This is a genomic window from Pseudoxanthomonas sp. SORGH_AS_0997, from assembly GCF_031453535.1.
Classification (GTDB): domain Bacteria; phylum Pseudomonadota; class Gammaproteobacteria; order Xanthomonadales; family Xanthomonadaceae; genus Pseudoxanthomonas_A; species Pseudoxanthomonas_A winnipegensis.
In genome coordinates this window covers 397,097-1,314,621 of the sequence record NZ_JAVIZI010000001.1, presented here as the reverse complement: position 1 = coordinate 1,314,621, position 917,525 = coordinate 397,097, and the positions used below count along the sequence as shown (strand labels likewise).

The 917,525-nt window shown below is 69.1% G+C and carries 766 protein-coding genes, 29 tRNA genes, 2 other RNA genes, 23 pseudogenes and 2 riboswitches (1 of these 822 cut by a window edge); of the genes and pseudogenes, 371 read left to right on the top strand and 449 right to left on the bottom strand.

All coding sequences use genetic code 11. The annotated features are described in order from the left end of the window. Positions 1-403: the end of an acyl-CoA dehydrogenase family protein gene (locus QE438_RS05900; RefSeq protein ID WP_306991826.1), read on the top strand. Its footprint begins 746 nt before the window's first position; the window shows 403 of its 1,149 coding nt (coding positions 747-1,149); its start codon lies off the left edge, out of view; the stop codon is at positions 401-403. Between the two features lie 402 nt (positions 404-805). Here QE438_RS05900 and QE438_RS05895 read toward each other — a convergent pair whose 3' ends face one another. Genes QE438_RS05895 through QE438_RS05885 form a run of 3 tightly spaced genes read right to left on the bottom strand, consistent with a single transcriptional unit; the run spans position 806 to position 5,951 of the window. Then, entirely contained in the window at positions 806-4,015 is a 3,210-nt protein-coding gene (locus QE438_RS05895; RefSeq protein ID WP_130531576.1) for a multidrug efflux RND transporter permease subunit, read from the bottom strand. Between the two features lie 12 nt (positions 4,016-4,027). After that, on the bottom strand, positions 4,028-5,266 hold the full coding sequence (locus tag QE438_RS05890; RefSeq protein ID WP_130518146.1) for an efflux RND transporter periplasmic adaptor subunit: 1,239 nt from the start codon (positions 5,264-5,266) through the stop codon (positions 4,028-4,030). 55 nt (positions 5,267-5,321) lie between these two features. Next, on the bottom strand, positions 5,322-5,951 hold the full coding sequence (locus QE438_RS05885) for a TetR/AcrR family transcriptional regulator (RefSeq protein WP_306991829.1): 630 nt from the start codon (positions 5,949-5,951) through the stop codon (positions 5,322-5,324). A 306-nt stretch (positions 5,952-6,257) separates the two neighbouring features. Here QE438_RS05885 and QE438_RS05880 point away from each other — a divergent pair, with 306 nt between their 5' ends. From QE438_RS05880 to QE438_RS05870, 3 genes are all read left to right on the top strand, one after another. Further along, on the top strand, positions 6,258-11,327 hold the full coding sequence (locus QE438_RS05880) for an NAD-glutamate dehydrogenase domain-containing protein (protein ID WP_306991831.1): 5,070 nt from the start codon (positions 6,258-6,260) through the stop codon (positions 11,325-11,327). A gap of 117 nt (positions 11,328-11,444) precedes the next feature. After that, a complete protein-coding gene (locus QE438_RS05875) occupies positions 11,445-12,212 on the top strand; it encodes an NAD kinase (protein ID WP_130518151.1) in 768 nt (255 codons plus the stop codon). Positions 12,213-12,376: 164 nt separating this feature from the next. Continuing rightward, positions 12,377-13,330: a 5'-nucleotidase gene (locus QE438_RS05870; protein ID WP_130522667.1), complete on the top strand. Its 954-nt coding sequence runs from the start codon at positions 12,377-12,379 to the stop codon at positions 13,328-13,330. Between the two features lie 63 nt (positions 13,331-13,393). On the opposite strand, the gene QE438_RS05865 is transcribed toward QE438_RS05870, so the two are convergent. Then, positions 13,394-13,933 (bottom strand): DUF2939 domain-containing protein, encoded by a 540-nt coding sequence (locus QE438_RS05865; RefSeq protein ID WP_306991834.1) that lies wholly within the window; start codon positions 13,931-13,933, stop codon positions 13,394-13,396. A gap of 150 nt (positions 13,934-14,083) precedes the next feature. Here QE438_RS05865 and QE438_RS05860 point away from each other — a divergent pair, with 150 nt between their 5' ends. Continuing rightward, positions 14,084-15,061, top strand: a complete 978-nt coding sequence (locus tag QE438_RS05860) for a hypothetical protein (protein WP_306991836.1) — start codon at positions 14,084-14,086, stop codon at positions 15,059-15,061. Positions 15,062-15,074: 13 nt separating this feature from the next. On the opposite strand, the gene QE438_RS05855 is transcribed toward QE438_RS05860, so the two are convergent. From QE438_RS05855 to ptsP, 6 genes are all read right to left on the bottom strand, one after another. After that, positions 15,075-15,761: a DUF2461 domain-containing protein gene (locus tag QE438_RS05855; RefSeq protein WP_130522665.1), complete on the bottom strand. Its 687-nt coding sequence runs from the start codon at positions 15,759-15,761 to the stop codon at positions 15,075-15,077. A 66-nt stretch (positions 15,762-15,827) separates the two neighbouring features. Beyond that, positions 15,828-17,270, bottom strand: a complete 1,443-nt coding sequence (gene sbcB, locus QE438_RS05850) for an exodeoxyribonuclease I (RefSeq protein WP_306991838.1) — start codon at positions 17,268-17,270, stop codon at positions 15,828-15,830. A gap of 68 nt (positions 17,271-17,338) precedes the next feature. Continuing rightward, entirely contained in the window at positions 17,339-18,583 is a 1,245-nt protein-coding gene (locus QE438_RS05845) for a carbohydrate porin (protein ID WP_131658839.1), read from the bottom strand. Between the two features lie 96 nt (positions 18,584-18,679). Next, positions 18,680-20,383, bottom strand: a complete 1,704-nt coding sequence (locus tag QE438_RS05840) for a fructose-specific PTS transporter subunit EIIC (RefSeq protein WP_306991841.1) — start codon at positions 20,381-20,383, stop codon at positions 18,680-18,682. A 43-nt stretch (positions 20,384-20,426) separates the two neighbouring features. Then, the gene (gene pfkB, locus QE438_RS05835; RefSeq protein ID WP_306991843.1) at positions 20,427-21,374 is read right to left on the bottom strand and encodes a 1-phosphofructokinase; all 948 of its coding nucleotides are present in this window, start codon (positions 21,372-21,374) and stop codon (positions 20,427-20,429) included. Then, positions 21,371-23,878: a phosphoenolpyruvate--protein phosphotransferase gene (ptsP, locus tag QE438_RS05830; protein ID WP_306991846.1), complete on the bottom strand. Its 2,508-nt coding sequence runs from the start codon at positions 23,876-23,878 to the stop codon at positions 21,371-21,373. Before ptsP ends, pfkB begins: the two co-directional genes overlap by 4 nt. Before the next feature lie 155 nt (positions 23,879-24,033). Between ptsP and QE438_RS05825 the strand changes: the two genes are divergently transcribed. The 3 genes from QE438_RS05825 to QE438_RS05815 all read left to right on the top strand — a co-directional run bounded on the left by QE438_RS05825 (position 24,034) and on the right by QE438_RS05815 (position 26,650). Then, positions 24,034-25,023, top strand: a complete 990-nt coding sequence (locus QE438_RS05825; RefSeq protein WP_306991848.1) for a LacI family DNA-binding transcriptional regulator — start codon at positions 24,034-24,036, stop codon at positions 25,021-25,023. A 120-nt stretch (positions 25,024-25,143) separates the two neighbouring features. Then, a complete protein-coding gene (locus QE438_RS05820) occupies positions 25,144-26,190 on the top strand; it encodes a serine hydrolase domain-containing protein (RefSeq protein WP_309732716.1) in 1,047 nt (348 codons plus the stop codon). A gap of 4 nt (positions 26,191-26,194) precedes the next feature. Beyond that, positions 26,195-26,650: a tetratricopeptide repeat protein gene (locus QE438_RS05815; protein ID WP_309732713.1), complete on the top strand. Its 456-nt coding sequence runs from the start codon at positions 26,195-26,197 to the stop codon at positions 26,648-26,650. Positions 26,651-26,690: 40 nt separating this feature from the next. Here QE438_RS05815 and QE438_RS05810 read toward each other — a convergent pair whose 3' ends face one another. The 12 genes from QE438_RS05810 to asnS form a co-directional block, all read right to left on the bottom strand. Beyond that, complete coding sequence (locus tag QE438_RS05810) at positions 26,691-28,055, bottom strand: NAD(P)/FAD-dependent oxidoreductase (RefSeq protein WP_306991853.1); 1,365 nt, start codon at positions 28,053-28,055, stop codon at positions 26,691-26,693. Between the two features lie 28 nt (positions 28,056-28,083). Then, the gene (kynU, locus tag QE438_RS05805) at positions 28,084-29,352 is read right to left on the bottom strand and encodes a kynureninase (protein ID WP_306991855.1); all 1,269 of its coding nucleotides are present in this window, start codon (positions 29,350-29,352) and stop codon (positions 28,084-28,086) included. 77 nt (positions 29,353-29,429) lie between these two features. Beyond that, positions 29,430-31,556, bottom strand: coding sequence for an FUSC family protein (locus QE438_RS05800; protein WP_306991857.1), 2,127 nt, complete (start codon positions 31,554-31,556; stop codon positions 29,430-29,432). A 115-nt stretch (positions 31,557-31,671) separates the two neighbouring features. Further along, on the bottom strand, positions 31,672-32,202 hold the full coding sequence (locus tag QE438_RS05795) for a 3-hydroxyanthranilate 3,4-dioxygenase (RefSeq protein ID WP_130518177.1): 531 nt from the start codon (positions 32,200-32,202) through the stop codon (positions 31,672-31,674). A 30-nt stretch (positions 32,203-32,232) separates the two neighbouring features. Then, positions 32,233-32,898: a carbonate dehydratase gene (gene can / locus QE438_RS05790; RefSeq protein ID WP_130518179.1), complete on the bottom strand. Its 666-nt coding sequence runs from the start codon at positions 32,896-32,898 to the stop codon at positions 32,233-32,235. 327 nt (positions 32,899-33,225) lie between these two features. Continuing rightward, positions 33,226-34,038, bottom strand: a complete 813-nt coding sequence (nei, locus tag QE438_RS05785; protein ID WP_306991860.1) for an endonuclease VIII — start codon at positions 34,036-34,038, stop codon at positions 33,226-33,228. A gap of 43 nt (positions 34,039-34,081) precedes the next feature. Next, positions 34,082-34,870 carry an SDR family oxidoreductase gene (locus QE438_RS05780; RefSeq protein WP_306991862.1) on the bottom strand — a complete coding sequence of 263 codons (789 nt, stop codon included), beginning with the start codon at positions 34,868-34,870 and terminating at the stop codon, positions 34,082-34,084. Positions 34,871-35,217: 347 nt separating this feature from the next. After that, entirely contained in the window at positions 35,218-35,856 is a 639-nt protein-coding gene (locus tag QE438_RS05775; RefSeq protein ID WP_307183997.1) for an FMN-binding negative transcriptional regulator, read from the bottom strand. 11 nt (positions 35,857-35,867) lie between these two features. Beyond that, positions 35,868-36,179 carry a hypothetical protein gene (locus QE438_RS05770; RefSeq protein ID WP_306991864.1) on the bottom strand — a complete coding sequence of 104 codons (312 nt, stop codon included), beginning with the start codon at positions 36,177-36,179 and terminating at the stop codon, positions 35,868-35,870. Continuing rightward, positions 36,176-36,481 carry a hypothetical protein gene (locus QE438_RS05765; RefSeq protein ID WP_130518189.1) on the bottom strand — a complete coding sequence of 102 codons (306 nt, stop codon included), beginning with the start codon at positions 36,479-36,481 and terminating at the stop codon, positions 36,176-36,178. Before QE438_RS05765 ends, QE438_RS05770 begins: the two co-directional genes overlap by 4 nt. Then, the gene (locus QE438_RS05760; RefSeq protein WP_130518191.1) at positions 36,478-36,744 is read right to left on the bottom strand and encodes a hypothetical protein; all 267 of its coding nucleotides are present in this window, start codon (positions 36,742-36,744) and stop codon (positions 36,478-36,480) included. The genes QE438_RS05765 and QE438_RS05760 overlap by 4 nt, the downstream gene beginning before the upstream one ends. A gap of 5 nt (positions 36,745-36,749) precedes the next feature. Then, positions 36,750-38,150, bottom strand: a complete 1,401-nt coding sequence (gene asnS, locus QE438_RS05755) for an asparagine--tRNA ligase (RefSeq protein WP_306991866.1) — start codon at positions 38,148-38,150, stop codon at positions 36,750-36,752. A gap of 151 nt (positions 38,151-38,301) precedes the next feature. On the opposite strand from asnS, the gene QE438_RS05750 reads away from it, so the two are divergent. The 10 genes and pseudogenes from QE438_RS05750 (at position 38,302) to QE438_RS05705 (ending at position 48,626) form a co-directional block, all read left to right on the top strand. Continuing rightward, the gene (locus tag QE438_RS05750; protein ID WP_130518194.1) at positions 38,302-38,640 is read left to right on the top strand and encodes an iron-sulfur cluster assembly accessory protein; all 339 of its coding nucleotides are present in this window, start codon (positions 38,302-38,304) and stop codon (positions 38,638-38,640) included. Positions 38,641-38,904: 264 nt separating this feature from the next. Then, positions 38,905-39,333, top strand: a complete 429-nt coding sequence (rpsF, locus tag QE438_RS05745; RefSeq protein ID WP_130522648.1) for a 30S ribosomal protein S6 — start codon at positions 38,905-38,907, stop codon at positions 39,331-39,333. A gap of 12 nt (positions 39,334-39,345) precedes the next feature. Beyond that, positions 39,346-39,576 carry a 30S ribosomal protein S18 gene (gene rpsR, locus QE438_RS05740; RefSeq protein WP_093137332.1) on the top strand — a complete coding sequence of 77 codons (231 nt, stop codon included), beginning with the start codon at positions 39,346-39,348 and terminating at the stop codon, positions 39,574-39,576. 171 nt (positions 39,577-39,747) lie between these two features. After that, complete coding sequence (gene rplI, locus QE438_RS05735) at positions 39,748-40,197, top strand: 50S ribosomal protein L9 (protein WP_130518196.1); 450 nt, start codon at positions 39,748-39,750, stop codon at positions 40,195-40,197. 760 nt (positions 40,198-40,957) lie between these two features. Continuing rightward, positions 40,958-42,364, top strand: a complete 1,407-nt coding sequence (locus tag QE438_RS05730) for a replicative DNA helicase (protein WP_165394507.1) — start codon at positions 40,958-40,960, stop codon at positions 42,362-42,364. An 81-nt stretch (positions 42,365-42,445) separates the two neighbouring features. Continuing rightward, positions 42,446-43,862, top strand: a pseudogene (locus QE438_RS05725) (deoxyribodipyrimidine photo-lyase). A 191-nt stretch (positions 43,863-44,053) separates the two neighbouring features. After that, positions 44,054-44,687: pseudogene (locus QE438_RS05720) on the top strand (OmpA family protein). Positions 44,688-44,867: 180 nt separating this feature from the next. Next, the gene (locus QE438_RS05715; RefSeq protein ID WP_306991875.1) at positions 44,868-46,097 is read left to right on the top strand and encodes an MFS transporter; all 1,230 of its coding nucleotides are present in this window, start codon (positions 44,868-44,870) and stop codon (positions 46,095-46,097) included. Between the two features lie 271 nt (positions 46,098-46,368). Next, the gene (locus QE438_RS05710) at positions 46,369-47,364 is read left to right on the top strand and encodes a carbohydrate kinase (RefSeq protein ID WP_306991877.1); all 996 of its coding nucleotides are present in this window, start codon (positions 46,369-46,371) and stop codon (positions 47,362-47,364) included. Beyond that, complete coding sequence (locus tag QE438_RS05705; protein WP_306996121.1) at positions 47,364-48,626, top strand: AGE family epimerase/isomerase; 1,263 nt, start codon at positions 47,364-47,366, stop codon at positions 48,624-48,626. Before QE438_RS05710 ends, QE438_RS05705 begins: the two co-directional genes overlap by 1 nt. 19 nt (positions 48,627-48,645) lie before the next feature. On the opposite strand, the gene QE438_RS05700 is transcribed toward QE438_RS05705, so the two are convergent. Further along, positions 48,646-48,891: a hypothetical protein gene (locus QE438_RS05700; RefSeq protein WP_306991879.1), complete on the bottom strand. Its 246-nt coding sequence runs from the start codon at positions 48,889-48,891 to the stop codon at positions 48,646-48,648. Positions 48,892-48,896: 5 nt separating this feature from the next. Then, positions 48,897-49,296, bottom strand: a transfer-messenger RNA (tmRNA) gene (gene ssrA, locus QE438_RS05695). Between the two features lie 281 nt (positions 49,297-49,577). Here ssrA and QE438_RS05690 point away from each other — a divergent pair. Next, positions 49,578-51,899, top strand: a complete 2,322-nt coding sequence (locus QE438_RS05690; protein ID WP_306996123.1) for a S8 family peptidase — start codon at positions 49,578-49,580, stop codon at positions 51,897-51,899. A 71-nt stretch (positions 51,900-51,970) separates the two neighbouring features. Here QE438_RS05690 and smpB read toward each other — a convergent pair whose 3' ends face one another. Then, a complete protein-coding gene (smpB, locus tag QE438_RS05685; RefSeq protein ID WP_130518223.1) occupies positions 51,971-52,465 on the bottom strand; it encodes an SsrA-binding protein SmpB in 495 nt (164 codons plus the stop codon). 74 nt (positions 52,466-52,539) lie between these two features. Between smpB and QE438_RS05680 the strand changes: the two genes are divergently transcribed. Both QE438_RS05680 and QE438_RS05675 read left to right on the top strand, forming a co-directional pair. Continuing rightward, positions 52,540-52,968, top strand: a complete 429-nt coding sequence (locus tag QE438_RS05680; RefSeq protein WP_130518224.1) for a type II toxin-antitoxin system RatA family toxin — start codon at positions 52,540-52,542, stop codon at positions 52,966-52,968. A gap of 5 nt (positions 52,969-52,973) precedes the next feature. Next, the gene (locus QE438_RS05675) at positions 52,974-53,228 is read left to right on the top strand and encodes an RnfH family protein (protein WP_130518226.1); all 255 of its coding nucleotides are present in this window, start codon (positions 52,974-52,976) and stop codon (positions 53,226-53,228) included. Positions 53,229-53,249: 21 nt separating this feature from the next. Here QE438_RS05675 and bamE read toward each other — a convergent pair whose 3' ends face one another. Beyond that, a complete protein-coding gene (gene bamE, locus QE438_RS05670; RefSeq protein ID WP_131658859.1) occupies positions 53,250-53,648 on the bottom strand; it encodes an outer membrane protein assembly factor BamE in 399 nt (132 codons plus the stop codon). A gap of 120 nt (positions 53,649-53,768) precedes the next feature. Here bamE and fur point away from each other — a divergent pair, with 120 nt between their 5' ends. Continuing rightward, positions 53,769-54,173, top strand: coding sequence for a ferric iron uptake transcriptional regulator (gene fur, locus QE438_RS05665; RefSeq protein WP_130522640.1), 405 nt, complete (start codon positions 53,769-53,771; stop codon positions 54,171-54,173). 347 nt (positions 54,174-54,520) lie between these two features. Here fur and recN read toward each other — a convergent pair whose 3' ends face one another. Continuing rightward, complete coding sequence (gene recN / locus QE438_RS05660; RefSeq protein ID WP_306991883.1) at positions 54,521-56,188, bottom strand: DNA repair protein RecN; 1,668 nt, start codon at positions 56,186-56,188, stop codon at positions 54,521-54,523. A gap of 91 nt (positions 56,189-56,279) precedes the next feature. Here recN and hrcA point away from each other — a divergent pair, with 91 nt between their 5' ends. The 9 genes and pseudogenes from hrcA (at position 56,280) to dapB (ending at position 66,258) form a co-directional block, all read left to right on the top strand. Continuing rightward, positions 56,280-57,356: a heat-inducible transcriptional repressor HrcA gene (hrcA, locus tag QE438_RS05655; protein ID WP_130531546.1), complete on the top strand. Its 1,077-nt coding sequence runs from the start codon at positions 56,280-56,282 to the stop codon at positions 57,354-57,356. 47 nt (positions 57,357-57,403) lie between these two features. Further along, the gene (gene grpE / locus QE438_RS05650; protein WP_130518236.1) at positions 57,404-57,931 is read left to right on the top strand and encodes a nucleotide exchange factor GrpE; all 528 of its coding nucleotides are present in this window, start codon (positions 57,404-57,406) and stop codon (positions 57,929-57,931) included. Positions 57,932-58,075: 144 nt separating this feature from the next. Further along, positions 58,076-60,001 carry a molecular chaperone DnaK gene (gene dnaK, locus QE438_RS05645; RefSeq protein ID WP_306991887.1) on the top strand — a complete coding sequence of 642 codons (1,926 nt, stop codon included), beginning with the start codon at positions 58,076-58,078 and terminating at the stop codon, positions 59,999-60,001. A gap of 157 nt (positions 60,002-60,158) precedes the next feature. After that, the gene (gene dnaJ, locus QE438_RS05640; protein WP_130522635.1) at positions 60,159-61,286 is read left to right on the top strand and encodes a molecular chaperone DnaJ; all 1,128 of its coding nucleotides are present in this window, start codon (positions 60,159-60,161) and stop codon (positions 61,284-61,286) included. A gap of 355 nt (positions 61,287-61,641) precedes the next feature. After that, a complete protein-coding gene (gene pdxY / locus QE438_RS05635) occupies positions 61,642-62,553 on the top strand; it encodes a pyridoxal kinase (protein ID WP_306991889.1) in 912 nt (303 codons plus the stop codon). Then, positions 62,550-63,653 (top strand): annotated as a pseudogene (locus QE438_RS05630) (prephenate dehydrogenase); the annotation flags it as partial. The gene pdxY and the pseudogene QE438_RS05630, both read left to right, overlap by 4 nt. A 15-nt stretch (positions 63,654-63,668) precedes the next feature. Continuing rightward, entirely contained in the window at positions 63,669-64,136 is a 468-nt protein-coding gene (locus QE438_RS05625) for a GNAT family N-acetyltransferase (protein WP_309736181.1), read from the top strand. Positions 64,137-64,320: 184 nt separating this feature from the next. Continuing rightward, positions 64,321-65,527, top strand: a pseudogene (locus tag QE438_RS05620) (PLP-dependent aminotransferase family protein). Further along, on the top strand, positions 65,524-66,258 hold the full coding sequence (gene dapB, locus QE438_RS05615) for a 4-hydroxy-tetrahydrodipicolinate reductase (protein ID WP_306991892.1): 735 nt from the start codon (positions 65,524-65,526) through the stop codon (positions 66,256-66,258). The pseudogene QE438_RS05620 and the gene dapB overlap by 4 nt, the downstream one beginning before the upstream one ends. Before the next feature lie 25 nt (positions 66,259-66,283). Here the strand turns inward: dapB and QE438_RS05610 are convergent, their stop codons facing one another. The 3 genes from QE438_RS05610 to QE438_RS05600 all read right to left on the bottom strand — a co-directional run bounded on the left by QE438_RS05610 (position 66,284) and on the right by QE438_RS05600 (position 68,628). After that, positions 66,284-66,475, bottom strand: coding sequence for a hypothetical protein (locus QE438_RS05610; RefSeq protein ID WP_130522630.1), 192 nt, complete (start codon positions 66,473-66,475; stop codon positions 66,284-66,286). Next, on the bottom strand, positions 66,472-67,623 hold the full coding sequence (locus QE438_RS05605) for a radical SAM protein (protein WP_309732661.1): 1,152 nt from the start codon (positions 67,621-67,623) through the stop codon (positions 66,472-66,474). The genes QE438_RS05610 and QE438_RS05605 overlap by 4 nt, the downstream gene beginning before the upstream one ends. A 267-nt stretch (positions 67,624-67,890) precedes the next feature. Further along, on the bottom strand, positions 67,891-68,628 hold the full coding sequence (locus QE438_RS05600; protein ID WP_306991897.1) for a prolipoprotein diacylglyceryl transferase family protein: 738 nt from the start codon (positions 68,626-68,628) through the stop codon (positions 67,891-67,893). Positions 68,629-68,934: 306 nt separating this feature from the next. On the opposite strand from QE438_RS05600, the gene carA reads away from it, so the two are divergent. The 5 genes from carA to recJ all read left to right on the top strand — a co-directional run bounded on the left by carA (position 68,935) and on the right by recJ (position 76,721). Continuing rightward, complete coding sequence (carA, locus tag QE438_RS05595) at positions 68,935-70,065, top strand: glutamine-hydrolyzing carbamoyl-phosphate synthase small subunit (protein WP_306991899.1); 1,131 nt, start codon at positions 68,935-68,937, stop codon at positions 70,063-70,065. 95 nt (positions 70,066-70,160) lie between these two features. Then, entirely contained in the window at positions 70,161-73,403 is a 3,243-nt protein-coding gene (gene carB / locus QE438_RS05590; protein ID WP_306991901.1) for a carbamoyl-phosphate synthase large subunit, read from the top strand. After that, positions 73,400-73,876, top strand: coding sequence for a transcription elongation factor GreA (gene greA / locus QE438_RS05585; RefSeq protein WP_130518259.1), 477 nt, complete (start codon positions 73,400-73,402; stop codon positions 73,874-73,876). The genes carB and greA overlap by 4 nt, the downstream gene beginning before the upstream one ends. A 146-nt stretch (positions 73,877-74,022) precedes the next feature. Continuing rightward, positions 74,023-74,940 carry a phosphoglycerate mutase gene (locus tag QE438_RS05580; protein ID WP_307183999.1) on the top strand — a complete coding sequence of 306 codons (918 nt, stop codon included), beginning with the start codon at positions 74,023-74,025 and terminating at the stop codon, positions 74,938-74,940. Continuing rightward, a complete protein-coding gene (recJ, locus tag QE438_RS05575) occupies positions 74,937-76,721 on the top strand; it encodes a single-stranded-DNA-specific exonuclease RecJ (RefSeq protein ID WP_306991903.1) in 1,785 nt (594 codons plus the stop codon). The genes QE438_RS05580 and recJ overlap by 4 nt, the downstream gene beginning before the upstream one ends. Positions 76,722-76,744: 23 nt before the next feature. Here the strand turns inward: recJ and QE438_RS05570 are convergent, their stop codons facing one another. Next, complete coding sequence (locus tag QE438_RS05570; protein WP_306991905.1) at positions 76,745-78,325, bottom strand: glycosyltransferase family 39 protein; 1,581 nt, start codon at positions 78,323-78,325, stop codon at positions 76,745-76,747. 184 nt (positions 78,326-78,509) lie between these two features. On the opposite strand from QE438_RS05570, the gene QE438_RS05565 reads away from it, so the two are divergent. After that, positions 78,510-79,391 carry a LytTR family DNA-binding domain-containing protein gene (locus tag QE438_RS05565; RefSeq protein ID WP_306991907.1) on the top strand — a complete coding sequence of 294 codons (882 nt, stop codon included), beginning with the start codon at positions 78,510-78,512 and terminating at the stop codon, positions 79,389-79,391. 58 nt (positions 79,392-79,449) lie between these two features. On the opposite strand, the gene QE438_RS05560 is transcribed toward QE438_RS05565, so the two are convergent. Then, entirely contained in the window at positions 79,450-79,746 is a 297-nt protein-coding gene (locus QE438_RS05560; RefSeq protein ID WP_130533134.1) for a DUF1244 domain-containing protein, read from the bottom strand. A gap of 49 nt (positions 79,747-79,795) precedes the next feature. On the opposite strand from QE438_RS05560, the gene folD reads away from it, so the two are divergent. The 5 genes and pseudogenes from folD (at position 79,796) to QE438_RS05535 (ending at position 84,999) form a co-directional block, all read left to right on the top strand. Next, a complete protein-coding gene (gene folD / locus QE438_RS05555) occupies positions 79,796-80,692 on the top strand; it encodes a bifunctional methylenetetrahydrofolate dehydrogenase/methenyltetrahydrofolate cyclohydrolase FolD (protein ID WP_286574505.1) in 897 nt (298 codons plus the stop codon). Positions 80,693-80,851: 159 nt separating this feature from the next. Beyond that, positions 80,852-82,309, top strand: a complete 1,458-nt coding sequence (gene guaB / locus QE438_RS05550; protein ID WP_130518363.1) for an IMP dehydrogenase — start codon at positions 80,852-80,854, stop codon at positions 82,307-82,309. Positions 82,310-82,439: 130 nt separating this feature from the next. Continuing rightward, on the top strand, positions 82,440-84,005 hold the full coding sequence (gene guaA, locus QE438_RS05545; RefSeq protein WP_306991911.1) for a glutamine-hydrolyzing GMP synthase: 1,566 nt from the start codon (positions 82,440-82,442) through the stop codon (positions 84,003-84,005). 272 nt (positions 84,006-84,277) lie between these two features. After that, positions 84,278-84,470 (top strand): annotated as a pseudogene (locus QE438_RS05540) (hypothetical protein); the annotation flags it as partial. A 4-nt stretch (positions 84,471-84,474) separates the two neighbouring features. After that, positions 84,475-84,999, top strand: coding sequence for a DNA-binding protein (locus QE438_RS05535; protein WP_306991913.1), 525 nt, complete (start codon positions 84,475-84,477; stop codon positions 84,997-84,999). Positions 85,000-85,015: 16 nt separating this feature from the next. Here the strand turns inward: QE438_RS05535 and QE438_RS05530 are convergent, their stop codons facing one another. Continuing rightward, complete coding sequence (locus QE438_RS05530) at positions 85,016-85,375, bottom strand: AlpA family phage regulatory protein (protein WP_306991914.1); 360 nt, start codon at positions 85,373-85,375, stop codon at positions 85,016-85,018. Between the two features lie 124 nt (positions 85,376-85,499). Next, the gene (locus tag QE438_RS05525) at positions 85,500-86,483 is read right to left on the bottom strand and encodes an HNH endonuclease (RefSeq protein ID WP_306991916.1); all 984 of its coding nucleotides are present in this window, start codon (positions 86,481-86,483) and stop codon (positions 85,500-85,502) included. A gap of 418 nt (positions 86,484-86,901) precedes the next feature. Between QE438_RS05525 and QE438_RS05520 the strand changes: the two are divergent. Next, a pseudogene (locus QE438_RS05520) lies at positions 86,902-87,222 on the top strand (DUF2958 domain-containing protein); the annotation flags it as partial. A 100-nt stretch (positions 87,223-87,322) separates the two neighbouring features. Here QE438_RS05520 and QE438_RS05515 read toward each other — a convergent pair. Beyond that, on the bottom strand, positions 87,323-88,249 hold the full coding sequence (locus QE438_RS05515; protein ID WP_306991918.1) for a hypothetical protein: 927 nt from the start codon (positions 88,247-88,249) through the stop codon (positions 87,323-87,325). A gap of 670 nt (positions 88,250-88,919) precedes the next feature. Here QE438_RS05515 and QE438_RS05510 point away from each other — a divergent pair. From QE438_RS05510 to QE438_RS05475, 8 genes and pseudogenes are all read left to right on the top strand, one after another. Continuing rightward, positions 88,920-89,744 (top strand): annotated as a pseudogene (locus tag QE438_RS05510) (DUF932 domain-containing protein). A gap of 79 nt (positions 89,745-89,823) precedes the next feature. Continuing rightward, positions 89,824-90,024 (top strand): annotated as a pseudogene (locus QE438_RS05505) (hypothetical protein); the annotation flags it as partial. A gap of 223 nt (positions 90,025-90,247) precedes the next feature. Beyond that, the gene (locus QE438_RS05500; protein ID WP_306991920.1) at positions 90,248-90,835 is read left to right on the top strand and encodes a hypothetical protein; all 588 of its coding nucleotides are present in this window, start codon (positions 90,248-90,250) and stop codon (positions 90,833-90,835) included. Between the two features lie 39 nt (positions 90,836-90,874). Further along, the gene (locus QE438_RS05495; RefSeq protein WP_309732637.1) at positions 90,875-91,738 is read left to right on the top strand and encodes an AAA family ATPase; all 864 of its coding nucleotides are present in this window, start codon (positions 90,875-90,877) and stop codon (positions 91,736-91,738) included. Next, complete coding sequence (locus QE438_RS05490) at positions 91,713-92,477, top strand: TOPRIM nucleotidyl transferase/hydrolase domain-containing protein (RefSeq protein ID WP_309732633.1); 765 nt, start codon at positions 91,713-91,715, stop codon at positions 92,475-92,477. The genes QE438_RS05495 and QE438_RS05490 overlap by 26 nt, the downstream gene beginning before the upstream one ends. Further along, positions 92,470-93,552: a UvrD-helicase domain-containing protein gene (locus tag QE438_RS05485; RefSeq protein WP_306991924.1), complete on the top strand. Its 1,083-nt coding sequence runs from the start codon at positions 92,470-92,472 to the stop codon at positions 93,550-93,552. The genes QE438_RS05490 and QE438_RS05485 overlap by 8 nt, the downstream gene beginning before the upstream one ends. 193 nt (positions 93,553-93,745) lie before the next feature. Beyond that, entirely contained in the window at positions 93,746-95,722 is a 1,977-nt protein-coding gene (locus QE438_RS05480; protein ID WP_306991926.1) for a TIR domain-containing protein, read from the top strand. Between the two features lie 485 nt (positions 95,723-96,207). Further along, positions 96,208-96,792 (top strand): hypothetical protein, encoded by a 585-nt coding sequence (locus QE438_RS05475; protein WP_309732630.1) that lies wholly within the window; start codon positions 96,208-96,210, stop codon positions 96,790-96,792. Positions 96,793-97,055: 263 nt separating this feature from the next. On the opposite strand, the gene QE438_RS05470 is transcribed toward QE438_RS05475, so the two are convergent. Further along, a complete protein-coding gene (locus QE438_RS05470; protein WP_306991929.1) occupies positions 97,056-97,745 on the bottom strand; it encodes a TetR/AcrR family transcriptional regulator C-terminal domain-containing protein in 690 nt (229 codons plus the stop codon). A gap of 101 nt (positions 97,746-97,846) precedes the next feature. Here QE438_RS05470 and QE438_RS05465 point away from each other — a divergent pair, with 101 nt between their 5' ends. From QE438_RS05465 to QE438_RS05450, 4 genes are all read left to right on the top strand, one after another. Continuing rightward, positions 97,847-98,734, top strand: a complete 888-nt coding sequence (locus QE438_RS05465; RefSeq protein ID WP_306991932.1) for an NAD-dependent epimerase/dehydratase family protein — start codon at positions 97,847-97,849, stop codon at positions 98,732-98,734. After that, positions 98,735-99,868, top strand: a complete 1,134-nt coding sequence (locus QE438_RS05460; RefSeq protein WP_306991934.1) for an NAD(P)/FAD-dependent oxidoreductase — start codon at positions 98,735-98,737, stop codon at positions 99,866-99,868. It abuts the gene before it with no gap. Positions 99,869-99,982: 114 nt separating this feature from the next. Further along, positions 99,983-100,597 carry a TetR/AcrR family transcriptional regulator gene (locus QE438_RS05455; RefSeq protein ID WP_306991937.1) on the top strand — a complete coding sequence of 205 codons (615 nt, stop codon included), beginning with the start codon at positions 99,983-99,985 and terminating at the stop codon, positions 100,595-100,597. 17 nt (positions 100,598-100,614) lie between these two features. Beyond that, positions 100,615-101,589 (top strand): alpha/beta hydrolase, encoded by a 975-nt coding sequence (locus tag QE438_RS05450; protein WP_306991939.1) that lies wholly within the window; start codon positions 100,615-100,617, stop codon positions 101,587-101,589. A gap of 157 nt (positions 101,590-101,746) precedes the next feature. On the opposite strand, the gene QE438_RS05445 is transcribed toward QE438_RS05450, so the two are convergent. Both QE438_RS05445 and QE438_RS05440 read right to left on the bottom strand, forming a co-directional pair. Continuing rightward, on the bottom strand, positions 101,747-102,547 hold the full coding sequence (locus QE438_RS05445) for a hypothetical protein (protein ID WP_306991940.1): 801 nt from the start codon (positions 102,545-102,547) through the stop codon (positions 101,747-101,749). 120 nt (positions 102,548-102,667) lie between these two features. Beyond that, positions 102,668-104,950 carry a TonB-dependent siderophore receptor gene (locus QE438_RS05440; protein ID WP_306991942.1) on the bottom strand — a complete coding sequence of 761 codons (2,283 nt, stop codon included), beginning with the start codon at positions 104,948-104,950 and terminating at the stop codon, positions 102,668-102,670. A gap of 476 nt (positions 104,951-105,426) precedes the next feature. Between QE438_RS05440 and QE438_RS05435 the strand changes: the two genes are divergently transcribed. Then, on the top strand, positions 105,427-106,029 hold the full coding sequence (locus tag QE438_RS05435) for a transcriptional repressor (RefSeq protein ID WP_306991944.1): 603 nt from the start codon (positions 105,427-105,429) through the stop codon (positions 106,027-106,029). Positions 106,030-106,034: 5 nt separating this feature from the next. Here the strand turns inward: QE438_RS05435 and QE438_RS05430 are convergent, their stop codons facing one another. After that, positions 106,035-106,886 (bottom strand): helix-turn-helix transcriptional regulator, encoded by an 852-nt coding sequence (locus tag QE438_RS05430; protein WP_306991946.1) that lies wholly within the window; start codon positions 106,884-106,886, stop codon positions 106,035-106,037. A gap of 111 nt (positions 106,887-106,997) precedes the next feature. On the opposite strand from QE438_RS05430, the gene QE438_RS05425 reads away from it, so the two are divergent. Then, positions 106,998-107,609 (top strand): NIPSNAP family protein, encoded by a 612-nt coding sequence (locus tag QE438_RS05425; protein WP_306991948.1) that lies wholly within the window; start codon positions 106,998-107,000, stop codon positions 107,607-107,609. A gap of 73 nt (positions 107,610-107,682) precedes the next feature. Then, positions 107,683-109,146 (top strand): MmgE/PrpD family protein, encoded by a 1,464-nt coding sequence (locus QE438_RS05420; RefSeq protein ID WP_306991950.1) that lies wholly within the window; start codon positions 107,683-107,685, stop codon positions 109,144-109,146. 4 nt (positions 109,147-109,150) lie between these two features. Here QE438_RS05420 and QE438_RS05415 read toward each other — a convergent pair whose 3' ends face one another. Beyond that, positions 109,151-111,544, bottom strand: coding sequence for a DUF2309 domain-containing protein (locus QE438_RS05415; RefSeq protein WP_306991952.1), 2,394 nt, complete (start codon positions 111,542-111,544; stop codon positions 109,151-109,153). 25 nt (positions 111,545-111,569) lie between these two features. Further along, entirely contained in the window at positions 111,570-113,141 is a 1,572-nt protein-coding gene (locus QE438_RS05410) for a proton-conducting transporter membrane subunit (protein WP_306991954.1), read from the bottom strand. Between the two features lie 109 nt (positions 113,142-113,250). Here QE438_RS05410 and QE438_RS05405 point away from each other — a divergent pair, with 109 nt between their 5' ends. Continuing rightward, positions 113,251-114,141 (top strand): LysR family transcriptional regulator, encoded by an 891-nt coding sequence (locus tag QE438_RS05405; protein WP_306991956.1) that lies wholly within the window; start codon positions 113,251-113,253, stop codon positions 114,139-114,141. A gap of 155 nt (positions 114,142-114,296) precedes the next feature. On the opposite strand, the gene QE438_RS05400 is transcribed toward QE438_RS05405, so the two are convergent. Beyond that, positions 114,297-115,004 carry an AraC family transcriptional regulator gene (locus QE438_RS05400; RefSeq protein ID WP_130522568.1) on the bottom strand — a complete coding sequence of 236 codons (708 nt, stop codon included), beginning with the start codon at positions 115,002-115,004 and terminating at the stop codon, positions 114,297-114,299. Positions 115,005-115,154: 150 nt separating this feature from the next. Between QE438_RS05400 and QE438_RS05395 the strand changes: the two genes are divergently transcribed. The 13 genes from QE438_RS05395 to QE438_RS05335 all read left to right on the top strand — a co-directional run bounded on the left by QE438_RS05395 (position 115,155) and on the right by QE438_RS05335 (position 133,611). Beyond that, a complete protein-coding gene (locus tag QE438_RS05395; protein ID WP_307184001.1) occupies positions 115,155-116,108 on the top strand; it encodes a proline racemase family protein in 954 nt (317 codons plus the stop codon). Next, positions 116,108-117,220 (top strand): FAD-dependent oxidoreductase, encoded by a 1,113-nt coding sequence (locus QE438_RS05390; protein WP_306991958.1) that lies wholly within the window; start codon positions 116,108-116,110, stop codon positions 117,218-117,220. The genes QE438_RS05395 and QE438_RS05390 overlap by 1 nt, the downstream gene beginning before the upstream one ends. Continuing rightward, entirely contained in the window at positions 117,217-117,462 is a 246-nt protein-coding gene (locus tag QE438_RS05385; RefSeq protein ID WP_306991960.1) for a 2Fe-2S iron-sulfur cluster-binding protein, read from the top strand. The genes QE438_RS05390 and QE438_RS05385 overlap by 4 nt, the downstream gene beginning before the upstream one ends. Continuing rightward, a complete protein-coding gene (locus tag QE438_RS05380) occupies positions 117,455-118,765 on the top strand; it encodes an FAD/NAD(P)-binding oxidoreductase (protein WP_306991962.1) in 1,311 nt (436 codons plus the stop codon). The genes QE438_RS05385 and QE438_RS05380 overlap by 8 nt, the downstream gene beginning before the upstream one ends. Beyond that, positions 118,762-119,667, top strand: a complete 906-nt coding sequence (locus QE438_RS05375; RefSeq protein ID WP_306991964.1) for a dihydrodipicolinate synthase family protein — start codon at positions 118,762-118,764, stop codon at positions 119,665-119,667. The genes QE438_RS05380 and QE438_RS05375 overlap by 4 nt, the downstream gene beginning before the upstream one ends. A 165-nt stretch (positions 119,668-119,832) precedes the next feature. Next, the gene (locus tag QE438_RS05370) at positions 119,833-121,428 is read left to right on the top strand and encodes an aldehyde dehydrogenase family protein (protein ID WP_306991966.1); all 1,596 of its coding nucleotides are present in this window, start codon (positions 119,833-119,835) and stop codon (positions 121,426-121,428) included. Next, entirely contained in the window at positions 121,425-122,627 is a 1,203-nt protein-coding gene (locus QE438_RS05365) for a Xaa-Pro peptidase family protein (RefSeq protein WP_306991968.1), read from the top strand. Before QE438_RS05370 ends, QE438_RS05365 begins: the two co-directional genes overlap by 4 nt. Before the next feature lie 94 nt (positions 122,628-122,721). Then, entirely contained in the window at positions 122,722-124,557 is a 1,836-nt protein-coding gene (locus QE438_RS05360) for a DUF885 family protein (protein WP_306991970.1), read from the top strand. Then, the gene (locus QE438_RS05355; RefSeq protein ID WP_307184002.1) at positions 124,557-126,362 is read left to right on the top strand and encodes a DUF885 family protein; all 1,806 of its coding nucleotides are present in this window, start codon (positions 124,557-124,559) and stop codon (positions 126,360-126,362) included. The genes QE438_RS05360 and QE438_RS05355 overlap by 1 nt, the downstream gene beginning before the upstream one ends. 80 nt (positions 126,363-126,442) lie before the next feature. Then, positions 126,443-128,014, top strand: coding sequence for an APC family permease (locus tag QE438_RS05350; protein ID WP_306991972.1), 1,572 nt, complete (start codon positions 126,443-126,445; stop codon positions 128,012-128,014). Between the two features lie 256 nt (positions 128,015-128,270). Continuing rightward, on the top strand, positions 128,271-129,890 hold the full coding sequence (locus tag QE438_RS05345; RefSeq protein WP_306991974.1) for a DUF5597 domain-containing protein: 1,620 nt from the start codon (positions 128,271-128,273) through the stop codon (positions 129,888-129,890). 114 nt (positions 129,891-130,004) lie between these two features. Further along, on the top strand, positions 130,005-132,362 hold the full coding sequence (locus QE438_RS05340) for a Tat pathway signal protein (RefSeq protein ID WP_307184003.1): 2,358 nt from the start codon (positions 130,005-130,007) through the stop codon (positions 132,360-132,362). Positions 132,363-132,507: 145 nt separating this feature from the next. Then, a complete protein-coding gene (locus tag QE438_RS05335) occupies positions 132,508-133,611 on the top strand; it encodes a glycoside hydrolase family 43 protein (RefSeq protein ID WP_306991976.1) in 1,104 nt (367 codons plus the stop codon). A gap of 91 nt (positions 133,612-133,702) precedes the next feature. Here the strand turns inward: QE438_RS05335 and QE438_RS05330 are convergent, their stop codons facing one another. Beyond that, entirely contained in the window at positions 133,703-134,593 is an 891-nt protein-coding gene (locus QE438_RS05330; RefSeq protein WP_306991978.1) for an SDR family oxidoreductase, read from the bottom strand. 98 nt (positions 134,594-134,691) lie between these two features. Here QE438_RS05330 and QE438_RS05325 point away from each other — a divergent pair, with 98 nt between their 5' ends. Beyond that, positions 134,692-135,522: a helix-turn-helix transcriptional regulator gene (locus tag QE438_RS05325; RefSeq protein WP_306991980.1), complete on the top strand. Its 831-nt coding sequence runs from the start codon at positions 134,692-134,694 to the stop codon at positions 135,520-135,522. Between the two features lie 69 nt (positions 135,523-135,591). On the opposite strand, the gene QE438_RS05320 is transcribed toward QE438_RS05325, so the two are convergent. Then, positions 135,592-136,560, bottom strand: coding sequence for a threonine dehydratase (locus QE438_RS05320; protein WP_306991982.1), 969 nt, complete (start codon positions 136,558-136,560; stop codon positions 135,592-135,594). Between the two features lie 156 nt (positions 136,561-136,716). Next, positions 136,717-137,667, bottom strand: a complete 951-nt coding sequence (locus tag QE438_RS05315) for a LysR family transcriptional regulator (protein ID WP_306991984.1) — start codon at positions 137,665-137,667, stop codon at positions 136,717-136,719. Between the two features lie 256 nt (positions 137,668-137,923). Between QE438_RS05315 and QE438_RS05310 the strand changes: the two genes are divergently transcribed. Further along, positions 137,924-139,078 carry an MFS transporter gene (locus QE438_RS05310; protein WP_306991986.1) on the top strand — a complete coding sequence of 385 codons (1,155 nt, stop codon included), beginning with the start codon at positions 137,924-137,926 and terminating at the stop codon, positions 139,076-139,078. A gap of 195 nt (positions 139,079-139,273) precedes the next feature. Then, positions 139,274-140,092, top strand: a complete 819-nt coding sequence (locus tag QE438_RS05305) for a formate/nitrite transporter family protein (RefSeq protein WP_306991988.1) — start codon at positions 139,274-139,276, stop codon at positions 140,090-140,092. A gap of 97 nt (positions 140,093-140,189) precedes the next feature. Here the strand turns inward: QE438_RS05305 and QE438_RS05300 are convergent, their stop codons facing one another. Continuing rightward, a complete protein-coding gene (locus QE438_RS05300) occupies positions 140,190-140,804 on the bottom strand; it encodes a superoxide dismutase (protein ID WP_306991990.1) in 615 nt (204 codons plus the stop codon). A 319-nt stretch (positions 140,805-141,123) separates the two neighbouring features. Here QE438_RS05300 and tadA point away from each other — a divergent pair, with 319 nt between their 5' ends. Beyond that, a complete protein-coding gene (gene tadA / locus QE438_RS05295; protein WP_306991992.1) occupies positions 141,124-141,633 on the top strand; it encodes a tRNA adenosine(34) deaminase TadA in 510 nt (169 codons plus the stop codon). Between the two features lie 32 nt (positions 141,634-141,665). Here tadA and QE438_RS05290 read toward each other — a convergent pair whose 3' ends face one another. Beyond that, positions 141,666-142,733 carry an acyltransferase gene (locus QE438_RS05290; protein WP_306991994.1) on the bottom strand — a complete coding sequence of 356 codons (1,068 nt, stop codon included), beginning with the start codon at positions 142,731-142,733 and terminating at the stop codon, positions 141,666-141,668. Positions 142,734-143,045: 312 nt separating this feature from the next. Here QE438_RS05290 and orn point away from each other — a divergent pair, with 312 nt between their 5' ends. Next, on the top strand, positions 143,046-143,615 hold the full coding sequence (gene orn, locus QE438_RS05285) for an oligoribonuclease (protein WP_130522547.1): 570 nt from the start codon (positions 143,046-143,048) through the stop codon (positions 143,613-143,615). A 500-nt stretch (positions 143,616-144,115) separates the two neighbouring features. On the opposite strand, the gene QE438_RS05280 is transcribed toward orn, so the two are convergent. Further along, complete coding sequence (locus tag QE438_RS05280; RefSeq protein ID WP_306991996.1) at positions 144,116-145,069, bottom strand: mechanosensitive ion channel family protein; 954 nt, start codon at positions 145,067-145,069, stop codon at positions 144,116-144,118. Between the two features lie 8 nt (positions 145,070-145,077). After that, entirely contained in the window at positions 145,078-147,453 is a 2,376-nt protein-coding gene (ppsA, locus tag QE438_RS05275; RefSeq protein WP_306991999.1) for a phosphoenolpyruvate synthase, read from the bottom strand. A 154-nt stretch (positions 147,454-147,607) separates the two neighbouring features. On the opposite strand from ppsA, the gene QE438_RS05270 reads away from it, so the two are divergent. After that, positions 147,608-148,429, top strand: coding sequence for a pyruvate, water dikinase regulatory protein (locus QE438_RS05270; protein WP_130518795.1), 822 nt, complete (start codon positions 147,608-147,610; stop codon positions 148,427-148,429). 146 nt (positions 148,430-148,575) lie between these two features. Beyond that, a complete protein-coding gene (locus tag QE438_RS05265; protein WP_130518411.1) occupies positions 148,576-149,070 on the top strand; it encodes a DUF1249 domain-containing protein in 495 nt (164 codons plus the stop codon). A gap of 9 nt (positions 149,071-149,079) precedes the next feature. Here the strand turns inward: QE438_RS05265 and QE438_RS05260 are convergent, their stop codons facing one another. From QE438_RS05260 to QE438_RS05230, 7 genes are all read right to left on the bottom strand, one after another. Continuing rightward, positions 149,080-149,556 carry a hypothetical protein gene (locus tag QE438_RS05260; RefSeq protein ID WP_130531442.1) on the bottom strand — a complete coding sequence of 159 codons (477 nt, stop codon included), beginning with the start codon at positions 149,554-149,556 and terminating at the stop codon, positions 149,080-149,082. Positions 149,557-150,470: 914 nt separating this feature from the next. Next, a tRNA-Glu gene (locus tag QE438_RS05255) sits at positions 150,471-150,546 on the bottom strand. A 67-nt stretch (positions 150,547-150,613) separates the two neighbouring features. Further along, a tRNA-Ala gene (locus QE438_RS05250) sits at positions 150,614-150,689 on the bottom strand. Between the two features lie 50 nt (positions 150,690-150,739). After that, positions 150,740-150,815: transfer RNA gene (locus tag QE438_RS05245), tRNA-Glu, on the bottom strand. 53 nt (positions 150,816-150,868) lie between these two features. Continuing rightward, a tRNA-Ala gene (locus tag QE438_RS05240) sits at positions 150,869-150,944 on the bottom strand. A gap of 165 nt (positions 150,945-151,109) precedes the next feature. Next, positions 151,110-151,691: a histidine phosphatase family protein gene (locus QE438_RS05235; protein ID WP_306992003.1), complete on the bottom strand. Its 582-nt coding sequence runs from the start codon at positions 151,689-151,691 to the stop codon at positions 151,110-151,112. Between the two features lie 122 nt (positions 151,692-151,813). Continuing rightward, positions 151,814-152,692 carry a LysR family transcriptional regulator gene (locus QE438_RS05230; protein WP_306992005.1) on the bottom strand — a complete coding sequence of 293 codons (879 nt, stop codon included), beginning with the start codon at positions 152,690-152,692 and terminating at the stop codon, positions 151,814-151,816. Between the two features lie 101 nt (positions 152,693-152,793). On the opposite strand from QE438_RS05230, the gene QE438_RS05225 reads away from it, so the two are divergent. The 5 genes from QE438_RS05225 to QE438_RS05205 all read left to right on the top strand — a co-directional run bounded on the left by QE438_RS05225 (position 152,794) and on the right by QE438_RS05205 (position 159,066). Further along, entirely contained in the window at positions 152,794-153,660 is an 867-nt protein-coding gene (locus tag QE438_RS05225) for an aldolase/citrate lyase family protein (RefSeq protein WP_306992007.1), read from the top strand. Between the two features lie 11 nt (positions 153,661-153,671). Further along, positions 153,672-154,199, top strand: a complete 528-nt coding sequence (ripB, locus tag QE438_RS05220) for a (R)-specific enoyl-CoA hydratase RipB/Ich (protein ID WP_306992009.1) — start codon at positions 153,672-153,674, stop codon at positions 154,197-154,199. Between the two features lie 36 nt (positions 154,200-154,235). Further along, complete coding sequence (locus QE438_RS05215) at positions 154,236-155,558, top strand: acetyl-CoA hydrolase/transferase C-terminal domain-containing protein (protein WP_306992011.1); 1,323 nt, start codon at positions 154,236-154,238, stop codon at positions 155,556-155,558. A gap of 269 nt (positions 155,559-155,827) precedes the next feature. Further along, positions 155,828-157,540 carry a ubiquinone-dependent pyruvate dehydrogenase gene (gene poxB / locus QE438_RS05210; protein ID WP_306996127.1) on the top strand — a complete coding sequence of 571 codons (1,713 nt, stop codon included), beginning with the start codon at positions 155,828-155,830 and terminating at the stop codon, positions 157,538-157,540. Between the two features lie 1,400 nt (positions 157,541-158,940). Continuing rightward, complete coding sequence (locus QE438_RS05205; RefSeq protein ID WP_306992013.1) at positions 158,941-159,066, top strand: hypothetical protein; 126 nt, start codon at positions 158,941-158,943, stop codon at positions 159,064-159,066. A 122-nt stretch (positions 159,067-159,188) separates the two neighbouring features. On the opposite strand, the gene QE438_RS05200 is transcribed toward QE438_RS05205, so the two are convergent. Next, on the bottom strand, positions 159,189-160,562 hold the full coding sequence (locus QE438_RS05200; protein WP_306992015.1) for an FRG domain-containing protein: 1,374 nt from the start codon (positions 160,560-160,562) through the stop codon (positions 159,189-159,191). A gap of 481 nt (positions 160,563-161,043) precedes the next feature. Here QE438_RS05200 and QE438_RS05195 point away from each other — a divergent pair, with 481 nt between their 5' ends. After that, complete coding sequence (locus tag QE438_RS05195; RefSeq protein WP_343228796.1) at positions 161,044-164,013, top strand: TrlF family AAA-like ATPase; 2,970 nt, start codon at positions 161,044-161,046, stop codon at positions 164,011-164,013. A 301-nt stretch (positions 164,014-164,314) separates the two neighbouring features. Here the strand turns inward: QE438_RS05195 and pyrC are convergent, their stop codons facing one another. Further along, complete coding sequence (gene pyrC / locus QE438_RS05190; RefSeq protein WP_306992017.1) at positions 164,315-165,352, bottom strand: dihydroorotase; 1,038 nt, start codon at positions 165,350-165,352, stop codon at positions 164,315-164,317. A 160-nt stretch (positions 165,353-165,512) separates the two neighbouring features. Further along, positions 165,513-165,926, bottom strand: a complete 414-nt coding sequence (locus QE438_RS05185) for an H-NS family nucleoid-associated regulatory protein (protein WP_130522525.1) — start codon at positions 165,924-165,926, stop codon at positions 165,513-165,515. 108 nt (positions 165,927-166,034) lie between these two features. On the opposite strand from QE438_RS05185, the gene QE438_RS05180 reads away from it, so the two are divergent. The 5 genes from QE438_RS05180 to QE438_RS05160 all read left to right on the top strand — a co-directional run bounded on the left by QE438_RS05180 (position 166,035) and on the right by QE438_RS05160 (position 177,000). Next, the gene (locus QE438_RS05180; protein ID WP_306992020.1) at positions 166,035-167,408 is read left to right on the top strand and encodes a chloride channel protein; all 1,374 of its coding nucleotides are present in this window, start codon (positions 166,035-166,037) and stop codon (positions 167,406-167,408) included. Positions 167,409-167,616: 208 nt separating this feature from the next. Further along, on the top strand, positions 167,617-169,731 hold the full coding sequence (locus tag QE438_RS05175; protein ID WP_306992022.1) for a TonB-dependent siderophore receptor: 2,115 nt from the start codon (positions 167,617-167,619) through the stop codon (positions 169,729-169,731). Positions 169,732-169,769: 38 nt separating this feature from the next. Then, positions 169,770-172,274 (top strand): sulfite reductase flavoprotein subunit alpha, encoded by a 2,505-nt coding sequence (locus QE438_RS05170; protein ID WP_306992024.1) that lies wholly within the window; start codon positions 169,770-169,772, stop codon positions 172,272-172,274. Positions 172,275-172,835: 561 nt separating this feature from the next. Continuing rightward, positions 172,836-173,873: an efflux RND transporter periplasmic adaptor subunit gene (locus QE438_RS05165; RefSeq protein ID WP_309732551.1), complete on the top strand. Its 1,038-nt coding sequence runs from the start codon at positions 172,836-172,838 to the stop codon at positions 173,871-173,873. A gap of 7 nt (positions 173,874-173,880) precedes the next feature. Then, positions 173,881-177,000: an efflux RND transporter permease subunit gene (locus QE438_RS05160; protein WP_306992028.1), complete on the top strand. Its 3,120-nt coding sequence runs from the start codon at positions 173,881-173,883 to the stop codon at positions 176,998-177,000. 616 nt (positions 177,001-177,616) lie between these two features. On the opposite strand, the gene QE438_RS05155 is transcribed toward QE438_RS05160, so the two are convergent. Next, positions 177,617-178,519, bottom strand: coding sequence for a LysR family transcriptional regulator (locus QE438_RS05155; RefSeq protein ID WP_306992030.1), 903 nt, complete (start codon positions 178,517-178,519; stop codon positions 177,617-177,619). Between the two features lie 121 nt (positions 178,520-178,640). Here QE438_RS05155 and QE438_RS05150 point away from each other — a divergent pair, with 121 nt between their 5' ends. Beyond that, complete coding sequence (locus QE438_RS05150) at positions 178,641-179,363, top strand: pirin family protein (protein WP_306992032.1); 723 nt, start codon at positions 178,641-178,643, stop codon at positions 179,361-179,363. A 69-nt stretch (positions 179,364-179,432) separates the two neighbouring features. Here the strand turns inward: QE438_RS05150 and QE438_RS05145 are convergent, their stop codons facing one another. Both QE438_RS05145 and QE438_RS05140 read right to left on the bottom strand, forming a co-directional pair. Beyond that, positions 179,433-179,864, bottom strand: a complete 432-nt coding sequence (locus QE438_RS05145) for a hypothetical protein (protein ID WP_307184006.1) — start codon at positions 179,862-179,864, stop codon at positions 179,433-179,435. 449 nt (positions 179,865-180,313) lie between these two features. Further along, positions 180,314-181,732, bottom strand: coding sequence for a CoA transferase (locus tag QE438_RS05140; protein WP_306992036.1), 1,419 nt, complete (start codon positions 181,730-181,732; stop codon positions 180,314-180,316). A gap of 361 nt (positions 181,733-182,093) precedes the next feature. Between QE438_RS05140 and QE438_RS05135 the strand changes: the two genes are divergently transcribed. From QE438_RS05135 to QE438_RS05090, 10 genes are all read left to right on the top strand, one after another. After that, a complete protein-coding gene (locus tag QE438_RS05135; RefSeq protein ID WP_306992038.1) occupies positions 182,094-182,972 on the top strand; it encodes a LysR family transcriptional regulator in 879 nt (292 codons plus the stop codon). Positions 182,973-183,485: 513 nt separating this feature from the next. Next, positions 183,486-183,866, top strand: coding sequence for a DUF4345 family protein (locus tag QE438_RS05130; protein WP_306992041.1), 381 nt, complete (start codon positions 183,486-183,488; stop codon positions 183,864-183,866). Between the two features lie 79 nt (positions 183,867-183,945). Then, positions 183,946-184,515 (top strand): sigma-70 family RNA polymerase sigma factor, encoded by a 570-nt coding sequence (locus QE438_RS05125; RefSeq protein ID WP_130518502.1) that lies wholly within the window; start codon positions 183,946-183,948, stop codon positions 184,513-184,515. Beyond that, positions 184,512-185,315: an anti-sigma factor gene (locus tag QE438_RS05120; protein WP_306992044.1), complete on the top strand. Its 804-nt coding sequence runs from the start codon at positions 184,512-184,514 to the stop codon at positions 185,313-185,315. The genes QE438_RS05125 and QE438_RS05120 overlap by 4 nt, the downstream gene beginning before the upstream one ends. Before the next feature lie 138 nt (positions 185,316-185,453). Continuing rightward, positions 185,454-186,359, top strand: a complete 906-nt coding sequence (locus tag QE438_RS05115) for an acyl-CoA desaturase (protein WP_306996131.1) — start codon at positions 185,454-185,456, stop codon at positions 186,357-186,359. Continuing rightward, the gene (locus QE438_RS05110) at positions 186,356-187,603 is read left to right on the top strand and encodes an FAD-dependent oxidoreductase (protein WP_306992047.1); all 1,248 of its coding nucleotides are present in this window, start codon (positions 186,356-186,358) and stop codon (positions 187,601-187,603) included. The genes QE438_RS05115 and QE438_RS05110 overlap by 4 nt, the downstream gene beginning before the upstream one ends. A gap of 35 nt (positions 187,604-187,638) precedes the next feature. Then, the gene (locus QE438_RS05105) at positions 187,639-188,475 is read left to right on the top strand and encodes a DUF1365 domain-containing protein (RefSeq protein ID WP_306996133.1); all 837 of its coding nucleotides are present in this window, start codon (positions 187,639-187,641) and stop codon (positions 188,473-188,475) included. Further along, a complete protein-coding gene (locus tag QE438_RS05100; RefSeq protein ID WP_306992049.1) occupies positions 188,472-189,767 on the top strand; it encodes a cyclopropane-fatty-acyl-phospholipid synthase family protein in 1,296 nt (431 codons plus the stop codon). The genes QE438_RS05105 and QE438_RS05100 overlap by 4 nt, the downstream gene beginning before the upstream one ends. Next, positions 189,764-190,546: a DUF1295 domain-containing protein gene (locus tag QE438_RS05095; protein ID WP_306992051.1), complete on the top strand. Its 783-nt coding sequence runs from the start codon at positions 189,764-189,766 to the stop codon at positions 190,544-190,546. The genes QE438_RS05100 and QE438_RS05095 overlap by 4 nt, the downstream gene beginning before the upstream one ends. A 250-nt stretch (positions 190,547-190,796) precedes the next feature. Next, positions 190,797-191,876: a cyclopropane-fatty-acyl-phospholipid synthase family protein gene (locus QE438_RS05090; protein ID WP_306992054.1), complete on the top strand. Its 1,080-nt coding sequence runs from the start codon at positions 190,797-190,799 to the stop codon at positions 191,874-191,876. A 128-nt stretch (positions 191,877-192,004) separates the two neighbouring features. Here QE438_RS05090 and creC read toward each other — a convergent pair whose 3' ends face one another. Then, positions 192,005-193,444 (bottom strand): two-component system sensor histidine kinase CreC, encoded by a 1,440-nt coding sequence (gene creC / locus QE438_RS05085; protein WP_306992056.1) that lies wholly within the window; start codon positions 193,442-193,444, stop codon positions 192,005-192,007. A 3-nt stretch (positions 193,445-193,447) separates the two neighbouring features. Beyond that, entirely contained in the window at positions 193,448-194,131 is a 684-nt protein-coding gene (creB, locus tag QE438_RS05080; RefSeq protein ID WP_306992058.1) for a two-component system response regulator CreB, read from the bottom strand. A gap of 35 nt (positions 194,132-194,166) precedes the next feature. Between creB and rlmJ the strand changes: the two genes are divergently transcribed. Further along, positions 194,167-195,024: a 23S rRNA (adenine(2030)-N(6))-methyltransferase RlmJ gene (gene rlmJ, locus QE438_RS05075; protein WP_130533070.1), complete on the top strand. Its 858-nt coding sequence runs from the start codon at positions 194,167-194,169 to the stop codon at positions 195,022-195,024. A gap of 3 nt (positions 195,025-195,027) precedes the next feature. Here the strand turns inward: rlmJ and QE438_RS05070 are convergent, their stop codons facing one another. Next, positions 195,028-197,319 carry a TonB-dependent receptor gene (locus tag QE438_RS05070; RefSeq protein ID WP_306992061.1) on the bottom strand — a complete coding sequence of 764 codons (2,292 nt, stop codon included), beginning with the start codon at positions 197,317-197,319 and terminating at the stop codon, positions 195,028-195,030. Positions 197,320-198,096: 777 nt separating this feature from the next. Here QE438_RS05070 and QE438_RS05065 point away from each other — a divergent pair. The 7 genes and pseudogenes from QE438_RS05065 to QE438_RS05035 all read left to right on the top strand — a co-directional run bounded on the left by QE438_RS05065 (position 198,097) and on the right by QE438_RS05035 (position 205,706). Next, a complete protein-coding gene (locus QE438_RS05065; RefSeq protein WP_306992063.1) occupies positions 198,097-198,678 on the top strand; it encodes a GNAT family N-acetyltransferase in 582 nt (193 codons plus the stop codon). 83 nt (positions 198,679-198,761) lie between these two features. Beyond that, a pseudogene (locus QE438_RS05060) lies at positions 198,762-200,030 on the top strand (transcription-repair coupling factor); the annotation flags it as partial. Positions 200,031-200,189: 159 nt separating this feature from the next. Continuing rightward, positions 200,190-202,376 (top strand): annotated as a pseudogene (gene mfd / locus QE438_RS05055) (transcription-repair coupling factor); the annotation flags it as partial. Positions 202,377-202,840: 464 nt separating this feature from the next. Continuing rightward, positions 202,841-203,470 carry a hypothetical protein gene (locus QE438_RS05050; protein WP_306992065.1) on the top strand — a complete coding sequence of 210 codons (630 nt, stop codon included), beginning with the start codon at positions 202,841-202,843 and terminating at the stop codon, positions 203,468-203,470. Between the two features lie 80 nt (positions 203,471-203,550). Continuing rightward, the gene (locus tag QE438_RS05045) at positions 203,551-204,042 is read left to right on the top strand and encodes a hypothetical protein (RefSeq protein ID WP_306992067.1); all 492 of its coding nucleotides are present in this window, start codon (positions 203,551-203,553) and stop codon (positions 204,040-204,042) included. A 445-nt stretch (positions 204,043-204,487) separates the two neighbouring features. Continuing rightward, on the top strand, positions 204,488-204,892 hold the full coding sequence (locus tag QE438_RS05040) for a hypothetical protein (RefSeq protein ID WP_307184007.1): 405 nt from the start codon (positions 204,488-204,490) through the stop codon (positions 204,890-204,892). A 523-nt stretch (positions 204,893-205,415) separates the two neighbouring features. Next, a complete protein-coding gene (locus QE438_RS05035; RefSeq protein WP_307184008.1) occupies positions 205,416-205,706 on the top strand; it encodes a hypothetical protein in 291 nt (96 codons plus the stop codon). 42 nt (positions 205,707-205,748) lie between these two features. Here the strand turns inward: QE438_RS05035 and QE438_RS05030 are convergent, their stop codons facing one another. Then, complete coding sequence (locus tag QE438_RS05030; RefSeq protein ID WP_307184009.1) at positions 205,749-210,224, bottom strand: DEAD/DEAH box helicase; 4,476 nt, start codon at positions 210,222-210,224, stop codon at positions 205,749-205,751. A gap of 237 nt (positions 210,225-210,461) precedes the next feature. Between QE438_RS05030 and QE438_RS05025 the strand changes: the two genes are divergently transcribed. Further along, the gene (locus QE438_RS05025; RefSeq protein ID WP_130518538.1) at positions 210,462-210,797 is read left to right on the top strand and encodes a DUF3175 domain-containing protein; all 336 of its coding nucleotides are present in this window, start codon (positions 210,462-210,464) and stop codon (positions 210,795-210,797) included. Between the two features lie 45 nt (positions 210,798-210,842). On the opposite strand, the gene QE438_RS05020 is transcribed toward QE438_RS05025, so the two are convergent. Together QE438_RS05020 and QE438_RS05015 are read right to left on the bottom strand one after the other, a co-directional pair. Continuing rightward, complete coding sequence (locus QE438_RS05020) at positions 210,843-211,679, bottom strand: DUF3298 and DUF4163 domain-containing protein (protein ID WP_306992071.1); 837 nt, start codon at positions 211,677-211,679, stop codon at positions 210,843-210,845. Positions 211,680-211,745: 66 nt separating this feature from the next. After that, positions 211,746-212,018 (bottom strand): GNAT family N-acetyltransferase, encoded by a 273-nt coding sequence (locus tag QE438_RS05015; RefSeq protein WP_234852490.1) that lies wholly within the window; start codon positions 212,016-212,018, stop codon positions 211,746-211,748. Positions 212,019-212,230: 212 nt separating this feature from the next. Between QE438_RS05015 and QE438_RS05010 the strand changes: the two genes are divergently transcribed. After that, a complete protein-coding gene (locus tag QE438_RS05010) occupies positions 212,231-212,443 on the top strand; it encodes a hypothetical protein (RefSeq protein ID WP_130522494.1) in 213 nt (70 codons plus the stop codon). A 487-nt stretch (positions 212,444-212,930) separates the two neighbouring features. Here QE438_RS05010 and gpmA read toward each other — a convergent pair whose 3' ends face one another. From gpmA to QE438_RS04995, 3 genes are read right to left on the bottom strand one after another with little or no spacing between them, the layout of a single operon-like run. Beyond that, a complete protein-coding gene (gene gpmA / locus QE438_RS05005; protein ID WP_130518546.1) occupies positions 212,931-213,680 on the bottom strand; it encodes a 2,3-diphosphoglycerate-dependent phosphoglycerate mutase in 750 nt (249 codons plus the stop codon). Between the two features lie 59 nt (positions 213,681-213,739). After that, on the bottom strand, positions 213,740-214,345 hold the full coding sequence (locus tag QE438_RS05000; protein ID WP_130518548.1) for a rhomboid family intramembrane serine protease: 606 nt from the start codon (positions 214,343-214,345) through the stop codon (positions 213,740-213,742). A 35-nt stretch (positions 214,346-214,380) separates the two neighbouring features. Next, positions 214,381-215,955: an oligopeptide:H+ symporter gene (locus tag QE438_RS04995; protein ID WP_306992073.1), complete on the bottom strand. Its 1,575-nt coding sequence runs from the start codon at positions 215,953-215,955 to the stop codon at positions 214,381-214,383. Between the two features lie 157 nt (positions 215,956-216,112). Here QE438_RS04995 and QE438_RS04990 point away from each other — a divergent pair, with 157 nt between their 5' ends. The 4 genes from QE438_RS04990 (at position 216,113) to dbpA (ending at position 220,366) form a co-directional block, all read left to right on the top strand. Further along, positions 216,113-217,885, top strand: coding sequence for a M14 family metallopeptidase (locus tag QE438_RS04990; RefSeq protein ID WP_306992074.1), 1,773 nt, complete (start codon positions 216,113-216,115; stop codon positions 217,883-217,885). Positions 217,886-218,012: 127 nt separating this feature from the next. Continuing rightward, positions 218,013-218,471, top strand: a complete 459-nt coding sequence (locus QE438_RS04985; protein WP_309732504.1) for a ribonuclease domain-containing protein — start codon at positions 218,013-218,015, stop codon at positions 218,469-218,471. Continuing rightward, positions 218,468-218,902: a barstar family protein gene (locus QE438_RS04980; protein WP_130522489.1), complete on the top strand. Its 435-nt coding sequence runs from the start codon at positions 218,468-218,470 to the stop codon at positions 218,900-218,902. Before QE438_RS04985 ends, QE438_RS04980 begins: the two co-directional genes overlap by 4 nt. Positions 218,903-218,989: 87 nt before the next feature. Next, complete coding sequence (gene dbpA / locus QE438_RS04975; protein ID WP_306992078.1) at positions 218,990-220,366, top strand: ATP-dependent RNA helicase DbpA; 1,377 nt, start codon at positions 218,990-218,992, stop codon at positions 220,364-220,366. Positions 220,367-220,381: 15 nt separating this feature from the next. On the opposite strand, the gene crcB is transcribed toward dbpA, so the two are convergent. The 4 genes from crcB to QE438_RS04955 all read right to left on the bottom strand — a co-directional run bounded on the left by crcB (position 220,382) and on the right by QE438_RS04955 (position 225,575). Continuing rightward, the gene (gene crcB, locus QE438_RS04970; protein WP_306992080.1) at positions 220,382-220,786 is read right to left on the bottom strand and encodes a fluoride efflux transporter CrcB; all 405 of its coding nucleotides are present in this window, start codon (positions 220,784-220,786) and stop codon (positions 220,382-220,384) included. 114 nt (positions 220,787-220,900) lie between these two features. Then, positions 220,901-220,974: riboswitch (Fluoride riboswitch) on the bottom strand. Between the two features lie 14 nt (positions 220,975-220,988). Continuing rightward, positions 220,989-222,266, bottom strand: coding sequence for a replication-associated recombination protein A (locus tag QE438_RS04965; protein ID WP_306996135.1), 1,278 nt, complete (start codon positions 222,264-222,266; stop codon positions 220,989-220,991). A gap of 129 nt (positions 222,267-222,395) precedes the next feature. Next, positions 222,396-223,025 (bottom strand): outer membrane lipoprotein chaperone LolA, encoded by a 630-nt coding sequence (gene lolA / locus QE438_RS04960; RefSeq protein ID WP_306992083.1) that lies wholly within the window; start codon positions 223,023-223,025, stop codon positions 222,396-222,398. Positions 223,026-223,211: 186 nt separating this feature from the next. Then, positions 223,212-225,575 (bottom strand): DNA translocase FtsK, encoded by a 2,364-nt coding sequence (locus QE438_RS04955; RefSeq protein WP_306992084.1) that lies wholly within the window; start codon positions 225,573-225,575, stop codon positions 223,212-223,214. A gap of 257 nt (positions 225,576-225,832) precedes the next feature. Here QE438_RS04955 and trxB point away from each other — a divergent pair, with 257 nt between their 5' ends. From trxB to infA, 5 genes are all read left to right on the top strand, one after another. Further along, positions 225,833-226,786, top strand: a complete 954-nt coding sequence (gene trxB, locus QE438_RS04950; protein ID WP_306992086.1) for a thioredoxin-disulfide reductase — start codon at positions 225,833-225,835, stop codon at positions 226,784-226,786. A 29-nt stretch (positions 226,787-226,815) separates the two neighbouring features. Then, positions 226,816-227,715 (top strand): metallophosphoesterase, encoded by a 900-nt coding sequence (locus QE438_RS04945; protein WP_306992088.1) that lies wholly within the window; start codon positions 226,816-226,818, stop codon positions 227,713-227,715. A gap of 12 nt (positions 227,716-227,727) precedes the next feature. Beyond that, the gene (locus tag QE438_RS04940; protein WP_306992089.1) at positions 227,728-228,861 is read left to right on the top strand and encodes a GNAT family N-acetyltransferase; all 1,134 of its coding nucleotides are present in this window, start codon (positions 227,728-227,730) and stop codon (positions 228,859-228,861) included. A 4-nt stretch (positions 228,862-228,865) separates the two neighbouring features. Next, the gene (gene aat / locus QE438_RS04935; protein WP_306992092.1) at positions 228,866-229,606 is read left to right on the top strand and encodes a leucyl/phenylalanyl-tRNA--protein transferase; all 741 of its coding nucleotides are present in this window, start codon (positions 228,866-228,868) and stop codon (positions 229,604-229,606) included. 88 nt (positions 229,607-229,694) lie between these two features. After that, positions 229,695-229,913: a translation initiation factor IF-1 gene (gene infA, locus QE438_RS04930; protein ID WP_130518576.1), complete on the top strand. Its 219-nt coding sequence runs from the start codon at positions 229,695-229,697 to the stop codon at positions 229,911-229,913. 692 nt (positions 229,914-230,605) lie between these two features. Here infA and clpA read toward each other — a convergent pair. Together clpA and clpS are read right to left on the bottom strand one after the other, a co-directional pair. Continuing rightward, positions 230,606-232,891 (bottom strand): ATP-dependent Clp protease ATP-binding subunit ClpA, encoded by a 2,286-nt coding sequence (gene clpA / locus QE438_RS04925; RefSeq protein WP_130518578.1) that lies wholly within the window; start codon positions 232,889-232,891, stop codon positions 230,606-230,608. Between the two features lie 109 nt (positions 232,892-233,000). Next, on the bottom strand, positions 233,001-233,321 hold the full coding sequence (clpS, locus tag QE438_RS04920; RefSeq protein ID WP_130522480.1) for an ATP-dependent Clp protease adapter ClpS: 321 nt from the start codon (positions 233,319-233,321) through the stop codon (positions 233,001-233,003). A gap of 146 nt (positions 233,322-233,467) precedes the next feature. On the opposite strand from clpS, the gene QE438_RS04915 reads away from it, so the two are divergent. Genes QE438_RS04915 through hflD form a run of 3 tightly spaced genes read left to right on the top strand, consistent with a single transcriptional unit; the run spans position 233,468 to position 235,679 of the window. Next, positions 233,468-233,929 (top strand): NUDIX hydrolase, encoded by a 462-nt coding sequence (locus QE438_RS04915; protein WP_130518582.1) that lies wholly within the window; start codon positions 233,468-233,470, stop codon positions 233,927-233,929. Next, a complete protein-coding gene (gene mnmA, locus QE438_RS04910) occupies positions 233,926-235,068 on the top strand; it encodes a tRNA 2-thiouridine(34) synthase MnmA (RefSeq protein WP_306992096.1) in 1,143 nt (380 codons plus the stop codon). Before QE438_RS04915 ends, mnmA begins: the two co-directional genes overlap by 4 nt. Further along, entirely contained in the window at positions 235,065-235,679 is a 615-nt protein-coding gene (hflD, locus tag QE438_RS04905; RefSeq protein ID WP_130522478.1) for a high frequency lysogenization protein HflD, read from the top strand. The genes mnmA and hflD overlap by 4 nt, the downstream gene beginning before the upstream one ends. A gap of 34 nt (positions 235,680-235,713) precedes the next feature. Here the strand turns inward: hflD and QE438_RS04900 are convergent, their stop codons facing one another. From QE438_RS04900 to QE438_RS04885, 4 genes are all read right to left on the bottom strand, one after another. Then, the gene (locus tag QE438_RS04900; RefSeq protein WP_306992099.1) at positions 235,714-236,385 is read right to left on the bottom strand and encodes an OmpA family protein; all 672 of its coding nucleotides are present in this window, start codon (positions 236,383-236,385) and stop codon (positions 235,714-235,716) included. Between the two features lie 203 nt (positions 236,386-236,588). Then, entirely contained in the window at positions 236,589-240,653 is a 4,065-nt protein-coding gene (locus QE438_RS04895) for a YadA-like family protein (RefSeq protein WP_306992101.1), read from the bottom strand. A 402-nt stretch (positions 240,654-241,055) separates the two neighbouring features. Then, entirely contained in the window at positions 241,056-242,009 is a 954-nt protein-coding gene (locus QE438_RS04890; RefSeq protein ID WP_235871585.1) for a helix-turn-helix domain-containing protein, read from the bottom strand. Positions 242,010-242,514: 505 nt separating this feature from the next. Then, the gene (locus QE438_RS04885) at positions 242,515-243,405 is read right to left on the bottom strand and encodes an AraC family transcriptional regulator (RefSeq protein WP_306992104.1); all 891 of its coding nucleotides are present in this window, start codon (positions 243,403-243,405) and stop codon (positions 242,515-242,517) included. A gap of 133 nt (positions 243,406-243,538) precedes the next feature. On the opposite strand from QE438_RS04885, the gene QE438_RS04880 reads away from it, so the two are divergent. After that, the gene (locus QE438_RS04880; protein WP_306992106.1) at positions 243,539-244,513 is read left to right on the top strand and encodes an alpha/beta hydrolase; all 975 of its coding nucleotides are present in this window, start codon (positions 243,539-243,541) and stop codon (positions 244,511-244,513) included. A gap of 98 nt (positions 244,514-244,611) precedes the next feature. Here QE438_RS04880 and QE438_RS04875 read toward each other — a convergent pair whose 3' ends face one another. The 4 genes from QE438_RS04875 to QE438_RS04860 form a co-directional block, all read right to left on the bottom strand. Next, the gene (locus QE438_RS04875; protein WP_306992108.1) at positions 244,612-245,157 is read right to left on the bottom strand and encodes an invasion associated locus B family protein; all 546 of its coding nucleotides are present in this window, start codon (positions 245,155-245,157) and stop codon (positions 244,612-244,614) included. A gap of 109 nt (positions 245,158-245,266) precedes the next feature. After that, on the bottom strand, positions 245,267-246,118 hold the full coding sequence (locus QE438_RS04870) for an OmpA family protein (protein WP_306992110.1): 852 nt from the start codon (positions 246,116-246,118) through the stop codon (positions 245,267-245,269). 109 nt (positions 246,119-246,227) lie between these two features. Beyond that, on the bottom strand, positions 246,228-255,305 hold the full coding sequence (locus QE438_RS04865) for an ESPR-type extended signal peptide-containing protein (RefSeq protein ID WP_306992112.1): 9,078 nt from the start codon (positions 255,303-255,305) through the stop codon (positions 246,228-246,230). A 269-nt stretch (positions 255,306-255,574) separates the two neighbouring features. Then, positions 255,575-256,813, bottom strand: a complete 1,239-nt coding sequence (locus QE438_RS04860) for an EAL domain-containing protein (RefSeq protein ID WP_306992114.1) — start codon at positions 256,811-256,813, stop codon at positions 255,575-255,577. Positions 256,814-257,120: 307 nt separating this feature from the next. On the opposite strand from QE438_RS04860, the gene QE438_RS04855 reads away from it, so the two are divergent. Next, a complete protein-coding gene (locus QE438_RS04855; protein WP_306992116.1) occupies positions 257,121-257,714 on the top strand; it encodes a recombinase family protein in 594 nt (197 codons plus the stop codon). Positions 257,715-257,959: 245 nt separating this feature from the next. Next, positions 257,960-258,622 carry a recombinase family protein gene (locus tag QE438_RS04850; RefSeq protein WP_306992118.1) on the top strand — a complete coding sequence of 221 codons (663 nt, stop codon included), beginning with the start codon at positions 257,960-257,962 and terminating at the stop codon, positions 258,620-258,622. 141 nt (positions 258,623-258,763) lie between these two features. On the opposite strand, the gene QE438_RS04845 is transcribed toward QE438_RS04850, so the two are convergent. Genes QE438_RS04845 through QE438_RS04835 form a run of 3 tightly spaced genes read right to left on the bottom strand, consistent with a single transcriptional unit; the run spans position 258,764 to position 262,032 of the window. Next, positions 258,764-261,352 (bottom strand): bifunctional aconitate hydratase 2/2-methylisocitrate dehydratase, encoded by a 2,589-nt coding sequence (locus QE438_RS04845; protein WP_306992120.1) that lies wholly within the window; start codon positions 261,350-261,352, stop codon positions 258,764-258,766. A 40-nt stretch (positions 261,353-261,392) separates the two neighbouring features. Then, the gene (locus QE438_RS04840) at positions 261,393-261,791 is read right to left on the bottom strand and encodes a type II toxin-antitoxin system VapC family toxin (RefSeq protein WP_130518614.1); all 399 of its coding nucleotides are present in this window, start codon (positions 261,789-261,791) and stop codon (positions 261,393-261,395) included. A 10-nt stretch (positions 261,792-261,801) separates the two neighbouring features. Beyond that, complete coding sequence (locus QE438_RS04835) at positions 261,802-262,032, bottom strand: AbrB/MazE/SpoVT family DNA-binding domain-containing protein (RefSeq protein ID WP_130518617.1); 231 nt, start codon at positions 262,030-262,032, stop codon at positions 261,802-261,804. A gap of 206 nt (positions 262,033-262,238) precedes the next feature. Between QE438_RS04835 and acnA the strand changes: the two genes are divergently transcribed. The 3 genes from acnA (at position 262,239) to QE438_RS04820 (ending at position 268,328) form a co-directional block, all read left to right on the top strand. After that, the gene (acnA, locus tag QE438_RS04830) at positions 262,239-265,007 is read left to right on the top strand and encodes an aconitate hydratase AcnA (RefSeq protein ID WP_307184010.1); all 2,769 of its coding nucleotides are present in this window, start codon (positions 262,239-262,241) and stop codon (positions 265,005-265,007) included. A 487-nt stretch (positions 265,008-265,494) separates the two neighbouring features. Next, the gene (locus QE438_RS04825; protein ID WP_306992124.1) at positions 265,495-267,180 is read left to right on the top strand and encodes an AMP-binding protein; all 1,686 of its coding nucleotides are present in this window, start codon (positions 265,495-265,497) and stop codon (positions 267,178-267,180) included. Positions 267,181-267,452: 272 nt separating this feature from the next. Further along, positions 267,453-268,328, top strand: coding sequence for a crotonase/enoyl-CoA hydratase family protein (locus QE438_RS04820; RefSeq protein ID WP_306992126.1), 876 nt, complete (start codon positions 267,453-267,455; stop codon positions 268,326-268,328). A 98-nt stretch (positions 268,329-268,426) separates the two neighbouring features. Here QE438_RS04820 and QE438_RS04815 read toward each other — a convergent pair whose 3' ends face one another. The 17 genes from QE438_RS04815 to ndk all read right to left on the bottom strand — a co-directional run bounded on the left by QE438_RS04815 (position 268,427) and on the right by ndk (position 289,649). Beyond that, positions 268,427-270,646 carry an ATP-binding protein gene (locus tag QE438_RS04815; RefSeq protein WP_306992129.1) on the bottom strand — a complete coding sequence of 740 codons (2,220 nt, stop codon included), beginning with the start codon at positions 270,644-270,646 and terminating at the stop codon, positions 268,427-268,429. Positions 270,647-270,650: 4 nt separating this feature from the next. Next, positions 270,651-271,790 carry a two-component system response regulator gene (locus tag QE438_RS04810; RefSeq protein ID WP_130518628.1) on the bottom strand — a complete coding sequence of 380 codons (1,140 nt, stop codon included), beginning with the start codon at positions 271,788-271,790 and terminating at the stop codon, positions 270,651-270,653. Positions 271,791-272,093: 303 nt separating this feature from the next. Then, positions 272,094-273,611: a lysine--tRNA ligase gene (gene lysS / locus QE438_RS04805; RefSeq protein ID WP_306992131.1), complete on the bottom strand. Its 1,518-nt coding sequence runs from the start codon at positions 273,609-273,611 to the stop codon at positions 272,094-272,096. A gap of 125 nt (positions 273,612-273,736) precedes the next feature. Beyond that, positions 273,737-274,862, bottom strand: a protein-coding gene (prfB, locus tag QE438_RS04800) for a peptide chain release factor 2 (RefSeq protein ID WP_130531328.1) whose coding sequence is annotated in 2 segments (ribosomal slippage) — positions 273,737-274,786 and positions 274,788-274,862 — 1,125 coding nt in all. Because the reading frame shifts where the segments join, the coding sequence is not laid out codon by codon here. Between the two features lie 537 nt (positions 274,863-275,399). Beyond that, a complete protein-coding gene (locus QE438_RS04795; RefSeq protein WP_306992133.1) occupies positions 275,400-276,785 on the bottom strand; it encodes an FAD/NAD(P)-binding protein in 1,386 nt (461 codons plus the stop codon). 127 nt (positions 276,786-276,912) lie between these two features. Beyond that, on the bottom strand, positions 276,913-278,739 hold the full coding sequence (locus tag QE438_RS04790) for a monovalent cation:proton antiporter-2 (CPA2) family protein (RefSeq protein ID WP_306992136.1): 1,827 nt from the start codon (positions 278,737-278,739) through the stop codon (positions 276,913-276,915). Between the two features lie 50 nt (positions 278,740-278,789). Beyond that, complete coding sequence (locus tag QE438_RS04785) at positions 278,790-280,010, bottom strand: low temperature requirement protein A (protein WP_307184011.1); 1,221 nt, start codon at positions 280,008-280,010, stop codon at positions 278,790-278,792. Then, positions 280,007-280,270: a hypothetical protein gene (locus QE438_RS04780; protein ID WP_306992140.1), complete on the bottom strand. Its 264-nt coding sequence runs from the start codon at positions 280,268-280,270 to the stop codon at positions 280,007-280,009. The genes QE438_RS04785 and QE438_RS04780 overlap by 4 nt, the downstream gene beginning before the upstream one ends. 82 nt (positions 280,271-280,352) lie before the next feature. After that, on the bottom strand, positions 280,353-281,447 hold the full coding sequence (gene moeB / locus QE438_RS04775) for a molybdopterin-synthase adenylyltransferase MoeB (RefSeq protein WP_306992142.1): 1,095 nt from the start codon (positions 281,445-281,447) through the stop codon (positions 280,353-280,355). A 213-nt stretch (positions 281,448-281,660) separates the two neighbouring features. Beyond that, positions 281,661-282,875, bottom strand: a complete 1,215-nt coding sequence (gene glp, locus QE438_RS04770; RefSeq protein ID WP_306992144.1) for a gephyrin-like molybdotransferase Glp — start codon at positions 282,873-282,875, stop codon at positions 281,661-281,663. 4 nt (positions 282,876-282,879) lie between these two features. Further along, a complete protein-coding gene (gene der, locus QE438_RS04765) occupies positions 282,880-284,280 on the bottom strand; it encodes a ribosome biogenesis GTPase Der (protein WP_130518646.1) in 1,401 nt (466 codons plus the stop codon). A 163-nt stretch (positions 284,281-284,443) separates the two neighbouring features. Next, positions 284,444-285,631 carry an outer membrane protein assembly factor BamB gene (gene bamB, locus QE438_RS04760; RefSeq protein ID WP_130522458.1) on the bottom strand — a complete coding sequence of 396 codons (1,188 nt, stop codon included), beginning with the start codon at positions 285,629-285,631 and terminating at the stop codon, positions 284,444-284,446. Next, positions 285,631-286,272 (bottom strand): tetratricopeptide repeat protein, encoded by a 642-nt coding sequence (locus QE438_RS04755; protein WP_286577545.1) that lies wholly within the window; start codon positions 286,270-286,272, stop codon positions 285,631-285,633. Before QE438_RS04755 ends, bamB begins: the two co-directional genes overlap by 1 nt. Before the next feature lie 61 nt (positions 286,273-286,333). Further along, the gene (locus QE438_RS04750; protein ID WP_130518813.1) at positions 286,334-287,200 is read right to left on the bottom strand and encodes a helix-turn-helix domain-containing protein; all 867 of its coding nucleotides are present in this window, start codon (positions 287,198-287,200) and stop codon (positions 286,334-286,336) included. Beyond that, on the bottom strand, positions 287,200-288,018 hold the full coding sequence (gene pilW / locus QE438_RS04745) for a type IV pilus biogenesis/stability protein PilW (RefSeq protein WP_130531312.1): 819 nt from the start codon (positions 288,016-288,018) through the stop codon (positions 287,200-287,202). The genes QE438_RS04750 and pilW overlap by 1 nt, the downstream gene beginning before the upstream one ends. After that, entirely contained in the window at positions 288,005-289,216 is a 1,212-nt protein-coding gene (gene rlmN, locus QE438_RS04740; RefSeq protein WP_306992149.1) for a 23S rRNA (adenine(2503)-C(2))-methyltransferase RlmN, read from the bottom strand. The genes pilW and rlmN overlap by 14 nt, the downstream gene beginning before the upstream one ends. Positions 289,217-289,223: 7 nt before the next feature. Next, positions 289,224-289,649, bottom strand: coding sequence for a nucleoside-diphosphate kinase (ndk, locus tag QE438_RS04735; RefSeq protein ID WP_130518656.1), 426 nt, complete (start codon positions 289,647-289,649; stop codon positions 289,224-289,226). A 217-nt stretch (positions 289,650-289,866) separates the two neighbouring features. Here ndk and QE438_RS04730 point away from each other — a divergent pair, with 217 nt between their 5' ends. The 3 genes from QE438_RS04730 (at position 289,867) to QE438_RS04720 (ending at position 294,320) form a co-directional block, all read left to right on the top strand. Further along, positions 289,867-290,499: a TetR family transcriptional regulator gene (locus QE438_RS04730; protein WP_130518658.1), complete on the top strand. Its 633-nt coding sequence runs from the start codon at positions 289,867-289,869 to the stop codon at positions 290,497-290,499. Positions 290,500-290,527: 28 nt separating this feature from the next. After that, complete coding sequence (locus tag QE438_RS04725) at positions 290,528-292,948, top strand: 3-hydroxyacyl-CoA dehydrogenase/enoyl-CoA hydratase family protein (RefSeq protein ID WP_306992152.1); 2,421 nt, start codon at positions 290,528-290,530, stop codon at positions 292,946-292,948. A 163-nt stretch (positions 292,949-293,111) separates the two neighbouring features. Further along, on the top strand, positions 293,112-294,320 hold the full coding sequence (locus QE438_RS04720) for an acetyl-CoA C-acyltransferase (protein WP_306992154.1): 1,209 nt from the start codon (positions 293,112-293,114) through the stop codon (positions 294,318-294,320). A 232-nt stretch (positions 294,321-294,552) separates the two neighbouring features. On the opposite strand, the gene galU is transcribed toward QE438_RS04720, so the two are convergent. The 8 genes from galU to cmk form a co-directional block, all read right to left on the bottom strand. Beyond that, on the bottom strand, positions 294,553-295,452 hold the full coding sequence (gene galU, locus QE438_RS04715; RefSeq protein WP_130518664.1) for a UTP--glucose-1-phosphate uridylyltransferase GalU: 900 nt from the start codon (positions 295,450-295,452) through the stop codon (positions 294,553-294,555). Further along, positions 295,449-297,359, bottom strand: a complete 1,911-nt coding sequence (locus QE438_RS04710; RefSeq protein ID WP_130518666.1) for a nucleoside-diphosphate sugar epimerase/dehydratase — start codon at positions 297,357-297,359, stop codon at positions 295,449-295,451. Before QE438_RS04710 ends, galU begins: the two co-directional genes overlap by 4 nt. A 7-nt stretch (positions 297,360-297,366) precedes the next feature. Further along, positions 297,367-298,338, bottom strand: coding sequence for a glycosyltransferase family 4 protein (locus QE438_RS04705; protein ID WP_306992156.1), 972 nt, complete (start codon positions 298,336-298,338; stop codon positions 297,367-297,369). Beyond that, entirely contained in the window at positions 298,338-299,516 is a 1,179-nt protein-coding gene (lapB, locus tag QE438_RS04700; protein ID WP_130518668.1) for a lipopolysaccharide assembly protein LapB, read from the bottom strand. The genes QE438_RS04705 and lapB overlap by 1 nt, the downstream gene beginning before the upstream one ends. 6 nt (positions 299,517-299,522) lie before the next feature. Continuing rightward, a complete protein-coding gene (locus tag QE438_RS04695) occupies positions 299,523-299,804 on the bottom strand; it encodes a LapA family protein (protein WP_306992158.1) in 282 nt (93 codons plus the stop codon). Between the two features lie 109 nt (positions 299,805-299,913). Continuing rightward, the gene (locus QE438_RS04690; RefSeq protein WP_130518672.1) at positions 299,914-300,222 is read right to left on the bottom strand and encodes an integration host factor subunit beta; all 309 of its coding nucleotides are present in this window, start codon (positions 300,220-300,222) and stop codon (positions 299,914-299,916) included. An 81-nt stretch (positions 300,223-300,303) separates the two neighbouring features. Continuing rightward, a complete protein-coding gene (gene rpsA, locus QE438_RS04685) occupies positions 300,304-301,995 on the bottom strand; it encodes a 30S ribosomal protein S1 (protein WP_306992160.1) in 1,692 nt (563 codons plus the stop codon). 162 nt (positions 301,996-302,157) lie between these two features. Beyond that, positions 302,158-302,838 (bottom strand): (d)CMP kinase, encoded by a 681-nt coding sequence (gene cmk / locus QE438_RS04680; RefSeq protein ID WP_130523030.1) that lies wholly within the window; start codon positions 302,836-302,838, stop codon positions 302,158-302,160. 177 nt (positions 302,839-303,015) lie between these two features. Between cmk and ykgO the strand changes: the two genes are divergently transcribed. From ykgO to QE438_RS04650, 6 genes are all read left to right on the top strand, one after another. Then, a complete protein-coding gene (gene ykgO / locus QE438_RS04675) occupies positions 303,016-303,141 on the top strand; it encodes a type B 50S ribosomal protein L36 (RefSeq protein ID WP_010342887.1) in 126 nt (41 codons plus the stop codon). A gap of 101 nt (positions 303,142-303,242) precedes the next feature. Continuing rightward, positions 303,243-303,569, top strand: coding sequence for a hypothetical protein (locus QE438_RS04670; protein ID WP_130518676.1), 327 nt, complete (start codon positions 303,243-303,245; stop codon positions 303,567-303,569). Between the two features lie 122 nt (positions 303,570-303,691). After that, positions 303,692-304,723 carry an agmatine deiminase family protein gene (locus tag QE438_RS04665; protein WP_306992215.1) on the top strand — a complete coding sequence of 344 codons (1,032 nt, stop codon included), beginning with the start codon at positions 303,692-303,694 and terminating at the stop codon, positions 304,721-304,723. A 110-nt stretch (positions 304,724-304,833) separates the two neighbouring features. Next, a complete protein-coding gene (locus QE438_RS04660; protein WP_130531300.1) occupies positions 304,834-305,718 on the top strand; it encodes a carbon-nitrogen hydrolase in 885 nt (294 codons plus the stop codon). Between the two features lie 22 nt (positions 305,719-305,740). After that, entirely contained in the window at positions 305,741-306,280 is a 540-nt protein-coding gene (locus tag QE438_RS04655) for a GNAT family N-acetyltransferase (RefSeq protein ID WP_306992217.1), read from the top strand. A gap of 3 nt (positions 306,281-306,283) precedes the next feature. Beyond that, the gene (locus tag QE438_RS04650; RefSeq protein ID WP_286577537.1) at positions 306,284-307,516 is read left to right on the top strand and encodes a TraB/GumN family protein; all 1,233 of its coding nucleotides are present in this window, start codon (positions 306,284-306,286) and stop codon (positions 307,514-307,516) included. A 37-nt stretch (positions 307,517-307,553) separates the two neighbouring features. On the opposite strand, the gene QE438_RS04645 is transcribed toward QE438_RS04650, so the two are convergent. The 3 genes and pseudogenes from QE438_RS04645 to QE438_RS04635 form a co-directional block, all read right to left on the bottom strand. Then, positions 307,554-310,634: an efflux RND transporter permease subunit gene (locus QE438_RS04645; protein ID WP_306992219.1), complete on the bottom strand. Its 3,081-nt coding sequence runs from the start codon at positions 310,632-310,634 to the stop codon at positions 307,554-307,556. Positions 310,635-310,702: 68 nt separating this feature from the next. Beyond that, a pseudogene (locus QE438_RS04640) lies at positions 310,703-314,107 on the bottom strand (efflux RND transporter permease subunit); the annotation flags it as partial. A 10-nt stretch (positions 314,108-314,117) separates the two neighbouring features. After that, the gene (locus tag QE438_RS04635; RefSeq protein WP_306992221.1) at positions 314,118-315,263 is read right to left on the bottom strand and encodes an efflux RND transporter periplasmic adaptor subunit; all 1,146 of its coding nucleotides are present in this window, start codon (positions 315,261-315,263) and stop codon (positions 314,118-314,120) included. A 272-nt stretch (positions 315,264-315,535) separates the two neighbouring features. On the opposite strand from QE438_RS04635, the gene QE438_RS04630 reads away from it, so the two are divergent. Then, entirely contained in the window at positions 315,536-315,928 is a 393-nt protein-coding gene (locus QE438_RS04630; protein WP_306992223.1) for a cytochrome c, read from the top strand. 7 nt (positions 315,929-315,935) lie between these two features. After that, positions 315,936-316,388 (top strand): cytochrome c, encoded by a 453-nt coding sequence (locus QE438_RS04625; protein WP_130518693.1) that lies wholly within the window; start codon positions 315,936-315,938, stop codon positions 316,386-316,388. Between the two features lie 573 nt (positions 316,389-316,961). Here the strand turns inward: QE438_RS04625 and QE438_RS04620 are convergent. Together QE438_RS04620 and QE438_RS04615 are read right to left on the bottom strand one after the other, a co-directional pair. After that, a complete protein-coding gene (locus tag QE438_RS04620) occupies positions 316,962-318,743 on the bottom strand; it encodes a transmembrane repetitive protein (RefSeq protein ID WP_306992225.1) in 1,782 nt (593 codons plus the stop codon). 14 nt (positions 318,744-318,757) lie between these two features. Beyond that, entirely contained in the window at positions 318,758-319,351 is a 594-nt protein-coding gene (locus tag QE438_RS04615; protein ID WP_130518698.1) for an NfuA family Fe-S biogenesis protein, read from the bottom strand. 95 nt (positions 319,352-319,446) lie between these two features. Between QE438_RS04615 and QE438_RS04610 the strand changes: the two genes are divergently transcribed. Both QE438_RS04610 and QE438_RS04605 read left to right on the top strand, forming a co-directional pair. After that, complete coding sequence (locus QE438_RS04610) at positions 319,447-319,794, top strand: 4a-hydroxytetrahydrobiopterin dehydratase (protein WP_130518700.1); 348 nt, start codon at positions 319,447-319,449, stop codon at positions 319,792-319,794. Next, complete coding sequence (locus tag QE438_RS04605) at positions 319,791-320,228, top strand: energy transducer TonB (protein WP_306992227.1); 438 nt, start codon at positions 319,791-319,793, stop codon at positions 320,226-320,228. The genes QE438_RS04610 and QE438_RS04605 overlap by 4 nt, the downstream gene beginning before the upstream one ends. Positions 320,229-320,383: 155 nt before the next feature. On the opposite strand, the gene QE438_RS04600 is transcribed toward QE438_RS04605, so the two are convergent. Next, positions 320,384-321,289, bottom strand: a complete 906-nt coding sequence (locus tag QE438_RS04600) for a LysR substrate-binding domain-containing protein (RefSeq protein ID WP_306992229.1) — start codon at positions 321,287-321,289, stop codon at positions 320,384-320,386. Between the two features lie 140 nt (positions 321,290-321,429). On the opposite strand from QE438_RS04600, the gene QE438_RS04595 reads away from it, so the two are divergent. From QE438_RS04595 to QE438_RS04580, 4 genes are all read left to right on the top strand, one after another. Beyond that, positions 321,430-322,698, top strand: a complete 1,269-nt coding sequence (locus QE438_RS04595) for an MFS transporter (RefSeq protein ID WP_306992231.1) — start codon at positions 321,430-321,432, stop codon at positions 322,696-322,698. A 46-nt stretch (positions 322,699-322,744) separates the two neighbouring features. Beyond that, positions 322,745-323,236, top strand: a complete 492-nt coding sequence (locus QE438_RS04590; RefSeq protein WP_306992234.1) for a pyridoxamine 5'-phosphate oxidase family protein — start codon at positions 322,745-322,747, stop codon at positions 323,234-323,236. A gap of 132 nt (positions 323,237-323,368) precedes the next feature. Next, a complete protein-coding gene (locus tag QE438_RS04585) occupies positions 323,369-323,578 on the top strand; it encodes a hypothetical protein (RefSeq protein ID WP_130522435.1) in 210 nt (69 codons plus the stop codon). A gap of 203 nt (positions 323,579-323,781) precedes the next feature. Continuing rightward, positions 323,782-324,882 carry a Glu/Leu/Phe/Val dehydrogenase dimerization domain-containing protein gene (locus QE438_RS04580; RefSeq protein WP_306992237.1) on the top strand — a complete coding sequence of 367 codons (1,101 nt, stop codon included), beginning with the start codon at positions 323,782-323,784 and terminating at the stop codon, positions 324,880-324,882. A 108-nt stretch (positions 324,883-324,990) separates the two neighbouring features. On the opposite strand, the gene QE438_RS04575 is transcribed toward QE438_RS04580, so the two are convergent. Next, positions 324,991-327,756, bottom strand: a complete 2,766-nt coding sequence (locus QE438_RS04575) for an autotransporter serine protease (RefSeq protein WP_306992239.1) — start codon at positions 327,754-327,756, stop codon at positions 324,991-324,993. Between the two features lie 260 nt (positions 327,757-328,016). On the opposite strand from QE438_RS04575, the gene QE438_RS04570 reads away from it, so the two are divergent. The 5 genes from QE438_RS04570 (at position 328,017) to QE438_RS04550 (ending at position 332,256) form a co-directional block, all read left to right on the top strand. Further along, positions 328,017-329,192, top strand: a complete 1,176-nt coding sequence (locus QE438_RS04570) for a thiolase family protein (RefSeq protein WP_306992241.1) — start codon at positions 328,017-328,019, stop codon at positions 329,190-329,192. Between the two features lie 137 nt (positions 329,193-329,329). Next, positions 329,330-329,680 carry a hypothetical protein gene (locus QE438_RS04565; RefSeq protein ID WP_130518717.1) on the top strand — a complete coding sequence of 117 codons (351 nt, stop codon included), beginning with the start codon at positions 329,330-329,332 and terminating at the stop codon, positions 329,678-329,680. A gap of 503 nt (positions 329,681-330,183) precedes the next feature. After that, positions 330,184-330,558, top strand: coding sequence for a hypothetical protein (locus QE438_RS04560; RefSeq protein WP_130518719.1), 375 nt, complete (start codon positions 330,184-330,186; stop codon positions 330,556-330,558). Between the two features lie 805 nt (positions 330,559-331,363). After that, the gene (locus QE438_RS04555; RefSeq protein WP_130522432.1) at positions 331,364-331,876 is read left to right on the top strand and encodes a polymer-forming cytoskeletal protein; all 513 of its coding nucleotides are present in this window, start codon (positions 331,364-331,366) and stop codon (positions 331,874-331,876) included. Continuing rightward, entirely contained in the window at positions 331,873-332,256 is a 384-nt protein-coding gene (locus tag QE438_RS04550; RefSeq protein WP_130531268.1) for a hypothetical protein, read from the top strand. Before QE438_RS04555 ends, QE438_RS04550 begins: the two co-directional genes overlap by 4 nt. Before the next feature lie 43 nt (positions 332,257-332,299). On the opposite strand, the gene QE438_RS04545 is transcribed toward QE438_RS04550, so the two are convergent. From QE438_RS04545 to QE438_RS04535, 3 genes are read right to left on the bottom strand one after another with little or no spacing between them, the layout of a single operon-like run. Next, positions 332,300-332,557, bottom strand: a complete 258-nt coding sequence (locus QE438_RS04545; protein ID WP_306992245.1) for a DUF6587 family protein — start codon at positions 332,555-332,557, stop codon at positions 332,300-332,302. Continuing rightward, complete coding sequence (gene feoB / locus QE438_RS04540; RefSeq protein WP_130522429.1) at positions 332,557-334,416, bottom strand: ferrous iron transport protein B; 1,860 nt, start codon at positions 334,414-334,416, stop codon at positions 332,557-332,559. Before feoB ends, QE438_RS04545 begins: the two co-directional genes overlap by 1 nt. Continuing rightward, on the bottom strand, positions 334,413-334,664 hold the full coding sequence (locus QE438_RS04535; RefSeq protein ID WP_130519757.1) for a FeoA family protein: 252 nt from the start codon (positions 334,662-334,664) through the stop codon (positions 334,413-334,415). The genes feoB and QE438_RS04535 overlap by 4 nt, the downstream gene beginning before the upstream one ends. A gap of 140 nt (positions 334,665-334,804) precedes the next feature. On the opposite strand from QE438_RS04535, the gene QE438_RS04530 reads away from it, so the two are divergent. The 3 genes from QE438_RS04530 to yeiP all read left to right on the top strand — a co-directional run bounded on the left by QE438_RS04530 (position 334,805) and on the right by yeiP (position 336,831). Continuing rightward, positions 334,805-335,293, top strand: a complete 489-nt coding sequence (locus tag QE438_RS04530; protein WP_130519755.1) for a GNAT family N-acetyltransferase — start codon at positions 334,805-334,807, stop codon at positions 335,291-335,293. An 81-nt stretch (positions 335,294-335,374) separates the two neighbouring features. Beyond that, positions 335,375-336,145: an SDR family NAD(P)-dependent oxidoreductase gene (locus tag QE438_RS04525; protein WP_130522427.1), complete on the top strand. Its 771-nt coding sequence runs from the start codon at positions 335,375-335,377 to the stop codon at positions 336,143-336,145. 119 nt (positions 336,146-336,264) lie between these two features. Further along, complete coding sequence (gene yeiP / locus QE438_RS04520; protein WP_130519751.1) at positions 336,265-336,831, top strand: elongation factor P-like protein YeiP; 567 nt, start codon at positions 336,265-336,267, stop codon at positions 336,829-336,831. A gap of 42 nt (positions 336,832-336,873) precedes the next feature. Here yeiP and QE438_RS04515 read toward each other — a convergent pair whose 3' ends face one another. The 3 genes from QE438_RS04515 to QE438_RS04505 all read right to left on the bottom strand — a co-directional run bounded on the left by QE438_RS04515 (position 336,874) and on the right by QE438_RS04505 (position 340,531). Continuing rightward, positions 336,874-338,739, bottom strand: coding sequence for a DUF4105 domain-containing protein (locus QE438_RS04515; protein ID WP_306992249.1), 1,866 nt, complete (start codon positions 338,737-338,739; stop codon positions 336,874-336,876). Then, the gene (locus QE438_RS04510) at positions 338,736-339,047 is read right to left on the bottom strand and encodes a DUF2388 domain-containing protein (RefSeq protein ID WP_130519749.1); all 312 of its coding nucleotides are present in this window, start codon (positions 339,045-339,047) and stop codon (positions 338,736-338,738) included. The genes QE438_RS04515 and QE438_RS04510 overlap by 4 nt, the downstream gene beginning before the upstream one ends. Before the next feature lie 95 nt (positions 339,048-339,142). Further along, positions 339,143-340,531 (bottom strand): FAD-binding oxidoreductase, encoded by a 1,389-nt coding sequence (locus QE438_RS04505; protein ID WP_306992251.1) that lies wholly within the window; start codon positions 340,529-340,531, stop codon positions 339,143-339,145. A gap of 142 nt (positions 340,532-340,673) precedes the next feature. Here QE438_RS04505 and serA point away from each other — a divergent pair, with 142 nt between their 5' ends. Further along, positions 340,674-341,912, top strand: coding sequence for a phosphoglycerate dehydrogenase (gene serA, locus QE438_RS04500; protein WP_130519746.1), 1,239 nt, complete (start codon positions 340,674-340,676; stop codon positions 341,910-341,912). A gap of 218 nt (positions 341,913-342,130) precedes the next feature. Here the strand turns inward: serA and QE438_RS04495 are convergent, their stop codons facing one another. Then, positions 342,131-342,682: an NUDIX hydrolase gene (locus QE438_RS04495; RefSeq protein ID WP_306992254.1), complete on the bottom strand. Its 552-nt coding sequence runs from the start codon at positions 342,680-342,682 to the stop codon at positions 342,131-342,133. A 163-nt stretch (positions 342,683-342,845) separates the two neighbouring features. On the opposite strand from QE438_RS04495, the gene QE438_RS04490 reads away from it, so the two are divergent. The 5 genes and pseudogenes from QE438_RS04490 to mtnC all read left to right on the top strand — a co-directional run bounded on the left by QE438_RS04490 (position 342,846) and on the right by mtnC (position 347,911). Continuing rightward, positions 342,846-344,363: an amino acid permease gene (locus QE438_RS04490; protein ID WP_130531251.1), complete on the top strand. Its 1,518-nt coding sequence runs from the start codon at positions 342,846-342,848 to the stop codon at positions 344,361-344,363. A gap of 161 nt (positions 344,364-344,524) precedes the next feature. Further along, positions 344,525-345,877, top strand: a pseudogene (locus tag QE438_RS04485) (amino acid permease); the annotation flags it as partial. Positions 345,878-345,913: 36 nt separating this feature from the next. Beyond that, the gene (locus tag QE438_RS04480) at positions 345,914-346,555 is read left to right on the top strand and encodes a methylthioribulose 1-phosphate dehydratase (RefSeq protein WP_306992257.1); all 642 of its coding nucleotides are present in this window, start codon (positions 345,914-345,916) and stop codon (positions 346,553-346,555) included. 94 nt (positions 346,556-346,649) lie between these two features. Beyond that, entirely contained in the window at positions 346,650-347,207 is a 558-nt protein-coding gene (locus QE438_RS04475; RefSeq protein ID WP_131660004.1) for an acireductone dioxygenase, read from the top strand. Then, positions 347,207-347,911, top strand: coding sequence for an acireductone synthase (gene mtnC, locus QE438_RS04470; RefSeq protein WP_130522422.1), 705 nt, complete (start codon positions 347,207-347,209; stop codon positions 347,909-347,911). The genes QE438_RS04475 and mtnC overlap by 1 nt, the downstream gene beginning before the upstream one ends. Positions 347,912-348,362: 451 nt before the next feature. Here the strand turns inward: mtnC and QE438_RS04465 are convergent, their stop codons facing one another. The 11 genes from QE438_RS04465 to QE438_RS04415 form a co-directional block, all read right to left on the bottom strand. After that, complete coding sequence (locus QE438_RS04465; RefSeq protein WP_306992260.1) at positions 348,363-348,872, bottom strand: hypothetical protein; 510 nt, start codon at positions 348,870-348,872, stop codon at positions 348,363-348,365. 78 nt (positions 348,873-348,950) lie between these two features. Continuing rightward, a complete protein-coding gene (gene uraH / locus QE438_RS04460; protein WP_306992262.1) occupies positions 348,951-349,286 on the bottom strand; it encodes a hydroxyisourate hydrolase in 336 nt (111 codons plus the stop codon). After that, entirely contained in the window at positions 349,283-350,704 is a 1,422-nt protein-coding gene (locus QE438_RS04455; RefSeq protein ID WP_306992264.1) for an NAD(P)/FAD-dependent oxidoreductase, read from the bottom strand. Before QE438_RS04455 ends, uraH begins: the two co-directional genes overlap by 4 nt. Beyond that, positions 350,701-351,099, bottom strand: a complete 399-nt coding sequence (gene hpxZ / locus QE438_RS04450) for an oxalurate catabolism protein HpxZ (RefSeq protein WP_307184012.1) — start codon at positions 351,097-351,099, stop codon at positions 350,701-350,703. The genes QE438_RS04455 and hpxZ overlap by 4 nt, the downstream gene beginning before the upstream one ends. Then, positions 351,096-352,364: an alanine--glyoxylate aminotransferase family protein gene (locus QE438_RS04445; RefSeq protein WP_307184148.1), complete on the bottom strand. Its 1,269-nt coding sequence runs from the start codon at positions 352,362-352,364 to the stop codon at positions 351,096-351,098. The genes hpxZ and QE438_RS04445 overlap by 4 nt, the downstream gene beginning before the upstream one ends. Further along, on the bottom strand, positions 352,327-353,550 hold the full coding sequence (locus tag QE438_RS04440; RefSeq protein ID WP_306996138.1) for an allantoate amidohydrolase: 1,224 nt from the start codon (positions 353,548-353,550) through the stop codon (positions 352,327-352,329). The genes QE438_RS04445 and QE438_RS04440 overlap by 38 nt, the downstream gene beginning before the upstream one ends. Positions 353,551-353,588: 38 nt before the next feature. Beyond that, the gene (locus QE438_RS04435; protein WP_306992266.1) at positions 353,589-354,587 is read right to left on the bottom strand and encodes a nucleoside hydrolase; all 999 of its coding nucleotides are present in this window, start codon (positions 354,585-354,587) and stop codon (positions 353,589-353,591) included. Further along, positions 354,584-356,164, bottom strand: a complete 1,581-nt coding sequence (locus QE438_RS04430) for a gamma-glutamyltransferase family protein (protein WP_306992268.1) — start codon at positions 356,162-356,164, stop codon at positions 354,584-354,586. The genes QE438_RS04435 and QE438_RS04430 overlap by 4 nt, the downstream gene beginning before the upstream one ends. Next, complete coding sequence (locus QE438_RS04425; RefSeq protein WP_306992270.1) at positions 356,164-357,546, bottom strand: AtzE family amidohydrolase; 1,383 nt, start codon at positions 357,544-357,546, stop codon at positions 356,164-356,166. Before QE438_RS04425 ends, QE438_RS04430 begins: the two co-directional genes overlap by 1 nt. Positions 357,547-357,551: 5 nt before the next feature. Beyond that, complete coding sequence (locus QE438_RS04420) at positions 357,552-358,517, bottom strand: PDR/VanB family oxidoreductase (protein WP_306992272.1); 966 nt, start codon at positions 358,515-358,517, stop codon at positions 357,552-357,554. Continuing rightward, positions 358,517-359,578, bottom strand: a complete 1,062-nt coding sequence (locus tag QE438_RS04415; protein WP_306992274.1) for an aromatic ring-hydroxylating dioxygenase subunit alpha — start codon at positions 359,576-359,578, stop codon at positions 358,517-358,519. The genes QE438_RS04420 and QE438_RS04415 overlap by 1 nt, the downstream gene beginning before the upstream one ends. A gap of 121 nt (positions 359,579-359,699) precedes the next feature. Between QE438_RS04415 and QE438_RS04410 the strand changes: the two genes are divergently transcribed. From QE438_RS04410 to uraD, 7 genes are all read left to right on the top strand, one after another. Further along, the gene (locus QE438_RS04410) at positions 359,700-360,653 is read left to right on the top strand and encodes a LysR family transcriptional regulator (protein WP_130522411.1); all 954 of its coding nucleotides are present in this window, start codon (positions 359,700-359,702) and stop codon (positions 360,651-360,653) included. Positions 360,654-360,827: 174 nt separating this feature from the next. Then, positions 360,828-362,180 (top strand): nucleobase:cation symporter-2 family protein, encoded by a 1,353-nt coding sequence (locus QE438_RS04405; RefSeq protein WP_306992277.1) that lies wholly within the window; start codon positions 360,828-360,830, stop codon positions 362,178-362,180. Next, positions 362,180-362,674: a GNAT family N-acetyltransferase gene (locus QE438_RS04400; RefSeq protein ID WP_306992279.1), complete on the top strand. Its 495-nt coding sequence runs from the start codon at positions 362,180-362,182 to the stop codon at positions 362,672-362,674. The genes QE438_RS04405 and QE438_RS04400 overlap by 1 nt, the downstream gene beginning before the upstream one ends. 91 nt (positions 362,675-362,765) lie before the next feature. Beyond that, entirely contained in the window at positions 362,766-363,635 is an 870-nt protein-coding gene (hchA, locus tag QE438_RS04395; protein WP_306992281.1) for a glyoxalase III HchA, read from the top strand. Continuing rightward, complete coding sequence (locus QE438_RS04390; RefSeq protein WP_306992283.1) at positions 363,632-364,360, top strand: PA1136 family autoinducer-binding transcriptional regulator; 729 nt, start codon at positions 363,632-363,634, stop codon at positions 364,358-364,360. The genes hchA and QE438_RS04390 overlap by 4 nt, the downstream gene beginning before the upstream one ends. Positions 364,361-364,433: 73 nt before the next feature. Continuing rightward, positions 364,434-365,372 carry an allantoinase PuuE gene (gene puuE, locus QE438_RS04385; RefSeq protein WP_306992285.1) on the top strand — a complete coding sequence of 313 codons (939 nt, stop codon included), beginning with the start codon at positions 364,434-364,436 and terminating at the stop codon, positions 365,370-365,372. Continuing rightward, positions 365,369-365,878 carry a 2-oxo-4-hydroxy-4-carboxy-5-ureidoimidazoline decarboxylase gene (gene uraD / locus QE438_RS04380; protein WP_306992287.1) on the top strand — a complete coding sequence of 170 codons (510 nt, stop codon included), beginning with the start codon at positions 365,369-365,371 and terminating at the stop codon, positions 365,876-365,878. The genes puuE and uraD overlap by 4 nt, the downstream gene beginning before the upstream one ends. A 282-nt stretch (positions 365,879-366,160) precedes the next feature. Here uraD and QE438_RS04375 read toward each other — a convergent pair whose 3' ends face one another. The 10 genes from QE438_RS04375 to QE438_RS04330 all read right to left on the bottom strand — a co-directional run bounded on the left by QE438_RS04375 (position 366,161) and on the right by QE438_RS04330 (position 375,726). Then, positions 366,161-367,501, bottom strand: a complete 1,341-nt coding sequence (locus tag QE438_RS04375) for a carbohydrate-binding protein (RefSeq protein WP_130531202.1) — start codon at positions 367,499-367,501, stop codon at positions 366,161-366,163. Between the two features lie 610 nt (positions 367,502-368,111). After that, the gene (hisIE, locus tag QE438_RS04370; protein ID WP_306992289.1) at positions 368,112-368,798 is read right to left on the bottom strand and encodes a bifunctional phosphoribosyl-AMP cyclohydrolase/phosphoribosyl-ATP diphosphatase HisIE; all 687 of its coding nucleotides are present in this window, start codon (positions 368,796-368,798) and stop codon (positions 368,112-368,114) included. 26 nt (positions 368,799-368,824) lie between these two features. Next, positions 368,825-369,601 (bottom strand): imidazole glycerol phosphate synthase subunit HisF, encoded by a 777-nt coding sequence (hisF, locus tag QE438_RS04365; RefSeq protein ID WP_130519688.1) that lies wholly within the window; start codon positions 369,599-369,601, stop codon positions 368,825-368,827. Next, the gene (gene hisA, locus QE438_RS04360; RefSeq protein WP_131660026.1) at positions 369,595-370,353 is read right to left on the bottom strand and encodes a 1-(5-phosphoribosyl)-5-[(5-phosphoribosylamino)methylideneamino]imidazole-4-carboxamide isomerase; all 759 of its coding nucleotides are present in this window, start codon (positions 370,351-370,353) and stop codon (positions 369,595-369,597) included. The genes hisF and hisA overlap by 7 nt, the downstream gene beginning before the upstream one ends. Positions 370,354-370,376: 23 nt before the next feature. Then, positions 370,377-370,979 (bottom strand): imidazole glycerol phosphate synthase subunit HisH, encoded by a 603-nt coding sequence (gene hisH / locus QE438_RS04355; RefSeq protein ID WP_306992293.1) that lies wholly within the window; start codon positions 370,977-370,979, stop codon positions 370,377-370,379. Continuing rightward, positions 370,976-372,052: a bifunctional histidinol-phosphatase/imidazoleglycerol-phosphate dehydratase HisB gene (gene hisB / locus QE438_RS04350; RefSeq protein ID WP_130532977.1), complete on the bottom strand. Its 1,077-nt coding sequence runs from the start codon at positions 372,050-372,052 to the stop codon at positions 370,976-370,978. Before hisB ends, hisH begins: the two co-directional genes overlap by 4 nt. Next, positions 372,049-373,152 carry a histidinol-phosphate transaminase gene (hisC, locus tag QE438_RS04345; protein ID WP_306992296.1) on the bottom strand — a complete coding sequence of 368 codons (1,104 nt, stop codon included), beginning with the start codon at positions 373,150-373,152 and terminating at the stop codon, positions 372,049-372,051. Before hisC ends, hisB begins: the two co-directional genes overlap by 4 nt. Further along, positions 373,149-374,480 carry a histidinol dehydrogenase gene (hisD, locus tag QE438_RS04340; protein WP_306992298.1) on the bottom strand — a complete coding sequence of 444 codons (1,332 nt, stop codon included), beginning with the start codon at positions 374,478-374,480 and terminating at the stop codon, positions 373,149-373,151. The genes hisC and hisD overlap by 4 nt, the downstream gene beginning before the upstream one ends. Next, a complete protein-coding gene (gene hisG, locus QE438_RS04335; RefSeq protein WP_130522397.1) occupies positions 374,477-375,391 on the bottom strand; it encodes an ATP phosphoribosyltransferase in 915 nt (304 codons plus the stop codon). Before hisG ends, hisD begins: the two co-directional genes overlap by 4 nt. A gap of 11 nt (positions 375,392-375,402) precedes the next feature. Next, a complete protein-coding gene (locus QE438_RS04330) occupies positions 375,403-375,726 on the bottom strand; it encodes a YerC/YecD family TrpR-related protein (RefSeq protein ID WP_130519675.1) in 324 nt (107 codons plus the stop codon). A 156-nt stretch (positions 375,727-375,882) separates the two neighbouring features. Here QE438_RS04330 and QE438_RS04325 point away from each other — a divergent pair, with 156 nt between their 5' ends. Next, positions 375,883-377,151, top strand: a complete 1,269-nt coding sequence (locus tag QE438_RS04325; RefSeq protein WP_306992301.1) for a hypothetical protein — start codon at positions 375,883-375,885, stop codon at positions 377,149-377,151. A gap of 387 nt (positions 377,152-377,538) precedes the next feature. Here the strand turns inward: QE438_RS04325 and hisS are convergent, their stop codons facing one another. After that, positions 377,539-378,921, bottom strand: a complete 1,383-nt coding sequence (hisS, locus tag QE438_RS04320; RefSeq protein WP_130536161.1) for a histidine--tRNA ligase — start codon at positions 378,919-378,921, stop codon at positions 377,539-377,541. Positions 378,922-379,074: 153 nt separating this feature from the next. Between hisS and QE438_RS04315 the strand changes: the two genes are divergently transcribed. After that, positions 379,075-379,151, top strand: a tRNA-Pro gene (locus tag QE438_RS04315). A 110-nt stretch (positions 379,152-379,261) separates the two neighbouring features. On the opposite strand, the gene QE438_RS04310 is transcribed toward QE438_RS04315, so the two are convergent. After that, positions 379,262-380,134 (bottom strand): LysR family transcriptional regulator, encoded by an 873-nt coding sequence (locus QE438_RS04310; RefSeq protein WP_306992304.1) that lies wholly within the window; start codon positions 380,132-380,134, stop codon positions 379,262-379,264. A 110-nt stretch (positions 380,135-380,244) separates the two neighbouring features. On the opposite strand from QE438_RS04310, the gene QE438_RS04305 reads away from it, so the two are divergent. Next, entirely contained in the window at positions 380,245-380,763 is a 519-nt protein-coding gene (locus tag QE438_RS04305) for a phenolic acid decarboxylase (RefSeq protein WP_306992307.1), read from the top strand. A gap of 505 nt (positions 380,764-381,268) precedes the next feature. After that, the gene (locus tag QE438_RS04300; RefSeq protein ID WP_130531182.1) at positions 381,269-381,466 is read left to right on the top strand and encodes a hypothetical protein; all 198 of its coding nucleotides are present in this window, start codon (positions 381,269-381,271) and stop codon (positions 381,464-381,466) included. Between the two features lie 105 nt (positions 381,467-381,571). Here the strand turns inward: QE438_RS04300 and QE438_RS04295 are convergent, their stop codons facing one another. Genes QE438_RS04295 through QE438_RS04280 form a run of 4 tightly spaced genes read right to left on the bottom strand, consistent with a single transcriptional unit; the run spans position 381,572 to position 384,646 of the window. Continuing rightward, positions 381,572-382,300, bottom strand: coding sequence for a glycosyltransferase family 2 protein (locus QE438_RS04295; protein ID WP_306992310.1), 729 nt, complete (start codon positions 382,298-382,300; stop codon positions 381,572-381,574). Beyond that, positions 382,297-382,899 (bottom strand): class I SAM-dependent methyltransferase, encoded by a 603-nt coding sequence (locus tag QE438_RS04290; RefSeq protein WP_306992312.1) that lies wholly within the window; start codon positions 382,897-382,899, stop codon positions 382,297-382,299. Before QE438_RS04290 ends, QE438_RS04295 begins: the two co-directional genes overlap by 4 nt. Next, positions 382,896-383,654 carry a PIG-L family deacetylase gene (locus tag QE438_RS04285; protein ID WP_307184013.1) on the bottom strand — a complete coding sequence of 253 codons (759 nt, stop codon included), beginning with the start codon at positions 383,652-383,654 and terminating at the stop codon, positions 382,896-382,898. The genes QE438_RS04290 and QE438_RS04285 overlap by 4 nt, the downstream gene beginning before the upstream one ends. After that, on the bottom strand, positions 383,642-384,646 hold the full coding sequence (locus tag QE438_RS04280; protein WP_306992314.1) for an acyl-CoA dehydrogenase family protein: 1,005 nt from the start codon (positions 384,644-384,646) through the stop codon (positions 383,642-383,644). Before QE438_RS04280 ends, QE438_RS04285 begins: the two co-directional genes overlap by 13 nt. 380 nt (positions 384,647-385,026) lie before the next feature. On the opposite strand from QE438_RS04280, the gene QE438_RS04275 reads away from it, so the two are divergent. Next, complete coding sequence (locus QE438_RS04275) at positions 385,027-387,819, top strand: TonB-dependent receptor (protein ID WP_306992316.1); 2,793 nt, start codon at positions 385,027-385,029, stop codon at positions 387,817-387,819. A 7-nt stretch (positions 387,820-387,826) separates the two neighbouring features. Then, positions 387,827-389,428, top strand: coding sequence for an alkaline phosphatase D family protein (locus QE438_RS04270; RefSeq protein ID WP_306992318.1), 1,602 nt, complete (start codon positions 387,827-387,829; stop codon positions 389,426-389,428). Between the two features lie 15 nt (positions 389,429-389,443). On the opposite strand, the gene QE438_RS04265 is transcribed toward QE438_RS04270, so the two are convergent. From QE438_RS04265 to serC, 4 genes and pseudogenes are all read right to left on the bottom strand, one after another. Then, positions 389,444-390,085 (bottom strand): hypothetical protein, encoded by a 642-nt coding sequence (locus QE438_RS04265; RefSeq protein ID WP_306992321.1) that lies wholly within the window; start codon positions 390,083-390,085, stop codon positions 389,444-389,446. Between the two features lie 119 nt (positions 390,086-390,204). Beyond that, a pseudogene (gene aroA / locus QE438_RS04260) lies at positions 390,205-391,516 on the bottom strand (3-phosphoshikimate 1-carboxyvinyltransferase). 421 nt (positions 391,517-391,937) lie between these two features. Next, positions 391,938-393,146, bottom strand: a complete 1,209-nt coding sequence (gene pheA, locus QE438_RS04255) for a prephenate dehydratase (protein ID WP_306992325.1) — start codon at positions 393,144-393,146, stop codon at positions 391,938-391,940. 140 nt (positions 393,147-393,286) lie between these two features. Then, on the bottom strand, positions 393,287-394,372 hold the full coding sequence (gene serC / locus QE438_RS04250; protein WP_306992327.1) for a phosphoserine transaminase: 1,086 nt from the start codon (positions 394,370-394,372) through the stop codon (positions 393,287-393,289). Between the two features lie 200 nt (positions 394,373-394,572). Between serC and msrP the strand changes: the two genes are divergently transcribed. Together msrP and msrQ are read left to right on the top strand one after the other, a co-directional pair. Next, positions 394,573-395,541, top strand: coding sequence for a protein-methionine-sulfoxide reductase catalytic subunit MsrP (gene msrP / locus QE438_RS04245; RefSeq protein WP_130519647.1), 969 nt, complete (start codon positions 394,573-394,575; stop codon positions 395,539-395,541). Between the two features lie 530 nt (positions 395,542-396,071). Continuing rightward, positions 396,072-396,779, top strand: coding sequence for a protein-methionine-sulfoxide reductase heme-binding subunit MsrQ (msrQ, locus tag QE438_RS04240; RefSeq protein WP_306992330.1), 708 nt, complete (start codon positions 396,072-396,074; stop codon positions 396,777-396,779). On the opposite strand, the pseudogene QE438_RS04235 reads toward msrQ, so the two are convergent. Continuing rightward, positions 396,670-397,449, bottom strand: a pseudogene (locus QE438_RS04235) (FHA domain-containing protein); the annotation flags it as partial. The gene msrQ and the pseudogene QE438_RS04235 overlap by 110 nt on opposite strands. A gap of 126 nt (positions 397,450-397,575) precedes the next feature. Between QE438_RS04235 and QE438_RS04230 the strand changes: the two are divergent. The 3 genes from QE438_RS04230 (at position 397,576) to QE438_RS04220 (ending at position 399,637) form a co-directional block, all read left to right on the top strand. Then, positions 397,576-397,851 carry a polyhydroxyalkanoic acid system family protein gene (locus QE438_RS04230; RefSeq protein ID WP_130519643.1) on the top strand — a complete coding sequence of 92 codons (276 nt, stop codon included), beginning with the start codon at positions 397,576-397,578 and terminating at the stop codon, positions 397,849-397,851. A gap of 87 nt (positions 397,852-397,938) precedes the next feature. Continuing rightward, positions 397,939-398,514, top strand: coding sequence for a phasin family protein (locus QE438_RS04225; RefSeq protein ID WP_306992333.1), 576 nt, complete (start codon positions 397,939-397,941; stop codon positions 398,512-398,514). Positions 398,515-398,647: 133 nt separating this feature from the next. After that, a complete protein-coding gene (locus QE438_RS04220) occupies positions 398,648-399,637 on the top strand; it encodes a restriction endonuclease (RefSeq protein ID WP_306992335.1) in 990 nt (329 codons plus the stop codon). A gap of 450 nt (positions 399,638-400,087) precedes the next feature. On the opposite strand, the gene hutC is transcribed toward QE438_RS04220, so the two are convergent. Continuing rightward, entirely contained in the window at positions 400,088-400,831 is a 744-nt protein-coding gene (gene hutC / locus QE438_RS04215; protein WP_306992337.1) for a histidine utilization repressor, read from the bottom strand. Continuing rightward, positions 400,828-402,192, bottom strand: coding sequence for a formimidoylglutamate deiminase (locus QE438_RS04210; protein ID WP_306992339.1), 1,365 nt, complete (start codon positions 402,190-402,192; stop codon positions 400,828-400,830). The genes hutC and QE438_RS04210 overlap by 4 nt, the downstream gene beginning before the upstream one ends. Positions 402,193-402,271: 79 nt before the next feature. Between QE438_RS04210 and hutI the strand changes: the two genes are divergently transcribed. The 5 genes from hutI to QE438_RS04185 all read left to right on the top strand — a co-directional run bounded on the left by hutI (position 402,272) and on the right by QE438_RS04185 (position 408,203). Further along, a complete protein-coding gene (hutI, locus tag QE438_RS04205; RefSeq protein WP_306996140.1) occupies positions 402,272-403,477 on the top strand; it encodes an imidazolonepropionase in 1,206 nt (401 codons plus the stop codon). Positions 403,478-403,517: 40 nt separating this feature from the next. Further along, positions 403,518-405,068, top strand: a complete 1,551-nt coding sequence (gene hutH, locus QE438_RS04200) for a histidine ammonia-lyase (RefSeq protein WP_306992341.1) — start codon at positions 403,518-403,520, stop codon at positions 405,066-405,068. 103 nt (positions 405,069-405,171) lie between these two features. After that, a complete protein-coding gene (gene hutG / locus QE438_RS04195) occupies positions 405,172-406,053 on the top strand; it encodes an N-formylglutamate deformylase (protein ID WP_307184015.1) in 882 nt (293 codons plus the stop codon). Next, on the top strand, positions 406,050-407,717 hold the full coding sequence (gene hutU / locus QE438_RS04190) for a urocanate hydratase (protein ID WP_306992343.1): 1,668 nt from the start codon (positions 406,050-406,052) through the stop codon (positions 407,715-407,717). The genes hutG and hutU overlap by 4 nt, the downstream gene beginning before the upstream one ends. Before the next feature lie 219 nt (positions 407,718-407,936). Beyond that, positions 407,937-408,203 carry a hypothetical protein gene (locus tag QE438_RS04185; RefSeq protein ID WP_131660648.1) on the top strand — a complete coding sequence of 89 codons (267 nt, stop codon included), beginning with the start codon at positions 407,937-407,939 and terminating at the stop codon, positions 408,201-408,203. Between the two features lie 87 nt (positions 408,204-408,290). Here QE438_RS04185 and QE438_RS04180 read toward each other — a convergent pair whose 3' ends face one another. The 4 genes from QE438_RS04180 to zigA all read right to left on the bottom strand — a co-directional run bounded on the left by QE438_RS04180 (position 408,291) and on the right by zigA (position 413,876). Then, positions 408,291-410,453, bottom strand: coding sequence for a S46 family peptidase (locus tag QE438_RS04180; protein WP_307184016.1), 2,163 nt, complete (start codon positions 410,451-410,453; stop codon positions 408,291-408,293). Between the two features lie 92 nt (positions 410,454-410,545). Then, entirely contained in the window at positions 410,546-411,682 is a 1,137-nt protein-coding gene (locus QE438_RS04175; protein ID WP_306992347.1) for a GTP-binding protein, read from the bottom strand. Next, positions 411,679-412,593: a GTP cyclohydrolase FolE2 gene (gene folE2 / locus QE438_RS04170; RefSeq protein WP_306992349.1), complete on the bottom strand. Its 915-nt coding sequence runs from the start codon at positions 412,591-412,593 to the stop codon at positions 411,679-411,681. The genes QE438_RS04175 and folE2 overlap by 4 nt, the downstream gene beginning before the upstream one ends. 62 nt (positions 412,594-412,655) lie before the next feature. Continuing rightward, a complete protein-coding gene (gene zigA / locus QE438_RS04165) occupies positions 412,656-413,876 on the bottom strand; it encodes a zinc metallochaperone GTPase ZigA (protein ID WP_306992351.1) in 1,221 nt (406 codons plus the stop codon). A 365-nt stretch (positions 413,877-414,241) separates the two neighbouring features. Between zigA and QE438_RS04160 the strand changes: the two genes are divergently transcribed. Beyond that, complete coding sequence (locus QE438_RS04160; RefSeq protein ID WP_306992353.1) at positions 414,242-416,383, top strand: TonB-dependent receptor; 2,142 nt, start codon at positions 414,242-414,244, stop codon at positions 416,381-416,383. 12 nt (positions 416,384-416,395) lie between these two features. On the opposite strand, the gene QE438_RS04155 is transcribed toward QE438_RS04160, so the two are convergent. Together QE438_RS04155 and QE438_RS04150 are read right to left on the bottom strand one after the other, a co-directional pair. Further along, positions 416,396-417,562 (bottom strand): SGNH/GDSL hydrolase family protein, encoded by a 1,167-nt coding sequence (locus QE438_RS04155; protein WP_306992356.1) that lies wholly within the window; start codon positions 417,560-417,562, stop codon positions 416,396-416,398. 125 nt (positions 417,563-417,687) lie between these two features. Continuing rightward, a complete protein-coding gene (locus tag QE438_RS04150) occupies positions 417,688-418,611 on the bottom strand; it encodes a LysR family transcriptional regulator (RefSeq protein ID WP_306992358.1) in 924 nt (307 codons plus the stop codon). A 131-nt stretch (positions 418,612-418,742) separates the two neighbouring features. Between QE438_RS04150 and QE438_RS04145 the strand changes: the two genes are divergently transcribed. Continuing rightward, positions 418,743-419,150, top strand: a complete 408-nt coding sequence (locus QE438_RS04145) for a RidA family protein (RefSeq protein ID WP_306992361.1) — start codon at positions 418,743-418,745, stop codon at positions 419,148-419,150. Between the two features lie 136 nt (positions 419,151-419,286). Then, entirely contained in the window at positions 419,287-420,945 is a 1,659-nt protein-coding gene (locus QE438_RS04140) for a DUF3300 domain-containing protein (protein ID WP_306992363.1), read from the top strand. A gap of 887 nt (positions 420,946-421,832) precedes the next feature. Here QE438_RS04140 and QE438_RS04135 read toward each other — a convergent pair. Further along, positions 421,833-424,313: a prolyl oligopeptidase family serine peptidase gene (locus QE438_RS04135; RefSeq protein WP_306992365.1), complete on the bottom strand. Its 2,481-nt coding sequence runs from the start codon at positions 424,311-424,313 to the stop codon at positions 421,833-421,835. Positions 424,314-424,503: 190 nt separating this feature from the next. Between QE438_RS04135 and QE438_RS04130 the strand changes: the two genes are divergently transcribed. From QE438_RS04130 to wrbA, 4 genes are all read left to right on the top strand, one after another. After that, positions 424,504-425,280, top strand: a complete 777-nt coding sequence (locus tag QE438_RS04130; RefSeq protein WP_306996142.1) for a HipA family kinase — start codon at positions 424,504-424,506, stop codon at positions 425,278-425,280. Next, positions 425,258-425,650 carry a DUF3037 domain-containing protein gene (locus QE438_RS04125; protein ID WP_130519600.1) on the top strand — a complete coding sequence of 131 codons (393 nt, stop codon included), beginning with the start codon at positions 425,258-425,260 and terminating at the stop codon, positions 425,648-425,650. Before QE438_RS04130 ends, QE438_RS04125 begins: the two co-directional genes overlap by 23 nt. 82 nt (positions 425,651-425,732) lie before the next feature. After that, positions 425,733-426,017, top strand: coding sequence for an acyl-CoA-binding protein (locus QE438_RS04120; protein WP_130519598.1), 285 nt, complete (start codon positions 425,733-425,735; stop codon positions 426,015-426,017). Between the two features lie 62 nt (positions 426,018-426,079). Next, positions 426,080-426,679, top strand: a complete 600-nt coding sequence (gene wrbA / locus QE438_RS04115) for an NAD(P)H:quinone oxidoreductase (RefSeq protein WP_306992369.1) — start codon at positions 426,080-426,082, stop codon at positions 426,677-426,679. 749 nt (positions 426,680-427,428) lie between these two features. On the opposite strand, the gene QE438_RS04110 is transcribed toward wrbA, so the two are convergent. From QE438_RS04110 to QE438_RS04085, 6 genes are all read right to left on the bottom strand, one after another. After that, the gene (locus QE438_RS04110) at positions 427,429-428,919 is read right to left on the bottom strand and encodes an efflux transporter outer membrane subunit (RefSeq protein WP_307184017.1); all 1,491 of its coding nucleotides are present in this window, start codon (positions 428,917-428,919) and stop codon (positions 427,429-427,431) included. Next, the gene (locus QE438_RS04105; protein ID WP_306992373.1) at positions 428,916-429,662 is read right to left on the bottom strand and encodes an SDR family oxidoreductase; all 747 of its coding nucleotides are present in this window, start codon (positions 429,660-429,662) and stop codon (positions 428,916-428,918) included. Before QE438_RS04105 ends, QE438_RS04110 begins: the two co-directional genes overlap by 4 nt. A gap of 39 nt (positions 429,663-429,701) precedes the next feature. Further along, a complete protein-coding gene (locus tag QE438_RS04100; protein WP_306992374.1) occupies positions 429,702-432,884 on the bottom strand; it encodes a multidrug efflux RND transporter permease subunit in 3,183 nt (1,060 codons plus the stop codon). Between the two features lie 174 nt (positions 432,885-433,058). Next, positions 433,059-434,276 (bottom strand): efflux RND transporter periplasmic adaptor subunit, encoded by a 1,218-nt coding sequence (locus QE438_RS04095; protein WP_306992376.1) that lies wholly within the window; start codon positions 434,274-434,276, stop codon positions 433,059-433,061. 49 nt (positions 434,277-434,325) lie between these two features. Further along, on the bottom strand, positions 434,326-435,129 hold the full coding sequence (locus QE438_RS04090; RefSeq protein ID WP_306992378.1) for an SDR family oxidoreductase: 804 nt from the start codon (positions 435,127-435,129) through the stop codon (positions 434,326-434,328). Next, a complete protein-coding gene (locus QE438_RS04085; RefSeq protein WP_130522355.1) occupies positions 435,126-435,341 on the bottom strand; it encodes a hypothetical protein in 216 nt (71 codons plus the stop codon). The genes QE438_RS04090 and QE438_RS04085 overlap by 4 nt, the downstream gene beginning before the upstream one ends. Positions 435,342-435,470: 129 nt before the next feature. On the opposite strand from QE438_RS04085, the gene QE438_RS04080 reads away from it, so the two are divergent. Beyond that, positions 435,471-436,481, top strand: a complete 1,011-nt coding sequence (locus QE438_RS04080; RefSeq protein ID WP_306992380.1) for a LysR family transcriptional regulator — start codon at positions 435,471-435,473, stop codon at positions 436,479-436,481. A gap of 91 nt (positions 436,482-436,572) precedes the next feature. Here QE438_RS04080 and QE438_RS04075 read toward each other — a convergent pair. The 8 genes from QE438_RS04075 to QE438_RS04040 form a co-directional block, all read right to left on the bottom strand. Continuing rightward, a tRNA-Val gene (locus tag QE438_RS04075) sits at positions 436,573-436,647 on the bottom strand. A gap of 421 nt (positions 436,648-437,068) precedes the next feature. Continuing rightward, positions 437,069-439,276, bottom strand: a complete 2,208-nt coding sequence (gene paoC / locus QE438_RS04070) for an aldehyde oxidoreductase molybdenum-binding subunit PaoC (RefSeq protein WP_306992382.1) — start codon at positions 439,274-439,276, stop codon at positions 437,069-437,071. A 2-nt stretch (positions 439,277-439,278) separates the two neighbouring features. Next, positions 439,279-440,229: a xanthine dehydrogenase family protein subunit M gene (locus QE438_RS04065; RefSeq protein WP_306992384.1), complete on the bottom strand. Its 951-nt coding sequence runs from the start codon at positions 440,227-440,229 to the stop codon at positions 439,279-439,281. Beyond that, positions 440,226-440,876 carry an aldehyde dehydrogenase iron-sulfur subunit PaoA gene (gene paoA / locus QE438_RS04060; protein ID WP_130531111.1) on the bottom strand — a complete coding sequence of 217 codons (651 nt, stop codon included), beginning with the start codon at positions 440,874-440,876 and terminating at the stop codon, positions 440,226-440,228. Before paoA ends, QE438_RS04065 begins: the two co-directional genes overlap by 4 nt. A 323-nt stretch (positions 440,877-441,199) precedes the next feature. After that, positions 441,200-441,517: a hypothetical protein gene (locus QE438_RS04055; RefSeq protein ID WP_306996387.1), complete on the bottom strand. Its 318-nt coding sequence runs from the start codon at positions 441,515-441,517 to the stop codon at positions 441,200-441,202. A gap of 294 nt (positions 441,518-441,811) precedes the next feature. Further along, positions 441,812-442,210 carry a low affinity iron permease family protein gene (locus QE438_RS04050; RefSeq protein ID WP_306992386.1) on the bottom strand — a complete coding sequence of 133 codons (399 nt, stop codon included), beginning with the start codon at positions 442,208-442,210 and terminating at the stop codon, positions 441,812-441,814. Positions 442,211-442,628: 418 nt separating this feature from the next. Further along, positions 442,629-442,715, bottom strand: a tRNA-Leu gene (locus QE438_RS04045). Between the two features lie 143 nt (positions 442,716-442,858). Next, positions 442,859-443,461 carry a M23 family metallopeptidase gene (locus tag QE438_RS04040; RefSeq protein ID WP_306992388.1) on the bottom strand — a complete coding sequence of 201 codons (603 nt, stop codon included), beginning with the start codon at positions 443,459-443,461 and terminating at the stop codon, positions 442,859-442,861. A 145-nt stretch (positions 443,462-443,606) separates the two neighbouring features. On the opposite strand from QE438_RS04040, the gene QE438_RS04035 reads away from it, so the two are divergent. After that, on the top strand, positions 443,607-444,311 hold the full coding sequence (locus QE438_RS04035; RefSeq protein ID WP_306992390.1) for a hypothetical protein: 705 nt from the start codon (positions 443,607-443,609) through the stop codon (positions 444,309-444,311). Here QE438_RS04035 and QE438_RS04030 read toward each other — a convergent pair. Further along, complete coding sequence (locus QE438_RS04030; protein ID WP_306992392.1) at positions 444,292-445,086, bottom strand: helix-turn-helix transcriptional regulator; 795 nt, start codon at positions 445,084-445,086, stop codon at positions 444,292-444,294. The two genes, QE438_RS04035 and QE438_RS04030, sit on opposite strands and share 20 nt — an antisense overlap. 106 nt (positions 445,087-445,192) lie before the next feature. On the opposite strand from QE438_RS04030, the gene QE438_RS04025 reads away from it, so the two are divergent. From QE438_RS04025 to QE438_RS04015, 3 genes are read left to right on the top strand one after another with little or no spacing between them, the layout of a single operon-like run. Continuing rightward, positions 445,193-445,555 (top strand): nuclear transport factor 2 family protein, encoded by a 363-nt coding sequence (locus QE438_RS04025; RefSeq protein ID WP_306992393.1) that lies wholly within the window; start codon positions 445,193-445,195, stop codon positions 445,553-445,555. Continuing rightward, positions 445,552-446,346 carry an alpha/beta hydrolase gene (locus QE438_RS04020; protein ID WP_306992395.1) on the top strand — a complete coding sequence of 265 codons (795 nt, stop codon included), beginning with the start codon at positions 445,552-445,554 and terminating at the stop codon, positions 446,344-446,346. Before QE438_RS04025 ends, QE438_RS04020 begins: the two co-directional genes overlap by 4 nt. Continuing rightward, a complete protein-coding gene (locus QE438_RS04015) occupies positions 446,343-446,675 on the top strand; it encodes a putative quinol monooxygenase (protein ID WP_130534019.1) in 333 nt (110 codons plus the stop codon). The genes QE438_RS04020 and QE438_RS04015 overlap by 4 nt, the downstream gene beginning before the upstream one ends. A gap of 188 nt (positions 446,676-446,863) precedes the next feature. Here the strand turns inward: QE438_RS04015 and QE438_RS04010 are convergent. From QE438_RS04010 to QE438_RS03955, 12 genes and pseudogenes are all read right to left on the bottom strand, one after another. Further along, positions 446,864-446,939 (bottom strand) — tRNA-Gly (locus tag QE438_RS04010). A gap of 47 nt (positions 446,940-446,986) precedes the next feature. Beyond that, a tRNA-Cys gene (locus QE438_RS04005) sits at positions 446,987-447,060 on the bottom strand. A 108-nt stretch (positions 447,061-447,168) separates the two neighbouring features. After that, positions 447,169-447,244, bottom strand: a tRNA-Gly gene (locus QE438_RS04000). Next, positions 447,235-447,879 carry a CDP-diacylglycerol--glycerol-3-phosphate 3-phosphatidyltransferase gene (pgsA, locus tag QE438_RS03995; RefSeq protein ID WP_130519560.1) on the bottom strand — a complete coding sequence of 215 codons (645 nt, stop codon included), beginning with the start codon at positions 447,877-447,879 and terminating at the stop codon, positions 447,235-447,237. Before pgsA ends, QE438_RS04000 begins: the two co-directional genes overlap by 10 nt. Further along, positions 447,876-449,747 carry an excinuclease ABC subunit UvrC gene (gene uvrC, locus QE438_RS03990; RefSeq protein ID WP_306992398.1) on the bottom strand — a complete coding sequence of 624 codons (1,872 nt, stop codon included), beginning with the start codon at positions 449,745-449,747 and terminating at the stop codon, positions 447,876-447,878. Before uvrC ends, pgsA begins: the two co-directional genes overlap by 4 nt. Then, complete coding sequence (locus tag QE438_RS03985) at positions 449,744-451,162, bottom strand: hypothetical protein (protein WP_307184018.1); 1,419 nt, start codon at positions 451,160-451,162, stop codon at positions 449,744-449,746. Before QE438_RS03985 ends, uvrC begins: the two co-directional genes overlap by 4 nt. An 88-nt stretch (positions 451,163-451,250) precedes the next feature. Beyond that, a complete protein-coding gene (kdsB, locus tag QE438_RS03980) occupies positions 451,251-452,030 on the bottom strand; it encodes a 3-deoxy-manno-octulosonate cytidylyltransferase (RefSeq protein ID WP_130531093.1) in 780 nt (259 codons plus the stop codon). A gap of 128 nt (positions 452,031-452,158) precedes the next feature. Next, complete coding sequence (gene lpxK, locus QE438_RS03975; RefSeq protein ID WP_306992401.1) at positions 452,159-453,169, bottom strand: tetraacyldisaccharide 4'-kinase; 1,011 nt, start codon at positions 453,167-453,169, stop codon at positions 452,159-452,161. After that, positions 453,166-454,923: a lipid A export permease/ATP-binding protein MsbA gene (gene msbA / locus QE438_RS03970; RefSeq protein WP_306996144.1), complete on the bottom strand. Its 1,758-nt coding sequence runs from the start codon at positions 454,921-454,923 to the stop codon at positions 453,166-453,168. The genes lpxK and msbA overlap by 4 nt, the downstream gene beginning before the upstream one ends. Beyond that, positions 454,920-455,348 carry a biopolymer transporter ExbD gene (locus QE438_RS03965; RefSeq protein ID WP_306996146.1) on the bottom strand — a complete coding sequence of 143 codons (429 nt, stop codon included), beginning with the start codon at positions 455,346-455,348 and terminating at the stop codon, positions 454,920-454,922. Before QE438_RS03965 ends, msbA begins: the two co-directional genes overlap by 4 nt. 12 nt (positions 455,349-455,360) lie before the next feature. Then, positions 455,361-455,984 (bottom strand): MotA/TolQ/ExbB proton channel family protein, encoded by a 624-nt coding sequence (locus QE438_RS03960; RefSeq protein ID WP_306996148.1) that lies wholly within the window; start codon positions 455,982-455,984, stop codon positions 455,361-455,363. A 37-nt stretch (positions 455,985-456,021) separates the two neighbouring features. After that, a pseudogene (locus QE438_RS03955) lies at positions 456,022-458,360 on the bottom strand (DNA internalization-related competence protein ComEC/Rec2); the annotation flags it as partial. Positions 458,361-458,621: 261 nt separating this feature from the next. Here QE438_RS03955 and QE438_RS03950 point away from each other — a divergent pair. After that, entirely contained in the window at positions 458,622-459,854 is a 1,233-nt protein-coding gene (locus QE438_RS03950; protein WP_306992403.1) for a TCR/Tet family MFS transporter, read from the top strand. Here the strand turns inward: QE438_RS03950 and QE438_RS03945 are convergent, their stop codons facing one another. Both QE438_RS03945 and QE438_RS03940 read right to left on the bottom strand, forming a co-directional pair. After that, positions 459,855-460,412: a 2'-5' RNA ligase family protein gene (locus QE438_RS03945; RefSeq protein WP_306992405.1), complete on the bottom strand. Its 558-nt coding sequence runs from the start codon at positions 460,410-460,412 to the stop codon at positions 459,855-459,857. A gap of 48 nt (positions 460,413-460,460) precedes the next feature. Further along, complete coding sequence (locus QE438_RS03940; RefSeq protein WP_130531080.1) at positions 460,461-460,802, bottom strand: RidA family protein; 342 nt, start codon at positions 460,800-460,802, stop codon at positions 460,461-460,463. Positions 460,803-461,178: 376 nt separating this feature from the next. Between QE438_RS03940 and QE438_RS03935 the strand changes: the two genes are divergently transcribed. Beyond that, positions 461,179-461,361: a hypothetical protein gene (locus QE438_RS03935; protein WP_130519540.1), complete on the top strand. Its 183-nt coding sequence runs from the start codon at positions 461,179-461,181 to the stop codon at positions 461,359-461,361. A gap of 329 nt (positions 461,362-461,690) precedes the next feature. On the opposite strand, the gene QE438_RS03930 is transcribed toward QE438_RS03935, so the two are convergent. After that, entirely contained in the window at positions 461,691-462,029 is a 339-nt protein-coding gene (locus tag QE438_RS03930; protein WP_130519536.1) for a zinc ribbon domain-containing protein YjdM, read from the bottom strand. Positions 462,030-462,193: 164 nt separating this feature from the next. On the opposite strand from QE438_RS03930, the gene QE438_RS03925 reads away from it, so the two are divergent. From QE438_RS03925 to QE438_RS03900, 6 genes are all read left to right on the top strand, one after another. Further along, positions 462,194-463,147, top strand: coding sequence for a cation diffusion facilitator family transporter (locus tag QE438_RS03925; RefSeq protein WP_306992408.1), 954 nt, complete (start codon positions 462,194-462,196; stop codon positions 463,145-463,147). Between the two features lie 49 nt (positions 463,148-463,196). Next, positions 463,197-463,934: a hypothetical protein gene (locus QE438_RS03920; RefSeq protein ID WP_306992410.1), complete on the top strand. Its 738-nt coding sequence runs from the start codon at positions 463,197-463,199 to the stop codon at positions 463,932-463,934. Positions 463,935-464,046: 112 nt separating this feature from the next. Next, positions 464,047-464,529 carry a peptidylprolyl isomerase gene (locus tag QE438_RS03915; RefSeq protein ID WP_130519530.1) on the top strand — a complete coding sequence of 161 codons (483 nt, stop codon included), beginning with the start codon at positions 464,047-464,049 and terminating at the stop codon, positions 464,527-464,529. Between the two features lie 110 nt (positions 464,530-464,639). Beyond that, positions 464,640-466,505, top strand: coding sequence for an ABC transporter ATP-binding protein (locus QE438_RS03910; RefSeq protein WP_306992412.1), 1,866 nt, complete (start codon positions 464,640-464,642; stop codon positions 466,503-466,505). Positions 466,506-466,527: 22 nt separating this feature from the next. Continuing rightward, positions 466,528-466,944: a hypothetical protein gene (locus QE438_RS03905; RefSeq protein ID WP_306992414.1), complete on the top strand. Its 417-nt coding sequence runs from the start codon at positions 466,528-466,530 to the stop codon at positions 466,942-466,944. Then, positions 466,941-467,435: a GNAT family N-acetyltransferase gene (locus QE438_RS03900; protein WP_306992417.1), complete on the top strand. Its 495-nt coding sequence runs from the start codon at positions 466,941-466,943 to the stop codon at positions 467,433-467,435. Before QE438_RS03905 ends, QE438_RS03900 begins: the two co-directional genes overlap by 4 nt. A gap of 54 nt (positions 467,436-467,489) precedes the next feature. Here the strand turns inward: QE438_RS03900 and hemN are convergent, their stop codons facing one another. From hemN to QE438_RS03885, 3 genes are all read right to left on the bottom strand, one after another. Next, positions 467,490-468,899: an oxygen-independent coproporphyrinogen III oxidase gene (gene hemN / locus QE438_RS03895; protein ID WP_306992419.1), complete on the bottom strand. Its 1,410-nt coding sequence runs from the start codon at positions 468,897-468,899 to the stop codon at positions 467,490-467,492. Between the two features lie 240 nt (positions 468,900-469,139). Next, positions 469,140-469,937, bottom strand: coding sequence for an amidohydrolase (locus QE438_RS03890; RefSeq protein ID WP_130519524.1), 798 nt, complete (start codon positions 469,935-469,937; stop codon positions 469,140-469,142). A 395-nt stretch (positions 469,938-470,332) separates the two neighbouring features. Continuing rightward, the gene (locus QE438_RS03885; RefSeq protein WP_130531075.1) at positions 470,333-471,481 is read right to left on the bottom strand and encodes a pyridoxal phosphate-dependent aminotransferase; all 1,149 of its coding nucleotides are present in this window, start codon (positions 471,479-471,481) and stop codon (positions 470,333-470,335) included. Between the two features lie 121 nt (positions 471,482-471,602). Between QE438_RS03885 and QE438_RS03880 the strand changes: the two genes are divergently transcribed. The 12 genes from QE438_RS03880 to QE438_RS03830 all read left to right on the top strand — a co-directional run bounded on the left by QE438_RS03880 (position 471,603) and on the right by QE438_RS03830 (position 481,064). Continuing rightward, positions 471,603-472,100: a DUF3293 domain-containing protein gene (locus tag QE438_RS03880; protein ID WP_306992421.1), complete on the top strand. Its 498-nt coding sequence runs from the start codon at positions 471,603-471,605 to the stop codon at positions 472,098-472,100. A 71-nt stretch (positions 472,101-472,171) separates the two neighbouring features. Further along, positions 472,172-472,825: a heme ABC exporter ATP-binding protein CcmA gene (gene ccmA / locus QE438_RS03875; protein WP_306992423.1), complete on the top strand. Its 654-nt coding sequence runs from the start codon at positions 472,172-472,174 to the stop codon at positions 472,823-472,825. Next, positions 472,822-473,505, top strand: a complete 684-nt coding sequence (ccmB, locus tag QE438_RS03870; RefSeq protein ID WP_306992425.1) for a heme exporter protein CcmB — start codon at positions 472,822-472,824, stop codon at positions 473,503-473,505. The genes ccmA and ccmB overlap by 4 nt, the downstream gene beginning before the upstream one ends. 199 nt (positions 473,506-473,704) lie before the next feature. After that, entirely contained in the window at positions 473,705-474,163 is a 459-nt protein-coding gene (azu, locus tag QE438_RS03865; protein ID WP_130522328.1) for an azurin, read from the top strand. A 190-nt stretch (positions 474,164-474,353) separates the two neighbouring features. Continuing rightward, on the top strand, positions 474,354-475,112 hold the full coding sequence (gene ccmC, locus QE438_RS03860; RefSeq protein WP_286577416.1) for a heme ABC transporter permease CcmC: 759 nt from the start codon (positions 474,354-474,356) through the stop codon (positions 475,110-475,112). Between the two features lie 62 nt (positions 475,113-475,174). Further along, positions 475,175-475,285: a hypothetical protein gene (locus QE438_RS18920; RefSeq protein ID WP_325052717.1), complete on the top strand. Its 111-nt coding sequence runs from the start codon at positions 475,175-475,177 to the stop codon at positions 475,283-475,285. Further along, entirely contained in the window at positions 475,282-475,725 is a 444-nt protein-coding gene (gene ccmE / locus QE438_RS03855; RefSeq protein ID WP_130522325.1) for a cytochrome c maturation protein CcmE, read from the top strand. Before QE438_RS18920 ends, ccmE begins: the two co-directional genes overlap by 4 nt. A 186-nt stretch (positions 475,726-475,911) precedes the next feature. After that, on the top strand, positions 475,912-477,831 hold the full coding sequence (locus QE438_RS03850; RefSeq protein ID WP_306992428.1) for a heme lyase CcmF/NrfE family subunit: 1,920 nt from the start codon (positions 475,912-475,914) through the stop codon (positions 477,829-477,831). Continuing rightward, on the top strand, positions 477,828-478,403 hold the full coding sequence (locus QE438_RS03845) for a DsbE family thiol:disulfide interchange protein (protein WP_306992430.1): 576 nt from the start codon (positions 477,828-477,830) through the stop codon (positions 478,401-478,403). Before QE438_RS03850 ends, QE438_RS03845 begins: the two co-directional genes overlap by 4 nt. Positions 478,404-478,408: 5 nt before the next feature. After that, the gene (locus QE438_RS03840) at positions 478,409-478,840 is read left to right on the top strand and encodes a cytochrome c-type biogenesis protein (protein ID WP_306996150.1); all 432 of its coding nucleotides are present in this window, start codon (positions 478,409-478,411) and stop codon (positions 478,838-478,840) included. After that, positions 478,840-479,859 (top strand): cytochrome C biogenesis protein, encoded by a 1,020-nt coding sequence (locus tag QE438_RS03835; protein ID WP_306992433.1) that lies wholly within the window; start codon positions 478,840-478,842, stop codon positions 479,857-479,859. Before QE438_RS03840 ends, QE438_RS03835 begins: the two co-directional genes overlap by 1 nt. Before the next feature lie 89 nt (positions 479,860-479,948). After that, on the top strand, positions 479,949-481,064 hold the full coding sequence (locus QE438_RS03830) for a homoserine O-acetyltransferase (RefSeq protein WP_306992436.1): 1,116 nt from the start codon (positions 479,949-479,951) through the stop codon (positions 481,062-481,064). Between the two features lie 1,680 nt (positions 481,065-482,744). On the opposite strand, the gene QE438_RS03825 is transcribed toward QE438_RS03830, so the two are convergent. Then, complete coding sequence (locus QE438_RS03825; protein WP_306992440.1) at positions 482,745-485,306, bottom strand: glycoside hydrolase family 3 protein; 2,562 nt, start codon at positions 485,304-485,306, stop codon at positions 482,745-482,747. Between the two features lie 110 nt (positions 485,307-485,416). Between QE438_RS03825 and QE438_RS03820 the strand changes: the two genes are divergently transcribed. Continuing rightward, positions 485,417-486,424 carry a LacI family DNA-binding transcriptional regulator gene (locus QE438_RS03820; RefSeq protein WP_306992443.1) on the top strand — a complete coding sequence of 336 codons (1,008 nt, stop codon included), beginning with the start codon at positions 485,417-485,419 and terminating at the stop codon, positions 486,422-486,424. A gap of 611 nt (positions 486,425-487,035) precedes the next feature. After that, positions 487,036-487,602 carry a hypothetical protein gene (locus QE438_RS03815; protein WP_306992445.1) on the top strand — a complete coding sequence of 189 codons (567 nt, stop codon included), beginning with the start codon at positions 487,036-487,038 and terminating at the stop codon, positions 487,600-487,602. A gap of 341 nt (positions 487,603-487,943) precedes the next feature. Here QE438_RS03815 and QE438_RS03810 read toward each other — a convergent pair. After that, positions 487,944-488,029 (bottom strand) — tRNA-Leu (locus QE438_RS03810). Between the two features lie 189 nt (positions 488,030-488,218). Between QE438_RS03810 and QE438_RS03805 the strand changes: the two genes are divergently transcribed. Beyond that, entirely contained in the window at positions 488,219-488,842 is a 624-nt protein-coding gene (locus QE438_RS03805; protein WP_130529678.1) for a TetR/AcrR family transcriptional regulator, read from the top strand. Between the two features lie 7 nt (positions 488,843-488,849). Here QE438_RS03805 and QE438_RS03800 read toward each other — a convergent pair whose 3' ends face one another. From QE438_RS03800 to pssA, 5 genes are all read right to left on the bottom strand, one after another. After that, a complete protein-coding gene (locus tag QE438_RS03800; RefSeq protein WP_306992449.1) occupies positions 488,850-489,323 on the bottom strand; it encodes a hypothetical protein in 474 nt (157 codons plus the stop codon). Then, positions 489,320-489,526: a PspC domain-containing protein gene (locus QE438_RS03795; protein WP_130519479.1), complete on the bottom strand. Its 207-nt coding sequence runs from the start codon at positions 489,524-489,526 to the stop codon at positions 489,320-489,322. Before QE438_RS03795 ends, QE438_RS03800 begins: the two co-directional genes overlap by 4 nt. Before the next feature lie 467 nt (positions 489,527-489,993). Next, positions 489,994-491,061 (bottom strand): class III poly(R)-hydroxyalkanoic acid synthase subunit PhaC, encoded by a 1,068-nt coding sequence (locus tag QE438_RS03790; RefSeq protein ID WP_306992452.1) that lies wholly within the window; start codon positions 491,059-491,061, stop codon positions 489,994-489,996. After that, a complete protein-coding gene (locus QE438_RS03785) occupies positions 491,058-492,254 on the bottom strand; it encodes a poly(R)-hydroxyalkanoic acid synthase subunit PhaE (protein ID WP_306992455.1) in 1,197 nt (398 codons plus the stop codon). The genes QE438_RS03790 and QE438_RS03785 overlap by 4 nt, the downstream gene beginning before the upstream one ends. A gap of 50 nt (positions 492,255-492,304) precedes the next feature. Further along, positions 492,305-492,925, bottom strand: coding sequence for a CDP-diacylglycerol--serine O-phosphatidyltransferase (gene pssA / locus QE438_RS03780; protein WP_130522313.1), 621 nt, complete (start codon positions 492,923-492,925; stop codon positions 492,305-492,307). Positions 492,926-493,579: 654 nt separating this feature from the next. Between pssA and QE438_RS03775 the strand changes: the two genes are divergently transcribed. Together QE438_RS03775 and QE438_RS03770 are read left to right on the top strand one after the other, a co-directional pair. Further along, entirely contained in the window at positions 493,580-493,852 is a 273-nt protein-coding gene (locus QE438_RS03775) for an acyl carrier protein (RefSeq protein WP_130522312.1), read from the top strand. Positions 493,853-493,858: 6 nt separating this feature from the next. Beyond that, positions 493,859-495,094, top strand: a complete 1,236-nt coding sequence (locus QE438_RS03770) for a beta-ketoacyl-[acyl-carrier-protein] synthase family protein (protein WP_306992457.1) — start codon at positions 493,859-493,861, stop codon at positions 495,092-495,094. Positions 495,095-495,596: 502 nt separating this feature from the next. On the opposite strand, the gene QE438_RS03765 is transcribed toward QE438_RS03770, so the two are convergent. Continuing rightward, positions 495,597-497,339 (bottom strand): 3-hydroxybutyrate oligomer hydrolase family protein, encoded by a 1,743-nt coding sequence (locus tag QE438_RS03765; protein ID WP_307184022.1) that lies wholly within the window; start codon positions 497,337-497,339, stop codon positions 495,597-495,599. A 212-nt stretch (positions 497,340-497,551) separates the two neighbouring features. Between QE438_RS03765 and QE438_RS03760 the strand changes: the two genes are divergently transcribed. Further along, positions 497,552-498,217 (top strand): response regulator transcription factor, encoded by a 666-nt coding sequence (locus QE438_RS03760; RefSeq protein ID WP_306992461.1) that lies wholly within the window; start codon positions 497,552-497,554, stop codon positions 498,215-498,217. A 205-nt stretch (positions 498,218-498,422) separates the two neighbouring features. Here QE438_RS03760 and QE438_RS03755 read toward each other — a convergent pair whose 3' ends face one another. The 3 genes and pseudogenes from QE438_RS03755 to QE438_RS03745 all read right to left on the bottom strand — a co-directional run bounded on the left by QE438_RS03755 (position 498,423) and on the right by QE438_RS03745 (position 504,688). Then, positions 498,423-498,911 carry an 8-oxo-dGTP diphosphatase gene (locus QE438_RS03755; protein ID WP_130519463.1) on the bottom strand — a complete coding sequence of 163 codons (489 nt, stop codon included), beginning with the start codon at positions 498,909-498,911 and terminating at the stop codon, positions 498,423-498,425. 59 nt (positions 498,912-498,970) lie between these two features. After that, entirely contained in the window at positions 498,971-502,285 is a 3,315-nt protein-coding gene (locus QE438_RS03750; RefSeq protein ID WP_307184150.1) for a PAS-domain containing protein, read from the bottom strand. 185 nt (positions 502,286-502,470) lie between these two features. Next, a pseudogene (locus tag QE438_RS03745) lies at positions 502,471-504,688 on the bottom strand (TonB-dependent receptor). Between the two features lie 176 nt (positions 504,689-504,864). Between QE438_RS03745 and QE438_RS03740 the strand changes: the two are divergent. Continuing rightward, on the top strand, positions 504,865-506,262 hold the full coding sequence (locus QE438_RS03740; RefSeq protein ID WP_306992467.1) for a GntP family permease: 1,398 nt from the start codon (positions 504,865-504,867) through the stop codon (positions 506,260-506,262). On the opposite strand, the gene QE438_RS03735 is transcribed toward QE438_RS03740, so the two are convergent. Next, a complete protein-coding gene (locus QE438_RS03735; protein ID WP_307184023.1) occupies positions 506,246-507,499 on the bottom strand; it encodes a hypothetical protein in 1,254 nt (417 codons plus the stop codon). The two genes, QE438_RS03740 and QE438_RS03735, sit on opposite strands and share 17 nt — an antisense overlap. Positions 507,500-507,704: 205 nt before the next feature. On the opposite strand from QE438_RS03735, the gene QE438_RS03730 reads away from it, so the two are divergent. Next, positions 507,705-508,409, top strand: a complete 705-nt coding sequence (locus QE438_RS03730; RefSeq protein ID WP_306992472.1) for a response regulator — start codon at positions 507,705-507,707, stop codon at positions 508,407-508,409. Next, on the top strand, positions 508,406-509,758 hold the full coding sequence (locus QE438_RS03725; protein ID WP_306992474.1) for a HAMP domain-containing sensor histidine kinase: 1,353 nt from the start codon (positions 508,406-508,408) through the stop codon (positions 509,756-509,758). Before QE438_RS03730 ends, QE438_RS03725 begins: the two co-directional genes overlap by 4 nt. A 666-nt stretch (positions 509,759-510,424) precedes the next feature. Here the strand turns inward: QE438_RS03725 and pnp are convergent. The 25 genes and pseudogenes from pnp to tpiA all read right to left on the bottom strand — a co-directional run bounded on the left by pnp (position 510,425) and on the right by tpiA (position 537,115). Then, positions 510,425-512,530, bottom strand: coding sequence for a polyribonucleotide nucleotidyltransferase (gene pnp, locus QE438_RS03720; RefSeq protein ID WP_306992476.1), 2,106 nt, complete (start codon positions 512,528-512,530; stop codon positions 510,425-510,427). Positions 512,531-512,687: 157 nt separating this feature from the next. Beyond that, entirely contained in the window at positions 512,688-512,948 is a 261-nt protein-coding gene (gene rpsO, locus QE438_RS03715; protein WP_130519451.1) for a 30S ribosomal protein S15, read from the bottom strand. Positions 512,949-513,108: 160 nt separating this feature from the next. Then, on the bottom strand, positions 513,109-514,155 hold the full coding sequence (gene truB / locus QE438_RS03710; protein ID WP_306992478.1) for a tRNA pseudouridine(55) synthase TruB: 1,047 nt from the start codon (positions 514,153-514,155) through the stop codon (positions 513,109-513,111). After that, entirely contained in the window at positions 514,155-514,529 is a 375-nt protein-coding gene (gene rbfA, locus QE438_RS03705; RefSeq protein ID WP_165402894.1) for a 30S ribosome-binding factor RbfA, read from the bottom strand. Before rbfA ends, truB begins: the two co-directional genes overlap by 1 nt. 81 nt (positions 514,530-514,610) lie before the next feature. After that, positions 514,611-517,319 carry a translation initiation factor IF-2 gene (gene infB, locus QE438_RS03700; RefSeq protein ID WP_165394487.1) on the bottom strand — a complete coding sequence of 903 codons (2,709 nt, stop codon included), beginning with the start codon at positions 517,317-517,319 and terminating at the stop codon, positions 514,611-514,613. 95 nt (positions 517,320-517,414) lie between these two features. Further along, positions 517,415-518,926: a transcription termination factor NusA gene (gene nusA / locus QE438_RS03695; protein WP_130529651.1), complete on the bottom strand. Its 1,512-nt coding sequence runs from the start codon at positions 518,924-518,926 to the stop codon at positions 517,415-517,417. Positions 518,927-519,044: 118 nt separating this feature from the next. After that, a pseudogene (rimP, locus tag QE438_RS03690) lies at positions 519,045-519,539 on the bottom strand (ribosome maturation factor RimP); the annotation flags it as partial. A 149-nt stretch (positions 519,540-519,688) separates the two neighbouring features. Next, positions 519,689-519,765 (bottom strand) — tRNA-Met (locus QE438_RS03685). 60 nt (positions 519,766-519,825) lie between these two features. Then, the gene (gene nuoN, locus QE438_RS03680; protein WP_306992481.1) at positions 519,826-521,295 is read right to left on the bottom strand and encodes an NADH-quinone oxidoreductase subunit NuoN; all 1,470 of its coding nucleotides are present in this window, start codon (positions 521,293-521,295) and stop codon (positions 519,826-519,828) included. Positions 521,296-521,307: 12 nt separating this feature from the next. Beyond that, positions 521,308-522,828, bottom strand: coding sequence for an NADH-quinone oxidoreductase subunit M (locus QE438_RS03675; RefSeq protein WP_130521775.1), 1,521 nt, complete (start codon positions 522,826-522,828; stop codon positions 521,308-521,310). Between the two features lie 19 nt (positions 522,829-522,847). Continuing rightward, positions 522,848-525,043: an NADH-quinone oxidoreductase subunit L gene (nuoL, locus tag QE438_RS03670; RefSeq protein WP_306992485.1), complete on the bottom strand. Its 2,196-nt coding sequence runs from the start codon at positions 525,041-525,043 to the stop codon at positions 522,848-522,850. A gap of 7 nt (positions 525,044-525,050) precedes the next feature. After that, positions 525,051-525,356: an NADH-quinone oxidoreductase subunit NuoK gene (gene nuoK, locus QE438_RS03665; RefSeq protein ID WP_130521777.1), complete on the bottom strand. Its 306-nt coding sequence runs from the start codon at positions 525,354-525,356 to the stop codon at positions 525,051-525,053. Beyond that, positions 525,353-526,012: an NADH-quinone oxidoreductase subunit J gene (locus QE438_RS03660; RefSeq protein ID WP_306992487.1), complete on the bottom strand. Its 660-nt coding sequence runs from the start codon at positions 526,010-526,012 to the stop codon at positions 525,353-525,355. Before QE438_RS03660 ends, nuoK begins: the two co-directional genes overlap by 4 nt. Before the next feature lie 7 nt (positions 526,013-526,019). Then, positions 526,020-526,508: an NADH-quinone oxidoreductase subunit NuoI gene (nuoI, locus tag QE438_RS03655; RefSeq protein WP_130521779.1), complete on the bottom strand. Its 489-nt coding sequence runs from the start codon at positions 526,506-526,508 to the stop codon at positions 526,020-526,022. A gap of 5 nt (positions 526,509-526,513) precedes the next feature. Beyond that, positions 526,514-527,605, bottom strand: coding sequence for an NADH-quinone oxidoreductase subunit NuoH (gene nuoH, locus QE438_RS03650; protein ID WP_130521780.1), 1,092 nt, complete (start codon positions 527,603-527,605; stop codon positions 526,514-526,516). Next, a pseudogene (gene nuoG, locus QE438_RS03645) lies at positions 527,602-529,849 on the bottom strand (NADH-quinone oxidoreductase subunit NuoG). The gene nuoH and the pseudogene nuoG overlap by 4 nt, the downstream one beginning before the upstream one ends. After that, positions 529,846-531,183 (bottom strand): NADH-quinone oxidoreductase subunit NuoF, encoded by a 1,338-nt coding sequence (gene nuoF, locus QE438_RS03640; RefSeq protein WP_130521782.1) that lies wholly within the window; start codon positions 531,181-531,183, stop codon positions 529,846-529,848. Before nuoF ends, nuoG begins: the two are co-directional and overlap by 4 nt. Positions 531,184-531,187: 4 nt before the next feature. Beyond that, positions 531,188-531,715, bottom strand: coding sequence for an NADH-quinone oxidoreductase subunit NuoE (gene nuoE, locus QE438_RS03635; RefSeq protein ID WP_130521783.1), 528 nt, complete (start codon positions 531,713-531,715; stop codon positions 531,188-531,190). Further along, positions 531,712-533,037: an NADH-quinone oxidoreductase subunit D gene (locus tag QE438_RS03630; RefSeq protein WP_130529639.1), complete on the bottom strand. Its 1,326-nt coding sequence runs from the start codon at positions 533,035-533,037 to the stop codon at positions 531,712-531,714. The genes nuoE and QE438_RS03630 overlap by 4 nt, the downstream gene beginning before the upstream one ends. Further along, positions 533,034-533,786, bottom strand: coding sequence for an NADH-quinone oxidoreductase subunit C (locus QE438_RS03625; protein ID WP_130521785.1), 753 nt, complete (start codon positions 533,784-533,786; stop codon positions 533,034-533,036). The genes QE438_RS03630 and QE438_RS03625 overlap by 4 nt, the downstream gene beginning before the upstream one ends. A gap of 30 nt (positions 533,787-533,816) precedes the next feature. Beyond that, complete coding sequence (locus QE438_RS03620; protein WP_130521786.1) at positions 533,817-534,371, bottom strand: NADH-quinone oxidoreductase subunit B; 555 nt, start codon at positions 534,369-534,371, stop codon at positions 533,817-533,819. After that, a complete protein-coding gene (locus QE438_RS03615; protein ID WP_130521787.1) occupies positions 534,362-534,718 on the bottom strand; it encodes an NADH-quinone oxidoreductase subunit A in 357 nt (118 codons plus the stop codon). Before QE438_RS03615 ends, QE438_RS03620 begins: the two co-directional genes overlap by 10 nt. Before the next feature lie 1,040 nt (positions 534,719-535,758). Beyond that, positions 535,759-535,843 (bottom strand) — tRNA-Leu (locus tag QE438_RS03610). 46 nt (positions 535,844-535,889) lie between these two features. Next, on the bottom strand, positions 535,890-536,294 hold the full coding sequence (secG, locus tag QE438_RS03605) for a preprotein translocase subunit SecG (RefSeq protein WP_130519306.1): 405 nt from the start codon (positions 536,292-536,294) through the stop codon (positions 535,890-535,892). Between the two features lie 68 nt (positions 536,295-536,362). Next, positions 536,363-537,115 carry a triose-phosphate isomerase gene (gene tpiA / locus QE438_RS03600; RefSeq protein ID WP_306992495.1) on the bottom strand — a complete coding sequence of 251 codons (753 nt, stop codon included), beginning with the start codon at positions 537,113-537,115 and terminating at the stop codon, positions 536,363-536,365. A 173-nt stretch (positions 537,116-537,288) separates the two neighbouring features. Here tpiA and QE438_RS03595 point away from each other — a divergent pair, with 173 nt between their 5' ends. Then, positions 537,289-538,107 (top strand): SDR family oxidoreductase, encoded by an 819-nt coding sequence (locus tag QE438_RS03595; RefSeq protein ID WP_306992497.1) that lies wholly within the window; start codon positions 537,289-537,291, stop codon positions 538,105-538,107. A gap of 434 nt (positions 538,108-538,541) precedes the next feature. Here the strand turns inward: QE438_RS03595 and QE438_RS03590 are convergent, their stop codons facing one another. The 6 genes from QE438_RS03590 to trpB all read right to left on the bottom strand — a co-directional run bounded on the left by QE438_RS03590 (position 538,542) and on the right by trpB (position 544,378). After that, positions 538,542-539,495, bottom strand: coding sequence for a 2-oxoglutarate and iron-dependent oxygenase domain-containing protein (locus QE438_RS03590; protein ID WP_306992499.1), 954 nt, complete (start codon positions 539,493-539,495; stop codon positions 538,542-538,544). 124 nt (positions 539,496-539,619) lie between these two features. Beyond that, positions 539,620-540,984: a phosphoglucosamine mutase gene (glmM, locus tag QE438_RS03585; protein WP_306992501.1), complete on the bottom strand. Its 1,365-nt coding sequence runs from the start codon at positions 540,982-540,984 to the stop codon at positions 539,620-539,622. Then, positions 540,984-541,871, bottom strand: a complete 888-nt coding sequence (accD, locus tag QE438_RS03580; protein ID WP_130518839.1) for an acetyl-CoA carboxylase, carboxyltransferase subunit beta — start codon at positions 541,869-541,871, stop codon at positions 540,984-540,986. The genes glmM and accD overlap by 1 nt, the downstream gene beginning before the upstream one ends. A 57-nt stretch (positions 541,872-541,928) precedes the next feature. Continuing rightward, a complete protein-coding gene (trpA, locus tag QE438_RS03575) occupies positions 541,929-542,741 on the bottom strand; it encodes a tryptophan synthase subunit alpha (protein ID WP_130518841.1) in 813 nt (270 codons plus the stop codon). Next, positions 542,738-543,112, bottom strand: coding sequence for a DUF3144 domain-containing protein (locus tag QE438_RS03570; RefSeq protein ID WP_130522222.1), 375 nt, complete (start codon positions 543,110-543,112; stop codon positions 542,738-542,740). Before QE438_RS03570 ends, trpA begins: the two co-directional genes overlap by 4 nt. Positions 543,113-543,160: 48 nt before the next feature. Continuing rightward, complete coding sequence (gene trpB / locus QE438_RS03565; protein WP_130518845.1) at positions 543,161-544,378, bottom strand: tryptophan synthase subunit beta; 1,218 nt, start codon at positions 544,376-544,378, stop codon at positions 543,161-543,163. Between the two features lie 96 nt (positions 544,379-544,474). On the opposite strand from trpB, the gene QE438_RS03560 reads away from it, so the two are divergent. Next, on the top strand, positions 544,475-545,374 hold the full coding sequence (locus QE438_RS03560) for a LysR family transcriptional regulator (RefSeq protein ID WP_306992506.1): 900 nt from the start codon (positions 544,475-544,477) through the stop codon (positions 545,372-545,374). Positions 545,375-545,384: 10 nt separating this feature from the next. Here the strand turns inward: QE438_RS03560 and QE438_RS03555 are convergent, their stop codons facing one another. The 8 genes from QE438_RS03555 to prmB form a co-directional block, all read right to left on the bottom strand. Beyond that, positions 545,385-547,154 (bottom strand): glucan ABC transporter ATP-binding protein/ permease, encoded by a 1,770-nt coding sequence (locus tag QE438_RS03555; RefSeq protein WP_130518849.1) that lies wholly within the window; start codon positions 547,152-547,154, stop codon positions 545,385-545,387. Between the two features lie 116 nt (positions 547,155-547,270). After that, positions 547,271-547,906, bottom strand: coding sequence for a phosphoribosylanthranilate isomerase (locus tag QE438_RS03550; RefSeq protein ID WP_306992508.1), 636 nt, complete (start codon positions 547,904-547,906; stop codon positions 547,271-547,273). Between the two features lie 80 nt (positions 547,907-547,986). Then, on the bottom strand, positions 547,987-548,781 hold the full coding sequence (truA, locus tag QE438_RS03545; protein WP_306992511.1) for a tRNA pseudouridine(38-40) synthase TruA: 795 nt from the start codon (positions 548,779-548,781) through the stop codon (positions 547,987-547,989). Between the two features lie 26 nt (positions 548,782-548,807). Then, a complete protein-coding gene (locus QE438_RS03540) occupies positions 548,808-550,643 on the bottom strand; it encodes a FimV/HubP family polar landmark protein (protein WP_306996152.1) in 1,836 nt (611 codons plus the stop codon). Between the two features lie 255 nt (positions 550,644-550,898). Further along, the gene (locus QE438_RS03535) at positions 550,899-551,924 is read right to left on the bottom strand and encodes an aspartate-semialdehyde dehydrogenase (RefSeq protein ID WP_306992512.1); all 1,026 of its coding nucleotides are present in this window, start codon (positions 551,922-551,924) and stop codon (positions 550,899-550,901) included. A gap of 103 nt (positions 551,925-552,027) precedes the next feature. Then, positions 552,028-553,080 carry a D-glycerate dehydrogenase gene (locus tag QE438_RS03530; RefSeq protein WP_306992515.1) on the bottom strand — a complete coding sequence of 351 codons (1,053 nt, stop codon included), beginning with the start codon at positions 553,078-553,080 and terminating at the stop codon, positions 552,028-552,030. Continuing rightward, a complete protein-coding gene (aroC, locus tag QE438_RS03525) occupies positions 553,073-554,176 on the bottom strand; it encodes a chorismate synthase (protein WP_131660711.1) in 1,104 nt (367 codons plus the stop codon). The genes QE438_RS03530 and aroC overlap by 8 nt, the downstream gene beginning before the upstream one ends. 19 nt (positions 554,177-554,195) lie before the next feature. Next, a complete protein-coding gene (gene prmB / locus QE438_RS03520; RefSeq protein ID WP_306992518.1) occupies positions 554,196-555,125 on the bottom strand; it encodes a 50S ribosomal protein L3 N(5)-glutamine methyltransferase in 930 nt (309 codons plus the stop codon). A gap of 84 nt (positions 555,126-555,209) precedes the next feature. Here prmB and QE438_RS03515 point away from each other — a divergent pair, with 84 nt between their 5' ends. Both QE438_RS03515 and asd read left to right on the top strand, forming a co-directional pair. Next, positions 555,210-555,866, top strand: coding sequence for an SCO family protein (locus QE438_RS03515; RefSeq protein ID WP_306992520.1), 657 nt, complete (start codon positions 555,210-555,212; stop codon positions 555,864-555,866). After that, positions 555,863-556,711 carry an archaetidylserine decarboxylase gene (asd, locus tag QE438_RS03510; protein ID WP_306992522.1) on the top strand — a complete coding sequence of 283 codons (849 nt, stop codon included), beginning with the start codon at positions 555,863-555,865 and terminating at the stop codon, positions 556,709-556,711. The genes QE438_RS03515 and asd overlap by 4 nt, the downstream gene beginning before the upstream one ends. A 204-nt stretch (positions 556,712-556,915) precedes the next feature. On the opposite strand, the gene QE438_RS03505 is transcribed toward asd, so the two are convergent. The 5 genes and pseudogenes from QE438_RS03505 to QE438_RS03485 all read right to left on the bottom strand — a co-directional run bounded on the left by QE438_RS03505 (position 556,916) and on the right by QE438_RS03485 (position 567,023). Beyond that, positions 556,916-557,263, bottom strand: a complete 348-nt coding sequence (locus tag QE438_RS03505; protein ID WP_130529611.1) for a hypothetical protein — start codon at positions 557,261-557,263, stop codon at positions 556,916-556,918. 242 nt (positions 557,264-557,505) lie between these two features. Continuing rightward, complete coding sequence (locus tag QE438_RS03500) at positions 557,506-560,652, bottom strand: efflux RND transporter permease subunit (protein ID WP_307184024.1); 3,147 nt, start codon at positions 560,650-560,652, stop codon at positions 557,506-557,508. A 39-nt stretch (positions 560,653-560,691) separates the two neighbouring features. Further along, positions 560,692-563,925: an efflux RND transporter permease subunit gene (locus tag QE438_RS03495; protein WP_306992524.1), complete on the bottom strand. Its 3,234-nt coding sequence runs from the start codon at positions 563,923-563,925 to the stop codon at positions 560,692-560,694. A gap of 72 nt (positions 563,926-563,997) precedes the next feature. Continuing rightward, positions 563,998-565,225: pseudogene (locus tag QE438_RS03490) on the bottom strand (efflux RND transporter periplasmic adaptor subunit). Positions 565,226-565,433: 208 nt separating this feature from the next. Then, positions 565,434-567,023, bottom strand: coding sequence for a transglycosylase SLT domain-containing protein (locus QE438_RS03485; protein WP_131660792.1), 1,590 nt, complete (start codon positions 567,021-567,023; stop codon positions 565,434-565,436). Positions 567,024-567,113: 90 nt separating this feature from the next. Here QE438_RS03485 and QE438_RS03480 point away from each other — a divergent pair, with 90 nt between their 5' ends. The 3 genes from QE438_RS03480 (at position 567,114) to greB (ending at position 569,785) form a co-directional block, all read left to right on the top strand. Next, a complete protein-coding gene (locus QE438_RS03480) occupies positions 567,114-568,700 on the top strand; it encodes a helicase HerA-like domain-containing protein (protein ID WP_306992526.1) in 1,587 nt (528 codons plus the stop codon). 95 nt (positions 568,701-568,795) lie between these two features. Next, positions 568,796-569,227 carry a hypothetical protein gene (locus QE438_RS03475; protein WP_306992528.1) on the top strand — a complete coding sequence of 144 codons (432 nt, stop codon included), beginning with the start codon at positions 568,796-568,798 and terminating at the stop codon, positions 569,225-569,227. Between the two features lie 51 nt (positions 569,228-569,278). Next, positions 569,279-569,785: a transcription elongation factor GreB gene (greB, locus tag QE438_RS03470; RefSeq protein ID WP_306992530.1), complete on the top strand. Its 507-nt coding sequence runs from the start codon at positions 569,279-569,281 to the stop codon at positions 569,783-569,785. Between the two features lie 163 nt (positions 569,786-569,948). Here the strand turns inward: greB and rimO are convergent, their stop codons facing one another. Both rimO and QE438_RS03460 read right to left on the bottom strand, forming a co-directional pair. Further along, a complete protein-coding gene (gene rimO, locus QE438_RS03465; RefSeq protein WP_306992532.1) occupies positions 569,949-571,340 on the bottom strand; it encodes a 30S ribosomal protein S12 methylthiotransferase RimO in 1,392 nt (463 codons plus the stop codon). 468 nt (positions 571,341-571,808) lie between these two features. Next, positions 571,809-572,699 carry a LysR family transcriptional regulator gene (locus QE438_RS03460; protein ID WP_306992534.1) on the bottom strand — a complete coding sequence of 297 codons (891 nt, stop codon included), beginning with the start codon at positions 572,697-572,699 and terminating at the stop codon, positions 571,809-571,811. A gap of 100 nt (positions 572,700-572,799) precedes the next feature. Here QE438_RS03460 and QE438_RS03455 point away from each other — a divergent pair, with 100 nt between their 5' ends. The 6 genes from QE438_RS03455 to QE438_RS03430 all read left to right on the top strand — a co-directional run bounded on the left by QE438_RS03455 (position 572,800) and on the right by QE438_RS03430 (position 579,411). Continuing rightward, positions 572,800-573,414, top strand: coding sequence for an isochorismatase family protein (locus QE438_RS03455; protein WP_306992536.1), 615 nt, complete (start codon positions 572,800-572,802; stop codon positions 573,412-573,414). A 283-nt stretch (positions 573,415-573,697) separates the two neighbouring features. Continuing rightward, on the top strand, positions 573,698-574,279 hold the full coding sequence (locus QE438_RS03450; RefSeq protein WP_309736160.1) for a pirin-like C-terminal cupin domain-containing protein: 582 nt from the start codon (positions 573,698-573,700) through the stop codon (positions 574,277-574,279). A gap of 308 nt (positions 574,280-574,587) precedes the next feature. Further along, positions 574,588-575,259 (top strand): dienelactone hydrolase family protein, encoded by a 672-nt coding sequence (locus tag QE438_RS03445; RefSeq protein ID WP_307184025.1) that lies wholly within the window; start codon positions 574,588-574,590, stop codon positions 575,257-575,259. Continuing rightward, entirely contained in the window at positions 575,256-575,672 is a 417-nt protein-coding gene (locus QE438_RS03440; RefSeq protein ID WP_130518897.1) for an HIT family protein, read from the top strand. Before QE438_RS03445 ends, QE438_RS03440 begins: the two co-directional genes overlap by 4 nt. Positions 575,673-576,215: 543 nt before the next feature. Beyond that, entirely contained in the window at positions 576,216-579,044 is a 2,829-nt protein-coding gene (locus QE438_RS03435) for a TonB-dependent receptor (protein ID WP_306992540.1), read from the top strand. Positions 579,045-579,216: 172 nt separating this feature from the next. Next, positions 579,217-579,411: a DUF5668 domain-containing protein gene (locus tag QE438_RS03430; RefSeq protein WP_306992542.1), complete on the top strand. Its 195-nt coding sequence runs from the start codon at positions 579,217-579,219 to the stop codon at positions 579,409-579,411. 732 nt (positions 579,412-580,143) lie between these two features. Here QE438_RS03430 and dcd read toward each other — a convergent pair. From dcd to QE438_RS03415, 3 genes are all read right to left on the bottom strand, one after another. Further along, complete coding sequence (gene dcd, locus QE438_RS03425) at positions 580,144-580,719, bottom strand: dCTP deaminase (RefSeq protein ID WP_130518903.1); 576 nt, start codon at positions 580,717-580,719, stop codon at positions 580,144-580,146. Positions 580,720-580,783: 64 nt separating this feature from the next. Continuing rightward, positions 580,784-581,623 carry an iron-sulfur cluster carrier protein ApbC gene (apbC, locus tag QE438_RS03420; protein WP_130518905.1) on the bottom strand — a complete coding sequence of 280 codons (840 nt, stop codon included), beginning with the start codon at positions 581,621-581,623 and terminating at the stop codon, positions 580,784-580,786. A 152-nt stretch (positions 581,624-581,775) separates the two neighbouring features. Then, entirely contained in the window at positions 581,776-584,538 is a 2,763-nt protein-coding gene (locus QE438_RS03415) for a TonB-dependent receptor plug domain-containing protein (protein WP_309732142.1), read from the bottom strand. Positions 584,539-585,206: 668 nt separating this feature from the next. Between QE438_RS03415 and QE438_RS03410 the strand changes: the two genes are divergently transcribed. The 6 genes from QE438_RS03410 (at position 585,207) to rnfB (ending at position 591,967) form a co-directional block, all read left to right on the top strand. Beyond that, a complete protein-coding gene (locus tag QE438_RS03410; RefSeq protein ID WP_130522197.1) occupies positions 585,207-585,647 on the top strand; it encodes a DUF2147 domain-containing protein in 441 nt (146 codons plus the stop codon). Between the two features lie 606 nt (positions 585,648-586,253). Continuing rightward, positions 586,254-588,332, top strand: coding sequence for a methionine--tRNA ligase (gene metG / locus QE438_RS03405; RefSeq protein ID WP_306992546.1), 2,079 nt, complete (start codon positions 586,254-586,256; stop codon positions 588,330-588,332). Between the two features lie 83 nt (positions 588,333-588,415). Then, the gene (locus QE438_RS03400; protein WP_306992548.1) at positions 588,416-589,654 is read left to right on the top strand and encodes an MFS transporter; all 1,239 of its coding nucleotides are present in this window, start codon (positions 588,416-588,418) and stop codon (positions 589,652-589,654) included. Next, a complete protein-coding gene (locus QE438_RS03395) occupies positions 589,651-590,898 on the top strand; it encodes an arsenic transporter (RefSeq protein WP_306992550.1) in 1,248 nt (415 codons plus the stop codon). Before QE438_RS03400 ends, QE438_RS03395 begins: the two co-directional genes overlap by 4 nt. A gap of 21 nt (positions 590,899-590,919) precedes the next feature. Next, on the top strand, positions 590,920-591,510 hold the full coding sequence (locus tag QE438_RS03390) for an HAD-IB family hydrolase (protein WP_306992552.1): 591 nt from the start codon (positions 590,920-590,922) through the stop codon (positions 591,508-591,510). 37 nt (positions 591,511-591,547) lie between these two features. Next, positions 591,548-591,967, top strand: a complete 420-nt coding sequence (rnfB, locus tag QE438_RS03385) for an Rnf electron transport complex subunit RnfB (RefSeq protein ID WP_130534091.1) — start codon at positions 591,548-591,550, stop codon at positions 591,965-591,967. Positions 591,968-591,996: 29 nt separating this feature from the next. Here rnfB and QE438_RS03380 read toward each other — a convergent pair whose 3' ends face one another. The 6 genes from QE438_RS03380 to QE438_RS03355 form a co-directional block, all read right to left on the bottom strand. Continuing rightward, complete coding sequence (locus QE438_RS03380) at positions 591,997-592,905, bottom strand: TraB/GumN family protein (RefSeq protein WP_306992555.1); 909 nt, start codon at positions 592,903-592,905, stop codon at positions 591,997-591,999. Continuing rightward, positions 592,905-593,855, bottom strand: a complete 951-nt coding sequence (locus QE438_RS03375) for a DUF1684 domain-containing protein (RefSeq protein ID WP_306992556.1) — start codon at positions 593,853-593,855, stop codon at positions 592,905-592,907. Before QE438_RS03375 ends, QE438_RS03380 begins: the two co-directional genes overlap by 1 nt. Positions 593,856-593,863: 8 nt before the next feature. Beyond that, complete coding sequence (mutL, locus tag QE438_RS03370; RefSeq protein WP_306992559.1) at positions 593,864-595,699, bottom strand: DNA mismatch repair endonuclease MutL; 1,836 nt, start codon at positions 595,697-595,699, stop codon at positions 593,864-593,866. Positions 595,700-595,823: 124 nt separating this feature from the next. After that, entirely contained in the window at positions 595,824-597,395 is a 1,572-nt protein-coding gene (locus tag QE438_RS03365) for an N-acetylmuramoyl-L-alanine amidase (RefSeq protein WP_306992561.1), read from the bottom strand. Between the two features lie 100 nt (positions 597,396-597,495). Further along, a complete protein-coding gene (gene tsaE, locus QE438_RS03360; RefSeq protein ID WP_306996154.1) occupies positions 597,496-597,954 on the bottom strand; it encodes a tRNA (adenosine(37)-N6)-threonylcarbamoyltransferase complex ATPase subunit type 1 TsaE in 459 nt (152 codons plus the stop codon). Further along, entirely contained in the window at positions 597,951-599,438 is a 1,488-nt protein-coding gene (locus QE438_RS03355) for an NAD(P)H-hydrate dehydratase (RefSeq protein WP_306992563.1), read from the bottom strand. Before QE438_RS03355 ends, tsaE begins: the two co-directional genes overlap by 4 nt. Positions 599,439-599,463: 25 nt before the next feature. Between QE438_RS03355 and queG the strand changes: the two genes are divergently transcribed. After that, a complete protein-coding gene (queG, locus tag QE438_RS03350; RefSeq protein ID WP_130529573.1) occupies positions 599,464-600,534 on the top strand; it encodes a tRNA epoxyqueuosine(34) reductase QueG in 1,071 nt (356 codons plus the stop codon). A 161-nt stretch (positions 600,535-600,695) separates the two neighbouring features. Here queG and pgi read toward each other — a convergent pair whose 3' ends face one another. The 6 genes from pgi to pcnB form a co-directional block, all read right to left on the bottom strand. Next, positions 600,696-602,198 carry a glucose-6-phosphate isomerase gene (gene pgi / locus QE438_RS03345; RefSeq protein ID WP_306992565.1) on the bottom strand — a complete coding sequence of 501 codons (1,503 nt, stop codon included), beginning with the start codon at positions 602,196-602,198 and terminating at the stop codon, positions 600,696-600,698. Continuing rightward, entirely contained in the window at positions 602,198-602,578 is a 381-nt protein-coding gene (gene panD / locus QE438_RS03340) for an aspartate 1-decarboxylase (RefSeq protein ID WP_130518939.1), read from the bottom strand. The genes pgi and panD overlap by 1 nt, the downstream gene beginning before the upstream one ends. Before the next feature lie 80 nt (positions 602,579-602,658). After that, positions 602,659-603,501 (bottom strand): pantoate--beta-alanine ligase, encoded by an 843-nt coding sequence (gene panC / locus QE438_RS03335; protein WP_306992568.1) that lies wholly within the window; start codon positions 603,499-603,501, stop codon positions 602,659-602,661. A gap of 44 nt (positions 603,502-603,545) precedes the next feature. Further along, the gene (gene panB, locus QE438_RS03330; RefSeq protein ID WP_306992570.1) at positions 603,546-604,358 is read right to left on the bottom strand and encodes a 3-methyl-2-oxobutanoate hydroxymethyltransferase; all 813 of its coding nucleotides are present in this window, start codon (positions 604,356-604,358) and stop codon (positions 603,546-603,548) included. 17 nt (positions 604,359-604,375) lie between these two features. Continuing rightward, complete coding sequence (gene folK, locus QE438_RS03325) at positions 604,376-604,867, bottom strand: 2-amino-4-hydroxy-6-hydroxymethyldihydropteridine diphosphokinase (protein ID WP_306992572.1); 492 nt, start codon at positions 604,865-604,867, stop codon at positions 604,376-604,378. Further along, entirely contained in the window at positions 604,864-606,237 is a 1,374-nt protein-coding gene (pcnB, locus tag QE438_RS03320) for a polynucleotide adenylyltransferase PcnB (RefSeq protein WP_235871729.1), read from the bottom strand. The genes folK and pcnB overlap by 4 nt, the downstream gene beginning before the upstream one ends. A 56-nt stretch (positions 606,238-606,293) precedes the next feature. On the opposite strand from pcnB, the gene QE438_RS03315 reads away from it, so the two are divergent. Both QE438_RS03315 and fdxA read left to right on the top strand, forming a co-directional pair. Beyond that, positions 606,294-606,368, top strand: a tRNA-Glu gene (locus QE438_RS03315). A gap of 137 nt (positions 606,369-606,505) precedes the next feature. Beyond that, positions 606,506-606,829: a ferredoxin FdxA gene (gene fdxA / locus QE438_RS03310; RefSeq protein WP_130518949.1), complete on the top strand. Its 324-nt coding sequence runs from the start codon at positions 606,506-606,508 to the stop codon at positions 606,827-606,829. Positions 606,830-606,923: 94 nt separating this feature from the next. On the opposite strand, the gene QE438_RS03305 is transcribed toward fdxA, so the two are convergent. Then, positions 606,924-607,445, bottom strand: a complete 522-nt coding sequence (locus QE438_RS03305; RefSeq protein ID WP_130522180.1) for a hypothetical protein — start codon at positions 607,443-607,445, stop codon at positions 606,924-606,926. A 22-nt stretch (positions 607,446-607,467) separates the two neighbouring features. Continuing rightward, positions 607,468-608,376 (bottom strand): 4-hydroxy-tetrahydrodipicolinate synthase, encoded by a 909-nt coding sequence (dapA, locus tag QE438_RS03300; RefSeq protein ID WP_306992575.1) that lies wholly within the window; start codon positions 608,374-608,376, stop codon positions 607,468-607,470. Between the two features lie 136 nt (positions 608,377-608,512). On the opposite strand from dapA, the gene QE438_RS03295 reads away from it, so the two are divergent. From QE438_RS03295 to QE438_RS03265, 7 genes are all read left to right on the top strand, one after another. Next, positions 608,513-609,088 carry a glycine cleavage system protein R gene (locus QE438_RS03295; RefSeq protein ID WP_130518955.1) on the top strand — a complete coding sequence of 192 codons (576 nt, stop codon included), beginning with the start codon at positions 608,513-608,515 and terminating at the stop codon, positions 609,086-609,088. A 2-nt stretch (positions 609,089-609,090) separates the two neighbouring features. Further along, positions 609,091-609,573, top strand: a complete 483-nt coding sequence (locus QE438_RS03290) for a peroxiredoxin (RefSeq protein WP_130518957.1) — start codon at positions 609,091-609,093, stop codon at positions 609,571-609,573. Positions 609,574-609,655: 82 nt separating this feature from the next. Further along, the gene (locus tag QE438_RS03285; protein WP_130518959.1) at positions 609,656-611,059 is read left to right on the top strand and encodes a PhoH family protein; all 1,404 of its coding nucleotides are present in this window, start codon (positions 609,656-609,658) and stop codon (positions 611,057-611,059) included. 60 nt (positions 611,060-611,119) lie between these two features. Further along, positions 611,120-611,968, top strand: a complete 849-nt coding sequence (locus QE438_RS03280) for an alpha/beta fold hydrolase (RefSeq protein ID WP_306992577.1) — start codon at positions 611,120-611,122, stop codon at positions 611,966-611,968. Between the two features lie 69 nt (positions 611,969-612,037). Next, positions 612,038-613,321 (top strand): nucleotide sugar dehydrogenase, encoded by a 1,284-nt coding sequence (locus QE438_RS03275; RefSeq protein ID WP_306992579.1) that lies wholly within the window; start codon positions 612,038-612,040, stop codon positions 613,319-613,321. A 34-nt stretch (positions 613,322-613,355) separates the two neighbouring features. Next, positions 613,356-614,363, top strand: a complete 1,008-nt coding sequence (locus QE438_RS03270; RefSeq protein ID WP_306992581.1) for an NAD-dependent epimerase — start codon at positions 613,356-613,358, stop codon at positions 614,361-614,363. A gap of 143 nt (positions 614,364-614,506) precedes the next feature. After that, positions 614,507-614,583: transfer RNA gene (locus tag QE438_RS03265), tRNA-Arg, on the top strand. Positions 614,584-615,014: 431 nt separating this feature from the next. Here the strand turns inward: QE438_RS03265 and QE438_RS03260 are convergent. The 8 genes from QE438_RS03260 to QE438_RS03225 all read right to left on the bottom strand — a co-directional run bounded on the left by QE438_RS03260 (position 615,015) and on the right by QE438_RS03225 (position 623,219). After that, positions 615,015-615,107 (bottom strand) — tRNA-Ser (locus QE438_RS03260). Positions 615,108-615,182: 75 nt separating this feature from the next. Further along, complete coding sequence (csrA, locus tag QE438_RS03255; RefSeq protein ID WP_130518967.1) at positions 615,183-615,392, bottom strand: carbon storage regulator CsrA; 210 nt, start codon at positions 615,390-615,392, stop codon at positions 615,183-615,185. Positions 615,393-615,535: 143 nt separating this feature from the next. Then, a complete protein-coding gene (alaS, locus tag QE438_RS03250; RefSeq protein ID WP_307184026.1) occupies positions 615,536-618,184 on the bottom strand; it encodes an alanine--tRNA ligase in 2,649 nt (882 codons plus the stop codon). A 114-nt stretch (positions 618,185-618,298) separates the two neighbouring features. Beyond that, positions 618,299-618,820, bottom strand: a complete 522-nt coding sequence (gene recX, locus QE438_RS03245) for a recombination regulator RecX (RefSeq protein ID WP_306992584.1) — start codon at positions 618,818-618,820, stop codon at positions 618,299-618,301. A gap of 164 nt (positions 618,821-618,984) precedes the next feature. Continuing rightward, positions 618,985-620,019, bottom strand: coding sequence for a recombinase RecA (gene recA / locus QE438_RS03240; protein ID WP_130518973.1), 1,035 nt, complete (start codon positions 620,017-620,019; stop codon positions 618,985-618,987). 173 nt (positions 620,020-620,192) lie between these two features. Continuing rightward, positions 620,193-620,840 (bottom strand): transcriptional repressor LexA, encoded by a 648-nt coding sequence (gene lexA, locus QE438_RS03235; protein ID WP_130522173.1) that lies wholly within the window; start codon positions 620,838-620,840, stop codon positions 620,193-620,195. 202 nt (positions 620,841-621,042) lie between these two features. Further along, positions 621,043-622,710, bottom strand: coding sequence for an AarF/UbiB family protein (locus tag QE438_RS03230; RefSeq protein ID WP_306996156.1), 1,668 nt, complete (start codon positions 622,708-622,710; stop codon positions 621,043-621,045). Between the two features lie 17 nt (positions 622,711-622,727). Continuing rightward, entirely contained in the window at positions 622,728-623,219 is a 492-nt protein-coding gene (locus QE438_RS03225; RefSeq protein ID WP_306992587.1) for a nicotinamide-nucleotide amidohydrolase family protein, read from the bottom strand. Between the two features lie 173 nt (positions 623,220-623,392). On the opposite strand from QE438_RS03225, the gene QE438_RS03220 reads away from it, so the two are divergent. Beyond that, positions 623,393-625,684, top strand: a complete 2,292-nt coding sequence (locus QE438_RS03220; protein WP_306992589.1) for a glycoside hydrolase family 3 N-terminal domain-containing protein — start codon at positions 623,393-623,395, stop codon at positions 625,682-625,684. Positions 625,685-625,907: 223 nt separating this feature from the next. Beyond that, the gene (locus QE438_RS03215) at positions 625,908-626,921 is read left to right on the top strand and encodes a transporter (RefSeq protein ID WP_130522169.1); all 1,014 of its coding nucleotides are present in this window, start codon (positions 625,908-625,910) and stop codon (positions 626,919-626,921) included. 67 nt (positions 626,922-626,988) lie between these two features. Here the strand turns inward: QE438_RS03215 and QE438_RS03210 are convergent, their stop codons facing one another. The 3 genes from QE438_RS03210 to QE438_RS03200 form a co-directional block, all read right to left on the bottom strand. Beyond that, positions 626,989-627,825: an aldo/keto reductase gene (locus QE438_RS03210; protein WP_306992591.1), complete on the bottom strand. Its 837-nt coding sequence runs from the start codon at positions 627,823-627,825 to the stop codon at positions 626,989-626,991. A gap of 160 nt (positions 627,826-627,985) precedes the next feature. Beyond that, positions 627,986-628,375: an OsmC family protein gene (locus QE438_RS03205; protein WP_306992593.1), complete on the bottom strand. Its 390-nt coding sequence runs from the start codon at positions 628,373-628,375 to the stop codon at positions 627,986-627,988. Between the two features lie 117 nt (positions 628,376-628,492). Next, positions 628,493-629,419 (bottom strand): LysR family transcriptional regulator, encoded by a 927-nt coding sequence (locus QE438_RS03200; protein ID WP_306992596.1) that lies wholly within the window; start codon positions 629,417-629,419, stop codon positions 628,493-628,495. Between the two features lie 104 nt (positions 629,420-629,523). On the opposite strand from QE438_RS03200, the pseudogene QE438_RS03195 reads away from it, so the two are divergent. Both QE438_RS03195 and mutS read left to right on the top strand, forming a co-directional pair. Continuing rightward, positions 629,524-630,526: pseudogene (locus QE438_RS03195) on the top strand (NAD-dependent epimerase/dehydratase family protein). A gap of 278 nt (positions 630,527-630,804) precedes the next feature. Then, on the top strand, positions 630,805-633,468 hold the full coding sequence (gene mutS, locus QE438_RS03190) for a DNA mismatch repair protein MutS (protein WP_306992598.1): 2,664 nt from the start codon (positions 630,805-630,807) through the stop codon (positions 633,466-633,468). A 406-nt stretch (positions 633,469-633,874) separates the two neighbouring features. Here the strand turns inward: mutS and QE438_RS03185 are convergent, their stop codons facing one another. Together QE438_RS03185 and QE438_RS03180 are read right to left on the bottom strand one after the other, a co-directional pair. After that, the gene (locus QE438_RS03185) at positions 633,875-634,522 is read right to left on the bottom strand and encodes a glutathione S-transferase family protein (protein WP_306992600.1); all 648 of its coding nucleotides are present in this window, start codon (positions 634,520-634,522) and stop codon (positions 633,875-633,877) included. A gap of 68 nt (positions 634,523-634,590) precedes the next feature. After that, positions 634,591-635,286: a YafY family protein gene (locus QE438_RS03180; RefSeq protein ID WP_306992602.1), complete on the bottom strand. Its 696-nt coding sequence runs from the start codon at positions 635,284-635,286 to the stop codon at positions 634,591-634,593. Positions 635,287-635,398: 112 nt separating this feature from the next. On the opposite strand from QE438_RS03180, the gene QE438_RS03175 reads away from it, so the two are divergent. From QE438_RS03175 to QE438_RS03150, 6 genes are all read left to right on the top strand, one after another. Then, complete coding sequence (locus QE438_RS03175) at positions 635,399-636,016, top strand: DUF937 domain-containing protein (protein ID WP_306992604.1); 618 nt, start codon at positions 635,399-635,401, stop codon at positions 636,014-636,016. 161 nt (positions 636,017-636,177) lie between these two features. After that, positions 636,178-638,370 (top strand): catalase/peroxidase HPI, encoded by a 2,193-nt coding sequence (gene katG, locus QE438_RS03170; RefSeq protein WP_306992606.1) that lies wholly within the window; start codon positions 636,178-636,180, stop codon positions 638,368-638,370. Positions 638,371-638,609: 239 nt separating this feature from the next. Then, positions 638,610-639,749 (top strand): phosphotransferase, encoded by a 1,140-nt coding sequence (locus QE438_RS03165; RefSeq protein WP_306992608.1) that lies wholly within the window; start codon positions 638,610-638,612, stop codon positions 639,747-639,749. Between the two features lie 43 nt (positions 639,750-639,792). Next, positions 639,793-639,888: riboswitch (TPP riboswitch) on the top strand. 73 nt (positions 639,889-639,961) lie between these two features. Then, positions 639,962-642,136: a TonB-dependent siderophore receptor gene (locus QE438_RS03160; RefSeq protein ID WP_306992611.1), complete on the top strand. Its 2,175-nt coding sequence runs from the start codon at positions 639,962-639,964 to the stop codon at positions 642,134-642,136. Then, a complete protein-coding gene (pnuC, locus tag QE438_RS03155) occupies positions 642,133-642,714 on the top strand; it encodes a nicotinamide riboside transporter PnuC (RefSeq protein WP_286577295.1) in 582 nt (193 codons plus the stop codon). The genes QE438_RS03160 and pnuC overlap by 4 nt, the downstream gene beginning before the upstream one ends. Positions 642,715-642,773: 59 nt before the next feature. After that, positions 642,774-644,261 carry an MATE family efflux transporter gene (locus tag QE438_RS03150; RefSeq protein ID WP_306992614.1) on the top strand — a complete coding sequence of 496 codons (1,488 nt, stop codon included), beginning with the start codon at positions 642,774-642,776 and terminating at the stop codon, positions 644,259-644,261. A 15-nt stretch (positions 644,262-644,276) separates the two neighbouring features. Here QE438_RS03150 and QE438_RS03145 read toward each other — a convergent pair whose 3' ends face one another. The 10 genes from QE438_RS03145 to ffh all read right to left on the bottom strand — a co-directional run bounded on the left by QE438_RS03145 (position 644,277) and on the right by ffh (position 651,265). After that, complete coding sequence (locus tag QE438_RS03145) at positions 644,277-644,681, bottom strand: RNA-binding S4 domain-containing protein (RefSeq protein WP_306992616.1); 405 nt, start codon at positions 644,679-644,681, stop codon at positions 644,277-644,279. Further along, complete coding sequence (locus QE438_RS03140) at positions 644,674-644,937, bottom strand: hypothetical protein (protein ID WP_306992618.1); 264 nt, start codon at positions 644,935-644,937, stop codon at positions 644,674-644,676. Before QE438_RS03140 ends, QE438_RS03145 begins: the two co-directional genes overlap by 8 nt. Before the next feature lie 63 nt (positions 644,938-645,000). Beyond that, complete coding sequence (locus tag QE438_RS03135) at positions 645,001-645,285, bottom strand: hypothetical protein (protein ID WP_306992620.1); 285 nt, start codon at positions 645,283-645,285, stop codon at positions 645,001-645,003. Positions 645,286-645,407: 122 nt separating this feature from the next. Beyond that, on the bottom strand, positions 645,408-645,812 hold the full coding sequence (rplS, locus tag QE438_RS03130; RefSeq protein ID WP_130519020.1) for a 50S ribosomal protein L19: 405 nt from the start codon (positions 645,810-645,812) through the stop codon (positions 645,408-645,410). A gap of 427 nt (positions 645,813-646,239) precedes the next feature. Continuing rightward, positions 646,240-647,007, bottom strand: a complete 768-nt coding sequence (gene trmD / locus QE438_RS03125) for a tRNA (guanosine(37)-N1)-methyltransferase TrmD (protein WP_307184027.1) — start codon at positions 647,005-647,007, stop codon at positions 646,240-646,242. 72 nt (positions 647,008-647,079) lie between these two features. Beyond that, the gene (rimM, locus tag QE438_RS03120) at positions 647,080-647,595 is read right to left on the bottom strand and encodes a ribosome maturation factor RimM (RefSeq protein WP_306992623.1); all 516 of its coding nucleotides are present in this window, start codon (positions 647,593-647,595) and stop codon (positions 647,080-647,082) included. Between the two features lie 38 nt (positions 647,596-647,633). After that, positions 647,634-647,897 carry a 30S ribosomal protein S16 gene (rpsP, locus tag QE438_RS03115; protein ID WP_306992626.1) on the bottom strand — a complete coding sequence of 88 codons (264 nt, stop codon included), beginning with the start codon at positions 647,895-647,897 and terminating at the stop codon, positions 647,634-647,636. A gap of 101 nt (positions 647,898-647,998) precedes the next feature. Then, on the bottom strand, positions 647,999-648,805 hold the full coding sequence (locus QE438_RS03110; RefSeq protein ID WP_306992628.1) for an aminotransferase class IV: 807 nt from the start codon (positions 648,803-648,805) through the stop codon (positions 647,999-648,001). Next, the gene (locus QE438_RS03105) at positions 648,802-649,872 is read right to left on the bottom strand and encodes a nitronate monooxygenase (protein ID WP_306992630.1); all 1,071 of its coding nucleotides are present in this window, start codon (positions 649,870-649,872) and stop codon (positions 648,802-648,804) included. The genes QE438_RS03110 and QE438_RS03105 overlap by 4 nt, the downstream gene beginning before the upstream one ends. A gap of 7 nt (positions 649,873-649,879) precedes the next feature. Beyond that, the gene (ffh, locus tag QE438_RS03100; protein ID WP_306992631.1) at positions 649,880-651,265 is read right to left on the bottom strand and encodes a signal recognition particle protein; all 1,386 of its coding nucleotides are present in this window, start codon (positions 651,263-651,265) and stop codon (positions 649,880-649,882) included. A 189-nt stretch (positions 651,266-651,454) separates the two neighbouring features. Between ffh and ccsA the strand changes: the two genes are divergently transcribed. The 5 genes from ccsA to QE438_RS03075 all read left to right on the top strand — a co-directional run bounded on the left by ccsA (position 651,455) and on the right by QE438_RS03075 (position 657,084). Beyond that, on the top strand, positions 651,455-652,246 hold the full coding sequence (gene ccsA / locus QE438_RS03095; protein ID WP_130523671.1) for a cytochrome c biogenesis protein CcsA: 792 nt from the start codon (positions 651,455-651,457) through the stop codon (positions 652,244-652,246). A gap of 99 nt (positions 652,247-652,345) precedes the next feature. After that, positions 652,346-652,807: a MarR family transcriptional regulator gene (locus tag QE438_RS03090; RefSeq protein WP_130519036.1), complete on the top strand. Its 462-nt coding sequence runs from the start codon at positions 652,346-652,348 to the stop codon at positions 652,805-652,807. Between the two features lie 2 nt (positions 652,808-652,809). Next, positions 652,810-654,294 (top strand): efflux transporter outer membrane subunit, encoded by a 1,485-nt coding sequence (locus tag QE438_RS03085; protein ID WP_306992634.1) that lies wholly within the window; start codon positions 652,810-652,812, stop codon positions 654,292-654,294. Continuing rightward, positions 654,291-655,487, top strand: a complete 1,197-nt coding sequence (locus QE438_RS03080) for an efflux RND transporter periplasmic adaptor subunit (protein ID WP_306992636.1) — start codon at positions 654,291-654,293, stop codon at positions 655,485-655,487. The genes QE438_RS03085 and QE438_RS03080 overlap by 4 nt, the downstream gene beginning before the upstream one ends. Positions 655,488-655,497: 10 nt before the next feature. Continuing rightward, positions 655,498-657,084, top strand: a complete 1,587-nt coding sequence (locus tag QE438_RS03075; protein WP_130534761.1) for a DHA2 family efflux MFS transporter permease subunit — start codon at positions 655,498-655,500, stop codon at positions 657,082-657,084. A gap of 193 nt (positions 657,085-657,277) precedes the next feature. Here QE438_RS03075 and QE438_RS03070 read toward each other — a convergent pair whose 3' ends face one another. Beyond that, complete coding sequence (locus QE438_RS03070) at positions 657,278-658,264, bottom strand: alpha/beta hydrolase (protein ID WP_306992637.1); 987 nt, start codon at positions 658,262-658,264, stop codon at positions 657,278-657,280. Between the two features lie 104 nt (positions 658,265-658,368). Between QE438_RS03070 and QE438_RS03065 the strand changes: the two genes are divergently transcribed. Further along, positions 658,369-659,244: a LysR family transcriptional regulator gene (locus tag QE438_RS03065; RefSeq protein WP_306992639.1), complete on the top strand. Its 876-nt coding sequence runs from the start codon at positions 658,369-658,371 to the stop codon at positions 659,242-659,244. Positions 659,245-659,256: 12 nt separating this feature from the next. On the opposite strand, the gene gorA is transcribed toward QE438_RS03065, so the two are convergent. From gorA to QE438_RS03050, 3 genes are all read right to left on the bottom strand, one after another. Next, positions 659,257-660,621, bottom strand: a complete 1,365-nt coding sequence (gorA, locus tag QE438_RS03060; RefSeq protein ID WP_306992642.1) for a glutathione-disulfide reductase — start codon at positions 660,619-660,621, stop codon at positions 659,257-659,259. 81 nt (positions 660,622-660,702) lie between these two features. Beyond that, a complete protein-coding gene (locus tag QE438_RS03055; RefSeq protein ID WP_306996158.1) occupies positions 660,703-661,881 on the bottom strand; it encodes a DUF418 domain-containing protein in 1,179 nt (392 codons plus the stop codon). A 138-nt stretch (positions 661,882-662,019) separates the two neighbouring features. After that, complete coding sequence (locus tag QE438_RS03050) at positions 662,020-662,499, bottom strand: peptidylprolyl isomerase (RefSeq protein WP_130519048.1); 480 nt, start codon at positions 662,497-662,499, stop codon at positions 662,020-662,022. A 118-nt stretch (positions 662,500-662,617) separates the two neighbouring features. Between QE438_RS03050 and QE438_RS03045 the strand changes: the two genes are divergently transcribed. Both QE438_RS03045 and QE438_RS03040 read left to right on the top strand, forming a co-directional pair. After that, positions 662,618-663,151 (top strand): C40 family peptidase, encoded by a 534-nt coding sequence (locus QE438_RS03045; protein ID WP_307184151.1) that lies wholly within the window; start codon positions 662,618-662,620, stop codon positions 663,149-663,151. Between the two features lie 449 nt (positions 663,152-663,600). Further along, positions 663,601-664,218 carry a C40 family peptidase gene (locus tag QE438_RS03040; RefSeq protein WP_234852638.1) on the top strand — a complete coding sequence of 206 codons (618 nt, stop codon included), beginning with the start codon at positions 663,601-663,603 and terminating at the stop codon, positions 664,216-664,218. A gap of 320 nt (positions 664,219-664,538) precedes the next feature. Here the strand turns inward: QE438_RS03040 and QE438_RS03035 are convergent, their stop codons facing one another. Beyond that, on the bottom strand, positions 664,539-665,438 hold the full coding sequence (locus QE438_RS03035; protein WP_306992651.1) for a LysR family transcriptional regulator: 900 nt from the start codon (positions 665,436-665,438) through the stop codon (positions 664,539-664,541). A 90-nt stretch (positions 665,439-665,528) separates the two neighbouring features. Here QE438_RS03035 and QE438_RS03030 point away from each other — a divergent pair, with 90 nt between their 5' ends. Next, positions 665,529-666,143, top strand: a complete 615-nt coding sequence (locus QE438_RS03030) for a LysE family transporter (RefSeq protein ID WP_286577274.1) — start codon at positions 665,529-665,531, stop codon at positions 666,141-666,143. Between the two features lie 305 nt (positions 666,144-666,448). On the opposite strand, the gene QE438_RS03025 is transcribed toward QE438_RS03030, so the two are convergent. Next, positions 666,449-666,940 (bottom strand): acyl-CoA thioesterase, encoded by a 492-nt coding sequence (locus tag QE438_RS03025; RefSeq protein WP_306992655.1) that lies wholly within the window; start codon positions 666,938-666,940, stop codon positions 666,449-666,451. A gap of 149 nt (positions 666,941-667,089) precedes the next feature. Here QE438_RS03025 and QE438_RS03020 point away from each other — a divergent pair, with 149 nt between their 5' ends. Next, positions 667,090-667,494, top strand: coding sequence for a hypothetical protein (locus tag QE438_RS03020; RefSeq protein ID WP_306992657.1), 405 nt, complete (start codon positions 667,090-667,092; stop codon positions 667,492-667,494). Between the two features lie 262 nt (positions 667,495-667,756). Here QE438_RS03020 and QE438_RS03015 read toward each other — a convergent pair whose 3' ends face one another. Continuing rightward, positions 667,757-669,079 carry a dicarboxylate/amino acid:cation symporter gene (locus tag QE438_RS03015; RefSeq protein ID WP_130519056.1) on the bottom strand — a complete coding sequence of 441 codons (1,323 nt, stop codon included), beginning with the start codon at positions 669,077-669,079 and terminating at the stop codon, positions 667,757-667,759. Positions 669,080-669,282: 203 nt separating this feature from the next. Here QE438_RS03015 and QE438_RS03010 point away from each other — a divergent pair, with 203 nt between their 5' ends. Then, complete coding sequence (locus tag QE438_RS03010; protein WP_306992660.1) at positions 669,283-670,983, top strand: alkaline phosphatase; 1,701 nt, start codon at positions 669,283-669,285, stop codon at positions 670,981-670,983. A 247-nt stretch (positions 670,984-671,230) separates the two neighbouring features. On the opposite strand, the gene QE438_RS03005 is transcribed toward QE438_RS03010, so the two are convergent. The 6 genes from QE438_RS03005 to QE438_RS02980 all read right to left on the bottom strand — a co-directional run bounded on the left by QE438_RS03005 (position 671,231) and on the right by QE438_RS02980 (position 677,790). Then, complete coding sequence (locus QE438_RS03005; RefSeq protein WP_306992664.1) at positions 671,231-673,123, bottom strand: peptidase M61; 1,893 nt, start codon at positions 673,121-673,123, stop codon at positions 671,231-671,233. A 162-nt stretch (positions 673,124-673,285) separates the two neighbouring features. Next, positions 673,286-673,630, bottom strand: a complete 345-nt coding sequence (gene cyoD / locus QE438_RS03000; RefSeq protein ID WP_130519062.1) for a cytochrome o ubiquinol oxidase subunit IV — start codon at positions 673,628-673,630, stop codon at positions 673,286-673,288. Then, entirely contained in the window at positions 673,630-674,253 is a 624-nt protein-coding gene (gene cyoC, locus QE438_RS02995; protein ID WP_130519064.1) for a cytochrome o ubiquinol oxidase subunit III, read from the bottom strand. Before cyoC ends, cyoD begins: the two co-directional genes overlap by 1 nt. A 1-nt stretch (position 674,254) precedes the next feature. Then, positions 674,255-676,252: a cytochrome o ubiquinol oxidase subunit I gene (cyoB, locus tag QE438_RS02990; RefSeq protein ID WP_130519321.1), complete on the bottom strand. Its 1,998-nt coding sequence runs from the start codon at positions 676,250-676,252 to the stop codon at positions 674,255-674,257. A 2-nt stretch (positions 676,253-676,254) separates the two neighbouring features. Beyond that, a complete protein-coding gene (gene cyoA / locus QE438_RS02985) occupies positions 676,255-677,340 on the bottom strand; it encodes a ubiquinol oxidase subunit II (protein WP_306992667.1) in 1,086 nt (361 codons plus the stop codon). Between the two features lie 374 nt (positions 677,341-677,714). Next, a tRNA-Thr gene (locus QE438_RS02980) sits at positions 677,715-677,790 on the bottom strand. Positions 677,791-677,958: 168 nt separating this feature from the next. Between QE438_RS02980 and QE438_RS02975 the strand changes: the two genes are divergently transcribed. Beyond that, entirely contained in the window at positions 677,959-678,933 is a 975-nt protein-coding gene (locus QE438_RS02975) for a Dyp-type peroxidase (protein WP_306992669.1), read from the top strand. 9 nt (positions 678,934-678,942) lie between these two features. Here QE438_RS02975 and ispH read toward each other — a convergent pair whose 3' ends face one another. From ispH to murJ, 5 genes are all read right to left on the bottom strand, one after another. Beyond that, positions 678,943-679,893 carry a 4-hydroxy-3-methylbut-2-enyl diphosphate reductase gene (ispH, locus tag QE438_RS02970; RefSeq protein WP_306992671.1) on the bottom strand — a complete coding sequence of 317 codons (951 nt, stop codon included), beginning with the start codon at positions 679,891-679,893 and terminating at the stop codon, positions 678,943-678,945. A 57-nt stretch (positions 679,894-679,950) separates the two neighbouring features. After that, positions 679,951-680,493, bottom strand: a complete 543-nt coding sequence (gene lspA, locus QE438_RS02965) for a signal peptidase II (protein ID WP_130534779.1) — start codon at positions 680,491-680,493, stop codon at positions 679,951-679,953. Further along, positions 680,484-683,315 (bottom strand): isoleucine--tRNA ligase, encoded by a 2,832-nt coding sequence (ileS, locus tag QE438_RS02960; RefSeq protein ID WP_306992675.1) that lies wholly within the window; start codon positions 683,313-683,315, stop codon positions 680,484-680,486. Before ileS ends, lspA begins: the two co-directional genes overlap by 10 nt. Positions 683,316-683,390: 75 nt before the next feature. After that, a complete protein-coding gene (locus tag QE438_RS02955) occupies positions 683,391-684,341 on the bottom strand; it encodes a bifunctional riboflavin kinase/FAD synthetase (protein WP_306992677.1) in 951 nt (316 codons plus the stop codon). A 99-nt stretch (positions 684,342-684,440) separates the two neighbouring features. Beyond that, complete coding sequence (murJ, locus tag QE438_RS02950) at positions 684,441-686,033, bottom strand: murein biosynthesis integral membrane protein MurJ (RefSeq protein WP_307184152.1); 1,593 nt, start codon at positions 686,031-686,033, stop codon at positions 684,441-684,443. A gap of 119 nt (positions 686,034-686,152) precedes the next feature. Between murJ and rpsT the strand changes: the two genes are divergently transcribed. Continuing rightward, entirely contained in the window at positions 686,153-686,422 is a 270-nt protein-coding gene (gene rpsT, locus QE438_RS02945) for a 30S ribosomal protein S20 (RefSeq protein ID WP_130519121.1), read from the top strand. Positions 686,423-686,691: 269 nt separating this feature from the next. On the opposite strand, the gene obgE is transcribed toward rpsT, so the two are convergent. The 3 genes from obgE to rplU form a co-directional block, all read right to left on the bottom strand. After that, complete coding sequence (gene obgE / locus QE438_RS02940; protein ID WP_306992681.1) at positions 686,692-687,759, bottom strand: GTPase ObgE; 1,068 nt, start codon at positions 687,757-687,759, stop codon at positions 686,692-686,694. A gap of 200 nt (positions 687,760-687,959) precedes the next feature. Next, positions 687,960-688,220: a 50S ribosomal protein L27 gene (gene rpmA / locus QE438_RS02935; RefSeq protein WP_130519125.1), complete on the bottom strand. Its 261-nt coding sequence runs from the start codon at positions 688,218-688,220 to the stop codon at positions 687,960-687,962. Between the two features lie 12 nt (positions 688,221-688,232). After that, entirely contained in the window at positions 688,233-688,556 is a 324-nt protein-coding gene (gene rplU, locus QE438_RS02930; protein WP_130519127.1) for a 50S ribosomal protein L21, read from the bottom strand. A 276-nt stretch (positions 688,557-688,832) separates the two neighbouring features. Here rplU and uvrA point away from each other — a divergent pair, with 276 nt between their 5' ends. From uvrA to QE438_RS02915, 3 genes are all read left to right on the top strand, one after another. After that, entirely contained in the window at positions 688,833-691,790 is a 2,958-nt protein-coding gene (gene uvrA / locus QE438_RS02925) for an excinuclease ABC subunit UvrA (protein ID WP_306992684.1), read from the top strand. Then, positions 691,790-692,218 (top strand): thioesterase family protein, encoded by a 429-nt coding sequence (locus QE438_RS02920; protein WP_306992686.1) that lies wholly within the window; start codon positions 691,790-691,792, stop codon positions 692,216-692,218. Before uvrA ends, QE438_RS02920 begins: the two co-directional genes overlap by 1 nt. Positions 692,219-692,298: 80 nt before the next feature. Continuing rightward, on the top strand, positions 692,299-693,090 hold the full coding sequence (locus QE438_RS02915) for an enoyl-CoA hydratase/isomerase family protein (RefSeq protein ID WP_306992688.1): 792 nt from the start codon (positions 692,299-692,301) through the stop codon (positions 693,088-693,090). Here QE438_RS02915 and QE438_RS02910 read toward each other — a convergent pair. The 3 genes and pseudogenes from QE438_RS02910 to QE438_RS02900 form a co-directional block, all read right to left on the bottom strand. Beyond that, positions 693,065-693,920, bottom strand: a pseudogene (locus tag QE438_RS02910) (sulfurtransferase). The gene QE438_RS02915 and the pseudogene QE438_RS02910 overlap by 26 nt on opposite strands. After that, a complete protein-coding gene (locus QE438_RS02905) occupies positions 693,917-694,717 on the bottom strand; it encodes a CoA pyrophosphatase (protein ID WP_306992692.1) in 801 nt (266 codons plus the stop codon). The pseudogene QE438_RS02910 and the gene QE438_RS02905 overlap by 4 nt, the downstream one beginning before the upstream one ends. A gap of 97 nt (positions 694,718-694,814) precedes the next feature. Beyond that, positions 694,815-695,543, bottom strand: coding sequence for an FKBP-type peptidyl-prolyl cis-trans isomerase N-terminal domain-containing protein (locus QE438_RS02900; RefSeq protein WP_130519139.1), 729 nt, complete (start codon positions 695,541-695,543; stop codon positions 694,815-694,817). A 175-nt stretch (positions 695,544-695,718) separates the two neighbouring features. On the opposite strand from QE438_RS02900, the gene QE438_RS02895 reads away from it, so the two are divergent. The 3 genes from QE438_RS02895 to nth are packed head-to-tail and all read left to right on the top strand — an operon-like array spanning position 695,719 to position 697,540. Beyond that, complete coding sequence (locus QE438_RS02895; protein ID WP_306992693.1) at positions 695,719-696,501, top strand: enoyl-CoA hydratase-related protein; 783 nt, start codon at positions 695,719-695,721, stop codon at positions 696,499-696,501. Then, positions 696,501-696,866: a hypothetical protein gene (locus QE438_RS02890; RefSeq protein ID WP_306992695.1), complete on the top strand. Its 366-nt coding sequence runs from the start codon at positions 696,501-696,503 to the stop codon at positions 696,864-696,866. The genes QE438_RS02895 and QE438_RS02890 overlap by 1 nt, the downstream gene beginning before the upstream one ends. Then, a complete protein-coding gene (nth, locus tag QE438_RS02885) occupies positions 696,863-697,540 on the top strand; it encodes an endonuclease III (protein ID WP_306992697.1) in 678 nt (225 codons plus the stop codon). Before QE438_RS02890 ends, nth begins: the two co-directional genes overlap by 4 nt. 742 nt (positions 697,541-698,282) lie before the next feature. Here nth and QE438_RS02880 read toward each other — a convergent pair. Beyond that, entirely contained in the window at positions 698,283-699,572 is a 1,290-nt protein-coding gene (locus tag QE438_RS02880; protein WP_306992700.1) for a porin, read from the bottom strand. Positions 699,573-699,828: 256 nt separating this feature from the next. Between QE438_RS02880 and pstS (QE438_RS02875) the strand changes: the two genes are divergently transcribed. The 9 genes from pstS (QE438_RS02875) to QE438_RS02835 all read left to right on the top strand — a co-directional run bounded on the left by pstS (QE438_RS02875) (position 699,829) and on the right by QE438_RS02835 (position 708,148). Beyond that, entirely contained in the window at positions 699,829-700,857 is a 1,029-nt protein-coding gene (gene pstS, locus QE438_RS02875; protein WP_234852613.1) for a phosphate ABC transporter substrate-binding protein PstS, read from the top strand. Positions 700,858-701,606: 749 nt separating this feature from the next. Beyond that, complete coding sequence (pstS, locus tag QE438_RS02870) at positions 701,607-702,707, top strand: phosphate ABC transporter substrate-binding protein PstS (protein WP_130529427.1); 1,101 nt, start codon at positions 701,607-701,609, stop codon at positions 702,705-702,707. Between the two features lie 360 nt (positions 702,708-703,067). Then, positions 703,068-704,036 carry a phosphate ABC transporter permease subunit PstC gene (gene pstC, locus QE438_RS02865; RefSeq protein ID WP_130519153.1) on the top strand — a complete coding sequence of 323 codons (969 nt, stop codon included), beginning with the start codon at positions 703,068-703,070 and terminating at the stop codon, positions 704,034-704,036. Then, the gene (pstA, locus tag QE438_RS02860) at positions 704,036-704,887 is read left to right on the top strand and encodes a phosphate ABC transporter permease PstA (protein ID WP_306992704.1); all 852 of its coding nucleotides are present in this window, start codon (positions 704,036-704,038) and stop codon (positions 704,885-704,887) included. The genes pstC and pstA overlap by 1 nt, the downstream gene beginning before the upstream one ends. A gap of 19 nt (positions 704,888-704,906) precedes the next feature. Next, positions 704,907-705,737 carry a phosphate ABC transporter ATP-binding protein PstB gene (gene pstB / locus QE438_RS02855; protein ID WP_130523633.1) on the top strand — a complete coding sequence of 277 codons (831 nt, stop codon included), beginning with the start codon at positions 704,907-704,909 and terminating at the stop codon, positions 705,735-705,737. Between the two features lie 138 nt (positions 705,738-705,875). After that, complete coding sequence (phoU, locus tag QE438_RS02850; protein ID WP_130519159.1) at positions 705,876-706,607, top strand: phosphate signaling complex protein PhoU; 732 nt, start codon at positions 705,876-705,878, stop codon at positions 706,605-706,607. A gap of 102 nt (positions 706,608-706,709) precedes the next feature. After that, positions 706,710-707,030: an RcnB family protein gene (locus QE438_RS02845; protein WP_306992706.1), complete on the top strand. Its 321-nt coding sequence runs from the start codon at positions 706,710-706,712 to the stop codon at positions 707,028-707,030. Positions 707,031-707,147: 117 nt separating this feature from the next. Next, positions 707,148-707,807: a ribonuclease T gene (gene rnt / locus QE438_RS02840; protein WP_130519161.1), complete on the top strand. Its 660-nt coding sequence runs from the start codon at positions 707,148-707,150 to the stop codon at positions 707,805-707,807. After that, complete coding sequence (locus QE438_RS02835) at positions 707,807-708,148, top strand: hypothetical protein (RefSeq protein WP_130519163.1); 342 nt, start codon at positions 707,807-707,809, stop codon at positions 708,146-708,148. Before rnt ends, QE438_RS02835 begins: the two co-directional genes overlap by 1 nt. A 4-nt stretch (positions 708,149-708,152) precedes the next feature. Here QE438_RS02835 and rhtA read toward each other — a convergent pair whose 3' ends face one another. Next, positions 708,153-709,043: a threonine/homoserine exporter RhtA gene (gene rhtA / locus QE438_RS02830; RefSeq protein WP_130529417.1), complete on the bottom strand. Its 891-nt coding sequence runs from the start codon at positions 709,041-709,043 to the stop codon at positions 708,153-708,155. A gap of 99 nt (positions 709,044-709,142) precedes the next feature. Between rhtA and QE438_RS02825 the strand changes: the two genes are divergently transcribed. Further along, the gene (locus QE438_RS02825) at positions 709,143-709,685 is read left to right on the top strand and encodes an XRE family transcriptional regulator (protein ID WP_306992710.1); all 543 of its coding nucleotides are present in this window, start codon (positions 709,143-709,145) and stop codon (positions 709,683-709,685) included. 47 nt (positions 709,686-709,732) lie between these two features. Beyond that, complete coding sequence (locus tag QE438_RS02820; RefSeq protein WP_306992712.1) at positions 709,733-710,239, top strand: O-acetyl-ADP-ribose deacetylase; 507 nt, start codon at positions 709,733-709,735, stop codon at positions 710,237-710,239. A 177-nt stretch (positions 710,240-710,416) separates the two neighbouring features. Here QE438_RS02820 and QE438_RS02815 read toward each other — a convergent pair whose 3' ends face one another. From QE438_RS02815 to rnr, 4 genes are all read right to left on the bottom strand, one after another. Beyond that, a complete protein-coding gene (locus QE438_RS02815) occupies positions 710,417-713,419 on the bottom strand; it encodes a diguanylate cyclase (protein ID WP_306992715.1) in 3,003 nt (1,000 codons plus the stop codon). A gap of 36 nt (positions 713,420-713,455) precedes the next feature. Further along, positions 713,456-714,202 carry a 23S rRNA (guanosine(2251)-2'-O)-methyltransferase RlmB gene (gene rlmB, locus QE438_RS02810; protein ID WP_130529409.1) on the bottom strand — a complete coding sequence of 249 codons (747 nt, stop codon included), beginning with the start codon at positions 714,200-714,202 and terminating at the stop codon, positions 713,456-713,458. Between the two features lie 142 nt (positions 714,203-714,344). After that, entirely contained in the window at positions 714,345-714,794 is a 450-nt protein-coding gene (locus tag QE438_RS02805) for a GFA family protein (RefSeq protein WP_130519176.1), read from the bottom strand. A 15-nt stretch (positions 714,795-714,809) separates the two neighbouring features. Continuing rightward, complete coding sequence (rnr, locus tag QE438_RS02800; RefSeq protein WP_306992719.1) at positions 714,810-717,233, bottom strand: ribonuclease R; 2,424 nt, start codon at positions 717,231-717,233, stop codon at positions 714,810-714,812. Positions 717,234-717,449: 216 nt separating this feature from the next. On the opposite strand from rnr, the gene QE438_RS02795 reads away from it, so the two are divergent. From QE438_RS02795 to QE438_RS02770, 6 genes are all read left to right on the top strand, one after another. Continuing rightward, positions 717,450-717,534, top strand: a tRNA-Leu gene (locus QE438_RS02795). A 547-nt stretch (positions 717,535-718,081) separates the two neighbouring features. Further along, a tRNA-Leu gene (locus tag QE438_RS02790) sits at positions 718,082-718,166 on the top strand. Between the two features lie 156 nt (positions 718,167-718,322). Next, positions 718,323-720,149, top strand: a complete 1,827-nt coding sequence (locus QE438_RS02785; RefSeq protein ID WP_306996161.1) for an SLC13 family permease — start codon at positions 718,323-718,325, stop codon at positions 720,147-720,149. A 79-nt stretch (positions 720,150-720,228) separates the two neighbouring features. Next, positions 720,229-722,475, top strand: coding sequence for a DNA topoisomerase IV subunit A (gene parC, locus QE438_RS02780; protein WP_306992721.1), 2,247 nt, complete (start codon positions 720,229-720,231; stop codon positions 722,473-722,475). A gap of 9 nt (positions 722,476-722,484) precedes the next feature. Further along, the gene (locus QE438_RS02775) at positions 722,485-723,018 is read left to right on the top strand and encodes a DinB family protein (protein ID WP_306992724.1); all 534 of its coding nucleotides are present in this window, start codon (positions 722,485-722,487) and stop codon (positions 723,016-723,018) included. Next, positions 723,019-723,675: a thiopurine S-methyltransferase gene (locus QE438_RS02770; RefSeq protein ID WP_306992726.1), complete on the top strand. Its 657-nt coding sequence runs from the start codon at positions 723,019-723,021 to the stop codon at positions 723,673-723,675. It abuts the gene before it with no gap. Positions 723,676-723,728: 53 nt separating this feature from the next. Here QE438_RS02770 and QE438_RS02765 read toward each other — a convergent pair whose 3' ends face one another. The 3 genes from QE438_RS02765 to QE438_RS02755 form a co-directional block, all read right to left on the bottom strand. Beyond that, the gene (locus tag QE438_RS02765; protein WP_130519186.1) at positions 723,729-724,670 is read right to left on the bottom strand and encodes an aspartate carbamoyltransferase catalytic subunit; all 942 of its coding nucleotides are present in this window, start codon (positions 724,668-724,670) and stop codon (positions 723,729-723,731) included. Positions 724,671-724,763: 93 nt separating this feature from the next. Then, complete coding sequence (gene ruvX, locus QE438_RS02760) at positions 724,764-725,213, bottom strand: Holliday junction resolvase RuvX (protein WP_130523622.1); 450 nt, start codon at positions 725,211-725,213, stop codon at positions 724,764-724,766. A gap of 76 nt (positions 725,214-725,289) precedes the next feature. Then, on the bottom strand, positions 725,290-725,856 hold the full coding sequence (locus QE438_RS02755) for a YqgE/AlgH family protein (protein ID WP_130529401.1): 567 nt from the start codon (positions 725,854-725,856) through the stop codon (positions 725,290-725,292). 120 nt (positions 725,857-725,976) lie between these two features. Between QE438_RS02755 and QE438_RS02750 the strand changes: the two genes are divergently transcribed. Further along, on the top strand, positions 725,977-726,552 hold the full coding sequence (locus QE438_RS02750; protein ID WP_306992730.1) for a type 1 glutamine amidotransferase family protein: 576 nt from the start codon (positions 725,977-725,979) through the stop codon (positions 726,550-726,552). Between the two features lie 30 nt (positions 726,553-726,582). Here QE438_RS02750 and QE438_RS02745 read toward each other — a convergent pair whose 3' ends face one another. The 3 genes from QE438_RS02745 to QE438_RS02735 all read right to left on the bottom strand — a co-directional run bounded on the left by QE438_RS02745 (position 726,583) and on the right by QE438_RS02735 (position 728,376). After that, positions 726,583-727,221 (bottom strand): hypothetical protein, encoded by a 639-nt coding sequence (locus tag QE438_RS02745; protein WP_306992732.1) that lies wholly within the window; start codon positions 727,219-727,221, stop codon positions 726,583-726,585. 124 nt (positions 727,222-727,345) lie between these two features. After that, the gene (msrA, locus tag QE438_RS02740) at positions 727,346-728,017 is read right to left on the bottom strand and encodes a peptide-methionine (S)-S-oxide reductase MsrA (RefSeq protein ID WP_306992734.1); all 672 of its coding nucleotides are present in this window, start codon (positions 728,015-728,017) and stop codon (positions 727,346-727,348) included. 92 nt (positions 728,018-728,109) lie between these two features. Beyond that, complete coding sequence (locus QE438_RS02735) at positions 728,110-728,376, bottom strand: DUF2007 domain-containing protein (RefSeq protein WP_306992736.1); 267 nt, start codon at positions 728,374-728,376, stop codon at positions 728,110-728,112. 439 nt (positions 728,377-728,815) lie between these two features. On the opposite strand from QE438_RS02735, the gene QE438_RS02730 reads away from it, so the two are divergent. The 6 genes from QE438_RS02730 (at position 728,816) to QE438_RS02705 (ending at position 734,129) form a co-directional block, all read left to right on the top strand. Then, positions 728,816-730,594 carry a glutamine--tRNA ligase/YqeY domain fusion protein gene (locus QE438_RS02730; RefSeq protein WP_306992738.1) on the top strand — a complete coding sequence of 593 codons (1,779 nt, stop codon included), beginning with the start codon at positions 728,816-728,818 and terminating at the stop codon, positions 730,592-730,594. Then, the gene (locus QE438_RS02725) at positions 730,594-731,037 is read left to right on the top strand and encodes a hypothetical protein (protein ID WP_306992740.1); all 444 of its coding nucleotides are present in this window, start codon (positions 730,594-730,596) and stop codon (positions 731,035-731,037) included. The genes QE438_RS02730 and QE438_RS02725 overlap by 1 nt, the downstream gene beginning before the upstream one ends. Next, complete coding sequence (locus tag QE438_RS02720; protein WP_306992742.1) at positions 731,037-731,594, top strand: nucleoside deaminase; 558 nt, start codon at positions 731,037-731,039, stop codon at positions 731,592-731,594. Before QE438_RS02725 ends, QE438_RS02720 begins: the two co-directional genes overlap by 1 nt. 53 nt (positions 731,595-731,647) lie before the next feature. Then, positions 731,648-732,157 (top strand): GNAT family N-acetyltransferase, encoded by a 510-nt coding sequence (locus tag QE438_RS02715; RefSeq protein ID WP_306992744.1) that lies wholly within the window; start codon positions 731,648-731,650, stop codon positions 732,155-732,157. A gap of 49 nt (positions 732,158-732,206) precedes the next feature. After that, positions 732,207-733,259: a 23S rRNA (cytidine(2498)-2'-O)-methyltransferase RlmM gene (gene rlmM / locus QE438_RS02710; RefSeq protein WP_306992746.1), complete on the top strand. Its 1,053-nt coding sequence runs from the start codon at positions 732,207-732,209 to the stop codon at positions 733,257-733,259. 150 nt (positions 733,260-733,409) lie between these two features. Continuing rightward, positions 733,410-734,129, top strand: coding sequence for a hypothetical protein (locus QE438_RS02705; RefSeq protein WP_130534816.1), 720 nt, complete (start codon positions 733,410-733,412; stop codon positions 734,127-734,129). A gap of 298 nt (positions 734,130-734,427) precedes the next feature. Here QE438_RS02705 and QE438_RS02700 read toward each other — a convergent pair whose 3' ends face one another. From QE438_RS02700 to QE438_RS02665, 8 genes are read right to left on the bottom strand one after another with little or no spacing between them, the layout of a single operon-like run. Next, positions 734,428-735,606, bottom strand: a complete 1,179-nt coding sequence (locus QE438_RS02700) for a UbiH/UbiF family hydroxylase (protein WP_306992749.1) — start codon at positions 735,604-735,606, stop codon at positions 734,428-734,430. Next, positions 735,603-736,811, bottom strand: a complete 1,209-nt coding sequence (ubiH, locus tag QE438_RS02695) for a 2-octaprenyl-6-methoxyphenyl hydroxylase (protein WP_306992751.1) — start codon at positions 736,809-736,811, stop codon at positions 735,603-735,605. The genes QE438_RS02700 and ubiH overlap by 4 nt, the downstream gene beginning before the upstream one ends. Positions 736,812-736,856: 45 nt before the next feature. Then, positions 736,857-737,270, bottom strand: a complete 414-nt coding sequence (locus QE438_RS02690; RefSeq protein WP_306992753.1) for a type IV pilin protein — start codon at positions 737,268-737,270, stop codon at positions 736,857-736,859. A gap of 18 nt (positions 737,271-737,288) precedes the next feature. Beyond that, positions 737,289-742,004 carry a PilC/PilY family type IV pilus protein gene (locus QE438_RS02685; protein WP_306992755.1) on the bottom strand — a complete coding sequence of 1,572 codons (4,716 nt, stop codon included), beginning with the start codon at positions 742,002-742,004 and terminating at the stop codon, positions 737,289-737,291. Further along, entirely contained in the window at positions 742,001-742,480 is a 480-nt protein-coding gene (locus tag QE438_RS02680) for a PilX N-terminal domain-containing pilus assembly protein (RefSeq protein ID WP_130519218.1), read from the bottom strand. The genes QE438_RS02685 and QE438_RS02680 overlap by 4 nt, the downstream gene beginning before the upstream one ends. After that, positions 742,470-743,663: a PilW family protein gene (locus QE438_RS02675; RefSeq protein WP_130519220.1), complete on the bottom strand. Its 1,194-nt coding sequence runs from the start codon at positions 743,661-743,663 to the stop codon at positions 742,470-742,472. The genes QE438_RS02680 and QE438_RS02675 overlap by 11 nt, the downstream gene beginning before the upstream one ends. Next, complete coding sequence (pilV, locus tag QE438_RS02670) at positions 743,660-744,145, bottom strand: type IV pilus modification protein PilV (RefSeq protein ID WP_306992758.1); 486 nt, start codon at positions 744,143-744,145, stop codon at positions 743,660-743,662. The genes QE438_RS02675 and pilV overlap by 4 nt, the downstream gene beginning before the upstream one ends. Continuing rightward, a complete protein-coding gene (locus tag QE438_RS02665) occupies positions 744,142-744,720 on the bottom strand; it encodes a GspH/FimT family pseudopilin (protein WP_306992760.1) in 579 nt (192 codons plus the stop codon). Before QE438_RS02665 ends, pilV begins: the two co-directional genes overlap by 4 nt. A 244-nt stretch (positions 744,721-744,964) precedes the next feature. On the opposite strand from QE438_RS02665, the gene QE438_RS02660 reads away from it, so the two are divergent. The 9 genes from QE438_RS02660 to QE438_RS02620 all read left to right on the top strand — a co-directional run bounded on the left by QE438_RS02660 (position 744,965) and on the right by QE438_RS02620 (position 754,393). Further along, positions 744,965-745,585, top strand: a complete 621-nt coding sequence (locus QE438_RS02660; protein WP_130529374.1) for a hypothetical protein — start codon at positions 744,965-744,967, stop codon at positions 745,583-745,585. 16 nt (positions 745,586-745,601) lie between these two features. After that, on the top strand, positions 745,602-746,165 hold the full coding sequence (locus tag QE438_RS02655) for a cob(I)yrinic acid a,c-diamide adenosyltransferase (protein WP_130519226.1): 564 nt from the start codon (positions 745,602-745,604) through the stop codon (positions 746,163-746,165). Beyond that, complete coding sequence (locus QE438_RS02650) at positions 746,162-747,070, top strand: histone deacetylase family protein (RefSeq protein ID WP_130529370.1); 909 nt, start codon at positions 746,162-746,164, stop codon at positions 747,068-747,070. Before QE438_RS02655 ends, QE438_RS02650 begins: the two co-directional genes overlap by 4 nt. A gap of 113 nt (positions 747,071-747,183) precedes the next feature. Further along, complete coding sequence (gene lptD / locus QE438_RS02645; protein ID WP_306992764.1) at positions 747,184-749,613, top strand: LPS assembly protein LptD; 2,430 nt, start codon at positions 747,184-747,186, stop codon at positions 749,611-749,613. Between the two features lie 8 nt (positions 749,614-749,621). Continuing rightward, positions 749,622-751,055, top strand: coding sequence for a peptidylprolyl isomerase (locus tag QE438_RS02640; RefSeq protein WP_130519232.1), 1,434 nt, complete (start codon positions 749,622-749,624; stop codon positions 751,053-751,055). 10 nt (positions 751,056-751,065) lie between these two features. Then, positions 751,066-752,046 carry a 4-hydroxythreonine-4-phosphate dehydrogenase PdxA gene (pdxA, locus tag QE438_RS02635; protein WP_306992767.1) on the top strand — a complete coding sequence of 327 codons (981 nt, stop codon included), beginning with the start codon at positions 751,066-751,068 and terminating at the stop codon, positions 752,044-752,046. Between the two features lie 282 nt (positions 752,047-752,328). Further along, on the top strand, positions 752,329-753,141 hold the full coding sequence (gene rsmA, locus QE438_RS02630; RefSeq protein WP_306992769.1) for a 16S rRNA (adenine(1518)-N(6)/adenine(1519)-N(6))-dimethyltransferase RsmA: 813 nt from the start codon (positions 752,329-752,331) through the stop codon (positions 753,139-753,141). Between the two features lie 20 nt (positions 753,142-753,161). Then, positions 753,162-753,542 carry a Co2+/Mg2+ efflux protein ApaG gene (gene apaG, locus QE438_RS02625; RefSeq protein WP_130519236.1) on the top strand — a complete coding sequence of 127 codons (381 nt, stop codon included), beginning with the start codon at positions 753,162-753,164 and terminating at the stop codon, positions 753,540-753,542. A gap of 5 nt (positions 753,543-753,547) precedes the next feature. Next, complete coding sequence (locus QE438_RS02620) at positions 753,548-754,393, top strand: symmetrical bis(5'-nucleosyl)-tetraphosphatase (protein WP_130523602.1); 846 nt, start codon at positions 753,548-753,550, stop codon at positions 754,391-754,393. Positions 754,394-754,533: 140 nt separating this feature from the next. On the opposite strand, the gene QE438_RS02615 is transcribed toward QE438_RS02620, so the two are convergent. The 9 genes from QE438_RS02615 to QE438_RS02575 all read right to left on the bottom strand — a co-directional run bounded on the left by QE438_RS02615 (position 754,534) and on the right by QE438_RS02575 (position 761,107). Further along, positions 754,534-755,070, bottom strand: coding sequence for a dihydrofolate reductase (locus QE438_RS02615; protein ID WP_165494587.1), 537 nt, complete (start codon positions 755,068-755,070; stop codon positions 754,534-754,536). Then, the gene (locus QE438_RS02610; RefSeq protein ID WP_306992772.1) at positions 755,067-755,861 is read right to left on the bottom strand and encodes a thymidylate synthase; all 795 of its coding nucleotides are present in this window, start codon (positions 755,859-755,861) and stop codon (positions 755,067-755,069) included. The genes QE438_RS02615 and QE438_RS02610 overlap by 4 nt, the downstream gene beginning before the upstream one ends. Next, entirely contained in the window at positions 755,861-756,760 is a 900-nt protein-coding gene (lgt, locus tag QE438_RS02605; RefSeq protein ID WP_306992774.1) for a prolipoprotein diacylglyceryl transferase, read from the bottom strand. The genes QE438_RS02610 and lgt overlap by 1 nt, the downstream gene beginning before the upstream one ends. Positions 756,761-756,868: 108 nt before the next feature. Beyond that, the gene (locus tag QE438_RS02600; protein ID WP_130519245.1) at positions 756,869-757,438 is read right to left on the bottom strand and encodes a hypothetical protein; all 570 of its coding nucleotides are present in this window, start codon (positions 757,436-757,438) and stop codon (positions 756,869-756,871) included. 368 nt (positions 757,439-757,806) lie between these two features. After that, a complete protein-coding gene (locus QE438_RS02595) occupies positions 757,807-758,295 on the bottom strand; it encodes a TPM domain-containing protein (protein WP_130523599.1) in 489 nt (162 codons plus the stop codon). Continuing rightward, a complete protein-coding gene (locus QE438_RS02590; protein ID WP_306992776.1) occupies positions 758,295-759,197 on the bottom strand; it encodes a TPM domain-containing protein in 903 nt (300 codons plus the stop codon). Before QE438_RS02590 ends, QE438_RS02595 begins: the two co-directional genes overlap by 1 nt. A gap of 18 nt (positions 759,198-759,215) precedes the next feature. After that, on the bottom strand, positions 759,216-759,857 hold the full coding sequence (locus QE438_RS02585) for a LemA family protein (protein ID WP_307184030.1): 642 nt from the start codon (positions 759,855-759,857) through the stop codon (positions 759,216-759,218). Positions 759,858-759,951: 94 nt separating this feature from the next. Beyond that, a complete protein-coding gene (locus QE438_RS02580; RefSeq protein WP_130523597.1) occupies positions 759,952-760,689 on the bottom strand; it encodes a TerC family protein in 738 nt (245 codons plus the stop codon). Between the two features lie 16 nt (positions 760,690-760,705). Next, entirely contained in the window at positions 760,706-761,107 is a 402-nt protein-coding gene (locus tag QE438_RS02575) for a diacylglycerol kinase (protein ID WP_130519253.1), read from the bottom strand. Positions 761,108-761,540: 433 nt separating this feature from the next. Here QE438_RS02575 and QE438_RS02570 point away from each other — a divergent pair, with 433 nt between their 5' ends. Continuing rightward, entirely contained in the window at positions 761,541-762,119 is a 579-nt protein-coding gene (locus QE438_RS02570) for an SGNH/GDSL hydrolase family protein (RefSeq protein ID WP_306996165.1), read from the top strand. A 4-nt stretch (positions 762,120-762,123) separates the two neighbouring features. On the opposite strand, the gene QE438_RS02565 is transcribed toward QE438_RS02570, so the two are convergent. From QE438_RS02565 to nudE, 8 genes are all read right to left on the bottom strand, one after another. Then, positions 762,124-763,053: an isoaspartyl peptidase/L-asparaginase gene (locus QE438_RS02565; RefSeq protein ID WP_306992780.1), complete on the bottom strand. Its 930-nt coding sequence runs from the start codon at positions 763,051-763,053 to the stop codon at positions 762,124-762,126. 12 nt (positions 763,054-763,065) lie between these two features. Further along, positions 763,066-764,328, bottom strand: a complete 1,263-nt coding sequence (locus QE438_RS02560) for a HAMP domain-containing sensor histidine kinase (protein ID WP_306992782.1) — start codon at positions 764,326-764,328, stop codon at positions 763,066-763,068. A gap of 60 nt (positions 764,329-764,388) precedes the next feature. Continuing rightward, complete coding sequence (locus QE438_RS02555) at positions 764,389-765,090, bottom strand: response regulator transcription factor (protein ID WP_014159900.1); 702 nt, start codon at positions 765,088-765,090, stop codon at positions 764,389-764,391. Between the two features lie 179 nt (positions 765,091-765,269). Beyond that, the gene (locus QE438_RS02550; protein WP_130519258.1) at positions 765,270-765,572 is read right to left on the bottom strand and encodes a DUF962 domain-containing protein; all 303 of its coding nucleotides are present in this window, start codon (positions 765,570-765,572) and stop codon (positions 765,270-765,272) included. A 73-nt stretch (positions 765,573-765,645) separates the two neighbouring features. Further along, a complete protein-coding gene (locus QE438_RS02545) occupies positions 765,646-765,969 on the bottom strand; it encodes a YnfA family protein (RefSeq protein WP_306992788.1) in 324 nt (107 codons plus the stop codon). After that, positions 765,966-766,787: a nucleoside triphosphate pyrophosphohydrolase gene (gene mazG, locus QE438_RS02540; RefSeq protein ID WP_306992790.1), complete on the bottom strand. Its 822-nt coding sequence runs from the start codon at positions 766,785-766,787 to the stop codon at positions 765,966-765,968. Before mazG ends, QE438_RS02545 begins: the two co-directional genes overlap by 4 nt. A gap of 39 nt (positions 766,788-766,826) precedes the next feature. Continuing rightward, complete coding sequence (gene cysQ / locus QE438_RS02535) at positions 766,827-767,621, bottom strand: 3'(2'),5'-bisphosphate nucleotidase CysQ (protein ID WP_130519264.1); 795 nt, start codon at positions 767,619-767,621, stop codon at positions 766,827-766,829. Beyond that, on the bottom strand, positions 767,618-768,166 hold the full coding sequence (gene nudE / locus QE438_RS02530; RefSeq protein ID WP_306992792.1) for an ADP compounds hydrolase NudE: 549 nt from the start codon (positions 768,164-768,166) through the stop codon (positions 767,618-767,620). Before nudE ends, cysQ begins: the two co-directional genes overlap by 4 nt. Before the next feature lie 118 nt (positions 768,167-768,284). Here nudE and QE438_RS02525 point away from each other — a divergent pair, with 118 nt between their 5' ends. Continuing rightward, positions 768,285-769,019 carry a 16S rRNA (uracil(1498)-N(3))-methyltransferase gene (locus tag QE438_RS02525; RefSeq protein WP_130519268.1) on the top strand — a complete coding sequence of 245 codons (735 nt, stop codon included), beginning with the start codon at positions 768,285-768,287 and terminating at the stop codon, positions 769,017-769,019. Between the two features lie 241 nt (positions 769,020-769,260). On the opposite strand, the gene QE438_RS02520 is transcribed toward QE438_RS02525, so the two are convergent. The 6 genes from QE438_RS02520 to pilG form a co-directional block, all read right to left on the bottom strand. After that, positions 769,261-769,731, bottom strand: coding sequence for a chemotaxis protein CheW (locus tag QE438_RS02520; protein WP_130519269.1), 471 nt, complete (start codon positions 769,729-769,731; stop codon positions 769,261-769,263). A 4-nt stretch (positions 769,732-769,735) separates the two neighbouring features. Continuing rightward, positions 769,736-771,283, bottom strand: coding sequence for a chemotaxis protein CheB (locus QE438_RS02515; RefSeq protein ID WP_306992794.1), 1,548 nt, complete (start codon positions 771,281-771,283; stop codon positions 769,736-769,738). After that, complete coding sequence (locus tag QE438_RS02510) at positions 771,270-778,616, bottom strand: Hpt domain-containing protein (protein WP_307184031.1); 7,347 nt, start codon at positions 778,614-778,616, stop codon at positions 771,270-771,272. The genes QE438_RS02515 and QE438_RS02510 overlap by 14 nt, the downstream gene beginning before the upstream one ends. Positions 778,617-778,673: 57 nt before the next feature. Continuing rightward, positions 778,674-780,707, bottom strand: a complete 2,034-nt coding sequence (locus tag QE438_RS02505; protein ID WP_130519273.1) for a methyl-accepting chemotaxis protein — start codon at positions 780,705-780,707, stop codon at positions 778,674-778,676. A 76-nt stretch (positions 780,708-780,783) separates the two neighbouring features. Beyond that, entirely contained in the window at positions 780,784-781,314 is a 531-nt protein-coding gene (locus QE438_RS02500) for a chemotaxis protein CheW (protein ID WP_306996167.1), read from the bottom strand. Between the two features lie 83 nt (positions 781,315-781,397). Next, positions 781,398-781,799 (bottom strand): twitching motility response regulator PilG, encoded by a 402-nt coding sequence (gene pilG, locus QE438_RS02495; protein WP_130519276.1) that lies wholly within the window; start codon positions 781,797-781,799, stop codon positions 781,398-781,400. A gap of 196 nt (positions 781,800-781,995) precedes the next feature. Here pilG and gshB point away from each other — a divergent pair, with 196 nt between their 5' ends. Together gshB and QE438_RS02485 are read left to right on the top strand one after the other, a co-directional pair. Beyond that, positions 781,996-782,946: a glutathione synthase gene (gene gshB, locus QE438_RS02490; protein ID WP_306992799.1), complete on the top strand. Its 951-nt coding sequence runs from the start codon at positions 781,996-781,998 to the stop codon at positions 782,944-782,946. 8 nt (positions 782,947-782,954) lie between these two features. Next, entirely contained in the window at positions 782,955-783,830 is an 876-nt protein-coding gene (locus tag QE438_RS02485; RefSeq protein ID WP_306992801.1) for an energy transducer TonB, read from the top strand. A 285-nt stretch (positions 783,831-784,115) separates the two neighbouring features. Here the strand turns inward: QE438_RS02485 and tsaB are convergent, their stop codons facing one another. From tsaB to sucC, 3 genes and pseudogenes are all read right to left on the bottom strand, one after another. After that, complete coding sequence (tsaB, locus tag QE438_RS02480) at positions 784,116-784,835, bottom strand: tRNA (adenosine(37)-N6)-threonylcarbamoyltransferase complex dimerization subunit type 1 TsaB (RefSeq protein WP_130561829.1); 720 nt, start codon at positions 784,833-784,835, stop codon at positions 784,116-784,118. 395 nt (positions 784,836-785,230) lie between these two features. Continuing rightward, a pseudogene (sucD, locus tag QE438_RS02475) lies at positions 785,231-786,107 on the bottom strand (succinate--CoA ligase subunit alpha). Positions 786,108-786,130: 23 nt separating this feature from the next. Beyond that, complete coding sequence (sucC, locus tag QE438_RS02470; RefSeq protein ID WP_130519285.1) at positions 786,131-787,300, bottom strand: ADP-forming succinate--CoA ligase subunit beta; 1,170 nt, start codon at positions 787,298-787,300, stop codon at positions 786,131-786,133. Positions 787,301-787,488: 188 nt separating this feature from the next. Between sucC and QE438_RS02465 the strand changes: the two genes are divergently transcribed. From QE438_RS02465 to QE438_RS02430, 8 genes are all read left to right on the top strand, one after another. Continuing rightward, complete coding sequence (locus QE438_RS02465) at positions 787,489-789,117, top strand: ATP-binding protein (RefSeq protein WP_306992809.1); 1,629 nt, start codon at positions 787,489-787,491, stop codon at positions 789,115-789,117. Positions 789,118-789,207: 90 nt separating this feature from the next. After that, positions 789,208-790,671 carry a sigma-54 dependent transcriptional regulator gene (locus tag QE438_RS02460; RefSeq protein WP_306992811.1) on the top strand — a complete coding sequence of 488 codons (1,464 nt, stop codon included), beginning with the start codon at positions 789,208-789,210 and terminating at the stop codon, positions 790,669-790,671. 354 nt (positions 790,672-791,025) lie between these two features. Next, the gene (locus QE438_RS02455) at positions 791,026-791,463 is read left to right on the top strand and encodes a pilin (protein WP_131660694.1); all 438 of its coding nucleotides are present in this window, start codon (positions 791,026-791,028) and stop codon (positions 791,461-791,463) included. A 76-nt stretch (positions 791,464-791,539) separates the two neighbouring features. Beyond that, positions 791,540-793,444 (top strand): hypothetical protein, encoded by a 1,905-nt coding sequence (locus QE438_RS02450; protein WP_306992812.1) that lies wholly within the window; start codon positions 791,540-791,542, stop codon positions 793,442-793,444. A gap of 100 nt (positions 793,445-793,544) precedes the next feature. Then, positions 793,545-793,880 (top strand): pilin, encoded by a 336-nt coding sequence (locus tag QE438_RS02445; protein WP_309731879.1) that lies wholly within the window; start codon positions 793,545-793,547, stop codon positions 793,878-793,880. Next, complete coding sequence (locus tag QE438_RS02440) at positions 793,864-796,020, top strand: tetratricopeptide repeat protein (protein ID WP_306992816.1); 2,157 nt, start codon at positions 793,864-793,866, stop codon at positions 796,018-796,020. Before QE438_RS02445 ends, QE438_RS02440 begins: the two co-directional genes overlap by 17 nt. Then, positions 796,020-797,354 (top strand): glycosyltransferase family 39 protein, encoded by a 1,335-nt coding sequence (locus QE438_RS02435; protein WP_306992818.1) that lies wholly within the window; start codon positions 796,020-796,022, stop codon positions 797,352-797,354. Before QE438_RS02440 ends, QE438_RS02435 begins: the two co-directional genes overlap by 1 nt. A gap of 59 nt (positions 797,355-797,413) precedes the next feature. Beyond that, positions 797,414-798,694 carry a lipopolysaccharide biosynthesis protein gene (locus QE438_RS02430; protein WP_306992820.1) on the top strand — a complete coding sequence of 427 codons (1,281 nt, stop codon included), beginning with the start codon at positions 797,414-797,416 and terminating at the stop codon, positions 798,692-798,694. An 89-nt stretch (positions 798,695-798,783) separates the two neighbouring features. Here QE438_RS02430 and QE438_RS02425 read toward each other — a convergent pair whose 3' ends face one another. The 5 genes from QE438_RS02425 to QE438_RS02405 all read right to left on the bottom strand — a co-directional run bounded on the left by QE438_RS02425 (position 798,784) and on the right by QE438_RS02405 (position 803,786). Further along, the gene (locus QE438_RS02425; protein ID WP_306992822.1) at positions 798,784-799,839 is read right to left on the bottom strand and encodes a class I SAM-dependent methyltransferase; all 1,056 of its coding nucleotides are present in this window, start codon (positions 799,837-799,839) and stop codon (positions 798,784-798,786) included. A gap of 90 nt (positions 799,840-799,929) precedes the next feature. After that, positions 799,930-800,760: a hypothetical protein gene (locus QE438_RS02420; protein ID WP_306992824.1), complete on the bottom strand. Its 831-nt coding sequence runs from the start codon at positions 800,758-800,760 to the stop codon at positions 799,930-799,932. Continuing rightward, complete coding sequence (locus tag QE438_RS02415; RefSeq protein ID WP_306992826.1) at positions 800,757-801,794, bottom strand: glycosyltransferase family 4 protein; 1,038 nt, start codon at positions 801,792-801,794, stop codon at positions 800,757-800,759. The genes QE438_RS02420 and QE438_RS02415 overlap by 4 nt, the downstream gene beginning before the upstream one ends. Then, positions 801,791-802,942 (bottom strand): glycosyltransferase family 4 protein, encoded by a 1,152-nt coding sequence (locus QE438_RS02410; protein WP_343228797.1) that lies wholly within the window; start codon positions 802,940-802,942, stop codon positions 801,791-801,793. The genes QE438_RS02415 and QE438_RS02410 overlap by 4 nt, the downstream gene beginning before the upstream one ends. Next, positions 802,935-803,786 carry a glycosyltransferase family 2 protein gene (locus QE438_RS02405; protein ID WP_306992830.1) on the bottom strand — a complete coding sequence of 284 codons (852 nt, stop codon included), beginning with the start codon at positions 803,784-803,786 and terminating at the stop codon, positions 802,935-802,937. Before QE438_RS02405 ends, QE438_RS02410 begins: the two co-directional genes overlap by 8 nt. Before the next feature lie 146 nt (positions 803,787-803,932). Between QE438_RS02405 and pilB the strand changes: the two genes are divergently transcribed. From pilB to QE438_RS02390, 3 genes are all read left to right on the top strand, one after another. Further along, complete coding sequence (pilB, locus tag QE438_RS02400) at positions 803,933-805,669, top strand: type IV-A pilus assembly ATPase PilB (protein WP_306992833.1); 1,737 nt, start codon at positions 803,933-803,935, stop codon at positions 805,667-805,669. Between the two features lie 140 nt (positions 805,670-805,809). Then, positions 805,810-807,069 carry a type II secretion system F family protein gene (locus QE438_RS02395; protein ID WP_131660683.1) on the top strand — a complete coding sequence of 420 codons (1,260 nt, stop codon included), beginning with the start codon at positions 805,810-805,812 and terminating at the stop codon, positions 807,067-807,069. 3 nt (positions 807,070-807,072) lie between these two features. After that, positions 807,073-807,936 (top strand): A24 family peptidase, encoded by an 864-nt coding sequence (locus QE438_RS02390; RefSeq protein ID WP_130523577.1) that lies wholly within the window; start codon positions 807,073-807,075, stop codon positions 807,934-807,936. A 237-nt stretch (positions 807,937-808,173) separates the two neighbouring features. Here QE438_RS02390 and QE438_RS02385 read toward each other — a convergent pair whose 3' ends face one another. The 6 genes from QE438_RS02385 to gap form a co-directional block, all read right to left on the bottom strand. Continuing rightward, positions 808,174-809,178, bottom strand: a complete 1,005-nt coding sequence (locus QE438_RS02385) for a class I fructose-bisphosphate aldolase (protein WP_306992836.1) — start codon at positions 809,176-809,178, stop codon at positions 808,174-808,176. Between the two features lie 70 nt (positions 809,179-809,248). After that, complete coding sequence (gene pyk, locus QE438_RS02380; RefSeq protein ID WP_130523576.1) at positions 809,249-810,718, bottom strand: pyruvate kinase; 1,470 nt, start codon at positions 810,716-810,718, stop codon at positions 809,249-809,251. Between the two features lie 185 nt (positions 810,719-810,903). Next, on the bottom strand, positions 810,904-811,566 hold the full coding sequence (locus QE438_RS02375) for an HAD-IA family hydrolase (RefSeq protein ID WP_306992839.1): 663 nt from the start codon (positions 811,564-811,566) through the stop codon (positions 810,904-810,906). 75 nt (positions 811,567-811,641) lie between these two features. Continuing rightward, positions 811,642-812,817 carry a phosphoglycerate kinase gene (locus QE438_RS02370; RefSeq protein WP_306992841.1) on the bottom strand — a complete coding sequence of 392 codons (1,176 nt, stop codon included), beginning with the start codon at positions 812,815-812,817 and terminating at the stop codon, positions 811,642-811,644. 215 nt (positions 812,818-813,032) lie between these two features. Then, positions 813,033-813,545, bottom strand: a complete 513-nt coding sequence (locus tag QE438_RS02365; RefSeq protein ID WP_306992843.1) for a hypothetical protein — start codon at positions 813,543-813,545, stop codon at positions 813,033-813,035. A gap of 230 nt (positions 813,546-813,775) precedes the next feature. Then, positions 813,776-814,780 (bottom strand): type I glyceraldehyde-3-phosphate dehydrogenase, encoded by a 1,005-nt coding sequence (gene gap, locus QE438_RS02360; RefSeq protein ID WP_130520189.1) that lies wholly within the window; start codon positions 814,778-814,780, stop codon positions 813,776-813,778. 224 nt (positions 814,781-815,004) lie between these two features. Here gap and QE438_RS02355 point away from each other — a divergent pair, with 224 nt between their 5' ends. The 10 genes from QE438_RS02355 to QE438_RS02310 all read left to right on the top strand — a co-directional run bounded on the left by QE438_RS02355 (position 815,005) and on the right by QE438_RS02310 (position 824,029). Continuing rightward, positions 815,005-815,628, top strand: coding sequence for an OmpW family outer membrane protein (locus QE438_RS02355; protein WP_306992845.1), 624 nt, complete (start codon positions 815,005-815,007; stop codon positions 815,626-815,628). 194 nt (positions 815,629-815,822) lie between these two features. Continuing rightward, positions 815,823-816,650: a S1/P1 nuclease gene (locus QE438_RS02350; RefSeq protein WP_306992847.1), complete on the top strand. Its 828-nt coding sequence runs from the start codon at positions 815,823-815,825 to the stop codon at positions 816,648-816,650. 573 nt (positions 816,651-817,223) lie between these two features. After that, positions 817,224-818,756, top strand: a complete 1,533-nt coding sequence (locus QE438_RS02345; protein ID WP_130523571.1) for an aldehyde dehydrogenase family protein — start codon at positions 817,224-817,226, stop codon at positions 818,754-818,756. A gap of 21 nt (positions 818,757-818,777) precedes the next feature. Then, entirely contained in the window at positions 818,778-819,551 is a 774-nt protein-coding gene (locus QE438_RS02340) for a class I SAM-dependent methyltransferase (RefSeq protein ID WP_306992849.1), read from the top strand. Positions 819,552-819,563: 12 nt separating this feature from the next. Next, complete coding sequence (locus QE438_RS02335) at positions 819,564-819,848, top strand: DUF4190 domain-containing protein (RefSeq protein ID WP_130523561.1); 285 nt, start codon at positions 819,564-819,566, stop codon at positions 819,846-819,848. 17 nt (positions 819,849-819,865) lie between these two features. Then, the gene (locus QE438_RS02330) at positions 819,866-820,921 is read left to right on the top strand and encodes a quinone-dependent dihydroorotate dehydrogenase (protein WP_306996170.1); all 1,056 of its coding nucleotides are present in this window, start codon (positions 819,866-819,868) and stop codon (positions 820,919-820,921) included. Continuing rightward, the gene (gene murB, locus QE438_RS02325; protein WP_306992853.1) at positions 820,918-821,961 is read left to right on the top strand and encodes a UDP-N-acetylmuramate dehydrogenase; all 1,044 of its coding nucleotides are present in this window, start codon (positions 820,918-820,920) and stop codon (positions 821,959-821,961) included. Before QE438_RS02330 ends, murB begins: the two co-directional genes overlap by 4 nt. Further along, positions 821,961-822,872 carry a DMT family transporter gene (locus QE438_RS02320; RefSeq protein WP_306996171.1) on the top strand — a complete coding sequence of 304 codons (912 nt, stop codon included), beginning with the start codon at positions 821,961-821,963 and terminating at the stop codon, positions 822,870-822,872. The genes murB and QE438_RS02320 overlap by 1 nt, the downstream gene beginning before the upstream one ends. 19 nt (positions 822,873-822,891) lie before the next feature. Further along, the gene (locus QE438_RS02315; RefSeq protein ID WP_306992855.1) at positions 822,892-823,584 is read left to right on the top strand and encodes an aspartate/glutamate racemase family protein; all 693 of its coding nucleotides are present in this window, start codon (positions 822,892-822,894) and stop codon (positions 823,582-823,584) included. A 49-nt stretch (positions 823,585-823,633) separates the two neighbouring features. Next, entirely contained in the window at positions 823,634-824,029 is a 396-nt protein-coding gene (locus QE438_RS02310; protein ID WP_130534406.1) for a hypothetical protein, read from the top strand. 99 nt (positions 824,030-824,128) lie between these two features. On the opposite strand, the gene QE438_RS02305 is transcribed toward QE438_RS02310, so the two are convergent. From QE438_RS02305 to ispG, 4 genes are all read right to left on the bottom strand, one after another. Next, on the bottom strand, positions 824,129-825,454 hold the full coding sequence (locus tag QE438_RS02305) for an XVIPCD domain-containing protein (protein ID WP_306992857.1): 1,326 nt from the start codon (positions 825,452-825,454) through the stop codon (positions 824,129-824,131). A 26-nt stretch (positions 825,455-825,480) separates the two neighbouring features. After that, on the bottom strand, positions 825,481-826,356 hold the full coding sequence (locus tag QE438_RS02300; RefSeq protein ID WP_130534408.1) for a hypothetical protein: 876 nt from the start codon (positions 826,354-826,356) through the stop codon (positions 825,481-825,483). 118 nt (positions 826,357-826,474) lie between these two features. After that, the gene (locus tag QE438_RS02295) at positions 826,475-827,134 is read right to left on the bottom strand and encodes a phosphatase PAP2 family protein (RefSeq protein WP_306996173.1); all 660 of its coding nucleotides are present in this window, start codon (positions 827,132-827,134) and stop codon (positions 826,475-826,477) included. 34 nt (positions 827,135-827,168) lie between these two features. Further along, on the bottom strand, positions 827,169-828,407 hold the full coding sequence (gene ispG / locus QE438_RS02290; protein WP_306996175.1) for a flavodoxin-dependent (E)-4-hydroxy-3-methylbut-2-enyl-diphosphate synthase: 1,239 nt from the start codon (positions 828,405-828,407) through the stop codon (positions 827,169-827,171). 283 nt (positions 828,408-828,690) lie between these two features. On the opposite strand from ispG, the gene xseA reads away from it, so the two are divergent. Continuing rightward, positions 828,691-830,031 (top strand): exodeoxyribonuclease VII large subunit, encoded by a 1,341-nt coding sequence (xseA, locus tag QE438_RS02285; protein ID WP_307184033.1) that lies wholly within the window; start codon positions 828,691-828,693, stop codon positions 830,029-830,031. Here the strand turns inward: xseA and QE438_RS02280 are convergent. After that, positions 830,003-831,232 carry an AcvB/VirJ family lysyl-phosphatidylglycerol hydrolase gene (locus QE438_RS02280; RefSeq protein WP_307184034.1) on the bottom strand — a complete coding sequence of 410 codons (1,230 nt, stop codon included), beginning with the start codon at positions 831,230-831,232 and terminating at the stop codon, positions 830,003-830,005. The genes xseA and QE438_RS02280 overlap by 29 nt on opposite strands. A 151-nt stretch (positions 831,233-831,383) precedes the next feature. Next, positions 831,384-832,622, bottom strand: coding sequence for an AcvB/VirJ family lysyl-phosphatidylglycerol hydrolase (locus tag QE438_RS02275; RefSeq protein WP_306992863.1), 1,239 nt, complete (start codon positions 832,620-832,622; stop codon positions 831,384-831,386). A 177-nt stretch (positions 832,623-832,799) separates the two neighbouring features. On the opposite strand from QE438_RS02275, the gene QE438_RS02270 reads away from it, so the two are divergent. Further along, the gene (locus QE438_RS02270; RefSeq protein WP_306992865.1) at positions 832,800-834,539 is read left to right on the top strand and encodes a VWA domain-containing protein; all 1,740 of its coding nucleotides are present in this window, start codon (positions 832,800-832,802) and stop codon (positions 834,537-834,539) included. Here QE438_RS02270 and QE438_RS02265 read toward each other — a convergent pair. After that, positions 834,536-837,436, bottom strand: a complete 2,901-nt coding sequence (locus tag QE438_RS02265; protein ID WP_307184035.1) for an EAL domain-containing protein — start codon at positions 837,434-837,436, stop codon at positions 834,536-834,538. The genes QE438_RS02270 and QE438_RS02265 overlap by 4 nt on opposite strands. A gap of 233 nt (positions 837,437-837,669) precedes the next feature. Between QE438_RS02265 and QE438_RS02260 the strand changes: the two genes are divergently transcribed. The 7 genes from QE438_RS02260 to nfi all read left to right on the top strand — a co-directional run bounded on the left by QE438_RS02260 (position 837,670) and on the right by nfi (position 843,471). Further along, on the top strand, positions 837,670-838,224 hold the full coding sequence (locus QE438_RS02260) for an RNA polymerase sigma factor (RefSeq protein WP_306992867.1): 555 nt from the start codon (positions 837,670-837,672) through the stop codon (positions 838,222-838,224). Continuing rightward, positions 838,221-839,375 (top strand): hypothetical protein, encoded by a 1,155-nt coding sequence (locus QE438_RS02255; protein ID WP_306992869.1) that lies wholly within the window; start codon positions 838,221-838,223, stop codon positions 839,373-839,375. Before QE438_RS02260 ends, QE438_RS02255 begins: the two co-directional genes overlap by 4 nt. Beyond that, positions 839,372-839,968: a YigZ family protein gene (locus QE438_RS02250; RefSeq protein WP_306992871.1), complete on the top strand. Its 597-nt coding sequence runs from the start codon at positions 839,372-839,374 to the stop codon at positions 839,966-839,968. Before QE438_RS02255 ends, QE438_RS02250 begins: the two co-directional genes overlap by 4 nt. A gap of 150 nt (positions 839,969-840,118) precedes the next feature. Further along, on the top strand, positions 840,119-841,906 hold the full coding sequence (locus QE438_RS02245) for an ABC transporter transmembrane domain-containing protein (protein ID WP_306992873.1): 1,788 nt from the start codon (positions 840,119-840,121) through the stop codon (positions 841,904-841,906). A 98-nt stretch (positions 841,907-842,004) separates the two neighbouring features. Next, on the top strand, positions 842,005-842,196 hold the full coding sequence (locus QE438_RS02240; protein ID WP_130520139.1) for a DUF3606 domain-containing protein: 192 nt from the start codon (positions 842,005-842,007) through the stop codon (positions 842,194-842,196). A 61-nt stretch (positions 842,197-842,257) separates the two neighbouring features. After that, positions 842,258-842,770 (top strand): histidine phosphatase family protein, encoded by a 513-nt coding sequence (locus tag QE438_RS02235; RefSeq protein ID WP_306992875.1) that lies wholly within the window; start codon positions 842,258-842,260, stop codon positions 842,768-842,770. Further along, positions 842,767-843,471: a deoxyribonuclease V gene (nfi, locus tag QE438_RS02230; protein WP_306992877.1), complete on the top strand. Its 705-nt coding sequence runs from the start codon at positions 842,767-842,769 to the stop codon at positions 843,469-843,471. Before QE438_RS02235 ends, nfi begins: the two co-directional genes overlap by 4 nt. A 435-nt stretch (positions 843,472-843,906) precedes the next feature. Here nfi and QE438_RS02225 read toward each other — a convergent pair whose 3' ends face one another. Further along, positions 843,907-846,183 carry a CocE/NonD family hydrolase gene (locus QE438_RS02225; protein ID WP_306992880.1) on the bottom strand — a complete coding sequence of 759 codons (2,277 nt, stop codon included), beginning with the start codon at positions 846,181-846,183 and terminating at the stop codon, positions 843,907-843,909. Positions 846,184-846,333: 150 nt separating this feature from the next. Then, positions 846,334-847,236 carry a LytTR family DNA-binding domain-containing protein gene (locus QE438_RS02220; protein WP_306992882.1) on the bottom strand — a complete coding sequence of 301 codons (903 nt, stop codon included), beginning with the start codon at positions 847,234-847,236 and terminating at the stop codon, positions 846,334-846,336. Positions 847,237-847,434: 198 nt separating this feature from the next. Here QE438_RS02220 and QE438_RS02215 point away from each other — a divergent pair, with 198 nt between their 5' ends. Further along, positions 847,435-848,298, top strand: a complete 864-nt coding sequence (locus QE438_RS02215) for a pirin family protein (RefSeq protein WP_130523543.1) — start codon at positions 847,435-847,437, stop codon at positions 848,296-848,298. Between the two features lie 252 nt (positions 848,299-848,550). Then, a complete protein-coding gene (locus QE438_RS02210; protein WP_306992885.1) occupies positions 848,551-849,009 on the top strand; it encodes a hypothetical protein in 459 nt (152 codons plus the stop codon). Between the two features lie 88 nt (positions 849,010-849,097). Here the strand turns inward: QE438_RS02210 and QE438_RS02205 are convergent, their stop codons facing one another. From QE438_RS02205 to rlmD, 7 genes are all read right to left on the bottom strand, one after another. After that, the gene (locus QE438_RS02205; protein WP_306992887.1) at positions 849,098-849,952 is read right to left on the bottom strand and encodes a pirin family protein; all 855 of its coding nucleotides are present in this window, start codon (positions 849,950-849,952) and stop codon (positions 849,098-849,100) included. 696 nt (positions 849,953-850,648) lie between these two features. Then, a complete protein-coding gene (locus QE438_RS02200; RefSeq protein ID WP_130520125.1) occupies positions 850,649-850,855 on the bottom strand; it encodes a cold-shock protein in 207 nt (68 codons plus the stop codon). A gap of 91 nt (positions 850,856-850,946) precedes the next feature. Next, a complete protein-coding gene (locus QE438_RS02195) occupies positions 850,947-851,693 on the bottom strand; it encodes an S-methyl-5'-thioinosine phosphorylase (protein WP_306992891.1) in 747 nt (248 codons plus the stop codon). After that, positions 851,690-852,256 carry a hypoxanthine-guanine phosphoribosyltransferase gene (locus QE438_RS02190; protein WP_130534432.1) on the bottom strand — a complete coding sequence of 189 codons (567 nt, stop codon included), beginning with the start codon at positions 852,254-852,256 and terminating at the stop codon, positions 851,690-851,692. Before QE438_RS02190 ends, QE438_RS02195 begins: the two co-directional genes overlap by 4 nt. Then, positions 852,256-853,257 carry a beta-N-acetylhexosaminidase gene (nagZ, locus tag QE438_RS02185; protein ID WP_306992893.1) on the bottom strand — a complete coding sequence of 334 codons (1,002 nt, stop codon included), beginning with the start codon at positions 853,255-853,257 and terminating at the stop codon, positions 852,256-852,258. Before nagZ ends, QE438_RS02190 begins: the two co-directional genes overlap by 1 nt. A gap of 103 nt (positions 853,258-853,360) precedes the next feature. Beyond that, positions 853,361-853,888 carry a CYTH domain-containing protein gene (locus QE438_RS02180; RefSeq protein ID WP_306992895.1) on the bottom strand — a complete coding sequence of 176 codons (528 nt, stop codon included), beginning with the start codon at positions 853,886-853,888 and terminating at the stop codon, positions 853,361-853,363. A gap of 201 nt (positions 853,889-854,089) precedes the next feature. Beyond that, positions 854,090-855,430, bottom strand: a complete 1,341-nt coding sequence (rlmD, locus tag QE438_RS02175) for a 23S rRNA (uracil(1939)-C(5))-methyltransferase RlmD (RefSeq protein WP_306992897.1) — start codon at positions 855,428-855,430, stop codon at positions 854,090-854,092. Positions 855,431-855,522: 92 nt separating this feature from the next. Here rlmD and QE438_RS02170 point away from each other — a divergent pair, with 92 nt between their 5' ends. Then, the gene (locus QE438_RS02170; protein ID WP_306992899.1) at positions 855,523-856,224 is read left to right on the top strand and encodes a response regulator; all 702 of its coding nucleotides are present in this window, start codon (positions 855,523-855,525) and stop codon (positions 856,222-856,224) included. A gap of 156 nt (positions 856,225-856,380) precedes the next feature. On the opposite strand, the gene recO is transcribed toward QE438_RS02170, so the two are convergent. From recO to rpoE, 9 genes are all read right to left on the bottom strand, one after another. Further along, on the bottom strand, positions 856,381-857,127 hold the full coding sequence (recO, locus tag QE438_RS02165) for a DNA repair protein RecO (RefSeq protein WP_306992901.1): 747 nt from the start codon (positions 857,125-857,127) through the stop codon (positions 856,381-856,383). Positions 857,128-857,325: 198 nt separating this feature from the next. Next, on the bottom strand, positions 857,326-858,234 hold the full coding sequence (era, locus tag QE438_RS02160; protein ID WP_130529247.1) for a GTPase Era: 909 nt from the start codon (positions 858,232-858,234) through the stop codon (positions 857,326-857,328). Between the two features lie 104 nt (positions 858,235-858,338). After that, the gene (gene rnc, locus QE438_RS02155) at positions 858,339-859,019 is read right to left on the bottom strand and encodes a ribonuclease III (RefSeq protein WP_131661009.1); all 681 of its coding nucleotides are present in this window, start codon (positions 859,017-859,019) and stop codon (positions 858,339-858,341) included. Continuing rightward, complete coding sequence (locus QE438_RS02150) at positions 859,006-859,389, bottom strand: DUF4845 domain-containing protein (protein WP_130520107.1); 384 nt, start codon at positions 859,387-859,389, stop codon at positions 859,006-859,008. The genes rnc and QE438_RS02150 overlap by 14 nt, the downstream gene beginning before the upstream one ends. 29 nt (positions 859,390-859,418) lie before the next feature. Then, complete coding sequence (gene lepB / locus QE438_RS02145; RefSeq protein WP_130520105.1) at positions 859,419-860,213, bottom strand: signal peptidase I; 795 nt, start codon at positions 860,211-860,213, stop codon at positions 859,419-859,421. Positions 860,214-860,322: 109 nt separating this feature from the next. Beyond that, entirely contained in the window at positions 860,323-862,116 is a 1,794-nt protein-coding gene (lepA, locus tag QE438_RS02140; protein ID WP_130534445.1) for a translation elongation factor 4, read from the bottom strand. 137 nt (positions 862,117-862,253) lie between these two features. Further along, positions 862,254-863,795 (bottom strand): Do family serine endopeptidase, encoded by a 1,542-nt coding sequence (locus QE438_RS02135; RefSeq protein WP_306992905.1) that lies wholly within the window; start codon positions 863,793-863,795, stop codon positions 862,254-862,256. A 72-nt stretch (positions 863,796-863,867) separates the two neighbouring features. After that, positions 863,868-864,701 (bottom strand): sigma-E factor negative regulatory protein, encoded by an 834-nt coding sequence (locus tag QE438_RS02130; RefSeq protein ID WP_306992907.1) that lies wholly within the window; start codon positions 864,699-864,701, stop codon positions 863,868-863,870. Next, entirely contained in the window at positions 864,698-865,315 is a 618-nt protein-coding gene (gene rpoE / locus QE438_RS02125; RefSeq protein ID WP_130520214.1) for an RNA polymerase sigma factor RpoE, read from the bottom strand. The genes QE438_RS02130 and rpoE overlap by 4 nt, the downstream gene beginning before the upstream one ends. A gap of 233 nt (positions 865,316-865,548) precedes the next feature. Between rpoE and QE438_RS02120 the strand changes: the two genes are divergently transcribed. Both QE438_RS02120 and QE438_RS02115 read left to right on the top strand, forming a co-directional pair. Further along, on the top strand, positions 865,549-867,612 hold the full coding sequence (locus QE438_RS02120) for a 3-hydroxyacyl-CoA dehydrogenase NAD-binding domain-containing protein (RefSeq protein ID WP_130520098.1): 2,064 nt from the start codon (positions 865,549-865,551) through the stop codon (positions 867,610-867,612). A gap of 361 nt (positions 867,613-867,973) precedes the next feature. After that, positions 867,974-868,147: a hypothetical protein gene (locus tag QE438_RS02115; RefSeq protein WP_165394575.1), complete on the top strand. Its 174-nt coding sequence runs from the start codon at positions 867,974-867,976 to the stop codon at positions 868,145-868,147. A 26-nt stretch (positions 868,148-868,173) separates the two neighbouring features. Here QE438_RS02115 and QE438_RS02110 read toward each other — a convergent pair whose 3' ends face one another. From QE438_RS02110 to QE438_RS02040, 15 genes are all read right to left on the bottom strand, one after another. Continuing rightward, entirely contained in the window at positions 868,174-868,800 is a 627-nt protein-coding gene (locus tag QE438_RS02110) for a hypothetical protein (protein WP_306992909.1), read from the bottom strand. Further along, complete coding sequence (locus QE438_RS02105; RefSeq protein ID WP_130520096.1) at positions 868,797-869,144, bottom strand: PilZ domain-containing protein; 348 nt, start codon at positions 869,142-869,144, stop codon at positions 868,797-868,799. Before QE438_RS02105 ends, QE438_RS02110 begins: the two co-directional genes overlap by 4 nt. Then, positions 869,141-870,100, bottom strand: a complete 960-nt coding sequence (locus tag QE438_RS02100; protein ID WP_130520094.1) for a DNA polymerase III subunit delta' — start codon at positions 870,098-870,100, stop codon at positions 869,141-869,143. Before QE438_RS02100 ends, QE438_RS02105 begins: the two co-directional genes overlap by 4 nt. Then, a complete protein-coding gene (gene tmk, locus QE438_RS02095) occupies positions 870,097-870,744 on the bottom strand; it encodes a dTMP kinase (protein ID WP_130520092.1) in 648 nt (215 codons plus the stop codon). The genes QE438_RS02100 and tmk overlap by 4 nt, the downstream gene beginning before the upstream one ends. Then, complete coding sequence (mltG, locus tag QE438_RS02090) at positions 870,741-871,868, bottom strand: endolytic transglycosylase MltG (RefSeq protein WP_306992911.1); 1,128 nt, start codon at positions 871,866-871,868, stop codon at positions 870,741-870,743. Before mltG ends, tmk begins: the two co-directional genes overlap by 4 nt. A 126-nt stretch (positions 871,869-871,994) precedes the next feature. Next, a complete protein-coding gene (locus QE438_RS02085) occupies positions 871,995-873,353 on the bottom strand; it encodes an aminodeoxychorismate synthase component I (protein ID WP_306992914.1) in 1,359 nt (452 codons plus the stop codon). An 81-nt stretch (positions 873,354-873,434) separates the two neighbouring features. Further along, positions 873,435-874,673: a beta-ketoacyl-ACP synthase II gene (gene fabF, locus QE438_RS02080; protein WP_286577101.1), complete on the bottom strand. Its 1,239-nt coding sequence runs from the start codon at positions 874,671-874,673 to the stop codon at positions 873,435-873,437. Between the two features lie 128 nt (positions 874,674-874,801). Continuing rightward, a complete protein-coding gene (acpP, locus tag QE438_RS02075) occupies positions 874,802-875,041 on the bottom strand; it encodes an acyl carrier protein (protein ID WP_130520084.1) in 240 nt (79 codons plus the stop codon). Positions 875,042-875,157: 116 nt separating this feature from the next. Continuing rightward, entirely contained in the window at positions 875,158-875,907 is a 750-nt protein-coding gene (gene fabG, locus QE438_RS02070; RefSeq protein WP_130520082.1) for a 3-oxoacyl-ACP reductase FabG, read from the bottom strand. After that, positions 875,904-876,851 carry an ACP S-malonyltransferase gene (fabD, locus tag QE438_RS02065; RefSeq protein ID WP_306992917.1) on the bottom strand — a complete coding sequence of 316 codons (948 nt, stop codon included), beginning with the start codon at positions 876,849-876,851 and terminating at the stop codon, positions 875,904-875,906. Before fabD ends, fabG begins: the two co-directional genes overlap by 4 nt. A 109-nt stretch (positions 876,852-876,960) precedes the next feature. Continuing rightward, on the bottom strand, positions 876,961-877,752 hold the full coding sequence (locus QE438_RS02060; RefSeq protein WP_306992919.1) for a serine/threonine protein phosphatase: 792 nt from the start codon (positions 877,750-877,752) through the stop codon (positions 876,961-876,963). Between the two features lie 237 nt (positions 877,753-877,989). After that, entirely contained in the window at positions 877,990-878,985 is a 996-nt protein-coding gene (locus tag QE438_RS02055; RefSeq protein ID WP_306992921.1) for a beta-ketoacyl-ACP synthase III, read from the bottom strand. A gap of 86 nt (positions 878,986-879,071) precedes the next feature. Next, positions 879,072-879,266 carry a 50S ribosomal protein L32 gene (rpmF, locus tag QE438_RS02050; protein ID WP_130520075.1) on the bottom strand — a complete coding sequence of 65 codons (195 nt, stop codon included), beginning with the start codon at positions 879,264-879,266 and terminating at the stop codon, positions 879,072-879,074. Positions 879,267-879,311: 45 nt separating this feature from the next. Then, positions 879,312-879,818: a YceD family protein gene (locus tag QE438_RS02045; RefSeq protein WP_130520073.1), complete on the bottom strand. Its 507-nt coding sequence runs from the start codon at positions 879,816-879,818 to the stop codon at positions 879,312-879,314. Between the two features lie 159 nt (positions 879,819-879,977). Continuing rightward, entirely contained in the window at positions 879,978-881,843 is a 1,866-nt protein-coding gene (locus tag QE438_RS02040) for a glycosyltransferase family 39 protein (RefSeq protein ID WP_306992924.1), read from the bottom strand. A gap of 41 nt (positions 881,844-881,884) precedes the next feature. Here QE438_RS02040 and QE438_RS02035 point away from each other — a divergent pair, with 41 nt between their 5' ends. The 4 genes from QE438_RS02035 to QE438_RS02020 are packed head-to-tail and all read left to right on the top strand — an operon-like array spanning position 881,885 to position 886,337. Next, positions 881,885-882,838, top strand: a complete 954-nt coding sequence (locus QE438_RS02035) for a MoxR family ATPase (protein WP_306996178.1) — start codon at positions 881,885-881,887, stop codon at positions 882,836-882,838. A gap of 42 nt (positions 882,839-882,880) precedes the next feature. Then, positions 882,881-883,804 (top strand): DUF58 domain-containing protein, encoded by a 924-nt coding sequence (locus QE438_RS02030; protein ID WP_307184153.1) that lies wholly within the window; start codon positions 882,881-882,883, stop codon positions 883,802-883,804. 11 nt (positions 883,805-883,815) lie between these two features. After that, a complete protein-coding gene (locus QE438_RS02025; protein WP_306996180.1) occupies positions 883,816-885,783 on the top strand; it encodes a DUF3488 and transglutaminase-like domain-containing protein in 1,968 nt (655 codons plus the stop codon). A 26-nt stretch (positions 885,784-885,809) separates the two neighbouring features. Beyond that, complete coding sequence (locus tag QE438_RS02020; RefSeq protein ID WP_130520067.1) at positions 885,810-886,337, top strand: Slp family lipoprotein; 528 nt, start codon at positions 885,810-885,812, stop codon at positions 886,335-886,337. A 660-nt stretch (positions 886,338-886,997) separates the two neighbouring features. Here the strand turns inward: QE438_RS02020 and QE438_RS02015 are convergent. From QE438_RS02015 to dnaX, 4 genes and pseudogenes are all read right to left on the bottom strand, one after another. Further along, complete coding sequence (locus tag QE438_RS02015; RefSeq protein ID WP_130520065.1) at positions 886,998-887,354, bottom strand: histidine triad nucleotide-binding protein; 357 nt, start codon at positions 887,352-887,354, stop codon at positions 886,998-887,000. A 108-nt stretch (positions 887,355-887,462) separates the two neighbouring features. Beyond that, positions 887,463-888,064, bottom strand: a pseudogene (gene recR, locus QE438_RS02010) (recombination mediator RecR). An 89-nt stretch (positions 888,065-888,153) separates the two neighbouring features. Beyond that, on the bottom strand, positions 888,154-888,474 hold the full coding sequence (locus QE438_RS02005; protein ID WP_130520062.1) for a YbaB/EbfC family nucleoid-associated protein: 321 nt from the start codon (positions 888,472-888,474) through the stop codon (positions 888,154-888,156). A gap of 7 nt (positions 888,475-888,481) precedes the next feature. Beyond that, the gene (gene dnaX, locus QE438_RS02000; RefSeq protein WP_306992927.1) at positions 888,482-890,338 is read right to left on the bottom strand and encodes a DNA polymerase III subunit gamma/tau; all 1,857 of its coding nucleotides are present in this window, start codon (positions 890,336-890,338) and stop codon (positions 888,482-888,484) included. Between the two features lie 178 nt (positions 890,339-890,516). Between dnaX and QE438_RS01995 the strand changes: the two genes are divergently transcribed. Next, positions 890,517-890,609: transfer RNA gene (locus QE438_RS01995), tRNA-Ser, on the top strand. Between the two features lie 234 nt (positions 890,610-890,843). Then, positions 890,844-890,940, top strand: an RNA gene (gene ffs, locus QE438_RS01990) — signal recognition particle sRNA small type. Here the strand turns inward: ffs and QE438_RS01985 are convergent. The 9 genes from QE438_RS01985 to QE438_RS01945 all read right to left on the bottom strand — a co-directional run bounded on the left by QE438_RS01985 (position 890,927) and on the right by QE438_RS01945 (position 896,541). After that, positions 890,927-891,496, bottom strand: a complete 570-nt coding sequence (locus QE438_RS01985; RefSeq protein ID WP_306992929.1) for a GNAT family N-acetyltransferase — start codon at positions 891,494-891,496, stop codon at positions 890,927-890,929. The genes ffs and QE438_RS01985 overlap by 14 nt on opposite strands. A 73-nt stretch (positions 891,497-891,569) precedes the next feature. Continuing rightward, positions 891,570-892,424, bottom strand: a complete 855-nt coding sequence (locus QE438_RS01980) for an AraC family transcriptional regulator (protein WP_306992931.1) — start codon at positions 892,422-892,424, stop codon at positions 891,570-891,572. Next, positions 892,421-892,861 carry a molybdenum cofactor biosynthesis protein MoaE gene (locus tag QE438_RS01975; protein WP_306992933.1) on the bottom strand — a complete coding sequence of 147 codons (441 nt, stop codon included), beginning with the start codon at positions 892,859-892,861 and terminating at the stop codon, positions 892,421-892,423. The genes QE438_RS01980 and QE438_RS01975 overlap by 4 nt, the downstream gene beginning before the upstream one ends. 2 nt (positions 892,862-892,863) lie before the next feature. Beyond that, the gene (locus QE438_RS01970; RefSeq protein ID WP_286577088.1) at positions 892,864-893,106 is read right to left on the bottom strand and encodes a MoaD/ThiS family protein; all 243 of its coding nucleotides are present in this window, start codon (positions 893,104-893,106) and stop codon (positions 892,864-892,866) included. Continuing rightward, the gene (moaC, locus tag QE438_RS01965) at positions 893,103-893,591 is read right to left on the bottom strand and encodes a cyclic pyranopterin monophosphate synthase MoaC (protein WP_306992936.1); all 489 of its coding nucleotides are present in this window, start codon (positions 893,589-893,591) and stop codon (positions 893,103-893,105) included. The genes QE438_RS01970 and moaC overlap by 4 nt, the downstream gene beginning before the upstream one ends. A gap of 25 nt (positions 893,592-893,616) precedes the next feature. After that, positions 893,617-893,997 (bottom strand): DUF4440 domain-containing protein, encoded by a 381-nt coding sequence (locus QE438_RS01960; protein ID WP_306992938.1) that lies wholly within the window; start codon positions 893,995-893,997, stop codon positions 893,617-893,619. Positions 893,998-894,000: 3 nt separating this feature from the next. Then, positions 894,001-895,026, bottom strand: a complete 1,026-nt coding sequence (gene moaA, locus QE438_RS01955) for a GTP 3',8-cyclase MoaA (RefSeq protein ID WP_306992940.1) — start codon at positions 895,024-895,026, stop codon at positions 894,001-894,003. A 1-nt stretch (position 895,027) separates the two neighbouring features. Next, entirely contained in the window at positions 895,028-895,783 is a 756-nt protein-coding gene (locus tag QE438_RS01950; RefSeq protein WP_130520047.1) for an MBL fold metallo-hydrolase, read from the bottom strand. Between the two features lie 8 nt (positions 895,784-895,791). After that, a complete protein-coding gene (locus QE438_RS01945; protein ID WP_130523513.1) occupies positions 895,792-896,541 on the bottom strand; it encodes a 3-deoxy-D-manno-octulosonic acid kinase in 750 nt (249 codons plus the stop codon). An 18-nt stretch (positions 896,542-896,559) separates the two neighbouring features. Between QE438_RS01945 and QE438_RS01940 the strand changes: the two genes are divergently transcribed. Next, the gene (locus tag QE438_RS01940; protein ID WP_306992943.1) at positions 896,560-897,603 is read left to right on the top strand and encodes a glycosyltransferase family 9 protein; all 1,044 of its coding nucleotides are present in this window, start codon (positions 896,560-896,562) and stop codon (positions 897,601-897,603) included. A 58-nt stretch (positions 897,604-897,661) separates the two neighbouring features. Here QE438_RS01940 and QE438_RS01935 read toward each other — a convergent pair whose 3' ends face one another. Next, the gene (locus tag QE438_RS01935; protein WP_130529152.1) at positions 897,662-898,069 is read right to left on the bottom strand and encodes a DUF6165 family protein; all 408 of its coding nucleotides are present in this window, start codon (positions 898,067-898,069) and stop codon (positions 897,662-897,664) included. A 111-nt stretch (positions 898,070-898,180) separates the two neighbouring features. Continuing rightward, positions 898,181-898,270, bottom strand: a tRNA-Ser gene (locus QE438_RS01930). A 208-nt stretch (positions 898,271-898,478) separates the two neighbouring features. Between QE438_RS01930 and QE438_RS01925 the strand changes: the two genes are divergently transcribed. Continuing rightward, complete coding sequence (locus QE438_RS01925; RefSeq protein WP_130520013.1) at positions 898,479-899,183, top strand: PP2C family serine/threonine-protein phosphatase; 705 nt, start codon at positions 898,479-898,481, stop codon at positions 899,181-899,183. Positions 899,184-899,491: 308 nt separating this feature from the next. Here QE438_RS01925 and dnaQ read toward each other — a convergent pair whose 3' ends face one another. Genes dnaQ through QE438_RS01905 form a run of 4 tightly spaced genes read right to left on the bottom strand, consistent with a single transcriptional unit; the run spans position 899,492 to position 901,901 of the window. After that, positions 899,492-900,247, bottom strand: coding sequence for a DNA polymerase III subunit epsilon (gene dnaQ / locus QE438_RS01920; RefSeq protein WP_306992948.1), 756 nt, complete (start codon positions 900,245-900,247; stop codon positions 899,492-899,494). Positions 900,248-900,250: 3 nt separating this feature from the next. Beyond that, the gene (locus tag QE438_RS01915) at positions 900,251-900,802 is read right to left on the bottom strand and encodes a GNAT family N-acetyltransferase (protein ID WP_306992950.1); all 552 of its coding nucleotides are present in this window, start codon (positions 900,800-900,802) and stop codon (positions 900,251-900,253) included. Further along, positions 900,799-901,248, bottom strand: coding sequence for a ribonuclease HI (gene rnhA / locus QE438_RS01910; protein WP_130520007.1), 450 nt, complete (start codon positions 901,246-901,248; stop codon positions 900,799-900,801). Before rnhA ends, QE438_RS01915 begins: the two co-directional genes overlap by 4 nt. Before the next feature lie 17 nt (positions 901,249-901,265). After that, positions 901,266-901,901 carry a methyltransferase domain-containing protein gene (locus QE438_RS01905; RefSeq protein ID WP_130534579.1) on the bottom strand — a complete coding sequence of 212 codons (636 nt, stop codon included), beginning with the start codon at positions 901,899-901,901 and terminating at the stop codon, positions 901,266-901,268. A gap of 47 nt (positions 901,902-901,948) precedes the next feature. On the opposite strand from QE438_RS01905, the gene gloB reads away from it, so the two are divergent. The 3 genes from gloB (at position 901,949) to QE438_RS01890 (ending at position 904,753) form a co-directional block, all read left to right on the top strand. Continuing rightward, a complete protein-coding gene (gene gloB / locus QE438_RS01900) occupies positions 901,949-902,725 on the top strand; it encodes a hydroxyacylglutathione hydrolase (protein ID WP_306996183.1) in 777 nt (258 codons plus the stop codon). Positions 902,726-902,739: 14 nt separating this feature from the next. Further along, positions 902,740-903,897: a lytic transglycosylase domain-containing protein gene (locus QE438_RS01895; protein WP_306992953.1), complete on the top strand. Its 1,158-nt coding sequence runs from the start codon at positions 902,740-902,742 to the stop codon at positions 903,895-903,897. 64 nt (positions 903,898-903,961) lie between these two features. After that, positions 903,962-904,753, top strand: a complete 792-nt coding sequence (locus QE438_RS01890) for an enoyl-ACP reductase (RefSeq protein WP_130519999.1) — start codon at positions 903,962-903,964, stop codon at positions 904,751-904,753. A 266-nt stretch (positions 904,754-905,019) separates the two neighbouring features. Here the strand turns inward: QE438_RS01890 and QE438_RS01885 are convergent, their stop codons facing one another. The 9 genes from QE438_RS01885 to tig all read right to left on the bottom strand — a co-directional run bounded on the left by QE438_RS01885 (position 905,020) and on the right by tig (position 914,432). Continuing rightward, positions 905,020-906,990, bottom strand: a complete 1,971-nt coding sequence (locus QE438_RS01885; protein WP_306992955.1) for a SurA N-terminal domain-containing protein — start codon at positions 906,988-906,990, stop codon at positions 905,020-905,022. A gap of 459 nt (positions 906,991-907,449) precedes the next feature. Beyond that, positions 907,450-907,526: transfer RNA gene (locus QE438_RS01880), tRNA-Asp, on the bottom strand. A gap of 84 nt (positions 907,527-907,610) precedes the next feature. Then, a tRNA-Asp gene (locus tag QE438_RS01875) sits at positions 907,611-907,687 on the bottom strand. Positions 907,688-907,714: 27 nt separating this feature from the next. Further along, positions 907,715-907,789, bottom strand: a tRNA-Val gene (locus QE438_RS01870). A 16-nt stretch (positions 907,790-907,805) separates the two neighbouring features. Then, on the bottom strand, positions 907,806-908,078 hold the full coding sequence (locus QE438_RS01865) for an HU family DNA-binding protein (RefSeq protein WP_130519995.1): 273 nt from the start codon (positions 908,076-908,078) through the stop codon (positions 907,806-907,808). Positions 908,079-908,288: 210 nt separating this feature from the next. Continuing rightward, complete coding sequence (gene lon / locus QE438_RS01860) at positions 908,289-910,730, bottom strand: endopeptidase La (protein WP_306992957.1); 2,442 nt, start codon at positions 910,728-910,730, stop codon at positions 908,289-908,291. A 145-nt stretch (positions 910,731-910,875) separates the two neighbouring features. After that, positions 910,876-912,162, bottom strand: coding sequence for an ATP-dependent Clp protease ATP-binding subunit ClpX (gene clpX, locus QE438_RS01855; RefSeq protein WP_130519991.1), 1,287 nt, complete (start codon positions 912,160-912,162; stop codon positions 910,876-910,878). Positions 912,163-912,384: 222 nt separating this feature from the next. Further along, positions 912,385-913,011, bottom strand: coding sequence for an ATP-dependent Clp endopeptidase proteolytic subunit ClpP (gene clpP, locus QE438_RS01850; RefSeq protein ID WP_130519989.1), 627 nt, complete (start codon positions 913,009-913,011; stop codon positions 912,385-912,387). 128 nt (positions 913,012-913,139) lie between these two features. Further along, positions 913,140-914,432 carry a trigger factor gene (tig, locus tag QE438_RS01845; protein ID WP_306992960.1) on the bottom strand — a complete coding sequence of 431 codons (1,293 nt, stop codon included), beginning with the start codon at positions 914,430-914,432 and terminating at the stop codon, positions 913,140-913,142. Positions 914,433-914,694: 262 nt separating this feature from the next. Here tig and QE438_RS01840 point away from each other — a divergent pair. The 6 genes from QE438_RS01840 to QE438_RS01815 all read left to right on the top strand — a co-directional run bounded on the left by QE438_RS01840 (position 914,695) and on the right by QE438_RS01815 (position 916,259). Further along, positions 914,695-914,771: transfer RNA gene (locus tag QE438_RS01840), tRNA-Pro, on the top strand. A 44-nt stretch (positions 914,772-914,815) separates the two neighbouring features. After that, positions 914,816-914,892 (top strand) — tRNA-Arg (locus QE438_RS01835). 36 nt (positions 914,893-914,928) lie between these two features. Then, a tRNA-His gene (locus QE438_RS01830) sits at positions 914,929-915,005 on the top strand. A 73-nt stretch (positions 915,006-915,078) separates the two neighbouring features. Next, positions 915,079-915,154, top strand: a tRNA-Lys gene (locus tag QE438_RS01825). Between the two features lie 209 nt (positions 915,155-915,363). Then, a tRNA-Leu gene (locus tag QE438_RS01820) sits at positions 915,364-915,449 on the top strand. A gap of 33 nt (positions 915,450-915,482) precedes the next feature. Then, entirely contained in the window at positions 915,483-916,259 is a 777-nt protein-coding gene (locus tag QE438_RS01815; RefSeq protein ID WP_306992962.1) for a Bax inhibitor-1/YccA family protein, read from the top strand. A 120-nt stretch (positions 916,260-916,379) separates the two neighbouring features. On the opposite strand, the gene QE438_RS01810 is transcribed toward QE438_RS01815, so the two are convergent. Continuing rightward, entirely contained in the window at positions 916,380-917,387 is a 1,008-nt protein-coding gene (locus QE438_RS01810) for an isocitrate dehydrogenase (RefSeq protein ID WP_130529136.1), read from the bottom strand. Positions 917,388-917,525: the final 138 nt, after the last annotated feature.

Genomic DNA, 917,525 nt, shown 5'->3' with positions numbered 1-917,525 from the left:
GCAGGCCATCGGCATCGCCCGCGCCGCCTACGAGAAGACCGTCGAGTACGTGAAGGAGCGCAAGGCCTTCGGCGCGCCGATCGGCACCTTCCAGATGACCCAGGCCAAGATCGCCGACATGAAGTGCAAGCTGGATGCGTCGCTGCTGCTGACCCTGCGCGCCGCGTGGCTCAAGGGCCAGGGCAAGCCCTTCAGCAGCGAGGCGGCCATCGCCAAGCTCACCGCCTCGGAGGCGGCGATGTGGATCACCCACCAGGCCGTGCAGATCCATGGCGGCATGGGGTACTCCAAGGAAATGCCACTGGAGCGCTACTTCCGCGACGCCAAGATCACCGAGATCTACGAGGGCACCAGCGAGATCCAGCGCCTGGTGATCGCGCGCGCGGAGACCGGGCTGCGCTGAAGGCCGCGCCGGGCGCTGGGCGCCCCTGGCGCGCCGGCGGCTTTGCATTTGTAGTCGGCACCAAAGCTCCGACCGTCGTTCCCGCGCACGCGGGAACCCAGGGACTTTCGCGAGGGCAGGCGCAAGGCACTGGATTCCCGCGTTCGCGGGAATGACGGGTCTAGTTGATGCTTGCTGACTCAAAATTCAGGAATCACGTGCGGCGCCTTTCACAAGAGAGAGGCCGGCCGCTTGGCACCACCGTGGGAGCCGCCATCGCGGCGATGAAGCTTTCCCGGTAAAGCCCCTCGCCGCCATGGCGGCTCCCACCAAGCAAGACCGACCCCAAGCAACACCCGGCCCCAAACAAGAAGCCCCGGCATCACCGGGGCTTCTTGGGTTTCAGGACCTCAAAGCAGGCGATCAGTGACCGCCATGCCCCTGCGGGGTGTCCTGACGCGGCGGCTGGCCGTCCTGCTCGCCGTCCTGGTGCGAGGCCAGGTATTCCTTGGAGGGCTCGTCCATCTTGTCGCCCAGCAGGCGCCGCACCACGATGAAGAACATCGGGATCAGCAGCAGACCCAGCACCGTGGCGAACACCATGCCGCCGATCACGCCGGTGGAGATGGCGTGGCGGGCGTTGGCGCCGGCGCCGCTGGACAGGGCCATCGGCACCACGCCCATGATGAAAGCGAAGGAGGTCATCAGGATCGGGCGCATGCGCAGGTGCGCGGCGTTGACGATGGCGTCGTGCAGCGTGCGGCCCTGCGCGCGTTCCATCACCGCGAACTCCACGATCAGGATCGCGTTCTTCGCCGCCAGGCCGATCACGGTGATCAGGCCGATCTGGAAGAAGATGTCGTTGGACAGGCCGCGCAGCATGGTGAAGGCCAGCGCGCCCAGGGCGCCCAGCGGCACCACCAGCAGCACCGAGACCGGGATCGACCAGCTCTCGTACAGCGCCGCAAGGCACAGGAACACCACCACCAGCGACAGCACCAGCAGCAGGGTCTGGCTGTTGCCTGCCAGGATTTCCTGGTAGCTCATGCCCGACCAGTCGAAGCCGAAGCCGGCCGGCAGCTTGTCGCGCACGATGCCTTCCATGGTGGCCATGGCCTGGCCCGAGGAGCTGCCCGGCGCCGGCGAACCGTTGATGTTGACCGCCGAATAGCCGTTGTAGCGCGCCAGCGACGGCGGCAGCGAGGCCCAGCTGGTCGACACCACGTTGGACAGCGGGATCATCGACGGATTGCCCTGCGCATCGCTCTCGGTGCTGCTGGGCACGTAGAACTGTTCCAGCGACTCAGGACCGGTGCGGAAGGGCGCGTCGGCACGCATGTTCACGCGCTTGATGCGGCCACCGTAGAAGAAGTCGTTGACGTACACCGGCGCCAGCATCAGCTGGATCGAGGTGTAGATGTCGCTGACCGACAGGCCCATCGACTGCGCCTGCACGCGGTCGACCTTCAGCTGCAGCTGCGGGGCGTTCTCCAGCGTGTTGGGGCGCACCTGCATCAGCGACTTGTCCTGCGAGGCGATGCCCAGCAGCTGGTTGCGCGCGGCCATCAGCGCATCCTGGCCGGCGCCGGTGCGGTCCTGCAGCCACATGTCGAAGCCGCCGAACTGGCCCAGGCCCTGGATGGTCGGCAGGTTGACCACGAAGATCTGCGCGCCCTTGATGCCCTGCAGCGCGCCGTTGGCCTGGCCGATGAACTGCGTGGCCACCGGGCGATCGTCCCAGGGCTTGAGGCGGATGAAGGCCATGCCCACGTTCTCACCCTGGCCCAGGAAGCTGAAGCCGGTGATCTGCATCATGCCTTCGAAGCCATCCAGCTTGCCCAGCGTGCCGCGGATCTGGTCCATGACCTCGTTGGTCTTCTGCATCGGCGTCCCCGGTGGGGTCTGCACGATGGCCAGCGCGTAGCCCTGGTCCTCCTCGGGGACGAAGCTGGTGGGGATGCGCGTGAACAGGAAACCGGTCAGCACCACCAGCACGGCGAACAGCAGCATCCAGCGTGGCGCGTGGCGCACCTGCCGGCCGATCATCCCCACATAGCCCTTCTCGGTCTTGCCGTAGTACTTCTCGAAGGTGCGGAAGACGATGTTCTTCTTCTTCTCGTGGCTGTTCTCATCGTGCTGCTTGAGGAAGCTGGCGCACAGCGAAGGGGTGAAGCCCAGCGCCAGGAACGCCGAGAAGCCCATCGAGATGGCGATGGTCAGCGCGAACTGCTTGTAGATCTCGCCCGAGGCGCCGCCCTGCAGGGCCGAGGGGATGAATACGGCCGCCAGCACCACGGTGATGGCCACCACCGCGCCGGTGATCTGCTCCATCGCCTTGATCGTGGCCTCGCGCGGCGGGAGCTTCTCCTCGGCCATGATGCGCTCGACGTTCTCGATCACCACGATCGCATCGTCCACCACGATGCCGATCGCCAGCACCATGGCGAACATGGTCAGCTGGTTGATGGTGAAGCCGATGATGTCCAGGCCCATGAAGGTGCCCAGCAGCGCCACCGGGATCACCAGGGTGGGGATGATCGTCGCGCGGAAGTTCTGCAGGAAGATCAGCATCACCAGGAAGACCAGGATGATGGCCTCGATCAGCGTGTGGACCACTTCCTCGATGGAGATCTTGACGAAGGTGGTGGTCTCGTACGGCGTGAACCAGGTGACGCCCGGCGGGAAGCTGGCCGCCAGGTCGTTCATCTTGGCCTCGACCGCCTCGTACACGCTCAGCGCGTTGGCGCCGGGCAGCAGCTGGATGGCGAAGGCGCCGACCGGCTTGCCGTTGTACTTGGTGTCAAAGCCGTAGTTCTGCGCGCCGAAGGCCACCCGCGCGACGTCCTTCAGGCGCACGGTCGCACCGTCGTTGTCCGCGCGCAGGATGATGTTCTCGAACTGCTCGGGCTCGGTGAAGCGGCCCTCGGCCGAGACCGTGACCTGGAAGGCCTGGCCTTCCGGCGCCGGGTCCGAGCCCATCGAGCCCGCAGCGAACTGCACGTTCTGCGCCTTGACCGCCGCCAGCACCTGGCTGGCGGACATGTTGTAGCCCTGCAGCTTCAACGGGTCCAGCCAGATGTTCATGGCGTACTCGGAACCGAAGTGCTGGGTGCTGCCCACGCCCGGCACGCGCGAGATCTGGTCGAGCACGCGCGAGGCGATGATGTCGTTGAGGTGGTTGCGGTCGATCGAGGCGTTCTCGGACTGCACGCCGACCACCATCAGGAAGCCGGCGTTGGCCTTGGCCACCACCACGCCCTGCGCGGTCACCTCACTGGGCAGGCGCGGCTGGGCCAGCGACACCTTGTTCTGCACCTGCACCTGGGCGATGTCCGGATTGGTGCCGGTCTCGAAGGTCAGGGTGATCGTGGCGCGGCCCGAGGAGCTGGACGTCGAGCTGAAGTACAGCAGATTGTCGATGCCGGTTAGCTGCTGCTCGATCACCTGGGTGACCGAACGTTCGGTGGTGCTCGCGCTGGCGCCGGGGTAGGTCGCCTGCACCGTGATCTGCGGCGGCGCCACGTTGGGGTAGGACTCGATACCCATATTGAGGATCGAGATCACGCCGGCCAGCGAGATCAGGATCGCGACGACCCAGGCGAAGACCGGGTGATTGATGAAGAACTTGGGCATGGGGGTGAATCCTTACTTGGCCTGGTCTTGCGCAGGCTGCTGGGTGTCGCCCTGCTTGGCGTCGGCGCCCGCGGCGGCGGGCTGCTGGGGCTTGCCGCCGGCCTGCTGCTGGCTCGCCGCCAGGGCCTGCGCATAGGGCACGGCCTTGACCTGGCCGCCTTCCTTGGCCTTCTGCAGGCCGACGCCGATCACGCGGTCGCCGGTCTTCAGGCCGCCGGTAACGACCCACTTGTGATCCACCGAGGTGGTTTCCATCTGCACGTCCTTGCGCACGACCTTGCCGTCGGCACCGACGACCAGGGCGTAGGCGCCGTTGGTGTCGCGCTGGATGGCCTCCTGCGGCACCAAGTACACGCCGCTGCGCGTGCCCAGGTCGGCCTCGACGGTGACGAAGCTGCCGGGCAGCAGCGCCTTGTCGGGGTTGGGCACGGTGGCGCGCAGCGAGACCGTGCCGGTGGCCTGGTCGACCACCACGTCGGAGAAGCCCAGCGTGCCGACCTGGTCGTAGACCTGGCCGTTGGGAAGCTTGATCTTGACCTTGGTGTCCTTGGTGTCGGTCAGGCTGACGCTGCCCTGGCCCTGGGCCTGGCGCAGCGACTGCAGCTCGGAGGAACTCATGGTGAAGTTGACGTAGAGCGGATCGATCTGGTCCACGGTGGTCAGCAGAGTCACGCCCTCGGCGCCGACCAGCGCGCCCTCGGTGACCTGCTGCTTGCCGGCGCGGCCGGAGATCGGCGCGGTGACGTTGGCATAGCCCAGGTTGATCTGGGCGTTGGTCACCGCGGCCTTGGCCTGCTGCAGGGCGGCCGCGGCGCTGCGCTCGGCGGCCTCGGCGTCGTCCAGGTCGGACTGGGACACGTACTGCTGCGGCGCCAGCTTGCGGGCGCGCTCGGCGGCGATGTGCGCGTTGGTGTAGGTGGCCTGGGCCGAGGCCTGCTGGCCCTGGGCCGAGCTGAGGTCGGCCTGCAGCGGCGCCGGGTCGATCTTGAACAGCACCTGGCCTTCCTTCACGTCGGTGCCTTCCTCGTAGACGCGCTTGAGCAGCACGCCGGGCACGCGGGCACGCACGTCGGCGCTGCGCACCGGCGCCAGGCGACCGCTGAGCGCGCGGGTCAGCGGCACGCTGGTCGGCTGCACGTCGATCACGCCCACTTCCGGCGGCGGCGGAGCCTGCTGCTCCTCCTTCTTGCAGGCGGCCAGGGCCAGCATGAGAGCGAGGCTGAGCAGGAGCGGGCGGGTTGGGGCGGTCATGGAAGAGGGCTCCGGAAAAACTGAAGGGTGGTGAGGTGGCAGGAAGTGGGCAGCGCTAGCAGCGGCAGCGGGCGGCGTGTGCGTCGGGCGCGAAGGCGCGCAGGAAGGCCTCGACCGCCCGGCTCGCCCAGGCGCGGCGCGCGGCGGGCAGTCGCTGCGGCTCGGCGAAGCGCACGCGCTCCAGGTCCAGACCGAGCAGCATGCCGAACAGCAGTTCGGCCGACGCGTGCGGATCGTCATGCCTCAGCAGGCCGGCCTGCATGGCCTGGGACAGCCACTGGGCCAGATGCTGATGCAGGCGCTCGCCGCCATCGCGCCAGATGCCGCGGGCTTCGTCGGGGAACTGCGGCGACTCGGCGCTGAACAACCGACAGGCCGCGACCACGTCGGGCTCGGCCAGCCGCTCAAGATATTCCTCGGCGAAGGCCAGCAGCGGCGCTCGCACGCCATCCTCGAAACTTCCCAGCCGCGCGGTGGTCAGCTGCAGCTGCTCGTGCATCAGATCCCGCAGCAGCGCGTGCTTGCTGCCGAACTGCGAATACAGCGTCTGCTTGGAGCAGCCGGCGCGCTGGGCGAGCGCATCCATGCTCACGCGAAAACCTTGCTCGGCCATCAGGGCGCGCATGGCAGTAAAGACCCGCTGGCGTCGCTCGGCTGCGGTCGGAGTGGCGTCAGACAGGCTCATGGGGGCTGGACTATACCGTCCAGTTCAGAATTTGAATACCCCGAAAATGCAGTCGCGACGCGGTTTATCCGCGCTTGTGAAGATCGAGTGATGGGGCGGTGACGGGATCGACATGCAATGACCGTTTATCCGCGCGTCGAGCAAACGCGTCAGCACCTGACGCACGGCTTACAAGGCTTGCAAACACGCTGGAAGTGTGAGCAATCGGCATGCGCTCAAGTCGATTGATCATGATGCCGCGCAACACGAAGGTTTAAGAGAGCAGGCCTACAATGCGCGATTAACTTCCTCGATGTAAGCGACTGTATGAGCACCACCGGCAGCAGGCTCCGCAATAAATCCGCTTCGACCTCCAAGGCCGCCTCGGCCCCGCCCTCAGGCAAGTCCAGCAGCAAGCCCGCCAAGGCCATCGCGCCGTCGGCCAAGCCCGTTCCCGCAACCCCGCCCAAGCCGCGCGCCACGAAGGCCGGCGCGTCCACCCCAGCGTTCTCGCTGCAGCCCATCCACGACGCCTTGAAGACGCTGGTGCCCAACGCCAAGCGCGAGCAGGCCAAGGTCTTCGCCGATGCCTTCTACCGGCGCATGGAGCAGGACGAGTTCCCGCACCACAGCGCGCAGGGCTGGGCCGCGATGGCGGTGGACATGCTGGAGTTCGCGCGCGTGCGCAAGCCCGGTACGGCCAATGTGCGCGTGTTCAACGCCAGCGCCAAGGCCAACGGCTGGGAGTCCTCGCACTCGGTACTGCAGATCGTCAACGACGACATGCCCTTCCTGGTCGATTCGGTGAGCATGGCCCTGGCCGGCATGGGCGTGGGCGTACATGTGCTGGGCCATCCGGTGGTGCGCTTCGAGCGCGACAAGTCGGGCAAGGCCACGGCGGTGGGCGAGGGCAAGGCCGAGTCGCTGATGATGCTGGAGATCGACCGCCAGCCGGCCGAGGCGATGCCGCGCATCGAGGCCGAGATCCGCCGCGTGCTGGCCGAGGTGCGTCAGATCGTCGGCGACTGGAGCGCGATGCGCGAGAAGATGCTGGCCGTGGCCGAGGACCTGGCCACGCGCCGCATGCCGGTCTCCGATGGCATGCGCCGCGAGACGCAGGAATTCCTGCAGTGGGCCGCCAACGACCACTTCACCTTCTTCGGCTATCGCGAGTACCGCGTGCAGAAGCAGGGCGGCGAGGAAGTGCTGGTGCCGCAGGAGGACACCAGCCTGGGCCTGATGCGGGGCCATGCCTCGGGCAAGCCGCGCGCGGTGCGCTCGCTGGCCGCCAACCTGCTCAACGAGGCCGGCGAAGCCGAGGCGATGATCCTGACCAAGACCAATGCGCGCGCCACGGTGCATCGCAAGGGTTACATGGACTACATCGGCGTGCTGTCCTTCGACGCCAACGGCCGCATCACCGGCGAGCAGCGCTTCCTGGGCCTGTTCACCTCCAGCGCCTACAACCGCCGCCCGTGGGAGATCCCGCTGGTGCGCGAGCGCCACGAGCACGTCATGCGCCAGTCCGGCCTGTCGCCCAACAGCCATAGCGGCAAGGCGCTGCGCCATATCCTGGAGACGCTGCCGCGCGAGGAACTGTTCCAGTCGCGCCAGGACGAGCTGGCGCGCACCGCGATGGGCATCCTGGGCCTGCAGGAGCGCGTGCGCAGCAAGCTGTTCCTGCGCCGCGATCGCTACGGGCGTTTCTGGTCGGCGCTGGTCTACGTGCCGCGCGACCGCTTCAACACCCAGCTGCGCCTGCGCATCGAGACGCTGATGAAGGAGGCCCTGCACGGCGACGCGGTCGACACCACCGTGCAGCTGGGCGAATCGCCGCTGGCGCAGCTGCACCTGACCGTGCGCCCGCGCCCGGGCGAGGAGGTCAGCGTCGATGCGGCCGAGCTGGAGTCGCGCCTGTCGCATCTGCTGCGCAACTGGCAGGACGACCTGCGCGAGACGCTGATCCAGCGCCACGGCGAGGCGCGCGGGCTGGCGCTGGCGTCCAGCTTCGGCCGGGCGCTGCCGCAGTACTACATCGAGAACGTCTCCACCGAGCTGGCCGCCGACGACGTCGAGCGCCTGGCCCAGCTCAAGGACGCCGACGACCTGCGCCTGAGCCTGTACCGCTCGCCGCGGCACCGCGCCGGCGAGGGCGCGCTGCGCCTGAATCTCTATCACTTGGGCATCGACATCCCGCTGTCCGACGCGCTGCCGCTGATGGAGAACATGGGCCTGCGCGTGATCTCCGAACATCCCTTCCGCCTCGATCTGGACGGGCGCGTGGCCTATATCCAGGAGTTCGAGGTCGAGCCGGCCGGCGGCGACATCGACGTGGCCGCGCGCGCGGAGGATTTCGACGAGGCCTTCGCCCGCGTCTGGCGCGGCGATGCCGAGAACGACCGCTTCAACCGCCTGGTGCTGCGTGCCGGCCTGAGCTGGCGCCAGGTCGCGGTGCTGCGCGGTTACACCAAGTACCTGCTGCAGACCGGCGTGCCGTTCACCCAGGCCTCGGTCGAGGACACGCTGGGCCGCTACCCGCTGCTGGCCGCGCTGCTGGTGCGGCTGTTCGAGGTGCGCTTCGACCCGACGCTGGACGGCAAGGCCAAGGCGCGCGACAGCAAGCGTGCGCAGGACGCGGCGCAGGCGCTGCTGGCCCTGGCCGACACGGCCGACGAGGACACGCACAAGGCGCTGCAGGCCCTCGCACAGGCGGCCACCCAGTCGCGCGACGCGCAGACCGAGGCCGTGCATGCGGCCATGCTCAAGCTGCTCGACGGCGTCTCCAGCCTGGACGACGACCGCATCCTGCGCAGCCTGATGGGCACCATCGAGGCCACGCTGCGCACCAGCTACTACCAGGTCGACAAGGACGGTGCGCCGGCGCACACGATCAGCTTCAAGTTCGATTCGGCCAAGGTGCCCGACCTGCCCAAGCCGCGCCCGTACCGCGAGATCTTCGTCTGCGGCCCGCGCGTGGAAGGCGTGCACCTGCGCTTCGGCGCGGTGGCGCGCGGCGGCCTGCGCTGGTCCGATCGCCGCGACGATTTCCGCACCGAGGTGCTGGGCCTGGTCAAGGCGCAGATGGTGAAGAACACGGTCATCGTGCCGGTCGGCGCCAAGGGCGGCTTCTACGTCAAGCAGTCGCCGGCCAGCGGCGAGCGCGACGCGGTCATGGCCGAGGGCATCGCCTGCTACAAGATGTTCATCCAGGGCCTGCTGGACATCACCGACAACATCGTCGGCGGCAAGATCGTGCCGCCGGTGGACGTGGTGCGCCACGACGCCGACGACCCGTACCTGGTGGTGGCCGCCGACAAGGGCACGGCGACCTTCTCCGATATCGCCAACGGCCTGGCCATCGACCACGGCTTCTGGCTGGGCGATGCCTTCGCCTCGGGCGGCTCGGTGGGCTACGACCACAAGGGCATGGGCATTACCGCCAAGGGCGCGTGGGAGTCGGTCAAGCGCCATTTCCGCGCCCTGGGCCGCGACTGCCAGACCCAGGACTTCACCGTGGTCGGCATCGGCGACATGTCCGGCGACGTGTTCGGCAACGGCATGCTGCTGTCCGAACACATCCGCCTAGTGGCCGCCTTCGATCACCGCCACATCTTCCTGGACCCCAACCCGGATGCGGCCAGGTCCTTCGCCGAGCGCGCGCGCATGTTCAAGCTGCCGCGCTCGTCCTGGGCCGATTACGACACCAAGCTGATCTCGGCCGGCGGCGGCGTGTTCCCGCGCACGCTCAAGACCATCCCGCTGAGCCCGCAGGTCAAGCAGGCGCTGGGGCTGGACGCGGGCGTCGCCGCGCTGTCGCCGACCGAGCTGCTCAGCGCCATCCTCAAGGCGCCGGTGGACCTGCTGTGGAACGGCGGCATCGGCACCTACGTCAAGTCCGCGCAGGAGAGCAATGCCGACGTCGGCGACCGCGCCAACAACGCGCTGCGCGTCAACGGCGGTCAGCTGCGCTGCAAGGTGGTGGGCGAGGGCGGCAACCTGGGCCTGACCCAGCTGGGCCGCATCGAGGCGGCGCAGAACGGCGTGCTGCTCAACACCGACTTCATCGACAACTCCGCCGGCGTTGACACCTCCGACCACGAGGTCAACATCAAGATCCTGCTCGACGGCGTGGTGCGGCAGAAGAAGCTCACCGAAGCGGCGCGCAACACCCTGCTGGCCAGCATGACCGACGAGGTCGGCCAGCTGGTGCTGACCGACAACTACCGCCAGAACCAGGCGCTGAGCCTGATGGAGCGCATGAGCGTCTCGCGCCTGGGCTCCAAGCAGCACTTCGTGCAGGTGCTGGAGGCGCGCGGCCTGCTGGACCGGCAGATCGAATACCTGCCCAGCGACGCCGAGTTCGCCGACCGCAAGGCGCGCGGGCTGGGCCTGACCCGGCCGGAGCTGTCGGTGCTGCTGTCCTATTCCAAGCTGGTGGCCTTCGCCGAACTGCTGCACACCGACATCCCCGAGGATCCGTACCTGTCCAAGGAGCTGCAGCGCTACTTCCCGCAGCCGCTGCAGAAGAAGTACGCCGCGCAGATGGAGCAGCACCGCCTCAAGCGCGAGATCATCGCCACCGCGGTGACCAACTCGACCATCAACCGCATGGGCGCCACCTTCCTCCTGCGCATGCAGGAGGACACCGGTCGCGACATCGGTGAGGTCGCCAAGGCCTACACCATCACCCGCGAGACGCTGGACGCGCGGGCGCTGTGGGCGCAGATCGATGCCCTGGACGGCAAGGTGGCCGAGGCGGTGCAGATCGACGCCCTGCAGGTGATCTGGAAGCTGCAGCGCAGCTTCACCCGCTGGCTGCTGACCCGCACCGGGCCGATTCCGGCCATCGCCACGGCGGTGGAGCGCTACCACGCCGGCTTCAACGACATCCGTGCGGCCGATGGCGTGCTGCCCGATTCGCTGCGCCCGGCCTACGAGGCCGCGCTAGCCGACTGGAAGGCCAAGGGCGTGCCCGATGCGCTGGCCGGCCAGCTGGCGGCCCTGCCGTACCTGGAGCCTTCGGCGGACATCATCGAACTGGCGCGTGCGCACAAGCTCTCGGCCGTGGCGGTGTCCAAGGTGTACTACCGCCTGGGCGACGCGCTGCACCTGCCGTGGCTGTTCGCGCAGATCGACGCGCTGCAGGTCGACGGCCGCTGGCATGCGGTGGCCCGTGGCGTGCTGCGCGACGAGCTCTCCGCCCACCTGCGCGCGATGACCGCGCAGGTGCTGGCCCTGCCCGGCGACAGCGCCGAGGCCAAGGTCGGGCGCTGGATGCAGCGCGACGATCCCACGCTGCGCTTCACCCGTTCCATGCTCGACGACATCGCCGCCCAGCGCACGCTGGACTACCCGACCGCCTCGGTCGCGGTGCAGCGCCTGTCGCAGCTGACCTGATCCAGGCCAGCCGAGAAAGGCACGCGGGGCCGGGTGGCGACACCTGGCCCCGCTTGTTTTTGCGTCGGTTGAAGACGCAACACGCGCCGCGGGCGGGCGCCGGGTATCCTTCACCGCATGACCGCGCCGCGCCTTGCCTTCCTCGCCAGCCATACCGAAGCCGCACAGCAGGCCCTGGCCGAACTGAGCCAGCGCTACGGCCAGCATGCCCCCGACCAGGCCGACATCCTGGTGCCACTGGGCGGCGATGGCTTCATGCTGCAGACCCTCCACCGCCACGGCCTGCTCGGCAAGCCGGTGTTCGGCATGAAGCTGGGCACGGTCGGCTTCCTGATGAACCACCACCGCGACGACGATCTGCCCGCGCGCATCGCCGCGGCCGAGCCGACCAAGCTGCGCCCGCTGGAGATGCGCGCGCAGACCGAGTCGGGCATCGAGGTGACCTCGCTGGCCTACAACGAGGTCTCGCTGCTGCGCCAGACCCGCCAGGCCGCGCAGCTGCGCGTGGATCTCAACGGCCAGACCCGCATCGAGGAGATGACCGGCGACGGCGTGCTGGTGGCCACGCCGGCCGGCAGCACGGCCTACAACTATTCCGCGCATGGCCCGATCCTGCCGCTGGGCAGCCACACCATCGCCCTGACCCCGATCGCGCCCTACCGCCCGCGGCGCTGGCGCGGGGCCATCCTCAAGGCCGACACCGAGGTGCGCATCCAGGTGCTGGACCCGTACAAGCGCCCGGTCAGCGCCACCGCCGATTCGCACGAGTTCCGCAATGTCACCGAGGTGACCATTCACGAATCGCGCACGCACACCGTGACCCTGCTGTTCGACCCGGAGCACAACCTGGAAGAGCGGATCCTGAGCGAACAGTTTCTGGTTTGAGGCGGGGCCAGCGGCAAGGACCCAGAGGCCAGAGCCCGCAAAAACACCGCGACCACTGGCAACTCGACCATTCGCAGCCACCAACCAAATCCTCCTGATCCCGAATCCCGAATCCCGAATCCCGAATCCCGAATCCCGAATCCCGAATCCCGAATCCCTGCTAGATGCCCGACAACAGTCCCCGCCTGCTCACCGTCGCCGTCACCTCGCGCGCCCTGTTCGACCTGGAGGAGAGCCACGCCCTGTGGCAGGCCGAAGGGCTGGACGCGTACGCCGCCTACCAGCGTGCGCACGAGGACGACGTGCTCGGGCCGGGCGTGGCCTTCACCGTGGTGCGCAAGCTGCTGGCGCTCAACCAGGGCGCGCCGGCCGATACGCCGCGCGTCGAGGTGATCCTGCTGTCGCGCAACTCGGCCGACACGGGCCTGCGCATCTTCAACTCGATCCAGCACTATGGCCTGGACATCGTGCGGGCCACATTTACCGCCGGCGAGCCGACCTGGCCTTACATCAAGCCGTTCGGCACCGATCTGTTCCTCTCGGCCAACCCCGATTCGGTGCGCAGCGCGCTCAGCCACGGCATCGCCGCGGCCACCATCCTGCCCAAGCCGCCGGGCGAACGCGCCGAGGAGGCCGCCGCGGCGGCGGGCGAGCTGCCGGCGGGACGGCTGTCCAACCAGCTGCGCATCGCCTTCGACGGCGATGCGGTGATCTTCGGCGACGAGAGCGAACGCATCTCGCGCGAGCAGGGCGTGGAAGCCTTCGGCCGCCACGAGCAGGAGAAGGCGCGCGAACTGCTCTCCGGCGGCCCGTTCCGCGGCTTCCTCGCCGCGCTGCATCAGCTGCAGGCCGCCTTCCCGCCCGGCGAGCACGCGCCGATCCGCACGGCCCTGGTCACCGCACGCTCGGCGCCGGCGCATGAGCGCGTGATCCGCACCCTGCGCGAGTGGGGCGTGCGTTTGGACGAGGCGCTGTTCCTGGGCGGCCGGCACAAGGGCCCGTTCCTGGCCGCCTTCGGCGCCGACATCTTCTTCGACGACTCGCAACACAACATCGACAGCGCCCATCCACACACCGCGGCGGGGCATGTGCCGCATGGGGTGGCGAACGAGAAGTGAGTGGAGAGGAGTGAGGAGTGAGGAGAAGCCTTGCCGGTGCTTTCGCTCTGCTCATTCCTCGCCTCAAAGCGGCAATCTGATATCCGTCAACTTCCACACCAGGCCCTGGCGCTCGAACACGAAGGTGATCGGGGCGCCACTGTCGGTGCGGGTGGTGGCGGTGAAACGCGAGAGCGACGCGTAGTGGTGCTCGGCACCCTTGAGCGGTTCGGCCGGCGCGGGCGGGCCGTATGTATCGCCGTTGGCGGTGTCGCCGAGGGCGCGCTTCCAGACCGAGCGTCCCTGCAGGAGCGCGGCGATGCCGGTCGGGGTGACCATGGCATCGACGCCCACGCCGGCCGCGCCGCCGGCCAGCGAGAGCGCCAGCGCGCCGAGAACGCTGGACTGCGCGTCCACGCCGGCGGCGCGGACCATGCGGTCCTGTAGCTGCGCGCGCAGATTGAGGCGCAGGGTCGGGAAGTCGACGTAACGGTCGAGCTTGCCGGTGTCCTGGTCGGCCAGCGCGTCGCGGATGCCGTGGATGGCGATGTACGGCCCGGCCGCGACGAAGCCGGCCAGCAGCAGCAAGGCCAGCAGGGGCACAGCCAGCATCCACTTTCGCATCGTGTTACCCGGCGTTTGGAGTGAGCTGAAGAGTACAGAGCGCGGCAGGTGGGGCCGTCAAGGCGCGTGGCGCGAGGGAACGCCCCGGGCTTGTGATCGAGGGCGGCCGATGAAACCATGGGCCGGTTCCATGCGAACCCGGGGATCTGCATGTCGAAGATGGGGTGGGGACTGGTGCTGGCCTTGGCCTTCAGCGGTGCGGCGACCGCGGCAGTGCCGAGCGGTCAACGGATCGAGGTCGTCGACCGCGATGTCGCGCTGTTCTGGCAGGCCTACGATCAGGTCAAGGGCCTGCCGGACAGGGCACAGCAGATCCAGGTGCTGCAGAAGACCTACCTGGATCGCGGCAGCCCGGGGCTGGCGGCCTTCGCGCTCGCCAAGGACTACGACGCGGCGACCTATGTCGATGCGATCCGCGCCTATCCGCGCTATTGGGACTCGGTGCGGCCTCGCACCGCCCTGGCCGGGGCGGCGATGGACAAGGTGCGGCACCACCTGCGGCGCTTCGCGCAGCTGTATCCGGCGCTGAAGCCGGCCGGCATCTACTTCGAGGTTGGCGCGCTGCGCTCGGCCGGCACCACGCAGGAGGACAAGGTCCTGATCGGGGTGGAAATGGCCACCGGCGATGAGCGCGTGGACCTGTCGCAGATGCCCGAACGCCTGCAGCGCTTCTTTCGCGGCTACTTCGCCAGCCGGCCGCTGGAGAACCTGGACCTGCTGGTGATCCACGAGACCGTGCACACGCAGCAGCGTGGCGCACGCGCCAGCCTGCTGGCCCAGGCGGTCTATGAGGGCGTTGCGGACTTCGTGGCCGAACAGGTGACGGGTCGTCTGCCTGACCTGCCTTACGTCGCCTACGGGCCTGCGCATGACGCCGCGATTCGCGCGGCCTTCCGCAAGGACATGGGCGGCAACGACTACAGCGCCTGGCTCTACAACAACACCGACAACGGCTTCGGCACCCGCGACCTGGGCTATTACGTCGGCTATGCCATCTGCCAGGCGAACTATCGCCGCAGCGCGGACAAGGCCAAGGCGCTGGCCGAGATGATCGAGCTGGACTATGCCGACGCCGCGGCCGTCCAGCGCTTCGTCGATGCCTCGGGCTACTTCGCGCAGGATTCCTAGCGCGCCGGCAACTTCAGAACTCCAGGTCCAGCGCCGCGCACAGATAGTCCATGAACGGACCCAGCGCGACCAGATCCGCGGCCAGGGTCTGGCGCAGCCGCGGCCCGGTCATCGTCGCATCGTCCAGCGAGCGCCAGAACACGAAGTTCTTGTGCTTGAGATCGTCGATGAACTCGAACTCGGCCGGGAACCCGCGCGGCGCACGGCTGAGCATCTCCGATTCCTCGAACTCGAAGCGCTTGCGGAAGGCCGGCGCATGCGCGGCGGCCTTCCAGGTCATCGGGTTGTCGAAGATGAACTGCCGCAGCTTGCGCAAGGTGTCGGGCTCCGGATGCCACAGGCCGGCGCCGACGAAGCTCTCGCCCGGCTGCAGGTGCACATAGAACGAGGGCGCGGGCACCTGCTTGCGGCGCTCGTGGTACAGCCGCGCGCCCTGCCAGAGCTTGTAGGGCGACTTGTCGTTGGAGAAGCGCGCATCGCGGTAGATGCGGAACAGCGAGCCGCCGACCGTCTTGGGGTCGGAGCGGAACTTGTCGCTGACCGCGGCCAGATCCGGCTGCAGGTCGGTCAGCAGGCGCAGGAACGGCTGGCGGACATGGTCCTCGTACTGCTGCTTGTGCGCGGCGAACCAGGTCTTGTCGTTGTGGCGTGCCAGCGCCTTGAGGAACTTGAAGCTGGCGTCGGAGAAATAGGGGCTCATGCAGCGAACGGGTCTCGGATCAGGTCGGCAGCGTGGCGGCCGGGCGGCTAAGGCGGCGTGCAGAGGTTACAGCCCGATCTGCAGTTCACGCCCCCAGACCTCCAGGCGGTCCAGCAGCACCTGCTTGGCGCCGTCGGTGGTGGGTTCGCCGCGCAACTGCGCGATCTGCGCGAAATAGTCGGGCAGGCTCTGCTCGGCCAGTACCGTGCCCGGCGCCAGGCGGGCGCGGCGGTAGTCGTCCCAGCGTGCGCGTTCGGCGGCGTTGAGCGTGTCGGGCCAGTTGCGTGCCCGATAGCGGAACAGCAGCTCCTGCAGCCGCCCATCCTTGAAGCCGAAGTCGCGCGTGCCAAGCTGCGCCGGCGGCGTACCACGGACCTCGGCCAGCTTGCGCCGCTCGCCCTCGGCCAGGAAGCCGTGGTACAGCGAGGCATCGGCGTCCGGCGTCTCCTGCGCGCGCTCGCTGGCGAACACCTGGCGCACCTTCTCGGCCACCGCCGGCGCATGCGCGCGCAGCAGGTCGGCCTGGGCCTGTACGGCCTCGGGGACGATGCCCAGGCGCGCGAAGTCGTCCGCGCGCAGGTAGTGCCAGGGCACCAGGGCCGGGCAGCGGTTGAGGTGCACTTCCTTAAGCGGCACGCGGCGCACGTCCTCGGGCAGGTCGCCGCGCGGGGTATAGAGCCGGTCGGCGATGTCCTGCGCATCCAGGTCCAGCAGCGCCTGGGCATCGCCGTCCAGGTCGAGCACGATGATGCGGCTGTCGATGCGCGGATGGCGCGCCACCGGCAGTACCGGCGCGGCGCACAGGCGCTGGGCCGGATAGCGCTGCGAGATGTGCAGCAGCGGCGTCATCCCGACGGTGTCCATCAGGCCGGCGGCGAAGCGCTTGTTGCGCAGCTGCAGCGCGTAGTCCCACAGGCGCGGCTGCGCGCGGCGCATGGCGCGGGCGATGCCCAGCGTGGCGCGCACGTCGGACATGGCCTCGTGCGCCTCGCCGACGCGCACGTCGTTGGCCAGGGCCAGGTGTTCGAGCTTGAACGAGGTGCCCTTGCCGTCCTCGCGCTGCGGCCAGTGCACGCCTTCCGGGCGCAGGGCATGGAACAGCCGCGCCACGTCCAGCAGGTCCCAGCGGCAGTTGCCGCCGCGCCACTCGCGCTCGTAGGGATCGAAGAAGTTGCGGAACAGCCCGTGGCGCACGAACTCGTCGTCGAAGCGCAGCGTGTTCCAGCCCAGCGTGCAGGTCTCCGGCCGCGCCATCTCCTCGAAGATGCGCGCCATCGCCTCGCACTCGCGCACCCCGTCGGCCAGCGCCTGCTGCGGGGTGATGCCGGTGATCAGCGTGGCGATGGGCGAGGGCAGCAGGTCGTCGGCCGGCTGCACGTAGAAGGTGACCGGGTCCTCGATCGGGTTCAGCGCCGCATCGGTGCGCTGGGCGGCGAACTGGGCGATGCGCGTGCGGCGCGGGTCCTGACCGAAGGTCTCCAGGTCGTAGAAGAAGAAACTCTCAGCCATTGCGGATACGGCACGACGAACGGCCGCACAGTATGCCGCCGGTGCGCACCGGCGGCCGAGCGAGCGGCTTAGAGACTGAGATCGAACCTCAGTCCCGCGACCCAGGCATTGGGCAGATCCTGCAGGCGGCCCGGCGCGTTGAACTGGTCCGGATGCATCACGTAGTGCAGGCTGGGCGCGATGCGCAGGTGCGGATTGACCGCAAAGCCATAGCTCAGCTCCATCATCGTCTGGCCGCTTTGCGGGGTGCCGACGCCGCCGGCCGCGGCGCGGGCCAGGCGCAGGTTCTCCAGCGCCGCATCGCTGTACTGCTGGCGGGTGACCACCAGCGCGACATCGTCGTGCGGGCGGCTGGCGAAGGTGCCCTTGTGCACCAGGCCGGCCTGGGCGAACCAGTCCTCGATCAGCTGGCCCGAGGTGCCCTTGAGCACGGCGCCGAACAGGGTCAGCCCGTGCGTGGCGTCCGGCCCGCTGACCTGCTGCTCGAAGCGCGCGTACACACCGGAGCGGCCATGCCGGCTGGCGTAGTCCTGGCCGCTCAGCACCGCCGGCGTGCCGGCCGCGTCGTACAGCGGATCGCGGTAGGGGGCGTTGTCCTGCCAGCCGCCCAGTTCGTACATCGCCTTGTGGCGGGCATCGGCCGAGCTCTGCCAGCCGACCGCGTAGGGCACGATCCAGCCGGTCGCCTCGCGCGTGCTCCAGCGCAGGCCGTGCTCACCGTCCTTGGCCTGGCTGGGGTCCACCTGGTATGCGCCGACGTGCACGTAGACCTGCGGCGTCACCCAGGCCTTGGCGTCGGCCATCCAGCTGGAGACCGGCCACCAGGTGAAGCTGCTGGTCCGGAACACGTAGGTCGGATTGCCGCAGGCCGAGTTGCCCTGGAAGTACTGGCACAGGTCCGAGCCCAGGAAGTGGATGTTGGCCACGCTGCGCCCGGCCTCGAGCACCAGGCGGTCGTCGAGCAGCTTCTGTTCCAGCGTCAGGTTGGCCAGGCGCGTGCCTTGGCCGCCGTAGATCTCCTGCACCGAGGTGCTGTTGCCCAGGCTGCTGTTGACCAGGTTGGTGCCATGCCGGTTGATCACATAGGCCTTGAGCGTGGCGCCGGACCAGCCGAAGGCCTTGTCCAGATCGACGTCCACACCGGCCATCGCTTGGCCCGCGTAGGCGCTGCCCGAACCCTCGCCGCCGCCGAGCATCGCGGCGGCCTCGCCGGTGTAGGACAGTTTGGGCGTCACCGCCTCCTGGGCATGGGCCAGGGGAGCGAGAGCCAGGGTGAGCGCGGCCGGCAGCACGCGATGGAGGAGGGTGGACATGCGTCGGGTTCCTGATCAGGAGAACGGCGTGGGTAAGAACGCGCGGCTGCGGCGCCGCGCGAGGCAGTCGAAGCGAAGCGGGTCGGCGCGGGCGGGTCAGCCCTTGGCCACGACCGGCTTCTTGAACAGGCGCAGGGCTACGGCCGTGACGACCACGCCCACGACCAGGGCCAGCAGGTAGGTGCCCAGGTGGGTCACCGCGTTCGGGATCGGCAGGACGAACACGCCGCCATGCGGCACCTTCAGCTCGGCGCCGGCCGCCATCGAGATCGCGCCGGCCACGGCCGAGCCCAGCACCAGGGCGGGGATGGTGCGCAGCGGATCGCGCGCGGCGTAGGGGATGGCGCCCTCGGTGACGAAGGCCAGGCCGAGCACGCCGGCCGCACCGGCGGTGCCGCGCTCCTCGGCGGTGAAGCGATTGCGGAACAGCCAGGTCGCCAGCGCGATGCCCAGCGGCGGGGTCATGCCGCCGATCATGGTCGCGGCCATCGGCGTATAGACCTGGCTGGAGATCAGCGCGGTAGAGAACGCGTAGGAGGCCTTGTTGACCGGCCCGCCCATGTCCACCGCCATCATTCCGCCCAGCAGCAGGCCCAGCAGGATGGCGCTGGTGCCCTGCATGCTGCGCAGCCACTCGGTCAGCCAGGTCAGCAGGTGCGCCACCGGCGTGCCGATCACGTACATCATCAGCAGGCCGACCAGCAGCGTGCCCAGCACCGGCAGGATCAGGACCGGCTTGAGGCCTTGCAGGCTGCGCGGCAGGCGCAGCACGCGGTTGATCCAGGCCACGCCGTAGCCGGCGACGAAGCCGGCCAGGATGCCGCCGATGAAGCCGGCGCCCATGTTCGCCGCGACCACACCGCCGATCATGCCCGGCGCGATGCCCGGCCGGTCGGCGATGGAGTAGGCGATATAGCCGGCCAGCGCCGGCACCATCAGCAAAAAGCCGCCCTTGGCGCCGATCTGCAGCAGGCTCCAGGCCAGCGTGCCGCGATTGGCATCGTCGCCCGCGTAGATGCCGCCGATGGCGAAGGCCAGCGCGATCAGCAGGCCGCCGGCGGTGACGAAGGGCAGCATGAACGACACGCCCGTCATCAGGTGCTTGTACGGGCCGGCGCTCTTGGTCTTCTCGCTCGGTGCGGCCTGCGCGGCGCCGCCGGCCTGCATGCTGGCCTCGGCCAGCGCCTTGCGGATCAGCGCCTGGCCATCGTTGATGGCCGGCTTGGTGCCGCTCTTGAACACGCGCTTGCCACCGAAGCGCGACAGCTCCACCTCGCGGTCGGCGGCGATCAGGACCACGTCGGCCTGGGCAATCTCCTCCGCGGTGAGCGTGTCCTGCGCGCCGACCGAGCCCTGAGTCTCCACGCGCAGGTGGTAGCCCAGCGCCGCGGCGGCCTGCTGCAGGCCCTCGGCCGCCATGAAGGTGTGCGCGATGCCGGTCGGGCAGGAGGTGATGGCGACGATGTGCTTGCTGGCCTGCGCCGCCGGCGCGGCGGCGGCCGCACCGACCCAGCCGGCGAGCACGCCTTCGGGATCGTCCAGCACCGCATCCAGGCCGACCTCGGTGATCGCGGCCTGGCCGAAGCGCGCGCGCTCGGCATCGCCTTCGCCGACCAGCAGCACGGCGCTGGCGCCGGCGCACTGCGCGGGCTGCAGCGCGCCGGTGATGCCCTGGTCGCTGCGGATCTCCACGGCCGGCTCCAGGCCGCGCTGACGCGCCGCCCGGCGCAACGCCTCGGCGGCGAGGACCGCCTCGGTGCTGCGCGCGCCGGCAGCGATGACCACGATGGAAGCTTGCATGGGAGAACTCCTGGGACTCTGGGATGTGCCGGGCCGCGAAGGGTCAGGCCACGCGTTCGATCCGGACCTCGCCGGCCCAGGCGCGGACCTGGGCCGGATCGAGCCGGCGGGCATCGCCGCTGTGCAGGCGGCTCATGGAAAAGGCGGTGGCCCGCTGCGCGCAGCCGGCCAGGTCGAAGGACGGCTCCAGCAGCGACGCGGCGATGCCGGCCACCATCGCGTCGCCCGCGCCGACGGTGCTGCCATCGGCCAGGCGCGGCGGCCGGGCGAGCAGGGCGCCGCTGCGGTCGAGGAACAGGGCCCCGTCGCTGCCCATCGAGATGGCGACCAGCGACACCCCGCGTGCCAGCAGGGCGCGGCCGGCGTCCAGCACCGCCTCGCGATCGTCCAGGGACTGGCCGGTCCAGGCTTCCAGCTCGTGGCGGTTGGGCTTGACCGCGAACGGCACCGATTCGCCGTCCAGCGCGGCCACCAGCGCCGGGCCGCTGCTGTCCAGCAGCACGCGCGCACCGGCCGCGTGCACCTGGGCCTGCAGCTGCGCCCAGGCGGTGGGCGGCAGGCCGGCCGGCAGGCTGCCGGACAGGACCACCGGCATCTGCGGCGCCAGCAGCGCCGCCAGGCGCTGGCCGACGGCGTTCAGGGCGCCGGCGTCCAGGCACAGGCCGGGCAGGTTGATGTCGGTGGTGCGGCCGTCGCGTTCGACCAGCTTGATGTTGGTGCGGGTCAGCCCCGGCACGCGCAGGCAGGCATCGGCGATGCCGCGCAGCTCGAACAGGCCGCGGAACACCGCCTCGTTGTCCACGCCGATCACGCCCAGCGCCGTGGTCGGCACGCCCCAGTCGGCCAGGCAGGCGGCCACGTTGATGCCCTTGCCGCCGGCGTCGTCCCGGCTGCGCCCGGCGCGGTGCACGTGGCCGGGCTCCAGCGTGTCCAGCCGAACGGTCTGGTCGATCGCCGGATTCAGGGTGACGGTCAGCACGCGTGGGCTCATGCGCCGGCTCCCTCGAGCGCGCGCACCTGGGTGGCGTCGGCGCAGGCCAGGGCCTGCCGCGCCAGCGCCTGCAGATCGGTAAGCGCCGCGGCGCGCAGCCGCGCCTTGACCGCCGGGATGTCGTTGGGCGTCATCGACAGCTCGTCCACGCCCAGGCCGGCCAGCAGGCAGGCGCCGAACGGATCGCCGGCCAGGCCGCCGCACACGCCGACCCAGCGCCCGTGCGCGCGGGCGCCTTCGACCGTGCTGTGGATGGCGCGCAGCACGGCCGGATGCAGGCTGTCGGCCTCGGCCGCCAGCTCGGGGTTCTGGCGGTCGATCGCCAGCACGTACTGGGTCAGGTCGTTGGTGCCGATGGAGAAGAAGTCGGCGTGCTGGGCCAGCAGATCGGCCTGGGCCGCCGCGGCGGGTACCTCGATCATGATGCCGATGGGCACCTGCGGGGCGTCCAGCTCGGCGCGCAGCCGCTCGCAGATGCCGCGCAGGGCGACCAGCTCGGGCACCGAGGTGATCATCGGGAACATGATCGACAGGCGCGCGCCTTGGGCGGCGGCGCGGTACAGCGCGCGCAGCTGCGGTTCGAGCAGGTCGGGACGGCGCAGCAGCAGGCGCGCGCCGCGCACGCCCAGGAACGGATTCTCCTCGTGCGGCAGCTCCAGGTGCGCCACCTGCTTGTCGCCGCCGATGTCCAGGGCACGCACGATCAGCGCGCGCCCGTCCAGCGCGGCGGCCATGGCCACATAGGTCTGGAACTGCTCTTCCTCATCCGGCGTGCTGCTGCGCTCCAGGAACAGGAACTCGGTGCGCATCAGGCCCACGCCCTCGGCGCCCTGTTCCAGCGCCAGCGGCACCTGCTCGGGCAGGTTGACGTTGGCGCCGATGTCGATGCGATGGCCATCGGTGGTCTGCGCCGGCTGCGCCCGCTGCTGGGCCTCGCGTTCGCGCACCTGGCGCTGCTCGTCGATCCAGGCGCGCGCGGCGGCCAGGTCGTTGGCCGAGGGCGACAGGTACAGGCGCCCGCTGTTGCCGTCGAGGATGGCCTCGGTGCCCGGCGCCACGGCCAGCAGGTCGGCGCCGCCGGCCACCAGCGCCGGCACGCCGAGCGTGCGCGAGAGGATGGCGGTATGTGAGGTCGGGCCGCCCTGCGCGGTGGCCAGGCCGAGCACGCGCTGCGGATCCAGGTTGGCCGTGTCCGACGGCGACAGGTCGGCCGCCAGCAGGATGCAGGGATGGTCGGGCAGGTCGGCCAGGCCGCCGCCGGCGGCGCTGGGATCGAGCTGGGCCAGCACGCGCCGGCCGACGTCGCGCAGGTCCGCGGCGCGTCCGGCCAGCACCGGGTTGCCCAGCGCCGCCAGGCCCGAGGCGGTCTGCTCGATCGCCTGATGCCAGGACCAGGCCACGCCATGGCCTTCGACCATCAGCTGGCAGGCGCGGGTGATCAGATCGGTGTCGTCCAGCAGCGCGCCTTGGGCCTTGAAGATCGCCGCGTCCGCCGCGCCCAGCCGGCGCTGGGTGTCGTCCTCCAGCGCCCGCAGCTGCTGGCGGGTGCGGCTGAGCGCCTGATGCAGCTGCGCGCCGCCTTCGCCCAGGGGCGTGGGGCGGTCGGCCACCTCGGTCTGCGCGCCGGCCAGCACATGCACCGGCGCGATCGCCAGGCCCGGGCTGGCGCCGATGCCGACGATGGCCGCCTGCGCCTCGGGCGGGGTCCAGCCGTTGACCGGCGCGGCGCGGCGCTGGGCGGCGCGCTCGGCATCGGCCTTCTCCTGCTGGATCAGCCCGTCCATCGCCTTGCGCAGGGCGGCCAGGGCGGGCTCGGCGTCCTGACCCTCGGCCGAGACCACGATCGCATCGCCCTGGCGCAGGCCCAGCTGAAGCAGCGCCACCAGGCTCTTGGCGTCGGCCGCCTGGTCGCCGGCGCGGACCTGCAGGCGCGCCACGAAGCGGCGCGCGGCCTCGGCCCAGCGCGTGGCGGGACGCGCGTGCAGCCCGCTGGGGTAGGCGATGGTCCAGTCGAAGCGATGCTCCAGGTCGCTGACCGGCGCGGCCGGCTGGCTGGCCGTCTCGCCGGACAGCGCGGCGACGATCTGGTCCGCCTCGGTGGTGGTGAACAGGCGCTGCAGCGTCGCCTCGTCCTGGATCAGGCGGGTCAGCCGGCGCAGCAGGGTGATGTGCGTGTCGGACTGGGCGGCGATGCCGACCACCAGATGGGTGATCTGGCCCGGATTCCATTCCACGCCCTGCGGCAGCTGCAGCACGGCGATGCCGTCGCGGCGCACCAGGTGACGGTCCTCGCCCAGGCCGTGGGGGATGGCCACGCCATGGCCGAGGAAGGTGTTCGCCAGCTCCTCGCGGCGGGACATGCTGGCCTGGTAGCCCTCGGCCACGCAGCCGCCGGCCGTGAGCAACTGGGCGACCTGGGCGATGGCATCGGCCTTGTCGCGCGCCTGCGCATCCAGGCGGATGAGTTCCAGCGCCACCGGCGCGGGGGAGGGTTGTGGCGACACGAGGAACTCCAAGCAGATCTCTTGGGGCGCAATTGGGAACGTTCCCAAGGAAAATTTCAATGTGCACTGCACAAAAGCCAAAAGCCGCGGCCGCGCTACGCTGTGGCCAGGCCACGGCAGCCGGCACCGGCGAGGAAGCGAGGGAAACGATCCCAGTGAGCATCAGCATCAACGACGTGGCCCGCGTGGCGGGCGTGTCCAAGTCCACGGTCTCGCGCGTGATCGGCGGCGGCGCGGTCAGCGCCGAGGTGCGCACGCGGGTGGAGGCGGCCATCGCCCAGACCGGCTACCGGCTCAACCTGCAGGCCCGGCGCCTGCGCTCGCGCCACAGCGGCATCGTCGGGGTGATCGTGGCCGACATCCGCAATCCCTTCTTCACCGCCCTGATCCGCGCGGTGGAGGCGGTGGCCTATCAGCAGGGGCTGCGCGTCATGCTGTGCAACACCGACGAGGATCCATCGCGCGAAGCGCTATACCTGCAGATGATGCAGGAGGAGCGCATCAGCGGCCTGATCTTCGCGCCCACCCGCACCACCGTGGGCCGGCTCGAGCGCATGCAGTGGGACTATCCCACCGTCCTGGTCGACCGTGCGCCGGCCAGCGGACGGCACGACAGCGTGGTGATCGACAACGCCGCGGCCATGACCGAGCTGGTCGGGCATCTGCTGGCGCAGGGCTATCGCCGCATCGGCGGCCTGTTCGGCAGCACCAGCACCACCGCGACCGAGCGCCGCGACGGCTATCTGGCCGCGATGCAGGCCCACGGCCTGGCGCCGGACTATCGCGAGATCGAGCCCACGGCGGAGGCCGCCATCGCCGCGGTCGGCCCGTGGCTGGCGCAGCCGGACCGGCCGCGGGCGTTGGTGACCAGTAACAATCTGCTGCTGATGGGCGCGCTGCGCGCCGCGCGCGCGTCGGCGCTGTCCATTCCCGATCAGCTGGCCCTGGCCGGCTTCGACAACGAGCGCTGGACCGAGCTGGTCGAGCCCGGCATCAGCGTGGTCGAACAGCCGGTCGAGGAGATGGGCCGGGCCGCCATGTCGCTGCTGCTGGAACGGATGAAGTCGCCCGAGCTGCCCGTGCGCCGACTGGTGATGGCCACGCGCTGCGTGCTGCGCGGTTCGACCGGCGCCGTGCAGCCCTGAAGCGACGTGGCGGCTTGGAACCGCTCGGTCGTGCGCAATTGGCCATGTGGATTGGGGCTCTAAACCCGCGCGCGCTTTCCCGCATCCAAGCGGCAGTCATCGAAACCCAAAGGTCCGTGGATGCGCCGTTTCAGCTTTGCTTTCGCCCCGAAAGGCCATCGGGTCCGGTTTCGCATGCCGCCCTTCATGGCAGCGCTCCTGGTGCTGCTGGCCGGCCTCTCGGGACAGGCCCTGGCACAGGTCCGACCCGCCGAGCTGAAGCAGCTGGTCGACAGCTACGCCACGAACCGGGGCTTCAACGGCGTGGTGCTCGTCGCCCAGCACGGACGTGTCGTGTACCGGGCCGCCTACGGGCTGGCCAACCGCGAATGGCAGGTGCCGAACGCGGCCGACGCGGTGTTCCGGATCGGCTCGTTGAGCAAGCCGATCACCGCCATCCTGGTCCTGCAACTGGTGCAGGAGCACAAGCTGCGGCTGGACGGAACACTGGGCGAGTATCTGCCCGCGCTCTATGGCGACACGCCCGCTGCCGCGGTCACGGTGGCGCAACTGCTCAACCATACCTCGGGCATCGTCGATGTCCCCAGCAGCTACGACGATCCCTGGTGGCAGACCCAGGCACGACAATCGTTCGCGCCGCAAGACTTCGCCAAGGCGTGGATCCCGGGAAAACTGCAGAGCGCGCCGGGCACGGTGTGGCGTTACAACAACTCCGGCTACTTCCTGCTCGGCCTGCTCATCGAGCAGGTGACCGGCGCCAGCTATGAGGCGAACCTGCGGAGCCGGATTCTGGACAAGGCCGGCATGGCGCACAGCGGGCTGTATCACGCCAGCGAGGTCATCCCGCGCCTGGCCGAGGGCTATCAGACCAGGCCCGACCTCAGCCTGGTACGCCCCATGCCGATCGATCCGACGGTCTCGTTCTCGGCTGCCGGTCTGTATGCCACGGTCGACGATCTGTTCCGCCTGGACCGCGCCCTCTATGGAAACGCGCTCCTGGACGAGCGCTGGCGGCAGGCCATGTGGACCGACTACCGCTCGGAGTACGGCTATGGCTGGGGGGTGGAGCAGTGGCACACGCCGTCGGGCGGCACGTACAAGGTGGTGTCGCACACGGGCAGCGTGCCAGGGTTACCAGAGTTTCTGGCTTCGCTCCGAACAGGATGAATCGATGGTGGTCATCCTGGACAACTACTGGCAGGGCGATACCGTGGTGACGCTGGGCAAGGACTTGATGGACGTGCTGCACGGCAAGCCGGTGGCGCTGGCCAGGAAGAACCTGGGCGACCTGCTGATTCCCCTGGCCCTGTCGCAGGGCGTGCCGGGCATGCGCAAGGCCTACGAGACGCTGGGCGCGAACGCCAGCCAGTACGACACTTCCGAAAGAGCGCTGAACACGCTGGGCTATCGCCTGCTGAGGATGCAGCGCGTGCCGGAGGCCATCGCGGTCTTCCAGTGGAATGCCAGCGCGCATCCGGCATCGGCCAATGTGCATGACAGCCTGGGCGAGGCCTATCGCGCCGACGGACAGCGTGAGCAGGCGATCCGCAGCTACCGGAAGGCCTCGGAGCTCGCCCCCGACGATGCCCGCCTGCGCGGCATTCTGAAGGAGCTGGGAAGCCAATGAACCGGCGAGCGGCGTCACCGGCGCCCAGGGTGCTGGCGCCTCAGACCGGCGAGGCAAGCGCTGGCAGGGTCTCCTGGATGCGCCCGTCCAGCAGGTCCCAGTCGATCTGCGACAGGTCCGCATGGCCGGCGGTCGCCTCCCGCAGCAGCTGGCGCTGGAGCTCGCTGCGTTCCAGCGCCACCGCGTAGGGGATGCGCATGAAGGTGACCATCGTGTAGTGCGGCACGAAGCGGTCCGGGTGGCGCTGCTGCAGCGCCTGCTCGAGCTGGCGCTGCAGCAGGAAGTCCGCATCGTCCACGCGGTCGCGCATCTCGATGTAGTTCTCCAGGGCCATGGCCTGGATCGCCGCGGCATTGGGCTTGCGCTGGGCCTCGAACGCCGCATAGGCCTGCGCCAGCGAATCGGCCCGGTCCAGCTGCTCGGCCAGCGCCACGCAATCCTCGAAGGCGCAGTTCATGCCCTGGCCGTGGAAGGGCACCATCGCGTGCGCCGCATCGCCCAGCAGCACCGCGCGCCCGCCCAGATGCCAGCGGTCCAGGTAGAGCGTGCCCAACAGGCCGGGCGGATGCGCCTCCCAGTCGTGGACCAGGTCGGGGATCAGGGGCAGGGCGTCGGGGAAGTCGCGTTCGAACAGGGCGCGGGCCTGCGCGCCGCTGGCCACCGTGGCGAAGCTCGTCGGCCCCTCGTTGGGCAGGAACAGGGTGACGGTGAAGGTGCCCTCGTCGTTGGGCAGGGCGATGCACATGTAGTCGCCGCGCGGCCACAGATGCAGCGCGTTGGGCTCGATGCGGAAGCCGCCGTCCTCGGCCGGCGGGATCTCCAGTTCCTTGTAGGAATGCCCCAGGAACTCGGTGCGCGCGCCCAGCGGACAGGCGCGGTCCATCGCCGCGCGCAGCGCCGAGCCGGCGCCGTCGGCGCCGATCAGCGTGTCGAAGCGGATGTCGTGCGGCGAGTCGTCGCGGTCATCGATGAAGCGCGCATAGCCGGCGGGGAAGTCGACCGTATGCAGGCGCCGGTAGAACTGGATCTTCGCCCCGGCCGCCTCGGCCAGGTCGAGCAGGGCGATGTTGAGGTCGGCGCGGTGGATGGACCAGATCACCTCGCTGTCGTCGCGGCCGTAGCGCTGCAGCTGCGGCACTTCGCCGAGCGCATGCACCATGCGCCCGCGCATCATCACCGCGCGTGCCATGACCGCGTCCTCGGCACCGGCCTGGCGCAGGGCATGGCGGCCGCGTTCGGCCAGGGCCAGGTTGATCGACCGGCCCGACTCGTAGCCCTTGATGCGCGGATCGCCGCGTCTCTCGAACAGGGTCACCTGCCAGCCGCGCTGCGACAGCAGGATCGCCAGCAGGCTGCCGGCCAGGCCGGCGCCGATCAGGGTGATGGGGCGTGCCGAGACGTTCAATGCATGGCGTCCGCTGTGGCGACCGGGCTCATACGCCGCGCCACAGTTCCACTTCCTCGACGAAGCGGTAGACGTCCTTGAAGCTGTTGTACAGCGGCACCGGCGAGATGCGGATCACGTCCGGCTCGCGCCAGTCGCCCAGCACGCCCACCGAGACCAGATAGTCGAACAGCTCGCGGCCGCGCTCGCGCCCGCCGGCCACGCGCAGCGAGAGCTGGCAGCCGCGGCGCTCGGGCTCGGCCGGGGTGATGATCTCCAGCGTGTCCAGCACGCGCGCCTCGATCAGCTCCTCCAGGAAGCCGGTGAGCTGCTCGGACTTGGCGCGCAGCGCCGCCATGCCGCCGGCGCGATCGACCAGCGCCAGCGAGGCCAGCAGCGGGGCCATCGCCAGCACCGGCGGATTGCTCAGCTGCCAGCCTTCCGCGCCCGGCGTCGGCGTGAACTGCGGCGCCATCAGGAAGCGGGTCTGCTTCTCGTGCCCCCACCAGCCGGCAAAGCGCGGCCGGTCGGTGTGCGCATGGCGCGCATGCACGAAGGCGCCGGCCACCGCGCCCGGCCCGGCGTTGAGGTACTTGTAGTGGCACCACACGGCGAAGTCCGCTTCCGCATCGTGCAGCGCCAGCGGCAGGTTGCCGACCGCGTGGGCCAGGTCGAAGCCGGCCACCGCCCCGGCCGCATGCGCCAGCCGCGCCACCTCGGCCAGGTCGAAGGCCTGCCCGGTGCGGTACTGGATGCCGGGCCACAGCACCAGCGCCAGGCGATGTCCGTGCGTGGCGATGGCCGCCTCCAGCGCCGCCATCGAGATCGTGCCCTCGGCTTCGTCCGGCTCCAGCTCGATCAGGTCGGTGGCCGGGTCGAAGCCATGGAAGCGGATCTGCGACTCGACCGCATGCCGGTCGGAAGGAAACGCGCCGGCCTCGATCAGGATCGCCGGGCGCTCGCGCGTGGGCCGGTAGAAGCTGACCATCATGAAGTGCAGGTTGGCGGTGAGGGTGTTCATCGCCACCACCTCGCTGGGCAGGGCGCCGACCACGCGCGCCAGCGGCTCGCGCACCTGCTCGTGGTAGGTCATCCACTGGCCCTGGCCGCGGAAGTGGCCCTCCACCGCCTCGTGCGCCCACTTGTCCAGCACCTGTTCGACCGCCTTGCGCGCGCCCTTGGGCTGCAGGCCCAGCGAGTTGCCGCAGAAGTACACCTGTTCGGTGTGCTTGTGCCGGGGGATCAGGAATTCCTGGCGGAAGCCGCGCAGCGGATCTGCGGCGTCCAGGGCGATGGCGTGCGTGCGGGCGTCGGACATGGAAGCTTGGGAACTTGAGCGAATCGAGGAAGCACCGGCGTCCGACAGCCTCGGAGCGCGCGGCGAAGCCTCGGAGTCTACCCGGGCGCGCCGCCCGCCGCCGCGACCGGGGCCGCAGAAGACCGGGCATGGCGGCGGCGCAGCAGGTGGGTGACGGTATCGACGCTGTCGGCGATGCGGTCGGCCGCATCGAGCAGGGCGAAGGCGGTCTCCTGCTCGTGCGGCACCGCCTCGGCCAGGCGGCGCTCGTCCGGGCGCAGGGTGGGGATCTCGGAGAACTTGCCGGTCTGGCGCAGATAGCGCACCTGGGCGCCCAGGGCCGCATCCAGCGCCTGGGCGAAGGCGCCAAGCTCGGGCAGATCGGGCAGCGAGGCGCCCTCGCGCAGCTGGGCCTCCAGCGTCAGCGGCGCGCGCATCAGGCGCGTGGCGTTGGCCAGCAGCGATTCGGCCAGCTGCGCCTCGTCGCGGTTGCCGTTACGCCGCGGCTCGGCGCGCAGCCGGTCGATGGAGGCCTGCACGTTGGTGCGCGCCGCGCGCGCGGCCACGCGGGTGTCGTCCAGCACGTCCACGCGCCCGGCCAGCAGCGCGCTCAGATGCCGCTGATCGGCCTCCAGCAGCGTCGCCAGTGCGGTGCGGGTGCGCTTGCCTTCCCAGGTGGGCCATAGCGCATAGGTCAGCATCGCCAGCGCGCTGCCGATCAGCGTGGCGACCACGCGCGCGCTCAGCGCCTCGCCCGGCGCGTAGCCCTCGAAGGACAGCAGCATCACCAGCATGCCGGTCAGCAGGGCCACGCCCAGGCCGTAGTTCATCTGCGTGGTCAGGCGGAAACCGAAGCAGAACAGCCACAGCAGCAACAGGCGCACCACCGTGCCGTCCATCGCGTAGTGGATCAGCGCCGTGCCGACCACCAGCCCGGCCAGGGTGCCGACCACGCGCCCGGCGCCGAAGCTCAGCGTGCCGCCGAAATCGGGCTTGAGCACGATCGCGGTGGTCATCGGGATCCAGGTCCCGTGCGGCAGCTTCAGCGTCTTCTCCAGCACCAGCGCGACCACCAGCGCGGTGGCGCAGCGCAGGGCGTGGCGGAATGCGGCCGAGGACAGCGTCAGATTGGCGCGCAGCGTCACCCAGGGCGAATTGGGCCGCATCGACGGCGGCAGCCGCGCCTCGACCTGCTGGGCGTTGATCTGGCCCTGGCTGCTGGCCCAGTAGCCGTTGCGCACCAGCGCACGCAGCTGTCCGGCCAGCCCGGCGGCGCGGCCGCTGGCCAGGCGCAGCAGGCGCTGATCGCGGGTCGTGGCGGCCTGCTTGCGCGCGGCCTCGACCGCCGGCACCAGCGCCTGCAGCCGGGCCACATCGCCCTCGGCGCGCTGCGGCGAGGCCGCCTCGCGCAGCGCCGCGGCCAGATGGTCGAGCACCAGGGCGGCCTGCTTGAGCACGGTCTCGAGCAGCTCGCGCGCCTTGGCGTCCTCCAGGCGCGCATGCACATCGGCCAGTGCCAGCAGGTCGATGCGGGTGCGCTCGCACAGCTCGGCCATGATGCGGAACGACTGCAGCGCCACCCCGCGCGTGTGGTGCTGGCCGTGCAGCAACAGCAGGGTGTCCTGCGCCGCCTGCAGGGTGGGCGAGGGCTGGCTGGCGTCGGGACGGGTGCGCGCGGTGATGGCCAACTGCTGCAGGATGGTCGCCAGGGCGAAGCGCTCGGGCCGGTAGCGCTGCAGCGGCCAGGCGGCCACCGCCATCACCATCTGCAGCAGACCGCCGGCGAAGATCAGCAAGGCCACGCCCGGCGCCTGCGCGGGCGACAGGCCCATGTTGGCGCAGACCATCAGCAGGATCATGCTGGCCAGGCCGTTGCGCGCGGCCAGCGGCCCAAGCGCCACCACCAGGCCGCCGGCGAAGCCCACCGCGAACACCGCCACCGCCAGCAGCGCCAGGTGCTGGCCGACCAGGATGCCGACCGCCGCCGACAGGCCGGCGATCGAGGTGGTCATCAGCATGCGCCGCATGCGCAGCCCGTAGGCGCCGGGCTGGTCGGCGAACATGGTCTGCAGCGCGCCGATCGCCATCCCTAAGCCGATCGCCGGCTCGCCGGCCCACACCCCGCCGGCCAGCGAGGCGAACACGGCGAAGGAGTTGCGCAGCGCCACCCGCACCGGGATATCGCGGGGCTTGAGGCGGATCAGGCTGCGCAGGAACGGGGACATGGTGGGGCGAGGCGTGAGCGCGAAGAGGTAAGGAGTGAGTAAAGCGAAGGCAAGCGCGCGAGGCCTAAGCCGCTACCGCTACCGCCTCACTCCTCGCCCCACCACGCACTCCTGCTCACGTATCCGGCATCACATAGCGCGTCGGCGCCGGGTTGAGGTGACCGCAGGCCTGGCAGGTGCGGTGCTCGCGCGAGGCGTAGAAGCGGTCGAACACCGGCGGGAAGTCGGTCTCGATGTTGCGCAGGGGGAAGTACTCTTCGTAGAGCTTGTGGTTGCAGCGCTCGCAGAACCACAGCAGCCCGTCCTGCTCATCCGGCAGACGACGGCGCTCGATCACCAGCCCGACCGAGTGTTCCATGCGCTGCGGCGAATGCGGCACGCGCGGCGGCAGCAGGAAGATCTCGCCGGCGCCGATCGGGATATCGCGCGGCGCGCCATCCTCCTGGATGCGCAGCACCATCTGCCCCTCGAGCTGGTAGAACCACTCCGGCCCCTCGTCGTAGTGGTAGTCGGTGCGCGCGTTCGGCCCGCCGACCACCATCACGATGAAGTCGCCGGCGTAAATCACCTTGTTGCCGACCGGCGGCCTGAGCAGGTGGCGGTGTTCCTCGATCCAGGCTTGCAGGTTGAGCGGGGCGGGCAGCATGGCGGGCTCCTGGGAACGAGGCGGGGCAGGCTAGGCGTCGCGCTTGCCGGTGGTCGGCATCGCCGCCAGGGCGCGCGCGTAGGCCGGCTGCAGATCGTCGGGCCCGGCCACGTCCATGCCCAGCTCGCGCACGCGGCCGTCGGACAGGCTGTAGCACCAGCCGTGCACGGCCACCTGCTGGCCGCGCGCCCAGGCATCCTGCAGGATCGTGGTGTGGCACACGTTGGCGACCTGTTCGATCACGTTGAGCTCGCACAGGCGCGCGTGGCGCAGGGCCTCGTTCTCCACCCGTTCCAGCCGCGCCGCGTGCTTGCCGGCCACGTCGCCCACATGCCGCAGCCAGTTGTCCACCAGGCCCATCCGCGCCCCGGTCATGCTGGCATGCACGCCACCGCAGCCGTAGTGGCCGACGATCAGGATGTGCTCGACCTTGAGCACATCGACCGAGAACTGCACCGCCGAGAGGCAGTTGAGGTCGCTGTGCACCACCACGTTGGCCACGTTGCGGTGGACGAACACCTCGCCCGGGTCCAGCCCCAGGATCTGGTTGGCGGGCACGCGCGAATCGGAGCAGCCGATCCACAGATAGCGCGGCGACTGCTGCTTGGACAGGCGTTCGAAGAAGCCCGGATCGTCCTTGCGGACCCTGTCGGCCCAGTCCAGGTTGTTGCGCAGCAGGTCTTTGAGATCGCTCATGCCCGCGATTATCGCAGAAGCCCCCGCGAAGACGGTATGGAAGCCCCTGGTCCAGCGCCTGATAGGAACTGGTGAGAACTTAGTGGGAGCTTGGTGGGGGAGCTTGGTGGGAGCCGCCATGGCGGCGATGGGCTTTACCGGTAAAGCTTCATCGCCGCCATGGCGGCTCCCACCTGTAGAGCGGAGCTTGCTCCGCTCCGGGCCTTACCCACGAACCGAACAAAGCGCAGCGGAGTCCCCAAAAGGGGATTTCCACAAGCTCCGCGCTACAGGTAGGCCACTGCGAGATGTGAGGAGACAGTTGCTCTCACCCACAGCAACACAAGGCTACCGCTGGCAGTGCGCGCAGTCGTACAGCCGCCGCCCCGCCAGCTCGCGGCGACGGATCAGCGTGCCGCAGTCCAGGCACGGCTCGCCGGCGCGGTCGAAGACCTTGAAGGCGAAGCCATCGGGCGTATCGGTCAGGTAATCGGCGCGCATGCCTGAGGCCTTGCGGATGCCGCGGCTGCGATAGCTGCGGCGCGGCACGTCCAGCAGCGCCCTGGCCAGCAGCCGGCGCTCGTCCGGGTTCAAGCCCGCCGCATCGCGCGTGGGCGCGATGCCGGCCTCGAACAGCACCTCCGAGCGCAGGTAGTTGCCCATCCCGGCCAGGAAGCCCTGGTCCAGCAGCAGCGCAGCCAGCGACATGCGCATGAAGCGCGGCTCCTGCAGCCGCTGCTCCACCGCCGCCGCGGTCAGGCGCTTGTCCAGCACGTCCGGCCCGAGCTTGGACAGGAAGGGATGGCGGGCCAGGTCCGCGTTCTTCCACAGCGCGATGTCCGAGGCCGAATACAGCAGGATGGCCTTGTCGGCCGTCTCCAGCGCCACGCGCAGGCTGCGGGTGGTCTCCGGCCGCTCGCCGGCCTCGGCGATCCGCCACACCCCGTAGAGCTGGTTGTGCGTGTACAGCGTGGTGCCGTTGTCGAAGCGGGTCAGCATCGCCTTGCCATGCGTCTCGATGGCGGTGATGCGCGCGCCGATCAGCCCGCGCTGCTTGGATTTGAGCGAAGGCGGGTAGAACCACACCTGCTCCAGGGGCTGGTTGCCGACCGCCTCGAACAGGCGATCGGCGGCGCGACGGATCTCGGGACCTTCAGGCATGGGCGGATTCGATCAGGGCAAGGGTCGCGGCCGCGTGCAGGCGCTAGATCGACTGCAGGCGGCCGCCGTCCACGGCCAGGCTGACGCCGGTGATGTAGCCGGCGGCGGGGCTGGCGAGGAAAGCGATGGCCGCGGCGATGTCGGCCGCCTCGCCGATGCGGCGCACGGGCACGCCCTGCGCGATGCCGTCCAGGATCTGCTCGGCGCTCTGGCCGTTGGCCTGCATCCGGTCCTGGACGATGTGGTCCATGCGCGCGGTGCGGGTGAAGCCGGGCAGCACATTGTTGATGGTGATGCCATCGGGCCCCAGCTCGCGCGAGAGCGTCTTGGCCCAGCCGGCGACCGAGGCGCGGATGGTGTTGGACACGCCCAGGTTGGGGATCGGCTCGTACACCGAGGTCGAGACCACGTTGACGATGCGGCCCCAGCCGGCGGCGCGCATGCCGGGCAGCACCGCCTGCACGCGCACATGGTTGGCCAGGGTGTGATGGCGGAAGGCGGTGAGGTAGGCGTCCAGATCCGCGTCGATGGCGCGTCCGCCCGGCGGCCCGCCGCCGTTGTTGATCAGCACGTGCACCGGCTTGCGCGCGGCCAGGCCGACCACATCGGTGGAGAGCATCTCGGTCTTGCCGTCGTCGCCGAACAGCCAGCCATGCGTCTGGCCTTCCTGCACGACGGGCAGCTCGGCCACCAGCTGCTGCAGCATGGCCTGGCGCCTGGCCAGCACGGTGACATCGCAGCCCAGCAGCGCCAGCTCGATCGCGGCGGCCCGGCCGATGCCTTCCGAAGCGCCGCAGACCAGCGCATGGCGGCCGGAAAGGTTCAGGTCCATCGCAATACTCCGATTCGGATCGCGGGGCGTTACTGTGACGCCAAGCGTGTTATGGCGTCGCGTTCTGCCTGGTGGAAGCAACGGCGCTCACATCAAGCCGCAACCTCCTTGTAGAGCGGAGCTTGCTCCGCTGGGGCTTGCCGACGATCCGGCCGAAAGGCAGCGGAGCAAGCTCCGCTCTACGGCTTGCCGACGATCCAGCTGAAAGGCAGCGGAGCAAGCTCCGCTCTACGGCTTGCCGACGATCCGGCCGAAAGGCAGCGGAGCAAGCTCCGCTCTACGGCTTGCCGACGATCCAGCCGAAAGGCAGCGGAGCAAGCTCCGCTCTACAGATGGGCGCCGCCTCGTCAGTCTGCGGTATCGGTCAGGCCCGCATCGCCACGCATCAGCGCGGCAACCTCGCGCGCCGCCGGATCGTCACGCGCGGCCAGATCCTCGATCACCGCCTGCTGATTGGCGCGCGGATGGTTCTGGCTGAGCTTGAACTTCAGCTCGGCCCGCTCGACCACCAGCCGGAAGCCCACGATGCCGGACAGCTGCCGGATCAGGCGCGCATCGTCGTGCTCGAAGCGCCAGTCGCGGCCGACGCTGGCCTCGTAATGCGCGCTGAGCCGGTCGACCAGGTCGGCCAGGGCATCGGTGTCCTCGATGCGTTCGAGCACGCCGTGCAGATGGGCGACGGCGTAGTTCCAGGTCGGCACCCGCGCGGCCTGCGCCTTGTCCGGATACGCCGAAGGCGAGACATAGGCATGCGGGCCGTGGACGATGGCCAGGGCCTTGCCCGTGTGGCGTGCCTGCGGGTTGGGCTTGGCCCAATGGCCTTCCAGCACGATGCGCGCGCCGTCGCGGGCGTAGAGCACCGGCAGATGGCTGACCTCGGGCGTGCCGTCGTCGTGCTGCGTGATCAGGGTGACGAAGGCATCGCGCGCGATCAGCCCATCCAGCCGCGCCAGGTCGGTCTGCGCGAAGGCGCGCGGGGTGTACATGCCGCCCTCGCTCAGGCGTGCCCGCCGCCCAGCCGCTCCACCATCAACGGCTTGAGCGCGGCATCGTCGTCGGCGTGCGGCGGGATGACCTCGTGCAGCGAGAAGCCGCGCAGAAGCGCGTCTTCCTCGTCCAGGCCGTCGTAGGCGACGAATTCGGCGTCGAACAGCGCCCCGCGGGCGCTGTCCTCGCTGTCGTAGGCCAGCGTATTGCCGTCGCTGTCCAGCACCTCGGCGGTGCCGGCCTCCTTGATCCGCAGCCGGGCCCAGATCAGGGTCTGGCCCAGGGTGGCCAGCCACCACTGGACGCGTGTCGTCTCGCTCATTTCACTACCTCGTAGGCCAGCCACAACAGCCCGGCCATGGCCAGGCCGCACACGATCACCAGCGCGGCGATGCGCGCCGGCGTGGCCAGGCCGTTCAGTGCGCCGTCCCGGCGCTGCAAGTAAGTGCCGCGCAGCAGCCAGGCCAGCGCGGCGGGTTTCATGAAGGCGCCCGGGCCCAGTTCCTCGGCCACCTGCGGATGGCGGTCGCGCACGTGGATCAGGGTCAGCGGCCAGAAGATCACGAACGCGCAGAACCCGGCGATCGCCGTGGCCACGAACAGCAGGGCGAAGAACAGGATCACGCCAGCACCAGGCGGGCCAGCGAGGGCAGCGCCACCGAGCACACGGCCAGCACCGTGGCCCACAGCAGCGGCGCACGCAGGCCCTGCATCGCCGCACGCACCTGCGGGTCGGCCTTGGTGGCGCGCACGTCCAGCCCCTGTTCCTGCTTGGCCATCAGCAGCTTCTGCAGGCGCAGGCTGCGGGCGATGCCGACCAGGCCGAAGCCGAAGGCCGCGAACCCGGCGATGAACGTCGCCACCTGCACCACCAGCTGCGCATGCATGGCGCTCAGAACTCCGCGTTGCCCGGTGCGCGCGGGTAGGGGATCGCGTCGCGGATGTTGGACAGGCCGCAGACGTAGACCACCAGGCGCTCGAAGCCCAGGCCGAAGCCGGCATGCGGCACCGTGCCGTAGCGGCGGAAGTCGCGGTACCAGCCGTAGTGCGACGGATCCAGGCCGAACTGCGCCATGCGCGCGTCCAGCACGTCCAGGCGCTCCTCGCGCTGGCTGCCGCCGATGATCTCGCCGATGCCCGGCGCCAGCACGTCCATCGCCGCGACGGTCCGGCCGTCGTCGTTCAGGCGCATGTAGAAGGCCTTGATGTGCTCGGGGTAGTTGGTCACCACCACCGGGCGGCCGACGTGTTCCTCGGTCAGCCAGCGCTCGTGCTCGGTCTGCAGGTCCAGGCCCCATTCGACCGGGAAGTCGAACTTCTTGCCGGACTTGCGCAGCAGCTCGATGGCATCGGTGTAGTCGATGCGTTCGAACGGCGCGTTGATGAACGCCTCCAGCTTGCTGATCGCGGTCTTGTCCACGCGCTCGGCGATGAAGCTCAGATCGTCCATGCGCTCGTCGAGCACGGCCTTGAACAGGTATTTCAGGAACTCCTCGGCCAGGCGCGCGTCCTCGGCCAGGTCGGCGAAGGCGATCTCCGGCTCGATCATCCAGAACTCGGCCAGGTGCCGGGTGGTGTTGGAGTTCTCGGCGCGGAAGGTCGGGCCGAAGGTGTAGACCTTGCTCAGGGCCAGGCAGTAGGCCTCGACGTTGAGCTGGCCCGACACGGTCAGGAAGGTCTCCTTGCCGAAGAAGTCGCGGCCGAAGTCCACCTCGCCGGCGGCGTTGCGCGGCAGGTTGGCCAGGTCCAGCGTGGAGACGCGGAACATCTGCCCGGCGCCCTCGGCGTCGGAGGTGGTGATGATCGGCGTGGAGATCCAGTTGAAGCCGTTCTCGTGGAAGAAGCGGTGCACCGCCTGGGCCAGGCAGTTGCGGATGCGGGTGATCGCGCCGAACAGGTTGGTGCGCGGGCGCAGGTGCGCGACCTCGCGCAGGAACTCCAGCGAGTGCGCCTTGGGCTGGATCGGATAGGTCTCCGGATCTTCGACCCAGCCGACCACCTGGACCGATTCGGCCTGGATCTCGAAGCGCTGACCCTGGCCCTGAGAGGCGACCAGGGTGCCGGTGGCGATTACCGCGCAGCCGGCGGTCAGGTGCTTCACCTCGGACTCGTAGTTGGGCAGGGTGTTGGGCGCCACGACCTGAATGGGGGCGAAGCACGAACCGTCGCTGACGTTGACGAAGGACAGGCCGGCCTTGGAGTCGCGCCGCGTGCGCACCCAACCGCGTACCGTCACCTCGCCGCCGGCCGGGAGCTTGCCCGCCAGCGCATGTTCGACGCTCACCACCGTCATGTCTTGAATCCCGGCCCGTTCGGCTCGATCTGAATGAACGCGCAAGTCTACCGGTTGGCGCACGCGGCGGGCACGCTCCGTTCGCTCCGTGGGGCCGTCGGCGGCGCACCCACACCTTATAATTCCCGTCCGCAGCATCGCAGGCATCGTCATGGCCATCACTCTCACGCCGCTCGCCCACCAGCGCGTCCAGCGCTTCGTCCAGTCCACGCCCGGCGCGCTGGGCCTGCGCTTCGGCGTGACCCGCACCGGCTGCTCGGGCTGGGGCCATGTGACCGACCTGGCCCGCGAGCAGCGCGAAGACGACACCGTGTTCGAGCAGGACGGCGTGCGCATCTATGTCGATGCCGACAGCCTGCCGCTGGTGGACGGCACCCGGATCGACTTCGGCAAGCGCGGGCTGGGCGAGGAGTTCCTGTTCGCCAACCCCAATGCGACGGCCGAATGCGGCTGCGGCGAGAGCTTCACCACCGACGCCAACGCGGCCTAAGGCTCAGGGAGCGCCAGGCGGGGCAGGGGGCAAGCGCGTCGCTGACGCTGCCTGCACAGCCCTGGCGCCGGCTCCGGGTTACGGGCCGGTAGCCGCCAGAATCGCGCCCAATCCGCGCGCGATTGCACGCAACCCCTTGACCTGACATAATTTCCTGCTCCCTGCCGGCCACCAGGCCGTCAGGGCTCTTGCTCCACCGCATCGGCGGGGGGCTGTCCGGCCGGCGGCATCGCGCCTTCGGCCATCATCCGAAAGGGAACGACAATGCGTTTTTACGAAATCGTGTTCCTGGTCCACCCGGACCAGAGCGAGCAGGTGCCGGCCATGGTCGAGCGCTACAAGGGCATCATCGAGAACGGCAACGGCAAGATCGTGCGTCTGGAAGACTGGGGCCGCCGCCAGCTGGCCTATCCGATCCAGAACCTGGTCAAGGCCCACTACGTGCTGATGAACGTCGAAGTCGACCAGGCCACCCTGGCCGAGCTGACCGAGACCTTCCGCTTCAATGACGCCATCCTGCGTCACCTGATCATGAAGCGCGACGGCGACGTGGCCGACACCGAGATGTCGATCATCATGAAGAGCAAGGACGAGAAGAGCGACAAGCCCGAGCGCGGCGAGCGCCGCCGTCGCGACGATGAAGGCGACACCGCCAAGTCCGACGACGATTCCGACTCCGCCGAAGCCGCCTAAGGAACCCTGACCATGTCCAAGTTCTTCCGTCGCCGCAAGTTCTGCAAGTTCACGGCCGAAGGTGTCAAGGAGATCGACTACAAGGATCTCAACACCCTGCGCCAGTACCTGACCGAGACCGGCAAGATCGTCCCCAGCCGCGTCACCGGCACCAAGGCGCGCTACCAGCGCCAGCTGCAGACGGCCGTCAAGCGCGCCCGTTTCCTGGCCCTGATCCCGTACACCGACAACCACGACGTCTGAGTGCGGAAGTGAGTGGCGGCTAGCGCCGCAGGGAGTGCGTAGTGAGCAAGGCCTCGGCTGTCGCTCGCTCCTCACTCCTCTCCACTCACTCCTGCTTCAACGACACCCGTCCTATTCGGACAGCAACCGTTGCGGCGCTCCTGCGCCGCTAACGAATAACGGAGCAAAGAAATGGATCTGATCCTCCTGCAGAAAGTGACCAACCTGGGCGTCCTGGGCGACAAGGTCAGCGTCAAGCCGGGCTATGGCCGCAACTACCTGGTGCCGCAGGGCAAGGCCGTGCCGGCGACCGCCGCCAACGTGGCCGAGTTCGAGGCCAAGCGCGCCGAGTACGAAGCCAAGGCCAAGGCCATCCACGACGAGGCCTCCGGCCGCGCCGGCAAGTTCGAAGGCGCCAGCGTCACCGTCAAGGCCAACGCCTCGACCGAAGGCAAGCTGTTCGGTTCGGTCGGCCCGCGCGACATCGCCGAGGCCTTCACCGCCGCCGGCCTGCCGCTGGAGAAGAGCGAAGTGGTCATGGGCGAAGGCCCGCTGCGCAACATCGGCGAGTACGACGTGCTGCTGAAGCTGCACGCCGACGTGGAAACCACCGTCAAGGTGGTGGTCGAAGCCGAAGCCTGATCCTTCAGGCAACGCGGTTCGATACGACGGGCGCCGCGAGGCGCCCGTTTTCGTTGGGGTCTTCTTTGCAAGGTTGGTTGATCGCGACGTGCGTGCTTGGGACTTCGGAAGGGCAGCGGTCCGGCCCCCCAACGACCAACGCAATCCTGGTTCGGGAAAGATCGACCACACCGCTTGCACCAGTGGCGCTTGGGTGCTGTGGCTTCGGTCGGAGCAACTGTCTCCTCAAATCTTAGCGGCCTGTCTGTAGAGCGGAGCTTGCTCCGCTGCTTTTCGGCCGGATCATGGGAAAGCCCCAGCGGAGTCCCCAAAAGGGGATTGCCACAAGCTCCGCTCTACAGGTGGGAGCCGCCATGGCGGCGATGCGGCTCTACCGGCAACGCCGGCGCCGCGATGAAGCTTTGCCGGGAAAGCCCCGTCGCCGTCATGGCGGCTCCCACGGTCATGGGGCCAGACAAGCAATGTTGCCGCCAGCATCTTCAGCATTTCAGGCGGGGCCGAGGCCCAGCGGCCGATGGATCGTGACTTCTGTCGAATCGAAGGCTTGAATCTCAACGTTGCCCACCCGAAGTCAGGACGCCGACACGCGTGGATTCGATAGAGAGCCATCTCGACCTGCACGGCGCGCTCGCAGCCGCTGAGACGCGCAGCGCACATCTTCTCCACCACTTGTCCACAGGCTTATGCATACCGGTCGAGCGGCCGGCTGACTAACATGGGCGCGCGCGTTGGCGCGTTCGCCCTTCGAGACCTCACACCCATGGCTGCACCCCGTCGCGATCGCGAATTCCGCAACGATCCCACCGATACGCGCATCGAACAGCTGCGCATGCCCCCGCACTCGATCGAGGCCGAGCAGGCCGTCCTGGGCGGGCTGATGCTGGTACCCGATGCCTACGACCGGGTCAACGACAAGCTCACCCCGAACGACTTCTACCGCCGCGACCACCAGCTGATCTACCGCGCCATCAGCGAGCTGGCCGAGCGCAGCCGCCCGTTCGACGCGGTGACCCTGGGCGAATGGTTCGAAGGGCAGGGCCAGTCGGACCTGATCGCCGGCGGCGCCTACCTGATCGAGCTGGCCAGCTCCACGCCCTCGGCCGCCAACATCACCGCCTACGCCGAGATCGTGCGCGACAAGGCGGTGATGCGTCAGCTGATCGACGTCGGCACCGAGATCGTCAACAACGGCTTCCAGCCCGAAGGCCGCGAGAGCGCCGAGCTGCTGGCCGCGGCCGAGCAGAAGGTGTTCGCCATCGCCGAGGCCGGCGCGCGCGGGCGCAGCGACTTCGTGGCCATGCCCAACGCGTTGAAGGACGCGTTCTCGGTGCTGCAGGACCGCTACAACAACGGCGGCACCATCACCGGCCTGCCCACCGGCTATACCGAGTTCGACGGCATGACCGCCGGCCTGCAGCCGACCGACCTGATCATCCTGGCCGCGCGTCCGGCCATGGGCAAGACCACCTTCGCGCTGAACATCGCCGAGTACGCGGCGATCAAGTCGAAGAAGGCCGTGGCCGTGTTCTCGATGGAAATGTCCTCGGCGCAGCTGGCCCTGCGCCTGATCTCCTCCAACGGGCGCATCAACGCCCAGCGCCTGCGCAACGGCCAGCTGGAGGACGAGGACTGGAGCCGCGTCACCGCCGCCATCCGCATGCTCAAGGAGACCAAGATCTTCATCGACGACACCCCGGGCCTGTCGCCCGAGGTGCTGCGCTCCAAGTGCCGCCGCCTCAAGCGCGAGCACGAGCTGGGCCTGATCGTGATCGACTACCTGCAGCTGATGAGCGTGCCGGGCAACAGCGAGAACCGCGCCACCGAGATCTCCGAGATCAGCCGCTCGCTCAAGGGCCTGGCCAAGGAACTCAACGTGCCGGTGATCGCCCTGTCCCAGCTCAACCGCTCGCTGGAAACGCGCACCGACAAGCGCCCGGTGATGGCCGACCTGCGCGAATCCGGCGCCATCGAGCAGGACGCGGACATGATCGTGTTCATCTACCGCGACGACTACTACAACAAGGAAAACTCGCCGGACAAGGGCCTGGCCGAGATCATCATCGGCAAGCACCGCGGCGGCCCGACCGGTTCGTGCAAGCTGAAGTTCTTCGGCGAGTACACCCGCTTCGACAATCTGGCGCACGACTCGGTGGGCAGCTTCGAATAAGCCCGTCGGCGCGCGGCTTCACCGCCCCGCGCCGGCCGGGCGTGCACCATCGCGGGCGTCTCCTTCCGCCCCAAGGCCCGCATGCCCGCCGCACTGGTCTGGTTCCGCAACGATCTGCGCCTGGCCGACAATCCGGCCCTGCACATGGCGCTGGAGGCCGGCTTCGATCCGATTCCGGTCTACATCCACGCCCCGCACGAGGAAGGCCGCTGGGCGCCCGGCGCGGCGTCCAACGCCTGGCGCCACCACTCGCTCGAGGCGCTGAGCGCCGATCTGCATGCACGCGGCTCGCGCCTGGTCGTGCGTCAGGGCGACAGCAGCCGCGTGCTGGAGGCGCTGATCGCGCAGAGCGGGGCACAGGCGCTGTTCTGGAACCGCAAGTACGAGCCGACCACCCAGGCGCGCGATGCCACGATCAAGCAGGCGCTGAAGGACCAGGGCTTCGATGCGCGCAGCTGCAACGCCGCGCTGCTGGCCGAGCCCTGGGACGTGACCACCAAGAGCGGCGGGCCGTACAAGGTGTTCACGCCTTACTACCGCAGCGTGCTGGCCGCGCTGCGGCAGCGTGTGCTGCAGGACGCGCCACGCACGCTGCCGTCGGTGCCCGCGCGCATCGGCAGCGAAGGCGTCGACGCGCTCGGCCTCAAGCCGCGGCTGGGCTGGGATGCGGGCTTCTGGGCGCAGCACCAGCCCGGCGAAGCCGGCGCGCACGAGGCGCTGGAGGTCTTCGTCGACGGTGCGCTGTCGGGCTATCTGGACCAGCGCGACCTGCCGGACCGGACCGGCACCTCGCAGCTGTCGCCGCATCTGCACTTCGGCGAGATCGCACCCTGGCGGGTGATCGCGCGGCTGGAGCAGGTGCGCAGCGCCAAACTGGAGCGCGACATCGATGGGTTCATCCGCCAGCTGGTGTGGCGCGAGTTCGCCTATCACCTGATGCACCACTTCCCGCACACGATCGAGGACAACCTCAACCCGCGCTTCGACGGCTTCCAGTGGGCCAGGGCCGATGCCAACCGGATGCAGGCCTGGCAACGCGGTCGCACCGGCGTGCCCATCGTCGATGCGGGCATGCGCCAGCTGTGGCACACCGGCGTGATGCACAACCGCGTGCGCCTGCTCGTGGCCAGCTATCTGACCAAGCACCTGCGCGTGCACTGGCTGGAAGGGGCGCGCTGGTTCTGGGACACGCTGGTCGATGCGGACCTGGCCAACAACACACTGGGCTGGCAGTGGGTGGCCGGCACCGGTGCCGACGCCTCGCCATACTTCCGCATCTTCAATCCGCGTGACCCAGGCGCAGAAGTTTGATCCGAAGGCGCACTACATCACCCGCTGGGTGCCCGAACTCGAAGCGCTGCCGCTGCAGGCGCGCTTCGCGCCATGGGAGTCTCCCGACCTGCTCGAGCGCCTGGCGCCCGAGTATCCGCGCCGGCCCCTGGTGGATCTGTCCGAAGGGCGCGAGGCCGCGCTGGCCGCGTACGCGGCGACGCGTTGAACCTGACAGGAATTTCGCGCCGCTGAACCTCTCCAGGCTCGGCACGGCGCGATTCATCGGCATTTGTCGCCGTGGGCGTTAGCGTGCGCACACCGCAACACACCCGGATCCACCCCCGGAAAGGTTCTCTCACCATGAACACCTCCAAGCTGCTCTCGCGCACCCTGCTGTGCGGCGTCCTCTCCGCGACCATGCTGGCCGGCTGCGCCACCTACACCGGCCAGACCAGCGACCCGAACGATCCCAACCGCACCCGCAACAACGCGCTGATCGGCGCCGGCATCGGCGCGGGCGGTGGGCCTGCTCAGCGGCCACGATGCGACCTCGCGTCGTCAGCATGCGCTGATCGGCGCCGGTGTCGGCGGCCTCACCGGCGGCGCGATCGGCGTCTACCAGGATCGCCAGGAGGCGCAGCTGCGTCGCCAGACCGCCGGCACCGGCATCGACGTCAGCCGCGACGGCGATGTCATCAAGCTCAATCTGCCGGATGGGGTGACCTTCGACTTCGGCAAGTCCGCGCTCAAGCCGCAGTTCTATCCGGCGCTCAACAACGTCGCGGCCACGCTGAAGGAGTTCAACCAGACCATCGTGGAAGTCAGCGGCCACACCGACAGCGTGGGCAGCGATGCGGTCAACCAGACCCTGTCCGAGGCGCGCGCCAACGCGGTCGCCGACTACCTGATTGGCCAGGGCCTGATGCGTCAGCGCTTCGAGGTGATCGGCATGGGCAAGCGCTATCCCATCGCCAGCAACGACACCGAGGCCGGCCGCGCGCAGAACCGCCGCGTCGAGATCCGCGTGCTGCCGGTCGAGCAGGGCGGCTGACCGACTGCAAGTTCCACACGTCGCACGACACAACGGGCCGCATCGCGGCCCGTTGCTTTTGTGACAGCGCGCCCGCGATGGTCTCCCGCGACACCGCGTGCCGTGGAAAGCTGCGTGTGATCAGGTCGATGTTGCGGCGCGTCATAATGCACGGCCTTCCGCATCCGCCAGGCATTCCCCATGGCCCCTGCGCCCACGCCCGGCACCGCGCCGGCCGCGCCCGTTTCCCGCCGCGTCTATGTGCTGGTCCTCTTCGCCCTGTCGATGGGCGGTTTCGCGATCGGCGTGGGCGAGTTCGCCTCGATGGGGCTGATGCCCCATATCGCCCGCGGGCTGTCGATCAGCGAGCCACAGGTCGGCCATCTGATCAGCGCCTACGCGCTGGGCGTGGTCGTGGGCGCGCCGGTGCTGGCGATCCTAGGCGCGCGCCTGCCGCGGCGCACGCTGCTGCTGCTCCTGATGGGGTTCTATGCGCTGGGCAACCTGGCCAGCGCGCTGGCGCCGAACTACGGCGTGGGGCTGGTGTTCCGCTTCATCGCCGGGCTGCCGCACGGCGCCTATTTCGGCGTGGCCGCGCTGGTGGCCGCTTCGATGAGCCCGCCCGACCGCCGCGCCGCTGCGGTCAGCCGGGTGATGCTCGGCCTGACGGTGGCGATGCTGATCGGCAATCCGCTGGCGACCTGGCTGGGCCAGGTACTGAGCTGGCGCTATGCCTACGGGCTGGTCGGGGCGCTCGCGCTGCTGACCGTGGCGCTGGTGGCCGCCTTCCTCAAGCCGAACCCGAACGAGCCGCGCCAGGATCCGCTGCGCGAACTGCGCGACTTCCACCGCCCGCAGGTCTGGTACGCGCTGGCCATCGGCGCGATCGGCTTCGCCGGCATGTTCTGCGTGTTCTCCTACCTGGCGCCGACGCTGCTCGAGGTCACCCGCCTGGACGAGCGCTGGGTGCCGGCGGCGATGGTAGCCTTCGGCGTCGGCGGCATCCTGGGCAACGTGGGCGGCGGCTGGCTGTTCGACCGACTGCAGTTCCGCGCCACGCCGGTGGTGCTGACTTGGTCGACGCTGGTGCTGCTGGCGTTTCCCGCCAGCGCCCATTCGGTGTGGACGCTGCTGCCGGCGGTGATCGCGGTCGGCACCATGGTCAGCCTGGCGCCGGTGCTGCAGACCCGGCTGATGGACGTGGCTTCCAGCGCGCAGACCCTGGCGGCCGCGTCCAACCACGCCGCCTTCAACGTGGCCAACGCGCTGGGGCCGTGGCTCGGCGGACTGGCGATCAGCGCGGGGCTGGGCTGGACGGTCACCGGCTATGTCGGCGCGGCCACCGCCGCGGCGGGCCTGGCGCTCTACGGTCTGGCGCGCCGCGCCGAGCGGCGCGAGGCGGGCGAGGGCGCGGCCGAAGCGGCAGGCTGAGTCGGGTCGGGCGAGTGGCGCGCGCCTTGCGCGTCACCTAGGCTGGCGGCTCCGACCGGCTTTCGCGCGCCTTGGTGCTGCGCTGCGGGATGCAATCCAATGCGCGGTATGCGAAATTTCAATCGATCTAAATCGGTTGAACACGGCCAAATGGCGATTCAGTCCCACCTCCCGCGCGCCCCTGCCGCGTCGTGCGCGCCAGCGCTGGCTCCCGCGCGCATGGCCGCATCGCAAGCCCGTCTCTTCCCGCTCTCTTCTGCGAATTCCCAGCATGCCGCATGACGCTGCGCTCGGCCGCCCGGCCTCTCTAGTCTGCTTCGGCGAAGTGCTGATCGACCTGCTGGCCCAACCGCCGGTCGAAGGCCAGGCCCGCGCCTTCGAGCAATACGCCGGCGGCGCGCCGGCCAATGTCGCGGTGGCCGCCGCGCGCCTGGGCGCGGACAGCCAGTTCGTGGGGATGCTGGGGCAAGACATGTTCGGCGACTTCCTGCATGAGGCGCTGGCCGGCTTCGGCGTCGGCGTCGGCCACACCGTGCGCACGGCGCAGGCCAAGACCGCGCTGGCGTTCGTGGCCCTGGACGAGGCGGGCGAGCGCAGCTTCAGCTTCTATCGTCCGCCGGCGGCCGACCTGCTGTTCCGGGCCGAGCATTTCGACGCCGACTGTCTGGCGCGCGCCCATGTCTTCCATTTCTGCTCCAACAGCCTGACCGATGAGGATTGCGCGCAGGCCACCTTCACCGGCGCGCAGCGCGCCGGCCAGGCCGGCGCGGTGGTGAGCTTCGACCTCAACCTGCGCCCGGCGCTGTGGCCGGAGGGCGTCGATCCGACGCCCACGCTGTGGCAAGGCCTGGCGCTGGCGCAGGTCGTCAAGCTCTCGCGCGAGGAGCTGCAGTTCCTCGCCGGCCAGGATGCGCAGGCCGAGGCCGGCGTCATCGCCCGCCTGCTGGCCGAGCGCACCGAACTGCTGGTGATCACCGACGGGCCCGGCGAGGTGGTGTGGACCACACGCCAGGCGCAAGGACAGGTGTCGGGCTTCGCCGTGCAGGTGCGCGACACCACCGCCGCGGGCGATGCCTTCGTCGGCGGGCTGCTGGTCCGGCTGGTCGAACTGGGTGGGGCGGGCGCGGGCTTCACCGCGTTCTGCGCCGACCCGGCCCGCGTGGAAGAAGCCGTGCGCTTCGGCACCGCCACCGGCGCGCTGGCGGTCACGCGCAAGGGCGCGTTCGCGGCCATGCCGACCCGTGCCGAAGTCCTGTCTCTGCTGTGATCAATCCGATGGACGCTGCCCCGATGCCCAACTTCCGCTCCACCGACTTCCTGCGCGAGCACATCGCGCAGACGATGGCCTTCTATCACCCGCGCGCCATCGATCCGGCCGGCGGCTTCTTCCAGTACTTCAAAGACGACGGCACCGTCTACGACGCCGGCCATCGTCACCTGGTCAGCAGCACGCGCTTCGTCTTCAACTACGCCATGGCCTGGCGCGAGTTCGAGCGTCCCGAATACCGCGAGGCGATGCTGCACGGCCTGCGCTACCTGCGCCAGGTGCACCGCAACCCGGCCAACGGCGGCTATGTCTGGACCCTGCGCGACGGCGTGCCGGAGGACACCACCAACCACTGCTACGGCGTGGCCTTCGTGCTGCTGGCCTACGCCTGCGGGCTTAAGGCCGGGGTGGAAGAGGCGCGCGGCTGGATGGACGAGACCTGGAACCTGCTCGAGCAGCGCTTCTGGGAAGCCGGCCCCGGCCTGTACCGCGACGAGGCCGACGCCGACTGGAACTTCAGCACCTACCGCGGCCAGAACGCCAACATGCACATGTGCGAGGCCATGCTCGCGGCCTGGCAGGCCAGCGGCGAGCGCCGCTACCTGGACCGCGCCTTGCTGCTGGCCGACCACATGACCCGCCGGCAGGCGGCCAAGGCCGGCGGCCTGGTGTGGGAGCATTACGACACCGACTGGAACGTGGACTGGGAGTACAACAAGGACAATCCCAAGCACCTGTTCCGCCCCTGGGGCTTCCAGCCCGGCCACCAGACCGAATGGGCCAAGCTGCTGCTGATCCTGGACCGCGAGCTGGATGGCGGCATCGACTGGCTGGTACCGACCGCGCGCCACCTGTTCGACACCGCCGTGGCGCGCAGCTGGGACGATAAGCGCGGTGGGCTGTATTACGGATTCGCACCGCTGGTGACGCCGCTGCCCGCCGACAGCGGCGACATCGCGCAGCAGCCCACCCAGGTCTGCGACGACGACAAGTACTTCTGGGTGCAGGCCGAAAGCCTGGCCGCCGCCGCTTTGATCGCCCTGCGCACCGGCGATGCCAGCTATTGGGACTGGTACGACCGGCTGTGGCAGTTCTCGTGGGCGCACATGATCGACCACACCTACGGCGCCTGGTACCGCATCCTGGATGCGGACAACCGTAAGTACAGCGACGAGAAGAGCCCCGCCGGCAAGACCGACTACCACACCATGGGCGCCTGCTACGAAGTGATGGATCAGCTGCGCGCCCACGGCGCAGGTTAGTCAGCGGCTGGATCGCTTCCTAGCGGTCGCGGAAGCCGGTCGGACGCCAGTCGCCGCCCGGGACGACGGCCGGCGCACCTTGCGGCGCCAGAATGAGGACCAGGCTGCGGCGGACATGCGGCGCGGCCTGCAGATGCGGGCCCGCGGTCTCGATGTAGGTCCGCCCCGCGGCGAGCAGCCGTCGATCGGTCGGCGTTTCAATGCGATGGCCCGGAAACGAAGAAGGCCGCCCTCGCAGGCGGCCCGACTCGTTGAATCCCTTCAAGTGTTTGGTGGAGGTGGGGGGAATTGAACCCCCGTCCGAAGGCACTCCATGCCCGGTACTACATGCTTAGCTCACCGTTGGATCTCGCCCCGGAGCAGCACGGCGTGCGAAGCGCACCCCAGGACCAGCCTGTTTTGGTTAAGCGATGACTGACAGGCAGCCGTCAACGCCGGTTCCGTGATAATGACCCTACACCTACGAGCACGGGCACAAGTAGGTTCGGGGGTTCGCCTTAGGCGGCTGTAGAACTACAACTCAACGCTGCTTTTAGGCGGCGAGAGCGAAGTCCGAACCGTAGTTGTCGTCGTTGGCAACTATGATTTTGCCGCTGGATTTACGAGGAAAGCTGCCCCCTCGGCATGCACCAGACAATTTCGCAACCCCCGTCGAAGCCAGTGCACCCCCGGTTCGAACTGGGTCGGAAGATCGTTCCGATGCAACTAGTGTAGGGGCGCAGGACACCGGTCACAAGGCGTGCGACGCGGCCCGGTTAGCCTGCAGTGGCCTGACCGCACCGGCTAAGGGCCGGCGTTGGCACGGATATCCATTGCCAGGAGATGCGCATGGCCAGCAAGCCACCGGCCCGCGGGGCCACCCCGTCCAAGTCCAGGTCCCCCGGGCGCAAGGCCGGCGGCACGCCCAAGGCCACGGCCGCGCCGGAGACCCCGCTGGCGCGCAGCGGCTACATGGCCGGCGCCCAGGGCAAGGCGATGACCGTGGTCTACATCCACGGCATCGGCAACAAGCCGCCGGCCGAGGTGCTGCGCTGCCAGTGGGACCAGGCGCTGTTCGGCCGGGCCATGGGCGAACGCACGCGCATGGCCTACTGGGTGGACCGCAAGCGCTATCCGGTGCCCGAGGCCGGCACCTGCAGCGATCGCGACGAGGGCCCGACCATCAGCCAGGCCGAGCAGCGTGTGCTGTCCGCCTTCGGCCTGCCGCCGGCAGGGGGCGACCTGCATGCGCTGGTCGATGCGCTGGCGCAGACCCCGCAGCAGCGCGCCCAGCTGGAAGCGGTGCTGGATCAGGTCCAGGACGGTGCGGCGCTCGAGGCGGCCGCCGGCCCCGGCGCGCGCGGCCTGTGGTCGGGTCTGAACGAGATCCTGCTGCGGCTGGTCTCGGCCGCGCTGCTGCAGGATGTGCACGATTTCTTCTTCGTCCCGGCGCGGCGCGCGGCGATGGAGGACAGCCTGCGCGAGCGGCTGATGTCCGGCGGCGGGCCGTTCGTGGTGTTGGCCCACAGCCAGGGCTCGATGATCGCCTACGAGGTGCTGCGCAAGCTCAAGGCCAGCCAGTGCGATGTCGCGCTGCTGCTGACGATCGGCTCGCCGCTGGGGCTGCCGGCGGTGCGCAGCATGTTCAAGCAGGACATCAAGCAGAAGAAGCTGCCGTTCCCGCCGTGCGTGCGCGCCTGGTTCAACGTCGCCGACCGCCGCGATCCGGTCGCGCTGGATGCCGACCTGTCCGACGACATCGCAGGCGCCGACGGCCGCTTCAGCAACTACGCCGCGCCGGGCATCAACCCGGACGGACCGCGCAATCCGCATTCGGGCTCGGGCTATCTGTCCATCGCGCAGGTGCGCAGCCGGGTCCGCGACGTGGTCGGGGCCGGCTTCGACCAGCCGGTGACCAGCACGGTGGTGCTCAAGGACCTCTCCGACCGGATGGAGGCGATGGGCGGGACGACGCGGCACGAGGTGCTGATCGAGCTGGACCAGCTGCCCTCCGGACTGCGCCCGGCCGAGGTCAAGGCGGACCTGGTGGCGCGGATCCGTGCGCTTGCCGCGCCGCAGACCGGGCTGTCGGGACAGGCGCTGGATGAGGCGATCGTGCTGGAGGACACGCTGGACCGCTTCGTGTCGGCGCAGCTGACGCGCTTCGAGATCGAATCGCTGCGCAACGATTTCAAGGCGCTGAGCTTCAAGCGGCTGTGGCGCGACGCGGGCAAGCGCGCCCTGCTGGACCGCTCGCGCAGCGTGATCCAGGCCGACGCCGCGCAGAGCGCCTATCACGCGCTGGGGCAGGGCATCGGCTGGGCGGTGCTGGACACCGGCATCGCCGCCGGCCATCCGCACTTCTACCAGGCCGGCAAGCGCGACCTGGTGCCGGCGCAGTGGGACTGCACGGTGCGTGGCGCGCCGAAGCTGCTGCGACGCACCGACGGGCGCGCCTTCACCCACATGGACCGCAGCGGCCACGGCACGCACGTGGCCGGCATCATCGCCGGGCAGTGCAGCGCGCCGTATCCCGGGCAGGACGGTGGGGCGAAGGTCGTGTTTACCGCGATCGCGCCGCAGGCCCAGCTGTACGGTTTCAAGGTGCTCGACGATGAAGGCCGCGGGCGCGACTCCTGGATCATCAAGGCGATCCAGCAGGTCGCCAGGATCAACGACGAGGCCGGGCAGCTGGTGATCCACGGCGTCAACCTGAGCCTGGGCGGCTGGTTCGATGCCGAAAGCTATGGCTGCGGCTTCACCCCGCTGTGCAACGAGCTGCGCCGGCTGTGGCGGCAGGGCGTGGTGGTGGTGCTGGCGGCGGGCAACGAGGGCCTGGCCTGGCTGGTCCAGCAGGACGGCGTGCCGCTGGCGGCCAACATGGACATGACCATCGGCGATCCGGCCAACCTGCAGGAAGCCATCGCGGTGGGATCGGTGCACAAGACCAACCCGCACAGCTATGGCGTGTCCTACTTCTCCTCCAAAGGCCCGACGGCCGACGGGCGCTGCAAGCCGGACGTGGTGGCGCCGGGCGAGAAGATCATCTCGGCGCATTACGACTACCGCCTGCGCGAGCCGTCCACCTGGATGCTGGAAATGAGCGGCACCAGCATGGCCGCCCCGCACGTGTCCGGGCTGGTGGCCGGCTTCCTGTCGGTGCGGCGCGAGTTCATCGGCGCGCCCGACCGGATCAAGGCGCTGCTGATGGCGCACTGCACCGACATCGGCCGCGATCGCTACATGCAGGGCTGCGGTGTGCCCAATCTGGTCAAGATGCTGGCCGCGACCTAGCGGGCGTGCCGAATGCGGCCTTGCCAGAGGCCAGCCGAGGCACCGCGACCGCTAGAGGACCCGCGGCGCGCTCAGGCGTCGCGGTTGTGCCGGCGCATCACGCGCTGCTTGTCGCGCGCCCACTCGCGGTCCTTCTCCGAGGCGCGCTTGTCGTGGGTCTGCTTGCCCTTGGCCAGCGCCAGCTCCAGCTTGACCTTGTTGCCCTTCCAGTACATCGCGGTGGGGATCAGGGTGTAGCCGTCGCGCTCGACCTTGCCGATCAGCGAGTCGATCTCGCGCCGGTGCAGCAGCAGCTTGCGGGTGCGGCGGTCGTCGGCCACCACGTGGGTGGAGGCCTGGATCAGCGGGGTGAACTGCGCGCCGAACAGGAACAGCTCGCCCTGGCGCACCACCGCGTAGCTCTCGCCGATGTTGGCGCGGCCGGCGCGGATCGACTTCAGCTCCCAGCCCTGCAGGGACAATCCGGCCTCCATGCGCTGCTCGAGGTGGTACTCGTGGCGCGCGCGCTTGTTCAGCGCGATGGTGCCCGTGCTGTTTGCTTTATCCTTGTCCGACTTCTTTGCCATCCGTCCATTGTCGCCGATGGAGCCGGTCGGGGCGAGTCCGCCCTGTTTCCCCGCTCACTCGCACCTCACACACGATGCCCACCATCCGCCGCAGCGCCCTGGTCGAACACCCGGCCGAGTACATGTTCGATCTGGTCAACGACGTCCGCGCGTATCCGCGCCGCTTCAGCTGGTGCGACAGGGCCGAGGTGATTTCCGCCGACGAGGCGCACATGGTGGCGCGGCTGGACCTGGGCCTGGGCGCGCTGCGCACCTGGTTCACCACCGAGAACACGCTCGAGCGCCCGCGGCGCATCGACATGCAGCTCAAGGACGGCCCGTTCCGCAAGCTGCACGGGCTGTGGGAGTTCCAGGCGCTGGGCGAGGGCACCAGCAAGGTCAGCCTGACGCTGGACTTCGAGCCGTCCAGCCGGCTGCTGGGGCCGGCGTTCACGCTGGGCTTCCAGACGCTGGCCGACCGCATGGTCGACGATTTCGTGCGCACCGCCGACCGCGGCGACTAAAGGCGATGAAGGTCGAGGTGGTGCTGGCCTGGCCGCGGCATTACCGCGCCGCGACGCTGGAACTGCCCGAGGGCGCCAGCGTAGCCGATGCGCTGCGCCAGGCGCGGCTGGAAGGTCAGGATCAAGCCACGGGCGTGGCGGTGTTCGGCGTGCAGGCCACGCCGCAGACGCTATTGCACGAGGGCGATCGGGTGGAGCTGCTGCGTCCGCTGCAGGTCGATCCGAAGGATGCCCGCCGTCGCCGCGCGGCGACGCCGTAAGGCGTCGCGCTCAGGCGCGGATCAGCCGCCGCCGCCTTTCTTCTTCTTGTCCTTGGCCAGGTTGGGGCCGAACTGGCGGATGCTGTTGCGGGCCAGTTCCTCGTCCTGGTTGGGGAAGTAGTCGCCTTCCCACTTGCTGACCGCATCGCCATTGAAGAACACGGTGAAGTTCTTCATCTGGGTGTGGCCCAGGCGGTCGGTGCGCTCGGTGGCGGTGTAGTCCCAGCGCTGGGCATGGAACGGGTCGGCCACCGACGGGGTGCCCAGCAGGGCGAGCACCTGCTGCTTGCTCTGGCCGACGGCGAGCTTGTCCACGTCCTGCTGACGCAGCAGGTTGCCCTGGTAGATCGGCTGCTTGTAGATGATGCCGCAACCGGAAGTGGCCAGGCCAAGGGCGGCGATAAGCAGGAATTTGCGCATGAAGGGGGGACGGGTCTGCAAAGGTCGGGAACAAGCCCGCCGATGATACACTGCGCCGCATCGCCGCGACCCAACCGCAAGGCAGCTGGCGTTAAACCGCCAATGAATGGGAGCCCCCCGATGGAATCGCTCGATCTGCGCAAGGTCGGTTTGAAGGTCACGCATCCGCGCCTGCGCATCCTGGCGCTGCTGGAAGAAGCCAAGCCCCGGCACATGACCGCCGAAGACATCTACCGCGCGCTGATGGGCGTGGGCGATGAGATCGGCCTGGCCACGGTCTACCGCGTGCTGACCCAGTTCGAGGCCGCCGGCCTGGTGCTGAAGCACAACTTCGAGGGCGGCCAGGCCGTCTACGAGCTGGACCGCGGCGAACACCACGACCATATGGTCGACATCGACACCGGCAAGGTCATCGAGTTCTCCAGCGACGAGATCGAGGCGCTGCAGGAGAAGATCGCCGCCGAGCACGGCTACGAGATCGAGGAACACTCGCTGGTGCTGTACGTGCGCAAGAAGCGCAAGTAAGCCGCCTTGCTGGATGTGGGGGAAAGGCCGGGAAATCCCGGCCTTTTTTCCGCCGCCCTGTTCATTGAAGGGCGCGGAGCGTGAGCGTCTTGGCTTCGGAGGGAAAGCGGTCCGGCGGGCCGTTTCCCGCACATCGTGTGGGAGGCTTCGGGCCGGAGGAAGTCGTGATCCACGCGCCGTGGAAGCAGTTGTCTCTTCCGATCACCTGGCGGCTTACCTGTAGAGCGGAGCTCGCTCCGCTGCTCTCCGTTCGGTTCGCGGGGAAGGCCCCAGCGGAGCAAGCTCCGCTCTACAGGGGCGGCGTCACGCGCGGTGGGTGCTTTCCCATCCAGCAGGACTGGGCGGCGTCAGTCCACCGCTTCGAGCAGCTTGCCGGCGGCGGCGCGGGCCTCGGCGCTGACCTGGACGCCGCCGAGCATGCGGGCGAGCTCTTCGCGGCGGGCGGCGGCGTCGAGCGATTCGACCGAGGACTGGGTCATGCCGTCCACCGGCGCCTTGCTGACGCGGTAGTGGGCGTGGCCCTGAGCGGCGACCTGCGGCTGGTGGGTCACGCACAGCACCTGGCGCGCGCGGCCCAGGTCGCGCAGTTTCTTGCCGACGATGTCGGCCACCGCGCCACCGATGCCGGAGTCGACCTCGTCGAACACCATGGTCGGCACCGCGTCCGAGCCCAGCGCGGCCACCTCGATGGCCAGCGAGATGCGCGAAAGCTCACCGCCGGAGGCCACCTTGCGCAGCGGCCGCGGCGGCTGGCCGGCGTTGGCCGCCACCAGCAGTTCGACCCGCTCGGCGCCTTGGGCGTCGGGGCGTTCGGCGTCGATGGGTTCGAGCTGGACCTCCAGCTTGCCGCCACCCATGCCCAGCTCGCCGATCAGGGCGGTGGTCTGCTTGGCCAGGCTGGTGGCGGCCTTGGTGCGGACCTTGGTCAAGGCCGCAGCGGCGGCCTTCCAAGCCTGGCGGGCGGCCTCGATCTCCGTGTTCAGGCCGGCCAGGCGCTCGCCGGCGCCGCGCAGGCCGTCCAGCTCCTGTTCGATGCGGGTGGCGACCTCGTCCAGCTGTTCGGGTGCGACGCGGTGCTTGCGCGCCAAGTCGTGCAGCCGGCCCAGGCGGCGCTCGGCGCGCTCGAACTGGGCCGGATCCACGTCCAGGTCGTCGCGGACCTGGTTGAGCAGGGCCAGGGCCTCCTGCAGCTGGATCTGGGCGCTGTCGAGCAGGCTGTCGACCTCACCCAGGCGCGGCTCGTGGCTGAGCACGCGCGCCAGCTCGGCGCGGGTCTGCAGCAGCAGCCGGCTGGCCGAGGGGCCTTCGTCGCCGGACAGGCGGGTCAGCCCGTCCTCGCAGGCCTGGATCAGGCTGGAGGCGTGGGCCTGGCGGCGATGTTGCTGGGACAGGGCCTCGATGGCGTCGGGGCTGAGGTCCTCGGCGCGCAGTTCGTCGAGCTGGTGCTGCAGATAGTTGAGCCGGTCGGAGACATCGCCCTGCGCGGTCAGGCGCTCGCGCTCGGCCAGCAGCGTCGACCACGCGGCCGCGGCCTGGCGCACCTTGGCCAGCTGCGGCGCGCTGCCGGCGAAGGCGTCCAGCAGGTCCAGCTGACGCGGCTTGGACAGCAGCGCCTGGTGCTCGTGCTGGCCGTGGATCTCCACCAGCAGGCCGGCCAGTTCGGCCAGCTGCGAGACCGGCACGGCGCGGCCGTTGATCCAGGCGCGCGAGCCGCCGTCGGCGCGCAGCACGCGGCGCAGCTGGCAGGCGCCGGCCTCGTCCAGGGCGTGCTCGGCCAGCCAGGCCAGGGCAGGGGCGGCCGGCGCGAGCTCGAACTCGGCCGACAGCTCGGCGCGCTGGGCGCCGTGGCGCACCACGCCGGCATCGGCGCGCGCGCCGGACAGAAAGCCCAGCGCGTCGACCAGCAGCGACTTGCCGGCGCCGGTCTCGCCGGAGATCACCGTCATGCCGGGGCCGAATTCCAGGTCCGTGGCGCGCACCACGGCGAAGTCCTTGATGGTCAGGTGTCGGAGCATAGTGGCCGGCATTGTAGGGGCAGGCGGCGCAGCGGTTGAGACAGGCGCGGCCCGGTTGCAAGGGCGGCGGCGGGACGCTATCTAAAGCGTCATGAAGCCCTCAAGTCCGGACCTCGATGCGCGCTCGCGGCAGCTGCTGCGCACCCTGATCGCCCGCTACATCCAGGATGGCGAGCCGGTCGGCTCGCGCACGCTGGCCCAGCACGCCGGCCTGGACGTCAGCCCGGCGACGATCCGCAACATCCTGGCCGACCTGGAGGACGCCGGGCTGCTGGCCTCGCCGCATACCTCGGCCGGGCGCATTCCCACCCCGCAGGGCTACCGGGTGTTCGTCGACAGCCTGGTGCAGATGCAGCCGCTGGCCGAGCGCGAGGTCGCGCGCCTGCGCGCCGAGCTGCCGGCCGGCACCGGGACCCAGGCGCTGCTGGGCAACGCCTCCGAGCTGCTGTCGGCCATGACCCGCTTCGTCGGCGTGGTCGGCGCGCCGCGGCGCGAGCAGTTCGCCTTCCGCCACATCGATTTCGTGCCGCTGGACGGGCGCCGGGTGCTGGCGATCGTGGTGTTCGCCGACAGCGAGGTGCAGAACCGGGTGATCGAGCCGCGCCGCAGCTTCGACCCCTCCGAGCTGGAGCGCGCGGCCAACTACCTCAACCACCATTTCGCCGGCCGCCCGATCGCCGACATCCGCGCCACGCTGCTGCGCGAACTGCGCGCGGCGCGCTCGGAGATGGAAGGCCTGCTGGCCCACGCGGTCGAGCTGGCCGACCACGCGCTGACCCCTTCGGACGATGACATGGTGCTGGCCGGGCAGACTCGGCTGATGGGGGTGCAGGACCTGTCCGATCTGGACCGGCTGCGCGAGCTGTTCGAGGCCTTCGCCCGCAAACGCGAGATCCTGCAGCTGCTGGAGCGCACCATGAACGCGCCGGGCGTGCGCATCTTCATCGGCGAGGAAACCGGCCTGGCGCCGCTGGACGGGATGTCGCTGGTCGCCGCGCCGTATCGGGCCCAGGCCAGCGGCCAGGTGCTGGGCGTGCTGGGCGTGATCGGGCCCTCGCGCATGGCCTACCAGACCGTGATTCCGGTGGTGCAGGCGGCGGCCGACGCGCTCGGCGCGGCAATGCTGCGTCCCGGCGATGACTTGAATCCGTCCGCGCCGACCCCATAGGTGGGGCTTGCGGCGGACATCCGACCGCCAGGACGGAAACCACAGACATGACTTCTAACGAACATCCGGGCGGCGAGCAGGCCGCCGCGCACCCCGACGCCCAGGCTTCCACCGAGGCGCTGCTGCAGGCCGAACTGCAGACCCTGCGCAACGAACTGGACCAGCTGCGCGCCTCGGTCCTGCTCGAGCGCGCCGACCTTGAGAACCAGCGCAAGCGCGTGGCCCGCGACGTGGACAACGCCCGCAAGTTCGCCAACGAGAAGTTGCTGGGCCAGCTGCTGCCCGTGTTCGACAGCCTGGACGCCGGCCTGACCGCCGCCGGCGCCGAGCCCAGCCCGCTGCGCGATGGCCTGGAGCTGACCCAGAAGCAGCTGCTCAAGGTCGCCGACGACAACGGCCTGACCGTGCTCGACCCGGTCGGCAAGCCCTTCGATCCCGAACACCACCAGGCCATCAGCCAGGCCGACGCCAACGGCGCCGCGCCGGGCAGCGTCGTGCAGGTGTTCCAGAAGGGCTATCTGCTGGGCGGCCGCCTGCTGCGTCCGGCGCTGGTGGTCGTGGCCCGCCACGACTGAATGCGACCGGCGGACCTGTCCGGATCGAGATTTTGTGTTCCACGGGCGCTTGAAGCCCACCATCACATCCCTATATCGGGTTCATCGGCAGGCGCGATCCGCCCGCCACACCCCGACAACCACGCTTCCTAACGGAGTCACATCATGGGCAAGATCATCGGCATCGACCTCGGCACGACCAACTCGTGCGTGGCGATCATGGAGGGCGGCAAGGCCCGCGTCATCGAGAATTCCGAGGGCGACCGCACCACGCCTTCGATCGTGGCCTATACCAAGGACGGCGAAGTCCTGGTCGGCGCCTCGGCCAAGCGCCAGGCGGTCACCAACCCGAAGAACACCTTCTACGCGGTCAAGCGCCTGATCGGCCGCAAGTTCACCGACGCCGAAGTCAAGAAGGACCTGGACCTGGTGCCGTACACCATCCTGGCCCACGACAACGGCGATGCCTGGGTGGCCACCGCCGACGGCAAGAAGATGGCCCCGCAGGAAATCTCCGCCCGCGTGCTGGAGAAGATGAAGAAGACCGCCGAGGACTTCCTGGGCGAGAAGGTCACCGAGGCGGTCATCACCGTGCCGGCCTACTTCAACGACAGCCAGCGCCAGGCGACCAAGGACGCCGGCCGCATCGCCGGGCTGGACGTCAAGCGCATCATCAACGAGCCCACCGCCGCGGCCCTGGCCTACGGCCTGGACAAGGGCGACACCAAGGACCGCAAGGTCGCCGTGTACGACCTGGGCGGCGGCACCTTCGACGTGTCGATCATCGAGATCGCCAACGTGGACGGTGAGAAGCAGTTCGAAGTGCTGGCCACCAACGGCGACACCTTCCTGGGTGGCGAGGACTTCGACGCGCGCGTCATCGACTACCTGGTGGACGAGTTCAACAAGGACCAGGGCATCGACCTGCGCAAGGATCCGCTGGCCCTGCAGCGCCTGAAGGACGCCGCCGAGCGCGCCAAGATCGAGCTGTCCTCCTCGCAGCAGACCGAGGTCAACCTGCCGTACGTCACCGCCGACGCCTCCGGTCCCAAGCACCTGAACATCAAGCTGACCCGCGCCAAGCTCGAGGCCCTGGTCGACGACCTGATCAAGAAGTCGATCGAGCCGTGCCGCACCGCGCTCAACGACGCCGGCCTGCGCGCCAGCGACGTCAGCGAGGTGATCCTGGTCGGCGGTCAGACCCGCATGCCCAAGGTGCAGTCGGCCGTGGCCGAGTTCTTCGGCAAGGAGCCGCGCAAGGACGTCAATCCCGACGAGGCCGTGGCGCTGGGCGCCGCGATCCAGGGCGGCGTTCTGGCCGGCGACGTCAAGGACGTGCTGCTGCTGGACGTGACCCCGCTGTCGCTGGGCATCGAGACCCTGGGCGGCGTGTTCACCAAGATCATCGAGAAGAACACCACCATCCCGACCAAGGCCTCGCAGACCTTCTCCACCGCCGAGGACAACCAGTCGGCCGTGACCGTGCACGTGCTGCAGGGTGAGCGCGAGCAGGCTCGCTTCAACAAGTCGCTGGCCCGCTTCGACCTGTCCGGCATCGAGCCGGCCCCGCGCGGCCTGCCGCAGGTGGAGGTGTCCTTCGACATCGACGCCAACGGCATCCTGCACGTGTCGGCCAAGGACAAGAAGACCAACAAGGAGCAGAAGGTCGAGATCAAGGCCGGTTCGGGCCTGTCGGACGAGGAGATCCAGCGCATGGTCGCCGATGCCGAGGCGCATCGCGACGAGGACAAGAAGTTCCAGGAGCTGGTCGGCGCCCGCAACCAGGCCGACGCGCTGATCCATTCGACCCGCACGGCGATCACCGAGCACGGCGCCAAGGTCGGCGGCGATGTGATCGGCAAGGTCGAGGCCGCGCTGGCCGACCTGGAGACGGCGATGAAGGGCGACGACAAGGCCCAGATCGAGGCGCGTTCCAAGGCGCTGGAAGAGGCCGGCCAGTCGCTGTACGCCGCCGCCGCGGCGGGCGAGCAGGGCGGTCCGGGTGCGGACGCCGGCGCCCAGCAGGCGCGCGGTGCGGCCGACGACGTGGTCGACGCCGAGTTCACCGAGGTCAAGGACGACAAGAAGTAAGCAGGGATTGGGGATTGGGGATTCGTAAAGGCTTTGGCCTGCGGATCCTCGATTCCGATCCTTGTCCCTTCCTTAGGTGCAATAGGAGCGGAAGAGAGAGGATCTCTCCGCTTTTGCCGTTAACGAATCCCGATTCCCGAATCCCCAATCCCCGCCTATGAGTAAGCGTGACTATTACGAAGTCCTGGGCGTGGCCCGCAACGCCAGCGACGAGGAGCTGAAGAAGGCCTATCGCCGCTGCGCGATGAAGTATCACCCCGACCGCAACCCGGGCGACCACACCGCCGAGGTGATGTTCAAGGAGTGCAAGGAGGCCTACGAGGTGCTGTCCGACGGCGGCAAGCGCCGCCTGTACGACCAGCACGGCCATGCGGCCTTCGAGCACGGCATGGGCGGCGGCGGTGCCGGCTTCGGCGGGCCGGACATGGGCGATATCTTCGGCGACATCTTCGGCAACATCTTCGGTGGCGCCGGCGGCGCGCGTCAGGCCCGTCGCGGCGCCGACATCGGCTATGTGATGGAGCTGGACCTGGAAGAGGCCGTCGCCGGGGTCGAGAAGCGAATCGAGATCCCGACCATGGCCGTTTGCGAGCCCTGCCACGGCAGCGGTTCGGAGGACGGCAAGGTCGAGACCTGCACCACCTGCGGCGGTCGCGGCCAGGTGCGCATGCAGCGCGGCATCTTCACCATGCAGCAGGCCTGCCCGCACTGCGACGGGCGCGGCCAGATCATCCGCAACCCCTGCCGCGTCTGCCATGGCGCCGGGCGCGTGGAGGAAGAGCGCGTGCTGTCGGTCAAGATCCCGGCCGGCGTGGACACCGGCGATCGCATCCGCCTGGCCGGCGAGGGCGAGGCCGGCCCGACCGGCACCCCGCCGGGCGACCTGTACGTGGAGGTGCGCGTGCGCGAGCACGCCATCTTCCAGCGCGACGGCGACGATCTGCATTGCGACGTGCCGATCCGCATCTCGCAGGCTGCGCTGGGCGACACCGTGCGCGTGCCGACCCTGGGCGGCGAGGCGGAGATCCGCGTCCCGGCCGAGACCCAGACCGGCAAGCTGTTCCGCCTGCGCGGCAAGGGCGTCAAGTCGGTGCGCAGCCGCGCCACCGGCGATCTGTTCTGCAAGGTCGTGGTCGAAACCCCGGTCAACCTGACCCAGCAGCAGCGCGAGCTGCTCGAGCAGTTCGAGGCCACCTTCGTCGGCGAGGACGCGCGCAAGCATTCGCCCAAGTCGGCCACGTTCCTGGATGGCGTCAAGGGCTTCTGGGACCGGATGACGTCGTGAGCCTGGGGTCCTGAGTCGGCTCGCCGACTCGGAGCCTCCACGCCATACCCGCAATCCACCGAAACCCGCAAAGCACCCTGATCCGCCCCCTCCCTTGCGCGCAGCGCAGGGGAGGGCCGGGGAGGGGTGCTTTTGCTTTTGCTGCGCAAGTAGCGGCAACAGCAAAGCCAAGAGCAGGGCTCAAGCAACAGCAAAAGCCAACCCCTCCCCCTCAGTCGCTAGCCGCGACTTCGAGCTCCCCTGCGCTGCACGCAAGGGAGGGGGCAGGAGCAGCGATGCGCGGGCGACGCTTCAATCCCCAATCCCCAATCCCCAATCCCGATTCCCAGCCCCACCACCCACTTACAATGCGCGCATGACCCAAGACACGCGCGAAAGCCATCTCGTCCACGGTCGACGCCAGCGCCCGGAAGGGCCGGCGCCGGTCGATGTCCTGACCGTGCAATCGCAGCTGGTCTATGGCCATGCCGGCAACAGTGCCGCCGCGCCGCCGCTGCGCGCGCTCGGCCTGCGGGTGGCCGAGGTGCCGACCACGCTGCTCAGCAATACGCCCTTCTATCCGACCCTGCGCGGCCACATCCTGCCGGCGCAGTGGTTAACCGATCTGCTGCTCGGCGCCAGCGAGCGCGGCCTGCCGCAGCGCGCCCGCGCCCTGGTGTCGGGCTACTTCGGCAGCCTGGCCAACGGTGAGGCCTTCGCCGACTGGCTGGCGCGCACCCAGGCGCAGGCCCCGGCGCTGCGCTACGTGCTCGACCCGGTGATCGGCGACACCCATACCGGCCCCTATGTCGAACCGGCGCTGGAGACGGTCTTCGTCAAGCGCCTGCTGCCGCGTGCGTGGATGGTTACGCCCAATGCCTTCGAGCTGGGCCGCCTCACCGGGCTGCCCAGCCTGGCCCAGGACGATGCGCTGGCCGCGGCGCGGCAGCTGCTGGCGCGTGGGCCGCAGTGGGCGCTGGTGCATAGCGTCGAGGGAGCGCCGGGCGAGCTGGTCACGCTGCTGGTCGGGCGCGAGGCGGTGTATCGCTGGGCCACGCCGTGGCTGCCGGTGGACGTGGCCGGCACCGGCGATGTGCTGGTCGCGCTGACCCTGGGCTTGCATCTGCGCGGTGAGCCGCTCGAGCACGCGATCGGCAGCGCCCTGGCCGGCGTGCACGCCGCGCTGGAGGCCACCCTGGCCGCGGGTGTCGAGGAACTGGACGTGCACGCCGCCGCGCCCGCGGCGCTGGCCACCCCGGCGCGCTTCCCCGCGCAGCGGCTGGCATGAGCCCGGTGTCCTGCGTCGGCATCGTCGGCAGCGCCGGCGCCTACGGCCGCTGGCTGGGCGCCTTCCTCGGGCGGCACCTGAGCGTGCGTGTCATCGGCCAGGATCCGGCCGATCCCGCCTCGCACACGCCACAGGCGTTGATCGAACAGGCCCAGGTGCTGGTGTTCAGCGCGCCGATCCGCATCACCGAGCAGGTGATCGGCGACTACGTGCGCCTGGCGGCCGGGCGCGAGGCCGGGCAGCTGTGGATCGACCTGACCTCGATCAAGACCGGCCCGGTCGCCGCGATGCTCGCCTCGCAGGCCGAAGTCGTCGGCCTGCATCCGATGACCGCGCCGCCCAAGTCGCCCACGCTCAAGGGTCGGCCGATGGTGGTGTGCGAGGCGCGCCTGGACGCCTGGCGGCCCTGGCTGCAGCGGCTGCTCGATGCGCTGCAGGCCCAGTGCGTGCGCACCACGCCCGAGCACCACGATCAGGTCATGGCGCTGGTGCAGGCCCTGGTCCACGCCACCCACCTGGCCCAGGCCGGCGTGCTGCGCCGCCATGCCGAACACGTCGGCTCGCTGGTCGAGCTGTTCCCGTACCGCTCGGCGTCCTTCGAGATGGACGGGGCGATGATCGCGCGCATCCTGGCGCTCAATCCGGCCATCTACGAGGACATTCAGTTCGGCAATCCGCACGTGCCGCAGGTGCTGGACACGCTGGTCGAGGAGGTCACGCGGCTGCGCGATCTGGTCGGGCAGGGCGATGAGGCGGCGCGCAGCGGATTCCGCCAGGACGTGCTGGCCGCCAACAAGGCCGCCATCGGCGCCACGGCGCTGGCCGAGGGCAACTACCGCTTCGAGCGCATCGGCTACTTGCTGGCCGACCTGGCCGAGACGCGCAGCCTGTCGGTGCATCTGCCGCTGGATCAGCCCGGCTCGCTGAGGGCGCTGCTGCACGTGTTCGAGCGGCACGGGGTGAGCATCGCCTCGCTGCATTCGCTGCGCAATCCGGCGGGCGAGCTGCACTTCCGGCTTGGGTTCGATGCGGATGTCGACCTGGGCGCGCTGGCGCGGGCGGCGGCCGAGGTCGATGCCAGCGGCATCGGCCGCGTGCTCGACGGGACCTCGTCGATGCCGGCGCTGTCGCCGGCGCGGCGCCTGGCCGCCTCGCTGCAGCGGCGCGCGGCCACGCCGGACGACGTACCGGCGCTGCTGGCCCTGCGCGAGGCGACCATGCGCGAGCACATGCGCAATTCCGGGGTCGATACCTCGCCCGGCAGCATGCTGGCCCGCCTGTTGAACGGCTACCAGCATGCGCAGGTGCTGCTGCGCGAGGAGCGCATCGTGGGCCTGCTCAAGCTCGATCGCAGCGGGCCGGACCATGTGGTGATGCAGATCCAGGTCGCCCCCGAGCTGCAGGGGCAGGGCCTGGGCCGGGCGCTGCTGGAGGAGTACATCGAGCAGGCGCGCGCCGCCGGCAAGGACGTCACCCTGCACGTGCTCAAGGCCAACCCGGCGCGCGGCCTGTACGAGCGGCTGGGCTTCGTGGTCGAAGGCGAGGATGCGCACGAGTTCCACATGCGTCTGTCGCATCGCTGAGGTTTTCCACACCGCCTGTGGATGACCGGCGGCACAACCCTGTGGACAGCCCGGCGCCAGGCGCGCCGGACAAGGCCCGTTTCCGGATTGGTGGATTTTTCGCCAGCAGGACGGCCAGCAGCCACTAAGGCCTTCCCGCGCCGCAGTGCGATGCGGCACCGGCGCGCGCGGTATCCTTGGCGGCATGAGCACCCAGATCACCCTGTCCCAGCGCGCCCTGGCCCTGACCAGCTCGGCGATCCGCGAAATCCTCAAAGTGACCGAGCGCCCGGAGGTCATCTCCTTCGCCGGCGGCCTGCCGGCCGCCTCGACCTTCCCGGTCGAGCGCATGCGCGCGGCCACCGACAAGGTGCTCACCGAGGCGCCGCAGGCCGCGCTGCAGTACGGCCCGACCGAGGGCTACGGGCCGCTGCGCGAGTGGGTGGCGCAGCGGCTTGCCGCCGCCGGCGCGCCGGTGCCGGCCAGCCGTGTGCTGATCGTCACCGGCTCGCAGCAGGGCCTGGACCTGCTCGGCAAGACGCGTGATCGACGAGGGCAGCAAGGTGCTGGTGGAGACGCCGAGCTACCTGGGCGCGCTGCAGTCCTTCTCGCTGTTCGCCCCGGCCTTCGCCGGCATGCCGTCGGACGAGGACGGCATCGATGTCGACGCGCTCACGCCCGCGCTGCTGGATGGCGCGCGCTTCATGTACTGCCTGCCCAACTTCCAGAACCCCACCGGCAAGCGCCTGCCGCTGGCCCGGCGCAAGGCGCTGGTCGCCACCGCGCTGGCCGCCGGCGTGCCGGTGGTCGAGGACGATCCCTACGGCGAACTGAGCTACGGCGGTGAGCACCTGCCCAGCCTGCTTTCGCTCAACCCCGAAGGCGGGATCTACATGGGCTCGTTCTCCAAGGTGCTGGCCCCGGGCCTGCGCCTGGGCTATGTGGTCGCGCCCGAGCCGCTGTTCTCCAAGCTGGTCCAGGCCAAGCAGGCCGCCGACCTGCATACGCCGTCCTTCAGCCAGCGCATCGTCTACGAGACCGTGCGCGATGGCTTCCTGGACGAGCACATCCCGACCATCCGCGGCCTCTACGCGCGCCAGTGCCAGCTGATGCTCGATGCGCTCGAGCGCTACTTCCCGGCGCAGGCGCACTGGACGCGGCCGCAGGGTGGCATGTTCGTCTGGGTGACCCTGCCGCACGGCATCGACACCACCGCGCTGCTGGCCAAGGCGATCGCGCGCAACGTGGCCTTCGTGCCGGGCGCGCCGTTCTACGCCACCGATCCGCAGATCAACACGCTGCGCCTGTCGTTCGTGACCGTGCCGGGCGAGAAGATCGAGGCCGGCATGAAGATTCTGGGCGAACTGGTGTCCGAGGCCATCGCCGCCCTGCCAGCCGCCGCGGCCGCATGACGGTGAAGGGCGACCGCACGAGCCCGCCGCTGCGGGTGCTGATTCATGGCGCCTCGGGTCGCATGGGCCAGGCGCTGCTGCGGCTGGCGGCCGGCGAGCCTGCGCTGCAGGTCGTGGCCGCGGTGACCCATCGCCCGCCGGCCACGCGCGTGGTCGATGGCGTGGCGTACTTCGCCGCCAGCGAGCTGCCTGGCGCGCCGGTGTTCGACGTGGCCATCGACTTCAGCCTGCCGGAAGGGTTCGACCCGATCCTGGCGCTGTGCCTGCAGCGCAAGGCTGCGCTGGTCTCCGGCACCACCGGGCTGTCCGAGGCCCAGCGCGCCGCGCTGCAGCAGGCCGGCGGCGACATCCCCGCGGTGTGGGCCTCCAACTTCAGCCTGGGCGTGGCCGTGCTGGCCGAGCTGGTCGAACGCGCGGCCGCCGCGCTGCCCGGCTGGGACTGCGACATCATCGAGTCCCACCACATCCACAAGCAGGACGCCCCGTCCGGCACGGCCCTGACCCTGGGGCAGGGCGTCGAACTGGCCGGCGCCACGCCGCGCTACGCCAGCCTGCGCGCCGGCGACATCGTCGGCGAGCATCTGGTCCAGTTCACCGGCCTGGGCGAGCGGGTGGAACTGACCCACCGCGCCACCAACCGCGACATCTTCGCTCGCGGTGCGCTGCACGCCGCACAGCGGCTCACGGACCGGCCGCCGGGGCTGTATCGCGTGCGCGATCTGCTGGACTGAAGCGGTACCGCGGCCGCGGCGTCGCTCAGTTGCTCATCGCGATCATGCCGAAGCACGCCGCCGCCAGCAGGAGGGTCAGCCCGCCGATCGTGGCCAGGATGCCGATGATGACCTTGGCCCAGACCGGCAGGCCGCCGCGCTGCGGCTCGGGTGCGGGCGGGAGTTCGGGCGGCTGTGCCTGCGATGGCGAGGTGTCGTCTTGGTCCGCGGTGTTCATGCCGTTGCGTCCTTGAGCGGGGTGCCGTCGACCCAGGCGCGCAGCGCTTGCAGCTGCTGACGCCGGTCGTCGCGGTAGAACAGGTTGAAGGTGTCGAACGGCACGATCGTGCCATCGGGCTGGGCGATGTGGACGCAACTCTTCTTCACCGAGCGCAGATCGAAGCCCTCCGCGTCGATGAAGGCCATGATCAGCACACGGAAGACGTTGCGGTAGTCCAGCCCCTGCGGGGCCTGCACCTGCGGCAGGCAGCAGAGCAGGTCGGACAATGAGCAGGCCTGCGACTGCGGCGAATGGTTGGTGGCGAACAGCTTGAACACGGCCTCGCGCAGCTGATCGTCCTTCTCCACCACGATGCTGTTGCGGCCGCCCTCGATCAGCACCTCCGGCGGGATCAGACCGGTCAGCGGCACGACGCGGTCCTCCAGCTTCAGCGCGTAGGCCATCGCCAGCGCATCGGGATGGCAGGGGACCGGGATCAGGTCCTCGGGCCGGAACAGCGGGCTCTGCTCGAGGATGCCGCGCCGCACCTCGGTCAGCGTCAGACGGTCGCGCGCCGGGTCGTAGCCCTCGGTGCGGCCTGCGTGCTGGATCGGCTGGAAGGTGACGCCGCGCACGCAGGGCTGGCGCCGGGCGAAGTCGATGATCTCGCCCAGCTCGCCATCGTTGAGGCCCTTCTTGACCGTGACCACCAGCGTGGTCGAGATGCCGAGCCGGTTTAGGGCCTCCAGCGCCCGGCGCCGGACCTCCGCCAGGCGTGCACCGCGCAGCTCCTGGTGGACCTCATCGCGCAAGGAATCGAACTGCAGGTACAGCTCGAAGCCGGGCATGTAATCGGCCAGGCGTTCGACGAACGCCGGGTCCTTGGCGATCCGCAGCCCGTTGGTGTTGACCATCAGGTGGCGGATCGGACGGGCCTTGGCCGCATCGAGGATCTCGAAGAACTGCGGGTGCAGGGTCGGTTCGCCGCCGGAGATCTGCACCACGTCCGGCTCGCCCTCGTTGGCGACCACCGCATCGAGCATGCGCTCGATCGTGGCCAGGTCGCGAAAGCCGGGGCGATGCGGGCCCGAATCGGCATAGCAGATCGGGCAGCGCAGATTGCAGTGATCGGTGACCTCGATCAGGGTCAGGCAGCTGTGCTGCATGTGCTCGGGGCACAGCCCGCAGTCGTAGGGGCAGCCCCCAGCGCCGCTCGGTGTTGAAGCGCTGCGGCAATTCGGGCGGCTTGATGAAGCGCTCGCGGCACAGGCGGTAGTACTCAATGTCGTCGGCCACCAGCACGCGCTCGCGGCCATGCTGCGGGCACCACTTCTCCAGGTAGACGCCGCCGTCCTTGAACAGGATGGTCGCCTCCACCCGGCGCAGGCAGGTCGAGCACACCGACACCGCGGTGTCGTAGAACAGGTAAGGCCTTACTTTTGCCGCCATGCAGGGGTCCATGCGATGCGTGGGAGGTCGCGCACATGGTAGGCCACGCCCAGGACGCACAGCAGCTGCAGGCCGGACAGCACACCGAAGTAGTACAGCGGGATCGGCCGGATCGACTCGACCGCCAGGCGGTAGAGCAGGTAGCCGACCAGGAACAGCTTGAAGCGGTCGCCCGGGCGCGGCAGGCGGCCGCCATAGCGGGTCAACAGCCCGCCCCACAGTGCGACGAAGACGATCTCGTAAAGCTGGGTCGGGTGGCGCGCGATGCCATCGCCGAAGTCCACGCCCCAGGGCAGGGTGGTGGGGTTGCCGTAGGTATGGTCCGCCAGCCCGCCCAGGAAACAGCCGATGCGCCCGATGATCATGCCCACCGTCAGCGGCAGGACGAAGGCATCGCCGGTCGAGCCGCGGATCCCGGCAAGGCGCTTGGCGAGCTCGACGCCGGCCCAGCCGCCCAGCAGCGCACCGATGATGGACTTGCCTTCCAGCAGGCGACGGAACGAGGGGAAGTCGAAGGCAGACGCAGGATCGTAGAGCCAGTAGGCGATCTTGCTGCCGACGGCCGCGCCTAGCACGGTGCCGGCGACCAGCAGCAGCGCCTGGACCCGGTCGGTCTGCCCGGGGTAGGGCAGGCGGCGGCGCTCGCGCAGATAGAGCTGGAAGCCCACCGAATAGGCGGCCGCCTCCATGAGGGTATGAAGCCAGTAGGCGTTCAGCGTCATCAAGGCCAGTGTAGCTGTCGGCGTGGCGTGTCGAGCTCCCGATCGCCGCGTGAAGCACGCCACATCCTGCGGTCTTAGGTGGCAGGTGAGGGGTTGCTCGCCCCGCCGCAACCTTGAGCGAATTTCGTCAGGCCAGGGCACCGTGCGAAAAAAGCGGCTGGCGCGGGGGGCGCCGGGTCCGTACAATTCGCACTCGCCTGTTAACCCACATCGCCTCGGACCGGAGAAGCGCCGCGTCCGCGGTTTCTTGCAGCCGCAAGTTGGACGTGGGCGCAGGGTTCCTCCCATCCCCAAGGCGAACCTGCAGTGACCCAACCCGCAATCCTGGTCCTCGAAGACGGCACCGTATTCGAGGGTGAATCGGTCGGCGCGAACGGCCTGTCCGTCGGCGAAGTGGTGTTCAACACCGCCATGACCGGCTATCAGGAGATCGTCACCGATCCGTCCTACGCCCGTCAGCTCGTCACGCTGACCTATCCCCATATCGGCAACACCGGCTGCACCGACCAGGACGACGAGGCCGCCAAGGTCTGGTCGGCCGGCCTGATCGTGCGCGACGTGCCGCGCCGTCCCAGCAACTGGCGCAGCCAGATCTCGCTGCAGGACTGGCTGGCCGCGCGCGGCGTGGTCGCCATCGCCGGCATCGACACCCGCAAGCTCACGCGCATCCTGCGCGAGAAGGGCGCGCAGAACGGCGCGCTGATGGCCGGGCAGATCGATGTCGAGCAGGCGCTGGAAGCCGCACGCAAGTTCCCCGGCCTAAAGGGCATGGACCTGGCCAAGGTGGTCTCTACCGACAAGACCTATCCGTGGACCGAGGGCCAGCTGGACCTGGATACCGGCAAGCCGGTCCAGGCCGCGGCCAAGTTCAAGGTCGTGGCCTATGACTACGGCGTCAAGCTCAACATCCTGCGCATGCTGGCCGAACGTGGCTGCGAGGTGATCGTGGTGCCGGCGCAGACGCCTGCGGCGCAGGTGCTGGCGCTCAATCCCGACGGCGTGTTTCTGTCCAACGGCCCGGGCGATCCGGAGCCGTGCGACTACGCCATCGAAGCGATCAAGGAATTCGTCGCCAGGAAGGTGCCGACCTTCGGCATCTGCCTGGGCCATCAGCTACTGGCGCTGGCCGCCGGGGCGAAGACGGTGAAGATGGGGCACGGCCACCACGGCGCCAACCATCCGGTCATCGACCTGGACTCGGGCCGGGTGATGATCACCTCGCAGAACCACGGCTTCGCGGTGGACGAGGCCAGCGTGCCGGCCAATGTGCGCGTGACCCACCGCTCGCTGTTCGACGGCACCAACCAGGGCATCGCGCTGACCGATGCGCCGGCGTTCTCCTTCCAGGGCCACCCGGAAGCCTCGCCCGGCCCGCACGACGTCTCGCCGCTGTTCGACCGGTTCGTCGAGCTGATGGAAACCCAGGCGCGCGGCTGAGTCCGCGCATCTGACCGCCTTGTCGGCATGGCCGCGGCCATGCCTTCCGATTCCAGCGTCGCCGCCGCCTGCGCGACGCCAACACGAGTAGCGAAATGCCAAAGCGCACCGACCTCAAGACCATCCTCATCATCGGCGCCGGCCCGATCGTCATCGGCCAGGCCTGCGAGTTCGACTACTCCGGCGCACAGGCCTGCAAGGCGCTGCGCGACGAGGGCTACCGCGTGGTGCTGGTCAACTCCAACCCGGCCACGATCATGACCGACCCGGAGATGGCCGACGCGGTCTACATCGAGCCGATCAACTGGCAGACGGTCGAGAAGATCATCGCCAAGGAGCGCCCCGACGCGCTGCTGCCGACCATGGGCGGTCAGACCGCGCTGAACTGCGCGCTGGACCTGGCCGATCACGGCGTGCTGGAGAAGTACAACGTCGAGCTGATCGGCGCCAAGCGCGACGCCATCCGCATGGCCGAGGACCGCGAGCTGTTCCGCGTGGCCATGGGCGAGATCGGCCTGGAATGCCCCAAGGCCGAGGTGGCGCGCAGCTTCGAGCAGGCCGTCGAGATCCAGGCCAAGGTCGGCTACCCGACCATCATCCGGCCGTCCTTCACGTTGGGCGGCACCGGCGGCGGCATCGCCTACAACAAGGAAGAGTTCGAGGAGATCATCAAGCGCGGCCTGGAACTCTCGCCGGTGCACGAAGTGCTGGTGGAAGAGTCGGTGCTGGGCTGGAAGGAGTTCGAGATGGAAGTGGTCCGCGACACCGCGGACAACTGCATCATCGTCTGCTCGATCGAGAATCTGGACCCGATGGGCGTGCACACCGGCGACTCGATCACCGTCGCCCCGGCCCAGACCCTGACCGACAAGGAATACCAGCGCCTGCGCGATGCCTCCATCGCGGTGCTGCGCAAGATCGGCGTGGACACCGGCGGCTCGAACGTGCAGTTCGGCATCAGCCCGACCACCGGCCGGGTGGTGGTGATCGAGATGAATCCGCGCGTGTCGCGCTCCTCGGCGCTGGCCTCCAAGGCCACCGGCTTCCCGATCGCCAAGGTCGCGGCCAAGCTGGCGGTGGGCTATACGCTGGATGAGCTGAAGAACGAGATCACCGGCGGCCTGACCCCGGCCTCGTTCGAGCCCTCGATCGACTATGTGGTCACCAAGATCCCGCGCTTTGCCTTCGAGAAGTTCCCGCAGGCCGATGCGCGCCTGACCACGCAGATGAAATCGGTAGGCGAGGTGATGGCCATGGGCCGCACCTTCCAGGAGTCGGTGCAGAAGGCGCTGCGCGGCCTGGAGACCGGCAAGGTCGGCTTCGACCCCACCGGCCTGGACCTGAGCAGCGAGGACGACCTGGCCACGCTGCGCCGCGAGCTCAAGGCCCCCGGCCCGGAGCGTCTGTTCTACGTGGGCGATGCGTTCCGCGCCGGCATGAGCGTGGAGGAGATCTACGCGCTGTCCTTCATCGATCCGTGGTTCCTGGACCAGATCGAGGAGATCATCGCCGAGGAGCAGCGCGTGGCCGCCGAAGGCCTGGGCTCGCTGGACAAGGCGCGCATGCGCAGGCTCAAGCGCGCCGGCTTCTCCGATGCGCGCCTGGCCCAGCTGGCCGGTACCGACGAGGGCGCCGTGCGCGTGCTGCGCAAGGCGCTGGGCGTCAAGCCGGTCTACAAGCGCGTGGACTCGTGCGCGGCCGAGTTCGCCACCAGCACCGCCTACCTGTACTCGACCTACGAGGACGAGTGCGAGGCCCAGCCGACCCAGCGCGACAAGATCATGATCCTCGGCGGCGGCCCCAACCGCATCGGCCAGGGCATCGAGTTCGACTACTGCTGCGTGCATGCGGCGCTGGCGCTGCGCGAGGACGGGTTCGAGACCATCATGGTCAACTGCAACCCGGAAACCGTCTCGACCGACTACGACACCTCCGACCGTCTGTACTTCGAGCCGCTGACGCTGGAAGACGTGCTGGCCATCGTCGAGCTGGAGCAGCCCCAGGGCGTGATCGTCCAGTACGGCGGCCAGACCCCGCTGAAGCTGGCGCGTGCGCTGGAGGCCAACGGCGTGCCGGTGATCGGCACCTCGCCCGACTCGATCGACCTGGCCGAGGACCGCGAGCGCTTCCAGCAGCTGGTCGACAAGCTCGGCCTGAAGCAGCCGCCCAACCGCATCGCCCGCAACGACCAGGAAGCGCTGCTGCTGGCGCGCGAGATCGGCTATCCGCTGGTGGTGCGTCCGAGCTACGTGCTCGGCGGCCGCGCCATGGAGATCGTCTATGGCGAGTCGGACCTGGCGCGCTACGTGCGCGATGCGGTCAAGGTGTCCAACGATTCGCCGGTGCTGCTGGACCGCTTCCTGGACAACGCGGTCGAGTGCGATGTGGACATCATCGCCGACAAGGACGGTCAGGTCCTGATCGGCGGGGTGATGGAGCACATCGAGGAAGCCGGCGTGCACTCGGGCGACTCCTCGTGCTCGCTGCCGCCGTACTCGCTCTCCGCCCAGACCCAGGCCGAGCTGCGCCGCCAGGTGGTGGAACTGGCCAAGGCCCTGAACGTGGTCGGCCTGATGAACACCCAGTTCGCCATCCAGACCGGCGACGACGGCCAGGACGTGGTCTACCTGCTGGAAGTCAATCCGCGCGCCTCGCGCACGGTGCCGTTCGTGTCCAAGGCCACCGGTGTGGCGCTGGCCAAGATCGCCGCACGCTGCATGGCCGGCAAGACGCTGGCCGAGCAGGGCGCCACGGTCGAGGTCGTGCCGGACTACTACTCGGTGAAGGAGGCGATCTTCCCGTTCGCCAAGTTCCAGGGCGTCGATCCGATCCTGGGGCCGGAGATGCGTTCGACCGGCGAGGTGATGGGCGTGGGCCGCAGCTTCGGCGCGGCGATGGCGCGCGCGCAGGAGGCCGGCGGCATCAAGGCCCCGCAGCCGGGTAAGGCCTTCGTCTCGGTGCGCGACCCGGACAAGCAGCGCGTGCTGCCGGTGGCCCAGGCGCTGGTCGAGCGTGGATTCACGTTGGTGGCCACGGTCGGTACGGCACAATGGCTGCGCGCGCACGGCTTCGAATGCGCGCAGGTCAACAAGGTCACCGACGGCCGCCCGCATATCGTGGACCTGATAAAGAATGGCGAGATCGTCTACATCGTCAACACGACCGAGGGCCGTCGCGCGATCTCCGACTCGTTCTCCATCCGTCGTGAAGCGCTGCAGCAGCGCCTCACGTATTCGACCACCATCGCCGGCGCGCGCGCGCTGGTGAATTCGCTGGAGTTCCGTGGCACCGGCCCCGTGCTGGCGCTGCAGGAGCTGCACAAGGAGTTGCAAGCATGAGAGCCCCCATCACCAAGCAGGGCGCCCAGCGCCTGCGTGACGAGCTCGACCACCTCAAGTCGGTCAAGCGTCCGGAAGTGATCGCCGCCATCGCCGAGGCGCGTGCGCACGGCGACCTGAAGGAAAACGCCGAGTACCACGCCGCCCGCGAGCAGCAGGGCTTCATCGAAGGCCGCATCAACCAGCTGGAGAGCGAGCTGTCCACCGCCGAGGTGATCGACGTGGCCGCGCTCAACGCCGGGACGCGCGTGGTGTTCGGCGCCACCGTGGTGCTGGCCGACGTCGACACCGACGAGGAGAAGAAGTACCAGATCGTGGGTGACCTGGAGGCGGACATCAAGCAGTCGCTGATCGCCATCTCCTCGCCGATCGCGCGCGCGCTGATCGGCAAGAACGAGGGCGACAGCGTCACCATCCAGGCGCCCGCGGGCGAGCACGAGTACGAGATCGTCAGCGTCTCCTACGGCGCCTGAGCGCGTGGGCGTGCCGATGCGCGGCGTTGATCGCCTGCGGTGCGATGGCGTGATCGCGCGGCACGGCTTCGGCCAGGCGCCGAAGCACACCGCGCGTCTTCGCTCGATGCGTCACGTGCGCCTCGACCTTGGTCCGTCGCACTAGCATGGCGTCCGCGACCTTGCTGCTGCCGGCGCGTGCCCAGCTCGCCGGCGAGCTGCCGCCCCAGGCCGGCAAGGCCCTGGCCCGCGCCGACCGCGACCAGGGCGAGGCGGGCGAGCGCGCCCAGCTGCGCCGGCATTTCCAACTGGTCCCCGATCACTGGCCGGTCGCGGCGCTGACCCGGCAGCTCGACGCCGGCGATGCCGCCCAGTCGCGCTGGCTGCGCGCAGATCCCGCCTTTCTGGCGCCGGACATGACCGGCGCGCGCCTGCTCGCGCATGGACCCGCGCTGGGCCTGGAACAGGACGACGTCGATGCGCTGCTGCCGGCGCTCAAGCCGCTGTTCGGCGATGCCGGCTTCCTGCTGGACGCGCCGACGCCCGCGCGCTGGTATCTGCGCCTGCTGAGCGACACGCCACTGCCCGAATTCGCCGCGCCCGAGCAGGTGCTGGGCGACGACCTGTTCGGCCATCTGCCGCATGGCGATGCCGGGCGCCGCTGGCGCGCGCTGTTCACCGAAGCCCAGGTGCTGCTGCACCAGCACCCCTGGAACGCCCAGCGCGCCGCGCAGGGCAAGCCGGCGGTCAACGCGCTGTGGTTCTGGGGCCCCGGCGTGCTGCCGCAGGCGGTCACCACGCCGTATCGGCAGGTGCGCAGCCGCGACGAGCTGCTGCTGGCGCTGGCGCGACAGGCCGGCACCTCCGATGCCCTGGAACAGGGCGTCGACGCGCTGGTCGACCTGCGCCATCTCAAGTCGCCGGCGATGTTCACCGACCAGGTGCTGGCGCCGCTGCTGGCCGAACTGCGCCGCGGGGAGCTGGCGCGCGTGGTGCTGGACTTCCAGGACGGCGCCGGCTTCACGCTCACCGCCGGCCAGCGCTGGCGTTTGCTGCGCCGCACGCTGACACGCCTGGACGCATGAGGCCGGCCACCCGCATCACCCGGCGCAGCGTCGCCGCCGGCGGCCCGTGGCCGGACGCCGTGCCGCCGCTGCTGCAGCGGATCTACGCCGGGCGCGGCGCCCTGGCCGAAGCCCAGGCGCGCCCGCGCCTGGCCCAGCTGCATCCACCGGAGCTGCTCGGCGGCATGGACGCGGCGGTGACGCTGCTGGCCGAGGCCATCGCGCAGGACCGGCACATCGTCGTGGTCGGCGACTTCGACTGCGATGGCGCCACGGCCTGCGCGGTCGCCGTGCGCGGGCTGATCCTGCTCGGCGCGCGCCACGTCACCCCCGCGGTGCCCAATCGCGTGACCCACGGCTACGGACTGTCGCCCTCGCTGGTGTCCGAGCTGGCCGCTCTCAAGCCCGACCTGCTGGTCACCGTCGACCACGGCATCGCCTGCCATGCCGGCATCGCGCAGGCGCGCGCCCTGGGCTGGCAGGTGCTGGTCACCGACCACCATCTGCCCGGCGCCGCGCTGCCGCCCGCGCACGCCATCGTCAATCCCAACCTGGCCGGCGACGGCTTCCCCAGCAAGGCGCTGGCCGGGGTCGGGGTGATGTTCTACGTGCTGCTGGCGCTGCGCCGCAGGCTTTATGGCGATCATCCATCGAGCGAGTCGAGGGCAGGCGCTGATCGCGAGCATCAGACGGCGGACCTCCATGGCCGCGTTCCTCCGAAAAACCGGCCCGATCTGACTGCACTGCTCGACCTGGTCGCCGTCGGCACCATCGCCGATCTGGTGCCGCTGGATGCCAACAACCGTGCGCTGGTCGCCGCCGGCCTGCGCCGGCTGCGGGCGGGGCAGGGTTGCGCCGGCCTGCGGGCGCTGATCGAGGTCTGCGGCCGCCGCGCCGAGACGCTCAGCGCCGCCGATGTCGGCTTCGCCGTCGCGCCGCGTCTGAACGCCGCCGGCCGGCTGGAGGACATGGCGCTGGGCATCGCCTGCCTGCTGTGCGACGAGGACGGCCCGGCGCGCGAGATGGCCGGCGTGCTGCACGCGATCAACGCCGAACGCCGCGGCGTGCAGCAGCAGATGACCGATGCGGCCGAGGCCGCGCTGTCCAAGGTCGCCGCACTCGATGGCGAGGTGCCGATCGCGGTGTGCCTGTTCGATGCCGACTGGCATCCGGGCGTGGTCGGCCTGGTCGCCTCGAAAATGAAGGATCGCGTGCATCGCCCGGTGATCGCCTTCGCCCCGGCCGAGCCCGGCAGCGACGCGCTGCGCGGGTCGGCGCGCTCGATCCCCGGCTTCCATATCCGCGATGCGCTGGCGGCGGTCGATGCCCAGCATCCGGGGCTGATGCAGAAGTTCGGCGGTCATGCGATGGCCGCCGGCCTGAGCCTGGAGCGCGCGCAGCTGCCGGCGTTCGAGGCCGCCTTCCGCGCGTACGCCGCCGCCACGCTCGATGCCGCGCTGCTGCAGGCCGAACTGCTCAGCGACGGTGAGCTGCTGCCGCACGAGTTCGACCGCGCCCACGCCGAGGCCCTGCGCGACGGCGGGCCGTGGGGGCAGGGCTTCGCCGAACCGCTGTTCGACGGCGTGTTCGAGGTGATCGACTGGCGGCCGATCGGCGAGCGCCATCGCAAGCTGGTGCTGCGCTGCCCGCAGCGCAGCAAGCCGCTGGACGCGATCCACTTCAACGGCCTCACGCGCGAACCGCCACCGCCCCGGCTGCACATCGCCTATCGCCTGGCCCCGGACGACTATCGCGGCGGCGACGCGATCCAGCTGATCGTCGAGTACTGCGTTTCAGCCTGAACCAGGCCGCGCGCCCGCGCCGCTCAACCGAACCGAGGCTTGACACCCCAGATCTGCGGCCAGATCGGCGGGATGTCGCGGCAGACGAAGATCGCGTAGCCGTTCGCCGATTCCTCGTTGGCTACGCCCTCGCGGTTGCGGAAGACGCCGTGCGAGGTGCATTTGGCGACGCTGCCGCGCTGATCCTCTTCGGTATTGCCCAGTTCGATGATCACGCTCGGCGGCGGGTTGCCATAGCCGCGATACCAGGCCGAGTTGGTCCGGCTGATCACCGGTGGCAGGCCGAGCGCCGGGCCATACAGGGCCATGGCGCCGGCTTCTCCATAGTTGTTGGCCAGGATGGCGGTGTGGGCCCGCTCGGCCTTGGGCAGGGCGCGGTAGACCATGGCCACGCGCTGGGCCATTTCCTGCCAGCCCACCTGCTCGGCATAGTCGCCGTGCAGGCGCCGGTTGAAGTGCCAGAGCGGGGAGTTGATCGGCGCGATCGGCAGATGCAGCGATGCGCCCAGCGGCAGGCCGACCGCCAGCAAGGCAGCCACGGCGATGCGCAGTCCACGCGCGCGACCCGCCGGCATGGAGGCGCACCAGCGCTCGATGGCCACGTAGCCGGCCGCCAGCAGCATCGGATAGCCCGGCGCCATGTAGTAGCCGCGTCCCCGCGAGAGCGCGAACAGCAGCAACGGCACCGCATACATCCAGGCCAGCACGCGGTAAGGGCGCATCGAACCGGCCAGCGTCAGGAATCCCAGTCCCGCCAGCCAGATCGGCAGGGTCAGCGCGCTGGCATTGGCATACAGTTGCTCGGGAAGGAACAGGTCCGTGCGGCCGATGGCCACATCGCGCGCATGGATGTGGGCGACGAAGTCCAGGTAGATGAAGTCGTGCCGCACCTGCCAGATCAGATTGGGCAGGAAGATCGCGAAGGCCACGCCCACGCCCAGCCAGGGCCAGCGCGTGCGCAGCTGCACGCGCATCGGTCCGGCCAGCACGCCCGCAGCCAGGCCGATGGCCCAGTACACGATGGTGTAGCGCGTCATCAGCCCAAGGCCGAAGACCGCGCCGAGCGCAAGCCACAGGCGCAGGTCGCCGCCCTTGGCCAGGCGCAGCACCAGCCACGCGGCCGCCACCACCCACAGCAGGTCCGGGCCGCAGTACATGAGGATGCTGCTGTTGACCAGGCCGAACGGCATGCACGCCGTGGCCAGCGCCGTGCAGACCTGGGCGAAGCGCCGGCCGCCGAGCTCGGCGGCGATCAGTCCCGCCAGCACCATCGCACCGCACTGGGCGAGCACGGCCACGATGCGGAAGCCGATGAGCGAGGTCCCGAACACGGCCAGCTCCAGCCGCGCCAGCCATGGCACCAGCGGCGGGTAGGGCACATAGCCCCAGTCCAGATGCCGGGCGTCGTCCAGCACCTGCAGTTCGTCCCGGTGGAAGCCATAGGCGCCGTTGAGCCACAGATGGACGATCAAGCGCAGCAGCCCCAGCGCAAGCAGCAGCATCAGATCGGCACGGCGGTCACGCGCACCGACCGGAGTAGCCGCAGACAGCTCGGAGCCATCGGGGTGGTGATCGGGGAGAGGAGCAGGCACGGAAGTGGTCATGGCAGAGCGTCGGCCGGGATGTTGCTCAGTGTTTCCCCTGCGTCCTGGCCGGACCAGCCGAAAGTGACCACACCCCGCGGGTTTGGGACCAACCGCGGGCCTGGGGGGACGGGGCGCCGAGCACGCGCGGCGGCAAGCGCCGCGATGGGAGCGGCACGGATCGAAGGACTCGTAGAATGGCCGGATGCCTGCACCCGCAACGACCGCCTACGAACGCTTCCTGCCGTGGAAGCGCTGGTTCGAGATCGGCTTCTGGGTGCTCAACGCGGTGGTGGGGGCGACCTTCAGCAGCGTCACCGTGATCATGGACATCCACAAGGTCGGGCTGCACTTCGCCGACTGGGAGCCGGTGGTCTGGGAATGCTCGAGTCACCTGATGTGGCTGGCGATGGTCTGGCCGATCGCCTGGTTCACCCGCCGCTATCCATTCCACTGGAACACCTGGCGCAGGCAGCTGCCGCGGCATCTGTTGTTCAGCGTGGCGGTCTCGGTGACGCATGTGTCGGGCATGGTCGCCCTGCGCACGCTGGCCTACTGGTGGATGGGCGGTCACTACGACTTCGGCAACTGGCCCAAGGGCCTGTTCTACGAGTATCTCAAGGACGTGCGCGGCTACTTCTGGTGGGTGTTGCTGATCGAGCTCTATCGGCTGGCCATGCGCCGCCTGCAGGGCGAGGCCAGCCTGCTGGCCCCGCCGGACGAGGGCCAGCCGCTGGAGCCGGTGGACCGGCCCGAGCGGTTCCTGGTGCGCAAGCTCGGGCGCGACTTCCTGGTCGCCACCGATGAGGTCGAATGGGTCCGTGCGGCGGGCAACTACGTCAACCTGCGCGTGCGCGGCCACGACTACCCGCTGCGCAGCACGATGACCGAGATCGCCGCCAGACTGGACCCGGACCGCTTCGTGCGCATCCAGCGCAGCTACATCGTCAACCTGGCCCAGGTGGCCTCGATCGAACCCATCGATGGCGGCGAGGCCCGCATCCACCTGAAGGACGGCACCACGCTGCCGTGCAGCCGCACCTACCGCGCCGCGCTGCGCGAGAAGCTGGGCGTGGGCGAGGGCTGAGCAGCGGCACCGGCCCTGCGCGCCTGCACGTGCAGGGGGGTGGCTTTCAGCCCCAGTCTCAGCCGTGCCGCTTGCGTGCCGCCTCGAACGCGGCCAGCTGCTCGGCCGTGGCCTCGGGCTGGTGCCGGGCCTTCCATTCGGCGAAGGGCATGCCGTAGACCGCCTCGCGGGCCTGGTCCTTGGTCATCGGCGTGCCGGCGGCCTCGGCCGCCTCGCGGTACCAGTCCGACAGGCAGTTGCGGCAGAAGCCGGCCAGGATCATCAGGTCGATGTTCTGCACGTCCGGCCGCTCGACGTTGAGATGCTGCAGCAGGCGGCGGAAGGCGGCCGCTTCGAGGTGCGTGGTGTCGGTCATGGTGCCAATCGGGGACAATAGGGGGCCTGCACTCTATACCGCGCCTTCGATGACCGCTTCCGCCCCCGCCCGCATCCTCGATGGCCGTCGCATCGCCGAGGACCTCCTGGACCAGCTCAAGCAGCGGGTCGACGCGCGTGTGGCCGCCGGCCAGGGCGCGCCGGGCCTGGCCGTGGTGCTGGTGGGCGGCGACCCGGCCAGCACGGTCTACGTGCGCAACAAGCGCCGCGCGGCCGAGAAGGTCGGCATCGTCGCCCACGACTACGATCTGCCGGCCGGCACCACGGAAGGCCAGCTGCTGGCCCTGATCGACCAGCTCAACGCCGACCCGAAGATCCACGGCATCCTGGTGCAGCTGCCGCTGCCGGGCATTCCCGACGCGCGCCGGCTGATCCACCGCATCGACCCGCGCAAGGACGTGGACGGCTTCCACCCGGAGAACGTGGGCCACCTGGCCCTGCGCGAATTCGGCCTGCGCCCCTGCACCCCGCGCGGCATCGTCACCCTGCTGGGCCACACCGACCAGCCGGTGCGCGGGCGCAACGCCACCATCGTCGGCGTGTCCAACCACGTGGGCCGGCCGATGGCGCTGGAACTGCTGATCGCCGGCTGCACGGTGACCTGCTGCCACAAGTTCACCCCGGCCGATGTGCTCGAAGCTAGCGTGCGCAATGCCGACATCCTGGTGGTCGCGGTCGGCCGGCCGCAGCTGATCCCGGGCGAGTGGGTCAAGCCCGGCGCGGTGGTGATCGACGTGGGCATCAACCGCCTGGACGATGGCCGCCTCACCGGCGACGTCGGTTTCGAGGCCGCCGCCCAGCGCGCCAGCTGGATCACCCCGGTGCCCGGCGGCGTGGGCCCGATGACCGTGGCCACGCTGATGCAGAACACGATCGAGGCTGCTGATGCGGCGGGGATTGGGGATTCGGGATTCGGGATTGGCTAAAAGCAACGGCAAAGGGCATGCGTCGGCCGGTGCCCTTTACGTCGGAGATCGGACGGCAGCGGGACGCTTTGTTGTGGCCAATCCCCAATCCCGAATCCCCAATCCCCGCCCCAAATACGTTAAAATGTCGCGCTTCCCTAGAACCGGTTAGGTGAGCCGATGCTCCGCATCCTGGCTGAAGCACTGACGTACGACGACGTTTCCCTGGTCCCCGCGCACTCGACCGTCCTGCCCAAGGACGTGAACCTGGAAACGCGCCTGACCCGCGACCTCAAACTCAAGCTGCCGCTGCTGTCGGCGGCGATGGACACGGTGACCGAGCATCGCCTGGCCGTGACCATGGCCCAGCTGGGCGGCATCGGCATCATCCACAAGAACCTCACCGTCGAGGCCCAGGCCGCCGAAGTGGCCAAGGTCAAGACCTTCGAGGCCGGCGTGATCACCGAGCCGTTCACGGTCGGCCCGGACACCACCATCGCCGAGGTGCTCAAGCTCACCCGCGCGCGCAACATCTCCGGCGTGCCGGTGGTCGACGGCAACCAGTTGGTGGGCATCGTCACCAGCCGCGACATGCGCTTCGAGAAGAAGCTCGACGATCCGGTCCGCCACATCATGACCAAGAAGGATCGCCTGATCACCGTGCGCGAAGGCGCCAGCGACGAGGAAGTGCTCGAGCTGCTGCACAAGCACCGCATCGAGAAGGTGCTGGTGGTCAATGACGCCTTCGCCCTGCGCGGGCTGATCACGGTCAAGGACATCCAGAAGAAGTCCGACAGTCCCAACGCCGCCAAGGACCGCGACAGCCGCCTGCTGGTGGGCGCCGCGGTCGGCGTCGGCGGCGACACCGAGCAGCGCGTCGAGGCGCTGGCCGCCGCCGGCGTGGACGTGATCATCGTCGACACCGCGCACGGCCATTCGCAGGGCGTGCTGGATCGCGTGGCCTGGGTCAAGAAGACCTATCCGCAGCTGCAGGTGATCGGCGGCAACATCGTCACCGGCGACGCCGCGCTGGCGCTGATGGACGCCGGCGCCGATGCGGTCAAGGTCGGCGTGGGCCCGGGTTCGATCTGCACCACGCGCGTGGTGGCGGGCGTGGGCGTGCCGCAGATCACCGCGGTCAACATGGTTGCCGAGGCGCTGCAGGACCGCATCCCGCTGATCGCCGACGGCGGCATCCGCTACTCGGGCGACATCGGCAAGGCGCTGGCCGCCGGTGCCTCCACGGTGATGGCCGGTGGCCTGTTCGCCGGCACCGAGGAAGCCCCGGGCGAGGTCGAGCTGTTCCAGGGCCGCAGCTACAAGAGCTACCGCGGCATGGGCTCGCTGGGCGCGATGGAGAAGGGCTCCAAGGACCGCTACTTCCAGGACGCCTCCGACGCCGACAAGCTGGTGCCCGAAGGCATCGAAGGCCGCGTGCCGTACCGCGGCCCGCTGAGCGCGATCATCCACCAGCTGATCGGCGGCCTGCGCGCCACGATGGGCTACGTGGGCTGCGCGACCATCGAGGAGATGCGCACCAAGCCGCAGTTCGTGCACATCACCGGCGCCGGCCAGCGCGAGAGCCACGTCCACGACGTGCAGATCACCAAGGAACCGCCGAACTACCGCGCAGGCTGATGCCTGTGCGCGGGATTGGGGATTCGGGATTGGGGATTGGTAGTCACCCGCCGCGTCTTCATCGGCAGTGCGCATCGCCGCCATCCCGCTGTTGCGAATCCCTAATCCCGAATCCCCAATCCCGGCCCCGATGACCAACATCCACACCGACAAGATCCTGATCCTCGATTTCGGCGCGCAGTACACCCAGCTGATCGCCCGCCGCATCCGCGAGATCGGCGTGTACTGCGAGATCTGGGCCTGGGATCACGACCCGGCCGAGATCGCCGCGTTCCAGCCCAAGGGCATCATCCTCTCCGGTGGTCCGGAATCGACCACGCTGCCGGGCGCACCGGCCGCGCCGCAGGAAGTGTTCGACTCGGGCCTGCCGATCTTCGGCATCTGCTACGGCATGCAGACCCTGGCCGCGCAGCTGGGCGGGGCGACCGAAGCGGCCGACCAGCGCGAGTTCGGCCATGCCGAAGTCAACGTGATCCACGCCGATGCGCTGTTCAAGGGCCTGAGCGACCACGGCGGCGCGCCGCGCCTGAATGTCTGGATGAGCCATGGCGACCATGTGTCCGTCGCGCCGCCGGGCTTCACCATCACCGCCACCACCGACCGTATCCCGGTGGCCGCCATGGCCAACGAGGACAAGCGCTGGTACGGCGTCCAGTTCCATCCCGAGGTCACCCACACCCTGCAGGGCCAGACCCTGCTGCGCCGCTTCGTGGTCGACATCTGCGGCTGCCAGACCCTGTGGACCGCGGCCAACATCATCGAGGACCAGATCGCCCGCGTTCGCGCCCAGGTCGGCGAGGACGAGGTGATCCTGGGCCTGTCCGGCGGCGTGGATTCGTCGGTGGTCGCCGCGCTGTTGCACAAGGCGATCGGCGACAAGCTGACCTGCGTATTCGTCGACACCGGCCTGCTGCGCTGGCAGGAAGGCGACCAGGTGATGGCGATGTTCGCCGAGCACATGGGCGTCAAGGTCGTCCGGGTCAACGCCGCGCAGCGCTACTTCAAGGCGCTGGAAGGCGTCAGCGATCCGGAAGCCAAGCGCAAGATCATCGGCAACCTGTTCGTTGAGATCTTCGACGAGGAGTCCAACAAGCTCAGCAACGCCAAGTGGCTGGCCCAGGGCACCATCTACCCGGACGTGATCGAATCGGCCGGCAGCAAGACCGGCAAGGCCCACGTCATCAAGAGCCATCACAACGTCGGCGGGCTGCCCGAGCACATGAAGCTGGGCCTGGTCGAACCGCTACGCGAGCTGTTCAAGGACGAGGTGCGCCGCCTGGGCGTCGAGCTCGGCCTGCCGCGCACCATGGTCTACCGCCATCCGTTCCCCGGCCCCGGCCTGGGCGTGCGCATCCTGGGCGAGGTCAAGCCCGAGTACGCCGAACTGCTGGCCAAGGCCGATGCCATCTTCATCGACGAACTGCGCAAGGCCGATCTGTACGACAAGACCAGCCAGGCCTTCGCCGTGTTCCTGCCCGTCAAGTCGGTCGGCGTGGTCGGCGACGCCCGCGCCTACGAATGGGTCATCGCCCTGCGCGCGGTGGAGACCATCGACTTCATGACCGCGCACTGGGCGCACCTGCCGTACGACTTCCTCGGCACCGTCAGCAACCGCATCATCAACGAACTGCGCGGCGTCTCGCGCGTGGTCTACGACATCTCCGGCAAGCCGCCGGCGACGATCGAGTGGGAGTGAATTTACGTCCTTCGAGGACTATCGCCTGCTATCGAAAAACTGACGTAACGTGTTGATTTGGAAGCGAATGCGTCGCGGCATCTATCGGCGGCTATCGCCAGCCAGCAAAAAAATTTGACGATAAAAGTGGCGGTGCGAATCGAGGCCGGATTAAGACATTCTCGTTCACTATTCAGATTTTTACCGTCTTTGACGGTAAAAATCTTCTCGGGAAAGCTTGTTTTACGCGGCTTTCCGGTCATCAGCAGGTCTCCTGATCCCTGACGATAAGCGGCAGCCATGCCTGGGGGCGGATTTACTGCCCGTACAACGACGAGGAGTGCCGCTGCGGCGAGTTCTGCATCACGTCGGTATGGAGTACGCCGAAGAACCCCGGCAACCACGCTCGCGCCTTGCGGCGGGTCGTGGACAACTGCACCACGCATCGCAAGCAGCACGGATGCTGATGACGATGCCAAGGAGTAGCGCGATGGAATACACCTTCACTCTGAAATACCAGCTCATCGACGACGACCGCGACCCGGATGCACTGGTCGAGCGCCTGGGCGAAGCCGGCTGCGATGATGCCTTGGTCGGCATCGGCCAGCCGGGCAGGTTGGCGTTGGAGTTCACCCGAGAAGCGTCCGACGCCGGCGCTGCCATGCGCAGCGCGTTGGCCGATGTGCGCCGCGCTGCACCGTCGGCGCGGCTGATCGAAGTCGCGCCGGATCTGGTCGGTCTGACCGACGTGGCCGACATCGTGGGCGTGTCGCGGCAGAACATGCGCAAGCTGATGCTGGCCCATCCGGGCAGCTTCCCGGCGCCCGTGCATGAGGGCAGCGCATCGATATGGCACTTGGCCGACGTGCTGACCTGGTTGCAGGCAAGAGGCAGCTACTCGCTGGCGCAAACGATCCTGGATGTGGCGCGGGTGGCCTTGCAGGTCAACGTGGCGAAGGAGGGGCGGCGCTTGCCACGCTCGGCGTCCGAGGAACTGGAAGCCTTGGTCGGATAAGCGCCGTTCGCCGGTTTCATGCCTCACTCGAACCCGCCCGAACAGGGCGGGTTTTTCGTTGGTGAACATCCGGCTTCGAGACACGACCGCGAGGAGCTTGCTTGCGTTGTTCGATCCACGCTCCCACTTCGGCCAAGTCCCACACGACGCAGCGCGGTGTCAGGTTGAAGCGGCGCGGGAATTCGCCGCGGCGCTCCATTTCGTAGATGGTCGTTTCGGACAAGGGCACGATCTGCCGCAGTTCCTGACGGCGGATGGTGCGCCGGAAGGGAAGGGGGCTACCCTTCGGAAACTGCGGCAGTGCTTCGTAGGCTTCCGTTCCGGGAAAGGGGAGCGCATGGGATGATTGCGAGTGTTGTTCCACGTCAGACTCCATGAGTACGCGGCATGGAGACATGGTGCGATTCGGCACCTATCGGGACAACTTGTTGCAGCGTAGCAGGGCGGGGTTGATGTGGTCACGACCGACGCCGCTCGTTTGGCGTCGGTCGTTGCGTTGCTTATGCGCCATTCGGCGGCGCATTTAGATCGATTTGGGACGGATCGACAGGAGTTCTCGAATCAAAGTGCATCTGGATTGTTGCGATATCACCTTTCTTGACCTGACGATCCATCCAATCCAGTACGCCCCACTTAGGTTTGCCGTAACGCTCAGAATCAGGATGGCCGGGTACAGGAAAGGGATGTATCGAAATAGATTGCCCACTCATCGCCCCGTCTTGTTGCTCGGATGGCAGTGGAACTTGGAAAACTTCATTTCCATATCCAAGCACAATGAAGGCATAAGGGTAGCCCGCAATGTTCTGCTTGCGGCGCAAGATGCACACCGCGATAAGATCATTAGGCATAGGCCCCGGTTGAAAGGAATAGATAACCGGACACCGATCAAGGTACGGCTTGCTATGGTCTCTTTCCCTAACCCATGCCATAAGATTTCGAAAATTACCTATTTCCTCGTCCGGTAGCAAAGTCAGGCCGATTTTCATAAACGCCTTGAGAACTGCTACCGGCGTGTAGGCATCGCGCCCGAGCTTAAACGTGACTTGATTGTTTTCTTCATCGACCTCATAGATAGGGTCGTATTCATAAGCCCTGATATTGAGCTTGCTCTGATCGTATTCAATCCGCCAGCCTGGCTTGTCGCCTCCTTTCTTTAGTGTGGGCACTCCGCTTTTCCCTCGAATGCGAATAAGCGTTCGCATCGGTTTAGACCAGTTTCCTAGGTCGTTCTCTATTCCTTTGCCGAACTCTTCGTTGCAGTTGTCGCATTCGTAAGCGCTTTCGATGCTCTTGTTTCCCAGCAGCTCCGGAATCGCATGAGCGATCTTCTTGAAAGCTACTTCGGGTGCTTTTTTGCCGCAGAAGCGGCAGACGCGATTCGACATATCGCCCAACACCACTTTCTCGCCAGGGCGTAGAAACCACTGACCGATGATGTCGTAGTGCGTGGCGTAGAACTCGATGTTTTCTGCTTGCTCTTGCATTTTTTATTCCACATTTTACCTTTGGTCTAATTCTAAATCTTGGTGCCGCGTCGCCGCGCAGCGTACCGCATTCGACTTCACGGACGCGGCCTCGTGCCGAGGTGCGCTCACCCAGCATTGCCCCCTGACGCCTTCGGCCTCCATCGCTGCGGACGGGATTTCCGAGACAGTGTCTAGGAAATTCGTTTTTGTATGTTCGGTTCTCGTGGCTCTGCGCGCTCCGCTTGCCAACACCGTAATTGCGAAAGAGTAGGTCGGCTTTGCTGTTCCCTTCACCGTATCACGACGTTCTCGCCGTCAAGTGCTGCGCGTGCCTGCACGCTTGCGGCCTGGCGGCCGTCCTTGACCCCTGACGGCTTGCGCTGCGCCGTGCTGGCGACGGTTCCGGGCAATTCTGCCCGTGCAACCGGAGATCGCCATGAGCGCACTCATCACCGACGAACAACGCTTCCTGCTTCTGGCCAACGACCGCGAATCTTTGCAGAACCCGGACTTCGATCCAGCACCCGTGGTCAATCTGTTCACGCCGGAACCGGACGCCGGCGCGACCTGGCTGCTGACCGAGATCGGCCCGGACGATCACGACCATGCTTTCGGCTTGTGCGACCTAGGCCTAGGCGAACCCGAACTCGGCTGGGTCAGCTTGCAGGAACTGGAGACCGTGCGCGGACGCCTCGGCCTGCCGGTTGAGCGCGATTTGCACTTCCGCGCGGAGAAACGCCTGAGTGTCTACGCGCGATGCGCGCCGGGCTGGGCAGATCGTCGTTTAATCCAGCGCTGGGGCGTCGCCAGATGCCCCAGCCGCACATCCCGTTTGGGATGTGCGGCCTGGCGTCTCGTCAGCGGGGCCAGCCGTCGTAGCGCACGCCATCGAAGAAATTGGGGCCGACTTCGATGCGAAGCGAAGAATGACGTTGCAGGATCTTCTTCGCTACTTCCGGCGAGGCGGCATCCGTGAAGTCGATGAGGTAGCCGTAGACCATTTCACCGCTGTTTCCGTCCAGCGGCATAGCTTCCACATCGGCGAGATCGCCGACCTCGTGCAACTCCAGACTCAGCAACTCGGCGTAGGCTTCGGACACGCTGCGCACGGGCGGCTCGCCATCGTGATCGTCGTCCCCCCAGTTGGTGTCGAGCGATGCCTTGGTGACTTCGCAGTCCACCGATCCGTAGCACCGGCGGCCAGGACGCGCCACGCTGAGGGTGCCCTCCACATTCACGATGTGGCCCGAATAGGGGCGCTCCGTGTCGATGCCCAAGCCAACATGGCCGTCCAGGTCGATGTCCAGCGTGCTTCCGATGGGGATGGTGTTGGACTCGACCTCGAAGTCGAAATAGACCTCATCGATGCCGTCGTAGTTGGCACCGGCCATCTCGTTGTTCACGTCGCCATCTTCGATGACCACCTGATCCACATGCTCGCGCACGTAGGTGTCGAAGCTCGCGTAAGAGGCGTGGATATGGACATGAGGCGCTCGCGCCTTGAAGGCATCGTCGATCAACTCGCGGAGCTGGCTCGGCGCTGCCGCCGCGCCAAGTTCACCGGCACGCTGATTGAGCATGTCGTAGTCGAGTACGACATGGTGAACGTCATCCAGATGCGGGGGTTCCTGTGCTGCTCCCTGTGCCGCTTGGTAGGCGGCAAGGCTCTTGTAGCCCAGTGCGGCGACGACAAGTTGTTGCGCGTGTCCAAGTCGTACGGGGACACCCGCAGAGGCGCTGTTCTTGCGAACAGAATAGGCAAGGTCGGAAATGCCGATCAACATACGATTCTCCTGATTCAGCGCAGGCCAATCGAGCGATTACTTGGCCGACGCCCAGGCGATATCGCATGGTGGTGGCAAGAAAGAAGGTCGTGCAAAAAACTCGGTCTTGATTGAGCCGCTCGAAGCTCAGGCGGACGAGGCCTTGCCTCCATTGTCCGCAAAAAATCGGCTACGGGCAAGTAGCTGGAATAGTCAGGCGGGCGTCCCCGGCCGGGCCGCGCGCTCGTGCTCCGCATTGAACCTCGCCGCGCGAGTTTCGCCCCCTCCGGGCTTCCATCGCTGACGCCTACGGCCCGGATTCCTCGATCCGGGCCTGCGCGCTTCGCTTGCGTGCGGTCGGCACACAGGGATGGCCGTTGCCTTGTCCGGCCGTCTCCCCTGACTTCATCACCTTGTCCGCGACTGTAGCCCGCGGCCGTGTGCCGTCAAGGCGCGCAGGGCCGTGTCCTCGGCTGCGCCTGCGGGCCGCGCCAACCCTGCGCTTGCCTCCTTGACGGCCCCCGTCCGCGCGCTCCTGACCGTCGCGGGCGATGAACTCAGGAAAGACGGTGGCAACAGGGCCAACCGGGTTCTTCGTGCCGACCGCACAGAACCGCCGAAAGGCGGGCTCCGAATCTAGGAATCCGGTGTGCGGCTTGAACAGCCAACCCTTTTCGTCAGGAGAAAGACCATGCAACTCGCTTCCCGTCTCGCTTCGCGCTCGCCGGTACTGCGTTCGGAATATCCCTTGTCCGACGATCAAATCCGCGCCGTAGCGCCTTCCATCTTCGCGGATGCCCCGCACGAAAGCCGTTCCGAGCGGTACAGCTACGTCCCCACCGCCACGGTGCTGCAAGAACTGCGCGGCGAAGGCTTCGAGCCTTTCATGGTGTGCCAGACCCGCGTGCGGCAGGACGACCGCCGCGACTACACCAAGCACATGATCCGGCTGCGCCATGCCAGCCAGATCAATGGCCGCGAAGCCAACGAAATCATGCTGCTGAACTCCCATGACGGGACGAGCAGCTATCAGATGCTCGCCGGCATGTTCCGATTCGTGTGCAGCAATGGCCTTGTCTGCGGCGACACCGTGGCGGACGTGCGCGTGCCCTACAAGGGCGACGTAGCCGGACACGTCATCGAAGGTGCTTACGAAGTCTTGCACGGCTTCGACCGGGCGCAGGCATCCCGCGATGCCATGCAAGCCATCACGCTGGACGTCGGGGAATCGGAAGTGTTCGCCCGCCCGCGCTCGCGTTGAAGTACGACGAGGACACGCCCGCGCCTGTCACGGAATCGCAAATCCTGATGCCGCGCCGCCACGACGACAGCCGCCGCGACCTGTGGAGCGTGTTCAACCGCACGCAGGAAAACCTCATCGAAGGTGGCCTGTCCGCCCGCGCCGCGAACGGCCGCCGCCAGACCACGCCCGCCGGTGCAGGGCATCGACAACGGCATCCGTCTCAATCGCAACCTGTGGCTGCTGGCCGACGGCCTGCGCCAGTTGAAAGCCTGATTCCCCACGCGGCAGGGGCAGGCAACAGCCCTTGCCGCTTCTCTCGCTGCTGCATCCCTAACCGCAAGGAGTTATCACCATGAACGCCGTTACCAAAACCGAAGCTATCGCCCTTGAAACTGCCGCGCCGCTGGAAGTGGCCGACCCGACCAAGAACCTGATTCTGGTTCCGCTGTCGCAACTGTTGCCGCGCCGCTCCAAGCGCAACGTCCGCACGCCCCCGCGCCAGTCCATCCCCGAACTGGCCGCGAGCATCGCCCGCGTCGGCCTGCTGCAAAACGGTCGTTTTGCACCGCCGGTTAGTGGCAGTTGCGAAAGAAATCGGGATCGTCCAATGGCTGGTGAGTGCCAGCCATACAGGTACAGTTGCTATGGCAAGCGTAATTGCTTTGACATAGCATTTTCAGGCGGTTTGGGCTCGACACCGTTGCTCAGAGGCTGCTGAGCACCATGTTCCGTCCTCATCGACGATGGGTAACACTAGCCATCAACGAGATCTGCGTATGACAGAGTTCGCCGTCAACACGATTGCCTGTGTCGGGTGGGGCTCCCTTGTCTGGAATCCGCGCGACTTACCCTGTAATGGAGGCTGGCATAACGACGGCCCCTTGTTGCCGGTCGAATTCGCGCGCGAGTCCGGCGCGAAGAAAAATCAGCGAGGGGATAAAATTACGCTGGTCATCTGTCCCAACAGTACGCGTGTGCGGACCTACTGGGTCATGCTTGATGTGCCAGACCTCATAGTTGCAAGAAAATGTTTGGCTGCACGTGAAGGCATCCCCAAGAACTGGGAAACCGACATCGGCTTTGCCGACTGCGTTAGTGGTCAAACTCATGGTTTGGAAGCCGACACAATCTCTGCTTGGGCCGGTGCCAACGGTCTAACCGGTGTCGTCTGGACGAACCTGCCATGTAAGTTCAACGGCCAGCACTTGATGCCTAGCGAAGTTGAAGTCATTGCTTTCCTTCGAGCTCTGGATGGTACCAAGCGTGTGGATGCTGAGCGCTATGTCCGCAATACGCCGCGCCAGATTGAAACCGCCTATAGGTCCGCTATCGAACAGAGTCTCGGGTGGTTCAATTGTGGGTAGCATATGCGCGTCCCAAAGGCAAAGACTGGTGGGGAACTAGTGATACGAAAAATCAAGATTCGGGGCTACCGAATTCACAAGGATCTGACGGTCGAGCCGAACCAGGGGTTTAACCTCATCGTCGGAGCCAATGAGTCCGGAAAATCAACGCTCATGGAGGCCGTCGCGCTTGCGCTCACCGGACGTATCAATGGCCGCAGTGTCGCCGAAGAGCTGAACCCTCATTGGTTCAACACGGCCGTTGTGCATGAGTTCATTGAGAAAAGAGCCGGCGGTATTCCGGTCAGCTTTCCGGAGATATTGGTCGAGCTGACTTTCGCGGATTTGCCGGAACTGCAGGCACTGTGTGGGGCCATCAACACGCATGTCCCGACAACTGCTTGTCCGGGCGTGACAATGCGGATTTCCGCAAATCCGGACTACGGGCCAGAGTTGGAGGAGTGGGCAAGGTCGCCGACGACTCTTCTACCAGTTGAGTATTACCGCTGTGACTGGCGGTCGTTCGCAGACAAGGAATTGACGATACGGCCGAAGGTCCTAGCCACGGCTGTCATCAATTCGCACACGGTTCGAACGTCCACCGGCATCGACTATCACTTGCGTCAAATCCTAGGGGATCAACTGGAGCCCGCGGAGAGGGCTCAGATATCCCTTGAATACCGCCGCGTGAAAGCCTCAATGTCGAAGACGGCGTTGAGTGCCGTCAACACAAGGATGAGCTCTGTGCACGCCACTTTGCATAGTCGGCCCATCGCGCTCGCCATGGATCAAAGCGCAAGGACATCTTGGGAGGGTGTTGTAACTCCTCACGTTGATGACGTGCCGCTTCAGCATGTCCGGCCAGGGACAGCAGTCGGCGATCAAGATTTCCCTCGCAATGAACCGCCACGCCGGACGCGCTAAGTTCGTCATGGTCGAAGAGCCCGAGAACCATCTGACGCACACAAGTCTGGTCACTCTCCTTTCGAGAATCGAATCGCTTGCAGGTGACCAGCAGCAACTGTTCGTCACTACCCATAGCTCTTTCGTGCTGAACCGCTTGGGGCTTGATGCCCTTCTTTTGATGGGCAAGGATGTCGCGGCCAAACTCTCGGTGCTTGATCCGGAAACGGTTAGCTACTTCAAGAGACTCCCTGGATATGACACGTTGCGTATTGTTCTCGCGAACAAAATTGTGTTGGTCGAGGGGCCATCGGACGAGATCGTCTTTGAAAGAGTCTTCCAAGACACGTACGGAAAGCGGCCGATGGAGTGCGGCATCGACGTGCTAAGCATGCGTGGACTTTCGCTGGCGCGAGGTTTGGAACTGTGTGCAGCCCTCAACAAGCCGATAGCTGCGCTTCGTGATAACGATGGCATTGATCCTGCCGAACTTCGCAGCTCGGTAGACGTATGGCTGAAGACGGGCGAACGAGAACTCTTCATTGGTGGGACTGCCCACGGCGAGACATTGGAGCCTCAGTTGATTCACCATAGCGGCGAGGCACTCCTCCGCGAAATTCTCAACGTTGCCCCTCACGCGGACCTGCTGAGGTGGATGACGCGGGAGAAGACGGAGGCGGCACTTCGGATAGGAGTGTCCGCCAAGAAGATCGTTCCCCCGGCTTACATACTCGAAGCGGTCAAGTTTGCCCATGGGTAACCAATTGACGCTCGCCGTCGCCGGCTCTCGGAAAACTCAAGGTATCGTGGAGCACTGCGCTTTTGCGCCACGTGAGCGCCGAGTGTTAGTCCTGACATATACCCAGGCGAATCAAGAGGAACTGGTCAGTCGATTGAAGCGGTATGCAGGCGACCACCACCACGTCGAGGTAATGGGTTGGTTCGCGTTTCTGTTGCGACATTTCGCGAGGCCATTCCTTCCGTTTAAATTCCATGGGTGTCGCGTTCTAGGCTTCAACTTCGACGGACGCCCCCATCGCATGGCAAAGGGCATCGGTCGATTTCTGGACAGTAGCGGCGCCGCATATGGGTGTGAGCTCGGCCGACTTGCCTACGAACTCGTTGAAGAAAGCAAGGGAGCGCTCTTGAAGAGGCTAGAGTGCATCTACCATGAAATCCTGATCGATGAAGTGCAAGATCTCAGCGCCTACGATTGGGAAATCATCGACGTGCTGCTGCGCTCGTCGATAGAGATTCGCATGGTCGGTGATATCCGGCAGTCCGTTCTGGCGACAAATCCGCGCAGCTCCAAGAACTCAAAGTACTCGTATGCCGGAGCCATCAAGTGGGCGCGAGAGCGCCATGCGGAAGGGATACTCGAAATCGTGGAAAGCGTGACGACCTGGCGATGTCATCCCGTCGTCGCGAAGTTCTCTGACAGCATCTTCGATCCCTCCTGGGAGTTTCCAGAAACCCAATCCGAGAATGAAACGGTGACAGACCACGATGGCGTGTTTCTGCTCGCAACAAAACACGTCACCGAGTACGTCCATTCATTTCAACCCCAATGCCTGCGGTATAACGTACTTTCAGGCAGAGCATTTGACCTTGACTACTTGAACTTCAAGGTGTCAAAGGGTATGACATATGAAAGAGTGCTGATTGTACCGACTGGGCCAATCGCCAAGTTCATTGCGGCCGGCGTCCATTTAGAAGCAAATGCCGCTTCTAGTTTCTACGTCGCCGTGACCCGAGCAAGACAGAGCGTCGCAATCGTTATAGACAGACCAGGGAAGTCCACTTTGCCTTATTGGAGTCCCGCGCCGCTATCCTAGATGGCTGATCTTCTCTTTGGTCCTCGAAAAAAAACCAACTCGGGTTGCACCTAGCTTTTGAGTCCGGCGACTCTATGCAAAGTTGCAAGTTGACTCGTTCGATACGGAAGCGTACTGGGTCGCGACATCTTTCCTCATGAGACGTGCGTAGACTGTTCGCTATTTTTTCCACAGATAGAACCCAAGAAAATCCATGACCGACCGCGTTGATATTCTCCTCTATGTAGCACTGAGCGAAGAGGCTGAATCGGTGCTTGAAGTATTAGGCGACCAATTCCGGCCTAAGGAACTCAAGGATGCCAACCTCACTGTTTTTTTTGGCACTGTCTGCGGGCCCATTCCAGGCCGAGATTTCAACGTGGCGATGGTTGCCGCCGGAAAGATGGGGAACACTCACTCCGCTACGGTCGTATCACTTTTGATCGAGAAATTTAAGCCCGCGGACGTAGTTGTAGTTGGGATCGCCGGATCACTCGCTAACGACATGGAGCCGGGCGACGTTTTTATCCCAGACGGAATCAACGAGTACCTAGCTAATTCGGCCGCCCATGGCGAAGACGGTGACTGGACGTTTCGAATCTCGGGAAATCACTTTTTGACTTCACGGCGGCTACTTAACCGCTTCCAAAATTTTGCATATACCCGCACATCGCAATATCAGACCTGGCTGAACAGAACACGTGAACTGAGGTCCGCGCTAATCTCAAAAACGATCGAAACGGCGCTTGTGAACGCTGGTCTGGAAATGCGAGGAGTGTGTAAGCTCTATGCGGGCGATGATCTCAAGCTCGCCAGCGGCCCAGCCGTGGGTAAGGGTAAGGCTTTCATGGAGTGGATCAAACGGGACGTCGACCGCAAGGTGGCGGCGATGGAGATGGAGACAGCGGGTGTTTATGATGCAGCATTGGTCCAAGCTCCCGCACCAAGAACCATTGCGATCCGCGGTATCTCAGACTATGCCGACGCGCGCAAGGAGAATATTGAGGCAACTGCCTCGGGCATGTTCCGAGCGTTATCTGCCAAGAATGCTATTGCGCTATTCGTATGTGCGGTAAAAGCTGGACTGTTTGAAGTCGAGGATTTTAGTGCGGAAAACTCCAGTGGATCCTCACATCCTGACCGCGTGGATTCGCGGGCCACGATGGTCTTTGTCATTGGGGGAGAAACGGGCGAGACTGCAGATATCGACGCTGAACTGCCTCGACTTCATAGCGCGTCTATAAAGCTAGGAGGCGCATTGGCACGGGCTGGTGCTCAGCTTGTCGTCTGTAGTCCATTTCCCGACTCTGCCGACTATTACGCTGCAATGGGCTATGCCGGTGCTGAGGCTGGCGGCGTCATTCATTTCCACAGTCCAAATCATCCAAGGGTCGAGGAAAAGCGGCAGCTTTTTCGGAAGACGTTCGGACAACCTAATTTGACGATCCAGGATTGGAACTATCCAGTGCCTGAGGCGGACGAACAAGCTTCTTGGTCCCAGGCTTGGCTCCTTGCGCAGCTTCAGGCTCTCGAAAAGGCCGATGTCGTTTTAGCCCTCGGTGGCAAGGCGTCAAAGTCCGCAAGCACACTACTTCATCTGGCTGAGGCGAAGGGCTTGCCGATCATTCCTTTTGCTTTCTTGGGCGGGGCGGCAGGCCGTACTTTCCAGCGCCGAAACTGGGCGCAATGCAATCCCGGGTTTGATGCATCTATTTTGAAGAGTGAAGGCAGCGTCGGGCAGGCGGTGCGAATCGCCAATCACTTGGTACTTGATCGCGTCAGGCGGTCTAAGGCGGGCGGCGACCGACCCAAGACCATGTTCATCAGCGTTTCGAGGCAAGACGGTGCCATGGGCGCAGCTTTGGGCGACGTGCTGAAGAGTCATGGCATTGAGGTGGTGTTGGGCGAAAGCGAGATCGTACCTGACCAACTGATCCCAGTAACGATAGAGCAGGCGCTCCGCCGCTGCGACGTCGTTGCGGTCCTCTGGAGTCGATCCTATGCGCTGAGCCCCTGGTGCTACGATGAACTTGCCCTCGCGCTCAACCTTGAAGCACTTGGAGAGATGAAGATCTGGTTGTTCAATTTAGACGATTCATCCATCGTGCCGAGCCAGGCGCGGAAGTTGCCGGCCATTTCGGCGCGGAGCGAGGAGGGACTCCGAAACGCTGTAAAGGACCTACTGTCGTAGTCTCCCTTTGCTGCAGTAGAGGATCGCCGACGGCCGTAATCGTACGACCCAGCAAAACGTTGCAAGCAAAACGCAAGGTACCTCCGCCGGTGAGGCGGCCGATGTACATGACCTACTCACCTTAGGCAATAGTTTCGATGTAGCGTTTGCGGGAGGGGCAGTTGCTAGCGTTGGCCCAAGCGTCATGGCCAACTTGGGTGGCACAGAGCTGACACAACGCCTGGAGTCTTTGAGCCGATGCAGACGATCTTGTGGGGTATTCCCGGCGCTCCCTGGCCCCTGGCCAAGTGCCGGCGTGAGACGTCGTCGGAGGTTCGTAGAGGCCAAAGACCGATCGATGACACCGTTGCCAACTTATTCAAGAGTCGAACTACATGGGTGAGATCGATATTCCCCGCGCCGAACAGGAGGCTCTGGGGGCGGTCGAGTGTGATGTGCTGAATCAGCTCATCCACTAGTGCGTTAGAGAGGAACGGCTCTCCGCCTTGCGACCGCTTAGACTCGACAACTGCGGACTCTACGGCGCCTCTAGCGCTCGTGCGTTTGAAAAGGCGCTGGATGCGTACGGTAGAGCGAAAGCCGAAAAGAAGCGTGCCGAGACGAAGCACGATGCTGTTTCTGCTGGCATGGATCTGGTACACGCGGTGCAGCAAATGAAGGAGCGGATGGCTATGGAAGAAGAGGAGGAGCAACGCTTCTACGTCGACGACTCGATAACACCGCCTAATCGATTTGGCGAAAGATTGTCTGCGCGAGTGGGCTATCAATGGCGACCTTCGATTGCCGCCCCGTGGCTCTGCGGCGACATCACCATTTTTCACGATGTCGATATGCGGCCCGATTACACCCTGCCGCCGCCGAAGCGTAAGCCGAGCGCTGCCAGACAAGCGCAGGAGCGGCAGGACGCGCTATATCGCGAATGGGAGCACCTCAAGAGCCTGGCGCTCTATTCCGTCAGAGATTTTTTCAAGGATGGTGGCAATGGTGCCGACATTCCGAAAGTATTCCAGGCGAAACCGGATACATACACGCGGGGGTTGAATAATTTCAGTGCTAAGTTCTGGCTATGAGGAATGGAGGTTATGAGGAGGCGTCGTTGTCTCACCGAACAGCTGTCAAGAGGGCAGCCAAAGCGGGACAGTGATGTGGCTGAATCGCGGTGAGCTGTTGGGTATAATTTTCCACGATTGACTTCGAAGCCGAGAACGTCGCTGCCCCGCAAATCGCTCCATCTCCCGCGTCAGAGAAAGGTCAGCGCTTCTGACGGTAAAAGCGACGGTAACGGCGCATGTCGATCATCGAAAATCCCCTTAACTACGCGGGCTTGCGAGACCTATTGATGATCGAGTGGGAGATCGCGCGTCATTCCTGCGATCAGGATGTCGATGCCGGCGAGGAAGTCGGCGCGATCGTCATGGGCACTGAGTTGCGAGCCGACGCTTTGGGCGAACGGATAACTTGCCGGATCGAGCGCTGACCAGCTTCCCGCCAGCGCCGCCAGTGCCTCGGTTCTGTCCAGGGCGAGCGCGCGTGCGGCTTGCGCGTTGGCAGCGTTCTGGACGCCCACGCCGACGATGTAATTGAACACCGCCATCGCCGAGGCCCATTCCTTGTCAGGCGGGACGCCGAGGGCACGGACATGTTGGCCCACGGTGTCGAAGACGCGCACGAGTGGGGATTGCCCCGGCATCCGGGTCAGCGCCGCTCCCACCCAGGGATGCGCGTCGAACGCGTCGAACATCCCCAGGGCGAATGCCCTGATCGAGCTTCGCGGATCCTCGGCGGACACGCTCTCGCGGTGCACCTGGGCGATGACCGCATCCGAGGCGGCGACCATCAGATCGCTCTTGTCGGAGATGTGGCCGTAGATCGCGCCTGAGCCGGTCGCCAGCTGCGCGGCGAGCGACTTGAAGGTGAGGCCCGCCTCACCATTGCGATCGAGCAGGTCGATGGCGGCTGCCACGATCTGCTCACGTGAAAGCGCGGTGTCGCGTCTCCGAACCTTCCGCTTTGTCTGCTTCATGCCGCATCGTTGCATTTTTGGAACGGCATTCCAAGTTGACAGGGATGGAATGGCATTCCATTGTATTGGAACGACATTCCATATGTGGGTAAGGAGGATCGGTGGCCATCTTTGTGACCGGCGCAGCCGGCTTTATCGGGGGCGCTGTCGCGGCCCGACTTGTGGCTAATGGGTATCAGGTGCGTGGGCTGGTCCGGGACGAGGCGAGGGCGGAGCAGCTTGCGCGCAGGGGCATCGTGCCGGTGCTCGGCCATCTGGACGATCGTGACCTCATCATCCGCGAGGCGTACGCTTCCGAGGGTGTCGTCAACGCGGCCGACAGCGATCACCGAGGGGCGGCGATGGCCCTCATCGAGGGGCTGTCCGGGTCGGGCAAGCCGCTGTTGCAGACCAGCGGAACCGGTTTGTACGCGCAGGACACGCGTGGCGAAGCGTCCGAGCAGACCTATGACGACGACGCGCCGCTGCCTTCCGAGCTGGAGTTCGGCGATCGCGCCAGCATCGATCAGCACGTCCTGGGCGCCGCCGCGCGCGGCATCCGGTCCGTCGTGCTGTGCAACAGTTGCATTTACTGCTGGGGCGCAGGCCTGCACCGGGAAAGCATCATGGTGCCGTGGCTGAAGCGGCAAGCGCAGGAGGATGGCGCCGCACGTTTCATCGGGAGCGGCGCCAACGTCTGGTCGAACGTCCATATCGACGACCTGGTCGACCTCTACCTGCTCGCATTGGACCAGGCGCCGGCTGGCAGTCGCTATCTGGTGGAGAACGGCCAGAGCACCTTCGCTGACCTGGCCCAGGCCATCGCCGATCGTCTCGGCCTCGGTCAGGCGCAGTCCTGGTCGGTCGAAGAGGCGGCCGCGCATGTCGATGAGACCTATGCCTTCATCTTCGGCTCGCACTGTCGGGTGCGGGCAACGCGCGCGCGCTCCGAACTGCGGTGGCAACCCAAGGTCGGCGCGATGCTCGACTGGATTCGGCAGGAGGGTTGAATGGCGCAGCGTCCACACCAGCGTTCCATCGCCATCATCGGCGCGGGGCTCGGAGGGCTCACGCTTGCCCGGGTCCTGCATCTCCATGGAATTCACGCGACGATCTACGAAGGCGAGCTGTCGGACGACGTGAGGCCGCAGGGCGGCCAGCTCGATATCCACGAACACAATGGCCAACGGGCGCTCGAAGCCGCGGGCCTGCTCGAGGAATTCCGCGGCATCATCCATAGGGGAGGGCAAGCCTCGCGGGTGCTAGACAAGGACGGCAGGGTTCTTCTCGACGAGCCCGATGATGGCCAGGGCACGCGGCCGGAGGTGCAACGAGGCGATCTGCGCCGCATCCTGCTCGATTCCCTGCCTTCCGAGCTGATCCGCTGGGGGTATCGTCTCTCGAGCGCGGCGCCGATCGGCGGTGGGCGGCACCGGCTCCATTTCGCCAATGGATCGAGCATCGACACCGATCTGCTCGTAGGCGCCGATGGCGCATGGTCGAAGGTTCGGCCGCTCCTTTCGACCGCAACGCCAAGCTATACCGGGACGACCTTTCTGGAGACCTACCTCCACGATGTCGAGACCCGACATCAGGCGGCGGCCGCCGCGGTGGGTGCCGGCGCCTTGTTCGCGCCGGCGCCAGGCAAGGGCATCTTCGCGCATCGCGAGGCCAACGCGATGCTCCATGCCTATGTCGCGTTGAACCGACCGGAGGATTGGCTGCGCGAGTCCGACGTCGGGGACAGATTCCTCGCTGAATTCAGCGACTGGGCGCCCGCGCTGACATCGCTCATCACCGACAGCGATACCACGCCGATCCTGCGTCCGATCCATACGCTGCCGATCGACCATCGTTGGGACCCTGTGCCGGGCGTGACACTGCTCGGCGACGCGGCCCACCTGATGTCGCCGTTCGCCGGCGAGGGCGCCAATCTTGCGATGTTCGATGGCGCTGAACTGGGCCAGGCCATCGTGACCCATCCGGACGACATGGAGGCCGGGCTGCGCCTGTATGAGTCGGCGTTGTTTCCCAGGAGCGCGACCGCCGCCGCGGAGGCCGCGCGCAATCTGAGGGTGATGTTCGACGACGCCGCACCGCAGAGCCTGCTCGATCTCTTCGCGGGTGATGCGTCCGCGAGGTGACCGAGGGCCGGAGATGGCGTTCGCTCCACGACATCGCGGATCCGTAAGAGGGGGGCGCGTCCCCAGAAATCCTCCATCCTTGACATAGGAAACGATCATTTCCCATATTGAGACATGACCAATCGCGCCTCATCAACGACTCGGCGGCCCATGGGCAGGCCGCGCAGCTTCGACCTCGAGGCGGCTGTCGCCCGCGCGGTGCCGGTGTTTCGCGAGCATGGCTACGACGGGACGTCGATCGACCACCTTAAGCAGGCCACAGGGCTGACGGCGGGGAGTCTCTACAAGGCGTTCAAGGACAAGCGGCAGGTCTTCTCGGCCGCGTTTTCCTATTACCTCGAACATCGGCGCCAGGAGCTGGCGCTCAGGCTCGAAGGTGCGTTGAACGGGCGCGAGCGGATCGCCGAGATCCTGCGCTTCTACCTCGAGTCCGCCTCCGGCGCTGAGGGACGGCGCGGCTGCCTCGTGCTGGCCAGCTTGATCGAGGCCACGACGCTGGACGATCCACTGCGCGATGCCCTCATCAAATCGCTGGACGAAAACCGGTCGGCCCTGGTCGCGACGCTTCGTGAGGGACAGCGCGATGGTTCGATCCGCGGCGATCTTGCGGTCGAGCCTTGCGCGGACCTGCTGCTCGGCCTGCTGCAGGGCCTTCGTGCGCTCGGAAAGCTGCATGACCCGGCGCACCACGCCGAACTGATCACGACCGCGCTCAAGATGCTCGACTGAATCCCACGAGGAGCCCCATGCCCGCACATGTCTACGCCGCGTCGTCAACGGACGACCCTTCCTTCCGCCATGCCTTCGAAACGGTCGACGGCGTGCGCCTGCACTACGTGACCGCCGGGCCTGAGGACGCGCAGCCGCTTGTCCTGCTCGCCGGCTATCCCGAAAGCTGGTTCGCATGGCGCAAGGTGATGCCGCTGCTCGCGGATCGCTTCCGGCTCATCGCCCTCGACCTTCCTGGCCAGGGCGATTCGGACAAGCCACTCGATGGCTACGACACCGGGACCGTTGCGCGCCGCATCCACGGCGTGCTCGAACGGATCGGCGTGTCCCGCTATGGGCTGGCCGCGCATGACATCGGCGCGTGGGTCGGGCTGCCTTATGCCCTGATGTTCCCACGTGAGGTCGAGCGCCTGGCGCTTCTCGATGCCGGCATCCCGGGCGTCACGCTGCCGGACATGCTGCCGGCGGCACCCGATCGCGCCTGGAAGACCTGGCATTTCGCCTTCCATGCCGTCGCCGATCTTCCGGAGGCGTTGATTGCCGGTCGCGAGCGCGTGTATCTGGACTGGTTCCTGCGTCGCAAGGCGGCCAATCCGTGGAGTTTCAGCGATGCAGACCTGGACGAGTACGTGCGCATCTTCAGCATGCCGGGCGCGCTGCGGGCAGGGCTTGCCTTCTATCGCGCCGTCACGCGTTCCGCCGATCAGAACCGTGCCCTGATTCGCGACACCAAGCTCACCATGCCGGTCCTGGCCGTCAGTGCGGACCAGGTTCGATCCCCGACATGGCCGGCCCGTTGCGCGCTTTCGCCGACGACCTGCGCGGTGAGACCGTCGAGAGGAGCGGACACTTCATCCCCGAGGAACAGCCAGAGGCGCTCGCGAGGATGTTCGAAGACTTCTTCGCGCAGTGCTGACGCTGGAGCGCGTGCCGCAGGCAGAACGAGGAATGGCGAGGAGTGCGAAACCGCATCGACCAAGGCATCGGCCTGATCGCGGTCGTAGCGCTTGCCGGACAGGCATCCGTACGGTCCGCCGCCGCCATGGAGGAGGTCGAGCGTCGCTGGGATCGCATGCGCAAGCCGACGTGTAAGGAAAGCGCCCTGCCAGCGCACCGTGGAGCTGCCTCGCGGCCAGGCAGCCCCAACCGTCAGTGAGACGCAGCCCGATGGCTCGCCAGCAGTTCCCTGGCCAGGTCCACGGCCCGCTCACGCGACTCGGCAAGCAGCAGTGGGTATCCCCAGAACTTGGCAAAAAGCGCGGCGAACGCCTTGTATCCCATGCGTTTGGCCTGGTTGGGTTCGATCTGGATCATCGCCAGCACCAGCTTCCGCAGTTCGGCCTTGTGCTTCTTCATCCAGAGCGCGGTGCGCTTCTTCTCTTCCGGCGTGTGCGCGTGGTCTTCGGTAGGCGTGGTCTCACTCAGGATCACGAACGGTTCGCCACGGCGCAAGTTCTCCTCGAACTCGTCGAAATCCTTCTGGTGGTCGTGGCTGGCCTCATGCGAGAGATTCATCCATACGAGAGGGAATTCCGAACTATTCATTGACATGGTCAGCTCCTTTGCTTCTGATGTGCCGCCAGCTGATCGCGATGGCGAACGCGCCGGGCAGGGTGATGAACAACAACGCCGAGAGCGCGACATACCAACCGTCACGCAGCCCGTCCGCGATTCCCCCAAGGGTATTGAGGACGACCAGTAGCCCACGAGGATCAGTGCGATCCACTGCGTTCGACGGGTACCGACCAGTGCGACAAGCACCGTGACGATCCAGCAGCCGTAGTAGGCGGAAAACATCCACAGGATGTCCGGCTCGAAGCTGATCGCCGGTGTCGCTCCGCGCGCTCGCACGAAGGCGTTGACGTAGAAGAACAGTTGGAAGGTCACGAAGAGGCCGGCGCCAAACGCAGTCGTCAACCAGAACAGTGCGACCTTGTTCGCGGTGGGCATGGCCAGCTCGTGCGCGGGTGGTAGTGCCGGTGGGAGTTGAAGTGGCATGGGGTGGTTTCTCGAAGATCGATGGCGGAATCGGGAGTTCGCAGCCGAGCAATGCGCCAGCCTGCAAACCGCTCAGTACCTGTAGTCCAGCGTCACCATCACGCTGCGCGGCGCGCCGTAGGTGACCGTGTCGAAATCGCCCTTCTGCAAGGCATACTTCCGGTCGAACACGTTTTCGAGGTTCACTCCCAGCGTGGTCTTCCTGGCGATGGCGTAACGTCCCATCAGCGAGGCCAGGGCATAGGCACCTTGCTCACCACCCAGCGAGCTGGTGCCGACGTTGGGCGCCTCGTAAATGCGGCTCTGCCATTTGACGCCGCCCCCCAACGCCAGCCTGCTCCACGTTCCCGGCAACTGATACGTGGTGAAGAGCTGCGCCGTGGTCCGCGGCAACTGCGAGTTCAAGCGGACGTCATCGCCGTCATGCGCTGTGAAATGGGCAATCCCTGCAGAGATGTTCCAGCCAGGCCCCAGCTCGCCCTGCAGGTCCAGCTCGATCCCACGCGACTTGGTGCCGTCGGCGCCCTCGTAGGCCTGGGCGCCGCCTGGCGTATAAGTGCCGGCGAGGATCTGCGCGGAGTTGTCCAGCGCAGTGTCGAACAACGCCAACGAGGCGTTCAGTCGCCCGTCGAGATAAACGCCTTTCAGCCCAATTTCTCTGGTTCTGCCCTTGGACGGCGTGAGGACGTTGCCCTTGCTGTCCCGGTAGTCGGTTTGCGGGTTGAAGATGCCGGTGTAGCTGACGTAGGCCGAGTAGGTGTGGTCGATGTCGTAGATCAAGCCCGCGTACGGCGTGAACTCACCGGTTTTCTTGTAGTGCAGCGGGTTGCCGCTGGCGTTGTCGTCGATCTCGTAGTCGCTGAAACGGCCCCCCACGATGAGCTTAAGGGGGTCGGCAAGGGAGAAGCGGGCCGCGCCGTACACACCGCGCTGCTTGATCCGGGTGCCGGTCAGCCTCCAGCCTATGGCGGCGAAGTCGGGCCGGGGATAGGGTTGACTCAGGTCGTAGACATTGACCGGCATGAAACCCGCATAAAACGGGGCGATGTCCTGCTGGCTGGCCGTGCGGCGCGAAGTCGTGGCGCCCACCACCAACTCGTGCTCACGGCCAAGGAGTTCGAAGTGGCCGCCAGCCATGACGTCGAAGGTGTTCTGGCGGCTTCGTCCTCTGGATGCCAGCGCCACCGGGAAAGCCCCATCGGGATAGGAGCCCAGTCCCGTGGCCCGATCGGGACGGCCGACCAGGCCGAGCAGTTCGGCGTCGTAGTCGGTGCGGTACTGGTTCGCGACGGCGCGAAGATTCCAGCCGTTGACGAAGCGGTGCTCGATCTCGGCGAACCCTGTCTTGCGCGTGTTGTCCCAATGGCTCCAGTCCTGTGCATAGCTGCTGGAACGTGGGTACTCCGCCTGTGTGCCATCGCTGAACCACAGCGGCATGCCGCCCCAGGTCGCGCCCTTGGGCGTGATGTCCTGGTAGTCCAAGCCCAGGCTCACCGTCGTGTCCGCAGTCAGATCCGCCTCGATGATGCCGTAGAACGACTTCCTCTTCGGTTTATAGCGGTTGATGTACGAGTCGCCGTCCTGGTAGGTCCCTACCACGCGCGCGCGGATGCGACCGTCCTGTGTCAGCGGAGTCGAGACGTCGGCCATGCCCCGGTAGGTGTCCCAACTTCCAGCGCCCAATGAGGCGGATGCCGAGAAGTCGCGGGTCGGACGTTTGCGCACCAGGTTGATGGCGGCCGAGGGATTGCCGGTGCCGGTCAGCAGGCCGGAGGCGCCGCGCACGACCTCGACGCGGTCGTAGAAGGCGGTATCGAGAGCGCCGATGCCGCTGCCGTTGACGATGTCGCCGACGACCGTGGGAATGCCGTCGTACTGGAGGTTGCTGATCAGGAAGCCACGACAATAGAAGCTCGTTCGCTCGCTGTCGGATTGGTAGGAGGCGATGCCCGTGGTGTGATCCAGCACGCTCTGCACGGAGTTCAGCTGCTGATCGTCCATGCGCTGCCGCGTGACCACGGTGACCGACTGCGGTGTCTCCCGCAGCGACAACGGCAGGCGCGTGGCGGCAGTCGTCTTGCCGGGCGCGTAAGCATGCGTTCCGTCGGTGGCTTCCGAGTCTGCCTGTCCCTTGACCAGGATGGCCGGCAGGGTCGTCGCCTTCTGGGACGTTTTCTTTTCAACTCCGTCCAGCGCGTCGGCAGCGAGCGCGTTATGCGTGATGAGCAGCACTGCAGCCGTGATGGCGGCGCCCAACGCATTGCGGCGAATGCCCGCGATGCCACCGCGTGGCGCGTCCGTCGGCGCAGAACGAAGCGCGCTCAGGGCGCGCTCACCCGCTTCGAATCTAAACATCAAATAATACTCATTAGCGTTTTGGCGCCCTATTGGACATCAGCCTGGGCGCTGCGCGATGTTGAATTCAGGCCAGATTGTTTTCCGTTTGGGCCAAGGTCTGGCCCGGAAATCTGGCCTGATCGAAAAACACAATGACTCGATTGCGCAATTTGATCTAAATCGGCACCGCTACGCTGATTGGCATGACGGTAAGCCATTCCCCCATCCGGTGATCACAGCCGGCCGTACCAGTCCGCACGCTCTGTCGAGGAACCCCAGTGAACACATATCGCCTCCGTGGCTCCGCCGGCCCTGTCGCTCGCGCGTGCCCATGACATCGTCGTCTTGCGACATGAGGTCGAAGGGAGTGGCGCTGCGCGGATCGAGGTACAAGTGGCTGCTTCCATGTCGGGCCGGTTGCGCCGCTGCCGGTGGACCGCAGAGCTCGACCTCGTCCAAGCGGGGGAAGGCGCGGCACGCAGGAGGAAGATGCGATGGAGCCCCGTGATGAGCCCCCTCGGCGCGTGGACCCGAGTGCATCGTTCGGCAGCAAGAGGGGGCCGCTGAGTCAACGCAAGATCGAGCAAACGGCGTTGGTCAGTCCCAGGGCCGAGTCGATGGCTCAGGAACGGCGTCTGGCGGCGCACGGATTGCGACCGACGAGCGCGCGCGTCGGCGTCTTGAGCATCCTGGACAAGGCCATGCCGAGCTGCCTGGATGCCAGCCGGATCTACAGCATGCTCTGCGAGCGGTTCGACGCGCTCACGCTGGGAACGGTCTACCGGGCACTCAGCGACCTGTGGATCGCCGGACTGCTGGTTCGCACGGAAGGCGTCCGCGGGCGCGCGTTCTATGCCGTCAAGCCGGATGCCCTGACCGCCCGGCACGACGCGCTGCGCTGTCGTTGTGGCGCGCGCATGGTCTTCATCGAAGATCTGGCGCTGCGTGAACGCCTGCAGGCGCTGGCTTGCGCGAACGGCTTCGCGCTCGATGCGGAGTCTGTCTTCACCATCACCACTCTCTGCGCGCGGTGCCGGCATCCAGGCGACGAAGCGTGGGAGGCGACCGAAGGCGTTCGGCGGCCCAGGATCGCCTGACCGGATCAGGGCGAGGTGTCGTCGGGGAGCATGATGCCGGGTACCGAGGCGTACTCCGCACTGCTCGCGCGATCCGAGAGATATCGCGCCGGAGGTTTGCCCATGGCCTTTCGGAACATCGTGACGAATCCACTGGCGTTCTCGTAGCCCAGCTCCAGCGCCACGGCCTGCACGCTTTCGCCCTTGGTCAACCGCTGCAGCGCGAGGATCACATGCAGTTGCCGCCGCCAGCGGCCGAAGCCCATACCGACTTCATGCAACAGCAGGCGGCTCATGCTGCGCTCGCTCATCCCGATGCGGGGAGCCCAGTCGGCCTTGGAGGTCTTGTCGGCGGGGTCGGCCAGCATCATTTCCGCGAGGCGGCGCAATCGAGGATCGCGCGGCATGGGCAGATGCAGATCCTCCACCGGCGCCTCTACCAACTCGTCGAGCAGTGCGGCGATCAGGCGGTCTTCCCGCCCGCCCGGCGCGTACACCGCCGGAAAGCTCGCCACCTTGAGGAGCAGTTCGCGTAGCAACGGCGATACCGAGATCGTGCAACAGGTTTCCGGGAGATCCGGCGCTGCGTCTGGCTCGACGAACAGGCAATAGACCTCGGTTTCACCGGACCCGCGCGCGGAGTGGGGCAGGTCGCCTGGAATCCAGATGGCGCACTGCGGCGGCACGATCCAGACGCCTTCTTCGACCTCGCAGTTGAGGATGCCGCGAACGGAGTAGATCAGCTGCGCCTTGTGGTGCTGATGCCTGGCGCTTTCCCAGCCCTTTGTCACCGATGTGGCGCTCAGGGCAACGACGGGCCGAGGCACGTGGTCGATCTCCCCTGGCACGGTCACATCGGTGATGGCAACGCTGGACATCGCGCGTACTGAGATCGTGCTAGGCGATGAGACATTGTACTTCCGGGGAGACATGGCGCTACGCTCGCCGGCACGGAGAACTCGATCGACGACACGGCGAGGCTGCTTGAGGTGATCTACGACCTGATTGCGCTGAGCGGCCCGCTGCGGGAGACCTCCAGCATCGAGCGCAATGCGCTCGGCTGGATTTCCGACGCGGCAGGCGGCTCGGTCTTGGGCCACTGGCACACCGAGATCGGCGAGCTTGGCCGTGTCCTGATCCTGCGGGGCTTCCACACCACCGAGCAGCTGGCGCGCGAGCGGCATCGGGCGGCGGAGGATCGTGATCCGTTCCACGGCAACGGGTTGGTGCGGGCCATCACGCAGGACAGCTATCGCGCCTTTCCCTTTCTACCGGCGGTCGAGCCGCGGGCCCACGGCGGAATCTACGAGTTCCGCACCTATCTTCTCAAGCCAGGCGGTCTGCCGCCGACGCTCGACGGCTGGCGGGAGGCGATCGGGCCTGCGAAGGAGTACACCGACCACCTCGTGATCAACATGATCGCGCTTGACGGTCCGCCACGCATCACCCACATCTGGGGCTTCGAGACGATCCAGCAGCGCTTCGACCTGCGCAGGCAGCACTACGCGGCCGGCCTGTGGCCGCCCAAGGGCGGGCCGGAGCAGATCGATCATGCGACCTCCACGATCGCGCTGGCCGGCAAAGGCTCGCCGCTGTGCTGACGCTGGCCGTCTTTCGTGACCCGGCTCATTGTGTCGACACGGGCACCACACCTCACGCCTGAGAGTGTCTCTCATGACAGTAGATCGCCGCACCCTGGTCAAATCCGCCGGCCTGGCACTCGGCGCGGCCGTCTATGGACCGGCTGTCGCCGGTCAGCAAGCCGGCGCAGCGGAGCGACCCGCGCTATCTTCGCCCCCCGCAGTGACCCGCATCCTGGCGGAGTGGATTCTGGCCTCGTCCTACAAAAGCCTGCCCGAGAACGTGCGTCGCGAAGGCGTGCGCAGCTTCCTCAACTGGGTGGGCGTAGCGATCGGCGGCTCGCAGCATGAGACCGTGGAGGTGGCGGTCTCGGCCCTGCAGCCGTTCTCCGGGCCGCCGCAGGCCGGGCTGTTCGGCCGGGTCGAGCGGTTCGACATCATGAATGCGGCCTTCCTCAACGGCGTTGCGAGTCATATCTTCGACTTCGACGATACGCACCTGAAGACCGTCATCCACCCGGCCGCGCCGGTCGCCTCGGCCATCCTCGCCTATGCCGCGATGAAGCCGGTCAGCGGTCGAGACTTCCTCGATGCGCTGGTGGTAGGAATCGAAACCGAGTGCCGGATCGGCAATGCCGTTTACCCGGACCACTACGATGCCGGCTGGCACATCACGGGCACCTGCGGGCCGTTCGGCGCCGCCGCCGCCGCTGGCAAGCTGATGGGGCTTTCCCAACAGCAGATGGTGTACGCCCTGGGGCTGGCCGCGTCGCAGCCGGTCGGCCTGCGCGAGTCCTTCGGTTCGATGAACAAGAGCTTCAATCCCGGCCGGGCCGCGGCCAATGGCCTGTTCGCCGCGATCCTGGCGGCGAAGGGCTTCACCTCGTCGGAGCAGATGATCGAGGCCAAGCGTGGCTGGGCGAACACGATCTCCACCAAGCAGGACTGGTCGCAGATCATCGACGGTCTGGGCACCCGCTACGAGTCGCTGCTCAACACCTACAAGCCTTTCGCCTGCGGCATCGTCATGCATCCCACGATCGACGCCGCCATCCAGATCCGCGACGAGGACCATGTCAGGCCGGAGGACATCAGCCGCGTGGACCTCAAAGTCCACCCACTGGTGTTGGAACTGACCGGCAAGACCGCGCCGAAGACCGGGCTCGAGGGCAAGTTCAGCATCTATCACGCCGCCGCCGTCGCCTTGGTGGAAGGGGCGGGCGGGGAGAAACAGTTCAGCGACCGCGCGGTGAACGATCCGCGCGTGGTGGCCCTGCGTCAGAAGGTCGTGCCGGTTGTCACGCCCGGCATCCAGGCCGCGCAGGTCGACATGACCGTGACGCTGAACGACGGCCGGCGCTTCCACCGCTTCATCGAGCACGCCATCGGAAGCGTCGAGAAGCCGATGTCCGACCGGCAGCTGGAAGCCAAGTTCGCCGATCTCGCCGCCGATGTGTTGCCCAAGTCGCAGGCCGATCACGTCATGCGGTTATGTCGGTCGCTGCCGGAGCTGAAGGATGCCGGCGACGTGCTGCGAGCCGGCGCACGGGCCAGCTGAGCCACTAGGAGCACGCCGCCCAGCGCAGGTTGCCGGCATAGCGCTTGGTCATGCGGCCTTGGTCATCCAGGGCGAACAGATGCAGCCAGCGGTTGTCGAACAGGGCACGGACCTGCGGATGACGCTGCAGCACGTTGGCGATCGCCTCGGGCGGGGCCTCGATCAGGACGGACAGGCGCAGCGGTTCGTGGATCAGCCGTTCGCCGTCGTGTACCGACTGCCAGGGCAGGCCGCCGCGCAGCAGGCCGCCGTTGCCTTCGACCACGCCGATGCCGCCGGTGACGTTGTGCAGCAGCTTGTTGCCCGCGCCGAAGACTTCGGGTGCGACGGTCGAGCCGTAGTACTGCAGGCTGATCCAGCTGGCCACCACGACCGGGGCGGTCAGGATCAGCTCCAGCACGCCGAAGCCTTCGTCGCGCCGCCAGTCGTAGTCGTGCAGGAAGACCTTGCCCGCCAGATCGCGCCCTGTGGTGCGTGACCTCGGCGCCGCGATGAAGGCCTGGCAGCCGGCCAGCGCCCATTCCGGGCGAAGCTCGGCCCAATCGCGGGCACGCTGGGCGATGTCCTGGCCGCGCTGCGCCCGGGGCAGGCGCAGGGCGCGTTCGCCCCGCGCGAGCGCGCCGGCGGACTGCAGCCAATGCGCCGCCTGTTCGAGATCGGCGGCATGCTCGGGCGAGGGATGATCGGCGGCGTAAAGCTGGACCGCATCGGTGGTGGTGTCGTGCAGGGCGGCCAGGAACAGCGTGTCGGCGGGGATCGCGATGCCGCACTCGGCAAGCCCGGCGCGCACCTCGCGGTCGTTGAGCAGCGAGGCCAGCAGCCTCGCGTTCGCCTCACCCGAGTAGCCGCCGCAGGCGCCGCAGTGCAGGGCGCTGGCATGTGGATTGTTGACCACGTTGGCGCCATGGCCGGCGAGGATGACGAGCCTGGCGAAGCCGGTGGTGAGCGACATAGCCTTGAGCACGCGGGTGGCCATGGTCAGTCGCGTCTCGAGGTCGAGACTGCTGGCCGGATGCGGTGCGGGATCGTTCGGCGCGCGATGCCGTGTCAGCGCCAGCCCGTCGCGCAGCAGCTTGGCGACGTAGACCGGGCCGGTGGCCTCGACGAAGGCGAAGGAGGAAATCGCGGCCAGCTTGAAGCGGCCCCAGGCGCGCTTGGTCCGCGCCTCGATGCGAGCGCGCAGGTCCGCAGCGGCCAGCACAGGTGTGGCCTCCCCGGAGCGGGTGAAGACAGCCGGCGCCAGCAGCACGGGCAGCCGCGCCTCGACCACGTCCGAGGCGAAACGCCGATGGCCAATCCCCAGCCCGAAGAAGCCGGCGAACCCGAGCGTCTGGATGCCGGGATCCAGGCTTTCCAGCGCACGGCGGAACACCTCCGAGCGCACGTCGATGCAGAAGGCCATCTGCAGCTGCGCACGGCCAGCGGGCGGACGCGCCGGGGATGCGTCTGCAAGCACTGCGCCGAGCCGCCGCTGCACGGCGCATTCGGCCGCCTCCTGCAGAAGGCTGTCGACCCGGTCTCCCGACGTCGCGGACACCGGCGCGGCGTAAGCGCAGAGGGCCATCTGCCAACGGGACGCCAGCGCTGCACTGAACTTGCGCAGCAGCGCCACCTCCCAGGCCATGCGGATGGCGAGCAGGTCGATGACGGACGCATCGTGGCCGCCGTTCAACTCCGCTTGCCACAGCCGATACCGGGCCAGCTGACCCCAGCCGCCGAGCGTGCTCAGCAGCCGGTGGAAGTAGCTCTCCAGCGCGTCCTGGGAGAGCCCGAGGCTGACAGCGCCATCGACGATCGCGTCCTCGGCGCTGACGGGCATCTGCGCCACGTGCCGCGCGAACCCTGTCAGGCCGGCGACCTCCGGGCTCAGGTCGTGGGTCGCGATGACGCGCCACGCAGCATAGGCGCCGCCGGATGTCCCGGCGCTCCACAGTGCCTGGCCCTGATCGAAGTAGCTCGATGCCCAGTGCCCGATGCGCTCGTTGACGATGCCCGGCCAGTCGATCGTCGCGACCTGGCGGGCCAGATCGGCCACGGTCGGGATTGCTTGCGGCGCGCCGCGCGCGCCTTGCATCGCATGCTTGAGGGTGGACAGGCTGGGTGGGCACGGCGCAGCCGGAGCGCGTTGCAAGGCCGCCTGCAGGTCGGCTTCGGCGATCTCGCCGGCGTGCCAGCGCTGCGCATACCAGGCCCGCGGCATGGTCAACGCGATGCCGGCCGTGCGCCGCAGGCGTGCCGCCGCGGTCGCCAGCGGCTCGCCCGTCTGGCCGAGGAAGGGATTGACCGCAACGCTCGAGGCCAGCGGCCAGAGCGGGGGGATCGCGCGCGCCGCGCGGTGGGCCGCCTCGATGATCCCGTCATGGGACAGGCGCGGCGATTCGGTCGAGGTCATCGGCATGGGCGGTGTCCTGTCGCTTGTAGGGTCACGAGGCCTTGGGGACCGACCAGCCGCCGAGCAGGCGGTCGAGCGCGGCGTTGACGTACAGGCCATTGGAGAGATGGACGCGCAGGCCGACGGCGGCGGGATGCGAGGCCCAGAGCGGGAACAGCGCCTGCGCCACCGCGACCAGTCCGAAGCTCAGCACCGCGAGCGCCAGGAGCGTCCACTCCAGTCGACCCGGCGCCGGCGTGGCGGGCAGAACGCCCGAGGTCAGCCACTCGGCGACGCTCTGCAGCGCGAAGTAGCCGACCGCCGCGGCGCAGGCATAGAGCGCCGTCCTGCGCGTCAGCGCGCGCGGCGCCGCATCGGCCAGGCCCTGGGCCAACAGATAGGCCACCCCGAAGATCAGGATCGCGCCCAGCGCCAGCGCCTGGGGCGACTTGTGCCCGAAGCCGAACGTGAGCCCGAAGACCGCGCCGATCCCGACATAGATCGCCACGGCGATCAGGAAGGCCCGACCGACCGCCGACACGCTGGGGACCGCGACCGGCCCAGGCCGGCGCGTGGCCGCCACCTGCTCGACCGCGCCGCCGGAGGCGAGAAAGGCATGGGCCTTGTAGAGCGAGTGCGCCACGATATGCAGCAGCGCCAGCGGAGCCAGCGCAAGGCCGCACTGGAGGATCATGAAGCCCATCTGCGCGACCGTGGACCAGGCCAGCGAGGTCTTGACCGCGGGCTGGGTCAGCATCACCAGCGCGCCGAACAGCGCGGTGAATCCGCCCAGCATGGCCAGCACGGCGAGCACGCCGGGGCTGAGCAGCATCAGGTCTGCGAACCGGATCAGCAGGAAGCCGCCGCCGTTGACCACGCCGGCGTGCAGCAGGGCCGACACCGGCGTGGGCGCTTCCATCATCTCGGTCAGCCAGCCATGGGTCGGGAACTGGGCGGACTTCAGCACCGCGGCCAGCGCGAGCAGGGCAGCCGCCGCGACCAGGCGCCAGGAGTGCGCTCCCGCGCGGGCCATCGCATTGATCGTGGCGATGTCGGTGGTGCCCAGGCGCGTCCAGATGAGGGCGGCCGCGCCGATCAGCGCAATGGCGCCCACCGTGGAGAACAGCCGCTTCTTGCGTGCCGCACGCCGCGCGGCCACGCGCTCGGGATAGAACAGCAGCAGGCGACGCAGGGCGAGGCTGGTCGCGATCCAGGCAATCACGAGCTGAACCAGATTGCCGGCCTGGACGAGCAGCAGGACCGCCGCAAGCGCGGCGCAGAGCCAGCCGATGAAGTAGCCCTGCCGCGCCTCGCCGTCCAGATAGGTGCGGGCATAGCGCACCACGATCCAGCCGACGAAGGCCACCAGCAGGAGCATCGTCGCGCTCACCGCATCCAGCCGCACCGACAGGCCGATGCCGCCCCAGCCCAGCAAGGCGCTGGTGCCCGCGCCTTGCACGATCAGCAGCGCAAGCGAGGCCAGCGCGATGAGCAGGGCGCCAAGCGCCGCGCCTTCGGCGACCAGGGGCAGCAGGGGCGGGCGCCGCCCGCTGCGGAGGCCGCCAAGACCGGCGGCGAGCAGCAGGAGGAGCGGGGCAGACAGCGGCAGCAGAGTGAGCGACAAGGCGGTCCCCTGGATCGAGCGCGGTGGCAGGCGGGCGCCACGATAGGGATCGACGGGGACGAACAAAAATTCATTGTGCTCGCCATATCGTTCGCTAATATCGAACGATATGGCCGCGTTGAACTACAACCACCTGCGCTACTTCTGGGCCGTCGCGCACGACGGCAACCTCACCCGTACCGCGGAGCGGCTGCACCTGACCCAGTCGGCCTTGTCGGTGCAGATCCGCAAGCTCGAGGAGCGCCTGGGCCATGCGCTGTTCGAGCGGCGAGGGCGGCAGCTGCATCTGACCGAGGCCGGGCAGATCGTGCTCGACCACGCCGACGCGATCTTCGCCACCGGCGATGAGCTGCTGGGCACGCTGCGGCAGACCGGCGCGGCGCGGCAGGCGCTGCGCGTGGGTTCGCTGGCCACGCTGTCGCGCAATTTCCAGATGGAGTTCCTGCGCCCGGTGCTTGGCCGCACGGACATCGATCTGATCCTGCGCTCGGGCAGTGCGGGCGAACTGCTGCGGGCGCTGGAGGCGCTCAACCTGGACGTCGTGCTGCTCAATCAGGCGCCGCCCGGCGACGCGCTGACCCCCTTCGTCACTCACCGGCTGGCGCAGCGCCCGGTCAGCCTGGTGGGCACGCCGGACCGGCTTGGCCATGCCGCGAGCCTCGCCGAGCGACTGCGAGACCACCCCATCATCCTGCCGACCCTGGACAGCAGCGTACGCACCGGCTTCGACGCCCTGGCCGATCGCCTGGGCGTGCGACCGCAGATCGTGGCGGAAGTGGAGGACATGGCGATGATGCGCCTGCTCGCCCGCGAGGACATCGGCCTGGCGGTCCTGCCGCCCATCGTCGTCAAGGACGAGATCGCCGCCGGCGTGCTGGTCGAAGGCGATCAGCTGCCCGACATCGTGGAGACCTTCCACGCCGTCACCATGTCGCGACGCTTCCCCAATCCGCTGGTGCGGCTGCTGCTGCAGCCTGCGGACGCGTCGGCGGGGTGCTAGCGAAAATCTTGCGGTGCCGACTGCTGGTGCTGCGGTTGCGAGTCGTGCGTTCTCGATGCGGCAGCATCCAAGTGCGCCGCGCGATTGCTGTGGCGCGCTTGGGCGGCCACTCGCGTTGGTGTTGGGCGAACCGCTCTTACCGGACTGCTCGCGCGCTAAAGTCGGTCCTTGATGTTGCGATAGTCGCGCGGGGACATCCCGAGGGTGGCCTTGAACTGGCGTGCGAAGGCGCTCTGGTCGGCGAAGCCGCACTGCTGGCCGATGCTGGCGATGCTTTCATCGCCGTGCAAGAGCCGCATCGCCGCCTCGATGCGCAGCTTGGTCAGCAGCTGCTGCGGCGTGACCTGGAAGACGCGGCGGAAATGGCGCTCCAGCTGCGCGACCGACAGTTCGGCCAGATCGGCCAGCGACTGCACGCGGATCTGCTCGCCGAAGTTGCCCTGCATGTAGTCGAGCACCTTGCTCAGGCGCTCGAACGCCGAATGCCGGTTGTCGGGCTGGCCCAGGTCGCGCGAGATCCCGATCACGCCGACCACGTCCTCGCCCCGGCAAAGCGGACGCTTGAAGGTCAGGCACCAGCCGGGCATGCGGTTGGGATACAGGTGCATCTCGAGCTGGTTGTCGATCACCTCGCCGCACAGCACGCGGCGGTCCTGCACCATGTAGCTGCCGCCGAACGGCAGGGGGAACAACTCCAGCACCGTTCTGCCGATTACGTCGCTGCGCTGCTTTCGCCCCAGGCGCCGGACCAGGGTCAGATTGCAATGCGTGTAGCGCCCTTCCTGATCCTTGATGAAGAAGACCACCTCGGGCAACGCATCGAACAAGGCCTGCATTTCAAGGCCGGAGAGGCTGACGTCCATCGGATTGGCTGGCGGTTGGCGGGAGGGCGCTTGGTCTCGATGCTAGCGCAAAGCGGGCCCCGCGACGGGAACGCGATTGTGCGGATTTCCGCATTTTCCGCCGACATTCGGAACTAGTCGGGGCAGCGCGTCGAATGGGAGCATCCTCTGATGCACAAGATCGACGTGATCGACTCTCACACCGCTGGCGAACCGACCCGGGTCGTGGTCGCCGGTTTTCCCGAACTGGGCGAGGGCGACCTGGCGCAGTGCCGCGAACGCTTCGCCCGCGACTTCGACCGCTGGCGCAGCGCGATCGCCTGCGAACCGCGCGGCTCGGACACGATGGTCGGCGCGCTGCTGCTGCCGCCGCGTCGGGCCGATGCCTGCACCGGCGTGATCTTCTTCAACAACGTCGGCTACTTGGGCATGTGCGGGCACGGCACGATCGGCGTGGTGCGGACCCTGGCCGAGCTCGGCCGGATCGGTCCGGGCCAGCACCTGATCGAGACGCCGGTCGGCACGGTCGGCGCCTCGCTGGAGGCCGATGGCCGGATCGCGATCGACAACGTGGAGAGCTATCGCCACGCCGCCGCGGTGGCCGTGCAGGTCGCCGGCTACGGCGAGGTCACCGGCGACATCGCCTGGGGCGGCAACTGGTTCTTCATCACCGAACAATCGCCGTGCGCGATCGACCTGGATCACCAGCGTGCGCTGACCGCCTACACAGAGGCGATCCGGCAGGCGCTGGAGGCCGCCGGGATCACCGGGGCCGGCGGCGGGGAAATCGACCATATCGAGGTCAATGGCCCGGCGCCGGACGGCAGTGGCCAGGCCCGCAACTTCGTGCTGTGTCCGGGCCTGGCCTACGACCGTTCACCCTGCGGGACCGGCACCAGCGCCAAACTGGCCTGCCTGGCGGCCGATGGCAAGCTGGGCGAAGGCGAGCGCTGGATCCAGCAAGGCATCCTGGGCAGCGTGTTCGAAGGCAGCTACCGCCGCGGCACGCGCGGCATCCTGCCGCGCATCGCCGGCACCGCCCACATCACCGCCCGTGCGCAGCTGCTGATCGATCCGGCCGATCCTTTCGCCTGGGGCATCGGCGCGGAGCCCAAGGCGCCGTAATGCGCCGCTACGACCTCATCGTCGTGGGTGCGGGCATCGTCGGCGCCGCCTGCGCGGCCGAGGCGGCCGGCGAGGGCTTGAGCGTCGCCTTGGTCGAGCCCGGCCCGATCGGTGGCGGCGCCACGGCCGCGGCGATGGGGCATCTGGTGGCGATGGACGACGATCCGGCCGAGCTGGCGCTGTCGGCCTACTCGCTGCGCCTGTGGGAGCGTTACGCGCAGCTGGAGGAGGCCGAGTTCAGCCGGTGCGGCACGCTTTGGGTCGCGCGCAACCCGCGCGAACTGGCCACGGTGCCGGCCAAGATCGACCGCCTGACTCAGGCGGGCCTGCGCGCCGAGCAGCTCGACGCGACGCAGCTGTACCGGTTCGAACCCGCCCTGATCGAGGGCCTGGCCGGCGGCATGCGCGTGCCGGGCGAGGCGGTGGTGTATCCGCCGCGCATGGCGCGGCATCTGGTGGATCAGGCCGTCCAGGCCGGCGCGCGCCTGTGCGCGGGCCGGCGCGTGACTGCGCTGGTTCCCGGCGGCGTGCGCCTGGACGACGGCGAGGAGCTGAGCGGCACGGTGCTGGTGGCCACCGGCGTGGCGCTGCCGCAGCTGTTGCCCGAGCTGCCGATGCGACCGCGCAAGGGCCAGCTGGCCATCACCGATCGTTATCCCGGGCTGGTCCACCACCAGCTGCTGTCGCTGGACTACGCCGATTCGGCGCATGGCGACGCCGACACCAGTGTGGCCTTCAACGTCCAGCCACGGCCGACCGGCCAGCTGCTGATCGGTTCGTCGCGGCAGTTCAACGTCGCCGATCGCCAGGTCGATTGGCCGCTGCTGCGGAAGATGCTGCGCCAGGCCTCGGCGTTCCTGCCGGTGCTGCGCGAGCTGCAGGTGATCCGGGTCTGGACCGGCCTGCGGCCGGCCACGCCCGATGGACGTCCGTACCTGGGCCCGGTGCCCGGGCGGCGCGAGGTGTGGGTCGCGGCCGGGCACGAGGGCCTGGGCGTGACCACTGCGCTTGGCACCGCGCGCCTGGTCGTCGATGGTCTGCTCGGGCGCGCGCCGGAGATCGACCCGGCGCCGTACCTGCCCGATCGGGCGATCACGGGCAAAGCGGCATGAGCACCCGCCTGCGTCTGACCGTGGATGCGCGGCCCGTGGAGGTGCCGGTGGGCGCCACCGTGGCGGCCGCCGTGGCGATGGCCGGCGGGCCATTTCGCCGCTCTCGCAGCGCTGAGCCACGCGCGCCCCTGTGCGGCATGGGCGTGTGTTTCGAGTGCCGGGTACGCATCGATGGGCTCGCCCACGTGCGCGCCTGCATGACGCCGGCGCGCGAGGGCATGCAGGTGCGCACCGATGGCTGAGTCGGTGCGCGAGTACGACGTGCTGGTGGTCGGCGCCGGCCCGGCCGGACTGGCGGCGGCGCGGGCGGCCTGCGCGCGTGGCGGTCGGGTCGGCCTGGTTGATGCGCAACCCCGCGCCGGCGGTCAGGTCTGGCGCCACGACATCGGGCACGGGGTGTCGGCGCGCGCGCGGCGCGCGATCGCCGCCGCGGCAGGGCAGGGGATCGAGTTCCTCGCGCAGGCCGAGATCGCCCTGGCCCAGCCAGGGTGGCTGCTGGCCGAATGGCCGGCCGGCGCACTCAAGCTGCAGTATCGCAGCCTCGTGCTGGCCACCGGCGCGCGTGAACTGCTGCTGCCATTCCCCGGCTGGACCTTGCCCGGCGTGACCGGCGCGGGCGGCGCGCAGGCGCTGGCCAAGCAGGGATGGCCGCTGGCGGGCAAGCGCGTGCTGGTGGCCGGCAGCGGGCCGCTGCTCTTGGCCAGCGCGGCCACGCTGCGCCGCCACGGGGCGCAGGTGCTGGGCATCCACGAACTGGCCGGCTCGGCGGCGTTGGCGCGTTTCGCGCTGCGCTTGCCGCGCTGGCCGGGCAAGGCCGCCCAGGCGCTGGCGCTGCGGGCGCGGCTGGCCGGCGTGGGCTACCACCACGACAGCGTGGTCGTGGCCGCGCATGGCCAGACGCAGCTGCGCGAAGTCGAGATCGAGGGTCCGCGCGGCCGCCGCCGCATCGCCTGCGATCAGCTGGCGGTCGGCTATGGCTTGGTGCCCAACGTGGAACTCGCCCAGCTGCTGGGCTGTCGCCTGGACGACACCGGCACGCACCCGCGCGTCGCCGTGGATGCGCAGCTGCGCAGCAGCGTGGACCACGTGTTCGCCGCCGGCGAGGCCCTGGGGATCGGCGGTGTCGACTGCGCCCTGGTCGAAGGCGCCATCGCCGGGCACATGGCTGCCGGTGACCTCGCCGCCGCTGAGGCCTTGCTGCCGCGGCGCCGCCGGGCGCGCGCCTTCGCCAGCCTGCTGCAGCAGACCTTCGCGCTGGATGCCCGCGTCCACGGCCTGGCCAGGGACGACACCCTGGTGTGCCGGTGCGAGGACGTCCCGCTGGGCCAGCTGCGCGGCTTCAGCGACGCGCGCGAGGCCAAGCTCGCCTCGCGCTGCGGCATGGGCGCCTGCCAGGGCCGCATCTGCGGCGCCGCGCTGGCCGAACTGGGCCTGCTGGATCCCCGACTTTCCACCGATGGCGGCCGCCGGCCGCCGTTGTTTCCGGTCCGCTTCGCGACGCTGGCCGACTCCTTCACCGACGACTCGCAAGGGATATCCCCATGAGCAATGCCGCTTTCTGGAAGGGCGTCCTGCCCGCCATCACCACCCCGTTCAATGCCGATGGCAGCGTCGACCATGCCTTCCTGGCCAGGCACGCGCTGCAGCTGGTCGAGGCAGGCTGCACGGCGATCGTGCCGCTGGGCTCGCTGGGCGAGGCGGCCACGCTGTCCTTCGAGGAGAAGATCGCGATCATCCGCACCCTGGTGAAGGCCGTCAACGGCCGCGTGCCGGTGGTGCCGGGCATTGCCTCGCTGTCCACCGATGAGGCGGTCAAGCTGGCCCAGGCCGCCAAGGCGGCGGGCGCGGGTGGCCTGATGGTGCTGCCGGTGTACGTCTACACCTCCGACTGGCACGAGGCCGGTGCCTATGCGCGCGCGGTGCTCGGCGCCACCGACCTGCCGTGCATCCTCTACAACAATCCGGTCGCCTACCGTACCGACATCCTGCCGGCGCAGATCGCGCAGCTGGCCGGCGAGTTCCCCAACCTGCAGGCGGTCAAGGAGTCCTCGGGCGAGATCCGTCGCTTCGCAGCGATCAAGGAGCTGCTCGGCGATCGGCTGGTGCTGCTGGTGGGCATGGACGATGCCATCGTCGAAGGTCTGGCCATGGGCGCGCAGGGCTGGATCGCCGGCCTGGTCAATGCGTATCCGGTCGAGTCGGTGAAGCTGTTCGAACTGGCGCGCGACGGCGGCTATGCCGCGGCCGCCGAGCTGTACCACTGGTTCCTGCCGCTGCTGCGCCTGGACACGGTGCCCAAGTTCGTCCAGCTGATCAAGCTGGTGCAGGCCAAGGTCGGCATGGGCAGCGAAACCGTGCGCGCGCCGCGCCTGGTGATCGAGGGCGCCGAGCGCGAGGCCGTGCTGAAGGTGATCGACCACGCCATCGCCACCAAGCCGTCGCTGTGATCCAACGCGGCGTGTCTGTCGGAGCTACCAGCCCCGACAGACGCGCAGCGAGAACACCGGGGCGCCGCGCAGGGGATGCGGCGTGCCCGGCCTGCTGTGCTTCCGGCCGAAGGCGATGCATGCCCAGGCCGGGAGTCGTGAACACCAAGCCGTGAGAAAGATCCGATGAACGAGGCGATCCAACCCGTCCTGCTGGCCGGCCAGTGGCAGCCCAGCCTGGGCGCTGCCGGCCATTTCCGCGCGGCCGACCCGACCACGGGCGAGGCGGTCGGCCCGCTGTTTCCGGTCAGCGGCGCGGCGGACGTGGAGGCGGCGGTGGCCGCCGCCAGCGCCGTGGCCGCCGAGCTGGCCGCCACGCCGCCCGAGCGGATCGCGGCGTTTCTCGAGGCCTATGCCGACGCGCTGGACGCCGATGCCGACACCCTGGTCGCGCTGGCCGCGGCCGAGACGGGGTTGGCGGCGCCCACGCGCCTGCGTGGCAACGAGCTGCCACGCGCCAGCGGTCAGCTGCGCAAGGCCGCGCAGGCCGTGCGCGATTACAGCTGGACCCAGCCGACCCTGGATACGGCCGCCGGCCTGCGCGCGCACCTGGCGCCCTTGGGCAAGCCGGTGCTGGTCTTCGGCCCGAACAACTTCCCGTTTGCCTTCAATGCGATCGCGGGCAGCGACTTCGCCTCGGCGATCGCCGCGCGCAACCCGGTGATCGCCAAGGCGCATCCGCTGCATCCGGCCACCAGCCAGCGCATGGCGATGCTCGCGCACGTCGCGCTGGGCAAGGCCGGTGTGCCGGCCGCGGCGGTGCAGCTGCTCTATCACTTCGACAATGCGCTCGGGCTCAAGCTCGCCGGCGACGCGCGCCTGGGCGCGATCGGCTTCACCGGCAGCCGGGGTGGCGGGCTGGCGCTGAAAGCGGCGGCCGATGCGGCCGGCATTCCGTTCTATGCCGAGCTGTCCAGCGTCAACCCGGTCTTCCTGCTGCCCGGTGCGCTGGCCGAGCGGGGCGATGCGCTGGCGCAGGAGTTCTTTGCTTCCTGCACGCTGGGCAGCGGCCAGTTCTGCACCAATCCCGGCGTGGTGGTCGTGCCGCGGGCGGCGGCCGGCGATGCCTTCGTCGCGGCGGCCACCGCGCACTTCGCCAGCGCCGCGCCGATGGTGCTGTTCTCGCAGGGCGGCGTGGACCATCTCGCCGCCAGCGTGGCCACGCTGCGCCAGGCCGGCGCGGCGGTGCTGGCCGGCGGCGCGAGCGGGCAGGGCGGTGGCTTCCGCTTCGCGCCGACGCTGCTGAGCGTGGACGCGCGCGACTTCATCGATCAACAGGCGCTTCAGACCGAGGCCTTCGGGCCGGTCGGCCTGCTGGTGCGGGTCGGCGATGCGCAGGAGATGGTGACGGTGGCGCAGGCCTTCCAGGGCAATCTCACCGGCACGCTGTATCGGGCCAACGATGGTGGCGATGACGCGGCCTGGCAGGCGATCGCGCCGGTGCTGCGAGCGCGCGTCGGACGCCTCATCAACTCCAAGATGCCCACGGGCGTGGCGGTCAGCGCCGCGCAGAACCACGGCGGGCCGTTCCCCAGCACCGCGCATCCCGGCTTCACCGCGGTGGGCATGCCGGGCGCGATCCGCCGTTTCGCCGCGCTGCACAGCTACGACGCGGTGCCCGACGCGCTGCTGCCCGTCGAACTGCGCGACGCCAATCCCGCTGGCGTGCAGCGCCTCGTCGATGGCGTGTGGACCACGGCCAGCCTGGGCGGCGCGGCATGAGCGCGCAGATCGCTCATCTCACGCTGGAGCAGGCGCAGGCGCAGCTGGTGCCATGGCCCCACCGCGCACCGGCCATCGGCGAGGCGGAGTACCAGGCGCGCATCGCCAGCGCACGTACGCTGATGCGCGAGCAGGGCGTGGACGCGCTGCTGGTCAACGCCGGCGCCTCGCTGCGCTACTTCGCTGGGGTGCCCTGGGGCGCGAGCGAGCGTCTGGTCGCGCTGCTGATCACCGCCGAGGATGCGCCGGTGCTGGTGTGCCCGGCCTTCGAGGAGGGCTCGCTCGACGCGGTGCTCAAGGTCCCGGCCGACAAGCGCCTGTGGCAGGAGCACGAGGACCCTTACGCGCTGGTCGCCCGGGTGATGGCCGAACGCGGCGCGCACACGCTGGCGCTGGACCCGACGGCCGCCTTCTTCATCCACACGGGTCTGCGCGCCCATCTGGACGCGGCGCTCATCGGCGATGCGCACGCCATCATCGACGGCTGTCGCATGTGCAAGTCGCCGGCCGAGCTGGCCCTGATCCAGCAGGCCTGCGACATGACCCTGCTGGTCCACCGGCTGGCGGCCGGCATCGCGCGCGAGGGCATCGGCACCGACACCCTGGTGCGCTTCATCGATCAGGCGCATCGGGCCCTGGGCGCGGACAACGGCTCGACCTTCTGCATCGTGCAGTTCGGCCACGCCACCGCCTTCCCGCACGGCATCCCGGGCGTGCAGCACCTGCGCCAGGGCGAGCTGGTCCTGATCGACACCGGCTGCACGGTGCAGGGCTACCACTCCGATGTGACCCGCACCTGGATCTTCGGCGCACCCAGCGCCGAGCAGGCGCGGATCTGGGCGCTGGAACAGGCCGCGCAGGCCGCGGCCTTCGCCGCGGTCCGTCCTGGCGTCACCTGTGCGTCCATCGACGATGCCGCGCGCGCGGTGCTGGAAGCCGCAGGCCTGGGCCCCGATTACCGCTTGCCCGGCCTGCCGCATCGCACCGGCCACGGCTGCGGCCTGGCCATCCACGAGGCGCCGTATCTGGTGCGCGGCAACCAGACCGTGCTGCAGCAGGGCATGTGCTGCAGCAACGAGCCCATGATCGTGGTGCCGGGCAGCTTCGGCGTGCGGCTCGAGGATCATTTCTACGTCACCGAGGACGGCGCGCGCTGGTTCACGCCGCCATCGCCGGCGATCGACCGGCCGTTCGCATGAGCGGCCGTCGCCCGTTCGCCAGGTGCGGCGTCGGCGCCTGGCCTGGCATCGGGCTGGCCTCGACGTTCGTAAGCACCGCCACCGGAGTCTACGCATGAAGCTGTTTCGCTCCTTCGCCGCGAGCGTGCTGGCCACGGCACTGCTCACCGCCTGTCAGCCCGCATCGCCGCCACCGGCGGCCACGGCCAAGCCGGTCGTGGACAGCGCGCAGGCCGCCAAGGCCTTCGATGCGCTGCTGGACGAGCAGTGGCAATACCAGCTGGCGCACAGCCCGGAGTTCGCCAGCATCATCGGCGACCGGCGCTACAACGATCGCTGGACCGATTATTCGCTGGCGGCCGTGCAGGCCGATCGGGCGGCCACAGCCGCGCTGCTCGAACGGTTCGAGGCCATCGACGGCAAGGCCCTGGACGAACAGCGCCAGCTGAGCCTGCAGATGATGCTGCGCCAGCTGCGCGACAAGCTCACCGGGATCGACCTGAAGACCTACGAGATGCCGCTGGAGCCGGTCGGTGGCATCCAGCTGGCGCTGGCCGGGCAGGGCGATGCGTTCCCGTTCGAGAATGCCAAGGACTATCAGGACTACATCAAGCGCCTGCAGGCCATTCCCGCGCTGCTGGACCAGATCATCGAGGTATCGCGCCAGGGGGCGAAGGACAAACTGGTCCAGCCGCGTTACCTGCTCGAACGCCTGCCGGCTCAGATCACCAGGATCGCCGCGGCGGCCGGCGCCGAGAGCGCCTTCGCCTCGCCCCTGAAGAAGCTCGACGGGGCCGTGCCGGATCCGGCCCAGCGCGAGGCCATCCGCGCGCAGCTCATCGCCGCCGTCGATGGCTCGGTTCGCCCCGCCTACCGCAAGCTGGCCGCGTTCGTGAAGGACGAGTACGCCGCGCAGGGCCGCGAGCACGAGGGCATCTGGTCGCTGCCCGATAGCGACAAGCGCTATCTGTTCGCGATCCATACCCAGACCACCACGGACAAGTCGCCCGAGGAGATCCATCAGATCGGCCTGCGCGAGGTGGCGCGCATCGAAGGGCAGATGAGCGCGATCGCCAAGGCGCAGGGCTATCCGGACCTGGCCAGCTTCCGCAAGGCGGTGGCAACGGACAGGCGGCACTTCGCCAAGTCCGGCGAACAGATCCTGGCGCTGTACCGCGGTTACATCGCCGGCATGGAACCCGAGCTGCCCAAGCTGTTCGGCCACCTGCCCAGCACGCCGCTGGAGGTGCAGGGCATGCCGGCCTTCCGCCGCGAGGCCCCGGGCGCCGAATACTGGCAAAGCAACCCGGAGGGGACCCGGCCCGCGATCGTGATGGTCAATGCCAACGATGCCACCGAGCGCACCCTGGTCAACATCGAGACCACCGCCTATCACGAGGGCGTGCCGGGCCATCACCTGCAGATCTCGCTCGCCCAGACCCTGCCGCTGCCGCCGTTCCGCCAGCAGGCCGGATACAACGCCTTCATCGAGGGCTGGGCGCTGTACGCGGAGCGCCTGGCCGGCGAGGTGGGCTTCTACAAGGATCCCTACAGCGCCTATGGCCATCTGGCCGGCGAGCTGCTGCGCGCCAATCGCCTGGTGCTCGACACCGGCGTGCACTACAAGCGCTGGACGCGGCAGCAGATGGTGGATTTCTTCCACGCCCATCCTTCCGATGACGAACCCAGCATCCAGGCCGAGACCGATCGCTACATCGTCTGGCCCGGTCAGGCGCTGGGGTACAAGCTGGGTCAGCTGGACATCCTGGCGTTGCGGGCCAAGGCCCAGGCCGCGCTAGGCGCCCGGTTCGATATCCGCGCGTTCCACGATGCGGTGCTCGGCGGCGGCGCCATGCCGCTGGACCTGCTCGATGCGCGCATCGACGCCTGGATCGCCAAGACCCAGGCCGAAGCGGATCCCACCCCCACACCTCCCGCGAAGGAAACCTGATGGCCCTGCGCACGCCTCTGTCAGTCGCCTTGCTGCTGGTCCTTGGCCTTGGCGGCCTCATGGACCCGGCACAGGCGGCGCACGCGGCCACGCCGGCCAGCGTCGCGCCGCCCACCGACGCGGGCGCGCGGTTCAAGGCGCTCTACACCCGCGAATGGACCTGGCGTCAGGAGCAGACCGCCGGCGCCGATGACGAGAACGGCGACAGCCGCGCCGCCGACCACCTGCCCAAGGTCGACCTCGCCACCCAGGCCATGCGCACGGCCTATTGGCAGCAGGTGATGGGCGAGCTCGACGCGATCCCGCAGGCGCAGCTCTCGGCCGAGGACCAGGTCAACTACCAGGTCTACCGGCAGCAGATCGAGGTCTTCCTGGACCAGCAGCGCTTCCGCGCCTGGGAGATGCCGTTCAACAGCGACACCGCGTTCTGGACCAACCTGGGCTTCACCGCGCGCGGCACCTTCCATACGGCCGACGACTACCGCCGCTATCTCAAGCTGCTGGCGGACATCCCGCGCTATTTCGACGAGCAGACCGTCAACATGCGCGCCGGGCTGGCGCGTGGCTTCAGCCAGCCGCGCGTGACCCTGACCGGGCGGGACCAGTCGATCGCCGATGTGGTCGATGCCCAGGGCGAGTCCAACCTGTTCTACACGCCGTTCAAGCAGATGCCGGCCTCGATCCCCGCCGCGCAACAGGCGCAACTGCGCGCGCAGGCGCTCGCGGCGATCGACGGCAGCGTGATCCCGGCCTACGCCAAGCTACTGAGCTTCATACGCCAGGAGTATCTGCCCCACGCACGCAGCACACTGTCCGCCGAGGCGCTGCCGGACGGCAAGGCCTACTACCGCGCGCAGATCCGCGAGTTCGTCACCGAGGACATGGAGCCCGAGCAGATCCACCGGATCGGCCTGCGGGAAGTGGCGAAACTGCGCGAGCAGATGCAGCAGGTCATGGACGAGGTGGGCTTCAAGGGCGGCTTCGCCGACTTCCTGGCCTTCCTGCGCACCGACCCGCAGTTCTACGCCAAGACGCCGCAGGAGCTGTTGAACCACGCCGCCTGGATCGCCAAGACCATGGACGGCAACCTGGCCAGGTACTTCGGCCGCGTGCCGCGCCAGCGTTTCACCATCAAGCCGGTGCCCGACGACCTGGCGCCGTTCTACACCGGCGGGCGCGGCGGCATGGATACCTACTGGCTCAACACCTACAACCTGCCGTCGCGGCCGCTGTACGTGCTGCCCGCGCTGACCCTGCACGAGTCATCGCCGGGCCATTCGCTGCAGATGTCGCTGGCCGCCGAGGACACCGGCCTGCCGGACTACCGCCGCTACAACTACATCTCCGCCTACGGGGAAGGGTGGGCGCTGTACTGCGAGTACCTGGGGCAGGAGATGGGCATGTACACCACGCCCTATGAGCGCTTCGGCTACCTGACCTACCAGATGTGGCGGGCCGCGCGCCTGGTGATCGACACCGGCGTGCACCACGAAGGCTGGACCCGCGAGCAGGCGCAGGCGTACCTGCGCGACAACGCCGCGCTGAGCGAGCACGAGATCACCACCGAGGTCGATCGCTACATCGCCTGGCCGGGCCAGGCGCTGTCCTACTACCTGGGTCAGGTGGAGATCCTGAAGCTGCGCAGGAAGGCCGAGTCCGCGCTGGGCGAGAAGTTCGACATCCGCGCCTTCCACGATGCCGTACTGTCGCTGGGCTCGGTGCCGCTGCCCGTCCTGGATGCGCGCATCGATCGTTTCATCGCCGAAGGCGGCAAGTCGCCATGGGCGGAGCCTGCCGTGCACTGAGCCGTCGCGCCACGCCTCTGCCTGTCGCCGCGGCGCCTGGGCCGCGGCGGATAGGCGCCCACCCAGCCCCGGGGAACCCCATGGCAACCGCAGGAAAATTCCACAAGCGCCTCAGCCTGACCGACCTGACGTTCATCGGCCTGGGCTCGATCTTCGGTTCGGGCTGGCTGTTCGCCGCCAGCCACGTCTCCTCCATCGCCGGGCCGGCCGGGATCGTGTCCTGGATCATCGGCGGCATCGCGGTCTTCCTGCTGGGCCTGGTGTACTGCGAGCTGGGCGCCGCCCTGCCGCGTGCCGGCGGGGTGGTGCGCTACCCGGAGTACTCGCACGGCACGCTGCTGGGCTGGCTGATGGGCTTCATCACCCTGATCGCCTTCTCCAGCCTGATCGCGATCGAGGTGGAGGCCTGCCGGCAGTACGCGGCGGCGTGGTTTCCCTCGCTGAGCCAGGCGGGCAGTTCGCGTCCAAGCCCGGCCGGCTGGCTGCTTCAGCTCGCGCTGCTGGCGCTGTTCTTCCTGTTGAACTATTTCAGCGTCAAGACCTTCGCGCTCGCCAACAACGTCATCAGCGTGTTCAAGTTCCTGGTGCCGCTGCTGGTGATCGTGCTGCTGCTCGCGCACTTCAACGGCGACAACCTGCACAGCCAGGGCTTCGCGCCGGCCGGCGCGGCAGGTGTCGAGGCGGCGATCTCGGCCGGCGGCATCATCTTCGCCTATCTGGGCCTGACCCCGATCGTGTCGGTGGCCAGCGAGGTGCGCGATCCGCAGCGCACCATCCCGATCGCGCTGATCCTGTCGGTGGCGCTGTCCACCGTGATCTACGTGCTGCTGCAGCTGTCCTTCCTGGGCGCCGTGCCGGGCGATGCGCTGGCGGCGGGCTGGGCAGGCATGGACCAACGGTTCTCGCTGCCATACCGCGATATCGCGCTGGCGCTGGGCCTGGGATGGCTGGCGACCCTGGTGGTGGCCGATGCGGTGATCTCGCCCAGCGGCACGGGCAACATCTACATGAACGCCACTCCGCGCGTGGTCTACGGCTGGGCGCGCAGCAGTCGCTTCCTGCCCGTGCTGACGCGCGTGGATGCCAAGTCGGGCATCCCGCGTCCGGCGCTGTGGCTGAGCTTCGGCCTGTCGGTGTTCTGGACGCTGCCGTTTCCCTCTTGGGAAACGCTGATCGGCGTGGTCTCGGCGGCGCTGGTGCTGAGCTATGCGATCGCGCCGGTCACGGTGGCCGCGCTGCGGCGCAGTGCGCCCGAGTTGGCGCGCCCGTTCCGGGTCAAGGGGCTGGCGGTGCTGGGGCCGCTCTCGTTCGTTGTGGCCGCGCTGATCGTCTACTGGTCCACCTGGCCGACGGTGTCGTGGCTGCTGGGCCTGCAGGTGCTGATCTATGTCGGTTACGTGCTGTCGCAGCTGCCGTCCGCGCCGCGCCGCGCGCGCGTGCTGCGCCAGGTGCGCAGTTCTGCCTGGCTGATCGTGTTCTTCGTGCTGGTGATGGCCGTGTCTTACCTGGGCAGCTTCGGCGGCATCGGCGCGATCGCCCATCCCTGGGACGCGGCCTGCGTGGCGGTGATCGCCTGCGGCATCTATCACTGGGGCGCACGCAGTGGCCTGCGTGGCCACGAGCTGGCGCTGGAGGAGGACGACGGCCAATGAGACGCGGGCCGCAGCCGAGCGCAGCGATGCGGCGTGCAGGAGCGCGCATGCAGGCGTTCGCCGCGTCGCCGCTGCGGGCCGGTCCCGGCGTCGCCAACGCAACGCAGACGACGTCCGATGACGCGCGCTCGGTCTACGCGCACCGTCGCTCGCTCCGCAGGCCCCGTCGACTCCGTCAGCCGCCGTCGGTATGAATTCCTCGTCTTTCACCACAGGGCGGCGCCATGCCGCACTGGAACATCTTGGGACCCTCTCCATGACCGCATCTGGCTTCAACATCCGTCGCGGCGCAGTGCGCTGGTCTCTCCGCCGGGCCGCGACCGGGCTGCTCCTGTTCGGCCTGTGCGCCAACGCCGCGGCGCAGGAGCTGCCGCGCCTGATCCGCGCGCAGGACCGCTATGCCTTGCTGGTGGACGGCGCACCCTACACGGTGCTGGCCGCGCAGCTGCACAACTCCAGCGCCTGGCCGGCCGTGCTCCCCGGTGCGCTGGACCAGGTGGTGGCCCTGCACGCCAACACGGTCGAGGCGCCGGTGTACTGGGAGCAGTTCGAGCCGTCGCCTGGCCGTTACGACACCACCAACCTCGATGCCTTGATCGCACAGGCACGCCAGCGCGACCTGCGCGTGGCGCTGCTGTGGTTCGGCAGCTGGAAGAACGGCCAGATGCACTACGTCCCGGAATGGATCAAGCGCGACGCCACCACGTACCCGCGCGCCCTGGACGAGCGAGGGCAGCCGACCGAGGTGCTCTCGCCGCATGCCCGCGCCAACCTCGAGGCCGACCAGCGCGCCTTCAGCGCGTTGATGGCGCATCTGCGCAAGATCGATGGCCAGCGCCACACGGTGATCCTGGTCCAGGTGGAGAACGAGCCGGGCGCGATCGGCACCGTGCGCGACCATGGCGCCGCCGCCAACGCCGCCTTCGCCCAATCGGTGCCGGCGGCGATCACGGCCCGCCTGGGCAAGCCGGCCGGCACCTGGCAGCAGGTGTTCGGGCCGGACGCCGAGGAGGCCTTCAACGCCTACGCCACCGCGCACTACATCGAGCAGGTCGCCGCCGCCGGCAAGCAGGTCTATCCGCTGCCGATGTACGTCAACACCTGGCTGCGCTACAAGGGCAAGAAGTATCCCGGGCTGGATTACCCCTCCGGGGGCGCGACGGTGAACATGTTCGAGCTGTGGCGCGCGGCGAGCCCGTCGATCGACTTCATCGGCACCGACATCTATACCAACGACTACAACGAATACACCAAGGTGATCGGGCAGTACGCCCGCGCCGACAACCCGGCCTGGGTGTCCGAGACGGGCTTCGAGCCGGGCACCGCGCCGTATCTGTTCCATGTGCTGGGGCAGGGTGGCATCGGCTTCTCGGTGTTCGGCGTGGACGGCGCCGACTCGCCGGAGAAGGAGGCCGCCAGCGCGGCACATGCGGCCAACTTCGGGCTGCTGGCGCCGATGCAGCGGATCCTGGCCAAGGCCGCCTTCGAGGGACGCCTGCAGGCCGTGGCCGAGCAGCCCGGCCAGCCGCGGCGCACGCTGCGCTTCGGCGACTGGGAGGTGCGCGTGTCCTACGGCGCGCCCGCCTGGGGCGATGCCGATCCGATCCTGCCCGGCAACAGCGACCACGCCGGCCGCCTGCTGGTGGTGCAGACCGCGCCGGAGCAGTTCCTGCTGACCGGCTTCGCCGCGCGCGCGGAACTGGCGCGCGTGGCCGACGATGGTCGGCACGGCCAGTTGCTGCGGGTGGAGCAGGGCCGTTACCAGGACGGGCAATGGCGGTTCGAGCGCCTGCTCAACGGCGACCAGACCGATTACGGGCTCAACTTCGGGCGCGAGGATCCGCCGGTGCTGCGGGTCACGGTCGGCACCTACTGAGCCCGCACGCGCCGCGCTTGTGCGAAAAGCCGCACCTGCCAGCGGCGTGTCGGACAAGACGCGCGCGCGCCGGCATCGCACGATGCGGCTTGATCATTCAACCGCGTGGGCACCATGGACCGCAGAGACTTCCTTCGCCACGGCGTGGCTGCCACGGCGGCCGCCGGCCTGCTTCCTGCCGCCGCCGGGCTGACCACCGAACAGGCTGGCGTCGCCCCGGTTGCCGCCCCTCCGCCGCGCCTGCGGCCGGCCAGCAGCGTGGAGTTGGCGGGGTCGACCGCGCTGACCGCCTTCACCCATCGGGGTCAGGCCTGGACCGTGCACGAGGACCTGCGCACGCCGCAGGGGGCACTGGTGCTGGCCTGCGCGGCCGGCGTGCTGGAGCTGGGCAAGCGCACCGAGGCGGTGTGGGGCAGCAGCGACACGCCGTACTTCGGCATGCCGCTGGCCGAGCTGGCCATGGCTGAAGCCGACCTGCTGGCCGACCGGCTGCTGCGCCAAGGCGACCCAAGCGAGGCCGAGGTGCGCGATGCCGCACCGCCACCGGCCTCGCGCCTGGATCCGAAGGACTACAACGGTCGCCTGCCCTGGACGACATTCGTGGGCACGGTGCAGGGCAAGGACACGATGCCGATCTATCCCGACGGGCGTAGCCGCACCTATCGGGCGATCCAGTACTTCCCGGAGCTGGCCGATGCCGACAAGGTCGCCCATCGCAGCGAAGGCCTGCTGGGCGGCTGGATGCCGGCCGTGCACAAGGTGATTCCGGCGGGCGAGGGGCGCTGGTACGACCTGCTGGTGTTCGCCGACGTCAATGCGCACGACGCGTTCGTGGTGCAGACCTGGCATCGGGCGGTGCTGGTCGAGCAGGGCAAGCCCGTGCGCACGGTCTACGGCTACAGCTATCCCGACTATCCGCCGCGCCGGGGCGCGGCCAGTGCGCAGGACTTCTATCGCGGAATGATCGACTTCGCCGCCGCGTGGCAGGCGCAGCTGGCGCAGGCCAGCACTTTGGAACTGCCGGATGCCAGCTGGCCCGACATGGCGCGGTTCGCCTTCGCCCGCGAGCTGATCGTGCGGCCGGGCGGCGTGTTCCCCAAGTACGGCGCGGTGGACCGCGATTACGTCGGCAACGAGTACGACGGCTTCCAGGACACCTTCACCAGTTCGCTGTATGCCAACCTGGAATGGGGCCGCTTCGACCAGGCCCGGGCCGTGCTGGACAACTACCTGTCCGACTACACCCAGCCCGACGGCCTGGTGAACATGCGCGGCCCGGAGACGGGCCAGTTCGGCCTGACCCTGTCGCTGCTGGCGCGCTACCTGCGCTACACCGGCGATGTCGCGCTGCTGCGCCAGCACCAGGGCAAGATCGAGGCCACGGCGCAGCTGCTGGTCGAGCTGCATGACGCCAGCCTGCAGCTGCCGCGTGACGATCGCGGTCATGGCCTGATCCACGGCTGGAGCGAATCCGACGCCTGCCTGTATCCGGACCCTTCGCTGTGGTGGAAGCCGTACTTCGGCAACAGCGCCCTGGCGATCCGCGGCTGGGAGGACATCGCGGCGGTGTGGACGACGATCGCCGGCGCGCCGGGCCGCTCCGGCCAGTGGCGCCAACGCGCCAGGCAGCTGCGCCAGCGCCTGTTGGAATCCATCCGCACCGATATCCGCACCGACCTCAAGCCCGCCTATGTCGGCCCGCTGCCGGGCACGCGCGAGACCTTCCGCCAGGCGATGTCGCAGGAGGATCCCAGCAAGAGCGAGCAGCTCTGGTCGCATCGCGCCTATGCCGAGCTGCTGCAGGCCGACGTGCTGCCGGATGCACTGGCGCACCTGGTGATCGACTGCCTGCGCGGCCATGGCGGCACCACTCTGGGCATCGTCTCCAACATCTGGAAGCCCACGCCGGAAGGGCGCGACATCCTGGGCTTCATCTCCTACGGCTACGCCCAGCAGCTGCTGCGCCTGGACCGGATCGAGGAATACCTGCTGTTCCTCTACGCGCACCGCTATCAGGCACATACGCGCGGCAGCTGGACCGCGGGCGAGGTGGCCGGCATCACCGGCGGCATGCCGCTGTTCTGCATGCCCGCGCAGATGACCGTGCCGCTGCTGCTGCGCTGGATGCTGGTGTTCGACCAGGACCAGGACCTGTATCTGGCGCGCGCGCTGCCGCGCGACTGGCTGGCCACCGGCAAGCCGATCCTCATCGAGGATGCGCCGACGCCGTGGGGCAGGGTTGGCGTGTCGATGCAGGCCCAGCCCGAGCAGGGCCTGATCCGGGCGGAGGTCAGCCTGCCCGCGCTCAAGCCCAGGGCCGTCTGGCTGACGCTGCGTGCGCCCGCCGGCAAGACGCTGCGCGAGGTCAGCATCGCGGGCGTCCCGGCGGCGCTGAGCGGGCCGCATCGCGATCGCGTCGCGCTTCCCTTCAGCGCGAGCGGCAAGGTCAGCATCGAGGCGCGCTACGCGTGAGGTCGCACAGCCCAGCGCTCATGTTGGGTGCCGAGAACAGCGAATCGGGCGACCTTCAAGCCGGTGACCACCCGCCGTCTGCCGCCCCGCGTCAGGTCGGCCGTCAGTTCGAACAATCTGCAGTGCCAAGGCAAGGGGTCTGAGGATGAAACAACTGCGTCAGTCGTATACACACACGGTCGGGGAGGCACAGGCCCGGCGTGGCCATCGCGGTGCACGCCCCAGGCCACACATCGGGCGGCTGCTGGCGGCCGCCGCCGTCCTTCTGCTTGCGTCCTGGTCGGCCGCGGCCGCCGACAAGCCAGCCTCCATCGTGCCCGGCGAGCGCTGGCACGACCGCCAGGGCGAGGTGATCAACGCCCATGGCGCCGGGATGCTCAAGGCGCCCGATGGAAGTTATTACTGGTTCGGCGAGTACAAGACCGCGGGCAAGGGCGGCAACGCGGCGCATGTCGGCGTGTCGGTCTATCAGTCCCGCGATCTGCTGCACTGGGATGCGCGCGGCATCGCGCTGCCGGTGTCGAAGGATCCCGCGTCGGACATCGCCGATGGCGCCATCATCGAGCGCCCCAAGGTGCTGCACAACGTGGCGATCGGGAAGTACGTGATGTGGTTCCACCTGGAACGGGCAGGGCATGGCTACAAGGACGCCCGCGTGGGCGTGGCGGTCGCCGATGCGCCGGCCGGGCCGTACCGCTACCGGCGCTCGTTCCAGCCCAATGGCCAACAGTCGCGCGACATGACGCTGTTCCAGGATGACGACGGCACCGCCTACCTGTTCTACAGCTCCGAAGGCAACGCCACGATGCATGTCACGCGCCTGACGGCCGATTACCTGGACACCGAGCAGGACTATCAGCGCATCTTCGTGGACCAGTGGCTGGAGGCGCCGGCGATCTTCAAGCATGCCGGGCGCTACTTCTTCATGGGCTCGGAGTGCACGGGCTGGAAGCCCAATACCGCGCACGGCGCCAGCGCGGCATCGCCGCTGGGGCCCTGGACCGAATTCGGCAATCCCGCGCAGGGCGAAGACGCGGCGCTCACCTTCCACAGCCAGAGTGCCTACATCCTGCCCATGCCGGGCCAGCCGGGTCGCTTCATCTACATGGGCGATCGCTGGAACCCCGAGAACGCCATCGACGGACGCTATGTCTGGCTGCCGCTGCAGGTCGAAGGCGACCGCTTCCGCGTCGATTGGCATGCGGACTGGTCATTGGACCGGACGGCCGTCGCCGCAACGCCGCGCTGAAGTCCCGAATCCGACGAGGCGAGAAGCGAGCCGTTCGTCACCCGGGATGTGGGGCTTGAGCAGCCTCGCTCCCGGGCCTGTTGCACGACGACTATTGCGCGTAGCGAGCCAGGTCGAGATCGGCGAGCAGCGTCGGCCCCGTCGGATGCCAGTGCAGCCGCGCCTGGGTGAGGGCACTGGAGGCCGGCATGTCCTGCGCGGCGAAGTGCATCAGCCAGCCGAAGTAGGCCGGGGCCTCTTCCGGCGCGACCGACACCACCGGCAGCTTCAGCCCGCGACCGAGCGATTCGGCGATGTCGCGGCTGCTGACGCCTTCCTCGCCGACCGCGTGATAGCGCGCTCCGCGGACGGCCGCCTCCACGGCAAGCCGATACAGGCGCACCACATCGGCAAGATGCCCGGCCGACCAGCGATTGCGGCCCTCGCCGACATAGGCGACGTAGCCCTTGTCGCGGGCGACGGCGATCAGCGGCGAGACCAGGCCCTGCCGGAGCGGATCGTGGACCTGCGGCAGCCGCACCACCGACACATTCACGCCAGCCTCCAGCAGGGCATTGCCGGCCAGCTCGGAGGCGACGCGCGGATTGGGATGGTCGGGATTGAAGACGTCCTCGCTCGCCAGTTCGCCGTCGCGGGCAATGCCGAATCCCGTTCCCGAGGTGATGACCAGCGGACGGTCGGAGCCCTTGAGCGCCTCGCCGAGCGCGGCGATGACGCGCCCGTCCTTCTGGCAGTTCTCGACGAAGCGCGAGAAGTCGTGATCGAACGCGGTATGGATCACGCCGTCCGCCTGGGCGGCGCCGGCACGCAGGCCTTCGGGATCTTCGAGCGTGCCGCGATAGACCTCGGCGCCCGCGTCGCGCAGCGCCTGGGCGCCCGCGTCGGAGCGACTGACGCCGATGACCTGGTGGCCTGCGCCGATGAGTTCGGGGACGAGGGCCGAGCCGATGAAGCCGGTCGCGCCGGTAAGAAAGATGCGCATGGTGCGGTGTCCTGAGCGTGGAGCTGCGCACTATCTGGCCGAACACCATACCGGTAAATTAGTGATCTCATCCTAGTAAAGCGACTAACAGGCTCCGCATGCCCGTCGGCACGGCCAAATCCCTCGGCGAATTCCTGAGAAGCCGCCGCACGCGCCTGGACCCGGCCAGCTTCGGCTTCACCGGTCGCAGGCGGACGCCCGGGCTGCGCCGGGAGGAAGTCGCGCAACGCGCCCACATCAGCCCGACCTGGTACACCTGGCTCGAGCAGGGCCGCGGCGGCGCGCCCTCGCCTGAGGTCCTGGACCGCGTGGCCAGCGCGCTGATGCTCACCGAGGCCGAGCGCGAACATCTGTTCATGCTCGGACTGGGGCGGCCGCCCGAGGTCCGCTACAAGGCGGTGGACAGCGTCAGCCCCCGCCTGCAGCGGTTGCTCGATCTGCTCGACGCGAGCCCGGCGATCATCCGCACGGCCACCTGGGAGATCGTGGCCTGGAACCGGGCCGCCACCGTCGTGCTGACCGACTACGGCGCGCTGCCGGTGGGCCAGCGCAACATCCTCTACTTCCTGTTCCGCGATCCGGCCGCGCGCGCCAAGCAGCACGACTGGGACAGCGTGGCCCGCTTCGTGGTGGGCGGCTTCCGCGCCGACGTGGCGCGCGCCGGCCTGGCCTCCGAAGTCGGTGAGCTGGTGGACGAGCTCTGCAGGCTCAGCCCGGAGTTCGAAGCGCTGTGGCACGACAACGAAGTGCTCGACGCGGGCGGCGGCGAACACCTCAAGCGCCTGCTGCATCCGGAGCTGGGGCCCATCGCACTGGAATACTCGGCCTTCGCCGTCGACGGTCGGCCGGACCTGAGCATGATCGTCTACAACCCGACCGATCCCGACGTCGCGCAGCGCATCAGGGCGCTTGCCGCCGCGTCCGCCTGACGCGGATCGAACTCAGCATCCGTCAGGCCCGCCGCGAGAGGGCGGGGCGACCGACCCGGACGCCGGGCCTCACCCGGCCAGCACCTCGGCGAACAGCGGCGCATCCACATTGCCGCCGGTGAGCGCGACGCCGATGCGCTGCCCCGCCCAGAACCTGCGCTGCTGCATGGCCGCCGCCAGCGCAGCGGCGCCGGCGCCCTCGGCCAGGTTGTGGGTGGCGGTGTAGAGCAGGCGCATCGCGGCGGCCACCTCGTCGTCGGTGACGGCGACCACGTCCTCGGCCTCGGCGCGCACCACCGCCATCGCGTCGGCCACCGGCAGACGGCAGGCCATGCCGTCGGCGAGACGGGTGTTGGCGGGCGACTCCACCAGCATGCCGCTGCGCCAGGACTGCAGGCTGGCATCGGCATGCGCCGAGACCACGCCGACCAGGCGCGTGCTCACGCCGCAATAGGCGCGCGCCGCCGCCGCGCCGGCGAAGCCCGAGCCCAGGCCGATGGGCACGAACAGCACATCCGGCGCTCCGCCAGCGACCTTGGTCGCCTCGAAGAACTCCACATAGGCCGTGGCCACGCCGCGCACCAGCTCGCGATGGAAGGAGGGGATGCGGTGCAGGCCATGCGCGCGCGCCAGCGCGGCAGCGTGGTCCGAGGCGGCCTGGAAGTCCTCGCCATACTCGACCAGCTCCACGCCCAGCGCCCGCATGGCCGCGTTCTTCTCCACCGAGTTGCCATGCGGCACCACGATGGTCGCCTGCAGGCCGTGGCGGCGCGCGGCGAAGCCGACCGACTGCCCGTGGTTGCCGCGGGTGGCGCTGATCACCTGCCGCACCTCCGGCTGGGTGCGGCGCAGTTCCTCGAAATAGGTCAGCCCACCGCGCACCTTGAAGGCGCCCACGGGCGTGTGGTTCTCATGCTTGATCCAGACCTCGGCGCCGAGCGCCTGTTCGATCAGCGGCCAGCGGTACTGCGGCGTCGGCGGCAGGGCGGCGCGCACGGTGGCAAGCGCTGCGGCGATCTCGTCGGAGGAGAAACGCATGGCGGACCAGGTAACCGGGCAGGGTGGAAAGCTCGAAGCATATCGACGAAATCGGCGGAATGGAGCGCGCGGCCGAGCAGCATGCGGGCGCCGAGGGGAAGTCTTTCGGATCGTGCAGCATGGCCGAGGCAGGCTCGGCATGCGCGAGCGCGCGGCTCAGGAAGATGCGGCGGCGCGCCGCCGGCCGCGCCGATCGCTTGGCGCAGGCGGACTGCGCTCGGTCTGCGGAAACACACGCGCGCACAGGAAGTCGACCAGGGCCCGAACCTTGGGTGAGGGATGCTTGCCTGCCGGCCACAGCACATGGAACACGCCGCTGCGCTCTACATGCTCGGTCAGGATCGACTTGAGCCGCCCCTCGGCCAGCAACGCATCGATGGCGAAATCCGGCAGGTGGGCGATTCCCAGTCCCCGCAAGGCGAAACACAGGCGCGCCTCGATGTTGTTGCAGATCATCGAGGTGGGCAGTTGGAGCTCGGGCTCGCCCGGGGCCCGCCGCAGCGCCCAGGTCTCCAGCTTGCCGCTGTTGGGATAGCGATAGTGCAGGCAGGTGTGGTGGCGCAGATCGGCGGGCGTCATCGGCGTGCCGCGGCGCGCCAGATAGTCCGGCGAGGCCACCAGCCGCATCTGGAAGCTGCCCAGGCAACGGGCCGACAGGCGCGAGTCGGCCGGCTGGCCCGTGCGCACGACGGCATCGAAGCCTTCCTCGACCACATCGACCATCCGGTCGGTGAAGTCCAGGTCCAGCTCGATCTCGGGATACGCGCGCATGAAATCGCCGAGGACCGGCAGCACCAGCGAGCTGACCAGGGGCAGGCTCACCCGCAGACGGCCGCGCGGCGCGGCGGACGCCTGCGAGAGCTCCAGCTCGGCCGCCTCGATCTCGGCCAGGATGCGGCGGCTGCGCTCCAGGAACAGCAGGCCCTCGGCGGTCAAGGTGACGCTGCGCGTGCTGCGATGGAACAGGCGCACCCCGAGCTTGTCTTCCAGCCGCGCCACGCGCTTGCCGACGGCCGAGGCCGACACGCCCAGCAGCCGGCCGGCGGCGACGAAGCTGCGCGTCTCGGCGACCTGCATGAACACCGCAAAGCCCGTCAGGCTTTCCACGATCGGCTCTCCTTGAGGATTGCGGACATTTGATTCCGCACATCGAGGAACTGTAGCCCGCTTTTTCTCCAATCAAGGGGTTTCTATCGTCGCGGCATTGCCCACCCGATCGAGGCCCTGCCATGACGCATTCCGTACTCCGCCAACCCCAGGATGCTCCACCTGCGCATCTGCCCGAGGGTCTTCAGGCCTTCAGCACGCCGGCGTGCGCCCCCGCATGCCGGGCGCTGTCCGCACGCCAGTGCAAGGCGCGGCCATGAGCGGCACCCGGCCCCTGTTCTTCATCGCGCTGGGCCTATTCGGCCTGTATGTGGTCGAGTTCGGCGTGGTCGGCATCCTGCCGGCCGTGGTCCAGCGCTACGGTGTCGGCGTGGCCCAGGCCGGCGGGCTGGTGGCGCTGTTCGCGACCGTGGTCGCGGTGTGCGGGCCGGCCATGGTGCTGTGGCTCTCGCGCCTGGACCGGCGCAAGGTGCTGGCCGCCTGCCTGCTGGTCTTCAGCCTGTGCAGCCTGTTGTCGGCCTGGGCGCCCAGCTTCGGCGCGCTGATGGCGCTGCGGGTGCCCTCGGCGCTGCTGCATCCGGTGTTCTTCTCGGTGGCCTTCGCTGCGGCCGTGTCGCTGTACCCGCCGCAGCGCGCCGCGCACGCCACCTCGATGGCCTTTCTCGGCACCACGCTGGGGCTGGTGCTGGGCGTGCCGCTGGCGACCTGGATCGAGGCCACGCTGTCCTACGAGGCCTCGTTCTACTTCTGCGCCACGGTGAGCCTGATGGCCGCCGTCGGCGTGTGGAGCATGCTGCCCCCCAGGCATCAGGCCAGGCCCCATGCTCCGGGGACGGTGCTGGCGGTCCTGCGCAGGCCGGCGGTCTGGCTGTCGGTCGCCGCGACGGTGTGCGTGTTCGCCGCGATGTTCTCGGTCTACAGCTACGCCGCCGAATACCTGGCGCGACAAGCGCACCTGGGTGGTGAGGCGATCGGCCTGCTGCTGGGCGTGTTCGGGGTCGGCGGCGTGCTGGGCAACCTGCTGGCCGGACGCGCGCTGGGCCATCGACTGGCCGCAACCGTCTTGCTCTATCCCGTGGTCCTGGCGGCCGCCTACGGCGTGCTGCTGACGTACGCATCGGCCTCGTTGGCGATCATGCTGCCGCTCTGCCTGCTGTGGGGCGCCGCGCATACCAGCGGCCTGATCGTCAGCCAACTCTGGATGACCTCGGCCGCGCCGGACGCGCCCGAGTTCGTCACCAGCCTATTTGTCTCCGCCGCCAACCTCGGCGTGGTGCTGGGCGCGGCCGTTGGCGGCGGTTTCATGGATGCATTCGGGATGCAGGGGACGGTCTGGAGCGGCTGGCTGTTCGCGGCGTTGGCCGCTTTCGCAGTGCTGGCGCGGAGGCCCTGGCGGATAAGGCAGCCCTGAGTGCGGCGCTCCGAAACGCGGACGTGGGCACGGAGCGGGTTGGGCAGGGGAGGCGACACCGAGTCTGCATCGCCAGCGCCATTGCCGAGCCATGCCCGACAAGGGGACGGAACGCAGGACGGCCGGGTCGCCGTGCACGCTGTCCAGACACCGCCAGTCCCTACGATGTGCGCCCCCACACCCTGGATCACCGCCATGGCCGAACCGGTCGCGGAGCTGGACAACGTCCGCGAGGAAGAGCTCGAGGAACGCGCGCCGTCCAAGGCGGCCGCCGTGCACGAGCGCATCAGCCGGCAGGGCGAGAAGGAGCTGGCGCGCGACTTCTTCGCGCTGTTCTGGTCGGCCATCGCCGCCGGCATGACGATGAGCATGTCCTTCCTGGGCCGGGCGCTGCTGCAGGCGTACCTGCCGGATGCGCCGGCCGCGTTCCTGATCGAGGCCGCCGGCTATGCGCTGGGCTTCGTCTTCGTCATCAGCGCCGGGCAGCAGCTGTTCACCGAGAACACCATCACCCCGGTCCTGCCGGTGATGCGCAACTTCAGCCTGTGCAGCCTGGGACGGCTGCTGCGGCTGTGGGGCATCGTGCTGCTGGGCAATCTGGTGGGCGGCTTCATCGCCGCAGCGGTGTTCGCCTGGCTGCCGATGTTCACGCCCGAGGTGGACAAGGCGCTGCTGGAGATCGGCCTGCACCTGGGCCAGGTGCCGCTGGCCACGACCTTCGGCACCGCCGTGTTGGCCGGCTGGCTGATCGCCACGCTGGTGTGGATGCTGCACGCGATCGAGCAGAACAAGCTGGCGATGATCGTGATCGTGACCTGGCTGATGGGCGTGGCCGGCGTGGCCCACGTGGTGGTGGGCACGATCGAGGTGATGTATGTGATCCTGCTCGGCCAGGCGCAGGTCTGGCCTTCGCTCGCCGGCGTGGTGCTGCCGGCCCTGGTCGGCAACGTGCTCGGCGGCACCTTCATCTTCGCGCTGATGAGCCACGCGCAGGTCAAGGCGGACGTGGAGTAGCGAGCCGCCTGGCGGGTGCGGGACGCGACCAGGCCGCGTCCCGCACCACGCGATGGAAGCGGTGGGCGCGCCATCGCAGCGCGCCCGCCGCAACAACTCAGCCCTGCTTGGCGGCCTGGTAGCGGCGCGCCACCTCGTTCCAGTCGACCACCTTGTAGAAGGCCTCGATGTATTCGGGCCGGCGGTTCTGGTACTTGAGGTAGTAGGCGTGTTCCCACACGTCCAGGCCCAGGATGGGCGTGAGGCCCTGCATCAGTGGGCTGTCCTGGTTGGCGCTGTTCTCCACGCTGAGCTTGCCGGTCTTGTCCACGCACAGCCAGGCCCAGCCGCTGCCGAAGCGGGTGATCGCCGCCTGGGTGAAGGCCTTCTTGAACGCCTCGAAGCCGCCCAGCTCGGCGTCGATCGCCGCGGCCAGTTCGCCGCTGGGTTCGCCGCCGCCCTTGGGCGACATCACCGTCCAGAACAGCGAATGGTTGGCGTGGCCGCCGCCATGGTTGGTGACCGGGCCCTTGAGCTTGTCGGGCAGCTCGCCGATGCGCGCCACCAGTTCCTCGACCGGCAGCTCCGCCCACGGCGTGCCTTCCACCGCCGCGTTGAGCGAGTTGACGTAGGTCTGGTGGTGCTTGCTGTGGTGGATCTCCATCGTCTTGGCGTCGATGTTGGGTTCCAGCGCGTCGTAGGCGTAGGGGAGATCGGGCAGGGTGTAGCTCATGGTGCCTCCATGGGGTGGATGATCGGGAGGGCAGGCCGGATCGAGCGCGCCGGGCCACGACGGGCCGCCAGGCGCAGTTCAAGACTTGCCTGGAGAACCGGGGTCGAAGGAGAGGGCTGATCGATCATGACGCTGCGCTAGAGGGGCCGCGCGTGGGCGGCATTCGCGTTGCGTCTACGGCGGGGTCGTTGGCCCGGGGCCGCACGTCAGCGGTGCTGGTGCAGGCCGAATTGTCGCCCCATCCGGGTAGCGCGGCGTGAACGGCGCCGGGGCGCCGCGTAGAATCGCGCCCTCGTCCCCCTCAAGAGACCGTGTCGTCATGGATCCCGCCGCCGAGGCCATCGCCCGCGCGCCCGATGCCCAGGACGAGGCCTGGATGCGTCAGGCCTTCGCCGTGGCCGATCAGGCCCAGCACGAGCTGGACGAGATCCCGGTCGGCGCGGTGCTCGTCGATGCCGACGGCCACTGCATCGGCCAGGGGGGCAACCGCAACCGCTGCGACCACGACCCGAGCGCGCACGCCGAGATCGTCGCCATGCGCCAGGGCGGGGCGCACCTGCGCAACCATCGGCTGGTGGGCTGCACGCTCTACGTCACGCTCGAACCCTGCGCGATGTGCGCCATGGCCATGGTCCATGCCCGGCTGGCGCGCGTGGTCTATGCCGCCTCCGATCCCAAGACCGGCGCTGCCGGCAGCGTGTTCGACCTGCTCGCAGACCCGCGCCACAACCATCGCGTGCAGGTCACCGGCGGGGTCCTGGGCGAGGAGGCGGGCCGGCGCCTGACCAACTACTTCCGCGCCAAGCGCGGCCGGCCTCTGCTGGACTGACCGGCGGATCGGCCGCAGCGCCGATCCGCGCCTCAGCCTGCCGGGACGGGATGCGATGCGCCCAGCCGGCGCGTCACCCAGCGCCGCGCAGGCGTCTCGATCGCCCGATTGACCAGCGCGGCCAGCGCCACGCTCGCCAGGACGCAGCCGATGCCGGCGACCCAGGGATTGATCCGGCCGAACAGGCCCAGCGCCTGCATCGCGTCCAGCACCGGCATGTGCAGCAGGTAGAGCGAGAAGCTGGTGCGCCCCAGCTCGCGCACCGCGGCATTGGCCAGCAAGGCGTCCGACGCGCGGGTGCGGAAGGAGAAGGCCAGCACCGCCAGGGCCGCCATCAGCGTGCGCGCCAGATCGGAGTAGTACCAGTGCTCATGCTCCGCGACCTCGCCGGCCGGGAACAGCGGCAGCAGCATGTGCTGATAGGGGATCAGCAGCAGCACCACGCCCAGGCAGGCCAGCAGCTGCAGGCCGCCGATGCTCGCAGGCCGCAACAGCGCCTGGCGCTGCAGCAGGCGCCAACGCAGCATGGACACCGCCACGCCCGCTAGGAAGATATGCAGCTTGGTCACGAACAGCACGCCGGGCAGGGCAGGCGAGGTGACGTAGCTGGCCAAGACGAACAGCCCCAGCGCGGCCAGCGCCAGGCTCCGTGGCGTGCCCCGCAGCAGCGTCAGCCCCCAGAGCAGCACGAAGAAGCCATAGAACTGGAACTCCGGCCCCACCGACCAGAACACCCCGACCGAACCGACGAAGGCCAGATGCCGCACCAGCTGCGCCGCATCCATCTGGTAGTGGAAGCCCTGGTGGACGAAATACGAGACCAGGAACGACAGCACCACCACCAGGTAGTACAGCGGCACGATGCGCGCCACCCGCGCCACGCAGAAGCGGCGCACCGTCTGCGCGTTGAAGTCCTGGTGCAGATGCAGGTAGGCCATCAGAAAGCCGCTGAGCGCGAAGAACAGCAGCACCCCGCACGCACCGAAGTTCACCCGATCCCAGGCCGCGGACTTGCCCGGAAGATGCGAGACCACCACCGCCAGCGCCGCCAGCCCGCGCACGCCATCCAGCGCCGGCATGTGCTCCTTGCCGACGCTCACAACGCGCCGTTCCGCTTCCGTGGGAGCCGTCACGGCGGCGATGAGGCTTTCCCGATAAATCCCTGTCGCCGCCGTGGCGGCTCCCACATTCCCACCATCGCGCGAATGCGTCGCTGCGGGGATAGGACTTGTGGACAATGCACCGGCGTCCGCCGCGGGCTGCAAGTAAGGCGGGTTGCGCACGCCGGGCTCCGTAATGGCTGATCTGCATCGTCCATAACGCGAGCGCGTCCCTGCACCGGACAGCCCGCGCCGACGGCCGCACAGAAGCGCTGCGCTATGATGAACGACTGTTCCGCTCACTTCTTCGCCATGACCACAGCCCTCAACGCCAGCCACCTGATCTGGATCGATCTTGAGATGACAGGACTGGACACGGACCGCGATTCGATCCTGGAAATCGCCACGGTCGTGACCGATTCCCAGCTCAACATCCTGGCCGAGGGACCCGAGTTCGCCATCGCCCATCCGCTCGACGCGCTGGAGCGCATGGACGAATGGAACCGCAACCAGCACCGGCGCTCCGGGCTGTGGGACCGGGTGGTGTCCAGCACCGTGACCCTGGGCCAGGCCGAGGCGGCGACCGTGGAGTTTCTGGCGCGCTGGGTGCCGGCCAACGCCTCGCCGATGTGCGGCAACTCGATCTGCCAGGACCGCCGCTTCCTGCACCGGCTGATGCCGCGCCTGGAGCGCTACTTCCACTACCGCAACCTGGACGTGAGCACGCTCAAGGAACTGGCGCGGCGCTGGGCGCCGCAGGTGCTGGAGGGCGTCAAGAAGCAGTCCTCGCACACGGCCCTGAGCGACGTGCACGACTCGATCGCCGAGCTGCGCCACTACCGCCGCTACCTGGCGCAGCTGGCGCTGCCAGAGCAAGGCTGAGCACGCTGCAATCTCGCGGCGAACTTAGCTCGGTGGGAGCCGCCATGGCGGCGATGTGGCTTTCCCGGTAGAGCCCCATCGCCGCCATGGCGGCTCACACAAGGGCGGCGACTGACAGACGCCAGCCACTTCCTACCGTCATTCCCGCGAAGGTGGGAATCCAGGGACTTTCGCGCGGTGGATCAAGACGCCGGGTTCCCGCGTTCGCGGGAACGACGGGTGGGTTTCCTCAGGAAGGGAAGTCTGACTTCTGGGTGCAGCTGGGGGACCGAGAAACCGGGGAAAACCCGTCGCCGCCACGGGCGGCTCCCACCTGTAGAGCGGAGCTTGCTCCGCTGCTCTTCGTTCAATTCGCGGGAAAAGCCCCAGCGGAGCAAGCTCCGCTCTACAGGCGGACCGCCGCAAGATTTGAGGAGACACCTGCTCCCACCCAGCTACAGATAGCAGAAGGCGGCCTTGGCCGCCTTATTGCTGTTCAACTCACACGATAAAGCCGCGCGCTAATTGCCCTTGGCCGCACCAGGCCCCGCGCCCGTATCGCCATCGTCGCTCACGGCCTTGGTCAGCACCTCGGCCAGCGGCCGCCCGTCGGCGTCGTGATGATAGACATGCAGATCGCGCTGCGGGTAGGGGATGGACAGGCCCTGCTCCAGCAGCTGGTTGCGGATCGCCTCGATCACCGTGCTCTTGGCGCTGCCGAAATCACCATTGTTGGCATAGGCGAACAGCATCAGGTCCACGCTGCTCTCGCCCAGGTTGGTGACCTGCACGAACGGCTTGGGGTCCTTGAGCACCAGCGGATTCTGCTCGGCGATCTCCAGCAGGATGCGCTGGGCCTGCTTGAGGTCGTCGTCGTAGCCCACGCCCACCGTGATCTCCAGCCGGCGCGTGGGCAGGGTGGAGTAGTTGATGATCGGCGCGGTGGTGATGGTGCTGTTGGGCAGGGTGATCACGCGCTGGTCGAAGGCGCGGATGCGCGTCTGGAACACGCGGATCTCATCGACGATGCCTTCCTGACCGGCCGCCACCACATGGTCGCCATCGCGCATCGGCCGCAGCACGATCAGCATCACGCCCGAGGCGATGTTGGACAGCGAGTCCTTCAGCGCCAGGCCGACAGCCAGGCCGGCGGCGCCCAGCACCGTGGCCAGCGAGGTCGCGGGCACACCGATCTTGGTCAGCGCGCTGACGAACACCAGCACCAGCAGCACCGCGTAGGACACGTTGCGCAGGAAGCTGCTGAGCGTGCTCTCCACGCGGGCGCGGGTCAGGGCACGCTCCAGCGCCAGGCTCAGGCGCCTGGACAGCCACATGCCCACCACCACGATGACCAGCGCGATCCCCCAGTTCAGGAGGATCCCGGCCCAGTCCACCGTGCTCCAGTCGAACGCTGGTGCGCCGGCCGCCCTGGCCGGTGCCGGCGCGGCGGTCGTCGCGGCCAGCAGCGCGTGCATCGCCCCCATCATGCGGCCTTGGTCTTGGCCAGCGCCAGCCAGGTATCGACCACGGTGTCGGGATTGAGCGAGACCGACTCGATGCCTTCCTTCATCAGCCACTCGGCCAGGTCGGGATGGTCCGAGGGGCCCTGACCGCAGATGCCCACGTACTTGCCCTTGGACCGCGCGGCCTTGATCGCCATCGACAGCAGCTTCTTGACCGCCGGATTCCGCTCGTCGAACAGGTGCGCGACGATCGACGAATCGCGGTCCAGGCCCAGGGTGAGCTGGGTCAGGTCGTTGGAGCCGATCGAGAAGCCGTCGAAGATCTCCAGGAACTCCTCGGCCAGCAGCGCGTTGGACGGCACCTCGCACATCATGATGATCTTCAGGCCGTTCTCGCCCTGCTTCAAGCCATTCGCCTCCAGCACCTCGACCACCTTGCGGCCTTCCTCCAGCGTGCGCACGAACGGGATCATGACCCAGAGGTTGTCCAGGCCCATCTCGTTGCGCACCTTCAGCACCGCGCGGCACTCCAGCGCGAAGGCATCGGTGAAGGAGGGATCGACGTAACGGCTGGCGCCGCGGAAGCCGATCATCGGGTTCTCTTCCTCCGGCTCGTAGCGCGTGCCGCCGATCAGGTTGGCGTACTCGTTGGACTTGAAGTCCGACAGGCGCACGATCACCGGATTGGGCGCGACCGAGGCGGTCAGCGTGGCGATGCCCTCGGCCAGGCGGTTGACGTAGAAGTCCACCGGCGCGCCGTAGCCGGCGATCTTGGCGTCGATCTTCTTCCTGGTCGCCGCGTCCTGCTGGTCGTACTCGAGCAGCGCCTTGGGATGGATGCCGATGTGGCTGGCGATGATCATTTCCAGGCGCGCCAGGCCGATGCCGGCATTGGGCAGCTGGCCGAAGTCGAACGCGCGCTCGGGGTTGGCGACGTTCATCATGATCTTCAGCGGCGCCGGCGGCATGTTGCCCAGGTCCGTGGTGGTGCGCTCGAACTCCAGCACGCCGTCGTAGATGAAGCCGGTGTCGCCCTCGGCGCAGCTGACGGTGACTTCCTGGCCGTCCTGGACCAGCTCGGTCGCATTGCCCGAACCGACCACGGCTGGGACGCCGAGCTCGCGCGCGATGATCGCGGCATGGCAGGTGCGGCCGCCGCGGTTGGTGACGATGGCGCTGGCGCGCTTCATCACCGGCTCCCAGTCCGGATCGGTCATGTCGGCGAACAGCACATCGCCCGGCTGCACGCGGTCCATGTCCTCCAGCGAGCGCACCACGCGCGCCACGCCGGCACCGATCTTGGCGCCCACCGCGCGGCCTTCGGCCAGCACCTTGGCGCCCTTGGCCGACAGCGCGAAGCGCTCGATCTGGGTCGCATGGCTGCGCGACTTCACCGTCTCCGGGCGCGCCTGCACGATGAACAGCTTGCCGCTGACCCCGTCCTTGGCCCATTCGATATCCATCGGGCGCTTGTAGTGCTTCTCGATGATCAGCGCCTGCTTGGACAGCTCCTGCACATCCTCATCGCTGATGGAGAAAGTGTTGCGCAGCTCACCAGGCGTGTCCTCGATGCGCACGCGCTCGCCCGGCACATCCGAATAGACCATGCGCACCTGCTTGCTGCCCAGCGAGCGGCGCAGGATCGCCGGCTTGCCGGCGCTGAGCGTGGGCTTGTAGACGTAGAACTCGTCGGGATTGACCGCGCCCTGCACGACCATCTCGCCCAGGCCGAAGGAGGAGGTGACGAACACCACGTCGCGGAAGCCGGACTCGGTGTCCAGGGTGAACAGCACGCCCGAGGCGCCCACATCCGAGCGCACCATCAGCTGCACGCCGGCCGAGAGGAACACGTCCTCGTGCTTGAAGCCATGGTGCACGCGGTAGGCGATCGCGCGGTCGTTGTAGAGCGAGGCGAAGACTTCCTTGACCTTGTGCACGACATCGTCGGCACCGGTGACGTTGAGGAAGGTCTCCTGCTGTCCGGCGAAGGACGCATCGGGCAGGTCCTCGGCGGTGGCCGACGAACGCACCGCCACGGCCACATCGCCGCCGCCGTTCTCGGCGGACAGCTGCGCGTAGGCGCTGCGGATGTCCTTGTCCAGCTCGGGCTGCAGCGGGGCATCGATGACCCAGCCGCGGATCTCCTTGCCGGCCGCGGTCAGCGCGCCGACGTCCTCGACATCCAGCGTCTCGAGCTTGTCGAAGATGCGCTTGGACAGATCGTTGTGCGCGATGAAGTCCTTGAACGCCTCGGCCGTGGTGGCGTAGCCGCCAGGCACCGACACGCCCAGCTGGGCCAGGTTGCCGATCATCTCGCCCAGCGAGGAATTCTTGCCGCCCACGCGGGCCAAATCCGACAAGCCAAGCTCATGCAGCCACAGGATGTTCTGGTTCAAGCGCTACGCTCCGATAGCAGCCGTTGCCACACCCGGTGGGGTTGCAGCGTCGGGCCGCGTCCTAGGGGGAAAGGCGGTTATGATGCAGTGCCAAAACAAGCATCACAAGCTTGAATTGGCGGGGTTTTCAGTTTCAACAGACAGGATGAAGGCAATGTCGAGTGTCCGGCCGGTGTTCTATGTCTCGGATGGAACCGGTATCACCGTTGAAACCATTGGGCATAGCCTGCTCACGCAGTTCTCCGGTTTCTCCTTCATCACCGACCGGATTCCGTTCGTCGACGATCCGGAAAAAGCCAGCGATGCGATCGAACGCATCCGCGAAGCGGGCCTGCGCCACGATGCGCGCCCGATCGTGATCCACTCGATCGTCGATCCGTCCATCGCCCAGGCGCTGGCCTCCAGCGGTGCGCTGATGCTCGATGTCTTCGCGCCCTTCATCGATCCGATGGAGCGCGAACTGGGCGCGGTGCGCCAGTCGCGCGTGGGCCAGGCGCACGGCATCGTCAATTTCGAGGCCTATCACCGCCGTATCAACGCGATGAACTTCGCGCTGACCCACGACGATGGCGTGGCGATCAACTACGACGAGGCCGACCTGATCCTGGTCGCGGTGTCGCGCGCCGGCAAGACCCCCACCTGCGTCTATCTGGCGCTGCATTACGGGGTTAAGGCGGCAAATTACCCGCTCACCGACCAGGATCTGGAAACCGACCGGCTGCCCGCCAGGCTGCGCCCGTATCGCAAGAAGCTCTTCGGCCTCACCATCGACCCGGACAGGCTGTGCCAGATCCGCCAGGAGCGCCGGCCCAACTCGAGCTACGCCAAGTTCGAGACCTGCAAACGCGAGGTCGCCGCGGCGGAGGACATGTTCCGCACCGAGCGGCTGCCCACGCTGAGCACCACGCACACTTCGATCGAGGAAATCGCCAGCAAGGTGATGTCCACCCTGGGCCTGCAGCGCGAAATGCTCTGAAGCCGCTGGCATCTGCCCGGCTTTACGGCGCTGAAAACGGTGCCGGCCCGGCGGTTGGAAAAGCGCGGGCGGACCTCCACGTTAGGTGCACAACCCACCGGGCGTCAATGCTGCCGCATGCGCCTGCCAGCGTGTAGGATCCCCCCATGGCATTGACGCTCTCCCGAGCCGCGCACCTCCCCAAGCTGGGCCGCTTCGGCTGGCTGATGGGGCTGTACGCGGAAAACTACGGCCGGTTGGCGCGGCTGTTCGCTCCGATCGACCTGGCGCCGGGCCAGTACGTGTCCAGCATCGGCGATGGCCTGGATCTGCGGGTGGACGTGATCGAGACACACCGCTACACGGTCGAGTTGCGCCTGACCTACGGCCTGATCGATCCGCAGACCGGCGAGCCGGATCCGTCGGCGTTCGTGCGGGTGTACCGCGATGCGCGCCAGGCCGAGGCCACGCACTGCTACGTGGGGCGCCGCTGGCAGGACGTGATCGGACTCTTCCCGCCGCCGGCCGAGCTGATCAGCCACCGCATGCGCATGAACACCTTCCTGGGCAAGTGGCTGGAGTATCTGTCCGAGCGCGGCCACGGCGTGGCCACGCTGCGCCGCGTCGACGCGGTCGATGCCGAGGCGTCCGCGCTCGCCTGAGGCGGGCGCTTACCAGAAGTCGGGCAGGGGGCGCTTGACGATCGCGTCGGCGCAGTCGATCTGCGACTCAACATGCATGCGCGCCAGGGCCAGGTAGTTGGCCTTGGGGCCGCTGCCGCTGCCGGCCACTTCGCCCAGATACTCGCTGCCCGCCCACACGCGGCCGATCCACTCGGCCTTGTCTTCGCCGATGGTCATGGTGATGGTGTAGCGCAGCCGGCGCCCCTGCTTGTCGGTGCACAGATACACCGTGGGGAACTGCATGGCGAAGTGGTTCTCGGTGCTGAGCTTGCTCAGGAACACGCGGGTCTGCTCCACCAGCTCCGCACGTTGCTGCGCATCCAGGTGCTCGGTCTCGCCCTTGAAGTAGGGCGAGTCGTTCAAGAAGTACTCGACAGCCTCCGCGGGCGCATAGCCGTTGCGCCGGATCCAGCTGGCGAAAGCGGTTTCATGGCGGGCGAACAGGGCACTGGCTGGCTTCGACATCGAGACTCCTAGGGATCGGCAGGCGGAACGCGGGGCGACATCGCAAGCACGGCGTTGCGCCTGTTTATTTTGATGAAACTGGGGTGGCGTGAGCATGAAGATTCGGGCGCGTTCTCCTTCATGCGGGGCTAATGCTTGCCGACCTCGCGCTCGCGAATTGCATGTCGAGCTTGCCTGCATCCCGCGCTTTTGCGGGGAGCGCTATAGCTTCGACTGTGAGCGATATAGCTTCGACTGCGGCGGCTACGGCTTCAACTGTGGGCGCCATGGCTTCGGAAGGGCAGCGGTCCGGCGAGCGGCATCCGCTCTTCCCTCGGTCGGGGCATCCTGCCCCTACTCGGGCGCTCGGCTTCCTGCCTCGCTAGGCGCGGCCACCGCCCGCCGGCCCGCTGCCGCGCGCGTCAGGTCACGAGGCTTCGGTTCGCGGGGTGTTCGAACCCCAGCCTTGCGCGCACTGCGATCAGTGTCAGGAGACCATCGACTTGAGGCCCCCTCCCTTTCGCCATAGGCGAAGGGGAGGGATGGGGAGGGGTCGGGGCTTTCCCGATCAAGCCGCAGAAGCAAAAACAAAAGCACCCCACCCCGGCCCTCCCCTTCGCCTGCGGCGAAAGGGAGGGGGCAGAGCATTTGCTCGATGCCTTCGAGTTGGAAGAAGTCCTGATCCGTCCGCCGCAGGGCCTCGATCTGGGCGGGCGTGCAGCGGGCCAGGGATGGCCCGCGGCGGCGAGTCCGCCAGGGATGGCGGACCGAGCCGAGGAGCCACGCCCGGTCGGGTCGAGGCTGGTTGGTAAAGTGAGCGCTTCGATCCTTTCGAAGTGAGCTCTTCGGCCCGCTCAAGGCATAGGCAGGCTTACGCCAAAACCTCGGCAAACAAAAAAGCGCAGCGGGTGAGCGCTGCGCTTTTCCGTAAAACCTGGCGTCCCCACGGGGATTCGAACCCCGGTCGCTACCGTGAAAGGGTAATGTCCTAGGCCTCTAGACGATGGGGACGCGTCTGGAACATCTGACGCGAATAGGTCGGTCTTCCGACCCGCGCGTCTTGGATGCGGCGATGAAGTGGTGGAGCCAGGCGGGATCGAACCGCCGACCTCCTGCATGCCATGCAGGCGCTCTCCCAGCTGAGCTATGGCCCCGAACTTCAAGAAAAAGCGCAGCCGGACAACGCTGCGCTCTTCGTACAACTTGGCGTCCCCACGGGGATTCGAACCCCGGTCGCTACCGTGAAAGGGTAATGTCCTAGGCCTCTAGACGATGGGGACGCGGTGAAACCTGTGTTGCTTCGCAGACGGGCCTAACGACTGCGCTTGAAACGTGGTGGAGCCAGGCGGGATCGAACCGCCGACCTCCTGCATGCCATGCAGGCGCTCTCCCAGCTGAGCTATGGCCCCGGTGTCTTGGGAGCCCGGCATTCTAATGACGGCCCGGGCCTTCCGCAAGCATCACGCGAAGGAAATCGCACAGAGCATTGCCGGGCCTGACTTGTGCTGCGCGAACGCGCTCGCCAGGACGACCCCGCTGCACCGAAGCCGTCGCGGCAGATCTCGCCAGAACCATCAGGCCGGCGGCGCGGACACGTTCCAGCGCAGGATCACCGGCACGTTCGCGTGGCGGGCGTCCAGATCGAGCACGCACAGCGTGGCCGGATCCAGGATCAGATGCTGACCCAGGTCGACCGGCCGCTGCAGCCAACGCGCGGTCAGCACACGCCCGAAGTGGCCGTGACTGAAGACCGCCACATCGCCCGGCAGCGCACGCAGACGCACGACCAGCCGGTCGGCGCGCGCGGACACGGCCGCCGGCGATTCCCCGCCGGGGCAGCCGTCGTGCCAGATGTCCCAGTCGGGTCGCGCGGCCTGGATCTCGGTCGAGCGCAGGCCTTCGTAGTCGCCGTAGTCCCATTCGGCCAGATCCGGCTCGATCTGCGCATCACGCCCCAGACCAGCGAGCCGGCAGGTGTCCTGGGCGCGCTGGCGCGGGCTGACCAGCACGCTGGCCAAGCGCACGCCGGCCAGCAGGGGCGCAAGCGCGCTGGCCATCTGCGCGCCGTATTCGGTCAGCGGGATATCGGTGCTGCCGGTGTGGCGGCCGGACCGCGACCATTTGGTCTCGCCATGCCGGATGAGATAGATCGCCAAGGCCGTCTCGCCAGATCAAAGGAAACCGCATCGTAGGCATTTCCGCACGATGTGTGGACCCTGACGATACATCTCCGGAGGTGCTGGGACGTAGACGCAGTGGCACTCCTCGAGCGACAGATTCAGGCGATCGCAGTGGCGAGGAAGTTCCTCACGACAGAGGCGGTCTCGCCCCGTCGGGTGGCCAGCGCAATCCTCGCGACCGGCGCCTCACCGTCGATCTGCCTGTATGCCACTCCCTGGACTGCGAGCTGTGACATGCACGCAGGGACCAAGGCGATGCCGAATGCGGATGCCACCAGATTGATGACAGACGCGATCTGCGGCGCAGACAGTCCAATACTCGGCTCGCACCCGATGTTCCGGAAGGCGCCGACGATCGTGTCGTAAAGCGTAGGCCCCACCGCTCTCGGAAAGAGCAGGAGCGGGTCGGCCGCGATGTCTTTCAGCGCAACGACGGTGCCTGCAGCCGCTGGATGTGTATCCGGTAACGCCACGACCAACGGCTCCTCGGAGAGCGCGCGCAGCTGGAAGCGCTCGGCCACCGCCGGGTTGGGGCGCAGGAAGACGACATCCAGGGTGCCTTCGTCCAGACCGCTGACCAGACGTGTCGAATTGGCCTCCTCAAGATTCACCCGGACATCCGGATATGCACGACGAAAGGCACGGATGGTGCGGGGCACGACCGCATTGAATGCCGAGGACGCAGTGAACCCGATATTGAGTGCGCCGACTTCGCCGCGTGCCGCTCTCTTCGCAGCGCGGGCGGCCTGCTCGGCCAATTCAGGCATGACCTGGACAACGGAGAGGAACGCCAAGCCGGCGCTCGTGAGTTCGGCACCTTGTGGGATCCGGTGGAAGAGCTGGGTCCCGAGCTCCTGCTCCAGATCCTTAATCTGCGAACTGAATGGTGGCTGGGCGATTCCGACGCGCGCAGCCGCGCGCGTGAAATTCAACTCCTCTGCCAGGGCGAGAAAGTAGCGGACATGACGGAGTTCCATGGCCAGACATTCTAGATATGGAAGTCCCCCTTGCAAGGTGTTGGAGCAGGCTTGGTCCAGGCGAATAATCGATCGCGTCACCTCCATCGAGCTCTGATTCCATGATCCGCACGCGCTCCTGGCTCTTTACTCCCGGTTCCACACCGACACGATTCCACAAGGCACGCGAGGTGGGCGCCGACGTGATGCTGCTCGATCTTGAAGATGCCGTATCGCCCGACGGGAAAGCAGCCGCGCGGCGGGCGACGTTGGAGTTCCTCAGTACGCCTGGCCATCACAGAATCGGCAGGGCGCTGCGCATCAACGGTCTCGACACCGTGCACGGCCTGGCCGACCTGCAGTCATTGCTCAAGCTGGCTCCGTCGCTCGAGCTGGACTACATCGTACTGCCCAAGGTCGAAAGCGCAGGCCACGTCGTGATTCTGGACAGGCTGCTCACCGCCGCGGGCCACAGGGCGCAGGTCCTTGCGCTTGTGGAAAGCGCGAAGGGACTGATCGACATAGACGCGATCTGCGGCTCGTCGGAGCGTCTCTTCGGGGTCATGCTTGGCGCTGCGGACATGGCCGCGGACCTGGGTGGCGATACCAGCACCCACGCAATGTCCTATGCACGATCCCGCATCGTGTGCGCATGCGCGGCCGCAGGCATCGCTGCGATCGATTCGCCCTTCTTTGCGGTGGACAACGACCAGGCGCTGGCCACGGAGCTGGCAAGTGTCTCCGCGATGGGCTTCGTCGGAAAGGCCGCGATACATCCCTCCCAGGTCGCCCCGATCAATGCCACCTGGACTCCCGGACAACAGGAGGTCTTATGGGCGCAGGCAGTGCTAGACACCAACGCGCGGGGTGTCGGTCTTGTGCAGGGAAAGATGGTCGATGAGGCGGTGGCGCGCCGAGCAAGAAGAATCCTGTCGAGAGCCGATCCGGAAGCGATCTCGCAGACCCAATCCACTCAGAACGACTCGTAATGGAGAAGAAGATGGACAGCATCCTGCCCGCCTACAAAGCCGTCGGCGCAAGGCGTTACCGCGAGACATCCGGTCTGTACTGGGAAGACTTCAATCCTGGCGACGTCTTCGAGCATCGTCCAGGTCGAACGGTGCTCGATGTCGACAACGTCTACTTCACTTTGCTGACGCTCAACAGTCAGCAAGTGCACTTCGATCAGGCCTATGCCGAGAAGACGGAGTGGAAGAAGCTTCTGGTGGACTCGACCTTCACGCTGGCGCTTCTCACCGGAATGAGCGTGAGGACCGTGTCGGCGAAGGTGGTGGCGAACCTCGGTTGGGACAAGGTCAAAGCGAGTCATCCTGTCTTCGCCGGCGACACGCTCTATGCCGAAAGTACCATTCTCCACAAGCGGGAGAGCAAGAGCCGACCAACCCAGGGCATCGTGACTGTTTCCACGCGCGGCGTGAACCAGGACGGCAAGGAGGTCATGAGCTTCGAGCGGACCATGCTTGTCTATCGTCGAGGTCACTCGCCTGAAGAGGCTTCGAACTACTAGTCCCGTGCTTGCTGCAAAAAGACCCGAGGTATCGCAATGAACGTTCTGGATCTGTACAAGTCCAAGCTGACGACGCCGGAAGCGGCAGTGAGCATGATTCCCTCCGGCAGCAGGATGTCGATGGGGATGGCCGTCGCGGAGCCTCCCGCACTCCTTGCCGCACTCGCGCGCCGGGCAGAACGGGGCCAGATCGAGGGCCTGCGCGTGTACTACTACGAGGGCATGTCGACTGCGGGCGACTCCATCTTCCGATACGACCTGGTCGACCGGATACTCCCGTATAGCATGTTCGTGACTTCAGCCGATCGGGCGCTCATCAAGAAGGGCGTCGCGGACGGAGACCGGAAGGTACTGAACTACGTTCCGACCACCTTCCACCAGGCACCGCGGCTGCTCTCGGACGAGATCGGGATCGACACCTTCGTCACGACCGTGTCGCCGATGGACCGGCACGGATACATGAGCTTCGGTACGAGCAACGATTACTCGACCAAGGTCGCCCGCTCGGCAAAGCGGCTGATCGTGGAAGTGAACGAGAACATGCCGCGCGTGCATGGCGCCGGGGCAGAGCTCCACGTCTCCGAAGTCGAAGCGATCGTGGAGAACCACGTTCCGCTACTGGAGCTTCCGACCCGGGCGTCGAGCATCGAAGATGAGCAGATCGGTCGTCTGATCGCCGATCTGGTGCCCGATCGTGCCTGTCTCCAGATGGGCGTCGGAGCATTGCCCAACCTCGTATGCGCGCAGCTGGTAGACCGCAAGGACCTTGGTATCCACACCGAGGCGCTGTGCCCCGGCCTGGTTGACCTCGTGAGGGCAGGGGTGGTGACAAACCGCGCAAAGGCAATCAATCGCGGCAAGTCGGTCTTTACCTTCGCCATGGGGCAGAAGGCGATGTACGACTACCTGACCGAAAACCCTTCGGTGGAAAGCTGGCCGGTTGACTATGTGAACGATCCTGGCGTGATCGCGAGCATCGACCGCTTCGTCTCGATCAACGCCACCATCCAAATCGATCTGACAGGCGCATGCAACAGCGAGCACATGCTCGGCCACCAGTACAGCGCAAGCGGTGGACAGCTCGATTTCGTGCGAGGGGCCTACGCCTCGAAGGGAGGACTCTCGATCATCGCGACCAAGTCGACCGCGGCTGGCGGGAATATATCCAAGATCGTTCCGCATCTGGATGGCCCGGTGACGACACCGCGCGTGGATACCCATTACGTGGTCACCGAGTTCGGAACCGCCAATCTCAAGGGGCTGTCCTCGAGCGAGCGCGTTCGCGCACTGGTGGGGCTGGCCCACCCCAGGTTCAGGGACGAACTCGTGGCTTCGGCCAAGCGCCAGCATCTGATTTGAGGCGTGGCAAGGCAAAGCGTTGGCGAGTCAGAAGAACAGCATGTTGGCCCTGATCCGCTCACGCAGATCAACGCGAGCATTCCACGATCGCGCCGCTGCGCCGTAGCCCGGATGCTTTACCGCCGGGTGGGTATGGCTTGGGGCCAGGACATGACCGCAACCGCTCTTATGTGGCGCGCCCTTGGGAGCAACCAGACAGGTACGCGCGGGGCGTGACCTGCCAGTGAGTTCGCAACCTTTCATTCTTGAGGAAAAGAGCAATGCCTACCGTGGCAGATCAACTTGTCCAAGCTCTTGAAGATGCCGGCGTCAAGCGCATCTATGGCATCGTCGGGGATAGTCTCAACGGGATCACCGATTCGATAAGGCGCAGGCATGCCATCGAGTGGTTGCACGTCAGGCACGAAGAGGTCGCCGCGTTCGCCGCCGCCGGCGAGGCGCACGTGACCGGTGAGGTCGCTGTCTGCGCCGGAAGTTGCGGGCCTGGAAACCTGCACCTGATCAACGGGCTTTACGACGCGCATCGCTCGCGGCTTCCCGTTGTGGCCATTGCCGCGCACATTCCGTCCGCTGAGATCGGCTCGAGCTACTTCCAGGAAACGCATCCGGAGCATCTTTTCAAGGAGTGCTCCAGCTACTGCGAGCTGGTGTCGACGCCGGCACAGATGCCTCGTGTCATCGAGACCGCAATCCGCAGGTCAATCGCGGAGCGATGTGTATGCGTTGTCGTGATCCCGGGCGATGTCGCGCTCAAGGAGTCGGCGGCGCCGCTGCGGCGAATGGTCGCAGGTCCACTTCCCACACCCATCGTGATGCCCCCGGAAGACGCGATCGACCGCCTGGCGCGGCTGCTCAACACGTCCGAGCGGATCACGCTCCTGTGCGGAAGCGGTGTCGAGGGAGCGCACGAGGAGGTGATCGCGCTCGCTGACGCACTGCTCGCGCCGGTGGTTCACACGCTGCGTGGAAAGGAGCATATCGAGTGGAACAACGCCTACGACGTGGGAATGACCGGACTGATCGGCTACTCCTCGGGTTACTACGCGATGGGCGCCTGCGACACGCTCCTCATGCTGGGCACGGACTTCCCCTATCGGCAGTTCTATCCCCAGAGAGCCAAGGTCGCGCAGGTGGATCTTCGCGCAGAGGCGATCGGGCGGCGGACCGCGGTGGACATCGGCCTGGTGGGCGAGGTGAAACATACGTTGCGGGCACTGCTTCCCAAGCTCTCCCCAAAAAGAGATGACCGCCATCTGAAAGCATCCCTGGCCCACTACGCGAAGGCACGGAAGGAATTTGACGAACTGGCAACAGGACAGCCCGGCGGACGGCTGCATCCTCAGCATGTCATGCGCCTGATCAGCGAACTGGCCGATAGTGATGCCGCTTTCACCGCGGATGTGGGGCTGCCGACGGTCTGGAGTGCTCGCCATCTCCAGATGAAGAAGGGGCGCAGGCTGGTCGGTTCGTTCTGGCATGGATCAATGGCCAACGCAATGCCCCATGCCATCGGGATCCAGGCTACCTGCCCGGGCAGGCAGGTGGTTTCCCTTTCAGGCGACGGCGGCTTCACCATGCTGATGGGCGATCTGCTGTCGCTGAAGCAGCTCGGCCTGCCGGTGAAGGTCGTGGTGTTCAACAACGGATCTCTGGGCTTTATCGAGCTCGAGCAGAAGACCTCGGGCTTCATCGACTTCGGCACCAGCTTCGAGAACCCGAACTTCGCCGCCATGGCCGAAGCGGCAGGGATCAAGGGCATCAGAATCGAGGACCCGGCGGAGCTGGAACAAGGCCTGACCGAGGCATTCGCCCACAAGGGTCCGGTGGTGATCGATGCGGTCGTGGAGCGGATGGAGCTTGCGATGCCACCCAAGGTGACGGGTCAGATGGCGAAGGGATTCACGCTCTACATGCTCAAGGCCGTACTGAACGGAAAGGGCGACGAGGTGATAGAGCTTGCGAAGGCCAACATGCTGCGCTGATCCGACCTGTTCGCGAGGACTGCAGCGAGCTGGACGATCCCAAAGGAAGTGCGAACGGTGCTTATGCAGATGATGTGGCTGTCCGGTCCGAGAATACCGGTGTCGCGCCGCCGCAGAAGACCGACGGGGAGATCCAAGTACGCTCGACCTGTGGGCATGGGGCGCAGGAGACGGCGCAGGCCTGACGTTGCCTTTGCACAGGGGCCTGCGGCCCGTTACGCTCAACCCTTGGACAGGGGGATTTATGGATCGAATCGCGTTGGTCTGCGCTGCCTTGTTGGCGCTTGCCGCTCCAGCGCATGCACAATCCGTGTGGAAGTGCAGGGACGCGGCCGGCGGTGTTGTGTATCAATCGTCGCCATGCGCGAACGCTGAGAAGCGCTGGGATGTGGCGCCAGGGGCTCGCTACGGCAGTAGGTCGCCAGATGACCAGATGAGCGCATCGGCGTCCGAGTACAGCATTGACCGAGCGCGGGCCCAGGTGCGCGCCAACAACGCGCCTCGGTATTCCGGCGCGGTGGTCGGCGGGGGCGGGGGCTCCGCGGTGACTCGATCATCCCGTCCTGTGAGTGGTGAAAACCGGGGTTATGTTTGCCAAGCGGCACGCAATGCTGCTGATTCGGCCCGCCGTCAGATTGGTCACCGGCTGACCTTTGCGGGAGCATCCGCTATGGATAGGTCCGTGCGTGACGCCTGCAAGTGAGCGGGTGTAGGGCTGCGCCTCGACGGTTGTGCGACGTGGTTGCGGGTCAGATGATCCATCCTGCGTTCCGCGCATGCGTCCGGACACGGCGCACCGATGCGTCAGCACGGGGCGACGGTCTTCATGCGGCGATCCTTGCAGAGAGGTGGGGCCCGCGACATTTGCGCTTGGAACGCGCCCGGGTCGTGAACAGGTGCCATGCCCACTGGGCCCATGACTTCGCATAATGTATATTATGTAATTGCTCTGGCTGCGGCGGAAGGTTAGAAGGATTCTGCTGTCAGCGTTCCTAATTGATGTCCTTTGTCCCTAGATCGCGCCCCTTCTTAATTTTTAAGGAAATTCTGGAATGCTCGGGACCGCGCAGTGACAACAATTAGGAACAGAATCGCCGCGAATCTGTCCCTAGTTCGTGTCACTGGCTCATTGTTTCGAGAGCCTTCGCTGCCTGAGAAAAGCCACTCCTTTGCCGTGGATCATCCTCCCCGTCGCATCGCGATAGCTGCTCACCTCTGCACGCATGTGCGGGCTTCCGCGCGATAACCGGCCACTTCGATTTCTCATTCATCTGTGGGAAACTGGCGATACGGCGCGTGGTTGGTGGGGCCCTGTCTCCGTCTAAAGACAAAATCTCACCAACTGGCTAATCCTCTATGGCGCGTCCAAGGGCCCGGGGAGCACGATCAAGGAGGCCTATATGGTTCAACTGAACGTGTCAGCCAGCTGGCAAAGCCGCCAGGGTTTTAACCGCAAGTTCGCGGTGAAGCTCTGTCTGCCTGTCGGACTGCTGCTGACGGTGTTCACCGCCATCAGCATCTTCTGACAGTTGGCGACACCAGAGGACGGGGGCCGAAAGGCCCCCTTCTTTTTTACACCCATAGCAGGTCCGCGTCTTGCGCCCTCTGCCTCAGCGATGACAGTTCCTGAGAGCTACTCGCGAACTTGTTAGTAGGGTTCGCCCCACGTAGCTTTGGGATCAGAGGTTGGATCAACATCTTTCTGTAGGTAGAGGCCGGGCGCGACGCATTCGATCCAGCCATCCTTCAATGCAACATCCACTCTACCAAGAAGTCTGAAATTATCTGCGTGATCGGAGCCACATGCACAATCCTCCTCATGCAAAATACGCTGCCAGCTCCCCTCGGTGTCGATCCGATAGTGCATCCCGTAAAAGCGCCTGACTTCCATGATGCGCAATCCGGGATGGTCAACTCCATACTCAAAAACGCAGACAATTTCTCCAGGCATTTTAACCATCCCGACGCCCTTCCCATATCGGGTTCCCATTCCGTGGTAAACCAGGGCATCGAGCTCGATAGATATCTCGTCGTAGATGTTAAGAAGCTTGTTCAACTCCGGAAGGACGAAGCAGGGTGCGCTGACTCCGTGATACAGGGCGCTGCCACAGAGGACTTGCGCCATCTGCATCTGGGGTGCGGCCTGACAATCTGAAGGAGGCGGAAGGTCTCTTGTCCAGAACGGGCGATACATCGCACTCCGAGGTGGCATGTGCTTCTGCAGATGGTACGAGTACTCCGGGAGCTCTAGTGATCGCCGAAATGCTTCTATGCCACCATCCGGAAGATGCCGCATCTTCTCCCATGGCATCGCGAGCAGTTCGGCATACACAGGATCATCCGATGGTTCAGGGAACAACCACTCCGCGCTGCAGTCGCCTGCAAAGTCACGCAATACCTCGGACGGCGCGGTTATATGTGCAACTAGGCAATCACCATGCAGGCCACTCTGAACTAAGGGGCCAACCATGTAAGCGTCCTGGCGAACGTATCGCGGAGTTCCCTCACTCGTGGCTATTTCTAGGAGGTGAACTGCCTGGATTCCTCGTTGCCTGAGCGCCTTTTGGCTTATCAGGTAGAGGTGACCTACCTCCTCCGCGGGTACAAACCGAGCATTGAGTGTGCGAAGCCAAACAGGGTCTTCGAAACAGTCTTCAACCATGTTTATCACATTCTTTGACTCGAATCGATTGCTTGCAAACCAAGCGGCTACACGCGGATTGCCGGAAGCATCAAGGAAGAATGAGCGAAAACCATAGTGCTGCAGGATCGCCTGGTTCGTGGCCGCATCGTCGGTTTCCTTCCAGCCGCGCACTAGATGCTGAAGAGCCCTTTTCGCGTAATAGGTCCACTTGATCATCAAGTCGGGCACGCAGCCGTGCCGCTGGAACGAGGTCGACAACGACGGCTGGCCGTCTGCACCAGCGTAATGCTGGGTTTGTCCTCTATAAAGAATGCCAGGCCCATACCGACCTATGGCCACGTCGAGATCTTCGATTGTGTCGCAGCGCCACTTATCCATCGATCGCTTCTTCCTTGCAAGTCTAGGGGCTCGGCAGCCCCAGGTCCGTTAAGAGTTTACGTTGTGAATCCGGCCCCCGGTCATTGCGGTCCAAGTTCGACGCGCGGGCAAATTCACGCGTTCACGTGTGGGGGGCGTCACCACCTGACCCCCGATAGCAGTTCCTAATAACCTGCTCCGCTGATGTCCGCTCCCGGCCATAAGCAGCCATTCGCGTAAGACCAAGCACCATTCCTCGTGGCTTGGATTGGCCTTCTCGAAGGTGGCCATCAAAACGGGGCTGAACCCGTCAATCGAGGACGAGTTCCCAAAGTCGGGGCAGCGAAGCCAGGGTTCCCCCCATAGCCCAGCGTCGGGAGTAAGCCTAACAACGCGCTAATCGGAAAGCCGCGGCCGGTCGTGACCCAGTTGAAAATGAGGCGACTAAGGGAGAGGCTATACCATCGGGGATTCCGCAGCCTGCGGCAAAGGGAAGCTATACATGGAACGCGGTTCTGAATGGAGGCGCTGGGAGCCTCACGTGCATGCACCCGGCACAGTGTTGAACGACCAGTTTGGCCCAAACGCGTGGGACGACTACCTAAAACGTCTTGAAGAAGCCAGCCCGGCGATCGAAGCGCTGGGCGTGACGGATTACTATCTTCTAGACAGCTACGAATCCGTGCTGTCCCACCGCTCGCAAGGCCGCTTGCAAGGCATCGGTCTCGTCTTTCCTAACATCGAAGTGCGTCTGGACGTGGCGGCTAAGACCGGGTTCGTCAACGCGCACTTGTTGGTCAATCCCACTTCGGCCAACCACCTAGAAGAAATCAAGCGTTTCATGGGGCGACTGGATTTCGCTGCCTACGGGGATCGCTTCCATTGCAACCGAGATGACTTAATTCGTCTTGGGAAATGTGCCGATGCATCCATTGTCGACGACACCGCTGCCCTGCGCCATGGCGTAACTCAGTTCAAGGTGAGCTTCGATAGACTCAAGCAGGCCTACAAGGACAGCGACTGGGCCAAGGAGAACGTCTTGATCGCGGTGGCCGGTGCATCGGGCGACGGCACCAGTGGACTCAATCAGGCGTCCGACGCAACCATCCGACGTGAGATCGAGAAATTTGCTCACCTCATCTTCTCAAGTAGCCCCGCCCAGCGTGAGTTCTGGCTAGGCCAGAAAGCCCTCAGCAAAGACGACATCATCGCCACCTATGGTGCCTGCAAGCCTTGCCTCCACGGGAGCGACGCGCACGCCCTCAATGCCGTTGGTCAGCCCACAGGGAACCGCTACTCCTGGATTAAAGGGGCCACAGAATTTGATGCCCTGCGCCAAGCCTGTATCAACCCAGAGGGCCGGGCATACGTCGGCGAGGAATCTCCCCGCTCCGCCATGCCATCCCACATCATCTCCCACGTTAGCATTCAGAGTACGAACTGCTTTCAGACCCCCGAAATCCCGTTGAACAATGGCTTGGTAGCGATCATCGGTGCGCGCGGCTCGGGCAAGACTGCCTTGGCCGACATCATCGCAGCAGGATGCGATGCGATCCCTGTGACCGGGTGGGATGCCAACGAGAACGCCAGCGCCTCATTCCTGGTGCGTGCAAGGACCCTACTTGGCGAGGCCAAAGCGACCCTGACTTGGGGAGGCGGGGCGAAAGAAACCCGTGCACTCTCGCATCACGATTTTGAGAGCGACGTGACATTCGCCAAGGCGCGCTATCTGTCTCAGCAATTCGTTGAAGAACTTTGCTCGGCTGCGGGCGCTTCAGATGGGCTGGTCCGCGAGATCGAACGTGTCGTTTTCCATTCCCATGAGCCCAGTCAGACAGATTTCGCCAATGACTTTAACGAACTGCGAGATCAGCGCACCCTCCACCTCAAGCAGGCTCGGCAACGCGAGGAACTGGCGATCGCCCAGCTTTCAGACACAATCGGCGTGGAGCTTGAAAAAGAGGCTTCGCTCTCGATGCTTAGCACGAGCGTCCAGCAGAAGCGCAAAGTTATTGCTGACTACACAGTTGACCGAGGCAAGCTGACACTGAAGGGCACGCAAGAGCAGGTTGATCGGCATAGCACCCTTAGCACCCTGGCCCAAACACTACGGATGAAGGTCCAAAACTTCAGCAACCAACGAAGAGCATTCTTAGCGCTACAGGGCGAGGTAGACGCAACTCGAAAATCCGGCGCTCCAGAAATGTTACGTCAGCTGCGGTCCCGCCACTTGGCCAGCGGCATGGACGACGCTCAGTGGGATGCATTCCTGCTGATCCACAAGGGAAGCGTTGACCAAGATCTACAGGGCTACGTCGCTTGGGCGGATGCAGAGATCGCCAAACTCAAGGGAGTTTCGCCACCGCCCACGGACCCAGCCGTGGCCTACATTGCGGCCGATGCTGACCTGTCCACCCTCCCCTTGGCCGTGATCGAAGCAGAGATGGCCAGGCTCGCTGCATTCTTCAGCGCCGACCAGCTCACGCAGAAACAGTTCACCGCATTGACCGAACGAATCAACAAGGAACAGACGGCCCTCACCGCGCTAGAGCAAAGGCTTGCCGATGCTCAGGATGCTCCCAACCGCCGGCGGAGCCTACAGGCAGACCGAGAGGCGGCTTACGAGCGCGCTTTCCAAGCCATCATTGACGAACAATCGGCTCTGGCACAGATGTATGCCCCGCTGTTGACCAAGCTTGCCTCTTCGTCGGGAACACTGGGAAAGCTGGGGCTCTCGGTGCGACGCATTGCTGACGTGGAAACATGGGCACTCGATGCCGAGGAGAACTTACTGGACCGCCGCAAGTCTGGCCCCTTCTACGGCGTTGGCGCATTCACTGATGTAGCTCGGAACGCATTCCTGAACGTGTGGGAGACTGGAACGGCCGCCGACATTCGAGCCGCGATGACGGCGTTCATGGCCAACCATTTGAAAGACCTCCTGTCGCACGCACCGTTTGGACAAGACCAGCAGGAAGAATTCCGCGCCTGGTCGAAGCGGTTTGCGCGATGGCTGTTCAGCACAGACCATCTGCACGTTCGCTACGAGATTACCTACGACGGGGTGGACATCCGAAAGCTCTCTCCGGGAACACGCGGAATCGTGCTTCTCTTGCTGTATCTGGCATTGGACGAAGCCGACGATAGGCCCCTAATAATCGACCAGCCAGAGGAGAACTTAGATCCAAAATCCGTATTCGACGAGCTTGTCTCTCTGTTCGTGCTCGCCAAGTCCAACCGGCAGGTCATCATGGTGACTCATAATGCGAACCTCGTGATCAACACGGACGCCGACCAAGTTATTATCGCGGATTCCACCCACGATGGCTTAGGCGGTCTTCCCAAGATTTCCTACCAGTCCGGCGGGCTTGAGTCGGCTTCCATCCGGAAGGCGGTTTGCGACATTCTAGAAGGAGGCGAGTCCGCATTCAAGGAGCGCGCTCGCCGATTGAGGGTGCGGCTGGAGCGCTGACTCAGCCAGGCCAGATTGGGCATCCAATCTCATAAGGAACTGAAAGCGTGGTGAACCAGACACCCCCCTCTTTGAGTCTCTTGACGGGGCTAAAGACTGCATAGGGGACAGCATCTTTGAGATCCTCCGGCAGAAATTTGCTTGCGCGCAGGGGCCGCTTTGGGTCGGAAGCCGCCCTAACCTACTCCCGATAAACATCCTTAATCGCTGAATTGATTTTCCAAAGCGTGCAAGGGAGCTGGGAGTGCCTGTCACTCTGCAAAACATTTCTGCTTACTGAAGATCAACGAGCCAACTATCACTAAGCCAGCGACCACTCGATCCCCTCCCCCGCCCGCATCGGCACCACCACCGAATCGGCCAGCGGATAGGTCTCTGGCACCGTCCAGGCCTTCCGCTCCAGCACGATCCGCTCCTGATTGCGCGGCAGCCGGTAGAAATCCGGGCCGTGGAAGCTGGCGAAGGCTTCCAGCTGGTCCAGCTTGCCGGCCTGGTCGAAGGCTTCGGCGTACAGCTCGATGGCGGCGTGGGCGGTGTAGAGACCGGCGCAGCCGCAGGCGGTTTCCTTGGCGCCGCGGGGGTGCGGGGCGCTGTCGGTGCCGAGGAAGAAGTGCGGGCTGCCGCTGGTGGCGGCCTGCAGCAGGGCCTGGCGGTGGGTCTCGCGCTTGAGGATGGGGGCGCAGTAGTTATGCGGGCGGATGCCGCCTTCGAACAGGGCGTTGCGGTTGAGCAGCAGGTGGTGGGCGGTGATGGTGGCGCCGACGTTGGCCGGGGCGCCGGTGACGAAGTCCACCGCGTCCTTGGTGGTGATGTGCTCGAGCACCATGCGCAGGCCGGGGAAGCGGGCCTGCAGCGGCAGCAGGTGGCGCTCGATGAACACGCGTTCGCGGTCGAAGATGTCCACGGCCGGGTCGGTCACCTCGCCGTGCAGCAGCAGCGGCAGCTCGTGCTTCTCCATCGCCTCCAGCACCGCGTTCACGCGGGCCAGGTCGCGCACGCCGGACTGCGAGTTGGTGGTCGCGCCGGCCGGGTAGTACTTGACCGCGAACACGTGCTCGCTGGCCTTGGCCCGGGCGATCTCCTCCGGCGCGGTGTCCTCGGTCAGGTACAGGGTCATCAGCGGCTGGAAGCCGGACCCGGCCGGCAGGCAGGCCAGGATGCGCTCGCGATAGCTTTCGGCCTGGGCCACGGTGGCCACCGGCGGCTTGAGGTTGGGCATGACGATGGCGCGCGCGAAGCGCTGCGCGGTATGCCCCACCACCGAGGCCAGGGCCTGCCCGTCGCGCAGGTGCAGGTGCCAGTCGTCGGGGCGGATCAGTTCAAGGCGCGTGGCGGTCATGGCGCGTTCGTCTTCAAGGTCGGATTGCGGGGCGCGGCATGGTAGCGCACGCCCTCCGCACTGCCCTGCCCCGGCCCTGCCCTCGCCACCGCCCAAAACGCGACGCCCGCGGCGGGCGCGGGCGTCGGGTTGCAGCGATGGCGGCGTCCGCCGGGGCGGTTCAGCCCGGATAGGCCGGGAACTTGTCCTTCGGGTGGCGCGCCTTCCACTCGTTGTAGGCGGCGGTGCCTTCCCAGGCGGCGAAGGCCTTGGGCGTGCGGCCGCGGCCGGTCCAGGTCTCGCCGGTATGCGGCAGCCAGTACTTGGGCGCCACGGTGGTGCCGCGGGTGCTGGAGCCGGCGGACTTCCTGGCGCGCGGCTCGCTGGCGCCGGTCAGGGCGGCGATCTCGGCCTTCTGCTTGGCGTTGAAATGGCTGCCGTAGGTCTGCAGCAGCTTGATCACGTTGGAAAACGCGTCCGTGGCCTCCTGCTGGCGCAGCTCGACTTCCTGCGCCTCGAGCTTGCGCAGTTCTTCGGCCAGCTTGGCCTTGGCTTGGGCGATGGCGTCCAGGTTCAGCGTGTTCTTTTCGGTCATGGGTTCGTGTCGAAAGGGATCAAAGGCAGGGCTTGCCGGCTGCGCATTATGCCTGTCCGCGCGTGCAAGCCTTGGGCTGTCGCGCCGCCGCATGCGACACTGGGTCACATGTTCGAGCCATTCAAAGCGGGCGGCGCGCTGGCGCCGCTGTGGTCGCGGGAACGCTGGATGCGGCGCGTGGCCTTGTGGGGCGGTGCAGTCGCGGTGGCGGTGGTGGCCCTGATCTTCGCCCGCGCGGCCGATGCGGCCTTCGGGCTGTTCTCGCGGGTCATCCACCACTCGGTGTGGTGGGCGCTGCTGCTGACGCCGACGGTGTTCGCCGCGCTGGCCTGGCTCACCAACGGGGCGCTCAAGCCGACCCGCGGCTCGGGCATCCCGCAGGTGATCGCCGCGCTGCAGCTGCCCGATCGCGAGTTCCGCAGGCGCAACCTGTCGCTGGGGGTCTCGGCCGGCAAGCTGGCGCTGACCGTGCTGGCGCTGTTCGGCGGGGCCTCGGTCGGCCGCGAGGGGCCGACGGTGCACGTGGGGGCCAGCCTGATGTATGTGATCGGGCGGGCGCTGGGCTTCAAGGACCCGCGCGATGCCACGCATTTCCTGCTGGCCGGTGGCGCGGCCGGCATCGCGGCGGCGTTCAACACGCCGCTGGCCGGCGTGGTGTTCGCGATCGAGGAGCTATCGGGCCGCTTCGAGCACACCTTCTCCGGCACGCTGCTGACGGCGGTGATCGTCGGCGGCGTGGTCTCGCTGGGGCTGCTGGGCGCCTACACCTATTTCGGCACGGTGCAGGCCGCGCTGCCGCTGGGGCTGGGCTGGCTGGCGGTGCTGCTGTGCGGTGCGGTCGCCGGGCTGCTGGGCGGGGTCTTCAGCCGCATGATCCTGGCGGCGATGGACGGCCGGCCGCGCTGGCTGGGCCGGATGCGCGCGGCCAATCCGGTGCTGTTCGCCGGCGGCTGCGGCCTGGTGCTGGCGCTGCTGGGCATCGTCTTCGGCGCCGGCGCGTTCGGCACCGGCTACGAGCAGGCGCGCAGCCTGGTGCAGGACCATGCGGTGGTCGGGCACGAGTTCGGGCTGATGAAGTTCGCCGCCAATCTGGTGTCCTACGTGGCGGGCATCCCGGGCGGCCTGTTCTCGCCGGCGCTGGCCGTGGGCGCGGGGATTGGCCACAACCTGGCGCTGCTGCTGCCGGGCGTGGACCCGTCCTCGATGGTGCTGCTGGGGATGTGCGCCTACCTGACCGGCGTGACCCAGGCGCCGCTGACCTCGTCGATCATCTGCCTGGAGCTGACCGACAACAGCGACATGATGCTGCCGATCCTGGCCACCGCCCTGCTCGCCCGCGGCGCCTCGGCGCTGGTCTGCCGCAAGCCGGTCTACAAGGCGCTGGCCGATCGCCTGCTGGCCGCGATGCCCGAACCCGCGCCCGCGGCGAAGGACGAGCACGACGACGACGATGCGGACGGGCCGCGCCCGGCGCATACCTGAGCGATCGTCGTTCCTCACGCGGCTGCCTGCACTCGCGCTGAGGCCTCGGGCGACGACGCCTTCCAGCGCGTTGCGCAGCGGGTCTTTTCTCCAGGAGATCTACACGTGGCCTGTCAGGCGGGCCGCGACGAGATGTCGCTGCATTGCAGCAGTACCGCGGGCCGCCTATCATTGTTGAGAACAATTCGCGTTCTCAAGAATCCCCTCGATGCTTCTGCCCCGCTCCGCTTCCCTGTGCGCGTGCCTGTTGAGCTGCGCGCCGTTCGCCCTGCATGCCCAGCCCGGCGACGAGACCACCGCGGCCGACGCCGCGCCCCAAGCCAGGGAACTGGATACCGTGCGCGTCACCGGCACGGCGACGAGCGGCTTCCGTAGTCGCTGGCCTGCTCAGGTCGGCAAATCGGGATTGGCGCCCGGCGCGTCGCCGCAATCGGTCAGCGTGGTCACGCGCGACCTGCTCGATGCGCAGCAGGCGCAGAGCCTGGCCGACGCCTTGCACAACGTCCCCGGCGTGGTCAGCAACACCTTCGGCCGACGCGGCTGGGACGACCTGATCATCCGCGGTCAGGTCGCCTCCGATTCGCTGTTCGTCGATGGCTTGCGCACCGCCGCGTCCAGTCGCGTGGCCGAGCAGCTGTTCGGCTACGAACAGGTCGAGGTGCTCAAGGGCCCGGCCTCGCTGATGTACGGGCTGGTGCTGCCGGGCGGACTGGTGAACATGGTCAGCAAGCGTCCGCAGGCCGAGCGTTTCGACCATATCGACACCACGATCGGCAGCCACGGCTTGGTGCAGGGCACGTTCGATCTCAACACGCCGCTGTCGGCCGACGGCGGGGCCGCGCTGCGCCTCAACGGCCTGGCCATGAACAGCGACGACGCTACCGACCATGTCTGGTTCCGGGCACGCCACATCGCGCCGGCGCTGTCGCTGGATCTGGGCCCGGACACCGACCTGACCCTGCTGGCCAGCTACCAGACGCGCCAATACCTGCGCCAGCAGGGCCTGCCGCTGGTGGGGTCGATCCTGCCTAGCCGCAATGGGCCGATCGCGCGCGACATCTTCACCGGCGAGCCGGGACAGGACCCCTACCGCGCGCGCAAGTCGCGCATCGGCTACGCCTTCAGCCACCGCTTCGGCAATGGCTGGACGCTCAACCAGAATCTGCGCGTGCAGGACTTCGAGGTCACCGGGCAGTTGGTCAGCAATACGGCGATGAACGCCGACCAGCGCACCCTGCGCCGCGGCGCGCAGGACCAGGCCTACGATGGCCATACCCTGTCGGTGGATACGCATGCGTGGAAGCAGGTCGCCACCGGCGCATTGCGCCACGACCTGACCTTCGGCGTGGATTACCTGGATACGCGCGAGGATGTGCTGTCCTATACCTGCACCGTCGCCGCGCTGAACGTGTACGCGCCGGTCTACGGCAGCCCGATCCGCTGCCCTGCCACGCCCCGCACCAACACCCGCACGCGGGTCGAGATGCTGGGCCTGTATGCGCGCGATCAGCTGCACCTGGGCGAGCGCTGGCTGGTCAGTGCCGGCCTGCGCCGGGATTTCACCACCACCCGGACCACCAACCGCGCCAATGGCCGCGTCGAACGCGATCCGGCCGACGCCACTACCGGCGCGCTGGCGGTGATGTACGACCTCACGCCCGCCGTGCGGCCCTACCTGAGCTACTCCACCTCGTTCTATCCCAACACCGGCACCGACGTGGACGGACGCGGGTTCGAGCCCGAGCAAGGCCGGCAATGGGAAGCGGGCCTGAAGATCGACCTGGCGCAGGGCCGCGCGACGCTGACCACGGCGCTGTTCGACCTGCGTCGGCAGCACGTGCTGCAGGGCGATCCGCTCAACGACGGTTTCAGCATCGCCATCGGCGAGCAGCGCACGCGGGGCGCCGAACTCGGCATCGCCGCGGATCTGGGCCATGGCCTGAGCCTCAACGCCGGCTACGCCTACACCGACGCGGTGATCACCGACGACGGCGGCCAGGCGGTATCGACGGTCGGCAACCGCCTCAACAACGTGCCCCGGCACAGCGCCACGGCATTCGCGCGCTACCAACTGCCCGGCGCGTGGTCGCGCTGGTCTGTCAACGGTGGCATGCGCGGGGAAAGCGACCGCTTCGCCTACAGCTACACGTTGCCCGGCTACGTGGTCGCCGATGCGGGCGTGGCCTATGACGCGCCGCACTGGCACGCGGCCTTCAGCCTGAAGAACATCTTCGACACCCATTACTACAGCGGCGGCCTGGCCGCGGCCGTGGCGATGGGCGACGACCGCACCGCGATGTTCAATCTCGGCCTGCGCTTCTAACTCTCCCCTTTCGGCGATCGGCGCGCAGGAATCCCCACGTGCTCAAGAAGCTCCTGTTCCAGACCCACTGGTTTTTGGGCATCACCGCCGGCACGGTGCTGGCCCTGATGGGGCTCACCGGCGCCAGCCTGTCCTTCCAGGACGAGCTGCTGCGCGCGATGAACCCGCCGCTGGCCCAGGTCGCGCGCCATCATGCCGCCGGCGAACAGGCGCTGCCCCTGACCACGCTGGTCGAGCGCCTGTCGCAGGGCCGGCGCGGGCCGATCCAGCGCCTGCGCGTGGACACCACCGGCACGCATCCGTCCGAGGTGCGCTTCGATGGGCGTGGCGGCACGTCGCTGTACTTCGACCCCTACACCGGGCAGGTGATCGACGCGCCGCGCGGCGCGCGGTTCTTCGACTTCGCCGAGGACCTGCATCGGCGGCTGGCGGCCGGCGAGACCGGCAAGGCGATCACCGGCGCCTGCGTGCTCATGCTGCTGTTCTTCTGCCTGTCCGGCCTGTACCTGCGCTGGCCCCGGCAGTGGCGCAGTCCGCGCACCTGGCTGGCGGTGGAGTGGAAACGCAGCGGCCGCAGCTTCCTGTGGAGCCTGCATTCGGTGATCGGCACCTGGGTGCTGGTGGTGTACTTGCTGATTGCGTTGACCGGGCTGTGGTGGTCCTACGACTGGTACCGCGATGGGGTCAGCAGGCTGCTGGGCGGTGCCGAACGCGAGGACGCGCGCGGCGCGGCCGGCTTCGGCCGGCTCGACCTGGCCCGGGTGCAGGCCAGCCTCGACGCGGCGGTCCCCGCCCTGCGCGCGGGGGGCTACCTCGACCTGCGCTTCGCGCCCAAGGGCGATCGCCCCCTGACCGCACGGGTCAGGCTGGAGGGTGCCGCGCACGACCGCGCCTACGACACCTACCAGCTCGACCCGGCCACCGGCGCGGTACTGGAGCGCAGCCCCTACGCCGCGCTGCCGGCGGGCCGCAAGGTGCTGACCAGCGTGTTCGCGCTGCATTCGGGCAGCTTCTTCGGCTTGCCGGGGCGGATCATCGTGATGGTCTCGGCCCTGTGCATGAGCCTGTTCTTCGTCACCGGCTGGATGCTGTACCTGGATCGGCGCCGCAGGAAGCGCGCCGCGCGCGCATCGCGGCTGCCCTTGCTGCAGGCCGATGGCGAGCCGTGGCTGGTGTCCTTCGCCAGCCAGAGCGGCTTCGCCGAACAGCTCGCCTGGCGCGCTGCCGGCCAGCTGCAGGCGGCCGGGCTTCCGGTGCAGGTCGAACCGATCGCGCGCCTGGACGCCGCGCGCCTGGCCCGGACCCGGCGGGCGCTGTTCGTGATCAGCACCTTCGGCGACGGCGAAGCGCCGGACACCGCACGCCCGTTCGAGCGGCGCATGCTCGACCGCGTCCACGCCCTGCCCGAGCTGGGCTATGCGGTGCTGGCGTTGGGCGATCGCCAGTACGCGCGCTTCTGCGGCTTCTCGCGCCGGGTCGAACACTGGCTGCATGCGCAGGGCGCGCGGGCGCTGTTCCCCAGCGTGGAGGTGGACCGCAACGACAGCCAGGCGCTGGAACACTGGCAGCGACAGCTCGCCGAGCTCACCGGCGTGGCCGCCGATGCGCCCCTGGTGGAAGACGTGCCGTTCCAGGCCTGGCGCCTGCTGGGCCGCACGCGGCTCAATCCCGGCAGCGCCGCGGCGGCGATGTGGCACGTGCGCCTGCAGCCCCCGGCCGACGCGTCCTGGCAGGCCGGCGACATCCTGGAGATCGCGCCGCGGCACGGCACCGACCACGTCGCGGCCGTGCTGGCGCATGTCGGCCTGGACGCCGCCACGCCGGTGACGGTCGATGGCCGGACGCAGGCGCTGGCGAGCGCCGCCGCCACGCACGACCTGCCGCAGCTGGACCTGCCGATGGCCCCGGTGCACGACGCGCAGGCGTGGATCGACGGCCTGCCGCCGCTGCCGCATCGCGAGTACTCGCTGGCATCGATCCCTTCCGACGGCGCCGCCGAGCTGGTCGTGCGCCTGGCCACGCGGCCGGATGGCCGCCATGGGTCGGGCTCGGGCTGGCTGTGCGTGCACGCGCCGGAAGGCGCCGCGGTGCAGGCGCGCGTGCGCCGCAACCCCGGCTTCCACCGCGTCGACGGGCCCATGCTGCTGATCGGCAACGGCACCGGCATCGCCGGCCTGCGCAGCCTGCTGCACGAGGCCGCGGCGGCCGGCTCGCACGGCCACTGGCTGCTGTTCGGCGAACGCACCCGCGCCCACGACCATGTCTTCGAACAGGCGCTGGACGCATGGCAGCGCAGCGACCACCTGGCGCGCGTGGACCTGGCGTTCTCGCGCGATCAGGCCGAACGTCGCTACGTGCAGCACCTGCTGGCCGCGCAGGCCGAGGAAGTGCGGGCCTGGGTTGCGCGCGGGGCCACGCTGTATGTGTGCGGCGCGCTGCACGGCATGGCCGCCGGCGTGGACGAGGCCCTGCGCGGCATCCTGGGCGAGGACGGCCTGGACCGGCTGCTGGCCGCCGGCCGCTATCGCCGCGACGTGTACTGAGTCCGACACCGGCTGTCCGCGACCGGCTGAGTCAGGACACCGGCTGCCGGCGATGGTGCTGGGCCTTGCAGCCCGCAGCGGCAGCAAGTCGCTGCAAGCGGTCGCGTGGGAGGGCTCCGTTTCGCAAGTGCAGGTGCGCTGTGCATCCGACTGCAGTCCCGCGCTGACGCAATCGTCATTCCGACACCCGGATCAGCCCGTGCATTCCGGCGCGCGACTTTGGGGGCCTTCCTGCACCCGGGCGGCCTTCCCTGGCGCGCCGCGCCTTGCCGCCGAAGCGAGCGTCCGCCAGGCAAAGACTCGAGACCATGACGGACCGAAATGCGCATCGCCTTGCCGGCAGGTCATGGCGAAGGCCGGGCCTTCTAGTAGGATGGCCCAAGCGCATCGGGCAGGGAGCCCGCGCGCCTCTCCCACCTCGCCCTGCCGCGCATGACCTCCCCGATCCTTGTGACCGTTCCGTCCCCTCGTCCGTTCGATTGGGCCGCACCGCTGTTCGCCATCGTGCTGGCCCTGTCCGCCTGCAGCGCCCCACCGGCGCCCGCGTCGAAGTCCGCCCCCATGGTCTCGGTGCTGACGCTGCAGCCCGAGACGCTGGCGCTGGAGACCGAACTGGCCGGCCGCACGGTGGCCTCGGAAGAATCCGAGGTGCGCCCGCAGGTGGAAGGCGTGCTGCTCAAGCGGCTGTTCACCGAAGGCGAGACGGTCAAGGCCGGGCAGCCGCTGTTCCAGATCGAACCCACGCTCTACCAGGCCGCCAGCAACGAGGCCCGCGCCAACCTGGCCACGGCCGAGGCGGCGCTGGCCAGCGCCAGGCTGCAGGCCCAGCGCTACCAGGTGCTGGGCAAGAGCCAGCTGATCGCCCAGCAGGAGGTGGACGATGCGGATGCCGCCTACAAGCAGGCCGCGGCCAACGCCGAAGCCAGCCGCGCGGCGCTGGACACCGCGCGCACCCGGCTGCGCTTCGCCACGGTCACCGCGCCGATCACCGGGCGCGTGGGCCGCGCCTTGTTCACGCCCGGCGCGCTGGTGACCTCCGGCCAGGCCGATCCGCTGGCGCGCATCCAGAAGCTGGACCCGATGAACGTGGACATCAACCAGTCCAGCACCGACTACCTGGCGCTGCGCCGCGCGGTCGCCGCCGGCGGCGTGCAGCCGGCGGCCACGCCGGTGCGGCTGAAGCTGGCCGACGGCAGCGACTACGCCGTGCCGGGCACGCTGGAGTTCGCCGACATCGACGTGGACCAGGCCACCGGCAGCATCACCTTGCGCGCGCGCTTCCCCAACCCGGACGGCACGCTGCTGCCGGGCATGTATGTGCGGGCGCTGGTCGGCCAGGGCGTGCGCCAGCAGGCGCTGCTGGTGCCGCAGGCGGCGGTGGATCGCACCCCGCGCGGCGAGGCCCAGGCCTGGGTGGTCGGCGCGGACGGCGTGGTCCACCAGCGTCAGTTCACCACCGTGCGCGCAGTCGGCAACCGCTGGCTGGTGGCCGAGGGCCTCAAGCCTGGGGACCGCATTGTCACCGGCGGCCGCCAGAATCTGCGCGATGGGCTCAAGGTGAGCGTCAAGCAGGCCGCCGCCAGCGCCGGACAGGGCTGAGCGCCCGATGCTGCCGCGCTTCTTCATCCACCGGCCCATCTTCGCGTGGGTGCTGGCCATCTGCATCATGGCGATGGGTGCGATCGCCATCGCCACCCTGCCGGTCGAGCAGTATCCGGACATCGCCCCGCCGCAGGTCAACATCGCGGCCAACTACACCGGCGCCTCGGCCAAGACGGTCGAGGACAGCGTCACCCAGGTGATCGAGCAGCAGCTCAAGGGCATCGATCATCTACTGTACTTCTCCTCGTCCAGCTCGTCCTCGGGCCAGTCGCGCATCAGCGTGACCTTCGACCAGCGCGCCGATCCGGACATCGCCCAGGTCCAGGTGCAGAACGCGGTCAACCAGGCCATCAACCGCCTGCCGCAGGAAGTGCAGCAGCAGGGCATCACGGTGTCCAAGTCGCAAGGCGACAGCCTGATGGTGGTCGCCCTGTACGACACCACGCGCAAGATGACGCGCGTGGACGTGGCCGACTTCCTGGTCAGCACGCTGCAGGATCCGATCAGCCGCATCAACGGCGTGGGCGAGATCAACGTCTTCGGCGCGCAGTACGCCATGCGCGTCTGGCTGGACCCGCACCGGCTCAACGCCTACCGGCTGATGCCCAGCGACGTGCGCGCCGCGATCCAGGCGCAGAACACCCAGGTCACCGCCGGCGAGCTGGGCGCCCTGCCCGCCATCGACGGGCAGTCGCTCAACGCCACGGTCACGGCGCAGTCGCGCCTGCAGACGCCCGAGCAGTTCCGCCAGATCATCCTGACCACCCTGCCCAGCGGCGCCAGCGTGCGCCTGGGCGATGTGGCGCGGGTGGAGATCGGGGCGGAGAACTACCAGAACAGCAGCTTCCTCAACGGCTATCCCGGCTCGGGCTTCTCGGTGTCGCTGGCCTCCGGCGCCAACGCGCTGGAGACCGCCGATGCGGTGCGCGCCGAGATCGAGCGGCTCAAGCCCACCTTTCCGCCCGGCGTGGAGGTGGCCTACCCGCGCGACAACACGCCGTTCGTGCGCGTGTCGGTGGAAGGCGTGGTGCACACGCTGATCGAAGCCATCGTGCTGGTGGTCGTGGTGATGTACCTGTTCCTGCAGAACGCGCGCGCCACCCTGATCCCGGCGATCACCGTGCCGGTGGTGCTGCTGGGCACCTTCGGCGTGCTGGCGCTGACCGGCTTCACCATCAACACGCTGACGCTGTTCGCCATGGTGCTGGCCATCGGCCTGCTGGTGGACGATGCCATCGTGGTGGTGGAGAACGTCGAGCGGATCATGCACGAGGAACATCTGCCACCGCTGGAGGCCACCGAGAAGTCGATGGGCGAGATCACCGGCGCGCTGGTCGGCATCACCGTGGTGCTGGGCGCGGTGTTCCTGCCGATGGCGCTGTTCGGCGGCTCCACCGGCATCATCTATCGGCAGTTCTCGATCACCATCGCCTCGGCCATGGCGCTGTCGGCGCTGGTCGCGCTGACCCTGACGCCGGCCCTGTGCGCCACCTTGCTCAAGCCGGTGGAGAAAGAGCGCAGGCCGGGGCGGTTCTTCCAGTGGTTCAACCGCAGCGTCGAGCGCAGCCAGCACGCTTACCAGCGCCGGCTGGGCGTGCTGCTGACCCGTCCGAAGCGCTGGATGGCGCTGTACGCGGTGGTAGTGGTGGTCATGGCCGTGCTCTATCTGCGCATGCCGACCAGCTTCCTGCCGGTGGAGGACCAGGGCCAGCTGTCGGTGCAGTTCACCACGCCCGAAGGCACGCCCATGGCCACCACCGAGGCGCTGGCCCATCGCATCAGCGAGTACTTCCTGGACAAGGAAAAGGCCAACGTCGAGGCGGTGTTTCTGGTGGTGGGCCGCAACAACGCCGGCATCGGCCAGAACGCGGGCCAGGGCTTTTTGTCGCTGACGCCCTGGGGCGAGCGCGACCGCCACAACACCGCCGCGGCGATCATCGAGCGGGCCAACAAGTATTTCCGCGCTCATGAGGATGCACGGATCAACGTGCTCGCGCCGCCGGCCGTGCGCGGCCTGGGCCAGTCCAGCGGCTTCGAGCTGTGGATGCGCGATGCGCAGGGCAAGGGGCGCGATGCCCTCGACCAGGCGCAGCGCACGGTGCTGGAACAGGCCGGCGACGATCCGGCGCTGACCTCGGTGCGCCTGAACGGCCTGGGCGACAAGGCCCAGCTGCAGTTGGACATCGACCACGCCCAGGCCGGCGCGCTGGGCCTGTCCCAGTCGGACATCAACGCCACCCTGTCGGCGGCCTGGGGCGGCACCTACGTCAACGACTTCATCGACCGCGGCCGGGTCAAGCGCGTCTATATCCAGGGCGATGCGCCCTATCGCGCCGTGCCGGAAGACCTGGGCCAGTGGTACGTGCGCGGCGACAACGGCCAGATGGCGCCGTTCTCCAGCTTCGCCAGCAGCCACTGGACGCGCGGCCCGCAGCTGCTGCAGCGCTTCAACGGGCTCTCGGCGCTGCAGCTGCAGGGCAGCGCGGCCGAGGGCCGCAGCTCGGGCGAGGCGATGGACCGGATGCAGGCGCTGGTGGACCAGCAGCCGGGCTTCGACCTGCAGTGGAGCGGGCTGTCCTACCAGGAACGACTGTCGAGCAACCAGACGCTGTACCTGTACGCGGCCTCGATCGCCTTCATCTTCCTGTGCCTGGCCGCGCTCTACGAGAGCTGGTCGATCCCGGCGGCGGTGCTGATGGTGATCCCGCTGGGCGTGCTGGGCACGGTGGTGGCGACCACGCTGGCCGGGTTCACCAACGACATCTATTTCCAGGTGGGCCTGCTGACCACGATCGGCCTGTCGGCCAAGAACGCGATCCTGATCGTGGAGTTCGCCGAGGCCGAGCAGAAGGCCGGCCGCACGCCGATGGCCGCTGCGCTGGAAGGCGCGCGCCTGCGCCTGCGTCCGATCGTGATGACCTCGCTGGCCTTCGTTGCCGGCGTGATCCCGCTGGCCGTCGCCACCGGCGCCGGCGCGGCCAGCCGCCGCGAGATCGGCATCAGCGTGATCGGCGGCATGCTCTCCGGCACCGTCCTGGCGGTGCTGCTGGTGCCGCTGTTCTTCGTGCTGGTGCGCGGACTGCGGCGCGAGCCGAAGGTGGGAGAGGCGCAGGCTCAGGGCTGATCCCGCGGGACTGGCATCGAGGTCTCAGGGTCTGCCCCTCCCCTTGCGCAGCAGGGGGAGGCCGGGAGGGGGTTTGGCTCAGGTCGCGGTACTGCCTGGTTTGGACACGGATACCCGCAGCCACGGCAAAGCGCCGGAGCCCGAGGCGTCTGGCTCCCCGCGAAGAGCACCCCTCCCCAGCCCTCCCCTTCGCCTGCGGCGAAAGGGAGGGGGCAGAAGCTTCCAGCACCTAGCCAGCTGCCGCACGTTTGCCTACTGCCACAGGTGTCCCTACTGCCTGACGTGTACTGCCGGATGTGTACCCACCGGTCGAATGTGGTGACGAATGGACTGCGGTGCGTGGGCTGGCGCGAAGCGCTCGACCACATCGTCAAAGAGTTTCAGCACCGGCAGCTAGCCAGCAAACGTGCAGGCCTCGGGAGCTGCCCCTCCCCTTTGCGCGGAACGCGCAAGGGGGAGGCTGGGAGGGGGTGAGGCTCTTCGCGAAGAGCACCCCTCCCCAGCCCTCCCCTTCGCCTGCGGCGAAAGGGAGGGGGCAGAAGCTTCTGGTGCCGACGAACCTACCGCACGTGCGTGCCGATTGAATCAGCTCATGCCGATTGGACCGGGATGCTGCTTACGAGGCGTGGGCAGGGGCGAAGCGTTCGACGAGGAAATCGACGAAGGCGCGCACCAGCAGCGAGGCCTGGCGGTGCTGGGGGTAGAGGGCGTTCATCGCGATGGGGGCCGGTTCGAACGCCTCCAGCACCGGGACCAGGCGGCCATCGGCCAGGCAATCGTCCAGCAGGAAGGCCGGCAGATGGACCAGGCCGTGGCCGGCGAGCGCGGCCTGCACCAGTACTTCGCCGTTGTTGGCGTGCAGGCGGCCGGAGACCTCCACCGCCAGGGCGCGGCCTTCGCGCAGGTAGTGCCATTGGCTGGTGCGGCCGTGGCCGTAGAGCAGGCAGGCGTGCTCGCGCAGCTGCGTGGGCTGGTGCGGCGTGCCGGCGCGCTGCAGGTAGTCGGGACTGGCGCAGGTGACCATGCGCAGTGCGCCCAGGCGCCGGGCCACCAACGTGGACTCGGCCACCGCGCCGATGCGCAGCGCCACGTCGAAGCCCTCGCCCACCAGGTCGACCGCGCGATCGCTCAGGTCCAGCTCTACGCTGACCCCGGGATAGTCGGCGAGGAAGGCCGGCAGCACCGGCCCCAGATGCAGGGTGCCGAAGGACATCGGCGCGCTGACGCGCAAGGTGCCGCGCGGACGCGCCCCGCCCTGCTGGCAGATGGCCATCTCGGCCTGGTCGACCGCGGCCACGATCTCGCGCGCATGCTCCAGATAGGCCAGGCCCAGCGGCGTGGGACTCAGCCGGCGCGTGGTGCGGTTGAGCAGGCGCACGCCCAGCCGCGCCTCCAGCGCGGCGATGCGCCGGCTGACCAGCTGCTTGGAGGTGCCCACGCGCTCGGCCGCGGCAGTGAAGCTGCCGGCGTCCACCACCTCCTGGAATACGCGCATGTCTTCGAGGGCGTTGATTGTCATCTCTTGGTTGACAGTATTTCCATCCGAGACGGATTTATAACACCTCGAGGCGACAGTAGGATGCTCGCACGGTGAGGCCAGGCCCCGCCGCCCATCCCGAACACCCAGCCAGGAGTACCCCATGCACGACATCATCCGGGCCGACAAGCGCGGCGTCGCCAACCACGGTTGGCTCAACTCGCGTCATACCTTCTCCTTCGGCCACTACTACAACCCGCAGTTCATCGGCTTCTCGGACCTGCGCGTGATCAACGACGATCACGTCGCCCCGGGCCAGGGCTTCGGCACCCATCCGCACCGCGACATGGAGATCTTCTCCTACGTGCTGGAAGGCGCGCTGGCGCACAAGGACTCGATGGGCAGCGGCTCGGTGATCCGCCCGGGCGACGTGCAGCTGATGAGCGCCGGCTCCGGCGTGACGCACAGCGAGTTCAACGGCTCGGACCGGGAGAAGGTGCACTTCCTGCAGATCTGGATCGTGCCCAACGTGACCGGCGCGCCGCCGCGCTACCAGGAGAAGTCCTTCCCGGAAGCCGAGAAGCGCGGCCAGCTGCGGCTGATCATCTCGCCCGATGGCGCGCAGGGTTCGCTGGAGATCCGCCAGGATGCGCGCGTCTACGCCGGCCTGTTCGACGGCGAGGAACGCGCCTCGCTGACGCTGGGCGATGACCGCCACGCCTATGTGCATGTGGCCCGCGGCTCGATCGAGCTCGACGGACAGGCCTTGAACGAAGGCGACGGCGTGCGCGTGCGCGATGCCGGCACGCTGACCCTGGCCAATGGCCGCGGCGCCGAGGTGCTGGTGTTCGACCTGCGCCCCAACGAAGTGCCGGGCCTGCACTGAAGCCCGAGGGCGTGAACGCTGCGGCCCGCCGCGTGTGCCCCCAAGGGCCGCGCGGCGGGCCGTTTTGCTTCAGCCCCAGCGGCAGACCTTGAACACCGCCGCATCCCAGCGCGAGGCATCGTCGAAGGACCAGTGCAGGCCGCGGCGGGCATGGGCCGCCGCCCGCGCCGCGCGGGCACGCGCGCAGGCATCGGCCCGCGGGATGCGCATCGCCGCCGGCCTCGACCTGGCGCCGCGTGAGAAACGCACGCGCGATGCGGCGCGAGATTCCGCCTGGGTCAGCGAGGCCTGCCAGGCCTCGCGCGTCGTCTCGATCCTGCGTTGCGCCTCGTCCAGGTCCAGGCGCGGGCCCGGCACGGCGACCAGCTCGGCCCGCGCCCAGGTCTGCAGCGGAAGGCCGGCACAGGGCGCCTCCTGGTAGGCCGCGCCCTGCGCGGCGGCGCAGCGATAGATCGCCTGTGCCCCGGCATCGCCGGCGACCAGACCCAGCAGCAACAACAACAGTGCGCATCCGTGTCGCATCGTCTCGTCCCTCGGTGTCCGCAGGGCCTCAGGCTCGCGCGTCGCGATGCCCTAAGCCCATCGGACAACGCCGCAGGGCGGCGTCGGACGATGCCGCCCCGCATTCGCGCGCATGGGCGAGGCGGTTTCTGATATCGCAGCCGCACCCGATCGCCAGGCTCCCCGTCTTCAAGTGATTGCCGGACGCCGTAGAGCATTCAGCGTTCGCCCCGAACTGCCCTGACAGGCACAGCTTTCCGCGGCCGCCGATGTCGGCGAGACAATGCAAGCAGCGGCCGAACGCCGCTCAGCGGCTTTTGAGGAGCGCTGAATGATGCATCGCGATCCGTGCCGCGTCGGTGTACCAGGAAACCGCATCGGCTCTTCGGGCGCTTCCTCGCCGAAGCGCTGCTCCCTCGCACACTCGACGCCCCGACGCTACGACGGATTCACCGCGCCTTGGCTGAGTTGCCTATCCAGGCACACGCGGACGCGCCAAGAGGCTCGGCGCCACGGGAGAGAACCGGGCGAATGTCGGAGTAGTTGATCCGGGTCGGCAGGTACGTCGTTTCGCCAAACGGTCCTGGCACGCGCACACATCGATCCTTCAGCCGGGCGGCGTTGGGCGGCGGCAAGCCGATGACCTGCTCGCGGGACAGCAGACCAAGATCCTGGATCCACATGCAGACCCGCGCCAGGTCGAGATGGACATGGTAGGTGCCGCCTTCCACCGCGCGCCGCCGAAGGGCTTCGGCCACGCCGGCGGCCCCCAGGATCGCGGCCAGATAGTCGTTCAGCAGATAGGTCGGCGGCAAGCGCGGGCCGTCGAATGCGCCCTCCTCCGCCGAAAAACCCGTGGCGGCGCAGGCGAGCTGATCGAACCCGCCGCGTTGAGACCAAGGTCCTGCCTTGCCCCAGCAGTGGAAATCGAGCACGACAATCCCCGGCCGGCGCTCGGCAAGCGCCAGTGGCCCGTAGCCCTTGCGATCGAGCGAAAGGTAGCTGCCGACATAGATGTCGGCATCGCCCAGCACCCGCTCAAATGCGGCGCGTCCCGCTGGCTCGTCGAGGTCGCACCAAGCGCTTCGCTTTCCGATATTGGTCTCGACCTGCATCGCCTGCGGGTCGGGATAACGCGGCGTCGATAGATGAAGGACCTCGGCTCCATGTTCAGCCATCAATCGCGCCGCGATCGGCCCGGCGATGACATGGGTGTTGTCGAGGACGCGCAATCCCTCCATAGGCAGCGCCGCCCTTTCCCCGGGCAGGGGCAACGGTTGCGTGTCGCCGATCCTGGTGATCTCGATCAACGGCCGCTCGGCGAGGTAGCGCCCTTGGGGATGGCTGCGCCATTCCGCCTGGGTCCGGACGGCAACGCAGGTGCCCCCCGCCCCACTGATGGCGTCCTCCAACGCGAAGGCGTCCCAACGTGCGATCGCGTCGGCATAGTGCCGACGTGACGGGGGACAGCCGAGCACCTGGCAGGCCAGCGCCCGCAGGTGCGGATAGGTCAGCAGGAGATAGACGTATCGGCCGTCGCCTGCACGGTAGAAGTCGCTGTCCGCAAACAGGGAGGGGTCCTCGAAAAGTCGTTCGGCGGGCACGCCGTTCACGGTCGTAAGGAACACCGCCATCAGCTGCGAGATCGCATCCTCGACGTCGACCGTGACGATCTGGCGTGCCCCGCCCCTCAACTCGCCAAGACCGCTCATGGCGGCGCCCAACAAGCCGAGGGCCGCAGCAGCGCCGTCCCCAATTCGATGGACCGATGGCGTCACCGGATCGTGTCCGGTCAGGGAAACGGTGGTGTTGAGGTCGACTCCGATGGAATCTCTCAGGTCTGCATAGACTTCCTGTACGGTCTTCATCGCGATTTCCTTCAGATGTTGAACGGTCGGGGCGTGCGACGGGGCCGGCAATGGACGTCACCCGAACGGACTTTCAAGCGCGCGAGCACATCCGCCTCCCGCGCGCTCCAGCGCATCAGAGGCCGACCGTCGCGCCGCCGTCTTGTCTGCCGGTGCGGCCGCATCCGCAAGGTCGAGATGAGGACATCGGCATCTGCGTCTGTGGCCTTGAGAAAGCGCTCCGGCCGCGTGGCGGGCATGAATCGCCAGGATCTGGTTGGAGGCATCGTGCGTGTCGCCTTTGGATAACCCAGATTAGGCCCCCAGCTTTCAGACATCCAACACATTGACGAGGGCTTCTTAAGACATTAAACATCTGGCGATGGAGCTTCGTCACATCCGCTATTTTCTTGCCCTCGTCGCCGAGAAGAACTTCACTCGCGCCGCCGAAAAAGTCGGAATCGCCCAGTCGCCCTTCAGCGCGCAGATCCGTGGCCTCGAACGCGAAGTCGGTGCCCAACTGTTTCGCCGCGTCCCCCATGGCGCGGAACTGACGGCGGCCGGAGCGGCGTTCCTGAAGGGTGTGGAAGCAATGCCGACGCTGGCTGAGCACGCCAGCCTCGCGGCACGGCGCGCGGCGCGTGGTGAGGAGGGGGCGTTGAGCATCGGCTTTACGGCATCCTCCGCGTTCAACGCGATCGTGCCCACAGCCATCCGCACCTTCCACACAGCCTACCCGGCGGTCGAGGTGCGTCTGGAGGAAGCCAACACGACCCGCTTGGCCGTCGGACTTCGCGAAGGCTCGCTCGACGCCGTCTTCTTGCGTCCGGGCGTGCTTGGACTGGAGGATTTCGCGCTGCGGCCTGTGGCGGAGGAGCCCCTGCTGGCGGCGCTCCCGTCCTCGCATCCGGCCGCCGGAGATTCCGAGGTCACCTTGGCGCACCTGGCGGACGACCCCTTGCTCCTCTTTCCGCGCCTGGTGGGACCCACCCTTTACGACACCGTGATTGGCGCGTTCCGGGCCGCGGGAATCGAGCCCCGCCTTGGCCAGACAGCGCCGCAGACCACGTCGATCGTCAGTTTCGTCGCCACTGGCCTGGGCGTAGCGCTCGTGCCGGCCAGCATGGCGCAGGTCGCAATCGCGGGCGTGGTCTTTCGCCCCCTCGCCGATACCGCGCTGGTAATCCGGCTCGCGCTCGCCACCCGTCGCGGCGAAACGAGCCCGGTCGTCCGCAACTTTCTAGCGCGGGCGCTGGCTTGAAGCGCTGCTCTCAAGCGACTGGAGGTGGAGTGAGCCGATGTTTTCGTCTCGGCTTTGGCATCAAAAACGATCGGCGCAGAACCGTTCGGCCACCTGTCGCCACGACAGCCCGCCTTCAACGGCCGCAATGAAACCTGCGCGCCGGCATCGCCGGCGGCCAGGCGCGTGGGCAGTCACGACCCGCGTCCGTCTTGCATCGGCTGGTCTCCGGCGCTGGACCAGGCCTCAGACCCGCGTGTCGCGACGGTGTGACCCATCGCACAATGCCGCGCGCCAGTCTGGGGATGCCGCGCTGCATCCGCGCGCGCATGGGCGACGTAGTTTCGGGTATCGCAGCCGGAGCCGATCGCCATGTTCCCCGTCTTGAAGCGGTTCCCGGACGCGTGCAGCATCCTTTGCTGCGCACTCCACACGACGGCGCAGGCGCGCCATGCGGATTGAGCCTGCCCTGCTCAGCCGGCGTGCCGCGCCCTGGCGCCCTCACCTCATCCCCGATTGCGGAGGAAACGCGGCATGGTCAACGCCTACCTGTGGCTCAACGCGCTGCTCTACATCGCCCTGGCGCTGTGGTGCACGCTGGCGCCGGAAAGCACCGCGCAGGCGGTGGGATTCACCGCGCTCACCCCGGCCGGGCAGACCGAGTTCCTGGCGGTGTATGGCGGCATGGAGTTCGGGATCGGGCTGCTGTTCGCCTACTTCGCGCGCAGCCGGCAGCCGCGCAACGGCCTGGTCCTGGCCCTGCTGTTCTACGGGCCCATCGTGGCCTGGCGTGCCTATGCCATCGCCCGCTACGGGCTGCCGGGCGGCACGACCCTGGGGCTGGTGGTGGGCGAATGGCTGCTCCTGCTCGCCGCGGCGGGGCTGTTCCTGTGGCAGCGCAACAGGGCGGGGTGAACGTGTCGAGACCGCATTGACGGGGCGCCCCGTAGGATCTGCCGCACCTTCCGCCCTCTCTTCAGAAGACGCGCGCCGCATGGCGGATTTCCCCGAACGCGACATCCTGGCCGACGACGCCGACCAGCTGCTGCTGGCCACGGCCCGCGGCGACCATCTTGCGTTCGAGCGCCTGTACAAGGCGACTTCGCCGCGCCTGTACGCCGTCTGCCTGCGCGTGCTGACCCAGCGCAGCGAGGCCGAGGACGTGCTGCAGGAGGTCTATACCAATGTCTGGCGCAAGGCGGTGCAGTTCGATCCGGGCAAGGCCGGCGCGTTGACCTGGCTGTCGATGCTGGCGCGCAACCGCGCGATCGACCGCCTGCGCGCCGGGCGCAACGAGCGTCAGTCGGTGCCCATCGATCTGGGGCCTGAGCTGATCGACGACACGCCCGGTGCCGAACAGCTTGCCGACGCCGCGCTGCAAGCCCACGGCCTGGATGTCTGCCTGGAGGAACTGGAACCGCAGCGGCGCACCCTGATCCGCACCGCCTTCTTCGAGGGCTGCACCTACGAGGAGCTGGCCACGCGCAGCCAGACCCCGCTGGGCACGGTGAAGAGCTGGATCCGCCGCAGCCTGGCCAAGCTCAAGGCGTGCCTGGAACGATGAACACCCACGCCGAACCCTTCGAACAGGATCCGCCCGGCCACGGGCCGCTGGCCGGCGAGTACGTGCTGGGCGTGCTCGACCAGGCGCAGCGGGCGCAGGTGCAGGCGCGCATCGCCCACGATCCGGCCTTCGCCGCCGAGGTGGCGCAGTGGGAAGCGCATCTGGCGCCGCTGCTCGAACAGCTCGAACCGGTCGCGGTCCCCGACTATGTCTGGGCGCGCCTGCGCGCCGCGCTGGCGCTGCCGGAAGCCAAGCCCATGCCGGCCACGTCTGCGCCGAAGGCGGCGCCGCGCGGCTTCTGGAACAACCTGGGCCTGTGGCGCAGCGTCGGCATCGGCAGCCTGGCCACCGCCGTGGTGGCGGTGCTGGCGCTGGTGTCCACCCTGCGCAGCGTGCCGCCGGCCCCGCAGCCGCCCTCGGTGGCGCAGCAGCCAGCCGCGTCCAGTGGCATGCCGCAGATGGTCTCCACCCTGGCCCAGGACGACGGCAGCACCGGCTACGTGGCGACCATGGACGCGCGCAACGGCCGCATGACCATCATGCCGATGCGGCCGATGCACCAGGACGGGCGCGTGCCGGAGCTGTGGATCATCCCCAAGGGCGGCAAGCCGATCTCGATGGGCGTAATGGATCCCGAGCATCCGGTCGAGCATGTCCTGCCCGAGCCGATGCGCAAGCTGCTGCGTGCCGACGCCCTGCTGGCGGTCACGATGGAACCGCCTGGCGGCGCGCCGGGCGGCGTGGCGACCGGGCCGGTCGTCGCCAAGGGCGCCATCACCGCGCTGACGCTGGGCAGCTGACCCCTGCATCCGGGAGGGTGCGTGCGACGTACATCTCCTCACGCAATGCCTGAAGGAGTCTTCGTGTCAGACCCGGCCCTCGCCGATGCGCCCGTCTCCCCTGCCCCGCCCGCCGCCCGCGCGCGCTGGTGGCAGGCGCTGCGGCGCTGGTTCGACACCGCCGAAGACGCACCGCTCGATGCGGCCCGCGCCGACCGCATCGACTGGCTGCGCGCGGTGCCCTTCATTGTGCTGCACCTGATGTGCCTGGGCGTGTTCTGGGTGGGCTGGTCGTGGTTCGCCGTCGCCACCGCGGTGGCGCTGTACGCGGCGCGCATGTTCGCGATCACCGCCTTCTACCATCGCTACTTCGCGCACAAGGCGTTCAAGACCTCGCGCCCGGTGCAGGCGGCGTTCGCCGCGCTGGGCGCGATGAGCGTGCAGCGTGGCCCGCTGTGGTGGGCCGCGCACCATCGCCACCACCATCGGGTCACCGATACGCCGGACGATCCGCATTCGCCGCGCCAGCATGGCTTCTGGTGGAGCCACATGGGCTGGTTCCTGACCCCGCGCGGTTTCCGCACCGACTGGACCGCGATCCCGGATCTGCGCCGCTTCCCCGAGCTGCGCTTCATCGATCGCTTCGACCTGCTGCTGCCGGTGCTGCTGGCCGCCGGGCTGTTCGCGCTGGGCATGGCGCTGGAGCGCTGGGCGCCGTCGCTGCACACCGACGGGCCGCAGCTGCTGGTGTGGGGGTTCTTCGTCTCCACGGTGGTGCTGTTCCATGCCACGGTCACGATCAACTCGCTGGCGCACCGCTTCGGCTCGCGCCGCTTCGAGACGCGCGATGACAGCCGCAACAACGCGCTGCTGGCGCTGCTGACCTTCGGCGAGGGCTGGCACAACAACCATCACCACTTCCCCGGCTCGGCGCGGCAGGGCTTCGTCTGGTGGGAGGTGGACCTGACCTGGTACGGGCTGAAACTGATGTCCTGGATGGGCCTGGTGCGCGACCTCAAACCGGTGCCGCCGGGGCTGCTGCGCCGCACGCGGGGCGCGCGATGAGCCGCATCGCGGTGGTCGGCGGCGGCATCGCCGGCATGGGCGCGGCCTGGGGACTGTCGCAGCGTCATCAGGTGACGCTGTTCGAGGCCGGCGACTATCTGGGCGGGCATACGCACACCCACGACATTGAGATCGACGGGCGGCACTACGCGGTCGATACCGGCTTCATCGTGTTCAACCCGCTCCACTACCCGTTGCTGACGCGCCTGTTCGACACGCTGGGCGTGGCCTCGCAGCCGACCACGATGAGCTTCTCGGTCAGCGATGCGCGCAGCGGGCTGGAATACAACGCCGGCACGCTGGCCGGCCTGTTCTGCCAGAAGCGCAACCTGGTCAGCCCGACGTTCTGGCGGATGCTGGGCGACCTGCGCCGCTTCTACCGACAGGCGCCGCAGGTGCTGGCCGAGCCCGCGCCGGGTCCGACGCTGGGCGAATACCTGGCCGCGAACGGCTACTCGGCCACCTTCCGCGACGCGCACATCGTGCCGATGGCCTCGGCGCTGTGGTCCTCGCCGGCCAGGACGATCCTCGACTTCCCGATGCAGCACCTGGTGCGCTTCATGCACAACCACCACATGCTGCAGCTCACCGGGCGCCCGCCCTGGCGCGTGGTCAGCGGCGGCTCCAACCGCTACGTGCAGGCGCTGCAGAAAACCTGGCGTGTGGAAGTGCAGCTGGCCACGCCCGTGCACGGCGTCAAGCGCCAGGTGCAGGGGGTGCGGCTGTGGACCGCCGCGGGCGAGCAGGACTTCGATGCGGTCGTGCTGGCCTGCCATGCCGACGATGCGCTGGCGCTGCTGGAGGACGCCGATCAGGAGGAGCGCGGTGTGCTCGGCGCGGTCACCTACCAGGACAACGACACCGTGCTGCATACCGACGCGCGCGTGCTGCCGCGCGATCGGCGCGCCTGGGCCGCGTGGAATGCGCGCCTGCCCGAGCAGGATGGCGATACATGCACGGTGAGCTACTGGATGAACGCCCTGCAGTCGCTGGACGCGCCGGTGCCCTTCATCGTCAGCCTCAACCAGGACGCACACATCGACCCGGCCCGCGTGCTGCGCCGGATGCGCTACCGCCATCCGCACCAGACCGCCGCCTCGGTGGCCGCGCAGGCCGCGCTGCCGCGCATCCAGGGGCGCGGCCAGGTGTGGCACGCGGGCGCCGGCTGGGGCTTCGGCTTCCACGAGGACGGGCTGCGCAGCGGACTGGACGTGGCCCGCGCACTGGGATCGCCATGGCCGTGAGCCACGCCCGCGAGACGGTTTCGGCCCCTAGCCAGGTGCACGACGCTATTACGCGCGCCGATGGTTTCGAGCGCACTGCCGCCCCGAACGCCTTGGCCAGCGCGCTGTACGTGGGCCGCGTGCGCCATCGCCGGCACGCACCCAAGCCGCATGCCTTCACCTGGCCGCTGTTCATGGCCTATCTGGACCTGGACGAACTGGACCGCGTGTTCGCCGGGCGCTGGCTGTGGTCGCGCGGGCGCCGCAACGTGGTCGAGTTCCGGCGCGCGGACTTCCTCGGCGATGCCGCGGTGCCGCTGGATGAGGCGGTGCGCGACCTGGTGAAGGCGCGCACCGGCCAGCGGCCGCGCGGCCCGATCCGCATGCTCACCCACCTGCGCACCTTCGGCTACAGCTTCAATCCAGTGACGTTCTATTACTGCTTCGCCGCAGATGGCCGCACGCTGGAGACGCTGGTGGCGCAGATCACCAACACCCCGTGGAAGCAGCGCCATGCCTACGTGCTGCCGGTGGCGCAGGCCACGGTCGATGGCGACTTCCTGCAGTGGCGCTTCGACAAGCGCTTCCATGTCTCGCCGTTCATGGCGATGGAACACGACTACCGCTGGCGCTTCGATGTGCCGGGGCAGGCGCTGCGCGTGCATATGGATGTGCTGTGCCCGCCCGATCCGCAGGGTGGCAGCGCGCGTCGCTTCGACGCCACCCTGAGCCTGCGGCGCCGGCCGATGACCGGCCGGCACATGGCCGCGGCGCTGCTGCGCTATCCGCTGATGACCCTGCAGGTGATCGTCGGCATCCATTGGCATGCGCTGCGCCTGTGGCTGCGCGGCAATCCCGTCCACGACCATCCCGACAAGAGGGCCGCCCCATGACCCGCCTCGACGCGTCCACCACACCGGCCGCCGGCGCGCCGGCCGATTCCGGCTCCTTCGTCGAACGCCTGCTGCGCCGCCGCCTGCTCGACACCCTGGGCCAGCTGCGCGGCGGTCGGCTGGTGCTCGAGGAGGCAGGCCAGATGCACGTGCTCGGTCACTGCGAGGTCGACGAGCCGGCGCCGCTGAACGCGCACCTGCGCGTCCACGACCCGGCGTTCTGGCGCATGGCCGCCCTGAACGGCAGCGTCGGCGCGGGCGAGGCCTGGATGGAAAGGCTGTGGGACTGCGATGATCTGGTCGCGCTGATGCGCCTGCTGGTGCGCAACCGCGACCTGCTCGACGCCATGGACAGCGGCACCGCGCGCCTGGGCGGTGCGGCGATGAAGCTGCTGCATGCCTGCTCACGCAACACCCGCCGCGGCAGCCGGCGCAACATCGCCGCGCATTACGACCTGGGCAATGCGCTGTTCGCGCTGTTCCTGGACGAGAACCTGATGTACTCCTCGGCGATCTACGAGGACCAGGACGAGTCGCTGGAGGTCGCCGCCACGCGCAAGCTCGACCGCATCTGCCAGAAGCTGCAGCTGGGGCCGCAGCACCGCGTGGTGGAGATCGGCACCGGCTGGGGCGGCTTTGCCCTGCATGCGGCCGGGCGCTACGGCTGCCATGTCACCACCACCACGATCTCGCGCGAGCAGCATGACCTGGCCGCGCAGCGCATCGCGCAGGCCGGGCTGCAGGACCGCATCACCCTGCTGATGCGCGACTACCGCGACCTGGAGGGCCGCTTCGACCGGCTGGTCTCGATCGAGATGATCGAGGCGATCGGCCATCAGTACCTGGAGACCTACTTCGCCAAGGTCGGCGACCTGCTGGCCCACGATGGCCAGGCGCTGATCCAGGCCATCACCATCGAGGACCATCGCTACGCGCAGGCGCGCGATTCGGTGGACTTCATCAAGCGGCATATCTTCCCGGGCAGCTTCATCCCTTCGGTGGCGGCGATGACCGGGGCGATGGCCAAGGCCAGCGACCTGCGCCTGTTCAACCTGGAAGACATCGGCCCCAGCTACGCGCTGACCCTGCGCGCCTGGCGTGCGCGCTTCACCAGCAGGCTCGACGAGGTCCGTGCCCTGGGCTACGACGCGCGCTTCATCCGCATGTGGGTGTTCTACCTGGCCTATTGCGAGGCCGGCTTCCTGGAACGCTCCATCGGCGATGTACAGCTGTGGCTGACGCGGCCTGGCGCACGCGCCGTGCAGTACCCCTATGCGCTGGCAGGCGCATGAACGGCTGGCTGATCCTGCATGTGCTGCTGGTGGCGGCGGCGGTGATGCTGCTGGCCTGGCTGTGGCAGCGCCGCACGCGCAACGCCGGCGTGGTCGACGTGGTCTGGTCCGCGGGCATGGCGGGCAGCGCGGTGTACTACGCCCTTGCGGCGAACGGTGCGGCCCTGCCACGCGCGCTGGTCGCGCTGCTGGGCGGGGCCTGGGGACTGCGTCTGGCCTGGCATCTGGGCCGGCGCGTGTTCGGCGATGCGCATGAGGATGGGCGCTATGCGTACCTGCGCGAGCATTGGCACGACCATCGGGGCAAGTTCCTGCTGTTCTTCCTGGCCCAGGCGCTGATGATCGTGCTGCTGTCGCTGCCGTTCTGGATCGTGGCGCACAACCCCAGCGCCGCGTTCTCGGCCTGGACGGCGGCCGGGATCGCGGTGTGGCTGGTGGCGGTGGCCGGCGAAAGCCTGGCCGATCGCAAGCTGGCCGCGTGGAAGCGCGATCCCGCGCACAAGGGCCGCACCTGCGACGCCGGCCTATGGGCCTGGTCGCGCCATCCCAACTATTTCTTCGAGTGGGTGCACTGGTTCGCCTACGTGCTGCTGGCCATCGGTCTGCCGTGGGGCTGGGTGCTGGCCGCCTTCAGCGGCCCGGTGCTGATGCTGGCCTTCCTCTATCGGCTCACCGGCATCCCCTTCACCGAGGCCCAGTCGCTGCGCAGCCGCGGCGAGGACTATGCGCGCTATCAGCGCCGGGTCAGCGCCTTCTTCCCGCGTCCGCCGAAGGCTTAGGCGTCATGGACTTCGGGATGAGCGCTGCCAACCACATCTCGTCGTTCCCGCGAAAGCGGGAACCCATGGACGTTGCCTTCCCGCCAAAAAGTCCCTGGATTCCCGCGTGCGCGGGAATGACGGTAGAGGGGTCTTGGCGGCTGAGCGCTCTGCCCTTTAGGCACGGCCCATGACGCAGGACCCGAACCTCCTAGCGCCCCGCATTCGCTAAAGATCCCATCACACGCATTGAATCCCCCTGGAGTTGCCGATGTCCGCCGCCCGCCCCCTGCCCGAACACGATGGCTCGCGCGAAAGCCTCGCCACGCGCCTGGCCGAATCCGGCCGCCTGCCCGATCCGCTGCTGCGCCTGGGCATCCGCCGCCAGTGCGCGCAGCGCCTGAAGGAAGAACGCCGCGGCGGCCCCGAGGCCATGCGCCAGCGTCAGCAGGCGCTGCTCGACGCGCTGCGCCTGAACGCCATCGCGGTGGAGACCCAGGCCGCCAACCGTCAGCACTACGAACTCCCGCCGGAGTTCTTCCGCCTGTGCCTGGGCAAGCACCTGAAGTACAGCAGCTGCCTGTGGGACGAGCACACCACCGAGCTGACCCAGGCCGAGGAGAAGATGCTGCGCCTGTACGGCGAGCGCGCCGACCTGGCCAACGCCAGCCGCATCCTGGAGCTCGGCTGCGGCTGGGGGTCGCTGACGCTGTGGATGGCCGAGCGCTATCCGAAGACCATGATCACCGCGGTGTCCAACTCGCGCCCGCAGAAGGAGTTCATCGAGGCGCGCTGCCGCGAGCGGGCGATCTTCAACGTCGAGGTCATCACCTGCGACGTCAACACGCTGCAGCTGCCGCAGGGCATGTTCGACCGCGTGGTGTCGATCGAGATGTTCGAGCATATGCGCAACTACCAGACGCTGATGGGGCGCGTGGCCGGCTGGCTCAAGCCGGGCGGCAAGCTGTTCGTGCACATCTTCTGCCATCGCGAGCTGGCCTATCTGTTCCAGACCGAGGGCGAGGACAACTGGATGGGCCGGCACTTCTTCACCGGCGGGCTGATGCCGGCGGCCGACACGCTGCTGCAGTTCCAGGAGGCGCTGACCCTGGAAGAGCGCTGGCTGCTGCCCGGCACCCATTACGAGAAGACCGCCAACGCCTGGCTGGCCAACCAGGACGCGCACCGCGACCAGATCATGGGCCTGATGCGCCAGACCTACGGCGTGGCCGAGGCGGCGCGCTGGTACCAGCGCTGGCGCATGTTCTGGATGGCCTGCGCCGAGCTGTTCGGCTACGCCGGCGGCAGCGAGTGGATGGTCGGGCACTACCGCTTCCGCAAGCCCGCCTGACCCGATCGCGCAAGCCGACCCGAACTCGCCGGCTGCCTCGCCCCTCCCCTTTGCGCGAAGCGCAAGGGGGAGGCCGGGAGGGGGTGCTCTTCGCGAAGACCCCTCAGCCGCAGCGCTTCGACGCTCAGTCAAGCCACAGGCAACTCCACCGTCGCCACCGCCCCACTCTCTTCACCGTTGCACAGCGCCACCCGCCCCCCGTGCAGCCGCACCACCTCGCGCACGAACGGCAGCCCCAGCCCGGTGCCACGGCGCCCGCTGTCCGGCGCGGGCAGCGAATAGAACCGCTCGAACACCCGCGCCAATGCATAGTCCGGCACGCCTGGCCCGGCATCGCGCACGCACAACACCACCAGGCCCTCGCCGGAACCCGCCGACAGGACGATGCGCCCGCCCCGCGGCGAGAACGCCAGCGCGTTGTCCAGCAGATTGGCCAGCGCCTGGCGCAGCAGGAAGGCATCGCCCTGCACCACCAGCCCCGCCTCGGCCTGCACCTCCAGCACCACCTCCGCGGCCTGCAGGCGCGGCGCCATGGCCGCGGCCACCTGCGCGAACAGTTCGGCGACCGCCACCGGCGCCCGGGTCTGCAGCCAGCCATGCTGTTCGACCTCGGCCAGCGCCAGCAGCTTGTCGATGGTCTCGGTCAGGCGCTGCTGCTGGTCCAGGATGTTGCGCGCGAAGCGCTGGCGCTCGGCCTCCGGCAGCGGCTCCTGCAGCAGCTCGGCCGCGCCACGGATGCCGGCCAGCGGGCTCTTCATCTCGTGGGTCAGCGACTGCACGTACTGCTCGACGTAGTCCTTGCCCTCCAGCTTGCGGCGCATGGTCTCCAGTGCCTGGCCCAGGTCGCCGATCTCGTCGCGCCGCGGCTTGGGCGGGGGCACCGGCAGGCCGGCGCTGACCGCCTGCGCATAGCGGTTGAGCCGGCCGATGCCGCGCGCCAGCCACCAGGTCATCAGCACGCCGATCAGCACCGACAGCCCCACCAGCCAGCCGCCGCGGCGCAGGATGCTGCGCTGGCTGGCGGCGATGAACGGCTCGAAGGTGCGGTTGGGCTGGGACAGCGTCAGCACGCCGATCAGCCGCCGCGACGCATCGCCTGGCGCATAGATCGGCGCGGCCACGTGCATCACCGTGTTCACCTGATCGCCCGGCGTCTCGGGGCTGGAGCGCGCGCCGTACTGGCCGCGCAGCGTGCGGTAGACATCGTTCCAGCGCGAGTTGTCGCGGCCCAGGTCCTGACCGCGCGAGTCGAATACCACCACCCCGCGCGCGTCAGTGATGCTGACCCGGTAGTCGATGCGCTTCTTCGGGATCTGCCAGATGTGCGCATCGACCTCGCGCTGGAAGGCGGTGTCCATCTCGCGCGCGAACCGCCCCGTGCCGATGCGCCCGGCGGCCAGGTCGTCGGCGGCCATCACCGCCAGCACGTTGGCCGTGTCCACCAGCGTGGACTCCATCGCCTGGCGCACGCCCGGCTTGACCTCGGCCACGAACACGCGCATGACGAAGAACGCCGCAAGGCCGGTGATCAGGAAGAAGCCGAGGAACAGCCGCAGGCCCAGCTTCATCGGCTACAGCTCCAGCGAATAGCCCAGCCCGCGATGCGTGCGCACCGGATCGGGCTGCGCGCCGGCCGCGCGCAGCTTGGCGCGCAGGGTCTTGATATGCGTGTCCACGGTGCGATCGGCGCTGTCGGCATCGCGGTCCCAGCCGCGGTCCATCAGCTGGGCGCGGCTGAGGATCGCGCCCGGGCGCTGCAGCAGCGCGGCCAGCAGCGCGTATTCGTAGCGGGTCAGGTCCAGCGGCTGGTCGCGGAAGCGGATGCGGTGGCCCTCGTCGTCGATGCTGAACGCGCCCTGCGCGCGCTCGGTCGGCGCCGCGCTGGCCGGCCGGCGCAGGCGCGCACGCACGCGCGCGACCAGCTCGCGCGGGGAGAACGGCTTGGCCACGTAGTCGTCCGCGCCCAGCTCCAGGCCCAGCACGCAGTCGATCTCGTCGTTGCGCGCGGTCAGGAACAGCACCGGCACCTGGCTGAAGGCGCGCAGCTGCCGGCACACCTCGAAGCCGCTGCCGTCGGGCAGGCCCACGTCCAGCACCACCACGTCGATGCCGCCGCCGCGCACGCGCGGCGCCACCTCGCGCGCCAGCGCCACGTGCTCGGCCTGCAGGCCTTCGCTGCGCAGCGCATAGAGCACCGCGTCGGCGATGGCGGGCTCGTCTTCCACGACCAGGACCTTGGGCATGCCGCGCAGCATAGCCGCGCCCTGCCGCGCGCTCTATCCTTGCGCGCATGAACTATCGACACGCCTTCCACGCCGGCAACCATGCCGACGTGCTCAAGCACATGGTGCTGGTCAACCTGCTGGAGGCGCTGAACCGCAAGGACAGCCCCTACTTCGTGCTCGACACCCACGCCGGACGCGGCCACTACCTGCTGGCCTCGCCGGAGGCGCGCAAGACCTCCGAGGCCGAGCACGGGGTGTTCAAGCTGTTCGGCCAACCGCAGCTGCACCCCAGCATCGAGGCCTATCTGCGCGCGGTCCAGGCGCACAACCCGGTCGGCGCGCTGGTGGCCTACCCCGGCTCGCCGCTGCTGGTGGCCCAGCACCTGCGTGAGGGCGACCGCCTGGCCGCCTGCGAACTGCAGCCCGAGGAGGCCCAGGCCCTGCGCGAGCTGTTCCACCGTGACGCGCGCGTGGCGGTGCATGCGCGCGACGGCTACGGCGCGATCAAGGCCCTGCTGCCGCCGCGCATCGGCCAGGTCAAGTACGGCCGCGGCCTGGTGCTGATCGACCCGCCCTACGAGGCGCAGGACGCCGAGTACCCGCAGATCATCGCCGCCGTGCGCGAGGGCCTGACCCGCTGGCCCGGCGCCAGCTTCGCGGTCTGGTACCCGATCAAGCAGCGGCGCACGCTGCAGCCCTTCCTGCGCAAGGCCGCGGCGCTGCCGGCGCGTTCGGTCTGGCTGGCCGAGCTGCAGGTGCGCGCCGATGATTCGCCGCTGCGCCTGGCCGGCAGCGGCATGTTGATGATCAACGCCCCCTGGCAGTTCGAGCAGGCCATCGCCCCGGCCCTGCCGCAGCTGCAGCAGGCCCTGGGCGAGGCCGGCGCGACCACCCGGCTGGAATGGCTGCGGCAGCCGGACTGAGGCCTAGAACTTCTTGCGCAGGGTCACGAACACCTGCCGCGGCGCGCCGGCCTGCATGGTGTTGTTGAGCGAGGCGGCGGTGTTGAAGAACTGCCCCGAGCCCAGCGCGGCGATGTAGCGCTTGTCCAGCAGGTTGGTGGCGTTGAGCTGGATCTCGCTGTTGTCCCAGATCCCGCCTGCGAGGCGGTAGCCCAGCGTCGCATCGACCAGGGTGTAGCCCGGCGTGGTGACATCGCCGGTGTAGGTCACATTGCGCTTGGAGGTGTAGGCACCGGACAGGTTGCCGAAGACCGTGCCGTCGTCGTAGTTGAGCTCCAGCTTGGCCAACTGCGCCGGGGTGTCCACCGGCCGCACGCCGCGCGTGGGCACCGTGGTGGTGCCGTTGACGGTGTCGTCGTCGTACTGGCTGTCGTTGTAGGAATAGGAACCGATCAGCGACAGCGCCGGGTCGATGCGCCAGGTCAGGCCGGCCTCCACGCCCTGGCTGGTCACGCTGCCCACGTTCTGCAGCACGCTGGGATTGCCCAGGATGTTGGCCGAGCTGAAGGCCGCCAGCAGGCGGTTCTCGAACTTGACGTGGTACAGCGTCAGCGAGCCGCGCAGCGCATCGGCATCGAAGCGCCAGCCGCCCTCCACCGTGCGCGAGGTCTCCGGCTTGAGCGTGCCGCGGATCGCCTCGAACCCGGCCTGGGTGGTGCCGAACGGCCCGCGGAACGAGCTCTGGAAGGCGCGCATGTTCTCGGCATAGTTGGCGAAGAACTCGCTGCCGCCCACGCGCCAGGCCGCGCCCACCTGCGGCTGGAACCAGTCCTTGGCCTCGATATGGCCGTTGATGAACGGCGTGCCGGCCCGGGTGACGATGCCGTTGCGCACCTTGGCGCCCTTGAAGCCGGCGTCGATGGTCAGCCGATCGTTGACCGACCAGCGATCGCTCAGCGAGACCTGGTTGGTGATGGTGGTGAGGTCGGTGAGGAAGTCGCTGCGGAACGGGTTGGACAGGAAGTCGGTCACATCCGGGCGGTGGCTCAGACTGGCCGCGTAGTAATTGCGATCGGTGGAGCCGCGGTTGTCCTCGTACCAGTAGGTCGCCTGCAGGCTGTGCGCGCCCAGCGTGGCGGTGGCCTCCAGCAGCGCGCCATCGCGGTCCACGCCGTATTCGGTGGTGCGCACCGACAGCGGGAAGCCGTCGGGGCTGAACACCGCCGGCGTATAGATGCCGCCCGAGCCCTTGTCGGTGTGGCGGTAGTAGGTGCCCTTCAGGTTGAGCCAGTCGCCCACCGGCACTTCCAGCGTGCTGGCGCCCAGCCAGTCGCGGCGGATGCCGCCGCTGTCGTAATAGGTGTCGTTGACGGTCTTGTACGGCGCCGGGAACTGCGTGCCGGCCGACGGGAACGGCAGCGGCTTGCGCGCCGCGGCGGCCTTGCGGTTGGCATCGACCTGCGAGAGCAGGATGGCCGTGGCGTAGTCCGGCGCCAGGAAGTCCAGGTCGTAGCCGATGGTGCGCAGCGTGGCCGGCGAGAGGTCGGCGTAGTTGCGCTCGCGGTGCAGCGAGTAGTTGACCCAGGTGGTCAGCGTGGCGCGGCCGATCTCCTGCTCCCACTTGGTGTTGAGCTTGCGGTCGGGCTGGGTGCCGCTGCCCTTCCACTTGTCCGCGTCGTGGTAGACGCCGGAGATGGACAGGCGGGTGCCGGTGGACAGCTGGCCGGTCTCGGCGCGGGCGAAAACGTGCGTGGCCGCATCGCTGCCGTACGTCGCGGCCACCTCGCCGCCGGCCTTGTCCTCCAGCGGCCGCGAATAGAACTGCAGGCTGCCGCCCAGGTTGCTGGTCGAGGCCACGCCCAGCCCGCCCGCGCCCTGGGCGAACACCACCCGGTCGATGTTCTCGGCGGCGATGGCGCGGCTGATGTGCAGGCCGTTCCAGGTGTTGTAGAACATGTCGCCCAGCGGCACGCCGTCCAGGGTGTAGCCCATCTGGCTCTGGTTGAAGCCGCGCACCGACAGGCGCGTGCCCAGCTCGTAGGTGCCGAACGGATCGGAGGACTGCAGCGCCACGCCCGGCAGCCGGGCGATGGCCTTCAGCGGCGAGCTGCCCGGTGCCAGCAGGTCGATGGCCTGGGCCGAGACCGTCTGCTCGGCGCGCACGGCGCCATCGCCGTACACCACGATCTGCGACAGCTCGGCGGGCTTGGAAGGGTCGGTGGCGGCGACGCCGTCGGTGGTCTGGGCGTGCAGCGGTGCGGCGAGCACGGTCAGGACCACCGGCAGCCGCGAGGCGAGCGCGAGGCGTGATGTCATGGGGAGATGAGGCAGATGCAAGGGCCAGCGACGATATCGGCGCTGCGCTGCAGCAATACGACGGGCAGATGACAGTCGGGTGTGGGTGCCATGTCGGTGCGGCAGGTTCAGCGGCGCGCGGCGATGGCGAACCCGGTTGATGCGACGCCTGGACGTCCATGGATTCCCGCGTTCGCGGGAATGACGAGCAGAGGCATCTGACCCAAGCTGGGGGTCTGACGGCGACCGGCAAGCATGGCGTCCGACAGCGCTCGCCCGAGACTTTTGATCCCAACCTTCGTCATTCCCGCGAACGCGGGAATCCAGGGACTTTCACGCGGCAAAGCGCAAGACGCTGGATTCCCGCGTTCGCGGGAATGACGGTCAGGGTTGTCGCTGCCGTCGTTGTCGTGGCCACGGCAGATGACGGCAGTGGCGAAGCTGTGTCCATGCCGTGTCAGCGCCGGTCGCGTCGCGCAACGGTCATCAAGCTTGCCTGGCCACGCCCATCAAGCCTGAAAGCTCACCATGACCATCAAGCTCGGAAGCTCACCCCGGTCATCGAGCTTCGAACCCCACCCTCGTCGTTCCCGCGAACGCGGGAACCCATGGACGTTCGCGCGAATCGCCCAAGGCCCTGGGTCTGACCGGCACCCGGGTTTCAGCCAGGCGACCAACCGGTGCCCAAGCCATCTCACCGACACGCACAGCCCCCGCTTTCCATGCGCCCTACCCTGTCCGCACCGTCATCACCCATGTCAATCCGGACTTCACCCGGCCCGTGCCAGCATCGGTTCCATGAGCGGGCAAAAGCGACTGCCGCCGTGGCATGAGAACTTCCGGTTGCGTGACGGCCGGGAACTGCTGATCCGCCCCATCCGGCAAGAGGATGCGGCTCCGATCCGTGGTGCATTCGAGCTGCTGGAACCGATCGAGATCCGCCAGCGCTTTCTCACGACCATGGCCGAACTTCCGGCGGACCAGGCCGCGCGCCTGTGCAGCCCGGACCCAAGAACCGAATTCGCCCTGGTGGCGGCCGAGCCCTTGCCTCCCGGCGAGGCGCTGGTCGGCGCCGTGGCCAGGGCCCGGGTGCTGCCCGATGGCCAGCAGGCCGAATACGCCGTACTGGTCAGCCGCTTCATCGCCGGCCAGGGCGTGGGCCGTCACCTGATGCGCAGGCTGGTCAAATGGGCGCGCGGCCGCAATCTGCGGCAGCTGCTCGGCGATGTGCAGCACGACAACCAGCCCATGCTGCAGCTGGTGCGCTCGCTCGGCTTCCGCGTCCTGCCCGAGCGCCCGGCCCAGCGGCTGGTGCGCGTGGTGCTGGACCTGGACACCGCCGACGGGCGCCTGCCCGCCGAGACCACCAGCCCGGCCTGAAGCGCCTCGCCCCGCCGAGCGCTCCGAGCGTACCGGCCGCCTCACGCGGCCGGGCTTGCCGGCCAAGTTAAAATGGTGGGCTGATGAGTAAGCCCGTCCCCTCCCCGCCGCTGCCTCGCGCCGGCCACGCGCGCGCCTGGTGGCGCGCCCCCGCCTCCCCGACCGCCCTGGCCTGGTACCTGATCCAGGCCGCGCGCGCCCATGATGGCCCGCTGCTGGCCATCGCCGCGGACAACCACGCCGCGCACCAGATCGAATCGGACCTGCACACCCTGCTCGGCCCCGACGCCGCACTGCCGGTGCTGCCGTTCCCGGACTGGGAAACCCTGCCCTACGACCGCTTCAGCCCGCATCCTGACATCGTCTCCCAGCGCCTGGCCGCGCTGAATCGCCTGCCCACCCTGGCGCGCGGCATCGTGGTGGTGCCGGTGCAGACCCTGATGCAGCGCCTGGCGCCGGTGGCGCGCATGTCCGGCAGCAGCTTCGACTACGGGGTCGGCGAGAAGCTGGACTTCGACACCGAGAAGCGCCGGCTGGAAGCGGCCAGCTACCGCAACGTGCCGCAGGTGCAGGATCCGGGCGACTTCGCCGTGCGCGGCGGCCTGCTGGACGTCTATCCGATGGGCGCCAAGGCGCCGCTGCGCATCGAGCTGTTCGACGAGAGCATCGACACCATCCGCGCCTTCGACCCGGAGACCCAGCGCTCGCTGGAGAAGACCGAGGCGATCCGCATCCTGCCCGGGCGCGAGGTACCGCTGGACCCGCGCAGCGTGGAGAAGGCGATGAACGCCCTGCGCGAGCGCTTCGACGTGGACACGCGCCGCAGCAGCCTCTACCAGGACCTCAAGTCCGGCCTGGCGCCGGCCGGCATCGAGTACTACCTGCCGCTGTTCTACGAGCAGACCGCCACCCTGTTCGACTACGTGGGCGACAAGGCGCTGCCGGTGCTGGCCGATGCCGCGCTGGCCAACGCCGACGCGTTCTGGCTGCAGGCACAGTCGCGCTACGAACAGCGCCGGCACGATGTCGAGCACCCGGTGCTGCCGCCCGAGGAGCTGTACCTGGCGCCCAACCCGTTGCGCGAGCTGCTCAACCAGCGTCCGCGCGTGGAGCTGTGCGGGCCGACGCATCCGCGCGTTGAGGACGCCACCCCGCTGGGCGACGTCACACTGCCGCCGCTGCCGCTGGCCCCGCGCGACGCGCCCGCCGGCCATGCGCTGCGCCAGTTCATCGAAGGCTACCCCGGCGGCGTGCTGGTGGCGGCCGACTCGGCCGGCCGCCGCGAGGCGCTGCTGGAGGTGATGCAGTCGGCCGGGCTCAAGCCCGACGTGGTCCCCGACTTCAGAGCATTCTTTGATCCTTCTCCCTCCGGGAGAAGGTGGCGCGGAGCGCCGGATGAGGGTGCGACGGAGTCAGCCAGATCCGAACCATCGCGCACGTCCCTAACCCTCACCCCAACCCCTCTCCCGACGGGAGAGGGGCTCACTGCCAGCGACGGCGAGGCCGCGCCGCTGAAGTTCGCCATCGCCGTGTCGCCGCTGGAAGACGGCTTCGCCCTGGAGGCCCCGCGCATCGCGGTGCTGACCGAGCGCCAGCTGTTCCCCGAGCGCGCCAACCAGCCGCATCGCCGGCGCCGCAGCGGCAAGGAGCCCGAGGCGATCATCCGCGACCTGGGCGAGCTGTCCGAGGGCGCGCCGATCGTGCACGAGGACCACGGCGTGGGCCGCTACCGCGGCCTGGTGACGCTGGAGGCCGGTGGCATGCCGGCCGAGTACGTGGAGATCGAGTACGCCAAGGGCGACCGCCTGTACGTGCCGGTGGCCCAGCTGCACCTGATCAGCCGCTACTCCGGCGCCTCGGTGGAGACCGCCCCGTTGCATTCGCTCGGCGGCGAGGCCTGGACCAAGGCCAAGCGCCGCGCCGCGGAGAAGGTGCGCGACGTGGCCGCCGAACTGCTGGAGATCCAGGCCCGCCGCCAGGCCCGCGCCGGCCTGGCGCTGGACGTGGACCGGGCCATGTACGAGCCGTTCGCCGCGACCTTCCCCTTCGAGGAGACGCCGGACCAGCACGCGGCCATCGAGGCGGTGTTGCGCGATCTGGCCAGCAGCCAGCCGATGGACCGGGTGGTCTGCGGCGACGTGGGCTTCGGCAAGACCGAGGTCGCCGTGCGCGCGGCCTTCGCCGCGGCCAGCGCCGGCAAGCAGGTGGCCGTGCTGGTGCCGACCACGCTGCTGGCCGAGCAGCACTACCGCAACTTCCGCGACCGCTTCGCCGACTGGCCGCTGCGCGTGGAAGTGCTCTCGCGCTTCAAGTCGACCAAGGAGATCAAGGCCGAACTGGCCAAGGTGGCCGAGGGCCAGCTGGACGTGATCGTCGGCACCCATCGCCTGCTGCAGGCCGACGTCAAGTTCAAGGACTTGGGGTTGGTGATCGTCGATGAGGAGCAGCGCTTCGGCGTGCGCCAGAAGGAGGCGCTCAAGGCCATGCGCGCCAACGTGCACCTGCTCACCCTGACCGCCACGCCGATCCCGCGCACGCTCAACATGGCCATGGCCGGCCTGCGCGACCTGTCGATCATCGCCACCCCGCCGGCCAACCGCATGGCGGTGCAGACCTTCGTCACCGTGTGGGACGAGGCGCTGCTGCGCGAGGCCTTCCAGCGCGAGCTCGCCCGCGGCGGCCAGGTGTATTTCCTGCACAACGATGTGGAGAGCATCGGCCGCATGCAGCGCGACCTGCAGGCGCTGGTGCCCGAGGCGCGCATCGGCGTGGCCCACGGCCAGATGCCCGAGCGTGAGCTGGAGCAGGTGATGCTGGGCTTCCAGAAGCAGCGCTTCAACGTGCTGCTGTGCTCGACCATCATTGAGTCGGGCATCGACATCCCCAACGCCAACACCATCATCATCAACCGCGCCGACCGCTTCGGCCTGGCCCAGCTGCACCAGCTGCGCGGCCGCGTCGGTCGCTCGCATCACCGCTCCTACGCCTATCTGGTGGCGCCGGAAACGCGTGCGCTGACCGACGACGCGCGGCGCCGGTTGGAGGCGATCTCCTCGATGGACGAACTGGGCGCCGGCTTCATGCTCTCCACCCACGACCTGGAGATCCGCGGCGCCGGCGAACTGCTGGGCGAGGACCAGAGCGGCCAGATGGCCGAGATCGGCTTCAGCCTGTACACCGAGCTGCTGGACCGCGCCGTGCGCTCGATCCGCCGCGGCCACCTGCCCGACGTGGACGTGGGCGAAGAGGCTCGCGGCGCCGAGATCGGCCTGCACGTGCCGGCGCTGATCCCCGAGGACTACCTGCCCGATGTGCATACGCGCCTGACCCTGTACAAGCGCATCTCCAGCGCCCGCGACGTGGACGAACTGCGCGAGCTGCAGGTCGAGATGATCGACCGCTTCGGCCTGCTGCCCGACCCGGTCAAACACCTGTTCGCCACCGCCGAACTCAAGCTCAGCGCCGACGCGCTCGGCATCCGCAAGCTGGAGCTGGGCGAGAGTGGCGGGCGCATCGTGTTCGAGGCCAAGCCCAAGGTCGACCCGATGACCGTCATCCAGCTGATCCAGAAGCAGCCCCGCATCTACGCCATGGACGGCCCGGACAAGCTGAAGATCAAGCTCCCCCTGCCCGAGCCGGCTGACCGGTTCAACGCGGCCAAGGGGCTGATGGCGGCGCTGGCGCCGGCGGCGTTGTAAATGCGTAGCACCTGCTTCGTCTCGTATTGCAGATGCCTGCCAGTAACGACCAGCGTCAGAAAGTCGGACGGCCCCTTCCCCCTAGCGATTGGGAGAGGGGCCCGAAGAGCCGATGAGGGGGACGAGCGCAGCGAGTGGCCTTGCTTCTCTCACTTCCCGCGCCTCATGCCCCCTCCCGAGCCAGTCGACACAGCGCTATGCTCGCCTCCAGCCGGGATGCCAGTCACGCGCTTTGGGGAATGCATGGATCAGCACGCTGCCGCCTTACACTTACGCAGCCAATGGCGTAATCGTTACGCCTACGCATCCACATGTCTGATCTGCCGCCCGAAAGAGCGAATGCGTGGGCAACCCATCGGCGCAAAACGGTAATCCGGCGAGATCCGTAAGAGGCCTGCTGAATCGAATCGCGGAACTCGTAGAATTCAACACCTAATAGGCGTTATGCCTCAGGGGAGACAGTCTTGGCAGATGACACATTGAACGGCAAAGAGAAGCGGGACTTAGCTATCCAAACCGGCATTCAACTCATTCCGTACGTGGGTGGATCGCTTTGCACGCTGTATTTCGGGACCAAGCAAGAGAAGCGATTTAAGCGCATCGAATCGTTCTATACGGAACTCGCCGAAGAACTCAAGCAACTCAAAGATGCCATTCCCCCAATCGAGCAGCAGGATGCTCCTGCTTTAGAAGCGATCATGGAGTCGTTGCACGAGAAAGTTGAAACTGAACCAACCAACGAAAAACGGCAGTTCTTTAAGAATTACCTCAAGCATACCCTTCTCCAGCCGGTTGCTGGCAACTTCGACGAGAGAAAGTACTTTCTTAATGCACTTGATGAGATGAGCCTACTTGAGTGTGAGCTCTTGGCATTCGTCAACGGCTCCGCACGAGTGCAGGTCGGCACCCTTCAAAAGCCTGGTGCCGAGCAATACGCAATCGTGGGGGCCATCGGCAGGCTGAAAGCTCGTGGCTTTCTTATTACCAGTCAAAACTCATTCGCCATTGGCGGCGGCGCTGACAACTCTCTGCAAGAGATTGCTCAAGTATCTCCGTTCGGAAGGCGCTTCCACAACTTCTGCCTAGAGGCATAATATTTCATTCAAGCCGAACCCGCTTCACAGGTCGGCTTAATTCAGGCGTTAGCTGCTCCCACACATCATCGAGGACTGCAATGAAGAGCGAAACAAAGGGTCGTCTTGATGGAATTTTTGCCGCCCATCAAGATGCGCAAGACAAAAAGCAGAAAGCCCAACAAGTAAGACTAGATGCTGAGGCTGAGTTCTTGTCAGAATTTCTTGCAGTCGTCGATTCTGTAATCAAGCCTGCCTTTGAAGAGATTGGCAAATATGCCGAATCGCAAGGGCTAAAATATCTAGTCGATACACAGCAAGACATGGTGTCGTACGACGGCAAGAGCCAAAGCGCATCTGTCTCGCTGAGATTCCCAATGGATGATGGACGGTCTTATCGTGCCTTCAATGAGGGACCACACCTGTCTGTAATTTGCAACAAGTCCAAGAAGTGCGCCTGGCTTCACCAAAACACAATTTCGCCAATGCGCGGAGGCTCGGCCGGCTCTATCGGCGACTTCCAGCTTGAGCAGATCACGCCGGAGTTCATCCATGACAAGGTCGCGGATCTCCTCCAACAGGTTCTCGCCTGAGCCGCTAACAACTTATTCAAGCCAAATCCGCTTCGCGGGTCGGCGCCGCAGTTGAAGATGATCGCTTGTTTAGGAAATTGCATCCGGTGGATCAGGATCGGCATCAGTGCCTTGACCTTGACCTTGATCTCAATCTTTATCGCGCTTCTCGCATTCTTGGCTAATCGGAAGAAGATCAGCGAAGATGGAGCGTGAGCGCGACAAAGGGTGCGCATCGCAATTCCAGAGGTCCTTAGAGGTCTTACAATGCCCTGGCTGACGGCGGTCAAACTGTTCCACCTGTGGAAAGTTAGACAATGCTAGGCCAAAAGTTAACGATGTTCGCAACTTCATTTACGGCTGGGCCCACCCTCGCAAATTGGTCCTGCATAGCGCAGGCTGGGCCTAACAATTTATTCAAGCCGACGTCGCTTCGCGGCTCGGCTTAATCTAGGCGTCAGCACCCATGAACTGGCAACTAGCAGTCTCAGTCTTACTTCCAGCGGCTGTTGCCATTGCTGGATGGTTCGTTGCTCATCGCTTCAGTTCCCGCAAAGACCTGACGGTTCGTAGACGCGAGCTGATAATTGGTTACCTGATCGACGCATACAGGAAGCTTGAAAAATCAGCAGACGCTGTTCAGCCTCGAGATTCATGGAAAGATATGGAGTCGGCAATTTCTGACATACAACTATTTGGCTCAGAGAAGCAGGTCGCTCTTGCTCACATTTTTGCAAATGAGATCGCGATCAATCAAAGCGCATTTGCAACCACTCTTCTGGATGAGCTCCGCCGCTCGTTGCGCTCCGAGCTAGAGCTTGCTCCTACCACCGTACCAATTATCCACTTGCGCTTTCGTCATGGGCGCTAACAGTTCATTCAAGCCGACGGCGCTTCGCCGAGCGGCTTAGTTCAGGCGTTAGGCCTCAGAGCAGACATGCCGAAACCGTTTGAGTGGCCAGACTACTCATGCCCCAAGTGTGAGCTTGAGCAGCAATAGATGGTTCGTAGTTGCAGGAACTCTGGCGGCCAGAACATATGCCTTTTCGTCTGCGGCCATTGTGGGCATCGCACAAAGCACTTCGTGTCAGTTAAAGCCGTGAAAAAATCTGGCATTGACCCTGAGCCAATCGACGCCACAAGCCCGCTTCCAACCTACGCTGTCTGCGGACAGTGGGGAGCAGAGAATCATCATTGGGCGCCGTATGCCCTCTTTGGTGCGGAGTCCGAGCGGTGGCCCACTTGCTTCCTGTGCCAGCAGTGCCACGCCCGCTGGCACCAGATTGTCACGCCCACCCTTCAGTGAGTAGACTGTGGCCTAGCAATTCATTCAAGCCGACGTTGCTCCGCGGCGCGGCTTAACTCAGGCGTCAAGTTACACCGGAGACTCGGCAGTGATTTCCAGAGAACTGCATTCCGCAATTGACCGATGGGCGCGCTTTTCAACTTGGCACACCTGCCACTCATCTGATAACGAGCGGCTTTTCGAATTAGTTGCTGCTTTCGAGAGCGCCGGACCTCAAAACTTCAATCCAGGCGAGTTCATGGACGTCGCTGATGAGCTAATTCGCCAGCATCATCCAGAGTTACAGGCAGACTTTCTATATGAAAATCTCTCCGCGATAGTTATTGGCGTAGAGAAGATCTTAGGCTACGTGGCGTATCGCAATTCCAGCACAGCCTAACTAACTCTGGCGGTAATAGGGCTAGGTTCACTTCTTTACCAGCTAGAGCGGCGAACTAACCTCCGCTCCCAGCGCTGTTTTTCTCCCACTTTGAATCGTTGAACTCATGCCAGTTATCAGCGCCAGCGCCGCAGCGCGCGCATCGGCATCCAGTTCGATCAGCGCCTCGAAGCGCTCGCTGGCCCAGGTCGCGATCGGCATGCCGTCGCGGTAGACCACGCGGTTGCCGGGCACGCGCGGGATGCGTTCGCCGGGCAGGACGGTGCCGAGCAGGTTGGCGGGGTCGCAGGCCGAGAGCGCCAGCAGGCTGCCCTCGTGCGGGCGGCGGCGGGTGTCGCGCAGCAGGCCGATCGCTTCAGGCAGGGCGAACTGTTCGCCGCTCAGGCCTTCGATGAAGCGGCCGCCGCGGATCTCGCCGCGCGCTTCCAGGCGCTGGTAGACGCGGGACAGTTCGCGCCAGGGCGGCAGCCAGGTGGCCTCGCGTTCGAGCAGGCGCCAGGCGACCACGCCATAGCGCTGCAGCAGCACGCGGGCGATGTGTTCGACCGAGGACGTGCGGGCCTCGGCCTGCAGGGCGCGGGCCTGTGCGTCGTCGGCTTCGGCCTCCGGCGCGCTGCGCACCAGCGCCCACCGGCCCGCGTCCTGGATGCCGAACAGCGGCACGCGCCGGCGCTTGCGCGACAGCGCGGACGGGCGCTTGGAGGCCGGCACCAGCAGCGCGCGCAGGCCTCCGAAGCTGTCGCAGTGGGCGCGGCCGCGGGCGACCAGTTCGGACAAGGCGTCTTCCAGTTCGGTGGACAGCAGCCGCGTGCCCTCGGCGATCTCGTCGAAGAACGAGGCACCGTGCATCGCCAGATAGTCGGCGACGCGCTGCGCGCGCGAGCCCAGCGCGGCCTCGCCCTCGCCGTGCGGCGCCAGCCGCGTCCAGTGGGCGGCGGTGCGGCGCGGCAGCAGCAGGATGGGTGTGGCGCGCAGCGACTGGCCGGTGCCGCCGGCCGGCTTGGCGACCTTGGTGGCGGTCTTCGCGCGCGAGGCGCTGGATCCCCGCGTGCGTGGGGATGACGGCATCGCCGAGGCCGGGGCCCCAGGCGCCGGACGCAGGCGCGTCCACAGGGTGCGGCCAGCGCTGCACAGTTCGTCCAGCCACGAAGGTGCGTAGTCGCGCACCCGCGCCGTGAGCAGTTCGTGCTCCCAGACCGAGGCCTGTGCCTCGTAGCCTTCCAGCTGCGCCAGGACGCCGGCCAGGGCCTCGGGGCCGGCCACGCGCGACTCGGCATCCAGATGCTGCCAGCGGAACAGGAAGCGCGCGTAGTCGCGCGCCGGGACCGGCTCGATCTCGCGCCGCAGCCGGCCCAGCGTGTAGCGGTGGATGCGCGCCAGCAGGTGGCGCTCGCACCACTCGTCCTGCGCGGCGCCGGGCGTGAAGCGGCCGGCGATGACGAAGCCATCGGACTGCAGGGCCAGCAGGCCGGCCTGCACCTCAGTCAGCGGCAGCTGCAGGTCCGCCGCGATCACGGCCGCCGGCAGCGGGCCGAATCCGGACAGGCGTGCGCGCAGCAGCTCGCGCAAGGCCGGCTCGGGCTGCCAGTCCTCCACTTCGTAGCCGCGCGGCGCGGCGATGGCCGGCTCGGGAACGGCGCCGGCGTAGAGCGGGCCGAACTGGGCTAGGCGCTCGGCGGCGATCCACAGCCCCGGCGCGCCCTGCGCATCGACCAGCCGCGCGGCGCGGCCGGCCTGCGCCAGCTGCTGCAGCCAGCCTGCCCAGCCGGCGTTGGCATGGATTTCCGCCGGCGTCAGCACGCCCAGGCCGCTCAAGGCCTCGTGCAGTTCGTCGGCGTCGCGCGCCTGCGGCCAGGCCTCGGCGCGCACGGCGGCGATGGCTTCGGGGTCGAGCCGGCCCAGATCGTCGGCCGTTTCCGGGTCGCCGTAGCGGCGCGACTGCACAGCCTGGGTGCGGCGCTCCTCCAACGGCGCGTCGTCGAGGAAGGCGTAGGGCCGCGCGTTGAGCGCCTCGGCCGCCAGCGGCGAGGGGCCGGTCAGATCGCGCGCCAGCAGGCGCACCTGGCCGCTTTCCATGCGCCGCAGCAGCGCCAGCCAGCCTTGCGCGTCCATCGCCTCATGCAGGCAATCCTCCAGCGTCTGCGCGACCAGCGGATGGTCGGGGACTTCGCGTTCGCCGACGATGTTCTCCAGGCAGGCGACCTGGTCGGGGAATACCGTGGCGAGGAGATCCTCGGACTTCATGCGCTGCAGCTGCGGCGCGGTCCGGCGGCCGCCGGTGAAGCGCGGCAGCGCCAGCGCGTTGGTCGCGTTCCAGCGCCAGCGCACGCCGAACAGCGGCGCATCCAGCAAGGCCCGCACCAGCACCTCCAGCGCGCTGCCGGACTTGAGGTAGTGCCAGACCTCCTCCAGCGGGAAGCTGTGGCTGGTGGACAGGGACAGCACGATGGCGTCCTCGGTCGCTGCCGCCTGCAGCTCGAAGTTGAAGGTGCGGCAGAAGCGCTTGCGCAGCGCCAGGCCCCAGGCGCGGTTGAGCCGGCTGCCGTACGGGCTGTGGATGACCAGCTGGGTGCCGCCGCTGCCGTCGAAGAAGCGCTCCATCACCAGCTGCTGCTGGGTCGGCAGCGCGCCCAGCGCGGTCGCCGCGGCGACCAGGTAATCGGCGATCTGCCGCGCTGCCTCGGCGTCGAGCCGCAGCTGCGTGCGCAGCAGCGCGAGCACGGCCTCGCGTCCGCCCCGCTCGGCCGCTTCACCCACCTCCGCGCGCAGGCGCGAGACCGCCTGCGACAGTTCGTCGGTGCGGCCCGGCGCCTCGCCCAGCCAGAACGGGATATTGGGCGCGGCGCCGCGCGCATCCTCCACCCGCACCCGGCCCGGCTCCACACGCAGGATGCGATAGCTGGTATTGCCCAGCTGGAACACGTCGCCGGCCAGGCTCTCGACCGCGAAGTCCTCGTTGACCGTACCGATGGTCTGCGCCTGCGGTTCCAGCAGCACGCTGTAGTCGCCGGTCTCGGGGATGGTGCCGCCGCTGGTCAGGGCCGTCATGCGCGCGCCGCGGCGCTGGCGCAGGCGGCCGTTGACCGCATCGCGGTGCACGTAGCCGGCGCGCTGGCCGTTGCGGGTGGCGAAGCCCTCGGAGAGCATGCGCACCACCGCGTCGAATTCTTCGCGCGTCAGCCGCGCATACGGCCAGGCGCCACGCACTAGGTCGAACAAGGCGTCCTCGTCCCAGTCCTGGGTGGCGGTCTCGGCCACGATCTGCTGGGCCAGCACGTCGCGCGGCGCCTCGAGCAGATGCAGCGCGTCCAGTTCGCCGCGCTGCACGGCATCGAGCAGCGCGGCGCATTCGACCAGCTCATCGCGCGACTGCGGAAACAGCCGCGCCTTGGGCGTGCCGCCGACCGCATGGCCGGAGCGCCCGGCGCGCTGCAGGAAGGTGGCGATGGAGCGCGGCGAGCCGATCTGGCAGACCAGGTCCACATCGCCGATATCCAGGCCCAGCTCTAGCGAGGCGGTGGCCACCAGCACCTGCAGCTGGCCGGCCTTGAGGCGCTGTTCGGCCAGCAGCCGCGCCTCGCGCGCCAGGCTGCCGTGGTGCGCGGCCACCGCGTCCTTGCCCAGCAGCTCGCCCAGATGCCGGGTCACGCGCTCGGCCATGCGCCGGGTGTTGACGAACACCAGCGTGGTGCGGTGCTCCCGCACCAGGGCGGCGATGCGCTCGTGGATCTGCTGCAGCTGGTCGCCGGACAGCACCACCGACAGCGGCGTGGGCGGCAGCTCCAGCGCCAGAGCGCGCCGGCGCGTGTAGCCGATATCGACGATGGCGCAATCCGGCGTGTCGCCGTGCACATGGCGGCTGCCGACCAGGAAGCGTGCGACTTCCTCGATCGGCTTCTGCGTGGCCGACAGGCCCACGCGCACCGGTGGGGACTGGCACAGGTGGGCCAGGCGCTCCAGCGACAGCGCCAGGTGGCTGCCGCGCTTGCTGGCGGCGACCGCGTGGATCTCGTCGACGATGACGGTGCGCACGTGGCGCAGGGAGGCGCGTCCCGATTCGCTGCCCAGCAGCACGTACAGCGACTCGGGCGTGGTCACCAGCACATGCGGCGGCAGCTTGCGCGCTGCGGCGCGCTCGCGCTGCGGGGTGTCGCCGGTACGCACAGCGGTGCGGATGGCCACATCGGGCAGCGCCAGCGCGTGCAGTTCGGCGCGGATGCCGGCCAGCGGCGCTTCCAGGTTCAGATGGATGTCGTTGGACAGCGCCTTGAGCGGCGAGACGTACAGCACCCGGGTCTCGTCCGGCAGCGCGCCGCCGGCCGCCACGCCCTCGCGCACCAGCGCATCCAGCGCCGCCAGGAAGGCGGTCAGCGTCTTGCCCGACCCGGTCGGCGCGGCCACCAGCGTGTGCCGGCCGGACTGGATCGCCGGCCACGCCTTGACCTGGGCGTCCGTCGGCGACGGGAACGCCCCGGCGAACCAGCGCTGGACGGCGGGATGGAAGGACAAGGCGGGCATGGCGTTCGCACGGAAGCGTGAACCCAAGATGGGGACGTCCGGGGCCGCGGTCAACACGCCCGGAATGCCGGCCTGTGATGCGATGCAGGACGAGAAATGGGACCGATGCCTCGGAACCCCACGCAACGCAAAGACTTTCGCAACAGTCAGTTCGCGTTTTCTTTAGGTCCTCATCGATAGCGTCCTACGTGCTGCGCCCCGGCATCCCCCGACTGAGCGCGAACAGGAGCAAGATCGATGATGACGCTGAAACACGCCCACCCATCCCAGGAAGAAGAGCATCACCAGGACCCCCGCTGGTCACAGCACGTCACCGAAACCAGCCATTCGCTGGACCTCAAGCCCGGCGTCTTCGAGCAGGACGACCCGAAGGACATCGCCCACGCGCTGAAGCGTGCGGCCGAGGCCAGCACCCGGCGCAAGGCGCCGCCCTTCCGCTCGGCCATGTCGATGCTGGTCTTCTACATCAACCGCGCCGGCAGCACCCTGCCGCGGCAGCGGCTGGACATCCTGGAGCGCGCCAAGGACGAACTGCGGGCGCTCTACGGCAAGCCGCGCAAGGCGGCCGCCTGATCCAAAGCGGCGCGGGCGATCCGCAGCGCGGCGCCCGCCCTCCCCTTACTTGACGAACAGCCCCGCGTCTTCCGGCGCCAGATAGGGCGCGAGCACCTGCGCGGGCACGTCCACGGTCTGGGTGCCGTCCGAGTACGGCCCGACCTGATACGGCGGGAAGACGAACCGCAGCGCGGTGATCTTGCCGTCGGCATTCATCACCGGCTGGAACAGGCTGAAGTTCTCCAGCTTGGGCGCGGTGCCCTCGTCGATCATCTGGGTGGCCGACTGCAGCAGGCTGGCGCGGTCCTCCGGCGACATGCCGGGATCGTCGTTGCGCAGCGAGGCGGCGGTATGCAGCTGTTCGCGCACATAGCTGCTGACCGCCTCCAGGCCCTTGCCCTGCGTCAGCAGCGACTGGGTGGTGAGCAGCGTCTGCCGCTGCGGCAGCCAGGTGAAGCGCGCCACCAGCGGCTCGCCATGCGCCCCGCCGGTGTAGCGGCTGCCGTTGCCCGACACGGCCACCACCTCGGGCGTGTTGGCGACCATGTCGAAGGCCAGCGACAGCTCGTACGGCGCCGTCGGCTTCTCCTGACCGAGGTCGTTCACCGCCTCCATCAGCCCCTGTCGCGCGGCGCCGGCGTAATCGCCGACGGCCTTGGCCAGGCCCGGGTACTGGTTGATCTGCGGCGGATAGCTGATGCCGATGACATAGCGCGGGTCGGCTTCGGCCACGTCGGCCAGCGCGGCCTGGGCCGGCGGCGCCGAGGCGGCAGGCGCGGTGCTGGCGGGCGCCGTGCCGTTGGCCGGCGCGCTGGTCTGGGGCGGTGTCGACGACGGGCTGCATGCGGCCAGCAGGCCCGCCACCAGCAGTGCGGGGACGATGGTCTTTCCTGTACCCATGGAAGTCATTCCTTCTTGCAAAAAACGGCAGGAGTGTAGCGGCGCGCGGGCCTGCGGGGCGGGCCTTCAGGCCCGCAGATCGGCGTACTCGGGATGGCGCTGCAGGAAGTCCGCGCTGTAGCTGCACACCGGGACGACCTTCAGGCCCTCGTTCCGGGCCAGGTCCAGCGCCGCGCGCACCAGCTCGCTGGCCAGGCCGCGATTGCGCAGCGCGTCGGGTACGAAGGTGTGAGTGATGACCATCTGCGCCCCGTGGCGGCGGTACTCCAACTCGGCCTGCTGGCCGTCCTTGTCCAGGAAGAACTTGCCGGCGGCGGGATCATGTTGGACGTCGGGCACGGGGCGCTGACCTTGGCTGAGAGGACGCACAGCCTGCCACGCCCGGCGTGAGACCGGCGCATGGCAGGGTCTGACCCAGCGCGTCACTTTCGCGCCGCCTGGAAGGCGGATGCCGCCCCGTGACGCCCCGCCACGCGGCGTCGAATTTTGGCACGGAAGCTGCATATGCAGTCCCCACGAACCAAGCGACGAATCAGCTAGGGGGACGTGCGATGAGTCAGATCGAAGAGGCGGGCAGCGTGGCGGGCGTGTCGTCCAGCGATTTCACCCTGCTCGAAGGCCTGTACCAGCTTTCCGTGAATGGCAATACCCAGGATTGGGAGTTCGAGCGGCTCAACAATGCCGTGTACGAGCGCCTGCTCTCGTCCTATGGCAGCGACGATGTTCCGTTCGATCAAAGCAAGAGCGCGCTGGCAGGGTCCTGACCAGCCGCGCCACCGGATTCGCGTTTCACCATTGGAAACGGGCAACGGGGGTTGCCCGTTTTTTTGTGCTTTTCCGGGGCGCGTGGCCGGTCAGCACGAGTCTGAACAGGCTTCCCCAACCGCCTCGACCCAGCCGAGTGCTGACCCTCGGCCAGCCCCCTGGCCGATTCTTGGGATGGCCCGAGGCTCGCGCCTCAGCGGGAGCCTCCTTCGGTGAAACCCTGCTTCTGTGGGAGCAACTGTCTCTCGGATCAAGCCGCAGCCTCCTTGTAGAGCGGAGCTTGTGGCAATCCCATCTCGGGGACTCCGCTGGGGCTTGCCGATGATCCGGTCGAAAAGCAGCGGAGCAAGCTCCGCTCTACAAGTGGACGCCCTGCCGAACAAGGCTTGCGACCCGAAAGATCAGGACTTCTTCAACACGAAGCCCCTGCACTCGACGCGCGCGGCAGCGGGCGGCGCTGTCACTTCGCCTTGCCCGGGACCGCTGTTACTTGGCCTTGCCCTGATTGGCCACCGCCTCGGCGGCGCGCTTGGCCGCCTCCGGGTCGCCCAGGTAGCGGAAGGACTTGACCTGCAACTGGTCGTCCAGCTCGAACAGCAGCGGGATGCCGGTAGGGATGTTGAGCTCCAGGATCTCTTCCTTGCTTACATGGTTGAGGTACTTGTACAGCGCGCGTAGCGAGTTGCCGTGCGCGGTCACCAGCACCGTCTTGCCGTCCTTGAGCGCCGGCGCGATGGCGTCGTGCCAGTACGGCAGCACCCGCTCCAGCGTGGTGGCCAGCGACTCGGTCGCCGGCAGCGCATTGCGGTCGAGCATGGCGTAGCGCCGGTCCTGCGCCGGATGGCCCGGATCGGCCGCTTCCATCGGCGGCGGCGGGATGTCGTAGGAGCGGCGCCAGATCTTGACCTGCTCCTCGCCGTGCTTGGCCGCCGTCTCGGCCTTGTCCAAGCCCTGCAGCGCGCCGTAGTGACGCTCGTTCAGGCGCCAGCTCTTGTGCACCGGCAGCCAGTCCTGGTCCATCTCCTTCAGCGCACCCTGCAGCGTGTGGATCGCACGCTTGAGCACCGAGGTGTAGGCCACGTCGAACTTCAGGCCCTCGTCCTTCATCAGCTTGCCGGCCGCGGCCGCCTCGGCGCGGCCCTGCTCGGTCAGATCCACGTCGACCCAGCCGGTGAACCGGTTGGACAGGTTCCACTCGCTCTGGCCGTGGCGCAGCAGGACTAGGGTTCGGCTCACTGGGTCGTTCTCCGCGAAGCTGTCAGGGGGGCGCCGATTGTACGGCCAGCGCAGGGCGGCTACAGGCGCGGGCGGCTCAGCTCGGCCAGGAAGTGCTGCAGCACCTGCGGCTCCATGATCAGCATGAACATGATCCCGTAGGCCGCCCCGGCCAGATGCGCGCTGTGGTTGACCCGATCGCCACCGCGGCGGTCCATCCAGATGCTGTAGACCACGTAGAGCACGGCGAACAGGATGGCCGGCATCGGGATCACGAACACCAGAATCTGCGACCACGGCGCCAGCAGGATGAAGGCGAACAGCACCGCCGACACCGCCCCCGAGGCGCCCAGGCTGAAGTAGTTGGGGTCCTTCTGGTGCTTCAGATAGGTCGGCAGGATCGCCATCACCAGCGCCGACAGATAGAACAGCGGATACGCCCACCAGGTGCCGGTCTGCTGTTCCATGAAGCCCTCGATCTGCCGACCGAAGAAGAACAGCGTGAGCATGTTGAAGAACAGGTGCATGAAGTCGGCATGGATGAAGCCATGCGTGATCAGCCGGTCGTACTGGTGAAGCTTGTCGATGGCCGGCGGCCACAGGATCAGGCGGTCGGCGACGCGGCGGTTGTTCAAGGCCAGCAGCGAGACGACCACGGTGATGGCGATGAGGATCAGGGTGATCATGCGGTTCCTGTAAGCGGGACGAAGGCGCGCGCGGGTCAGGCGGCCCGGTAATTGTCCTGCATCGGATAGCGCCGTGCGTAGCCGGCGAAGGCCATCGCGGCCAGGAAGGCGAACCCGGCGAAGAAGAACATCAGGAAGGCCGCCTCGCTCAGGCCCGTATCGCCGATGTGCGCCGTCACCGTGGCGTTGCGCACGCCGGCGTTGGTCAGCAGCACCCACAGGCTGCCGAAGGTGGTGGCCAGGTACCAGAAGGCCATGATCACGCCCTTCATCGCCACCGGCGCCTGGCTGTAGGCGAACTCCAGCGCCGTGGCCGAGACCAGCACCTCGCCCAGGGTCAGCAGCGCATAGGGCAGCGTCTGCCAGGCCAGCGACACCGGGCGGCCGCCATCCAGCGCCAGCTGCAGCAGTCCAGCCACCACCCAGGCCACGCCGGCCAGGGCGATGCCCGCGCCCATGCGCCGCAGCGGCGTGGGATCGATGCCAATCCGGCGCAGCAGCGGATACAGCACCAGCGCATTGAACGGGATCAGCAGCATCACCAGCAGCGGATTGAGCGCCTGCATCTGCGCGGCGTCCTTGACCAGCCAGCTCGGCCACCACGCCAGGTGATGCGGGATCTGCATGGCCTGTCCCTGCAGCACCCAGGTCGAGGCTTTCTGGTCGAACAGCGAGAAGAACGGCGTGGTCAGCGCGAACACGATCAGGATGCGCAGCACCGCGCGCACGCCATCGACCGCCGCATCGGGATGAATGCCCCGCGCGCGCTCCAGCTGCAGCGAGGCCCCGGCCCCGCCGAAGGCGATCACCAGCCCCAACGCCAGGCACGCGGCCGCCACGAAGCCCAGCACCGGCGTGGCCGCCAGCGCGCCCACGGCCAGCACCGCACCCAGCACCGCCAGGGCCAGCCCGGGCCTGCCCTGCCCCGGCACGCGCGCCAACAGCGCGCTGCGCACCACCTTGAGGAAGGCGTGCGGGTCGGACGCCGCCGGCGGCACGTGCACGTAGCGATGCCGGCCCAGCCAGAACACGAGCGTGGCGATCAGCATCAGCGCCCCCGGCACGCCGAAGGCCACCGCCGGCCCATGGCTGCGCAGCAGGATCGGCGCCGCCAGGGAGGCGAAGAACGAGCCGAAGTTGATGATCCAGTAGAAGGCGTCGAACACCTTGCGCGCCAGATGCTTGTTGGACTGGTCGAACTGGTCGCCGACGAAGGACACCACCAGCGGCTTGATCCCGCCCGAGCCCAGCGCGATCAGGAACAGCCCTGTGTAGAAGCCGTGCCGGTCGTGCTCGAAGATCGCCAGGCACGCGTGTCCGGCGCAATAGATCAGCGAGAACCACAGCACGGTGTTGTACTTGCCGAAATAGCGGTCGGCCAGCCAGCCGCCCAGCAGCGGAAAGAAATACACCCCGATCACGAAGCTGTGGAACACGTCCTTGGCCATCGCCCCGCGATCGGCTTCCGGCGCATGCAGCAGCAGGGTGCCGACCAGGAACGAGGTCAGGATGTTGCGCATCCCGTAGAAGCTGAAGCGCTCGCAGCCTTCGTTGCCGATGATGAAGGGGATCTGGCGCGGCAGGCGGGCCGCGGACGAGGTGGCGTGCATGGGAACTCGACGGCAAAAAATCGTGCGCCAGCTTAGCGAGCGCTCCGGCGCGCTTGGCTGACCACCCTGTCAGACCCTCCCCACCCGCGCGCGCGGGCCGTCGCGCGCGGGATCGCTGGCATGATGGCCGCCCCTTATACCAACCGTGCCCGTCCCGATGCGCCTGTGCCCCGCCCTGCTCGCCTGTCTGCTGTTGAGTCTCCTGGCGCCGGTCGCCGCCGCGTCCAGCGAGGCGGCGTTGGTCAGCGTCTCCGAGGCCTCGGGCTTCACCAGGACCGGCCGCTACGAGGAAGTGGGGCGCCTGTGCGCCGCCTTCGCCGCGCGCTGGCCGCAGGCGGTGCGCTGCTTCGACTTCGGCACCACGCCCGAAGGCCGGCCGCTGCACGCCATGGCCATCTCCACCAGCGGCGCGCTCGATCCCGCCGCGGCCCGCGCCCGCGGCCTGCCGGTGGTGCTGATCCAGGGCGGCATCCATCCCGGCGAGATCGATGGCAAGGACGCCGGCTTCTTGGTCGCCCGCCAGCTGCTGGAGGGCAAGCGCGCCAAGGGCACGCTGGACAAGGTGGTCTGGCTGTTCGTACCGGTATTCAACGCCGACGGGCACGAGCGCTTCGGCCCCTGGAACCGTCCCAACCAGCGCGGCCCGGAAGAAATGGGCTTCCGCGCCACCGCGCAGAACCTCAACCTCAACCGCGACTACATGAAGGCCGACGCGCCGGAGATGCAGGCGATGCTGGCCCTGGTCGACGCCTGGGACCCGCTGATCGCCATGGACCTGCACGTCACCGACGGGGCCAAGTTCCGCCACGACATCTCGGTGCAGGTCGAGCCCTCGCACGAGGGCGATGCCACCCTGCAGCGCGACGGCCAGGCACTGCGCGCGGCGATGATCGCGCAGCTGGACCGCCAGGGCTCGCACGCCCTGCCGTTCTATCCCTCGCTGGCCGAGAACGACAATCCGGCGGCCGGGTTTGCCGACGAGATCTATCCGCCGCGCTTCTCGCACGGCTACTTCCAACTGCGCAACCGCTTCGGCGTGCTGGTGGAGACGCACTCGTGGCTGCGCTATCCGCAGCGCGTGGCGATCACCGGCAACGCCATCGTCGCCGTGCTGCAGCAGGCCGCCGCGCACGGCGCGGCCTGGCGCGGCGATGCGGCCGCGGCCGATGAGGCGGCCACCCGGCTCGGCGGCCAGCCGCAGGTGCTGGACTGGAAGGCCAACGACACCCCGCGCACGATCGACTTCCTCGGCTATGCCTATACGCGCACGCCCTCGGAGGTCTCCGGCGGGCTGATGACGCGCTACGACGAAGCCACCCCGCAGGTCTGGCACATCCCGCTGCGCGACACCATGGAGCCGGCGGTGACCACCACCGCGCCGCGCGCCGGCTACCTGGTGCCGGTCGCCTGGGCGCCGATGGTCGAGCCGCGCCTGCGCGCGCACGGGCTGCAGTACCGCCGCCTCGACGCGCCGCTGGATGCGCCGGCGCAGGCCTACCGCGCCACGCGCATCGACTTCGACAAGACCTCCACCGAGGGCCACCAGCGCCTCAAGCTCGCCGGCGCCTGGGCCGACGAATCCGCGCAGCTGCCGGCCGGCAGCCTGTTCGTGCCCATCGCCCAACCGCGCGCGCGGCTGGTGGTGGCGCTGCTGGACCCGGACGCGCCGGACTCGCTGCTGCAGTGGGGCCTGTTCAACGCCGCGTTCGAGCGCAAGGAATACATGGAGAGCTATGTGGCCGAGGACGTGGCGCGGCAGATGCTGCGCGATCCGCAGGTCAAGGCGGCCTTCGAGCAGCGGCTAAAGGACGATCCGGCCTTCGCCACCAGCCCGCGCGCGCGGCTGGAGTTCTTCGCCCGCCGGCACCCGTCCTGGGATACGCGCTACGGCCTGTATCCGGTGCTGCGCACCGACCAGACGCCGCGCTGATCGGGCGCCGCGCGGGCGGATTGGAGGCCGCCGCGAAGACGTGAATATCCGTGGCCAGACGCCGCCTTGGTTTACAAGCCGGGGCGCTGCGACCAAACTGCCGGCTCCAAGCTGAATGGGGAAGGGCATGTCGGGTCGGGGACCGCGCCCACAAGGATTCTGGCAGGGACGTGGACGGCTGCTGCTGGTCGCTGTGGCGATCGCCGCGGTCGCCTGGCAGGCCACGCGCGCGCCGCGGCCTGCCACCGAAAGCACACCGGCGCCGATCGCCACCACGGCCTCCGGCGCGGCGGCGCGGGCCGACGCCCTGCCCGCCTTCCTGCCGCCCGAGGCGCGCGACACCCTGGCGCTGATCGCCCGCGGCGGGCCCTTCCCGTACCCGCAGGACGGCACGGTCTTCGGCAACTACGAGGGACGCCTGCCCGCCCAGCCGCGCGGCTGGTATCACGAGTACACGGTGCGCATGCCCGGCGCGCCCAACCGCGGCGCGCGCCGGATCATCACCGGTGGCACACCGCCGCGCGCGTACTGGTACAACGCCGACCATTACGAGAGCTTCCGCTCGTTCCAGGTGCCGCGTCCATGAACGCCGATCAGGATCCGCATCTGGAGGACGCCAGCCGCGCCGGCGTGTATTTCGTCGGCATGCAGGACCTGGACGTGCTGGCCGCCTACGCCTTCAGCGCGCGCCTGGTGCTGCGGCGGATCGACCTGCTCGGCGTGCGCGACAAGCAGACCCTGCTGCTGCGCATCGCCGTGGCGCTGGACTTTCCCCTGGGCACCGGACGCAACTGGGATGGCCTGCTGGACGGCCTGCGCGACCTGAGCTGGCTGCCCGGCGCCGGCTACGTGCTGCTGCTGGAAAGCGCCGGCGAGCTGCATGCGCGCAACGAGGCCGACTTCGACACGCTGGTCTCGGTGCTGGACCAGGCGCAGCTGGCCTGGCGCGAACGCGGCCTGCCGTTCTGGGCGTTCCTGGCGCTGCGCGACAAGGACATGGACGCGCTCGAGGATTAGCGCGGGCGATGCGCTGCGCTGGACGGCCAAGCCTTCAAAGCGCCGCCAGAACCGCGAGCCGCACGGTGCGCCATGCGATCATGGTGCATGGATGATTTCTCGACACTGCCGCTGAGCGACGCGCTGCGGCGCGGCCTCGACGCCGCCGGCTACACCCGCCCCACCGAGATCCAGGCGCGCGCGCTGCCGGCCGTTCTCGACGGGCGCGACCTCATCGCCCAGGCGCCGACCGGCAGCGGCAAGACCGCCGCCTTCGCCTTGGGGCTGCTGGCGCGGGTGGACACCGGCCTGGTCAAGACCCAGGCGCTGGTGCTGTGCCCCACGCGCGAGTTGGCCGACCAGGTCGCCCGCGCCGTGCGTCGCCTGGCCGTCGGCCTGCCCAATCTGAAGGTCTCGCTGCTGTGCGGCGGCATGGCGCTGGAGCCGCAGCTGGCCTCGCTCGAGCACGACCCGCACGTGGTGGTCGGCACGCCCGGCCGCGTGCAGGAGCTGATGCGCAAGAAGGCCCTGCATCTGAACGGCGTGCGCGTGCTGGTGCTGGACGAGGGCGACCGCATGCTGGACATGGGCTTCGAGGACCAGATCCGCGAGATCGTCGGTCGCACGCCCAGGACCCGGCAGAGCCTGCTGTTCTCGGCCACCTGGCCCGAGGCGATCCGCGGCATCGCCCAAGACATGCTGCGCGAGCCGCTCGAAGTGGCCGCAGGCCAGACCGCCGCCGCCGCGCCGGACATCCTGCAGCGCTTCTGCGAGGTCGAACCCGCCCTGCGGCAGAAGGCCCTGGCCGGCCTGCTGCTGGCGCAGCGCGTGGAGCCGGCCGTGGTGTTCTGCAATACGCGCAAGGACGTGGACGAGGTGGCCAACTCGCTGCAGGGCTACGGCTTCTCGGCGCTGGCCCTGCACGGCGACCTGGAGCAGCGCGATCGCGAAGAGGTCCTGGTGCGCTTCGCCGGCGGCAGCTGCAATGTGCTGGCGGCCAGCGATGTGGCCGCGCGCGGCCTGGACGTGGAAGAACTGGCCGCGGTGTTCAACTACGAACTGCCGACCGACACCGACACCTACACCCACCGCATCGGCCGCACCGCGCGCGCCGGGCGCAGCGGCCTGGCCTTCAGCCTGGTCGCCCCGCGCGAACTGCCCCGGGCGCGGATGCTCGAGGAACTCACCGGCGCGCCGCTGGAATGGATGAAGACCCCGCTGGCCACCGGCCGCCCGGCGCAGCCGCCGCGCGCGCCGTTCGCCACCCTGCGCGTGGACGGCGGCAAGAAGGACAAGCTGCGTCCCGGCGACCTGCTCGGCGCCCTGACCGGCGACGCCGGCCTGCCCGGCAGCGCGATCGGCAAGATCATGATCGGCCCGGTGCGCAGCTATGTCGCCGTGCAGGCCGGCCAGGCCGACAAGGCCGTGGCGCGCCTGTCGGCCGGCAAGATCAAGGGCCGCAGCTTCCGCGTGCGCAAGCTTTGAGCATGGGGCCGGCGCTTACGACGCCGGCCGCAGCTGCAGCGCGATCCAGGCGCCCAGCGCGACCAGCACCAGCCCACCGGCCAGGCTGACCCCGAGGTTGGCGAAGGCCACCATGCCGCGCCCCGTGCGCGCCAGCATCAGGCTTTCCATCATCAGCGAGGAGAAGGTGGTCAGCCCGCCCAGGATGCCGACCACCAGGAACGCGCGCAGGTACAGCGCCGAGGGCCCGCGGTTCTCCAGCCACACCAGCAGGAAGCCGCCGACCAGCGAGCCGATGAAGTTGGCCGCCAGCGTGCCGTAGGGGAAGCCGCTGCCGAACTGGCGCAGCATCTGACCGCCGATCCAGAAGCGCAGGCCCGCGCCCAGCGCACCGCCGCCCATCACCAGCGCCAGCTGCTGCCACCACAGGGAAGGATTCATGCCGCACCTCGCGAGGTGCGCATCGACAGGACAAGACAGGGGTGTAAGGCGTGTTGCGGCATGACGGTCTCCGAAGGATCGATGCCGGGGCACGCACCTGCCACCCCGGCGTGGGGTTGGGCAGGCATCATCAGCACGACGGTCGCGCCGCCGGCGGTTCGAGGAGGAATGCCATCTCCTGTGGGCCGCGACGATAGCCGCTTCAGCGCGCCTTGTCAGCCCGCGCCTGGGCGCGCGCCGCGCGCAAGGCATCGAGCTTCTGCTTGAGCTTGATCTCCAGCCCGCGCTCGACCGGCTGGTAGTAGATGCGCTCGCCCATCGCGTCGGGGAAGCCGGTCTGGTCCAAGGCGATGCCGCCCTCGGCGTCGTGGTCGTACTGATAGCCCTGGCCGTAGCCCAGGCCTTTCATCAGCTTGGTCGGCGCGTTGCGCAGGTGCATCGGCACCTCCTGGGTGCCGGTTTCGCGGACCTCGGCCTTGGCCTGGTTGAAGGCGGCATAGCCGGCGTTGGACTTGGCGGTGGAGGCCAGGTACAGCACCAGCTGGGCCAGTGCGAGCTCCCCTTCCGGGCTGCCCAGACGCTCGTAGATGTCCCAGGCCTCCAGCGCCATCTGCTGGGCGCGCGGATCGGCCAGGCCGATATCCTCGATCGCCATGCGCGTGAGCCGGCGCGCCAGATACGCCCGGTCGCAGCCGCCATCGAGCATGCGCGTAAGCCAGTATAGGGCCGAATCCGGATTGGAGCTGCGCACCGACTTGTGCAGCGCCGAGATCTGGTCGTAGAACTGCTCGCCGCCCTTGTCGAAACGCCGCGTGCGGTCGGCCAGCACCTGCACCAGGGTGGCCTCGGTGACCTGGCCGCCCTCGTCCACCGCCAGCTCGGCGGCGATCTCCAGCAGGGTCAGCGCGCGGCGCACGTCGCCATCGGCCGCCCCGGCGATCTGCATCAGCGCCTCATCGGAGACCTCCAGCCCCTGCCCGCCCAGCCCGCGCTCGCTGTCTTCCAGCGCATGGCGCAGCGCCTGGGCGATGTCGGCTGGCGAGACCGCCTCCATCACGTGCACGCGGCAGCGCGAGAGCAGCGCCGAGTTCAGCTCGAAGGACGGGTTCTCGGTGGTCGCCCCGACGAACAGGATCGTGCCGCGCTCGATATGCGGCAGGAACGCATCCTGCTGGCCCTTGTTGAAGCGGTGCACCTCGTCGACGAACAGCACCGTGCGCCGCCCCTGGGCGAAGCGGTGCGCAGCCTCGGCCAGCACCTGGCGCACCTCCGGCAGGCCGGAGAGCACGGCGGAGATCGCCTTGAACTCCGCATCGGCGTACTGCGCCAGCAGCAGCGACAGCGTGGTCTTGCCGCAGCCCGGCGGCCCCCACAGGATCATCGAATGCACGCGCCCGGACTCGACCGCGCGGCGCAGCGCCGTGCCCGGCGCGAGCAGGCGACGCTGGCCGACCATCTCGTCGAGCGTGCGCGGGCGCATGCGCTCGGCCAGCGGCTGTAGCGCGCTGCGATCGACGCTCAGCAGATCGTCGGTGGGAGGCTGGGAAGTGCGGGTGCGGGCCACACCGCCATTGTAGGCGGTGCGCGCCCAGGCGTCGTCGCGGCGGCCTTACTGCGCCGCGCCGACCACGTCCACGCCAGCGGCCGGCTTGTAGCTGAAGGTGCCGGCGGCGAAGGCCGGGTTGCGCTTCCAGCCGCTGAACTCCACCTCGGTGCGCTGGCCGACCGCGTCGGTCACCTTCATGCGCTTGAGCTGGCCGTTGGCGAAGCCCAGCTCGGCCACCTCGAAGCCGCTGGTCGCATCATCCCGCTTGGGCGTCAGCGTCATCCACTCCAGGCCTTGCGCGGCCGGGGCCTGGGAGACGTCGAACTTGGCGTCCAGCTCCTTGGGCTTGAGCAGCGCGGCCAGCGGACTGCTCTGCGCCTCGCTGCCCTGATCGCGCACCGTGGCCTGCTGCAGGTCCGGCTCGTAGATCCAGACCTTCCTGCCGTCGGCCACGATCAGCTGCTCATAGGGCTTGGCGTACTCCCAGCGGAACAGGTCCGGCGTGGCCAGCGCCACGCGGCCGCTGGAGCGCTCCTTCACCGCGCCGTTGGCGTTGTAGACGGTCTGGCTGAACTGCCCGTCCAGGCCTTTGAGGCCATTGGTGAAGGCGACCAGCTCGGCGCGCGCGTCGGCCAGCGCGGTGCCGGCCAGCAGCGCCGTGCCCAGCACGGCCAATCTCAGCATGCGGATCATGCAAAACCCCTGATGTCGTGATGCGGCAAGTGTGACGCGTCGAATCTGAATCGGCGGGCCATGGCAGCTGCCGCGAACGGGCGGGATCCGGCTGCAGGCCCGCGCGCGGCAGGCGAGGCAGCCTCGACGATCCAGCGAAGGATGGCCGTGCGGCGTTACGCCGCTCAGCCGAGGTTCCCCGCCGCTTCAGCGCGGCGGCGGCGCCAGGACGCTGCGGTCGCCGTTGTGCTCGGGCGCACTGACCACGCCGGCCGCTTCCATCGCCTCGACCAGGCGCGCGGCCCGGTTGTAACCGATCTTCAGGCGACGCTGCACGCCGGAAATCGAGGCGCGGCGCGTCTCGGTGACGATCTGCACCGCCTGGTCGTAGAGCGGATCGGCCTCCGGATCGTCGCTGCCGGCCGTTTCGGGCAGGCCGGTCGCGCCGACCACCACGCCATCGCCCATGGTCTGCACTTCTTCCAGTACGCCTTCGATGTAGTCCACCGGGCCGCTAGCCTTGAGGTGCTCGACCACGCGGTGCACCTCCTCGTCGGAGACGAAGGCGCCGTGCACGCGGTCCGGCATGGCCGTGCCCGGCGGCAGGTAGAGCATGTCGCCATGGCCCAGCAGGGTCTCGGCGCCGGACTGGTCCAGGATGGTGCGCGAGTCGATCTTGGAGCTGACCTGGAAGGCGATGCGGGTCGGGATGTTGGCCTTGATCAGGCCGGTGATCACGTCCACCGAGGGGCGCTGGGTGGCCAGGATCAGGTGGATGCCGGCCGCGCGCGCCTTCTGCGCCAGGCGGGCGATGAGTTCCTCGACCTTCTTGCCGACGATCATCATCATGTCGGCGAATTCGTCGATGAAGATCACGATGAACGGCAGCGTGTCCAGCTGCCGCGGCATCTCGTCCAGGTCCGGATTGGGCTTGAACAGCGGATCCATCAGCGGCTGGCCGGCGTCCTGGGCGTCCTTGACCTTCTTGTTGAAGCCGGCCAGGTTGCGCACGCCCACCGCGCTCATCAGCTTGTAGCGGCGCTCCATCTCGGCCACGCACCAGCGCAGGCCGTTGGCGGCCTCCTTCATGTCGGTGACCACCGGCGCCAGCAGGTGCGGGATGCCCTCATAGACGCTCAGTTCCAGCATCTTCGGGTCGATCATCAGCATGCGCAGCTCTTTCGGGCTGGCCTTGTAGAGCAGGCTCAGCACCATGGCGTTGACCGCCACCGACTTGCCCGAACCGGTGGTACCGGCCACCAGCAGGTGGGGCATGCGCGCCAGGTCGGCCACGGTCGGCTGGCCGGCGATGCCCTTGCCCAGGGCCAGGGTCAGCGGGCTGGCCGACTTGTCGTATTCCTTGGAGCGCAGCAACTCGGAGAGATAGATCATCTCGCGGCTGGTGTTGGGGATCTCCAGGCCGATCACCGACTTGCCCGGGATCACGTCGACCACGCGCACCGCCTTGACCGACAGGCCGCGGGCGATGTCCTTGTCCAGCGAGGAGATCTGGCTGACCTTCACTCCCGGCGCCGGCTCCAGCTCGAAGCGGGTGATCACCGGGCCCGGATAGGCGCCGACCACCTGCACGTCGATGCGGAAGTCCTTGAGCTTGAACTCGATCTGCCGCGAGAGCACTTCCAGCGTCTCTTCCGAATAGCCCTTGGCCTGCGGCTTGGGATCGTCCAGCAGGGCCAGCGGCGGCAGGCCGTCGGCCGTGCCGCCGGTGCCGTGGAACAGCGGGATCTGGGTCTCGCGCTTGGCGCGCTCGCTCTTTTCCACCACCGGCGCGGCCGGCGGCTCGATCTTCACCGGCTCGCGCTTGGCGCGCACCTCGGCGTCGGCCTTGCGCACTTCCTGGCGCTGCTCGCGCAGGGTGCGGGTCTGCTGCCAGTCCTCGGCCTGCTTGCTGCCGCGGCGCAGCAGGTCCGGCAGCGCCGACACGCCCTGCCCGATCCGCTCCATCACCGCGAACCACGACAGCCCGGTCGCCAGGGTCACCGAGACCAGGAACAGCACCAGCAGGAACAGGTTGCCGCCCAGCGCGCCGAACAGCATCTCCAGCGAGCGCCCGACCAGGCGCCCGAGGATGCCGCCGGGCCCGTTGGCGATGTCCACCGCCGAGATGTGGCGCACGTACAGCAGGCCCGAGGCCGAGATCAGGAATCCGACCATGCCCACCAGGCGCAGCGCCGGGCCCAGGTCGGACTCGCCATCGCCGTCCTTGTCCATGCCGAACAGCGCGATCCAGGCGATCGCGCCCAGGATGATCGGCAGCAGGAAGGCCACATAGCCGAAGAAGCCCAGCAGCAGGTCGGCCACGGTCGCGCCGACCCGGCCGCCGACGTTGTGGACCTGCCCGGTCACGCTGACCGACTGGGTCCAGCTGGGGTCGCTGGGCGAATAGGTGAACAGGCAGGCCAGCAGGTACAGCAGCACCGGCGCGATCACGATCAGCGCCAGGTCGCGCCACAGGCGCTGACGACGGGGATTGGGCGGCGTGGACGGCTTGGTGCGACGCGCCGCGGGTGCGCCTTTGGATTTGCCGCGTTCCGGGAGCGCTTTTGCCACCTTGGGATCCGACCTCAGAAATATCGTGTTAGTGCTTGATACTAAACGAATCGACTCCGGAATTCAGCGCCGCCTCTGAGCGCGGCGGCCCTGGCGCCCGGATCGGCGCCCGCAGGCATCCTTCGAGGGCCGCGGCCCCGGTGCATTCCATCGGCGCGCCTTGATTCGCCCCCGCCCCGCCGTCACCCTATGTGCGGTCCGCAGCACGCCCGATGACACCGGCTTGCGCGCTTTTCAGCCCACTTTTTCGAGTATACATGAGCACTTCCAAGCACAGCCGCCTGCTGATCCTGGGCTCCGGCCCGGCAGGCTGGACGGCCGCGGTCTACGCCGCGCGCGCCAATCTCAAGCCCGTGGTCGTGACCGGCCTGCAGCAGGGCGGCCAGCTGATGACCACCACCGAGGTGGACAACTGGCCGGGCGACGCCCATGGGCTGATGGGCCCGGACCTGATGGCGCGCATGCAGGCCCATGCCGAGCGCTTCGAGACCGAGGTCATCTTCGACCACATCCACACCGCCGACCTGTCCCAGTGCCCGTTCAAGCTGTCCGGCGACAGCCACGAGTACACCTGCGACGCGCTGATCATCGCCACCGGCGCCACGGCCAAGTACCTGGGGCTGGAATCGGAGGAGGCCTTCAAGGGCCGCGGCGTGTCGGCCTGCGCGACCTGCGATGGGTTCTTCTACCGCGAGCAGGACGTGGCCGTGGTCGGCGGCGGCAACACCGCCGTGGAAGAGGCGCTGTACCTGTCCAACATCGCCAACAAGGTCTACCTGGTCCACCGCCGCGACACCTTGCGCGCGGAGAAGATCATGCAGGACAAGCTGCAGGCCAAGATCGACGCCGGCAAGATCGTGCCGGTCTGGCACCACGTGGTGGACGAGGTGCTGGGCGACGAGGCCGGGGTCACCGGCCTGCGGGTCAAGTCGGTGCTGGACGGCAGCACGCAGGACCTGAAGGTGCACGGCTTCTTCGTGGCCATCGGCCACACGCCCAACACCAGCCTGTTCGAGGGCCAGCTGGGCATGAACAACGGCTACCTGACCATTCAGTCCGGCCTGGACGGCAATGCGACCCAGACCACGGTGCCGGGCGTGTTCGCCGCCGGCGACGTGGCCGACCAGCACTACCGTCAGGCGATCACCTCGGCCGGCTTCGGCTGCATGGCCGCCCTGGATGCGGAGCGCTACCTGGACAAGGGCGCCTGATCCCTGCCCAGGCGGCGGTCTCGCTGGGAATGGACGCCCACGGCCTGCTGAGGGCCTGGGTGCTCGACGGCGGTTGGCTGGCCCTGCCGGTCGCCGCCGTCGCGCTGTGGGGCCTGTGGCGGGCGCGCCGTCTTGGTCTGCGCCTGGGGCTGGCCGTGCTGCTCGCCGGCGATCTGCTGTTCGTCTGGGCGCGCTTTGCCGAGCCGAATCTGCTGCGCGTGCGCCACACCGCGCTATCGGGGACCGGCGCCAGCGCCCGCATCGCGCTGATCGGCGACCCGCATGTCGGCCTGTTCAAGGGGGCCGACTTCCTCGAGCGCGTGGTCGAGCGCACCAACGCCGAACATCCCGACGCGGTCCTGATCGCCGGCGACCTCACCTACCAGCCGCAGGGCCAGTCGCTCGACGCGCTGCTGGCGCCGTTGGCCGGGCTCGACGCCCCGACCTACGCCGTGCTGGGCAACCACGACCAGGGCAAGCCCGGCCCGGACATCGACCGCGCGCTACGCCAGGCGCTGGCGCGCCATGGCGTGCAGGTGATCGAAGGCCGCGCGCTGCCGTTCAAGGGCTTCACCCTGGCCGGCCTGGGCGATCGCTGGGCGGGCAAGGACGACGCGCGCTTTCTCGATGCCCTGCCCGCCGACCGGCCGCTGCTGGTCCTTGCCCACAATCCCGACAGCGCCGACCGGCTGCGCAGCCGCCCGCATCTGCTGGTGCTGGCCGGGCATACGCACGGCGGGCAGCCGCGGATCCCGTGGCTGTACCGGCGCGTGCTGCCGGTCGAGCACGGCTTCGACCAGGGCGAACAGACCTACGACGGTCCGCAGGGCCGCATCCGCGTCTACACCACCGGCGGCGTCGGTGAGAGCGGGCTGCCGCTGCGGCTGTTCAACCCGCCCACCATCGACCTGCTGGAGCTGAGCCCGTAGCATCAGCGCTTCATGCTCAAGCTTCGTGCGCTGCCTTCGCTGTCGTCGATTCCGCCCGCCACCTGGGACGCGCTGTACGACGGCCGCAACCCCTTCGTGCGCCACGCCTTCCTGTCCGGTCTGGAGCAGACCGGCTGCCTGCGCAGCGACTGGGGTTGGACCCCGCACCACCTCACGCTGTGGGACGGCGACACCCTGGTCGCCGCCGCGCCGGGCTATCTGAAGACCAATTCGCACGGCGAGTTCGTGTTCGATCATGCCTGGGCCAACGCCTACGCGCGCTACGGCCAGGAGTACTACCCCAAGTGGCTGTGCGCGGCGCCCTACTCGCCGGTGACCGGCCCGCGCCTGCTCGCCCGCGATGGCGCGGCGCGCCAGGCGCTGCTGACCGCCATCTGCGGCTATGTCGCCCGCAACGAGCTGTCCTCGGCGCATGTGAACTTCCACACCGAGGCCGAGGACGCGGTCTTCGACGAGACCTGGCTGGGGCGGACCGACGTCCAGTACCAGTGGCACAACACGGCCGGCTGGCGCGATTTCGACGCCTTCCTGGGCGCGATGGACCACAAGCACCGCAAGAACATCCGCCAGGAGCGCGCCAAGGTCGCGCGCGCCGGCGTGCGCTTCCGTGTGGTCCATGGCGACGAGGCCAGCGAGGACGACCTGGAGGCGATGTATGGCTTCTACCTGCAGACCTTCCACGAGTACGGCAACTCGCCGGCGCTGACCCTGGAATTCCTGCGGCACCTGGCGGCGACGATGCCGCGCGCGCTGGTGATCTTCCTGGCCCAGCACGAGGACCGCCCGGTCGCCGGCGCGCTGTGCCTGCGCGGCGGCGACACGCTGTACGGCCGCTACTGGGGCGCCGATGCGACCCTGGCCGGGCTGCATTTCGAGACCTGCTACTACCAGGGCATCGACTACTGCCTGCGCGAGGGGCTGACCCGGTTCGAGCCCGGCGCGCAGGGCGTGCACAAGATCGCGCGCGGCTTCCTGCCCAGCTTCGTGCGCAGCCGGCACTGGATCGCCGATCCCGACTTCCGCGAGGCGCTGGCGCGCTGGTGCCGCGAGGAGGACGCGGCGGTGCACGAGCACGCCCGCGTCCTCGCCGCACGCTCGCCGTTCCGCGCCCCGGACGCGGACTGAGCCCGTGACCCGCCGCCTGCCGTTCCTGCTCGACGCCGATCCGGGCGCGCCCTTCCCCGACCCGGCCCTGGCCCTGCGCGAGCCGGACGGGCTGCTGGCCGTCGGCGGCGACCTGCACCCGGCGCGCCTGCTCAGCGCCTATCGCGCCGGGGTCTTCCCCTGGTATTCGGAAGGCCAGCCGCTGCTGTGGTGGTCGCCCGATCCGCGCACGGTGTTCCGCACCGACGGCGCGCACCTGTCCAAGCGCCTGCGCCGGCAGCTGCGCGGCAGCGGCTGGGTGCTGCGCGCCGACACCGCCTTCGCCGAGGTCATCGCGGCCTGCGCGCAGGCCCCGCGCTCGGGCCAGGACGGCACCTGGATCACCGCGCAGATGCAGACGGCCTACCTGGCCCTGCACCGGCTTGGCCATGCGCACAGCCTGGAGGTCTGGGACGGCCCGCGGCTCGCCGGCGGCATTTATGGTGTGGCGATCGGGCGGATGTTCTTCGGCGAGAGCATGTTCAGCGCGGTCTCCGGCGGCTCCAAGGCCGCGCTCGCCGGGCTGGCGCACGTGCTGCGCGGCTGGGGCTGGCCGCTGATCGACGCCCAGGTCGAGAACGACCACCTGCTGCGCATGGGCGCGACCAGCATGCCGCGCGCCACCTTCCTGGCTGAAGTCGCGCGCCAGGTCGCCCTGCCCGATGCGCCGGGACCGTGGACCGGTCGCGTCGGCGCGCTGCAGGTCGCTGATCTGGCAGGCATTTAACGGGAATTTTGCGACAGGCCGCCGCGCGGGGTACAATACGCGGCTTCGCGGGCCAGCATGTCCGCTCCCGCACTCTCAGCAGGCTTCCATGTCGAAAGACGATTCAATCGAATTCGAAGGCGCCGTCACCGAGACGCTGCCCAACACCATGTTCCGCGTGCGCCTGGAAAACGGCCACGAGATCATCGCCCACATCTCCGGCCGCATGCGCAAGAACTACATCCGCATCCTGACCGGCGACAAGGTCAAGGTCGAAATGACGCCCTACGACCTGACCAAGGGCCGCATCACCTACCGCATGAAGTAAACCGCCCCGGCGGTTTGCACCAAAGGCAGCCTCCCGCAGGCTGCCTTTTCGTTTGGGCGCGATTCGGGGATGCGCCCAGGTCGGGTCGAAAAGCGCTCCGCCGGCGTGCGGTGGCGTCAATCCGTCGATGACAGACGTGCGAGGCTGGGTGCGCCACTTCGCCAGCCAGCCTGGAACCGGCTGAGCGCTGATCTACAGCCAGCTCAGCCAGCCTCCATGGCCAAACGCTTGAATTGACCCAAGCTCGCAGCTCCCACCTGTAGAGCGGAGCTCGCTCCGCTGGGGCCTTCCCCCAAGATCCGAACGAAGAGCAGCGGAGCAAGCTCCGCTCTACAGGGGACGTTGCGGGATTTGAGGAGACAGTTGCTCCCACGGGAATTGCGTCGGCCCTCCGCGAGGGCCGCACGTCGCCGCGCGCAGTCGCCGGCCATCCCGGCTGATCTGCCCCATGCCCGGCCGACTCGAGGCCTGGTGAGTGAAAAGGCCACGACGTCTTCGACTCGAAGCCCGTGGCCTCGACGCGCGAGGCAGGATGCCGAGCGCCCGAATCGGAGAAAAGCCGGAAACACCCGCTGGACCGCTGCCTCCCGAAGCCGAAACACGCACGCGCCAAGAAGATCCATTGACCGCCAGGAGACCAAAAAGAAAGCGGCCCGAAGGCCGCTTTCTCGTTTTGGCACGCCGGACGGCGCTTACTCGACCGTCGCCGGCAGCAGGCGCTCGGGCTCGGACTGGCTGGTGACGACCAGTTCGTCCTCGACCACGTCGATGCTGACCTTGCCGCCGTCGATGAGCTTGCCGAACAGCAGTTCGTCGGCCAGCGGACGCTTGATCTTGTCCTGGATCACGCGCGCCATCGGGCGGGCGCCCATCTGCGGGTCGAAGCCGTGCTGGGCCAGCCAGTCGCGCGCGGCCGGGGTGGCCGAGAGCGTGACGTGCTTTTCGTGCAGCAGCAGTTCCAGCTCGATCAGGAACTTGTCGACCACGCGCAGGATGTGGTCGAAGCCCAGCGCCTGGAACTGCACGATCGCATCGAGGCGGTTGCGGAACTCAGGCGTGAACCCGCGCCGGATCACCTCCATCGCATCGGTGGAGTGGTCCTGCTTGGTGAAGCCGATCGAACGACGCGAGGCCTGCGCCGCGCCGGCGTTGGTGGTCATCACCAGGATCACGTTCTTGAAGTTCGCCTCGCGCCCGTTGGTATCGGTCAGCACGCCGCGGTCCATGACCTGCAGCAGGATGTTGAAGATGTCCGGGTGCGCCTTCTCTACCTCGTCCAGCAGCAGCACGCAGTGCGGCGTCTTGACGATCTTCTCGGTCAGCAGGCCGCCCTGGTCGAAGCCGACATAGCCCGGAGGCGCGCCGATCAGGCGACTGATCGAGTGCGGCTCCATGTACTCGGACATGTCGAAGCGCACCAGCTCGATGCCCAACTGCATGGCCAGCTGCCGGGTGACCTCGGTCTTGCCCACGCCGGTCGGGCCGGCGAACAGGAAGTTGCCGATCGGCTTCTCCGGATTGCCCAGACCCGAGCGCGCCAGCTTGATGGCCGAGGCCAGCGACTCGATCGCCGGATCCTGGCCGAAGATGACCATCTTCAGGTTGCGCTCCAGGTGCTGCAGCACGTCCTTGTCGGTCGCGCTGACCTGCTTGGCCGGGATGCGCGCCATCTTGGCCACGATCGTCTCGATCTCCTCGATGTCGATCAGCTGCTTGCGCTGGTCCTCGGGCAGCAGGCGCTGGCGGGCGCCGGCCTCGTCGATGACGTCGATGGCCTTGTCCGGCAGCAGGCGGTCGCCGATGTGCTTGACCGACAGGTCCACCGCCGCCTGCAGCGCCTCGTCGGCGTAGCTGACGTTGTGGTGGGCCTCGTACTTGGGCTTGAGGCCCTGCAGGATCTCGTAGGACTCGGCAATGGTCGGCTCGACCACGTCGATCTTCTGGAAGCGCCGCGCCAGCGCGCGGTCCTTCTCGAAGATGCCGCGGTATTCCTGGAAGGTCGTCGAGCCGATGCAGCGCAGCTCGCCGGAGGCCAGGGCCGGCTTGATCAGGTTGGAGGCGTCCATGGTGCCGCCCGAGGCCGAGCCGGCACCGATGATGGTGTGGATCTCGTCGATGAACAGCACCGCGTTGGGCACCTTCTTCAGCGCGCTCAGCACCGCCTTGAGGCGCTTCTCGAAGTCGCCGCGGTACTTGGTGCCGGCCACCAGGGCGCCGAGGTCCAGCGAATAGATGACCGCGTCTTCCAGCACCTCGGGCACATCGCCATCGACGATGCGCTTGGCCAGCCCTTCGGCCAGGGCGGTCTTGCCTACGCCGGCCTCGCCCACGTACAGCGGGTTGTTCTTGCGGCGGCGGCACAGGACCTGGATGGTGCGCTCGATCTCCTCGGCGCGGCCGACCAGAGGGTCGATCTTGCCGTTGCGCGCGGCCTCGTTGAGGTTGCTGGCGTACTCGGCCAGGGCGTCGCCCTTGGCCTCGCCCTCGCCCGCCTCGGCCTTGCCGCCCTCGCCCGGCTCGCCGGACGGCGCGGCCTCGCCATCGCCCTGCTTGGCGATGCCGTGGGAGAGGTAGTTGACGACGTCCAGCCGGGTCACGTCCTGCTGGTTGAGGAAGTAGACGGCGTGGGAGTCCTTCTCGCCGAAGATCGCCACCAGCACGTTGGCGCCGGTGACCTCCTTCTTGCCCGAGGACTGCACGTGGTAGACCGCGCGTTGCAGGACGCGCTGGAACCCCAGCGTGGGCTGGGTGTCGCGGCCGTCGTCCTCGGCCAGGCGCGAGACCGAGGCCTCGACCGCCTGGTCCAGGTCGGTGCGCAGGCGCACGGTGTCCGCCCCGGTCGCCTTGAGGACGGCCTGCGCGGAGGGGTTGTCGAGGAGGGCGAGCAGCAGGTGCTCCACGGTCATGAACTCATGGCGTGCCTCGCGGGCGCGCTTGTAGCACTGGCCGATGGTCTGCTCGAGGTCTTTGCTGAACATGGATGGCTCCCAACTGCTGTTGCCAACAATATGCGGCCTGTCGCGGGGATTTCCACAGCCCCTTTGGAACTGGGTGTTCAGCCGGCGATGGGAACCGATCCGCGCCGGATCAGGACTGTTCCATGGTGCACAGCAAAGGGTGCTGGCTCATCCGGGAATACTCGTTGACCTGGGCCACCTTGGACTCTGCCACCTCGCGCGTGTAGACGCCACACACGCCACGCCCGCGGGTGTGGACGTGCAGCATCACCTGGGTGGCCTTTTCCAGGTCCATGTTGAAGAACTGCTGCAGCACCGAGATGACGAAATCCATCGGCGTGTAGTCGTCGTTGAGCAGCAGGACCTGGTACAGCGGCGGCGGCGCGACCTCGGGCTTGCCGGTCTCGACCAGGACGCCGTGATCATGCTCGTGTTGGGGGGAACGGGGCATGGGGCAATTATACGGATTGGACGAGGTGCGTCTGCGCACGCACAATTTGCGCACCCCCGCGCGCGTTTCAAGCCCGGCACTGGCCTGGATTTGTTCGCAACTGTCCCGATATCGGGCCAATCCTCCCTGCAAGGAATCTCTCCCCCGTGAGCGTCGCCGAAGACCGTATCTGGCAGCCGGACACCACCGTGGCCACCGTGGTGGTGCGCGAGGGCCGCCTGCTGATGGTCGAGGAGTACGCCGAGGGGCGGCTGGTGCTCAACCAGCCCGCCGGCCACCTGGAGCCGGACGAGCACCTGTTCGACGCAGCCGTGCGCGAGACCCTGGAAGAAAGCGCCTGGACCGTGCGCCTGACCCACTTCGTCGGCGCCTACCAGTGGAAGGCCGAGACCGGCCGCCAGTACCTGCGCCTGGCCTTCGCCGGCGAGGCGCTGACCCACCACGCCGAGCGCGCCCTGGACGAGGGCATCGTCCGCGCGCTGTGGATGACCCCCGACGAGCTGCGCCAGGCCGCCCCGCGCCATCGCAGTCCGCTGGTGTGGAAGGTGGCCGCCGACTACCTGGCCGGTCGCCGCTTCCCGCTGTCGGCCGTGAGCCGGCTGGCATGAGCGCGACCCCGCGCGTGGTGGTGGGCGTGTCCGGCGGCGTGGATTCGTCGGTGGCCGCGCTGCAGCTGGTCCAGGCCGGCGAGCCGGTGGCCGGCTTGTTCATGCAGAACTGGGCCGACGACGACGCGGGCCAGGCGCGGGACAGCGCGGGCGGCTGCCGGTCCGAGGAGGATCGCCGCGACGCGGTGGCGGTGTGCGGGCGGCTGGGCATCCCCTTCCATTTCCGCGACTTCTCCAGGGAGTACTGGGACGGGGTGTTCGCGCACTTCCTGGCCGAGTACGCCGCCGGGCGCACGCCCAACCCGGACGTGCTGTGCAACCGCGAGGTCAAGTTCAAGCATTTCATCGACGCGGCGCACGCGCTGGGCGCCGAGAAGATCGCCACCGGCCACTACGCGCGCGTCGAGCAGCGCGGCCGCCGCTGGCATCTGCTGCGCGGCGTGGACACGGCCAAGGACCAGAGCTACTTCCTGCACCAGCTCGGGCAGGAGCAGTTGTCGGCCACCCTGTTCCCGGTGGGCCATCTGCACAAGCCGGACCTGCGCGGCCTGGCGCGCCAGGCCGGCCTGCCGGTGCACGACAAGAAGGACTCCACCGGCATCTGCTTCATCGGCGAGCGCGATTTCCGCCAGTTCCTGGGCCAGTACCTGCCGGCCAGGGCCGGCGAGATGCGCGACCCTGACGGTGTCGTCATCGGTCAGCATCCGGGCGTGTTCTTCTTTACCCTTGGCCAGCGCGAAGGCCTGAACATCGGCGGCGTTCGCGGCCGCGCGGCGGCACCCTGGTATGTCGTCGGCAAGGACGTGGCCAGCAACGTGCTGTATGTCGACCAGGACAGCGCCAGCCCGTATCTGCAGTCCACGCGACTGCGCAGCGAGGCGATGCACTGGGTGGCCGGCAGTGCGCCCGCCGCGCGCTTCGACTGCCTCGCACAGACCCGTTACCGTCAGGCCGCGCAGGCCTGCACGGTCCATGTATTGGAGGATGGAACGCTGGATATCCAATTCGCCCACCCGCAGCGGGCCGTGACGCCCGGCCAGTCGGTGGTGCTTTACGACGGCGACGATTGCCTGGGCGGCTCGGTGATCGACCGCACCGACGCGCCGCTGGAACTGCGTCTGCGGGAGCGCGCCGCATGAGCGCGCCCCTGCCCGAACGCGTGCTGGCCCTGGCCGCCTTGGCCCAGTCGCTGGCCCAGGTGCGCCGCATCGCCGAGACCGGTCATTCGGACAACGGCGCGACCGGCGTGGTGCTGGACAGCGTGTTCCGCATGGACGCCGCGTCGACCGAGGCGGTCTACGAGCGCGCCGCCAATCTCGGACCGGGCCTGCGCCTGGTGCGCGACTACTTCAGCGGCGAGAACAAGGACGAGTCGCTGCCGCGCCTGGCGCTGGCGGTGATGCAGGTCGAGCGCCGCTTCGTGCGCGAATCCGAGACCGTGGCCGCGGTCAGCGGCGGCCTCGAGGAGATCGCCCCGCAGGCCGGCGAGCGCGGCAGCACCCATCCAGACGTGCTGATGGCGCTGGGCACGCTCTACGCCGACACCATCAGCCACCTGCGCCCGCGGGTCATGGTCCAGGGCAATCCGCATTACCTGGCCCAGCCGGGCGTGGTATCCGAGATCCGCGCCATCCTGCTGGCCGCCGTCCGTGCGGCCGTGCTGTGGCGGCAGCTCGGCGGCAGCCTGTGGGACTTCGTGTTCGCCCGCAAGGCGATGGTCAGCGCCGCGCGGGACTGGCTCAAGGCCTGAAGCGACGCTTCAGCCAGGGCGGCAGGCGCGCGGACTAACCGCGCCTGTCCGCGCTGGCGCTGATTTCCACGCGCCGGTCCGGCGCCAGGCAGGCGATCAGCGCGGCGCGCGCCTTGACCTTGGCGCAGTCGGCGAGCGGCTGCGTGCTGCCGCGTCCTTCGGCCCGGATGGCCGCGGGCGCCACGCCGCCTTCGATCAGCACCTGCCGCACCGCCTCGGCCCTGCGCTGGGAGAGCTTCAGGTTGTGGGCGGCATCGCCGAGACGATCGGCATAGCCGACCACCAGGATGTCCTGCACTTGGCTGGCCTCGCGCACCTGCTGCAACAGGCGCTCGATCCGCGCCCTCCCCCCTGCAGTGACCGTGGCCCTGTCGAAGCCGAACAGCGCGTCGGCGGACAGCCGCAGCGGCTGCGCCGGCAGGGCAGCCGCCGCTTCCGGCCTGGGCCTGGGCGCGGCCGGCGGATCGAGCACGGCGCTGCAGCTCTGCGGCTTCCAGCGCGCCTGCTGCGCGATGCCTTCGCGGTCGAAGATCACCATGAACTGGCACTGGAACGGTTCCTGGCCGCGGGCCGAGCGGAAGTTGAACAGGTAGTTCCACTCACGCACGCCCCACATGCCCTCGCTGAAGTGCGGCGGACCGAGCAGCGCGTAGAGCTGCTCCTTGCTCAGGCCCGGCGCGTAGTGGCGCAGGTTGTCGACGTTCACGAAGGTGCCGCCGCGCGGGCGGGCGCGAGCGGGATCGGGGAAGGCGGGTTCCTCCGCGCTCGCCGGCCCCGCGTCGCGGGGCGGCGAAGTGCCGGCGCAGCCGGAAAGCGCCAGCGCGAGGAATGCCAGCCACCCGACCCAGGGCCCGACGCGGCCCGTTGTCCTGTCCATGGTCCCCTGCCCCCGCGACCGGTCCACGCCGCTCACCACTGGATGCCCGCGCCGACCGTCACGCCCGCATCGCCGCGCGTGTTGGTCGTCCCGCTGAGTCGATAGATCCAGCGCCCGCCCTCGGAGATCGCCGAGACGCCCAGGGCCACGCCGGCCTCGCCGTCGTAACCGCTGACCGCCATCGAGGCCATGCTGCGGCCCGCCTCATAGGGCTGCGGCAGGCCGGCCACCGCCATCGCCGAGGCCACGCCGGCCATGGCGCGGTTGTCCACGCGTTGCAGATCGCGCCGGGTCTCCTGGTAGCGCTGGTCGACATAGTTGCGCGACCAGTCCTGCACCCCGGTCAGGCCGCGGTTGAACTGCGCCATGTTGACCGCATCGCCGTCGGCGGTGCCGGCGGCCACGTTGGTGATCTGCCGCTGCGCGCCGCTGCTGCCGACCGACACCGTACCGACGCGGTCGGCGACCGAGCCCGCGCCCAGGGCCACCGACCGGTCGGCGGTGGCCTGCGCGCCGCTGCCGATCGCGGTGCTGCCGCTGCCCGAGGCCACCGCACCGGCGCCGCCGGCAGTGGCGTTGTCGCCGCTGGCGGAGGGCTGGCCCAGCCCGGCGGTATCGTTGGCGCGGAACATGCCGCCCGACTCCACCTGGATGTTCTGCAGCTGCTGATCGGTATAGGCATTGGCCCGGTCGATGGCGTAGTTCACCCCGCCCTGCAGCTGGCCGACATTGACCGCGTCGTACCGGTCCGAACCGTCGGCCACATGGGTGACCTTACGCTCGCCGCCGGTGCTGCCCACCGACACCTCGCCGGCCGAGCTGCTGCTGCCGGCCTGGACATAGACGCCGTCGTAGCCGCTCTGCGCGCCGACCGAGGTGGTCGAGCCGGCGCCCAGCGCCACGCTATTGTCCTGGCTGGCACTGGCCCCGGCGCCGACCGCCACGCTGCCGGTGCCCGAGGCCGCGGCCTCCGGGCCGACCGCGACGCCATCGGTACCGGTGGCCGTAGCGGCAGCGCGGGTGGACTGCACGGCCAGGTACTTCGAGCTGTAAGTGGCCGACTGCAGCTGGCCGATCCGGTTGTTGAGGTTGACCAGCGAGTTGCTGACCGCGCCGAAGGCATCGGTGACGTTGGTGAAACTGCTGCCGGCCGTGCCGCCCGTCCCGTCGACCTGGGTGATGTTGAAGGTCGGCCCGGTCCAGGTGCCGGTGCTGCTGTCGTACTGGGTGCTGCCGCCGAAGAACTGCGCGATGGCGCCATGCGTGGCGAACAGCTGGGCGCCGTTGACCGCATCGCTGCTGGTCGCGTTCACCGCGCCTGCGGCCAGGTTGGAGAGGCCGACCGGGGCGCCCGATCCGCTCGCGCCCAGGGTGACGTGATCCTGCACCGCGCCGTTGGCATCCACGTCGTACTGCACCGCCCGCGTGTTGAGGTTGTCCATCTCCCCGCTCACCGAGCGCAGCTGGGCCATGTTGACCGCATCTTCGTCCTGCTGGCCCGCCGCCACGCCGCTGAGCGTGCGCGCCTGGCCGGAGGCATTGCGGAAGCTCACGCCCGTGCCGCCGGTCTGCCCGGCCACGGTCACCGTCAGCGAGTTCGGATCCTGCCGCACCAGGCCGGCGGCGCCTTCGAGCAGATTGTTGATGTTGGTGGTGTTGCTCGTCGTGCGGCCGTCCAGGTTCTCCAGCGCGGTGCCGACGTTGGTGTAGTTGGCCCGCGTGCCGGTATTGGTGCCGTCATCCAGCGAGTACACCGGTCCTGTGACCGCGCCGGTGGTCGCATCGATCCCTGCCCCGCCGCCCAGCGCGGCGACTGCAGGCGCCAGCTGGCCGACGTTCACCGCATCGTTCTGCGCCACGCCGGCGGCCAGGTTGGAGATGCCGGCCGGCGCACTGGAGCCGACCGCGCCCAGCGTGACGTGGTTCAGCACCGCGCCGCCGGCATCCACGTCGTACTGCACCATCCGCGCGCCGAGGTTGTCCACGTCCCCGCTCACCGAGCGCAGCTGGGCCAGGTTGACCGCCTCGTCGTCCTGCTGGGCCGCCGCGACACCGCCGAGCGTGCGCGCCTGGCCGGAGGCGTTGCGGAAGTTGACGCCCGTGCCGCCGGTCTGCCCGGCCACGGTCACCGTGAGCGAGCTCGGGTCCTGACGCACCAGGCCGGCCGTGCCTTCGAGCAGGTTGGTGATGTTGGTGGTGTTGCTCGTCGTGCGGCCGTCCAGGTTCTCCAGCGCGGTGCCGACATCGGTGTAGTTGGCGCGCGTCCCGGTCCCGGTGCCATCGTCCAGCGAATACAACGGTCCGGTGACCGCACCGGTGGTCGAATCGATCGCCGCACCGCCGCCCAGCGCGGCCACGGCCGGCGCCAGCTGGCCGACGTTCACCGCATCGTTCTGCGCCACGCCGGCGGCCACGTTGGAGATGCCGACCGCCGCGCCCGAGCCGGTCGCGCCGAGGGTGACGTGGTCGAGCACGACGCCGCCGGCATCCACGTCGTACATCACCGCGGTATCGCCGACCGCCTGGATCTGGGACACCGCGCCGCGCAGCTGCGCGACGTTGACCGCGTCGGTGTCCTCATTGCCGGCCGCGACGTGGGTGAGCTGGCGTTCGCTGCCGGCGGCGCCGATCGCCACTTCGCCGGCCGAGGTCTGCGCCGTCGTCAGCCCGTAAGCGGTGTAGCCGCTGGCCGCGCCACGGCTGGCATTGGAGCGGTAGCCCAGGGCCACGCTGTTGGCCTGGTCGGAGGTGGCATTGGCACCCAGGATGGTCTGCCCGTTGGCCGAGCCCGAGGCGCTGTCGCCGACCACCACCGAGTGGCCGAGCCTGGCGTCGTAGTTGGCGTCGACGAAGCCCTGGGCGTACAGCGTCCTCGCATCCACGCTCGGCAGGGTGTGGCTGGCGTTGGAGCCGATCACCACTTCCTTGGACCCGTTCGCGGTCGCGCCCTGGCCGACCAGGGTCTGGTAGTCCTGGGCGGCGTTGACCGCCCAGCATTCGGCGGTGATCACGCCGAGCACGTTGACGCAATTGGTGGCGTAAGCCGGCGAGCCGTCAGGCAGCAACAGACCCAACAGGCCGCCTGGATTGCCGCTGTTGACGTTGGTCAGATAGCTGTTGGAGACCACGCCACCGATCAGGGTCAGGTGCGAGTTCCCGCCCGTCGTCGCACCGCCCAAGGAGCCCAGCAGCGCGCCCACGGGACTGAGCGAGACCACAGGCAGACCCAGGACGTTGACGCTGGTATAGGCCTTCTGGACGTTGTCGGCGTTGAGCGCCGTGCTGCCGTTGATGACCCAGCCATCGCCGCCGAGCGCGCTGGACAGGGTCGGATCGAGCAATTGCACGACCCCGCCCACCAGACCGCCATTGCCCACTACGGTGCCGGTCGGCGCGCCGGTCAGGTTGGGCGCGCTGGTGGCCTGGGCGGAAACGAGCGCCGAGGTGGACGCGCGCAGGCTCGCGCTGCTGGTCGGCGAAGCGGAAGACGCAGGCGATGCGGCCGTCAGCGTGGTCGCGGCCGAACCGCGCGCAGCGACGCTCGATGTCCCGACCAGATTGGATGCGCCGGCGGCCTGAGTCGACACCAGCGCCGAGGGGGATGCCTGCAGGCGCGCGCTGCCGGTCGGCTTGATGGACTCATCGGACGCAGCGACCTGGGCGCCGGCGGTGGTCGAATCGGACGTGGACGCCGCGTCCGGCTTGGGTGCGCGTTCGACCACGATGCGGCGCTTGCCTGCGATCGAGCCGGGGCGTTGGCGTGGGTCATCCGGCGCCGTCATCGGAACGGAGGACACGGTCGACGGGCTCGCGGGCGGAGTGGACGCGGGTTCCGACGTCTCGGCGTCTTCGACCAGGGTGTACTTGTCCGCCAGGGCGCGCAGTTCGTCCAGTCTGGGATCGACCTGCTGGGCCTGGACGCCGGCACAGGGCAAGAGCAGCAGCGCCGCCACGCAGGCGCCGGCCAGGCGACTTGTCGCGAGGCCACCGCGCGTGTTGACGCTCCGAGACGTACTCCGTCTCGACCGAGCCAGTTCCGAGACCACCACCGGTGCGCCGAGCGCGGAATTCCATACCAAACGATAGACGCGATTCATTCGCCACCCCCTGTCCTGTCGGTCCGCTGTAACTTTTTTGTTACAGCGCGGTTGCGGGGATTAGAGACCGACCCAGCCGCAGGCTGGTGCGCCATTCCGGAACGACTATGGGAAATACCGGGCATCGAATATTCGATTTCGGCAAAAACCAGACGATTAACAGGAGATCTACGCGACTGAATACGTGCCGCTCAACTCCCGGCCGAGATTCATCGCAGCGCTACGTGACGCAATGCAATACTCAGCCGCGCGCTCACCCCTCTCAAAGGGCGTCAACTCGCCCAAACGTCATTTGGACGAGACCCGATCGCGTCAAGCCTCGCGACCTAACCCGGTCGCCAAGCTCCTCGATTTGCCGATTTTTTCAGTGGAAAAGCGGGGAAATGACTGGAATTCCCTTCCTCACATGCGCCAGATCCCGACCGGGGGACTACGCAGCAGCGTATCGCTGGGCAACTCGCCGAAGATCCGCCGATATTTTCCGGCGAATTTGGAAAGGTCCCAGAGACCGCAGTTCAAGGCGATCGACTTGACCGAGTGACGGCTGGCGTCGCTGGCCGACAGACTGCGATTTGCGGTGCACAGCCGCAGCATGGACAGATAACGGTTTGGGGATATTCCCAGCAGCTCGTCGAAGGCATAGCGCAGCGTTCTCTCGCTGACGCCAACTGTGTTACAGATTTCTTGCATATAAACATTTCTGTGCATGTGCAGGCGCATGAAATCCTCCGCACGGCGCAGGATCCGGTAATGCATGAGCCGGCCGCGCGAGCACCGCGGGCGGTCGTCCGGCGTCGCGGAGAACTTGGCCATCAAGTGGGCGCGCACGTAGGCGCTGGCGCCTTCCAGGCGATCGCTGGTCTCCTGCGGACCCGATTCGCGCGACCATTGGGCCAGCCGTGTGGCGAGCTGCTCCAGCCTGCGCGCGGTCGCGTCGCCCGAGGGCCGGAACAGCCGCACATACTGTCCGATCGTCGGCAACGAAGCCCCCAGCCCGAGTTCGGAGAGGCGCTGTTTCAAGGCGCTTAGCGGGATCAGGACCAGCGTCAGCCTGGAGCCGGCGCTGAGAACGAACTCGCTGCTCGCCCCTGGCAGCACGGTGACGACCATCCCGGTGTCCATGCTGACCCCATGACACCAACTGGCGCTCGGATCGGTGTGGTGGACATAGCCGAACAGGCACCAGTCCGGCGGCAGCGTGAAGCGCCCCCTGAAAGTGAATGCGTTCGTGATCGAATAGATCAGCGCGTCCTCATCGACGGAGGTCGCCACGCCCGGGCACGCGCCTTGCCGGTCCAGCAGCACCACGTCCAGATCGCAGACCTTGAGCAGGCCGGCCAACGCGGCCAGATCCAACGGCGGTCCTCCCGCCTGATCCGGCTTGGAATGCCGTTTCGGTCGCGCTTCGTCCATCCCTGTCCCCCCTTTGAACCGGCCCTCGAAACATCCCGAGGCCGCGCGCATTCTATGCAAGCCAAGCAAGCGCGATGTCCCACTATGCATTCGTCTTGGCGCGTGTCGCCACGCGCGCTCACCACGTGCCGCTCTACTGACCTGCAAACGCTTGGATGCTTTGGTTCCCGCGCCGCCCGGTCTAGCGTCCGCACGGTCTGCGCCTTCACACCTCGTCCACAACCTTAGGCACGCTGGCCGTGTTGTTGGCGTGTAGAAAGTCAGGGCCTGACCCACCTGCAATGATTCGCGGTGATGTCCTGGGACCCAGGTCACGCTGGTCTTCACTGCGTTTGATCGGTGCTTCGCCCTGGTTGTTGGATCAATGGCGCAAGCGCAGAACGCAGCACTGTCGGAAACAGCGACAAGCCCGCACAACAGGTGTTGGCGACGCTGCACAAGCTCAAGGCTAATCAGGCGCGTTCTTCGTCGGATGCTTGCCCGCCGACAGGGCTTGGCGCAGCTGCTGGGGTGACTGGCCGAACTCATGCCGCATGGCCGCGATGAAGCCGGCGTAGCTGACAAAACCGGCGGCCTCGGCCACCGCGGCCAGACTCAGACGCTCGTCGCGCAGACGCCAGCATGCACCGCGCGCGCGTTCGCGCAGCACGTACCGCCAGAGCGTGCAGCCCATGCGCGCCCGGAACGCGCGCGCCAGGTGGAATGGGCTGCTGGCCGCCGCGCGCGCGATCGAGGCGAGATCCAGCGGCTCACTCAGATGGGCATGGATGTAAGCCAACGCGCGCCCCACGCGCCAGTCCGCTGCACGAGGCCCGGGCGGCACGCGCGCCATGGGCATCAGCTGCGGGATCAGCGCCACGAACACCGCATCGCCGACCAGCGCGCCATGCGGCTGGCCGGTGGCGGCATCGGTGCGCAGCACGCGCAGCAGCCCGGCGATGGCCGGCGCGCGCCGTTGCAAGGTGGAACGCAGACCATGCGACCGGTCGGTGACCTCATGCCCCACGATCTCGCCCAGCGCGGCGTCGGTGAAGTACAGGCAGGCCGAGTCCACGGGCCGGTCCCACCAGAAGCGTCCACCGTCGCCGGCGGCGATGATCCCGATCTCGTCCTGCCCCATGCGCGCGACATGGCGGTGGCCGTCCACGCACATGCCCATGCGCAGCGCGCCACGGTCCAGGGGGAGCGTGAGATGGTGGAACGGCAGCGCCGGCGCATCCAGCTGCACGGGGCCGAAGCAGGACTGCTCCATCGCGCACCACGACCACGACGCCCGCGCCGACACCGTGTGGCTCAGCCAGGGTGGCACCTTGCGCAGTTCGGGGTTGGCGGCATGCATGGGACGCTTCCAGGCCGGCGGGAGCGCGCCCAACTTAGCAAGATTTCGAAGCTGGCGAAGCCGGCGGCGCGCTAGCCTTCTGGCGACCGCGGACCGACCGCACGCAACCCTGCCCTAGACCGAGAGCGCAACGATGAAACGCCTGCTGATCTTGCTGAGCCTAGGTTTCTTCCTGGTGTTGAACGCCCACCCCGCCGCGGCCGCCGTGCCCGACACGCTTGCCCCTGGCGAGCACAGCTTCGTCTCCAACGGCGTGTGCCTCTGGTACAAGGTGTCCGGCCACGGACCGGTGGCGCTGCTGCCCACGCCGGGCTGGGGACCCAGCGCGGAGTATCTGTTCCTCTCGCTGCAGCCGCTGGAACGCGACTTCACCATCGTCTATCTGGACACCCGCGCCACCGGCCGCTCGCAGGTCCCGGCGGCCGAGGCCGTCACGATGGAGGACTTCGTGGACGACCTGGACAATCTGCGCCGCCATCTGAAGCTGGACCAGCCCTGGTTCATCGGCCACTCCATGGGCGGCACGCAGATCCTCGAGTACAGCCTGCGCCATCCGCAGCACGTGCGCGGCTTGCTGCTGCTGGCGGCGGCGATCACCAACAACGCGGCGGACGCGACGCGCCAGGCCGAGGTGGAGCGTCAGGTCATGCAGCAGGTTGAGTCCCGGCGGGGCCGGCCCGGCTTCGAGGCGGCGCTGAAGGCGTTCAAGGGCGATCCGCCGCCCACCACGGATGCCGAGTTCAAGGCGCAGATCCTGGCGACGGTTCCGATCGAGATGTACGACATGTCCAAGGCGGTCAACGGCAAGGACGCCTTCGAACAGGTGCGCTTCTCCCTGGTGGCCTTCCAACGCTTCGTCGCCGGCGTGCGCACCGACCTGGCGCCGGCGCTGTCGCGCATCCAGGTGCCGGCCCTGGTGGTGGCCGGCGCGGACGATGTCGAAGTGCCGTGGCAGCAGACGCTGAGCCTGCACCGTGGACTGGCCCATTCCAAGCTGATCCTGATTCCCAACGCCGGACACTTCGCCTGGCTGGAGCAGCCCGACGCCTGGTTCCAGCAGGTCCACGACTTCCTGCCCACGGTGGGCTATCGCGCGGATGCTCCTTGACGGTGGGAGACGAGGCGTGACGCCCGGGCGCAAGGCGGCTGGCTTCGGAGCGCATCCGCCAGGCGTGGACCCTGGGCTGGGAGGTCCACACGCCGGCCTCAGCGCGCTGTCTTCTGCGCAGCCGCTGCCGAAGCCATCGTCACCATCTGCGCGTAAGCGGCGTCGAACCCCTGCAGCGACAGCTGGAAGGTCGCCGCCCCGCCCGACGCGATGGGCGCCACGACCTTCAGCATCTTGGCGCGACGCAACGCCTGCAAGGCGCTGTCGTCCAGATTCAATGGCACCGTGCAGCCCTGCTGCAGGCAGGTCTGGTAGGGCGCGTTGCCCACCGGGCCGTCATCGATCTGCAGGCTCACCCCCGCATGCACATCCAGGCCGAACGGCAAGGTCAGCCCGGCGCTCGCATGGCGCATGCCATCGGGCTTGACCTCCATCAACAGCAGGCGCTGGTTGTCGGTGGTGCGCCGCAGCTCCTGCGCGAGCGTGCAGTAGCGCTGGCCCTGCTCGTCCCGGCAGCCGATGCTCCAGGCGCCAAAGCGCTGGACGGCGGGCAGCGGCTGCACCGGCGCCTGTGGCGACGCGCTCGCCGCCTTGGGGGTGGACACTGAGGTTTGTGCGAATGCGGGGTCGGCGAAGGCGGCCATCGCGAACGCCAGCACAGAGACGCACACCATCGAAGTCGAAGTTTTCATCGAAGTTCTCTCACGCGTTGAATGGCAGAAGATGGAAGCTGGAACCCTCTTATCCAGCGCCTCAGGGCACGTCTGCCGCCGTCAGCGTCACGCGCCTGTCTGGCGCCAGGCACGCGATCAGTGCCACGCGGGGCATCGCGTTGCTGCAGCCTTGACTGACCGGATCGCTCGCCCCCATGCCGACGGAGTGCAGGCGACTCGGGTCGACGCCGCCCTGCTGGGTCAGATAGCGCGCGATGGTGGCCGCGCGTCGTTCCGAAAGCCGCAGGTTGTACGCCGCGCCGCCCAGGCGATCGGCGTAGGCGCGAAGGGTGATGCGCTTTGCCATCAGTTCCGGCGCGCGCAGCTCGGCGGCGAACGTGTCGAGCTGCCGCTTGCCTTCCGGCTGCAGATCTTTCATCTCCCAGAGGTCGAAGGGAAAGAGCACGTCGAGCTGCAACGTCCTGGCGTAGGGCTCGGCGGGCGGCGGAGGCGCTGGCGCGGCGACGGCTTGCGTCGCCGGCAGGCAGCCGGCCGGCTTCCAGTGCAGGCTGCCCACCTTGCCGTCCTTGCCGAACAGCAGCTTGAGCTGGCAGGTCGTGAAATCGGACGCGCCCGGCTGGCGCAGATGGACCAGGTAGTCCCATTCGCGCGGTCCGAATCCCTCATGAAAATGCGGCGGCCCCAGCAACCGCAGGACCTGCGCCTTGTCCAGTCCGGGATGCAGCAAGCCCAGGCTCTCGGGGGTCGGGTAGGTCCCGTCCTTGGCCAGGGAGTTGGCGTCCTGAGGCGCGGGCCAGACAAGTGTCTGCGCACTCGATCCGTCGTTCTCGATGCCCTTGCTGAGCGTGCCGCAGCCCATCAGGGCCGCCGTGGAGAGCAACACCGTCAGCAGCCGCAGTATGCGAACGCCTGGTGTGTGGAAGGTCTTCATGCTGTCGTCCTCGGAGCAGGAACGTTGAGAAATCGCGGCGCGAGGCTTCGCGCCGCCGTGGGCCTTGCGATGCGGGCAGGCGTGTGCGCAGCGGCCCGCCTGTCCGTCGTCACCACTGATAGCCGACCCCCGCGCCGACGCCGGTCTGGCCACGCGTGTCGGCCGTACCGCTGAACTTGATGACCCAGCGACCGTTGTCGGTGATCGCCGAGACGCCCACCGCAATCGCGGACTGCCCCTGATAGGAGCCCAGACCCACCGACGTCATGCCCCGCCCCGGGATGTAGGACTGGGGCAGATTGGCCGTCGCCACCGCCGCAGCGATGCCGCCGTTCGCATCGCGCTGCACCTGGCCCGCCACCGCGTCGGTATAGCGCATCGCATTGCCGAAGCCCTGGTTGAGCTGGTTGACGTTGACCGCATCGGTGCCGTTGACGCCCGCCGCCACGTTCGAGACGGTGGTCGGGGCCTGGCCGTTGCCCAGCGCGACCTGACCGTAGTTGACCGATCCGTCGGCATTACTGGCGTAATGCACGCTGCCCTGCTGGGAGGCCTGCAGCTGGCTGACGTTGACCGCGTCGGTGCTGGCCGTACCCGCCGCCACATTGGTGATCTTCCGCTCGCTGCCCGCCTGCCCCACCGACACCGTGTTGGCGCGGTCGGCCACCGAGCCGCTGCCGAGGGCCACCGCGTTGTCCGCCGTCGCCTGCGCCTGGGTGCCGACCGCCAGGCTGTTCGCGCCCGAGGCCACGGCACCGCTGCCGCCGGCGGCCGCGTTGGTCCCCGTGACGGAAGGCTTGGCTCCGGCAGCGGTGTTGTTGACCTGGAAGAAGCCGTCCCGGCCCTCCTGGACGTTCTTGATGTCGGCGTTGTTCTGCGCGACCTGCTGGTTGATCTGCTGCACCTTGCCGTCGGTGTAGGTGTTGGCGGCCTGCACGGCGCCGTCGAGCTGGCGCAGGTTGACCGCATCGGTCGCCTGGCTGCCGTCGGCGACGTTGCTGATGGTGCGCGTGGCGCCCGTGGAGGCATTGCCCACCGAGACCGTCCCCACGCTCGAATTGCTCGCCCAGGAATACTTGCCGGTGTAGCTCTCCGCACCACGCCCGCCATCGCTGGCGCCATCGCCCAAGGCCACGCTGCCCTGTGCGCTCGCGCTCGCGTCGCGACCGATCGCCGTCGCCCCGCTGGCTGAAGCGCTGCTGCCGGAACCCACGGCGGTCGCGCCCGCCGCCGAGGCGGTCGTGCCAACGCCTGCGGCCAGCGCGTTGCTAGCCGTCGCGCCATCGCCCGCGTAGTTGCCGCCTTGATTGCCGCCGTCCGCGACGCTGTAGTAGTGCGTCGTAGCGCCTGCGATGGCGGAGTTGAGCTGACTGAGATTCACCGCATCGGTGGCCGCGATGCCGGCTGCCACGTTGACGAGCCTGTTGCCGCCGTTGTCCAGGCCGGAATTGCTCAAAATCACCGCCCCGCCTGGGCCGCCGGACAGGGTCACTCCGCTGCCATCCAGCCTGCTGTTGCCCGTGGTGATGCTGTTGGACACCAGATCGTCCGCCGTGGCCACGGTCACGTCCGTGCCGCTGCGGGTAATCCTGATGTTCTGCCCGTCCTTGAGCTGCACTGTATCGCCCGGCTTGACCTGGGTGGCGCTGTCGCCATTGGCCTGCAGGTTCCAGCCCTTGCTCGCGGTGTCGCTGACCGCGTTGAGCTGGTTCATGTTCGCCGCGTCGGTGCCGTTGACGCCCGCGCCGACGTTGGTGATGGCGCTGCCGCCGGCGTTGATGCCGCCGCTGGTCACGCTCGGACCACCGGCGATGGTCAGACCACTGTTGTTGATCGTCGTACTGCCGGTGGTCAGGCTGCCGTTGGCGCCCAGATCGACGTTCTCCGCCAGTTTGACGGTCAGCGTATCGGTGCCGTCGGACACCACGCCGATGTTGTTGTCGGTCAGCGTGCCGGTGGCGCCGCCCTTGACGTTCAAGGTCTGGCCCAGGTCGCGATGCGTGGCGGCGCCGCTGTCGCCGGCGAAGTTCAGGCCGGCGCTGGTCACCCCGCCGGTGGCATTGGTCAGCTGGCTCAGATTCACCGCGTCGTTGGCGTTGACGCCGTCGGCGAGGTTGGTCAACCGCTGCGCGTTGCCTGGATTGGCCGCCGTGCCGCCCGCGGCCGTCATGGTCGCGACATCGGCGCTGGTCGTGCGCTGCACGACACCGACGCTGCCGTTATTCACCGCCGTAAAGGCATCGCCCACGGTGTTGTAGGTATTGCCACCAACCGTGTACGTCGGTGCCGTCCCGGCGGCCACATCCGCGCCGCCGCCGAGCGCGTTGTTGATGTAGCTGTTGGTCGCGAACAGCTGCGAACCGTTGACCGCCTCCGTCGAGCTCGCCGACAGGGTCGCCGCCGTCACGCCAGTGATCTTGCCGCTGCCAGCGTCGTTGACCGTGACGTTGCCGAACTTGGGCGCGTCGGCCATCTGCAGGCTGATCGCCCCGTTGGTCGGGTCGGTCACCGTCTTCAGGTTGGCGCCCGAGTAGGCGCCCGCCGTCGACGCGCCGCCGCTGATCGCCAGCGTCTGCCCCAGATCACGGTGCACGGTGCCGGCCGAGGCATCGTTACCGGTGAAGTTCAGACCCTGCGAAGTCACACCGGACGTCACCGCGGCCAGCTGCCCGCCGTTGACCGCGTCCGTGGAGCCGGCCGCGACAGTGCCGTCGGCGACGTTGGTGATCTTCTGGCTGCCGGCATCGATGCCCGAGGCTAGGACGCTGGGGCCACCGGTGATGGCCAAGCCGTTGGTATCGAGCTTCGCATTGCCGGTGGTGATGCTGGTCGACACCAGGTCCGGGGTGGTCGCGATCGTGTAGTCGGTCCCGTTCTGCGTGATGGCGATGTTGTCGCCCGCCGTTACCGTCTGGGTCGCACCCGGCGCCACGTTGGCGACCGACGTACCGGAGACCGTGCCAGTGCCCGTGTTCGCCGTCGTCACGTTCCAGCCCTTGCCCGCGGTCGCTGCTGCCGCATCCACGGCCTGGTTGGTCGCGAAGAGCTGGCTGCCATTGACCGCGTCGGTGGAGGTACCGCTGAGCCGGCCCGCGGCCACGTTGGTGATCGTGCGCTCCTGGCCCGCCGCGCCGACCGAGACCGTGCTCAGCGGCGCGGCGCCCGCGAAGCTGTAGCTGGTCCCTGCGATCGTCGCCCCGGCCGTGCCCGATGCTGCCGCGACAGTCGAGCCCGCGCCCAGCACCACCGAGTCGTCGACCGCATTGTTGACGTTGCTTCCGACGACGAAAGCGCGATTGCCGCTGATCGTGTTGTCGTTGCCCAGCGAGTACGAACCGCTGCCGGTGATCGTGGTCGGATCGCCGAAGGCACCGGAGTTGTCGCCCGAGACGACATTCCCCGTGCCGACGCTGATGGCGTTCAGGCCCGTCGCCTGGGCGCCGTTGCCGATGGCGATCGCATTGTCGCGGCCGGCAACCGCCGAGGTGCCGACCGCGATGGTGTCGTTGCCGCCCAGCTGTCCACCGGAGCCCATGACGATGCCGCGTGCGACGTTATCGGTCACGGTCGCGCCGCTGGCGATCACCTGCACCGTCTGCAGGCCCGTACCCAACGTGTTTCCGAAGCCGTTGACCAAGCTCTTGGTGGCATTGACCAGCTGGTTGTTCGAGCCGATGATCGCGTTCTGGCTACCGCCAGAAATCGTGTTGTTCACACCCGTCAGGCCGGCCTCGGACGTGTTCCTTGCCGTATTACCGATGCCGGTGAGGTTGCTCGCTGTCGCTTGGTCGAGCGTGTTGGACGCGCCGACAACGCTGCTCGCCGCCGCGCCGTTGATGGCCGTGTTGTTGCCACCGGTGACGGCCACCGAGGTGACATTGGTCAGCGTGTTGTCGGCGCCGATCACGCTGGAGCTGCCGACCGTGGTCAGGCGATTGTCCTTGCCGACCACGCCGCTGCCGGACACACCCGTCAACGTGTTGCGCACGCCGATGACGCTCGTTTCCTGGCTCTGCGCCAGCGTATTGGATCCGCCGAGCAGGCCTACGATGGTGCTGTTCGACACAGTGTTGGCGTTGCCGACGCCGACCGCATTGGCGCTGTTGGTCAACGCGTTGCCTGTGCCGATCGCGATGCTGGCCTGGCTGGCGTTGGCCGAGCTCTCGGTGACACTGCTTGCTCCGATGGCGATACCAGATCGTGCGTTCGTGCTGGCGCCGATGCCTGCGGCCACTGAGTTGATACCGGTCGCACCATTGTTCAAATAGTTGCCACCAGAGGTGCCGCCGTCGTTGACACTGTAATAGTGCGTGGTGGCGGCCGCCTGTGCGGCCTGCAGCTGGCTGAGATTGACCGCATCGTTGGCGTTGACGCCGTCGGCTAGATTCGCCAGCCGCTGGGGATTGCCGGGGCTCGCCGCCGTTCCACCCGCAGCAGTCATCGTCGCGACATCGGCGCTCGTCGTGCGCTGCACGACACCGACGCTTCCGTTGTTCACTGCGGTAAAGGCGTCGCCGACGTTGTTGTAGGTGTTGCCTCCGATCGTGTACGTAGGCGCCGCCCCGGTCGCCACATCCGCCCCGCCGCCAAGCGTGTTGTTGATGTAGCTGTTGGTCGCGAACAGCTGCGAACCGTTGACCGCCTCCGTCGAGCTCGCGGACAGGGTCGCCGCCGTGACGCCGGTGATCTTGCCGCTGCCAGCGTCGTTGACCGTGACGTTGCCGAACTTCGGCGCGTCGGCCATCTGCAGGCCGATCGCCCCGTTGGTCGGGTCGGTCACCGTCTTCAGATTGCCGCCAGAATAGGTGCCCGCAGTTGAGGCAGCACCGCTGATCGCCAGCGTCTGTCCCAGATCACGGTGCACGGTGCCGGCCGAGGCGTCGTTGCCGGTGAAGTTCAAGCCCTGCGACGTCACGCCGGATGTCACCGACGCCAGCTGCCCGCCGTTGACCGCGTCCGTGGAGCCGGTCGCGATGGTGCCGTCGGCGACGTTGGTGATCTTCTGGCTGCCGGCATCGATGCCCGAGGCCAGGACGCTGGGGCCACCGGTGATGGCCAGGCCGTTGGTATCGAGCTTCGCATTGCCCGTGGTGATGCTGGTCGACACCAGGTCCGGGTTGGTCGCGATCGTGTAGTCGGTCCCGTTCTGCGTGATGGCGATGTTGTCGCCCGCCGTCACCGTCTGGGTTGCGCCAGGCGCCACATTGGCGACCGACGTACCGGACACGGTGCCGGTGCCGGCCGCCGCCGTCGTCGCGTTCCAGCCCTTGCCCGCCGTCGCCGCCACCGTCGAGATCGCGTCGTTGACGTTGTTCTGACCTGTGCCGCCGACATCGCTCATCGTCAGCCCACCGGTCGCCGTGTCGTAGGCGGCGTTGCCACCCAGCACGGTCGCGACATTGCCGCCGAGCGTGGTCACGCGATCGCCGACCACGTCGATCGCCTGGTTGGCGGCGTAAAGCTGGCTGCCATTCACCGCGTCGGTGCTGGTGTCGCTGATACGCCCGGCCGCCACGTTGGTGATGGTGCGTTCGGAACCCAGGGCGCCCACGCTGACCGTGCTACCTGGACTGGTGCCGGCGAAGTTGTAGGTCGTGCCCTGAATGGTGGTGCTGGCGGTGCCGACCGCCACCGCAGTGACCGAACCCGACCCCAACGCCACATCCTTGCTGTTGTTTGCGCTTGCGTTATGCCCCAGCGACACGGCATCGCTGGCATTGATGTTTCTGCCGGCATCTTGGCCCAGGGCCACGTTATTGGAACCGGTCACGCCGGCTCCTGCCCGATAGCCCAGACCGACGTTATAGCTGCCCGTGACGTTTGCGCCGGCCGCCCCGATCGCGACGTTCTGGTCACCGCTCACGTTGCTGCCCCCGATGCCCAACGCAACGTTGTTGCTTCCCGTGACGGTCCTGCCCGCGTTGTCACCAATGGCGACGTTGTCCCGGCCCGACACGTCCGTTCCGGTGAACAGGCCCATGGCGATGTTGCCGTAATTGCTGGACAGGCCTCCGGTACCGGAACCACGGCCGATGGTGATATCGCCCGTGCCGATCGCGGCGGCGTCCTGCCCCAGTGCGACCGAGGACACGCCCGCCGCGTTGGCGGCATTGCCGACCGCCGTTGCGCCGATCTGCCCCGCCGAGGCGTTGGCGCCCGCGGCGACCGACAGCCCCCCCGTCGCGCCCAGATTGTCGTAGTTGGTGCCGGTGCCTGCCGCGCGTGCTGCGTTGGAACTGTTGACGCTGTAGTAGCGCGTGGTCGCCTGCTGCAGCTGGGAGAGGTTGACCGCATCGGTCTGCTGCGTGCCAGCTGCAACGTTGGTGATCCTCTGGCCGCCCGCGTTGATACCCGACGCCAGCACGCTGGGACCACCCGTGATGGCCAGCCCATTGGTATCGAGCTTCGCATTGCCCGTGGTGATACTGGTGGAAACCAGATTCGGGTTGGTCGCAATCGTGTAGTCGGTGCCGTTCTGCGTGATGGCGATGTTGTCACCCGCCGTCACGGTCTGGGTAGCACCGGGCGCGACGTTGGCGACCGAGGTGCCCGAGACCGTGCCGGTGCCCGTGTTCGCCGTCGTCACGTTCCAGCCCTTGCCCGCCGTCGCCGCCACCGTGGAGATCGCGTCGTTGACGTTGTTCTGGCCCGTGCCGCCAATGTTGCTCGTCGTCACCTGGCCGGTCGTCGGGTTGTATGTCGCGTTGCCGCCCAGGGTCGAAGCCGTCGAACTGCCCAGCGCATAGAGCTGCGAGCCGTTCACCGCATCGGTGGAGCTGGCCGACAGCGTGCCGGGCGCCACGTTGGTGAGGTTCTGTGCCGTGCCTGGCGCCGACCCGGACCCGCCCGGCGCGATCAGCGCCAGCTGATTGGTCGTGCCGGTGCGCTGCACGGGCCCGACCGTGCCGTTGTTGAGGTTGTTGGCGATGTTGGTGACATCGGTGCTCAGGTTGGTGACCGCCGCCCCGACGTTGGTGACCGTGGTGGGCGTACCGACCGCGCCGGTCGTGCCGATGTTGGCCACCGTGTAGGACGGGGCGCTGACCGCACCGGTGCTCGGTGTATACGTCGAGCCGCCTCCCAGCGCCGCGGCCGTGGTGTTGCCCTGGTTCTGGACGATGCCGTCCTCGGCGTTCACCGCCGCAGCCAGATTGGCGCGCGTCGTGCCACCGACCGAGATCGTCGGCGCGGTATAGACACCGGCGGCGGTGTAGCTGCCACCGGTCGTATTAGCGGTATTGGTGGCGATCTGGTTCAGCTGGCTGACGTTGACTGCGTCGGTCGCGGCCGATCCGGCCGAGACGTTGGTGATGCGGCGCGCCGCGCTCGCCGAACCGACCGAGACCTGCGAGGCGGGCGCGGCGGTACCCGTCGCGTAAGCCGTGCCCGAGGGCGCCGCAATGGTCGAGGCGTTGCCAAGCACGACATTACCGTCGCCCGACCCGGTCGTATCGACGCCGCTGCCGACCACGAAGGTGTTGTTGGTCGGGATGGTGTTGTTGTTGCCGACCGAATAGCTGCCCGAGCCGGAAATGGTGGTGGGATCGCCGAAGGCGCCCGAATTAGCACCAGAAACATTGTTGCCAAAGCCGATCGCGATCGACTTGGCGCCCGTCGCGCTGGCCGTGGTACCGATGGCGATCGCGTTCGCATTCGCTGAAGTGCCAGCCCTCGCGCCGTCGCCCATGGCGATCGAAGACGCGCCGGGTGTCGATGATCCCGAGCCGATCGCGATGGCCCGCACGCCGGATGCCGCGGCGCCATTCACGGCGACCGGCGTTGTTGCACCTCCTTCGGCGGTCACGTCTGCCGCGCCGAGCGCCAGCGAACTCGCGCCGGAGGCCGTCGCCCCCACCTGGCCGCCAGAGCCGGTCGCACCCAGCGCCGTCGCGCCTGTCGCGCTGGCGACAGAACTGTAGCCAATCGCGGTCGCATTCTGGCCATTGGCATGGGCCACGCTGCCCAAGGCGGTGGCGCCGGTCTGGTTCGCGCCCCCGTTACCCGCCCAGGCTCCGTTGCCGACCGCGGTGGTATTGGCATTGTTGGAGGAGCCACCGGCTATGGCGGAATCACCGAAGGCCGAACTGAAATTGCCTGTCGCCGAAGCGCTGCTACCTACCGCATTCGCGCCAGATGCCGTCGCTTGAGCGCTGCTGCCCAGCGCGTTCGCGCCAGACGCCGTCGCCTTTGAATTTGGACCTATCGACGAGGCGTACGAGGTGGTCGCCTGAGCGCCCTGACCGACTGCGGCTGAAAAATAGCCAGAAGCCGTTGCTCCGCCAATCGCGCTGGCATACGCCCCGCTTGCATTCCCGTTCACCGCTGTCGAATGCTGCCCGTTGGCGACTGAGTTGGCACCAATCGCAGTCGCGCCCGACACGCCAGCGAGGCTGTTCTGCCCCAAGGCCGTTGCCGCGCCAGCGCCCGGAGCAGAGTCACCATTCGTCTGCGAGTTGTATCCGATCGCGACGTCCTGGTTCCCCTGGCTCTTGGCGATCTGACCGAGGGCGATGGCGCCGCCTGAACTCGCCTGTGCGGCGGTACCGATGGCGACTGAGTTCGCACCTGAGGCGGTGGTGGCCGTGGTGGAGGAACCGTTGGACGTCGAGGTCTGTTGCGAGCCGATCGCGATGGCATTGGTGCCAGCAGTCGCCGCCAGCGTCGAAGCGCTGCCCATCCGGATTGAATAGGTTCCGCCCGCCACATCGGTGACGCCGATCCTGCCGGCGTTGACGTAGAGTGAGCCGCCGAGGCTGAGGCTGCTCGAGGCTCCATTGTTATTGGTGCTGACACCCGTTGGGCCGAAGAACTGCGAGTGATCGGTCTGCGTTGCCGGGGCGGTGTTGCATTTGGCGGCGTTGACACTCGCCTGATAGGCAGTGCTCGCGAATGTATCGGTGATAACAGCGCAGTTCCCATCCGTGCCGTCGTTCACATACACCTGCGCCGAGGCTGGCGCGCTTGCGGCAATGAGCGCGAGCACCCCCCCTCCCAGCGCTGCATGCTTTACCGTGCCCCCCTGCCGCAGCCAGAGCGCGCAGTAGGTCGTCAGGACCTTCGCCACAACGCGGAGCCGTCGGGCCGGCGTGAAGCCGACCGTAGGTCCGGCGTCCCCCCTGGCCAGTTCCGATGCCACCACCACCTGCGCACGCGCGCGGCTCCACAGCTTGCGATAGATTTTGTTCACGACCCCTTCCCCCTGGATAGTCCGTCAAAGTGACGCTGCACGTCCGCGACGTCAGCGTGGTTGCTCGAGCGAGGTTTGATGGCTCGCTCGGTTGCTACGAAAGCGACGCATCCATGCACGCGTGAACCAAACTGATGAGCCGCGCGTGGCCGTGGGCGTACGCCGCAGATGGCGTCTTTGGCCCGTGAGCTGAAGGCCTGAGGTGTGCGCGCCTGACGCACTGATGTGAGAGAAAGTGCGCAACGCGCCTTCCGATCGATTGGCTCGGCCTAGTCCCATGAGATCTGCTCGCAAGGCAGGCGGAGCGCGACCGGCGGGCTGGGCAGAATGTGAGGCGCGGCGGCTTCGCCCTGCAGCCAATGGATGCCCGCCTCCCATGCGGCGTCCATCTGCCGCCGCGTCCCGATCCCTTCAGCGACGACCACGGGCGCGAACGCCGCCGCCATGGCCGCCAAGCGCTCGAGCTGCTCGGCTGCGACCCGATTGACGACCGCGTCGTGCACCAGGTCAGCGCTGATCTTGATGACCGAAGGCCTGATGGCACGCACGAAATCCAGACGCGTATGGCCCACGCCCAGGTCATCGATGGCGATCCGACAACCCAGCGCCTTCAGGCGCCTGACCAAGGCGACCGCGCGGTCGAAGTCGCGCAAGGGCGCGGTCTCGGTGATTTCGAAGGTCAGACGCGAGGCGATACTGGGCCTGGCCCTGAGTCGGTCCAGAACGCTGCCCCACCAGCCTTCGTCCGGGACGAGGCTCAATGAGGACAGATTGCAACCTAGATTCAGGTCCGGCTGAGACTCCAGCGCGAGGATGACCGCCGAGAGCACTGCCTGGTCGAACAGGCGGACCAACCCCAGGCGTTCGAGCGCCGCGACCAGTCTGCTGGTGGACAGCGGGACCTCGTCGCCAACGGCGACCATCCGCAGCAACGCCTCCTGGTAGAGCGGAGCGGCGGTCGTCCCCAGCGTTATCGCAGGCGAAAGCCGGGAGGCCAGTTGCGAGGAACTGACGATGGGCTGGAACACCAGATGCGCGCGCCGCTGCGCCAGGGCCTCGTGGAAGGCCAGCGCCGCCTCCATGTCCAGCTCGTAGCCCAAGCGCCAGGACCACCCGCACTGCGGCGGCAGCAGCAGCGGCGCGCTGCTGTGCCGGCATTCGATTTCCTGAAGCTGGAAATGGCCTCCATCCAGTTGCCTCAGCCCCGCGCCGAGCGCCGCACGACTTACGCCGACGGCAAGCAGCGCGCGCTGAGGCCCGAAGTCGAAAGGCGTGGCGCTGAAGGCGCGTTGCCACCGCTCCACCAGCGATGTTTCCGAGCGATCGCGCTCACGGCCGTCGTCAGCCCGCACGGAAGGCGGCGCCACCAGGAAGCGCTTGTCGTCCACGACCGAAACCGAACCGCCCCACGCATGCGCGCACCGCTGCAGGGCGCGCAGCGCTGAAACGGCGAACTCCTCTCCGTACACCGCCGCCAGGTGGTCGCGGTTGTAAAGCTCGACCAGCACGGGCTCCGCGTAGTCCAGCGGCGCTCCTGCCGTCGGCCCCGTACCCACAAGGCGCTGCGCGTCAAGCTGGCTAAAAGTAGTGGGTGGGTACACAATGGATCGCTTGTGTGACGATCCGCACAGATGGCGCAATTCGCTGTTATTTGCCCTGTTCAGCCTCGCAAATCACCCTGTGGCGATAAGGATCCGTTCTGTCAACACAAGGTGTGACCCCCGGCATACTTTGATCAGTCTTGTTCCATGAACAACGGACATTGCTGCTCGCCTTAGGGAAGCCACGCCTGCCTTCTCAAGGCGGTTCCCCACCATGATCATTGGTTACGTCAGGGTCTCGACCGAGGATCAAAACCTCGATCTGCAGATCCAGGCCCTTCAGCGTCTGGGCTGCGCTCGCATCTATCAGGACCGCGGTGTCTCGGGCGCAACCCGATCCCGACCGGGTCTGGACAAATTGATGGCCAAACTCACACCCGGCGACACGTTGGCCGTGTGGCGGTTGGACAGACTCGGTCGTTCGTTGCCGCATCTGGTGCAGATGCTCGAGGCGCTGGGCGATCGGGGCGTGGCCTTCCACTCCCTGACCGAAAACATCGACACCTCGACCTCAGGCGGGCGGCTGGTCTTCCATTTCATGGCGGCACTTGCCGAATTCGAGCGCACGCTGATCAGCGAGCGCACGCGGGCCGGGCTCGCTTCGGCGCGCATCGCAGGCAAACGCATCGGTCGTCAGCCGCTTCTCGATATCGGGCAGCTTCATGCGGCCGCGGTCCTGCGCGACGAAGGTCAACAGTCGTTGACAGAAATCGCGCGGGATCTTGGCGTCCATCCGCGCACGCTGCAGCGCGGACTGAGGAAGCTGAGCGCGTCGACGGATCGGGAGGGCATCGTTGGCATGCAGTAAATAACTCCGCGCCGATGTGGGCCGATAGACAGACTGCGCATCCGTATTCCGTGCGCGGATCCGGTTGACCGAGCTCAAAGCCCTGAACGCGCGTTTCGGCTTCGCTTGAACCTTGCTGTCGGCGATTTATTGGCACGGCTTATGCACGTGTCGCCCTGAAGGTTTTACCTACCAGGGCACCTGGCGGCTTCTGTGTCCGCGCGCGTGCCTGCACCAGGAAGGACACTGAGGATTAGGATCCGATCATGATCGTCGGCTACGCGCGCGTTTCCACGCATGAACAGAATCTCAAGCTGCAGCTGCGGGCGCTGGAGGCCAGCGGATGCGCAGCAATTTTCTCGGACCAGGGCGCCTCCGGCAAACTCGCCACACGTCCCGGGCTCAGCCAGGCGCTTGAGGGACTGGAGCCTGGCGGCAAGCTGGTGGTCTGGCGACTGGACCGACTAGGCCGCTCGCTTGTGAATCTGGTCCGCCTGCTCGAAGATCTGGGAAAGCGTGGCATCGGCTTTCAGTCGATCACCGAACACATCGACACGTCCTCTTCGGGCGGTCGCCTGGTGTTCCACATGATGGCCGCGTTGGCCGAGTTCGAGCACAACCTGATCAGCGAGCGCACGCGCGCCGGTGTGGCGGCCGCCCGAGCCGAAGGCAAGCGCCTGGGTCGGCTGCCCTCCTTGAGCCTGACGCAATGCCAGCAGGCCTGCCATCTGTGGGATCTGCACGCCTGGAGCACCAGGCAAGTCGCCGAACAGCTGGGGATTCATCGGCGAACGCTCCTGCGGCATATCGCGAAGGCACAGCAGTCCGGCCAGCTGTCTTCCAAGGACGAACTCGTTTCACATGCGGACTGTCCCGTTTGCGCTTCAGGTGCGATTCCCTATTTCAGCGACTTGCGTGATCACCTTTAGCGGTCGCCCCGGTGCCTGAGAAGCGGCCTGGTCTGGTGGATGAACTGAGCGTGCCGGGCCAAGGGATTGGGCTTGGACCCCCCCTGCAAACAGAAAGCCCGGCTGATGCCGGGCTTTCTGGTGTCGCACTTCGCGAACGGATCAGGCGGCGGTCTTCTCGCCGGCCTGGTAATCCTCGATCTGGTCGAAGTTCATGTAGCGATAGATGTCCGCGGCATTGGCGTCGAGCACGCCGATGTCGGCCATGTACTCGGCCTTGGTCGGGATGCGGCCCAGGCGCGAGCAGATGGCGGCCAGCTCCGCCGAACCCAGGTACACGTTGGAGTTGCGCCCCAGACGGTTGGGGAAGTTGCGCGTCGAGGTGGAGAACACCGTCGCGCCCTCCTTCACCTGCGCCTGGTTGCCCATGCACAGCGAGCAGCCCGGCATCTCCATGCGCGCACCGGCGGTGCCGAAGGTGCCGTAATGGCCTTCCTTGGTCAGCTCGGCGGCATCCATCTTGGTTGGCGGCGCGACCCACAGCTTGGTCGGGATGTCGCGCTTGCCTTCCAGCAGCTTGGAGGCCGCGCGGAAGTGACCGATGTTGGTCATGCACGAGCCGATGAACACTTCATCGATCTTGGCGCCGGCCACTTCGGACAGGGTCTTCACGTCGTCCGGGTCGTTCGGGCAGGCCAGGATCGGCTCGTGCACGTCGGCCAGGTCGATCTCGATCACCGCGGCGTACTCGGCGTCGGCGTCGGCCTTGAGCAGCTGCGGATCGGCCAGCCAGGCCTTCATCTTGTCGATGCGGCGCTGCAGGCTGCGCGGATCCTTGTAGCCCTGTTCGATCATCCAGCCCAGCAAGGTGATGTTGCTGTTGATGTACTCGATGATCGGCTCCTTATTGAGGTGCACAGTGCAGCCGGCGGCCGAGCGCTCGGCCGAGGCATCGGACAGCTCGAAGGCCTGTTCGACCTTCAGGTCCGGCAAGCCCTCGATCTCCAGGATGCGGCCGGAGAAGATGTTCTCCTTGCCCTGCTTGGCCACGGTCAGCAGGCCCTGCTTGATCGCGTACAGCGGGATCGCGTTGACCAGGTCGCGCAGCGTCACGCCCGGCTGCAGCTTGCCCTTGAAGCGCACCAGCACCGACTCGGGCATGTCCAGCGGCATCACGCCGGTGGCCGCGGCGAAGGCGACCAGGCCCGAGCCGGCCGGGAACGAGATGCCCACCGGGAAGCGGGTATGCGAGTCGCCGCCGGTGCCCACGGTGTCGGGCAGCAGCATGCGGTTGAGCCAGCTGTGGATCACGCCGTCGCCCGGGCGCAGCGAGATGCCGCCGCGGGTGGAGATGAACTCCGGCAGGGTGTGGTGGGTCTTGACGTCCACCGGCTTCGGGTAGGCGGCGGTGTGGCAGAAGGACTGCATGACCAGATCGGCCGAGAAGCCCAGGCAGGCCAGGTCCTTGAGCTCGTCGCGGGTCATCGGGCCGGTGGTGTCCTGCGAGCCGACCGAGGTCATCTTGGGCTCGCAGTAGGTGCCTGGACGCACGCCCTGACCTTCCGGCAGGCCGATCGCGCGGCCGACCATCTTCTGCGCCAGCGAGAAGCCCTTGCCGGTGTCAGCCGGCTGCTGCGGCAGGCGGAACAGGTCGGTGGCCGGCAGGCCCAGCGCCTCACGCGCCTTGGCGGTCAGGCCGCGGCCGACGATCAGCGGGATGCGGCCGCCGGCGCGCACCTCGTCGAACAGCACCTCGGACTTCACCTTGAACTCGGCGATGACCTGGCCGTTCTTCAGCGCCTTGCCCTCGTACGGGCGCAGCTCGATCACATCGCCCTGCTCCATCTGCGACACGTCCAGCTCGATCGGCAGCGCGCCGGCATCTTCCATGGTGTTGTAGAAGATCGGGGCGATCTTGGAGCCCAGGCACACCCCGCCGAAGCGCTTGTTGGGGATGTAGGGAATGTCCTGCCCGGTCCACCACAGCACGCTGTTGGTCGCGGACTTGCGCGAGGAGCCGGTGCCGACCACGTCGCCGACGTAGGCGACCAGGTGGCCCTTGTCATTCAGGTCCAGGATGGCCTGGATCGGCCCGCGCTTGCCGTCTTCCTCCGGCACGAACGGCGCGCCCTCGCGCTTGTTCTTCAGCATCGCCAGCGCGTGCATCGGGATGTCCGGGCGCGTGGTGGCGTCCGGGGCCGGCGAGAGGTCGTCGGTATTGGTCTCGCCCGGCACCTTGAACACGGTCAGGGTCATGGACGCCGGCACTTCCGGCTTGCTGGTGAACCACTCGGCCTCGGCCCAGCTGCGCAGCACGGCCACGGCATTGGCGTTGCCGGCGTCGGCCTTTTCCTTGACGTCGTGGAAGGCGTCGAACACCAGCAGGGTCTGCTTGAGGCCGTCGGCGGCGATGGCACCGACGGTGGCATCGTCCAGCAGCTCGATCAGCGGGTGCACGTTGTAGCCACCGAGCATGGTGCCCAGCAGTTCGGTGGCGCGCTCGCGGCTGATCAGCGGGTTCTGCTCGCTGCCGAAGGCCAGCGCGGCCAGATAGCTAGCCTTGACCTTGGCGGCGTCGTCCACGCCGGCCGGGACGCGGTGGGTGATCAGGTCGACCAGGAAGTCGGCCTCGCCCGCCGGCGGGTTCTTCAGCAGCTCGATGACCTGCGCGGTCTGCTGGGCGGTCAGCGGCAGCGGCGGGATGCCCAGCGCGGCGCGCTCGGCAACGTGGTGGCGATAGGCTTCCAACATGTGCGACTCCGGTACGTAACGTGTGTGAAGAGGGAGCGGGTCAGACCCGCGGCGCGATCAGCTTCAATCCCTTGAAGTAGTCGCGGTAAAAGGCGTGGTTGTGGGTGATCAGCGCATCGCACTGCAGCAGCGCATGGGCCCCGATGAGGAAATCGGGCAGCGCATGCGGCCCGCCGCCGCGCTGGCGGTAGCGGCGCTGCATCTCGCCGGCGCGCAGGGCCGACTTGGATTCCAGCGCGCTGAAATGGATGCCCATCTCCTCCAGCACCGTCAGCGCCTCGGCGCCGTTGCGCAGGGCGCTGCAGACCTCGGCCAGGGCGATGTCGCAGACCACGACCCGGCCGCTGGCCAGGCACTGGCGCAGGCAGGCCTCGGCCGCATCGGCCTGCGGGCCGTCGGTCAGCAGGTCCACCAGCACGGGCGAATCGATGGCGATCACAGGCGCAGGATCAGCGCTTGGCCGGCTCGCGGGCGGCGCGCACGGCGGCCTCGGGCGAGTCGAAGCCGTCCAGCGCGAAGCGCCCGCGGGCCTTGGAGATCGCATCGTCCACGCTCTTGCGCAGCACGATGCGGCTGCCGTCCAGCTCCACCTTCAGCAGCGTGCCCTTGGTCAGCCCCAGAGCATCGCGTACCGCCTTGGGCAGGGTGATCTGGCCGCGTTCGGCAACGGTGGCTTCCATGAGTGCACCTCTTGAAGTATGCACGGATTATACATACTTGGATCTCCATACCGATAGCGGAATCGTGCGCCGGCAGGCACACAGTAGGCCATCCGGACACTCCCCAGTCACGCCGGAAGGCCGATACTGAACAGCGAGGCCGTCATCGAACAGCCAGCGCCGGCCACCAGGTCATGGCGCAAGTCACCTCGAACAGGAGCCCGAGCATGAGTGACACCTTCAAGACCCGCAGCACGCTGGACGTGGCGGGAACCTCCTATACCTACTTCAGCCTTCCCAAGCTCGGCGAGCGCTTCGACATCGCCCGCCTGCCCTACTCCATGAAGATCCTGCTGGAGAACCTGCTGCGCGGCGAGGACGGGGTCAGCGTCACGCCCGAGCACATCGAGGCGGTGGCCAAGTGGGACGCCAAGGCCGAGCCGGACACCGAGATCGCCTTCATGCCCGCGCGCGTGGTGCTGCAGGACTTCACCGGCGTGCCCTGCGTGGTCGACCTGGCCGCCATGCGCGATGCGGTGGTCAAGCTGGGCGGCAAGGCCGAGCAGATCAACCCGCAGATCCCTTCCGAACTGGTGATCGACCATTCGGTGCAGGTGGACGTGTTCGGCAAGCCCGATGCGCTGGACCTCAACGGCAAGATCGAATTCCAGCGCAATGCCGAGCGCTACAGCTTCCTGCGCTGGGGCCAGAAAGCCTTCAACGACTTCAAGGTGGTGCCGCCCAATACCGGCATCGTCCACCAGGTCAACCTGGAGCACCTGGCGCGCGTGGTCATGACCGCCGACAAGGACGGGGTCAGCTACGCCTATCCGGACACGGTGTTCGGCACCGACTCGCACACCACGATGATCAACGGCATCGGCGTGCTGGGCTGGGGCGTGGGTGGCATCGAGGCCGAGGCCGCGATGCTGGGCCAGCCGTCCTCGATGCTGATCCCGCAGGTGGTGGGCTTCGAGCTGACCGGCAAGCTGCCCGAGGGCGCCACCGCGACCGACCTGGTGCTGACCGTCACCCAGATGCTGCGCAAGCTGGGCGTGGTGGGCAAGTTCGTCGAGTTCTACGGCGAAGGCCTGCAGCACCTGCCGCTGGCCGATCGCGCCACGATCGGCAACATGGCGCCCGAGTACGGCGCGACCTGCGGCATCTTCCCGGTCGATGCCGAATCGCTGAACTACCTGCGCCTGTCCGGCCGCAGCGAGGACCATATCGCCCTGGTCGAGGCCTACGCCAAGGCCCAGGGCCTGTGGCACGACGCCAGCAGCCCGCATGCCCAATACAGCGCCACCCTGCACCTGGACATGGGCGAGGTGAAGCCCTCGCTGGCCGGCCCCAAGCGCCCGCAGGACCGCGTCCTGCTCAGCGACATGCAGAAGAACTACCGCGACAGCCTGGCGCCGTTCGCCGAGGCGCGCGAGAAGAAGCGCACCAGCGACGCGCGTCAGGTGGACCGGCTGGCCAACGAGGGCGGCGGCGGCACCGCCGTCGGCGCGCACGAGTCGGTCAACGAGCCGGCCGCCAGCAGTGGCGCGGGCTGGGAGCTGAAGGACGGCGCGGTGGTGATCGCCGCGATCACCTCCTGCACCAACACCTCCAATCCGGCGGTGATGCTGGGCGCCGGCCTGCTCGCCCGCAACGCGGTGGCCAAGGGCCTCAAGTCCGCGCCGTGGGTCAAGACCTCGCTGGGCCCAGGCTCGCTGGTGGTCACCGACTACCTGAAGAAGGCCGGCGTCATGGACGACCTGGAGAAGCTCGGCTTCTACCTGGTCGGCTACGGCTGCACCACCTGCATCGGCAACTCCGGCCCGCTGCCGGAAGACGTCTCGGCCGCCATCGCCAAGGGCGATCTGGTGGTGACCTCGGTGCTGTCGGGCAACCGCAACTTCGAAGGCCGCGTGCACCCGGAAGTGAAGATGAACTACCTGGCCTCCCCGCCGCTGGTGGTGGCCTACGCGATCGCCGGTACCACCGACATCGACCTGACCACCCAGCCGCTGGGCAAGGGCAGCGACGGCCAGGACGTGTATCTCAAGGACATCTGGCCGACCAACAAGGAGATCGGCGACTTCATCGCCAAGACCATCGGCCCGGAGATGTTCAAGAAGAACTACGCCGACGTGTTCAAGGGCGACAGCCGCTGGAACAACATCGCCTCGCCCGACGGCGGCCTGTACCAGTGGGACGCCAAGTCGACCTACATCAAGAACCCGCCCTACTTCGACGGCATGTCGGCGCAGTCGGGCACCATCGACGATGTGCACGGCGCCCGCGTGATGGGCATCTTCGGCGACTCGATCACCACCGACCACATCTCGCCGGCCGGCAACATCAAGAAGGACTCGCCGGCGGGCCGCTTCCTGCAGGAGCGCGGCGTGCAGCCTGCCGACTTCAACAGCTACGGCAGCCGTCGCGGCAACGACGATGTGATGGTGCGCGGCACCTTCGCCAACATCCGCATCAAGAACCTGGTGTTCGGCGGCGAGGAAGGCGGCAACGCGCTGTACTACCCCAAGGCCGGCGGCACGCCGGAAAAGCTGGCGATCTATGACGCGGCGATGAAGTACAAGGCGGACGGTGTGCCGCTGGTGGTCCTGGCCGGCAAGGAATACGGCACCGGTTCCTCGCGCGACTGGGCGGCCAAGGGCACCAACCTGCTCGGCATCAAGGCCGTGATCGCCGAGAGCTTCGAGCGCATCCACCGCTCCAACCTGGTCGGCATGGGCGTGCTGCCGCTGCAGTTCAAGAACGGCGAGAACGCGCAGACCCTGGGACTGGACGGCTCGGAGGTGATCGACATCACCGGCCTGGACGACGGCACGTCCAAGACCGCGCAGGTCGTGGCGAAGAAGGCCGACGGCAGCGAGGTCAAGTTCGAGGTGCGCGTGCTGCTGCTGACGCCCAAGGAAGTCGAGTACTTCCGTCACGGCGGCCTGCTGCACTACGTCCTGCGCCAGCTCGCCGCCAAGCAGGCGGCCTGACCTCGGAATCGATGCACCCGCTCCCGCGCAGCCGCGCGGGAGCGTTCGAATCCGTGCAACCCTCTGCGCCGCAGCCGCGCGTTAATGACATGCATGGCGCCGGTGGCCTAGCAGACATCAGCAAGCACTCCATCGTCGTTCCCGCGAACGCGTGAACCCATGGACTTCCGCACAGACAGTCAACGGCACCGGATTTCCGCGTGCGCGGGAATCCGGATGTGACCGGTCGCCCTTGAAACGACCCCGGCCGGCGCGCCAATGCTGCGCAAGCCCTGGACCTTCTTCTGCGCAAGACCGGTCCAAACCGCGCGCCCTCTAGCGCCCGCTCAGGCCGCCGCGCCTGATCCCTCCGGCCTGACCATTCGGAAAGGTATGGAAAGATTCCGGTTTGCGGCGACTGCCGGTATGCTCATCGCGATTTTTCGGGGGAAACGCCGGATCGGCCGGCCGCGCCTCGACCCTAGCACCCTGGGAGGGGCTTGACACGATGACGCAGGAACGGCCCTGGTTTGCCAGCTATCCCGCAGGAGTTCCGCACGAGATCGACGTCGATGAGTACCGCTCGATCGTCGATGTGCTGGACACGGCCATCGCCACCTACCGCGACAAGCCGGCGTTCTCCAACTTCGGCAAGGTGCTGACCTACGCCGACATCGACCGCCTCAGCCAGCAGATGGCCAGCTACCTGCTGCATGAGCTCAAGCTCAAGCGCGGCGACCGCGTCGCGGTGATGATGCCCAACTGCCTGCAGTACCCGATCTCGATCTTCGGCATCCTGCGCGCCGGGCTGACGGTGGTGAACGTCAACCCGCTCTACACCGACCGCGAGCTGCACCACCAGCTGCACGATGCCGGCGTGTCGACCCTGATCGTGGTCGACAATTTCGGCGTCACCGCGCAGAAGGCGCTGGAAGGCAGCGGCGTGCGCCACGTCATCACCACCGCACTGGGCGACATGCTGGGCTTCCCCAAGGGCCCGCTGGTCAACTTCGTCCTGAAGTACGTCAAGAAGATGGTGCCCGACTACGAGATCGCCGGCGCCGTGCGCTTCAGGGACGTGCTGCGCCAGGGCAGCAAGCCGCTGCCCCAGCTGGACATCCAGCCCGACGACATCGCCTTCCTGCAGTACACCGGCGGCACCACCGGCGTAGCCAAGGGCGCGATGCTGACCCACCGCAACCTGGTGGCCAATATGCAGCAGGCCTCGACCTGGGTCGGCATCAAGACGCGACCGGGCGAGGAGTACATCATCACCGCGCTGCCGCTGTACCACATCTTCGCCCTGACGGCGAACTGCCTGGTCTTCATGAAGTGCGGCGGCCTCAACCACCTGATCACCAACCCGCGCGACATGAAGGGCTTCGTCAAGGAGCTCTCCAAGGCGCCGTTCACCGCGATGACCGGCGTCAACACCTTGTTCAACGGCCTGCTGAATACGCCGGGTTTCGACCAGATCGACTTCAGCCATCTGCGCCTGACCCTGGGCGGCGGCATGGCGGTGCAGCGCAGCGTGGCCGAGCGCTGGAAGAAGGTCACCGGCGTGACCCTGATCGAAGCCTATGGCCTGACCGAGACCTCGCCAGCGGCATGCATCAACCCGATGGACCTGGCCGACTACAACGGCGCCATCGGCCTGCCGGTGCCCTCCACCGACTGCTGCCTCAAGGACGACGACGGCAAGACCCTGCCCGGCGGCGACGACACGGTCGGCGAGCTGTGCATCAAGGGCCCGCAGGTCATGAAGGGCTACTGGAACCGTCCCGACGAGACCGCCAAGGTCATCGATGACGAGGGCTGGCTGCACACCGGCGACATGGCGCGGATGGACGCGCGCGGCTTCTTCTACATCGTCGACCGCAAGAAGGACATGATCCTGGTGTCCGGCTTCAACGTGTATCCCAACGAGATCGAGGACGTGATCGCCGGCATGCCCGGCGTGCTGGAAGTGGCAGCGGTCGGCGTGCCGGACGAGCACTCCGGCGAGGTGGTCAAGGTCTTCATCGTGCGCAAGGACCCGGCCCTGAGCGAGGCCGACGTCAAGGCGTTCTGCCGCGAGAACCTCACCGGCTACAAACAGCCGCGCCGGATCGAGTTCAGGTACGAACTGCCCAAGAGCAACGTGGGCAAGATCCTGCGCAAGGAACTGCGCCAGCAGGAGAAAGCCGCGCGCTGAATGCGGCGGCAGGCGGTCGCCGACCTCGAGTCGGCGCCCCACACATTTCAGGAAGTGTGCGCCCGCCGCAGGCCGTCGGCGAGGGCCTCTGCGCGCTTTGGTGATGTCTATCACACTAAAAACGGACTTTCGCCCGGGTTACTCTAAGTCATTGAGTCACGGGCTTTTTTTGACGCATTTAACACTTGGTTCAGGTGTAGGATCGGCGTCGCCGCGGCCCCCGACGCGGCGACGACCCCCTTCTCTCTCACGCCCTTCAAGAGATCGCCGCCATGAACCTGATCGAAAAGCTCCAGCCGCGTCAGCGCACCTACTCCACCATCCGCACCGAAACGACCCACGAGGGCAACGCGCACTGGCTGTACATGCATGCCGATGCCGCCACCGGCGTGCGCCCGTGCTGCCGCAAGGACATGCTCGACGAAATGTGGTCGGTGATGAACCAGATCACCCTGCCCCCCTCGCAACGCGCCAGCGGCGCGCTGCGCCACTTCGTGCTGGCCTCGGACGCGGCCGCCTATAACCTGGGCGGCGATCTGAACCTGTTCACCCAGCTGATCCGCGAAGGCAACCGCGACCGTCTGCTGGCCTATGCCCAGCGCTGCGTGGAAGGTGTGCACCACCTGCACGTGGGCTTCGGCGGCGACGTGCGCAGCATCGCGCTGATCCAGGGCGATGCGCTGGGCGGTGGCCTGGAGATGGCGCTGGCCTGCCACACCATCGTGGCCGAGGAAGGCTGCGGCATGGGCCTGCCGGAGGTGCTGTTCGGCCTGTTCCCGGGCATGGGCGCCTACTCATTCCTGTGCCGTCGCGTGGCGCCGCAGGTGGCCGAGAAGATCATCCTGGAAGGCCGCGTCTACAGCAGCGAGGAGATGTACAAGCTGGGCGTGGTCGACATCCTGGTGCCTAAGGGCCAGGGCGTGGCGGCCGCCGAGGATCTGATCCGCACCCAGCGCCGCATTCCGCATTCCTATCTTGCGATGAATTCGGCCCGCAACCTGGCCCAGGCCGTCAGCTACGACGAACTGATGGAGATCACCAAGGTGTGGGTGGAGACCGCGCTGGCCCTGGGCGACAAGTCGCTGCGCACCATGGACCGCCTGGTCAAGGCGCAGACCCGCCGCGCCAGCCTGGACGTGGTGGCCTGACCTGCCGGAATGGATTCCCAACCCGGCCGCAAGGCGGGGTTGGTCATTCCATCAAACCTGAAAGACGCTGCGCGCCCGTTGTCTCGGGCGCGGGATGATCAACGCTCGCCGCCATCGCGCGCCTTGCGGCGCTGCTGTGCACGCGCGGCCAGCGCCTCACGCCCCATGCGGAAGTGGCCGTCGAGCTGGTGCATGCGCTGGCGCCATTCGGCCAGCATCTGCCAATCGGCCATGCGCATGAACTGACCGCTCTCCTCGGCCAGACGCGACATGCCCAGGTTGCCGGCGACACCTTTCAGCGCATGTGCGTATTCGCGCATGCGTTCCCAGTCCGGCTGCTCGCCGGCGCGCAACATGCCGTGGAAACAGGCCTCGGCGTCGTTGAGGCATTGCTGGACGAATTCCTGTTCGAAGGCCTCGCCCATGCCCAGCTGCAGCAGTTCGTCCAGCACGTGCGGATCGAACACCTCGGCCTGGCTCGCGCCGGCCGCCTCGTTGCCCCGCGCCACGCCAGGCTTGGCAGCCGTCTGCCGCAGACCACTGTTGCTGGCGATGTCGTTGAGCGCATCCAGCAGCTTGCTCGCCACCACCGGCTTGGCCAGGAAGGCGTAGGCGCCGGCCTGCTCGCAGCTGCTGATCGATTGCGGGGTGACATCGGCGCTGAGCACCAGCACGGGCGTGCGCGGGCCGCCGCCGGCCTGCATCACGCGCAGTTCCTTGAGCAGGTCCAGCCCGCTCATGCCGGGCATGTGCAGATCGATGATGGCCGCGTCGTAGTCGGTCACCGCCAGGGCATCGAGCACATCCTCGCCGCCGTTGACGCAGACCACGCGGTGGCCGGCCTTCTGCAGCAGGCGCTGCAGCACCATGCGGTTGGCCTCGTGATCGTCGGCCACCAGGATCTGCATGCTGCGCACGCGCGCACGATGACGCAGGAAGGGGTCGGAGAAGGCGATGACATTCTCCGCGCGCACCTCCTGCGCGGCGCCTGCCTCGGCCCAGTCCTCGACCTCGTCGATGTCCTCGGCCAGCACCGGCACCATTGGCGTCTCGCTGGGCACCACGCCGTCGAACGGCACTTCGACCCAGAAGGTGCTGCCCAGACCGACTTCGCTCTCGAAGCCGATGGCTCCGCCCATGGCCTCGGTCAGGCCCTTGGCGATGGCCGCGCCCAGGCCGGTGCCTCCGTAGCGACGGCTCAGGCTGACATCGGCCTGCTCGAAGGCCTCGAACAGCCGGTCCTGCAGCCGCGGCGGGATGCCCACTCCGGTGTCGATCACCGTGAAGCGCAGGCGCACGCGCGCATCGATCGAAGGCACGGTGACGACCTGGATGCGCACGCCGCCGCGGTCGGTGAACTTGACCGCGTTGCCGACCAGATTGATCAGCACCTGACGCAAGTGGCGCGCATCGCCCATCAGCGTGGCCGGCACGTCGTCGGCGAAGTGGACGGTGTAGTCCAGCTTCTTGGCCTTGGCCTGCGGCAGCATGATGAAGCCCACATGCTTGACCAGCTCGCGCGGGGCGAACTCGCTGATGTCCAGGCGCAGCTTGCCGGCCTCGATCGCCGAGATGTCCAGCACCTCTTCCACCAGCGCCAGCAGGCTGCGGGCCGAGGCCTGGATGGTGTTCAGGCATTCGCGCTGCTCGGCGTCCAGGCGCGTGGTGGCCAGCACCTCGGTCATGCCCGACAGGCCGTTGAGCGGCGTGCGGAACTCATGGCTCATATTGGCCAGGAAGCGGCTCTTGGCCTCGCTGGCGCGGCGCGCGTCGGCGCTGGCACGGGTCAGCTTGCGCAGCAGGTTGGAGAAGTACAGCGGCACCGCGGCCAGGCCGCCGATCAGGCCGATGCCCAGCTTCAGATTGGACAGCCAGTAGTCGGTCATCAGGACCGTGGTGGTGAAGCTGACCATCGCCATGGCCACGGCCAGGTACAGATAGTTGTTGCCGTAGCGCATGCCGTTGCCGACGGTGACCCACATCACCACCACATACACCCAGCCCAGCGGCTCGCCCATCTGGATCATGCCGGCGGCCATCAGGCCGTAGTCGGCGAGCATGCCGATGATCCGGCGCGTGTCCGAGCGCTCCGGACGCAGCCACATCCAGCCCAGCAGGATGCAGCCCAGGGTCAGGCCGCTGAGCACGATGGCCAGCACACCCTCGTACTGTGCGGCCGGCAGCTGCGCGCGCACCGGCGGCAGCAGCACGTACATCAGGATCAGGCTGATCAGCGCGATCCGGACCAGGGCCTGGCCGTGTTCGTTGTCGCGACGCGCCGGCAGGCGCACTTTGAACTGTTGCAGCAGGGCGGCCATGGGACTACTCCAATCCGGGGCGTGCTTGCAGCGTCGAATAACGGTCGCAGATCTGGTCCAGCCGCTCGCGGCCACGGAACAGCGCGTCCACGCAGGCCGGGTCGAACAACCGCCCGCGCTGCGCGTAGAGATAGGCCAGCGCCGCATCGCGCGTCCATGCCGGCTTGTAGGGGCGTGCGGAGATCAGCGCGTCGAACACGTCGGCCACCGCCACGATGCGCGCCTCGATCGGGATCTGCTCGCCGCGCAGGCCGTCGGGATAGCCGCTGCCATCGAAGCGCTCGTGATGGCGCAGGGCGATGATCGCGCCGGTCTGGATCAGCCGGTTCTGGCTGCCGCTGAGCAGCTCATGGCCGATCTTCGGATGCCGGCGCATGACCGCCAGCTCCTCGGCGTCCAGCGGGCCGGGCTTCATCAGCACCGCGTCGGGGATGGCGATCTTGCCCATGTCGTGCAGGGGCGCGGCCAGCTCGATGGCGCGCACGTCCTCCTCGCCCATGCCCAGCTGCTCGGCCACCAGCGCGGCGATGCGCGCCATGCGCTCCAGGAAGGCGCTGGTGCCGCTATCGCGGTACTCGATGGCGCGGGCCAGGCGCGAGAGCGTCTCGCGCTCGCGCTCCTCGACCTCGTGCATGCTCGACAGCAGGCGCTGCTCCAGCGACAGCGCGCGCTGCTTGACGTTCTCCGACTGCTGGCGCAGCTGCAGCAGGTTGCGACAGCGGGCGCGCAGCTCGCGCGGGCGCACCGGCTTGACCAGGAAATCGATGACGCCGGCCTCCAGCGCGGCCTGGCGGATCGGCTCGTCGCCGACCACGGTGATCAGGATCACCGGGATGTCGCGGTGCATGGGCAGGCGGCGGAAGCGGCGGGCGAACTCCAGCCCGTCCATGCCCGGCATGCGGTAGTCCAGCAGCAGCAGGTCGGTGCGGTGCTGGCTGCACCACTCCAGCGCCACCTGCGGGTCGCCGAAGTCGTGCACCGCCAGCTCGGTGGCGATGTCCTCGATCACGTGGCGCAGCATGGTCCGCGCGGACGCCTGGTCGTCGATGATGACGATGTTCAATTCGCTACCTGCGCCATTGGGCCAGCGTTGCTGGTCCGTCGGGGAGGACACCGCAGTGAACACGCGGCTCGGGGTAAGCATGAAACACCACCTCTCGGGGGATTACGAGGCTGCCAGAATGTGAAAGAACCCCGCCGCATCGGGATTCCCGCCTCGAATCGCGGCGCACGCCACGGATCGAGACCTACTGTCAAGCATGAAGCATGCCACCGAACCCGAGTCGGATCTTTCGGCAAAAAACCGTCAATCCCTGATGGAAAGACGTCCAACCCGGTGGAAAGGGGCCAAATGCAGCCGTTTCGAGGCGTTTGGTCCGCGCGCAAAAAGTTTCCTATGCAACCAATTGAGAGCCGAGCAGGCTGGCCTGCCCGGCTGCGTCACTTTTCAACCCTGGGTCTCGGGCCGCATGTAGGGGAACAGCAGCACGTCGCGGATCGAGGAGGTGCCGGTCAGCAGCATCACCAGACGGTCGATGCCGATGCCCAGGCCGCCGGTCGGCGCCATGCCGTACTCCAGGGCGCGGATGTAGTCGGCATCGAAGTGCATGGCCTCGTCGTCGCCGCTGTCCTTGGCCTCGACCTGGGCGCGGAAGCGCGCGGCCTGGTCTTCGGGATCGTTGAGCTCGGAGAAGCCGTTGGCGATCTCCTTGCCGTTGATGAACAGCTCGAAGCGATCGGTGTAGCCGGCCTCGGTATCGCTGGCGCGGGCCAGCGGCGAGACCTCGACCGGGTGGTCGGTGATGAAAGTCGGCTGCACCAGGGTGTGCTCGACGGTGGCCTCGAAGATCTCCAGCAGCAGCTTGCCCCAGCCCCAGGACGGCTTGACCTTGATCCCGAGCCGCTCGCAGTGGCGCCGCAGGGCGTCGCGGTCGGTGCAGTCGGCGGCGGTGATCTCCGGGTTGTGGTGGCGCACGGCCTCGTCCATGCGCCAGCGGCGGAACGCCGGGCCCAGGTCGATCCGCGCGCCGTCCCATTCCACCTGCGTGGTGCCGAGCACGGTCTGGGCGGTGTCGCGGATCACGCCTTCGGTCAGGTCCATCACCTCGTGGTACGTGGCATAGGCCTCGTACAGCTCGAGCATGGTGAATTCGGGGTTGTGGCGCGTGGAGACGCCTTCGTTGCGGAAGTTGCGGTTGATCTCGTACACGCGCTCCAGGCCGCCGACGACCAGACGCTTGAGATAGAGCTCCGGCGCCACGCGCAGGTACAGCTGCAGGTCCAGCGCGTTGTGGTGCGTGGTGAACGGCTTGGCCGTGGCGCCGCCGGGGATGTAATGCATCATCGGCGTTTCCACTTCCAGGAAGCGGCGCGCGTCGAGCCAGGCGCGGATGGCGCGGATGATCTTGCTGCGCTTGATGAACACCTCGCGCGACTCGGGCGTCACGATCAGGTCGACATAGCGCTGGCGATAGCGCTGCTCGACGTCGCTCAGGCCGTGCCACTTGTCCGGCAGCGGCCGCAGCGACTTGGTCAGCAGGCGGATCGTGGTGGCCTTGATCGACAGCTCGCCGGTCTTGGTGCGGGTCAGCGTGCCTTCCACGGCGATGATGTCGCCCACGTCCCAGCCCTTGAACGCGGTATAGGCCTCGCCCAGCGTATTGCCCTGCAGGAACAGCTGGATGCGCCCGGACTCGTCCTGCACCTGGGCGAAGCTGGCCTTGCCCATCACCCGCTTGGCCATCAGCCGGCCGGCCAGCTTGACCTGGCGATCCAGCCCTTCGAGCACCTCGGCGGTGAAGGTCTCCGCGTCGGCGAACTCGGCCTGCAGATCGCCGGCATAGACCTCGCGCTTGAAGTCGTTGGGATAGGCGATGCCCTGCCCGCGCAGCGCGGTGAGCTTGCCGCGGCGCTCGGCGATGAGGCTGTTCTCGTCGGAGGGCGTGGTGGTGGGCTGGTCGGTCATGGGGTGAGGACTAAGGTTGGGAGAAGTGAGAAGTAAGAAGCGAGCAAGGGCAGGAGACGGCGAGTGTGGCGGCAGGCACGGCCCGCCTCGACTCACCTCTCACGCCGCTCCACGCACTCCTGCCTTCAGGCGTCGACGCGCTTGGCGCCCGCGTCCAGGCCGGACTTGAGGCTGGCCTCGAGGAATTCGTCCAGGTCGCCGTCGAGCACCTTCTGCGTATCCGAGCGCTCCACGCCGGTGCGCAGGTCCTTGATGCGGCTCTGGTCGAGCACGTAGTTGCGGATCTGGCTGCCCCAGCCGATGTCGGACTTGGTGGCTTCCAGCGCGTTCTTCTCGGCGTTACGCTTCTGGATCTCGATCTCGTAGAGCTTGGCCTTGAGCATCTTCATGGCGCGGTCGCGGTTGGCGTGCTGGCTGCGCTCGGTCTGGCAGGCCACCACCACGCCTGACGGCACGTGGGTGATGCGCACGGCCGACTCGGTCTTGTTCACGTGCTGGCCGCCGGCGCCGGAGGAGCGGTAGACGTCGGTCTTCAGGTCGGCCGGGTTGATCTCGATGTCGATGTTGTCGTCGACTTCGGGCGAGACGAACACGCTGGTGAAGCTGGTGTGGCGCCGGTTGTCCGAGTCGAACGGCGACTTGCGCACCAACCGGTGCACGCCGATCTCGGTCTTGAGCCAGCCGTAGGCATAGTCGCCTTCCACGCGGAAGGTCGCCGACTTGATGCCGGCCACTTCGCCGGCCGAGGCCTCCATCAGCTCGACCTTCCACCCGCGGCCCTCGGCCCAGCGCAGGTACATGCGCAGCAGGATCTCGGCCCAGTCCTGGGCCTCGGTGCCGCCGGCACCGGCCTGGATGTCGACGAAGGCGTTGGTGGCGTCCATCTCGCCGGAGAACATGCGCTGGAATTCCAGCTTGTCCACGTCGCGGGCGAAGCGTTCGACGTCGGCGACCACCGCGTTGGCGGTGTCCTCATCGGATTCCATCTCGGCCAGTTCCAGCAGCTCGCTGGCGCCGTTGAGGCCTTCGGTCAGGTCGCGGATGCCGTTGACCGTGCGGTCCAGCTGGGCGCGCTCGCGGCCCAGGCCCTGGGCGCGCTCGGGGTCGTTCCAGATATCGGGGTTTTCGAGCTCGCGCTCGACTTCTTCCAGACGCTCGCGCTTGGCGTCGTAGTCAAAGATACCCCCTGAGCGAGCCCAGCCGCTCGGTGAGGTCGGCGATGCGCTGGCGGACGGGATTGAGTTCGATCATGGGAGCGATGCGATGCGTGGCAATGGATAGCCCGCCATTCTAGCAAGACTGCCCGAGAGGCCCCTTTTTTCGGGTCTTCGCAGCAGTTCGGGGCCCAGTGAACAGACTTCGGTGCCCAGCCTCGACCCGGCCGGGCGCGGCTCCTCGGCTCGGTCCGCCATCCATGGCGGACTCGCCGCCGCGGGCCATCCCTGGCCCGCTCTCCGCGCGCCCGGCCGGGTCGAGGCCCTGCGACGGATAGCGCAGGACTTCTTTCGACCCGAAGCGTTAGAGCATGACGCGCGAGGCAGCGGGCCGGCGGGCGGTGGCCGCGACGAGCGAGGCAGGAGCCGAGCGCCCGAATCAGGGCAGGACGCCCTGATTGAGGGAAAAGCGGACGCCGCCCGCCGGACCGCTGCCCTTCCGAAGCCGAGACGCTCACGCGTAGCGGCGCCCGATCAGGAGAAAAGCCCCTCATCAGCAGCCCGAACGCGTCGCCGGGAAGTCACACGCACCTCTCATCGCGGCTTGCACTGGCGCCATGTCGCTGTCCTTCGCTCAGACCGCCGCGCGCAGCGCCGGCTGTCCTGCGTCCGAGTCGACCGGCTGCGCCAGCAGCCGCGTGGCCAAGGTGCGGGCGGCAGCGCGCAGCTCGGGCACGGCGGTGATCTCCCATAGCTGGCCCCGCAGCAGCGGGCCCAGGCAGTACAGGCCGGGCACCGCACTGCCGGAACGATCGCGCACCTGCAGACGCTCGTCCACGTCCACGCCCAGGCCCAGCGGGTCCGCACCCAGCAGGCCTGCGTCGCGTAGGGTGGCCACCAGCGGATGGCTGGTGCGCTCGATGTCGGTATCCAGCCCGGTGGCCCGGATCAGGACGTCGAAATGACCCACCCACGCGCTGGTCGCGCCACGCGGCCGGACCAGCGCCTCGACCTCGTGCGCGCCCAGCCGCGCGCGCAGCAGACGCCCGGCCAGCACCCGCAGCTGGCCGCGATCCTGCAGGGCCTGCAATTGCTCGGCGACCTTGGGCGCCACCCGATGGCGCAGCGCCTCCCAGTGCGAGCGCATGTGGCGCAGAAACCGGGCGCGATCGGCCTGTTCCAGTCCACGCCAGAACGGCTGCAGGTGCGGGCGCAGCGCATCAATCAGGCGCCGCCAGTCGTCCACCACCGCGGAGAGCTGGCGCAGCGTGCGCACCAGCCCGCGCAGATCGTGGTCGCGCAGGCTCTGCTGCACGCTCGGCGGCAGCTCGAGCGGCGCCCCGGGCGCCTCCAGATGGGGCAGCGGCATCAGGCCATGGCGCGAGAGCACCGTAATCGGCCCGCGATGGTCGCGCTGGCGCAGCGTCACCACCACATCGGCCATGGTCAGTCCAGTGCCGACGATCAGCAGCCGCGCGTTCGGCGCGATGGCGTCGATCGCCCCGTCCTGCCACGGCCAACCGATGTAGCGCCGGTCCACCGCCAGGCGCGGACCGACGCCGGCCAGGCGCTGCGGCGGCAGCGCGCCCACGCACAGCACCACGCGGTCGCTGAGGAAGTCCTCGCCATTGCCCAGCAGCACGCGGAAGCCGCCGGGCACGCGGTCCACCGCAATGACTTCTTCCTCGATGCGGGCGAAGTTCTGGGCCTGCGCCGTGGCCTGGTGCAGCTGGTCCTGCAGATAGTCGCCGTAAGCCAGCCGCGGCAGGAACCCCAGCCGCCCGCCCTCGCCCAGCGCCAGCGCATCGGCGAACCCGGTCGGCGCGTCGGCGACCAGGCCCAGGTCCTTGGCGCGCGCATTGAGCAGGTGCTCGGGCCGCGCGGCACCATAGGCCACGCCGCGGCCGAAGGTCTCCGGCTGACCGACCAGCGTGACGCGGGCCTGGGGCCCCCCCTGGCGCAGCAGCTCCGCCGCGAGTGCGCTTCCACAGAAGCCTGCCCCGATCAGGGTGATGTGCATGGCGATCCTTCCTGTCTCCCAGCGGAACGCCCATCTGACCGCAGCCCGATGCGCCCGGTGTAAAGGAGGAGTTAGAACCGTGGAAACGCTTTCTGCCGACTCGGCATGAGCACATGCCGCGTCGTTATCACGTGCTGGAGTCCTCGGCTTCGCCGCCGGCATCCAGGCGCCGGCTCTCGCGGCGCGGCGCGGTGAACGGGGTCGGCGTGGCAGGCGCGGTGTTGCCGATCAGCAGCGGAATGCCGGCGCGGACATCGCCGGCGGCGACCTCCAGATCGAAGCGCTCGGCGTCCAGCCGGCGCACTTCGCTGGCCGTGCGCGCCGCCACGTCCTCGTCCACGCCCATGGCCTCCAGCGCGGCCTGGCCGAAGCGCACTGCCGATTCGAAGGTTTCGCGGATCTGGAAGTCCACTCCGGCCGCGACCAGCTTGAGTGAATGCTCGCGGTCGAAGGAGCGCGCCAGCACCCTGGCCTGGGTGAACTCCTGCTGGGCCAGTTCGACAATCAGACTGGTGGTCTCGGGCCTGTCGGTGCAGATGGCGATCAGGCGCGCGGTGGACGCACCGGAGGCACGCAGCACGTCCAGGCGCGTACCGTCGCCGAAGAACACCTTGAAGCCGAACTCCTCGGCGCTGCGGATCATGTCGATGTCGCTGTCGATGATGGTCACATCGATGTCGCGCGCCAGCAGCGACTGGCTCATGACCTGGCCGAAGCGGCCGAAGCCGATGATCAGCACGCTGCCGCTCTGGTCGTGCACCGCCTCGATGCCCTCCATCGAGGCGGTCGCCTGCGGCATGAAGCGGCGCGCCACGAGCACCACCAGCGGGGTGAGCACCATCGACAGCACCACCACCGCGGTCATGGTCGCGCTGATGGTGGGGTCGATCAGGCCGGCGGCCAGCGCGGCGGCATAGAGGACGAAGGCGAACTCGCCGCCCTGGGCCATCAGCACCGCGCGGTCGAGCGCCTCGCCATGGCTGCTGTGGGTCAGGCGCGCAACCACATAGATGCACAGCGCCTTGGTCACCATCATCGCCACCACCAGCCCGGCGACGACCAGCGCGTTGTTGGCCACCACCGACAGGTCCAGCGACATGCCGACCGAGAGGAAGAACAGGCCCAGCAGCAGGCCGCGGAACGGCTCGATGTCCGCCTCGATCTGATGGCGGAACGTGGACTCGGACAGCAGCACGCCGGCCAGGAACGCGCCCATCGCCATCGACAGGCCGCCCAGCTGCATCAGCAGCGCTGCGCCCAGCACCACTAGCAGGGCGGCGGCGGTCATCACCTCGCGCGCCTTGGCCCGCGCCAGCAGCCGGAACAGCGGATTGAGCAGCCACAGCCCGGCGGCGATCAGCCCGGCCAGGCAGGCCACGCTGATGCCGATGGACATCCCGCGCGAATGCCCGCCGCTCTCGGCCGGCAGCGGCGAGAGGAACGCGACCAGCGCCAGCAGCGGCACGATCAGCAGATCCTCGAACAACAGCACCGCGACGATCTTCTGCCCATGCGGCAGCGCGATATCGCCGCGCTCGCCGAGCAGCTGCATGACGATCGCGGTGGAGGTGAGCACGAAGCCGGCCGCACCGACGAAGGCCACCGCCCCATGCAGGCCGAACAGCATGCCCACGCCGGTCAGCGCCGCGGTACACAGCGCGATCTGCAGCGAACCCAGTCCGAAGATCTGCCTGCGCAGGCCCCACAGATGCGAGGGCCGCATCTCCAGCCCGATCACGAACAGGAACAGCACCACGCCCAGCTCGGCCACGTGCAGGATGGACTGCGGATCGTTGAACCAGCCCAGCCCGAACGGGCCGATGACCAGGCCGGCGGCCAGATAGCCCAGCACCGAGCCCAGGCCCAGACGGCGGAACAGCGGGACAGCGACCACCGCCGCGCCCAGCAGGGCGACCACGTTGACCAGTTGGCTGGATTCGGATTCGACGCTCATGCACCGAGTCTAACGGCGCATGTCAGCGCTGCAATGTGCGCCGTCGCGGATCAGTGTGTGCTGACCTGCTTGTCAGGCGGGCCGCCACGCGCGGCGGTTTCCAGCGACGCCGTGACGATCAGCACCACCGTGGTCAGCGCGTTCAACCACAGCAGCCCCAGCGACTGCGCCAGGCACGCCAGCGGCAGCAGCAACGCAAGCCCGATCAGATGCGAGAGCGGAAAGCGTCCATAGACCGCGCGCTTGTACAGCCCGTTGCCCGCCAGGAACAGTCCGGGACCGGCCAGCATCACCAGCACGAAGGCCAGCGTCATGTGGCCATGCGGATGGGCGATCATCAGATCGTTGCCGACCGCGGTGACGATGACGCTGCCGACGATGGCCACATGCAGATAGTGGAACAGCGCGCCATAGCGGCCCGGATCGTCGGCTTGGACGATGACCTCGGTCGCATCGCGCACGGCGATATTGAAGTACAGCCACCACATCGCCAGGCTGCCGACGAAGGCCGTGGCAAAGGCGATCATCTCCGCCGCGTCCCAGGCCGGCGCATGGGCCAGCGTGGCGCCGGTGATCAGGATCGATTCGCCCAGGGCCACGATCACGAACAGCGCGCAGCGCTCGACCAGATGGCCGCCTTCGATGGTCCACTCGCGCGCGCTGTCCGACCGGCCCAGGCCGGGCACGGGGAAGCCGAACATCGGCGAGATGTACTCGCACGCCACCGCCAGGCCCCACAGCAGCAGCCGCCAGCCCGGCTCGGCCAGGCCACCGCCGATCCACAGCGCCGCGCACAGGACGGCCCAGGCCAGGATGCGGCTGAAGTTCGGCCCCAGAGGATGGTCGCCCAGCTGCAGGCGCAGGAACAGCGCTCGCCCCACCTGCATGACCGCATAGCAGCCGGCGAACAGCAGAGCGCGCTCGCCGAAGGCCTCCGGCAGCGCGGCGGCGAACAGCAGCCCCACGCCCATCAGCGCGAACAGCATCACCCGGATCGGCCGGGTCTCCGGGTCGAACCAGTTGGTCATCCAGCAGGTGTACTGCCAGCCCAGCCAGACCGCGAACCACAGCAGCAGCGCCTGGGCCGCCCCCAGCACGGTCAGATGCCCGAGCAGGAAGTGCGAGACCTGGGTGACGGCGAACACGTAGACCAGGTCGAAGAACAGTTCGGCGTAGCTGACCTTGGCCTCACTGCCATCGCGCACGCGCAGCAGCGGATGCGGCGTGGTCGCGGCCGGGACATCGCGTACGGGTGCGTGCCCGTGGCTCATGGCCAGACGCCGCGGCGCGGCAGCTTGAGCGCCAGCACCCAGGCCAGCGCGACCGGCACGAGAAAGATCAGCGCCTGGATCGGCGCTTCTTCTTCCAGCGTGTAGCCGTGCGCCAGGCCGGTGCGCAGATTCCACAGCACCGCCAGCAGCCACAGCACGGTGAAGCCGATCGCGCCCTGGCGGCGCAGGCGCGCCGGCATGCGCAGCACGACGCCGAGCGCGATCAGCAGCCCGGCCACGATCAGGATCAGGCTACGCATGGGGTGCGGCGCGTCTCGGGCAGGAGGATGGCCGGCACGTTAGCGCAAGGCGGGCGCACGCCGCATCTCTTCGCCGGCCGCCTCAGGGTGCTGCGGCGCCGCACACCGGACAGTCGGGGTCCGGCGGCAGGGCCAGCTCGTGGAAGCGCATGCCCAGCGCGTCGAAGCCCAGCAGCCGTCCGGCCAGCGATTCGCCCAGGCCCAGCAGCAGCTTGATCGCCTCGGTCGCCTGCAGCAGGCCGATCACGCCGGGCAGCACGCCGAGCACGCCGGCCTGCGCGCAGTTCGGCGCCAGCGCCGGCGGCGGCGGCGCTGGGAACAGGCAGCGATAGCACGGCACCTGGCCCCGCCGGCGCCCGGCGTCAAACACGCTCACCTGCCCTTCGAAGCGCTGCACCGCGCCGTACACCAGCGGCCTGGCGTGGCGCACGCAGGCGTCGTTGAGCAGATAGCGCGTGGCGAAGTTGTCGGCGCCGTCGATCACCACGTCCACGCCGTCGAGCAGCGCCTCGACGTTGTCGGCCGTGACGCGTGCGGCCACCGCGTCGATGGCGATGTCCGGATTGAGCGCCTGCAGCGTCTGCGCCGCCGAGCTCACCTTGGGCTGGCCGATGCGGTCCTCGCCGTGCAGGATCTGGCGCTGCAGGTTGCTGCGCTCGACCACATCGTCGTCGGCGATGCGCAGCCGGCCCACACCGGCCGCCGCCAGATAATAGGCGGCCGGCGATCCCAGCCCGCCGGCGCCGACGATCAGCACGCGCGCATCGCGCAGGCGCTGCTGGCCGGCCGGGCCGACTTCCGGAAGCAGCAGATGGCGCGAGTAACGCTCGGCGAAGCGCGCCTGCTCGGCGTCAACGAGCGGCATGACCAGGGGCAGCCCGTCGGCGATCCAGCGCGTGGTGCCGCCCTCGACCGAGGCCACGCGCAGATAGCCGCGCTCCAGCAACGCCTGCGCGGCGGCGAGCGAGCGCGCCCCGCTCTGGCAGATCAGCAGGACCTCGCGCGACAGATCGGGCAGGTGCGTCCGCGGCGCGGCCTCCAGGACGGCGCGTTCGATGCCCAGCGCGCCTTCGGCCTGGCCCTGCGCGCGTTCGTGTACCTCGCGCACATCGATCAGCACCGCGCCGGCGGCCTGACGCGCGCGCGCCTGCGCGGGCGTGAGCAGTTCGATCTTCATCCCCAGGATTATCGTCGACGCCGTGTCATGCCGGCATCGGCGCCCCGAGCGCGTAGATCGCACGCCTGCTCGATGCTCGGTGAGAGCTGCCGTCTCTTCCGATCACATCGCGCCCTCCCTGTAGAGCGGAGCTTGCTCCGCTGGGGCTTTCCCATGACGGGGCGAAGAGCAGCGGAGCAAGCTCCGCTCTACAGATAGGGTCGCCCCCAGCTGTCAGTAGGGCAGCACCGTCACCGGCGTCCCCGCCGCATAGTGCCGCTCCCCCGCCTCCAGCACGATCAGCGCATCGCTGTCGGCCGCCCCGCGCAGCTGGTGCGAGGCCTCGGCCGGATTGGGTTCGACCAGCAGCACGCCCGTCTCGCTGCTGCGCAGCCGCCCGCGCAGGAACTCCAGCCGATCGTGCGTCTTGCGCCAGTCGCTGGCCAGGCAGGCGGTGAACCGCGGGCGCGGCTGCGCCCTGCCCTGCAACGCATCGATCAGCGGCCGCCCCAGCGCCAGGAAGGTCGCCAGCACCGAGACCGGATTGCCCGGCAGACCGAGCATCAAGGCCCGCTCCAGCGCGCCGAACAGCACCGGCATGCCGGGCTTGATCCGCACCTTCCAGAAATGCACCTGACCCTGCGCCTGCAGCAGCCCGGGCAGCAGATCGCGCTCGCCGGCCGAGACCCCGCCAGCGGTGATCACCAGGTCGAACGCGCTGGCCGCATCGCGCAGCGCGGTCTCCACCCGCTGCGGATCGTCGGGCAGGCGCGGCCAGGCGACCGGCTCCAGGCCGAGCTGGCGCAGCAGGCCCATGAGCAGGTCGCGGTTGCTGTCGTAGATCTGCCCCGGCGCCAGTGGCATGCCCGGCTCGACCAGTTCGTCGCCGGTGGAGAACACGGCCACGGTCGGCTTAGGAAAGACCGCCAGATCGGCGTGGCCGAGCGCGGCGGCCAGCGACACGCGCGCCGGGGTCAGCACCTGGCCGGCCTCCAGCACCTGCGCGCCGGCCTGCACGTCCTCGCCGGCGCGGCGGATGTCGTGGCCCGCCTGAATCCCCGCCGGCACCGTGACGCGCGCGCCATCGACCTGGACCCGCTCCTTCATGACCACCGCGTCGGCGCCGCCCGGCAGCGGCGCGCCGGTGGTGATGCGCGCGCACTGGCCGGGCTGCAGCACCAGGCCGGCCTCGGGTCCCGCGAACTGCTCGCCGGCCAGCGTCAGCGTGGTCGGCGCCTCGGGCGAGAGGTCGGCGCTGCGCACCGCGAAGCCGTCCATGCGGCTGTTGTCGAACGGCGGCAGCGGGAACTCCGCGCCGACCGCCTGCGCCAGCACGCGGCCATCGACGCGCTGGATCGCCAGCCGCTGCGGCGCCGCGCGATGCTGCGCCCCGATCCGCGCCACGATCTCCAGCGCCTGCGTGTAGTCGATGCGCGTGGGGAACGTCATGGGCTTACTTGCCGCGCTTGACGTGGCGGATCAGGCGCTTCTTCTTGGCGATCTGGCGCTCGGTCAGCACGTTCTTCTTGCCCTCGTAGGGGTTGGCGCCCTCGCGGAACAGGAAGCGCACCGGCGTCCCCACCAGCTTGAAGCGCTTGCGGAAGAAGTTCTCCAGGTAGCGCTTGTAGGACTCGGGCAGCACCTTCAGGCGCGTGCCGTGGACGATGAACGTCGGCGGGTTCTCGCCGCCCGGATGCACGTAGCGCAGCTTGGAGACATGGCCGCGGATGCTCGGCGGCGGGTTGGACTCGTAGGCGATCTCCAGCGCGGTGTTGACCTCGCTGGTGCTGAAGGTCTTGGTGGCCGAGGCATGCGCGCGGTGGATGGCGCGGAACAGCTCGCGCAGGCCCGAGCCGTGCTTGGCCGAGATGCGCACGGCCTCGGCCCATTCGACGAAGCCCAGCTTGCGCGAGAGCAGCTGTTCGGCCTGCTGGCGCTGGTAGTCGGTCAGCCCGTCCCACTTGTTGACCGCCACCACCAGGGCGCGGCCGGCGTCGAGGATCGCGCCCAGCACGCTGGCGTCCTGGTCGGTCACGCCTTCGCTGGCGTCCAGCAGCAGCACCGCGACCTGGCACTGCTCGATGGCCTGCAGCGTCTTGACGATGGAGAACTTCTCCACCACCTCGTCCACGCGGCCCTTGCGGCGCAGGCCGGCGGTGTCGACCAGCCGGTACAGGCGGCCCTCGCGCTCCAGGTCCACTGCGATGGAGTCGCGCGTGGTGCCCGGCACCTCCGAGGCGATCATGCGCTCCTCGCCCAGCAGGCGATTGACCAGCGTGGACTTGCCGACGTTGGGCCGGCCGACGAAGGCGATGCGCATGCGCTGCGGGTCTTCGTCCAGCAGTTCGCCGGCGCCCTCGGCCGGGACGCGTTCGAGCACTTCCTCGACCAGTTCGTCCACGCCCTGGCGATGCGCGGCCGAGAGGGTCAGCACATCGGCGAAGCCGTAGCGGGCGAAGTCGGCGCGGGCGGCCTCCTCGTCCACGCCGTCGATCTTGTTGAGCACCAGCAGGGTCGGCCGCGCGGTCTTGCGCAGCCAGGCCAGGATCTCGTCATCCAGCGCCGAGGCGCCCTCGCGCGCATCGACGATGAACAGCACCAGGTCGGCCTCGGCCGCGGCAGCGCGCGACTGGCGCGCGGTGGCGCCGGCCAGGCCCTCCTCGTCGCCGGCGATGCCGCCGGTGTCGACCAGCACGAACGGGGTCTCCGGCTGCAGCCGGCAAACGCCGTAGTTGCGGTCGCGGGTCACGCCGGGCTGGTCGTGCACCAGCGCGTCGCGGGTGCGCGTAAGCGCATTGAACAGCGTGGACTTGCCCACGTTGGGGCGGCCCACCAGGGCGACGAGAGGCAGCATTGGAAACCAGACCTGGAAGGCGAAGAATGAGCGGGGCCGGTGCCGGCGGCCCGCCGCGCGGACCCGGCGGCGCGGCCATGGGCACGCGGCGAAGGCGGCACAGGATACGAAAACGGGGAGCCGGACGCATGTTCCGGCTCCCCGTGGGTCTTGCGTGGAAGGCTTACTTGATGCGGAACGCGGTCAGCTTGCCGTCGATGTTCTGGACCAGCAGCACGCCATCGGCGACCACCGGGGTGGCGCGGATCGGGTCGCCGCCGGCGCGTTCGCGCGCGGCCAGCTCGCCGTTGTCCAGGCGCAGCCAGTGCACGTAGCCGTCGTAATCGCCGACCACCGCGTAGTCGCCCTGCACCGCCGGCGCGGTCAGCGCGCGGCGCAGCAGCTTCTGGTTGGACCACAGCGAACCGCCGCTGGTCTTGTCCAGCGCCCACACCACGCCGCCCTTGTCCGACAGCACGACACTGGACGGGGCCAGGCCGAGGCCGGCGACGCCGCCCTTGTCGCGGCTCCACATCGGGCGGCCGCTGGGGCCGTCGATGGCCAGGGTCGCGTTCTTGTAGCTGGAGGCGTAGAGCGTGGTGCCGTCGATCACCGGCGGCCCGTCCACGTCGGCCATGCGGTCCAGCTCGGTGCGGCCCTCGGGCTGGCCCACGGTCTGGTCCCACAGCGCATGGCCGTCGTTGAGCGCCAGCGCGGTCATGGTGCCGTCGTCGTTGCCCACGAACACCAGGCCCGGGCCCAGCGTGACCGGGCCGTTGCCGCGCACCGTCAGCGCCGGCTGCTCGCGGTTCCAGAACCAGCGGCGCACGCCGTCGGTCACCTGGAAGCACAGCACCTGGCCGTCGTTGGCGTGCACCAGCACGTTGCCCTGGCCGATGGTCGGCGGGGCGATGATCTCGTTGCTGGCCTTGGCGGTCCACTTCTCCTCGCCCGTGGCCGGGTCCAGCGCGAAGAGCTTGCCCGACAGCGTGCCGACCACCACCAGCCCGTCGCCGGCGCCGACGGCCGAGACGCGCTCGTCCTTCATCTTGTGGTGCCACAGCTCCTTGCCGGTCTGCAGATCCAGCGCCTTGACCCCGCCCTCGATCGCCGCGGCATAGACGTGGCCGTCGGCCACGGCCGGGCCCTCGCGCACGCCGAGCAGCTTCTCGCCCTTGCCCACGCTGGTGGACCAGAGCTTGTCGATCTGGATGCTGGGCTCGAACTTCTCCAGCTTGACCGGCTCGGTGGCGGCCTTCTCGGCGGCCTTCTTGTCGTCGGTGAACCAGCCCTTGACCGTGCTGCAACCGGACAGGACCGCCACCAGCGCGACCACGGCGGCCGCACGCTTCATGTTCACAACCACTTTCATCAGATCGACTCCGCGGACCCGGGCGGTGTGCCGCCGGCGTTGGTGAGCTTGATTTCGACCATCTGGCGCTGCGGCGAGGCCACGTCCAGGCTGGTCAAGGCTTTCAGATAGGTCTCGCGGGCCTGGTCGCGCTTGCCCGCCAGGACCAGCGCATCGCCGCGCACTTCCAGCGCCGAGGCGCTGTCGTAGGAGGCCAGCAGCTTGATCGCCTCGTCCTGCTTGCCCGCGGCATTAAGCAGGCGCGCGGCGTGCAGGTCGGCGTACGGCTTGACCGGCGAATCGGCCTTGACCGCCTTGAGCGTCGCCAGCGCGGCGTCGTTCTGCTTGGCCTTGACCTGCGCCTGGGCCAGCTGCAGCAGCGCCAGCTCGGTGTAGATCGAATCGGCGTCGTGCTTCTGCAGCGCGGCGACCTTGTCCTGCGCGGCCTTCAGATCGGTGCCGCCGATGGCCTTGACCGCCTCGGCGTAGCTGGCATAGCCGGCCTGCGACTGCTGCTCGCGGTGCTGGCCGTACCACTTCCATCCGAAGATCAGCGCCAGCCCCAGCGCGATACCGCCGATAATCCCGGCGCCGTTGTTCTTGAGCCAATTGCGGACGCGCTCACTCTGCTCGTGCTCGTCCAGCAGGTCATCGATTGCCATGCGTACTCTCGCCCCGCCATTGCGCGGGGTCATCTAATTGCGACAGGTGGACCCTCGCGGGTCAGTCCTGAACCGGCGCGAGTGATCCGTCGGAGGATACCGCAAAGCGTGCCACGTTGGCCCGCTGATACGGCGTCAGGTCCACCGTACTCCCGGCTCGCTGAACCTGAACCGCGTTCGCATTGCCCAGTTTGACCCGGGCCACCTGCCCGGCCTGGAAGCTGCGCGTCTGGCCGGCCTTGAGCAGGCCGCGCTCCAGACTCTGGCCATCGGGGCCCTGCACGTCGACCCAGCTGTCGCCGCTGAAGGTGAGCGTCAGCGCGGCGGCGGCCGGCGGGGTCTCACGGGTCAGGCGCGGTGCCATCGAGGCGGTGATCGGGGCGTTGTCCGGCTCGACCTGCGGCGCGGGCGCCGGGGCGGCCACGGGCGCGGCGGCGGTGACGTTGGAGGGCGCCAGCGGCGCCATCGCCTTTGGCACTTCGTCCAGCGAGGCGGTCTTCAGTGCCGGCTTGCCCGAATTGTTGGAGACCACCAGCCAGAACGGCACGGCGAAGAAGCACACCGTGATCACCACATACACCGCGCGGCGCGCGGTGGACTCCAGCACGCGCTGGTAGCGCGGGGTGTGGGTGCGGCTGACCAGTTCCACCGGGCGCACGGCCTGCAGCAGCGACTGGTCCAGGTAGGCGCCGATGTCCACGCCCAGGGCGCGGGCGTAGCTGCGCACGTGGCCGCGGACGAAGACCGGGGCGCCCAGCGCCTCCCAGTGGCCGGATTCGAGAATCTCGACCACCCTGGCCGGCACCTTGAGCCTGGTGCCCGCCTGGGCGACGGTCATGCCCTGCTGCTCGCGCGCCTGGCGCAGCAGCGCGGCGATCTGCGCCTGCTGCGCTTCGCCGGATGCGGGTTGGGTCGTGTTGCGATCCATCATGGTCTTGCACTATCCCCGGGACTTGCCGCAGCGGCTTGTGGGAACTCCGCCCGCAGACGCTGTCGATATCTCTCGGCGGCAGCCTTGTCGCCAAGCCTGTTCTCAATGTCAGCCGCAAGTTGTAACACGCTTGCGTCGACGGGTGCAGCCGCGATGCGCCGCTCGATGAAGGCGCGCGCGTCCATGTCGTGGCCGATCCGGTGTTCGTTGCGCGCCATCGACAGCAGCGCATAGGCATTGTTCGGGTCCAGCGCCAGCGCCTTGCGCAGGTCCCGCTCGACCCGCTCGTACTGGCCGGTCTGCAGGGCGCAGCCGCCGGCGTTGGCCAGGGCCGCGGCCGGGGTCGGATAGCCCGGCGCGGCGATGGCGCGGTCGAACCAGACCAGCGCCTCGGCCGGATAGCCGTTGGCGCACAGCCAGGCCCCGTAGTTGTTCATCATGCCGCCGTCCTGCGGCGCCAGCTCGGCCGCCTGGCGATAGTGCTCGCCGGCGCCCTTGGTGTCGCCGCGCGCGCCGTCGACGATGGCCAGGATGGTGTGGGCCGCGGCGGACTTCGGATTGGCGCGCAGCACCTTGTTCGACTCGCGCTCGGCGGTGTCCAGGTCGCCCACGCGCAGGCGCTGCTCGGCCATGCCCAGCGATTCGCTTTCCTCGATCCGCTTGCGCGTGGCCTTGTCGTCGCTGACGTGATAGTCGCTGGCCGGCGTCTGCACCGGCTTGACCCCGCCCTTGGGCCGCACGAAGGTCAGCCGCGAGCAGCCGGTCGCGGCCACGGCCACGAGCAGCCCGGCGAGCAGGAGGTTATGCGGCCGCATCGCCCAGGCCCTGCTCGCGCAGCTGGCGGTTGAACTCGGCCTGGCGCCGGGTGCGGTCCATGACCTGGCCCTTGAGCTGGCCGCAGGCCGCATCGATGTCGTCGCCGCGGGTGCGGCGCACCATCGTCAGCACCTGCGCATCGAGCAGGATCTTCTGGAACGCGCGGATCTGCGCCTCGTCCGAGCGCTCGTAGCGCGTGCCCGGGAAGGGATTGAACGGGATCAGATTGACCTTGCCCGCCTCGCGCGACTGCATCTGGTTGCCGAACTGGCGCATCAGCCGCGCCAGCGAACGGGCGTGCTCGGGCTGGTCGTTGACGCCCTTCATCAGGGTGTACTCGAAGGTGATCGAGTCGCGCTTGGGGCTGGCCTTGAGGTAGCGCGCGCAGGCGGCCATCAGCTGCTCGACCGGGTACTTCTTGTTGAGCGGCACCAGCTGGCTGCGCAGCTCGTCCTGCGCCGCGTGCAGGGAGACCGCCAGCGACACGTCGCTCTCGGTGGAGAGGCGGTCGATCATCGGCACCATGCCGGCGGTGGACAGCGTCACGCGCTTGCTGGCCAGGCCGTAGCCCAGGTCGTCGCGCATGATGCTCATGGCGCGCACGACGTTGTCGAAATTGGCCAGCGGCTCGCCCATGCCCATCATCACCACGTTGGTGAGGCGACGGATCTGCGCCGGCACGTTGCCCAGGTGGCGCGCGGCCACCCAGACCTGGCCGATGATCTCGGCCGTGGACAGGTTGCGGTTGAAGCCCTGCGTGGCGGTCGAGCAGAACTGGCAGTTCAGCGCGCAACCGACCTGCGAGGACACGCACAGCGTGCCGCGGGTCTTGTCCGGGATGTAGACCGTCTCGATGGCGTTCTTGCCATCGGCGCCCATCGACAGCAGCCACTTGTGCGTGCCGTCGGCGGAGGGCTTGTCGAACACCACGTTCGGCACCACCACCTCGGCGTGCTGCTGCAGCTTGGCGCGCAGCGGCTTGCCCAGGTCGGTCATGCCGTCGAAGTCGGTGACGTAGCGGTGATGGATCCACTTCATCACCTGATGGGCGCGGTAGCGCTTCTCGCCGAGGGTCTCCTCGAAGAAGCGCTCCAGGCCCGCCCGGTCCAGGTCGAGCAGATTCTGCTTGCGCGCCGGCGCACCGGCGAGCGGCTCGCCGATGTTGGTCACGCTGGGAATCGGCGCGATCTGGCTCATCGAAGGCTCAGCGCGAGACCACTTCGGTGGCGGCGAACCAGTACGCCACTTCGATCGCCGCGTTCTCCAGCGAGTCCGAGCCATGGGCGGCGTTGGCGTCGATCGAATCGGCGAAGTCGGCGCGGATGGTGCCCGGCGCAGCGTCCTTCGGATTGGTGGCGCCCAGCAGCTCGCGGTGCGCGGCCACGGCGTTCTCGCCTTCCAGCGCCTGGATCATCACCGGGCCGGAGATCATGAACTCGACCAGCGCGTTGAAGAACGGGCGGTCCTTGTGCACGGCGTAGAAGCCCTCGGCCTCGCGGCGCGACAGCTGCTTGTACTTGGCGGCCACGATCTTCAGGCCGGCCTTCTCGAAGCGGGCATAGATCTCGCCGATGACGTTCTTGGCGACGGCGTCGGGCTTGATGATGGACAGGGTGCGCTCCAGCGCCATGAGAGTTCTCCGAAGTTCGGGGCCAGGGTCGACCCAAGTTGGCTTAAGAAAAAACCCGCGTGGAAACGCGGGCTTGAATTTGATTTCTGCGGCAATTCTAACGGATTGCAATGCCACTTGCATCTGTCCGCAGGCGTCTTTGACGCAGTGCAACATGACATCGGGATCGGGCTCGGCGCAAACTCAAACAAGCGTTTGATTCAGAGCCCCCGTTCGCATGGTCACCGGCACCCAGTTCTCGACCAAGGACCGCATTCTCGGCGCCGCCGAGGAGCTGTTCGCCCTGCATGGCTTCGCCGGCACCTCCCTGCGCCAGGTCACCACCCGGGCCGACGTCAACATCGCCGCGGTCAACTATCACTTCGGCTCCAAGGAGAACCTGGTCAACGAGGTCTTCCGCCGGCGCATGGACGTGATGACCGCCGCACGCCTGGGCCAGCTGGAGCAGGCCCTCAAGCGGCCCGGCGAGCTGGAGCCCATCCTGGCCGCCTTCGTCGAGCCGGCCCTGGCCATGGCCCAGGACGGCCAGGGCGGCGGCGCCTTCGTGCGCGTGATCGCCCGCGCCTACGCCGAGAAGAACGACAACCTGCGCAAGTTCCTCTCCGACCACTACGGCCATGTCCTGCGCGAGTTCGCCAAGGCCATCGCCGCCTGCCTGCCGGGCCTGAGCAAGCAGGAGCTGTACTGGCGCCTGGACTTCCTGGCCGGCGCCCTGACCTATGCCATGGCCGACTTTGGCCTGATCAAGCGTCCCGCCGGCGTCACCGAAGCGGCGCATCGTGAACTGGCCGCCCGTGAACTCATCCGCTTCGCCGAGGCCGGCTTCCGCGCCGGCAGCGTCCAAGCGTAATTTCAATCAAAACAAAGGTTTGTTGAATATGTCTGAGAAACTGCTTGTACGCCGCGCCGCCGTGCTCGGCGCCGGCGTGATGGGCGCGCAGATCGCGGCCCACCTGACCAATGCGGGCGTGGACACGATCCTGTTCGACCTGCCCGCCAAGGAGGGGCCGGCCAGCGGCATCGTGCTCAAGGCCATCGCCAACCTGGGCAAGCTCTCCCCCGCCCCGCTGGCGGCCAAGGGGCTGGCCGAGGCCATCACCCCGGCCAACTACGGTAGCGACCTGGATTTGCTGCGCGGCTGCGACCTGATCATCGAGGCCATCGCCGAGCGCATGGACTGGAAGCAGGACCTCTACGCCAAGATCGCCCCGTACGTGGCCGACCACGCCGTGCTGGCCTCCAACACCTCGGGCCTGGGCATCAACAAGCTGGCCGAGGTGCTGCCCGAGCAGCTGCGCCACCGCTTCTGCGGCGTGCACTTCTTCAACCCGCCGCGCTACATGCATCTGGCCGAGCTGATCCCGGCCAAGGGCACCGACAAGGCGGTGCTCGAGGGCCTGGAGAGCTTCCTGGTCACCACGCTGGGCAAGGGCGTGGTCTATGCCAAGGACACGCCGAACTTCATCGGCAACCGCATCGGCGTGTTCTCGATCCTGTCCACCATCCACCACACCCAGGAATTCGGCCTGGGCTTCGACGAGGTCGATGGCCTGACCGGTCCGCTGGTCGGCCGGCCGAAGTCGGCCACCTACCGCACCTCCGACGTGGTCGGCCTGGACACCATGGCCCATGTCATCAAGACCATGGCCGACACCCTGCCCGACGACCCGTGGCATGCGTTCTTCAAGTCGCCCAAGTGGCTGGAGGCGCTGATCGCCAAGGATGCGCTGGGCCAGAAGACCGGCGCGGGCATCTTCCGCAAGGTCGGCAAGGACATCGTGGTGCTCGATCTGGAGCAATTGAAGAGTCTGGCCAAGGATGGCCAGGCTTCTGCGGAGGGATCCGCAGGTGCCTACCGCACGGCCGACCGTGGCGCCGCGCCGGAAGTGGTCGAGATCCTGAAGATCAAGAACCCGGCCGAGAAGTTCGCCAAGCTGCGCGAGAGCCAGCACCCGCAGGCCCAGTTCCTGTGGGCTACGTTCCGCGACCTGTTCCACTACAGCGCCTACCACCTGGCCGATATCGCCGAGACTGCGCGCGATGTGGACCTGGCCATCCGCTGGGGCTACGGCTGGTCGCTGGGCCCGTTCGAGACCTGGCAGGCCGCCGGCTGGAAGCAGGTGGCGCAGTGGATCGCCGACGACATCGCCGCCGGCAAGAGCATGAGCAGCGCGCCGCTGCCGAACTGGGTGTTCGACGGCCGCGACGGCGTGCACGGTGCGGAAGGCTCCTACAGCCCGGCCAAGGACGCCAAGCTGCCGCGCTCGGCGCTGCCGGTCTACAAGCGCCAGCGCTTCCCCGATCCGGTGCTGGGCGAGCAGTACCCGCGGGGCGAGACGGTGTACGAGAACGACGGCGTGCGCCTGTGGCACGACGGCGACGATGTCGCCGTGGTCAGCTTCAAGACCAAGATGCACACCGTCTCGGACCAGGTGTTGGACGGGCTGCAGGAAGCCGTCGGCCGCGCCGAGCGCGACTTCAAGGGTCTGGTGATCTGGCAGCCCAAGGAGCCCTTCTCCGCCGGTGCCGATCTGGCCGGTGCCCTGGGCGCGCTGCAGGCGGGCAAGATCGCCGAGTTCGAGGCGATGGTCGCCAACTTCCAGGCCACCAGTCAGCGCATCAAGTATTCGCTGGTGCCGGTCGTGGCCGCCGTGCGCGGCCTGGCCCTGGGCGGTGGCTGCGAGTTCCAGATGCACAGCGCCAAGACCGTGGCCGGGCTGGAGAGCTATATCGGCCTGGTCGAGGCCGGCGTGGGCCTGCTGCCCGCCGGCGGCGGCCTGAAGGAACTGGCCGCGCGCGCCTCGGCGGCCGCCGGGCCTGGCGGCGATGTGTTCGCCGAGCTGAAGAAGACCTTCGAGACCATCGCCATGGCCAAGGTCTCCAACTCGGCCGTCAATGCCCAGGAGCTGGGCCTGCTGCGTCCGACCGACAAGATCGTGTTCAACGCCTACGAGTCGCTGTACATCGCCAAGAACGAGGCGGCGGCGCTGGCCGAGTCCGGCTATCGCCCGCCCCTGCCCGCGCGCCGCATCCAGGTCGCCGGCGACGTCGGTATCGCCACCTTCAAGATGATGCTGGTCAACATGCTGGAAGGCCGCTTCATCAGCGAATACGACTGCGAGATCGCCACCCGCATCGCCACCGTGCTGTGCGGCGGCGAGGTGGATCGCGGCGCGGTGGTGGACGAGGACTGGCTGCTCAGGCTGGAGCGTCGCCACTTCGTCGAACTGGCCCAGCAGGAAAAGACCCAGGCGCGGATTGGGCACATGCTCAAGACGGGCAAGCCGCTTAGGAACTGAGATTGGGGATTTGGGATTGGGGATTCGTAAAAGCGAGTCTCCATACCCAACCACTCTCGCCTCCAACAAATTCATCCGCCGGGCAGATGCATTCGGACACCAGGATCCGCTCCAACGAATCCCCACTCCCGAATCTCCAATCCCGGCTCTCGGAGAAAGCCAAATGACCAAGCAGATCCAGGACGCCTACATCGTCGCCGCCACCCGCACGCCGGTCGGCAAGGCGCCCAAGGGCATGTTCCGCAACACCCGTCCCGACGACATGCTCGCCCACGTGCTCAAGGCCGTGGTCGCACAGGCGCCGGGCATCGACCTGGGCCGCATCGACGACGCCATCATCGGCTGCGCCATGCCCGAGGGCGAGCAAGGCATGAACGTGGCGCGCATCGGCGTGCTGCTGGCCGGCCTGCCCAACACCGTGGCCGGCCAGACCATCAACCGCTTCTGCTCCTCCGGCCTGCAGGCCGTGGCGCTGGCGGCCGACCAGATCCGCCTGGGCAATGCCGACCTGATGCTGGCCGGCGGCACCGAGTCGATGTCGATGGTGCCGATGATGGGCAACAAGATCGCCCTGTCGCCGTCGGTGTTCAAGGACGACCACGTCGCCATCGCCTACGGCATGGGCATCACCGCCGAGAAGGTGGCCGAGGAATGGAAGGTCTCGCGCGAGGAGCAGGACGCCTTCGCCCTGGCGTCGCACCAGAAGGCCATCGCCGCGATCCAGGCCGGCGAGTTCGCCTCCGAGATCACCCCGTACGAGATCCACTCCTACCAGCCCAATCTCGTCGACGGCAACACCATCGCCCTGCGCAAGCTGCGGGTGGAACACGACGAAGGCCCGCGCCCGGACAGTTCGCTGGAAGGCTTGGCCAAGCTGCGCCCGGTGTTCCGCAACGGCCAGTTCGGCGGCAGCGTCACGGCCGGCAACTCCTCGCAGATGAGCGACGGCGCCGGTGCGGTGCTGCTGGCCTCCGAGCAGGCGATCAAGGACTACGGGCTGACCCCGCTGGCGCGCTTCGTCAGCTTCTCCGTGGCCGGCGTGCGCCCGGAAGTGATGGGCATCGGCCCGATCGCGGCGATCCCCAAGGCGCTCAAGCAGGCCGGCCTGACCAAGGACCAGCTGGACTGGATCGAGCTCAACGAGGCCTTCGCCGCGCAGTCGCTGGCCGTGATCCGCGACAGCGAGCTCGACCCGTCCAAGGTCAACCCGCTGGGCGGCGCCATCGCCCTGGGCCACCCGCTGGGCGCGACCGGTGCCATCCGCACCGCGACCATCGTCCACGGCCTGCGCCGCCGCCAGCAGAAGTACGGCATGGTGACCATGTGCATCGGCACCGGCATGGGCGCGGCGGGCATCTTCGAAGCGCTTTGAGACTGGCGGAGGTATGCCTCGTCCGACGACACCGCCGTAGGCACTAGTGGCAGCCGTGCAAGGTGAGCACTAGTGATCAGCGGCGGTGATGGGGTTCGGTGTTGTTCGCAGGGAACATTGCGCTGGTGAGATCGTCGGCCCGAGCCCCGCTGGAGGCTTCCGGGTCTGGAAACGAAGAAGGCGGCCCATGGCCGCCTTCTTCTTCATCGGAGCTAGCCCGCGCGTAACGGACTCAGTCCTCGCGCACACCCAGTTCCTTGAGCGCTTCGCGCATCGCCTTGGCCGCCGCTTCGCCGATCTTCTCGCTGTGCAGGGCGTAGCTGATGGTCGCCTCGACCAGGCCGATGTGCGCGCCGCAGTCGAAGCGCGTGCCCTTGAAGCGGTAGGCGTGCACCGGCTTCTGCTGGAGCAGCGTGGCGATCGCATCGGTCAGCTGGATCTCGCCGCCGGCGCCCGGCTTGGTGGCTTCCAGCAGCTTGAAGATGCTGCCATCGAGCACGTAACGGCCGACCACGCCCAGGTTGCTCGGCGCATCGGCCGGCTTGGGCTTCTCCACCATGGCGGTGATCTTGCCGCTGCGGTCGTTGAACGCCTCGGTGGCCACGATGCCGTAGCTATCTGTCTTGTCCGGGGCGACGTCCTGCACCGCGATCTGGCTGGCGCCGGTGGCCTCATGGGCATCGGCCATCTGCTTGAGCGCGCCGGCGCCGCTGCGGTTGACGATGAGATCGTCCGGCAGCATCACCGCGAACGGTTCCTCGCCCACGATCGGCTTGGCGCACAGCACCGCATGGCCCAGGCCCAGCGCCTCGGGCTGGGTGACGAAGATCGCGCGCACGCCGTCGGGCAGCGGCTTGCGCACTTTCTCCAGCAGCTCGTGCTTGCCGGACTGCTCCAGGCGGTGCTCGAGCTCGTAGGCCTTGTCGAAGTAATCGCCAATGGCGTGCTTGTAGCGGTTGGTGACGAAGATCAACGTATCGCAACCGGCCTCGACCGCCTCATCGACGGCGTACTGGATCAACGGCCGGTCGATGATCGGCAGCATCTCCTTCGGCACGGTCTTGGTGGCCGGCAGGAAGCGCGTGCCAAGTCCGGCGACGGGGAAGACTGCCTTGCGAATACGTTGGGTCATCGGTGGTTCCTGGCCTCTCGAGTGGGGAATTGGACGACGGTGTTCATGGCCTCGTGCTCCGGCGCCGGGATGAACTCCGGGATCGCCGCATGCAGCACGCGGCGCATGGTTTCATCATCGTAATCGGCGACAGCTTGACGCAGCTGTTGCAATGCCCGCGTGACAGCCTCGAGCGAGACGTCGCGGGCGCGGGCCTCGAGGATCTTCGAATGCGCGGTCGGCCGGTACAGCTCCTCGGCATGGAACAGCGTCTCGTGCAGCTTCTCGCCGGGGCGCAGGCCGGTATAGGTGATGGCGATGTCGCGCCCTGGCTGCTTGCCCGCCAGGCGGATCATCTGCTCGGCCAGGATGCGGATCGGGATCGGCTCGCCCATGTCCAGCGTGTAGATCGAGGCGTGCGCGGCGCTGGCGGCGGCCTGCACGATCAGCTGGCAGGCCTCGGGGATGGTCATGAAGTAACGGGTGACGTCCGGATGGGTCACCGTTACCGGGCCGCCGGTGCGGATCTGCTCGCGGAACAGCGGCACCACCGAACCGGCCGAGTCCAGCACGTTGCCGAATCGCACCGTGGTGAAACGCGTACCGCCGCCCCGCTCGTCCAGGCTCTGGCAGGTCATCTCGGCCAGGCGCTTGCTGGCGCCCAGCACGTTGGCCGGGTCCACTGCCTTGTCGGTGGAAATGAAGACGAAGGTGCCGACCTTGGCCTCGCGGCAGGCGCGCGCCATGGTCTCGGTCACCAGTACGTTGTTGCGGATCGCCTCGCGCAGCTGGCCTTCGAGCAGCGGCACGTGCTTGTAGGCGGCTGCGTGGAAGACCGCGTCGGGCTGGACGATGGCCAGCGCGCGGCGGATGGCCGCCGGATCGCCGCAGTTGCCCAGGAACGGGATCACTTCCAGATCGGGGAAGGCCTTGGTCAGCGCCTGGTGCGAGCGGATCAGCGCCCATTCGCTGATTTCCATCAGCGCGATGCGGGCGGCACCGTGGCGGGCGCACTGCCGGCACAGTTCCGAGCCGATCGAACCACCGGCGCCGGTCACCAGCACCGTGCGGCCACCCAGCCAGCCGCGGATCAGCTTCCAGTCCGGGGTCACCGGCTTGCGGCCGAGCAGGTCGTCGATCGCGACCTCCTTCAGCTCGCCCGGCATCGAGCGGCCTTCCAGGATGTCGACCAGACGCGGCACCGTGCGGAACGGCAGCCCGGCGTTCTCGCAGATGCCGACCACGCGCTGCATCTGCGAGGCGTCCAGCGAGGGCATCGCGATCACTACCAGGCGCGCGGCGGTTTCGCGCGCGATGTTGGCGGCATCGTCCAACTTGCCCAGCACCGGCACGCCACGCAGCTTGGTGCCCTGCAGCTTCTCGTCGTCGTCCAGCAGACCGACCGGCTCCCAGGCGCCACTACGGCGCAGGTCGCGCAGCAGCGCCTCGGCGGCGCGGCCCGCGCCCAGGATCAGCACGCGCTTAGCGCGCACATCGACCGCGTCGGCGACCTGATGGTCCTTCCAGGCCCGATAGAGCAGCCGCGGCAGGCCGAGCAGGCCGACAAGACCGAACGGGTACAGCAGCAGCGCCGCGCGCGAGACCGCGTCGATGCGGTTGTAGATCACCAGGCAGATGGCGATGGCGAGCAGGCCGATCAGGCCCGCCTTAAAGATGTTGGCCAGGTCAGGGACGCTGGCGAAGCGCCACAGGCCGCGATACAGGCCGACGCGCCAGAACACGATGCCCTGCGCGATCAGGACGATGGCGCTTTCGGTGGACCACCACGGCAGCGGCGGCGCGCCCGGCACCATGGCGTAACGCAGCCAATGCAGTCCGTGCCAGCACAGCCACACCATCAGCAGGTCGTGGCACACGATCGCCACGCGCGGCACGGTGACCGAGAGGCGCGAGCGCCAATTCTTCATGCAGTCCTCATCCCTGGAATTCGGTCCTGGCCTGCAGCCGCACCCAAGTCCATGAGGCGAAGGCAAAGCAAGTTGCTGCGATCACCAGGGCGGACCATCCGTCCCAGTGCCATGACATCACCATCATGATCGTAGCGGTCAGCGTGAAGATGGCACAAGCGGCTGTCACCCTGGTATGCCCCAGACGACGGGCGGTGCGCTGGTAGGCGTGCGTGGTATGCGGCTGCCACCACGGCTCGCGAGACAGTACACGACGTGAAAGGGTGAAACCCGCGTCAACGCTGAACATGGTCAGCGGCAGCAGCGCCAGGATCGGCGATGCAGCCTGCGCGGCTGCGACCGCTGTAAGCGCTGCCAAGGCGTATCCCAAGGCGCCGCTGCCGACATCTCCCAGGAAAATGCGCGCCCGCGGAAAGTTGAACGGGAGAAAACCCAGACAGCCCGCGCACAGCGCCAGCGCCAACAGTGACCACCCAGAAGGCAACACCAGCGCGAACCCGGCCGCGGCGATCGCGGCCTGGCTCGCCGCCAGCCCGTTGATGCCGTCCATGAAATTCCAGATGTTGATCAGGCTGGCGGCCAGGACGAAGCCGGCCACGACCAGCCAAAATGCATACCCCAGCCGCCACAGCGCGATCGCCAGCAGCGCGGCCGCGATCAGGTGGATGGAGAAGCGCAGCCGCGCCGAAAGCGGGCGATGGTCGTCCAGCCAGCCGATGCCTGCGACCAGGGCGAGACCCACCGCGAACAAGACGATGGGCGTGCCCTGCCCGGCGTCCGCGTTCCAGGCCTGCCAGACGCAGCCCAGCAGCACGACCGTCACGATGGCGATCCCGCCGCCGCGTGGGGTGGCGATCTGATGACTGCGCCGCTCGCCCGGCGCATCCATCAGCCCGCGCCGCAGCGCGTAGAGGCGCGTCAACCAGGTCAGGAGCGCGGCAAGCGCGGCCAGACCCACGCCATAGGCCAGTACCGGCATCAGACGACGGCGTAGTTCAGCAGCGGCTTGACCGTGCCCCACTCCTTGCAGCTCGGGCATTGCCAGTGGTGGGTACGCGCGCCGAAGCCGCAGCGCGTGCAGCGATAGCTGGGATTGCGCACCAGCAGCTGGTCGGTGATGTGCTTGAGGTCGTGCAGGGTGGCGTCCGCATCCGTGCCCTCGGACAGGGTCAGGTCGATCAGCGCCGCCTCGCCGCGCACCGAAGGCCGATCCTTCAGCTGGCGCGCCAGGTAGACGCGCGCCTGGTGCAGGCCATCGTGACGCTCGACCAGCCGGGTCAGCGCCAGCACCGGCGCGATGCCGCGGTAGTGCTCGCACATCTCCGACAGAAACGCGCGCGCGCCCGGCACGTCGCCCACCTGCTCGTAGCTGGCCAGCAGCCCAGGCAGGATTTCGGGCAGGTAGTCCGGGTCGTGGCGCGCGGCGCGCTCGAAGGCGCGGATCGCGGCCTCCGGGTGGCCGGCCTCGACCTCAAGACGGCCCTCCAGAATTCCGGCGCGCACGCTCTTGGCGTCGGCCTGATAGGCGCGCGCGACGGCGGCGCGCGCGGCCTCGACATCGTTGGCCGTGCGATAGCGCTCAGCCAGCTCGCACTGGAACATCGCCACCAGCTTGCCCATCGGCTCGCCGGTGACTTCCTCATAGCGCGTGGCGTTGTCGATCGCCTTCTCCCAGTCGCGTTCGGCCTGGTAGATGCTGATCAGGTGACGCAGCGCCTGCGGGGCGCGCTGGTCGATGCGCGCCAGGTCGGTGAATACCGTTTCGGCGCGGTCGAGCAGGCCCGAGCGCATGTAGTCCTCGCCCAGAGCCAGCAGGGCCTGCACGCGCTGCGCGTCGGTCAGGTCGTTGCGCTGGACCAGCCCCTGGTGCAGGCGGATGGCGCGATCGACCTCACCGCGGCGGCGGAACAGGTGACCCAGGGCGACCTGCGTCTCGAAGGTCTCCTTGTCCAGCTCGGCCACATGCAGGAACAGCTCGATGGCCTTGTCGTTCTGCTCGTTGAGCAGATAGTTCAGGCCGCGGAAGTACGTGCTGGACAGGTGGCTGACCTGGGTGACGTTGTGGCGCTGGCCACCACGACGGCCGATCACCCAACCCACCAGTGCCGCCAGCGGCACGAACAGGATGAACCAGAACCACTGGTCGAGGAATTCCATCGGGGGTCAGACTCCCGGACCCGGCGGCACCGCGTCGTTACGCGTGGCAGGGGCGCTGACGCGACCGGCCTTGCGCAGGCGTGCGTACAGCGGCCAGGCCACGGTGGCCAGCACGATCAGCGCGCCGATGCACACGCCGGCCAGCAGTGAGACGATGATGGCCGCGCCCGAGCCGGTGGAGATCTGCGTGACCAGCAGGTTGAGCGTGATGGGCTGGGTATTGAGGATGCCGATGATGAGCCCGATGGCCAGACAGACCAGGGCAATGACCAGGCGAACGATATTCATGGGATCCCTCCAGGAGGCGAATGGCGCCTAGCTTAGCCGAGGCAGCCAGCTGGGGAAGGCTGGGCGTAAGCCCTTGTTGCGGAAGCGACGCTACGGCGCGAGTGGCGCGCTAGTCGCTGCCGATTTCTTCGATCGGGGCCACGGTGCTGACGCGTTCGCGCAGCTCCTTGCCCGGCTTGAAATGCGGGACATGCTTGGCCGGCAGGGCCACGGCGTCGCCGGTCTTGGGGTTGCGCCCCATGCGCGGCGGACGGTAATGCAGCGAAAAACTGCCGAAGCCACGGATCTCGATACGCTCGCCGCGGGTCAGCGCGCTTCCCATCATCTCCAGCAGCGACTTGACCGCCAGGTCGACGTCGTCCGGCTTCAGGTGCGGCTGTCGGCGGGTCAGAATCTCGATCAGTTCGGATTTCGTCATCGGCTGCGGGGTGCGCGTTGGGCATGACCATGGCCGGCCCGGGCGAACCGGGCCGGCATGGTTTTCAAGCGTGTTGCGGGATTACTCGGACTTGCCGCCGTCCAGCTGAGCGCGCAGCAGCGCACCCAGGCTGGTGGTACCGGTGGCGGCCTCGGCAGCGGTCTTGTTGTACTCGGCCAGCGCCTCTGCGGTTTCCGCCTCGTCCTTGGCCTTGATCGACAGCTGCATCGTGCGGCCCTTGCGGTCCATGCCGATGAACTTAGCCTCGACCTTGTCGCCGACCTTCAGGTGCTGGCTGGCATCGTCCACGCGATCGTGGCTGATATCGCGGGCCGAGACATAGCCCTCGATTCCGTCGGCCAGCTCGATCGTGGCGCCCTTGGCGTCGACTTCCTTGACGGTGCCTTCGACCTTGGAGCCCTTCGGATGCGAGGCCATGTACTGGCCGAACGGATCCTGCTCCAGCTGCTTGACGCCCAGGCTGATGCGCTCGCGCTCCGGATCGACGGCCAGCACCACGGCGTCCAGCGTGTCGCCCTTCTTGAAATTGCGGGCGATGTCCTCGCCGGTCGAGTTCCAGCTGATGTCCGACAGGTGGATCAGGCCGTCGATGCCGCCGTCCAGGCCGATGAAGATGCCGAAGTCGGTGATCGACTTGATCTGACCGGACACCTTGTCGCCCTTCTTGTGGATGGCCGCGAAGGTCTCCCACGGATTGGCGGCGACCTGCTTCATGCCCAGCGAGATGCGGCGACGCTCTTCGTCCACGTCCAGGACCATGACTTCGACCTCGTCACCGACCTGCACGACCTTGGACGGGTTGACGTTCTTGTTGGTCCAGTCCATCTCGGACACGTGCACCAGGCCTTCCACGCCCGGCTCGATCTCGACGAACGCGCCGTAATCGGTGACGTTGGAGACCTTGCCGAACACGCGGCTGTTGGACGGATAGCGGCGGGCGATGTTGTCCCACGGATCCTCGCCCAGCTGCTTCAGGCCCAGGCTGACGCGGTTGCGCTCGCGGTCGTACTTGAGCACGCGCACTTCCAGCTCCTGGCCGACTTCCACCACCTCGGACGGATGGCGCACGCGCTTCCAGGCCATGTCGGTGATGTGCAGCAGGCCATCGATGCCGCCCAGGTCGACGAACGCGCCGTAGTCGGTGAGGTTCTTGACCACACCCTTCAGCACCACGCCTTCCTGCAGCTTGTCCATCAGGGCCTCGCGCTCCTCGGAGTGCTCGGACTCGACGACGGCGCGGCGGGAAACGACCACGTTGTTGCGCTTGCGGTCCAGCTTGATGAGCTTGAACTCCAGCTCCTTGCCTTCCAGGTAGCCGGGATCGCGCACGGGGCGCACATCGACCAGCGAACCGGGCAGGAACGCGCGCACGTCCTTGATGTCGACGGTGAAGCCGCCCTTGACCTTGCCGCTGATGCGGCCGGTGATGGTCTCGTTCTTCTCCAGGGCTTCTTCCAGCTCGTCCCACACCATGGCGCGCTTGGCCTTCTCGCGCGACAGGACGGTTTCGCCAAAGCCGTTCTCGAGCGAGTCGAGCGCGACCTTCACCTGGTCGCCCACACCCACGTCGATCTCGCCGGCGTCGTTACGGAACTGTTCGATCGGCACGATGCCTTCGGACTTCAGGCCGGCGTTGATCACCACCACGTCGTTGCGCACCTCGACCACGGTGCCGACGACGATGGCGCCCGGCTTCAGCTTGGCCAGATGGGTCTGGCTCTGCTCGAACAGTTCTGCAAATGATTCGGTCATTGTTGATTACTCAGTTGGACACACGGACAGGTGCTCACCGCCTGCGCGGCCTCGCCCCTGTCCACCCGTTGCGGCACCAAGGTCGGCTGCCGTGTGTTGGTTGGTTGGATGACCACCCCGGCCGACATGGACGAGGTGGGGTTGATGTCTGCCGCGATCGACTCAGGCCGCGGGCGATGGCACCAGGGCCAGCACCCGCGTCACGACGGTCTCGATGTCCAGGCCGGTGGTGTCGATGAGGACGGCGTCTTGCGCCGGCCGCAGCGGCGCCACCGTGCGCTGGGCATCGCGGGCGTCGCGCGCGAGGATCTCGCGCAGCAGACCGTCGATTGTGACTGAAACTCCCTTGTCTTTCAACTGCTTATAGCGGCGCTCGGCCCGCTCCTCGGCGCTGGCGGTCAGGAACACCTTGTAGGGGGCGTCCGGGAAGATGACCGTGCCCATGTCGCGGCCGTCGGCGACCAGCCCGGGCGCGGTGCGGAACGCCCGCTGGCGCTCCTTCAGCGCCGAGCGCACCTCGGGGATCGCGGCGATCGCCGAGGCCACCGTGCCGGTGGTCTCCAGGCGCAGCTCGTCGGTGGCGTCCACGCCGTTGACCAGCACCCGCATCTCGGCGCCGTCCTGGTCGCGGAAGCTGACGTGGGTGTCGAAGGTGCAGCGCACCAGGGCGGCGGCGTCGGACAGGTCCAGGTCGGCCCAGCTGGCCGCCACGCCGACCGCCCGGTACAGCGCGCCCGAATCCAGGTAGTGCCAGCCCAGCCGGGTCGCGGCCAGGCGGCTGACCGTGCCCTTGCCCGCCCCGGACGGACCATCGATGGTGAGAACGGGAACGGAGGCTGTCATCATGGGGCGGCTCGGCAGGGGAAACGCCGCATTATCGCCGACGCGCGCCTCCTCGCCGGCACCCTCCGGACCGGATCCGAAGAAATTTCCGGCCAACTGCTTGAATCGTCTCGGAAAGCCAGGCTAGAATGGCGGGCTTAGTAGGTTCCATCCCATTCCACGCCGAGGTTTTACGTCATGAAGGTCCTGTCCTCCCTGAAGTCGGCGAAGGCCCGTCACCGCGACTGCAAGGTGGTCCGCCGTCGTGGCAAGGTCTTCGTGATCTGCAAGTCCAACCCGCGCTTCAAGGCCCGCCAGCGCTGAGTTCCAGCGCTGTACGGTGCACCGGAAACCGCCCTTCGCCGGGCGGTTTTTTGTTGCGGTCGCTCTGCTATAAAGACGACCTTACCTGGGGGAACCTCGTGATGAAGCCTCGCATGCGCCTGCTGTCCCTGATTGCCCTGGCTGCGCTGGCCGGCCCGTCCGGCGCGGAGACCCTACTGGTCGACCGGGCGCGCGATCCGGCCTCCAACCTGCCCGTGCGCGGGCTGACCACCAGCCAGGTGGAAGCCAGGTTCGGCGCGCCGCAGCAGCGCCTGGACCCGCGCGGCGGGCAGAAGCGCCAGTGGCCGACGATCAACCGCTGGGTCTACCCCAACTTCACCGTGTACTTCGAGAAGAACAAGGTGATCGACGTGGTGACCAACAAGGCCAGCCCCGGCGAGATCGGCCCCAAGCCGCCGATCCGCTGAAGCCAGTTTACGCGCGGCCTGCGATGCGCAGGCCGGCTTGCGGTCATCGCCCCGACGCGAGCACCGCATAATCAAGCAAGACCTGCCGGTGTGCGATCCCGGCGCAGCTGATGGAAAACCCGATGACCAATGTCCGTTTCCCCGCGGAGTGGGAACCCCAATCCGCGATCCTCATCGCGTGGCCGCATGCCGGCACCGACTGGGCCGCGCGTCTGGAATCGGTCGAAGAGACCTATATCGCCCTGGTGGCGGGCATCACCCGCTTCGAGCCGGTGGTGATCTGCGTGGCCGACGCCGACCTGCAGGTCTACGCCGAGGCGCGCCTGCGCTCGGCGCGCGTGGACATGGACCGCGTGCGCTTCGTCGAGGCGCCGTACGACGACACCTGGCTGAGGGATTCCGGCCCGATCAGCCTGCGCAGCGCCGAGGGCTTCAGGCTGATGGACTTCCGCTTCACCGGGTGGGGCGGCAAGTACGAGGCTTCGCTGGACGACCTGCTGGTCGGCACGCTGGCCGGGGCCGGCGTGTTCCGCGATGCCTATGTGCAGCGCGTGGACTTCGCGCTGGAGGGCGGCGGCATCGAGACCGATGGCGCCGGCACCCTGCTGACCACCTGGCGCTGCCTGCACGAGCGCCATCCTGATGCCACGCGCGCGCAGATCACCGAGACGCTGAAGACCTCGTTGCAGCAGCAGCGCGTGCTGTGGCTGGACCATGGCTATCTGGAAGGCGACGACACCGATGCCCACATCGATACCCTGGCCCGCTTCGCGCCGGGCGATGCCATCGTCTACCAGGCCTGCGACGACGCCGGCGACGCGCACCACGCCGAGCTGACCGCGATGGGCGATGAGCTGGCCGCGCTGCGCACGCCCGATGGCGCGCCCTACACGCTGTATCCGCTGCCGTGGGCGCAGCCGATCCTGGACGACGGCCGTCGCCTGGCCGCCAGCTACGCCAATTACCTGATCCTCAACGGCGCGGTGCTGATGCCCGCCTACGGCGATCCGGCCGATGGCCCGGCCGCCGAGGTGCTGGCCAAGGCCTATCCCGGCCGGGAGATCGTGCAGATCCCCTGCCGGCCGCTGATCTGGCAGAACGGCAGCCTGCACTGCGTGACCATGCAGCTGCCCGAAGGCCTGCTGGCCGCGTGAACCCGCGCCGTGCGGCATCGCGCCCGGCCGCGTGAGCGGCCTTGCGCGGACGCAGGGCGTCCCACACATCCGCGTTACCATCCCTTCTCCCCTGCTGTCGCACTGCCGCCATGACCCGTCGCACCCTGCCCGTTGCCCTGATCCAGGAAAAGAACCACGGCGACGCCGATGCCAATCTGACGGTGATCGAGCAGCGCGTGGCCGAGGCCGCCAAGCGCGGCGCCAAACTGGTGCTGCTGCAGGAGCTGCATAACGGCGCCTATTTCTGCCAGCACGAGTCGGTGCACGAGTTCGACCTGGCCGAGCCGATCCCGGGCCCGAGCACCGCGCGCCTGGCCGAGCTGGCCAAACAGCACAAGGTGGTGCTGGTGAGCTCGCTGTTCGAACGGCGCGCCGCCGGGCTGTACCACAACACCGCGGTCGTGTTCGACGCAGACGGCAGCACGGCGGGCAAGTACCGCAAGATGCATATTCCTGACGACCCGGGCTTCTACGAGAAGTTCTACTTCACCCCGGGCGATCTGGGTTTCAAGCCGATCGACACCTCGGTCGGCCGCCTGGGCGTGCTGGTGTGCTGGGACCAGTGGTATCCGGAAGGCGCGCGGCTGATGGCGCTGGCCGGTGCCGACCTGCTGCTCTACCCCACCGCCATCGGCTGGGATCCTGACGATGCGCAGGACGAGAAGACCCGCCAGCGCGACGCCTGGGTGCTGAGCCATCGCGGCCACGCCGTGGCCAATGGCCTGCCGGTGCTCAGCTGCAACCGCGTCGGCCACGAGGCCTCGCCGCTGGGCGCCTCGGGGATCGACTTCTGGGGCAATAGCCATGTGCTGGGGCCGCAGGGCGAGTTCCTGGCCGAAGCCGGCGGCGAGGCGGAGATCCTCAGCGTCGAGGTCGACCTGCAGCGCAGCGAGCACGTGCGCCGCATCTGGCCGTTCCTGCGCGATCGCCGCATCGACGCCTACGGCGACCTGACCCGCCGTTACATCGATTGATGGCCCATCGCGCGCCGTCCGCATGAACGCCGCGCTGCCGCGCATCCGACCCGTGCGCGTCGAGGACATGCCGGCGATCACGGCGATCTACGCCGCGCAGGTCGACGGCGGCGTGGCCACCTACGAATACGACCCGCCGGACGTCGACGAGATGCGGCGCCGCATGCAGGCGCTGCTGGATCAGGGCTATCCGTATCTGGTGGCCGAGTGCGACGGACGGCTCGCCGGCTACACCTACGCCGGCAGCTACCGCGCCCGCAGTGCCTACCGCTTCACCGTGGAGAACACGGTCTACGTGGATGCGGCCTTCCACGGCCGGCGCATCGGCAGCGCGTTGCTGCAGGCGCTGATCGAGGCCTGCACCGCGCGCGGCTTCCGCCAAATGATCGCGGTGATCGGCGACTCGGCCAACGCCGCCTCGGTGCGCTTGCACCAGCGCGCCGGCTTCCGCACCGTGGGCGTCTTCCAGGGCATCGGCCGCAAGCACGGCCGCTGGCTCGACCTGCTTCAGATGCAGCGCGCGCTGGGTGAAGGCACTGCTGGCGCTCCTTTCGACGAGTAATCCATGACCGATTCCGATTCCACCGCCCTGCCCGCCACGCCTGCGCACGAGGAGGCGGCCGAACAGCCGCAGCGCGTGGTGCAACGCGATGGCGTGCGCTACACGCTGCTGGGCACCGCGCACGTGTCCAAGGCCAGCGTGGAGGCCGTGCAGCAGGCCATCGACAGCGGCGCCTACGACGCGGTGGCCGTCGAACTGGACGCCCAGCGCCTGCAGGCCCTGAGCGATCCGGACGCGCTGGCCAAGCTGGACCTGGTGCAGGTGATCCGCAAGGGCCGCGTGGCGCTGTTCGCCGCCAACCTGGCGTTGGCCGCCTATCAGCGGCGCCTGGCCGAGCAATTGGGCATCGAACCCGGCGCCGAGCTCAAGCGCGCGGTGGACGTGGCCCGCGCGCGCGGGCTGGCCGTGCACCTGATCGATCGCGAGGTCGGCCTGACCTTCAAGCGTGCCTCGGCCAAGCTGGGCCTGTTCGGCAAGCTCAAGCTGGGCGCCGGCCTGCTCGGCGGCCTGTTCGCCTCCGACGAGGTGGGCGAAGCGGAGATCGAACAGCTCAAGCAGGGCGATATGCTCGAGGCCAGCTTCGGCGAGTTCGCCAAGGAGAGTCCGGCCCTGTACGAGGCGGTGATCGCCGAGCGCGACCGCTACATGGCCGCCAGCCTGCGCGAACAGGCCGGCGGCGCGCGCGAAGTGCTGGCCGTGGTCGGCGCCGGCCATCTGCAGGGCCTGGCCAGGCATCTGGCCGAGGACCAGGCCGACCCGGCCGTGGTGCGCAGCGAACTGGAATTCGTCCAGCCCAAGCGCAAGCTGCCCTGGATCATGATGCTGCTGAGCGTGCTGGTGCTGGGCGGCATCGTCTGGGGCTTCTACAGCGGCGGGCTGAAGGTCGGCAGCACGCTGCTGGTGCAGTGGCTGCTGCTGACCGGCGGCCTGGCCGGCCTGGGCTGCCTGGCCGCGGCCGGCCATCCGCTGAGCATTCTGGCGGCGATCGTGGCCGCGCCGCTCAAGCCGTTTCGCCCCGGCCTGCCGGCCGGCGCCTTCAGCGCGCTGGTCGAGGTGCACCTGCGCAAGCCGGCCTATGGCGACTTCCTGGCGCTGCGCGACGATGCGCAGACGCTCAAGGGCTGGTACCGCAACCGCGTCTGCCGCGTGGTGCTGACCTTCATGCTGACCAATCTGGGCAGCATGGCCGGCTTCTGGATCACCGGCGTGCTGGTGGCGCGCAAGCTGCTGGGTTGAGGCGCGGCCCGGCGACGGACGCCGACCGGCACGGCACTCAGGCCGTGCCGATCGCCGTCTCCTGCGGCACGCCGCGTGCGCGGCGCACCAGCCGGCCCATGCCGGCACGCAGGTCGTCCAGGATCGCGTAGATCGTCGGCAGAAACAGCAGGCTGACCACGGTCGAGAACGCCAGGCCGCCGGCGATGGCGCGGGCCATCGGGAAGTACGGCGGGCCGTCGCCGCCCATCTGCGTGCCGCCCATGGCGATGGGCACCATCGCCAGGATCGCCGTGCCCATGGTCATCATGATCGGGCGCAGGCGCTCGCGGCTGCCTTCCACCAGCGCGTCGGTGCGGCTCAGGCCACCGCGGCGCAGCGTGTTGATGTGCTCGATCATCACGATGCCGTTGTTCACCACCACGCCCATCAGCACCAGGATGCCGATGAAGGACATCACACCGAAGGCGGTGCCGGTGAGCCAAAACAGCCAGAACACGCCGAAGATCGAGAACACCACGCCGGACATGATCGCCGCCGGGAACAGCAGCGACTCGAACACCGCCGCCATCACCAGGTAGATCATCAGCAGCGCGATGACCATGTTGAACAGCATCTGCTGCATGGCCTCGCCGTCGTCCTGGTAATCACCGCCGTCGAAGGTGTAGTGGTAGCCGGCCGGGAAGGACATCGACTTGAGCACCGCCTCCATCGCCTCGCGGCCCTTGGGTGCGGTGACCTGCTCGGCCAGGTTGGCGGTGATGGCCAGCGTGGTCTGGCGGTTGCTGCGCGAGATCTGCGAGGCCGACGGCGCCATGTCGATGCTGACCATCGACATCAGCGGCACGCTGCGCCCGTCCTTGGCGCGCACCATGAAGCCCTCCAGGTCGGCGATGGTCGACTGCTCGGCGCCGGCGAAGCGCAGGGTCACCGGCACCTCGGTATCGCCGCGGCGCAGCTCGCGCAGCTTGCCGCCGCGCAGGGCGATGTTGACGAAGCTCGCCACGTCCTGGGCCGAGAAGCCGAACGCGGCGGCGCGTTCGCGATCCACGTGCACCTTCAGCTCGCTGCTCTGGTCGCCCGCGTCGATGCGCACATCGCGCAACTCGGGGCGGCTGGCCAGCGCCGGCAGCACATCGCGGGCGATCTCCTGCAGCACGGCGGTCGAGTCGCCGGTCAGCTGCACCTGCACGCCGTTCTTGTTGCCGCCGCCGTTGCCGTTGCCGCTGCCCATCACGATCTCGGCGCGCGCCGACTTGGGCATGCCCTTGCGCAGCAGCTCGACCCGGCGCTTGGTCTCGTCCGGATCGGTGGTGTCGAACTTGACCGAGCTGGAGGCGCCTTCGCTCTCGCTGAACCACGAATAGATCTGGGTGATGCCCAAGGCCTTGCGCTGGCTTTCCAGGTACTGCTCGGCGCGCGCCACTTCGGCCGACATCTGATCGCGCGTGTAGGAGCCGCGGAACTGGTACAGCACCGAGGTCTCGCCGGCCTGCCCGCCACCGAACATGTCCATCTCGGTCAGCTTCATCGGCACCAGGCTGGCGGCCACGATCAGCACGATGCCCAGCACGCTCCAGCCGCGGTGCTCCAGCGTCCAGCGCAGCAGGCGCGCATAGCGGCGCTGCAGCCACGGGATCAGGCCGCGCTCGGAGCGCAGCAGCGGCGGGGTCTTCATCCGCGCTGACAGCATCGGGATCAGGCTGATCGCCACCAGCCAGGAGGCCAGCAGCGAGACCGAGATGGTCACCGCGATCTGCGCCATGAAGATGCTGATCTGGTTGGTCTCACCGAACAGGTTGGGCACGAACACGATGCAATGGCACAGCGTGCCGGCCGACAGGGCGATGGCCACGTGCCTGGTCCCGAGCAGTGCGGCCTTGACCGGTTCGCCCGGCATCTTCTCGCGCTCCTGGAAGATGCTCTCCACCACCACCACGGCGTTGTCGACCAGCATGCCGACCGCCAACAGCAGGCCCATCATCGTCAGGATGTTGAGCGTGACCCCGGCGAAGTACATGAAGCCCAGGGTCATCACGAAGCAGATCGGGATGGCCAGGGTCACCATCAGCGTGGACGGCCAGTGGCGCAGGAAGAAGAACAGCACGGCGATGGACAGCAGCAGGCCGATCGCGCCGGCCTCGGCCAGTTCCAGCAGCGAGGAAGTGACGTTCTCGCCCTGGTTCTCCATCACCTTGATCTGCACGTCGGACAGCTCGGGCTGGGCACGGATCGCCTCCACCTCGGCCAGCGCGTCGCGCGAGACCTGCACCAGGTTGGCGCTGCGCTCCTTGTAGATGTCCATGCCCACGGCCGGCTTGCCGTCCAGGCGGCGGCCGTAGTCCATGCGCGAGGGCTTGAGCTGCACGCTGGCGATGTCGCCCAGGCGCAGGCCGCTGTCGGCGATCACCAGTTCGCGCAGCTGCTGCAGGTCGGCGACCTCGCCCATCGGCTGCACGCGCAGGCGCTGGCCGTGGTCGTCGATCTGGCCGGCGGAGATCGAGAAGTTGGCCGCCTGCAGGCGCGTGGTCAGGTCGTTGAGATTGAGGCCGTGCGCGCTCAGGCGATCCGGCGCGATCGCCACCTCCACCTCGTTGGGCGCCGCGCCGGAGATCTCCACGCGCGCCACGCCGGGGATGCGCTCCAGCCGGCGCTTGAACTCGCGCTCGATCATGTCGTACGAGGCGGTCATGTCGCGATCCCCGGCCAGGCGCACGCGCAGGATCGGCTGGTCGCTGCTGGACCACTTGAACACCGAGTAGCGCTTCAGATCGTCCGGCAGGTCGCTGCGGATCGCGTCCAAGCGCACGCGCGCGTCGGAGGCGGCGATGGCGATGTCGCGGTCCCAGTCGCTGAACTCGATGAAGAGGCTGGCCGCATCGGCGGTGGCGGTGCCGCGCAGACGCTTGATGCCCGGCATGATCGCCAGCGCCTCCTCGGCCGGGCGCAGGATGTTGCGTTCGACCTCTTCCGGCGTGGAGCCAGGATACGGCAGCTGCACGAACAGGAACGGCGCGGAGATGTCCGGGAAGGCCTCCAGCGGCAGCCGCACCGCCGCGATCGCGCCGATCACCAGCAGCGAGACGAAGCACATCACCGTGGTCACCGGCCGGCGGATGCTCAGCGCAGCGATGCTCATGCGGTGGCTCCGCGCGCAATGCCGTCGTCATTGCTTTCCGGCTCAGGGACCACCGTGCGCACCGCGCCGCGCCGGTCCAGCAGGTCGTAGACGACCGGGATCACCAGCAGCGTCAGCAGCGTGGACACCAGCAGGCCGCCGATCACGGTGATCGCCATCGGCGCGCGCACCTCGGCGCCTTCGCCGGAGGCCAGCGCCAGCGGCAGGAAGCCCAGCAGCGTGCACAGGGTGGTCATCACGATCGGCCGCAGGCGCGAGCGCGCGCCTTCTACCAGCGCCCGCCGCTTGCCCATGCCGGCCGCGCGCAACTGGTTGACTGAGTCGATCAGGATGATCGCATTCTTGGTCACCAGGCCGACCAGCAGGATCAGGCCGATGAACACCACCACCGACACCGGCGAGCCGCTCAGCTTCAGCGCCAGCACCGCGCCGACCAGCGCCAGCGGGATGGTGAACAGGATGACGAAGGGATGCAGCAGCGACTCGAACTGCGAGGCCATCACCAGATACACCAGGAACACCGCCAGCCCGAAGGCGAACAGCAGCGAGCGCACCGAATCGCCCAGCTCCTCGCCCTGCCCGCCGATATGCATCGACACGCCGGCGCCCAGCGGATGCGCGGCGGCCAGCGCCTGCACCTCGCGCACCGCACCGCCCAGGTCGATGTCCTTCAGGCCGGCCGAGACGATCGCCACGCGGCCCTGGTCGGCGCGATGGATCTCGCTGGGGCCGGTGGTGGCGATGACGTCGGCCACCGCGTCCAGGGTGACCGGCCGGCTGCTGGAGGGATTGACGATCAGCCGGCGCACATCCTCGACCGAGGCGCGGTCCGACGCCTGGGCGCGCACCAGCACGTCGATCTTGCGATCGCGGAAGCTGTAGCGCGTGGCCACCTCGCCGCGCACCTTCTGCACCACCGCATCGGCGACCTGGCGCGTGGTCAGGCCCAGCGCGCCGGCGCGCTCCTGGTCGAAGCGGATCTGGATCTCGGGGAAGCCCTGCTCCACCGTCGAGCGCACATCGGTGTAGTGCGCATTGCCGCGCAGCAGCTGGGCCAGGCGCTGGCCGGCGACCTCCAGCGTGGCCAGGTCCTGGCCGCGCAGCTCCACTTCCAGCGGCGTGGACAGGCTGAACAACGCTGGCCGTGCGAAATCGACCTGCGCGCCGGGCCAGGCCTGCATCGAGGCGCGCAGCGCCTCGGTCTCGCGCGCCTCGATCTGCGGAGTGCCGCCATCGGCCATGACCACGGTCAGCTTGCCGATGTTCTCGCCGCTCTCGGTCGGGTTGGCATCCAGCCGCGTGCCGCTGCCGCTGACGCCGAAGATGGCCGCCACGCCGGCGTCCTTGACGTGCTGTTCCTGCAGCGTGCGCAGCACCGCGTCGGTGTCGCGCAGCGGCGTGCCCGGCGGCAGCTTGACCGTCATCTCGAAGCGGTCCTGCGCCAGCTGCGGGATCAGGTCGGTGCCCAGGGTCGGCACCAGCGCCGCGGTGCCGGCCAGCGCAAGCGCGGCCAGGCCCAGCACGCGCCACGGGCGGGCCAGCGCGGCCGGCAGCAGGCGCAGGTAGCCGCGCTCCAGCCAGCCGTAGGGCTTCATCGCCACCGTGCTCAGCCCGCGCATCAGCGGTGCGACCAGGAACACCGCGCCCCGCCCCAGCCTGACCACCAGCCAGGCCAGCCCGAACACCGCACCGCGCACCGCCGCGCCGATGCCGCGCCCACCCAGCGCGAACGGCTTCTGCCAGCGCGACTCCGGCTGCCAGCGCGGATGCGGCGCCTCGGTGGCGAAGCCCAGCGGTGCGCGCCCGCGCAGCGAGCTCAGCATCGGGATCAGCGTCATCGCCACCACCAGCGAGATCGCGATCGCGATCGCCACGGTCAGCGCCTGATCTCGGAACAGCTGGCCGGCGATGCCGTCGACGAACACCAGCGGCAGGAACACCGCGATCGTGGTCAGCGTCGAGGCGACCACCGCCATGCTCACCTCGCGCGTGCCGGCGATCGCCGCCTGCACGATCCCCAAGCCCCGCTCGCGCGCCTTGGCGATGCTCTCCAGCACCACGATCGAGTCGTCCACCACCAGGCCGGTGGCCAGCGCCAGGCCGCCCAGCGACATCACGTTGAGGCTCAGCCCCAGCCGGTCCATGAAGAAGAACGTGGCCACGATCGACACCGGCAGCGACAGGCCGATCACGAAGGTGCTCCAGCCATCGCGCAGGAACAGGAAGATCACCAGGATCGCCAGCAGGCCGCCGATCACCGCGTCGCGCTTGACCTCGCCGATGGCGTGTTCGATGAAGCGCGACTGGTCGTCCAGCGTGTCCAGGGAGACATCGGCAGGCAGCTGCGCGCGCAGGCGCTCCAGCCGCTGCGACAGCGCCTTGGCGGTGGCCACGGTGTTGGCGTCGCCCTCCTTGTAGATGGCCAGTTCCACCGCCTCGCGCCCGGCCAGGCGAATGACCGCCTCGCGTTCCTTGTAGCCCTGGCGCACGGTCGCCACATCGCGCAGCCGCACCGGCATACCGGCGGCGACGGCGGTGCTGCTGGAGGAGGACGCGCTCTGCACCGAGGCGGCGGCGGCGAGCACTTCGGCCGAGCCGCTGGAGGCGGCGATGGCGGCCATCTGCGCGGCCGCGCTGGCCGCGGCGTTGTCGCCGCCGCTGCGCGTGGTCAGCAGCAGGTCGTCGATGTCCTCCACGTTGCCGAACTGATTGACCGTGCGCACCAGATAGCGCTGCGTGCCCTGCTCCAGGCGACCGCCGGACAGATTGACGTTCTCGGCCTTGAGCCGCTCGATCACGGTGGACAGCGGCATGTGCAGCTGGGCGAGCTTCTGCTGGTCGATATCGACCTGCACCTCGTCCTCCAGGCCGCCGCCGACCTTGACCGCGGCCACGCCGCTGACCGGCTCCAGCTTCTTCTTCAGGTCCTCGTCGGCGAAGCGACGCAGCGCCACCAGCTGCCGCTGCGCGGCCAGCGCGTCATCGGCCGGCACCTTGGCCGACAGCGCCAGGCGCATGATCGGCTCGGTGGACGGATCGAAACGCAGCAGCACCGGCGCGCTGGCCTCCAGCGGCAGCTGCAGCGCCTCCAGCTTGTCGCGCACCTCCAGCCCGGCCTGGTCCATGTTGGTGCCCCAGGCGAACTGCAGCACCACATCGCTCTGCCCGGTGCGCGAGACCGAGGTCAGCCGGCGCAGGTTCTTGACCACGCCCACCGATTCCTCGACCGGCTCGGACAGCAGCGTCTCGATCTCGGCCGGCGCCGCGCCGGTGTATTCGGTGCGCACCGTCAGCGTCGGATAGCTCAGGTCCGGCAGCAGGTTGACCTTCAGGCTGCGCAGCGCGATGAAGCCGAACAGCAGCAGCGTCACCGTCACCATCGCCACCGTCACCCGGCGCCGCACCGCCAGGGCGACCAGGCCGCCGCCGGCGCCGGTCTCGTCGTGCGCGTGCTCCCCATTCCCCGTGTGCATCGCGACGTCCTCAGCGCTTGCCGGCCAGCGCGACCTGCGTCGCCGGCGCCGGCGGCGCCTCGATCACCGTCACCGCGCTGCCGTCGCGCAGGGCGACCTTGCCGGCGGTCACCACCGCATCGCCCACCTTGAGCCCCTTGCGGATCTCGACCCAGGCGCCATCGACATAACCCGGCTCGACCGCGGTGCGCACCGCCTTGCCGGCGCGCACCAGATAGACCGCCGGATCGCCATCGTCCAGCAGCGCCGCGCGCGGGATCACCAGCGCGTCGGCACGGTGGTCGTATTCGATCCGCAGCCGGCCGAACATGCCGGCCTGCAGCTGGGTGCCGCCTTCAAACGCGCACACCACGCGGAAGGTGCCGCTGCCGGCGTCCACCACCGGCGCGACGCGATCGACCTTGCCGGTGAAGGCCTTGCCCGGCAGCGCATCGGCCTGCAGGGTCACCGGCTGGCCGGCGCGCAGTGTGGCCAGTTCGCGCTCGGGCACGTTGAGCGTGGCCTCCAGCCGCGAGCGATCGACCAGGCGGATGATCGGCGTGTTGATCTGCACGAAGTTGCCCGGCTTGATCGAGCGCGAGGCGACCACGCCGGAGATCGGCGCCACCACCGTGGTGTAGGACAGCTCCAGCCGCGCCAGGCGGTTCTGCGCGCGCATGTTCTCCAGGTCGTAGCGCAGCTGGTCGACGTCGTTGGCGCTGATCATCTGCTGGTCGACCAGCTTCAGGGCGCGCTGGTAGTTGTTCTCCAGCTTGCGCATCTGCGCCTCGGTCTGCGCCACCGACAGCCGCGCGCGATCGGCGTCCAGACGCACCAGCGGCTGGCCCGCCCGGACCTCCTGACCCTCCTCGACCAGCACCGCCAGGGCCACGCCGGAGGTCTTGGCGATGACCTGCGACTCGGCGCGCGGCTCCAGCGTGGTGGTGCCGGCGTAGCTGGCGGCCACGGCGCGATGGGTGGCCTTGACCGCTTCCACCGGCACCGCGTCGGCCGCTTTTTCCTTGTCCTTGTCCTTGCTCTTGTCGGCCTTGGCGTCGGCGGCCTTGGGGTCGGCGCCCTGCGCGCTGCCGCAGCCGGGCAAGGCGGTGATCAGCGCCAGCGCGAGGGCGGCGGCGCCCAGGACGGTGGCGGGACGGGCATGGGCGGACTTGGACATGGCGATGCGTCGCTGTTGGTGTTGTAGGCAACTACACCACCAAAACAACAACTCGCCATGCGCCGAAGGTCATGGTGACCTGTGTCCTTGATCGCCCATCCCACCGCACGCGCGCCGGCAGCACGGCGCCGCGCGAATCGTGCGTAAGTTGTTGCGCTGCGGCATTTTTTCCGCTGTCGCGCGCTTGCCGGAGACGCTGAACGGCAGGCTATACTCGCCGCAAGCCAAGCGCCGCGGATGGGACGGGGCGCGCGCGAATCCCGGAACACGACATGACGCGATCGTTGTTGCTCGCCGCCTGTTTTGCCCTGCTGTACGCCGGCGTGTCCGGCACGGGCCAGGCCCGCCAGGACGCCCCGGCCCCGGCTCCGGCCGCTGCCCCGACTCCCGCACCCGCCGCCGTCGCCGCCCCGCGCGGCAACGCCGCCGCCGGCAAGCAGCTGTCCTATACCTGCCAGGGCTGCCACGGCGTCATCGGCTACAAGAACGCCTACCCCAATTACCACGTGCCGCGCATCGGCGGGCAGTCGGCCGAGTACCTGGCCCAGGCCCTGACCGAGTACAAGGCGGGCAAGCGCAAGCATCCGACGATGCAGGCCCAGGCCCAGAGCTTCTCCGACCAGGACATCGCCGACCTGGCCGCCTACCTGTCCAGCCTGAAGTAAGCCGACCATGCGCACCGCCTTCGCTACGCGTCTGACCTTCGCCCTGGCCGCCGCCCTGGCGCTGGGCGCCTGCACCAAGCTCGAGTCCACCGACACCGCCGCCGCCGATCCTGGCCATGCCAGCGGCGAGCACGGCAGCGCCTCCTCGGCCGGCCTGCCGCCGGGCAACATCGCCGCCGGCGAGAAGAAGTCGCAGGAAAAGGGCAAGGCCACCGGCCAGAGCTGCATCGACTGCCATGGCGCCGAAGGCGACAAGCCGATCGCGGCCACCTACCCGCATCTGGCCGGCCAGTACGCCGACTACCTGGCCCACGCCCTGCAGGCCTATCGCGCCGGCGATCGCCAGCACGCGCTGATGACGCCGCAGGCCAAGGACCTGAGCGATCAGGACATTGCCAACCTGGCCGCCTACTTCTCCTCGCGCAAGGGTGAGCTGCGGGACTTGCACGGGTTGGATTGAGAGCTCGGCGGCCCAGCCGGTTAAGCCGCTTCTCACAGAACGCTTGCCGTCAGCCCGCGTCACGCCGGGCGCAAGCCGCTTTCAAATCGCCTGGCCTCTGGCCTAAACGCAGCCGACCAACCTTCTACCGTCGTTCCCGCGAAGGCGGGAACCCAGTGGCTTTCGCGCCAAAGCGCCAACCACCTGTGGCTCGCCTCGCGGGATAATGGCTTGCGCCGGTCCGCTTCACCGGAAGCGAGAAGCAACAGCACCCCTCCCCAGCCCTCCCCTTCGCCTTCGGCGAAAGGGAGGGGGCAGAAGCGCTTGGCGCTGTGGTTCCACGCGCCATGCGCGCTTGACTAAGGAACTCCGCTCCGTGACACGCGGTGCGAGAGCTCGCGACCTGGTGCCCCCTCCCTTGCGCGAAGCGCAGGGGAGCTCGAAATTGCGGCTAGCGATTGAGGGGGAGGGTTCGGGGCGTTCCCGATCAACCCAGATGCAAGGCGCCATCGTCGTTCTCCGAGAACGAGGGAACCAGGACCTTCGAGCGACGAGATCTTTCGTGAGAGCGACCGCCTTTAGGCTCCCCGCCCCTCAACTCCCCACCGGAATCGGATTGCGCTTGACCGGGATGTCCGGCGGCGGCCGCGCCGTGGCCGGGTGATCGTTGAGGTTGGGGTCGTAGACGCCGCAGGCGCCGCCGGCCTGCAGGATCGACACCACGCACTTGATGCGCTTGGACGTGCCGGGAATCGGGATCTCCAGGTCCTGGATGCCGGCGCGGACCCAGTCCTGCAGCAGGGTACCGCCGGGCATCCAGTACTTGTCGAACATCGTCGGCTCATAGCCGAACGCCGGACGGTCCAGCCAGGTGCCGGCGTTGTTCGCATCGATCTTGGCCTGCTGGCGCGAGCCCGGCGCGCCGGGGCGGTCCGAGCGCCCGCTGCCTGACGCATCCGGCACCTTGACGCTGCCGTCTGCGTTGAACAGCCCCTGCAGGCCCTGCCCCGCGCCGCCCTGATTGCCGGCCTGCGCGTTGCGCGAGGCGCCCCAGTCGTCGGCGCGCTTCTGGCCCGGCGTGCCCCACTCGTCCGCGGCACGTGCGCCGGCGCCTGGGCTGCTGGCCTGACTGCCGGCGGTCTGGCCGCCCTGCGCCGGCGACGGCGGCGCGCCGCTGTTGGTGGCCGTGTTGGAGGCTTGCTGGCCGGTCTCGGCCGCCGCCCGGCTGGCGCGCTCGGCCTGGCCCTGCTGGGCCTGCGGGCTGCCGGCGTTGGCCGCGCTGGATGCGGCCTCCGCGACGGACTGGGCCGGCGCGGCCGGTGCGGGGGCCGCCGGCATCGGGATCTCGCGCACGCGGGCCTGGGCCGGAGTCGAGGCCGGCAGCTGCACCGGCGCGGGCTCGGGGCTGCGCAGAGCCTGCAGCGCCGGCGCCTGCACCTGGGGCACCGGCTCGGGATTGGGGATCTCGCGCTGGCGCACCTGCGTGGGCGGCGCGGCCGGCGCCGGCAGGTCGACCGCGCGCGGGGCGACCTGTTGCACGGCCACCGGCTGCTGGGTCTGCACCGTCTCCACCTCGCGCACGCGCGCGGCCGGCGGCTGCCACTGCACCTGGGGCGCGGGCAACTGCACCTGCGGCGGCGTGGTCGGCGGCAGGACGAAGCGCTGGGTCGGCTGCGCGGTCTCGGTCACCTGCAGCGGCTGTTCGACCGGCGGCGTCGGCGGCGCTGGGGTTCCGGGCTGCGGCGGGGTGGGCTGCTCGGCCACCTGCGGCGGCGTGGGCGTGGGCGGAGACGGGGCCGCCTGCGCCGGCGCGGGCTGCGCGGGGGCCGGCGCGGCGGCCTCGGGCGTCGCCGCCGCAGGCGCGGGCCGGCTCGCGCCACGCGGCGCGGCCGCGGCGGCCTGCTGCGCGCCAGGCGTGGGCGGCTGCGGCCCCGAGCCACCGCCCTCGCCCGGCGTGCCGCGCCCGATGAAGGTCAGCTGCACGCGGCTGCCGTCTTCCTCGGTCGGCGTGGGCGCCAGCGCCATCAGGCTGACGAAGATCAGCAGCGCCAGGAACGCCAGGTGCAGCAGCAGGCTCCCCAGCCGCCCGACCCAGCGGATCCAGCGTTCCTCGCGCGGCGGCGCCTCGCCGTGCTGCCAGTGCAGCGACCACGCGGCCTGCCAGCGGTTCATCGGCCGCGCCACTGGCGCCGTGCGCGGACGCGCGGCCGCGGCGGCCACCAGCGCCTCGACCGGGGCCAGACTCAGCTGGCCGGCCTGCGCCGGCCGGTTGCGCAGCCAGATGCCCCAGCCGTGCGGCAGGCCGGTGCGTTTTTCCAGAATGGGCGCCGGCCTGCGCTGCAGGAGGGCGGCGATGATCTCGGTGGCAGTCGTCACCGGATGCGGACGGATCAGGCCGCGTCGCGCGGCATGTACGGCGCCTGGCCGCTGTCGTGGTCGGTGGCGTCACGCACCGCGGTCACGCCCGGCACGCGCGTCAACAAGGTCTTCTCGATGCCCTGCTTCAGGGTGACATCGGCCATGCCGCAGCCGTGGCAGCCGCCGCCGAAGCGCAGGAACACCACGCCCTCGCCCGTCACTTCCTCCACCGCCACGCGGCCGCCGTGCGAGGCCAGCTGCGGGTTGACCTCGTGCTCGACCACCCAGCGCACGCGCTCGACCAGCGAGGCGCCCTCGGCGGGCGCCTTGCCCTTGATGTGCGGCGCCTTGATCGTCAGCTGGCTGCCGGCGCCCTGGGTGACGAAGTCGATCTCGGCATCGTCCAGCCACGGCACGCTGGCCGCGTCCACGTACAGGGTGAAGCCTTCGCAGTCCACGGCCCACTCGTCGCCGGCCAGTTCGCGCGGTTCGGCGAACTCCAGCCGCGCGTCGGCGCGCGGGGTGCCCGGATCGACCGCACTGAGCCGCACGCCCAGGCCGGGCGAGGCCTCGCGCTCGATCAGCTTGCGGAAATGGTGCTGGGCGGTCTCGGAGATCTGGATCATGCGGCGTATTCTAGCGGTCTGCCCGCGCACCGGTCAGAACGGAATGGTCACGCGCGGGAATGCTACGTTCCCCGCGCCACCTGCAGGAGCCCCCGATGTCCGACCTCGTCCCCCTGGCCGCCGCGCACTGTCTGCCGCGCAGCGGCAGCGAGCACCGCCTCAGCCAGGCGCGCATCGCCGAGCTGCTGCCGCAGCTGCCCGGCTGGGAGCTGGCCGAACAGGACAAGGCGCTGGTGCGCACCTTCCGCTTTCCCGACTATTACCGCACGCTGGCCTTCGTCAACGCGCTGGCCTACATCGCCCACGCCGAGGACCATCATCCGGACCTGGGCGTGCACTACGACCGGGTGGTGGTGCGTTTCTCCACCCACGACGTGGGCGGCCTGAGCGAGAACGACTTCATCTGCGCCGCCAAGGCGCAGGCACTGGAACCCGACGCATGAACACCCACACCGTTTCCCGTCCGCTGCGCCTGCTGGCGCTGTCGTGTTTCGCCGTGCTGGCCGCCGCCTGCGGCGAGCAGGCCGCGCCCGAGGCCGCCGCCCCGGCCGCCACCGAGCTGACCGCGCTGCAGACCCCGCCGCCGCAGTACCCGCTGGAAGCCGCGTGCAGCGGCCACGGCGGCATCTCCACGCTGAAGGTCACCGTCGGCACCGCCGGCACGCCGACCGAGGTGGTGGTGGCCAAGGGCAGCGGCAACGCGGCGCTGGACGATGCGGCGGTGGCCGCGGTCAAGCAATGGACCTTCAAGCCGGCCACGCGCGGCGGCCAGCCGGTGGCGCAGACCCTCAACGTGCCGGTGAACTTCCCCGCCCCGCAGGTGCGCCCGGACGCCTGCTTCTCGCTGGACGAGAAGGCCAAGACCCCGGCGCAGTGAGCGACCGGCACCCGGCATCGCGTTCCGGGTGAATCGGGTTTCGAGCCGCGTTGACGCTGTAGCCGCCGGAACGCGTTACTCCTTTTAGCGCTCCGCGCGAGCGTCGCTGGGTTCCCGCCTTCGCGGGAACGACGATAGAAGCTTCTCAGCAGCACTCAGCCCGCGCGGCCGCGCAGCGGCTCGACTCCGGTCATATTGGCCCCGGCCAGGCGCATCAGCTCGATGAAGCGCTGCAACTTGGCCGGCTGGTGCCGCGCCGGCGGATAGACCAGGTGCACTGGCAGCGGCGTGGCGCGCCAATCCGGGGCCAGGTGCAGCAGCCGACCCGCGGCGACGTCCTCGGCCACCAGCCAGGCCGAGGCGATGCACGCACCCAGCCCGGCCAGCGCCGCGGTGCGCAGCGCGTGCAGGCTGTCGGTGCTCAGCCTGGGCCGGATCGGGAAATGGCACTGCCGCCCGTCCTGGCGGTGGGTCAGGCTGATGTCGTTGCGGTAGAACAGGTTGATCGCCAGCCAAGGCAGCGCGCGCAGGGTCTCGATCGCATCGGGTGCCTCGCGCCCTTCCAGCAGTTCCGGCGCGCCGACCACGATGCGTGGCACCTCGGCGATCTGCACCGCCACCACCGAGGGATCCATCACCGTGCCGACGTGGATGGCGCAGTCGATGTTGTCGGCGACGAAGTCCGGCTCGCGCTCGTGCAGCAGCCAGTCGACCGAGACCTGCGGATAGCGGCGCAGGTAGTCGGCCATCGGTTCCATCAGCTGCCGCTGGCCGAAGGCGTGCGGCACCACCACGCGCAGCAGGCCCTGCGGGGCCTGGCCGGCGCCGCGCAGGTCGTCTTCCAGCGCCTGCCAGTCCTGCAGCAGGTCGCGGGCCTTGTCGTAGCAGCGCGCGCCGTCTTCGGTCAGCGTCATGGCGTGGGTCGAACGGCGCAGCAGCTTGAGCCCGAGCAGGCGTTCGAGCGCCTGCAGCCGCCGGCTGACGGTGGGCTGGCTGGCGCCGAGCTGCGCGGCGGCGGCCGACAGGCTGCCGGCCTCGACGATGCGGACGAAGGTCTGCATCAGCTCGAGGCGGTCGGTTCCGGTGGAATTCGGCTCTTGCATACGCCCGACGCATAGGCATTGTGTCGGCGCGCAGGCTACCACGCGCGCCGGGCGGCCCGGAGAATACCGCGCACCCCACCGTGCAGCCGCTCGACGCCATGACTCACATTCAATATCCGCATGAAGCCCCAGGCCACACCGGCCTGCCGCGCCGGCTGGTGCTGCTGCTGGCGATCGGCGCCGGCATGAGCGTGGCCTCGCTCTACTACAGCCAGCCCATGCTCGGCGTGCTGGCCGGCGACCTGCATGCCAGTGCCCAGACGGCCGGCCTGGTCCCCACGCTCAACCAGCTCGGCTATGCGCTGGGCATCCTGCTGTGCGCGCCGCTGGGCGATCGTTACGACCGCCGCCGGGTGATCCTGGCCAAGTGCGGCCTGCTGGCGATGGCGCTGGCCATCGGCGGCCTGGCGCCGGGCATGACCACCCTGCTCTGCGCGAGCCTGGCGATCGGCCTGACCGCCACGGTGGCGCAGGACTTCGTGCCCGCCGCCGCCACGCTGGCGCGGATCGAACACCGTGGCCGCATCGTCGGCACGGTCATGACCGGCCTGCTGCTGGGCATCCTGCTTTCGCGCGTGGGCAGTGGGCTGATCGCGGGAGTCTGGGGCTGGCGCGCGGTCTACCTCATCGCCGCCGTGGGCATGGTCCTGGTCGGGCTGGCCTCGGCGCGCTGGGTGCCGCGCTTCGAGCCGACCACCACGGTGGGCTATGGCGCGCTGCTGGCCAGCCTGGTGCCGCTATGGCGCGCGCACCCGGCGCTGCGCCGCGCCACCTGGGCGCAGGCGACCCTGGCGGTCGGCTTCAGCGCGTTCTGGTCGACGCTGGCGGTGATGCTGCAGGACGCGCCCTTCCACCTGGGCAGCGCGGTGGCCGGCGCGTTCGGCCTGGCCGGCGCCGCGGGCGCGCTGATGGCACCCATCGCCGGCCGCATCGCCGACCGGCGCGGCCCGGGGCTGGTCACCCGCCTCGGCGCCGGGCTGGCGGCGGGCGCGTTCGCGCTGATGCTGGCCGGGCCGCTGCTGCCGATGCACGGCCAACTGGCCCTGCTGGTGGTGGGCACGATCGGCTTCGACCTGGGTGTGCAGGCCACGCTGGTCTCTCACCAGACCATCGTCTACGGCATCGATCCTGGGGCGCGCAGCCGGCTCAACGCGGTGTTCTTCACCGGCATGTTCATCGGCATGGCCAGCGGTGCGGCCCTGGGCAGCGTGCTGATGCAGCACCTGGGCTGGCCGGGCGTGCTGGGCCTGGCGGTGCTGACCTCGTTGCTGGCGCTGGCGATCCGGCTCGGCGCGCACCGCGACGCGGCGGCGGCCGGACGTTGCGCGCACGTCAACGTCGCGCCGCCGCTTCACCACGAAGCATGAGCATCGCGCGCGGCAGGCTGGGGCCACACCCCTCCTGGAGATCCGCATGTCCACCTCGCCGCAAGAGCTCGAAGCCGCCTTCTGGAAGGCCCTCAAGTCCGATCGCACCGTGATGCTGGGGCTGGAGGGCATCGAAGACGGCCATACCCGGCCGATGACCGCGATGATCGAGGGCGACGAAGGCGGCCCGATCTGGTTCTTCACCTCCATCGACAATGCGATGGTGCAGCAGTTGGGCTCGGGCCACCGCGCGATCGCCGCCTTCGCCGCCAAGGACCACGACCTGTTCGCCAGCGTGCGCGGCACGCTGGTGCTGGACACCGACCGCGCGGTCGTCGATCGCCTGTGGAATCCCTTCATCGCCGCCTGGTATGAAGGCGGCAAGGACGATCCGAAGCTGGCCCTGCTGCGCCTGGATCCGGACCAGGCCGAGATCTGGAAGAACGGCTCCAGCCTGCTGGCCGGGCTGAAGCTGCTGCTGGGGCGCGACCCCAAGCGCGACTACGCCGACAAGGTCGCCAAGGTCAATCTGGCCTGATGACCCGCGCAACGCCCCGCGGCCGATGCTGCGTCGCGTCGTGACCCGTCTCCGGGGCGGGCGGATAGTCGGCTGAACCAGGACCGCGCCGGTCCTGCTTCGCCAGCCGCCCGCCCGCCTCCGGAGATCCGCATGAAAGCCGTGATCGCTCTGCTCGCCGCCGTCGTCCTGCTCGCCATCGGTATCCCGCTTTCGCGCGCCATCAGCAATGGCGAAGAACACACCATCACCCGCACGCTGGATCCGGATGCGCCGCGCCCCGTGCGCGAGACCGCCAAGCCGCGTCCGGCGCAGGTCAGCCACGCCGACACCGATCCCAAGCCGGCCGCCGCGCCGCGCTAGCCGGTCCGATCCAGTCGCAGCGCGCCATGGCGGCGCTCAGGGGGCGCATGTGCGCACCGCACGCGACTGGGTAAACTGTGGCAATGCAACATCGCCGCCCGCCTCAGGGCGGCGTCTTTTTTTGGTTTACAAAACAATCGTCTAGGATACGTTTCGCAAGGATTGGTCGAAGTCTTGGCCTGCGCGGATTGGAGCCCTTCCCCATGATTTTCGAAACCCTCGACACCTCCGGCCACGAACAGGTCGTGTTCTGCCACAACCCCGATATCGGGCTGAAGGCGATCATCGCCGTCCACAGCACGGTGCTGGGTCCGGCGCTGGGCGGGGTGCGCATGCGTCCCTACCCCGACACCGAGACGGCGCTGACCGACGCGCTGCGGCTGAGCCGGACGATGACCTACAAGAACGCCCTGGCCGGCCTGAATGTCGGTGGCGGCAAGGCGGTGATCATCGGTGACCCAAGCCAGGACAAGGCCGAGGCGCTGTTCCGCATGTTCGGCCGCTATGTCGATTCGCTGGGCGGGCGCTACATCACCGCCGAGGACGTGGGCACCGACGTCAACGACATGGAGCATGTCTACCGCGAGACCGAATACGTGGTCGGCGTGCACCAGGTGCACCGCGGCTCGGGCGACCCGGCGCCGTTCACCGCCTACGGCGCGCTGCAGGGGCTGATGGCCGCGCTCAACCGCCGGTTCGGCAACGAGGAGATCGGCAAGTACAGCTATGCCGTGCAGGGCCTGGGGCATATCGGCATGGAGTTCGTGAAGCTGCTCAAGGAGCGTGGCGCCAAGCTGTTCGTCACCGACCTCAATCCGGCGCTGGTGGCGCGCGCGGTCGAGGAATACGGCGCCGAGGCGGTGGCGCCCAACGAGATCTACGACATTCCCGCCGACGTGTTCTCGCCGTGCGCGCTGGAGGGATCGATCAACCAAGAGACCCTGCCGCGCCTGCGCGCCAAGATCATCTGCGGCACGGCCAACAACCAGATGTCGCACGTGGTCGGCGAGGAAGCGATGCGCCGCGGGATCCTGTACGCGCCCGACTATGCGGTCAACGCCGGCGGGGTGATGAACGTCTCGCTGGAGATCGACGGCTACAACCGCGAGCGCGCCATGCGCCTGATGCGCAACATCTATCACAACGTCGGGCGCGTCTTCGATCTGGCCGAGAAGGAGCGGATCGCCCCGCAGTACGCCGCCGACCGCATCGCCGAGGCGCGCATCGCCTCGATCGGCAAGCTCAAGCTGCCACTCGGCCGCACCGCGCCGCGCTACATGGGCCAGCTGCGCGGCGACCACTAAGCCGCACCAGGGGCGAGAACGAGAACGAGAACGGGCGCCATCAGGCGCCCGTTCTGCTTTGCGTGACACTTAGAAGCTGGTCATGACGGTCGGGCCCGTGTCGGCGACTCAGAACCCCACGCTGTACCGCACCGACCCCACCGACTCGCTCCCGCGCGCGCCGAAGCGCTGGTCCAGGCCGAAGGACAGGCGCTGGTTGGCGCGCAGCGCGGCCTCCAGCGAGAAGCCGGCCCAGCCGCCCGAGGCCGCCGCGTCGCCGCCCGGGATCGCGCCCCAGGCGTCGATGCCGACGAAGCGCGCCTGCCGCGAGAACCCGCTGGCCGACAGCACCGACTGCCATTCCAGATGGCCCGACAGCGACAGCTCCATCGACGCCAGCGACAGCGCCCGCTCCAGGCGCAGCCCGGCGATGGCCTGGGCGCGGCTTGCGTGGCTGGCCGCCGCGGCCAGGCCGAAGCCGGCCGCGCCCTGCTCGCTGAAGGCATCGCGCGCCAGGCTGGCGTAGTCCGCCCCCACGTACGGGGTGAGCGTGCCCAGGCCGGTGCGCAGCGGCACGCCGGCTTCCATGCTGGCAAAGCGCATCTCACCGTCGTAGCGCGCATCGACGCCGTAGGCCGCGTCGCCCAGATAGACCGAGCGGCGCAGGTCGCGGCGGAACTGGCCCACGCCGAACTGCGCCAGCGCATAGCCGGCCTGCCCGCGATGGGCCAGATAGGCCTGCACATGGGTCTGGCGATCCTGGCCGGCGTCGCCGAGCGTGTCGCGCACGCTGTTGGTGTCCATCTGGCCCACGGCCAGGCCAGAGGTCCAGCCCGGCGCCAGGGTCACGTCCTGGCCGGAGATCCAGCCCGACAGGTCCAGCCCGGCGGTCGCGCCCAGGCCCGAGGCCTGGCGCCCATCGAACGCCTGATACCAGCCGTCCGCGCCGGCCCCGCCCTGCGCCACGTGCGCGGCCAGCGCACGCCGGCGCAGATCGAGCAGATCCAGGGTGACGCCGTCGGCCGCCGCATGCGCGCGGCCGGACAGGCTCTCCAGCGAACGCGCTGCGGCCGCGCTGGACGAGGTGCGCAGGAAATCTCCGGCCAACGACGCCATCGCGCCGCTCTGGGCCTGCGGCTGCGCGTCGAGCTGGGTCAGCGCCGCATCCACCCGCTGGGCGGCGCCGACCGACGCGGCGCTCATGCCCATCGCGCTGGCGGTGGCGGTGATGTCCAGCCGAGTGATGTCCAGGTACGCCTGGGTGCTGCTGAAGCCCAGCGACGCCTGCAGGAACACGTTCGAGGCCGAGCTCAGCCCGGAGAAGGTGCCGTTGATGGCACTGGCGTCGACCACCGTCTCGCGCGCGCTGCGCACGTAGCCGCTGGCCATGCCCATCACCTTGAGCATGCCGCCCAGGTTGGCGGTGCCATCGACCTGCAGCGGCGTGCCGATCTGGAACTCCAGCGTGGCGCCGGAGGACTGGGTGAAGTCGCCCTCGATCCGCCGCGCGCCCGCCGCGCCGGTGAAGGCGACCGTGCCGTCGTTGCGCAGCGCGCCGCCCACGCCGCCGCCGGTGTTCAGTCGCGCGCCTGCGGCCACGCTGGCGCTGCCCGGGATCGCGCCGCTGGACAGCACCGCGCCCTGGCTGACGCGGGTCTGGCCCAGGTAGCTGTTCTGCCCGCTCAGGCTGAGCGTGCCGGCGCCGGACTTGGTGATGCCACCGTCGCCGCTGATCGCGTTGGACCAGGTCGAGGTGCCGTCGAAGGACACCGCCACATCGCCCCAGTCCAGCCGCGCCGGCCCGTTGACCGCCTTGCCGACATTCAACAGGCCATAGCCGAACACCGGGTCCACCCCCGCCGCGCCCAGGTCGGTGGCCGTGCCCAATAGAGTCTGCCGGACCAGGTCATTGGAGAAGTAAGGAAAGGCCTGCCACACCAGGGCCGCCGCGCCGGAGACCTGCGGGGTGGACAGCGAGGTGCCGGTCCACTCCCAGTAGCTGGGCGCGGTCGGGCTGTCGTTGGTGCCGGTGGTGATCACCTTGCCCGGCGCGACCAGGCAATAGTGCATGGCCACGCCGCAGGCGTTGGAGTACGAGGCCAGTTGGGTCGGGTTGTCGGTGTCCAGCGCCGCCACCGCCAGCCAGCCGATCTCCAGGTCGGCCGCCGGCAGCGTGTTGTTCGGGCCGGGCTTGCTCGGCATGGCGGCCGTGTCGGTCGGCTGGGCCTTGCCGTCGTTGCCGGTGGCGAACACCACGATGCCGCCGTTCTGCACGACGAAGGGCCGGTACTCGGCGGCGATGGGCGCGGTGGCGGTCAGGTCGGTCCAGTACACCCCGCCCCAGGAGTTGTTCATCACCTTGACCCCGCGCGCGATCAGGTCCTGGTGGACCTGGGCCAGGCCCAGCGCGCCGCTGGTCGAATTGCCGTTGCCCGAGCCGTCGTCGGTCGGCTCCTTGTCCGAGATGATCCGCGCCGAGACGATGCTCGCCCCCGGCGCGATGCCGCCCGGCCACGCGCCGAAGGCCCGGCCGGCGGCGATCTGCGCCACGGCCGTGCCGTGGCCGACCACGTCGTCCTTGGTCAGATCGTTGGACGAGCCGCTGACATAAGTGAGGTTGGCGGTGACCCGTGGCGACAGCGCCGGATGGCTGCGGTTGACGCCGGTATCGACGATGCCGATCACCACACCGGTGCCGGTGAAGCCTGCGGCGTGCGCGGCGTCGGCATGGGTGAGGCTCAGATGCTTGGAATAGGTCGGATCCGGCGTGGTCACCACCGGCGCGGGGGTCGTGGTGGGCGGTGGTGTCGTTGATGGCGGATTCGACTTGACGCCCCCGCCCTTGCCGCCGCAGGCGCTCATCACCGCGCACGCCAGCACGTTCAGCACCAGCATCCGGCCCGCAGGCCGCCCCGACCTCGCTCCCTGTCCCCGCATGGCACCCGCTCCCCGGATGGCGCACCCCTGCGCCTGTCCGGCGCAATCTAGCGCAACTGCGGCGGCGCAGGTGGGCTTGCGTCTGCAGAACGCACGTTCACTTTGATGACCCACATGGCACCTCGGCGCCTGAGACAAGCGGCCAATGGTCGGGTGTGCCGCCGCGAGCGCCCCGGAGGATAATGGGGAACTCTTTGGTTCCCCAGGACAGGCTCTCCATGAGCGACATCGTCATCGCCGCCGCCAAGCGCACCGGCATCGGTTCTTTCCTCGGCCAGTTCACCGGCACGCCCACGCCGCAGCTGGGCGCCAGCGTCATCGCCGCGGCGCTCGAGCAGGCCGGCGTGCCGGCGCAGGACGTGGACGAAGTCATCATGGGCTGCGTGCTGCCGGCCAACCTGGGCCAGGCGCCGGCGCGCCAGGCGGCGCTGGCCGCCGGCATCCCGCAGTCCACCGGCGCGACCACCATCAACAAGGTGTGCGGCTCGGGCATGAAGGCGATCATGCTGGCGCACGATCTGGTCAAGGCCGGCTCGGCGCGCGTGGTCGTGGCCGGCGGCATGGAGTCGATGAGCAACGCCCCGCACATGATCCCCAACTCGCGCACCGGTAACCGCTTCGGCGATTTCAAGGCGATCGACCACATGGCGTGGGACGGTCTGACCAATCCCTACGACGGTCAGGCGATGGGCGTGTTCGCCGAAGCAACCGTGGAAAAGTACGGCTTCAGCCGCGAGGAGCAGGACGCCTTCGCGATCGAATCGGTCAAGCGCGCGCAGGCCGCGCAGGCCTCCGGCGCCTTCGATGCCGAGATCGTGCCGTTCAAGATCGCCACGCGCAAAGGCGAAGTCACCGTGAGCAGCGACGAGCAGCCGGGCAAGTCGGACATCGGCAAGATCCCCTCGCTCAAGCCGGCCTTCAAGAAGGACGGCACGGTCACCGCCGCCAGTTCGTCGAGCATCTCCGACGGCGCGGCCGCCACCGTGGTGCTGAGCGCCGAGGACGCCGCCCAGCGCGGCCTGCAGCCGCTGGCGCGCATCGTCGCGCATTCCACGTTCTCGCAGCAGCCGGAGTGGTTCACCACCGCGCCGGTCGGCGCGATCCAGAAGGTGCTGGAGAAGGCGGGCTGGTCGGTCCAGGACGTGGATCTGTTCGAGATCAACGAAGCCTTCGCCGTCGTGGCGATGGTGCCGATCAAGGAACTGGGCATCCCCCACAGCAAGGTCAATGTGCATGGCGGCGCCTGCGCGCTGGGCCATCCGATCGGCGCTTCCGGCGCTCGCCTGGTCGTCACACTGCTCAACGCCTTGCGCGTGCAGGGTATGCGCCGTGGAATTGCCACGCTGTGCATCGGCGGCGGCGAAGCCACGGCCATCGCGGTCGAACTGCTCTGAAGACGTTTTCTGTTTTAACGCCAAGTTGACGAATCTGAGCCATACGCCCGCGAATGCTTGACAGTGGAAAACGGATTGTCATGATGTCGCCCGGCGCGCAACTGCGCGTTGCCAAACTAATCGACGAGGATTTACCAATGAGCATCAACAAGACGCTGATCGCGCTGGCAATGGGCCTGGCCCTGGCTGCTTGCTCGAAGCCGGAACAGGCTGCCGACGCCGCCACCGACGCGCAGCAGGCTGCCACCGAGGCCCAGGCTGCCGCCGACACCGCCGCTTCGACCCCGACCGCCGACGCTGCCCAGGCTGCTGCCGACACCGCCGCGACCGCCGCCAACACCGCCGCTGACGCTGCCGCCAACGCTGGCGCCGCGACCACGGACAAGGCTGCCGACGCTGCTGCCGACGCCGCCGAGGCTGCCAAGGACACCGCGCAGGACGCCGCTGACGCTGCGAAGTCCGCCGGTCAGGACGCCGAGAAGAAGTAATCCGCGCTTCGCCGGGGCTCGCCATCGGCAATCGGATTCGAGAAGACCGCCGGGCAACCGGCGGTCTTTTTTTGTGCTCGATGGGATTGCGGGACAAGAGCGGTGAACATACTTCGCGGCGGCCTGGCCCCAGCCTGGTCGAGGTTCTGCGCTGATAGATCAGGACTGCTTTCGACATCAAGCAGACCGGCTCGACACGCCAGGCAACGGCGCAGCGGTCGGCGACCACGACGAGCGACGCGATACACCGCGCGCTTCAAGTCATTGCAGGGTGCACCGATCGAGGGAAAGGCCGACACCGCGACTCGGATGGCTGCCCCTCCGACCCAGCAACCCCGAGCGCCAGGATCCCTCGATCAAGAAAAAGAACGTTTTTGTAAGGAACGGCCCTACATGGCGTTGACACGCGCCTTCGTAGGCTCGCCGCGTCGTGAATGCCGGTGTCCGTGACACCCGCAGACTTCGCGCCACACCATCCATCTTCTTTCGTTGAGGGGAACGCCATGACCAACAAGTTCAACATCGTGCTGATCGCTTCCGTCCTGGCGCTGGGCGCCTGCTCGCAGCAGACCCAGGACCGCGCCGCCGCCACCGCCGACAGCGCCGCGGCCGATGCCTCGGCTGCCGCGGACAAGGCTGCTGCCGCAGCCGACAACGCCGCCGACAAGGCCGCCGCCGCCACCGACGCCGCCGCCGACAAGGCCGCCGTTGCCGCCGACAATGCCGCAGCTGCGGCCAGCAACGCCGCCGAGAAGGCCGAGAACGCGACGCAGGCGGCCGCGGCCGACGCCGCCGCCGCCGTGTCCGAAGGCGCCAACGCCACCGCCGACAAGGCGGCCGAGGTCTCCAAGGACGCGCGCGAGGCTTCCAAGAAGTAAGCCGCTTCCGCACGCTGCAGTACCGGAAAAGGCCCGCGCGAGCGGGCCTCTTTCTTTGGTTATTCGCCGACGTGCCGAGCCGGTGAACGGCGCTGCGCCCACCAGCATCGACCCGGCCGGCCTGGCTCCTCGGCCCAGTCCGCTATCTACGGCGGAAAGGCGTCCAGCAGCGCTCTGCCCCCTCCCTTTCGCCGCAGGCGAAGGGGAGGGCCGGGATGGGGTGCTCTTGCTTTTGCTTTGGTGGCTCTACCGGTAAAGCCCCGACCCCTCCCCATCCCTCCCCTGCGCTGCGCGCAAGGGAGGGGGCCTCAAGTCGATAACTTCCCGTAGCTGATCGCGGTGTGCGCCAGGAAGAGCGGCTCGAACAACCACGCAACCCGGAGCCTTGTGACTTAAAGCTCGAGGCAGCGGGCCGGCGGGCGGTGGCCGCGCCTAGCGAGGCAGGAAGCCGAGCGCCCGAATCAGGGCAGGATGCCCTGATTGAGGGAGAAGCGGCCACCGCCCGCCGGACCGCTGCCCAAACCGAAGCCGCACGCTCGACCACCGCAATCCTCCAATCGGGAGAACGGCTTCCTCTTGCTACGTCCCAGCGGGCCGAGCCGACCTGGAAGCGCCCCACCCGCAGTTTCCGAATGGCTTGTGCGTCGCTGACGGACAGATCGCCGCTCCTTGCATTTGCCCAGACACCCAGGACATGCAACGCTCCGGCACGACCGTCCGACGGGCGGTTTGATGAGCCCAGTCACAGCGCCTGTGCGGCGCAAGCCGCGATAGTCGCGTTTCCCCCGACAGGAGACCTTGCGACATGTCCATGTGGAAAGATCCGCTGTCCAGCAAGAAGGACGCCCCGCCGGCCCCGGTCATCGAGCCGTCCCCGCCGCCGGTGGCCAGCGCCGAGCCCGTCGCGCCCACCCCGCTGACCAGCGCCCCAAGCCCCGCCTCGGCGCCCACCGCCCAGTCGGCCGGCCGCGAACGCAAGGAATCGCTGATCGCCTCGGACCTGACCATCGAGGGCAAGATCGAGGGCAGCGGCCACGTGCGCATCGCCGGCCGCTTCAAGGGCGACGTCAATGTGCAGGGCGACCTGACCATCGAACACGGCGCCAAGCTGTCCGGCGGCGTCAAGGCCAGCAAGATCACCATCGCCGGCGAGCTGGAAGGCAATATCGAGGCGGCCAAGCACGTCGAACTGCTGGCCTCCGGCGCCCTGACCGGCGACGTCAAGTGCGGCACGATGACCGTGGCCGCCGGCGCCCGCATGCGCGGCCAGGCCGACTTCGGCTGGGACGGCAGCGAGAAGCAGCACGACGCGGCGTGAGCACCCAGCGCCCCGGCACGGCAGGCGCCACCCGCGCCTGCCCGCATTGCAAGGCGATGATCCTGGAGACCGCGGCCGTGTGCCCGTCGTGCAAGCATCACCTGCGCTTCGACGACTCGGCCACCGTGGCCCGGCGCGAGGTGCAGCGCGTGGTGCCGCTGATGGTCCAGGGCACGGTGAACCATCCGGCCGACGCCGCCACGGCCTACGAATACACCGCGGTGATGGTGATCAGCGACGAACAGGGCCGCGAGATCGACCGCCACGTGGTGGGCGTCGGCGCCCTGCGGCCGGGCGAACAGCGCACCTTCTCACTGGCGGTGGAGATGTTCCCGCACAGCGGCGGCCAGGCGCCGCGCGGGAAGCGCCGCCTGTCCTGAAGGTCCTGCATCCGGCTGCACGCGCGACGCGTGCGGCCAAGCCTTACTTGCGCGCGGCCGGCTTCTGCGGCCCGCAGCTGCTGCAGCCGCCGCAGGCGGCATCGACCGCCCTGGCCGGCGGCGCCAGCGCCCTGCCCAGCCGTTGCATCCACGTCGGGCGCCCGTCCCGCAGCAGCGGCAGGGCCAGCGCGGTGCGCGCGCGGCGTGTCGCGTTGGGGAACTGCTTGTGCGCCACGACCCAGGCGCTGACCAGCACGGCCAGCGCGATCACCAGGTACTGCAGCGCCAGCGCCGGTGCCATCAACCCGCTCCCAGCATGACCGCAACCTGGTAGGTCAGCAGCGAGGCGATGTAGGCCAGCGCGAACAGATAACCGGCCGACACCGCCATGCGTTTCCACGAATTGGTCTCGCGCTTGATGGTGGCCAGCGTGGACAGGCACATCGGCGCGTAGATGTACCAGACCAGCAGCGACAGCGCGGTGGCCAGCGACCAGCCGTCGTGGATCAGCGGCGCCAGCGCCTGCGCCTTGGCATCGTCGTCGCCGGCCGACAGCGCATAGACGGTGGCCAGCGAGGACACGGCGACCTCGCGCGCGGCCAGGCCCGGGATCAGCGCGATGCAGATCTGCCAGTTGAAGCCCAATGGGGCGAACACATAGCTCAGCGCATGGCCGATGCGCCCGGCGAAGCTGTAGTCGATCGGCGGCAGCGTGGCATCGGCCGGCGCGCCGGGGAAGGACAGCAGGAACCACAGCAGCACGGTGAGGGCCAGGATGATGCCGCCCACGCGCTTGAGGAAGATCATTGCGCGCTCGTACAGGCCCAGGGCCAGATCGCGCAGGTGCGGGATGCGGTAGGACGGCAGCTCCAGCAGCAGCGGATGCTCGCTCTTGTCGCGGCGCCAGCGCTTCATCACCCAGGCCACCACCAGCGCGCTGACGATCGCCGCCACGTACAGGCCGAACAGCACCAGCCCCTGCAGGTTGAACACGCCGCCGACCTGCCGCTGCGGGATGAAGGCGCCGATCAGCAGCGCATACACCGGCAGCCGCGCCGAGCAGGTCATCAGCGGCGCCACCAGGATGGTGGCCAGGCGATCGCGCGGATCCTGGATCGAGCGCGTCGCCATGATCCCGGGGATGGCGCAGGCGAAGGAGGACAGCAGGGGAATGAACGAGCGCCCGGACAGGCCGGCCTTGGACATCAGCCGGTCCAGCAGGAAGGCCGCGCGCGGCAGGTAGCCGGATTCCTCCAGCGCCAGGATGAAGGCGAACAGGATCAGGATCTGCGGCAGGAACACGATCACCCCGCCCAGGCCGGCGATGATGCCGTCGGTGAGCAGGCTGTTGAGCGGTCCTTCCGGCAAGGCGCCGCCGACCCACCCACCCAGCCAGGCGGTACCGGCATCGATGGCGTCCATCAGCGGCGCGGCCCAGGCATAGACCGCCTGGAAGATCAGGAACATCACCACCGCCAGCGCCAGCAGCCCGAACACCGGATGCAGCAGCCAGCGGTCCAGCGTGTCGTCCACGCGCGCGGTGCGGGTGGGCATGCTCACCGCCAGCGACAGCAGGCGGCGCGTCTCGGCGTGCAGGTCTGCGTCCTCGGGCAGCACGTGGCTGGGCAGCTGCGGCTGGGCGGCCATCCGGTCGATCTGCTCCAGCAGCGCCCGCGCGCCGTTGGACTTGACCGCCACGGTCTCCACCACCGGGATGCCCAGCTCGCGCTGCAGCACGTCCAGGTCGATCTGGATGCCGCGCCGGCGCGCGGCGTCGGCCATGTTGATCGCCAGAATCACCGGCAGGCCCAGGCGCAGCACTTCCAGCACGAAGCGCAGGTTGAGGCGCAGATTGGTCGCATCGACCACGCACACCAGCGCGTCCGGGCGCGGCTCGCCGGGCAGGAAGCCGCGGCACAGGTCGCGGGTGATCGCCTCGTCCAGGCTGGCGGCGTTGAGGCTGTAGGCCCCGGGCAGGTCCAGCAGCGCATAGGTCTGGCCGTTGACGCCGGTGAAGCGGCCTTCCTTGCGTTCGACGGTCACGCCGGCGTAGTTGGCCACCTTCTGCCGGCTGCCCGTCAGCAGGTTGAACAGCGCGGTCTTGCCGCAGTTGGGGTTGCCGATCAGCGCCAGGCGCTGCGGCGCGGCGGCCGTGTTCATGCCCCTGCTCCGCGCTCGACGCGCAGACGCACGCGCGCGGCCTCGGTCCGGCGCAGCGCGAAGCGGGTGAAGCCCACCTGCACCAGCAGCGGATCGGCGCCGATCGGCCCCTGCGCCACGATCTCCACCTGCTCGCCGGCGACGAAGCCCAGCTCGCGCAGACGCCGGGCGATGGTGTCGTTGGGGCCGCGGTCTTCGACCGAATCGACGATGGCCTGGGTGCGCTGGGGCAGATCGGACAACATCACGCGAGCGGGCTCAAATGAAAACAGTTCTCAATAGTACCACCGTGATCAAGACGTGAGGCTGTCTGTCGGGTCACCGGACAGGACGCTGCGGGCCAGCCCGGCGTACGATGCGCACCCCTCACCCAGCGCGTTCGCCGCCGATGTCCGCACCGTTCCTGATCCGGCCCATCCAGCCCACCGATGACGCCGCGATGGCGGCGATCATCCGCGCCGTCATGCCGGACTTCGGGGCCTGCGGGCCGGGCTTTGCGATCAACGATCCGGAGGTGGACTGGCTCAGCCGCGCCTATGCGCAGCCGTGCAGCGCCTACTTCGTGGTCGAGGTGGACGGCCAGGTGCTGGGCGGCGGCGGCGTGGCACCGCTGGAGGGCGGCCCGGCCGGGACCTGCGAGCTGCGCAAGATGTACTTCCTGCCCCAGGCGCGCGGGCTGGGCGCCGGCGCGGCGATGATGCGCCAATGCCTGGAAGCCGCGCGCGGCTTCGGCTTCAGCCAGTGCTACATCGAGACCCTGCGCAGCATGGAGGCGGCGATGCGCCTGTACGAAAAGAGCGGCTTCACGCCGCTGCCCGCCCCGCTGGGCGCCACCGGCCACGGCGGCTGCGACCGCTGGTACGCGCTCGCGCTCTGAGCGGTGCTGCCGCGCCGCGCAAGGGCGCGCCGGCGCATGCCATTAGACTTGTCGTCTTTACGCGTCCCGCAGGAGCCTTGCATGCAGCTGTCCGAATCCCGCGCCGTGATCACCGGCGGCGTGTCCGGCCTTGGCCTGGCCACCGCCCAGCGCCTGGTCGCCGCTGGCGGCAAGGTGGTCCTGCTGGACGTCAACGACGAGAAGGGCGAGGCGGCCGTGCAGGCGCTGGGCCGCGCCAACGCGCGCTATCTGCGCACCGACGTCACCGACGAGGGCGTGGTGTCGGCCAGCATCGCCGAGGCGCGCGCCTTCCTGGGCGGGCTGAACGTGGCGGTCAACTGCGCCGGCATCCTCGGCGCCGGCCGCGTGCTGGGCAAGGACGGGCCGATGGCGCTGTCCACCTTCCGCAACACGGTGCTGGTCAACCTGGTGGGCAGCTTCAACGTGGCCAAGGCCGCCGCCGAGGCGATGCAGGACAACGCGCCCGGCGAGGACGGCGAGCGCGGGGTGATCGTCAACACCGCCAGCGTGGCCGCCTACGAAGGCCAGATCGGCCAGGCGGCCTACGCCGCGTCCAAGGCCGGCGTGGTCGGCATGACCCTGCCGATGGCGCGCGAACTGGCGCGCTTCGGCGTGCGCGTGGTGACCATCGCGCCGGGCGTGTTCTGGACGCCGATGGTCGACGGCATGCCCGAGGCGGTGCAGCAGTCGCTGGCCGCGTCCATCCCCTTCCCTTCGCGCCTGGGCCAGCCGGCCGAATACGCCGACACCGTCGCCTACATCCTGCAGGCACGCTACCTCAACGGCGAGACCATCCGCCTGGATGGCGCCACGCGGCTGGCCCCCAAGTAAGGCGGGCGTGAGCCAGGCGCGCGCGGAAAGCCGCTGCAACGCGCCCGCCTTCGCTCACGCCTCGCCGCTCAACGCTCCCCCTCCTCCCACACTCATTTCTTCAATCAGGTCTTCGATCCATGAAAGCTGGTGACATCAAGAAGGGCAACGTCGTCGAATACAACAACGGCGTCTACCAGATCCGCGACATCGAGCGCTCCTCGCCGCAGGGCCGCGGCGGCAACGTGCGCTTCCGTTTCATCATGTACAGCGTGCCGGGCGGCAACAAGCTCGACGCCAGCTTCGATGCCGACGACAACCTGAGCGAGGTCGAACTGCTGCGCCGCCAGGCCACCTTCTCCTACAAGGACGGCGAGGCCTTCGTGTTCCTCGACGACGAGGACTACACCCCCTACACCCTGGACGCGGACGTGCTGGGCGACGACGCCGGCTACATCACCGACGGCCTGACCGGCTGCTATGTGCAGGTGATCGACGAGCAGCCGGTGGCGCTGCAGCTGCCGCAGCACGTCACGCTGGAAGTCATCGAGACCCCGCCCGAGCTCAAGGGCGGCACCGCGACCAAGCGTCCCAAGCCGGCCAAGCTGTCCACCGGCATCGAGATCATGGTGCCCGAGTACATCACCACCGGCGAGCGCATCCTGATCAACACCACCACCGGCGAGTTCGGCGGTCGGGCGGATTGATCCTCGCCGCGCCGGCGCCCGCGAGCGCGCCGGCGCGACGCCTCAGGGCGCGAGCCCGCGCAGGCTGGGCACGCCAGTGTCGCGCTGGAGCGTGCGCAGACGCTGCCCCAGCGCGGCCAGGTTGGCCTCGGTGCCGTCGATCCGCTCGCGCAGCTCCTGCGGCAACAGCAGGCGCGCGTCATGTTCCAGCGTATCGCGCGCGGCGTGCTGCCGGCCGAGCAACTCGCTTCCCTTCGATTGCAGGAAGTCGCGCTCGGCCTGTTGCGGCAGACCGTAGCCGGGCTGGCCCTGCAGCAGCAGCGCGGGCTGGGCGAACAGCCCCTCGTGCTCCAGGAGCTCGCGCAGGCGGGTGCGGCCGGCATCCAGGTCGGCATCGCCTCCCCCGTGCAGGAAGCGACGCTTGAGCGCATCGCGCGCCAGCAGGTCCTGACGGCGGCGCGCGGCCTGTTCCAGCACCAGCAGTGCGGCGCTGGCGCGCAGGTCCGCGCGTTCGATCCATGGCGCGCGCCGCTGCGGCGGCTGCGACAGCCAGTCCTCGACCGACTGCGCGGGCAGGCCCAGGCGCGCGCGCGCGATGTCCAGCATCGCCAGGTATTGCGCGCTGGCCGGTGCGAAGTAATAGCCGGCGCGGCCGGCCTGCTCCAGGTCAGCCAGCGGCTGGCCATCGGCGATGCGCGCCTGTTCAAGGCGACGCAGCAGGCCGTTGGGCGTGATGCCCGACAGCTGCCCGCCCGCATCCAGCGCGGGCACGCCGTCGCGCAGCAGCTTGTAGGTCTCGAACGCGCAGTTGTTGGAGGCGAAGCGGTAGCCGCCGTCGTAGCTCCAGTGCACCTGCGCGGCGCGCTGCAGCAGCGCGGCGATCTGCGCGCGCGACAGCGTCAGCGGCACCGAGCGCAGGCCGCGCAGCTGGCCCTGGGTGTAGTCGTCGATCACCTGCAGCATGGGCAGCAGGTACAGGCGCGAGGGATAGCGCCCGGTCAGGCCGCCCCAGCTCGAGATCTGCACATCGTCGATGAAGGCGCGGAACGAGAGCACGCGCTGGTACTGCAGGTCCAGCCGGCAGTCCGGCCCGCGCGGTCGGCCCGGCGCGCAGATCACCAGGCGCAGCATGCTGTGGCCCCAGCGGCTCATCGGCGCGTCGTTGCCGTCGGCCAGCAGGTAGTCGACGGCGTAGACGCGTTCGGGGTCCAGCGCCAGCAGCGGCGCCGCCGGCCGGTCCTCGAAGAACGCGACGCCCGGCGCGCAGTCCCGGCCGGCCTGCGGCATCGAGCCCAGCTGCTGGGCGAAATACGCGTCCAGCAGCGCGCGACGACAGGCATAGTCGGCATCGAGGATCCGATGCTCCAGATTGACCGCCACGTATTCCTGCGGCGAGAACAGCTCGTACGCATCGGGCGTGCGGTCGGTGAACGCGTTATGGCGCAGGCGCAGCTTCAGGCGCGGCCAGCTGCCGATCTGCCACCCGGCCAGATCGAGCAGGCGCGGGTCGCGCGAGAAGCCGCCGGCCGCGCTGCGATCCAGCAGGTGCGCCAGTTCGTGGACCAGGGCGGCGCGCGCCGGCGTACGCGCGGCCTCGTCGCCGGGCCGCATCCAGCCGCGCAGCAGGCTGCGCGGCAGCAGCACCTGGCCGGCGCCGGTCGCACGCCCATGCACGGCCGCGGGCAGGTCGTCGCGCCACTGCACCGGCACGGTCTCCAGCGCCTGGCGCCAAGCGTCCGGCAGGCGCGCCTGCACGTCGTCGAACAAGGCCTGCGATGCCGCCCGCTCGTCGGCATCCAGCGCGGCAGTCTCCAGCTGCAGATGCAACGCCGCCTGCGCGATCTGCGGCAGGCCGCATCCGAGCAGGCAGAACGCCAGCAGCCGAGCGCCCAGCCACCGCGAACGCGGCGGCCGGTCAGGCGGGTTCACAGGGCCAGGATGGCCTGCGCCAGCTGCAGGTCGGAACGCTGGCGCGCGTCAGCGTCGCGTTCGCGCAGGCTGCGCAGGGCCGCCTCCAGGCGAGCGCCGCGGATCGCGCCATCGCTGGCCACGAAGCTGGCCGCGTCCACCCGCGCATCGAGCACCAACTTGTCGTTGTCCGAGGAGCTGTCCGAGGACGCCGAAGACCCGGCGCTGCCCGCGCTCGAGGTGCCGCCGGCGGCACCGGCGGCCGAACTCATCGCCCAGGCCGGCGCGGCCATTCCCAGCAACAGGCCCACTACGATCCACTGACGCATCGATCCACTCCACGCATTGAACGGGGCGCCGATGGCGCCGGCGACGCGCAAGGCTACCGCAGCCGCGGCCGGGCGCACCACCGCACCGCCGGCGCTTAGGGATCGAACAGCTTGCCCGGGTTCAGCAGGCCCTGCGGGTCGAGCGCCTTGCGGATGCCGCGCATCAGCGCGATCTCGGCCGGTCCGCGGGTGCTGTCCAGGTAGGGCTTCTTGACCAGGCCGATGCCGTGCTCGGCCGAGATGCTGCCGCCATGGGCCTTCAGCGCCTGCGCCAGCAGTTTGGTCACCTGCTCGCAGTCGCGCACGAAGTCCGCCTGCGCCATCTGCTCGGGCTTGAGCACGTTGATGTGCAGATTGCCGTCGCCGATATGGCCGAACCACACCACCTCGAAATGCGGATAGGCCTGGCCCAGCAGCGCCTGGGTCTGCTCCAGGAAGGCCGGCATCTGCGAGATCCGCACCGACACGTCGTTCTTGTACGGCACATAGGGCGCCAGCGATTCGGTGATCCCCTCGCGCAGGCGCCACAGCTGCTGGGCCTGCGCGTCGGACTGGCTGATGACGCCGTCGGCGACCCAGCCGGCCTCCATGCAGGCCTCGAAGGCTGCCATCGCCGCCGCCTCGCTGTCCTCATCGCCCACGGCGAACTCGGTCACCACGTAATACGGATACACCTCGTCGAAGGGCTTGACCGCGCCATGCGCCAGCACGTGCCTGAGCGCGATGTCGGTGAAGAACTCGAAGGCCTCCAGCCGCAGCCGTTCGCGGAACGCGGCGAACACCTCCATCAGCCCCTCGAAGCTGGTCAGCGCCAGCAGCATCACATTGGTCGGTGGCGGCGGATCGGTCAGGCGCAGCGTCGCCTCGACCACGATGCCCAGCGTGCCCTCCGAGCCGATCATCAGCTGGCGCAGGTCGTAGCCGGAGGAGTTCTTGACCAGCGCGCGGTTGAGATCGAGCAGCTCGCCCTGCGCGGTGACCACCTTCAGCCCGGCGATCCATTCGCGGGTGTTGCCGTAGCGGATCACGCGGATGCCGCCGGCGTTGGTGGCGATGTTGCCGCCGATCGAGCACGAACCGCGCGCGGCGAAGTCCACCGGATATTCCAGGCCGTGCTCGCGCGCGGCGTTGTGCACGGCTTCCAGCGGCATGCCGGCCTGTACGGTCAGGGTGCGGTCGACGCGGTCGAAGGCCAGCGCCTTGTTCATGCGCTCAAGGCTCAGGACCAGCTCGCCATCGGCCGCCACCGCGCCGCCGGACAGGCCAGTGCGACCGCCCGAGGGCACCACCCTGACCTGGCGCTGCGCGGCCCAGCGCATCACCGCCTGCACTTCCTCGACACTGCCTGGCAGGGCGATCGCCAGGGGGTTTGGCGTCCAGCGCCGGGTCCAGTCGCGACCGTAGTGTTCCAGGTCGCCGGCGTCGGTCTTCAGGCGCAGGTCGGGCACCGCCGCGCGCAGCGAATCAAGCAGGGAATCGGTCATGACGGTTGCGCGCGAAACGGCTTGTTTTCAAGGGTGCGCCAGCGTGCCAGCCCTGCAACGCCACGTCCAGATGGCGCGACGGCGTGGCCCGGGCGCAATCTGGCATAGTGGCGCCCCGCTTCGCTCCCCACCCGCTCCCCCCATGTCGAAGAAGACCTCGTTCCCGAAGGAAGACATCCGCGTATTGCTGCTGGAGGGCGTCAGCCAGACCGCGGTGGAGACCTTCAAGGCGGCCGGCTACAGCCAGATCGAGCTCCATTCCAAGTCGCTGCCCGAGGACGAGCTGAAGGCCCGCATCGCCGAGGCCCACATCATCGGCATCCGCTCGCGCACGCAGCTGACCGCCGAGGTGCTCGGCCATGCGCGGCGCCTGATCGCGGTGGGCTGCTTCTGCATCGGCACCAACCAGGTCGACGTGGAGGCGGCCGAGCTGGCCGGCATCCCGGTGTTCAACGCGCCCTATTCCAACACCCGCAGCGTGGCCGAGCTGGTGATCGCTCAGGCGATCATGCTGATGCGCGGCATCCCGCAGAAGTCGGCCGAATGCCATCGCGGCGGATGGTCCAAGTCGGCCGCCGGCAGCCACGAGGTGCGCGGCAAGACCCTGGGCATCGTCGGCTACGGCCATATCGGCACCCAGGTCGGCGTGCTGGCCGAGGCGATGGGCATGAAGGTCATCTTCCACGACATCGAGACCAAGCTCTCGCTGGGCAACGCCGCCCCGGCGCTGAGCCTGGAGGACCTGCTGGAACGCGCCGACGTGGTGACCCTGCACGTGCCGGAAACGCCGGCCACCAAGGACATGTTCGGCCCGGCGCAGATCGCCGGCATGAAGCGCGGCGCGCACCTGATCAACGCCTCGCGCGGGACGGTGGTGGATATCGACGCGCTGGCCGAGGCGCTGCGCGCCGGCCAGGTCGGCGGCGCGGCGGTGGACGTGTTTCCGGTCGAGCCCAAGGGCAATGGCGATGCCTTCGTCTCGCCGCTGGCCGGCCTGGACCAGGTGATCCTGACCCCGCACGTGGGCGGCAGCACCCTGGAGGCGCAGGACAACATCGGCGTCGAGGTGGCCGCCAAGCTGGTGCGCTACAGCGACAACGGCAGCACCCTGTCGGCGGTGAACTTCCCCGAGGTCACCCTGCCCGGCCACGAAGGCAGCCGCCGCATCCTGCACATCCACCGCAACGTGCCGGGCGTGCTGTCGCAGATCAACGACGTGTTCCGCAACCAGGGCGTCAACATCGACGGCCAGTTCCTGCGCACCGACCCGCAGGTCGGCTATGTGGTGATCGATGTCACCGCCTCGGAGGAACAGGCGGCGGTGCTGAAGGACGCGATGGCCGCGATCGAGGGCACGTTGCGGGTGCGGGTGCTGTACTGATCCTCGACGAAACCTGATGTGTGGGAGCCGCCATTGGCCAAAATGGCCACAAGGGCGGCTTCCACCTGTAGAGCGGAGCTTGCTCCGCTGGGGCCTTCCCCCACGAACCGAACGAAGAGCAGCGGAGTCCCCAAAAGGGGATTGCCACAAGCTCCGCTCTACAAGGAGACCGCGGCCTGATCTGGGAGACAGTTGCTCCCACAAAAATCAAGGCCCGGTCAGGTGGCGGCTGAGGCCAGCCACTTGCGCGCCATGCGGCTGAGCGAAGGGTCCGGATCGGCGGCGACCTCGGCGATTGGCCGCCAGGCCAGGGCCAGGGATTCCTCGTTGCCGATGAAGGCCTCGCTGCCCAGGGCGCGCACCACGTAGCGCACGTCGAAGTGCCAGTGCCCCGGCACCTCCCCACGCTCGGGGATCCAGTGACGATCCAGATCGAAGATCGCCGATTCATCCACGGCCAGGTCGGTCAGGCCGGTCTCCTCCTGCGCCTCCTTCAGCGCGACCGCCGGCAGCGCCTCGTCGCCGTCGGCGTGGCCGCCGGGCTGCAGCCAGCGCCGCAGCTTGGCGTGGTGCATCAGCGCCGCGCGCGCGCCATCGCCGCTGACCAGCCAGGCCGAGGCCGTGAAATGGGACTCCAGCCGCGCCCGCACGAACGCGTCCGGGTGCGAGAGCAGCGCCAGGAAGTTGGCGACCGCCTCGTGTTCAGCCGGCCAGCGTGCCTGGTAGGCCTGAAGTTGCGCCGTCAGCGCGGCGCGGGAATCGTCGGACATAGGACCTCGCCCCATGCCCGGGCCGGCGGCCCGTCGGGCCGCAGCAAGGGCACAAGGTAACTTGTGCAACGGACAGTATGACGGGTAAGGTTCGGCGATCCCATCCGCGCGCCAAGGGGGCAGCGGATCCCTTTCGCCTTTACCGACCCTGGGGAATTCCGCGATGCTGTTCTGGCGCGTCAAGCCGCTCGACAAGATTCTTGAAACCGCCGAGAAGAAAGCGCTGACGCGCCAGCTCGGTGCCTTCCAGCTGACCATGCTGGGCATCGGCGCGGTGATCGGTACCGGCATCTTCGTGCTGACCGCCGAAGCGGGCCAGAAGGCCGGCCCGGGCATGATGATCGCCTTCGTGATCGCCGCGGTGGTCTGCGGCCTGGCCGCGCTGGCCTATTCCGAACTGGCCTCGATGGTGCCGGTCTCCGGCTCGGCCTACACCTACACCTACGGCGTGCTGGGCGAGCTGATCGCCTGGATCGTGGGCTGGGCGCTGGGCCTGGAATACGGCATCGGCGCGGCGGTGGTGACCGTGGGCTGGTCGGGCTACATGAACGGCCTGCTCGCCAACACGACCCTGTTCGGCCTGGTGCAACCCGGCGCGCTGGCGCTGCCGCCCGCGCTGCAGACCGGCCTGTTCGCCGGGGGCAGCTTCAACATCCTGGCCTTCGGCATCGCGCTGCTGGTCACCTGGCTGCTGGTGATCGGCACCTCCAAGAGCGCCAAGGTCAACTCGGTGCTGGTGGCGATCAAGATCATCGCGCTGACCCTGTTCATCGTCATGGCGCTGCCGGTGGCGACCTCGCACACGGCCAACTTCACCCCGTTCCTGCCCGGTGGCTGGGGCAGCCCGCTGGGCGGCATCGGCGTGCTCGGCGCAGCCGCGTCGATCTTCTTCGCCTACGTGGGCTTCGATGCGATCTCCACCGCGGCCGAGGAGACCAAAAACCCCAACCGCAACATCCCCATCGGCCTGATCGCCTCGCTGGCGGTGTGCACCATCTTCTATCTGCTGGTGGGCTATGCCGCGGTCGGCGCGGTCGGCGCGCAGCCGATCATGGGCCCCGACGGGGTGCCGCTGGAGCCGGGCAGCCAGGCCTTCGCCGCGGCCTGCAAGGGCTCCGAGGCGCTGGTCTGCAGCCATGAGCCGCTGGCCCACGTGCTGCGCCTGATCGGCTGGCCGAACCTGGGCAACTGGATCGGCGTGGCCGCCATCCTGGCGCTGCCGTCGGTGATCCTGATGATGATGTTCGGCCAGACCCGCATCTTCTTCACCATGTCGCGCGATGGCCTGCTGCCCGAGCGTCTCTCGCGCGTGCATCCGCGCTTCCACACCCCGCACGTGATCACCCTGGCCACCGGCCTGGTGGTGGCCTTCTGCGGCGCGCTGTTCCCGGTGGGCAAGCTGGCCGACACCTCCAACTCCGGCACCCTGCTGGCCTTCGCGATGGTGTCCATCGGCGTGCTGGTGCTGCGCAAGCAGCAGCCCGACCGCCCGCGCCCGTTCCGCACGCCGTTCGCCTGGATCGTGTGTCCGCTGGCGGTGGCCGGCTGTCTGCTGCTGTTCGTCAACCTGAGCATGGTCGCCAAGGGCGTGTTCGCCGGCTGGGCGGTGCTTGGCCTGATCATCTACACGCTCTACAGCCGCAAGCGCAGCCATCTGGCGCCTGGCAACGAGCAGCACTAAGCAGATCGCGCCGCTTCGCACGACGCACCCCGACAACGGCCGCTAGACGGCCGTTGTTTCTTCCACTCCCCGCACCGGATCCCTCCATGAAGCAGCTGCTCCGCATCAAACATCCCGGCCAGCTCACCCAGGATGCGCAGGACCTGCAGCTGCATCGCACGCTGGGACCGTGGGGCCTGACCGCGCTGGGCATCGGCGCGGTCATCGGCGGCGGCATCTTCGTCATCACCGGCCAGGCCGCCGCGCAGCATGCGGGGCCGGCGATCATGCTGTCCTTCGTGCTGGCCGCGCTGTGCTGCACCTTCTGCGCGCTGGCCTATGCCGAGTTCGCCGCGATGGTGCCGGTATCCGGCTCGGCCTATACCTACACCTACGCCACGCTGGGCGAGGCGGCGGCCTGGTTCATCGGCTGGATGCTGGTGCTCGAGTACGGCGTGTCGGCCTCGGCCGTGGCGGTGAGCTGGACCGGCTATTTCCTCAGCCTGCTCGACCAGTTCGGCATCCACCTGCCGGCGGCGCTGGTCAGCGCGCCGCTGGACGGCAAGCTGCAGCCCACCGGCGCCATCGCCAACCTGCCGGCCGCGGCCATCGTGCTGCTGCTGACCTGGCTGTGCTATGTCGGCATCCGCAAGTCCTCGGCCATGAACATGGCCATGGTGGTGCTGAAGACCTGTCTGATCCTGCTGGTCATCTTCGCCGGCTGGAAGTACGTGGACCCGGCCAACTGGCATCCCTTCATCCCCGAGGCGCAGGGCCCGGGCAAGTTCGGCTGGGACGGCGTGGTGCGCGGGGCGGCGATCGTGTTCTTCGCCTATATCGGCTTCGAGGCGGTGTCGGTGGCCGCGCAGGAATCGACCAAGCCGCAGCGCGACCTGCCGGTGGGCATGCTCGCCTCGCTGGTGATCTGCACCGTGCTCTACATCGCCATGGCCGCGGTCATGACCGGCCTGGTGCCCTATTCCATGCTCGGCACCGACGAGCCGGTGGTCACCGCCGTGGCCGCGCATCCCGAGCTGGGCTGGCTGCGCCTGGTGGTGGAGATCGGCGCGCTGATCGGCCTGTCCTCGGTGGTGCTGGTGATGATCATCGGCCAGCCGCGCATCTTCATGATCATGGCCCGCGACGGCCTGCTGCCGACGGTGTTCACCCGCATCCATCCCAAGTACCGCACCCCGCACATCAACACGGTGATCACCGGCATCGGCATCGCGGTGCTGGCGGCGGTGTTCCCGCTGGACGTGCTCGGCGAGCTGACCTCGATGGGCACGCTGATCGCCTTCGCCTCGGTCTGCGCCGGCGTGCTGATCCTGCGCCGCACCCAGCCCCAGCTGCCGCGCCCGTTCCGCATCCCCTTCGCCTGGGCGATCTGCCTGGCCGGTATCGGCAGCTGCCTGCTGCTGCTGTCGACCATGACCGCGCACAACTGGATGCTGATGGTGATCTGGACGGTGATCGGCTTCGTCATCTACGCCGCCTACGGGTTCCGCCACAGCCGCCTGCGCGGCCAGGGCTGACGTCGATCGGTCAAGCCGGCGCGGTAAAATGGCGGCATGAACAGCCTCCCCTTCGATGCCGCGCGCCTGGCCGTGCTGGCCGACGACATCACCCACAACGTGGCCGAGCTGGCGCGCCTGGGCTGGACCCCGGCTACCAGCAGCAACTTCTCCGAGCGCCTGGACGATCGCCATGCCGCGATCACCGTCTCCGGCGCGGAAAAGGGCCGCATGGGCCGCGAGCACATCATGGTCGTGGACTTCGACGGCCGGCCGGTGGCCACCGACAAGCGTCCCTCGGCCGAGACCCTGCTGCACACCCAGCTCTACCGGCGCTTCCCCGAGGTGGGCTGCGTGCTGCACACCCACTCGCTAGTGCAGACCATCGCCTCGCGCCTGTACGCCGGCGCCGGCCATATCCGCCTGGAAGGCTACGAGTTGCTCAAGGCCTTCCACGGCAACAGCACCCACGAGATGGCCATCGACGTGCCGGTGCTGCCCAACACCCAGGACATGACCGTGCTGGCCGCGCAGGTGGACGCGCTGCTGGACCAGGGCCCGCTGTGGGGATATCTGATCGACGGCCACGGCCTGTACGCCTGGGGCCGCACCATGGCCGAGGCGCGCCGCCACCTGGAGGCGTTCGAGTTCCTGTTCCACTGCGAACTGGAGCTGCGCAAACTCGGCGCGCGCGGCTGAATCGCACTGCAGCGTTGCATGGCGGCGACGCCGCCCCGCGCCGCCGCTGCTACCCTTTTCCGCCCGGCCTTCGCCCCCCTGCCAGGAGCCCGCCATGAGCCGTCTTCGCATCTTCGACCACGCCGATCCGTCCACGCCGCTGTTCGCCAGCTACGACCCGGATTTCATCGCCACCGAGCTCGAGAAGATCGGGGTGCTGTTCGAGCGCTGGCAGGCCTCCAAGCCGATCGAGCCCGGCGCCTCGCCCGAGGCGGTGATGGACGCCTATCGCGCCGACATCGACCGCCTGGTCGCCGAGCGCGGCTTCAAGTCGGTGGACGTGGTCAGCATCGCGCCCGATCATCCGGCGCGCGCGGAGATGCGCACCAAGTTCCTGGACGAGCACTTCCACAAGGAGGACGAGGTGCGCTTCTTCGTCGCCGGCTCGGGATTGTTCACCCTGCACGTGGACGACAAGGTCTACGAGATCGAGTGCGTCAAGGACGACCTGATCGCCGTGCCGGACGGGACCAGGCACTGGTTCGACATGGGCGAGTCGCCCAGCTTCGTGGCGATCCGCTTCTTCACCGAGCCGGACGGCTGGGTCGGCCACTTCACCGGCGAGACCATCGCCGCCAGCTTCCCGCGCTACACCCCGGAGCGGGCTTCCTGATGGGCGTTGTGCAGGCGGTGCTCACCGATATCGAAGGCACGACCAGCAGCATTTCCTTCGTCAAGGACGTGCTGTTTCCGTATGCGCGGCGTGCGCTGCCGGGCTTCGTCGCCGCCCACGGCGACGACCCGGACGTGCGCCGCTGGCTGGATGCGGTCAGCGCGGATGCGCCGCAGGCGCAGGACGATGCCGCGCGCGTGGCGGTACTGCAGGACTGGATCGACGCCGACCGCAAGCACACCGCGCTCAAGGCGCTGCAGGGCATGGTCTGGGAGGCCGGCTACCGCGATGCGGACTTCACCGCGCACATGTATCCGGATGCGGCCCAGGCCCTGCAGGACTGGTATGGCGAGGGCCTGGCGCTATACGTCTATTCGTCCGGCTCGGTGCCGGCGCAGAAGCTGTTCTTCGGCCATAGCGATGCCGGCGACCTGACGCCGCTGGTGTCGGGCTGGTTCGATACCGAGATCGGCGGCAAGCGCGAGCGCGACAGCTATGCGCGCATCGTCGAGCGCATCGGCGTGGCGCCGCGCGAGGTGCTGTTCCTGTCCGACGTGGTGGCCGAGCTGGACGCCGCGCGCGAGGCCGGCCTGCAGACCGTGCTGCTGGACCGGCTGGAGGACTATCCGACCCCGCGCGATGCGGCCGCCTGCAACGGGCATCCGCGGGTGACCTCGTTCGCGCAGATCGAGCCGGCGGCCTGAGCGGGCCCCGCGCTTTTCAAGAACGATTCGCATTTCGCCATCGGCTTGGCGCGCTGGCTAGACTTCCGTCCGCGCCGTCAGCCCGCTCCCGCCAGCGACGACGTGCACCGGTCACCGCCCGCCCGCTTTCGCCAGCCAGCCGACCGTTTCAGGACGCCCCGTTTGGGGCGTTTGGTGTTTTTGGGATTCGGGATTCGGGATTCGGGATTCGGGATTCGGGATTCGGGATTCGGGATTCGGGATTCGGGAATCGGGAATCGGGAATCGGGAATCGCTATTGGAGCGGAGGGGGTTGCTCTTCGCTGCGGGGATTGGACGCGGAATCGTGGGTTGCTGAAGACCGCGGCAATCCTCCTACCGTCGTTCCCGCGAACGCGGGAACCCAGCGCCTCTGGCGCTTTGTGCGAGAGTCACTGGATTCCCGCGTTCGCGGGAATGACGTGTTCGGGGCTTAGTCGCCTTTTGTGCCGTGCGCTGACGTTGCGCGCTCGGCGTACCAGCGCGCGATGACCTCGCGTTCCTGCGGCGTCATCTGCGTGGTGTTGCGCATCGGCATGGCCTGCAGTTGGACCACCTGAAGCTGGATGGCGGCGGCATTGCGCTCGACATCGCCCATGTCGTCCAGGCTCAGGCCGTAGGCGGCCCAGGGCATGACCGTGGCGTGGTCGGAATGGCAGGCCTGGCAGCGGGTCTGCACGATGCTCCACACCGCCTGCTCCTGCGGCGACAGCGGGCGGGTCATGGCCTGCGCCCGGTCGGCCTTGTCCTGCGCGGCGCGCGAGGCCAGCTTCAGGGCAAGCGATGCGGCCAGCACCAGCAGTGCGGCGATCAGCGGCAGGCCCCAGGTGCGGCGGCCGCGCCGCCAGCGCAGACCGAACCAGACCAGCAGCGCCGCGGCCAGCAGCCCCATGGCCGAGACCATCCAGGCGATCAGCGGGGAGACCTCGTGCAGGCTGGGCATGCGTAGACCGGAAGCGAACGGGCAAAGCGCCGTGCGCAACGCCGGACGCGGGCAGTCAGTGTAGCCGCGTTGCGCCGCTCAGCTGCCGCGATAGGTCGAATAGCCGAACGGCGAGACCAGCAGCGGCACGTGGTAATGCCCCTGCCCCGCGATGCCGAAGTCCAGCGGAATCACGTCCAGGAATGGCGGCTCCGGCAGCGCCACGCCGGCCGCGCGGAAGTACGCCGCGACCGCGAACACCAGCCGATAGCGCCCGGCTTCCAGCGCTTGTTCGCGCAGCGCCGGGCAGCGCCCGTCGGCATCGGTGACGCCCTGCCAGCGCAACGCGCCGTCGGCGTCGAACAGCTGCACCGCCACGCCGGCGGCCGGGCCGCCGCGGCTGGTGTCCAGCACGTGGGTGGAGAGCGTGGTCATGCGGCGGACTCCTGCGACAGCGGCCACTGGCCGGTGAATTCCTCCTCGTCGAAGGCCAGGAAGTCGCGCACCACCGCGGCGCGGTCATCGACGAAGAGCTGATTGGCCACCGCCTGCGCCAGGCGCGGCAGTGCGTACTTCAGGCCCGACAGCGCGGCGGCCGACAGCCCCAGGTTGATCAGCGCCGAGTAGTTGAACGCGAACAGGCCGTGCAGCCTGGCCGCGTCCTCGGCCGTGCGCGGCTGCAGTTCGAAACCCGGGCCCAGGTAGGGATGCGCGTCGAGCAGCGGGTTGGCGGCACCGGCCGGCGGCACGTAGCGATCGCGCCAGCGCGCGATGGCCGGCGCGAGCGCGGCCAGCTCGGGGCGCAGGTCAGGATCGGTCACCAGACCGGTGGCGATGGCGAGGAAATCGAAGGCCTGCGCGCCCTGCGGTGTGGTCACCACCGCCTGGCCATCGCGCTCGGCCACCGACAGCCACGGCGCGCCCAGATGCAGGTGGAAGCCCGGCATGGCCACCGCGCGGGCGAAGGTGTCGTTGGTTGGCGGCTGGTTGCGGGCGAAGAAGCTGGCCATCAGCGCATACTTGTCGGCATCGGGCAGCGCCGGAAAGCGCGCGATGATGCCGGCCTGCTCCATGTGCCGGATCGGATTGACCCGCGGCAGCTGCGCGCGACGCACGAACACATGCGCCTCGCGCACCCCGCGCTGCAGCGCGTACTGCGCGTTGTCGAAGGCCGACGCGCCGCCGCCGAGGATGGCGATGCGCTTGCCGGCCAGCGCGGCGTAGTCCAGCGGCCCGGAGGTGTGCGCATAGCGCGTGGGCGGCAGGTGGTCGGAGACGAACTTGGGCACCACCCACTGGCCGCCGCCCTGGATGCCGGTGGCCAGGATCACCTTGCGCGCCAGCAGCGTGCCGCCATCGTGCAGGTGCAGGCGGTGCAGGCCCTGCTCCGGCAGAGGTTCGAGCCGGACCAGGCGCGTGTCGTTGCGCACCGGCAGGCGCAGCACGCCGCGGTACCAGCGCAGGTAGGCCATCCAGTCCTCGCGCGGGATCTTGTCCAGCGCCTCCCAGCCGGCCGCGCCGTGCTGGGCCTCCCACCAGGCGCGGAAGGTCAGCGAGGGGAGCCCCAAGTCGATCGAGGTGATCTGCTTGGGCGTGCGCAGCGTGACCATGCGCGCATAGCTGAGCCACGGCCCCTCACGCCCTTCCGGGCACTCGTCGATCACCAGCAGGTTGGAGACCCGCTCGCGCAGCAGCGCGAAGGCCGCGCCCAGCCCGCTCTGCCCGCCGCCGACGATCACCACATCGAACACATGACCCTGGTCGTGCGTGCGCGGCCGCGTCCAGTCCGGCTTGCCGTGGTCCAGGCAGGCCAGGTCGTGGGCCACGCGGGTTTCCAGATCGGCCAGGCTCACGCGTGCGTGCCCTCCAGCGAGACATGCGCCGCGACGACCTTCCAGCCGTCGGCGAAGCGCACCCAGCTCTGGCTCTGGCGGCCACGCCGGGCGGCGCCTTCGCGGAAGAACTCGGCATTGGCCGTGGCGAAATCAACGCCGAAGGTGGCGATCTCCACCCGCCCCAGCCGGCGCTGCGGCGAGCCGCCGCGGCCGATGCGGAACGCGCGGATCTCCTCGATGCCGTACAGCACCTCGCCCACGCCGTAGCGCACGGTGCTGGGTGCGGCATGGAACAGGCGATCGAGCGTGGCGATGTCGTCGGCCATCAGCGCCCGTTCGTAGGTCTCGAAGGCCGCGCGCACCTCGGCCACCACGGCCGGGTCGTTGAGCGTCGGCTCGCCGCCTGCGCTCATGCGGCCACTTCCGCGTTCCACGCGGCCAGCGCGGCGTCGATGGCGGCGCCGGGCGTGCAGGCGAAGCCCTGCAGGCGCAGCACGGTCTCCAGCGCGCCCAGCGTGATCAGCACCTTGTGCTTGGCCGCGTTGTAGCCCATCGCGCCGATGCGCCAGACCTTGCCCTGCAGCGGGCCGAAGGCGGTGCCGATCTCGATCTCGAAGTCCTCGCGCATGGCGCGGCGCACCGCCTCGCCATCGACGCGGGCGGGGATCACCAGGCCGGTGACGTTGCTCATGCGGTGCGCGTCGTCGCCGAACACCTCCAGCCCCAGCGCGCGCGCGCCGGCGGTCACGGCGCGGCCGGCGGCGCGATGGCGGGCGTAGCGCCGCGCCAGGCCTTCCTGCAGCGCGATGCGCGCGCATTCGCGGGCGCCGTAGAGCATGGTGGTGGCTTCGGTGTGGTGGTTCAGGCGTTTCTCCGACCAATAGTCCATGACCATGGCCAGGTCGAAGTAGTTGGAGCCGATGCGCGGGCCGTCGCCATCGTCGATGTCCTCGCGCGCGATGCCGCGCTCGACATGGCGGCGGGCGAAGATGCGCTCGGCCGCCGCCTCCGAGACGGTGATCGGCGCCGAACCCGACGGCCCGCCCAGGCACTTCTGCAGCCCGCCGGTGACGATGTCCACCTGCCAGCGGTCGGCGGCCAGTTCCATGCCGCCGATGGTGGCCGTGGCATCCACGTACGACAGCGCGCCGTAGCGCCGGCACAGCGCGCCGAAGCCTTCCAGCGGCTGCGCCATGGTGGTGGAGGTGTCGCCGTGGATGGTGGCCACCAGCGTCGGGCGCACGCGCTTGAGCGCGTCCTCGATGGCGTCCAGCGGCACCACCTGGCCCCACGGGGCCTCGACGGTCTCGATCCTGGCGCCGATGCGGCCGAGGATCTCGGTCAGCAGCAGGCCGAAGCGGCCGAAGTTGACCACCAGCACCGTCTCGCCCGGCGCCACCAGCGACACCAGCGCGGCCTCGATGCCGGCGCGCGCGGTGCCGTCGACCAGGAAGGTCCACCGGTTATCGGTGCCGAAGATCGGGCGATAAAGCGCCATGACCTCGTTCATGTAGGCGGTCATTTCCGGGTCGAACTGCCCCAGCAGGTCGGCCGACATGGCGCGCAGCACGCGCGGATGCGCATTGACCGGGCCCGGGCCCATCAGCAGGCGCTGCGGCGGATCGATCTCGCCAAAGACTTCAGTTGCCACGTATCGCTCCCAAACGTTCGATGAAATCCAGCATGGCCGCCACGGCCAGGCCGGCGTCGGCCGCGCTGGCGCGTTCGGCCGGGTTGTGCGAGATGCCGCCGTCGCAGCGCACGAACAGCATCGCCGTCGGGCACAGCGCGCGCATCACCATCGCATCGTGGCCGGCACCGGAGACCAGCCGGCGCGGCGCGATGTCCTGCGTCTCCACGGCCTGGGCCAGCAGCTCGACCAGGTGCGTGTCGCACGGGCTGGCGGCCAGGTCCTGCACCTGCAAGGCCTCGATCTGCACGCCGCGCGCGGCGGCGATGGCCTCGAAGCGGCGCAGGATCTGTGCCGCACCGGCATCGCGCCGCGCGTTGTCGCCGGCGCGCACGTCCAGCGAGAAGCTCACCCGCCCAGGAATCACATTGGTCGCGCCCGGCAGCACCTGCATGCGGCCCACGGTGGCGACCAGGTCGCTCGCCGCCTCGCGGGCGACGGCCTCGACCGCCAGCACGCAGTCGGCGGCTGCGGTGAGCGCATCGGCGCGCAGTGGCATCGGGCTGGTGCCGGCGTGGCCGGCACGCCCGCGCACGCTGACCTCGAAGCGCAGCTGCGCGGCGATGCCGGTGACCACGCCCAGCGCCAGGCCTTCGGCTTCCAGCACCGGGCCTTGTTCGATGTGCGCTTCCAGGTAGCCGATGACCTCGTCGGGGCGGCGCGCGGCCTGATGGAACTGCGCCGCCTCCAGGCCCCAGCCGGCCAGCGCCTGCGCCACCGACACGCCGGCCGCATCGACCACGCCGTCGAGGGCGCCGGGCGCCAGCGTGCCGGCCACCGCGCGGCTGGTGAACATCGAAGCCGGGAAGCGCGAGCCTTCCTCGTCGCCGAAGGCGATCACCTCGATGGCGAACGGCATGCGCTCGCCGCGCGCGTGCAGCGCGGCCACGCATTCGATGCCGAGCATGATGCCCAGCGGCCCGTCGTAGCGGCCGGCGTCGCGCACGCTGTCCAGGTGGCTGCCGATCAGCAGCGCCGGCGCATCGCGGTGCTCGCCTTCGTAACGGCCGATCAGGTTGCTGGCCGCGTCCAGGCGCGTGGCCATGCCGGCCTGGCCCATCCACTCGGCCACCACGCCCTGCGCTTGGCGATGCGCCGGCGTGAGCCAGGCGCGATACAGGCCGCTGTCCGCATCGCTGTACGGCGCCACGCCCAGCGCATCGCAGCGGGCGATGGCGCGCTCGCCGGCGGCACGATGCAGCGCCGGGGCGTTCATGGCTGCACCTGCGCGGCCTTGGCCGCCGGCGCCAGAGTGCTGGCCACCAGCGCCAGAACGCGCGCCTTGTCCACGTCCAGACAGGCGCTGGCATTGGGCGCGCCCTGCCCTTCGCGGGTCATGCCGTCGTCGTCCACCGTGACGTGCAGCGGCACGGGCGTGCACACCGCCGGGTCCAGCAAGCGCGCCACGGGGACCACGTCGAACAGCGTCGGCGTCGTGCCCCAGGGGCTGCGCGCGGCCCACAGCGCATAGAGTTTGGACAGCGGACCGGCGTAGGGCGTGGGCGCGGCGAAGATGCGCGCCTGCAGGTCGGCCGGCAGCGCGATCTCGGTCGAATCCAGCGGCTGCACCTCCACCGGCACGCCGCTGGCCAGCAGCTCGCGCAGCGCCTGCGGGGCCAGCTTGATGTTGTACTCGGCGCTGGGCGTGTCGCTGTTGGTGCCGGCCACCGGCCCGTAGCCGCGCCGCAGCGAGCCGCCCATCAGCACCACGCGCCTGAGCCGGGCGAAGGCCGCCGGATCGCGCTTGAGCGCGGCCTGCACCGTGGTCAGCGGCCCCAGCGCCAGCAGCGTCACCTGCCCGGCCGGCCGCTGGCGCAGCACGCGCAGCATCGCCTCGACGCCATCGGCGCGCACCGGCCGGTCGGCATCGCGCAGCCAGCCGGCCTGACCGATCTCGCCCTCGCGCGTGCCGACCGCGGGTCCGGCGGCGACCGGCACCCGGGTGTGGCCGGTGTCCTGCAGCAACTGCGCCACCAGCCCCGCGCGCAGGCGGGTGTCGCCATAGGTCGTGGTCACCAGCAGCGGCCGCAGGCGCGGCGAGGCCAGCACCAGCGACAGGGCGAAGCCGTCGTCGATATCGGTGCCGAAGTCGTTGTCCACGACCACCGGAATCGGCGCTTCCTGCGCCTGCGGCGTGGCCGCCTGCGCGGCCGGCACCAGCAGGCAGGCGAGCATGGCGAGGGCGCAGCGCGCGCGCAGCAGGGCACTCACCATCCGGCCACCACCCCGTCGCTGCGCGGATCGACCGCGCCGCTCAGGGTCCCGTCGACCTCGCGCACCAGCGCGCCGGCATGGCCCATCACCGAGGTGTAGGCCGGCAGCAGCTCGACCGCATGCCCGGCCGCGCGCAGCGCGTCGATCAGCGCCGGGTCGAAACGGTCCTCCAGCTTCAGCGACGTGCTGTCCTCGCCCCAGGTGCGCCCCAGCAGCCAGCGCGGCGCGCTGACCGCCTGCTGCAGCGGCATGCCGAAGCGCGCGTAGCGGCTGAACACCGCCGCCTGGGTCTGCGGCTGGCCTTCGCCGCCCATGGTCCCGTAACTCATCACGCTGCCATCGTCGAACACCGCCAGCGCGGGATTGAGAGTGTGGAAGGGCTTGCGGCCGGGCTTGAGCGCATTCCAGCCATCGCCGGCCAGGCGGAAGCTGCAGCCGCGGTTCTGCCAGGTGATGCCGCTGCCCGGCAGCACCAGCCCTGAGCCGAATTCGAAATAGGTCGACTGGATGCAGCTGACCGCCTGGCCGCGCGCATCGAGCGCGCCGAACCAGCACGTGTCCCCGGCCTGCGAGGGCTGCGGCCAGGGCAGCGCCTGGGCCGGATCGATACGTGCGGCCATCGCATCGAGCGCGGCCGCATCGTCCAGCAGCGCCTGCGCGTCCATCGTCATCCAGTCCGGGTCGCCGACGTGCGCATCGCGTACCAGGAAGGCCTGCTTGGTCGCCTCCACCAGCCCGTGCAGATGAGCGAAGCTCTCGCCCTGCGCGACTTCCAGCCGGTCGAACAGCGCCAGGATCAGCAGCGAGGCCAGCCCCTGCGTCGGCGGGGCATGGTTGTAGAGCGTGGCGTCGCGCACGCGCACATGCAGCGGCGTGCTGGCCTGCGCGCGATGCGCCTGCAGGTCGGCCAGCACCAGCGGGCTGCCCAGTGCGGCCAGGTCCGCGGCGATGCTGCGCGCCAGTTCGCCGCGGTAGTAGTCGTCCAGGCCGGCATCGGCCAGGCGCTGCAGGGTCGCGGCCAGCGCGGGCTGACGCAGCAGTTCGCCTTCGCGCAGTGGCATGCCGTCGGGTTCGAACGTGGCGGCCCAGGCGCCGGGCTGGACGCGTAGCTCCGCACCCTTAGCCAAGGCGATCTGCGCCCCGCCCGCGGTGACCGGCACGCCGGCCCGGGCATGGTGGATCGCGTCTTCCAGCAGGCGCGCCAGCGGCAAGCGATTGCCCTGCCCCGTCAGCGCCTGCGCCCAGCCAGAGACGGCGCCGGCCACGGTGTTGGCCGCGCCCGGCCCGCGCCACGGGATGGCCGACAGGCCCGCGTAGAAATCCAGCGTCGCCGCCTGCGCGCTGCGGCCGCAGGCATCGATGGCATGCACGCGGCCGTCGGGTTCGCGGATCAGCCAGAAGCCGTCGCCGCCGATCCCGGTCATGTGCGGATACACCACGGCCAGCGTCGCGGCGATGGCTACACAGGCCTCCACCGCGGTGCCGCCATCGCGCAGCACGTCGCGACCGGCCTGCGCGGCCAGATGATGCGGGGCCACGGCCAGGCCGCGGCGGGCGCGCAAGGTGTGCAGCATCAGGTCTGCGCTCCGGCAGGTAAATGCGCGCCGGTGAGCCCGCTGGCTTCCAGCGCGCGCGCCACGGCGAACAGCCGGTCTTCGCGCCCGGGGGCGGCGATCAGCTGCACGCCCAGCGGCAGCTGGCCCGGCCGCCACAGCGGCGCGGCCATCACCGGGCAGACGGCCAGTCCCAGCGGCTGGGTGAACAGCCCGAGGTTGGCGCGCGCCGACACCGGCGCGCCGTCGATCTCGATCGTGGCCTGGTCGATGCGCGGCGCCACGCAGGGCACGGCCGGCGCGATCAGCACATCGACCGTGCGCCACAGCTGCGCCATCGCCTCAGCGAACCACGCCGCGAAGCGCTGCACATCCAGCAGCGCCCGCGCCGGCTGCAGCTGCCCGGCGAGCAGGCGATCGCGCACGGCCGGATCGAAGGCGTCGGGCTGCCCCTGCAGCGCGGCGCGATGCAGATATGCGCCCTCGATGGCCGTCATGACGAAGGCCGCCATGCGCGAGGTCCTGGCCTGCGGCAGCTCGACGCTCGCACCCGCACCCAAGGCCGCGCAGATCGCCTCGAGCCCGGCGCGCAGTGCGGGATCGAGGTTGGCATCGAACCAGCCCCCCAGCCGCGCGATGCGCAAGGCGCCCACGTCCACCGGCGCCAGCGTCGTATCGGCCATCACTTCATGCACCGTCTGCAGCACGTCCAGCGACCGCGCGAACGGCCCGGCCACGTCCAGCGCCTCGACGAACGGGAACACGCCGTCCAGCGGCACCTGCCCATGCGTGCTGCGCAGGCCATAGATGCCGCACAGCGCGGCCGGCACGCGGATCGAACCATTGGTATCCGAACCCAGCGCGAACGGCACCAGCCCCGCCGCCACCGCCGCTGCCGAGCCGCCGGAAGAACCACCCGCCAGGCGTTCCAGATCATGCGGATTGCGCGTGGTGCCGAAGTGCGCATTGACCGTGGCGAAGCCGTAGGCGAACTCGTCCATATTGGTCGTGCCCACCAGCACCGCCCCGGCGCGCTTGAGCCGGCGCACCACCTGCGCATCGCGCGCGGCCGGCGGCGCCGCAAGGCGCATCGCCGCACCGGCGGTGGTGGTCAGGCCCTGCACGTCGAACAGATCCTTGACCGCGAACGGCAGGCCCGCCAGCGGCGCGTTCGCCTCCGTGCTCGCCGTGAGGCCGGCCTCGAAGATGCGGGTGAAGGCCACCAGCGCCGGATTGCGCGCGTGCAGCGTCTGCAGCAGCTCGGGCACGGCCACACGCACATCGACCGCATCGCCCGCTTCGGCGGGTGCCGAGGACGGCGGCTGGAAATCCGCAAGCGCAGCGGTATAGCCGCCGAGCAGGTCGAGGTTCTGCTGCACGCCCGGGCGCGTGGAAGAGTCCATCGTGGTCACAGCGCCAATGTAAGCCGAGGGCTGCGGCTGCGCGAGCAGCACAGGGTGATCTGCCGGTTGCTGGCCTTCTCCGCCTCGCTCTGCACGGTGTCGCGATGATCGGGAATGCCTTCGACCACATCGGTCAGGCAGGCGCCGCACAGGCCCATCTCGCACGACAGGCTGACCGGCACGCCGGCCTCGGCCAGCACCGCGGCGATGGTGCGCTCGGGCGCGACGGTGAACACCTGCCCGCTCGAGGCCAGCGCCACCTCGAAGGCCGTGTCCGCGCCGGCCTCGGCCGAGGCCAGCGGCGCGACCGGCGCGAAGGCCTCGCTGTGGATGCGTGCCGCGTCCCAGCCGCGCACCAGCGCCGCCTCGCGCAGATGCGCCATGAAGGCGCCCGGCCCGCATAGATAAAGCTGGTGATCCTCGCCCGCCCCGTCCAGCGCCGCGGGCAGCACCTGCCGCGCGTCGCGGCCTTCCTCGGCGCTGTGCAGATGCGCGCGCGCGCCGAACTCGCCCTGCAGCTGGCGCAGGAAGGCGATCTCGCCGCGGCTGCGCACGTAGTAATGCAACTCGAACGAGGCGCCGCCAGCCTGCAGCTGGTGCGCCATCGCCAGCAGCGGCGTGATGCCGATCCCGCCCGCCACCAGCACGTGGTGACTGCCCGCGCGCAGGGCGAACAGATTGCGCGGCGCCGAAATGGTCAGCGCCTGGCCCACGCGCAGGCGTTCGTGCACGCTGGCCGAGCCGCCGCGCGAGGCGGCCTCGCGGCGCACGCACAGCACATAGCGCGAGGTGTCGGCCGGCGTGCTGGCGATCGAGTACTGGCGCACCAGCCCGCCGGGCAGATGCACGTCCACATGCGCGCCGGCCTCGAACGCCGGCAGCGCCTGGTCATCGGCGCGCACCAGTTCGACGGCCAGATTGCCGGCGCCCTGCCGGCTCATCGCGTCGATGACGACCTCGATCGTATCCATCAGGCGAGGAAGAACTCGCCGAAGCCCATCTTCTTCAGGCCGCGACGGTAGGCGATGGAACTGCGGTCGGCCGGGATGTGCGCCTCCAGCGTCATGTCCAGCGGCAGGCGCTCGGGCTTCTGCAGCTCGACCATGGCCCGGTCCTCCTCGAACACGCGCAGGTTGAAGGCGTGCACCTCCTCCACCGGCTGGTCCAGGTTGAAGTTGCGCGCGATCGGCACGAACAGCCGCGTCCTGCGCGCCGACACCGGCGAGGCGCAGTTGAAGATCACCAGCCGCTCATCGCCCGGGAAGTGGATCGTCAGCGAGGCGCAGAACGGCAGATGCACCTCGAAGTGGCGCAGCCAGGGATAGTCCGGCGGCGCCAGGTGATGGAAGCCCACGCCGTAGTTGCTGACGTTGCTGACGTAGTCCACGGTGAAGCCGGTCGGCGTCTCCACCGGTACGTAGTCCGGCACCAGCTGGTTGGCCGGGTCGGCAAAGGTGCCGGTATGGATCCAGGCGAAATGCGCCACATCCAGAAAGCCTTCCACCTGCCGTCCGGCGAAGCCGTTGATGTCGAACGGCGGACAGTTGATCTGCTGGAAACCCGCCTGGTCCCAGTGCGGCATCACCGGCAGCGGCGCCGGGTGGTCCGCATCCGGCGCCAGGCACACCCAGACCAGGCCGTAGCGCTCGACCGTGGGATACGTCGCCAGGTGCAGCTTGGCCGGGATCGCCTGGCCGGGGCTGGAGGGAATGCGGTTGCAGCGCCCGCCCGTGCCGAAACGCAGGCCGTGGTACGGGCAGACCACGCCCTCGCCGTCGTTGCTGCCCATGCTCAGCGGCACGCCGCGGTGCGGGCAGACATCGCGCGCCACCACCACCTCGCCGTGCACGCGGTAGACCACCAGCGCCTCGTCCAGCAGCACCGCCTGCAGCGGCGCGCCGGTGACCTCGCTGCTGTTGGCCAGCGGGTGCCACTGGCGCGCCAGCAGCCGCCAGTCGTGCTCAGTGAAGGTGCTGCCCGGCGGCAGCGGGCTGTAGGGATTGGCCGGATGGGCGGACGCGATGGCGGACATGAGGCGGGCGACCTGACGGGGGCGGTTGCGGGGTGCGCCCCTACCTTGCGGCGGCGTACGTGTTGCAGTCCATCCAAGATTTTTCAATCATGCGTTGCAAAAAACAGAACAGGTGCGCCCGGTGCTGCCCTTCTCCCGCTTCGCCAGCTACTTCATCGAGGTCGCCGCCCAGGGCAACCTGCGCAAGGCCGCCGAGGTGCTGCACGTCTCGCCTTCGGCCATCCACCGCCAGATCCAGGGCGCCGAGCAGCAGTTGGAGACCGAGCTGTTCGAACGCCTGCCCACCGGCATGAAGCTCACCGCCGCCGGCGAGCTGCTGCTGGGCGATCTCAAGCGCTGGCGCAAGGAGCACACCCGCACCCTCGAGCGCGTCGGCGACCTGCGCGGCCTGCGCCGCGGCCACGTCAGCATCGCGCTGATCGACGCGCTGAGCGAGGGCTTCGTGCCGCAGCTGCTGGCCGAATTGACCCGCGAATACCCCGGCTTCTCCTTCGACCTGCGCGTGATGGGCAACCGCGTGGCCAGCGAACTGGTGGCCGCGGCGGAAGTGGACTTCGGCGTGCTGCTGGACCCGGTCGAACACGGCAACCTGGAGGTGCGCACCGCCATCGACATCCCCGTCGGCGCCGTGCTGCCGCCCGGCCACGCCCTGGCCGATGAAAAGAGCCTGGCGATGAGCCGGCTGCTGGACGAACGCCTGCTGGTGCCCGCCGCGCCGCTGGTGATCGAGGAACGCACCCGCAGCCTGTACGTGCGCCACGGCGTGGACCCGCGCCGGGTCACCACCTGCAACGACACCCGCCTGATCCGCTCGCTGATCCGCGACGGCGGCGGCGTGGGCGTGCTGAGCCTGATCGACGTGGCCGCCGACCTGGAACGCGGCACGCTGGCCTTCGTCCCCCTGCACGGCTGGCAGGCCCGCCCCCTGCAGCTGGCCGTCTGCACCGCCCCCCGCCGCCAACCCAGCCGCGCCGCCCAGCTGGTGCTGGCGCGCGTGGTGAGCGCGGTGCAGGGATTGCCGGCGCGGCTGGGCATGCCGCCGAGCGCCGCCGCGGCACCGAAGAAGACGCGCTGAACGACGAGTTGGCGATGCGGAGCTGAGGCGGCCGGGTCGTGTCTTCGCGCGTCTTCTGGGCGTCTGACCTTCTAATTCCATCGCTGCAGCACGGACTCACGAACGCCTAGAAGCGGATTGTGCGCCGCACCACCTGCAGGCTAAGTTCAGCGCTCGCCCCCATCGAGCCTGCCGATGTCCCGCGCCCTGCCCTCGCCTTCGCCGATCGATGCCGTGCCGCCGGCGGGGCCGCTGTGGCTGCTGGCGATCCAGCATGTGCTGGTGATGTATGCCGGGGCGGTGGCGGTGCCGTTGATCGTGGCCGGGGCGCTGCATCTGTCGCGCGAGGACACGGCCTTCCTGGTGAGTGCGGACCTGTTCTGCTGCGGGCTGGCGACGCTGGTGCAGTCGCTGGGGCTCGGCGGCTTCGGCATCCGCCTGCCGGTGGTGATGGCGGCCACCTTCGCCAGCGTGGGGCCGATGATCGCCATCGGCGGCAATCCGGCGCTGGGCCTGCCCTATGTGTTCGGCGCCAACCTGGTCGCCGGGGTGGTCGGCATCCTGGCCGCGCCGCTGATCGGGCGGCTGCTGCGTCTGTTCCCGCCGGTGGTCACCGGCACGGTCATCACCGTGATCGGGCTGACCCTGGTCGGGGTGGCGGTGAACTGGGCCGCCGGCGGCGTGGGCGCGGCCGACTACGGCGCGCCGATCAATCTGGGCCTGGCCGCGGTGGTGCTGCTGGGCGTGCTGGCGCTGCTGCGGCATGGGCGCGGTTTTCTCGCCAATATCGGCGTGCTGCTGGGGCTGGCCGGCGGCATGGTGGTGGCCGCCCTGGCCGGGCGCGTGGATGTGAGCGGCCTGCGCGAGGCGGCGTGGCTGGCGCCGGTGCTGCCGTTCCACTTCGGCGCACCCAGGTTCGAGCTGTGGTCCTGCGTGACCATGTGCGTGGTGCTGTTCATCGTGTTCGTCGAGTCCACCGGCATGTTCCTGGCGCTGGGCGACATCGTGCAGCGCCCGGTGGATCGCCCGGCGCTGGTGCGCGGGCTGCGCGTGGACGGACTGGCCACGCTGCTGGGCGGGGTGTTCAACGCCTTCCCCGATACCTCGTACTCGCAGAACATCGGCCTGGTGGCGCTGACCGGCGTGCGCAGCCGCTGGGTGTGCGTGCTGGCCGGGGCGATCCTGATCGTGCTGGGACTGGTGCCCAAGCTGGCGGTGCTGGTGGCCTCGGTGCCGCCGGCCGTGCTGGGCGGCGCGGGGCTGGTGATGTTCGGCATGGTCACCGCCAACGGCATCCGCGTGCTGGGGCTGGTGGACTTCCAGGGGCGCCGGCACAACCTGCTGATCGTCGCGGTGGGCGTGGGCCTGGCGATGGCGCCGGTGGCCGCGCCGGCGGTGTTCGACCAGTTGCCCAAGGCGCTGGCACCGCTGCTGCACAGTGGCATCGCCCTGGCCACGCTGGCCTGCGTGGCGCTGAACCTGTGGTTCAACGGCCTGGGCGGCGCGCGATCCTCCGAACCGCTGTCGCCCGAGCCGCCGCACGCCTGATGTCCGCCCCTGCGATCCGCCCCTGGCAACCGGCCGACCGTGATGCGGTGGGCGCGCTGATCGTCGGCATCCAGCGCGGCGAGTTCGGCCTGGACATCGACCTGGCCGCGCAGCCGGACCTGATCGATGTGGAAGGCTTCTACGGCCAGGGCCAAGGCGGCTTCTGGGTCGCCGAGGACGCGAGCCGGATCGTGGGCTGCATCGGCCTGCGCGACATTGGCGAGGGCGAGGCGGCGCTACGCAAGATGTTCGTGGCGGCCAGCCATCGCGGCCACGCGCACGGCGTGGCGCCGCGCCTGCTGGCCACGCTGCTGGCCCATGCGCGGGCCAGCGGGCTACGCGCGATCTACCTGGGCACCACCGACCGCTTCCTCGCCGCGCACCGCTTCTACGAGAAGCATGGCTTCGCGCCGATCGCGCGCGAGGCGCTGCCGCCGCGCTTCCCGCTGATGGCGGTGGACTCGCGCTTCTACGTGCGCCGTCTGGATCGCTGAGACGCGACGTTAGGGGAAAACCCGCATTGCCGCGCCCCTGTCACGGTCCTAGCCTGACACTCCATCGATTCGACCGAACCTGGAGCACGCCATGACCGAGCAAAACGACCGCGCGCCCGCGCCCGATGCGGCCGAGCACGACGCCTTCTTCCCCTCGCCCTATTCGCTGTCGCAATACACCTCGCCGAAGACCGATTTCGACGGCGCCGACTATCCCGACGCCTACACCGGCGGCAAGTGGAAGGTGTTGATGATCGCCACCCAGGAGCGCTATCTGCTGATGGGCAACGGCAAGTTCTTCTCCACTGGCAACCATCCGGTCGAGACGCTGCTGCCGATGCTGCACCTGGACAAGGCCGGCTTCGAAATCGAGGTCGCCACGATCTCCGGCGATCCGGTGAAGCTGGAGCACTGGGCGTTCCCGCATCAGGACGAGGCGGTCAAGGCGACCTATGCCAAGTATCTGCAGCGCTTCAGGACGCCGAAGAAGCTCTCCGACCTGGTCGACGATCTGGAGGGCGGCCACTATCTGGGCGTGTTCATCCCTGGCGGCCATGGCGCGCTCAACGGCCTGCCCTTCAGCAAGGAGGTCGGCAAGGCGCTGGAGTGGGCGATGGCCAACGAGCGCTACGTCATCAGCCTGTGCCACGGCCCGGCCGGGCTGCTGGCCGCGGGCCTGGGCAAGGAGGCGGCCGATTTCCCGTTCCGCGGCTATGAGATGTGCGTGTTCCCGGACAGTCTGGATGCCGGCGCCAACGTCGAGATCGGCTATCTGCCCGGTGCGATGCCCTGGCTGCTGGGCGAACGCCTGACCCAGGCCGGCGTCAAGATCGTCAACGCCGACATGTCGGGCATGGTCCATCGCGACCGGCGCGTGCTGACCGGCGACAGCCCGCTGGCCGCCAACCAGCTTGGCAAGCTCGCGGCGCGCACGCTGCTGGACGACGTGGCACAGCGATGAGCGAGGGCGCGGCGCAGGCGGCGTTCGATGCGACGCTGGCGATGGAGGCCAGCACCGCGCTGCCTGCGCTGCAGGCGGGATTCGGCCACTTCGCCGCGACGCTTGGCTACGACCGGGTCGTGGTGTTCGCCGCGTCGATGGCGCAGGAAGACCTGCTCGAGCGGATCTACTGGATCCATGGCGACTGGTTCGGCACGGGCACGCGGGTCGATGCGGAGACCTATGTGCGCCACTGCCCGGTGACGCGGCACGTGGTGCAGGCCAGCATGCCGTTCTTCTGGACCAAGACCCAGGCGCTCACCGGAGAGCGCTACCGCGTGGTGCGCGTGCCACGCGGGCCGGGGGTGCACGGGCTGCAGATCCCGGTCTTCGGGCCGCTGGGGCTGGAGGGCGCGCTCAGCCTGGGCGGCGCACGCATCGACGCCTCGGCGCAAGCCAGGCTGTCGCTGGCAATGGTCGGCACCGCCGCGTTCCGCACCGCGCGTCGCTTGCTGGAAGCCCCCGAAGCCGCCGCGCCCAGTTCGCTCAGCGCCCGCGAGCGCGAGATCCTGTCCTGGACCGCCGCCGGCCGTCGCCAGGCCGACATCGCCGCGACGCTGGGCCTGTCGGCGCGCACGGTCGAACACCACCTGCGCCGCATCCGCAAGCGACTGGGGGCCAGCACCACCGCGCAGGCCATCCGCATCGCGCTGCGTCACGGTGATCTGGAAGGACCAGAGACGTAGCGGCCCCCATGCGTTGTGCCATCGCGGCCTTGTTCCTACAGTGCAAGGCTTCCAACGCTCCACGAGTGCCGCGATGTCCGATACCAGCTCCGACTACCCCCGCGACCTGATCGGTTACGGCCGCGATGCGCCGCATGCCGACTGGCCGGGCGGTGCGCGGATCGCGGTGCAGTTCGTGCTCAATTACGAGGAAGGCGGCGAGAACAACGTCCTGCACGGCGACGCCGGCTCGGAGCAGTTCCTCAGCGAGATCGTCGGCGCGGCCTCGTATCCGGCGCGGCACATGAGCATGGAGTCGATCTACGAATACGGCTCGCGGGTGGGCGTGTGGCGGATCCTGCGCGAGTTCGAACGGCGCGGCCTGCCGCTGACGGTGTTCGGCGTGGCCATGGCGCTGGCGCGCCACCCCGAGGCCACCGCGGCCTTCGTCGAGCTCGGCCATGAAGTGGCCAGCCACGGCTGGCGCTGGATCCACTACCAGGACATGGACCCGGCCACCGAGCGCGAACACCTGCGGCGTGCGGTCGAGCTGCACACGCGGCTGACCGGCAGTGCGCCGCTGGGCTGGTACACCGGGCGCGACAGCCCCAACACGCGGCGGCTGGTGGTCGAGCACGGCGGCTTCGCCTACGACGCGGACTACTACGGCGACGAGCTGCCGTTCTGGACCCAGGTCGAGACCGCCGACGGCGCGCGCAAGCCGCATCTGGTGGTGCCCTACACGCTGGACGCCAACGACATGCGCTTCGCCACCCCGCAGGGCTTCAACACCGCCACCCAGTTCTTCGACTACCTGCGCGACAGCTTCGACGTGCTCTACGCCGAGGGCGAGGACGCGCCGAAGATGCTCTCGGTGGGCATGCACTGCCGGCTGCTGGGGCGGCCGGGGCGCTTGATCGCGCTGCAGCGCTTCCTGGATCACATCGCCCGGCACGACAAGGTGTGGGTGTGCCGGCGCATCGACATCGCGCGCCACTGGCAGCAGCGGCATCCGTTCGTGGTGGCCGCATGATCGCCCTGACCGAACTCAACGCCTTGCCGCGCGATGCCTTCATCGGCGCGCTGGCGGGCATCTTCGAACACTCGCCGTGGGTGCCGGCCGGCGCCGCGGCGACGCGGCCCTACCCCTCGCGCGAGGCGCTGCACGCGGCCATGTGCCGGGTGGTGCGCGAGGCCGGCGTCGAGGCGCAGCTCGGCCTGATCCGCGCCCATCCCGAGCTGGCCGGCAAGGCCGCCATCGCCGGCGAGCTCACCGCGCATTCGGCCAGCGAGCAGCGCGGCGCCGGCCTGGATCAGTGCACGCCCGCCGAATACGCCGAACTGGTGGAGCTCAACCGCCGCTATCGCGAACGACACGGCTTTCCCTTCATCCTGGCCGTGCGCGGCCACACGCGCGCCAGCATCATCGCCGCGCTGCGCGAGCGCGTGGAGCAGCCGACCGAGGCGGAGATCGCCACCTGTCTGGAACAGATCGAGAAGATCGCCAGGCTGCGCCTGGACGATCTGGTCGCAGATTGATGGCTTGAAGCGATGCTTGCTCCCTGTGGGAGCCGCCATGGCGGCGATAGGGCCTCACCGGTAAAGCCCCATCGCCGCCATGGCGGCTCCCCCCTGTAGAGCGGAGCTTGCTCCGCTGGGGCCTTCCCCACGATCCGAACGAAGAGCAGCGGAGTCCCCAAAAGGGGATTGCCACAAGCCCCGCTCTACAGACGGGCGTCCGCTAGAGTCAAGGAAACAGCTGTTCCCACCCCACCGAGCGACTTGAATAAAAGGGCCGCCTTCCCTGGCAGCCAACCCCACTCAGAACCCCAGATCGGTCAGGAAGCGCTTGGTGTAGGCCAGCACGCCCGGGCCGGTGTAGGAATTGCAGATCGGCGAGGCGTAGTCCGACGGCGCCGCGCACGGCGTATCGCGATCCAGCGACCAGTGGTGGACACCGGCCAGGCCGTTCTGCGCGGCATACAGCGCCACGGTGTCGACGTCGGCCAGGGTGAAGATCTCGTCGGCCGTATCGTTGCGACCCAGCATCGGCGTCACCTCGATGTGCTGCGGCGCGATGCCGTAGGTGTGGCGCAGGTTCTCCACGGCCTTGATGGTCGAGGCCCCCATGTCGCACAGCCCGCCGCTCTTGAGCACGCAGTTGGACGCCTGGGCGCGACCGAAGTCCATCACCATCAGGTTGATCGTGTAGTGCTGCAGGCCGGAGGCCAGCACCGCCTGGATCACCTGGTTGCCGAGCGCGTTGACGCCGCCGTAGCTGCCGTCGGACGCGGCCAGCGTGGCCAGCGTGAAGGAGAAGCGGATACCGGGATACTGGCTCTCGACCACCTTGGCCGCGGCCACCAGCGCGTCGGTCTGGGCTTGGGTCTGGCCGCCTTCGATGTCGAAGTCCACGCCGATCATGTGCGGGGTGTAGTAGCGGGCGATGAAGTTGGCCAGGCCCGTCGCGCTGCCGCAGGTGAAGGTGCCCGAGGCACCGCCGGTGGAGACGATGTAGTTCACGCCGGCATTGTTGAGCACCGGGATATTGGCGTTCTTGAAGGCATCGGCCGACACGCCGCCCCAGGTCTCGCTGCCGCAGGTGCCGGTCGCGAAGGCCAGCGTCACCGCCTGCAGGTTCGGCACCTGCGTGGAGATCAGGCTGCCCGCGCCCGCCACCGGCAAGGCGGTGCCGGTGACCTTGGACTGCATCACGTTGGTGTTCCAGTTGAGGTTGATCGTGACGTCCTTGTAGGGACTGAACACGAAGCTGGGATAGGTCGGGTTGGTCGGCGTCCCGCCACCGCCCCCACCACCGCCACCACCTCCCCCGCCGCCGCCTCCACCACCGCCGCCACCGCCGGTGGACGAACAGGCGCCTTGCGAGGTCCAGGGCTGGCCCGACCCGGCGCCGCCGTTATGGGTGGTCGGGTCGTCGCCCTGGGTCCACCAGTTGGCCACGTAGTTGATGCCGCTCTTGCTGGCGGTATTGCCGCCGGTATAGACGGACGAGGCGCTCCATGCCGCCGCGCATGCGGTCTGGGCCTGCGCCGACTGCATCGGGACGAAGGTAACGACGGCCGCCGAAGCCAGCGATCCGAGGATGCCGGTGGTGGCGCTTGCACTGATCAACGACCACAACGTCGATTTGCGGGTGGACATCATGTCTCTCTCCAGTGGATGGCGCGGTTGCTTGAAACCCCGCCTGGGCGTTGTTGGCCCGCCTCCCCCTGATGGCAGGCGCCAGCTGCGACTGCGGCATATGGCGTTTTTGACATCTGCCGCAAACCGACCGTGCTTTGCCGAAGACAACGTTGTCAACGGATGATGTTCGGTTCTGTGGCCGCAGTCGCAATGGCTTCTTCGCGCGCGCTGATCGATGAAAATTTGGCCTGCGGTTGACGCTCTCTTGTCGCAATCAGGCCATGCGATTGCATTGCCACGTCATGCGTTGGCCGCGGCGCGCATTGGGCGAAGCCAGGGCGAAACAACGTATCGGTCCGCTACCGCCGCGCATCGGGACAGCGGTCACGCCGACCGCGTCGCCGCAGGACTTCCGTGCCTCGCAGGCATTGCGACGGCTATGCCCGGGAGCTGATCGGCGCGTGTTGTCGCGGCGCCGCCTGCCGTGTCCGTTGCGGACAAGCGGCGATGTCGTGCGCCGTTGTCCGATCGCGGACAAGCGCGCGCCGTGCTGGCAACGTTTTCTCGGCGCGTTGCAGCCGCGATGAAGACGCGGCTTGCTGCGCCGCGTCGCGTGAGGAACCGGTTTCTAGCCGGCGTGGCGCTGCCGCAGCACCGCGACCGCGTCGGCCAGGGATAGGCCGCGCGCGCGCAACAGGACGGTGAGGTGATAGAGCAGATCGGCGCTTTCGCCGAGCAGTTCGGCATCGCCCTGGGCGACGCCGGCCAGCGCGGTTTCCACGCCCTCCTCGCCCACCTTCTGCGCGATGCGGCGGGTGCCGCCCTCGAACAGGCGCGTGGTATAGCTGCCTTCCGGGCGCTGTGCATGCCGCTGGGCGATCAGCGCATCGAGCTCCCCCAGGAACGCGACGCCATCGGTGGGAGCCGCCATGGCGGCGATGGGGCTTTCCCGGGAAGGCTCTTTCGCCGCCATGGCGGCTCCCACGCCCACCAAGGCCGGCGCTTCGGCAAAGCAGCTGGGCCGCTGCAGATGGCAGGTGTGCCCATGCGGGCGCGCCAGCACCAGCAGCGTGTCGTTGTCGCAGTCGGCCTGGATGTCGACCAGGTCCAGGAAATGCCCGGAGGTCTCGCCCTTGGTCCACAGGCGCTGCTTGCTGCGGCTGAAGAAGGTGACGTGGCCGCACTCGCGCGTGACCCGCAGGGCTTCCGCATTCATGTAGCCCAGCATCAGCACGCGCAGCGTGTCGGCGTCCTGCACCACGGCGGGCAGCAGGCCCTCGCCCTTGGCCCAGTCCAGTGTGTCGGTCGTACCCATCGGTTCGGAATCCATTGAAAGGCCGCTCACGCGGCCGGGCGCACGGCGATGCCGGCATCGGCCAGCGTGCGCTTGAGGTCGGGGATGGCGATGGCGCCGCTGTGGAACACGCTGGCGGCCAGCGCCGCGTCCACATCGGCGTCCTGGAACGCAGCGACGAAGTGCTCCGGCGCGCCGGCACCGCCCGAGGCGACCAGCGGCACATGGCACAGCGCGCGCGCGGCCTTGAGCTGTTCGATGTCGTAGCCACGGCGCACGCCGTCGCTGTCCATGCAGTTGAGCACGATCTCGCCGGCGCCCAGGTCCTGGGCCTGCACGATCCAGTCCAGCGTGCGCAGGCCTTCGGCGCGGGTCTTGCTCGGGTCGCCCGTATAGCTGCGCACCCGCCACTGCCCGTCCGCCTCGCGCACCGAATCGATGCCCACCACTACGCACTGCACGCCGAAGGCCGTGGCCAGCTCGCCGATCAGCGCCGGCCGCTCCAACGCCGGGGTGTTGATCGAGACCTTGTCCGCGCCGGCATGCAGCACCGCGCGCGCGGTCTCCACGCTGCGGATGCCGCCGGCCACGCAGAACGGGATGTCGAGCAGGCGCGAGACCTTCTCCACCCAGCCGTAATCGACCGAGCGCCCTTCCGGGCTGGCGCCGATGTCGTAGAACACCAGTTCGTCGGCACCGGCGTCGCGGTAGCGCAGCGCCAGTTCGGCGATGTCGCCCATGTCGATGTGGTCGCGGAATTTCACGCCCTTGACCACGCGCCCGCCGCGCACGTCCAGGCAGGGCACGATGCGCCGGCTCAGCATGAGGCGGCCTCCGCGAAGGCCTGTTCCAGCGTGAAGCGGCCTTCCAGCAGCGCGCGGCCCAGCACGATGCCGCCGCAGCCGGCGAGCTTGGCCTCGCGCACGTCGCCGACCGCATGCACGCCGCCGGAGGCCTGCACCTGCACGCCGGGCAGCAGCGCGACCAGATGCCGGTAGAGGGCGAAGTTGGGGCCGCTCAGCATGCCGTCGCGGGCGATGTCGGTGCACAGCAGCTGCTGCAGGCCGGCGTCGGCATAGCGCACGGCGAGTTCGTCCAGGGCCACGCCCGAGCCCTCGGTCCAGCCATGGATCGGCAGCTGCCACACGCCCGCCGCGTCCTGGCGCGCGTCCAGCGCCACGGTGATGCGCTCGGGGCCGAACTCGGCCAGCCAGCTCAGCACCTCCAGCGGTGCGCGCACCGCCAGCGAGCCGATCACCACGCGTGTCGCGCCCGCCTCCAGCAGTGCGAGCACATCGCTGCGCCCGCGCACGCCGCCGCCGGTCTGCACCTGCAGGCCGGTGGTCTGGCGCAGCGCCCGCAGCAGCGGCGCCAGGGTGTAGCCGCCGGCGCGCGCCGCATCCAGATCGACCAGATGCAGCCAGCGCGCGCCCTGGTCGGCATAGCCTCTCGCGGCGGCCAGCGGATCGTCGCCGTAGGTGGTTTCGCGGTCGTAGTCGCCCTGGGCCAGGCGCACCACGCGCCCGCCGCGCACGTCGATGGCGGGATAGAGCTGGAAGGAAGAGTCGGAGGTCATGAGCCAAGGTGCGGGCGCAGGCATCAGGCCAGGCCGTATTCGATGAAGTTGTGCAGCAGGCGCGCGCCGGTGGCGGCCGAGCGCTCGGGGTGGAACTGTGCGCCGGCCACGCGGCCGCGCTGCACCACCGCCGCGAAGGCATGGCCGTGCGTGGTCGTGCTCAGGCAGTCCTCGCCGACCGGCGCGGCGTAGCTGTGCACGAAATAGGCCTGGTCCTGCGCGCCGATGCCGGCGGTCAGCGAGGCCGCGCGCGTCGGGGTGAGCGTGTTCCAGCCCATGTGCGGCACGCGGATGCCGTCGGCCACGGGCAGTTTGCCGACGCGGCCGGCCAGCAGACCCAGGCACGGGGTGTCGTCCTCTTCGGAATGTTCGAACAGCACCTGCATGCCCACGCACACGCCCAGCAGCGGCGCCTCCAGCGAGCGCAAGGTGTCGATCAGGTCCAGTTCGCGCAGCCGCGCCATCACCTGCGCCGCCGCGCCGACGCCGGGCAGGATCACGCGCTGCGCGCTGCGGATCACCTGCGCATCGGTGGTCAGCTGCGCCTCCACGCCCAGCCGGCCCAGCGCATAGCGCACCGAGCCGATGTTGGCGCCGCCGGCATCGATCAGGGCCAGCGTGGTCACAGCGCCCCCTTGGTCGAGGGCAGCTCGGAGCCTTCGCGCCGGATCGCCTGGCGCAGCGCGCGTGCCAGCGCCTTGAAGCAGCCCTCGACCTGGTGGTGGTCGTTGTCGCCGCGCACCTGCAGGTTGAGGTTGAGCCCGGCCGCATCGCACAGCGAGCGGAAGAAATGCGGCACCAGCTCGGTCGGCATGTCGCCCACGCGCTCGCGCTTGAACGCGCCGTCGAACACCAGATACGGCCGCCCGGAGAAGTCCAGCGCCGCGCTGACCAGGCACTCGTCCATCGGCAGGGTGAAGCCGTAGCGGCCGATGCCGCGCTTGTCGCCCAGCGCCTGCTTCAGGGCCTCGCCCAGCGCAAGCGCCGTGTCCTCGATGGTGTGGTGCTCGTCGATGTGCAGATCGCCGGTGGTCTGGATCTGCAGCGCAAAGCCGCCGTGCTTGCCGATCTGCTCGAGCATGTGGTCGAAGAACGGCAGGCCGGTGTGGATCTTCGGCTCGGCCACCTTGTCCAGGTCGAGCTCGACCAGGATGTCGGTCTCCTTGGTCTTGCGCCGCACACGCGCCGTGCGCGGCTTGTCGGCCAGCGCATGGGCGATGCCGGCCCAGTCCCACTCCCCGCCGAACTGGGCGGTCTTGAGCTGGAAGCCGCGGATGCCCAGGTTCTCGGCGAAGCGGATGTCGGTCTCGCGATCGCCGACCATGGCCGAGCCGTCCAGGTCGATGCCGCGGTCGCGCAGGTAGTGCATCACCAGGCCCAGGCCGGGCTTGCGCGTCGGCGCGTTGTCGGCCGGCCAGCTGCAGTCCACCAGCACCTCGCGGAAGGTGATGCCCTGGCTTTCGAAGATCTGCAGCATCAGATCGTTGGGGCCGTCGAAACGTTCGCGCGGATAGCCTTCGCTGCCCAGCCCGTCCTGGTTGGTGACGATGACGAACTGGAAGCCGGCATCGCGCAGCTTCAGCAGCGCCGGGATCACGCCCTTGACGAAGCGCAGCTTCTCGTAGGCGTCGATCTGGAAGTCGGCCGGCTCCTCGATCAGGGTGCCGTCGCGGTCGACGAAGAGGATCTTCTGGCTCATGCGGCCACCGCCTGCGCATTGAGCGCGGCCAACACGCGGGCGTTCTGCTCGGGCGCGCCGATGGTGATGCGCAGCGCATCGCCCAGCTGCGGCGCGGCGCGCTGGTCGCGCACCACGATGCCGGCGGCCAGCAGCGCGCCGAACGCGCCTTGCGCATCGTCGAAGCGCACCAGGAGGAAGTTGGCGTCGGAGGCGTAGACGCGGCGCACGCCGGGCAGGACCGACAGCGCCGCGGCCAGCCGCGTGCGCTCTTCGATCACCGTGGCGATGCGCGCGCGCGTGGCCGCCAGGGCGGCCGGCGACAGCCCGGCCACGGCCAGCTCCGCACACGGTGTGGGCACCGGATACGGCGCCTGGCAGGCGCGCAGCACGGCCACCAGGCGCGCATCGGCGATCACCACGCCCACGCGCGCGGCGGCCAGGGCGTGGGCCTTGGACAGCGTGCGCAGCACGGCCACTTCCGGATAGCGCGCGCGCAGGGTCAGCGCCGAGGGCACTTCCGAGAATTCGCCGTAGGCCTCATCGACCACCACCAGCGCGCGGCCCTGCAGGCGCTGCAGCAGCGCCTCGATCTCGGCCAGCGGGATCGACGCGCCGGTCGGGTTGGCCGGCGAGCACAGGAACACGAGCTTGGCGCCCTGCTCCAGCACCGCCTGCGCGATCGCGTCGAAATCCGGCGCGAAGCCGTCAGGCCCGTCGACCAGCGGCGCCTCGATCAGCCGCGCATCCTGCAAGCGCGCGCTGACCGCGTACATGCCGAACACCGGCGGGGTGACGACCACCGCATCGCGCCCGGCCACGCACAGCGTGCGCACCAGCAGATCGATGGCCTCGTCGCTGCCGCGGCCGATCAGCAGTTCCTCCGGCACGCAGCCGTACAGACCGGACAGCGCGGCCTTCAGCGCGGCCGGCTGCGGATCGGGATAGCGGCGCGAGGTCGCGCTGGCGTCGGCCGGATTGCTCCAGGCGCTCTCGTTGGCGTTGAGCCAGACATCGCCGCGCAGGGCTTCGGTGCGGGCGGACTTGTAGCCGCCGAATCCACGCAGGTCCTCGCGGACCAGGTCGAGCGGATCGCGTGGCATCGGATCGGGCGCGCTCATCGGGCCGCCTCCGCCAGGCGCAGGCGCACGGCGTTGGCGTGCGCCTCCAGGCTCTCGGCCTCGGCCAAGGTCACCGCGGAGGGGCCGATCGCCAGGATGCCCGCGGCGCTGGCCGACTGCACGCTGACGAAGTTCTGGAAGCTGGCCACCGACACACCGCTGTAAGCGCGCGCCGCGCCGCTGGTGGGCAGCACGTGGTTGGTGCCGCTGCAGTAGTCGCCCAGCGCCTCGGGCGTGTAGTCGCCCAGGAAGACCGAACCGGCCGCCTCGACCCTGGGCAGCCACACGCGCGGTTCGCGCAGGGCCAGGATCAGGTGCTCGGGCGCGTAGCGGTTGCTGATGGCGAAGGCCTCCTCCAGCGTCTGAACCTGGACCAGGCGCGAGGCCGACAGCGCGCGGCGCGCGATGTCCGCCCGCGGCAGCGCGGCCAGCTGCGTGGTCAGCGCGGCCTCGACGCGATCCAGCAGGCCGGCATCGTCGGACAGCAGCAGCACCTGCGAATCCGGGCCGTGTTCGGCCTGCGACAGCAGATCGGCGGCGACGAAGTCGGCATTGGCGCCGGCATCGGCGATCACCAGCACCTCCGACGGGCCGGCCGGCATGTCGATGGCGGCCGCACCGCTTTGCGCGACCTGCTGCTTGGCCTCGGTGACGTAGCTGTTGCCCGGGCCGAACAGCTTGTCGCAGGCCGGCACCGGGCCCGCGCCATAGGCCATCGCGGCGATGGCCTGGGCGCCGCCGAGCACGAACACCCGGCTTACGCCGGTCAGGCGCGCGGCGACCAGCACGGCCGGATCGGCGGTGCCGTCCTTGCGCGGCGGCGTGCACAGCACCACCTCGCGGCAGCCGGCAAGCTGGGCAGGCACGCCGAGCATCAGCGCGGTCGAGGGCAGCGGCGCGCTGCCGGCCGGCACATACAGGCCGACCCGGCCGATCGGGCGGATCACGCGTTCGCAGACCACGCCCGGCGCGGTCTCCACCGCATACGGCTGGGCCATGCCGGCCTTGTGGAAGGCGGTGATGCGCGCGGCGGCTTCGACCATGGCCTGCTTCAGCGTTGGGTCGATGGCGGCTTCGGCAGCGGCGAATTGGTCCTCGCCGACCTCGAAGGAGGCCGGCGCGGCGCCGTCGAAGCGCTGGGTGATCACGCGCAGCGCGTCGAGCCCGCCGCTGCGCACCTCGTCGATCAGCGCGGCGACGGTGCGGCGGGTCTGCTCGGCCACGGTCTGCGCCGGGCGCTCCAGGGTCTGCGCCTGGGCCTGGGCATCCAGCGCGTTCCAGACGATGCGCTGTGCGTTGGGGGATTCGGGGCGGAGATTCGCGTTCATGCCAGCGAGCGCTCCACCGACAGCACCATCAGGCCGCGCGCGCCGGCGCGTTCGAGTTCCTCCAGCTGCTGCCAGCTGATGGCCGTGTGGCACATGGTCTGCAGCGAAATGCCCTCGGCGTGTTCGCCGGGCAGCTGCACCAGCGGCTCGGCATCGGCCAGCAGGCGGCTCAGCGCGGGCACGGTGTCGGGCGCGGCGCGGAACATCAGCAGCTTGCTGTCCTTGAGCTTGAGCACGCCGTCCATGCGCCGCAGCAGCATCGCAGACAGGTCGGCGCGCGCATCGTTGAAGCCGCGCACCGGCCCGGCCAGCACGGCCTCGCTTTCCAGCAGGGTCTCCACCGGCTTGAGCTGGTTGGCCTTCAGCGTCGCGCCGCTGGAGACCAGGTCGCAGATCAGGTCGGCGGTATCGAGCTTGGGCGCGATCTCGACCGAGCCGGACAGTTCGACCACCGCGGCCTCAACGCCGCGCGCGGACAGCCACTGGCGCAGGATCGCCGGATAGCTGGTGGCGATGCGCAGGCCCTGCAGCTGCTGCGCACCCTGCCATTCCCAGCTCTCGGGGATGGCCAGCATCAGCCGGCAGCCGCCGAAGCCCAGCGGACGCACCTCGCGATACGCGGGCGAGAGGCCGATCTCCAGGCGCGCATTGGCCTGCTCGTCCAGCTCGTTGCGGCCGACGATGCCGTAGTCGCACACCCCATCGGCAATCAGGCCGGGGATGTCGTCGTCGCGCACCAGCAGCAGGTCCACGGGCAGGGATTCGCCGTAGCAGAACAGCTTGTCGCGGCTCTCGCGCCAGCTCAGGCCGCAGGCGGCCAGCAGGCTGCGCGCCGGGTCGGCCAGGCGGCCGGATTTCTGGATGGCGATGCGCAGACGGTCGCGCGTCGCGTTGGCAACGATGGGAGGCATGGCAGAGAACTTCAGTGAGAGGCGGTGGTGCGCGACTGCTGGCGGCGCAGGGCGGCGGCATAGCCGCCGGTGCCGGTTTCCAGCGTGCGCGCCACGCGCCCGATGGTGGTGACGCTGACCTCGGTCAGCTCGTGGATCTCGCGGTAGGGCACGCCCTTGAGCAGCAGCGGCACCACACGCCAGCGATCGGCCATGGCTTCCAGCTCGGCGGGCGTGCACAGATCGACCAGGAACGCGCGCACTTCCTCCGGCTTGGTCAGGCCCGCCAGCGCGCGCGCCAGCGACTGCTGGGCCAGGCTGGTGGTCTTCTCGTCGGTCTCGGTGCGGCGCTTCATGGATGTCTCAATGTATTAACGCGCTATCACATTAGCACATTCGCACGGATCAGGACAACCCGCCGCCCGGCCGGGCGATGAACCCCCTCCCCGGCCGCGCTAGGATCTGGCCCGGGAACCCGGCCCGCCCGGCCGATTCGCGACAAGGAGTCCGCCATGCCCATCCTTCGCTCCGCCGCCCTTGCCGCCGCGCTGGTGGCCGGCGTCCTGTGCAGTCTCGGGGCATCCGCCCGCATGCCCGAGCCCAGCGTCGCGGCTGCGCCCGAGCCACCGGCGGACGTGCGGCCGCCTCTGGACAGCCGCGCCAAGCTCGATGCCTGGCTCAGGGCCCACCGGGGCAAACCCAGCCCGCTGGACGCGTTCAGCGCCGGTGGCCGGCAACGCTTCCTGGCGGGACTGGGTTTCGGGGAACGCGGCGTCGTGTCCCTGCCGTTCGAGGACCTGACCTGGGAGCTGGATCAGGCGCAGGCCCAGGCGGTGCTCACCCTTCTTGGCCTGGGCGACGACCCGATCGCCACCACGCTCAGGACCGATCCCGTCCCGCCCGCATGGCGCGGGGATCGCAAGACCCCGAGCGACATCGATCGGCGCTACACGCAGTACATCGAGATGACCGGCGCTGTTGAGGAAGGCGATGCGTTGACGCATGCGCGGCACATGGACGCCCTTTATCGCCAACTGTTTCCCAAGACGCTGGTCGAGCAGGCCGACAAGCTGACCGATCCAGACCTCCTGCTGCTCGCCCGCGCCGCGGCCAACGCCGCCGGGAGCGGCAGCGATCAGTCGGCGACCCAGGATCTGCTCGCGCTGCTGGTTCTGCTCAAGCAGCGCGGGATGGAACGCGGTTCGTTGATTCAGGATGCGCAGCGCGCCTTGTTGGCCTCAGGGAAGCTCGACGATTCACGCGCGCTGGCCGCGCAGCATCCCGCCATCGCATTGGCGTCGATCCCCACCGTCGGCACGCCCGCCGATGCCCTGCCCGCCGGCCCGCGCTGGTGGCGCCTGTCCGCCGATGCGACCCTCATGGACGCCGAATCCGCCGATCTGGCCCAGACGCAGATCCTGGTCCTCGCCGGCTGTCACTTCTCCGTGGATGCGGCGCAGGACATCGCGGCCGATCCCGAGCTGGGCCCGGTCTTCGCCAGGCATGCGCATTGGCTCGGCCAGCCACCGGGCGTGGAAGACCTCGACGCCTGGAAGGCCTGGAATGCGAGGTTCCCCGGCACACCGATGTACCTCATCACCCAGCGCAGCGACTGGACGCGCTTGCCCGCCTGGCGCATGCCGACCTATGCCATCGTCCGGGACGGCAAGGTCGTGGACCAGGCCAGCGGCGCGTTCCGGAATGTCCCCGACAGACGCCTCGCGCTGATCGAGATGCTGCGCCGCCATGGGCTGATGCCGCCGGCGGGCAGCAAGGACTGATCGCGCTTGATGCACGATGCTTCTGTGGGAGCCGCCCTTGTGGCCTTTTCGGCCAATGGCGGCGATGAGGCTTTCCCGACAAGGCCTCATCCTGACGCTGACATTTTTTCGGGAGAGCCCTATCGCCGCCATTGGCCGAAAAGGCCACAGGGGCGGCTCCTACCTGTAGAGCGGAGCTTGCTCCGCTGCGTTTCGACCGGATCACCGGCAAGCCCCAGCGGAGCAAGCTCCGCTCTACAAGGAGGCTGCGGCTTGATCTGAGAGACGGTTGCTCCCACCGAGCGCGCCACTTCGCTAAAGGAAAAGGGCGTCGATGGCGCCCTCTTCTTGTTCCAGCTTCAGCCGATGCCGGCAACCAGCGCCGGCCTGGCCTAACGCAGTGCGCGATCAGCGTCCTGCCAGCGCGCTCACCTGCGCCAGTTCCACGCGCAGCGTGGTGGCCAGCTCCTCGCGCGGGACTTCGAACTGCAGTTCGCGCACCAGGTCCTTCACAGTGACCACGCCGCGGGCCAGTTCGTCCTCGCCGGCCAGGGCGACGAAGCGTATGCCGGCGCGCGAGGCGTACTGGAACTGCTTGCCGAGCTTCTTCGGCTCCATCTGCACTTCGGTGTTGATGCCGCCGGCGCGCAGGCGCTGGGCGATGTCCAGCGAATCGGGCAGCTGCGCCTCGTCCATCAGCGCCACCAGAGCCTGCACGCTGCTGACGTCGGCTTCCTGGATCAGCCCGGCCTCGCGCAGCTGCCAGAACAGGCGCGTCAGCCCGATCGAGATGCCCACGCCCGGCAGCTTGGACTTGCTGTAGTGGCTCGCCAGGTTCTCGTAGCGCCCGCCCGAGCAGATCGAGCCGATCTGCGGATAGGCGTCCAGCTGGGTCTCGTAGACCGTGCCGGTGTAGTAGTCCAGGCCGCGGGCGATGGAGAAGTTCAGGCAGTACGCGCTTTCGGGCACGCCCAGCGCCTTGACCAGGGTCAGCACCTCGCGCAGCTCGGCGATGCCCTCGTTGAACACCGCGCTGCCCTGCCCCAGGCGGTCCAGCTGCGCCAGCGCATCGTCGTGGCCGGTGGAGCGCACGGCGACGAAGGCCAGGATCTGTTCGACCACCTCACCCGACAGGCCGAAGCCTTCGCCGGTCAGCGTCTCGCGCACGTAGTCGGCGCCGCGCTTGTCCAGCTTGTCGACCTCGCGCAGGACCAGCATCTGCGCCTGGCCGTCGGCCACGCCCAGGTTCTCGAAGAAGCCGCGCATCAGCTTGCGGTTGTTGAGCTGCACGGTGAACGCGCCGATCTGCAGCTCGGAGAAGACCGCGTGGATCACCGCCAGCACCTCGGCATCGAAGCGGATGCTCAGCTCGTCCTTGCCGATCACGTCGATGTCGCACTGGTAGAACTCGCGGAACCGGCCGCGCTGGGCGCGCTCGCCGCGATACACGCGCTGCATCTGGTAGCGCCGGAACGGGAAGGCCAGCTCGTGCTCGTGCTCGGCCACGTAGCGCGCCAGCGGCACGGTCAGGTCGAAGCGCAGCGCCAGCTCGGGCAGGCCCTCGTTGGCCTGGGCCAGCGCGCCGGTGGACTGGGCGAAATACACCTGTCGCTCGGTCTCGCCGCCGGATTTGGTCAGCAGCACCTCGGACAGCTCGAACACCGGCGTCTCCACCGGCAGGAAGCCGAAGCGCTCGTAGTTGCGGCGGATCGTGTCCAGCATGCGCTGGAAGGCGATCTGGTCACGGGGCAGCAGCTCCATGACGCCAGGCGGCGTGCGCGGCTTGATCAAGCGGGTGACTCCGGCGGAACGTGGGGCCGCATATTCTATGCGCCGGCGCGGCTCGCGGCAGCGCCCGCCACGCGCGAACCCCCCATCGATGCAGATCGATGCACATCCCCTCTTGCCGACCCGCCCGCCTTTGCCTAGAATGCGCGGCTCCTTCGGGGTGTAGCTCAGTCTGGTAGAGCGCTACGTTCGGGACGTAGAGGTCGCAGGTTCGAATCCTGTCTCCCCGACCATTTGCAAGTGGTCTTGATCAAGCCGCCCATGAGGCGGTTTTTTCATGTCTGGCCTCAGCCAAGAGGTGCGCGCCGCATGCGCATCGATCGAAAAGCGACGCGCGCGGCCGTCAGACCGCAGGTCCGTTCCGGATCAGGTCGGCCAGTGCGGCAACCGCCTGCGAAGCGGCCGCCTCGCTGCTTCCTTTCCACAGATTGAGCGGAATGGCGCGCCGGCTGCCGGCGCCCAGGGTCAGCGGCACCAGCGCGCCGGTGGCCAGATCCTCGTGAATCAGGTCGGTTGGCAGCCAGCCGAAGCACAGGCCGCGCCGAACGGCGTCGGCCGCGCCTTCTACGGTGTTCATCAGCCAGACGCGCTGATTCGGCGGCCGCACCGACTCGAACTGCGCGCCACGGATCTCGGCCAGCACATGCCTGAGCCGCTGCCTGCCCGGCGCGCGCGCCTTGGCGAGCGGATGGCCCGGCGCGGCGACGGCGAGCAGTTCGACGCTGACGATGGTCGCATCCCCGATCTGGTCGCCCGGCGCCGGCAGCACGGCCACTTCGTGGCGGGCCAGCAGGTCCTCATCCGGCCACTGGCGGACGGTCTGCACCAGATGGATGTCGATGCCGGGATGGCGCGCGGTGAAGGCCGCCAGGGCATCGAACAAACGCGCGCGCGGGAACAGCACATCCACCAGCAGGCGCACGCGCACGGGCTCGCCGCCGGCGATGCCGCGGCCCCGACGCTCGACCTGCTCCAGCGCGTCGATCAGCGGGGTGGCTTCGGCCAGCAGCGCCTCACCCGTGGGCGTGAGCACGGCGCGGCGCCCCTCCAGCGTCAGCAGGTCCACGCCGAGGGCCTCGCGCAAGCGCGCCACGGCGTAGCTCACCGAGGACTGGCTGCGGTTGAGCGCCACGGCGGCCGCGGCGAAGCCGCCCTCGCGCACGATCGCGCGCAGCACAGCCCATTGCTCGAGCGTCGAACGAGGCATGGCGGTCATGGCGCGAATCCTATCGGATTAATCGATCCTTTTGCGCCGAAATCAGCGTTTGAACCTCGAATAATCCGAACACAGACTATGGCGTGTTCTCAACTCCTCAGGAATTCGCCATGTCCGATCCCTTCGAATCCACCAAGCCCGAAGAACTCGTCGACTTCGTCGGCACCCACATGATCTACACCTACGACAACGGCTGGCAGTACGAGCTGTACGTCAAGGACGAGCGCACCGTGGACTATCGCATCCATAGCGGCATGGTCGGCGGGCGCTGGGTGCGCGACCAGGCCGCGCACATCGTCAGGCTCTCGCCCGAGGTCTACAAGATTTCCTGGGACGAACCCACCGGCACCTGCGTCAGCGTTTCGGTCAACCTCAAGGCGCGCAAGCTGCACGGGGTGATCTTCTTCCCGCAATGGGTGGCGCAGGCGCCGGAAAAGACCGTGTGCTTCCAGAACGAACATCTCGGCCAGATGCGCGCCTACCGCGATGCCGGCCCGACCTATCCGAAGCTGGTGGTGGACGAGTTCGCCACGCTGACCTTCACCGAGAACCGCGGCGCCCACGACGAAAGCGTCATCGCCTGCCCGCCGTCCGAACTGCCGCGCGGCTACGCGGCGCGACGCAACTGAGGCACCGACGCGCCCCATCGAGGAGTCGCTCACGCGCTTTGCCGTGCGACTCCTCGCTGGCGCCGTGCTCACAGCGCCGGGCGGCCTCGCGCCGGCGCGCACCTCACCGACTCTCCTGCCCCGCTATGCCGAGGGCGCCAAGCGCGTGCGTGCCCCGATCAAACGCGCCCAGCTCGACGAGATGGGCGCGCTCGTCCATGCCAGTCAAGCGCACCCGCTCGGTGTGCGCGCGGCACATGAGCATGCGGGGGCGCGTTGAGGCGCTTGCTAGCGTCCGAAGGCACAACTGAACCTGCTGATTGACCCTCTGTCTCAGGATATGCGACGCAAGGCGCGCACGCTGGTCGATCTTTCCAGCTGCCCTGCTCGCATCTTGCCAGGCCGCCCTGTCGGCTGTTGGCGCGATGGACGATGCGACCTTAGGCCTCGGGAATCCCTGCAGGAGCAACGCATGGCGGCCTTCGTATTTCGCAGCCAGGGGCGACCCACCCACGATTCACTGGTCATGCGGGTCATCAGGGCCCTGACCGAGCTGGAGATCGACGGCGCGGGCATCGAGCTGCTGGCCCGTGGCATCCGCGCCGCGTCGGATGGCGAAGGCGGTCTGGTCATCGCCGACGTCTCAGGCCCGCCGGGCTGGCAGACCCATGCCGATGCGCTGCTGGCGCGGCACGGGCTGAAGTGCTCGCCTTACACCACGTAAGGCCTCGAGTTTTCCGCGTTCCTCGTCAGTTCTCTCGGCGCGATGGCACTGCAAGCTCGATCACGCACCTGCAAGAAGCCAAATCGAATCGGTGGCAGCGCGGCGCTACCCTTCGGCCTCGGTCGCGTTGGGCACAGGCTCTCCGTGCATGGGAGCCAACGGCTTGGCCTGGGCCTGCATCAGGGACAACTCGAGCCGCTGCAGGAACTGGGAGAAGCCGCCGCTCGCCTTGGCCTGGCGCCTGGCGCTGGTGCGCACGACCGGGTACGGCGACCAGGCAATGCGCGCGCCGAAGGCCTGCAGCGCCTTGACCAGGGCGACGTCCTCGCTGCTGGTTGCGTCGGAGAATCCGCCGCAGCGCAGATAGCTGGCGACGCTCACGCCCATGTTGGCGCCGTGGATGCGGCCATGATCCACGCCCACCGGCTCGGAGGCCTCGAAGGCGCAGGCGGTTCCGGGCGCATAGTCCAGCCAGTCGCTGACTTCGACCACGCCGCAGAAAGCGTCGGTCTGCAGGGCGCGCTGCTGGAACAGCCAGTCGCTCGGCACCTCGGAGTCCGCATCGGTGATGGCCAGCCAGTCCGCGCCCAGTGCGATGGCGCGCTCGGCGGCCGTGGCGCGCGCCAGCCCGACGCCGCCGGGCATGGGCACCTGAATCACGCAGGCGCCGAAGGACGCCGCGATGTCGGCCGTCGCGTCCGTGCATCGATCCGATGCCACGACCACGATGACCGCTTCGTCGAGTTCCGGGTGGTTCGCCGCATGGCAAACCGACGCCAGGCAACGGCCGATCACCTCGGCCTCGTTATGCGCGGGGATCAGGACCGCGATCACCGCAATCCTTCCTGCTGGGCCACGGACAGCGGCCGGCCCGCCCAGGCTTCGAGCAGGAAGTCGCTGTCCTCGTAGCGATAGGCCAGCGGCAGGGACAGCAGCTGGCCGATGCAGCGATGCACCTGCGCCCCGTCCTGGCAGGCTTCCTCGAACGGGTGCCGCCAGTGACAGGCCACCAGCAGGCCATCGGGGGTGAGCGCGTCCTGGGTCTGTTCGACCAGATCCTTCAGCTCTTCCGGCTGCAGGTAGTAGCCGACCTCGCTCACGACGATGAGATCGAAGCTGCCGCGCGGGCAATCACGCGGATGGCAGGCCTGGATGACCTCCACGTGGGCGCAGTCGGCGACGCGCTGCCTGGCCTGCTCGACCGCCTCGGCCGCCATGTCGGTGGCCAGCAGCTGTTCGCAACGCTGCGCCAGGCAGTGGGTCGTCTCGCCGTTCGAGCAGCCCAGCTCCCAGCCGCGCGCGAAGCGGGCCCGCGGCAGCGTCGCCATGAGGATCTCGCGCTTGCGGGCCTCGTACCAGCGGGTCCGGTAGCCGAACGGATCCAGATGCTGATAGAGGGTGTCGAAATAGTGCGCGCGTGCCTGGGCACTCATGGGATGAAGACCTCGAAGGGGCGCTGGAACCGGGCCAAGGCCCAGTCCGGCAGGATGGGATCCGCGACCGGCGGGCTGACCGCGCCGATCTGCGATGCGAAGGCTTCGATGGCGTGGCACTTGGCCTGCAGGACGTTGGCAGGAAGCGGCATCCGCACGGCACGACGCAGGAAGACGCTGGGCGCCGGGCCGTCCCAGTGCCAGGCCCAGACCGGGTACTGCACGAGTCGCGCGCCGCGCGCAGCGCACGCCTGGACCGCGGCCTGCGCGCAGGCCTCGTGGTCCGGGTGCCCGTCGTGCGCGTAGGTGACCAGCACCAGGTCGCTGGGTGAAAGCACATCAGTGAGCCGGTCGGCGACCTGCGACACGCTGGCACCGATCTTGCCATCGCCGACGTTCATCCGGACGACACTCGTCGGCGCGACATCCAACCTGCCCAAGGCCTCGACCAGCTCACGCTGACGTACCTGCGACAGGCGCTCGGGGCGCCACGCCGGCTCGCTAGGATAGGCCGCCTCGCCATCGGTCACAGAGACCACTAGGACCTCCATGCCGCTGCTGAGTGCCAGGGCCATGGCGCCGCCGCAACCCAGGACCTCGTCGTCCGGATGCGGTGCGACCACGACAAGACGCTCGGCGCCCTGGAAGAGTTCTTCAGGCGTGATGGATGCGAGCGCTGCCAGTGCGGGTGAGCTCGCCCAGTGTCGTTCGCTGAGCCCCTGCCCCGCGATCTGCACCGTGCTCAGAGCGTCCATGCGCCCTCCGCCTGGTGCAACGCCTCCCCGAGCCACTGCTCGTCGCGCTGTCCGTGACATTGCCGGATGAAGGCCTGCAGATCCGCGCAGCGCTGGGCGTGCTCGGCATCGCTGCACAGCGAGGCCGGTCCCAGCGCCAGCGCCGCGCGCTCCATGACATCGCGGCAGACCCGGTCCACGAAGCAGCGCACCCGGGTGACCGCATACCGGTGGCTGTCCTGTGGCTGGCGGTCGATGTCACGCGCGAGCTGGCGGAGCATCAGCTGCGCGGCGGTCAGCTGCGCATCGATCGCGCCGAGGTGAGCGGCGCAGAACGGATTCTTCGACGCGCCGGGCGAGCGGCGCACGCGCTCGGCGATCGCGCTCGCCGCGCCGAACCAACAGGCCGCGATGCCCGCACCGCCGTGCCAGAAGCCGGGTCGTTCCAGATAGAACTCCGGCGTGCTTACCAGGCGGGCGGCAGCTGCGGAGAAGTGTCCCTCACCGGTGGGAACGCCGACCATGCCCGGGCCCGACCACTGACTGGCATCGAGGCGGAACGTGCCCGGCGCCAAGGTGATGGCAGCCAATGGGCGGCGATCGTCTTGGGCGACGGTCACCAGCGCGTGGCTGATCAAGCCCTGCGGGCCGCTGCACCAGGGCTTGATCCCGCTGACGCGGCCGGCGTGCGCGTCATAGCGGACGGTTTCGGTCGGGCCGCCGGCGGCCCAGACCGCCCAGAGGGTGTCCGCAGGCGGGCGCGGTTCGCCGGCTTCGGCGAGGATCGCCAGCGCGTCGTAGTGCGCTTCCAGCACCTTGACCAGCGGCAGGCTCTCGGCGCCGAACCGGGCAAGCGCACGCCAACGCTCCAGCGTTTCGCCGCCACCCGGCCTGGGCAGGTCGGGCGTCTCGCGGATCTGGCGCCGCACGCGCGAGGCGAGCCAGTCCGATCCGGAAGTGTCAAAGGACGCGACATGCAACGCCGTCGCGTGGGAAGTGTTGGCACCTGACATGAATCTGAAACTAGGTGGGCACTTGTATATCGCGCGTGATTCGCCAGCGGCACGGCTCATCGTGGGCTAACGCTTTGCGCGCATAGGTCCGTGTGATGCGCCGCCCGCGCATTTCATCTCCACGCTTGGATATCCACCTTGTGTGGTTTCGCTAACGCGCTGTCGGCTGCACGGGGATGCTCCGCCCACTGCCGCGCAGCACCTCCGACCTGATGGTCTGCATGCGGCGATGCGACGCGCCGGGTTGGGGATCGACGGATCGAGCGCGGCAGCTCGACTGTGACGCATGTCGCCGCTGACGGACTGCGCGTGGTCGTGGTCACGAAGGCGCAATAGGCGTTACGCACGCTGTCGGGCTTTGCACACCTGGACCGCCTTCGATGCCTGATGCCGCTCCTGCCTGCCCGAAGGCGCGACGCCGTCGCGCCCTGGGCGCCTGTCTGGTCTGCACCGCCGTGGGCGCTTCGTCGGCCGCGCTGGCGGTGGATCGATCGCCCGTCCCACCTGCCGACATCACTCGCAGGCCTGATGACACTGCCGCGGCAGCAGCTGCCAGCAGCAATCCCACCGATGCCGACGCTGGAGCCGCTGTCGCCGCCGGAGCCGAAAAGGGTCCCAACACACTGGAGACGGTCAAGGCCATCGCCGCGCACGAGGTGATCGAGCAGAAGAAGCGCGCGGCGGTGGTCAAGGATTCGGTGATCTACGACGAGATGGACAGCTATGGCGACGAGACCCTGGCCGAGAGCCTGATGGCCGCGCCCGGCATCAGCGCGGTGGAGGACGCCGGCGAGCCGCGCTTCGTCACCATCCGCGGCATCCAGCCCAATCTCAACTTCACCAGCCTGGACGGCATCGCCATCGCCAGCGTCGGCAACAGCGGCTCGGGCGAGCGCATGAACAATCTGCAGCTGATCCCCAGCGACATCGGCACGCGCACGGACATCTACAAGACCTTCGGCGCGCAGCAGGCGCCCGATGCGATCGGCGGCATCATCGACATCGTCAGCCGCAGCGCGTTCGACCGCGCCGGGCGCTATGTCTTCGCCGACGCGGCCGGCATCTATTCCACCGCCTCGACCGATGTCCAGCGCAGCGCCGGCGGCAACCACAAGACGCTCGGGCATTACGGCAAGAGCGCCAAGCTGGTGTTCTCCGACACCTTCGGCGCGGACGATCAGTTCGGCATCGTGGCGGTCGGCCGCTACCAGCAGCGCTCGCGCAACAGCGTCAAGCGCTGGGTGGAGAGCAACTACTTCTTCGATGCGGCCGGCAATTACCTGACCGACGGCAGCACCGGGCCGGACACGCTGCCGGGTTGGAACGGCCTGCGCGCGCCCGGCAACTTCAGCACCGGCACCTATACCAACTACATCACCAACTTCGGCGGCTCGCTCAAGCTGGAGTGGCGACCGGTCGATGCGCCCTACCTCGCCTCGCTGCTGATGTATGGCTACCGGTTCTACGAAAACTCCACCATGAACAAGACCGACCTGTATTCGAACGCCAAGTTCGACATCCAGGACCAGACCGCCGACGGCGGCACCACGCAGATCAACAGCATTTACATCAAGAACCGGCACGACCGCTGGGACCGCGCCAACTTCGGCGCGATCGCCAGCTTCGACTGGGACATCGACGAGGCCTCGCGCCTGAGCCTGCGCGCCGGACACACGCAGGAGACCTTCGACAACACCCAGGTGTACTGGGGCGTGCGCGCCTATCCGACCGGGCTGTTCGTGGACTATGCCAACGACGACCACGGATTCCCGAACGCGATCGCCGTGTCCGACCCGCGGCTGCTGCTCGGCTCGGCCTACAAGCTCAACCCGGCTCAGGCCTACGTCTCGCCGCGCGATGCGCAGGAGCGCATCGAGCACGTGCGGCTGGACTTCACCCACAACACCGGCGATGAGGCGCGCGGCTTCGGCCTGGCCAGCGGTGCCGAGTATCGGCACCTGAACATCTGGCAGGACGTGGACTTCACCTACTACACCACCAAGGACACGCTCAACGCCTACCTCTATCCCGGCGCGACGCTGGTGGGCACGGTGCCGGGCTTTCCGTTGATCGACAACGCCAAGCTCACCGATGGCCTGGTGCCCAGGCTGGCCAATAACGACAAGGCCTATCGCAACGCCGACTTCAGCAGCGACTACAAGTACGTCGAGGACATTGCCGATGCCTACGTCTCGGCCCAGTACGCCTGGGACCGGGCGCTGCTGCTCGGCGGCCTGCGTTACGACCACACGCGGTTCGATGCCTTCAGCCCGTACAGCGATGACGGCGGCACCACGTACACGGCCGATTTCAGGAAATCCAAGGGCGGCTACAGCAACCTGCTGCCGTCGTTGAACGCGCTGTTCAAGCTCGGCGAGCGCCAGCGTCTGCGCTTCTCGGTCAGCCAGACCCTGGGCCGGCCCACGCCGGGCAATGTCGCCCAGGCCAGCAGCACCAGCTGCGCCGAGGACGAGGACGGCGGCGGCTACTGCACGATCAGGCGCGGCAATCCCCAGCTGCATCCTCGCAAGTCGACCAATCTGGACCTGGCCTGGGACCTGTACTTCAACGGCAACAACGGCATCGTCTCGCTGGCGCTGTTCGACAAGACGATCAAGGACGACATCTACACCCTGACCACCTACCAGGTCCTCGACGATGTCACCTACAAGGTGACCCAGCCGATGAACACCGACGAGTCGACGCTGCACGGCGCCGAACTGGCGCTCGCCAACCGCTCACTGCGCTGGGGCGATCAGCGCTTAGACCTGTACTTCAACGCGACGAGGCTGTTCGGCAAGACCGAATACGTCACCAGCGATGGCCAGCCGCGTGCGCTGGACCGCCTGCTCTACCAGCCGGACTGGTCGCTCAACGGCTCGGCGATCTGGCGCATGCCCTGGCACAACGCGCAGCTGCGCGTGTCGGGCAACTACCGCTCCAAGATGCTGGTGGACTTCGGCGATACGACCTGGCTCGATTCGTATTACGACCCCTACATGACCTTCAACCTGGGCTTCAGCCACCGGGTCTCCAAGCACGTCTCGTTCAAGTACGAGGCCAAGAACCTCTTCAATACCCAGCCCACCTACAGCATGGGCCCGGGCGGCAGGTACCGCACCGAGATCGACGACTACGGGCGCTTCTTCTACTTCCACATCATCTATCAGTGAGGCCAACATGCCGGGTATCGATCGTCGCCGCTTTCTTCAGCTCTCCGGCCTGTCGGCGCTCGGCGCCTGGATGGGCACCGCCTCGGTGCTGGCCGCCGAGCAGGACGCCGCCGGCCTGAGCCTGCGCAACCTGCTCAAGTCGCCGAAGTTCGACACCACGCCCTTCACCGTGGGCGTGGCCTCGGGCGACCCGGCCCCCGATGGCATGGTGCTGTGGACGCGCCTGGCGACCGCGCCGCTGGAATACGGCGGCGGCATGCCGACCCGGCCGATGGTGGTGGGCTGGGAGCTGGCCGAGGACGAGGGCTTCCGCAGGATCCTGCGCAGCGGAACGACGCTGGCGCATCCCGAACTGGGGCATGCGGTGCACGTCGAGCTGGAAGGCCTCGCGCCGGCGCGGCCCTACTGGTACCGCTTCAACATCGCCGGCTACACCAGCGCGGTCGGCCGCACCGCCACGCTGCCGGCGGCCGACGCGGATCTTGCGCGCGTGCGCTTCGCCGTGGCCGGCTGCCAGCAGTACGAGGAAGGCCACTACACCGCCTGGCGCCACATCGCCGACGAGCCGCTGGACTTCGTCTTCCACTACGGCGACTACATCTACGAAGGCGCGACCAATACCACCGCCAGCCGCAAGGTCAACGGCCGGCCCTTCACCAACCTGCGCAACCACGTCGGTCCCGAGCTCTACACGCTGGACGATTACCGCCGCCGCTATGCGCAGTACAAGACCGATCAGGATCTGCAGGCCGCGCATGCGGCGGCGCCGTGGTTCGTGACCTTCGACGATCACGAGATCGACAACAACTGGGCCAGTGTCGACGACCAGGACGGCACGCCGAGCGAGCTGTTCCTGCTGCGGCGTGCGCAGGGTTTCCAGGCCTATTACGAGAACATGCCGCTGCGCCGCAGCGCGTTCCCGCGCGACGGGCACCTGCAGCTGTACCGGCGCGCGCGCTGGGGCCGGCTGCTGGACGTGCACTTCCTCGACACCCGGCAGTACCGCAGCAAACAGCCGGCCGACATGGCCGACCGCGCCGTGGTCGAGTCCCCGCAGCGCACGATCACGGGCCAGGCACAGGAACGTTGGCTGTTCGACGGGCTGGCCGACCCGGCGCCGCGCTGGCAGGTGATCGCCCACCAGGTGGCGCTGGGCGACTACACGCTCGAGAAGAAAGGCCAGCTGGTGAAATCCGACGACCAGTGGTCCGGCTATCTGTCCAGCCGCCGCCGGCTGCTGGGCCATATCGACCAGGCCGGACATCGCAACGTGGTCACCGTCTGCGGCGATGCGCACCGCCATTACGCCAGCGATCTGGTGCAGGACAACGCCGAATCCGGCGTGATCTCCAGCGAGTTCCTGGCCACCTCCATCACCTCCGGCTCCGATGGCCTGGGCGTGGACCAGGAGGCGCGCGACACGCTGGCCCACAACCCGCACCTGAAGGTCACCACCGACAAGCGCGGCTATGTGCTGTGCACCGTCGAGCGCGACGCCTGCGTGGGCGACCTGAAGACGGTGGACCGCGTCATGGTGCCGGGCGCGAAGCTGGAACGCTTCGCGCGCCTGGCGATCGAACACGGCAAGCCCGGCCTGCAGCCGGCCTGAGCCGGCGGCGTGGCCTCAGCGCGGGTGGTGGAAATCCGCCCGGTGGTCGTTGCCGATGCGCGGTCGCGAGGGCGACAGCGCGCCCGGCGCATCGAAGTCGCGCGCATGCAACGGGTTGACCTCGAACAGGTTGGCCAGGCGCAGGCCGGCCTCTTCGCTGAGCAGCAGCGCCAGTTCGAACTGCTCGGCCACGAACGGCAGCAGCACGGCCGCGCCGGAAGGATCGCGTTCGACCTGCTGGTCGAACCGCCGTTGCAGCGAGGCGATGCCCTGCAGGGTCAGCACCAGATCCTGCAGCAGCGCCCCACTCTCGCCCAGGCGATGCAACTCGGGAATCAGCTGGCGCAGCGCTTCGGGCACCGCCGCGGCCTGGCGACCCGAGGCGCCGAGCAGGGCGGCATCGGCGCCGACCGCGCGCAGGCCGAGCGCGGCGGTCAGGCCGGCGGTGATCTCATCGCAGGCCGCGCCGGCCAGCAGGGCCAGGCTGCGCGCCTTGAGGCGTTCGGCCTCGCGCTCGGCGCGCTGCCGTGCGCGCTGTTCGCGCCGTACCACCAGCAGCACGCCGACGATCGCGGCGATCGACAGCAGCGCCTGCACCCACGCCGCCCAGACCTGCGGCGGCCAGGTCTGGCAGCCCAGCCCCATGCACGCATCCATGGCATTCCCCCTGTTTCAAGGGGGCCAGCATGCAGGCCTGGCCGGTCACGGACAATGTGCCCGAGGGCTCCCGAAGGACGACGGCGTCACAGTTTCGACGCCTCGTCCGGCCGCTGGATTCAGCGCGCAGGCGTCAGCCCGAATCCCGCGCCCACCGCCAGGGTGTCGAAGCCGGGGAACGAGGTCGCCACGTTGGCGATGTCGCGCACCAGCACCTCGCCGGACGACAGCTGGCCGGCGATGCAGAAGGCCATGGCGATGCGATGGTCGCCGTGGCTCTCGATGGTGCCGCCGCCGATGGGGCCGCCGTGGATGGTCGCGCCATCGGGCGTCTCGTCCACCCGCACGCCCAGCGTGCGCAGGCCGGTGGCCATGGCCGCCAGACGATCGGATTCCTTGACGCGCAGTTCGGCCGCGCCGCTGACGATGGTCTGGCCCTGCGCGGCGGCCGCGGCCACGAACAGCGCCGGGAACTCGTCGATCATGTCCGGCACCACGCTTTCTGGAATGCGCGCGCCCTTCAGCGCGGCGTAGCGCACGCGCAGGTCGGCGACCGGCTCGCCGCCGTGCTCGCGCGCGTCGTGCACCTCGATGTCGGCGCCCATCAGGCGCAGCGCCTCGAGCAGGCCGGTGCGGCGCGGATTGAGGCCCACCGCCTTCAGCGTCACATCCGAACCTGGGATGATGCTGGCCGCGACCAGGAAGAACGCCGCCGAGGAAAAGTCGGCCGGCACCGCGATATCGGTCGCACGCAGGCGCTGGCCGCCGCGCAGGCGCGCGTAGCCCGGCGAGAAGTCGATGTCCACGCCGAAGGCCGAGAGCATGCGTTCGGTGTAGTCGCGCGTGGGATGCGGCTCGCGCACGGTGGTGTCGCCGTCGGCGTACAGGCCGGCCAGCAGCAGGCAGGACTTGATCTGCGCGCTGGCCACCGGCGAGGCGTAGTCGATCCCGTGCAGCGCCTGGCCACCGTGGATGCGCAGCGGCGGCGTGCCGTCCTCGCGCGTCTCGATGCTGGCGCCCATCTGCGCCAGCGGAGCGGTGACGCGGCGCATCGGCCGCCCTGGACAGCGACTCATCGCCGATGAGCACGCTGTCGAAGGGCTGCGCGGCCAGCAGGCCGGCAAGCAGGCGCATGCCGGTGCCGGCATTGCCGCAGTCCAGCTCGGCGGTCGGCGCCTGTAGTCCATCCACGCCCACGCCGTGCACGATGCGCGTGGACGGCGACGGCGTCTCGATGCGCACGCCCAGGCGTTCGAAGATCGCCGCCGTCGCGCGCGTGTCCTCGCCTTCCAGGAAGCCTTCCACGCGCGAGGTGCCGTCGGCCAGCGCGGCGAACATCACCGCCCGGTGCGAGACCGACTTGTCACCAGGGATGGCCAGCCCGCCATGCAGCGCCGAGCCAGGTTGAGCGATCCAGGATTGCGAGGTCATCGTCTTGTCCAGTCCAGCGGCCCACGCCGCGTTGTGCTTCAAAGTCTTGCTGCTTGTTTCGCCGCAGCTACCACTAAAACTGCCGCTGTTGCTGTTGCTGTTGCTGTTGCTGTTGCTGTTGCTGTTGCTGTTGCTGTTGTTGCTGTTGCTGTTGCTGTTGCTGCTCCCGCTTTGCCCCCTCATCCGCAGCGGCGCCACCAGCGGGCAAACCCCGCAGGGGCGACGCACATGGATGTGCGTCGTTCCCGGTCGCGGCAGGATGCCGCGTCCGGGAATTCCGCTGGTGGCGCGGACCCTGCGCGCAGCGCAGGGCGCGAGGACGAGCGTGTTTTCTTTTGGTTACTTTTCTTTGCACGAGCAAAGAAAAGTAACTCGTGCCTCGAAGAGGTACGAAAGCTTTTGCCTCAAGCCGCAACCGGCATCACGGCACCGCCACCGGATACGAACCCAGCACCTTGATCTGCGCCGAATGCGCCTCCAGCTCGGCCAGCGCCTGCTTCATCGCCTCGTCCTCCACGTGCCCGGCCAGGTCGATGAAGAAGCCGTATTCCCACTTGGCGTGGTGGCTGGGCCGCGACTCGATGCGGTTCATGCTGATGCCATGACGCGCGAACGGGCTGAGCACGTCGAACAGCGCACCCGGCTTGTCGTGGATGAACACCAGCACCGAGGTGCGGTCGTGACCGGACGGCGGGAAGATCCTGCGGCCCACCACCAGGAAGCGCGTGGTGTTGTCCTTGTCGTCCTGGATCGGGCTCATCACGACCTTCTTCAGGCCATAGGCGTGCACCGCGCTCTCGCCGCCGATCGCCGCCGCATCGTCCGCGTTGCGCGCGCGCCGCGCGCCCTCGGCATTGCTCGACACCGGCACCTTCTCGGCCTTGGGCAGGTTGGAGCGCAGCCAGCCGGCGGTCTGCATGAACGACTGCGGATGCGCGTAGATGCGCTCGATGTCGGCGATGCGCCCGCTGCGCGACATCAGGAACTGCTGTACGCGCAGCTCGACCTCGCCGCAGATCTTCAGGTCGGAGGTCAGGAACATGTCCAGCGTGATCTGGATCGTGCCCTGCCCGGAGTTCTCCACCGGCACCACGCCGAAGTCGGCGCTGCCGCTTTCCACTTCCTGGAAGACTTCCTCGATGCTGGCCATGGGCAGCCCCAGGGCCGAGCGGCCGAAGTGCTTGAGCACGGCCTGCTGGCTGAAGGTGCCTTCCGGGCCCAGGTAGCCGATCTTCAGCGGCTCCTGCAGCGCCAGGCTGGAGGACATGATCTCGCGGAACACGTGCACCAACACTTCGTCGGACAGCGGTCCCTGGTTGCGGTCCACCACCATGCGCAGCACCTGCGCCTCGCGCTCGGGTCGGTAATAGTCCACCGCGGCGGCGAGCTTGCCCTTGGCCTTGCCGACCTGCAGCGAATAGCCGGCGCGCTCGGCGATCAGCGCCTGGATCTCGCGGTCGATATGGTCGATGCGCGCCCGCACCTGCGCCAGGTCGAACTCGGGCTCGGCCGGCGAGGCGCTGGCGTCCTTGGCGGATGCCTTGGCCACCTTGGCCGGCTTGCCGGGCTTGGCCGCCTTGGCCGGCGACTTGCTCGGCGCGCTTGCGGGTTTGGGGGTTTTCTTGGTCATTCGAGGTCATCCGTAAAGCGGAATTTGGCGGCTTCTCTGTGGGAGCCGCCACGGCGGCGATGGGGCTTCACCGGTAAAGCTCCATCGCCGCCATGATGGCTCCCACCAGGCCGGCGCCCACAACAGCCAAGCGCGGTGGCTCAGCCATTGCGCCGCTGGAAGTCGTGCATGAAGTCCACCAGCACCTGGGCGCTGGCCACCGGCAAGGCGTTGTACAGCGAAGCGCGCAGGCCGCCGACCGCCTTGTGTCCCTTCAGGCCGATCAGCCCGGCGGCCTTGGATTCGGCCACGAAGCGCGCGGTCAGCGCCTCGTCGGCCAGGAAGAAGGGGATGTTCATGCGCGAGCGCGCCGCCGGATGCACGGTGTTGCGGTAGAAGCCGCCGGAGGCATCGATGGCGCCATACACCAGCTGCGACTTGGCCGCGCTGCGCCGCGCGAACTCTTCCACGCCGCCCTGGTCCAGCATCCAGCGGAACATCAGCCCGGCCAGGTACCAGTTCCAGGTCGGCGGCGTGTTGAGCATCGAGTCGCGCGCCAGATGCGAGGCGTAGTTGAAGATGTCCGCGCGCGGCTGTCCGGCGCGCTCGAACAGGTCGCGGCGCACGATCACCACCGCCACGCCCACCGGCCCGAGGTTCTTCTGCGCGCCGGCATAGATCACGCCATAGCGCGAGACATCGATCGGCTCGGAGGCGATCGAGGAGGAGAAGTCGGCGAACAACGGCACCTGCCCCACCTCGGGCGTGTGCCGGAACTCCACGCCATGGATGGTCTCGTTGGCGGTGATGTGCACATAGGCCGCATCGGGCGAGAGCCGCCAGTCCGCGCGCGGCGGGATATCGGTGAAGCCCTCGGCCTCGCTGCTGGCGGCCACGTGCACGCCGACGTAGTCCTTGACCTGCTTGATCGCGGTCTTGCTCCAGTGCCCGGTGACCACGTAGTCCACCGTCTGGCCGGGGCTGGCGAAGTTCAGCGCCAGCAGCGCCTGCTGGGTGGTGGCGCCGCCGGGCAGGAACAGCACGCCGTAGTCGTCGGGAATGGTCAGCAGCGTGCGCAGATCGGCCTCGGCGCGTGCGGCGACCTCCATGAATTCGGCGCTGCGGTGGCTGATCTCCACGATCGAGGCGCCCACGCCGTTCCATTCCAGCATTTCGGACTGCGCGTGGCGCAGGACGGCTTCGGGCAGCGCCGCGGGGCCGGCGCTGAAGTTGTGGACGCGGGACATGGCGGCCTCGATCAGGGGGCACATAGTATGCCGCAGGCTGAATCGACCCACGGCCGCCTTTGCATCCGTCCTGCCGCGATCCGCGTAAGGTGGTTGCAGGCGAATCCATCGCCCGGCGCAAACGCGTGCAACGGCAGGAATTTTTCGCCTGCTGGCGCGTCCCATTGGTTGCCCATGTGACTTTTCGCAGGAGATGCACCGTGTCCCTACGCGACGCCCTCACCCTCAAGGATCACCAGGTCACCGACGAGGCCGTCTACCGCGGCCGTCGCGACCTGTTCAAGCTGGCCGCCGCGCTGCCGGCGCTGGCCCTGGCCGGCTGCGCCGACGCCGATCCGCCCGATGCGCCCAAGACCGTCGTCACGCCCGAGCAGGCCAAGGCCGGCTTCCGCACCAGCGAGACGCTGACCCGCTACGAGGACGTGACCAGCTACAACAACTTCTACGAGTTCGGCACCGGCAAGACCGACCCGTCGAGCGCGCCCAAGACGCTGCGCACTTCGCCGTGGTCGGTCAAGGTCTCCGGCGAGTGCGAGAAGCCCGGCACGCTGGCGCTGGAGGACCTGCTCAAGTCCGCGCCGAGCGAGGAGCGCATCTACCGCCTGCGCTGCGTGGAGGGCTGGTCGATGGTGATCCCGTGGGACGGCATCCCGCTGGCCGCGGTGCTCAAGCGCTTCGCGCCCACGGCCAAGGCCAAGTACGTGGCCTTCACCACCCTGGCTGACCCGCGCCAGATGCCGGGCATCGCCTACCGCTCGATCGACTGGCCCTACCGCGAGGGCCTGCGCATGGACGAGGCGATGCATCCGCTGACCTTCCTGGCCACCGGCGTCTACGGCAAGCCGCTGCCGCAGCAGAACGGCGCGCCGCTGCGGCTGGTGGTGCCGTGGAAGTACGGCTTCAAGAGCATCAAGTCGATCGTGGAGATCCGCTTCGTCGAGAAGATGCCACCGACCGCCTGGAACGACCTGCAGCCCAACGAGTACGGCTTCTTCTCCAACGTCAATCCGGACGTGGACCACCCGCGCTGGAGCCAGAAGACCGAACGCCGCATCGCCGGCAACGCCAGCAAGCTGTTCGCCGAGCGCATCCCTACCCGCCCCTTCAATGGCTATGCCGATCAGGTCGCTTCGATGTATGCGGGGATGGATTTGCGGAAGTGGTTTTGAGCGGGATTCGGGATTCGGGATTCGGGATTCGGGATTCGGGATTCGGGATTCGGGAATCGGGAATCGGGAATCGGGAATCGGGAATCGGGAATCGGGAATCGGGAATCGGGAGAAGCTAGGGGCATGAGCAGAAGTTGCAAGAAAAACCAGTGATCACGGCAGAGAACCACGTACCAAGCGACGCCAGTGCGAGCCGCATGACCCGCCCCCTCCCTTGCGCGCAGCGCAGGGGAGCTCGAAGTCGCGTTAGCGACTGAGGGGGAGGGGTGCTTTTCGCGATTAGCCCGAGAGGGAAGCAACAACAGCAACAGCAACAGCCAACCCCTCCCCAGCCCTCCCCTGCGCTACGCGCAAGGGAGGGGGCAGAAGCAGAGCACTGACGCAGACGCTTTCATCCCGAATCCCGAATCCCGAATCCCGAATCCCGAATCCCCAATCCCGAATCCCGAATCCCGAATCCCGAATCCCGAATCCCGAATCCCCAATCCCCAATCCCCAATCCCCAATCCCCAATCCCCAATCCCCAAAAAATGAAGCCCCTCACCCTCGCCAAGCTCGTCGTCCACCTGCTCTGCCTGGCGCCGCTGGCGCTGCTGGGCTGGCGCTTCTGGGACGTGTGGCGCAACGGCAGCGATGCGCTGGGCGCCGATCCGATCGCGCAGATCGAGCACTTCACCGGGCTGTGGGCGCTACGCTTTCTGATCTTCACCCTGGCCATCACCCCGCTGCGCCAGCTCACCGGCCAGGCGGTGCTGCTGCGCTTCCGCCGCATGCTGGGGCTGTACGCCTTCGCCTATGCCACGGTGCACCTGGCCGCCTATCTGGGCCTGGACCTGGGCGGCTACTGGACCCAGATCTTCGCCGAGATCGTTAAGCGGCCCTACATCACCGTGGGCTTCGCCGCGTGGCTGCTGCTGGTGCCGCTGGCGATCACCTCCACCCAGGGCTGGATGCGCCGGCTCAAGCGGCGCTGGGGCCAGTTGCACAAGGCCATCTACGCCATCGGCGTGCTGGCGGTGCTGCACTTCTGGTGGCTGGTGAAGTCCGACATCCGCGAGCCGGCGCTCTACGCCGGTCTGCTGGCCCTGCTGCTGGGCTGGCGCGCCTGGAAGGCGATCAGGCGGGCGCGAACAGCAACAGCAGCGCCAGCACGCCGGCCAGCACCGCCGCGGCCAGCAGCAGCCACGGCCAGCGCTTCAGCGAAGCCCGTGGCGCCACCGCCGGCGTCGGAGCGCTGACGGTCGTCTCGGAGGCCGCCGGGTCGGACGGATCGGGCTGGCTCCAGGGGATCTCCACCACGAAACGCGACTGCGGGTCGAAGGCAACCTGGTCGCCGGCGTTCAGCACGGCCTCGTGCACGGGCACGCCGTTGACCACGCTGGTCACCCCGCCCTGCAGATGACGCAGCAGCACGCCGCCGGAGACGCGGCCCAGCACGGCGTGCAGGCCGGACAGGTGCGGCGCATCCAGCACGATATCGGCCTCGCGGCCGGCGCCGACGCTGCAGCCGCTGCCGATGGTGAAGGCGCGGCCGTGGTGACGCCCGCCGATACCGCGCAGGACCACGCGCGGATCCGGCTCGGCCTGGGCCATCGGCGCCGAGGAGGCCGGACGCGGCGCCTGGCCGCGTACCAGCACTTCCACGCCGTCGGCGTACACCGCATCGCCCGGACGCAGCATGGCCATGCGCCGCACCGGGCGGCCGTTGACATGGATGCCGCGCATGCCCGGCGGCACCTGCAGCCACAGGCCGCGCCTGTCCAGGCTGAACTGCACCAGCAGCGCGCCGGGCACCGCATCGCCCACGCCGATGGTGCCGCTGGCTTCGCGCACGATGCGGTGGATACCGGTGCCCAGGGCACGGTCGGCCGTCCGGCCTTGGGGAAAATGGAGACTGAGGTTCTGCACGCGGCCGGGAGACTAGCACGCAGGCCCGCGGGTTCGGGCTTCGCAAGGTCGGAGGCGGCACGCGCCTTCCACAGGCGATGCGCGGTTGGGCGACAATGCGCGCTTGTCCTTCGCCAGCCCAGCGCCATGTCCCGCATCGAACTGCAGCATCCCCACCACAAGTCGCCCGAGCAGACCCGCCAGGCCCTGGAAGAGGTGGCCGGCAAGCTGCACGCGCGCTTCGGGGTGAGCCATCACTGGGACGGCGACACGCTGGCGTTCAATGGATCCGGAGTGGACGGGCGCATTGCCATGCAGCCCGGCGCGCTGCACGTCACCGCCGAGCTGGGCTTCCTGCTGTCGGCGATGAAGGGGCCGATCGAGTCGGAGATCCGCCGGGTGCTGGGCGAGCGCTTCGCCTAAACGCCCTGGCCGGCCCATCTTCGACACGGCGCTCACCGGCCGCTGCGGACACTGCCAGGCATCGTCCCGACCGCATCGGAGTGATCCATGGCCACCAGGAAAACCGAGCGCCAGCGCCCGTCCGACTTCGAACCCTCGCTGCATGAGCAGGCCGAGCGCCTGCAGGCGTCGCTGGGCGAATCGGCCCAGCAGATCTGGCTGGCCGGGCTGGGCGCCTTCAGCCGCGCCCAGGCCGAGGGCAGCAAGCTGTTCGACACGCTGGTGCGCGAAGGCAGCAAGGTCGAGGCCCGCACCCGCGACGCGCGCGCCGGCCTGGCCGACGGCGTGGAGGAAGTGCGCAGCCGGGCCGGCGAGACGTTGGGACGCGTGGACCAGGTCTTCCGTGCCCGCGTCGGCGAGGCGCTGAAGGCGCTCGAGGTGCCGACCCGGCGCGAGCTGGGCGCGCTGGCCGACCGCATCGACGCGCTCAACCAGAAGCTGCGCGCGCACAACGAGCGGCCCACCGCCGGTGCGCGGGCGCGCAGGGCGGCGGCCCGTTCCACCCCGCCCGGCCCCGCGCCGGTCACGCCCCAGGCCACCGAGGATCGGCCGGTGCGCAAGCCGCGCGCCGCGCCTCGACCGGCGCCCGCGGACCCTGCCGCTCCTGGCGACGTGACCGACTAAATCGCCCGTACCCTCCGATGTGCTGCTTGCCCGCAAGCCCGTCATCCTCTTGGCCGACGTGTGCCAAGCACGGACTGGTCGCCAGCACGGTTGCCCGTAGAATGCCCCACCTGTTTCAGCGGATGTACGCCTCATGCCGTTCTGGTTGATCGGGACCCTCGTGGCCCTGCTGGTGGGCGTGGTCGCCACCGCCTACCTGTGGCTGGTCCGCCGCCGCCTCGACGAAACCCAGGCCGGCCTGCAGGCGCTGGCGGCGATGCGCTGGCGCGACTTCTCGCGCCTGGTGCTCTCGGCGCTGCAGCTGCGCGGCCTGGAGCGTCTGTCCTTCGAGCCCGAGGATGTGCGCAACCAGCACCCGAGCCTGCTGCTGGGCGATGCCGAGGGCAAGCACTGGCTGCTGAGCTGCAAGCACGGCACCGCCTATCGCATCGGCTCGGTGGCGATCGACGAACTGGCCTCCGAGGCGCGCCTGCGCGGCGCCCAGCACAGCATCCTGGCCACCCAGGGCCTGGTCGACGCCGGCGGTCATGAGAAGGCGCAGCGCTCCAATGTCGAGATCCTGGACGGCGCCAGGCTGTGGGCCGAGGTCAAGCCGATGGTGGACAGCGCGACCGTCCAGGGCATCAGCGGCCAGGCCAACCTGCGCGCGCGCCGCCGCATCGGGCTGAGCTGGATTGCCGCGCTGCTGCTCGGCGTGCTGGTCAGCGGGCTGCCTGCCCTGCTCGATTCCGACTCGACGCCCGAGACTCTCGCACCTGCGCCCGTTCCCGCTCCGGCGCATTCGCCAGCCCCGGCGCCTGCTGTCAGCACCCCGAGCCAGACACCGGAACCGCCGACCGACGCCGAGCTGGCCCGCCAGCGCGGCGAGGTCGCCAAGGCCCTGGCCAAGGCCGGTGGCCTGCGACAGCCGGCCTGGATCTCCGGCTCGACGCTGTCGGTGGACATGCTGGCCGACGAGGCCATGGTGATGCCGACGGTCTGCGCCGAACTGGCCAAGTACCCGGACCTGGCGCTCTCGCGCATCCAGCTCAACCCGCGCCCCGACAGCGACGAACGCGTGCGCTGGCGGCAGTGCGAAGCCACGATGAGCGCGCCTACTCCGGCACCGGCACCGGCACGTTAAGCGGCGCCCGCGCCGCGCTCCTGGACAACAGCACCGGTCGTCATTCCGAACGATCGTCATTCCCGCGCAGGCGGGAATCCAGTGGCTTTCCCAGGGAACGTCGAAGACCCTCTGTTCCCGCCTAAGTAGGACCTTTGTGGTCCTTCGACCTGTTTGAAGCGCGAAGGGGCATTTCCGTTGCTTTGGCGCGGTGCATGAGCAACAGCAGCAGCAACGGCAAAAGCTCACCCCTCCCCAACCCTCCCCTTCGCCTTCGGCGAAAGGGAGGGGGCTGGATTGCGTCTTAGGATCGCCTGAGCTGCAGTCTGATCCTCCGCCGCGCCCCCACGCTCGTCATTCCCGCATACGCGGGGAGTGCTTTTCGGCAGACGCATGTCTGACTATCCAAGGACTTGCACACCTGGCGTCCCAGATGCAGGACGCCTGCCTTCGCTCGCCATGCACGCCCGCTCAGCGCCCGCCAGGCGAGAACCGCGCCACCAGGTCGTAGGAGTCGCCCAGGAAGACCTGGGTCACGCAGGTCACCGGCTGCTCGCCGCGCCAGGTGCGGCGCTCGATCACCAGGCAGGCGGTGCCGGTGGGCACCTGCAGCAGGCGCGCGCGGGCGGCATCCACGCCGATGGCGCTGATGCGGTGCTCGGCGCGGGTCCAGCTGACGTGCTGCAGCAGCCAGCTGCCCGGGGCGGTCTGCGAGAAGTCCACGTCCACCGCCTGCGGCGCGGCGGCCGGGTTGATCAGGCGGTCCTCCAGCGCCAGCGGTCGGTCGTCGGCCAGGTGCAGGCACTGCAGCGCGAGCACGCGTGCCTCGCCGGCCAGCTCGGCCTCGCGCGCGTCGCCGCGGCGCGGCCTGCGCAGCTGCCGGGCCAGCAGCTGGAACTGGTAGCGGTGGCCGCGTGCGGCGATCTCGAACGGGATGTCCGGGATGTCCAGCGCCACCTGTTCGATATGCGGATGCGGGCGCGCGACGAACGAGCCGGCGCGGCGGCGGCGCTCGATCATGCCGGCGTCGGCCAGCAGGCTCAGCACCTTGCTCACGGTCATGCGCGCGCAGCCGTACTGCGCCATCAGCGCGTGCTCGGAGGGGATGCGGTGGCCCGGAGGCCATTGCCCGCTGTGGATGCGGCCCTCGATGTCGTCGCGGATGCGCTGGTGCAGCGAACGCGCCGGCGCGGGCGAGGCCTGCGGATCGCTCATGCGCGCAGGATCCGGTACAGCGCCGCGGCGTAGCGATCGGCCACCGCCGCGGCGTCGACGTGGCGGCCGTCGCGCACGACCAGCCGGCCCTGACGCCAGACCTGGCGCACCGCGCCGCGGCGGGCGGCGAACAGCCAGCTGTCCAGCCAGGCATCGCCCTGGCGCGCGCGCAGCGCCGGATGGTCGGAATCCAGCTCCACCAGGTCCGCGGTGGCGCCGACCCGCAGGCCGGCCTCCACGCCCAGCGCCTGCGCGGCGCCGTGCAGGGCCTGCTCGAACAGCCAGCGCCCGCTGGACACGCCCTGCCCCTGCGCCAGCACGTTGCGCCCGCGCGCGACCAGGCGCTGGCCGTATTCGAGCAGGCGCAGCTCCTCGGCCGCATCGATCAGCACATTGGAATCCGAGCCCACGCCGAAGCGGCCGCCGGCGCGGGCGAAGTCGCGCATCGGGAACAGGCCGTCGCCCAGGTTGGCCTCGGTGATCGGGCACAGGCCGACCACGGCGCCGGCCTTGACCATGCCCTGCACTTCGTCCGCTTCGACGTGGGTGGCGTGCACCAGACACCAGCGCGCGTCCACCGGCGCGTGATCCAGCAGCCACCGCACCGGGCGCTGGCCCGACCAGGCCAGGCAGGCCTCCACCTCGCGCGTCTGTTCGGCGATATGCAGATGCACCGGGCCGCGGGTCAGCGGCAGCAGCGCGGTCAGCTCCTCGGGCGTGACCGCGCGCAGGCTGTGCGGGGCCAGGCCGAGCACGGCATCGCCCAGCGGCGCGATCGCCGTGGCGCTGGCCTCCAGCAGGCGGGCGAACCCGTCCACGTCATGGATCAGCCGCGCCTGCGCGGGACTGGGCGGCGCGCCGCCGAAGTCGGCATGGGCATAGAACACCGGCAGCAGGGTCAGGCCGATGCCGCTGGCGTGCGCGGCCGCGGCGATGCGCGTGGCCATCTCGCCGGGATCGGCATAGGGCCGCCCCTCGGGGCCGTGGTGCAGGTAGTGGAATTCGCCCACGCGGGTGAAGCCGGCCTCCAGCATCTCCACATAGGCCTGCTCGGCGATGGCCTGCAGGCTGTCCGGGTCCAGCCGCTGCACGAAGCGGTACATCAGTTCGCGCCAGCTCCAGAAGCTGTCGCCGGCCGCGCCACCGACTTCCGTCAGGCCCGCCATGCCGCGCTGGAAGGCGTGGCTGTGCAGGTTGCCCAGGCCAGGCACGGCCACGCCCAGGCGCACATCGCCGGGCTGCGCGGCGCTGCCCGCCTGCACCGAGGCGATGCGCCCGTCCTGCGTGCACACGCGCACCGCACGCGCCCAGCCCTCGTCCAGCAGGGCGTGATCGATCCAGAAGCAAGCGGCTGGCGCCATCGGGGTTCCTCGACTGGACAGGCTGCAAAGGCCGGTCTTATTGTATAGACAAATGCGCTCCTGACGAGATGCCATGCCCCTGCGCTGCGACACGCTCTGGCACCACGCCCACCTGGCCACGCTCGATGCCGACGACGGCACCCTGGGCGTGTTGCGGGACGGCTTGATCGCCGCACGCGAGGGCCGCATCGTGCATGTCGGCCCGGCCGATCAGGCGCCAGACTTCGACGCGGCCACGCGCATCGACTGCCAGGGCCGCTGGATCACGCCGGGCCTGATCGACTGCCACACCCATCTGGTCTATGCCGGCAACCGCGCCGGCGAGTTCGAGCAGCGCCTGGCCGGCGCCAGCTATGCCGACATCGCCCGCGCCGGCGGCGGCATCGTCTCCACCGTGCGCGCCACGCGCGCGGCCGATGACGACGCGCTGATCGCCGCCAGCCTGCCGCGCCTGGACGCGATGCTGGGCGAAGGGGTGACCACGCTGGAGATCAAGTCCGGCTACGGCCTGGACCTGGAGCATGAACGCAAGCAGCTGCGCGTGGCCCGGCGCCTGGGCGAACTGCGCCGGGTGGAGATCGTGCCGACCTTCCTGGGCGCGCACGCGGTGCCGCCCGGCGTCGAGGCGCAGGCCTATATCGATGAGGTCTGCGGGACGATGATCCCGGCGGTCGCGGCGCAGGACCTGGCCGAGGCGGTGGACGTGTTCTGCGAGGACATCGCCTTCTCGCCGGCGCAGGCGCGGCAGGTGTTCGAGGCCGCGCGCGCGCATGGCCTGAAGCTTAAGATCCACGCCGAGCAGCTCAGCAACCAGCACGGCGCCGCGCTGGCCGCGCAGTACGGCGCGCTCTCGGCCGACCATATCGAGCATCTGGACGCCGACGGCGTCGCCGCGATGGCCGCAGCCGGCACCGTGGCCGTGCTGCTGCCGGGCGCGTTCTATTTCACCCGCGACACGCTGGTGCCGCCGATCGAGGCGCTGCGCGCGGCCGGCGTGCCGCTGGCGCTGGCCACCGACTGCAATCCCGGTACCAGTCCGCTGACCAGCCCGCTGCTGGCGATGAACCTGGCCGCCACGCTGTTCCGCATGACCGTGGACGAATGCATCGCCGGCTTCACCCGGCACGCCGCGCGGGCGCTGGGGCGACAGGACCGGCTGGGCCGGCTGCGCGCGGGCTTGGACTGCGACCTGGCGATCTGGGACATCGACGCGCCGGCCGACCTGGTCTACCGCATGGGCTTCAACCCGCTGCATGCGCGCGTGTGGCGCGGGCAGCCGGCATGAGGCCGTTTTTCGTACAACCCGAACGACCGGAGTATTCCGCGTGACCGACTCTCTTGTGCTGCGCCCCGGCGCGGTCAGCCTGGCGCAATGGCGCGCCGTCTATCGCGGCGCGGCCGTGCGGCTCGATCCCGCCTGCCACGACGCGGTCGCGCGCAGCGCGCAGACCGTGCAGGCCATCGTCGACACCGGCGCGCCGGTGTACGGCATCAACACCGGCTTCGGCAAGCTGGCCACGGTGCGCATCGCCGATGCGGACCTGGCCACGCTCCAGCGCAACATCGTGCTCTCGCACGCCGCCGGCGTCGGCGAGCCCATGCCCGCGCCGGTGGTGCGGCTGATGCTGGCGCTGAAGCTGGCGAGCCTGGCGCAGGGCGCCTCCGGCGTGCAGCCGGCCACGCTGGCGCTGCTGGAAGCCATGCTCCAGCGCGACGTGCTGCCGCTGGTGCCCTGCCAGGGCTCGGTCGGCGCCTCGGGCGACCTGGCGCCGCTGTCGCACATGGCCGCGGTGATGATCGGCACGGGCGAGGCGTTCTTCGAAGGCCAGCGCCTGCCGGCGAGCGATGCGCTGGCGCGGGCCGGCCTGGCGCCGTGCGTGCTGGGCGCCAAGGAGGGCCTGGCCCTGCTCAACGGCACCCAGTATTCGACCGCTTACGCGCTGGCGGGGCTGTTCGAGATCCAGACCGTGTTCCAGGCGGCGCTGGTCACAGGCGCCTTGTCCACCGAGGCGGCCAAGGGCTCGGACACGCCGTTCGACCCGCGCATCCACGCCCTGCGCGGCCAGCCCGGGCAGATCGCCGTGTCCGACGCGCTGCGCGTACTGATGGACGGCAGCGCCATCCGCGAATCGCACCGCGAGAACGACGTGCGCGTGCAGGACCCCTACTGCCTGCGCTGCCAGCCGCAGGTGATGGGCGCGGCGCTGGACGTGATGGGCGCGGCGGCGCGCACGCTGGAGATCGAGGCCAACGGTGTGTCCGACAACCCGCTGGTGTTCACCGACACCGGCGAGGCGCTCAGCGGCGGCAACTTCCACGCCGAGCCGGTGGCCTTCGCCGCCGACATGCTGGCCATGGCCGTGTGCGAGATCGGCTCGATCAGCGAGCGCCGCATCGCCATGCTGGTCGACCCGGCGCTGTCGGGGCTGCCGGCGTTCCTGACGCCGCGGCCGGGCCTCAACTCCGGCTTCATGATCCCGCAGGTCACCGCCGCGGCGCTGGTGTCGGAGAACAAGCAGCGCGCGATGCCGGCCAGCGTGGATTCCATCCCGACCTCGGCCAACCAGGAAGACCACGTCTCGATGGCCGCGCACGGCGCGCGCCGGCTGCTGGACATGGCGCGCAACGCCGCCAACGTGGTCGGCATCGAACTGCTCGCCGCCGCGCAGGGCTGCGATTTCCATGCGCCGCTGGCGTCCAGCGCCGCGCTGGAGTCGGTGCGGGCGCTGCTGCGGGCGCAGGTGCCGACGCTGCAGGAAGACCGCTATTTCCATCCGGACATGGTGGCCGCGACGGAGCTGGTGCGCGGTGGCGCGCTGGTCGAGGCCGTCGGGATGGAGGTATCCGGGCTGCCGGGCGTGGATGGGGCGGCGTGAGCGCGCTGCAGCGAGGTTTCGGCATGGCGCGCAAGTCGCTGGATCCCCGCGTTCGCGGGGATGACGCATTCAGGCTTTACGACGTGGCCGGAGGCGCAAACGCATGAGCAGTCTTCCCGGCTGGCTGGAACTTCATCGCGGCCAGGCGCCGCTGATCGTCAGCTTTCCGCATACCGGGACCGAGCTCCCGGCCGGGCTCGAAGGCAACTTCGTCTCGCCCTGGCTGGCGCGGCGCGATGCGGACTGGCATGTGCACCAGCTCTACGCCTTCGCTCGCGCGCTCGGCGCCACCACGCTGCGCACCGCGATCAGCCGCTCGGTGATCGACGTCAACCGCGACCCGTCCGGCGCCTCGCTGTATCCGGGCCAGAACACCACCGGCCTGTGCCCGACCACCACCTTCGACGACCAGCCGCTCTACCGGCAGGGGCTGGCGCCGGACGAGGCCGAGATCGCGCGCCGGCGGGAGACCTGGTTCGCGCCGTACCACGATGCACTGGCCGCCGAGATCGAACGCCTGCGTGCGCAGCACGGCTGCATCGTGGTCTACGACGCGCACTCGATCCGCTCGCGCATCCCGCACCTGTTCGACGGCGAGCTGCCGCAGTTCAACATCGGCAGCAACGACGATGCCGCCTGCGACGCGGCGCTGACCGACACGGTCGAGCGCGTCTGCGCCGCCAGCGGCCTGAGCCATGTGTGCAACGGCCGCTTCAAGGGCGGCTGGATCACGCGCCACCACGCCCGGCCGCGGCACGGCGTGCATGCGATCCAGATGGAGCTGGCCTGCCGCGGCTACATGGACGAGCCCGATCCGGTCACCCCCGAGAACTGGCCCACGCCGTTCTCGCAGGCCCGCGCGCAGGCCGTGCAGGACACGCTGCGCGAGGTGCTCGCCGCCTGCCTGGACTTCGCCGGCACCCATCCCCTCGCCCATCGCGCGCCCGCCGTGGGCGCACCGTCCCATCACCAGGACTCACCATGACCCGTCGCGATCCGTCCCGCCGCATCCAGGCCCCGACCGGCCCCTCGCTCACCGCCAAGAGCTGGCTGACCGAGGCCCCGCTGCGCATGCTGCAGAACAACCTGCATCCCGACGTGGCCGAGCGCCCGGAGGAACTGGTGGTCTACGGCGGCATCGGCCGCGCCGCGCGCGACTGGGAGAGCTTCGACACCATCGTCGAGACGCTCAAGCGCCTGGACGACGACCAGACCCTGCTGGTGCAGTCGGGCAAGCCGGTCGGCGTGTTCCGCACCCATGCCGATGCGCCGCGCGTGCTGATCGCCAACTCCAACCTGGTGCCGCGCTGGGCCAACTGGGACCACTTCAACGAGTTGGACAAGAAGGGCCTGGCCATGTACGGCCAGATGACCGCCGGCAGCTGGATCTACATCGGCGCCCAGGGCATTGTGCAGGGCACCTACGAGACCTTCGTGGAGATGGGCCGGCAGCACTACGGCGGCGACCTGTCCGGGCGCTGGCTGTTCACCGGTGGCCTGGGCGGCATGGGCGGCGCGCAGCCGCTGGCCGCGGTGATGGCCGGCGCTTCGTGCCTGGCGGTGGAATGCCGCAAGAGCAGCATCGACATGCGCCTGCGCACCGGCTATCTGGACACCTGGACCGACTCGCTGGACGAGGCGCTGCGCCTGATCGAGGATTCCTGTCAGGCCAGGAAGCCGCTGTCGGTCGGCCTGCTCGGCAACGTCGCCGACGTGCTGGCCGAACTGCTGGCACGCGGCATCAAGCCGGACCTGCTCACCGACCAGACCTCCGCCCACGACCCGGTCAACGGCTACCTGCCACAGGGCTGGAGCGTCGCGCAGTGGGACGAGAAGCGCGTGTCCGCACCCAAGGAAGTCGAACAGGCCGCGCGCGCCTCCATGGCCCACCACATCCGCGCCATGCTCGGCTTCCATGCCCTGGGCGTGCCGACCGTGGACTACGGCAACAACCTGCGGCAGATGGCGCTGGAGGAAGGCGTGGCCAACGCCTTCGACTTCCCCGGCTTCGTCCCCGCCTACATCCGCCCGCTGTTCTGTCGTGGCGTCGGCCCGTTCCGCTGGGCCGCGCTGAGCGGCGACCCGGAGGACATCGCCAGGACCGATGCCAAGGTCAAGGAGCTGATTCCCGACAATCCGCACCTGCACCGCTGGCTGGACATGGCCGCCGAGAAGATCAAGTTCCAGGGCCTGCCGGCGCGGATCTGTTGGGTCGGACTGGGCGATCGCGATCGCCTGGGGCTAGCCTTCAACGAGATGGTCGCCAAGGGCGAGCTCAAGGCGCCGGTGGTGATCGGCCGCGACCATCTGGACAGCGGCAGCGTGGCCTCGCCCAACCGCGAGACCGAGGCCATGGCCGACGGCTCGGACGCGGTCTCGGACTGGCCCTTGCTCAATGCCCTGCTCAACACCGCATCGGGCGCGACCTGGGTGTCGCTGCACCACGGCGGCGGCGTGGGCATGGGCTTCTCCCAGCACGCCGGCATGGTCATCGTCTGCGACGGCACCGACGCCGCGGCCAGGCGCATCGCCCGCGTGCTGTGGAACGACCCGGCCAGCGGCGTGATGCGCCATGCCGACGCCGGCTACGACATCGCAATCGACTGCGCGCGGGAGAAGGGCCTGGATCTGCCGGGGATTCTGGGGTGAGTGCTGAGGTGGGTTGGACGTAACGCGATGTCGTCGCTGCGCGCGGACGTCCATGGGTTCCCGCTTTCGCGGGAACGACGAGCTCAGGCCCCATTGGGCCGACCGTTATCGCGGCAACACTGTCGGCAGCCTGTCAGCCGCTATGGACTGCGGTCCGTGCGGCGACACCCGTCGCACGCGCACTGGGCTAACCTGCCCCACCGCCTTCCGCACCGCCGCATGTCCCCGTCCACCTCCCACACCTATCGCCTGGCCCTGCGGCCGACCGACGAACACACCACCTCGGCCGAGCTGATGCGCACCGCACAGCGCGTGCTGCTCTCGCTGGACGCGCGCGGGGTGTCGATCGTCCATCTGCGCCGCCCGCCGCTGCAGGACGCGCACGGGCTGTACGTCGAAGCCGTGGCCGCCGGCCCGGAGGACTGGTACCGCGACGTGGACGATGCCCTGCTAGCCGAAGGCCTGCGCAGCGAGCTGCAGCCCTGACGCCGCCGCAAACCGCCAGCGCCACCTGAAACGACAACGGCCCGGTCTTGCGACCGGGCCGTTGCATCTACACCGCGATGCGCAGGATCAGCGCTTGCTCACGCCCATTTCCTGCAGCAGGTTGTCGGCGTGTTCCAGGTGGTCCATGACCCACAGCATGTAGCGCACGTCGACCTGGATGGAGCGGTTGAGCCTGGGATTGAACAGCCAGTCGCCGCTCACCGATTCCCAGTTGCCGTCGAAGGCCAGGCCGACCAGCTGGCCGTTGCCGTCCAGCGCCGGCGAACCGGAGTTGCCGCCGGTGATGTCCAGGTCGGCCAGGAAGTCCACCGGCAGCGTGCCCTGCTTCTTCGAGGCATACGGACCGAAGTCCTTGGCCTTGATCGCGTCCAGTTCCGCCTTGGGGGCGTTGAACGGCACCTCGCCGGTGGCCTTCTCGACGATGCCCTCGGCGTGGGTGAACGGCGCGTAGCTCACCGCATCGCGCGGCGCCACGCCCTGCACGTTGCCGTAGGTGACGCGCAGCGAGCTGTTGGCATCCGGGTAGACCGGTAGCTTCTGCGAATCCTTCCAGGCGATCATCGCCTGCATGTAGCGCGGGCGCAGCTTGGACAGCACGCCATCGCGCGTGTCGGTCTCGTCCTCCAGGGTCTTCAGCTGCGGCAGCAGGGCCGCGGCCAGCTTGAGCATGCTGTCGTCCTGCGCGGCCAGCGTCTTGGCGTCGTCCTTGAAGTAGGCCAGGCGGGCCTGGCCGTCGCCCAGCTTGCTGCCGGCGTACAGCGCGGCCACCTTGGCCTTGATCGCCGCCTCGTCGCGCGCCCCGCCCAGCCAGGCGTCCAGCGCCGGCAGGCGCTGGGCCTGCGGCAGCTTGACGTAGCGCAGCAGCGCATAGGTCAGGAACTGCTGGTCCACGCCGGCGTCGTAGCGACGGTCCATCTGCTTGAGCGCGCCCTCGATGCGCGCCTCGTCGCGCTGCTGGTAGCCCGGCTCGCGCTCCATGTCCGGCTTGGCGCGCTCACCGGCCAGGCGGGTCAGGCGCAGGCCGGTGGAGAACAGCGCCGAGCGCTGCAGCAGGCTCAGGTCCAGGTCGCGCTCGCGCGTGGCGGCGGTGCCGGCCAGCACCTGCTTGAGCTGAGCGATGTCGCCGGCCAGGGCCTTGGCATCGCCGTCCTTGCGCGTGGCCAGCCAGGCGTCCAGCTGCGCCTCCTGCTGCTGCTTGACCGCCACCGCGTCGGCGCGGCGCAGGCCCTCGAGCTGGCCGCCGAAGTTCTTCAGGTAGTTGTTGAGGCCGGCCACCGTGTTGGCGTACTTCACCCCGACTTCCGGCTTGGCCTTGGACGCGGCATCGATGATGGCCAGGCTGTCCTGGTAGATCTTGATCTGGGTCGGGTACTGCCAGTCGATGGCCGCCTGCACCTCCTGCGCCAGGCGATAGCGGTTGGTGCGGCCCGGGTAGCCGACCACCATCACGTAGTCGCCCTCCTCCAGGCCCTGCGGATTGACCTTGAGCACGTGCTTGGGCTGATAGGGCACGTTGTCTTTGGAATACTCGGCGGACTTGCCGTCCTTGGACACGTAGGCGCGCAGGTAGCTGAAATCGCCGGTGTGGCGCGGCCACATCCAGTTGTCGATGTCGCCGCCGAACTTGCCGATCGACTCGGGCGGCGCGTAGACCAGGCGCACGTCCTTGATCTCCAGCTGGCGGATCAGCTGATAGCTGTAGCCGCCGTGGAAGGTGTAGACATCGCAGCGGTAGCCATCGCGCTCGCAGCCCTTGACCTGCGCCTTGATCGCCTGCTCGATCGCCTTGTAGCGATCCAGCGGCGCCATGTCGTCGCGCAGCCCGCCGGTGATCTCCTTGGTGACGTCGCGGATCTCCTCGGTGACGAACACGCGCATGTCGGGCGAACCTGGCAGTTCCTCGCCGACGCTCCTGGCCAGGAAGCCGTCCTCGATCAGGTTCTTCTGCGGCGTGGAGTTGTACTGCAGCGCGCCGTAGGCGCAGTGGTGGTTGGTGACCACCAGGCCCTGCGGGCTGACGAAGGAGGCCGTGCAGCCGCCCAGGCTGACGATGGCGCCCATCGGGTAACCGGTCAGGTCGGTCAGCGCGGCCGGATCGAGCTTGAGCCCGTGCGCCTTGAGATCGCCGGCGATCTTGGGCAGCTGGGCCGGCTGCCACATGCCTTCGACGGCCAGGGCGGAGGGAATGCAGGTGGCGGCGATGGCGGCCGACAGCAGGAGACGACGCATGGGAAACCTTTCCGAATTGTTATCTAGTAACACTAGCCTGCGCCGCACGCGAACCCATGTGCCGTTGGTCACTGCGGCGCCCGACATTCCTGTCAGGCAGGCCCCAGCGCCTGTGGCGGCCAAGTGCCCGAGGACACCGGACGCAGCGCCGCCGAGGTGCGGAACGCCTCGAAGGTCTGGGTGATCAGCGCCGGCTCCACGTCGCGGGTGATGAAGACCAGGCGCGAGCCGCGATCGTCATCTGGCCAGGCCGGCAGGGCCTGCGCCGGATGGAACAGCTGCTGGACCGCATGCACGACCAGCGGCCCCGCCTGCCCCTGCACGTGGACGATGCCCTTGATCCGCAGCAGGGCCGGGCCGAGCATGCCGACCAGCGTGTCCAGCCACAGGCCCAGCACCTGCTCGGCGATGGGCTCCTCGATGCGGAAGCAGAAGGCCTGCACGTGGTCGTCGTGGCGATTGGGGTCCGGCGCCGCGGCCTGCGCTTCGAGCTGGCGCATGCCCAGCTGGAAGGCGAAGGCCGGCGCGGCCGGCAGCGGCAGATAGGCCTCCTCGTTCAACCAGGCGACCACGTCCGGCTGCTTGCCCTGGACCGAGAACAGGCCCAGTCCCAGCAGCGCCGCCGCCGGCACCTGCCCGTGACGCGCGCGATGGCGCGGCGCGGCCGGATTGAGCCGGCGCAGGCGCTGCTCCAGCGCCGCGCGCGCCGCGTCCTCCACCAGATCGTCCTTGGTTAGCAGCAGCACATCGGCGATGACCACCTGGCGCACCGCTTCCTCGTGCCGGTCCAGGCTGGCCTGGGCGGTGGCCAGATCGACGGTGGTCACCACGCCGTCCAGCACATAGCGGCCGGCCACGTCGGGATGGCCCAGCAGCGTGTGCACGATCGGTACCGGATCGGCCAGGCCGGTGGTCTCGATGACCACGCGCCGGAACTGGCGCCGCCCCTGGCGCGCGAAGCGCCACGGCGCATCGCGCAGCACCTCCACCAGGTCGGTGCGCACGTTGCAGCACAGGCAGCCGCCGCCCAGCTCCAGCACGGTCTGCTCGCGGCTGTGGACCATCAGTAGATGGTCCAGCGCCATCTCGCCGAACTCGTTGACGATCACCAGCGCGTCGGCCAGCTCCGGCTGGCGCACCAGCTGGTTGAGCAGCGTGGTCTTGCCGCTGCCCAGGAAACCGGTCAGCAGCGTGACCGGGATCTGCTCCGGCTCGCGCACCGCGTTCATGCCGCCTGCTCCAGCGGCGCGCCAGCCCAGGCCACCGCGTCGTGCGCATGCAGGCTCTCGGCATGGGTGACCTGCACGCCGGGCCGCGCGTAGCGACCTTCCAGCGCCGCGAGGATGCGCCGTGCCGCATCCTCGACGAACATCAGGTTGGCGCCATTGGCGATGGCGAAGGCCTGCTCGTCTTCGCGCTTGACCGCCGTCTGCACCGGCGTGCCCAGCGCGGCTTCGACCCGGTCGATCAAGGCCAGCAGGCCAAAACCCGCCGCCTCGGCCGGCACGTCAATGGCCACCTGCGCCACGCTGCGCTGGCTGTGCGGCGTGGCCAGGCTGGCGTTGGCGCTCAGCCATCGGGTCACCTCCTGCGTGTCCACCGAGGCCCGAGCCTGGAAAGCGCGCAGGAAGGCATCGGCCACCACCGCCCGCGCCAGCGCCGCCGAGCACGGACAGGTGGACGAATACGTCACCGCGACCTGCACGCGCAGCGCCAGGCCACCGGCATCCAGCCTGGCCGCGATCCGCACCGGATAGGTCTTCCAGCCGGCCAGCCCGGGCGTGCGCAGCGCGGGCCGGCGCACGGGCAGCGCCAGGCCCAGCTGCACCCGCGCGCGGCGGCTGCCGCAGTCGGCATGGCTGTGGATCATGGCGCTGAGCAGGGCCTGCACCCGCGCCGGGCTCAGCGGCGCCTCCACGCCGAGGTGGTCCAGCTGACGATGCAGCCGCGACATGTGGATGCCCTTGGCGCGCGCGTCCGGCAGGTCGACCTGCGCGTCCACGCGCGCGTCGAGCAGGCGCTGGCAGCCCGGTTCGTCCAGCCGCAGCGGCAGGTCGATGCCGCCCATGCCGACCCAGGACAGCGGCGCCGGCTGGGACGGCGATTCATCGAGACAGACATCGGGCAACGGCAGCGACATGGGCCTTAAGAACGAAGAAGAAGGAAGGGGCACGCCGCGCGAAGCGACGTGTCGGCAGGACCTCAGTCCGCGGCCGGCCAGCCGGGGAAGGGATTGGGCCACTGCAGCCAGGCGTGGACGCCGCGCGCCATCTCCGCATCGGTCAGCAGGCAAGCGTCGAAGCGCGCGCACAGGGCGTCGCGGTCCATGTCCATGCCGATCAGCACCAGCTCCTGGCGCGCATCGCCGACGCCCTCGACCCAGTGCGCGCGGATCGTGCGCACATGGTCCGGATCGTCCGGCCAGCGCTCCGGCGGCACGGCCGCCCACCAGTAGCCGGCGGCCTTGTGCCGGGCCACCGCGCCGGCCTGCGACCACTCGCCGGCCAGGGTCGGATGGCTGGCCAGCCAGAAGTGGCCCTTCGAACGCAGCACGCCGGGCCATTCGCTGTTGACCCAGGCGTGGAAGCGCTGCGGGTGGAACGGCCGGCGCGCGCGGTAGACGAAGCTGTCGATGCCGTATTCCTCGCTCTCCGGCACGTGCTCGCCGCGCAGCTCCTTGAGCCAGCCCGGCGCGGTGGCGGCCTGGTCGAAGTCGAACAGGCCGGTGTCCAGCACGCGTTCCAGCGGGACCACGCCGAATTGCGCCGGCTCGATCCGCGCGCGCGGGTTGAGCCCGCGCAGGATCGCCATCAGCCGCTGGCGCTGCTCGGCATCGACCAGGTCGAGCTTGTTGAGCACGATCACATCGCAGAACTCGATCTGCTCCACCAGCAGGTCCACCACCGTGCGCGCGTCCTGTTCGCCCAGCGATTCGCCGCGGCGCTGCAGGCTGTCGCGCGAGCCGTAGTCGCGCAGGAAATTGAACGCGTCCACCACGGTGACCATCGTGTCCAGCCGCGCGACCTCGCCCAGGCTGCGGCCGTCGGCGCCTTCGAAGGTGAAGGTCTCGGCCACCGGCAGCGGCTCGGAGATGCCGGTGGATTCGATCACGAGCTGGTCGAAGCGGCCGGCGCGCGCCAGGCGGTCGACCTCGACCAGCAGGTCCTCGCGCAGCGTGCAGCAGATGCAGCCGTTGCTCATCTCCACCAGCTTCTCGTCGGTACGCGAGAGCTCGGCCCCACCCTGGCGGACCAGGTCGGCATCGACGTTGACCTCGGACATGTCGTTGACGATCACCGCCACGCGCCGGCCTTCGCGGTTGTTGAGGATGTGGTTGAGCAGGGTCGTCTTGCCGGCGCCGAGGAAGCCGGACAGCACGGTGACGGGCAGCTTGGGAGCGTGGGACTGGGGGGAGAGCGACATGGCGATGGCTTGGTGGGAAGCCCGGCGCGCCGCAGCGGCGTGCGCCCTTGGGCGAATGAGGAGGGGCTGAGACCGGACGGGGCCGGAAGTCGTTTTGTTACTTTATAACATTTTCGGCGAGGCGTTAAAATCCTGGAAGCGCATCGCGCAGGCAGCTGCGCCGCGGCTCAAAGCGCCCCGGGTCGTAAGTCGACTCCGCGGCCCAATGCGCCTGTCAACCTGATTGACTTAATTTAGGTTCACAGCAAAGATGCGCCCCGTCCGGCGCCGCTGACCCGTCGCCCTCCCCTGCCCGTCTCGCTCGACGGCGGCCTCAGCGCCGCCCGGGCGCAGGCGCACGCCCTGCTCTTTGCGATCCACATTCGATGACCCAGATCACGCTGCGCTCCCCCCGCCTTCCCCGCCTCCTCGCGCTCGCCGCCGCCACCTCCGGCCTGAGCGCGCTCCCCGCCCACGCCGAGGACGTCCCGCCCGACCAGGCCACCACGCTGGACACGGTGCGGGTCGCGGCGAAGCGCAATGAAGCCCTCGAGCAGGCGCGCCAGGCGCTGGCCCGCGTCCCCGGCGCGGGCAATGTGATCGACCTGACCCAGGTGGGCGATGGCCGCGTGGCCGGCACCGCCGACGTGCTGGCCTACCAGCCCGGGATCTACGCGCAGTCACCGGGCAACGAAGGGGTCAAGGTGTCGATCCGCGGCTCGGGCATCAACCGCGCGCCGGGCGCGCACGCCTCGGGCGTGTCGGTCTCGCTGGACGGGCTGCCGCTGACCTTCTCCGGCGGCACGCCGTATGAGCTGATCGAACCGCTGTGGATGAGCCGGGTCGAGGTGCTGCGCGGGGCCAACGGCTTCGACCGCGGTGCGCTGACCCTGGGCGGGGCGATCGACTACGTCAGCCGCAGCGGCCTGGATTCGCCCGGCACCGAGCTGCGGCTGGAAGGCGGCAGCTTCGGCTACCGCAATGCCAGCCTGGGCGTGGGCGGCGTCGCGGGCGACTTCGACTACTACCTCAACCTGGTCGACAGCCGCACCGACGGCTACCAGGCGCACGCCAGCGGCAGCGGCAAGGGCGCGATGGCCAACTTCGGCTGGCAGCTCGGCCCGGACCTCAGCACGCGCCTGATCCTGCGCTACCGCGAGACCGAGCACGACACGCCCGGCCGCCTGACCCGCGCGCAGCTGCGCGACGATCCGCGCCAGGCCAATCCGGCCAACCTGGCCATCGACGCGCGCCGCCCGCAGCCGGGCAGCGCCTGGATCGGCAACGTCACCACGCTGCGCATCGACGAGGCCTCGACCCTGCAGGCCGGGCTGGTCTATCACCGCTTCCCGATGGACCTCAACGAGAGCCTGTACCGCCAGCAGCTGGACTACAGCGACCTGGGCGCCACGCTGGACTACACCCACCGCCACCGCCTGTTCGGCCGCGACAGCGTGACCACCGTCGGCCTGCGCGTCACCCACGACCTGGACGCCAACGTGCGCGAGACCCTGCGCTTCGCCCGCAACGGGTATCCGGCCGGCACGCTGACCCGGCGTTTCGAACATCTGGGCACCGATGCGGTGCTGCATGTCGGCAACGACCTGGCGCTGACGCCGGCGCTGCACCTGATCACCGGCCTGGCGGCGGTGCATACCAACCGCGAGGTCGCGGTGACCTGGCCGGCCAGCGGCGGGCGCCTGAACGCGCACGACTGGGACAGCGCGCCGCGCCTGGGCTTCACCTGGCAGGCCAGAGCGCAGCTGCAGCTGTTCGGCAACCTGAGCCGCTCGGTGGAGCCGCCGCACCCGTGGTCGATGATCTGGGGTTCGCCGTTCTACTTCCCCGCCGGCAGCGGCGCGGCCACCGGCCGGCAAAGCACGCCGGTGCCGCTGCGCAACCAGACCGCGACCACGCTGGAGCTGGGCGCGCGCGGCGAGAGCGCGCTGGGTCGCTGGGAGCTGACCGCCTATGACGCGCAGGTGCGGCACGAACTGCTGAGCGTGGAGATCCAGCCGGTGCCCAACCTGGTGGTGGCCGAATCCAACGCCAGCCCGACCCGCCATCGCGGCCTGGAGGCCGGGCTGGACAGCACGCTGTGGCAGGCCGACGCCGGCCGCCTGTCGCTGCGCCAGGCCTATACCTTCAGCGATTTCCGCTATCGCCACGACGCGCGCTTCGGCGACAACCGCCTGCCCGGCCTGCCGCGGCACTTCTACCAGGGCGAGCTGCGCTACGACCATCCTTCCGGCGCCTATGCCGCGCTCAACGCCGAATACGCCTCGAGGATGGCGGTGGACTACGCCAACAGCTTCTGGGCCGATTCCCACGTGATCTTCGGCGCACGCATCGGCCTGGACGCGCCGGGCGGGCGCTGGCAGACCTGGGTCGAGGCCCGCAATCTCGGCGACCGACACTACGCGGCCACGGTCACGCCAGGCTACGACGATGCCGGCGGCGATGCGGCGCGCTCGACGCCGGGCGAAGGCTTCGGCATCTATGCGGGGCTGCGGCTGCGCTTCGACTGAAGCGCAGGCCGCTCAGCGGCCGAACACGCCTTCGACGAAGGCCCGCGCGGCGAAGCGCTCGCCGATCAGCCGGTGCGTGGCCGTGTCCGGATGCAGGCCGTCGGGCAGTGGCAGCGCCTCGGCGTCGGCCTGCCCGTACAGGGCCAGGCCCTCGAGGTAATGCAGGTTCGGATCCTGCGCGCGGCGCTGGGCCACCAGGTCGGACAGTGTGCGGCGGATCACCTGCAGGGTCAGCTTGCCGCGCGCGACCTCGGCCGGATCGCCGGAGGCCAGCAAGCGCCATTCGCCGCGGGCGAGCGCGGCGGTGTCGGGCAGCGTCGGGCCGGGCGTGGTCTCATGCATCGGGCACAGGATCGGCGAGATCAGCAGCAGCGGCGTGTCGGGGTGGCCCTCGCGGATGGTGTCGAGAAAGCCATGGACCGCCGGCCCCAGCGCACGCAGGCGCATCAGATCGGTGTTCACCAGGTTGATGCCGAGCTTGAGGCTGATCAGGTCGGCCGGCAGGTCGCGGATCGTGCGCGCCACGAACGGATCCAGCAGCGCACTGCCGCCGAAGCCCAGGTTGGTCAGCGCCACGCCGCCGCGTGCCGCCGCGATCACCGGCCAGATCGCATGCGGCGCCGTGGCGTTGCTGCCGTGGCTGATCGAACTGCCGTGATGCACCCAGCGCCGCCGCGTGTCCGTGGCGGCGGGCTGCAGCGGCGCATCGCTGTGCAGCGCGATCAGCTCGGCCGCTTCGTCGTGCGGCAGCCACAGCGTCAGCGTCTTGTCGCCCTCGGGAAGATAGTCGAAACGCAACACACCCGGCTCGCCGTGCTCACGCACGGCGCTGCCGGCGGCCATGTCGATCGTCAGCGTGTGACCGCCGGGCAGCGACGCCTGTGCCAGCACCTGCTCGCCCAGCATCAGGACGTAGACCCCGTCGGGCCGCGCCGGCAGGCCGGCATAGACGCGCCGCGTGCGCAAGGCCTGCAGTGCGACGGCCGTGGCGCGGGTGCGGAACACCAGCCGCACGCCCGAGGGCTGGGCCTCGGCCATCGCCAGCTGCGGATCGCCGCACTGTGCGCGGGCCCATGCCGGCAGCCGGTGCGGCACCACGCCCAGCGCGGTGGATGAGATCTCGACCGCGCCCTGCAGCAGCGCGGCGGCGATGGGTGTGGTGATGGGAAGCGAGGTCATGCGAACAACTTCAGGGACGTAGCATCGCGCCCAGTGTATGGCCCTGACAACGGCGGGGCCTGCACGCGCTCCCGTTCGACAGAATGCCCCGGGCACATGGGCCGATCCGGCGTGTTCGCCGTGCTTCAACCTGGAAGGACGACGCTCGCGTCGCGCGCGTCGACCAGTTCCACCACCCAATCGATGAACGCCCGCAGCTTGCGGTTGGGATGGCGGTTGGCCCGGTAGGCGATCGAGAGCGGCATCGGCTCCAGCCGCCAGTCGTCGAGCAGCCGCACGAGCGCGCCCGAGGCCAGCGCCTCGCGGGTCATGTAGTGCGGCAGACAGAGCAGGCCGAGCCCGGCGGTTCCCGCGGCCAGGCAGGCATTGCCATCGTCCAGGGTGACGGCCGGGCGGATACGCGGCACCAGGTGTTCGTCTCCCTTGTGCAGGACCAGTTCCAGCACCTTGCCGGTGCGCGGGGAACGGAACCCCACGACCCGGTGCGCCGCCTGGGTCAGCGCGTCGGGATGGGTGGGCGTGCCATGGCGCGCCAGATAGGACGGTGCGGCGTAGAGGCCAATCTCCAGCTGGCCCACATGCCGCGCGACGAGCGAGGGATCGGTGATCACGCCCGCGCGCACCACGCAGTCCACCTGTTCGCCGATCAGATCGACCGCGCGATCGCTGACGCCGATGTCGAAGCGGATGTCCGGATAGCGCGCCAGGAAATCCGGCAGCGCCGGCAGCAGCACGAAGCGCGCCCAGGGGCTGGGGACATCCACGCGCAGGCGGCCACGCGGCGCCGTCGCCGCGGCCGCCAGGCTGTCTTCCGCATCTTCGATGTCGGCCAGCACGCGCACCACCTGCGCGTAATAGGTCAGCCCGTCCGCGGTCGGGCTGACCCGGCGCGTGGTGCGGTTGAGCAGCTTGACCTGCAGGTGCGCCTCCAGCTGCTGCACGAGCTGGGTCGCGCTGGTCTTGCTGATGCGCAACGCGGCCGCCGCCTTGGTGAAGCTGCTCGCTTCGACCACGCTGGCGAACACGCGCATCGCCTCGAGTCGGTCCATCCTGCGTCCTCCGGTCGCGCATTGTTTGCGCTGCGCGAATAGTGATACCGCAATCGCCCGGTTTTTCGCGCGATGGCCGGCTCCTACAGTGCCTCCTCCCGGCCCAGATGGCCGCTCCCGAGACGAACAACATGCATACGCGCGACGTGGTCTTCCCCGAAGGCCGGCAGGCGCTCTACACGCAGCACCGCTACGCACCGGCCGTGCGCAGCGGTGGGCTGCTGTTCGTGTCCGGGCAGGTCGGCAGCCGCGAGGACGGCTCGCCCGAGCCGGACTTCGCCGGCCAGGTCCGGCAGGCGTTCGCGCAGCTGCAGGCGACGCTGAAAGCCGCTGGCTGCGGGCTGGACGACGTGCTCGATGTCACCACCTTCCACACCGATCCCGAGCGCCAGCTCGAGACGGTCCTGGCGATCAAGGACGAGGTCTTCCCGCAGCCGCCCTATCCCGCCTGGACGGCGGTGGGCGTGACCTGGCTGTCGGGTTTCGACTTCGAGATCAAGGTGATCGCCCGCCTTCCGGGCGCGGCGGATCCGGTCTGACCCGGCCTCCCGAGCGCGCTGAACCGCCGCTTCACGCCCTCGCCTGCCACGGCCGAAGACGCGGAAACAGAAAGGTTGCCGACAGCTAGGCGGGCCCATGCTCGCCGCCGCGATCCAACCTGCCCGGAGCTGCATCATGCGTGCCGTCCGTCCCACCTCCCTCGCGCGCGTGCCGCGCGCTCCTGCCCTGCTGGCGCTTGCGGTGGCCGCCACCCTGAGCGGCTGCCCGCAGACCCAGACCGCCGCCCCGGCGCCGCCGGCGCAGGCCGCGCTGCCTCCCGCCGCGGCGCCGGCACCGGCCGCGCCGCTGCCCGATGCGCAGACGCTGTATCGTCTGGTCGCGCCGATCGCGCTGTTTCCCGATCGCCTGGTCGCCCAGACCCTGGCCGCGTCGGTCTACCCGGTCCAGGTCACCCAGGCCGATCAGTGGCTGCACGACCAGGCCGGCCTGTCGCCGCAGGCCAGGATGCAGGCGGCCAACGCGCAGCCCTGGGACCCGGGCGTCAAGGCGCTGACCCAGTTCCCCGACGTGATGGACCAGCTGGCCGGCAACCTGCCCTGGACCACGGCGCTGGGCCAGGCCTACGCGGCCGAACCGGGCGATGTGCTCAATGCGGTGCAGGTCATGCGCCAGCGTGCGCAGGCCTCGGGCCATCTGCGCGACACGGCCCAGCAGCGGGTCAGCGTGGTGCGCAGTGAGGCCGCCCCGGCCAGTGCGGTCGCGGCCGTCGTGCCCGCGCCGTCGACCACCATCATCATCGAGCCGGCCCAGCCCGAGCGGGTCTATGTGCCGCGCTACGACCCGGATGTGGTCTATGGCGAGCCGCTCTATGTCCACCGCGTCTACCGCTACCGGCCGCCGCCGGCCTGGAGCACGGGCGATCTGCTGGCCACCGGTGTGGTGTCCTTCGGGCTGGGCGTGCTGGTCGGCAGCAGTTTCCACGGCGGCTGGGGCGGTCCGCCGCCGCCCCCGCCGCCTCCCTGGGGCTGGCAGGCCTGGGGCGTGGCCTGGCATGCGCCGCCGGGCATTCCGCCTTATGTCGCCTACCAGCAGCAGCGCTTCGCGCCGCCGCCGGTGGTGGTCCAGCGCATCAACCAGCGCACGACCGTGCAGAACATCCGCTACGACCTGCATGGCCATGCCACGGTGATCAACAACCACGGCACGCTGGTCAACGCGCCGCAGCATTTCGGCGCGCCTGCGCCCGGGGCGGCCATGGCGATGCCGCACTTCAACCGCGCCATGTGGCAGGCCGGGAAGCCGGTGCATGCGCCGCCGCCTATGTCCGGGATGGCGCAGGCGCTGCCGGCCAGGCTCAGTGCGCCGCGTCCGGCGGCGCTGATGCCGCCTGCTCCCGCGGGCGAACGTGTGGCGGGGTTCCATGGCAACCCGCCGCCGCATGGGCCCATGTCGGCGCCGCGTGCGTTCGCGATGAATACCCCTGCGCCTCAACCAGCGCGGATGGACATGGCGCGCGCGGCGGCGATGAACGGTCCGGGGCCGGGCGACGACCGGCATGCGCGGCACGAGGCGCCGGCGGCGTTCGCGCCCATGGCCGCCGGCGCGCGTGCGCCGGCGCCGATGCCGCACCGGGAGAATGCGCGTCCTGCGCCGCCTCGCGCCGAGCCGCGTCCCGAACAGGCGATGCGCATGCCGCCGCCGGCCTGGGCGAGTCGCCAGAGCGAACGGCCGTTCCCGACCCAGATGCCGCGCCCGCCGCAGCACGGCAACGACCACGCCAGCAACCGCCCCGCTCCGCCGCACGACAACAAGCGGCATCACGAGCGTGGCTGAGTGCAGTCTCCTCTTCTGATCGAGGGATCGCGGCGTCTGCGCGCCTAGACTTCGGAGGCGCAGCGGTCCGAAGGGCGGAGGCTGCTTTTCCCTCGGTCAGAGCATCTGCCCGCCTTAAACACCCTCTCGTCGTTCCCGCGAGCGCGGGAATCCAGGGACTTTCGCTCGGAGCATCAACAACAGGTTCTTCTTGCGATTCCGAGATCACGTCGCAGTTGAGCATTGCGGTCTCGGAAGGGCAGCGGTCCGGCGGGCGGGGGCCGCTTTCCCCTCAATCAGGGCATCCTGCCCTGATTCGGGCGCTCGGCCTCCTGCCTCGCTAGGCGCGGCCCCCGCCCGCCGGCCCGCTGCTGCGCGCATCACGCCCGAGACTTCGGGTCGAAAGTCGAAAGGCGTTCTGATCCCTCAGGAGCCCGGATTTGGCCGGTTAGGCAGAGAGCGAGCTTGGACAGTTCGCAGCGGCGGCAGGTGCGGTCAGTCCTTGCGGAATGCCGACCCCATCCCGGTGGGAGCCGCCATGGCGGCGATGGGGCTTTCCCGGTAGAGCCTCATCGCCGCCATGGCGCTCCCACCTGTAGAGCGGAGCTCGCTCCGCTGCTCTTCGTTCGGTTCGTGGGGAAGGCCCCAGCGGAGCGAGCTCCGCTCTACAGACGGGCGGCTGCTGGAGTTGGGGAGACAGTTGCTCCCATCGCAGCATGAAGCGCGGTCAATCCACCCCATCTCAGAGGCGGCCTTGGATGGCGGATCGAGCCGAGGAGCCGTGCCCGGCTGGGTCGAGGCTGGTTGGCGAAGTCCGTGCACCCACCCTGCGCTCCAACAAGAAACAAAAACAACGAAGGCGGCATCGTCCGATGCCGCCTTCGTCTCAACGCTCCCTAAGCCGCCTCCTACTTCGCCGGCTTTACCGGCTTGGCCGGCTTCACGTAGGTGTCGAACCAGTTGAGCATCTCGTAGACCTCCTGGGCGTTGGACTCCAGGGCGGTGTACCAGTGCGGCTCGTGCGGCAGCATGACCAGGCGGGTGGTGCCGCCGTTGCCGCGGATGGCCTGGTAGAGCTTGATCGACTGGAACGGCTCGGTGCCGGGGTTGGCGTCGTCCTCGCCGTGCATCAGCAGCAGCGGAAGCTTGATCTTGTCGGCATAGAAGTACGGCGAGGCCTTCAGATACACATCGCGCGCCTGCCACAGCGAGCGGCGCTCGTTCTGGAAGCCGAACGGGGTGAAGGTCTTGTTGTACGAGCCGCTGGTGGCCATGCCGGCGCGGAACAGGTCGGTGTGCGCGATCAGGTTGGCCGTCATCAGCGCGCCGTGGCTGTGGCCGGTGACGCCGATGCGATCGCGGTCGACCACGCCCAGTTCGACCGCCTTGTCCACCGCCGCCTTGGCGTCGGCGGTGAGCTGCTCCAGGTAGGTGTCGTAGGCGGTCTTGGGATCGCCGACGATGGGGAAGCTGGCGTTGTCGATGATCGCGTAGCCGGCCAGCAGCAGCAGGCGGTAGTACGGCAGGCGGGTGAAGGTGTTCTGCGACCCGCTCACCTGCCCGGCCTGCGCGCTGGAGGCGAAGTCGGCCGGATACGCGTACAGCACCGCCGGCAGGCGCGTGCCTTCCTTGTAGCCGGGCGGGGTGTAGAGGGTGAAGGACAGGTCCAGCCCGTCGGCGCGCTTGTAGGTGACCAGGCGCTTCTTGATCTGGCGCACTTCCGGCGTCGGGTCGGGCAGATGGGTCAGCGCGCTGCCCTGCGAGGCGAACTGCGCCTCGCCTTCGGCCGCGTCGGCCAGCGGCTGGCCCAGCGTGCGCAGGTAGGCGTTGGGCGGATCCATCAGCGACTGGTGCCAGGTCAGGAACTGGCCCGAGGCGGCGGTGAAGCCGAGGAACTGGTCGTAGTCGTCGGTGCCGCTGCGGAACAGGCGCTCGCTCTTCAGCGAATCCAGGTCCAGCCGGTCCAGGAACGGCCGGTCGCCCTGGGGCGAGGCGCCCTGCCCGCGCAGGAACACGCGGTTGCCGTCCTGGCGCACCACGACCGCGCCGTTGGGCAGGCGCCGGTACACGAACATGCCCGGGTCCTTGTACAGCTCGTCGCTGGACATGTCCCACAGCACGCGGCCCGGATCGCCCGGCTTGTCGATGTCCACGATGCGCGTGGTCTGCCAGTGGCGGTTCTCGTCGGACTCGAACTGGAACGACACGCCCGGCTGCGCGGTGAAGGCATAGCCGGCGAAGCGCTGCGCCGTGCGCGTGACTTCCACCGGCGCGGCGGTGAACGGCGCCTTGCGCATCAGCACGCGGTCGCGATGCGGCACGGTGACGTTCCAGTCGCCCTTGTCCAGGGCCTCGGCGTACAGCAGCGTGGCCGGCTCGGTGGCGCGCCAGCCGAACTCGCGCGGGCCTTCGGGCACGCCGTGCACCGGCACGCGGTCGGCCAGCGGCAGCCGCGCGATCAGCGTGGACTTGCCGCTGGACACGTCCAGCACCGCCACATCGCGGGCGAAGCGCTGATAGGTCACCGCATGCGAGTACGGCGCCTGGATCGCCTCGGTGCGCACGTGCACGCCATCGGGCGCGCCGTCGACATCGTCGTAGATCGCCGGGACGCCGACATCGCGCACCTGGCCGCTGGCCGCATCGACCACCGCTAGCTGCGAGGTGCCGTAGTAGACGAAGCGCGCTTCGTCCAGCGGGCTCTTGAGCGTGTCGCGCGCCTCGTAGGTGCTGCTCTCGCCCTGCCCGCCCAGCGACTGCTGGATGTCCGGGCCGGAGGCGCCGTCGTCGACCGGCGCGGCGCCCTGGCCGGCGGGCACGCGCTTGACCAGCAGGGTCTTGCTGCCGTCCAGCCACTGCACGGCGCTGTTGAAGATCGGGTTGAGCGCCACGCCCGGCACCGGGTGCGCCTGGCCGCTGCGCGCATCGCCCAGCCACAGCTCGACCGAGGTCGGGGTGACGTTCTGGAAGGCGAACTGGGTGCCGTCCGGCGACCACATCGCCGCGCCCGGGCAGGCGCCGGCGGGCAGCGCGACCTTGCGCGTCTGGCCGCTGGCGATGTCCACCAGGGTGAAGTCGGCCACGCAGGCGGGAATGCCGTAGCCGGCCTGGGTGTCGTGGCGGCTGCGGTTGGCCGGCTCCAGACGCACGCCGGCCAGCTTGTAGTACGGCCGCGCGACGCGCTCGATGGACGGATAGGTCTGCGCAGTGGTCAGCAGCAGGCGCTGGCCGGTGGGATCGACGCTGGGCGTGGGCGGCGGCGGCGCCTTGAGCACCTTGAGCAGGTGTTCGGGCGGCGCGTCGTAGCCGGCCAGGGCCGGGCCGGCGGCGCAGAGGGCGATCAGGCCGGCGGCCAGCGCCGTCGACCAGCACTTTCCTTGAAGCTGCATGTCATTCCCCGAGGGCGAAAAGGACGCTGCCGCGCAGCGACGCCACGCAGCCGCCCGACTCTAGCACCGGCCTAGCGCGCCGCCCCTGGGCCAGAAGTCAGGGCCGGTGACCTCGCCGCGGCGTGCGGCTTTCCCCCGAATCGCGGTCCATCGGCTAGGCTTGCCGGCCATGTCGCCCGCCGCCCTGCCACTGAAGACCGTCCAGGCCACGCGCTACGTCACCCCGCTGCGCGAAGGCGGCTCGCTGCCGGCCGTGGTGGAAGCCGATGATGACGGCCTGTACGTGCTCAAGTTCCGCGGCGCCGGGCAAGGGCCCAAGGCGCTGGTCGCCGAGCTGATCGCCGGAGAGCTGGCGCGTGCGCTGGAGCTGCCGGTGCCCGAGATCGCGCTGATCGAGCTGGATCGCGAGTTCGCCCGCACCGAGCCCGATCCGGAGATCCAGGACCTGATCCGCGCCAGCGAAGGCCTCAACCTGGGCCTGGACTACCTGCCCGGCGCGCTCAACTACGATCCGGCGGCGATGGCGGTCGAGGCGCAGCTGGCCTCGCGCATCGTCTGGTTCGACGCCTTCATCAGCAACGTCGACCGCACCGCGCGCAATCCCAACCTGATGGTCTGGCATCGCCGGCCCTGGCTGATCGATCACGGCGCGGCGCTGTACTTCCACCACGACTGGGAGCATGCCGGCCAGGCCTGCGAGCGCCCGTTCGTGCTGATCCGCGACCATGTGCTGCTGCACTTCGCCGACCGTATCGCCCAGGCCGATGCCGAGCTGGCGCCGCGGCTGACCGATGCGCTGATCGAGCGCATCGCCGCGGCCGTGCCCGACGCCTGGCTGGAGGGCGAGGCGTTCTTCGCGGACGTGGCCGCGCATCGCCAGGCCTATGTCGACTACCTCAAGCGGCGCCGCGACGCGCGCGCCGCCTTCGTGCAGGAGGCCATCGATGCCCACGCTGCACACGTATGACTATGCGGTCATCCGCGTGGTGCCGCGGGTGGAGCGCGAGGAGTTCATCAACGTCGGGGTGATCGTCTCCTGCCCCGGCGCGCGCCAGCTGCAGGCCGCGGTGGAGATCGACGAACCGCGCCTGCGCGCCTTCGCCCCGGCCCTGGATCTGGAGACCACGCGCGCCTGGCTGGACGCGCTGGTGGCGGTGTGTCGCGGCGATGCGGGCGCCGGCCCGGTGGCGCAGCTGCCGCCGCGCGCGCGCTTCCACTTCCTCACCGCCCGGCGCAGCGCCATCGTCCAGGTCTCGCCCACCCATGTGGGCCGCACGCGTCAACCGGACAACATCGTCGAGCACCTGCTGCAGCGCATGGTCCGCGTGCCGCGCTGAGACGCGCGGCGCTGTGCAGCGCAACGTGACCGGCGCGGGCCGGCGTGCTCAGATCGCGCTCCCCACCTTGGAACCGGGCGCCATGGCCCAGATCGCCGCCACCGAATTCGAACAGGCCACGCTGGACGTCCAGACCCTGCCCGAACGGCCCGACAACGACACCCTGCTGCGCCTGTACGGCCTGTACAAGCAAGGCACGGAGGGCGATGTGCACGGCAACAAGCCGGGCTTCTTCGACTACGTCGGCAGCGCCAAGTACGAGGCCTGGGAACGCCTGCGCGGCACCGCGCAGGAGATCGCGCAGCGCCGTTATGTGACGCTGGTACGCGAACTACTCGACGAGGCCGGTGGCGCAACGCGGCGATGACGTGACCTGACGCCAGGCCCTGCTACGGTCCGCGCTCCCTTCGAAAAAGCGAGTCGCATGCCATGGCCAAGGTCCTCGTCCTGTACTACTCCGCCTACGGACATGTCGAAGCGATGGCCCAGGCCGTCGCCGAAGGCGCGCGCAGCGCCGGCGCACAGGTGGACATCAAGCGCGTGCCCGAGCTGGTGCCCGAGGAGGTCGCCAAGGCCTCGCATTACAAGCTCGACCAGGCCGCGCCGATCGCCAGGATCGACGAGCTGGCCGACTACGACGCCATCGTGATCGGCGTGGGCACGCGCTTCGGCCGCATGGCCTCGCAGATGGCCAACTTCCTCGACCAGGCCGGCGGCCTGTGGGCCAAGGGCGCCCTGCACGGCAAGGTCGGCGCGGCCTTCACCTCCACCGCCACCCAGCACGGCGGCCAGGAGACCACGCTGTTCTCGATCATCACCAACCTGCTGCACTTCGGCATGGTGGTGGTGGGCCTGGACTACGGCTTCAAGGAGATGATGACGCTGGACGAGGTCGCCGGCGGCGCGCCCTACGGCGCCACCACCCTGGCCGGCGGCGACGGCGCGCGCCAGCCCTCCAGGATCGACCTGGACGGCGCCCGCTACCAGGGCCAGCGCGTGGCGCAGACCGCGATCAAGCTGCATGGCTGAGTGATTTGCCCTTCCCTTTGGCCGCAGGCCGAGGGAGTTGGAAGTCGCGTCTAGCGACTGAGGGCCCAAGCCACATTGCGAGGGGCTCCTGAAAACTCCCTACCGTCATTCCCGCGAACGCGGGAACCCACGGACTTTTGCGGCGGTAACGCCGCAATAGCTCGGCCCCATCGAAAAAATGCCGCTCTCCATACAGCTGGCTCGCTGGCAGCGCGCATCGCCCGCTCTCTTGGCTGCAGGCCAAGGGGAGCTCGAAGTCGCAGCTAGCGACTGAGGGAAAAGGGTCGCTTTTCACGGGAGGGGCAACGGCAAAAGCAAAAGCGAAAAGCACCCCCTCCCAACCTCCCCCTTCGCTGCGCGAAAGGGGAGGCGCTGTTTCTCGGCTCGGCGATAGCCCCGCGCGTTTCGGCCATTCCGAGCTCTCTAATGTCGTGGGAGCAAGTGTCTCCTCAAATCTCAGCGGCCTGCCTGTAGAGCGGAGCTTGCTCCGCTGCTTTTCGGCCGGATCATGGGAAAGCCCCAGCGGAGCAAGCTCCGCTCTACAGGTGGGAGCCGCCATGGCGGCGATGAGGTTCTCCCGATGAAGCCACTCGCCGCCATGGCGGCTCCATCATGATGCCGGGCCCTCCTCGGCCTCCGGACCTGCATGCGTGCTTCGGCCTTTGCACCTGCACGCCCGCTAGCGCAACAGGCAAAACGCCTTACGGCCGCGCAGTGGCGATAACTTCGTCACCGCCGCCAAGGCCCGATCACCGCACCTCCTGCAGCGCCACCGCCCGCGCCTCCGCCGCCGCGCCCGGCGACGGCGGCGGCAGGCTTTCGGCCGCGACGTACTCGGGCCAGCCGCCAGCCAGCGCGGCGTACAGCTGCACCATCGCCACGCCGCTGCGCACGCGGCCCTGGATCGCCGCGTCCTGGCTGTCCAGGCGCGTGCGCTCGGCCTCGAGCATGTCCAGCGTGTCGATCGCGCCGTTGTCCAGCCGCAGGCGGGCCACCTGCGCGGCGCGCGTGCCGGCCTGCGCGGCCTGGTCCAGATGGGCCGATTCGGTCCGGCTGCGATCCACCCGCACCAGCGCGTTCTCGGTGTCCTCCAGCGCGCGCAGCACGGTCTGCTGATAGGCCGCCAGGTCCTGCGCGGTCTGCGCGTTCGCCGCCGCAATGCGCGCACGCACGCGGCCCACGTTGAGGAAACCGCCGTCCAGACCCAGCGACAGCACGCGCGTCTCGCTGTCGCGCGCGAACAACGCGCCGCTGCCCAGCGCCTGCGTGCCGAACAAGGCCCCCAGGCTGAAGCGCGGGAACAGATCCGCCGTGGCCACGCCGACGCGCGCGGTGGCCGCGGCCACCCGACGCTCGGCCGCCGCCACGTCCGGACGGCGACGCAGCAGGTCCGACGGCGTGCCCCGCAGCGGCGCCGCCGGCAGGGTCGGCAATGCGCCGCTGGTCATCAGCTCGGCGGCCATCGACTCCGGCGTGGCGCCGACCAGCACCGCGATGCGGTTGGCCGCCACGGCCTCGGCCGCTTCCAGCGAGGGAATGCGCGCCAGCGTGGCTTCCAGCTGCGCGCGGCCGCGGTCCACGTCGAAGGCATCGCTGAAGCCGGCCTCCGTGCGCGCCTGCAGCAGCTCGAGCGTGCGCTCCTGCGTGGCGGCGTTCTCGCGGGCGATGTCCAGCTGCGACTGCAGGCCGCGCAGTTCGAACCAGCCCTGCGCCACGCTGGCGGCGATGGCCACCTGCATGGCGGCCAGGTCGGCCGAGGCCGCCTGCGCATCGGCGCGGCTAGCTTCGCTGGCGCGCCGCAGGCGGCCAAACAGATCCAGCTCCCAGCTCACGCCCAGCCCGCCGACGTAGTTATGCGTGTCGCGCCCATCGCGATCCACGCCCGGCGCCTGGTCGGCGCTGCTGCGCACGCGCTCGGCCTGTGCATTGGCGTCCAGCTGCGGCAGCCGCGCGTAGCCGGCGTCGCGGGACAGCGCGCGGGCCTGGTCGTAGCGCGCCAGGGCGATACGCACATCGTGGTTCTGCAGCAGCGCGCGTTCGACCAGGGAGGACAGCTGCGGATCGTTGAAGGCCCGCCAGAACTCGCGCTCGGCCGTGGTCTGCCTGCCGGCGACCTGCGCAGCCACCGGCGCCTGCACGAAGGTCTCCGCGCGCGGCGCATCGGCACGCACGTAGTCCGGCCCGACCGTGCAGGCGGCCAGCAGCGCCGAGGCGACGCCGATGCCCAATACATGCCTCACCATGGCAGCACCTGTCCCAGGTAAGTGAAACTTCCGGTCGGGCCGTCGGCGTCGATCAGCGCCATCTGCACGCTGGTCTTGGCGCCTTCCGGCACGTCGATCTCGCCGCGCTGCTCGCCGTCGCTGTAGTTCATCTCGGTCTTCACGTAGCCCGGATGGATGGTGTTGACCTTGACCGGCGTGTCTCGCAGCTCATAGGCCAGGTGGATGGTCCAGGCGTTGACCGCGCTCTTGGACACGTCGTAGGCCGGGATCTTGAAGTGGTAGATGAACGAGTCCGGGTCGCTGTGCAGGGTCAGCGAGCCCAGCGCGCTGGACACGTTGACGATGCGCCCGGCCTCAGCGGCCTTGATCAGCGGCAGGAACGCCTGGGTGGTCTCGACCAGGCCGAACAGGTTGGTGTCGAAGGTCTTGCGCCAGGTCTGCAGCGACTGCTCGGAGGGCAGCTTGTCGCTCTCGTCGGCGACGATGCCGGCGTTGTTGATCAGGATGTCCAGCTTGCCGTGGCGGCCCTGCACGGTCTGCACCGCGGCGGTGATGCTAGCCGTGTCGGTGACGTCCAGCTGCAGCGCCTCGACCGACAGGCCCTCGGCCTGCAGGGTCTGCGCGACCTGCTCGGCAGCCTGCTGACTGCGGCCGGCCAGGATCACATGCACGCCGGCCTGGGCCAGCTGGCGCACGGTCTCGGCGCCGATGCCGCGGGTGGCGCCGGTGACCAGCGCGATCTTCTTGGAAGTGTTCATGTCATAGCTCCGTGTTGGGAACGAGAAGGAAGGACGCGCTCAGTGCGCGGTTTGCGGATGGGTCTGCGCCAGGGCCGGGGCCGCGTCGTGATGGACCAGCTGACGGCCGGACAGCTTGCGCAGGGCCACGTAGAACACCGGGGTCAGGAACAGGCCGAACAGGGTCACGCCCAGCATGCCAGCGAATACCGTCACGCCCGTGGCCGCGCGCACCTCGGCGCCGGCACCGTGCGAGAACACCAGCGGCACCGTGCCGGCGATGAAGGCGATGGAGGTCATCACGATCGGGCGCAGACGCAGGCGGCAGGCTTCCAGGGCGGATTCGACGATGCCCTTGCCGCCCAATTCCAGCTCGCGGGCGAACTCGACGATCAGGATCGCGTTCTTGCACGCCAGGCCCATCAGCACCACCAGGCCGACCTGCACGAACACGTTGTTGTCGCCGCCGCTGAGCCACACGCCGAACAGCGCGGACAACAGCGTCATCGGCACGATCAGGATCACCGCCAGGGGCAGGGTCCAGCTTTCGTACAGCGCGGCCAGCACCAGGAAGGCCAGCATCACCGCCAGCGGGAACACCACCATCGCCGCCTTGCCCTGGCTGGCCTGCTGGTAGCTCAGGTCGGTCCATTCGATATGCATGCCGTTGGGCAGCACCTGGGCGGCCAGGTCGGTCAGCTTCTGCATCGCCTCGGCCGAGGACAGCACGCGCGCATCGGCCTCGCCGGCCAGGTCGGCGGCCGGATAGCCGTTGTAGCGCAGCACCGGGTCGGGACCGTAGGTCTGCTTGATGTCCACCATCGAGCCCACCGGCACCATCTGCCCGGCGGCGTTGCGCACCTTCAGGCGGGCAATGTCCTCGACCGTCTCGCGGTACGGCGCATCGGCCTGGGCGATCACCTGCCAGGTGCGGCCGAACTGGTTGAAGTCGTTGACGTAGGCCGAGCCCAGATAGGTCTGCAAGGTGTCGAACAGGTCGGTCAGCGCCACGCCCTGGGCCTTGGCCTTGGTGCGGTCCACCTGCGCATCCAGCTGCGGCACGTTGGCCTGGTAGGTGCCGATGGGGAAGCTCATGCCCGGCACCTGCGACACCGCGCCCTGGAACTGGCTGACCGCGTTCTGCAGCGCGCCGTAGCCCAGGTTGCCGCGGTCCTCGATGAACATCTGGTAGCCGTTGCCGTTGCCCAGACCCAGAATCGGCGGCGGCATCATCGAGAAGGTCAGGCCCTCGCCCAGCGAGGAGATCTTGCGGTTGATCTCGGCATTGATCTCCAGCGCGCTGCGATGGCGCTCGGCAAACGGCTTGAGCGTCAGGAACACCACGCCGGTATTGGGCGTGTTGGTGAACTGCAGCGCGTTGAGGCCGGGGAAGGAGATCGAGTGCGACACGCCCTCGGTGTGCATGGCGATGTCCGAGACCTTGCGCAGCAGCGCGTCGGTGCGCTCGATCGAGGCGCCTTCGGGCAGTTTCACGCCGGCGATCAGGTACATCTTGTCCTGGGTCGGGATGAAGCCGGCCGGCACCGCCTTGAACATCACGCCGGTGGCCAGCAGCAGGACGATGTAGATCGCGAACACGATGCCGCGGCGGCCCAGGATGCGCGAGACCGTGCCCTGGTAGCGCGAGGAGCTGCGGTTGAAGAAGCGGTTGAACGGGCGGAACACCCAGCGGCCGAACACCCGCTCCATGCCGCGCGACAGCGCGTCCTTGGGCGCGTCGTGGCCCTTGAGCAGGCGCGCGGCCAGCGCCGGCGACAGGGTCAGCGAGTTGATCGCCGAGATCACCGTGGAGATGGCGATGGTCACCGCGAACTGCTTGTAGAACTGGCCGGTCACGCCGGACAGGAAGGCCATCGGCACGAACACCGCGCACAGCACCAGCGCGATGGCGATGATCGGCCCGGAGACCTCCTTCATGGCCTGGTGCGCGGCGGCCAGCGGGGTCAGGCCTTCCTCGATGTTGCGCTCGACGTTCTCCACCACCACGATCGCGTCGTCCACCACGATGCCGATCGCCAGCACCAGGCCGAACAGGGTCAGGGTGTTGATCGAGAAGCCCAACAGGTACAGCGCGGCGAAGGTGCCCACCACCGACACCGGCACGGCGATCAGCGGGATGATCGAGGCGCGCCAGGTCTGCAGGAACAGGATCACCACCAGCACCACCAGCAGCACGGCCTCCAGCAGGGTGTGCACCACCGCGCTGATCGAATCGCGCACGAAGATCGTGGTGTCGTAGACCGCCTCGTACTTGACGTCCTCGGGGAACTGCTTGGTCAGCTCGTCCATGGTCGCGATGACCTCATCGCGGATCTGCAGCGCATTGGCGCCCGGCGCCTGGAAGATGCCGATGCCAACCGCGTTCTTGCCGTCCAGCTGCGAGCGCAGCGTGTAGTCGCCGGCGCCCAGCTCCAGCCGCGCCACGTCGCGCAGGCGCACCACCTGGCCGTCGCTGCCGGTCTTGAGCACGATGTCGCCGAACTCCTGCTCGGTGCGCAGGCGGCCCTGGGCGTTGATCAGGGTCAGGAACTTGCTGCCCGGCATCGGCTCGGCGCCGAGCTGGCCGGCGGAGACCTGCACGTTCTGCTCGCGCATGGCACCGACCACGTCGCTGGCGTTCAGGCCCAGCGCGGCGATGCGCTCGGGATCGAGCCAGGCGCGCATCGCGTAATCGCCGCCGCCGAACACCTGCGCATCGCCCACCCCCTGGATGCGCGCCAGCGCGTCCTTGACGTGCAGGCGCGCGTAGTTGCGCAGGTACAGGCTGTCGTACTTGCCCTTGGGCGAGGTCAGGTGCACCACCATCAGGAAGGTCGGCGACTGCTTCTGCACCGTCACGCCCTGGCGGCGCACGTCCTCGGGCAGGCGCGCATTGGCCTGGGCCACGCGGTTCTGCACCTTGACCGCCGCATCGTCGGCGTCGGTGCCGGGGCGGAAGGTGACCGTCATCTGCAGCACGCCGTCCGAGCCGGCCACCGACTTGAGATACATCATGTTCTCGACGCCGTTGATCTGCTCCTCCAGCGGCGTGGCCACGGTCTCGGCGATGACCTTGGGATTGGCGCCCGGATACACCGTGCGCACCACCACCGACGGCGGCACCACTTCGGGGTATTCGCCGGTGGGCAGCAGCGGCAGCGCGATCAGGCCTGCGGCGAAGATCACGATGGACAACACGGCGGCGAAGATCGGCCGGTCGATGAAGAATCTGGAAATGTTCATGGGGTGGTGTTCCTGAAAGTGAGCGACGCCGCCCTCGCTCCTTTCCCGGAGCGAGGCTTCATTGCGTGTTGCATTCCTGCCTGCGGGGTGGAGGTGGGAGCCGCCATGGCGGCGATAGGGCTTTTCAGGGAATGCCCATCGCCGCCATGGCGGCTCCCACCCCACCCGGCCGCGCTAGTTCATCGCGGTGGTGCGCTGCTCGGCCGGCTTGGCCGCCGGCGGCTGCATCGCCACCGTCTTGGCCTGCACCGGCATGCCGGGCATGAAGATCTTCTGCACGCCCTCGACCACGACCTTGTCGCCGGCCTGCAGACCGCCGTTGACGATGCGCAGCCCGTCGGCCAGGCGGCCGAGCTGCACGTCGCGGCGCTGCGCCTTGCCCTGCGCATCGACCACGTAGACGTACTTGCGGTCCTGGTCGGTGAGGATGGCCGCATCGTCGACCAGCATCGCCTTGAACTCGCCGCTGCCCGGCAGGCGCACGCGCGCATACAGGCCGGGCACCAGGCTGCGGTCGGCGTTGTCCATCAGCGCACGCACGCGGATGGTGCCGGTGCCGGGCGAGAGCTGGTTGTCGACGAAGTCCACCTGCCCCGCGTGCGGATAGCCGTCCTCGCCGACCAGCGCCACCTGCACCGGCAGGCCGCCCTCGCGGCCGCTGGGCCGCTGGCCCTTGCGCGCCAGTTCGGCGTAGCGCAGGAAGGTGGTCTCGTCCGCGTCGAAGTGCACCTGCACCTGATCGGACACCACCGTGGTCAGCACGCTGGCCGCATCGCCGGCGCCGACCAGGTTGCCGGCGGTGACCAGCGCACGGCCGGCGCGGCCGTCGATGGGCGCGCGCACCTTGGTCCACTCCAGGTCCAGGCGCGCGGCGTCCACCGCGGCCTGCGCGGCCTGCACCTCGGCGGCGGCCTCGTTGGACGTGGCGCGGCGCTGTTCGTACAGCTCGGTGGACATGGCCTGCTGATCGGCCAGCTTGCGGGCACGATCGGCCTCGCCGGTGGCCTGGCTGGCGGCGCTGCGCGCGCGGGCCAGCTGGGCCTGGGCCTGGGCCAGCGCGGCGCGGTAGCTGCGCGCGTCGATGGTGAACAGCACCGTGCCCGCCTTGACCTCATCGCCCTCGCGGTAGTTGACCGACTCGATGTAGCCGGACACGCGCGGACGCAGCTGCACGGTCTGCACCGCTTCGATGCGGCCGCTGAATTCGTCCCACTGGCGGATGGGCTTGATCAGCACCGGGGCGACGCTCACCGCGGGCGGCGGCGGGGCGGCGGTCTCGGCGGCGTTGCTGTTGCAGCCGGCGATCACCGCCACCGACAAGGCCAGCAGCGCGAAGGAGGACAGGCGACGAGCGCGGAAGCGGAAGAGGGAGTCGGTGCGGGAAGGATTCATGACGAAGACTCTTGTGGGGAAAACGAAAAGGCGCGGCGAGGTTGCGACCTCAACCACGGTTGAGGTCAAGCGAAGAGACAGTGGGCGTGCTGGGCAGCGCGTCGAACAGGGTGCGTACCGGCGGCGGCACCCACGCCGCATCGAAGGGCACCACGGCGCGCACGCGGCCGGAGGCGGCCGGGCGCAGCAGTTCGACCGCCCTGCGGCCCACGCTCAGCGCATCGGGCCAGCCGGCGCAGGCATGGGCGCGGTTCTTCGGCGTGGACAGCGGGTGGGCCACGGCCAGCAGCTGCACGCGCACGCCCAGCGGGACGGCTTCCTCGTGCAGCACCTTGGCCAGCATGTGCAGGGCGGCCGAGCCGACCGAGGCGTGGCCGTGTCCGGCCCAGCCGCATTCGGTAGCCGGCCCGCCCAGGATCACGTAGTGGCGAGTGCCGTCCTGGTCCTGCAGCAGCGGCAGCAGATGGCGCGCCAGCGCCAGGTGCGCGACCACGTCGTGCGACAGGCGCTGCTCCAGGCGGGCGGCGGGCTGATCCAGCAGGCGCCCGCTGGTCGAGGGGGCGAACAGATGCGCGAACACGGCATGCAGGCGCACGCCATGCGCCCGCACCTGCTCCGCCAGCGCGGCGGCGGCCGCCTCGTCGAGCGGCAGCGGCTGGCGCAGCAGGTGCAGGCCGGGCTCTTCGCCATGGGCCTGGGCCAGCGCGTCCATCATCTCGCCCGGCGCGCCCACCGCCACGACCGGGCTGCCGGCCTCGATCAGCGCGGCGACCACGCCGGCACCGGCCGCGCCATCGGCGCCGAGCACCAGCGAGGCGGCCAACGGGGTGGCGGGCTTGATCATCCCACTCATGGGAGTTTTCCTCCCGCCATCGGGATAATCCCGAAATCGCGACCCAGCCGACCGGTGACCCGGGCCGCACCCAGCTGATTGCGGCGGCTCGGGGCAAAGTCGCGGAAACCCGCGTCCTGGCGGGCGCGCAGCAAGGTAGAGACCGGTGAAATCTCCATTTTCCGGCGGTTCTCGGGGGCCAGGAAGCGGCGCAGGCGGGTCAACAGGGACATGGCGGTGGGCCAGGTGATCAGGACAGGTCGCCACCTTAGGCCTGCATGCAGGACTTGATTAGTCCAGATTTAGGGGAATAATCATCCCGCTCCCGGTCCAATCCCTCTTCCCCCGCCAAGGAGGACTCCATGTCCCACGATCTCAACGACACCCTGATCTTCGTCAAGGTGGTCGAGAAGGGCAGCTTCGTCGGCGCCGCCAGCGCACTGCGGCTGCCCAAGACCACGGTCAGCCGCAAGGTGCAGGAGCTGGAAACGCGCCTGGGCGCGCAGCTCCTGCACCGCACCACGCGCAAGCTCGGCCTGACCGAAGCCGGCAACGTCTACTACGAACACTGCCAGCGCATCGCGCGCGAACTGGCCGAGGCCGAGAGCGCCGTCGGCCAGCTGCATGCCGGCCCGCGCGGCTGGCTGCGCGTCACCGCGCCCTACTCCATCGGCATCGACAAGATCGCCCCGCTGCTCGGCGAGTTCCATGCGCGCCATCCGGAGGTGCGGGTGGAGATGCTGCTGAGCAACGAGCCGATGGACCTGATCGGTGGCGAGGTCGATGTGGCCTTGCGCCTGGGCAACCTGCCCGACTCCAACCTGATCGCGCGCAAGCTGGGCGTGCTGTTCACGCAGGTGTTCGCCGCCAACAGCTATATCGCCCGGCACGGCGAGCCACTGCACCCGGACGATCTGCAGTACCACCGCACCTTCGCCATGACCAAGCACCGCCAGGGCCACAGCTACAGCTGGTCGCTGAACGATGGCAACGGCGCGCGGGAGTTCGCGATCAATCCGATCCTGGTGGCCAACGATCCGTCGGCGCTCAAGGGCGCGCTGCTGTGCGGCGAGGGTCTGCTGCTTTCGGCCGACGTGATGGTCAAGCCGTTCGTCGAGCATGGTCTGGTCCAGCGCGTGCTGGCCGGCTGGACGGGTGGCGAGTACGAGCTCAACGCGGTCTTCCCGCGCGGCCATGTGCAGTCGCCCAAGGTGCGCGCCTTCGTCGACTTCCTGCTCGAACGCCTCAACCTGGAGATCGACTACATGAGCGCGCACTGCCCGCTGATGAAGGCGCAGGCCGAGCAGGAGCAGGATGCCGAGCACGATGCGCGCCACGACGGCAAGCGCATCCTGGAGGAAGTGCTGAGCTGAGGCGACAGGTGGCGGGCCGGCGCAGCTGTTGCGCCGGCTTGTCGCAACGGACACGAAAAAGCCGGCGCGAAGCCGGCTTTTTCGTGAGACTTGGTGGGCGGTGCAGGGATCGAACCTGCGACCCTTGCCGTGTGAAGGCAATGCTCTACCGCTGAGCTAACCGCCCTCGATGCTAGCCCTTGGGGCCGATCGGGGCGCAAATAGTAATGGCACTTCCTGGATCGGTCAAACCGTTTTTTTGGTTCCTCTCCCGGGCAGGGGATTGCGGCGCGTGAGCGGTTCGCGGCGGCGCCAAGTGCAACAAGTCCTCGCGGAATGCCGACCCGATCCCGTGCGAGCCGCCCGGTGGCTTTTTTGGCCAAGGGGCGACCCCACCCGTAGAGCGGAGCTTGCTCCGCTAGGCCTTCCCATTGATCCGACCGAAATGAAGCGAAGCTTGCTCCGCTGGACCTTCTCTACGATCCGGCCGAAAAGCAGCGGAGCAAGCTCCGCTCTACAAGAAGGTCGCGATGTAATCGGAAGCTTGGCCTCCACCGAACCATGAGGCGGGGGTCGATCCGAGACAACGCCCGACCCGGCCACGACGTTCAGGCTGTCAGCGCTGGCATCTCCTTGAGCAGCTTGTCCAGCGTCACCGGGTAGTCGCGCACGCGCACGCCGGTGGCGTTGTAGACCGCGTTGGCGATCGCCGCGGCCACGCCGCAGATGCCCAGCTCGCCCACGCCCTTGGCCTTCATCGGCGAGACGATCGGGTCGGTCTCCTCCAGGAAGATCACTTCCTGGTGCGGGATGTCGGCATGCACCGGCACTTCGTAGCCGGCCAGGTCGTGGTTGACGAAGAAGCCCAGCCGCTTGTCCACCGCCAGCTCCTCCATCAGCGCCGCGCCGGCACCCATGGTCATCGCGCCGATCACCTGGCTGCGCGCGGACTTGGGGTTGAGGATGCGGCCGGCCGAACACACTGCCAGCATGCGGCGGATGCGGATCTCGGCGGTGGCGCTGTCCACCGCGACTTCGACGAAGTGGCCGCCGAAGGTGGACTGCTGGTACTTCTTGGCCAGATCGCCGTATTCCATCTTGTCCTCGGCCACCAGTTCGCCATCGGCCGCCGCGTCGGCGAGCTTCTTGCGCTGGCCGCCGGCCACGACCAGGCCGTCCTCGAAGCGGACGCTATCCACGTCCATGCCGAACTTGCCGGCCACGGCCTCGCGCAGCTTGACGCAGGCCGCGTACACGCCGGCCGTGGAGCTGTTGGCGCCCCACTGCCCGCCCGAACCGGCCGAGACCGGGAAGGACGAATCGCCCAGCTCCACCTTCACCCGCTCCAGCGGCACGCCCATCATCTCCGCGGCGGTCTGGGCGAGGATGGTGTAGGTGCCGGTGCCGATGTCGGTCATGTCGGTCTGCACCGTGACCACGCCGTCCGCGCCCAGGCGCACGCGCGCGGCGGACTTCATGTTGAGGTTGTTGCGGAAGGCGGTGGCCATGCCCATGCCGATCAGCCAGCGCCCTTCGCGGCGGGTGCCGGGCTTGGCGCTGCGCTGGTTCCAGCCGAACTTGTCCGCGCCCATTCGCAGGCACTGGACCATGTGCCGCTGCGAGAACGGGCGCTCGGGATGGTTGGGATCGACCTGGGTGTCGTTGACGATGCGCAGTTCGACCGGGTCCATGGCCAGCTTCTCGGACAGCTCGTCCATGGCCACTTCCAGCGCCATCATCCCCGAGGCCTCGCCCGGCGCGCGCATGGCGTTGCCTTCAGGCAGGTCGAGCACGGCCAGGCGCATGGCGGTCATGCGGTTCTCGCCCGCGTAGAGCAGCTGGCTCTGCGAGACGGCGGTCTCCGGCTGGCCACCTTCCAGATCGCCCGACCAGCTCTCGTGGCCGAACGCGGTGATCTTGCCCTCGCGCGTGGCACCCAGGCGGATGCGCTGCAGCGTGGCCGGGCGATGGGTGGTGTTGTTGATAATCAGCGGCCGCGGCAGGGTCACCTTGACCGGCCGCCCCACCGCCTTGGCGCCCAGCGCCGCCAGCACGGCATCGGAGCGCACGAACAGCTTGCCGCCAAAACCGCCGCCGATGTACGGCGAAACCAGACGCACCTTCTCCTTGGGGATACCCAGGGTCAGCGCTACGTCACCCACGCTCCAGGCGATCATCTGGTTGGACGTCCACAGCGTCAGCTGATCGCCCTCCCACTGCGCGATGGAGGCGTGCGGCTCCATCATCGCGTGGCTGTGGTCGGGCGTGGTGTAGGTGGCATCCAGCTTGACCGGCGCGCTGGCGAAGGCGCCGGCGAAGTCGCCGTGCGCGGTGTCCTTGTTGTCCTGCGAATCGCTCGGCATCTTCGCCTGGCCCTTGGCCTTGGCCAGGTCAAAGGCGCCATCGCTGCGGGTGTAGTCGACCTTGATCAGATGCGCGGCGGCGCGCGCCTGCTCGAAGGTCTCGGCGACCACCAGCGCGACGGCCTGGTGGTAGTGCTGGATCTCCGGGCCGCCGAGCAGGTGCGCGGTATTCATCTTGCCCTTGCCCAGCTTGCCGGCATTGGCCGCGGTGACGATGCCGAGCACGCCGGGTGCGGCCTTGGCCGCATCGGTGTCGATCGAGCGGATGCGGCCCTTGGCGATGGTGGCGCACACCGGATAGCCATAGACCTGGCCGGGCGCCACGTCATGATGCTCGTAGGCATAAGGCGCGGTGCCGGTGGTCTTGAGCGGCCCGTCGATGCGGTCCTGGGCGCGGCCGACGACCTTGCCCTGGTCGATCGGATTGGTGGTGGCGGGGGTATCGAATTTCATGCTCAGGCCCTCGCTTCGGCCAGGATCGCGCCCAGTGCACGCTCGACCAGCGGCAGCTTGAAGGCGTTGTGTTCGGATGTCTTGGCGCCGGCCAGCAGCTGATCGACCACGGCCTTGGCCCCCTGCGGCATGGCCGCGTCGGCCTCCGGCTTGCGCCAGGGCTTGTGCGCCACGCCGCCCAGCGCCACCGCGCCACTTCCGTCGCGCTGCACGATCGCCGCCACCGACACCAGCGCGAAGGCGTAGGACGCGCGGTCGCGCACCTTGTGATAGACCTGCGTTCCGCCGACCGGCTTGGGCAGGGTCACGGCGGTGATGAACTCGCCGCGCTCCAGCGTGGTTTCCAGATGCGGCGTGGTGCCGGGCGCGCGATACAGCAAGTCCAGCGGAATGCGCCGGGTCTTGCCCTCGGCGTTGGTGGTCTCCACCGTCGCGTCCAGCGCGCGCAGGGCCACGGCCATGTCGCTGGGGTGGGTGGCGATGCAGGCCGGGCTGGCGCCGACGACGGCGAGGGTCCGGTTGAAGCCTTCGATCGCCGCGCAGCCGCTGCCGGGCATGCGCTTGTTGCAGGCCTGGGCGGTGTCGTAGAAGTACGGGCAACGCGTGCGCTGCAGCAGATTGCCGGCCGTGGTCGCCTTGTTGCGCAGCTGGCCCGAGGCGCCGGACACCAGGGCGCGCGACAGCAGCGGGTAGTCGCGACGCACGACCTTGTCGGCGGCCAGGTCCGTATTGCGCACCAGCGCGCCGATGCGCAGCCCGCCTTCGTCGGTGGCCTCGATGCGGTCCAGCCCGACGCCGTTGACGTCCACCAGGTGGGTGGGCGTCTCGATCTGCAGCTTCATCAGGTCGATCAGGTTGGTGCCGCCGGCGATGAACTTGGCGTTGGGCGTCTTCAGCAGCGCGGCGGCGGCGTCCTTGGGCGATCCAGCGCGCTCGTAGGAGAAGGCCTTCATGCGCGCTCTCCCGCCACGTCGCTCATCGCCTCGACGATGTTGGAATACGCACCGCAGCGGCAGATGTTGCCGCTCATGCGCTCGCGCACCTCGTCGACCGTGAACTTGGGCCTGGCCTCAAGATCGCCGGTGACATGGCTGGGCACGCCCTGCTTGATCTCGTCCAGCACCGCTACCGCCGAGCAGATCTGCCCCGGCGTGCAGTAACCACATTGGTAACCATCGTGTTTGACGAAGGCCGCCTGCATCGGATGCAGGTTGCCCGGCTGGCCCAGGCCTTCGATGGTGGTGACCTTGCTGCCCTCGTGCATCACGGCGAAGCTCAGGCAGGTATTGATGCGGCGCCCGTCCACCAGCGCCGTGCAGGCGCCGCACTGGCCGTGGTCGCAGCCCTTCTTGGTGCCGGTCAGCTTGAGATGCTCGCGCAGCGCGTCCAGCAGCGTGGTGCGGGTATCGACCTCGAGCGTGACCGGCTTGCCATTGACCTCGAAGGCGACCCGCTGCTTGCTGATCTTCTCCGGCGCGGCCGGCGCGGCCATCGCCTGCGCAGTGGACGGCAGACTGGCCGAGGCGGCGCCGGCCGTCGAGACGGCGCCGGTGATCAGCAGATCGCGGCGCGTGAGTTTCACGTCGAATGAGGGATTCATGCCTGGCTGTTCCTTCCAGCTGGGTGGGATGGCGGACGCGAGACGGACGGCGTGGCCGCCCGTTCGACAATCGAAGCTGACCCCTAGCCTCGCCCGATCCCCGGCCACGGCGCGTGACGCCGATGTTCAGACCACGTGTTCGTGCGCGTCACGGGGTGACAGGTCCGTCAGAAGACTAGCGCGAGATGGTGTGCGCTTCACATGCAGTGGCGCTCGGCGCTGCGGGAAGACTGCAGTCAGCTGTGGGGTTCCCCTCGCCCCGCCGCGATCGCGCCGGAGCGTTACAAGAACCGCCCTTGATCGTGCGGCTCGACCAGACGCGGTCAGTCACGTTGCCCGCTGGGGTCGGAATAGTCATGCTCGGGGTCGACCGGGGACTGCTTGGGATCCTCCGGCTTGTCATGGTGTTTGCGCAGCGCCTCTTCGTCGTTGAGCACCTCGTCCGGCGTGTGGCCCTTGGCATGGTCGCTGTGCGCATTGGAGACGTCGCGATGTTCCTCGTTGCCCTCGTCTCTCACCGCCGGCACAAAGGGCGAGATCGGGTCGCTTGCCGGAAAGGTTTCCTCCAGCGCCTCGTCGTGCTTGGCGTCCGGGTTCTTCAGATCGGTGTGGGGCTTGTCGTCGGCGGTGCGGGATATCATGGCGTCACTCCTGATGCAGGGCGCAGAACGAGCGCCGGTCGGTGCGGAATTCCCCAGCGCGCCTCTGCGCGTCCCTGATCTCGGCTTGTATCGAACGCGGTCAGGCCGGAGGTCGACGACGCGAGTTCGGCATCGTTCGCGTCCGGGCGGGTCGAATCCACCCTGGACCCGGGCGCGTTACGGATTGGCGCGGGAATGTGGTGGAAACGCTGAGCTGCTTTTAACAGCGTCGCGAAAATTGCGCCGCACCCGTCCCAGTCAAGGCGCTACCGGCACTCGAAGAGACATCGACGCTCAGGTCGTATCCGAACGGGTCCGACCCATTCGATCCCGCGCCTCTCTGGCCAACTCCTCGTACTTCTTGCGCAACTCTTCCAGCGCCTGCTCGTCCAGCTCCTCAAGATCCAGCAGGGCGTTGTTCGCGCCGCGCGTCGCATTGATCAGCTCATCGATCTTGATCTGCATCGCCGCCGTATCGGCGTTCTGGGTGTGCTGGATCAGGAACACCATCAGAAAGGTGATGATCGTGGTGCTGGTATTGATGACCAGCTGCCAGGTGTCGTTGAACCCGAACACCGGACCGCTGCAGCCCCAGAGCACCACCGCCAGCGCCGCAGTCCCGAAGGCCCAGGGCGTGCCCGCAGCGTAGGCCGCCTTCTTGGCCATGGCGTTGAACCTGGTTTTCGTGCTCATCGCGTTCTCCTAACGTCCGTCTCGGAATTGGCGCAGCCACCGGCTTCGGGTTGCGAGGAGGAGTTCCTCACCCGCGGCAGACGGAACCCAGTTCCTTCGCACACCGGACAAAGTGCCCTGGCCGCTCGCGGTGAGCCGAACCCGTCTCGACGCTCGCATTTACGTCCTTTTCCGGCGGTTGCTCGGCGCCGCTCGCGCAATACGGCGGCAGCACAAGCGCATCGCGCTCATCGGGGCGCTCCAGAGGCCAGGGACGCAAGCCAACCTAGCCCTCCGATCGTCAACATCGGATCATGAGACAGCGAAGCCACGCCGCATGAAGCTCGAGCAGGCCTGCACCGCATGGGCTCGCCTTCGCGACGCGCGCTCAAACGACAAAGCCCCGATCTCTCGGGGCTTTTCACCTGTGCATGCCACTTGGTGCCCGGAGCCGGAATCGAACCGGCAAGGGATTGCTCCCGGCGGATTTTAAGTCCGATGCGTCTACCAGTTTCGCCATCCGGGCATGGATGGGGCGGTGTGCGCAGGCTAGCAAAAAGCACGCCTCCTCCGCACGCGGTTCGACGCCGCGCGGGCGCCACGAACGAACAACCCCTCCTTCTGCCCGCTGCGCCGGCGGTCGTCTCGCATACTGCGCCTTGCATCGCCTCAGTCGCCCGGCTCGCGGAACGGCTGGGTCCTGGCCAAAGCCCGCAGGTCCCAGCGGATCTGGAGCGGCGCATTGTCCGCCTCGCGATACGCGCCGACATGGATGTGAGGCGCACGTGCGTTGCCGTTGTTGCCATCGAGGCCCAGCACATGACCTGCCTCGACCGTCTCGCCGACGTGCACCCGCAGCTCGGCCAAGTGCCCCATCGTCACGATCACCCCGTCCGGGGTGCGGATGCGGACGGTGCCCGCCGGGGGCGGCCCCAGCGTGCCGGGCGTGTTGACCCGGGGATTGTCGTAGACGAACGCGATGACGCCGTCGACCGGCGCCAGCACCTCGGCGTGCCAGCCGTACCAATCCGCATTGGCATGTCCATCGCGTCGATAGAGCCTGGCGAAGCCGCTGTCCCCGTCCATGCCGCCGAAGACCAGGCAATCGGTGCCGAGCGCATCACCGGCGTAGTCCAGCTCGCCAACGGGATGCTCGGAACACATGAACCGATAGCGAAACATCGGCGCAAGCGTGATCTGTTCGATCTCGCCCTTCGGCATCACGGCCTTGGGCGGCGGGCCGGGCATGGCGGCAAGCAGTGCGGCAAGCATGAACCACATCTCCATCGCTCCTCTACGCGTTCAGGTGTAGGCGTTACCGGCGCAAGCCGGATGGCGGCACGGGGGTCTAAGGTGATTCAATTCGCATCGCCCTCGCCGCCTGTGTCGAGCGGCGCCGATATCAGGAGAGCAGGTCATGAAGATTGATGCCTCGCGCGCGGTCGGGGCCTATGCGGCGGTCATGACCGTCGCCATGGCCTGGATGATGTTCGGTGCCAATGCCAGCCCGACGGGCACGAGGTTCGAGACGATCGATGTGCAGCGCATCAATATCCGCGAGCCCGACGGCACCCTGCGCATGACGATCGCTTCGCGCGAGCGGATGCCGGGCATCATCGTCGCCGGCCACGAGACGCCGCATCCCGCCCGTCCCCAGGCAGGCATGATCTTCTACAACGACGAAGGCACGGAGAACGGCGGGCTGGTGTTCTCCGGCGCGCTGAAGGACGGCAAGCCGACCAATCTCGGCGCACTGTCCTTCGACCGCTGGCGTCAGGACCAGACCGTGGCGCTGAGCAGCAGCGAGGACGGCGAGGACCGGCAGGCGGGGCTGGCGATCAACGATCGCCCGGACCAGCCGGTCGACTTCCCGACCGTCGCCCGCTTGATGCGCCAGCCCCCCAGCGCCGAACGCGAAGCCGCCATCCGCGCCGCCGGTGCGGTCGTCGCGCCGCGCGCGTTTCTCGGTCGGACCTCGGACAAGGCGTCGGTGCTGGCGCTGCGCGACACCGACGGCCGCAAGCGTCTGGAGCTGAAGGTCGCGGCGGACGGCCGCGCCACGATCGACTTTCTCGACGATCAGGGCCATGTCACCCGATCGATCACGGACCTGAGCCGGTGAGCAGCGCGCGCCGGGTCTGTTCGTCGGCCGGATAGAAGCATTCCAGCGTCAGCTCCGCCAGGGTCACGTCGGTTGCGGTGCCGAACACGGTCGTGGTGGACAGGAACGACAGCACGCCACCGCCTGGTCCGCTGCGGATCGCGAGCGGTACCGCGATGCGCGCGACGGACTGCGCGGCGTGATCACCTTCCGGAGACGGAAAGCCGCTGAGTTCGGCATGGAGTGCGTCGAGCGCCGGATCGGCCGAATGCGCGATGTCCAGGCGCAGCCGCGCCAGCAGATGGTGCCGCCATTGCGACAGGTTGACGATGCTGGGCGCGAGCCCTTTCGGATGCAGCGTCGCGCGCAGCACGTTGATGGGGGGCGCCAGAAGCGCCGGATCGACGCCGTCCAGCAGCGCGGTCGCCGCCTCGTTGGCGCGCACCAGGTTCCAGTGGCGGTCCACCGCCAGCGCCGGGAATGGCGCGTGCGCGTTTAGCACGGCTTCGACCGCGGCCAGCGCGGCCGCCATGTCGGGCGCCTCGAGCGCGCGTTCGCCATGGATCGGCGCATACCCCGCCGCGAGCAACAGGCGGTTGCGCTCCCTGAGCGGCATCGCCAGCGGTTCGGCCAGGCGCAGCAGCAGTTCGCGGCTGGGCGCCGCGCGCCCGCTTTCGACAAAGCTCAGATGGCGCGTCGACACCTGCGCCTCGCCGGCCAGATCGAGCTGGCTCAGTCGACGCCGGGCCCGCCACTCGCGCAGCAAGTCGCCAACGGTGATCGCGTCTGTGGCCATGGCCGCATCCTAGCCAAAGGCGGCAGCGCTGCCATTACCTGCGGGGTAATCGCAGCGCCTGTGCGACCTGGGCATCCTCGGCGCATCGACGATGAGGAGAACGAGGATGACCGACCCCGACACCCTGGCCCGCGCCTATCTGGCCTTGTGGAACGAAGCCGACGCCGCAGCGCGCGATCGTCGCCTGGCCGACGCCTGGACCGCCGATGCCCGCTACACCGATCCGATGATGGCAGGTGAAGGCCTCGGCGGCATCGCCGCCATGATCGCCGCCGCGCGCGCGCAGTTCCCCGGGCACGCCTTCGCCCTTCGCGGCATGCCCGATGCGCATGGCCTATTCGTGCGCTTCTCCTGGACGTTGGCGGCGCCACACGGGGCGCCGGTGGCCGGCGGGACCGACGTGGTCCGCATCGCGCCGGATGGCCGTATCGTCGAGGTGATCGGCTTTCTCGACCGGGAGGTCGCATGAGCGCGGCCTTCATCCCGCGCGGCGACGGCCACGCGCTGTTCGTCCGCGACTGGGGCGAGGGAGCACCCGTGGTCCTGCTCGCGGGCTGGGCGATGGATGGACGGATCTGGGGCGAGGTCATGCTGCATCTCAACGCCGCCGGCCTGCGCACCATCGCCTACGACCGCAATGGCCATGGGCGATCGACGGATCGGCCGGGCTACGACTACGACGACCTCGCCGACGATCTCGCCGCCGTGCTGGAGGCGCTCGACCTGACCGGGGTCACGCTGGTCGCGCACTCCGGCGCGGGCGGCGAAGCGATCCGTTACCTGTCGCGCCACGGCCGCGCGCGCATCGCCAGGCTGATCCTGGTCGGCGCCACGGGTCCGCGGGTCATCGGCACCGATGGCGTCACACCCGCCATGGTGGATGCGCTGTGCGCGCAGCTCGCCTTCGACCTGTCGGCCTGGATCGACGCCAACATCGCGCCCTTCGCCCCCGGCACGCCGGAGCGCATCAACGCGTGGATGGCGAGCATGGTGCTGGACTGCTCGCGTCGCGCCGTCGTCGCGTTCCAGCGGACGATCGCCCTGAGCGACCTGTCGGCGGAAGCCGCCGCGCTCGACCTGCCGGTCGCCGTGCTGCATGGCGACCGCGACGTGTCCGCGCCGCTGGACAGCAGCGGCCGGGTCTACGCCGCGACGATCCCCGGCGCGGAACTGGTCGTCTACGAAGGCGTGGCGCACGGGGTGATGGTGACGCACGCAGCGCGGCTTGCCGGCGACATCGCCAGGCGGGCCAGCCCATGAGCGCGCCTGTCGCCCAGGCGCCGCGGTCGGCACCCGAAACCTACGTCATCACTTTCCACGTCAAGGCGGACCAGGTGGCGCGCTTCCTCGCCCTGCTGGGTCCTGTGCTGGATGCGATGCGCCATGAGACGAGCTTCGTGCGCGCCGCGCTGCACGTCGATCCGGAGCGGCCGCACGTCTTCCAGCTCCACGAGACCTGGACCGATCGCGACGATGTCCTCAACGTCCAGCTGCACCGGCCCTACCGACAGGCGTGGCACGCCGCATTGGACGCGCTGCTGGCCGAGCCCAGGCAGATCGCGATCTGGACGCTCGTGCGGGCCGATTGAAGCCGGACGAGCAGGTCGTGCGGCTCGATGCGTCGCCATGGAGCGACGCCGCGTTGGGAAAGGTGGCACGGGAGGCTTTCCACCGATGTCCGGGATGCCCGGACCCGCTCGCCCGGTGTGAGCCGATCCCGGAAAACAAGAACGGCCCCGAAGGGCCGTTCAAACTAGCGCGAAACGCTAGTGAAAATTGGAGCGGGATAAGAGACTCGAACTCTCGACCCCGACCTTGGCAAGGTCGTGCTCTACCAACTGAGCTAATCCCGCGTTTTGTGTTACGTAAAGCGGAAGTTTACCTTCGCTTCTTCGAGTTGTGGAGGCCTGGGTCGGAATCGAACCGGCGTGCACGGATTTGCAGTCCGCTGCATAACCACTCTGCCACCAGGCCGGTGACGCGCGGTTGGCCGCAAGAGCCTTCCGACAAAACAAAACCCCGATGGGCCGGGGTTTCGTCAACGCCGTTGAAGCAACTCCACTTCAACTGCGCCTTGAAACTTGGAGCGGGATAAGAGACTCGAACTCTCGACCCCGACCTTGGCAAGGTCGTGCTCTACCAACTGAGCTAATCCCGCGAGAGAGGCGAAATTGTAGTGCCTTTCTTGCGCGTGTCAACGGCTGCCTGCTCATCTTCGCGCAGGCTCGGCCAGGCGGCGCGCAGATACTGGTAGCCCGAGTACAGAGTCAGCAGCGCGGCCACGGCCAGCAGCCAGTCGCCGATGTGGAACACCGGCACGCTCATCCACACATCGCTCAGCGAATGGCCTGCCGGGCGCACCGAGTACAGCAGGCAGCCCAGCGCGATCATCTGCACGGTGGTCTTGACCTTGCCGATCCAGGCGACCTTGACCTTGCCGCGCTGGCCGATCTCGGCCATCCACTCGCGCAGGGCCGACACGGCGATCTCACGGCCGACGATGACCGCCGCCCAGAACGCCATCCACGGGGTGGGATGGCCCTGCACGATCAGGAACAGCGCCACAGCCACCATCAGCTTGTCGGCGACCGGATCCAGGAACGCGCCGAAAGCTGAATACTGGTGCCAGCGCCGCGCGATCCAGCCATCCAGCCAGTCGGTGACCGCGGCGATCACGAACACCGCCGCGGCGGCCACGCTGGTCCACGCGTACGGCAGGTAGAAGACCACCACCAGCACCGGGATCAGCACGATCCGCAGCAGGGTCAGCCAAGTGGGAACGGTCAACTTCATGGGCGATCTGGGCCGGGCGTTGGGGGCGCCGCCGGTTCCGGCAACCCGTGCAGGTTAGCGTAGATGCGCTGGGCCAGCGCGTGATTGACCCCATCCACGCGCGCGATCTCCTCCACGCCGGCGGCCTTGAGCCCGGACAGGCCGCCGAAATGCTTGAGCAGACTGGCGCGCCGGCGCGGGCCGATGCCGGCGATGTCCTCCAGCTTGCTGGTGGTGCGCGCCTTCTGGCGCTTGCCGCGGTGGCCGGTGATGGCGAAACGGTGCGCCTCGTCGCGCACCTGCTGGATCAGCTGCAGCGCCGGCGAGGCCGCGCCGGGGCTGACCTCGCGGCCGTCGTCCAGGATCAGGGTCTCGTGGCCGGCGCGGCGTTCCACGCCCTTGGCCACGCCGACCAGGGACACGCCGTCCACGCCCAGGTCGGCCAGGACCTCGCGCGCCTGGCGCAGCTGGCCGGCGCCGCCGTCGATCAGCAGCACGTCGGGCAGCACCGTGCCCTCCTCCATCGCGCGCCGGAAGCGGCGCTCGATCGCCTGGCGCATGGCCGCGTAGTCGTCGCCCGGCTCGATACCGCTGATGTTGAAGCGCCGGTACTGCGAGCGCACCGCGCCCTTCTCGTCGAACACCACGCACGAGGCCACCGTCGCCTCGCCCATGGTGTGGCTGATGTCGAAGCACTCGATGCGCTGGGCCGGCTCGGCCAGGCCCAGCAGCTCGGCCAACGCCTGGCTGCGCGCGGCCTGGGCATTGCGGCTGGTCATCTCGGTGGCCAGGGTGATCTGCGCGTTGCGCCGGGCCAGGTCCAGGTAGCCGGCGCGTTCGCCGCGCACGTTCCACTTCAGCTGGACCTTGCGGCCGGCCGCGCTGGACAGCGCCGCCTCGATCAGCTCGGCGTCGGGGATCTCGCGGTCCAGCAGCAGCTCGCGCGGCGGCACCTGCTCGGCGTAGTACTGCGAGACGAAGGCCGCCAGCACTTCCTCGGCGCTTTCCTCGCCATTGGTGCGCGGATAGAAGGCGCGCGTGCCCAGGTTGCGCCCGTCGCGGAAGGCCAGCAGCAGCACGCAGGCGGTGCTGCCCTGCATCGCGCAGGCCAGCGCGTCCAGATCGGCGGCATGGCCGTCCACGTACTGGCGCGACTGCATGCCGCGCAGGCGCTTGAGCAGGTCGCGCAGGCGCGCGGCCTCCTCGAAGTCCAGCTTCTCGGCGGCGCGCTCCATCTCGGCGGTCAGCTCGTCGGACAGCTCATCGCTGCGTCCGCCCAGGAACAGGCTGGCGCGATGCACCGACTGGTCGTACTCGGCCTGGCCGACCAGCTCCACGCACGGCGCGGTGCAGCGGCCGATCTGGTACTGCAGGCAGGGCCGAGTGCGGTTGCGGAAGACGCTGTCCTCGCAGTTGCGGATGCGGAACAGCTTCTGCATCAGGTTCAGCGTGTCGCGCACCGCACCGGCGCTGGCGTAGGGGCCGAAATAGCGCCCGGCGATCGCGCGCGGGCCGCGATGGAAGGCGATGCGCGGGAATTCCTCGCTGGTCAGCAGGACGTAGGGATAGCTCTTGTCGTCGCGCAGGGCCACGTTGTAGCGCGGGCTGAGCGACTTGATCAGCTGGTTTTCCAGCAGTAGCGCCTCGGCCTCGGTGCGGGTGACCGTGACGTCCATGCGCGCGATCTGCGAGATCATCGCCAGGGTGCGCGGGTTGCGCGGCGCGTTGTTGAAATAGCTGCCCACGCGGTTGCGCAGCGCGCGCGCCTTGCCAACGTACAGCAGCGTGTCGTCGGCCGCGTACATGCGGTACACGCCCGGCGCTGTGCTCAACGAAGCGGCGAAGGCCTTGCCGTCGAACGGCTGGCCCGGGGGACTGCGACGGCTCATGCTTCGATCGGCACCTGCGAGACGGCGCCGCTGGCCAGGTCTACGCACAGCACCGCGTGCGCGTCGGTCTCGGCGATCCACAGCTTGCCGCCGAAGGCGGCCAGGCCGGCCGGCTGCGCCAGGCGCCGGCCCAGGTTCAGCGAGGTCACCGCGCCGCCGCCCAGGCGCAGGCTGCGGATGCGGCCGTTGCCGGTGTCGGCGATCCACAGCACCGGCGCGTCGGGATCCAGCGTCACGTCCTCCGGCGCCTGCAGGCGCGCCTGCTGGCGCTGGCCGTCGGCATCGCCGAATTCCCAGGGCCCCTGCCCGCCCACCAGCGTCTTGGCGAAATCGCCGCCCAGCTGCACCGCGCGCAGCGAGGCGCCCAGCGTGTCGCACACGTACAGCGCCTGCTGTACCAGCGCCAGGCCGGTCGGCTGGGCGAAGCCGGCCAGGATGCCGGCGCCGTCGCGCTGCCCCAGCTGGCCCGAGCCGGCGCGGCATTCGAGCATGCGGTTGCCCAGGTCCCAGCTCCATACCCGGTTGTCGCCGGACAGGGCGAAGTGCAGATGACTGTTGGTCGCCACCAGCCCGGCCGGCGAGGCCAGCGCGACATCGCCGGGCGCGTGGATCGCGCCTTCGGCCGGCACCCCGGGCTTGCCCGTGCCCAGCAGGGTCTGCACCGCGCCGGTACCCAGGTGGATGCGGCGGATCAGGTGGTTGCCGGTGTCGGCCACGTAGAGCTCATTGCGCAGCAGCGCCACGTGGGTGGGGCTGCGGAAGCTGGCGATCTCCATGTCGCCGTCCAGCGCGTCGGCGTTGCCGTTGCCGAAGCGCCGCATCACGCGCCCGGCATGGGTGCACTCGACGATCTGATGATGACCGGTGTCGGCCACGTACAGACGCTCGGCATTGACCGCAAGGCCGGTGGGGAAACGCAGCGGCAGGCGCGGCTCGGGATGGGTCTCGACCGGGCGCGTGTCGACCAGCGGCTCGTCCAGCGGCTCGCACAGCGCGGCGAGCTGGTTTTCCAGCGCGCCGACACCGGGCGTGCCGACGATGTGGTCGACCACCATGCCCTGCGCGTCGATCAGCACGACGGTCGGCCAGGCCTCGATGCCGAAGCGCTGCCAGGCGTGCCAGTCCAGATCGTGCGCGATCGGGAAACTGACCCCGAAGCGGCGCAGGCGCTTGAGCGCGGCCTGCGGATCGCGGTGCACGTCGAAACGCGGCACGGCGATCACCCGCACCTGCAGGCGCGCGCCGAAGCGGCGCTGCAGCAGCGCCAGATCGGCCAGCCGCTGCAGGCACCAGCTCGAGGCCGGGTCGACGAAGGCCAGCGCCACCGCGCTGCCACGCAGCGACTGCAGCGCGGTCGGCGCGGCGTTGAGCCACAGCAGACCGTGCGGGAAGTCGGGAGCGTGGACCGGATTCATGAATACTGAATGATGCCGCAGGCGGCCGGCTTCAAGCCGTGCGCGCCGGCGCGCTTCAGGCGCGGGAGCGGCGGCGCACGGCCAGGCCTCACCGCATGCCGTCCAGATGGCGCTGGGCGCGCGCCAGGTCCTCGGGAGTGTCCACGCCCGGCGGGAAGGCCTCGGGCGTCAGCGCCACGGCGATGCGGAAGCCGGCTTCCAGGGCGCGCAGCTGCTCCAGCGATTCGGTGCGCTCCAGCCGGCCCGGCGGCAGCGCGGCAAAGGTGCGCAGGAAGCCGGCGCGGTAGGCGTAGATGCCGATATGGCGCAGGAACGGCGCCGGCGCCTCGGCCAGCACCTGGCGACTGCGGGCGAAGCCATCGCGGTGCCAGGGCAGCGGCGCGCGGCTGAAGTACAGCGCATCGCCGTTGTCGGCCAGCACCACCTTGACCGCGTTCGGGTCGAACACCTGCTCGGCCTCGTCGATCGGCGTGGCCAGGGTCGCCATCGGATGGCCGCTGGCCGACAGCGCGGCGGCCACGGCGCGGATGCCGGACGGCGGGGCGAAGGGCTCATCGCCCTGCAGGTTGACCACCAGGGTCTGATCGTCCCAGCCGGCGATACCGGCGCATTCGGCCAGGCGGTCGCTGCCCGAGGCATGGCTGGCAGCGGTCATCGCCACCTGCACGCCGCTGCCGTCCAGCGCGCGCGCCACGCGTTCGTCGTCGGTGGCCACCCACACCTCGCGCGCGCCGGCGGCCAGCGCGCGCTGCGCCACGTGCAGCACCAGCGGCTGGCCGCCGAGCAGGCGCAGCGGCTTGCCGGGCAGACGCGTGGCGTCATGGCGGGCGGGAATGGCGACGACGAAGGGTTCTTGCAGGTCGGTCATGCGAAGGTCTTTCGAGCGCGCCCGGTCGGGGGCGCACCCTGCCGGGCGTGGGGGTGGGGAGATGACGCCATTCTAGCCGCTGCCCCGCGCCGGCCCGGCCGACCCGAGGACCGCGCGGCCACGGGCGTTCAGCCCTTGTGGCCCAACGGCCCCAGCGTCCGCAGCGCCGCGACGCGGCCCAGCACCGCCACCCAGAACGCCTCGGGCAGCTCGGCCTCGACCGGCACGCTGTAGGCCCACGGCCCGGCGAAGGCGGCGCACTTGACGGCGTCCTTCTCGGTCATCAGCACCGGCAGCTCGCTGCCGAAGCGCAGATCGTCCGCGCTGTAGGCATGGTGATCGTCGAAGGCATGCGGCACTACGCCGATGCCGTAGCCGCGCAGCAGGTCGAAGAAGCGGCCGGGATGGCCGATGCCCGCCACGGCGTGCACGCGATGGCCGCCGAAGGCCGCCAGCGTGGTCGGCTTGCCGCCCGCCAGCGGCAGGGCCAGGCCAGAGCGCAGCGTCATCGCCCATTCGCCGAAGCCGGCGCTGCCGCCGTTGACCACGCGGAAATCGACCTGGGCGCTGCGCTCGGCCGGCTCGCGCAGCGGCCCGGCCGGCAGCACGCGGCCGTTGCCGTAGCGGCGGCGGCCGTCGATGACCTCGATCTCCACATCGCGGCGCAGGCGGATGTGCTGCAGGCCGTCGTCGCAGACCACGATGTCGCAGCCGGCCGCCGCCAGCGCGCGCGCGGCGGCGACACGGTCGCGGTCCACGCGCACCTTGACGCCGGTGCGGCGCGCGATCAGCACTGGCTCGTCGCCGCCTTCGGTTGGCGTGGTGTCCGCCTCGACCCAGCGTGGCTTGCCCGGGTCCTGGCGGCCGTAGCCTCGGCTGGCCACGCCCGGCGTCCACCCCGCCTCGCGCAGGCGCTGGACCAGGGCGATGGTCAGCGGCGTCTTGCCGGTGCCGCCGACGGTCAGGTTGCCCACCACCACCACCGGCACCGGCACGCGCCGGCGGCGCAGCAGGCCGATGCGGTAGAGGGTGGCGCGCAGGCGCAGCGCGCCGCGGAAGACCGGTTCGAGCAGGCGCGGCAGCAGCGGCACCGGCGCGCCGTCGAACCAGTACTTCGGCGCGCCGCGCGAGGCGCTCATTCGGCCTCGCGGAACTGGGCGCCGTGCAGTTGCGCGTACAGGCCACCGCGCGCCAGCAGTTCGGCGTGGGTGCCCTGCTCCACCAGACGGCCGTGGTCGAGCACCAGCACCTGGTCGGCGTGCTCGATGGTGGACAGGCGATGGGCGATGACCAGCGTGGTGCGGTGGGGCATCAGCTGGGTCAGCGCGTCCTGCACCAGGCGCTCGGACTCGTTGTCCAGCGCGGCGGTGGCCTCGTCCAGGATCAGGATCGGCGCATCCTTCAGCATCGCCCGGGCGATCGCCAGGCGCTGGCGCTGGCCGCCGGAGAGCTTGCCGCCCTTGACCCCGATCGCGGTGTCCTTGCCGTGCTCGAGCTGTTCGACGAACTCCATCGCGTGCGCGTCGCGCAGCGCCTTGTCCAGCGCCTGCGGCTCGGCCGAGCGCATCTCGCCATAGGCCACGTTGGCCTCGACGGTGCCGTCGAACAGCATCACCTGCTGGCCGACCAGGGCGATCTGGCGGCGCAGGTCGGCCAGGCGGTAGTCCTGCACCGGCGCGCCGTCGATCAGGATCTGGCCGGACTCGACGTCGTAGAAGCGCGGGATCAGCTTGATCAGGCTGGACTTGCCGCTGCCCGAGCGGCCGACGATGGCCGTGACCGTGCCGGGGCGCGCGACGAAGCTGATGTGCTCCAGCGCCGGCCGCAGCTGGCCGGGATAGCGCGCGGTGACGTCACGGAACTCGATCGTGCCCTGCGCGCGCACCAGCGGACGGGTGCCGGCGTCGACCTCGTCCGGCGCATCGAGCACCGAGAACAGGCGCTCGGCCGAGGCCACGCCGCGCTGCAGGACGTTCTGCACGTTGGTGAGGTTCTTCAAGGCCGGGATGATGCCGGCCATGGCCAGCAGCAGACTGAAGAAACCGCCCGCGCTGAGCCGGCCGGCGGCGGCCTCGTGGCCGGCGATCAGCAGCAGCGCCGCCAGACCGATGGCGCCCATCATCTGCACCGTGGCGGTGGAGATGCCGCGGGTGGACTCGACCTTCATCGCCAGACGCAGGTTGTGGTCGGCGAGCGCGTGATAGCGCTCCAGCTCGGACTGCTGCGCGCCGTAGACCTTGACCTCCTGATGGTTGGACAAGGTCTGGTCGGCGGCCTGCAGCAGCTGCGCCCCGCTCTCCTGGATGCGGTGGCTCACACGGCGGTAGCGCTTGGCGACCTTGTTCATCACGAACGCCAGCGGCGGCACCAGTACGAGGATGGACAGGGTTACCTGCCAGCTGGCGCCCAGCATCACGATCAGCAGCACGATGGCCTGCAGCGCCTGCTGGATCATGGTCTTGAGCGCATCGACCGCCGCCTGCGCGACCTGGTCCGAATCGGATCCCAGTCGTATCAGCATCGAGGGGACGGGCTCGGCATCGAAACGCGCGCCCGGCAGGGACAGGTACTTGCCCAGCACCTTGACCCGCAGGTCGCGGGCGATGCTGCGCGCCGCGCGCCCCATCGACATGTCGGTGATGTAGCCGGCCACGCCACGCACCAGGAAGATCACCAGGATCAGCGCCGGCATCACCCACAGCGCCTGCGGCGGCCCCTGGTTGAGGAAGGTCCGGTTGGTGATGGGCTCCATCAGCCGGGTGAAGGCGCCTGTCCCGGCCGCCTCGACCAGCGCGGCCACGAACGCCAGCAGCAGCAGGCCGCGGTACGGCCTGGCGAAGGTCAGCAGCCGGCGGTAGGTCTGCCAGGCCGACCCGGGGACGGCCGCGCTCACCGGCGCGGCTCCTGTTCGGGGGCGGTGGCGATCGAGATGCGCTTGAAGCCCAGCTGTGCCAGCGCGTCCAGCGCGGTGACCACCGCCTGGTGCGGCGTGCGCGCGTCGGCGCGCAGCAGCACCGGGCGGGTGTGGTCCTTGTCGGCGGACTGGGCGATGGCCTGCTTGAGCGCGTCGGCGTCGGTGCGCAGCACCTCGCTGTCGCCGACGAAGTAGCGGCCCTCGGCGTTGATGAGGATGTTCAGCGCCTTGGCCGGCGCGTCGGCCGCCTGCTGCGAGGCCGACGGCAGCTGCAGCTGCAGGGTCGAGCGCGCATCGAAGGTCGTGGTGATCACGAAGAAGATGATCAGCACCAGGATCACGTCGATCAGCGGGACCAGGTTGATCTCCGGCTCGTCGTGCGCGCGGTCGTCGCGGATACGCATCGGGCGCGGCCTTCAGTCGCCGCGCGCGGCGGCGTGCGGCGCTTCCAGCGCATCGGACAGGGCCATGGCCTGCTGCTCCATCTCGATCACGTAGCCGGCGATGCGGCCACGGAAATAGCGATGGAAGATCAGCGCCGGGATCGCCACCAGCATGCCGGTGGCGGTGCACACCAGCGCCTTGCCGATGCCGCCGGCCAGCTGGTTCACATCGCCCAGGCCGTGGTCGAGGATCCCCAGGAACATCTGGATCATGCCGACCACCGTGCCCAGCAGGCCCAGCAGCGGGCCGGCCGCGGCGATGGTGCCCAGCGTGTTGAGGTAGCGCTCCATGCGGTGGACCAGGTGGCGGCCGGTGTCCTCGATGCGCTCGCGGATGACATCGCGCGAGCGATGCCGCACGTCGAGCGCGGCGGCCAGCAGCGCGCCCAGCGGCGAGGTGCGGCGCAGCGATTCGATGTGCGAGGCCTCCAGGTGCGAGGAGGTCGCCCAGCGGCGCACCTCCTCGCCCAGGCCCGGCGGCAGGATCTCCTTGCGGCGCAGGCTCCAGAAGCGTTCCACCACGATGGCCAGGGCCAGCACGGCGAGCAGCAGCAGCGGGATCATGGGCCAGCCGCCCGCCTTGACCAGTTCCAGCACGTTGAATCCTTACGGCGCAGCCGGCCGTGTGAGAACAGACCGATAGGATAGCCCAGACGCCTCGCGCGCCTGGACCGCGTCCCACAGGCGCGCGCGCCAGCGCCGGCGCTCGCGCACCGACAGGCCTTCCGCACGCAGCCAGACGCTCAACGCACCGCTGTCGGCGGTGTTCAGCACTTCCGCGCCCTCCGCCTGCCAGCGCCGCACCACCTGCCGCTGCGGATGGCCGAAGCGGTTGTCCGCACCGGCCGAGACCAGCGCCAGGCGCGCGCCCGTGGCCCGGACGAAGCCCGGGTCCGACGACTCGCTGCTGCCGTGATGGGCGACCAGGACCACCTGAGCCTTCAGCGATGACGGCCGCGTGCGCAGCAGCCCGCGTTCGATCACCTGGCCGATGTCGCCGGTGAGCAGGACGGCGCCATGCGCGGTATCCACACGCAGCACGCAGCTGGATTCGTTGCGCAGGTAGGGAAAGCCGCGTGCGGGATGCAGCACCTCGAACCGCACCCCGTCCCAGGCCCAGGCCTGTCCCGCGCGGCAGGCGGTCTGCAGCGGGATGGGCGCGCCGGCCGGGCCCAGCACTTCCAGCGCTGGCATCTGGCGTCGCACCGCGTCCAGGCCGCCGGCGTGGTCGGCGTCGCCGTGGCTGACCATGATCCGGTCCAGCCGGCGCACGCCCAGCGCGTGCAGCGCCGGCACCACCACGCGCTCGCCGGCATCGAAGCCATCGGCCACCGCCGGCCCGGTATCGAACAGCAGCGCGTGACCGCGCGTGCGCACCAGCACCGACAGGCCCTGGCCGACATCGAGCGTGGTCACGGTGGCCTCGCCTTCGCGCGGCAAGTCCAGGTTGGGCAGCAGCAGCGGCAGCCACAGCAGCGCGGCCAGCGGCTTGCCAGGCACGCCGCGCGGCAGCAGCAGCCAGAACGCGCCCAGCACCGCCAGGGGCAGCGCGAACCACGCGCCTTCCGGCAGCCACCACAGCGCGAAGCGGCCCTGCGCCAGCCAGGCGAACAGCCGCCAGCTCGGTTCGAACGCCTGCCCGGCCAGCCACCAAGCCGGGGTGCCCCAGCCGGTGTGCAGGGTCTCGGCGGCCACACCGAGCAGGCAGGCCGGCACCACCACCAGGCTCCACCACGGGATCGCCAGCAGGTTGGCCAGCGGCCCGACCAGCGAGGCCTGGCCGAACAGGGCCACGGTCAGCGGCAGCAGCCCCAGCGTGGCCACGCCCTGCGCGGAGAGGAACGCCCGCCACGCCGGCAGGCCATGGGTGGGCAGGCACCACACCAGCCAGGCCACGCCGGCGAAGCTCAGCCAGAAGCCGGCCACCAGCGGCGCCAGCGGATCGACCAGCAGCACCGCCAGCGTCGCCAGCGCCAGCGCGGCCACCGCGCCTGCGGGCCGCCGACCGCAGCGCGCCAGCGCCACCACGGCGATCATCAGCACCGTGCGCACCGTCGGCAGCGCGCCGCCGGACAGCAGCGCGTAGCCGCAGGCGAACAGCGTGGCCGCCACGCCGGCCGCCACCTGCCGCGGCAGCCACCGGCCCAGGCGTGGCAGCAGGCGCCACAGGCCTGACGCGAGCAGCGCGCCGAAGCCGGCGACCAGCCCGACGTGGAAGCCGGAAATGGCGATCAGATGGGTCAGCCCGGCCGCGCGCAGCGTGGCCCAGTCGGCATCGTCTAGGCTGCCGGTATCGCCCAGTGCCAGGGCGCGCACGAAGCGCTGCGCCCCGGCCGGCGCGTGCGCGGCGATGCGCGCCGACATCCGCGCGCGCCACGCGTCGATCCCGGTCGGCGGCCCCAGCGCAAGCGCCAGCGGTGCGGCACGCACGTAGCCGGTGGCCGCCACGCGCCGCGCCAGCGCATAGCGTTCGCCGTCGAACCCGCCCGGATTGACCAGCCCGCGCGGCGCGCGCAGCCGCACCAGCAGCTGCCAGCGCTGCCCGGCCTGCAGCCGGGCGCGCGGGCCCGTCGCGGTGGCGTCGGTCTCGTCGTACCAGGCCAGCTGCAGGCGCCGGCCACACGGCACCTCGGGACCGGCCGGGCACGCATCGGCCAGGAAATCGAATCGCGTGCGCCGGGCCTCGACCTGCGGCAGGCCGATCACGCGGCCTTCGATCCGCCAGTCGCGCGCCTGGGCGCGCGCCGGCAGCTGCGCCGATAGCGCCCAGCCGGCCTGCAGGCCGGCCCAGCCGACGCCGAACAGCAGCGCACCCGCCAGCCGTCCCGCCCCACCCCGCGCCCAGCACGCCACACCGAGCGCCAGGGCCGCGAGCAGCCAGCCGCGCGCCGGCAGGACCGGCAGCAGCAGACAGGTACAGACGCCCAGCAGCATGCAGATCGCCACGCCGCCGCCGAAGGCCGGCACGCGCATGCGGCCGAACGCGGCCGCGCATCGGCTCAACCCCTGGCGTGCGTTGATCGTGGCCTGCGTCCACTGCATCGGCTGGCGGCCTGTCTGAGTCCTTGGCGCCAGCGTGCGTCCAGTGGGTGCGGCGCACCATCGCCGGGCGCCGTGCCCGGGCGTGGGAAAAATCCCAGCGCCTGCGCGGCACCGCGGCCATCTTGCCGGGTTACCATCGCGCCGCCCGCCGCCCGTCCTTCTACCCCGCGGCGCACCACGCGAGCCTTCCCGATGCCGCTTCCCGCCTTCCGTGCCGGCAAGGCCGCCGTCGCCTTCATCCTGGTCACCGCGATGCTCGACATCGTGGCCATGGGCATCATCATCCCGGTGCTGCCGCACCTGATCGAGCAGTTCTCCGGCTCCAATGCGCGCGCCGGGCTGATCAATGGCGTGTTCGTGGCGCTGTGGGCGCTGATGCAATTCCTGGTCTCGCCGATCGTGGGTTCGCTGTCCGACCGCTACGGCCGCCGTCCGGTGATCCTGCTGTCCACCGCAGGGCTTGCGATCGACTACCTGCTGATGGCCCTGGCGCCCAACCTGTGGTGGCTGGCGGCCGGGCGCATCGTCTCGGGCATCACCACGGCCAGCTTCACCACCGTCTATGCCTACATGGCCGACATCACCACGCCGGAGAACCGCGCGCGCGGCTACGGCTTGATCGGCGCGGCCTTCAGCGCCGGCTTCGTCGCCGGCCCGCTGCTGGGCGGTGTGCTGGGCGAATGGTCGCCGCGCGCGCCGTTCTGGGCGGCGGCGGCGATGAGCACGCTGGCCTTCACCTACGGCGCGTTCGTGCTGCCCGAATCGCTGGCGCCGGACAAGCGCATGGCCTTCTCCTGGTCGCGCGCCAATCCGCTGGGCGCGCTGCGCCTGCTGCGCTCGCACCAGGAGCTGACCGGCCTGGCGGTGGTGAACTTCCTGCTGTACTTCGCCCACCACGTGTTCTCGGCGGTGTTCGTGCTGTACGCGGCCGACCGCTACGGCTGGGGCGCCTGGCAGGTGGGTCTGCTGCTGGCCATGGTCGGGGCGCTGGACATGCTGGTGCAGGGCACGCTGACCGGCCCGGCGGTACGCCGCTTCGGCGATCGCCGCACGATGATCATCGGCCTGTGCTTCGGCGCGCTGGGCATCGCCTGCATGGGGCTGGCGCCGACCGGCTGGCTGTTCGTCGCCGCGATGCTGCCCAACGCGCTGTGGGGGCTGGCGATGCCGACCATCCAGTCGCTGATGACCCAGCGCGTGTCCGAGTCCGAACAGGGCCAGCTGCAGGGCGCCAACAACAGCGTCGGCGCGATCGCGGGCGTGGTCTCGCCGGTGTTCTTCGGCTGGGTGTATTCCAAGTCGGTTGGGGCCGGGGCGGCCCTGCCCTTCATCGGCACGCCGTTCCTGATCGCCGCCGGCGTGCTGGCTGCGGCCGCGCTGACCGGGATCGCGGTGGCCCGGCGCCAGCGCGCGCCGGCGGGCTGATCAGCCCAGCGCCCAGCGGCCCAGTTCGACGTAGGCCTCGCGCTGGCCGCCACGCAGCAGGACGAAGGCATCGAAGGCCAGGCGCACCGGCGCGCAGGCTTCCGGCGCGAGGCGCTTGCCGTCGTTGTGGCCCAGGGTCAGATGCGGATGCAGCGGCGGCGACTTGGCCAGCACGATGCGCTGGCGCGTGGCCGCCGCGCGCAGCGCCGATTCCAGCGCGGCCAGCGCCGGCGGCGTCTGCGAGGCGGCCAGCACCACCGCGTCGCGGCCGAACACCGCCAGCCGGTCCAGGCTCAGCACGAAGGCCTGCCCCTGCACGCCGGCCACCGCGCGCTGCGCGCCCTCGACCAGGCCGGGGATCTGCTCGTCGAACGGCTCGCCCAGGTACAGCAGGGTCACGTGGCGCTTGGCCGCGCGCATCGGCTTGAAGCCCTCGAAGCGCGGCGCATGCGCCTGCAGCGCCGCCTCCAGCGGCGCCTGGTCGCCGGCCGCGGGCAGCAGCGCGAAGAACAGGCTCGGCGGCGGCGCGGCCGGTCGGGCGAAAAGGTCGTCCTGCATCGTGGGCAAGGTCTTAGGATCGGCTGCCGGCGCGAGGCCGCGCAGGCCTCAGACCGCGGCGGTGACGACGATCTCGACCTTCCACGCCGGATCGGCCAGCCGCGCCTGCACGGTGGCGCGGGCCGGGGTGTGGCCGGGCACGACCCAGGTTTCCCAGACCGCGTTCATGCCGGCGAACTCGGCCAGGTCGGCCATGAAGATCTCGGCGCGCAGGATCTTGGACTTGTCGGTGCCGGCGCGCGCCAGCAGGGCGTCGATGGCGGCCAGCACTTCGCCGGTCTGCGCGGCGATGTCGCCGCCGCCTTCTGCGATCTGCCCGGCCAGGTAGGCCACGCCGTTGTGCACGGTCATCTCGGACATGCGCGGACCGGTATCGAAACGCTGGATCATCGTGAATCGCTCATCGCAGAGGGGGCGCGCCACGCTACCCGGCCATCACCGCGCTGCCAAGCCGCCGCGGGCCTTCAGGCAGCGTCAGAGCCGTGGAACATAAAGTGTGGTACACTATCCTTGTTCCACGAATCGCACGCACCGGACTGTGCTTCCTCGCCCACCGGCGCCTGCGACCGGCCGGGTCCGCCCCGCTCCCGGCCCTCCCGACGCAGTCCCTGTCCGGCTTCGGCCTGTCCCCCTGCGGCTCACCTTGCCTTGACCGGCGACTGGCCGCATATCGGATTCGACACCTGCACCCGCGCACTGCGGCCGATCCTCTCGCCACGAGGGCGGGTCGCAGCGCCCCCGCCGCTCCACGACGAAGGAGAGCTTCATGCCCCGCACCAGTTCCAAGATCGCCGCCAGCAAGCCCCGCGCCTCCGACAAGAGCGCGCCGCTGACCCACGAGCGCATCCAGGCCGACCTGGCCGCCTTCCGCAAGGCCGGCGGCCGCATCGAGAAACTCGGCAACACCCGCGTGCTGACCAAGGTGGAAGTGCCCGAAGACGGCACCTGACGGGCAGCATCCCGGATGATCCGACAGGCCGCGCAAGCGGCCTGTTGTTTTTTGTGGCGCTGGAAACCGGAAAAGAGTGCTTCGCGTAGCTAGGGGGCGAGGCGGGCAAATGCGCCGGCGGGTTGCGCCTCGCGCATCGCGCCTCGAGAGATCGATGAATCCATCGTTCCCCGAAGAACTCCGTCTTTCCCGCCAACGCGGGAATGCAGCGCCTTCGAGGCTTTCGCGCGAAAGTCGCTGGGTCCCCGCTTTCGCGGGAACGACGGTGGAGGAATTTCCGCAGCGGTGCCTTGCCGAGCGCGCCAGGCACGCAACGTGCGAACGCGCGCTCAGGCCTTGCGCAGGAAGCAGGTCTTCAGCACCAGGCCCTTGATCTTGTCCGAGTGCCCTTCGATGTGTTCGGCATCGTCCTCGACCAGGCGGATGTTGCGGATCACCGTGCCCTGCTTGAGCGGGATGCTGGAACCCTTGACCTTGAGGTCCTTGATCACCGTGACCGTGTCGCCGGCGGCCAGCACGTTGCCGTTGACATCGCGCACCACCAAGGCCTGATCGGCGGTGGCGGCCTCGGCTGACCACTCATAGCCGCAGTCGGCACAGATCCACTGCGCCCCATCGACGTAGGTGTTGTCCAGTGTGCATTGCGGACAGGCGGGGGCGGTGGGCATGAGGCGCAGAACCAGCGAAGAAGGAGAAAGCGCCATTGTACGACCTGGGCCGCACACCCCCGCACCCGCATCCCTGCCGGAAGCCGCCCTGCGCGCGTGCGCTCACGCGCAGGGGACGCGGAGATGACCAACATGCAGGCCCCACCCGCACCGCACCGCCGCCCATGGCCAAGCCCTCCGGCTCCCGTCTTGTCGTCTATGCCGCGCTGGCCGGCAATCTGGCCATCGCCGTGGCCAAGTTCATCGCGGCGTGGCTGTCGGGCAGCTCGGCCATGCTCAGCGAGGGCGTGCACTCGCTGGTGGACACCATCAACGAGGTGCTGCTGCTCTACGGCCTGCATCGCGCGGAGAAGCAGGCCGACCCCACCCACCCGTTCGGCTACGGGCGCGAGCTGTACTTCTGGAGCTTCATCGTGGCGCTGCTGGTGTTCGCCGCCGGCGCCGGCGTGTCGGCCTACGAAGGCATCGCGCATATCCGCCAGCCCGAGCCGGCCAGCAACCATCTGGTGAGCTACATCGTGCTGGGCGTGTCGATGCTGTTCGAGGGCGGCTCGTGGTGGGTGGCGCTGCGCGAGTTCCGCGCGACCAAGGGCGAGCTGGGCTATTTCGAAGCCTTCCGCCGCAGCAAGGATCCGTCCACCTTCACCGTGCTGCTGGAAGACAGCGCCGCGCTGCTGGGTCTGGGCTTCGCGCTGATGGGCCTGATCGCCGCGCAGGTGCTGGACATGCCCGTGCTCGACGGGGTGGCCTCGCTGTGCATCGCCGCGGTGCTGGCGGTGGCCGCCTTCATGCTGGCGCGCGAGACCAAGGGCCTGCTGATCGGCGAGCCGGCCCAGCCCGGCATCGGCCAAAGCATCCTGGAGATCGCCAACGCCGACCCCGAGGTGGGCAACGCCAATGGCGTGACCACCATCCAGATGGGGCCCAACCAGGTGCTGGCCACGCTCAGCGCCGAGTTCGAGGACACGCGCACGACCGAGCAGATCGAGGCCTGCGTGACCCGCATCGAGGCGGCGGTCAAGGCGCGCTATCCGGAGCTGGTGGCGCTGTTCATCAAGCCGCAGACCGAGGCGGTCTACCGCGCGCGCCGCGCCGCATTGGCCCCTGCCGCGCAATGAGGTAAAACGGCGGCGCGCGCCTCTTACGCTTCCATCAAGGACCGATGCAATGCGCCCGATTCTGCTGGCGTGGCTGCTGAGCCTGCCCTTCTGCGCCGCGCGCGCGGCCGAGGGCGCACGCACGCCACCGGCGCCTGGCTGCCTGGATGCGCGCCGGATGACCGAGGTCCGTCAGGTTGATGCACGCACGCTGGCCGTCGTCGCGCACGACGGCCGGCCCTACCGGATCGGGCTGCAGTCCGACTGCCCCGGCGTGGATGCCGCGGCCGACGCGCGCCTGTTCGGCGCTGAGGGTTGGATCTGCAACGGCGCACCGGCCTATGTGCAGATCGACGGGCGACGCTGCGCGGTCGCCAGCGTCGAGCCGCTGGACGCCAAGGCCCATGCGCGGCTGATGCAGCAGGCCGATCGGGACGCCATGGCCACGCTCGATCCGGTCAAGGTGATCGGCCCGCAGCGCGGCGCCGGCTTCCGAGGCTCACCGAGCTATTGCTTCGCGCCACGCTACCTGCGGTCCTGGTCGAGCGATCCGGACGGGCTGCTGGTGGAGGTCTCGCGCCGCCATCCGGGCGGGCATCGCTGGTATCGGGTCGAGCTCACCGGCAGCTGTCCGATGCTGCAGCGCAGCCCGGCGCTCGCGTTCCGCTCGGGCCTGGACCTGGGCATGATCTGCGGCAATCCCGGCGATGTGGTGCTGGGCGATGCGCGCCCGCAAGGCTTCGCCCAGCCGCTGCGAGCGGGCGGCTGCGGCATCGCCACGGTCTATCCGGTCGACGCGCATAAATGAACGGGCTGCGGTTGTGTCGGCGCCGGCTTTTGCCTAGGGTAGTGGCGTGTTCTTCTCCTTCGCGTCGTGAAGCCACCGACGTGCTCCCCTCAACCGTTCACGGATGTTTTTCATGGAAATCCAGGATGGCCGCGTGGCCACGATCCACTACACCCTCACCGGCGACGACGGCAGCGTCATCGACCAGTCCGCGCCGGATACGCCGCTGAGCTATCTGCATGGCGCCAGCAACATCGTGCCGGGCCTGGAGAGCGCGCTCACCGGCAAGCAGGTCGGCGACAAGGTCCAGGTCGACGTGCCGCCGGAGCTCGGCTACGGCCCGCGCCACGAGCAGCTGCAGCAGGTGGTGCCGCTGGGCGCGTTCCCGACCGGCGCCAACATCATCCCGGGCATGCAGTTCGAGGCCCATGGCGAGCACGGCCCGCTGGTGGTGACCGTGGTCCAGGTCGGCCCGGACGAGGTCACCGTCGACGGCAACCACCCGCTGGCCGGCAAGACCCTGCACTTCGCGGTCGAGGTGACCGACGTGCGCGAGCCCACGGCCGAGGAACTCAGCCACGGCCACGTGCACGGCCCGGGCGGCGCGCACCACTGATCCATCCGCCACCGCGGAGCGCTGCATCCCGACACCCCGGCCCTCGCGCCGGGGTGTCGGCGTTTACGGGGTTCTCGTCGTCGTGATCGCCACGGCGCCACAATGGCGCCATGCCGCCTGCCGCCACCGTCTCGCCCAGCCCCCGCCCCAGCCTGCGCGAGCGCTTCGCCGCGATGCGCAACGTGCCGCCCTTCCTGCGCATGGTCTGGGCGACCAGTCCGTGGCTGACCGTGGGCAGCCTGGGCCTGCGCCTGGTCAAGGCACTGCTGCCGATCGCCGCGCTGTACGTGGGCAAGCTGATCATCGACGAGGCCGTGCGCCTGGTCGGTGCGGGCATTCCACTGGATTCGCTGGCCGATGCGCTGTCCAGCGGCCGGCTCACCCGGCTGATGGAACTGCTGGCGCTGGAATTCGTCCTGGCGATCGGCTCGGACCTGCTGGGCCGGGCGATCAGCTACGCCGACACGCTGCTGTCCGAGCTGTTCACCAACGCCACCAGCATCCGGCTGATGGAGCACGCGGCCACGCTGGATCTGGAGGACTTCGAAGACCCCGAGCTGCAGGACAAGCTGGATCGCGCGCGGCGCCAGACCATGGGCCGCATGAACCTGCTCAGCCAGCTGTTCGGCCAGGTGCAGGACACCGTCACCGTGATCAGCTTCGCCATCGGCCTGCTGGCCTATGCGCCATGGCTGATCGCGCTGCTGGTGGTGGCGCTGGTGCCGGCCTTCGTCGGCGAGTCGCACTTCAACGCGGTGGGCTATTCGCTCAACTTCCAGTGGACGCCCGAGCGCCGTCAGCTCGAATACGTGCGCCAGACGGGCGCCAGCGTCGAGACCGCCAAGGAGGTGAAGATCTTCAACCTCCACCGCTTCCTGATCGAACGCTACCGTAGCCTGGCGCAGAGCCTGTTCGCCGCCAACCGCGCGCTGGCGCGGCGGCGCGCCCTGTGGGGCACGGCGCTGGCGGCGCTGGGGTCGCTGGGCTACTACGTGGCCTATGCCTACATCGCCTGGCGCACGGTCAAGGGCGATTTCTCGATCGGCGACCTGACCTTCCTGGCCGGCAGCTTCCTGCGCCTGCGCCAGCTCCTGGAGGGCCTGCTGGTGGGCTTCTCGCAGGTCGCAGGCCAGGCGCTGTACCTGGACGATCTGTTCTCCTTCTTCGCCATCCAGCCGGAGATCACCTCGCCGGCCGAGCCGGTGCCGTTCCCGCAGCCGATCCGGCAGGGCTTCGTGTTCGAGAACGTCGGCTTCCGCTATCCGGACGCGCAGCACTGGGCGGTGCGGCATCTGGATTTCGAGCTGAAGGTCGGCGAGGTGCTGGCCCTGGTCGGTGAGAACGGCGCGGGCAAGACCACCCTGGTCAAGCTGCTGGCGCGGCTGTACGACCCGGACGAGGGCCGCATCCTGCTGGACGGGCGCGACCTGCGCGAGTACGACCTGGACGAACTGCGCGCCAATGTCGGGGTGATCTTCCAGGACTTCGTGCGCTACTACCTCACCGCCAGCGAGAACATCGGCGTGGGCCGGATCGAGGCGATGGACGATGCCCCGCGCATCCGCGCTGCCGCGCACAGCGCGCTGGCCGATCAGGTGATCGAGGGCCTGCCGGGCGGCTACGAGCAGCTGATCGGCCGGCGCTTCAAGACCGGCGTGGACCTGTCCGGCGGGCAGTGGCAGAAGATCGCCATCGCCCGGGCCTACATGCGCCAGGCGCAGGTGATGATCCTGGACGAGCCCACCGCCGCGCTGGATGCGCGCAGCGAGTTCGAGGTGTTCCAGCGCTTCCGCGAACTGTCCGAGCAGCGCACCGCGGTGCTGATCTCGCATCGATTCTCCTCGGTGCGCATGGCCGACCGCATCCTGGTGCTGCACCTGGGCCGGATCGAGGCGGTCGGCACCCACGAGAGCCTGCTGGCCGAGGGCGGTCGCTATGCGGAGCTGTTCGAGCTGCAGGCCGCCGGCTATCGTTGATCGCCTGGCTCGAGGAGTTCCCATGCAACCCACCATCGTCCGCACCGCCGCCCTGCTGGCCTGCCTGCTGTGCCTGCCCGCCCTGTCGCAGACCCCGGCGCCGGGCAGCGAGGGCTGGAATCCGGCCGACATCGCCCAGGCCAAGGCTCAGGCCGATCGCGACGAGGCCTCGCTGCCGCCCGCTCTGAGCCAGGCCATGCGCGCGACGCAGCAGGACACGCTCGAACGCGGCGTCGCCGCCTGCGCCTCGCCGAAGGCCGACACCACCCCGTTCGTGATCGTGGCCCGGCTGGATGCGCGCGGCGGCATCGCCCGCACCTGGCGCAAGGGCGACACGCCGCTGGCGATCTGCCTGGACCGCTTCCTGCGCGGCCGCGTGCTGCTGGCCCCGCCGCGCGCGCCGTTCTTCGTGTCCTTCGAGCTCAGCTTCACCCCGTGACCGATCCGGTGCGCATCCGGCCCGCGCGCGTCGAGGACGCCGAGGCCATGAGCGCGGTGCTGCGGCAGATCATCGCCGTTACCGGCCGCGAGCGCCCGAGCGACCGGGAGACAGTGTTGGCCCGCTACATCCAGCACCCCGCGCGCCTCCAGTGCAGCCTCGCGCAGGACGCGCAGGGGCGCGTGCTCGGCTTCCAGTCGCTGATCCGGGCCACGGCGGGCAATCCCTACGACGTCCCTGAGGGCTGGGGCATCATCGGCACGCATATCAGTCCCCAGGCGCATCGGCTCGGGATCGGCAAGGCGCTGTTCGCGGCCAGCCGGCAGGCGGCCATCGCGGCGGGGCTGGAGAAGATCGATGCCTACATCGGCGCCGACAATCCCGCGGGCCTGCGCTACTACGAGGCCATGGGGTTCCGCACCTACCGGGAACCGGCGGGTATCGTGCAGAAGTGCTTCGTGGTGACGCGCGCGCCGTCCGAAGCGATCTGACGGATCGCCGTTGGACAGCAGTGCAGACGGCGCTGGAGGCCGCCCCGCCCGGCCTCACACCGCGCGCGAGTGCCGCCCCTCCAGGCCACCCTGGGCCAGGTAGCGGTCGAAGCGCATCGCCACCAGGCGCAGCAGGCCGCGCCCGCGCGCGGTGACCTGGATGGCCTCGGGTGCGACCTGCACCAGGCCGTCGCGCACCAGCGGCGCCAGCGCATCGATCTCGTCACGGAAATAGTCGTCGAAGCGGATGCTCCAGGCGCGCTCGACCTGTTCGGCCTCCACCCGCCCGCCGCACATCAGCCGCTGGATCACATCGGCGCGAATGGCGTCGTCCTCGTCCAGCAGCACGCCGCGCATCGTCGGCAGCCGGCCGGCGTCCAGCGCCGCCTCCCAGGCGGGCAGCTCGCGCGGATTCTGGCTGTAGCTGTCGCCGACATGGCTGATGGCGCTGACGCCGAAGCCCAGCAGATCGGTCTGCGCATGGGTGGTATAGCCCATGAAGTTGCGGTGCAGGCTGCCGCGGCGCAGCGCCACCGACAGCGCGTCGCTGGGCAGGGCGAAGTGGTCCAGGCCGATGTATTCGTAGCCGGCCGCGCGCAGCCTGCGCACCGCCAGTTCCAGCAGGGCCAGGCGGCCTTCGGCATCGGGCAGCGCGTCCTCGTCGATCTGCCGCTGCGCGCGGAACAGCGCGGGCATGTGCGCATAGCCGTACACGGCCAGCCGGTCCGGACGCAGTTCCAGGGTCTGGTCCAGCGTGCGGGCGAAGCCTTCCAGCGTCTGGTGCGGCAGGCCGTAGACCAGGTCGAGATTGATCGACCCGATGCCGTGAGCGCGGCAGCCGGCGACCACCGCATAGGTCTGCTCGAAGCTCTGCACGCGGTTGATCGCATGCTGCACGCCGGGCGAGAAGTCCTGCACGCCGAGGCTGGCGCGGGTGAAGCCGCAGGCGCCCAGCGCGGCCAGATGCGCCGGCGTGGTGGTGCGCGGGTCCAGCTCGATGGAGATGTCGCGGTCCGCCGCCTGGCTAAAGCGGAAATGGCGGCGCAGGCCGTCCACCACGCGCGTCAGCTGCGCCGCGTCGAGGAAGTTGGGCGTGCCACCGCCGAAGTGCAGCTGTACCACTTCGCGGTCGGGCTCGAACAGCGCCGCCACCTGCGCGATCTCGCGCTCCAGGTGGCGCACGTAGCGATCGCCGGCCAGCGGGCTGCGCGTGATCACCCGGTTGCAGCCGCAGTAAAAGCACGGACTGGCGCAGAACGGCACGTGCACGTACAGCGAGAGCTGCCGCGAGTAGTGGCCCACGTTGCTCTGCCGCGCCTGCTCGGCGAACTGCGTCGGCCCGAACGCCGCATCGAACTGCAGCGCACTGGGATAGGAGGTGTAGCGCGGGCCATTGACGCCGTAGCGCCGCAGCAGGTCGGCGTCGAAGGACCAGTCGCCGGATTCGGGAAGGGCGGGATACATGCGCCCATGGTCGCGGCCCGGCGCGCGGGCCGCCTTGACTTGGATCAACCCGGCCTGGGGCTGTGCCTCAAACCTGGCAGGTCTCCACTTCTATACGGCTCAGAATTAGGAAGCGCGCGGAAGTGGATCTCCTTACGCGGCCGGGCGACGAGGTCGAACTGCGCCTACGGGAAAGGCAACGCGCGCTCGGTTGCCGCTTCGATCTAGCGAACTGCACGCAAGCCAAGGACAACCCCCACCTCAAGCCAGCTCGAAGCGGTCCGCATCCAGCATCGCCGGGAAATGCGCTCGGTGCGCCAGCAGCGCCTGCGCCGAGACCGCGGCGTAGGTCAGCCCCTCGGCGGCATCGGCCTCGGCCAGCGGCTGGCCCAGGGCGTCGAGCACCACGCTATCGCCGGCGTAGCTGAGGTTGTTGCCGTCGGTGCCGACGCGGTTGACCGCGGCCACCACGCACAGGTTCTCGATCGCCCGCGCGCGCAGTAGCGTCTGCCAGGCGTAGCGGCGCGGCGAGGGCCAGTTGGCGACGAACAGCTGCAGATCGAAATCCAGCTGCCCCGGGCGCTCGACATCGAAGCGATTGCGGCAGAACACCGGAAAGCGCAGGTCGTAGCAGACCTGCGGATTGATCCGCCAGCCCTTCCATTCCACGCTCAGGCGATCGCGGCCCGGCGCATAGCGCTGATGCTCGCCCGCGTAGCGGAACAGGTGGCGCTTGTCGTACCAGGACAGCCCGCCATCGGGCGTGGCCCACAGCAGGCGGTTGAACACGCCCTCCTCGGTGCGCAGCTGCACGCTGCCGGTGACCGCCGCGTCGAGCTGCCGCGCCTGCTCGACGATCCAGGCCACGGTCGGGCCGTCCATGCCCTCGGCGCGGTCGATGGCATCGTTGGAGAAGCCGCTGGTGAAGGTCTCCGGCAGGATCACCAGGTCGGCCTTGCCGGCCGCCGGCGCGATCAGCTCGCCGTAGTAGCTGCGGTTGCCGGCCGGGTCGTGCCAGCGGGTCGCGCCCTGAACCAGGGCAATGCGAAGGTCTTGCATGGGCGTGCTCTTCGGAACGGGGGCTCGGGAGTCTGGACCTGAAGATTACGCTCAACCCGGACGACGCGATCACGCGTCGACCGTTTCGATGCCTCGCCGTTCAAGAACCGCTCCCCTGTCATTCCCGCGAGCGCGGGAATCCAGCGCCTTGCACGCTTGCCGCGAAATCCCTGGGTACCCGCCTGCGCGGGAACGACGGATGAGGCGTTGCCGAGGCGGCGCCCGCCTTTGCCCCCTCCCTTTGGCCGAAGGCCAAGGGGAGGGCTGGGGAGGGGTCGCTCTTCGCGGGAAGGCCAAAGCAAAAGCAAAAGCACCCCCTCCCAACCTCCCCCTTCGCTTCGCGAAAGGGGAGGCGCCTTACCCTGCCGTCTGAGACGAGTGCGCCGTCCCTGCCCTCAGAGCTTCACCAGCCGCTCGATCGCCGCATCCAGCGTGGCGGCGTTCTTGGCGAAGCACAGCCGCGCCAGGCGCTGGCCGGCGGGCGGGGTCTCGTAGAACGGCGACAGCGGGATCGCGGTGACGCCGTGCTCGATCGTCAGCCATTTCACGAACTCGATGTCCGGCAGGTCGCTGACCGCCGAATAGTCCACCAGCTGGAAATACCCGCCCGGCACCGGCAGCGGCTTGAGCCGGGTGCCCAGCAGCTGCTCGCGGAAACGGTCGCGCTTGGCCTGGTAGAACGCGCCGAGCTGTTCGTCGTGCTCCGGCTCGGCCTGCAGCATCGCGGCGAAGGCGTGCTGCGCCGGGGCGAAGCTGGTGAAGGTGTTGTACTGGTGGACCTTGCGGAACTCGGCGGTCAGCGCCGGCGGGGCGATGGCGTAGCCGATCTTCCAGCCGGTGCAGTGATAGGTCTTGCCGAAGCTGGACACCACGAAGGCGCGCCGCGCCAGCTGCGGCCAGCGCAGCACGGACTCGTGCACGCGGCCGTCGAAGACGATGTGCTCGTAGACCTCGTCGGACACCAGGAAGATGTCGGTGCCCTCCAGCAGGTCGCTCAGCGCCTGCAGGTCGGCCTTGCCGAACATGGCGCCGGAGGGGTTGTGCGGGCTGTTGACCATGATCAGGCGCGTGGCCGGCGTGATCGCCGCGCGCACCTTGTCCCAGTCCACCGCGAAGGTCTGCGGGTCCAGCGCCACGTGCACGGCGCGCGCGCCGGCCAGTTCGATCGCCGGCTCGTAGCTGTCGTAGGCCGGGTCGAGCACGATCACCTCCTCGCCCGGGCGCACCACGGCGTGGATGGCGTTGAACAGCGCCTCGGTCGCGCCGCTGGTCACGGTGATCTCGGTGTCCGCGTTCACCTGCGCGCCGTAGCAGCGCAGCACCTTGGCGGCGATGGCCTGGCGCAGCGGCGCCACGCCGGTCATCGGCGGGTACTGGTTGTGGCCAGCGCGCATGGCCCGGTCAAGCTCGTCCACCAGCCGCTGCGGGACCGGGAAATCGGGGAAGCCCTGCCCCAGGTTGACCGCGCCGTGCTCGGCGGCCAGCTGCGACATCACGGTGAAGATGGTGGTGCCCACGCGGGGCAACTTGGTCTGCGGCTGCATCGGTCCGGAAGAGGGCGGGCGGTGGGGGCCGCAAGTGTACGCAATGACGTCGGGCACGCCGGTGACCCGGCCCGGGCCGGGGCCCCCACGACCTTGGTCTGACTGGCGCGGGCGCCGCGCCATGCCCATGATCCGCGCCATGGACGGGGAACTGGAACAGACACCACCGGCGCTGGGCGACCTGGCCCGGCTGTATGCCGCCGCGCACTACTTCGTGGTGGTGGGGCGCAAGGAATGGCTGTTCCAGGTCGGCCAGTCGGCCGCCGACGTGGAGCGCCAGCTTGGCGCGGGCAGCTACCAGTTCGTCACCGCCTGGAATCCGCGCTCCTGCCCGGCGGGCGAGGCGCGCAACCTGGAAGCCGCCCAGGTCCTGGAACAGCGCCTGCGCGAGACCAGCCTGAGCATCCACCGCGCCCTGGGCTGCAATGCGCAGGGCGGCGCGGTCGAACACGGCTGGCTGGTGCTGGACGTGGGCTGGGACCAGGCCGACGCGCTGGCGCGCGACTTCGGCCAGGCCGGCACGCTGTACTGGCTGGCCGGCGAGCCGGTGCGCCTGCGCATGCAGGCCCCGCGCCCGCACGATGCGCCCGACGACATGTTCACCGACTGGACCGGCTGAGCGGCGCGCGCGCCCACGGTCCCCAGTTCCCGGGCAGGCCGCGATCGACGACCTCGCCTAGAATGCGGCCGATGACGTCCGATGCCCCGCGCCCGCCCCTGCTGTCCGTCCAGGCGCTGGCCTTCAGCCGCAACGAGGAGCCGGTATTCGGGCCGCTGGCGTTCCAGCTCGACGCCGGCGAGGCGCTGCTGGTCCAGGGCGGCAACGGCGCCGGCAAGACCACCCTGCTGCGCGTGCTGGCCGGCCTGCTGCGCGCCGACGCCGGGACCATCGCGCTGGAAGGCCGCCGCGCCGATGCGCATGCGCGTTCGCTGGCGATGGCCTACCTGGGGCATCTGCCGGCGCTGAAGGGCGACCTGGGCGCGCTGGAAAATCTGGAGTTCCTGTGCGGCCTGCACGGCCGCCGCGCCACGCTCACCCCGGCCCAGGCGATGGCCGCCACCGGCCTGGCCGGCTACGAGGACAGCCTGGCCCGGCAGCTGTCGGCCGGGCAGAAGAAGCGCCTGTCGCTGGCCCGGCTGTGGCTGTCCCCAGCGCCCTTATGGCTGCTCGACGAGCCCTACGCCAACCTCGATCTGGACGGCATCACCCTGGTCAACCGGATGATCTCGGCGCATCTGGCACAGGGCGGCGCGGCCCTGGTCACCACCCACGGCGCCTACGCCGCCCCGCCGGTGCGCACCCGGCAGCTGCTGCTCGCCGGGCGCGAGCAGGTGGCCGCGTGAGTTCGCCCACCCTGCCCGGCGCCGCCGCCGCGCTGCTGCGCCGCGACCTGCGGCTGCTGTGGCGCCGGCGCGGCGATGCCCTGCAGCCGGCCCTGTTCGCCCTGCTGGTGGTGGTGCTGTTCGCCCTGGCGCTGGGGGCCAACCCGCAGTTGCTGGCGCGGGTCGCGGCGGCGGTGCTGTGGCTGGCCGCGCTGCTGGCCGGGCTGCTGACCCTGGACAGCCTGTTCCGCGGCGATGCCGAGGACGGCTCGCTGGAGCAGTGGATCCTGGCGCCGGTGCCGCTGGCCTGGCTGGTGGCGGTGCGGGTGCTGGCGCACTGGCTGGCGACCGCCGGCCCGGTGCTGATCGCCACCCCGCTGCTGGCCGAACTGCTGTACCTGCCGCGCCCGCTGCTGCCGGTGCTGATGGCCTCGCTGGCCCTGGGCACGCCGCTGCTGAGCCTGCTCGGCGCGGTGGTGGCCGCGCTGACCGTGGGCATGCGCCGGGCCGGGGTGCTGCTGGCCCTGCTGGCGCTGCCGCTGTACGTGCCGGTGCTGGTGTTCGGCGCCGGCGCGGTGGCCCGAGCCGCGGAAGGGCTGGACCCGGGCTTCGCCCTGCTGATGCTGGCGGCCGGCCTGGCGCTGGCCATCGTGCTGGCGCCGCTGGCGGCGGCCGCGGCGCTGCGCATCGCCACCGAGTAGGCCGCGCTTCCACCTGCCCGAGCGCGCCCCACCCGCCGCGGCGCTTCCCTTTCCGGCCCCGACTGTCAGACCATCGGCCAGTTCCACCCATTACAGTGATCGCGCGATCCTGTGCCCCACACCTGCACAGCGCCTCGCGCGGTCCAGCCCCCAAGCCTTCGCCCGCTTCCACGTCCCAACCCTCACCGGAGTTCGAAACATGCGTCCCTACCTGATCGCCGCCGCCATCCTCGCCGCGTCCGCGTCCTGTGCGTCCTTTGGCGCGCGCGCCGCCACCTGCTCGGCCGACCTGGAAGGCAACGACATGATGAAGTACAGCCTGACCAACATCGATGTGCCCAAGAGCTGCGCCAACTTCACCATCAACCTCAAGCACACCGGCAAGCTGGCCAAGACCGTGATGGGGCACAACGTGGTGATCGGCAAGACGGCGGACATGGCCGGCATCGACAGCGACGGCATGAAGGCCGGCGCGCCGGCGGACTACGTCAAGGCCGGCGACGCACGCGTGGTGGCCCACAGCAAGCTGATCGGCGGCGGCGAGAGCGCCTCGGTCAGCTTCCCGGTGGCCAAGATCGCCAGCGGCGGCCCGTATTCGTTCTTCTGCAGCTTCCCCGGCCACTCGACCCTGATGAAGGGCACGCTGACGGTCAAGTAAGCCGGCGCGTTCGGTCCGGGCGTCCCCGGGCCGAGGCGGCCGCGGTGTGCGGCGCAGCGTGGCGGCCGTCCTTGCTTTTGGTGGACAATCCGGGCACCGCCGCGCCGCCCACCCTGCCTGGCGCGGCCTCGGCATTGTCTTCGCCCGACGGGTGCCAGCTGGCGTCTTTCCGCAAGCCCCACGAGTCTCGATGTCCCAGAACAATGCGCTAGTGCTGTGGTTCCATCGGCTCGGTTCGCCGCCGGTGTTCGATCGCTTCGCCGCACGCTGGGCGCCGTGGTGCTTCGGCATCGGCCTGGTCGCCATGCTGGTCGGCCTGTGGCAGGCCTTGTTCGTGGTGCCGGCCGATTACCAGCAGGGCGACAGCTTCCGCATCCTTTACATCCACGTGCCCGCCGCGTGGATGAGCCTGTTCGTGTTCGGGCTGATGGCGCTGTACGCGGCCATCGCCCTGATCTGGCGCATCAAGCTGTGCGAGATCCTGGCCATGGCCTGCGCGCCGATCGGCGCGGCCTTCACCGTCATCACCCTGGCCACCGGCTCGATCTGGGGCAAGCCGATGTGGGGCACCTGGTGGGACTGGGACCCGCGCCTGACCACCGAGTTGATCCTGCTGTTCCTCTACCTGGGCGTGATGGGCCTGTACGGCGCCATCGAGGACCGTCGCGCCGCCGCCCGCGCCGCCGGGCTGCTGGCCATCGTCGGGGTGGCGCTGCTGCCGGTGATCCGCTATTCGGTGGTGTGGTGGAACTCGCTGCACCAGGGCCAGACCATCAGCCTGATGGGCCCCTCGCACATGGACGCCAGCATGATCACGCCGCTGTGGATCATGGTGCTGGCGACCAAGGCCTGGTTCGCCGGCTCGCTGCTGCAGCGCGCGCGCCTGGACAACCTGCGCCGCGAGGCCGGCAAGGACTGGGTGCTGCGGCTGGCGGAGGCGCGCCCGTGAGCTATCTGCCCTACGTCATCGGCGCCTATGCGGTGTTCGTGATCGTGCTGGCCTGGGACTTCCTGCTGCCGCGCCTGCAGCTGCGCCAGCTGCTGCGCAGCGCGCGCCAGCGCCAGGCCCGCGCCCAGGCCCGGCGCGTGGCCGCGCCCGCGCAGACCGAGCTGCCGCGATGAATCCGGTCCGCCGTCGCCGCCTGCTGCTGGTCTGCGCGCTGCTGGTGGCCGCAGGCCTGGCCACCGCGCTGGTCGCCGCGGCGCTGTCGCGCAATGCCAACTATCTGTTCACCCCGGCCGAGGTGCTCTCCGGCCAGGCCGGTGAGCATGCGCGCTTCCGCCTGGGCGGGATGGTCGAGCGCGGCTCGTTCCAGCGCGCGCAGGGCTCGATGGAGGCGCATTTCCGCGTCACCGACGGCGATGCGCAGCTGCCGGTGGTCTATACCGGCATCCTGCCCGACCTGTTCCGCGAGGATCAGGCCGTGGTCGCCACCGGCTCGATGCAGGGCGGCCAGTTCGTCGCCACCGAAGTGCTGGCCAAGCACGATGAGACCTATATGCCCAAGGAAGTCGCCGACAAGATGGGCAAGGCGCATCAGAAGCATCAGGTGAAGCAGTGAGGTCTGGCAGGGGCGGGACCGGGGACCGGGGACCCGGGACCCGGGAAGGCGGCACCCCAAGGTCTGCAGCGGCTGCGCGCCCTCACCGATCATCGTTGCGCGCGTCGTCGTGTCCAGGCTGCACCGAGCTTTCGCCTTTCTCTTTTTCACGGTTCCGGGTCCCCGGTCCCCGGTCCCGGCTCCACCATGCTTCCTGAGCTCGGCCAGTTCGCCCTCATCCTCGCGCTGCTGGTGGCCCTCGTGCAGGCGGTGCTGCCGGCGCTGGGGGCGCAGCGCGGTCGCGTGGCGTGGATGGCGATCGCGCGGCCGGCGGCGATCGCGCAGCTGGCCGCGGTGTTCGTCGCGTTCGCGGCGCTGACCGCCGCGTTCGTGCAGCAGGACTTCTCGGTGCGCTACGTCGCCGAGAACTCCAATTCGCTGCTGCCGCTGGTCTATCGCTACACCGCCGTGTGGGGCTCGCACGAGGGCTCGCTGCTGCTGTGGGCGCTGGTGCTGGCCGGCTGGAGCGCGGCGGTGGCCTGCTTCTCCGCGCATCTGCCGCAGGTGGTGGTGGCGCGCGTGCTGGCGGTGATGGGCGTGGTGGCGGTGGGATTTTTGTCCTTCCTGCTGTTCACCTCCGATCCCTTCGTGCGGCTGCTGCCCTCGCCCGGCGAGGGGCGCGATCTCAATCCGTTGCTGCAGGACCCGGGGATGATCATCCATCCGCCGATGCTCTACATGGGCTATGTGGGCTTCGCGGTGCCCTTCGCCTTCGCCGTGGCCGCGCTGCTGGACGGCACGCTGGATGCACGCTGGCTGCGCTGGACGCGGCCGTGGACCAATGTGGCCTGGGCGTTTCTGACCGGCGGCATCGCGCTGGGCAGCTGGTGGGCGTATTCGGAGCTGGGCTGGGGCGGCTGGTGGTTCTGGGACCCGGTGGAGAACGCCAGCTTCATGCCCTGGCTGGCCGGCGCGGCGCTGATCCATTCGCAGGCGGTGACCGAGAAGCGCGGTTCCTTCCGCGGCTGGACGCTGCTGCTGGCCATCGCCGCGTTCTCGCTGTCGCTGCTGGGGACCTTCCTGGTGCGCTCGGGCGTGCTGACCAGCGTGCATGCGTTCGCGGCCGATCCCACGCGCGGGCTGTTCGTGCTGGTATTCCTTGGCATCGTGGTCGGCGGTTCGCTGCTGCTGTACGCGCTGCGCGCGCCGCAGATGGGCGACGGCAAGCCGTTCGCGGCCAGCTCGCGCGAGACCCTGCTGCTGGCCAACAACGTGCTGCTGGCCTGCGCCTGCGCGATGGTCGCGCTGGGCACGCTGTATCCGCTGCTGGCCGATGCGCTCGACCTGGGCAAGATCTCGGTCGGCCCGCCCTACTTCAGCCTGCTGTTCCTGCTGCTGATGGCGCCGCTGGTGCTGCTGCTGCCGTTCGGACCGCTGTTCAAATGGCAGCGCGAGCAGGCCTCGCGCGTGGCCGCGCTGCTGGCGCCGTGGGCGGTGCTGGCGCTGATCGGTGGCGGCATCGCGTACTGCATCGCACCGCAGGGCCAGTGGAAGACCGCCGCCGGCATCGCCGGGGCGCTGTGGGTGGCCGCGGGCACGCTGCGCTTCGTCTGGCAGCGGCTGCGCGCGCAGGGACGACTGACCGCCGAGATGCTCGGCATGAGCCTGGCGCATCTGGGCATCGCGGTCTTCCTGGTCGGCGCGCTGCTGGTCGAGGCACTCAACGTGCAGCGCGAAGTGGCGCTGCGCCCCGGCCAGACGGTCGAGGTCGGCCACTACGGCTTCACCTTCGAAGGCGTGCAGGAAAGCCGCGGCCCCAACTACGTCGCCGACCGCGGCACGCTGCAGCTGACCCGGCGCGATACGCCGCTGCAGACCCTGCATCCGGAGAAGCGCGCCTACGCCAGCGGCGGTCAGGTCATGACCGAATCGGCCGTGCGCCCGGGCGTGCTCGGCGATGTCTACGTGGCGCTGGGCGAACCGCTGGGCAACGGCGCCTGGGCGGTGCGCATCCAGGTCAAGCCGATGGTGCGCTGGATCTGGGCCGGTGCGGTGCTGATGGCCTTGGGCGGGCTGGTCAGCGCCAGCGATCGCCGTTTCCGCCGCCGTCCGGAGGCCGCGCCATGAGCGCATCGGCCGAGCGTCGCGGCATCTCGCGTGGGGCGCTGATCATCGGCGCGCTGTGCCTGGCCGCGCTGTTCACGCTGCTGCTGGTGGCCGTGCAGCGCTCCGACCGACCCGATCGCCAGGCCTTGCCATCGGCGCTGATCGGCCGCCCCGCACCGGCCACGGTGCTGCCGCTGCTGCACGCGCCGGGCAAAACCCTGGATCTGGCCACGCTGCGCGGCCGGCCCTACGTGCTCAACGTCTGGGGCAGCTGGTGCCCGGAGTGCCGGGTCGAACACCCCACCGTCAGCGCGCTGGCGCGCTCGGGCCAGGTGCGCGTGATCGGCTATGCGTTGAAGGATGATCCGGCCGATTCGCTGCGCTGGCTGCAGCAATTCGGCAACCCGTACGAGGCCGTGGTCAGCGACGTGGAAGGCAAGGCCTCGCTGAACTGGGGCATCTACGGCGCGCCGGAGACTTTCCTGGTCGACGCCGGCGGCATCGTGCGCTGGAAGCATGTCGGCCCGCTCGACCAGGCTATTGTCGAGCGCGAACTGCTGCCGGCGCTGGCCGCCGCGGAGCGGGCGCGATGAAGGCGCTGCTGCGCGCCCTGCTGCTGATCTTGCTGGCCGCGCCGCTGCTGGCCTGGGCGCAGGTCAGCGATCCCACGCCGCTGCAGTTCCGCGACCCGGCGCAGGAGGCGCGCTTCAACGCGCTCACCCACGAGCTGCGCTGCGTGATGTGCCAGAACCAGTCGCTGGCCGATTCCAATGCGCAGATCGCCCACGACCTGCGCCGCGAAGTGCTGCAGCTGATGAACGCCGGCCAGAGCGATGCGCAGATCAAGACCTATCTGGTCTCGCGCTATGGCGAGTTCGTGCTGTATCGGCCGCAGGTCGAACGCAGTACGTGGCCGCTGTGGTTCGGGCCCTTGCTGCTGCTGGTGGTCGGCATGCTGATCGTCGTGCGCGTGGTGCGCCGGCGCAGCGCGAGCGGCCCGCCGCCGGCCGACGACGGGCAGGAGTGGTGATGACCGGTTTCGTGATCGCCGCCGCCGTGCTGACCCTGCTGGTGCTGGGCGGCGCGCTGTGGCCGCTGTGGCGCGGCGCGCCGAAGCTGGCCACCGGGCTGGTGGTCGCCCTGGGCGTGTGCGCGTTCGCGCTGTACCGGCTGCTCGGCACGCCCGCCGCCCTGGCGCCGCAGGCCAGCCAGGCACCGACCACGATGGAAGACGCCATCGCCCTGCTCAAGGAACAGCTGCGGCGCGACCCGCAGGCCGCCGAAGGCTGGCAACTGCTGGGCCGCACGCTGGCCGCGCAGGGCAAGGCCGTCGAAGCGCGCGAGGCCTTCGCCCGCGCCGCGGCGCTGCTGCCCGAGGATGCCAACGCGCTGGTCGAGGCGGCGCAGTCGCGCAGCCTGGCCGATCCGCAGCGGCGCCTGGACGATCAGGCCGTGGCGATGCTCGAGCATGCGCTGCGCATCGATCCGGCGCAGCAGCGCGCGCGCTGGTTCCTCGGCGTGGCCCAGCGCCAGCGCGGCGCCGCCGCGCAGGCCGCCGCCACCTGGGAACCGCTGCTGGCCCAGGTCGACACCGCCACGGCCAACAGCCTGCGCGAGCAGATCAACGCGGCCCGCGCCGAGGCCGGCCAGCCGCCGCTGACCGCCCCGACGAGCGCGCCCGCTGCCGCGGACGAGGCCAAGGCGGTGCGCGTACGGGTGACGCTGGACCCCGCGCTTCCGGCCGCCGCACGCCCGCCGGCCGACGCCACGGTGTTCGTGATCGCGCGCATCCCGGATGGCCCGCCGATGCCGGTGGCCGTGCAGAAGCACACGCTCGGCCAGCTGCCGCTGGAGATCCGCCTGAGCGACGCGGACAGCCCGATGCCCACGCAGAAGCTCTCCGCACTGCGCGAGGTCGAACTCATCGCCCGCGTCTCGGCCAGCGGCAATGCCCAGCGCAGCGCCGGCGATCTGCAATCGGCGCCGGTGCGCGTGCGCCTGCCGGCCCAGGCGCCGGTGACGCTGGTGATCGGCAGCGGCGCGCGCTGAAGGCGCCCTGGATCATCGGCACGCTGCGTTGCCCGTTCGCCGCAACCGGCGCGACGCGTCGCGATTTGCCCACCGGCTACACTGACGCGATGACCGAATTCATCCCCCCCGGCACGCGCTGGCACGCGCTGTCCTCGCCCTTCCCGATGAAGCGCGGCGGCGCCCTGCACGGCGCGCGCGTCGCCTACGAGACCTGGGGCACGCTGTCGCCGGCGCGCGACAACGCCATCCTGATCGTCACCGGCCTCTCGCCCGACGCGCATGCCGCCTCCAGCGCGCTGGACGACACGCCGGGCTGGTGGGAGGCGATGCTCGGCCCGGGCAAGGCGATCGACACCACGCGCTGGTTCGTGGTGTGCGTCAACTCGCTGGGCAGCTGCAAGGGCTCGACCGGACCTGCGTCGATCGATCCGGCCACCGGCCAGCCGTATCGCCTCACCTTCCCCGACCTGTCGATCGAGGACGGCGCGGCCGCTGCCGTGGAGGTGGTGCGCGCGCTCGGGATCGAGCGGCTGGCCTGCGTGATCGGCAACTCGATGGGCGGCATGACCGCCCTGGCCCTGCTGCACGCCAACCCTGGTATCGCGCGCAGCCATGTCAACATCTCCGGCAGCGCGCAGGCCCTGCCCTTCTCCATCGCCATCCGCTCGCTGCAGCGCGAGGCCATCCGCCTGGACCCGCTGTGGAACGGCGGCGACTACAGCGAGCACGCCTATCCGGAAAGCGGCATGCGCATGGCGCGCAAGCTGGGCGTGATCACCTACCGCTCGGCGCTGGAATGGGACGGCCGCTTCGGCCGCGTGCGGCTGGAATCCGACCGCCCGGACGAGGAGCCATTCGGCCTGGAGTTCCAGGTGGAAAGCTATCTGGAAGGCCATGCGCGCCGCTTCGTGCGCCGCTTCGACCCCAACTGCTATCTGTACCTGAGCCGCTCGATGGACTGGTTCGACCTGGCCGAATACGCCGCGGGCGGCGACGTCCTGCAGGCGCTGGCCACCATCGAGCTGGACAAGGCGATGGCCATCGGCGCCACCACCGACATCCTGTTCCCGCTGCAGCAGCAGGAGCAGATCGCCTCGGGCCTGCGCGCCGGCGGCGCCGACAGCAGCTTCGTCCCCCTGCCCTCGCCGCAGGGCCACGACGCCTTCCTGGTCGACTTCGCCCGCTTCGACCCGGCGGTGCGGGGGTTTCTGGCGGGGCTTTAGATCGCTGGCGAACAGCCCCCCTCGCAGCTCATCCTTGCAACATGGACGGTGTGCATCTGGCTGTTGGATGCCCCGTTAAGAAAGGGCCCAGACCTTACATCTGGGCCAATTCAGCAATGGACGCTGAGGAAGACGGGCGGGGCTTTAGATCGCTGGCGAACAGCCCCCCTCGCAGCTCATCCTTGCAACATGGACGGTGTGCATCTGGCTGTTGGATGCCCCGTTAAGAAAGGGCCCAGACCTTACATCTGGGCCAATTCAGCAATGGACGCTGAGGAAGACATCACTCACGCAGAAACTTCATCTGACCTGTGAAACCTTGAATCCGTAGGCTTCATCGAGTAGCACTGGCGCGAGTTCGTTCGTGCACGCTGGCGCCACAACATCACACGCCTGCTTGAGCGTGAAAGGCGGATGCCCAGAGAGACTCGATGTGACATCAGTCGTGCCATCCGCATCAGGCCTGCAGGTCGGGCCATTGACGCTTCCGCAGTTTTCCGGAGGGTTGCCGCATCCACCTCTAATGGTCAAGGTATAAGGCGCAGTCTCGTCGCCTCCCCGATCGTGCTTATTCATACAGTCGGTCGCGCTTTGCCCGACAGGCTCTCCGGCCGCGTTGAAGTAAATGATATTGGAGTACGAGCTAATCGCGGAACGCGCCGAGAACGAAAACGACAAGCAAAGCACCGCAACGAAGCCAAGCAAGATCTTCATAATCATCCCTTTATGAAATTAAGTGCACCCAAGCCTTAGTCATTCAACCTTCCTGATTACATTCCCACAACAGCGCGCCCGCACATCCGAAAGAGATATTGAATGTGCAGACGCATCGCCGCCAAATACCGCTCATCGCCTGTTGCGCGGCATCAACGTCTTCCAAAATTATTGTTTTGCCTCGTTTGCAGAACCGAGAGAGAGATTAGATCGAACACGGGCCACCAACCGTTTTATTGCGCAACATAAGCACATCGGCTCTAGAGACGTAGCCGCAAAAAATAAAAATACTTACTGCCCGACCTTGCACGCACAGTTTGGCTAAGCGCTCAGAGCTACCGCTTCTGCACTCGGATTATGAAGACAGGGTGGAAGCGCCTGAGCGCAGCCTGATCGGGCATTACAGCAAACTCGCCCACCTATGTTCCTGGCTTTCTATAGCGTGCCGGAAGTCGAGGAAACCAAGCCTGAGGCCTTGCGTGCCGTATCCCTGACCAATTCATCGGATCATCCTTTAGTCGCTGGGCGTAGCCCAAGGAAAAGATTCGCAGCAGCGAGCAATGACCTTCTCACAAGGGATGAAGTTTTTCTACGAGATTTTTATGCCAACGCTCGCGACATTTGATGCCGCTTTACAGCAGTTGTCATCAATATCGCGGGAGGTGATTCATGAATAATTATTTGTCTTTGGTCGATCACTATTGTTCGAGAATGAGGCTCGACAGGCTCAGGGGCTCGTTTCGCGACAGCTTTAGCGACAGTTACCGAGATGGCAGGGGCTTCGGTGGTCGGCGCACGTCTGCAACCAAGGCATCCGTCCTCCACACCCCAAAAAATCCGAGGTGCTCATGCGTGACTTGCCACGCCACCCGAACGAGACAGGCGGCGTCGCCCTCGCCTGACTCCATGCGCCCAAGGTGTCAAGGCGGGCCGCTGTCCTCTTGACGAGGCAGGGCCCGCCCGCCCTCATTTCGCCGCGCAATCGAGCACGTGCTGCGCCTCGGTGCCCAGGCCGACTTCGTGGACCGACAGCACCGTGCCGGCCGGCATGCGCCAGCCCAGCGGCGCGCTGACCTGGCCCATCTGCGCGTTGCGCGCGGCGAAGCATTTCAACGGGATGCCCAGCGTGCCCCAGGCGCCGCGCGGCGCCTTGGCCAGCGGGGTGTCGATCGGCAGAGACGCGCTGCAGCCCGGGCCGCATTCCAGGAACAGTTCGGCGCCCGGCTGCGACGGCGCGGCGTCCACGCGCAGGGTGACGCGCAACATCACGTTGCCGTTGGTCTCGCGCACCAGGTCCAGCGGGCGCGGCGCGAGCAGCGCGATCTCGCCGGCCTGCTTCCAGGTGATCTTCCACGCGTCTTCCTGCGCCTTGTAGTCCACCGGCGCGATCGCCACGTCCGGCGCGTCGCGCTGGCCGGAAGGCTGGGACAGCGTGCGCGGCTTACCCACCACCGACTGCACGCGCAGCGTCCAGCCGGTGGCCGGCGTTCCGCGCTCGAAGAAGGTCTGCGCGCCCAGCGAGGCCAGGTCCATGCCCGCGTCCTCGGACAGCGCCGGCACGGACGCCGGCTTGGCGTAGGTCAGGCCGTAGCCGTAGGCGAACTGCGGGTCGTAACCGGGCTGGCCGACGTTCAAGGGCGTCTGCACCGCGGTGCGCGGCCACGAATAGGACAGCGTGCCGCGGAAGTCGTGCTGCACCTTGCCCGCAGCGTCGCGCAGCAGCACATCGGCCACGCCGCCACCTTCCGAACCCGGCAGCCAGGCGGCCACGAAGGCATCGGCCGCGTTGATCTCGCGGTTCATCCACAGCGGACGGCCGGACAGGAACACCGCCACGACCGGGATACCTTCCGCCTTGAGCTTGCGCAGCAGCTTCAGGTCGCGGTCGTCGCCCGGGCGATAGGCCAGCACCTTCAGGTCGCCCTGGAACTCGGCGTACGGCGTCTCGCCGAACACCACCACCGCCGCGTCGGGCTTGTGCGTGTAGCGGCCGTCGGCGGCCAGCTCGACCTGGCCGCCGGCGCGCGCCACCTGCTCGCGCAGGGCCGCGGCGATGGTCTGCGCATGCGGGAAGTCCTCCGGCTTCAGGCCGGTGCCCTGCCAGCTCAGGGTCCAGCCGCCGGACTGCATCATCATGTCGTCGGCGCCGTCGCCGGCCACCAGCAGCTTCGCGCGCGGGTCCAGCGGCAGCACGCCGCCGTTGTTCTTCAGCAGCACCAGCGACTCGCGCACGGCGCGGCGCGCGATGGCGCGATGCTCGGCGCTGCCCAGCAGGTCGAACCGGCCCGCCACCCCGCGCGTGGAGGGCTTGCCGGCCTCGAACATGCCGGCGCGGAACTTGACCCGCAGGATGCGGCGCACCGCCTCGTCCAGGCGTCCGGCCGGCAGCGCATGGCCCTTCTCGGCCGCCAGCAGATGCTCGTAGCAGCCCTTCCAGGTGTCCGGCGCCATGATCATGTCCACGCCGGCGACGAAGGCCGGCACGCAGTTCTCGCGACTGCCGCCGGGCACGCCGGCATGGCCGTTCCAGTCGCTGACCACGAAGCCGTCGAAGCCCATGCGCTGCTTCAGCACCGCATCCAGCAGCGAGGCGTTGCCGCTCATCTTGACCCCGTTCCAGCTGGAGAACGACACCATCACCGCCTGCACCCCGGCCTTCAGCGCCGGCGGATAGCCGGCGCCGTGCACGTCGCGCAGGGTGGCCTCGTCGATGCGCGCATCGCCCTGGTCGCGGCCTTCGAAGGTGCCGCCATCGGCCAGGAAGTGCTTGGCGGTGGCCACCACGTGCGCGCCCTTGAGGAAGTCCTTGCTGCCCGGCTTGCCCTGCAGGCCCTGGATCAGCGGACCGGCGTAGGCGCGCACCACGTCCGGATTCTCCGAATAGCCCTCGTAGGTGCGGCCCCAGCGATCGTCCTGCGGCACCGCCAGCGTCGGGGCGAAGGTCCAGTCGATGCCGGTGGCACGCATCTCCGCGGCGGTGGCCTGCGCGATCTGGCCCATCAGCGCCGGGTCGTGGGTCGCGCCCAGGCCGATGTTGTGCGGGAACAGCGTCGCGCCCACCACGTTGTTGTGGCCGTGCACGGCGTCGACACCGAAGATCACCGGGATGGCGTTGTACTTGCCGCCACTGGTCTCCATCGAGGCGGCGTAGAAGTCGTCGGCCAACGCCAGCCAGGCGCTGGCCGGCGCGTTGTACTGGCCGCCCGGGTCCGAGCTGCCGCCGGCCAGGATCGAGCCCAGGCGGTAGGTCTTCAGATCGTCCGGGGTGACGCTGGCGATGTCGGCCTGGACCACCTGCCCGACCTTCTCTTCCGGCGACATCCTGGCCAGCAGCGCGTCGATGCGCGCCTCCAGCTTGGGATCGGGCTTGAGCGGCGAGCGCAGCTGCGGCCACAGCGCCGGATGCGCGGTGCCCGCCTGTTGGTCGAGTGCGATGGCCGCGCCGCCGCTCAGCACGCCGGCCGACAGCGTCGCCAGCAGCGCGAGGAAAAGGGGGCCACGGGCGGCGCGGAAGGGACGTTGCTTCATGCAGAGGACTCCTGGGAAAGGGATGCGCGTGCCGGGCGTGCTGCGGTCGCAGCAGGCGTCGGCCGCGCGTTTTGGCAAGATGCGGCGACGGCGACAGGGGATGGCAGACGATGCGGGTGAGACTGGAGGACGTGGCCGAGGCGGCCGGCGTATCGATGAAGACGGTCTCGCGCGTGCTCAACCAGGAGCCGCGCGTGAGCGAACAGACTCGCCGCCGCGTGCAGGAAGTGGTCGACCGGCTGCACTACAAGCCCAACCTCTCCGCGCGCAGCCTGGCCAGCCGGCGCACCTTCGTGGTCGCGCTGGCCTACGACAACCCCTCGCGCAACTACCTGATGCAGATCCAGGGCGGCGTGCTCGAGGCCTGCCGCGAGCGGCACTACACCCTGGTGCTGGCGCCGGTGACCTACGGCGAGGGCCGCGCGATCGCCGAACTGCGCGAACTGGCCAACCAGCACGGCGTGGACGGTTTCGTGCTCACCCCGCCGCTGACCGACGACATGGAGCTGCTCGGCTTCCTGGACGATGCGGCCCTGCCCTTCGCCAGCATCGCCCCACGCACGCATCGTGGCCGCATCGGCGTGACCGTGGACGAACACGCCGCGGTGTGCGAGCTGATGCACCACCTGCTCGCGCTCGGCCATCGCCGCATCGGCCACATCAAGGGGCCGCCGACCCACGGCGCGGCCGAGTGGCGACACGCCGGCTACCGCGAGACCCTGCGCGAGGCCGGCATCGCCTACGACCCGGCGCTGGTGGCCAAGGGCGAGTTCACCTTCGAATCGGGCGTGGCCGCGGCCAACCAGCTGCTCGACCTGCCCGAGCCGCCCACCGCCATCTTCGCCGGCAACGACGACATGGCCGCCGGCGTGATCCGCGTGGCCGGCGAGCGCGGCCTGCGTATCCCGCAGCAGCTCTCGGTCTGCGGCTTCGACGACACGCCGATCTCGCGCCACATCTTCCCCTCGCTCACCACCGTGCGGCAGCCGACCCGCGACATGGGCCGCACCGCGACACTCGAACTGATCAAGACCATCCACACGCCCGACAGCGGTGCGATGGTGCAGATGCCCTACGCCCTGCAGCTGCGCGAATCGACCGCGTCCCCCTCGACCTGACGCACGCATGCGCGCCGCGCCAGGGCGGCCCCGCTGTGCATGGACGAAACGCAGGTCAGGCAGGCGCATAAGGGAGACAAGCCGGGCAGCAAGGCAAGGAAGCGCCACCACCCACGACCCCATCCGGTGACAGCGCTGTCACCATACGAAGCCCGACCCCGCCTTGGCATTCTGCGCCGCATCAATCTGGCGGGCTTGTCATTCCCCAGACGGCACAAAGGCCGGCAACGCCGGCCTTTGCCTTCCCATCATGCCGAAGGTGGGACTCGAACCCACACGCTTTTAAGGGCGGCGGATTTTGAGTCCGTATTTGAACGTGATTACAGCGTTCCAGGGCAAGACCTCCTAGCACAAGAGATGCCTTCCGCATTGTCGTTCCAGTCGTACGGAGTGGTTCCGTGCGGGCGCATGAAATCAAGGAGCTTGGCGCTGGTAACCAGTGGTGCACCGCGTTGTAGGGACACTACCTCTACAGCCAACGATAGCAAGTCCTCCCGTACCTAAAGAGCGAGCCAACTGCAAGTGCGAATTGGTGGGCTAGTTGAGAAACATTCGCGTGTTAGCCTCCCGTGGCGGACAAGGTGTCCGCATGGAGATACATGGAGCATTGCATGAAGATGTTGAAGATGGCCGCACTCGTTCTCGCGGTGTCGGCCAGTACTGCTGGTGCTGCCAACGCACAAGACGTTGGCATGAAGGCTTGGTCCGCAAGCGCGCATATCGAGAGCGCGCAGGCTAACGCCCCCGAGGGCGCCACGCTGGTCCAGTTGTATCGGTACTACAACCCGAAGGAGATCAACCACTACTCCGGCCGCGAAATGCCGCAGAACTGGCAAGACCTCGGCTGGAGACAGGACGGCACGAACGGTTTCATCTCGTACACCCCGTTCGCGGGAAGTCGAACGCTATACAACTGCTTCATCCCCGGTGGAATCGATCTCTTCACCTCGACGGATGCGAACTGCGAAGGCCAAGGCAAAGCGACTTGGGCGCCCATCACCGGCTATATCGCTGCAAGCCAGATTCCTGGAACGGTGCCGCTGTACCGTTGCCAGCGTGGCGGCATCAAGAAGATCAACGGCGTCTGGCGCGCTGACCATTTCGACACTCTCAGCTCGGTCTGCGAGAACGTGCCGAACCCGGCTATGGATGGCGTCCTAGGCTACGTGTTCCTCTGAGGAAATAGCCTGAGTGAGCTGGGTGGCAGACCGCCCAGCTCACCAATTCAGCACAATCAGGATTGCGCTCATCCCGCGATGCGCAAAGGCCCGCCTGTTCGCGGTGATGGACGGAAGGCCGCCTACGCTTCCGCATGCCAGATGCTCTCCAACAAGCTCAAACCGACGGACGACATCCGTAAAGTGCGAGAGCACTGGGGTGCTCGTCGGTCTTCATGACCTAGAGCTGGTCCGCAAGCGTTGGGCTCTGAAGTGCGCCGCCCCCTGCGTTACTGAACAGGGAGGTGAGCTGCGGAAATGCCGGGGTTAACGCCAGGTCTGGCCGAAACCCTTGTCACTGTTGGTGCCGAAGGTGGGACTCGAACCCACACGCTTTTAAGGGCGGCGGATTTTGAGTCCGCTGCGTCTACCATTCCGCCACTTCGGCGCGGCCGCGCAGTATAGCGGCCCGGCGCGGCGCCGGTAAGCCTGCGGCGGGCGGCGTTGCGCGCCTGGCGCTCTCCCGCGGTGCATCACTCGTCTGGCGATATTCCTTGCTAGATTGGCGGAAACAGGCCAGCTCCGATCCCCCATGCCCATGCTCGCTTCCAGACCGCGCCTCCCGGGTGTGCGGCCGATGCCCCAGGTCGAACTGTGCCGCCGCGGCGAGCTGCGCGTGGAGAAGTTCCTCGACGCGGCCGCCGAGGTGTTCGCCGAGAAGGGCTACCAGCAGGCCCGCCTGAGCGAGATCGTGGCGCGCGCCGGCGGATCGCTGGCCACGCTGTACCGGGCCTTCGGCGACAAGGAGGGCCTGGCCTTCGCCATCATCGAGCGCCGCCTGCAGGACATGGCCGACCGGCTGCGCGCGATGGAACTGGACGGCTTGCCGCCGCAGGAGGCGCTGCGCAAGGCCGGCCGTGAGATCGCCGCCAGCCTGACCACGCCCGATGCGCTGCTGGTCAACCGCATCGTGATCGGCGAAGGCCGCGCCTTCCCGCAGCTGCGCGACTTCTTCTTCGACAACGCCATCGCCGACACGCGCGGCTGCCTGGGCCATTACTTCGAACAGCAGGTCGCCGCCGGCAGGCTGGTGCTGCATACCACGCCCTACCAGGCGGCGGGCCAGTTCTTCATGATGCTGTTCGGCGAGCTGACCATCCGCACCGCCTGCGGCTACATGGCCAACTCCGATCCGGAGGAGCTGGCGGCCTACGTGGACGCCTCGGTCGAGCAGTTCCTGCACGGCGCGCTGCCGCGCTGAAGGCGCTTCATCGCAGCGACCGCGGGCTGGCGAACGGCCACCAGCCCGCGCCGGTCAACGCATAGCGATCGGCGGCGCGCTCGAAGCGGTTGCGCACGCTGATCCCCCCACAGACCAGATAGAGCGGCAGGAACAGCGGCCCCAGCGCCATGTACTGCAGCACGTGCGCGCGTTCGTGATCGCCCAGGCGGATCGCCGCGTCGGTGCAATGCCCCGCGCGATGGGCATAGGTGTGGCAGGCAATGTCCAGGTCGGGTCCGGTGTGCAGGATGGTGTTGCCGAAGGTGATCGCCCCGCCCGGCCCCCAGGGCCAGCGCGCGAACACCAGCGCGTGCTCGCGCGTGCTCAGGTGCACCCGCGCGCCGCGCAGCAGGCCGGCCGCGCCGAGCAGCAGACCGATCAGCGTATTGGGCGAAGTCCACAGCGCCCCCAGCGCCAGCAGCAACGGATGCGGCGCGCGCACGCGGGCGCGATCGCTCACGCCTCGTTGGGCATCAGCAGCCACAGCAGCAGGTAGACCAGGATGCCGGGGAACGCGGCCGAGGCCAGCGAGACGATGACGAACACCACCCGCACCAGCGTGGCGTTCCAGCCGAAGCGACGGGCGATGCCGCCCATGACGCCGGCGATCATGCGGTCGTCCAGCGAGCGGGCCAGCGGACGGGGAGCGGTGGGCGTGTTCATGGCGGCACTCTGCGAGCGGCGGTGGATGGTGGGGAGTCTAGCGGTGTGTGGGTCAAGGGCGGGTTGGGGATTGGGGATTCGGGATTCGGGATTCGGGATTCGGGATTCGGGATTCGGGATTCGGGATTCGGGATTCGGGATTCGGGATTCGGGATTGGGGATTGGGGATTGGGGATTCGGGATCGCAGGAAGCACGAGCGCAGGTGATCTGCCCCCTCCCTTGCGCGCAGCGCAGGGGAGGGTTGGGGAGGGGTTGGCAGTTGCTGTTGCAGTTGCTGTTGCTGTTGCTTCTAAGGCTCGCCGTTGCCGCTGCTTTCGCTTCTTAGTTGGCCGCGAAAAGCACCCCTCCCCAGCCCTCCCCTGCGCTGCGCGCAAGGGAGGGGGAGGATCATGTGGAGACGGTCAGTTTGGCGGGGCGGTTAGTGGCGCTTGGACCAAGTCGCCAGACAGCGGGTCTGGCAGACCGATCAGCGCGCCGACAGCCAGCCTGCGATGGCGCTGGGGACTTCGCGCTGGGCGCGGCTGGAGACGTAGATGCCGATATGGCCGCCGCGGAAGCTCAGTTCGGAATAGTCCTGGCTGCCGACCAGCCCGCGCAGCGCCTTGGAGGCATCGGGGGGTACCAGGTGATCCTGCTCGGCGTAGATGTTGAGGATCGGCATCTGCAGGCGCGACAGGTCCACCACCTCGCCGTCCAGGGCGATGCCGCCTTCGACGAAGCCGTTGGCCTGGTAGAACTGCTTGGCGAACTGGCGGAAGGCCTCGCCCACCTGGTCGGGCGAGTCGAAGATCCACTTCTCCATGCGCAGGAAGTCCTGCACCGCGCGCCGGTCATCGAGGATGTCGAGCAGGCCGACATACTTCTGCACGTTCAGGCGGAACGGCTTGAGCATCAGGTAGCTCAGATTCATCAGGTCGGCCGGCACGTTGCCCAGCGTATCCACCAGCAGATCCACATCGACCATGCGGATCCAGTTGGACAGCATGTTGTCCGGGGTGTGGAAGTCCACCGGCGTGACCATCGTGATCAGGTTGCGCAGCTTGGCCGGATGCAGCGCGGCATGGCACAGCGAGAGCGCACCGCCCTGGCAGATGCCGAGCACGTTGATCGCGTCCTCGCCGCTGGTCTGGCGCAGATGATCGATGGCGCCGTCGATGTAGCGGTTGACGTAATCGTCCAGCAACGCGAAACGGTCCGACCGATCCGGATAGCCCCAGTCGATCAGGTACACGTCCTGGCCCTGCGCCAGCAGGCCCCGGACCAGCGAACGGTCCTCCTGCAGGTCGACCATGTAGGGCCGGTTGACCAGCGCATAGGTGATGAGCAGCGGCACCCTGGCGGTGGGCGCGGTGTCGCCGATGAAGCGATACAGCACCACCTTGCCATCGCGCCAGACTTCCTCGCGTGGGGTCACGCCGTAATGCACATCGCCGACCTCGGGCAGCGTGCGCAGGCCGGCGCCCAGCTTCTCCTGCAGGGCGATCGCTTCGGCGGCCAGCGCATCGGCGGTGGCGCGGAACGGGCTACCGCTCATGCCGGCTCCTTGCCGCGCGTGGTGCGCCTGGCGGAGGTCTTCGAGATGGGCTTGCTGGGCGCGTTGGTGCGGCCGGCCTTCTTCGCTGCCGCCTTCTTCGCTGCGACTTTCTTCGCTGCGGCCTTCTTCGCCGTAGGCTTATCGCCGGTCTTCTTCGCTGCGGTCTTGGCCGACTTCTTCGCCGGCGACTTCGACGCCGCGGAAGGCTTCGAAGCGGCGGCCTTCTTCGCCGCCTTGACCGATCGCGCTGGCGACGGGGCCTGGCGAGGCGTTTCAGGCGCGGCCGCGGGACGCGGCGCGGGCCGCTCGGCGGCCTGGCCGCGCATCATGCGGCGCAGGATGCGCTCGAGTTCGGCGATCTTGCGGTGCGCGGCATCGACCTCGGTGCGCGTGGGCAGGCCCAGCAGGCTGCCGAGCTGCTCGACCTCGCGCTGCACGCCGGCGCGCATGCGCATCTGCGCGTTGGCCAGCGCGCCGTAGACCTCGCTGAACTCCTCGGACAGCGCCATGCGCGCGTAGGCATCCTCGGCCGCGTCGATCCACTCGTCGAACAGGGCCCGCGCGCTGTCCAGCGCACTGCCCTCGCCCGCGCGCTGGTTCAACTTCTCCTCGAACATCGCATAGGCCTGGCGCGAGGCATCCTCCAGCAGGGTGCGATAGGCCTCGGCCGCCTCGCGCAGCGCATGCTGGGCCTGCAGCAGGCCCTTCCAGCGCTGCTGGTGCTCGCGCGCCGGGCCGAAGGCCGGCGTCCTGGACCATTCCTCCAGCGGCCCGCGCAGCGATTCCAGCCAGGGCAGCCACTGCTCGCCCAGATCGTCCAGCCCGGTGGCCTGGCCGAACAGGCTGCCGAACAGGTCCGGATACGGATTGGCCTCGGTCGCGCCCAGCGCCTGGCGCCAGGCGGCAACGATATCGGCCGGGGTGTTGTCGCGGTCGGCGAACTGGGCGGCGACGTGCTGCATGCGCCCGAACCAGTGCCGGGCCAGCCCGTCGAAGCGCTCCATCACATCGCCTGGCGCCCCGCCTTTGGGCGGCGTCCAGCCCGGCCAGCCGCCAGGTACCTGCTGCCAGGCCGGCGCGGCGGTCTCCAGCGGCACCGAGGCGAACTTGCGCAGCGCCTCGCCCCAGGTCTCCCAGACCTGGCGCGCCATCGCGTCCGCCCCTTCGCCCCACCCGCCTTGTGCACCCGACATTACGCGCTCCCGACTTGCGTCTGGATGATAGCAACCTGCCGGCAGCTGCCCTACGGCTTGGGAATACGCAGTGTCTTGCTGATCATCAGCGAGCCGGACAGCGCGAACAGCAGCACCAGCGGATGCAGCTGCCACGGCCCCAGCTGCCACTGGCCCCACCACACCTGCGCGCCGAGGCGGCCCTGCACCGCCGCCACCGCCAGCAGCACCACCAGCGCCAGGCTGGTGGGGATGGGCGTGCCTTCGAAGTAGGTCACCTTGCCTTCATCGCCCGAGAGCGCCTCGGCGGTGACGTTGTAGCGCGCCAGTCGGCTGACGCCGCAGCACACGAAGTAGCTCAGGATCAGCCAGTCCCAGCCGCCCTGCAGGCCGCAGGCGTAGGCCAGCGCCGCCGGCGCTACGCCGAAGGAGATCACATCGGCCAGCGAATCCAGCTCGCGCCCCAGGGTGGAGGCCGACTTGCGCCAGCGCGCCACCCGGCCGTCCAGCGCGTCGAAGATGAAGGCCAGCGGGATCAGCGCCATGCCGGCCAGCAGTACCCCCACCCGGCCCTGCTGCATGTAGTGCAGCGCGGCGAACACCGCGCCGCTGCCGCAGAAGGCGTTGCCCAGGGTGAACCAGTCGGCCAGCTGGAAGTCGCGCAGCATCGAGAAATGGCGGGGTCGTGACATGGTGCGCGCGCTCGCGACGGAAGAACGGGCCGCCAGCCTGCCAAGGGCGGCGTCGCGCGGCAATCAAGGCCGGGCCATAGGGCTCGAATAGATGGCACCTGTCAGCGCCACGCGGCCAGCCGCGTAGCGGGCCGCGATGTTCCACGCGCAGGCCCGACGCGCCGCGATTCTTCCTGGTCATTTTTGTGCCAATTCGCTTGACACGCCTGCCCTGCAACGCGCTCACGCGCTTATCCACACCTTTGTCGGCACGCCATCCACAGCCCCTGTGGATGAACGGGCGCGCGCCGGTCACTTTTTCGCCATCTTAGGCCGAGGCCGCGCCGTTGCTGGGCGCGCGCGGCTTATCCACATGCTTGCCCCACCACTCATCCACACCGGCTGTGGAGAACTGCGGCGGCGGCACGGCTCACCGGCGGGTACGGTTCCACGGCAGCCAACCGGGCCCGGCTCGGCGCCAACCGACGGGACGGAACACCCGCGCTCAGCGGGCGCTGGACCGCCGCTGAAGGCCGGCGCCTGGACCGGCTCGACGAAAGGCCTCTGGAAGATTGGCGGTCTAGCGTGGCGCCTAGCTGCTGCGGCCGAGGCCGCAGCGTGCGCTCCACCGGCGGCCAGTGCCGTGCGGTGGCCTCTCATTCGCGGAGCACTGCCATGACCCCGTCCATCGAATCGCAGATCCAGACCATCGTCGCCCAGCACGCCGAGATCGACCCCGCCACCTTGACCCCGGACACCAAGCTTCAGGAGCTGGGCGTGGATTCGCTCGAGGCCATCGAGATCCTGTTCGACATCGAAGAGCACTTCGACATCACCTTCCCGCAGCGCGATCCGAAGCTGGACGACGGCTCGCTCGGCAAGCTGGTCCTGGCCGTCGAGGACGCGCTGGCGACCAAGGCGGCCACCGCGGCGCAGCCGGCGCACTGACGCGCCATGGACGCCTTCGTGCGGGCGCGGCGCGTGGTGATCACCGGCATGGGGGCGGTCAGCGCGCTCGGCCTGGGCGCGCCGGCGCTGTGGAGCGCGATGCGCGACGGTCGCAGCGGCATCGCGCCCCTGGCCTCGCCCGATCCGCACAGCACGCTGAAGATGCGGATGGCGGCGACCCTGCCCGGGTTCGCCCCGGACGCGACGCAGACCGGCGGCATCGCCCCCGGCCAGCTCGACCGCATGACCCAGATGGCGCTGGTCGCCGCCCAGGAGGCGATGACCCAGGCCGGCCTGAGCGCAGAGTCCGCGCTCGGCGCGCGCTGCGCGGTGGTGGTCGGCACCGGCGTGGGCGCCGAGCTCAGCCGCGACGAGCAGTCGCGCCGGCTCTACCGCGACCAGGCCGAGCGCCTGCACCCGCTGACCATCGTGCGCAGCATGAACAACGCCGCGGCCAGCCAGATCAGCATCGCCTTCGGCCTGCGCGGGCCGGCCTTCGCCGTCTCCAGCGCCTGCGCCTCGGCCAATCATGCGCTGGTCCAGGCCGCGCTGATGGTGCGCCACGGCCTGGCCGAGGTGGCCATCGCCGGCGGCAGCGAGGCCTGCCTGAGCCTGGCCCTGATCCGCGCCTGGGAAGCGATGCGCGTGGTCAGCGACGACACCTGCCGGCCGTTCTGCGCACAGCGCAGCGGCCTGGTGCTGGGCGAAGGCGCCGGGCTGTTCGTGCTGGAAAGCGCCGAGCACGCCGCCGCCCGCGGCGCGCGGCCGCTGGCCGAGCTGGCCGGATTCGGCATGAGCGCCGATGCCGGCGACATCGTCGCGCCCAGCATCGACGGTGCGGCCGCGGCCATGCGCCTGGCGCTGCAGGACGCGGGCCTTCCGCCGGAACAGATCGACTACGTCAACGCCCATGGCACCGGCACCCAGGCCAACGACCGCTGCGAGACCCGCGCGCTGCGGCAGGTGTTCGGCGCGCACGCCGAGGCGCTGGCGGTGAGCTCGACCAAGGCCGTGCACGGCCACGCGCTCGGCGCGGCCGGTGCGCTGGAACTGGTGGCCGCGATCGGCGCACTGCGCGAGCAGGTGGTGCCGCCGACCGCCAACTTTCTCGATCCCGATCCGGAATGCGACCTGGACTACGTCCCCAACCAGGCGCGTGCCCGCCCGGTGCGCGCGGTGCTGAGCAACTCCTTCGCCTTCGGCGGACTCAATGCGGTGATCGCGCTGCGCGCGGCGGATTGAAGCCTCGCAAGGTTCCACGCAGCGCGTCATGCGGCGCGATGCGGCCTGGTCATTTTTGTGCCAATCCGCTTGACACGCCCGCCCTGCAACGCGCTCACGCGCTTATCCACATCCTTGTCCAGCTTCCATCCACAGGCCCTGTGGATGAACTGCCGCGCGCTGGTCATTTTTTCGCCATCTTCGCGCGCCGCCTTGCCACGACTGGGCGCGCGCGGCTTATCCACATGCTTGCCCCAGCACTCATCCACACCGGCTGTGGAGAACCGCGCAGGTCGCATCGGCCGCCAACGGCACGGTTCCACGGCGCTCCGCTTGGCTCTACGGCGACAGCGTGTCGCCTCCAGCAATCCGGGCGGGCGATGCGCGTCACGCAACCTGGTTGAAGCCCCTCTTGCCGCACCAGCGCCGTCGCCCCGCGAAGGCCAGGCCCGTTGACCTTCGTTCTTGAATGGCCAAGGCGCTGAACCCGCTTTCGCGTGGATCACGGCTGCTGCCAGCTTCCTTACTTCACCGCCGCGCCGAACTGCGCGGCCTCCACCGCACCGGTGCCGCGGCCGCGCGCCTCGATCGTCGCATCGGCCGGCAGCGCGGCCTTGCCATCGAGCACATCGGCCACGCGATCCAGTGCGGCATAGACGTGCGGCAGCATCGGCGTGTAGCGCGCGCCGTACGCCGGCAGGGCGAGGAAGGCGTCGAAGTGCTCGCCGTTGCGCACCTGCCAGTAGCGCACCGGCCGGCCGGCCGCGCGTGCGGCGGCGACATAGGGCGCGCTGGTGAACGCCGGCGGGATCAGGCCGTCGTCGGTGCCATGCACCACCAGCACCGGCAGCCCGGCCCGCGGCAGTCCGGCATGGGTGCCGGCGATGCCGGCGCGCACGCGTTGGGCGTCCGGGCCCAGCCCGTCCCACAGCGCGCGCAGGCACAGCAGTCCCGGCAGCGTCGGATCGGGCGCGGCCAGCCTGGCATCGATCAGGCCCACGCCGTTGCCGGGCGGGATGCCGCTGGCGTCGGACCACCACGCCGCGCGTTCGACGGCCGTGGCCGCGCGCGGGGAGAGGTCCGCGTTCTGCGCCGACCAGCGATAGCCGCACGGGTGCTCGCCCGGCGCATAGCGGCCGTAGGCCGAGGCGTAGGTCGCCAGGATCGCGCGCCACAGGTCGAAACCCACGCTGGCCGCGCCGGAGGCCAACGCCGCTTCGCTCCAGCCGCTGGCCCGCAGCTGCGCGTGGGCCGAGGCGGCCTGCGCCGCAGGCGTGGCGCCCTCGACCAGCCCCTGCGCCTGGAGCGCGGCGCAGCGCGCGGTCCACAGCGGTTCGACCTGGGCGCGCAGCGGCGGCTGTGGCAGCGCCGCCGGCGGCAGGTCGAGCAAGGCGCAAGGCATCAGCAACGCCGCCTCGCTGGCGAAGTCGTACAGCGCACGCGCGCCGGGTGCGCCTTCGACGTAGACGTTGGGTTCGCCGGCGACGACGGCATCGATGAGCGCGTCGTCCAGCTCGGCCGCGCGCAGCACCGCGCCGCCGCCGTTGGAGATGCCGACCGCGATCACACGCGTATTGTCCGCAGTGAACGGCGCCGCCTGCGGGAAGGCCGCATCCAGCGCCTGCAGCGCGAAGCGCGCGGCCTGCTGCACGTGCCGGCCCCAGTCGGCTTCCGGGTTGTCCTGCGAATGCGCGTGCTTGAACGCCACGCCGCCCGCCCCGGCCGCGGGCTGGGGAGCGAAGGCCAACGCCTGTTCGCCCGGCGCGGCCGAGCTGCCGTCCAGCGCAAAGCCGCGCCCGGCATCCAGATCGAAATAGTCGGTACCGGTGCCCTTGTCCGTATAGGCCACCGCGCAGCCGCGCGGCAGTGCCCAGGCGCCGCCCACGGCGATGGCGCCATACACCCCGCGCGAGCCCGACGACGGCGCCACCACCACGCAGCGCCGCCGCTGATCGAACGCGTCCGGTACCTGGACCAGCACGCGATGCGGTTGGCGCGCGCCGGGCACCGTGGCCAGCGCGGCATACTCGCGGCCCGGCACGCGCGCCACGCTGCCGTAGAGCGTGCCGTAGCCGCCGGTGGGCGAGAGATCGGCGATGCCGCGCCAGTTGGACCAGATCGCACGCCTGCGCAGTTCGGCCTGCGTGGGCGCGTCGGGCCTGGCGAAGGCCGGCGGCGTCGGAGCCTGCAGCCCGGCCAGCCCGAGGCCGGCGGTCAGCAGATCATCGCCGTTGCGGTGCACCGTGACCTGCGGGGCGCCGGTCACGCCGGCCTCCGCGTGCGGGCGGGCCTGCGGCGTGGCGCACGCGGCAAGCGCGCCGGATAAGAGCAATGCCGACAGGCGGCTGGCGGATCGGGTTCCATGCATGGCGCCACGCTACCTGCGGCTGCAGGCCGGCCGCATCGTACTTTGGTACCAGCCGCCGGCGGACGCGGCTTGCTAACGTTAGCCCTCGTCACCCACCGACCGCCGCCGCCATGCCCACCCTGCTGATCGCCGACGACCATCCCCTGTTCCGCGCCGCGTTGCGCGGCGCGGCGGCCGATGCGGTGGCCGCCCTGGAGATGCTGGAAGCCGATTCGCTCGACGCGGTGCTGCAGGCGCTGGAGGCGCATCCGGAGATCGATCTGGTGCTGCTGGACCTGCACATGCCCGGCAACCACGGCCTGGCCGGGCTGGCGGCGATCCGCGCACAGTTCCCGGCGGTGGCGGTGGTCGTGGTCTCGGCCAACGACGACCCGCGCGTCGTGCGGCGCGCGCTGGACCACGGCGCGGCCGGCTACCTGCCCAAGAGCGCCGGGCTGGAGGAACTGCGCGAGGCCATCCGCTGCGTACTGGCCTGCGAACAGTGGCTGCCGCCTTCGCTGCGCACGGCGGTGACGCGGGCGCAATCCTCCGCACACGACACGGCGCTGGCCGCGCGCCTGGCCAGCCTGTCGCCGCAGCAGTTCCGCGTGCTGGGCTATGTCGCCCAGGGGCTGCTCAACAAGCAGATCGCCGACCGCCTGGACGTGCAGGAGCGCACGGTCAAGGCGCACGTATCTTCGATCTTCGAGCGCCTGGGCGTGCGCAACCGCACCCAGGCTGGAGTGATCCTGCGCGAGCTGGAACTCACCGACCCCGCGCGCCAGCTCGAAGGCTGAGCGGCGCCAGCCAAGCGCCGCCGACCAAGCTGATCACACCGCCGCCTCCACGAAGGCGGAATACCGCCCCTCCCCTTCCGCGCAGCGAAGGGGGAGGCTGGGAGGGGGTGCTTTTGCTTTTGACTTCCCCACGAAGAGCACCCCTCCCCCCTCAGCCGCTAGCACGACGCTTCAACCACCTCCGCCGCCGGGCGCACCGCCCGCTTCAGAAGCGGCTGAAGCTCCACGACACCATGCGCCCGTTGCGATACGGCATCACGCCGTGGAACGGCCTCGGGTCGCCATCGAACACCAGCGGCAGGAAGTGGCGGTCGCCCTCCCACATGGGCAGCTCGCCCAGGCGCTCGATCGGCGCCCACTCCAGCGTGCCCTCCGGGTTGGAGGTCAGCGGCGTACCGGTCCAGGCGGTGATGAGGAAGATGAAGCACAGCCAGTCCTCGCCATTGCGGCCGAAGCCGGGCCAGCTGATGGTGCCGCGCAGCTCCATCGCCGTGCATTCGATGCCGGCCTCCTCGGCGATCTCGCGCACCATGCCGGCGGCGATGTCCTCGTCGTTCTCCAGCTTGCCGCCCAGCCCGTTGTACTTGCCCAGGTGTTCGTCCTCGGGCCGCGCGTTGCGGTGGATCATCAGCACCTGCGTGCCGTCGGGCGAAAGCACGTAGCCGAGCGTTCCGGTGATCGGGGTATAGGGCATGGCGAGGGCGTGGCGGTCAAACGCCCATTGTAATCGCGCCCGCACCGGCGCCGCGGTGTTCAACCCGCGCGCGCGGCCAGCAGCCGGTCGAGCACGGACTTCAGCGCCAGCGGCCGCAGCGGCTTGGCCAGCAGCGGCAGGTCGGCCGCGCGCGCGGCGTCGCGCACCGCGCCGGAGGCGTCGGCCGAGAGCAGCACGCACGGGCGCGCGCCGAAGGCCTCGGACAGGCGCGCATGCAGGGCCACACCGGTGTCGCCCCGATCCAGGTGATAGTCGAACAGCCACAGCGCGGCTGGCGCATGCGCCAGCGCCGCACGCGCCTGCGCCTCGTCGGCGGCGGTGGCCACCTCGCAGCCCCAGCCCTGCAGCAACGCCGCCAGGGCGGCCAGCGCGCCCTCGTCGTTGTCCACCGCCAGCACGCGCAGGCCGGCCAGCGGCAGGGCGCCCTGTCCGCGCGCCGCGGCGCGTGCGGCGCGCGGCGCCGGCAGACGCACAAGTTCGACGCCGAAGGCGGTGCCCCGGCCCGGCGCGCTGCGCAGCGAGAGCGGCGTATCCAGCAGCCCGGCGATGCGTTCGGCGATGGCCAGGCCCAGCCCCAGGCCCTGGCCGCCGGCGTCCTGGCCGCGCCGGAACTCCTCGAAGATCAGCCGCTGCTGCTCCGGCGCGATGCCCGGCCCGCTGTCGTACACCACGATGCGCAGCCGCGCGCCGACGCGGCGCGTGCCTAGCAGCACCCCGCCGCGCGCGGTGTAGCGCACCGCGTTGACCAGGAAGTTCTGCACGATCCGACGCAGCATCTGCGGGTCGCTGCGCACCCAGGCGCGGCTGGGCACATAGCCGAAGCGCAGGCCCTTCTCGGCCGCCATCGCGCGCACCTGCGCGGCCAGCGGATCGAGCAGTTCGGACAGCGGGAAATCGCGCGGCGCCGGCACCAGACCGCCAGCCTCCAGCCGCGACATGTCCAGCAGGCCACTGAGCAGGTCGTGGGTGGACTCCAGCGAGCCGGCCAACTGGCGCAGCGTGTCGTGGTCCTGCGCGGGCGTGCGCTGGGCCAGTGCGTCGGTGAACAGCTGCGCGGCGTGCAGCGGCTGCATCAGGTCGTGGCCGATGGCGGCCAGGAAGCGGCTCTTGGCATCGTTGGCATGCTCGGCCTCGGCCTTGGCGCGCTCCAGCAGCGCGGTGCGCTCGGCCACGCGCTGCTCCAGGGTCTCGTTGGCGCGCTTGAGCCCGGCCTCGGCGCGGCGCGAGTCGGTCACATCGGTGTAGGTGGCCACGAAGCCGCCGCCGGGCATCGGGTTGCCGCGGATCTCGACGATGGTGCCGTCGGGGAACACGCGCTCGGTCAGGTGCGCGGTGCCGGCGCGCATGAACGCCAGACGCCGGTCCAGCGCATGCTCGGCGCTGTTGCGGTGGGGCATGCGCTGCAAGGCCCAGGCGGTGAGATCGGCGATCGGCCGGCCGACCTGGAGCAGCTCCGGCGGGAAGCCGAACAGCTGCGCATAGCGCGGGTTCCAGGCCACCAGCCGCTGTTCGCGATCGACCACGCTGATGCCCTGGCTCATGTTGCGCAGCGCCGCCTCCAGCACCTGCTGGTTGAAGCGCAGGTCGGCCGAGGCCTCGCCGACGATGGCCGCCACGGTATCCAGCTCGCCGGCCTGGCTGCGCGCGGCGTTGAGCAGCAGGCGCGTGGAGGCCGAGCCCAGCACCGCGGAGAGCTCGCGTTCGATGCGCTGCTCGGTGGCCAGCGGCACTGGCCCGGCGTCGGGCGCGCCGGCGAGCAGGTGTTCGATGCGCTCGTGGCCGAGAAAGCGCCGCCCGGCCTCGCGCAGCGCGGCGCGGTCCAGCCGGCGCGCGCTGCCGCGCGGCGCCTGGCGCCAGCCGGTCGCCGCCAGCGTGACCAGCGCGCCCAGGAACAGGCTGGCGCCGACCGCGCGGCCCAGCGCGCTCCAGCCGGTCAGGCCGAACAGCCCGGCCGGAGTGAGCACGCGCGGCACATGCCGCCAGAGCGGCGCGTCCACCGGCCACAGCATCGGCACCAGCATCACCCAAGCCCACGTGGCGAACGCCGCCAGCAGGCCCAGCAGCGCCGCCCGCGGCGGCGTCTGCGGGCGCCATACCGCGAAGCACAGCGCCGGCACCAGGGTGGCCAGCGCGGAGAAGGACACCGCGCCCACGTCGGCCAACGCGTCGTTGCCGCCGATCAGCCGGTTGTAGGCCCAGGCCAGCAGCATGATCGCCACGATGCCCACCCGGCGCAGGGTCAGCAGTTCGCCGCGGCGATCCTCGCCCTGCCCGCGCAGCCAGGCTCCGCGCAGCAGGCCGGGCGCGAACCAGTGGTTGCCGATCATCAGGCTCAAGGTCAGCGTGCTGATCACCACCATGCCGGTCGCCGCGCTCAGCCCGCCCAGGAAGGCGAACAGCCCCAGGCCCGCATGCCCGGCCGCGAACGGCAGCGCCAGCGCGTACATGTCCGAGGGCACATGCCCGCCCAGCAGCAGGCTGCCGGCGCGCGCCAGCGGCAGCGCCGGCAGCGCGATCAGCAGCAGGTACAGCGGGAACAGCCAGCGCGCGGTGGCCACGTCGCGCTCGTCGCGGCATTCGACCACCGCCACATGGAACTGGTGCGGCAGGATGAACATGGCCAGCGCGCCCAGCAGCACCAGCGGCACGAAGCCATCGGCGGCCGGCACCGGTGCGGCGCTGGCCGCGCGCGCCCAGTCCACGTCCAGCCCCAGCCAGACGAATGCGCCCAGGGCCAGCATCGCCGCCAGCTTGAACAGCGACTCGAACGCCATCGCCAGCACCAGCCCGCGGTTGTGCTCGGCCGCATTCGCCCGGCGCGTGCCGAACAGCATCGCGAACACCGCCATCGCCAGCGCTACGTACAGGGCACCGTCGCGCAGCGGCGCGGGCACCTGGTCGGCATGGGCCACATTGCCGGTGAGCGTGGACACGCTCATCGTCACCGCGCGCAGTTGCAGGGCCACGTAGGGCACCAGCCCGAGCACGGCCACGCCGGTCACGATCGCCGCCAGCCACGCATCCTTGCCCAGGCGGGTGGCGATCAGATCGGCCAGCGAGGTGGCATTGGTCTCGCGCGCCAGCCGCACCAGGCGCACCATGAAGGCCACCGCCAGCGCGTACAGCAGGATCGCCCCGAGGAAGGTCGGCGGCAGCGGCCAACCGTAGCGCGCGGCCTGGGTCACCGTGCCGTAGAACGTCCACGAGGTGCAATGCACCGCCAGCGACAGCGCGTAGACGTGGCGCCAGCGCCGCGCCAGCACCGCCGGATGGCGCTCTCCATAGAGTGCGGTGCCGAACATCAGCGCCAGCCACGCCAGCCCGGCCAGCGCGACCATCCACATGCTCAGCATGGGCGCCTCACCCAGGCGCATGGGCACCGCTCAGCCGACGCACCCTGCCCGCACCAGCGCCTTGCGGCGCGCGCCTGCGATGTGTCCTGCCTCCCCATCGGGCGAGCATACCGCCAGCGCCCTGCCCCGGATGGACGAGGCCCGGCTTGCGCCGGGCCCGTCGTTCGACCCTGACCACGTAGCGGTCAGAAGTCGTAGCGCACGCTGGCCTGCACCTGGCGGGGTGCGCCGTAGAAGCCGGTCAGCACGCCGTAGGCGGCGATGTTGTAGCCGGTGGTGCGGTAGGCCTTGTCGGTCAGGTTGGTGCCCTGCAGCGACAGGCTCCAGGCGTCGTCGAGCTTCCAGATCACGCCGGCCGACAGCAGGCCGTAACCATCCTGGCGGATCTCCTTGGACAGGTCGGTGGTGGGCCAGACCTCGCTCTGGTAGCTGTAGGTGGCGCGCGCGGACAGGTTGCCGCCGCCGGCCAGATCGGTGCGCCACTCCACGTTCAGCGCACCGGAGTACTTGGGCGCGTTGGTGAAGTACTGGGTCTTGGCGATGTTGACGCCGCCGCTCATGAACTCGTCGTACTTGGCATCCAGCCAGGCCAGGTTGCCGCTGATCAGCCAGTGCCGGGTCGGCAGGAACTGGTACTCCACCTCCACGCCCTGCACCGTGCCCTTGCCGGCGTTGGTGAAGTCGCCGAAGAAGCTATAGCTGCCGTTGGGCAACTGGTACTGGGTGAAGACCGAGAGCTGGATATCCTTGTACTTGTTGTAGAAGTAAGCCAGGTTGAGGAAGGCGCGGCCGTCCAGCAGCCCCATCTTGCTGCCGATCTCGTAGCTGTCCACCTGCTCGTCGTCGAAGGGCTGGCCCGAGCGCGGCACCGCGGTGGTGTTGGCGCGGATGTTGTAGCCGCCGGACTTGAAGCCGCGCGAGGCCGACACGTAAGCCATCAGGTCGGGCGTGAACTGGTAATCGACCGACAGCTTGGGCGAGACATTCTTGAAGTTGACCGTCTTGTCGAAGTTGGCCGCCGTGCCCCAGGAGGTGGTGTAGCTGTCGCTGGTGTAGAAGCGGTTGAGGGCGATGGCGTGCTTGTCCTCGTCGGTGTAGCGCGCGCCGACGTCCAGCTTGAGCTTGTCGGTCAGATCGAAGGTCCAGTCCGCATACAGCGCCACGCTCTTGGTCAGCACCTTGCCCTGGGTGTCGCCGAACAGCGGATTGGTCAGCGACCTGGGCAGGTAGGGATTGGAGAAGTAGTTGCGGACCTGGCCACCGGCCTCGCCGTCGAAGTAGTACAGGCCCATGACCCCACGCGCGCGGCCGCCGCCATCGTAGTTGGCCTGCAGCTCGTGGCTGACCTGCTGGTCGTAATAGTCGGCATGCACGTCGACCAGCTTCAGCGGAGTCTCGTCGAAGTCGATATTGGTATCGGTATCCGACTCGCGCTTGGCGATCACGTACTTGACCGCCCAGTCGGCGCTGGGCCGCCAGTTGAGCGTCGCCGAGGCGCCCTTGACCGTGGTGCCGTTGACGTTGGGCATGCCGCTGCGGATGTCGTAGCGGCTGGACAGCGGCGGATAGGCCGGCGCCAGCGGATTGGCCTTGAGCAGCTTGGCGCCGCGCACGCCGGACTGGTCGTCCAGCCAGTCCACCGCGAACTGCGCATCGAACTGCTCGTTGGCGAAGGCGCCCAGCTGGAAGCGCGCGGCGTTGATCTCCTTGTCGCTGACCTCCTGATCGTTGACCAGGTTCTTGCCGAAGCCGTCGCGGTTCATGCTGGCCACCGACAGCCGCGCGCGCAGCGCCTCGCTGCCGCCGATCGGGCCGCCGATGCCGCCCTTGAAGTCGAGCTGGTCGTAGTTGCCCCACGGTCAGCTGGGCGTAGCCGTCCAGCTGCTTGGGCAGCTCGCGGCTGATGTACTTGATGGCGCCGCCGATGGTGTTCTTGCCGTACAGCGTGCCCTGCGGGCCGCGCAGCACCTCGATGCGGCCGACGTCGAACACGTCCAGCAGCGCGCCCTGCGGTCGGGCGATGTAGACATCGTCCAGGTAGATGCCCACGCCTGGATCCACGCCCCACAGCGGATCGGCCTGACCCACGCCGCGGATGTACACGGTCGCGGTGCTGGTGGAACCGCGTGCGGCATAGATGGTCAGGTTGGGCACCTGCGCATCGAGATCGCCGATGTCCTGGATGTTGAGCTTGTCCAGCGCCTGCGGGGTGAAGGCGGTCACCGCCACCGGTACTTCCTGCAGGGTCTCCTCGCGCTTGCGCGCGGTGACGGTGACCGCATCGAGCGTGGTGGCCTTGGCGCCCTCGCTCGCCTGGCCAGGTTCGGTTTGCTGGGCCCAGGCGCCGCTGGCCGGCGACATCAACAAGCCGGCGATCGCCAGGCACAGGTGCTTGCGCTTCATGGTCATTCCCCTCCTCCCCGGGTACGACCTCGCGGCGGGATCGCCGCAAGTTGGGCGCAACTCTAGGCACCGGCCGCAGGGCCATCACTTGTACCTTGGTACAGGAGCGCGTCCATGCGGCCGCTGCCGATACTCGCCCCGCGCAAGCCGTGTCCTGGCGGCTGGAGAGTGGTGCCATGTCGTTCCTGATCGTGCTGGCCGCGCTGTGCCTTCTGATGTTCGTGGCCTACCGCGGCTACAGCGTCATCCTGTTCGCACCGGTGGCCGCGCTCGGCGCGGTGCTGCTCACCGACGCCTCGCTGGTGGCGCCGATGTTCACCGGCCTGTTCATGGAGAAGATGGTCGGTTTCCTCAAGCTGTACTTTCCGGTGTTCCTGCTGGGCGCGGTGTTCGGCAAGCTGATCGAGATCTCCGGCTTCTCCAAGTCGATCGTGGCGGCCACCATCCGCGTGGTCGGCGCGCAGCGGGCGATGCTGTCGATCGTGCTGGTGTGCGCGCTGCTGACCTACGGCGGGGTGTCGTTGTTCGTGGTGGTGTTCGCCGTGTATCCCTTCGCCGCCGAGCTGTTCCGCCAGAGCGACATCCCCAAGCGGCTGATCCCCGGCACCATCGCGCTGGGCGCCTTCACCTTCACCATGGACGCGCTGCCCGGCACGCCGCAGATCCAGAACATCATCCCCACCGCGTTCTTCGGCACCACGGCCTGGGCCGCGCCTGTGCTGGGCACCCTCGGCGCGGTGTTCATCCTGGTGCTGGGCATGAGCTATCTGGAATGGCGCCGCCGCGCCGCCGCACGCGCCGGCGAGGGTTACGGCGGCGAACTGCGCAACGAACCCGAACCCTTCAGGGGCGATCGCCTGGCCCACCCCCTGCTGGCGATCCTGCCGCTGCTGGTGGTGGGCGTGGCCAACTTCGCCTTCACCCGCTGGATCCCGCAGTGGTACGGCAGCAGCGCCTCGTTCGTGCCGGCGGTGATCGGCAACCCGGCGCCGGTGGTGCAGGAGGTCTCCAAGGTCGCCGCGATCTGGGCCGTGCAGGCCGCGCTGCTGTGCGGCATCGCCTGCGTGATCGCCTTCGCTTGGAGGCCGGTGCTGGCCAGCTTCGCCGAGGGCACCCGCTCGGCGATCGGCGGCGCGCTGCTGGCCTCGATGAACACCGCATCCGAATACGGCTTCGGCGCGGTGATCGCGGCGCTGCCGGGCTTCCTGTTGGTGGCCCACGGGCTGGGCGCGATCCCCAACCCGCTGGTCAACGAGGCCGTCTCGGTCACCGCGCTGGCCGGCATCACCGGCTCGGCCAGCGGCGGCATGAGCATCGCCCTGGCGGCAATGGCCGACAGCTTCATCGCCAACGCGCAGGCGGCCGGCATCCCGATGGAGGTGCTGCACCGCGTGGCCGCGATGGCCTCCGGCGGCATGGACACCCTGCCGCACAACGGCGCGGTGATCACCCTGCTGGCGGTCACCGGCCTGAGCCACCGCCAGTCCTACAAGGACGTGTTCGCCATCACCCTGGTCAAGACGCTGGCGGTGTTCGTGGTAATCGCCGCGTATTACCTCACCGGCTGGGTCTAGCCGGCGCCGGCTGCTGCGCCTCGGATCGACGACGCACCGCGCCGTCGGCCAGCACCCAGTCCGCCGCCAGCTCCAGCGTCCAGCCCGGCCCCTGGTTGCGGCCGTCCACCGCGCTGGCCGGTCCGGCCACCGTCGCGGACTTCCAGTCGCCGGCGAGCAGCACGCCGCGCTCGACCGTCAGCGTGCCCCAGTCGTCGCGGATGATCGCGTGCGGATAGACCGTGCCCTGCGGCGGCAGGGGGAACACGGTGCGCGGGTCGAACTCGATGCTCATGTGCACCAGCGGCAGCCGCAGCAGCGGGCCGTCCACCAGCTGCGCGCGCCACTGGGCAGTCTGCTGGTCGTGCGCCTCGCGGATCGTGGTTTCCTCGCGGCGGATCGCCTCCTCACCGTAGCGCCGGCCGGCCACGGCGGGATCGGGCAGCGGCGGGTCGCCGGCGGCGTGCTGCAGCAGGGTTCCCAGATCGCTGTCGGGCCGCAGGCCCTGGCGCCAGCCCGGCGCCAGCGCGTCCAGCAGCAGGCCATAGGCCGGCCCGGACGCATAGGCGAAGCTGCGCACATAGCCGCGCCGCTGGTCGTAGTCCTCCAGCGTGGCGATGGCCGACACGGCGGGATCGTCCGCGTCGCCGAGGCGGCGGCCGGTGTATTCGGCCAGCCCCTCGTTGATCTCCAGCGCGTTCTCGCGCACGGCCGCGTCCTGGAAGCGTTGCCGCCGCCAGGCGCGAAACGCCAGCGCATCGGCGATGGCCGCCTGGCGCTGCGCGCCGCGGCTGCGCAGCGCCTGCGCCAGCGCGCGCCATTCCAGCCGCAGACCGACGCGCCCGTCGAACTGGTCCAGGTGCTCGGGCAGCGGCGCGACGGGCGGTGGCAGGCGCGCGGGCTGGATGCGATGGAACGCCTCGTGCATCAGCAGTTCGGCGCGGGCCTGCCGGTCCTGCGGGAGCGGCAGCTGCAGCATCGTCCAGCGCTGCCCGGCCCATTCGGTCGCGGTGTTGGCGATGCCGATGTCCGCCGGCAACTGGCCCACGAACACGCCGCGCCGCCGCTGCAGGCCCTGCCCGGGCACGTCGCGGTCCACGAACAGCGTGCGCGTGTCGCGCTCGACCAGCATGATCGGGCCGCACAGGCTCTGGCCCCACAGCCGCGCATGGTCGCGCTGGCACAGCACCCGGTATTCGGCGATGGCCGCCGCGGCGGTCGCTGCCGGATCGTCATGACCGTCCGCGGTGATCGGCAACGCCTGTGCGGGGAAGACGGCGCCAACGCCGCCAACGCCCAGCCAGCAAAGAGAACGGCACATCGCACGCAGATGCATCGGTGACTCCAGGGAAGTGGACGAGGCCGCCATTCCAGCGCCGCGCCGTATCGCCTCGATGCCCGGCCTGTATCGCCAGCGCCGATGGCGACACAATCCCGATACGTCTGGGTTCTATGAAAGGCGCATGGCAGGCAAGGACAACCGGATCGTCGTGGTCGAGGACGACGACAGCGTGCGCGAGGCCATCGTCGCCTACCTGGGCCGGCATGGCTTCGAGGTGCGCGGCACCGACGATGCCGCCGGCCTGGACGCGCTGCTGCATCACCAGCCGGCCGACCTGGTGATCCTGGACATCATGCTGCCGGGCGAGGACGGGCTGTCGATCTGTCGGCGCCTGAGCCAGGACGGCCCGCCGGTCCTGCTGCTCAGCGCGCTGGTCGAGGTGACCGACCGCGTCGTCGGCCTGGAGGTCGGCGCATTCGACTACCTCGGCAAGCCCTTCGATCCGCGCGAACTGCTGGCCCGGGTGCGCGCCATCCTGCGCCGGCAGGCGCCGCGCGCCGCTCCGCCGACCAGTCCCTATCTGTTCTCCGGATGGGTGTTCGAGGCCGACGCCCATCGCCTGACCACGCCCGACGGCGCGACGCTCGCACTGACCGCCGGGGAATCCCGGATGCTGCTGGCCTTCGTCCGTCATCCCAGCCGCGTGCTCAGCCGCGACCGGCTGCTGGACCTGACCCACGAGGCAGCGGAAGGGCCGTTCGACCGCGCGATCGACCTGGCCGTCAGCCGCCTGCGACGGCGCCTGGCCGCGGCCGGGGGCGCTGCGCTGATCGAGACCGTGCGCAGCCTCGGCTATCGCTTCCGAGCGCCGGTGACGCGGAGATGAGGCCGCCCCCCATCCTGGTGCAGGTGGCGGCGCTGGCGCTGGTCACCCTGGCCCTGGCCTTCGCCCTGTGCTTCGGCATCGTCCTGGCCACGCCCACGCCCGCGCCCATCCGCATGAGCGTGCGCGAGGCCGCGGCCGCCCTCGACGGGCAGCACGGCGGCCGCTTCAGGATCGAGCCGCGTGCTGCGCCGCCCGGCTGTCCCCGCGTCGCGCCGGTGGAGGCGACGCTGGCGCAGGCCACGCGCACCCAGCCGGGGCGCGTACGGGCGTGCTGGCTGGACGCGGCGGGCGCGGGCAAGGCCAGCGGCAACGGGCAGAGCGTGGTCCTGGTCGGCGACCGCACCCTGCTGGTGGACAGCGACGCGCGCGGCTTCCAGATGCGCTACGACGCCGATGCGCGGGTCGGCATGGACACCTCGCTGCCCGCCTTCACCGCGGCGATCCAGGGCAGCGACGGACGCTGGCGCACGCTGACGCCCATCGACCAGCGGCTGGCGGGCTGGCGGCTGCGGATGACGGCGGCGTTCGGCGTGGCGATGGCGCTGCTGGCGCTGCCTGTTTGGTTCGCGGCCAGGCGGCTCTCCCGGCCGATCCAGCGCCTGGCGCGGGCGGCGGCGATCAGCGACCTGGACAGTGGCGCGGGCTTCCCGCTCGACGGCCCCCCGGAGCTGCGCGCGGTCGGCGAGGCGATGAACGCCATGCACGCCCGCCTGGCCCGGCATGCCGGCGAACGCCTGCAGGCCTTCGCCGCCGTCGCCCACGACCTGCGCACGCCGCTGACCGGCCTGCGCATCCGCGCCGAGCTCGTCCCCGGCGCCGACCGCCAGCGCATGATCGGCGACCTGGACCGCATGGCCGCCATGATCGAGCAGATGCTCGCCTACGCGCATGCCCAGGCGCAGCCGGCGCGGCTGCGGCCGGTCGATCTCGACGCCCTGGTCGCGGGCATCGCGGTAGACCGGGTCTCGCTGGGTCAGGACGTCGCCTTCGTCCCGACGAACCGGGACACGCGCCTCCAGGCCGACCCCACCACCCTGCACCGCGCGATCGACAACCTGCTCGACAATGCGCTGCGCTTCGCCGGCAGCGCGCGCCTTAGCATCGAAGCCCACGCCGACCGGATCGACCTGCACATCGACGACGCAGGCCCCGGCATCCCGGAGGACCAGCTGGCCGGCATCACCACCCCGTTCAAGCGCCTGGAGAGCTCACGCAGCCGCGCGACCGGCGGCGCCGGCCTGGGCCTGGCGATCGGCGAGCGCATCGCCGAAGCCCACGGCGGCCGGCTGCTCCTGGCCAACCGCACGCCGCACGGATTGCGCGCCACGCTCAGCCTGCCGCTGCGCTGAGGCGTCGCCGCTATCGCCACATCGCGAGTCCAACACTGAGGCCGCGCCACGCCCTCGTCTTCGACTTGCACGGCTTCAGGCCGGTGGGCTGACTTCGTCCACCAGCTTCGACCCGGCAGGACCTGGCTCCTCGGCTCGGTCCACCCTCCACGGCAGACTCGCTGCCACGGGCCATCCCTGACCCGCTCTCCGGACGCCGGCCCGGGTCGAGGCGCTGCGGCGAATGGATCTGGACTTCTCCCAACTCGAAAGCAGCGAGCAAGCGCCCTGCCCCCTCCCTTTCGCCTCAGGCGAAGGGGAGGGCCGGGGTGGGGTCGGGGCTTTCCCGGTCAAACCACCGAAGCAAGAGCAAGAGCACCCCTCCCCATCCCTCCCCTGCGCTGCGCGCAAGGGAGGGGGCTCAAACCGAAGTCCTGTGACCTGACGCACGAGGCAGCGGTCCGGCGGGCGGGGGCCGCGCCTAGCGAGGCAGGACGCCGAGCGCCCGAATCAGGGCAGGATGCCCTGATTGAGGGAAAAGCGGCCCCCGCCCGCCGGAGCGCTGCCCCTCCGAAGCCGGAGCGCAAAGAAGCCGGAGCGCAAAAACGCGCGCTCCCTTTACCGAGACAGCAACAAAAAAAGGCGGGCCAAGGCCCGCCTTTCTCTAATCAAGCGATAGCCAACCGATTACTCGGTCACGCCCTCGCCTTCTTCCACGGCCTTCATGGACAGGCGGATGCGGCCCTGCTTGTCCACTTCCAGCACCTTGACCTTGACCACGTCGCCTTCCTTGAGCTTGTCGGAGACCTTCTCCACGCGCTCGGAGGAAATCTGCGAGACGTGCACCAGACCGTCCTTGCCCGGGGCGATGGTCACGAACGCGCCGAAGTCCATCAGCTTGGCGACCTTGCCCTCGTAGATGCGGCCCGGCTCGATGTCCGAGGTGATCTGCTCGATGCGCGACTTGGCCGCCTGGCCGGCAGCGCCATTGACCGAGGCGATGGTGATCGTGCCGTCGTCCTGGATGTCGATCTGCGTGCCGGTCTCCTTGGTGATCGCCTGGATCACCGAACCGCCCTTGCCGATCACTTCGCGGATCTTGTCGGGGTGGATCTTGATGGTGATCAGGCGCGGCGCGTAGTCCGACAGCTCGGCGCGCGGGCTGGTCAGGGCCTTGGACATCTCGCCGAGGATGTGCAGACGGCCGGCCTTGGCCTGCTCCAGCGCCTGCTTCATGATCTCTTCGGTGATGCCTTCGATCTTGATGTCCATCTGCAGCGCGGACACGCCCTCGGAGGTACCGGCGACCTTGAAGTCCATGTCGCCCAGGTGATCCTCGTCGCCCAGGATGTCGGACAGCACCACGAAGCGGTCGTCCTCCTTCACCAGGCCCATCGCGATACCCGCCACCGGCGCCTTGACCGGCACGCCGGCGTCCATCAGCGCCAGCGACGAGCCGCACACCGAGGCCATCGACGAGGAGCCGTTGGACTCGGTGATCTCCGAGACCACGCGGATGGTGTACGGGAACTCTTCCATGGTCGGCATCACGGCCAGCACGCCGCGCTTGGCCAGACGGCCGTGGCCGATCTCGCGACGCTTCGGCGCGCCGAAGCGGCCGCACTCACCCACCGAGTACGGCGGGAAGTTGTAGTGGAACAGGAAGTTGTCCTTGTACTCGCCGCTGACCGCGTCGATCACCTGACCATCGCGGGCGGTGCCGAGCGTGGTGACCACGATCGCCTGGGTCTCGCCGCGGGTGAACAGCGCCGAGCCGTGGGTGCGCGGCAGCACGCCGGCCTGCACGGAGATCGGGCGCACCGTATCCAGCGCGCGGCCGTCGATGCGGATCTTGGTGTCCAGCACCGAGTCGCGCATGGTGCGGTACTCGAGCTCGCCGAACTCCTTGGACAGCTCGGCCTTGTCCCAGCCCTCGGCCTCGGCACGGCCGGCCAGGGCTTCGATGACGTCCTTCTTGATCGCGGCGATGGCGTCGCGGCGCTGCAGCTTGTCGCGCACCTGGAAGGCCTCGGCCAGCTTGCCGCCCACGGCTTCCTTCAGCGCCGAGATCAGCGCCTCGTTCTTGGCCGGGGCGACCCAGCTGGAGGGCTTGGTGCCGGCTTCGACGGTCAGCTCGTTGATCGCGTTGATCACCTTCTGCATCTCGCGATGGCCGAAGGTCACCGCGCCCAGCATCACTTCCTCGGACAGCAGCGCGGCCTCGGACTCGACCATCAGCACCGCGTTGGCGGTACCGGCCACGACCAGCTCCAGCTGCGAGTCCTTCAGCTCCGACACGGTCGGGTTGAGGATGTACTCGCCGTTCTTGTAGCCGACCTTGGCGGCGCCGATCGGGCCCTTGAACGGGGTGCCGGCCAGCGACAGCGCGGCCGAGGCGCCGATCAGGGCGGCGATGTCGCCGTCGATCTCCGGGTTCAGCGACATCACCGTGGCGATGATCTGGATTTCGTTCTTGTAGTCCTCGGGGAACAGCGGACGGATCGGCCGGTCGATCAGGCGCGAGATCAGCGTCTCCTTCTCCGTGGCGCGGCCTTCGCGCTTGAAGAAGCCACCGGGGATGCGGCCGCCGGCGTAGAACTTCTCCTGGTAGTCCACCGTCAGCGGGAAGAAGTCCTGGCCCTCGCGCGCGCTCTTGGCGGCGACGGCGCTGACCAGCAGTACGGTGTCGTCCATCTTGACGATGACGGCACCGCTGGCCTGACGGGCGATCTCGCCGGTCTCGAGGGTGACGGTGTGTTTGCCGTACTGGAAGGTCTTGGTGATTTTTGCCACGTGGGTTTCCTAAGAGTCTCGAATCTGGTTGTCCCGGCCGACGGCCCCTGCCGTGCCCGGGCGGCCACCGTATGCGGCCATGTTGCAGTGCATCTTTTTCCGACGCCGGAAAAAACGAACCGCGGCGCATCACTGCGCCGCGGTCGGTCATCTGGTTTTAGCGACGCAGGCCCAGCTTCTCGATCAGGGCCTTGTAACGCGGGGCATCCTTGCGGTGCAGGTAGTCGAGCAGGCTGCGGCGGCGGTTGACCAGCTGCAGCAGGCCGCGACGGCTGTGGTGATCCTTCTTATGGGTCTTGAAGTGCTCGGTCAGCATCTCGATGCGGGCGGTCAGCAGGGCGACCTGGACTTCCGGCGAACCGGTGTCGTTAGCGCCGCGCTTGTTGTCTTCAATGACTTTCTGGGTGTCGATGGACATGTCGATTTCTCTTGGTTGATGCGCGACCTGCAGGAACGCGGGCTGTCCTCCGCGCGCACCGCCTGGTCCGCCGCTTGCAATGGTGAGTGAAGGCCGGGATCGGCCAAGGGCCTGAAAAGGCCGCGGTATTGTAGGGGCCAGCACCCGGTGGCACAAGGTTTCAGGCCGGTGACACCGCGCCGCCGGTCGGCCAGTTGAACAGCCGCTGGGGCGAAAGCAGCCCGTCCTTGGACAGCTGTCCCATTCCCAGCACCTGGCCGGACTCGGCGAACACGGCCACGGTCCCGGCCGGGCCGGGCACGCCGGTCAGGCGCTGGCCCTGCCGCAGGCGCGCGGCGGCCTCGTCGGTCAGGTCGATGCGCGGCAGGCCGACCATGCCGGCCTCGACCGGCAGCAGGCAGGCCTGCAGGCTGCGCGGGTCGCGCTCGGCCAGGGCCTCGAGCTGCTCCAGGGTCCACATGCGCGGCTCGCGGAACGGGTCGACCCACAGCCGGCGCAGCTGGGCCACGTGCGCGCCGCAGCCCAGCGCCTCGCCCAGGTCGCGCACCAGGCTGCGCACATACGTGCCCGAGCCGCATTCGACATGCAGACGCAGCAGCGGCTGGCCGGCGTCGAGCAGGTCGGCGGCCGACTGCAGCTCGAAGGCGCGCACGTAGACCGGGCGAGTCTCGACCTCCACCGCCTCGCCGCGCCGGGCCTTGGCGTACAGCGGCTCGCCGCCGCGCTTGAGCGCCGAATAGATCGGCGGGCGCTGCTGCAGGTGCCCGGTCAGCGCGCGCAGAGCCGCATCGAGGCGGTCGATCGGATAGGCCTGGACCGGCCGCTCGCGCAGCACCTGGCCCTCGGCATCGTCGGTGTCGGTGACCTGGCCCAGCCGGGCCACGGTGTCGTAGGCCTTGGCGGAACCCAGCAGGCTGCCGGCGATCTTGGTCGCCTCGCCGAAGCACAGCGGCAGCAGGCCGGTGGCCAGCGGATCGAGCGCGCCGGTATGGCCGCCCTTCTCCGCGCCGAACAGGTGCCGGGCCCGCTGCAGGGCCTGGTTGGAGCTCATGCCGCCGGGCTTGTCCAGCAGCAGGATGCCGTCGACGCGGCGGAACTTGGTGCGCGGGCGTTGCGGGCGCTTGCCGCGCGGCTGGTCGGCGCGCGCCGAACCGCCGCGTCCGGCACCGTCGGCGTCCGGCATCGCGGCGGCGTCGGTGGCGGTCATCAGTCCTGGTCGGACCCGGATTCGGGCGGCAGCGGATTCTCGCGCAGCAGCGTCTCGATGCGCTCGCCACGGTCGACCGAATCGTCGTAATGGAAATGCAGTTCAGGCACGTGGCGCATCTTCACCGCACGCGCCAGGGCGTAGCGGATCTGCGGCGCCAGTTCCTTCAGGCCCTTGACCGCCTCGGTGGAGCGCTCGGGCATCAGGGCGGTGACGAACACCTTGGCGTGGGCCAGGTCGCGGGTGACCTCGACGTCGGACACGCTGACCGACGGCAGGCCGTGCTCGCGCACGGCTTCGTGCACCAGCGTGCCCAACTCGCGGCGGAGCTGGGCGGAGACGCGGTCGGTGCGATGGAAAGATTTGGTCGGCATGGCAATCGAGCGATGCGGCGATCACGGCGCCTGCGCCGGCGGCGATTCCTGAAGGAACCTCCGCGGCGCAGACGGGCGCGATCACAGCGTGCGCTGCACCTCGATGCGCTCGAAGCACTCGATCTGGTCGCCGGCCTTGACGTCGTTGTAGGCCTTCACGCCGATGCCGCACTCGGTGCCGTTGCGCACTTCGTCCACGTTCTCCTTGAAGCGGCGCAGCGATTCCAGCTCGCCCTCGAAGATGACCGTGTTGTCGCGCAGCACGCGGATCGGCTTGGAGCGCTTGACCACGCCCTCGATGACCATACAGCCGGCCACCGCGCCGAACTTGGAGCTGCGGAACACGTCGCGCACCTGGGCGATACCGATGATCTCCTCGCGGATCTCCACGCCCAGCAGACCGGACGCCACCTGCTTCACCTGGTCGATCACGTCATAGATGATCGAGAAGTAGCGCATGTCCACGCCATTGGCTTCGACGATGCGGCGGGCCGAGGCGTCGGCACGCACGTTGAAGCCGATGATCGTGGCCTTGGAGGCGACCGCCGAGTTGGCGTCCGACTCGGTGATGCCGCCCACGCCGGAGCTGATGATGTTGATGCGGATGTCTTCGTTGGACAGCGCCACCAGCGAATGGCGCAGCGCTTCCACCGAACCCTGCACGTCGGCCTTGACGATCAGGTTGAGGCTCAGCTGGCCCTCGCCCTTGCCCAGCTGGGCCATGATGTCTTCCATGCGGCTGCCGGCCGAGGCCACCAGGCGCGACTCGCGGCGCTTGGCATCGCGCTGCTGGGCCACGTCCTTGGCCAGGCGCTCGTCGTCGACGACCACGAAGTCGTCGCCCGCATCGGGCACGCCGGACAGGCCCAGGACCTGCACCGGGATCGACGGGCCGGCCGAGGCCGGCTGGCCGCCGGTCTCGTCGAACAGCGCGCGCACGCGGCCGTACTGGATGCCGCAGACCAGGTAATCGCCCTTCTTGAGCAGGCCCTGCTGGACCAGGACGGTGGCGACCGGGCCACGGCCCTTGTCCAGCGAGGATTCGATGACCGTGCCGGTGGCGCGGCCCTCGGGCACGGCGCGCAGTTCCAGCACCTCGGCCTGCAGGCTGATCGCGTCCAGCAGCGCATCCACGCCTTGGCCGGTCTTGGCCGACAGCTCGATGAACTGGGTGTCGCCGCCGAATTCCTCGGCCACCACGTCGTGGGCCAGCAGCTCGTTCTTCACGCGCAGCGGGTCGGCGTCGGACTTGTCCATCTTGTTGATCGCCACGATCAGCGGCACGCCGGCCGCCTTGGCCTGCTGCACCGACTCGATCGTCTGCGGCATCACGCCGTCGTCGGCGGCCACGACCAGGACCACGATGTCGGTGAGCTTGGCGCCGCGCGCGCGCATGGCGGTGAACGCCGCATGGCCCGGGGTATCCAGGAAGCTGATGACGCCGTTGGCGGTCTCGACGTGGTAGGCGCCGATGTGCTGGGTGATGCCGCCGGCCTCGCCGGTGGCGACCTTGGTGCGGCGGATGTAGTCCAGCAGCGAGGTCTTGCCGTGGTCGACGTGACCCATGATGGTGACCACCGGCGGACGCGGAGCCTGATCGCCCTGCACTTCCTCGGTGTGGGCTAGCAGCGCGTCCTCGGCCGAATCGGTATTGGCCTTGACCACCTTGTGGCCCAGTTCCTCGGTGACCAGCGCGGCGGTGTCGTGGTCGATGGTCTGGGTGATGGTGGCCATCACGCCCATCTTGAACAGCGCCTTGACCACATCGCCCCCCTTGAGCGCGAGCTTCTGCGCCAGGTCGCCGACGCTGATCGCATCGCCGATGGCCACTTCGCGCACGACCGGCGCGGTCGGGCGCTCGAACTGGTGGCTGCCCGAACCGCCGCGGCTCTGCTCGAGCTGGCGACGTGCCTTGGGCTTGCCGCGCGCGGCGCCACGACGGGCGCGGTCGGCGGCCGACAGGTGCAGCTGCCCGGCGAAGCGCTGGGTGCTGTCGTCGTCCTCGACGCCGGCGACCATCGCGTGCGAGCCGCGGGTCTTGTGCTTGGCCGCGGCCGCGCCGGCGCCACGCTCGGGCTCCTTGCGCGCCGGGGCCGGCGTGCTGCGCGGGGCGGCGGGCTTGGCCGGGACGCGGATCGAGGACATGCCGGCGATCGGGCCGTTGCGCTCGTCGATGGGCGTGCGCGCCGGCGGGGCCGACGGCGCCGCCGGTTCCTCGGCGACCGCCTCCTCGTCCTCGGACTGCGCCTCGGCGCGGGCCTCAGCCTCGGCGGCGGCGCGCGCGGCGAGCTCTTCCTGGCGCTTGCGCTCGATTTCCTCGGCGCGCGCGCGGTCGACCTCGGCCAGGCGCTGCTGTTCGGCCAGGTTGCGCTGGCGCGACTCTTCCAGCTTGCGCAGGATCTCGGCGCGCTCGTCGCCGCCGTTGGCGGCCGCGGCGCTGCCGGCGCGGCGCGCCTCGCTGGCCTGGGCCTCGGTGGGCTTGACGTAGGTGCGCTTCTGGCGCACCTCCACGGCCACGGTGGAGTTGCTGCGGCCGGACTTGACCGTCACTTCCTGCACCTTGCGGCGTGCCAGGGTGATCTTCCGCGAGGCCGCGGCCTCCTCGGTCTCACCGTCGGCCTTGCCGTGGGTGCGACGCAGGAAGCCGAGCAGCTTCATCTTTTCGGTGCTGGACACTTCCTGGTCGGGGCCACTGAACTTCATGCCGGCCTCGGCCAGCTGTTCGATCAGTTTGTCGACCGGCGTGTTGACCAGTTCGGCGAGCTTGCGGATGGTGGTTTGCTGCGACATTCGGATCCTATGATCTGGTTGGCGCCCCCTCGCCCAGAGCAAGGGAAACGCGAATTCTAAACCCTGAAGGATTCAGGGCGATGTTCATGGCCGGCTCATTCGCCACGCTCCAGGCGGGCGATCTCCTCGGCGCGGGCGGCCAGGATCAGCGCGGCGGCGTGGGCCTCGTCTAGCCCATCGATGCCGAACTCCATCACCTCGTCGGCCGCCAGGTCCGACAGGTCCTCGCTGGTCCGCACTCCGTGCGAGGCCAGGGCGTAGGCGGTGGCCTCGTCCATGCCGTCCAGGGCCAGTAGGTCGGCGGACGGGCCGTCGCCCTCGGCGCTCTCCTCGGCGGCCAGCGCCTCGTTGAGCAGCGCGTCGCGGGCGCGGGCGCGCAGTTCCTCGACGATGTCCTCGTCGAAGCCCTCCACCGCCAGCAGCTCGCCGACCGGGACGTAGGCGATTTCCTCGACGGTGCTGAACCCTTCGGCGACCAGGATCTGCGCGATCTCCTCGTCCACTTCCAGCTTGTCCATGAACAGCTGGCGGGCCACGCCCTGCTCGGCCTCGGACTTGGCCGCGACCTGGTCCTGGGTCATCACGTTGAGCTGCCAGCCGGTCAGGCGGCTGGCCAGGCGCACGTTCTGGCCGCCCTTGCCGATGGCCTGGGCCAGGCGATCCTCGGCCACGGCCAGATCCATCGAATGACGGTCCTCATCGACGATGATCGACTGCACCTCGGCCGGCGCCATCGCGTTGATGACGAAGTTGGCCGGGTTGTCGTTCCACAGCACGATGTCCACGCGCTCGCCATTGAGCTCGTTGCTCACCGCCTGCACGCGCGAACCGCGCATGCCGATGCACGCGCCGATCGGATCGGTGCGGGTGTCGTGGGCCAGCACGGCGATCTTGGCGCGGTCGCCCGGATCGCGCGCGCAGGCCTTGATCTCGACCAGGCCCTGGCCCACTTCCGGCACTTCCAGCTTGAACAGCTCCATCATGAATTCCGGCGCGGCGCGGCTGATGAACAGCTGCGGGCCACGCGGCTCGGAACGCACGTCGAACAGGTAGCCGCGCACACGGTCACCGGCGCGCAGCACGTCGCGCGGGATGCCCTTGTCCTTGGCGATGAAGGCCTCGGCGTTGCCGCCCAGGTCCACGTAGATGTTGCCGCGCTCGGCGCGCTTGACGATGCCGGTGACCAGCTCGCCGACGCGATCCTTCCACGCATCGACCACCTGGGCGCGCTCGGCCTCGCGCACGCGCTGCACGATGACCTGCTTGGCGGCCTGGGCGGCGATGCGGCCGAAATCGGGGTTCTCGATCTGCTCCTCGATGTAGTCGCCCACCTCGACGCCTTCGGCCTCGTCGACCGCGTCCATCAGGCGGATCTGGCGATCGGGTGACTCCATGACCACGTCGTCGGCCACCACTTCCCAGCGGCGGAAGGTCTCGTAGGTGCCGTCCTTCTGGTCGATGGACACACGTACCAGCACGTCCTGGTCGGGATAGCGCTTCTTGGCGGCGGACGCCAACGCGGCCTCGATGGCCTCGAAGATCACCTCACGCGGCACGCCTTTTTCGTTGGCGACCGCGTCCACCACCAGCAACAATTCCTTACTCATCTATCACTCCGAGCGCGACCACGCGGGCCGTCGTTGGGTTGGGTTGGTATCAATGCACTTGCTTGGGCGCGGCAGGCTTCTTCTTGCCCTTGCCGGCACCCACGTCTTTCTTCTTCGGCTGCGGCGCCAGACCCAGCGCGACCCAGTCGGGCATCAGCCGGGCCTTGTCCAGGTTGTCGCCGGCGATGGTCATCTGCTGGTTGTCGAAGGCCAGCGTGATCGCCTCGCCCTCGACCGACACGATGCGGCCCTGCAGCCGGCGGCGCCCGTCCTGCGGCAGCTTCAGCACGACCTTGGCCTCCTCGCCGATGAAGCGCGCGAACTGCGCCGCGGTGAACAGCGGACGGTCCACGCCGGGCGAGGACACTTCCAGCGTGTAATTGCCGCTGATCGGGTCCTCCACGTCCAACTGGGCCGAGACCTCGCGGCTGACCGCCTCGCAGTCGTCGATGTTGACCACACGCGCCTCGCGCTCGGCCTCGAGCACGTCGATGTACAGGCGCAGCGTGGCGTTGCCGGTGGCCGGCAGGTATTCCACACCCAGCAGATCAAGGCCCAGGGCCTGAACGGTGGGCTGCAGCAGCTGTGCGATCTCGGTGGCCTTGTCGCTCACGTGGCGGAAGTCTCGTCGTAATGCGTTTTTCAGAAACGGAAAAGGGCCCAATGGGCCCTTTTCCGATGACGCTGGATGTAGAAACGGGAACAAGCGTTTCTACGAGCCCAGGCTCCTGGCGATCGAAGCGGACTTCGATGCCGGAAACTTGGTAGCGGGGGCAGGATTTGAACCTGCGACCTTCGGGTTATGAGCCCGACGAGCTGCCAGACTGCTCCACCCCGCAGCAGAAGCGGAATTATGAAGAATCAGCGGGATTTATGCAAGCCCTGAAACTTCTTTTGTATCAAATGCCGAAAGCGGCTTTGCACCAGGTCATCACCGGATTCCAGGCGATTCCCAGCACCAGCAGACCCAGTGCATTGACACCAAACACCACGGGGACCAGTTTACCTGAACGCGGCACCGGAAGGGAACCCACCGGCTCATCGAAATACATCACCTTGATCACGCGCAGGTAGTAGAACGCGCCGATCACCGCGCACACCACGCCCACCAGCGCCAGCCACATCAGGTCGCCGTTGACCGCGGCGCGCAGCACCACCAGCTTGGCCCAGAAGCCCAGGAACGGCGGCACGCCGGCCAGCGAGGCCATCACGCACAGCACCATGCCGGCCATCCACGGACTACGCGCGCTCAGGCCCTTGAAGTCGTCGATCGTGTCGGCCTCGAAGCCGGCGCGCGAGAGCACCAGGATCGCGCCGAACGAGGCCGCCGACATCAGCGCATAGGCGATGCCGTAGAACAGCGCCGCCGCATAGCCTTCCGCACCGCCGCCGGCCAGGCCCAGGATCAGGAAGCCCACGTGCGACACGGTCGAATACGCCAGCATGCGCTTGAGGTTGGTCTGGGCGATGGCCACCACGTTGCCGATCACCAGCGACAGCGTCGCCAGGGCGGCCATCAGCAGATGCCATTGCGGCTGGGTCGGGCCCACGCCCTGCTCCAGCACGCGGTAGGCCATGGCGAAGGCCGCCAGCTTGGGACCGGAGCTGATGAACAGCGTGATCGGGGTCGGCGCGCCCTGGTAGACGTCCGGCAGCCACATGTGGAACGGCGCGGCGCCCAGCTTGAAGGCGATGCCGCAGACCATGAACACCATGCCGGTCAGCAGCATCGGGCGATCGGTGATGCCGGCGATCGCGCCGTTGATCTGGGCCAGATCCAGCGACCCGGTGGCGCCGTACACCAGCGACATGCCGTAAAGCAGCAGACCCGAAGCGATCGAGCCGAGCACGATGTACTTCATCGCCGCTTCGGTGGACAGACCGTTGTCGCGGTTCATGCCGACCATCGCGTACGAGCACAGCGACAGCAGCTCCAGGCCCAGGTAGACCATGACCAGGCTGCCGGCCGAGACCAGCATCATCATGCCGGCGGTGGCGAACAGCACCAGCACCGGCAGCTCGCCCGGATAGAGATTGCGCTCGCGCAGGTAAGGCCAGCCGTAGATCAGCGACAGGCCCGAGACCAGCACGATCGCGGCCTTGGTCACATCGGCCAGGGCATCGCGCACGAACATGTCGTGGAAGACGTGGGCCGGGCCCTGCGAGAGGTCCACGCCGGTGTGGCTGACCAGCAGGACGAAGGTCACCGCCAGCACCAGCAGGGTCAGGCCATGGGTGATGGCGCGGCGGCGCGCGTCCAGGAACACGTCCAGGATCAGCAGCGCGAAGGCGCCGGCGACGACGACCAGTTCCGGGATGATCGGCAACAGGTCGGTGACGGGGGCGGAAGGAAGCATTGGAGCGGCCATGGCGTGAAGTCCTTACAGCTTGCTGGTGGCGAGCTGCATCGCCAGTTGCGCGATCGAGGGTTCCAGCAGGTCGGTCAGCGGCTTGGGATAGACACCCAGCGCCAGCGTGCCGGCCGCGAACACCCCCAGCACCAGCGCCTCGCGCCAGTTGATGTCGGTCAGCTCGGCCACGTGGCTGTTGGCGACCTCGCCGTACAGCACGCGCTTGACCAGCCACAGCGTGTAACCGGCGCCGATGATCAGGGTCAGCGCGGCGATGAAGGCGATGTAGGGGTGCTTCTGGAAGCTGGCCAGGATGACCATGAACTCGCCGACGAAGCCGCTGGTGCCCGGCAGGCCGGAGTTGGCCATGCCGAAGAACACGAAGAACACCGCGAACCACGGCATCACATTGGCCACGCCGCCGTAGTCCTTGATCATGCGCGTGTGCATGCGGTCGTAGACCACGCCCACGCAGGAGAACATCGCGCCGGAGACGAAGCCGTGCGAGATCATCTGCACCATCGCGCCCTGCAGGCCCAGGCGCGCCGCATCGACGTTGTCGTAGTCGCGCAGCAGGCCCGAGGCGATGAAGGTGCCCAGGGTCACGAAGCCCATGTGCGACACCGACGAATAGGCGATCAGCTTCTTCATGTCCTCCTGGACCAGCGCCACCAGGCCGACGTAGACCACGCCGATCAGCGACAGCACGATGACCAGCGTGCCCCACTCGTGCGCCGCATCGGGCGTGATGGGCAGCGAGAAGCGCAGGAAGCCGTAGCCACCGATCTTCAGCATGATCGCCGCCAGGATCACCGAACCGGCGGTCGGCGCTTCCACGTGCGCGTCCGGCAGCCAGGTGTGGACCGGGAACATCGGCACCTTGACCGCGAAGGCGATCAGGAAGGCGAAGAACAGCCAGGTCTGCTCCTTGGCGGTCAGCGGCAGCACGTACAGGTCGGCGAACTGGAAGCTGGCATGACCCAGCTGGCCGCCCTTGATGTACAGGTAGACCAGGCCGACCAGCATCAGCACCGAGCCGAGGAAGGTGTACAGGAAGAACTTGACCGAAGCGTAGATGCGGCGCGGGCCGCCCCAGACACCGATGATCAGGAACATCGGGATCAGCATCGCCTCGAAGAACACGTAGAACAGCATCGCGTCGGTGGCGCAGAACACGCCGACCATCATGCCCTCGAGCATCAGGAAGGCGGCCACGTACTGGTTGACGCGCTTGTCCACCGCCGTCCAGGCGCCGATCAGCGCCAGCACCGTGGTCAGCGTGGTCAGCACGATCAGCGAGACCGAGATGCCGTCGGCGCCCAGGGCGTACCAGATGTCGAAGGCCGGCACCCAGGCGTGCTTCTCGACGAACTGCATGTCCGCACTGCCCCACTGGAAGTGGATCAGCAGCGGCAGGCTCGCCAGGAAGGTCAGCAGGGCCACGACCAGCGCCAGCCAGCGGGCGGCCTGGGCGCGGCCGGTGCCCATCGCCAGTGCCAGGGCACCGCCGAGGATCGGCAGCCAGATCAGAATGCTCAGCAAGTTCGACACGTGTTCGTATCCGTACAGATCAGCGCCAGGCCCAAGACACGACGGCCAGCAGTGCAACCAGGCCGATGATCATGGCGAACGCATAGTGGTAGAGGAAACCGGATTGGGTGCGGCGCAGCAGCTGCGAGGCCAGCTCGACCACGCGAGCGCTGCCGTTGACGAAGACGCCATCGATGATGCGGGTGTCGATCCAGCGCGAGATCCTGCCCAGCTGCAGACCGCCGCCGGCGAAGCCGTCGATCCACAGGATGTCGAAGCCGTACTTGGCCTCCAGGATCTTGACCAGACCGGAGAAGCGCTGGCGCAGCTTGGCCGGCCATTCCGGCGAGAGCACCAGGTACAGCACCGCGGCCAGGGCGAAGCCGGCCAGGGTCAGCCAGAACGGCACGCCCAGGAAGCCGTGCAGCGCGAAGGCCACCGGACCATGGAACTCCTCGGCCAGCGCGCCGACGGTGTCGCGCGCGGGATCGTAGAAATCGATGATGCCGGTGAAGAACTTCACGGCCTGGCCCGGCACGCCGCCTTCGGCGGAGTGGCCGGCCCAGTCGGTACCGAACAGCATCGGACCGATGGTGAAGAAGCCGATCAGCACCGAGGGGATGGCCAGCAGGATCAGCGGCAGGGTCACCACCCAGGGCGACTCGTGCGGGATGTGCGGACCGTGGTGGCCGTGATCGTCATGACCGTGGACCTGGGCCTCGGCATCGGTGTGCTCGGCATCGCCGTGCGCATCATGATGCGCGTGGTCATGACCATGGCCGTGATCGTCGTGCGCCACATCGCGGAAGCGCTCGGCGCCGTGGAAGGTCAGGAACAGCAGACGGAAGCTGTAGAAGCTGGTGATCAGCACGCCGCCCAGCACCGCCCAGTAGCCGTAGGTGGCGATCCAGTTGTGCGAGACGTGCGCGTGGTGCGCGGCGGCCTCGATGATGGTGTCCTTGGAATAGAAGCCGGAGAAGAACGGCGTCCCGACCAGGGCCAGCGTGCCGATGATCATGGTCACGTAGGTGATCGGCATGTACTTGCGCAGGCCGCCCATCTTGCGCATGTCCTGCTCGTGGTGCATGCCGATGATCACCGAGCCGGCGCCCAGGAACAGCAGCGCCTTGAAGAAGGCGTGGGTCATCAGGTGGAACACGCCGGCGCTGTAGGCCGACACGCCGAGGGCCACGGTCATGTAACCCAGCTGGGACAGCGTGGAGTACGCGACCACGCGCTTGATGTCGTTCTGCACGATGCCGATCAGACCGGTGAAGAAGGCCGTGGTCGCACCGATGAACAGGATGAAGTTCAGCGCGGTCTGCGACAGCTCGAACAGCGGCGACATGCGCGCCACCATGAAGATGCCCGCGGTGACCATCGTGGCGGCGTGGATCAGCGCCGAGATCGGGGTCGGGCCTTCCATCGAGTCGGGCAGCCACACGTGCAGCGGCACCTGGGCCGACTTGCCCATCGCGCCGATGAACAGCCCGATGCAGATCACCGTCATCAGCGACCAGCCGCCGATCCACTCGAACGCCTGCTGCAGGCCTTCGACCTGCGGCCAGACCTGGGCCAGCTTGGCGTTGGCGGCCAGCGGCGCGTAGGAGAACACGGTCGCGTAGTCCAGCGTGCGGAAGGCCATCAGCACCGCGGCGATGCCGAGCAGGAAGCCGAAGTCGCCCACGCGGTTGACCAGGAAGGCCTTGAGGTTGGCGAACACGGCCGTCGGGCGCTTGAACCAGAAGCCGATCAGCAGGTAGGACACCAGGCCCACCGCTTCCCAGCCGAAGAACAGCTGCAGGAAGTTGTTGCTCATCACGAGCATCAACATCGAGAAGGTGAACAGCGAAATGTAGCTGAAGAAGCGCTGGTAGCCCGGATCGTCGGCCATGTAGCCGATGGTGTAGACGTGCACCAGCAGCGAGACGAAGGTCACCACCACCATCATCATCGCGGTCAGCCGGTCGACCATGAAGCCGACATGGCCCTGGAAGCTGCCGACGTCGAAGAAGGTGTACAGGTTCTCGTTGAACGGCGACGCCCCGCCCCACACCAGCTGGTACAGCGTCCAGCACGACAGCGCGCAGCTGACGGCCACGCCCAGGATGGTGACGGTATGCGCGCCGGCACGGCCGACCTGCCGCCCGAACAGGCCGGCGATGATGCTGCCCAGCAATGGCGCGAGCACCACGGCCAGCAGCACGGACTTGGAAAGGAGAAGTTGGCCCGTCATCAGTACATCAGCCCTTGAGGGAGTCGACTTCGGCCACGTTGATCGTGCGCCGGCTGCGGAACAGCGCGACCAGGATCGCCAGGCCGATCGCGGCCTCGGCCGCGGCCACGGTGAGGATGAAGAACACGAACAGCTGGCCGGCCGTGTCGCCCAGCTGGCGCGAGAAGGCCACGAAGTTGATGTTGACCGACAGCAGCATCAGCTCGATCGACATCAGCAGCACGATCACGTTCTTGCGGTTGAGGAAGATGCCGGCCAGCGAGATGCAGAACAGCACCGCGCCGAGCGCAAGCAGGTGTCCGAGGGTGATCACGACTTGGCCTCCTGGGCACCGTCTTGGGCCGGGGTTTCGACGACCGGCACCACCGGGCGCACGGGTTCCATGCGCACCATGCGGAAGCGGTCGCGCGCCTTGACCCGGGTCTGTTCGGACGGGTCCTGGGTCTTGACACCCTCGCGCTTGCGCAGGGTCAGCATCACCGCGGCGATCACCGCCACGGTCAGGATCACCGCGGCGAACTCGAACGGCAGCAGGAACTCGGTGAACAGCGAACGCGCCAGCCAGGTGATGTTGGAGGTCTCGGCGGCCGCGGCGGCGGCGTTGTCCGGCAGCGCGGCGCCGGCCTTGGCCTTGACGCCGATCAGCACCAGCATCTGCACCAGCATGACCACGGCCACCAGCAGGCCGACCGGCAGGAACCGGACCCAGCCCTGGCGCAGCTGGGCCACGTCGATGTCCAGCATCATCACCACGAACAGGAACAGCACCATCACCGCGCCGACGTACACCAGGATCAGGGCCACGCCGAGGAACTCGGCGCCGACCAGCAGCCAGACGCAGGCGACGCTGAAGAAGGTCAGGATGAGGAACAGGACCGCGTGCACGGGGTTGCGCACGCTGATCACCGCGGCGCCCGAGACAGCGGCGACGGCGGCGAAGATCCAGAAGCTGATGTTGATCCAGTCCATCTCGTCCTCAGCGGAAAGCGGCGTCGGCGGCGCGGCGTTCGGCGATTTCCGACTCGAGTCGGTCGCCGATGGCCAGCAGCTGCGGCTTGGTGACGACGTTCTCGCCACGGTTCTCGAAGTGGTACTCCAGCACGTGGGTTTCCACGATGGAGTCCACCGGGCAGCTTTCCTCGCAGAAGCCGCAGTAGATGCACTTGAACAGGTCGATGTCGTAGCGCGTGGTGCGGCGGGTGCCGTCCTCGCGCTTGGTCGAGTCGATGGTGATGGCCAGCGCCGGGCAGACCGCCTCGCACAACTTGCAGGCGATGCAGCGCTCTTCCCCGTTGGGATAGCGGCGCAGCGCGTGCAGCCCGCGGAACCGCGGCGACTGCGGGAACTTCTCCATGGGGTACATCATCGTGTACTTGGGCTTGAACGTGTACTTGAACGTCAGCCACAGGCCCTGCAGCAGTTCGAGCAGCAGCAGGCTCTTGAAGTAATGGGTGATCTTGTTCATGTCGGTCAGGCGCCTCGCTGGATGACGCCGTAGAACACCATCAGCGCGGTCACGGCGATCCACACGATGGTCAGGGGAATGAAGATCTTCCAGCCCAGCCGCATGATCTGGTCATAGCGGTAGCGCGGGAAGCTGGCGCGGAACCAGATGTAGGCGCTCATGAAGAACACGACCTTGGCGAACAGCCACGGCCAGCCGCCCTTCCAGACCCAGTCGATCCACGGCGAGACATCGGCGGTGACCCAGCCCTGGATCGGGCTCAGCCAGCCGCCCATGAAGAAGATCGAGACCAGGAAGCTGACCAGGATCATGTTGGCGTATTCGGCCAGGAAGAACAGCGCGAACGCCGAGCCGGAGTACTCCACCATGTGGCCGGCGACGATTTCCGATTCGCCTTCCACCACGTCGAACGGCGCGCGATTGGTCTCGGCCACGCCGGACACCCAGTACACGATGAACAGCGGGAACAGCGGCAGCCAGTACCACTCGAACAAGCCGGCGTTGCCGCGCTGGGCCTCGACGATGCTGGACAGGTTGAGACTGCCGGCGGCGATCATCACGCCGACCAGGGCGAAGCCCATCGCGATCTCGTAGCTGACCACCTGCGCGGCCGAACGCAGCGCGCCCAGGAAGGCGTACTTGGAGTTGGACGCCCAGCCGGCCAGGATGATGCCGTACACGCCCAGCGAGGTCATCGCCAGCAGGTACAGCAGGCCGGCGTTGGCGTTGGACAGCACCAGCTGCGCGTCGAAGGGAATCACCGCCCAGGCCGCGAAGGCCGGCGCCAGCGTGATCAGCGGCGCCAGGACGTAGATCGTCTTCTGCGCGCTGGCCGGCTGGATGATCTCCTTGAACAGCAGCTTGAACACGTCGGCGAAGGCCTGGAGGATGCCCATGCCCACGTACATCGGCCCGTGGCGCACGTGCATCCAGCCGATCAGCTTGCGCTCCCAGACCACGTAGAAGGCCACCGTGATGATCACCGGCATGGTGATCACCAGGATCTTCAGCACGATCCACACGATCAGGCCGCCCGCGCCCAGGCTGAGCAGCCAGTCGCGCAGGGGGCTGACGCCATTGATCAACAGCTCGTTCATGCAGCCACCACCTTCACCCGGCCGGCGCCGATCGGCGCGGTGGCGCCGTGGCCCGACTCGATCCACGCCGACCCCGGCGCGACACGGTCATTGATCGCCACCGGCAAGGTGGCCGTTCCATCGGCGGCCTGCACCTTGGCCACCTGCCCTTCGCCCAGGCCCAGCGCCTGCGCGTCCTGCGGATGCAGGCTGATGCCGGGCGCGGTGTTGAGCGGATGGGCCTGCAGCGCTTGCGCACGGCGCACGAAGCCATCGGTGCGGTAGATGCCGCAGGTGGCGACCACCTCCAGCCCCTCGCCGGCCAGCGCCGGCGCGGCCGAGGCCTTGGGCGTCACCGCGGCCGGGTTGGCCAGGCTGGCGCGCGCGCCGGCCAGATCGGTGAAGTCGAAGCCCGGCAGACCCAGCACGCCGCCCAGGGCGCGCAGCACCTTCCAGCCCTCGCGCGCCTCGCCCGGCAGCTTGCCGCCGGCCTGGGTGCGCTGCTCGATGCCGTCCAGATTGGTCAGCGTGGCCTCGATTTCCTGCAGCGCGCCCGATCGGGAGGATCACATCGGCCATGCGCCGGGTGGAGGCGCAGGCGAAGTGGCTGAACGCCACGACCTTGGCCGCGGTCAGCGCCTTCTGCGTGGCGAAGCCATGGGCGAAGTCCAGGCCCGGCTCGATGCCGTAGATCACATAGGCGGCGCGCGGCTGGGCGACCATGTCGGCCGCGTCGCGCGTGCTCGGCAGCACGCCGGCGCGGGCCAGGCCCACGGCGTTGGCGCCCTGCGGGATGCGGCACCGCGCCGCGCCGGTCGCCGCGGCGAAGTCGGCGGCGGCCTTGCGCAGCGCGGCGGCCTGCGGATGGTTCTCGGCCAGCGCACCGACGATCACCACCGCCGAGCTGGCGCCCTGCACCGCCTCGCGCAGCGCCGAAGCGCCCAGCGCATCGGCCAGCTGCGACGGCGGCACGATGGTCTTGCTGGCCGCGCTGAAGGTGAAGTCGAAGTCCACCGGATTGACCAGGTGCACCTTGGCGCCGTTGCGCACCGCCTTGCGGATGCGCTGGTGCAGCAGCGGCAGCTCGTGGCGCACGTTGCTGCCGAACACCACGATCGCCCCGGCCTTCTCGATCTGCGCCAGCGGCAGCCCGAACGGCTGCGCGACGGCGCCGTCGGACAGGTCGTTGGCCAAGATGCGATGGTCGAGGTTGCCGCTGCCCAGGCCCGCGGCCAGGCGCGCCACCAGGCCGCCTTCCTCGTTCGAGGTGGCCGGGTGGACCAGCACGCCGAGCTCATCGCCGGCGTGGGCCTTGAGGATCTCGGCGGCGGCGGCCAGGCCCTCGGCCCAGCTCACTTCCTTCCACTCGCCATCGACCTTCTGCAGCGGCTTGACCGCGCGGTCGGCGGCGTACAGGCCCTGGTGCGAATAGCGGTCGCGGTCGGACAGCCAGCACTCGTTGACCGCCTCGTTGTCGCGCGGCACGGTGCGCAGCACTTCGCCGCGGCGCACATGCACGTACAGGTTGGAACCCATCGCGTCGTGGAAGCCCAGCGACTCGCGCGCCTGCAGCTCCCACGGACGGGCGCGGAACTGGAACACCTTGTTGGTCAGCGCGCCGACCGGGCACACGTCGACCACGTTGCCCGACAGCTCGGTGGTCAGCGGCTTGCCGTCGTAGGTGCCGATCTGCAGGTTCTCGCCGCGGTACATGCCGCCCAGCTCGTAGGTGCCGGCCACTTCCGCGGTGAAGCGCACGCAGCGCGTGCACTGGATGCAGCGGGTCATCTCGGTGGCGACCAGCGGACCGATGTCCTCGTCGGGCACCACGCGCTTGCGTTCGTTGAAGCGGCTGACCGAGCGGCCATAGCCCAGCGAGACGTCCTGCAGTTCGCACTCGCCGCCCTGATCGCAGATCGGGCAGTCCAGCGGATGGTTGATCAGCAGGAACTCCATCACGCTGCGCTGGTACTTGAGCGCCTTCTCGTTGCGCGTGAACACCTTGAGCCCGTCGCCGACCGGCGTGGCGCAGGCCGGCGAAGGCTTGGGCGCGGGGCGGCCGCCGACTTCGGTATCGACCAGGCACATGCGGCAGTTGGCCGCGATGGACAGCTTGTCGTGATAGCAGAAGCGCGGGATCGGGATGCCGGCCTTGTCGGCGGCCTGGATGATCATCGAGCCCTTGGGCGCGTACAGGACGCGGCCATCGATCTCGATGGTGACGTGATCGGGCGGGACGTTGGGATCGACCGGTTGGGCGCTCATGCGGCGGCCTCCAGCTGGACGTCGACGATCGAGCGACCGTTGACGATGTAGTACTCGAACTCGTCCCAGAACTGGCGCAGGAAGCCCTGGATGGGCCACGCCGCCGCCTCGCCGAACGCGCAGATGGTGTGGCCTTCGATCTGGCCGGCCACGGCCTTGAGCTGGTGCAGGTCTTCCATCGTGCCCTTGCCGGCGACGATGCGCTCCAGCACCCGGTGCATCCAGCCAGTGCCTTCGCGGCACGGCGTGCACTGGCCGCAGGATTCCTTGTGGAAGAACTGGCTGATGCGGCAGGCGAAGCGCACGCAGCACACGCTGTCGTCCAGCACCACGATGGCGCCCGAGCCCAGGCCGGTGCCCAGCGCGCGCAGCGTGTCGTAGTCCATCTGCAGGCCCTTGAGCTGGTCGGCCTTCAGCACCGGCATCGACACGCCGCCGGGGACGGCGGCCTTGAGCTTGCGGCCCGGCTTGAGACCGCCGGCCATTTCCAGCAGCTCATCGAACGTGGTGCCCAGCGGCACCTCGAAGTTGCCGCCCTTGGCCACGCAGCCGGACACCGAGAAGATCTTCGGGCCGCCGTTCTTGGTCTTGGACAGGCCCAGGAACCATTCCGGACCGTTGCGGATGATCGCCGGCACCGAGGCGTAGGTCTCGGTGTTGTTGATCGTCGAGGGCTTGCCGTACAGGCCGAAGTTGGCCGGGAACGGCGGCTTGTAGCGCGGCTGGCCCTTCTTGCCTTCCAGCGACTCCATCAGCGCGGTTTCCTCACCGCAGATGTAGGCGCCGGCGCCCAGCGCGGCGTAGATGTCGATGTCCACGCCCGAGCCGAGCACGTTCTTGCCCAGCCAGCCGTGCTTGTAGGCATCGGCCAGGGCCTGCTCGAAGTGCTCGAAGGGCTCGTGGTGGAACTCGCCGCGCAGATAGTTGTAGCCCACGGTCGAACCGGTGGCGTAGCAGGCGATGGCCATGCCCTCCACCACTGAGTGCGGGTTGTAACGCAGGATGTCGCGATCCTTGCAGGTGCCCGGCTCGGACTCGTCCGAGTTGCAGAGGATGTACTTCTGCATGTCGCCCTTGGGCATGAAGGACCACTTCAGGCCGGTCGGGAAGCCGGCGCCGCCGCGGCCGCGCAGGTTGGAGGCCTTGACCATCTCGACCACGTCGGCCGGGCTGATCTTCTCTTCGAGGATCTTGCGCAGCGCGGCATAGCCGCCGGTCTTGAGGTAGTTCTCGTACGACCACGGGGTGTCGTAGTGCAGCGTGGTCAGGCACACCTGATGCGGCTGCGGGGCGGGACCGACCGGGCCAGTGGAAGCTGGGTGGGAATGTGCCATGCGCTTACTCCAGGCCGTCCAGCAGCTCATCGACCTTTTCGGGCGTGAGGTGCTCGTGGTAGTGGCCGTTGATCACCATCATCGGCGCGGCCGAACATGCGGCCAGGCACTCCTCCTCGCGCTTGAGGAAGATGCGGCCGTCGGCGGTGGACTGGCCGCGCTTGCAGCCGAGCTTCTTCTCGGCGTACTGCGCCAGTTCCTCGCCCCCGTTGAGCCAGCAGCTGATGTTGGTGCAGAAGGCGACGTTGTGGCGGCCGACCTTCTCCAGCTCGAACATCGAATAGAAGCTGGCGACCTCGTAGGCCCACACCGGCGGCAGCTCCAGGTACTTGGCCACGCCGGCGATCAGCTCGTCGGTCAGCCAGCCGCCGTTCTGCTCCTGCGCGGCGTGCAGGCCCTGCAGCACGGCCGAACGCTTGCGATCCGGCGGGAACTTGGTCAACCAGTGGTCGATATGGGCGCGCGTGGCGTCGCTCAGCACGACCATCGGGTCGACGTGGCGCGCGTTCTCGAAATTACCCGTGGCCCTCATCGGTCCACCTCACCAAAGACAAGATCATAGGTACCGATCATCGCCACCACGTCGGGCAGCATGTGCCCGACCACGATCGCGTCCATCGAAGAAAGGTGCACGAAGCCCGGCGCGCGCAGGTGCACGCGGAAGGGCTTGTTGGCGCCGTCGGAGACCAGGTAGCAGCCGAATTCGCCCTTGGGCGCTTCCACCGCGCTGTAGGTCTCGCCGGCCGGCACGCAATAGCCTTCGGAGAACAGCTTGAAGTGGTGGATCAGCGCTTCCATGTCGTCCTTCATGGACTCGCGGCTGGGCGGCGCGACCTTGAAGTTCTCGATCATCACCGGGCCCGGGTTGGCCTTCAGCCACTTCACGCACTGGGCGATGATGCGGTTGGACTCGCGCATCTCGGCGATGCGCACCAGGTAACGGTCGTAGCAGTCGCCGTTGAGGCCGATCGGGATATCGAAATCCACCGCGTCGTACTTGGCGTAGGGCTGCTTCTTGCGCAGGTCCCACTCGATGCCCGAGCCGCGCAGCATCACGCCGGTCATGCCCCAGGCGCGCGCCTGCTCGGGCGAGATCACGCCGATGCCGACGGTGCGCTGCTTCCAGATGCGGTTGTCGGTCAGCAGGGTCTCGTATTCGTCAACGCGCGAGGGGAAGGTCTTGGTGAACTCCTCCAGGAAGTCCAGCAGCGAACCCTCGCGCGCGGCGTTGAGGTGCTTGAGCGCCTGGCCCTTGTGCCAGGGCGACTCCTTGTACTTGGGCATCTGCCCCGGCAGGTCGCGGTAGACGCCGCCCGGACGGTAGTAGGTCGCGTGCATGCGCGCGCCGGAGACCGCCTCGTAGCAGTCCATCAGCTCCTCGCGCTCGCGGAAGGCGTACAGCATCACCGCCATCGCGCCGAGGTCCAGCGCGTTGGAACCCACCCACATCAGGTGGTTCAGGATGCGCGTGATCTCGTCGAACATCGTGCGGATGTACTGCGCGCGCACCGGCGCCTCGATGCCCATCAGGGTCTCGATGGCGCGCACGTAGGCGTGCTCGTTGCACATCATCGACACGTAGTCCAGGCGATCCATGTAGCCGATCGACTGGTTGAACGGCTTGGACTCGGCCAGCTTCTCGGTGCCCCGGTGCAGCAGGCCGATATGCGGATCGGCGCGCACCACCGTCTCGCCGTCCATTTCCAGGATCAGGCGCAGCACGCCGTGGGCCGCAGGGTGCTGCGGGCCGAAGTTCATCGTGTAGTTGCGGATCTCCTGCCGGGCCTCGGCGGGATTGCTCGCGAAAGGCGCATGGGCCTGGTTGACGTGAGATGGCTGGATCTGTGCGCTCATGACTTCGACTCCCGCGCCGCGGCTTCGCCGGCGGCGGTCTGGTAGCGCGCGTCCTCACGGATCACGCGCGGCACGCCCACGCGCGGCTCGACCGAGGTCACCGGCTCGTAGACCACGCGCTTGCGCTCTTCGTCGTAGCGCACCTCGACATTGCCGATCAGCGGGAAATCCTTGCGGAACGGATGGCCCACGAAGCCGTAGTCGGTGAGGATGCGGCGCAGGTCCGGATGGCCGGAGAAGACGATGCCGAACAGGTCGAAGGCCTCGCGCTCGAACCAGTTGGCGCCCGGCCAGATATCGGTGACCGAGGCCACCACCGGCACGTCGTCGTTGGGCGCGAAGCAGCGCAGGCGCACGCGGCGGTTGTGCTGGTAGGAGATCAGGTGCGCCACCGCGGCGAAGCGGTTGGTCGGCACCGGCACCTCACCGATGCCGCCGGCGTTGCCGTTCTCGCGGGTGGGGAACTCGCCCCAGGCGAAGCGGCCGACGGCCTTGCCTTCCACGCCGCGCGAGAAGCCCTGCGAGGAAACGTCCGAGGTATCCCACTCATCGCTGCCGTAGCCGAGGTAGTCCACGCCGCACAGGTCGGTGAGCTGCTCGAAGCCGAAGTCGTCGCGCAGCGCCAGGCACAGCTCGTGCCACAGCGCGTGCGGAACCTCGATGGTGGTCTCGCCCGAGGGCGAAACGGTCACGGCCGCGTCCGGGAAACGGGCGCGCAGCGTGTCGGTATAAAGGGCTTGCTCTGCCATGGGGGCTTTGCGTGCTCTGAAAGGAGTGGATCAGCGGGCGATGGTCTGGGTGCGCCAGATCTTCTTCTGCAGCTGCAGGATGCCGTAGACCAGCGCCTCGGCCGTGGGCGGGCAGCCCGGCACGTAGACGTCGACCGGCACGATGCGATCGCAGCCGCGCACCACCGAGTAGGAATAGTGGTAGTAGCCGCCGCCGTTGGCGCAGCTGCCCATCGAGATGACCCACTTCGGGTCCGGCATCTGGTCGTAGACCTTGCGCAGCGCCGGGGCCATCTTGTTGACCAGGGTGCCGGCCACGATCATCACGTCGGACTGGCGCGGGCTGGGGCGGAACACGACCCCGTAGCGGTCCAGGTCCAGGCGCGCGGCGCCGGCGTGCATCATCTCCACCGCGCAGCAGGCCAGGCCGAAGGTCATCGGCCACATCGAGCCGGTGCGGGCCCAGTTCATCAGCGCGTCGACGCTGGTGGTGACATAGCCTTTTTCCAGCAGCGGGTTGTCGCCTTCCGGCCGCAGGATGTCGTCCACCCGCCCTTCCGGGATCGGGTTGGTCATCAGCTTGTCGATGGTTTGGATCACTCCCATTCGAGCGCTCCCTTCTTCCAGACGTAAATGAAGCCCAGGAACAACATGCCCACGAACAGGCCCATGGTGACCAGGGAGCGCGCACCGATGTCCATGAACACCTGGGTCCACGGCACGATGAAGATGATTTCCAGGTCGAAGACGATGAACTGGATGGCGATCAGGTAGTAGCGCACATCGAACTTCATGCGCGCGTCCTCGAATGCCTCGAAGCCGCATTCGTAGGGGGAGAGTTTCTCGGCGTCGGGGCGACGCGGGCCGATGAGGCGACCGATGATCATCAGCGCGATGCCGATGCCGGTGGCGACGATCAGGAAAAGCAGGTTCGGCAGGTAATTGGCCAGCACTCGCAGTTCTCTCTTTTAATTCCCGCGACCGGGGCACAGTCTACTGCCGCAGTGCGGCAGAAGCGTGCAGAGGTCGCTGACGGGTCCAGCCTTGCGGATCCACCGTGTTGACGGGCCGGGCGCGGGACCTCGGCAGTGGCCTGCCGTCCCGATCCGGCCCGGCATGGCCGGGCGCTTCGCCGCGTGTCCTTCCGCTTCTCGTACCGGACACTGCTGCGAACCTGACAATTGTAGCGGTCACTGAACTGCCGAGTAAACGATTTCGCGGTTTTGGATCGTGCCGCGAATTCGCCATCCTTGCCGGCGCCGCGACAGGCCCGCAGCGCCTGGCCGGGGCTCCCGCGGCGACGGCGACGGAAGGGCTCTTCATCAGAGCGCGGGGACGCGAAGCGGCTCATGACGCGCTTCGACGGCGAAAAGCGCACTTCGCCGCCCAGCCTCGACCCCGCCGGGCGCGACTCCTTGGCTCGGTCCGCCATCTACGGCGAACTCGCCGCCGCAGGCCACCCCTGGCCCGCTCTCCGCGCCCCCTGCCGGGTCGAGGCTCTGCGGCGAATAGATCAGGACGTCTTCCAACTCGAAGGCATCGAGCAAGCGCCGTGCCCCCTCCCTTGCGCGCAGCGCAGGGGAGGGCTGGGGTGGGGTGCTTCTGCTGTTGCTGTGCTTCGATGGCTTGCCCGGTAAAGCCTCGACCCCTCCCCAGCCCTCCCCTTCGCCTATGGCGAAAGGGAGGGGGCCTCAAGTCGATAGTTTCCTGCCACTGATCGCGATGCGCGCGAGGCAGGGGTTCGAACACCCTCGCAAACCGAAGCCCTGTGACCTGACGCGCGAAGCAGCCGGCCGGCGGTGGCCGCGACGAGCGAGGCAGGATGCCGAGCGCCTTAAGGCAGGACAGGATGCCCTGACCGAGGGAAAAGCGACCACTGCCCGCCGGACCGCTGCCCCTGTCGAAGCCAGAGCGCGAAGGCAACGCAGCTCTTGATCGGAAGGCAACCAACGAAAAAGGGCCCGACAAGGCCCTTTTCGTTTACCGCGTTGTGTGGTGCCCAAGAGGGGACTCGAACCCCTACGACTTTCGCCGCTACCACCTCAAGGTAGTGCGTCTACCAATTCCGCCACCTGGGCAAAGCTTGCCTGCCGGCTCGCATCGCGCGGGCCGGCATTGTACGTGTCACTGGGCCGGAGTGGGAGCCGGCTTGGTGGCCTCGGGCTGCGCCGGGGCCGAAGGCGCAGGCTGGGCGGCCGGCGCGGAAGCTGCGGGCGCGACCGTGTCGGCCGGCGCCGGGGCGACCGGCTGCTGCGACATGATGCCCAGATCCTGCTGCGCGCTGCCGGTGTGCGCGGTGCGCGAGGCGCTCCAGGCCATGAACAGGCTGATGGCGAAGAACGCCACGGCCAGCCACTTGGTGCTCTTGGACAGGAAGTTGGACGCGCCGCGCGCACCGAACACGGTGCCCGAAGCGCCCGCACCGAAGCCAGACCCGGCCTGGGCGCCGGTCCCGCGCTGCATCAGCACCAGGCCGATGATGGCCACCGCCACCAGCACGTAGACCACATTGAGGATCAGCATCAACATCGACATGGATCGTGTTTCTCGTTGAAAGGCCCCGCCGCTTGGGAGCGACGGCGCCATGAAGTCTGTGTCTACCCGGCCGCCGCGCGGGCGATGGCCAGGAAGTCGGCGGCCACCAGCGAGGCGCCTCCGACCAGCCCGCCGTCGACATCGGGCTGGGCGAACAGCTCGGCGGCGTTGTCGGGCTTGACGCTGCCGCCATACAGCAGGGGCAACGAATCGGCGATTCTAGCATCCACGCGCGCCACCACGCCACGGATGAAGGCGTGGACGTCCTGGGCCTGCTGCGGTGTCGCGGTGCGGCCGGTGCCGATCGCCCAGACCGGCTCGTAGGCCACCACCGCACCGTCGAAGCCGGCGCTGCCGGCCAGCGCCAGCACGGGCTCGAGCTGGGCGGCGATGACCTGCTCGGTCTGGCCGGCCTCGCGCTGCTCCAGGGTCTCGCCCACGCACAGCACCGGTACCAGGCCAGCATTGCGCGCGGCCATGAACTTGCGCGCGACCAGCTGGCTGCTCTCGTGGTGGTACTGGCGGCGCTCGGAATGCCCGACCAGGCCGTAGGTGGCGCCGACATCGACCAGCATCGCGGCGGAGACCTCGCCGGTGTAGGCGCCCTTCTCGTTGGCGCTGACGTCCTGCGCGCCGAAGGCGATGGGCCTGCCCTCGAAGTCCTCGATCAGATCGCCCAAGTAAGGCAGCGGCGGCAGCACCACCACTTCGACACCCGGCACGGGCAGGGCTTCTGCCAGTTCTCCGACCAGAGCAGTGGCGAAATCGCGGCTGCCGTGCAGCTTCCAGTTTCCGGCGACGATCCTGCGGCGCATGACAACTCCTATGAACATCAGGCGGGGCAGCATACCGCCTCGTCCGTGGTGGCTCGCTGACGAAGCCGCCCCACACACCCGCGGGCAGCCCGCCCGCCCTGCCCCTGCGGCGTCCGTGCGCGGGCGCTGCCCGGAGATGCACACTGGCGCCCTCTTCCCGTCTCGCGCCTGCCATGTCCTCGACCGCCGTTCCTGCGCAACACCCCGGCTATGCACTGATCACGGGCGCCTCGGCCGGCATCGGGGCCGAATTCGCCCGTCAGTACGCCGCGCGCGGCGTGCCGCTGATCCTCACCGCGCGCCGCGCCGAACGGCTGCAGGCGCTGGCCACTGAACTGGGGGCGCAGGTAGATGTTCAGGTGATCGCCGCCGACCTGGAAGATCCGGCCGCGCCCGCCCGGATCGCCGAGGAGATCACGCGGCGCGGGCTGCGGGTCCGGGTGCTGGTCAACAACGCGGGCTACGGCGTGCCAGGCCGCTACCTCACGCGCGACTGGAGCGTGCATGCGCGTTTCATCCAGCTGATGGTGACCGCGCTGTGCGAGCTGACCTGGCGCCTGCTGCCGCAGATCGCCGCCAGTGGCTCGGGGCGGATCATCAATGTGGCCTCGTTCGCCGCACTGGTGCCCGGGGCCGACGGGCAGACACTGTATGCGCCGGCCAAGGCCTGGCTGGTGGCGATGAGTCAGTCGCTGTCGCTGGAGTATGCCGACCGCGGCGTGCGGGTCTGCGCGCTGTGCCCGGGCTTTACCTGGTCGGAGTTCCACGATGTCACGGGCACGCGCGAGCAGATGTCGCGCCTACCCAAGTGGATCTGGCTGAGCGCCGAGGAGGTCGTGCGCGAGGGCATCGCGGGGGTGGAGCGCGGCCAGGTGCTGGTGATCCCGGGCTGGCGCTGGCGGCTGCTGTACCACGTGGTGCGCCACCTGCCGCAATCCTGGCTGCTGGCGCTGATGGCGCGGAGCTCGCGCAAGGTGCGTGCGCAGGTTTGAGGCGTTCGCGCACCCGGCCTCACTTCAATCGCTTCTCACAGCGGCTCGTGCGTTAAGGCGCTCGAGCGGGAGCGTTCCGGATTCGGAGGGGCAGCGGTCCGGCGGGCGGTACCCGCTTTTCCCTCGGTCAGGGCATCCTGCCCTACCTTGAGGCGCTCGGCTTGCTGCCTCGCTCGTCGCGGCCACCGCCCGCCGGCCCGCTGCCTCGCACGTAGCGCCTGAAGGCCTCCACCTGTAGAGCGGAGCTTGCTCCGCTGGGGTTGGGCCGGACCATCGGGAAAGCCCCAGCGGAGCAAGCTCCGCTCTACAGGCAGGCCGCGACGTGATGGGGGGGAGAGAGAGTCGCTCCCACAGAAGCGTGACGCGCTGTCCCGACTGAGCGTCAGCCGGTTAGGGCTGACGAGCCCAGGAGCCGCGCGCGTCGGCGACGCGGCTTACTTCAGCTTGATCTCGCGCAGGCGCTCGTCCAGGTAGTCCTGGGCGGTGATGGCCTGGGGATAGCGCTTGGGGTTGTCCGGGGTGATCGTCGAAGGCAGCACGTCGATCAGGAAGTCCGGATTGGGGTGCAGGAAGAACGGCACCGAATAGCGCGGCTTGCGCGCCTCCTCGCCCGGCGGGTTGGTGACCCGGTGCGTGGTGGAGGGATACACATGGTTGGTCAGGCGCTGCAGCATGTCGCCGATGTTGACCACGATGGTGTCCGCGTCGCTGGTGAAGGGCACCCACTGGCCCTCGCGCGACTTCACTTCCAGGCCGGCGGCGCTGGCGCCGACCAGCAGCGTGATCAGGTTGATGTCCTCGTGCGCGCCGGCGCGCACGTTCGGGATGTCGTCGCTGGTGATCGGCGGATAGTGGATCGGGCGCAGGATCGAGTTGCCCGCATCGGTCTTGTCGGCGAAGTAGTCCTCCGGCAGGCCGATGTGCAGCGCCAGCGCGGCCAGCACGTGGCTGCCCAGCGCATCGAGCTGCTGGTACAGGCCGTAGGCGTGCTCGCGGAAGTTGGGCACCTCGCCCGGCCACAGGTTGGCGGGCATGACGCCGGCGTACTTGGAGTCGGCGGGGAGTTCGCGACCGACGTGCCAGAACTCCTTCAGGTCGAAGTGCTTGGAATCCTTGGCCGTCTCCACGCCGAAGGCGGTGTAGCCGCGCGCGCCACCGATGCCGGGCACGCGGTACTTCAGCTTGGCCTCGTCCGGCAGCGCGAAGAAGTTCTTGAACACCTCGTAGGCCGCGTCGATATCGGCCTGCGGGATGCCGTGGTTGCGGATGCCGGCGAAGCCCCACTCGCGATAGGCGGCGCCCAGTTCGGCCACGAACGCCTCGCGGTCGGCGGCGCTGACGGGCGAGATGAAGCGGGCGATGTCGAGGGTAGGAATGGCGCTGCTCATGGGCAAACCGGAAGGCGAACGTGGCCCTCCAGTTTATCGCCTCGGGCCCTAACGCAGCAGCAGGTACAGGGCCCAGAGCGTGAGCGCCTTGACGACGGCCACGCCCAGGGCGATCAGCACTTTCTCATGCCGCGGCACGCACCGCCCCGGCCAGGGTGTCGAGCGTGGCCTGCATCAGCGCATCGTCGTCGGCTTCCACTGTGACGCGCACCACCGGCTCGGTGCCGGACGGGCGCAGGAACGCGCGCCCGCGCCCGGCCACGGCGGCCTGGGCCTGCTGGAGCGCGGTCTGGACGGTCTGCGCCTCGACCACGGCTTTGGCGGCCACGCCGTCCAGGCGCACGTTGGTGGTGCGCTGCGGCAGCATGGTCAGGCCGGCCAGGGCCTGGTCCAGGCGGCGGCCGGTGCGGTGCAGGACTTCCAGCACCTGCAGCGCGCTGACGATGCCGTCGCCGGTGTTGGCCCGGTCCAGGCACAGGATGTGGCCGGAGGCCTCGCCGCCGAGCACGCCCCCGCCATCGACCAGGGCCTGGTGCACGTAGCGGTCGCCGACCTTGGCGCGGGTGAAGGCGATGCCCTGCTCGCCCAGCGCCTGCTCCAGCCCGTAGTTGGTCATCAGCGTGCCGACCACCGCGCCATGCAGGCGCCCGGACCGCTTCCAGTCGCTGGCCAGCACGTACAGCAGGCCGTCGCCATCGATCACGCGGCCATGGCCATCGACGAACAGCACGCGATCGCCGTCGCCGTCGAAGGCGATGCCCAGGTCGGCGCCGGACAGCACCACGCGCCGGGCCAGGCCCTCGGGATGGGTCGACCCGACGCCGTCGTTGATGTTCAGGCCGTTGGGCGCATCGCCGATGACCTCCATGCGCGCGCCGAGTTCGCGCAGCACGATCGGTGCGACCTGGTAGGTGGCACCGTTGGCGCAGTCGACTACGATCTTCATGCCGGTCAGGTCGAACTCGCGCGGGACCGAGTTCTTGCAGCTCTCCACGTAGCGGCCGACCGCGTCGCGGGTGCGCACGGCCTTGCCCAGCGCCTCGGAGGCCACGGTGCGGAACGGCTGGTCCAGCGCGGCCTCGATCGCAAGCTCGGTGGCGTCGTCGAGCTTCTCGCCCTCGGCGGAGAAGAACTTGATGCCGTTGTCGTAATGCGGGTTGTGCGAGGCGGAGATGACGATGCCGCCGGAGGCGCGCAGCGCACGGGTCAGGTGCGAGACGGCCGGGGTGGGCATCGGCCCCATCAGCTGCACGTCCACGCCGGCGGCGACCAGCCCGGCCTCGAGCGCGGCCTCGAACATGTAGTTGGAGATGCGCGTGTCCTTGCCGATGATCACCACCGGCTTGCCCGCGCCGGCGCGGCGCACGCGCGCGGCCAGGGCGTGGCCATAGGCATTGCCCAGGCGCAGCATGAAGTCGGCCGAGATCGGCCCCTGGCCGACGCGCCCGCGGATCCCGTCGGTGCCGAAGTACTTCCGGCTGGCGACCATCAGGCGACCTCGGGTTCGACCGGCCGGGTCTGCTTCATCATCAGCGCGCACAGATCGGCCAGGCGGTCGCGCAGTTCGCGGCGGTCGCAGATCTGGTCGATGGCGCCGTGGTCGAGCAGGAACTCGGAGCGCTGGAAGCCCTCCGGCAGCGTCTCGCGCACGGTCTGCTCGATCACGCGCGGACCGGCGAAGCCGATCAGCGCCTTGGGCTCGGCGATGTTGATGTCGCCCAGCATGGCGAAGCTGGCCGACACGCCGCCGGTGGTGGGATGGGTCAGCACCGAGATGTACGGCAGGCCGGCCGCGCGCAGGCGCCCCAGCGCGGCCGAGGTCTTGGCCATCTGCAGCAGCGAGAACAGGCTCTCCTGCATGCGCGCGCCGCCCGAGGCCGAGAAGCACACGAACGGGCAGCCCAGCTCCAGCGCCTTCTCCGCGCCCAGGGTGAAGCGCTCGCCCACCACCGAGCCCATCGAGCCGCCCATGTAGGCGAAATCGAAGGCGCTGGCGACCAGCGCGCGACCCTTGACCTGGCCCTGCAGGGTGATCAGCGCATCGCGCTCGCCGGTGGCCTTCTGCGCGGCCTTGATCCGGTCGGAGTACTTCTTCTGGTCACGGAACTTGAGCACGTCGGTCGGGCCCAGCGCGGCGCCCAGCTCGGTGGTGCTGCCGGCGTCGAACAGCGCCGCCAGCCGCGCGCGGGCGCGGATGGCCATGTGGTGGCCGCACTTGGGGCAGACCTCGAGGTTTTCCTCGAGCTCGGGCCGGTACAGCACCGCGCCGCAGTTGTCGCACTTCTCCCAGAGCCCCTCGGGGACGCTGCGCTTGGGTTTGCGGGTCGCCGCGTCGGTGCGGATGCCCGAGGGCATCAGTTTGCTCAGCCAGCTCATGCGTGTTTGGAAACCTGGTACGGCGCGCCCCGGGGGCGCGGGATCAAGCGCGGCAGTTTAGCCCAGCGCCTGATCCAGCGCCTCACGCAGCGGCCGCAGGAAGGTTCCGGCCAGTTCAGCTGCCTGCGCCGGGTTTTGCGCCGCAGCAATGGCCTCGACCAGGGCGCTGCCGACCACGACCCCATCGGCCGCCGGCGCCATGGCCGCCGCGCTGGCCGCGTCCTTGATGCCGAAACCCACCACCACTGGCACGCTGGCCGCCGCACGCAGGGTGCGCAGGCGCTCGCCGGCGGCCTGGGTGTCCAGCCGGTCCGAGGCGCCGGTCACGCCGGCGAAGCTGACGTAGTACAGATAGCCCTGGCCCTGCTCGCACAGCAGCGCCATGCGCTCGGGGCTGGTGGTCGGCGCCGCCAGGGCGATTAGCTGCAGGCCGTAGGCATTGAAGGTGGCGCGGGTCTGGGCCGCCTCTTCCGGCGGCAGATCGACCAGCAGCGCGCCGTCCACGCCCGCCTCGGTGGCCTCGCGCGCGAAGCGCTCGGCGCCGTGGATCTCGACCGGATTGAGATAGCCCATCAGCACCACCGGCGTGGTCGCATCGGTCTGGCGGAACGCGCGCACCACCTCGAGCACGAAGCGCAGGCCGGCCCCGCGCCCCAGCGCGCGCTCGGAGCTGCGCTGGATGGTCGGGCCATCGGCCATCGGATCGGAAAACGGTACGCCCAGCTCGATCACGTCGGCGCCGGCGGCGACCAGCGCGTGCATGACCGGCACGGTCGCCTCCAGCGAGGGATCGCCGGCGGTGATGAACGGGACCAGCGCCTTGCGCCCCTCGGCCTTGCGCGCGGCCAGCGCGGTGTCCAGGCGGTTCATTCGGGCTGGCTGTCGCGCGAGGCCTGCTCGGCCTGCTGGGCGGCGGCGTAGGCGGCGGCCAGCTCGGAGGCGCCCACGTCCACGCCGCGCTCGGCGCCGAGGATGTCCAAATGCTCGTTGAGCATGCGCCGGTACAGGCCGGTCATGTAGTCCAGGAAGCCCTGGCGCGACTCGGCCGGGCTCGGCTCCACCGTCAGGTAGACGTGCGCGTTGTAGCGGGCCACGCCGTAGAGCGCGGCGAAGCTGGTGCGCTTGCTGCCGTGGATGCCGCCCTGGCGGTTGGCCAGCTGCACGAACTTGTTGACCACATCGAAGAACTGCGGGTCCAGCGGAGCGTCGATGCTCGGCGGCGCCTGGGTGTCGTCGGCCATGAGGATTCCTTAGCGATTGCGTAGAGGGAAAGCGCGGCGCGGGCGCCGTCAGATCTGGATGTTCTCGCGCGCGGCGATGGTGTGCACATCCTTGTCGCCGCGGCCGGAGAGGTTGCACAGCACCAGCTGGTCGGAGGGCAGATCGCGCGCCAGCTTGATCGCCTGGGCCACGGCATGGCTGGATTCCAGCGCCGCCAGGATGCCCTCGGTGCGCGCCAGGGTGTGGAACGCGGCCAGCGCCTCCTCGTCTGTGATGCCCAGGTACGTGGCACGGCCCGAGTCAGCCAGGAAGGCGTGCTCCGGGCCCACGCCCGGGTAGTCCAGGCCGGCGGAGATCGAATGGGTTTCGATGATCTGGCCGTCGTCGTCGCACAGCACGTAGGTACGGTTGCCGTGCAGCACGCCGACCCGCCCGCCGGCGATGGAGGCGGCATGGCGGCCCGTCTCCAGGCCATCGCCGGCCGGTTCGGCGCCATAGAGGCGCACGTTCGCATCGTTGAGGAAGGCGTGGAAGATGCCGATGGCGTTGCTGCCGCCGCCGACGCAGGCGGTGATCGCGTCGGGCAGGCGGCCGAACTGTTCGAGCATCTGCGCGCGCGCCTCGCGGCCGACGATGGCGTTGAAGTCGCGCACCATGCGCGGATACGGGTCGGGGCCGGCCACGGTGCCGATGATGTAGAAGGTGTCGGCCACGTTGGTGACCCAGTCGCGCATGGCCTCGTTGAGCGCGTCCTTGAGCGTGGCCGAGCCACTGGTGACCGGCACCACCGTGGCGCCGAGCAGGCGCATGCGATAGACGTTGGCCTTCTGCCGCTCGATGTCGGTGGAACCCATGTAGACCACACATTCCAGCCCCAGGCGCGCGGCCACGGTGGCGCTGGCCACGCCGTGCTGGCCGGCGCCGGTCTCGGCGATGATCCGGGTCTTGCCCATGCGGCTGGCCAGCAGGGCCTGGCCGATGGCGTTGTTGATCTTGTGCGCGCCGGTGTGGTTGAGGTCCTCGCGCTTGAGCAGGATCTGCGCGCCGCCCACCTCGCGGCTCAGGCGCCGGGCGTGGTAGATCGGGCTGGGGCGGCCCACGTAGTGCTTGAGGTCGTCGTAGAACGCGTCGGTGAAGGCCGGGTCGGCGCGGGCCGTGTCGTAGGCGGCGGCCAGTTCCTGCAGCGGCCCGATCAGGGTCTCGGCGACAAAGCGCCCGCCGTGGCGGCCGAAGTGTCCGGCGGCGTCGGGATAGGCGTGGAAGTCACGGATGGCGGGAGCGGACATGGGGGCACCGGCATTGAACGAAGGCCGCCATCCTAGCCCAGCGGGACGGGCGGCAATAGCGATAAGATCGCCACGACCTGTCAGGAAATCTCACACATGGCCTCCCCTGCCCTGCCCCCGCTGGGCGCGCTGCGCGCCTTCGAGGCCGCGGCCCGGCTGGAAAGCGTCAGCCGCGCCGCCGACGAGCTGCATGTGACCCACGGTGCGGTCAGCCGGCAGATCCGGGCGCTGGAGGACGCGCTGGGCCAGCCGCTGTTCGACCGCGTCGGGCGCGGCCTGGTGCTGACCCCCGCCGGCCGCCGGCTGCGCGACGCCTGCGGCCAGGCCTTCACCCAGCTGGGCCAGGCCTGGCGCGAACTGCGGCGCGGGCCGGCCGGCGACACGCTGGTGCTGGGCTGTTCGGCCAGCGTCCTGGCGCGGTGGGTGATTCCCCGGCTGGAACGCATGCAGCAGGCGCTGCCCGGCGTGTCGCTGCACTTCTCCGCGCAGGAATCGCCGGATCGCGCCCTGGGCGAGGTCGACGCCCTGCTGCTGCTCGGCCAGGCGCCCTGGCCGGCCGGCTGGCAGGTGGCCGAACTGGCCGGCGAGACGATCGGGCCGGTCGTGGGCGCGCGCTATCCCGGCCTGCCGGCGCTGCAGGCCCAGCCGCCGACGGCGCTGCTGGGCGAGCGCCTGCTGCACACCGCCTCGCGCCCGCAGGCCTGGCCGCAGTGGGCCGCCGCGCACGGGCTGGATCCGCAGGCGCTGCAGTACGGCGAAGGCTTCCCACACCTGTACTACCTGCTCGAGGCGGCCGCCTCGGGCCTCGGCGTGGCCATCGCGCCACGGCCGCTGGTGGAAGCGGACCTGGCCAGCGGCAGGCTGCTGGCGCCGTGGGGGTTCGCGCCCACGCCGGGGCGCTGGGCGCTGTGCGCGGCGGGCGGCCGCAGCGATCCGCGCCTGACGCGGCTGGCGGGCTGGCTGCGCGGGGAACTCGGCGCTGCCGGGCCTACCTGAGCCGCCGGCGTTACTCGGCCACCGCCACCACTTCCTCTTCGGCATCGGCCACGAACTGCCCGCCCGCCTCCAGCTGGGCGAACAGCCCGCCCTGGGCGACCAGCGCGTCGAAGCGGCCCTGTTCCACGATCTCCCCATCCTTCATCACCAGGATCAGATCGGCATTGCGCACGGTGCTCAGGCGGTGGGCGATGACGAAGGTGGTGCGATCGCGCGTGAGCCGGTTGAGGGCGCGCTGGATGCGCGCCTCGGTGGCGTTGTCCAGCGCGCTGGTGGCCTCGTCCAGGATCAGGATCGGCGCGTTCTTCAGCATCGCCCGGGCGATGGACAGGCGCTGCCGCTCGCCACCGGACAGCGACACGCCGCGCTCGGCGACCAGGGTCGAATAGCCCTCCGGCTTGACCACCACGAAGTTGTGCGCCTCGGCCGCGCGCGCGGCCTCCTCCATCTCCAGCGCGCTGGCGTCCGGCTTGCCCACGCGCAGGTTGTCGGCCACCGAGCGGTACAGCAGGCCCGGGTCCTGGAAGACCACGGCGATGTGCTCGCGCAGCGAGGTCAGCTTGACCGTGCGGATGTCGATGCCGTCGATGGTGATGCGGCCGCGGTCCGGGTCGTAGGCGCGATAGAGCAGGCTCAGCGCGGTCGACTTGCCCGCCCCGGTCGGCCCGACCAGGGCCACGGTGCTGCCGGCGGCGGCGGTGAAGTTCAGCGCGCGCAGCGCCGGGTGCGAGGCGTCGTAGCCGAAGGACACGTCCTCGAAGCGCACCTCGCCGCGCACCTTGTCCGGCAGCGGCGGCGCCTTGGGATCCTCCTTGACCGTGGCATCGGTATCGAGCACGGCGAAGAAGTCGCTCAGCGACGGCGTCTGGAAGAACAGATTGGAGATGAAGCCGGCGAAGGCCTCCAGCCGACCGATCTGCAGCAGCGCGAAGTTGACGAAGGTGACGATGCCGCCGACGGTGACCTCGCCCTTGGCGTTGAGCTGCGCGCCGAGGGCGAAGATCGCCACGATGGTCAGCGTGGAGGCCGCGCGGTTGGCCACCGACAGCCAGGCCCAGCCGCGCAGCACCGGGTACTGCGCGTCCAGCGCGCGCCGGGACATTTCACGAATCGCCTCGACCTCGGCCTGCAGGCGCGTATAGACCTGCACCACCGGCACGTTGCCCAGCACGTCGCCGGCGCGCTCGGAGATGGCGCTGTGCAGCTGCTCGATCTGGCCCTGCGCGCGATGCGTGCGGCGCATGGCGATGGCGTTGAAGGTGGCGAAGGTCACCATCAGCCCGACCATCAGCAGGCCGAGCTTCCAGTTGACGTACAGCGACCAGGGGATCATCAGCAGGATCGACAGCAGCGTGGTCAGGTGGTCGCGGAAGAACCCCAGCCACAGGCCGAACAGGTTGTTGCTGCCGGTATGCATGATGCGCAGCAGCCGGCCGGTGTGGTGCTGGCCGTGATACGACAGCGGCAGCGCGATGGCGTGCTCGAAGTACTGGGCGATCACCGCCAGCCGGCGTCGATGCGCCAGGCGGTCGGCGAACAGCGAGACGAACACGCCGGCGGCGATGCCGCCGAAGCCCACGCCGGCCCACATGGCGATGTAGTGCCAGGCGCTGCGCCCCTTGCCCTGCGCGGCCAGCGCATCGATGACCTTGCCGAATAGCACCGGCTCCAGGAAGGCCACGCCGGACAGGGCCAGATTGGCCAGGACCAGGGTCACGGCGAGCCGTTTCTCGGGCGCGAGCAACTGCAGCACGCGCAGATAGACACGCCACAACGACATGCGCAGTTCTCCGGTCGGTCTCACGGCCAGTGTAGGGGCGGCCCGCGTGCAGGGTCCATCAATGCTGTCGCGATCGCGCGCTCAAGGCGCGCGATGCGCACGGTTCGAAGCCCTGGCTACGCCGCGGCGCTGGCGCCGCGCACCTGCGCGACGAAACGCCGCATCGCCTCGGCATCCTTGATGCCCGGCGCCGACTCGATGCCGCTGGACACGTCCACGCCCCAGGGCCGCACGCGACGCACCGCCTCGGCGACGTTGTCGGCGTTGAGGCCGCCGGCCAGCAGACACGGCGTGCCCACATCGCCCGGCCACAGCGTCCAGTCGAAGGACTTGCCGGTGCCGCCACCCTGCCCTGGCGCATGGCTGTCGAGCACGAAGCCCGCCGCGGACGGCCAGGCCTGCAGCGCGGCGCGCGCCTGCCGGGCCTCGGTCACGCCGGTCATCGCCACGGCCTTGAGGAACGGGAGCCCGAAGGACGCACAGAAGGCGTCGTCCTCGCCGCCATGGAACTGCAGCACGTCCGGCGCCACCGCGTCGATGATCGCCTCGACCTGCGCGCGCGGCGCATCGCGCACCAGGACCACCGCGGCCACTTCGGCCGGCACCAGCGCACGCAGCGCGGCGCCTTGTTCGAGCGTCAGCTGGCGCGGACCGCCGCCGTAGATGAGGCCGATGTAGTCCACGCCCAGCTCCACCGCCAGGCGCACGTCCTGGGGGCGGGTCATGCCGCAGAGCTTGATGCGGGTACGCATGGGCGAGGAGTGAGCGGAGAGGAGTGAGCCGTGGGCGTGCGTCGGCAGGATACGGCACGCCTGGGGCGGCCGCTCATCGCTCACGCCTCGCGCAAGGTCACTTCATCCGGCAGGCCCCAGCCGGCCGGATACAGCGGGCCGACGAACACCAGGCCCTGCGGCGGCGCGGTCGGGCCGGCCAGGGTACGGTCGCGGCCGGCCAGCAGCTCGGCGATCCAGCCCTCGGGCTGTTCGCCGCGGCCGACCAGCAGCAGCGAGCCGACGATGTTGCGCACCATGTGATGCAGGAACGCATTGGCCTGCACCTCCACGATCACCTGCTCGCCCTGGCGGGTGACCGCGATGGACTGCAGCTCGCGCATCGGGTGGCGGGCCTGGCAGTGCACGGTGCGGAAGGCGGAGAAGTCGTTCTCGCCCAGCAGCGCCTGCGCGGCGCGATGCATGGCCGCCGTGTCCAGCGGCAGGCGCTCCCAGGACAGCAGCTGGCGGCCCAGCGCCGGGCGCACCGCGCGGTTCAGCAGCACATAGCGATAGCGGCGCGCGCGCGCCGAGAAGCGGGCGTGGAAGTCCTCGGCCACCGGCACGCACCAGCGCACGCAGATCGATGGCGGCAGGTTGGCCGTGGCGCCCAGCGTCCAGCCGCGCGGCGCGCGCACCACCTCGGTGTCGAAGTGCACCACCTGGCACTGGCCGTGCACGCCGGCGTCGGTGCGGCCGGCGCAGACCGTGTCGATGGGCGCGTTGGCCACGGCCGCCAGCGCCGCCTCCAGGGTGGACTGCACGCTGGGCGTGTGCACGGGCGCGCCGGGCTTCTCCAGCCGCTGCCAGCCCTGGAAGTCGCCGCCGTCGTATTCGACGCCAAGCGCGTAGCGCATCGCCTGCAGTCCGCCTTGCGCGTCGATCAGCCCAGCGCGCGCAGCAGGCGGCCGGCTTCCTCGCGGGCGTGCGGATCGTCGCTGGCGCTGACCTGCTGCAGCAGCGCACGCGCCGCCTCGGTGTCGCCCAGGTCCAGATAGGCGATGGCCAACTCCAGGCGCTCGCGCCCGCTGGCGGCCGGCGGCGCGATCGGCACGACCGGCTCGGACGGCGCCGGTGCCGGTGCGGGCACCGGCGTCGGCCGGGCCACCGGGCGCGGCTGGGTGGCGGTGGAGATCGGCACCACGGTGGACGGCACGCGCGTGGCGGTCGGATGCGGGCCGTCGACGGTGTGCCAGGTCGGCTTGGCGGTGGCGCTCAGCCAGGCCGGCGAGGACGGCGCCGGCTGGGGCGTGTCCACCGGACCGGGGCGGGATTCGCCACCGACATAGACCGGTGTGTAGCGGGGCGCGGCCGGTTCGGGCTCAGGCTCGGGGGCCGGCGCCTGGACCGGCGGCGCCTGCGGTGCGACGTCCACTTCAGCCACCGGCTCGGCCGGCGCCGGATCCGGCGCCGGGGCGTCGAGCGGACCGCGGTAGACCGGCGCCGGACGCGGCGCGCGGCGACCGCGCAGGCCGACCCAGGCCAGCAGCCCGCCCACGACCAGCGCCAGGCCGATCCACCACCAGGCCGGCGCGCCGGCGGCGGCCGCGCCCTGGCTGTCGGCCAGGCGCTTCTGCGCGGCGGCCAGATCGCTGTCCTTCATCGCGATCAGCTTGGCCTGCTGGTCCTTGAGCTTCTCCAGGTCGGCCACGCGGGTCTTGAGTTCATCGACCTCGGCGCTGCGCGCGGCCAGATCCTCGCGGGTCTGCCGAAGCTGTTGTTCTGCCAGCATGTCTCCCTCGCCTCCGGCCTGGGTGCCGGATGTGGTGCCCGCGCGCCGCGTGGCGTTGGCCACGGGCGGGGCGATTTCCAGTCGTGCGTCCGCCGCGCGCGCGGGCTTGGCGGCGCCAGCGGCCAGTGGTGCGGTGGGCGCGTTGCCGGCCGGCTGCGGCACCGGCGCGCGCACCTGGCGCCAGTCCGAGATCTGCCGGCGCACCATCGCCGAGGCCTCCGCGGCGGCCAGCGCGGCGGTCTCCTCGGCGCTGGGCATGCGCAGCGTGGCGCCGGCGCGCAGGCGGTTGATGTTGTTGCCGATGAAGGCCTCGGGGTTGGCCTGCAGCAGCGCGATCATGGTCTGGTCCAGCGTGCCGGACTGCTGCAGCTCGCGCGCGATCTGCGAAAGCGTCTGCCCCCGGGCGACGGTGACCGTGCCGGACGCGGAGGCCTGCGGCGCGGCGATCGTCGGCTCGGCGCGCGGCACCGCGACCGGCTGCGGCGCGGGCTCCGGCGGCGGCGGAGCGGGCGTCGCGGCCACGGCAGGCGATGGCGCGGTTTCGGCCTGCGGCTCGGGCACGGCCGGGGCCTGGGCGACCTCGGCCGGCAGCTGCTCGGCCCGCGACGGGGGCGGCGCGATCCGGTCCGACGGCACCGGGGCCGGCGCCTGGATCTGCGGCTGTCCGGCGGCGGCGACCGCGCCGGGGGCGCCGACCAGCGCCGAGTACTCGCGCACCAGGCGGCCCTGGCCCCAGTCCACCTCGATCAGGAAGTTCACCGCCGGCATGTCGACCGGCGCGGCGCTGGTCACGCGGATGACCGGCTTGCCATCGCTGGACATCGCCACGGCGAAGTTGAGCTGACTGACCAGCCCACTCGGGCGCGCCAATCCGACGCGTTCGAAGATGACCGGCGAGGCCAGACGCGCGCGCAGCTGCTCCAGCTCGCCGGGCTCGCTGGAAATGACCGGAATCTCGGCCAGCAGCGGCTGGCCGGGTTGCGACATGACCCGGATCTCGCCCAGGCCCAATGCGCAGGCCGCATGGCTGGCGGCCAGCAGGGCCAGCGCCAGCGCACTGCGTGCGGCGGGTTTGAAGAAGGCCTGTTTCAAGGACATCCCCTGTGGAACACCGCCGCGACTATAGAGCGTTTGGCCCGCGCTTGCCCCTGCCGGGGTCGGCCAAGCGCAGAGGAGCAAGCGAGAACCAAGAGCGAGAAGGCCCGCAACGGGCCATCTCGTTCCTCCCCCACTGCGGGCCTCTCAGCCGCCGGCCGCGACCAGCTCGGCCAGCTGCACGGCGTTCAGCGCCGCGCCCTTGCGGATGTTGTCGGCGACGACCCACAGGTTGAGGCCGCGCGGATGCGAGAAGTCCTCGCGGATGCGGCCGACGAACACCGGGTCCTTGCCCGAGGCATGGGTCACCGGGGTCGGATAGCCGCCGGCCTCGTGCCTGTCGACCACTTCCACGCCCGGCGCGCTGGCCAGCAGTTCGCGCGCGACTTCCGGGGTGATCTTCTTCCTGGTCTCGATGTTGACCGCCTCGGAGTGGCCGTAGAACACCGGCACGCGCACCGCGGTCGGGTTCACCTGGATGGATTTGTCGCCCAGGATCTTCTGCGTCTCCCAGACCAGCTTCATCTCTTCCTTGGTGTAGCCGTTGGGCTGGAAGTCGTCGATGTGCGGGATCAGGTTGAAGGCGATCTGCACCGGGAAGCGCTGCGGATCGATCTCCTGGAAGGCCAGCAGCTGCGCGGTCTGCTTGCCCAGTTCCTCCAGCGCCGAGCGGCCGCCGCCGGACACCGACTGGTAGGTGGCGATGTTGACGCGCTCGATGCCGTATTCCTTGTGGATCGGCGCCAGCACCGGCATCAGCTGCATGGTCGAGCAGTTGGGGTTGGCGATGATGCCGCGCGGACGGTCCTTGGCGGCTTCCGGGTTCACCTCGGACACCACCAGCGGCACGTCGTCGTCGTAGCGGAAGGCCGAGGAGTTGTCGATCACCACCGCACCGGCGGCGGCGAACTTGGGCGCGTATTCCTTGGAGATGCTGCCGCCGGCCGAGAACAGCGCGATGTCCACGCCGGTCGGGTCGAAAGTCGCCAGGTCCTGCACGGTGACCTTGCCGCCGCGGTAGTCGATCTGGCCGCCGGCCGAGCGCTCGGAGGCCAGCGCGATCAGCTTGCCGACCGGGAAGTCGCGCTCGGCCAGGATGGACAGCATGGTCTCGCCGACGGCGCCGGTGGCGCCCACGACGGCGACGGTGAAGCTGCGGGTTGCATTGCTCATGGGGTGTCTTCTTGAAGAGGATGGATAGGGGAAGGACGAACGCGACAGACGAAGAGCCTTGGGTTCGGGGAACCTCACCGGCGGTGCATGCGCGGAAGGTTCCCTATCGTTTGGTCGCGGTGATGGTGGTCGCGCCCACGATCGCGCCGCCGGTTTTGGCGACTTTGCGCGCGTCGGCGTTGATCAGGCTGGGCGGGTTGCCGGCATCGGGCCCGAAGCCCAGCGCGGCGAGCAGGTTGTGCACCGCCAGCTGCACCATCGCCCGGCGCGTGGCCAGGCTGGCGCTGCCGATATGCGGGGTCAGCACGACGTTCTTCAGCGCCAGCAGTTCCGGGCGCACCGTCGGTTCGCCTTCGAACACGTCCAGCCCGGCGCCGGCCAGGCGGCCGTGGGCCAGCGCGTCGGCCAGCGCGAGCTCGTCGACGATGCCGCCACGGGCGATGTTCACCAGGGTGGCGGTGGGCTTCATCTTCGCCAGCGCGGCGGCGTCGATCAGGTGGTGCGAGGCCGGCGTGTACGGCAGCACCAGCACCAGGTGATCGCTGCTGCGCAGCAGGTCGTCGAAGGGCACATAGGACGCGCCGACGTCGGTCTCGACCTCGGCCGCCAGGCGCGAACGGTTGTGGTACAGCACGCGCATGCCGAAGCCGCGCGCGCGCCGGGCGATGGCCTGGCCGATGCGGCCCATGCCCAAGATGCCCAGCGTGCTGCCGTGCAGGTCCGCGCCGAGCAGCGTGGTGAAGGACCACTTGCCCCACCTGCCCTCGCGCAGGAAGGCCTCGGCCTCGGTGATGCGGCGCGCGGTGGCCATCAGCAGGGCGAAGCCCAGGTCGGCGGTGGTCTCGGTCAGCACGTCGGGCGTATTGGTGACCGCGACGCCGGCGGCACTGAGCGCGGCGATGTCCAGATTGTTGTAGCCGACCGCGACATTGGCCAGCGCGCGCAGTCGCGGCGCCTGGGCGATCTCGGTGGCGCCGATGCGCTCGTTGAGCGTGATCAGCGCACCGTCCAGCGGCGCCAGCTTCTGCGCCAGCTGCTCGGCGGTGTAGGTCGTCACGGCCTGGGTGGTCTCCACGTCGCAATGCGCCCGCAGCTGGTCGACAAGGTCGTCGAACAGCGGCTGGCTCACCCAGACGCGGGGCCGCGACTCAGCCATCGACCTGCCCGGGCACGCGCGGCGCGACCTCGCCCACATCGCCGCATTGCGCGCGATGCCGCAGCGCCTGGTCCATCAGCACCAGGGCGACCATCGCCTCGGCGATGGGCGTGGCGCGGATGCCGACGCAGGGATCGTGGCGGCCGGTGGTGATGACCTCGACCGACTCGCCATTCACGTCCACCGTCTGGCCCGGCAGGCGCAGGCTGGAGGTCGGCTTCAGCACGATCGAGGCGGTCACCGGCTGGCCGGTGGAGATGCCGCCGAGGATGCCGCCGGCGTGGTTGCTCAGGAAGCCCTGCGGGGTGATCAGGTCGCGGTGCTGCGTGCCCTTCTGCGCGGCGGCGGCGAAACCGTCGCCGATCTCCACGCCCTTGACCGCGTTGATGCTCATCAGCGCGGCGGCCAGGTCGCCGTCGAGCTTGCCGTAGATCGGCTCGCCCCAGCCGGGCGGCACGCCGTCGGCCACCACGTCCACGCGCGCGCCGACCGAGTCGCCGGACTTGCGCAGCGCGTCCATGTAGGCCTCCAGCTCGGCGACCTGCGGCGCATGCGGCCAGAAGAACGGGTTGTCCTCCACCGCGCTCCAGTCGAAGCCCGCCGGCCTGATCTCGCCCAGCTGCGAGAGGAAGCCGCGCACGGTCACGCCGTAGCGCTGCCTGAGCCACTTCTTGGCGATCACGCCGGCGGCCACGCGCATGGTCGTCTCGCGCGCGGACGAGCGCCCGCCGCCGCGCGGATCGCGGATGCCGTACTTCTGCCAGTAGCTGTAGTCGGCATGGCCGGGGCGGAACTGCGCGGCGATGTTCGCGTAGTCCTTGCTGCGCTGGTCGGTGTTGCGGATCAGCAGGCCGATCGGCGTGCCGGTGGTGCGGCCCTCGTACACGCCGGAGAGGATCTCGACCTGGTCGGCCTCGTGCCGCGCCGAGGTATGCCGGCTCTTGCCGGTGGCGCGGCGCTGCAGGTCGTGGGCGAACTCCTCGGCGCCGAGCTCCAGCCCCGGCGGGCAGCCATCGACCACGCAGCCGATCGCCGGCCCATGCGATTCGCCGAAGGTGGTGACGGTCAGCAGCTTGCCGAAACTGTTGGCGCTCATGGGCGGTGTGCTCGATGCGTCACGACCGCTGCGCCGCAAGCTCGGTGATGCGGGCGCTGTGCGCGATCAGCTCGTGGCACTCGACCGCGAAGATGCCCATCTGGCCGACCTTGAACTCGATCCACGCGAAGTCCACCTCCGGCAGCAGCCGGACCAGGTGCTGCTCGGACTCGCCGACCTCGCAGATCAGCAGGCCGTCCTCGGACAGGTGGATCGGCGCGTCGCGCAGGATCTTCAGCACCAGGTCCAGGCCGTCGTCGCCGGCGCGCAGGCCCAGCTCGGGCTCGTAGCCGTACTCGCGCGGCAGCGCGTCGGTCTCGGCGTTGGTGACGTAGGGCGGATTGGTGACGATCAGGTCGTAGTGGCGCCCGGACAGGCCGGCGAACAGGTCGGACTTGAGCAGGGTCACGTTGTCGGCGAGCAGGCGCGCCTTGTTCTCGGCGGCCAGCGCCAGCGCATCGTCGCTGATGTCCACGCCGTCGACCTGCCAGTCCGGGTTGTAGTGGGCCATGGCGATGGCGATGCAGCCCGAGCCGGTGCACAGGTCCAGCGCGCGCTGCACTTCACGCCCGGCCAGCCAAGGCTCGAAGCCCGACTCGATCAGCTCGGCGATCGGCGAGCGCGGCACCAGCGCGCGCGCATCGGTCTTGAAGCTCAGGCCCGCGAACCAGGCCTCGCCGGTCAGATAGGCCACCGGCACGCGCTCGACCACGCGGCGCTCGATCAGCGCCAGGATGGCCTGCTTCTCCTCCGGCAGCAGCCGCGCCTGGCCATAGGCCGGGCCCAGGTCGGGCGGCAGGTGCAGGGTGTGCAGGACCAGCGCGGTGGCCTCGTCCAACGCGTTGTCGTGGCTGTGCCCGAAGGTCAACCCGGCCGCGTTGAACCGGCTGGCGCCGTAGCGGATCAGGTCGATGATGGTATGCAGGGCGTCGGCTGCGCTGGCAGTCATGGACAACAACGGCTGAAGGCGGTCGCCGATTATAAGGGGCCGGCCCGGTATCATGCCCCTTCGTTGCACGGGAAACGTATCGAGATGTCCAAACGCAGCTTCGGCGTCCTGGTGTTGATCGTGGTGGCCGGCGTGCTCGGCGTGCTGGCGGCCAACAAGCTGTTGGGGCCCTCCACCGCCGGCAATGCGCAATGGCCGGCCACGCAGGCGGTGACCCTGCTGCCCACGCCGCGGCCGCTACCGGAGTTCTCGCTGCGCCAGTCCGACGGCACCCAGCTGACCCAGGGCGAGCTGCGCGGCCACTGGACGCTGGTGTTCCTGGGCTTCACCTTCTGCCCCGACGTATGCCCGACCACGCTGGCCCAGCTGGCGCAGGCGCAGAAGCAGTGGGCCGGCCTGCCGGAGAGCACGCGGCCGCGCGTGCTGTTCGTCTCGGTCGATCCCGAGCGCGACACGCCGATCAAGACCGGCGAATATGCCCACGCCTTCCACAAGGACACCCTGGCCGCGACCGCCGACGTGCCCACGCTGGAAGCCTTCGCCAGGTCGCTGAGCCTGTTGTTCGTCAAGGTGCCGGGCGAACACTACAAGGACAACCCGCAGGACTATTCGATGGACCATTCCGCACAGATCGTCGTGCTCGACCCGCAGGCCCGCATGGCCGGCATCATCCAGCCGCCGTTCGCCCCCGCGCCGATCGCCGCGGACATGCTCAAGCTGACCCGGGCCATGACCCCGTGAGCCTGGTCACCACCCTCACCTACGCGCTGCCGCACCGGCTGCTGTCCTCGGCCGCGCGCAAGCTGGCCTATTCGGACAACCCGGCGATCAAGCAGCGGCTGATCGACACGGTGGTCGCCAGGTTCAACGTGAACCTGGCCGAGGCCGCGCAGCCCGACCCGACCGCCTACCCCACCTTCAATGCCTTCTTCACCCGCGCCCTGAAGCCCGGCGCGCGCACGCCCGATCCGGATCCGCGCGCCCTGCTGATGCCGGCCGACGGCCACATCAGCCAGTGCGGACCGATCGAATCGGGCCGCATCTTCCAGGCCAAGGGCCGGCACTTCACCGCCGCCGCGCTGCTGGGCAGCGAGGCCGACGCGGCCCCGTTCGAACACGGCCGCTACGTCACCGTCTACCTGTCCCCGCGCGACTACCACCGCGTGCACATGCCCTGGACCGGCACGCTGCGCGAGACCGTGCACGTGCCCGGCCGCCTGTTCAGCGTGGGCACCGATGCGGTGGCCCGGGTGCAGGGCCTGTTCGCGCGCAACGAGCGGCTGGTGTGCCATTTCGACACCGACTTCGGGCCGATGGCCTGCGTGATGGTCGGCGCGATGCTGGTCTCGGGCGTGGAAACGGTGTGGAGCGGCGTGGAGATCCCCGAGTACGCCACCTCGATCACGCGCAAGGACTGGCGCGGCCGCGGCATCGTGCTGGAGCGCTTCGGCGAGATGGCGCGCTTCAACTACGGCTCGACCGTGATCGTGCTGCTGCCGCCGGGCGTGGCCGAACTGGCCCCCAACCTGGGCGCCGAGACGCCGGTACGGCTGGGACAGACGCTGGCGAGGCGGACAGGCCCCTGATTCAAGGCGGCGCGCCCGTCCGAGAGGCACGCTCGCTTGGGGGGGGGCGACGATCTCCTCAAATCCAGCAGCCGCCCGTCTGTAGAGCGGAGCTCGCTCCGCTGCGCTTCGTTCGGTTCGTGGGGAAGGCCCCAGCGGAGCAAGCTCCGCTCTACAGGCGGGAGCCGCCCTGCGGTACACCGCCAGCTTCAATGATCGCGCCCGCTAGCCCGCGTAGCGGCGGGCGCCGCGATCCAGTGCCGCGCGGCCCAGGCGCTCGCCGCTGATGCGCCCCCACACCTGCGAGAACACCTCACTGGCCTCGCGCTCGCTCAGGCCGCGCCGCTGCACGGCCGCGCAGCGCGCGTAGCGCGCCTGCGCGCGGTCCGAGTCCCAGCCGGGAGCGTCGAGATAGATGCCGTAGACCGCGCCGATCACCGGCCAGTAGCCGGCGAAATCGCGCGCGTCGCCGGCGCGCGGCAGGTTGAGGTACCAGTCCTGCCAGTACGCCTGCTCGGCCTGGAGATCGATGAAGATCCGCGGCAGACGGCTGCCGCATGGAATCGCCTGCATGGCTGGCTCCTCGTGCGCCCTGTGCGAGCCACTGTGCGCGCCGCAGATTGCAGTCGCTTGAAGCTCGCCGCGCGAGAAGCGCAAAGCGCGCCGTGGTTCACGCTTGAAGCGTTTTCAGCGGGCGGGCACTGCGGTCGCGCAACAGACCCGGCTGGCGCGGACATCGCCGCGCGCCCTCGATGCGTGAGCGACGGGCTTGCCGGAGCAAGAGAAGCGGGATCGCCCGCCTCTGCGCCCAGCGCTCAGCCCGCCTGCTGCGCCAGGCGCTGGCGGCGGCGCGCCAGCTTCTTCTCGCGACGGCGCGCACGCCAGTTGCGCCAATGCTGCTGCAGGCAGGAGAAGATCACGTACAGCGCCGGCGTGCTCAGCAGGGTCAGGCTCTGCGAGAACAGCAGGCCGCCGATCATCGCGATGCCCAGCGGCCGGCGCAGCTCGGAGCCCTCGCCCAGGCCGATCGCGATCGGCACCGCGGCCAGCAACGCGACCATGGTGGTCATCATGATCGGGCGGAAGCGCACGATCGAGGCCTCGCGCGCGGCCTGGGCCGGGGTCAGCCCATGCTCGCGCTGGGCCACCAGCGCGAAGTCGATCATCATGATCGCGTTCTTCTTGACGATGCCGATCAGCAGCACCAGCGCGATCATCGAGATCACCGACAGCTCGGTGTTGGTCGCCACCAGCGCCAGCAGCGCGCCCACGCCGGCGGCCGGCAGCGTGGACAGGATGGTCACCGGGTGGACCAGGTTCTCGTAGAGCATGCCCAGCACGATGTAGACCGTGAGGATGGCGGCGAACACCAGCATCAGCATCGAGTTGGGCTGCATGGCGATCTGCCAGCCGCTGTCCTCGGCGATCTTGATGTCGCCGGGCATGCGCATGCCCTCCACCACCGACTTGAAGATCGCATCGGCCTCGCCGCTGCTCACCCCCGGGGCGAGGTTGTAGCTGAGGTCCATCACCGTGTACTGGTTCAGATGGGTGATCTGCGCCGGCGCCAGGCCGTCGACCTGCTTGGCCAGCGCGCTCAGCGGCACCATCTGCCCGTCGCTCGCCTTGAGCTTGACCGTGTCCAGCTGCGCCGGCGTGTCGGTCTGGTTGGGCAGCGCGTTGACCACCACCGAGTACTGGTTGAGCTCGGAATAGATGGTCGACACCGAGCGCTGGCCGAAGGCGCCATACAGCGCGCCGTCGATAGCGCCGATGGTGATGCCCAGACGCGCGGCCTGGGCGCGGTCGATCACGATGTTCTGGCGCAGGCCGCCCTCGTCCACGTCGCTGGAGACGTCGCGGAACTTGGGGTTCTTCTTCAGCTCGGCCACCACGCGGGGCAGCCACAGGGCCAGCTCGGCCTGGTCGTTGCCCTGCAGCGATTTCTGGTACTGCGCGCCCTGGTTGCCGGTGCCGCCGCCATCGCTGGGCAGGTCCTGCACCGCGCGCAGGCGCAGGTCCAGGTCGGGGTATCTGTCGGCCTTCAGGCTCAGCCGCGCCAGCACCTGGGCGGTGGTGTCCTTGCGGCCTTCGGCGCGGGTCTTGAGCTCGATGTTGAACTGCGCGCGCTGGCCGGACCAGCCGCTGCCCAGGCGCACGCCGACGATCTTCACCGCCGGGTCGTCCATCAGCATGTCGGTGATGCGCGCCTGGCGTTCCTTCATGTCGGCGAAGGACACCGTGGCGCTGGAGCTGGCGCGGCCCCAGATCAGGCCGGTGTCCTGCGGCGGGAAGCTGCCGGACTTGACCTTGCCGAACAGGAAGATCGTCAGGCCGATCAGGATCAGCGGCGTCAGCGCCAGCAGCAGCGCGTGGCGCAGGCTGAAGTCCAGGCACTTGACGTAGATGCGCAGCATCAGCGCATGCCCGGCCTCGATGGTGCGGCCCAGCCGCGAGGGCTTCTCCTCGACCGGGTGGGCCGACAGGAAGCGGCTGCACAGGGTCGGGGTCAGGGTCAGCGAGACGATGGCCGACACGCCGATGGCCGCCACCAGGGTGACGGTGAACTCGCGGAAGAACGCGCCCATCATCCCCGGGGCGAACATGACCGGGATGAACACCGCGATCAGCGAAGCGGTGATCGAGACGATGGTGAAGCCGATCTCGCGTGCGCCGGTGACCGCCGCCTCCATGCGCGACATGCCCGCATCGAGGTGGCGCATGATGTTCTCGATCACCACGATCGCATCGTCGACGACGAAGCCGATCGCGATCACCAGCGCCAGCAGGCTCAGGTTGTTGAGCGTATAGCCCAGCACGTACATCACCACCGCCGCGCCGGCCAGCGACAGCGGCACGGTGATGGTGGCGATCAGGGTCGGCGCCAGGCGGCGCATGAACAGCGCCATGACCAGCACCACCATCGCCAGGCTGATCAGCAGGGTGATCTCCACCTCGTGCAGCGAGGAGCGGATGGTCGGGGTGCGGTCGTAGTACGGGGTCAGCGTCGTGCCGGGCGGCAGGTACTCGCGCAGCAGCGGAATCTGGGCGCGGATGCGGTCCACCGTCTCGACCGTGTTGGCGCCGCTGCGGATCTGCGCATACATCACCACCGCCGGCTGCTTGTTGAACCAGGCCGCCTGATAGGCGTCCTGCTGGCCGTCGTAGACCCGGGCCACGTCCTTGAGGCGCACGATCACGCCATTCTGGTTGGCGATGGCCAGGTTGGCGAAGTCGGCGGCCTTGCGCACCGAATCGTTGACGATGATCGCCACGGTCTGCTTGCCGTCGGACAGAAAGCCCGTGGGCGAGACCACGTTGGCCGCGCGCATGGCGTTGCGCAGGCTGTCCGGTGTCAGTCCCAGCGCGTTGAGCGCGCGCAGGTTGACGTCCACGCGCACCGCCGGGGTGGACGCGCCGGCGATGTCCACCGAGGCCACGCCGGTGATCTGGCGCAGGCGCTGGGCCAGCAGCGAGTCGGCCAGGTTGTACAGCTCGGCCGTGGACTGGGTGCTGGAGACCAGCGCGATGGCGATCAGCGGATCGTTGTTGGGATTGGCCTTCTGGTAGCCGGGCGTGCCCATGCCCGAGGGCAGGTCCGCGCTGGCGGCGCTGAGCGCGGCGGCCACGTCCTGCGCGGCCGAATCGATATCGCGGCTCGAATTGAAGCTCAGGAAGATGTTCGAGCGCCCTTCCGAGCTGTTCGAACGCATCGTGTCCACGCCGGGCACCTGGCCCAGGCGCCGCTCCAGCGGTGCGGTCACCGTGGAGGCCATCGTGCTGGCATCGGCGCCGGACTGGCTGGCGCCGACGAACACCACCGGAATGCTCAACGACGGCAGCGCCGCCACGCCCAGGCGCAGGTAGCACATCAGGCCGATGACGAACACGCCCGCGGCCAGCAGCGAGGTGCCGATCGGGCGGCGGATGAAGATGGAGGACAGGCTGACGCGGCGGACCATGGGCGCGCTACTCGACGGACGATCGCCTTGCGGCGAGCGTCAGCCGGCCTCCGGCGCCGGCGCGCCATGACGCGCGGCGCGCGCATCGCGCCAGCGCTGGACGCGCTCGGAGGCGCGTTCCATGTACAGGTAGATCACTGGCGTGGTGTACAGCGTCACCAGCTGCGACAGCAGCAGACCGCCGACGATCGACACGCCCAGCGGCTTGCGCAGCTCCGAGCCGATGCCGTCGCCCAGCGCCAGCGGCAGCGCGCCCAGCAGCGCGCAGGCGGTGGTCATCATGATCGGGCGGAAGCGCAGCAGGCAGGCGCGGCGGATCGCATCGTGCGCGCTCAGGCCCGTGCGCCGGGCCTCGATGGCGAAGTCGATCATCATGATCGCGTTCTTCTTGACGATGCCGATCAGCAGCACGATGCCGACGATGCCGTCCACCGACAGGCTGAAGCCGCACAGCCACAGCGCCAGCAGCGCGCCGACGCCGGCCGGCGGCAGCGTGGAGATGATGGTCAGCGGGTGGATGTAGCTCTCGTAGAGCACGCCCAGCACGATGTAGATCACCACCACCGCGGCGATTAGCAGCCAGACCACGTCGGACTGGCTGGTCGAGTACTCGGCCGCCTTGCCGATGAACTCGGTGCGGATGGTCTGCGGCAGGTCCAGCTGATCGCGCACCTCGTTGATCGCCGCCACCGCCTGCGACAGCGAATAGCCGGGGCTGACGTTGAAGGAGATCGTGGTGGCCGGCAGCTGCTGCTGGTGGCTGATCACCAGCGGCGTGGTGCCGACCTTGGCGGTGGCCAGGGCCGAGAGCGGAATCGCCCCGCCGCTGCCCACGGTGATGCCGGTGTTGGGGTTGCCGATGCCGGTGGCGGTGGCCGAGTTGGACGAGGTCACCTGGCCCAGCACGGTCGCGTTGGTGCCGGTCAGCGCGCCGCTGCCGTTGCTGGCGATGGCCAGCTTGTTCATCAGCGCGTCCTGGGTGCGGAACTCCGGCGCCACCTCCAGCACCACGCGGTACTGGTTGAGCGAGGTGAAGATGGTGGAGATCTGGCGCTGGCCGTAGGCGTCGTACAAGGTGTCGTCGATGCTCTGCATCGGCACGCCCAGGGCGCTGGCGGTGTCGCGGTTGACGTCCACCAGCAGCGCGCGGCCGGCGTTGGCCGCGTTGTTGCCCACATCCGACAGCTCGGGCCGCTGGCGCAGCGCGGCGGTCATGCGGTCGGCCTGGGTCTGCAGTTCGGCGGTGTCCACGTCGGACAGGGAGAACTGGTACTCGGTGGCGGCCACGCGCGTGTCCAGGGTCACGTCCTGCACCGGCTTCAGGTACAGGGCCACGCCGGGAATGGCGGCCACGGCCTTCTGCAGGCGCGGCACGACGGTCTCCAGCGCTTCGCGCTGGCCGCGCTCCTTGAGCACGATGCTGACCTGGCCCTGGTTGAGGGTCGGGTTCATGGTGCCGGTGCCGATGAAGGCGGCCACGCCGGTCACCGCCGGATCGCGGCGCAGCGCCTCGGCCACGGCCTGGACGCGCGCCTGCATCTGCTCGAAGGCCACGGTCTGGTCGGCCTCGACCACACCGGTGATCAGGCCGGTGTCCTGCTCGGGCAGCAGGCCCTTGGGGATGGCGATGTACAGCAGCACCGTCACCACCACCGTGGCCAGGGCCACGACCAGGGTGAGCTTCTGCCGCGCCAGCACCCAGTCCAGGGTGCGCTCGTACAGGCCGACCGTGCGCGTCCACAGGTTGCGCTTGCCGGCGGCCGCGGCGCGCTCGTGCGCGTCGTCGCCCTCGGGCAGCGCGTCGGGCTTGAGCAGGTAGGCGCACATCATCGGCGTCAGCGTCAGCGACACCAGCATCGAGATGACCACCGCGATGGACAGCACCCAGGCGAACTCATGGAACAGCCGCCCGGTCACGCCCGGCATCAGCAGCAGCGGCAGGAACACGGCCACCAGCGAGATGGTCAGCGACAGCACGGTGAAGCCGATCTCGCGCGCGCCCTCCTCGGCCGCCTCCGGACCGCTGCGGCCCTGCTCGATGTAGCGCACGATGTTCTCGATCATCACGATCGCGTCGTCCACCACGAAGCCGGTGGCCACCACCAGCGCCATCAGCGACAGATTGTCCAGCGACATCCCGGCGAAGGCCATCACGCCGAAGGTGCCCACCAGCGACAGCGGTACCGCCACCGAGGGGATCACCGTGGCCCACAGCCGGCGCAGGAACACGAAGATCACCGCCACCACCAGGCCGATGGTCAGTACCAGGGTGAACTGCACCTCGTGCACCGAGGCCCGAATGGTCTCGGTGCGGTCGGAGAACACGTCCAGCTTCACTTCCGAGGGCAGCACCGTGCGCAGCTGCGGCAGCAGCGCGCGGATGGCGGCCACGGTCTGGACGATGTTGGCGCCGGGCTGGCGGCGGATCTCCAGCAGCACCGCCTGCTTGCCGTCGGCCCAGGCCGAGAGCTGGTCGTTCTCGACCCCGTCCACCACCTTGGCCACATCGCCCAGGCGCACCGGGGCGCCGTTCTTGTAGCTGATGATGGTGTCGTTGTAGCCCTGGGCGTCGTCGATCTGGTCGTTGGTGCCGATGCTGTAGGTCTGAGTGGCGCCGTTGAGCGAGCCCTTGGGCGCGTTGACGTTGGCCTGGGTCAGTGCGCTGCGCAGCGTCTCCAGGGTCATGCCCATGTTGGACAGCTGGGCCGGATTGACCTGGATGCGCACGGCCGGACGCACGTTGCCGGCGATGGAGACCAGGCCCACGCCCGGCACCTGCGACAGACGCTGGGCCAGGATGGAGTCGGCGTAGCGGTTGACCTCGCGCAGCGGCAGCGTGTCGGAGGTCAGCTTGAGGGTGACGATGGCCGCATCGGCCGGGTTCACCCGGTTGTAGGTGGGCTGGTAAGGCAGGCCGCTGGGCAGCGTGGCCTGACGCAGGGCCGACTGCACGTCCTGCGAGGCCACGTCGATGTCGCGGTCCATCGCGAACTGCAGCACGATCGTGGACAGGCCGGCCGAGGAGTCGGAGGTCATCATGTCCAGGCCGGAGATCTGGCCCAGCTGGCGCTCCAGCGGCGTGGTCACCAGCGCGGCCATCGTCGCCGCGCTGGCGCCGGGGTACTGCGTGGTCACCACCAGGCTGGGCGAATCGATCTCGGGCAGCGCCGACACCGGCAGGCTGCGGTAGCCCATGATGCCCAGCAGCATCACGCCGATCATCAGCAGCGTGGTGGCGATGGGGCGGCGGATGAAGATGCTGGAGAAGCCCAAGGGAAGTCCGTCCTGTCGAAGCGTCGTGCGGCGGCCCGCGCGTGGAACTGCGCGGGCCGTGGATCGATTGGATCAGCGACCGGGCGGGCCGCGGCGGCCGCCGCCGCGCTGGCCCTGCATGGCCTGCTGCAGCTCGGCGGCGGTGGGCTCGGGCGGGGCCTGGCCGGGCTTGAGCGGATTGACCTTGGCGTTGGGCTTGAGGCGGAACTGGCCCTCGGTCACCACGCGCTGCCCGGCGGTCAGGCCCTTGGTCACCACGATGTGGGTCGAGCCGACCTCCACCCCGGTGGTGACCGGCGTCATCTTGACCGTGTTGTCGCTGTCCAGCGCATAGACGTAGTCGCCGTCCGGACCACGCTGCACGGCCTGGGTCGGCACGACCATGCCCTGCTTGAGCGTGTCCACCTGCAGGCGCACGTTGACGAACTGGCCCGGCCACAGCACGTGGTCGGCGTTGGGGAAGCGCGCGCGCAGGCGGAAGGTGTTGCTGTCGGCGCTGACCTGGTTGTCGACCACGTCCAGCACGCCATCGGCGACGATCACATGCTGGTCGGTGGCATCCAGCGCGGCGACCGGGGCGTTGCCGCGCGCCTGGGCCGCGCGCACCACGTCCAGGTCCTGCGCCGGCAGGCTGAAGGAGGCGTAGATCGGCTCGACCTGGGTGATGGTCACGATCGAGGAGCTGGTGGTCACCACATTGCCCACGTCCACACCGCGGATGCCGGCGATGCCGTCGATCGGCGAGACGATGCGGGTATAGCCCAGCTGCACCGCGGCGGCCTGCATCTGCGCCTCGGCGGCGGCCACGCCGGCCGTGTACTGGGCCACCAGGTTCTTCTGCGTGTCCAGGTCGGTGCGTGCCACGTACTGGCTGTACTTGGGATCGGTCAGGCGCGCATTGGTGTCGCGCGCGGTCTGCAGCTGGGCCAGGTTCTGCTTGCGCGAGGCCGCGGCCTGGTCGTAGGTCGCCTGCAGCTCGCGCGGGTCGATGCGCGCCAGCAGCTGGCCCTTCTTGACCGGCTGGCCTTCGGTGAAGTCCAGGCTCATCAGGCGCCCGCCGGTCTGCGGGTTGATCGTCACGGTGTTGAGGGCGGTCACGGTGCCCGTGGTGCTGCGGTAGACCGGCACGTCCTGGGTGGTGACCGGCTCGACCGTCACCGGGACCGGTTTGTCGCTGTCCTGGCCGCCCTGGCGCATCTCCGCATCGCCCGAACCCCCGCTTGCCGCAGGCGCGCAGGCCCAACACCACCACGACCACCACCACGACCGTCCACAGGACGATCTTCCATTTACGCGACATGCAACGATTCTCCGGGATGGGGGACGGCGTGTTCCCCGCCTACGACATGCAAGGTTAGCGGTTGGTAACGCGCGTGCCTGCATGACTGATGACAGGGGCAGCACGCCTGCAGGCGGCTTCGTTCAGCCACCAGCAGTCTGGATGTCATCCACCGGACATGCCCGCCCGCCTCCCGACCAGGTCGAGCGGCGCGGCCATCGGGCCGGGCTCAGCGGTCGCAGCCGACCAGCTGGATGGTCTGTCCCGGCTTGAGCGCGTAGGCCGGCGCACGCAGCTTGTTGGCCTTGGCCAGATCGCCCAGCTCGCACTGGAACTTGCCGGCCACCTTGCCCAGCGTGTCGCCGCGGGCCACCTTGTAGCTGCGCACCTGCCGGGCCTTGGGCTTGGCCGGCCTGGGGCTGCCGGTGGCCACGGTGGTCGGCACGCCGGCCGGCGCCTCCACCGCCACGCCGCTGACATCGCCCACCGCCACGCGCGTGCTGCGCGGGCCGTCGTACTTGATCGCCGAATCGACCGTGGCGGTCACCAGCGTGTGCGCCAGCTCGGCGGTCGGCCCCTTGACGCACAGCCGGTTGTACAGGCTCACCATGTGCTGGTTGGCGTTGATCACGGTGCCGGCCGGGATCCAGGTCTCGGCCTGGTAGCGCGGATTGAGGTTGCGCAGGGCGCGCATGAAGCCCTCGCGCGTGCGGCCGGTGCCCAGGCAGATGGTCAGCTCGTAGATCGAGGCGGTGCGCTGCAGCTTCAGCGGTGCCGGGGTCGCATCCACCTTGGGGAACTGCAGCCCGTACTGCTTGGGATGCAGGAACAGCCAGGCCGCGGCGATCACCATCGGCACGTAGTCCTGGGTCTCGGCCGGGAACTGGTTGTAGGCCGCCGCGTTCCAGAAGCTGCCCGGATGCTCGCGGTAGATGCGCACCGCGCGCCCTTCCCCGCCGTTGTAGGCGGCCAGCGCGAATTCGATGTTGCGGCCCAGCTCGCCCATGCGCTCGTTCATGTACGCGGCGGCCGCCTCGGTCGCCGCGTACGGGTCGAAGCGCGTATCGAAGCCCGAGCCGTCCATGCCCAGCCCGAAGCGGCTGCCCGTGGCCGGCATGAACTGCAGCAGCCCGGCCGCGCCCGCGCGCGAGGACACGTGCACCCGGCCGTAGGACTCCTTGGCCATGATCCCGAACAGCAGCGCCTCGGGCAGACCGGTGATCTGCCAGGCCGGCAGCATCTGCGAGCGCAGATTCATGTAGTTCTCGTAGCTGTCGATCAGCGGCCCGCGCATGTCCGTCAGCCAACGACGGATGCCCGCCTGCACGGCCGGGTTGTACTCGACCATGCTGTCGAAGGGATGGCGCTCGTCGTCGAGCAGACGCGCGGTGCGGGTCGAATCGGGCACATCGGCGCTGGCCGGCGCGCTGTGGTCGGTGCCGTCGTCGAGCGGATCGTTGCTGCCGGCCTCGCCGACCAGGTCATCGCTGTCGTCCTCGCCCCGCGCATCCACCTGGGCCTTGAGCAGGCGCTTGTAGGTGGCCAGCAGCGTGTGCATCTGGCAGCCCTTCTGCTTGGTGCAGGCGTCCAGCACGTCCTCCATGTCCTCCAGCGCCGCATCGCCCTGGGCCTGGCCCTTGGGATCGGCGTTGGCGGTCAGCACCAGCGCATCGGTGTAGCGCTTCTCGGCGGCGGCCATGCGCTGGGTCAGCGCGTCGGCGGCGGCCTGGTCGCGGGCCGACACGCGCGCCTGCGCGGGCGCCGCCAGCAGCGGCAGCAACAGGAACGACAGCGGCACCACGCGGGACAGGAAGGGCATCAGGCACACGAACGGGCGAAAAGCGGCCCGGCAGGGTAGCCGCGCGCGCGCCGCAGCGGCAAGGTCGCGCGCGGCACCGCGTTGGCGGCCATGCATGCAGATGCGCGCGTGCGTTCGCGAGCCGGGCTTGGCTTGTGCCTAAAATCAGCGGCACCTGACGCGAGAACATCCATGGATCCGATCCTGCTGGGCAAGGGCCTCACCGACGACATCCCCGTCCACCTGCTGCCGAAGTTCGGCAATCGCCATGGCCTGGTCGCCGGCGCCACCGGCACCGGCAAGACCGTGACCCTGATGACGCTGGCCGAGGGCTTCTCGCGCCTGGGCGTGCCGGTGTTCATGGCCGACGTGAAGGGCGATGTGGCCGGGCTGGCCGTGGCCGGCGACGGCAACGAGAAGGTCGCCTCCCGCGCCGCGCAGATCGGCGTGCCCGGCTACGCACCGGCGGCCTCGCCGACCATCTTCTGGGACCTGTACGGCAAGCTCGGCCATCCGGTGCGCACCACGGTGAGCGAGATGGGACCGACCCTGCTCGGCCGCATCCTGGAGCTCAACGACACCCAGTCCGGCGTGCTGGACATCGTGTTCAAGCTGGCCGACGACCGCGGCCTGCTGTTGCTCGACCTGCCTGACCTGCGCGCCCTGCTCAACCTGGTGGTCGAGGAGCGCAGCGCGGTCTCCACCCAGTACGGCCTGGTCAGCGCGACCTCGGTGGCGGCGATCCAGCGCGCCCTGCTGCGCCTGGAGCAGGACGGCGGCGACGGCTTCTTCGGCGAGCCGGCGCTGGAGCTGTCCGACCTGATGCGCGTGGGGCCCGATGGCCGCGGCGTGATCGGCATCCTGGCCGCCAACCAGCTGGTGCTCAAGCCGCGGCTGTATTCGTCCTTCCTGCTGTGGCTGCTGAGCGAGCTGTTCGAGACCCTGCCCGAGGTGGGCGATCTGGACAAGCCCAAGCTGGTGTTCGTGTTCGACGAGGCGCACCTGCTGTTCGACGACGCGCCGCCGGCGCTGCAGCAGCGCATCGAACAGGTGGTCCGGCTGATCCGCTCCAAGGGCGTGGGCGTGTACTTCTGCTCGCAGTTCCCCGACGACGTGCCCGACAACATCCTGGGCCAGCTCGGCAACCGCGTGCAGCACGCGCTGCGCGCCTTCACCCCGCGCGATCAGAAAGCGGTCAAGACCGCGGCCGAGACCTTCGTGCCCAATCCCAAGCTGGACGTGGCGCGCACCCTGTCCTCGCTGGGCACCGGCGAGGCCCTGGTGTCCACGCTGCAGGACAAGGGCGTGCCGATGCCGGTCGAGCAGACCCTGATCGCCCCGCCACGCTGCCGCATGGGCGCCATCAGCGAGGCCGAGCGCGGCCAGGTCCGCGCCGGCAGCCCGGTCGGCATGAAGTACGACACCGCGGTCAACCGCGAGTCCGCCGCCGAGCTATTGCTCAGGCGCGCGCAGACCGCGGCCGAACAGGCCCAGGCGCCGCCGGTGGGCAAGGCCGGCGCCAAGGACGAGGAAGGCGGCTTCGGCCAGATGGCCAAGGACATCCTGTTCGGCAACGGCCGCCGCCAGGGCGTGGTCGAGGCCATGGCCAAGCAGACCGCCCGCACCGTGGGCAATCAGGTCGGCCGGCAGATCCTGCGCGGCGTGCTGGGCGGCCTGTTCGGCGGCCGCCGGCGCTGAACGCGCGCGGCCGCGCGCTTCAACTCACCGGCGCTTTTTGCCAAGCTCGCCCCTGCGCAGGCTCCGCCTGCCCCAAGAAGATCTCAGGAATTGCCATGACACGATCGCGCCTGCTGTGCTGTGCCCTTCTCGCCGTGGGGCTCGCCGCCTGCAAGCCCGCGCAGACCCCGCAGGCCACCACGCCCGCGCCGGCGTCCACGCCGCCGGCCCAGACGCCGCCGTCTGCCACCGGCGCCCCGGCGGAAATTAGCGACAAGCAAGGCGTGGTCATCGCTGCGAGCGCCCTGGCCGGGGATTTCGAGGGCAATGCCTCGACCCTGGTGATCGAGGCCGACGGCGAATACCGGCAGACCCTCAAGGCCGGCGGCGCCGAGCTGACCAGCAGCGGCACCTGGTCGCCCGCCGGCACCGGCGTGATGCTGCTGACGCCCACCGACAAGGCCGCCCAGGCCGTGCGTTTCGATGTGATCAGCGCCGATGAGCTGCGCAGCCAGGACGGCGCGTATGTCTTCAAGCGCGTCCACTGATCGTCCGCGCGGCGCGCCGTCGCCGCGCCGCCGCATGACCGCATTGTCCGCATGAGCCGCTGGCGCCCGCCCGCCGAGAAGAGCACCGCCCTGATCACGCCCGAAGGCCATGCGCGCCTGAAGGCCGAGCTGGACGAGTTGTGGCGCGTGCGCCGGCCCGAGGTGGTCAAGGCGCTGGCCGCGGCGGCCGCCGAAGGCGACCGCTCGGAGAACGCCGAGTACACCTATCGCAAGAAGCAGCTGGGCGAGATCGACCGGCGCGTGCGCTATCTGAGCAAGCGGCTGGAAGCGCTGCGCGTGGTCGACACCCGGCCCAGCGATCCGCAGGCGGTGTTCTTCGGCGCACGCATCGAGGTCGAGCACATCGTCACCGGCGAAACGGCGCGCTACCGCATCGTCGGCCCGGACGAGACCGACGCGGCGCTGGGCCATATCAGCATCGACTCGCCGCTGGCGCGGGCGATGCTGAAGAAGCGGCTGGACGACGAGTTCGAGGCGCAGTTGCCCGGCGGCATACAGCGCTATGTGATCGTGGATGTGGATTACGGCGCAGGCTGAGGCCTGCAAGCGCATGGTGGAAGCAGCAGTCGCTCCCGATCACATCGCGTCCTACCTGTAGAGCGGAGCTTGCTCCGCTGCCTTCCGGCCAGATCTTCGGCAGGCCCCAGCGGAGCAAGCTCCGCTCTACAGGAGGAGGCGCCCCACCCTGAAATCCCGCCGATCAGGACAGGACCGGCAGCTCGCGGCGCAGGACCTCGGCGAACAGGTCGTGCTCGTCGCTGTCCACGATGGTCACATCGACGAACTGGCCGGGCTTGAGTCCGGCCTGCTCGCCATCCTGGATATGCACCAGGCCGTCGATCTCCGGCGCGTCGGCGGCCGAGCGCGCCACCGCGATGCCGTCCTCGATCAGGTCGACCAGGCAGCGCTGCACGCTGCCGATCTTGGCTTCCAGCTTCTGGGCCGAGATCTCCGCCTGGACTGCCATGAAACGCGCCAGGCGCTCCTGCTTGACCTCTTCCGGCACCGGATCGGGCAGCGCGTTGGCACCGGCGCCGTCCACCGGCGAATAGGCGAACGCGCCGACGCGGTCCAGCCGCACTTCGCGCAGGAAGTCCAGCAGGTCTTCGAACTCGGCCTCCGTCTCGCCGGGGAAGCCGACGATGAAGGTACTGCGCAGGGTGATGTCCGGACACAGCTCACGCCAGCGGGCGATGCGCTCGCGGGTCTTGTCGATCGCGCCCGGGCGCTTCATCAGCCTGAGGATGCGCGGGCTGGCGTGCTGCAGCGGGATGTCCAGGTACGGCAGCACCTTGCCCTGGGCCATCAGCGGGATGATCTCGTCCACGTGCGGATACGGATAGACGTAGTGCAGGCGGCTCCAGGCGTCCAGCTCGCCCAGGCCCTCGCACAAGGCCTTCATGCGGGTCTGGTACTCGCGGCCCTGCCAGGTGCGCGCGGCGTACTTCAGGTCCACGCCGTAGGCGCTGGTGTCCTGCGAGACCACCAGCAGCTCCTTGACCCCACCCTTGACCAGCTTCTCGGCCTCGCGCAGCACCTCGTCCACCGGCCGCGAGACCAGATCGCCGCGCATTGAGGGAATGATGCAGAAGCTGCAGCGGTGATTGCAGCCCTCGGAGATCTTCAGATAGGCGTAGTGCTTGGGGGTGAGCTTGACCCCGGCGGCGAAGTCCTCGCCGGTCAGGCGCGGGGCCGGGATCAGGTCCAGATAAGGATTGTGCTGCGGCGGCACGGCGGTGTGCACGGCCGACATCACGCTGCCGTAGTCGGCCGGGCCACTGATGGACAGCACACCCGGGTGCGCCTGCCGGATCATGTCCGCGCGCTTGCCCAGGCAGCCGGTGACGATGACCTTGCCGTTCTCGGCCATGGCCTCGCCAATGGCCTCCAGCGACTCGGTCACGGCCGCGTCGATGAAGCCGCAGGTGTTGACCACCACCACGTCGGCATCGTCGTAGCTGCCGGACAGCTGATAGCCCTCCACGCGCAGCTGGGTGAGGATGCGTTCGGAATCGACGAGGGCTTTCGGGCAGCCGAGGCTGACGAAGCCTATACGCGGCTGGCGGATCGCCTGTGCATTCATTTCTGTCATGGGAGGGGGCTTGATGAGGTCTTGTCTATCGCCACTTGCGCTTGTCCGGTCCTTGAGAGGCAAAGGGCCAGATCCGCGAGCGCCGTGAGGCGCGCATGGCAAAAGGAGCCGCGATGCCCGGTCTACCGACCGGATCACAAGCTTAAGGATGCTGGATAAACGCCGGCCAGCCTATCACCCGCGGCACGTGAAGTCAGGGGTTCGCCAGGTGTTTCACGCACGCCGCGCCTGCGATGGTTTCGCTCGAATGCGCCGAAAACCGCTGTTGTTGGCAGCTCGGAGAGGGTGATGGGCGGCAAACCCTCTTGGCCTCCGTGCGGTCGCCCTCCCCACCCTGCTCCTGGCGCTTGTCTGGCCAGGAACGAGAGAACGCGTCCTTAGCTGACCGGTCTTGAATCGTCGTCCAAGCCTGTTCGAAAGGCTTCAAGGCAGCCCGACCGGCTATCCAGGCGACAGGTCGAGAAAGTCTCAAATCGACTCGGCGATCGCGGCGAGCAACACCGAAACAGCACGCTTCATGCGCTTCTTCTGCGGCCAGACCAGCTTGATGGAGTCGCTCGGTAGAGACCAGCCGCGCACGTCCACGATCTGCAGCTGTCCCGCAGCCAAGGCCTCGCTCGCAAGGAAGTCGGGCAGACGCGCAATGCCCAACCCTGCGACCGCCGCCGCAACCAAGGCCTCGCTGCCGTTCGTTCGAAGGCGCGTGGCCGGGGTGAAGGAAAAGGGCTGGCCTCGTCGAGCAGGTTCAAATCGCCAAGGCTGAACGCCTCCACCGTTGTCGTAGGCCAGGCAGCGGTGATCGGCGAGCTGGCTCGGATGCGTCAGCGCTGTGGAGCCGGCGAATTGAGAAGGCGAGGCGTAAAGCCGCGCAGGAGCGATACCGACGGGCCGATATGCCAACCTGTTGTCCTCGACAGAGCCAATTCTCAACGCCAGGTCGAACCCGCCGGCGTGAAGATCCACCAATCGATCATCGAGTTCCAGATGGATCTCGATCCCTGGATGCTTCGTCATGAAGTCGAACAAGATCGGCGCAAGCCATTGCTGCCCGAAGCTGCGTGGCGCCGCCATCCGGATGATCCCGATGAAGCGGGAGACGTCGGCGGTTGCGGCCTCCATCAACCGATCGATCCCAGAAAGGATGGGAAGCGCATCTTCATACGCTCTCAAGCCCGCCTCGGTCGGTTGAAGCCGCCGACCGAGCCGCAGGAACAATCCGGTTCGCAGCGCGGTCTCCAGATCGCGCACGCGTTTGCTGACGACGGACTTGGCCACCCCCATCCGCCGCGCCGCCGCAGCGACGCCTCCGGCCTCCACGACGTGCACCAGGGCTTGCAACTCTTCGATCGTGGGCTGCATCGTTCTCGATTCTCGAACAACCAGTTCGCATTTTAAGGCATTTAATACCTCTATTGGCGAACATATACTCATTTCATCAACTCACGCACAGGAGTACGAAATGAGCGTTTTCGCCGACCCCAATGACGCGGCCCTGCTGCTCGTCGACCATCAGGCGGGCCTGTTCCAGACGGTCGCCGACATCGATCTGTACCGGCTACGCGCGAACGTGGCCGCGCTGCGTGATGCAGCGAAGCTGTTGGCGATGCCGATCATCACCACCGCTTCGGTGCCGGAAGGCCCCAATGGCCCCCTCGTGGCCGAGACGGCCAAGATCGAAGGGGCGACTTTTGTACCGCGCAATGGCGAGGTGAACGCCTGGGATACACCGGCGTTCCGGCAGACGGTCGCGAACACCGGGCGTAAGACCCTGGTCATCGCCGGCGTCTGGACGAGCGTCTGCGTCACCTTTCCGGCGCTGTCGGCGCTGGCGGAGGGATACAAGGTCTACGCCGTCATCGACGCGTCCGGCGACGTCAGCCCACAGGTGGCCCAGATCGCGACGATGCGCATGGCGCAGGCCGGCGTGACCATCACCACCACCAATTCGCTCATCGCCGAACTGCAGAGAACATGGCAGCGCAACGACGCCACGCAGTACGGCGCGCTTTACGCCTCCACCACCCCGCCCTACGCGACCGCGATGGAGAGCTTCTCCGCCGCGCACAAGGCCTAAACCATGCGAACGCTCGCCAACGTCTATCCGGCTCTGCGGGATGATATCGGCGATCTGACGACTCGACGCCCACTCCCAGGGCCGCGGCTTGAGCAGATCGATCCCTTCCTGTTCCTGAACCACCACGGTCCACAGACCTATGCGCCGGGTAATGCGGGGCTACCGTTCGGCCCGCACCCGCATCGGGGTTTTGAGACCGTGACCTTCATCCTCGACGGTAGCCTGGGCCCATCACGATACCGGCGGGCACGAAAGCATCATCGAAGCAGGCGGCGTGCAATGGATGACGGCCGGGTCCGGCCTGGTCCATGCCGAACTATCGCCCGCGGCGTTCAAGCGCGATGGCGGACCGATGGAGATCCTCCAGCTTTGGGTGAATCTTCCCGCTCGCCTGAAGATGACGCGCCCGCGCTACGTCGGGGTGCAGCGCGAAGGAATTCCTAGGATTGCGCTGCCCCAGGGCGCCGGACATCTGAATCTCGTGTCCGGGGCCTTTGCTGACGAGGTGGGACCGATCGCGTCGTTGACCGGCGTATTCATGTCGACCGTCGAGTTGCGTCGGGACGCGCGCGTTGCGCTTCCCGCACCGGAAGGCCGCTCGGTGTTGCTCTATGTCGTGCGCGGCGCGGTCCGCATCGGCGGCGAGACCGTCGTGGACCAGTGGCACTTGGTGCGGTTCAACGACGACGGCGCTGCGATCATGGTGGAGGCTCAAGCGGACACACTGCTCTTGTTCGGTCATGCCGATCCCATCGGTGAACCGGTCGTGGCGCGCGGCCCCTTCGTCATGAATACCGAACAGGAAATCCAGCAGGCGCTCATGGATTACCAGGCCGGAATGTTCCACCGAGCACGGCCGGCGTGAGCACTGGCCCGAGGATCCGGGGCGCCATGAGGGGAGATCCGCATCGCTGCCGTGACGACTTGTCAGTCGCGCATCGCGCACCCTCACTCGCTTCTCATCCGCCGAGGCTGACGAAGCCGACCTTGTGGGCGGCACCCGACACACGCGACACAGGGATAAGCGGCCGGCGATTGTACGCCGCGCGCCGGGGCCGCCCGCCGCGCCGCTGCAACACCATCGCGGCAACGGTGCGGACCGGCGGGCTTGCGTTTCCTGAACGCGCCAGCGCCTAGACTGGCCCTCCCCCTCGCCAGACAGGAGTTCCCGCCATGGGCCAATGGATCACGCTTTCCACCTCCAAGGGGCCGGTCGCGGCCTGGCAGGCCGAGCCGGCCGGCGCTGCGCGCGGCAGCGTGATCGTGATCCAGGAGATCTTCGGCGTGAATGAACACATCCGCGGCGTGGCCGAGCAGTACGCCGCGCAGGGCTACCTGGCGATCGCGCCAGCGTTCTTCGACCTGGTCGAACCGGGCCTGGAGCTGCCCTACGACCAGGACGGCACCAAGCGTGGCCTGGAACTGGTTGGCGCCATCGGCCTGGACGCCGCCGTGGACGTGGTGGAGATCGCCGCCCACGCCGCGCGCACCGCCGCGGCCAACGAGAAGGTCGCCACCGTCGGCTACTGCTGGGGCGGCACCGTCGCCCTGCTCTGCGCCCAGCGCCTGGGCCTGCCCAGCGTGAGCTACTACGGCGGGCGCAACGCGCAGTTCCTGGACCAGCCGCTCAAGGCGCCGGTGCAGTTCCACTTCGGCGAGCGCGACAAGCACATCACCGCCGAGGTCGTGGAGGCCCAGCGCCAGGCCTGGCCCGACATGGACGTGTTCACCTACCCGGCCGACCACGGCTTCAACCGCGAGGCCAGCCCGGCGGTGTACGACGAGGCCAGCGCGAAGCAGGCCTTCGGCCGCGCGGTGGCGTTCCTGCAGGAAAACATCGGTTGAGCGCGACGCCCGCGTTCGCGCTGGACCCGCGTCTTGCGGCCGACAGCGCCTTCATCGCCGACGGCCCGCTCTCGCAGGTGCGCCTGATGGACGACACGCGCTTCCCCTGGCTGCTGCTGGTGCCGCGCGTCGCCGGCGCCAGCGAATGGATCGAACTGGACGGCGGGCAGCAACGCCTGCTCCTGGCCGAAGTCAACCGCGCCGGCGCCTGCGTGCGCGCCGAGCCGGGCGTGACCAAACTCAATATCGGCGCGCTGGGCAATATCGTGCGCCAGCTGCACGTGCACCTGGTCGGCCGCCACGAAGGCGACGCCGCCTGGCCCGGCCCCGTCTGGGGCAGCGGCCCCGCCCAACGCCACGCGCCCGACGCACTGCAGGCGCGCATCGCGTACTGGCGCACGCTGCTGGGCTGATCATGTCGCGCCGGCGCGCTCGGCACCCATGATCGTCGACTGTCGTTTCGCACATGCACGCACGGCGCGTCGACAGTTGCGCGCTTGTGCAGACGGACGACCTCTTGTGTTGAGTCATCGCTCGGAAGAGCGCTTCATCGCGCATCTATAACCAAGTACGCGCGATGTCCATGAACTCGCCTTGACTGACTGGATCGCAATCCAGACGTCAGTGTTGGAGCGCATGCGTCTCTCATGCGCAGCTTACTCATCAGCCTTTTTAAGGGATCTTCTGACGAGCTGGACAAAATTTCGCCAGCACATGCACCGCTGTTGGTGACCTCCATTCCACAACGCGATGTCAGCACGATGACAATCGTGTCGAAGAATGATCGCGGCGAAAAACTTCCGTTTGCACGGTGTTAGTTTCATCGGCGACTGCACGACCAGTCAGCCACCGACACCCGTTGCGCGAGCCGACGACGACTTCGTCGGCGTGTAGTGCATCACGCGAACAAGAAGGTCATTCTCGACATGCAGACTCTTTCCTGCCGGACACCCGGCATGCGCAATGCACTTGCCGGCGCCATTGCCGCCTCTCTGTTGTTCGCCGCCGCCAATGCCGCGGCCCAGGCGCAGTCCGAATCCACGCAGACCACGCGCACACTCGAGCAGGTCACCGTTACCGGCTCGCGCATCCGCAGTGCGCAGATCGAAAACCAGCAGCCGGTGCAGGTCATCACGCGCCAGCAGATCGACCGTTCCGGCTTCACTTCCATCGCCGATCTGCTGCAGAACACGCCGTCGGCCGGTTCGCCGTCGATCTCGCGCGCCGACGCGCTTGCCTCCGGCGAGGACGTCGGCGGCTACTACATCGATATCCGCAACCTGGGCGCCAGCCGCACGCTGGTGCTGGTCAACGGCCAGCGCCTGGGCGTGTCCACCTCTGGCGCGCAGGACCTGAGCCAGATCCCGCTTTCCGCCGTCGAGCGCATCGACATCCTCAAGGACGGCGCATCGTCCATCTATGGCTCCGATGCGATCGCCGCGGTGGTCAACGTGATCACGCGCAAGCGCTTCGAGGGCGCGCAGGTCTCGGCGCAGTACGGCCAGTACGGCCAGGGCGACGGTGGCGAGTCCACCGTCTCGGCCATCTGGGGCAAGGCCAACGACCGCGGCGGCGTGACGATCACCGCCGAGCGCAGCAAGTCCGATCCGATCCTGGCCGGCTCACGCTGGTTCAGCAAGTATGGCAACGCCGGCCCCGACTACCCCGGCTCGGGCTGGAGCCCGGTCTCGCAGAACGGCTCTGCGCAGGGCCTGTGCGGCAGCGCCAGCACCTGGTGCACGCTGCGCCCGGGCGGCAATCCGGCCAACGCGGCGGACTTCGTTCCGATCACGCCGGACCTGTACGCCAACTCCAATCAGCAGATGTATCTGCAGACCGGCGTGGAGCGCAAATCGGCACTGGCCAACATCAACTACGATCTCACCGATCGGATGATGTTCAACGCCGATATCCTCTACAACGAGCGCACCACCGACCAGCAGATCGCCGGCTACCCCTACCAGTCCGGTGCATTCGACACGCCGCTCTCCGCCGACAGCGCGTTCAATCCGATCGGCGAGGACCTGGAGTTCCGCCGCCGGCTCTGGGAGATGCCGCGCACCACCGAGAGCGAGCTCAAGACCTTCCGATTCGCCGGGCAGCTGTCCGGTTCGTTCGACGTGGCCGACAAGCCCTGGGACTGGGAAGTGGGCTACCTGTACAACCGCAACAAGCTCACCAAGCGCGGCCACGGCGATGCCAGCCTGATCTCCACGCGCCAGGCGCTGGGCCCCTCGTTCATCAACGCCGACGGCGTGGCCCAGTGCGGCAGCGCCGCCAGCCCGATCGCGCTGGATGCCTGCCGCCCGTGGAATCCGCTGCTGCCCTATGGCGTGGCCGGCCAGGGCTCGCTGGCCGATGCGGCGCTGCAGGACTTCCTGTTTCCCACCACCACCGACACCGGCCGCACCACCACCAAGGTGTTCTCGGCCAACCTGAGTGGCGCACTGTTCGAACTGCCGGCCGGCGACTTCGGTTTCGCCGTCGGTGTGGAGCGCCGCGAGGAGACCGGACGCTACGTCCCCGACGCCTTCGCCCAGACCGGCGAATACACCGGCCTGGCGGCTCTGCCCACGCAGGGCGAGTACGACGTCAATGAGGCGTACCTGGAGCTCAACATCCCGGTGCTGGCCGACAAGCCCTGGGCCCAGGAGCTGACCTTCAACGTGGCCACGCGCTACTCGGACTACAGCAACTTCGGGTCCACCACCAACAGCAAGGTCAGCGGCCTGTGGCGCCCAACCGAGACCCTCGCGGTGCGCGCGACGTGGGCCGAGGGTTTCCGGGCGCCGTCGATCGCCGACCTGTACGGCGGCACCGGCTCGAGCTTCGAGAGTTATACCGACCCCTGCTCGACCGGCGTGCCGGGCAGCGTCAACGGCAACGCGGCCTGCAGCGCGGCCGGCGTGCCGGCCGGCTATGTCCAGCTGGGCCAGGGCCTGCAGCCCTGCACCTCCTGGCCCTGCCAGACGCCGGACGAGTTCATCAGCGGCTCCAACCCGGACCTGAAGCCTGAGGAGTCCAAGAGCTGGACCGCCGGGATCGTCTGGAGCCCCGGCTTCGCCTCGGGCCTGGACCTGAGCCTGGACTGGTGGCGCTACAAGCTCAGCAGCGTGATCATCAGCGACAGCGTCGACCGCATCCTGCGCGACTGCTACGTGCTGGGCGACGCGACGCGCTGTGCCGGCATCACCCGCGCCGCCGACGGCCACATCAGCGACCTGTTCTTCGGCCTGACCAACCTGGGCCAGCTGGAAACCGAGGGCTGGGACATCGGCGTGCGCTACCGTCTGGCCGACACCGCCGTGGGCAGCTTCAACTTCGACTGGCAGACCAGCTACGTCAGCCAATACGACACCGCCGCCCAGAACGCCGCAGGGGAAACCATCATGGTCGGCTCGGTCGGCCAGCCGGGTTACTTCCGGGTCAAGTCCAACCTCAACGTCAACTGGCAGATCGACGACCAGTGGGGCGTGAGCTGGAAGACGCGCTACTACTCGGGCATCGCCGAATCGTGCGTGGCCAACCGGCCCTGCTCGGACCCGGACCGCTATGCCAACGGCGAATCCGATCCGCGCCGCAAGCTGGGGTCCAACACCTTCCACGACCTGCAGCTGAGCTACGAGGCGCCGTGGAACGCGACCATCGCGGTGGGCGTGGAGAATGTCTTCGACCATTACGGGCCGATCCTGTTCTCCGGCAACGGCGTGAGCACGGCATTCCCCTATTACCCCGAGTTCGACATCGGCCGCTTCGGCTACCTGCGCTACACGCAGCGGTTCTGAGCCTCACTCCTCGCTTCGGCAAGGCCACGGGAGCCCGATCGGGCTCCCGTTTTCATTGGGGCGGCACACAGGCCCGCCATGACTTCCGACGGGACGGAAGTTGACTTGTGGCACCTGATCCGGCGCGGCCGCAGGCGCACGATGGCCTCACCTTCCGAACGGATGCCCCACCATGCGCCACCTGATCCCCGCCCTGATCCTGATCGTGCTGGGCACGCTGTTCCTGCTGGACAACCTCGGCTTCCCGGGCTTGGACGTGCGCGAGCTCATCGCCACCTGGTGGCCGCTGCTGCTGATCCTGGGTGGCATCAACCTGCTACTGCGCCGCGCCAGCGGCCAGCAGGCGCGCTGCCGCGACGCTTCCTGACGCCAACAGAGCCAGGCTGCGCGGGAGCGCGGAAGCGTGAGCCTGTTGACGAGTGCGCGCGGGCCGGCGACTTCACTTCGCCGACCAGCCTCGAACCGGCCGAGCGCGGCGCCTCGACTCGTCAAGCATCCACGGAGGGTTCTGGGATGAGAATGAATCGACGGCGCTTCACGCCTCTGTGGGAACCGGCATGGCGGCGATGGGGACTGCCTGGTAAAGCCTCATCGCCGCCATTGGCCAAAAAGGCCACAAGGGCGGCTCCCACCTGTAGAGCGGAGCTCGCTCCGCTGGGGCCTTCCCCACGAACCGAACGAAGCGCAGCGGAGTCCCCAAAAGGGGATTGCCGCAAGCTCCACTCTACAGACGGGCGGCTGCCGGGTTTGAGGAGACAGTTGCTCCCACGCGGTAGGCGCGCACCCGACCGGTGGAGAGCCCGTTGCGGATGGATCGGAATTTGTTCAGAGCCGAAGCCGATTCGCTCAACCCGCGAGGCACCGGTTCGGCTGGCAGTGGCCGCGCCTGGCGAGGCAGGAGCCGAGCGCTCAAAGACGAGGCAGGATGCCCTGATCGAGGGATAAGCGGACGCCGTCCGCCGGACAGTTGCCCTTCCAAAGCAGCAACGCGCACGCCGCGAAATCTCCTGGCCGGAGAAAAACCACAAAAAAAGCCGCACAAGAGGTGCGGCCTTCTTGCCATGCCTTGTCGGAAGCCGGACAACCCTGCCCACCGGCCTCAGGTGCGCGGCAGGGTCACGCCGGTCTGCCCCTGGTACTTGCCGCCGCGGTCGCGATACGAGGTTTCGCACACATCGTCCGCATCGGCCTGGAAGAACAACATCTGCGCCACGCCCTCGTTGGCGTAGATGCGCGCCGGCAGCGGCGTGGTGTTGGAGAACTCCAGCGTCACATGGCCTTCCCATTCCGGCTCGAGCGGCGTGACATTGACGATGATCCCGCAGCGCGCATATGTGCTCTTGCCCAGGCACACCACCAGCGTGTCGCGCGGGATGCGGAAATACTCGACCGTGCGCGCCAGCGCGAAGCTGTTGGGCGGGATGATGCACACGTCCGACTCGATGTCCACGAAGCTGCCGCTGTCGAAGTGCTTCGGGTCGACGATGGTCGAGTTGATGTTGGTGAACACCTTGAACTCGCGCGAGCAGCGCACGTCGTAGCCGTAGCTGGAGGTGCCGTAGCTGACGATGCGATGGCCACCGGCGTCCTGCTTGACCTGGCCCGGCTCGAACGGCTCGATCATGCCGTGCTGCTCGGCCATGCGCTTGATCCAGCGGTCGGACTTGATGCTCATGCGGGGCGTGTTCCTGAAGGGCGGCGTGCGGGAGGCCGCATTGTAGGCCAGCGGCGGGATGCTGTTAGACCAGCGAGGAGGCGATGGACATGCTGGCGCGCGGACGCTGGTCCAGCGCCGCCACCAGCGCCTCGGCCACCTGGCGGTAGGCCTGGGCCACCGGCGAATCCGGCGCCGCTGCCACCACCGGCGTGCCCAGATCGCCCTGCTCGCGGATGCGCACGTCCAGCGGCAGGGAGCCCAGCAGCGGCACGCCATAGTGCGCCGCCATCGCCGCACCGCCCCCCTGGCCGAACAGATGCTCGACGTGGCCGCACTGGCTGCACACGTGCTGGGCCATGTTCTCCACGACACCGAGCACGGCGATCTCGACCTTCTCGAACATCTTCAGCGCCTTGCGCGCGTCCAGCGTGGCGATGTCCTGCGGCGTGGTCACGATCACCGCGCCAGCGACCGGGATCTTCTGCGACAGGGTGAGCTGGATATCGCCCGTCCCCGGCGGCAGGTCGACCAGCAGGTAGTCCAGGTCGCCCCAGAGCGTGTCGTTGAACAGCTGGGTCAGCGCCCCGGTGGCCATCGGCCCACGCCACACCATCGGCGTGTCGGCCTCGATCAGCAACCCGATCGACATCGCCTCCAGGCCGAACGCGCGCATCGGCTCGATCGACTTGTTGTCCGGGCTCTCCGGCCGGCCCGACAGCCCCAGCATCGCCGGCACGCTCGGCCCGTAGATGTCCGCGTCCAGCACGCCCACCTTGGCCCCACCGGCCGCCAGGGCCAGCGCCAGGTTCACCGCCGTAGTCGACTTGCCCACCCCGCCCTTGCCGGAAGCCACGGCGATGACGTTGCGGACGCGGGGATGGGGCTGCAGGCCGCCCTGGGGCCGATGTGCGGGAATGGTCATGTGCCTATTGTCGCCCCCTGGACCATGGGGGCCAAGCCGCACCCTGACCAGGCGGCAGCAAAGCTCGCCCGGTCGGGTGCGAGACGCGAAAAAAGCAAAGGGCCGGTCCTTTCGGACCGGCCCTCCTGTTGCATGGAACCCGATCGAATCGATCAGTAGTCGTAGCGGACCGTGAAACGGAGCGACCGCGGCGTCTGGTAGTTCACATCGTTGAGGTAGTTCGGGCTGATCACGTCGCGCGAAGCTTCCTTGAACTCGTTGTACTCGGTGACCTTGCCGTTGTTGAACACGTTGAACACGTCGATCTTGAACTTCAGCTTGTTGTCCGCCCACGACGGCACATAGGCGGCCGACATGTCCAGCGTCCAGGACCACGGCGTGCGACCGGCGTCGCCGCGCTGGCGCAGTTCGCGCGTGCCATCGTCGTTGAGGCAGTAGAAGCTCGACCCGCTGTAGGCGTTGAGCGTGCCGGCATCGGGCTGGGCGATGCCTTCCAGCGGGATGTAACCCTGGCAGTTGACCGGACGGCCGGACTGCACGATCAGGTTGCCGCCGAACTGCCACTCCGGGGTCAGCGAATACACGCCGAACACCTTCAACGTATGGCGGCGATCGTTGGGCAGGAAGCCGTAGCTGCCGTCCATGAACAGCCTGTGGTCGAAGTCCTGGGTCAGGCCGGGATCGCCCTGCTCCAGCGTCGAGTTGACGTAGCCTTCGATGTTGCCCTTGCTCTTGGCGTAGGTGTAGGAACCCTGCAGGTTGAGCTTCTCGCCGGTGCGCTCGAAGAACAGCTCCAGACCGCTGTACTTGCGCTTGTACTTGGGCAGGCCCAGGTAGGACGCCGGCAGCGTGGCCAGTTCGACTTCGCCGTCGCCGTTGAGATCGACGTTGATGGTCACGTCGTCGCCAGGGTTCAGGAAGTAGCAGCTGGGCACCGAGGTGTAGTCGAAGTCGTCGTAGCCGTTGTCGGCGGCCCAGTCGATCCACGGATTGGTCGTACAGGTGTCGTCCATGCCGGACTTCACCTCGCGATAGGTCAGGCGCGTGCCGACCATCCAGGCATCGGTCAGCTGCACCTGCGCGCCCAGGATGACTTCGTCCTGGTACATCGGGGTCAGGCTGGTCGAGGCGACGGAGGCCGGATTGGGCGCCTCGCGCGACCCGTTGACCTGGGTCGGGCCGATCTGGGCACCCTGGCCGACGGGCCGGCCGTCGGCTTCGTTCCAGCCGTTGACGTAGTACCAGTTGAATTCGGTGTACTCAGAGCCGGTGGCGCGGATGCTCGAATTGCTGGCGACGGGGATGTAGTAACGACCGGCGGTACCGAAGAACTTCAGGCTGGCGTCGCCCACCACGTCCCAGGAGAAGCCCAGACGCGGCGCGATCTTGTAGTCGGACTCGACCCAGGCGATGCCGTCGCCGTTCTTGTTCTCGAACTTCTCGCCACGCACACCCAACTGCACCATGAAGTTATCGGTGATCTGCCAGTTGTCTTCCAGATAGATCGCGCTGTTGACGTTCTCGTAGCTGGCGCTGCTGGTCTCGCGCACACGCGAGCGGGCATAGACCGCGCCACGCGGGACGAGCTGGCCATTGACGGTGCGGCCCGGCTGGCCGGCATAGGCGCCGGTCGCGACGGCGTTGCCTGGCACGGTGTAGTACGCCCAGTTGATGCCGCCGGCATAGGTCTGGCCGCGGTGGCTGGAGTCGTACTTTTCCTGGTCCACGCCGAAGCGCAGCTTGTGATCGCCCAGGATCCACTCCGCGTCCACGCGGTAGGCCTTACGCACGTCTTCGTCCGGTGCCACGTCCGGGTCGGCGATAAAACTGATGGTTCCGGGGTTGCAGCCGATGTAGCGGTCGACGACGCTGGTGGTCAGGCCGAAGCTGTAGGCCCAGGGGCACTCGCTGCCCGGCGGGTTGGCAGGCAGGCGCGAGTCGATCAGGTTGCTGAGGTAGCCATACTGGGCCGACAGGGTGAAGTTGTCGGTGACATAGCCGGTGTACTTCAGGATACCCAGCTTGCCGCCGTTCTCGATCTCGTACTGCTCGATCGGCGCCTCGTGGCGACCGACGTTGTAGCGGTTCTCGCCGTCGGCGGTGAGGTTGTAATCGTAGGTGTGGTACTTGGTCTTGCGCTTGTTGTAGAGCCCGGTGAACTCCAGCAGGTTGTTGTCGGTGATGTACCAGTCCAGCTTCAGGAAGCCCTGCGGGGTGGTATCGCTGGTCTTGCGGCTGTTCAACGAGTAGTAGTCGTCGGTCTGGTTGTCACGCCCTTCGGCCAGGGCGAAGAAGAACAGCCGATCCTTGATGATCGGGCCGCTCGCGTAGGCCGAATAGATCAGGCTGCTCGAGGTGTTGTCGCTGCGATACTGGTAGAGCGGATCGGCGGCATCCGGATCGCGCTCCCAGACGTCCTTGCCCGAGGCCTTGCCCCACTCCGGCTCCCACTCGACGCTGCCGCCGAAGTGCCAGTCGTTGGAGCCGGACTTGGTCACGATGCTCACGATGCCACCCAGCGAGCGGCCGTACTCGGCGCTGTAGCCGCCGGTCTTGACCTGCTGCTGCGCGATGGCCTGGAACGGCATGCGCGCGAAGGACAGCATGTTGCGCATGTTGGTGACGTCGAAGCCGTTGATGTAGTAGCCGTTCTCGGCGACCGAGGAGCCACCGAACGAGGCCAGGTTGCCGAAGCCGGTATCGCCGCGCACGGTGCCCGGAGCGAGCAGCGCGACGGAGGTCACGTCGCTGGACACCGGCAGCGCGGCGATCTGGTCGGCGGTGAAGACCGAGGTCGACTCGACCGAGGACACGTCGATGGGGTTGTAGGCACGCGCGCCGACCACGGTCACCGAGTCCAGCGTGGTGGCGTCGCCACCGAAGGTCACCTGCGAACCGCTACCGACCTTGACCACGACATCGCGCGTCTGGCCATCGGCCGTGATCGCGTAGTTGCCCGGCGGCAGCTGGCTGAAGGTGAAACGGCCCGAGCCGTCGGCGACGATGGAGCGGGTAAAGGCCCGTCTGCGGGCTCTGGATGGTGATGGTGCTGCCCGGCTGACTGCTGCCGAAGATCGAACCCACGGCGCTCTGCGCCTGCACGCCGCCGGCCACGCACATGCCCAGCGCCACGCTGAGCGCGCTGCGCCGGATATTGCTGGACAGCCTTCCACGAACTCCACGAGTTGCCATATCTCTCTCTCAGATAAGTGCGACGCAGGCCGGTGGCGGCCCCGCCAGAAGTAGTCCCCTCCGTCGATGGCGCGCACCGGATGTGTCGATACGTGACAGAGTCGTACACGTTGCGACGTGGCGCCATCAGTGGCTTAACGGAAGGTTGACCCGAGATTAACTCGCGTTTTATTTGTCGCAAGCTGACAAAAATTACAAGTGCGTAAAAGTGCGCTTCTGCGTGATGAACGGGGGTTGCGGACCCGTTGTCCTGCCTACGCACGCGGACGACACGGCCATCAGATGACTTTGTTGTCACACACGACACATCACGACCAAAAGCGACCGGCTTCCCCACCACACGCCGCAGTACGGTATAAGGGCGCAAGACCACATCCCTGGGAGGGGAGCGATGCACAAGACGATCCTGATGTTGTCCCTGGCCGTGCTGGCCGGCGCCGCGTCCAGCGCGATGGCGGCCGACGGGGCGGTGGGACGCTGGAAGACCATCGACGACAAGACCGGCGAAGTGAAATCCATCGTCGAGATCAGCGAGGCGGCCAACGGCAGCCTGACCGGCAAGGTCGTGGAGATCCTCAAGTCGGACAAGGGCCCCAACCCGGTCTGCGACGGCTGCTCGGGCGAGCGCAAGAACAAGCCGATCAAGGGCATGACCATCCTGTGGGACCTCAAGCCCGATGGCGCCAACGAGTGGGCCGGCGGCACCATCCTCGATCCGGCCAACGGCAAGACCTACAAGTCCAAGATGGAGCTCCAGCCGGGCGGCAAGAAGCTGGACGTCTCCGGCTGCATCGCCTTCATCTGCCGCGCGCAGACCTGGCTGCGCGAGTAGCGCCAGTCGCGCCTCCGCCAACACCCGACCAGCCCGGCCTCGCGCCGGGCTTTTCTGTGTTGCTGCTCCGACACGCAGGGAGGTGATCTGTTGAGGACATGCTTGCCGGATCGATGCGCGCACTTCGCCCACCCGCCTCGACCCGGCCGGGAGCGGCCCATCGGCTCGGTCCGCCCACCACGGCGGACTAACCCGCCCCCGTGGGTTCTCCCTGACCCGCTCTCCGCGGCGCTCGGCCTGGTCGAGACTTTGCGACGCACGGATCAGGATTTCTTTCGACCCGAAGCCTCGGCTCCCGGCCGGGCGAGGCTTGGCGATGGAGCGGCGAGGAGTTTCTTCTCAACCCGAAGTCCGTTGACTAAACGCGCGCGGCAGCGGGCCGGCGGGCGGTGGCCGCGACGAGCGAGGCAGGACGCCGAGCGCCCGAATCAGGGCAGGATGCCCTGATTGAGGGACAAGCGGACACCGCCCGCCGGACCGCTGCCCTTCCGAAGCCACGCCCCCCCTGCGTCCGTGGATCGAGATCGCAAGAAGTCCCCTTCCGTAGTCCAAAGCCCAACCGGACGGCCATGCGATAATCGCCGACCCCTCTGGTCCGCCATCGCCATGACCCGCACCGCGCTCGTCTCCAACGCCCTGCCCTACGCCAACGGCCCCCTGCACCTGGGCCACCTGGTGGGCTACATCCAGGCCGACATCTGGGTGCGGGCGCGGCGCATGCGCGGCGACAACGTCTTCTACGTCTGCGCCGACGACACCCATGGCACGCCGATCATGCTGGCGGCCGAGAAGGCCGGGGTCACGCCCGAGGCCTTCATCGCCAACATCCAGGCCAGCCACGAGCGCGACTTCGCCGCCTTCGGCGTGGCCTTCGACCACTACGACTCGACCAACAGCGACGCCAACCGCGCGCTGACGGAAGGCTTCTACACCGCGCTGGAACAGGCCGGCCACATCAGCCGGCGCAACGTCGCCCAGTTCTACGACCCGGCCAAGGGCATGTTCCTGCCGGACCGCTACATCAAGGGCATCTGCCCCAACTGCGGCAGCCCGGACCAGTACGGCGACAACTGCGAGGTCTGCGGCGCCACCTACTCGCCGACCGATCTGAAGGAACCCAAGTCGGTGATCTCCGGCGCCACGCCGGAGCTGCGCGACTCGGAGCATTTCTTCTTCGAGGTCGGCCACTTCGACGGATTCCTGCGCGAGTGGCTGGCCGGCGATGTCGCCCTGCCCGGCGTCAAGGCCAAGCTGCGCGAATGGCTGGATGCCGAAGGCGGCCTGCGCGCGTGGGACATCTCGCGCGATGCGCCCTACTTCGGGTTCCAGATTCCCGGCCAGCCGGGCAAGTACTTCTACGTCTGGCTGGACGCGCCGATCGGCTACCTATCCAGCTTCCAGAACCTGTGCGCGCGCCTGGGTGAGGACTTCGCGCCGCACCTGGCCGCCGGCACCCAAACCGAGCTGCACCACTTCATCGGCAAGGACATCGTCAACTTCCACGGCCTGTTCTGGCCGGCGGTGCTGCACGGTACCGGCCATCGCGCGCCCACGCGCCTGCACGTCAACGGCTACCTGACCGTCGATGGCGCCAAGATGTCCAAGTCGCGCGGCACCTTCATCATGGCCCGCACCTACCTGGACGTCGGCCTGGAGCCGGAGGCGCTGCGCTACTACTTCGCGGCCAAGTCCTCCGGCGGCGTGGACGACCTGGACCTCAACCTGGGCGACTTCGTTGCGCGGGTCAACGCGGACCTGGTCGGCAAGTTCGTCAACCTGGCCAGCCGCTGCGCCGGCTTCATCAACAAGCGCTTCGAGGGCCGGCTGGCCGACGCGCTGCCGGACGCGGCGCAGTACCAGCGCTTCGTCGAGGCGCTGGATCCGGTGCGCGAGGCCTACGAGCGCAACGACCCGGCCGCGGCGATCCGTCAGGTGATGGCGCTGGCCGACGAGGCCAACAAGTACGTCGACGAGACCAAGCCCTGGGTCATCGCCAAGCAGGAGGGCGCCGATGCCCAGCTGCAGTCGGTCTGCACGCAGGGGCTGAACCTGTTCCGCGTTCTGGCCGCCGGCCTCAAGCCGGTGCTGCCGCGCACCGCGGCCGAGGCCGAGGCCTTCCTGTCCGCGCCGGTGCTGGGCTGGGAGGAACTGGCCCAGCCGCTGACCGCGCACGTCATCCAGCCCTACACCCCGCTGTTCACCCGAATCGACCCCAAGCGCATCGACGCCATGACCGACGCCTCGAAGGACACCCTGGCCGCCGCGCCAGCAGCACCCGCCGCGACCAAGCCCGCGCCCGCCAAAACCGAAACGAAGGCGCCCACGACTCCCGAATCCCCACTCCCCAATCCCGGCCTCATCGGCATCGACGACTTCGCCAAGCTCGACCTGCGCATCGGCAAGGTGACCGCCTGCGCGTTCGTCGAGGGCTCGGACAAGCTGCTGCGCTTCGAACTCGATGCCGGCGAACTGGGCACGCGGCAGATCTTCTCCGGTATCCGCGCCAGCTACGGCGAGCCGGACAAGCTGGTCGGCCGCAGCGTGGTGTTCATCGCCAACTTGGCGCCGCGCAAGATGCGCTTCGGCGTGAGCGAGGGGATGATCCTGTCGGCCGGCTTCGACGGCGGCGCGCTGGCGCTGCTGGATGCCGACTCAGGCGCGCAGCCCGGCATGCCGGTGCGCTGACCGCCACACAGCGGCAAGTCCCTTCACATCTCGGCCGGACGCAAACCGCGTACAGTCGGCCGAGCACATCGCGCCCCGCGTCCATGTCCCCAGCGCCTCCGACTCCCGACGCCAGCCCGCGCTCCCGCCGCGCCCTCACCGGGCTGAACTTCTTCGTCGCCGATGTGCAGGACGGGCTCGGCCCGTTCCTGGGCGTCCAGCTGCAGTCGCTCGGTTGGCAGGCCGGGGCCATCGGCCTGGCGATGACCGCCGGCGGCATCGCCGGCCTGCTCGGCACCGTCCCCGCCGGTGCGCTGGTGGACGCGACCCGGCGCAAGCGCGCGGTCGTGGCGCTCGCCTGCCTGCTCACGGTGGCGAGCAGTTGTCTGGTGCTGGCCTCGCACGCCTTCCCGGTGGTGGTCGCCTCGCAGGTGGCCAGCGGCCTGTGCGGGGCGATCATCGGCCCGGCGCTGACCGGGCTGACGCTGGGCCTGGTGCGGCAGGCCGGGTTTGAGCGGCAGATGGCGCGCAACCAGGTGGCGAATCACGCCGGCAACGTCGTGGCGGCCGCCGCGGCCGGCTATCTGGGCTGGAAGTTCGGGCTGGTGGCGGTGTTCGCGCTGCTGGGCGGCTTCGCCCTGCTCGCCACCGCCAGCCTGTGGCGGATCGACCCGCGCCAGATCGACCACCAGGCCGCGCGCGGCAGCGAGCCGAGCAGCGACACGGCGCCGCCCGCGCAGGCGGTGCGCTGGCGTGATCTGCTGCGGCAGCGCCCGCTGCTGTTGCTGGGCATGGCGCTGCTGTTCTTCCACCTGGGCAATGCCGCCATGCTGCCGTTGTACGGCCAGGCCGCGGTGGCCACGCACGCGGCCAATCCGGCGGTGTTCACCGCCGCCACGGTGATCATCGCGCAGCTGGTGATGGTGCTGGCCGCGCTGGCGGCGATGCGGCTGCTGCCGCGCTATGGGCATTGGTGGGTGTTGCTGTTGACCTTCGTCGCCCTGCCGCTGCGTGGACTGGTCGCCGCCGGCACGCTGGGCTCGCTCTGGGGCGTGCTGCCGGTGCAGGCGCTGGACGGCATCGGCGCCGGCCTGCAGAGCGTGGCGGTGCCGGCCACGGTCGCCAGCCTGATGCACGGCACCGGGCGCACCAACGCCGCGCAGGGCCTGGTGATGACGCTGCAGGGCGTGGGCGCCTCGCTCAGCCCGGCGCTGGGCGGCTGGATCGCGCAGCACTGGAGCTATCGCATCGCCTTCCTCGCGCTCGGCAGCGTGGCCGTGCTGTCCCTGGTCCCCTGGCTGCTGCACGGCCGGCGGGCCGCTGTGCGAGACGCGATCGCATGACGCCCTGGCTGGTGTGGGCCACGACCGCGGCGACGGTGGTGTGCGTGGTGACGCGCCCGGGGCGCCTGCCCGAATGGGTCTACGCCGTGGCCGGCGCGCTGGTCGTGGCGCTGTCCGGCGCCCTGCCCTGGGCGGGCGTGGGCCATGCGGTGGGCGAAGGCCTGGACGTGTATCTGTTCCTGGCCGGCATGCTGCTGCTGTCCGAGCTTGCGCGCCGCGAAGGCCTGTTCGACTGGGTCGCACAGCTGGCCGCGCAGCATGCGCGCGGCTCGGGGCGGCGCCTTTTCGCGCTGGTGTTCGCCACCGGCGTGGTGGTGACCACTTTCCTGTCCAACGATGCCACCGCCGTGGTGCTGACCCCGGCGGTGATCGCGGTGGCGCGCAAGGCGCGTGCGCCGATGCTACCGCTGCTGTTCGCCTGCGCCTTCGTCGCCAATGCGGCCAGCTTCGTGTTGCCGATCTCCAACCCGGCCAACCTGGTGATGTTCGGCACGCACATGCCGCCTTTGCCGCAGTGGCTGGCGCGGTTCGGGCTGCCGTCGCTGGCGGCCATCGTGCTGACCTATGCGGTGCTGGCGTGGAGCCAGCGGCGCGCGCTGGCCGGCGCGGTGTCCACCGAAGTGCCGATGACGCCGATCAACGCCCACGCCCGGCTGACGCTGTTCGCCCTGGCCGCGACCGCGTTGGTGCTGATGCTGGCCTCGTGGCAGGACTGGTCGCTGGGCTGGCCGACGGCGGTGATGGCGGCGCTGGCCGTGCTGACCGTCTCGCTGCGCGGACGCAGCGCGCCGTGGCCGGCGCTGGCCGGCGTGAACTGGGGCGTGCTGCCGCTGGTGGCCGGGCTGTTCGTGCTGGTCGAGGCGCTGCGCCAGACCGGCCTGGTCGCGACCCTGGCGGGCCTGCTGCGCGACCAGCTGCAGGCCGGCACGGTCCAGGCCACCTGGGTGGTGGCCGCCGCCACGACGGTGGCGGGCAACGTCGCCAACAATCTGCCGGTGGGGCTGCTGACCAGCGCCACACTGGCCCAGGCCGCGCCGCCGGAAGTGGTGCGCGACGCCGCACTGATCGCGGTGGACCTGGGGCCCAACATCGCCGTGAGCGGTTCGCTGGCGACGCTGCTGTGGCTGTCGATCCTGCGCCGCGAGGGCGAGCAGGTCGGCTTCTTCCAGTTCCTGCGTCTGGGCCTGGTGGTGACCCTGCCCGCGCTGGCCGCGGCGATCGCGCTGCGGCTGGCGCTGGGCTGAAAGCAGCGATCAGGCCATCCGATGCAGCTGGCGCTGTTCGACTTCGACCACACGCTGACCACGCGGGACACCTACGCCGGGTTCCTGCGCCGCATCGCCACGCCCGAGCAGCTGGCGCGGGCGCGCTGGAACGTCGCGCCGTGGCTGCTGGCCTACCGAGCGCGGCTGGTGTCGGCCGGCGCGCTGCGCGCGCGCGTGACCCGGATCGCGTTCGAAGGACGGGCCCATGACGAGGTGCTGGCAGCCGGCGAACACTACGCGCGCGACGTCCTGCCCGGCGTGCTGCGGGCGGACATGTATCAGCGCTTCGACCAGCACCTGGCGCGCGGCCATACCGTGGTCGTGGTCTCCGCCTCGCTCGATGCTTACCTGCGCCCGTGGTGCCAGGTGCAGGGCGTGGCGCTGATCTGCAATGCGCTCGAGCACGTCGATGGCCGCTGCACCGGCCGCTATGCCGGACGCGACGTGGGCCGGCACAAGGTGGCGCGCATCACGGCCGAGTACGATATCGCCAGCTTCGAACGCATCCACGCCTACGGCGACAGCGGCGAAGACAAGCCGATGCTCGCCCTGGCCCACGCACGCTGGTACCGCGGCCGGCTCTGCTCCTGACCGATCCGCACACCCCCGCGCAGCCCGACCGCCACGCATGACCGATCTCTCCCCTTCCCTCGTCGAACGCCTCGACCGCCTGCTGCCGCAGACCCAGTGCGGGCAGTGCGGGTTCGACGGCTGTCGCCCCTACGCGCAGGCGATGGCACACGGCGAGGCCGGGGTCGAGCGCTGTCCGCCCGGCGGCGATGCAGGTGCGCGGGCGCTGGCGCAGGTGCTGGGCGTGCCGGCGCAGCCGTTCGACCGCAGCCGCGGTGCGCATCTGCCGCCGCGCGTGGCGCTGATCGTCGAGGCCGACTGCATCGGCTGCACCAAGTGCATCCAGGCCTGTCCGGTCGATGCCATTGTCGGCGGAGCCAAGTTCATGCACACCGTGCTGGAGGACCTGTGCACCGGCTGCGCGCTGTGCGTGCCGCCGTGTCCGGTGGACTGCATCGTGATGGAGCCGGCGGCTTAAAGCCGCACGCCTAACCCGTCAGGGCTGCCTCAGTGCGCGGCGCACGCGCTGCAGACGCGCTCCACCGCATACCCCTTGGCGCGCAGTTTCTCGACCACGCCGTCGGGCCCGAGCAGGTGCAGCGCGCCGACCACCACCAGCGTGTCGTCTCCGCCCGGCCCCTGCAGACGCGCCTCGAGCTTGGGCAGCCAGGCGTCGTTGCGCGCCACGTTGATGCGCTGGTACAGCGCGGGGTACTCGCGCTTCATGTCCGCGGCCAGTCCGTCGCGCAGCGTCTGCACGTCGCCGGCGCGCCAGGCGGCATGCAGGCGCTGGGCTTCGCGCTCGCCGGTGGCACCGGCATCGTCCAGGGTCTCGGCCAGGTACTGGCGCTGCTCCTCGGCGCTCATGCCATCGAGCATGGCGACCTGATCCTGCCCGCGCTCCAGCCCGCTGACCGGTTTGCCGGCCTGGCGGGCCAACTGGATGAAGTGCAGGTCCAGGCCCAGCTGCGGGTCCAGCCCCTGCGCGGTCATTTCCTGCACGCTGAGGGTGGTCGCCACCAGCCACGGCTCCAGATGCGCGAACAGGTCGATCGGCAGGTTGTGCGCCTGCGCATAGGCCTGCAGCTTCGTCCAGGTCTTGGCATCGATGCGCTGCTGCAGGGTCTGCCCGGCGGGCAGCTGCGCGGCGGCCAGCATCGCCTGACCCAGCGCCGGCGATTGCAGCTCATCGCCGGAGAGTTCCAGCACCACCTGTTCGGCATCGGCGAAGGCCGCATCGACGTCCGGCGAGAGCGGATAGTCCTGCGCGGTGAGCAGGTGGAACGAGCCCAGCAGGTACAGCGTGTGCTCGCCCTTGCTGACCTTCCACAGCAGCGGCACAGGCGGCGTGGCCCAGGCCGGTGCGGCCACGGCCAGCAGCAGCGCGGCCAGCAGGAGGCGGCGCAGCGCCGACATCAGTGCGCGCCGCCGCCGACCGGTCCGGTGTACATCTTCTCGCCGGCATCGACCAGCAGATCCAGCCGGTTCTCCGCAGGCGGCAGCGGACAGGTCGCATAGACGGTGAACACGCAGGGCGGGTTGTAGGCGCGGTTGAAGTCCACCACCACCCGGCCCTGCGCGTCGGGCGCGTCGGTGTCGATGAAGCGGCCGGCCGGGTACGAGCCATGCCCGCTGGTGCGGTCGGCCAGCACCAGGAACAGCCCGCCGTTGTCGCCTTCCATCGCGGTGAGCGCGTAGCGCTTGCCGTCGCGTTCGAACTCCACCTTGCCCGGGCTGGGCGCGGCGATGGTGTTGCCGACCATGTCGGCATAGGTCAGCGTGGCGCCGGCCGGGCCCGGCACGAACCTGCCCTCGATGCGCCAGGCCGGATCGGGCGTCCAGTATTCGAGCTCGGTGAAGCCCACCCGCGCCGGCGCGTTGGCGCTCTTGATGCGCAGGCCGTAGCGCGGGCCACGGTGGATCAGGGTCATCCGGTCGGCGCCGTCGTCGAAGCCGATCACCGTCGCCGGCCCGGACTGGTCGTCGACCAGGCGGATGCGCCCTTTCAGCGGCTGGCCGTCGGCGGTCACCGCCACGCCACGCTCGGGGGTGAAGAACACCTTGTCGCCGTCCACCTGGACCAGGCCCAGCTTGGGCGGACCGACTTCCAGCTTGATGCCGCTGGCCTCGCTGCGGCCGATGTAATGCGCCTTGAGCGTGAGCCAGTGCAGCCCGACCAGGCTGGTCCAGCCGTCGGGCGCCAGCAGCGCCTGACGGCGCTCGGTGCGCCAGATCGCGTTGTCGGCCAGGAAGGTGGTGTCGGAGGTCACCGCCGGACCGGCCTGCGGCGCCGCCGCGCGGTCGCTGCAGGCCGTCAGCAGCGACGCCAGTGCCAGACATCCGAAAAACGCCTCGGTCTTGCCCATCGACTGCCTCAACGCCCGCGCAGGAACCATTTGTCGATCTCGGCCAGATTGAAATGCGCCCAGGTCGGGCGTCCGTGGTTGCACTGCCCCGAGCGCTCGGTGATCTCCATGTCGCGCAGCAGGGCATTCATTTCCGGAATCGTGAGCCTGCGGTTGGCGCGGACCGCGCCGTGGCAGGCCATGGTCGACAGCAGCTCGTCGCGCGCGGCGGCCACGCGCCGGCTCTGGCCATGTTCGCGCAGGTCGGCCAGCACGTCGCGCAGCAGCGCGCCGGGTTCTGCATGGGCCAGCAGGGCCGGCACGCTGCGTACGCTCAGGCTCTGCGGGCCGCTGCGGGTCACATCGAACCCCAGCTCGGTCAGGGTGGCGGCCTCGCGCTCGGCCACGTCGGCCTCGCGCTCGGCCACCGCCAGCGTCATCGGCACCAGCAGCGGCTGGGCGGTCAGGCCGATGCCGTCGTGCGCGGTCTTCAGGCGCTCGTAGCCGATGCGCTCGTGCGCGGCGTGCATGTCCACCACGATCAGGCCGTCGGCGTTCTCGGCCAGGATGTAGATGCCGTGCAGCTGGGCGATGGCATAGCCCAGCGGAGGAATGACGTCCTGCGCATCGTTGGCGGGCAGCGGCATCGCCGGACCCGGCTGCGGGCTGCGGATCGACGGGCTGCTGTACAGCGCCGCATAGGCCCCCGGCGCATCGGCCACGCGCAGCCCCAGCGGCGACTGCTGCGCGCCGGTCCACTGCAGGTGCTGCGGCACCTGCCACGCCGCCAGCGCGGGGGCGCCGTAGGCGGCCTGCGCCATCGGCATCGGCACGGCGGCCATCTCGCCGGCGCCGTCGGCGGCCATGCCCGCGCGCGTGCCGGCCAGCGCCTCCTGCAGGGTGCGGAAGACGAAGTCATGGATCATCCGCGATTCGCGGAAGCGCACCTCGTGCTTGGCCGGATGCACGTTGACGTCCACCCGCGCCGGATCCAGCTCCAGGAACAGCACGTAGGCCGGCTGGCGGCCGTGATACATCACGTCCTGGTAGGCCAGCTTCACCGCATGGGCGATGTTGCGGTCGCGCACGGCGCGGCCGTTGACGTAGAGGTATTGCTGGTCGGCGCTGGCGCGCGAATACGCCGGCTGCGCGATCCAGCCGTGCAGGCGCAGGCCGGCGCCGCTGTGGTCGATGCGCAGCGCGTGCCGGGCGAATTCCTCGCCCAGCGTCTCGTGCAGGCGCAGGCTGGGCTCGAGCTGGCCGCCGCCCTTGTAGCGGCGCGACGGCCGACCGTTGTGCGACACGCGCAGCTCCACGTCCGGGCGTGCCAGCGCCAGCGAACGCAGCCATTCCTCGATGTGACCCAGCTCGGTACGCTCGGCGCGCAGGAACTTGCGCCGCGCCGGCACGTTGTAGAACAGCTCGCGCACTTCGACCGTGGTGCCCTGCGCATGCTGGCGCGGCGTGACCTCGCCCATGCGCCCGCCGTCCACCTGCAGGCAGGCGCCGTGCGCATCGTGCGCGCGACGCGAGCTGAGGCTGAAGCGGCTGACCGAGGCGATCGAGGGCAGCGCCTCGCCGCGGAAACCGAGCGTGGCCACGGTCTCCAGATCGTCCAGCGAGGCGATCTTGCTGGTGGCGTGGCGCGAGACGGCCAGCGGCAGCTCCTCCGGCGCGATGCCGCCGCCATCGTCGCGGATGCGGATCAGGCGGATGCCGCCCTCCTCCAGGTCGATGTCCACCCGCTGCGCACCGGCGTCCAGCGCGTTCTCGACCAGTTCCTTGACGACCGAGGCAGGCCGTTCGACCACCTCGCCGGCGGCGATCTGGTTGATCAGGGTGTCGGGAAGCTGGCGAATGGGCACGGGCGAGGAATGAGCGCGAAAGAAGTGAGGAGTGCGGAAAGGCAGAAGCAAATCCGCGGTCAGTCTAAATCACCGAGCCGCGCTTGCTTTGCCCACGCCTCACTACGCCCCACTCACTCCCGGCTCAAGGCGCCCCGCCGCCCGAACTGCCGCCCGCAGCAGCCTGCGCGCGCGCGGCGAACAGCGTGCCCGGCGGCGGCTCGCGGCTGAAATAGGTCTCCACGCCCTGCAGGATCGCGCCGGCGATTTGGGCCTGGAAGGCCGGATCGGTCAGCTGCTTCTCTTCGGTGTAGTTGGAGATGAAGGCCGTCTCCACCAGCATCGCCGGCATGTCCGAGGTACGCAGCACGGCGAAGTTGGCCTTTTCCAGCGTGGCCTTGTGGGCGTTGCCCACGTCCTTCAGGCCGGCCAGCACGTGGCCGGCGGCGTTCTCGGAGGCCTTCATGTGGCCGCTCTGGGCCAGGTCGATCAAGACCGAGCCCAGCGTGCTGTCCACGGTCTGCAGCTTGACGCCGCCGATCAGGTCCGAGGCGTTTTCCTTGTCGGCCAGCCAGCGCGCACGCTGCGAGGTCGCGCCCTTGAGCGAGAGCACATAGACCGACGAGCCGCTGGCGCTGCGGTTCTCGGCGGCGTCGGCGTGGATGGAAATGAACATGTCCGCATGCGCCGCGCGCGCCTTGACCGCGCGCTGGTTGAGCGGGATGAAGTAGTCGCCGTCGCGGGTCAGGTAGGACTTCAGGCCCGGCGTGGCGTCGATCTGCCTGGCCAGCTGGCGGGCGATGGCCAGGGTGACGTTCTTCTCGTACTTGCCGGTCGGGCCGATGGCGCCGGAGTCCTGGCCGCCGTGGCCGGCATCGATGGCGATCACCAGCGGGCGCATGCCGGCGCGCATGGCCAGCTTGGGCTGCGGCAGCACCGGGGCCGGGGCGTCGGCGACGACGGACTTGGGTTCGACCGGGGCCGGGCGACCGGTGGCGATGGTCACGCCGGGCGCGATGGTCTCCGGCACGTTCGTCGCGGCCGGTGTCGGCACGACGACGCCGGGCACGGGCTGGCCGGCCAGGATCGCCGCCGGCGACAGCGTGCTGGACACCGGCGTGGCGGGCGCCTGCTGCTGCGGCGAAGGCGCCGACGGTGCGGGCGTGGTCACCGGCGCCTGGACGACGGGCGTCGGCGCGGCGGGCATCGGGCGCGTGGCCTGGGCGACCAGCGCCGAGGTCGCCTGCGCGGCAGCAACGCTGGCCGGCACGGCGGCCGCCGCCGCGCTGGGCGGGGGCGCACTGGCGGTCGCCGGGCCGTCGCCGGGCCACTCGATCACCAGCCGCGACAGCGCGCCGGCGCCTTCCATATGCGGATTGACGGCCGTGATCGGCCCGGCCAGGTCGAACACCACGCGAAACGTCCCCGGCACCGGCTGCCCGGTGCGCACGGCGGTGACCACGCCACTGGGCGCGGGCAGCTTGAGGGATTTCAGCGCGGTGGAGGCCGGCAGGTCGACGACCAGGCGGTTGGGATTGGCCAGGGAAATGGTCTTGTAGCTGCCCGCGCCCTGCAGCTGGATCTCGGCGCGGGTGCCGGTCGGGCCGTTGACCAGGTCGATGGCGCGCACTTCGCCGGCATGGGCAGCAGGCATGACGCTGGCCAGAAGCGCGGCGCCCCCCCATGCGATCGCAAATGCGGTCATCCCCTTCGGCATGCGGCGATTCAAGCACTGCCCAAGCGTAAAGGCAACCCCTTTTCCCTTAATAATCCGTGACCTGCCGAAACTTTCTCGCCTCACCCGGCATAAGTCACCCCTAACTGACGATTTCCGCCAGACAGGCCAGCCAGGCCTGCCCGGTCTCGGTCCCCGCCACCAGGCGCGCGTCCCGGCCCTGGCCCGAGATCTCCAGGAAGATCTCAAGGTCCGCGCGCGGCAGCCCGCCGCGGCCCTTTTCCGGCCATTCGATCAGCCACAGCGTGGCCACGGCCTCGTCCAGGCCGAGGAAATCCAGCTCGCTGGCATCGCCCAGCCGATACAGGTCCAGGTGCCAGGCCTCGCCGCCGTCGATGGGGTAACGCTCGATCAGCGTGTAGGTGGGGCTGCGCACCGAACCGGTCACGCCCAGCCCGCGCAGCAGCGCGCGCGCCAGGGTGGACTTGCCGGCGCCCAGGTCGCCATGCAGATGCACGGCCGCCTGCGGCGGGCGGGTGGACGCCAGCGCGCTCCCCAACCGCGCGGTGTCCTCGACCTGCGCCAGGTGCAGCCGCATCAGCCGGCCTCCTGCGGATTGGCCAGCGTCGGCAGGCAGTCGAACAGATCGCTGGCCAGTAGGCCGCGCTGGCCGCGGCGCGCGGCCGCCGCATCGCCGGCCAGCCCGTGCAGCAGCGCACCCGCGCTGGCCGCGGCGAACGCATCCAGCCGTTGCCCGCGCAGCCCGGCGATCACGCCGGTGAGCACATCGCCCATGCCACCGGTGGCCATGCCCGGATTGCCGGTGGTGATCACGCGCGGCAACTGGCCGTCCTGCGCGATCAGCGTGCCCGCGCCCTTGAGCACGACCGTGGCCTGCCAGCGTGCCGCCAGCTCGGCCGCCGCGCCGAACCGGTCGGCCTGGATCTCGGCGGTCGAACGCCCGAGCAGGCGCCCGGCTTCGCCCGGATGCGGGGTCAGGATGGCGTCGCCCAGCGCGCGCGGCTGCTGTGCGATCAGATTGAGCGCGTCGGCGTCGAGCACCAGCGGCTTGCCGGCTTCCAGCGCCAGCCGCAGCAGCGCGCGGCCCCAGTCGCCCTGGCCCAGCCCCGGGCCGATGGCGATGACGTCGGCCGCCTCGAGCAGCGGCTGCAGATCGCTGCCGGATTCCACCGCGTGCACCATCGCCTCCGGACGCCGCGTCAGCAGCGCGCCGACATGCGCCTGGCGCGTGGCCACCGTGACCAGGCCCGCACCGCTGCGCAGCGCGGCCTCGGTGGTCATCATGATCGAGCCGCCGTGGCCCAGATCGCCGCCGATGCACAGCACGCGGCCGTTCTCGCCCTTGTGCGTGTCCAGGCGGCGCGGCCTGAGCCAGCTCGCCAGATGCTCGGCCTGCAGCAGCTGCGCCTTGGGGGCGGTCATGCGCAGCAATTCGTCAGGGACCTCGAGCGGATCGAGCAGCAGTTCGCCGGCATGTTCGAGCCCGGCGCCGGTGTGCAGCCCGTGGTGGCGCACGATGAACTGCAGCGTGCACCGTGCACGCACCGCCGCGCCCGGCGCGGTCCCCTGCCCCGCATCGATGCCGCTGGGCACATCGAGCGCGAACACCGGCGCCGGCTGCGCATTGATCGCCTCGATCAGCGCCTGCGCCTGGCCTTCCGGCGCGCGCGCCAGGCCGATGCCGAACAGCGCATCGACCACCACGTCGGCCGGCGGGAACTGCTCGGGGAACAGGGCCACCTGTCCGCCGGCGGCGATGTAATCGGTGCACGCGCGCTGGGCCAGGTCGGTGCGTGGCGTGTGGTCCTCCAGATGCAGCACCACCACCTGCCGCCGCGCGCGCAGCGCGCACAGGGCCAGCACGTAGCCATCGCCGCCGTTGTTGCCCGGCCCGCACACCACCGTAATGCGCTCGGCCTGGGGCCAGTCACGCTCCAGCACCCGCCACGCGCCCTGCCCCGCCTGCTGCATCAGTGCGAACGCGCCGCCTGCCAGGCGCGCGCTGGCTTGCTGGTCCAGGGCACGCGCCGCGGCGGTGCCGAACAAGGGGAGAAGGGCCGTCATGGCGCGCGATTCTATACTTGCGTCCATGACTGCTTCGTCTGCGACATCGCCCGATCCGCACGCGCTGGCCGCGCGGATCCGTGCGCTGGCGCGCGCGGCCGGTTTCCAGCGCTGCGGCATCGCCGGCATCGAGCTGGGCCAGGACGAAGACCACCTGCGCAGCTGGCTGGCCGAGGGCCTGTACGGCTCGATGGACTGGATGGCGCGGCACGGCCAGCTGCGCGCGCGGCCCGCCGAGCTGATTCCCGGCACCCTGCGCGTGATCTCGGTCGGCCTGGACTACGGGCGCAACGACAGCGACGACGCGTGGACCACGCTGGGCGACGGCACGCGCGCCTATGTGGCGCGCTACGCGCTGGGCCGCGACTACCACAAGCTCATGCGCAACCGCCTGCAGAAACTGGCGCTGAAGCTGCAGGAGGAAGTGGGCGCGTTCGGCCATCGCGTCTTCGTCGACTCGGCGCCGGTGCTCGAGCGCGCGCTGGCGCGCAACGCCGGGCTGGGCTGGATCGGCAAGCACACCTGCCTGATCGACAAGCAGGGCGGCTCGTGGTTCTTCCTCGGCGAGATCTACGTTGACATCCCGCTGCCCATCGACGCACCGGCCAGCGCGCACTGCGGCACCTGCGTGCGCTGTATCGAGGTCTGCCCCACCCAGGCCATCGTCGCCCCGCACCGGCTCGATGCGCGGCGCTGCATCGCCTACCTGACCATCGAGCACGACGGCGCGATTCCGATCGAACTACGCAAGCCGATCGGCAACCGCATCTTCGGCTGCGACGACTGCCAGCTGGTCTGCCCCTGGAACAAGTTCGCCAAGCGCACCGACGAGCCGGACTTCCGCGCGCGCAACGACCTGGATACGGCCACGCTGCCGCAGCTGTTCGCCTGGGACGAGGACGAATTCCTGCGCCGCACCGAGGGCTCGGCGATCCGCCGCAGCGGCCACGAGCGCTGGCTGCGCAACATCGCCGTGGCGTTAGGCAATGCGCCGACCACGCCGGAGATCCTCGCCGCCCTGGCCTCGCGCCGCGACGCGCCTTCCGCGCTGGTGCGCGAGCACGTCGGCTGGGCCTTGGCGCAGCACGGTGCCTGAAGGCGTCGGAAGCCGGTAGAGCGGAGCTCGCTCCGCTGCTCTTCGAACAAGCCGCATTGTGTAGAGCGGAGCTCGCTCCGCTGCTCTTCGGACAGCGCACATGTAAAGCCTCAGCGGAGCAAGCTCCGCTCTACATATGCGCAAAAACCCACCTTAGCTTTTCAGCGCGTGCGGATCTGCTCCAGCAGCGCCTGGGTGACCGGATCGTCGGCCTGGGCCTGTCCCTTGAGCGCCGGCAGCAGGCCGTTGGCCAGCTGCTTGCCCAGCTCCACGCCGAACTGGTCGAAGGCGTTGATGCCCCAGGCCAGCGACTGCGCGTACACGCTGTGCTCGTACATGGCGATCAGCGCGCCCAGCGACTGCGGGGTGAGCGCGTCGAGCAGGATCATCGTGCTCGGCCGCCCGCCGGCGTAGCTGCGGTGCGGGTCGTCGCTGGACTGGCCGTTGGCCAGCGCCTCGGACTGCGCCAGCAGGTTGGACAGCAGCGCGATGTGGTTCTCGGCGTAGGGATCGTCGTTGTGGATGGTGCCGACGAAATCCAGCGGCACGATCTGCGTGCCCTGGTGCAGCGCCTGGAAGAAGCTGTGCTGCACATCGGTGCCCGCCCCGCCCCACCACACCGGCACGGTCTCGCAGTCCACCGGCGTGCCGTCGATGCGCACCGACTTGCCCAGGCTCTCCATCACCAGCTGCTGCAGATAGTTGGGCAGCAGCGCCAGGCGCTGGTCGTAGGTCATCACGCCGTGCGCGGCGTGGCCGAGCACGTTGCGGTTCCAGATGGCGGTCAGCGCGTGGCGGATGGCCAGGTTGGACTCGGCCGGGGTCTCCAGCACGTGCTGGTCCATCAGCGCGGCGCCGTCGAGCAGCGCGCAGAAGTTGTCGAAGCCGATCGCCAGGGCGATCGGGAAGCCCACCGCCGACCACAGCGAGTAACGCCCGCCCACCCAGTCCCACATCGGCAGCACGCGCGCATCGGGGATGTCGAAGGTCTTGGCGGCGCGCTCGGGATTGGCGCTGACCGCGTACAGGCGCTCGCTGCCGCCCAGCCAGTCGGCCAGGATCTTGCCGTTGAGCAGCGTCTCCTGGGTGCCGAAGGTCTTGGAGATCAGGATCGCGGCGGTGGTGGCCGGGTTCAGGCCGGCCAGCACGCGCTGCGCCGCGGCGCCGTCGACGTTGGACAGGAAGTGCACGCGCAGCTTGGGCTGCAGCGGGCGCAGCGCATCGGAGACGTGGCGCGGCCCCAGGTCCGACCCGCCGATGCCGACGCTGACGATGTCGGTGACCTCGCTGGCCTCCAGCTCGGCCACCAGCTTGCCCATGCGCTCGCGCACGCCGGCCGCCTCGGCATAGGCGTCCTGGGCGACCTTGGCGTCGGTCAGGTTGCTGCGCAGCGCGGTGTGCAGGGCAGAGCGGCCTTCGGTCGGGTTGACGATCTCGCCGCGGAACAGGCGCTGGTAGGCCGCCTTGAGATCGAGGTCCGAGGCCAGCGCATGCAGCGCGTCCAGCGCCTGGCGGTCATAGCTCTGGCGGGCGAAGCTGGCGTACACCTGCCCCACCCGCAGCGCCAGCTCCGACGCGCGGGCAGGATCCTGTTCCAGCAAGGCCGGCGCGCGGGTGCCGCGCAGGCGGTTGGCGTGGGACTGCAACGCGTCGAAGTTCGTCATCAGGCGGCCTGCTTGGGAATCGATTGGTTGGTGTGGGTGATGCGGTTCTGCCCGTCCACGTAGATCAGCGTGGGCTTGAACGCGTCGGCCTCGGCCTCGGACATGCTCGCAAAGGCGGCGATGATGATGATGTCGCCCACCTGCACATGGCGCGCGGCGCCGCCATTGAGCGAGATGATGCCGCTGCCTTCGTCGGCGCGCAGGGCGTAGGTACTGAAACGCGCACCGTTGGTGACGTCCCAGATGTGCACCTGCTCGAACTCGCGGATGCCGCTGGCGTCGAGCAGGTCGCCGTCGATGGCGATCGAGCCTTCGTAGTTCAGCTCGGAATGGGTGACGGTGGCGCGGTGGATCTTGGTCTTGAGCAGGCTCAGGTGCATCGGCGTAGGACAGCGACAGGAAAGCAGGCCGGCGAGTCTAGCAGCGCACGGCGTGTCCGATCGGCCAACCTGCGCGACTTTCAGAATTCCAGGTTGTCGATCAGCCGGGTGGTGCCCAGGCGGGCGGCGATCAGCGCCACCTTGGGGCCCGTCTCGCCGTCGACCGGCTCGGACAGGTCCGGGCGGCGCACCACGGTGTAGTCCACCACGTAGCCGACCTGCGCCAGGCGCGTCGCGGCGGCCTGTTCGACCTGGGCGCGCGGGGCGCCGGCGGTCAGGTCGTCGCGCATCTGCAGCAGGGTGCGGCGGATCTCGGCCGCGACGGGGCGCTGCTCGTCGGAGAGGTACTGGTTGCGCGAGCTCATCGCCAGGCCGTCGGCCTCGCGCACGATGCTGCCGCCCAGGATCTCCACCGGGAAGGCCAGGTCGGTGACCATCTGCCGGATCACCGCCAGCTGCTGGTAGTCCTTCTTGCCGAAGGCGGCCAGGTCCGGGGTGACCTGGTTGAACAGGCGGCTGACCACCGTGCACACACCGTCGAAGTGGCCGGGCCGGCACTCGCCTTCCAGCACCCCGCTGACGCCGGGCACGTGGACCTTGGCGGCCAGTTCGATGCCGAACGGATACATCGACTCGACCGTGGGCAGCCACAGCACGTCGCAGCCGGCGCCTTCCAGCCCGGTGGTATCCGCATCGGGCGTACGCGGATAGCGCGTGTAGTCCTCGTTGGGACCGAACTGGGTCGGGTTGACGAACACGCTGGACACCACGCGGTCGGCGTACTGGCGCGCCAGCATCACCAGCGAATAGTGCCCGGCGTGCAGGTTGCCCATGGTCGGCACGAAGCCCACCTTCAGGCCCTGGCGCTTCCAGCCGGCCACGCGTGCGCGCAGTGCGTCGAGTTCAGTGATGGTTTCGATCATGTGCGCCCTACCCGCGCGTCGGAGTCGATGGGGTCGGACGTGCGTCAGTACGCATGGGCGGCATCGGGAAACTGGCCTTCGCGCACGGCGTCGGCATAGGCGCGCACCGCGCCGGCGATCGAGCCGCCCTGCTCCAGGAAATCCTTGACGAACTTCGGCCGGCGGTGGCCCATCTCCAGGCCCAGCAGGTCGTGCAGCACCAGCACCTGGCCGTCGCACTGCGCGCCGGCGCCGATGCCGATGGTCGGGATGTCCACCGCCGCGGTGATGCGCGCGGCCAGCGTGGAGGGTACGCATTCGAGCACCAGCAGGCTGGCGCCGGCCTCGGCCACCGCGATCGCGTCGGCCAGCAGCTTCTCGGCCGCGGCGTCCTCGCGCCCCTGCACCTTGTAGCCGCCGAAAGACAGCACCGACTGCGGCGTCAGCCCCAGGTGCGAGCACACCGGGATATCACGCTCGCTCAGGAAGGCGATGACCTCCAGCTTGTGGCCGGCGCCTTCCAGCTTGACCATCTCCGCGCCGGCCTGCAGCAGGCGCGTCGCCGCCTCGAGCGCGCGCTCAGGCGTGGCGTCGGACTGGAAGGACAGGTCGGACACCAGCAGCGCGCGCTGCAGCCCGCGGGCGACGATGCGCGTGTGGTAGACCATGTCCTCCACGGTCACCGGCAGGGTCGAGTCATGCCCCTGCACCACCATGCCCAGCGAGTCGCCGATCAGCACCAGGTCCACGCCCGCCGCGTCGAGCGTGCGGGCGAAACCGTAGTCGTAGCAGGTCAGCATCACCAGCTTCTGCCCGGCCTGCTTGGCCTGGCGCAGGGCGGGAACGGTCCAGGGCTTGCTGTCGGCGTGCGTACTCATAGCCGATCATTATCCACTCATAACGCGGCGATAGCGCCACGGTCGATGCGGAAAGCTGCTTCCCGCACGCTGCCGTGGCCGGCGATGCGCAGCTCCGGGGCCACATCGGCCAGCGGCACCAGGGCGAAGGCGCGCTCGTGCAGGCGCGGATGCGGCACCTGCAGACCAGGCACATCGATCACCGCCTCGCCATAGAGCAGCAGATCCAGGTCCAGCGTGCGCGGACCCCAGCGCTGTTCGCGGCTGCGGTCGCGGCCGAAGCCGCGCTCGATCTCCAGCAGCGCCGCCAGCAGGGCCGGCGCCGACATCGTGGTGGTCACGCGCGCGGCGGCGTTGACGAAGTCCGGCTGGTCTTCCACGCCCCAGGCCGGCGTCACGTACAGCGGCGAGGCCGCCACCAGCGCGGTGTCGGGCAGCGCGTCGATCGCCGCGAAGGCCGCGCGCAGCGTGCCCGCCGCATCGCCCAGGTTGGCACCCAGGCCGATGCAGGCGGTGACCGGGGCGGTCATTCCCCGCTGGCGCCGGCCGCGCCGCTGCGCCGACGCCGGCGGCGGCGACGCTTGGACGGCGGCGCGTCCTCGTCGGTATAGCTGTCGATGGCCGGCTCCAGGCCCAGGCTGGCCGACAGTTCCTCGTTGGACTGGGTCTGGGCCTGGGTCCAGAAGGCGACATCGGCGGCGTGCTCGGGCGAGGCCGACTGGCGCAGCACCAGGAAGTCGAACGCCGCGCGGAAGCGCGGATGGCTCAGCAGGCGCACCACGCGCTTGCGCTGGCGCTGGGAGAAGCGCGACTGCAGCAGCCAGATCTCCTGCATCGGCAGGGAGAAGCGACGCGGCAGCGCGATGGTGGTCAGCTGGTGCAGGGTGACCCGGTCGGCGGCGCGGCGCGCGGCCTCTTCCGGATGCGTGCCCTGCGCCTGCAGGCCGATCAGCGCGCGGCAGTAGGCCGGCCACAGCAGCAGGGCGAACAGGAAGGCCGGCGAGACCGGCTCATCGGCCGCCACGCGCGCATCGGTGCCGGCCAGGCCTTCGAGCACCATGGCGCGCAGCGCGCCGCTGCGGTTGGACTTCAGCGCCGCCGCGCTCTCGGGCAGCAGCACGGTCAAAAGGCCGGTGCGCTCCAGGCCCTCGAAGCTGGCCACGGCATGGCCGGACAGGAACAGCTTGAGCACTTCCTCGAACAGCCGCGCCGGCGCGGCCTCGGCCAGCAGCGGGGCCAGCTCGGGGATCGGCGCGGCGGTCGGCCCGTCGATGGTGAAGCCCAGCTTGGCCGCCAGGCGCACCGCGCGCAGCATGCGCACCGGATCCTCGCGATAGCGCTGCTCGGGATCGCCGATCAGCCTCAGCCGGCGCGCCTGCACGTCCTCGAAGCCGCCGCAGTAGTCGCGCACCGAGAAGTCCTCGATGGCGTAGTACAGCGCGTTGGCGGTGAAGTCGCGGCGGACCGCGTCGTCCTCGATGGTGCCGTAGACGTTGTCGCGCAGCAGGCGGCCGTCCTCGTGCAGCTCGCGGTCGCCGCTGCCGTCGTCGCTGTTGGCGCGGAAGGTGGCGACCTCGATGATCTCGCGGCCGAAGACCACGTGCGCCAGCCGGAAGCGGCGGCCGATCAGGCGGCAGTTGCGGAACTGCTGCTTGACCTGCTCGGGCGTGGCGTCGGTGGCCACGTCGAAGTCCTTCGGGTGATGGCCGACCAGCAGGTCGCGCACGGCGCCGCCGACCAGATAGGCCGAAAAACCCGCATCACGCAGGCGGTAGAGCACGCGCAAAGCGTTGGGGCTGATGTCCCGGCGCGAGATGGTGTGTGCTTCGCGCGGGATGACGGTGGGCTGAAGTTCGGAGGTGATGATTGCGGCGTCCGTTGATGTGGCGGCTGACCCGATTGCCGGGAGCCCAAGCTGCGAATATACTAACCAGCTCAAGCCGTCACGGCCAAAACGCTCCCTTCGTCTAGTGGTTAGGACGTGGCCCTCTCAAGGCTAAAACAGGGGTTCGAGTCCCCTAGGGAGCGCCACCGTGGCAATGCGAGACCCGATCAGACCCGGCCGATGCCGGGTCTTTTCGTTTGTGCCGCCCGGGCGCGCAGGCGGGGATGGAAGCGCATTCCTATAGAATGCGCAGCCTTCCTCGCACGTCATACCGGAAACGCCCATGCCCTTCGTCGTCACCGAGAACTGCATCAAGTGCAAGTACACCGACTGCGTGGAGGTGTGCCCGGTGGACTGTTTCCATGAAGGCCCCAACTTCCTGGTGATCGACCCGGACGAGTGCATCGACTGCACGCTGTGCGAGCCGGAGTGCCCGATCAACGCCATCTACCCCGAGGACGACGTGCCGGCCGGGCAGGAAGGCTTCGTAGCGCTCAACGCCGAGCTGGCCAAGGCCTGGCCGGTGATCACCGTGCGCAAGGAACCGCTGCCCGACGCGGGCGACTGGGAAGGGAAGCCGGACAAGCTGCCGCTGCTGCAGCGCTGAGCCCACCGCGCGGCCGTCCAGGCCCGGCGCGACCCCAGCCAACAAAAAAGGCGCCGCAAGGCGCCTTTTTCGTGGACTGCGCGGACCCGATGGATCAGGTGCCGCCCAGCTTGTTCTTCAGCTCGGCCATCAGGCGCGTGGCCTCCGGGCCATTGGCCGGCAGGCCGCGCGGATCCACCGCCGAGACGTAGACGCCCGAGCTGGTCTCGGCCACGCGCACCAGGAAGCTGGCGCCCTGGTAGGTCACATCGAAGCTGCCCAGCAGCTGCGCACGGCTGGCGATGGTCAGGCCATCGACCGTGCCCAGCGCGTCGCCGACCTTGGCGAACACCTCGTCGCGCTTGCCGGGGACGTTGAAGCCGGAGGTGTTGCTGGCCGCCGGGGCGGCCTGCTGGCCACGGCCCTCGGCGCTGCCGCTGGCCACGGTCGGCACCTGCATGGCGCCGGCGGTGTTGGGCAGGTTGAGGTCCGGCGGGACCTCCAGCGGGCGGGCCTGCTCGCTCAGCGCGTAGTCGCCCTTGGGCCCCTTGTGGAACCACTTGCAGCCGGACAGGCCGACGATCGACATCGCCAGCACCACCGGCACGACCACACGCGAAAGACGGGAAACACGCATTGAATGACTCTCCGTTGTTGATTCAGGCCGCGAGCGGTTCGCGGCTGGATTGTTCTTCGAGCACGGCCCGCCGTGCGGCCAGACGATCGGCCAACCCGGTATGGGCGGCCGACAGCGGCAGCAGCGGCAGGCGCAGGCCCTGGCCGATGCCGGCGCGCTGCAGCAGCGCCTTGACCGGGATCGGATTGGACTCGATGCCGAAGAAGGCATGGAATTCTGCCAGTTGCGCGTCCCAGGCGTCGGCCCGGGCGGCGTCGCCGGCGCGCGCCAGATCGCACAGGCGGCGATAGGCGCCGGGCAGCGCGTTGGCGCCGACCGAGATCAGCCCGTCCGCGCCGGCCAGCAGCGCCCGGCAGGCGCTGGCGTCGTCGCCGCCGAGGACGGCGAACGCCTCGGTGCGCAGCGCCAGCAGCGCCTGCATGCGCGCCGGGTCGGCCACCGCCTCCTTGATGCCGACGATGCCAGGATGAGCGGCCAGCTCGGCCACGGTCTCGGGCAACAGGTCGCAGCCGGTGCGGCCGGGAACGTTGTAGAGCACCACCGGCAGCCCGCCCTGCTCGGCCACCGCGCGGTAATGGGCGACCAGACCGGCCTGGGTGGGGCGCACGTACGGTGGGGTCACCACCAGCGCGGCGTGCGCGCCGGCCGCGGCCGCCAGGCGGGTCTGGGCGATGGTCCTGGCGGTGCTGGACTGGCCGGTGCCGGCCAGGACCGGGACCTGATCGCCGATCTGCTCGACCGCCGCGCGGATCAACTGGGCGTATTCATCTTCCGACAGCGTGGCCGCCTCGCCGGTCGAGCCCGCCACCACCACGCCCTGCACGCCGCCGCGCAGCTGCTGGGAAAGCAGCGCGCGCCAGGCATCCAGATCGAGGTCGCCGACGCCGGAAAACGGCGTGGCCAGGGCGGTGATACAACCGGAAAGGAACAAGCGCTTCGCCTGTAGGGAGTGATACGCACGGAACGCCGCGCACGGGCAGCGATGTTACTTGCGGCGCGAAAGGACGGGCAAGTATGCTGGCCGCGCTTCACCGGCCCCCTCCCGGGCGCCATTCAGACTCGTTGCAATGCCGGAAGCCCCTTTGACTGACACCACGCCCCGGCCTTCGCCGAACGAAAACCACCTCCTGATCAACGCCTACACGACGCATCCGGAGTCGCCCCTGCTGGGCGTGACGCGTCGGATCGCCGATTCGGGCTGCAACCTGGTCGATGCGCGGCTGTCCACGGTCGGGCGGGACGTGTCGGTGACGGCGCTGGCCACCGGTTCCTGGGACGCGGTGGCCAAGCTGGAGGCCATGCTGACCCGCCTCGAGCGCGAGGAAGGCCTCAAGCTGATCTGGTACCGCACCGCCGCCAAGGTCGTGCAGTCCAACCTGCTGCCCTACATCGTCGAGGTGGTGGCCGCCGACAAGCCGGGCATCCTGTTCCAGCTGGCCGATTTCTTCGACCGCCAGGGCATCACCATCGAGAACCTGCAGTCCACGCGCTACCGCGCGATGCAGACCGGTGCGGAGATGTTCTCGGCGCAGGTCACCATCGGCGTGCCGGCCAACATGCACATCGCCGCGCTGCGCGACGATTTCCTCGAATTCTGCGACCATCTGAACCTGGACGCGATCATGGACCCGATGAAGTTCTGACGATGGCACCTGCCGCCCAGGCCCTGTCCAAGTCCACCCTGAAACTGCCGCTCGCCCTGTCCGGCGGCACCTCCACCACGCTTGCCGATTTCGCCGGCCACTGGCTGGTGCTGTACTTCTATCCGAAGGACAGCACGCCGGGCTGCACCACCGAGGGGCTGGAGTTCAACGCGCTGCTGCCGCAGTTCCGGCAGCTGGACGCCACGGTGCTGGGCGTCTCGCGCGATTCGGTCAAGTCGCACGACAACTTCTGCGCCAAGCAGGGATTCGACTTCCCGCTGGTCAGCGATGCCGACGAGGCGCTGTGCAAGGCCTTCGACGTGATCCGCGAGAAGAACATGTACGGCCGCCAGGTGCTGGGGATCGAACGCAGCACCTTTCTGATCTCGCCCGACGCGCGCATCGTGCAGGCGTGGCGCAAGGTCAAGGTCGCCGGCCACGCCCAGGCCGTGCTCGACGCGCTCAAGGCCGCCCGATCCCAGTGACCCCCGTTGTTTTCCTTTACCCCCACCACCCCGCCCCGCGGGCCGTGGTGGCCTGCTGCTGTCCGTCCAACAGGAACCGCCGATGACCCGAAGCAAGCGCATCTACGTGCTGGACACCAACGTCTTGATGCACGACCCGACCGCGCTGTTCAAGTTCGAGGAACACGATGTGTTCCTGCCCATGCAGGTGATCGAGGAACTGGACAATGCCAAGAAGGGCATGTCCGAAGTCAGCCGCAACGCGCGCCAGGTCAGCCGTTTCCTCAACGAGCTCATCGTCGGCGCCGACGCCCAGCAGATCCAGCTGGGCATCACGCTGGTCCATCCGCAGGGCCTGAGCCTGCGCCAGCCCTCGCAGATCGGCCAGCTGCACTTCCAGCTCAAGCCGGTCGATCCGGGCCGCACCTTCGGCACCATCGCGCCGGACAACAAGATCCTGGCCGCGGTGCTGCAGCTGCGCGAGGAGCATCCCGGCACGCCGGTGATCCTGGTGTCCAAGGACATCAACCTGCGCATCAAGGCCTCGATCAGCGGCCTGGTGGCCGAGGACTACGAGAACGACCGCGCGCTGGACGACTTCAGCCTGCTCTACACCGGCGCCACGCAGCTGCCGGAGGACTTCTGGCATCGCCACCAGGGCGACCTGAAGTCCTGGAGCGACAAGGGCGGGCGCACCAGCTACGAGGTGACCATGGCCGACGAGGAGGACTGGTTCCCCAACCAGTACCTCTACCTGCCGGGCGAGGACGAAGTCGAACTGCGCGTGGTCAAGGTCAACCCGGACGGCAAGGCCACGCTGACGCTGGTCGACGACTTCCGCGGCGGCCAGCACGCGGTATGGGGCATCAGCGCGCGCAACCGCGAGCAGAACTTCGCGCTCAATGCACTGATGGACCCGGAGATCGATTTCGTCAGCCTGCTCGGCACCGCCGGCACCGGCAAGACGCTGCTGGCGCTGGCCGCGGGCCTGGCCCAGACCATGGACCAGCAGCGCTACCGGGAGATCATCATGACCCGCGCCACGGTCAGCGTGGGCGAGGACATCGGCTTCCTGCCCGGCACCGAGGAGGAAAAGATGACGCCGTGGATGGGCGCGCTGACCGACAACCTGGAAGTGCTCACGCATAACCAGGAAGGCGGCGCCTGGGGCCGACAGGCGACCAACGACCTGCTCGCCAGCCGCATCAAGATCCGCTCGATGAACTTCATGCGCGGCCGCACCTTCCTCAGCCGCTACCTGATCATCGACGAGGCGCAGAACCTCACGCCCAAGCAGATGAAGACGCTGATCACCCGCGCAGGTCCGGGCACCAAGATCGTCTGCCTGGGCAACGTCGAGCAGATCGACACCCCGTACCTGACCGAGACCACCTCCGGCCTGACCTACGCGGTGGACCGCTTCAAGGGCTGGGCGCACAGCGCGCACATCACCCTGCGTCGCGGCGAGCGCTCGCGCCTGGCCGACTTCGCCTCGGAAGTGCTGTGACGCCAGCGGGCGGCGCGCGTCGGCCTGGGCCACGGCGCATGCGATGGGATGCGCGGAGCCATGGCTGAGGCGCACGAGGGCCTGTCGCTGCAGGCCGGCGACGGCCATCGCTGGACGCTGCTGCGCCGGGTCCCGGCCCAGCCGCTGGCCAGCCTGCTGTGGCTGCCGGCGCTGGGCGTGGCGGCACGCCACTATGTGCCGCTGGCCGAGGCCCTGGCCGAACGCGGCATCGCCGTGTTCCTGCATGAGGCGCGCGGCCATGGCAGCAGCAGCTGGCGTGCCTCGCGCGAGGTGGACTGGGGCTATCGCCAGCTGCTGACGCTCGATCTCCCCGTCAGCGCGCAGGCGATGCGCGAGGCCCTGCCTGGCCTGCCGTGCGTGATCGGCGGCCACAGCCTGGGCGGACAACTGGCCGGCTGCCACGCCGCACTGACCGACACGCCCTTCGACGCGCTGTGGCTGGTCGCCAGCGGCACGCCGTACTGGCGCACCTTCCCGCTGCCGCGCGGGCCGCTGCTGCCGCTGGCGTACCGCTTCCTGCCCTGGCTTGCGCGCCGTCGCGGCGCCCTGCCCGGCCATCGCATCGGCTTCGGCGGCAACGAGGCGCGCGGCCTGATCGAGGACTGGAGCCGTGTGGGCCTGGGCGGGCGCTACGCCGGTCAAGGCATGGACGTGGACATCGACGCCGCCATGGCCGCATGCACGATCCCCATGACCGGACTGCTGTTCGCACAGGACTGGCTGGGGCCGCCGGCCTCGCTGCGCGCACTGATGGAGAAGTTCGCGCACGCCAGTCCACGCAGCGTGGCCGTGCTGGACCGTCAGGCGCTTGGGACCACGCCCGATCACTTCGCCTGGATGCGCAAGCCGGACCCGGTCGCGCAGCGGCTGGCGGCTTCGCTCGACTGAGCTGCGTCCGTCGCGCCGATGGCGGCGCGGTGCGATGCTATGCGTCGGGCCCCTTCCAACGACACGCGCATGTCCCTCACGCTTTCCCCGGCACCGAAGATCGCCATCATCGGCCTGGGCTATGTCGGCCTGCCGCTGGCGGTGGCCTTCGGCAGGCAGACCGCCACGATCGGCTACGACCTGGATGCCACGCGCGTGGCCGAACTGCAGGCGGACCACGACCGCACGCTGGAGACCTCGAGCGAGGCGCTGCGCGCCGCTACCGGCCTGCGCTGCAGCGACGATGCGGCCGACCTGGCCGGCTGCGAGGTCTTCATCGTCACCGTGCCCACGCCGGTCGATGCCTACAAGCGCCCGGACCTGAGCGCGCTGGAGGCGGCCAGCCGCACCGTGGGGCGCGCGATCCGCCGCGGAGGCCTGGCGATCTTCGAATCCACCGTCTACCCCGGCGCGACCGAAGAGATCTGCGTGCCGATCATCGAGGCCGAATCGGGCCTGGTGTTCAACCGCGACTTCCATGCCGGCTACAGCCCCGAGCGCATCAACCCGGGCGACCGCGCCCATCGGCTGGAGACCATCGTCAAGGTGACCTCCGGCTCGACCCCGGAGGCGGCCGCGCGCGTGGACGCGCTCTACCGCGCGATCGTGCCGGCCGGCACGCACTGCGCGCCGAGCATCCGCGTGGCCGAGGCGGCCAAGGTGATCGAGAACACCCAGCGCGACGTCAACATCGCCCTGGTCAACGAACTGGCCCTGCTGTTCCATCGCTTGGGGATCGATACCGGCGACGTGCTGGCCGCGGCCGGCACCAAGTGGAACTTCCTCGGCTTCAAGCCCGGCCTGGTCGGCGGCCACTGCATCGGCGTGGACCCGTACTACCTCACCCACAAGGCGCAGCAGGTCGGCCATCACCCGGAGGTGATCCTGGCCGGACGCCGCATCAACGACGGCATGGGCGCGCACGTGGCCCAGCGCACGATCAAGCTGATGGCCCAGCGCGGCCTGGCCGTGGCCGGCGCGCGCGTGCTGGTGCTGGGCTTGGCGTTCAAGCAGGACTGCCCGGACCTGCGCAACACGCGCGTGGTGGACATCGTGGCCGAGCTGGGCCAGTTCGGCATCGCGCCGGACATCCACGATCCCTGGGTCGATGCGCAGCAGGCGCGCCACGAATACGGCCTGACCCTGCTGGACGCGCCCGCAGCGGCGCACTACGACGCGGTGATCCTGGCCGTGGCGCACCGCGAGTTCATCGCCCTGGGCGCCGCCGGCATCCGCGCGCTGCTGCGCCAGGACGGCGTGCTGTTCGACGTGCAGCGCGTGCTGGACCGCAGCCTGGTCGATGCGCGCCTGTGACGCTTCCCATGATTTCGAAGACGAGATCCACACCATGAAGACCCTGGTCACCGGCGCGGCCGGTTTCATCGGCGCGCGCCTGAGCGAGCGCCTGCTGGCGCGCGGCGACAGCGTGCTGGGCTACGACAACCTCAACGACTACTACGACCCCACCCTCAAGCAGGCGCGCCTGGCGCGCCTGACCGGGCAGCCGGGTTTCCAGTTTGTCCATGGCGCGCTGGAAGATAGGCCGGCGCTGGAGGCGGCGTTCGACGCGTTCAAGCCCGAGCGGGTGGTCAACCTCGCCGCGCAGGCCGGCGTGCGCTATTCGCTGGTCAATCCGCACGCCTATGTGGAAAGCAATCTGGTCGGCTTCATGAACATCCTGGAGGCCTGCCGCCACCGCGAGGTCGGGCACCTGGTCTACGCCTCGTCCAGTTCGGTCTATGGCGGCAACCGCAAGCTGCCCTTCGCCGTGGAGGACAGCGTCGATCATCCCTTGAGCCTGTACGCGGCCAGCAAGAAGGCCAACGAGCTGATGGCGCACACCTACAGCCATCTGTATCGCCTGCCGACCACGGGTCTGCGCTTCTTCACCGTCTACGGCCCCTGGGGTCGGCCGGACATGGCGCTGTTCCAGTTCACCCGGCGCATCCTGGCCGGTGAGCCGATCGAGCTGTTCAACAACGGCCAGCACACGCGCGACTTCACCTACATCGACGACATCGTCGAAGGCGTGATCCGCACGCTCGATCATGTTCCCGGGCCCGATCCGCACTACGACCCGCTGCAGCCCAACCCCGCCACCTCGGATGCGCCGTACCGGGTCTACAACATCGGCAACAGCGCGCCGGTGCAGCTGCTGGACTACATCGACACCCTGGAGCGCGCGCTCGGCGTCAAGGCCGTGCGCAAGCTGCTGCCGCTGCAGCCTGGCGATGTGCCCGATACCTTCGCCGACGTCAGCGCCCTGCAGCGCGACGTGGGCTACGCGCCGTCCACGACCATCCAGACCGGCATTGCCGCGTTCGTGGCGTGGTACCGGGCGTATTACGGGGTCTAAAGCGCGGCGGATCGCGCGCACCGACTGCATGCAGCCCGCCTGGCGACGGCGCCGCGTCAGCATCGGCGGCGGCACGCTACAAAAGTTGAGAAAAGGTGTTGACGCGATGGCCCGAAACCCGAATAATCTCGCTCCTTCGCAGCGCGCCCGTAGCTCAGCTGGATAGAGTACCTGGCTACGAACCAGGCGGTCGGGAGTTCGAATCTCTCCGGGCGCGCCACTACAAAGACAAGAAAGCCAGTGGACTCCACTGGCTTTTTTGTTGCCTGTTTTCCGCCGATCCATGGCGCGGTTCCGGGGCGCCCCGGCTTCTCTTCGGCACTTCTGAGCCGATGTCACGGCACAACGCGCGGACCGTCTGTGCGCGTCGGTGCGATAGTCGAGTCGCTGCGCATTGCATGGTCCAGATGCGCCAACAGTAGGCGTCGCTTACGCCACTGCGCTGCAGGAGCGCTTACGGTGAATCGTCGAGGCGTATGCGCCTGGCCCCTCGCACGGCGCACGCCGAATGCCATCGCGATCCCACGCCGCGCTTAGGCGCGAGTGCGCGCCACACGCGCGGCAATGGACGACCAGGCATGCATTCGATTCCGTGCTTCAGCTACCGAATCGCGCATACGAAAAACCCGCCGGAAGGCGGGTTTCAAGGACTGGCGGAGTGAGAGGGATTCGAACCCTCGATAGAGCTTTTGACCCTATACTCCCTTAGCAGGGGAGCCCCTTCGGCCTCTCGGGCATCACTCCGAACAACATCGTGCCGTGGCATTGCGCGACGGCCGGCAAGGATACCGGCTGAACGCCTCCACGGCAAACATTCTGTCAGTTGGAGCTGTTGCCTTCGACGCGATCGTCGGCGCCGGCCTCATCGCCACGCTGGATGCGCTGGTAGATCTCCTCACGATGCACGGCAACGTCCTTGGGCGCGGTGATCCCGATGCGCACCTGGTTGCCTTTCACGCCGAGGACGGTGACTGAGACCGAATCTCCGATCATCAGGGTTTCGCCGACACGGCGAGTCAAGATCAGCATTTCAATTCTCCGTAGGCCGGCTAGCGTATAGCCGGTGGAAGCATTTGGCCCGCGTAGTGCCAAAAACGCTTCCAGATAAGTTCATGGACGTGAAACATGGTAGCGGCCGGTCACCTCCAGCCGCAAGGGAAAAGGCGTCGGGCTTATGCCGCCAGGCGCTGCGCCACCCAAGAAGTGACCCCAGCCAGCGCAGAAGCAAGGGCGGGCCCGTCCTCGCCACCACCCTGGGCCAGGTCCGGGCGACCGCCGCCCTTGCCGCCAATCAGACCGGCGACGTGACCCAGCAGTTCCCCCGCCTTGACCCGGCCCATTGCGGCCCCGTTCACGCCGGCCACCAGGGCCGCCTTGCCGCCCTCGGTGCCGGCCAGCAGGATCACGGTGTCGCCCAACTGCTGCTTGAGGCGGTCCACCGCGTCGCGCAGGGCCTTGGCGTCGAAGCCTTCCAGGCGCGCCGCCAAGACCTTGATGCCGTCCACCTCGACTGCCTGGCCGGCCAGGTCGGCGGTGGCGCCGGAAGCGGCCTTGGCCTTGAGGCTTTCCAGCTCGCGCTCCAGCTTGCGCTGGCGCTCGGTGAGCTGGCGGATGCGCTCGACCACCTCGGCCGCGCTGCCGCCGAGCAGGCCGGCGGCCTCGCTCAGGCGACGCTCCTCGCCATCGACATAGTCCAGCGCGCCCTGCCCGGTCACCGCTTCGATGCGGCGCACGCCGGCGGACACGCCGCTTTCGCTGACGATCTTGAACAAGCCGATGTCGCCGGTGCGCTGCACGTGGGTGCCGCCGCACAGCTCGGTCGAGGTATCGCCCATGCGCAGCACGCGCACGCGCTCGCCGTACTTCTCGCCGAACAGCGCCATCGCGCCGAAGTCCAGGGCTTCCTGCATGCCCATGTTGTGGATCTCGGCCTGGTGGTTGGCGCGGACCTCGGCGTTGACCCGGCGCTCGATCTCGGCCAGCTCCGCCGGGCTCACCGGCTGGAAGTGGGAGAAGTCGAAGCGCAGCCGGTCCGGCGCCACCAGCGAGCCCTTCTGCTGCACGTGGGTGCCCAGCAGCGAGCGCAGCGCGGCGTGCAGCAGGTGGGTGGCCGAATGGTTGAGGATGGTCGCGCCGCGGCGCTGGGCGTCGATCTCGCCGGCGACGACATCGCCGACCGCCAGCGCGCCGTGCTCGACCTGGCCCAGGTGACCGTGGAACTGGCCGGCCAGCTTGAGCGTGTCGTTGACCGCGAACGCGCCGCCGGCGCCCTGCAGCCGGCCGGTGTCGCCGACCTGGCCGCCGGACTCGGCGTAGAACGGGGTGCGATCCAGCAGCACCAGACCGGACTGGCCGGCCTCCAGGCGCTGCACCGGGCGGCCGTCGTGCAGGAGGGCGACGATCTTGAGGCCATCGGCCTGCAGCTGGTCGTAGCCCAGGAACTCGGTCGGCGTGAGCTGTGCGACCAGCTCGGCCGGCAGCGCGGTGCCGCCGGAGAACTTGCCGGCCGCGCGCGCGGTCTGGCGCTGCTGCTCCATGGCCGCCTCGAAGCCGGCCATGTCCACGTCCATGCCGCGCTCGCGGGCGATGTCGGCGGTCAGGTCGACCGGGAAGCCGTAGGTGTCGTACAGGCGGAACGCGTCGGCGCCGGGAATGCTGCCCTGCGCGCGCGCGGCCACGTCCTCGAAGATGCGCATGCCGGCGTCGAGGGTCTCGGCGAAGCGCTCTTCCTCGGCGCGCAGCGCGCGCTCGACGAAGTCCTGCTTCTGCGCCAGCTCCGGATAGGCCTCGCCCATCAGCGCCACCAGGGTGGGCACCAGCTGGCTGAAGAACGGCTGGCGCACGCCCAGCATCCAGCCATGGCGCAGGGCGCGGCGGATGATCCGGCGCAGCACGTAGCCGCGGCCTTCGTTGGACGGCAGCACGCCGTCCACGATCAGGAACGAACAGGCGCGGATGTGATCGGCGATCACGCGCAGCGACTTGTTCTCCAGGTCGGCCGTGCCGGTGAGCTCGGCGGCCTTGCGGATCAGCGTCTGGAACAGGTCGATCTCGTAGTTGCTGTGCACGTGCTGCAGCACCGCCACCAGCCGCTCCAGGCCCATGCCGGTGTCCACGCACGGCGCCGGCAGCGGCACCAGGGTGCCGTCGGGCTGGCGGTCGAACTGCATGAACACCAGGTTCCAGATCTCGATGAAGCGGTCGCCGTCCTCGTCCGGCGAACCCGGCGGGCCGCCGGCGATGTGCGCGCCGTGGTCGTAGAAGATCTCGGTGCACGGCCCGCACGGGCCGGTGTCGGCCATCTGCCAGAAGTTGTCCGAGGCGTAGGGCGCGCCCTTGTTGTCGCCGATACGGACGATGCGCTCGGCGGGCACGCCGATCACGTCGTGCCACAGGCCGTAGGCCTCATCGTCGGTGTGGTAGACGGTGACCAGCAGGCGCTCGGCCGGCAGCTTCCAGACCTGGGTCAGCAGCTCCCAGGCCCAGGCGATGGCCTCCTTCTTGAAATAGTCGCCGAAGGACCAGTTGCCCAGCATTTCGAAGAAGGTGTGGTGGCGCGCGGTATAGCCGACCGAATCCAGGTCGTTGTGCTTGCCGCCCGCGCGCAGGCAGCGCTGGACGTCGGCCGCGCGCACGTAGCTGCGCTTCTCCGCGCCGAGGAACACGTCCTTGAACTGGACCATGCCCGAATTGGTGAACAGCAGGGTCGGGTCGTTGCCCGGCACCAGCGGGGCCGAGGGCACGATGGTGTGGCCCTTGGCGCGGAAGAAATCGAGGAAGTCCTGGCGGACCTGGCTGCTGCTGAAAGTGGGGGCGGTCATGTGGGCGCGGGCAGTGGGCGAGCGGCTGGCAAAACAGGCCGCGGATCCCCTCTAGATGGATGCGACCTGCCCTGAGACAACCTTGAACCGCAAAGGGTAACAAAGCCGGGCGGCTCAGTCCTCCGGCAGCCCGCGCAGAACCGCACGCACCGCCTCGCCGTCGAAGCCGCGCCGCAGCAGCAGGTCGGCCGCCTTGCGCTGGGCGGACAGGTCTTCCAGCCGCTCGGGGCCGAAACGCCGGGCGACCAGGTCGCGGGCCAGCTCGCGCCAGTCGCCCTCGAAGCTGGCCAGGGCCTTGTCTACCTGGGCCGCGTCCAGGCCATGGGTTTCCAGCTCGACCTGGATGTAGCGTGGGCCGTAGCCGGCGGCCACCCGGCTGCGGACCAGGGACTCGGCGAACCGGGCGTCGTCCTGCCAGCCCTCCCCCGCCAGGCGCTCGACGGCAGCCCTGGCCTCCTCGGCCTGGACGCCGCGCGCGGTCAGCTTGCGGGTCAGCTCCTTGCGCGAATGCTCGCGGCGGACCAGCAGCGACAGGGCGCGCTGGACCGGCGTGGGCTCGGGCCGCCGGCGGCGCGGCCTGGTGCCCTGCTCCGCCGCGGCCACGTCGGACACATCGGGCGCGTCGTGCTCATCCATTGCTGAACACCCGGACGCCGGCGTCGGGGTCGATCCCTCCCATCCCGAACGCAGAACGGCGCCGCCCGCGAGGGCGCCGCCGTCGTGCTCCATCTTGGAAGGTCGCCCCGCGCAGGCCGGCGCCGCCACTGACAGCAGCGCCGACCTGCGAGGAACGGATGCAATCAGGCGTCATCGCCTTCGTCGTTCTCACGACCGGCCACCTCGGCCGGCTGGAACTTCTCGCGCAGCTCGGCTTCCAGCTTGGCGGCCACCTCGGGGTTCTCGCGCAGGTAGGTACGCGAGTTGTCCTTGCCCTGGCCGATGCGCTCGGAGCCGTAGCTGTACCAGGCGCCGGCCTTGTCCACGATCTTGGCCTCCACGCCCATGTCGATCAGCTCGCCCTCGCGGCTGATGCCCTCGCCGTACAGGATCTCGGTGACGACCTGCTTGAACGGCGGGGCCATCTTGTTCTTGACGACCTTGATGCGTGTCTGGTTGCCGATGATCTCGTCGCCCTTCTTGATCGCGCCGATGCGGCGGATGTCCAGGCGCACCGAGGCGTAGAACTTCAGGGCGTTACCGCCGGTGGTGGTTTCCGGGCTCTGGCCGGGCATCATCACGCCGATCTTCATGCGCAGCTGGTTGATGAAGATCACCAGGGTGTTGGAGCGCTTGATGTTGCCGGTCAGCTTGCGCAGCGCCTGGCTCATCAGGCGGGCCTGCAGGCCCGGCAGCTGGTCGCCCATCTCGCCTTCGATTTCGGCCTTGGGCGTCAGGGCGGCGACCGAGTCGATGACCACGATGTCCACCGAATTCGAGCGCACCAGCATGTCGGCGATTTCCAGCGCCTGCTCGCCGGTGTCGGGCTGGGACAGCAGCAGGTCGTCGACGTTGACGCCCAGCTTGCCGGCATAGATCGGGTCCAGCGCGTGCTCGGCGTCGATGAAGGCGGCCGTGCCGCCCTGCTTCTGGCACTCGGCGATGGCCTGCAGGGTCAGGGTGGTCTTGCCGGAGGACTCGGGCCCGTAGATCTCGACCACGCGGCCCTTGGGCAGGCCGCCGATGCCCAGCGCGATGTCCAGCATCAGCGACCCGGTCGGGATCACCTCGGTGGCCTCGATGACGCGGTCGCCCATGCGCATCACCGAGCCCTTGCCGAACTGGCGCTCGATCTGGGTCAGGGCCGCGGCCAGGGCGCGCTTCTTGTTCTCGTCCATTGTCAGTGTCCTTGGAAGGTGTGGTGAGGTGATGGGAGCAATCTAGAGCAGGTGGATCGCACGGACTGAGACATCAGCGAGCCGTGCTGCAACGATGCGCCGTGCGCCTGGCCGGCGGCAGCGGGCGATGCCGCCGTCGCGGGTCGGAAAAGTCCGGACCGAAACGTGGGACATCACCGGTTCGGCCGCACCAGGCCGCAATACAGGCCTTCGATGGCGAAGTCCTGGTCCGGGCGCACGTCGATGGGCGAGTAGTCCGGGTTGCGCGGCAGCAGGCGGATCGAGTCGCGGCCGATCTTCAGCAGCTTGACGGTGATCTCCTCATCGATGCGCGCCACCACGATCTGGCCGCTGCGCGCCTCGCCGGTGCGGTGCACACCGATCAGGTCGCCGTCGAAGATGCCCTCATCGCGCATCGAATCGCCCTTGACCTTGAGCAGGTAGTCCGGCGAGGGCGAGAAGAACACCCGGTCCAACACCACGTAGTCGTGGTGGTCGGCGTCGGCGCCGATGGGCGCGCCGGCCGCGACCCGGCCCAGCACCGGCAAGCGCAAGGCGGAGGCGTCGTCGTTGGCCGGCGCGAACTGCATCGCGGCCTGGGCCGGCTGCGGCGCATGCAGCAGGCGGATGCCGCGCGCCCGGCCGGGGATACGCTCGATGGCGCCGGCGGCCTCCAGGGCCTCCAGGTGGTATTGCGCGGCGCGCACGCCCTTGAAGCCCAGCGCGCGGGCGATCTCGGTCTGCGAGGGCGGCATGCCATCGGCCTCGAGCCGCTCGGCGATCAGGGCCAGGATGGTCTGCTGGGTGTCGGTGAGCTCCATGGTTAGTAGTAATACTACTAACAAATCACCCTTGCAAGCGCGCGGTCGCTCCGATGATGGCGGCGTGGCGCAGACGAGCCAGGCGCATACCCGACAGTGGGCCCCTGCGCCATCGCTACTGCCCCGCTCAAACCAGGCCACGCCGGCACCCGCGCCTTGTCGAACTCTGCCTGCCTCGTGCAGGGCTTGATTCGGCGCGCTTTCAGCGCCGTCCGCTGCGCACCGTCCACACCAGCAACACCACGCCGCACAGGCCGGCGCCGATGAAGCCGGCCAGCCCCAGGGCGGTGCGGAAGCGGCTGGGCACGCCGCCGCTGTCGATCACGATCGAAGAGCCCACGATCAGCGCGGCGGTGATGATGCCCATGGTCAGCCGGTTGACCGCATGGGCGAACTGGTTGCCGAACGGGCGCAGGCTGGTGACCTCCAGCTGGATGTTGCCGCGGCCGTAGCGGCGCAGCAGCCGGCGCAGCTCGCGCGGCAGGTCCTCGAGCAGGTCCAGCGATCCGGCCAGGGCGCGCTGGCCGCGGCGGGCGAGTCGGCGTGGCGCATAGCGCCGCAGCATCGCCCGCTCCAGGAACGGCCGCGCCTGGCCGGCCATGTCGAACTCCGGGTCCAGCAGGCGGCCCAGGCCCTCCAGGGTCAGGAAGGCCTTGACCATCAGCGCCAGGTCGCCCGGCAGCACCAGGCCGTGTTCGCGCAGCAGCGCCGAGATGCCTAGCAGCATCCGGCCCATGCGCAGGTCCTTGAGCGGCAGGCCGCGGTACTGGTCGATCATCTCGTCGATGTCGGCCTGCAGGCGTTCCTCGTCCACCTCGGCATCGCCGGCCCAGTCGATCAGGATGTCGGCCACGTCCTGCGGCTGCTGGGCCACCATGCCGTAGAGCAGCCGCGCGATCTGCGCCCGGCGCGGGGCGCTGACGTGACCGACCATGCCGAAGTCGATCACCGCGATGCGCCCGTCGGGCAGGTAGAACAGGTTGCCCGGGTGCGGGTCGGCGTGGAACAGGCCGTCCTCCAGCACCATCTTCATCACGATGTCCGCCCCGGCCTGGGCCAGGCCGCGCCGGTCCAGGCCGGTGGCCTCCACCCCGGCGATGTCCGCACCGGGGATGCCCTCGACGAAGGCCTGCACGTTCAGGCGTTCGCTGGTCCAGGCCCAGTAGACCTTGGGCACGACCATTTCCGGATGGCCGGCGAAGTTGGCCGCGATGCGCTCGGCGTTGTGGCATTCGGCGGCGAAGTCCAGCTCGTTGCGCAGGGAGGCGGTGAACTGCCGAACCATCTCGCGCGGGCGGTAGCGGCGCAGCTCGGGCGCTCGCGCCTGGACGATCTCGGCCAGCCGCGCCAGCAGGCGCAGGTCGGCCTCGATCGTCTCGCGGATGCCGGGCCGGCGGATCTTGAGGATCACCGCGGTGCCATCGGCGAGCCAGGCGCGGTGGGTCTGGGCCAGCGAGGCGGCGGCCAGCGCGGTGGTGTCGATGCGGGCGAACACCGCCTCGGGCTCGGCGCCCAGGTCCTCGCGCACCTGCGCGCGGATCAGTTCGAAGTCCAGCGCCGGCACGTTGTTCTGCAGCTGGCCCAGCTCGCGCAGGAATTCCGGCCCCAGCAGGTCCACGCGCGTGGCCAGGATCTGGCCCAGCTTGATGAAGGTCGGCCCCAGCTCCTGCAGCGCCCGGCGCAGGCGCTCGGGCGTGGACATGGTCAGGTACTCCTCGGCGTGCTCCAGGCGCAGCAGGCGGCCGGCCTTCTCCAGCGCGCCGGTCATGCCGATGCGCCGGGCCACGTCGCCGAAGCCGTAGCGCACCAGCACCGTGGCGATCTCCTGGATGCGCCCCAGGTCGCGCACGGTGGACAGGGTCTCCCACAGCGCGCCGTGCGGCTTGTTCACAGCGCCTGACCCAGCCCGCTCAACGCCGCGGCCACGGTCTGGCGGCGCACCGCGTCGCGGTCGCCGTCGAAGTGGAACACCTGGGCGCGGGCGTAGCCGCCGCGCCGCTTCCAGCCGATCCACACCGTGCCCACCGGCTTGTCCTCGCTGCCGCCGCCGGGGCCGGCGATGCCGGTCACCGCCACAGCCACGCTGGCGCCGGAATTGACCAGCGCGCCGGAGACCATCTCGATCACCGTCTCGCGGCTGACCGCGCCGAAGGTCTCCAGGGTCTGCGGGCGCACGCCCAGCAGCGCCTGCTTGGCCTCGTAGCTGTAGGCGGCCATGCCGCAGTCGAACCAGGCCGAGGAGCCGGCGATGTCGGTCATGGCCTTGGCGATCCAGCCGCCGGTGCAGCTCTCGGCGGTGACCAGGCGGTCGCGCTGCTCGTGCAGGCGCTGGCCGACCGCGGTGGCCAGTTGGGTCAGTTCGGCATCGGAAGGCGGCATGGGGCGTCCAGGGTCAGGCAGGTCCGTTCCAGTATCCCAGATCGTCGGACCCGGCCCTATCGGGCGCGGCATCGTGCGATGCCGCGTGCGTTTTCCGTGTAAACGATTACATTTCACCACCTGACCCCGCCACCTACGTGGCCCGAACACGCTTAAGCCCTGGAGGGAGCGGCATGACCCAACACCGAATCACGCGGCGACAGCTGCTTACCGCCGCGGGCGCGGCCACCCTGCTCTCGCAGCTGCCGATGGGCCTTGCGCTGGGCCGCGCGCGCGACGGCGCGAAGACACCGGCCTTCATCGACGACCTGATCGGCCGCATGAGCCTGGTCGAGAAGGCCGGCCAGCTGACCCTGATGGCCTCGGCCAGCCAGAACGGCGCGGCCGCCGCGGCCAACCCGATCAGCAACACCTCGGCGGTGTCGGCGCAGGTGGCCGCGGTCAAGGCCGGCCAGCTGACCGGCGTGTTCAACAGCTCCAACGTGCTCTGGCACGAGCGCCTGCAGAAGGCCGCCATGCAGAGTCGGCTGAAGATCCCGATGCTGTTCGCCGCCGATGTCATCCATGGCTTCACCACGGTGTTCCCGGTGCCGCTGGGCGAGGCGGCGAGCTTCGAGCCGGAGCTGGCCCGACGCACCGCGCGCGCGGCGGCGATGGAAGCATCGGCGGTCGGCATCGACTGGACCTTCGCGCCGATGGTGGACATCGCCCGCGACGCGCGCTGGGGCCGCGGCGTGGAAGGCAGCGGCGAGGACGTGCTGCTGGGCCGGCGCATGGCGGCCGCGCGCGTGCATGGCTTCCAGGGCGAGCGCGGCCTGGCCGACCCCGAGGCCGTGGTCGCCTGCCCCAAGCATTTCTGCGTCTACGGCGCGGCCGAGGGCGGCCTGGACTACAACACCACCGACGTGTCCGAACGCGTGCTGCGGCAGACCTATTTCCCGCCGTTCCAGGCCGGCTTCGACGCCGGGGCGATGACCACGATGGCCTCGTTCAACGAGATCTCCGGCATCCCGGCCACGGCCAACCACTGGCTGCTGGACGATGTGCTGCGCGGGGAATGGGACTTCACCGGCGTGGTCGTCTCCGACTACACCGGCGATGAGGAACTGATCGCCCACGGCTTCGCCCGCGACGGGCGCGATGCGGCGCGGCTGGCGATCCTGGCCGGCGTGGACATGAGCATGCAGAGCGCGCTCTACCTCAAGCACCTGCCCTCGCTGGTGGAAAGCGGCGAGGTGCCGCTGGCGGTGGTCGACCGTTCGGTGCGGCGCGTGCTGCAGCTCAAGGCGCAGCTGGGTCTGTTCGACGATCCCTTCCGCCGGATCAAGCCATCGGCGCCCTCGCGCCAGCGCCTGCCCGAGACGCTGGAGCTGGCGCGCGAGGCCGCGCGCAAGTCGGTGGTGCTGCTGAAGAACGAGGACGACGTGCTGCCGCTGCGCACCAGCGGCCAGCGCATCGCCCTGATCGGCCCGCTGGCGCAGGACTGGGACAGCACCAAGGGCCCGTGGACGCTGTTCGAGGGCGACGATACGGGCAGCGACCTGGCCACCGGCATGAAGCAGACGCTGGCCGATCCTTCGCTGCTGCAGGTGGTGGCCGGCTGCGGCTACCAGAAGCCGCTGGCCGGCGGCGTGCAGGAGGCGGTGGCCGCCGCGCGCGCGGCCGACGTGGTGGTGATGGCCATCGGCGAATCGCGCGACGATTCGGGCGAGGCGCGTTCGCGCACCTCGATCACCGTGCCCCAGGTGCAGCAGGACCTGCTCGACGCGGTCGCGGCCACCGGCAAGCCGGTGGTGGTGGTGCTGGGCAACGGCCGCGCGCTGGCGCTGGGCAAGCTGGCGCCCAAGGCGCAGGCGGTGCTGGTGGGCTGGTATCTTGGCTCGCGTTCGGGCCTGGGGCTGTGCGATGTGCTGTTCGGCGCGCACGGGCCGTCGGCGCGCCTGCCGGTCAGCTTCCCGCGCGAGTCCGGCCAGGTGCCGTACTACTACGACCACAAGACCACCGGCCGGCCCGATCCGGAGCCGGAGAAGCTCAGCCCGTTCAAGACGCGCTACATGACCGCGCCCAACTCGGCGCTGTTCCCGTTCGGCCATGGGCTGACCTACGGGCGGATCGAATACGGCGGGCTGGATATCGGCAACGGCCGGCTGCCCGCCGACGGCGCGCTGACCGTGCGCGCCACGATCAGCAACCGCGGCAGCCGCGCGGCCGAGGAAGTGGTGCAGTTGTACGTGCACGACCGCGTGGCCAGCATCACCCGGCCGGTGCAGGAGCTGAAGGACTTCCGCAAAATCCGCCTGGAGCCCGGCGCCAGCGCGCAGGTCGAGTTCACCCTGCGCCGCGCCGACCTGCTGTTCATCGGCCAGGACCTCAAGCCCACGGTCGAGCCGGGCCTCTTCGATGTCTGGGTGGCGCCGTCGGCCGAGGTGAACGGGCTGCACGGGACGTTCGAACTGCTGGGCTGATCCCCGCATTGGGGGCCGCGGTCTCTTCACACCACGTCGCGGCCGCCCTGTAGAGCGGAGCTTGTGGCAATCCCATCTTGGGGACTCCGCTGCCCTTCGGCCGGATCGTGGGAGAGCGCCAGCGGAGCGAGCTCCGCTCTACAGGCGGCGCTTGTCGGTGGTGTCGCATGCGGGGCGGGTGGCTAGGCTACGCTTGCGCCTTCCGCTCCCCTCGCCCGCGCGCATGCCTCAACTCGAGCACTACGGTTCCAACGAAGACGGCTTGATCTGGGGCTACCGGTTCGTGCCCGGCCAGCCGGCCGAGGCGTTCGGCAGCGAGGCCGTCGATGCCTTCCTGGCCGATCCGCAGGCCCGCGCGCGCGGTGAGTTCCTGTGGCTGCACTTCTCGCTAGCCAACCAGGCCTCGCGGCGCTTCCTGGCCAACCGCCTGACCCTGCCGGAAGCCTTCCACGACTCGCTCGGCAGCGGCGTGGGCTCGACCCGGCTGGAGCTGGACGAGGGCGCGCTGGTGGCGGTGATCCACGACGTGCTGTTCGACTCCACCTTCGACGCGTCGGAGGTCGGCACCACCACGCTAAGCATCGCACCGCGGCTGGTGGTCAGCGCGCGGCTGCGGCCGCTGCGTTCGGTCGAGCAGCTGCGCACGGCGGTGCGCAACGGCCAGGACTTCCGCTCGCCGGTGGACCTGCTGGCGCATCTGCTGCGCGACCAGGCCAGCGTGCTGGGCGACATCGTGCGCAAGTCGACCGCGCGCGTGGACCAGATCGAGGACCGGCTGCTGGACAACCGCGTGGCCACCGACCGCAAGGAGCTGGGCGCGCTGCGCCGCTCGCTGGTGCGGCTGCAGCGCCTGCTGGCGCCCGAGCCGACCGCGCTGTTCCGGCTGTTGAACCGGCCGCCAGCCTGGATCAGCCGCGAGGACGTGATCGACCTGCAGCAGGCCGCCGAGGAGTTCTCCACCGCCGTGGGCGATTCGGCCTCGCTGGTCGAGCGGGTCAAGCTGATCCAGGAAGAGCTGGCCGCGCTGGTCAACGAGCAGAGCAGCCGCACGCTGTTCATCCTGACCGTGGTCACCGTGCTGGCGCTGCCGGTGAATCTGATCGCCGGCCTGTTCGGCATGAACGTGGGCGGCATGCCGCTGGCCAGCTCGGCGCACGGCTTCGCCGTGGTGGTGACCGGACTGGTGCTGCTGACCGCGGTGCTGGCTTGGCTGGCCTTCGGTCGGCGCGCGGATTAGGCGTTCGCAACGATTCGCTGACAGCGACGGAATTCGACGACGAACTCGAGGTGCGCGGCCAGCCGCCTCAGAGCATCTCCAGCGCGCGCTTGGCCCTTGGCGGCGGGAAGGCGCGGTCCAAGTCGGCCAGGTCCTCTTCGGTGAGCGTGAGCGACAGCGCGCCGGCGTTGTCCTCCACATGCGCGCGGCTGGCGGCCTTGGGGATGGCGATGACGCCCTGGCGGCGCAACACCCAGGCCAGCGCGACCTGGAGGTCGCTGGCGCTGTGGCGCCGGGCGATCTTCTGCAGCGCCGCGTGGCCCTTGAGCCGGCCCTGCTCCATCGGGCTGTAGGCCATCGCCGCGATCTGACGCTCTTCCAGCCACGGCAGCAGGTCGTATTCGGGCCCGCGCCGGGTGAGGTTGTAGAGAATCTGGTCGGTCGCGCAGTGCGTGCCGCCGGCGTCGATGAGTTCCTCCATGTCGTCCACATCGAGGTTGCTCACGCCCCAGTGGCGGATCTTGCCGGCCTGGCGCAGCGCCTGCATCGCCTCGACGGTCTCGGCCAGCGGCACCGAACCGCGCCAGTGCAGCAGGTACAGATCGATATGATCGGTGCCCAGGTGGCGCAGGCTGCGTTCGCACGCCTGCGGCAGGCGGCTGCGCGAGGCGTTCTGTGGGTAGGCCTTGCTGACCACGAACACGTCGTCACGCCGGCCCTGGATCGCCTCGCCGACCAGGCGCTCGGACGCGCCCTCGCCGTACATCTCGGCCGTATCGATCAGGCGCAGGCCCAGGTCGATGCCGCGCTGCAGGGCTTCGATCTCCGCCTTGCGCCGCGCCGGATCGTCGCCCATGTTCCAGGTGCCTTGGCCGAGAACCGGGACGTCCTGGCCGCCGAGTCGGGTGGTGGGGATGGGAGACATGGCGGAGCACCTGCGCTGCACGACGAGACTTGCCGTGCGGACGAACGTAACGCTCGAACGCTCAGCGAAGCGTGAGCGGCACGCGGACAATGTGTGCAGCAGCGAACATGCATCCGCGTCCCTCGCCCTCAGCATCACGAGAGCAGACAGGGCGTTGACCTCAAGCGCGCTCGCTGGTGATGGTGGCGCCCTCGCGCATCACTAGGGTGACCGGCGTACGTGCGACCACATCGAGCAGACGCGCCCACTGCGCATCGCTCAGCGCCGCCGAGGCGTGCAGCTTGCGATGCACGTGCAGCTTGCCGTCGGCGTCGCGCTCGGAGGACAGCTCGGCGCTGAATTCGCCCAGGTCCCAGCCCTTCTTCTGCGCGTACATGCGCAGCGTGATGGCGGTGCAGGCGGCCAGCGAGGCCAGATACAGATCGAACGGCGCCATGCCCTGATCCTGCCCGCCCAGCGCGGCCGGCTCGTCGGCGATCAGCGTATGATGCGCGGTGGAAATGTGGTGGGCGTAGTCGGTGCCGGTGGACTGGATGCGGACGTGGGACATGCGGGGCTCCTGTGGTTCATCGCCTGGTGGAAGACTGTGCCAGCTCGCCGCCAAACGGAACGGGCGAGCCGATGCGGGTCGTGCTGGCTGCGGTGCGCACTCGTTGATCCGCGCCGCTCATCGCCCGGCACCGCCGGAAGCGGAAACCGGACGCGACAGCGCGACATGCGCCTCCATGCAGGCCACCAGGGCGTCGAACACTGCCTTGCAGCGCCGGCTGCCGCGCAGGTCGCCGTGCATCGTGACCCAAGCCTCGAGCGGAAACGAGAACGCGTCGGGCAGCACGCGGACCAGGTTGGCATCGCGCCTTGCGAGCGCCACCTGGCAGGCGCCGATGCCGCAGCCGGCGCGGATCATGGCCAGCTGCGCCACATCGCTGTCGCTGCACAGCGCGAAGGCGTCGCGGTCCAGAAACGGGAAGCGCGCCGTGGCGGCACGCAGGAACGGCGTCTCGCGATCGAAGCCGATCAGGGCGTGCTGCTTCAGTCCGGCGAGCGTGGTCGGCGTCCCGTGCCGTTCGAGATAGTCGGCGTGGGCGAACAGCCCCAGTTCGATGCTGCCGACCCGGCGCGCGACCAGGGCCTGCTGCCGGGGCGGGGTCATGCGGATGGCGATATCGGCCTCGCGCTGCAGCAGGTCCTGCACTCGGTTGGTGGGCACCAGTTCGATCTTCAGCAGCGGGTGCTCATGACGCAGGCCTGCCAGCGCGTGCGGCAGCACTTCGATGCCGATGACCTCGCTGGCCGAGATGCGCACGGTGCCGCGGATGCCCTCGCCCTGACTGAGGGCTTCGCGCTCCAGGGCGGCGGCGGTGTTGCGCATGGCCTCGGCATGCCCCCGCAGCGCGACGGCGGCATCGGTCGGCACCAGGCCGGCCTGCGTGCGGGTGAACAGGGTCTGCCCGAAGGCGGTTTCCAGGGCGGTGATGTGCCGGCCGACGGTCGGCTGGGTGATGCCCAGGGCACGCGCGGCGCCGGACAGCGAACCTTCCGTCAGCACGGACAGCAGACTGCGGTAGTGCTCCCATCCGATCTTGTCGGCCATACAAAAATGTATAGCGGATCGATGGCGATCGGCAATTCACAGCCATCCGGATCTGGCCGACGCTGCCTGCCTCCCATCGACAGGAAGGAAGCAGCTCCATGGATATCTCTTCGAACAAACGAGCGCTGGTCCTGGGCGCCAGCGGCGGCATCGGCGGCGAAGTCGCTCGCCAGCTGCGCGATGCGGGCTGGCGCGTCCGGGCCCTCAAGCGCGGCCTGGACACGGTGACCGAGCAGTGCGATGGCATCACCTGGCAGCGCGGCGACGCGATGAACCGCGACGATGTCCTGAGCGCCGCGCGCGGCTGCCGGGCCATCGTCCATGCGGTCAATCCGCCGGGTTACCGCCATTGGGCGCAGCGGGTGCTGCCGATGGTGGACAACACCATCGCCGCCGCCATCGCCGAACGCGCCACGATCGTCCTGCCAGGCACGGTCTACAACTACGGCCCCGACGCGTTTCCCCTGATCGCCGAGGACGCCCCGCAGCATCCGACCAGCCGCAAGGGCGGCATCCGCGTGGAGATGGAGGACCGCCTGCACGCTGCCACCACGCGGGGGGGCGCGCGTGATCGTGGTGCGCGCCGGCGACTTCTTCGGGCCGCGCGCGGGCAACAGCTGGTTCTCGCAGGGTCTGGTCAAGCCGGGCCAGCCGGTGAAGAAGATCCTGCTGCCCGGAAAGCCAGGCGTCGGGCACCAATGGGCTTACTTGCCCGATGTGGCGCGGACGATGGTGGCGCTGCTCGGTCGCGGCGAGACCCTGGCGCCGTTCGCCCGCTTCCACATGGCCGGGCACTGGGACGCGGATGGAACCCGCATGGCACAGGCGATCCGCACCGTGGCCCGCAGGCACGGACAGGACCCGGCCGTGGCGGCCTTCCCCTGGTGGCTGACCTGGGTGCTGGCGCCGTTCGTCCCGACCCTGCGCGAGCTGCGGGAAATGCGGTACCTCTGGAACGCGCCGGTGCGTCTGGACGGCCGACACCTCGCGGCCGTCCTGGGCGAGGAGCCGCACACGCCACTGGAAGAGGCGGTGGAGGCGACGCTGGCCGGAATGGGCTGCATCCCCCGAACAGGCGCGTCGCCGGCGTCAGCGGGTGCCGGCTGATGCGGACACGCCTGCGGCTCGTCCTCCACGCAGCGACTCCATAAGAAGCCGTTGCGCAAATCCAGACGCAGCGCTGCGCCGACATCAGCCCCCACAGACACCCGGTTCCTGCCCCTCGGGGAAGGACGGGTGCGGTCAGCCGTTCTAAACTTGGCGCCCGGCGTGTCCGCCGACGCCGGGCGCCGCGACAGGCGCATCGCCTGATGCCAAGGGCGCCCCAGCCCCCAGCCGCCGCCTCGCCTCGCGCCCAGCCTGACCGCTCCCCCACCGAGAACCCGATGTTGCAGTCCACCGATTCAGCAGCCAAACCGAGCAACAGCAAGGGCGCCGTCGAGCACACGCCCCTGATGAAGCAGTTCTTCGCGGCCAAGTCCGAGTATCCGGACCTGCTGCTGTTCTTTCGCATGGGCGACTTCTACGAGCTGTTCTACGACGACGCGCGCAAGGCCGCGCGGTTGCTGGACATCACCCTGACCCAGCGCGGCAGCTCGGGCGGCGCGCCGATCCCGATGGCCGGCGTGCCGGTGCATGCCTACGAGGGGTATCTGGCGCGGCTGGTGGCGCTGGGCGAGTCGGTGGCGATCTGCGAGCAGATCGGCGACCCGGCCCTGGCCAAGGGCCTGGTCGAACGCAAGGTGGTGCGCATCGTCACCCCGGGCACGGTCACCGACGAGGCGCTGCTCAACGAGCGCCGCGACACGCTGCTGATGGCGCTCGCGCGCGGCAAGGCCGGCTACGGGCTGGCGTGGGCGGATCTGGCCGGCGGGCGCTTCCTGGTCAACGAGGTCGAATCCGACGACGCGCTGGAGGCCGAGCTGGCACGCCTGGAGCCGGCCGAACTGCTGGTTCCCGACGAGGAAGGCTGGCCGGCGTTCCTGGCCGGGCGCAGCGGCGTGCGCCGGCGCGCGCCGTGGCTGTTCGATGCCGACAGCGGCCGGCGCCAGCTGCTGCAGTTCTTCAAGCTGCACGACCTGACCGGCTTCGGCATCCAGGACCGGCCGCAGGCCATCGCCGCCGCCGGCGCGCTGCTGGGCTATGTCGAGGAGACGCAGAAGTCGCAGCTGCCGCATCTGAGCGCCATCGCGCTGGAGCCCTCGGCCGAGGCGATCGCCATGAACGCCGCCACGCGCCGCCACCTTGAGCTGGACACGCGCGTGGACGGCGATGTGCGCCACACGCTGCTGGGCATCCTGGACAGCACGGTCACGCCGATGGGCGGGCGCCTGCTGCGCCGCTGGCTGCATCGCCCGCTGCGCGCGCACGACGTGCTGAACCAGCGCCACCACGCCGTGGAGACCCTGATCGAGCGCGGCACCGCGAACGACCCCACGACCAGCGTCGGCCAGGCGCTGCGCGAGGCCTTCCGCGCCTTCGGCGATGTCGAACGCATCCTCACCCGCGTGGCGCTGCGCTCGGCGCGCCCGCGCGACCTGTCCACGCTGCGCAACAGCCTGGCGCTGCTGCCGCGCCTGCGCGAACTGCTCGCGCCGCTGGATTCGCCGCGCCTGGCGGCGCTGGCCGCGGCCATGGGCGAACACGACGCCACCGCGCATCTGCTGGTCAGCGCCGTGGCCGAGCAGCCGCCGCTCAAGCTCACCGATGGCGGCGTGCTGGCCGAAGGCTTCGACGCCGAACTGGACGAACTGCGCCAGCTGTCGACCAACGCCGACCAGTTCCTGATCGACCTGGAGGCGCGCGAACGCGCCTCCAGCGGCATCGCCACGCTGAAGGTCGGCTACAACCGCGTCCACGGCTACTACATCGAGATCAGCAAGGGCCAGGCCGACAAGGCGCCGGTGCACTACACCCGCCGCCAGACGCTGACCAATGCCGAGCGCTACATCACCGAGGAACTCAAGGCCTTCGAGGACAAGGTGCTGTCCGCGCGCGAACGTGCGCTGGCCCGCGAGCGGGTGCTGTACGAGCAGCTGCTGGATGCGCTGGGCGAAGTGCTCGAGCCGCTCAAGCGCTGCGCGGCGGCGCTGAGCGAACTGGACGTGCTGTGCGCCTTCGCCGAGCGCGCTCAGGAGCTGGACTGGACCCGACCCGAACTGCTCGAGGCACCCTGCCTGCTGATCGAACGCGGCCGCCATCCGGTGGTCGAGGCCGTGCGCAACGAGCCGTTCGAGCCCAACGACCTGCGCCTGGACGGCAGCGACACCGCCGCGGCGCGGCGGATGCTGGTGATCACCGGCCCGAACATGGGCGGCAAGAGCACCTATATGCGCCAGAACGCGCTGATCGTGCTGTTGGCGCATATCGGCAGCTTCGTGCCGGCCAGTCGCGCGCAGATCGGGCCGATCGACCGCATCCTCACCCGCATCGGCGCCGGCGACGATCTGGCCCGCGGCCAGTCGACCTTCATGGTGGAAATGGCCGAGACCAGCTACATCCTGCACCACGCCACGCGCCACTCACTGGTGCTGATGGACGAGATCGGCCGCGGCACCTCGACCTACGACGGCCTGGCGCTGGCCGATGCGGTCGCGCGCCATCTGGCCGCGGTCAACCGCTGCTACACGCTGTTCGCCACGCACTACTTCGAGCTGACCGCGCTGGCCGACGAGAGCGTGGAAGGCGGGCCCAGCGGCATCGCCAACGTGCATCTGGATGCGATCGAGCACGGCGAATCGCTGGTGTTCATGCATGCGGTCAAGGACGGCGCGGCCAACCGCAGCTTCGGCCTGCAGGTCGCCGCGCTGGCCGGCCTGCCGCGCAGCACGTTGAACCAGGCGCGCCGCCGCCTGGCCGAACTGGAACGGCGCGGCAGCGACACCCACGCCTCGAAGATGGCGCCGCAGGCGCTGGACGCGCCGCAGCAGTTCGGCCTGTTCGCCGCCGCGCCCTCGGCCGCGCAGGAAGCCCTGGCCGCGCTCGATCCGGACGAACTCAGCCCCAAGCAGGCGCTGGAGGCGCTGTACCGGTTGAAGGCGCTGCTGTAGCGAGCGCGAATCGCTGTTGAGGACCGCTCCGGTGGGAGCCGACGTCGTGGGAAAAACACGAGGGATCGGCTTGGCGAGAGCCGCTGTCCCTTCCGATCACATCGTCGCTACTTGTAGAGCGGAGCTTGCTCCGCTGCGTTTCGATCAGATCCAGGTGAAAGCCCCGGCGGAGCAAGCTCCGATGCGTTTTCGATCGGATCTTCGGGGAAGCCTCAGCGGAGGTAGAGCGGAGCTTGCTCCGCTGCGTTTCGATCAGATCGAGGGGAAAGTCCCGGCGGAGCAAGCTCCGATGCGTTTTCGATCGGATCTTCGGGGAAGCCTCAGCGGAGCAAGCTCCGCTCTACAAGTGGGGGCCGCCAGTAGCCAGAAGACGGCCGCCACGGCGGCTCCCGCGGAGAACGGTCGATCAGGCAGAGACGCTCGCGGGCATGTTCGGGTTGGGATGCTGGGGGATGAGCGCGTTGTCGAGCTCGCCTGCGCGCAGCGCCGCCGGGCGCCCGGTATGGGCCTTGGCGAAGGCGACGAAGGCCGGGCGCGACTCCAGCTCGCCGGTGCGCAGGTAGTAGCCCAGGCAAGCGGCCACATACAGATCGGCCGCGGTGAAGTGGTCGCCCGCCAGGTGGGTGCGGCCATTCACGGCCTGCTCCAACGTGTCCAGCAGCGTGCCCTCCTCGCCGTAGCCGGCATCGAACGCCGACGCCAGCGTGCCGCTGTGCTTGGCGGTCAGGAAGGCCTCGAACGGCCCGGCCATGAAGAACAGCCAGCGCAGGTAGGCCGCGCGCTCGGGCGAGTCTTCCGGCGGTGCCAGGCGGCGCTCGGGCACCAGCTCGGCCAGGTAGGCGCAGATGGCCGCGTTCTCGGTGACGATGGCCTCGCCATGGCGCAGCGCCGGCACCTTGCCCATCGGGTTGATCGCCAGGTACTCGGGCGACTTCATCGGCGCGCCGAAGTCGATGATCTTCGCTTCGTACGGCAGGCCGGTCTCCTCGATCATCCAGCGCGCCACGCGGCCACGGGACATCGGGTGGGTGTAGAGGATCAGGGGTTCTTGCATGACGGCGCTCCGCTGTGGATGAGCCGCCAGTGTCCTCAGCCCCTGCTGACAGCCACTGTCAGCAGCGCTCAGCGCACCGCGGACGCCGGCTTGAGCTGCGCACGCCAGCGCTTGATCAGCGCGTGGCGCTGGGCCGGATAGCGCTGGCCGGTGTCCACCAGCCACTGCATGCGGTCGGCGCGGAAATGGCGGAAGTCGCCGCGCAGTTCGCACCAGGCCGCCAGCAGACGCCTGTCGTCGAGGAAGGCCATCGCGAACGGCCACAGCGTGCGCTCGCTGTCGCGTCCCTCGCCGTCGCGATAGCACACGCGCACCGCATGCCCGGCGCGGATGGCCAGGCGCAGCGCCGGCAGCCACGGCTCGGGCAGCGGCGGCGTCCACTCCGGGGCGAACAGGCCGCTGGTCTCCACCTCCAGCCGAAGTCGCGCCGGCAGTACGCGGGTGACCCGCTCCATCGCGCGCTGCGCGGCGGCGGCCAGCTCGGGATCGGCATGCGCGGCGACCCAGCGCGCGCCCAGCACCAGCGCCTCGAGTTCTTCCTCGCCGAAGTTGAGCGGCGGCAGCAGGAAGCCGGGCCGCAGCAGATAGCCCACGCCCGGATCGCCGGCGATGTCGGCGCCCTGGTCGCGCAGGGTGGCGATGTCGCGATACACCGTGCGCAGGCTGACGCCGAGCTGCTCGGCCAGGCGCGCGCCGGCCACAGGGTGGCGCCGGCCGCCGAGGGCGTCGAGCAGGTGCAGCAGGCGCGTGGCGCGGGCGGTCATCCCGCCAGCATAGAGACTGGCACGCACGCGCCGGCACCTGCGCGCGTTAACCCCGCCGCAATCCGCTTTGGGCTAACGTCCACGCCCCAATCCCTGACGGCGGAGCCGCACGATGACCTCTTCCCTTTCCGGCATGGCCGAAGCCCTGTTCCAGCAGTTGCAGGGCGCGCCCGTGCAGCAGATCTCCGCGCAGCTGGGGACCGCACCGGCCCAGACCCAGGACGCCATCGCCACCGCGCTGCCGCTGCTGCTCGGCGCGCTGGGCCGCAACGCCCAGCAGCCGCAGGGTGCCGAGGCGCTGCTCGGCGCGCTGCAGCGCGACCACGCCGGGGCGGCCTCGGGCTTCGACCTGGGCGGACTGCTCGGCTCGGTGCTCGGCGGCGGCGCCGGTCCGCAGACCGACGGTGCCGGCATCCTCGGCCACATCTTCGGCGGCAGCACACCGACGGCGGCGAGCGGGCTGGGCCAGGCGACCGGCCTGGGCGGCGAGAAGGCCAACCAGCTGTTGGCGCTGCTGGCGCCGATCGTGATGTCCTACCTGGCCCAGCGTTTCCTCGGCAACGGCCAGGGCGACGCCTCGCAGCTGGGCCAGGCGCTGGGCCAGGAGCACGCGCAGGTGCAGCAGTCCGGCGGCCTGCTGGGCAAGGTGCTCGACCAGGACGGCAACGGCCAGCTGGACCTGGGCGATCTGATGAAGCTGGGCGGCGGCCTGTTCGGCGGCTCGCGCTGAGGGCGCGCACCCGGCGTTGAGCCGGTAGGCGCCGCGCGTGGCGAGCGCGCGGCGCTCTTACGATAGCGACTGCCTATCGTAAAGTTCAAATCTATCGACTATTCATAGTCATCAAGGGCCGATACCGTTGCCGCATCTTTCCACGCAACGAGCCAGCGCCCATGAGCACGCCCAGCGACAACGCCACCCCCGCCCCGGTCGAGGCCCCGACCCCCGCTCCGGCCAAGTGCCCGTTCCACGAGGCGCCGCTGCAGGTTGCCGGCGGCGGCACCGGCAACCGCGACTGGTGGCCCAAGCAGCTGCGCGTGGACCTGCTCAACCAGCACTCCAACCGCTCCAATCCGCTGGGCGAGACGTTCGACTACCGCGCCGAGTTCGCCAAGCTGGACTACAGCGCGCTCAAGGCCGACATCCGCCGCGTGCTGACCGATTCGCAGGCCTGGTGGCCGGCCGACTGGGGCACCTACGCCGGCCTGTTCATCCGCATGGCCTGGCATAGCGCCGGCACCTATCGCATGGTCGATGGCCGCGGCGGCGCCGGGCGCGGCCAGCAGCGCTTCGCCCCGCTCAACAGCTGGCCGGACAACGTCAGCCTGGACAAGGCCCGGCGCCTGCTGTGGCCGGTCAAGCGCAAGTACGGCCAGCAGATTTCCTGGGCCGACCTGATGGTCCTGGCCGGCAACGTCGCGCTGGAGAGCAGCAGCTTCCGCACCTTCGGCTTCGGCGCCGGGCGCGAGGACGTGTGGGAGCCGGACCTGGACGTGAACTGGGGCGATGAGACCACCTGGCTGGCCCACCGCGACCCGGAAAGCCTGGCACAGAACCCGCTGGCCGCCACCGAGATGGGCCTGATCTACGTCAATCCGGAAGGCCCCAACGCCAGTGGCGATCCGGCCTCGGCCGCGGCCGCCATCCGCGCCACCTTCGGCAACATGGCCATGGACGATGAGGAGATCGTCGCCCTGATCGCCGGCGGCCATACCCTGGGCAAGACCCACGGCGCCGGCGCCGCCGACCACGTCGGCCTGGACCCGGAAGCGGCCGACCTGGAGGCCCAGGGCCTGGGCTGGCACAGCAAGTTCGGCAGCGGCGTGGGCGCCGATGCGATCACCTCCGGCCTGGAGGTGGTGTGGTCGCAGACCCCGACCCAGTGGAGCAACCACTTCTTCGAGAACCTGTTCAAGTTCGACTGGGTGCAGACCCGCAGCCCGGCCGGGGCGATCCAGTTCGAGGCCAAGGACGCGGACGCGCTGATTCCCGACCCGTTCGACCCGTCGAAGAAGCGCAAGCCGACCATGCTGGTCACCGACCTGACCCTGCGCTTCGATCCGGAGTTCGAGAAGATCTCGCGCCGCTTCCTGGGTGACCCGCAGGCCTTCAACGAAGCCTTCGCCCGCGCCTGGTTCAAGCTGACCCACCGCGACATGGGCCCGAAGGCGCGCTACCTCGGCCCGGAAGTGCCGGCCGAAGACCTGATCTGGCAGGACCCGCTGCCGGCGCCGGTGCACCAGCCCGGCGCGGCCGACATCGCCGCGCTGAAGGACCAAATCGCCCAGTCCGGGCTGTCGGTGAGCGAGCTGGTGTCGGTGGCCTGGGCCTCGGCCTCGACCTTCCGCGGTGGCGACAAGCGCGGCGGCGCCAACGGCGCGCGTCTGGCCCTGGCCCCGCAGAAGGACTGGGCGGTCAACGCCGGCGCCGTGGCCGCGCTGCCTACCCTGCAGGCGATCCAGCAGGCCTCCGGCAAGGCCTCGCTGGCCGATGTGATCGTGCTGGCCGGCGTGGTCGGCATCGAGAAGGCGGCGGCCGCGGCCGGCGTCCAGATCGAAGTGCCCTTCACCCCCGGCCGCGTCGATGCGCGCCAGGACCAGACCGACGTGGCGTCCTTCGAGGCGATGGAGCCTATCGCCGATGGCTTCCGCAACTACCGGCGCCTGCCCGGCGGCCCGACCACCGAGACGCTGCTGATCGACAAGGCCCAGCAGCTGACCCTGACCGCGCCGGAGCTGACCGTGCTGATCGGTGGCCTGCGCGTGCTGGGCGCCAACGTGGACGACTGCGCGCACGGCGTGCTGACCGATCGGGTCGGCGTGCTGAGCAACGACTTCTTCGTCCACCTGCTGGACATGGGCACCGAGTGGAAGCCGACCTCCAAGGAGACCTACGAGGGCCGCGACCGCGCCACCGGCGAGATCCAGTGGACGGCCAGCCGCGCCGACCTGGTGTTCGGTTCCAACGCCGTCCTGCGCGCCCTGGCCGAGGTCTATGCCAGCGACGATGCCAGGCAGAAGTTCGTGCACGACTTCGTGGCGGCGTGGACCAAGGTGATGGAGCTGGACCGCTTCGACCTGAAGTAAGTCCCGAACGCGCAGCTCCGCAACGCTCGGCGCAGCGCGTCGATCGCACGACACCGCCCCTCCCCTTTGCGCAACGCGCAAGGGGGAGGCCGGGAGGGGGTGCTCTTCGCGGGAATCGCCCGACCTCGGATGCTCTCGCCCCGCGGGTCCGCACCACCACCCGCCTCAAACCGCAACGACCAGCACCCTCCCCGCCTTGCCGCACAATACCGGGCCGATGCCACGCGCCCGTTCCCGCCATGAGTGATGCCTCCCACCGCGTGCATGGCGTGGGCCCCGAAGACGCCGCGCCGGACTGGCCGCCGCTGCGCGCCGACGAAGTCGACACCCTCCTGGCCGCCTACCCGCCGCTGGCCGCAGGCCCGCACCGCATCACCTGGCACAGCCCGCGTCCCCTGTCGGCCGCCGCCCTGGTGGAGACCGCGCACGGCCCGCTCTTCATCAAGCGACACCATCGCAACGTACGCAGCGCCAATGGCCTGGAAGAGGAACATCGCTTCATGGCGCATCTGCGCGACCGCGGCCTGCCAGTGGTCGAGGTGTTCGCCGACGCGCACGGCCGCACCGCGCATGCGCACGGCGACTGGACCTATGAAGTGCACCGCGCCGGCATCGGCGCGGACCTGTATCGCGAGACCACCTCGTGGACGCCGCTGACCGACCTGGCACAGGCGCGGCAGCTGGGCGCGATGCTCGCGCGGCTGCATCTGGCCGCGGCCGACTACACCGCGCCCCAGCGCGGCACGCATCTGCTGGTCGCACGCGACGACCTGATCCGCGCGGACGATCCCATCGCCGCGCTGCAGGCGCAGCTCGCACAGCGCCCGGCGCTGGCCGAATGGCTGCGCACACGCCACTGGCAGGCCGACTTCGAACGCCACCTGCTGCCCTGGCATGCCGGCCTTGCCGAAGCCCTGCGCGAGGAGCCGCGCCTGTGGGCGCATAACGACCTGCACGTCTCCAATCTGCTCTGGCAGACCCAGGCCGATGCGCCGCGCATCAGCAGCGTGCTCGACTTCGGCCTGGCCTCGCCGACCGGCGCGCTGTTCGACCTGGCCACCGCGATCGAACGCAACGCCATCGCCTGGCTGTCGCTGGAAGACGGCCTGAACGCCGCCCACGTGGACACCGCGCTGGCCCTGCTCGCAGGCTATCGCACGGTGGCGCCCCTGGCGCCGGATCGGGTGCGCTTGCTGGCCGATCTGCTGCCGCTGGTGCACCTGGATTTCGCCCTGTCCGAGGTCGAGTACTTCCACGCTATCACCCACGCCCCCGACAACGCGCAGGTGGCCTACGCGACCTTCCTGCTCGGCCATGCGGACTGGTTCGCCAGCGCGGCGGGCCAGGCCCTGCTGCAGGCGCTGCGCGCGGCCGCCTGAGACGCAGGGTGTGCAAATCGACGCCGAATGGTGTCCAATGCGCACTCTGAAGCGGGGGTGCCCGGCGTTGCCGGGCTGAGAGAGTCCCTTGGAACCTGATCCGGTTTGCACCGGCGTAGGGAGCTTTGAGCAGCACGGCAGGCACGCCCGGCAACGGCGTGCGCCGTGCGCGCCGTCGCTTCGTCCTTGAGCCCTTGCCTGGTGACGAACCGATGAACCGCCCACGCTCCACCCTGCTGCTGTCCTGCCTGCTGTCCTCCGCCGCGCTGCCGCTGCACGCGCAACAGCAGACCGACGACTCCGCTTCCGCCGCCAAGGCCACCGATCTTGCGACCGTGCAGGTCAAGGGCCAGACCCAGGCCACGCCGACCAGCCAGTCCAACAGCTTCGGTCCCGGCAGCTGGCGCGACACGCCGGCGTCGATCAACGTGCTGACCCGCGCCCTGATCGACGCGCGCCAGCCGCGCAGCCTGAGCGAGCTGGCGCACAACGACGCCTCGCTGGGCGACAGCTACGCGGCGGCCGGCTACTACCAGGACGTGTCGATCCGCGGCTTCGCGCTCGATCTGGCCACCGGCCTGCGCTTCAACGACCTGTCCATCGCCGGCGAGCAGCGCCTGGCGCTGGAGAACATCGCCCAGGTGGAGATCCTCAAGGGCGAGGCCGGCCTGACCGCCGGGATCATGGCGCCCGGTGGCATCCTCAACTTCGTGGCCAAGCGTCCCGAGCGCGTGCAGGAGCTCACCCTGGGCACCGATTCGCATGGCTCGCGCTACACCGCCGTGGACTGGGGCCGCTGGCTGACGCCGAGCTTCGGGCTGCGCTTCAACGCGGCCTGGGAAGACACGCATTCCTACATCGAGCACCTCGATGGCCGGCGCAATTTCTATTCGCTGGCCGCCGACTGGCTGATCGGCGACAAGGGCAAGCTGGAGCTGGACGGCAACTACCAGACCAGCTCGCAACGCTCGGCCTCGGGCTACCAGTTGCTGGGCGGCGACGCCCTGCCGCCGCATCCCAGCGCGACCAAGCTGCTCGGCTACCAGCCCTGGGCACAACCGGTGGCGATCCAGACCACCAATCTCACCGCCCGCTACCGCTACCAGTTCAACGCCGACTGGCAGGGCAGCGTGGCGCTCGGCAGCAGCCGCAGCGTGATCGACGACAACGTGGCCTTCGCCTACGGCTGCTTCTATGCACCGCAGTGCGCCGATGGCAGCGTGCCGGGCAACTACTTCGCGCCCAACGGCGACTACGACGTCTACGACTATCGCAGCCCGGACGACACGCGCCACAACCAGCAGCTGCGCGCGCAGCTGCAGGGCAAGTTCCAGACCGGCGCGCTGCAGCATCAGCTGACCGTCGGCGTGGACGGCTATCGGCGCACGGTCGATCGCCGCCAGGACGTGTACGACTACGTCGGCACGGCCAACATCGATCAGGACACGCCGGTGTTCGCGCCCTCGCCCAACATGCCCGGCCCGTCCGCGCGCCGGTTGGATGACAAGCAGCGCGCGCTGTTCGCGCTGGACCGCATCACGCTGGGCGAGGGCTGGCAGTGGCTGGCCGGCGGGCGCTGGGTCCGGCTCACCGAGACGGCCAACGACAGCGAAGGCGTGCGCGAGCGCCGCACCCGGCTGAGCACCTTCCTGCCGCAGACCGCGCTGCTATGGCAGGCCACGCCGCGGCTCAACGCCTACGTCAGCTACAGCGAAGGCCTGTCGCTGGGACAGGAGGCGCCGTACTGGACCTCCAATGCCGACAGCTTCCTGCCGCCGCTGCAGTCGCGCCAATGGGAGAGCGGCGTGAAGTTCGCCGCCAGCGATGCGCTGGACCTGGGCGCGGCGCTGTTCCGGATCCGCCAGCCGTTCCAGTACGCGATGCCCGACGCCAGCGAGGCCGGCTACACCTTCGTCCAGCGCGGCGGGCAGGTGCACACCGGCCTGGAGCTCACCGCCAACGGCAGGCTGACCGAACAGCTGCGCATCGTCGCCAGCGCCAGCGTGCTGCGCGCGCGCGCCGACGACAGTGGCACGCCCGCGGTCGACGGCCATCAGCTGATCAACGTGCCCAAGGCGCGTGCCAGCGTGTTCCTCGACTACCAGCTGCAGTCGCTGCCCGCCCTGAGCCTCAACGCCGGCTGGCGCTATGCCGCCGCCAACGTCGCCACGCCCGATGGCGCGCTGCGCGTGCCGGCCTATCACGTGTTCGACGCCGGGCTGCGCCTGCGCAGCCGGATCGGCGGCCAGGCGCTGACCTGGCGGCTGTCGGTGGACAACGTGTTCGACAAGTTCTACTGGCGCGACACCGGCAGCAGCGGCGGCGACTACTACCTGTTCCCCGGCGCGCCGCGGCTGGCGCGCCTGACCGTGACCTGGGCGTTGTGAACATCGACGCGCTGGAATGGATCGGCGCGGCGGTCAGCGTGGCCGCGGTGTGGCTGGCCGCGCGCCGCCACATGCTGGGCTGGCCTGTGGGCCTGGCCTCGGTGGCGCTGTATGCGCTGGTGTTCGTCGATGCCCGGCTGTACTCCGATGCGCTGCTGCAGGTCGCCTTCGCCGGCTTCATCGTCTACGGCTGGCGGCGCTGGAAGGCCAACCTGGACGACGACGGCCTGGTGCGCGTGGCCACGCTCGCGCCGGGCGCGGCGCTGCGCGACCTGGGGCTGGGCGCGCTCGGCGCGCTGCTGCTGGGCTTTTGCATGCACCGCTACACCGACGCGGCGCTGCCGTGGCTGGATGCGGCGCTGACCGCCTTCAGCCTGGTGGCGCAGTGGTGGCAGGGCCGCCGCCACGTGGCCGCGTGGTGGCTGTGGATCGTGCTGGATCTGATCTACGTCGGGCTGTACCTGTTCAAGTCGCTCGAGGTGACCGCGGCGCTGTACCTGGGCTTCGTCGGCCTGGCGGTGATGGGCCTGCGCCAGTGGCGCCGGGCGGCCCAGGCCGCGCCGCTGCCGGCGGCTTGACTGACGCGACGGTCAGGCGATGGTAGGGTGCCGGACCCTCGCCGGCCCCTGCTGTCTCCATGCCCGCACCTGCCGCCCCCCCACGTTCGCTGACCGAAGGCCCGATCGGCCGCAGCCTGTGGCTGTTCTCGCTGCCGATCCTGGGCGGCAACGTGGCCCAGTCCTTGAACGGCTCGGTCAACGCGGTGTGGATCGGCAAGTTCCTGGGCGAATCGGCGCTGACCGCCACGGCCAACGCCAACAGCATCCTGTTCTTCCTGATCGGCTCGGTGTTCGGCATCGGCATGGCCGCCACCATCCTGATCGGCCAGGCGATCGGCGCGGGCAACATCGCCCGCGCGCGCCAGGTGTTCGGCACCAGCGCGAGCTTTTTTATCGGCCTGTCGGTGCTGATCGCCTGTACCGGCGTGTGGACCGCGCGCCATCTGCTGGCGGCGATGGGCACGCCGGCCGATTCGCTGCCGCTGGCCGAAAGCTATCTGCGCGTGATCTTCCTGGCGATACCGCTGGTCTACGCCTTCGCCTTCCTCTCGGCGGCGCTGCGCGGCGCGGGCGATGCCAAGACGCCGTTCCGCTATCTGCTGCTGGCCGTGGTGCTGGACTGCGCGCTGGACCCGGTGCTGATGCTCGGTCTGGGGCCATTCCCGAAGCTGGGCATCGCCGGCGCGGCCTGGTCGACGCTGATCACCCAGGCCATCGCGCTGCTGGCCATGCTGATCGCGTTGCGCCGCCGACGCCACGTGCTGTGGCTCGGGCGCAAGGATCTGGGCCTGTTCCGCATCGACCCGGCCATCCTCAAGTCGCTGGTCACCAAGGGCGTGCCGATGGGCCTGCAGATGGTGCTGGTGTCGCTGGCGATGATCGCCATGATGACCCTGGTCAACCGCTTCGGCACCGACACGGCCGCCGCCTACGGCGCGGCGCTGCAGACCTGGGCCTACGTGCAGATGCCGGCCATGGCCATCGCCGCGGCGGTGTCCTCGATGGCCGCGCAGAACGTGGGCGCGCAGCGCTGGGACCGCGTCTCGGCGATCGCGCGCACCGGCGTGCTGTTCAACTTCCTGATGACCGGCGCGCTGATCGCGCCGCTGATCCTGCTCGACCACTGGACCTTCGGCCTGTTCCTGGCCCCGGGCAGCGCCGCCTTCGACACGGCGCGCCATCTCAACCACATCGCGATCTGGTCGTTCCTGTTCTTCGGGGTGATGTTCGTGCTGTCCGGCGTGGTGCGCTCGACCGGCGCGGTGATCCCGCCGCTGATCATGCTGGTGATCTCGCTGTGGGGCATCCGCGTGCCGTTCGCCAAGCTGCTGCAGCCCTCGCTGGGCGCCGATGCGGTGTGGTGGAGCTTTCCGACCAGTTCGCTGTGCTCGATGCTGATGTCCATCGCCTATTACCGCTGGGGCGGCTGGCGCAAGGCGCGCATGGGCGCGGCCGATACGCGCACCATCGCCGTGCCCTCAGAGGTGCCGGCAAGCCCGCCCTCGCCGGTGGCCGATCCGGCCGATCCGGACCGCGCGCCGGAGGATGTCCTGCAGAAATCCTGATCGCCTCGCGCGCGCTCAGAGCGCGTCGATGTCGCCCAGCGCCTGGATCAGCCGACGCGCGCGCTTGTCCGGCTTGCTCTCCGGCGGCCGATAGCCGCTGCGCTCCGCCGCGCGCAGCGCGCGCGCCTCGACCCGCCGCTGCCGCGATGCTTCGGTTTCCTGATACAGCGCCTGCGCCACCGGCGCCGGGCCGCGCTGGTCGGACAGTCCGCATACGGCGATCTCGAAGCATTCCTCGCCGCGCTGCACGCGCAGCGCATCGCCCACCCGCACCGTGCGCGAGGGCTTGGCGCGCTGCCCGCCGATCTCCACCTTGCCCAGGCCCACCGCGTCCTTGGCCAGGGCGCGGGTCTTGAAGAAGCGTGCGGCCCACAGCCACACGTCCAGGCGCACCGCCTGCGGGACGACGGGCTCAGTCATGCTTTCCAGAGAAGTCCGGCTTGATCGGCTGGCTCGTGCGCGGGCCGGGCTCGTCCCAGGCCTGCGGATGGCAGGGATCGCGCACCATCGTGCCCGCCGAGGATCGCGCCAGCGTGTCGGCCGCCGAGGACGAGGCGACCTGGCATTCGGGCCGGTCGGCCGGCCGCAGCGCGGTCGCATCGTCGCGCGCCTGGTGGCTGGCGCAGGCCGACAGCAGCAACAGCGCGGCGGCCAGCGAGGTTCCCTGCAGTTTCATCTTCGTGTTCCTGTGCATGCGTGCTCTCTTCCACGTGCAAGTGGGCGACGCGGTGCGTGAAGCTCACGTGCCCGGCTTGTTGCCGAAGCGGATCTCGGCGTGCGATTCGGTGTCGCGCTGGCAGGCCTGCGTCATATGCGCATCGCGCACGCCCTGCTCGAACGCCTGGCCATGCTTGCCGTCGCGGATCTTGTCCGGGAACGGCGGCTGGTTGGCAGCGTCGCGCGCCTGCAGCTGGCATTCGTAGGCGATGTTCGGGCCGTCCAGGCCGTTGGTGCTGGCGCAGCCGGCCAACCCCAGCGCCAGGCCAACGCCGGCGATCCACTTGGTATTGAGACTGCGTGACATCCCATCCTCCTTCCGTGGGCGCGCCGGGCCGCACCGGTGCGCGGCGCTGAAAACAAGAAACCCGGCACGAGAGCCGGGTTTCGAGCTTAGCGCGGCGCAAGCCGGGCGAATGTGCCGAAGGCTTACTCGGCAGCGGCAGCCTGGCGGGCAGCCTTGGCGGCGGCAGCGGCGGCCAGGTCTTCCTTGATGCGGGCGGCCTTGCCCTGCAGACCGCGCAGGTAGTACAGCTTGCCGGCGCGGACCTTGCCGCGGCGCTTGACTTCGACCGAGTCGATGGTCGCGCTGTGGGTCTGGAACACGCGCTCGACGCCGTAGCCGTGCGAGATCTTGCGCACGGTGAAGGCGGAGTTCAAGCCGGCGTTCTTCTTGGCGATGACCACGCCTTCGTAGGCCTGCACGCGCTCGCGGTTGCCTTCCTTCACCTTCACATTGACGACGACGGTGTCACCCTGACTGAACTGCGGCAGCTCGCGGGAAATCTGGGCGGACTCGAACTCCGCGATGATGGACTTGTTCAACTTGCTCATGGTGGCACCGATTCAATGTTCGGGTGGGTGTGTCGGGTCTCGACAACAAGGGCTGATGCAGTCGCGAGAAGTCGCTGCACGTTTATCGTGATCTTGCGGCCCGCCCAGGCCGAGCGGCCCGCGGGAACTGCGCATTGTAGACGAAATTTCCGGCGCGTGGTAGGGCCCGTCATCTCTTCCCGGGTAGGTCGCGTTGGCGCTGCAAGGCCGTCAGGTTTGCGTCGCGCGGCGTAGGCTTGACCGGCCGTCAGGCCAAGCCGCGCGGCGCGAAGATGGCGGCCTTGCAGCGCCAACCCGGAGGGCCGCCCTTGCGCGCACCCGGGACAGCGTCATTGCTCGGTCGTGGACGGACGTCCACTCCCTCCCGCTTCCTTGCCCCGGGCACGCGCAAGGGCGGCGCGACCTGCCCGGGAAGGGATGACGGGCCCTAGTCGCCCTGCCCCTCGCCTTCGGCGGCGTGCTCGGCCCGGAAGGCCTCCAGCAGCTTGCGATCGGCCTTGGACAGCGCGGCCTCGTCCAGCAGGTCGGGCCGCCGCAGCCAGGTCCGGCCCAGCGACTGCTGCCGGCGCCAGCGCGCGATGGCGGCATGGTTGCCCGACCGCAGCACCTCGGGCACCTCGCCCCAGGCGTGGCTGGCCGGGTGCGTGTAGTGCGGGCAGTCCAGCAGCCCGGCCTCGCCTTCGAAGCTGTCCTGGGCGGCGGATTCGGCGTCGTTGAGCGCCCCGTCCTGCAGGCGGGTGACCGCGTCGATCAGCACCGCCGCGGCCAGCTCACCTCCGGAGAGCACGTAGTCGCCGATGGAGATCTCCTCGTCGACTTCGTGCGCCAGGAAGCGCTCGTCCACGCCCTCGTAGCGGCCGCACAGCAGCACCAGCCGCGGCAGCGCGGCCAGTTCGCGCACGCGTGCCTGGGTCAGCGGCCGGCCCTGCGGGCTCAGGTAGATCACCGGCGCCGGCGCCGGATCGGCCTGACGGACCTCGTCCAGGCAGGCGCGCAGCGGCTCGATCAGCATCACCATGCCCGGGCCGCCGCCGAACGGACGGTCGTCCACGCGGCGGTAGTTGCCGGCGGCGTAGTCGCGCGGATTCCAGCCCTGCAAGGCCAGCAGCCCACGTTCGCGCGCACGACCGACCACGCCATAGCCGGCGCTCTGGTCGATGAACTCGGGAAACAGGCTGATGACGTCGATGCGCATGGGCGAGCGGTGAGCCAAGACGAGCGGGATGGAGCCTAGTAGAGCACTACGCTCACTCCTCTCCACTCGTTCCTAGAACTCCGGGTCCCAGTCCACGCCCACCACGCCGGCCTCGAAGTCCACGCGGGTCACGAAGTCCGGCTGGATGAACGGGATCAGCCGGTCCTTGTCGCCCCGCGCCACCAGCACATCGTTGGCGCCGGTGGAGAACAGGTGCGAGACCGTGCCGAAGTCGCGGCCGTCGGCGTTGATCACGCGCAGGCCTTCCAGGTCGACCCAGTAGTACTCGTCGGGCTGGGGCGGCGGCAGCGCGCTGCGCGGCACGGCGATCTCCAGCCCGACCATCGTCTCGACCGCATCACGGTCCTCGACGCCGGGGAAGCTGGCGATCAGGTGCTTGCCCGAAGGCTTGCCGCGCACGCCGGACAGCTCGCGCTCGCGGCCGGCCGCATCGCGCAGGGTCCAGGGCTGGTAGCGGAAGATGGCTTCGCGCGGCTCGGTCCAGGACTCGATCTTGACCTGGCCACGCACGCCGAACGCGCCGACCACCCTGCCCAGCAGGATGCGGCGCGTTGCGTTCTCACTCATTGCGAGAAGACCGGCCGCGCCAGGCGCGACCGCAGCGATCAGGCCGAAGCCTGGGTGTTGGCCTTGGCCGCTTCCTTGTACAGGTTGCGGACCTTGTCGGTCAGCTGGGCGCCGTTGCTCACCCAGTGGTCGACGCGGGCGGTGTCCAGCACCACGCGCGGCTCGGCGCCCTGGGCGACCGGGTTGTAGTAACCCAGACGCTCGATGTTGCGGCCGTCGCGCGCGCTGCGCACGTCGGTGACGATGATGTGGTAGAAGGGGCGCTTCTTGGCGCCACCGCGAGTAAGGCGGATCTTGACCATGGTGCTCTCGTGTTGCCCAGTCGCCAGGATGGCGAGGTAAGCCGGCGATTATAGCTGGCCGCGCGCGCCACGCAAACCCGCCCCCACCTTCCCGCCGGGACTCAGGGGCGATCCCAGGGCCGGGTGTCCAGCGCGCGGGCCAGCAGGGCGGGCAGTTCCGGCACGGCCGGCAGAGGCCTGCCATCGATCCCGGACACCGGCGTGCAGCCGTTCGCGTTGGCGGTGAAGGCGGCCAACGTACCTGCCTGTTCCAGCGTGACCTCCGCGTGGCGCTGCGGCACGCCCAACGCATCCAGCCCCCGCTGCAGCAGCGCCTCGCAGGTGCCGCGCAGCGCCGGGCCCTGAGGCCAGAGCACCTCGCCGCCGTCCCAGAACCCGATGTTCCAGACCGAGCCTTCCACCACGCGCGCGCCCTGCCCCGCCGCTTCGACGAACAGCGCGTCGTCGGCGCCGACCAGCCGCGCCTGGCGCCGGTAGTGGAACAGCGGCAGCGTGGCGATGTGCTTGATCTGCGGCAGCGGCCGCACGAATGCGTAGGACTTCAGAGCCAGCGGCCCAGCCGGCGCCGCCGGCCGCGCATCCGCCACGGAGATCAGCCATTGCGGCGTCACCGGCTTGAGCGGATCGCGATAGTCGAAGTCGCGCGCGAAGCCGGTGATCCGCACCGACGCGTCCTCCACCCCGTGCAGCGCCTGCCTCAGCTGCGCAAGCAGCGCGGGCTCGTCGAATGGGGCGTCGAACAGCGTTGCATGGCCCTCGCGCAGCCGCGCCAGATGCAGATCGAGCCCCTGCACCGCGCCGCCGCGCGTGCGGAAGGCGGTGAAGTGGCCGTAGTTGGACTGCGCCAGCGGACGCAGGTCGTCGTGCGTGGCGGGCCGGCCGGCGATGCTCAGGCGGGGCGCGCTCACAGCAGGGCGTCGGCCTGCGCCCACCAGTCCCGCAGCAGCGCGGCGGCGGGCCTGGCCTGCGCGGCCCAGGCCGATTGCCCGGCCCAGGCCTGCATCGCATCGAGCCGGTCCTCGACCACGGCTTGCTTGCGCATCGCGGCGGTCAGGCCGCGCTGCACCGGATACGGCGCGGGCGATGGCGCTTCAGGATTCGCGGCCGCGCGGACATAGGCCGTGGCGATCGAACGCCCGAGCCGGCCGGAGAACGCACGCGTCGGCCAGGTGTCCTGCGGCTCGGTCCCGGCCAGGGCCTGCGCCCAGGCCGGCGCGATGGCGGCCTCCGGCGTGCGCAGGAAGGCGGTGCCGACCATCGCCGCACTCGCGCCCAGCGTCAGCGCGGCGGCCACTCCGCGGCCATCGGCGATGCCGCCGGCGGCGATCACCGGCACCGACAGCGCATCGGCCAGGCGCGGCACCAGCGCGAACAGGCCGACCAGCTGGCGTTCGGCGGCGGCCGGATCGAACGCCCCGCGATGCCCGCCGGCCTCGAAGCCCTGCGCGATCACCGCATCGGCGCCGGCGTCCTGCGCGCACTGCGCTTCGGCCAGCGTGGTCGCGGTGGCGAACCAGGCGATGCCGGCGCGGCGCAGCGCCTGCACCTGAGCCGGTTCCAGCACACCCATGATCGTGGACAGCACCTGCGGCCGCGCCGCCAGCACGGCGTCGAACTGCGCGTCGAAATCCGCGGGGACCGCATCGCCCGCGTTGGCGGGCACATCCGGCCCCCACCGCGCCAGCAACGCACGCACGGCGGCCTCGGCCTGCGCATCGCGCGCGGGCGGCGCGTCCGGCACCCACAGATTGACCTGTGCAGGTCCGCTGGAAAGCGCACGAAACTCATCCATCCACGCGCCGATCTCCTGCGGCGTGGACAGCACCGCGCCCATCGCGCCCAGGCTGCCGGCGTCGGCCAGCGCCGCCGACAGCGGCACCGGGCAGGCGCCGGCCATCGGCGCCAGCAGGATCGGCACGCGCACGCCGAAGCGCGCGCAGAACGCATCGGATCGCAGGCGCGCGGCCGAGGCCATCAGCCGATCAGCGGAACGGCATGCCGCCGCGACCGCCGCCGCCCATGGCGCCCATCATCCCGCGCATGCCGCGCATCATGCCCTTCATGCCACCGCGGCCCAGCTTGCCCATCATCTTTTCCATCTGCGTGAACTGCTTCATCAGCTTGTTCACGTCGGCCGGCTGGGTGCCCGAGCCCTTGGCGATGCGCGCGCGGCGCGAGCCGTTGAGCAGCGCGGGGTTGCGCCGCTCCTTCTTGGTCATCGAATTGATGATGGCGATCATGCGCGGCACTTCCTTGTTGCCGGCGACCTGCGCCTTGAGGTGCTCGGGCACCTGGCCCAGGCCGGGCAGCTTGTCCATCAGGGCGCCGATGCCGCCCATGTTCTGCATCTGCTCGAGCTGGTCGCGCATGTCGTTAAGGTCGAACTTCTTGCCTTTGGCGACCTTCTCGGCGAGCTTCTGCGCCTTGTCCTTGTCGACCTGGCTCTCGACCTGCTCCACCAGCGACAGCACGTCGCCCATGTCCAGGATGCGGCTGGCCACGCGCTCGGGATGGAACACGTCCAGGCCGTCGGGCTTCTCGCCCACGCCGATGAACTTGATCGGCTTGCCGGTGATGTAACGCACCGACAGCGCCGCGCCGCCGCGGGCATCGCCGTCGGTCTTGGTCAGCACCACACCGGTCAGCGGCAGCGCCTCGGAGAAGGCCTTGGCGGTGGTCGCCGCGTCCTGGCCGGTCATCGAATCGACCACGAACAGGGTCTCGACCGGCTTGACCGCGGCGTGCAGCGCCTTGATCTCGGCCATCATCGCCTCGTCGATGGCCAGGCGACCGGCGGTATCGACGATCAGCACGTCGGCGAAGGACTTGCGCGCGTCCTCGATCGCGGCGCGGACGATGGCCTCGGGCTGCTGCGAGGCATCGGAGGGGAAGAACGGCACGTCGACCTGCTGGGCCAGCGCCTTGAGCTGCTCGATGGCGGCCGGGCGGTAGACGTCGGCCGAGACCACCATGACCTTCTTCTTGCGCTTCTCCTTCAGGTGCTTGGCGAGCTTGCCCACGGTGGTGGTCTTGCCCGCGCCCTGCAGGCCGGCCATCAGGATCACCGCCGGCGCCGGCACGTTGAGGTTGAGGTCCTGGGCGGTGGAGCCCATCACCGCGGTCAGCTCGTCGCGCACCACCTTGATCAGCGCCTGGCCGGGGGTCAGCGACTTCAGCACTTCCTGGCCGACCGCGCGCACCTTGATGCGCTCGACCAGGGCCTGGACCACCGGCAGGGCGACATCGGCTTCCAGCAGGGCGATGCGCACCTCGCGGGTGGCCTCGCGGATGTTGTCCTCGGTCAGGCGGCCGCGGCCGCGCAGGCGCTCGATGGTGCCGGACAGGCGCTGGGTCAGGGATTCGAACATGGGGGCAACCGGAAAGCGGACGCGAAGCGGGCGCGCAGTATATCCGGGTGGGTTTTGCGGCCGGGCGGGAATGAGGGGCGAGCTGAGCCTTCTCAGCGCGGTTTGTGCCTCTCCGTGCGCGCCCCATCCCACCGCCCGTCCAACAAGAATGGTTCTCGAAAAGCGGAGCCGCGTGCGACACTGCGCGCCATGGGGTTCGTCCTTCCTTCCTGTGTCCTGTACCTGCTGGCGACCCTGTTGCTGGTGCGCGCCGTCGCGCCCGACGCCGCCGGGCCGACCCGCGCCTGGCGCCTGCCGGCCCTGCTGGCCATCGCCCTGCACGGCGGCTACCACCTGTGGGTGGCCTGGCGCACGCCGGGCGGGCCGGACATGCATTTCTTCGCGGCCCTGTCGCTGGTCAGCCTGGGCATGGCGGCGATGACCGCCCTGGTCGCGCGCGGCCGCATGGCGGCGGTGGGCGTGGTGTCCTTCCCGCTGGCCGCGCTGCTGCTGGCCGTCTACCACGGTTACGGCCACCGGCCCTCCTCCGGCCTGGACTGGCGCCTGCAGCTGCATGCCTGGCTGGCGCTGCTGTCCTACGCCACGCTGGCGGTGGCGGCGCTGCTGGCGATCATGCTGTGGGTGCAGGAGCGCGCCCTGCGCCGGCGCGAGTTCCACGCCTGGCTGCGCGCGTTGCCGCCGCTGACCGAGCTGGAGACGCTGCTGTTCCGCACGATCGCGGTGGGTTTCGCCCTGCTGACCGCCACGCTGCTGACCGGAATGATGTTCGTGGAGAACCTGTTCGCCCAGCACCTGGTGCACAAGACCGTGCTGAGCGTGCTGTCCTGGCTGGTCTTCGGCGGCCTGCTGCTGGGCCGCTGGCGGCGCGGCTGGCGCGGCACGACCGCGGTGCGCTGGACCTTGGTGGCCATGGCGCTGCTGCTGCTCGCGTTTTTCGGCAGCAAGGCGGTGCTGGAGCTGATCCTGAAACGCACCTTATGAGCTGACCGTTCTGTCAGCAGAATGCCGCGACGCGGCATTCCATTGCTGAAACAATATTTGCATTGACAAATATCCCATCCGCGCGGATCATGCCGCGCCATGAATTCCCCTGCGTCCATCTGCCCGCCCGCGAGCGGGTCCTCGCTCGGCCTGCTGATCCGCCAGACGCGTGACGCGATCTGGGAAGCGATGGAGCGCGAACTGATCGCCGCCGGCCACGACCTGACCTTCAGCCAGTTCGTCACCATCAAGAAGCTGGCCGACGGCATCGCCAGCGTGACCGACCTGGCGCGCGCCGCCGAGGTCCACCCCGGCGCGATGACCCGCCTGCTCGATCGCCTCGAGGCGCGCGGCCTGGTCACGCGCAAGGCCGATCCCGGCGATCGCCGCGCCCTGCACATCCACCTCACCGAGGCCGGCACCGCCATCTGGCAGGACATCAACCTGTGCGGCCAGCGCGTGCTGCAGCGCGCGACGCGCGGCATGTCCGAGGCCGAATCCAGCGAACTGATGCGCCTGCTCGAGCAGGCGCGCGACAACCTCACCTCCGAGACCGATTGACCATGTCCACGTCCGTTCCCCCACGCCTGCACGGCAGGCTCGCCGCGGCGCTGGCCTGCGCGCTGGTGCTGGCCGGCTGCGCCAGCAGCCGCGGCCTGACCACCAGCGGCCAGCCGCTCGACGCAGACACCCTCGGCGCGCGCCAGGTCCTGGGCGCGGATGCCTTCAGCGCCGCCGCCTTCCCGCGTCAGGACTGGTGGAACGCGCTGGGCGACCCGCAGCTGGACGGCCTGATCCGCGAGGCCCTGCAGGGCAGCCCGTCGCTGGCCGCGGCCGACGCGCGCCTGCGCCAGGCCAAGGCCCAGGCCGGCCTGGCCGACGCACAGCGCAAGCCCACGCTCGACGCCACCGGCGAATACAGCGGCGTGCAGCTGCCCAAGGGCCTGGCCGGCCCGGAGATCGGCGGCGATGTGATGTGGGCCAACGTGCTGATGCTCGACTTCAAGTGGGCGCCGGACCTGTGGGGCGGCCAGCGCGCCGCCTACGAGGCCGCCGTCGGCCAGGCGCGCGCCGCCGAAGTCGACGCCCAGGCCGCCCGCCTGACCCTGTCGGCCAACATCGCCCGCACCTACATCTCGCTGTCGCAGGCCTACGAGGCGCTGGACGTGGCCCGCCGCGAGCAGCAGCGTTCGGGCCGCCTGCGCGACCTGAGCCAGCAGCGCGTCGATGCCGGCCTGGACAACAACCTGCAGCTGCGCCAGGCCGAGAGCACCATCGCCAGCGCGCGCCAGCAGGAGCAGGCCGCCCAGCAGCAGATCGACGCCCTGCGCAACGCGCTGGCCGCGCTACTCGGCAAGGGCCCGGACCGCGGCCTGGCCATCGCCCAGCCCAAGCTGCTCGCCGCGCCCGCGCCGTCGGTGCCGGGCGTGCTGCCCAGCGAACTGCTCGGCCATCGCGCCGACGTGGTCGCCGCGCGCTGGCGCGTGGAGGCCGCCAACCGCGGCATCGACGCGCGCAAGGCCGCCTTCAAGCCGAGCGTGAACCTGTCGGCCATCGTCGGCCTGGCCTCAAGCAACCTGTCGGACCTGTTCGACAGCGACGCGGTACTGGGCCTGGGCGGCCCGGCGATCAGCCTGCCGATCTTCGATGGCGGCCGCCTGCGCGCCAACCTGGACAACGCCGACGCCCAGTACGACCTGGCCGTGGCCAGCTACAACGGTGCCCTGGTCGGTGCCATGCACGAGGTCGCCGATGCGGTCCAGTCGGCGCGCTCGCTCGATGCGCAGGTCGCCTCGCTGACCGCGGCGCGCGATGCGGCGCAGAAGGCCTACGACCTGGCCTCCAACCGCTACGACGCGGGCCTGGGCACCCAGCTGGACGTTCTCTCCGCGCAGCGACCGCTGCTGCAGCTGGAACAGCAGCTGGCCGATCTCCACGCCCGCCGCTACGTCGCCGTGGTCGATCTCGACCAGGCCCTGGGCGGCGGCCTGCCGCTGACCGCGCCGACTCCCTCTTCCACCAATACCGCCGATACCTCCACGCCATGAACTCGCAGACTCCCAACGCTCAGGCCGGCGCACAGCCGCCGAAGAAGAGCAACCGCAAGCGTTCCCTGCTCATCCTGCTCCTGGTGATCGTCGTGGCCGGCGTGGGCTGGATCGCCTACGAGCTGCTGTACGGCCGCTGGCACCAGAGCACCGACGACGCCTACGTCGCCGGCAACATCGTCTCGATCGTGCCGCAGACCATGGGCACGGTGGTCAGCATCGACGCCGACAACGGCATGAAGGTCGAGGCGGGCCAGCCGCTGGTGCACCTGGATCCCAACGATGCCCAGGTCAGCTACGACCAGGCCGTGGCCAACCTGGCCGGCACCGTGCGCCAGGTGCGCGGCCTGTACAGCAGCGTGGAGTCCAGCGAATCGGATCTGCGCGCCCGCCAGGTCGCCGTCGATCAGGCGCGCGCCGACGTCAAGCGCCGCGAAGGCCTGGTCGCCACCGGCGCGGTCTCGCGCGAGGAACTGGCCCACGCCCGCGACATCCTGGCCTCGGCCGAGGCCGCCCTGGGCGGCGCGCGCGGCAACCTGCAGCGCAGCCGCGCGCTGGTCGATGCCACCACCGTGTCCAAGACCCCGCAGGTGCAGGCCGCGTCCTCGCAGCTGCGCCAGGCCTATCTCAACCTGCAGCGCACCGCGATCCTCGCGCCGGTCTCGGGCTACGTGGCCCAGCGCCGCGTGCAGCTGGGCCAGCAGGTCCAGCCGGGCACCACGCTGATGACGATCGTGCCGATCGACCAGGTGTGGATCGAGGCCAATTTCAAGGAAACCCAGCTGGGCAAGATGCGCATCGGCCAGCCGGTCGAGGTGCATGCCGACCTGTACGGCGACGACGTCACCTACCAGGGCAAGGTCGACAGCCTGGGCCTGGGCACCGGCAGTGCGTTCTCGCTCCTGCCGGCGCAGAACGCCAGCGGCAACTGGATCAAGATCGTCCAGCGCCTGCCGGTCAAGATCGTGCTCGATCCCAAGCAGCTGCAGTCCCATCCGCTGCGCATCGGCCTGAGCACGGACGTCAACGTGAGCCTGAAGGACCAGAACGGCCCGGTCCTGGCGCCGGCCCGCCCGGCCGATGCCAAGCCGCTGATGACCACGGCCGCCTACAACAAGCAGCTGGCCGACGCCAACCAGCTGATCACCTCGATCATCGAGCAGAACCTGCCCGAGTCGGCCAAGACCAACTGAGCGCGCACTGATGTCCACCATCGCCGAAGACGCGGGCGGCGGCGCGCCGGCCGCCCCCAAGCCGGCGGCCCAGCCGTTCCGCCCGCCGAACATGGCGCTGACCACGATCGGCCTGGCCCTTGCATCGTTCATGCAGGTGCTGGACACGACCATCGCCAACGTCTCCCTGCCCACCATCTCGGGCAACCTGGGCGCCAGCGCCAACCAGGCGACCTGGGTCATTACCTCCTTCGCGGTGAGCAACGCCATCGCGCTGCCGCTGACCGGCTTTCTGACCCGCAAGTACGGCGAGGTGCGGCTGTTCACCCTGGCCACGCTGGCCTTCGTGGTGGCCTCGTTCCTGTGCGGCATCGCCAACTCGATGGGCCTGCTGGTGGTGGCCCGCGCGCTGCAGGGCTTCGTCGCCGGCCCGATGTATCCGGTGACCCAGGCGCTGCTGATCTCGATCTATCCACCGCACAAGCGCGGCCAGGCCATCGCCCTGCTGGCGATGGTCACGGTGGTCGCGCCGATCGCCGGCCCCATCCTGGGCGGCTGGATCACCGACAACTACAGCTGGGAATGGATCTTCTTCATCAACATTCCCATCGGCATCTTCGCCAGCTTCGTGGTCGGCCGGCAGATGAAGGGGCGGCCCGAACAGCTGCAGTCGCCGAAGATGGACTACATCGGCCTGGCCACGCTGATCCTGGGCGTGGGCGCGCTGCAGATCATGCTGGACCTGGGCAACGACGAGGACTGGTTCAACTCGACCAAGATCGTGTGGCTGACCATCGTGGCGGTGCTCGCGCTGACGGTGTTCGTCATCTGGGAACTGACCGAGAAGGATCCGATCGTCAACCTGCGCCTGTTCCGCCACCGCAACTTCACCGCCGGCACGCTGGCGATGGTGCTGGGCTATGCGGCGTTCTTCTCCATCGGCCTGCTGGTGCCGCTGTGGCTGCAGCGCAATCTGGGCTATACCGCGCTGTGGGCGGGCCTGGCCTCGGCACCGCTGGGCGTGCTGCCGGTGCTGCTGACGCCGTTCGTGGGCAAGTACGCCTCGCGCTTCGATCTGCGTCTGCTGGCGAGCTTTGCGTTCTTCGTCATGGCCTCCACCAGCTTCCTGCGCTCGGGCTTCAACCTGGACGTCAACTTCGGCCGCGTGGCCGAGGTGCAGCTGATCCAGGGCCTGGGCGTGGCGCTGTTCTTCATGCCGGTGCTGACCATCCTGCTCTCGGACCTGGAGCCGCATGAGATCGCCGCCGGCTCGGGCCTGGCCACCTTCGTGCGCACGCTGGGCGGCAGCTTCGCCGCCTCGCTGACCACCTGGGCCTGGAACCAGCGCACCACCGTGCACCATGCGCAGCTGACCGAGCACATCAACGCCTACGATCCGGCCATGCAGCAGACCGTGAACCAGCTCGGCCGCGGCGATCTGCAGACCGGCGCGGTGGCGTTGAACCAGATGATCGGCCAGCAGGCCGCGCAGATCGGCTTCAACGAGATCTTCCACCTGCTGGGCATCGTCTTCCTGTCGATCATCGTGGTGGTGTGGTTCGCCAAACCGCCGTTCGCGGCCAAGGCCGGCGGCGGCGCGGCGGCCGGTGGCCACTGAGGTCTACGCCTTCCGCGCAAAGACAAAGGGCCGCAGCGATGCGGCCCTTTGCTTTTGGCGTCACTGCCAACCGCCACACATCGTCGTTCCCGCGAACGCGGGAACCCAGCGACTTTCGCACTCAGGCAGCCAAGGCACTGGATTCCCGCGTTCGCGGGAATGACGGGCCGTTCCCAGCCGTCCCGCCCCGCGCTTACAGGATCCCGATCTCCTTCAGCCACTGCTCCAGCAGCACCGGCCACATCTTCACCACCGGATGCTTGGACGGGCGCAGCCCGAAGGCATGGCCGCCCTTGGCGAACAGGTGCACCTCGGCCGGCACGCCGGCCTGCTCCAGCGCGCGCGCGTAGACGGTGCTGTTGCAGATGTCGTCGACCGGGTCGTCCCAGTCCTGCAGCAGGAAGGTCGGCGTCGTCCGCGCCGTGACCTTGAAGCCCGGCGCGAACTTGCCCTCGCGGCACAGGTGCCCGGGATAGGCCGCGATCGCGAAGTCCGGCCGGCTGCTGAGCTTGTCGGCCGCGTCCACCGGCGCATAGGTCGAGGTGAAGATGTTGCTGGTCTGCGCCACCAGATAGCCGCCGGCGGAGAAGCCGATCACCCCGACCTTGGCCGGATCGATGTGCCACTGCGCCGCATGCGCGCGTACCAGGCGGATGGTGCGCTGCGCGTCCTGCAGGGCGAACGGCGTCCTGGGCGTGATCTCGCAGTCGCAGTCCTTGTCGTAGTGGTGGTTGCCGCCGGGCACGCGGTACTTGGACAGGATGCAGGTCATGCCGTGCGCGGTGATCCAGTCGCAGATCTCGGTGCCTTCCAGGGTGATGGCCAGCATCACGAAGCCGCCGCCGGGAAAGACCACCACGGCCGCGCCCGTGTTGCGTCCTTTCGGCGGGTAGACCGTCATGGCGGGAACGCTGACATCGAACACGCCCTGCGACACATCGCCGCCGAGCGCATCCGGGGTGAGCTTGGTCAGCACGCGCTCGGGCTTGCGCGTGGTCTCTTCCGGATCCGGCGCGGCCTGCGGCCAGATCGGCAGCTGCGTCGTGCCTGCGGGCGCCTGCCACACCTCGACACGTGCGACTTCTTTCGAAGAAGGATCGGCCGGCGCGGCCAACGCCGCACGGCCGGACAAGCCAAAGACAACCGCTGCGCATACCACGCCATACACGATCCGATGCATGTTCCGACGCCTTCCGACTGAGAAAAAAGGTCGGCGCTATAGTCTGATCCGCCTCGTACGCGCGCAAAGGATGTTATCTCTTGGCAGCTTCAAGAAGATCTCATGTGCCCATGGGGCCGTCGGTGTCGTTGAACGCGCTCAAGGCCTTCGAAAGCGCGGCGCGGCATCTGTCCTTCACCCTGGCCGCCGACGAACTCTCGGTCACGCCCGCGGCCATCAGCCACCAGGTCAAGTCGCTCGAGGACCGGCTTGGGGTGCGCCTGTTCCGGCGGACCTCCAAGGGCCTGGTCATCACCGACGAAGGCCTGGCCCTGGTGCCGACGCTGAGCGATACCTTCGCCCGCGTGGGCCGGCTGCTGGAGCAGTTCGAGCACGGCCACCGGCGCGAGGTGTTGACCGTCAGCGTCGTGGGCACCTTCGCGATGGGATGGCTGCTGCCGCGCCTGCGCGACTTCGAAGCGCAGCATCCGTTGATCGACCTGCGCCTGCTGACCAACAACAACCGCGTGGACGTGGCCGGCGAGAGCCTGGACTTCGCCATCCGCTTCGGCGACGGCGCCTGGCACGGGCTGCAGGCCGAATGCCTGCTGGACGCCCCGCTCTCACCGCTGTGCTCGCCGGCGACCGCGGCACGCCTGCAGACGCCGGCGGACCTGAAGGACGTGCCGCTGCTGCGTTCCTACCGGCCGCAGGACTGGCCGGCCTGGTTCCAGGCCGCCGGCTGCGCGCCGGTCCCGCTGCGTGGCCCCGTCTTCGATGCCTCGACGCTGATGGCGCACGCGGCGATCGACGGACATGGCGTGGCCCTGGTGCCGCCGTGCATGTTCGAGCGCGACCTCGAAAGCGGGCGCCTGGTCCAGCCGTTTCCGGTCGTGGTCAGCACCGGCGCGTACTGGCTGACCATGTTGAAACGTCGTCCGCTCACTCCGGCGATGACGAGCTTCAGGAGATGGCTGCTGGCGCAGCTGCCCGGGCCTTAGCAGCGCGGCCGGCTAGCGCAGCAGGACCACTTCCTCGGCGCTGGTGGGATGGATGGCGACCGTCTCGTGCAGGTCGTCCAGCGTGGCGCCGAGCTTCACCGCCACCGCGAAGCCCTGCAGGATCTCGTCGGCGCCCTCGCCCATCAGGTGCACGCCGACCACGCGCCGCTCCGGGCCAGCGCATACCAGCCGGAACAGGCTGTGCTGCGGCGCGTCGGCCAGCGCATAGAGCATCGGTCGGAACGTGGTCGAATACACCTTCACCGCGTCCTGGCCGAACTTGGCCTGCGCCTCCTTCTCGCTCAGGCCGACGCCACCCATCGGCGGGTGCGAGAACACCACGCTGGGGATGTTGGCGTAATCCAGCTTGGCCTGCGGCTTGCCGCCGAACAGCCGGTCCATGAGCCGGCGCGCGGCGGCGATCGCCACCGGGGTCAGCTCGACGCCGACGTCGGTGACATCGCCGATGGCATGGATGTTCTCCACGTTGGTGTCCTGCCACTCATCGACCTGCACATAGCCCTCGTCATCGGTGCGCACGCCCACGGTCTCCAGGCCCAGGTCGTGCGTATTGGGCGTGCGGCCGGTGGCGAAGATGACGCAGTCGTATTCGCCTGGCATGGGGCCGGTGTCGGTGAGCACGCGCGTGGCCTGGCCGTGGCGTTCCAGCGCGGTCACCTGCATGTCGAAGAACAGGCGGATGCCGCCCTGGCGCAGGTTCTCGGCCAGTTGGTGGGTCAGCCCGCGGTCAAAGGCCTGCAGCAGACACGGGCCGCGCACGAACAGCTCGACCTGGCTGCCCAGCGCCTGCAGCACGCCAGCCAGCTCGACGGCGATGTAGCCGCCACCGATGATCGCCACCCGCGGCGGCGCCGAGCACAGGTTGAAGAAGCCGTCCGAATCGATCGCCAGCTCCGCGCCGGGGATGTCAGGCCGCTTGGGGTGACCGCCGGTGGCGATCAGCACATGCCGCGCCTTGAGCTCCAGCCCGTCCTCGCAGCGCACGCCGCCCGGCATCAGCCGGCCGCGCGAGGGAATGCGGTTGATGCCGCCCTTGTGCAGGCGGCGGCGGTAGCTGTCGTGGATGCCGGCGATGTAGCGCTGGCGATGGACCACGAACTCCTGCCAGTCCAGCGGCCCATGCTCGACCGGGAAGCCCAGGTCGGCCGCCATGTCCAGATGCCGGGCGATCTCGGCGGCCAGCCACATCGCCTTTTTCGGCACACAGCCGACGTTGACGCAGGTCCCGCCCAGTTCGCCCGGCTCGAGCAGCGCCACGCTGGCACCGTATTCGGCCGCGCGGAAGGCGCCGGCCAGCCCCCCGGAGCCGCCGCCGATGACGATCAGATCGAAGGCGCTGTCAGCCGCTGCCTGCATGGATGTTCACTCCGCTCGGGTCTCAGGGTCGTTGCACAGCATGCCCAAGCCCCGGCCCACGACGGGTGAGGACAAGGCGACTCATCGTTGTCCGGCGCGGCGCGGCGGCCGCGCATAGGCCAGCGCGCGCAGCGCCCATTCGGCCGGCCCGGGAAGCCCGCGCTTCTGCCACCACCGGCTCAGGACAAGCTGCAGCGCGAACAGGGCCAGCGCCAGCGGCAGCTGCCAGCGTCGCGCCAGCCCGAAGGCCCCGAATCCATAGCCATAGAAGAGCATGGTGAACACCAGCGACTGCAGCAGATAGTTGCTCAGCGCCAGCCGGCCGGTCGCAGCAAGCGCCGCGCACAGGCCTGTCAGCGAGGGGCGCCCCTGAAGCCAGCGCAGGGTCCAGGCCACATAGCCCAGGCAGATCGGCAGGCTCGCCGCCGACGCCAGCGCCGCGCCCAGGCAGGTCCGCGCATCGGTACGCCCCGGCCCGATCCACGGCGCCAGCCACACCGCCAGCCCCATCGCACCCAGGCCCAGCGGCAGCGCGATCCAGCGCATCGCCTGCAGCGCGCGCGTATGCCGCGCCGGTTCGGCCAGCACCCCGCCCAGCCAGCCGCCGATCAGGAACAGGCCGAAGACCTGCGCCCCGTAGATCGGCAGCACCTGCAGGTTCGAGACGAAGTCCTCCAGCCGCTGGCGCGTGGCGGCGAGGTAATTGCCGTGCGCGTAGGCGCCGATCTGGGCCTGCGCCTGGGCCTGGGCGTGCACGGCCTGCTCGTGCAGCGCCTGCTGCCAGGCCGGATCATGGGCCAGCGATGCGCCCATCGCCGCCACGCCCAGCATCAGCCCGGCCGGCACCAGGAACAACGCCACTCCGATCCACGCCAGCACGCCGCCGATGACCTCGCGGAAGGCCAGCAACAGCAGCCCGCACAGCGCATAGGTCACCAGGATGTCGCCGGACCAGACCAGCAGCGCGTGCGCCAGCCCGATCAGCAGCAGCCCCGCGCAGCGGCGCAGCCACACCGGGCCCAGCGCCCAGCGCTCGCGCTCGGCGCGCACGGCCAGGCCGGCGAAGCCCGCGCCGAACAGCAGCGAGAACAGCGCGATGAACTTGCCCTGGACCAGCACATAGATCGCCGCGTCCACCCAGCGATCCGCGCCGGACAGCGCCGGATCCACGCCGGTGCCCATCGATGCCGGCGGGCCGGCGAAGCCCTCCAGATTCATCAGCGCGATGCCCAGCAGCGCCAGGCCGCGCAGCACATCCATCGCCGGCAGGCGCGCGCGCTCCCCCAGCGGCGCGGGCAGCCCCGTCACGGCGGGGTCAGGGCGCATCGCGCCGGCCCCAAACGACGACGGCCCGCATCACGCGGGCCGCCGCAAAGCTTGCACAAGCAAGCGCATGACTCAGTGCTGGTGGCCGCCATCGCCGTGCACGTGACCGTGCTCGATCTCCTCGGGCGAGGCCTCGCGCACCTCGACGATCTCCACGTCGAAATGCAGGTCCTTGCCGGCCATCGGGTGGTTGAGGTCCACGTCGACCACGCTCATGCCCACCTTCTGGATGGTCACCGCGCGCGGGCCGAAGTTGGTCTGCAGCACGACCTGCTGGCCGGCGGCGAGCTTCTGGCCGCCGAAGTGCTTCTTGGGCACGCGCTGGCTCAGGCCATCGCGGCGCTCGCCGTAGGCCTCGGCCGCGGCCACGTCCACGCCGAAGCTTTCGCCGGCCTCCTTGTCCATCATCGCCGCCTCCAGGCCGGGGATGATGTTGCCGTGGCCGATCAGGATGGCCAGCGGCTCGCGGTCCTTGGAGGACTCCAGCGGCTCGGCGCCGACTTCGGACACGGTGTAGTGGAAACGCACGACGCTGTCTTTGGCGATTTTCATTGCAAACTCTGGTGAAGGCCGCGGTGGCGCGGCAGGGTGCGCGGCTTGTCCGCCGCAGGGCGTGCGGACCACAATGGCCGCGATGAAGACCGTCCATTATCCGGGCTCGCCCCGGCGCATGCCAACCGCCCGGCTCCGGCGCGGTCTCGTCCTCACCGGACTCGCCCTGGTCCTGGCCTTGCTGGCCGGCTGCGGCAGCGAGCGCCCGGTGGTGCGCAGCAAGGCGCCGCCACCGCCGCCCCGGGTCTGGTCGGTGCAGCCGGTGGCCGACCCGATGGCGGTCAATGGCGTGATCATGCGCGCTCTGGGGCTGGTCGGTACGCCCTACCGCTACGGCGGCAACACGCCCGAGTCGGGCTTCGACTGCAGCGGCCTGGTCAACTACGTCTACCGCGACATGCTCGACCTGCGCCTGCCGCGCACCTCCAGGGAGCTGGCCCAGATCCAGGGGCCGCGCATCGAAGAGAGCCGCCTGGCGCCGGCCGATCTGGTGTTCTTCGGCACGCCCGGCAGCGTCAGCCATGTGGGCATCTATGTGGGCGAAGGCCGCTTCGTCCATGCCCCCAGCAGCGGCGGAACGGTCCGCCTGGACTCGCTGGACGGAGCCTACTGGCGCGACCATTACAGCGGGGCCCGCCGGGTTGTTAATTAAATGTGATGCGTAAATTGTGATGCACTTCTCAATGCTCTCTACGCTCCTGTAACGAACTTTGAACATCTTCACTGGCGACTAACGGCAAACTCCAGTCTCCGCCGCGAAACCTTCACCCGCCCGTGACGAACGACGACCTGAAGTTGGGCCAGCCGCTCACCACCCGCCGCCTGCATCGTGGCCCGCTTCCGCTACTGATCCTGGCGTTGCTTGGTACCGGTGCCGCGCCGCTGGCGATGGCCCAGGACGCTACCCATCTCCCCGCCACGCCCTCCTCGGACGTGGCCACGGTCACCAGCCCGGTGGCCACCACGGTCGCCACTGGCGTGCCGACTCCGATCAACGCCAACAGCGCTGCCGCCGTTCCGGCCGGCCAGCCGATCACCACTGCCACGCCCGCTCCCGCCGCCGCTGCGACGGCTCCCGCCGTGAGCATTCCGGTCGCCGCGCTGGCGCCGGCCGCCGCAGTCCCGGCCGTGGCCGTGGCCGGCAACGGCTCGCTGCGCGACAAGGCCACCGAGGCCGCGGCCGCCACCCTGACCGCGCTGCTGCCGCGCCTGGCCGCCAGTGACACCGTGCCGGTCATGGACCGCTCGACCACGCTGGCCGGCGACCTGAGCCGCCTGCTGAGCCACTACAACCTGGCCGGTGCCGCGGCTGCGGCCGGCGGCCAGGCCGATGTCGGCAAGGTCCAGAGCGTCCTGCAGAGCGCGCTGGCCCTGCTCGGCACGCCCTACCGCTGGGGCGGCAGCGATCCGGACAGCGGTCTGGATTGCAGCGGCCTGGTGGGCTACGTGTTCCGCACCGCGCTGGGCGTGGACCTGCCGCGCGTCTCGCGCGACATGGCCGCCGACGGCGAGGGCGAGCTGATCAGGAACCGCGACCAGCTGCGCCAGGGCGACCTGGTGTTCTTCGGCGCTCGCGGCCGGGTCAACCACGTCGGCATCTATGTCGGCGAAGGCCGCTTCCTGCACTCGCCCAGCACCGGCAAGGACGTGCGCGTGGATACGCTGACCTCCGGCTACTGGGGCGGTCGCTTCATGCAGGCGCGCCGCGTCTCGCTGTAAGCGCGGACCCAGGGATGCAAGAAGAAGCCGGCGCATGCGCCGGCTTTTTTGTTTCATGACACCCCCGGCGCCTGGCTTGGCGGATATGCGCCGTCGCGCTGTGCAGCCATTTCATCAGCGCCTGTGCGCCCGTCATCGGGCCATGCCGTCCGAAGCAGGCCCGGCCCGCCAAGCGACAGACCCGCCAGATCCTCGCCCCGGCCTAACCGACGACTGATCAGCGGCGACAAGACGATGGGCAGCCCGGGCCTTGGTGACGATGCCAAGCGCGCCAGGCCACAGCACGCCTGCTTCCTCGAAGAACAGGGACAGATGCCCCATCAGGCCATTGTGCGCAGCCAGCGCAGCAAGTCTGCCTGTGGACTCTCAGGCTGCAGGGACTGCGGCGACAGCAGGCAGTAGTGCGAGCCGTCCGCGACGAAGCCCAGCGGCGCGGTCAGCACCCCGCTGTCCAGGTCGTCGCGCACCAGATGCCACGGGCCGATCGCCACACCCAAGCCGGCCACGGCCGCCTGCAGGCTGAAATAGAAGTGATCGAAGATCTGCTCCGGCCCATCCGGCACGGACTGGCCTGCGGCCGTTGCCCATTCCGACCAGGTGTTCGGCCGCGTGCGCGTGTGCAGAAGCGGTGCATCGGCGTTGATGACCACGCCAGTCTTCTTCCCGTCGAACCAGGCCGCCATCCTGTCGGGTCGGCAGACCGGGCCTACCTTCTCGGCGAACAACGGTTCGACGTGGCAGCCCTTGGGCCAAGGAAAGTCATCGCGGCGGATTGCCAGGTCGATGCCGCTGTCGAAGGAGAACGGTCCGCCACCGGCGACCAGATGCACGTCGATTTCCGGATGCCGGGCCTGGAAGGCCGGCCAGCGCGGAATCAGCCAGCGCATCAACAACGTCGGCTCGCAAGACAGCACCCAGCGCCGCGCTTGGCGGGCACTGGCGCGCAGTTCCCCTACAGCCTGTCGCATCAGATCCAGCCCCTGTCCCACCGCCCGCGCCAGCGTGCGGCCCGCATCGGTCAGGAAGACGCGTTGGCTGCGCCGTTCGAACAAGGCCTGTCCCAGCGCGTCTTCGAGCAGGCGCACGGCGCGGCTCACCGCGCCGTGCGTCAGGTGCAGTTCTGCCGCCGCTCGGCTGAGGTTTTCCAATCGGGCCGCCGCCTCGAAGCAGCGCAGTGCCAGCAGCGAAGGCAGGCGCCTATCGTCGAGTGGTGAGCCCAACTCACCATACCTGTCAGAAGTCATCGTTATTCAAAGGGAACCATCGACCGTAGTATCGCTTCGATTCGTTGCTTCACGACAGGCTGCGCCATGACCGAACTGATAGTCGTCATCACCATTACCCTGCTGGCCGTGATCAGCCCAGGACCGGACTTTGCGATGGTCACGCGCAATAGCCTAATGCTCTCGCGGCGCGCCGGTGTGCTGACCGCCCTAGGCATCGGCCTGGGCGTGCTGGTCCACGTCACCTACACGCTCATCGGGGTGGGTCTGCTGATCAAGCAATCGCTTTGGCTGTTCAACGCCATCAAGCTGGTGGGGGCCGTCTATCTGGTCTACCTCGGCGTGAAAATGCTGCGCTCCAAGCCTGCTGGCACCCTGGCCAACCCCGTGGCTGCGCTGTCGGATGCAGCGGCGTTGCGCATCGGCTTCCTGACCAATGCGCTGAATCCGAAGACCACGATCTTCATCGTCAGCCTGTTCATGCAGGTGGTGCGACCCGACACGCCGCTAGCGGTGCAGATCGGCTATGGCGCCTTCATCTCCCTGGCGCACATGGCCTGGTTCAGCCTGGTGGCCTTGTGCTTCTCCAGCAGTGCAGTGCGTGATCGACTGCTGTCGGTGCGCCATTGGATCGACCGCACCTTTGGCGGGCTGCTGGTCGGTTTCGGAATCCTGCTGGCGGTGGCGCGCGGAACACGCTGATTCACGCCAAGGCGCGGCGTTTCTAAGTCGGCGGCTTTCGTCTGAAGCGTAACGCCGAGCGCTTCGGCGCCGCAGAACGATGACACGCGATACGGGTCGCGGCGGACGCATCAACCGGCGCGACTGCGGCCCATGCATCGTCTCGCTCCGGACACATCGCGCACCGCCTGCGATAACACCCAGCCTGGCAGGCGATCGCGGCAGTACCCGCGACATGGACTTTCGACGATCGAGCCGGACTCCCTGAGCGCTTGAGGCCAGCCATTCTTGTTGCAGGCATTTCCACCCGGCAAGGCTCAGTTCCTCTACACGTGCAAGGCCGCCACGGTCTGCTCGATGTCCTTGCTCAGTTCCATCACCTTGATCGCGTAGTCGGCCAGGCGCTGGTCCGCCTCGCTGGTCGGCGTCCACGGCGGCACGGCAGTCGGCTTGCCTTCGGCCTGGTCCATGGCCACGAACACGATCACGCAGTGCGTGCACAGGCGGCTGACCGCGTCGCCTTCGCCGGGCTCCAGATCGCGCGCTCGCACGTCCACGGCGAAGTGCATGCTGCTGGTGCCGGTGTGGACCAGCTTGGCGGTGACGGTCACCAGGTCGCCGATGCGGATCGGGGCGACGAAGCGGATGCCGCCCACCGCGACGGTGACGCTGTAGTGCCCGCTCCAGCCCACTGCCGCGGCATAGCCGACCTGGTCGATCCAGCGCATGACCACCCCGCCGTGGACCTTGCCGCCGTAGTTGACGTCCTTGGGCTCGGCCAGGAAGCGGAAGGTCAGTTCACGTTGCTCGCCACGCATGGGGTCTCCTGAAGATCGTGCTGGGCGCGCGCCGCGCCGGGCTGGTCGAGAGGCCGGCGCCAACGCCGGTCGGGCGAGGATAGTCGGTTGCGGGCGAGGCGAGTTTCGCGCCATCCTGTCCGCTTCCCGCTCAATGGAATGAACACCACATGCGTAGCTTCCTGGGCTTGCTGCTGGGCATCCTCGTCGCCGCGGCCGTCATCGCCGGCGGCACCTATGCCTACCAGCATCTGTACCGCCTGCCCTCCGGCGCGGACTTCTACACCGTCTCCAACCTGGCCGATTACGCCGTCTCCGCCCCGCGCGAGGCGCTGGCCTGCCTGATCGCCGGCTGTGCGCTGGCCGGGCTGCTCGGCGGCGGGGTCGCGGCCAAGGTCTCCAGCGCCAACCGCAGCGCCCCGGCGATCGCGGTCGGCGCGCTGGTGATGGCGGCGGTGATCGCGCTGGCGGCCTTGGTTCCCTTCCCGGCCTGGGTCACGGTGGCCGCGCTGCTGCTGCCGGTCCCGATGGCGCTGTGCGCCACGCGCCTGGCCACGCCGCGCCACGAGGTCTGAGCACGGCGCGGAGAAATGCGCAGTCGCCTTGGCCAGGTTGGCGACTGGCGCGATGCGTCTGGCTCCTCATCGACGAGATGTGCCGCTCGATCGGCCGCCCCGCCCGCATGGCTCGGCGTCGTGCCCCCCCATCTTCACGCTCCAACTTGTGCGGCCACCATGGACGCATCACGGAAGCAGCTAGAAGCATCACGCGCCGCGCAAACAGGAAGGGCGCGCTGACCGGCAGCGCGCCCTTCGCATTGGCCCAGCACCGGACGGATCAGCGCTGCGGCGCGGACTCCACGCCGACATTGGTCGGCGCCGCATCGTAGATCTGCTTGTCCAGCAGGCCGGTCTCACGCGCGACCAGGGTCGGCACCAGCATCTGCCCGGTCACGTTGGTCAGGGTGCGCATCATGTCCAGGATGCGGTCGATGGCATACAGGTAGCCGATGGTCTCCAGCGGCAGTCCGGCGGCGGTGAGCACCACCGTGGCCATCACCACGGCCGTACCGGGCACGCCAGCGGTGCCGAAGCTGCCCAGCACCGAGGCGATCAGCACGATGAAATACTGGTTGCCGGTCAGCGGCACGCCGGTGTACTGCGAGATGAAGAGCGCGCACAGCGCCGGATAGATCGCCCCGCAGCCGTCCATCTTGATGCTCGCGCCCAGCGGCACGGCGAAGGCCGCATAGTCCTTGTTGACGCCCAGGTTGTGCGTGATCGAGCGCATCGACACCGGCATGGCGGCGAAGCTGGACGAGCTGACGAAGGCCACCTGCATGCCCGGCGCCGCGCCGCGGAAGAACTTCAGCGGGTTCAGCCCATGGATCAGCAGCAGGCCGCCGTAGACCACCACGATGTGCAGGATGCAGGCGATGTAGAGGGCCAGCACGAAGTTGCCCAGCGGCAGCAGCTTCTCGAAACCATAGGCGCCCACCAGCGCGGCGATCAGGCCGAAGGTGCCGATCGGGGTGACCTCCAGCACGAAGCGCGTCACCTGGATCATGATCTCGCTCATCTGCGCGGTGACCTTGCGCGCCTCGGCCACGCGGTCGCCCAGCTTGACCATGGCGAAGCCCAGCAGCGCGGCGAAGAAGATCACCGGCAGGATCGAGCCGCGGCCCGCCGCGAGCACGGTCTCGCCGGCGGCGTTGGTCCGCGTGCCGATGCCGGTCAGGGCGAAGAATGGGTTGGACGGCACCACGTCCAGCAGCACCTTGACCGGGCTGGGCACGTCGCGCGGCTTCCACGCCGAGTCGATGGCGATGCTCAGCGCACCGCTGCCGGGCTGCATGACCGTGCCCACCAGCAGGCCCACGCCCACCGCCAGGCAGGCGGTGATGACGAACCAGCCGAAGGTGCGGGCGCCCAGCGCGGCGATGGACTTCTGCCCGCTCAGCGCCGAGATCGCGTTGATCACCGCGAAGAACACAAGCGGGATCGCGATCATCTTGATCAGGGTGACGTACAGATCGCCCAGCGGACCGAACCAGGTCTCCGCGCGCGGGCCGAGCGCCCAGCCGGCCAGGGCGCCGAGCACGAAACCGGCCACCACCCGCTGCCAGAACGGGATCTTCAGCCATGCCTGCACGAGTTTCACGAAATCACGCCCCGTCGTCGGTGTCCCATCGCGCACCTTACCGCGCGGTGGCCGCGCCTGGCGATGCCCGGCGTGGAACCCGGCGGACCAGCAGCGGGACATGCCGGGCCAGCGCCACGCCGGGCGCGTCGGTCCGGATCGTCATCCTGCTGTTGTCTTGGCGAGGCAGACTTGGCGGTCGGTCCTCTTCCCGTCTCTTAAGCATGCGCCTGCCCTGCCCTCCCGTTCTCGCCCTGACCGCCTCCCTCGGCCTCACCCTGCTGGCCGGCTGCGCCAGCACCGCCGGCGCCAGGCCCACGCTCGCCGCCGCGGCGCCGGAGGTGCCGCAGGTCGCCCACCCGCAGGGCGAGACGCCGCAGTGGTGGTATCGCAGCGGCGCCGCGCGCGCGGCCGGCAACGGCGCGATGGCGGGCAAGGCGCGCAACGTGATCCTGTTCCTCGGCGACGGCATGAGCCTGACCACCGTGGCGGCCGCGCGCATCCTGGAAGGCCAGCGCCGCGGCGCCCCGGGCGAGGAGAACGCGCTGAGCTGGGAGACCTTCCCGGCCACGGCGCTGAGCAAGACCTACAACACCGATTCGCAGACGCCCGACTCGGCCGGCACCATGACCGCGATCATGACCGGCGTGAAGTCGCACATGGGCGCCATCGGCGTCAGCGCCGGCACCCGCGGCGACTGCGCCGACAGCTTGAACAAGGGCCTGCTGACCTGGCTGCAGCTGGCCGACAGCGCCGGGTTGGCCACCGGCATCGTCACCACCACGCGCATCACCCACGCGACCCCGGCAGCGACCTACGCGCACAGCCCCGAGCGCAACTGGGAGAACGACGCCGACCTGCCCGAGGCCGCGCGCCAGGCCGGCTGCACCGACATCGCCCAGCAGCTGCTGACCGATGCGCGCTTTGGCCGCGGCCCGCAGGTGGTGCTGGGCGGCGGCCGCAGCCAGTTCCAGAACGCCACCGAGCGCGACCCCGAATACGACGACAAGGTCGGTCTGCGCCTGGACGGCCGCGATCTGGTCGAGGAGTGGAAGCAGGCCCATCCGGGCGGCGCCTACGTCTGGAACGCGGGCCAGTTTGAAGTGGCCAAGGACGCGCCGGCCCTGCTCGGCCTGTTCGAGCCGGACCACATGCAGTTCGACCACGACCGCAACCGCAGCGCACAGGGCGAGCCCAGCCTGGCGCAGATGACGACTGCGGCCATCCAGTCCCTGGCGCGCCAGCCGCAGGGCTTCGCGCTGATGGTCGAGGGCGGCCGCATCGACCACGCCAATCACTCGGGCAACGCCTTCCGCGCCCTGGACGAGACCATCGCCCTGTCCGACGCGGTGCGCGCGGCGGTCAAAACCGCGCCGCCGGACACGCTGATCATCGTCACCGCCGACCACTCGCATTCGCTGAACTTCGTCGGCTACCCGGTGCGCGGCAACCCGATTCTGGGCAAGGTGCGCGGTGTCTCCGGCGAGGATGGCGACCGCACGCAGTATGCACGCGATGCCAACGGCCAGACCTACACCACGCTCAACTACGCCAATGGCCCGGGCTATCCCGGCGCGAGCAACGCCCAGCCCGCCGGCCCCAAGCGTTTCCCGCACGAGCCCTCGGAGTTCAAGGCCGCGCAGGGCCGCCCGGTGCTCGACGAGGTCAACACCGAGGACCCGGACTATTTGCAGGAAGGCATGATCCCGATGAAGTCCGAGAGCCACGGCGGCGACGATGTCGGCGTCTGGGCCATCGGACCGGGCAGCGAGGCGGTGCACGGCACGATCGAGCAGAACACGCTCTACCACCTGATCGTGCAGGCCACGCCTGCACTGCGCGCGCGCCTGTGCAAGGCCGGAACGTGCAATGCCGATGGGGTGCCGGTGGAGCTGCCGGTGGCGAAGGCGTTTGAGGTGGAGTGAGGCTGCGCTCTTTTGTCTTCGGACCATGTCTTGAAACAAGGGCGGAGCAAGCGCGGAAGGAGCAAAGTCCCTGGATTCCCGCTTTCGCGGGAATGACGAACTGGGAGTGATGCTTTGGCTCGGCTTGCCGTTGCAGCTGCCATCGCGGTTGCACAGTTGCCAGACGCCCGGAAGGAAAAGGCCGCTTTCGCGGCCTTTTCCTTCAGCCTGGCACCCGCACCACCCCGGGCGGATGCCAACCTCCGACTCAACGCGCCTCGAGCAGCTTGCTCAAGGTGTCCGTGGTGCCGGCCACGCGTTCCAGCGACGGGTACTGCAGCCCACCGTGGTAATCGAGCTTGTAGGTGTCGTAACGGTCGAAGTTCTTCACCAGCAGCTCGATCGGCGCCTTGCCCGTCTTGGCCGCGGTCACTGCATCCTTGATCGCATCGCCGGAATAGGCCTGGCCGTTGACCGCCACGATGGTCATGCCCGGGGCGATGCCGGCCTGGAAGGCCGGGCTGTCCCACAGCACGTCGCCCACGCCACCGTCGCTGCCCACCGACAGACCCAGCGAATAGGTCAGGTTAGTCGACTTGCTGCGGCCCTCGGCGGCCTTGATCGCGGCGCTGGGCTTGTCGCTGAACACCAGCTTCCAGCCGCTGGCCTCGATGCCGCCGGTCAGCGGCTTGCGGCCATCCAGGCGGTCGCGCAGGAACGTGGCCCAGTCGTAGGCCGCCACACCATTGAGCGTGGACACCACCTCGTCGAAGTCGTAGGTCTTGACCTGGTAGCTGCCGTTGTCCATGCCGAAGAAGGCCTTGGCGAAATCGTCGATCGACTTCTTGCCCCGGCTCAGCTCACGCAGCTTGGCGTCGGCCTCCAGCCACACCATCTGGCCGCCGGAGTAGTAGTCCTCGCTGAGCTGGTAGCTGCGATAGGCCAGCGGGCGGCGCATGTTGATGGTCGGATCGTTGGTGGTGTCCTGCAGCGGACGCCAGTCCAGGCCCGGCCGGCCGCGGGCATAGGTCGCCGCGACGCTGGCCAGGGCGTCCATCGTCTGCTCCTTGGACCACAGGCCCGAGCGCGCGGCCAGCACATAGCCGTAGAACTGGGTCTGCCCCTCGTACACCCACAGCAGGCTGTCGCCCATGGGCACGTTGAAGTTGGGCGTGGTCAGGTCCACGCCGCGACGGAACTTGCCGTTCCAGGAGTGGTTGAACTCGTGCGGCAGCAGATCGCGACCGCCCCAGGTCTCGTCCCACTTGGTGAAGTAGTCCGGGCTGCCGCTGTTCTCGCTGGAGCGATGGTGCTCCAGGCCGATGCCGCCCATCTGCGTGGTCAGCGCCAGCAGGAAGTCGTAGTGATCGTAGTGGTGCGCGCCATAGAGCTTGTAGGCCTGCTCGACCAGCGCCTTGTGCTTGGCGATCTGCTCGGGCTTGGCCTCCAGCGACTTGGGCGCGTCGGCGAACACGTTGAGCTTGACCGGGGTCTCGCCCTGGCTCAGGTCGAACTGCTTGTAGTACTTGCCGGCGAACAGCGGCGAATCCTGCAGCACGTTCCACGGGAGGGTCTTGAACTGCACCGTGTCGCCGGCCTTGCTGGCGGTCTCGGCGGCGGTAGCGTAGGACCAGCCGGCCGGCAGCTTGACGCTGGCCTGCACCGGGATCTGGCGGCTGTAGTAGCCGGCCGGATACAGCACGGTGAGGTTCCACTGCAGGTTGAGCATGGCCGGGGTCATCACCACGCGGCCCTGATCGCGGTTCAGCGGCGAGAGGTAGTCGAACTCCACCTGCAGCTCGCTGACGCCTTCCGGGATGTTCACCTTGTAGGCGAACACGTCGTACTGGTCGCGCGTCCAGGCCAGCTTCTGGCCGTTGGCGGTGAACTTCAGCCCGGCGACCTTGGCCACCTGACCGGTCGGGCTGTGGTTGCCGGGGATCCATTCCGGATACAGCAGGGTCAGCTCGCCCGACTTCACCGGCAGGGTCTCGCGCACCTTGAAGATGCGCCGGCCCAGATCGGTGGCGTCCACGTCCACCCGCAGGGTGCCGGGATACGGAATGTCCTGCGGCGCGGGCGTGCTGGACTGCTGGGCCTGCGCGGTGCCGGCCAGGGCGCACAGGACGGCCAGGGCGACGGGCGAGAAAGCGATCTTCATGGAGTCTCCGGGACGAGGATGAGGCCAGGGCGGCAACCCTCGATGCTATCCCCTGTCGGCCACCTGACGTTCCTGCCATTGGTCACGGTCGCCAGCCTTCCGCCCACGAAAAAGGCCGCCCAAGGAGCGGCCTGTTCGTGACGCAGCGGAAGCCCGGAGGCCTCAGTGCATCATGTTCGCGTTCATGTTGTGCAGCACCCACAGCGAACCGACGATCACGATGCCGATCACCACCACCGTGGAGATGAACACCATCGCGTTGCTGCGCTGGGCCGGCGTCAGGTCCATGTGCAGGAAGTACACCAGGTGCACCACGATCTGCACCGCCGCGCACAGCGCGGCGATGGCGGCGGTGACGCCGGCCGGGAAGAAGCCGCTCATCGCCAGGCCGAACGGGATCACCGTCAGGATCACCGCCCAGACGAAGCCGATCAGATAGGACTTCACGCTGCCGTGGCCGGCCGCCTCGTGGGCGTGGTCATGGGAAGAATGGACAGGACCGCTCATCACAGGGCTCCCAGCAGATAGACGACGGTAAACACACCGATCCAGATGATGTCCAGGAAGTGCCAGAACAGGCTCAGGCAGGACAGACGGGTCATCACGCGCGGCGTCAGGCCCTTGGTCAGGACCTGGATCACCAGCACCGCCATCCACAGGATGCCGGCGGTCACGTGCAGACCGTGGGTGGCCACCAGGGTGAAGAACGCCGACAGGAACGCGCTGCGCCCCGGGCCCGCGCCCTCCTCGATCAGGTGGTGGAACTCGTAGAGCTCCATCCCGAGGAAGCCGGCACCGAACAGGAAGGTGATGAACAGCCAGCCCAGCAACTGTCCCTTGCTGCCCTTGTGCGCGCCGATCATCGCCAGGCCGAAGGTCAGGCTGGAGAACAGCAGCAGGAAGGTCTCGACCAGCACGAACTTCAGGTCGAACAGCTCTTTGGCCGTGGGGCCATCGACCGTGGCGCCGGACAGGACCGCGTAGGTGGCGAACAGCCCTGCGAAGATCAGGCAGTCGCTCATCAGGTAGATCCAGAAGCCGAACACCGAATTGGCGCCGGCATCGTGGTGCCCGTGGTCGTGGGCGTGCGCGTCGTGGTGCGCGTGACTCATGGTGTTGCTCGCGGACATGTCAGAGGGCCCCCGTCTTGGCGGCACGCAGGCGGTCAAGCTGGTCGTAGCGCGCGTTCTCGATGCGCGCCACCTCGGCGGCCGGCACGTAGTAGTCGATGTCGTCGTCGAAGGCACGCACCAGGAAGCTGCCGATCATGCCGACCAGGCCGATGATGGCCATCCACCAGATGTGCCAGATCATGCCGAAGCCCAGCAGCACGCTGAAGGCACCCATCCACACGCCGATGGCGGTGTTGCGCGGCATGTGGATGTCCTCGAAGTGGGTCGGACGCTGGTAGGCGGTACCGGCCTCCTTGTCACGCCAGTGCTGGTCCAGGCCATTGACCTTGGGCAGGTGGGCGAAGTTGTAGAACGGCGCCGGCGAGGACGTGGCCCACTCCAGCGTGCGGCCATCCCACGGGTCGCCGGTCAGGTCGGGGTTTTCCTTGCGCTTGATGATGCTCCAGGCGATCTGGACGATGTTCAGGAAGATGCCGCAGCCGATGATCACCGCACCGCCGGCCGCCACCATCAGCCACGGGGTCCACTCCGGGTTGTTGTAGCTGTTCAGGCGACGGGTCATGCCCAGGAAGCCCAGCACGTACAGCGGCATGAAGGCGACGAAGAAGCCGACGATCCAGCACCAGAACGAGGCCTTGCCCAGCTTGTCGATGAGCTTGAAGCCGAACGCCTTGGGGAACCAGTAGGTCAGGCCGCACAGGCAGCCGAACACCACGCCGCCGATGATCACGTTGTGGAAGTGGGCGATCAGGAACAGCGAGTTGTGCAGCACGAAGGACACCGCCGGGATCGCCATCATCACGCCGGTCATGCCGCCGATGGTGAAGGTGACCATGAAGCCCACCGTCCAGTACATCATCGAGGTCATCTGCAGACGACCGCGGAACATGGTGAACAGCCAGTTGAAGATCTTCACGCCCGTGGGCACCGCGATGATCATCGTGGTGATGCCGAAGAACGCGTTGACGTTGGCGCCCGAGCCCATCGTGAAGAAGTGGTGCAGCCACACGATGAAGGACAGCAGGCCGATGCAGCTGGTGGCCCACACCATCGAGGTGTAGCCGAACAGCGGCTTGCGCGAGAACGTGGACACCACCTCGGAGAACACGCCGAAGCACGGCAGGATCAGGATGTAGACCTCCGGGTGGCCCCAGATCCAGATCAGGTTGATGTACATCATGGCGTTGCCGCCACCGTCGTTGGTGAAGAAGTGCGTGCCCAGGTAGCGGTCGGCGGTGAGCAGGGCCAGCGAGACGGTGAGGAACGGGAACGCGGCGATCATCAGGATGTTGGTGATCAGCGCGGTCCAGGTGAAGATCGGCATGTGCATCAGCTTCATGCCCGGCGCGCGCATCTTGAGGATGGTCACCAGGAAGTTGATGCCGGTCAGCGTCGTGCCCAGGCCCGAGATCTGCAGGGCCCAGATGTAGTAGTCGACCCCGACCCCGGGACTGTATTGCAGCCCCGACAGCGGCGGGAACGCCAGCCAGCCGGTCTGGGCGAACTCGCCCACGAACAGCGACAGCATGATCAGCACCACGCCGGCCACGAACAGCCAGAAGCTCAGCGAGTTCAGGAACGGGAACGCCACATCGCGCGCGCCGATCTGCAGCGGCACCACCAGGTTCATCAGGCCGGTGATGAACGGCATGGCCATGAAGAAGATCATGATCACGCCGTGCGCGGTGAAGATCTGATCGTAGTGATGCGGCGGCAGGATGCCGGCGCCGCCGTCATGGGCCAGCGCCAGCTGGGTGCGCATCATGATCGCGTCGGCGAAGCCGCGCAGCAGCATGACCAGCGCCACGAAGATGTACATCACGCCGATCTTCTTGTGGTCGACCGAGGTCAGCCACTCGCGCCACAACCAGCCCCACTTCTTGTAGTAGGTCATCAGCGCCAGCACGACCAGGCCGCCCAGCGCGGTACCGGCAAAGGTCGCGATCAGGATCGGCTCGTGGTACGGGATCGCCTCGAGCGTCAGTTTACCGAACAACATTAGTGCGTCTCCTGCGGATTGCGCGTCTCACCCGCCGGCGCCTTGGCGTCGTCGTGGTGCATGTGCTCCATGCCGGGCATGGCGTCCATGGACTGCATGTCGTGACCGTCGTGCGCATCGCCGGCGGGCGCGCCGGGCGGTGCATGATCGCCCGCGTGGGCGTCGGCCTGCTGCGCGGCCTCGGTGCCCGGCTCGGCCGGGTTGTCCATGCCGAGCATCTTGTGCCCGCCCTTGCCGTGCGAGCCCATCATGTACTTGGCGATGATGCCGTTGAACAGCTCAGGCTTGACCGAGGCGTAGTAGATCGGCGCCACGTTCTCGCTGGGCTTGGCCAGCTCGGCGTAGGACGCGTCGTCGAGCGTCCTGCCCGAGGCCCTGGCCTTGGCGATCCAGGCCTCGAAGCCCGCCTGATCGGTGGAGATCGCCTTGAACTGCATGCCCGAGAAGCCCTGGCCGCTGTAGTGCGAGGACATGCCGCGCAGATCGCCCTGCTCGTTGGCGATCAGGTGCAGCTTGGTCTCCATGCCCGCCATCGAATAGATCATCGTCCCCAGCTCGGGGATGAAGAAGGCGTTCATCACCGAGTCGGAGGTGATGCGGAAGTTGAGCGGCGTCTTCTCCGGGAAGGCCATCTCGTTGACGGCCGCCACGTTCTGCTCGGGATAGATGAACAGCCACTTCCAGTCCAGCGACACCGCCTGGATCGTCACCGGCGGCACGTCCGAGTCCAGCGGACGGTACGGATCCAGCGCGTGCGAGGAGCGCCACACCAGCACACCCAGCACCGTGATGATCACGCACGGGATGGCCCAGACCACGATCTCGATCGGCGTGGAGTGGTGCCACTCGGGCTCGTAGCGGTTCTGCTTGGAGGCCCGGTAGCGATAGGCGAACACCAGCGCCATCACGATCACCGGCACCACCACCAGCAGCATCAGCACCGTGCAGGTGACGAGCAGGTTGCGCTCGTCGATGCCGATCTGCCCCTTGGGGTTCAGGATGGCGGACTGGCACCCGCCGAGAAAAAGCACACTTGCCAGCAAGACCCATGGACGCAGTCGTCCAGGAAGCTTCAGCAGGGACATGGTCTATCCAGTTGCGAGAAGAAATCGGCTACCTAGACGGACGGTCGGCTGGCCGACCGCCCGCGACACAGGCCGCGCGTGGGCTGCCGCACAGGCGCCCGGACGCTGGCAGAGCCTGCGCTAGAACCGCACTATCTTATGCTGCCAAGCAACATCAAGGAATCCCTCGGCCGACGCGATTGCGTCAGTCGGCCGCGATCTCGCCGACCGCGCTCGTGTGATCCATATCCCAACGCGGATGTCGGCGCCGCGCCGGCCGCTCGCGGCATGCTCCGATGCTACGCCTGTCGGCGTGTCGCGCTGTCGACACGGTGCGCATGAACACGCAAAAGAAAGGCCCCGCCAACGCTGCGACGGAGCCTTCAGAATGACCTTGGTGCCGGAAACAGGAGTCGAACCTGCGACCTACGCATTACGAATGCGCCGCTCTACCAACTGAGCTATTCCGGCGGGGAGGGCGAATTCTAGGGACCGTGCCGCTTCCGGTCAATTGAGCCGGCGGGCACGATCGTGTCCAGCGGCGCTGCCGCTGCGCGACGCGGGGCGCGGGACGCGGCATCATCGCCGTGGACGCGCCCTCGGCGCCCTGCCCCGCTCTCGCCGCCGCAAGGAGCCGCCATGCCCGCCCGCACCACCGCCGCTTCGTCCGACGCCATGCCTGCCGGCGCCGAGCCGCAGGCCATCGACGCGCCGCTGTCCATCGCCGCGACGTTCCTGGTGCTCAACGTCAAGGACACGCCGCAGGCGCAGGCGGCCGTGCGCGCCACGCTCGGCGCCACCGGCGATCTGATCAAGACCATCACCAGCCGCGACCTCAGCCGTGGCTTCACCTGCAATGTCGGCATCGGGTCGCGGGTCTGGGAGGCGCTGACCGGGCTGTCCAAGCCGCGCGAGCTGCATCCTTTCAGGGAGATCCGCGGCGCGGCCCACACCGCCGTCTCCACGCCGGGCGACCTGCTCTACCACCTGCGCGCGCCCACGCTGGACCTGATCGTGGAGTTCGAGAAGCTGCTGCTGCAGGCCTTCGGCGATGCGGTCGAGCCGGTCGATGAAGTCAGCGGCTTCCGTTACTTCGACGGGCGCGATCTGCTCGAGTTCGTGGACGGCACGGCCAATCCGGACGGGCTGGCGCTGCCGCAGGCCACGCTGGTGGGCCAGGAGGATCCGGACCACGTCGGCGGCAGCTACGTGGTGATCCAGAAGTACCTGCACGACCTGGACGCCTGGCGCGCGCAGCAGGTCGAGGCACAGGAGGCGATCATCGGGCGCAGGAAGTTCGACAACACCGAGCTGCCGGACGCCCCGGCGCCGGCGCAGAAATCGCACAAGACGCTGTGCACGATCAGCGATGCGCAGGGCGAGCACGACATCCTGCGCGACAACATGCCTTTCGCCTCGCCGGCGCGCGGCGAGTACGGCACCTACTTCATCGGCTACACGCGCCATCTGTGGGTGATCGAGAAGATGCTCGAGCGCATGTTCATCGGCGACCCGGCGCCGCTGCACGACCGCATCCTGGACTTCTCCACCGCCCAGACGGGGGTAGTGTTCTTCGTGCCGGCACGCGCGGTGCTGGACGCGATGGGCGACTGACCGCGCCGGTCAGTCCACCAGCTGCAGGCGCAGCTCTTTGGGCAGGGCGAAGACCATGCTCTCCGGCTCGCCGGCCAGCTCGCTGACGTCGTTGGCGCCCAGCTCGCGCAGGCGCGCGATCACACCGTCGATCAGCACGTCCGGCGCCGAGGCGCCGGCGGTCACCCCGACCCTGCGCTTGCCGGCGATCCAGCGCGGATCGATCTCCTGCGCGCCATCGATCAGATACGCCTCCACGCCGTCGCGCTGGGCGAGCTCGCGCAGGCGGTTGGAGTTGGAGCTGTTGGGCGAGCCGACCACCAGCACCAGGTCGCATTCGCGCGCCAGGTCGCGCACGGCGTCCTGGCGGTTCTGCGTGGCGTAGCAGATGTCGTCGTTCTTCGGCCCCTGCATCGCCGGGAAACGGGCGCGCAGCGCCTCGATGATGCCGACCGTGTCGTCCACCGACAGCGTGGTCTGGGTGGTATAGGCGAAGTTGTCCGGCTGCTCGATCTGCAGCGTGGCGACATCGTCGATGTCCTCCACCAGGTAGATGCGCCCGGTACCGCGTTCGCGGTCCCACTGGCCCATCGTACCCTCGACCTCCGGATGGCCGGCGTGGCCGATCAGCACCACGTCGCGTCCGGCGCGGCAGTGGCGCGCCACTTCCAGGTGGACCTTGGTCACCAGTGGGCAGGTCGCATCGAAGACCTTCAGTCCGCGTCGGCCGGCCTCGGCGCGCACGGCCTGGGACACGCCGTGGGCGCTGAAGATGACGGTGTTGTGGTCCGGCACCTCGTCCAGTTCCTCGACGAAGATCGCGCCGCGGCGCTTGAGGTCGTCGACCACGAAGCGGTTGTGCACCACCTCATGGCGCACGTAGATCGGCGCGCCCAGGGTCTCGATGGCGCGCTTGACGATCTCGATGGCGCGGTCGACACCGGCACAGAAACCGCGGGGATTGGCGAGCAGGACGTCCATGGCAGGCAGTGTAGAGGAGTGAGGGGAAAGGAACGCGTAACAGCGGTCCCGTGGGCCCTACGGCTTCTCCGTGGCCCGCGCCTCGGCCCCGCCCTTCTTGCTCAGCCCGAACAGCGCAATACCCACCGCGCCGCAGACGATGGCCGAGTCGGCGATGTTGAACGAGGGCCAATAGTGGTCGCCCACGTACCACTGGATGAAATCGACCACATGGCCGTGCATCAGCCGGTCGATCACGTTACCCAGCGCACCGCCGATGACCAGCGCGTACGGCAGGGCCACGCGCCAGTCGCCGCGCGGCGTGCGCGACAGCCACCAGCCCAGCAGGCCGCACACGCCCAGCGCCAGCGCCGTGAAGAACCAGATCTGCCAGCCGCCGGCGTTGCTGAGGAAGCTGAAGGCCGCGCCGGTGTTGTAGGTGCGGTACCAGTTCCAGAAGCCGTCGATCACCTTGACCGCCTGGAACTCCGGCAGGCTGGTCAGCACCCAGGCCTTGGACCACTGGTCCAGGCCGATGACCACGGCCGACAGCAGCAGCCAGATCAGTGCCGAGGGCTGCCGCGTCGCGGCGCCCGGGTGCTGCGCTTGGTTCAGAACCATTGCCGGTCCTCCCCCGCGCCATCGACATTGTCCACGCAGCGCCCGCACAGCTCAGGATGGGCGGCGTAGGCACCGACGTCGGCGCGGCGCTGCCAGCAGCGCACGCACTTGGGCTTGTCGGTCGGCTGGGCGCTGACGAAGAGCGCCTCGGCGCTGGCCTCGCGCACGGTGACATCGCCGCTGATGAACAGGAAGCGCAGCTCATCGGCCAGCGGCTGCCAGCGCGCGGCGGTGGCCGCGTCGGCGGCGATGGCGATCTCCGCGTCCAGCGCCGCGCCGATCGCGCCGCTGGCGCGCATCGGTTCGAGCACCTTGGCCACCTGCTCGCGCAAGGCCAGCAGCGCGTCGAAGTCGGCCTCGCCCAGCTTGGCATCCGGCGGCAGCGGCGCCAGGCCGTCGTACCAGGTGGTGAACAGCACGTTGTCCAGGCGGTTGCCGGGCAGGTAGCCCCACATCTCGTCGGCGGTGAAGCTCAGGATCGGCGCGATCCAGCGCACGAAGGCTTCGGCGATGCGGTACATCGCGCTCTGCGCGCTGCGGCGGCCGCGCGAATCCTCCTGCATCGTGTACAGGCGATCCTTGGTCACGTCCAGGTACAGCGAGCCCAGGTCGACGCTGCAGAAGTTCAGCAGCGCCTGCACGATGGCCGGCAGGTCGTAGCGCGCATAGGCGGCCTCGATCTTCTCCTGCAGCTGCCAGGCGCGATGCACGATCCAGCGATCCAGCGCGACCATGTCGTCCAGCTCACGCAGGTGCACGGCCGGGTCGAAGCCATGCAGATTGCCCAGCAGGAAGCGCGCGGTGTTGCGGATGCGGCGGTAGGCGTCCGCGTTGCGCTTGAGGATCTCCTGCGACAGCGACATCTCGTTGCTGTAGTCGGCGCTGGCGATCCACAGGCGCAGGATGTCCGCGCCCAGGGTCTTCATGATGTCCTGCGGCTCGATGCCGTTGCCCAGCGACTTGGACATCTTGCGGCCGTGCTCGTCCACGGTGAAGCCGTGGGTCAGGCAGTGCCGGTACGGCGCGGCCTTGTCGATGGCCACGCCGGTGAGCAGCGAGGACTGGAACCAGCCGCGATGCTGGTCGCTGCCTTCCAGGTACAGGTCGGCGGGCTTGCCGAAGCCGCGCTCCAGCAGCACGCCCTCGTGGCTCACGCCCGAGTCGAACCAGACATCGAGGATGTCGGTGACCTTCTCGTAGTCGGCGGCCGCATCGCCGAGCAGTTCGGCCGGATCCAGGTCGTACCAGGCGTCCACGCCGGCCTGCTCCACCTTCAGCGCCACCTGCTCCATCAGCGCGACGCTGTCCGGATGCGGCAGGCCGGTCTCGCGGTGCATGAACAAGGCGATCGGCACGCCCCAGGTGCGCTGGCGCGAGATCGTCCAGTCCGGGCGGCCCTCGACCATGCCGGCGATGCGCGCGCGGCCCCATTCGGGATACCACTTCACCGCATCGATGGCCTTGAGCGCATCGCTGCGCAGGTTGGCCTGGTCCATCGAGATGAACCACTGCGGCGTGGCGCGGAACACCACCGGTGTCTTGTGCCGCCAGCAGTGCGGATAGCTGTGGGTCAGCGGATGGAAGGCCAGCAGCGCACCATTGCCGCGCAGGCCTTCGACGATGGCGTCGTTGGCTTTCCAGATGTGCTGGCCGGCCAGCGCCATCTCGCCGAACGGCGGCGTGGACGGCAGGTAGACGCCGCGTCCGTCGACCGGGGTGATCTGCGCGGCAGTGTAGCGATCGACCAGACCATACTTCAGGCAGACCGCGTAGTCCTCCTGGCCGTGGCCGGCCGCGGTATGGACCGCGCCGGTGCCGTCCTCGGCGGAAACGTGATCGCCCAGGATCAGCGGGATGTCACGCTCGGCGTAAAACGGATGGCCCAGCAGCAGGCCTTCCAGCGCGGCGCCCTTGCCACGACCGTGCACCACCACCTCGGACACGCCGTAGCGCGCCAGAGCGCGCGCGGCCAGCGCCTCGGCCACGACCAGCCAGCGCGGGGCGCCGTCGCGGGCCGGGCCTTCGACCAGCACGTAGTCCAGCTCCGGGCCCAGGCTCACCGCCAGCGAGGCCGGCAGCGTCCACGGCGTGGTGGTCCAGATCGGCACGGCCACCTCGGTCCCGGCCGGCGCCTGCGCGCCGAACGCCGCGGCCAGGGCCTGCGGATCGCGCGCGGCATAGCCCACGTCGACCGCCGGGGAGACCTTGTCCTGGTACTCGATCTCGGCCTCGGCCAGGGCCGAGCCGCAGTCGAAGCACCAGTGCACCGGCTTGGCGCCGCGCACCAGATGGCCGTTGGCGACGATCTTGGCCAGCGCGCGGATCTCGTCGGCCTCGAAGCGGAAGTTCAGCGTCTTGTACGGATGGTCCCAGTCGCCGATTACGCCCAGGCGCTTGAAGTCCTTGCGCTGCAGGTCGATCTGCTCCTCGGCGTACTCGCGGCACTTCTGCCGGAACGCGCGCGCGTCCAGCTTGGTGCCCACCTTGCCCCACTTCTTCTCCACCGCGATTTCGATCGGCAGGCCGTGGCAGTCCCAGCCCGGCACGTAGGGCGCATCGAAGCCGGCCAGATAGCGCGACTTGACGATGATGTCCTTGAGGATCTTGTTGACCGCGTGGCCCAGATGGATGGCGCCGTTGGCGTAGGGCGGGCCGTCGTGCAGCACGAACAACGGCCGGCCCTTGGCGTTGGCGCGCAGCTGCGCGTACAGATCCTGGTCGTACCAGCGCTTGAGCGTGTCCGGCTCGCGCTTGGGCAGGTCCCCGCGCATGGGGAACTCCGTGGCCGGCAGATGCAGGGTGGCTTTGTAGTCGGTACTCACAGGTGGCGGTTCTCTGCGGCTATGCGGGGAGGCCTGCGCGGCGCCACGCGGGCCTGGATTCAAGAAGATGGTCGTTCAGGCCGTGGCCCGCAGGCGTTCGGCGGACAGCAGTCGGCGGGCGTTGGCGGCGTCGCGCTGCATCTGTTCGGTCAGCGCCTCCAGGCCGTCGAATTTTTCCTCGTCGCGCAGCTTGGCGACGAATTCCACGCGCAGGTGGCGCCCATAGAGGTCGCCGCTGAAGTCGAACAGATGCGCCTCCAGCAGCGGCTCCACGCCCTCCACGGTGGGCCGGGTGCCGAAGCTGGACACCGACGGCCACGGCCGCTCGGTCAGCCCATGCACCCAGGTCGCGTAGATGCCGCTCAGCGCCGGCGTCTTGGGGAAGCGCAGGTTGGCGGTGGGGAAGCCCAGCGTGCGGCCCAGCTGCTTGCCGCGCACCACCCGCCCGCCGATGGCGTACGGGTGGCCGAGCAGGCGCTCCGCATGGATGAAGTCGCCCTGGCGCAGCGCGGCGCGGATGCGGGTGGAGGACACGCGCTCGCCATCGGCGCAGTGCACCGGCTCGATCTGGCCCGCGACGAAGCCCAGCTCCGCGCCCATCGCCTGCAGCAGCGCCACATCGCCGCCGCGCTTGTGGCCGAAGCGGAACTCCGGCCCGATCCACACCTCGCGCGCGGCCAGGCGCCCGACCAGCAGCGTGTGCACGAAGTCCTGCGCCGACATCGCGGTCATGCGCTGGTTGAAGCGCAGCAGGCCGATGCGGTCGGCCCCGCCCTGGAGCAGGCCTTCGACCTTGGCGCGCGGCAGGCTCAGGCGCGGCGGCGGGTCCTGCGGCTGGAAGAACTCACGCGGCAGCGGTTCGAAACTCACCGCCACCAGCGGCAGCCCCAGCGCGCGGGCGCGCGCCTGGGCATGGCGCAGCAGCGCACGGTGGCCCAGGTGCAGGCCATCGAAGGCGCCGATGCACACCACACTGCCACCCGGGGTCAGTACCCCGCCTTCGATGTCACGGAACAGCCTGCTCATCGGGATTGGGCGATCGGGCGGCCAGACGAGGCCGCCCAGGAAATCTCTGGGGAAACCCGTGAAGTATAGCCGTCAGGCGCAGGCGCAAGGCCCACCGACTCAGTGCCCACGCAGGTCGCGCGGTCGCAGGCCCAGCGCGACCTGCACCACGGCGTAGGTGAGCCCGCCGGCCGCGACCAGGCCCAGCAGACCGAGGACGCGCGTCAGCTTGGGCAGCAAGGTGAAATCGGGAAGCCAGTGCAGCCCGGCGCCGACCACCGCGGCCATCGCCGCGCACGCCAGCAGCAGCCGCAGGACGAAGCCGCCCCAGCCCGCGCGGCGCTGATACACCCCGGCGCGGCGCAGCCACATCCACAGCAGGCCCAGGTTGATGTAGCTCGCCACCGCGCTGGCGATGCCCAGGGCCAGATGCAGACCGGGCGTCCGCGCCAGCGCCTCGGTCACGCCCAGCGCGCGCACCTCCGGCTTGACCATCAGCTGGTACAGCAGCGCCAGGAACAGCAGGTTCAGCACCATGTTGGACACCAGCGCCACGATGCCGGCGCGGACCGGGGTGGTGGTGTCCTGGCGGGCGTAGAAGGCCGGCAGCACGATCTTGAGCAGGGCGAAGGCCGGCAGGCCGAAGCTCAGCCCGAACACCGACATGGCCGCCATATGCGTATCGAAGGCGGTGAACTTGCCGTACTGGAACAGCGTGGCCACCAGCGGCACGCTCAGCAGCATCAGGCCCACCGCCGCCGGCACGGCGATCAGCAGGGTCGTGCGCAGGCCCCAGTCCAGCGCCGCGGAGAATCCGGCGGCGTCGGTCTTGACGTGGTGGCGCGAGAGCGCCGGCAGGATCACCGTGCCCAGCGCCACGCCGAACACGCCCAGCGGCAGCTCCAGGAAACGGTCGGCCTGGGAAAGCCAGCTCTGCGAGCCGGCGAACAGGAACGAGGCGATCACCGTATCCAGCAGCAGGTTGATCTGCGCCACCGACGAGCCGAACAGGGTCGGCACCATCAGCCGCAGCACCCGGCGCACGTCCGGATGCGACCAGCCCCAGCGCGGCAGGGTCAGCAGATCGATCCCGCGCAGCGCCGGCAGCTGGAACAGCAGCTGCAGCGCGCCGGCCGCCAGCACCGCCCAGCCCAGCGCCAGGATCGACATGCCCATCAGCGGCGCCAGCCACAGCGCGCCGGCGATCATGCACAGGTTGAGGATCACCGGCGTCAGCGCCGGGATGGCGAAGCGGTTGAAGCTGTTCAGCGCCCCGCCCGCCAGGGCGGTCAGCGAGACGAAAAGCAGGAACGGAAAGGTCAGCCGCAGCAGGTCCACGATCAGGCCGAACTTGGCCGGGTCATCGGCCGAGCCGGGGTTGAACACCATCGCCACCTGCGGGGTGAAGATCAGCCCCAGCGCGGTCACCAGCAGCAGCACCCCGCCGAGCGTGCCCGACACGCTGGCCATCAGCGTGCGCAGGTCGGCATGCGGCCGGGTTTCCTTGACCTCGGTGAACACGGGCACGAAGGCCGTGGAGAACGAGCCTTCGGCGAACAGCCGGCGCAGGAAGTTGGGGATGCGGAACGCCACCCAGAACGCGTCGGTCACCGCATTGGCGCCGAAGCTGGCGGCGATGGCCTGGTCCCGCACCAGCCCCAGCACCCGCGAGATCATCGTCATGCTGCTGAACGACAGCAGCCCTTTCAGCATTTTCGGTGTGCTCACGCCCTACCCCAGGCCATGTGGTTGACGCAAGTCCTTGAACAGCCCATAATTTCCCGTTCGTTTTTCCGCCCGCCGTCAACCCCAAGTCTTCTCAGGATCCCAACGTGGCCAATATCAAGTCCGCCAAGAAGCGCGCCAAGCAGACCGTCGTGCGCAACGCGCGCAACGTCGCTCAGCGCTCCATGCTGCGCACCGCCGTCAAGAAAGTCATCAAGGCCCTCGACGCCAACGATGCCGCCGGCGCCGAAGCCGCCTTCGCCACCGCCCAGCCGCTGCTGGACCGTTTCAGCTCGCGTGGCCTGATCCACAAGAACAAGGCCGCCCGTCATAAGAGCCGCCTCACCGCGCGCATCAAGGCCCTCAAGGCCGCTTGACGCTCCACTGACGGCAAGGGCAACAGGAAACCCGGCTTCGGCCGGGTTTTTTGTTGCCCACGGATTGCCGCAGACAACAGCCAGGCGTCCCCGTAGAGCGGAGCTTGCTCCGCTGAAGCTTGCCCAGGATTGTCCGTCGCCCGCCTGTTCCAGAAGCGCTGCTCCCATGTGCGAAGCAAGCAAGAGCAGCGGAGCGAGCTCCGCTCTACACAGGCGGACACCGCCCGATTCCGGCGTTGGATGCGTCACGGCCATGCCTCCCGCGAGACCTAGCCGGCGTTCTGCGCAGCCTCGAGCGCCTCTTCGCGCTGGCGGTCGAAGAAGGCCATGATCGCCTGCATGATCGGCCAGGTGCCCTCGCGCGAGATCGCCGAGGTCACATACCACGGACCGGTGCAGCCCAGTTCCTCGATGACTGCCTTGGCGCGCTCGGCGGCCTCGTCCTCGAACATCAGGTCGGCCTTGTTGAGCACCAGCCAGCGCGGCTTCTCCAGCAGCTCCGGGTCGTGCTTGCGCAGCTCGCGCTCGATGGCGCGCACCTGCTCGGCCGGCGAGACGGTCACGCCGGTGTCGGCGAAGGCCTCGTCCACCGGCGCCATGTCCACCAGGTGCAGCAGCAGGCGGGTGCGCTGCAGGTGGCGCAGGAACTGCGTGCCCAGCCCGGCGCCCTCGGCCGCGCCCTCGATCAGGCCCGGCACGTCGGCGATAACGAAGCTGCGGTGCGGCTCGACGCTGACCACGCCCAGATTTGGATACAGGGTGGTGAACGGATAGTCGGCCACCTTCGGCGTGGCCGCCGACACCGCGCGGATCAGCGTGCTCTTGCCGGCGTTGGGGAAGCCGAGCAGGCCCACGTCGGCCAGCAGCTTGAGCTCGAGCTTCAGCAGGCGCTCCTCGCCCTCCTCGCCCGGCGTCGCCCGGCGCGGGGCGCGGGTGATCGAGGACTTGAAGTGCATGTTGCCCAGCCCGCCCTTGCCGCCGCGCGCCACCAGCAGGCGGTCGCCGTGCGTGGTGAGGTCGCCGATCACCTCGTCGGTACCGACGTTGACCACCATCGTGCCGACCGGCACGGTGATGGTCAGGTCCTCGCCGGCCTTGCCGTACATCTGCCGACCCATGCCGTTCTCGCCGCGCTGGGCGCGGAAGTTCTTCTGGTGGCGGAAGTCGACCAGCGTGTTGAGGTTCTCGTCGGCCTGCAGCCACACGCTGCCGCCGTTGCCGCCGTCGCCGCCGTCCGGACCACCCAGCGGGATGAACTTCTCGCGCCGGAAGCCGACGCAGCCATTGCCGCCATTGCCGGCGATGACCTGGATTTCCGCTTCGTCTACCAACTTCATGGGATTCGGGATTCGCGATTCGGGATTGGAAAGAACCACCGGACGCCGCAGTTTAGCGACCCCGGCAAAGAACGGAGACAAGGAATCGAAGAACCCGCCGAATCCGCCTTCGCGAATCCCAAATCCCCAATCCCGACATCCCGGCTACAAACGAAAAACCCCGCCGAAGCGGGGCTTTCGCGACGCAGCGACGCGAAGGCTCAGCCCTCGGTCACCACGCTCACGGTGCGACGCTTGGCCGCGCCCTTGACCGAGAAATCGACCTTGCCGTCGACCAGCGCGAACAGCGTGTGGTCGCGGCCCAGGCCGACGCCCGGACCCGGGTGGAACTGCGTGCCGCGCTGACGGACGATGATGTTGCCGGCTTCGATCGCCTGGCCACCATAGACCTTCACGCCCAGCATCTTCGGGTTGGAGTCGCGGCCGTTGCGCGAAGAACCTACGCCCTTTTTATGTGCCATGACTTGCGCTCCTTACTTGTTGTCGCCGGAAGCGTTGATTCCGGTGATCTCGATTTCGGTGTAGTGCTGCCGGTGACCCTGGTGCTTCATGTGGTGCTTGCGGCGGCGGAACTTGATGATCTTCACCTTGTCGGCGCGGCCGTGCGACTTGACCGTCGCGGTGACCGTGGCGCCCTTCAGCGCGTCGCCCAGCTTGATGCCGTCGTCGCTGCCGAGCATCAGCAGGGTGTCGAAGGTGATGGCCTTACCGGCTTCGGCGTCCAGCTTCTCCACGCGCAGGGTCTCGCCCTGCATGACGCGATACTGCTTGCCGCCCGTGACCAGAACTGCGTACATGGGTGCTTCCTCTTTGTGTTGGCTTTTCGTAGTTATTCTCGTGCCTGCCGCCCATCGAGGGGCGGACAGAAGCGGAATGATAGCCGGATCAGTGACTTGGAGCAAGTCACCCCATGCCGTGCCCGCCGGCGGTCCCCGGGGGTCGTCCGGCCGCCCCGGGGCCTTCGGAAATCCGTCAATTGCCCCCATACAGGGGACTCGCTAGGCTGACCGATTCGCGACGGATCGACACGTGCCGGCGCCCTCCCCTTCCTGCACAGGCCAGACCCCCAAGGCATGGACAGTATCCGCATCCGCGGCGCTCGCACGCACAACCTGAAGAACATCGATCTCGATCTGCCGCGCGACAAGCTGATCGTGATCACCGGCCTGTCCGGCTCGGGCAAGTCCTCGCTGGCCTTCGACACCATCTACGCCGAAGGCCAGCGCCGCTACGTCGAGTCGCTGTCGGCCTACGCGCGCCAGTTCCTGAGCGTGATGGAAAAGCCGGACGTGGACCACATCGAGGGGCTGTCGCCGGCCATCTCGATCGAGCAGAAGTCCACCTCGCACAACCCGCGCTCGACGGTCGGCACGATCACCGAGATCTACGACTACCTGCGCCTGCTCTATGCGCGCGTGGGCATCCCGCGCTGCCCGGACCACGGCTATCCGCTGGAGGCGCAGACGGTGAGCCAGATGGTCGACCAGGTGCTGGCGCTGGATGGCGAGCAGCGCTACATGCTGCTGGCCCCGGTGATCCGCGAGCGCAAGGGCGAGCACGCCCAGGTGTTCGACCAACTGCGCGCGCAGGGCTTCGTGCGCGTGCGCGTGGACGGCGAGCTCTACGAGATCGACGCGGTGCCGCCGCTGGCGCTGCGCGTCAAGCACACCATCGAGGCGGTGATCGACCGCTTCAAGCCGCGCGAGGACATCAAGCAGCGTCTTTCGGAGAGCTTCGAGACCGCGCTGAAGCTGGGCGACGGCATGGCCGCGGTGATGTCGCTGGACCAGCCCGACGCGCCGCCGCAGCTGTTCTCGTCCAAGTACTCCTGCCCGGTGTGCGACTACTCGCTGCCCGAGCTGGAGCCGCGCCTGTTCTCGTTCAACTCCCCGGTCGGCGCCTGCCCCAAGTGCGATGGCCTGGGCGTGGCGCAGTTCTTCGACCCGGCGCGCGTGGTGGTGCATCCGGAGCTGTCGCTGGCCGCCGGCGCGGTGCGCGGCTGGGACCGGCGCAACGCCTACTACTTCCAGCTGATCGCCTCGCTGGCCAAGCACTACAAGTTCGACGTCGATGCGCCGTGGATGATCCTGCCGGAGAAGGTCCAGAAGGCGGTGCTGTACGGCAGCGGCGATGAGCTGGTGACCTTCACCTACCTCACCGAGTCGGGCGGGCGCACCCAGCGCAAGCACAAGTTCGAAGGCATCGTGCCCAACCTGGAGCGCCGCTACCGCGAGACCGAATCGCCGGCCGTGCGCGAGGAGCTGGCCAAGTTCATTTCCGAGCAGCCCTGCCCCGAGTGCGGCGGCGCGCGCCTGAACCGCGCCGCCCGCAACGTGTTCGTGGCCGATCGCCCGCTGCCGGAGATCGCCGTGCTGCCGGTGGACCAGGCGCTGGCGTTCTTCCGCGAGCTCAAGCTGGCCGGCTGGCGCGGCGAGATCGCGGTCAAGATCATCAAGGAGATCGCCGAGCGGCTGGGCTTCCTGATCGACGTGGGCCTGGACTACCTGACCCTGGAGCGCAAGGCCGACACGCTGTCCGGCGGCGAGGCCCAGCGCATCCGCCTGGCCAGCCAGATCGGCGCCGGCCTGGTCGGCGTGATGTACGTGCTGGACGAGCCGTCCATCGGCCTGCACCAGCGCGACAACGAGCGCCTGCTCGGCACGCTGACGCGCCTGCGCGACCTGGGCAATACGGTGATCGTGGTCGAGCACGACGAGGACGCGATCCGCGCGGCCGACCACGTCCTGGACATCGGTCCGGGCGCGGGCGTGCACGGCGGCGAGATCGTCGGCGAAGGCACGCTGGAGGACCTGCTCAAGGCGCCGCGCTCGCTGACGGGGCAGTACCTGTCGGGCAAGCGCCGCATCGAGGTGCCCAAGGCGCGGCACAAGCCCAACCCGAAGATGACGCTCAAGCTCACCGGCGCGCGCGGCAACAACCTCAAGGGCGTGGACCTGGAGATCGCCGCGGGGCTGTTCACCTGCATCACCGGCGTGTCCGGCTCGGGCAAGTCGACGCTGATCAACGACACGCTGTTCACCCTGGCGGCCAACGAGATCAACGGCGCCTCGCACCAGATCGCGCCCTACGACGAGGTCACCGGGCTGGACCTGTTCGACAAGGTGGTGGACATCGACCAGTCGCCGATCGGGCGCACGCCGCGCTCCAACCCGGCCACCTATACCGGGCTGTTCACGCCGCTGCGCGAGCTGTTCGCGCAGGTGCCCGAGGCGCGTGCGCGCGGCTACTCGCCGGGGCGCTTCAGCTTCAACGTGCGCGGCGGGCGCTGCGAGGCCTGCCAGGGCGATGGCCTGATCAAGGTCGAGATGCACTTCCTGCCCGATGTGTACGTGCCCTGCGATGTGTGCCATGGCAAGCGCTACAACCGCGAGACGCTGGAGATCCTCTACAAGGGCTTCAACATCAACGACGTGCTGGAGATGACCGTCGAGGACGCGCTGAAGCTGTTCGAGCCGGTGCCGTCGATCTCGCGCAAGCTGGAAACGCTGATGGACGTGGGCCTGAGCTACGTCAAGCTGGGCCAGAGCGCGACCACGCTGTCCGGCGGCGAGGCCCAGCGCGTGAAGCTGTCCAAGGAGCTCTCGCGCCGCGACACCGGGCGCACGCTCTACATCCTGGACGAGCCCACCACCGGCCTGCACTTCCACGACATCGAGCATCTGCTGGCGGTGCTGCACAAGCTGCGCGACGACGGCAACACCATCGTGGTGATCGAGCACAACCTGGACGTGATCAAGACCGCCGACCAGGTCGTCGACCTCGGCCCCGAGGGCGGCCACCGCGGCGGCACCATCATCGCCACCGGCACGCCGGAGGAGGTGGCGGCCAACCCCGCCTCGCACACCGGCCGCTTCCTGGCGCACCTGCTGCCCGACACCAAGGCCAAGGCCAGCAAGCCGGCGGCGGTGGCCAAGGACGAGGTGCTGCCGCCGCGCATGGCGGCCAAGAAGGCCGCCAAGTCCGCGGCCAAGTCCGCCAGGATCCCAAGCAAGAAGAAGGCCTCTTCCTGATGAGCGAAGCGAGCGATACCCCGATTGCGCGCAAGGTGCTGGCGCGCGTGCCGATCTCCGTGCGTTGGCGCGACATGGACGCCTATGGCCATGTCAACAACGCCAAGTACATCTCCTACCTGGAGGAGGCGCGCGTGCGCTGGCTGCACGGCGTCACCGACGGCCAGACCATGGGCCGCGGCATCTCGCCGGTGGTGGCCAATACCGACGTCAACTACCGTCGGCCGATCGTGTGGCCCAACGACATCGTCGTGGAGCTGTTCGTCGAGCGCCTGGGCAATTCCAGCGTGACCATCGGCCACCGCATCGTGGCCGACAACGACGATACGGTGCTCTACTCCGACGGCCACGTGGTGGTGGTGTGGATCGACACCGCCACCGGCAAGAGCGCGCCGATTCCCGAGGCGGTGCGCCAGGCCAGCGTCTAGGGCCTGCCCCCGCGTCTTTCCATACCTCACCGCACGGGCCCGCTATCATGCGGGCCCGCTGCATTGGTAGGAGGCGTGCGATGTCCGAGCTGGTCCAGGTCCTGTCCCACGGTGCCGTGCGCGAACTGCGCCTGGCGCGGCCGCCGGTCAACGCGCTCGACGATGCGCTGATGCAGGCGCTGGCGCGCGCGCTCGAGGACAGCTTCGCCGATGCCCAGCTTGCCGGCGTGGTGCTGTCGGGCAACGAACGGGTGTTCAGCGGCGGGCTGGATGTGCCGCATCTGATCTCGCACGGGCAGGACCGCCACGCCCTGCGTGCGACGTGGTCGGCCTTCCTCGGCCTGGCCGGCGTCATCGCCGCCGCGCCCATCCCGGTGGCCGCCGCGCTGACCGGCCATGCGCCGGCCGGCGGCTGCGTGCTGGCGCTGTGCAGCGACTACCGCGTGATGTGCCGCAGCATCGATGCGGCGCATCCGCTGCAGATCGGACTGAACGAGACCCAGGTGGGGCTGGCCGTGCCCGACGGGATCCAGCATCTGATGCGCCGCGCGATCGGCGCCCACCAGACCAGCCTGCTGGTCGTACCCGGGGCGATGGTCAGCGCCGAGCACGCGCTGCGCATCGGCCTGGTCGACGCGCTCGCCGACGATGCCGCGGCCACGGTCGAGCACGCGGTGCAGCGGCTGCAGGCGCTGGCGCGGCTGCCTCAGACGCCGCTGCGCAGGACCCGCGCGATCGCCCGCGCCGACATGATCGCGGCGCTGGAGACGGTGGTGCTGGAGGAGTTCATCGAGCAGTGGTTCGGTCCGGACACCCAGGCCGCCCTGCAGGCGATGGCGGCCCGGCTCAGGAAGTCGCCACCGGCCGCGTAGGGTCGGCGATCCAGCCGCTCCACGAGCCGGCGTAGAGCTTCGGCCCCGGGCAGGCCGGCGTGTTCGAACGCGAGCAGCTGATGGCAGGCGGTCACGCCCGATCCGCACATCAGCACCGCGTCACGCGCCGCATGCGGCCCGAGCAGGGCCAGCAGCTCCAGCCGCAGGGCCTGCGGATCGCGGAAGCGGCCATCGACCAGGTTGTCCTGGAACGGGCGGTTGACCGCGCCGGGCACATGGCCCGCCACGCGATCGACCTGCTCCTGCTGGCCGCTGTAGCGCTCGAAGGCGCGCGCGTCGATCAGCCAGCCCGGCGCCTCGGCGCGGCGCGCGGCGACCTGGTCGGCATCGACGATGCCCGTGCGGTCGAAGTGGCCCGGATACGGCGGCAGCGGTGCCGGCACGGGCGCTGCCTCGGTCTCCGGCAGGCCGGCGGTGCGCCAGGCGGCCAGGCCGCCGTCGAGCACCGCCACCCGCGCATGACCCAGCAGGCGCAGCAGCCACCACAGGCGCGCGGCGGCCATGCTGCCATCGCCGGCGTCGTAGACCACCACCTGGTGCTCGGGCCCGATGCCCCAGCGCCCCAGCCGGGCCTTGAACGCGTCCTCGTCCGGCAGCGGATGCCGGCCCTGACCGTCGGCGATCCGGGACAGGTCGGAGAGGTCCTCGTTGAGATCGGCGAAGACCGCGTGCGGCAGATGCGATTGCGCATAGCCGGCGCGGCCGGCGGCCGGGTCGGACAGCACGAAGCGGGCATCGACCAGGCGCAGGTCCGGGTCGTGCAGGTGCAGCAGCAGGACGGTGGGATCGACCAGGGTGGTCCAGTTCATGCCACAGCCTCCAGGCGTCGGCGCAGGTTGTAGAGGATGGCCGCGGTCGCGCCCCAGATGCGCTGCGCGGCCCAGTCGTATTCCAGCACGGTGCGCGCGCGGCCCTTGAACGACAACTCCACGCTGCGCAGGTTGTCCGGCGCCATCAGATAGTCCAGCGGCACTTCGAACACCTCGGCGACCTCGCCCGGATTGGGCACCGGCACGAAGGCCGGATCCACCACCGCCACCACCGGTGTGACCAGGAAGCCGCTGACCGTGGCCAGCGGATCGAGCAGGCCCAGCGGCTGCACCTGGTGGCGCGGGAGCGCGATTTCCTCGTGACTCTCGCGCAGGGCCGCGTCGATGGCATCGGCGTCGCCCGGGTCCACGCGGCCGCCCGGGAAGCTCACCTGCCCGCCGTGGTGGCGCAGGTCGTCGTGACGGCGGGTCAGCAGTACGGTCGTCCCGCTCGCGCGCGGCACCAGCCCGGCCAGCACCGCGGCGGCGGCGGGGGACTTGCTGCGCAGTACGTCGTCGATCTCACCCTGGTTCCAGCCGCGTGCCGCCGGTGCCGCGTCCAGCGGATGCAGCGCGCGCTGCAGCTGGGGGTACTCGGGCAACAGCGCGGGAAGATCGGCAGGCATGCGACGCAGCGGAAGCGCGCTCATCAGGGTCGAACGCGCATCATCGCCCATCCGCGCCCAGCCGGCGATTTCGTCCAGCGTGCGCAGGCAGCCCGCGCACAGCCCGTCGGCGCGCATGCGGCACACGCCGATGCACGGCGACAGCAGGCTGGGGGCGGAGGCGGCAGACATGGACGATCGAAGCGGAACGAAGTTCTAGGACGGTCGAAACGACGATGCGCCGGACGGGCCGGCGCATCGTCTTGTCACACAGCGGCAGCGCGCAGGCTTACTTGACGCCCACCAGCTTGACGTCGAACACCACGGCCTGGTTCGGGCCGATCGGCGACTGCGGCGTGTTGCCGTAGGCCTTCTCCGGCGGCAGCACCACTTCCCAGCGCGAGCCGGACGGCATCTGCACCAGCGCGTCGCGCAGGCCCGCCAGCGGGATCTCGCTGACCTTCAGGCTGGCCGGCGGCGGCGGGGTGGTCTGGCCCTGCTGCGGGCTGAAGGTATCGACGAAGGTGCGGCCATCGGCCAGCGAACCCTTGTACTGGATGGTCACGGTGCTGGCCTGGGTCGGCTTGGCGCCGCTCCCGGCTTCGACCACGCGGTACTGCACGCCACCCGGCAGGGACTGTACGCCGGCCTTGGCCTTGTTCTGCGCCAGGAAGGCGTCGGACTTGGTCTTGTTGGCGGCGGCGGCCTGGTCGAACGCGGCCTTGGCCTTGGCCATCTGGCGCGCTTCCATCTGCTGCACGGCGGTGCGCAGCTGGTCGACCGGAACCGAGGGTTCCTTCTTGGCGTAGCCTTCGTTCAAGGCCTTCTGCACGGTGGCCAGATCGACGGACTCGCCGCTTTCGATCAGGTTGCGGCCCAGGTCGTAGCCCAGCGCATAGCTCAGTGCATTGCGGTCGGGAGCGGGCGTGGAAGCCGGGGCGGTCGAGGTCTGTGCTGCGGCGGTGCCTGCGGCCAGAGTCATGGCCAGCACGCTGGCGGGAAGCAAACGCAACTTCATGTCTTACAAACCTCCGGGGTTCAAGGGTTGGGTCCAGCAAGCACTTGCGGCCCAAATGGACGCGCTAGGATAGCCCCCGCCGGACTTAACGGCCAGTGAGGCATGGACGCGATTGACCGGCCTGTCCGCGGGAAAGTTCCCGCTTCACCAATTTTTCACGAACAAGGCGTGTCGCATGGCTGATAACTCCGTTTTGGTCGCCGATGAGGGCGTGGTGCGCCGCATTACCGTCAACCGCCCCGACAAGCTCAATGCGCTCGACGCCGCCACCATCGCCGCACTGACCGAGGCCTTTCGCGCCGCCGACGCGGACCCGGGCGTGCGCGTGGTGGTGCTGACCGGCGCCGGGCCGAAGGCGTTCGTGGCCGGCGCCGATATCGCCGGCATGACCACGATGGATGCCATGGCCGGGCGCGACTTCGGCCTGCGCGGGCAGACCCTAATGCGCACCATCGAGACCCTGACCAAGCCGGTGATCGCGCGAGTCAACGGCTTCGCCCTCGGCGGCGGGCTGGAGCTGGCCATGGCCTGCCATCTGCGCATCGCCGCCGAGACCGCCAAGGTCGGCCAGCCGGAAATCAACCTGGGCCTGATCCCCGGCTTCGGCGGCACCCAGCGCCTGCTGCGCCTGGCCGGGCGCGCGGCCACGCTGGAGCTGTGCCTGCTGGGCGCGCCGATCAGCGCCGCGCGCGCCCTGGCGCTGGGCATCGTCAACGAGGTCGTGCCGCCCGAGGCGCTGGATGCGCGCGTGGATGCGCTGGCCGCGCAGCTGGCCAGCGCCGCGCCGCTGGCGCTGCGCGCGATCCTCGAGTCGGTCATCCATGGCGGCGAATGCGCGCTGGGCGAAGGCCTGCAGTTCGAGGGCGCGCAGTTCGGGCTGATGTTCGCCACCGCCGACATGCGCGAAGGCACCGCGGCCTTCGTCGAGAAGCGCAAGCCGCAGTTCTCGGGGCGCTAATGGGCATCGACGGACACGACTGCGCGCAGGTGCGGGCGCTGGCCGCGCTGCTGGCCGAGGACAGGCTGGATGCGGCGCTCGAGGCCGGGCTGATGGACGTGCCTGCGGACACCGGGACCTGTGCGCACTGCGCCGCCGCGCTGGCGCAGGTGACCGCGGCGCAGCAGCGCCTGCACGCCGCCTGGGCGGCCAGGGAGCGCTATCGCGCGCGCGCCGCGCGTCTGGCCCGGCGTGCGGCCGAGCGCCAGGCGCGCCGGATCAGGCCCGCCGCCACGCCGAGCCCGCAGGCGCCCGCCCTGCCCCCCGCCGTGGCCGCCGCCCTGGCCCGGGCCAAGGCGCGCGCCGCCGGAACGCCGCGCACGTGAGCCCCGCTTCGATACGCCGCTCCCGCACGCTCACGCGCGCGGAGATCGCCGAGCTGTTCTCGCGCCTGGCCGAGCTCAATCCCAACCCGACCACCGAGCTGGAATACACCACGCCGTTCGAGCTGCTGATCGCGGTGATCCTGTCGGCGCAGGCCACCGACGTGGGCGTCAACAAGGCCACGCGCCGGCTCTACCCGGTGGCCAACACGCCGCAGGCGATCCTCGCGCTGGGCGAGGACGGCCTGAAGCGCTACATCTCCACCATCGGGCTGTTCAACGCCAAGGCCAAGAACGTCATCGCCACCTGCCGGATCCTGGTCGAGCAATACGATGGGCAGGTGCCGCGCCAGCGCGAGGCGCTGGAGGCGCTACCCGGCGTGGGCCGTAAGACGGCCAACGTGGTGCTCAACACGGCGTTCGGCGAATCGACGATGGCGGTGGACACGCATATCTTTCGCGTCGCCAACCGCACCGGCCTGGCGCCGGGCAGAAACGTGCGCGAAGTCGAGGACCGGCTGGTCAAGGTGATCCCGCCGCAGTATCTCTACAACGCGCACCACTGGCTGATCCTGCACGGCCGCTACGTGTGCAAGGCGCGCAAGCCGGACTGCCCGCAATGCGTGATCCGCGATCTGTGCCGGTTTCCGGACAAGACGGTTGAGCGGCAGGAGTGAGTGGTGGGACAAAGAGAGCGGCAGATCTGCCGCTCTCATGCACTCCTCTTTGCTCTTTCTCGAAGAGGTTCTTTGCAACTGGCGGACTGGACGGGACTCGAACCCGCGACCTGGCTCGGGAGTGCGACGCCTGCGCGTTCGGACTTCGGAAGGGCAGCGGTCCGGCGGGCGGCGTCCGCTTTTCCCTCAATCAGGGCATCCTGCCCTGATTCGGGCGCTCGGCGTCCTGCCTCGCTAGACGCGGACGCCGCCCGCCGGCCCGCTGCCGCGCGCTTTGATTACGCAGGCCTCGGTTCGAAGAAGTCCTGATCTTTCCTCTCGCGGAGCGCAGGCTCACTCCCTGTGGAGGCGACTGTCTCCTCAAATCTCGCAACGGCCTATGTGTAGAGCGGAGCTTGCTCCGCTGGGGCCTTTCCCACGGACTGAACGAAGAGCAGCGGAGCGAGCTCCGCTCTACAGGTGGGAGCACCCTTGTGGCCTTTTTGGTCAATGGCGGCGACGGGGTTTTGCCGGTAAAGCCTCATCGCCGCCATGGCGGCTCCCACCGAAGCACGAGGCCTGGTCAGGCCCTTCCCGTTCAATCGCAAGCAATGGAGAAATAACCGAGCCGAGGAGACGTGCCCGGCTGGGTCGAGGCTGGTGGCCGAAGTGGCGCCCACCGAGCCCATGCATTTCCGTAGAAACAAAAAAGCGGCGGAGCCTTCGCTCCGCCGCTGGATGACGTCGATCGAGGGGAAGTCGATCAGAACGACACGTCGCCCCACACGCCGAACTCGCTGGTCTTGGTGTCGATGTTGCGGTCGTTGTCGCGGTGGGTGTTCTTGTAGACGGTGGCCAGCTTGAAGCCCTTGGTCACCGGGAACTCGACGCCGAGGTTGTAGTAGGTCTCTTCCAGGTTCGGATCGACTTCCTTGCTCAGCTTGGCCTTGTCGTAGCGGGCGAACAGATTGATGCCGCCGTCGGTCAGCGCCACGTTGGCCCAGCCCGAGTAGCCATCGGCCTTGTCCTCGACCGTGTTGGTGACGGCCCAGTTCTTGGCCTGGAAGTACTCCACGCCGGCGCGGAACTTGGAGCCGGCGTAGGCGGCCATCGCGTCGAAGCGCTTGGCGGTCTGCGGCGGGTCGAAGTTCTGGGTTTCCTTGGCGCGCTCGCCGGTGTAGCCACCGATGGCGATGATCGTCTCCGGCGTCGGCGCGAAGCCCAGGCGGCCTTCCCAGTCCATGCCCTTGCTGCGGCCCGGATTGCGGTAGCCGCCGCCGCTGACCACCGAGGTGGCGTAGTTGAAGCCGGCGCCCAGGTCGCCGAAGGCGTGCACGCCCCAGTCGGCCGAGGTGCCGTAGGACAGGCGGTCGATCAGCGTGTTCTCGACGTAGCGGTAGCCGTAGTACTTCTCCACGAACGGGACCCACGGCATGTCGGCCGCACCGACGCGCACGGTGAAGGCGTCGTCGAACTTGCCCTGCACATAGGCCTTCTTGATGAAGACCTCGACGCTGTCGGCGCGCTTGCCGTCGCCGTTGGCGCTGCCCGCGCCCGGGGTCACCGAGAAGTACTGCGCATCGGTGGTGATGTTGGCCGACCAGATGTCGTTGAACTTGTGGTCGAAGGTCAGGTAGAAGCGCTTGACGTCGAAGCCGGTGCCGGTCGAGTTGGTCTTCACGCCGTTGCTCTTCTGATCGACGCTGGTCAGGTCGAAGAAGATGCGCCCGCCGATCTTGTTGTCGTTGACCAGCTTGGACAGGCCGTCCACCTTGGTGGTGGTGGCGGCCGAGGCCTCGATGGCCTGCGCCTGGACGACGTTGACCTCGGACTGCGCGTCGGACTGGGCTTCCTGCTGGGCGACCTGGGTCTGCAGCTGCTGGATCTGCGACTGCATCGCGGCCAGCTGCGCCTTCAGCGCCTCGATCTCGGTCGCGGTCGAGGAGGTCGCGGCGACGGGCTTGGCCTTCTTGCTCGACTGGGCGTGGGCGTAGGGGCTCGACGCCAGGCCGAGGCCGGCGACGACGGCCACGGCAAGGATATGGGAACGCATGGTTCTCTCCGGGTGGTGGATGCGAGGGCTGTGCCCCTGGTGCTCCCCCGGGGCGACGGCGTGAAGATTCCGCTAAGCCCGTGACGCTCACGGGTCACTTTGATGACATTCGCAAGACAGCCGATCCGGAACCCCGTCACGGCGGGTATGTCATCCGGGTGTCACGAATATTTCTTCAAAGCATCATCGAATCGTCCTGCAATGGCGCCCATCGCCGGCAATGCCGCCGGTGCACCACCCGTCAGGAGCTTCTTTCGTGACCCACCTTTCCAAGATCCGCGTGCTCGCGGGTGCTGTCGTCGCCACCCTGGCGCTGTCCGCCAACCCGGCCTCGGCGGCGGACATCACCGGCGCCGGCGCGTCCTTCATCTATCCGGTGGTGACCAAGTGGTCGGCCGACTACGCCACCGCCACCGGCAACAAGGTCAACTACCAGTCCATCGGCTCGGGCGGCGGCATCGCCCAGATCAAGGCCAATACGGTGGACTTCGGCTCCTCGGACAAGCCGCTGGATTCTGCCGAGCTGTCGGCCTCGGGTCTGGTGCAGTTCCCGTCGGTGATCGGCGGCGTGGTGCCGGTGTTCAACGTGGCCGGCGTCGCCCCGGGCGCGCTGAAGCTGGACGGCGCCACCCTGGCCAACATCTTCCTGGGCAAGATCGCCAAGTGGAACGACCCGGCCATCGCCGCGCTGAACCCGGGCCTGGCCCTGCCCGACCAGAAGATCACCATCGTGCATCGCTCCGACGGTTCGGGCACCAGCTTCAACTTCACCAACTACCTGTCCAAGGTCAGCCCGGAGTGGAAGTCCAAGATCGGCGAAGGCACCACCGTGCAGTGGCCGGCCGGCATCGGCGGCAAGGGCAACGAGGGCGTGGCCGCCTACGTCAAGCAGATCAAGGGCGGCGTGGGCTACGTCGAGTACGCCTATGCGCTGCAGAACAAGCTGGCCTACGCCTCGATGCGCAACTCGGCCGGCAAGTTCGTGCTGCCCAGCGATGAGACCTTCTCGGCCGCGGCCTCCAGCGCCGACTGGGCCAAGTCCAAGGACTTCAACCTGGTGATCACCAACGCGCCGGGCGCCGATGCGTGGCCGATCACCGCCACCAACTTCATCCTGATGCGCAAGTCGCCCAAGAGCACCGCCAGCGCCAAGGGCGCCAAGGACTTCTTCAAGTGGGTCTACGCCTCCGGCGACGCCCAGGCCAAGGCGCTGGACTACGTGCCGCTGCCCGACCCGCTGGTGCAGCAGATCCAGACCTACTGGTCGACCAACCTGAAGTACTGAGCGAGCGCGCGGCCTCCTGCGGCCGCATGACGTTCGATGACGCGGCCCTTTGTGGGCCGCGTTTTTTTTTGCCGAGTGCAGGTCGGCGAACATCACCTCGCCAACCAACCTCGACCCGGCCGGGCCGAGGCTGATCGACCCTGGCTAAGGTGGACTCGCCGCCGCGGACCATTCCTGGCCCGATCTCCGCGCGCCCGAACCGGTCGAGGCTCTGCGAGTGCAAAGATCAGGACTTCTTTCCACCTGAAGGCGTGGGCAAGCGCTCTGCCCCCTCCCTTTCGCCGCAGGCGAAGGGGAGCTCGAAGTCGCGAACCAGCGACTGAGGGGGTGGGGTGCTTTTGCTCCTCGCCTCTGTGGCTCGCCCGGTAAAGCCCCGACCCCTCCCCATCCCTCCCCTGCGCTGCGCGCAAGGGAGGGGGCCTCAAGTCGATACCTTCCCGTCACTGATCGCGTTGTGCGCGAGGAAGGGTTCGAGCGCCCGCAAACCGAAGCCCTGTGACTTAACGCGCGCGGCAGCGGTCCGGCGGGCGGGGCCGCGACGAGCGAGGCAGGAAGCCGAGCGCCCGAATCAGGGCAGGATGCCCCGATCGAGGGATCAGCGGCCCCCGCCCGCCGCACCGCTGCCCCTCCGAAGCCGCAACGCCCGTGCCCCGATCACGGCGTCATGACCCTGTAACAAAAGCATCATCCAATAGCGCCAAGCAGGCCGGATGCTCGTCTGCGCCCTCTTCGCTTCCCTGGAGTTGTCCATGCGTTTCAAGCCGGCCCGTGCGGCCCTGCTGTCCCTGTCCGTTGCCCTGGCCGTCGCGGCCTGCAGTAAGCCCGCCGACCAGGCCAACACCGCCGCCACGCCGGCCGCCGACGGCGCCACCCAGCCGGCCGCGGCCGCCAAGAACCCCAATGCCGCGCAGATCTCCGGCGCCGGCGCGTCCTTCATCTATCCGCTGGTGTCCAAGTGGTCGGCCGACTATGCAGCGGCCACCGGCAACCAGGTGAACTACCAGTCGATCGGCTCCGGCGGCGGCATCGCCCAGATCAAGGCCAAGACCGTGGACTTCGGCTCGTCCGACAAGCCGCTGTCCAGCGAAGAGCTGGCGCAGTCGGGCCTGGGGCAGTTCCCCTCGGCGATTGGAGGGGTGGTGCCGGTGGTCAACCTGGACGGCGTGGACGCCGGCAAGCTGCGCCTGACCGGCGAACTGCTGGCCAACATCTTCCTGGGCAAGATCGCCAAGTGGAACGACCCGGCGCTCCAGGCCGCCAACCCCGACCTGAAGCTGCCCGACGCGAAGATCAACCTGGTGCACCGCTCCGACGGTTCGGGCACCAGCTTCAACTTCACCAACTACCTGTCCAAGGTCAGCCCAGAGTGGAAGTCCAAGGTCGGCGAAGGCACCTCGGTGCAGTGGCCCGACGGCGTGGGCGGCAAGGGCAACGAGGGCGTGGCCTCGTACGTGAAGCAGATCAAGAACTCGATCGGCTACGTCGAGCTGGCCTACGCCCTGCAGAGCAACATGCCCTACACCGCCATGCAGAACGCGGCCGGCCAGTGGGTGCAGCCGGATGCGGCCTCCTTCGCCGCCGCGGCCGAGAGCGCCGACTGGGCCAACGCCAAGGACTTCAACCTGGTGATCACCAATGCGCCGGGCGAGAAGGCCTGGCCGATCACCGCCACCAACTTCATGCTGATGCACAAGCAGTCGGCCGATGCCAAGCGCAATGCCGAGACGCTGGCGTTCTTCAAGTGGGCCTTCGAGCACGGGCAGGCGCAGGCGGCGGACCTGCACTACGTGCCGCTCCCGGCACCGCTGGTGCAGCAGATCGAGGCGTACTGGGCGGCGGAGTTCAAGTGACGCAATGGCGCGGCTGGGCTATAGGCCCGGCCGCCTTTGCCGCTGCCGGAGGCGGCATGCCGCCTCCATCCGCGCGAAAGCGGGGATCCAGGGACGTTGCTGTTGCGCTTGCTCCACCCGCCTCAAAGCCAAAGCAAAGTCCCTGGATTCCCGCGTTCGCGGGAATGACGAACTGAGAGATGGCTTGCCAGCCTTCGCGGGAATGACGAGTTGAAAGATTGCTTTGCGCTTCCGCGGCAATGACGAGTTGAAAGATCACTTGCCCCTCCGCGGCAATGACGAACTGAAAGATTGTGCGTTCACGCTTTCGCGGCGACACGCCGCATCGCGTCCCCGCCCCCATCCGAGCCCTCATCCTGCATGAACGCAGCAACGCTCCCCCTCCCCGACAGCAACTCGCGCGATGCGCGCGATGCGCGGGCCGATCGCCTGTTCCGCTGGGTGCTGGTCGGCACGGTGGTCTTCGTGCTGGTCGCGCTGGCCAGCGCCGCCCTGTCCATGCTCTGGGGCGGCCGCCACGTGCTGCTCGACCAGGGCTGGCACTTCATCACCTCCACCGACTGGAATCCGGTGGAGAACAAGTACGGTGCGCTGGCGCCGATCTACGGCACGCTGGTCACGGCGGTCATCGCCATGCTGATCGCCGTGCCGGTGAGCTTCGGCATCGCCTTCTTCCTGACCGAGGTGGCGCCGCGCTGGCTGCGCGGGCCGATCGGCACGGCCATCGAGCTGCTGGCCGGCATCCCCTCGATCATCTACGGCATGTGGGGCCTGTTCGTACTGGTGCCGGTGATGACCGAATACGTCACGCCCTGGCTCAACGACACCCTCGGCACGCTGCCGGTGATCGGCGCGCTGTTCCAGGGGCCGCCGCTGGGCATCGGCATCCTGACCGCCGGCTTCGTGCTGGCGATCATGGTCATCCCCTTCATCTCCTCGGTGATGCGCGAGGTCTTCCTGACCGTGCCCACCCGGCTGAAGGAATCGGCCTACGCGCTGGGCGCGACCAAGTGGGAAGTGAGCTGGGACATCGTGCTGCCCTACACGCGCTCGGCGGTGATCGGCGGCATCTTCCTGGGGTTGGGCCGTGCGCTGGGCGAGACCATGGCCGTGGCCTTCGTGGTCGGCAACAGCGTGAGCCTGTCGGCCTCGCTGCTGATGCCGGGCACCACCATCGCCGCGCTGATCGCCAATGACTTCGGTGAGGCCACCGAGACCTATCGCTCGGCGCTGCTGCTGCTGGGCTTCATCCTGTTCATCGTGACCTTCGCGGTGCTGGCCGTCGCGCGCTTCATGCTGATGCAGCTGGCCCGTCGGGAGGGCAACTGATGTCCAGCGCCGCCATCTATGCCCGTCGCCGCGTGGTCAACGCGGTGGCGATCTTCGTCTCCTGCATCACCGCGCTGTTCGGCCTGGCCTTCCTGGCCTGGATCCTGTGGACGCTGGTGGCCAAGGGCATCGCCGGGGTCAACCTGGACCTGTTCACCCAGAACACGCCGCCGCCGATGCAGGAAGGCGGCCTGCGCAACGCCTTCTTCGGCAGCGCGGTGATGTGCGTGCTGGCGATCGCGATCGGCGCGCCGCTGGGCGTGCTGGCCGGCACCTGGCTGGCCGAGTACGGCAATGCGCGCAAGGCCGGCACGGTCGTGCGCTTCGTCAACGACATCCTGCTGTCGGCGCCGTCGATCGTGCTGGGCCTGTTCGTGTACGCGATGGTGGTGTCGGTGATCGGCTTCTCGGCGCTGGCCGGCGCGATCTCGCTGGCCTTCATCGTGCTGCCGGTGGTGGTGCGCACCACCGACGAGATGCTGCGCCTGGTGCCCGCGCAGATGCGCGAGGCCGCGCTGTCGCTGGGCATCCCGCAGTGGAAGGTGATCATGCAGGTGCTCTACCGCAGCGCCTCGGCCGGCATCGTCACCGGCATCCTGCTGTCGCTGGCGCGCATCTCCGGTGAGACCGCGCCGCTGCTGTTCACCGCCTTCGGCAACCAGTTCTGGAGCACCAACATCTTCCGCCCGATGGCTTCGGTGCCGGTGGTGATGAACCAGTTCGCCGGCAGCCCCTACGAAACCTGGCAGACCCTGGCCTGGGCCGGCGCACTGGTCCTGACGGTGTTCGTGCTGCTTGTCAGCCTCGGCGCGCGCTTCTTCCTGCTGCGCAACCGGATCTCCAATGACTGATCTCTCGATGGATCCCACCATGAATGATGTGCAGCACGCCACGCCCTCCCCGCGCCTGACCCCGGTCACCACCGACCGCGGCGCGCTGCCGCCGGCCGAGGTCAAGCTCGAGGCCCGCGGCCTGGACTTCTATTACGGCAACTTCCATGCGCTGAAGGGCATCAACCTGCAGATCCCGGAGAAGCGCGTGACCGCGCTGATCGGTCCCTCGGGCTGCGGCAAGTCCACGCTGCTGCGCATCTTCAACCGCATCTACGCGCTCTACCCCAAGCTGCGCGCCACCGGCGAGGTGCTGCTGGACGGCGAGGACATCCTCTCGCCCAAGTACCCGATGAACCGCCTGCGCAGCAAGGTCGGCATGGTGTTCCAGAAGCCGGTGCCGTTCCCGATGACCATCTTCGAGAACGTGGCCTACGGCATCCGCCACCACGAGAAACTGTCCAAGGCCGATATGAACGACCGCGTCGAGCAGGCCCTGCGCCAGGGCGCGCTGTGGGACGAGGTGAAGGACAAGCTGGGCCAGAGCGCGCTCGGCCTGTCCGGCGGCCAGCAGCAGCGCCTGTGCATCGCCCGCGCCGTGGCGCTGCGCCCCAGCGTGCTGCTGCTGGACGAGCCGACCTCGGCGCTGGATCCGATCTCCACCAGCCGCATCGAGCAGCTGGTCGAAGAGCTCAAGCAGGACTACACCATCGCCATCGTCACCCACAACATGCAGCAGGCCGCGCGCGTGAGCGACTACACCGCCTTCATGTATCTGGGCGATCTGATCGAACACGACGCCACCTCGATCATCTTCTCGCGTCCGTCCAAGCAGCAGACCGAGGACTACATCACCGGCAGGTTCGGATGAGACGTTGAGGGGCGAACAGGAGCGAGGAATGAGAAACAGCAAGATCCTCGCGTCCACGCCGCACCGCTCGCGCCTCCCTCCTCTCCACTCGCTTCCCGCCTGAAGCTCCACATTCCTCTCCACTCATTTCCCGCGCCCATGAACAACTTCCCGCACGACCACATCGTCAAGAGCTACGACGAGGAGCAGCGCCGCATCGCGGCCGAGATCCTGCACATGGGCGAGATCGCCGTGGCCCAGCTGGAAGCGGCGCTGGACGTGGTCGAGCGCCGCGACGACCGCGCCGCCGAACGCATCATCGCCAACGACGAGGCCATCGACACGCTGGAGGACAAGGTCAGCCACGACGTGATGCAGTTGGCCCTGCGCGGACCGATGGCGCGCGATCTGCGCGTGATCCTGGCTGCGCTGCGCATTCCCAACGACATCGAGCGCATCGGCGACTACGCCTCCAACGTGGCCAAGCGCTCGATGGCGCTGAACATGCTGCCGCCGGTGCCGCACGCCACGGGCCTGCGCTCGCTGGGCCAGCTGGCCGCCGAGCTGGTGCGCGACGCCATGGCCGCCTACCGCGATCAGGACGCGCAGCTGGCGCTGGAAGTGCGCGACCGCGACGCCGAGCTGGACGCGATGTATACCTCGCTGTTCCGCGAGCTGCTGACCTACATGATGGAAGACGCGCGCAACATCACCCCGTGCACGCATCTGCTGTTCATGGCCAAGAACCTCGAGCGCATCGGCGACCACGCCACCAACATCGCCGAGAACGTGTGGTTCCTGGTGCAGGGCGATCACCCGCTGCCGCCGCGCGACAAGCGCGACGAAACCTCGACCACCAATATCCCGTCAGGCGGGCTTTCGCAATCCTGACTCCTGAGTGCGGGATGTAACGAAAATTTTCAGCGTATTCATATTCGCCAGCGCAGGCTGCACGCGAGCCCGGAGATCGGGCCCCCTGCAAAGGAGAACGCCATGAAACGCTTGTCCACCCTCTTCCTGGCTTTGTCGCTGGCCGCGAGCGGCACCGCAATGGCCGCTCCGCAGCATCATGACGATCGCCATGACGACCGTCGCGGTCCGCCGCCGCCGGCGCGCCATCACGATGCCCCACATCACTGGAGCCGTGGCGAGCATCTGGGCCACGATCACCGCGGCGTCTACGTCCGCGACTATCGCATTCACCACCTGCCTCCGCCGCCGCGCGGTCACCAGTGGCGCCGCGTCGACAACGACTATGTACTGGTGGCCGTGGCCACTGGCATCATCACCAGCGTGATCGCGGCCAGTCACTGACCCACTGGCGTCATGCGGCGATCGAAAGGGACGCGCCGGCAACGACGCGTCCCTTTTCCGTGGTCGCGAGCGCCTTGCGCGGGCGGACGCGCGAGGCCTGTCTGCTAGGCTTTCGCGATGCACGACGCCCCCACCCCGCTATCGCCGAATCCCACCGCCCCCCCTTTCACCCCGATGGCGCGCCGTTTCCGCGGCTTCCTGCCGGTGGTGGTGGACGTGGAGACCGGCGGCTTCGACTGGAACCGCCACGCGCTGCTGGAGATCGCCGCCGTGCCCCTGGACCTGGATGAGGCCGGCCGCTTCGTGCTGGGCGACACCGCCTGCGTGCATCTGGAGCCGGCGCCGGGGCTGGAGATCGACCCCAAGTCGCTGGAGGTCACCGGCATCGTGCTCGACCATCCCTTCCGCCTGGCCAAGCCGGAGAAGGAAGCGCTGGACCACATCTTCGCGCCGGTACGGGCTGCGGTGAAGAAGCACAACTGCCAGCGCGCCATCCTGGTCGGGCACAACGCGCATTTCGACCTGCACTTCCTCAATGCCGCGGTGGCGCGCACTCAGCACAAGCGCAATCCGTTCCATCCCTTCAGCGTGTTCGACACGGTCACCCTGGGCGGGCTGGCCTACGGGCAGACGGTGCTGGCGCGCGCGGTGCAGGCGGCCGGCATGCACTGGAACGCCGACGAGGCGCATTCGGCCGTCTACGACGTCGAGCAGACCGCGCGCCTGTTCTGCAACATCGCCAACCAGTGGCCGCGAATGCAGGCCGCGTCCGAATAATGACGCGAGAAGTCCCGCCGCCGGCTGACGCCTCGCTGCAGCCGCTCATCGATGTGCTGGACGCATTGATCCAGGTGCTCGAACAGGACGGCGATACCCACTGGAGCGCATGGATGCGGCGCGCGAAGTCCCGCCTGGCGCAAGGCGATGATCGCGGCGCGGACGACCTGCTCGGCGCCTACGGCGGCATGGGATCGTTCAACGACCTGATCCTCGGCCAGTCGTACCAGGACGGACGCTTCGCCTGGAAACCGGGCTACGCCGCACTCAACGAGCGGTTGGACGACTTGCGCGGCCGCGCCTGGGAGCTGGCGCAACAGATCCGGCGGCGGCGCGCCTGAGCGCCTAGTCCGGCAGCGGCGCCGCCGGCGGCGGGGTCCGGGCGCCCAGCGTGGCGCCGGCCGAGGCCACGATCACCGCGGCGATCGCCAGCCACTGCAGGCCCGACAGGCGCTCGTGCAGGAACGCCAGTCCGCACAGGGCGCCGATGGCCGGCTCCAGGCTCATCAGCATGCCGAAGGTGCGCGTGGGCAGGCGGGTGAGCGCCATCATCTCCAGCGAGTACGGCAGCGCCATCGACAGCACCGCCACGCCCAGCGCCGCCGGCAGCAGCGCTGGCGCCAGCAGCGCGCTGCCGGCGTGAATCACGCCCCAGGGCACGGCCACCATCGCGGCGATGGACGAGCCCAGCGCGACCATGCGCGGGCCATGCCCGGCGCCGGCCTTCTGCCCGAAGACGATGTACAGCGCCCAGCACACGCCCGCGCCGACCGCACACGCCACGCCGAACGGATCCAGCGCGGCGTCGCGACCCGGCCACGGCACCAGCAGCACCAGGCCGAGCGCGGCCAGCAGCGCCCACACCAGATCCAGGGCGCGGCGCGAGCCCAGCAGCGCCAGCGCCAGCGGTCCGGTGAACTCCAGCGCCACCGCCAGACCCAGCGGCACGGTCTGCAGGGCGAGATAGAACAAGGTATTCATCGTGCCCAGCGACACGCCGTAGCCGATCAGCATCTTCCACGGCAGCGCGCGCCAGGGCAGCGTCCAGGGGCGGAAGGCGATCCACAGCAGCACCGTGCCGAAGCCGAGCCGCAGCGCGGTCGCGCCGGTGGCGCCGACCACCGGGAACAGCGTCTTGGCCAGGCTCGCGCCGGCCTGGATGGACACCATCGAGGCCAGCAACAGGAGCACCGGGAACAGCACCGAGGACTTCAGCGAGGGGGACGAGGCGGACACGAAGAGCCTGCAGTGGATGAGCGCGAGGCTGCGCACTATATTGCGCAGGATGGTCAGTCTAATGACGCGCAATATAGTGCGCAACCGGACGGAGGCGCGATGAGCGTGCTCGAACACGTGGCGGGCAATCTGCGCCGCCTGCGCCAGCAGGCCGGCCTGAGCCAGCAGGCGCTGGCCGAGGCCGCCCAGGTCAGCCGGCGGATGCTGGTGGCGATCGAATCGGGCGACGCCAACGTCAGCCTCAACACCCTGGACCGCTTGGCCGCTGCGTTGGGCGTGCAGTTCGCCGACCTGCTCAAGTCCGCGGCGATCGACGACCCGACGCGCGTGGATGCGCTGGCCTGGCGCGGACGCGACCCCGCCTCGCGCGGCGTGATGCTGTCCAGCGTGCCGGCGGGCCATCAGGTCGAACTGTGGCAGTGGACGCTGATGCCGGGCGAGCGCTATGCCTCGCAGGCCGATCCGGCCGGCTGGCGCGAGCTGCTGCTGGTGATCGAAGGCACGCTGACGCTGGAGAACGTCCACGGCCTGCGCCAGTTCGCCGCTGGCGAGCACCTGGTGTTCGCCAGCGATGCCGGCGACTACGCCTACCGCAACGATGGCGACGCGCCGCTGCGGCTGGTGCGCAATGTCGTGTATTGACCCCCTTCTTCGCACCCAGGCCACGCGCGCCGTCGCAGGCTGCTCCCATGCCTCCCGAACTCCGTGCCCTCCGCGCCGACATCACCACGCTTCAGGTCGATGCCATCGTCAATGCCGCCAACAGCAGCCTGCTCGGCGGTGGCGGCGTCGATGGCGCCATCCATCGCGCCGCCGGCCCGGAGCTGGTGGCCGCGTGCCGGCTGCTCGGTGGCTGCCAGACCGGGCAGGCGCGCATCACCGCCGGCTATCGCCTGCCGGCGCGCTACGTGATCCACACCGTCGGGCCGGTCTGGCGCGACGGCGAGCATGGCGAGGCGGCGCTGCTGGCCGACTGCTATCGCAACAGCCTGCGCCTGGCCGGCGAACGCGGCCTGGCCAGCCTCGCCTTTCCCTGCATCAGCACCGGCATCTACGGCTTTCCGCCGGCGCCTGCGGCGAAGATCGCCGTGGAGACCGTGCGCGCCGAGGCTGTCGCGTATCCGAGCCTGCGCGAGGTGCTGTTCTGCTGCTTCTCGCAGGAAGACCTGGCCCTGTACGAAGCGCTGCTGCGCTAGCGATGGTCCTTGCGGCGACCAGCGCTAGGCCCGCAACACACCACCCATCGCCATTCCCGCGAAAGCGGGAATCCATGGACGTTCGCGCAAGGAACCAAAGTCGCGGGGTTCCCGCTTTCGCCGGAACGAAGGACCTCACAAGGCCTTCCTCAACCCAAACCCCACACCCACAAGCGCTCAATCGTGCTCGATCCGGTCGCGCCCATTGCGCTTGGCGCGATACATCAGGCGATCGGCGCGCTGATAGAGCGAGGCCGGCGCGGCATCCCCGGGCTCCAGCACCACCAGCCCGGCGCTGAAGGTGATGGCCAGGCCGGCGATCCCGCCCCAGTCGCAGCGCGCATGGAACAGCGCGCGTAGCCGCTCGCAGGCCAGCGCGGCCTGTTTCAGCGTGGTGTCGGTGAACAGCAGGCAGAACTCCTCGCCGCCGCTGCGCGCGGCCATGTCGGCCTCGCGCTGCTGCGCGGCCAGCACCTGGCCGACCTCGCGCAGGACCGCATCGCCGACGGTATGCGAGTACTGGTCGTTGACCCGCTTGAAGTGGTCCACGTCCAGCATCGCCAGGCACAGCGGCTGGCCGCTGCGTCGGGCCCGGGCCATCTCCTGCGCCAGCCGCTCCTCGAACGCGCGACGATTGGGCAGGCCGGTCAGCACGTCCTCGCGCGCCTGACGTTCGAAGGCCTCGGCCTGCGCACGCAGTTGCTCCAGCAGGTCGGTCTTCTCCTGGTCGGCCAGGCGCAGGCGCTGCGCCTGGGCCTGCAGGTCGCGGGTGCGCGCATCGACCAGCCCGGCCAGGCGCTCGGTGCGGTGGCGATACCAGTGCACGCGATACCGGTACAGGCCGAACAGCACCAGCACCAGCAGCGCGATCGCGCCGAACTGCACGCCGTGGCGCTGCCACACGAAGGGCTCGACGGTGAAGTGCAGCACCGCCTGCCGCGCGCTCCACGCCCCGTCCGGATGCGCGGCGGACACGCGCAAGGTGTAGTCGCCGGGCGGCAGGCGCGCCAGTTCGATGCTGCGCTGATGTCCGCGCCGCACCCAGTCGCCGTCCAGGCCGTCGAGCCTGGTGCGGTACTCGGTGCGCTCGGGCAGCAGATAGCTCAGGCCGACATAGCTGACCGTCAGGCGCTGGTCGCCGTTGAGGCGCAGCGGCTGCTCGGTGCGCCAGGCCAGCGGCGCGCCGTCGCGCTGCACCTCGTCGATCACCACCGGCGGTGCGGGCCGGTCACGGAACCACTGCATGCGCGCCGGATCGACGATGGTCACCCCGCCGGCCGTGGCGATCCACACCGTGCCGTCTCCACGCACCACGGCGGTCGGCCCCGAGCTGCCGTTGGCCTGCGAATTGGCCATGCCGTCCATCTCGTTGAAGCTGGTCAGCACCACCCGTGGCTGCAGGCCGTCGGCGACGCGGTCCAGGCTGGCCAGGTCGGTGTACAGCACGCCGCGGTTGCTGGTGATCCACAGGTGGCCGGCCTGGTCGGGCCGCAGCTCGAACACCGTGTCCACCGGCATGCCCTGCTCGCGGCCCACGCGCGCCAGCTTGCCGCCGCGCACGCGGTACAGGCCGCGATCGGTGGTGATCCACACCGCATCGCCCAGGCGGATGAAGCCGAATACCGTGCGCGCCCCGCCCAGGCCTTCCAGCGGCAGGGGCTGCACCTGGGTGCCGCGCAGCACCAGCGCGCCTTCCAGGGTGCCGATCCAGACCGCGCCGGGCTCGCTGTAGACCGAGGTGATCAGGCCGCTGGGCAGGCCGGGCACCTGCGGCCGCACCGCGCGTTCACCGTCGATGTAGGCCAGGCCGCGCTGGGTGGCCAGCCACACCACATCGTCCGGGCCCACGCTGATCGCGCGCACGGTGCCCTGCGGCACGCCCTGCTCGGTGCCGTAGCGGGTGACCGCGCCGTGGAGCGGCACGCGATACACCCCGTCGCTGGCCGTGCCCACCCACAGCGTGCCGTCGCGCTGGCGCGCCAGGCTCAGCACCGAGGGCGGCTTGCCGGTCTGGGTGGGCAGGGCCACGGGCGTGACGTGGCGGTCGGCGCTGATCCGCTGCAGGCCCAACGGATGGCCCACCCACATCGCGCCATCGGGTGCCTCCAGCAGCGCGCGCACGTAGTCCGAGTCCAGGCCGTGGCGCTTGGTGATGTTAGAGAACAGCGTCTCATGCAGGCGGAACAGGCCGCCGTTGGCGCCGATCCACAGGCTGCCCTCGGCGTCTTCCTTCAGCGCGGTGATCCGCCCGCCCGGCAGCGGCCAGGCCGAGGTCAGGGTCTCCACGCCGTTGCGCCCGATGCGCAGCACCTCGCCGCCTTCGGTGCCGATCCACAGCTCGCCGCGCCGGTCCTGCAGCATCGAACTGGGGCGCCCGACCTTGGGCAGCACATGGCGCAGCACCAGGCCCTGGCCCTCCATCCGGTACAGATGGTCCTGCGCCACCACCCACAGCGCGCCGTCCGGCGCCAGGTAGGGCCAGGCCGCGCCGGGCGGCAGGCCGGCCTCCTGGGACACGTTGTGCAGGGTGCCGTCGTCATCGCGCCGCAGCAGGCCCTCGGTGCTGCCGACCAGGACGCGATCCTGCGCATCGACGGCCAGGTGCGCATAGGCCGTGCGCAGCGGCGAATCCGGCCCCGGCGTCTCGTAGCGGTAGCGGCCGTCCGGCTCCAGGCAGGCCAGGCCCCGGCCCTCGAACAGCATCCACAGCCGGCCGTGGCGGTCCATGGTCATCGCCGGCAACAGCACGGCCGGCGCATCGGCCGGCCGCGGCCAGATCTTGAACGTGCCATCGGTGCCGTAGCGGCTGATGTTGCCGCGCGAATCGCTCAGCCACAGCGCGCCGTCAGGCGAGACGTACAGCGCGCCGATGCCGTTATCGGCCAGCGCCGGCCGGGTGCCGCGGTCGAAGGTGGTGAAGTCCAGGCCGTTGTAGCGCGTCAGCCCTTCCCAGGTGCCGAACCACAGATAGCCGTCCGGGGTCTGGGCGATATCGCGGATCGAGTTGTGCGGCAGGCCCTCGCGCGAGGTCCACAGGTCGATGGCGTAGTCGCGCAGCGGCGGCGCCGGCGACAGCGAGGCGGCGGCCAGGGCCGACGCGGCCGGCGTCAGCAACACGCACAGCCACAGCAGCGCCCACGCCCGTCGCCATGCAGCGCGATGCCGATGCGTCCGCGTCATGCCGCCCCCTGCCGCACGTGGCCCCCTTCGCCCGCCTCAGAGGCCGCGCTGGCGCACGGCCTCGAACAGGGTCACCCCGGTGGCGACCGAAACGTTGAGGCTTTCGATATCGCCCGGCATCGGGATCTTGACCAGCCCGTCGCAGTGCTCGCGCGTGAGCCGGCGCATGCCATCGCCCTCGCCGCCCAGCACCAGGGCGATGTTGCCGGTCAGGTCCAGGGCGTAAAGCGAGTTGTCCGCCTCGCCGGCCAGGCCGTAGATCCACACGCCGGCCTTCTGGATCTCGCGCAGGGTGCGCGCCAGGTTGGTCACGGCGATCACCGGGATGCGGTCGGCGGCCCCGGCCGAGGTCTTGCGCACGGTGGCGTTCAGGCCCACCGACTTGTCCTTGGGGATCACCACCGCGGTGACGCCGGCGGCGGCGGCGCTGCGCAGGCAGGCGCCGAGGTTGTGCGGGTCCTGCACGCCGTCGAGCACCAGCAGCAGCGCGCGGCCCTGCGCGCCTTCAATCAGGCCGGCCAGTTCGCCCTCGTCCCAGGTCCGCGCGGCGGCATAGCGCGCGGCCACGCCCTGGTGGCGCACCTGGCCGCCGACGCCGTCCAGCGCCTGGGTGGTGACGCGGCGCACGTCGATGCCCTTGCGGCGCGCGTTCTCCTCGATCTCGGTCAGGCGCGCGTTCTTGCTGCTGCCGTCGATCAGGACTTCACGCACGTGGTCGGCATCGTTGTCGATCGCGGAGGCGACGGCGTTGACGCCGACGATCCATTGGTTCTGTTTGCTCATGAGGGAAAGTCTTGGGAAATCGGCTTTCTTGAAGGGGAAGGCGGGGCGTGGGACCTGGGCGGGCGGAAGACCGTGGCGCCACCGAGGACGGACCGTCGGCACCGCGCGATTGTTCCCGAATCCAGAAGACGATTCCGCCTCGTCAGGTGTCGCGGTCGGGATGCTGGAAGGAAACGATACGGGAGAGGAATTCCAGCGAGGCGCTGTCCTGCTCGGTGCGGCGCGTCGGCAGCGCCGCCAGCGTGTCGGTGAACGGCAGCCGCCCCTCCACGCCGTACTGGATGTGCGGGGGAAACAGCGCCGGGGTGTCGAACGCGCCGGCCGCCAGCGCCACGCCGTCGGGCGCCTCGTAGGTCAGCGGGGTGCCGCACTGGTTGCAGAAGCCGCGCTCCACCAGATTGGAGGAGGCAAAGCGCGTGGGCTGGCCGCGCGTCCACTCCAGGGTGGCGCCGCGGGTGGACACCAGCGGCGCGTAGTACGCACCGAACGCCTTCTGGCACATGCGGCAGTGGCAGATCGAGGCGTCGTCCAGCGTCCCGCTGACGCGAAAGCGCACCGCCCCGCACTGACACCCGCCGCTGTACTCGCCCATCGTCCGCCGCCTCGCTCAGTACTTCTGCTTCTTGCGCTTAGCCGGGAACGCCCGCGGCGGCTGCTCGTCCGCGGCGGCCCCGTCCTGGCGCAGCTCGACCAGCCGGAAGTCGATCTTGCGCTCCTCCATGCTGGCCTTCATGACCTGCACCTGGACCGCATCGCCCAGGCGGAACTCCATGCCGCGGCGCTCGCCGGAGAGCGTCTTGCGGATCGGGTCGAAGTGGTAATAGTCGTGCGGCAGCTGGGTCACGTGGACCAGGCCGTTGACCTTGGACTGGTTGAGCTCGACGAACAGCCCGAAGCTGGTCACCCCGCTGATCACCCCGTCGAAGATGCCGCCGACATGCTGCTCCATCCACGCGGCGCGGTAGCGCTCGTCGACCTCGCGCTCGGCCTCGTCGGCACGGCGCGCACGCTCGGAGCACTGCAGCGACAGCGCGGCCATCTCGCGCGGGCTGTACTGGAACTTCTCCACCGGCTTGCCGCTGAGGGCGTGCTTGATCGCGCGGTGGACCAGCAGGTCCGGGTAGCGGCGGATCGGCGAGGTGAAGTGCGCATAGGCGTCCAGCGCCAGGCCGAAGTGGCCGGCGTTGTCCGGGGTGTACACCGCCAGGCTCTGGCTGCGCAGCACCACCGACTCCAGCAGGGCCACGTCCGGGCGCTGGCGGATCTTGTGCAGCAGCGCGGTGAAGTCGCGCGGCTCGACCTTGCTCCACGGCGGCATGGACAGCTTGAATTCCTTGAGGAACTCCAGCAGGTCGGCGTATTTGGACTCCGGCGGACGCTCGTGCACGCGGTATGGCGCCGGCACACCCTTGGCCAGCAGATAGCGCGCGGCCTGCACGTTGGCCGCGATCATGCATTCCTCGATCAGCTTGTGCGCGTCGTTGCGCACCTGCATGCCGGCCTGGGTGACCTCGCCCTTGTTGTCCAGGACGAAGCGCACTTCGCTGGTCTCGAACTCGATCGCGCCGCGCTTCTGCCGCGCCTTGGCCAGCAGGCCATACAGCGCGTGCAGGCGCTGCACGTGCGGCAGGATGGCCGGGCCGATCTGGGCCTGCGCCTCGGCGTCGTCCTCGCCCACCGCCTTCCACACCTGGTCGTAGGTCAGGCGCGCATGCGAGCGCATCACCGCCTCGTAGAACTTCGACTCGGTGACCTCGCCGTTCTTGTTGACCTGCATGTCGCACACGAAGCACATGCGGTCCACGTTGGGATTGAGCGAGCAGATGCCGTTGGACAGCGTCTCCGGCAGCATCGGCACCACGAAGCCGGGGAAGTACACCGAGGTCGCGCGCAGCTGCGCCTCCTCGTCCAGCGGGGTGCCCGGGCGCACGTAATGCGATACGTCGGCGATGGCCACCACCAGCCGGTAGCCGGAGCGGTTGCTGATGCGCAGGCCCTTGCGGTTGGACTCGCAGTAGACCGCGTCGTCGAAGTCCTTGGCGTCGGCGCCGTCGATGGTCACCAGCGGCATGTCGCGCAGGTCCACGCGCCCGCCGATCATCGAGGGCTCGACCTTCAGCGGCACCGCGGCGGCCTCGTCCAGCACGGCCTGCGGGAACTCGTAAGGCAGCTCGTGACCGTGGATGGCGGTCTCCACCACCAGCGAGGGGGTGAGCTTGTCGCCGAGCACGGCGATGATCTTGCCGATCGGCTCGCGGCGCCCGTCCGGCGCATGGGTCAGCTCGCACACGACCAGCTGGCCGTCGCGCGCTTCGCCGCGCGCGTCGGGCGGGATCATCACGTTGCGCTGCATGCGCTTGTCGTCGGGCACCACGAAGCTCACGCCCGCCTCGATCGCGAAGCGGCCGATCAGCCGGTGCACGCGGCGCTCGAGCACTTCCACGATCGCGCCCTCGCGGCGGCCGCGCCGATCCATGCCGGTGACGCTGGTCAGCACGCGGTCGCCGTGCATGACCTTGCGCATCTCGAACGGCGGCAGGAACAGGTCGTCGCCGCCCGCCTCGGGCCGCAGGAAGCCGAAGCCTTCCGGGTTGGCGATCACCACGCCCGGCACCAGGTCCATCTGCTCGGCCGGCGCGTAACCGCCGCGGCGGTTGAGCAGCAGCTGGCCGTCGCGGACCATCGCATTGAGGCGCTTGCTCAATGCCTCGAAGCGGTCCGGCGCGGTCAGGTCGAGCTTGGCCGCCACTTCCTCGGCGGTGAGCGGGCCTTCGCTGGCGGCCAGCGTGCCCAGGATCACTTCGCGGCTGGCGATGGGCTGGGCGTAGCGCTCGGCCTCGCGGGCGGCATGGGGGTCGACGAAGCCGGCGTGGCCCGCGCCCTGCGCGGGCACCACCACGCGCGGACCGCGCGGGCGGCGTTCGAACGGGCGCGGCCCCGCATCGCGCGGCCGGTCATCGCCGCCGCGGCGCCCGCCGGACGCACTCTTGCCGGGGCGCGCCGGGGCGGGCGCGTCGGGCTGTTGCGGCATCCAGGGGGGGAGCGACTTGCCGGCGGGCTTCTTTCCGCCGCCGGCGGCATTGCGTGATTTGGAAGGCGAAGCCTTGCCCGATGGGGGGTTGCGTCCGCCCGATCCAGTTTTTTTGGTCATGCGCGCATGGTACACCGCCGGCCCGCGCTTCCCCGGCGCGATAACGTGCGCCGCGTTGACAATCCGCGCCGTTCACCCCACCATACGCGCCCCGTTGCCCAGGTGGCGGAATTGGTAGACGCACTAGTTTCAGGTACTAGCGGGTAAAACCGTGGAGGTTCGAGTCCTCTCCTGGGCACCAACGGATCGGCAGGTCACTGCCACACATCAAACCCCGCCAGCGCGGGGTTTTTTGTTGCTCTTTTCCTTGGCGAGAGAATCTTGGCGCGCGGGCTTTCTTGGCTTCGGTTTGTGCGGTCGTCGAGTCCCTCGCCCTTGCGCAGAGCGCGATCAGTGACGGGATGGCTTCGACTTGAGGCCCCCTCCCTTGCGCGCAGCGCAGGGGAGGGCTGGGGAGGGGTCGGGGCTTTCCCGGGCAAGCCACCGAAGCAAGAGCAAAAGCACCCCTCCCCGGCCCTCCCCTTCGCCTGCGGCGAAAGGGAGGGGGCAAAGCGCTTGCTCAATGCCTCCGGGTCGAGCGGAGTCCTGATCTCTTCGCTGTAGAGCCTCGACCAGGCAGGGTCGAGGTTGGTAAACGAAGCGAGCTCACCGGCCGCAAACGCATCAACAGGTCCGCGTCGCCGCACTCCGGCGAGGCGACTTTCCGATCTTCCTGCCCAGGCGCGCGATGCGATGTGCAAAACCTGTTGACGTGCGCCCCGCCCTGACCGCAGAATGCGCGCCCCGTTGCCCAGGTGGCGGAATTGGTAGACGCACTAGTTTCAGGTACTAGCGGGTAAAACCGTGGAGGTTCGAGTCCTCTCCTGGGCACCAACGGATCGGCAGGCCACTGCCACACATCAAACCCCGCCAGCGCGGGGTTTTTTGTTGCCACCGCGGCGCGCCGCTTCAGGCCCAGGCGCCTACACCGTGCGCGTGGAGGCCCGGGCTTAAGCTGGCGCGCGCCCTTCCCGGAGCCATCGCGTGTCACTGGAACCTCAGCAGCTGCTCTTCCTGGTCATCCTGGCGGTGACGCTGGCGCTGTTCGTCAGCGAGAAGCTGCGCGTGGATCTGGTGGCGATGCTGGCGATGCTGGCCCTGACGCTGACCGGCATCCTCAACCCGCGCGAGGCGCTGGCGGGCTTCTCCAGCGAGCCGGCGATCATCGTGGCCGCGGTGTTCGTGCTCTCGGCGGGCCTGGCCGCCACCGGCATCACCGACCGCATCGGCCAGGCCATCGGCCGGGCCGCCGGTGGCAGCGAGTGGCGCACCATCGCGGTGGTGATGCCGGCCACCGCGGCGCTGGCCGCGTTCTCGCACCATCTGATGGTCACCGCGATGATGCTGCCGATCCTGATGCGGCTGGCGCGCGAGCAGAAGCTGGCGGCCTCGCGCCTGCTGATGCCGATGTCGCTGGCCGCCTCGCTGGGCACCACGCTGACCCTGATCAGCGCACCGGCCTTCCTGCTGGCCAACGATCTGCTCAAGCGCTCGGGCCAGGATGGGCTGGGGTTCTTCGCCATCACCCCGATCGGCGCGGTGCTGGTGCTGCTGGGCACCGTCTACATGCTGCTGGGCCGCTGGCTGGTGCCCAAGCGCAGCGGCGAGTCCAGCAGCGACAGCTACATGCGCCTGGAGCGCTACTACACCGAGCTGGTGGTGGACGAGGACTCGCCGTGGATCGGCCAGACCTACGAGGCCTTCCGCACGCATTTCGGCGAGCGCCTGCAGGTGGTGAACTGGCTGCGCCACGGCGTGCGCCGGCCCCGTCAGCGCGCCGACAGCCCGCTGCAGCGCGGCGACGTGCTGCTGGTGCGCGCCTCGCCCGACGAGATCGCCTCGATCAAGGACGAGCCCGGGCTGTCGCTGCACGCGGTGGTCAAGTACGGCGAGCAGCCGCGCGAGGATGCGCGCAAGACCGAGCTGCTGGGCGAGGAACAGCTGGTGCAGGCGGTGGTGGCGCCGCATTCGGAGTTCGTCGGCCGCAGCGTGGCCAGCATCGACTTTCTGCATACCCTGGGCGTGGTCGTGGTCGGCCTGTGGCGCAAGGAGGGCTGGCTGCACGGCGAGCTGTCCGAGGTGGTGCTCGAGGAAGGCGACCTGCTGGTGCTGTGGGGCCGGCAGAACATCTTCGGCAAGCTGGCCCAGCACCATGGCTTCCTGATGCTGATGCCGTTCGAGGCGCATCAGCGTAGCCGCCGGCGCGCGCCGCTGGCCCTGGCGATCATGGTGGCCTCGGTGGCCGCCGCGGCCACCGGCTGGCTCACCCCGCAGATCGCCTTCCTGGCCGGCGCGGTGGCCATGATCATCACCCGCTGCGTGGGCGTGGAACGCGCCTACGAGGAAATCGACGTGCGCATCTACGTGATGATCGCCGGCGTGATTCCGCTGGGGATGGCGATGGAGAAGACCGGCACGGCCGCCTGGTTCGCCGACATCCTCGGCCGCCATGCCGCGCACTGGAGCGCGCTGACCCTGCTGCTGGTGATGTTCGCCAGTGCCGCGCTGCTGACCCAGATCCTCTCCGATGCGGCCACCACCGTGCTGCTCACGCCCATCGCCCTAGCCATGGCCCAGGCGCTGGGCGAGCCGCCGACCCCGTTCGTGATCTGCATCGCCATGGGCGCGGTGGCCTCGTTCCTGACCCCGATCGGCCACCACGGCAACCTGCTGATCCTCAACCCGGGCCAGTACACCTTCGGCGACTTCCTGCGCGTGGGCGCGCCCCTGACCGCGCTGATCGCCCTGGCCACGGCGTGGATGGCGCGCTGGATGTGGCTGGGCGGCCCGCTGCTGCCGTTCGGCTGGGGCGGCTGACGCTAGGGCCCGCCGTGTCGCGGGCACTGCGACGGGCGGGGGGCTAAAATCGGCGGGTTCACCTCAACCGCAGTGCCGCATGACCGACGACGCCATCCGCCCCACCTTCCACGGATTCGAACAGATCCCGCTGCGCGAGTACGCCGAACGCGCCTACCTGGACTACTCGATGTACGTGGTCCTGGACCGTGCCCTGCCCTTCATCGGCGACGGGCTCAAGCCGGTCCAGCGCCGCATCATCTATTCGATGAGCGAGCTCGGCCTGGGTGCCGCCGCCAAGCCGAAGAAGTCGGCGCGCACCGTCGGCGATGTCATCGGCAAGTACCACCCGCACGGCGATTCGGCCTGCTACGAGGCGCTGGTGCTGATGGCCCAGCCGTTCTCCTACCGCTATCCGCTGATCGACGGCCAGGGCAACTTCGGCTCGTCCGACGATCCCAAGTCGTTCGCGGCCATGCGCTACACCGAGTCCAAGCTCACCCCGATCGCCGAAGTGCTGCTGGGCGAGCTGGGCCAGGGCACCACCGACTGGTCGCCCAACTTCGACGGCACCCTGGAGGAGCCGACCTGGCTGCCGGCGCGCCTGCCGCACCTGCTGCTCAACGGCACCACCGGCATCGCCGTGGGCATGGCCACCGACGTGCCGCCGCACAATCTGGGCGAGATCGTCAGCGCGCTGATCCGCCTGATCGACGACCCCGACGCGACCGTGGCCGACCTGTGCGAGCACGTGCGCGGCCCGGACTACCCGACCACCGCCGAGATCATCACCGCGCCGGCCGACCTGCGCGCCATGTACGAGACCGGCAACGGCAGCGTGCGCGCCCGGGCGACCTTCACCCGCGAGCACGCCAACATCGTGGTGACCGCCCTGCCCTACCAGGTCTCCCCGTCCAAGGTGATCGAGCAGATCGCCGCGCAGATGCGCGCCAAGAAGCTGCCCTGGCTGGAGGACATCCGCGACGAGTCCGACCACGAGAACCCGGTGCGCGTGGTGCTGATCCCGCGCTCCAACCGCGTCGATGCCGATCAGCTGATGGGCCATCTGTTCGCCACCACCGACCTGGAGAAGAGCTACCGGGTCAACCTCAACATCATCGGCCTGGACGGTCGCCCGCAGGTCAAGAACCTCAAGTCGCTGCTGAGCGAATGGCTGGGCTTCCGCTACGACACGGTCACCCGCCGCCTCAAGCACCGCCTGGAGAAGGTCGAGCGCCGCCTGCACCTGTTGGAAGGCCTGCTGACCGCCTTCCTCAACCTGGATGAGGTCATCCGCATCATCCGCAGCGAGGACGAGCCCAAGCCGGCGCTGATCCAGCGCTTCGCGCTGTCCGAGGACCAGGCCGACTACATCCTGGAAACCCGCCTGCGCCAGCTGGCCCGCCTGGAGGAGATGAAGATCCGCGGCGAGCAGGCCGAGCTGGCCAAGGAGCGCGAGAAGCTGATGGCCACGCTGGATTCCAAGACCAAGCTCAGGAAGCTGGTCAAGGACGAGCTGCTGGCCGACGCCAAGAAGTTCGGCGACGAGCGCCGCTCGCCGCTGATCGCCCGCCAGGCCGCGCAGGCGCTGGACGAGACCGAGCTGGTCGCCAGCGAGGCGATGACGGTGGTGGTCTCGGAGAAGGGCTGGGTGCGCGCGGCCAAGGGCGGCGACATCGACACCGCCAAGCTGTCCTATCGCGATGGCGATGGCCTGCTGGCGGCGGTGCGCGCGCGCAGCAACCACCAGGTGGCGTTCCTGGATTCGACCGGGCGCGCGTACTCGACCGCGGTGCACACCCTGCCCTCGGCGCGCGGCAACGGCGAACCGCTGACCGGGCGCTTCTCGCCGGCGGCCGGCGCCTCGTTCCAGGCCCTGGCCTCGGGCGAGAACGACACCCGCTTCGTGCTGGCCTCCTCGCACGGCTACGGCTTCGTCACCCGCTTCGAGAACCTCACCAGCCGCAACAAGGCGGGCAAGGCGATGTTCAACCTCACGCCCAACGCCAAGGTGCTGCAGCCGGCGCTGGTGGCCAACCCGGCCACCGACCGTATCGTGGCGGTGACCAGTGCCGGCAACCTGCTGGCGATCGCCGCCAGCGACCTGCCCGAGCTGGACAAGGGCAAGGGCAACAAGCTGATCGACATCCCCAAGGCCAAGCTGGCCACCGAGCGCGTGGTCGCCATCGCCGCCATCGGTCCCGGCGGCACGCTGGCCGTGCACAGCGGCGCGCGCACCATGACCCTGTCGTTCAAGGACCTGGATCTGTATACCGGGACGCGTGCTACACGGGGGATGCTGCTGCCGCGCGGTTGGCAGAAGGTGGACGGCCTGGATGTCCAGTAAGACCAAGTGATGACGCCAGACGCCGCCGTCCTGATGGCCGCCTACAACCGCTGGATGAACCGGCGGATGTACGAGGCCGCGGCGCAGCTGCCGGAGGCGGCGCTGCGCCAGGATCGCGGCGCCTTCTTCGGCTCCATCCAGGCCACGCTCAACCACATCGCCGTGGGCGACACGATCTGGCTGCACCGCTTCGCGCAGCCGGAGCCGGCCTCGGCGCTGCGCGAAGCGCTGCGGCCCTTTCCCCTGCCGACCTCACTTCGGCATGAGCTGGCGGGTTCCTTCGCCGAGCTGCAGCGCTACCGGGCCGCGCTGGATGCGGTCATCGCGCAGTGGGCCGGCACGCTCACCGAGGCGCGGCTGGAAGGCGAGCTGGTCTATCGCAATACCGCCGGCAAGACGTTCACGCGTTCCTGGCGGCAGCTGGTCCTGCATTTCTTCAACCATCAGACGCATCATCGCGGCCAGGCCAGCACGCTGCTGTTCCAGGCGGGCATCGATGTGGGCGTGACCGACCTGATCGCGCTGCCGACCGAGGCGCTTTGAATGCAACCGGACTTCTGGCTTCAGAAATGGCAGGACAACCAGATCCCCTTCCACCAGCACAAGGTGATGCCGCTGCTGGAAAAGCACTGGCCGGCACTGCAGCTGCCCGCCGGCAGCCAGGTGCTCGTGCCGCTGTGCGGCAAGTCGCTGGACCTGGCCTGGCTGGCCGCGCAGGGCCACCGTGTGCTGGGCCTGGAGCTGTCGCCGCTGGCGGTCGCCCAGTTCTTCGCCGAGCACGGGCTGACGCCGCAGACCCGCGTCACCCGCTACGGCACCCATTACACGGCCGGCGCCATCGAGCTGATCTGCGGTGACGTGTTCGATGTCGATGCCGAACTGCTGGCCGACTGCGCCGGCGTCTACGACCGCGCCGCGCTGATCGCCCTGCCCGAACCGCTGCGGGCCCGCTACGTGGACGAGGTCTACGGACGCCTGCCGGCGCACTGCCGGGCGCTGCTGATCACGCTGGAATACGCCCAGCATGAGCGCGCCGGCCCGCCGTTCTCGGTCGATGCGGACGAGGTGCAGGCCCGCTATGCCGCGCACTGGACCATCGCGCCGCTGGAGCGGCGCGAGATCCTGGCAGATGAGCCGCGCTTCGCCGCCGACGGCATGACCGCGCTGCACACCACGGTCTACCGGCTGCAGCGGCGCTGATTCGCCGACCGCGTGCGCCATTGCCGCGCCCGCGGCCAAACCGCCTGGGGCCTTCAGCCCAACAGCATCTCCAGCACGGCCATGCGGATGGCCACGCCGTTGCCGACTTGGCGCAGGACCAGCGACTGCGGGCCGTCGGCCACCTCGTCGGTGATCTCCACGCCGCGGTTGATCGGGCCCGGATGCAGCACCACCGCCTCGGGCGCGGCGCGCTTCAGGCGCGCGGCGGTCAGGCCGTAGTCGCGGTGGTAATCCTCCAGCGAGGTCACCAGGCCTTCCTCCATGCGCTCGCGCTGCAGGCGCAGCATCATCAGCACGTCGGCGCCCTCCAGGGCGGCATCGAAATCGCCGGTGGTGCGGCAGCCGTCGCACACCTCGCCGCCGGGCAGCAGCGTGTCCGGCGCGCACAGGGTGATGTCGGTGGCACCGAGCGTGCGCAGCGCATGCAGGTCCGAGCGCGCCACGCGCGAATGCTTGATGTCGCCGACCATCACGATCTTGAGTTTGGAGAAATCCGGGCCCTTGGCCTGGCGGATGGTCAGCACGTCCAGCAGACCCTGGGTGGGATGCGCGGCGCGGCCATCGCCGGCGTTGATCACCGTGGTGCCCTCGTGCGCGTGCGCGGCCAGCATCTGCGCGGCGCCGTCGTCGGGATGGCGCACCACGAAGCCGCGCACGCCCATCGCCTCCAGGTTGCGCAAGGTGTCCAGCGCGGTCTCGCCCTTGCGCGCCGAGGAGGTCGAGGCGTCGAAATTCACCACGTCCGCGCCCAGGCGCTGGGCGGCGATCTGGAACGAGCTGCGCGTGCGCGTGGAGGGCTCGAAGAACAGCGTGCACACCGTGCGCCCGACCAGCGTGTCGCGCTTGTGCGTGCGGCCCAGCGCGGTGTCGCGGATCATGCCGGCGCGGTCGAGGATGCGGCACAGCGTGTCCTTCGGCAGGCCCTCCAGGGTCAGCAGGTGCAGCAGGCGTCCGTTGGAATCCAGTTGGCTCATGGTGTGCTCGTGGTGAGGCGAAGGAGCCGCGCGCGCGGCGCGCGGCGGGAAGGAATCAGGCGATCGGCACCGCGCCTGCCCGGGCGCGGGCGCTCATGGCACATGCGTGGCGTCCTGCGGGGCGGCCAGCCAGCGCTCGACGATGACCGCCGCGGCCACCGCATCCAGCGCCGCGGCGTCGCGCTTGCGCTTGCGCCCCTGGGCGCGGTCGACCGCGAAACGCTGCGCGGCCTCGACCGAACTGGAGCGCTCGTCCACCAGCACCACCGGCAGCTGGTAGCGCTGGCGCAGCTCGCGGGCGAAGGCATGGGCGCGCTTGCGGATCGGCTGGTCGCCGCCGTCCAGGGTCATCGGGTCGCCGACCACGAAGCCATCGGGGCGCCATTCGCCGCGCAGCTTGTCGATGGCGGCCCAGTCCGGCCCGCCCGGATGCACATCGACCACGGCCAGCGCGCGCGCGCCGGTGCCGAAGGCGCTGGCCACGGCCACGCCGATGCGGCGTGCGCCCACGTCGAAGCCCAGGACGGTGCCGTCCAGCTTCATCGGCGCTCCGGGATCGAAAAGTGCGGCGCCGCCGGTCTCGGACGGCGCCCTGCGGCACGGTGTCCGGCCGCCGTCTTCATGCGTGTCCGCTGTAATCCGTCATGCGGGTCATGTCCACGCCGATGCGGCCGCCGGCGGCCTGCCAGCGCTGATCCAGCGGCAGGTCGAACAGCAGCTCGCCATCGGCCGGCGCGGTCAGCCAGCTGTTCTCGCCCAGTTCGAACTCCAGCTGCCCCGCGCCCCAGCCGGCGCAGCCCAGCGCGACCACGGCATGGGCCGGGCCGTCGCCGCGGGCCATGGCCTCCAGGATGTCGCGCGAGGTGGTCAGGTACAGGCCGGCGCCGATCTGCATGGTCGAATCCCAGTCCTCGCCGCCATCGTGCAGGACGAAGCCGCGCTCGGGATGCACCGGGCCGCCGTACAGCACCACGCGGTTGCGCAGCGCCTCGTCGCTGGTGTGCAGGTTCATCTGCTGCAGGACCTCGCCCAGCGTGTATTCCGAGGCGCGGTTGACGACCACGCCCATGGCGCCCTCGTCGTCGTGCTGGCAGATCAGCGCCACGCTGCGCGCGAAATGCGGATCGTCCAGCGCCGGGAGCGCGATCAGCAGCTGATTGGCCAGGGTGTCGGTCTGCAGGGGCATGCGGCCATTCTAGGGCATCGCCTGTCGGGCGCACGCCGCCGCGGCGCGGGCCGGTCACTTGCGTGCCTGCATGGCCCTGCCACACTCGGCCTCCAACCTGATGACGGAGCGCAGGCGGCAATGGGCACGATCGCGGTGGTGATGGTCGATGGCGTGGCGGACTGGGAGATCGGCGTGGTCCTGCCGGCGGCACGGGCGTGGTTCGGCGATACCGTGCTCAGCGCCAGCATCGACGGCAAGCCGGTGACCAGCATCGGCGGCCTGCAGATCGTCCCGCAATTCGCCCTGTCCGACCTGGCGCCGCTGGAGGCCGACCTGTGGATCCTGCCCGGTTCGGACCAGTGGCAGGCCGGCGAGATCCCCGGCCTGAGCGGCCTGCTGCGCGAGCGCGTGGCCGCCCAGCGCCCGGTCGCGGCGATCTGCGGGGCCACCCTGGCCCTGGCCTACGCCGGCCTGCTGGACGCGCGGCCGCATACCAGCAATGCGCTGGCCTTCCTGACCGAGCGCCTGGGCCCGGTCTATGCCGGGCAGGCCCATTACCGCCAGGAGAAGGTGGTCAGCGCCGACGGCGTGGTCACCGCGCCGGGCACCAGCCCGGTCAGCTTCGCCACGGCCTGCCTGCGCCTGCTGCATCCCGAGCGCGAGGACGACATCGCCAGCGTGAAAGCGATGTTCGCCGCGGAGTTCGCCGACTGACCTGATTGACAGGCTCAGCGCGGCCCCAAATCAGCCGACCGCGAAGGTCAGCGCGTGGTCCAGCATGAACATCGCCAGGACCACGAGAAACGGGCTGCGCAGCAACGGCCGCCCATAGGCGAAGCGGGCATGCAGCCAGAAGACGATGATCGCCAGATACAGCGCGATCATCGTGTAGATCACGCCCGCGAAGCCGCCGGCCAGGTGGATCCCCAGCCGCGCCAGACCAGGCTGGGCCACCATCAGCGCGGCAGCGACCACGAAGGCGACGTGCCAGAAGAAGCGGCGCCGGTACAGCAGCGCGAGCGCGTAGAACGCCACGAAGAACGCCGGATCTAACAGGAGGCCCGGTGAAAACCGTCGCTGCAGCCAGCCGACGCTGCCCGCGAACAGGACCACCAGCGCGATGGAAGCCCAGCCCAGCCAACGGTGCACGCGCAGCCTGCCCGCCTCGATCAGGAAGGGCTGCACGATCAGCAGCGCAAACCAGGCGACGCAGACGAGCGCGTGGAAGTGGACCGCGGCCGGCACGCCCGCGAAGTCCGGCGCGCGACTGAGATAGCCGAAGAACGGCGTGTCCGGGATACGCGGCGTGAAGCCGGCCAGGACCAGTGCCAGCAAGCCCAGGAAGAAGAAGCCGAGGTGGCGGTACGGGCGGCGCGTGGTCATGACGGAGAACTCGAGGGCTCGATGACACCAACGCCGCCTCGAGGCGGCGCAGGTCAGCCCCGGTTGAGCCGCGTCACCGGCATGGGCGGCCGATGACGCGCACGCGATCCAGCCAGCGGACCGATCAGGCCTCCAGGCCGATCGGGCAGCTCACGCCGGTGCCGCCCAGGCCGCAATAGCCGGCCGGGTTCTTGGCCAGGTACTGCTGGTGGTAGTCCTCGGCGTAGTAGAACGGCGGCGCCGGGTAGACGATCTCGGTGGTGATCTGGTCGTAGCCGGCCTCGCCCAGGCGTTGCTGGTAGGCGTCGCGGCTGGCCAGCGCGGCGGCGTACTGGGACTGGGTTTCGCAGTAAATGGCCGAGCGGTACTCGGTGCCGCGGTCGTTGCCCTGGCGCATGCCCTGGGTGGGGTCGTGGTTCTCCCAGAAGGTGCGCAGCACCTCGTCCAGCGACACCTTGGCCGGGTCGAACACCACCCGCACGACCTCGGCGTGGCCGGTCATGCCGGTGCAGCTTTCCTCGTAGGTCGGGTTGGGCGTGAAGCCGCCCTGATAGCCCACCGCCGTGGTGACCACGCCCGGCAGCTGCCAGAACTTGCGTTCGGCGCCCCAGAAGCAGCCCATGCCGAAGCCGATCGTCTCCATGCCCGGGAACTCGCCCTGGAGCGGCTGGCCGTTGACGAAATGCACATTGCGCAGCGGCAGCGGGGTCTGACGGCCCGGCAGCGCTTCTTCCGCGCGCGGCAGGCGCTGCTTGAACGCGCCGATGCCGAGGCGGCTGGTGAGGGACTCGAGCATGGGAAACCTCCTTGCGACGATGTGGATGGCGGGCGGCGCGGGGCCTGTCTTCGTTCTCCGGGCGCGCCTGGACGCCGCGCGGATGGCCGGCGCTAGGCCGGCAGCAGGTCGGGAGCGTCCAGATCCGCACAGATGGGGGCGGACGGGGGGTCGAGCAAGCCCGCCGCCTGCAGCGCATCGCGCGCCTGCGGCAGGGCCACGTCGGGCACGCACACGCGCAGCACGCCGAACAGCGGCAGTTCGCCGCCGGCGCCCAGCAGCGATTCGCCGAAGACGAAGGCCGGGATGCCCGCGTCCTCCAGCGCATGCCGCGCCAGATGGGCATCGAACAGGTTGTCGGCGCGATAGGCCACTTGCATGCGGACCTCCAGCAAGGCGGGAATGGCCGCGAGCATACGCCCGGCGTGGCGGATGGCCTGTCGATGTGCCGCTCTGTCTCCTCAAACCTCGCAGCGGCCTACCTGTAGAGCGGAGCTTGCTCCGCTGCTTTTCGTTCGGTTCGCGGGGACGGCCCCAGCGGAGCAAGCTCCGCTCTACAGGTAGGAGGTAGGAGCCGCCATGGCGGCGATGGGGCCTTACCGGGAGTCCCCAAGCCGTCTGGGTAGAGCCCTATCGCCGCCATGGCGGCTCCCACCGAGCTCCTACCAAGCTCCTAGCGAGCCTCCACCGAGTTCCTACAGCGCTCGAACAAGGCTTCGACTGCGGCGCCTATCCGGGCGCGCAGCGCGAGACTTCGGGCGGAGGGCCTGCGGCCGCTTGGGCTAGACTTCGCGTTTAGATCTCGTCTTGCCGCTGCCCATGTCCGATACGCCTGCCGCTTCCGCCGATTCCGCGCCCGAAACCCGCGCCCCCGACGCCCAGGCGCCGGCGGAGAAGCGCGATTTCATCCGCCAGATCGTGCGCGAGGACCTGGCCCAGGGCCGCCATCAGGGCGTGCGCACGCGCTTCCCGCCCGAGCCCAACGGCTATCTGCACATCGGCCACGCCAAGGCGATCTGCCTGGACTTCGGCGTGGCGGCCGAGTTCGGCGGGGTGTGCAACCTGCGCCTGGACGACACCAATCCGGCCAAGGAAGACCCCGAGTTCGTCGCCGCCATCCAGGACGACGTGCGCTGGCTGGGCTTCGACTGGGCCAACCTGCGCCATGCCTCGGACTACTTCGACGTGCTCTATCTGGCCGCCGAGAAGCTGGTCAAGCAGGGCGATGCGTTCGTCTGCGACCTCAGCGCCGAGCAGGTGCGCGAGTACCGCGGCACGCTGACCGAGCCGGGCCGCAACTCGCCCTGGCGCGAGCGCAGCGTGGAGGAGAACCTGGACCTGCTGCGCCGCATGCGCGCCGGCGAGTTCCCCGACGGCGCGCGCACGCTGCGCGCCAAGATCGACATGGCCAGCGGCAACATCAACCTGCGCGACCCGGCGCTCTACCGGATCAAGCACGTCGAGCACCAGAACACCGGCAACGCCTGGCCGATCTACCCCATGTACGACTTCGCCCATTCGCTCAGCGATGCGGTGGAAGGCATCACCCATTCGCTGTGCACGCTGGAGTTCGAGGACCATCGCCCGCTGTACGACTGGTGCGTGGAGAAGGTCGACCTGGTCGGCCACCCCGAGCTGCTGCAGCCGCTGCTGGACAAGGGCTTCCCCAGGGAAGCCGACCGGCCGCGCCAGATCGAGTTCTCGCGCCTGAACATCAACTACACGGTGATGAGCAAGCGCAAGCTGACCACGCTGGTCACCGAGGGCCTGGTCGAAGGCTGGGACGATCCGCGCATGTACACGCTGCAGGGCCTGCGCCGCCGCGGCTACACCCCGGCGAGCCTGCGCCTGCTGGTCGATCGCGTGGGCATCTCCAAGCAGAACTCGGTGATCGATTTCTCGGTGCTGGAAGGCTGCCTGCGCGACGACCTGGACGCCAGCGCGCCGCGGCGCATGGCGGTGATCGACCCGCTCAAGCTGGTGCTGACCAACCTGCCCGAGGACCACGCCGAGTCGCTGACCTTCGCCAACCACCCCAAGGACGAGGCCGCCGGCACGCGCCAGGTGCCGTTCTCGCGCGAGCTGTGGATCGAGCGCGAGGACTTCGCCGAGGTGCCCCCCAAGGGCTGGAAGCGCCTGGTGCCCGGCGGCGAAGTGCGCCTGCGCGGCGCCGGCATCATCAAGTGCGAAGAGGTCATCAAGGACGGCGATGGCCGGATCGTCGCGCTGCACGGCACGCTCGATCCCGAGTCGCGCCCGGGCATGGAAGGCGCCAACCGCAAGATCAAGGGCACGATCCACTGGGTCGATGCCAAGGCGGGCGTGGCGGCGGAAATCCGGCTGTTCGATCGCCTGTTCTCGGTGGCCAAGCCGGACGACGAGAGCGAGGGCAAGACCTACCGCGACTACCTCAACCCCGAGTCCAAGCGCGTGGTCGCCGGCTTCGTGGAGCCGGCCGCGGCCCAGGCCGCGCCGGAGCAGTCGTTCCAGTTCGAGCGCACCGGCTACTTCGTCGCCGACCGCCGCGACCACACCGCGGACAAGCCGGTGTTCAACCGCAGCGTGACCCTGCGCGACACCTGGGCGGCGCAGGCGTGATGCGTTCCTGGCGCGCCCTGCTCGCCCCGCTGCTGGCCGCCGTGCTGCTGGCCGGCTGCGCCGCGCCGGCCAATACCCAGGCCGTGCCGGCCAACCCCGCCCCGGCCCCGGCTCCCAGCACGCAGACCGGCTCGAACGCCACGCCCGCGCCTTCGCGCCCCCCCAGCACGCCGGCCAAGGTCCAGACCCAGTGCACCAGCGACGCGCAGTGCGTGGTCAAGAACATCGGCAGCTGCTGCGGCGAACTGCCGGCCTGCGTCAATGTGGACAGCCCCACCGACCCGGCCGCGGTCCAGGCGCAGTGCCAGGCCAGCGGCCGCATGGGCATCTGCGGCTTCCGCCCGATCAGCGCCTGCCAGTGCCAGGCCGGCACCTGCCAGCCGGCGGGCGACGGCGCCGGTAGCCTGAATTCTCCTTCCCCCGCACCGCTGCAGATCCGCTGATGCTTTACGCCCAGGTCCATCTCACCCTGCCCGCCTGGGTCCACGACGCCGTGGACCTGGGTCACGCCTACGCCAGCGATGCCGACAAGGTGGCGCTGGCCATCACCCTGTCGCGGCTGAACGTCGAGCACGCCAGCGGCGGCCCGTTCGGCGCGGTGGTGTTCGACGGCGACCGCATCGTCGCGGCCGGCGTCAACCGCGTGGTGCCGCACAACACCTCGCTGGCCCATGCCGAGAACATGGCCTACATGCTGGCCCAGCAGCGCACGCAGAGCTTCCGCCTCAACGCGGTGCTGTCCGGCCCGGTCGCGCTGGCCACCTCGGCCCAGCCCTGCTGCCAGTGCTTCGGCGCCACGGTGTGGGCCGGCATCGACCGGCTGCTGATCGGCGCGCGCGCCGAGGACGTCGAATCGCTGACCGACTTCGACGAAGGCCCGCTGCCGGCCGACTGGGTCGGCGAGCTGGGCAAGCGCGGCATCGAGGTCGTGCGCGACCTGCACCGCCACGACGCCCGCGCGGTGCTGGCCCACTACGGCCAGCACGGCCCGCAGTACTGAAGACCATCGCTTCGATGTCCGCGAACGCAGCCCCCGCCCGCGTCCGCCCGGCCGTGACGATCCGCCCCTTGACGGTGGCCGATGCGGCCGCGCTGAAGGCGTGTCGCGTGGCCGGGCTGGAGGAAACGCCCGAGGCCTTCCTGTCGACGGCCGCCGAGATCGAGGCCACGCCGGTGGCGCAGTTCGAGGCCGAACTGGCCGATGCCGACATCCGCTATGCCGGCGCCTTCGACGGCGAGCGGCTGGTGGGCTTCATGCGCACGGTGCGTTTCTCGCGGCGGGCGCGGCGCCACGTCGCCGAGGTCCGCAGCGTGGTGGTGCGCGCGTCGCATCGCCGCCAGGGCATCGCCGGCCGCCTGCTCTCGCAGCTGATCGCGCAGGCGCGCGACAGCGGCATCGAGACGCTGCTGCTGACCGTGGTCGCCGGCAACCTGCCGGCCCGCCGCCTGTACGAGCAGGCCGGCTTCGCCGTCTACGGGATCGAACCGTGCGCCGTGCGCCGGGACGGCGTGGATGAGGACCAGCTCCTGATGCGGCTGGCGCTGCAGGCGCCGGGCCCATGAGCGGCCACGCAACGGGCGGCTCGCAGCCGTGCGCACGCCGGAGGCAGGCATGAAGACCATCGGCCTGCTGTGCTACTGCCGCCAGGGCTTCGAGCCGGAGCTGGCGGCCGAGCTGACCCAGCGCGCGGCCGAGGCCGGGCTGGCCGGCTACGCCCGCACCCAGCGCAACGACGGCTATGCGGTCTTCGCCTGCGAGGACGCGGGGCTGGCCGAGGCCCTGCCCTGGCGCACGCTGGTGTTCGCGCGCCAGAAGCTGGCGCTGATCGCCGAGCTGCGCGGGCTGGACCCGGCCGACCGCATCACGCCGATGCTGGCCGCGCTGGACGGCCTGCCCCGGCTCGGCGATGTGTGGGTGGAGCACCCGGATTCGGACACGGCCAAGCCGCTGGCCGGGCTGGCGCGCAGCTTCGGCAACGCGCTGCGTCCGGCGCTGCGCAAGGCCGGCCTGCTCAGCCCTAAGGAAGACCCGCGGCTGCCGCGCCTGCACGTGTTGTTCGTCGCCGGCGATCACGCGCTGCTGGGCCTGGCTCAGCCAGGCGATGCCGCGCCCTGGCCGCTGGGCATCCCGCGCCTGCGCCTGCTGCCCGAGGCGCCGTCGCGCTCGGCGCTGAAGCTGGAGGAAGCCTTCCTGGCCCTGCTCGATGCCGACGAGCGCGCCGCGCTGCTGCGCGCCGGCATGCGCGCTGCCGACCTGGGCGCCGCCCCGGGCGGCTGGACCTGGGTGCTCACCCGCCAGCAGCTGCAGGTCACCAGCATCGACAACGGCCCGCTGCGCCAGCACGTGCTCGACACCGGCCTGGTCACCCATCTGCGCGCCGACGGCTTCCACTGGAAGCCCGCCCAGCCGCTGGACTGGATGGTCTGCGACATGGTCGAGCAGCCGCGCCGCGTGGCCGAGCGCATGGCCACCTGGCTGCGCGAGGGCTGGTGCCGGCACAGCGTGTTCAACCTCAAGCTGCCGATGAAGAAGCGCTGGGACGAGACCGTGCTGTGCCTGGAGATCCTGCGCACCCAGTCCGGTGGCTTGCGCACCCTGCGCGCCAAGCAGCTGTATCACGACCGTGAGGAGATCACGGTGTTCGCCTCCAAGGGCGAGAAGTGAGCACCGCGCTGTAGCGGTAGGCGACGACGCTTGGGCGCGTGGCTTGACGCATTGCCCACTTCGCTCAACCCGTGATCGCCAGCCCTGACGGTCTCAGCCGCTGCAATCGCCCCATGCGATGCTGACCTCCGTCAAAGGGAGGGCCGTGCCATGCAACCGATCCAGCTCAAGGACCCGGCCGGGTTCGCCGAGGAGTTCCTGCGCCTGTCGCTGATGCAGGGCTTCGGGTCGCTGAACAAGCGCGACCTGGAACTGCTGACCTTCGTGCTGCTCGAGCGCGATGGCGCGATCCCGCGCGACAGCTCAAACGCCGCCGCCGCGCTGCAGCTGCGCATCACTGCCACGCGGGTCAAGAGCCTGCGCCGCGACGGCTATGCGCGCTGGCGCGCCCTGGTGCCCGAGGAACCCGACGCGGCCCTGCAGCGGATCGTGGCCACGGTGCTGACCGAGGACAACCTGCGCTCGGGCGCCAAGCACGTCAGCGAGCGCGCCAAGAAGGAGGGCTTCCTCGCCATCCGCGTCGAGCATCCCGACGATGCGCAGCAGTTCGAACAGGCCATCCTCGACGTCGGCGCGCTGCCGGTGTACGAGCGCAACCGCGAGGTGGTGGCGGTGCGCTTCGACACGCTGCTGAAGATCGCCGAGAAGTGGGGCTATCTGCAGCCCGACCCGGCCGCGATCACGCGCGAGCTGAAGAAGCTGCAGCCGACCGCGGCTGAGGTGGCCGACCTGCTGCAGAAGGACGTCACCAAGCTGCGCTGGGTCGATGCCCGCAACGCGCTCAACAGCCTGGGCGCCAAGGCCATCGCCTCCACCGCCGAGGGCGGGTTGAAGGGACTGCTGAAGCTGGTGTTCCCCTTCCTGCCGTAATTGCAGCGGACGGCAGATGCCAACACCTGTAGAGCGGAGCTCGCTCCGCTGAGGCTCTCCAAGCGACCTGGCCGAAGAACAGCGGAGCAAGCTCCGCTCTACGAACAGCAACGCCGCGTCAGAGCCCCGCCGCGCCCCGCAACGCGCTCAACGGTTCGGCGCCGACGCCATCGCCCCCACCACCGAGGGCGGGTTGAAGGAACTGCCTGTAGAGCGGAGCTCGCTCCGCTGAGGCTCTCCAAGCGACCTGGCCGAAAAACAGCGGAGCAAGCTCCGCTCTACCAACAGCAGCGCCGCGTCATAGCCCCGCCGCGCGGCGCCACAGCAGGTCGGTCAGCGGCGGCAGCCTGCCGGCCAGACCGAGCAGCGGGCCGCGCGCCAGGGTGGTATGCAGCTCGTCGGTGGAGAACAGGCGGTTGATGCCGTCGAAGGTGTAGGCGGCCACGGCGTTCTCGCTCAGGCGCGTGCGCGCCCAGCGCTGCAGCCGGTGCGCGCCGTCCCACGGCGCCTGCCGCGCCTGGGCCTGGGCCACGTTGTCCAGCAAGCCGGCCACATCGCGCAGTCCCAGGTTGACGCCCTGCCCGGCCAGAGGATGCACCGCGTGCGCGGCGTCGCCGACCAGCAGCAGGCGGCCCTCGACGTACTGACGCGCCAGCTGCAGCCGCAGCGGGAAGGCCGCGCGCGGCGAATCGACCACCATCTCGCCCAGCCGCCCGGCGAAGGCCTGGGTGAGCTCGCGCGAGAACGCGTCCTCCTCCAGCGCCAGCACGCGCGCGGCCTCGGCCTGCGGCAAGGTCCACACGATCGAACTGCGTCCCTGGGTGCAGGGCAGCACGGCCAGCGGCCCGGTCGGCAGGAAGCGCTGCCAGGCGGTGTCCTCGTGCGGGCGTTCGGTGCGGATGTAGCCGACCACGCCGCGCTGGCGATAGTCGTGGCCCTGCGTGCCCAGCCCGGCCAGCTCGCGCAAGGTGGAGGCCGCGCCGTCGGCGGCGATCACCAGCCGGGCCTCCAGCCGCGCGCCGTCGTCCAGGGTCAGGCGCACGCCGGCCGCGTCCTGTTCCATCGCCTCCACCCGCGCCGGGCAGCGCAGCTGCACGCCGGCCGCGGGCAGCGCGGCCCACAGGCGATCGGCCAGCAGGCCGTGCTCGATCAGCCAGCCCAGCTCGCGTCGGCCCAGGCGGTCGGCGTCGAACATCAGCTCGCCGCCGCCGGCCGCATCCCACACGCGCATGCGGCGGTACGGCTGGGCACGCGCGCGGCGCACCGCGTCCCAGACGCCCAGGCGCTGCAGCAGGGCCGCGTTGTCCGGGGCGAAGGCGTAGACGCGCAGGTCCGGCGCCTGCGCCGACCACGGTGTCGGCGCCTGGCCTTCGATCAGCACCACCTCCAGCCCGCGCTGGGCCAGGCCCAACGCGCAGGCCGCGCCGACCACGCCGCCGCCGACCACGATCACATCGCTGCGGGCGCGCCGACTCATGGCGCCGCCTCCCGACACAGCGCCGGCACGTCGCCGGCGAAGCCCATCGCCCCGCCGACCAGCATCGACTGCAGGCTCGGCATCCGGTCGATGGCCAGCAGCCCGGCGCTGCGCAGCGGCCGCAGCAGCGGCGCCGCATTGCTGGTCAGCCGCGCCAGGCCATCGGAGAAGCGCAGCGTGCGCTCGCGGTCCGGACCGCGCCGCGCGGCGTAGTCGGCCAGCAGCGCGTCCTCGCCCGGGTCGTCGCCGGCGGCGATCAGCTCGGCCAGGGTCAGCGCATCGCGCAGGCCCAGGTTGAAGCCCTGCGCGCCGAGCGGATGGATGGTCTGCGCGGCATTGCCCAGCAGCACGGCGCGCGGCGCGACGGTGCGCTGGGCCAGTACGCGTACGATCGGATAGCCGCTGCGCGGCCCGCTGGCGATGAAGCGCCCGGCGCGCCAGCCGAACACCGCCTGCACCCGCGCCAGCCACGCCGCCTCGTCCAGCGCTGCGACCGCCTCGGCATCGTCTTCGCGCACCGCATGGATCAGCCCGTAATGGCGATCGCCGCGCGGCAGCAGCGCGGTCGGGCCATCGTCGGTCAGCCGCTCCCAGGCGCTGCCGTCCGGGGCGCGGCTGGTGCGCACACGCGCCACGAACAGGCGCTGGCCGTAATCGTGGCGCTGCGCCTCGATGCCCAGCGCGTCGCGCACACTGCTGGCGCTGCCATCGGCGCCGACCAGCAGCGGCGTGCGCAGCTCCTGCTCGCCCGCGTCGGTGGCGATACGCACCCGGCGCAGGCCGTCGGCCAGGCCGGCCAGCGCAACGAAGCGCGCCGGCCGGTAGCGGGTCACATGCGAACAGGCGTCCAGCGTCTCTTCCAACGCCTGGCCGAAGTCGCGCGCGACCACCACCTGGCCGAAGGCCTCGCGCCCGTAATCGGCCGCCTCCAGCAGCACGCGGCCGAAATCGCCGCGGCGGCTGACGTGGATGCGCCGGATCGCGCCGGTGGGCGCGTGCAGCCGGGACATCACGCCCAGCGCGGTCAGCGCATTGACCGTGGCCGCGGCGAAGCTGAGATTGCGCTCGTCGAACACCGCCGGCATCTGTCCCGACGGCGTCGCCTCGATCAGGGCGACATCGCGCCCCAGCCGGTCCAGCGCGATCGCCAGACTGGCCCCGACCAGGCCGCCGCCGACGATCACCACATCATGTCGTGCACTCATGTCGCCATGATACGACCTGACCCATCCGGGCTTGTGGTGAACCGTTTACCAGCAGTTGGCGACGGTGTCGCCGGAGGCGGTCTTGACGTTGGCCTGGTTGATGCTCAGCGCGCCACAGCTGTCCGCCGCCTGGACCGGCGTGGGCGTGGCGGTGAGCGTGAAAGTACTGGCGCCCTGACCGGACAGCACCAAGGTGTAGCGCGGGCTGGTGGCCTCGCGCGGCGAAGCGTTGTTCGGCAGGGCGAAGCCGAGATAGGTGTTGTTGGCGGTATGGAAGCGCTCGGCCAGGCCGGCATACTCGGCCAGATCCGCCTTGGCCTGCGCCCGGTAGCTGCGCAGCACGTAGCGCGTATAGGACGGATAGGCGATCGCCGCCAGGATGGCGACCACCGCCACCACGATCATCAGCTCCACCAGGGTGAAGCCGCGCACGCTATCGTGCTTGCTGGACATCCTCATTGCGCCTCTCTTCCCGGGTTATTTGAGCTGACGCCAGGACTGGCGCCCGCACGGCACGCTGCCGTACAGGCCGGTGACGCTGCCGTTGGCGATGCCGGCGACCGTGCACTGGCCGGTCTGCTGCGTGCCCGCGCTTTCCACGCCGCGCAGCCAACCCAGCGACAGCACCGGCGCGGTCGAGGTGGCCGTGGCCGAGGTGTTGGAGGACGCGCTGGCGCTGACCGCGCCGCAGCTGGCGGTGCAGATCGCGTTGCCGTTGGCATCGGTCAGTCCCGACATCGCGCCGCCGCCGGTCAGCACGCCCAGCCCGTACAGCCAGTTCTCGCCGCCACCCGAGCAGTTATTGCCTACCGTGGGCGTATAGGTGGCGAAATACACCACGCCGCTGAGCAGATAAGGCGTGCCGATGAAGCGCTCGCCCTGCGCATCCGAGCCGACCTCCAGGTCCACATACCAGCCGCGGCTGTTGGCGTAGTTGACCGGGTTGCTCGATACCGCGCGCGCGGCGTAGTTGGACGAGGGCGAGCTGGTCGCGGTGACGCTCTGCCCGACCAGCGCCGAGCGGCCGCCGACCGGCGTGCCCAGGTTGTCCTGGATGCCGTACAGGCTCTGCACGCTGACGCTGGAGGCATCGCCGTTGACGAAGTAGCGGCCGGTGCCGAAGTACACCATGACCCCGCCGGCGCCGGAGGCGGCCTCCTTCAGCAGCAGATGGCCGGTGATCGGCTGCTCGTTGCCGTTCGCGTCGACGGCGCTGAACAGCGGTTTGCCGCCGAAGCCCACCGACCAGGCGGACGGATCGGTGGCACTGAGGTCGAACTTCCACACGTTGCCGCGCAGGTCGCCGGCATAGACGGTGTCGGCCAGGCCCTGGCCGTTGCCCAGTGCGGCCACCGCCACGTTGACGATGCCGTTCTTGCCCAGGTACGCGCCCGCGGTCGGGGCCAGCCTGCTGATCACCTGGCCGGTGCCGACATCGACCACGTACAGCACCGGGTTGCCGTTCACCGAATTGGCGCCGTTGCCGAAGATCGCCACGAAGCGCACGCCGCTGCTGGTTTTGACCGGCACCACCACGGCCGACCCGAGCACCTGGCCCAGATTGGCATCGTTCTGGCCGGACAGCTCCCACAGCACGCTGGCCGCGCTGACCGCCGTGGGATCGGTGACGTCCAGCGCGAACACCGAGCCCTGCGGCAGCGTGCCGGCGTTGGTCTCGCTGGCACCGCCCGCGCCGGTCGACCCGATCGCCACGGTGCGCCAGGCGCCGCCGTAGTAGGCATCGCCCACCGACACCGGCCCGTCGACGTAATAGCGATGCTGGAAGCCGCTGGTGGCGTTGGTGGTGCTGGTTACCGGGTCGGCCAGTTCGCCCAGATGCTGGCGTGCGCTGTAGGGCACGAAGCCGAACAGCTCATTGCCGCCGTTGCCGGTGCTGGCGTCGAAGCCGTGCAGCATGCCGTCGTTGGCCCCCACGTAAACGGCCGGCGTGCGGCCGGCCTTCCTGGTCAGGAAGGCCTTGTAGCTGGTGGCCAGGCCGGTCAGGCCCGTGGCCGAGCCCCAGGCCGCGCCATAGCCGTAGTCGTCGGTCGGCAGCGAGACTACCGGGCCGGAATTGACGATGTCGCCCAGCCGCGAGGAACGCGTGCGCAGCGTGCTGTTGCTCTGCCCCTTCAGATACGCCAGCAGGCTGTCGACCGTGGTGCTGCCCAGCCAGGCCTGGGTATCGCTGTCGCCGGTGTTCAGGCCCAGGGCCGCCATCTGCGCGGTCCGCGAGCCGCCGGGGATGTTGGTCGAGACCAGCGCGCCGGTCTTGACCGCCATGCTGACGCTGCCATCGCCCCGGATCAGGGTCGGCGCGATCGCGGTGAAGAGGTTGCGGCTGGTGTCCGGGCTGGCGACGGCGTCGAGCTTGTTGGCCGCCGACCACAGCCGGGCCTTGGTCTGCAGCGAGGTGGCGATGACATCGCCGGTCCAGTCGTTGTCGCTGCCCGCCGCGAACGAGGCATAGACCGAGAACGCGCTGCTGTCGATGCTGCTGCTGGACGAATTGCCGGACACCGCCACCGCGCTGCTGGCGGCCGAATCGAAGATCTGCTGCAGGCGCGTCTTGAGCTTGGTCGGATCGCGCGCCAGGAAGTAACCATCCGGCGTGCCGCTGGTGGCGCTGTCCCATTCGCCCGCGTCGGGCTTGCCGTTGCCGTTGCGGTCGGTGAAGTTGCCGTACTTGGCCGCGAACCACAGCGGGTTCTGCAGCACGCCGGTATTGCCGCTGCCGGTATTGAACAGATAGACCTTGGGCCGGCTCCACCGGCCGTACTGCGCGCTGGTGGCGGTCAGGTAGGAGCCATCGTTGCTGCCCGGGCGCAGCAGATCGCGGTAGGTGCCGTCGGCCCCGGAGCCGGTCACGGTGAAGCCGGAGAGCAGCGCGTTGCCCGCATAGGCCGACAGCAGCTCGACGCGCAGCATCATCTGGCCACCACCCACCGCCGGCTTGTCGCCGCTGCCGGTGCACAGGGTCGAATCCGAGCGCCAGCAGATGTCGTAGCCGGCATAGGTCGCATCGTTGACGCCGCCGGTGCTGGTGCAGGCGCTGCCCACGCAGAAACTGAGCATGGTGACCACGTCGTTGTCGTGGTCGTTGCCCCACAGCGAGTCCTCCCACACGATCTTGTAGCTGCCGGCGACCAGATTGCCGCTGCCGTCGTACTGCAGGTCGCGGCCATAGACATAGCGCGGCGAGACCTGTGAGGCGGTCTTGCCGGCGCCGATGTTGCCCAGCGTGCAGGTGCGCCAGCCGCTGCTGGTCGCGGTGGCCGAGCCATTGTTGTTGGCCTGGCACACCGGCGAGATGGTGATGAAGGAGCCGCCGACCGGAATCCTGAAGGTGGGCAGGCTCTCGGCCATCTGCACCGCGTAGGTGCGCACCACGTTCTTGTAGCTGGCGGTCTTGCCGTTGCTGCCCACCAGGTCCGGACGCAGGTCGGTGGTGGCCGCCTTGAAGGCCAGGCCGGCGATGCGGTAGCTGCCTTCGGTGGAAGGCGCATCCGGGCACAGGCCCAGCACCTTGCCCAGGCTGGTCACCGTCTGCGACTGGCAGTAGTCGGCATAGGTGTCCGCGGGTGCGCCCACCGCCAGCGTATTGGTGATGCGGCCGGCGAAATAGCTGCCGCCGGTGATGCCCTCGTCATCGCCCACGGTCTTGGTCGCCGAGTCCGCATCCAGGCTGAGGCTGCTGCTCCTGCCGGTGACGGTGGGGATCTCGTCGCTGTCGAACGAAGGCACCCCGGAGGACAGCACCAGGATGCTGCAGCTGGAACAGTAGGAATAGCCCAGCCCGTTGCCGGAGGCCGCGCCGTAGGGATCCTTCCAGGTCAGCCCCACCGGAATGCTGCGCGCGCTGTCGGCGCTGCTGTTGGTGCCGAAGGCCGCGGTCTTGCTGCCGCCGGCGATGTACTTGAGCGCCTCGCCGTACATCTCCGCCAGCGGATTGCCCCAGGCGCTGCAGGCGTAGCCGGAACTGTTGCCCGGGTCGTTCAGATAGCCGTTGCCTGCGCCGGCGGGATAGCCGTTGCGGTTGAGGATGCCGTAGGTGCCGCAGTCGTTCCAGACCGAGCCGGTCCAGCCGACCGTGCTGGCGCCGTTCTTGTAGCTGATCGTGAAGTTGTCCACCGCCTTGACGATGCCCTCGTCGCCGGCGGCGGTGCTGATCAGGTAGCAAAAGCGCCCGTTCTGGGTGTTGACCTCATCGCCGGTGGCGCAGGCGCTGGTACCGTTGCCGGCGAAGCGCCCGATGTTCCGGCGCAGCACGCCGCCGGCGCGCGGCTGGTCGTAGGTACCGCTGATCAGGCCGAAGCGCAGCTTGCCGCTCTCGCCGTACTGCTGCAGCAGCCCGGCAGGCCGGTAGTAGGTGTAGGTGCCGTCGCTGTAGCTGCGGCAGAACGACTCGCGCAGGCTGGCATCGCTGTTGTCGCACACGTCCACGCGGACGCTGAAATCCTGCTTCACGCTGCTCGGGTCGTCGGTAGTCGAGCCCACCGTGCACTGGCTGTTCGAGGTGGCCGCCCATTCGGTATAGCTGCCGGCGGCCGCGCGCATCAGCGGCGCCCCGCCGACCGACAGCGAGGCGTTGCAGAAGGACATGGTGGAGGTATACGGCGTGTACTGGCCGATGTCGCTGCCCGAATACACCTTCACCCAGGCATGCAGGTCGTTGGGCACATAGGACCGCTCGAGGATGGTCTGGTAGGCGCCCTTGCTGCCGACCGTGTCGGTGCTGCGCTTGCCGCCGTACAGCACATAGCGCAGCAGGTCCAGCCGGCTCATCGTGGCCCAGTTGAGGAAGTTGCCCGACCAGGTCCCCGCGCACTGGTGCGCATTGGCCCCGCTGGCCGCGGCGGCCGCCTTGAACACCGAGCCGGTGTAGGCGTAGCAGAGATTGGGATCGAAGTAGCCGGAATAGCTGAAGGTGTCGGTATAGGTGGTGTCGATCCGCCCGTCGCCATCCAGGTCGGTGTAATCCGAGTAGGCGCGGTTGAACAGCTGCTCGTCGCGCGACATCACCATCATCATCAGCGGCGGCTCGCTGTCGCCCAGATACATCGGACTCTGCGACATGGCGAAGTCGCTGGTGGACGCCAGCAGCGGCATGAACACCATCAGCAGCAATGCGATCGCGGCCACGGCGCGCAACAGCCGCAGCGGAGCGCGGGCGGGCAGGTCCGGGGAGGTCATGGGATGTAGATCGTCTGGACGACCGCGGTCGCGGCCGGGCTGGAGGGCGTGTCGACGGCCAGCGAGGTGATCTCGTAGGCACTGCCGACCGAGCTTGCGTCGAGCGTGGCCCCCAGGTTGCTCGAGGTGCCGGTGGTGGCGTCGCAGACCAGGCGACGCACGTACACCGCATTGGCGGCGCCCTGCGTGCGCGACCACGCCAGGGCATCGAAGGTGCAGGCCGTGCTGTCCTTGGTCACGGAGAGGGCCGAGGCCTTCAGCGCGGCCTCCTTCTGCCTGGCCTGCGCCTCGGCGTTCTGGAAGGCCAGATCGGACTGGCGGTAGTTGGAGGCCATCTTTTCCTGCATCGAGGCCACCGTCATGCCGCTCAGCCCCAGCAGGGCCAGCAGCAACAGCATGACCAGGGCGACATACAGGATCGCGCCGGCCTGCCGGCCCGGCGTGCGCGGCGCACGGAGCTTGCGCTCAGTTTCCATAGAGGCGGTTCCGCAACGTGACGGTGGACTGGTAGACCGAGCGCGCGCGCGCATCGTCCGGCGTGATGAAGGTGACGCCCTGGGTGGTCAGGCGGTTGTCGGCCGTGGCCTGGGTGGCCGACGCAGGTTCCGGGCTGGCCATCACCAGCCCGATCTGCACACTGACCACCCGGCGCCAGGCCTTCTCCGGATCGCCCATCGAGGCATCGACCTGGGCCGAGGTCAGCAGTTGGGTCACCGCGCCGCTGGGCGTGGTGCCGGAGGCCTGATCCTGACCGTAGAGCAGCTGCATGTTCTCCACGCCTTCGACCAGTTCCTCGGACTGGGTGGTCAGCGCGCCGCCCGGCGCGGCCGTGAAGCGGACCCGATACAGGGAGGGACGCTGGGTCTGGCTGTTGAGGCCGACGTAGTACACCTCGCTCTCGGCGCGATACAGCTCGGCCCCCTGCGGGAACTTGAAGTTGACGTTGGCCAGGCCGGCATTGAGCGCCGTCGCCCCGACCGACACGCTCGCCGCCGGAGACACGGCGGCGGCCTGGAAGACGATGGCGTTGTCGCAGGTGGTGATGCCGAACAGGCCGGGCGCTGCGATGCCGCCCTTGAACAGCGTCCAGTCCGCGGCGCTGGGCGAGATGGCGAACGTGGGGGTCGCGCCGTTGACCGCCGTGGCGATGGGCAGGCCCTGCCCTTCCAGATAGCGCAGCACCAGGATGTCGCTGCCGGCGACGCGGTTGGTCAAGGCGGCGGCGATCTGCGCGGGCAGCGCCGGGGTGAAGCTGCCGCCCACGGTGGGGGTGCTGCTCAGGGTCACCGTGGTCCCCGGCGTGGTCCCGTTCGCCCCATAGCCGCGCACGGCGAAGTTGAACTGCAGCGCGGCGTCGGCGCCGGCGCCGAAGGTGGTGCGCGTGGTCAGCAGCGAGGATCCGTCGCGGGTCAGGATGGTGTCGCTGCTGCAGCCCATGTGCCCGGCCATGCGCAGGTCCCGGCTCAGGTAGTCCATGGCGAAGCGCCCGCCCTCCTGCAGGCGCGCCTGCGCCTTGGCCAGGCGATAGGCGTTGCTGGAGGCCGAGAAGACCTGCACCACGCCCAGCAGCAGCAGCAAGCCGATCAGCAGGGCGATCATCAGCTCGATCAGCGACAGGCCCGCCTGCCTGGAGCGGGATGTCCGGCGAAGGCGGCTCATAGCGTCGTGCTCGTGCTGAAGACCTGCTGGCCAGTCGAGGCGGCGTTGCCGCGATCGTCGGTCCAGCTGATCGACACCGTCAGCGTCGTCGCATCGCCGCTGGGCGTCTGGGTGACAGTGGCCGAGGCATCGGCCCCGAGCGCGCGACCCAGCTGGCATTGCCAGAGCGTCTTGAAGGTCGCCGCAGTCATCGCGCCGGTCGCCAGCGCGCAGGCGCTGGCGTCGGCGGTCCCGGTATACGTGGTGGCGTAGGCCGCGACGGATTTGCGATCCGCGCGCACCTGGTCCAGCAAGGTGTCGGCCAGCTGCGTGGCCTTGGTGCGGTAGTTGGCGCTCTCGGTGTAGCGCACGTTGACCACCTGCAGCATCGCGAAGCCGAGCAGCCCGACCGCCAGCACCAGCAGGGCGATCAGGACCTCCAGCAGGGTGAAGCCACCCTGGTTTCGAGCGTGGGCACTCACCGGATAGGTCACAGCCTTCACGAGCAGGCTCCCGAGACCACCTTCACCGAGCCGGTCGCGGCCACGGTGATGTCGCGGCGCAGTCCCGTCGCGCCGCTCGCGCAGTCCACCGGCTGCAGGCTCAGCACCTGATCCACGCCGGAGGCGCGGCGCCCGCGCGAATCGAAGTTCACCACCGCCCCGCCGGTCCCGCTCAGCTGCAGCCGGTCGTTGCCGGCCTCGTAGCGCACCACCGGCTCGCCCGCGCTCAGGACGCCGTCGCCATTGGTGTCGTCCCACACCAGCCAGCCGCCGGACCAGCCGGCCGCGCAGCTGCTGCCGTCGGCGCTGGGACACAGCCCGGACGCCTGGATCGTGCGGATGGCCTCGGAGCGGGCCAGGGCCAGCCCCGCCACCAGCGAATTGGCCTGGGTCGTCAGCTGGGTCTGCTGGATGACCGACTTGAAACTGGGAAAGGCGATGGCCGCCAGGATGGCGAGCACCACCACCACGACCATCAGCTCGAGCAGGGTGAAGCCCGCGCTCCGGCCGCGCCATCCTCCCGCGCGCCAGGCCCTGGCCCCCCTTCCGAACCGTCCGCAAGCATCCACCGGCATGCCCCCTGCGCACGAGCCGGGCACCTCCACGGCTTGGCGAGCGCGGGCGCACGCTAATCCCGGCTAAGGCGCGGCCGATGTCCGTCTTTTACGGCATGTGTCGCCGGCACGCAGCGCGGGCAAGCAACGGCAGGAGCGCGCCCGCGACACCGATGAGCGGTCGGCGGCGCGCCGTGAACGGATGGCGCCCCCACGCCTGGGGACGCGCACGGTAGAATCGCCGTTCATGCACCAGACTGCCACCATGACCCCGCTCCCCACCCGTACCGGCCCGCGCGCGGCCATCCTGGCCTTGCTGGCCGCCGTGATGATCGCCACCCGCCTGCACCTGCCGGCGCTGTCCACGCACATCGGCGCGCTGCCCGACGCCTCCTGGGCGGTGTTCTTCATGGCCGGGTTCTACCTGCGCGGCTGGTCGCGCTGGGCCTTCCCGCTGTTCATGGCGCTGGCGGTGGGCGTGGACTACGCCGTCATCACCGGCCAGGGCCTGGAGTTCTGGAAGCACTACTGCGTCTCGCCGGCCTACTGGTGCCTGGTGCCGGCCTATCTGGCCCTGTGGCTCGGCGGCAGCCTGACCGCGCGCGCCGCCGTCCGCCTGCGCCAGGAGCGCACCCTCGGCGTGGCCGTGGTGGCGCTGGTGGCCTCGGTGGCGGTATGCCACCTGATCAGTCAGGGCAGCTTCTACTGGCTCAGCGACAGCGTGCCGCAGCCGGCGACGCTGGCCGGTTGGTGGAAGAACTACTCCGACTGGTTCTGGCCCTTCCTGCGCAGCACCGCCATCTACGTCGGCCTGGGCGTGATCGTCCATGTGGGCGTGCAGCAGGTCGTGCGCCTGGCCCGCCCGCAGGACCGCACCGCCGGCTGAAGCCGGCGCGCCGCGCATGGGACACCGCCTGTCGCGCATCTATACGCGGACCGGAGACGACGGCACCACCGGCCTGGGCGACGGCAGCCGCACCGGCAAGGATTCGGCCCGGGTGAGTGCCTACGGCACCGTGGACGAGGCCAACTCGGCCATCGGCGTGGTGCTGGCCGCGCCCGGCGTGGCCGACGACATCCAGGCCCTGCTGACCACGGTCCAGCATCAGCTGTTCGACCTGGGCGGCGAGCTGTGCATCCCGGGCCATGCGGCCATCACCGCGGCCGACGTGGACGCGCTGGAGCGCCAGCTGGACGGTTACAACGAGCACCTGCCGCCGCTGAAGGACTTCATCCTGCCGGCCGGCGGTGAGGCGGCCGCGCGCTGCCACCTGGCCCGCACCATCGTGCGCCGGGCCGAACGCGAGACCGTCGCGCTGTCGCGCCTGGAGCCGGTGCGGCCGGAGGCGATCGGCTATCTCAACCGGCTCTCGGACCTGCTGTTCGTGCTGGCCCGCGTGCTGGCCCGCGCCGATGGCGCCGGCGAAGTGCTGTGGGACCACCGGCGCCGGCTCGCCGCGCCGTGATCATCCTCACCCACCCGGCCTGCCTTGGCCACGACCCCGGCCCCGAGCATCCCGAACGCCAGGCCAGGCTGGAGGTCGTGCTGGAGGCGCTGCGCCGCGACCACGGCGACCTGGACTGGCGGGAGGCGCCCTCGGCCAAGCTCGGCGACCTGCGCCGGGTCCACACGCCCGAGCACATCCAGGCGGTGATGGAACACGATTTCAGCGGGCATGTGATGCTCGACCCGGACACGGTGGTCAGCCCGGGCTCGCGCGCCGCGGCGCTGCGCGCGGCCGGGGCGGTGATCGCCGCGGTCGATGCGGTGATGGACGGGCGCGACCCGGTCGCCTTCTGCGCCGTGCGCCCGCCCGGCCACCACGCCACGGCCAGCACGGCGATGGGCTTCTGCCTGCTCAACAACATCGCCATCGGCGCGGCCTATGCCTGCGAGCACCACCGGCTGGAGCGCGTGGCGGTGGTGGATTTCGATGTGCACCACGGCAACGGCACCCAGGCCATCTTCCAGGACGACCCGCGGGTGGCCTACTTCAGCAGCCACGAGTCGGGGCTGTTCCCCTACAGCGGGGCCCCGTCCGAACGCGGCGTCGGCAACGTGCTCAACGCCCTGCTGCCGCCGGGCAGCGGCAGCTTCGCCTTCCGCAACCTATGGGAGGACCGGATGCTGCCGGCGATCGAGGCCTTCCGCCCGCAGCTGGTCATGATCTCGGCCGGGTTCGACGCCCATATGCGCGATCCGCTGGCCGACCTGATGCTGGACACCGAGGATTTCGACTGGATCACCCGGCGCCTGCGCCAGATCGCGCAGACCCACGCCGGCGGCCGCATCGTCTCGGCGCTGGAAGGCGGCTACGACCTGGATGCTCTGCGCGAGTGCGCCAGCGCGCACGTGGCCGCGCTGCGCTGACCGCCGCCGGGCCTGCCCTGAACCCGAGCCAGCCGTTGTCGGCGCGTCTTCATTGCCCCCTCCATCCCGATACGGCAAGCTAACGGCCGTTTTTCGTCCGGATTCCCCAACGCGTGCGCCGAGCCTTTCGCCTGCTGCCCATTCCGTTCAGCATTGCCCTGGCCCTGCCGGCCATGGCCGCGGATGAAAAACCCGTCAGCTACGCGCTGTGCCCGGTCCAGGATGCGATCCCCGCCTTCGACGGGGCGCCTGCGGCCGTCGCGCCGAAGGATCAGGCCGCCCAGCGCCAGCAGAGCCAGCTGCTGCCCACCGATGTGACCGGCGACACGCTCAACGGCAACAACATCGACGGCACCGCCAACTACCAGGGCAATGTGCGCCTGATCCGCGGCGATCAGTTCCTCAATGCCGACAACCTTTTCCTCAATCAGGAAGAAGGCACCTATACCGCCGATGGCAACGTGCGCTACCAGGACTCGGGCATCCGCGTCATCGCCAAGCGCGCGAGCGGCAATCAGAACGACGACTCGCATCACATCGAGGACGTGCAGTACCAGCTGATCTCCCGCCGCGGCAACGGCGTGGCCGACACGATCAACATGGTCGGCCCGCAGGGCGAGCTGATGGGCTCGACCTATACCACCTGCGACCCGGAAGACCCGGCCTGGCAGCGCTGGTACCTGCGCTCGCGCGAGATCGACGTCAACACCGACGAAGGCTTCGCCACCGCGCACCACGCGGTGGTGCGCATCGGCAGCGTGCCGATCCTGTACGCGCCCTGGTTCAAGTTCCCGATCGACGACCGCCGCCAGACCGGCCTGCTGTTCCCGCGCGTGGGCCTGTCGGGCAAGAACGGCCTGAGCTACGAGCAGCCGATCTACCTCAACCTGGCGCCCAACTACGACTCCACGCTGTATCCGCGCTACATGAGCGACCGCGGCGTGGTGTTCGGCGGCGAGTTCCGCTACCTCTACCACGGCGGCGAAGGCAAGCTGGAAGGCGCTTGGATGCCCAGCGACGACCTGGTGCGCCGCCGCGCCCGCGACTACGCCAACGCCCTGCCCGGCAGCGGCAACGAGAACATCTACAACGATCCGCTGCAGGACAAGAACCGCGGTTTCTTCCGTTTCCGCGGCCATCACGACCTCAGCAGCACCTGGCAGGCCCGCGCCGACTTCTCCTGGATCAGCGACTCGCGCTATCTGGAAGACAACGGCGGCATCTCCAACGGCACCAACGGCGGCTATGGCTATGCCACCTCGGCCCTGACCAACACCGTGGGCATCTACGGGCGCTCCCAGTACTGGAACGCCGGCGCCGAGGCGATCACCTATACCTCGGCCGATTACACGGTCAAGAAGGCCACACTGCCCTACAACAGCCTGCCGCGGCTGTTCTTCAACTACGACCGGCCGGTGCTGGACTGGCTGACCGTGGGCTTCAAGAGCGACCTGAGCCGCTTCGACCACAGCGAGAAGGACGGCGGCAGCCGCCTGGACCTCAAGCCCTACGTGTCGCTGCCGCTGCGCGGGGCGGCCTGGTTCATCGAGCCCGGCCTGGCCTATCGCTACACCGCCTACCACCTGGAGCAGGGCCTGGCCGACAAGCTCGGCGGCGACCGTTCGCCGACCCGCTCCACGCCCATCGCCACGGTGGACGCCGGGCTGTTCTTCGACCGCGACACGCAGTGGGGGGACACGCCCTACCTGCAGACGCTGGAGCCGCGGCTGTACTACCTCAACGTGCCCTACCGCAACCAGAACAACCTGCCGCTGTTCGACACCGGCGACATGACCTATAGCTGGGGCCAGCTGTTCCGCGACAACCGCTTCTCCGGCGCCGACCGCCAGACCGATGCCAACCAGCTGACCCTGGCGCTGACCAGCCGCAGCATCCGCCAGACCGACGGCCTGGAGAAGTTCAACATCAGCCTGGGCCAGATCCTCTATTTCGAGGATTCCAATGTCCTGCTGAACCAGAACTCGCAGCCGATCGAGAAGGGCAAGTCGGCCTGGATCGTCGACTCCAACTACATGCCCACCGACCGCTGGACGCTGGGCGCGTCCTACCAGTACGACGCCAAGAACAGCCGCGCCGACCTGATCAGCTTCCGTTCGCGCTATCTGATCGGCAACGACGGCGTGGTCAACCTGTCCTACCGCTACCGCCGCGACCTGCTCAAGCAGGCCGACCTGTCCTTCCTCTACCCGATCAACCCGGTGTGGAGCGTGGTCGGGCGCTACTACTACTCCTTCCAGGACAACAAGGTGCTGGAAGCGATCGGCGGCGTGCAGTGGGACAGCTGCTGCCTGGCCGTGCGCCTGCTCGGCCGCCATTACGTGCGCAATCGCCAAGGCGATTCGGACAACCAGATCCAGATGGAGTTCGTGCTCAAGGGCCTGTCCTCGCTGGGTCAGAACACGGACAAGACCTTGCGCCGTGGTATTCTCGGCTATTACCGCGACGACCTGTATCTGGTGCCTCCCAGCGTCGCCGCCCCGGATCTCGACGACAACGACGACACCGGTTCCGATCCGTTCTGAAGACATCCATGACCATTCGATCCCTTTTCGTTGCCGGCCTGCTGGCCGCTACCGTCATCGCGCCGCTGCGCGCGCAGGAATCCCAGCCGCTGGACGGCATCGCCGCCGTGGTCAACGAGGACGTGGTGCTGAAGAGCGAGCTGGACCGCGCCGTGGCCAACGTCCAGGCCCAGTACGCCAGCAACCCCGCCCAGCTGCCGCCGCCTGAAGTGCTGCGCCGGCAGGTGCTCGAGCGCCTGGTGCTGGTCAAGCTGCAGGTCGCCCGCGCCCAGGAAAACGGCATCAGCGTCAGCGACGAGGAAGTCAACAGCGCCGTGGCCAGCGTGGCCCAGCAGAACAACACCACCGTCGACGGCCTGCGCCAGCGCCTGGCCGCCGAAGGCCTGTCCTTCGACGAGTTCCGCAGCTCGCTGCGCGACGAGATCACCGTCCAGCGCCTGCGCCAGAGCTACGGCCAGAGCCGCATCCGGGTCAGCGAGGCCGAGGTCGACGCCGCGCTCAAGGCCCAGGCCAACGGCGGCGTGCAGTACCACCTGGCGCACATCCTGATCGGCCTGCCCGAGGGCGCCACCGCCGAGCAGATCGCCACCGGCCAGAAGAAGGCCGAGGGCGTCAAGAGCCTGCTGGACCGCAACGAGATGGACTTCTCGGCCGCGGCCGTGCGCTATTCGGACAGCCCCAACGCGCTGGAAGGCGGCGACCTGGGCTGGCGCAGCCTGGACGAGATCCCGGTGGCCTTCGTCGACACGCTCAAGAGCATGCAGGCCGGCCAGGTGGTCGGCCCGATCCGCGGCCCGTCCGGCTTCCAGCTGCTCAAGCTGGTGGAGACCCGCGACGCCTCGCAGGCGCCCAGCCAGATGACCACCGAGTACCATGCCCGCCACATCCTGGTGCGCGTCACGCCGGTGCAGGACGCCGCGGCGGCCAAGGCCAAGATCGACACCCTGCGCGCCCGCATCGCCGGCGGCGCGGACTTCGCCGAGCTGGCCAAGGCCGACTCCGAGGACGCCAACACCAAGAACGATGGCGGCGACCTGGGCTGGTTCACCGCCGACCAGTTCGGCCCGGACTTCGGCCAGCGCCTGACCGCGCTGAAGGACGGCGAGGTCAGCGAGCCCTTCCGTACCGAGGCCGGCTGGCACATCGTCCAGCGCGAAGGCACCCGCCAGACCGACGTGACCGATCAGAACCGCCGTGCCCAGGTGCGCGACACGATCGGCCGGCGCAAGCTGGAAGAGGAATACAACCGCTACCTGCTGGAGCTGCGCGGCGAAGCCTACGTCAGCTTCCGCACCGGCGACCCGGCGATCGACAACGCCACGCCGGATACCGCGATGAGCGCCCCGGGCGCCGCCGAGGAAGCGGCCCGTGCCGGCAAGAAGCAGCGCGGCGGCGACAACAACGACATGCCCGGCTCGGCCTCGTCCAGCCAGATGCCGTAAGGCCGCCAGGGTGATGCGGCCCGACCTGGCGCTCGTCCCCGGCGAGCCGGCCGGGATCGGGCCGGAACTGTGCATCCGGCTGGTCCAGCAGCCGCGCCAGGACTGCCGGCTGATCGCCTTCGGCGATGCCGACACCGTGCACGCGGCAGCCCAGGCGCTGGCGCTGCCGCTGAACCTGCTGCCCGCCGACGCGCAGCCCCAGGCGCCGGGCGACCTGGCCTTCGTGCCGGTACCCAACGCGGTGCCCAGCCGCTTCGGCAGGACCGATCCGCGCAACGCGGCCGCGGTCATCGACGCCCTGCTCGCTGCGGCCGACGGCTGCATCGCCGGCCGCTTCGCCGGCGTGGTCACCGGCCCCGTGCACAAGGCGGTGATCAACGAAGGCGGCATCGCCTACACCGGCACCACCGAACTGCTGGCCCACCATGCCGGCCGCGCGGTGGTGATGATGCTGGCCAACCAGATCGTGCGCGTGGCGCTGGTCACCACCCACCTGCCGCTGCGCGCGGTGCCCGACGCGATTACCGAGACCGCCCTGCGCCACGCCGTGCACACGACCGTGCAGGCGCTGCGCGAGGACTTCGGCATCGCCCGTCCGCGCCTGTGCGTGCTCGGCCTGAACCCGCACGCCGGTGAGGAAGGCCACCTGGGCCGCGAGGAGCTGGACCTGATCATCCCGACGCTGGCGAGCTTGCGTGGGGAAGACCTGGAGCTGATCGGCCCGCTGCCGGCCGACACGGCCTTCCTGCCCGACAAGCTGGCCGGCTTCGACGCGGTGCTGGCGATGTATCACGACCAGGGCCTGCCGGTGCTCAAGTACAGCGGCTTCGAGCAGGCCGTGAACCTCACCCTGGGCCTGCCCTACCCGCGCGTGGCGGTCGATCACGGCACCGCGCTGGCGCTGGCCGGCCAAGGCGTGGCCGACCCGTCCAGCCTGTTCGCCGCGGTGCGCACCTGCGCGGCGATGGCCGCGCGCAGGCGCACACGGTGAGCTCAGCGGCAAGCCCCCGCCTGGGAGCACCCGCCCCCCCTGTAGAGCGGAGCTTGCTCCGCTGAGGCTTCCCCACCGATCCCACAGATGTAGAGCGGAGCTCGCTCCGCTGGGGCTCTCCCACCGCTCCAACGGTTGTAGAGCGGAGCTCCCTCCGCTGGGGCTTTCCCGATGATCCCGCCGGAGAGCAGCGGAGCAAGCTCCGCTCTACCAGGATGCCGGGACGTGATGCGGCTCCTACGACAAAGAGGACGGCCTGCCCATGCCGGGTAAACTGTCGCAATGACCGCTACTCCCCACTTCAGTGCACCGGCCAAGAAGTCGCTCGGCCAGCACTTCCTGCACGAGCGGCACTACATCGACCGCATCGTGCAGGCGGTCGATCCCAAGCCGGGCGACACCCTGGTGGAGATCGGCCCAGGCCAGGGCGCGATCACCTTCCCGCTGCTGCGCCGGCACGGTGCGCTGACCGCGATCGAGTTCGACCGCGACCTCATCGCCCCGCTCACCGCCGCCGCGCAGGACGTGGGTGATCTGACCATCCTCCACCGCGATGTGCTCTCGGTCGATTTCACCGCGCTGGCGCAGGGCCGCACGCTGCGCCTAGTCGGCAACCTGCCCTACAACCTGTCCTCGCCGATCCTGTTCCATGCGCTGGACCATGCCGCGGCGATCGCGGACATGCATTTCATGCTGCAGAAGGAAGTGGTCGATCGCATGGCCGCGGGCCCGGGCAGCAAGGTCTACGGACGCCTGAGCGTGATGCTGCAGGCCTATTGCGAGGTGACGCCGCTGTTCGTGGTGCCGCCGGGCGCGTTCAGCCCGCCGCCGAAGGTCGATTCGGCCGTGGTGCGCCTGGTGCCGCGGGAGCCGGCGCGCATCGACGTACGCGATCCCAAGCGCCTGGAAGCGGTGGTGCGCGCCGCCTTCGGCCAGCGCCGCAAGACCTTGCGCAATGCGCTGTCCAGCGTGTGCGACGTGGCCCAGATCGAAGCCGCCGGCATCCGCCCCGATGCGCGCGCCGAACAGGTGGCCGTGCGCGACTTCATCGCGCTGGCCAATCTGCCGTACGGCGAGGCGGCCGAACCGGGCTGAGGCTTGAGTACACTGTGCGCATGAGCAGCAACGATTACGCCATCGATGTCGATGTCGCCACCCGGTTCCTGGAAGAACGCTCGGAACCTGCCAGCGGTCATTACGTCTTCGCCTACACCATCGTGATCCGCAACCGCGGCACGCAGCCGGCGCGCCTGCTCGCGCGCCATTGGGAAATCACCGACGGCAACGGCAAGACCGAGCGCGTCGATGGCGAGGGCGTGGTCGGCGAACAGCCGCGCCTGCGTCCGGGCGAGCTGTTCCAGTACACCTCCGGCGCGGTGCTGGAGACCGACCACGGCACCATGCGCGGTCGTTACGACATGGTGGCCGACGACGGCACGCACTTCGATGCCCCGATCGCGCCCTTCGCGCTGTCGGTGCCGCGTACGCTGCACTAAGCGCCATGGCGGTCTGGGCGATTGGCGACCTGCAGGGCTGTTACGACGCCACGGCACGGCTGCTGGAAAAACTCGATTTCGATCCCGCGCGCGACCGGATCTGGTTCTGCGGCGATCTGGTCAACCGCGGCGGACAGTCGCTGGAGACCCTGCGCCTGGTGCATTCGCTGCGCGACCACTGCGAGGTGGTGCTGGGCAACCACGACCTGTCGCTGCTGGCCATCGGCGCGCGCACCGAAGAGGAGCAGCGCAAGGTCAATCCGGACCTGGGCCGGATCGTGCAGGCGCACGACCGCGACACGCTGCTGGAATGGCTGCGCCACCGCGAGCTGGTGCACGTGGACCGCGAGCTGGGCTGGATGATGGTGCATGCCGGCCTGGCCCCGCGCTGGAACTGCGCCGCGGCCGAGGGCTATGCGCGCGAGGTGGAGAAGCAGCTGCGTGGCCCGGCTTTTCGCAAGCTGATGCGCAGCATGTACGGCGACAAGCCCAACTGGTCCACCGGCCTGGCCGGCCCGGACCGCTGGCGCGCGATCATCAACGTGCTCACCCGCATGCGCTACTGCACGCCGCGCGGACGCATCGCGATGGAAGAGAAAGGCACGCCGGGCACGCAGGCGCAGGGTCTGTATCCCTGGTTCGCCGTGCCCGGCCACGAGCCGCGCGAACTGAAGATCGTCTGCGGCCACTGGTCCACGCTGGGGCTGATGCTGGGCCTGGGCGTGCACGCCATCGACACCGGCGCGGTCTGGGGCGGCAGGCTCACGGCGCTGCAGCTGGATACCGACGAGCTGCGCGTGGTGCAGGTGCCGGGGCGCGATGTCGATCCGGGCACGGCACGGCGCGATTAGCGTCAGGTCGTCTTTCCCGCGAAAGCGGGAACCCATGGACGTTGATTCGGGGAAGCCCCCAAAGGCGCTGGGTTCCCGCTTTCGCGGGAACGACGGTCGATGTTTTCCAGCCGCCTTCGTGTCTGCCTGGCTGGCAGCCGCTAGGCCTGCCTGACGTAATCCACGAACTCGAACGCCAGCGCGTGGCGGTCGTCGGCCGCATGCGGCTGGCGCGCCGTGACGCGCCACTGCGCCGGATCGAAGCGTGGGAAGAACGCCTCGGCGCCCTGTACTTCGGTGTCCACGTGGGTCAGATACAGCACGTCGGCCAGCGGCAAGGCCAGCGCATAGACCTGGCCGCCGCCGATCACGCACAGCTCCTCGGCCCCCTGCCCGCTCGCCTGGCGCAGCGCGGCATCGAGCGAATCGACCGCGACCATGTCCTCGAACGGCACCTGCCCACCCCGCGTCAGCACAAGGTTCAACCGACCGGGCAAGGCACGCCCCAGCGACTGCGCGGTCTTGCGCCCCATCAGCACCGGCTTGCCCAGGGTCAGCGCCTTGAAGCGCTTGAGGTCATCGGGCAGGCGCCACGGCAGATCGTTGTCGCGGCCGATGGCGTTGTGGCGGTCGAGCGCGGCGATGAGCGAGATGCGGGGCCTGGAAGACGCCGGCGCCTCGGACGAGGCCTGCGTCATACCGCCACCGGCGCCCTGATCGCCGGATGCGGGTCGTAGCCGAGGATCTCGATGTCCTCGAAGGTGAAGCCGAACAGATCGGTCACCTCCGGATTCAGATGCAGCCTGGGCAAGGCGCGCGGCGTGCGCGTGAGCTGCTCGCGCGCCTGCTCGGAGTGGTTCGAATACAGATGCGCATCGCCCAGCGTGTGCACGAAATCGCCCACGCCCAGACCGGTGGCCTGCGCCACCATGTGGGTCAGCAGCGCGTAGCTGGCGATGTTGAACGGCACGCCCAGGAAGATGTCGCCGCTGCGCTGGTAGAGCTGGCAGCTGAGCTTGCCGTCGACCACGTAGAACTGGAACAGGCTGTGGCACGGCATCAGCGCCATCTGCGGCAGCTGCGCCACGTTCCAGGCGCTGATCACCAGCCGGCGCGAATCCGGGTTGCGCTTGATCTCCTGCACCAGCCACTGCATCTGGTCGATGGTCTGGCCGTCGGCGCCCTCCCAGCTGCGCCACTGCTTGCCGTAGACTGGGCCGAGGTTGCCGTCGGCGTCGGCCCATTCGTCCCAGATGCTGACCTTGTTGTCCTTGAGATAGGCGATGTTGGTCTCGCCCTTCAGGAACCACAGCAGCTCATGGATGATCGAGCGCAGGTGCAGCTTCTTGGTGGTGACCAGCGGGAAGCCTTCGCCCAGATCGAAGCGCATCTGCCAGCCGAACACGCTGCGCGTGCCGGTGCCGGTGCGGTCGGACTTCTCCGCGCCGTGCTCCAGCACGTGGCGCAGCAGCTCCAGGTACTGGCGCATCAGTGCGCCTCCGCGGGCGTGGCCTGCGCCGGGAGCACCGGCTGCAGCACCGGCGCGCGGCGCGAGCGCCACAGCAGGAACAGGCCCAGCGCCACCAGCGGCAGGCTCAGCAGCTGGCCCATCGTCACCCAGCCGAAGGCCAGGTAGCCCAGCTGCGCGTCCGGCACGCGCACCAGTTCGACCAGGAAGCGCGAGAGGCCGTAGAGCAGCGCGAACAGGCCGGACACCGCGTAGCGATGGCGCGGCCGCATCGAGAACACCCACAGCACCACGAACATCAGCACGCCCTCGAGCAGCGCCTCGTAGAGCTGCGAAGGGTGGCGCGCGTAGCGGTCCAGCGCGCCGGCCGCGTACTGCGCCTGCAGCTGCGCCTGGCTCAGGTGCTGCTCGTAGAGGGCTGGATCGGTGGTCGGGAAGATCACGCCCCAGTTGGTGCCGGTGTACTTGCCCCACAGCTCGCCGTTGACGAAGTTGGCCAGGCGGCCCAGGCCCAGGCCCGCCGGCACCAGCGGCGCCAGGAAGTCCATCGTGTCGAAGAAGTGCAGCCGATGCCGGCGCGACCACAGCCAGGCGGCGGTGAGCACGCCGAGCAGGCCGCCGTGGAAGCTCATGCCGCCCTCCCACACCTTGAACACCTTCAGCGGGTTGTCCAGGTAGACCGGCAGGTCGTAGAACAGGATGTAGCCCAGCCGCCCGCCCAGCACCACGCCGAGCATGGCGTAGAACATCAGGTCGGAGAAATGCTCCAGGTTCACGCCCGGCAGGCGCCCGGCCTGGACGCGACGGCGGCCCAGATACCAGGCGGCGAAGAAGGACAGCGCGTAGGCGATGCCGTACCAGTGCACATCGACCGGGCCGATGGAAAAGGCGATGGGGTCGAGGTGGTGCAGGAAGATCATGCGTAGCCGACGGCGGACGAAACAGCCGACATTCTGACGTACCCGGCTGGCGCGCGCATGCGGCGCGCCGCAACGCGGCGATCCGCGGCCGCGCTCAGCGCCGCCGGATCAGGGCGCCGAGCCCTCTTCCACCGCCGGCATCGGCGGGCGCAGGCGGAACAGGCGCAGGCCCGCGGCGTTCAGCGCGGACTGCGCCGGCCCGGCGAGGTCTTCTTCGCCCGCCAGCCAGGATTCGACCAGCGTGCGGTCGCCGCGGCAGGCCAGCAGCAGCTCGTGCGCCGGCACCGACGGGCTGGCCTGGGCGACGTCGTGCAGGAACACCTGACGCAGCCGCAACGAGCCGCGCAGCGCCAGCACCGTCTGCACCAGCAGGAAGGCGCCGATGCCCCAGGCCGCATCGCCTACGCCGCGCGCCGTGGTCAGCCAGGCGAAGGCCACGCAGGCCAGGGCCCGCACCAGGGTGGCGCGGGTGTTCTCGCCCGGCATCTGCCAGCGCTGGTGATGCAGGTATTCGAACCAGGTCAGCACCAGGGCGAAGGCCGCCAGCGCGTTGCAGCCGGCCAGCACCAGCGCGCTGGACGCGGCCACCGCGATGGCCAGGTCGCGGCGGCGCGGGCGCATGGCGGCGGTGTACAGCCCGGGCAGGCGAGTCAGCGTGGCGGTGAGGGCTGGGTGCATGAGGACATCCTGGCGCGGCGGGCGGGGGCGGCGCAGAGGCCGGCGGCGCGCACGGCGCCTGCCTGGATTTCGCTGCACGGACCGTGCCTGGCGGCGAAGCAGGTGCCTGGATGATGCCGCAGTGCGGCAGCCCCGTGAAGGGCGCGTGATGAATATCGGCGAACGGCGGGCATTCCTGTGGTCGAGATCACAGGACGGGCGTCGGCGGGATGCAGAGGTGGCACGCCGATTCGCCCAACTGTAGAGCGGAGCTTGCTCCGCTGCTCTTCGTCCAGTTCGTGGGAGAGCCCCAGCGGAGCAAGCTCAGCTTCTCTTCGTCCGGTTCGTGGGTAAGGGCCCCAGCGGAGCGAGCTCCGCTCTACAGACGATCAGAGAATTCGCGGCAGATCGGGCAGTTCGTTGTCGCCGCGCTGCCCGGGCACCGCCGGAAACGCGCGGGCCAGCAGCGCCGAGGCGGCCTGCACCCCGGCAACGACCGCGGCCTCCGGATCGCCCTGGCGCATGCCGGCTTCGATCTGCGCGCAGACCTGGTGCCATTCCTCGGCGCTGACCCGGCCTTCCAGGCCGCGGTCGGCGACGATCTCGATCTGGTGATCCGCCAGCAGCAGGTAGATCAGGACCCCGTTGTTGGCGGCCGTATCCCAGGTGCGCAGCCGGGCGAACGCCGCATGCGCGGCCGCGCGCGCGTCCACGCCCGCCCAGACCGCAGACGGATGCAGGCCGGATTCGACCGCGAACATCACCTCGCCGCTGTGCAGGCGCTCGCCTTCGGCGATGGCCTGGGCGATGCGCTGCAGGCGATCGGCCGGGAACAGCCGGTGCGCGGACGGCGCGAACAGGTGCCGAAGCCAGCGCATCACCAGCTCCCCGAGGCGCCACCGCCTCCGGACGAGCCGCCGCCACCGCTCCAGCCCCCGCCGCCGCCGAACCCGCCTCCCCCGCCGAAGCCGCCGCCGCCCCAGCCACCACCGCCGAGGCCACCGCCCCAGCCGCCGAAGCCGCCCGGCCCGGCGAAGCGCCCGCCCGAACCGCCCAGCAATCCCATCAACAGGCCGATCACGCCCGCCAGCCCGCCCACCAGCACAGAGGCCAGCAGCCAGGCCACCGCACCACCGGCCACGCCGCCGGCCAGCGCACGCAGCGGCCGCGGCAGCGCGCGCAGCACGGTGCGGGCGAAGCCGGCCACGATCAGGCCGGCGACCAGCGCGAACAGCCAGTCGCCGCCGCCCTGGCGACCGCCGGCCGGGTGCGAACTCTCCGGCGCCGGCAGCGGCTCGCCATCGATCAGCTTGACCAGCACCGCCGTGGCATCGGTCAGGCCGCCGGCGTAGTCGCCCTGGCGGAACTTGGGCGCCAGGTATTCCTGGATGACGCGGTTGGCGATGGCGTCGGGGATGGCGCCTTCCAGCCCGTAACCGGGCTGGATGCGCACGCGCCGGTCGTCCTTGGCCACCACCACCAGCACCGCGTCGTCCACGCCCTTGCGGCCCAGCTTCCACTGGTCGAAGACGCGCTGGGTGTACTGCTCGATCTCTTCGGGCTGGGTGGTCGGCACCATCAGCACCTGCAGCTGGGCGCCCTTGCGCTGCTGCAGGTCCAGCGCCTGCTGGCGCAGCGCGCCGGCCTGCTCGGCCGAGAGCGTGCCGGTGGTGTCGATGACCGGCGAGTCCAGCGTCGGGATGGCCGCCTCCTGCGCCAGCGCCACGGGCGCCAGCAGCAGGACCAGCAGCAGCGCAGCCAGGCGCAGCAGCGGTTTCATCGCGTGTGCGGCGGCAGCTTACTGGGCCGGGGTCGTGGCCGGCGGCGTCTGCGGCTGGGCCGGCGCGCTCGGCGGCGGCTGGCTGAAGTCCACGGTCGGGGCCTGCGAGATCTGCGCCTCGTTGGCGACCGAGAAGTTGGGCTTCTCCTTGGCGCCGGTCACCTTGGCCGTCAGCGCCTGCGGGAACTGGCGGATATAGGTGTTGTAGTCCTGCACGGCCTGGATGTAGCGGCCGCGGGCCACGGTGATGCGGTTCTCGGTGCCTTCCAGCTGCGCCTGCAGGTCGCGGAAGTTCTGGTCGGACTGCAGGGTCGGATAGTTCTCGCTGACCACCAGCAGGCGGCTCAGCGCGCTGCCCAGCTGGCCTTGCGCCTGGGAGAACTGCTGCAGCGAGTTGGCGTCATCGGCGTTGACCTGGATCTGGCCGACCCGGGCGCGGGCGTTGGTGACCTCGGTCAGCACCTGACGCTCCTGCTGGGCGTAGCCCTGCACGGTGCGCACCAGGTTGGGGATCAGGTCGGCGCGGCGCTGGTACTGGTTGAGCACCTCGGACCAGCCGGCCTTCACCGCCTGATCCTTCTGCTGGATGGTGTTGTACCCGCAGCCGGCCAGCAGCGTCAGGGCCGCGAGCATCAGCAGGGAACGGAAGACATGGCGCATGGCGTGACTCTCCTGAGGGGTCGACCGGCGGCGCAAGGTGCGCACGCCGCGCATCATGAACAGGCTTTCATTAAAACGCCGTGGCCGCCTGCCCTCAGGCGTCGACCCCGTGCGCCTGGGCGCGGCGGCGCATCAGCAGGTTGAGCACCTCGACCAGCGCCGAGAAGCCCATGGCGAAGTACACGTAGGCCTTGGGCACATGCACGTCCAGGCCGTCCAGCACCAGCACCACGCCGACCAGCACGATGAAGGCCAGCGCCAGCATCTTCACCGTCGGGTTGGCGTCGATGAAGCGGCCCAGCGGATTGGCCGCCAGCAGCATCACCAGCACCGCCAGCACCACCGCCGCCACCATCACCGGTATATGGCTGGCGAAGCCGACCGCGGTGATCACCGAGTCCAGCGAGAAGACGATGTCGATGATCGCGATCTGCGCGATCACCATGCCGAACACCGCCGAGGCCTTGGTCGTGTTGGGATCGCCGTCGTCGCCGCCGGTAATCAGCTCGCGGATCTCGCCGATGCCCTTCACCACCAGGAACACGCCGCCCACGATCAGCACCAGATCGCGGATCGAGATGCCCATGCCGCCCACCTCGAACAGATCGCTGCTCATGCGCGACAGATAGGCCAGCGACACCAGCAGCGCGATGCGCGTGATGCAGGCCACCGCGATGCCCAGCTTGCGCGCCTTGGAGCGCTGGCTCTCCGGCAGGCGGCTGACCGCGATCGAGATGAACACCAGGTTGTCGATCCCCAGCACGATCTCCAGCGTGCTGAGCGTCAGCAGCGTCAGCCAGGTATTGGGGTCGGCGAGGAAGTCCAGGTTCATGCGTGGGGGAAACCTTCTAGAGCGAGGGGGAGAACAGCAGCCACAGGCGCGGGCCGGCGATCAGCCCCCAGCACAGCAGCACGTTGAGCATCGTCATCAGCACCGCGGCCGAGCCCATGTCCTTGGCGCGGCCGGCCAGTTCGTGGAACTCGGCGCCGTAGCGCTCGATCACCGCCTCCACGGCGGAATTGAGCAGCTCCACGGCCAGCACCAGCAGCAGCGAGCCGACCAGCAGCGCGCGCTGCACGCCGTCGCCGCCCAGCCATAGGCCCAGCGGCGCCAGCACCACGAACAGCACCACTTCCAGGCGGAAGGAGGATTCGTGCAGCCAGGCCGCGCACAGCCCCTGCCAGGACCAGCGCGCCGCCTTGAGCAGGCGCGCGGGGCCGCGCGGGGTGTGGCCGTACAGGTCGGCCATGGTCAACGCGCGTCCCGCGGGCGGATCGGGGACGACGGAAGCGGCTGGAGCATGGGCCGGGTCGGAAGGGGAGCGGCGGAAAGCGGCGATTTTGCCATAGCCGGCACACGGGCCGGGTTAGCCGCATGCCGGCGGGCCCGTCGTGCGTTTCCGGGCAGGCCGCGCTGGTGCGGCAGGGCGGCGCGCGCCGTCGGGGTGGACGGCAGGCCTCGGGCTGGTTCACTGTGCGCCGCTGTTCGAAGGTTCCGTGGAGGGTTCTACCGTGTCGATCAAGTCGAGTGTTTCCCTTGTGCTGGCCGCCTGCGTGGCCTTGCTGACCGCCTGTGCGCAGACCCAGGTCGCCACCGCGCCCACCCCGCCGCCCGCAACCGCGCCGGCCGCACCGCCCGAGGTGTCCAGCGGCGCGGTGTCCAACCCGGCCTGGGCCAAGGACATGGACGCCTTCGCCGCGCTGGACGCGGCCAACCCGCCGCCCAGGCACGCCGTGCTGTTCATCGGCAGCTCCTCGATCCGCATGTGGAGCACGCTGGCGCAGGACTTCGCCGGCACGCCGGTGATCAACCGCGGCTTCGGCGGCTCGGAGGTGCGCGACAGCACGTATTACGCCGACCGCATCGTGGTGCCCTACCAGCCGCGCGAGATCGTGTTCTACGCCGGCGACAACGACCTGGCCGCCGGCCGCAGCGTGCAGCAGGTGGTGCAGGACACCTTCGCCTTCATCGCCCGCGTGCGCCGCGACCTGCCCGGCGTGCCGGTGGTCTACCTGTCGATCAAGCCCAGCCCCTCGCGCGCGCAGCTGCTGCCGCAGATCCGCCAGGTCAATGCGCAGATCGCCGCCCGCGCCGCGCAGCTGCAGGGCGTGCACTTCGTCGACGTGTTCACCCCGATGCTGGGCGCCGACGGCCAGCCGCGCAGGGAACTGTTCCGCGAGGACATGCTGCACATGACGCCGGAGGGCTATGCCATCTGGGCCCGTGCGCTGAAGCCGTACGTGGAAGGCAGCGCGCGCTGAGTGCCTAAGCGGCGAAGATCGCGGTGCCGCGCCGGCCGTCGCGATCGATCCAGCCGCGATACATGCCGGCGGTGTTGAACGGCAGCGCCAGCCGGCCCTGCGCATCGACGGCGATCACCCCGCCGTCGCCGCCCAGCGCCGGCAGCGTGCCGAAGATCACCGCGTCGGCCGCCTCGCCCACGCTGACGCCGCCGTAGGCCACGCGCGCGGCGATGTCGTGCGCAGCAGCGCAGCGGATGAAGGCCTCGCCCCAGCCGGTGGCCGAGACGGCGACCTGCGTATCGGCCCAGGTGCCGGCGCCGATCAGCGGCGAGTCGCCCACGCGGCCCCAGCGCTTGTTGGTCATGCCGCCGGTGGACGTGGCCGCGGCCAGGTGGCCGTGCCGGTCCAGCGCCACCGCGCCGACGGTGCCGAAGTAGCGGCCCGCGGCCGCCGCGCCCTCGCGTTCGTCCGCCTGCGCGCGTTGCAGCTGCGCCAGCCGCGCCGGCGTGTCGAACCAGGCGTTGTCCACGCGCGCGATCCCGGGCTGGCCATCGGCGAAACGCTCGGCGCCCGGCCCGACCAGCAGCACATGCGGGCTATGCTCCATCACCGCGCGCGCCAGCTGGACCGGGTTGCGCACCGTGCGCACGCCGGCCACCGCGCCGGCGCGGCGGGTGTGGCCTTCCATCAGCGCCGCGTCGAGCTCGTGGTCACCCTGCGCGGTAAAGACCGCGCCGTAGCCGGCGTTGAACCACGGCGCCTCCTCCAGCGCGACCACCGCGGCCTGGACCGCGTCCAGTGCGGCGCCGCGGCATTGGAGCACCGCGTGACCGGCATCGAGCGCCTGCGCCAGGGCCGCGTGGATCGCCTGTTCCTGTTCCGGCGCCAGCGCATCGATCACCCCCGCGCCGCCGTGCACGGCCAGGGCGATGGGCGCATCGGGCGCAGGCATGCCGGGCGGCGCTTAGAAGAACCGCACCGTGGCGGTGGTGCCCTGCCCCAGCACGCTGTCCAGCTCGATCTTCCAGCCGAAGCGCTGGCACAGCCGCGAGACGATCGACAGGCCCAGCCCGGTGCTGTGCTGGCGCGTGTCGTCGGCGCGATAGAAGGGTTCGAAGGCGCGCTGCACCGCGTCGGCGGTCATGCCGATGCCGGTGTCGCGCACCACCAGACGGTCGCTCTCCACGCGCACCTCGATCTGGCCCTCGTCGGTATAGCTGCAGGCGTTGCGCAGCAGATTGCTGACCACCACATGCATCACCCGCGGCGGCGCGTGCAGGCGCGGCCTGGCGTTGCACACCACGGTCAGGTCGACCGGCTTGCCGATCAGCAGGTCGCGCGCGCTCTCGGCCTCGTCCAGGACCACATCGACCAGTTCGAAGTCCTCGCTCTGCGGCTCGACGTCCGCCTCGCGCGCCAGGATCAGGAAGGCGTCGATCACCGCCTCCATCTCGCGCGCCGAGCGCTGGATGCGCTGCAGCGAGCGCACCGCACGCGGCGGCAGCTCGCCGGCCAGGGCCAGGTCGGTTGCCACGCGGATGACGGTCAGCGGCGTGCGCAGCCCGTGGCTGGCATCGCGGGTGAAGTCGCGTTCGCGGGCGACGTGGGCCTCCACGCGCTGCGACAGGCCGTGCAGGGCCTCGGCCAGGCTGCGCGCCTCGCCCTGCACCTCGCGCGGCAGCTTGTCCGAGGCCAGCGCCGAGGTGTCCGGCGCGCGCGGATCCCATTGCGAGACCTGGCGCGCCAGCCACGAGGTCGGCGACACCAATGGACGGAAGAAGCGATAGGTGAGATAGGACGCGCCATACAGCGCGCCCAGGCACAGCAGCATCGGCAGCGCGCCGGACCAGAAGAACAGACGCTCGGCCTGGGTGCCCAGCCAGGCCAGGTAGAGCCGCCCTTGCGGGCGCTCGTCGACCAGCACCACCTCGCTGCCGACGGTATGCACGCCGGGCTCGAGCTCGCGCAAGGGCTCGGGCAGGTTGAGCGTGGACTGGCCCGGCAGGACCAGATAGCCGCGCAGATCGTGCGTATTGGGCGGCGGCTGCGCCTTGGAGGTGGCGTACAGGTCCCAATAATGGGCGGCCTCCTCGTGCAGCATCGTCTGCACCAAGCTGCGCTTGATGACCGCCGAGACGATCAGCACCGACGCGATCACCGCCAGGCTGGCCAGGGCCACCCTGAGGATGAACGCGATGCGGATGCTATGGGGAAGTTCCTGGGGCACGACGCGCGATCAGTCTTCAGGAGAACCGCACGCCACCGCGCCGGAAGGCGCCTGTACGCATCAGGCGATGTCGGCGACGCGGTAGCCGGCGCTCTGCACGGTGTGCAGCAGCGGCTTGTCGAACGGCTTGTCGATCACCTTGCGCAGGTTGTACAGGTGGCTGCGCAGGGTGTCCGAATCCGGCAGTCCGTTGCCCCAGATCTCGCGCTCGATTTCCTGGCGGGTGACCACGCGCGGCGATTCGCGCATCAGGATGGTGAGCAGGCGCAGACCGATCGGCGAGAGCATCAGCTCGGTGCCGCCGCGGGTGACGCGCATGCTGACCGGGTCCAGCACTAGGTCGGCGACCTTGAGCACTTCCGAACCGACCTGGCGGCGCTCGCGGCGGATCAGCGCGCGCAGGCGCGCTTCCAGCTCCTGGATCGCGAAGGGCTTGGTCAGGTAGTCGTCGGCGCCGGTGCCCAGGCCGCTGAGCTTGTCGTCCAGCGTGTCGCGCGCGGTCAGCATCAGCACCGGGGTGGACTTGCGCGCCTCGCTGCGCAGGCGGCGACAGACTTCCAGGCCATCCATGCGCGGCAGCATCAGGTCCAGCACCAGCACGTCGTAGCTGTTCTCGGTGGCCAGGCGGTAGCCATCCAGGCCGTCGGAGGCGTAATCCACCTCGAAGCCCTTGCCCTCCAGATACTCGCCGATCATCTCCGAGATGTTGCGGTTGTCCTCGACGACCAGGACCAGTCCCGAGGTTTCCTGTGCATGACGCATAACGTGATCTCCGAAAAAGTGCCCAAACTTTCAGGTTTGTGAAAATATCGGGCGTGGAGTCGACGATGCGTGAAGGCGGTGTCCCGATCACGTGATCGACCGTGATCGGGTGCTGGTGCAGGCTCGGGCGACTGCGCGACAGACGCGGTTTTGCGAGATTTCGGCGCGCGCGTGCCCCGCTAGAGGCGCACCTTGCCGCGCAGGATGTCCACGAACATCACCCAGTCTCCGGCCAGCGAATAGAACGGATGGCGGAAGGTCGCCGGCCGGTTCTTCTCGAAAAAGAAGTGCCCGACCCAGGCGAAGCCGTAGCCGCACACCAGCGCGGCCAGCGCGAAGCCCCAGCGGCCGGTGGCCAGCGCCGCGGCCAGCAGCGCCAGCACGCCGCAGCTGCCCAGGAAGTGCAGCCGCCGCGAGGTGCGGTTGGCGTGCTCGCTCAGATAGAACGGATAGAACGCGCGAAAGGAAGCGAAGCGGCGCATGTCCGGGCGGCACTGGCGAAAGACGCGCGCAGTGTCGCGCCCGTGTCCGCGAAGGTCACGCTGCGACGCGGCGTCAGGCGTGGCGCGGCCCGAACATGATCACGGCCATCCCGCACAGGCAAAGGCCCGCGCCCAGCACGTCCCAGCGCGTCGGGCGCACGCCGTCGACGGCCCACAGCCAGCCCAGCGCCACGGCGATGTAGACCCCGCCGTACGCCGCGTACACGCGCCCCGAAGCGGTGGGATGCAGGGTCAGCAACCAGGCGAACAACGCCAGGCTCGCCGCCGCCGGCAACAGCAGCCACGGGCTGCCCTCGCGGCGCAGCCATCGCCATGGCAGATAGCAGCCGAGGATCTCAGCCAGCGCGGTGGCGAAGAACAGCAGGACAGTGGTCATGCGCCAGCGCGCTCGTGTCGCTTGATCCGCTGCCAGAGCGCCTCCTGCGCCCCCAGCTCCAGCTCGGCGAAGACCCGGCCCTCGCGCGTGGCTTCGGCCTCCATCGCGCGGAAGCGGCGCTCGAACTTGGCATTGGCATGGCGCAGCGCACTGCCGGCGTCAACGCCGGCCTTGCGCGCCAGGGTGAGGCAGACGAACAGCACATCGCCGATCTCGTCCTCCAGCCGCGCCGCGCGCTGCGGATCGTCCTCGCCGCGCGCCAGCTCGGCCCGCACCTCGTCGATCTCCTCGTACAGCTTGTCCAGCACCGGCGCCGGGCCCGGCCAGTCGAAGCCGGTCCGCGCCGCGCGCGACTGCAGCTTGGTCGCACGCTGCCATTCGGGCAGGCCGCGCGCGATCCCGGCCAGCGCCGAAGAATCGGTCTGCCCCTTGGCCGCGCGCTCCTGGCGCTTGATGTCCTCCCAGTTGGCGCTGACCGCCGCGCTGCCGTCGACCTGGGTCTGCGCGAATACGTGCGGATGGCGCCGCACCAGCTTGTCGGAGATTGTGCGCGCCACGTCCTCGAAGGCGAACACGCCCTGCTCGGCCGCCATCTGCGCATGGAACACCACCTGCAGCAGCAGGTCGCCGAGCTCGTCCTTCAGATCGTCCAGATCGCCGCGGTCGATCGCATCGGCGACCTCGTAGGCCTCCTCGATCGTGTACGGCGCGATGGTGGAGAAATCCTGTTCCAGATCCCACGGGCACCCGCCGTCGGGATTGCGCAGCTGCGCCATGATCGACAGCAGGCGTGCGATCTGCGTGCCCGGCTCGGCCATGGGGTCACCTCTTGCGATGTGGGGAAGATCGGCGGCGCGTCAGAGCCAGTCGCGCCACGGCAGCGCAGGGTCGCCCAGCGCCATGAAGTCGCCGTTGAGCAGGCTCTCGCGCCGGTTGTAGCGGAAGGCGCGGCCGTCGGGCGCCAGCAGCGCGCCGCCGGCGGCCTCCAGGATGCATTGCCCGGCCGCGGTATCCCATTCGCAGGTCGGGCCGAAGCGCGGGTACACGTCCAGCGTGCCCTCGGCGATGCGGCAGAACTTCAGCGACGAGCCCAGCGGCACCGGTTCGGCGCCCGGCAGCTGGTCCAGCACCGCCTGGGTGCGCGGATCGCGGTGCGAGCGGCTGGCGGCCACCCGCAGCGGCGCGCGCGCCGGCTGGCGCGTGCGCAGTTCGCGGTCGGTCTGGCCGTCGCGGCGCAGCGCCACCTGCCCGGCCTGGGCGTGCCACAGCGTGCCGGTGACCGGCGCCATGATCACGCCGAACACCGGCTGGTGCGCCTCGATCAGCGCGATGTTGACGGTGAACTCGCCGTTGCGCTTGACGAACTCGCGCGTGCCGTCGAGCGGATCGACCAGCCAGTAGGCGTGCCAGTCCTGGCGCGCGGCCCATGGCGTCTTGGCGCCCTCCTCGCTCAGCAGCGGCAGGTCCGGCGTCAGCCGCGCCAGCCCGTCGGCGATGATCCGGTGCGCGGCCAGGTCGGCGCGCGTGAGCGGGCTGTTGTCGGCCTTGTGCTCGACCTCGAAGTCCTCGGCATAGACCTGCATGATCGCGTCGGAGGCGTCGCGCGCGATGGTCAGCACCGCCTCGTGCAGGTCCGCGGTGATGCGACTCATGCCTGGGCCGCCAGCCACTCGCGGGCGATGAACAGCGCCGCCAGTGATCGGCCTTCGGAAAAGTCCTCGCGCAGCATCAACTGGTCCAATGCATCAAGCTTCCACGGCACCACTTCAAGTTCCTCGGGTTCATCGCCCGGCAATCGCTCGGGATACAGGTCGCGCGCGACCACCAGCCAGGACTGGTGGCTCATGTAGGTCGGCGCCAGGGTCAGGGCGCGCAGCACGTCCAGCTGGCGCGCGCCATAGCCGGCCTCTTCCTTGAGCTCGCGGTCGGCGGCCTGCAGCGGCGTCTCGCCGGCGTCGATGCGGCCCTTGACCAGGCCCAGCTCGTAACGGTGCATGCCGGCGGCGTACTCGCGCACCAGCAGCACGGTGTCCTTGTCGAGCAGCGGCACCACCACCACCGCGCCATGGCCGCCGCTGACCTGGCGGTCGAACACGCGCCGCTCGCCGTTGGAGAACTCCAGGTCGAGCTTCTCCATGCGCAGCGGGCCGACCTGATGCTCGGTCACGCCATGGATCAGCGGCAATTTGCGGCTCACGCGCCCAGCCTGCTGCCGCGCGCGGCAGCGGTCGATATCATGGGCGCATGCGAGTCGATCATCAGCCGCGAATGCTAGCAGAGCAGAACAGCACTGCGCCCGTCTTCAGGCGCGAACCATGCGCGTGACGCGCGTGCACGTGGAGGCGGCGCTGGCACCGGGGCACGAGGTCGCCCTGCCCGAGGACGCCGCCGCGCACCTGGCGCGTGTGCTGCGCCTGCGCGAAGGCGATGCCTGCGTGCTGTTCAACGGCGATGGCCACGACTACCCGGCGCGCCTGGTGTCGCTGGACAAGCGTCAGGTGCGCGCCCGCATCGAGGCCGCGCAGCCGCTGCAGAACGAATCGCCGCTGCGCATCGTGCTGCTGCAGGGCATCGCCCGCGGCGAGAAGATGGACCTGATCCTGCAGAAGGCCACCGAACTGGGCGTGGCCCAGATCCTGCCGGTCGACTCCGAGCGCTCGGAGGTCAAGCTGTCCGGCGAGCGCCTGCACAAGCGACTGGCACACTGGCAGGGCGTGGTCGTGGCCGCCTGCGAACAGTCCGGGCGTGCCCGCGTGCCGGAGGTCGCCTCCCCGCAAGCCCTGATCGCCGCCGCCGCGGCCCTGCCCGACGACGCCCTGCGCCTGCTGCTCGATCCGCAGGGCGCGCACGCCCTGAGCACGCTGCAGGCCCCGGCTTCGCAGCGGGTGGTGATCGCCATCGGCCCCGAGGGCGGCTGGTCGCCGCGCGACCGCCAGGCGCTGGAGGCCGCCGGCTTCCAGGGCCTGCGCCTGGGCCCGCGCGTGCTGCGCACCGAGACCGCCGGCCTGGCCGCCATCGCCGCACTGCAGGCGCGGCTGGGGGATCTGTAACGCAGGCCGCGATCGCGTGGTTGTTTCGGGAGGGTGCGTTTCTCGCGCTGTGCGCGAAAGTCCATGGGTTCCCGCGTTCGCGGGAACGACGGTAGAGACGTTTCAGCGGCTTTACGCTGAGAACCGCTTCAAAAAACGTTCGTTGACGGCTCGCAGCTCATCCTGCACGCGACACTGACGCGACGCGCTGTTTCAGTGCCATCGCCCCGCGTATGAGGCGTGAATCCGCAGGCGCAGGACTTCAGGCCGGCTCGGCGATCACCTGGGCGAGCATCGCCTCGATCGCCTCCAGGTCAGGCAGCAGCGCCGCCTCGTCGCCCAGCAGCACCCGCATGTGCACCCCGTGCGGCAGCGCCTCCTCGCTGGCGTCGGCCAGCAGGCCATCGCGCGGCACCGAGATCAGGCGCGGGAAGGACTGCGTCAGCAGGCCGATGTACGGCATCCCCTCGCCCCCGGTCAGCGTCTTGAGCACCACGAACTTGCTGGCGGCGTTGACGCTCTCGCGCCCCAGCCCGCCCAGCGCGACCATGGAGAACAGCGGCACCTGCCAGCCATGCCAGTCGATGGTGCCAGGCAGCCAGTGCGGCGCCTCGGCCACCGGCTGGACCGGCACCCGGGCCAGGACCTCGGCCACGGTCGCGTTGGGCAGCAGCACGCGTTCGTCGCCGGTCTGCACCAGCACGCCGCGGATTTCGTCATTGGCTCGGGACATGGCGTCAGATTCCCAGGTGTTGTGCGACGCGGCGGGCGAGTTCCTCCGGCGCGGCGATGTCGCCGCCGCCGGCTTCCAGGGCGCGCGAGGCCGCCCAGTCATAGCAGCCCTGCAGCGACTGGCCGCCGATCAGGCCGCCGCGCGCGGCCAGCATCAGCGCGGGCTCGGCGTGGGCCGGGTCGGCGCCGCTGAGCAGCAGCACGGCGGTGCGGTACGGCGGCAGCCCGCCCAGCAGCGCGGTGACATCGACGGCTTCGGCGACGAACTCGACCTTGCCGGCGGTGGCGCGCGCCGACAGATCGTCGGGCACCACGTAGACCACGCCGGCGCGGGCGACCATGCCCGCGACCGGGATGCTCACCGGCAGTGGCGAGACGCGCTCGATCTGCCGGACCAGGTTGTCGTAGCGACCGCCATCCAGGCGCAGGTGCACCAGCACGGGCTGCTCCAGCGTGTCCGGCAGCTCGGCCAGCACGCGACGGACCGCGTCGGGCCCGCCGATGCCGGCGAACAGCAGCACCGCGCCGGGCACGATCTCGCCCTTCGGCTGCGGATCGGCCGCCACACCATGCGCCGGGTCCAGCGCCTCAAGCTCAAGGTTCAGATCGCCGAACCCCGGCGGCAGCGGCGGCGGTTCGGCCGGCGCGCGCTTCTCCGGCACCGTGACCTGGAAATCCTCGACCAGCGAGAGCGTGCCGAACGAGGGCCGCGGCGGAGGCGGCGGCGCTTCGATCGCAACCGGCGGCGCCTCCGCGGCCGGCTCGGCCGGTTCGAGCGGCGCCAGCACGGGCGTGTCAACCAGGGCCTGGCGCGTCGGCGTCTCGGGCGGCGTCCAGTTGTCCAGGTCGATGACGAAGGCATCGGCCGGCTGTGCGCCGGCGGCCTCGTCCTCGAGCTCCAGCGGCGGCAGCGTGGCCGGGTCGCGATCGCCGGGCTGCGGATCCGGGACATCCGCCAACGACCAGGACACGGGCGAAGGCGAAGCAGTCTGCGTGTCCACGCCTTCGATTTGGTCGACCGACGCCTCGAGCGCGTCCGTCGGCACGTTCAAGCCCGGATCGACCGGCAGCGCGGCCGACTGCCCGGCGGCCTCGTCCAGATGCAGCTCCAGCCGCGCGCCTTCGTGCAGCTGTTCCGGCGCCGGCGGGCGGCCGGGTTCGGGCGCCTGCGGCGGTTCGATCTCCGCGCCCGGCGGCAGCACGTCGCGGTGGCCATGCAGCTTGGCGCGCAGATGCCTCGCCCAGCGCTGCGCGTCCCAGCCCTCGCGGGCGCTGGCCAGCGCGGCCTCGTCGTAGATCACGGTCAGGGCGGGATCGGCCAGGACCGCCTCCAGCCGGGCCAGCGCGTCCTCGATGGCCGGCTCCAGCGCCACCAGCACCACCTGCGGGCCGCTGGCGGCCAGCGTGTCGGCATCCAGGCTGTTGGGGTCGTCTTCCAGCGCGATCCGCGCGCCGGCGCCGAGCAGCGCGCCGCGCAGCTGCTCGCGGGCCGCGCCCGGGCGCGCCAGCAGCACCACGCGCGGCGCGGACAGGGCGGCCTCAGTCGCGGACACGGGCGATCCCCAGCAGGTCGTACACGTTGCGCATCAGATCCAGCTCCTGGTACGGCTTGCCCATGTAGCGCTGCACGCCGATCTCCAGCGCGCGCTGGCGGTGCTTGTCGCCGGTGCGCGAGGTGATCATCACGATCGGCACGCCGGCAAAGCGCGGATCGGCGCGCATGGCGGTGGCCAGCTCGTAGCCGTCCATGCGCGGCATCTCGATGTCCAGCAGCATCAGGTCGGGCACGCGCTCCTCCAGCCGCTCCAGCGCCTCGACGCCGTCGCGCGCGGTGGCCACCTCGAAGTTGTGCCGCTCCAGCACGCGTCCGGTGACCTTGCGCATGGTCAGCGAATCGTCGACCACCATCACCAGCGGCACGTGGCGCTGCTCGACCTGGGCCGAGGCCGGCACGGCCGAGACCGGCTGGGCGATATAGCGGCGCACCAGCGGCGCGGCGTCCAGGATCACCACCACGCTGCCGTCGCCGGTGATGGTGGCGCCGTAGATGCCCGGGATCGAGCCGATCTGCGGGCCCACCGGCTTGACCACGATCTCGCGGTTGCCCAGCACCTGGTCCACCGCCACGGCGGCGCGCAGCTCGCCGGCGCGCACCAGCAGCAGCGGCACCTGCGGCTGGCCTTCGGCCTTGGCCGGGGCCTGGCCGACCAGCGTGCCCAGATCGTGCAGGGCGTATTCCTCGCCGCCGTAGACATAGGAGCCGCTGCCGGACTCGTAGCGCTCGCGGCTGATGCGGCCCACGCCGCCCACCGCCGCGACCGGCACGGCGAACTGGGTCTCGCCGATCTGCACGAACACCGCCTGGGTCACCGCCAGGGTCTGCGGCAGGCGCAGGGTGAAGCGCGTGCCCTGGCCGCGGGTCGAGGCGATCTCCAGCGAGCCGCCGAGCTGGCGCACCTCGTTGTGGACCACGTCCATGCCCACGCCGCGTCCGGCCAGCTGGCTGACCTCCTCGGCGGTGGAGAAACCCGGCTCCAGGATCAGCCGCTCCAGGTCGACGTCGGCGATCTCCGCGCCGGGCTGCAGCATCCCGCGCTGTTCGGCGCGGCGGCGGATCGCGGCGTGGTCGATGCCGGCGCCGTCGTCGGCCACCTGCAGCACCATTTCCGAACCCTCGCGGCGCAGCACCACGCGCACCGTGCCCTCTTCCGGCTTGCCCGCCGCGCGGCGCGCCTGCGGCGACTCCAGGCCATGGGCCACGGCGTTGCGCAGCAGGTGTTCCAGCGGCGCGGTCATGCGCTCGAGGACGTTGCGGTCCAGTTCGCCGTGGGCGCCTTCCAGCTGCAGCTGGGCCTGCTTGCCGGTGTCGGCGGCGGCCTGGCGCAGCACGCGGCGCAGCCGCGGCACGCTGCCTTCGAACGGCACCATGCGCGCGCGCATCAGGCCGTCCTGCAGTTCCGAGCTCACCCGTGACTGCTGGCCGAGCAGGCTGTCGTTCTGCCGCGCCAGGTCGTCCAGCACGCCCTGCAGGCCGCTGATGTCGGCGGCCGATTCGGCCAGCGCGCGGGACAGCTGCTGCAACGTGGAGAAGCGGTCCAGCTCCAGCGGATCGAAGGCGGTGTCGCGCGTGTCCTGTTCGCGCTGATAGCGGGCGACGATCTGCGCCTCGGTCTCCAGGTCAAGGCGGCGCAGCTGATCGTGCAGACGCGTATTGGTGCGGTCCAGCTCGGCCATGGCCGCGCGGAAGGCACCCATCTGCTGCTCGAGGCGAGCGCGATAGATCGCCACCTCGCCGGCGTGGTTGACCAGCTGGTCGAGCAGATCGGCGCGTACGCGCACCTGCTCCTGGCCGCTGCCCGACGAGGCCTGCTCGTCCTCGCCCTGGCCATGCAGATCCAGCGGGGCCGACAGCGGCGGCAGGTCCGGGATCGGCTGCGGCACCAGCGGCGCGATGGCCACGGGCGCGGGCGCGAGCGACTCGGCGCTCGTCTCCGCGGCGGGCGGCGTCGGCTCGGCGGCGGCCTCGATGGCCCACGGCGTGCGCGGCTCGGCGTCGACGAAGGCCGCGTCGCTGGCCGGTTCGTCCGAAGACATCGCCGCACGCTCGGCCTCGGCCTGGCGGATGGCGCTGGCGTAGGAGGTGCCCAAGGCCACGTCCAGCGCAGCCAGCAGCTCCGCGTCCAGGTAGTCGGCCGACGAGGCAGTGGCCGGCTCGGGTTCGGCGGCCACCGGCTCCTCGACAAAGTCTGGCTGCGAGGGCGACTGCGTTTCGTTCTGCAGATCCCAGGCCGGCGGCGCGGGATCGCGATGCTCGTCCGTTGATACCGGCTCGTGCGGCGCCTGGCTCGCATCGGCCTCCGGCAGGAAGCCGAAGGCCTCGGCATCCTGGCTGTCCGGCATCGATTCGTCGACGGCGTCCAGCGCCTCGGCCGGTTCGGCCGGCAGCGCGTCCTCGCGCTCTGGCGAGACGGTGAACGTGAACGGCTCGGCTTGCTGGTCGGCGGCGGGCTCCTGGACGCCCGGCTCCTGCTCGTCCAGGGCTTCCGCATCGGCGTCAGCGCCGGACGGGGCCGCTTCGATCGACGGCGGCGCCTGGTCGAACGACGTCGCCTCAGGCGTGGCCGCCTGGGGCGGGGCCACGTCGTCGAAGGACACTTCCTCGATCTGCAGCTCATCGAACGCCGGCGATTCGGCCGGCGCGGCCGCACCCTCGTCCGTGGTCACCTCGCCACGCGCACGCGCGTCGAACTCGGCCACCAGCGCCGGCTGCGGGGCCACGACGCGGTAGGCGGCCGTGCGTCCGAGCATGCCGTGCAGGGCGTCGAAGCCGCGCTCCAGCAGACCGATCACGCCGCGGTCCACGTCGGTGCGGTGTTCGGCGACCTGCTCCAGCAGCGACTCGATCGCATGGCCGAGGTCGCCGATCGGCTCGATGCCGGCCATGCGCGCGCCGCCCTTGATGGTGTGCAGGTCGCGCTGCAGCCCGATCACCAGGCTGCGGTCGTCCGGCGCCTGGCGCAGGCGCGCCAGCAGGCCGTCGGAGTGGTCGAGCAGGTCGTTGCCCTCCTCGACGAAGATATCGACCAGGTCGCGGTCGAGCACGCTGAAATCCAGCAGGTGCTCGGTCTGATCCTTCGCTTCGTTGGCCACCGGCTCGCTCAAGGAGGCCGCATGAGCCTCCTCGTGCGCCGGACCATGGCCGGCCGCACCATCCAGGGCCTCGATGTCCTCGGCCTGGTCTTCGGCGAACAGCGCCTCGGGCGCGTAGTCGTCCTGGGGGGCGGCGATGTGCGTCGGCGCGGCCGGCGTGGCGGCGAACGTGGCGTCCGCCGGTTCGGGCAGCAGTGCGTCTTCGGCGGTCTCGGCGGCGGCTTCCAGCGCGACCGGGCCGCCCTGCACCACCTCGCTCACCTCGCTCACCTCGCCGACCGTCGGCTCGCTCGGCTCCGGCGCGGCTGGCGCCTGCGGCGCGAAGGCCTGCGCGTGTTCGTACCAGGCCATGGCCTCGGCCGCCGCTTCCGGCTCGGTCAGGGCGACATCGCCATCGGCCGGTGTCTGCGCCAGCGCCTCCAGCTCGGCCCGCTCCTCCTCGCTGAGCGGCTCTTCGTCGTCCAGCGCGCGCACATCGGCGTCGTCGGCGGTCTCGGGCAGGTCCTCGAAGGCGAGCAGGTCCGGGTCGATCTGCGTATCGCGCTCGGCGTGGGCCTCCAGCGAGACGTCATCGGCCGCGCCTTCCGGCTGCGGCGCGCCGGTATCGAAGGCGGCCAGTTCCGGCGGCAGCGGCGCCTCGAAGGTCGGCACCGGCGGCTCTGCCGTCGCCCTGTTGGGACGCTCGGCCTGATAATCCAGGCGCAGGTCGAACCAGGTCGCCTGGCCGTCGTCGACCGGCGGGGCGTGCGGCGCCGGCGGCTCGAACGCGTCCAGCGTCGGCACGAATTCCACATGTCCGTCGACGAAGCGCGAGAGGTCCATCGCGCCGGTGAGTTCCAGATCGACCGGCGTCTCAGGCTTCAATGGCGCCACGGGCGCCAGCCCCGGATAGGTGGCTTGATCCTGATCGTCTACCGAGGCGGTGAACAGGCGCTGGGCCGCGGGCAGGCTGTCGCGCCGCTCCTCCAGCAGCGCACGCAGCACCAGGAACTGCGGGATGCGCGGCTGCGGCTCCTGCAGCGCGGCGATGGTGGCGCGCACGGCCGCGGCCGCCGAGGCCAGTCCCTCGACGCCGGCCGGATCGGCCTGCACCTGGTTGGCCAGCAGCCGCTTGACGTACTGCTCGGCGCGGCTGGTGACCTCGGTGATCTCCGGCACATCCGCCATCGCGAAGGCGCCGTTGATCGTGTGGAAGGCGCGCAGCAGCGGCTCGCTCGCCGCGGCGGACTGGGCGTTGCGCGCCTGCGCCAGCCAGGCATCGATCACCTGCAGGTGATTGGCGACCTCGGTTTCCAGGATCTCGCGCAGCACGCTGTCCACGGTGGCGGGCGTGCCCTCGTGCGAGGGCGCGGCGGCTTCGGGCTCGTCCTGCACGGCGGCGGCAGTGGGGACTTCGCTAACCGGGGCGGCGTCGTACCACGCCTCTTCGCCGCTGGCCAGGCGCTCGGCGATCGCCTCGATCCCGGCCAGGTCGGCCTGCACGCCGGCGCGGCCGCGCAGGGCCGCATCGAGCTGGGGCAGCGTGTCGGTGGCCTGCTGCAGCAGCGTCTGCACGGCCGCGCTGGGCGGACGCGAGCCGTCCAGCACGCGATTGAGCATGTTCTCGATCTTCCACGAGAACTCGCCGAGCTGGCGCGCGCCGACCAGGCGGCCGCTGCCCTTGAGGGTATGGAAGACGCGCCGGATCGGGCGCAGGCGCTCCAGGTCGTCCGGCTTGGCCAGCCACAGCGGCAGCAGCTGGCGCAGGTTGCCGATCTCCTCGTCGAATTCCTCGAGGAAGACGTCGCGGATCTCGTCGTCGATATCGTGGCCGGACACGTCAAAGCCGGCGGCCAGCGCGGGCGCATCGGTCGCAGGCGCCACGTCCTGCGGCGGGAGCGAGGAGACCGGATAGGCGGCGTCCTCGGGCGCGGCTGTCGTTGTCGGCGACGACTGCGCGGGCGCGGCGGCCTCGGGCTCGTAGGCGAAGGCCGGCTGGCCGACCGAAGGCAGCAGCGCTTCCAGCGTGGGATCGGGCCGCAGTGCGTCTTCCGGCGCTGGCTCGGGTTCGGGCGAGCGCTCGGTGGGTTGCTCGTTGACGGGCGCCTCGGCGGCGAGATCGAATGCCGTCGCGTCCGTGTCTGCCGCGACGTCTTCGTCGGGCGCGGCCAGGGGCGGCACGTCTGCGTCAGGCGCCTGATCGGACAACTCAAGCTCCGTTGCGTCGGCCGGCGCCGGCGATGGCACCTCGTCGCGTTCACTGGCCACCGGATCGAACACCGAGGCATCGCTGGCCGTCGGTTCGAACGCCGGCAAAGCGTCGGCGTGTTCGAGCGCGTCGTGCAGGTCCAGGCGGATCGCCTGCGCGGGCGCATCGCCCTGGCCCTCGAATTCGCTGGCCACCGGGTCGAACGCCGAGGCGCTGCTCGCCTGCGGCTCGAATGCCGGCAGCGCCGGCGCACGCTCGATCTCCAGCGCCTCACCGGCGGGCACGCTGTCGGCGGCGTCCGGCATCTGCCCGACCGGCGCTGGCGCGCGCGCGCCCTCGGCTTCCGCCTGCCGCGCCTCCGGCACTTGCGGCACCGGCAGCGGCCAGTAGCGCAGTGTCTCCAGGCTGGAGCGGGTGATGCCGAGGATTTCCTCGCGGTTGGGGCGGTGCTCGCGCAGCGCCTCCAGGTAGTACTCCAGGCTGGCCATCGCATCGGCCAGCGTGTCCAGCTGCGCCCCGCCCGGCACGCGCCGGCGCTCGATCAGCTCGGTGCCGATGTAGCGGCGCACGCCTTCGACATAGTCGGCCGGCTCGGCCAGCTCGAGCATGCGCAGCGCGCCGCCGACCTCGCCCAGCAGGCGCGGCATCGCCTCCAGCTGCGCGTGGTCCCAGCCGGTCTCGATGAAGGCCACGAACTGCTGGCGCGCCTCGGCGAAATTGCGCATCGCCTCGCCGGCCAGCGCCTCGACCGTGCGCCGCGACTCGGCGGCCTGGGCATCCGGCGCGCCGCCGGCATCGCCCAGGTGCGCGACCTGGTCGTCCAGCGAGGCATCGACATAGAGCAGCGCCCCGGCGATATCCAGCAGCGCGCTCTCGTCGGGCGCGCGCCGGCCGTCGACCAGCTCGGCCAGGCAATCGCGCTGCTGCAGCACCACGTTGCGCGCCAGGCCCAGGCCCATCATGCCGAGCGTGTCGGCCACGCTGCCCAGCTGCGCCACCTGCGGCGCCAGGCCTGCGATGTCCGCGCCGGTGCGCAGCTGCAGGTCCAGCGCGTCCTTGACGCGCATCAGCTCTTCCTTGACCACACCGCCGACGGTGTCCAGCAGCGCGCGGTTGCGCCCGCTCAGGCTGCTGCGGGCGTGGTCGATCTCGGCCTGGCTGGGCGAGGCCGCGGACAGGTCGAAGGCGCGGCGCAGGTCTTCCAGCGCCGGATGTCGCGCATCGGTCTGCGCCACCTGGTAGAGCAGCAGCCGGGTGGGCTCCTGCCCGGGCGTCGCGCCCGGGACCAGCCCCTGGCGCATCTGGCGCACGGCGCGCAGCACCGCGGCGAAGCCCTGGTGCAGCGCCGGGCTGGGCGGCAGCGCGCCATCGCGCAGCGCCTCGGCCACGCTGCTGGCCACCCACAGCATGCGCCGGGCGGCAGTGTGCTCGGCCAGGCGCTGCAGCGGGATCAGGGCCGACGCCAGGGCGCCGGCGTCGGCCGGCGTCCCGTCCTCGGGCCAGCCGGCGAAGGTGCGTTCGAGATGATCGCCCGCCTGGGCGAAGCGCGCCTCGCGCGTGCTGGACGGCAGCGGCTCAGTGGCCGGCACGTCCTGCGGCAGCGGGCGGCTCAGATCCGGGGCGAACAGCACGCTCTCGCTCAGGCCGGCCTCGCCGCGCGCGGCGCGGATCTCGTTGAGCAGCGGCAGCAGCACGATCGGGATGTCGCGATGGCCGCTCTGCAGGCGCTCCAGATAGTCCGGCAGCAGTACGGTGCCGCGCATCAGCGTGGCGCAGCCCTCGGCCGGGTCGGCGACCTGGTCGTCCTGCAGGGCCTGGGCGAGCTTTTCCAGCTCCTCGGCCACCATTGCCGGCGCGTACAGCTCGACCATGTGCAAGGTGCCCTGCACCTGGTGCAGGTAGCCCACGCACAGGTGCATGCGCGAGACATCGGCCGGATGCTCGGCGAAGGACTCGATCTCCCCGCGCACCAGGCGCAGGGTCTGGTCCAGCTCGGGCTTGACCCAGCCGAGCACGGCGTGGCTCATCGCCTCGCGCAGCGCGCTCATGGCGAGCCCCGCATGAAGGCCGGGTGGTGGACGATGCTGGTCATGCGTTCAATGTCCTCAACCCGGCAGCTTGAAGTCGGCCACGGAGCGACGCAAATCCGATGCCAGCTGGGTCAGGTGTCCGATCGATTCGGCGGTCTGCCCGGCGCCCTGCGAGGTCTGCAGGGTGATGCGGCGGATCACGCCCATGGTCTGGGTGATGTCCAGGGCCGCAGTGGACTGCTGCTGGGCGGCGGCGGAAATGTTCTTGATCAGCTCGTTCAAGTCGCTGGACACCCGCTCGATCTCGCCCAGCGCCGTGCCGGCGTCCTCGGCCAGGCGCGCGCCGGAGACCACTTCGGAGGTGGTCTGCTCCATCGAGCTGACCGCCTCGTTGGTGTCGGCCTGGATCGCCTGGACCAGCGATTCGATGCGCTTGGTCGCGCCCGAGGTGCGTTCGGCCAGACGCTGCACTTCGTCGGCCACCACCGCGAAACCGCGCCCGGCCTCGCCGGCCGAGGCCGCCTGCACCGCCGCGTTGAGCGCGAGGATATTGGTCTGCTCGGAAATGTCGTTGATCAGTTCCACCACCGAGCCGATCTCCTGCGAGGACTCGCCCAGGCGCTTGATGCGCTTGGAGGTCTCCTGGATCTGGTCGCGGATCTGGTCCATGCCGCGGATGGTCTCGCGCACCACGCCCGCGCCCTCGGTGGCGATCAGCACCGAGCGCTGCGCCACCTCGGCCGAGTCGGTGGAGTTGCGCGAGACCTCCTCGATGCTGACCGCGATCTCGTTGATGCGGTCCGAGGCGGTGGTGATCTGCTCGGCCTGATGGTTGGCCGCCTCGGCCAGCTGCAGCGCGGTAGCCTGGGTCTCCTGGGTCGAGGCGGCCACCTGCACCGAGGTGTCGTTGATCGTGGTCACCAGGTGACGCAGTTCGTCCACCGCATAGTTGATCGCGTCGGCGATCGCCCCGGTCATGTCCTCGGTGACCGAGGCCTTGACCGTCAGGTCGCCCTCGCCCAGCGAGGAGATTTCGTCGAGCAGGCGCATGATCGCCTGCTGGTTGCGGCTGTTGTATTCGACCTGGGTCTGGTAGCGGATTTCCTGCTCGCGCTGGCGCCCGGCGTAGAGGCTGTAGAGCAGCGCGATCAGCGAGAGCACCAGGATGGCGCCGCCGACGATGGTGTACCAAAGGTTGGGGAACACGCGCGTATCGCGCACCGAGCCGAAGGCGGAGAACGCGTCGAACAGCTTCTTGCTGTCCTCCAGCATCTTGCCCGAGCCCTCGGTGATCGCACCGGAGGCCGACTGCGCGGCGAACAGGCTGCGCGCACTGCCCAGGATCGCGTCCAGGTCGCGCTTCATGCCGGTCCACAGCGTCTGCGACTGCTCCAGCGCCTGCACCGCCGCCGGCACGCGCAGCGGGGCGATGCCCAGCTCCTCGTTGCCGTTGCGCAGGCCTTCGATCACCTGGCCGAACAGCAGCGCATCGCGCGCCAGCGCGTCGCCGGCCATGGTCGCCGTGCTGCCGCCGGCGCGCATCTCGGTGACGTTGCGGGCCATGCGGCCGGCCACCACCACCTGCTGCAGCGCGCTGTAGACCTGCGAGGACGGTGCGCCGCTGGCGGACATGGCGCGCACTACCTCGTTGAGCTGCGCCTGCAGCTGCGGCACCTGCGCGCCGAAGCGGTTGGCGTTGCCGGCCAGCGCCAGCACGGCCGGCTCGGCGTTGACGATCTGGCCGGCGCTGGCGTCCAGCGGCTTCCACGTGGTCAACAGCTGCTGCAGCGCGCCCTGCACGCCCGGCTCCTGGCCGAAGCGCTCCTGCAAGCCACTCAGCGTCTTGTTGATCTGGCCGCGGGTGGCCTTGAACGCGGCGTAGGCCGGGGCGTTGCCGCCGACGGCCTCGTTGGCCTGGTTGGCCAGTTGCTGGGACAGCACCTGCAGATCGGCCGCGCCGGTCGCGGCGCCGGACAGGCGGCTGCCCTGATAGGTCGACATGGCCGTATTGGCCGTCACCACCAGGAAGGACAGCACCAGCAGGATCGCCCAGAACGTGGTCCCCATGCCGCCCAGCCTGGCCTTGGGCGTTTCCGCGGCAGTACTCATTGCTTGATCCCCGAAAAGAACATCAGTGAATGCACGCGCGCCGCCACCCCAGCGGCGCTGCGTCTCCGGCGCCGCGCTATTGCGCGGCCTGCCGGAACTCCGGCGTTCGCGCCAGCAGCGATAGCGCGAACACCCCCCAATCCTGGCCGTCGCTGGAAAACGCCTGCGAGACGAAATGCCCGAAGCGGCCATCGGCCAGCGCCCCCGACGCGGTGACCTGGTCGCGGCCGAAGCTGCGCTGCCCGTACAGCTCGTCGATGGTCAGCGCCACATCGCCACCGGCCTGGCGCATCACCAGCACCCGCTGCCCCTCGTGCAGCACGGTCCGCTCGCCCTGGAGGAACTGCTTCAGGTCGATCACCGGGAACAGGTTGCCGCGCAGATTGCCCACGCCCAGCATCCACGGCTGCGCGCCGGGCACCGGCGTCACCGGCGGGATCGGCACGATCTCCACCACCTCATCGAAACTGGACACCAGCCGGCGCGACCCGATCCGGTAGGCGACCCCGCGCCACTGGTCCTCCTCGGCGCGCGCCTGCGGCAGGGCCACCGCGTGGGCCAGGCTGCGGCGCTCGTAGTCGGCCAGGATGTCGAACGGCGTGCGGATCATGCCGACACCTGCGACGGCGCGAGGCCGGAGGCGTGGGCGGCGGGGCGATGGGAAACGGCGTCCATGGCGTTCCCTGCGGCTCAGGCGGCGACGTGGGTGCGGATGGCCTCGAGCAGCTCCTCCCGCGTGAACGGTTTGGTGAGGTACTGCTCGGACCCGACGATGCGCCCGCGCGCCTTGTCGAACAGGCCGTCCTTGGAGGACAGCATGATCACCGGCGTGCTCTTGAAGACCTGGTTGTTCTTGATCAGCGCGCAGGTCTGGTAGCCGTCCAGGCGCGGCATCATGATGTCCACGAAGATGATCTGCGGCTGCTGATCGGCGATCTTGGCCAGCGCCTCGAAGCCGTCGGTGGCGGTCACCACCTCGCAGCCCTCGCGCTTGAGCAGGGTCTCGGCCGTGCGCCGGATGGTTTTCGAATCGTCGATCACCATCACCCGCAGGCCGTCCAATCCACCGGCCTGGCTATCGTTGTCTGTCATGGCGGAGCATTCCCCTGGCGCGCGACGCTTCATCGGCGGCATCGCTGCGAAGCGCCTTATATCCCACCCGTCCACGCGGCCTGTCAAGACGGCGCAGCCGGTGGCGCGCGCTCTGTGACGCCCATTGCAGAACCATGGGGCGCGGCCGGCGCCTGTTACCATCAGGACCCTGTCGCACCCCCTTCCTGTACGCCTCATGCCTCTCGACGTCATCGTGGTGATGGACCCCATCGGGTCGATCAAGATCGCCAAGGACACCACCTTCGCCATGCTGCTCGAGGCCCAGCGGCGTGGCCACCGTCTGCATTACGTCATTCCGGGCGGGCTGTCGCTGCGCGGCGGTGCGGCCCTGGCGCGCACCGCGCCGCTGACCGTGGCCGACGACAAGGCTGGCTGGTTCACCCTGGGGACCGAGACCGAGACCGTGTTCGGCCCGGGCCAGGTCGTGCTGATGCGCAAGGACCCGCCGGTCGATCCGGAATACGTCTACGACACGCAGGTGCTGGAGATCGCCCAGCGCGCCGGCGCGCTGGTGGTCAACAACCCGCAGGGCCTGCGCGACTACAACGAGAAGCTGGCCGCGCTGCTGTTCCCGCAGTGCTGCCCGCCCACGCGCGTCAGCCGCAGCGCCGCCGAACTCAAGGCCTTCGTCCACGAGCACGGCCAGGCGGTGCTTAAGCCGCTGGACGGTATGGGCGGGCGCTCGATCTTCCGCACCGGCACCGGCGATCCCAACCTCAACGTGATCCTGGAAACGCTGACCGATGGCGGGCGCAAGCTGGCGCTGGCGCAGAAGTTCATCCCGGACATCAGCGCCGGCGACAAGCGCGTGCTGCTGGTCGACGGCGAGGTGATCGACTACTGCCTGGCGCGCATCCCGCAGGGCGATGAGTTCCGCGGCAACCTGGCCGCGGGCGGCCGCGGCGAGGGCCGCCCGATCAGCGAACGCGACCGCTGGATCGCCAGCCAGGTCGGCCCGGCGATGAAGGCGCATGGCATGCTGTTCGTCGGCCTGGACGTGATCGGCGACTACCTGACCGAGGTCAACGTCACCAGCCCGACCTGCGTGCGCGAGCTGGACGCCCAGTTCGGCCTGAACATCGCCGGCCAGCTGTTCGACGCGATCGAGCGCAAGCTCGCGGCCTGATCCGCGCCATGTCGTCCGCCGCGCTGCCCGCGCCCCCGCTCGACGAGAACGCCCGACTCGGCGCCACCCTGGCGCTGTCGGTGCTGATCCACGGCATCGTGCTGCTCGGGCTGGGCTTCGCGCTGGACGACAATGCGCCGGTGGTGCCGACTCTGGACGTGATCCTCAGCCAGACCAGCACGCCGCTGACGCCCAAGCAGGCCGATTTCCTGGCGGCGGCCAGCCAGCAGGGCGGCGGCGATGCGCAGAAGTCGCGGCGGCCGCGCGAAAGCCAGGCCGGCGTGGTGCCGCAGGCCGAGGCCGGCGTCTCGCCGGTGCCGCTGCGCGCGCAGGCGCCCGACGCCGCCCCGCCGCCGCAGACCCGGGTCGTCACCGCCGCCGACTCGGACATCATCGTCCCGCCGCAGGAAGCGCATCCGCGCCCGGACCGGCCTGGCCTGCCGACGGGCGAGCAGAAGATCGAGCACGACATGGAAATGGCGCGCCTGGCCGCCGAGATCCACCTGCGCTCGGACCTGTACGCCAAGCGGCCCAAGCGCAAGTTCGTCTCGGCCAGCACCCAGGAATACGCCTGGGCCAACTATCTGCGCGCCTGGGTCGATCGCGCCGAGCGCGTGGGCAACCTCAACTACCCCGACGAGGCGCGCCGCAAGCGCCTGTCCGGGCAGGTGGTGATCTCGGTGGCGGTGCGCCGCAACGGCACGGTCGAACAGAGCCGGATCATCCAGTCCAGCGGCGTGCCGCTGCTGGATTCGGCCGCCCTGCGCGTGGTCGCGCTGGCCGCGCCCTTCCCGCCTCTGCCCGACACCGACGAGCACGTGGACATCCTGCACGTCACCCGGACCTGGGTGTTCCTGCCGGCGGGTGAGCTGCGCGACCAATAGGTCCGCGCAAAGCGCGGGCGGCAGAGCGGACGGACTAGCCTGTGGGTGGTGCCAACGGATCCGCCTCGCCACCGTTGACCACCCCCGTGTAGAGCGGAGCTTGCTCCGCTGCGCTTGTGCAGGATCGTTGGCAAAGCCTCAGCGGAGCAAGCTCCGCTCTACGAGGCCACGAGTAATGTGAAGAGACAGGCGCCCCCCCAGCACGCTGCGCATCACATCGTGTGAGCTGCCCTGGCGGCGATCAGGCTTTCCCGAAGAAGCCGCTTCGCACAAGACCCCACATATTCATCCTCCTGTCTTCGCCGCCTTCGCCGCGCGCAGCGCCTGCTGCTCCTCCAGCGTCAGCGCCACGTTGTTGCGCAGGTAGGCCGGTTCGACGGATTCGGGAGACGGGCGCTCACCGCGGGCCCAGGCCTGCAGCGCCAGAGTGGCCACGTCGGCGGCATGCGGCAGCGCGCCTGCGTCCACCGCGATGAGTTGGTCCTGCAGCCGCGCGGCAAGCGCGCCGTCCACCGCGGCGAATCCGGTGCCCACGGCCTGCCACCCGCCTTCACCATCGGCCAGCGCGACCGCCTCGGGCGCGCCCACCGTCTCGGCATCCAGCGCCTCCAGCACCTCGCCCTGGCGGCGATAGCAGGCGGAATACACCTCACCCATGCGCGCGTCGATCGCGGCCATCACGCGGGTGGCCTCGGCAGGGGCGCGCAGCGCCAGGGCCTGCAGCGTCGACACGGACAGCAGCGGCCGGTCCAGTGCCAGCGCCAGGCCCTGGCCCAGCGCGATCGCCAGGCGCACGCCAGTAAACGCGCCGGGCCCGCGTCCCACCGCGATCGCATCGAGCTGAGACTTGGCCACGCCCGCCTGGTCCAGCAGCGCCTGCGCCCACGGCAGCGCCAGTTCGGCATGGCGACGCGGCGCGAGCTCAAAGCGCTCGATCACCTGACCATCGACGGACAGGGCAACCGAACAGGCTTCGGTGGAGGTTTCAAAGGCGAGCAGGCGCATGCGGCGGATCGGGAGCGAAGAAACAGTGCGCCATTCTGCGCCCTCGCCCCGGCGCGGCCAAACGCGCCAAGGTTGCCTGTGCTCACAGGCCTCCCCGTCGCTGCCATGCACACGGGCACAGCTTGCGCCTGCTGGGAAAAGTGCTCATTACCGTCGTTCCCGCGACAGCGGGAACCCAGCGACTTACGCGCGCAGGAGCCAGAGGCACTGGGTTCCCGCTTTCGCGGGAACGACGATAGAAGGTTCGTCGACGGCGCTTGGCCTTCTGCAGCGAAAGCCGAAGCGCTTGCCTCATTCTTCACCTCGAGCCGCCTTCGGCCGCGCGAAGGCGCCAAAAGCAAAACGGGCCGCCCGAAGGCGACCCGTCGTGTGCAACAAGCAGCTGGCGGCGCGGCTTACTTCACCAGCGCAGCGATCGCGGCACCCAGATCGCCCGGCGAGCGGACGGTCTTGACGCCCGCGGCTTCCATCGCCGCGAACTTGCCTTCGGCCGTGCCCTTGCCGCCCGAGGCGATCGCGCCGGCATGGCCCATGCGCTTGCCGGCCGGGGCCGAGGCACCGGCGATGAAGCCGACGACCGGCTTCTTGACGTGCTTGGCGATGTACTCGGCGCCGGCTTCCTCGGCGTCGCCGCCGATCTCGCCGACCATGATGATGCCCTCGGTCTGCGGGTCTTCGTTGAACAGCTTGAGGCAGTCGACGAAGTTCAGGCCGTTGATCGGGTCGCCGCCGATGCCGATGCAGGTGCTCTGGCCCAGGCCGACCTCGGTGGTCTGCTTGACCGCTTCATAGGTCAGCGTGGCCCGAGCGCGAGACGATGCCGATCTTGCCCGGCTTGTGGATGTGGCCCGGCATGATGCCGATCTTGCACTCGCCCGGAGTGATGACGCCCGGGCAGTTCGGCCCGATCAGCACGGTGTCCGGATGGGCGCGGGTGAGCACGTTCTTGACGCGCAGCATGTCCAGCACCGGGATGCCCTCGGTGATGCACACGATGACCTTGATGCCGGCCGCAGCCGCTTCCAGGATCGCGTCGGCCGCGAACGGCGGCGGCACGTAGATGACCGAGGCGTCGGCGCCGGTGGCCTGCACCGCATCGGCCACGGTGTTGAACACCGGCAGCTCGAGGTGGGTGGTGCCGCCCTTGCCGGGGGTCACGCCGCCGACCACCTGGGTGCCGTAGTCGAGCATCTGGGTGGCGTGGAAGGTGCCCTGCTGGCCGGTGAAGCCCTGCACGATCACCTTGGTGTTCTTGTTGATAAGGACAGACATTGGATTTCCTTCGGTGTCGTGGATCAGGCGGCGTTCTTGACGGCTTCAACGACCTTCTTGGCGCCGTCGTTGATGTTGTCGGCCGGGATGATGGCCATGCCGCTGTCGCGCAGCAGCTGCTTGCCTTCCTCCACGTTGGTGCCTTCCAGGCGCACGACCACCGGCACCTTGACGCCCACTTCCTTGACCGCAGCGATGATGCCCTCGGCGATCATGTCGCAGCGCACGATGCCGCCGAAGATGTTGACGAAGATGCCCTGCACCTTGTCCGAGGACAGGATGAGCTTGAAGGCCTCGATCACGCGCTGCTTGTTGGCACCGCCGCCCACGTCCAGGAAGTTGGCCGGCTCGCCGCCGTTGAGCTTGATCACGTCCATGGTGGCCATGGCCAGGCCGGCGCCGTTGACCATGCAGCCGATGTTGCCGTCCATGGTCACGTAGTTGATGTCCAGCTCCGAGGCGATCACCTCGGTCGGATCTTCCTGGGTCTTGTCGCGCATGGCGACCAGATCCTTGTGACGGAAGTTGGCGTTGTCGTCGCTGTTGAACTTGCCGTCCAGCGCGTACAGGTTGCCATCGTCCAGGATCGCCAGCGGGTTGATCTCGACCAGCGCCAGGTCCTTGTCGTTGAAGATGCGGTACAGGTTGACCATGATGCTGGCCAGCTGGCCGGCCTGCTTGGCGGTCAGGCCCAGCTTGAAGCCGATGTCGCGGCCGTGGTAGCCCTGCACGCCCTCTACGAAGTCCACGTTGAGCGTATGGATCTTGTCCGGGGTTTCGGCGGCGACCTGCTCGATCTCCATGCCGCCCTCGGAAGAGGCGATGTAAGTAATGGTCTTGGTGCCACGGTCGACCAGGACCGACAGGTACAGCTCCTTGACGATCTCGCCGGCGGTGGTCACCAGCACCAGGCCGATCGGCAGCTCGACGCCGGCGGTCTGGTAGGTCGCCATCTTGGTGCCGAGCATCTTGGCCGCGGCCGCCTTCACATCATCGGTCGTCTTGCAGAACTTGACGCCACCCGCCTTGCCGCGGCCACCGGCGTGGATCTGGGCCTTGACCATCCAAGGGCCCTGCCCCAGCGACTTGGCCACTTCAACCGCTTCGTCCGGGGTCGCGGCGACCTTGCCGGCCGGGACCGGGATGCCGTATTCGGCAAGCAGTTGTTTTGCCTGGTATTCGTGGAAATTCATGCGTCACCGTATAGATAAGGTCAGTACGCATCGCGCGCGTCGGCGCGCCCTCCTCAAGACGGGGGCAGCCTGGGCGCCGATGGGCCGCACATTGTCGCCCATGGCGCTGTTGCGACGCAAAAGCGGCGGTTTTGGCGCCGGGCTCCTATACTCGGGTTCGTTCCATCCAGTGGAAGGATTCGTCCAACTTGAGTAACGGGCCCGCCAAGACGCCGACCCTGCCACTGGCCTCGGTTCCACGGCGCGAGCTGTACTCGCTGGCCCTGTACCGGGTCCTGGAGGCCGGCATCCTGGCCGGCATCCTGTTCAGTCCGCTTTCGGACATCCTGAGCAGCGGCGAAGTCCGCTCGCCCTGGCTGGCCACCTGCGCCACGGTGTTCTACCTGCTGTTCTCGGTGGCGATGCTGGTCTTCGGCCGCAACGAAAAACGCCTGCTACCGATCGTGATCATCGGCGTCTGCATCGACATCGCAGTGGCCTGCGTGGTGACCTCGGCCCTGCCCGAAGCCGCGCCGGGCGTGGCCATGCTCCTGCTGTTCAACGTGGCCGCCGCCTGCGCCCTGCTGCCGCTGCGCTGGGGCATCGGCGTGGCCGTGGCCGCGACGGCCGCGCACTTTGGTCAGTACCTGGTGGCCGCTTTCGCGCTGAACGCACCCCCGCGGCCTGTGGCCGAGGTCGTGATGTTCTGCATCAGCTACCTGGCCGTGGGCCTGCTGTCGGTCCAGGTCGGCCTGCGCGCGCGGCGCAGCCAGCAGTTGGCGGACGAACGGGGAGCCGAGGTCGCCAACCTGGTGGAGGTCAACGAACTGATCATCCGCCGCATGCGCACCGGCGTGCTGGTGGTCGATGGCGGCGGGCGCATCCGCCTGTCCAACGAAGCGGCGACGGCCCTGCTCGGCGCGGTCGCCGAGGTGCCCGAGGCCAGCGAGGGCAACCTGCTGCAGAACGTGTCCCCGGAGCTGGCCCGGCGCATGCAGCGCTGGCGCAACGGCTGGCAGCAGGACGAGACACCGCTGGCACTCTCGCCCGACCAGCCGGACATCCAGCCGCGCTTCGCCCGCCTGCTGGCCGGCAGCGACCTCTCGCTGGTGTTCCTGGACGACGCCACGGTGGTCTCGCGCCGGGCCGAATCGCTGACCCTGGCCGCGCTGGGACGCTTCTCGGCCAGCCTGGCCCACGAGATCCGCAATCCCCTGGCCGCCATCAACTACGCGGTGCAGTTGCTGGAAGAATCGCGCGAGTTCAACGCCAGCGATCGCCACCTGCTGGGCATCATCCATCAGCAGTGCCAGCGCACCAATGGCATCGTCGAGAGCGTGCTGGGCCTGGCCCGGCGCGAGCGCGCCATCCCCGAGCACACCGACCTCAACCTCTTCGCCCGCCAGTTCGTCGACGAGTACCAGCAGTCGATGTCGATCGAGACCGACAGCCTGGAAGCGGTTACCGGCAGGCATCAGGTCACCGCCCTGGTCGATCCGCGCCATCTGCACCAGGTCTGCACGGTGCTGGTCCACAACGCCTTCAATTACGGCCGCCTGCCAGGCGAGCCGGCGCGCGTGCGCCTGCGCGTGTTCCAGCTCGACAAGCGCGCCATGATCGACGTGCTCGATCGCGGGCCCGGCATCCCGCCCTCGGTTGCGGCGCAGCTGTTCCGGCCGTTCTTCACCACCTCCGAGCACGGCACCGGGCTGGGCCTGTATATCGCCCAGGAGCTGTGCCGGGCCAACCAGGCGACGCTGGACTATGTCTCGGTGCCCGGAGGCGGTAGCTGTTTCCGCATCGCCATGCCCGGGCCCAACGCCCTGCTGACGAACTGACGCGTGCGGGGTTGCGCCGATTCCGCGGCGCGCCCCTCGCTCGCCGGCCCGTTCAGCCGGTAGACTGGCGGCGAACCACGCGAGACCACGATGAGCGACCCCCGAAGCGCCCTGATCGTCGATGACGAACGCGATATCCGCGAACTGCTGACCCTCACCCTGGGCCGCATGGGCATCCGCATCGACACCGCCGCCAACCTGGGCGAGGCGCGCGCGCTGCTGGCCCGCAACGCCTACGACCTGTGCTTCACCGACATGCGCCTGCCCGACGGCAACGGCATCGAGCTGGTGGGCGAGATCTCGCGACAGTTCCCCAAGACGCCGGTGGCGATGATCACCGCGTTCGGCAATGTCGAACTGGCGGTGGAAGCGCTCAAGGCCGGGGCCTTCGATTTCGTCAGCAAGCCGGTGGACATCAACGTCCTGCGCGGTCTGGTCAAGCACGCGCTGGAACTCAACAATGTCGAACGCCCCTCGCCGGCGCCCGCGCCGGCCCAGCACGCCATGCGCCTGCTGGGCGAGTCGTCCGCGATGCGCGAGCTGCGCGACACCATCGCCAAGGTCGCCCGCAGCCAAGCGCCGGTCTACATCCTCGGCGAGTCGGGCGTGGGCAAGGAGCTGGTAGCCCGTACGATTCATGAGCAGGGCGCGCGCTCGTCCGGCCCCTTCGTGCCGGTCAACTGCGGCGCGATCCCCGCAGAGCTGATGGAAAGCGAGTTCTTCGGCCACAAGAAAGGCAGCTTCACCGGCGCGCACGCCGACAAGCAGGGTCTGTTTCAGGCGGCCAGCGGGGGCACCCTGTTCCTGGACGAGGTGGCCGAACTCCCGCTGCCCATGCAGGTCAAGCTGCTGCGTGCCATCCAGGAGAAGGCCGTGCGCCCGGTCGGCGCCTCGGGAGAGATCCAGGTCGACGTGCGCATCCTGTCGGCCACCCACAAGGACCTGGGCGAGCTGGCCCACGATGGTCGCTTCCGCCACGACCTGTACTACCGCATCAACGTCATCGAACTGCGCGTGCCGCCGCTGCGCGAACGCACCGGCGACCTGCCGCAGCTGACCGGCGCCATCCTCAACCGGCTGGCAGGCAGCCAGGGACGCCCGGCCCCGCGTCTGACCCCAGCCGCGGCGGATGCGCTGTCGCAGTACGCCTTCCCTGGCAACGTCCGTGAGCTGGAGAACATTCTCGAGCGCGCCATGGCCATGGCCGACGAGGACGCCATCGACGCCAGCGATCTGCGCCTGCCGCAGGGTGAGCGCCGATCTGCCGCGGCGCATCCTTCCGCGCAGTCCCCGCTGCCCCAGGACTACGACCCGTTCCGTTCCGCACCCACACCCCAGTTCGGCCAAGGCCTGCCGTCGCAATCCGGCGCCTCGTCCGCGCCAACGGCCAATGAAGCCGAAGGCCCGCTCCCCTCCTACATCGAGCAGATGGAGCGCGCCGCCATTCACAAGGCCCTGGAGGACAACCGCTGGAACAAGACCAAGGCTGCGGCCCAGCTCGGCATCACCTTCCGCGCATTGCGCTACAAGCTCAAGAAGCTCGGCATCGAGTGAGGTCGGACCTGCACACCTCCCCGGGCGATCTGAAAGTGAGACTTGATGTGCGACTTGAACTGAGACTTCGTCCAGCTTCTTCGCGCAAATCTTTCCCCAACGACCGGCGGCTGACGCGATGCGTCACTTTTTGACGCAACAAGGCAGAAGCGGATCGATAGGTCCCCGCGCGACTGCCCCAACCACGGGTGACTCGCCCGCGGCAGGGCCGCAAGGCAATGGCAACGTTGGCACGCTTCGTGCTGCGTACCATTCGCACGTGGGTACCCACGGCGCCCACGGTCCGCGACATACCAGGGACACGGGGAGACAGTGTCCCTCAACCAGTTCCACCACCCTTCGAAGGAATTGCTCATGAAGAAGAACATGCAGGGCTTCACCCTCATCGAACTGATGATCGTGGTCGCCATCATCGCCATCCTGGCCGCGATCGCGCTGCCGGCTTATCAGGACTACGTTGCTCGCTCGCAGGTGTCCGAGGCCGCCACCCTGGCCGCCGGGGCGAAGACCGCCGTGACAGAGCAGTACGCCAATGTCGGGTCCTTCAGCAACATCACCAACGCGACTGCTGGGCTGGCCCCCGCCGCCAGCATCAAGGGCAAGTACGTGACCCAGGTCGTCGTGAACGCTGGCAAGGTCACTGCCACCATGGGTGGCAGCGCCAGCGCTAAGGTCTCTGGCAAGAAGCTGGCGTATAGCCCGTACGACCAGGGTGGCTCGGTTTCCTGGTCCTGCGGCACCGGTGCCGGCACCGACGTTCCGTCGAAGTACCTGCCCAGCGCGTGCCGTTGATTTAAGCACCGCGACACAGCTGCATCGATCAAGAAGGGCCGCCCATGCGGCCCTTCTTTTTTAGAGAGCCGAACGCATGACCAGACAGGCGGGACTGAGCACGGGGCTGGGCATCCTGTTGTTGGCCTTGACGGCCGCCCTTTACTTCCCCGGCTTGTCTGGAGGTTTCATCTTCGATGACTTCCCGAACCTGGTGCTGGACACCAACTGGAAACTCCAGCACATCTCCTGGAGCGAGGTGCAAAGCCTGCTCCACTCCGGCATCAGCAGTCCGGCGGGACGCCCCCTGGCGCTTCTGAGCTTCGGCCTGAACTACCTGGCGACCGGACTCGATCCCTTTGCCCTCAAGCTCACCTCACTGGTCATGCATCTGGTCAATGGCCTGTTGGTGTGGGCCTTGGTCCGCCGCATGGTGACGCTCGCCGGAATCCGCAAGCCGGTCTCGGAGCATGCCGCCTGGGCCGTCACCGCCGTCTGGCTGCTGCACCCGATACAGGTCTCCACCGTCCTGTACGTCGTCCAACGCATGGAGATTGGCGCTGCCACCGGCGCACTCGCCGCCGTGCTTGCCTATGTGGTTGCGCGCCAACGTCAATGCCGCGGGGCAAGCGCGTGGCCGTGCTTCACTTTCGCGGTCATCTTCATGCTGCTGGGTGCCGGCTTCAAGGAAACGGCGCTGTTGACTCCGGGTTACTGCTTCCTGATCGAGGTGTTCCTTCTTCGCTTCCGTACTCGCGAGGGCGCAGCGTCCCGTGGCCTGATCCTGCTGTATGGCGTTCTCGGGGTCGCGGCGCTGGCGGCCTTTGCACGATGGATCGCGCTTCCAACACTCTCGTTGCCTTCCGATCTTTCCGCGCGGCGCTTCACGCCATGGGAGCGCCTGATGACCCAAGGCCCAGTCCTGGAAACCTATCTACAACAAATCGTGTTCCCGCGACTGGACAGCTTGACGTTCTATTACGACAACTTCCCGGTCTCCCGCGGTTGGTGGTCGCCGCCCGCGACCGCGGGAGGCGCCGCCCTGGTGATCGGCCTGCTCGCCGTCGCAGGGCTTGCACGGCGCAGGTGGCCTTTGACAGGGCTTGGGATCACATGGTTTTTCATGGGGCACGCGCTGACCAGCAACATCCTGCTGCTGGAACTCGCCTTCCAACATCGCAATTACCTGCCTCTCCTGGGAATTCCACTGGCGCTCGTGGAGCCTGTTCAATGGGGCCTGCGGCGCCTCAGCGCACTGGCGCGCGCTGCTGTTGTGCTCTGCTTGATCGCCTGGCTCGGCGGCCTATGTGCGCTCGAAGTCAGGACCTGGTCCAACCCCGCCCGCCTGGACTGGACCCTGGAGAATCGCAATCCGGGCTCGATGCGCGCGACCTATGCACTCGGTGCACGCCTTTTGCAAAGCGCCCAGGGCGACACCGCCAGTTCCCGCTGGTCAATGGCCAAGATCGAGTTCGAGAAGTCCGCGTCGCTACCAGACCCCTCACCACTGCCTCTGCAGGCACTCATCCTGATGGAAAGTCAGGCGAGGGAGCCGATTCCGGTCTCGCTCTGGAAGCGTCTTGGTGATGCGCTGGTCCAGCGACCCGCCGATCCGGAAGCCCTTAATTCCCTCCACGCGATCATCCAGTGTCGAATCGAGGGACGATGCGCGCTAGACGACGACCTGCTGATGAGGACGCTGGGACGCGTCCTGGATCGGAATCCCTCCAATCCCGCGGTGCTGACACTTTATGCCAATGCGGCCTGGAACATTTCCCGGGATCAGGTCCAGGCCATCGCGCTCCAGCGCAAGGCCGCTCGGCTGGACCCCGGTGTGGACTATCGCGTTGCCTTGGCGAAGTTCCTGCTTGCCTCCGGCCAATACGACGAGGGGATGGCTGTCCTGTCGGAACTCGAACTCAGGCCGGACGCTGTGTCGCCGGAGGACATGCACGCCTTGCACGAGCTTACTCGTGGCGCCTCGCAGAGCAGTGACAGGTAATGGGCAGGCAGCGTGGAATCACTCCGATCCAGCCGCTGATCGTGATTGCCATCTCGCTCTTCTAGCTGCCCTTGCGCCGCCTGCCTATACTGATTACATGATGCGTGCCCAGGTCGCTGAAGGTCTTTACCTGGCGACCAACCCGCGCGCAGCGGTGGCGGCCTACTATGCCAAGTACGGCGTCTACCCGGACGGCAACGCAGGCGCGGGCGTTCCCCTACCAAGCTCGATCAACGTCAGATCCTTCACCAAAGATGCCAATAGGAGAATCGCATTCGTGTATGGCAACACCGCCAATCTGAGGGTCGCGTGCCAGACGCTTCAGCTTGCGCTACAGCAAGAGCGCGACGGCCTGCATTGGGACTTGCAGCGGACTCCCGCTACGATTCCAGCCATCGGCATGCCGTTGATATCGTCCCGTGCGCTTCAACCTTAAGGCCACGACGCCGACGAGTGCCCAGGGACGTTGGCACCTGATCTACGCGGGTGCGCTTTTCCTGATTCTTGCGGCCACCTTTGCGGTCTATCGCCCCGGACTTGCTGGCGGATTCGTTTTCGACGACTTCGCCAATCTGCCTGCCTTGGGACGTTATGGCGGCGTCCATGATCTGCGTTCGCTCCTCTGGTATTTGACATCGGGCATCGCCGACCCGGCGGGACGCCCGATTGCACTGCTTTCATTCTTGGTGGACGCCCAGGACTGGCCGGCAGAAGCATTCCCATTCAAGCGCACAAATCTGTGCATCCACCTGCTCAACGGCATACTGCTATGGAGCGTACTGCGGGTCCTTGGACGGCGCATTTTGCCCGTACGCGAATCCGACTGGACGGCCCTGGGTGGGGTGGCGCTCTGGATATTGCACCCCCTCTGGGTCTCGACCGTCCTGTATGTCATCCAGCGGCAGGCCATGCTGGCGGCCACGTTCACGCTAGTCGGTATCCTGGCTTGGAACTCCGCGACAAAGGCCTTCGAACATGGCCGGACCAGGACAGGCTGGAGCCTGGCGATACTGGCCGTTCCGGTCTGCGGATCGCTTGCCGGCCTGAGCAAGGCCAATGGCTTCCTGCTTCCACTGCTGATCTGGATGCTGGACGCAACTGTCATGGGCAGGCAACGCGCGCCTGCGATCGCTCATGGCACCACGCCGGCACTGGCGCGTTGGATACTGCTTTACATTCCCGGCGTGGCGATCCTCGCAGGGATCGTGGCGATAGGAATCGCCGCCGCGCCCGAACTGCCTCTGAGCCGGGGCTGGACCCTGCTACAGCGGTTGATGACGGAACCCAGGGTCCTGTTCGATTACCTTCGTCTTCTTTTGATTCCACGCACCGATACTTCCGGCGTCTTCGCAGACGACGTTCGGCTGTCGACGGACATACTGCACCCATGGACAACCCTGCCAGCCATCGCGGGCCTGGCGCTGCTCGCAGTGGCCGCTTGGCGCTGTCGCCACCGATGGCCCATTCCTTGTGCCGCGACGCTCTTCTTTCTGGCTGGCCACGTGATGGAAAGCTCTTTCATCGGCCTGGAGCTGTATTTCGAGCATCGCAATTACCTTCCCGCGATGATTGCGTTCTGGCCCCTTGCGCACCTATGCGTGCGGGCGGGCCCGCTGCTGCGCTACCGCGTCGGTGGGCTCGTCATCGCATGCGGCCTGCTTGCCCTACTGTCCTTTCAACTCGCACGCGATTGGTCCAACCCCCTCGCGCTATCGGGTCGCTGGGCCGCGGTGAATCCCAGTTCTGCTCGAGCGCAAAGCTATGCAGCAGCCATGGAGATGGAGGCAGGGCATCCCGAGCTCGCCATCCAGCGCATAGAGCCATTGTCACGACGTGCGCCTGCCGAAGCCCAGTACGCGGTCGTTCTAGCCTCCGCTTACTGCCAGCTGGGATATGTTCCGGACCCGATCCTGCAGTCAACGATCAACGCACTGCGGATCAACGGCCTGCAAGCCGATGTGACCTATCAATGGCTGGCTCAGCTGCTCGCGCCAGGCTCATCCGAGGAATGCGCACGACTCCCGGCGCGGATCCTGCGCGATATTGCGACGGCTTCCTTGAGCCGCGCATTTCCTTCCGTCGAGTCGAGGTCTCGTGTCTATTACATCCAGGGGCTGCTGGCGCTACAGGAAGCGAGATGTCCGGCTGCGCTGGACGCGTTCAAAAGGCGCCTGGACATCCAGCGGCGTCCGGAAACCGCGCAAAGCGAGATCATCCTGCTGGCCACGCACTGCTCAGCGCGAGAAGGACTGCTGTTGCTCGACCATTACCAAGCGTCACCAGTGCCGATTGCCCGCGCATCGACACCGGCGTTAAGACTGCGGGACTGGATGATGACCCGGGACGGCTACTGGGAGGCTGAGTGGAAACGCTTGCGCAACGTGATGGAGGAAGACGTGAAGCATTGGCCTCCCGCAACGCCCAGAAACATAGCGCACTCGAATGATGAAGCCAGCGAAGCCGTTGTCCTCCCGTCTCCGGACAAGCAGCCTTCCCTGGAAAAAGCAGTTGCCGCATACGGCGAACGAGCCGACAACCCACAAGAGCACTCTACTCGAGCGGGAGGTCGTTTCTGATGCGATCCATGCTTCCGAGAGCGGCTTTCAAGGTCTCCCGCTTCAGCGTGGCAATGGTGATCATTGTGCTGGTCGGCCTCGTCTTTCGACTTGACTTCATGCTGACCTCGCACGTGGTCAACGACATCGCCGGTGATATCAACGACTACGTCAACTACGCGCTGAATCTTCGCCTGCACGGCGTGTACTCATCGATGCCGCCAGAGGCTGGATCGCCCGTTCCGGATGCGTTTCGCCCACCGGGATACCCGTTATTCCTGGCGCTCGCCATGTGGCTTGCCGGGCCTGAGGGCAACTGGATCCTCTGGGCCAAATCGCTCCAAGTGCTGGCAAGCGTATTGACCATCCCTCTCACCGTCATGCTGGGTAGGCGTTGGATGCCAGCGTACGCTGCGTTGGCCGCAGGCACACTGCTTGCGCTCTGGCCACATAGCATCGTCTTTTCGAGCACGCTGCTGAGCGAGACTCTTTTTGGCTTCTTCTGCACGCTGTCTCTATGGCTTCTCTGCCGCGCTTATGAGCAACCATCGCCAACCTCGGCCGTTGCCGCGGGAACGGCGTTCGGCCTGGGAAGCCTTGTCAATACATTGCTGCTGCCATTTCCCTTGTTGGCGATACCTCTCCTATGGTCACGACTAGGGCGTAATTTATCGCTGTTGTTCCTGGTGGTCACGCTCGCCCCGGTATCCATTTGGCAGCTCGCGCACCCCACCGCAGATAGCGCCCCCGCCCCGCGCGACCGTGCGCTCATCAATCTCGTGCAAGGCGCATGGCCGCAATATCACCTGGCTTGGAGAACGCGAAAGAACAACGAGATCTCGCGACAGATCCTCGCCGCGATCGACGAGCAAGCCGTGGCCATGCGCGCTCATCCTCTGTCGGAGATGCGCGTGATGCTCGACAGGCTTGGGCAGGAACCGGCGCGTTACGCCCGTTGGTACTTGTTCGACAAGCCGAGGGCGCTATGGGGCTGGGATATCCAGCTCGGCTGGAAGAGCGTGTACTTTCTTGAGACCCCAGTTTCTCCTTATGAACGACAGCCAGTCCCGCGATTGACGTTGAAGCTGGCATACCATCTCAATGGCTTGCTGGCCCTGCTGGCGATCGCCGGCGCAGTTCTGGCGCTATGGCGAGCGACAAGCGTGCAGGAGCCCTCTCATCCTGGAGTGATGACTGCGCTGTTTTTTACCTATGTCACGTTGATTCACACCCTCCTGCAGGCCGAACCTCGATACGGTATCGCCTACCGTCCAGAGGAGTTCCTTCTGGCCTGCAGCCTGCCTGCCATACTACTAAGGCAACGCAAGCGCGCCGCGAGCAGGGAACGCAGGTGACAGACGGAGCCGCAGTGCCTGGGCGACAGGACAAACAACACTGAACTTGCGGGACTTACGTGAAGCTCAGAGGACCTATTGCCCAAGGTACGATCCGCACCAGTGCCGTGCTAGCGCTGCGTCTCGCGGTTCAGGCCGGGACACTGCTGCTGGTGGCGCGTCTTCTGGGCCCCCAGGGATACGGTGCATTCGCGGGCATCTCAGCCCTGGCCGTGACAATGGGCAGCCTCTCCTCCTTCGGCATGCACTTGGTGATCCTGGGAAAGGTGGCCCAGGAACCACGCAGCTGCAACGACCTCATGTCTCGCGCCATCCCCGTGACGCTGACCTGCGGCACGCTGCTTCTGGGACTCTTCATCGTCCTCGGCACGGCCGCACTGCATGAAGCCAACGTTCCCTTGTCGGCCATTCTGGCTATAGGCGTTGCGGAGATCCTGCTACAGCCCTTGTCCAACCTTGCCGCCCATAAGTTGCTGGCGCAGGGACATACCGCGAAATCCCAGATGTTGACCGTCCTGCCCCTGTTGCTGAGACTCCTGGCGGCAGGCGCCGTGGCATTCCTTTCGCCGGCAGATCGACTTCGGCCGTACGCTTTTTCCTATCTCGGTGCTTCGACGGTAACGCTTCTCCTTGTCACGCTCGCGCCTTCCGAGCGCTGGCCCGTACCCAGGCAATGGCGCTGGCCGCGCAAGACAGAATGGAAGGAGGCCGCGGGCTACGCCGCCCTCACTACCACCGCCACAGGCCCCGCGGAGCTCGACAAGATCCTCGCCACCAAGATCCTGACGCTGTCCGACAGCGGACTATACTCGGCTGGTCAACGGGTGATCGGCGCTGCAACCCTGCCGGTCGTCGCGATGCTGCTTGCGGCCATGCCAAGGCTGTTCCGGGAAGCACAAGCACAGCAGAACACGACCATAACCCTCTATCGCCTCATCCTCGTGACGGCCGCAACCTACGGAGTATTGTTGTCTTGCGTCCTCTGGGCCGCCGCTCCCGGACTATCCTTGCTGTTCGGGCCCAGATATGCAGGAATGGAACACGTGCTCAGATGGCTCGCATTCGCCGTTCCAGGCTTGAGCATCCGAACGGCCGCAGCAAGCATGCTGATGACGTTCGGCAAGCCATGGATGCGAGTTCTCTTGGAGGCGACCGGTATTGCGGTGCTGGCGATCTCGGCTCTTGTGCTGGTTGAACGCCTGGGTCTCACAGGCATGCCCCTGGCACTGATCGTCTCGGAATGGGCCATGGCGACGCTGGGAAGCGCCCTGCTGATCGATTCTGTCCGAAAAAATAAGACGAACACCTTGCACGAAGGCATGCATAGCAAACGAAAGTGAATCCTTCTCGCCTTTTTAAAGGCAAGCAATGACCCCATCAACTCGCACCTTCATGGTCGCAAGCCATACTTCCCATGGGTTAGCGCCCACTAGGCTGACGGTTTCCTTGCGATAAGGATTGACTCTTCCGAAACGAGGGGAAAAACAGTACTCGCCACGTCACAAGCGATCTTGAACGCACCCAGCAGCCGAAGCGATATTTTCCCGCCCTCTCTCGCGTAGATCCTCATCGAATCGCGCCAGAGTCCACGACTCTGCACGCCGCGTCTTACCCTGCGCACCGATTCAAATCCCGCTTCGATCAGCCAGCGCTCCAGCACGCCTTGGGTCGGGATCGAAAGATGAAAGGGAGGATGGAAGCCTTTCCAAGCTGATCCAAACACGCGCAGCCCCGCGGCTTGAGGATTCGGGAGGCCCAGCCAAAGGATCCCGCCGGGCCGCAACAGGCGATAGGCTTTTCCGAGCACTTCCCGTGGATCATCAACGTGCTCGATTACGTGATTCATCGAGATCATGTGGAAGCCATCTTCCGTCAGCGCAACGGAATCAATGTCCCCGTGAATCACATCCAGACCACGCGACAGACAAGCCGCAACCGCGTCCGCGTCAGGCTCACACCCCATTGCGTTGAGACCCATCTCGGAGGCCCTTGCGAGAAAATCTCCATTGCCGCATCCGACATCGAGCAACTTGCAATGCTCGCCAAGCATGGATCTTGGAACGTGGCGCCCATAGACATTGAGCTGAAACGCGATCGGCGGCACGGCACTGATTAGTACACCCCCAATTCGGGAGGCAGGCAAACGTGCCATGCCAAATCTTGCATTGAGGTATCCATTGATCAAGCTTGAGACAATACCACCGTGTCTTTCCATCGCATCGCTGCTGGAATGCGTGTAGTAATTTTCGTAGGCACGAGGAAGGGAGGATGCATCCGGCCTGTTAACCAGATAGAGCGAATCACACTCCTCGCAACTTCTATACACCCAGACGTCCGCGAAAGCCAACTCATCGTCGCGCCGACGAAATGAACGCCCGCCGATAGATGAGCTGCCGCAGCACGGGCAGTATTTTACGTCCAGCAGAGCCCCATGCGTCCAAAGATCGGCCGACTCCCCTGCGACGCCTTGCTGCTTATCAAGCATCAATCCATCCCCCATTTGATATCGCTCCGACGGCACGGAAATCTCGCGCTCTTGCTTCTCGCCTTAGTGACACGAACGTGCAGCTTGACACTACGTGTCTTTGAAAATGTGGCGCAAAGCGCGCAATGGCACAAGCGAGCGATAGCGCCAGGAGCGAATACAAGCCCTTGCGAAGAGAGCCCCCAATCTCAGAAGCTGCATGCAAGCTCTGCTCGCCGCATTTGATGCCAACTTTTTCGCCAAGAGCCAATGGGATCGAGCAACAAGACGTTCATACAGCGCGGTGGCCTGACCGCTACTGGCTGAACCCAGATGGTTGACGTAAACCTCATCCAGGAGCACGACCGCTGCCCCTCTGCGGCGCATCTCCCAAGAGAGCAGGACATCTTCTCCGTACATGAAGAAGTCCTCGTCGAACAGCGGCATCGCATTATCGCTGCGCTTTACAAGCAGGCAGCATCCACTCAAGTAGGAGAAGCTGCCGAATGAGGGACTACGCTTCACCAGCCCAAGCCAGGGTTGGTAATACATCCATCCTTGAATCTGCCCATCCTGCCTTACCTTCGGGGCGAACAGGGCAACACTCGGGCTTGCCTGCAATTGCGCGGAAAGGGCCTCATGTAGTCCCGGAACGATCTCGGCGTCATTGTTGACCAATAGGACGGGACCGCCATAACCACGCCGGCCGAGCTCCGCCAAGGACGCGTTCACCCCTTGACCAAAGCCAAGGTTTTTGGACTGTGTGGCCATCCAAACGCGATCATCGCCGGCGTAGTGCGCCTCAAGAGAAAGCAAGCTAACGCCATCATCGCCAGAGTTGTCCCAGACCAGCACCGGGTACCAGCCGTCGGCCAGCAGGCTATCCACACACTTGCGCGTGAGTTCGGGCTTCCGGAAGTGGAGCGTGACCGCGGCCGTCATTGTTTTTTGCGGATCACATCGCGATAGATGGCCGCGTAGGCATCGACCATGGTTTCCAATCCGAAACGGCTCAAGGCCACCTTTCGCGCTGCTGAAGAGATCGAGCTAGCGAGCTGCGCGCAGTCTGCCAACCTGCGTGCGGCCGATACAAATTCGGTCACATCATCACGTGCGCACAGTATTCCGGTCCGACCATCGCTGATCAATTCCGTCAACGATGTCCCACGCGCGGCAATCACAGGCAATCCACAGCTCATCGCTTCGATGGCAACCAGCCCAAAGCCCTCGCTCCGCGACGGAAGCAAGATGGCATCCGCGTCCGTCATCGCGGCTTTGACCTGCTCGCTGGATAACCTTCCTATATCAATCGTGTTCGACGGCATGACCGCACGGCTTTTCCGCGCGGAGGGACCTCCGGTGTAACTCAACAAAAAGCGGTCCCCCAGCTCACGCATGATGGGAGCGAGCAAGTCCACTCCTTTCATTTTTCTCCATGCGCCCACGTAAAGCAGGCGAAAGGGCTGGTGTTGCCCAACGCCGCGCCGGCCGTCCACAGCGGGCGAGACATCGACACCATTGTGGACAACCTTCATGTTGGCATCGTGCAGCGTCTGACGCGCCATCTGGGCTGCGAACCCACTCACGGCAACGATCTGATCTGCCCTCCGCATTACCCGGGATTCCATAGGAGCGATCCATCGCCGGTGATACATCCCCTGCAGAAAACTCTTGTACCCGCGCAGGCTCGGATCGTGAATGGCGTGATGAACTGTCGCTACGACCGGCAGGCCTTCGGGAAGGAAGCGAAAATGCAGCCAGGTGTTGACATGGACAACGCTCGCCCAAGCCGGCGGTTCCGGAATGCTTACGGTATGCGGGAGATATTCGGCACGAGGTGGCAGCCATGTGATTTGTGCGCGAACGCCCCTTGCATTCAGGCCGTCGCATAGCCGCCTGGTAAATACATCAGTCCCCGTTCCAGTTCGTATGGCCGGAAACCAAACGCCGAGCTCGCGGTCCACCGTCTCGCTCATTGAGGCCTGGACAGCCACTGTGAAACCTGCGTGCCGAAATGCTCCCAAGCAAATCTGCGTCCGAACTCGATACAGCCAGAGGACCATCCTTCGCGATCGGCCAGTACCCGGCACACCGCATCAGCCATGGCCACATAGTCCCCGGAAGCGACCAACTTGCCGGAAAGGCCGTCAGAGACCGCATCCACCACTCCCCCGCTCGCGAATGCGACCGTAGGCAGTCCGTGGACAGCGGCCTCCACCGCGACCATGCCAAAGCCTTCTGGATCACCGGGAATATCACGGACGGGGAACACGTGCACCTGAGCCGCGCAGTAAATCTCCTCCAGCTCCGGATAATCAAGATTCCCCAAGAAGCGAATATGCTCCTCTACCCCGGCATCGCGCGCCGCTTTCAGGATGCTGGCCGGCGTTTGCGCTTCCGCGTGCAACGCCTGGATCGGAGCATCGCCGACGACCAACAACATGACGTCAGGGCGCACGGAAGCGATGCGTGGCAAAGCCTCCGTAACGAATTCCCGCACGCCCTTGCGCGTCGTGAGACGGCCTACGGAAATCAGCAGCGCCCGACCGTCGAGACCCAGCCTTTCTCGCACTCCGTCGGCGCACCCAGGAGCGACTTCCGCCGCCTTGGGCACTTCGACGCCTGGATACACGATCCCGATCCGGTCTTCGGGGACACCGATATCGCGGCATCGCTTCGCGGTGGCGCGACTGTTGGCGATCACGCTATGCGCGCGGCGAATAGCGGGCAGCCATACGATGCGATAGACCGGGTGCGAGAGCGCGACGTCCAGTCCGTGGACGTATACCGCTGCTACCGCCTTGGCCACTTTCGCTGCGCTTCGCGCGATGGGGGCGGTCAGGCCGCTGCCCGCCAGCACAATATCCGGCTGCCATGTGCGCGCCTCGGAACGAGCCAGCAAGCGCGCACGGTGCAGGAAGCTCCACAACGGCCGCAGTGGCGCCTCGCGCACCTCTACCCCAGTCGGCGCGAGAGCCGCGCTACCGGCGGGACCTATGATCCGCACTTCGGCGCGCTTCGCGAGTTCCTTGGCCATATGCCAGTTCAGCCGCTCCATCCCCCCCACCAGGGGGGGCAGGTTCCTGGTGACGATCAGAATGCGAGGGCGCCGATCCTCAACCATCGCGCCGGTAAGAAAGGTTGGTGATCTGTTCGGAGATCAAGCCGATTAGAAACACGATAACTGCTGCGCTGAACAGCAGCGCACTCATATTGGTAAACCTATGCATCGTGGCGAAGGTCCAGCCGTACCAGGCCAGCCCACCGAACAAGAAAGCCAATGCGACCGGCGCGAACAGTTTCAGCGGCGAATAGAGGGTGGCGATCTTGAAGATGATTAGCAGAAATCTGATCCCGTCGCGCACCGGTTTGATATGACTCTTGCCGATGCGCTTGTGGACCGGGATGGGCTCGTAGGCCACCGCGTAGGCGCTCCGAAAAAACGCCATGGTGCTGGTGGTGGGATATGAGAATCCGTTGGGAAGCAAGTGCAGGAACTCGCGGAACTTGTCTGCTTTGACAACTCTGAAACCCGACGTCAGATCCATGACTCTGGCGCCGGTCATACGACTGGCGAGCCAGTTGTAGAACGTATTCGCCATTCCGCGGTGCACGCCGGCCTGTCCAGCCCAATCCCGCGCGCCGACCACCATGTCATAGCCGTTTTCGAGCCGTGCGAGCAGACGTGTGATGTGGACCGGGTCGTGCTGGCCGTCCGCGTCCATGAAAACAAGCACATCCCCCCGCGCTGCCCGGGTGCCTCGTTTGATGGCGGCTCCGTTGCCCATCGAATAGGGCGCGCTGACGACTTTTGCACCCGCCTCCAGGGCGAGCTTGGCGGTCTCGTCGGTCGAACCGTCGTCGGATACGATGATTTCCGAGTCCGGCAGCAATGACCGGAGCGCGGCAAGTGTCTTGGGCAAGCCTCCCGCTTCATTCTTGGCGGGAAGGATGACGCTGATCTTCATTCGGGCCCCCTGTCGTCCGCTCAGAGCTTAAAGCATCTACCCACTAAAGCGCCCCTCCCCGGGGCGCTCCGGCCTTCGCTGGGGTAAAGTGGAGAAGCTGGCCCGGTTCTTGCAGCTCCACTCATCAATTCACGCAGAATCCTTGTATGAACGCGATTGCGCCCTCCGCCCTGAACGCAAATCTTGTCGGCATCACCGGCATTGCCCGCCGTCTGGTCATGGATGGTGCAATGGAGGAGGGGGCAGCACGGACAGCCATGGCCGAGGCCAGCCAGGCCAAGGTTCCGCTTGCGCAGTGGATCCAGGACAAGAAGCTGGTGAGCCCCGCGCAATTGGCGGCAGCCAACGCCATCGAGTTCGGCATTCCGTTGATGGACGTCTCTGCGTTCGATCCCGCGCAAAATGCCTTGAAGCTGGTCAGCGAGGAGCTGCTGCAAAAGCACCAGGTGCTGCCGATGTTCAAGCGCGGCAACAAGCTGTATGTGGGGGTCTCCGATCCGACGCGCATGCAGGGCTTGGACGAAATCAAGTTCCATACCAACTTGGTGGTCGAGCCCATCCTGGTCGCCGATGACCAGTTGCGTCGCACGCTGGAAACATGGCGAAACGCATCCGACGCTCTGGCTGGCATGGGTGGCGAAGATGAGGACTTCGGCAATCTAGACACCGCAGCGGGCGACGAGGAGAGCGGCGACACCGGCATCGACGCCAAGGGCGAGGACACGCCCGTCGTCAAGTTCGTCAACAAGATGCTGGTCGACGCGATTCGCCGGGGCGCGTCGGACATCCACTTCGAGCCCTACGAAACCGACTACCGCGTGCGCCTGCGCATCGATGGCATCCTCAAGACCGTCGCGCGGGCCCCGCAGAAGCTCAACCAGCGCATCGCTGCGCGTTTGAAGGTCATGTCGCAGCTGGACATCGCCGAGAAGCGCGTTCCGCAGGACGGACGCATCAAGCTCAACCTGTCCAAGACTCGCCAGATCGACTTCCGCGTCAGCACCCTTCCGACGCTGTTCGGCGAGAAGATCGTGCTGCGTATCCTGGATGGCAGCGCCGCCAAGCTGGGCATCGACAAGCTGGGCTACGAGGAGGACCAGCAGAAGCTGTTCCTGGATGCCATCCACAAGCCCTACGGCATGGTGCTGGTGACCGGCCCGACCGGCTCCGGCAAAACCGTGTCGCTGTATACGGCGCTGGGAATCCTCAACGACGACACCCGCAACATCTCCACGGCCGAGGACCCGGTCGAAATTCGCCTTCCCGGCGTCAACCAGGTCCAGCAGAACAACAAGCGCGGCATGACCTTCGCCGCCGCGCTGCGCTCGTTCCTGCGCCAGGATCCGGACATCATCATGGTCGGCGAAATCCGCGATCTGGAGACGGCCGAGATCGCCGTCAAGGCTGCGCAGACGGGCCACATGGTGCTCTCGACCCTGCACACCAACGATGCACCGCAGACCATCGCGCGACTGATGAACATGGGCATCGCGCCCTACAACATCACCAGTTCGGTCACCCTGGTCATCGCCCAGCGCCTGGCCCGCCGCCTGTGCACGCGTTGCAAGCGCCCCGCCACCATTCCGGCCAAGGCGCTGCTGGCCGAGGGATTCAGCCAGGCGGAACTGGACGAAGGCCTCAGCGTGTTCGAGGCCGTGGGCTGCGATGAGTGCACCGAGGGTTACAAGGGCCGCGTGGGCATCTACCAGGTCATGCCGATGACCGATGAGATCGCCACGATCATCCTGGAGGGTGGCGGCGCGATCCAGATCGCGGAGGCCGCACAGCGCTCCGGCATCCGCGACCTACGCCAGTCGGCCCTGTGGAAGGTCAGGCAGGGGCTGACCAGCCTGGCCGAGATCAACCGGGTGACCAAGGACTAGGCGAAGTCCGTCCAGAAGTACGGAGACACTGGCCAAATGCCCAGTGGAATCGCGCACTTGCACGTTGTTTTGCCAGCAGAACCCGCTACCATGCGGGTCGAGCTACCCGGCATGGGGATGCCGGCAACTGGGGAACGCACATGGCCGTAAGCCGTTCAGCCGCCAAGAAGTCCGTACCGGTCGCGCGCGACACCAAGCAGTTAGTCACCTTCGTTTGGCAAGGGACCGACAAGCGCGGCGTCAAGATGAAGGGCGAGCAGGAGGCGCGCAACGCCAACCTGCTGCGTGCCGAGTTGCGCGGCAAGGGCATCACCCCGTCGGTCCTCAAGCCCAAGCCGAAGCCTCTGTTCGGCGCTGCCGGCAAGCCCATCAAGCCGGGCGATATCGCCTTCTTCAGCCGTCAGATGGCAACCATGATGAAATCGGGCGTCCCGATCATCACCTCGCTGGAGATCATCAGCGGCGGCCATAAAAATCCTCGCATGAAGAAGATGCTCGAGGGCATCCGCACGGACATCGAGGGAGGCTCATCGATGACGGAAGCGATCAGCAAGTACCCCGTTCAGTTCGACGAGTTGTACCGCAACCTGGTCCGCGCCGGCGAGGGCGCTGGTGTGCTCGAGACTGTGCTCGACACGGTCGCCACCTACAAGGAGAACCTCGAATCCTTGAAGGGAAAGATCAAGAAGGCGCTCTTCTATCCCGCTATGACCATCGCGGTCGCCTTGATCGTCAGCGCGATCCTGCTGATTTTCGTCGTCCCCCAGTTCCAAGCGGTGTTCGAGAGCTTCGGTGCCGATCTGCCAGCCTTCACGAAGATGATTGTGGCCGCCTCCGACGTGGCCATCTCTTATTGGTGGCTCGCCGTCCTGGTGATCGGCGGAGGGATCTTTGCCTTCATCTTCTTCATGAAGCGATCCTTGAAGTTCCAGCATTTTGTCGATCGTTCTTTGCTCAAGGTGCCCGTGATGGGCAAGATCCTGCATAACAGCGCGATCGCCCGTTTTTCCCGTACCTTGGCGGTGACGTTCAAGGCCGGCGTTCCGCTGGTTGAGGCCCTGGATACCGTCGCAGGCGCAACCGGCAACACGCTCTACGAGCAGGCGGTGCACCGGATCCGCGATGACGTTGCCGTGGGTTATCCGGTAAACATGGCGATGAAGCAGACCAACCTGTTTCCGCACATGGTGATCCAGATGACGGCCATCGGCGAGGAGGCGGGTGCGCTCGATACGATGCTATTCAAGGTTGCTGAATACTTCGAACAAGAGGTCAACAATGCGGTCGATGCGCTGAGCAGCCTGATCGAGCCGATGATCATGGTGATTCTGGGCGTCCTGGTCGGCGGCATGGTCATCGGCATGTACTTGCCGATCTTCAAGTTGGGCGCGGCGATCTAAAGCATGGCGTTTCTTGATCAACACCCCGAGCTGGGGTATCCGGTGGTGGGCGCGCTGGGCCTGATGGTCGGCAGCTTCCTCAATGTGGTGATCCTGCGGCTGCCGCGGCGCCTGGAGTGGCAGTGGCGGCGCGATGCCACCGAGATCCTGGAGCAGCCGGATCTGTACGACCCGCCGCCGCCCGGGATCGTGGTCGAGCCTTCGCATTGCCCGCACTGCAAGCACAAGCTGGCCTGGTTCGAGAACATTCCGCTGTTCAGCTGGCTGGCGCTGCGCGGCAAGTGCCGGTACTGCCATACGCCGATTTCGGTGCAGTATCCGGCGGTCGAGCTGCTGGTCGGGCTGCTGGCGGTGCTCTGCGTATGGCGCTTCGGCTTCGGCTGGCAGGGCTTTGGCGCGGCGGTGTTGAGTTGTTTCCTGGTGGCGCTGTCGGGGATCGATCTGCGCACGCGGCTGTTGCCCGATACCTTGACGCTGCCACTGATGTGGCTGGGTCTGGTCGCCAGCCTGGAGCATCTCTATCTGCCGCCCAAACCCGCGCTGCTGGGGGCGATGGCGGGCTATGTGTCGCTCTGGTCGGTGTGGTGGCTGTTCAAGCAGCTCACCGGCAAGGAAGGCATGGGCCACGGCGACTTCAAGCTGTTGGCCGCGATCGGCGCCTGGGTCGGATTGCGCGGGATCCTGCCGGTGATCCTGTTCTCCTCGCTGATCGGCGCGGTGGTGGGTGCGGCGTGGCTGGCCACGAAGGGGCGCGACCGCTCGACGCAGATCCCGTTCGGGCCTTATCTGGCCGTGGCCGGATGGGTGGTGTTCTTCTGGGGCGACCAGATCATCGACGGATATCTGCGGCTGTCGGGGCTGCGGTGACGCGGGGCCGATTCGACCCTTGATGATGAAACGCCGGCTCGAAGCCGGCGTTTTTCGTTAGGTGCGCTCAAGTGAGTATGGAGCCCAGGTAAAGCCGCTTGATCCCCGCCTGCGCGGAGATGACGAGCTCACTTTCTGCGCCCCCGGTCGCATACCGCGCAAAGGCCATCCTCAACGGCAACACAAGGTGCCGCTTCAGCGCAGATCCGCCGACCCTCAACGCCGCAAGCCCGCGCCCTACCCCTTCCACTTTCCCAGTGCCGCCAGCCCGTTCTCCTTAGCGCGCTCCAGCACGATGGCCTGGGCCTTGGCGAAGTTGCCGACCGGATCCTTGGCCCAGTGGGCCAGCGCGGCCTGCTGCATGGCGCGGCCATAGGAGAAACTCAAAGGCCACGGCAGGTTGCCTAGGCGGTTCATTGCGTCCAGGTGCGCCGTGGCGTCCGCGTCGGACTGGCCGCCGGAGAGGAAGACGATGCCCGGCAGGATCGCCGGCACGGTGCTCTTGAGGCACATCACGGTCGACTCGGCGACTTCCTCGATGTCGGCCCGCTCCTCGCAGTCCTGGCCCGGCACGACCATCGAGGCCTTGAGCAGCGTGCCCTCCAGCAGCACGCCCTGATCGTGCAGCGCGCCGAACAGCGAGCGCAGCATCGCCTCGGTGACCTCGTAGCAGACCTGGATGTCGTGGTCGCCGTCCATCAGCACTTCCGGCTCGACGATGGCGACCAGGCCCTGCTCCTGGCACAGCGCCGCGTAGCGGGCCAGGGCGTGGGCGTTGACCTCGATGCAGGTGCCGGAGGGGATGTCCTCGCCGATGGTGATCACCGCGCGCCACTTGGCGAAGCGCGCGCCCAGGGCGTAGTAGGCCTTGAGCCGGTCGCGCAGGCCGTCCAGGCCCTCGGTCACCAGTTCGCCCGGGCAGCCGGCCAGGGGTGAGGTGCCCTTGTCGACCTTGATGCCGGGGATGAGGCCGTGGCTGGCCATGTACTTGGGAAACGGCGTGCCGTCCTCGGTGCTCTGGCGCAGGGTCTCCTCGAACAGGATCGCGCCGGAGATGTGGTCGCTCAGCCGTGGCGTGGTCAGCAGCAGCTCGCGGTAGCGGCGGCGATGCGCCTCGGTGTTCTCGATGCCGACCGCGGCGAAGCGCTTGCCGATGGTGGCCGTGGATTCGTCGATGGCGATGATGCCCTTGCCGGGGGCGACCAGCGCCTGCGCGGTTTCGGCGAGCGATTCGATGCTCATTGGAGCTCCTGGAGAACGCACTGCGAGGGGGCCGCAGTATAGCGGCGCCCCCTCACAGCCCAGGCGCGCTTTAAAGCTCGCCCAGCCCGCTGGCGCGCCCGTCTTCGCCCACTTCCAGCAGGCGCAGGGTGTTGGTGGCGCCGTGGGTCTCCATGTGCTCGCCGCTGGTGAACACCACGCGGTCGCCCGGGCCCAGCGCACCGGCCTTGACCAGCATCTGGATGCTGGCGCGCGCGGCCTCGCGCGGGACCATGCCGCGGCTGTCGAAGGCAATGGGATGGACGCCGCGCATCAGGGCCATGCGCCGGCGCGCGCCGCCATGGCGCGAGAACGCATAGACCGGCACGGTGGAGCGGAAGCGCGACAGGAAGCCCGCCGTGCCGCCGGATTCGCTCAAGGCCACCACGCCGCCCAGCTTGATGTGCTCGGACAGGAACATCGTGGCCATCGCGATGGCATGGTCGGCGCGCTGCAGGTTGCGCTGGGCCGCCTCGAAGTCGGTATCCATCGAGAACGAGCGCTCGGCACCGACGCAGATGCGCGCCATCGCCTCGACCGCGCGCACCGGATAGGTGCCGGCGGCGGTCTCGGCCGAGAGCATCACCGCATCGGTGCCGTCGATGACCGCGTTGGCCACGTCCATGACCTCGGCGCGGGTGGGTAGCGGGCTCTCGACCATCGACTGCAGCATCTGGGTCGCGGTAATGACGACCTTGTTCTGCTCGATCGACTCGCGAATGATCTGCTTCTGCAGGCCAGGCAGTTCGGCATCGCCGATTTCCACGCCCAGGTCGCCGCGCGCGACCATCACCACGTCGCTGGCGCCGACGATCTCCTTCAGGTTCTCGATGGCCTCGGTGCGCTCGATCTTGGACACCAGGAAGGCGTCGCTGCCGTGCTTGCGCGCCAGGCTGCGCGCCTCCTCCATGTCCGCCGCGTTGCGGCAGAAGGAGACGGCGATGAAGTCCACGCCGATGTCGGCGACGATGGCGATCAGCTCGCGGTCGCGGTCGCTCAGCGCGCCCAGCGACAGCCCGCCGCCCTGCTTGTTCAGGCCCTTGCGGTCGGACAGCACGCCGTCGTTGAGCACCTGGGTGACGATGCGCTCGCCTTCCACGGCGGTGACGCGCAGCTGCATCATGCCGTCGTCCAGCAGCAGCACATCGCCCGGCGCCACGTCGCCCGGCAGGTCGAGGTAGCTCACGCCGACCTGGGTCTCATCGCCGGCCGGCACGCCTTCGCGCGCGATCAGGTCGAAGCGCGCGCCGGTCTTCAACTGCACCTTGCCCTGGGCGAAGCGCTCGATGCGGATCTTGGGACCAGGCAGGTCGGCCAGGATGCCCACTTCCAGGCCGAGCTTGTTGGCGGCGCTGCGCACGGCCTCGGCGCGATCGCGCTGGGCCGACGGGTCGCCATGGGAAAAGTTGAGCCGCACCACGTTCACGCCGGCGCGCAGCAGGTCCTCCAGCACGCCGGGCGGGTCGGTGGCGGGGCCGAGAGTGGCCAGGATCTTGGTGCGGCGGGCGTTGGATTGGGTCATGGCGAGGGTCTCCGTCTTGCCGTAAACGCTACCACAGGACTGGTGGTGGTCCGCTTCTGCACTGCAGCATCGAAGGAGGCGGCAGCGCTCCGCAGCGGCCGTCTCGAGGCAACTCTTTGATGCAAAAGGGTCTTGGCGCCGGGGACCTCATCAAGCGAATGATTGAAATGGCTTTGTAATGGTATTCAACTGCGCGGCAGCGCCACACCGAGCGCACCAGCCAGCGCGGATGGCGTCTCGACCACCTGCCCGGCGCCTGCGGCAAGCAGTTCGTCGCGATCGCCGAAGCCCCACAGCACGCCGATGCTGCGCATCGCGTGCGCCGCGGCGCCCTCGATGTCCATGCGGCGGTCGCCGATCATCACGCAGTCGGATGCCGGGACCTGCAGCCGCGTCAGCGCTTCGGTGATCAGGTCGCGCTTGAAGCGGCGGGCCCCGTCGTCGCTGGCGCCGACGATTTCCTCGAACGCCGCGCCGAACGGCAGTGCGCCCAGGATGCGCCGCGCCGCGCGCTCGTTCTTCGAGGTCACCACCGCCAGCCGATGGCCGGCCTGCGCCAGCGCCTCGATCAGCTCAGGAATACCGGGGTATACCGTCAGCTCGGTCCAGCCCAGCGTGTCGTAACGCTGCCGATAGAGCGCCAGCGCGCGTGCCACCAAATCCTCGTCGCCGAACGCGGCCTGGAAGCTGTCGCGCATCGGCGGGCCGATCCACGCGCGCAGCGCCTCGCGCGAGGGCGTCGGCCGCTGCAGGGAGGCGAACACATGCGCGATACCGTTGACGATGCCGGGCTCGGAATCGATCAGCGTGCCATCCAGGTCGAAGAACAGGGTGGGAAGCGGAGTCATGCGGATACCTCGAATAAGAAGCGAAAAGGCCCGGCTTTTCAGGGCCGGGCCTCTGAAGTGACAGCGGCGCGCTGATCAGCTGCCGCGCGCTTCCAGCGCCGCGACCGCCGGCAGGGTCTTGCCTTCCAGGAACTCCAGGAAGGCGCCGCCGCCGGTGGAGATGTAGGACACGTCCTTGGCGATGCCGTACTTGTCCACGGCCGCCAGCGTGTCGCCGCCGCCGGCGATGGAGAACGCCGGCGAGGCGGCGATCGCGCGCGCCAGGGTCTCGGTGCCCTTGCCGAAGGCGTCGAACTCGAACACGCCGACCGGGCCGTTCCACACCACCGTGCCGGCCTTGGCGATCAGTGCGGCGTAGGCCTGTGCGGTATCCGGGCCGATGTCCAGGATCAGGTCATCGGCTTCGACCGCATCTACGCGCTTCACCGTCGCGGGGGCGTCGGGCAGGAACTGCTTGGCCACCACCACATCGGTGGGCAGCGGGATCTCGGCGCCGCGCGCTTTGGCGTCGGCGACGATCTGCTGGGCGGTGCCGATCAGGTCCGGCTCGCACAGCGACTTGCCGACGCTGTAGCCGGCCGCGGCGATGAAGGTGTTGGCGATGCCGCCGCCGACGATCAGCTGGTCGACCTTGCCGACCAGGTTGGAAAGCAGCTCGAGCTTGGTCGAGACCTTGCTGCCGGCGACGATGGCCAGCAGCGGCTTGGCCGGGTTGTCCAGCGCCTTGCCCAGCGCGTCCAGCTCGGCCATCAGCAGCGGGCCGCCGGCGGCGATGGGCGCGTACTTGATGACGCCATGGGTGGAGGCCTGGGCGCGGTGCGCGGTGCCGAAGGCATCCATGACGAACACGTCGCACAGCGCGGCGTACTTCTTCGCCAGCGTCTCGTCGTCCTTGGCCTCGCCCACGTTCATGCGGCAGTTCTCAAGCAGCACGATCTGGCCGGGCCTGACGTCCACGCCGTCGACCCAGTCGCGCACCAGCTCGACCTTGGTGCCCAGCAGGGCGGTCAGGCGCTCGGCCACCGGCGCCAGCGAATCCTCCTCGCTCCAGGTGCCCTCCTTCGGCCGGCCCAGGTGCGAGGTGACCATCACCGCGGCGCCCTGCTCCAGCGCGGCCTTGAGGGTCGGCACCGAGGCGGTGATGCGCTGTTCGGAGGTGATCTGGCCGTTTTCGATCGGCACGTTGAGATCCTGACGGATCAGCACGCGCTTGCCGGACAGGTCGAGGTCGCTCATGCGGACGATGGTCATGCTTGGGTCCTGTGCAGGGGAAAGATCAGACACCCATTGTCCGCGCTGCGTGGGGGTGCGGCAAACCTTCAGCGTCGAGGTTGGTTGGCGAAACCCTTTCGCCGACCTCGCTCACGTCACTCCCGGGTTGACTCACCGCACTGCGGAGACGATCCCAACGAAAAACCCCGCGCTTTCGGCGCGGGGCCTGAGCGCAAGCGGCCGCAGGGCCCACCTCACTCCATGTCGAACGAAGTCACCACGCCACCCTGGATCTGGATGGTGAGCCGCGAGGCGCCATCGGCGCCGGCCGACGTATCGGCGTCGGTGCCCGCGCGTGCGGACAGACGATCGGCGGCGTTGGCGCTGCGCTGAGCGCGATAGCTGTTGGAGGCCACTTCGCCGCCGACATTCTTGCCCGTGAGGTCGGAGACATCGCCCAGCACGCCGCGCAGCGAACCCACCATCTTGCCGAAGCCCGAGCCGGCCGAAGCCGCGGGCTTCTTGGCCGCGCCCTTGATGTAGACGTAGGTCTCGGAGGCGCCGCCGGACGAGCTCAGCTTGGCCTTCTTGGAAGTCGGCTCGCCGAAGCTTTCCAGCACCTGGGCCTTGGTCGTCTTGCCGGCCACCAGGTGGCCCTGCACGTAATCGATGTCGAAGATGTCGGCCGTCTGCGCCCATGCACCCGGCGCCATCAGCACGGCGGCCACTGCAATCAGGCCGCTTCCAAACCATTGCTTGATCTTCATGAAACACTTACCCCTTGAGTGAAATTCGCTTCCCTGCCCACGGCACGGGCCATTGGACGATCCGCGGGTGATTGATAGCACGACACCCGGCCCGAAAAAAGAGACCCGCACCCCTGCTCGCGCTCCCCCCGGGCTCCATCGTCCCCTCCGCCGAGCGGACCTACCCGTTTCCCGTGACCGCATCAAGACAAAGGGCGCCCGAAAGGCGCCCTTGTCCTGAATCGCGTGGCTTACTTGCCCGCGACGACCTTGACCATCTCCAGGCACTTGTTGGAGTAGCCCCATTCGTTGTCGTACCAGGACACCAGCTTGACGAAGGTGGAGTCCAGGGCGATGCCGGCCTCGGCATCGAAGACCGAGGTCCGGGTCTCGCCGCGGAAGTCGGTGGCCACGACCTTGTCCTCGGTGTAGCCCAGCACGCCCTTCAGCGCGCCCTCGCTCTGGGCCTTCATCTCGGCGCAGATCTCGGCATAGGTGGCCGGCTTTTCCAGCTCGCAGGTCAGGTCCACCACCGACACGTCGGAGGTCGGCACGCGGAAGCTCATGCCGGTCAGCTTCTTGTTGAGCTCGGGGATCACCACGCCCACGGCCTTGGCCGCACCGGTGGACGAGGGAATGATGTTCTCCAGGATGCCGCGGCCGCCGCGCCAATCCTTGTTGGACGGGCCGTCGACGGTCTTCTGCGTGGCGGTGGCGGCGTGCACGGTGGTCATCAGGCCGCGCTTGATGCCCCACTTGTCGTTGATCACCTTGGCCAGCGGCGCCAGGCAGTTGGTGGTGCACGAGGCGTTGGAGATGATCGCCTGGCCGGCGTAGGTCTTGTCGTTGACGCCGAAGACGAACATCGGCGTGTCGTCCTTGGACGGCGCGGACAGGATGACCTTCTTGGCGCCGGCGTCCAGGTGCTTCTGCGCGCCTTCCTTGGTCAGGAAGATGCCGGTGGATTCGATGACCACCTCGGCGCCCACCTCGTCCCACTTCAGCGCGGCCGGGTCGCGCTCGGCGGTCAGGCGGATCTTCTTGCCGTTGACGATCAGCGTGGTGCCCTCGACCGAGATGGTGCCCTCAAAGCGCCCGTGCACCGAGTCGTACTGCAGCATGTAGGCCAGGTAGTCGGGTTCGAGCAGGTCGTTGATGGCGACGATCTCGATCTCGCCCTCGAAATTCTGCACGGCCGAACGCAGCACATTGCGGCCGATGCGGCCGAAGCCGTTGATGCCTACCTTGATGCTCATTGCTGGAGGACTCCTGTAAGCGGCACGCGGGTGCGCGACGCGGCGGTGAAGGGGTCCGCATTCTAGCAGCGCGCCCCGTTGCCGCCGGGTCGTGACCCGCGCCGGGCTGAACCCGGCGGCGATCCCAGGACGACAGCCGCCCGCCGTGCGCCTTGATCCGGATCAAGGCGGGCGCCCGGGCCGGGTTGGAGCATGTGCGCCACACACAACGGAGCCTCATCGTCATGCGCAAGTCCCTCCTCCCCTGCCTGCTCGCCCTGGCCCTGGGCGGCGTCTGCCTCCAGGCCGCCGCCCAGTCGCGCGGCGATTTCACGGTCGGCGTCGGCATCCACCAGGTCAATCCGAAGTCGGACAACGGCAAGCTGGCCGGCGGCACGCTGCCGGTCAGCGTGGACAGCAGCACCCGCCCCAGCGTCACCGGCGAGTACTTCGTGGCCGACAACCTGGGCCTCGAGGTGCTGGCCGCCTGGCCGTTCCAGCACGACATCAACATCAAGGGCCTGGGCAAGGTCGGCACCACCAAGCAGCTGCCGCCGGTGGTGTCGCTGCAATACCATTTCAACGGCGCCGGCAAGGTGTCGCCGTTCGTGGGGCTGGGCGTGAACTACACCAAGTTCTTCAGCACCGACGCCAAGGGCGCCCTGGCCGGCAGCGACCTGGACCTGGGCGACTCCTGGGGCCTGGCCGCGCACGCCGGCCTGGACTTCGCGCTGAGCGCGCGCAGCGCCCTGCGCGTGGACGTGCGCTGGGCCGATATCGACACCAAGGTCAAGCTCAACGGGGCCAAGCTGGGCACGGCCAACATCGATCCGATGGTCTACGGCGCCGCCTGGGTGTACCGCTTCTGAGCCAGCCTGCGATGCGCGCGGGCCGGCAGCGGACGCACGCAGCGCGGGCCGGATGGGGACCGGCCAGGGAGGCCGGGTGTGTCGCCGCCACGGAGGGCGGTTCAGGCGCGTCGCCGCGTGGAGGTGACATCGAGCCGGCGCGCAGGCGCGGGTATCATCCCGGCCCTCGTGCTTCGAAAGCCGGATGCTGCGTGTTGAAGATCCCGTTCGTGCGGCCGCTGGCCGCGCTGCTGTCCCTGAGCCTGTTGGCTTGCCCCGTGTCCGCTCTGGCCTGGGGCCGCACCGGCCATCGGCTGGTGGCCGAGCTGGCCGAGCTCGACCTCAGCGCGCAGGCGCGCGCGCAGATCGACGCCCTGCTGGCGCTGGAGCCCGGCGCGACACTGCCCGGCATCGCCAGCTGGCCCGACGAACTGCGCGAGTCCGACCCCGACCTGGGCAAGCGCACCGCCGCCTGGCATTACGTGAACCTGGGCGAGGACGACTGCCACTACGACCCGCCGCGCGACTGCCGCAACGGCGACTGCACGATCGCCGCGCTCACTGCGCAGACCAAGCTGCTGGCCGACCGCAGCGCACCGGCCGCAGCGCGCCTGCAGGCGCTGAAGTTCGTCGTGCATCTGGTCGGCGATGCCCACCAGCCGCTGCACGCCGGCTTCGCCCGCGACAAGGGCGGCAATACCGTGCAGATCAACGTGGACGGCCAGGGCAGCAATCTGCATTCGCTGTGGGACAGCGGGCTGCTGCGCCACACCGGCCTGGGCGAGGACGCGCTGCTGGCGCAGATACGCGCCCTGCCCCGGCCCGCGCCCGGCGCCGGCACCGGCTTCCCGCCGGACGCGACCTCGTGGGCCGAGGCGTCCTGCCGCATCGTCCACTCGCCGGGGTTCTACCCAGCGCAGGCCAAGCTGGACCCGGCCTACTTCACCACCTGGACACCTGTGGCCGAGCAGCAGCTGCGTCTGGCCGGCGTGCGCCTGGCGGCTGTGCTGAACGCGGCGCTGGGGCAGGCGCAGGGCGGCTGACAAAGCCACTCTTTGAGTGGGTGCGCGAAAGGCCGAGGTTTTAGCGCTCCGAGAAGGTTGCCCACCGCCATCTCAGCCACCAGGCCGCTCCAGATGATCTGCCCCCTCCCTTGCGCGCAGCGCAGGGGAGGGCTGGGGAGGGGTTGGCTTTTGTCCTTGCCGTTGCTCTTAGCGCTTGCGGGCGCGGTGCTGTCAGCTCTTGCTGCTTTTCGCCTGCCTTCGCTTTACCGCGAAAAGCCCCCCTCCCCAACCCTCCCCTGCGCTGCGCGCAAGGGAGGGGGCGGCTTTGGTGAGGTCTTGATGCTTGCTGCGAGCCCCTGATCCCTGATCCCTGATCCCGATTCCCTGATCCCGATTCCCCAATCCCGAATCCCGAATCCCGAATCCCGATCATCGTGCACGCTGACGGCGCCTGCCTGCGCGCCATAAATTCACGGCCGCAGCTAGCGACGCAGCTGCCACAAGCTCGCCATCCCTAGCCGCCCCCAGGCCCGCCTGGACGGCCTGCTAAAATTGCCGCCCCTGCCGCGTCCCCCGCCCGCGGCGCATCGCGTCCCCGAACACGGAGCTTCCATGTCTGCTGACCTGCTCAAGGCCCTGGGCCTTGGCCCGACCAATCCCGGCACCTATCTCGGCAACGGCCAGTGGTCCAGCACCACCGATGCCGGCGTGCTGGAGTCGGTCAACCCGACCACCAATGCCGTCATCGCCACGGTGCATGCCAGCAGCCAGTCCGACTACGACACGGTCATCGAACGCGCGCAGGCGGCGTTCAAGACCTGGCGCACCACGCCGGCGCCGCGTCGCGGCGAGGCCGTGCGCCTGTGCGGCGAGGCGCTGCGCAAGCACAAGGATCTGCTCGGCTCGCTGGTGGCGCTGGAGATGGGCAAGTCCAAGCCCGAGGGCGATGGCGAAGTGCAGGAAATGATCGACATCGCCGACTTCGCGGTGGGCCAGAGCCGCATGCTCTACGGCTACACCATGCATTCGGAGCGCCCGGGTCACCGCATGTACGAGCAGTACCACCCGATCGGCCTGGTCGGCATCATCAGCGCGTTCAACTTCCCGGTCGCGGTGTGGGCGTGGAATGCGTTCCTGGCCGCCATCTGCGGCGACATCTGCATCTGGAAGCCGTCCAACAAGACCCCGCTGACCGCGCTGGCCACGCAGAAGATCTGCAACGACGCGCTCAAGGACGCCGGCTTCCCCGACCTGTTCTTCCTGATCAACGATGCCGGCATCGAACTGTCCCAGCAGCTGGTGGACGACAAGCGCGTGCCGCTGATCAGCTTCACCGGCTCGACCGAGGTCGGCCGCATCGTCGGCGAACGCGTGGCGCGGCGCCTGGGCCGCAGCCTGCTGGAGCTGGGCGGCAACAACGCCATCATCCTGGACGAGACCGCCGACCTGAAGCTGGCCGTGCCGGGCATCGTGTTCGGCGCGGTGGGCACCGCCGGCCAGCGCTGCACCACCACTCGCCGCCTGATCGTGCACGCCTCGATCTACGACACCGTGCTGGCCACGCTGGTCAAGGCCTACAAGCAGGTGGAAGGCAAGATCGGCGATCCGCTGGATGCAGCCAATCTGATGGGCCCGCTCAACAGCAAGGCCGCGGTCGATGCCTTCCTGAAGTCCGTCGAGCAGGCCAAGGCCGCCGGCGGCACGGTGGAAACCGGCGGCAAGGCGCTGGAGCGCGAAGGCAACTTCGTCCTGCCGACGATCATTTCCGGCCTCAAGAACACCGACGCCATCGTCCAGCACGAGACCTTCGCCCCGATCCTGTACGTGATGAAGTACGAGACGCTGGAGGAGGCCATCGACATGCAGAACGGCGTGCCGCAGGGCCTGTCCTCGTCGATCTTCACCAACAGCCTGAAGGCGGCCGAGAAGTTCCTCTCCGCGGCCGGCAGCGACTGCGGCATCGCCAACGTCAACATCGGCACCTCCGGTGCGGAGATCGGCGGCGCGTTCGGCGGCGAGAAGGACACCGGTGGCGGGCGCGAGTCCGGCTCGGATGCGTGGAAGGCCTACATGCGCCGCCAGACCAACACGATCAACTACTCCGATTCGCTGCCGCTGGCGCAGGGCATCAAGTTCGATCTCTAGACCAACTCGGGAGCCGTGGTCATGGCGCTGAAGTCCACTGAACGTTTCACCTCGCGCGTGGCCGACTATGTGCGCTATCGGCCCGATTACCCGCCGGCGCTGATCGACTGGCTGCACGGGCCGATGGGCGTGGCGCGCGACGCGCCGGTGGCCGACATCGGCGCCGGCACGGGCATTTCCTCCAGGCTGTTCCTCGACGGTGGCCATCCGGTCACGGCGGTGGAGCCCAATGCCGCCATGCGCGCGGCGGCGGTGGAGTGGCTGGGCGGCGATGCGCGCTTTGCCGCGGTGGACGGCACGGCCGAGGCGACCACGCTGGCCGATGCCAGCGTCGGGCTGGTGACCGCGGCGCAGGCGTTCCACTGGTTCGACCAGCAGGCGGTCCGGCGCGAGTGGGCGCGCATCCTGCGGCCCGGCGGGCTGGCGGTGGTGTTCTGGAATTCGCGCCGGCTGACGGGTACGCCCTTCCTGGAAGGCTATGAGCAGCTGCTGCTGGACTACGGTCTGGACTACACCAGCGTGGCCGAGCGCTACAGCGACGATGCGGCGATGACGGCCTGGTTCGGCGGCGGGCTCAAGGGCACGGTGCGCTTCGACCATGGGCAGCGGCTGGACTTCGACGCGCTGCGCGGGCGCCTGCTGTCCTCGTCCTATGCGCCGCAGGCCGGCCATCCGCGCCATGCGCCGATGATGGCCGCGCTGCGTGCGCTGTTCGACGCCACCGCGGTGGACGGGACGGTGTCGTTCGACTACGACACGCGGGCCTTTGCCGGTACCCTTGCGCTCACTTCCTGAAGGAACCGCCGCATGAACGCCATCGCACGTCCCACCAGCAGCCTGGCCGTGGTCTCGCTGGTATTCGGCATCCTCGGCTGGAGCCTGCTGCCCACCATCGGCGCGCTCGTGGCGGTCATCACCGGGCACATGGCCCGCGCCGAGATCCGCCGCAGCCAGGGCGCGCTGGAGGGCGACGGCATGGCCGTGGCCGGGCTGGTGCTGGGCTGGCTGCACCTGGTCCTGCTGGTGCTGGGCATCGCGGCGCTGTTCCTGTTCTTCGGCGGCATCGCGGCGCTGGCTGCGTACGCCAACTAAAGGACCGCATGATTCCGATGTATTCCCTGGCGCGCCCGTTCCTGTTCGCCCTGGACGCCGAGCAGGCGCATGGCGCCGGCCTGCGGGCGCTGGAGCTGGCCTATCGCAGCGGCACGCTCGGCCTGGCCACGCGCCAGCCGGGGCCGATGCCCACGCGCGTGCTGGGGCTGGACTTCCCCAATCCGGTCGGGCTGGCCGCGGGCCTGGACAAGAACGGCGCGCATATCGATGCGCTGATGGCGCTGGGCTTCGGCTTCGTCGAGGTCGGCACGGTCACCCCGCGCCCGCAGGCCGGCAATCCGCAGCCGCGCATGTTCCGGCTGCCGCAGCACCGGGCGGTGATCAACCGGCTGGGCTTCAACAACGAGGGCGTCGATGCGCTGGTGCGCAATGTGCAGCGCGCGCGCCGCAAGGGCGGCCTGCTGGGCATCAACATCGGCAAGAACAAGGACACGCCCAACGAGGACGCGGCGCAGGACTACCTGTTCTGCCTGGAGCGCGTCTACCCGCTGGCCGACTACATCACCATCAACATCTCCTCGCCCAACACTGCGGGGCTACGTGAGCTGCAGGAGGAGCAGTCCCTGCGCCAGCTCATCGGCGCGCTGCGCGAGGCGCAGGAGCGGCTGGGCGCCCAGCACGGCAAGCGCGTGCCGATGCTGGTCAAGGTCGCGCCCGACCTGTCCGACGACGACATCGATGCGGTGTGCCGCGTGCTGGCCGACCTGTCGGTGGACGGCGTGATCGCCACCAACACCACCGTCGATCGCAGCGCGGTGCTCGCCCACCCGCATGCCGGCCAGGCCGGCGGGCTGTCCGGCGCGCCGCTGATGGGCCAGTCCACGCTGGTGCTGCGGCGCATGCGCACGCGCCTGCCGCAGGAGATCCCGCTGATCGGCGTGGGCGGCGTCACCTCCGGCGCCGATGCGGTGGCCAAGATGTCGGCCGGCGCCTCGCTGGTGCAGCTGTATTCGGGCCTGGTCTATCGCGGGCCCTCGCTGGTCTACGAATGCGTGGAAGCCATCCGCCGCCGCCGCGAGCAGCCCAGCCGCGGCCCGGTCGCCCCGGCATGAGCGCATCGCGCTGGCTGCTGACCGAGCACGCCCCGCTCCGCTCCCGCAACACCTTCGGCGTCGCCGCGCAGGCGCGCTATCTGCTGCAGGTGGCCGACCTGGCCGCGCTGCCCGAGGCGCTGGCCCTGCCGGCGATCCAGGGCCAGCCGCTGCTGCCCATCGGCGCCGGCAGCAACCTGCTGCTGGCGGGCGATCTGGACGGCGTGGCGCTGGGCTTCGACGCGCGGCGCATCGACCTGCTCGACGACGACGAGGCCGGCGTGCGGGTGCGCGCGGAGGCCGGCGTGGTCTGGCACGAGCTGGTGCTGTGGACGCTCTCGCAGGGTGCATTCGGCCTGGAGAACCTGGCCCTGATCCCCGGCACCGTCGGCGCCTGCGCGATCCAGAACATCGGCGCCTACGGCGTGGAGGTGGGCGAGCACATCGACAGCGTCGAAGCCTGGGATACCCGCGCCGCCGACTGGTGCCGGCTGTCGCGGGCCGAGTGCGCCTTCGGCTATCGCGACAGCGTGTTCAAGCGCCAGCCCGGGCGCTGGATCATCACCGCGGTGACCTTCGCCCTGTCGCGCGTGCCGGACCTGCGCCTGGACTACGCTGGGCTGCGCGCCGAGCTGGACGCCATGGGCGTGGCCGAACCCGGCCCGGCCGAAGTGGCGCAGGCGGTGATCCGCGTGCGCAGCCGCAAGCTGCCCGATCCGGCGGTGCTGGGCAACGCGGGCAGCTTCTTCAAGAACCCGATCGTGCCGGCGGCGCTGGCCGAGCGGCTGGCGGCCGACTTCCCCGGCCTGCCGGTGTTCCCCGGCGATGCCCAGGACACGCGCAAGCTCTCGGCGGCCTGGCTGATCGAACGGGCCGGCTGGAAGGGCCAGCGCGACGGCGATGCCGGCGTCTCGCCGGACCACGCGCTGGTGCTGGTCAATCACGGCGGCGCCAGCGGCGCGCAGCTGCTGGCACTGGCCCGGCGCATCGCCGCCTCGGTGCAGGCGCGCTTCGGCGTGGCCATCGAACCCGAGCCGCGCATCGTCGGCGCCGCGTGGTGATCGCCCCGGCGCCGGTCGCGCCGCTGCGCGCGGCGCTGCTGATGCTGGCCAGCACGCTGTCCTTCGGCCTGATGGCCATCAGCATCCGCCTGGCCTCGCAGTCGCTGGGCACCACCGAGATCGCCTTCTTCCGCAACGCCATCGGCCTGGCCGTGCTGCTGCCGATGGTGCTGCGCCCGGGCCGACCGGCGCCGCGCACCGCGCATCTGCCGCACTATCTGGTGCGCACCCTGATCGGGCTGTGCTCGATGCTGTGCGGCTTCTGGGCGATCGCCCACCTGCCGCTGTCGCAGGCGATCTCGCTGTCGTATTCCACGCCGCTGTTCGCGACCATCGCGGCGGTGTTCTGGCTGGGCGAGCGCGTCCACGTGCGGCGATGGCTGGCGGTGGCGGCAGGCTTCATCGGCGTGCTGGTGATCCTGCGCCCGGGCTCTTCGCAGTTCTCGCCCGGGCTGCTGGTGGCGGTGGCCGCGGCGGTGACCAGCGCGGTGGTGGCGATCCAGATCAAGCAGCTCTCGCGCATCGATCCGCCCGACACGGTGGTGTTCTACACCTATGTGTTCTGGGTGCCGATGTCGCTGCTGCTGGCGCTGGCGCACTGGCGCTGGCCGCAGGGCATCACCTGGCTGTGGCTGGCGGGCTGCGGTGTGTTCGGTACCGGCGGCCAGCTGCTGTGGACGCGCGCGCTGAAGCTGGGCGAGGTCTCGGCGCTGCAGCCGATCAGCTTCATGCAGCTGCCGCTGGTGATCGTGCTGGGCGGCTGGCTGTTCGGCGAACGCCTGGATGTGTGGACGGCGGTCGGCGCCGGCATCATCCTGGCCTCCACGGCCTACATCGCTCAGCGCGAGGCGACCCTGGCCCGGCGCGCGGCGACCACCGCCCCGGTCGAGGGCGCCAAGCCTGGCGAATGACCCCACAACAGGAGATCCAATGCAGACCATCGGCCTGATCGGCGGCATGAGCTGGGAATCCACCCTGCCCTACTACCGCCTCATCAACCAGACCGTGCGCGAGGCGCGCGGCGGCCTGCATTCGGCCAAGGTGCTGCTGTACAGCGTGGACTTCCACGAGATCGAGGTGCTGCAGCACGCCGGCGACTGGGACGCGGCCGGCGCGGCCATGGCCGACGCCGCGCGCCGCCTGCACGCCGGCGGCGCGGACTTCATCGTGCTGTGCACCAACACCATGCACAAGGTCGCCGACGCGATCACTCACGCCACGCCGCTGCCGCTGCTGCATATCGCCGATGCCACCGCCCAGGCCCTGCTCGACGCCGGCATCGACCGCGTCGGCCTGCTCGGCACGCGCTTCACCATGGAGCAGGACTTCTACCGCAAGCGGCTGGAAGCGCGCGGGCTGGAAGTGCTCGTACCCCCGGCGCCGGATCGCGACGACGTGCATCGGATCATCTACGACGAGCTGTGCCAGGGCGTGATCGACGAGACCTCGCGTTCGACCTATCGCCAGGTGATGGCGCGCCTGGTCGAGGCCGGCGCCCAGGGCATCATCCTGGGCTGCACCGAGATCTCGCTGCTGGTCGGCCAGGACGATGCCACCGTGCCGCTGTTCGACACCACCACCCTGCACGCCCGCGCCGCGGCGCTGCGCGGCATGCGGGATTGAGACGATACGTGCCTTCCCACATTCGAACGCAAGGGCGGAGGTCTGCGCCATGCAAGCTGTCTGCAGGATCGCCCTGCTTGTTCTGACGACGCTGACAAGCGCAGCTTGCGCCCGTTGGCAGGCGCCTGACGCATCGGATCCGCATGGAATGGCGTTTCAGCTGATTGGCTGCGACCACGATTGGCCGAGTGATGTGCCGATGGAGGCGATCGTCCGGAGAGAGACCGGCAACCCACCGTCCTACTTCGTACGCGATCCTGTCGAATGCGGGATGGACGTTACCGAGCCACGCTATCGGCTGTCAGGAAACACGCTGTTCCTGAGCTACACGACGAAGGTCCCGGCAAACGGCGAGGTCGGAGCCTGCGCCTGCGAATACGATTCGCGCTTCACCTTCCGGACACTGCCTGCCTCGGTCAGGAACGTGCGCTTCGAACAACACTGATGCCGCCGAGCCCTGCGCCATCAGACGGCGCTCGGCGGTTCGATCGGCGGCATCTCCTACGGTCGCCGCGCTTCGCGGAACACCGTGCGCGGGCGAGCATCACAGCGTCCTGACTGCCGCCTGCTCGCGCGTCGGGCTTTCCATCATCGTCTGCGGGGATTGCGCCAGGGCCTGCTGGCGACCTTCGCCCGCAATCCGCAGTTGTTGCAGCGATTGCTCGACCGGCGTGCGCACCGCCACATCGGTTGGCATGTGCGCACGCAGATGCGCTGGATCGCCAAGATTGCCCTGCACGACGAACACGTTCCTGCCCGCCGGACTGTCCTGCGTCTGCGCGCTCAACAGCACATGGTCGACGCGCTCCAGATGGTGCTGTCGCGCCAGCGTCATGGCGCTGGCGACCAGGCGATCACTGTTCTCATCGTGCGCGCGCCCGGCCTGGGCGTCGATGGCGTTCACGCCCGCGCGCACCTGCTGCAACAGCGCATAGTCGGGATGTCCCGGCGCGATGTCGGCCAGCCGGGTGGGCGCGGGCATCGCTTCAGGCGCGCCCTCGATCGATGCGGTGATCGGGCTGCGGGTAATGCTGCGATAGGGGTCCTGTGGCAGGAACTGCGTGGCCTTGTGCTGGCGCTCCAGCCGCACCGCGCGCGCATCGTCGAGCTCGGAGATCCTGGCGGGATCGTTGATCTCGCGCATGGAAAGATGACCGCCGCCGGCGCTCACCCCCACCCACTTCTTCTCCGCCTCGAAATACATCGCGTAGAAGCTCTTGCCGCCAATCACATTGGGATCGACCGAGGCCCGGCCTTCCAGCGCTTGAATCGCCTCGGTCACGCTGAGCGTGCCCAGATACGCGCTGCCCCTCTCCAGGCCCATCTGCGAGATCGCGTCGCGCCCGGTATTGCCCGCACGCGCGAGGCCCACCGCGCTGTTGTCGAGCATGTTCGACCAGATCTGCTCCATCTTTTCGGGGCCGCTTTTGCTCAGCGCGGCTTGCAAGAGCAGGCGTGGCGTCCAGCAGTTGGGATCGAGGTTGGCTTTCTGGAACGCCCGATCGTGCGCCAACATGACGTCCCTGCCTGGTAGGTTGAGCGCCAGATCAGGCCTGTTTCCTCGAAACCTCTCGTTCCGCAACTCGAAGTCCCGCAAGATGAGATCTTGCCCAAAGGCTTCCCATTTCCGCTCGGTCAGCTCGGCATTGGCAAAGCGCGAGCCCTTGTCATGTTGATGCCGCGCGTAATCCTGCGCGTACGCATTGGCGACCTGCCCCGGCAGGCTGTCGTTGCGAACCACGCCGAGCGCCAGGGTCCCGTAGCCATCGGCGCCGGGGAGCTGCGATAAGTAGTTCCAATACAGCTCGCGGTTTCCGGCCTTCGCGTAGGCGCCGAGTACATCCAAGTTCTCCTGCGTCAATCCACTCATCGCGTGCTCCCTGCGAAGTTCAGCGCTCAACCGACCTTGCTACGCTTCAGCAGATCCAGAAACGTCTCCTGAATCCGCTTCCAGTCCTTGAGGTAAACACGATAGTAGTACACAGAGAACGAAAGCTTGTTCTCGATGTCCACGAAGTACTGGGTGCAATCCGCGATTCGACTATCGTCACCCACCATGTCAGTCGCGATCTCCCGACCTTCCAGTCGCGCGCCATCATTCGGGATGAATTTGTGGCTGTCGCATTTGATGAAGGTCGTCAGCTGGCCCTTGGCGTCCCGGGCGACATACCAGTCCTTTTCGAAGGCAGGATTGCGGACAGGTGGCTTGCCCTCTTGAGCCTCATACTCCTTCGAGAAGGCCGCCATTTTCGTTTCATCGATGGCATACGGCGTCAGCCCCATGACCTCCGGCTGCGCCACACGCAGATCCAACCGATCTCGAGGATCCCGGGCATTCATCGAACCCGGGGCCGTGACACGGTCCGTGGAGGCGTTGACCGCAAGCAGGGTCTCGATCGGCACGCGATCGATATAGTCCACCAGCGCGGTAATCTCCTTGCGGAAATCGTTCGTCCGCGGATCGACGCGCGCGCCCGGCGGCGTCGGCTTCATGTCCGGCCACTCGATCACCAGCGTGATGCCCTCGCCAGGCCAGGGGCCGAGCTGGCTGTCGAAATAGTTGGAGGGAATCTTGAACGTGTTCGGCCCCAACTTCACCTCCACCGGCGCGTTGGTGTAGGTGCGCCCATCGACGGTCCGCCCGATTTCGGTGGCTCCTTCCATGTTGATCCTCGCTCCTGTTCCGTTCGATCCGTCCTGCGCGCATGCCCCCTGGCTCAATGCGACCGCCAGTGCCAGCGCCAGGCATCGGTCAGATGCTCTCACCGACATGAGCCATTCCTTTGCTTGTTGAATCCGCACTATAGATACACCCGGCAGACGGCCGAGTTAAGGCAGGCGTGGTCGCGCCCGCGGACCGGCGCAACGGATCTCAGCCCTGGCTGCGAAGTCAATCGACCTGATGCGCAATCCGCGCCGGCTTCCACGGCCGAGCCTGCCCCCGGAACACCGCCGCGTACACGCCTACCGTCCACGCGATCGCCGCGGCCCAGCCGCCGAGGATGTCCGAGGGGTAATGCACGCCGAGGTAGACGCGCGAGGCGCCCACGGCCAGCGCGAACAGCGCGCACAGCACCAGCACCGGCCAGCGCCCGCGCGTGCCCCAGGCCAGCAGCACCAGCACGACCATCAGCGTCATCGAGCCCATCGCATGACCGCTGGGGAAGCTGAAGGTGTCCTCGGGCGAGATCGATTCCCACAGGCTCGGCCGCGCGCGCCCGAACAGCTGCTTGGTGCCCATGTTCAGCAGGGCCGAGCCGACCACGGTCGCGCCGACGAAGGTCGCCTCGCGCCAGCGCCGCGCCAGCAGCAGGCCGGCCACCAGCAGCGCATCGACCAGGATCACGCCCTGGTAGCCGGCCCAGCTGATGCCCAGGAAGGCCTGGTCCAGCCAGGGTCCGGACAGCGCCTTGGCGCGCAGCAGGATCGGATCGTCGAAGACGAAACTCTCGGCCTGGTGCACCTCCTCGCCCAGCTCGGCGAAGCCCCACAGCGGCAGCAGGATCGCCGCGAACAGCAGGCCCATGCGCCAGCCGATGCGCCGCAGGATGCGACCGACGACGCCCGCGCCGCCTCCGGGATGCTCAGCCCGCACTGCGCGCGTAATGGCGGTCGACGTACTCGTCGATCAGGGCGACGAACTCGTGCGCGATGTTCTCCCCGCGCAGGGTCACCGCCTTCTCGCCGTCGATGAACACCGGCGCCGACGGCGCCTCGCCCGTGCCCGGCAGCGAGATGCCGATGTTGGCGTGACGCGACTCGCCCGGGCCGTTGACCACGCAGCCCATCACCGCCAGGGTCATGTGCTCGGCGCCGGGGCGGGTGATCTTCCATTCGGGCATCTTGCCGCGCACGTGCTCCTGCACGACCTTGGCCAGCTCCTGGAAGAACTCCGAGGTGGTGCGCCCGCAGCCCGGGCAGGCGGTGACCATCGGCGTGAACGCGCGCAGGCCGGTGGTCTGCAGCAGTTCCTGGGCGACGATGACTTCCTGGGTGCGCGAGGTGCCGGGCTCGGGGGTGAGCGAGATGCGGATGGTGTCGCCGATGCCTTCCTGCAGCAGCACGGCCAGCGCGGCCGAGGACGCCACGATGCCCTTGGAGCCGATGCCGGCCTCGGTCAGGCCCAGGTGCAGGGCGAACTCACTGCGGCGCGCAAGGTCGCGATAGACCGCGATCAGCTCCTGCACGCCGGAGACCTTGGCCGAGAGCACGATGCGGTCGGCCGGCAGACCCAGCTCCACCGCGCGGTGGGCCGAGTCCAGCGCCGAGCGGATCAGCGCTTCGCGCAGCACCGCGGTGGCCTCCCAGGGCTGGGCGCGCTGGGCGTTCTGATCCATCAGCGCGGCGGCCAGCGCCTGGTCCAGCGAGCCCCAGTTGGCGCCGATGCGCACCGGCTTGCCGTAGCGGATGGCGAACTCGATCAGCTGGGCGAACTGGGTGTCCTTCTTCTTGCCGAAGCCGACATTGCCGGGGTTGATGCGGTACTTGGCCAGGGCTTCGGCGCAGGCCGGCTCGCCCGCCAGCAGCTGGTGGCCGTTGTAGTGGAAGTCGCCGATCAGCGGTACCTCGATGCCCATCATCGCCAGCTTGTCGACGATGCGCGGGATGGCCGCGGCGGCCTCGGGCGTGTTGACCGTCAGGCGCACCAGCTCCGAGCCGGCCCGCCACAGCTCGGCCACCTGCTTGACGCTGGCGGCCACGTCGGCGGTGTCGGTGTTGGTCATCGACTGCACCACCACCGGCGCGCCGCCGCCCAGCTGCACCTTGCCCACGTGCACGCCATGGGTGACGCGCCGCGGCTGGCTGCCGGCGGCGATGGGCATGGGTTCGGACACGGGCAGCGGTGTGGAAATGGCGTTCATGGCGCGCATTTTAGCCCGTGCCAGGTGTGGGAGCCGCCACGGCGGCGACGGGGCTTTACCGGGGATAGGGCTAGACGGGCATGCCTCTCATGCCTCTGTAGAGCGGAGCTTGCTCCGCTGAGCCTTTCCGATGATCCGGTCGAAACGCAGCGGAGCAAGCTCCGCTCTACAAGGAGGCTGCGGCTTGACCTGAGAGACAGTTGCTCCGACCCAACCACATGCACACCGCTACACTGGCGCGCTGATGAACGACCTGCCCGACCGCGACGTCCTGACCCCGTCCCAGCTCAACACCCTGGCCCGCGACCTGCTGGAAGGCAGCTTCCCGGCGATCTGGGTGGAGGCCGAGCTGGGCAACGTCACCCGGCCGGCGTCGGGGCATCTGTACTTCACCCTCAAGGACGCGCGCGCCCAGGTGCGCTGCGCGATGTTCAAGCCCAAGAGCAGCTGGCTGAAGTTCGTCCCGCGCGAGGGCCTGCGCGTGCTGGCGCGCGGGCGGGTGACGCTGTACGAGGCGCGCGGCGAGTACCAGCTGGTGCTGGACCACATGGAAGAGGCCGGCGAAGGCGCGCTGCGGCGCGCTTTCGAGCAGCTCAAGGCACGGCTGGCGGCCGAGGGCCTGTTCGACCCCGCGCGCAAGCGCCCGCTGCCGGCCTTCCCGCGCCGCCTGGCGGTCATCACCTCGCCCAGCGGCGCGGCGGTGCGCGATGTGATCAGCGTGCTGGGCCGACGCTTCCCGCTGCTGGAGGTGGACGTGCTGCCGACCCAGGTGCAGGGCGCCACGGCCGCGGCGCAGGTCGCCGCGCTGGTGCAGGCGGCCGGGGCCAGCGGCCGCTACGACGCGGTGCTGGTCACGCGCGGCGGCGGCTCGATCGAGGACCTGTGGGCGTTCAACGACGAGGCGCTGGTGCGCGCGGTAGCCGCCTGCGCCGTGCCCGTGGTGTCGGCAGTCGGTCACGAGACCGACTTCACCCTGTGCGATTTCGCCGCCGACCTGCGTGCGCCCACGCCCTCGGCCGCGGCCGAGCTGCTGGTGCCGTCGATCGCCGACCTGGGCACCCGCCTGCGCGGCCTGGGCCGGCGCCTGCACACCTTGCACGCCCACCACATGGACCGCGTCCAGCAGCGCGTGGACCGCGCCTGGCTGCGCCTGCAGGCGCAAGGCCCGCAGGCGCGGCTGGCGCTGATGCGCCGCCGCCATGCCGATGCGCTGCGCCACCTGCAGGCGCAGTGGCAGCGCCAGCTGGAACGGCGCCGCGCGCGGCTGGGCCATGCCGAAGGCGTGCTGCGCGCGCATTCACCGCAGCGGCGCCTGGCCGCGCTGGCCGAGCGTCTGGCGGCCCTGCAGGCACGGCCGCAGGCGGCCATCGGCCGCCAGCTGCAGCGCGAGGCTCTACGCCTGACCGGACTGGCCCGCTCGCTGGAGGCCATCAGCCCGCTGGCGACCGTGGCCCGCGGCTACGCGCTGATCAGCCGCGAGGACGGCACGCTGGTGCGCAGGGCCACGCAGGTGGCGGTGGGCGATCGGCTGGAGGCGCGACTGGCCGACGGCACGCTCAGCGTGCAGGTGCTGCCGCCGAAGTAAGCCCGGCGACCGCCACGCTGGGCGCCGGACCGGTGATCCAGCCGGCGACCTGGCCGGTCTCGAAGTGGTGGCCGCCCGGCGCCATGCGCACATCGACGCCGGTGCCGCGCAGCGACGGACACAGCGTGGCGTCCTCGTCCTCATCCTGGCCGTAGACGCACAGGATCTTCTGCGCGGGGATCCTGGCCAGCTGCGGCTTGATCGGATAGGCGCTGCCCGCGCTCCAGCCCAGCCAGCCGCCGATGCGCACGGTGAAGTTGGCATTGGTCGCCAGCCCCAGCAGCGCCACGCGCCGCACCTGCCCCTGCTGGGCGGCCGGCAGCCGCCCGTACAGGAACGGCAGCACGTCGGCGCCGAACGAATAGCCCACCAGGTCGACCTGCGACACATGCCAGCGGCGCTGGTACTCGGCGATCACCGCCGACAGGTCGGCCGCGGTCCGCTCGGGCGTCTTGGCCTTCCAGAAATAGCGCAGGCTGCTCCAGCCGATCACGGCCGCGCCCTGGTCGTGCAGCGCGGTGGCGATCTGCTGGTCGATGGGCTGCCAGCCACCGTCGCCCGTCATCAGGATCACCAGCCGCTGCGCGTCCGCACGCGGCATCTCCACCAGCGGCAGGTCACGGAACGGCGCGGTCGGCGGGGCGAAGCGTGTCACGCTGGTGGCGACCACGGCATCCGGCGCGGCCTCGAGGACTTCGCCCAGGCCCGGCGCCGCGGCTGCCTGGCAGGCGATCGGTGCCATGCCGGCCACACGCTCGACCACCCCCGCGCTCACATCCGGGCTGCGGCTGTGCACCAGCGCCGCCCGCGCCATCCGCGCGCCCTGGCCCACGCCCACCAGCAGCGGCGCGATGTAGTCGTCCACGCCGGCGCCGCGCAGCACGCGCTCGCCGAGCCAGTTCAGGTCCACCGCGTACTGGGCGCAATCCTGGCCCGTCCGCGCCAGGTAACGGCGCACATCGACCACGCCGACCACGGCCCCGGCGGCGGTCAGCGCCTGCGCATCGGCCGCCAGGCGCGGGGTGTCGCGGCCTTCGCCCAGCAGCAGGACCAGCGCACGCGGCGCCGAGGCCGGCCGCTGCACCTGGACCAGGCCGAACGGCCCCCCGACCCGCTTGAGCTGCAGCAGGCGGTAGCCGCCCCATCCCCCCAACACCAGCACGCCCACCACGGCCGCGGCGATCCAGCCAACACGTTTCACATCCCTTCCCCTGTACGACCCCACGGCACGTTCATCCCCCAACAACGCAACGGGCCGCGGCCGAAGGCCAATCGGCCCGGCGCGGGTTTGCAGGGATTTCGTCAGCGGGGTCGGCAAAGGCACGGCGCGGGACGACCGCGCCGCTCGAACCTCACTTGGCCGCGGGTGCGCCGGCAGGCGCGTTGCGCTCGAAGTTGGCGCGCAGGCGCTCGACCATGGCCGGGATGTTGTGGTCGAAATGGTGGCCGCCGCCGGTCTTGGCCACGTGGATGCCGCGCGCGGCCAGCGCGGGGCACAGCGTGTCCTTCTCTTCCTCGCCGTAGACGCACAGCAGCATGCCGGGCGGCAGCTTGGCCAGCTCCGGCTCCACCGGCGCGTCGTCCGAGGACGGGGTGCCCAGCCAGCCGCCGACCGAGACGCGGAACGAGGCGTCATGGCCCAGTCCCAGCAGCGAGATCGAGCGCACGCTGGCGCGCGTGGCCGGCGGCAGGCGGTTGTAGAGGAAGGGCATGGCATCGGCGCCGAACGAGTAGCCGATCAGTTCCACCTCGTCGGCATGCCAGCGCCGGCGGTACTCGTCGATCACCGCGGCCAGATCGGCGGCGGTCTCTTCGGGCGTGCGCCGCGACCAGAAGTAGCGCAGGCTGTCCCAGCCCACCACCGACACGCCCTGCGCGCGCAGGCCGCTGCTCACGCCCTTGTCCAGGCTGCGCCAGCCGCCGTCGCCGGAGATGAAGATCGCCAGGCGATGGCTGCCGGCGGCCGGCAGTTCGATCAGCGGCAGGCCGCGGAACGCCGGCTGCGGCTGCGGCAGGTGCGCCACCACCGCATCGGCCACCGCCTGCGGCCCGGCCTGCTCCAGCACGAAGCCCTGCTCGGCCGAGGACGGCGCCACCGCACAGCCCGCGGGCGCGGCCGCGGCGGGCCCGTTCAGGACCGCGCCGACCACGGTCTGCGGCAGCGCATTGGCCACCGCCAGCCGCGCCAGCGCGCCGCCCGCCGCGTCGGCGCCGACCAGCATCGGCTCGAAGTAGGCGTCCACCCCGCCCTGGCGCATCAGGCGCCGGCCCACGCGCTCGACGCTGTTGGCGACCAGCTCGCAGTGATGCGGATCGACGTGCGCCAGTGCCCGGCCGGCCGGCACCAGCGCCACCAGCAGGCCACGGTCGGCCAACGACTGCGCCAGCTGCGCCGCCTCGCTGCGCCGCCGCGCGCGCTCGGCCATCACCACCACCACGCCGCGCGGCTTGCCGACCGGTTCGAAGGTCAGGGCCACGCCGAAGGGCTTGCCCAGATGATCGCGGCGCAGATGCGAGGCCAGCGCCACGCAGGCGCAGACGCTCAACAGCAGGGCCAGCAGCGTCCAGCGGACCCAGGGTCGGAGGCGCATCGCGATTCCAGACGGCAAAAAAGGTGCCGCAGCCTAGCGAAATGTTGTTGCGGCGTGAAGACCCGGACCGGGGTCGTTTTGTCGCGGTTGAACCGACTCGGACCGTGCAACGCCGCAACCCCGCTACGGCGGCTGGCGCGTTTGCCTGCCTGTCGTCCAACTCAGGAAGCCACCGCCATGCGCCGCACGCCCCGCACCTGCCTGTCCCTGCTGATCGCCGCCACGCTGGCGGCCTGCTCCTCCACGCCGCCGTCGCCTGCTGCCCGGGAGCGTGCGATGGCGGCCGAAGCCGCCGAGCAGGCCGCTATCGCCGCGGACTCCTACCAGTCCGCCCGCCTGTTCTCACCCCCTGCACCGCCGGCCCCGCGACCGCCACCTCCGATGCCGCAGCGCGCCATGCGCATGGCGGCCGCCGGGATCGCGGCGCCCCTGCCCGCCGCCGTGCCGCCACCGCCCGCGGTCGATACCGAGCGCTACGCCCACCAGGACGACAACCCGGTGCGGCGCACCGACGAGCAGCCGGTCTCGACCTTCTCCATCGACGTGGACACCGGCAGCTACAGCAACGTGCGGCGCATGGTCCGCGCCGGCGAGCGCCCGCCGGCCGACGCGGTGCGTGCAGAGGAGTTCATCAACTACTTCGACTACCACCATCCCGCACCCGAAAGCCCGCAGGTCCCGTTCCGCGTCACCACGCAACTGGCCCCGGCGCCGTGGAATTCCCAGCGCCAGGTGCTGATGATCGGCATCAAGGGCTACGCGCTGCCCAAGCGCGAGCTGCCGCCGTCCAACCTGGTGTTCCTGATCGACACCTCCGGCTCGATGGACGCGCCGGACAAGCTGCCGCTGCTCAAGCAGTCGCTGGCGCTGCTGGTGCCGCAGCTGCGCGCGCAGGATCGCGTCTCGATCGTGGTCTACGCCGGCTCGGCCGGACTGGTGCTGCCGCCGACCCCAGGCGACGCCCACGCCAAAATCCTGGCCGCGCTGGACCGGCTGGAGGCCGGCGGCAGCACCAACGGCGGCGCCGGCATCGCCCTGGCCTATGCGATGGCGCGCCAGGCCTTCATCCCCGGCGGCAGCAACCGCGTGCTGCTGGCCACCGATGGCGACTTCAACGTCGGCACGGTCGACCAGCGCGCGCTGGAGACCCTGGTCGGCGATGCGCGCAAGGCGGGCGTGGCGCTGAGCACGCTGGGTTTCGGCCAAGGCAACTACAACGATGCACTGGCCGAGCGCCTGGCCGATGTCGGCGACGGTCAGCACGCCTACATCGACTCGGACCGCGAGGCGCGCAAGGTGCTGGTGCAGCAGCTGCAGGGCACGCTGCTGACCATCGCGCGCGACGTGAAGATCCAGGTGGAGTTCAACCCCGCGGCGGTGGTCGAGTACCGCCTGATCGGTTACGAAAACCGGGCCCTGGCGCGCGAGGACTTCGCCAACGACAAGGTCGATGCCGGCGACATCGGCGCCGGCCACGAGGTAACCGCGCTGTACGAGCTGACCCCGGCCGGATCGGGCGCGGCGCGCCTGCCGGCGCTGCGCTACGGCGCCTCGTCGAAGCCTTCCGGCGATGCCCGCGAGGTCGCCGACCTGCGCTTGCGCTACAAGCGCCCCGGCGAGGACACCAGCCGCCTGATCGAGGTGCCGATCCTGGCGTCCTCCGCGCAGGCCCAGCCCGGCGCCTCGCTGCGCTTCGCCAGTGCGGTGGCCGGCTATGCCGACCTGCTGCGCGGCGGCACGCGCTTCGACGGCTGGGGCTGGGACCAGGTGATCGCCACGGCGCGGGCGGCCAGCGGCGAGGATCCGGACGGCCTGCGCCATGAGTTCGTCGAACTGGCGGGCCAGGCCCGCGCGCTGGTGGCGCCGGGCCAGGGTGAAGGCATGGCGGTGGCGCCGGTGCCGGCGGCGGTGCACTAGAGCGCGCGTTCGCCCAGCACCGGCCCGGGGCGGCCGAGCAGATAGCCCTGCGCGTAACTGCAGCCCAGTTCGCGCAGGGCGGCCAGCTGCGGCGTGGTCTCCACGCCCTCGGCGATGGTCTCGATGCCCAACGTGCCGGCCAGGGCCAGGATGGCGCGCACCAGGGCCAGGCTTTCCTCGCGATGCTCCTCGCCCAGGCCGGCGATGAAGCTGCGGTCGATCTTCAGCGCCGAGATCGGGAAGCGATGCAGATACGACAGTGCCGAGAAGCCGGTACCGAAATCGTCCAGCTGCGCCAGCACGCCGCGCGCACGCAGCTGTTCGAGCATGCGCAGCGCGCGCGGGGCATCGTCCAGCAGCGCGATCTCGGTGATCTCCACGCGCAGCTGCGCCGGATCGGCATGATGCTGGTCGAGCAGCCGCAGCAGCCGGCTGGCGAAATCGGGCGAACGGAAGTGCCGCGGCGAGACGTTGACCGAGACGTAGCCGTCCACGCCGGCGCTGATGCGGCTGACCACCTGCTCGTAGAGCAGCCAGTCGATCTGTTCGATCAGGCCGCTGTCCTCGCCCTGGGCCAGGAACTGCCCCGGCAGCAGCAGGCCACGGCGTTCGTGGTGCCAGCGCAGCAGCGCCTCGTGGCCGACCACCGCGCCATCGGACACGCGCAGGATCGGCTGGAAATGCGGACTGAAGTGCTGGCTGTTGATCGCACGGCGCAGGTCGGCCTCCAGGTCCAGGCTCTGCATCGCCGCCTCGCGCATGTGCTCGTCGAACACCGCGCTGCGCTCGCGCCCTTCGGCCTTGGCCCGGTACATCGCCGCGTCGGCGTCGCGCAGCAGGTCCTCGCCGCGCTGGTAGCGCGGATGCCAGGCGGCGATGCCGATGCTGGCGGCCGGGAACAGCTCGCGCCCGGCCACCCACATCGGCCGGTTGAGCGCTTCGAGCAGGCGCGAGGCGAACTCCACCGCCTCGTACGCGCCGCGCCGGCAGGCGATCACCATCGCGAACTCGTCGCCGCCCAGGCGCGCGACCAGGTCGCCCTCGCGCACCTGCGAGGTGATGCGCCGCGCCACCTCGATCAGCAGTTCGTCGCCTGCGGCATGACCGATGGAGTCGTTGACCAGCTTGAAGCGGTCCAGATCCATGAACAGCACCGCGAAGTGATGCCCCGGATTGGCCTGGGCGCGGGCGATGGCGGCGGTCAGGCTCTCGAGCAGGAAGGCGCGGTTGGGCAGTCCGGTCAGCGCATCGTGCGTGGCCTGATAGGTCAGGCGCTGCTCGGCGCGCAGGCGCTCGCCGATCTGCGCCATCAGCTTGGCGTTGGCCTCGGCCAGTTCGAAGGTGCGCGCCTCCACGCGCGCCTCCAGCTCCAGGTGCGCGGCGCGCAGCGACTCGCGCGCGCGCTGCCGGGCCAGACCGGCGCCGAAATGGTGGGCGACGAAGGACAGCAGGTTCTGGTCGTGCAAGGTGTAGTGCACCTCGCTCGAGTAGCTCTGCACCACCACGCAGCCACGGGTCTCCCCGCCCTGGTCCAGCGGCACGCCCAGCCAGCTGTAGGAGGGCGGGCCGTGCTGGATCACCTGCCCGCTGGCCACCAGTTCGGCCACGTCCTCGGCCTCGGCCAGCAGCGGCCGGCTGGTGCGGATGACGTACTCGGTCAGGCCGCGGATGGCGCGCCGCGATCGGCGCGCCGGATCCTGCTGATCGACCGAATACGGGAAATGCAGCGTCTGGCCATCGTCGTCCAGCAACGCGATGTAGAAGTTGCGCGCCACGATCAGCTCGTCCACCACGCCGTGCACGGCGGCGTAGAACTCCTCCAGCGAGGCCGAGGTGTTGGCCAGCTCGGTGATGCGGAACAGCGCGGTCTGCAGCTTCTCGGCGCGGCGGCGCTCCTGGATCTCGGCCTGCAGCTCGCGGTTGGTCAGCTGCAGTTCGCGGGTGCGCGCCTCGATGCGCGCCTCCAGCTCCTCGTGCGCGTGGCGCCGGTCCAGCGCGGTGAGGATGTGCTGGGCCACGTAGCTCAGCAGCGCGCGGTCCTCGTCGGTGTAGCTGGCCGGGGTGTCGTAGCTCTGCACCACGATCGCGCCGCAGACGCGGTCGTCGCGCCGCATCGGCACGCCCAGCCAGTCCACGCTTTCCGGGCCATGGCTGGCGTCCAGCGTCACTCCCAGACGCTGGCTCACCGCCGCCGACGGCCCGCGCATCGGCTTGCCGTGGTGCAGCAGGGCCAGGGTCATGCTGTTGCGCATCTCCTCCTCGCCGAACTCGCGCTCCGGATCGGCCACGTAGGGGTCGATCAGATCGGCGAAGTAGAGGAAGCGCATCGTGCGGCGCACCTCGTCGTAGAGCACGATGTAGCAGTTCTCCGCGTACATCAGCGTGCCGACCACGGCGTGGATGCGGGCCAGCATCTCGCTCATTTCCAGATCGGCGCTGGCCAGGTCGGCGATCTCGTACAGCGCCTGCTGCAGGCGCTTGGACTTCTCCAGGGTGACCACGCGGGCCGCGGCCCGCTCGGCCTCGAGCACGGCACCGATCAGCGCCTGGGCGGCGGCCTTCCAGGCAGTGACCTGCGCCGGCGCCAGCGGCGCGGCCAGGCTGGCGGCCAGGGACATGCGCGCATTGCCTTCCACGTTGGACCAGGCCAGCAGCAGCTCGTCCTCGTTGCGGACCACGTGCTCGGGGTTGTCCCACAGCGCCTGCTCGGCGCGCCGGCGCAGTGCCGGGCCGGCGCCTTCGCTGGCCGCGCCACCGGCGCCGATCGCCCAGTCCCGCCAGCAGGCCACGACCTGCGAGCTGTCGGGCAGCAGGCCGCACAGGACCTGCGCCACGGCGTCCGCCGCCACGGCGCTGATCCCGGCCTGCTGCACGGCAGTGGCGGTCTGGCCCGACATCGATTCCCCCCAGTCACTGCGATTACACAGAGCAGATGCACACTTCGTGCCAGCTTCCAGCCGGCCGTGTGACGGTGGCGCGACCCCGCACCGGGCACATGGACGTTGCTCCTTCCATGCCTGCGGCCCGACCGAACGCGCGAGTATACGGACGCCCGCCCCGCACGCGAGGCCGCGGCCCGTGGCGGCCCGCCGACTTTGAGACGCAGGCCTCACCCCGTAGGCTAGCGGCGGTGAACGATGCCGCCGAGCCCGCCGACGACGCCCTGATGCTGGCCTACGCCGCCGGCGACGTGCGCGCCTTCGAGCTGCTCTACGCGCGCCATCGCGGGCCGCTGTACCGCTTCCTGCTGCGCCAGCTGCGCGATGGCGCGACCGCCGACGAGCTGTTCCAGGACGTGTGGCAGCGGGTGATCGGCGCGCGCGCCAGCTGGCAGCCGGAGGCGCGCTTCGCGACCTGGCTGTATCGGATCGCCCACAATCGGCTGAACGATCACTGGCGCGCGCTCAAGCATCGTCCGCCGGCACCGGAAGACGCCGACGCGCGCACCGAACGGGTCGAGGACCCGCAGACCCCGGAGCGCCAGCACAGCGACTTCGAATCGCGCCGGGAGCTGCAGCGCGCGCTGGACGCGCTGCCGGACGAACAACGCGAGGTGCTGCTGTTGCGACTGGAACAGGAACTGACCCTGGAGGAGATCGGCCAGATCACCGGCGTGGGCCGCGAGACGGTCAAGTCGCGCCTGCGCTATGCCATGGACAAGCTGCGCGCGGGGCTGGGCCGATGAGCCGAGAGCCGCTGACGCCGGAAGAGCGCGCCCTGGCCGAGCGCCTGGCCGCCGGCAATGCGCGCGCCGAGCCCGGCCCGGCGCTGGACGCGCGCATCCTGGCCGCGGCCCGCGCCGCCGCGGAAGAACCCGCGCCCACGCACGACGCGGGCCCATCCCTCTCGCCCGCCCCCCCGGTCGCCATCGGCGCGTCGCGTGCGCGCCGCCCGCGCCGGCGCTGGTCGCTGGGCCTGGGTGTGGCCGCCTCGCTGCTGCTGGCCGTGACCCTGGCCTGGCAGCTGCGTCCGCAGCGCACCACGCAGGTCGTCTACGAAGAGGCGCCGGCCACGCCCTCGAGGCCCGCCTCGCCGCCCGAGCCCGCGGCGGCTGCGGATCGGGTCCAGGCCGTTGCTCCCGCGTCGGCTCCGGCATCTGCTCCGGCATCGGCCCAAACTCCGGCCCAAGCCGAACCAGACGCCGCCCGGCGCCGTGCCACGCGCAAAGCAGCGCCGCCCCCGCTGCCCGCCGCCGTGCCGCCCCCGCCAGAGGCGCCGTTAGTGGCGCCGGCCGAGCAGACGAAGCCCCTGCCCCAGGCTGCGGCTGGGCAGGCCGCACCCATGCCGTCGGCGGATGGCACCCAGACAGAGGCGTACTCGGCCGCGTCCACACCCCCGCCGGCCTCTGCAGTTGCACAGCCGCCAGCGCCGGCACGTGCCGCCGATCTCTACACGCCGCCCGCCCCACCAGCACCGCCCGCCCCTGCGCCGAACGCCGTGGCACCGCCGCCTCCACCCCCGCCGCCCGCTGCCACGCAGGCGCTGTCGCGCAAGGTCGAGCGCCCGACCGAAACCGCCGCCGTACAGGAAGACCGCAATTCCCATGCCGGGCGCGCCGCTCCGCCGGCCGGCGGAGCGCTGGGCACGACCCAGGCTCAGGGCGCCGGGGACATTCCGCCGCCGCGCACCATCGACATGCCCGGCGATCAGACGCCGCCCGCGCTGGAACGCGCCCTGGCCGAGGACCGCGCCCTGCCGCCCGCGCAATGGCTGCAGCGCATCCGCCTGCATCGCTTCGAGGGCGAGGGCGCGCTGGCCCGCGCCAGCCTGGCCGCCTTCGTCCAGGCCCATCCCGAGCAGCCGATCCCCGAGGATCTGCGCGCGCTGCTGCCATGAGCGACACCCTGGCCGCGCCGCTGCGGCACGAACAGCTGGTCAAGCACAGCCGGTTCCTGGTCCAGGCCGGGCCGGTGGACTCGGCCGAGGCGGCCATGGCCTTCATCGCCGCGGTCAGCGACGCCGACGCCACCCACAACTGCTGGGCCTGGCGCGTCGGCGCGACGTTCCGCTCCAGCGACGATGGCGAACCCGGCGGCAGCGCAGGCCGGCCCATCCTGGCGGCGATCGACGGCGCCGGCTTCGACCGGATCGCCGTGGTGGTGACGCGCTGGTTCGGTGGGATCAAGCTGGGCGTGGGCGGGCTGGTGCGCGCCTACGGCGGCAGCACCGCCAGCGCGCTGCGGCAGGCGCCGCGCGTGCCGCTGGTGGCCATGGCCGGGCTGGAGATCGGCTGCGGCTTCGACGACCTGGGCCATGTGCACGCGGCGCTGGCGGCGTTCGCCGCGCAAAAGGACGCCGAGCGCTTCGACAGCGACGGCGCGGTGCTGCAGGTGCAGCTGCCGGCCGAGCGGCGCCAGGCGCTGGAACACGCCCTGCGCGAGGCCACCCGCGGGCGTGTGCACTGCCGCGACGCCGCGCCGGCGCATTGAAAACCCCGCCGCCCACCGCCACCCATGGCAGGATGCGCGCCGGCCCGGCCGCTGCGGCCTGACGCTCCACGCCAGCGCCTGCGCCGACCGCCGACGCGCGTTGGCCGGATCGCCGCCGGCGCCTCCCCTCTCGACTGGTTGTCCGCACCGATGAATTCCCAAGCCCAGACGCTTCCCGCCACCGGCGCACCCGACGCGCGCCCAAAGGCCCGGCTGGGCAGCCTGCGCGCGCTGTGGCCGTTCGTGCGCGCCCACATGGCGCTGTTCGTGAGCTGGCTGGTGGCCCTGGCGGTGGCCTCGGGCGCGACCCTGAGCCTGCCGTACGCCTTCAAGCAGATGATCGACCAGGGCTTTTCCAGCGGGGCGAACATCGACCGCGCCTTCCTGGGCCTGTTCGGCGTGGCGGTGGTGCTGGCGCTGGCCAGCGCCGCGCGCTTCTACTTCGTCTCGCTGCTGGGCGAACGCGTGGTGGCCGACCTGCGCCGCAAGCTCTATGCGCACCTGCTGGGCCTGGACGCGCAGTTCCACGACCGCACCCGCAGCGGCGAACTGGTCTCGCGCCTGTCGGCCGACTCGGAACTGCTGCGCAGCGTGGTCGGCAGTGCGATGTCGGTGGCGGTGCGCAGCTCGGTCACGGTGATCGGCTCGGTGGTGATGATGTTCATCGCCAGCCCGCATCTGGCCGCCTTCGCCCTGGTCGGCATCCCGGCGGCGGTGGTGCCGATCGTGCTGGGCGCGCGCAGGCTGGGCCGCATCGCGCGCGCCAGCCAGGACCGCGTGGCCGACGCCAACACCCTGGCCAGCGAGTCGCTGGGCGCGGTGCGCACGGTGCAGGCGCATGCGCGCGAGCCCTACGAGCAGGCGCGCTTCGAGGCGGCGGTGCAGGTCTCGGTGCAGACCGCGCGCAAGCGCATCCGCGCCCAGTCGCTGGTGACCGCCGGCGCGATCACGCTGGTGTTCGGCGCGATCACGCTGGTGCTGTGGTCCGGCGCGCACGACGTGATCGCCGGGCGCATGAGCGCCGGCACGCTGGCGCAGTTCGTGCTGTATGCGCTGATCGGCGGCGGTTCGGTCGGTTCGCTGGCCGAGGTGTGGAACGAGCTGCAGCGCGCGGCCGGCGGCATGGGCCGCATCGGCGAACTGCTGGACGAATCGGCGCACGTGCGCCCGCCGGCCCAGCCGCTGCCGCTGCCGCGCCCGCTGCGTGGGCAGGTGCAGTTCGACCACGTCTCGTTCCGCTATCCCACCCGGCCGGATGCGCCGGCGCTGGACGACTTCACCCTGGACATCGCCCCGGGCGAGACGGTGGCCCTGGTCGGCCCGTCCGGCGCGGGCAAGAGCACGGTGCTGTCGATGCTGCTGCGCTTCCACGACGTGGACGCCGGCGCGATCCGCATCGACGGGCTGGACCTGCGCCAGCTGGACACCGCCGCGCTGCGCGAGCAGATCGCGCTGGTGCCGCAGGCGCCGACGATCTTCGCCGCCAGCGCCGCCGAGAACATCCGCTACGGCCGGCTCGAGGCCACCGACGAACAGCTGCACGCCGCCGCGGTGGCGGCCGAGGCCGACGGCTTCCTGCGCGAACTGCCCGAGGGCTACGACAGCCAGCTGGGCGAACGCGGCGCGCGCCTGTCCGGCGGCCAGCAGCAGCGCATCGCCATCGCCCGCGCGCTGTTGAAGGACGCGCCGATCCTGCTGCTGGACGAGGCCACCAGCGCACTGGACGCGCAGAGCGAGCGCGCCGTGCAGAGCGCCCTGGAGCGGCTGATGGCCGGGCGCACCACGCTGGTCATCGCCCATCGCCTGGCGACCGTGCTCAAGGCCGACCGCATCGTGGTGATGGACCGCGGCCGCATCATCGCCCAGGGCACGCACGAGTCGCTGATGGCCCAGGGCGGGCTATACGCCGAACTGGCGCGGCTGCAGTTCATCGACTGAGGCCGCTGGCGGCCGTGTGCAGATGACGCCGGCGCGGCTCACGCGCCTTTACGGTGCACGTTCTCAGGCTGGTCGCCTGTTTCCCTCGCGAGATCGCCATGAGTTCCGCCGACAATCCCCGCATCCCCAAGGACATCGCCAAGGTCGAGCTGACCGAGGAGTGGGAGCTGGCCTACTGGACCCGGCACTTCAACGTCAACGAGCAGGACCTGCGCGCCGCCGTGCAGGAAGCCGGCACCGCCACCGACCAGGTCAAGCGCCACCTCGAATCGCGCCCGCAGCAGTCCTGATCCGCCGCCGGTGCGCCACGCTCCCACGCTCAGGCTTCGCCACGCGCTCGCCGGCTGTCTGATGCTGCTGCTCGTCGGCTGCAGCACGACGCCTTCGATGCGCCCGACGGCTTCCAGCGCGGCGGGCGCGACCTTTCTGCTGGTGCCCAACGCCGACACCGCGGCGGGCAACGACGAAGACCCGCCCCTTTCTCCCGCAGGGCTGGCCCGCGCCCAACGGCTGGCGCAGGCGCTGGCCGACGCGCCGCTGGCGGCGATCTACACCGACGAGTTCCAGCGCACCCAGCAGACCGCCGAGCCGGTGGCCGTGCGGCATCCGCGGGCGCAGCGCCTGCGCTACTTCTCGCGCGGACCGGCCGACGACAGCGCACGCCAGTGGCGGGCGGCGCATGCGCACGACACGGTGCTGGTGGTGGGCCAGCCCAGCACGCTGGCGCCACTGGCCGATGCGCTGTGCGGGTGCACCGTGCGCCCGCTGCGCGACGGCGAGACCGATCGACTGCTGCGCATCCACCTCTCCGCGCGCACTGCGGCCCAGGTGCAGGACATGCGCTACGGCGGACCTTCCCCATGACGAGTCATGTCTTCGCCGGCTGGGACGGCAGCATCGCCGGCGCGCGCACCCTGCAGGAGCGGCTGGCGGCGCGCGTGGTGCTGGAGGATCGCGTGCCCGCGGCGCCGCGCACCATCGCCGGCTTCGACGTCGGCTTCGAGGACGAAGGCCACACTACGCGCGCGGCCGCCGTGCTGCTGGATGGCACGAGCCTGCAGCTGATCGCCAGCACGGTCCAGCGCGTGCCGACCTCGATGCCTTACGTCCCCGGCCTGCTGAGCTTCCGCGAGCTGCCCGCGCTGGTGCAGGCGCTGGAGTTCCTGCCGCAGGTACCGGACCTGGTCGTGGTCGATGGCCAGGGCATCGCCCATCCGCGCCGGCTGGGCATCGCCGCGCATTTCGGCGTGGTCACTGGCCTGCCCACGCTCGGCGTGGCCAAGCAGGTGCTGTGCGGGCGCTTCGAGGCGCCCGGACCGCAGCCCGGCGAGCACACGCCACTGATCCATCGCGGCGAACAGATCGGCTGGGCCCTGCGCAGCAAGCTGCGCTGCAATCCGCTGATCGTCTCGCCCGGCTTCGGCATGACGATGGACGGCGCGCTCACCTGGACCCGCGCCCTGCTGCGCGGCTACCGCCTGCCCGAACCCACGCGCCTGGCCGACCGCCTCGCCTCGCGCCGCGGCCCCATGCCCGGCGACACACCGCAGCTGCCGCTGGCCTAGCCGCAGCGCCAGCCCCTCCCCTTTCGCGTAGCGAAGGGGGAGGCTGGGAGGGGGTGCTTTTGCTGTTGCTTTCTCTGCGAAGAGCACCCCTCCCCATCCCTCCCCTTGGCCTGCGGCCAAAGGGAGGGGGCAAAAGCGCGCAGCGCCTCGGCAGACAAGCCACAAGCCACGCCCCTCCCCTTTCGCGCAGCGAAGGGGGAGGCTGGGAGGGAGTGCTTTTGCTGTTGCATTCTCTGCGAAGAGCACCCCTCCCCCTCAGTCGCTAGCCGCGACTTCGAGCTCCCCTTGGCCTGCGGCCAAAGGGAGGGGGCAAAAGCGCGCAGCGCCTCGGGAGACAAGCCGCAAGCCACGCCCTCCCCCTTTTCGCGCAGCGAAAAGGACAACGCGGATCGACGACCTCGCACGGCAGTCGCAGCGATCCAGCGCAGGCTATCGTCAATCGCGCATCCCATCGGAAGCGACAGATGCAGGCCCTGTGGCCGAGCCGGGCGCGAGATCCGCAGGCTTCTCGCGCACGCCGAGCTCGAAGTAGCTCTGCGGCATCAGCCGTATCCGCAGCGGGTGGCCCGCGTCGGCGATGGATTCATCGCTCACCGCGCCGCCGGTGCCGTAGTTGATCTGGACATAGGGGCGCTTGGGCACGCCCACCACCGCCACGATGCGGCTTCCGGGCGCCAGCAGGCGCGCGGTCAGCGTCTGGCTCTGGAAGGACAGCACCTGCGTGCGCCCCGGCCGCAGCAGGTGTCTGAGCGTTCGGTCCTGCATATAGCTGGCTCGACCCAGATAGGACGCCAGATCCAGGTAGCGACCCTCGGGCGTCTGTTCGTAGAAGTCGACCTGCAGGTCGAAGTCTTCCTTGTTGGTCACCAACTGCAGTCTTGCCTGGAACAGGCCGTCGATTTCCAGAGGCTCTCGCAATCTTTCGGTCCGGAAGACCAGCGCATTTCGCGTATCGGGCACTCCGCGCGGAAGGCTCAGATCCGCATCGCGACGATCATTGAAGTCGACGGACAGCGTCGGCGCGGCTGGTCCGACCGGCAAGGCGCTGAACAGCAGACCGTCCGCATCCCGCGTCCCGGACAGGTAGAGACGTCGACGTTCGGTCGCCATCGCTCCCAGGGTCGCGACGTGTCGCCAGGTGTTCGCACCCATGACCTGGAAATTGATTCGATCGCGCAGGACGTCCGGCAGCGGCGCGCCGCGGAAGACATGATCGAACCAGTCCAGCCGCACCTCCTGCAGATCGATCAGGGCCGCCTGGTCGACCTGCTCGCCGTTGACGCTGGCGAGCGCGCCGGTCTGCATCGCGATGTGGTGGTAGGGACCGACGAGCAGGCGATGATCGGCGTCGGGCCTGTACCGGTAATGCTGCTCCAGGTAGTAGAGGGCACCGACCATGCCCCCGTCGTAATACCCGGTCTGCACCAGCACCGGGATGTCGATCGCGGCGAACTCACGGCCGTAGGGGATGAGCTGCTGCCAGTACCGATCGTAGTCGGGATGGTCCAGCCAGGCATCGAAGACGGGGTTGGGCGTTCCATCGATCCTGTCCAGGTCGCGATACGGTGCCCCGCTCCGATACCACTGCCGCTGCAGCCGCTCCCAGTGGTCCCGGTCTCCGTAGGTCTGGTCGTCCAGCCACTTGCACGTGGCGGTGTAGAGCGGCCATGGATAGATGAAGCTCTGGAAGACGCCGCCCTGCATCGGCGTGTCGATACCGGGCGCATTGGTCGCATGGGTCGCCAGCGCCTTCAACGCCGGTGGACGATGCTTGGCCGCGGCCCACTGCGTGAATCCGTTATAGCTGCCGCTGAACATGCCCACCCGGCCATCGCTCCAGGCCTGCCTGGAAAGCCAATCGATGACCGTGTCCGCATCGCGGCCATCGTGGACGTAGGGCACCACCGGGCTCGGACTGCTGCCCCGTCCCTTGCCCCGCGTGAAGGCGACCACGCCCATATAGCCGCGTCCGGCCATCTGCACCGCATCGTCCAGCGCCCAGTCGTCCCGCGCGTAGATCGTGAAGTTCAGCAGTGCGGTCAACCGCGCACCCTCCAGGTGACGCTGGCGCACCAGCAGCGCGTCGATCCGGGCGCCATCGGAAGTCGGAATCAGGACCCGCTGCATCGAGAAGCGCCGCTCCAGATCGGCCTTCAGCAAGGTCTCCGACGCAGGCAAGAGAAAGCGCCAGGCCGCCGTGGCTGCGCGCGCCGCGATCAGGGCCTCCGGGGCTGCGCACCTCGCTGTCGCCGGATCCGGGCAGGCGCGCGCCTGTTTGGCCTCTTCAGCCTGGAGCGCGTCGAGGTCGACCTGGAACGCAGGAAGAATCCGCGCGATGCGGTCGTCCGGCAAACTGGCGACGAACTCGTTGAACGCCTGCGCCAACGCCTCGCCGGGCGCCTGACCCTTGGCTTCGTGGCCTTTGGCCCTGGCATAGAGCTGCCACGGCACCAAGGCCGGCACGCGCCGCGGCTCGACCGACCGGTACAGGTCGCTCAGCTTCTCCAGCGTCGCCTCTGCCGCGCCGTAGCGCCCAGCGGACAACTGCAGCCGGTAAAGCGTCACCAGATCGTCGGGTTGACTGGCGCCTTCGTAACGAGGGATCAGCGCCGCCGCCGCGTCCGTCGCGGCCTGCCCGGGCGGTGCCGTCCAGCCGATGCAACACGCCAACAAGCCTGCGAAGGCCACCCAACGCAAACGGGACAGGATCATGCGGGACCGCTCCTTTCGGACCGGGCCGGGGGCGACGCCTCCTGCTCACCCGATCGTGTTGTGGGCGGCGATCGTCCTGAACCGGCAGGACACCGTGTCAGAAATTCGGCGAGTGGACACTTCCGGACGGCGAACGGGACCTCGCCGCGGTCAGAGCACCCGGCTCCTCAGCAGGCTCGCGCCTTCCCGGCTGGTCGAGATGGTCTGCCCCGTCTCCAGATGCAGCAGCAACCGCCCGCCGCCCGCCGACTCCAGCCGGGCGATGCGGTCGGTGTTGACGATCCAGGAGCGATGGACGCGGACGTACTTGGCCGGGTCCAGCGAACCGGCGAACTCGGCCAGGGTGACCCGAACCAGATGCTTGCCGGTCAGGGTCGTCACCTCCGCGTAGTCGCCTGCGCCGCCGATGCAGACGACCGATCCGATGTCGAGCGGGCGAAGCTCGTCGCCGATCCTGACGAAGTAGCGGGACAGCGCCGCGTCCATCCGGGCTTCGGGTTCCGGCGGCGTGAGGGAGGGCGCCGGTTCCGGCACAGGGTCCAGGGCAGGCGCGCTGTCGAACTCTTGCGCCGTCTCGGCCGCCTGGACCGCGAGGTCGCCGGCGGGTGCCCCCGCGGTCTGGCCGGCACCGGCTGGAGCCGCCACCCGCATCTGCACGGAAAGATAGGAAGCCGCGGCGATCAGCGCGTAGGTCGTGAAGTTCTGAAGCGACTGCCAGGCCGCCCCGCCGCCCTTGAACGGCCGCACCACGAAACCATCGGGCGCGGCGCCGAAGAAGAAGCCGAGCAGCACGATCAGCAGCCAGTACGAGAGCAGCATGAACATCGCGCACAGCACGGCATGGGCCAGCAGCTGGACCGTGGCGGGTTTGCCGATCAGGTATCGGACGACGATGCGCCTGACGGCCAGGCCGAAGAGCACCACCGGCAGGGTGTTGGCCAGGCCTCCCAGCAGGGATCCGGCCAGATCCAGGCCGAGCGCGAACCGGAGCGTGACCGTATAGGCGACGAAGACCGCCAGGACCGCGCAAAGATCAAAGTTCCGCTGCTTCATCACTCGTTCCGCGCGACAGGCGAGCCCATGCGCCCGGCTTTCTCCCGTGCATCTTAGCGATGGGCCCGGCGGCCGGACGCCGGCCGCCGCGTGACGGACTTGCTACCCGACCTGCAACAATCCGTTGTGCGCGATCGTCAGGCCGAGCTCCCGGCCGGCATGCGATCCTGCCGGCCTTTCGAACCGGAGCAGACGCCAATGACCGCCACCGTCATCGAACCGCGCGTGCACGACCTGGGCGGTTTCCAGGTCCGCCGCGCCGTGCCCACGCTGCAGGCGCGCAGCGTGGGGCCGTTCGTGTTCGTCGATCACATGGGGCCGGCCGAGTTCGACGCCGGGCACGGCATCGACGTGCGCCCGCATCCGCATATCGGCCTGGCCACGGTCACCTTCCTGTGGGAAGGCGCCATCGGCCACCGCGACACGCTCGGCTCGGACACGGTCATCCGGCCCGGGGACGTGAACTGGATGACCGCCGGCCGCGGCATCGCCCATTCCGAGCGCAGCCCGCAGGCCGAGCGCGTGGACCACGCGCCGCTGCACGGCATGCAGACCTGGGTGGCGCTGCCGAAGTCCGATGAGGAAGTCGCGCCGGAGTTCTACCACCATGCCGCCGCCACCCTGCCGCACTGGGACCAGCATGGCGCGCGCCTGCGCGTGATCGCCGGCCGCGCCTGGGGCCGCGAATCGCCGGTGCGCGTGTACTCGGACACCTTCAACGTCGCCCTGGATCTGGCGCCGGAGGCCGAGCTGGCCATCGACGACAGCGCGGTCGAACGTGCGCTCTACATCCTGGACGGTCAGGCCCAGCTGGACGGAAGCGATGTGCCGATGCGCCACCTGATCGTGCTCGAGCGCGGCACCCGCCCGGTGCTGCGCGCCAAGACGCCGCTGAAGGCCATGCTGGTGGGCGGCGAGCCGCTCGATGGCCCGCGCCATCTGTGGTGGAACTTCGTGTCCAGCTCCAAGGAGCGCATCGAGCAGGCCAAGCAGGACTGGCTGGAGGGCCGCTTCGGCCGCATCGCCGGCGATCCGGAGTTCATCCCCCTGCCGGAACGTTGACGCGGCGCACGTTCGGCAGCGCCGGAGCCTTGCGCCGGACCAACACGCGGGGCCGGGTTTGGCTTATGTTGCAGTGCGATGCCGGCGCGCCCGGCATCGCCCGCACGACGCGTCGATCGGGCGGCCCGCACCAGCGTGCGGGCGCGCAGGGGAGCTCCAAGGGTGCGCAGCACGGCCCGGACGAGGCGTTCGTCTTCCATCCACCGCGCATCGCCCCTGGCGCGATGCGCCTTGCGCATTGGGGATCGTTCGATGAAAGACTGCCTTGCCTCCGCCGCCGGCCTGCTGCTGTCGCTGGCCGCCGCCGGCGCGTCCGCCCAGTCCACGGCCGGTTGCCCGCAGTTGCCGGCCGGCACCGGGCTGCACTGGGAACGCAGCGGCACCGCCGCACTGGTGATCTGCAAGGCCCTCGACGCCGCCGGCCAGCAGGCCTTCGGCGTGATGCTGGCCGCCAAGGAGCCGGACAAGCCGGCCGGCGCGCGCGAGGAGAAGACCGAGATCGACGGCCGCAAGGCGCGCTGGTACCACACCCGGATCGCCAATCGCCCCGACGCGCGCAGCCGCATGGCCGTGATCGAGCTGGGCGATGAGCGCTGGGCGCAGGTCTGGATCGATGCCCCCAGCGAGGCCGCGCTGCAGGCGGCGATGGCCACCGTGGGCACCCTGCGCTTCGACCCGGCCTCGATGGCCGACGCCAACACCCGCCGCTGAGCCATCGCCCCGACGACGAAAAGGCCGCCTCGAGGGCGGCCTTTTCGTTTTGCGGCGGCAGCGCACGCGGCTTTCCGACCGGTTCGCGCTAGAAGCGGCCTTCCTGGAAATCGACGAAGGCCTGCATCAGTTCCTGGCGGGTGTTCATGACGAACGGGCCGTGGCGCACCACCGGCTCGCGCAGCGGCCGGCCGGCGACCAGAATCACGCTTGCGCCCTGCGCCCCGGCCTGCAGGACCAGCGACTCTCCGCCACCAAGCACCGCCAGCGTGCGGCTGGGCAGTTCGCGCGCGCCCTCGCCCTCGCCCACCGTGACCTCGCCTTCGTAGGCATAGGCGAAGGCGTTGTGGCCTGCGGGCAGGGTGTAGGTCCAGCGCGCGCCGGGCGCCAGCGCGATGTCCAGGTAGAGCGGGTCGGTCGCCGGCTGCACGATCGGGCCGGTCACCTCGCCGACCGCACCGGCGATCACCTTGACCTCCACGCCCGCGGCCGGCGTGGCCACCGGGATGCGCTCGGGGGCGAATTCCTGGTACTTGGGCGCGGTCATCTTGTCCTTGGCCGGCAGGTTGACCCACAGCTGGAAGCCGCGCATGCGGCCGGATTCCTGCTCGGGCATCTCCGAATGCACCAGGCCGCGCCCGGCGGTCATCCACTGCACGCTGCCCGGGGTAAGCAGGCCTTCGTTGCCATGGTTGTCGCGGTGGCGCATGCGCCCGTCGAGCATGTAGGTCACCGTCTCGAAGCCGCGGTGCGGGTGCTCGGGGAAGCCGGCCAGGTAGTCCTCGGCCTTGTCGGTGCCGAACTCGTCCAGCATCAGGAACGGATCCAGATCCGGCAGCTCGGGCGTGCCGATCACGCGGGTCAGCTTGACCCCGGCGCCGTCGGAGGCGGGCATGCCGCGCACGGTACGGACGATGCGGGCCGCAGGGGCGGTGTCGTTCATGGCGTTACTCCAGAAGGCTTGCGTCTGGCCAGATGATGGCGACGCCGCGCGGCCGACAGTACCGCCACGCCGCGCAACGATCCATTGCGGCGGGCGACGGCCGGGGCTGCGGGTGGCAGCAAAGATTGTCTATTGGTTGGAACGCGCGGTCTAAGCAGTCCGGCTTCGGAGGGGCAGCGGTCCGGCGGGCGGTGTCCGCTTTTCCCTCGGTCAGGGCATCCTGCCCTGACTCGGGCGCTCGGCATCCTGCCTCGCTCGTCGCGGCCACCGCCCGCCGGCCCGCTGCCGCGCACGTCAGCTCACAGGACTTCGGTTTGCGGGGTCGTGCTAACCCCTCCGTTGCGCACAACGCGATCAGTGACGGGAAGTTATCGACTTGAGGCCCCCTCCCTTTCGCCATAGGCGAAGGGGAGGGACGGGGAGGGGTCGGGGCTTTACCGGGCAAGCCACCGAAGCGAAGAGCAAAAGCACCCCACCCCGGCTCTCCCCTTCGCCTTCGGCGAAAGGGAGGGGGCAAAGCGCGGCTCGGTCCGCCCTAGATGGCGGACCGAGCCGGGGATCCACGTCCGGCCAGGTCGAGGCTGGTTGGCGAAGTGGTCTTGCCGGCCACGCATTGGTATCAGCGAGACGCAGGAGAACGGCCATAAAAAACCCCGCCGGAGCGGGGTTCAAGAAAACGGTGCGAGATCGGCTTCTTCAGGTGGCCGGGGTGATGTTGGACGCCTGCGCGCCCTTGGGGCCCTGCGTCACCTCGTAGCTCACGCGCTGGCCTTCCTGCAGGGTGCGGAAGCCTTTGGCGTTGATCGCGGTGTGATGCGCGAAGACATCGGCGCTGCCATCTTCCGGCGCGATGAATCCGAAGCCTTTCGCATCGTTGAACCACTTGACGGTACCGTACGGCATAGCTCTTTGTATCCCCAGATTGGATCGGTGGTGTTGCGCTGCCAGGTAGCCGCGCAATTCCGAGTATGCAAAGACGCGGGGAGCTTGACAATCACCCGCGCGCCAGTTCGCCCACCAACTCCGCCATCCCAGAGGACGCCGCCGCCACATTGGCCAGCACCTCGGCCATGGTGATCTCCTCGCCGGTGCCGCAGCCGGCGGCCCAGTTGGCCACGATCGCCAGGCAGGCGTAGTCCAGGCCCAGCTCACGCGCCAGGCCGGCCTCGGGCATGCCGGTCATGCCGACCAGGTCGCAGCCGTCGCGCTTCATGCGCGCGATTTCCGCCTTGGTTTCCAGGCGCGGGCCCTGGGTGGCGCCGTAGCAGCCGCCGTCGACCACCTTCACCCCCGTCACCCGCGCCGCGGCCAGCACCTTGTGGCGCAGCATCGGCGTGTAGGGATCGCCAAAGTCCACGTGCAGCACCTCGCCGCCCTCCTCGCACAGCGTGGAGATGCGGCCCCAGGTGTAGTCGATGAGCTGGTCCGGGCAGGCCAGCACGCGCGGGCCGAAGCGCTCGGTGATGCCGCCGACCGTGTTGAGCGCCAGCACGCGCGTGGCGCCGAGCTGCTTGAGCGCGGCCAGGTTGGCGCGGTAGTTGACCTTGTGCGGCGGCAGCGAATGACCCTCGCCATGCCGCGCCAGGAAGGCCACGCGCCGGCCCAGCACCGTGCCCACCCGCACCGGACCCGAGGGCGCGCCGTAGGGCGTGTCGACGTGGCGGGTTTCGACATCGTCCAGCGTGGCCAGCTTGTAGACGCCGGTGCCGCCGATGACGGCCAGGTCGATGTGCTGGCTCACGCGTCCTCCTTCATCGCGTAGATGGCCGGCAGGTTGCGCAGGTGCTCGTGCACGTCCATGCCGAAGCCGAACACGTAGCGGTCCGGCACTTCCACGCCGACGTAGTCGGCCGAGACCTCGGCTACCGCGCGGTCGTGGCGCTTGACGGTGAGCGCGGCGATGCGCACGTCGGTGGCGCCCTGCTCCAGGCACCACTGGCGCACGGCCAGCAGGGTCAGGCCCTCGTCGAGGATGTCGTCGACCAGCAGCACGCGGCGGCCGTACAGCGCGGTGGCCGGGCGGTGCTTCCACACCAGCTCGCCGCCTTCGGTCTCGCCGCGGTAGCGGGTGGCGTGCAGGTAGTCGTACTGCAGGTCCAGGCCGCGCAGGCCCAGCTCCAGCGACAGCTGGCCGGCGAAGGGCAGGCCGCCGTGCATGATGGTCAGGAACACCGGCACCTCGCCGGCGTAGTCGCGCGCGATGGCGTCGGCCATCGTGGTGATGGCGGCATCGATGGTCGGGCGATCCACCAGCAGGTCGGCGTTGGCCAGGGCCTGGCGGATGGTCGGAGCGGTGTTGGACATCAGGCGGTTCCCTTGGGCAATGACAGGCGCGCGAGCGCGGATTCGTGGCGCGTATCGGCCAGCAGGCCTTCCCACGCGCGCGGGCCGCGGCCGATCAGCCCGATCAGCGCGGCGGTGTTGAGTGAGCGGCCTTCGACGGCGCGCAGCGCCTCGTCGACGACCTCGGGATGGCAGGCCAGCACCACGTCGCAGCCGGCGTCCAGGTGCAGCGCCACGCGCCGGGCGACGCCGCCGGCAGCGTGCGCGGCGGCCATGGAAATGTCGTCGGAGAACACCACGCCGCGGAAGCCCAGCTCCTCGCGCAGCAGGCGCACCCAGCGCGGCGAATAGCCGGCCGGCTCCGGCGCCACCGCCGGGTAGACCACGTGCGCCATCATCACCGCATCGGCCCCGGCGTCGATGCCGGCGGCGAAGGGCACCAGGTCCTGCGCCTGCAGTTCGTCCAGCGGGCGCGGATCGGTGGCGACATCGACGTGGGTGTCCTCCAGCACGGTGCCGTGGCCGGGGAAATGCTTGAGCGTGGCGGCCATGTCGGCCGCGTGCATGCCGGCCACGTAGGCGCGGGTGAGCGCGGCCACCACCTGCGGATCGGCGGCGAAGGCGCGGTCGCCGATGGCGCGGTTGCCGCGGCCCAGGTCGACCACCGGAGCGAAGCTCAGATCCACGCCGCTGGCGCGGACTTGGCTCGCCATCAGCCAGGCGTGTTCGCGCGCCGCTTCCAGCGCGCCGGCCGGATCGGTCGCGTACTGCGCGCCGAAGCTGGCCAGCGGCGGCAGCGCGGCGTAGCCGTCGCGGAAGCGCTGCACGCGCCCGCCTTCCTGGTCCACGCACACCAGCACCGGACGCGGCGCCGCTTCCCGGATCGACGCGCTCAGCGCGCTGACCTGTTCGCGCGAGGCGAAGTTGCGCGCGAACAGGATCACCCCGGCCACCGCATCGTGCTGCAGCCAGTCGCGTTCCCTGGGGGCCAGTTCGGTGCCGGCCAGGCCGATCACGAGCATTGGGTCGAAACTCCGTGGGCCGCACTTGCGCGGGGGGTCAAGATTGTCGCAGAAGCACAAGTCGGCGGGCGGCATGGGCGCCGGACGCGGGAGGCGGCCCGGTTCAGCCCGCCGTGCCCGAGGTCTGGGCGGCGCGCTCGGCCTCGCTCCACTGCGCATACGGCCGGTCGGCCAGCGCCAGGTTGTAGTAGCGCGGCTGGTCGGTCACTTCCGCGCCGAGCCAGGCCGGGCGCTCGAACGGCTCATCGGCGTGAGCCAGCTCGATCTCGGCCACCACCAGCCCGGCGTTGTCGCCGGCGAACGCGTCGATCTCCCACAGGTGCGCGCCGACCTGCACCAGGTGCCGGGTCTTCTCCACGCGCCCGCCCACGCACAGCTGCAGCAGGGCCTGGGCGTCGGCGACCGGGATCGGGTACTCGAACTCCTGGCGCGTATGCCCGACCTGGCGCGACTTGATGTTCAACGCCGCCGCCTCGCCCTCCAGGCGCACCCGCACCGAGGCCAGCTGCGCACCCCCGGCCACCACCGACAGGTCGTTGAGATAGCCCTGCGCCATCGGAATGGCGCGATGCGCCGCCGCGCGCCACTCCTCGTTAGCCAGCAGGAACTTGCGTTCGATTTCGATGCCCATGGGTTGCCTGTGTGTGGGGGGAAAACAAGTGCGCCCTGCTTTTGCCCCCTCCCTTTCGCGCAGCGAAGGGGAGGGCTGGGGAGGGGTCGCTCTTCGCGGCAAATCAAGAGCAAGAGCAAAAGCACCCCTCCCCCTCAGTCGCTAGTTCGCGACTTCGAGCTCCCCTTTGCGCTTCGCGCAAAAGGGAGGGGGCGAAAGCGACTACCGCTCGAACAACGCGATCGACTCCACATGCGCGGTCTGCGGAAACATGTCCATCGCCCCCGCCGACACCAGCCTGAAGCCGCACTCGTTGACCAGATAGCCCGCATCGCGCGCCAGCGAGCCGGGATGGCAGCTGACGTAGACGATGCGCGAGAACTGTTGCAGCGGCAGCTGCCGCAGCACGTCGATCGCGCCCGAGCGCGGCGGATCCAGCAGCAGCTTGTCGAAGCCGGCGCGCATCCACGGCGCATCGCGCTGGTCGGTGGTCAGGTCGGCGGCGAAGAACTGCGCATTGGACAGCCCGTTGCGCTGCGCGTTCTCCTGCGCGCGCGCCACCAGCCCGGCCTCGCCTTCCACGCCGACCACCTCGCCCACCAGCCGCGCCAGCGGCAGGGTGAAGTTGCCCAGGCCGCAGAACAGGTCCAGTACGCGCTCGCCCGGCTGCGGATTCAGCAGCGCGAAGGCATGCGCGATCATCTTCTCGTTGAGCTTGCCGTTGACCTGGATGAAGTCCAGCGGCCGGAACGCCAGCTCGATGTCCCACGGCGCCAGCCGGAAGGACAGCGGCACCTGCGCCGGCCACAGCGGATGCACGGTGTGGTTGCCGCCCGGCTGCAGGAAGATGGCGAAGTCCTGCTCCTGGGCGAAGGCGGTCAGGATGTCCAGGTCGTCCTGCACCAGCGGCGCCAGGTGGCGCACCACCAGCGCGATGGCCGCGTCGCCGGCGATGAACTCGATCTGCGGGATGTCCGCGCGTCCGGCCAGGCGGTCGATGCACTGCGCCAGCGCCTCGATGCGGAAACCGATCTGCGGGATCAGCGTATGGCATTGCCGCAGATCGGCGACGAAGCGCGGATCCTGCTCGCGGAAACCCACCAGGGTCTTGTCCTTCTTCTCCACGCGCCGCACCGAGAAGCGGCCCTTGCGCCGGTAGCCCCAGCTGCCTTCGTGCAGCACCGGCAGCACGCTGGCCGGCGCGACGTGGCCGATGCGTGTCAGGTTCTCCAGCAGCGTGTGCTGCTTGTAGGCGATCTGCTTGGTCTCCTCCAGATGCTGCAGCACGCAGCCGCCGCAGGTGCCGAAGTGCGGGCAGCGCGGCGTGACGCGGTCGGGCGAGGCGTCGAGCACCTCCAGCGTGCGCGCCTCGTCGAAGTGCTTGCTGCGCGCGGTCTGCTCCACCCGCACCCGCTCGCCCGGCAGCGCGCCGGTGACGAACACGGCCTTGCCCGATTCGCCGGGCACGGTGGGGGGACGGCGGGCCACGCCGCGGCCGTCGTGGCTCAGGTCGTGGATCTCAAGGTCGAACGGGGTCTTGTCGATGCGCGGGGAACGGGCCACGTGGCGATGAGCTGCGTGCGGGGAATCGCGTATTGTCGCAGAAGCGCCGGGGCCGACGCCCGGCGCGGCCCGCCGCCGCGAAAGGAGCCCGCATGGCCGCCACGCCCCACATCCTGCTGGTCGAGGACGATCCCACCACCAGCGAGTTCATGCGCGCCGCGCTCGAAACGCTGCCGGCCACCGTGGCCGTGGCCCGCAGCCAGTCCGAGGCGCTCGCGACCGAGGGCCGCTTCGACCTGTGCCTGGTCGATGCCAACCTGCCCGATGGCCGCGGCGATGCCTTGCTGGCCCGCCTGCGCGCGCGCCAGCCGGCGCTGCCGGCGCTGGCGCACACCGCCGACCCCTCGCCCGGCCTGCACGCCGCGCTGTGCGCCTCCGGCTTTGCCGCGGTGGTGGTCAAGCCGGTCGGCGCGGCCTCGCTGCGCCAGGCCGCGCGCGATGCGCTGCAGGCGCGCACCCCGCCTGAGACCGCGGCCATCCGCACCTGCAGCGACGAGGTGCCGGTGTGGGACGACGCGGCGGCGCTGTCGGCGCTGGGTGGGAACCTCGAGCATCTGCAGACCCTGCGCGGGCTGTTCCTGCAGGAGCTCGACACCCAGGCCGCCGCCATCGAGGCCGCCCTGGCCGCCGACGACCTGCCTGGCGCCCACCAGCAGCTGCACCGCCTGCGCGCCAGCAGCGGCTTCGTCGGCGCCGCCCGCCTGCACGCCGCCGCCAAGACCCTGGACGCCAGCCTGCCCGACCGCGCCGCCCAGGCCGAATTCCACGCCGCCTGGCAGCAGACGCGCGCCTGAGCCACCACCTGTCGGTAGAGCGGAGCTTGTGGCAATCCCCTCTTGGGGACTCCGCTGCTCTTCGTTCGGTTCCTCGGGAAGCCTCCAGCGGAGCAAGCTCCGCTCTACAGGGAGGCGGCGATCTGATCGGAAGAGGCAGGCGCTCCCACCCGTGTTTCAGGTGGCGTCTTCGCTGGTGGCCGAGGGTGTCGACGGGCGCGGCAGCGCGGCCAGCATGTCCCAGGACTTCAGGCCGCGGGCGCCCAGGTGGTGGGCCAGCAGCTGGCGCATCGCCCGGCGCAGGTCGGCCAGGTCGGCCGCCTCGGGCTGGGCGTCGGAGGCCAGCGCCAGCAGCGCGCGGCCGCTGGGCGCCGAGGCGCGCTCGCCGCTGCGCTCGCTCAGCAGCCGGCGCGGGCCGTGCTCGGGGTCCAGGCGGTAGCGCGCGGCCGGGTCGACCGGCGCGCCGTCGCCATCGTGATCGAGCACCAGGCCGAAACCGATCGCCTCGAGCAGGTCGCGCTCGAAGCGGCGCAGCGACCACGCCAGCGGCTCGTCGTGGGCCAGGCGCGCGCGCACCCGCGCATAGGCCAGATACAGGTCCGGCAGCGGGTCCTGGCGCGGGGCCAGGCGCAGCACCAGCTCATTGATGTAGAACGCGGCGAGCATCGCATCGCCCTGCAGGCGCGGCGCGGCGTCCAGCGCCTCGGCGCCGGTCAGCCGCCCCAGTTCGCCGCGCAGCTGCGCCTCGAGCCGTATGTGCTGCAGCGGCTGCAGCGCCGCGCGCAGCACCTGCTTCTTCGGCCCCTGCACGCCCCGCGCGACCACGCCCAGCCGGCCATGGCCGGCGCTCAGCACCTCGACCAGCAGACTGGTCTCGCGCCAGGGCCGGGTGTGGAGGATGAAGGCGGGCTGGTCGATGTTCACAGCAGGGGCCAGAGGTCAGGGGCCAGGGATCAGAGAAAAGCAGCATTGCGGCGCGAACCGCCGACCATCCGTCGGGCTTCGATGGAGGCAGAGCAGACACGCAATGCAGACGTTCTCCCTGACCCCTGGCCCCTGGCCCCTGACCCCTGGCCCCTGACCCCTGACCTCTGGCCCCTGACCTCTGGCCCCTGAAACACTTCACTCGTACCCGAACGCCTTCAGCGCGGTCTCGTCGTCCGACCAGCCCTCGCGCACGCGGACCCAGGTTTCCAGGAAGACCTTGCGGTCGAACAGATGCTCCATCTGCTGGCGCGCCTTGCTGCCGATGTCCTTCAGGCGCGCGCCGCCCTTGCCGATGACGATGGCCTTCTGGCTCTCGCGTTCGACCCAGATCACCGCGCCGATGCGCAGCATGTTGCCGTCCACGGTGAAGTGCTCGATCTCGGTCGTGGTGGCGTACGGCAGCTCGGCGCCGAGCTGGCGCATCAGCTGCTCGCGCACCAGCTCGCCGGCCAGGAAGCGCTCGCTGCGGTCGGTGATCTCGTCCTCGCCGTACATCGGCGGCGCTTCGGGCAGCTGCGCCAGGATGTCGCGCACCAGCGCGTCCAGGCCGCTCTTCTTCAATGCCGAGATCGGGTGCACGGCGGCGAAGCTGCGGCCCTCGCTCACCTGCGCCAGGAACGGCAGCAGCTCGGACTTGTCCTTGAGCCGGTCGACCTTGTTGATCACCAGCACCAGCGGGATCTTGGCATCGCTGAGCACGTTGTAGGCCAGCGTGTCGGTCTCGTCCCAGCGCCCGGCCTCGATCACCAGCAGGCCGGCATCGACGCCTTCGAGCGCGCCGCGCGCGGCGCGGTTCATGACCCGGCTCATGGCCGAGGCCGAGTACTTGCCCTGCTGCTTGTGCAGGCCGGGCGTATCGACCAGCACGATCTGCCCTTCCGGAAAGGTCGCGATGCCCAGCAGGCGGTGACGCGTGGTCTGCGGACGGCTGGAGGTGATCGACACCTTGGCGCCGACCAGCGCGTTGGTCAGGGTGGACTTGCCGACGTTGGGACGGCCGATGACCGCAACGCTGCCGCTACGGTGGGGCTTGGACTCGTTCATGGGGACAGCTTAGGACGTGTGGGCGGGGGCAGTGTGTACGGAAGTGACGAACGGGGCGGTCGGCCGTTGCAGCGCTGGGCCGAGCCGCACGCCGGCCTCGCCGATCATTTGCGCGGCAGCTGGGCGATCACGGCGGCGGCGGCCGCCTGTTCGGCGGCGCGGCGCGAGCCGCCCTCGCCTTCGGCCGACAGCGCGGGGTCGGTCAGCACGCAGCGCACCTGGAAATGGCGCGCGTGCTCCTCGCCGCTCTCGGAGACCAGCTCGTAGCTGGGCAGCGCCTTCTGCCGGCCCTGCAGCCATTCCTGCAGGCGGGTCTTGGGGTCTTTCTCCGGCTTGCCGACCGGCAGGGCGGCCAGGGCCGATTCGAACCAGGGCAGCACGCAGGCGCGGCAGGCCTCGAAGCCGGCGTCCAGGTAGATCGCGGCCACGACCGCCTCCAGCGCATCGGCCAGGATCGAATCGCGGCGATGCCCGCCGGACTTCAGCTCGCCCGGGCCCAGGGTCAGACGCGCGCCCAGATCGAGCTCGCGCGCCAGGGTCGCCAGCGAGCCTTCGCGCACCAGCTCGGCGCGCGCGCGCGTCAGCGCGCCCTCGTCGGCCTTGGGCCAGCGCTGGAACAGCGCTTCGGCGATCAGCAGGTTGACGATGCTGTCGCCGAGGAATTCCAGCCGTTCGTTGTGGACCGCGCCGGCGCTGCGATGGGTCAGCGCCTGGGCCAGCAGCTGCGGATCGGTGAAGACATGACCGATGCCCGCACCGCCGGCCGTCGGCTCAGCCTTCGCCACCACCGCTCCGCACGATGTCCTGTGAGGTCTCGAACTTGCCGACCACGTCCAGGTTGCCGATCATCGGCCGGCGCACTTCGTACTGCACGTGCAGGTTCCAGCCGTTGTTGATGCGCTTGAACTTCACGTTCTCCGGCTTGACGTTCTCGGAGTAGTTGATGTCCAGCCGGCGGAAGAACAGGTCCTGCAGCCGCGCCGGATCCATGTCGGCCGAGCCGGACTGCTCGGACAGGCCCTTGGCCGCGGCCTTGACCGAATAGAACTCCTGGTACATCGGGAACAGCTTCATGCCGATATAGGCGGCGAATCCGACCACCGCCAGCGTGATCACAAAACCGATCAGCGTCATGCCGCTCTGGTTGCGCTTCATGTCCTTCCCCTCACCCCTGTGGAACCGCGTCACTCGATCCGGGTCCCGATGCGGGAGGGATCGAACCCGTTCTTGCAGAACCAGCCCTCGCAGTTGAGCCAGATCACGAACGCCTTGCCGCGCAGGTTGGACTCGGGCAGGAAGTGCGTGTCAGGCCACAGGCGGCTGTCCTCGCTATTATCACGATTGTCGCCCATCACGAAATAGTGCCCCGGCGGCACCTTCCAGGTGCCCTCGCCGACGTAGTGGCCCAGGTCTTCGTAGATGGTGTGGGTCTTGCCCGGCAGGTCTTCCTGCAGCAGGGTCACCCGGTCGCTGCCCGGCGGCAGGCCGCGGCCGGTGTAGGTGCCCAGCGGCTTGTACTGCACCGGCACGCCGTTGATCGCCAGCGTATTGCCGGAGAAGGTGATGGTGTCGCCCGGCAGGCCGATGATGCGCTTGACCCAGTTGTTCTCCGGATCCATCGGCGGCTTGAACACCACCACGTCGCCGCGCTTGGGCTCGCCCAGCGGCAGGAACTTGGTGTTGGTGATCGGCAGGCGCAGGCCGTAGGAGAACTTGTTGACCAGGATGAAGTCGCCGATCAGCAGGTTGGGCATCATCGAGGCCGACGGGATCTTGAACGGCTCGGCCACGAAGCTGCGCAGGATCAGCACGATCGCCAGCACCGGGAAGAACGCCTTGGAGTAATCCACCAGCACCGGCTCTTCGTCCAGCAGGCCGGCCTTGGCGGCGCGGCGCTTGGCCAAAAACAGCTTGTCCAGCAGCCAGATGAAGCCGGTCAGCAGGGTGAGCACGACCAGGATTGTTTCGAACCAGACCATCGCTTGTCCTTATCGCGCGATGCGGCGGGCATCGCGCGTACTTGCACAAAACTAGGGCGGGCCATGCGACCCGCCCCGCCTGCAGCCGGCGCCAGGGCCGGCCTGCCTCTTACTTGCTGTCCACCTGCAGCACGGCCAGGAAGGCCTCCTGCGGGATCTCCACGCGGCCGACCTGCTTCATGCGCTTCTTGCCTTCCTTCTGCTTTTCCAGAAGCTTCTTCTTGCGCGTGATATCGCCACCATAGCACTTGGCCAGCACGTTCTTGCGCATGGCCTTGACCGTGGAACGGGCGATGATCTGCGCGCCGACGGCGGCCTGGATGGCCACGTCGAACATCTGCCGCGGGATCAGTTCCTTCATCTTCTCGCACAGCTCGCGGCCGCGGCGATCGGCCTGGCTGCGGTGCACGATCAGGCTCAGCGCGTCGACCTTGTCGCCGTTGATCAGCGTGTCCAGGCGCACGAACGGGCCGGCCTGGAAGCGCAGGAACGAATAGTCCAGCGAGGCATAGCCGCGCGAGACCGACTTGAGCTTGTCGAAGAAGTCCAGCACCACCTCGGCCATCGGCAGCTCGTAGCTGATCTGCACCTGGCTTGCCAGGTACTGGATGCCGATCTGCACGCCGCGCTTTTCCTCGCACAGCTTGATGATGTTGCCGATGTAGGCTTCCGGGGTGAGGATGTTGGCGCGGATGATCGGCTCGCGCACTTCCTCGATCAGGTTGGACTGCGGCAGCTTGGCCGGGTTGTCCAGCGAGACGATGCTGCCGTCGGTCTTGAGCACCTCGTAGACCACCGTCGGCGCGGTGCTGATCAGGTCCAGGTCGTACTCGCGCTCCAGGCGCTCCTGCACGATTTCCATGTGCAGCATGCCCAGGAAGCCGCAGCGGAAGCCGAAGCCCATCGCCTCGGAGCTTTCCGGTTCGAAGCGCAACGCCGCATCGTTCAGGCGCAGCTTCTCCAGCGCCTCGCGCAGGGCCGGATAGTCCTCGGCATTGGTCGGGAACAGGCCAGCGAACACGCGCGGCTGCATCTCCTGGAAGCCCGGCAGCGGCTTGGGGGCGGGGTCCGAGGCCAGGGTCAGCGTGTCGCCGACCGGCGCGCCGTGCACGTCCTTGATCGAGGCGGTGATCCAGCCCACCTCGCCGGCGCCCAGCTTGGGCAGCTCCTTGCGCTTGGGCGTGAACACGCCGACCTTGTCCACCTCGTGGGTGCGGCCGGTGGACATCACCAGGATCTTGGACTTCGGACCGATCTCGCCCTGCATCACGCGCACCAGCGAGACCACGCCCAGGTAGTTGTCGAACCACGAGTCGATGATCAGCGCCTGCAGCTTGTCGGTGTCGCGCGGCTGCGGCGGCGGGATGCGGTGGACGATGGCCTCCAGCACCTGCTCGACGTTCAGGCCGGTCTTGGCGCTGACCGCGACCGCGTCGGTGGCGTCGATGCCGATCACCGCCTCGATCTCGGCCTTGGCCTTCTCGATATCGGCGGTGGGCAGGTCGATCTTGTTGAGCACCGGCACCACTTCCAGGCCCTGCTCGACGGCGGTGTAGCAGTTGGCCACCGACTGGGCTTCCACGCCCTGGGCGGCATCGACCACCAGCAGCGCGCCCTCGCACGCGGCCAGCGAGCGGCTGACCTCGTAGGAGAAGTCCACGTGGCCGGGGGTGTCGATGAAGTTCAGTTGGTAGGTCTGGCCGTCCAGCGCCTTGTACGGCAGCGAGACGGACTGGGCCTTGATGGTGATGCCGCGCTCGCGCTCGATCGGGTTCGAGTCGAGCACCTGGGCCTCCATCTCACGGGCCTGCAGACCACCGCACAGCTGGATGATGCGGTCGGCCAGGGTGGATTTGCCGTGGTCGACGTGGGCAATGATCGAGAAATTGCGGATGTTCCGCATCGAAGCGGGCGTTTCAGGCGGCATGGGGGCGGCGGGCGGGGGCCGTCGAAGGGCAAACGGAGATTATCGCATGGCCGCCGCCGCCCCGGCGTCCGGCCCCGGCACCGGGATCGCCCGGCGCCAGGACCGAGGCGCGCTCAGCGCGCGCCGCCGACGGTGACCGCGACGAACTGGCGCACGCCGCTGCGGGCACTCTCGATCAGCAGCATCAGCACGTCGCCCTTCTTCAGGCCAGCGGTGGCCTTGTTGAAGTCCTCCAGGCTGCCGATGTCGCGGCGGTTGGCCTGGACGATGGCCAGCCCCGGCTCCAGGCCGGTGTCCTGGCTGACCGCCGGGCTGACACCCACGATCACGACCTTACCGCGCCCGTCGGCCTGCACCGAGAAGCCCAGCTCCTTGGCCGTCAGGGCCGGGGAAGCGCGACTGCCGCCCTCCTCGTCCTGGGCGCCGGGACCGCCGCGGCCGCCCATGGCCAGCTTCGGGTCCAGCTCGGTCAGGGTGACGTCGACCTTGCGCGGCGAACCGTCGCGGATGACCGTCAGGGTGACCTTGGTGCCCGGCGGCAGCGGCGCCACGCGCGAGGGCAGATCGGAGTAGTCAGTGATCTTGGCGCCATTGAACTCGGTGATCACGTCCATCGGCTTGAGGCCGGCCTTGGCCGCGCCGCTGCCCGGGGTCACCTGGGTCACCAGCACGCCGTTGGTATCGGGCAGCTTGAGCGTCTTGGCCATCGCCTCGCTGATGCGCTGGTTCATGCTCACGCCCAGCATGGCGCGGCTGACCTTGCCGGTCTTCTTCAGCTGGTCGGCGGCGCTGACGGCCAGGTCGATCGGGATCGCGAAGCTGATGCCCATGTAGCCGCCGGACTGGGAGAAGATCTGCGAATTGATGCCGACGACCTCACCGGAGGTGTTGAGCAGCGGGCCGCCGGAATTGCCCGGGTTGATCGCCACGTCGGTCTGGATGAAGCGCACGTAGTTGCTGCCGCCCATCCCGGCCTGGGTGCGGCCGGTGGCGCTGACCACGCCGGCGGTCACCGAATGATCCAGGCCGAACGGCGAGCCCATGGCCACCACCCACTGGCCGGGCTTGAGGTTGTTGGACTCGCCCATGCGCAGCGACGGCAGGCCGGTGGCGTCGATCTTCAGCAGCGCCACGTCGTAGCCCTGGTCGGCGCCGACGACCTTGGCCTTGAACTCGCGGCCATCCGAAAGCTTGACCTTGACGTTCTTGGAACCGTCGACCACGTGGTTGTTGGTCAGGATGTAGCCATCGGGCGAGATGATGAAGCCCGAGCCCATCGACTCGCCGCGCGGACGGCTGCCGCCGCCGCCGCGACCGGGCCCCGGAATCTGCATGCCGGGGCCGAAGATCTGGCGGAAGATTTCCGGGATCTGCGACTGGTCCATGCCCTGGTCGTCGTCATCGTCCTGGGTGATCTGATCATCGGCGCTGCTGCTGTCGTCGCCGATGGTGGCATCGACATTGACCACGCCCGGGGCCACCTGCTCGACCAGCTTGGTGAAGTCCGGCAGGCCGGTGACGATCTGCGGCGCGCTGCTCTGGGCGATGGTGGGCGCCACTGCGGCGGCGCCGCTGCCGCCCTGCTGCGCGCAGGCGGACAGCGGGACGGTGAGGGAAACCAGGCCGATCAGGCCCATGCGGAGACGTGGATTCATCGACTGCTCGCCTTTTGCGTCGGAAGAAGAAGGGGGAATGAGGCGGCAGCCCAGCGCGGGCCGCCGCCGGACTTACGGCTGCGCCGGGGTTGGCTGCGCCGAGGGCGCCGGCTCTGCCACCGGCAGGCGCGGCTGGAACGGGTAATACGAGGTCTGCTCGCCGGGCGCGTAACCGGTGGCGTAGGCACCGTTGTTGCGCAGCTGGGACAGGCTGGAGCGCGGCCACGGCCGGGCCGCCGGCTGGCCCAGGCGGGTGCCGGCGAACGGATCCTGCGAGCTGGCCGCAATGGGCGGTGCCGGCGCGTTCACCGCGGCCAGGGCCTGTTGGGTGATCGCCGCGGTCGCCCGGGCGGCCTGCTGGTTGCGCGTGGCGCTGCCCCGGCGGCTGTCCTCGGCCCGGCGCGGCAAGCTGGCCACGGCCATGCCCGAGGCGAGCAGCGCCGATCCTGCGGCGGTCGAGGCGTCGGCGGGGGCCGGCGTGGCAGGCGAAGGCGCAGGCCCTGGCGCGCTCGCGCTGGCCAGCGCCGGCGTTTCAGGCGAGGCCGAAGGCCGGCCGCTCTGCTGCCCGGCCATGAAGACCGCCACCAGCGCCACGGCGGCGGCGACCGCGCCGCTGCCCCAGCGCAGCACGCGCCCGCCGCGGGCCGGCGCCTGGTTCGCGGCCGGCTGCACGGGCTGGGCCGCGATGGCGGCGGCCACCTGCTCGGCGAAGCCGTGCGGCGCCGGCGCCTGGGCTTGGCCGCGCAGCACGTCGCCGCACAGCTGCCAGCGCTCCCAGGTCGCGGCCAGGGTCTCGTCGTCGGCCATGCGCTTCATCAGGAAGCGCGCCTGGTCGGGGGCCAGCGCGCCGTCCATCAGCGCGGACATCTGCTGGCGGTAATGCTGCTGGAACTTGTCGTCGATCATCGTTTCTGCTCCCGGGTGGCGCTGCCGGTGTCCAGCAGCGGCCGCAGCTCGGCATCGATGGCGTCGCGGGCACGGAAGATGCGCGAGCGCACCGTACCGATCGGACAGCCCATCTTCGTGGCGATCTCCTCGTAGCTCAGGCCCTCGACCTCGCGCAGGGTGATGGCCGTGCGCAACTCCTCGGGCAATGCATCGACCGCGCGCATCACCGACTGCTCCAGCTGCTGGCGCATCAGTTCGCGCTCGGGCGTGTCGGTGTCGCGCAGCCGCGCGCCGGCGTCGTACTGCTCGGCGTCGGCGGCGTCCACATCGTCGGTGGGCGGGCGTCGGTTGTGGGCGACCAGATGGTTCTTGGCGGTATTCACGGCGATCCTGTGCAGCCACGTATAGAACTGCGCGTCACCACGGAAATTCCCCAGCGCGCGATAGGCCCGCATGAAGGTTTCCTGCGCCACGTCCTGGCACTCGCTCCAGTCGTGCACGTAGCGACCGATCAGCGCCAGGATCCGATGCTGGTACTTGCGCACCAGCAGATCGAAGGCGGCGCTGTCTCCGCGCTGGACGCGCTTGACCAGCTCGAGATCCAGCTCGATGGGTGGATCAGCGTCGCGCATGCCGGGCCGCACGGAAGTGGGCGTCGTCATGAGCCGGATCCTGAGACCGCGGCGACGCAAAAAAGTTCACCGGCGGCATGGCAGTCCTGCTGCAAGGGGTTCGGAGCGGAAAAATAACGCATCGCGCGTGGCAGGCCTGTCGGCGGTGGAGCCTCGAACGTGGGGATTTGACGCGACCCAGACAAGCTCCCGATCATAACGGTCTTCCCATACTGCAACGGATGGTCCCGCTCATGGCAGCCAGCTTCGATGGGCTTCGATTCAGTCACTGGCGCACGGAGAGCCGTCCGGAAGGTGTGGTCGTCCTGTGGCTGGACCGTCAGGATGCCTCGGTCAACGCCTTCTCGCAGGACGTGCTGATCGAGCTGGGCGACATCATCGAACGCCTGGCCATCGACCCGCCCAAGGGCGTGGTGGTCGCCTCGGCCAAGGCCAGCGGCTTCATCGCCGGCGCCGATCTGAAGGAGTTCCAGGAGTTCGACCGCCGCGGCACGGTCAACGACGCGATCCGGCGTGGCCAGATGGTGTTCCAGAAGCTGTCCGAACTGCCTTGCCCGACCGTGGCGGCCATCCATGGCTTCTGCATGGGCGGCGGCACCGAGATCTCGCTGGCCTGCCGCTATCGCGTGGCGTCCAACGATGCGTCCACGCGCATTGGCCTGCCCGAGACCAAGCTTGGCATCTTCCCCGGCTGGGGCGGCAGTGCGCGCCTGCCGCGCCTGATCGGCGCGCCGGCGGCGATGGACCTGATGCTCACCGGCCGCACCGTCTCGGCCAGCGCCGCGCGCGGCCTGGGCCTGGTCGACAAGGTCGTGGACAAGGCGGTGCTGATCGACACGGCCGTGTCGCTGGCGCTCAAGGGCACGGTGCGCCCGTTCAAGCAGCGCGCCACCGCCTGGGCCACCAACACCTGGCCGGCGCGCAAGCTGCTGGCGCCGCAGATGGCCAAGCAGGTCGCGCGCAAAGCGCGCAAGGACCAGTATCCGGCGCCGTACGCGCTGATCAACGTATGGGAGCGCAGCGGCGGCCAGGGCATCGGCGCGCGCCTGGATGCCGAGCGCCGCGCGGTGGTCAAGCTGGCCGGCACGCCGACCGCGCGCAACCTGATCCGCATCTTCTTCCTCACCGAGCGTCTCAAGGGGCTGGGGGGTAAGGAACATGGCATCAAGCATGTGCATGTGGTGGGCGCCGGCGTGATGGGTGGCGATATCGCCGCCTGGTCGGCCTACAAGGGCTTCGAGGTCACCCTGCAGGATCGCGAACAGCGCTTCATCGACCCGGCCATGACCCGCGCCCAGGCGCTGTTCGAGAAGAAGGTCAAGGACCCGGCCAAGCGTCCGGCCGTGGCCGCGCGCCTGAAGGCCGACCTGGCCGGCGCGGGCGTGGCCAGCGCGGACCTGGTGATCGAGGCCATCATCGAGAACCCGGAAGCCAAGCGCGCGCTGTACGAGACCCTGGAACCCAATCTCAAGCCCGACGCGCTGCTGACCACCAATACCTCCTCGATCCCGCTGGTCGAACTGCGCGAGCACATCGACAAGCCGGCGCAGTTCGGTGGCCTGCACTACTTCAATCCGGTGGCGATGATGCCGCTGGTAGAGATCGTCCAGCACGACACCATCGCGCCGGAGACCGTGCAGCGCCTGGCCGCGTTCTGCAAGGCGCTGGACAAGTTCCCGGTGCCGGTGGCCGGCACGCCGGGCTTCCTGGTCAACCGCGTGCTGTTCCCGTACATGCTCGAGGCGGCCAACGCCTACGCCGAAGGCATCCCCGGCCCGGTGATCGACAAGGCGGCGGTGAAATTCGGCATGCCGATGGGCCCGATCGAACTGATCGACACCGTCGGCCTGGACGTGGCCGCCGGCGTGGGCAAGGAGCTTTCGCCCTTCCTCGGCCTGCAGGTGCCGGCGGCGCTGGCCACGGTCGAACCGGACAAGCGCGGCAAGAAGGACGGCCAGGGCCTGTACAAGTGGGAGAACGGGCGCGCGGTCAAACCCGAAGTGCCCAAGGACTACCAGGCCCCGGCCGATCTGGAGGATCGCCTGATCCTGCCGCTGCTCAACGAGGCGGTGGCCTGCCTGCACGACGGCGTCGTGGCCGATGCCGATCTGCTCGATGCCGGCGTGATCTTCGGCACCGGCTTCGCGCCTTTCCGCGGCGGTCCGATTCAGCACATCCGTGCCGCCGGCGCCGATGCCCTGCTGGAGCGCCTGCGCGCCCTGCAGGCCCGCCACGGCGATCGCTTCGCCCCGCGCCCGGGCTGGGACAACCCCGTGTTGCGCGAGCCGGTGGCGTAAGCCGCTGCGGCGGTGGTTGCCCTAGCGCGGCACTGTGCCGGGTAGAAACGACCTGCAAAACTCGTTATTCCCGCGAACGCGGGAGTGCCTCTTGGCAGACGCTTGTCTAATCATTGAGGGGCTCTGACGCTCGGTCCGAAAGCCACTGGGTTCCCGCCTTCGCGGGAACGACGATAGAGGTTCTGCCGGTGGCGTCGAGTGCAGCGCGGCCGGCAAGACGCGCAGCAAAGCGGATCCGTGCCTGCCCAGGCGCCTTCGCACGCAACCCCAAGGTCGAGCATCCACCCCAGCGCTGCCGCCCGGCGGCGCGTTGCGGCATCATGGCGCCTCAGTCCTGACGAAAGACCGCGAGCCGATCGCCATGTTCAATCTGTCCCCACCGACCTCCGGCATGTTCTTCCTCTCGCTGCTGCTCGGCGGCCTGGGCGTGGCGGCCAAGCTGCACTACATCCCGGCGCTGGTGCCATACGCGTTCTGGCTGGTCTGCGCCGGGCTGGTCGTGCTGCTGATCGGCAACCTGTTCAAGGGGCTGTAGGCGTTACGCCAGCACAAGCCTCTGGCTCAGCAGCCCATCGCGATGGGTACATCGAATTCCAGGTCGACCACCCACGCCGCACCGTCCCAGCGCTGCACCTGCATGCGCAGCAGGCTCGGGGCGACATAGGACGCGCCCTGCCCGGCGCGCGAGACGTCCTTGGCCAGCGTGATCCACTTCCCTTCGCCGCCATGAGCGCGTACCGCAGCGAGCAGTTCGGCCTGACCGAACGACGGAAAGCAACTGGCTTGCCGCGTTGTGGGCGGCGGAATATTGAAGTGCCCGTCACCCGGGTCGGCGATGGACTGCCAGGCCGTCGTGCAGTGCTTCCAATCCAGCAGATCCAGATGCGGCCCCTCGTCACCGAGCGCCAGACTGGTTTGGTACTGGAAACGGATCCGGAGCTTTTCGCGTGGCGTATCTTCGCCCTGCTCCACCTTGACCATGCGCACGCTGTCGCCAAGTTCGGTCTCCAGCGTGTAGCGATGCTGGAACGGCGAGGCTCGCTTCCAGAGCGCCGTTGGCGCCTGATCCGTCCACACTTCGATGCGGCGAATCTCCGCCTGCGCCGACGGCGACATCGGCAGCGCCAGACAGACGCAGACCGCCAGCCACACTCCCCGAAATTGCCCGAGGAGCCAGCGCGCGCTCACATCGTGTGCGTCGGCTTGTCGGCGTTGAGGGTGCCGGCCAGCAGGGTCTCGATGCGGTTGCGGACCGCGTCACCCTCGCCGCCTTCGCTGAACTGCACGCCGATGCCGGCGGTGCGGGCGCCCTGGGCGCCGACCGGCGTCACCCAGATCACCTTGCCGGCCACCGGCAGGCGCTCGCTGGACTCGGGCAGGGTCAGCAGCACGAACACCTCGTCGCCGAGGAAGTAACGCTTGGGCGTGGGCACGAAGATGCCGCCGTTGCGCACGAAGGGAATGTAGGCGCTGTACAGCTGGGCCTTGTCCTTCACCGTCAGCGACAGGATGCCGCCCTTTGTTGCATTCATCCTCGTCCTCCATTCGACGCATCACGCGTGCCGCGCCAGGCAAGCAACAGGTCCACGATCGCCAGGTCGGCGCGTACCGTGGTGCGCAGCAGGTCGCGCGTGCGGTTGGCCGCGTCGAACCACGCGGCCAGCTTGTTCAATCGCGCAGGATCGGTCAAGGCCGCATCGGCCGACTGGGTCAGCGCCAGCTCGGCGGCGAAGCGCAGGCGCAGCGCGGCGTGTTCGTCGCCGGCCCAGCGCTGGGCGGTCTCGACCGCCGACACCTGGCCGCGTTCGAGCTTGGCCAGATCGCTGGCGACCTCGCGGCGCAGCGCCATGCCGCCCTCGGCCAGCCACGACAGGGCCAGGCCGGGATGCCCGCGCGCGGCGTCCAGCGCCTCGGCCGCCGCGCCGTGCGGATAGTCCTGCGCCGCCAGCCAGGCCAGCGCCTCCTCACGCGCTGGCAGGCGGATCTCCAGCCGCTGGCAGCGGCTGCGGATGGTGGCCGGCAGGCGCATGGGCTCGGCGCTGAGCAGCCACAGGTAGCGGCCGGGCTGGGGCTCTTCCAGCGTCTTGAGCAGGGCGTTCCAGGCCGCGGTGTTGACCGCGTCGGCCGGATCGATGATCGCCACCTGCGCGCGGCCGTACTGCGGGGTCAGCGAGAGCTTCTGCGAGAGCTCGCGGATCTGGTCGATCACGATCTCGGTGCGCAGCTTGGTGCCATCGCGCGTGGGGATGAAGGACACCCGCTGCAGATCCGGATGGGTGCCGGCGTCGATCAGTTGGGTGTCGCGGTTGTCGCCATCGGGCGCGCCTGCACTGAGCACGTAGCGCGCCAGGCGATCGGCGACCGCACGCTTGCCCACGCCCGCCGGACCGGCCAGCACCAGCGCGTGGCCCAGACGCCCGGCCTGCAGCGCGGCCAGCGCCTGATCGTAGGCGCGCTGCTGCCAGGGCGTGAACGCGGCCGCGCTCATGCCTGCGTGTCCAACCACGTCTGCACGGCCTGGCGCACGGCCGCGGCCACGTCCTGCGGCGACTGCGCCGCGTCGATCACGCGGAAACGCTGCGGGAAGGCCTGCGCGCGCCGGCGGTAGCCTTCGCGCACCCGTTCGAAGAAGTCGTCCTGCTCGCGCTCGATGCGGTCCGGCCACAGGTCGCGGCCGGCGGTGCGTGCGCGGCCCACGCGCACGTCCAGGTCCAGCAGCAGGGTCAGCGCCGGCGCCACATGCACCACGCGCTGCTCCAGGTCTTCCACCAGCGCGCGATCCAGACCGCGCCCATGTACCTGGTAGGCGTAGCTGGAATCGGTGAAGCGGTCGCTCACCACCCAGGCGCCACGCGCCAGCGCCGGGGCGATCACGCGCTGCACGTGCTGGGCGCGCGCGGCGAACATCAGCAGCAGTTCGGCCTCCGGCGCCAGGGCTTCGTCGCCCGGCTGCAGCACGATGTCGCGCATGCGCTCGGCCAGCGGCGTGCCGCCCGGTTCGCGGGTCAACAGCACCTCGTGCCCGGCCGCCTGCAGGGTCTCGCGGATCGCGCCAAGCGCGCTGGTCTTGCCGGCACCCTCGCCGCCTTCCAGGCTGAGGAAGTGCCGGTGTTCGAGCGGACGCGCGCTCACGGCTGCCTGGCCTTGGCGTCCTGCGCCGGCGCGGCCTGGGCGTCACCGGGCGCCGTGGCGGCGTCCTCCGGCAGCGGCGGGCGACGCAGGCGGTCCAGATACTGGCGCACGGCCGCGTTGTGCTGGTCCAGCGTGGCCGAGAACACATGCCGCCCGCTGCCGTCGCCCAGCGCGACGAAGTACAGCGCGTCGCCCTGGGCCGGATGCAGCGCGGCCTCCAGCGCGGCGCGGCCGGGCATGGCGATCGGCGTGGGCGTCAGCCCGGTGCGCGTATAGGTGTTGTACGGCGTATCGGTGGTCAGGTCGCTGCGACGGATGTTGCCGTCGTAGCGGCTGCCGATGCCGTAGATCACGGTCGGGTCGGTCTGCAGCTTCATGCCCAGTTGCAGGCGACGCACGAACACCCCGGCGATCTGCGCGCGCTCCTCGGCGATGCCGGTCTCCTTCTCCACGATCGAGGCCAGGGCCAGCGCCTGCTCGGGCGAATCCAGCGGCAGCTCGGGCGCACGGGTAGCCCACAGCGCGGCCAGCGTCTTGTCCATGGCCTCGTGGGCGCGCTTGAGCACGTCCAGGTCCGAATCGCCGCGCGCATAGAGATAGGTCTCGGGCAGGAACCGGCCTTCCGGATGCTGTCCGGGGTGGCCGAGCTGCGCCATCAGCGCCGCATCGTCCAGCTGCATGGTCTGGTGACGCAGCGGCGTGGCGGCGTTGAGCGCGGCGCGCAGCTGGCGGATGTTCCAGCCTTCGACGATGGTGAAGCGGTACTGGATCGTGCGGCCGGCGCGCATGGCCTGCAGCAGCGAACGCGGCGTGGTCACGCCGGGCTCGAGCGCGTACTCGCCGACCTTGAGCTTGCCGGCCGCGTCGAGTTGACGCGCCAGCAGCTGCCACTCGATGTCGGCACCGGTGGTGATGCCCTGCGCGCGCAGATGCGCCAGCACGCCGCGGAAGCTGTCGCCCTGGCGCACCTGCGCCACCTGGTCGGGCTTCAGCCCCGGCAGCGGCTGCGACTGGAAGGCCTGGTAGTGCTGCCGGCCCCACACGCCGACGGCGGCCACGGCCAGCGCCAGCAGCACGAGGAGGAACACGAGGGCGCGGCAACCACGCTTGCAACCTGACGCCACGGCGATTCGGGGGAATGACGGAAGTGGGCGGCAGGATACCAGCCGGAGAAGTGAGCGCAGCGGAGCGGGGAGCGAGGTGAGCCAGGGCCGGAATTCGGCTTTCGCTCGCTCCTCACCCCTGCTCGCTCACGCCTGCCCCAGCGCCAGCAGCATCCCGCGCGCCTTGGCCCGGGTCTCGTCCAGCTCGGCCTGCGCGTCCGAATCGACCACGATGCCCGCACCGGTGCGGAAGCGCAGCGTGGTGCCGTGCGGGTCATGGTCCAGCTGCGCGCTGCGGATCAGGATGTTGAGGTCCATGTCGCCATCGCGCCCCAGCCAGCCGAATGCGCCGGTATAGGCCCCGCGCGGGGTCTGCTCCAGCTCGGCGATGATCTGCATGCAGCGCACCTTGGGACATCCGGTGATGGTGCCGCCGGGAAAGGTCGCGGCGATCACCTGCCCCGGCGTGACCCCGGCGCGCAGCCGGCCGCGCACGTTGCTGACGATGTGATGCACATGGGCATAGCTTTCCACCGTCATCAGCTCGTCGACCTCGACGGTGCCCGGCCTGCACACCCGGCCCAGGTCGTTGCGCTCCAGGTCGATCAGCATCACGTGCTCGGCGCGCTCCTTGGGGTGGCCGACCAGCTCGCGGATGCGCGCGGCATCATCGTCGCCGGCGAAGCGCGGGCGGGTGCCGGCGATCGGGCGCGTTTCCACCACGCCCTCGCGCACCGACACCAGCCGCTCGGGCGAGGCGCTGACCACGGCGTGTCCCTCGTACTGGAACAGCCCGGCGAACGGCGCCGGATTGCTGGCCCGCAGCCGCGTGTACAGCGCGGCCGGGTCCAGCCGCGGCGCGAAGCGCGCCTGCCAGCCGCGCGAGAGATTCACCTGGAACACGTCGCCGGCGACCAGGTAGTCCAGGATGCGGCGCACGCCCTCGGTGAAACGCTCGGGCGCGTCCTCGTGCAGCGCCTCGGGCGCGTGCCAGACCGGCGCCGGCAGCGTCGCCGCACGCGCCAGATCCGCGGCGATCAGCTCCAGCAGCGCCTCACACCCGGGCTCGGCCACCGCCACGCAGCGGCCGCTCGCGCGATCGCGCAGCACCGCGGCGGGGCACCGCAGCGCCAAGGCCACCGCACCGGCGCCCTCGCCCTGCGGCAAGGCCAGCACCGGCTCGACCTGGGCGGCCAGCTCGTAATCCAGCCTCAGCGCCCAGCCGCCGGGGAACGGCCAGGGCGAGGCCGCACGCGCCGTGCGCAGCGGCTGCCACGCGGCATCGAGGAGTCGGAGGAAATCGCCGTCCAGCGGCGCGCCGTCCAGCGTGCGGGTCACGCCATCGCTGTCCAGGCGCAGGCCTTCGCCCGTGCTCGCCAGCAGCAGGTCCCAGCGCCCATGCACCGTGCCGGACGCGACCGACTCCATCAGCAGCGGATAGCGCGCCGGCACGCTGCGCTGCAGGGCCAGCAGGTCGGTATCGCCGGGCAGGTCGTGGATCAGCATGGAAGCATCGTCATCCCGCAATGCACATCGGGAGCGGCCTTGAGGCCGCTCCCGATGCGGGTGTTGCATGGCGCGGCACGCTCAGAGGCGCTTGAACACCAGCGTGCCGTTGGTCCCGCCGAAGCCGAAGCCGTTGGACATGGCCACGTCGATCTTCTTCTCGCGCGCCACGTTGGGCACGTAGTCCAGATCGCAGCCCTCGCCCGGGTTGTCCAGGTTGATGGTCGGCGGGATCACGCCCTCGTGCAGCGCCATCACCGAGAAAATGGCCTCCACACCGCCAGCGGCGCCGAGCAGGTGACCGGTCATCGACTTGGTCGAGCTGACCATCATCTTGTAGGCGTGATCGCCCATGGCGCGCTTCATCGCCAGGGTCTCGGCCAGGTCGCCCAGCGGCGTGGAGGTGCCGTGCGCGTTGAGGTAGGCCACGTCTTCCGGGTTCACCCCGGCGTCCTTCATCGCCATGGTCATGCAGCGCGCCGGGCCGTCGCCGTTCTCGCTGGGCGCGGTCATGTGCCAGGCGTCCTGGCTGGCGCCGAAGCCGGCCAGCTCGCAGTAGATGCGCGCGCCGCGGGCCTTGGCGTGTTCGTACTCCTCGATCACCAGGATGCCGGCGCCGTCGCCCATGACGAAGCCGTCGCGCTCGGCGTCCCACGGCCGCGAGGCGCGGGTCGGATCGTCGTTGCGGGTGGACATGGCCTTCATCGAGCAGAAGCCGGCCATCGAGGTCGGCGAGGAGCCGCGCTCGGCGCCGCCGCAGACCATCACGTCGGCATCGCCGTACTGGATGGTGCGCATGGCCATGCCGATGGAGTGGTTGGCCGTCGCGCACGCCGACACGGCCGAGAAGCCGGGCCCTTTGAGGCCCTTCATGATGCTCAGGTGGCCCGGCAGCATGTTGATGATCGTGCTGGGGATGTAGAACGGCGAGACCTTGCGCGCGCCGCCCTCCAGGTATTTCTCGGTCTGCTGCTCGATGCCCAGGATGCCGCCGATGCCCGAACCGACCATGGCGCCGATGCGTTCGGCGTTGGCCTCGGTGACTTCCAGGCCCGAGTCCTCGAGCGCCATCAGCGAGGCCGCCATGCCGTAATGGATGAAGGCATCCATCTTCTTGGCTTCCTTGGGATGGATGAACTGGCTGATGTCCAGATCCCGCACCTCGCCGCAGATGCGGGTGGCGAAGGTCGAGGCATCGAACGAGGTCAGCGGGCCGATGCCCGAGCGACCATTCTTGATGCCGTCCCAGCTGGTGACCAGGTCGTTGCCCAGCGGCGAGACCATGCCCATGCCGGTAACGACGACGCGACGTCGGCTCATAACGTTCTACTCCGCAATGCTGCAGGCCGGTCCAGAACCGGCGTTGACAGGGATGTCGGCGCACCTGCGACCAGATGCGCGCGGGGCCGCAAGCGCGGCCCCGGCGTGATGCATGGCGTCAGCGCCGATCAGGCCTTGACGTGGGCCTTGACGTAGTCGATGGCCTGCTGGACGGAGGTGATCTTCTCGGCCTCTTCGTCCGGAATTTCGCACTCGAACTCTTCTTCCAGCGCCATGACCAGCTCGACGGTGTCCAGCGAGTCGGCGCCCAGATCGTCCACGAACGATGCGTTGGTGGTGACTTCTTCTTCTTTGACGCCAAGCTGTTCGACAACAATCTTCTTGACGCGTTCTTCAATGCTGCTCATGGATTCGCTCCAGACGGAGGTGGGTAGTAAACACGGGATAGTGTAGTGGAAACAGGACGTTACGCGCGCGTGCGCGTATCGCCCCGTGAATCAGCCACTTAGGGCGGATTTTTGCCTTACGGCATGTACATGCCGCCGTTGACGTGCAGGGTCTCGCCGGTGATGTACTTGGCGCCCGGCCCGGCCAGGAAGGCCACGGCGTTGGCGATGTCGGCCGGCTCGCCCAGCTGGCCCAGCGCGATCTGGCCCAGCAGGGCCGCGCGCGCGTCCTCGGGCAGGGCCTTGGTCATATCGGTATCGATGAACCCGGGCGCCACCACGTTGACGGTGACCCCGCGCGAACCGATCTCCTTGGCCAGCGACTTGGAGAAGGCGATGATGCCGGCCTTGGCCGCGGCGTAGTTGGTCTGGCCCGGGTTGCCGGTCACGCCGACCACCGAGGCGATGTTGATGATGCGGCCGCGGCGCGCCTTCATCATGCCGCGCATCACCGCCTTGGAGGTGCGGAACACGCTGGACAGGTTGGTGTCCAGGATCGCGTTCCAGTCCTCGTCCTTCATCCGCATCAGCAGGTTGTCGCGGGTGATGCCGGCGTTGTTGACCAGGATCGAGACCGGGCCGAACTCCTTGGCGGTGGCATCGATCAGCGCCTCGACCGCCTCGGCGTCGGTGACGTCCAGGGTCCGGCCATGGCCGCCCAGGGTCTCCATGCGCTGGGCGATGGCCTGCGCGCCGGCGTCGGTGGTCGCCGTGCCGATGACGGTGGCGCCCTGCGCGGCCAGCGTGTCGGCGATGGCCGCGCCGATGCCGCGGCTGGCGCCGGTCACCAAGGCGATCTCGCCGGCCAGGGGGAGTGCAGCGTTCATGCGGTCTTCCAGGTCTCGAGCGCCGAGGCGAAGTCGGCCGGGGTGGACAGCGCGCGGCCGTCGAGGGACTTGTCGATGCGCTTGACCAGTCCGGTCAGCACCTTGCCCGGCCCGCATTCGGCGATGCGCGTGGCACCGCCGGCGGCCAGCGCCTGCACGCAATCGGTCCAGCGCACGGGCAGATACAGCTGGCGCACCAGCGCCTCGGCGATCGACTCGATCGAATCGTGCACCTGGGCATCGACGTTCTGCACCACCGGCAGCGCCGGCAGATGCCAGGACAGGCCCTTGATGGTCTCGGCCAGGCGGTTGGCGGCCTCGCGCATCAGCGGGGTGTGCGAGGGCACGCTGACGGCCAGCTTGACCGTCTTGCGGATGCCGCGCGCGTTGAGTTCGGCGATGGCCGCATCGACCGCCTCGGCGTCGCCGCCGATCACGATCTGGCCAGGCGAGTTGTAGTTGGCCGGCACCACAACCTTGCTGCCGGAGACCTGCGCGCAGACCTCGGCCACCAGCGCGTCCTCGGCGCCGAGCACGGCGGCCATCGCGCCGACGCCGGCCGGCGCGGCCTCCTGCATCAGCTGACCGCGAATGCGCACCAGGTGCGCGCCATCCCGCAGCGACAGCGCACCGGCGGCGACCAGCGCGGTGTACTCGCCCAGGCTGTGGCCGGCCAGCCGGGCCGGCGTCGGGCCGCCTTCCTTGCGCCACAGGCGCCACACCGCGATGCCCGCGGCCAGCAGGGCCGGCTGGGTGTATTCGGTGCGATTGAGGAGTTCTTCCGGGCCGCCCTGCGAGAGCGCCCACAGGTCCGTGCCGGCGCCGTCGGAGGCCTCGTTGAAGGTGTCGCGCACCTGCGGGTGCAGCTCGGCCAGTTCGGCCAGCATGCCGATCGACTGCGATCCCTGGCCGGGAAACACGAAGGCAAGTGAGGTGTCAGTCACGCGCAAAAACGCCCTGCTGGGAAAAACGAGCGGCGATGATAAGCGTGAAAGGCGCGCGCCGTCTGTACTGGGGCGTATGCCGGCGGTCGGCCTCGCGATGGCGCGCGGCTCATCCCAGCAGCAGACGCAGCACGTCGAGGTCGCCGTCGCTGAACCAGTCGATGGCCAGCGTGCCGATGATCAGCACGCTGAAGGTGCTGGCCGCATGCAGCACCAGCAGCGCATGCGCCAGCCGGCGCGACTTGCGCCCCAGGCGATTGCACACCGCCGCCAGCCGCTGCAGGCGGCCGGTGACCCGATGGGTCTGCTGCTGCACGTCGCTGGCATCGCGCGCCATCGCCTCGTGCATCAGCGCCTGCAGCGCCTCGGGCCGGTGCTCGTAGTAGCGCGCCACGCCATAGCCGAACATCAGCCAGTCGCGCGCCTGCGCCTGGGCCAGGTTCATCACCTCCAGCGGATCTTCCTCGAAGTCGATGAAGCCGATGCGCTGGCCGTCATAGGTCATGTTGCGCGGCAAGGGCTGACCGAGATAGGCGCCCTGCGCATGCGCCTTGGCCATCGCCTCCAGGGCCAGGCGCACCAGCTGATCGCACTGCGCATCGTCGCGGGCATTGCGCAGCCAGCTGGCCAGCGACTTGCCGTTGTCGCTGAGCACCAGCGAGGCGCGACCGCGGCCGATCACTTCGGGCACGTGCACGCGTTGCGCGGCCAGCTCGCTCAGGCGGCGGGCCTCGGTATCCAGCGCGCCGGCGCCGACGTGGTGCGGCGGCGGGCGCAGGGGATCGATGCCGAGCTTGTCGGCGATGAACTTCAGCGCGCCCAGCGACAGCAGGCGGCTGCCTCCGTCGCGGTAATGCTTGAGCCAGGCTTGCCGGCCGTCGATGAGGATGGGTTCGACCATGGGGGTTTCTCGCGCCTCGGGCCTGGACCCGACATGTCGGAAACATGTTAAACCCGAAGCGTTAACGCCATTACAACTTGGGGTCGGACGCAAGCCACGTTGCGTTCAGCACAGACGGGCCGAAGGCATGCCTGACAACACGCACCATGCGTCAAGGCCGGCTTGCGCCGGCCCTGGATCGCTGAAGAAATCGGGTGGCTGGCGGACGAGCGATCTGGCGCCCGCCGCAAGGGCGGCTCAGAAGCGCAGCAGCACCGAGCCCCAGGTGAAGCCGCCGCCGAAGGCTTCCAGCAGCACCAGCTGGTCGCGCTGGATGCGGCCATCGCGCACGGCCTCGTCCAGTGCGATCGGCACCGAGGCCGAGGACGTGTTGCCGGTGCGGTGGACGGTGACCACCACCTGCTCCATCGACATGTCCAGACGCTTGGCGGTGGCTTCGATGATGCGCAGGTTGGCCTGGTGCGGCACCAGCCAGTCCAGGTCGGTCTTGTCGAGCTGATTGGCCGACAGGGCCTCGTCCACGACCGCGTCCAGCGCCTTGACGGCGTACTTGAACACGTCGTTGCCCTTCATCAGGATGCGCGAGCCGTTGTTGGGCTCTTCCGGCTTGAAACCGGAGGACACGCCGACCGGATTCCACAGCAGCTCCTTCTTGCTGCCGTCGGCATGCAGGTGGGTGCTGAGGATGCCGGTGGTCGCATCGGCCTTGAGCACCACCGCGCCGGCACCGTCGCCGAACAGCACGCAGGTGGTGCGATCGCTCCAGTCGGTGATGCGGGTCAGGGTCTCGGCGCCGACCACCAGCACCGTGCGGGCATCGCCGGTGCGGATGAACTTGTCGGCCACCGACAGGGCGAAGATGAAGCCCGAGCAGGCCGCGTTGACGTCCAGCGCCATGCAGCCTTCGGCGCCCAGCTTGGCCTGGATCAGGCAGGCGGTGGAGGGAAACACCAGATCCGGCGTGGTGGTGCCCACCACGATCATGTCCAGCTCGGACGGCGCCACGCCGGCGGCTTCCAGCGCGCGCAGGGCGGCCAGGTGGCCCAGCGAGGCGCTGGTCTCGCCTTCGCCGGCGATGCGTCGCTCACGGATGCCGGTGCGGGTGCGGATCCACTCGTCGCTGGTGTCCACGATCTTGGACAGATCGTCGTTGGTCACCACCTTGTCCGGCAGGCAGCTGCCTGTGCCTGCGATACGCGAGTAGATACGACCGTTCGTCACCGGCTGGCTCATCGTGATTCCCGTTGCGCGACCCGCAAGACGGGCCTGAATGATGCGGCGATCGGGCGCGCGTGCTTAAACGACGCGCGCCGTCAGGCTCATTCTTCGTCGACGACAGCCGACTTGGTCGCGATGACCTTCTTGCCGCGGTAGTAGCCGTCAGCCGTCACGTGGTGACGGATGTGGGTCTCGCCCGTGGTCGGGTCGGTGGCCAGCTGCTTGGCGGTGAGGGCGTCGTGGGCGCGGCGCTGGCCGCGACGGGACGGGGTGACGCGGGATTTCTGAACTGCCATGGTCTTGCTCCAAACGTGTCTGCGATTCAACCGCCTGCGGGGCGGTCAGTTCTTCTTGAGCGAGGCCAGGCCCGCGAACGGGTTGGCCTTCGCCAGTTCTTCCTGCTGCGGGGCAGCGTCAAGCTCCACCGCGGGCAATTCCGGATCCATCGGCACGGCGGGAACCGCCAGCACCAGTTCGTCCTCCACCAGGTCCAGCGTGCGCAGGATGCCGTCTTCGGGCACCAGCAGCGCTTCCATCTCCGGCGGCAACGCCGCTTCCTCGGCCTCGTCCCGGATCAGGCCGAGCCGCTGCACCATCGACACCGGGAACAGGAACCGCTGCAGGCTACGCTGGCATTCCAGCGGCAACGCGGCATCGATCGTCAGTTCCACATAGGGCACCTGCAGCGCATCGCGATCGAACTGCATCGTGAAGCCCACCTCGCCCTGTGCATCGGTCAGCAGCCCGTCCAGCCGGCGGAAGGCCGCCAGCGGCACCCTGCCTTCGAGACTGCGCCGCCCGGCCACCATGCGCCAGATATCCAGGGTTTCGGGCACGTGCGCGGACATAAGCCGCAAAATGTTAAAGAGCCGGCCTGGTCATGTCAAATGCGCCGGATCGTCGCCCGGCCTGGAGCGCCGATCGCCGCGGCCCTGCCCCGCTCCGCCTCCCCCGGCCTTGGCAGATGGCCGCCGAGCGGCCTGACCGTTCGGCCGGCGCCGCCGGCCTCAAGGCTTCCGCACGCGGATCGGCTGCTCGGACCAGTCCTCCACGCTGCCGTCGCGCCCGTGCAGGCGCAGTCCCAGCCAGTGCTGGCCCGGCGCAAGACCGCTGGCATCCACCCGCACGCCGAACCCCACGTCCGGATGCTGCGGGTCGTTGGAGATCTTCCAGTAGGTGGCCACGCCCGGCGCGGGCAGTCCGTAGCGGGCGCGGGCCACGACCCGGCCATCGATCAGCACCTCGACCGCATCCAGCCCGACCCCGTCCTTGAACGCCCACCCCGCCACGTCGAACACGCCCGACACGTCCGCGCCGCCCACCGGCGTATCGATCCAGGCCATCGCCGGGGTCACGCACGGCTGCGCGCGGGCGGCCTCCAGCGCCGCCGCATCGCGGCGCGGCAGGCGGAACAGCAGGAAGCGCTGACGGCCGTGGTCGACATTGATCACCCGCGGCGGCGGCAGCGGCCCGACCTGCGAGCACAGGAAGTGGTACTGCACCAGCAGATCCTTGTAGGACACCTCGCTGGCGCCGACCACCAGCAGCTGTGCGGTCGGGCTGGCGCCGTCGCTGTGCAGGCCCCACAGGCGCAGCTGTGGTGCGCGGCCGTGCTTGATGTTGAGCGGATGGTCGAGCACCGGGATCGCATCGTCGCCCAGCGCGAAGCCCAGCTCGGCGCCGACCTTGAAGTTGTCGGCGAGCATGCCGGTCGGCTCCGGCGCGCGCGCCAGTTCCTCGCGCACCGCGTCGGCCAGCACGTTCCAGCCGGCGAAGTTGTAGGGATAGAACTTCTGCCCGGCCAGGTCGGCGCGCCAGCGCGGCACCGAGGCGATCAGGTAATAGCCCAGCACGCTGGCCAGGCCCAGCCCGCACAGCGTCCAGGTCGCGCGCCGCAGCCACGGCGACCAGGTGCGCAGCAGCACCGGCACGGCCAGCAGCAGGGGGAGATAGCCCGGCAGCGGCCAGTGGAAGCTGACGCGTTCGACATCGGCGAAGAAGCCCAGCACGAAGAAGCCGATCGTCGACACCGCGCCCAGCAGGCCGAAGTAGCGCCGCTGCGGCGGCAGCGCGTCACCCTTGCGCAGCGCGCGGGTCAGCACCGTGATCAGGGCGAAGAACAGCAGCGGCGTCACCAGCGCCGCCTGCACCAGCAGGAACCACAGCCCGGTCCACTGGAAGGTCCACGGATGGCGCTCGACCAGCTGGAAGCGCAGGCCGGCGTCGGCGTTCTCGATGTTCCAGGCGATCAGCGGCGCCCAGGCCGCCACGCCCAGCGCCAGCGCCACCCACACGCGCACATCGCGCAGCACGCGCCGGCCTTCGGGAATCAGCAGCAGCGCGATCAGCCCGGTGCCGATCACGCCGACGAAGCGATAGTGGCTGAGCGCGCCGATGGCCAGGCCGAGCGCGAGCTCGGCCGCGCCGGCCGCATCGATCTGGCGCAGCAGGCGCGCGCCTGCATCCAGGCACAGGACCGTGGCGAAGGCCATCGGCACATCGGGAATGGCCAGGATGCCCAGGCTGCCCGACAGCGGCATCAGCAGCAGCAGGCTGCCCGCGCGCCAGCCGGCCACCGCGCTGAACCAGCGCGTGCCGATGCCGACCAGCAGCCACGGCAGCAGCGCCGACAGCAGCAGGAACGGCAGCCGGATCGCCAGCACATGCTGCCCACCGATCAACGTGCCCAGACGCGTCATCCACGCGGTCAGTCCAGGCAGGTCCGAATACGCCGCGGCCAGGTGGCGTCCTTCCTGCCAGTAGAACGCCTCGTCGACGAACAGCGGCAGGCGCGCGGCGATCATGACCTTGATGACAGTCAGGACGATCCACAGCGCCAGGAACGTGCGCTGTGCGCGCGCTTCTTCATTCATATAGCCGCTACACTCGGAAAAAAGGACAACGTGGAGCCATGATGCAGCTCAGGTCTTCAGCACGCCCCATGCTACCCGAGGCCTTGTCGACGGCTCTGCAGCAGGCCCAGGCGCAGGTCAATGGACTGGTGCTTGGCAAGCCGCGCCAGGTGCGCCTGGCCTTCGTCGCCCTGCTGGCCGATGGCCATCTGCTGATCGAGGACCTGCCCGGCCTGGGCAAGACCACGCTGACCCATGCGCTGGCGGCCACGCTGGGATTGAACTTCCAGCGTGTGCAGTTCACCTCCGACCTGTTGCCCGGCGATGTCCTGGGCGTGTCGATCTACGATGCGCAGGCGCGCCGCTTCCAGTTCCATCCCGGACCTGTCTTCACCCACGTGCTGCTGGCCGACGAGATCAATCGCGCGCCGCCGCGCACGCAGAGCGCGCTGCTCGAGGCGATGGCCGAACACCAGGTCACGCTGGACGGCACCACGCACCGTCTGGAAGAGCCGTTCTTCGTCATCGCCACGCAGAACCCGGTCGATCTGTCGGGCACCTATCCGCTGCCGGATTCGCAGCTGGACCGCTTCCTGCTGCGCATGGCGCTGGGCTATCCCGAGCCCAAGGACGAACGCGCGCTGCTGGCCGGCAGCGACCGGCGCGAACTGATCGCCCAGGCGCGTCCGCTGCTGGGCGTGGAGCAGGTGCTCGAACTGCGCGCCGCCGTCGCCCAGGTGCATGCCAGCGATGCGCTGCTGGACTACGTGCAGGCGCTGGTGAACCGCAGCCGCCGCCAGCCCGGCGTGCGCGTGGGCCTCTCGCCCCGCGCCGGCCTGGCGCTGCTGCGCGGCGCGCGCGCGCATGCGCTGCTGCTGGGCCGCGACCATGTGATCCCCGAGGACGTGCAGGCCTTGTTCGCCGCCGTGGCCGCGCATCGTCTGGTGCCCGACGCCGAAGGCGTCTCGGCCACCGAGCTGGCCCAGGCCATCGCCCAAGCCGTCGCGGTGGACTGAGGCGTGGCCTTGTTCGCGCGCCTGCGCAGCAAGGCGGCGCTGATGGCCAGGCCGCAGGCGCCCGAGTCGCTGCCGGTCAGCCTCGACCGACGCCGCGTCTATGTATTGCCGACCGGCTTCGGCCTGTTCGCCGGCGGCCTGGTCGGCGTCATGCTGCTGGGCGCGCTGAACTACAACAACAACCCGGCCCTGCTGCTGGCGCTGCTGCTGGCCGCGACGCTGATGGCCAGCCTGATGGCCGCGCACCTGCAGCTTTCGGGTCTGCGCGTCGACGCGCTTGGGGCCGAGCCGGTGCATGCCGGCCAGCCGCTGCAGCTGCAGCTGGCCGTGTCCGCGCGCGATGCGCGCCCGCGCATCGGCCTGCGCCTGCGCGCCGGCCAGGACGAGGCGCTGGTGCCGGCGCTGCACGAGGGCCAGCAGGTCATCGCCACGCTCGACTATCCGACCGCCACGCGCGGCTGGCTCACGCTGCCGCGGCTGCGCCTGTCCACCACCCAGCCGCTGGGCGTGGCGCGCGCGTGGTCGTGGGTGTGGCCCGAGACGGCGCTGCTGGTCTATCCGGCCGTGGAAGTCGATGGCCCGCCCCTGCCCGAGCCCGGCGGCGCGTCGCGCCAGACGCGCGTGGACGCGGCCGGCGAGGAGCTGCACCACCTGCGCGCCTATCGTCCCGGCGATGCGCAGCACACCATCGCCTGGAAGCCCTCGGCGCGCCGCGACACCTTGCTGGTGCGCGAGTACGAACGCCCGGTCGGCCGCGAGGTCGTGCTGGACTGGTCCGCGCTGTCTGCCCTGCCGCAGGAGGCGCGCATCGCGCGGCTGACGCACTGGATCGAACTGGCCGAACGCCAGGCGCGGCGCACGCGCCTGCTGCTGCCGGGCCAGCCGCCGATCGGGCCGGCCAGCGGGCCGACCCATCGCCACCAGTGCCTGCGCGCGCTGGCGCTGCTGCCCAGGAGCAGGACGTGATCGGCCGCCGCGTGCACGCCGATTCGCCCGCGCTGGACGCGCGCAGCCGACTGTGGACGCTGGCCTCGGCCGGCTTCGGCCTGCTGCCGCTGCTGCTGCAGCTGCCGGGCGGCACGGCGCTGGCGATCGGGGCGATCGGCGTGCTCAGCGCGGGCGCCTCGTGGAAGCGGCGCATCCCCCTGCCGCTGCGCGTGCTGCTGGCGCTGGCGGCGCTGGCCGCGGTGCTGTGGTCGGCCGGGCCGCGCTTCGGCCGCGATACCGGCTGCGCGCTGCTGGCGGCGATGCTGGCGATCAAGCCGACCGAGACCACCACGCTGCGCGATGGCCGCAGCCTGGTGGGCTTTGCGCTGTTCGCGCCGTTCGCCGCGTTCCTGCTCGATCAGGGGCCGCTGACGATGGTGCTGGGGCTGGTCTCGGTGCTGTGCGCGCTGGTGGCCATGCTGCGCCTTGCCGCGCTGGAGTCCGGCCTGCTCGACGCCAGCGGCGCCAGCGCGGCGCGCATCAGTCCCTGGCAGCTCGGGCGGCTGGTGCTGATGGGGCTGCCGCTGGTCCTGCTGACGTTCTGGCTGTTCCCGCGCCTGGGCAGCCCGCTGTGGGGCCTGCCCGACCGTGCGGTCGGCCGGCCAGGCCTGTCCGACGACATGCGGCCGGGCGAGTGGATCGATCTGCTGGCAGACGACACGCCGGCCGCACGCGTGACCTTCTTCGGCGCCACGCCGCCGCCTTCGCAGATGTACTGGCGCGGGCCGGTGCTGGACGACTTCGACGGCCGCGTGTGGCGCCGCGGCTGGAGCGGTGGGCGCGCGCCGGCCGAGGTGCCGCGTCAGGGCCCGCGCTACGAATATCAACTCGACTACGAACCCACCGACCGCAGCCAGCTCATCGCGCTGGACCTACCCTTCGCGGCGCCCGAGGGCGCGCGGCTGTCGGCCGACTACGAACTGAGCGCGCAGCGCCCGCTGGCCTCGCTGACGCGCTGGCGCATGCAGGGCCAGGCGCCGGCGCGCTTCGATGCGCAGCTGCCGCCGCAGGCGCTGCAGCGCGATCTGCGCCTGCCGCCGGGACTCAATCCCCGCACGGTCGCGCTGGGCCGGCAGTGGCGCGGCGAAGCCGGCGCCAACGGCGATGCGGCCATCGTCCAGCGCGCGCTGACCTGGATCCGCAAGGACTTCGGCTACACGCTGGACATCCCGTTGCCGGGACGCGACATGGCCGACGAGTTCCTGTTCCAGACCAGGCAGGGCTTCTGCGAGCAGTTCAGTTCGTCCTTCGTGATCCTGATGCGTGCGGGCGGCATTCCCGCGCGGGTGGTCACCGGTTACGTGGGCGGGGTGCGCAATCCGTTCGGCGGCGGCTACTGGATCCTGCGCCGCCAGGACGCGCACGCCTGGGCCGAAGTGTGGCTGCCGCAGCGCGGCTGGGTGCGGGTGGACCCCACCGCCGCGGTGGCGCCCGAGCGCATCTACGACACGCTGGACGACCGTGCCCAGGCCGGTGGCGACGGGGGCGAGGGTCTGTTCGGCCTGAGCCGCTACGCGCAGGTCAGCGACTGGCTGCGGCGCGGCTGGAACGATCTGGTGCTGGGCTTCGATGTCGAGCGCCAGCGCCGGCTGCTGCAGCCCTTCGGCATCGAGCGCCTGGGCGAAGGGCGCCTGGGCCTGCTGTTCGCGCTGGCCGGCGGCGGTGCGCTGCTGGGCATGGCCTGGCTGCTGGCGCGCGGCGAACGCGAGCGCGATCCGCTGCTGCGGCAGTGGCATGCGCTGGGGCGGCGCTATCGCCGCTTCGATCTGGCGCCCGGCGCGGACGAGCCGGCGCAGCGCTGGGCGCAGCGTGTGGCGGGCGTGCGACGCGACGCCACCGCAGCGCACAAAAACGAGGAACTCATCTCACTCAGCCAGCGTTTCGCACAGGCACGCTACGCTGCCGGTCACGCGGACGTCCGGGCGCTGATACGCGATCTTCGCCGGCACCGTCCGTGATCCATTCCGAGGCCCGTATGAAGCGCATGTCTTTTCTCCGTCCGCTGGCCGTCACTGGCCTTGCGATCGCCCTAGGCGCCTGCGCGACCGCGCCCAAGCCGCTGCAGGGTCAGTTCCCCGGTGTGACGCCGCGCGATGCGGTGGTCGGCGTGCAGACCGGCGCGCAGGTGCGCTGGGGTGGCCGCATCGTCGAGACCAAGCCGGGTGCCAACAGCACCTGCTTCGAGATGATCTCCGCGCCGCTCAGCGCGACGGGCCGTCCGCAGAGCGATACGCCGGATGCCACCGATGGGCGCTTCATCGCCTGCCGCGCGGGCTTCTACGATCCGGCGATCTTCTCCAAGGGCCGTGAGGTGACCTTCGTCGGTCGCGTGTCCGGCACCGAGACCACGCGCATCGGCGAATACGACTACCGCCTGCCCAAGGTCGACGCCGATGTGGTCTACCTGTGGCCGAAGGTGCGCGAGGTGCAGGTGCGCCCGTATCCGTACTACGACCCGTTCTGGGGTCCTGGCCCGGGCTGGGGCTGGGGTCCGCGCTGGGGCTGGTGGTAAGTCGCCTCAGTTTCCGCGTAGTGGAGAAGGGCCGGCGATTGCCGGCCTTTTCTTTGAAGTGCTTCTGCCTATCAATCGATCGCTGGCGGGGGCGTCCGGCTTCGGGTGCAGCGCTCCGACGGGCGGGGACCGCTGATCCCTCCATCAGGGCATCCTGACCCAGGACGGGCGATCAGCTTCCTTCCTCGCTGGTCGCGCCCTCGCCCGCCGGACCGCTGCCGCGCGCGTCATGCCCAAGAACTTCGGGTCGAAAGCAAGGCTTTGGTGGAAGATGAGTTGATCCATCTGCTGCCAGGCCTCGATCCGAGCGGCTCTGCGGAACGAGCAAGTCGCCGCCTTCTTGTAGAGCGGAGCTTGCTCCGCTGCATTCCGGCCGGATCATCGGGAAAGCCTGAGCGGAGCAAGCTCCGCTCTACAGGTGGGAACCGACCTTGTACCTGTTTGGCCAATGGCAAAGATGGCGCTGTCCCGGTAGCGCCTCATCGCCCACCCAAGAGCCAGCGAGGGATGACTGACGAGCCGATGCGCCATGCGCGGCCGGGTCTAGGCGGGTTGGCGAAGCGAGTCCCCCGCTGGCGCACGCATGCCATCCCCATGGTTCACGCCCTGCACTCCGGCGAAAAGCCGTGCCAACTGCCCGCGCGGGCAGTCCCGCGGGCTTCAGCCGCCCGGCGCGCCGAAGTGGCCCAGCGCCGCGCCGGCCAGCAGGTGCAGGTGGATGTGGTAGACGGTCTGCCCGGCATCGTCGCGGCAGTTCATGACCACGCGATAGCCCTTGTCGGCGAAGCCTTCCTGGCGGGCGTAATGCGCCGCGGCCAGCACCAGCTTGCCCACCAGCGTGGCCTGGTCCGGCGTCAGGTCGTCCAGCGTGGGCACGTGCACCTGCTTGGGAATGAACAGCACGTGCACCGGCGCCTGTGGCGCGATGTCCTTGAAGCCCAGCACCTCATCGTCCTCATAGACGATGGTGGCCGGGATCTCGCGCCGGATGATCTTGCCGAAGATGGTGTCGTTCATTGGAAGAGTGAGTGCAGTGAAGTCAGAAGTGGGAAGAGCTTAGCGCGATGCGCAAGAAGGGAGCCCCGGCTTGCGCTCACCGCTCACTTCTCTCCACTCACGCCTGCCTCAACTCATCTCGCTGCGCGAACCGAACGCGTGCGAGAGCGTGCCGCGATCGACGTACTCCAGCTCTCCGCCCAGCGGCACGCCGTGCGCCAGGCGCATGGGCTTGACGTCCGCCTGGCGCGCCAGCTGCGCCAGATAGTGCGCGGTGGCCTCGCCTTCGACGGTGGGACACGATTGGTGGCGATGATCAGTTCGGCGACCTCGCCCTGGGCCAGGCGCTGGGACAGCTGTTCCAGGCCGAGCTCGCGCGGGCCGATGCCGTCCAGCGGCGAGAGCCGGCCCTGCAGGATGAAGTACAGGCCGCGATAGCCGGTGGCCTGTTCGATGGCCAATCGGTCGGCTGGGGATTCGACCACGCACAGCTGGTGGCGGTCGCGGCTGGGGCTGGCGCAGATGGCGCACAGCGGGCCTTCGGTGAAGTCGCGGCACTGCTGGCAGTGGCCGATGTGCTCCATGGCCTCGGCCAGCGCGGACGACAGCCGGCGGCCGCCGGCGCGATCGCGCTCCAGCAGCTGGTAGGCCATGCGCTGGGCGCTCTTGCTGCCCACGCCGGGCAGGACCTTGAGCGCGTCGATGAGCTGTTCGAGCAGCGAAGAAGTCAAAGCGGAAGGGGCCGGGGGTCAGGGACCAGAGGCCAGGGAAAACGCAGGGACATACCGGCCCCTGGTCCCTGGCCTCTGGCCCCTGCGCTTCAGAACGGCAGCTTCATGCCGGGCGGCAGCTGCATGCCGGCGGTGGCCGAGCCCATGCGCGTCTTGGATTCGGCGTCGATCTTGTTGGAGGCGTCGTTGAACGCCGCGGCGATCAGGTCCTCGAGCATTTCCGCATCGGACAGCAGGGTCGGGTCGATGCGCACCTTGCGGCACTCCTTGGCGCCGGTCAGCGTCACGCTGACCATGTTGCCGCCGGCGTTGCCGGTGACTTCCAGCTTGGCCAGCTCTTCCTGCGCCTTCTGCAGGTTTTCCTGCATCTTCTGCGCCTGCTGCATGAGTTGGGCGATGTTTCCACGCATGGTCTGGTTACTCGTCGAAAGGTCGGATGGAATCGGGCACCACGCGCGCGCCGTGCTGCTGGATCAGCCGCTGCACGTCGGGGTGGTTCATGAACTGTTCTTCGGCCGAGGCGCGGCGCGCGTCCTGCTGGCGCGCATCGCGCATGGCCAGCGTCTCGGCGCCTTCGCCGGCGACCGCGCCGGTGTCGAACACGATCTTGGGCACGCGCCCCAGCGAGGCGGACAGCGCATCGGCCAGGTCGCCCACCGAGCGCTCGGTGCGCAGGTAGTCCAGGCCGGGCGCCAGGGACAGGCGCAGCACCGCATCGCCGTAGCTGGCGAAGGCGACGTTGGCGGCGAGCTGGCGCGAAGGCCCGCTCAGCTTGGCCGAGGCGACCAGCGCCAGCCAGTGATCGGTATCGGCGATGCCGTCGCTGGTCGGCGGCGGCGCGGACGGCGCGCGCGCGGGCGCGGCAGGCGCGGCGGTGGCGGCCGGGGCTGCCTGCACCGGCTCGGCGAGGCTGATCTTCTGCGCCGGCACTTCCCACGGCGGGACGTCGTCCATGGCTGGTGCCGGCGTGGGCGCGGATTGCGCTGGCGGCGCAGCGGCGAAAGGCGCGGGTTCCGGTTCGCTCACCACGGATGGCTTCGGCGCGGGCGCAGGCACGGGTTCGACCGGCGCATGCGGGGCGGTCGCCATCTCCGGCATCAGCGGGGCCGCGGCGGCGCGTCCGCTTGCGGACTCGTCCACGGTGCCCGCGGTCGGCTTGGCCGGTGCGGCGGAGGCCGGCGCGACATCGCCGGCTCCGGCTGGACGGAAGGCCAGCATGCGCAGCAGGCTCATTTCGAACCCGGCGCGCGGGCTCGGCGCCAGGTAGAGATCGCGGCGACCGTTGAGCGCCATCTGGTACCAGAGCTGCACCACTTCCGGGCGCAGGCGCTGGGCGAAGCCTTCGGCGTCGACGCCTTCGGCCTCGATCGCCACGCCCGGCACCAGCTGGCGCACCTGGATGCGATGCAGCGCCTCGGCGAAAGCCTCCAGCACCCCGCCCCAGTCCGGCGAGAACTCGGCCAGCGTGGCGATGGTGGCCATCAGCCGCGCGCCGTCGCCGTCGGCCAGCGCGTCGAGCAGCGCGCCGACTTGGGTGCGGTCGACCGTGCCGAGCATGGTGCGCACGCCGGCATCGCTGAGCTCACCGGCGGTGTAGGCGATGGCCTGGTCCAGCAGCGACAGGCCGTCGCGCAGCGATCCATCGGCGGCCTTGGCGATCTGGCGCACCGCGCCGTCCTCCGAGGGGATCTGCTCGGCGCCGAGGATCTTGGTGATCTGCCCGCCGATCTGCGCCTCGTCCAGCCGCTTGAGGTTGAACTGCAGGCAGCGGCTAAGCACGGTCACCGGCAGCTTCTGCGGATCGGTGGTGGCCAGCAGGAACTTCACATGCTCCGGCGGCTCCTCCAGCGTCTTGAGCAGCGCGTTGAACGCCGCCTTGGACAGCATGTGCACTTCGTCGATCAGGTAGACCTTGAACTTGCCGCGGCTGGGCATGTACTGGGCGTTCTCGATCACCTCGCGCACATCGTCCACGCCGGTGTTGGAGGCCGCGTCGATCTCCAGCAGGTCGATGTAGCGCCCGGCGTCGATGTCCAGGCAGGCCGCGCACTGGCCGCACGGATCGGCGCTGGTACCGGTCTCGCAGTTCAGCGACTTGGCGAAGATGCGCGCGATGGTGGTCTTGCCCACCCCGCGCGTGCCGGTGAACAGGAAGGCGTGGTGGATGCGGCCGCTATCGAGCGCGTTGGACAGCGCACGCACCACGTGCTCCTGACCGACCAGTTCGGCGAAACGCTTCGGGCGCCACTTGCGGGCCAGGACGAGATAGGACATGCGGTCATTGTGCCGCGCCAGGGGGGGCGTTCCAAGGACGAGCGTAGCGAAGCGACCCTCCAGCGTCCCGGCATGAACGGCCCGTCGCGCACGACAGGTTCGCGGGACTCGCAATAAATCCGGCGCGCGGCTAGAATCTGCGCCCCTGAGCGCGGCCCCGCGGCCGTGTTCAGGTCCCGGAGAGGTGTCCGAGTGGTTGAAGGAGCACGCCTGGAAAGTGTGTAAGCGTCTAAACCGCGCTTCGGGGGTTCGAATCCCCCTCTCTCCGCCAGTTTGAAAGTGTCGAGATGGCCCAGCCGCGTGAGTTTCGCCGGCGTCTGGGAGGGGGTGAGAACCCCCGGGTTCGACAGGTGGCGCCGCCACCTGCACGGCGAAGCCGCCCGTAGGGCGAGGCATCGAAAGATGCCGAGTGAATCCCCTCTCTCCGCCAGTTACAGGTCATCGCCTCCAACGATGACGCAACGCACCCGGGCCGCGCGATGCGCGGCCCGCGTCCATGGTGGCCCCGTCGGCCCCTCGCGACGCTAGGTCGAAAATCCCGCCAGGGCCGGAAGGCAGCAACGGTATCGACTGACGCGGGCGCCGAGGTCAGCCGGCGGGGCCGCCACCTTTTTCCAGCCCCGCGATCTGCGCATCGGACAGCGCCGGGCGCGACAGGACGGTGGACGTCTCGATCTGTCGCTGCGGCACGTTCCAGTAGCCCCGCAGCAAGGGGGCGATGCGCGCGTCCGGCACGCTGGCAAAGCCATTGCGTCGATAGAAGCCGATGGCCCAATGCGCCGCCGCCCAGGTCCCGACCAGGATCACCGTGTGCGCATGCGCGTCGCACAGCCGCTCGAGCAGGGCCGAACCCACGCCGTGCCCCTGGTAGCCAGGCAGCACGTAGGCGTGTCGGATCAGACACACGTCGCCGACCCGCTCCATGCCCATGATGCCCACCAGCGCACCGCCCAGCGCGATGCCGCTGAACTGCACGCCGCGCGCCATTTCCTCGCTCAACGCCGCGCGCGACATGTAAGGGGCATGCCAGCAGTCGGGCGGGATCACGCCTTGGTAGGCGACAGCGGCGCGGTTGACGATGTCCAGCATGGCGTCCAGGTCGGCGCGCAGGCAGGGGCGGACGTGCATGGGGGATTGGGCGTACGGAGCGTCGGACATGGTGAGGACTCGGTGTCGAAGGACACGGTCAGCATGTCGGGGGCAGCGGCCTCGGGTCTTGGACGATCTTGCATCAGCGCCGCACGGCGAGCGCCCGCGCGAAGGCGCCGGGCGTGAAGCCGAACTGGCGGACGAACGCGCGGTGGAAGTGGCTCTGGTCGCTGAACCCGGCGGCCACCGCAGCCTCGGCCAGGGGCAGGCCGGCACGGACGGCGATACGTGCATGCTCGAGCCTGCGCAAGGTGAGATAGGCGTGCGGCGTCAGCCCGGTCGATCGCTGGAATCCCCGCAGCGTCTGGTACCGGCTCAAACCGGCCTCCCGGGACAGGCTTTCCAGCGAGTGCGTGGAGAGCGGCATGTCATCCAGCAGTTGACGCACGCGTGCCAGACGCGCCGGCAGGGGTGCAGGGCCCGGCTCGCGCACGGCAAGCAAGGCCGCCAGCACGGGCAACAGGCGCGCCTGCTGATGATCGCTGGAGGAGTCGGGGTCGATCGCGGCCCGGTACAGCGCCGCGACCAGCCGTGCCAACCGGGGACGGGCCAGAACCGGGGCGAGGAATTCCGAATCCGTCCTCAGGTCCGTGCGCAGATCCTCGACCAGCACGCTGAGCGTTTCGGGTGAGAAATACAGCATCGACCAGGTGCGCCTCTCACCGATCGGCGCACCGTCGTGCACCTCGCCGGGATTGACGGTGATGACATCGCCCGCCCGTGCCTCGACCTGGCCGCGTCCGCTCCAGGAGACCTGCGCGCCGGAGGTGAGCAGACCGATGCCGAAGGCGTCATGGGCATGTCGTGGGAAGCGGTGGCCGGAACATGCCTCGACCGCCATGCTCCCCGGCAACCAGGTCCCTCGGGCGACGAATCCGGCGCCCTCGGCCCGCCGCGAGCGCAATGCACCACGCGAAGGGCCGAGCGCCTGGCTCATCTCCTGGCCGCGCCGCGATCCGCATGCGGATGCAGCCAGCTCTGCGCGCCGTCGAGATAGCGCTCCTGCTTCCAGATCGGCACGCGCGCCTTGGTCTCATCGATGATCCAGCGGCAGGCGGCGAAGGCGCCGTCGCGGTGGCCGGCCGAGACGCCGACCCAGACCGCCATCTCGCCCACGGCCAGCTCGCCGACGCGATGCACGCAGCGCGCGTCGACGATGTCGAACCGCATCAGCGCCTCATCGAGGATCTTCTCGCCCTCGACGCGCGCCAGCTCGGCATAGGCCTCGTAGTGCAGGCCGGACACGCCCTGCCCTTCGTTGTGGTCGCGCACCCAGCCTTCGAAGCTGGCGAAGGCGCCGGCGCGCGCGCTCAGCAGCTGCGTGCGCAGCGGCGCAGGCTCGATCGACTGGTCGGTGATGTCGAAGCGGGTCATCCTCAGCCTCCGCTGACCGGCGGGATGAAGGCGATCTGCGCGCCTTCGGCCAGCGCATCGTCCCAGCGCGCGAAGGCGCCGCCCTGGGCCACGCGCAGATGCGCCGGTTCCCAGGCGAAGCCATGGCGCTGCTTCAGCTCGGCATACAGGCCGGCCAGGTCCGAGGCCGTGGTCTGCACGCTTTCGCGCTCCACGCCGGCGGCCTGACGCAGGCTGGCGAAATACAGCACCTGCACGCCGGTCATGCCGGCACCCCGAAGTCGCGCTTGCCGCCGTGCTTGCCCAGCAGCTGCGCCGGGCCCAGCACGATGGCGTGCGAGAGCGCCTTGCACATGTCGTAGACCGTCAGCGCCGCGACGGTGGCGCCGGTCATCGCCTCCATCTCCACGCCGGTGCGATGGGTGGTGCGCACGCTGCATTCGATGCGTAGCGTGTCGGCGTCGTGCCAGTCGATGGCCAGCCGACAGCCGTCGATGGGCAGCGGATGGCAGAACGGGATCAGCTCGTGGGTGCGCTTGACCGCCATGGTGCCGGCGATCACCGCGGTCTCGACGATGCCGCCCTTGGCGCTGCGCAACGCATCGCGGCGCAGCTGCTCGGCGACCTCGCGCGGGAACGCCACCAGGCATTCGGCCGTGGCCTGGCGCGCGGTGACGGCCTTGTCCGAGACATCGACCATGGCCGGCTGGCCGGAGGCATCCAGATGGGTGAGCGTGCGCGGTGCATTCATCGCGCAAGCGTAGTGCAAGTCGCGCTCAGCCGGCGTCGAGAGCGTCCGGCAGCGGCGTGCCCTGGTGAAACACCATGCGCCAACCCGCCGTCTCCTGACGCCAGAGCGAGCTGCGCCGGGCCAGGCGCACGCCAGCGGCATCCTCGCGTCGGGAGACGTAGCGCAGCTGGACCAGCCCCGGCGCCAGTTCGACGCATTCGAAGGTGTCGGCGCTGTAGCGGCTCTCGTCGGCTTCCTGCGCCAGTTCGGCCACGATGTCCTGGCGCGTGTAGCGCCGGCCCGAGGCGCCGAACTCGACGAAGTCCTCGGCCAGCAGCGCCTGCAGGCGCGCGGCACTGGCGCGCACCTGCGCCGTGAGCAGCGCGCGCTCCTGGGCGATCAACCACGTGCGCAACGCGGCGTCCACGCATCAGCCTCCGATCAGGAACATCTCCACGCGCTTGCGCGGCGGCTGGACCGGCTGGCCGCGCAGTTCGCTGTAACGATCCACACGGCGCGACCACAGCCCGGCCAGGCGCTCGGCCAGCGGCAGTTCGCCCTGGGCCAGGCTCGGGCGCAGATCGGTGGAGGCGCCGGAGAACAGGCAGGTGTAGAGCCGGCCATCGGCCGAGACGCGCGCGCGCTGGCAATCGCCGCAGAAAGGCGCGCTGACCGAGGACACGAAGCCGATCTCGCCGCCGCCATCGTCGAAGGCATGGCGTACCGCGACTTCGCCGCGGTAGTGCGCATCCAGCGCATGCAGCGGCCAGCGCGCGTGGATGGCGTCGCGCAGCTCGCGCGAGGTCACCACCTGGGCCGCGCGCCAGTCGTTGCAGGTGCCCACATCCATGAATTCGATGAAACGCAGCACGTGGCCGCTGCCGCGGAAGTGTTCGACCAGCGGCAGCACCTGATCCTCGTTGACGCCGCGCTGGACCACGCAGTTGAGCTTGAGGCTGGCAAAGCCGGCCGCGTGCGCGGCGTCGATGCCGCGCAGCACCGTGGCGATGTCGCCGCGTCCGCCGGACATCTGCGCGAAGCGCTGCGGATCCAGCGCGTCCAGGCTGACCGTGATGCGATGCAGGCCGGCATCGCGCAGCGCCTGGGCATGGCGTGCGAGCAGGGCGCCGTTGGTGGTCAGCGCCAGGTCGTCGATGCCGGAGATGCGCGCCAGCCGCGCGATCAGCGTCGGCAGGTCCTTGCGCAGCAGCGGCTCGCCGCCGGTGATGCGCAGCTTGTTCACGCCCACCCGCGCAAAGCCGCGCACCAGCGTCTCGATCTGGTCGAAGGACAGGCGCGAGGCCGCGTCCAGCCCGTAGTCGTCGGGCACCTTGTCGGCCGGCATGCAGTAGCCGCAGCGGAAGTTGCAGGCCTCGATCACCGACAGGCGCAGATCGCGCAGCGGCCGGCCGCGCTGGTCCAGCGGCAGTTCCGGCGTGCGTGGCAAGGCGTTCATGTCAGGACGGCAACGGGCCTGGGATCGGGTCCGGCAACGCTAGCACCTGCCCCGGCAAGGCGACGCGATGGCCGCGTCCGGCCAGGACGTGCGCGTCCTCGGCGCTGGCGTGGTGGTAGAGCACGCAGCGCGCCAGCAGCGCGCGCGGGTACTCGCGCTCCAGATCCTCGATGCCGCTGTGCGAGGGGTTGCCGTGCAGCGCGCAATCGTGGGCGATCAGCTCGCCGGCATCGGCGTACTGCGCCAGCATCTCCGGAATCGGCCGGGTGTCGCCGGTCCAGACCAACGCGCCGGGCAGGCGCAGGCCGAAGGCGGTCTGCGGCCAGTGGTGGCGCACCGGGAACGCCTCCAGCCGCACCCCGTCGTGCCAGAACGCCTCGCCCACCGGCACCAGGCGAAAGGCGTCCCAGAAGTTCGCCCCGCCCTCGGCCAGGACGTTGGGATACTCGGCCACGCGCTGGTGCAGCAGCGGCACCACCGGCGCGGGCACGTACAGCCGCACCTGCCCGCGCCGCGCCGGATCGAAGTAGGCGCTGCCGAACAGGCGCTCGAAACCGCCGACATGGTCCAGGTGGGTATGGGTGACGAACACCGCCGACGGCGCCTGCCCGTACTGGCGGATGTAGGCGTCCAGGCCCTCGCTGCCGCAGTCGATGGTCAGCCACGGCGCGCCATCGCGCTCGATGGTCGCCATCGCCGAGCCCAGCTCGACCGCCGAGGCATTGCCCACGCCCTGGAAACGCAGCGACCAGCGCATGTCGGCCCTCAGAAGCCCCGTTCCCAGGCGCGGTCGTAGGCCTTGCGCAGGCGCGCGAAGTCCTCCTGCACCTGCTGGCTGCTGCGTTGCCCGCGCAGCTTCATCAGCGAGCGCAGCAGCCGGGCCAGGTTGGCCTCGCGCCAGCGCGTGGCCGGGATGCGCAGCACGCCGCGGTCGAAGTCGATCAGCCAGCCGCGCCCCTGCGCATCGAACAGGATGTTGTGCGCGTTGAGATCGGCATGGTCCAGGCCGGCGCGGTGGAAGCGCGCGATCAGGCGCCCGGTCTCCTCCAGCGGCGCGCTCTGCCCGGCCACCTGGTAGCGGTCGGCCAGCGAGCGCACGTCGGCCAGCCGTTCCATCAGGATCGCGGCGCGATAGGTCAGGCCCTGGCGCAGATAGCGGGCCACGAACGGCTGCGGCACCGGCAGGCGCATGCGGTGCAGCGCGCGGGTCAGGCGGAACTCGGCGAAGCTGCGCGTGCGGTTGGCGCCGCGCCACAGGTAGCGATCGCTGCTGACGCTGGCGGCCAGGCCGCCGCGCTTGTACTGGCGCAGCAGGCTCTGCCCGAACGGCGCATCGACGAACCAGGCCCCGCCGCGGCCGCCGCTGTCCACCGGCCGGGCCTGGTCGCCCCAGTGCGCGGGATCCAGCCATTCGGGCTGCGCTTGCCGCAGGCGCTGGCGGTCGAACAGAATCGCCCCGTCACCGCGCGCATCGCGGTACGGCATCAGCACTTCCGTCGCGTCAAAAGCGGCCATCGCGCGAGTCTAACAATTTTGTCCAACGCCCCTGAGTCCCTGTGCCTGCTGCGCCTGTCCGCGCTGGGCGATGTCACCCACGTGGTGCCGCTGGTGCGCACGCTGCAGCGCGCCTGGCCGCAGCTGACGCTGGACTGGATCATCGATGGCGGCGGGCGCAAGCTGCTCGACGGCCTGCCAGGGGTGCGCTTCCACCTCTACGACAAGAAGACCGGGCTGGCCGGCATGCGCGCCCTGCGCGCCACCCTGCCCGGCCGCTTCGACGTGCTGCTGCAGATGCAGGTCGCGCTGCGCGCCAATGTGCTGTCGGCCTTCGTCCCCGCGCGCCGCCGGATCGGCTACGACCGCAGCCGATCCAAGGATCTGCACGGCCTGTTCGTCAACGAGCGCATCGCCGACCGGCCGGGCATCCATGTCCTGGATGCCATCGGCAGCTTCTGCGAACCGCTGGGCCTGCGCCAGGACGTGGTGACCTGGGACCTGCCGGTCCCGCCCGAGGCCTGGGACTGGGCCCGCGCGCAATGGCCGGACGATGGCCGGCGCGTGCTGATGATCTCGCCCTGCTCCAGCCATGTGCGCCGCAACTGGTATGCCGACCGCTACGCGGCGCTGGCCGACCATGCCATCGCCCAGGGCTGGCGCGTGGTGCTGTGCGGCGGGCGCAGCGCGCTGGAGCGGCAGACCGCCGACGCCATCGCCGCGCAGATGCGCGGCCCGGTGCTGGACCTGGTCGGCAAGGACACGCTCAAGCAGCTGCCGGCGCTGCTGGCCCGCGCCGACCTGGTGGTCACCCCCGACTCGGGCCCCATGCACATCGCCAACGCCATGGGCACCAAGGTGCTGGGCCTGCATGCGGCCAGCAACCCGCGCCGCAGCGGGCCGTACTCGGATGTGCGCTACTGCGTGGACCGCTACGACGACGCGGCGCGGCGCTACCTGCACAAGCCGGCGAGCGAGCTGAAATGGGGCACCAAGATCGAGTTCGACGAGGTGATGGCGCTGGTCACCGTCGACGATGCGATCGCCGCCTTCGAACGCTATCGCGCCGACACGGCGGGCTGAGCGAAACGGACGCGGCGGCCGCGCAGGCCGGCGTCGCGTTCACTGCCCCGGCAACGCGTCAGGGCGCGGCGCCGCTGCCGTAGTCCTCGTAGGACTTCTCCTCGACATAGGCCGAGCCCAGCGCCAGGTTGATGTCCTTCTTGATCCGCGCGCGGGTGTCGTTCTCGAAGTAGACGCTGCGCGCCAGGCGGATGAACTCCTCGTCGAAGGCCTGCGCCTTCTCCTTGAGCCGGATATCGTCCTCGATCACCCACAGCCGCTCGTTGACCGCCTTGAGCTCGGCGCGCAGGCGGGCGATGTCCTGCACCGCCGCCGGATGGGCCATCCAGGTCTGCTCCAGCGCCGAGAGCTCCTTGCGCACGTTGGCCAGCTTGGCCGCGTCGGTCATGCGCTCGGACTTGATCTGCAGGATCGAGATCTTGTCCAGCAGCTCGCCGAAGGAGACCGGAGTGAGGATTTCGGACATGGCGCACCATCGCGATGAAAGGCCGCAAGTGTACCGGCGTCGCCGTCGGCGCGAGGCCACGCAGCGGAGGGCGGACAAGCAAACGGCCCCATCGGGGCCGTCTGCGGAACATGGCGGAGAGGGTGGGATTCGAACCCACGGTACGCTTACACGTACGCCTGATTTCGAGTCAGGTACATTCGACCACTCTGCCACCTCTCCGGGTGTCGCACCGCCTGGCGGCGGTCCCCGGGGGTCGATCCGGGGTTGCGCATGATACGGGCCGCGCCGGCCCGGGACAAGCACCACGCGGCGGGGCGCCGGACCGGATGTTGGCCGACGCCGCCGATGCACTGCAGCTTGTCCCCTGTCCGCTTCGACGCGATCATGGCGTTCATTTTTCAATGCAACCGGGGACGCCAGGCGCCACATGATCGAGTTCGGACACCTCAGCCACGTCGGCCTGCGGCGCGCCCTGAACGAAGACACCTATTACGGCGACAGCGCGCTCGGCCTGTGGCTGGTCGCCGACGGCATGGGCGGCCATGCCTGCGGTGAAGTCGCCAGCGCCCTGGCGCGCGAGACCATCGTGCGCGAGATCAACGCCGGCGCCGCGCTGGGCCAGGCCATCCGCGTGGCCGACGAGGAGATCATCCGCACCTCGCGCCGGCGCAACGACTCCCTGCCGATGGGCACCACCGTGGTGGCCGCGCGCGTGCAGGGCAACCGCTTCGAGGTGGCCTGGGTCGGGGACAGCCGCGCCTACCTGTGGCGCGACGGCCAGCTGGCCCAGCTCAGCCAGGACCACAGCTACGTGCAGGAACTGATCGCCCAGGGCGCGCTGACCAGCGAGCAGGCGCGCTCGCATCCGCACCGCAACGTGGTCACCCAGGCGCTGGGGGTGACCGACCCGGCGCAGCTCAATGTCGAGACGCTGACCGGCGAGTTCCGCCCCGGCATGCAGCTGCTGCTGTGCAGCGATGGCCTGACCGAGGAAGTGGACGACCGCGGCATCGCCGCGATCCTGCGCCAGGACGACTGCAGCGCGCAGGAATGCGTGGACGCGCTGATTGCCGCCGCGCTCGACGGCGGCGGCTCGGACAACGTCACCGCGATCCTGGTGCGCTGCGGCTGAGCTGGCGGGGCAGCGCCGGCCAGATTTGGCGCATCGCTGCGCGGCCTGGACTTCGAAGTGAGGCGGAGCCGCCTCAGAAAGTTTCGCCGCCCCGCCGCACCTCGTAGGAGCGGCTGCGCATTTCGAGCCACCCAAGCACCCACCCACCGCCGTCATTCCCGCGAAGGCGGGAATCCAGTGGCTTTCACCTGCAGCGCCACAGGCGCTGGGCTTTCGCGGGAATGACGGGAGGGTTGGTCCTCTCTACGTTTGGACCTGCAGACCCGCCTCGGGGCATTCGCCGCCCTACCCCAGGCCTCCCAACCCCCTCAGGCGACCGCAGCGGCCTCGGCGTTGGCTGGCGCCGGGGGCGCCTCGATCAGGTCCCACAGGCACGGCCCGCCGGCCTTGGCGCGCAGCTTCTCCAGGCGCTTGGCGTGGGCCTCCAGCTCGCCGGCCGTCGGCGTCACCCGCGCGCGCAGGCCGACATTGCTGACATCGAAGGCGTGCACTACCGGCGCGGCATGCCCGCCGCCCTCGTCGAAGCTGCCGAAGCCGATCTCCTCCTGGCCAGAGGTCAGCGCGATGTAGACATCGGCCAGGATCTGCGCGTCGAGCAGGCCGCCGTGCAGGTGGCGGTGGGTGTTGTCCACGCCCAGGCGCTTGCACAGCGCATCGAGCGAGTTGCGCTGGCCCGGGTAGCGCTCGCGCGCCATGGCCAGGGTGTCCACCACGGTGCAGTAGTCGGTGAAGCGGCCGTACTGCGCGCCGAGCCGCGCCAGCTCGCTGTCCAGGAAGCCCACGTCGAACGAGGCGTTGTGGATGATCACCTCGGCGCCGCGCACGTAGTCGAGGAACTCCTCGACGATCTCCTCGAACGCCGGCTTGTCGGCCAGGAACTCCAGCGTCAGACCGGTCACCTCCTGCGCGCCGGGTTCGAACTCGCAGTCGGGCCTGAGGTACTTGTGGAAGTTGTGGCCGCTGGGGCGGCGCTCGATCAGCTCGACCGCGCCGATCTCGACGACGCGGTTGCCCTTCTTCCATTCCAGGCCGGTGGTTTCGGTGTCCAGGATGATCTGGCGCATGGCCTAGCGGTCCTCGTGCAGCGTGATGGAGAACTGCCGCAGCGGATGGTCCAGGCCGGGCAGCTGGGCCATTGTCTCAAACACGAAGCCCAGGCGGTCCATCACCGTCAGCGATGCGGTGTTGGTGGGATTGACCAGCGCCAGCACGCGCGGCAGGCGCAGCACGTCGCGCGCGTGGTCCAGCACCGCGCGCGCGGCCTCGGTGGCGTAGCCCTTGCCGCGCGCCTCGGGCAGCAGCGCATAGCCCAGGTCCGGCGCAGGCAAGTAATCGCGGGTAACCAGGCCGGCCTGGCCGATGTCGCGGCCGCTCGCGGTTTCCACCACCCGGCACAGGCCCAGGCCGTTGGCGGCGCGATACGCCAGCGGCCCGCGCCGCACCGCCTCGCGCGCCGTGGCCAGGTCGCGCACGCCGGCGTCGCGGACCTGGGCGATGAAGTCGGCATCGTTGAGCACGGCCAGCATCAGCGCCGCATCGCGCTCGCTGTCGGTGGGCAGGTGCAGGGTCAGGCGCGCGCTGCGCAGCGCCAGAGTCTGTTCGGGCGCCGGGGCACTCACGCCGCCGCGCCGTCGCGCACGGCGATGGCCGCGTTGCGCGCCAGGACGTCCACGCGCTCGTTGTCGGCATCGCCCGAATGGCCCTTCACCCAGCGCCAGTCGATCTGATGACGCTGGGTGGCCGCGTGCAGGCGCTCCCACAGCTCGCGGTTCTTGACCGCGCCACCGGCGGCGGTCTTCCACTGCTTGCGGATCCAGCCGGGCATCCATTCGGTGATGCCCTGGCGCACGTACTGCGAGTCGGTGATCAGGATCACCTGGCAGGGCTCGGTCAGAGCCTCCAGCGCCATGATCGCGGCCATCAGCTCCATGCGGTTGTTGGTGGTGTGCGCTTCGCCGCCGAACAGCTCGCGTTCGATGCGGCCGTAGCGCAGCAGCGCGGCCCAGCCGCCGGGCCCGGGATTGCCCAGGCACGAGCCGTCGGAATGGATGGTGATCTGTTTCATGGAGCTGTCCGTAGGAGTCAGGCCGGCACCGCGCCGGGCTGCCATCGCGGCGGCCGGGCGGGCGAGAGGATCAGGTCGGGGCCGCGCTTGTCGGCCTGCAGCAGGCAGACCGCCCGCATCATGTCCGGCGCGCGGCCGTCGTTGCGCCAGGCCGGCCCCAGCCACTGCGGGGGATGGGCCTCGCAGTCCAGCCCGGCCTGCTGCAGCAGCCGGCGCCAGCGCCCGGGGTTGCGCACCGACAGGCCGGTGCGGCGCCAGCGCAGGCGGTACGGGCTGACCGGATTGAGCGTGAACAGCCACAGCCGGCCGCCCGGCTCGAGCACGCGCGCGCATTCGGCCAGCACACCGCGCGCGCCGTTCTCCGGCACGTGCTGCACCACCACCGCGCTGAAGCTGTCCGAGGCCAGCGGCAGGCTGGGGCCGCAGCGCAGCGGCCCGTCGAAACCGCCGCCGGAGGCCTGCAGCGCCAGGCCGGCGGCCACCACCGAGACGCCCGCTCCGGCACCGGGATGCAGCCATAGCGTGGGTGCGGCGGCCTTGGCGGCCAGCAGAGAGGCGATGCGCGGCTGTTCAGCCGCCAGCAGGCGCTGTCCGTCCGCGGTCCCGAACCACGCCAGGGGCTCGGGTTGACGTTGGGAGGCGGCGGCAGGCATGGTCGGGGATTGTAGAGGACGCCCCCGCGTCTGCCGACCGATCCATGATGCCGAGCCTGACCGCGCTGCGCGCCTTCGACGACAACTACATCTGGGTGCTGCGCGGCGATGCCGGGCAGTCCCTGATCGTCGACCCGGGCCAGGCCGCGCCGGTGCTGGAGGCCGCCGCGCAAGGCCTGGCGCCGGCTGCGATCCTGCTCACCCACCACCATGACGACCATATCGGCGGCGTGCCCGAACTCCTGGCGCGCTGGCCCGGGCTGCCGGTGATCGCCGCCGACGATGACCGCATCGTCACCGCGACCCACCGCGTGGGCGATGGCGAAACCTTCGAGGCCGCGGGCATGAGGTTCCAGGCGCTGTTCGTGCCTGGGCACACCCGCAGCCATGTCGCCTTCCACCGGCTGGCCGAGGGCGGCGAGCTGTTCAGCGGCGATACCTTGTTCAGCCTGGGCTGCGGGCGCCTGTTCGAAGGCACGCCGGCGCAGATGCTGACATCGCTGGACCGGCTCGCCGGGCTGCCCGGGGACACGCCGGTGTGCTGCGGGCACGAGTACACCGCCAGCAACGCCGCTTTCGCACTGACGGTCGAACCGGGCAACGCGGCCCTGCGGCAGCGCGCCGAGCAGGTGCGCGCCCTGCGCGCCCAGGGCCGGCCGAGCCTGCCGGTCAGCCTGGCCGAGGAGCGCGCGACCAACCCGTTCCTGCGCGTGGACGTTCCCGAGGTCGCCCAGGCGGTGGACGCCTGGCTGGGGCATCGGGCCGGCGACCGGGTGGAGACCTTCGCCGGGCTGCGGCGCTGGAAGGACGGCTTCCGCGCGTGAGGCGGGTGGCGGCCGTGTGTCTGCTGGCCCTGGCTGGCGGCGTCTGCCCGGGCTGGGCGCAGCAGGCGACCGACGCGCCGGCCGAGGCGCGCGGGGCCGGGACCACGCCGGCCGATGCAGGCGTCGATCCGGCGCAGCAGAGCGTGGATGGCGGCGAGATCTTCCGCCAGTTCCGCGAGGGGCTGGCCGAACCCAGCTGCACGGCGCAGGCCAGCGATGCGCAGTACCGGCGCAACTTCGCCCACGCGCCGAATCGGCTGGCCGATCGCGACGACGACATCCTGCCGCTGTTCGGCTACGTGGTCGGCGCGATGCGCCAGGCCGGCCTGCCGACCGAGTACGCGCTGATCCCCTTCGTGGAGAGCGGGTACCACCCGGGCGCCGCCAACGGCGCGGGCCCGGCCGGCCTGTGGCAGTTCGTCTCGCTGACCGCACGCAACCACGGCGTGCGCATGCGCAAGGGCTACGACGGGCGGCTGTCGCCGGTGGAATCGACCCAGGCGGCGGTGCGCTATCTCAAGACGCTGCACGACATGTTCGACGGCAACTGGCGCCTGGCGATCATGGCCTACAACGCCGGCGAGAACCGCATCGTGCAGGCGGTGCGTCGCGCCGGCCGCGGCACGGCGATGGAACGGCCCACGACGCTGCCCGGGGTCTCGCGCAACACCGCCGCCTACGTGGACAAGCTGCACGCGCTGGCCTGTGTGCTCGAGGACGCAGGGGAGCGCCCGGAGTGGCTGGCCTCGCTCGCGCGGCCGGTCGCGCATCTGCAGGCCACGGCGCTGCCGGCCGACTACGGCTCGCTCTCGGCCTGGGCCGCGCGCGAGGGCCGCGACGTGGACCAGATCGCCGGCCTCAATCCGGCGGTGTCGCGCCTGCGCGGCGGCCTGGGCGGCGAGACGATGTGGGTGCTGGCCGGCCCGCGCACTGGCACGCCGGCGGTGGCCGCGGATCTGCGTGCGCTGGGCGGCGGCGACGCGGCTCCCGCGTCGTCCAGTGCGCCGGCCGAACCGCCGGCCACGCACACGGTGGTGCGCGGCGAGACGCTCTCGGCCATCGCCCACCGCTACGGCCTGGCCACCGCGCAGCTGATCCGCTGGAACGCGCTGGGCAAGCGGGCGCTGATCAAGCCGGGCATGGTGCTGAAGCTGGCCGATCCGCTGCGCTGAGACCCGCATCCTGGGGCGATGGCAGAATGGGCGCTTGGTTTTCGGTTCGCACGCGAGAGGCGCAATGGGGTTCCTGCAAGGCAAACGTGTCCTGATCACCGGCATCGCGTCGGATCGCTCCATCGCCTGGGGCATCGCCGAGGCCATGCATCGCCAGGGGGCCGAACTGGCGTTCACCTACCAGAACGACAAGCTCAAGCCGCGTGTCCTGCAGGCGGCGACCACCTTCGGCAGCGAGATCGCGCTGCCGCTGGACGTGGCCGACGATGCGCAGATCGATGCCTGCTTCGAGGCCCTGGCTGAGCACTGGGACAGCCTGGACGTGCTGGTGCATGCCATCGCCTTCGCCCAGGGCGAGGCCATCGCCGGTGAGTTCCTCGATGGCCTGACGCGGGAGAACTTCGCCGAGGCCCACGACATTTCGGCCTATTCGCTGGCCGCCCTCGCCCACGCAGCGCGGCCGCTGATGCGCGGCCAGCAGGGTGCGATCCTGACGTTGAGCTATCTCGGCGCGCAGCGTGCGCTCTACAACTACAACCTGATGGGCGTGGCCAAGGCCAGCCTGGAGGCGACCGTGCGCTATCTGGCGCTCAATCTCGGTCCCGAAGGCACGCGCGTCAACGCCATCTCCGCCGGGCCGATCAAGACGCTGGCCGCTTCGGGCATCGCGGGCTTCCGCAAGACGCTCAGCTATGTCGAGGAGCATGCGCCGCTGCGCCGCAACGTCTCCATCGACGATGTGGGCAATGCGGCGGCGTTCCTTTGCTCGGATCTGGCCGCCGGCATCACCGGCGAGATCACCTATGTCGATGCCGGTTACAACATCCTGGGGATGAGCGGGGTCGATGGCGGCTGAGCTCATGCTTCAATGAGCTCATCTGCCGATTTAGGATCGCGGCGCACTGATGCGTTGGCTTCGGAAGCGCAGTGGCGAGTTCGCCATGGAGGGCGGACCGAGCCGAGGAGTCGCGTGCGGCTGGGTCGAGGCGCGTTGGCCAAGTCAGTTCATCCGCTCCACGCTCATTGGAGCCAATCGGTGCACGCTCCAACACAGCGGCGAGAACGAAAAAGCCGCGCCTGTCAGCCAGGCGCGGCTTTCGATGTCATGCGACGAAGACGCGCTTACAGCTTGTCTTCGTGCACCACGACCTTGAACTTGCGGCGCGTGTCCTGGACGTATTGCTGCACGTCCGCGCCCGCGTAGAGCTGGGTGAGCTGCTGGCGCAGCTGGTCGCGCTGGGCCTCGGGCAGCTTGGTGGGATCGCCCGGGGTGACCTTGTCCACGGTGAAGACCACGAAGCGGCCGTCTTCCATGCGCACCTTGCCCGGGGTGACCTTGCCGGCCTCGGGCGCGGGCGCGGCGAACAGGGCCTGGCTGCCTTCGCGCCAGGGGATCTGCGCACCGCGCGGCAGGCCCGGGATCTGCCCGAACTGATAATGCGCCGCGTCGGCGATGGCCTTGAGGCTCTCGCCCTTCTTCACCCGCGCCAGCACGTCGTCGGCCAGCTTTTCGGCGGCCTTCTCGGCGCGGTCGGCGCGCACGGCGGCCACGACCTGGTCCTTGACCTTGTCCAGCGGCTGGTCGGTCGCCTCGCTGTGGTCGGTCACGCGCACCACCAGGGCGTGCGTATCGTCGATCTTGATCAGCTGGCTGGCGGTGCGGTCGGCGATCTGCTGCTCGTCGAACACCACGCGCAGCACCTGCGGGTTGGCCAGCAGGCCCGGCGCGTCGCCGCGCGAGAAGGGGCCGGCCTTCTGCACCTGCAGTCCGGCGGCCTGGGCGCCGGCGGCGAGCGAATCCGGGTTGTCCAGCGTGGCGGTGACCAGCTTGCCGGCCACGTCGTTGTAGTGCTTGGCATCGGCTTCCTTCTGCGCCTCGGCGGCCAGCTGCGCGCGCACGTCCTCGAAGGGCTTGGCGGACTGGCCCTTGACCTCGCGCAGCTTGATCACGTGGTAGCCGAACTCGCTCTTGATCGGGCCCACCACCTCGCCCGGCTTGGCGATGCCGAACAGGGCCTGTTCGAACGGGCCGACCATCATCCCGCGCGTCACCCAGCCCAGGTCGCCGCCGTTCTCGGCCGAGCCCGGGTCCTGCGAATTGGCCTTGGCCAGCGCGGCGAAGTCCGCGCCCGGGGCCTTGGCCTGTTCGGCCAGCTTGGCGGCCTTGTCCTCGGCCGCCTTCTGCGTGGCCGCATCGGCGCCGGCGGGCACCGAGATCAGGATGTGCGAGGCCAGGCGCTGCTCGGTGGAGAAGCGCGCGGTATCGGCCTCGTAGCGCTTGCGCAGCTCGGCCTCGTCGACGGCCGGCGCGGGCGGCAGCTTGGACGCGTCGACCTCGACGTATTCCACGCTGACCTGCTCGGGCTTGCGGAAGTCGGCACGGTGGGCGTCGTACCACTGCTTGGCCTGGGCATCGGTGACCGGCGCGGTGTCCGGAGTCGGCGCCGGCAGGGTGGCCAGGGTCACATCGCGCGTCTCGCCCATCAGCTTGAAGAACTGGTCCATCTGCTGATCGGTGACGAAGCTGCTCATCGCCAGGCCCTGCGGCACCAGGGAGATGGTCATGTCCTGGCGCAGCTGCTGCTGGTAGGTGGTCGGGGTCAGGCCGTTCTGCTGAAGGATCGCGGCGTAAGTGGCGCCGTCGAACTTACCGCCCTGCTGGAAACTGGCGTCCGAGGCGATCGCTTCGCGCAGCGCGGCATCGCTCACCGCCACGCCGTCTCGCGTGGCGGCCAGCTCGACGACCTTGCGGTCGATCAGGTCGTCCAGGATCTTGCGCTTGTTGGCGGCCGAGTCGAACTCGCGGGCGTCGAAGGCATCGCGCTGCTGCGCCTGCTGGCGGCGGCGTGCGTCGCTCACGGCGCGCTGGTAGTCCTGCACGCTGATGTCGGCGTGCTGCCACAGTAGCGAGAGCGGCGGCCACGACGGGGCCGAGGGCCACCAGGTCGGCGGGGCCTGCACGCGTGCCACGGAGGAATCCGGACCACCGCTCATGTACTCGTTCACGCCCACGAAGGCGAACGGAACGATCAGCAGGCCCATCACCACGGTGGCGATCCAGCCTGAGGTCTTTTCGCGAAGAGTCTGCAGCATCGAGTCGTTAGGTCAGGTTCGGCAAGCCGCGCAGTTTAGCGTGGTTCCACGCGCAATGCCGCCGGCTAGGCCGCGCCCCTGACACGATGCTCAGGCACGGGAAAAGGCTCACCCTGGGATCGAGGGACTACGGCGCTCGGGTGTTTCGGCTTGGGAGGCCAGCGGCCCCGCTTCGGAGGAGCAACGCTCCGGCGGGCGGCGGCCGCTTTTCCCTCGATCAGGGCATCCTGCCCTGACTCGGGCGCTCCGCGTCCTGCTTCGCTGGTCGCGGCCACCGCCCGCCGGACCGCTGCCGCGTGCGTTACGCCTTATGACTTCGAGTGTAGAAAAATCCCAGTCATCTGCCGAGTAAACGCGCCCGATCGTGTCGAGGCTGGCGAAACGTGTTTGCCCGCGCCGCGTGCGGTGACGCACAAAAGAAAACGCCCGCCGGGGTCGCCGGCGGGCGCTTTGAACAACTGGCGGAGTGGACGGGACTCGAACCCGCGACCTCCGGCGTGACAGGCCAGCATTCTAACCGACTGAACTACCACTCCGCGCTTGAAACGCTTTGCACAACATCTGCCTTCACCCTTCGGGGAAAGCAAAGCCCCCAATCGCTCGGGGGCTTTTGGAACAACTGGCGGAGCGGACGGGACTCGAACCCGCGACCTCCGGCGTGACAGGCCAGCATTCTAACCGACTGAACTACCGCTCCGCGCTTGAAACTCTTGGCTGTGGTGCTTGGTGGGTGCTGAGGGTTTCGAACCCCCGACCCTCTCCGTGTAAAGGAGACGCTCTACCGCTGAGCTAAGCACCCTGGCGAGCTGAGCGGATTAGTTTACAGCGTCCTTCAGAGCCTTGCCAGCCTTGAATGCAGGATTCTTCGAAGCGGCGATTTCGATGTTCTCGCCGGTCTTCGGGTTGCGGCCCGTACGCGCGGCGCGGCCACGCACCTGGAAGGTGCCGAAGCCCACGATGGTGACCGAGTCGCCGCCCTTCAGCGCTTCGGTGATGCTGGCCACGACGGCGTCGACGGCACGGGTGGAATCAGCCTTGCTCAGGTCGGAACGGCTGGCGACAGCCTCGATCAATTCGGCTTTGTTCATTGCGATAACTCCATGTGCGGTATGCAACCGCTGAATGTGTGACCGGCCCGGGGCTTGCGCCACGTCGGGCCGGTTGGATCCCACTGCGAACGACCGTTGGGGACGTCCTTGGGTGCGGCTTTTATACCAGCCGCACCCCGGTGCCGCAACCGAAAAACCTAATAACGGCGCGGGTTTCAGCGCGTTTTAGGTTTCATGAAGCGCGCAAAGTCAATGCTTGACATCGCGCTGCGGCGCACGCTTGGCCGGCTGCGGCACCTCCACGCCCTTGTCGCCTTCCGAGCCACCGACCGGCCCGACCGGGCGCTCCAGCGCCAAGTCCAGCACCTCGTCGATCCACTTCACCGGCACGATCTCCATGCCCTTGAGCACCGACTCGGGGATGTCCGCCAGGTCCTTGCGGTTCTCCTCGGGGATGATCACGGTGGTGATGCCACCGCGCATGGCGGCCAGCAGTTTTTCCTTCAGGCCACCGATGGCCGAGACGCGGCCGCGCAGGGTGATCTCACCGGTCATCGCCACTTCGGCCTTGACCGGATTGCGCGTCAGCGTGGACACCAGCGCGGTCACCATCGCGATGCCGGCGCTCGGGCCGTCCTTGGGCGTGGCGCCATCGGGCACGTGCAGATGCACGTCCTGCTTCTGCAGGAACTCGGTGTCGATGCCGAGGCTCTCGGCGCGCGAACGCACCACCGACAGCGCGGCCGAGGCCGATTCCTTCATCACATCGCCCAGCTGACCGGTCAGCGTCATGCCGCCCTTGCCGGGCACCAGCGTCACTTCGATCTGCAGCAGGTCACCGCCAACCTCGGTCCAGGCCAGGCCGGTGACCAGGCCGATCTCGTTGGCTTCCTCGGCGCGGCCGAAGTCGAAGCGGCGCACGCCCTGGTACTTCTCCAGGTTCTTCTCGGACACCACGATGCGCGCCTGGCCCTTCTTGGCCTTCTTCTCCGGCTGGGGACCGGCCAGCGCGATCTCCTTGACCACCTTGCGGCAGATCTTGGCGATCTCGCGCTCCAGGCTGCGCACGCCGGATTCGCGCGTGTAGTAGCGCACGATGTCGCGCACCGCGCTTTCCTCGATCCTCAGCTCATCGGGCTTGAGGCCGTTGGCCTTGAGCTGCTTGGGCACCAGGTAGCGCTGGGCGATGTTGAGCTTCTCCTCCTCGGTGTAGCCGGGGATGCGGATCACTTCCATGCGGTCCAGCAGCGGGCCGGGGATGTTGAGCGAGTTGGAGGTCGCCACGAACATCACGTCCGACAGGTCCAGGTCCACTTCCAGGTAGTGGTCGTTGAAGGTGTGGTTCTGCTCGGGATCGAGCACTTCCAGCAGGGCCGAGGACGGATCGCCGCGGAAGTCCATCGACATCTTGTCGATCTCGTCCAGCACGAACAGCGGGTTCTTGGTGCCGACCTTGTTGAGGTTCTGCACGATGCGGCCCGGCATCGAGCCGACGTAGGTGCGGCGATGGCCGCGGATCTCGGCCTCGTCGCGCACGCCGCCCAGCGCCATGCGCACGAACTTGCGGTTGGTGGCCTTGGCGATGGACTGGCCCAGCGAGGTCTTGCCCACGCCCGGCGGCCCGACCAGGCACAGGATCGGGCCCTTCATCTGCTTCACGCGCGACTGCACGGCGAGGTATTCGAGGATGCGCTCCTTGACCTTCTCCAGACCGTAGTGGTCGGCGTCCAGCGTCTCCTGGGCGACCTTGAGGTCCTTGCGCACCTTGGAGCGCTTCTTCCACGGCACGCCGAGGATCCAGTCCAGGTAGTTGCGCACCACCGCGGCCTCGGCCGACATCGGCGACATCTGCTTGAGCTTGTTGAGCTCGTTGCGCGCCTTGGTCTCCACCGCCTTGGGCATGCCGGCCGCGGCGATCTTGCGGGTCAGCTCCTCCAGTTCGTTGGGCGCGTCGTCCAGCTCGCCCAGCTCCTTCTGGATCGCCTTCATCTGCTCGTTGAGGTAGTACTCGCGCTGGGACTTCTCCATCTGCGACTTGACCCGGCCGCGGATGCGCTTCTCCAGCTGCTGCACGTCGATCTCGCCATCGACGAAGCCGACCAGCAGCTCCAGCCGCTCTCCGACCGGAATGGTCTCCAGCAGGCGCTGCTTGTCGCTCAGGCGCACGCCCAGGTGCGCGGCGATGGTGTCGGCCAGGCGGCCGGGCTCGTCGATGCCGGCCAGGGTCTGCAGCAGCTCCGGCGGCAGCTTGCGGTTGGTCTTGACGTACTGCTCGAACAGGCTCATCAGCGAGCGCGCGACGGCCTCGATCTCACGCGACTCGGCGGCCTCGTCGGTGTCGATCTCCTCGCCCTGCCCGTACAGCGACTGCTCGCGCTCGACGATCTCGCTGACCGCCACGCGGGCGATGCCCTCGACCAGCACCTTGATCGTGCCGTCGGGCAGCTTCAGCAGCTGCAGCACCTGGGCCAGGGTGCCGATCTGGTAGAGGTCGGCCGCGGTCGGGTCGTCGGTGTCGGCCGACTTCTGCGCGACCAGCAGGATGCGCTTGTCGGCGGCCATGGCCTGCTCCAGCGCGCGCATCGACTTGTCGCGGCCGACGAACAACGGGATGACCATGTGTGGGAAGACCACCACGTCGCGCAGCGGCAGCACGGGCAGGTCCAGGATCTGGGGTTCGGTACGGGCCATGGGGGCTCCAGGAAAGTGCGGGGAGGCAGGCTGGGAAGCAGTGCGAACACGTGCCGCAAAAATGCCAATGGCCCCGTTATGGGGCCATTGGCTGGGCGATGCAAGCGAGAATCCGGAGCCCTTTGGCGATCAAGGACTTACCCGATCATTCGGCCGATGCGACCTTGGGCGCGGCCGGCGGATTCTGGTAGATCAGGTAGGGCTCGGACTTGTGCTCGATCACCGACTCGTCCACCACCACCTTGCCCACGTTTTCCAGCGACGGCAGGTCGTACATGGTGTCCAGCAGGACCGACTCGACGATGGTGCGCAGGCCGCGGGCGCCGGTCTTGCGCTTGAGCGCCTTGCGCGCGATCGCCGACAGCGCGTCGGGGCGGAATTCCAGCTCCACGCCCTCCATGTCGAACAGCCGCTTGAACTGCTTGGTGATGGCGTTCTTCGGCTCGGTGAGGATCTTCACCAGCGCCGGCTCGTCCAGCTCCTCCAGCGTGGCGACCACCGGCAGGCGGCCGACGAACTCGGGGATCAGGCCGAACTTGATAAGGTCCTCCGGCTCGACCTCGGACAGCACCTTGCCGATCTCCGGCTTCTTCTCCGAGGACTTGACCTTGGCGCCGAAGCCGATGCCGCTGGCCTCGGTCGAACGCGCCTGGATGATCTTGTCCAGGCCGGCGAAGGCACCACCGCAGATGAACAGGATGTTCTTGGTGTCCACCTGCAGGAATTCCTGCTGCGGGTGCTTGCGGCCGCCCTGCGGCGGGACGCTGGCCACGGTGCCTTCGATCAGCTTCAGCAGCGCCTGCTGCACGCCTTCGCCGGACACGTCGCGGGTGATGGACGGGTTTTCGCTCTTGCGCGAGATCTTGTCGATCTCGTCGATGTAGACGATGCCCTGCTGCGCCTTGTCGACGTCGTAGTCGCACTTCTGCAGCAGCTTCTGGATGATGTTCTCCACGTCCTCGCCGACATAGCCGGCCTCGGTCAGCGTGGTCGCATCGGCGATGGTGAACGGCACGTTGAGCAGCCGCGCCAGCGTCTCGGCCAGCAGCGTCTTGCCCGAACCGGTCGGACCGGCGAGCAGGATGTTGGACTTGGCCAGCTCGACGTCGTCGCTCTTCTGGCGGCTCTCGATGCGCTTGTAGTGGTTGTACACGGCCACGGCGAGCGTGCGCTTGGCGCGCTGCTGGCCGATCACGTACTGGTCGAGCACCTCGAGGATCTCGCGCGGCTTGGGCAGCGAACTGCGCGCCGACTGCGCCTTCTCCTCGAGTTCCTCGCGGATGATGTCGTTGCACAGCTCCACGCATTCATCGCAGATGAACACGCTCGGGCCGGCGATCAGCTTGCGGACCTCGTGCTGGCTCTTTCCGCAGAACGAGCAGTACAGGATTTTGTTGCTCTCGCCGGAACGGCCTTGGCGGTCTTCGCTCATGCTTGTTTTACCCACTCACAGCTGCCCCCGCGGGGGCATTCGATTTCGAGAATAGCACCGGATCGGCGCCGTTGGCGTCTGCCCGGCGCCGCGCCCGGAACGCAGAAATCCGTCTGCAAGTTCCGGGCCCCGGGCGGCTGGACCGGCTTGAAACGACGCGCGCCGGGTCGTTGCCGCCCGGCGCGCGAGGGCCGAAAGGATCCCGGCCAGCCGGCCGTTCGTTCAGGCAGACTGGATCGACTCGTCCGGACGGCGCTCCAGCACCTCGTCCACCAGGCCGTAGGCCTTGGAGTCCTGGGCGCTCTTGAAGTTGTCGCGCTCGGTGTCGCGGGCGATGGTCTCCAGCGACTGGCCGGTGTGCTTGGCCAGGATCTCGTTGAGCTTGTGGCGCAGGGTCAGGATCTCGCGGGCATGGATGTCGATGTCCGTGGCCTGGCCCTGGAAGCCGCCCAGCGGCTGGTGGATCATCACGCGCGAGTTGGGCAGCGCATAGCGCTTGCCGGCCGCACCGGCCGCCAGCAGCAGCGCGCCCATCGAGGCGGCCTGGCCGACGCAGATGGTGCTCACGTCCGGCTTGATGTACTGCATGGTGTCGTAGATCGCCATGCCGGCGGTGACCACGCCACCGGGCGAGTTGATGTAGAAGCTGATGTCCTTTTCGGGATTCTCGGCCTCGAGGAACAGCATCTGCGCCACGATCACGTTGGCCACGTGGTCGTCGACCGGCCCGACCAGGAAGATCACGCGCTCCTTGAGCAGGCGGGAATAGATGTCGTAGGCGCGCTCGCCGCGGCTGGTCTGCTCGACCACCATCGGAACGAGATTCAAGGCCTTGGTCAGGTTATCCATGGAGTGAGGCACCTTATCGTTGTTGGATCCGTCTCCCCGGGAGGGGACACGTGGATTGCGCTGGATCCCGCCTCACCGCACCGGCCGGCGCCTTTGGGGCGCCGGACCGATGGCGAAACCGGGGACCGTTACTGCCGGATCGCGTCCTGGAAGGACAGGCCCTGTTCGGTGTGCTGGGCGCGCTCGGCGATCCAGTCGATCACCTGCTCCTCCATCACACGGGACTGCAGCCCAGCCATCATCTGGGGGTCGTTGCGGTACAACTCAATGACCTGCTCGGGCTCCTCGTAGGTGGAGGCGATCAGGCGCAGGGTTTCCTGCACGCGCTTGGGGTCCAGGCGCAGCTCGTTGCGGCGGGCGACCTCGCCCACCAGCAGGCCGACCAGCACGCGCTTGCGCGCCGGGTCCAGGAAGCCCTGGTAGGCGTCGTCGGGCACCTGCACGTTCTGGCCCTGGCGGCGGGCCTGCTCGACCTGCTGGGCCAGCATGGCGCGGGCCTCGTTCTCGACCAGGCGCTCGGGCATCTCGACCGAGGCGTAGGCGGCGATCAGCTGCTCACCCACCTCGCGGCGCAGGCGGTTGGCCAGGGCGCCCTTGAGCTCGCGCTCCAGGTTGGTGCGGATGTCGGCGCGGAACTGGGTCTCGTCGCCGCTCTTGACGCCGAAGCTCTTGATGAAGTCCTTGTCCACCGGCGGCAGCACCGAGGCGGCCACGTCGGTGACCTTCAGGTGCACCTGGACGCTCTTGCCGGCCAGCTGCGGCACGCGCCAGTCGGCCGGGAAGGCGACGGTGATCTCCTTGTCCTCGCCCTTGGACATGCCGACCAGGGCCTGCTCGATGTCGGCGAACATCACGCCCGAGCCGATCAGGGTGGCGCCGGTCTCCACGCCCTCGGCGGGCAGGCGCTCGTCGCCGGCCTGCGACCAGGTCTCCAGCGCGACGCGGTCGCCCTCGGCGGCGGGGCGATCCACCGCCTCGAAAGTGCGGCGCTGCAGGCGCAGGTTCTCGATCATCTGGTCGATGTCGGCGTCGGTCACCTCGGCGGTATGGCGCACGACGTTGAGCTTGGAGACATCGATCTCGCCGAAGTCCGGCACCACCTCGAAGGTCGCGACCCACTCCAGCTCGCCTTCGCCGGCCGGCTCGAGGCGCGGGTTGCCGGCCAGCTGCAGGGCCTGTTCGCGCACGGCCGAGTCGAAGGTCTCGCGCAGCAGCCCGTCCAGGGCCTCTGCGCGCACCTGCTTGCCGAAGCGCTGCTCGATCACCTTGGCCGGCACCTTGCCCGGGCGGAAGCCCTTGATGCGCACGGTGCGGCTGAGCTCGCGCAGGCGGCCGCCGATGTGGTTATCCAGGCGCTCGGCCGGCAGCGTGAAGCTCATGCGGCGCCCAAGGCTGCCGGTCGATTCGACGGAAACGGTCATCTCACTTAGCTCCTGCAACCGCGACGCAAGGCTGGTCGCGGGTCATCGTTGTTGAAGGTTGAAGGGGTTGCTTCGGACGCGGGCCGCGGATGCCGCGGTCGGGCCCCTTGCCGAACGCGCTAGTTTCGCCGATCGGGCGCGGTTTGACCACAAATGCGTCCAGGCGCGTTGACAGGTGCACCTCGCATCCAGACAATACGCGTCCTTTCCGGCGGGCAACGTCGGTCAGGGACCGGCGAGTCGCCGGCCCGCACACGGTTTCCGGGGTATAGCGCAGTCTGGTAGCGCGCCTGCTTTGGGAGCAGGATGTCGGGGGTTCGAATCCCTCTACCCCGACCATCCAACGCGGTCCGATCGATGAAGTCCGGATGCGATCCAGCCGGGCGCCCGTAGCTCAACTGGATAGAGCACCGGCCTTCTAAGCCGGCGGTTACAGGTTCGATTCCTGTCGGGCGCGCCAATTCACCGGTGCACGAGGCTGGATGCGGTATCAGTGGTGGCTGTAGCTCAGTTGGTTAGAGTACTGGATTGTGATTCCAGATGTCGGGGGTTCGAGTCCCCTCAGCCACCCCAATCCGCAGCGGCTTTCTTCGACAAGGGTGTTGCACAAACCGAATCATCGCGTATACTGCGCGACCAGTTTTCGGGGCCGTTAGCTCAGTTGGTAGAGCAGTTGACTCTTAATCAATAGGTCCAAGGTTCGAATCCTTGACGGCCCACCAAACAAGAAGGCGTCCAGTGCTCTGGGCGCCTTCTTTCTTTTACGGCTTCGCAAAGCCGCGCGCTCCGGCGCGGCGCAAGGCAGCGCGGCGACTTCCCCGCCCGCTGGACCCGGCCAGCGCCGCTGCCGCAACGATCGGGCAAACCGAGCACTAACAGCATCGTCAGCGCCTACTGTCGCGATGGACAGGTAGAATGCGCGCGACCTCATGCGAAAGTGGCGGAACTGGTAGACGCACTGGATTTAGGTTCCAGCGGGTAACCCCCGTGCGGGTTCGAGTCCCGCCTTTCGCACCAGCATCATTCGAAGGTATCGCCCAGGGAGGCACCATGATCCGCAGCGGCAATCCGGCTCTGAAAGAGTCCACGTTCCTCGACCTCGGCACCGGCGCGGTGGTCACCCGCGACGGCGGGGCGATGACCCTGAACGGCACGGTCAACAAGACCGGCTTCCTGCTGCTGCTGAGCCTGCTGACCGCGGCCTTCGCCTGGAACCAGTCCACCGTCGCGCTGCCCAACGGCGAGATGACGGCGGCCGCCGGCGCGGCGGTCTACGTGATCGGCGGCGCGATCGGCGGCTTCGTGCTGGCGCTGGTGACGGTGTTCAAGAAGGAATGGTCGCCGGTCACCGCGCCGCTGTACGCGCTGGTGGAAGGCTTCTTCCTCGGCTCGGTCTCGGCCCTGTACGAAATGCGCTTCCACGGCGTGGTGTTCCAGGCCGTGCTGCTGACCTTCGGCACGCTGTTCGCGCTGCTGATGGCCTATCGCAGCGGCCTGATCAAGGCGACCGAGAACTTCAAGCTGGGCGTGGTCGCGGCCACCGGCGGCATCATGGTGATGTACCTGGTCTCGATGGTGATGCAGCTGTTCGGCATGAACGTGTCCTACCTGCACGGTTCGGGCGTGGTCAGCATCGGCATCAGCCTGGTCGTGGTGGTGGTGGCCGCGCTGAACCTGGTGCTGGATTTCGACTTCATCGAGTCGGGCGTGGACGCCGGCGCGCCCAAGTACATGGAGTGGTACGGCGCCTTCGGCCTGATGGTCACGCTGGTGTGGCTGTACGTGGAGTTCCTGCGTCTGCTGTCCAAGCTGCAGTCGCGGAACTGACGGGAATGGGGAATCGGGAGTGGGGAATGGTGAAAGCCCCTCCTCCCGGCCACTGATCGAAGTGCATGACGAAAAAAGGGCGCCGCGAGGCGCCCTTTTTCGTTGCGGGGTCGGCGGGGCTCAGAGGCGGCTGGCGATGGCCTTGGCGAAGCCCATGGTGTTGCCGGTGCCACCCAGATCCGGGGTGACCGAGTCCTTGGCTTCCAGCGTGGCCACGATCGCCTTGCGCAGGCGCGTGGCGTTGTCCGGCTGGCCGATGTGGTCGAGCAGCTGGGCGGCGGCGAGCAGCAGCGCGCAGGGGTTGGCCTTGCCCTGCCCCGCGATGTCCGGCGCCGAGCCGTGCACGGCCTCGAAGATCGCCGCGTTGGTGCCGATGTTGGCGCCCGGGGCCAGGCCCAGGCCGCCGACCAGACCGGCGCACAGATCCGAGAGGATGTCGCCGAACAGGTTGGTGGTCACGATGATGTCGAACTGCTCCGGACGCATCACCAGCTGCATGCAGGTGTTGTCCACGATCATCTCGTTGCACTCGATGTCGGGGTAGTCCTTGGCCACTTCGCGGCCGACCTTGAGGAACAGGCCCGAGGTTGACTTGATGATGTTGGCCTTGTGCACCAAGGTGACCTTCTTGCGGCCGGTGGCACGGGCCAGGTCGAAGGCGTAGCGCACGATGCGCTCGGAGCCCTTGCGGGTCACGCGCGCCATCGACACGGCGGTTTCGCCGTCGGCGGAGACTTCCTGGCCTTCGCTCAGGTAGGCGCCCTCGGTGTTCTCGCGCACCGTGATCAGGTCCACGCCGCTGCCGAAGCGCGACTTGGTGTTGGGGAAGGAGATCGCCGGACGCACGTTGGCGTACAGGTCGAAGTGGCGACGCATGGTCACGTTGATCGAGGTGAAACCCTCGCCCACCGGCGTGGTCAGCGGGCTCTTCAGCGCGACCTTGTTCTTCTCGATCGACGCCAGGGTCGAGGCGGGCAGCAGGTCGCCGTGCTTCTCCAGCGCGACCAGGCCGGCGTCGGCTTCTTCATAGGTCAGGCCGGCCTTGAGTGCGTCGAGCACGTACAGGGTGGCTTCCATGATTTCCGGGCCGATGCCGTCGCCGCGGATGACCGTGATGGTTTGCGTCATTGAGTGGGGATCCAAGCTGTGGCGCGCAGCAGGAGTGCCGCGCGGGGGGCTCGCCAGTATGCAGCGTCGCCCGCTTGCCCTCAAATGCAACCATTGGCGTGGATGCCCTAAATTCCTCTAAATCTTCGGAAAGCCCGC

What these genes read in the sequence shown, in the direction of transcription:
- QE438_RS02370 (WP_306992841.1), bottom strand. Translation starts at nt 812,817, where the DNA reads ATGACCATCGTCCGCATGAGCGACCTCGACCTGTCCGGCAAGCGCGTG.
- QE438_RS05040 (WP_307184007.1), top strand. Translation starts at nt 204,488, where the DNA reads ATGAACTGGCAACTAGCAGTCTCAGTCTTACTTCCAGCGGCTGTTGCC.
- QE438_RS03430 (WP_306992542.1), top strand. Translation starts at nt 579,217, where the DNA reads ATGCGCCACCTGATCCCCGCCCTGATCCTGATCGTGCTGGGCACGCTG.
- QE438_RS04995 (WP_306992073.1), bottom strand. Translation starts at nt 215,955, where the DNA reads ATGCACGCCACCTCGTCCGCGGCCCGCCTGCCGCGCCAGATCCCCTTC.
- QE438_RS04635 (WP_306992221.1), bottom strand. Translation starts at nt 315,263, where the DNA reads ATGTCCAAGTCCGCCCATGCCCGTCCCGCCACCGTCCTGGGCGCCGCC.
- QE438_RS04885 (WP_306992104.1), bottom strand. Translation starts at nt 243,405, where the DNA reads ATGCATGCCGCCAACCCCGAACTGCGCAAGGTGCCACCCTGGCTGAGC.
- QE438_RS04725 (WP_306992152.1), top strand. Translation starts at nt 290,528, where the DNA reads ATGTCTGAGAAACTGCTTGTACGCCGCGCCGCCGTGCTCGGCGCCGGC.
- QE438_RS01865 (WP_130519995.1), bottom strand. Translation starts at nt 908,078, where the DNA reads ATGAACAAAGCCGAATTGATCGAGGCTGTCGCCAGCCGTTCCGACCTG.
- QE438_RS02315 (WP_306992855.1), top strand. Translation starts at nt 822,892, where the DNA reads ATGCAGACCATCGGCCTGATCGGCGGCATGAGCTGGGAATCCACCCTG.
- nuoI (WP_130521779.1), bottom strand. Translation starts at nt 526,508, where the DNA reads ATGAACAAGATCACCCATTACTTCAAGAGCCTGCTGCTGCTCGAACTG.
- QE438_RS03175 (WP_306992604.1), top strand. Translation starts at nt 635,399, where the DNA reads ATGACCTCTTCCCTTTCCGGCATGGCCGAAGCCCTGTTCCAGCAGTTG.
- QE438_RS02130 (WP_306992907.1), bottom strand. Translation starts at nt 864,701, where the DNA reads ATGATCGACGACAAGTTCCAGCAGCATTACCGCCAGCAGATGTCCGCG.
- QE438_RS03475 (WP_306992528.1), top strand. Translation starts at nt 568,796, where the DNA reads ATGACACGATCGCGCCTGCTGTGCTGTGCCCTTCTCGCCGTGGGGCTC.
- pilW (WP_130531312.1), bottom strand. Translation starts at nt 288,018, where the DNA reads ATGCGGCCGCATAACCTCCTGCTCGCCGGGCTGCTCGTGGCCGTGGCC.
- QE438_RS03135 (WP_306992620.1), bottom strand. Translation starts at nt 645,285, where the DNA reads ATGTCACGCAGTCTCAATACCAAGTGGATCGCCGGCGTTGGCCTGGCG.
- QE438_RS02705 (WP_130534816.1), top strand. Translation starts at nt 733,410, where the DNA reads ATGCAACCGATCCAGCTCAAGGACCCGGCCGGGTTCGCCGAGGAGTTC.
- sucC (WP_130519285.1), bottom strand. Translation starts at nt 787,300, where the DNA reads ATGAATTTCCACGAATACCAGGCAAAACAACTGCTTGCCGAATACGGC.
- pstS (WP_130529427.1), top strand. Translation starts at nt 701,607, where the DNA reads ATGCGTTTCAAGCCGGCCCGTGCGGCCCTGCTGTCCCTGTCCGTTGCC.
- QE438_RS03795 (WP_130519479.1), bottom strand. Translation starts at nt 489,526, where the DNA reads ATGAACACGCCCACCGCTCCCCGTCCGCTGGCCCGCTCGCTGGACGAC.
- nei (WP_306991860.1), bottom strand. Translation starts at nt 34,038, where the DNA reads ATGCCTGAAGGTCCCGAGATCCGTCGCGCCGCCGATCGCCTGTTCGAG.
- hutG (WP_307184015.1), top strand. Translation starts at nt 405,172, where the DNA reads ATGAGCAGTCTTCCCGGCTGGCTGGAACTTCATCGCGGCCAGGCGCCG.
- QE438_RS02655 (WP_130519226.1), top strand. Translation starts at nt 745,602, where the DNA reads ATGGGACACCGCCTGTCGCGCATCTATACGCGGACCGGAGACGACGGC.
- clpS (WP_130522480.1), bottom strand. Translation starts at nt 233,321, where the DNA reads ATGCCCCGTTCCCCCCAACACGAGCATGATCACGGCGTCCTGGTCGAG.
- QE438_RS05875 (WP_130518151.1), top strand. Translation starts at nt 11,445, where the DNA reads ATGACCGCGCCGCGCCTTGCCTTCCTCGCCAGCCATACCGAAGCCGCA.
- ripB (WP_306992009.1), top strand. Translation starts at nt 153,672, where the DNA reads ATGGACAGCATCCTGCCCGCCTACAAAGCCGTCGGCGCAAGGCGTTAC.
- nusA (WP_130529651.1), bottom strand. Translation starts at nt 518,926, where the DNA reads ATGAGTAAGGAATTGTTGCTGGTGGTGGACGCGGTCGCCAACGAAAAA.
- QE438_RS04580 (WP_306992237.1), top strand. Translation starts at nt 323,782, where the DNA reads ATGATTTTCGAAACCCTCGACACCTCCGGCCACGAACAGGTCGTGTTC.
- mtnC (WP_130522422.1), top strand. Translation starts at nt 347,207, where the DNA reads ATGGGCGTTGTGCAGGCGGTGCTCACCGATATCGAAGGCACGACCAGC.
- QE438_RS05120 (WP_306992044.1), top strand. Translation starts at nt 184,512, where the DNA reads ATGAACACCCACGCCGAACCCTTCGAACAGGATCCGCCCGGCCACGGG.
- QE438_RS02730 (WP_306992738.1), top strand. Translation starts at nt 728,816, where the DNA reads ATGTCCGATACGCCTGCCGCTTCCGCCGATTCCGCGCCCGAAACCCGC.
- QE438_RS02375 (WP_306992839.1), bottom strand. Translation starts at nt 811,566, where the DNA reads ATGACTCCGCTTCCCACCCTGTTCTTCGACCTGGATGGCACGCTGATC.
- QE438_RS05155 (WP_306992030.1), bottom strand. Translation starts at nt 178,519, where the DNA reads ATGACAATCAACGCCCTCGAAGACATGCGCGTATTCCAGGAGGTGGTG.
- QE438_RS03550 (WP_306992508.1), bottom strand. Translation starts at nt 547,906, where the DNA reads ATGCGTACCCGCATCAAGCTCTGCGGCATGACCCGCCCCCAGGACGTG.
- QE438_RS03925 (WP_306992408.1), top strand. Translation starts at nt 462,194, where the DNA reads ATGGCCAAGCCCTCCGGCTCCCGTCTTGTCGTCTATGCCGCGCTGGCC.
- QE438_RS05570 (WP_306991905.1), bottom strand. Translation starts at nt 78,325, where the DNA reads ATGACCACTTCCGTGCCTGCTCCTCTCCCCGATCACCACCCCGATGGC.
- QE438_RS02580 (WP_130523597.1), bottom strand. Translation starts at nt 760,689, where the DNA reads ATGAACCTGGACTTCCTCGCCGACCCCAATACCTGGCTGACGCTGCTG.
- QE438_RS04055 (WP_306996387.1), bottom strand. Translation starts at nt 441,517, where the DNA reads ATGATATCCCGCACCGCCGACGACAAGCCCCACACCGATCTGAAGAAC.
- QE438_RS05415 (WP_306991952.1), bottom strand. Translation starts at nt 111,544, where the DNA reads ATGCCGATGACCTCGACCGAATCGCCGCGCCTGTCCCATGACGGGATC.
- hisC (WP_306992296.1), bottom strand. Translation starts at nt 373,152, where the DNA reads ATGAGCGCGCCCGATCCGATGCCACGCGATCCGCTCGACCTGGTCCGC.
- murJ (WP_307184152.1), bottom strand. Translation starts at nt 686,033, where the DNA reads ATGCTGAAAGGGCTGCTGTCGTTCAGCAGCATGACGATGATCTCGCGG.
- ispH (WP_306992671.1), bottom strand. Translation starts at nt 679,893, where the DNA reads ATGGACGTCCTGCTCGCCAATCCCCGCGGTTTCTGTGCCGGTGTCGAC.
- QE438_RS05490 (WP_309732633.1), top strand. Translation starts at nt 91,713, where the DNA reads ATGAACCGCCACGCCGGACGCGCTAAGTTCGTCATGGTCGAAGAGCCC.
- QE438_RS03625 (WP_130521785.1), bottom strand. Translation starts at nt 533,786, where the DNA reads ATGGCAGAGCAAGCCCTTTATACCGACACGCTGCGCGCCCGTTTCCCG.
- QE438_RS04330 (WP_130519675.1), bottom strand. Translation starts at nt 375,726, where the DNA reads ATGAAGCGCCGCACCGAGACCGACGAGAAGACCACCAGCCTGGCCCAG.
- QE438_RS04525 (WP_130522427.1), top strand. Translation starts at nt 335,375, where the DNA reads ATGCAGCTGTCCGAATCCCGCGCCGTGATCACCGGCGGCGTGTCCGGC.
- QE438_RS02725 (WP_306992740.1), top strand. Translation starts at nt 730,594, where the DNA reads ATGCGTTCCTGGCGCGCCCTGCTCGCCCCGCTGCTGGCCGCCGTGCTG.
- QE438_RS04530 (WP_130519755.1), top strand. Translation starts at nt 334,805, where the DNA reads ATGTCCGCACCGTTCCTGATCCGGCCCATCCAGCCCACCGATGACGCC.
- QE438_RS02750 (WP_306992730.1), top strand. Translation starts at nt 725,977, where the DNA reads ATGGGCACGATCGCGGTGGTGATGGTCGATGGCGTGGCGGACTGGGAG.
- QE438_RS05150 (WP_306992032.1), top strand. Translation starts at nt 178,641, where the DNA reads ATGCACGACATCATCCGGGCCGACAAGCGCGGCGTCGCCAACCACGGT.
- QE438_RS04875 (WP_306992108.1), bottom strand. Translation starts at nt 245,157, where the DNA reads ATGGCCGCCTTCGCCGACCCCGCATTCGCACAAACCTCAGTGTCCACC.
- QE438_RS03435 (WP_306992540.1), top strand. Translation starts at nt 576,216, where the DNA reads ATGCGCAATGCACTTGCCGGCGCCATTGCCGCCTCTCTGTTGTTCGCC.
- QE438_RS04650 (WP_286577537.1), top strand. Translation starts at nt 306,284, where the DNA reads ATGACCGATTCCGATTCCACCGCCCTGCCCGCCACGCCTGCGCACGAG.
- QE438_RS05260 (WP_130531442.1), bottom strand. Translation starts at nt 149,556, where the DNA reads ATGTCGAAGCCAGCCAGTGCCCTGTTCGCCCGCCATGAAACCGCTTTC.
- era (WP_130529247.1), bottom strand. Translation starts at nt 858,234, where the DNA reads ATGAACGAGTCCAAGCCCCACCGTAGCGGCAGCGTTGCGGTCATCGGC.
- QE438_RS02100 (WP_130520094.1), bottom strand. Translation starts at nt 870,100, where the DNA reads ATGAGCGCGGCCGCGTTCACGCCCTGGCAGCAGCGCGCCTACGATCAG.
- accD (WP_130518839.1), bottom strand. Translation starts at nt 541,871, where the DNA reads ATGAGCTGGCTGAGCAAACTGATGCCCTCGGGCATCCGCACCGACGCG.
- lgt (WP_306992774.1), bottom strand. Translation starts at nt 756,760, where the DNA reads ATGATCTTCCTGCACCACCTCGACCCCATCGCCTTTTCCATCGGCCCG.
- QE438_RS04655 (WP_306992217.1), top strand. Translation starts at nt 305,741, where the DNA reads ATGAACGCCGCGCTGCCGCGCATCCGACCCGTGCGCGTCGAGGACATG.
- QE438_RS03270 (WP_306992581.1), top strand. Translation starts at nt 613,356, where the DNA reads ATGAAGACCCTGGTCACCGGCGCGGCCGGTTTCATCGGCGCGCGCCTG.
- QE438_RS05450 (WP_306991939.1), top strand. Translation starts at nt 100,615, where the DNA reads ATGCCCGCACATGTCTACGCCGCGTCGTCAACGGACGACCCTTCCTTC.
- kdsB (WP_130531093.1), bottom strand. Translation starts at nt 452,030, where the DNA reads ATGACCGACCTGCAAGAACCCTTCGTCGTCGCCATTCCCGCCCGCCAT.
- parC (WP_306992721.1), top strand. Translation starts at nt 720,229, where the DNA reads ATGACCGACGACGCCATCCGCCCCACCTTCCACGGATTCGAACAGATC.
- QE438_RS05310 (WP_306991986.1), top strand. Translation starts at nt 137,924, where the DNA reads ATGAGCGGCACCCGGCCCCTGTTCTTCATCGCGCTGGGCCTATTCGGC.
- QE438_RS05215 (WP_306992011.1), top strand. Translation starts at nt 154,236, where the DNA reads ATGAACGTTCTGGATCTGTACAAGTCCAAGCTGACGACGCCGGAAGCG.
- QE438_RS04265 (WP_306992321.1), bottom strand. Translation starts at nt 390,085, where the DNA reads ATGGATGCGTGCATGGGGCTGGGCTGCCAGACCTGGCCGCCGCAGGTC.
- QE438_RS05180 (WP_306992020.1), top strand. Translation starts at nt 166,035, where the DNA reads ATGTTCGAGCCATTCAAAGCGGGCGGCGCGCTGGCGCCGCTGTGGTCG.
- wrbA (WP_306992369.1), top strand. Translation starts at nt 426,080, where the DNA reads ATGGCCAAGGTCCTCGTCCTGTACTACTCCGCCTACGGACATGTCGAA.
- QE438_RS02275 (WP_306992863.1), bottom strand. Translation starts at nt 832,622, where the DNA reads ATGCGCCTCCGACCCTGGGTCCGCTGGACGCTGCTGGCCCTGCTGTTG.
- QE438_RS05750 (WP_130518194.1), top strand. Translation starts at nt 38,302, where the DNA reads ATGGCCATCACTCTCACGCCGCTCGCCCACCAGCGCGTCCAGCGCTTC.
- recJ (WP_306991903.1), top strand. Translation starts at nt 74,937, where the DNA reads ATGAGGCCGGCCACCCGCATCACCCGGCGCAGCGTCGCCGCCGGCGGC.
- QE438_RS02735 (WP_306992736.1), bottom strand. Translation starts at nt 728,376, where the DNA reads ATGCAAGTGGCCTATCGCGCCGACAACCTGTTCGATGCCCATCTGGCG.
- trmD (WP_307184027.1), bottom strand. Translation starts at nt 647,007, where the DNA reads ATGCGCATCGACGTCATCAGCCTGTTTCCCGAGTTCATCGACCAGAGC.
- QE438_RS05335 (WP_306991976.1), top strand. Translation starts at nt 132,508, where the DNA reads ATGAAACAACTGCGTCAGTCGTATACACACACGGTCGGGGAGGCACAG.
- QE438_RS05230 (WP_306992005.1), bottom strand. Translation starts at nt 152,692, where the DNA reads ATGGAACTCCGTCATGTCCGCTACTTTCTCGCCCTGGCAGAGGAGTTG.
- QE438_RS03950 (WP_306992403.1), top strand. Translation starts at nt 458,622, where the DNA reads ATGCCGCTTCCCGCCTTCCGTGCCGGCAAGGCCGCCGTCGCCTTCATC.
- pstC (WP_130519153.1), top strand. Translation starts at nt 703,068, where the DNA reads ATGAACGCAGCAACGCTCCCCCTCCCCGACAGCAACTCGCGCGATGCG.
- acpP (WP_130520084.1), bottom strand. Translation starts at nt 875,041, where the DNA reads ATGAGCAGCATTGAAGAACGCGTCAAGAAGATTGTTGTCGAACAGCTT.
- QE438_RS03150 (WP_306992614.1), top strand. Translation starts at nt 642,774, where the DNA reads ATGCCCGCACCTGCCGCCCCCCCACGTTCGCTGACCGAAGGCCCGATC.
- QE438_RS04405 (WP_306992277.1), top strand. Translation starts at nt 360,828, where the DNA reads ATGTCCCGCGCCCTGCCCTCGCCTTCGCCGATCGATGCCGTGCCGCCG.
- QE438_RS03985 (WP_307184018.1), bottom strand. Translation starts at nt 451,162, where the DNA reads ATGAATCCGGTCCACGCTCCCGACTTCCCGCACGGTCTGCTGTGGCTC.
- folK (WP_306992572.1), bottom strand. Translation starts at nt 604,867, where the DNA reads ATGACCGCCCCGGTCACCGCCTGCATCGGCCTGGGTGCCAACCTGGGC.
- QE438_RS02570 (WP_306996165.1), top strand. Translation starts at nt 761,541, where the DNA reads ATGGACGCCTTCGCCGCGCTGGACGCGGCCAACCCGCCGCCCAGGCAC.
- rimM (WP_306992623.1), bottom strand. Translation starts at nt 647,595, where the DNA reads ATGAGTGAGAACGCAACGCGCCGCATCCTGCTGGGCAGGGTGGTCGGC.
- pfkB (WP_306991843.1), bottom strand. Translation starts at nt 21,374, where the DNA reads ATGAGCCCACGCGTGCTGACCGTCACCCTGAATCCGGCGATCGACCAG.
- QE438_RS05010 (WP_130522494.1), top strand. Translation starts at nt 212,231, where the DNA reads ATGAGTCAGATCGAAGAGGCGGGCAGCGTGGCGGGCGTGTCGTCCAGC.
- QE438_RS02660 (WP_130529374.1), top strand. Translation starts at nt 744,965, where the DNA reads ATGACCCCGCTCCCCACCCGTACCGGCCCGCGCGCGGCCATCCTGGCC.
- QE438_RS02265 (WP_307184035.1), bottom strand. Translation starts at nt 837,436, where the DNA reads ATGTCGGGCCAGACCGCCACTGCCGTGCAGCAGGCCGGGATCAGCGCC.
- recX (WP_306992584.1), bottom strand. Translation starts at nt 618,820, where the DNA reads ATGGATGAGCACGACGCGCCCGATGTGTCCGACGTGGCCGCGGCGGAG.
- QE438_RS05395 (WP_307184001.1), top strand. Translation starts at nt 115,155, where the DNA reads ATGCACAAGATCGACGTGATCGACTCTCACACCGCTGGCGAACCGACC.
- QE438_RS04945 (WP_306992088.1), top strand. Translation starts at nt 226,816, where the DNA reads ATGGACGCCCACGGCCTGCTGAGGGCCTGGGTGCTCGACGGCGGTTGG.
- lexA (WP_130522173.1), bottom strand. Translation starts at nt 620,840, where the DNA reads ATGGAGCTCACCGACACCCAGCAGACCATCCTGGCCCTGATCGCCGAG.
- ispG (WP_306996175.1), bottom strand. Translation starts at nt 828,407, where the DNA reads ATGCCCATCGCCGCCGGCAGCCAGCCGCGGCGCGTCACCCATGGCGTG.
- QE438_RS03455 (WP_306992536.1), top strand. Translation starts at nt 572,800, where the DNA reads ATGAGCGTTTTCGCCGACCCCAATGACGCGGCCCTGCTGCTCGTCGAC.
- rnfB (WP_130534091.1), top strand. Translation starts at nt 591,548, where the DNA reads ATGACCGATCTCTCCCCTTCCCTCGTCGAACGCCTCGACCGCCTGCTG.
- QE438_RS05265 (WP_130518411.1), top strand. Translation starts at nt 148,576, where the DNA reads ATGGCATTGACGCTCTCCCGAGCCGCGCACCTCCCCAAGCTGGGCCGC.
- QE438_RS02340 (WP_306992849.1), top strand. Translation starts at nt 818,778, where the DNA reads ATGGCGCTGAAGTCCACTGAACGTTTCACCTCGCGCGTGGCCGACTAT.
- QE438_RS02505 (WP_130519273.1), bottom strand. Translation starts at nt 780,707, where the DNA reads ATGAGTACTGCCGCGGAAACGCCCAAGGCCAGGCTGGGCGGCATGGGG.
- QE438_RS04850 (WP_306992118.1), top strand. Translation starts at nt 257,960, where the DNA reads ATGATCGTCGGCTACGCGCGCGTTTCCACGCATGAACAGAATCTCAAG.
- rplU (WP_130519127.1), bottom strand. Translation starts at nt 688,556, where the DNA reads ATGTACGCAGTTCTGGTCACGGGCGGCAAGCAGTATCGCGTCATGCAG.
- QE438_RS04835 (WP_130518617.1), bottom strand. Translation starts at nt 262,032, where the DNA reads ATGGAAGCCACCGTTGCCGAACGCGGCCAGATCACCCTGCCCAAGGCG.
- QE438_RS05455 (WP_306991937.1), top strand. Translation starts at nt 99,983, where the DNA reads ATGACCAATCGCGCCTCATCAACGACTCGGCGGCCCATGGGCAGGCCG.
- QE438_RS02455 (WP_131660694.1), top strand. Translation starts at nt 791,026, where the DNA reads ATGAAGAAGAACATGCAGGGCTTCACCCTCATCGAACTGATGATCGTG.
- QE438_RS04590 (WP_306992234.1), top strand. Translation starts at nt 322,745, where the DNA reads ATGTCCACCTCGCCGCAAGAGCTCGAAGCCGCCTTCTGGAAGGCCCTC.
- QE438_RS03375 (WP_306992556.1), bottom strand. Translation starts at nt 593,855, where the DNA reads ATGGGCAAGACCGAGGCGTTTTTCGGATGTCTGGCACTGGCGTCGCTG.
- QE438_RS03850 (WP_306992428.1), top strand. Translation starts at nt 475,912, where the DNA reads ATGCTTCCTGAGCTCGGCCAGTTCGCCCTCATCCTCGCGCTGCTGGTG.
- QE438_RS02765 (WP_130519186.1), bottom strand. Translation starts at nt 724,670, where the DNA reads ATGAGCCAACTGGATTCCAACGGACGCCTGCTGCACCTGCTGACCCTG.
- QE438_RS04820 (WP_306992126.1), top strand. Translation starts at nt 267,453, where the DNA reads ATGAACCTGATCGAAAAGCTCCAGCCGCGTCAGCGCACCTACTCCACC.
- QE438_RS04050 (WP_306992386.1), bottom strand. Translation starts at nt 442,210, where the DNA reads ATGAGCACGAAAACCAGGTTCAACGCCATGGCCAAGAAGGCGGCCTAC.
- QE438_RS03220 (WP_306992589.1), top strand. Translation starts at nt 623,393, where the DNA reads ATGACCCAACACCGAATCACGCGGCGACAGCTGCTTACCGCCGCGGGC.
- nuoL (WP_306992485.1), bottom strand. Translation starts at nt 525,043, where the DNA reads ATGACGGGCCAACTTCTCCTTTCCAAGTCCGTGCTGCTGGCCGTGGTG.
- sbcB (WP_306991838.1), bottom strand. Translation starts at nt 17,270, where the DNA reads ATGGCTGAGAGTTTCTTCTTCTACGACCTGGAGACCTTCGGTCAGGAC.
- carB (WP_306991901.1), top strand. Translation starts at nt 70,161, where the DNA reads ATGCCAAAGCGCACCGACCTCAAGACCATCCTCATCATCGGCGCCGGC.
- QE438_RS02395 (WP_131660683.1), top strand. Translation starts at nt 805,810, where the DNA reads ATGGCCGTAAGCCGTTCAGCCGCCAAGAAGTCCGTACCGGTCGCGCGC.
- QE438_RS04300 (WP_130531182.1), top strand. Translation starts at nt 381,269, where the DNA reads ATGCGGGTCATCAGGGCCCTGACCGAGCTGGAGATCGACGGCGCGGGC.
- QE438_RS05345 (WP_306991974.1), top strand. Translation starts at nt 128,271, where the DNA reads ATGACCGCATCTGGCTTCAACATCCGTCGCGGCGCAGTGCGCTGGTCT.
- QE438_RS05560 (WP_130533134.1), bottom strand. Translation starts at nt 79,746, where the DNA reads ATGACCGACACCACGCACCTCGAAGCGGCCGCCTTCCGCCGCCTGCTG.
- clpA (WP_130518578.1), bottom strand. Translation starts at nt 232,891, where the DNA reads ATGTTCAGCAAAGACCTCGAGCAGACCATCGGCCAGTGCTACAAGCGC.
- pgi (WP_306992565.1), bottom strand. Translation starts at nt 602,198, where the DNA reads ATGACGAACTTCGACGCGTTGCAGTCCCACGCCAACCGCCTGCGCGGC.
- nuoE (WP_130521783.1), bottom strand. Translation starts at nt 531,715, where the DNA reads ATGAGGGCCACGGGTAATTTCGAGAACGCGCGCCACGTCGACCCGATG.
- QE438_RS02355 (WP_306992845.1), top strand. Translation starts at nt 815,005, where the DNA reads ATGCGCAAGTCCCTCCTCCCCTGCCTGCTCGCCCTGGCCCTGGGCGGC.
- QE438_RS02520 (WP_130519269.1), bottom strand. Translation starts at nt 769,731, where the DNA reads ATGTCCCGAGCCAATGACGAAATCCGCGGCGTGCTGGTGCAGACCGGC.
- QE438_RS05130 (WP_306992041.1), top strand. Translation starts at nt 183,486, where the DNA reads ATGGTCAACGCCTACCTGTGGCTCAACGCGCTGCTCTACATCGCCCTG.
- paoA (WP_130531111.1), bottom strand. Translation starts at nt 440,876, where the DNA reads ATGAATCCCTCATTCGACGTGAAACTCACGCGCCGCGATCTGCTGATC.
- QE438_RS03290 (WP_130518957.1), top strand. Translation starts at nt 609,091, where the DNA reads ATGGCACCTGCCGCCCAGGCCCTGTCCAAGTCCACCCTGAAACTGCCG.
- QE438_RS04825 (WP_306992124.1), top strand. Translation starts at nt 265,495, where the DNA reads ATGACGCAGGAACGGCCCTGGTTTGCCAGCTATCCCGCAGGAGTTCCG.
- QE438_RS02415 (WP_306992826.1), bottom strand. Translation starts at nt 801,794, where the DNA reads ATGAGCGAGACGGTGGACCGCGAGCTCGGCGTTTGGTTTCCGGCCATA.
- QE438_RS03885 (WP_130531075.1), bottom strand. Translation starts at nt 471,481, where the DNA reads ATGCAGCCGCAGACCAAGTTGCCCCGCGTGGGCACCACCATCTTCACC.
- QE438_RS04465 (WP_306992260.1), bottom strand. Translation starts at nt 348,872, where the DNA reads ATGCCCAGCCTGCACGAGGTCTCCCCGCTGATCGCCTGGATGGTCTCG.
- pyrC (WP_306992017.1), bottom strand. Translation starts at nt 165,352, where the DNA reads ATGACCGCCACGCGCCTTGAACTGATCCGCCCCGACGACTGGCACCTG.
- QE438_RS03355 (WP_306992563.1), bottom strand. Translation starts at nt 599,438, where the DNA reads ATGACGGCCCTTCTCCCCTTGTTCGGCACCGCCGCGGCGCGTGCCCTG.
- QE438_RS03805 (WP_130529678.1), top strand. Translation starts at nt 488,219, where the DNA reads ATGCCCCAGGTCGAACTGTGCCGCCGCGGCGAGCTGCGCGTGGAGAAG.
- QE438_RS03445 (WP_307184025.1), top strand. Translation starts at nt 574,588, where the DNA reads ATGGGCCAATGGATCACGCTTTCCACCTCCAAGGGGCCGGTCGCGGCC.
- glmM (WP_306992501.1), bottom strand. Translation starts at nt 540,984, where the DNA reads ATGGTCGCCAGCCGGAAGTACTTCGGCACCGACGGGATCCGCGGGCGC.
- QE438_RS04185 (WP_131660648.1), top strand. Translation starts at nt 407,937, where the DNA reads ATGTCCCCGTCCACCTCCCACACCTATCGCCTGGCCCTGCGGCCGACC.
- phoU (WP_130519159.1), top strand. Translation starts at nt 705,876, where the DNA reads ATGAACAACTTCCCGCACGACCACATCGTCAAGAGCTACGACGAGGAG.
- QE438_RS02665 (WP_306992760.1), bottom strand. Translation starts at nt 744,720, where the DNA reads ATGCCGGTGGATGCTTGCGGACGGTTCGGAAGGGGGGCCAGGGCCTGG.
- QE438_RS02620 (WP_130523602.1), top strand. Translation starts at nt 753,548, where the DNA reads ATGGCGGTCTGGGCGATTGGCGACCTGCAGGGCTGTTACGACGCCACG.
- QE438_RS02835 (WP_130519163.1), top strand. Translation starts at nt 707,807, where the DNA reads ATGACGCGAGAAGTCCCGCCGCCGGCTGACGCCTCGCTGCAGCCGCTC.
- QE438_RS02410 (WP_343228797.1), bottom strand. Translation starts at nt 802,942, where the DNA reads ATGGTTGAGGATCGGCGCCCTCGCATTCTGATCGTCACCAGGAACCTG.
- QE438_RS05435 (WP_306991944.1), top strand. Translation starts at nt 105,427, where the DNA reads ATGGAGCCCCGTGATGAGCCCCCTCGGCGCGTGGACCCGAGTGCATCG.
- lspA (WP_130534779.1), bottom strand. Translation starts at nt 680,493, where the DNA reads ATGGTTCTGAACCAAGCGCAGCACCCGGGCGCCGCGACGCGGCAGCCC.
- QE438_RS03540 (WP_306996152.1), bottom strand. Translation starts at nt 550,643, where the DNA reads ATGTCGCAACCCGGCCAGCCGCTGCTGGCCGAGATTCCGGTCATTTCC.
- QE438_RS04845 (WP_306992120.1), bottom strand. Translation starts at nt 261,352, where the DNA reads ATGTTGGAAGCCTATCGCCACCACGTTGCCGAGCGCGCCGCGCTGGGC.
- pilB (WP_306992833.1), top strand. Translation starts at nt 803,933, where the DNA reads ATGAACGCGATTGCGCCCTCCGCCCTGAACGCAAATCTTGTCGGCATC.
- QE438_RS04505 (WP_306992251.1), bottom strand. Translation starts at nt 340,531, where the DNA reads ATGACCGATTCCCTGCTTGATTCGCTGCGCGCGGCGGTGCCCGACCTG.
- QE438_RS01815 (WP_306992962.1), top strand. Translation starts at nt 915,483, where the DNA reads ATGATCCGCAGCGGCAATCCGGCTCTGAAAGAGTCCACGTTCCTCGAC.
- infB (WP_165394487.1), bottom strand. Translation starts at nt 517,319, where the DNA reads ATGTCGCAGCAAACCACCATCCGCAAGCTCGCCGAACTGGTCAACACG.
- azu (WP_130522328.1), top strand. Translation starts at nt 473,705, where the DNA reads ATGCGTCCCTACCTGATCGCCGCCGCCATCCTCGCCGCGTCCGCGTCC.
- QE438_RS05045 (WP_306992067.1), top strand. Translation starts at nt 203,551, where the DNA reads ATGAAGAGCGAAACAAAGGGTCGTCTTGATGGAATTTTTGCCGCCCAT.
- QE438_RS02450 (WP_306992812.1), top strand. Translation starts at nt 791,540, where the DNA reads ATGACCAGACAGGCGGGACTGAGCACGGGGCTGGGCATCCTGTTGTTG.
- QE438_RS04030 (WP_306992392.1), bottom strand. Translation starts at nt 445,086, where the DNA reads ATGGCCACAGACGCGATCACCGTTGGCGACTTGCTGCGCGAGTGGCGG.
- QE438_RS02445 (WP_309731879.1), top strand. Translation starts at nt 793,545, where the DNA reads ATGCGTGCCCAGGTCGCTGAAGGTCTTTACCTGGCGACCAACCCGCGC.
- rpmA (WP_130519125.1), bottom strand. Translation starts at nt 688,220, where the DNA reads ATGGCACATAAAAAGGGCGTAGGTTCTTCGCGCAACGGCCGCGACTCC.
- puuE (WP_306992285.1), top strand. Translation starts at nt 364,434, where the DNA reads ATGTCCGATACCAGCTCCGACTACCCCCGCGACCTGATCGGTTACGGC.
- QE438_RS04855 (WP_306992116.1), top strand. Translation starts at nt 257,121, where the DNA reads ATGATCATTGGTTACGTCAGGGTCTCGACCGAGGATCAAAACCTCGAT.
- QE438_RS03785 (WP_306992455.1), bottom strand. Translation starts at nt 492,254, where the DNA reads ATGTCGGGTGCACAAGGCGGGTGGGGCGAAGGGGCGGACGCGATGGCG.
- QE438_RS04210 (WP_306992339.1), bottom strand. Translation starts at nt 402,192, where the DNA reads ATGGCGCCAGCCGCTTGCTTCTGGATCGATCACGCCCTGCTGGACGAG.
- mazG (WP_306992790.1), bottom strand. Translation starts at nt 766,787, where the DNA reads ATGGCCGAGCCGGGCACGCAGATCGCACGCCTGCTGTCGATCATGGCG.
- QE438_RS02905 (WP_306992692.1), bottom strand. Translation starts at nt 694,717, where the DNA reads ATGTCTGCCGCCTCCGCCCCCAGCCTGCTGTCGCCGTGCATCGGCGTG.
- QE438_RS02955 (WP_306992677.1), bottom strand. Translation starts at nt 684,341, where the DNA reads ATGAGCAGGCTGTTCCGTGACATCGAAGGCGGGGTACTGACCCCGGGT.
- QE438_RS03935 (WP_130519540.1), top strand. Translation starts at nt 461,179, where the DNA reads ATGCCCCGCACCAGTTCCAAGATCGCCGCCAGCAAGCCCCGCGCCTCC.
- tpiA (WP_306992495.1), bottom strand. Translation starts at nt 537,115, where the DNA reads ATGCGCCGCAGGATCGTCGCCGGAAACTGGAAGCTGCACGGCAGCCGC.
- QE438_RS04645 (WP_306992219.1), bottom strand. Translation starts at nt 310,634, where the DNA reads ATGAGCATCGCTGCGCTGAGCATCCGCCGGCCGGTGACCACGGTGATG.
- truB (WP_306992478.1), bottom strand. Translation starts at nt 514,155, where the DNA reads ATGACCGCCACCGACGCCGCCGCGATGCCGGACGCCGACGGTGCCGGA.
- pstB (WP_130523633.1), top strand. Translation starts at nt 704,907, where the DNA reads ATGAATGATGTGCAGCACGCCACGCCCTCCCCGCGCCTGACCCCGGTC.
- QE438_RS04125 (WP_130519600.1), top strand. Translation starts at nt 425,258, where the DNA reads ATGCCCACGCTGCACACGTATGACTATGCGGTCATCCGCGTGGTGCCG.
- fur (WP_130522640.1), top strand. Translation starts at nt 53,769, where the DNA reads ATGGAATCGCTCGATCTGCGCAAGGTCGGTTTGAAGGTCACGCATCCG.
- rimO (WP_306992532.1), bottom strand. Translation starts at nt 571,340, where the DNA reads ATGACAGAAATGAATGCACAGGCGATCCGCCAGCCGCGTATAGGCTTC.
- QE438_RS03915 (WP_130519530.1), top strand. Translation starts at nt 464,047, where the DNA reads ATGGAAATCCAGGATGGCCGCGTGGCCACGATCCACTACACCCTCACC.
- QE438_RS02805 (WP_130519176.1), bottom strand. Translation starts at nt 714,794, where the DNA reads ATGGGCGAGTACAGCGGCGGGTGTCAGTGCGGGGCGGTGCGCTTTCGC.
- QE438_RS02825 (WP_306992710.1), top strand. Translation starts at nt 709,143, where the DNA reads ATGAGCGTGCTCGAACACGTGGCGGGCAATCTGCGCCGCCTGCGCCAG.
- rlmM (WP_306992746.1), top strand. Translation starts at nt 732,207, where the DNA reads ATGAAGACCATCGGCCTGCTGTGCTACTGCCGCCAGGGCTTCGAGCCG.
- QE438_RS04610 (WP_130518700.1), top strand. Translation starts at nt 319,447, where the DNA reads ATGTCCGACCTCGTCCCCCTGGCCGCCGCGCACTGTCTGCCGCGCAGC.
- nuoH (WP_130521780.1), bottom strand. Translation starts at nt 527,605, where the DNA reads ATGAACGAGCTGTTGATCAATGGCGTCAGCCCCCTGCGCGACTGGCTG.
- rpoE (WP_130520214.1), bottom strand. Translation starts at nt 865,315, where the DNA reads ATGCGCGACGCTGATCCACCCATCGAGCTGGATCTCGAGCTGGTCAAG.
- uvrA (WP_306992684.1), top strand. Translation starts at nt 688,833, where the DNA reads ATGGACAGTATCCGCATCCGCGGCGCTCGCACGCACAACCTGAAGAAC.
- QE438_RS04490 (WP_130531251.1), top strand. Translation starts at nt 342,846, where the DNA reads ATGCTGTTCTGGCGCGTCAAGCCGCTCGACAAGATTCTTGAAACCGCC.
- QE438_RS02235 (WP_306992875.1), top strand. Translation starts at nt 842,258, where the DNA reads ATGCTGCTGCTCGTCGGCTGCAGCACGACGCCTTCGATGCGCCCGACG.
- QE438_RS05320 (WP_306991982.1), bottom strand. Translation starts at nt 136,560, where the DNA reads ATGCGTTTCTCCTCCGACGAGATCGCCGCAGCGCTTGCCACCGTGCGC.
- QE438_RS02435 (WP_306992818.1), top strand. Translation starts at nt 796,020, where the DNA reads ATGCGATCCATGCTTCCGAGAGCGGCTTTCAAGGTCTCCCGCTTCAGC.
- pyk (WP_130523576.1), bottom strand. Translation starts at nt 810,718, where the DNA reads ATGACCCAATCCAACGCCCGCCGCACCAAGATCCTGGCCACTCTCGGC.
- QE438_RS02085 (WP_306992914.1), bottom strand. Translation starts at nt 873,353, where the DNA reads ATGCTGATCCACGACCTGCCCGGCGATACCGACCTGCTGGCCCTGCAG.
- QE438_RS05390 (WP_306991958.1), top strand. Translation starts at nt 116,108, where the DNA reads ATGCGCCGCTACGACCTCATCGTCGTGGGTGCGGGCATCGTCGGCGCC.
- QE438_RS04180 (WP_307184016.1), bottom strand. Translation starts at nt 410,453, where the DNA reads ATGCGTCGTCTCCTGCTGTCGGCCGCCATCGCCGCCACCTGCATTCCC.
- rpsR (WP_093137332.1), top strand. Translation starts at nt 39,346, where the DNA reads ATGTCCAAGTTCTTCCGTCGCCGCAAGTTCTGCAAGTTCACGGCCGAA.
- uraD (WP_306992287.1), top strand. Translation starts at nt 365,369, where the DNA reads ATGATCGCCCTGACCGAACTCAACGCCTTGCCGCGCGATGCCTTCATC.
- QE438_RS02055 (WP_306992921.1), bottom strand. Translation starts at nt 878,985, where the DNA reads ATGAGCCAGCCGGTGACGAACGGTCGTATCTACTCGCGTATCGCAGGC.
- QE438_RS02390 (WP_130523577.1), top strand. Translation starts at nt 807,073, where the DNA reads ATGGCGTTTCTTGATCAACACCCCGAGCTGGGGTATCCGGTGGTGGGC.
- QE438_RS04965 (WP_306996135.1), bottom strand. Translation starts at nt 222,266, where the DNA reads ATGCGCCCGCGCACGCTCGACGAGATGGTCGGCCAGCGTCGCCTGCTC.
- QE438_RS04585 (WP_130522435.1), top strand. Translation starts at nt 323,369, where the DNA reads ATGAAAGCCGTGATCGCTCTGCTCGCCGCCGTCGTCCTGCTCGCCATC.
- QE438_RS01980 (WP_306992931.1), bottom strand. Translation starts at nt 892,424, where the DNA reads ATGAGCCAGGCGCTCGGCCCTTCGCGTGGTGCATTGCGCTCGCGGCGG.
- QE438_RS02205 (WP_306992887.1), bottom strand. Translation starts at nt 849,952, where the DNA reads ATGAACGACACCGCCCCTGCGGCCCGCATCGTCCGTACCGTGCGCGGC.
- QE438_RS02920 (WP_306992686.1), top strand. Translation starts at nt 691,790, where the DNA reads ATGAGCGAAGCGAGCGATACCCCGATTGCGCGCAAGGTGCTGGCGCGC.
- rlmB (WP_130529409.1), bottom strand. Translation starts at nt 714,202, where the DNA reads ATGAGCAAACAGAACCAATGGATCGTCGGCGTCAACGCCGTCGCCTCC.
- QE438_RS05135 (WP_306992038.1), top strand. Translation starts at nt 182,094, where the DNA reads ATGGAGCTTCGTCACATCCGCTATTTTCTTGCCCTCGTCGCCGAGAAG.
- QE438_RS03200 (WP_306992596.1), bottom strand. Translation starts at nt 629,419, where the DNA reads ATGGCCGACAAGATCGGATGGGAGCACTACCGCAGTCTGCTGTCCGTG.
- QE438_RS03395 (WP_306992550.1), top strand. Translation starts at nt 589,651, where the DNA reads ATGACGCCCTGGCTGGTGTGGGCCACGACCGCGGCGACGGTGGTGTGC.
- QE438_RS01925 (WP_130520013.1), top strand. Translation starts at nt 898,479, where the DNA reads ATGATCGAGTTCGGACACCTCAGCCACGTCGGCCTGCGGCGCGCCCTG.
- QE438_RS04415 (WP_306992274.1), bottom strand. Translation starts at nt 359,578, where the DNA reads ATGTCCGCCATCGCGTCCGCCCATCCGGCCAATCCCTACAGCCCGCTG.
- QE438_RS04390 (WP_306992283.1), top strand. Translation starts at nt 363,632, where the DNA reads ATGAGCGAGGGCGCGGCGCAGGCGGCGTTCGATGCGACGCTGGCGATG.
- QE438_RS04720 (WP_306992154.1), top strand. Translation starts at nt 293,112, where the DNA reads ATGACCAAGCAGATCCAGGACGCCTACATCGTCGCCGCCACCCGCACG.
- QE438_RS02690 (WP_306992753.1), bottom strand. Translation starts at nt 737,270, where the DNA reads ATGAGGATGTCCAGCAAGCACGATAGCGTGCGCGGCTTCACCCTGGTG.
- QE438_RS02585 (WP_307184030.1), bottom strand. Translation starts at nt 759,857, where the DNA reads ATGCGCCATGTCTTCCGTTCCCTGCTGATGCTCGCGGCCCTGACGCTG.
- QE438_RS02755 (WP_130529401.1), bottom strand. Translation starts at nt 725,856, where the DNA reads ATGCCCCTGCAGACCGACACCCTGGCCAATCAGCTGCTGATCGCGCTC.
- QE438_RS05485 (WP_306991924.1), top strand. Translation starts at nt 92,470, where the DNA reads ATGGGTAACCAATTGACGCTCGCCGTCGCCGGCTCTCGGAAAACTCAA.
- tsaB (WP_130561829.1), bottom strand. Translation starts at nt 784,835, where the DNA reads ATGCGCCTGCTCGCCTTTGAAACCTCCACCGAAGCCTGTTCGGTTGCC.
- QE438_RS03365 (WP_306992561.1), bottom strand. Translation starts at nt 597,395, where the DNA reads ATGCCGAAGGGGATGACCGCATTTGCGATCGCATGGGGGGGCGCCGCG.
- QE438_RS04135 (WP_306992365.1), bottom strand. Translation starts at nt 424,313, where the DNA reads ATGCAGCTTCAAGGAAAGTGCTGGTCGACGGCGCTGGCCGCCGGCCTG.
- QE438_RS02720 (WP_306992742.1), top strand. Translation starts at nt 731,037, where the DNA reads ATGCTTTACGCCCAGGTCCATCTCACCCTGCCCGCCTGGGTCCACGAC.
- QE438_RS02915 (WP_306992688.1), top strand. Translation starts at nt 692,299, where the DNA reads ATGTCCGAGCTGGTCCAGGTCCTGTCCCACGGTGCCGTGCGCGAACTG.
- QE438_RS05000 (WP_130518548.1), bottom strand. Translation starts at nt 214,345, where the DNA reads ATGATCACCCTGATCCTCATCGCCATCACCGTGGTCGTCTCGCTGCTG.
- folE2 (WP_306992349.1), bottom strand. Translation starts at nt 412,593, where the DNA reads ATGTCGCTGCCGTTGCCCGATGTCTGTCTCGATGAATCGCCGTCCCAG.
- QE438_RS03400 (WP_306992548.1), top strand. Translation starts at nt 588,416, where the DNA reads ATGTCCCCAGCGCCTCCGACTCCCGACGCCAGCCCGCGCTCCCGCCGC.
- QE438_RS05855 (WP_130522665.1), bottom strand. Translation starts at nt 15,761, where the DNA reads ATGAGCCCCTATTTCTCCGACGCCAGCTTCAAGTTCCTCAAGGCGCTG.
- QE438_RS05845 (WP_131658839.1), bottom strand. Translation starts at nt 18,583, where the DNA reads ATGTCCACCCTCCTCCATCGCGTGCTGCCGGCCGCGCTCACCCTGGCT.
- tadA (WP_306991992.1), top strand. Translation starts at nt 141,124, where the DNA reads ATGGATCCCGCCGCCGAGGCCATCGCCCGCGCGCCCGATGCCCAGGAC.
- QE438_RS01890 (WP_130519999.1), top strand. Translation starts at nt 903,962, where the DNA reads ATGGGGTTCCTGCAAGGCAAACGTGTCCTGATCACCGGCATCGCGTCG.
- clpP (WP_130519989.1), bottom strand. Translation starts at nt 913,011, where the DNA reads ATGGATAACCTGACCAAGGCCTTGAATCTCGTTCCGATGGTGGTCGAG.
- QE438_RS02225 (WP_306992880.1), bottom strand. Translation starts at nt 846,183, where the DNA reads ATGATCCTGTCCCGTTTGCGTTGGGTGGCCTTCGCAGGCTTGTTGGCG.
- QE438_RS02200 (WP_130520125.1), bottom strand. Translation starts at nt 850,855, where the DNA reads ATGCCGTACGGTACCGTCAAGTGGTTCAACGATGCGAAAGGCTTCGGA.
- QE438_RS04670 (WP_130518676.1), top strand. Translation starts at nt 303,243, where the DNA reads ATGAAGCCTCGCATGCGCCTGCTGTCCCTGATTGCCCTGGCTGCGCTG.
- QE438_RS01970 (WP_286577088.1), bottom strand. Translation starts at nt 893,106, where the DNA reads ATGACCGGCGTGCAGGTGCTGTATTTCGCCAGCCTGCGTCAGGCCGCC.
- QE438_RS04880 (WP_306992106.1), top strand. Translation starts at nt 243,539, where the DNA reads ATGAAACGCCTGCTGATCTTGCTGAGCCTAGGTTTCTTCCTGGTGTTG.
- QE438_RS03410 (WP_130522197.1), top strand. Translation starts at nt 585,207, where the DNA reads ATGCACAAGACGATCCTGATGTTGTCCCTGGCCGTGCTGGCCGGCGCC.
- paoC (WP_306992382.1), bottom strand. Translation starts at nt 439,276, where the DNA reads ATGAAATTCGATACCCCCGCCACCACCAATCCGATCGACCAGGGCAAG.
- QE438_RS02210 (WP_306992885.1), top strand. Translation starts at nt 848,551, where the DNA reads ATGAAAGACTGCCTTGCCTCCGCCGCCGGCCTGCTGCTGTCGCTGGCC.
- pilG (WP_130519276.1), bottom strand. Translation starts at nt 781,799, where the DNA reads ATGACAGACAACGATAGCCAGGCCGGTGGATTGGACGGCCTGCGGGTG.
- QE438_RS04555 (WP_130522432.1), top strand. Translation starts at nt 331,364, where the DNA reads ATGTCCATGTGGAAAGATCCGCTGTCCAGCAAGAAGGACGCCCCGCCG.
- QE438_RS04615 (WP_130518698.1), bottom strand. Translation starts at nt 319,351, where the DNA reads ATGATCCAGATCTCCGAGACCGCCCAGCACCATTTCCGCAAGCTGATC.
- QE438_RS04575 (WP_306992239.1), bottom strand. Translation starts at nt 327,756, where the DNA reads ATGCTGGTGCTGAACGTGCTGGCGTGCGCGGTGATGAGCGCCTGCGGC.
- QE438_RS04080 (WP_306992380.1), top strand. Translation starts at nt 435,471, where the DNA reads ATGTCCCACGATCTCAACGACACCCTGATCTTCGTCAAGGTGGTCGAG.
- QE438_RS04570 (WP_306992241.1), top strand. Translation starts at nt 328,017, where the DNA reads ATGAGCGACATCGTCATCGCCGCCGCCAAGCGCACCGGCATCGGTTCT.
- QE438_RS03485 (WP_131660792.1), bottom strand. Translation starts at nt 567,023, where the DNA reads ATGCCCTTCCTGTCCCGCGTGGTGCCGCTGTCGTTCCTGTTGCTGCCG.
- QE438_RS05890 (WP_130518146.1), bottom strand. Translation starts at nt 5,266, where the DNA reads ATGACCGCCCCAACCCGCCCGCTCCTGCTCAGCCTCGCTCTCATGCTG.
- gloB (WP_306996183.1), top strand. Translation starts at nt 901,949, where the DNA reads ATGCCGAGCCTGACCGCGCTGCGCGCCTTCGACGACAACTACATCTGG.
- QE438_RS02250 (WP_306992871.1), top strand. Translation starts at nt 839,372, where the DNA reads ATGAGCGACACCCTGGCCGCGCCGCTGCGGCACGAACAGCTGGTCAAG.
- QE438_RS02510 (WP_307184031.1), bottom strand. Translation starts at nt 778,616, where the DNA reads ATGAGCGCGCTGCGCGAGGCGATGAGCCACGCCGTGCTCGGCTGGGTC.
- hisD (WP_306992298.1), bottom strand. Translation starts at nt 374,480, where the DNA reads ATGAACGCGAATCTCCGCCCCGAATCCCCCAACGCACAGCGCATCGTC.
- QE438_RS04305 (WP_306992307.1), top strand. Translation starts at nt 380,245, where the DNA reads ATGTCCGATCCCTTCGAATCCACCAAGCCCGAAGAACTCGTCGACTTC.
- uraH (WP_306992262.1), bottom strand. Translation starts at nt 349,286, where the DNA reads ATGACCACGCTCTCCACCCACGTGCTGGACACCAGCCGCGGCGGCCCG.
- QE438_RS04285 (WP_307184013.1), bottom strand. Translation starts at nt 383,654, where the DNA reads ATGGACGCTCTGAGCACGGTGCAGATCGCGGGGCAGGGGCTCAGCGAA.
- QE438_RS02815 (WP_306992715.1), bottom strand. Translation starts at nt 713,419, where the DNA reads ATGACGCGGACGCATCGGCATCGCGCTGCATGGCGACGGGCGTGGGCG.
- mnmA (WP_306992096.1), top strand. Translation starts at nt 233,926, where the DNA reads ATGAGCGCGACCCCGCGCGTGGTGGTGGGCGTGTCCGGCGGCGTGGAT.
- QE438_RS05225 (WP_306992007.1), top strand. Translation starts at nt 152,794, where the DNA reads ATGATCCGCACGCGCTCCTGGCTCTTTACTCCCGGTTCCACACCGACA.
- QE438_RS03880 (WP_306992421.1), top strand. Translation starts at nt 471,603, where the DNA reads ATGCCCATGATCCGCGCCATGGACGGGGAACTGGAACAGACACCACCG.
- QE438_RS05125 (WP_130518502.1), top strand. Translation starts at nt 183,946, where the DNA reads ATGGCGGATTTCCCCGAACGCGACATCCTGGCCGACGACGCCGACCAG.
- creC (WP_306992056.1), bottom strand. Translation starts at nt 193,444, where the DNA reads ATGAAGCTGGGCCTGCGGCTGTTCCTCGGCTTCTTCCTGATCACCGGC.
- QE438_RS02330 (WP_306996170.1), top strand. Translation starts at nt 819,866, where the DNA reads ATGTATTCCCTGGCGCGCCCGTTCCTGTTCGCCCTGGACGCCGAGCAG.
- tig (WP_306992960.1), bottom strand. Translation starts at nt 914,432, where the DNA reads ATGACCGTTTCCGTCGAATCGACCGGCAGCCTTGGGCGCCGCATGAGC.
- QE438_RS05795 (WP_130518177.1), bottom strand. Translation starts at nt 32,202, where the DNA reads ATGCTGCCCGCCCCGCTCAACCTGCAAGCCTGGATCGAGGAACACCGC.
- QE438_RS05865 (WP_306991834.1), bottom strand. Translation starts at nt 13,933, where the DNA reads ATGCGAAAGTGGATGCTGGCTGTGCCCCTGCTGGCCTTGCTGCTGCTG.
- QE438_RS02700 (WP_306992749.1), bottom strand. Translation starts at nt 735,606, where the DNA reads ATGAGTCGGCGCGCCCGCAGCGATGTGATCGTGGTCGGCGGCGGCGTG.
- QE438_RS02035 (WP_306996178.1), top strand. Translation starts at nt 881,885, where the DNA reads ATGCAGCTCAGGTCTTCAGCACGCCCCATGCTACCCGAGGCCTTGTCG.
- QE438_RS04730 (WP_130518658.1), top strand. Translation starts at nt 289,867, where the DNA reads ATGGTCACCGGCACCCAGTTCTCGACCAAGGACCGCATTCTCGGCGCC.
- QE438_RS04895 (WP_306992101.1), bottom strand. Translation starts at nt 240,653, where the DNA reads ATGAATCGCGTCTATCGTTTGGTATGGAATTCCGCGCTCGGCGCACCG.
- QE438_RS02845 (WP_306992706.1), top strand. Translation starts at nt 706,710, where the DNA reads ATGAAACGCTTGTCCACCCTCTTCCTGGCTTTGTCGCTGGCCGCGAGC.
- QE438_RS02545 (WP_306992788.1), bottom strand. Translation starts at nt 765,969, where the DNA reads ATGACCACTGTCCTGCTGTTCTTCGCCACCGCGCTGGCTGAGATCCTC.
- ndk (WP_130518656.1), bottom strand. Translation starts at nt 289,649, where the DNA reads ATGGCGCTGGAGCGCACCCTGTCCATCATCAAGCCCGACGCCGTCGCC.
- QE438_RS05775 (WP_307183997.1), bottom strand. Translation starts at nt 35,856, where the DNA reads ATGTACACCCCGCGCGCCTTCGCGCAGACCGACCTGGCGCGGCTGGAT.
- QE438_RS03275 (WP_306992579.1), top strand. Translation starts at nt 612,038, where the DNA reads ATGTCCCTCACGCTTTCCCCGGCACCGAAGATCGCCATCATCGGCCTG.
- feoB (WP_130522429.1), bottom strand. Translation starts at nt 334,416, where the DNA reads ATGAACACGGCCGCCGCGCCGCAGCGCCTGGCGCTGATCGGCAACCCC.
- QE438_RS05300 (WP_306991990.1), bottom strand. Translation starts at nt 140,804, where the DNA reads ATGAGCTACACCCTGCCCGATCTCCCCTACGCCTACGACGCGCTGGAA.
- QE438_RS04785 (WP_307184011.1), bottom strand. Translation starts at nt 280,010, where the DNA reads ATGAGCCACGGGCACGCACCCGTACGCGATGTCCCGGCCGCGACCACG.
- QE438_RS03620 (WP_130521786.1), bottom strand. Translation starts at nt 534,371, where the DNA reads ATGGGAGTGATCCAAACCATCGACAAGCTGATGACCAACCCGATCCCG.
- metG (WP_306992546.1), top strand. Translation starts at nt 586,254, where the DNA reads ATGACCCGCACCGCGCTCGTCTCCAACGCCCTGCCCTACGCCAACGGC.
- QE438_RS05710 (WP_306991877.1), top strand. Translation starts at nt 46,369, where the DNA reads ATGCCGCATGACGCTGCGCTCGGCCGCCCGGCCTCTCTAGTCTGCTTC.
- pheA (WP_306992325.1), bottom strand. Translation starts at nt 393,146, where the DNA reads ATGACCAAGAAAACCCCCAAACCCGCAAGCGCGCCGAGCAAGTCGCCG.
- acnA (WP_307184010.1), top strand. Translation starts at nt 262,239, where the DNA reads ATGAGTGACACCTTCAAGACCCGCAGCACGCTGGACGTGGCGGGAACC.
- QE438_RS04990 (WP_306992074.1), top strand. Translation starts at nt 216,113, where the DNA reads ATGCGCCTGTGCCCCGCCCTGCTCGCCTGTCTGCTGTTGAGTCTCCTG.
- msrQ (WP_306992330.1), top strand. Translation starts at nt 396,072, where the DNA reads ATGAAGCCCCTCACCCTCGCCAAGCTCGTCGTCCACCTGCTCTGCCTG.
- QE438_RS03010 (WP_306992660.1), top strand. Translation starts at nt 669,283, where the DNA reads ATGCGCCTGCCCTGCCCTCCCGTTCTCGCCCTGACCGCCTCCCTCGGC.
- apbC (WP_130518905.1), bottom strand. Translation starts at nt 581,623, where the DNA reads ATGACCATTCCCGCACATCGGCCCCAGGGCGGCCTGCAGCCCCATCCC.
- orn (WP_130522547.1), top strand. Translation starts at nt 143,046, where the DNA reads ATGACCACAGCCCTCAACGCCAGCCACCTGATCTGGATCGATCTTGAG.
- QE438_RS03305 (WP_130522180.1), bottom strand. Translation starts at nt 607,445, where the DNA reads ATGCGTGTTTCCCGTCTTTCGCGTGTGGTCGTGCCGGTGGTGCTGGCG.
- lysS (WP_306992131.1), bottom strand. Translation starts at nt 273,611, where the DNA reads ATGACCGACCAGCCCACCACCACGCCCTCCGACGAGAACAGCCTCATC.
- QE438_RS03660 (WP_306992487.1), bottom strand. Translation starts at nt 526,012, where the DNA reads ATGGACTGGATCAACATCAGCTTCTGGATCTTCGCCGCCGTCGCCGCT.
- QE438_RS03070 (WP_306992637.1), bottom strand. Translation starts at nt 658,264, where the DNA reads ATGCATCGGATCGTGTATGGCGTGGTATGCGCAGCGGTTGTCTTTGGC.
- lepA (WP_130534445.1), bottom strand. Translation starts at nt 862,116, where the DNA reads ATGCGGAACATCCGCAATTTCTCGATCATTGCCCACGTCGACCACGGC.
- QE438_RS05360 (WP_306991970.1), top strand. Translation starts at nt 122,722, where the DNA reads ATGAAGCTGTTTCGCTCCTTCGCCGCGAGCGTGCTGGCCACGGCACTG.
- guaB (WP_130518363.1), top strand. Translation starts at nt 80,852, where the DNA reads ATGCTCCGCATCCTGGCTGAAGCACTGACGTACGACGACGTTTCCCTG.
- crcB (WP_306992080.1), bottom strand. Translation starts at nt 220,786, where the DNA reads ATGAATCCTTCCCTGTGGTGGCAGCAGCTGGCGCTGGTGATGGGCGGC.
- murB (WP_306992853.1), top strand. Translation starts at nt 820,918, where the DNA reads ATGAGCGCATCGCGCTGGCTGCTGACCGAGCACGCCCCGCTCCGCTCC.
- QE438_RS04025 (WP_306992393.1), top strand. Translation starts at nt 445,193, where the DNA reads ATGACCGACCCCGACACCCTGGCCCGCGCCTATCTGGCCTTGTGGAAC.
- kynU (WP_306991855.1), bottom strand. Translation starts at nt 29,352, where the DNA reads ATGTCCGACGCCCGCACGCACGCCATCGCCCTGGACGCCGCAGATCCG.
- QE438_RS05025 (WP_130518538.1), top strand. Translation starts at nt 210,462, where the DNA reads ATGATGACGCTGAAACACGCCCACCCATCCCAGGAAGAAGAGCATCAC.
- QE438_RS04275 (WP_306992316.1), top strand. Translation starts at nt 385,027, where the DNA reads ATGCCTGATGCCGCTCCTGCCTGCCCGAAGGCGCGACGCCGTCGCGCC.
- QE438_RS05140 (WP_306992036.1), bottom strand. Translation starts at nt 181,732, where the DNA reads ATGAAGACCGTACAGGAAGTCTATGCAGACCTGAGAGATTCCATCGGA.
- hemN (WP_306992419.1), bottom strand. Translation starts at nt 468,899, where the DNA reads ATGTATCCCGCCCTTCCCGAATCCGGCGACTGGTCCTTCGACGCCGAC.
- QE438_RS04400 (WP_306992279.1), top strand. Translation starts at nt 362,180, where the DNA reads ATGTCCGCCCCTGCGATCCGCCCCTGGCAACCGGCCGACCGTGATGCG.
- QE438_RS01975 (WP_306992933.1), bottom strand. Translation starts at nt 892,861, where the DNA reads ATGACCCGCTTCGACATCACCGACCAGTCGATCGAGCCTGCGCCGCTG.
- QE438_RS02120 (WP_130520098.1), top strand. Translation starts at nt 865,549, where the DNA reads ATGGCAGCCAGCTTCGATGGGCTTCGATTCAGTCACTGGCGCACGGAG.
- hchA (WP_306992281.1), top strand. Translation starts at nt 362,766, where the DNA reads ATGACCGAGCAAAACGACCGCGCGCCCGCGCCCGATGCGGCCGAGCAC.
- QE438_RS02675 (WP_130519220.1), bottom strand. Translation starts at nt 743,663, where the DNA reads ATGAGCCGCCTTCGCCGGACATCCCGCTCCAGGCAGGCGGGCCTGTCG.
- QE438_RS05480 (WP_306991926.1), top strand. Translation starts at nt 93,746, where the DNA reads ATGACCGACCGCGTTGATATTCTCCTCTATGTAGCACTGAGCGAAGAG.
- QE438_RS03505 (WP_130529611.1), bottom strand. Translation starts at nt 557,263, where the DNA reads ATGCAGGCGATTCCATGCGGCAGCCGTCTGCCGCGGATCTTCATCGAT.
- QE438_RS05610 (WP_130522630.1), bottom strand. Translation starts at nt 66,475, where the DNA reads ATGAACACCGCGGACCAAGACGACACCTCGCCATCGCAGGCACAGCCG.
- QE438_RS02820 (WP_306992712.1), top strand. Translation starts at nt 709,733, where the DNA reads ATGCCTCCCGAACTCCGTGCCCTCCGCGCCGACATCACCACGCTTCAG.
- QE438_RS02135 (WP_306992905.1), bottom strand. Translation starts at nt 863,795, where the DNA reads ATGAATCCACGTCTCCGCATGGGCCTGATCGGCCTGGTTTCCCTCACC.
- QE438_RS03090 (WP_130519036.1), top strand. Translation starts at nt 652,346, where the DNA reads ATGAATTCCCCTGCGTCCATCTGCCCGCCCGCGAGCGGGTCCTCGCTC.
- mutS (WP_306992598.1), top strand. Translation starts at nt 630,805, where the DNA reads ATGTTGCAGTCCACCGATTCAGCAGCCAAACCGAGCAACAGCAAGGGC.
- rbfA (WP_165402894.1), bottom strand. Translation starts at nt 514,529, where the DNA reads ATGCCGACCAAATCTTTCCATCGCACCGACCGCGTCTCCGCCCAGCTC.
- QE438_RS05605 (WP_309732661.1), bottom strand. Translation starts at nt 67,623, where the DNA reads ATGCAGCACAGCTGCCTGACCCTGATCGAGGTCACCGATCACTGCAAT.
- QE438_RS03145 (WP_306992616.1), bottom strand. Translation starts at nt 644,681, where the DNA reads ATGACTGAGCCCGTCGTCCCGCAGGCGGTGCGCCTGGACGTGTGGCTG.
- QE438_RS03165 (WP_306992608.1), top strand. Translation starts at nt 638,610, where the DNA reads ATGAGTGATGCCTCCCACCGCGTGCATGGCGTGGGCCCCGAAGACGCC.
- QE438_RS03530 (WP_306992515.1), bottom strand. Translation starts at nt 553,080, where the DNA reads ATGGCTGAGTCGCGGCCCCGCGTCTGGGTGAGCCAGCCGCTGTTCGAC.
- QE438_RS04310 (WP_306992304.1), bottom strand. Translation starts at nt 380,134, where the DNA reads ATGACCGCCATGCCTCGTTCGACGCTCGAGCAATGGGCTGTGCTGCGC.
- QE438_RS03590 (WP_306992499.1), bottom strand. Translation starts at nt 539,495, where the DNA reads ATGAGCAGCGCCATTCCTACCCTCGACATCGCCCGCTTCATCTCGCCC.
- nfi (WP_306992877.1), top strand. Translation starts at nt 842,767, where the DNA reads ATGACGAGTCATGTCTTCGCCGGCTGGGACGGCAGCATCGCCGGCGCG.
- alaS (WP_307184026.1), bottom strand. Translation starts at nt 618,184, where the DNA reads ATGACCGCCCCCACTTTCAGCAGCAGCCAGGTCCGCCAGGACTTCCTC.
- QE438_RS05820 (WP_309732716.1), top strand. Translation starts at nt 25,144, where the DNA reads ATGCGCCGTTTCAGCTTTGCTTTCGCCCCGAAAGGCCATCGGGTCCGG.
- rlmJ (WP_130533070.1), top strand. Translation starts at nt 194,167, where the DNA reads ATGAACTATCGACACGCCTTCCACGCCGGCAACCATGCCGACGTGCTC.
- QE438_RS02190 (WP_130534432.1), bottom strand. Translation starts at nt 852,256, where the DNA reads ATGTCCAACACCGCTCCGACCATCCGCCAGGCCCTGGCCAACGCCGAC.
- cyoA (WP_306992667.1), bottom strand. Translation starts at nt 677,340, where the DNA reads ATGTCCCTGCTGAAGCTTCCTGGACGACTGCGTCCATGGGTCTTGCTG.
- bamB (WP_130522458.1), bottom strand. Translation starts at nt 285,631, where the DNA reads ATGAAAGTGGTTGTGAACATGAAGCGTGCGGCCGCCGTGGTCGCGCTG.
- QE438_RS03045 (WP_307184151.1), top strand. Translation starts at nt 662,618, where the DNA reads ATGCCAACCGCCCGGCTCCGGCGCGGTCTCGTCCTCACCGGACTCGCC.
- QE438_RS04600 (WP_306992229.1), bottom strand. Translation starts at nt 321,289, where the DNA reads ATGCAGACCTTCGTCCGCATCGTCGAGGCCGGCAGCCTGTCGGCCGCC.
- QE438_RS03030 (WP_286577274.1), top strand. Translation starts at nt 665,529, where the DNA reads ATGACCGAACTGATAGTCGTCATCACCATTACCCTGCTGGCCGTGATC.
- msrA (WP_306992734.1), bottom strand. Translation starts at nt 728,017, where the DNA reads ATGCTCGAGTCCCTCACCAGCCGCCTCGGCATCGGCGCGTTCAAGCAG.
- QE438_RS03480 (WP_306992526.1), top strand. Translation starts at nt 567,114, where the DNA reads ATGCATGCAGATGCGCGCGTGCGTTCGCGAGCCGGGCTTGGCTTGTGC.
- QE438_RS05400 (WP_130522568.1), bottom strand. Translation starts at nt 115,004, where the DNA reads ATGGACGTCAGCCTCTCCGGCCTTGAAATGCAGGCCTTGTTCGATGCG.
- QE438_RS04710 (WP_130518666.1), bottom strand. Translation starts at nt 297,359, where the DNA reads ATGAAGAATTGGCGCTCGCGCCTCTCGGTCACCGTGCCGCGCGTGGCG.
- QE438_RS01985 (WP_306992929.1), bottom strand. Translation starts at nt 891,496, where the DNA reads ATGTCCGACGCTCCGTACGCCCAATCCCCCATGCACGTCCGCCCCTGC.
- QE438_RS02045 (WP_130520073.1), bottom strand. Translation starts at nt 879,818, where the DNA reads ATGTCCGCGCACGTGCCCGAAACCCTGGATATCTGGCGCATGGTGGCC.
- QE438_RS04985 (WP_309732504.1), top strand. Translation starts at nt 218,013, where the DNA reads ATGTCGGGTCGGGGACCGCGCCCACAAGGATTCTGGCAGGGACGTGGA.
- QE438_RS02615 (WP_165494587.1), bottom strand. Translation starts at nt 755,070, where the DNA reads ATGACGCAGGCCTCGTCCGAGGCGCCGGCGTCTTCCAGGCCCCGCATC.
- prmB (WP_306992518.1), bottom strand. Translation starts at nt 555,125, where the DNA reads ATGACTGCCAGCGCAGCCGACGCCCTGCATACCATCATCGACCTGATC.
- QE438_RS03845 (WP_306992430.1), top strand. Translation starts at nt 477,828, where the DNA reads ATGAGCGCATCGGCCGAGCGTCGCGGCATCTCGCGTGGGGCGCTGATC.
- QE438_RS04420 (WP_306992272.1), bottom strand. Translation starts at nt 358,517, where the DNA reads ATGGATACGATCGAGGTCGTCATCGACGCGATGAGCCGGCAGGGCGCC.
- QE438_RS05815 (WP_309732713.1), top strand. Translation starts at nt 26,195, where the DNA reads ATGGTGGTCATCCTGGACAACTACTGGCAGGGCGATACCGTGGTGACG.
- QE438_RS03055 (WP_306996158.1), bottom strand. Translation starts at nt 661,881, where the DNA reads ATGGATGTGCTGCGCGGCCTGGCGCTGCTGGGCATCGCGCTGATGAAT.
- nuoN (WP_306992481.1), bottom strand. Translation starts at nt 521,295, where the DNA reads ATGGCCGCTCCAATGCTTCCTTCCGCCCCCGTCACCGACCTGTTGCCG.
- hutC (WP_306992337.1), bottom strand. Translation starts at nt 400,831, where the DNA reads ATGAGCGATCCGCAGGCCTCGCCCGCGCCGGCGCGTTCGCTGCACCAG.
- dnaJ (WP_130522635.1), top strand. Translation starts at nt 60,159, where the DNA reads ATGAGTAAGCGTGACTATTACGAAGTCCTGGGCGTGGCCCGCAACGCC.
- QE438_RS02215 (WP_130523543.1), top strand. Translation starts at nt 847,435, where the DNA reads ATGACCGCCACCGTCATCGAACCGCGCGTGCACGACCTGGGCGGTTTC.
- QE438_RS05780 (WP_306991862.1), bottom strand. Translation starts at nt 34,870, where the DNA reads ATGGACCTGAACCTTTCCGGCCGCCATGCGCTGGTCTGCGGCGCTTCG.
- QE438_RS03920 (WP_306992410.1), top strand. Translation starts at nt 463,197, where the DNA reads ATGCGCCCGATTCTGCTGGCGTGGCTGCTGAGCCTGCCCTTCTGCGCC.
- QE438_RS03535 (WP_306992512.1), bottom strand. Translation starts at nt 551,924, where the DNA reads ATGAGCAATGCAACCCGCAGCTTCACCGTCGCCGTCGTGGGCGCCACC.
- QE438_RS03140 (WP_306992618.1), bottom strand. Translation starts at nt 644,937, where the DNA reads ATGAAACTGCAGGGAACCTCGCTGGCCGCCGCGCTGTTGCTGCTGTCG.
- QE438_RS04425 (WP_306992270.1), bottom strand. Translation starts at nt 357,546, where the DNA reads ATGGACTCTTCCACGCGCCCGGGCGTGCAGCAGAACCTCGACCTGCTC.
- QE438_RS05690 (WP_306996123.1), top strand. Translation starts at nt 49,578, where the DNA reads ATGGCCGGCGCCCAGGGCAAGGCGATGACCGTGGTCTACATCCACGGC.
- QE438_RS03825 (WP_306992440.1), bottom strand. Translation starts at nt 485,306, where the DNA reads ATGAAGCAACGTCCCTTCCGCGCCGCCCGTGGCCCCCTTTTCCTCGCG.
- QE438_RS05885 (WP_306991829.1), bottom strand. Translation starts at nt 5,951, where the DNA reads ATGAGCCTGTCTGACGCCACTCCGACCGCAGCCGAGCGACGCCAGCGG.
- QE438_RS03225 (WP_306992587.1), bottom strand. Translation starts at nt 623,219, where the DNA reads ATGCCGCCTTCCGATGCCGAACTGACCCAACTGGCCACCGCGGTCGGC.
- QE438_RS04810 (WP_130518628.1), bottom strand. Translation starts at nt 271,790, where the DNA reads ATGCTTACCCCGAGCCGCGTGTTCACTGCGGTGTCCTCCCCGACGGAC.
- ykgO (WP_010342887.1), top strand. Translation starts at nt 303,016, where the DNA reads ATGAAGGTCCTGTCCTCCCTGAAGTCGGCGAAGGCCCGTCACCGCGAC.
- QE438_RS04040 (WP_306992388.1), bottom strand. Translation starts at nt 443,461, where the DNA reads ATGCTTGCCGCACTGCTTGCCGCCATGCCCGGCCCGCCGCCCAAGGCC.
- QE438_RS04100 (WP_306992374.1), bottom strand. Translation starts at nt 432,884, where the DNA reads ATGAACATTTCCAGATTCTTCATCGACCGGCCGATCTTCGCCGCCGTG.
- QE438_RS05405 (WP_306991956.1), top strand. Translation starts at nt 113,251, where the DNA reads ATGGCCGCGTTGAACTACAACCACCTGCGCTACTTCTGGGCCGTCGCG.
- QE438_RS03460 (WP_306992534.1), bottom strand. Translation starts at nt 572,699, where the DNA reads ATGCAGCCCACGATCGAAGAGTTGCAAGCCCTGGTGCACGTCGTGGAG.
- QE438_RS03285 (WP_130518959.1), top strand. Translation starts at nt 609,656, where the DNA reads ATGACCCGAAGCAAGCGCATCTACGTGCTGGACACCAACGTCTTGATG.
- QE438_RS02770 (WP_306992726.1), top strand. Translation starts at nt 723,019, where the DNA reads ATGCAACCGGACTTCTGGCTTCAGAAATGGCAGGACAACCAGATCCCC.
- QE438_RS04750 (WP_130518813.1), bottom strand. Translation starts at nt 287,200, where the DNA reads ATGGATCGCAACACGACCCAACCCGCATCCGGCGAAGCGCAGCAGGCG.
- QE438_RS02420 (WP_306992824.1), bottom strand. Translation starts at nt 800,760, where the DNA reads ATGACGGCCGCGGTCACGCTCCACTTCCGGAAGCCCGAACTCACGCGC.
- QE438_RS05065 (WP_306992063.1), top strand. Translation starts at nt 198,097, where the DNA reads ATGAGCGGGCAAAAGCGACTGCCGCCGTGGCATGAGAACTTCCGGTTG.
- QE438_RS03280 (WP_306992577.1), top strand. Translation starts at nt 611,120, where the DNA reads ATGGCTGAGGCGCACGAGGGCCTGTCGCTGCAGGCCGGCGACGGCCAT.
- QE438_RS05675 (WP_130518226.1), top strand. Translation starts at nt 52,974, where the DNA reads ATGAAGGTCGAGGTGGTGCTGGCCTGGCCGCGGCATTACCGCGCCGCG.
- QE438_RS02600 (WP_130519245.1), bottom strand. Translation starts at nt 757,438, where the DNA reads ATGCACCCAGCCCTCACCGCCACGCTGACTCGCCTGCCCGGGCTGTAC.
- QE438_RS05895 (WP_130531576.1), bottom strand. Translation starts at nt 4,015, where the DNA reads ATGCCCAAGTTCTTCATCAATCACCCGGTCTTCGCCTGGGTCGTCGCG.
- asnS (WP_306991866.1), bottom strand. Translation starts at nt 38,150, where the DNA reads ATGACGGTGGTGAGCGTCGAACATGCGCTGGCGGGCAAGCTCCCGGCC.
- recA (WP_130518973.1), bottom strand. Translation starts at nt 620,019, where the DNA reads ATGGACGAGAACAAGAAGCGCGCCCTGGCCGCGGCCCTGACCCAGATC.
- QE438_RS05470 (WP_306991929.1), bottom strand. Translation starts at nt 97,745, where the DNA reads ATGAAGCAGACAAAGCGGAAGGTTCGGAGACGCGACACCGCGCTTTCA.
- greA (WP_130518259.1), top strand. Translation starts at nt 73,400, where the DNA reads ATGAGAGCCCCCATCACCAAGCAGGGCGCCCAGCGCCTGCGTGACGAG.
- QE438_RS04105 (WP_306992373.1), bottom strand. Translation starts at nt 429,662, where the DNA reads ATGAACACTTCCAAGAAGATCGCGCTGGTCACCGGCGCCACCCGCGGC.
- queG (WP_130529573.1), top strand. Translation starts at nt 599,464, where the DNA reads ATGACTGCTTCGTCTGCGACATCGCCCGATCCGCACGCGCTGGCCGCG.
- nuoF (WP_130521782.1), bottom strand. Translation starts at nt 531,183, where the DNA reads ATGGCACATTCCCACCCAGCTTCCACTGGCCCGGTCGGTCCCGCCCCG.
- QE438_RS02900 (WP_130519139.1), bottom strand. Translation starts at nt 695,543, where the DNA reads ATGAAGTTGCGTTTGCTTCCCGCCAGCGTGCTGGCCATGACTCTGGCC.
- QE438_RS04085 (WP_130522355.1), bottom strand. Translation starts at nt 435,341, where the DNA reads ATGTCCCTGTTGACCCGCCTGCGCCGCTTCCTGGCCCCCGAGAACCGC.
- yeiP (WP_130519751.1), top strand. Translation starts at nt 336,265, where the DNA reads ATGAAAGCTGGTGACATCAAGAAGGGCAACGTCGTCGAATACAACAAC.
- folD (WP_286574505.1), top strand. Translation starts at nt 79,796, where the DNA reads ATGACCGCTTCCGCCCCCGCCCGCATCCTCGATGGCCGTCGCATCGCC.
- QE438_RS02575 (WP_130519253.1), bottom strand. Translation starts at nt 761,107, where the DNA reads ATGGCCGACCTGTACGGCCACACCCCGCGCGGCCCCGCGCGCCTGCTC.
- QE438_RS03020 (WP_306992657.1), top strand. Translation starts at nt 667,090, where the DNA reads ATGCGTAGCTTCCTGGGCTTGCTGCTGGGCATCCTCGTCGCCGCGGCC.
- QE438_RS03905 (WP_306992414.1), top strand. Translation starts at nt 466,528, where the DNA reads ATGCAACCCACCATCGTCCGCACCGCCGCCCTGCTGGCCTGCCTGCTG.
- QE438_RS05030 (WP_307184009.1), bottom strand. Translation starts at nt 210,224, where the DNA reads ATGCCCGCCTTGTCCTTCCATCCCGCCGTCCAGCGCTGGTTCGCCGGG.
- QE438_RS02310 (WP_130534406.1), top strand. Translation starts at nt 823,634, where the DNA reads ATGCAAGCTGTCTGCAGGATCGCCCTGCTTGTTCTGACGACGCTGACA.
- QE438_RS02180 (WP_306992895.1), bottom strand. Translation starts at nt 853,888, where the DNA reads ATGGGCATCGAAATCGAACGCAAGTTCCTGCTGGCTAACGAGGAGTGG.
- QE438_RS05430 (WP_306991946.1), bottom strand. Translation starts at nt 106,886, where the DNA reads ATGTCCAGCGTTGCCATCACCGATGTGACCGTGCCAGGGGAGATCGAC.
- QE438_RS03185 (WP_306992600.1), bottom strand. Translation starts at nt 634,522, where the DNA reads ATGCAAGAACCCCTGATCCTCTACACCCACCCGATGTCCCGTGGCCGC.
- QE438_RS05535 (WP_306991913.1), top strand. Translation starts at nt 84,475, where the DNA reads ATGGAATACACCTTCACTCTGAAATACCAGCTCATCGACGACGACCGC.
- aroC (WP_131660711.1), bottom strand. Translation starts at nt 554,176, where the DNA reads ATGAGCGCCAACAGTTTCGGCAAGCTGCTGACCGTCACCACCTTCGGC.
- ccmC (WP_286577416.1), top strand. Translation starts at nt 474,354, where the DNA reads ATGTCCCAGAACAATGCGCTAGTGCTGTGGTTCCATCGGCTCGGTTCG.
- QE438_RS03515 (WP_306992520.1), top strand. Translation starts at nt 555,210, where the DNA reads ATGTCCAAACGCAGCTTCGGCGTCCTGGTGTTGATCGTGGTGGCCGGC.
- QE438_RS02640 (WP_130519232.1), top strand. Translation starts at nt 749,622, where the DNA reads ATGACCATTCGATCCCTTTTCGTTGCCGGCCTGCTGGCCGCTACCGTC.
- QE438_RS03025 (WP_306992655.1), bottom strand. Translation starts at nt 666,940, where the DNA reads ATGCGTGGCGAGCAACGTGAACTGACCTTCCGCTTCCTGGCCGAGCCC.
- QE438_RS02555 (WP_014159900.1), bottom strand. Translation starts at nt 765,090, where the DNA reads ATGCGTCATGCACAGGAAACCTCGGGACTGGTCCTGGTCGTCGAGGAC.
- pssA (WP_130522313.1), bottom strand. Translation starts at nt 492,925, where the DNA reads ATGTCACGACCCCGCCATTTCTCGATGCTGCGCGACTTCCAGCTGGCC.
- QE438_RS05760 (WP_130518191.1), bottom strand. Translation starts at nt 36,744, where the DNA reads ATGCATGCGCAGCTGGTGGTGCAGGTGGCGACGTTCATCGCCGGGTTC.
- QE438_RS02150 (WP_130520107.1), bottom strand. Translation starts at nt 859,389, where the DNA reads ATGAAGCGCAACCAGAGCGGCATGACGCTGATCGGTTTTGTGATCACG.
- trxB (WP_306992086.1), top strand. Translation starts at nt 225,833, where the DNA reads ATGAGCACTTCCAAGCACAGCCGCCTGCTGATCCTGGGCTCCGGCCCG.
- QE438_RS05175 (WP_306992022.1), top strand. Translation starts at nt 167,617, where the DNA reads ATGCTTCTGCCCCGCTCCGCTTCCCTGTGCGCGTGCCTGTTGAGCTGC.
- QE438_RS04095 (WP_306992376.1), bottom strand. Translation starts at nt 434,276, where the DNA reads ATGAATCCTTCCCGCACCGACTCCCTCTTCCGCTTCCGCGCTCGTCGC.
- QE438_RS03790 (WP_306992452.1), bottom strand. Translation starts at nt 491,061, where the DNA reads ATGAGCGGTAGCCCGTTCCGCGCCACCGCCGATGCGCTGGCCGCCGAA.
- moaA (WP_306992940.1), bottom strand. Translation starts at nt 895,026, where the DNA reads ATGAACGCCTTGCCACGCACGCCGGAACTGCCGCTGGACCAGCGCGGC.
- QE438_RS05565 (WP_306991907.1), top strand. Translation starts at nt 78,510, where the DNA reads ATGCCTGCACCCGCAACGACCGCCTACGAACGCTTCCTGCCGTGGAAG.
- truA (WP_306992511.1), bottom strand. Translation starts at nt 548,781, where the DNA reads ATGCGCTACGCGCTTGGCGTCGAATACGACGGCGGCGACTTCCAGGGC.
- QE438_RS02975 (WP_306992669.1), top strand. Translation starts at nt 677,959, where the DNA reads ATGCCCGCCCGCACCACCGCCGCTTCGTCCGACGCCATGCCTGCCGGC.
- QE438_RS03160 (WP_306992611.1), top strand. Translation starts at nt 639,962, where the DNA reads ATGAACCGCCCACGCTCCACCCTGCTGCTGTCCTGCCTGCTGTCCTCC.
- lpxK (WP_306992401.1), bottom strand. Translation starts at nt 453,169, where the DNA reads ATGAGCGCCTCGCGCGGCGCGCCGAAGTACTGGTTCGACGGCGCGCCG.
- lapB (WP_130518668.1), bottom strand. Translation starts at nt 299,516, where the DNA reads ATGGAATTCCTCGACCAGTGGTTCTGGTTCATCCTGTTCGTGCCGCTG.
- QE438_RS05185 (WP_130522525.1), bottom strand. Translation starts at nt 165,926, where the DNA reads ATGACCGAAAAGAACACGCTGAACCTGGACGCCATCGCCCAAGCCAAG.
- ffh (WP_306992631.1), bottom strand. Translation starts at nt 651,265, where the DNA reads ATGTTCGAATCCCTGACCCAGCGCCTGTCCGGCACCATCGAGCGCCTG.
- QE438_RS02105 (WP_130520096.1), bottom strand. Translation starts at nt 869,144, where the DNA reads ATGAATGCAACAAAGGGCGGCATCCTGTCGCTGACGGTGAAGGACAAG.
- QE438_RS05365 (WP_306991968.1), top strand. Translation starts at nt 121,425, where the DNA reads ATGAGCGCGCAGATCGCTCATCTCACGCTGGAGCAGGCGCAGGCGCAG.
- cyoD (WP_130519062.1), bottom strand. Translation starts at nt 673,630, where the DNA reads ATGAGCGGTCCTGTCCATTCTTCCCATGACCACGCCCACGAGGCGGCC.
- QE438_RS04035 (WP_306992390.1), top strand. Translation starts at nt 443,607, where the DNA reads ATGAAGATTGATGCCTCGCGCGCGGTCGGGGCCTATGCGGCGGTCATG.
- hisA (WP_131660026.1), bottom strand. Translation starts at nt 370,353, where the DNA reads ATGACCTCCGACTCTTCCTTCCAGCTCTATCCCGCCATCGACGTGCGC.
- QE438_RS03820 (WP_306992443.1), top strand. Translation starts at nt 485,417, where the DNA reads ATGCGGGTGAGACTGGAGGACGTGGCCGAGGCGGCCGGCGTATCGATG.
- QE438_RS04780 (WP_306992140.1), bottom strand. Translation starts at nt 280,270, where the DNA reads ATGCGTAGCCTGATCCTGATCGTGGCCGGGCTGCTGATCGCGCTCGGC.
- rplS (WP_130519020.1), bottom strand. Translation starts at nt 645,812, where the DNA reads ATGAGCAAGTTGAACAAGTCCATCATCGCGGAGTTCGAGTCCGCCCAG.
- grpE (WP_130518236.1), top strand. Translation starts at nt 57,404, where the DNA reads ATGACTTCTAACGAACATCCGGGCGGCGAGCAGGCCGCCGCGCACCCC.
- fabG (WP_130520082.1), bottom strand. Translation starts at nt 875,907, where the DNA reads ATGAACGCTGCACTCCCCCTGGCCGGCGAGATCGCCTTGGTGACCGGC.
- QE438_RS03380 (WP_306992555.1), bottom strand. Translation starts at nt 592,905, where the DNA reads ATGTCGGCGCTGCGCCGCCTCCTGCTGGCCGCGCTGCTGCTGGCCGTG.
- QE438_RS05280 (WP_306991996.1), bottom strand. Translation starts at nt 145,069, where the DNA reads ATGCACGCGCTGCTGGCCGCGACGACCGCCGCGCCGGCACCGGCCAGG.
- QE438_RS05440 (WP_306991942.1), bottom strand. Translation starts at nt 104,950, where the DNA reads ATGTTTAGATTCGAAGCGGGTGAGCGCGCCCTGAGCGCGCTTCGTTCT.
- QE438_RS04225 (WP_306992333.1), top strand. Translation starts at nt 397,939, where the DNA reads ATGGCCACCAGGAAAACCGAGCGCCAGCGCCCGTCCGACTTCGAACCC.
- QE438_RS04815 (WP_306992129.1), bottom strand. Translation starts at nt 270,646, where the DNA reads ATGGCCGCCCTGCTGCAACAGTTCAAAGTGCGCCTGCCGGCGCGTCGC.
- hflD (WP_130522478.1), top strand. Translation starts at nt 235,065, where the DNA reads ATGAGCGCGCCCCTGCCCGAACGCGTGCTGGCCCTGGCCGCCTTGGCC.
- QE438_RS03005 (WP_306992664.1), bottom strand. Translation starts at nt 673,123, where the DNA reads ATGAAGATCGCTTTCTCGCCCGTCGCCCTGGCCGTCCTGTGCGCCCTG.
- moaC (WP_306992936.1), bottom strand. Translation starts at nt 893,591, where the DNA reads ATGAATGCACCGCGCACGCTCACCCATCTGGATGCCTCCGGCCAGCCG.
- QE438_RS03910 (WP_306992412.1), top strand. Translation starts at nt 464,640, where the DNA reads ATGCCGCCTGCCGCCACCGTCTCGCCCAGCCCCCGCCCCAGCCTGCGC.
- dnaQ (WP_306992948.1), bottom strand. Translation starts at nt 900,247, where the DNA reads ATGCGCCAGATCATCCTGGACACCGAAACCACCGGCCTGGAATGGAAG.
- QE438_RS04690 (WP_130518672.1), bottom strand. Translation starts at nt 300,222, where the DNA reads ATGACGAAATCCGAACTGATCGAGATTCTGACCCGCCGACAGCCGCAC.
- rpsF (WP_130522648.1), top strand. Translation starts at nt 38,905, where the DNA reads ATGCGTTTTTACGAAATCGTGTTCCTGGTCCACCCGGACCAGAGCGAG.
- rnhA (WP_130520007.1), bottom strand. Translation starts at nt 901,248, where the DNA reads ATGAAACAGATCACCATCCATTCCGACGGCTCGTGCCTGGGCAATCCC.
- QE438_RS03930 (WP_130519536.1), bottom strand. Translation starts at nt 462,029, where the DNA reads ATGCCCACCGCCCCCGCCTGTCCGCAATGCACACTGGACAACACCTAC.
- ccsA (WP_130523671.1), top strand. Translation starts at nt 651,455, where the DNA reads ATGGGGTTCGTCCTTCCTTCCTGTGTCCTGTACCTGCTGGCGACCCTG.
- QE438_RS04150 (WP_306992358.1), bottom strand. Translation starts at nt 418,611, where the DNA reads ATGGACCGACTCGAGGCGATGCGCGTGTTCGCCAGCGTGGTCGAAGCG.
- QE438_RS05730 (WP_165394507.1), top strand. Translation starts at nt 40,958, where the DNA reads ATGGCTGCACCCCGTCGCGATCGCGAATTCCGCAACGATCCCACCGAT.
- QE438_RS05270 (WP_130518795.1), top strand. Translation starts at nt 147,608, where the DNA reads ATGTCGAGTGTCCGGCCGGTGTTCTATGTCTCGGATGGAACCGGTATC.
- QE438_RS02015 (WP_130520065.1), bottom strand. Translation starts at nt 887,354, where the DNA reads ATGAACGACACCATCTTCGGCAAGATCATCCGGCGCGAGATCCCGGCC.
- QE438_RS05600 (WP_306991897.1), bottom strand. Translation starts at nt 68,628, where the DNA reads ATGACGCTGAACGCCTACTGGCTTCATACCCTCATGGAGGCGGCCGCC.
- gorA (WP_306992642.1), bottom strand. Translation starts at nt 660,621, where the DNA reads ATGCAGGCAGCGGCTGACAGCGCCTTCGATCTGATCGTCATCGGCGGC.
- QE438_RS02880 (WP_306992700.1), bottom strand. Translation starts at nt 699,572, where the DNA reads ATGCGTTCCCATATCCTTGCCGTGGCCGTCGTCGCCGGCCTCGGCCTG.
- rnr (WP_306992719.1), bottom strand. Translation starts at nt 717,233, where the DNA reads ATGCCGCAACAGCCCGACGCGCCCGCCCCGGCGCGCCCCGGCAAGAGT.
- QE438_RS04790 (WP_306992136.1), bottom strand. Translation starts at nt 278,739, where the DNA reads ATGAGCGTCGAATCCGAATCCAGCCAACTGGTCAACGTGGTCGCCCTG.
- nagZ (WP_306992893.1), bottom strand. Translation starts at nt 853,257, where the DNA reads ATGCTCGTGATCGGCCTGGCCGGCACCGAACTGGCCCCCAGGGAACGC.
- hpxZ (WP_307184012.1), bottom strand. Translation starts at nt 351,099, where the DNA reads ATGAGCGCAGGCGGCGAGCCGACGCTCAACGACCCGGCCGTGGTGGCC.
- csrA (WP_130518967.1), bottom strand. Translation starts at nt 615,392, where the DNA reads ATGCTGATCTTGACTCGCCGTGTCGGCGAAACCCTGATGATCGGAGAT.
- QE438_RS02680 (WP_130519218.1), bottom strand. Translation starts at nt 742,480, where the DNA reads ATGGAAACTGAGCGCAAGCTCCGTGCGCCGCGCACGCCGGGCCGGCAG.
- QE438_RS05020 (WP_306992071.1), bottom strand. Translation starts at nt 211,679, where the DNA reads ATGGGTACAGGAAAGACCATCGTCCCCGCACTGCTGGTGGCGGGCCTG.
- QE438_RS04290 (WP_306992312.1), bottom strand. Translation starts at nt 382,899, where the DNA reads ATGAGTGCCCAGGCACGCGCGCACTATTTCGACACCCTCTATCAGCAT.
- QE438_RS03210 (WP_306992591.1), bottom strand. Translation starts at nt 627,825, where the DNA reads ATGTCTCCCATCCCCACCACCCGACTCGGCGGCCAGGACGTCCCGGTT.
- QE438_RS05325 (WP_306991980.1), top strand. Translation starts at nt 134,692, where the DNA reads ATGCCCGTCGGCACGGCCAAATCCCTCGGCGAATTCCTGAGAAGCCGC.
- rpsO (WP_130519451.1), bottom strand. Translation starts at nt 512,948, where the DNA reads ATGTCCATCGACACCCAGAAAGTCATTGAAGACAACAAGCGCGGCGCT.
- QE438_RS03755 (WP_130519463.1), bottom strand. Translation starts at nt 498,911, where the DNA reads ATGCCCTATACCCCGATCACCGGAACGCTCGGCTACGTGCTTTCGCCC.
- QE438_RS05680 (WP_130518224.1), top strand. Translation starts at nt 52,540, where the DNA reads ATGCCCACCATCCGCCGCAGCGCCCTGGTCGAACACCCGGCCGAGTAC.
- QE438_RS05090 (WP_306992054.1), top strand. Translation starts at nt 190,797, where the DNA reads ATGTCCGCCGCCCGCCCCCTGCCCGAACACGATGGCTCGCGCGAAAGC.
- QE438_RS04155 (WP_306992356.1), bottom strand. Translation starts at nt 417,562, where the DNA reads ATGACCTCGCTTCCCATCACCACACCCATCGCCGCCGCGCTGCTGCAG.
- QE438_RS04630 (WP_306992223.1), top strand. Translation starts at nt 315,536, where the DNA reads ATGACGCGATCGTTGTTGCTCGCCGCCTGTTTTGCCCTGCTGTACGCC.
- uvrC (WP_306992398.1), bottom strand. Translation starts at nt 449,747, where the DNA reads ATGAGCCGTCGCAGTCCCCCGGGCCAGCCGTTCGACGGCAAGGCCTTC.
- QE438_RS02115 (WP_165394575.1), top strand. Translation starts at nt 867,974, where the DNA reads ATGTTCAATCTGTCCCCACCGACCTCCGGCATGTTCTTCCTCTCGCTG.
- QE438_RS03890 (WP_130519524.1), bottom strand. Translation starts at nt 469,937, where the DNA reads ATGCAAGACCTTCGCATTGCCCTGGTTCAGGGCGCGACCCGCTGGCAC.
- QE438_RS02425 (WP_306992822.1), bottom strand. Translation starts at nt 799,839, where the DNA reads ATGCTTGATAAGCAGCAAGGCGTCGCAGGGGAGTCGGCCGATCTTTGG.
- QE438_RS05200 (WP_306992015.1), bottom strand. Translation starts at nt 160,562, where the DNA reads ATGGATAAGTGGCGCTGCGACACAATCGAAGATCTCGACGTGGCCATA.
- greB (WP_306992530.1), top strand. Translation starts at nt 569,279, where the DNA reads ATGAGCCGCTGGCGCCCGCCCGCCGAGAAGAGCACCGCCCTGATCACG.
- ccmE (WP_130522325.1), top strand. Translation starts at nt 475,282, where the DNA reads ATGAATCCGGTCCGCCGTCGCCGCCTGCTGCTGGTCTGCGCGCTGCTG.
- QE438_RS05110 (WP_306992047.1), top strand. Translation starts at nt 186,356, where the DNA reads ATGAGCCGCATCGCGGTGGTCGGCGGCGGCATCGCCGGCATGGGCGCG.
- QE438_RS05800 (WP_306991857.1), bottom strand. Translation starts at nt 31,556, where the DNA reads ATGTCCCCGTTCCTGCGCAGCCTGATCCGCCTCAAGCCCCGCGATATC.
- QE438_RS02020 (WP_130520067.1), top strand. Translation starts at nt 885,810, where the DNA reads ATGTCTTTTCTCCGTCCGCTGGCCGTCACTGGCCTTGCGATCGCCCTA.
- dbpA (WP_306992078.1), top strand. Translation starts at nt 218,990, where the DNA reads ATGGATGATTTCTCGACACTGCCGCTGAGCGACGCGCTGCGGCGCGGC.
- QE438_RS03630 (WP_130529639.1), bottom strand. Translation starts at nt 533,037, where the DNA reads ATGAGCGCACAGATCCAGCCATCTCACGTCAACCAGGCCCATGCGCCT.
- QE438_RS03770 (WP_306992457.1), top strand. Translation starts at nt 493,859, where the DNA reads ATGGACGCCTTCGTGCGGGCGCGGCGCGTGGTGATCACCGGCATGGGG.
- QE438_RS05350 (WP_306991972.1), top strand. Translation starts at nt 126,443, where the DNA reads ATGGCAACCGCAGGAAAATTCCACAAGCGCCTCAGCCTGACCGACCTG.
- QE438_RS04015 (WP_130534019.1), top strand. Translation starts at nt 446,343, where the DNA reads ATGAGCGCGCCTGTCGCCCAGGCGCCGCGGTCGGCACCCGAAACCTAC.
- QE438_RS05625 (WP_309736181.1), top strand. Translation starts at nt 63,669, where the DNA reads ATGCCGGCGCTGTCGCCGGCGCGGCGCCTGGCCGCCTCGCTGCAGCGG.
- fabF (WP_286577101.1), bottom strand. Translation starts at nt 874,673, where the DNA reads ATGAGCCGACGTCGCGTCGTCGTTACCGGCATGGGCATGGTCTCGCCG.
- cysQ (WP_130519264.1), bottom strand. Translation starts at nt 767,621, where the DNA reads ATGAGTCGCATCACCGCGGACCTGCACGAGGCGGTGCTGACCATCGCG.
- QE438_RS01950 (WP_130520047.1), bottom strand. Translation starts at nt 895,783, where the DNA reads ATGCGCTGGTCGCTGCGTTTCCAGGGCGTGGGCAATGCCTCGGCGGTC.
- hisIE (WP_306992289.1), bottom strand. Translation starts at nt 368,798, where the DNA reads ATGGGTACGACCGACACACTGGACTGGGCCAAGGGCGAGGGCCTGCTG.
- QE438_RS05205 (WP_306992013.1), top strand. Translation starts at nt 158,941, where the DNA reads ATGGTTCAACTGAACGTGTCAGCCAGCTGGCAAAGCCGCCAGGGTTTT.
- QE438_RS02525 (WP_130519268.1), top strand. Translation starts at nt 768,285, where the DNA reads ATGCGCGTGACGCGCGTGCACGTGGAGGCGGCGCTGGCACCGGGGCAC.
- QE438_RS04160 (WP_306992353.1), top strand. Translation starts at nt 414,242, where the DNA reads ATGACCCAGATCACGCTGCGCTCCCCCCGCCTTCCCCGCCTCCTCGCG.
- rlmN (WP_306992149.1), bottom strand. Translation starts at nt 289,216, where the DNA reads ATGAGCCAGATCGCGCCGATTCCCAGCGTGACCAACATCGGCGAGCCG.
- trpA (WP_130518841.1), bottom strand. Translation starts at nt 542,741, where the DNA reads ATGAACCGCCTGGACACCGCGCTGGCCGCGCGCAAGGCCGAGGGGCGC.
- QE438_RS03500 (WP_307184024.1), bottom strand. Translation starts at nt 560,652, where the DNA reads ATGGTCCGCCGCGTCAGCCTGTCCTCCATCTTCATCCGCCGCCCGATC.
- QE438_RS05460 (WP_306991934.1), top strand. Translation starts at nt 98,735, where the DNA reads ATGGCGCAGCGTCCACACCAGCGTTCCATCGCCATCATCGGCGCGGGG.
- QE438_RS03835 (WP_306992433.1), top strand. Translation starts at nt 478,840, where the DNA reads ATGACCGGTTTCGTGATCGCCGCCGCCGTGCTGACCCTGCTGGTGCTG.
- lolA (WP_306992083.1), bottom strand. Translation starts at nt 223,025, where the DNA reads ATGATCCGCATGCTGAGATTGGCCGTGCTGGGCACGGCGCTGCTGGCC.
- QE438_RS05870 (WP_130522667.1), top strand. Translation starts at nt 12,377, where the DNA reads ATGCCCGACAACAGTCCCCGCCTGCTCACCGTCGCCGTCACCTCGCGC.
- pstA (WP_306992704.1), top strand. Translation starts at nt 704,036, where the DNA reads ATGTCCAGCGCCGCCATCTATGCCCGTCGCCGCGTGGTCAACGCGGTG.
- QE438_RS05340 (WP_307184003.1), top strand. Translation starts at nt 130,005, where the DNA reads ATGGACCGCAGAGACTTCCTTCGCCACGGCGTGGCTGCCACGGCGGCC.
- QE438_RS04145 (WP_306992361.1), top strand. Translation starts at nt 418,743, where the DNA reads ATGCATACGCGCGACGTGGTCTTCCCCGAAGGCCGGCAGGCGCTCTAC.
- apaG (WP_130519236.1), top strand. Translation starts at nt 753,162, where the DNA reads ATGAGCAGCAACGATTACGCCATCGATGTCGATGTCGCCACCCGGTTC.
- QE438_RS04175 (WP_306992347.1), bottom strand. Translation starts at nt 411,682, where the DNA reads ATGAACGCGGTGCGCGAGCCGGAGCAGATCCCGGTCACGCTGCTGACC.
- serC (WP_306992327.1), bottom strand. Translation starts at nt 394,372, where the DNA reads ATGTCCCGCGTCCACAACTTCAGCGCCGGCCCCGCGGCGCTGCCCGAA.
- QE438_RS02245 (WP_306992873.1), top strand. Translation starts at nt 840,119, where the DNA reads ATGAATTCCCAAGCCCAGACGCTTCCCGCCACCGGCGCACCCGACGCG.
- QE438_RS03205 (WP_306992593.1), bottom strand. Translation starts at nt 628,375, where the DNA reads ATGTCCCACGTCCGCATCCAGTCCACCGGCACCGACTACGCCCACCAC.
- QE438_RS05580 (WP_307183999.1), top strand. Translation starts at nt 74,023, where the DNA reads ATGGCGTCCGCGACCTTGCTGCTGCCGGCGCGTGCCCAGCTCGCCGGC.
- QE438_RS03775 (WP_130522312.1), top strand. Translation starts at nt 493,580, where the DNA reads ATGACCCCGTCCATCGAATCGCAGATCCAGACCATCGTCGCCCAGCAC.
- QE438_RS03965 (WP_306996146.1), bottom strand. Translation starts at nt 455,348, where the DNA reads ATGCGTATCCGCGACGACCGCGCGCACGACGAGCCGGAGATCAACCTG.
- gshB (WP_306992799.1), top strand. Translation starts at nt 781,996, where the DNA reads ATGCCTCTCGACGTCATCGTGGTGATGGACCCCATCGGGTCGATCAAG.
- QE438_RS03560 (WP_306992506.1), top strand. Translation starts at nt 544,475, where the DNA reads ATGGCCTCCCCTGCCCTGCCCCCGCTGGGCGCGCTGCGCGCCTTCGAG.
- panC (WP_306992568.1), bottom strand. Translation starts at nt 603,501, where the DNA reads ATGATCGAAACCATCACTGAACTCGACGCACTGCGCGCACGCGTGGCC.
- QE438_RS03570 (WP_130522222.1), bottom strand. Translation starts at nt 543,112, where the DNA reads ATGGCCGACGACACCCAGGCGCCGCCGAGCATCGACGCTCCGCTGGAC.
- guaA (WP_306991911.1), top strand. Translation starts at nt 82,440, where the DNA reads ATGACCAACATCCACACCGACAAGATCCTGATCCTCGATTTCGGCGCG.
- hisB (WP_130532977.1), bottom strand. Translation starts at nt 372,052, where the DNA reads ATGAGCCAGAAGATCCTCTTCGTCGACCGCGACGGCACCCTGATCGAG.
- QE438_RS05070 (WP_306992061.1), bottom strand. Translation starts at nt 197,319, where the DNA reads ATGACATCACGCCTCGCGCTCGCCTCGCGGCTGCCGGTGGTCCTGACC.
- recN (WP_306991883.1), bottom strand. Translation starts at nt 56,188, where the DNA reads ATGCTCCGACACCTGACCATCAAGGACTTCGCCGTGGTGCGCGCCACG.
- moeB (WP_306992142.1), bottom strand. Translation starts at nt 281,447, where the DNA reads ATGAAGATCGAACTGCTCACGCCCGCGCAGGCGCGCGCGCGTCAGGCC.
- QE438_RS02485 (WP_306992801.1), top strand. Translation starts at nt 782,955, where the DNA reads ATGTCGTCCGCCGCGCTGCCCGCGCCCCCGCTCGACGAGAACGCCCGA.
- panD (WP_130518939.1), bottom strand. Translation starts at nt 602,578, where the DNA reads ATGCACCTGAGCCTGCTCAAGACCAAGATCCACCGCGCCACCGTCACC.
- QE438_RS02685 (WP_306992755.1), bottom strand. Translation starts at nt 742,004, where the DNA reads ATGACCTCCCCGGACCTGCCCGCCCGCGCTCCGCTGCGGCTGTTGCGC.
- serA (WP_130519746.1), top strand. Translation starts at nt 340,674, where the DNA reads ATGTCGAAGAAGACCTCGTTCCCGAAGGAAGACATCCGCGTATTGCTG.
- QE438_RS04475 (WP_131660004.1), top strand. Translation starts at nt 346,650, where the DNA reads ATGAGCCGTCTTCGCATCTTCGACCACGCCGATCCGTCCACGCCGCTG.
- QE438_RS03940 (WP_130531080.1), bottom strand. Translation starts at nt 460,802, where the DNA reads ATGATCCAGCGTTTCGATACCGGTCCGCGCATGTCCGAGATGACCGTG.
- QE438_RS03390 (WP_306992552.1), top strand. Translation starts at nt 590,920, where the DNA reads ATGCAGCTGGCGCTGTTCGACTTCGACCACACGCTGACCACGCGGGAC.
- QE438_RS03450 (WP_309736160.1), top strand. Translation starts at nt 573,698, where the DNA reads ATGACGGCCGGGTCCGGCCTGGTCCATGCCGAACTATCGCCCGCGGCG.
- QE438_RS02895 (WP_306992693.1), top strand. Translation starts at nt 695,719, where the DNA reads ATGGCTGATAACTCCGTTTTGGTCGCCGATGAGGGCGTGGTGCGCCGC.
- QE438_RS05160 (WP_306992028.1), top strand. Translation starts at nt 173,881, where the DNA reads ATGCTGCCGCGCTTCTTCATCCACCGGCCCATCTTCGCGTGGGTGCTG.
- QE438_RS04660 (WP_130531300.1), top strand. Translation starts at nt 304,834, where the DNA reads ATGACCCGTCGCACCCTGCCCGTTGCCCTGATCCAGGAAAAGAACCAC.
- QE438_RS05195 (WP_343228796.1), top strand. Translation starts at nt 161,044, where the DNA reads ATGGAACGCGGTTCTGAATGGAGGCGCTGGGAGCCTCACGTGCATGCA.
- QE438_RS05095 (WP_306992051.1), top strand. Translation starts at nt 189,764, where the DNA reads ATGAACGGCTGGCTGATCCTGCATGTGCTGCTGGTGGCGGCGGCGGTG.
- QE438_RS02775 (WP_306992724.1), top strand. Translation starts at nt 722,485, where the DNA reads ATGACGCCAGACGCCGCCGTCCTGATGGCCGCCTACAACCGCTGGATG.
- QE438_RS03740 (WP_306992467.1), top strand. Translation starts at nt 504,865, where the DNA reads ATGTCGTTCCTGATCGTGCTGGCCGCGCTGTGCCTTCTGATGTTCGTG.
- QE438_RS04020 (WP_306992395.1), top strand. Translation starts at nt 445,552, where the DNA reads ATGAGCGCGGCCTTCATCCCGCGCGGCGACGGCCACGCGCTGTTCGTC.
- obgE (WP_306992681.1), bottom strand. Translation starts at nt 687,759, where the DNA reads ATGAAGTTGGTAGACGAAGCGGAAATCCAGGTCATCGCCGGCAATGGC.
- QE438_RS01810 (WP_130529136.1), bottom strand. Translation starts at nt 917,387, where the DNA reads ATGACGCAAACCATCACGGTCATCCGCGGCGACGGCATCGGCCCGGAA.
- QE438_RS03080 (WP_306992636.1), top strand. Translation starts at nt 654,291, where the DNA reads ATGAACTCGCAGACTCCCAACGCTCAGGCCGGCGCACAGCCGCCGAAG.
- QE438_RS05305 (WP_306991988.1), top strand. Translation starts at nt 139,274, where the DNA reads ATGGCCGAACCGGTCGCGGAGCTGGACAACGTCCGCGAGGAAGAGCTC.
- panB (WP_306992570.1), bottom strand. Translation starts at nt 604,358, where the DNA reads ATGAGTACGCACGCCGACAGCAAGCCCTGGACCGTTCCCGCCCTGCGC.
- QE438_RS03105 (WP_306992630.1), bottom strand. Translation starts at nt 649,872, where the DNA reads ATGGCCTCGGCCGCGCGCCTGCGATCCGATGCGTTCTGCGCGCGCTTC.
- QE438_RS04325 (WP_306992301.1), top strand. Translation starts at nt 375,883, where the DNA reads ATGCCCATCCTTCGCTCCGCCGCCCTTGCCGCCGCGCTGGTGGCCGGC.
- infA (WP_130518576.1), top strand. Translation starts at nt 229,695, where the DNA reads ATGTCGAAAGACGATTCAATCGAATTCGAAGGCGCCGTCACCGAGACG.
- QE438_RS04280 (WP_306992314.1), bottom strand. Translation starts at nt 384,646, where the DNA reads ATGTCAGGTGCCAACACTTCCCACGCGACGGCGTTGCATGTCGCGTCC.
- cyoC (WP_130519064.1), bottom strand. Translation starts at nt 674,253, where the DNA reads ATGTCCGCGAGCAACACCATGAGTCACGCGCACCACGACGCGCACGCC.
- QE438_RS04510 (WP_130519749.1), bottom strand. Translation starts at nt 339,047, where the DNA reads ATGCGTCAGTGGATCGTAGTGGGCCTGTTGCTGGGAATGGCCGCGCCG.
- QE438_RS03830 (WP_306992436.1), top strand. Translation starts at nt 479,949, where the DNA reads ATGACCGAATTCATCCCCCCCGGCACGCGCTGGCACGCGCTGTCCTCG.
- QE438_RS02240 (WP_130520139.1), top strand. Translation starts at nt 842,005, where the DNA reads ATGAGTTCCGCCGACAATCCCCGCATCCCCAAGGACATCGCCAAGGTC.
- QE438_RS04705 (WP_306992156.1), bottom strand. Translation starts at nt 298,338, where the DNA reads ATGCCGGTACTGGCCTATGGCGTGGGTCTGGCCGCGCTTGCCGCGCTC.
- QE438_RS04495 (WP_306992254.1), bottom strand. Translation starts at nt 342,682, where the DNA reads ATGTCCGACGATTCCCGCGCCGCGCTGACGGCGCAACTTCAGGCCTAC.
- QE438_RS02460 (WP_306992811.1), top strand. Translation starts at nt 789,208, where the DNA reads ATGAGCGACCCCCGAAGCGCCCTGATCGTCGATGACGAACGCGATATC.
- QE438_RS05355 (WP_307184002.1), top strand. Translation starts at nt 124,557, where the DNA reads ATGGCCCTGCGCACGCCTCTGTCAGTCGCCTTGCTGCTGGTCCTTGGC.
- QE438_RS02745 (WP_306992732.1), bottom strand. Translation starts at nt 727,221, where the DNA reads ATGACCACGCGCCGCCCGTACCGCCACCTCGGCTTCTTCTTCCTGGGC.
- QE438_RS03730 (WP_306992472.1), top strand. Translation starts at nt 507,705, where the DNA reads ATGGCAGGCAAGGACAACCGGATCGTCGTGGTCGAGGACGACGACAGC.
- rpmF (WP_130520075.1), bottom strand. Translation starts at nt 879,266, where the DNA reads ATGGCAGTTCAGAAATCCCGCGTCACCCCGTCCCGTCGCGGCCAGCGC.
- cmk (WP_130523030.1), bottom strand. Translation starts at nt 302,838, where the DNA reads ATGACAGCCTCCGTTCCCGTTCTCACCATCGATGGTCCGTCCGGGGCG.
- QE438_RS05770 (WP_306991864.1), bottom strand. Translation starts at nt 36,179, where the DNA reads ATGAGCGAGACGACACGCGTCCAGTGGTGGCTGGCCACCCTGGGCCAG.
- QE438_RS05370 (WP_306991966.1), top strand. Translation starts at nt 119,833, where the DNA reads ATGAACGAGGCGATCCAACCCGTCCTGCTGGCCGGCCAGTGGCAGCCC.
- QE438_RS04605 (WP_306992227.1), top strand. Translation starts at nt 319,791, where the DNA reads ATGAACACCCACACCGTTTCCCGTCCGCTGCGCCTGCTGGCGCTGTCG.
- QE438_RS05840 (WP_306991841.1), bottom strand. Translation starts at nt 20,383, where the DNA reads ATGCAAGCTTCCATCGTGGTCATCGCTGCCGGCGCGCGCAGCACCGAG.
- QE438_RS03750 (WP_307184150.1), bottom strand. Translation starts at nt 502,285, where the DNA reads ATGCTGAGCATGTGGATGGTCGCGCTGGCCGGGCTGGCGTGGCTGGCG.
- QE438_RS03295 (WP_130518955.1), top strand. Translation starts at nt 608,513, where the DNA reads ATGCCGGAAGCCCCTTTGACTGACACCACGCCCCGGCCTTCGCCGAAC.
- glp (WP_306992144.1), bottom strand. Translation starts at nt 282,875, where the DNA reads ATGACGTTCCCCACGCGCATCGACTACACGCAGGCGCTGGAGATCGTG.
- QE438_RS02385 (WP_306992836.1), bottom strand. Translation starts at nt 809,178, where the DNA reads ATGAGCATCGAATCGCTCGCCGAAACCGCGCAGGCGCTGGTCGCCCCC.
- lon (WP_306992957.1), bottom strand. Translation starts at nt 910,730, where the DNA reads ATGGCCCGTACCGAACCCCAGATCCTGGACCTGCCCGTGCTGCCGCTG.
- QE438_RS02550 (WP_130519258.1), bottom strand. Translation starts at nt 765,572, where the DNA reads ATGCGCCGCTTCGCTTCCTTTCGCGCGTTCTATCCGTTCTATCTGAGC.
- QE438_RS05330 (WP_306991978.1), bottom strand. Translation starts at nt 134,593, where the DNA reads ATGCGCATCTTTCTTACCGGCGCGACCGGCTTCATCGGCTCGGCCCTC.
- lepB (WP_130520105.1), bottom strand. Translation starts at nt 860,213, where the DNA reads ATGGTCTGGTTCGAAACAATCCTGGTCGTGCTCACCCTGCTGACCGGC.
- QE438_RS04480 (WP_306992257.1), top strand. Translation starts at nt 345,914, where the DNA reads ATGAACAGCCTCCCCTTCGATGCCGCGCGCCTGGCCGTGCTGGCCGAC.
- pgsA (WP_130519560.1), bottom strand. Translation starts at nt 447,879, where the DNA reads ATGAAGTTGACCGTTCCCACTTGGCTGACCCTGCTGCGGATCGTGCTG.
- rsmA (WP_306992769.1), top strand. Translation starts at nt 752,329, where the DNA reads ATGACCGCTACTCCCCACTTCAGTGCACCGGCCAAGAAGTCGCTCGGC.
- ruvX (WP_130523622.1), bottom strand. Translation starts at nt 725,213, where the DNA reads ATGAAGCTGGACGGCACCGTCCTGGGCTTCGACGTGGGCGCACGCCGC.
- xseA (WP_307184033.1), top strand. Translation starts at nt 828,691, where the DNA reads ATGAACGACCTGCCCGACCGCGACGTCCTGACCCCGTCCCAGCTCAAC.
- gap (WP_130520189.1), bottom strand. Translation starts at nt 814,780, where the DNA reads ATGAGCATCAAGGTAGGCATCAACGGCTTCGGCCGCATCGGCCGCAAT.
- QE438_RS03180 (WP_306992602.1), bottom strand. Translation starts at nt 635,286, where the DNA reads ATGACCGCCCGCGCCACGCGCCTGCTGCACCTGCTCGACGCCCTCGGC.
- QE438_RS05515 (WP_306991918.1), bottom strand. Translation starts at nt 88,249, where the DNA reads ATGTTGATCGGCATTTCCGACCTTGCCTATTCTGTTCGCAAGAACAGC.
- dapB (WP_306991892.1), top strand. Translation starts at nt 65,524, where the DNA reads ATGACGGTGAAGGGCGACCGCACGAGCCCGCCGCTGCGGGTGCTGATT.
- QE438_RS02300 (WP_130534408.1), bottom strand. Translation starts at nt 826,356, where the DNA reads ATGTCGGTGAGAGCATCTGACCGATGCCTGGCGCTGGCACTGGCGGTC.
- QE438_RS04795 (WP_306992133.1), bottom strand. Translation starts at nt 276,785, where the DNA reads ATGCACATCACCCTGATCGGGGCAGGCTTCTGTGGAAGCGCACTCGCG.
- ccmA (WP_306992423.1), top strand. Translation starts at nt 472,172, where the DNA reads ATGACGTCCGATGCCCCGCGCCCGCCCCTGCTGTCCGTCCAGGCGCTG.
- QE438_RS04560 (WP_130518719.1), top strand. Translation starts at nt 330,184, where the DNA reads ATGACCAACAAGTTCAACATCGTGCTGATCGCTTCCGTCCTGGCGCTG.
- QE438_RS04980 (WP_130522489.1), top strand. Translation starts at nt 218,468, where the DNA reads ATGAACGCCGATCAGGATCCGCATCTGGAGGACGCCAGCCGCGCCGGC.
- QE438_RS02270 (WP_306992865.1), top strand. Translation starts at nt 832,800, where the DNA reads ATGCGCCGCACGCCCCGCACCTGCCTGTCCCTGCTGATCGCCGCCACG.
- bamE (WP_131658859.1), bottom strand. Translation starts at nt 53,648, where the DNA reads ATGCGCAAATTCCTGCTTATCGCCGCCCTTGGCCTGGCCACTTCCGGT.
- QE438_RS03085 (WP_306992634.1), top strand. Translation starts at nt 652,810, where the DNA reads ATGTCCACGTCCGTTCCCCCACGCCTGCACGGCAGGCTCGCCGCGGCG.
- hrcA (WP_130531546.1), top strand. Translation starts at nt 56,280, where the DNA reads ATGAAGCCCTCAAGTCCGGACCTCGATGCGCGCTCGCGGCAGCTGCTG.
- trpB (WP_130518845.1), bottom strand. Translation starts at nt 544,378, where the DNA reads ATGTCCGCTCCCGCCATCCGTGACTTCCACGCCTATCCCGACGCCGCC.
- QE438_RS05385 (WP_306991960.1), top strand. Translation starts at nt 117,217, where the DNA reads ATGAGCACCCGCCTGCGTCTGACCGTGGATGCGCGGCCCGTGGAGGTG.
- QE438_RS02255 (WP_306992869.1), top strand. Translation starts at nt 838,221, where the DNA reads ATGAGCCGAGAGCCGCTGACGCCGGAAGAGCGCGCCCTGGCCGAGCGC.
- QE438_RS04090 (WP_306992378.1), bottom strand. Translation starts at nt 435,129, where the DNA reads ATGAGTGGGATGATCAAGCCCGCCACCCCGTTGGCCGCCTCGCTGGTG.
- QE438_RS02030 (WP_307184153.1), top strand. Translation starts at nt 882,881, where the DNA reads ATGGCCAGGCCGCAGGCGCCCGAGTCGCTGCCGGTCAGCCTCGACCGA.
- ubiH (WP_306992751.1), bottom strand. Translation starts at nt 736,811, where the DNA reads ATGAGTGCACGACATGATGTGGTGATCGTCGGCGGCGGCCTGGTCGGG.
- QE438_RS04430 (WP_306992268.1), bottom strand. Translation starts at nt 356,164, where the DNA reads ATGCTGCACACCTTGCGCGCCCGCCGCGGCCTGGCCGTGGCCCCGCAT.
- rplI (WP_130518196.1), top strand. Translation starts at nt 39,748, where the DNA reads ATGGATCTGATCCTCCTGCAGAAAGTGACCAACCTGGGCGTCCTGGGC.
- QE438_RS05500 (WP_306991920.1), top strand. Translation starts at nt 90,248, where the DNA reads ATGACAGAGTTCGCCGTCAACACGATTGCCTGTGTCGGGTGGGGCTCC.
- QE438_RS02170 (WP_306992899.1), top strand. Translation starts at nt 855,523, where the DNA reads ATGGCCGCCACGCCCCACATCCTGCTGGTCGAGGACGATCCCACCACC.
- QE438_RS05375 (WP_306991964.1), top strand. Translation starts at nt 118,762, where the DNA reads ATGAGCAATGCCGCTTTCTGGAAGGGCGTCCTGCCCGCCATCACCACC.
- rnt (WP_130519161.1), top strand. Translation starts at nt 707,148, where the DNA reads ATGCACGACGCCCCCACCCCGCTATCGCCGAATCCCACCGCCCCCCCT.
- QE438_RS05525 (WP_306991916.1), bottom strand. Translation starts at nt 86,483, where the DNA reads ATGCAAGAGCAAGCAGAAAACATCGAGTTCTACGCCACGCACTACGAC.
- dnaK (WP_306991887.1), top strand. Translation starts at nt 58,076, where the DNA reads ATGGGCAAGATCATCGGCATCGACCTCGGCACGACCAACTCGTGCGTG.
- QE438_RS02405 (WP_306992830.1), bottom strand. Translation starts at nt 803,786, where the DNA reads ATGAAGATCAGCGTCATCCTTCCCGCCAAGAATGAAGCGGGAGGCTTG.
- smpB (WP_130518223.1), bottom strand. Translation starts at nt 52,465, where the DNA reads ATGGCAAAGAAGTCGGACAAGGATAAAGCAAACAGCACGGGCACCATC.
- QE438_RS03075 (WP_130534761.1), top strand. Translation starts at nt 655,498, where the DNA reads ATGTCCACCATCGCCGAAGACGCGGGCGGCGGCGCGCCGGCCGCCCCC.
- QE438_RS05715 (WP_306991875.1), top strand. Translation starts at nt 44,868, where the DNA reads ATGGCCCCTGCGCCCACGCCCGGCACCGCGCCGGCCGCGCCCGTTTCC.
- pdxY (WP_306991889.1), top strand. Translation starts at nt 61,642, where the DNA reads ATGACCCAAGACACGCGCGAAAGCCATCTCGTCCACGGTCGACGCCAG.
- QE438_RS02220 (WP_306992882.1), bottom strand. Translation starts at nt 847,236, where the DNA reads ATGAAGCAGCGGAACTTTGATCTTTGCGCGGTCCTGGCGGTCTTCGTC.
- QE438_RS04595 (WP_306992231.1), top strand. Translation starts at nt 321,430, where the DNA reads ATGACTCACATTCAATATCCGCATGAAGCCCCAGGCCACACCGGCCTG.
- QE438_RS02305 (WP_306992857.1), bottom strand. Translation starts at nt 825,454, where the DNA reads ATGAGTGGATTGACGCAGGAGAACTTGGATGTACTCGGCGCCTACGCG.
- QE438_RS03050 (WP_130519048.1), bottom strand. Translation starts at nt 662,499, where the DNA reads ATGAAAATCGCCAAAGACAGCGTCGTGCGTTTCCACTACACCGTGTCC.
- QE438_RS04120 (WP_130519598.1), top strand. Translation starts at nt 425,733, where the DNA reads ATGGCCCAGATCGCCGCCACCGAATTCGAACAGGCCACGCTGGACGTC.
- QE438_RS03555 (WP_130518849.1), bottom strand. Translation starts at nt 547,154, where the DNA reads ATGTCGTTGTGGCGTGTCTATCTGCGCGTGCTGCAGTTGCTCGCGCCC.
- QE438_RS03815 (WP_306992445.1), top strand. Translation starts at nt 487,036, where the DNA reads ATGAAGATGTTGAAGATGGCCGCACTCGTTCTCGCGGTGTCGGCCAGT.
- QE438_RS02595 (WP_130523599.1), bottom strand. Translation starts at nt 758,295, where the DNA reads ATGCGCTGGCTTCGGCACCTGTTCGCGCCGTCCGCGCACCGGCTGTTC.
- QE438_RS04375 (WP_130531202.1), bottom strand. Translation starts at nt 367,501, where the DNA reads ATGTCCACCCGCAAATCGACGTTGTGGTCGTTGATCAGTGCAAGCGCC.
- QE438_RS04545 (WP_306992245.1), bottom strand. Translation starts at nt 332,557, where the DNA reads ATGGCACCGGCGCTGGCGCTGCAGTACCTGGTGATCGCGCTGGCCGTG.
- fdxA (WP_130518949.1), top strand. Translation starts at nt 606,506, where the DNA reads ATGCCCTTCGTCGTCACCGAGAACTGCATCAAGTGCAAGTACACCGAC.
- QE438_RS04695 (WP_306992158.1), bottom strand. Translation starts at nt 299,804, where the DNA reads ATGAATATCGTTCGCCTGGTCATTGCCCTGGTCTGTCTGGCCATCGGG.
- hisF (WP_130519688.1), bottom strand. Translation starts at nt 369,601, where the DNA reads ATGCTGAGCCGGCGCATCGTGCCCTGCCTGGACGTGCGCGGCGGGCGC.
- QE438_RS04870 (WP_306992110.1), bottom strand. Translation starts at nt 246,118, where the DNA reads ATGAAGACCTTCCACACACCAGGCGTTCGCATACTGCGGCTGCTGACG.
- QE438_RS05880 (WP_306991831.1), top strand. Translation starts at nt 6,258, where the DNA reads ATGAGCACCACCGGCAGCAGGCTCCGCAATAAATCCGCTTCGACCTCC.
- QE438_RS04665 (WP_306992215.1), top strand. Translation starts at nt 303,692, where the DNA reads ATGACCAATGTCCGTTTCCCCGCGGAGTGGGAACCCCAATCCGCGATC.
- QE438_RS02890 (WP_306992695.1), top strand. Translation starts at nt 696,501, where the DNA reads ATGGGCATCGACGGACACGACTGCGCGCAGGTGCGGGCGCTGGCCGCG.
- QE438_RS02335 (WP_130523561.1), top strand. Translation starts at nt 819,564, where the DNA reads ATGAACGCCATCGCACGTCCCACCAGCAGCCTGGCCGTGGTCTCGCTG.
- hutU (WP_306992343.1), top strand. Translation starts at nt 406,050, where the DNA reads ATGACCCGTCGCGATCCGTCCCGCCGCATCCAGGCCCCGACCGGCCCC.
- QE438_RS04065 (WP_306992384.1), bottom strand. Translation starts at nt 440,229, where the DNA reads ATGAAGGCCTTCTCCTACGAGCGCGCTGGATCGCCCAAGGACGCCGCC.
- QE438_RS04140 (WP_306992363.1), top strand. Translation starts at nt 419,287, where the DNA reads ATGCGTGCCGTCCGTCCCACCTCCCTCGCGCGCGTGCCGCGCGCTCCT.
- QE438_RS02060 (WP_306992919.1), bottom strand. Translation starts at nt 877,752, where the DNA reads ATGGTCGAACCCATCCTCATCGACGGCCGGCAAGCCTGGCTCAAGCAT.
- QE438_RS01935 (WP_130529152.1), bottom strand. Translation starts at nt 898,069, where the DNA reads ATGTCCGAAATCCTCACTCCGGTCTCCTTCGGCGAGCTGCTGGACAAG.
- QE438_RS01885 (WP_306992955.1), bottom strand. Translation starts at nt 906,990, where the DNA reads ATGCTGCAGACTCTTCGCGAAAAGACCTCAGGCTGGATCGCCACCGTG.
- zigA (WP_306992351.1), bottom strand. Translation starts at nt 413,876, where the DNA reads ATGTCGCTCTCCCCCCAGTCCCACGCTCCCAAGCTGCCCGTCACCGTG.
- QE438_RS04565 (WP_130518717.1), top strand. Translation starts at nt 329,330, where the DNA reads ATGAGCATCAACAAGACGCTGATCGCGCTGGCAATGGGCCTGGCCCTG.
- galU (WP_130518664.1), bottom strand. Translation starts at nt 295,452, where the DNA reads ATGACCCAACGTATTCGCAAGGCAGTCTTCCCCGTCGCCGGACTTGGC.
- QE438_RS02005 (WP_130520062.1), bottom strand. Translation starts at nt 888,474, where the DNA reads ATGCGTGGAAACATCGCCCAACTCATGCAGCAGGCGCAGAAGATGCAG.
- QE438_RS03595 (WP_306992497.1), top strand. Translation starts at nt 537,289, where the DNA reads ATGTCCTCGACCGCCGTTCCTGCGCAACACCCCGGCTATGCACTGATC.
- QE438_RS02040 (WP_306992924.1), bottom strand. Translation starts at nt 881,843, where the DNA reads ATGAATGAAGAAGCGCGCGCACAGCGCACGTTCCTGGCGCTGTGGATC.
- QE438_RS05530 (WP_306991914.1), bottom strand. Translation starts at nt 85,375, where the DNA reads ATGGAGTCTGACGTGGAACAACACTCGCAATCATCCCATGCGCTCCCC.
- QE438_RS05420 (WP_306991950.1), top strand. Translation starts at nt 107,683, where the DNA reads ATGACAGTAGATCGCCGCACCCTGGTCAAATCCGCCGGCCTGGCACTC.
- QE438_RS05100 (WP_306992049.1), top strand. Translation starts at nt 188,472, where the DNA reads ATGACCCGCCTCGACGCGTCCACCACACCGGCCGCCGGCGCGCCGGCC.
- QE438_RS01945 (WP_130523513.1), bottom strand. Translation starts at nt 896,541, where the DNA reads ATGGCCGCTTTTGACGCGACGGAAGTGCTGATGCCGTACCGCGATGCG.
- QE438_RS05860 (WP_306991836.1), top strand. Translation starts at nt 14,084, where the DNA reads ATGTCGAAGATGGGGTGGGGACTGGTGCTGGCCTTGGCCTTCAGCGGT.
- creB (WP_306992058.1), bottom strand. Translation starts at nt 194,131, where the DNA reads ATGCTGCGCGGCATGCCCAAGGTCCTGGTCGTGGAAGACGAGCCCGCC.
- QE438_RS05380 (WP_306991962.1), top strand. Translation starts at nt 117,455, where the DNA reads ATGGCTGAGTCGGTGCGCGAGTACGACGTGCTGGTGGTCGGCGCCGGC.
- QE438_RS04230 (WP_130519643.1), top strand. Translation starts at nt 397,576, where the DNA reads ATGTCCCGCATCGAACTGCAGCATCCCCACCACAAGTCGCCCGAGCAG.
- clpX (WP_130519991.1), bottom strand. Translation starts at nt 912,162, where the DNA reads ATGAGCGAAGACCGCCAAGGCCGTTCCGGCGAGAGCAACAAAATCCTG.
- QE438_RS04940 (WP_306992089.1), top strand. Translation starts at nt 227,728, where the DNA reads ATGCTCAAGCTTCGTGCGCTGCCTTCGCTGTCGTCGATTCCGCCCGCC.
- dcd (WP_130518903.1), bottom strand. Translation starts at nt 580,719, where the DNA reads ATGAGCATCAAGTCCGACCGCTGGATCAAGCGCATGGCCGAGCAGCAC.
- rpsP (WP_306992626.1), bottom strand. Translation starts at nt 647,897, where the DNA reads ATGGTCAAGATCCGCCTTACTCGCGGTGGCGCCAAGAAGCGCCCCTTC.
- QE438_RS03760 (WP_306992461.1), top strand. Translation starts at nt 497,552, where the DNA reads ATGCCCACCCTGCTGATCGCCGACGACCATCCCCTGTTCCGCGCCGCG.
- hisG (WP_130522397.1), bottom strand. Translation starts at nt 375,391, where the DNA reads ATGCCTCCCATCGTTGCCAACGCGACGCGCGACCGTCTGCGCATCGCC.
- QE438_RS05165 (WP_309732551.1), top strand. Translation starts at nt 172,836, where the DNA reads ATGGTCTCGGTGCTGACGCTGCAGCCCGAGACGCTGGCGCTGGAGACC.
- QE438_RS02345 (WP_130523571.1), top strand. Translation starts at nt 817,224, where the DNA reads ATGTCTGCTGACCTGCTCAAGGCCCTGGGCCTTGGCCCGACCAATCCC.
- QE438_RS04625 (WP_130518693.1), top strand. Translation starts at nt 315,936, where the DNA reads ATGCGCACCGCCTTCGCTACGCGTCTGACCTTCGCCCTGGCCGCCGCC.
- QE438_RS02610 (WP_306992772.1), bottom strand. Translation starts at nt 755,861, where the DNA reads ATGCGCCAGTACCTGGAGCTGCTGCGCCACGTGCTGGAGCACGGCGCG.
- QE438_RS03725 (WP_306992474.1), top strand. Translation starts at nt 508,406, where the DNA reads ATGAGGCCGCCCCCCATCCTGGTGCAGGTGGCGGCGCTGGCGCTGGTC.
- rpsA (WP_306992160.1), bottom strand. Translation starts at nt 301,995, where the DNA reads ATGACCGAATCATTTGCAGAACTGTTCGAGCAGAGCCAGACCCATCTG.
- katG (WP_306992606.1), top strand. Translation starts at nt 636,178, where the DNA reads ATGAGCACGCCCAGCGACAACGCCACCCCCGCCCCGGTCGAGGCCCCG.
- der (WP_130518646.1), bottom strand. Translation starts at nt 284,280, where the DNA reads ATGCTGCCTCTCGTCGCCCTGGTGGGCCGCCCCAACGTGGGCAAGTCC.
- secG (WP_130519306.1), bottom strand. Translation starts at nt 536,294, where the DNA reads ATGTTGATGCTGATCCTCAATGTGGTCTACGTGCTGGTGGCGGTGGCC.
- QE438_RS01905 (WP_130534579.1), bottom strand. Translation starts at nt 901,901, where the DNA reads ATGCCTGCCGCCGCCTCCCAACGTCAACCCGAGCCCCTGGCGTGGTTC.
- dnaX (WP_306992927.1), bottom strand. Translation starts at nt 890,338, where the DNA reads ATGTCCTATCTCGTCCTGGCCCGCAAGTGGCGCCCGAAGCGTTTCGCC.
- QE438_RS02565 (WP_306992780.1), bottom strand. Translation starts at nt 763,053, where the DNA reads ATGCCTGCGCCCGATGCGCCCATCGCCCTGGCCGTGCACGGCGGCGCG.
- QE438_RS05445 (WP_306991940.1), bottom strand. Translation starts at nt 102,547, where the DNA reads ATGCCCACCGCGAACAAGGTCGCACTGTTCTGGTTGACGACTGCGTTT.
- QE438_RS03215 (WP_130522169.1), top strand. Translation starts at nt 625,908, where the DNA reads ATGCCTCAACTCGAGCACTACGGTTCCAACGAAGACGGCTTGATCTGG.
- QE438_RS04755 (WP_286577545.1), bottom strand. Translation starts at nt 286,272, where the DNA reads ATGGCAATCGATGACCTGCTGGACGAGCACGAGCAGAGTGAGCGCGTC.
- QE438_RS02590 (WP_306992776.1), bottom strand. Translation starts at nt 759,197, where the DNA reads ATGAAACCGCTGCTGCGCCTGGCTGCGCTGCTGCTGGTCCTGCTGCTG.
- QE438_RS04220 (WP_306992335.1), top strand. Translation starts at nt 398,648, where the DNA reads ATGCCGTTCTGGTTGATCGGGACCCTCGTGGCCCTGCTGGTGGGCGTG.
- QE438_RS02365 (WP_306992843.1), bottom strand. Translation starts at nt 813,545, where the DNA reads ATGAAGATCAAGCAATGGTTTGGAAGCGGCCTGATTGCAGTGGCCGCC.
- QE438_RS04270 (WP_306992318.1), top strand. Translation starts at nt 387,827, where the DNA reads ATGCCGGGTATCGATCGTCGCCGCTTTCTTCAGCTCTCCGGCCTGTCG.
- QE438_RS03945 (WP_306992405.1), bottom strand. Translation starts at nt 460,412, where the DNA reads ATGCAGGACGACCTTTTCGCCCGACCGGCCGCGCCGCCGCCGAGCCTG.
- can (WP_130518179.1), bottom strand. Translation starts at nt 32,898, where the DNA reads ATGAGCGATCTCAAAGACCTGCTGCGCAACAACCTGGACTGGGCCGAC.